General features: G+C 52.9%; 540 protein-coding genes, 8 tRNA genes and 6 pseudogenes (1 of these 554 running past the window's edge). 95 read left to right on the plus strand and 459 right to left on the minus strand.

From position 1 onward, the window contains the following. The 7 genes from D3P08_RS03510 to D3P08_RS03540 form a co-directional block, all read right to left on the minus strand. Positions 1–367: the beginning of a DUF5696 domain-containing protein gene (locus D3P08_RS03510; protein WP_119598068.1), read on the minus strand. Its footprint begins 2,189 nt before the window's first position; 367 of the gene's 2,556 nt are visible here — the first part of the coding sequence; it begins with the start codon at positions 365–367; the stop codon falls past the left edge of the window. A gap of 15 nt (positions 368–382) precedes the next feature. Continuing rightward, positions 383–1,009 (minus strand): YIP1 family protein, encoded by a 627-nt coding sequence (locus D3P08_RS03515; RefSeq protein ID WP_119598069.1) that lies wholly within the window; start codon positions 1,007–1,009, stop codon positions 383–385. Then, positions 1,006–2,466, minus strand: coding sequence for a hypothetical protein (locus D3P08_RS03520; protein WP_119598070.1), 1,461 nt, complete (start codon positions 2,464–2,466; stop codon positions 1,006–1,008). Before D3P08_RS03520 ends, D3P08_RS03515 begins: the two co-directional genes overlap by 4 nt. Before the next feature lie 15 nt (positions 2,467–2,481). Continuing rightward, positions 2,482–3,342, minus strand: a complete 861-nt coding sequence (locus tag D3P08_RS03525) for a carbohydrate ABC transporter permease (protein ID WP_119598563.1) — start codon at positions 3,340–3,342, stop codon at positions 2,482–2,484. A gap of 17 nt (positions 3,343–3,359) precedes the next feature. Further along, a complete protein-coding gene (locus D3P08_RS03530) occupies positions 3,360–4,277 on the minus strand; it encodes a carbohydrate ABC transporter permease (protein ID WP_206098921.1) in 918 nt (305 codons plus the stop codon). Between the two features lie 53 nt (positions 4,278–4,330). Beyond that, positions 4,331–7,240, minus strand: coding sequence for an extracellular solute-binding protein (locus D3P08_RS03535; RefSeq protein ID WP_119598072.1), 2,910 nt, complete (start codon positions 7,238–7,240; stop codon positions 4,331–4,333). 98 nt (positions 7,241–7,338) lie between these two features. Continuing rightward, positions 7,339–8,736: an ABC transporter substrate-binding protein gene (locus D3P08_RS03540; RefSeq protein ID WP_119598073.1), complete on the minus strand. Its 1,398-nt coding sequence runs from the start codon at positions 8,734–8,736 to the stop codon at positions 7,339–7,341. Between the two features lie 277 nt (positions 8,737–9,013). Between D3P08_RS03540 and D3P08_RS03545 the strand changes: the two genes are divergently transcribed. Continuing rightward, positions 9,014–9,763 (plus strand): helix-turn-helix domain-containing protein, encoded by a 750-nt coding sequence (locus tag D3P08_RS03545; protein WP_119598074.1) that lies wholly within the window; start codon positions 9,014–9,016, stop codon positions 9,761–9,763. Between the two features lie 70 nt (positions 9,764–9,833). On the opposite strand, the gene D3P08_RS03550 is transcribed toward D3P08_RS03545, so the two are convergent. The 4 genes from D3P08_RS03550 to D3P08_RS03565 are packed head-to-tail and all read right to left on the minus strand — an operon-like array spanning position 9,834 to position 15,404. Then, the gene (locus D3P08_RS03550; protein ID WP_119598075.1) at positions 9,834–10,727 is read right to left on the minus strand and encodes an ABC transporter ATP-binding protein; all 894 of its coding nucleotides are present in this window, start codon (positions 10,725–10,727) and stop codon (positions 9,834–9,836) included. Positions 10,728–10,730: 3 nt separating this feature from the next. Then, complete coding sequence (locus tag D3P08_RS03555) at positions 10,731–13,610, minus strand: ABC transporter permease (protein ID WP_119598076.1); 2,880 nt, start codon at positions 13,608–13,610, stop codon at positions 10,731–10,733. Positions 13,611–13,657: 47 nt separating this feature from the next. Then, positions 13,658–14,689 (minus strand): efflux RND transporter periplasmic adaptor subunit, encoded by a 1,032-nt coding sequence (locus tag D3P08_RS03560; RefSeq protein WP_240647281.1) that lies wholly within the window; start codon positions 14,687–14,689, stop codon positions 13,658–13,660. Positions 14,690–14,699: 10 nt separating this feature from the next. Further along, positions 14,700–15,404, minus strand: coding sequence for an ABC transporter ATP-binding protein (locus D3P08_RS03565; RefSeq protein ID WP_119598078.1), 705 nt, complete (start codon positions 15,402–15,404; stop codon positions 14,700–14,702). 235 nt (positions 15,405–15,639) lie between these two features. Here D3P08_RS03565 and D3P08_RS03570 point away from each other — a divergent pair, with 235 nt between their 5' ends. Further along, positions 15,640–16,785: a family 8 glycosyl hydrolase gene (locus D3P08_RS03570; protein WP_119598079.1), complete on the plus strand. Its 1,146-nt coding sequence runs from the start codon at positions 15,640–15,642 to the stop codon at positions 16,783–16,785. Positions 16,786–17,033: 248 nt separating this feature from the next. On the opposite strand, the gene D3P08_RS03575 is transcribed toward D3P08_RS03570, so the two are convergent. The 5 genes from D3P08_RS03575 to D3P08_RS03595 form a co-directional block, all read right to left on the minus strand. Further along, positions 17,034–20,846: an endo-1,4-beta-xylanase gene (locus D3P08_RS03575; RefSeq protein WP_119598080.1), complete on the minus strand. Its 3,813-nt coding sequence runs from the start codon at positions 20,844–20,846 to the stop codon at positions 17,034–17,036. Between the two features lie 136 nt (positions 20,847–20,982). Then, positions 20,983–22,470 (minus strand): glycoside hydrolase family 43 protein, encoded by a 1,488-nt coding sequence (locus D3P08_RS03580; protein ID WP_119598081.1) that lies wholly within the window; start codon positions 22,468–22,470, stop codon positions 20,983–20,985. Positions 22,471–22,631: 161 nt separating this feature from the next. After that, positions 22,632–24,260: a helix-turn-helix domain-containing protein gene (locus D3P08_RS03585; protein ID WP_119598082.1), complete on the minus strand. Its 1,629-nt coding sequence runs from the start codon at positions 24,258–24,260 to the stop codon at positions 22,632–22,634. Continuing rightward, the gene (locus tag D3P08_RS03590; protein ID WP_119598083.1) at positions 24,253–26,001 is read right to left on the minus strand and encodes a sensor histidine kinase; all 1,749 of its coding nucleotides are present in this window, start codon (positions 25,999–26,001) and stop codon (positions 24,253–24,255) included. Before D3P08_RS03590 ends, D3P08_RS03585 begins: the two co-directional genes overlap by 8 nt. A gap of 33 nt (positions 26,002–26,034) precedes the next feature. Then, positions 26,035–27,717 (minus strand): extracellular solute-binding protein, encoded by a 1,683-nt coding sequence (locus tag D3P08_RS03595; RefSeq protein WP_240647283.1) that lies wholly within the window; start codon positions 27,715–27,717, stop codon positions 26,035–26,037. 336 nt (positions 27,718–28,053) lie between these two features. Between D3P08_RS03595 and D3P08_RS03600 the strand changes: the two genes are divergently transcribed. Then, entirely contained in the window at positions 28,054–28,713 is a 660-nt protein-coding gene (locus tag D3P08_RS03600) for a DUF421 domain-containing protein (protein WP_119598085.1), read from the plus strand. Positions 28,714–28,826: 113 nt separating this feature from the next. Here D3P08_RS03600 and D3P08_RS03605 read toward each other — a convergent pair whose 3' ends face one another. The 18 genes from D3P08_RS03605 to D3P08_RS03690 form a co-directional block, all read right to left on the minus strand. After that, complete coding sequence (locus tag D3P08_RS03605; protein ID WP_119598086.1) at positions 28,827–29,633, minus strand: Nif3-like dinuclear metal center hexameric protein; 807 nt, start codon at positions 29,631–29,633, stop codon at positions 28,827–28,829. Between the two features lie 31 nt (positions 29,634–29,664). Then, entirely contained in the window at positions 29,665–30,558 is an 894-nt protein-coding gene (locus D3P08_RS03610) for a carbohydrate ABC transporter permease (RefSeq protein WP_119598087.1), read from the minus strand. A gap of 11 nt (positions 30,559–30,569) precedes the next feature. Then, positions 30,570–31,490, minus strand: coding sequence for an ABC transporter permease (locus tag D3P08_RS03615; protein WP_119598088.1), 921 nt, complete (start codon positions 31,488–31,490; stop codon positions 30,570–30,572). A gap of 65 nt (positions 31,491–31,555) precedes the next feature. Then, complete coding sequence (locus tag D3P08_RS03620) at positions 31,556–33,091, minus strand: ABC transporter substrate-binding protein (protein ID WP_119598089.1); 1,536 nt, start codon at positions 33,089–33,091, stop codon at positions 31,556–31,558. Between the two features lie 161 nt (positions 33,092–33,252). Beyond that, positions 33,253–34,842, minus strand: coding sequence for a helix-turn-helix domain-containing protein (locus D3P08_RS03625; protein ID WP_119598090.1), 1,590 nt, complete (start codon positions 34,840–34,842; stop codon positions 33,253–33,255). Between the two features lies 1 nt (position 34,843). After that, positions 34,844–36,550: a sensor histidine kinase gene (locus D3P08_RS03630; RefSeq protein ID WP_119598091.1), complete on the minus strand. Its 1,707-nt coding sequence runs from the start codon at positions 36,548–36,550 to the stop codon at positions 34,844–34,846. Positions 36,551–36,636: 86 nt separating this feature from the next. After that, positions 36,637–37,443, minus strand: a complete 807-nt coding sequence (locus tag D3P08_RS03635; RefSeq protein WP_119598092.1) for an alpha/beta hydrolase — start codon at positions 37,441–37,443, stop codon at positions 36,637–36,639. 22 nt (positions 37,444–37,465) lie between these two features. Further along, complete coding sequence (gene gtfA / locus D3P08_RS03640) at positions 37,466–38,935, minus strand: sucrose phosphorylase (protein ID WP_119598093.1); 1,470 nt, start codon at positions 38,933–38,935, stop codon at positions 37,466–37,468. A gap of 12 nt (positions 38,936–38,947) precedes the next feature. Next, positions 38,948–39,901: a carbohydrate kinase family protein gene (locus D3P08_RS03645; protein ID WP_119598094.1), complete on the minus strand. Its 954-nt coding sequence runs from the start codon at positions 39,899–39,901 to the stop codon at positions 38,948–38,950. Between the two features lie 221 nt (positions 39,902–40,122). Continuing rightward, entirely contained in the window at positions 40,123–40,356 is a 234-nt protein-coding gene (locus tag D3P08_RS03650; RefSeq protein ID WP_119598095.1) for a hypothetical protein, read from the minus strand. 55 nt (positions 40,357–40,411) lie between these two features. After that, entirely contained in the window at positions 40,412–40,603 is a 192-nt protein-coding gene (locus D3P08_RS03655; protein WP_119598096.1) for a hypothetical protein, read from the minus strand. Positions 40,604–40,782: 179 nt separating this feature from the next. After that, positions 40,783–41,673 (minus strand): carbohydrate ABC transporter permease, encoded by an 891-nt coding sequence (locus tag D3P08_RS03660; protein WP_119598097.1) that lies wholly within the window; start codon positions 41,671–41,673, stop codon positions 40,783–40,785. 12 nt (positions 41,674–41,685) lie between these two features. After that, complete coding sequence (locus D3P08_RS03665; RefSeq protein ID WP_119598098.1) at positions 41,686–42,576, minus strand: ABC transporter permease; 891 nt, start codon at positions 42,574–42,576, stop codon at positions 41,686–41,688. 78 nt (positions 42,577–42,654) lie between these two features. Then, positions 42,655–44,295, minus strand: coding sequence for an extracellular solute-binding protein (locus D3P08_RS03670; protein ID WP_119598099.1), 1,641 nt, complete (start codon positions 44,293–44,295; stop codon positions 42,655–42,657). A 264-nt stretch (positions 44,296–44,559) separates the two neighbouring features. Continuing rightward, positions 44,560–45,852: an ABC transporter substrate-binding protein gene (locus tag D3P08_RS03675; protein ID WP_162848348.1), complete on the minus strand. Its 1,293-nt coding sequence runs from the start codon at positions 45,850–45,852 to the stop codon at positions 44,560–44,562. Next, positions 45,849–47,618 carry a sensor histidine kinase gene (locus D3P08_RS03680; RefSeq protein ID WP_119598101.1) on the minus strand — a complete coding sequence of 590 codons (1,770 nt, stop codon included), beginning with the start codon at positions 47,616–47,618 and terminating at the stop codon, positions 45,849–45,851. The genes D3P08_RS03675 and D3P08_RS03680 overlap by 4 nt, the downstream gene beginning before the upstream one ends. 43 nt (positions 47,619–47,661) lie before the next feature. Beyond that, the gene (locus D3P08_RS03685) at positions 47,662–49,254 is read right to left on the minus strand and encodes a response regulator (protein WP_162848349.1); all 1,593 of its coding nucleotides are present in this window, start codon (positions 49,252–49,254) and stop codon (positions 47,662–47,664) included. Positions 49,255–49,564: 310 nt separating this feature from the next. Then, positions 49,565–49,792, minus strand: a complete 228-nt coding sequence (locus tag D3P08_RS03690) for a DUF3231 family protein (RefSeq protein WP_119598103.1) — start codon at positions 49,790–49,792, stop codon at positions 49,565–49,567. 219 nt (positions 49,793–50,011) lie between these two features. Here D3P08_RS03690 and D3P08_RS03695 point away from each other — a divergent pair, with 219 nt between their 5' ends. Continuing rightward, on the plus strand, positions 50,012–50,377 hold the full coding sequence (locus tag D3P08_RS03695) for a hypothetical protein (RefSeq protein WP_119598104.1): 366 nt from the start codon (positions 50,012–50,014) through the stop codon (positions 50,375–50,377). A gap of 166 nt (positions 50,378–50,543) precedes the next feature. Beyond that, on the plus strand, positions 50,544–51,074 hold the full coding sequence (locus tag D3P08_RS03700) for a GNAT family N-acetyltransferase (RefSeq protein ID WP_119598105.1): 531 nt from the start codon (positions 50,544–50,546) through the stop codon (positions 51,072–51,074). 318 nt (positions 51,075–51,392) lie between these two features. Here D3P08_RS03700 and D3P08_RS03705 read toward each other — a convergent pair. After that, positions 51,393–51,465, minus strand: a tRNA-Val gene (locus D3P08_RS03705). Positions 51,466–51,631: 166 nt separating this feature from the next. On the opposite strand from D3P08_RS03705, the gene D3P08_RS03710 reads away from it, so the two are divergent. Next, complete coding sequence (locus tag D3P08_RS03710) at positions 51,632–52,594, plus strand: S-layer homology domain-containing protein (protein WP_119598106.1); 963 nt, start codon at positions 51,632–51,634, stop codon at positions 52,592–52,594. Between the two features lie 66 nt (positions 52,595–52,660). On the opposite strand, the gene ung is transcribed toward D3P08_RS03710, so the two are convergent. Continuing rightward, positions 52,661–53,332: a uracil-DNA glycosylase gene (ung, locus tag D3P08_RS03715; RefSeq protein WP_420819011.1), complete on the minus strand. Its 672-nt coding sequence runs from the start codon at positions 53,330–53,332 to the stop codon at positions 52,661–52,663. A 138-nt stretch (positions 53,333–53,470) separates the two neighbouring features. Between ung and D3P08_RS27185 the strand changes: the two genes are divergently transcribed. Continuing rightward, positions 53,471–53,641, plus strand: a complete 171-nt coding sequence (locus tag D3P08_RS27185; RefSeq protein ID WP_162848350.1) for an HU family DNA-binding protein — start codon at positions 53,471–53,473, stop codon at positions 53,639–53,641. Between the two features lie 100 nt (positions 53,642–53,741). Here the strand turns inward: D3P08_RS27185 and D3P08_RS03720 are convergent. Beyond that, positions 53,742–53,827, minus strand: a tRNA-Leu gene (locus D3P08_RS03720). A gap of 295 nt (positions 53,828–54,122) precedes the next feature. Here D3P08_RS03720 and D3P08_RS03725 point away from each other — a divergent pair. Beyond that, positions 54,123–54,773 (plus strand): lecithin retinol acyltransferase family protein, encoded by a 651-nt coding sequence (locus tag D3P08_RS03725; RefSeq protein WP_119598107.1) that lies wholly within the window; start codon positions 54,123–54,125, stop codon positions 54,771–54,773. A gap of 53 nt (positions 54,774–54,826) precedes the next feature. On the opposite strand, the gene D3P08_RS28015 is transcribed toward D3P08_RS03725, so the two are convergent. Beyond that, positions 54,827–55,060, minus strand: a complete 234-nt coding sequence (locus D3P08_RS28015; RefSeq protein WP_119598108.1) for an aspartyl-phosphate phosphatase Spo0E family protein — start codon at positions 55,058–55,060, stop codon at positions 54,827–54,829. 173 nt (positions 55,061–55,233) lie between these two features. Here D3P08_RS28015 and D3P08_RS03735 point away from each other — a divergent pair, with 173 nt between their 5' ends. Then, positions 55,234–56,037 (plus strand): hypothetical protein, encoded by an 804-nt coding sequence (locus D3P08_RS03735; RefSeq protein ID WP_119598109.1) that lies wholly within the window; start codon positions 55,234–55,236, stop codon positions 56,035–56,037. A 46-nt stretch (positions 56,038–56,083) separates the two neighbouring features. Here D3P08_RS03735 and D3P08_RS03740 read toward each other — a convergent pair whose 3' ends face one another. The 27 genes from D3P08_RS03740 to D3P08_RS27210 all read right to left on the minus strand — a co-directional run bounded on the left by D3P08_RS03740 (position 56,084) and on the right by D3P08_RS27210 (position 69,917). Further along, positions 56,084–56,902 carry a peptidoglycan recognition protein family protein gene (locus tag D3P08_RS03740; RefSeq protein ID WP_119598110.1) on the minus strand — a complete coding sequence of 273 codons (819 nt, stop codon included), beginning with the start codon at positions 56,900–56,902 and terminating at the stop codon, positions 56,084–56,086. An 86-nt stretch (positions 56,903–56,988) separates the two neighbouring features. After that, complete coding sequence (locus tag D3P08_RS03745) at positions 56,989–57,492, minus strand: GNAT family N-acetyltransferase (protein WP_119598111.1); 504 nt, start codon at positions 57,490–57,492, stop codon at positions 56,989–56,991. A gap of 9 nt (positions 57,493–57,501) precedes the next feature. Then, positions 57,502–57,669 carry a hypothetical protein gene (locus D3P08_RS27190; RefSeq protein ID WP_162848351.1) on the minus strand — a complete coding sequence of 56 codons (168 nt, stop codon included), beginning with the start codon at positions 57,667–57,669 and terminating at the stop codon, positions 57,502–57,504. A 355-nt stretch (positions 57,670–58,024) separates the two neighbouring features. Further along, positions 58,025–58,318 (minus strand): phage holin family protein, encoded by a 294-nt coding sequence (locus tag D3P08_RS28020; protein WP_119598112.1) that lies wholly within the window; start codon positions 58,316–58,318, stop codon positions 58,025–58,027. Beyond that, positions 58,303–58,449, minus strand: coding sequence for a hypothetical protein (locus D3P08_RS27195; protein ID WP_162848352.1), 147 nt, complete (start codon positions 58,447–58,449; stop codon positions 58,303–58,305). The genes D3P08_RS28020 and D3P08_RS27195 overlap by 16 nt, the downstream gene beginning before the upstream one ends. A gap of 409 nt (positions 58,450–58,858) precedes the next feature. Further along, positions 58,859–59,362 carry a hypothetical protein gene (locus D3P08_RS03755; RefSeq protein ID WP_119598113.1) on the minus strand — a complete coding sequence of 168 codons (504 nt, stop codon included), beginning with the start codon at positions 59,360–59,362 and terminating at the stop codon, positions 58,859–58,861. Further along, positions 59,359–59,763: a hypothetical protein gene (locus D3P08_RS03760; protein ID WP_119598114.1), complete on the minus strand. Its 405-nt coding sequence runs from the start codon at positions 59,761–59,763 to the stop codon at positions 59,359–59,361. Before D3P08_RS03760 ends, D3P08_RS03755 begins: the two co-directional genes overlap by 4 nt. Before the next feature lie 680 nt (positions 59,764–60,443). After that, positions 60,444–61,382 (minus strand): PIN-like domain-containing protein, encoded by a 939-nt coding sequence (locus D3P08_RS03770; RefSeq protein ID WP_119598116.1) that lies wholly within the window; start codon positions 61,380–61,382, stop codon positions 60,444–60,446. Between the two features lie 17 nt (positions 61,383–61,399). Then, complete coding sequence (locus D3P08_RS27840; protein ID WP_119598117.1) at positions 61,400–61,666, minus strand: PIN-like domain-containing protein; 267 nt, start codon at positions 61,664–61,666, stop codon at positions 61,400–61,402. A 71-nt stretch (positions 61,667–61,737) separates the two neighbouring features. Next, positions 61,738–61,890, minus strand: a complete 153-nt coding sequence (locus D3P08_RS27200; protein ID WP_162848353.1) for a hypothetical protein — start codon at positions 61,888–61,890, stop codon at positions 61,738–61,740. A gap of 33 nt (positions 61,891–61,923) precedes the next feature. Further along, a complete protein-coding gene (locus tag D3P08_RS03780; RefSeq protein WP_119598118.1) occupies positions 61,924–62,400 on the minus strand; it encodes a hypothetical protein in 477 nt (158 codons plus the stop codon). A 27-nt stretch (positions 62,401–62,427) separates the two neighbouring features. After that, positions 62,428–62,694: a hypothetical protein gene (locus tag D3P08_RS03785; RefSeq protein ID WP_119598119.1), complete on the minus strand. Its 267-nt coding sequence runs from the start codon at positions 62,692–62,694 to the stop codon at positions 62,428–62,430. A 153-nt stretch (positions 62,695–62,847) separates the two neighbouring features. Continuing rightward, on the minus strand, positions 62,848–62,985 hold the full coding sequence (locus D3P08_RS03790; RefSeq protein WP_119598120.1) for a helix-turn-helix domain-containing protein: 138 nt from the start codon (positions 62,983–62,985) through the stop codon (positions 62,848–62,850). Positions 62,986–63,230: 245 nt separating this feature from the next. After that, positions 63,231–63,500 (minus strand): DUF6794 domain-containing protein, encoded by a 270-nt coding sequence (locus D3P08_RS03795; RefSeq protein WP_119598121.1) that lies wholly within the window; start codon positions 63,498–63,500, stop codon positions 63,231–63,233. 32 nt (positions 63,501–63,532) lie between these two features. Continuing rightward, on the minus strand, positions 63,533–63,679 hold the full coding sequence (locus D3P08_RS27205; protein ID WP_162848354.1) for a hypothetical protein: 147 nt from the start codon (positions 63,677–63,679) through the stop codon (positions 63,533–63,535). Positions 63,680–63,759: 80 nt separating this feature from the next. Then, positions 63,760–64,107 carry a YolD-like family protein gene (locus D3P08_RS03800; protein ID WP_119598122.1) on the minus strand — a complete coding sequence of 116 codons (348 nt, stop codon included), beginning with the start codon at positions 64,105–64,107 and terminating at the stop codon, positions 63,760–63,762. An 812-nt stretch (positions 64,108–64,919) separates the two neighbouring features. After that, positions 64,920–65,333, minus strand: coding sequence for a hypothetical protein (locus D3P08_RS03810; RefSeq protein WP_119598124.1), 414 nt, complete (start codon positions 65,331–65,333; stop codon positions 64,920–64,922). 94 nt (positions 65,334–65,427) lie between these two features. Then, positions 65,428–66,018: a hypothetical protein gene (locus tag D3P08_RS03815; RefSeq protein WP_119598125.1), complete on the minus strand. Its 591-nt coding sequence runs from the start codon at positions 66,016–66,018 to the stop codon at positions 65,428–65,430. 63 nt (positions 66,019–66,081) lie between these two features. After that, positions 66,082–66,513: a hypothetical protein gene (locus D3P08_RS03820; protein ID WP_119598126.1), complete on the minus strand. Its 432-nt coding sequence runs from the start codon at positions 66,511–66,513 to the stop codon at positions 66,082–66,084. A gap of 36 nt (positions 66,514–66,549) precedes the next feature. Then, positions 66,550–67,473, minus strand: coding sequence for a competence protein CoiA family protein (locus D3P08_RS03825; RefSeq protein ID WP_119598127.1), 924 nt, complete (start codon positions 67,471–67,473; stop codon positions 66,550–66,552). Between the two features lie 51 nt (positions 67,474–67,524). Then, the gene (locus D3P08_RS03830) at positions 67,525–67,818 is read right to left on the minus strand and encodes a hypothetical protein (RefSeq protein WP_119598128.1); all 294 of its coding nucleotides are present in this window, start codon (positions 67,816–67,818) and stop codon (positions 67,525–67,527) included. Between the two features lie 393 nt (positions 67,819–68,211). Beyond that, positions 68,212–68,628 (minus strand): tyrosine-type recombinase/integrase, encoded by a 417-nt coding sequence (locus D3P08_RS28025; protein ID WP_119598129.1) that lies wholly within the window; start codon positions 68,626–68,628, stop codon positions 68,212–68,214. 13 nt (positions 68,629–68,641) lie between these two features. Beyond that, a complete protein-coding gene (locus D3P08_RS03840) occupies positions 68,642–69,154 on the minus strand; it encodes a tyrosine-type recombinase/integrase (RefSeq protein ID WP_119598130.1) in 513 nt (170 codons plus the stop codon). Positions 69,155–69,351: 197 nt separating this feature from the next. Continuing rightward, positions 69,352–69,437, minus strand: a tRNA-Leu gene (locus D3P08_RS03845). Between the two features lie 26 nt (positions 69,438–69,463). Beyond that, positions 69,464–69,540, minus strand: a tRNA-Ile gene (locus tag D3P08_RS03850). 41 nt (positions 69,541–69,581) lie between these two features. Next, positions 69,582–69,658 (minus strand) — tRNA-Met (locus tag D3P08_RS03855). A 94-nt stretch (positions 69,659–69,752) separates the two neighbouring features. After that, complete coding sequence (locus tag D3P08_RS27210) at positions 69,753–69,917, minus strand: hypothetical protein (protein ID WP_162848355.1); 165 nt, start codon at positions 69,915–69,917, stop codon at positions 69,753–69,755. Between the two features lie 145 nt (positions 69,918–70,062). On the opposite strand from D3P08_RS27210, the gene D3P08_RS03860 reads away from it, so the two are divergent. Further along, positions 70,063–70,575 (plus strand): 2'-5' RNA ligase family protein, encoded by a 513-nt coding sequence (locus tag D3P08_RS03860; protein ID WP_119598131.1) that lies wholly within the window; start codon positions 70,063–70,065, stop codon positions 70,573–70,575. A gap of 58 nt (positions 70,576–70,633) precedes the next feature. Here D3P08_RS03860 and D3P08_RS03865 read toward each other — a convergent pair whose 3' ends face one another. The 16 genes from D3P08_RS03865 to lspA form a co-directional block, all read right to left on the minus strand. Next, the gene (locus tag D3P08_RS03865; RefSeq protein ID WP_119598132.1) at positions 70,634–72,208 is read right to left on the minus strand and encodes an ABC transporter substrate-binding protein; all 1,575 of its coding nucleotides are present in this window, start codon (positions 72,206–72,208) and stop codon (positions 70,634–70,636) included. Then, entirely contained in the window at positions 72,198–73,097 is a 900-nt protein-coding gene (locus D3P08_RS03870; protein ID WP_119598133.1) for an ABC transporter ATP-binding protein, read from the minus strand. Before D3P08_RS03870 ends, D3P08_RS03865 begins: the two co-directional genes overlap by 11 nt. Before the next feature lie 6 nt (positions 73,098–73,103). Further along, positions 73,104–76,022: an ABC transporter permease gene (locus D3P08_RS03875; protein WP_119598134.1), complete on the minus strand. Its 2,919-nt coding sequence runs from the start codon at positions 76,020–76,022 to the stop codon at positions 73,104–73,106. Between the two features lie 3 nt (positions 76,023–76,025). After that, positions 76,026–77,096 carry an efflux RND transporter periplasmic adaptor subunit gene (locus D3P08_RS03880; protein ID WP_119598135.1) on the minus strand — a complete coding sequence of 357 codons (1,071 nt, stop codon included), beginning with the start codon at positions 77,094–77,096 and terminating at the stop codon, positions 76,026–76,028. After that, the gene (locus tag D3P08_RS03885; RefSeq protein WP_119598136.1) at positions 77,062–77,808 is read right to left on the minus strand and encodes an ABC transporter ATP-binding protein; all 747 of its coding nucleotides are present in this window, start codon (positions 77,806–77,808) and stop codon (positions 77,062–77,064) included. The genes D3P08_RS03880 and D3P08_RS03885 overlap by 35 nt, the downstream gene beginning before the upstream one ends. Before the next feature lie 187 nt (positions 77,809–77,995). Continuing rightward, on the minus strand, positions 77,996–79,723 hold the full coding sequence (locus tag D3P08_RS03890; protein WP_119598137.1) for a methyl-accepting chemotaxis protein: 1,728 nt from the start codon (positions 79,721–79,723) through the stop codon (positions 77,996–77,998). A gap of 186 nt (positions 79,724–79,909) precedes the next feature. Continuing rightward, positions 79,910–80,557 (minus strand): orotate phosphoribosyltransferase, encoded by a 648-nt coding sequence (pyrE, locus tag D3P08_RS03895; protein ID WP_119598138.1) that lies wholly within the window; start codon positions 80,555–80,557, stop codon positions 79,910–79,912. Next, on the minus strand, positions 80,550–81,284 hold the full coding sequence (gene pyrF, locus D3P08_RS03900; RefSeq protein WP_119598139.1) for an orotidine-5'-phosphate decarboxylase: 735 nt from the start codon (positions 81,282–81,284) through the stop codon (positions 80,550–80,552). The genes pyrE and pyrF overlap by 8 nt, the downstream gene beginning before the upstream one ends. A 73-nt stretch (positions 81,285–81,357) precedes the next feature. Next, positions 81,358–84,576, minus strand: a complete 3,219-nt coding sequence (gene carB / locus D3P08_RS03905) for a carbamoyl-phosphate synthase large subunit (RefSeq protein WP_119598140.1) — start codon at positions 84,574–84,576, stop codon at positions 81,358–81,360. Beyond that, positions 84,563–85,708: a carbamoyl phosphate synthase small subunit gene (locus tag D3P08_RS03910; RefSeq protein WP_119598141.1), complete on the minus strand. Its 1,146-nt coding sequence runs from the start codon at positions 85,706–85,708 to the stop codon at positions 84,563–84,565. The genes carB and D3P08_RS03910 overlap by 14 nt, the downstream gene beginning before the upstream one ends. Before the next feature lie 45 nt (positions 85,709–85,753). Then, positions 85,754–87,040, minus strand: coding sequence for a dihydroorotase (locus D3P08_RS03915; RefSeq protein WP_119598142.1), 1,287 nt, complete (start codon positions 87,038–87,040; stop codon positions 85,754–85,756). Positions 87,041–87,075: 35 nt separating this feature from the next. Next, positions 87,076–87,975, minus strand: a complete 900-nt coding sequence (locus D3P08_RS03920) for an aspartate carbamoyltransferase catalytic subunit (protein ID WP_119598143.1) — start codon at positions 87,973–87,975, stop codon at positions 87,076–87,078. A gap of 6 nt (positions 87,976–87,981) precedes the next feature. Beyond that, positions 87,982–88,548: a bifunctional pyr operon transcriptional regulator/uracil phosphoribosyltransferase PyrR gene (pyrR, locus tag D3P08_RS03925; protein ID WP_119598144.1), complete on the minus strand. Its 567-nt coding sequence runs from the start codon at positions 88,546–88,548 to the stop codon at positions 87,982–87,984. Between the two features lie 364 nt (positions 88,549–88,912). After that, complete coding sequence (locus D3P08_RS03930; RefSeq protein WP_119598145.1) at positions 88,913–90,148, minus strand: LL-diaminopimelate aminotransferase; 1,236 nt, start codon at positions 90,146–90,148, stop codon at positions 88,913–88,915. A gap of 133 nt (positions 90,149–90,281) precedes the next feature. Further along, positions 90,282–91,241 (minus strand): RluA family pseudouridine synthase, encoded by a 960-nt coding sequence (locus D3P08_RS03935; protein WP_240647285.1) that lies wholly within the window; start codon positions 91,239–91,241, stop codon positions 90,282–90,284. Continuing rightward, on the minus strand, positions 91,216–91,755 hold the full coding sequence (gene lspA, locus D3P08_RS03940) for a signal peptidase II (protein WP_119598147.1): 540 nt from the start codon (positions 91,753–91,755) through the stop codon (positions 91,216–91,218). Before lspA ends, D3P08_RS03935 begins: the two co-directional genes overlap by 26 nt. A 190-nt stretch (positions 91,756–91,945) precedes the next feature. On the opposite strand from lspA, the gene D3P08_RS03945 reads away from it, so the two are divergent. Then, positions 91,946–92,683, plus strand: coding sequence for a TraR/DksA C4-type zinc finger protein (locus D3P08_RS03945; protein ID WP_119598148.1), 738 nt, complete (start codon positions 91,946–91,948; stop codon positions 92,681–92,683). On the opposite strand, the gene D3P08_RS03950 is transcribed toward D3P08_RS03945, so the two are convergent. The 28 genes from D3P08_RS03950 to mraZ all read right to left on the minus strand — a co-directional run bounded on the left by D3P08_RS03950 (position 92,680) and on the right by mraZ (position 123,701). Next, the gene (locus tag D3P08_RS03950) at positions 92,680–92,943 is read right to left on the minus strand and encodes a DUF5665 domain-containing protein (protein ID WP_420819012.1); all 264 of its coding nucleotides are present in this window, start codon (positions 92,941–92,943) and stop codon (positions 92,680–92,682) included. The genes D3P08_RS03945 and D3P08_RS03950 overlap by 4 nt on opposite strands. Positions 92,944–93,092: 149 nt before the next feature. Beyond that, positions 93,093–96,185 (minus strand): isoleucine--tRNA ligase, encoded by a 3,093-nt coding sequence (gene ileS, locus D3P08_RS03955; RefSeq protein ID WP_119598150.1) that lies wholly within the window; start codon positions 96,183–96,185, stop codon positions 93,093–93,095. Between the two features lie 429 nt (positions 96,186–96,614). Next, complete coding sequence (locus D3P08_RS03960; RefSeq protein ID WP_119598151.1) at positions 96,615–97,115, minus strand: DivIVA domain-containing protein; 501 nt, start codon at positions 97,113–97,115, stop codon at positions 96,615–96,617. A gap of 68 nt (positions 97,116–97,183) precedes the next feature. Further along, on the minus strand, positions 97,184–97,966 hold the full coding sequence (locus tag D3P08_RS03965) for a YlmH family RNA-binding protein (RefSeq protein ID WP_119598152.1): 783 nt from the start codon (positions 97,964–97,966) through the stop codon (positions 97,184–97,186). A gap of 8 nt (positions 97,967–97,974) precedes the next feature. Next, positions 97,975–98,253: a YggT family protein gene (locus D3P08_RS03970; protein WP_119598565.1), complete on the minus strand. Its 279-nt coding sequence runs from the start codon at positions 98,251–98,253 to the stop codon at positions 97,975–97,977. An 8-nt stretch (positions 98,254–98,261) separates the two neighbouring features. Next, entirely contained in the window at positions 98,262–98,732 is a 471-nt protein-coding gene (locus D3P08_RS03975; protein ID WP_119598153.1) for a cell division protein SepF, read from the minus strand. Further along, positions 98,733–99,449, minus strand: a complete 717-nt coding sequence (locus tag D3P08_RS03980) for a YggS family pyridoxal phosphate-dependent enzyme (RefSeq protein WP_119598154.1) — start codon at positions 99,447–99,449, stop codon at positions 98,733–98,735. A gap of 11 nt (positions 99,450–99,460) precedes the next feature. Further along, positions 99,461–100,327, minus strand: coding sequence for a peptidoglycan editing factor PgeF (gene pgeF / locus D3P08_RS03985; RefSeq protein WP_119598155.1), 867 nt, complete (start codon positions 100,325–100,327; stop codon positions 99,461–99,463). A 70-nt stretch (positions 100,328–100,397) separates the two neighbouring features. Beyond that, positions 100,398–100,679, minus strand: coding sequence for a YlmC/YmxH family sporulation protein (locus D3P08_RS03990; protein ID WP_119598156.1), 282 nt, complete (start codon positions 100,677–100,679; stop codon positions 100,398–100,400). A 154-nt stretch (positions 100,680–100,833) separates the two neighbouring features. Further along, positions 100,834–101,616: an RNA polymerase sporulation sigma factor SigG gene (gene sigG, locus D3P08_RS03995; protein WP_119598157.1), complete on the minus strand. Its 783-nt coding sequence runs from the start codon at positions 101,614–101,616 to the stop codon at positions 100,834–100,836. Positions 101,617–101,731: 115 nt separating this feature from the next. Further along, positions 101,732–102,454, minus strand: coding sequence for an RNA polymerase sporulation sigma factor SigE (gene sigE / locus D3P08_RS04000; RefSeq protein WP_119598158.1), 723 nt, complete (start codon positions 102,452–102,454; stop codon positions 101,732–101,734). Between the two features lie 40 nt (positions 102,455–102,494). Then, complete coding sequence (spoIIGA, locus tag D3P08_RS04005; protein WP_119598159.1) at positions 102,495–103,412, minus strand: sigma-E processing peptidase SpoIIGA; 918 nt, start codon at positions 103,410–103,412, stop codon at positions 102,495–102,497. A 416-nt stretch (positions 103,413–103,828) separates the two neighbouring features. Then, positions 103,829–104,947 (minus strand): cell division protein FtsZ, encoded by a 1,119-nt coding sequence (gene ftsZ / locus D3P08_RS04010; RefSeq protein ID WP_119598160.1) that lies wholly within the window; start codon positions 104,945–104,947, stop codon positions 103,829–103,831. Positions 104,948–104,964: 17 nt separating this feature from the next. Beyond that, positions 104,965–106,206 carry a cell division protein FtsA gene (ftsA, locus tag D3P08_RS04015; protein WP_119598161.1) on the minus strand — a complete coding sequence of 414 codons (1,242 nt, stop codon included), beginning with the start codon at positions 106,204–106,206 and terminating at the stop codon, positions 104,965–104,967. 307 nt (positions 106,207–106,513) lie between these two features. Then, positions 106,514–107,302: a cell division protein FtsQ/DivIB gene (locus tag D3P08_RS04020; RefSeq protein WP_119598162.1), complete on the minus strand. Its 789-nt coding sequence runs from the start codon at positions 107,300–107,302 to the stop codon at positions 106,514–106,516. A 93-nt stretch (positions 107,303–107,395) separates the two neighbouring features. Beyond that, positions 107,396–108,673 (minus strand): UDP-N-acetylglucosamine 1-carboxyvinyltransferase, encoded by a 1,278-nt coding sequence (murA, locus tag D3P08_RS04025; protein WP_119598163.1) that lies wholly within the window; start codon positions 108,671–108,673, stop codon positions 107,396–107,398. Positions 108,674–108,688: 15 nt separating this feature from the next. After that, positions 108,689–109,594, minus strand: coding sequence for a UDP-N-acetylmuramate dehydrogenase (murB, locus tag D3P08_RS04030; RefSeq protein ID WP_119598164.1), 906 nt, complete (start codon positions 109,592–109,594; stop codon positions 108,689–108,691). A 153-nt stretch (positions 109,595–109,747) separates the two neighbouring features. Beyond that, positions 109,748–110,851 carry an undecaprenyldiphospho-muramoylpentapeptide beta-N-acetylglucosaminyltransferase gene (gene murG / locus D3P08_RS04035; protein WP_119598165.1) on the minus strand — a complete coding sequence of 368 codons (1,104 nt, stop codon included), beginning with the start codon at positions 110,849–110,851 and terminating at the stop codon, positions 109,748–109,750. A 5-nt stretch (positions 110,852–110,856) separates the two neighbouring features. Beyond that, complete coding sequence (spoVE, locus tag D3P08_RS04040; protein WP_119598166.1) at positions 110,857–111,954, minus strand: stage V sporulation protein E; 1,098 nt, start codon at positions 111,952–111,954, stop codon at positions 110,857–110,859. Positions 111,955–112,000: 46 nt separating this feature from the next. Then, positions 112,001–113,437 (minus strand): UDP-N-acetylmuramoyl-L-alanine--D-glutamate ligase, encoded by a 1,437-nt coding sequence (gene murD, locus D3P08_RS04045; protein WP_119598167.1) that lies wholly within the window; start codon positions 113,435–113,437, stop codon positions 112,001–112,003. A gap of 74 nt (positions 113,438–113,511) precedes the next feature. Then, positions 113,512–114,468, minus strand: coding sequence for a phospho-N-acetylmuramoyl-pentapeptide-transferase (mraY, locus tag D3P08_RS04050; protein ID WP_119598168.1), 957 nt, complete (start codon positions 114,466–114,468; stop codon positions 113,512–113,514). A 4-nt stretch (positions 114,469–114,472) separates the two neighbouring features. Next, the gene (locus D3P08_RS04055; protein WP_119598169.1) at positions 114,473–115,888 is read right to left on the minus strand and encodes a UDP-N-acetylmuramoyl-tripeptide--D-alanyl-D-alanine ligase; all 1,416 of its coding nucleotides are present in this window, start codon (positions 115,886–115,888) and stop codon (positions 114,473–114,475) included. Then, positions 115,885–117,372 (minus strand): UDP-N-acetylmuramoyl-L-alanyl-D-glutamate--2,6-diaminopimelate ligase, encoded by a 1,488-nt coding sequence (locus D3P08_RS04060; RefSeq protein ID WP_119598170.1) that lies wholly within the window; start codon positions 117,370–117,372, stop codon positions 115,885–115,887. The genes D3P08_RS04055 and D3P08_RS04060 overlap by 4 nt, the downstream gene beginning before the upstream one ends. A 76-nt stretch (positions 117,373–117,448) precedes the next feature. Beyond that, positions 117,449–119,389 (minus strand): stage V sporulation protein D, encoded by a 1,941-nt coding sequence (locus D3P08_RS04065; protein ID WP_119598171.1) that lies wholly within the window; start codon positions 119,387–119,389, stop codon positions 117,449–117,451. Positions 119,390–119,496: 107 nt separating this feature from the next. Further along, the gene (locus D3P08_RS04070) at positions 119,497–121,833 is read right to left on the minus strand and encodes a penicillin-binding protein (RefSeq protein ID WP_119598172.1); all 2,337 of its coding nucleotides are present in this window, start codon (positions 121,831–121,833) and stop codon (positions 119,497–119,499) included. 11 nt (positions 121,834–121,844) lie between these two features. After that, a complete protein-coding gene (gene ftsL, locus D3P08_RS04075; protein WP_119598173.1) occupies positions 121,845–122,246 on the minus strand; it encodes a cell division protein FtsL in 402 nt (133 codons plus the stop codon). A 15-nt stretch (positions 122,247–122,261) separates the two neighbouring features. Continuing rightward, positions 122,262–123,212 (minus strand): 16S rRNA (cytosine(1402)-N(4))-methyltransferase RsmH, encoded by a 951-nt coding sequence (gene rsmH / locus D3P08_RS04080; protein WP_119598174.1) that lies wholly within the window; start codon positions 123,210–123,212, stop codon positions 122,262–122,264. Between the two features lie 51 nt (positions 123,213–123,263). Then, positions 123,264–123,701, minus strand: coding sequence for a division/cell wall cluster transcriptional repressor MraZ (mraZ, locus tag D3P08_RS04085; RefSeq protein ID WP_119598175.1), 438 nt, complete (start codon positions 123,699–123,701; stop codon positions 123,264–123,266). Positions 123,702–124,120: 419 nt separating this feature from the next. Here mraZ and D3P08_RS27650 point away from each other — a divergent pair. Together D3P08_RS27650 and D3P08_RS27655 are read left to right on the plus strand one after the other, a co-directional pair. Next, positions 124,121–124,447: pseudogene (locus D3P08_RS27650) on the plus strand (ArsR/SmtB family transcription factor); the annotation flags it as partial. Beyond that, a complete protein-coding gene (locus D3P08_RS27655) occupies positions 124,448–124,843 on the plus strand; it encodes an SRPBCC family protein (protein WP_240647338.1) in 396 nt (131 codons plus the stop codon). A gap of 80 nt (positions 124,844–124,923) precedes the next feature. On the opposite strand, the gene D3P08_RS04095 is transcribed toward D3P08_RS27655, so the two are convergent. The 5 genes from D3P08_RS04095 to D3P08_RS04115 form a co-directional block, all read right to left on the minus strand. Beyond that, positions 124,924–126,189 carry an adenosylhomocysteinase gene (locus D3P08_RS04095; RefSeq protein ID WP_119598177.1) on the minus strand — a complete coding sequence of 422 codons (1,266 nt, stop codon included), beginning with the start codon at positions 126,187–126,189 and terminating at the stop codon, positions 124,924–124,926. Between the two features lie 36 nt (positions 126,190–126,225). Further along, entirely contained in the window at positions 126,226–127,869 is a 1,644-nt protein-coding gene (bshC, locus tag D3P08_RS04100) for a bacillithiol biosynthesis cysteine-adding enzyme BshC (RefSeq protein ID WP_119598178.1), read from the minus strand. A gap of 154 nt (positions 127,870–128,023) precedes the next feature. Beyond that, positions 128,024–128,422, minus strand: coding sequence for a DUF3397 domain-containing protein (locus tag D3P08_RS04105; RefSeq protein ID WP_119598179.1), 399 nt, complete (start codon positions 128,420–128,422; stop codon positions 128,024–128,026). Between the two features lie 19 nt (positions 128,423–128,441). Then, positions 128,442–129,410, minus strand: a complete 969-nt coding sequence (locus D3P08_RS04110; protein WP_119598180.1) for a ketopantoate reductase family protein — start codon at positions 129,408–129,410, stop codon at positions 128,442–128,444. A gap of 121 nt (positions 129,411–129,531) precedes the next feature. Further along, a complete protein-coding gene (locus tag D3P08_RS04115; RefSeq protein ID WP_119598181.1) occupies positions 129,532–130,182 on the minus strand; it encodes an RsfA family transcriptional regulator in 651 nt (216 codons plus the stop codon). Positions 130,183–130,447: 265 nt separating this feature from the next. Between D3P08_RS04115 and D3P08_RS04120 the strand changes: the two genes are divergently transcribed. Next, the gene (locus D3P08_RS04120) at positions 130,448–130,684 is read left to right on the plus strand and encodes a DUF2626 domain-containing protein (protein ID WP_119598182.1); all 237 of its coding nucleotides are present in this window, start codon (positions 130,448–130,450) and stop codon (positions 130,682–130,684) included. A gap of 72 nt (positions 130,685–130,756) precedes the next feature. Here D3P08_RS04120 and D3P08_RS04125 read toward each other — a convergent pair whose 3' ends face one another. After that, positions 130,757–131,932 (minus strand): class I SAM-dependent methyltransferase, encoded by a 1,176-nt coding sequence (locus D3P08_RS04125; protein WP_162848356.1) that lies wholly within the window; start codon positions 131,930–131,932, stop codon positions 130,757–130,759. An 82-nt stretch (positions 131,933–132,014) separates the two neighbouring features. Here D3P08_RS04125 and D3P08_RS04130 point away from each other — a divergent pair, with 82 nt between their 5' ends. Next, positions 132,015–133,115, plus strand: a complete 1,101-nt coding sequence (locus D3P08_RS04130; RefSeq protein WP_147381773.1) for a coiled-coil domain-containing protein — start codon at positions 132,015–132,017, stop codon at positions 133,113–133,115. Positions 133,116–133,170: 55 nt separating this feature from the next. On the opposite strand, the gene D3P08_RS04135 is transcribed toward D3P08_RS04130, so the two are convergent. Continuing rightward, a complete protein-coding gene (locus D3P08_RS04135) occupies positions 133,171–134,463 on the minus strand; it encodes an ABC transporter substrate-binding protein (RefSeq protein ID WP_162848357.1) in 1,293 nt (430 codons plus the stop codon). A gap of 157 nt (positions 134,464–134,620) precedes the next feature. Then, entirely contained in the window at positions 134,621–135,952 is a 1,332-nt protein-coding gene (locus tag D3P08_RS04140; RefSeq protein ID WP_119598186.1) for a PhoH family protein, read from the minus strand. Between the two features lie 112 nt (positions 135,953–136,064). On the opposite strand from D3P08_RS04140, the gene D3P08_RS04145 reads away from it, so the two are divergent. Next, entirely contained in the window at positions 136,065–136,661 is a 597-nt protein-coding gene (locus tag D3P08_RS04145; protein ID WP_119598187.1) for a YhcN/YlaJ family sporulation lipoprotein, read from the plus strand. 320 nt (positions 136,662–136,981) lie between these two features. Here the strand turns inward: D3P08_RS04145 and D3P08_RS04150 are convergent, their stop codons facing one another. From D3P08_RS04150 to D3P08_RS04230, 17 genes are all read right to left on the minus strand, one after another. Next, the gene (locus D3P08_RS04150; protein WP_119598188.1) at positions 136,982–138,049 is read right to left on the minus strand and encodes an LCP family protein; all 1,068 of its coding nucleotides are present in this window, start codon (positions 138,047–138,049) and stop codon (positions 136,982–136,984) included. A 17-nt stretch (positions 138,050–138,066) separates the two neighbouring features. Next, the gene (locus D3P08_RS04155) at positions 138,067–138,339 is read right to left on the minus strand and encodes a hypothetical protein (RefSeq protein WP_119598189.1); all 273 of its coding nucleotides are present in this window, start codon (positions 138,337–138,339) and stop codon (positions 138,067–138,069) included. After that, positions 138,336–138,650, minus strand: coding sequence for a YlaH-like family protein (locus tag D3P08_RS04160; RefSeq protein ID WP_119598190.1), 315 nt, complete (start codon positions 138,648–138,650; stop codon positions 138,336–138,338). The genes D3P08_RS04155 and D3P08_RS04160 overlap by 4 nt, the downstream gene beginning before the upstream one ends. A 92-nt stretch (positions 138,651–138,742) precedes the next feature. Then, the gene (typA, locus tag D3P08_RS04165; protein ID WP_119598191.1) at positions 138,743–140,584 is read right to left on the minus strand and encodes a translational GTPase TypA; all 1,842 of its coding nucleotides are present in this window, start codon (positions 140,582–140,584) and stop codon (positions 138,743–138,745) included. A 69-nt stretch (positions 140,585–140,653) separates the two neighbouring features. Next, on the minus strand, positions 140,654–141,136 hold the full coding sequence (locus tag D3P08_RS04170; protein ID WP_119598192.1) for a hypothetical protein: 483 nt from the start codon (positions 141,134–141,136) through the stop codon (positions 140,654–140,656). A 160-nt stretch (positions 141,137–141,296) separates the two neighbouring features. After that, positions 141,297–141,956 (minus strand): TerC family protein, encoded by a 660-nt coding sequence (locus D3P08_RS04175; RefSeq protein WP_119598193.1) that lies wholly within the window; start codon positions 141,954–141,956, stop codon positions 141,297–141,299. A gap of 106 nt (positions 141,957–142,062) precedes the next feature. Further along, positions 142,063–143,283: a tRNA uracil 4-sulfurtransferase ThiI gene (gene thiI, locus D3P08_RS04180; RefSeq protein ID WP_119598194.1), complete on the minus strand. Its 1,221-nt coding sequence runs from the start codon at positions 143,281–143,283 to the stop codon at positions 142,063–142,065. Next, complete coding sequence (locus D3P08_RS04185; protein WP_119598195.1) at positions 143,280–144,431, minus strand: cysteine desulfurase family protein; 1,152 nt, start codon at positions 144,429–144,431, stop codon at positions 143,280–143,282. Before D3P08_RS04185 ends, thiI begins: the two co-directional genes overlap by 4 nt. A gap of 85 nt (positions 144,432–144,516) precedes the next feature. Continuing rightward, complete coding sequence (locus D3P08_RS27845) at positions 144,517–145,224, minus strand: lytic transglycosylase domain-containing protein (RefSeq protein ID WP_119598196.1); 708 nt, start codon at positions 145,222–145,224, stop codon at positions 144,517–144,519. A 132-nt stretch (positions 145,225–145,356) separates the two neighbouring features. Then, a complete protein-coding gene (locus D3P08_RS04195; protein WP_119598197.1) occupies positions 145,357–146,940 on the minus strand; it encodes a DUF2339 domain-containing protein in 1,584 nt (527 codons plus the stop codon). After that, positions 146,937–147,632, minus strand: a complete 696-nt coding sequence (locus D3P08_RS04200) for a YwaF family protein (RefSeq protein WP_162848358.1) — start codon at positions 147,630–147,632, stop codon at positions 146,937–146,939. The genes D3P08_RS04195 and D3P08_RS04200 overlap by 4 nt, the downstream gene beginning before the upstream one ends. A gap of 123 nt (positions 147,633–147,755) precedes the next feature. Beyond that, entirely contained in the window at positions 147,756–148,091 is a 336-nt protein-coding gene (locus D3P08_RS04205; RefSeq protein WP_119598199.1) for a DUF1904 family protein, read from the minus strand. 29 nt (positions 148,092–148,120) lie between these two features. Next, positions 148,121–148,801, minus strand: coding sequence for a response regulator (locus D3P08_RS04210; RefSeq protein ID WP_119598200.1), 681 nt, complete (start codon positions 148,799–148,801; stop codon positions 148,121–148,123). A gap of 11 nt (positions 148,802–148,812) precedes the next feature. Beyond that, on the minus strand, positions 148,813–150,183 hold the full coding sequence (locus D3P08_RS04215; RefSeq protein ID WP_119598201.1) for a sensor histidine kinase: 1,371 nt from the start codon (positions 150,181–150,183) through the stop codon (positions 148,813–148,815). A 22-nt stretch (positions 150,184–150,205) separates the two neighbouring features. Further along, positions 150,206–150,937: a DUF6081 family protein gene (locus tag D3P08_RS04220; RefSeq protein ID WP_119598202.1), complete on the minus strand. Its 732-nt coding sequence runs from the start codon at positions 150,935–150,937 to the stop codon at positions 150,206–150,208. A 33-nt stretch (positions 150,938–150,970) separates the two neighbouring features. Further along, on the minus strand, positions 150,971–151,885 hold the full coding sequence (locus D3P08_RS04225; protein ID WP_119598203.1) for a prenyltransferase: 915 nt from the start codon (positions 151,883–151,885) through the stop codon (positions 150,971–150,973). A gap of 21 nt (positions 151,886–151,906) precedes the next feature. Continuing rightward, complete coding sequence (locus D3P08_RS04230) at positions 151,907–152,653, minus strand: DUF1836 domain-containing protein (protein WP_119598204.1); 747 nt, start codon at positions 152,651–152,653, stop codon at positions 151,907–151,909. A gap of 191 nt (positions 152,654–152,844) precedes the next feature. Here D3P08_RS04230 and D3P08_RS04235 point away from each other — a divergent pair, with 191 nt between their 5' ends. Then, complete coding sequence (locus D3P08_RS04235; RefSeq protein ID WP_240647287.1) at positions 152,845–154,167, plus strand: hemolysin family protein; 1,323 nt, start codon at positions 152,845–152,847, stop codon at positions 154,165–154,167. 58 nt (positions 154,168–154,225) lie between these two features. Here D3P08_RS04235 and D3P08_RS04240 read toward each other — a convergent pair whose 3' ends face one another. Beyond that, complete coding sequence (locus D3P08_RS04240) at positions 154,226–154,738, minus strand: pyridoxamine 5'-phosphate oxidase family protein (RefSeq protein ID WP_119598206.1); 513 nt, start codon at positions 154,736–154,738, stop codon at positions 154,226–154,228. 110 nt (positions 154,739–154,848) lie between these two features. Between D3P08_RS04240 and pdxR the strand changes: the two genes are divergently transcribed. Both pdxR and D3P08_RS04250 read left to right on the plus strand, forming a co-directional pair. After that, positions 154,849–156,261, plus strand: coding sequence for a MocR-like pyridoxine biosynthesis transcription factor PdxR (gene pdxR, locus D3P08_RS04245; RefSeq protein ID WP_240647289.1), 1,413 nt, complete (start codon positions 154,849–154,851; stop codon positions 156,259–156,261). A gap of 107 nt (positions 156,262–156,368) precedes the next feature. Then, positions 156,369–156,444: transfer RNA gene (locus D3P08_RS04250), tRNA-Thr, on the plus strand. 130 nt (positions 156,445–156,574) lie between these two features. On the opposite strand, the gene D3P08_RS27850 is transcribed toward D3P08_RS04250, so the two are convergent. Continuing rightward, positions 156,575–156,697: a hypothetical protein gene (locus D3P08_RS27850; protein WP_276311124.1), complete on the minus strand. Its 123-nt coding sequence runs from the start codon at positions 156,695–156,697 to the stop codon at positions 156,575–156,577. Positions 156,698–156,952: 255 nt separating this feature from the next. Between D3P08_RS27850 and D3P08_RS04255 the strand changes: the two genes are divergently transcribed. Beyond that, positions 156,953–157,162 carry a DUF2536 family protein gene (locus D3P08_RS04255; RefSeq protein WP_119598207.1) on the plus strand — a complete coding sequence of 70 codons (210 nt, stop codon included), beginning with the start codon at positions 156,953–156,955 and terminating at the stop codon, positions 157,160–157,162. A gap of 104 nt (positions 157,163–157,266) precedes the next feature. Here D3P08_RS04255 and D3P08_RS04260 read toward each other — a convergent pair whose 3' ends face one another. Next, complete coding sequence (locus D3P08_RS04260) at positions 157,267–159,276, minus strand: fibronectin type III domain-containing protein (RefSeq protein WP_240647291.1); 2,010 nt, start codon at positions 159,274–159,276, stop codon at positions 157,267–157,269. A 387-nt stretch (positions 159,277–159,663) separates the two neighbouring features. On the opposite strand from D3P08_RS04260, the gene D3P08_RS04270 reads away from it, so the two are divergent. Genes D3P08_RS04270 through D3P08_RS04280 form a run of 3 tightly spaced genes read left to right on the plus strand, consistent with a single transcriptional unit; the run spans position 159,664 to position 163,148 of the window. Next, positions 159,664–160,995, plus strand: a complete 1,332-nt coding sequence (locus D3P08_RS04270) for a spore germination protein (RefSeq protein ID WP_119598209.1) — start codon at positions 159,664–159,666, stop codon at positions 160,993–160,995. After that, complete coding sequence (locus D3P08_RS04275; RefSeq protein ID WP_240647293.1) at positions 160,988–162,061, plus strand: GerAB/ArcD/ProY family transporter; 1,074 nt, start codon at positions 160,988–160,990, stop codon at positions 162,059–162,061. The genes D3P08_RS04270 and D3P08_RS04275 overlap by 8 nt, the downstream gene beginning before the upstream one ends. 7 nt (positions 162,062–162,068) lie before the next feature. After that, positions 162,069–163,148: a Ger(x)C family spore germination protein gene (locus D3P08_RS04280; protein ID WP_119598210.1), complete on the plus strand. Its 1,080-nt coding sequence runs from the start codon at positions 162,069–162,071 to the stop codon at positions 163,146–163,148. Between the two features lie 56 nt (positions 163,149–163,204). Here the strand turns inward: D3P08_RS04280 and D3P08_RS04285 are convergent, their stop codons facing one another. After that, complete coding sequence (locus D3P08_RS04285; protein ID WP_119598211.1) at positions 163,205–164,182, minus strand: quinone oxidoreductase family protein; 978 nt, start codon at positions 164,180–164,182, stop codon at positions 163,205–163,207. A gap of 99 nt (positions 164,183–164,281) precedes the next feature. Between D3P08_RS04285 and D3P08_RS04290 the strand changes: the two genes are divergently transcribed. Continuing rightward, the gene (locus D3P08_RS04290; RefSeq protein WP_119598212.1) at positions 164,282–165,247 is read left to right on the plus strand and encodes a helix-turn-helix transcriptional regulator; all 966 of its coding nucleotides are present in this window, start codon (positions 164,282–164,284) and stop codon (positions 165,245–165,247) included. Positions 165,248–165,513: 266 nt separating this feature from the next. On the opposite strand, the gene D3P08_RS28030 is transcribed toward D3P08_RS04290, so the two are convergent. The 3 genes from D3P08_RS28030 to D3P08_RS04305 form a co-directional block, all read right to left on the minus strand. After that, positions 165,514–165,729 (minus strand): aspartyl-phosphate phosphatase Spo0E family protein, encoded by a 216-nt coding sequence (locus D3P08_RS28030; protein ID WP_119598213.1) that lies wholly within the window; start codon positions 165,727–165,729, stop codon positions 165,514–165,516. Between the two features lie 169 nt (positions 165,730–165,898). After that, positions 165,899–166,876 (minus strand): aldo/keto reductase, encoded by a 978-nt coding sequence (locus D3P08_RS04300; RefSeq protein ID WP_119598214.1) that lies wholly within the window; start codon positions 166,874–166,876, stop codon positions 165,899–165,901. Between the two features lie 128 nt (positions 166,877–167,004). Further along, the gene (locus D3P08_RS04305; protein WP_119598215.1) at positions 167,005–168,393 is read right to left on the minus strand and encodes a family 4 glycosyl hydrolase; all 1,389 of its coding nucleotides are present in this window, start codon (positions 168,391–168,393) and stop codon (positions 167,005–167,007) included. Between the two features lie 165 nt (positions 168,394–168,558). Here D3P08_RS04305 and D3P08_RS04310 point away from each other — a divergent pair, with 165 nt between their 5' ends. Beyond that, positions 168,559–169,410 (plus strand): AraC family transcriptional regulator, encoded by an 852-nt coding sequence (locus D3P08_RS04310; protein ID WP_119598216.1) that lies wholly within the window; start codon positions 168,559–168,561, stop codon positions 169,408–169,410. Between the two features lie 84 nt (positions 169,411–169,494). Here D3P08_RS04310 and D3P08_RS04315 read toward each other — a convergent pair whose 3' ends face one another. Beyond that, positions 169,495–172,044 carry an adenosylcobalamin-dependent ribonucleoside-diphosphate reductase gene (locus tag D3P08_RS04315; protein ID WP_119598217.1) on the minus strand — a complete coding sequence of 850 codons (2,550 nt, stop codon included), beginning with the start codon at positions 172,042–172,044 and terminating at the stop codon, positions 169,495–169,497. Positions 172,045–172,221: 177 nt separating this feature from the next. Between D3P08_RS04315 and D3P08_RS04320 the strand changes: the two genes are divergently transcribed. The 3 genes from D3P08_RS04320 (at position 172,222) to D3P08_RS04330 (ending at position 176,052) form a co-directional block, all read left to right on the plus strand. Continuing rightward, positions 172,222–174,051 carry a DEAD/DEAH box helicase gene (locus D3P08_RS04320; protein ID WP_119598569.1) on the plus strand — a complete coding sequence of 610 codons (1,830 nt, stop codon included), beginning with the start codon at positions 172,222–172,224 and terminating at the stop codon, positions 174,049–174,051. Beyond that, complete coding sequence (locus D3P08_RS04325; protein ID WP_119598218.1) at positions 174,048–174,995, plus strand: YqhG family protein; 948 nt, start codon at positions 174,048–174,050, stop codon at positions 174,993–174,995. Before D3P08_RS04320 ends, D3P08_RS04325 begins: the two co-directional genes overlap by 4 nt. 127 nt (positions 174,996–175,122) lie before the next feature. Then, a complete protein-coding gene (locus D3P08_RS04330) occupies positions 175,123–176,052 on the plus strand; it encodes a hypothetical protein (protein ID WP_119598219.1) in 930 nt (309 codons plus the stop codon). Here the strand turns inward: D3P08_RS04330 and D3P08_RS04335 are convergent. Then, a complete protein-coding gene (locus D3P08_RS04335; RefSeq protein WP_119598220.1) occupies positions 176,049–176,249 on the minus strand; it encodes a YqzE family protein in 201 nt (66 codons plus the stop codon). The two genes, D3P08_RS04330 and D3P08_RS04335, sit on opposite strands and share 4 nt — an antisense overlap. A gap of 137 nt (positions 176,250–176,386) precedes the next feature. Between D3P08_RS04335 and D3P08_RS04340 the strand changes: the two genes are divergently transcribed. Then, entirely contained in the window at positions 176,387–177,100 is a 714-nt protein-coding gene (locus D3P08_RS04340) for an N-acetylmuramoyl-L-alanine amidase family protein (protein ID WP_162848359.1), read from the plus strand. Here the strand turns inward: D3P08_RS04340 and D3P08_RS04345 are convergent. Together D3P08_RS04345 and D3P08_RS04350 are read right to left on the minus strand one after the other, a co-directional pair. Next, positions 177,065–177,868, minus strand: a complete 804-nt coding sequence (locus D3P08_RS04345; protein WP_119598221.1) for a divergent polysaccharide deacetylase family protein — start codon at positions 177,866–177,868, stop codon at positions 177,065–177,067. The genes D3P08_RS04340 and D3P08_RS04345 overlap by 36 nt on opposite strands. A 190-nt stretch (positions 177,869–178,058) precedes the next feature. Continuing rightward, on the minus strand, positions 178,059–178,427 hold the full coding sequence (locus D3P08_RS04350; protein WP_147381775.1) for a hypothetical protein: 369 nt from the start codon (positions 178,425–178,427) through the stop codon (positions 178,059–178,061). A gap of 195 nt (positions 178,428–178,622) precedes the next feature. On the opposite strand from D3P08_RS04350, the gene D3P08_RS04355 reads away from it, so the two are divergent. Both D3P08_RS04355 and D3P08_RS04360 read left to right on the plus strand, forming a co-directional pair. Continuing rightward, a complete protein-coding gene (locus D3P08_RS04355) occupies positions 178,623–179,930 on the plus strand; it encodes a S8 family peptidase (RefSeq protein WP_162848360.1) in 1,308 nt (435 codons plus the stop codon). A gap of 65 nt (positions 179,931–179,995) precedes the next feature. Then, positions 179,996–180,082 (plus strand) — tRNA-Leu (locus D3P08_RS04360). A gap of 183 nt (positions 180,083–180,265) precedes the next feature. Here D3P08_RS04360 and D3P08_RS04365 read toward each other — a convergent pair. Beyond that, the gene (locus D3P08_RS04365; RefSeq protein WP_119598224.1) at positions 180,266–180,451 is read right to left on the minus strand and encodes a tautomerase family protein; all 186 of its coding nucleotides are present in this window, start codon (positions 180,449–180,451) and stop codon (positions 180,266–180,268) included. Positions 180,452–182,208: 1,757 nt separating this feature from the next. On the opposite strand from D3P08_RS04365, the gene D3P08_RS04370 reads away from it, so the two are divergent. Then, positions 182,209–182,931: a YjgB family protein gene (locus D3P08_RS04370; protein ID WP_206098916.1), complete on the plus strand. Its 723-nt coding sequence runs from the start codon at positions 182,209–182,211 to the stop codon at positions 182,929–182,931. Between the two features lie 179 nt (positions 182,932–183,110). Here the strand turns inward: D3P08_RS04370 and D3P08_RS04375 are convergent, their stop codons facing one another. From D3P08_RS04375 to D3P08_RS04415, 9 genes are all read right to left on the minus strand, one after another. Beyond that, positions 183,111–184,151: an S-layer homology domain-containing protein gene (locus D3P08_RS04375; RefSeq protein ID WP_119598225.1), complete on the minus strand. Its 1,041-nt coding sequence runs from the start codon at positions 184,149–184,151 to the stop codon at positions 183,111–183,113. Beyond that, positions 184,148–188,635, minus strand: coding sequence for a X2-like carbohydrate binding domain-containing protein (locus tag D3P08_RS04380; protein ID WP_240647295.1), 4,488 nt, complete (start codon positions 188,633–188,635; stop codon positions 184,148–184,150). The genes D3P08_RS04375 and D3P08_RS04380 overlap by 4 nt, the downstream gene beginning before the upstream one ends. Before the next feature lie 61 nt (positions 188,636–188,696). Beyond that, on the minus strand, positions 188,697–190,394 hold the full coding sequence (locus D3P08_RS04385; RefSeq protein WP_119598226.1) for a right-handed parallel beta-helix repeat-containing protein: 1,698 nt from the start codon (positions 190,392–190,394) through the stop codon (positions 188,697–188,699). A gap of 76 nt (positions 190,395–190,470) precedes the next feature. Continuing rightward, positions 190,471–192,147, minus strand: a complete 1,677-nt coding sequence (locus tag D3P08_RS04390) for an extracellular solute-binding protein (protein ID WP_119598573.1) — start codon at positions 192,145–192,147, stop codon at positions 190,471–190,473. Between the two features lie 127 nt (positions 192,148–192,274). Further along, positions 192,275–193,183 carry a carbohydrate ABC transporter permease gene (locus D3P08_RS04395; RefSeq protein ID WP_119598227.1) on the minus strand — a complete coding sequence of 303 codons (909 nt, stop codon included), beginning with the start codon at positions 193,181–193,183 and terminating at the stop codon, positions 192,275–192,277. A gap of 17 nt (positions 193,184–193,200) precedes the next feature. After that, positions 193,201–194,148 (minus strand): ABC transporter permease, encoded by a 948-nt coding sequence (locus D3P08_RS04400; RefSeq protein WP_206098917.1) that lies wholly within the window; start codon positions 194,146–194,148, stop codon positions 193,201–193,203. Positions 194,149–194,434: 286 nt separating this feature from the next. Beyond that, positions 194,435–196,075 (minus strand): type 2 periplasmic-binding domain-containing protein, encoded by a 1,641-nt coding sequence (locus D3P08_RS04405; protein ID WP_240647297.1) that lies wholly within the window; start codon positions 196,073–196,075, stop codon positions 194,435–194,437. 13 nt (positions 196,076–196,088) lie between these two features. Further along, positions 196,089–198,392: a helix-turn-helix domain-containing protein gene (locus D3P08_RS04410; RefSeq protein WP_119598229.1), complete on the minus strand. Its 2,304-nt coding sequence runs from the start codon at positions 198,390–198,392 to the stop codon at positions 196,089–196,091. A 133-nt stretch (positions 198,393–198,525) separates the two neighbouring features. Beyond that, positions 198,526–200,859: a glycoside hydrolase family 95 protein gene (locus D3P08_RS04415; protein ID WP_119598230.1), complete on the minus strand. Its 2,334-nt coding sequence runs from the start codon at positions 200,857–200,859 to the stop codon at positions 198,526–198,528. A gap of 305 nt (positions 200,860–201,164) precedes the next feature. Here D3P08_RS04415 and D3P08_RS04420 point away from each other — a divergent pair. Further along, a tRNA-Leu gene (locus tag D3P08_RS04420) sits at positions 201,165–201,251 on the plus strand. 144 nt (positions 201,252–201,395) lie between these two features. On the opposite strand, the gene D3P08_RS04425 is transcribed toward D3P08_RS04420, so the two are convergent. From D3P08_RS04425 to D3P08_RS04450, 6 genes and pseudogenes are all read right to left on the minus strand, one after another. Next, complete coding sequence (locus D3P08_RS04425) at positions 201,396–202,616, minus strand: GTP-binding protein (RefSeq protein WP_119598231.1); 1,221 nt, start codon at positions 202,614–202,616, stop codon at positions 201,396–201,398. A 102-nt stretch (positions 202,617–202,718) separates the two neighbouring features. Beyond that, entirely contained in the window at positions 202,719–203,177 is a 459-nt protein-coding gene (locus tag D3P08_RS04430; RefSeq protein WP_119598232.1) for an AraC family transcriptional regulator, read from the minus strand. A gap of 551 nt (positions 203,178–203,728) precedes the next feature. After that, positions 203,729–203,884 (minus strand): annotated as a pseudogene (locus D3P08_RS27665) (TFIIB-type zinc ribbon-containing protein); the annotation flags it as partial. Positions 203,885–203,934: 50 nt separating this feature from the next. Next, positions 203,935–204,147 carry a hypothetical protein gene (locus D3P08_RS04440; protein WP_119598234.1) on the minus strand — a complete coding sequence of 71 codons (213 nt, stop codon included), beginning with the start codon at positions 204,145–204,147 and terminating at the stop codon, positions 203,935–203,937. 122 nt (positions 204,148–204,269) lie between these two features. Continuing rightward, positions 204,270–204,584 (minus strand): hypothetical protein, encoded by a 315-nt coding sequence (locus D3P08_RS04445; protein WP_119598235.1) that lies wholly within the window; start codon positions 204,582–204,584, stop codon positions 204,270–204,272. Between the two features lie 82 nt (positions 204,585–204,666). Continuing rightward, the gene (locus D3P08_RS04450) at positions 204,667–205,236 is read right to left on the minus strand and encodes a xanthine phosphoribosyltransferase (RefSeq protein ID WP_119598236.1); all 570 of its coding nucleotides are present in this window, start codon (positions 205,234–205,236) and stop codon (positions 204,667–204,669) included. A gap of 170 nt (positions 205,237–205,406) precedes the next feature. Between D3P08_RS04450 and D3P08_RS04455 the strand changes: the two genes are divergently transcribed. Both D3P08_RS04455 and D3P08_RS04460 read left to right on the plus strand, forming a co-directional pair. Continuing rightward, positions 205,407–206,090, plus strand: coding sequence for a hypothetical protein (locus D3P08_RS04455; RefSeq protein WP_119598237.1), 684 nt, complete (start codon positions 205,407–205,409; stop codon positions 206,088–206,090). Positions 206,091–206,210: 120 nt separating this feature from the next. After that, on the plus strand, positions 206,211–207,257 hold the full coding sequence (locus D3P08_RS04460; protein ID WP_119598238.1) for a YkvI family membrane protein: 1,047 nt from the start codon (positions 206,211–206,213) through the stop codon (positions 207,255–207,257). Here D3P08_RS04460 and D3P08_RS04465 read toward each other — a convergent pair. Genes D3P08_RS04465 through D3P08_RS04475 form a run of 3 tightly spaced genes read right to left on the minus strand, consistent with a single transcriptional unit; the run spans position 207,219 to position 213,012 of the window. After that, entirely contained in the window at positions 207,219–210,485 is a 3,267-nt protein-coding gene (locus D3P08_RS04465; protein WP_119598239.1) for an AAA family ATPase, read from the minus strand. The genes D3P08_RS04460 and D3P08_RS04465 overlap by 39 nt on opposite strands. Before the next feature lie 42 nt (positions 210,486–210,527). Then, positions 210,528–211,817 (minus strand): metallophosphoesterase family protein, encoded by a 1,290-nt coding sequence (locus tag D3P08_RS04470; protein WP_119598240.1) that lies wholly within the window; start codon positions 211,815–211,817, stop codon positions 210,528–210,530. 55 nt (positions 211,818–211,872) lie between these two features. Next, a complete protein-coding gene (locus D3P08_RS04475; protein WP_119598241.1) occupies positions 211,873–213,012 on the minus strand; it encodes a glycosyltransferase family 4 protein in 1,140 nt (379 codons plus the stop codon). 147 nt (positions 213,013–213,159) lie between these two features. On the opposite strand from D3P08_RS04475, the gene D3P08_RS04480 reads away from it, so the two are divergent. Next, the gene (locus tag D3P08_RS04480; protein ID WP_119598242.1) at positions 213,160–214,329 is read left to right on the plus strand and encodes a GGDEF domain-containing protein; all 1,170 of its coding nucleotides are present in this window, start codon (positions 213,160–213,162) and stop codon (positions 214,327–214,329) included. Between the two features lie 172 nt (positions 214,330–214,501). On the opposite strand, the gene D3P08_RS04485 is transcribed toward D3P08_RS04480, so the two are convergent. The 6 genes from D3P08_RS04485 to nrdI all read right to left on the minus strand — a co-directional run bounded on the left by D3P08_RS04485 (position 214,502) and on the right by nrdI (position 220,451). Next, on the minus strand, positions 214,502–215,320 hold the full coding sequence (locus tag D3P08_RS04485; protein ID WP_119598243.1) for a PhzF family phenazine biosynthesis protein: 819 nt from the start codon (positions 215,318–215,320) through the stop codon (positions 214,502–214,504). 63 nt (positions 215,321–215,383) lie between these two features. Further along, positions 215,384–215,836, minus strand: a complete 453-nt coding sequence (locus tag D3P08_RS04490; RefSeq protein WP_119598244.1) for a GyrI-like domain-containing protein — start codon at positions 215,834–215,836, stop codon at positions 215,384–215,386. 135 nt (positions 215,837–215,971) lie between these two features. Next, a complete protein-coding gene (gene hprK, locus D3P08_RS04495; protein ID WP_119598245.1) occupies positions 215,972–216,880 on the minus strand; it encodes an HPr(Ser) kinase/phosphatase in 909 nt (302 codons plus the stop codon). Positions 216,881–217,017: 137 nt separating this feature from the next. Continuing rightward, complete coding sequence (gene nrdF, locus D3P08_RS04500) at positions 217,018–217,974, minus strand: class 1b ribonucleoside-diphosphate reductase subunit beta (protein WP_119598246.1); 957 nt, start codon at positions 217,972–217,974, stop codon at positions 217,018–217,020. 46 nt (positions 217,975–218,020) lie between these two features. Continuing rightward, entirely contained in the window at positions 218,021–220,105 is a 2,085-nt protein-coding gene (gene nrdE, locus D3P08_RS04505; protein WP_119598247.1) for a class 1b ribonucleoside-diphosphate reductase subunit alpha, read from the minus strand. Continuing rightward, positions 220,092–220,451: a class Ib ribonucleoside-diphosphate reductase assembly flavoprotein NrdI gene (nrdI, locus tag D3P08_RS04510; RefSeq protein ID WP_119598248.1), complete on the minus strand. Its 360-nt coding sequence runs from the start codon at positions 220,449–220,451 to the stop codon at positions 220,092–220,094. The genes nrdE and nrdI overlap by 14 nt, the downstream gene beginning before the upstream one ends. Before the next feature lie 278 nt (positions 220,452–220,729). Here nrdI and D3P08_RS04515 point away from each other — a divergent pair, with 278 nt between their 5' ends. Further along, positions 220,730–220,951, plus strand: a complete 222-nt coding sequence (locus tag D3P08_RS04515; protein WP_119598249.1) for a hypothetical protein — start codon at positions 220,730–220,732, stop codon at positions 220,949–220,951. Between the two features lie 171 nt (positions 220,952–221,122). Here the strand turns inward: D3P08_RS04515 and D3P08_RS04520 are convergent, their stop codons facing one another. From D3P08_RS04520 to D3P08_RS04600, 17 genes are all read right to left on the minus strand, one after another. Continuing rightward, a complete protein-coding gene (locus D3P08_RS04520) occupies positions 221,123–221,887 on the minus strand; it encodes a class I SAM-dependent DNA methyltransferase (protein WP_119598250.1) in 765 nt (254 codons plus the stop codon). Then, entirely contained in the window at positions 221,884–222,792 is a 909-nt protein-coding gene (locus D3P08_RS04525; RefSeq protein ID WP_119598251.1) for a CvfB family protein, read from the minus strand. The genes D3P08_RS04520 and D3P08_RS04525 overlap by 4 nt, the downstream gene beginning before the upstream one ends. Beyond that, complete coding sequence (rsfS, locus tag D3P08_RS04530; RefSeq protein ID WP_119598252.1) at positions 222,789–223,136, minus strand: ribosome silencing factor; 348 nt, start codon at positions 223,134–223,136, stop codon at positions 222,789–222,791. The genes D3P08_RS04525 and rsfS overlap by 4 nt, the downstream gene beginning before the upstream one ends. A gap of 111 nt (positions 223,137–223,247) precedes the next feature. Continuing rightward, on the minus strand, positions 223,248–223,817 hold the full coding sequence (gene yqeK, locus D3P08_RS04535; protein WP_119598253.1) for a bis(5'-nucleosyl)-tetraphosphatase (symmetrical) YqeK: 570 nt from the start codon (positions 223,815–223,817) through the stop codon (positions 223,248–223,250). Continuing rightward, the gene (nadD, locus tag D3P08_RS04540) at positions 223,795–224,394 is read right to left on the minus strand and encodes a nicotinate-nucleotide adenylyltransferase (protein WP_119598254.1); all 600 of its coding nucleotides are present in this window, start codon (positions 224,392–224,394) and stop codon (positions 223,795–223,797) included. The genes yqeK and nadD overlap by 23 nt, the downstream gene beginning before the upstream one ends. A 23-nt stretch (positions 224,395–224,417) precedes the next feature. Continuing rightward, a complete protein-coding gene (gene yhbY, locus D3P08_RS04545) occupies positions 224,418–224,708 on the minus strand; it encodes a ribosome assembly RNA-binding protein YhbY (protein WP_119598255.1) in 291 nt (96 codons plus the stop codon). A gap of 314 nt (positions 224,709–225,022) precedes the next feature. After that, positions 225,023–225,883, minus strand: coding sequence for a shikimate dehydrogenase (locus D3P08_RS04550; RefSeq protein WP_119598256.1), 861 nt, complete (start codon positions 225,881–225,883; stop codon positions 225,023–225,025). A 60-nt stretch (positions 225,884–225,943) separates the two neighbouring features. After that, positions 225,944–227,071, minus strand: coding sequence for a ribosome biogenesis GTPase YqeH (gene yqeH, locus D3P08_RS04555; protein WP_119598257.1), 1,128 nt, complete (start codon positions 227,069–227,071; stop codon positions 225,944–225,946). Continuing rightward, positions 227,068–227,592, minus strand: coding sequence for a YqeG family HAD IIIA-type phosphatase (locus tag D3P08_RS04560; protein ID WP_119598258.1), 525 nt, complete (start codon positions 227,590–227,592; stop codon positions 227,068–227,070). Before D3P08_RS04560 ends, yqeH begins: the two co-directional genes overlap by 4 nt. Positions 227,593–227,712: 120 nt before the next feature. Continuing rightward, the gene (locus D3P08_RS04565) at positions 227,713–229,941 is read right to left on the minus strand and encodes a DUF4129 domain-containing transglutaminase family protein (RefSeq protein ID WP_119598259.1); all 2,229 of its coding nucleotides are present in this window, start codon (positions 229,939–229,941) and stop codon (positions 227,713–227,715) included. Next, on the minus strand, positions 229,938–231,179 hold the full coding sequence (locus D3P08_RS04570; protein WP_119598260.1) for a DUF58 domain-containing protein: 1,242 nt from the start codon (positions 231,177–231,179) through the stop codon (positions 229,938–229,940). Before D3P08_RS04570 ends, D3P08_RS04565 begins: the two co-directional genes overlap by 4 nt. 4 nt (positions 231,180–231,183) lie before the next feature. After that, positions 231,184–232,140, minus strand: coding sequence for an AAA family ATPase (locus D3P08_RS04575; RefSeq protein ID WP_119598261.1), 957 nt, complete (start codon positions 232,138–232,140; stop codon positions 231,184–231,186). A gap of 142 nt (positions 232,141–232,282) precedes the next feature. After that, positions 232,283–232,633 (minus strand): stage V sporulation protein AE, encoded by a 351-nt coding sequence (spoVAE, locus tag D3P08_RS04580; protein WP_119598262.1) that lies wholly within the window; start codon positions 232,631–232,633, stop codon positions 232,283–232,285. Beyond that, a complete protein-coding gene (spoVAD, locus tag D3P08_RS04585; RefSeq protein ID WP_119598263.1) occupies positions 232,630–233,652 on the minus strand; it encodes a stage V sporulation protein AD in 1,023 nt (340 codons plus the stop codon). Before spoVAD ends, spoVAE begins: the two co-directional genes overlap by 4 nt. A 1-nt stretch (position 233,653) precedes the next feature. After that, positions 233,654–234,106 carry a stage V sporulation protein AC gene (gene spoVAC / locus D3P08_RS04590; protein ID WP_119598575.1) on the minus strand — a complete coding sequence of 151 codons (453 nt, stop codon included), beginning with the start codon at positions 234,104–234,106 and terminating at the stop codon, positions 233,654–233,656. A 330-nt stretch (positions 234,107–234,436) separates the two neighbouring features. Continuing rightward, positions 234,437–235,276 carry a sugar phosphate isomerase/epimerase family protein gene (locus D3P08_RS04595; protein ID WP_119598264.1) on the minus strand — a complete coding sequence of 280 codons (840 nt, stop codon included), beginning with the start codon at positions 235,274–235,276 and terminating at the stop codon, positions 234,437–234,439. Between the two features lie 19 nt (positions 235,277–235,295). Continuing rightward, positions 235,296–236,375, minus strand: coding sequence for a Gfo/Idh/MocA family protein (locus D3P08_RS04600; RefSeq protein ID WP_119598265.1), 1,080 nt, complete (start codon positions 236,373–236,375; stop codon positions 235,296–235,298). 138 nt (positions 236,376–236,513) lie between these two features. Here D3P08_RS04600 and D3P08_RS04605 point away from each other — a divergent pair, with 138 nt between their 5' ends. Next, positions 236,514–237,386, plus strand: coding sequence for an AraC family transcriptional regulator (locus D3P08_RS04605; RefSeq protein WP_119598266.1), 873 nt, complete (start codon positions 236,514–236,516; stop codon positions 237,384–237,386). Between the two features lie 76 nt (positions 237,387–237,462). Here D3P08_RS04605 and D3P08_RS04610 read toward each other — a convergent pair whose 3' ends face one another. From D3P08_RS04610 to D3P08_RS04630, 5 genes are read right to left on the minus strand one after another with little or no spacing between them, the layout of a single operon-like run. Continuing rightward, a complete protein-coding gene (locus tag D3P08_RS04610; RefSeq protein WP_119598267.1) occupies positions 237,463–238,224 on the minus strand; it encodes a hypothetical protein in 762 nt (253 codons plus the stop codon). After that, complete coding sequence (locus D3P08_RS04615; RefSeq protein ID WP_119598268.1) at positions 238,221–238,919, minus strand: ABC transporter ATP-binding protein; 699 nt, start codon at positions 238,917–238,919, stop codon at positions 238,221–238,223. The genes D3P08_RS04610 and D3P08_RS04615 overlap by 4 nt, the downstream gene beginning before the upstream one ends. Further along, positions 238,920–239,306, minus strand: coding sequence for a GntR family transcriptional regulator (locus D3P08_RS04620; protein WP_119598269.1), 387 nt, complete (start codon positions 239,304–239,306; stop codon positions 238,920–238,922). It abuts the gene before it with no gap. A 42-nt stretch (positions 239,307–239,348) separates the two neighbouring features. Next, positions 239,349–240,104, minus strand: coding sequence for an ABC transporter permease (locus D3P08_RS04625; protein ID WP_119598270.1), 756 nt, complete (start codon positions 240,102–240,104; stop codon positions 239,349–239,351). Continuing rightward, on the minus strand, positions 240,097–241,038 hold the full coding sequence (locus D3P08_RS04630) for an ABC transporter ATP-binding protein (protein WP_119598271.1): 942 nt from the start codon (positions 241,036–241,038) through the stop codon (positions 240,097–240,099). Before D3P08_RS04630 ends, D3P08_RS04625 begins: the two co-directional genes overlap by 8 nt. Positions 241,039–241,289: 251 nt before the next feature. Here D3P08_RS04630 and D3P08_RS04635 point away from each other — a divergent pair, with 251 nt between their 5' ends. Together D3P08_RS04635 and D3P08_RS04640 are read left to right on the plus strand one after the other, a co-directional pair. Next, positions 241,290–242,213, plus strand: a complete 924-nt coding sequence (locus D3P08_RS04635; RefSeq protein ID WP_119598272.1) for an ArsR family transcriptional regulator — start codon at positions 241,290–241,292, stop codon at positions 242,211–242,213. 193 nt (positions 242,214–242,406) lie between these two features. Continuing rightward, a complete protein-coding gene (locus tag D3P08_RS04640) occupies positions 242,407–243,585 on the plus strand; it encodes an acyltransferase domain-containing protein (RefSeq protein ID WP_119598273.1) in 1,179 nt (392 codons plus the stop codon). 57 nt (positions 243,586–243,642) lie between these two features. Here the strand turns inward: D3P08_RS04640 and D3P08_RS04645 are convergent, their stop codons facing one another. From D3P08_RS04645 to D3P08_RS04665, 5 genes are all read right to left on the minus strand, one after another. Further along, positions 243,643–244,623, minus strand: a complete 981-nt coding sequence (locus D3P08_RS04645; protein WP_119598274.1) for a glycoside hydrolase family 43 protein — start codon at positions 244,621–244,623, stop codon at positions 243,643–243,645. A gap of 44 nt (positions 244,624–244,667) precedes the next feature. Next, positions 244,668–245,696 carry a glycoside hydrolase family 43 protein gene (locus D3P08_RS04650; RefSeq protein ID WP_119598275.1) on the minus strand — a complete coding sequence of 343 codons (1,029 nt, stop codon included), beginning with the start codon at positions 245,694–245,696 and terminating at the stop codon, positions 244,668–244,670. Then, positions 245,693–246,541 (minus strand): carbohydrate ABC transporter permease, encoded by an 849-nt coding sequence (locus tag D3P08_RS04655; protein ID WP_119598276.1) that lies wholly within the window; start codon positions 246,539–246,541, stop codon positions 245,693–245,695. The genes D3P08_RS04650 and D3P08_RS04655 overlap by 4 nt, the downstream gene beginning before the upstream one ends. A gap of 2 nt (positions 246,542–246,543) precedes the next feature. Next, positions 246,544–247,440 (minus strand): carbohydrate ABC transporter permease, encoded by an 897-nt coding sequence (locus tag D3P08_RS04660; protein ID WP_119598277.1) that lies wholly within the window; start codon positions 247,438–247,440, stop codon positions 246,544–246,546. Positions 247,441–247,510: 70 nt separating this feature from the next. Continuing rightward, a complete protein-coding gene (locus D3P08_RS04665) occupies positions 247,511–248,875 on the minus strand; it encodes an ABC transporter substrate-binding protein (RefSeq protein WP_119598278.1) in 1,365 nt (454 codons plus the stop codon). Between the two features lie 296 nt (positions 248,876–249,171). Between D3P08_RS04665 and D3P08_RS04670 the strand changes: the two genes are divergently transcribed. After that, entirely contained in the window at positions 249,172–250,086 is a 915-nt protein-coding gene (locus D3P08_RS04670; protein ID WP_119598279.1) for an ArsR/SmtB family transcription factor, read from the plus strand. 117 nt (positions 250,087–250,203) lie between these two features. On the opposite strand, the gene D3P08_RS04675 is transcribed toward D3P08_RS04670, so the two are convergent. From D3P08_RS04675 to D3P08_RS04750, 16 genes are all read right to left on the minus strand, one after another. After that, entirely contained in the window at positions 250,204–251,088 is an 885-nt protein-coding gene (locus D3P08_RS04675; RefSeq protein ID WP_119598280.1) for a hypothetical protein, read from the minus strand. A gap of 71 nt (positions 251,089–251,159) precedes the next feature. Then, the gene (locus D3P08_RS04680; RefSeq protein WP_119598281.1) at positions 251,160–253,124 is read right to left on the minus strand and encodes a beta-N-acetylhexosaminidase; all 1,965 of its coding nucleotides are present in this window, start codon (positions 253,122–253,124) and stop codon (positions 251,160–251,162) included. Between the two features lie 23 nt (positions 253,125–253,147). After that, a complete protein-coding gene (locus tag D3P08_RS04685) occupies positions 253,148–255,412 on the minus strand; it encodes a beta-glucosidase (RefSeq protein WP_119598282.1) in 2,265 nt (754 codons plus the stop codon). Between the two features lie 61 nt (positions 255,413–255,473). Next, on the minus strand, positions 255,474–257,990 hold the full coding sequence (locus D3P08_RS04690) for a glycoside hydrolase family 3 N-terminal domain-containing protein (RefSeq protein ID WP_119598576.1): 2,517 nt from the start codon (positions 257,988–257,990) through the stop codon (positions 255,474–255,476). Positions 257,991–258,012: 22 nt separating this feature from the next. Then, positions 258,013–258,897, minus strand: coding sequence for a carbohydrate ABC transporter permease (locus D3P08_RS04695; RefSeq protein WP_119598283.1), 885 nt, complete (start codon positions 258,895–258,897; stop codon positions 258,013–258,015). Between the two features lie 14 nt (positions 258,898–258,911). After that, entirely contained in the window at positions 258,912–259,847 is a 936-nt protein-coding gene (locus tag D3P08_RS04700; RefSeq protein WP_119598284.1) for an ABC transporter permease, read from the minus strand. A 79-nt stretch (positions 259,848–259,926) separates the two neighbouring features. Beyond that, positions 259,927–261,474, minus strand: coding sequence for an ABC transporter substrate-binding protein (locus D3P08_RS04705; RefSeq protein WP_119598285.1), 1,548 nt, complete (start codon positions 261,472–261,474; stop codon positions 259,927–259,929). Positions 261,475–261,598: 124 nt separating this feature from the next. Further along, the gene (locus tag D3P08_RS04710) at positions 261,599–263,194 is read right to left on the minus strand and encodes a response regulator (RefSeq protein WP_119598286.1); all 1,596 of its coding nucleotides are present in this window, start codon (positions 263,192–263,194) and stop codon (positions 261,599–261,601) included. Positions 263,195–263,212: 18 nt separating this feature from the next. Beyond that, positions 263,213–264,949, minus strand: a complete 1,737-nt coding sequence (locus D3P08_RS04715) for a sensor histidine kinase (protein WP_119598287.1) — start codon at positions 264,947–264,949, stop codon at positions 263,213–263,215. A 193-nt stretch (positions 264,950–265,142) separates the two neighbouring features. Then, entirely contained in the window at positions 265,143–266,747 is a 1,605-nt protein-coding gene (locus tag D3P08_RS04720; RefSeq protein ID WP_119598288.1) for a response regulator, read from the minus strand. Next, positions 266,740–268,572: a cache domain-containing sensor histidine kinase gene (locus tag D3P08_RS04725; RefSeq protein WP_119598289.1), complete on the minus strand. Its 1,833-nt coding sequence runs from the start codon at positions 268,570–268,572 to the stop codon at positions 266,740–266,742. Before D3P08_RS04725 ends, D3P08_RS04720 begins: the two co-directional genes overlap by 8 nt. An 8-nt stretch (positions 268,573–268,580) precedes the next feature. Beyond that, on the minus strand, positions 268,581–269,885 hold the full coding sequence (locus D3P08_RS04730) for an ABC transporter substrate-binding protein (protein WP_119598290.1): 1,305 nt from the start codon (positions 269,883–269,885) through the stop codon (positions 268,581–268,583). A gap of 29 nt (positions 269,886–269,914) precedes the next feature. Beyond that, positions 269,915–271,711: a family 43 glycosylhydrolase gene (locus D3P08_RS04735; protein WP_119598291.1), complete on the minus strand. Its 1,797-nt coding sequence runs from the start codon at positions 271,709–271,711 to the stop codon at positions 269,915–269,917. Then, positions 271,711–272,544 carry a carbohydrate ABC transporter permease gene (locus D3P08_RS04740; protein WP_119598292.1) on the minus strand — a complete coding sequence of 278 codons (834 nt, stop codon included), beginning with the start codon at positions 272,542–272,544 and terminating at the stop codon, positions 271,711–271,713. Before D3P08_RS04740 ends, D3P08_RS04735 begins: the two co-directional genes overlap by 1 nt. Continuing rightward, the gene (locus tag D3P08_RS04745) at positions 272,541–273,440 is read right to left on the minus strand and encodes a carbohydrate ABC transporter permease (protein WP_119598293.1); all 900 of its coding nucleotides are present in this window, start codon (positions 273,438–273,440) and stop codon (positions 272,541–272,543) included. Before D3P08_RS04745 ends, D3P08_RS04740 begins: the two co-directional genes overlap by 4 nt. Positions 273,441–273,560: 120 nt before the next feature. Next, complete coding sequence (locus D3P08_RS04750; RefSeq protein ID WP_119598294.1) at positions 273,561–274,865, minus strand: ABC transporter substrate-binding protein; 1,305 nt, start codon at positions 274,863–274,865, stop codon at positions 273,561–273,563. Between the two features lie 218 nt (positions 274,866–275,083). Between D3P08_RS04750 and D3P08_RS04755 the strand changes: the two genes are divergently transcribed. Further along, positions 275,084–276,007 carry an ArsR/SmtB family transcription factor gene (locus D3P08_RS04755; RefSeq protein ID WP_119598295.1) on the plus strand — a complete coding sequence of 308 codons (924 nt, stop codon included), beginning with the start codon at positions 275,084–275,086 and terminating at the stop codon, positions 276,005–276,007. 74 nt (positions 276,008–276,081) lie between these two features. Here D3P08_RS04755 and D3P08_RS04760 read toward each other — a convergent pair whose 3' ends face one another. After that, a complete protein-coding gene (locus tag D3P08_RS04760; protein WP_119598296.1) occupies positions 276,082–277,839 on the minus strand; it encodes a glycoside hydrolase family 2 protein in 1,758 nt (585 codons plus the stop codon). 340 nt (positions 277,840–278,179) lie between these two features. On the opposite strand from D3P08_RS04760, the gene D3P08_RS04765 reads away from it, so the two are divergent. From D3P08_RS04765 to D3P08_RS04775, 3 genes are read left to right on the plus strand one after another with little or no spacing between them, the layout of a single operon-like run. Beyond that, positions 278,180–279,169: a Gfo/Idh/MocA family protein gene (locus D3P08_RS04765; protein ID WP_119598297.1), complete on the plus strand. Its 990-nt coding sequence runs from the start codon at positions 278,180–278,182 to the stop codon at positions 279,167–279,169. A 41-nt stretch (positions 279,170–279,210) separates the two neighbouring features. Continuing rightward, positions 279,211–280,158: an AraC family transcriptional regulator gene (locus D3P08_RS04770; protein WP_240647299.1), complete on the plus strand. Its 948-nt coding sequence runs from the start codon at positions 279,211–279,213 to the stop codon at positions 280,156–280,158. After that, positions 280,142–281,221: a Gfo/Idh/MocA family protein gene (locus D3P08_RS04775; RefSeq protein WP_119598298.1), complete on the plus strand. Its 1,080-nt coding sequence runs from the start codon at positions 280,142–280,144 to the stop codon at positions 281,219–281,221. Before D3P08_RS04770 ends, D3P08_RS04775 begins: the two co-directional genes overlap by 17 nt. Positions 281,222–281,278: 57 nt before the next feature. On the opposite strand, the gene D3P08_RS04780 is transcribed toward D3P08_RS04775, so the two are convergent. From D3P08_RS04780 to D3P08_RS04810, 7 genes are all read right to left on the minus strand, one after another. Next, positions 281,279–283,081, minus strand: coding sequence for a glycoside hydrolase family 2 protein (locus D3P08_RS04780; protein ID WP_240647302.1), 1,803 nt, complete (start codon positions 283,079–283,081; stop codon positions 281,279–281,281). 34 nt (positions 283,082–283,115) lie between these two features. Next, positions 283,116–285,584: a family 43 glycosylhydrolase gene (locus tag D3P08_RS04785; protein ID WP_240647304.1), complete on the minus strand. Its 2,469-nt coding sequence runs from the start codon at positions 285,582–285,584 to the stop codon at positions 283,116–283,118. 7 nt (positions 285,585–285,591) lie between these two features. Then, a complete protein-coding gene (locus D3P08_RS04790; RefSeq protein WP_119598300.1) occupies positions 285,592–286,428 on the minus strand; it encodes a carbohydrate ABC transporter permease in 837 nt (278 codons plus the stop codon). A gap of 15 nt (positions 286,429–286,443) precedes the next feature. Next, positions 286,444–287,340 (minus strand): carbohydrate ABC transporter permease, encoded by an 897-nt coding sequence (locus D3P08_RS04795; protein WP_119598301.1) that lies wholly within the window; start codon positions 287,338–287,340, stop codon positions 286,444–286,446. Positions 287,341–287,435: 95 nt separating this feature from the next. Beyond that, positions 287,436–288,806, minus strand: a complete 1,371-nt coding sequence (locus tag D3P08_RS04800) for an ABC transporter substrate-binding protein (protein ID WP_119598302.1) — start codon at positions 288,804–288,806, stop codon at positions 287,436–287,438. A 106-nt stretch (positions 288,807–288,912) separates the two neighbouring features. After that, complete coding sequence (locus D3P08_RS04805; protein ID WP_119598303.1) at positions 288,913–289,983, minus strand: GntR family transcriptional regulator; 1,071 nt, start codon at positions 289,981–289,983, stop codon at positions 288,913–288,915. Positions 289,984–290,092: 109 nt separating this feature from the next. Further along, positions 290,093–291,157: a GntR family transcriptional regulator gene (locus tag D3P08_RS04810; RefSeq protein WP_119598304.1), complete on the minus strand. Its 1,065-nt coding sequence runs from the start codon at positions 291,155–291,157 to the stop codon at positions 290,093–290,095. 167 nt (positions 291,158–291,324) lie between these two features. On the opposite strand from D3P08_RS04810, the gene D3P08_RS04815 reads away from it, so the two are divergent. Both D3P08_RS04815 and D3P08_RS04820 read left to right on the plus strand, forming a co-directional pair. Further along, positions 291,325–291,951, plus strand: a complete 627-nt coding sequence (locus D3P08_RS04815) for a LysE family transporter (RefSeq protein WP_119598305.1) — start codon at positions 291,325–291,327, stop codon at positions 291,949–291,951. A 103-nt stretch (positions 291,952–292,054) separates the two neighbouring features. Beyond that, positions 292,055–293,416: an amino acid permease gene (locus D3P08_RS04820; RefSeq protein WP_119598579.1), complete on the plus strand. Its 1,362-nt coding sequence runs from the start codon at positions 292,055–292,057 to the stop codon at positions 293,414–293,416. Positions 293,417–293,451: 35 nt separating this feature from the next. Here the strand turns inward: D3P08_RS04820 and D3P08_RS04825 are convergent, their stop codons facing one another. From D3P08_RS04825 to thpR, 7 genes are all read right to left on the minus strand, one after another. Further along, positions 293,452–294,054 (minus strand): response regulator transcription factor, encoded by a 603-nt coding sequence (locus tag D3P08_RS04825; protein WP_119598306.1) that lies wholly within the window; start codon positions 294,052–294,054, stop codon positions 293,452–293,454. Further along, positions 294,051–295,181 carry a sensor histidine kinase gene (locus tag D3P08_RS04830; protein ID WP_119598307.1) on the minus strand — a complete coding sequence of 377 codons (1,131 nt, stop codon included), beginning with the start codon at positions 295,179–295,181 and terminating at the stop codon, positions 294,051–294,053. Before D3P08_RS04830 ends, D3P08_RS04825 begins: the two co-directional genes overlap by 4 nt. Before the next feature lie 83 nt (positions 295,182–295,264). Continuing rightward, positions 295,265–296,005, minus strand: coding sequence for an ABC transporter permease (locus tag D3P08_RS04835; RefSeq protein WP_338068701.1), 741 nt, complete (start codon positions 296,003–296,005; stop codon positions 295,265–295,267). Next, positions 296,005–296,925, minus strand: coding sequence for an ABC transporter ATP-binding protein (locus D3P08_RS04840; protein WP_119598309.1), 921 nt, complete (start codon positions 296,923–296,925; stop codon positions 296,005–296,007). Before D3P08_RS04840 ends, D3P08_RS04835 begins: the two co-directional genes overlap by 1 nt. A gap of 182 nt (positions 296,926–297,107) precedes the next feature. Further along, on the minus strand, positions 297,108–297,263 hold the full coding sequence (locus D3P08_RS04845; protein WP_240647306.1) for a paeninodin family lasso peptide: 156 nt from the start codon (positions 297,261–297,263) through the stop codon (positions 297,108–297,110). 29 nt (positions 297,264–297,292) lie between these two features. After that, positions 297,293–299,236 carry an asparagine synthase-related protein gene (locus tag D3P08_RS04850; protein ID WP_119598310.1) on the minus strand — a complete coding sequence of 648 codons (1,944 nt, stop codon included), beginning with the start codon at positions 299,234–299,236 and terminating at the stop codon, positions 297,293–297,295. Between the two features lie 107 nt (positions 299,237–299,343). Then, positions 299,344–299,895, minus strand: coding sequence for an RNA 2',3'-cyclic phosphodiesterase (gene thpR / locus D3P08_RS04855; RefSeq protein WP_119598311.1), 552 nt, complete (start codon positions 299,893–299,895; stop codon positions 299,344–299,346). A gap of 150 nt (positions 299,896–300,045) precedes the next feature. On the opposite strand from thpR, the gene D3P08_RS04860 reads away from it, so the two are divergent. Continuing rightward, positions 300,046–301,212: a glycerate kinase gene (locus D3P08_RS04860; RefSeq protein ID WP_119598312.1), complete on the plus strand. Its 1,167-nt coding sequence runs from the start codon at positions 300,046–300,048 to the stop codon at positions 301,210–301,212. Between the two features lie 46 nt (positions 301,213–301,258). Here the strand turns inward: D3P08_RS04860 and tkt are convergent, their stop codons facing one another. Beyond that, the gene (gene tkt / locus D3P08_RS04865; protein WP_119598313.1) at positions 301,259–303,250 is read right to left on the minus strand and encodes a transketolase; all 1,992 of its coding nucleotides are present in this window, start codon (positions 303,248–303,250) and stop codon (positions 301,259–301,261) included. Positions 303,251–303,365: 115 nt separating this feature from the next. Between tkt and D3P08_RS04870 the strand changes: the two genes are divergently transcribed. Beyond that, positions 303,366–304,244, plus strand: a complete 879-nt coding sequence (locus D3P08_RS04870; RefSeq protein ID WP_119598581.1) for a LysR family transcriptional regulator — start codon at positions 303,366–303,368, stop codon at positions 304,242–304,244. Positions 304,245–304,682: 438 nt separating this feature from the next. Here D3P08_RS04870 and D3P08_RS04875 read toward each other — a convergent pair whose 3' ends face one another. The 8 genes from D3P08_RS04875 to D3P08_RS04910 form a co-directional block, all read right to left on the minus strand. Next, positions 304,683–305,150, minus strand: a complete 468-nt coding sequence (locus D3P08_RS04875) for a hypothetical protein (protein WP_119598314.1) — start codon at positions 305,148–305,150, stop codon at positions 304,683–304,685. 25 nt (positions 305,151–305,175) lie between these two features. Beyond that, complete coding sequence (locus D3P08_RS04880; RefSeq protein WP_119598315.1) at positions 305,176–307,428, minus strand: FAD-dependent oxidoreductase; 2,253 nt, start codon at positions 307,426–307,428, stop codon at positions 305,176–305,178. A 5-nt stretch (positions 307,429–307,433) separates the two neighbouring features. After that, positions 307,434–308,279, minus strand: a complete 846-nt coding sequence (locus tag D3P08_RS04885) for a carbohydrate ABC transporter permease (RefSeq protein WP_240647307.1) — start codon at positions 308,277–308,279, stop codon at positions 307,434–307,436. Positions 308,280–308,300: 21 nt separating this feature from the next. Continuing rightward, positions 308,301–309,182 carry a carbohydrate ABC transporter permease gene (locus D3P08_RS04890; RefSeq protein WP_119598316.1) on the minus strand — a complete coding sequence of 294 codons (882 nt, stop codon included), beginning with the start codon at positions 309,180–309,182 and terminating at the stop codon, positions 308,301–308,303. A gap of 272 nt (positions 309,183–309,454) precedes the next feature. Continuing rightward, positions 309,455–310,786, minus strand: a complete 1,332-nt coding sequence (locus tag D3P08_RS04895; RefSeq protein WP_338068702.1) for an ABC transporter substrate-binding protein — start codon at positions 310,784–310,786, stop codon at positions 309,455–309,457. A gap of 153 nt (positions 310,787–310,939) precedes the next feature. Continuing rightward, positions 310,940–311,725 (minus strand): response regulator, encoded by a 786-nt coding sequence (locus D3P08_RS04900; RefSeq protein WP_119598317.1) that lies wholly within the window; start codon positions 311,723–311,725, stop codon positions 310,940–310,942. A gap of 3 nt (positions 311,726–311,728) precedes the next feature. Continuing rightward, entirely contained in the window at positions 311,729–313,543 is a 1,815-nt protein-coding gene (locus tag D3P08_RS04905) for a sensor histidine kinase (RefSeq protein ID WP_119598318.1), read from the minus strand. A 128-nt stretch (positions 313,544–313,671) separates the two neighbouring features. Then, positions 313,672–314,886 (minus strand): aminopeptidase, encoded by a 1,215-nt coding sequence (locus D3P08_RS04910; protein WP_420819013.1) that lies wholly within the window; start codon positions 314,884–314,886, stop codon positions 313,672–313,674. Between the two features lie 220 nt (positions 314,887–315,106). On the opposite strand from D3P08_RS04910, the gene D3P08_RS04915 reads away from it, so the two are divergent. Then, positions 315,107–315,757, plus strand: coding sequence for a helix-turn-helix transcriptional regulator (locus tag D3P08_RS04915; protein ID WP_119598320.1), 651 nt, complete (start codon positions 315,107–315,109; stop codon positions 315,755–315,757). 12 nt (positions 315,758–315,769) lie between these two features. Next, positions 315,770–316,681: an oxygen-dependent tRNA uridine(34) hydroxylase TrhO gene (trhO, locus tag D3P08_RS04920; protein WP_119598321.1), complete on the plus strand. Its 912-nt coding sequence runs from the start codon at positions 315,770–315,772 to the stop codon at positions 316,679–316,681. A 44-nt stretch (positions 316,682–316,725) separates the two neighbouring features. Here trhO and D3P08_RS04925 read toward each other — a convergent pair whose 3' ends face one another. The 5 genes from D3P08_RS04925 to D3P08_RS04945 form a co-directional block, all read right to left on the minus strand. Continuing rightward, positions 316,726–318,252 carry a sensor domain-containing diguanylate cyclase gene (locus D3P08_RS04925; protein ID WP_162848361.1) on the minus strand — a complete coding sequence of 509 codons (1,527 nt, stop codon included), beginning with the start codon at positions 318,250–318,252 and terminating at the stop codon, positions 316,726–316,728. A 113-nt stretch (positions 318,253–318,365) separates the two neighbouring features. After that, complete coding sequence (locus D3P08_RS04930; RefSeq protein ID WP_119598323.1) at positions 318,366–318,791, minus strand: DUF1801 domain-containing protein; 426 nt, start codon at positions 318,789–318,791, stop codon at positions 318,366–318,368. Between the two features lie 23 nt (positions 318,792–318,814). After that, positions 318,815–319,450 (minus strand): SGNH/GDSL hydrolase family protein, encoded by a 636-nt coding sequence (locus D3P08_RS04935; protein WP_119598324.1) that lies wholly within the window; start codon positions 319,448–319,450, stop codon positions 318,815–318,817. A 20-nt stretch (positions 319,451–319,470) separates the two neighbouring features. Beyond that, positions 319,471–320,604 (minus strand): serine hydrolase domain-containing protein, encoded by a 1,134-nt coding sequence (locus D3P08_RS04940; protein WP_119598325.1) that lies wholly within the window; start codon positions 320,602–320,604, stop codon positions 319,471–319,473. A 1,227-nt stretch (positions 320,605–321,831) separates the two neighbouring features. Further along, on the minus strand, positions 321,832–323,805 hold the full coding sequence (locus D3P08_RS04945; protein ID WP_119598326.1) for an alpha-amylase family protein: 1,974 nt from the start codon (positions 323,803–323,805) through the stop codon (positions 321,832–321,834). Between the two features lie 163 nt (positions 323,806–323,968). On the opposite strand from D3P08_RS04945, the gene D3P08_RS04950 reads away from it, so the two are divergent. Continuing rightward, entirely contained in the window at positions 323,969–324,838 is an 870-nt protein-coding gene (locus tag D3P08_RS04950; RefSeq protein WP_119598327.1) for an AraC family transcriptional regulator, read from the plus strand. 61 nt (positions 324,839–324,899) lie between these two features. On the opposite strand, the gene D3P08_RS04955 is transcribed toward D3P08_RS04950, so the two are convergent. After that, entirely contained in the window at positions 324,900–325,778 is an 879-nt protein-coding gene (locus D3P08_RS04955) for a helix-turn-helix transcriptional regulator (RefSeq protein ID WP_162848362.1), read from the minus strand. Between the two features lie 114 nt (positions 325,779–325,892). On the opposite strand from D3P08_RS04955, the gene D3P08_RS04960 reads away from it, so the two are divergent. From D3P08_RS04960 to D3P08_RS04975, 4 genes are read left to right on the plus strand one after another with little or no spacing between them, the layout of a single operon-like run. Further along, positions 325,893–327,026, plus strand: a complete 1,134-nt coding sequence (locus D3P08_RS04960) for a glycoside hydrolase family 88 protein (RefSeq protein WP_119598329.1) — start codon at positions 325,893–325,895, stop codon at positions 327,024–327,026. Between the two features lie 2 nt (positions 327,027–327,028). Continuing rightward, a complete protein-coding gene (locus D3P08_RS04965; RefSeq protein ID WP_240647309.1) occupies positions 327,029–327,685 on the plus strand; it encodes a hypothetical protein in 657 nt (218 codons plus the stop codon). A 33-nt stretch (positions 327,686–327,718) separates the two neighbouring features. Then, complete coding sequence (locus D3P08_RS04970; protein WP_119598331.1) at positions 327,719–331,708, plus strand: glycoside hydrolase family 2 protein; 3,990 nt, start codon at positions 327,719–327,721, stop codon at positions 331,706–331,708. Positions 331,709–331,757: 49 nt separating this feature from the next. Beyond that, positions 331,758–332,726 (plus strand): alginate lyase family protein, encoded by a 969-nt coding sequence (locus D3P08_RS04975; RefSeq protein ID WP_119598332.1) that lies wholly within the window; start codon positions 331,758–331,760, stop codon positions 332,724–332,726. 80 nt (positions 332,727–332,806) lie between these two features. On the opposite strand, the gene D3P08_RS04980 is transcribed toward D3P08_RS04975, so the two are convergent. Continuing rightward, a complete protein-coding gene (locus D3P08_RS04980; RefSeq protein ID WP_119598333.1) occupies positions 332,807–333,307 on the minus strand; it encodes a hypothetical protein in 501 nt (166 codons plus the stop codon). A gap of 157 nt (positions 333,308–333,464) precedes the next feature. Here D3P08_RS04980 and D3P08_RS04985 point away from each other — a divergent pair, with 157 nt between their 5' ends. Next, a complete protein-coding gene (locus D3P08_RS04985; RefSeq protein WP_119598334.1) occupies positions 333,465–334,304 on the plus strand; it encodes a DUF2935 domain-containing protein in 840 nt (279 codons plus the stop codon). A 22-nt stretch (positions 334,305–334,326) separates the two neighbouring features. On the opposite strand, the gene D3P08_RS04990 is transcribed toward D3P08_RS04985, so the two are convergent. The 5 genes from D3P08_RS04990 to D3P08_RS05010 all read right to left on the minus strand — a co-directional run bounded on the left by D3P08_RS04990 (position 334,327) and on the right by D3P08_RS05010 (position 339,351). Beyond that, positions 334,327–335,427, minus strand: coding sequence for a Ger(x)C family spore germination protein (locus D3P08_RS04990; RefSeq protein ID WP_119598335.1), 1,101 nt, complete (start codon positions 335,425–335,427; stop codon positions 334,327–334,329). Continuing rightward, complete coding sequence (locus D3P08_RS04995; protein WP_162848363.1) at positions 335,428–336,522, minus strand: GerAB/ArcD/ProY family transporter; 1,095 nt, start codon at positions 336,520–336,522, stop codon at positions 335,428–335,430. It lies immediately after the preceding gene. Between the two features lie 4 nt (positions 336,523–336,526). Beyond that, complete coding sequence (locus D3P08_RS05000; protein ID WP_119598337.1) at positions 336,527–337,999, minus strand: spore germination protein; 1,473 nt, start codon at positions 337,997–337,999, stop codon at positions 336,527–336,529. 153 nt (positions 338,000–338,152) lie between these two features. Beyond that, positions 338,153–338,812, minus strand: coding sequence for a hypothetical protein (locus tag D3P08_RS05005; protein ID WP_119598338.1), 660 nt, complete (start codon positions 338,810–338,812; stop codon positions 338,153–338,155). Positions 338,813–338,985: 173 nt separating this feature from the next. Beyond that, entirely contained in the window at positions 338,986–339,351 is a 366-nt protein-coding gene (locus D3P08_RS05010; RefSeq protein WP_119598339.1) for a winged helix-turn-helix transcriptional regulator, read from the minus strand. A 147-nt stretch (positions 339,352–339,498) separates the two neighbouring features. Between D3P08_RS05010 and D3P08_RS05015 the strand changes: the two genes are divergently transcribed. Continuing rightward, positions 339,499–340,035 (plus strand): dihydrofolate reductase family protein, encoded by a 537-nt coding sequence (locus D3P08_RS05015; protein WP_119598340.1) that lies wholly within the window; start codon positions 339,499–339,501, stop codon positions 340,033–340,035. An 80-nt stretch (positions 340,036–340,115) separates the two neighbouring features. Here the strand turns inward: D3P08_RS05015 and D3P08_RS05020 are convergent, their stop codons facing one another. The 4 genes from D3P08_RS05020 to D3P08_RS05035 all read right to left on the minus strand — a co-directional run bounded on the left by D3P08_RS05020 (position 340,116) and on the right by D3P08_RS05035 (position 348,157). After that, positions 340,116–344,639, minus strand: a complete 4,524-nt coding sequence (locus D3P08_RS05020) for an OmpL47-type beta-barrel domain-containing protein (RefSeq protein WP_119598341.1) — start codon at positions 344,637–344,639, stop codon at positions 340,116–340,118. Between the two features lie 75 nt (positions 344,640–344,714). Further along, positions 344,715–345,584 carry a carbohydrate ABC transporter permease gene (locus D3P08_RS05025; protein WP_119598342.1) on the minus strand — a complete coding sequence of 290 codons (870 nt, stop codon included), beginning with the start codon at positions 345,582–345,584 and terminating at the stop codon, positions 344,715–344,717. 19 nt (positions 345,585–345,603) lie between these two features. Beyond that, positions 345,604–346,503, minus strand: a complete 900-nt coding sequence (locus tag D3P08_RS05030; protein WP_119598343.1) for an ABC transporter permease — start codon at positions 346,501–346,503, stop codon at positions 345,604–345,606. A gap of 76 nt (positions 346,504–346,579) precedes the next feature. Then, positions 346,580–348,157, minus strand: a complete 1,578-nt coding sequence (locus D3P08_RS05035) for an extracellular solute-binding protein (RefSeq protein ID WP_119598344.1) — start codon at positions 348,155–348,157, stop codon at positions 346,580–346,582. 302 nt (positions 348,158–348,459) lie between these two features. On the opposite strand from D3P08_RS05035, the gene D3P08_RS05040 reads away from it, so the two are divergent. Further along, positions 348,460–350,787, plus strand: a complete 2,328-nt coding sequence (locus D3P08_RS05040; RefSeq protein ID WP_162848364.1) for a helix-turn-helix domain-containing protein — start codon at positions 348,460–348,462, stop codon at positions 350,785–350,787. 85 nt (positions 350,788–350,872) lie between these two features. Here the strand turns inward: D3P08_RS05040 and D3P08_RS05045 are convergent, their stop codons facing one another. From D3P08_RS05045 to D3P08_RS05055, 3 genes are all read right to left on the minus strand, one after another. After that, the gene (locus D3P08_RS05045) at positions 350,873–353,344 is read right to left on the minus strand and encodes a glycosylhydrolase-like jelly roll fold domain-containing protein (protein WP_119598346.1); all 2,472 of its coding nucleotides are present in this window, start codon (positions 353,342–353,344) and stop codon (positions 350,873–350,875) included. Between the two features lie 175 nt (positions 353,345–353,519). After that, the gene (locus D3P08_RS05050; RefSeq protein ID WP_162848365.1) at positions 353,520–354,509 is read right to left on the minus strand and encodes an S-layer homology domain-containing protein; all 990 of its coding nucleotides are present in this window, start codon (positions 354,507–354,509) and stop codon (positions 353,520–353,522) included. An 84-nt stretch (positions 354,510–354,593) separates the two neighbouring features. Beyond that, the gene (locus tag D3P08_RS05055; RefSeq protein ID WP_119598348.1) at positions 354,594–360,554 is read right to left on the minus strand and encodes a rhamnogalacturonan lyase family protein; all 5,961 of its coding nucleotides are present in this window, start codon (positions 360,552–360,554) and stop codon (positions 354,594–354,596) included. Positions 360,555–361,388: 834 nt separating this feature from the next. On the opposite strand from D3P08_RS05055, the gene D3P08_RS05065 reads away from it, so the two are divergent. Continuing rightward, positions 361,389–361,952: a hypothetical protein gene (locus D3P08_RS05065; RefSeq protein ID WP_119598349.1), complete on the plus strand. Its 564-nt coding sequence runs from the start codon at positions 361,389–361,391 to the stop codon at positions 361,950–361,952. Here D3P08_RS05065 and D3P08_RS05070 read toward each other — a convergent pair. The 8 genes from D3P08_RS05070 to D3P08_RS05105 all read right to left on the minus strand — a co-directional run bounded on the left by D3P08_RS05070 (position 361,909) and on the right by D3P08_RS05105 (position 371,409). Then, complete coding sequence (locus D3P08_RS05070; protein WP_162848366.1) at positions 361,909–362,793, minus strand: nicotianamine synthase family protein; 885 nt, start codon at positions 362,791–362,793, stop codon at positions 361,909–361,911. The genes D3P08_RS05065 and D3P08_RS05070 overlap by 44 nt on opposite strands. Positions 362,794–362,976: 183 nt before the next feature. Further along, positions 362,977–363,792 carry an NmrA family NAD(P)-binding protein gene (locus D3P08_RS05075; protein WP_119598351.1) on the minus strand — a complete coding sequence of 272 codons (816 nt, stop codon included), beginning with the start codon at positions 363,790–363,792 and terminating at the stop codon, positions 362,977–362,979. Next, the gene (locus D3P08_RS05080) at positions 363,789–364,157 is read right to left on the minus strand and encodes a MerR family transcriptional regulator (RefSeq protein ID WP_240647311.1); all 369 of its coding nucleotides are present in this window, start codon (positions 364,155–364,157) and stop codon (positions 363,789–363,791) included. The genes D3P08_RS05075 and D3P08_RS05080 overlap by 4 nt, the downstream gene beginning before the upstream one ends. 225 nt (positions 364,158–364,382) lie before the next feature. After that, on the minus strand, positions 364,383–365,771 hold the full coding sequence (locus D3P08_RS05085; RefSeq protein ID WP_119598353.1) for a family 43 glycosylhydrolase: 1,389 nt from the start codon (positions 365,769–365,771) through the stop codon (positions 364,383–364,385). 27 nt (positions 365,772–365,798) lie between these two features. After that, the gene (locus D3P08_RS05090; RefSeq protein ID WP_119598354.1) at positions 365,799–367,787 is read right to left on the minus strand and encodes a beta-galactosidase; all 1,989 of its coding nucleotides are present in this window, start codon (positions 367,785–367,787) and stop codon (positions 365,799–365,801) included. A gap of 82 nt (positions 367,788–367,869) precedes the next feature. After that, positions 367,870–369,552: a type 2 periplasmic-binding domain-containing protein gene (locus D3P08_RS05095; RefSeq protein WP_119598355.1), complete on the minus strand. Its 1,683-nt coding sequence runs from the start codon at positions 369,550–369,552 to the stop codon at positions 367,870–367,872. 27 nt (positions 369,553–369,579) lie between these two features. Continuing rightward, a complete protein-coding gene (locus D3P08_RS05100; protein WP_119598356.1) occupies positions 369,580–370,449 on the minus strand; it encodes a carbohydrate ABC transporter permease in 870 nt (289 codons plus the stop codon). A 15-nt stretch (positions 370,450–370,464) separates the two neighbouring features. Continuing rightward, the gene (locus tag D3P08_RS05105) at positions 370,465–371,409 is read right to left on the minus strand and encodes an ABC transporter permease (RefSeq protein WP_240647313.1); all 945 of its coding nucleotides are present in this window, start codon (positions 371,407–371,409) and stop codon (positions 370,465–370,467) included. A 246-nt stretch (positions 371,410–371,655) separates the two neighbouring features. Here D3P08_RS05105 and D3P08_RS05110 point away from each other — a divergent pair, with 246 nt between their 5' ends. The 3 genes from D3P08_RS05110 (at position 371,656) to D3P08_RS05120 (ending at position 377,133) form a co-directional block, all read left to right on the plus strand. Then, entirely contained in the window at positions 371,656–373,389 is a 1,734-nt protein-coding gene (locus D3P08_RS05110; RefSeq protein WP_240647315.1) for a sensor histidine kinase, read from the plus strand. Beyond that, on the plus strand, positions 373,367–374,719 hold the full coding sequence (locus tag D3P08_RS05115) for a response regulator transcription factor (protein ID WP_119598357.1): 1,353 nt from the start codon (positions 373,367–373,369) through the stop codon (positions 374,717–374,719). The genes D3P08_RS05110 and D3P08_RS05115 overlap by 23 nt, the downstream gene beginning before the upstream one ends. 185 nt (positions 374,720–374,904) lie before the next feature. Further along, entirely contained in the window at positions 374,905–377,133 is a 2,229-nt protein-coding gene (locus D3P08_RS05120) for a helix-turn-helix transcriptional regulator (protein ID WP_119598358.1), read from the plus strand. 57 nt (positions 377,134–377,190) lie between these two features. Here the strand turns inward: D3P08_RS05120 and D3P08_RS05125 are convergent, their stop codons facing one another. The 9 genes from D3P08_RS05125 to D3P08_RS05165 all read right to left on the minus strand — a co-directional run bounded on the left by D3P08_RS05125 (position 377,191) and on the right by D3P08_RS05165 (position 393,074). Beyond that, entirely contained in the window at positions 377,191–383,253 is a 6,063-nt protein-coding gene (locus D3P08_RS05125) for an OmpL47-type beta-barrel domain-containing protein (protein ID WP_119598359.1), read from the minus strand. 282 nt (positions 383,254–383,535) lie between these two features. Further along, the gene (locus tag D3P08_RS05130) at positions 383,536–385,350 is read right to left on the minus strand and encodes a glycoside hydrolase family 43 protein (RefSeq protein ID WP_240647317.1); all 1,815 of its coding nucleotides are present in this window, start codon (positions 385,348–385,350) and stop codon (positions 383,536–383,538) included. Positions 385,351–385,384: 34 nt separating this feature from the next. Then, positions 385,385–386,521, minus strand: coding sequence for a DUF2264 domain-containing protein (locus tag D3P08_RS05135; RefSeq protein WP_119598361.1), 1,137 nt, complete (start codon positions 386,519–386,521; stop codon positions 385,385–385,387). An 11-nt stretch (positions 386,522–386,532) separates the two neighbouring features. Beyond that, positions 386,533–387,462 (minus strand): glycoside hydrolase family 43 protein, encoded by a 930-nt coding sequence (locus D3P08_RS05140; RefSeq protein WP_119598362.1) that lies wholly within the window; start codon positions 387,460–387,462, stop codon positions 386,533–386,535. Position 387,463: 1 nt separating this feature from the next. Continuing rightward, entirely contained in the window at positions 387,464–388,444 is a 981-nt protein-coding gene (locus D3P08_RS05145; protein WP_240647319.1) for a glycoside hydrolase family 43 protein, read from the minus strand. Between the two features lie 88 nt (positions 388,445–388,532). Continuing rightward, complete coding sequence (locus D3P08_RS05150) at positions 388,533–390,110, minus strand: extracellular solute-binding protein (protein ID WP_119598364.1); 1,578 nt, start codon at positions 390,108–390,110, stop codon at positions 388,533–388,535. A gap of 61 nt (positions 390,111–390,171) precedes the next feature. Then, positions 390,172–391,065, minus strand: coding sequence for a carbohydrate ABC transporter permease (locus D3P08_RS05155; RefSeq protein ID WP_119598365.1), 894 nt, complete (start codon positions 391,063–391,065; stop codon positions 390,172–390,174). A gap of 15 nt (positions 391,066–391,080) precedes the next feature. Continuing rightward, a complete protein-coding gene (locus D3P08_RS05160) occupies positions 391,081–392,007 on the minus strand; it encodes an ABC transporter permease (protein ID WP_119598366.1) in 927 nt (308 codons plus the stop codon). 224 nt (positions 392,008–392,231) lie between these two features. Further along, entirely contained in the window at positions 392,232–393,074 is an 843-nt protein-coding gene (locus tag D3P08_RS05165) for an AraC family transcriptional regulator (RefSeq protein WP_119598586.1), read from the minus strand. A gap of 131 nt (positions 393,075–393,205) precedes the next feature. Here D3P08_RS05165 and D3P08_RS05170 point away from each other — a divergent pair, with 131 nt between their 5' ends. Next, a complete protein-coding gene (locus tag D3P08_RS05170) occupies positions 393,206–394,309 on the plus strand; it encodes a glycoside hydrolase family 88/105 protein (protein ID WP_119598367.1) in 1,104 nt (367 codons plus the stop codon). Positions 394,310–394,406: 97 nt separating this feature from the next. Here the strand turns inward: D3P08_RS05170 and D3P08_RS05175 are convergent, their stop codons facing one another. The 4 genes from D3P08_RS05175 to D3P08_RS05190 form a co-directional block, all read right to left on the minus strand. Next, positions 394,407–394,601, minus strand: coding sequence for a hypothetical protein (locus D3P08_RS05175; protein ID WP_119598368.1), 195 nt, complete (start codon positions 394,599–394,601; stop codon positions 394,407–394,409). Positions 394,602–394,774: 173 nt separating this feature from the next. Then, positions 394,775–395,434 (minus strand): SGNH/GDSL hydrolase family protein, encoded by a 660-nt coding sequence (locus tag D3P08_RS05180; protein WP_119598369.1) that lies wholly within the window; start codon positions 395,432–395,434, stop codon positions 394,775–394,777. Between the two features lie 164 nt (positions 395,435–395,598). Then, entirely contained in the window at positions 395,599–396,468 is an 870-nt protein-coding gene (locus D3P08_RS05185; RefSeq protein WP_119598587.1) for a YitT family protein, read from the minus strand. Positions 396,469–396,687: 219 nt separating this feature from the next. Continuing rightward, on the minus strand, positions 396,688–396,876 hold the full coding sequence (locus D3P08_RS05190) for a sporulation protein Cse60 (RefSeq protein ID WP_119598370.1): 189 nt from the start codon (positions 396,874–396,876) through the stop codon (positions 396,688–396,690). Positions 396,877–397,258: 382 nt separating this feature from the next. On the opposite strand from D3P08_RS05190, the gene D3P08_RS05195 reads away from it, so the two are divergent. Next, positions 397,259–397,726 (plus strand): GreA/GreB family elongation factor, encoded by a 468-nt coding sequence (locus tag D3P08_RS05195; protein WP_119598371.1) that lies wholly within the window; start codon positions 397,259–397,261, stop codon positions 397,724–397,726. A 91-nt stretch (positions 397,727–397,817) separates the two neighbouring features. On the opposite strand, the gene D3P08_RS05200 is transcribed toward D3P08_RS05195, so the two are convergent. From D3P08_RS05200 to D3P08_RS05210, 3 genes are all read right to left on the minus strand, one after another. Then, a complete protein-coding gene (locus D3P08_RS05200; protein ID WP_119598372.1) occupies positions 397,818–398,492 on the minus strand; it encodes a hypothetical protein in 675 nt (224 codons plus the stop codon). 172 nt (positions 398,493–398,664) lie between these two features. Beyond that, the gene (locus D3P08_RS05205) at positions 398,665–399,366 is read right to left on the minus strand and encodes an S-layer homology domain-containing protein (protein WP_119598373.1); all 702 of its coding nucleotides are present in this window, start codon (positions 399,364–399,366) and stop codon (positions 398,665–398,667) included. Between the two features lie 160 nt (positions 399,367–399,526). Then, positions 399,527–400,690 (minus strand): AbrB family transcriptional regulator, encoded by a 1,164-nt coding sequence (locus tag D3P08_RS05210; protein WP_119598374.1) that lies wholly within the window; start codon positions 400,688–400,690, stop codon positions 399,527–399,529. Positions 400,691–401,105: 415 nt separating this feature from the next. On the opposite strand from D3P08_RS05210, the gene D3P08_RS05215 reads away from it, so the two are divergent. Both D3P08_RS05215 and D3P08_RS05220 read left to right on the plus strand, forming a co-directional pair. Further along, positions 401,106–401,990, plus strand: coding sequence for an AraC family transcriptional regulator (locus tag D3P08_RS05215; protein WP_119598375.1), 885 nt, complete (start codon positions 401,106–401,108; stop codon positions 401,988–401,990). 106 nt (positions 401,991–402,096) lie between these two features. Further along, a complete protein-coding gene (locus tag D3P08_RS05220) occupies positions 402,097–403,383 on the plus strand; it encodes a glycoside hydrolase family 27 protein (protein WP_119598376.1) in 1,287 nt (428 codons plus the stop codon). Between the two features lie 105 nt (positions 403,384–403,488). Here the strand turns inward: D3P08_RS05220 and dgoD are convergent, their stop codons facing one another. From dgoD to D3P08_RS05325, 21 genes are all read right to left on the minus strand, one after another. Then, positions 403,489–404,637 (minus strand): galactonate dehydratase, encoded by a 1,149-nt coding sequence (dgoD, locus tag D3P08_RS05225; RefSeq protein ID WP_119598377.1) that lies wholly within the window; start codon positions 404,635–404,637, stop codon positions 403,489–403,491. Positions 404,638–404,732: 95 nt separating this feature from the next. Continuing rightward, entirely contained in the window at positions 404,733–405,893 is a 1,161-nt protein-coding gene (locus D3P08_RS05230; protein ID WP_338068703.1) for a family 43 glycosylhydrolase, read from the minus strand. Between the two features lie 191 nt (positions 405,894–406,084). Next, positions 406,085–407,320, minus strand: coding sequence for an MFS transporter (locus tag D3P08_RS05235; protein ID WP_119598378.1), 1,236 nt, complete (start codon positions 407,318–407,320; stop codon positions 406,085–406,087). 171 nt (positions 407,321–407,491) lie between these two features. After that, entirely contained in the window at positions 407,492–408,502 is a 1,011-nt protein-coding gene (locus tag D3P08_RS05240) for a LacI family DNA-binding transcriptional regulator (protein WP_119598379.1), read from the minus strand. A gap of 64 nt (positions 408,503–408,566) precedes the next feature. Beyond that, positions 408,567–409,394 carry a 5-deoxy-glucuronate isomerase gene (gene iolB, locus D3P08_RS05245; protein ID WP_119598380.1) on the minus strand — a complete coding sequence of 276 codons (828 nt, stop codon included), beginning with the start codon at positions 409,392–409,394 and terminating at the stop codon, positions 408,567–408,569. A gap of 27 nt (positions 409,395–409,421) precedes the next feature. Further along, complete coding sequence (gene iolG, locus D3P08_RS05250; RefSeq protein ID WP_119598381.1) at positions 409,422–410,435, minus strand: inositol 2-dehydrogenase; 1,014 nt, start codon at positions 410,433–410,435, stop codon at positions 409,422–409,424. Between the two features lie 92 nt (positions 410,436–410,527). Next, complete coding sequence (locus D3P08_RS05255; protein WP_276311126.1) at positions 410,528–411,985, minus strand: CoA-acylating methylmalonate-semialdehyde dehydrogenase; 1,458 nt, start codon at positions 411,983–411,985, stop codon at positions 410,528–410,530. Positions 411,986–412,019: 34 nt separating this feature from the next. After that, entirely contained in the window at positions 412,020–413,042 is a 1,023-nt protein-coding gene (gene iolC / locus D3P08_RS05260) for a 5-dehydro-2-deoxygluconokinase (protein ID WP_119598382.1), read from the minus strand. Between the two features lie 3 nt (positions 413,043–413,045). Continuing rightward, positions 413,046–413,963 carry a myo-inosose-2 dehydratase gene (gene iolE, locus D3P08_RS05265; RefSeq protein WP_119598383.1) on the minus strand — a complete coding sequence of 306 codons (918 nt, stop codon included), beginning with the start codon at positions 413,961–413,963 and terminating at the stop codon, positions 413,046–413,048. Positions 413,964–413,996: 33 nt separating this feature from the next. After that, positions 413,997–415,862: a 3D-(3,5/4)-trihydroxycyclohexane-1,2-dione acylhydrolase (decyclizing) gene (iolD, locus tag D3P08_RS05270; protein ID WP_119598384.1), complete on the minus strand. Its 1,866-nt coding sequence runs from the start codon at positions 415,860–415,862 to the stop codon at positions 413,997–413,999. Between the two features lie 106 nt (positions 415,863–415,968). Continuing rightward, positions 415,969–418,209: a glycoside hydrolase family 88/105 protein gene (locus D3P08_RS05275; protein WP_119598385.1), complete on the minus strand. Its 2,241-nt coding sequence runs from the start codon at positions 418,207–418,209 to the stop codon at positions 415,969–415,971. Then, positions 418,206–419,963 carry a prenyltransferase/squalene oxidase repeat-containing protein gene (locus D3P08_RS05280; RefSeq protein WP_119598386.1) on the minus strand — a complete coding sequence of 586 codons (1,758 nt, stop codon included), beginning with the start codon at positions 419,961–419,963 and terminating at the stop codon, positions 418,206–418,208. The genes D3P08_RS05275 and D3P08_RS05280 overlap by 4 nt, the downstream gene beginning before the upstream one ends. Before the next feature lie 6 nt (positions 419,964–419,969). Next, positions 419,970–420,662 carry a hypothetical protein gene (locus D3P08_RS05285; protein ID WP_119598387.1) on the minus strand — a complete coding sequence of 231 codons (693 nt, stop codon included), beginning with the start codon at positions 420,660–420,662 and terminating at the stop codon, positions 419,970–419,972. A 5-nt stretch (positions 420,663–420,667) separates the two neighbouring features. Then, entirely contained in the window at positions 420,668–421,618 is a 951-nt protein-coding gene (locus D3P08_RS05290; RefSeq protein WP_119598388.1) for a sugar phosphate isomerase/epimerase family protein, read from the minus strand. Between the two features lie 44 nt (positions 421,619–421,662). Next, positions 421,663–422,538: a carbohydrate ABC transporter permease gene (locus tag D3P08_RS05295; RefSeq protein ID WP_119598389.1), complete on the minus strand. Its 876-nt coding sequence runs from the start codon at positions 422,536–422,538 to the stop codon at positions 421,663–421,665. 30 nt (positions 422,539–422,568) lie between these two features. Then, complete coding sequence (locus tag D3P08_RS05300) at positions 422,569–423,471, minus strand: ABC transporter permease (RefSeq protein ID WP_119598590.1); 903 nt, start codon at positions 423,469–423,471, stop codon at positions 422,569–422,571. 84 nt (positions 423,472–423,555) lie between these two features. Continuing rightward, positions 423,556–425,175 (minus strand): extracellular solute-binding protein, encoded by a 1,620-nt coding sequence (locus D3P08_RS05305; RefSeq protein WP_119598591.1) that lies wholly within the window; start codon positions 425,173–425,175, stop codon positions 423,556–423,558. 383 nt (positions 425,176–425,558) lie between these two features. Continuing rightward, the gene (locus tag D3P08_RS05310) at positions 425,559–427,832 is read right to left on the minus strand and encodes a helix-turn-helix domain-containing protein (RefSeq protein WP_119598390.1); all 2,274 of its coding nucleotides are present in this window, start codon (positions 427,830–427,832) and stop codon (positions 425,559–425,561) included. A 315-nt stretch (positions 427,833–428,147) separates the two neighbouring features. Next, positions 428,148–428,984, minus strand: coding sequence for a carbohydrate ABC transporter permease (locus D3P08_RS05315; protein ID WP_119598391.1), 837 nt, complete (start codon positions 428,982–428,984; stop codon positions 428,148–428,150). Continuing rightward, positions 428,981–429,862, minus strand: a complete 882-nt coding sequence (locus D3P08_RS05320; protein ID WP_119598392.1) for a carbohydrate ABC transporter permease — start codon at positions 429,860–429,862, stop codon at positions 428,981–428,983. The genes D3P08_RS05315 and D3P08_RS05320 overlap by 4 nt, the downstream gene beginning before the upstream one ends. Positions 429,863–429,936: 74 nt before the next feature. Continuing rightward, on the minus strand, positions 429,937–431,292 hold the full coding sequence (locus D3P08_RS05325) for an ABC transporter substrate-binding protein (protein ID WP_119598393.1): 1,356 nt from the start codon (positions 431,290–431,292) through the stop codon (positions 429,937–429,939). 287 nt (positions 431,293–431,579) lie between these two features. On the opposite strand from D3P08_RS05325, the gene D3P08_RS05330 reads away from it, so the two are divergent. Then, the gene (locus D3P08_RS05330) at positions 431,580–432,104 is read left to right on the plus strand and encodes a hypothetical protein (RefSeq protein WP_119598394.1); all 525 of its coding nucleotides are present in this window, start codon (positions 431,580–431,582) and stop codon (positions 432,102–432,104) included. Positions 432,105–432,123: 19 nt separating this feature from the next. Here the strand turns inward: D3P08_RS05330 and D3P08_RS05335 are convergent, their stop codons facing one another. The 6 genes from D3P08_RS05335 to D3P08_RS05360 all read right to left on the minus strand — a co-directional run bounded on the left by D3P08_RS05335 (position 432,124) and on the right by D3P08_RS05360 (position 444,454). Next, positions 432,124–433,437 carry an ABC transporter substrate-binding protein gene (locus D3P08_RS05335; RefSeq protein ID WP_119598395.1) on the minus strand — a complete coding sequence of 438 codons (1,314 nt, stop codon included), beginning with the start codon at positions 433,435–433,437 and terminating at the stop codon, positions 432,124–432,126. After that, a complete protein-coding gene (locus tag D3P08_RS05340; protein WP_119598396.1) occupies positions 433,434–434,915 on the minus strand; it encodes a response regulator in 1,482 nt (493 codons plus the stop codon). Before D3P08_RS05340 ends, D3P08_RS05335 begins: the two co-directional genes overlap by 4 nt. Further along, positions 434,893–436,707, minus strand: a complete 1,815-nt coding sequence (locus tag D3P08_RS05345; protein WP_119598397.1) for a sensor histidine kinase — start codon at positions 436,705–436,707, stop codon at positions 434,893–434,895. Before D3P08_RS05345 ends, D3P08_RS05340 begins: the two co-directional genes overlap by 23 nt. Positions 436,708–436,902: 195 nt before the next feature. Next, on the minus strand, positions 436,903–438,201 hold the full coding sequence (locus tag D3P08_RS05350; RefSeq protein WP_119598398.1) for an ABC transporter substrate-binding protein: 1,299 nt from the start codon (positions 438,199–438,201) through the stop codon (positions 436,903–436,905). A gap of 88 nt (positions 438,202–438,289) precedes the next feature. Next, positions 438,290–442,675, minus strand: a complete 4,386-nt coding sequence (locus D3P08_RS05355) for a glycoside hydrolase family 3 C-terminal domain-containing protein (protein ID WP_162848367.1) — start codon at positions 442,673–442,675, stop codon at positions 438,290–438,292. Between the two features lie 234 nt (positions 442,676–442,909). Then, the gene (locus D3P08_RS05360) at positions 442,910–444,454 is read right to left on the minus strand and encodes an alpha-L-rhamnosidase-related protein (protein WP_119598400.1); all 1,545 of its coding nucleotides are present in this window, start codon (positions 444,452–444,454) and stop codon (positions 442,910–442,912) included. Between the two features lie 126 nt (positions 444,455–444,580). On the opposite strand from D3P08_RS05360, the gene D3P08_RS05365 reads away from it, so the two are divergent. Continuing rightward, positions 444,581–445,444, plus strand: a complete 864-nt coding sequence (locus D3P08_RS05365; RefSeq protein WP_162848368.1) for an AraC family transcriptional regulator — start codon at positions 444,581–444,583, stop codon at positions 445,442–445,444. A 216-nt stretch (positions 445,445–445,660) separates the two neighbouring features. Here the strand turns inward: D3P08_RS05365 and D3P08_RS05370 are convergent, their stop codons facing one another. From D3P08_RS05370 to D3P08_RS05380, 3 genes are read right to left on the minus strand one after another with little or no spacing between them, the layout of a single operon-like run. Beyond that, positions 445,661–446,026, minus strand: a complete 366-nt coding sequence (locus D3P08_RS05370; protein ID WP_119598402.1) for a hypothetical protein — start codon at positions 446,024–446,026, stop codon at positions 445,661–445,663. A gap of 14 nt (positions 446,027–446,040) precedes the next feature. Then, the gene (locus D3P08_RS05375; RefSeq protein ID WP_119598403.1) at positions 446,041–446,952 is read right to left on the minus strand and encodes a pyridoxamine 5'-phosphate oxidase family protein; all 912 of its coding nucleotides are present in this window, start codon (positions 446,950–446,952) and stop codon (positions 446,041–446,043) included. Beyond that, positions 446,952–447,611 carry a DJ-1/PfpI family protein gene (locus D3P08_RS05380; protein WP_119598404.1) on the minus strand — a complete coding sequence of 220 codons (660 nt, stop codon included), beginning with the start codon at positions 447,609–447,611 and terminating at the stop codon, positions 446,952–446,954. Before D3P08_RS05380 ends, D3P08_RS05375 begins: the two co-directional genes overlap by 1 nt. A 126-nt stretch (positions 447,612–447,737) precedes the next feature. On the opposite strand from D3P08_RS05380, the gene D3P08_RS05385 reads away from it, so the two are divergent. Continuing rightward, on the plus strand, positions 447,738–448,652 hold the full coding sequence (locus D3P08_RS05385; protein ID WP_119598405.1) for a LysR family transcriptional regulator: 915 nt from the start codon (positions 447,738–447,740) through the stop codon (positions 448,650–448,652). Positions 448,653–448,805: 153 nt separating this feature from the next. Here the strand turns inward: D3P08_RS05385 and D3P08_RS05390 are convergent, their stop codons facing one another. The 30 genes from D3P08_RS05390 to D3P08_RS05535 form a co-directional block, all read right to left on the minus strand. Continuing rightward, positions 448,806–449,357 carry a flavodoxin family protein gene (locus D3P08_RS05390; protein WP_119598406.1) on the minus strand — a complete coding sequence of 184 codons (552 nt, stop codon included), beginning with the start codon at positions 449,355–449,357 and terminating at the stop codon, positions 448,806–448,808. Between the two features lie 56 nt (positions 449,358–449,413). Beyond that, positions 449,414–450,670, minus strand: coding sequence for an ATP-grasp domain-containing protein (locus D3P08_RS05395; protein ID WP_119598407.1), 1,257 nt, complete (start codon positions 450,668–450,670; stop codon positions 449,414–449,416). A 133-nt stretch (positions 450,671–450,803) separates the two neighbouring features. Beyond that, complete coding sequence (locus tag D3P08_RS05400) at positions 450,804–452,018, minus strand: MFS transporter (protein ID WP_119598408.1); 1,215 nt, start codon at positions 452,016–452,018, stop codon at positions 450,804–450,806. Continuing rightward, positions 452,008–452,949 (minus strand): transketolase family protein, encoded by a 942-nt coding sequence (locus D3P08_RS05405; RefSeq protein ID WP_338068704.1) that lies wholly within the window; start codon positions 452,947–452,949, stop codon positions 452,008–452,010. The genes D3P08_RS05400 and D3P08_RS05405 overlap by 11 nt, the downstream gene beginning before the upstream one ends. After that, the gene (locus tag D3P08_RS05410; RefSeq protein WP_119598410.1) at positions 452,946–453,758 is read right to left on the minus strand and encodes a 1-deoxy-D-xylulose-5-phosphate synthase N-terminal domain-containing protein; all 813 of its coding nucleotides are present in this window, start codon (positions 453,756–453,758) and stop codon (positions 452,946–452,948) included. The genes D3P08_RS05405 and D3P08_RS05410 overlap by 4 nt, the downstream gene beginning before the upstream one ends. Further along, a complete protein-coding gene (locus D3P08_RS05415; protein ID WP_119598411.1) occupies positions 453,759–455,606 on the minus strand; it encodes a M20/M25/M40 family metallo-hydrolase in 1,848 nt (615 codons plus the stop codon). It abuts the gene before it with no gap. Beyond that, complete coding sequence (argC, locus tag D3P08_RS05420; RefSeq protein ID WP_119598412.1) at positions 455,606–456,655, minus strand: N-acetyl-gamma-glutamyl-phosphate reductase; 1,050 nt, start codon at positions 456,653–456,655, stop codon at positions 455,606–455,608. Before argC ends, D3P08_RS05415 begins: the two co-directional genes overlap by 1 nt. Further along, complete coding sequence (locus tag D3P08_RS05425) at positions 456,652–457,974, minus strand: DegT/DnrJ/EryC1/StrS aminotransferase family protein (RefSeq protein ID WP_119598413.1); 1,323 nt, start codon at positions 457,972–457,974, stop codon at positions 456,652–456,654. The genes argC and D3P08_RS05425 overlap by 4 nt, the downstream gene beginning before the upstream one ends. Beyond that, the gene (locus D3P08_RS05430) at positions 457,971–458,633 is read right to left on the minus strand and encodes a degT/DnrJ/EryC1/StrS aminotransferase (protein ID WP_119598414.1); all 663 of its coding nucleotides are present in this window, start codon (positions 458,631–458,633) and stop codon (positions 457,971–457,973) included. Before D3P08_RS05430 ends, D3P08_RS05425 begins: the two co-directional genes overlap by 4 nt. Before the next feature lie 24 nt (positions 458,634–458,657). Beyond that, the gene (locus D3P08_RS05435; protein WP_119598415.1) at positions 458,658–459,551 is read right to left on the minus strand and encodes a RimK family alpha-L-glutamate ligase; all 894 of its coding nucleotides are present in this window, start codon (positions 459,549–459,551) and stop codon (positions 458,658–458,660) included. Positions 459,552–459,562: 11 nt separating this feature from the next. Further along, complete coding sequence (locus D3P08_RS05440) at positions 459,563–459,736, minus strand: lysine biosynthesis protein LysW (RefSeq protein ID WP_119598416.1); 174 nt, start codon at positions 459,734–459,736, stop codon at positions 459,563–459,565. Between the two features lie 288 nt (positions 459,737–460,024). After that, a complete protein-coding gene (locus D3P08_RS05445; RefSeq protein ID WP_119598417.1) occupies positions 460,025–461,671 on the minus strand; it encodes an ABC transporter substrate-binding protein in 1,647 nt (548 codons plus the stop codon). A 60-nt stretch (positions 461,672–461,731) separates the two neighbouring features. Beyond that, positions 461,732–462,613 carry an oligopeptide ABC transporter permease gene (gene opp4C / locus D3P08_RS05450; protein WP_119598418.1) on the minus strand — a complete coding sequence of 294 codons (882 nt, stop codon included), beginning with the start codon at positions 462,611–462,613 and terminating at the stop codon, positions 461,732–461,734. 15 nt (positions 462,614–462,628) lie between these two features. Further along, the gene (locus D3P08_RS05455) at positions 462,629–463,579 is read right to left on the minus strand and encodes an ABC transporter permease (protein WP_119598419.1); all 951 of its coding nucleotides are present in this window, start codon (positions 463,577–463,579) and stop codon (positions 462,629–462,631) included. 21 nt (positions 463,580–463,600) lie between these two features. Continuing rightward, positions 463,601–464,584, minus strand: a complete 984-nt coding sequence (locus D3P08_RS05460; RefSeq protein WP_420819014.1) for an ABC transporter ATP-binding protein — start codon at positions 464,582–464,584, stop codon at positions 463,601–463,603. Then, positions 464,584–465,603, minus strand: coding sequence for an ABC transporter ATP-binding protein (locus D3P08_RS05465; protein ID WP_119598421.1), 1,020 nt, complete (start codon positions 465,601–465,603; stop codon positions 464,584–464,586). Before D3P08_RS05465 ends, D3P08_RS05460 begins: the two co-directional genes overlap by 1 nt. A gap of 231 nt (positions 465,604–465,834) precedes the next feature. Continuing rightward, positions 465,835–467,169, minus strand: coding sequence for an LLM class flavin-dependent oxidoreductase (locus D3P08_RS05470; RefSeq protein ID WP_119598422.1), 1,335 nt, complete (start codon positions 467,167–467,169; stop codon positions 465,835–465,837). Further along, on the minus strand, positions 467,166–467,708 hold the full coding sequence (locus D3P08_RS05475) for a GNAT family N-acetyltransferase (RefSeq protein ID WP_119598423.1): 543 nt from the start codon (positions 467,706–467,708) through the stop codon (positions 467,166–467,168). The genes D3P08_RS05470 and D3P08_RS05475 overlap by 4 nt, the downstream gene beginning before the upstream one ends. Continuing rightward, a complete protein-coding gene (locus D3P08_RS05480; RefSeq protein ID WP_119598424.1) occupies positions 467,705–468,184 on the minus strand; it encodes a DinB family protein in 480 nt (159 codons plus the stop codon). Before D3P08_RS05480 ends, D3P08_RS05475 begins: the two co-directional genes overlap by 4 nt. Positions 468,185–468,225: 41 nt before the next feature. Further along, a complete protein-coding gene (locus D3P08_RS05485; RefSeq protein WP_119598425.1) occupies positions 468,226–469,371 on the minus strand; it encodes an amidohydrolase in 1,146 nt (381 codons plus the stop codon). A 29-nt stretch (positions 469,372–469,400) separates the two neighbouring features. Next, positions 469,401–470,411, minus strand: a complete 1,011-nt coding sequence (locus D3P08_RS05490) for an LLM class flavin-dependent oxidoreductase (RefSeq protein WP_119598426.1) — start codon at positions 470,409–470,411, stop codon at positions 469,401–469,403. A 19-nt stretch (positions 470,412–470,430) separates the two neighbouring features. Continuing rightward, a complete protein-coding gene (locus tag D3P08_RS05495; protein WP_119598427.1) occupies positions 470,431–471,183 on the minus strand; it encodes an amino acid ABC transporter ATP-binding protein in 753 nt (250 codons plus the stop codon). Continuing rightward, complete coding sequence (locus tag D3P08_RS05500) at positions 471,180–471,890, minus strand: amino acid ABC transporter permease (protein ID WP_119598428.1); 711 nt, start codon at positions 471,888–471,890, stop codon at positions 471,180–471,182. Before D3P08_RS05500 ends, D3P08_RS05495 begins: the two co-directional genes overlap by 4 nt. Then, a complete protein-coding gene (locus D3P08_RS05505; RefSeq protein WP_119598429.1) occupies positions 471,887–472,672 on the minus strand; it encodes an amino acid ABC transporter permease in 786 nt (261 codons plus the stop codon). Before D3P08_RS05505 ends, D3P08_RS05500 begins: the two co-directional genes overlap by 4 nt. Before the next feature lie 48 nt (positions 472,673–472,720). Then, complete coding sequence (locus D3P08_RS05510) at positions 472,721–473,536, minus strand: transporter substrate-binding domain-containing protein (protein ID WP_119598430.1); 816 nt, start codon at positions 473,534–473,536, stop codon at positions 472,721–472,723. Between the two features lie 119 nt (positions 473,537–473,655). Further along, positions 473,656–474,642, minus strand: a complete 987-nt coding sequence (locus D3P08_RS05515; protein ID WP_338068705.1) for a LysR family transcriptional regulator — start codon at positions 474,640–474,642, stop codon at positions 473,656–473,658. A 276-nt stretch (positions 474,643–474,918) separates the two neighbouring features. Next, on the minus strand, positions 474,919–475,734 hold the full coding sequence (locus D3P08_RS05520) for a carbohydrate ABC transporter permease (RefSeq protein WP_119598431.1): 816 nt from the start codon (positions 475,732–475,734) through the stop codon (positions 474,919–474,921). Between the two features lie 17 nt (positions 475,735–475,751). Next, positions 475,752–476,624: a carbohydrate ABC transporter permease gene (locus D3P08_RS05525; protein ID WP_119598432.1), complete on the minus strand. Its 873-nt coding sequence runs from the start codon at positions 476,622–476,624 to the stop codon at positions 475,752–475,754. A gap of 4 nt (positions 476,625–476,628) precedes the next feature. Then, on the minus strand, positions 476,629–477,951 hold the full coding sequence (locus D3P08_RS05530) for an ABC transporter substrate-binding protein (protein WP_119598433.1): 1,323 nt from the start codon (positions 477,949–477,951) through the stop codon (positions 476,629–476,631). A gap of 18 nt (positions 477,952–477,969) precedes the next feature. Beyond that, on the minus strand, positions 477,970–479,127 hold the full coding sequence (locus tag D3P08_RS05535; protein ID WP_119598593.1) for an LLM class flavin-dependent oxidoreductase: 1,158 nt from the start codon (positions 479,125–479,127) through the stop codon (positions 477,970–477,972). Between the two features lie 292 nt (positions 479,128–479,419). Here D3P08_RS05535 and D3P08_RS05540 point away from each other — a divergent pair, with 292 nt between their 5' ends. After that, positions 479,420–480,280, plus strand: a complete 861-nt coding sequence (locus D3P08_RS05540) for an AraC family transcriptional regulator (RefSeq protein ID WP_119598434.1) — start codon at positions 479,420–479,422, stop codon at positions 480,278–480,280. A 96-nt stretch (positions 480,281–480,376) separates the two neighbouring features. On the opposite strand, the gene D3P08_RS05545 is transcribed toward D3P08_RS05540, so the two are convergent. The 10 genes from D3P08_RS05545 to D3P08_RS05590 form a co-directional block, all read right to left on the minus strand. Continuing rightward, a complete protein-coding gene (locus D3P08_RS05545; protein WP_338068706.1) occupies positions 480,377–481,408 on the minus strand; it encodes a LacI family DNA-binding transcriptional regulator in 1,032 nt (343 codons plus the stop codon). A 150-nt stretch (positions 481,409–481,558) separates the two neighbouring features. Then, complete coding sequence (locus tag D3P08_RS05550; RefSeq protein WP_119598435.1) at positions 481,559–482,533, minus strand: glycosyl hydrolase; 975 nt, start codon at positions 482,531–482,533, stop codon at positions 481,559–481,561. A 117-nt stretch (positions 482,534–482,650) separates the two neighbouring features. Then, positions 482,651–484,348, minus strand: coding sequence for an ABC transporter substrate-binding protein (locus D3P08_RS05555; RefSeq protein ID WP_119598436.1), 1,698 nt, complete (start codon positions 484,346–484,348; stop codon positions 482,651–482,653). A gap of 239 nt (positions 484,349–484,587) precedes the next feature. Then, entirely contained in the window at positions 484,588–485,478 is an 891-nt protein-coding gene (locus tag D3P08_RS05560) for a carbohydrate ABC transporter permease (RefSeq protein ID WP_119598437.1), read from the minus strand. A 14-nt stretch (positions 485,479–485,492) separates the two neighbouring features. Further along, complete coding sequence (locus D3P08_RS05565) at positions 485,493–486,449, minus strand: ABC transporter permease (RefSeq protein ID WP_119598438.1); 957 nt, start codon at positions 486,447–486,449, stop codon at positions 485,493–485,495. Between the two features lie 112 nt (positions 486,450–486,561). Beyond that, positions 486,562–488,112, minus strand: coding sequence for a response regulator transcription factor (locus D3P08_RS05570; protein ID WP_119598439.1), 1,551 nt, complete (start codon positions 488,110–488,112; stop codon positions 486,562–486,564). Then, positions 488,105–489,940: a cache domain-containing sensor histidine kinase gene (locus D3P08_RS05575; protein ID WP_240647321.1), complete on the minus strand. Its 1,836-nt coding sequence runs from the start codon at positions 489,938–489,940 to the stop codon at positions 488,105–488,107. The genes D3P08_RS05570 and D3P08_RS05575 overlap by 8 nt, the downstream gene beginning before the upstream one ends. Positions 489,941–490,016: 76 nt before the next feature. Then, complete coding sequence (locus tag D3P08_RS05580; RefSeq protein WP_119598440.1) at positions 490,017–492,182, minus strand: alpha-galactosidase; 2,166 nt, start codon at positions 492,180–492,182, stop codon at positions 490,017–490,019. Positions 492,183–492,222: 40 nt separating this feature from the next. Continuing rightward, on the minus strand, positions 492,223–495,384 hold the full coding sequence (locus tag D3P08_RS05585; protein WP_119598441.1) for a glycosyl hydrolase: 3,162 nt from the start codon (positions 495,382–495,384) through the stop codon (positions 492,223–492,225). Between the two features lie 216 nt (positions 495,385–495,600). Continuing rightward, positions 495,601–496,500 (minus strand): AraC family transcriptional regulator, encoded by a 900-nt coding sequence (locus D3P08_RS05590; protein WP_119598442.1) that lies wholly within the window; start codon positions 496,498–496,500, stop codon positions 495,601–495,603. A 203-nt stretch (positions 496,501–496,703) separates the two neighbouring features. Between D3P08_RS05590 and D3P08_RS05595 the strand changes: the two genes are divergently transcribed. After that, positions 496,704–497,753 (plus strand): Gfo/Idh/MocA family protein, encoded by a 1,050-nt coding sequence (locus D3P08_RS05595; RefSeq protein WP_119598443.1) that lies wholly within the window; start codon positions 496,704–496,706, stop codon positions 497,751–497,753. Between the two features lie 84 nt (positions 497,754–497,837). On the opposite strand, the gene D3P08_RS05600 is transcribed toward D3P08_RS05595, so the two are convergent. Beyond that, positions 497,838–498,749, minus strand: coding sequence for an ArsR/SmtB family transcription factor (locus D3P08_RS05600; protein WP_119598444.1), 912 nt, complete (start codon positions 498,747–498,749; stop codon positions 497,838–497,840). 144 nt (positions 498,750–498,893) lie between these two features. Between D3P08_RS05600 and arfA the strand changes: the two genes are divergently transcribed. Further along, the gene (gene arfA / locus D3P08_RS05605) at positions 498,894–500,393 is read left to right on the plus strand and encodes an arabinosylfuranosidase ArfA (RefSeq protein WP_119598445.1); all 1,500 of its coding nucleotides are present in this window, start codon (positions 498,894–498,896) and stop codon (positions 500,391–500,393) included. A 286-nt stretch (positions 500,394–500,679) separates the two neighbouring features. Further along, on the plus strand, positions 500,680–501,864 hold the full coding sequence (locus D3P08_RS05610; protein WP_119598446.1) for a patatin-like phospholipase family protein: 1,185 nt from the start codon (positions 500,680–500,682) through the stop codon (positions 501,862–501,864). A 22-nt stretch (positions 501,865–501,886) separates the two neighbouring features. Here the strand turns inward: D3P08_RS05610 and D3P08_RS05615 are convergent, their stop codons facing one another. Further along, positions 501,887–502,762: a LysR family transcriptional regulator gene (locus D3P08_RS05615; RefSeq protein ID WP_240647322.1), complete on the minus strand. Its 876-nt coding sequence runs from the start codon at positions 502,760–502,762 to the stop codon at positions 501,887–501,889. 119 nt (positions 502,763–502,881) lie between these two features. Here D3P08_RS05615 and D3P08_RS05620 point away from each other — a divergent pair, with 119 nt between their 5' ends. Continuing rightward, positions 502,882–504,501: a carboxylesterase/lipase family protein gene (locus tag D3P08_RS05620; RefSeq protein WP_162848369.1), complete on the plus strand. Its 1,620-nt coding sequence runs from the start codon at positions 502,882–502,884 to the stop codon at positions 504,499–504,501. 30 nt (positions 504,502–504,531) lie between these two features. After that, positions 504,532–505,329, plus strand: coding sequence for a sulfite exporter TauE/SafE family protein (locus D3P08_RS05625; protein ID WP_119598448.1), 798 nt, complete (start codon positions 504,532–504,534; stop codon positions 505,327–505,329). Positions 505,330–505,427: 98 nt separating this feature from the next. Here D3P08_RS05625 and D3P08_RS05630 read toward each other — a convergent pair whose 3' ends face one another. After that, entirely contained in the window at positions 505,428–506,321 is an 894-nt protein-coding gene (locus tag D3P08_RS05630) for an AraC family transcriptional regulator (RefSeq protein WP_119598449.1), read from the minus strand. 151 nt (positions 506,322–506,472) lie between these two features. Between D3P08_RS05630 and D3P08_RS05635 the strand changes: the two genes are divergently transcribed. Continuing rightward, positions 506,473–508,536, plus strand: a complete 2,064-nt coding sequence (locus D3P08_RS05635; protein ID WP_162848370.1) for a beta-galactosidase — start codon at positions 506,473–506,475, stop codon at positions 508,534–508,536. Positions 508,537–508,748: 212 nt separating this feature from the next. Here the strand turns inward: D3P08_RS05635 and D3P08_RS28040 are convergent, their stop codons facing one another. Together D3P08_RS28040 and D3P08_RS05645 are read right to left on the minus strand one after the other, a co-directional pair. Then, complete coding sequence (locus D3P08_RS28040; RefSeq protein ID WP_420819015.1) at positions 508,749–508,925, minus strand: S-layer homology domain-containing protein; 177 nt, start codon at positions 508,923–508,925, stop codon at positions 508,749–508,751. Positions 508,926–508,958: 33 nt separating this feature from the next. Next, positions 508,959–509,708 (minus strand): alpha/beta fold hydrolase, encoded by a 750-nt coding sequence (locus D3P08_RS05645; protein WP_119598452.1) that lies wholly within the window; start codon positions 509,706–509,708, stop codon positions 508,959–508,961. Between the two features lie 128 nt (positions 509,709–509,836). Between D3P08_RS05645 and D3P08_RS05650 the strand changes: the two genes are divergently transcribed. Beyond that, the gene (locus D3P08_RS05650) at positions 509,837–510,430 is read left to right on the plus strand and encodes a TetR/AcrR family transcriptional regulator (RefSeq protein WP_119598453.1); all 594 of its coding nucleotides are present in this window, start codon (positions 509,837–509,839) and stop codon (positions 510,428–510,430) included. A 106-nt stretch (positions 510,431–510,536) separates the two neighbouring features. Here D3P08_RS05650 and D3P08_RS05655 read toward each other — a convergent pair whose 3' ends face one another. The 4 genes from D3P08_RS05655 to D3P08_RS05670 form a co-directional block, all read right to left on the minus strand. After that, entirely contained in the window at positions 510,537–513,026 is a 2,490-nt protein-coding gene (locus tag D3P08_RS05655) for an InlB B-repeat-containing protein (protein ID WP_119598454.1), read from the minus strand. Further along, on the minus strand, positions 513,020–515,149 hold the full coding sequence (locus tag D3P08_RS05660) for an alpha-amylase family glycosyl hydrolase (protein ID WP_119598455.1): 2,130 nt from the start codon (positions 515,147–515,149) through the stop codon (positions 513,020–513,022). The genes D3P08_RS05655 and D3P08_RS05660 overlap by 7 nt, the downstream gene beginning before the upstream one ends. Before the next feature lie 580 nt (positions 515,150–515,729). Continuing rightward, positions 515,730–516,455, minus strand: coding sequence for a 3-ketoacyl-ACP reductase (locus D3P08_RS05665; protein ID WP_119598456.1), 726 nt, complete (start codon positions 516,453–516,455; stop codon positions 515,730–515,732). A 139-nt stretch (positions 516,456–516,594) separates the two neighbouring features. Next, positions 516,595–517,983 (minus strand): MFS transporter, encoded by a 1,389-nt coding sequence (locus tag D3P08_RS05670; RefSeq protein ID WP_119598457.1) that lies wholly within the window; start codon positions 517,981–517,983, stop codon positions 516,595–516,597. Between the two features lie 113 nt (positions 517,984–518,096). Here D3P08_RS05670 and D3P08_RS05675 point away from each other — a divergent pair, with 113 nt between their 5' ends. Both D3P08_RS05675 and D3P08_RS05680 read left to right on the plus strand, forming a co-directional pair. Beyond that, a complete protein-coding gene (locus tag D3P08_RS05675; RefSeq protein WP_119598458.1) occupies positions 518,097–518,978 on the plus strand; it encodes a LysR family transcriptional regulator in 882 nt (293 codons plus the stop codon). A gap of 136 nt (positions 518,979–519,114) precedes the next feature. Further along, positions 519,115–519,540 (plus strand): DUF488 domain-containing protein, encoded by a 426-nt coding sequence (locus D3P08_RS05680; protein ID WP_119598459.1) that lies wholly within the window; start codon positions 519,115–519,117, stop codon positions 519,538–519,540. Between the two features lie 252 nt (positions 519,541–519,792). On the opposite strand, the gene D3P08_RS05685 is transcribed toward D3P08_RS05680, so the two are convergent. From D3P08_RS05685 to D3P08_RS27065, 21 genes are all read right to left on the minus strand, one after another. Beyond that, on the minus strand, positions 519,793–521,838 hold the full coding sequence (locus D3P08_RS05685; protein WP_119598460.1) for a CBM35 domain-containing protein: 2,046 nt from the start codon (positions 521,836–521,838) through the stop codon (positions 519,793–519,795). Between the two features lie 166 nt (positions 521,839–522,004). Beyond that, a complete protein-coding gene (locus D3P08_RS05690) occupies positions 522,005–523,957 on the minus strand; it encodes a glycoside hydrolase family 127 protein (RefSeq protein ID WP_119598461.1) in 1,953 nt (650 codons plus the stop codon). Positions 523,958–524,026: 69 nt separating this feature from the next. Beyond that, positions 524,027–524,854 (minus strand): carbohydrate ABC transporter permease, encoded by an 828-nt coding sequence (locus D3P08_RS05695; RefSeq protein ID WP_119598462.1) that lies wholly within the window; start codon positions 524,852–524,854, stop codon positions 524,027–524,029. A gap of 13 nt (positions 524,855–524,867) precedes the next feature. After that, positions 524,868–525,746, minus strand: coding sequence for a carbohydrate ABC transporter permease (locus D3P08_RS05700; RefSeq protein ID WP_162848382.1), 879 nt, complete (start codon positions 525,744–525,746; stop codon positions 524,868–524,870). 68 nt (positions 525,747–525,814) lie between these two features. Next, positions 525,815–527,185 carry an ABC transporter substrate-binding protein gene (locus D3P08_RS05705; RefSeq protein WP_119598464.1) on the minus strand — a complete coding sequence of 457 codons (1,371 nt, stop codon included), beginning with the start codon at positions 527,183–527,185 and terminating at the stop codon, positions 525,815–525,817. Between the two features lie 131 nt (positions 527,186–527,316). Continuing rightward, entirely contained in the window at positions 527,317–528,690 is a 1,374-nt protein-coding gene (locus tag D3P08_RS05710) for an ABC transporter substrate-binding protein (RefSeq protein ID WP_119598465.1), read from the minus strand. Then, positions 528,687–530,531 carry a cache domain-containing sensor histidine kinase gene (locus D3P08_RS05715; RefSeq protein WP_119598466.1) on the minus strand — a complete coding sequence of 615 codons (1,845 nt, stop codon included), beginning with the start codon at positions 530,529–530,531 and terminating at the stop codon, positions 528,687–528,689. The genes D3P08_RS05710 and D3P08_RS05715 overlap by 4 nt, the downstream gene beginning before the upstream one ends. Continuing rightward, a complete protein-coding gene (locus D3P08_RS05720; RefSeq protein WP_162848371.1) occupies positions 530,531–532,078 on the minus strand; it encodes a response regulator transcription factor in 1,548 nt (515 codons plus the stop codon). The genes D3P08_RS05715 and D3P08_RS05720 overlap by 1 nt, the downstream gene beginning before the upstream one ends. A gap of 428 nt (positions 532,079–532,506) precedes the next feature. After that, positions 532,507–534,504 (minus strand): YjhG/YagF family D-xylonate dehydratase, encoded by a 1,998-nt coding sequence (locus D3P08_RS05725; protein WP_119598468.1) that lies wholly within the window; start codon positions 534,502–534,504, stop codon positions 532,507–532,509. 30 nt (positions 534,505–534,534) lie between these two features. Continuing rightward, positions 534,535–535,992: an alpha-ketoglutaric semialdehyde dehydrogenase GucD gene (gene gucD, locus D3P08_RS05730; protein ID WP_119598469.1), complete on the minus strand. Its 1,458-nt coding sequence runs from the start codon at positions 535,990–535,992 to the stop codon at positions 534,535–534,537. 30 nt (positions 535,993–536,022) lie between these two features. Further along, positions 536,023–536,898 (minus strand): fumarylacetoacetate hydrolase family protein, encoded by an 876-nt coding sequence (locus D3P08_RS05735; RefSeq protein ID WP_119598470.1) that lies wholly within the window; start codon positions 536,896–536,898, stop codon positions 536,023–536,025. Positions 536,899–537,035: 137 nt separating this feature from the next. Then, positions 537,036–537,794, minus strand: coding sequence for an IclR family transcriptional regulator (locus D3P08_RS05740; RefSeq protein ID WP_119598471.1), 759 nt, complete (start codon positions 537,792–537,794; stop codon positions 537,036–537,038). A 105-nt stretch (positions 537,795–537,899) separates the two neighbouring features. Beyond that, positions 537,900–538,943, minus strand: coding sequence for an S-layer homology domain-containing protein (locus D3P08_RS05745; RefSeq protein ID WP_119598472.1), 1,044 nt, complete (start codon positions 538,941–538,943; stop codon positions 537,900–537,902). 101 nt (positions 538,944–539,044) lie between these two features. After that, positions 539,045–543,178, minus strand: a complete 4,134-nt coding sequence (locus tag D3P08_RS05750; RefSeq protein ID WP_162848372.1) for a LamG-like jellyroll fold domain-containing protein — start codon at positions 543,176–543,178, stop codon at positions 539,045–539,047. Between the two features lie 544 nt (positions 543,179–543,722). Beyond that, complete coding sequence (locus tag D3P08_RS05755; RefSeq protein WP_240647324.1) at positions 543,723–545,003, minus strand: ABC transporter substrate-binding protein; 1,281 nt, start codon at positions 545,001–545,003, stop codon at positions 543,723–543,725. Positions 545,004–545,113: 110 nt separating this feature from the next. Next, positions 545,114–545,944, minus strand: coding sequence for a carbohydrate ABC transporter permease (locus D3P08_RS05760; protein WP_119598474.1), 831 nt, complete (start codon positions 545,942–545,944; stop codon positions 545,114–545,116). A 14-nt stretch (positions 545,945–545,958) separates the two neighbouring features. Continuing rightward, positions 545,959–546,858 carry a carbohydrate ABC transporter permease gene (locus tag D3P08_RS05765; RefSeq protein ID WP_119598475.1) on the minus strand — a complete coding sequence of 300 codons (900 nt, stop codon included), beginning with the start codon at positions 546,856–546,858 and terminating at the stop codon, positions 545,959–545,961. A gap of 79 nt (positions 546,859–546,937) precedes the next feature. Continuing rightward, a complete protein-coding gene (locus D3P08_RS05770) occupies positions 546,938–548,257 on the minus strand; it encodes an ABC transporter substrate-binding protein (protein ID WP_119598476.1) in 1,320 nt (439 codons plus the stop codon). A 195-nt stretch (positions 548,258–548,452) separates the two neighbouring features. Further along, the gene (locus tag D3P08_RS05775) at positions 548,453–550,045 is read right to left on the minus strand and encodes a response regulator transcription factor (protein ID WP_119598477.1); all 1,593 of its coding nucleotides are present in this window, start codon (positions 550,043–550,045) and stop codon (positions 548,453–548,455) included. Between the two features lie 11 nt (positions 550,046–550,056). Beyond that, positions 550,057–551,847, minus strand: coding sequence for a sensor histidine kinase (locus tag D3P08_RS05780; protein ID WP_240647326.1), 1,791 nt, complete (start codon positions 551,845–551,847; stop codon positions 550,057–550,059). 77 nt (positions 551,848–551,924) lie between these two features. Continuing rightward, a complete protein-coding gene (locus tag D3P08_RS27065; RefSeq protein WP_147381776.1) occupies positions 551,925–552,320 on the minus strand; it encodes a hypothetical protein in 396 nt (131 codons plus the stop codon). A gap of 39 nt (positions 552,321–552,359) precedes the next feature. On the opposite strand from D3P08_RS27065, the gene D3P08_RS05790 reads away from it, so the two are divergent. Then, the gene (locus tag D3P08_RS05790; RefSeq protein WP_119598479.1) at positions 552,360–552,980 is read left to right on the plus strand and encodes an NAD(P)-dependent oxidoreductase; all 621 of its coding nucleotides are present in this window, start codon (positions 552,360–552,362) and stop codon (positions 552,978–552,980) included. Between the two features lie 72 nt (positions 552,981–553,052). Here the strand turns inward: D3P08_RS05790 and D3P08_RS27215 are convergent, their stop codons facing one another. From D3P08_RS27215 to D3P08_RS05800, 3 genes are read right to left on the minus strand one after another with little or no spacing between them, the layout of a single operon-like run. After that, positions 553,053–553,208 (minus strand): hypothetical protein, encoded by a 156-nt coding sequence (locus D3P08_RS27215; RefSeq protein WP_162848373.1) that lies wholly within the window; start codon positions 553,206–553,208, stop codon positions 553,053–553,055. Beyond that, positions 553,205–554,431, minus strand: a complete 1,227-nt coding sequence (locus D3P08_RS05795; protein WP_119598480.1) for a PqqD family protein — start codon at positions 554,429–554,431, stop codon at positions 553,205–553,207. Before D3P08_RS05795 ends, D3P08_RS27215 begins: the two co-directional genes overlap by 4 nt. A gap of 12 nt (positions 554,432–554,443) precedes the next feature. Then, entirely contained in the window at positions 554,444–555,592 is a 1,149-nt protein-coding gene (locus tag D3P08_RS05800; protein ID WP_119598481.1) for a HesA/MoeB/ThiF family protein, read from the minus strand. Positions 555,593–556,161: 569 nt separating this feature from the next. Here D3P08_RS05800 and D3P08_RS05805 point away from each other — a divergent pair. Further along, complete coding sequence (locus D3P08_RS05805) at positions 556,162–558,954, plus strand: S-layer homology domain-containing protein (protein ID WP_119598482.1); 2,793 nt, start codon at positions 556,162–556,164, stop codon at positions 558,952–558,954. Positions 558,955–559,010: 56 nt separating this feature from the next. Beyond that, positions 559,011–564,092 (plus strand): S-layer homology domain-containing protein, encoded by a 5,082-nt coding sequence (locus D3P08_RS05810; protein ID WP_162848374.1) that lies wholly within the window; start codon positions 559,011–559,013, stop codon positions 564,090–564,092. Positions 564,093–564,418: 326 nt separating this feature from the next. Here D3P08_RS05810 and D3P08_RS05815 read toward each other — a convergent pair whose 3' ends face one another. From D3P08_RS05815 to D3P08_RS05840, 6 genes are all read right to left on the minus strand, one after another. Next, positions 564,419–565,495 carry a GntR family transcriptional regulator gene (locus D3P08_RS05815; protein WP_119598484.1) on the minus strand — a complete coding sequence of 359 codons (1,077 nt, stop codon included), beginning with the start codon at positions 565,493–565,495 and terminating at the stop codon, positions 564,419–564,421. A gap of 60 nt (positions 565,496–565,555) precedes the next feature. After that, entirely contained in the window at positions 565,556–568,135 is a 2,580-nt protein-coding gene (locus D3P08_RS05820) for a glycoside hydrolase family 38 C-terminal domain-containing protein (protein ID WP_119598485.1), read from the minus strand. A 153-nt stretch (positions 568,136–568,288) separates the two neighbouring features. Then, positions 568,289–569,389 (minus strand): S-layer homology domain-containing protein, encoded by a 1,101-nt coding sequence (locus D3P08_RS05825; RefSeq protein ID WP_162848375.1) that lies wholly within the window; start codon positions 569,387–569,389, stop codon positions 568,289–568,291. Positions 569,390–569,413: 24 nt separating this feature from the next. Beyond that, positions 569,414–571,618 (minus strand): cohesin domain-containing protein, encoded by a 2,205-nt coding sequence (locus tag D3P08_RS05830; RefSeq protein ID WP_162848376.1) that lies wholly within the window; start codon positions 571,616–571,618, stop codon positions 569,414–569,416. 5 nt (positions 571,619–571,623) lie between these two features. Next, on the minus strand, positions 571,624–574,227 hold the full coding sequence (locus D3P08_RS05835; protein ID WP_162848377.1) for a discoidin domain-containing protein: 2,604 nt from the start codon (positions 574,225–574,227) through the stop codon (positions 571,624–571,626). 17 nt (positions 574,228–574,244) lie between these two features. Beyond that, positions 574,245–575,849 carry a hypothetical protein gene (locus D3P08_RS05840; RefSeq protein WP_119598487.1) on the minus strand — a complete coding sequence of 535 codons (1,605 nt, stop codon included), beginning with the start codon at positions 575,847–575,849 and terminating at the stop codon, positions 574,245–574,247. A gap of 269 nt (positions 575,850–576,118) precedes the next feature. On the opposite strand from D3P08_RS05840, the gene D3P08_RS05845 reads away from it, so the two are divergent. Then, positions 576,119–577,198, plus strand: a complete 1,080-nt coding sequence (locus D3P08_RS05845) for a GntR family transcriptional regulator (RefSeq protein ID WP_119598488.1) — start codon at positions 576,119–576,121, stop codon at positions 577,196–577,198. 65 nt (positions 577,199–577,263) lie between these two features. Here the strand turns inward: D3P08_RS05845 and D3P08_RS05850 are convergent, their stop codons facing one another. From D3P08_RS05850 to D3P08_RS05875, 6 genes are all read right to left on the minus strand, one after another. Continuing rightward, on the minus strand, positions 577,264–577,929 hold the full coding sequence (locus D3P08_RS05850; protein ID WP_119598489.1) for an SGNH/GDSL hydrolase family protein: 666 nt from the start codon (positions 577,927–577,929) through the stop codon (positions 577,264–577,266). Between the two features lie 21 nt (positions 577,930–577,950). Then, positions 577,951–581,007, minus strand: a complete 3,057-nt coding sequence (locus D3P08_RS05855; RefSeq protein ID WP_240647328.1) for an alpha-mannosidase — start codon at positions 581,005–581,007, stop codon at positions 577,951–577,953. A gap of 104 nt (positions 581,008–581,111) precedes the next feature. Next, positions 581,112–582,761 carry an extracellular solute-binding protein gene (locus D3P08_RS05860; protein WP_119598490.1) on the minus strand — a complete coding sequence of 550 codons (1,650 nt, stop codon included), beginning with the start codon at positions 582,759–582,761 and terminating at the stop codon, positions 581,112–581,114. Positions 582,762–582,884: 123 nt separating this feature from the next. Then, positions 582,885–583,781, minus strand: coding sequence for a carbohydrate ABC transporter permease (locus tag D3P08_RS05865; protein ID WP_119598491.1), 897 nt, complete (start codon positions 583,779–583,781; stop codon positions 582,885–582,887). Positions 583,782–583,793: 12 nt separating this feature from the next. After that, complete coding sequence (locus D3P08_RS05870) at positions 583,794–584,648, minus strand: ABC transporter permease (protein WP_119598600.1); 855 nt, start codon at positions 584,646–584,648, stop codon at positions 583,794–583,796. A gap of 384 nt (positions 584,649–585,032) precedes the next feature. Further along, positions 585,033–585,893, minus strand: coding sequence for a helix-turn-helix domain-containing protein (locus D3P08_RS05875; protein WP_119598492.1), 861 nt, complete (start codon positions 585,891–585,893; stop codon positions 585,033–585,035). A gap of 152 nt (positions 585,894–586,045) precedes the next feature. Between D3P08_RS05875 and D3P08_RS05880 the strand changes: the two genes are divergently transcribed. Continuing rightward, positions 586,046–587,002, plus strand: a complete 957-nt coding sequence (locus tag D3P08_RS05880; protein WP_119598493.1) for an MTP-1 family protein — start codon at positions 586,046–586,048, stop codon at positions 587,000–587,002. On the opposite strand, the gene D3P08_RS05885 is transcribed toward D3P08_RS05880, so the two are convergent. The 4 genes from D3P08_RS05885 to D3P08_RS05900 form a co-directional block, all read right to left on the minus strand. After that, positions 586,992–589,694: a family 78 glycoside hydrolase catalytic domain gene (locus tag D3P08_RS05885; RefSeq protein ID WP_119598494.1), complete on the minus strand. Its 2,703-nt coding sequence runs from the start codon at positions 589,692–589,694 to the stop codon at positions 586,992–586,994. The genes D3P08_RS05880 and D3P08_RS05885 overlap by 11 nt on opposite strands. A gap of 27 nt (positions 589,695–589,721) precedes the next feature. Next, positions 589,722–591,467: a class I mannose-6-phosphate isomerase gene (locus tag D3P08_RS05890; RefSeq protein ID WP_119598495.1), complete on the minus strand. Its 1,746-nt coding sequence runs from the start codon at positions 591,465–591,467 to the stop codon at positions 589,722–589,724. 39 nt (positions 591,468–591,506) lie between these two features. Continuing rightward, the gene (locus D3P08_RS05895; protein ID WP_119598496.1) at positions 591,507–592,046 is read right to left on the minus strand and encodes a hypothetical protein; all 540 of its coding nucleotides are present in this window, start codon (positions 592,044–592,046) and stop codon (positions 591,507–591,509) included. A gap of 183 nt (positions 592,047–592,229) precedes the next feature. Then, positions 592,230–593,177, minus strand: a complete 948-nt coding sequence (locus tag D3P08_RS05900) for an ROK family protein (protein WP_119598497.1) — start codon at positions 593,175–593,177, stop codon at positions 592,230–592,232. Positions 593,178–593,320: 143 nt separating this feature from the next. Here D3P08_RS05900 and D3P08_RS05905 point away from each other — a divergent pair, with 143 nt between their 5' ends. Beyond that, positions 593,321–594,211, plus strand: coding sequence for an AraC family transcriptional regulator (locus D3P08_RS05905; RefSeq protein WP_119598498.1), 891 nt, complete (start codon positions 593,321–593,323; stop codon positions 594,209–594,211). Here D3P08_RS05905 and D3P08_RS05910 read toward each other — a convergent pair. Next, positions 594,202–596,787 carry a glycoside hydrolase family 38 N-terminal domain-containing protein gene (locus D3P08_RS05910; protein ID WP_119598499.1) on the minus strand — a complete coding sequence of 862 codons (2,586 nt, stop codon included), beginning with the start codon at positions 596,785–596,787 and terminating at the stop codon, positions 594,202–594,204. The genes D3P08_RS05905 and D3P08_RS05910 overlap by 10 nt on opposite strands. A 612-nt stretch (positions 596,788–597,399) precedes the next feature. Between D3P08_RS05910 and D3P08_RS27670 the strand changes: the two are divergent. Then, positions 597,400–597,621, plus strand: a pseudogene (locus tag D3P08_RS27670) (alpha-L-fucosidase C-terminal domain-containing protein); the annotation flags it as partial. A 112-nt stretch (positions 597,622–597,733) separates the two neighbouring features. On the opposite strand, the gene D3P08_RS05920 reads toward D3P08_RS27670, so the two are convergent. Next, positions 597,734–600,439: a glycosyl hydrolase family 95 catalytic domain-containing protein gene (locus D3P08_RS05920; protein ID WP_119598500.1), complete on the minus strand. Its 2,706-nt coding sequence runs from the start codon at positions 600,437–600,439 to the stop codon at positions 597,734–597,736. Positions 600,440–600,655: 216 nt separating this feature from the next. Here D3P08_RS05920 and D3P08_RS05925 point away from each other — a divergent pair, with 216 nt between their 5' ends. Further along, the gene (locus tag D3P08_RS05925) at positions 600,656–601,555 is read left to right on the plus strand and encodes an AraC family transcriptional regulator (RefSeq protein WP_119598601.1); all 900 of its coding nucleotides are present in this window, start codon (positions 600,656–600,658) and stop codon (positions 601,553–601,555) included. Here the strand turns inward: D3P08_RS05925 and D3P08_RS05930 are convergent. From D3P08_RS05930 to D3P08_RS05940, 3 genes are all read right to left on the minus strand, one after another. Then, the gene (locus tag D3P08_RS05930) at positions 601,537–603,255 is read right to left on the minus strand and encodes a glycoside hydrolase family 2 protein (RefSeq protein ID WP_119598501.1); all 1,719 of its coding nucleotides are present in this window, start codon (positions 603,253–603,255) and stop codon (positions 601,537–601,539) included. The genes D3P08_RS05925 and D3P08_RS05930 overlap by 19 nt on opposite strands. Beyond that, complete coding sequence (locus tag D3P08_RS05935) at positions 603,239–605,251, minus strand: beta-galactosidase (RefSeq protein WP_119598502.1); 2,013 nt, start codon at positions 605,249–605,251, stop codon at positions 603,239–603,241. The genes D3P08_RS05930 and D3P08_RS05935 overlap by 17 nt, the downstream gene beginning before the upstream one ends. Before the next feature lie 153 nt (positions 605,252–605,404). After that, positions 605,405–606,229 (minus strand): AraC family transcriptional regulator, encoded by an 825-nt coding sequence (locus tag D3P08_RS05940; protein WP_162848378.1) that lies wholly within the window; start codon positions 606,227–606,229, stop codon positions 605,405–605,407. Between the two features lie 124 nt (positions 606,230–606,353). On the opposite strand from D3P08_RS05940, the gene D3P08_RS05945 reads away from it, so the two are divergent. From D3P08_RS05945 to D3P08_RS05955, 3 genes are all read left to right on the plus strand, one after another. Beyond that, a complete protein-coding gene (locus D3P08_RS05945) occupies positions 606,354–608,168 on the plus strand; it encodes an alpha-galactosidase (RefSeq protein ID WP_119598504.1) in 1,815 nt (604 codons plus the stop codon). A 27-nt stretch (positions 608,169–608,195) separates the two neighbouring features. Next, positions 608,196–609,002 carry a rhodanese-like domain-containing protein gene (locus D3P08_RS05950; RefSeq protein WP_119598505.1) on the plus strand — a complete coding sequence of 269 codons (807 nt, stop codon included), beginning with the start codon at positions 608,196–608,198 and terminating at the stop codon, positions 609,000–609,002. Positions 609,003–609,301: 299 nt separating this feature from the next. Next, positions 609,302–610,969: a cellulase family glycosylhydrolase gene (locus D3P08_RS05955; protein WP_119598506.1), complete on the plus strand. Its 1,668-nt coding sequence runs from the start codon at positions 609,302–609,304 to the stop codon at positions 610,967–610,969. 325 nt (positions 610,970–611,294) lie between these two features. Here the strand turns inward: D3P08_RS05955 and D3P08_RS05960 are convergent, their stop codons facing one another. The 30 genes and pseudogenes from D3P08_RS05960 to D3P08_RS06105 form a co-directional block, all read right to left on the minus strand. Then, on the minus strand, positions 611,295–612,104 hold the full coding sequence (locus tag D3P08_RS05960) for a polysaccharide deacetylase family protein (RefSeq protein ID WP_119598507.1): 810 nt from the start codon (positions 612,102–612,104) through the stop codon (positions 611,295–611,297). A gap of 157 nt (positions 612,105–612,261) precedes the next feature. Further along, complete coding sequence (locus D3P08_RS05965) at positions 612,262–615,204, minus strand: cellulose-binding protein (RefSeq protein WP_240647342.1); 2,943 nt, start codon at positions 615,202–615,204, stop codon at positions 612,262–612,264. Between the two features lie 597 nt (positions 615,205–615,801). Next, the gene (locus tag D3P08_RS05970) at positions 615,802–617,337 is read right to left on the minus strand and encodes a glycoside hydrolase family 43 protein (protein WP_119598508.1); all 1,536 of its coding nucleotides are present in this window, start codon (positions 617,335–617,337) and stop codon (positions 615,802–615,804) included. 188 nt (positions 617,338–617,525) lie between these two features. Next, complete coding sequence (locus D3P08_RS05975) at positions 617,526–619,226, minus strand: ABC transporter substrate-binding protein (protein ID WP_119598509.1); 1,701 nt, start codon at positions 619,224–619,226, stop codon at positions 617,526–617,528. A 128-nt stretch (positions 619,227–619,354) separates the two neighbouring features. Beyond that, complete coding sequence (locus D3P08_RS05980) at positions 619,355–620,248, minus strand: carbohydrate ABC transporter permease (RefSeq protein ID WP_119598510.1); 894 nt, start codon at positions 620,246–620,248, stop codon at positions 619,355–619,357. Positions 620,249–620,260: 12 nt separating this feature from the next. After that, positions 620,261–621,220 (minus strand): ABC transporter permease, encoded by a 960-nt coding sequence (locus tag D3P08_RS05985; protein ID WP_119598511.1) that lies wholly within the window; start codon positions 621,218–621,220, stop codon positions 620,261–620,263. A 240-nt stretch (positions 621,221–621,460) separates the two neighbouring features. Further along, complete coding sequence (gene bglS, locus D3P08_RS05990; protein WP_119598512.1) at positions 621,461–622,174, minus strand: beta-glucanase; 714 nt, start codon at positions 622,172–622,174, stop codon at positions 621,461–621,463. A gap of 209 nt (positions 622,175–622,383) precedes the next feature. After that, the gene (locus tag D3P08_RS05995) at positions 622,384–623,304 is read right to left on the minus strand and encodes a glycoside hydrolase family protein (RefSeq protein WP_119598513.1); all 921 of its coding nucleotides are present in this window, start codon (positions 623,302–623,304) and stop codon (positions 622,384–622,386) included. After that, a complete protein-coding gene (locus D3P08_RS06000; RefSeq protein ID WP_119598514.1) occupies positions 623,301–624,863 on the minus strand; it encodes a glycoside hydrolase family 43 protein in 1,563 nt (520 codons plus the stop codon). The genes D3P08_RS05995 and D3P08_RS06000 overlap by 4 nt, the downstream gene beginning before the upstream one ends. Before the next feature lie 321 nt (positions 624,864–625,184). Continuing rightward, positions 625,185–629,339, minus strand: coding sequence for a LamG-like jellyroll fold domain-containing protein (locus D3P08_RS06005; protein WP_119598515.1), 4,155 nt, complete (start codon positions 629,337–629,339; stop codon positions 625,185–625,187). A 154-nt stretch (positions 629,340–629,493) separates the two neighbouring features. After that, positions 629,494–630,093 (minus strand): annotated as a pseudogene (locus D3P08_RS28125) (chitinase N-terminal domain-containing protein); the annotation flags it as partial. 969 nt (positions 630,094–631,062) lie between these two features. Continuing rightward, positions 631,063–637,074: pseudogene (locus D3P08_RS06010) on the minus strand (LamG-like jellyroll fold domain-containing protein); the annotation flags it as partial. Between the two features lie 186 nt (positions 637,075–637,260). After that, the gene (locus D3P08_RS06015; protein WP_119598517.1) at positions 637,261–638,886 is read right to left on the minus strand and encodes an ABC transporter substrate-binding protein; all 1,626 of its coding nucleotides are present in this window, start codon (positions 638,884–638,886) and stop codon (positions 637,261–637,263) included. Positions 638,887–638,939: 53 nt separating this feature from the next. Beyond that, positions 638,940–639,821 carry a carbohydrate ABC transporter permease gene (locus D3P08_RS06020; protein WP_119598518.1) on the minus strand — a complete coding sequence of 294 codons (882 nt, stop codon included), beginning with the start codon at positions 639,819–639,821 and terminating at the stop codon, positions 638,940–638,942. A 16-nt stretch (positions 639,822–639,837) separates the two neighbouring features. After that, positions 639,838–640,818, minus strand: coding sequence for an ABC transporter permease (locus tag D3P08_RS06025; RefSeq protein WP_119598603.1), 981 nt, complete (start codon positions 640,816–640,818; stop codon positions 639,838–639,840). A 272-nt stretch (positions 640,819–641,090) separates the two neighbouring features. Then, positions 641,091–643,394: a helix-turn-helix domain-containing protein gene (locus tag D3P08_RS06030; protein ID WP_119598519.1), complete on the minus strand. Its 2,304-nt coding sequence runs from the start codon at positions 643,392–643,394 to the stop codon at positions 641,091–641,093. 84 nt (positions 643,395–643,478) lie between these two features. Beyond that, positions 643,479–644,918: a glycosyl hydrolase family 28 protein gene (locus D3P08_RS06035; RefSeq protein ID WP_119598520.1), complete on the minus strand. Its 1,440-nt coding sequence runs from the start codon at positions 644,916–644,918 to the stop codon at positions 643,479–643,481. 70 nt (positions 644,919–644,988) lie between these two features. Further along, entirely contained in the window at positions 644,989–646,083 is a 1,095-nt protein-coding gene (locus D3P08_RS06040; RefSeq protein WP_420819016.1) for a glycoside hydrolase family 88 protein, read from the minus strand. A 319-nt stretch (positions 646,084–646,402) separates the two neighbouring features. Beyond that, positions 646,403–648,088 carry an ABC transporter substrate-binding protein gene (locus tag D3P08_RS06045; RefSeq protein WP_119598522.1) on the minus strand — a complete coding sequence of 562 codons (1,686 nt, stop codon included), beginning with the start codon at positions 648,086–648,088 and terminating at the stop codon, positions 646,403–646,405. 23 nt (positions 648,089–648,111) lie between these two features. Continuing rightward, positions 648,112–649,686 carry a response regulator gene (locus tag D3P08_RS06050; protein ID WP_119598523.1) on the minus strand — a complete coding sequence of 525 codons (1,575 nt, stop codon included), beginning with the start codon at positions 649,684–649,686 and terminating at the stop codon, positions 648,112–648,114. Further along, the gene (locus tag D3P08_RS06055) at positions 649,679–651,487 is read right to left on the minus strand and encodes a sensor histidine kinase (protein ID WP_119598524.1); all 1,809 of its coding nucleotides are present in this window, start codon (positions 651,485–651,487) and stop codon (positions 649,679–649,681) included. The genes D3P08_RS06050 and D3P08_RS06055 overlap by 8 nt, the downstream gene beginning before the upstream one ends. 411 nt (positions 651,488–651,898) lie before the next feature. Continuing rightward, on the minus strand, positions 651,899–652,843 hold the full coding sequence (locus D3P08_RS06065; RefSeq protein ID WP_119598526.1) for a carbohydrate ABC transporter permease: 945 nt from the start codon (positions 652,841–652,843) through the stop codon (positions 651,899–651,901). A 13-nt stretch (positions 652,844–652,856) separates the two neighbouring features. Beyond that, positions 652,857–653,768, minus strand: coding sequence for a carbohydrate ABC transporter permease (locus tag D3P08_RS06070; protein ID WP_119598527.1), 912 nt, complete (start codon positions 653,766–653,768; stop codon positions 652,857–652,859). Continuing rightward, positions 653,765–656,323: a DUF5696 domain-containing protein gene (locus D3P08_RS06075; RefSeq protein ID WP_119598528.1), complete on the minus strand. Its 2,559-nt coding sequence runs from the start codon at positions 656,321–656,323 to the stop codon at positions 653,765–653,767. Before D3P08_RS06075 ends, D3P08_RS06070 begins: the two co-directional genes overlap by 4 nt. Positions 656,324–656,342: 19 nt before the next feature. Next, positions 656,343–656,978 carry a Yip1 family protein gene (locus tag D3P08_RS06080; protein WP_119598529.1) on the minus strand — a complete coding sequence of 212 codons (636 nt, stop codon included), beginning with the start codon at positions 656,976–656,978 and terminating at the stop codon, positions 656,343–656,345. Beyond that, the gene (locus tag D3P08_RS06085) at positions 656,959–658,425 is read right to left on the minus strand and encodes an NHL repeat-containing protein (RefSeq protein WP_119598530.1); all 1,467 of its coding nucleotides are present in this window, start codon (positions 658,423–658,425) and stop codon (positions 656,959–656,961) included. The genes D3P08_RS06080 and D3P08_RS06085 overlap by 20 nt, the downstream gene beginning before the upstream one ends. Positions 658,426–658,440: 15 nt before the next feature. Further along, positions 658,441–659,310 (minus strand): carbohydrate ABC transporter permease, encoded by an 870-nt coding sequence (locus tag D3P08_RS06090; protein ID WP_119598604.1) that lies wholly within the window; start codon positions 659,308–659,310, stop codon positions 658,441–658,443. A gap of 8 nt (positions 659,311–659,318) precedes the next feature. Next, complete coding sequence (locus D3P08_RS06095; RefSeq protein ID WP_119598531.1) at positions 659,319–660,275, minus strand: carbohydrate ABC transporter permease; 957 nt, start codon at positions 660,273–660,275, stop codon at positions 659,319–659,321. Between the two features lie 17 nt (positions 660,276–660,292). Then, a complete protein-coding gene (locus tag D3P08_RS06100; protein ID WP_119598532.1) occupies positions 660,293–663,190 on the minus strand; it encodes an extracellular solute-binding protein in 2,898 nt (965 codons plus the stop codon). Between the two features lie 84 nt (positions 663,191–663,274). After that, positions 663,275–664,669, minus strand: a complete 1,395-nt coding sequence (locus tag D3P08_RS06105) for an ABC transporter substrate-binding protein (protein ID WP_119598533.1) — start codon at positions 664,667–664,669, stop codon at positions 663,275–663,277. A gap of 462 nt (positions 664,670–665,131) precedes the next feature. On the opposite strand from D3P08_RS06105, the gene D3P08_RS06110 reads away from it, so the two are divergent. Further along, the gene (locus D3P08_RS06110) at positions 665,132–665,992 is read left to right on the plus strand and encodes a helix-turn-helix domain-containing protein (protein ID WP_119598605.1); all 861 of its coding nucleotides are present in this window, start codon (positions 665,132–665,134) and stop codon (positions 665,990–665,992) included. A 141-nt stretch (positions 665,993–666,133) separates the two neighbouring features. Here D3P08_RS06110 and D3P08_RS06115 read toward each other — a convergent pair whose 3' ends face one another. From D3P08_RS06115 to D3P08_RS06180, 14 genes and pseudogenes are all read right to left on the minus strand, one after another. Further along, a complete protein-coding gene (locus tag D3P08_RS06115) occupies positions 666,134–669,055 on the minus strand; it encodes a glycoside hydrolase family 3 protein (RefSeq protein WP_119598534.1) in 2,922 nt (973 codons plus the stop codon). 639 nt (positions 669,056–669,694) lie between these two features. Next, the gene (locus D3P08_RS06120) at positions 669,695–670,687 is read right to left on the minus strand and encodes a tRNA dihydrouridine synthase (protein ID WP_119598606.1); all 993 of its coding nucleotides are present in this window, start codon (positions 670,685–670,687) and stop codon (positions 669,695–669,697) included. Between the two features lie 245 nt (positions 670,688–670,932). After that, positions 670,933–671,506 (minus strand): annotated as a pseudogene (gene sigK, locus D3P08_RS06125) (RNA polymerase sporulation sigma factor SigK). A gap of 88 nt (positions 671,507–671,594) precedes the next feature. Further along, complete coding sequence (locus D3P08_RS06130; protein WP_119598535.1) at positions 671,595–672,542, minus strand: hypothetical protein; 948 nt, start codon at positions 672,540–672,542, stop codon at positions 671,595–671,597. A 9-nt stretch (positions 672,543–672,551) separates the two neighbouring features. Continuing rightward, positions 672,552–672,968 (minus strand): hypothetical protein, encoded by a 417-nt coding sequence (locus D3P08_RS06135; RefSeq protein WP_119598536.1) that lies wholly within the window; start codon positions 672,966–672,968, stop codon positions 672,552–672,554. 18 nt (positions 672,969–672,986) lie between these two features. Then, the gene (locus tag D3P08_RS06140) at positions 672,987–673,808 is read right to left on the minus strand and encodes a hypothetical protein (protein ID WP_119598537.1); all 822 of its coding nucleotides are present in this window, start codon (positions 673,806–673,808) and stop codon (positions 672,987–672,989) included. Then, a complete protein-coding gene (locus D3P08_RS06145; RefSeq protein WP_119598538.1) occupies positions 673,798–676,602 on the minus strand; it encodes an ATP-binding protein in 2,805 nt (934 codons plus the stop codon). The genes D3P08_RS06140 and D3P08_RS06145 overlap by 11 nt, the downstream gene beginning before the upstream one ends. A gap of 17 nt (positions 676,603–676,619) precedes the next feature. Next, the gene (locus D3P08_RS06150; RefSeq protein ID WP_119598539.1) at positions 676,620–677,330 is read right to left on the minus strand and encodes a glycine zipper 2TM domain-containing protein; all 711 of its coding nucleotides are present in this window, start codon (positions 677,328–677,330) and stop codon (positions 676,620–676,622) included. Further along, positions 677,296–679,431, minus strand: a complete 2,136-nt coding sequence (locus D3P08_RS06155; RefSeq protein ID WP_119598540.1) for a dynamin family protein — start codon at positions 679,429–679,431, stop codon at positions 677,296–677,298. The genes D3P08_RS06150 and D3P08_RS06155 overlap by 35 nt, the downstream gene beginning before the upstream one ends. A gap of 7 nt (positions 679,432–679,438) precedes the next feature. Further along, entirely contained in the window at positions 679,439–680,575 is a 1,137-nt protein-coding gene (locus tag D3P08_RS06160) for a hypothetical protein (RefSeq protein ID WP_119598541.1), read from the minus strand. After that, a complete protein-coding gene (locus tag D3P08_RS06165; protein WP_119598542.1) occupies positions 680,508–682,049 on the minus strand; it encodes a dynamin family protein in 1,542 nt (513 codons plus the stop codon). The genes D3P08_RS06160 and D3P08_RS06165 overlap by 68 nt, the downstream gene beginning before the upstream one ends. Before the next feature lies 1 nt (position 682,050). Continuing rightward, positions 682,051–682,722, minus strand: coding sequence for a hypothetical protein (locus D3P08_RS06170; protein WP_119598543.1), 672 nt, complete (start codon positions 682,720–682,722; stop codon positions 682,051–682,053). 248 nt (positions 682,723–682,970) lie between these two features. After that, positions 682,971–683,669, minus strand: coding sequence for an RNA polymerase sporulation sigma factor SigK (sigK, locus tag D3P08_RS06175; protein ID WP_119598544.1), 699 nt, complete (start codon positions 683,667–683,669; stop codon positions 682,971–682,973). Positions 683,670–683,923: 254 nt separating this feature from the next. Beyond that, the gene (locus D3P08_RS06180; protein ID WP_119598545.1) at positions 683,924–685,207 is read right to left on the minus strand and encodes a methyl-accepting chemotaxis protein; all 1,284 of its coding nucleotides are present in this window, start codon (positions 685,205–685,207) and stop codon (positions 683,924–683,926) included. Positions 685,208–685,520: 313 nt separating this feature from the next. Between D3P08_RS06180 and D3P08_RS06185 the strand changes: the two genes are divergently transcribed. Next, a complete protein-coding gene (locus D3P08_RS06185; protein WP_119598546.1) occupies positions 685,521–688,316 on the plus strand; it encodes a family 43 glycosylhydrolase in 2,796 nt (931 codons plus the stop codon). An 86-nt stretch (positions 688,317–688,402) separates the two neighbouring features. Here the strand turns inward: D3P08_RS06185 and D3P08_RS06190 are convergent, their stop codons facing one another. From D3P08_RS06190 to D3P08_RS06215, 6 genes are all read right to left on the minus strand, one after another. Then, positions 688,403–691,687, minus strand: a complete 3,285-nt coding sequence (locus tag D3P08_RS06190) for a UvrD-helicase domain-containing protein (protein WP_119598547.1) — start codon at positions 691,685–691,687, stop codon at positions 688,403–688,405. After that, positions 691,680–694,580: a PD-(D/E)XK nuclease family protein gene (locus D3P08_RS06195; protein ID WP_119598548.1), complete on the minus strand. Its 2,901-nt coding sequence runs from the start codon at positions 694,578–694,580 to the stop codon at positions 691,680–691,682. The genes D3P08_RS06190 and D3P08_RS06195 overlap by 8 nt, the downstream gene beginning before the upstream one ends. A 159-nt stretch (positions 694,581–694,739) precedes the next feature. After that, entirely contained in the window at positions 694,740–695,951 is a 1,212-nt protein-coding gene (locus D3P08_RS06200) for a Rho termination factor N-terminal domain-containing protein (RefSeq protein ID WP_119598549.1), read from the minus strand. A gap of 126 nt (positions 695,952–696,077) precedes the next feature. Then, positions 696,078–697,586, minus strand: a complete 1,509-nt coding sequence (locus D3P08_RS06205; protein ID WP_119598550.1) for an ABC transporter substrate-binding protein — start codon at positions 697,584–697,586, stop codon at positions 696,078–696,080. A gap of 90 nt (positions 697,587–697,676) precedes the next feature. Then, entirely contained in the window at positions 697,677–698,603 is a 927-nt protein-coding gene (locus D3P08_RS06210; protein WP_119598551.1) for a carbohydrate ABC transporter permease, read from the minus strand. A 34-nt stretch (positions 698,604–698,637) separates the two neighbouring features. Beyond that, on the minus strand, positions 698,638–699,567 hold the full coding sequence (locus tag D3P08_RS06215) for an ABC transporter permease (RefSeq protein WP_119598607.1): 930 nt from the start codon (positions 699,565–699,567) through the stop codon (positions 698,638–698,640). A gap of 282 nt (positions 699,568–699,849) precedes the next feature. Here D3P08_RS06215 and D3P08_RS06220 point away from each other — a divergent pair, with 282 nt between their 5' ends. Both D3P08_RS06220 and D3P08_RS06225 read left to right on the plus strand, forming a co-directional pair. Beyond that, positions 699,850–701,622: a sensor histidine kinase gene (locus D3P08_RS06220; RefSeq protein ID WP_119598552.1), complete on the plus strand. Its 1,773-nt coding sequence runs from the start codon at positions 699,850–699,852 to the stop codon at positions 701,620–701,622. Beyond that, entirely contained in the window at positions 701,622–703,187 is a 1,566-nt protein-coding gene (locus tag D3P08_RS06225; RefSeq protein WP_119598553.1) for a response regulator transcription factor, read from the plus strand. The genes D3P08_RS06220 and D3P08_RS06225 overlap by 1 nt, the downstream gene beginning before the upstream one ends. A 62-nt stretch (positions 703,188–703,249) precedes the next feature. Here D3P08_RS06225 and D3P08_RS06230 read toward each other — a convergent pair whose 3' ends face one another. The 5 genes from D3P08_RS06230 to D3P08_RS27220 form a co-directional block, all read right to left on the minus strand. Then, positions 703,250–703,804 carry a hypothetical protein gene (locus tag D3P08_RS06230; protein WP_119598554.1) on the minus strand — a complete coding sequence of 185 codons (555 nt, stop codon included), beginning with the start codon at positions 703,802–703,804 and terminating at the stop codon, positions 703,250–703,252. A gap of 184 nt (positions 703,805–703,988) precedes the next feature. Continuing rightward, on the minus strand, positions 703,989–704,924 hold the full coding sequence (locus D3P08_RS06235; protein WP_119598555.1) for a VanW family protein: 936 nt from the start codon (positions 704,922–704,924) through the stop codon (positions 703,989–703,991). Between the two features lie 114 nt (positions 704,925–705,038). Continuing rightward, positions 705,039–706,379 (minus strand): DUF445 domain-containing protein, encoded by a 1,341-nt coding sequence (locus D3P08_RS06240; protein WP_119598556.1) that lies wholly within the window; start codon positions 706,377–706,379, stop codon positions 705,039–705,041. A gap of 4 nt (positions 706,380–706,383) precedes the next feature. After that, complete coding sequence (locus tag D3P08_RS06245) at positions 706,384–707,679, minus strand: DUF445 domain-containing protein (protein WP_119598557.1); 1,296 nt, start codon at positions 707,677–707,679, stop codon at positions 706,384–706,386. Between the two features lie 144 nt (positions 707,680–707,823). Beyond that, positions 707,824–709,353, minus strand: a complete 1,530-nt coding sequence (locus D3P08_RS27220) for a peptidoglycan-binding domain-containing protein (RefSeq protein ID WP_162848379.1) — start codon at positions 709,351–709,353, stop codon at positions 707,824–707,826. Between the last annotated feature and the right edge of the window lie 427 nt (positions 709,354–709,780).

Below are 709,780 nucleotides of genomic sequence, written 5' to 3' on the forward strand. Positions count from 1 at the left end.
ACGAGTTGTAATATTGAAGCTTGAGCTGAGCGGACAATTCGCTCTTGTTCACGCCGGCGGCCAGGGAGTCGGTATCGCGATCGGTCGGATTGCTGTACCAAATCTCTCCGCTGGCTTTATGGACGACAGCTACCGCTCCCGATTGATCGTCCACAAGCAGCCGAAGCTCGTTATTCTCGGCTACTCCCTTCATGCCGGCGGCTCGTGAATCCGTGAAGGCCGCCGTGAGAGGCTTGCCTTGTTCAAAAGCGGCGACCGCTGGCTCGCCATCCGAACTCGCGGTATTCGCGGCATCCGAGCAGCCGGCCGCGAGCAGGCTGAGCAGCAGGCAGGCGCCTAGCAGTAAGTTTTTTGCGTTAATGGCCATCACTCCCCCTCCTTCCTAGCTCCTCATGACCAATTCTTGATAGATAACGGATATGAAGGCTATGATTTGCTGCACCAGACTGAAGAACAACAGCCCGATAAATGCCATAAAACCCATTGCCACGACGGTGAGCGCCATAATGCCGAGCGTCTTCCCCGCGGAGAACTGATGCACGGTCATGTTGCCCACAAAAAGCAGGAACAGGAACCACAAGACGGCGACAGCGTTCGAAAAGTAATAAAAGGATGTCTCTTGAAGCGAAATGACGTTGCTGAGCCATATCCATGGAAAATTAACGACGACAAGAGGGATCAAGGCGTAGCAGGTCGACGTAAAAATTTCAACGAATTTTCCTTCTCCGTCCATAAGCGTAGTCAGCGACCAATTGGCGACGCACCAGAAGAGCACCGGCACTACGACATAGACCACTTCCAGCAGGCTGTTCATCTCGTTCGGGTTGTACAGATTGACGAGAAACCCGCTGTACTGCGCACTCAATATATTTGTGACCGCCAATAGCAGCAATACGGCATACGAAACCATTAAATTGAATTTGGTACCCCGGTCGTACTTCAAATCCCAATAACCGTTGAACGGATGAACAATGAGGTGGAACGGGAATTTTACGAGCTCTTTATTCAATAGGACACACCCCTTTTTCTCCTCGCCGATTTCAGGTAGGCCATCGTCCCCAGCCAGATTGCCGCAGCCGCAACGATCACGGTCATGATTCCTCCGAAATATTGACGCAGCACTTCTTTGCGGTGGAGAAGGAACGCCTTGGAATAATTACCTTGATCCATGCTTCGCTTGAAATGCTTCATCGCTTCTTCATAGTCGCCTTGGCGAAGCAGCGCCTTGCCGATACCGGCGTAAGCGAATTCCAAATTCGCGTTCATATTGACAGTCTCGCTGTACAATTCGTATGCCTTCTGCTCATCGCCGCGGTAGTAGCTTCGAACGGCTTCGTTCAGCGTCCGGCCGTATGCCGTCGTCCGGAACACCGTGATTTCGCCGAGCGCTTTGTCCAGCACGATAAAATCGTCGCCGATACGTTCGATGGCCGTCGGCGTCTTGAACTCGCCGAGCAGGTTGCCGAGTCCGCCGAACACGTACATGAAATGGCCGTCGCCGTTGTACGTGAAGATGCGCCCCCGCTTCGAGTCGAGCACGGAATAGATTTCGCTGTCCCCGACATCGATATCGATCAGTCTCGATGGACCGGTATCGACCGAGTACCGGATGTCCCCTTGCGGGCTGAAGTAACCGGTGCGCCTTAAAATATCGTTTCCTTGCGCATTCAGCTTTTTGATGTTATCGCCCCATTGATCGCCGTTCGTCGCGTAAAGGAAGCCTTCGCCATCGATGTCAAGGTTCGTGAACTCCGTCGGGGTGAACATGACCATCTGACTGCGCTGCGCTTGCGTCGAAATCTGTTTCCAGAAATATTCGACCGGGTCGATGTAGACGCGGTTCGCTCCGATGAAGGACGTGAAAGCTCCTTCCGCGTTAAATTCCATAAAACCGTCGAAGACGCCGGTTGCCATGACATAAGTCCGCTGAGCCTTATCCATCACGACGCGAACAGGCTGAAACTGAAAGTTCGCCGGGAGCAGCTCGGATTCCGGCGCCTCGATTGTTTTCACCCATTCGAAGTCCGAATTTAGATGAACAACGCGATGGTTGCCCGTATCGGCAACGATGACTTCATTTTTGTCCGTCACGAACAGTCCCTGCGGATTCGCGAACGTGTCCGGTTGCCCGTCCCGTACGAAGGAATCGATAACCCGGTCAAGCTTGAACCGCTCATCCAGGATGACGATCCGGTTATTGCCCGAATCCAGCACGTAAATGCGGTTATCTGCGGCTACATGCAAATCGTTGGGTTCCTTAAAAGCGCCCGCGCCCAAATCGGAGCCGTTGTACAAGTCCGTTGCCTGATAAGCCGCGGGCGACGTGACGGTATTCCCCCAGAACGAGTAGTTATAGGAAGCTCCCTCCCCGTCGGCATAAGCCGCCGGAGCGCCAAGCGATGTGCCGAGCAGGCAGCATATTGCAAGCAGGAGCAGCGTTCTTCCCTTAAACATGCTTTTTATCATCATCGCGGCTCCTTTCTAATCCTTCATCCCTGAAGTCGCCATAGTCTGCATGACGCTGCTCTGGGAGATGATAAAGAGCGTGATCGGAACGATCATCAGAATTAACGCGACCGCGGCGCCGACGCCGGCCCTGGCGATACCCCCGAGCGTTATTTGCCCCAGCGCGTAATGAAGCGTCTTCAGGTTCTCGCTGTAGATGAAGCTGCCTCCGTCCGAGCCCCACAGCATAGGGAACTGCAATATCATAAGCGTCAGCCACGCCGGCTTTACATTCGGCATGACAATGCTCCAGTAAATGCGGTACTCGTTCGCGCCGTCGATCTTCGCGGCCTCCAGCAGCGCGTCGGGAATTTGCTCCATAAATTGCTTCATTAGGAATAATCCGAGCGGGAACGCCAGCGACGGGATAATAATCGAAGCATGCGTATTAATCCAGCCGAGCCACGACATCACCATGTAGTTCGGAATTGCTGTGACGTGCGGCGAGAACATCAGCGACAGCACGACGATGGAGAACAGCGCGGTTGAGCCGTAGAACCGGTATTTGGCGAGCGGGTAAGCCGCAGCCGACGCCAACAGGATATGCCCCGCCGTACCGATGATCGTTATGAGCAGCGTGTTGGCAATGTACCGGGACAGCGGAACCCAGGAATTTCCCATCAAGGCGAACAGGTCATAGAAGTTCTCCAAGGTCGGATTCACCACGAAAAATCGCGGCGGGAAAATAAACAGCTCATCGAGCGGCTTAAACGCATTGTTCACCGCATAAATGAGAGGCAATGCCATGAAAGCGCCGAATACGGCAAGGAATGCGAACAGCATGAAGCTGACGGTGAAGGAACGGTTAAGCTTTTTGGGCGTCCGAAAGGCAGTCATCCATCTGTATACCACGATTATTCGCCCACCTTTCTAAGCAATTTCTGCGTCAGCTTGTTCGAGCCGATCATTAGGAAGAACAGCACCGTCGCGATCGCGGACGCGTACCCCATCTCGAACCGGATCGTGCCGAAATCCATCAGATGCGTCACGACCGTGTGCGCCGCATAGTTCACGCTCGGGAAGCCCGCCAAGGCAATCGAGATATCCGCTACCGCGAACGAAGCCGTAATCTGCATGACAGCCCCGAACATCAGCTGCGGTCTCATGGAAGGCAGCGTAATATACCACAGCTCCTGCCAGCGGTTCTTAATTCCGTCAACCGCCCCCGCTTCAATTAACGTCTTATCGATCGTCTGCAAGCCCGCGATAAACGCGAGGAAGCTGGTGCCGAGGCTGAGCCATAGCTGAACGATCATGACGATCGGCAGAATGTATTTCTCGTCAAGCAGCCACTGAATCGGCTCAAGAATAAAGCCGCTTTTCATCAGGAAACCGTTCAAATAGCCGTAGCTGTCTCCCGAAAACACGATCAGCCAAATGAAGAACACGTTGCCTGAAATGGAAGGCGCGTAAAATATGAGGGTCATAAAGGCCCGCACTTTCGGCGACAGCTCGTTAATGATCCACGCGAATACGAAGCAGGCGAAATAACTGATCGGGCCGGTAATAACCGCGAACATCAACGTATTCTTCAAGGCGATCATGAAGATATCGTCGTTAAGAAACAGTCTCGAATAGTTTTGCCAGCCCACGAAACGAGGGAACTCGAGCATATTAAAATAGAAGAAGCTGAGGCCGAGCGACAGCACGACCGGTATGACGGTGAACAGGAAAAAGATGATCATATAAGGACTCATCAGCAAGTAATAATGCTTGCTGCGGTTCAATTCTTTGCCAATGCGGGCGAGCCTGGATTGCCGCGCCGGACGAATGGCGTCCTTCGCGGTCGTTACGTTCGTCTCCGTTTGCACCTTCTCCCACCCCCTTATTCGTACGGTAAATTAAATTCCTTCCGCTTGATCTCGATCTCGTCGTTAATATAGAGAATATAGTCCGAGAACGCCTCGCGCGGGTTCTGATTCGCATTGACGACCTTGCGGAAGGCGTTGTCCAGATGCCTGCCCGTGAAGTAGCCGCCAGGTACCTGCGGAATGCCTTGCACCCACTTCCACTGGCTCTCCAAATTGTTATAGTCTTTAACCGGCCATGGCAGCTCCTCGAGCGCTTCGATGTTAGCCGTCGGATAACGCGCGGCTTCGCCCATTAGCCCTTCCATCTCCCGGCCGTAAGCAATTTGGGGCTCCTTGCCGGTCCACCACTTCATGAATGCCCAAGCCGACGCTTTGTCTTCGGCGTTGTCGAGCATCATTACCGCGGTCGTGTGACTGGCGACTTCGTGGTTAACCGACCCGTCCGCCAGCTCCGTGCCCGGCACGATCGTGAAATCCCATAATCCTTTAATTTCCGGCGCCATGACCGTCAGCATGTTATACGTTGTATAATCGGCAATGCCGATCGGCATCTCGCCCGTCCGGAACCGGTTCGGGAAGTCCGCTTGCAGCGGGAACTTGTAGCTGGTATAGAACTGCGTCCATCTTTTGAAGGCGTCCATTGAGATGTCGGAATCAAGCGCGCTCTGCATGCCGTCTTCCCGGTAAAACTCGCCGCCGTTCTGATACAGCAGCATCGAGAACGTCGCATTCGGGACAAGCGTTGCGTTCGGAGTCGCGTTCGCCGCTTCGAGAGGCAAATAAAACTCCATGTTATGCTTCTGAAGCACCGAAATCATATTGTAGACATCCTGCCATGTCCGAGGCGGCGTCAGACCAAGCTCCTCCAAAATATCTTGGCGATAGAACATCATCGGGAACATCTGCTGCTCGGGAAGCGCGTAGACGCCATCTTCGTACTTGTACGGCTCAAGGCCGCTGTCGCGGAATCTTCCCGCCACCTCTTCGTAATCCTCGAACTGAGTCAGGTCAGCCGCCGCCCCCCTCATCGCGTAATTGACGGGAACGTCCTCCCCGATTTGCATCGCGACGTCAGGGCCTTCCCCCGCAAGCGTGGCCGGCAGTAGAATGTTGGCCGGCACGAGGCGCAGCCTCACGGAGATGCCCGTCTCCGGCGTGAACGAATCGTCGATCAGCGCCTTCAGCACCTGGGCCTGATCGCGTCCCGTCGTAATCCAGACATCGATCGAACGGCCGCCGCTCGACGTATTGCCGATGCTGTCGTAATCCTCCGTGTAGGAAGCAACATACGCGCCAAGCTCATGCTTCATTTCTTCAAAGAACGTAGCCTCGGCTCTAGGCAGGTCATAGCCCGGCGATGAAATGACGAGGTAATCGAGCGACAACGGCTGCTCGCGCACCGTCAGAATCCACGTGCCTAAACCGCCGACGTTAATTTTGAACGAATTGAGCCGCTTCGCTACCGTCTCCGGATATTGCGCCATATCCTTCAGCTGATGCACCATCGAATGCAGGACGGCTACCTTGTCGCTCTTTTCGCCGGTAACCTGCTCGAGGTAATCCGCAACGCTTTGAATTGTCTCTGCCTGCTCCTCGAATACCGTCACCATATCGGGTATCCGCTTCTCCAGCTGGTAATCGCGGTAGGGGTCGGGCGTGTTCGACGTAATCATAAGAATTTTCCGGTACATCTCGTTAAGCTGAAGCACGCTGGATTCGATTGTCCGCAGCAAAGGCGCAATTTCGCCGAGCGAGACCGTCAACCGGATGCGGTGCTTTCCTTTCGTAAGGTGGAACAAATACGGCTCTTCCCCGCCGAGCACGTTCATCTGCCAATCGCGCTGGAAGTTAAAGCGGATCCGCTTCATTTCCTGGAACGGGTATTCACCGTCGATCATAAGGCTCCGCGTCGCATAGATGCCGCGCAGCTGGTTCTGCTTCTCCTTAAACGCGATTTGGTATAAGCCGTCTTCGGGAGCCTCGAACTCCCACTCAATCCATTGGCCGGGCAGCTTCCAGTTGAGTCCGCCGATGGAATTCATCCGGATCTTGGAAACGTCATATGGAATAACGGTCGGACTGGACCTGTCGGATACCGGTGCCAAGGTCGGAGAAGACTTGTACGCCGCATCTTCCGCCTGAATTAGCACGACCTGATCCTCCGCAGGCCTTATTCCGCCGTTCGAATACTCGCTCTTCAGTTGTTCGTAGCTTTTCGGCTGCTGCTGTTGATACAGCTCGATATAATCAATTGCCATCGGCTCCCTGAGCGCCGTCAAGGAGATCCGCTGCGTTCCGCTTTCGAAATAGAAGGCGTAGGCTTCATCGTAATAACCGTATCGGTCCGTAAAGGAAGCCAGCTGCCAATCGGGTTTCTCCACTTGTCTCGGACGGAGATCGTTGCCTCGGTCGTCGCGTTGAATCTCCTCGAGCTTATTGCCCCAAATGCGGTCGAACAAGAGAATATCCGCTCCATCGAACGGAATCTCGCCGTTTATTTCGAATTGTCTTTCGATAGCCGAGCTTTTGCCTTCGATTGGATAGTAATGTATCCGAATGTTATACAAACCCGCCGTTTCTACCGGCACATCCCAGGCGATGGTCCCGGACTCGGGCGTCATCACGGCGGAGCCGCTAAGCCCGTACGGCCCGTCCTGGGTCGCAAAGCTTCCCCCGACTGCGTCGGCGTAATCCTCGCCTTCGATCCGAATGACCGTATCCGGTCTTGCCGCGCTCGCATATTGATTCAAGTAGGCATCGTAGCCGCCTTCCCCGGCCGCATCGGTAATCGCTTTGAAATCAGCCATTGCCTGAACCTCTCCGCCGCTTACTGTCGTGCTTGACGGATAGAACGCCCACAAGGACGCCGCGCATACGACAAGTGCCAGCAGCGCGATGGACACTCTCTTTTTTCTTATGCTCAACGTTTCTCCCCTCCAGCTGCAAGACGTATACAAATTCATCGGCAGCCCCTATATAGAAGAGGATCTACAAGGGAACTGCCGATGCTTGTGATCAAACGTTACGGTCCGTACACTTCGTCAATAGCCGCTTGGAACGTCGACTTATATTTCTCGACGACGGTGGATACCGATACCCCGCTGTTCAGCTCGCCGACGAAATCGTAATACTTCAGATTCGGGAACGTGTTATGGTCCAGAATGATCATATTAGGCGCAACCATCTTGGCGTTGTTCAAGTCGTCTTCGTTCGCGAACAAGGTTTCATACCAGCCTTGATCCGGATATTCGTACACGGAATCGATGTCGTTGATTTTCTCCCAGATGTACATAAGCTGCTCCGGGTTATCGACGGACTTCGGAATCGTCAGCGCTTGGTATAACGCTTCCGCGGAATGATACTCGGTTGCGTTCGGTCCTTTCGGGAATGGCACGAAGCCGATCTCGTAGTCCGGCAAATCCGTCTGCAAACCGCTCATCTCATGCAGCGCGCCGGCATACATGAGCGTGTTGCCCTGACGGAAAAATTGGCCGGGCTCCGTCCAGTCGCCGCCTTCCGTCGGCCTTGCAACTTGCTCCGTCGCTAGACGGGAGACGAAATTAAGAGCCTCCAGCGTTGCAGGGTCGTCCAGATTTTGTTTGTTGCCTTTCGTAAGACCCGTGTTATTGGAATATAGGGCATGCATCATGAGATCAGCGTTCGCTAGACCCCAGGTATCCAGCTTGCCGTCGTTGTTGGTATCCTTATTGGCTTCCTTTGCAACCTGAATGAATGTCTCCCAATTCCAGGTGTCTTCATTCACATAATCCTGAAGCGCCTTGAGTCCGAGCTGGTTCATAAGCGTGCGGTTATAGAATATGCCTTGCACCAGATTCGCTTGGTTTTCCGTAAAGCCGTAGCCTCTGCCTTCATACGTGTAGTACTCGTTCGTCACCTTCTGGTTGAACGCGACCGGATTTTTCGTATACTCGTCAATCGGCCACAGCAAATCTTGTTTCACAAGCGTCGGCACCGTATACGTTTTGCCTAGGCGAACGATATCGCCGATCGGCTCGCCCGCAAGCAGCGAAGCGGTTACCTTCTCTTGATACTCGCCGTAGTCGATGGACACGTATTCGACTTTGAAATTATGTTTTTCCATGAGAGCTTCCAGGTTTTTCTTGCGCTGAATATTGTCCGGATTGTCCTCCGGGATCGTCATGTCCCACCACGAGACAATTTTGATCGTTTTGCCGCCTAAGTCGAAATCCATTTCCGGCGTGCTGTATACGTCTTCTTCGCCGGTATTGCCCGCGTTGCTGGCCGCCGGCGTTTCCGTCGCGCCGTTGTTCGCGCCCGTATTCGTACTGTTGTTGCCTCCGTTGCCCGTACCGTTATTAGAGGCGCCGGTACCGCCGCTGCATGCCGCGAGCACCAGCACCATCGCGCACAGCAGAGCCATCATTTTTCGTATCCGCATCTTCCATCCCCCTCAGCAATTGTGAACACACCCAAAGTGTAGCGCTTACATTACGAGGCCAACAACCTGTGGAAATCAAGGTCTATTACCCGTCAAATAATAGATTCGTGTGAGCGGCGGACATCGAGAAGGCGCCCAAAAAATGAAAAGGTAAACATCTGCTAGCGATATAAAGATAAGCACATTGTGAAAGTTTTTTTCATTTTCCATAATGAAAGCGTAATCTTTCTGAGGCATGCGTGTCGGGAGTGCCGGAAAATGTATTGGGGGTATCATGATGTACAACGTGCTGGTCGTTGAATTAAATCGACATTCGGGTTCGAAAACGAGAGATGCGCTGGATTGGAGCGTACTCGGCTTCTCCATAGAAAACGATGCCGACTCTGCGGATAGCGCTTTGACTTTACTCTCAACGAAGCCCTATTCGCTCGTTCTGATTAACATGGTCGGCATGCCGGAGGAGGGCCTTGCGCTGTGCAGCCGGATTCGCGCCGAAAGCCGGATCCCGATCCTCCTTATAGGCGACGGAACAAACTTCCAGCTCGCGAGGAAAGCGATGTACTATCAAGTCAGCGATTATTTGCCCGCGCCGCTCTGCGCGGAGGATCTTTCGGCAAGCCTTCAGCTCATCAAACGGCGGCTGGATTCCGCAGACGGAGCAGTCCGGGAGAAGCAGCCTCCGGAAGAGGCCGCCTCCGAAATTTCCGTTATCGACAAGGTGAAGGAATACGTATCGGAAGCCCTCAGTCAAAATATTACGCTTAAAGAAATTTCCAATATTCTGCATTTTAATTGCTCGTATCTTGGTCAGAAGTTTAAATATCACGAGAAAATGACCTTCAACGAATATTTGCTGAAGCAGCGCATGGAGAAAGCCAAAGCCCTGCTCGAGAGCACGGACCTGAAGGTTTATGAGATCGCGAACGAGGTCGGGTATTCCGAGATGGACTGGTTCTACAAAAAATTTAAGTCGTACACCGGCGTAAGCGCGAACGAGTACCGGAAAATGATGTCGATTACGGCATAAACGCACAAAGGTCGTTCAGGAACGGATACCTGAACGACCTTTTTCTGTTTGGAGGGATCTCGCTTATGGCTTATCCCGCTTCTTTTCCGGGATAGAGGACGATTCGTCCGCCCTCCATCTCGACGCGTACTTTGTTGCTGTCCTTGAACCCGTCCGCATCCAGGTAACCGGCTGGAATTTGAAGCCGGCCCGCCTTATCCACAACGGCATATTCGATATGGCTCTCCTCTTCCGCTGCCCGAAGGGCATCCTCGGCGTCCATTCGCGCAAGCTCCTCCGCATACGATACGCGGCGAATTATTTCCGCGGACGTCTTGCCGTCGCGGATTTGAACGACCCGGTCCACCTTACGCGCAAGCTGAGGATCATGCGTAACGATGACGATCGTAATACCGATCGTTCGATTGAGCGAACGGAACAAATCCAGCACCTGGTTTGACGTGTTCGTATCAAGCGAACCGGTCGGCTCATCGGCTAGAAGCAGCCGCGGATTGTTCGCAAGCGCGATGGCAATCGCCACCCGCTGCTGCTCCCCGCCGGATAATTCGCTTAGCTTATTCTTGGTCCGATGGCCGAGTCCCACCGCCTCTAGAAGCTCAATTGCCCGCGCTCTGCGGCGCTTGCCCTTCAGCAGCATGGGCAGCTCCACATTCTCCATGGCGCTTAAGTAAGGAATCAGATTGCGCGCATTGTTTTGCCAGACGAATCCGACCGTCTCCCGCTTATAGGCCACCAGCTCCCTCTCGCCGAAAGCGAGCAAATCCTGTCCGTCGACCAGCAGCTTGCCGGCCGACGGCTTATCAAGACCGCCCAGCATGTTCAGCAGCGTAGACTTGCCGCTGCCGGAATTGCCGATAATCGCCATAAGCTCGCCTTCCTCCACCAGCATGTCGAGCCCTTGAAGCGCAACGACCTCCAGGTCGGCGGTTTTATAAATTTTAACCAAACCTTCGCATTGAATCATCGCTTACTCCTCTCCCAATCTAAGCGCCTGGGCAATACGCGTGCGAGACAGCCTATAAGCGAGCACGAGCAGACCGGACGCGAGCATCGTGCCCACGATCCCGTACAGCCGCAAGTAATCGCTTTGATGGTAGGTTATTTCAAAAGGCGGCACCTGATCGGCGGTCGCAAATGACATTTCGAATAAAGGCACGAACAGCTCGCTGGTCGTGTTGCCGATGACGACCCCGATTAGGACAGCCGCCCCGGAGGTCAGCAATTGCTCGCTGACGAGCATGCCGATGATTTGCCGGAAGGGCAGCCCCATGGCCCTTAGCACGCCGTATTGCAACGATCTTCCGGCTAATGTCAACAGCCAGAAGAGCAGAAAGCCGAAGAAGCAGATCAGCATGGAGATGACGAATCCGAGCGTCATGACGCCGTTAACCGCCATACGGAACGGGTCGTTGACCGAACGGATCAGCTCCTGCGTCGCGTCGCGAAGGCTCGTAACCGGCACCTTTCGCTCCGCCAATTGATCGTATACCATCTGGCTCGACGCGCCGGCTTTCAGCTTCAACCACACTTCATAAGGTTCGACTGCCAACCGGTTTTGAATCGTGCCGAGATGGCCGACGACCAGATGCGGCGGAGCCGCCTTACCTTCTTCATTGCCGGCAACGGACGGAAGCGGATTCCAGCTCGGCCAATAATCGATAATGCCGAAAACGGTAAATTGCGCCTGGTCCAAGCCGTCCCAATTCAAGCGAATCGGATCGCCCGGCTTCAGCTTGGCTTTGTCGGCAAGCGAACGCGAGATCAGCACCGCCTTCGGCTCCGGCGCAATGAGATTCAAATAGCTGTTGATGGGATACTCCAGCAGACCTCCCTTCATCCATGCCGCGTTTCCAAAAGCCATCGTATCAATGCCGATGAGCTCCGTTTTGCCCGACGTGCCGCTTGCGCCCGCGCTAAATCTGGCATCCGGCTTGCGGAACACCTTGGCGACGGCCTCCACGCCCTCTAGACTTTCAAACGCCTCGAATGGAGGTTCCGTATACTGCACCCTTCTCGGCTCTGTTAGACTCCCTGCGGCCGTCCCCATTTGGGGCATCGATTCGGTGGACAAAGGCGGCGGCGCGTCACTCTCCCACTTCGTGGCGATCGCGATATCCGCCCCAATCGCATAGCGAATCTTGCTATCCATATTGTCGTTGATCGTCCGGGCCGCGTTAGCGCTGAACAGCCCCGTTGCGACGGTCATAATCAGGAACACCTTAATCGTTAAATATTGTCCCGAGGAACGGCTAATTTGAATAAGCGAGCTGTACAGCGCGGGCGGCCACCATCTTCTGCCCGCCCAATATACGAGACGGATGAGCCACGGATACACACGCAGGACAAGCAGCCCCCCGCCTAGAGCAAATATCGCCGGCATAAGAAACAGCATCGGATCCAGCTGCAGCGCGTCGGCATCGAGCGCAAGCCGCTTCACATCCTCTTGTCTCCTATTGAAATTGTAGAGGAGATATAACGAGAAGCCGACCAGGATGAGGTCAACTCCCGCCTTATGCCAGAAAGGCGCTTTTCCAAGACGCGCCATTTGCTGCTTGTGACCGACAATCGTTACCCTCGTTGCGAGGAATGCCGGGATCAGAATGAGCAGAATGGCCCCTCCGACAGCGGCTGCCGCGATCTTATAAGCGTTGCTGGATAAGCTGACGTCGAGTGCGGAGCGCTGAACGAACGCCAAAAAGCCGTTCGACGCGCCCAGCGCTCCCGTGAACCATACGCCAAGGAACGGCCCGGCCGCCAAAGCGGCGGCGCCGAGCATCGTACTTTCAATGACGTACGCCGTCATAATCTGAAGGCGGCTCGCGCCCCTGCTCCGCAGAACGGAAATTTCCGTCTTCTGCCGCTCGATGATGAGATTGGCCGTCATATACAAGTAGAAAGCGAGCATCAGCATGACCGGAGCATAAAGAGATACCATCATAAGATCCAGCTTTTCCTGCTTGCCTTGATACGAAGCGACGGTTTCGATTGCCGGCATGTTTACTTCCGCCACGCCAAGACGTCCTCGGAAGTATCGCTTAATGTCCGCTCCCGCCTGGGAGAATTTCTCCACTTTCTCTACGGTAAGCTGCTCGTAATTCAAAGCGAACCGCCACTCCAGATCCGTAAGCCGAGCTTTGCCGCCCTTGACGAATTCGCGTTCGAACTGCTCGAACGGAATGAGAAGGCTGTCCTCCCTCTCCGTCGTCAGGTAAGGCAGGTAGGGATCGGCCGCGGCATTCGTCTCGATAATGCCGACAGGAATGACGCGGAATGTGCTGCGATCCGATTCCGGCGATTCCAGAACCAATTCCTCTCCGAGCCCTCGTTTCGTTGCAAACAAGAACTTCTGCGTGACAAGCGCCTCGAATATCCCGTCCTGACGGTCGGCCGGCATGCGTCCCTCGATCAGCTTCACCCGCTTCTCCATATCGGACAATGACTGAAAGCTCCCGGCCGTCTTCTGGTACTGCTTCTCCTGTTCATTGGCGTCTGCGCCGTACACCTTCATTTTGTGCGTAAACCGCTGCTGGTAGAAGGACAGCAGCTCAAGCCCTGCCCGTTCCGGAATGGCCGCCGCGAACCGGTCCGCTTTGGCGATCGTTTCTATTGTCTTCTCATCCATCTGAGATGAGGATACGCTCGTAGCGATCCGGATAAATCCGGGATATACGCCGCTTTGAAGCTGCGTTTGCTGCAGCTCCTTGATCAATGTCCGCTGCAGAATGGCCTCCGAGTACAGGGGCATGGAGCTGAACAAAGCCACGCACACTGTGAGGCCCAGCCATAAGTTCAGCTGCAGCCACTTATTATTGGCCATTTTGCGAAGGATCATTGTCCATAAGGCCATGCTTACACCTCTTTCCCTTCCCGGGCGTCCCGGCATTCATGGTTTCGTCAATTGTTCAGAATGACTTGATCGCCTTCCTCAAGCCCCTTTACAATCTCCACTTGAGTCGGCGTCGACAGCCCAAGCTCGACGTCGACTTCCTTGCGGCGTTCGCCATCCGTCACCTGCACGTAGCTTCGTCCCATATAGGAGCGGATCGCCGAACGAGGGAGCACGATCACATTCTCGCGGCTTTGCAGGCGAATCGTAAGCTCGGCGCTATGTCCGATCTGCACGTCATCGGGAGCGTTATCCATGCCGATAATGATGGTCACCGCATTGCGCTCCGCCTTAGCTGCGTCGCCTGCAAGAGGGGCGTTAGATGGCGATTGCAGCACCTTGCCTGTATATTCTTTTCCTTTATATTTCAAATTGGCCGGCATCCCCGCTTCAATGGGAAGGAGATCCTTCGACTCCGAGGCGACGTAAGTCAGCTGCATCTTGTCTGGATCCGCAACCGTAACAATGGTTTGGAATGCATTCACCATTTCACCTTCTACAAGCGATTCCGCAAAAACGACGACTCCCGAGATCGGAGCGTACAGACGAGAAGAGGCAAGCTTGTTCTCCATATTGTCAAGCTGAAGCTGCTCGCGCTCCATATCGATTTCTCGCAGCCGCAAATCGGTCTCGCTGACGCCGGAGGTTTTGGCATCCAAATAGAGCAAGCGGGCTCGCTCCACGTTCAATCTCTGCAGCTTAAGCTGCAGCTCCAAATCGCCTGTCTCCAATTCCGCGAGCAGTTCGCCCTCCTTCACCTCGTCGCCTACCTTCACGTTGATCGACTTCAAGCGGCCGCCGGTTTCTTTGAACGATAGCTCGGCCGAGCTGGCGGAAACAAAATTCGCCGTTCCCTTCAAATACGTTTCGATATTCCCCTTTGCGGCCTCCACGATATCGAGCGGCTCCGATGCCGGCTGAACAAGAGGCGGCTGAAGCGTCTCCTCTTCGGCGGGCAGAAGCGAGCAGCCGGCCATCGTGAACATCACGGCAAGCGCGATGCCGTTTTTGACCGGCAGCTTTTTCAGTTGAGCGAACAAACGCTGTATCCTATGTGTGCGATACAATTTTTCCATCCTCCAATGCAATCACGTAATCGGCAAGCTCCATAATGCCGGGATCGTGCGACGTCAACACGATCGTCATGCCGGAGAAGCTCACAAGGTCCCGAAATACGCGCATAATTTGCAGCCCCATTTTGCTGTCCAGCTCTGCAGTCGGCTCGTCCGCGATAAGAAGCGAAGGCTGATGCGCGATCGCGCGCGCGATTGCCACCCTTTGCTGCTCGCCCCCCGACAGCTCCATCGGCCGGTGTCTCATCCTCTCCCGCATCCCGACTTGCTCCAGCGCATGCTCCGCCGCTGCGCGGTTACTCTTCGCCGAAGCGCCCGTTACGCGCAGACCGAACTCAACGTTCTCATAAGCGGACATAAGCGGAATAAGTCCGAACGACTGGAACACCAGCCCAATTTCCGTGCGCCGGATTCGGCTCTTCTCGGTCTCGGGCAGTCCGGTTATTTCCCGGCCGCGTAAGAACACGCAGCCTTCTGTCGGCTCATCCAGCGCGCCGAGTATATTAAGAAGCGTTGTTTTCCCCGAGCCCGATCTGCCCTTCAGCGCAACCATGGATCCCGCCGGAACGGCAAAATGGATCTGATCCAGCGCCGTAACCGCTCCTTGCCCCCGCCCGAATACCCGTTTGACGCCTGATGCTTCAAGGATCGTCTCTCCCCGCAGTTCCTCTGTCTGAGGCATGGCTATCCCCCTTTATCCTCTGTCCGCGTTTGGTTCTAAGTCATTGTAGCGCTTCCGCCGCCCGAACCGTACCCGTCCGTTTCTTGGGTTTTTACCTTGCAAATCATAGATCTTGCAGGTTTTCTATTGATGAAACGCAAAAAATCCTATAATTTTTTATGTACATCCTTAGTTTTTTGAAATCGCTTCCATGATAAAATACGGATGATGCAGCAAGCGAACAGGAGGATAACGAATGACAACAGCAGCGCAAGGGGCCTATTATACGGGCGAATACCGTAACGTGTTCAAGGAACTCGGTTATGAGGAGAAAACGATTCAAGCGAAGCTCGAACGAACATGGGCGGAGCTGATTAACGGAGATCCGGATGTAAGAATCTACTATCCGATGGGCGACGATATGGGCTACTTCCTGGACACCGGCAATACGGATGTGCGGACCGAGGGCATGTCCTACGGGATGATGATGGCCGTGCAGATGAATGACAAGGATATTTTTGACCGGCTGTGGAAATTTTCAAAAACATTCATGCAGCACACGGAAGGAAAATACAAAGATTATTTCGCCTGGCACTGCAAAACGGACGGCACTCGCCTATCGCAAGGTCCCGCGCCTGACGGCGAGGAGTTCTACGCGATGGCGCTGTTCTTCGCTTCGAGCCGTTGGGGAGACGGACCCGAGCCCTTCGATTATTCCGTTCAAGCCAAGGCGATCTTGCGGGCTTGCGTTCATCAAGGCGAACAAGGGGAAGGCGACCCGATGTGGGATCCGGCTACAAAATTAATTAAATTTATTCCGGAATCGCCGTTTAGCGACCCCTCCTATCATCTGCCGCATTTCTACGAGCTGTTCGCGGAGCGCGCGGACGAGCAGGACCGGGCATTTTGGCGGGAGGCCGCATCGGCCAGCCGGGCTTATCTTCATACGGCGTGCCATCCGGTAACCGGTCTCTCTCCCGAATACGCGAACTTCGATGGAACGCCCGCCGAGCCGCAGCGCCACGGCGATTATCGCCATTTCTTCAGCGACGCCTACCGGGTGGCGGCCAATATCGGCCTTGATTGGGAGTGGTTCCGGGCCGATCCGTGGCAGATCGGTCAGTCGAACCGTCTGCAGCATTTCTTCCGCGGCATTGAAGTATCCGATTACCGGCGTTACACGATAGACGGGCAGCCGTTCGATGAACCGGCCTTGCATCCAATCGGCCTGCTGGCGACGAACGCGATGGCAACACTTGCGGCCGACGGTCCGGATGCCGAGCATTTCGTCCGCTTATTCTGGAACACGCCGCTGCGTGACGGCGTCCGCCGTTATTATGACAATTGCCTTTATTTCTTCAGCCTGCTCGCGTTAAGCGGACAATACCGGATCTATAAATAAATGAAAAGCAGAGGCAGTAAAGGTCTTAAAAACCCTTTACTGCCTCTGCTTATTTCGGCCAGCCGCTCCAAATGTCGAGCTTATTCCCGTCCGGATCGTAAGCGAAGAAATAGACACTGTTATCCCCTCCTTCGAATTGGAAATCTTGTACTAATATGCTTTTTCAGGAAAGCCTTCGTCAATCAAAAAATAAGAATAGCTGCCCCATACAGGCGCAGCTATTCTCATTAATCCTGAAAATCGATCAGCTATTGCAGTTCAAGCAGCCGGTACAAGATCACTGCCGCTTCCGCCCGGGTCGTCGTACCCGCAGGGTCGAACACGCCGCCCTGCTTGCCGTTCACGATACCTGCGCGTGCAAGTCCCGTAACCGCTTTGAATGCGTAAGCCGGGATTCGTTCCGCATCCTCAAACGTTCGGTCGTCTGTGCCTCCCGGCAATGATGCGCCCGTCTCTCCAATCGCCCGGTAAACCATTACAGCCATGTCCTCTCTGCTAATGGATTCGCCGACACCGAACCGGCCATCCGGCTTACCTTTAATAATGCCTAGCTTTGAGGCTACCGCAATAGACGTTTCATAGTACGAGCCGGCTGCCACATCCGTGTAAGACTGCTCGGCCGCTTTTGCTTCCAGCTCAAGGGTTTGCACCAGGAGATGAATGAATTGCTCTCGGGTCACTTCAGAATTTGGCGAGTAGGACGCTGCGGATACTCCCTTCGCAATGCCGCGGGCTGCAAGCGCTTCTATCGCTTCCCGCGCCCAAGCGGCTTCGTTCAGGTCGGAGAAGGAAACCTTGCTCTCTGCCGCTGTAAAAGAACTGAAATGCTTTGTCTTAAATTCCACTTCGCCGGCGCTTGGCTTATAACGGCCGTTTTCGATCGTCTCAAGCGTGCCATCCTCCGCGATATAGTAGACGACCACCTGTCCCGGTCTCTCACCGCTCCTCAAATGATAAGGCATCGTCACCCTCACGCTTTGCCCTTCGCCGAACGCTGTGACGGTTTTGCCGTCTACCGTTAATGTGAAATCAAGGACGGTGTTTTCGCCGATTATGGATCGCGCAGCTCGCGGAAGCTTTTGAGGGTCAACTTGGCTGACCGTCAGCTTTGCCGTATTGCTGCTGCTGGAAGTCATCATCAAGGATAGCGGCAGCTGCATAACGGCCAGCTCCGTACGGATCTCAATTACCCTAATTCCCGCTTTTTCGGCTCGGGTAAGCTGACTATGGGTCAATTCAACCGACACGCTGCCCGATTGCAGGTTTTTGGCGTTAATCGTCAGTTTGCCGCCAACCGACTCGCTCAGCGCTCGATCAAATTCGGCATCCGTCACAATCGGACTTTGCGCCGCCGGTATACCTGGCGTTGCCGGCGGGGTGCCCGGATTCGGCCCGTCATTCGCCTCGCTGAACGTTAGTATGCCGTATCCCGACGTATTTTGCCAGGACAGGCCAGACCGGTCGTTCCAGATGGATACGCTATCTCTTACCCCGTCTCCGTCTTGATCGTCATTCACCTGGACGTCGAATCCGATGGCGTCTCCAACCGACGGATCGATCGCATCGAGCAGGATGGATGCCTCTACGACGTAGCCGCTCGCCGTCAATTTAGCTGCCGAGATCAGATTGCCGCTCTTCGAGCCCGGGTTTGTCGAAGGCTCGTTGTCGAAGTTGATGCGGTATTGTCCGTCATCCGCTTCATAAACGGCCGAAGCGGCGTTGTTCTGGTCGACGAAGATTTCAATGGAATCCTGCTCGTGCGCGTTCGCGCTTTGTTTGGAAAGCAGCGGATCCGTCACTTCGGCCCACACGTACAAGCGCTCTGCGTCCCACAACGTGCGAACCTTTGCTGTCGCGCCACTGTCTCCAATTACGAATCTTGCCGTAGTCACCTCGTCGGCGGACTGCCATACCGCGTCCTTCTCGCCGTCGATGACCGGCGTACCGCGCACGGCTTTGGACGCAAGCGCTCCTTCCGCTAAGGTCAACACGCCGAACTTGGACGTGTCCGTATCCTGTCCGCCCGTCGTGTCATTCCATGACAGAAGCGCCGGCGTTTCGTTCGCTCCGTCCGCAACACGCAAATCGAAGCCGATTTCTCGGCCGATCGCCGCATTGTCCAGCGGAATGGATGCTTCGATACGGTATCCGCCTTCTTTCTCGCTTGCAGCAAATTCAGTACCAGCAGGCGGATTCGCCCCGCTGCGGGAGAACGTGTACTTGAAGTCGTCCGTTTCGTAAAATTCCGTCTTTCCGTTGTTGCCGTCAATGAACAGCTCCACCGCATCGCCGTCGTTCGCTCTGGAATCATTCACGTCAATCCAAACGTTCAAACGATCCTCTTCCCATAACGTCCTGAAAGAAAATGCTTCAACTCCCGCCCTTGATACTTGCACGGAAGGCGTGCGGCTCCAAGCTTGTTCCCGCTCTCCGTCAATCGCCGCGCTTCCCTGCCGCGCAGTCGCGTAGTTGATTTCCACAGGCAGCTTTGCCGGATCAACGAGCGCCCAATACGCGTATTTCGCTTGCAGTCTTTCGTCGAACAGCAAAGGCCAGTTATTGCGCACGACCGGGAAAGTCCGAAGCCACGTGTTCGCGTCGTCCTTGCCCCAGAAGATGACGGCCGTTAACTGATCGTCGTGCTTCTTGAATACATCGAAAATCTCCCGGTAACGGTAAGCCTGCTTAAGCTGCAGCTCCACCGGGAATGTCTCGTAGGATTCTGAATCATTCGTATACACGCTCATGTCCAGCTCGGTTACCTGCTGCTCGATCCCGAGATCGCGGAACGCCTCAATCATATCGTCGAGCTCCTGAACGGCAGGATAGGCTATGCCGATATGGGTCTGGTGCCCCACGCCATCGACCGGAACCCCTTTGTCCCGCAGGCGCTTAATCAAGTCGTATAAAGCTTGCCGCTTATCGGTTATGTGCGTGTTATAGTCGTTAATGAACAGCTTCGCGTCAGGATCTGCCGCATGCGCATATTCGAACGCCTTCTCGATAAATTCTTCGCCTGCAATCTTGTACCAAAGGCTGTTGCGCAGCCCGTTCGGCTGGTTATCGCCGACCTCAATCACTTCGTTGACGACGTCCCACGCGTAAATCTTGCCTTTGTAGCGGCCTACAACCTCATCGATATGTTTCTTCATGCGTTGGAACAGCACTTCCTTGCTGACAAGGCTGCCGTTCTCGTCGTAGAACACCCAATTCGGCGTCTGCGAATGCCAAATTAACGTATGTCCCCGCACGGGGATCCCGTTGGCCTCGGCGAAATCGATGATTTGATCCGCTCTCGCAAAATTGAATTCGCCTTCGACCGGCTCCGTCGCGTCCCATTTCAGTTCATTGCCCGGCGTCAAACTGTTGAAATGCTTCTTCAGCAAAGCCGCATCCGGTCCCTCGGCATCCTGGATTTCTCCAACAAGCAGAGAAGAACCGAACAGGAAATGATCCGCAAACACATCTTTCAAGTTCGGAATATCGGGTTGAATCACGATCGGCTCCGGTTCCGCCGCGGGCTCGATCAGGAAGTCGTCGACGTAGAAGGATAATGTAGGGAGGTCGAATGACTCCAGGTACACCATGACATTTTCGGAAGCCTGATTTAGCTTGTATTCGCCCTCCAGCTTGACCCAGCCGTCAGCGTTGACCGTTTTGGTCGCGACCGGCTCGTAATAATTCGTGCCCTCCGTCGTCCTTTGAATCAGCAGCGAGACGGGGGCGTCCTCCACCTCGGCAGGCAGTCGAACCCACGCGGAGAGGGCATAGTTCTGGCCGGTCTGCATGTAGGACGACAAGCTCAGCTGAGGGCCGTGCCAACCGGATGTCCTTCCCTCGACCTTCAAGCTGCGCGCGCCGGAATGCGCCAAATCCTCCGCAACCGTCAGCTTCTCCACACCCCCTCGTCCGGACCAGCCCTGTACCGTGCCATCTTCGAAGTCCGAAGATAGCGAGCCCTCCTCTGCGTTCGCTTCATGTGGAGCGACTGTTATAGACGTCATTACCAGCATGGCAGCCAGAATCCATGACAGCATGCTGTTCCATCTTGAGCTAATCATGACTAACACCTCGCATAATCGTATTGGCCGTAACTTCGTATGGCATGACCGATGATTGCGCGTTCTTGGTGTCCGGGTCGACAGCCGTTTCGCCGGGACGTTCTGCTTCAATCCCTTCAGCAGAATCCCCGCCGTCTTAACGGCTGAACTGCCAAGCTTTAAATCGGAACAGCTCCCTCTCCCGCTCGCCCCTGAAGATGAAATAAAGATCATGGATGCCCTCGGCTCCATTCGTTGCGGTTTTTACCTCCTGCCATTGCTGCAGGCCGCCCGTCTTGGGCACGTCGAGCACTCCGATCAGCCTGCCGTCAAGCGCGTCCAGCCGAAGCTCGATTGCGCTCCCGGGCTCTTCGCTTGCAACCCATGCCGATACGGTCGAAGCGCCTGCGCCGAAGTCCACCTGCGCGACGGCCGTCCAATCCCCGTCATGGATGCCGCTCACGGCCAGCTTCGTCGGTGCGAGACGCTTATCCTCTGCAGCCGCTGGCTGCGTATCCACACCGGCGCTCCACGCCATGGTCGCCGCATCGGCAAGAGCGAACGGATCGAACGGTTTGATCATTTCTACGCCTTGCAAATTCGCCCCGATCTCGGTGATGGCGCCGTCTTCGGCAAAATGCACCTTGTTCAGATGCGTAGAGCGATAGCCTTTGGGAACGCCCATCGCCTTCGATAAGGTCTGCGCGTGATAGGCGATATACCAGGCGTCATGGAATTGGAAGATCGCATGATGATTATTGCCGCCGACGCCGAAGAAATGACCCGGATTTTTCAGGATAGAGCCCCGGTACGTCCAAGGACCCATCGGGCTTTCGCTTGTCATATAAGCGATCTCGCCGGCGGGAGGACTGCCTTCCGGTCTTGCCCCGTCATAGAAATTGGAGCAATACGTAAAGTAGTAGACGCCGCCCGCTTTATTGATGCCCGCATCCTCGAACATAAAAGGAGCCGGTATCGTAGCGGCCTCGCCGACAACGCTGACCATATCGTCCCCCAGCTTAATGACCCGGGCCGTATTGGGCATTTCATGCTTTCCTTCCGGTACGCCGCCTCCGTAATAGAGGTAGCCCGCTCCGTCTTCATCGACCAGGACGGCCGGGTCGAACAGCCAGGTCACCCCAGCAGCCGCGGGCATGTCCCGCGAGATGAGCGGCTTGCCGATCGGATCCACCCACGGTCCGATCGGGCTGTCGCTGGTCAAGACGCCGATCCCGCTTGCGTTATTGGCGAAATACAAGAAAAACCGGTCCGTTCCGTCGATCCTCTTATAGGCTGCTGCAGGCGCCCATGACTGCGTCGCCCATTTAGCCGCGCCTTCCGGCCCCGCGACGTTGATTACGCCATGATCGGTCCAATTCATCAGGTCGTCAGAGGAAATGACCGACAGCTTGTTAATATTGCCGTATGTGTTGTCCTTCACCTCGCCTTCCCCGTCAAACTCCAGCACATCATTTGTATTGTACAAGTACACGCGCCCTCCATACACGAGCGCATAAGGGTCCGCGCCGAATTTGTGAGCCACGACGGGATTGCCGTTACCCATCAGCTTCCCGACCGCTTCCAACGGCCGCGCACCGCTTACTTCCGCGGATGCCGCGCTGAAGTCGCTGAATTGTTCGTTCATGATTTCCTTCAACTCCCTATTCAGTTTAGGTACGTAAAAAGTGTAACGCTTACATATAACACCAACAACCTGCCGATTCTTATGTCCGGCACCCGTCAACTTCTAGCTTACAAGCACAAAAGTCCGTTGACCGCCGTCAACGAACTCCTGCTCCAGTCTTTTTATACAAGCCCGTCCCGATATTCCTGCGGCGTCAGCCCGGTCATCTTTTTGAAAAACCGCGTGAAGGAATGAGCGGCCTCGTAACCGACAGCCGAAGCAACGTCCCGAACCTTCCATTCGTGATTGCGCAGCATCTCCTTCGCCTTTCGCAGCCGACACTTGTCGATATACTCGGACACGTTCATGCCGAATTCTTGTTTGAAAAACCGGGAGAGGTAGGACGGGTTGAAAAAGTGAATTTCCGCCAGCCTTACCAAGGATAAATCCTCGCTTAAGTGGTCTTCAATAAACTGGCAGATGCGTTCGATCACTTTGGACGCCCTGTCTCTTTCATCTTTATTTTTGTAGTCGAAGACGGACTCCGCGGCTTCGCGAAGATACACGAATGCTTCCTTCATCGAGTCATGATCGTCCAGCCGCATCAGCTTACCGTATTCCGCCAGCTTGTCATGCATGCCCATCCGATTCATATAAGAGAACAGAATGAGCGCGACGGCATAATAGCCCTCGATCGTCTTCTGCACGTTTCCGCAGCAGCATTGCAGCAGAGCAGCCGACAGCATATCGAGCTCCCCCAGAAACTCGGCCGCCTTCCCTCCCTCCAAGTAAACCTCCATAATGGCCGCTTTTTGATCGATGGAAGCCGCCTCTTTCAGAGCGTCCGCTTCGCCTTGCTCGGCTCTATCCATTAAAATCATGGCAAGACCGTCGCCGATCCTCAGCTGCTGAAGCCGGCGAAGCCGCTCATACCGGGGCGGTACCTCCTCCCATTCGCATAGGGATCCGCTTACCGTGAAGCTGACCGACGATTGCAGGGAAGCCTGACACGCTTCTTGAACCAGCTCGAGCGTTCCTTCCAAGTAACGGATAAGGTGCTGATGAAACGTCTCTCCGGCATCCAGAGAGGGCTGAATAAACCAAAGCACGTCATCATATTTATCGATGACTCCGATGCTAATGGTTTGCTCCGACATAAAGGAGTTCCATAGCTTCCGGATCTCCCAGAGCACTCTGCTTCTTCCGGCGAACCCGATGTCCGCTCGGTAGGATACCCGGCCCAGAGCCAGAAGGACAGGCGCGCCTGGAGAAAGGGGGATATGGAGCTCCTCGAAATCCCGGGCCAATTCCTCGCGATGCCGGTGGCTCGAGCTGCTTCCCTGGAGAAAATGGCGGAAATAATCGCCTTGCGCGATTAGCTCAAGCGCATCGGTCTGCTCGAGCGATTTCTCCACGAGCCGCTCCACGCGAAGATCCTGATCGATCTCTCGGATGACGTCCATTACCGTCTGGGTGACTTTGTCGTACCCTTCCGTCTTAAGCAAATACCGCGTATTCGGGAGCTGTATCGCCTGGTAAGCGTAATCGAATTCGCTAAAGCCGGTCAGAAATACAATTTTGCACCTAGGCCAATAAATTTGAATCTGCTGCGATAATTCCAAGCCGTTCATGCCCGGCATGCGGATGTCGGTCAGAACGATATCGACGCGGGTGCGGGACAGCCAGTCCAGCGCCTCCTTGGCGGAATAGGCCTTGCAGACGTCTAGAGACTCCGACATCAGACGCTGGAACACCTCGTATAGACCATCCGTAATAATCTCCTCGTCGTCGACGATCAAAAGCCTATACATGGTTCATCTCCTCCTCCAGCTTAATCCGTATCTCCACTTTCAGCCCGTTCAGCTCGCTTCGGGACAGAAATAGACCGCTGCCTTCCCCAAACGTCAAGACGAGCCTGCGGTGGATATTAAGAATGCCCGTGCTTTCCTCCGATTTGGCTATGCCTGCCAATCGTTCCTGCAGCGCCCTTATCTCGCAATCTTCAATTCCGTCGCCGCTGTCCTCAATCGTGATGCATGCCATGCTTTCACTACGCTCGAAAGTGACGCGGAGAAGCCCTTCCTCCGCCATTTTCTCCAGGCTATGCTCATACGCGTTTTCAATGATCGGCTGGATGATCAGACGCGGAACGCGAATCCGCTCCATCTCGGCCGGCAGCTCGTCGAACTGCACGCGGATGCGCCTTGAGAACCGCAGCTTCTGTATTTCCGTGTACATGCGCGAGTGTTTAACTTCCTCCGACAACAGGACGTGATCTTCTCCGTTGCGGGTAATAAAGCGGAAGTACTCGCCGAGCATATTCGTAAAGAGCTCGATCCGCTCCACGTCCCCCGTCTTCGCGAGCGAGTTTAGAATAAAAAAGCTGTTGTACAAAAAGTGCGGGTTGATCTGCGATTGAAGCTGCTTAAGCTCCGCGCGCTGCATCATCATTTTCTGCTTGAAGTCCTGATCGATTAAGTTCTGCAGTCTGGCCAGCATCTGGTTGTACCTGGTGTACAAGTAACCGAATTCATCCTTGCGCTCATGTTCGATCGCGGCGTCGAGCGACCCGCTTTCCATCCGCTTAAATCCTTGCACCAAGTAGAGCAGCGGCCGATGGATGAAACGATAAGAGGAATAAGAAAAGGCGACGACCGCAAGCAAAGACGTCAACGCGAACAGCAATCCCCATGTATAAAATCGGTTTAACGGCCGTTTGACGGTTTCCTCGGGCAAATACGCGGCGACGGATAACCCAAGCGATTCGGAATATACCTTATTCAAATGATAGCTCCTGCCATTCATCTTCATCAGAAACTCGTTGTTGTTCGTCGCGCTCGCCCGCCGCACGAAATCCAAGATCGAAGCGTCCGACTCCGGATGGCTCCGAATGGTATAGCTGCTCCCCTCCAAAATTAGCAGGGAGCCGCTGTCCGGATAAAGATTGATTTGATGAAGCGACCTGCGCAGCTTCTCCGCGTCCAGTTCGATTTGAACGATAAAAATCGGTTCTTCGCCTTTTTTGCCGCTTTGCTTGGAAGCGCTCAGATGAAGTCCGTCATTCCATAACTGCAGCCGGCTCTCCTTCATGCCGGCTTGATTATTGAATGTGTGAAACCGGACTTCGTCAAGCGGCTGTACGCCATTTGCCGCCGAGACCGTTTTGTTAATGGGGCGGATATGCACGGAAACATCCTTCATATAGGGACTGCTGTTTTGGAAGGATGTCAGCCGGTGCAGCAGCTCGTTCAAGCTCTCCCGCTGCTCTGCGCTGTCCATGAGTGACCAGGTAGCGGAAAGCTTGTTCAGCCCGCTGTCCTCCACCGTGTCGAACAGCTGCAGCTCCATCCATTCCACTTCCCGGTTCAAGCCGTCCAAATAATATTCCAGCTGCTTGACAGTTGCTCTCGTAATATCGTTGCTTGCGTTCTGATAGCTCCATTGATACAAGTAGATGCCAAGGAGAATGATCGGGAATACCACGATGAGATAGGTAAACACCAATCGGGCAAAAATGGAATTTCGCATAGAAAACGCGGGAAATTTAAACAAACAAACGCCTCCGTTGCTGCAATTCTGTCATGATTAAGGTTTGTTCTTTCCGGCATGCCATCGGTTGACCTCCGCGGTAATCTGATCGCCGCCCAGTTCCTTCCACTCCTTCACAAATCGGTCGAAATCATCGACAGAGCGGCCAAGTATAATATTGATAAAAGTCTCGTATTCCAGCTCGTCCAGAACGGCCTGCTTGTCGATCATCGTATCCGTTGGCGCGCCGACAAAGCTTTCGTACAGCAGCTGACCGTTTTTTTCGTATTCGTCCATAATCGCAAAAGCCCCATTCGCGCCATACGTTCTCTCCCAGCCCCACCCGGATTCCTTATTCGCGCCTCCGGCCAAATACGTTTCAATATTTTTTTGGATCGCCTTCGCTTCATCCTTAAGCTTGGATAAGTCTCCTGTCCGGCGCGCTTCCTCCAATTGACGGTAGGCCTCCAGGTTCTTCTTCACAGGGTAAGGCGTAACCGGCGACAATTGCCAGACCGGCAGCGGATTGCTGTAATACGTTTCATATTCAGCCGTTTCGCCCCAGTTCTTCTCCAGGTGAAGGTTGAACATTTTCACAATCGCTTCAGGGTAAGGATAGTCCTTGCTAACCGCCAAGTACTGATACGTGTTGAAACGGAGCGGTACCTTCGGTTGTTCTCCGTTTGCCGACACGATCGGGAACGCCTGCCATTGCGATTTCGGAAATTTTTCGCGGCTGGCTTGAGCCACGAAAGAGCCCCATTGCTCCCCGTAGAACATGCCGACCTTGCCCGACGCGATCATTTCTTTCATCTTTACGCCGTCCTTCAGACCGAATTCCGGGTCCAGCTGCCCGCTCTTGTACATGTCCTGCAGCGCCTTCAGGGCCGGCTTCACTTCCGGCTGGATGCCTCCGTAGACAAGCTTGCCGTTGTCGTCCTTCACCCATATTTTCGCATAAGCCCCGTACCCGGCCATAAAATCCATAATGCCCATGACGGGATCCCATAAATATTGGGTAACGGCAAGCCCATACGTATCATCGATACCGTTACGATCGGGGTCTTCCTCTGTAAACGCTTTCGAAATTGCGAGCAAATCATCCATCGTGCGAGGGGGCTGCATGCCGAGGGCGTCCAGCCAGTCCGTGCGTATCCAAATGAATTGCGCTCCTTCAATCGATGCCACCGTTTCCGGAATCGCCATTAATTTGCCGTCGATCGTCGCCGAGTCGAACGGGCCTGTGCCTTCTTCGCTTAGAATGCGTTTCGTAAGCGGCGTTGCATACGTCTCGTAGGTCTCGGTCATATCCCGGATGAGCCCGGCGTTGGTAAGCAGCCGCAGCTGTTGGGCATTCACCTTCACAATGTCAGGTAAATTTCCGGATGCAATGGCTACCCCTAACTTTTGACGGTAAAGATCGCCTCTCGCCACCCAGTCGTAGCGGACACGAATACCCAATACTTCTTCGTAAAGCCGGCTCCACTTATTATTTTCCAAGGTTTCGCCGGGTAGGTCGTTAATCAAATCTTCCATTCCGGAACTATAATCCCTTACGAACGAAATGTCGATCGGAGGGTCATATTGGCTGAGTCCAGGGTCCTTGTAAATGATGCGTTTCTTTTCCGAATCCGGCGCATCATGATTGTTTGTGCATCCCGACAATACGGGGGCAAGCGCAACAAGCAGGCAAGCTGGCAGCAGCGCAAGCTTCGCCTTTCTGTTATAGGAATCTCGCAACAGACACAACCCCATTTCCACATGTTCTGTGCAGCGTTGACGAGCTGTATAACTACCATTATCCAAACTCGCATTTCGTTTCTGCAAGATGCAATTATTGATATCGTTACCTGTTCATGACTTCTTTGGCCGGAGAGACCGAGAGGCGGCGAATTGGCCCCCTATGCTGTATCCGAGTCCGACGGACAAGCAGCCGTAATGTTCATTATAGGACATACCGGTTAATCTGTGGAGATGAGGATTCATTTGCCCCAGTCTGTCATCACCGTGCAGGTGTATTCCCCCTTAAAAAGCCAATAATAGTTAAAAAGCATTTTGGACTACGGAGGGACAGCCTTGTATCTTCATTTAACGATAAAATTGCTCGTCGGCTTTGTTGTGCTGTTTATTGTGACCAAATTTATCGGCGGCCGCGAGCTGAGACAATTGAATGTGTTCGATTTTATTTCAGCCATCGTGCTGTCGGAGCTTGTGGGGAACGTCCTTTACCAGGAGGAAGTTAACGCGATCCAAATGTCATACGCGATTTTGTTTTGGACGGGGCTTATTTATTTGATCGATAAAATCACGCTTAAGTTTCATAACACCCGTAAGCTGCTGGACGGAGAATCGGAGCTTGTGATCGAAGAAGGAATCATTGACAGGAAGGTCTTAAGTCAACATCGGTTGGAATTAAGCGAGCTTCTGGGCATGCTGAGAGAAAAAGATATTTTTTCGATCCGCGAAGTTCGCTTTGCATTTATCGAGCCGGACGGGAACGTAAGCGTGGTAAAGGGAGAAAAGATCCAGTACGGGAGCGGGGATCTCGGGAGTTTGCCGGCCCCCTTAATTATGGATGGAAAGCTTGTCAAAAAATCGTTAACCCGGCTGGAAAAAAACGAGGACTGGCTTCGCCATGAGCTGCTGAAAAAATCCATCCATGATTTTCAGGAGGTTTTTTATGCCGAATATTTAACGGGGTACGGCTTATTAGTCCAGACGCAACAAAAGCCATAAAAAATCTCCCCTGCCAGAAAAAGGGGTGTTCCAAGTCATGCGATGACTTTTGAAACAGCCCCTCCGTGTGTTCGGTTGTTATGGGTCAGCTTGGCGTAATTTCGATTCGCCTCCTACAAATAAACGAACGGCTCTTTGGCGTCGACGAACGTCACCGGCAGACCATCCACAAGCGGCTGAAGCCAATCGGCCAAATATTTCATGCCCCACTCCTCGGTGCGCTCATGTCCGACTATAATCATCGCTTTGTTCATCCCGAGCATGGATGCGTCGTTCACATAGGCGCACAAGGTCCATTCCGTTATGTCTCCGCACACCATAACGTCCAGCTCCTTATCGCGCATCAGCTCCATCGGCATCTCCTCGCGGCCCAGACCTAGGCTTCCGCCGCCAACGAGAACGCCGATTCTGGAGCAAGGAGACTCCGGCTTGCCGACAATCCTCACAATGTTCATGCCCAGCTTCCGCTTAAAAAATTCCGCCAGCTCGCCGACCGTTGTCCGTTCCACCGCATACGCCCAAGGAGAAGACGGATCGAGCTTCTTGCTCTCCCAGCCAAGCTCGCGAACCAGCCCGTCATAGATTAAATCGCTTTTTGCCATATGCATATGATCGTGGAAGCGCCACACCGCAATCCCATTCTCGTCGAGCAGCTTTTTCTTGGCTGCATAAACAGGATCGTTCTGCAGCCAATCCACCTTATCGGCGCCCGTGAAGTAAGTAGGCTCATGCGTAATGATAAGGTTAGCGCCAACCGCGATTGCTTCTCTGATCACGTCCACGGTAGCTGTGAACGTCGTGACGATGCCCGTCACCTCCATGTCCGGACTGCCGCTGGCCAGCACATCGCAAGTCTGCTCGAGCCGGCGTTCGCCGCAGCTCTCTTCGAGAATGCGGTCGATCATGTCTTGCACCTTCATTCCCTTCAACTCCCTTCTTTTTCGTTGAACTTTACCCCTTAACAGCTCCGATCACAACGCCGCGCGTCAAATATTTCTGAAGCGGCGGCAGCACGAACAATACCGGCACAATGCCAAGGACCGCCATGGCCATACGCACCGCGCTGCTTGGCAGATCAACGGCTCCCGCGCCAATCGCGCTGCCCGCTTGTCCCGAATTCAAATATTGAATATTGTTCATCAATTGCACGAGAAGATTCTGAATCCCGTAGTACTGAGGCTTGCTTACGTAATAAAGGGCGTTGATCCAGTCATTCCAGTATGCGAGCCCCATGAACAGACCGACGGTTGCGAGAACAGGCACCGACAGCGGCAGCATAATGTTGAAGAACGTTCTCGTCTCCGATGCGCCGTCGATTTGCGCGGATTCGATGAGATCGATCGGCACGTTGTTTTTGAAGTAATTCCGGACAAGCAATACGTTAAAGCCGTTCGCCAGCAGGTTGGGAATGATCAATGCGGCAATCGTATTGTTAATATGGAAATATTGCGTCCACATGATGTAAGAAGGCACGACTCCGCCGCTGAACAGCATCGTAAAAAATACGACAAACGCCAGCGTATTATGGTACTTGAAATCCCTTCGCGACATCGGGTAGGCCAGCATGCTTGTAATAAGCAGCCCTACGGCCGTACCGACGAACGTCACGAAGAACGATACTCCGTAGGCTCTGAGGAACGTGTATGAGGACGCCTTCAAATAAATGTAGGCATCCAGGCTGAGCTCCTTCGGAAAGAAGCTGTAGCCTTCGCTCAGCAAGCTGGATTCCTTCGTAAACGAAGCGATAACGATGAGAAGGAAGGGCAGGAAGGCAGCCAGCGCGATGAGTCCCATCATGATGGTGGAGAAACGGACGAAAGCTTTTTCCCCTCTTGTTTGTATCATGGCTATTCCTCCTAGAACAAAGCGTTTTCAGAATTGACCCGTTTAACAATTGCATTGACGACTAGGACCAGCACGAAGCCGACAAGCGATTGGTACAGGCCCGCCGCTGCGGACATCCCGATGTCATTCAGCTGCATCAAAGCCCGGTATACATACGTGTCGATGGTTTGGGTCGTGCTGTACAAAGCCCCGGCGTTGAGCGGAACCTGATAGAACAGGCCGAAATCGGAATTGAAGATTCTGCCGAGCGACATGAGTCCAAGCACGATGACCGTCGGTTTGAGAAGCGGAAGCGTAATCGTGCGGATCTGCCGCAGCTTGCCCGCTCCGTCGATTTTGGCGGCCTCGTATATGCTCTTGTCGATCCCCGCGATGGAGGCGAAGTAGACGATTGAACCATACCCCGCCGTCTTCCACATTTGAATGAAGACGAGCAAATACGGCCAATACTTGGCTTCCGAATACCAATTGATTTCCGGCAGCCCGAGCGGTCCAAGAATCGACTTGTTAATAAAGCCGCTGTCGGCGTTCAAAAAAGCGAATACCAGCATGGACAGCACGACCATGGAAATGAGGTTAGGCAGCACCAGTCCGGACAAGTACAGCTTCGAATACAGCTTGCGCAGCAGCTCCGCCATCAATATTGCGATGAATATCGAGCATATGGTTCCGATCACGATAAACGCCAGGTTATAAAGCAGCGTATTTCTCGTCATAATCCAGGCATCGGTCGTCTTGAATAAAAACTGAAAATTATCGAAGCCGACCCAGTCGCTGCCGAATATTCCTTTGGCATAGTTGACGTCCTTGAAAGCAATAAACACTCCGAACATAGGAATATAGCTGTTGATTAAAAAATAGAGCAAGCCCGGAGCGGCAAGCAGCAGAAGCGGCGCCGTCTTCTTAAGCGCACTCGAACGTTTGTTTTTCATTGCGGTTTACCCCTCCATTACGGAAAATGGAACCTTCGGCAGGCTCCATTCTCCTTCATGCCATATTAATTGCCTTGCGTTGCCAGCCATTGATCCAGCTGTTCTTGTTTGCTTTTGATAATATCGGCAGCGCCCGCGTCATTCAGCGCCTTCACGAACTTCGGAATGATCGCCTCCGGGTCAAGCGTACCCGTAACGAGCCCCGGCAAATACTGATTGACGACGTTGGTAACGGCGCTCATTTGTGTTTTTACCGCATTCTGATCGAAAATAAAACCAAAGTACGGCGAACGTTCCGTTTCCTTGTTCTCCCGCAGCTTCAGCTCGATATCGGACCAGCTGATGCCCTCAAACTGATACTGCAAAGACTCGGAGCCGACGATGCCCGTGCTGAACATCGCGGTATAGGATACGGTGTTCGCGTCTTTACCATCCGGGAACTTGACGTGGTGCTCGTCCACCTTCACGTAGTCCTCGCCTTCGACTCCGTACAAAATCGTATTGATCAGCTTCTCGTCCGTGTAGAGCAGATTCAAAAATTTGACGGCAGCCTCCGGCGCCTTGGATGTGCTGGAAACCATCCAGCTGACGGAATTGACCGCGCTGGTGTCGAAGTAGAACGGCGCGATCCGCTTCGCTTCGATAGTTCTACCGGTTTGCGCGCTGATCGATTTCCCGATCTCCATCCCGCTGTAGCCTCCAAGGTAAGAGAATTCACGGCCGGAAGAGAGCATCTCCATGGAGGTAATCGTCGTTGTCGCCGCGTCCTTCTGCAGATAGCCCTTGTTGTACCAGTCCCTCATCATCCGTACACCGTCTTTGAAAATATCCGTCTCATAGAAGTTGACGACTTTGCCGTCATCGCCCACAACGACGCCTACTCCGGAAGAATCCGTCAGGAAGTCAACCTTGTACGTTCCTTTCAACAGGTTGACCAGGTTCGTGTCGCTCGGATTCACGTTGATCGGCCCGAACGGAACGACATCCGCATGAGCACTCTTAACGGCCTCGAACACGGCTGAAAGGTCATCCACCGATTCGATATCGGCGGAGCTAAGACCCGCGCTGTTCAGCATATCGGCGTTATAGATGAAGTTGATCGGCAAAGCCATTCCTTTGTTCACCGGGATGCCGTAAATCTCGCCGTTGATCGTAGTCGCTTTTAGCAAATCCGGTCCAAAGTCCTTCTCTAGAATCGCGGTCATCTCCTTGCCGTGCTCCGCGATCAGCTCGTCAAGCGGGGCGACCTGATTTTTCGACACATAGTTCGAAAATTGGCCCAAGGTCGTGAAGACATCCATCTTCTCTCCGCTCTGGAGTGCCAGATTGACCTTTTGCGCGTAATCGGCCGGCCCGTAAATGCGGTAATCGACTTTAACGCCAATCTTGTCTACCGTAATCGCGTTGATTGCGTCCGTGACCTTGCTGAGGTCATCTGGAATTCGGTTAAACGACGGCATTGCGAACACAATTTCTTCCACCTTGGCGGAATCGTCACCGTTTGATGCGGAGTTCGAATTCGAGCTGCTGCATCCCGTCAATAATGACCCGGCGAGCGCCACTGACATGAGTAACGCGGTTATCCCCTTTTTTTTATTCATCAAGCTGCCTCCTGTTCGTTGATTTCGCTTTCAGTTTACCGCTTATCCAGGGGAATAACTTTCAAAAAAACGAACTGTTTTTTAGAAAACAAGAACTATATATGGGCTGTCTCCGGGCAAAATCGAACTCCGCTCCCCAGACGGGGGCGGAGTTCGATGGTTTACGATTTATGCTTCGAGCGATAAGCGATCGGCGTTTCGCCGGTAAGCTTCTTGAACACGGTGGAGAAATAGGATAACGTATCAAAACCGGATTCCATTGCAATTTCGCTAATGCTGGCCTGACTCTCCAGCAGCTTTTGCTTCGCCGCGTGAATCCGGCAATCGTTCAGGTATTCCTTAATGGTCAATCCCGTCTCCGATTTGAACACCTTCGCGAGATAATCCCCTGTCAAATAGACGTGAGCGGCGACATCCTCGCGGCTTAATTCCTGCTTGAAGTTCTCATGAATATAGCGCTTTGCCCTCTCGACTACGCTTTCGGCTTTATGCGCGTCCCGGATGGAATCGATTGTCCGGGTCGTAATCGCCTGCGCCCACTTCATGAAGTCGAACACGCTGTTATCGGCCTGCTGGGACATCTGCTGGATCGATTCGTCCGCAAATAGCCGGTGCGCTTGAATATGATTCCTTAAGAGCAATGAATAAACGACCTGCAGAAAGTCTTCCCGGATCGCATGCAGCGTAGCCGGATCCAGCTTTTTCCTTGCAGCCAGCGTCTCGAGCTCCTTCTTCAAGCCGTTGACGATCTGAACCTGCTCCTTCTGCACGAACAACAGCTCGAACCGCTCCATATCAAGGGCGTATCGCTCCGTCGTATCGTAAGCGAGCGGCTCATTCTGCCGATGCACCTTGCCCCGAAAGATCAAATTGGAAGCGTCCAGCTGCTCCAATTTTCCCCTTGCGCATGATAAATCCGCGATAGACAAGCCTTCGCTCAAGTAGCATGTAATCGTGCATTTCAAATATTGTCCGCCCGCCCGGATCAGCTGCTCCCCCTTCTCCCGGAGCTGCTCCGCATCGACGGGTCCCTCCAGGATCATGGCATTATAGAAGGTCGAGTCAGTCTGATACGGAATGACCCGGTCATGGTTGACCTGCTGGAACAGAACCTCCGATCCTAGGTTGGATAAGGCGTACAGGAAGATGCTGCTATCCCATTGTTCCCCGATTTGAGACTTCGGCACCGTCACGAGAAACAGCACGTACTCCCCCTGCTCCGTCAAAGAAAGCTCACGCTTGCGAATCTCGCTTTGGATTAAGTCCAGTCTCGGAGAGATCGCCGCCGTAAGAACGTCCCGCCAAAAGTTTTTTTCCACCCAGTCCTTGTTTTTGATCCAGCTCTGGCCAAGCTTGCTGTACTCGTCCAGCATCCGGTGCTGCTTCTGAACGTCTACCGCTTTGCGCACCGCTGCCTCAAGCTTGGACTTATCCAATGGCTTGACGAGGTAAGCATCGGCTCTATAAGAGATGGCAGTGGAAGCAAACTCGAAGCTCTCGTGGCAGGTGAAGAAGATAAAGCTGCCTTCATATCCGCGGTCCCTGACCCACTGAATCATATCGAGCCCGGAGCCGCGCGGCATTTCGATGTCGCAAATGATGATGTCCGGCCGTTTGGCTTCGTACAGCTCTTTGGCATCCTGTATGTTATAAGCGGTCATCAGCTCGTGAATCCCGAAGTCGGACCAGTTCACGATCCGTATTAAAGCCTCGACCGTTGGCATATCGTCGTCGATCAATAAGCAGCGCATGCTACACCTCCTGGTCTGTATTTCCATCGGTCATCATGGCCGGTATCCACATTTCCACTCTCGCCCCCGAAGGCTCCCCGCTCGACAGCTTCAGCAGGTCGTCCCGCTTATAGAGGAGACGAAGCGTTTTACGCACGTTGGCAATTCCGATATGTGCTCCATTATCCTGTTCATCGAAGGACGAGAAGCTGCTTAGGGCTTCCGGAGAGAAGCCTGCGCCATTGTCTTCCACCACGATCTTGACGAATGACTCGCCGTCTCTGCTCTCCATACCGGCACGAATATAGATGGTCAGCATTTCCCCGTAAAACATCGCGTGCTTAAATATATTTTCGATGAACGTATGAATCATGAACTGCGGCACGAGCGAGCGGCCGGCGTCTTCCTTCACCTCAAGCATATAAAAGATTTGATCAGGGTACCGGATCTCTTGCATACGGATGTAATTGACCGCATGCCTGACTTCCTCCTCCAGCGGAACAACGGTAAGACTAACCTTGAACATATACCGCAAATGCTCGGATAGATGCTGAATCAGACTGCGAATTTCTTCATTTTTATTTTGGTACGACAGACTGGTTATGGTCGAAATCGCATTGAGGAAAAAATGCGGCCGGATCTGCATTTGCAAATATTTGATTTCGGCAGCGCTTCTCTCGATCTGCTCCTCGTAGGATTGAATCTTCAGATCCGTGATCTCCCGAACCATCGACTGAAGGGAATGGAACAGCTTGGCAAATTCCGGCGAATAATGCGTAACGTCGGGAATCTGCAGCTCCTGCTGGCCTTTCTCGACCTCCTTGGCCGCCTTGACCAGTTCGAGAACAGGCTTCAATATATCTTTGGCAAGCCTGCGGAGAACAAGAGGCACAACCACTACGGATAGGAGCGCGAGCAAAACGATAAGCCATTGTATCATCTTCAGCTTCGAGAAGACGCTCTGCTTGGCGACAAGATTCGTAATCTGACCGAACTCGTCGATGGGTTCAGAGATGATCAGGTAATGTCCCTTGTACGTGCTGCTCCATTCTTTCAAGTCGGGTATAGCCTCATGGCTGCCGTTGCTCGACGTTAGAACGGCTCCTTCCCGGTCACTCAGCACATATTGATTCTGGTCGCTGCCGGTCAGGTTCACCATAGACAGGAGAGTATCGGCATTGACAAGCGTGCCGAAGGTAATTCCCGAATAGGTGATATATTTGAACAGATAAGGTATCCCTCGTATATCCAGCACCGTCCATTCGTCCATCTCCAGGGACGGATTCGGCGGGAAATCGTACCGCTTGATGAAGTCGATCAGCTTGAGCTTCTCGTCCGAATCGACGCGGGAGCCGATCTGAGCAAGCAGACTGTCCTCCGACAGTCGAATAAACAGCCCATCGCTCGCGTCATTGCCGGACATCTTGGCCATCAGCGCCTTTTTCAGCTGCATGGATTTGAAATACCGTTCGCTTTCGTTCAACTGCTCGAATCCGATCGCCGTATCCACGTTGTTCTCGAAAAGTTCGGTCAAATCTTTCGAGAAGCTGCCCAGATCATTTCGAATGTTGGCTTGGTAAAGCGAGAGCGTGTTTCGCGCGTTATTCATGGTGTTATGGCTGACAACGGCAAGCGAATACACATTGCTCAAGACGAGAACGGCAAGCAATATGATCACGATGATGGTCAGCTGCAGGGAAAACCTAAAAGCAATGCCGTTCTTGCGCATGCGAGCGCTCGCTCCTTTCATCCGACAGTTAGCAAGCCCCTGACTCCGATCTTGAACAATCGGAAGTCAGGGGCCGAAACAAAGTATTATGGATGTGCCGGAAGTTCCTCCAGCGCCCATTTCAAGCCTTCTTCGATTTTATCGTTCCAGAATGCCCAAGTATGTTCCCCCGGGCTTTCCCGATATACATGGCCGACCTGCTCTTGGATTAAAAACTCATGAAACCTGCGGTTCACATCCAGCAAAAAATCTTCCGTACCGCAAGCCATATAGAGGGCCGGAAGCTCGCTTCCGCTATCCTTCAACAGCTTAACCAGCGCTTCGGGATCCTTGTCGCTGCCCAAAAGGCAGCCTAAGTCGCCGAATACGCTTCTGTAATACCCATAGTCGGCAATTCCGTCTTTGAAGCCGGGCTCCATATTAGCGATTTTATAAGGAATGATGGCAGAAGACAAGGCAATGATCCGGCTGAACACGGATGCGTACTTGAAGCCGTTCCGTATCGCTCCGAAGCCGCCCATCGATAACCCGCCGATGAACGTCTCCTCTCGGGCATCGGAGAGCGGGAACAGCTTGCGCGTAAAGCTAACCAGTTCGCTTCCGATGTACTCCCCGTACAGCTCTCCTCTTTCCTCATCGTCAACATAGAAATGGTTCTCGCCGGAAGGCATGATAACTGCAATCCGGTACCGGTCAGACAGCTCACGGATTCGCGAGAAGTTGATCCAGTCCGTATGCGTCCCGGAATAGCCATGCAGCAAATAGAGCGTCTTGAGCGGCTTGCTCGCATTTTCTTGCTTCGGATGCACGGGAGAATCCATTGGAATCAGTGCCGTAACAGGCACCTCTCTGCGCAGGCATTGCGAGTAGAAATGGAGATTCAATATAGCCATCGGTATCCTCCTAAAGATTCGATTAAACCAGGTAAGTCATTGTTTCACCTTGCTCATCGACATATTGAATAATGGATTGGAAGCTATTTAAATCAATCATGAGCTCGCAGCTTAGCTTTCCCTTAGCCCACCGCAAACGCACTTCGTTCTCACGGGTTTCCGGCATGCTGAACTCGCCGTTGAACGCCTCGCATTCATTCCGGAACCGAATCAGCTTCAGAAGCCGCTGAACAACGTCCTTCTCCAGCGCCTCTTCAATTTCTTTAACCGTGTAGTTATGGCGGTTAATTTCGCGTCCTTCGCCCGTCAATGCCGCTCGTTCGGTATCGTTGTCTCCGGCAAGCAAACCGACATAATACACTTGCGGGATGCCCGGAACAAAAAACTGGATCGCCCTGGCGGCCAGATAAGCGTCGTCATCGCCGTTTAATGCGCTGTAGTACGTGCACCGAATTTGATGAACGTCGAATCCGTCGGCCGCTTTATGCTCATCCGATAAGATCAGGCTTAGATTAGCCCCTCTCTCCACGCAAAGCTCGACCAGCTCTCTCGCCTCCGAGGTGTCGATCAGATCGTCCATATCCGGCTTGACCGGGATGCCGTCGTGACAATCCAGCATCGTAAATTGCTTGCTCGGCCGGTCCTTCAAGTACCGGTACAGCTCCGTGCTCGACCGCTTGACCAACGTCTCCAGCACGCGATACGGAAGAATAAAGTCATATATCCAGCAGCCGTGCTCGGCCAGCTTGTACTGCGTGCTGTAATGCGCATGAACCTCTGGCAGCAGCTCGATATCGAGCGAGTCCGCCAGCTCCTTGATCTCGTCGAGAAATTCGTAAATATCCGGCTCGACGAAGAAGCAGCTTGTTCCGAGCTTCTTGATAACGTAACCAACCGCATCGAGCCGGACGATCTTCACGTTCATTCTCTTGAAATTTTCGAAGAACGAGCGAAGCAGCTGCCTCGTTAGCGGCGAACGGATGTCGAAGTCAACCTGCTCGGATGGGTCCGTCTTTCCGAACGTCGTCCACACCTTTATTTCTTCTCCGGTCTCGCCTATCCGGTAGGTAGAGTAAGGCTTCGGCCGCCGTAAAAACATCTTGTCGATGTCCTCCTGAACGGGAACCCCGTCCTCCCACACTTTATCAAGCGGCAGGAATAAATCGGCGTACTCAGAATCGCGTCCCTTAGCCAGAAAGTCCTGGAAATAAGGGGATTGCTTCGATATATGATTGACCATCAAATCAACCAAAACGTCGAACCGCTCCCCGATCTCGCGAATATCGTCCCATGTTCCGAAGCTCGGTTCAATGTCCAAATAAGTAAGCGGCGCAAAGCCACGGTCACCTGAGGAAGGGAATGGCGGAAGAATATGCACCCCTCCGGCGAATATGTCGGTGAAATACTTGCTTAGCAGCTCGCTAAGCGTACGAAGATTGCCCCCCATCGAATCCGGGTACGTAATAAGTTGAACTTTATTTTGAATGGGCATCGTTGCCGCCTCCTATAAGTCGAATTGGTCCTTTATGTCCTCGAGCCGCGGCAGATTGACGACGGCCCCGATATGTTTCAGCTTATATGCGCTTACGGCAAAGCCAAGCTCCAAGGCTTCTTCCAGCGTATAGCCCTTAATCGCTCCCGCATAGAAACCGGACCAAAAGGCGTCTCCGGCCCCCGTCGTATCGACAACGTCCGTTGCCTTCGTCTTAAATGCTCTCGTCTCTTTCCCGTTGGACACAAGGGCTCCGTCCTTGCCAAGGGTCAATATGACGAGCTTCGCTCCAAGCTTCAGAAACTTCTCCAGCTGGTTCGCCGGCGTATCCGGGCCGAACAGCCGCTCCGCATCATCCTCGGACGGCTTCACGATATCGGCAATAGAAAGGATCGTCTTTACATATTGCACGCCATCTTCGCCATCCTGCCAAAGCATCGGGTGATAGTTGGGATCGAAACCGATCCATTTCCCGCGTGCTTTTGCTTCGAGAATGACCCTCTCGATCGCTTGGCGGGCCGGAAACACGGAGAGCGGCCAACAGGAGAAATGGATGATCTTCGAGCTTTGCAGCGCCTGTTCGAGCTGCGGCGAATACTGCAGCATGCCATCCGCTCCTCGGTAGAAGATCGGGACGGGCGTCGCCCTGCTCTTTGTGACCACGACCAGACTTGTCGATTGGGCCGCGCGTTGAATGAGATCCGTCCCTGCTCCCTCCATGCGGAGCCTCTCCAATAGAAAATTCCCGAAGCCGTCCTCCCCTACGCTTGCTGCAATCCGGGAACGGATGCCCAGCTTCTGGGCGTTGATTGCGATATTGGCAGGCGATCCGCCGGGATAGTTCATATAACCGCTCGACATGCTCTTGTCATCGTACGCGTTGGAAATCATGTCGATCAGCAGCTCGCCGATTGTTAAGAGGTCATTCGGACTTTCCTCAAAACTCAGCCTATCGTTGAAATTCATTGTGGTACGCGCCTCCGGTTCTCTGTACTAACGGATTTTAACTGACTTTAGTTTAGTCAAGCCGAACCGAAGACGCTTCAAAAAATCAGGCGACTATTTTCAAAAAAACGGGACAATGGCGGAAATGAAAATAAAGAGCTAAAAAAATAAAAGCCCCTTCTCCCGGGGCTTCGGGCGTAACTCGAGCCTAAATCGATAATTCGCCGACATATTCGTCTCATTCAAGCAAAGTTCGGCATTCTCGCAGGGGGGTGCTCCCAGCCCTCTATGACCTGCAGCAGCCCTTCCTTCTGCACGACATGCCCTTGCTCTTCCAGCTCATAGATCACGGTGTCAATCTCAGCTTCAGATAAACCCGTGATCCAAGCTAGCCGCTGCCGGTCTAAATAAACGGCCTCGTGCCGATACAAATTAAAAAGAATTCTTTGCATTTTCCGCGCGCGATCAGTAAGCATCGTCTACCTCCTAATAGTTTTAAAGCGAAATGATGGAATGGCTATTGCCTAATTTTTACGCATGACGTCTGACAAGCTCTATATCCACGACATTCTCCTGGCTGAAAATGCGAATGGCTTGAGCGGAGAAGCAATATCCTTTCATCCTTCCGCCTTTTACCGACAAGACCCGCACGTCGCGTATGGTTACGTTACGATGCCGATCGATATAGATGAGCTGCACGACTTTGCCGATATACCTCTCCACCCTGACCACCCCGATTACGAATGTATGTTCTTATTATATACCAAACACACGTTCGTGTTGCAAGGTCAAAAATTTCCGCCTGAATGGCATGGTTCATAAAAAGCTCAAAAAAAAGAAAAAAGCCCTGATTTTTCAGGACTTTAACGTAATGGACTAACGATTGCCTTCCGCTTTGCCGCTCAACCTTTTACGCTTCCAAGCACAAGCCCGCTCGTAAAGTATTTCTGCAGGAATGGATAAATCAGCATAATCGGAATGGCCGCCAAAAACAATTGAGCGGCGCGTCCGGTCCGGACGTTGAGCATGGCAAGAAGCTGCGTATAATCCCGGCCTGCCCTCATCATGAGCTGCTCGAAGCTCAGCAGCAGCGTCTGCAAGTAGCTTTGGAGCGGGTAATTCGAAGGATTGTTCATATAAATGATGCCGTCGAACCACGAATTCCAATGTCCGACAATACTGAATAGGCCAACCGTCGCAAGCGCGGGTTTAAGCAGCGGCAGCAGGATGCGGACCAAGATCTGCATCGGTCCCGCTCCGTCGATTGTCGCGGACTCTTCAATCTCTTCCGGCAGCCCGCGAAGAAAGTTCATAAGAATGATCATGCTGAAAACGGGAAGCGCCCCCGGCAGAATGAGCGACCAGATCGAGTCGATGAGTCCGGTCTCGACCACGATCAGATAGCTCGGGATAAGGCCGCCGTTGAACAGCATCGTAATAACGAAAAACGTCATGTACAGGTTGCGGCCCGCCACTTTGTCTTTGGTCTTGGACAGCGGATAGGCGGTCAGCACCATCAAGAGTAGATTGACGATTGTGCCGAGCAAGACGCGCTGCACCGAAATCCAGAGCGAGCGGATGAACTCGCCGCCTTCCAGCGCGAATTCATAGGCCGATGTCGTGAAATCGACGGGCCAGAAGACGACCTCGCCGGCGGAGACGGCTGCGCTTCCGCTAAAGGAGACGGCCAGCAAATTGATGAAGGGAAGAACGCACAAGAGCGACGTCAAGAGCAGAAACGTATAGTTGAACGTATGGAACAATTTGCGTCCTAGGCTTTTGTCATGAATCATGCTTGCTCCTCCTTAAAAAATGCGGTAGCCGGCAACTTTATTCGCGAGCACGAACGACAGAACGACCATAATGCACGAGACGACGGACTTGAACAAGCCGACAGCGGTGGCGATCGAATACTGCGCCTGTTGAATGCCGAGTCTGTAAACGTAGGTGTCGATAATGTCGCCAGTCTCATAGACGACCGGCGAATACAGGTTGAAGATTTGGTCGAAGCCCGCATTTAAGACATTGCCGAGCGCCAGCACGGACATCAGGACGATAGTCGGCGCGAGCAACGGCAGCGTAATGTATACGGTCTGCTTCCACCTGTTCGCTCCATCTATAAGCGCCGCCTCGTAGAGGCCGGGATCGATGCTCGTCAGCGCAGCCAAATAAACGACAGTGCCGAAGCCGAAGCCTTTCCATACGTCCGTCACGATCATCGTCCATGGGAAGGCGGACGGGTTGCCGAGGAACGAGACCGGCTCGATGCGGATTAAGCCCAGAAAGGTGTTCACGATGCCTTCGGAACCTAAAATATCGATAAAAATACCGGCCATGATTACCCATGACAGAAAATTCGGGATATAAACCAGCGTCTGGAACGTTCGCTTAATCATCGGTCGGGCGACTTCGTTTAACAAAAGCGCAAAAAATACCGGCACAACTATGCCCAGAACGATTTTGAAGAAGGACATATACAACGTGTTCCAGATCGTGCGGACAAAGTTCGGCTGATTAAATACATGCTCGAAGTTTTCCATTCCCGACCACGGCGATTGAAAGCCCATGCCCGGGTTGTAATCCTGGAAGGCGATGATCAACCCATAGAAGGGCAAGTAACTAAAAATAAAAGTGAGGATGACGCCAGGGACCAGCATCATATGGTAAGTCTTCTGCTTTTTCAGTTTCGCCAGCATGCCGCTCCTCCGTTCCCTATCGATTCGCGCAGGAGAAGCGAGTCATTCCCGGCCTCTCCTGCGCGGATGCAGCGATTGTTATTTGCTTCCGTACAATTCGTTGACCGCCTCGGTCGCGGCATCGCCGCCGGCCGTGCGCCAATTGCTGACGACCGTATCGAAGTAGTCGATACTTTCCGCGCCCATAATGATCTTCGTGAAGCCTTCCGTCAATATATCGTCGAGCGTGGAGCCGTAATCGGATAGCTCCTCAGGCGGCGCGCCCCAGAGCGCCGTCTCGATATATTGCTTGTTATCAATGATCTCTTTGGAGAGGCCGTAGGCATTTTTCGGCGATCCCTGCTGCAGATAGTCGCCTGTCGCGGCCGGTGTGCCGTTTTTCATAAACTCCACGCTGTTGTTGTATTTCTGCCACATGCCGCTCGTCGTGAATGCGCTCGTATCGCCTGATTTGAGCGCTTCGCTAACCCGCGAGAATTGCTCGTAATCCGTATTCGGATTAATAATCTTAAATGCGCCTGTCACATGCGCGATGTCCTTGTCAATGAATGCGGACACCGTCTCGGGAGATTCGTGAGCCACGCCTTCATCGAGCATATACGCGTAGAAGTTTAGCAGCTTGACCGCTGCCTCCGGATGCTTCGATTTCTTATTGACTACCGTATAAACGCCATTCGCGAAAAAGATCGATTGCGTCGCGTCGCTTCCGTCCGCCTTCTTGATCTTGTAGGGATAGAACACCGCCTCTTTGCCCAAGTTCGTCACGACGTCGACGCCGGGGTTGTAGCCCCACCATTGCCAATACGGCTGAATGCCGACCTTTCCGGCCACTACGTTCGAGTTCATCGCGCTGAAATCTTTGACCGGGAACTCCGGATCGATAATGCCGAGCTTGAACCATTCGGCCCATGCTGCCAGCGCGTCCTTCATCTCGGGCTGGACAGAACCGTAGACGATCTTGCCGTCGTCGCCCTTGATCCATAGATCCGGATGGGCATCCCAAGCGATCGCGAGGGCGTTCAAATAATCCAGCGTCTGGTCAACGGCCATGCCGTAGCCGCCGTAAGCTTCCATGAATTTGAGCGCGATGTTCTTGACGTCATCAATAGACTGAGGGTCAGGCAATCCAAGAGCCTCTTTCCAATCATTCCGAATCCAGACGAAATCCGGCTGGTCGATAAAGCCCCAGTGCAGCTGCGGGATACCGTACAGCTTGCCGTCCCGCATGCCGGACTCGTAGCTGGAGCGATCGGCTTCCATATAGCCTTTGACCCGGTCGGACGCGTACTTGTCGAACACCTCCGTCATATCCATGATCATGTCCGCTTCGATGAGCTGCTGCAGCTGGGCCGCATTAACATGGAAGACGTCAGGCAGCTCGTTGGAGGAGATGGCCAAATTCAGCTTCGTATCGTACTCGTCGGTTACCCAATCCGTTACGACCTCGATATTGAACCTCTCCTTGTATGCGCGCGTCCAGACATTGTTCGTCATGTCGTCGCCTTCCGGGAACTGCGCGGACGCGTACTCGGCGCGGACCGTGTGGATCGTTACCGGTTCGTCGTACTTGCCGAACGCGTAATCGACCTCTCCGCTCTCGTTAACCGCTTGCCCGGGATCCGCCGAAGGTGTCGTTGCCTCGTTATTGCCGCCCTTGCTGCACGCCGTAAGCGCAATGAGACAGCAAGCCATGACGATCGCTATGAATTTCTTTTTCATAAGAACCCCCCATTGCTTTTTCAATTCCTCTTCATTGTAGGACAGTCCACAAAGGCGGTATATTAACGGGTTTAACCGAAAGGTTGCTATTATTTGACCTCTTGAACGGGGGCGTGGGCCACAATCGTCAAAAAGGTAAAAAAAAAGATAGGACCTCCTTAAAAAAGTGCAATACCCCCCTCGTCCGGGTGCGCGTCAAAAAAAGACCCTCTTGCAGCTAGCCCGAATCGTCTGCTCTGAGGGTAATGGTCCGGTCCCGCTCCTTCATTGCGGTATACGGTGCCGGTCTAATTGTTGTTGGATCGAAGAGATGGATGAGGATAAATTTTTGCCCGTCAGGTAGGCGTTCACTTGTTCCAATATCGCCACCTGAAGCGATTCGGTTGACACTGTATGCGGCCAATAGATGGCTGCGTCTTGGCGGGTAACGAATGCCGATATCTTGTTCACAACCGGGTCGTCAATATGGGCGTTATGCACTGCCGGCACGGCCAACAGCTTACCGGCAAGCTCCTGCTGCCTCTCCCTTCCGTTCATGTACGCCAGGAAACGCTTCGCCTCCTCCGGATGAGCCGTTCCCGAGCTGATGACTTTATAGGATCCGATATTCAAGTTCGGCACCGTACGCTCCTCGCCCGGCACCATCATAAAGTCGAAATCTTGATCCGGGCTGCCGCCCGTAATGACAGGCAGATCCCATGTTCCGGTTACAAGCATGGCCGCTTCTCCCCGCACCATCATTTCTCTTGATTGCTCATGCTTGTGGCGCTGCCAGTCAGCGGGCACATACCCGCGGTCGACGATCAGCTTCGTCTTCATCATCGCATCGATGAGTATGGGATCGTCGGCTTTCACCTCGCCCTGCTCCAGCTTATTTGTCCACGCGGCGTCCGCGCCGTTGTTTGACATCATCGAGCCGAACAAAAACTGCGGCACCCACCATTCCGAATTGAACGCAATCGGAACGATGCCATAGCTTTTAAGCGCTTCGCAAACTTCCAGAAACTCTTCCCACGTTTTCGGCACCTCGAGCCCGAGCCGCTCGAACATCGACCTATTAAAGAGCAGGCCGCAAGTATGCATGAGTCCGGGCACGCCATACACCCTGCCGCCTATCGTCACGGGCTCCAAGGAAGAAGGCAGGAAATCGTTCAGAAAGTCGGACCCGTTCAGATCCAGATAGACGTTGTGTTCGAGCCGGCGTATCTCCTCGAATAAACTCGGAGACCAGACGTCGAACACGACCATCTTTTCGCCCCCTAGCAGCCGCATTTTCAAGCCTGTCGTATAATTGGCATTTTCAATATAATCGACTTCGATGCGGATATCGGGGTTGGCCCGCTCGAATTCCGCGATCGTGTCAAAGTAAATACTGGCTGAATCCAATTGAAAGCTCGTATACCGCAGCACGACTGGTTGGGACCGGTTGCCTTCACCTGAACCCGCAGTATTATCGGACGTGCGAGACCGTCCCGAATCCCCGCAGCCGGGAAGCGCGGTGATCGCGATGACCGTACAAAGGGCGAGCAGACTATACAGAAAGCGGCTGCTTTTCACCCTACAGCCCCCCTTTCGCTTTCCAATTCGCGCGAGAGAGGCAAGCAGATACGGAACGTTGTCCCTTCATGAAGACGACTCTCAAATTCGATGCCATACCGGCTGCCGTAATAAAGCTGCAGACGCCGTCGTACGTTATGCAGCCCAATCCCCCTTTGGCCGTGCTGCGCTTCCGTCAGACTGCTCCGCAATGCTGCCGCCGTGTCTTCATCCATGCCGATGCCGTTATCCTCTACCTCGATGACGATATCTTTCGTTTTCCGGATGATCCGGATTTCGATTAAGCCCTCTTCCTCCTGACCGGATAGTCCGTGAAAAATCGCATTTTCAACAAACGGCTGCAAAATCATTTTCGGCATCGGACAGTCCAGCAGCGCCTCGTCCGTGTCCACAACCATTCGAATTCGGTTATAGTAGCGGACCTTCTGGATCGCCATATAGTTGCGCAAATTGGCCAGCTCGCTGCGCAAGGTTACGACAGCGCCTTCAGACCCGGCGGCATAGCGCAGCATTGCGATCAAAGCGTCCGTCATTTCAACAATCTTGTCCGCCTGCTGCATGGAGGCGATCCACTTGACGGAACCGAGCGTATTGTACAAAAAATGAGGGTTGATCTGTGACTGCAGCGCAAGCATCTCCGCCGCCGCCTTCTCGCTCACCTCGCGTTGAATTTGCTCAACCAGCCCTTTGAGCTCGCGGGACATCCGGTTAAATCGGGTGGACAAGTGACCGATCTCGTCGCTGGATCGGATATCCGCCACTTGATCGAACTGCCCTTTCTCAACGAGCAAAATATTGTTCATGAGCTTTTTGATCGGACGAGTAATGACGCTAGAAAGGAAGACCGAGACGATCGCGGCAAACAGCATCATCAGCCCCGCCAGCAAAACGATGTTCTGTCTGAAAATATCGCCTTCCGCCGACAGCTCGCTCTTCGGCATATACAAGTAAGTCGTCCAGCGCTCCCGCTCGAATGGACTGGTTACGATAATATGGGTGGATGGATTCGGACGGACGGTTTCGGAGAACTTCCGCCCTATCAGCCCGGTGTCCGCATTATAAATAATGTTATCGGACTCATCCACGATCGTGAAGCGCGAGCGCAGCGCTTCTTGGAGCCTCCCGTTCACAACGTCAATGACATCCAAATCAATGTTAACGACCATAAAGCCGAGCAGCGTGCCGCTGTTCATGTTAAGAATTTTCCGCACATGCGAGATCACGAGCTTGCCGCTTTTCGACTGGCGGTCCATATGCGTATCGAGCGTCATCGTCTTGCTGTTCGATACGCGGAAAAACTCGAACCACTCTTCCTCGGCCGGATTATACGTATAATCATAAGGGGGATCCGTTCCGACGAATAAATCTTGCCCGCCATTCAGGTTGTAGACGTAGAAGCTGATCTCGCGGTCCTTCATGATGACGTAGTTCATCAGCAAGCCGTAAGCCGCATTCTCATTCTCTTTGTTATCCGCCAGCAGAAATTCCTGAATCGGATAATTGTCTTCGGCCGTCGCGCTTACATTGCTGTTCATGCCGAAGCTGGCGACGAGCGATATTTTTTCGATTTCCTTCAAATATTCGTCAATCCGCGTATTCGTCTGCCCGGCTACGTCCATCATCAATTCTGTGTACTTTCGTTCCAGCATCCGTTGCGAAGAGGAATAAGAGTTGATCGTCATCACGAAGATCGGAATGATGATGATGATCAAACAAATGATTAATATTTTGGTTTTGATGCTGAAGATCGGGAAAAGCTTTCGCATACATTCACCTCCGGCGGCCTCGGCTGCTAGTATCTTGCCGGAGTTAGCCGCGGTACTCTTCGGGACTGACGCCGACAACCTTCTTAAACAGCTTGCTGAAGTACGTATAATTGTGATAGCCGACTTTGTCCGCAACCTCGTAAATCTTGTAGTTCCGGCTCTCCAGAATAGACTTTGCCCGTTCGATTCGCACGCGGGTCAAATAGGAAATGAAATTTTCGCCTTTCTCCTGCTTAAATATTCGGCTGAGATAGGCCGGATGCACATTGATCTGGCCTGCCACACTCTGCAGCGAGATGTCCTCGGCATAATACCGGTGAATCATCTCTGCCGCCATATCGGCGTAACTCGCTTGATCGCTCGGCCGTCCGTCGGATAGGCTCCGGCAGGCGTACTCGGCTGCCAGCTTATGAATGTCCTCCCAAGTCTCCGCCGTTAACACCGCTTCGTACGGCGATCGGTCGTTCTCCGACTGCCGCGCCCGCGGATTTCGGGAATTAATCATCTCAGTCAGCCGGATATACGCCATCCGAATGGATTTCTCGTCGGCGCGCCGATGATCCAGGTCGTTACGAAATTCGTCGAGGTATGCAACGATCTGCCCCGCGTGCTTCGAATCGAGGGCGTCTTGCAGAAGAAGCTCCCTTCCGCTATCCAGCACATTTTCGATCTGTTCCTTTTCGAGCAAGCCTGCCATATCCTCATAAAATGCCGCTTGTCCAATGCCCGCAAAGAAGCGTCCGCGCAAGGCGTAATCCGCTTCGCGGTACGCGGATTTCACCTCTCGGAAGCCCGTGACCACAGTGCTGATTCCGGAGGAGAAGGAAATATTCATGAAATCCTTCATCGTGGCTTGTATGGATCCGAGAAGCTTCTCCAGCTCGCTGCGGACATCAGGCCATTCTTTGCCGAGCGTATTGGATATGAGCAAATATTCAGCGGAGTTCTCAACAACAATCTCGATGCTGCGGCTGCTCGGTATAATTTCCTCCAGTATATTCCTGACCGAGAAGCGCAGCAGCCTCTCGTCCTTCTCCACGTACTTCCTCCGCACCTCCTCGAATCGGTCGATGCGAAGCTTGGATACGACAAGAAGATCCGACCGGACTCGCAGCTGCAGCTGCTCCGCCTTGACCGAAGCTTCACGTTCATCAAGCAATCCGCTGATTAGATCCTTGAACAAGCGTTCCTTCAAATGCGTCAAGCTTTCCGTATAATCAGTCGGCAACGGGAACCTGCCGGCGTCGGTGCCGGCCGTTGTCTCCAGCTTCTCCCGGATCCCGGCCAGCACTTCGGCCAACGCGTCTTTTGAAATCTCGCTCTTGATCAGGTAATCCGACGCCCCGAGCCGCAGCGCTTCCTTTACGTACCCAATCTCATCGAAGTTGCTGAGAATGACAAACTTGCAGCTCGTAAGCGCTTTCGATACTTCCCGTATGAGGCACAGCCCGTCCATGAGAGGCATCTTAATATCCGTAATGATAAGATCTGGCGACATGCGATGCGCGAGATCAAGCGCCTCTCTGCCGTTCGCCGCCTCGCCAACGAGCCGAAAGCCGTGCGCCTCCCATTCCAGCATGGAACGTATACCGATTCGCATTAACAACTCATCATCCACAATGATTAGTTTGAACATCATCATCCCTCGATTTCGTTCGGAATCATTCTTTGTAAAATGTTTTTTATCGATTTATCGACCTCCATTGGAATGGGTTGAAAGGTATTGCTTTGCTTGAGCCTATCATAACGCCCCATAAAACCTTTTCGCTACAGTAATTTTGGTATTGCGATTGTAAAATATTGCGGCGGCGGCGGACCAAGAAAGCAGAAAAAAGCCCGCAGGATGCAAAGATCCGCGGACTTTCTACTGTCAATACAAAAGACAAAAACAAGAATGGGAGCAATCTCGGACAAATTGAACCTAGCTTCATTATTTTACCGCAATTTTATCTCTGTCTACCGCACCAGGCACCTTCTCCAGATCGATTTAGAAGTTCTGTCGAAGAAGCAAGACATTCCGTGAAGTACTCGCGTATATCCTTTCTCGATGTTACAGCTATGGCGAAGGAGTAAATAGCCATTCCCTGTTTTCCGAAATTCATGATATATCCTAGATAAAAAGAGTCAGAGTAAAGACGGGGAGCTTCGATGTTCAAGTCCTCGTCCGAGAACATCCCGAATCATTCAAGAGAAACATTAAAGTACGTATTCTAAACTTTTATTGCATGGATATTGCGAAATTAAGGAACCGGCCTAACCAACATTAGCATTTGCATTAGTGTTCTATAATTAAACTAGGCGCAAAAAAATTCACTTATTACGCTTGATACTACATTACAAGTGAAATCCGTTTTTTGATCAAAATCGAATGATTTCGAGAAAGGAGTGTACGCATGGAAAACGTATCTGAGTTGGAAAAATCGGAATCCATACTATCATTACAATCCACGATTCGAAAACTCGAAAAAGCCTTTTCCCAGATGACTCAACATAACGCAAATACTACTCTTGTTAAAAAACGACTCCATGCTGCTTCCGTTGGCTTAGCCGTGCTTGAAACCGCGTGGAATCAAAGACCGCATCCTTATACCCGGGAAGCTTTAGCGGAAGCTCGGGCTGTTCTTTCGGGTTTATTACCATCAATTGAAAACTCGTACGCGAAGTTGAAGGCCGGTAGTCCGCAAAAAACGCTTTTAGAAAGAAGAATGAAATCGGTGAAACTCGCTATTCAAGCCATTGATGATCTTTCCTCTTTGTAACCCATACTGTGAACGAAACGTCAGGTGAACTCTCCGCTCCGTCGTAATGTGAAATAAATGAACTAGTACATTATAATAGTGTAGAAGTTTAACAATGAAAGGGCTGAACGATGCTCAGATATCGATATTTTAAACCCAAAAATAAATTCATAATGGAGGTAAAGTATTGATTACAGAACTACACACCCAAAGACTTGTTTTAAAAAAAATGAAAGTATCCGACTCAGCAAGTTTGTTTGAAATTTGGTCAGACCCTGAAGTGACAAAGTTTATGAATATCAACAGTTTCACTGATGAAAGACAAGCAGTGGACATGATTGAAATTCTTGATAAGCTGTCTCTGGAAAACAAAGCTATTCGGTACTCCATATTTGAATTAGCGTCAAATCGCATCATCGGTTCTTGTGGTTTCAACGCATTAGATTTCGCAAACGCAAAAGCAGAAATTGGTTACGATATAAACAAGAATTATTGGGGGAAGGGTTACGCTCCTGAAGCCATTCAATGCCTATTGGATTACGCCTTCAACACCTTACAATTCAACAGGATAGAAGCAAAAGTCGAGCCCGAAAACATTCATTCAATTAAAGTTTTACAAAAGTTAAATTTTACGCTCGAAGGAACAATACAAGAGTATGAAAAATCCAAAGGGAAGCTGATCGATCTAAATATTTATACCAAATTAATAACGGATTGACGTAAAGCTGCAGCCTACATTTTCTAAAATGCAGGCTGTTTTCCTCACTATATTTCCGTATTTACTAATTAATGTAGTTCAACTGTCCAATCCCCTTTCGACTGCCGCTCATATAAAGCTCTTGGAGTAATAAGCGGGATGAAGGGGTCGAACCTTCGGCGGTCGCTTTGGCTCGCGACTGTGTTATCTCTACACCATTCCCATATGAAAAAGCGCGCTCCGGGACTGCCCGATTAAAGTATTAGCGAGCGCAAGAATGTTCGTCTCAATATCATTAGAAAAAGCAAAAACCCTTGGTTTCCCAAGGGTTTCTTCGTATGATCTGTAGTGGGCTCGAACCACTGACCCCCACCCTGTCAAGATGGTGCTCTCCCAGCTGAGCTAACAGATCAAAGTTATTAGCGACAAGTAATAATATATCAAAGGAATGGGCAGGAGTCAATACTTATTCGGGCCAATTTAAAAAAGTTTTTTCTTTGGGCGGCATACTTTGCAACCTATTTGACAATGCTTCCGTCTGTGAGTGTGCAGCTGCAAAAAATAATAGAGGTGAGCACATGAAGAAAAAGTCGTTGTTGACATTGGCTCTTGCGGTCATCATGATCTTCACGCTAGGCCAATCCGTATTTGCCTTCTCAGATGTTAAAAATGATCCGAACAAAGACAAGATCAATTCGCTCGAGGAAAAAGGGATTATTAGCGGTGATCATGGCCGATTTAATCCGAATGGCAAGCTTACTTACGCAGCCGGTATTTCCATGATCGTCAAAGGCTTGGATCTGAACATTGACCATGTCCGTTTCATTAAAATGCCGTTAGCAAGCGACAACCATCCGAATCTGAAAGACGATGCGTGGTACTCCCAAGCGTTCGTCATTGCGGATTTCTATGGTCTGGACATCCCGAAAGATGTGAAAGCCAACGACAAGATGACGAAAGAGCAATTCGCTCATCATCTGTTCAAGGCCATGATCGCGAAGGGCGATTACGCGTTTATCGAGATCTTTATGCTGATCAATGATGAAAAAGACGTTAACCCTGCTTACATGGACAGCATTCAGAAGCTTCTGATTACAAAAATCGCTTCACTTGACCGCAATAACAACTTCTACCCGACAAAAGCGATTACTCGCGGGGCAGCCGCAGCTTGGCTGCATGACGCAATCAAGTTTGTAGAAGAAACACCGCAAGTCGAGCCGCAGCCAGAACAGCCGGCTTTCGATCAAGTATTGTCCGTTGAAGCCGTTACTCCGGCTATCAATAAAGTAACCGTCACAGCGCAAATGCCAAATCCGGGCTACGGGCTCCGCATCGCATCGATCCAGTTCGTTGACAATCAAGCTGTGATCTACACCGAAGCCGTTAATCCGGACCCGGACAAAATGTATCCGCAAGTTATTACTGAAGTGAAGGTTTCCACTTATGTGGACTCGGCGTTCAAGCCGGTGCTGCCTGAGGTTGGCGGCGGCTCCAGCGGCTCCGACGCTTCCGTAAGCAGCGAAAAAAAGATCGCGCAATAAAATGATTCTTAAAGAGGGCTTTCCAGCATCTGAACAAAGGTTCAGACTTCTAGAAGGCCCTCTTTCCTATTCGGCGATCTGCCAATCGACCGGCTCCATTCCTTGAGCCATTAGGAACTCGTTCGCTTTGGAGAACGGCTTGCTGCCGAAGAAGCCTTTGCGCGCGGCAAGCGGACTCGGATGCGGCGAAGTCAAGATCAGATGCTTGTTGCCATCAATGCCGCCCACCTTCGCTTGCGCATGATTGCCCCATAATATAAAAACAACAGGCTTTCTTCTCTCATTTAATAATGCGATAATCCGATCGGTTAACCGCTCCCACCCCATGCCTTGATGAGAGGCCGGCTTCCCCTCCTCAACCGTTAACACCGTATTAAGGAGCAGGACGCCCTGGCGCGCCCAAGACTCCAGGCAGCCGTGCGTAGGCGCCATACACCCGAGATCCTCTGCCAGCTCTTTGTAAATATTCCGCAACGATGGCGGGAGCTTTACGCCTTTCTGAACGGAGAAGCTCAGTCCATGAGCTTGTCCCTCGCCATGATAAGGGTCCTGCCCCAAAATAACAACCTTCGTGCCCTCAAACGGCGTGTACCGTAACGCATTGAACAAATCCTCTTGCGGCGGGAACACTGTCGTTTCCTTATATTTCAAAGCGATATTGCGCAAAAGCTCCTGCAAATACGGCTGCTCCCACTCATCCTTCAGCAGCTCTCCCCAATCGTTATCCGGCAGCTTCATTCTCGTTATCCCCCATGCAGCTTTCTAGTCGTCTTTCTATTATACAATAACAATGCTAGCACGTAATCGGCTGCCGATTTTTTGAATAACTTTCCTGAGAAGAGTACACAATAATCCCGGTATAGGAGGTGTAATGGAATGAAGCACATGGTCAGACAACATGTTGCACAAGAAGCTGGCATTTCCGAAGCTCAGGCGGAGGCAGCCGTAAATGCTCTTGTTGATTATCTTAAGATGCGTTTGCCCGTTGAGATCAACAATGAAGTTTACAACTCATTAGTCGGTGAAGATAATATCGAGTTCCAATAACTCCCTTCGGGGAGTTTCTTCATTTGTAATGCAGACATAGAAAAAGCACCTCATCCATGCGAACATGATCATGAGGTGCTAGTTTTAATTTTAAGAGAAGTGCCGAGGACGGGAATCGAACCCGTACGGTGGTCACCCACCGCAGGATTTTAAGTCCTGTGCGTCTGCCAGTTCCGCCACCCCGGCATGGAAACCTTGATAATACAGAGTTTTTGGATTATCGGCACCACGCTTTTTACGACACCTGCGTAAAATACTTTTATTCAATTAGCATAAAGTGTTTTGATGCCGCATGGTTGCCACGCTTTATTCGATCCATGCAGTCGCACTTTTCCCTTATAATCTAAAGGGATTATATCACTAAATTAATACATTATCAAAGTCCAGATACCTCATTGATGTTTCCACGTATCGCCAAATCCCAACATATCTTGTAGACTAATTCCATAGAACTAGATTACAAGAAGAGAGGGATACTTAAATGGGATTCTGGAGCAACTTAAAGTCAGGTGGACTTGGAAAAAGTGGTGGACTAGAAGGATTATTTGAGGAAGCAGGGGAAGCCCTTAAAAAGAAAGACATCTCTGTTAAAGATATTGCAATTCGCGGCCCCATACCAACCGTACATAACGAATTTAAGCAAGTGGCAAATGAAACCAAACATAAGGTAAGAAGGAAAGTTGAAGTTATTGCAAACAATATCGATTCTGGGTTTGGCACCAAAGTTGAAAATTTTTATAAATCTGTAGAAAAGATAGAGACAAATTTCGAAAACATTAGTGACGCAATCAACCCTAATAAAATATTGGAACGTACAATCAAAGAGCGTAAAGAATTTAAAACGGGAGACCATCTATATGTCCAACGTGTTGGGTATACCCATCACGGTATATATTTAGGTGGAGAAAAGGTCATTCACTACCTCGACGATGAAGGTATATGTATTCATGATTTGGAAACTTTTTCAAGAGGAGTGAGAGTACATGTTAAGAACAGCTATGTAACTTATGAACCTAGTAGAATTGTCGAGCGAGCATTTTCCAGAATTGGTGAAAAGAATTATAATGTCGTATCAAACAACTGCGAGCATTTCGCCAATTGGTGTCGAAGTGGCAGAGATTACGATTACTAATAACTAAACTGCAACTGCCCTCACATTGAAAAGTGGGGGCTGTTTGAATAACTCTAACTAACCATCACACTTTTCCTATACCTATTCCCTTTTTCTTCCCTACCCCAATTATTACATACATCAAAATTAGGGCACTTCCTATACTGTGCTAAAGCATCATCAAGTGCTTGACTAGCTAAAAGTACTGATGAATCTGTAAAGGATAAAAATTTCTCATATGTAAGTTCCATAATTAATCGTAGTTTTTCAATTTGATTTCTACAACGACATACCTCAAACTCAAACATTTCCCCTTCAGTCAGCCTCTTTCAAATAGATAATTATTTATTCTACCTCATACCTTATTTCCTTTTATCACCACATGACGTTCTGCAAGTTCTCCTCTTCCTTCCAACTATCGCCAAAAGACATTTATTATAGTATCATAGATTCATAATTTAACAAAAAAGGGAGTACCAAAATGACTATATTATTGGTTTTACTAGGTCTTTTGTCCGCACTTGCAGGGATTACTCTACTTATCATCGCAATCATTTTTGCAATTCGAAAGAATCGAAGTGCTAAGATTCTATTTATTATTACTGGCATTCTCTTCTTCGTCTTTATTGTATCGATCATAGTTGCTATTGCATTGACTCCTACTGATGGGACAAATAACTCAACTGCATCTGTAACAACAGTTGCTGATGAAGAAAAAGCTAAAGAGAGAGCCGATGAAGAAGCAAAGAAAAAGGAAGAAGAACAAGTAAAAAAGGAAGCCGAGGAGAAAAAGAAAGCTGAAGCCGAAGCAAAGAAAAAAGCGGAGGAAGAAGCTAGAATTAAGGCTCAAGAAGAAAAACTTAAAAATCCTGATTGGAACCTAAGCGAAGTTGATGCCTTAGAAAACGGAAACATTTGGTTGGCAATTGATATGTTAAACGCAATAAAGGACATGCCTGCTGGTGTCTATGAGGATTCAGAGGCGGTTCATAAGACTCCATGGAATTATTACGGAACGCCTATTGCATTCACAGGAGTTGCCGTTGTAGTAGAGGACTATCCTCCAGGTAGCGATCAAAGTGAATCTGGAGTTGTTTCTGATATTGTTATTGAGACATATGAGGGCACAATTGTAGAATTCTTTAGCATGGTTCCTAGCGGAAGTATCAAGGTTGGAGATGAAGTAACGATAACTGGCTATCCAGTTGGACGCACCGAAGTTCCTAATACACTAGGTGGAAGTTTTACTCATCTCATTACGGTTACTAATAACGTTGATCAATAATTAGTACTAACTCTAAGCCCTCTATACATGGAGGGCTTTTCCTTCATTAGACAATCCCCTTTCGCCAAAGAAGAGTTACCATCCTGTAGAAGTCATAACTACCATCTTCAGGTGTATCTATCAATTCAGCCTTTACTGCAGCGTTTACAGCATCTTTCACCCAAGTTAGTATTTCCTTCATTTTGTTATTACCCTGTAGCAAACGAATTAACTTTCCCTGTGATTCAACTACAGCCTTCAACTCATCAAACTCTTGCTTTTCCTCTTTTGTCATTGATTCATCCTCCTCTTTGACTTTCGTACATTCATCTAACTCCCTAACCACATCATAAATAAAACGATCCTTACTAATACCCATCAACTTCATTGCGTTCATAAATGGATCAGTCTTCCTATCTGGGTCTAACTCATTGTGGCCTACAATCTTACTCCTCGGATCTAACCCAAACTTATAGCAAAGATAAGCATGATACCAAACATACCGCTTATAGGCTTCAGTGTTGTTTATGCTTCCCTTCTCTTCAGAGTAACAAAGTTCAACACCAATACCGATATCGTTGGAATTATCACCGAACTTCTCATTATCCTCGGATCGATTATAAAGCACATGCCATGCTTTCTCTGGCTTATCTTGTGTTGCTGGAATACACTCAATAATGTCCTTGTCGTCAATGAAAGTGTGAGCAGATGCTTGCACTTCATTTTTAGAGCTTTCATAATAGTTAACGTTATCTGATGCTGTACTACCATCATTTCCAGTATCATGTGACACAATAAAACCAACATAGGGCATGAGTATTCCTGATCTACGTTGAGTTTTGTTGGTTAAGTATTTCTGCGTAATTGAATATTTCATTTTGAACATTTAGTCATGGCACCAACTTTCTGATTGAATCGTGTAACTAAAAGTGGACATAAAAAAGGCCACTCCTGTATGCTTGGAGTGACTTTTTAATATAATTCATTGACCTTGAAAAACATGTTGAGATACTTACCATTTATAGAAAGTCTATCGAATTCATGTCTCTCATAAAAACTAACTGCGCTCATAAGTGACTCTACTGTTAAGAATAAGCATCCTGTCGCTTCTGAAAGTTCTTTCGCAGTTGTTAAAGCAGACAACAAAATGTAGCGTCCGTATCCCTTGTTTCTAAAGCGAGAATCTACACCCATATAATGCAGTTTTATTGCAGGATACCACTTGTAAGATGGAAGTTCGCTTAGTCCATGCTTTTTCCGTTTTTTCCTGCCTATTTGCATCATATCATTATACAAAGTTAAGAATCCAACTAGATTATTCTCTCTATCAAAGAATAACTTTGTCTTTGCTAGATTCATTTCATGAAACTTAAGAGCTTCCTCTATGAGATAAGTTTTAATTGATGGCTCGTCTGTGCATTCAAAGTTTTCAATTGCTGGCAAGTGTTTTGCGTCAATATATTCCCATAGAAGCATTAAGCCGCACTACTTTCTATTGTCTTTGTGATCACGAATCATTTCACGCATACGATTCATTCCAACACTATTCGTTTTTTCTCTTTGAATGGCATACTGTTCAAAACTTTTCTTCTCATCAGAAGTAGCAAAAGTAATTCTGGTTGCTCTAATTGGTTTTGTTGCTGTTTGTGGCATTCGGATCACCTTCTTTTTAATATTATCCACCTCCTAGAATACAATTCTAGTAGATGGGTTTTGAGAAAGTTGTAACACTATAGACAATGAATCTAAAAAATTTTCCCCAATCACGCGACAAACCATGAATATTTTCAAATCATTATGGATAGAATATAATAGGGAAGTCTGTCAAGTTGACACGAAAGGCGCAGAATGCGGTCAATAAATGCCTCTTGACAAGTTTATTCTATCATTTTTAGTTGATCATAGTAAAGTATTACCAACAAAAATTTTGGAGTTAAGGGTCGAAAGATATAAACACCTGTTCATGAAAATTTTCTTAACTCTAAACTTTCATACAATCTCCTGCATCCTAATTCCCCTCAACCTTACCTTTCAAACCATCGATCCATTTCTTGAATGGTTCAGGAAAGTTCATGTTCATTCGAGCGTAGTTCTCCATGATCGAGATCAACTCATTACCTATCCAAAAGTATAAGGTTCCTGTCATGAGCCAATTGATGTCGAAGGCCATATCTATTCTGTGAGCAAAGAACACTGTCAAGATCATGAAGAATTTTTTCATACCTACCCAGAAACCTTTGCTGCTTTTAAGTGCCTTGATTGATTTCTGTTCCCAAATTGATGCTGTTATCCTGTAAACCAATCAATGACCATAGCAATGAAGAATACCTCTAGAAGCCCTGTGAATGGGCCAAAACCATATGTAAATATTGAGGCTGCTATTCCACACGTTGCTGCTTCTTTTATCGTCAATAATTTGATTTGAGTTAACATCTCTCTTACCTCCACTTTTCTACAAATGTAAAAAGGAGAGCGCATTAACACCCTCCCCAAAACCATTGAAATTGATATTTTATTTATTCTGTATAATGACTTTTAATAATATTATAGCTCCCGTAAGATAGAACGTACTTGACCATCAATAAACACTCTTAAAGGTAAAGCTCTTACGTCTGTTATTGAACCATGTTCAATTACATGGCAAGTCGCCGTGTCATCAATTTTAATTCGTAAATCATCATTCTCTGGAGCGGGAGAAACTCCAACGGGATAAGACGGAACATCAAGCTGTTTTCCGTTTGACTGTACACGTATTAACTTAGAAATTTTGCTGTGTTCTTGGGGTCCTCTAGACGATTAGAGGAAGCTAGAGACCTAAGAAAGAAATCCTATTTTCTTTTTATTAGTATTCTGCTGTCAACACCTTAACTCCACGCTTCAGATACTCAGCCAATGGAGCTTTCGAATACATTGTATCAATGGATATCGCCTTTGTATTTGGTGGAGTCTTAATATGCTTCATATGGTCAAAGAGTTTCTTCTGTGGACTGTCGAAAACTCCTGCTTCGTCTTCTTCCCAATAACCACCTTCATCTAATACTTCTTGTTTCTCTTCTAGGTATTCAACAGGATTTCGTTCATCTCTTCCAATGTACATGACAGCCTCAATCAAAACTACGTCATCATAAGATAATCTGTTAAAGAAATCGTAAAATTCTTTTTTTGTTCTATTGATATCAGGGTCATTATCGTATTCTTCTCTTCTGCTCATAATCTGACTAGCGGTATGCATATTGGGATACCTTCCAGAAAAGTTATCTCTTGCCCTTTTTAAGTTCTTTGCGAATGTAATTGCCTCATTGATAGTAGGGATCATTTCATTAAACTTTTTGTTTAATACACTCATCGTTTGACCTCCCTAATAGGACTAGATAAATAAAGATCCCGTTGCATGAGCGCAGTAGGATCTTTGTTAATTGAAGCTTCCACCCTCCTGTTATCCTCCAGAAGCTTTCTAAGTTCGTTTTCATCGGTAGCCATTTTATAAAAGAATATACCGTTTGAATCCACAATTTTTTCCTCGATTAACTTAATGGATTCATATGCATTGACAATATCATCAATGTTATGGCTCGTCTTTAGAATCTCTACACCTTTACCTTTAGGCATAACAAGATGACATTGGAAGTCTTTACTGGAGCGAACATGAAACACTACTGCTTGGCCTTTTCGAGTTAAATATTCTAGTTTCTCTGGGTAATGATTTTTATCTCCGCATGGGAGTTTGTAAGTCGCTAATAATGGCATGTTGATGTATCCTCCTATTCTAGGGACTTAGTTATTAAAAATTGGCGTAAAGAACGAGGTAACGAAATCAGTTACCGTTTTAAAATAAGACGTAATGACATTTGCGATTGTCGCACTAGCATCATCTTGATTTTTAAAGCCCCACATTATAGCTAGCAAAATACCAACTAGAACAACAATTTTTAGTACATCAGACGTAGCCATTCCCCTCATATTACGACCCCCTTGGTAGAATAGTATAATTGTACCAATAGAATATCACAGAGAATGAGAGGATGACAATTATGCTGATCACTTCAATAATCTAATCTGGTCAAATCAAAACTAGCAAAGTGTGCTGTTGAGTTGGAGAGGATATATGGATTCAGAATGGAAGAGCAACTAATTAACAACTTTTGAATCCTTCAAAAAGTTTTATAGTCTCAAGAAGATATTGCCAATGATCTCAACATCTCCATACCCCAACTCCGCAATTACAAAAAAAGCACTCCTCGGCATACATCTGAGGGAACTTTCTATGTTTTCTAGATCGCTTTAATACGTGTATTTAGATAGAGGGAGGCATACAAGCCTTCCTCTTTCTCAACCTTGAGTTAATTATAAGCCACGGAATCAACTATATGCATCACTATAACAGCAAAGGTTAACTAGACAGGCTGCGTTAATTGTTCATTGTACGGTTATGGAATTAATTCAATTAATTCATCCAACAGGCCCAAATTTATTCTATCTATACATACTTTTAAGTATTCACCGCGTACTCCACATCTTTTATCTACACGTACTGCAAAGTGCATTCCACCGACAACAATCTGAGGCAACTTTATTGTCTTACTATTTAATTTTGATAAGGGGAAGGCTAGGAAATAATTATTCTCCAACTCTTTATATAAAAGCAACTTATCTCCGATGACTTCCCGTTCTCCATAAGTTGATGCGTTTTCCCAATAATCATAGTAATAAACATCTCCAATTTGGGGAGTCGGAATCTCAAGAGGCCGAAGATCAATGATGTCTTCATTTATTGACTTAATTTCTTCAATTACTTTCGATGTCTCCGGTACATCTTCAATTAATTGATTCACCTGTTCAACAAATTGCTCATATGTAAAGATCTGAACGTATTGTCCTGATTCTCTGTAGAATTCTTCGAATAATTCAGGATGCGGTCTCACGCTCTTATAATCCTTCTCCCACCAATCAGACTTCACATCGTCTGTAATGAATATTATGGGCTTAGATGTCTCTTTAGATTTTCGTATTAGTTCCTTCCAGATTATAAGATCTCCAAACTTCCTGTAATCTTGTTTTGTTAAATCTCTGAATCCTGGGGGGAAGTTCACTAAATAACGACTCTCTCCTTCTTCAAAAATCTTCATTAATTCTTCCGTTTTGAAGTTCGCACCAATATTGTCTCCAAATACTTCAAAAAGCCTTACAGATATTGGATCAGTGGCTTTTAACTCTCCATTTTCAAAGTACTCAGATTTACTTATATCACTTGAGTTTTTGGAAAGCTTTTGAGTGATGGTACTTTTCAAGTTGCCAACTTCTTCTTGCAGCTCAGTAACAAGTTGTTTCCGTAATCGAATCGCAGATTTTGCTATCCAATCTTCCATTGATTCAAGGTTACTCTTCAAGTGAGTTTTACTTCAGCAAGTGATTTCATTTCTGTTTTAATTACATTACTTCGATTATCGTAGAATTCTTTTCCCACTTGGTATGGCATCCATAAACGCTCTTTAAACCTTTTCAAAACATTAATGAATTGATTCCTAGCGTCAGGGGTCATTTTATAGGCATTTAATAGTGTATTAGCGTCAAAAGAAATATTTGCATTTGACAATATTTCTTTCTTTAAATGACTATCATATCCTGTGTACGAAAAGAATTTTGTTGCCAAGTTATTCTCTCCCTATCTTTAGTTCATATTAACTCCGTTTATAAACATTAACTTCCCATGTATCAATCTTCTTACCTTCCCAAAGAATCTGTACTCGATAGGTCATCTTCGGCATCATCTTCATCTGGCTCAAAATATCTAAGCAATATACCTTCGGACATAAGCCCACCGATTGGATTTAGAAATACAACTTGCTCACCACACATGAATTTTTTCGGTTTCATTTTATCCTGACCTCCGAACTCATGATGTAACTTTCACTTTGTAAGACTATTTAATCGAATTAATACATTGTTCTGCTGTGTTGCTGTTAATGTATCGAATGTAATTATCAACGCTTCCTTTAGTTTATCCGCATCCATACTAATTACTAGTTCGTCCAATAATTGCTTATTGTTTGAAACCCACTCGTCATTTGTGACAAAAATACCAAGATTAAAATACTTAATTAGTGCTGAGAGCACGGTTATTTGTGATCCTTTACCCATATTTCTAAGTCGATCAATCTTATCAAAACTTAATGAGAGTAAATCCTCCAGATTCAGAGTTCCGTCTTCTCTTTCTATTGAACGAGCAATGGAATTTATTGCTTTGCTCTCACTGTGGTCACGTTCTTCTTTGAAAATAGCAGTTAGAGGAACATTGGAGTAATCACCAGTAATTCCAAACAACTCTCTCAAAGGTGTATAGCAGTTTTCAATTTTGTAGAAATATTCGTAAGTAAATCGCTTCATTAAATTTAACTCCTTACTATTGAACTTTTATCGACTAATATTTTGATTGTGTAAGTAAAACACTGACAGTTCTTTTGTGATTGGGTTCAGATTAAAGTCAACCTGAATACCACATTGTTGCGGAAGATACATGCCAATCACATCAGCCCGCCCTTCACTTCCTTCGCCTACATCAAAACGAATTGGAGCACCGGTCTCATTCCTAATAATTTCGACAATCACATTACAGATTTCAATGCCACTAAGATCATTGCTAATTGTATACCATCCACGTTCTTTCTTCGCATATTTCATACCTTAACACTCCTCACAAGTCATTTTTTATAACGTCTTATCAACTTTATAAGATCATCAAGAAGCTGTACTTACTCTTTTCCATTGATGATCAGTCAGTTGATACTCCATAAAATGCAGCCAATATAGAAAGTGAGTTTAAGTCTGGTTGACTTACATGATTTCATATCCGCTCAATGTTTTATGGTTAATACTAGTTAACTTCTCCACTTCAAGTTGTGTCAGTTTCTTTTGTTCTCTTGCATTCTTTAATTTTCTCGTAATTTCTATATGATGTTGTTCTTGATCCATCCATTCACCTCATCAAACAACTCGTTTTTTAGCCCTAATCCCCGTATACCTTCTCACCTGTTACACTGTTGCGCATGTATTCTCTCCATCCACATTCTAGATCAGGACATTTATGTAATTGCTTCCTAATTACAATTTCAATACCACACTGAGGACAGTAAACTTTTCTTCGATTCTGAATCATAAATAATAGCATTATTAACATCTTCTAAATCAATATTCTTTGACATGTGTTGTACTCCCTTTCACACATATAAGTCGCTCTTTAACTTCCTATGGATCTCTTCCAGCACCTTAAATGAAACATCGTCTGGATGGGTTGGAAACATTGGGTCATCATCGGTAATAGTGACTTCGTAATTATTCCGCACATACATTCCCAATGTAAAATGTAACGAGATGAGTTCACCTCTATCAAGCTGCAACACGTGATCTCTTGTACTTTGATCGATGTCATTTGCAATTATGTGATCAGCAGCTTCTTCAACTGAACTGAATCTTTTTCGATTCACCATGTCTACACCTCGGTATGAAGTCTCCGTTTTCTCTATCTAAAAAAGCCCACCATATTCGATACGTTTACTGTAAACCACTGTGTCGATGTTGTTAGAAAATCTGCAAACACTTCTGGATTTTTATAAAAATATAAGCAGCCGACTAATAATACAGCACCCGATAGAATTCTTTTATTCATTAAGTAAGCCTCCTTATGACATCAGGATTATCTTATCTTAAACCTTACTCTCAATTATACAATAATATAGGAAAATTGTCTCATTTTTGGATACCTAAATAATCACTCTTCAATAGCAGCACTCTCGATATCCTTAATAGCAAACAATTCCCATCTACCTTAAAACGACTGTTGAGTTTGTCTATTCTATCTACCATGCCAGTTACAATCAGTACCTCAACCGGATGATATATTTTGATGCTAATCTCCTTATGATTGCTTAAAGAGTCATTAACTGATTTTGAAATTTGTTCCCACTCTTGTTCATCTAAGTGAGCTCGTGGACGCTTCTTTTGCTCAAGTGAAAGTTGATTTATTCGTGCCTTGTGCTCAGGCAACATCATACGACTGGATTCCCACATGCCGTTATTAGTTAATTTCTTAGACATTGATACACCATCCGATTTTATATTATTGATGGATTTATTATATAGGAACGTACGTTCTATTTTTAATGTTTCATTTGAATAAACTAATAAAACCGACTTCAACCCTGGATTCAGAGAGAAATCGGCTTTATTCTGTAACCACTGTACCTTTCCGTTTGTTCCAATTCACCTGGAAATATTCAATACCAGTAGCCTGATATCTAGCCCATACGTCATCACCAAAAGACCACCCATCTGGCATTTCACTTTCATAACCGCTATTTTTTAACAACTCATTCTCCTCTTTCGTAACAATGCATCCGATAAGGTTAGTTTCAAGGTAATTGTGCAACTCATTCCTTGACATTTGGTTTCCATTAAGAATCCCTTCGAATAATATATTTTCGAGGAACTACATGGTCGTGCCTTAGTAATTCTGGCAGACTTCCAGCTAAAACTTATCCTTATGTTCTAAAGATTTCTTAGACCAATACTTACAACCCCTATATTTTCCGTAACCTCTGTCCAGAGCCAAGTTACTTCAAATATAACCGCATGTTTAGCTCCAATGGAAAGTGTATCGGATTGTAGTACATAATATATATCATCAGCCAATTGCGGGTTAGTTCTATAGTATGGATTATTCTTGCCGTGTGGCGCCATAACTCCACATTCCTTCCTAATTATATCGAGAATATCACCATTCTTCTGACACCGTCTTATCAACCCAATTTGGATACCCAAAAGGAGTTATTGACCACAACAACTTAACGAAATTTTGTGTCGTTGTTCTTGCCGAGATTGCAAGGTCTAATATATTGTCAGAATAAATATCACCTTGTTTGTTGGATTAGTTTATTTCTAAAACTCTTCAGTTCACTATATTCTGGGCTAAGATCACTCTCCGGAAGGCCATAAAGTTTTAGAAGATAATTATACTTCTTCTCAATACTCGATATTTTTCTCAGAGGTGCATCATTTGCCTTGTCTGGATCATTTAATTTCTCTAAGACCTCTAACTCATCACTTGTCAATTCTGATTTTCTCTCTAATGTTAAAGCTACCAGTTTCGATAGATCACTCTCAATGGATATGCAGTAGTTAATAATTGCAACCCTTGCATATCGCCTCATATTAAATGGATTATCTTTATTGATGACAGCTTGCTCGGTAAAAAACAGAGCATCGTTAAATGATTCATAGCCAAGATTGATGACTTGGATACTTGAATGTAAATCACTATGCATGGTGACGACCCCCTCATAAAAGAATTATTTCATTGGATTATTTGTGCTCTGCGGCACTGATCGTTTCTTTCAGTGCCGTATGCTCATATTAGTTCTAACGGAATGTGGCATCTAACATTTTTTTGTTGTCTTTTACCCAAAACTCTACAACATAAGTCGAAATATCATATTCACCCAAATCACTTTTAATGGTATCTAGTTTTTCATCTAGAACCTTTTCTTCTGGAGAATTCACTTCTACGTCAAAAACCACCTGATAACATGTCTCACTAGTACAGTTCATGCTACCATTTGCAGCAGGCATTTTGTCGTTTTCTTTGTAAATGTTCACAGTATACTCAGGTAAATCTTTGAGTTTATCTAAACCTAATTCCTTCAGTGTTGGCTCTGAACTTGGAGTAGTAGTTGGGTTTAGAGTTGGAGAAGACGAAGGAGAAGGAGATTTCTTTGGAACATCTTCTTTAACCACTTCTTCAGTTTTCTGTGACATTTCTGGTGCTGTAATTTCTTTAGTATCTTCGGCTGTTCTATCTAGTTCTACTGTCAAGCCCATGCATCCTACAAGGAATATTATAGACCCAAATACCAATAATACTATTGATACTATTTTCCCTGATTTTTTTCTTAAGATGCCTAATAAGAGTAATCCAATTCCTAGTAAAATTAGAAATATTGCTAACGCCATTACGATTCTCCTTTTCGTAAATGAATAATGTCTTCGTTAATCCTTCTCCTTAAAACACTTGTTTCATCTCCTCTTCTTCGAGAAGTCCAACTTAATATCATTACCATCAACCTCATAACCAAACTTTTTATAGATGGTAATTAAATCGCTCCTTGAAATTCCATCAGGACGTAACTCTCCTTCAACGATCGCTATTCTGTTAGAGCGAAGTCCGAGTGAAAAAGCGATTTCTTCAATTTGTGGCAACATTTCAAGAAAGAAATCATGAATTATCCTCCCATGACCTATCCCAATATCATCTACTTTGAACTGAGTAATATAGATCCCCGATTCATAATAATTAAAAATTAGATAACCAATTTCTTTATATCTATAATCAAAAAGTGATATTCTAAAAGTTCTTATCATTCCTTGTCTTAACTCGAATAGACTACAAGAGACTGTAACTTCTTCGTTCTTTTGGTTAAGTGCGTTCTTGCTGATTGTATTAAGCATCTTATGTTCCCCTCATGAATTTATCTTTTTAATGCTTCATTCGCAAGCTAAACAACTGTAGCCAAGCAAAAGTTCATCATATTTTATATAGCCATACATTGCATTAAAAACATACTCTTTGTTCAAAAAGAACTTGCCAGTAATGCTATTACATTTCCTACAAACATGGACGTTGTACTTTGCATTTTCGGTTTTGCTATATCGCATTTGAATATTTGTTCCATTCTTATTAGCAAACGCTATCTCTTTGTCATTAAAATCTTCTGGAGTGTAATGCCTGTTTAAATCATACACAATTGTAGCGATTTTCATTGACGTCTTACACTTCCAACAACGCCCTTTTATGATCCAAAGGTGTTTCATTAGTTTGTATCTTCTACAAGTTTTACATTTCGGATTACTTGTGCAGACATCTACGAAATCTGGTTGCAAAATCTCATTCTCTAGCAATTCAATATCAGTTTCACTGTTGAGAGTAAACTTTATAAGTGCTATATTGTTCTCTTTATAAAATTTCAATGTGCTCTCTTCTGGTTCATGAGTCACGACAATTTCTATTGCAATTAAAGGTTTCTCGAATTCATCGAGCAATAGGATATCTGGCCTGCAAACTCCCAAGCTCATTTCTTTTCTAATTAATTTCGTCTTCTTAATCAAGTTACTTTCATGCAAGTCTTTACAGACAAAGCATTTCCATTGGACAACTTCAGGGGAGTTTGAAGTTAAAGAGCTTTGTAATCTATCGTACATCAACTCCTTAAATCCTAGATGCAATATAGATTCAGGCGAACAATTTACACCTTCCACTTTATGTGTGAAGTGTGGCCTCATTTTGCCTTGTCTGCGTCTCATATTTCTACCGCAGCCTAGACAAAAGTAATCTACTCTGCTAATGGCTTCTTTAGCACTTATAATGTTCCCTGAGTGATCCTTTGCAAACGGATATTTGATAGCAGACACATCTCTCAACTCCAACTAAGAAGTTTGTTCCCTTTTAAAATAACCATTTGATTACCATTTGATCATTTCTATATCTCTATAGCCGCCAATTGAGCCGATCGATCCCTTATTTCCCGGATTTCCGTAATTTCCATAAGAGCCATAACTGACAGACCTGTAGGGAGAAGAAGTCTTATACAGTTGACGATCTTCTCTAACAATTTCACCTAGATATCTTCCGCTCATATCAATAAATATGCGCTCATTTTCTCGATAGTGGCCTATGTTTTGTCCTGATGGTGAATGCAAGTGACCTCTAACTTCGTTTGCAATAAGATATCCTCTGCTATCGAACAAAAATTTCATATGTACCAACTCCTTTAAAAATGATGTGCCACACTCTTCCAATTCTGTAGTTTGAGTATAGCACACCTTTTTCTAACTGTTAGGAATAGATATACATAATAATTTTGAAGCTTTTATCTTTCGAGTCACAATTCACAATTGATGTAGTTGGTTAATTCGAACTTTATGTTCAGGCTGCATCATGCGTGATGATTCCCACATACCGTTAATGGTTAATTTCTTGGACAATAGTACACCATCCTAGTTTCGTGATGGATTTATTATATAGGAACATTCGTTCTTGTATCAATAAGTCAATAAAGGGTAATTTGTTTCCGAACTTTTGATTTAAACGAATAAAGCCGACTTCATCTCCAGGACAGAGAGAAATCGGCTTTATTTATTTAATCGATATTAGTCTTCTAAATATAGGTTCTCAAGTGGTGAATGACGCTCATGTTTTTTAGAAATGTCTGAAGAAAAGAGATTTACATAAGTTCTTACCATATCAAGAGTAGCATGACCAAGAATAATTTGGAGTGACAATGGATCTCCTCCGTTCATTACGTACATCTTCGCCATTGTGTGCCGGAAGGTATGTGGGCTTACTCTTACACCAGTTACTCCAGCTGCAATACCTATTTCAGAGATGGTCTCCTGTATTATGCGCTTTTTAATTGGAGTGTTGTCGATGTTGATAAAAAGAAAATCGTGATCTAACAGACCACGTATCGAAATGTACTCCTTCAGGTGTCGTTCAAGTGTTCTTTGAAATGGAACAAAACGCTCTTTCCGTCCTTTCCCATAAACCTTGATCCTCTTTTCTTCCAGTTTATGTTAGGTATTAGTACTCCTTCACATTAATTACAAAGTTGCGGTATCCTGTTAAGGTCTGTTTATTTGGAGTATCGAGAAGTTGTTTAATCTGTGGCTTACTAAAAGTCTCGATTATTAGACGCTCTGATTTGATTTTAGCCACTTTATCAAATGGATTACTGGTTAAATACCCCTCCGTGTTCAAGAAATTAAAATATGCTCTCCAGCCTCTTAGGTATTTATCAATAGTAGCATCAACAGCACCTTCTTGTCGTTTAGACAAAATACACTCATGGATAGCATCTGCATCAACATCCATGGGACGCTTAATCCCTTTTGATTCCATCATTCGATTAAGCATCGAAAGGACATCCTTGTAGTAAGTGATCGTACCATCAGACAGATTACGTATTCGACAATGACGAATGAATGTAATAGCTGCTACCTGAAAGTCCTCAGCTTCAACTGAATTGTTGACTGCATCATATCCACTTACAGCAATCGTATTCTTCCGTCTAATTGGTTTCGATTTTTCGGACATAAAAAAACACCCTCTCCTCGTTTTGTTCGTTTTTCAACGAATAAAGCGTGGTTATAAGGTGCTAATTTTGCCTGTATAATTATTCTAATCACACAGGATTATGTATTTCACGCATCGTAATATACTGACATTTTCTAATGGATACTAATCAATTCACCATGAGAAAAACATTGATATTACAAGGATTTTAGTAAAAGTGCCGAGGACGGGAATCGAACCCGTACGGTGGTCACCCACCGCAGGATTTTAAGTCCTGTGCGTCTGCCAGTTCCGCCACCCCGGCATGGTTGTTAGCGCTTGCTTTATAAATGGTGGGCCCTGAGGGACTCGAACCCCCGACCAATCGGTTATGAGCCGACCGCTCTAACCAACTGAGCTAAGGGCCCTCGAATAACGTTTATAATGTCAACGTATTGATCGATAAGTTTGGTTGCGGGGGCAGGATTTGAACCTGCGGCCTTCGGGTTATGAGCCCGACGAGCTACCGAGCTGCTCCACCCCGCGACATTAACCATTTCAGCAAAGCGATTCAAATGGCGACATCAATTAATATACTATAAGTGAATCCATTAAGTCAAGTATATTTCCCTAAAAAATGTTACGGGAGAAAACGTACGCCATATCGGCCTTTGCGCGAACGGAAAACTTCGACCTCTCGAGGGCAATCATAGCCGTAAATCCACCAGTCATTCTCCATACGGCGAACCAGACAGCCCGCCTGGAACTTTGTATCGTATAACCGCAGCCAATAGATCCATTTCATCCTTAATGCCTCCAGTCACTTTACGGATGTTGACATTAGAATGCCCAAAAAAATGATAAATCAAGCATCGCGATTCTTAGTCTTGCCAACATTCGGGCATACTGTATGACAGGAAACGAAACCACCAAGGGAGTGACTGGCCAAGATGCTATTCGGGATTGCTTTATTTCCGGAAAAAGAAGTGCAGGATGCGGCGAATAGCTGGCGTCTCCGCCATGATCCGCACTATTGCAATATTCCTGCCCATATGACGCTGCGGGAAGCCGAAGAATGGGACGACCAGAAGTTAAAAAAGTCGGTGGAGCATCTCGAGCGTGTTGCCTCGGCCTTTAAGCCGTTTGAGATTACATTTAATCGGGTCTCCACCTTTTTTCCCGCTCGCAATATTCTTTATTTCGCCCTGGAAGACCCCTCTGAGGTCATTAGGCTGCATGAAGCGGTCTGCAGCGGGCCAGCATTGCAGCAGGCATCTTCATACGTATACACGCCGCATGTCACCATCGGCCGTGATATGGCGTCGGATGAACTGCATGACCTGTATGGCAACCTGCGAATGAGCGACATCCGCCTGACTAGCCTCGTCGATCGCATTCACCTGCTCTATCAGACGGAGCAAGGCGGCTGGACCGCATATCAGACCTTTCAACTAAAAGGATAAGGAAAAGCCTCCCGGACGGCTGCAGCTCGCTCCAGGAGGCTTCTCGCTAGAAAGGTATTTATTCTACAACTTCTACCGCTTCGGTTTCAACAACCGCTTCATCTGTAGTGGCGGCATCACTTCTTGGCATTGGCAGCGGTTCGACTGGTATTCCAACATCGCCGCCGGCCTCCGACTGTCCTTGCAAAATTGCGTTTCCTCTCGTTTCCCACTCGGCGAGCGCTTCTTTGACGTCCTTCGAACCGTCCATTACACCTTGGAACAGCTCGTAGCCGATATTTTGAGCTTCCCAAACGTTTGGCTTCTCCTGATAGATTCGATCGTCATTGTTGGTTGTAGGAGGAAGTGGCTTAAGCATCGTAAACGCGTCGATATTGTACTGCATGCCGCCTACCGGCTGCAGGAATTCTTTACGCGCGACAAGCTCGTATGAGCTTCTGGACTTCAGCTTCGCCCATTCTTTGCTGTTGGAGAACTTAATGAAGTCCCAAGCGCCTTCCGCATTTTGCGCTTTGGCGTTAATTCCCATCAATTGGCTCAGGCTAATATTGCCGCCCGCATCCGGAGTTTGCGGATTAACCGGGACGGTTACGATATCCCAATCCACCATTTCGAAACCTTCGATTTTGCTTGCGTTGTCGCTTGCTCTCTTCAATTCGTTCACATAGGAGGATTCACCTAGAACCATTGCGAGATTGCCGCTTATGAACAAATCGCCGAAGAACGGATTGTTTACAGGCTCGCTTTCCCCGCTTCTCTTTTCGTACAGCTGGTTCATAAACTCTTGATCCGGAAGAATATCGTCTTTATGCAGCTGAGACACCGTTTCCCAGACCTGCGTCCACGGCTCGCTGTTTACAACCATTTTTTCGCCGTTTTCATCCCAAATGCGGAGCTGCAGCGAGTTGCTGTAGTTTTGAGCGTCGCTGAACGGATCGTTCACCCACCGGTTGAACGCAAATCCGAATACTTTCTCTTCGCCTTCTCCGCCTGCAACTTGGCGCGCTTTGTTGAACACGTCGTCCCAAGTCATTTTATCCGTCGGAGGCTCGACCGACTTATCCGCAAAAATCTTCTTATTGTAATAAAGAGCATAGGATGTGAATGTAGGCGTGAGCGCATAGATGCTGCTGTCCCCTACCGATTTAATGCCGTCAATAACGGTTGGCACATAATCGCTGATATCGAACTTATCCTTCTGAATCATCGGATCCAGCGGCTGAAGCAGGTTATCCTGATTGAGGCGGCGCAGCATGTTGTAATCGACAACCACGACGTCAACCGGATTTTGACCGGTCAGCAGTTCTTTCATTTTTTCATAAGGATCCGGCTGCTTCGACTCTTCACCCGGCTTAGGCTGATCAAACTGAGAATCATAGTAGTTAATGCCGTACACAAGCTCAAATTCAACATTTGGATTTTGCATTTCGTACATGTCCGTATATTGCTGGCGGAAGTACGCGTCGTTATCCGGGCTGCCGTATAGGACGCCGATGCGAATGACGCTGTTCTCCGCTTCGTTCGGACTATTGCTGCCGCTGCATGCGGACAACAGACCGAGCAGTAAGGTCAGCGACATACCGAGCGCTGTCCATTTCCATAGTCGAGATTTCTTTATGCCGTTACTGTTCATGACTATTTCCCCCCAATGATTTTGGCGAAGAGATGATGATCCGCTCTCCGTCGAATTCCATAGATGCTTTGTCCTTAATGCCGAGCGCGGTTAAATATTCTTTGGGCACCTGCAGACGTCCGACGCGGTCAACGACCACGTATGCTTCATGAACCTGATTTAAGCTTCGAGACGATTTCTGCTCGATCTCACCCCCATCCGAAATATTCGGATTGCGCTTAATAAACTCTGTGCTCGTCAAGCCGTCGCGGATCGCGACGACGCGGTCCACCTTGCTTGCAAGCGACATGTCGTGCGTAACGATAACGATGGTGATGCCGAGCTCCCGATTCAACGTCCGGAAGATGCCCATAATGAGGTCGGAGGTCGCCGTGTCGACGGAGCCCGTCGGTTCGTCCGCCAGCAGCAGCTTAGGGCGGTTCGACAAGGAGATCGCGATCGCGACCCGCTGCTGCTCGCCCCCGGACAGCTGATGGAGCTTGTTGTGCATTCTTTCCTTCAGACCGACCCACTCCAGCAGCTGCTTCGCGTAAGCGCGATCTACCTTGCCGGAGAGCATCATCGGCATTTCGACGTTCTCCAGAGCCGTCAAATAAGGCAGCAGGTTGCGGGCATTGTTCTGCCATATAAAGCCGACCGTCTCCCGCTTGTACTGCACCAGCTCTTCTTCCGTAATTTTCAGCAAATCCCATGGTCCGACCTTGACTTGACCGGCAGACGGCCGGTCAAGTCCTCCCAGGGTGTTAAGCAGCGTGGATTTGCCGCTGCCGCTGTTGCCGATGATCGCCATCAGCTCGCCGTCCTCGACGGTCAAATTGAGACCTTGGAGCGCCACGACTTCCAGATCGTCTGTTTTGTAGATTTTGACTAAGCCTTCGCAATGAATCATTGGCCGTTAACGCTCCTCTCCCATTTTTACCGCTTGATGCACCTTCAGCCTGCGAATATGCAGGAACAGAAGACCAGCGCCGATCAGCATCATAAAGCCGACAACGATGAACAGCTGGTTCGTATCCTTTGCTTCGAATATAACCCGGAACGGCGGGACGGTCTCCGCCACATTCTCCGCTGTCTGCAGGAACGGAAGGAACAGCTTGCTGACGACCTTGCCGATTAAGACGCCAAGTCCGATTGCCAAGCCTGCCGTGAACAGCTGCTCCAGCAGAAGCATACCCGTAAGCTGCTTCCTCGATAAGCCCATCGCTCGGAGAACGCCGAACTGCACGACGCGTCCGGATAAGTTAAAGAACCAATAAAGCACGTAGCCGGCAAGCGTAATGACAACCGAGACAAGGAAGCCAAGGCTTAGGATGCCGAATACGCCGCCTCTTGTCGGATGCTTGCCTTGAATAACCAGCTCATTTCGCACATCCTCTACCGATGCAAGCTCAATGCCGGCCTTCTGCAGCTTTTCGACTGCTGGGGCAAGCAGCGCATCGGGCTTCATTTTGAGCCATACTTCATAAGGAGTCATCGGCAGCTGGTCGTAAATATAGTCCAGATTCGCGATGACAAACGGATTCTGATCCGGGTATTGGCTCGGCCAGTACGGCAGAATGCCGACGATCGTGAAGTCGATCATACCGTCTGCGAACCCGACGGAGACCGTGTCGCCAAGCTTCAGCTGGTACTGCTCGGCCACGCCGGACGGAATGATTGCCGCATGCTCGGCCAAGCCGAGGTTTGCCAAGTAGTGCTGCGGATGCACCGGATACAAATCTTCTCGGAACCAGGCGACCTTCATAAAGTCAACGTTATCGATGCCCATAATATTGCCCTGCCCGATCGATTTGCCGGAAATGACGATGTTCCCTTTAGTCGTCAGAACCCGTGCCGCTGCTTCTACGCCATCCAGCTCGCGGAAAATTTCGAACGGCGGTTCATTGTACAGAATGCGCGAAGGCGCTCCGCCGCCGTTACCGCCGCCATTGCCTCCTCCATTACCGCCGCCTCCGTTGCCACCGCCATTGCCGCCGCCGCCGTTACCGCCGCCATTGCCACCGCCGCCGTTGCCTCCGCCGCTTGGCGGCTGCTGAGGCGTCACCTCCGGCGTGCCATGCCATACGGTCTGAATCACAACATCCGTTCCGTATTTATATAAGGTACGTTCCGTCGAATTCAGATCGATCGTCCTTGCCGCTGAAGCGTTATATACGCCAAGACCGAGCGTAAGGACAAGCAGGATCATAAGCGGGTAATAGCCTTTGGACGAACGGGACAGCTGCGTCAGCGTCAAGTACAACGGCACCGGAAGGAACTTCCGGCCCAGCCAGTTGAACAAGCGCAGCAGCCACGGGAACAGCCGCAAGAAGAACAGGCCAAGCGCGAATATTGCGAGCGCCGGCACGAAGAACAGGAACGGCTGCACATTGAGCTGGTCTGTCGTCATGCCCGTCTGGAACGTCAGCATCTGACGTTCATTGAACATATACCAGCCGTAACCCGCTGCCGCCAGCAGCAGCACGTCGAAGAACCAACGCTGCCAAACCGGCTTGCGGTCGGATCTGGCCAGCTCCTGCTTGTAGCTGACGATGGAGGACCGGGCATAGATGACTGCCGGTATAACCGTCGCCAGTATGGCAAGCAGCACCGCGCTGCCCCCGGCGATGATCGCCTCTGTCGAGAAGCCGACCGGAATGGACTTCCGGTTGACGAAGGACAAAAACCCGTCCGCGGAGCCGATGCTTTTCGCCATAAACCAGCCGATGAAAGGCCCGGTTGCAAGCGCCACCGCTCCGAGAATTAAACCTTCGAGCAAATAGATCCATATAATTTGCCGCGTTCCGGCTCCCCGGCTCCGCAGCACCGCAATGTCGCTCCGCTGCTTATCCAGCGATTGGCGGGCGTTCATCGCGATAAAGAAAAACACCATCGCAATCATCGGAGCTGCCAGCGTGAAGAGCAGCGTCTGAAGCTGCAGGCTTTGCTTCCGGAATTCCGTCAGCGTGTCCGCGAACGACAGCTCCACGCGCGTATCCTTCAGCCTCTGGTACAGCTCGATATTCAGCCGGTTAAGCGTGCGGCCGAGCGGCGATAATTGGCTCGTTTGAATCTCCGATAAATCGAATGCGTAATACCAGCTCGCGTTGTGGAGAGGTATCTTATACTGCTTGAGCAGAACCTCTTTGAATGCCGTCTCGCTAATTTGCAGCGTGCCGAGCAAGCTTTCGAGGCCCTGGTACCAATAATCGTCCGCCGCGTCCAGCGGGTTAACGGCTCCGACGATCTTTACTCTGAGCGTCAGATTAAGACCGCCGTATACCGGGTATTCGAAAATATCCCCGATATGTATGTCGTTGCGGAACATAGCCTCCTCCAGCATGACCGCCTCGATCAGCTGGGGATCGCCAGCCGCGTCCTCGAACCACCGGCCTTGAACAAGCTCCGTATGAGCCTTCAGATCGGACAACGTAATGAGCGACAGCTGCCGCCCGCGTCCCGCGTCTACTGTATTTGGATCCTCAGGTATGACATCGGAGCTGCGAATCGAATAATTTTTCAGATAAGTGCCGTATGTAAAACCGATGTCCTTCGGAACTTCCGTTTGAATATAGTTCTCCAGCTCAGATATGGCGGCGAGCTCCGCCGCTTCGCCAGGCGTGGATTGGTAACGCATGAGCAAGGAGCCTGCCGGCATCCCTTCGCTTTTCTCCCGCAGCTGTTCGGCGACGACCCGCTTCAGCGCGCCGTCCGCATACATCGGGATACTGGTCGCGAAGGCTACTGCCATCGTCAATCCCGCCAGCGTGCTTAACGTCAGCCAGCGCGTATTCCACATCTTGCGGAATAAGAATCGGAACAGTGGAATACCCATGGGCTATCGACCTACAACTTTCTGTCCCGGCTCAAGTCCTTGCAAAATCTCGACGTCCGTAGACGTCTGCTGTCCGACCTCGACATCCACCTCGCGCTTGCCTTCTTCGTCGATGACCTGGACATACGTACGCGACCCGATGCTGCGAAGCGTCGATGGCGGAATGACAATCGCGTTTTCGGTCCGTTTCGTGATGATGTTAATGGAAATCGGCGTGCCGCGGTTCAAATCCTTCGGCAATTCCGGCAAGTCGACAATCATGAAGTCCTCCGGACGCTCCGGCCGATTCTCGCCTCCCGGGATGCCTCCGCCCCCGTTATCCTGCTCCGTCGATTTCACCGGCAGCTGTTTAACTTTTCCCTTGAAGTTGCCAACGCTGCTGATCGTCACAACGGCTTCCATCCCGACGGCGACCTTCTCCAGCTCCGTCTTCGACAGCTTGGCGGCAGGCGTAATCAACGCCGTATCCGCCACGATCGCGATAGGATCGTAGGCCTTCACGGTATCGCCCTTCTGCTTGTTCAGCGTAACAATGGTGCCCGCGAACGGAGCGTAGATCGTCGCCTTGGCAATTTCCTCCTCCATGTCGACGAGCTTTTGACGTTTCTCTTCAAATGCGATCTGCTTCTCCTCGAACTCGAGCGGATCCATCTCGTCACGGTCGCGCAGCGTCTGCTTCATCGCATTTTCTTCCCGGCGGAAGGCTAATCGTTCATTCCGGAGCGTTTTCTCGAGCTCCTCCACATCCAATGCCGCGATCGGGTCGCCCGCTTGGACTTGGTCGCCTGCTTTTACGTAGATTTCTTTAATATGCTTTTCCCCTAACGTAAAATACAGCGTCTCCTCCTGCATCGAGATCAGCTTGCCGATGACCTGCACTTTCGTTTCCAGCGTTTTCGTCGTCACCTCATACTCGGGCTTATTCGAAATTTGCGGCGGGATGATCTCCGGCAGCACTTCCTCTTCCTTCTCGTCAGGCAGCAGCGAGCAGCCGCTCGTGAACACAAGCGTCAAACTCATTGCGGCAATTAATGTGCGTTTAGATAAACTTTCCGTCCACCATTTCATAGACATGGTCGGCAACCTCCAAAATCGTAGGATCATGTGTAGTCATACAGATAGAGACGTTTTCAGTGCGAATGATATTTTGAAAGACTGCCATAATTTGGGCAGACATCCCGGTATCCAGCTCCGCGGTCGGCTCGTCGGCAAGCAGCAGAACCGGCTTATGCGCAATCGCCTTCGCAATGGCGACCCGCTGCTGCTCCCCGCCGGACAGCTCAAAGGGACGGTGATGCATCCTTTTTTCGAGTCCAACCAGCTCCAAGCACTCCGGCACACGGTCCTTCCACTCCGAACGCGGCGTACCCGCCATGCGAAGCGACAGCTCCACGTTCTCATAAGCGGATAACAGCGGCATAAGCGCGAATGCTTGGAAAATAAAGCCCATTTTTTTGCGGCGCACAAGCGTCCTCTCGTCATCGCTTAATTTGCTGAACAGCTGGCCGTTAAACCAGATCTCGCCTTTACTCGGCGTATCCAGCCCGCCCAGGCAGTTAAGCAGCGTCGTTTTACCGGAGCCCGAACGCCCTTTCAGCATAACTAGCTGTCTTTGCTTCACTTCCATCTGGATGCCTTTCAGCACTTGCAGTGTATTGCCGCCAACCTGGAAGCTGCGTTCAACTTGATTGACGGTCAGGAGCGTATCTCCATGTCCCTGCTCAGGCGTATCGCTCTCGGTTGCTGTCTGATGAGGCTGCGGCTCCTTCTGCTCTGTGATGGCCATTCCTCTCCCCCTATCCACTTACCCATTTTCATAATTCTAATCTAAAAACATAGACGGTAGGAATTACAAAAAAGTTACGTTTGTCGAACATTTATTCAAAACATTTTTTCAGCAGATTTTTTTCATCGCGCAAAAAAATACGCCCGAAGCAAGCTGCCCTGCCCGGAGCGTATTCATTATCCCGCCATTATCCAACTTTGAAATGGGCGACTGTGCCGTTGAGCTGCTGCACGATTTCATCCAATTGCTTGGATGCTTCCGTAATTTTCCCCATAAAAGCAAGCTGCTCTTCCGTCGCCGCCGCCACATTTGCCGCCTTGCCCAAATTCAGCTCTGCCGTGTCCGCGCTTTGATCGACCGAGGCGCTCACTTCCTCCGAGCTTGCGGACATCTGCTCCGCGATCGCCGAATTCTCTTGAAGCTGCTGCGACATGCTGCCTACCGCCGATGTAATGAGGTCGAGATTTTGGCTAACTTCCTTAATTTGCTCGCTTCCGCGCTCGACCTCTACCAGCGTCTTGTTCATGAAGGATGACGCTCCCGCGATATCGCTCTGCGTAAGCGACACCAGCTCGTTGATGCTCTCCGCCGACTCCAGCGAACTCGCGGCAAGCTTGCGGATTTCGCCTGCGACTACCGCGAATCCCCGCCCATGCTCTCCTGCCCGCGCCGCTTCGATCGAAGCATTTAACGACAAAATGTTGGTCTGGTTCGAGAAGGCCGTAATATTTTCGACGATTGCCCCGATCTGTTGCGAACGGTTCTCCAGCGTGCCGATCGTATCGGACAGCTTGCCGATTACGCCGCGAACCTCTTCCATCTGCGCAACGAGACGATGGAGCGAGGCTTGACCTTGATCCGCTTGCGAGGCCGTCGCCTGGGAATGATTCGCAAGCTCCGACGTATTCTCAGCGATCCTGCCGATGCCGACCGCCATTTCTTCGATAGCCCTTGACGTCTCCGCCGCTCCGCGCGCCTGCACTTCGGAGCTGGCCGCAACCTCTTGAATATTCAGCGCAACGCGTTCGGAGGCCGCGGTTGACTCACCGGCCGCTTTGCTTAAATGCTCCGATGATTCGCTAACCTTGCGCGTGCTTCCCGCAATATCGGAGATTAGTCTGCGCATGCTTTCGATCATGTCGTCAACGGAACGGGATATGAGTCCAAGCTCATCCTTCGAATAGCGGACTTCCCGAGACGAGGTCAAGTCGCCTTCGCCGACAAGCTGCGTCTTCCGGACAACCATTCGAATCGTCCTCATTATACGGTGGATAATAAAGGCGACCAGCGTAATTAAAATAACAGACACGACAACAATGCCTGCCACGACACTCCGCATCGTATTGTCCAGCTTCTCGTCGATTTCATGGAGCAATTGCTCGGAATGGTCGCCGGCGTTCTGGCTGATGGAATCGATTGCGGCGCGCCCGGATTCGAACATCCCGTCTAATGCTTCGTTTACGATCGCCTGCTTTCCGTCCGATGACAGCTCGACCGCGTCTTTATACCAATTTCCAAAATCCTTTTGAAACGTATCGAACAGCTCGGTCGTCGATTTGCCATTCTCCCCGCTCGTGTAATCCAATAATCCGGCGGTATCTAATATCTCTCTTGCGGACGCGATTCGTTCGATCGCTTGGTTGTAATTATCCGACAGTTCCTTTTGCCGAGCTGCGCTTGCTTCCGCACTTAATTCGCCGCTTTCAAGCAGAAGATACGCTGTCTTCGCCTGATACAAATCCCTGTCGGCGTTTAATACCAGCGATTCCACCTCAACGTAGCTTTCGACCAATTCCGTTTTCATCTCTTTAAATACGGCTCTTTGCTCCCCGACCAAATACATTCCCGTTCCCGCATAGAGCATTAACGGGACGGCTGCCAACAACGATAGCCTGATCCGAAGCGATAATCCCATAGTTGACCCACCTTTCACGCGTGCGTAACACAATGAAGTATGAAGAAACTTCTTCCACTTCTATATCGGCATTCAAATGTAAAAACGAAAGCGCTTTTTTACCAAATAATAAAATTAAATCTTACCAAATAAAAAAGCACAAACAGGCTGTCATCCCCGTTTGTGCTCATATCGGCTTTCAACCGCTTAGCGGCCGAATGATTGCGGATCCTGACGCCAGGACTGCAGCGCTGCCACATCCGATTCGGCAACCTTGCCAAGCTTAACCGCCGTTTCGATTAAGGCTGTGTAGTTCGACAGCGTTTCAAGCTCGAATCCTTCTTCGGCGAATGAACGAGCCGCGTTTTCGAACTGATAGGTGAAGATCGCCAGCACTGCGCATACTTCAGCGCCCGCTTCTCGCACTGCCTGAGCCGCTTTAAGCGAGCTGCCGCCTGTCGAAATCAAATCTTCAATGACGACGACCTTCTGACCGGGCGCGATGCGTCCTTCGATTTGGTTTTGCTTGCCGTGGCCCTTCGCTTTATCGCGAATGTAGGCCATCGGCAGATTCAGCTTCTGCGATACCCACGCCGCGTGCGGAATGCCCGCGGTTGACGTTCCCGCGATCACTTCCGCGTCCGGGTAACGCTCGCGGATGATTGTCGCAAAACCTTCTGCGATCAGATCGCGAATGGCGGGGTATGCCATCGTCAGACGGTTATCGCAGTAGATCGGCGATTTAAGACCGGATGTCCAAGTAAACGGTTCGTTCGGACGCAGCGCCACCGCTTCGATTTCCAATAAGCTTTTTGCAATTTCTTGCGGAAGTTCCGCTAGTGTTAATTTACTCAACCGAAATCAGCTCCTCAATAATGGATTCCAGCGCGGCGCGCGGGTTAGGCGATGCGGTGATGGGACGGCCGATGACCATAAAATCCGTTCCCTGGCGCACGGCGTCGCTTGGCGTCATGATGCGCGACTGATCGTTAAGCTCGGCGCCGAGAGGGCGAATGCCCGGCGTAACCGTCTGGAACGCTTGTCCGCAAGCCGATTTGATGGCCGCAACCTCCGAAGGCGATGCAACGACGCCGTCTAATCCCGCTTTTTTTGCAAGAGCCGCGTACCGAATAACCGCTTCCTCGACCGTGCCGGCGATGCCGATTTGGTCGTTCAGCACGGCTTGGCTTGTGCTCGTCAATTGCGTGACGGCGATAACGGCCGGCTTTTTGCTGCCGCCGGAGATTGCCGCGTCGACGCCTTCCAGCGCAGCTTCCATCATCGCGCTGCCGCCGGCGGCATGTACGTTGAACATATCGATGCCGAGCTTTGTCACGCTATTCGCTCCGCCTTTGACCGTGTTCGGAATATCATGCATTTTGACGTCGAGGAATACGTAATAGCCGCGTTCCTTTAAGCTTGCGACAAAGGAAGATCCTGCGGCGTAGAACAGCTGCATTCCGACCTTCATGTAGCAGGGAATGCCCTTTAGATCCTCCAGGAGTTTTTCGGCGGCGGCGGCTTCGGGATAGTCGAGCGCGACCATCACTTTACCCGCTGCTTGTTCTCTCGTCAGCTTCATAGCCATCCCCTTCTCTATACAGTGTTGAAGCTTCTGAAGCACGAGTTTCGTGCCTCAGAAGCTTCCCGTTGTCTTACTTCTGCAGAACCGGCATCGCATGCGAGGAGAAGTTGATCGTCTCCATCATGCGAAGCAGCGCTCTAACCGTATCAAGCGATGTCATACAGACGACGCCGTTTTCCACCGCTTCGCGGCGAATCCGGAAGCCGTCACGCTCCGGCGTTTTGCCCTTCGTCAGCGTGTTTACGACGAATTGCGCTTTGCCTTCGCGTACCAGGTCAAGAATATTCGGCGAGCCTTCGCTCAGCTTATTGACGCGCGTTACGCGCAAACCAGCCGCTTCCAGCGCATCTGCCGTACCGCCCGTCGCGATGATTTTGTAGCCGATATTATAGAAGCCGCGAAGCAGCTCCGTCGCTTCCTCTTTGTCCTTATCCGCAACTGTCGCAACGATGGAGCCGGATGTCGGAATCTTCATGCCGGCGCCGATCAAGCCTTTGTACAGCGCCTTCGCGTATTGCACGTCGCGGCCCATAACCTCGCCCGTCGACTTCATTTCAGGCGTCAGCGTCGGGTCAACGCGGCGCAGCTTGGCGAAGGAGAATACCGGCACCTTCACTGATACGTACTCGTCCTCCGGCCACAGGCCGTCCGAATAGCCGAGCTCAGCCAGCTTGGTGCCGAGAATCGCTTTCGTCGCCAAGTTCGCCATCGGCAGGTTCGTCACTTTGCTCAGGAACGGAACCGTACGCGAGGAGCGCGGATTCACTTCGATGACGTACACTTGCTCTTGGTGGATAACGAACTGGATGTTAACAAGTCCGATAACTTTCAGCTCTTTTGCGATTTTAATCGTAATTTCGACGATTTGGTTTTTGATATCGTCGGACAGCGATTGCGGCGGATATACCGCGATCGAGTCGCCGGAGTGAACGCCCGCGCGCTCTACATGCTCCATAATGCCAGGGATGAGCACGGTCTCGCCGTCGCAGATCGCGTCAACCTCCGCTTCTTTGCCCAGCATGTAACGGTCGATCAGAACCGGATGCTCCGGATTGATCTTCACCGCCACTTCCATGTAGCTGAGAAGCTCTTCATCGGAGTAGACGATTTCCATCGCGCGTCCGCCGAGGACGTAGGATGGGCGAACCAGTACCGGATAACCCAGCTTTTGCGCCGTTACAACCGCTTCGTCAACCGATGTGACCGTGCTGCCTTGCGGCTGCGCGATATCCAGCTTGCGAAGCAGCGCTTCGAACTTCTTGCGGTCTTCCGCGGCGTCGATGCTCTCCAGGCTGGAACCTAGGATGCGAACGCCTGCTTTAGCAAGCGGCGCAGCCAGGTTGATCGCCGTTTGTCCGCCGAATTGCACGATAACGCCGATCGGATTCTCTTGCTCGATAACGTTCATGACGTCCTCGAAGAAGAGCGGCTCGAAGTATAGGCGGTCGGATGTGCTGAAGTCCGTCGACACGGTCTCCGGATTGTTATTGATAATAACCGCTTCATAGCCGGCGTTCTGGATCGCCCATACCGCGTGAACGGTAGAGTAGTCGAACTCGATGCCTTGACCGATGCGGATTGGGCCCGACCCAAGCACAAGCACCTTCTGCTTGGATGTTTCCGTTACTTCATTTTCAACCTCATAAGTCGAGTAGTAATAAGGAGTCGAAGCTTCGAATTCCGCAGCGCAAGTGTCAACCATTTTGTAAACCGGCTTCAGGTTGTTTTGCAGACGGAAAGCGCGAACCTCCGCCTCTGTCGTATGACTGCCGTTCGGGAAGCCTTCCTTGCGGATTTCAGCAATGGAACGGTCGGAGAAGCCTTTGCGCTTCGCTTCGTACAGCGTTTGAACCGATAGCGTCGCTTCCTTGCGCAAGCGGTCTTCGAATGCGACGATGGATTGGATTTTGTCCAGGAACCACCAGTCGATCTTCGTGATATCCTGCAGCTCCTGCAAGGAGAAGCCGCGGCGGAACGCTTCCGCAACAAGGAACATCCGCTCGTCGTCCGGCTTCGCCAGACGCGTGCGCAGCACGGACTCGTCCAGAGAGGACGCCTCTTTCAGATGAAGACGGTGTACGCCGATTTCAAGCGAGCGTACCGCTTTATGGATCGATTCCTCGAATGTGCGGCCGATAGCCATCACTTCGCCGGTCGCTTTCATTTGCGTGCCGAGCTTGCGGTTCGCGTCAACAAACTTGTCGAACGGCCAGCGAGGAATTTTAGATACGATATAGTCGAGCGTAGGCTCGAAGCATGCATAGGTTTGCCCTGTTACCGGGTTAACCAGCTCATCCAGCGTATAACCAACCGCGATTTTGGCTGCCATCTTCGCGATCGGGTATCCCGTCGCCTTGGAAGCAAGAGCGGAAGAACGGCTTACGCGCGGGTTAACTTCGATGACGTAATATTGATAGCTGTGCGGATCGAGCGCGAACTGCACGTTACAGCCGCCTTCAATGTTCAGCGCTCTAATAATTTTCAGCGACGCGGAGCGAAGCATTTGATATTCGCGGTCGGACAGCGTCTGGGAAGGCGCGACTACGATACTGTCGCCGGTGTGAACGCCAACCGGGTCAAAGTTCTCCATATTACAAACGACGATGCAGTTGTCGTTCGCGTCGCGCATCACTTCATATTCGACTTCCTTCATGCCGGCAATCGATTTTTCGATGAGGCATTGGTCGATCGGGCTGTAGCGGATGCCGGACGCGACGGTTTCGCGCAGCTCTTCTTCGTTTGCGCAGATGCCGCCGCCTGTTCCGCCGAGCGTGTACGCAGGGCGAACGATGATCGGATAGCCGATGCGGTTTGCAAATTCTACCGCGTCTTCAACCGTTGTTACGATTTCACTTTCCGGAACCGGCTGCTCCAGCTCGCGCATCAGCTCGCGGAACAAGTCGCGGTCTTCCGCTTTCTCAATGGATGTGAGCTGCGTACCCAGCAGCTTCACGTTTTCGCGTTCCAGCACGCCTGCGCGGGCGAGCTCAACGGCCATGTTCAGACCCGTTTGTCCGCCCAGCGTCGGCAGCAAGCCGTCCGGACGCTCTTGACGGATAATTTGGGAGACGAAATCAAGCGTAATCGGCTCGATGTATACTTTGTCCGCCATATTCGTGTCGGTCATGATCGTTGCAGGGTTGCTGTTAATCAGTACAACCTCGTAGCCTTCTTCCTTCAGCGCTTGGCAAGCTTGCGTGCCGGCATAGTCGAACTCCGCCGCTTGCCCGATGACGATGGGACCGGATCCGATAACGAGAATTTTTTTGAGTTCCTTATTTTTGGGCATATTGAAGCTCTCCTTTCAACGTCTCCGACAACACAGCCTGACGAGGTTTTTGCGGGTTATTCTTCTTGTGCGTACGGATCATTTCCAGGAATTCATCAAAGAGATAGCTGGAATCGAACGGCCCTGGAGCCGCCTCCGGATGGTACTGCACAGAGAAAGCCGGATATGTGTTATGCTTCAGACCTTCAATCGTCTTGTCGTTATTGTTGATATGCGTAACCGTAAGCGGAGTACCGGCGATGGAAGATTCCAAAACGGTATAGCCATGGTTCTGCGATGTAATGTAACAGCGGTTGGTCGCCAGCTCTTTCACCGGGTGGTTGCCGCCGCGATGGCCGAATTTCAGCTTCGTCGTATCCGCGCCGCATGCGAGCGCGAACAGCTGGTGCCCGAGGCAGATGCCGAAAATCGGGTATTCGCCGAGCAGCTCCGAAATCATCTTCACTGCGTGCGGCACATCCTTCGGATCCCCAGGACCGTTAGACAATTGAATGCCGTCCGGCGCCAGACGTCTGATTTCATCGGCTGTTGTGTCGTGAGGCACAACAACGACGTCGCAGCCGCGCTGCGTCAGCTCGCGCAGGATGCCGCTTTTTGCGCCGAAGTCAACGAGCACGATGCGCTCGCGATTGCCCGGGCTCGAGAACACATGCTTTGTCGAGGTACGCGCCACTTGATCGGTCATCAGCGAAGTGCTGTTCAGACGTTCGGCCAGCTCCTCGATACGCTCGTTGCCTGTTGTAATTAAGCCTTTCATGGTGCCGTAGTGGCGGAGCTTGCGAGTCAGCATGCGAGTATCGATGTCGCTGATGCCCGGAATGCCGTATTCCTTCAGCAGCTGGCCAAGGGAATATTGCGCCCGCCAGTTGCTTGGCACCGGCTCGTGGCGGCGAACGACGAAGCCGTGAATGTGAGGACGAATCGCTTCGAAGTCGTCGCGCGTAATGCCGTAGTTGCCGATCAGCGGATAAGTCATCGTCACGATTTGACCGCAGTATGATGGATCCGATAAAACCTCTTGATATCCTGTAATCCCTGTATTAAAAACAACCTCGCCCATCATCTGCGCTTCCGCGCCGAAGGACAAGCCGGTGAATAACGTTCCGTCTTCCAAAAGCAGTCTTGCTTGCATCCGTATCACTCCTCTGGGTCTTCTTATAATGAAAGCCTTTTTAGTTTATTCCGCCCATACAATTTTGCCATTTACGATCGTCGTTACCGGCCATCCTTTTAGCTTCCAGCCGCCGAACGGGGTGTTGCTGCTCTTCGACAGGAAGGTCGCCGGGTCAACCGCGCGTTCCGTTTCCAAATCGACGATGGTCAAATCGGCAGGAGCGCCTTGCTCGAGCCGTCCTGTGTCAAGCCGGAACACGCGGGCCGGATCCTTCGTCATACGCTGAAGCAGGAAGCCGAGCGTCCATCTGCCCGTTGCGACAAACTTCGTATAAAGCAGCGGGAACGCCGTCTCGAAGCCGACGATGCCGAACGGAGCAAGATCAACGCCGCGTGCTTTCTCCTCGGCGCTGTGCGGGGCATGGTCCGTCACGATCATATCCAGCGTGCCGTCCTCAAGCCCTTCGATGACCGCTTGCACATCGCGCGGCGTTCGAAGCGGAGGGTTCATCTTCCAGTTCGCGTCATCCAGACCTGGAATATCCTCGTCCGATAGCAGCAGATGATGCGGGCACACCTCGGCGGTTACGGATACGCCGATCGATTTCGCCAATCGGATCAGTCTCACCGACTGCTCCGTGCTCACGTGGCAGACATGGTAGTGTACCCCTGTCGCCTCAGCCAGCAGCACATCGCGACCGACGTGAATCGCCTCGGATTCATTCGGGATGCCTTTGATGCCATGCTTGCGGGAGAATGCTCCCTCCGTCGCCCATGCGCCTTCCACAAGCGTGTCGTCCTCGCAGTGCGCGATAACCGGCATATCCAGCGATTTCGCAAGCGCCATCGCGTTTTTCATCATTTGCGCGTTCTGCACGCCGACGCCGTCATCCGTAAACCCGATCGCGCCGGCTTCCTTCAGCGCCGCAAAATCCGTCAGCTCTCTTCCGAGCTCGTTTTTCGTGATCGCCGCATACGGAAGCACCTTTACAATGCCCTCGCGCTCCGTTTTATCGAGCACGTATTTGACCGTTTCCGGCTTATCGATTACCGGACGCGTATTCGGCATACAAGCAATCGTAGTAAATCCGCCCTTGGCCGCCGAGCGCGTGCCCGTTGCGATGTCTTCTTTATGTTCGAACCCTGGATCCCGCAAATGGACGTGCATGTCGATAAAGCCGGCAGAAACGAGGTTTCCTTTGGCGTCTACAACCTCCGCGCTGCCTGTATCGACGCTTTCGCTGCCTTCTACGATTTCGGCGATCCGTCCTTCGCTGACGCGAATATGTTTTGTTTCGAGCTTGCCCGCTTCCTCATTCCACAGGCTCCCGTTCAAGATCCACAATGACATGTTGTATATCCACCCTCCGATTTTATTCGGTACTGCTAGCTTAACGCGCGTTCGATAACCGCCATCCGAACCGGTACGCCGTTCTCCATCTGCGGGAAGATACGGGACTGCGGATGCTCAACCAGCTCTCCGTCGATTTCGACGTCCCGGTTAACCGGAGCCGGGTGCATAATGATCGCATGTTTTGCAATGCGCTGCGCTCTTTCTACCGTCAGGCCATATTCCTCGCGGTAAGCCTCGGCCGATTTCAGCATCCCGCTCTCATGCCGCTCCAGCTGGACTCTCAGCATCATGACAACATCCGCTTTCAGCGCCTCGTCCATCGTAATGTACGGCGCGTCAAGCTCCGGAGCCTGCATGTTAGGCGGCGCGCAGAAGCTTACGTTCGCTCCGAACTTACGCAGCGCCCACAGGTTCGAACGGGCAACCCTGCTGTGCAGAATGTCGCCGACAATCGCCACGTTCAGGCCGCTCAGCGAGCCGAACTGCTTGCGCATCGTGTACAGATCGAGCAGCGCTTGTGTCGGATGCTCGTTGTTGCCGTCGCCTGCGTTAATTAGCGGCACTTTAATGCTGCTTGACAGCTCTGCCAGCAGGCCGGTAGGCTTCAGCCGGATAACGCCGACGTCAATTCCCATCGATTCAAGCGTCCGTACCGTATCGTAGATCGATTCGCCCTTCTCGACGCTGGAAGCGGCAGCCGAGAAGTTAATGACCTCTGCCCCCAGCCTCTTCTCCGCCACTTCGAAGGAAAATCTCGTTCTTGTGCTGTTCTCGAAAAACATGTTGGCCGCGAACTTCCCTTGCTGGCCCGAATGCACTTTGACAGGGTGGTTTTCCCAATATGCCGCTCTTTCAAGAATGGATTCGATTTCTTCTTTGCCAAGGTCCTTCAGACCGAGCAAACTCCGTTGTTTAAGTTGTGTCAGCGTCATAAAAGTTTACCCCCTCTGATGGATGATCGTGACTTGGTCGATATCATCGATTTCGCTGAGCGAAACTTCGATTTGTTCCTGTTTAGAGGTGGGAACGTTTTTTCCGATAAAATCCGGTCGAATCGGCAGCTCGCGATGGCCCCGGTCCACCAGCACCGCAAGCTGAATGCTGCGCGGCCTTCCGCAATCCATCAACGCGTCCATCGCGGCGCGGATCGTCCTTCCGGTATACAGCACGTCATCGAACAGGATAATGACTTTGTCCTTCGTCGACAGCGGCTCTCCTTCCGTCTCGCCAAGAGGTCCGGACATCTCAACCGCGGAGGCCGCTGCCTCCAGCCGGTCGTCGCGGTACTGCGTAATATCCAGCTCACTTACCGGAACCGGCTTGCCTTCAATCTCGCCGATTCGTTCCGCTACGCGGTTTGCCAGATAAATCCCTCTCGTTCGAATGCCTACGATCACGCAATCGTCGATGCCTTTGTTCTTCTCGACGATTTCATGCGCGATCCGGGTCAATGCGCGGCGTATCGCCGTTTCATCCATTATGACCAGATGCTCTTCTTCCGCCATTGCCGCCCCACCTCTCTGCACAATTCTCGACAAAAAAACTCCTTGCGGAGTTCGCAAGGAGTTTGTGATTAGTCAGGACTAGGGCAGGTCCACCCGACCTGCTTGCCTTGGTCGAGCAAGCGAAAGGTAGAGTAAACCTGTCCAGTTCTACATATTGACTTATATTCACGGTTACCTTGCCAGCCTCACGGGACTGAATTAAAGGTACATCTTTGTATCATTGGAATTATCCCATGACGGGGAAAAGAAGTCAATAGTAATTTTCTTATCGCTAGTGTTAGCTAAGGCTAAGGTTAAGATGCAAGGATTGCATTGGAAGCCTTATGTTTGGCCAAGCTTGGCCGTGCCGCTTAGCCCGACGGCGTTACAGGCTTAGCTTACGGATCCGCTCTACCGCTTTCTCGGTATTCTCGCGGCTGCCGAACGCCGTCAGACGGAAGTAGCCTTGACCGCTCTGTCCGAAGCCAACGCCCGGCGTGCCGACGATATTCGCCTCAGACAGCAGCTTATCGAAGAAGCTCCAGGAATCCATCCCTTTCGGCGTCTTCAGCCAGATGTACGGCGCATTTACGCCCCCGAACACTTCAAGGCCAAGCGATGCCAGCCCGTCGCGGATGATTGCGGCATTCGTCATGTAGTACTCCACGAGCGACTTGATCTGCTCTTTGCCTTCCGTGGAATAAATCGCTGCCGCGCCGCGCTGCGTGACATAGGAAACGCCGTTAAACTTCGTCGTGTGACGGCGGTTCCACAGATCATTGATCAGTACGGTATTCCCGTCAGCGTCTGTGCCTTTCAGCTCGCGAGGCACTACCGTGTAGGCGCATCGGACGCCTGTGAAGCCCGCTGTCTTCGAGAAGCTGCGGAATTCGATCGCCACTTCTTTTGCGCCTTCGATTTCGTAAATGCTGTGCGGCACATCCTTCTCGGTAATAAACGCTTCATAGGCCGAGTCGAACAAGATCAGGCAGCTGTTCTCGCGGGCATAATCGACCCACACCTTCAGCTCTTCCTTCGTCAGCGTCATACCGGTCGGATTATTCGGGTAGCACAGGTAGATCAGATCGACCTTGCGGTCTGGAAGGCTTGGCTTAAAGTTGTTCTCCGCCGTGCACTCCAGGTACACGATATTGTCATAACGCTTCGTCTCCTGGTTGTACTTGCCGGAGCGGCCGGCCATCACGTTCGTATCGACGTATACGGGGTATACCGGATCCTGTACCGCAACAATCGCGTCTTGGCTGAAAATTTCTTGAATGTTGCCGACGTCGCATTTCGAGCCGTCGCTCACGAATACTTCATTCGCCGCAATGTCGATGCCGAGCGCTTTATAGTCGTTCTCGATTATCGCTTGGATCAGGAAATCATAGCCTTGCTCCGGACCGTAACCGCGGAATGTCACCGGCTGCGCCAGCTCGTCCACCGCGCTGTGCATCGCGTTAAGCACCGCATCAGGAAGTCCGCGCGTAACGTCGCCGATCCCAAGGCTGATAATTTCCGCATTTGGATTTTCTTGAATAAATTTCGTACGCCGCTTCGCGATTTCGGAAAATAAATAGCTGCCCTGCAGCTCCATATAGTTCTGATTAATAGCTGTCATGTCACGATCTCACCTTTCGTTTGGTCCTTTAGTTCAAACATCTTTGTCTCGTTTAGAATATCGCACTTAAAGGACCAACATAATGCAGAATGTAGTCAAAAGTTTGCACTAATTTCTGCATTGTTCAAGGGGATCAGCGCAGTCGCAGGCTGTTCAGCACATGCTCCATATCGGCCGGCAGAGGCGCTTCGAACAGCAGCCGCTCGCCGCTTCGCGGATGCGTGAAACCTAGTACGGCCGCATGCAGCGCCTGACCGTTCAAGGCGATGGACTTGTTGCTTCTGTTGGGACCATATACCGGATCGCCCGCCATCGGATAGCCGATATATTTCATATGGACGCGGATTTGATGCGTTCTTCCCGTCTCCAGCTGCAGCTCCAGCAGCGTATAATCGCCAAACCGTTCAAGGACAATAAAATGCGTGACCGCAGGCTTGCTGTTATGATCGGTTACCGTAAACAGCTTACGGTCATGCGTATCGCGGCCGATCGGCGCATCGACCGTACCTTGATCATGCGGCACATTGCCGTGCACAAGCGCGATATATTTTCTCGTGACCGAATGCTCCTTGAGCTGTTCTGCAAGCGATACATGAGCCAAATCGTTTTTGGCCGCCATGAGAAGACCGGTCGTATCTTTGTCGATGCGGTGCACAATGCCGGGACGAAGCATGCCGTTAATGCCGGACAAATCCTTGCAATGGAACATCAAGGCGTTCACTACCGTTCCGGAGGAATGTCCGGGGGCGGGATGCACGACCATCCCTCTAGGCTTATTGATCACGATAACGTCCGAATCTTCATATACAATTTCTAGAGGAATATCCTCCGGCTCAATATCGGCGTTCTCCGCTTCCGGTATGCCGAGCGCGATAAGATCTCCTGCGCTTAGCTTGTAATTGGTCTTTACCGGCTTTCCGTTAACGACGGCAGCGCCCGACTTGATCCATTCCTGCACCTGCGTTCGGGACACGCCGTCCATATCCAGATTGTCCGCGATATATTTGTCAATGCGTTCCCCCGCTTCCTCGGAACCGATTCTCCATTCCAGAAGCTCCGCATGATCTTCAAGCGGTAGGTTGCTGCTGCTCATTGTCATTCTGCTCCTCATTTGAATCCTTGCCGTCAGCTTGCGCTATTTTTTTCTCATCCTTCGAGGCAAGGAGCGTATCGATTAGAATTAAGGCTACCCCAACTACAATCGCGGAATCCGCGACATTAAAAATCGGGAACGTATAGCTGCCGAAATTGAATTTGAAAAAGTCGACCACCTCTCCGAAACGAGCACGGTCGATAAAATTGCCGACCGCGCCGCCAAGCACGAGAGTCAGTCCAACCAGAAGCCAAGGCTTAGCGGTTTTGCGGACCATGTGAATGTACCAGACCAGACCGGCGACGATCACCGTTGTTATAATGATAAAAAACGTTCTTTGCTCCTGCAAAATCCCGAACGCCGCGCCGCGGTTGCGATGGGACGTAATAAGGAAGAAGTTGCCGATCACGCTGATTTCCTCCCCGATCACCAGCTTTGTCGCAATCAGCTTTTTCGTTATGTAGTCGACAATCAAAACGATAATGGAGATCAGGTAATAGTAGTAATAACGCACTTTGATCACTCCTAAAAAATGAACTGGCTTTAGTGTAGCACAGGAGGACAACCGGAAACCACCCGAGAGACCTAAGACGCAATGAGCTTAAGCGGACTTCCATGCATGTCCATACTGAAATCAGCTTATTCGGCAAAAGCTAATGAAGCAATCATGCTAAAGCTAACGCTGCAAAGGACGGTGCTACTTCATGTCTTACTTAACAAGCGCACAGCTCGCGAAGCTCCGTACAAGGCTGCAGGACGAGCAGCGCGATATCGAGTCCAGACTGCAACAAAACGAACATTTCGGCAGAGAAGATTCCATGCGGGATGAGACCGGCGAGCTGTCGCCGATCGACAATCACCCCGGAGATCTAGCCACGGAAATGTACGAGCGCGGCAAGGATCTTGCCCTTCTCGAAAAGGCGGAGTTCCAGCTTGAGCGCATCGATGCCGCTCTTGAAGCCATAGAAGAAGGCACTTACGGCAAATGCGCGGTGTGCGGCGAAGCGATTCCTTTCGAGCGGCTGAACGCGGTGCCCGACACGCTGTATTGCGTCGACCATTCGCCTAGGGACATCGTATCCGACCGCCGTCCTGCCGAAGAAGATTTCCTTCGTCCGCCGTTTGGCCGAACGAGCATGGACGACCATGAGGACGGGTACAACGGCTTCGACGGCGAGGATGCTTGGCAGATCGTGGAATCCTACGGAAACGCCGATTCGCCGGCTTTATCCGAGAACCGGGACGTAACCGATTATAAACAACTCGAAATCGAATACGACGAGAATGTCGGTTATGTGGAGCCCATCGAAAGCTTCCTCGCCACCGATATTACGGGCCGCCATGTCTCCATCGTCCGAAACCGGGAGTATGAACGTTACATGCATAGCAATGAAGGCGAACACTTTTTGGAATTTAGCGACGAGCTGGACGATTTAAGCTAGTACGTTTTTCCTTCCAGCTGAATTTGTACGATGCGGACGATATCCGCAATATAATCGCCGATGATCGGCAGGTTAAGCGCGCCGAGTATTCGGAGCACGTACAGAATGGTAGCCGCAAAAAAAGTAAACCCGATCGCAATGCCTACCCCTCTTGCTGCCCCGGCCAGCAAATTTCGCCATATGAGAGAAATGGGCCGGTTGAGCAAATCCACATATTCAGCGATATGGGTCCGCTCCATCTCCGACGCGATATGCTGCATCCGCTTATCGAGTGCCGCAAGCGACTTCTGCAGCGCGTTCAAGTCCTTCTCCTCCGACATGATCGCCACCTCCGTTAGGGAACGGATAAAGCCCGCTCCGCCAGCATGGCGGGCAAGCGGGCTTCATCCTTCATCTCTTTACTATAACCCTAACCCTTGATGAAAATGCCAACTTCTTTATCGCCCAGCTTCACTCTTTCCATGTCCGGGGCAGATTCGAACGCGAGCGATTGCAGCAGTACATTGTCATGCAGCACATCCGTGAATCGTTCAATCGCCGCTTTCAGTTCTGCGTCAACATCCAGCGCAAGGTCGATCCGTTTCTCGATCGGCAGGTCGAGCTTCTTGCGCGTATCCTGAACGGCGCGAATCACTTCGCGAACCCAGCCCTCTTGCTCCAGCTCAGGCGTAATTTCCGTATTAAGCGCTACGGTCATCCCGCCGCCGGATGCGGATGCGAAGCCGGATTTCGCTTGCTTCTCGACCAGAAGCTCATCCAGAGCGATTGTCAGCTGCTCGCCCTCAGCGCCGGTGAAGCTGAAGCTTCCGCTTGTCACAACCTCGCGCGCTTCGTCTGCCGACAAGGCCTTCAAGGCGCCTTGAATCGGACCGACGTTTTTGCCGTACTTCTTGCCGGCAACCTTGAGGTTCAGCTTCAAGTTGAAATCGACGAAGCCGCTGTCGGAATGCTGAACGACAATCGACTTGACGTTAATTTCGTCTTTAATAATCGCTTCATACTCCGCGATCGGGAAGTCCCGGTCAAGCGATACGATCAGCTCGGACAATGGCTGGCGCGTCTTGATCGACGTTTCGTTGCGCACGTTGCGGGCGAGCTCGACAATGCCCTTTGTGCTTTCCATATCTTGCTCAAGCGCGGCATCGATCAGCGATTCGTCCGCCTGCGGGAAGTCCGCGAGATGGACGCTTCCGCCGCCGCCCAGGTTTCCGTACACGTCATCTGCAAGCAGCGGCGTATATGGCGCGATCAGGCGCGACAACGTAAGCAGAACGTTACGTAGCGTTTGGTAAGCGGCAACTTTATCCTCCGTCAAGCCGCTGCCCCAGAACCGGTCGCGTGAGCGGCGGATGTACCAATTGCTGAGCTCGTCGACGAACACTTCGATTGATTTAGCCGGATTCAGGAAGTCGTTTACCTCCAGACCTTTTGTCACCGTTTGAATGAGCGTATTCAGACGGGAGACGATCCACCGGTCCAGCTTGTTGTTTGATTGTTTCTCTTCATGCTCGGCCGGATTAAATCCGTCGATGGAGGCGTACAGCGCATAGAAGGCATGCGTATTCACGATCGTGTCGATCACCTTCGATTTCGCTTCGCCTACGATGCCGCGCGAGAAGCGCTTGCTGTTCCAAGGCGCGCTGTCGGCAAGCAATGCCCAGCGGAAAGCGTCGGTGCCGTATTCGTTAATGATCTCCCACGGGTCGATGACGTTGCCTTTCGACTTCGACATTTTTTGTCCGTTCTCATCCAAAATATGTCCCGTCGAAATGACCGCTTTGTACGGCGCCTTGCCGTTATACAGCGTCGACACCGCCAGCAAGCTGAAGAACCAGCCGCGCGTTTGGTCGATCCCTTCGCAAATAATATCCGCAGGGTATTGCTCCTCGAAGTTTTTGGCGTCTCCGAACGGATAATGCTGCTGAGCGAAAGGCATCGAGCCGCTGTCGAACCAGACGTCGATGACTTCCGGCGTACGCCGCATCACGGCGCCTTCCGCATACGGCGACTTCAGCAAAATGTCGTCCACATACGGCTTATGAAGCTCGATATCCTCCGGCACATCGCCTACCGCGCGCGCTCTCAGGTCCGCAATGCTGTCCGGCGCGTATTCCTTGCCGGTCGCCTCGCACACCCATACGTTCAGCGGCGTTCCCCAGTACCGGTTCCGGCTAATATTCCAGTCGACCAAATCCTCGAGGAATTTGCCGAAGCGTCCTTCGCGGATATGGCCCGGGTACCAATCGACGCCGTTATTGTTTGCGATTAATTGATCCTTAACCGCCGTCGTCTCAATAAACCAGCTTTCCGTTGCGTAGTAGAGCAGCGGCGATTTGCAGCGCCAGCAGAACGGATAGCTGTGCTCGTAGCGCTCCTTGGAATACAGCAGTCCTTTTTCGCTCAGCATTTTGACGATATCGACGTCGCAATCCTTCACGAATCGGCCAGCCAGATCCGTCACTTCCTCCACGTAACGGCCCGCATTGTTCACAACGCTAAGCATGCTGATGCCGTTTTGACGGGCAACCTTATAGTCGTCTTCCCCGTGCGCAGGCGCGATATGAACGATACCGGTACCGCTCGTGTCGCTGACGAAATCGCCTGTAATGACAAAGTGGCCTTTCTCAACAGGCACGTAGCGGAACGGCGGCTCATAAGCGAGGCCGGCCAGCTCGGAGCCTTTCAGCGTCGAAAGCACTTCGTAGTTTTCCTTCAGTACGCTTTCCGCAAGCGATTCGGCGACAATGTATACATCCCCGTCCTTCGCCGCTCTAACGTACGTAAGCTCCGGACCGACCGCCAGCGCCACGTTCGCGGGAAGCGTCCAAGGCGTTGTCGTCCAAGCCAGCACATAGTCGCCGGAATCCTTCAGCTTGAACTTAACCGTCGCGCTTAGGTCCTTCACGTCTTCATAGCCTTGCGCCACCTCATGCGAGCTGAGCGTCGTTTGGCAGCAAGGACAATACGGACTGACCCGATGTCCGCGGTACAGCAGGCCCTTCTTATGAATCGTGGATAAAATATGCCATACGCTTTCGATGTACTCATTTTTAAGCGTAATGTACGGATTATCGAGATCCGTCCAATAAGCGATCGCTTCCGTCAGCTCGCGCCATTGCTTTTCATATTCGAAGACGCTGTCCTTACATTTTTTCACGAACGCCTCGACGCCGTAATTTTCGATCTCTTGTTTGCCCGAAATGCCGAGCTGCTTCTCCACGCCGAGCTCGACCGGCAAGCCATGCGTATCCCAGCCCGCTTTGCGGACGACCCGGTATCCAGCCATCGTTTTATATCGGCAAATAAAGTCCTTAATGACGCGGCCGAGCACGTGCCCGATATGAGGCGCGCCGTTCGCCGTAGGAGGTCCTTCATAAAACACGAAATTCGGTTTGCCTTCCCGGTTCAAAATCGACTGTTTAAATGTATCTTGTTCTTTCCATTGCGCAAGCACCCGCAGCTCGCGGGTTCTGGCACGTTCCTTGACGTCAACGCGCTGCATGTTTCCAAACTCCCTTCTCTTCTTCAAAAAATAAAACCCCGCCCCTAAAAAGGGACGAGGTTAACTCGCGATACCACCCTTGTTCCGCCGTACCATGCCAATGAAGGAATGGTCTGTTTCAGGATCATCGTCTATACGGAAGACGATGCCGCCGGCGGCACCTTAGCCAGCGAATCTCGATCGATTCGCTGTCCCTGTAACGGGGGACATTCGTCGGCGCTTAATGCCGCATTAATGCGGGTTAGGCGTCTCTTCTCGGAGAGGATATTCCGTAATGGTTCAAGCGCCTGGCTTTCAGCAATCGCCGGGCTCTCTGGAGAATGAACGCAAGACGTACTCGTTCTCGTCATCGAAGTTACTTTATATGCTTAAAATAGTTATAGCTCAATTGGATCGCCCTTGTCAAACAGGTAAGCGCCTAAATCCTGATTAGCCGCGAAGAAGCTCGCGTTCCGCATCTCTGGCCGCATGGCTTTCGAGCGTTTCCCAACCGTCCTGGGACAGCAGCTCGAGCTGCGCTTCCACAAGCGTACGGAATCTGGCTCTGTAGATCGAGGCTTGCTTTTTCAGCTCCTCCACCTCGAGGGAAACCTTGCGGGATTTGCTGAGAGATTCGTTAATGATCCGGTCCGCGTTTTTCTCTGCTTCCTTAATAATCAGCTGCGCTTCCTTCTTCGCGTTATTCCGCACTTCGTCCGCGGCTTCCTGCGCAACGATAATCGTTTTGCTGAGCGTATCTTCAATGTTGGCGAAATGATTCAGCTTCTCCTGAAGCGCCAGCATCTGATTCTGAATTTCCTTATTTTCGCGGATAAGCGATTCATAATCCTTGATGACCTGGTCAAGGAACTCATTCACTTCGTCCTCATCATAACCGCGCAAACGGCGCGAAAATTCCTTGTTATGTATGTCCAATGGCGTAAGCGGCATTGGCGCACCTCCCTGAGTTCTGTAGTGTGGAATGATTCGACAGGCCCACACTTAATTCCTGCATCACATCAAATAAATTTCCCGATTTTTACACGAATTCTGCCTTTTTTTGTCACGCCGTCGACCTCGATTACCTTAAAGCGGCCAAGCCCTTTAAAAGAAACGACGTCGCCTTCCTTCAGCTGCTCCGAAGGATCCTCCTCCGTCTTCCAATTGACTCTGCAGCGGCCGGCCCGGATCGGATCCACGATCTTCGACCGGCTGATCCGGTAAACGTCGCTTGCGATGCCGTCCAGCCTCATGGAAGCGACGGTCAAACTGATCTCCTCCAGCTTCGTCGCAACCGCCTGCAATTGATCGAGCGGCAGCACATCCGTAAGCACATTCAAGCGGTGCACCTGACGAAGGTGTATATCCAAATAATCGGCCATCTCATCCGTAACAATAATATGAGCAAACGTATCATGGACATGGATATCGCCGATACGGTCCCGTTTAATGCCGAGCCCCAGCAAGGCGCCAAGAAAATCGCCATGGTCCAGCTCTTGGTAGGTTGCCCCTATCGGCTTGGCTTCAAGCACCGCAATGCCAATCGGCTCATCATCAAGGTTGCGGTAATCCGGCGCGATAAGCGCGCGTTTTCGTTCGGCCGCTTCATAGCCGCCGTCCAGGCGCAGCGCGACATCCGGATTCCGATTCGCTAACATCGTTATAATTTGGGCTTGTCTAGGGTCTAAAAAATCGGTCCGCTTCAGCTGATGCTGCGATGCGGACCGTTCTACCCATTCCAGCGCCCGATCGACAAACGGCTTCTCTTCGGGGTGAAAGTGATTATAAATAGCTTCCTTCATCATAACCTCTAAATCAGATCGAACAGGTAGATCAGGACGGATTGCAAGCCAATGTTAATGAACCACAGCGCGAAGAGCGCAACGATCGGCGACAGGTCAAGCACCCCTCCGATTGGCGGGATAAAGCGGCGGAAGATACCGATATACGGCTCCACGATTCTTCCGAGCAGCTGTCCGATAAAGCTCTCTCGCGCATTCGGAAACCAGGATAGCAGAACATAGCCAAAAATCAGATATCGGTAAACTTCAAGTGCAATATTAACAAAGCTTAAAATAGTGTGTTCCAAACCCAAGGTCACCTCATTTTGTTGTAATCGTTCTCCTCTGCCAGCATTTCCGTAATGGCACCTTGAATTTCAACCGAGTCAGGCGTACACAGAAAAATATTAGGCCCCAGCTTAGAGATGCTGCCGTTTAAAGCGTACACCGTGCCGCTTAAGAAATCAACAATGCGCAATGCCAAGTCGTTTCTAACGCGCTGCAAATTAACAATAACCGCTCTGCGGGAACGGAGATGATCCGCAATTTCCTGCGCTTCGTCATAGGAGCGCGGTTCGCTCAAGACGACTCTCACATTTTTTTGAGAGTGGATACTGACGACATTATTAGAACCGGCGGTGCCGCCATGGCTTCTAAAGTTTCTACGTGTCTCAAACGGAGAGGTTTCATTTTCAGGCTCCTCGTTCTGATTCACTCGCTCGCGCTCCACGATTTCTTCTTCCTCTTGCAAACCAAAAAAATTCATAAAACGGTTCATGACGCTCACTTACGATTCCTCCTCTTTCCCGACTAGTATCGTACCTAAACGTATCCACGTCGCTCCTTCTTCTATGGCAACTTCAAAATCGTTCGACATGCCCATCGACAAATGCTCCAGCCTTTCGCCATAAGGGGAACGGCCGCGCACTCCGTCTCTCAGCTCGCGCAAAGCGCGGAACACGACCCTCGTTTCCTCCGGCTCCGACTCGTAGGGAGCCATCGTCATAAGCCCGATTGGAGAAACGGACGGATAGACGCTCAGCTTCTCAAGGAACGGTTCAAGCTCCTCCGGACGAAGCCCATGCTTCGACTCTTCACCCGATACATTAACTTGAATAAAGCAAGGTACCACGATGCCCAGCTGCGACGCTTTTTTGTGAATGGCTTCCGCCAGCGACAGCCTGTCCAATGAATGTATGTACGTAAATCTTCCGATGACGTCCTTCACCTTATTCGTTTGCAAGGAGCCGATGAAATGCCAGACCGGCCGGTTCTCTTCCGGCAATTCCGGGTCTCCGCTTAGCGCAAACCACTTTTCCTGCGCGTCCTGCCAGCGGTTTTCGCCAAGATGCGCAAGCCCGCTGCGGAAAGCTTCCTTCGTTGTGTCAAGCGAGACGTACTTGGTCACCGCGATCACTTGAACGTCCTCTCTACTTCTGCCCGAACGCTCGCATGCCGCGCTAATTTTTTGTTCGACTTCACGGATTCTCTCTTCAATAGACATTTGCTTTCGTTTCACCTTTCTCGAATACCGATCCAGCTTGCCATCCTTCCAGTTCTGCCCCCTTCGGTCCGATGGGAGAAGAACAAGTCTGTCCGGCAACCGGTACACCAATTCGTTAATTCGATACGACTCGGCAAAATTCCTGCTTTTATCATAATCTGTCGGTTTATTTCTTTCAAGTTTAGATCCGCCTTGCCGTTTGACTTCAATCGCATACACGCATTTTTGTCGGCTTCCTCCAGCCGCAGCTCGCTTAACACCCGGTCAACCTCCGTTATAACGGCGCCGTCCACCTCATAGCAGCAGCTTCCGATCGAAGGTCCGATCGCGGCCAGAAGCTCTTCCGGCTCTGTACCATATGCCTGCTTCATCGCTTGAACGGTTTCCTCCGCTATTTTTTTTACGGTTCCGCGCCACCCTGCATGGGCCAGCGCAACCGCACCGGAAGACGGGGCATAGAAATAAAGAGGCACACAATCCGCGTAAAACGAAGCGAGGAGCACTCCAGGCACGTTTGTCATAATGGCGTCGCAGTCATTGATGGCATCCGACAGCGCTTCCCGCCCTCTGCCTCTCTCGTCCGCCGTTATTTGCGCAACCCGGTTCCCGTGCACTTGCTCCGCGCATGTCCACGCCTCGAACGGCCAGCCGATCTTGTCGGTTAACCGTTTGCGGTTCGCTATAACGGCATCGGCCGCATCGCCAACATGTAACCCTATATTTAAGCTGTCCCACGGCGCGGAGCTGACCCCGCCTTCCCGGCCGGAGAAGCCCGCGGTTAGACGGCTGTCACGGCTCAGCCATGGCGACAACAAAAAAAGCGAAGGTTCCTTCGCCGATTGTCTTGACTCGTTCTGTACAAATGGTTCCTGACGCATTCTTTTCACCTCGTAAGCGAACATAAGCGGTGCGGTTTGAGCCACTACCGCTTATGTTCAGTTTAACCACTCATGCGCGAACGTGCAAATCGTCTTCCTCAGCTCGAAGCGCCTTCGTCTCGTCCATACGGACAAGAACCACGTCCGCTCCGATCTTCACGATATTGCGCCAAGGGATCACAATTTCCGTTCCGCTGCTGCCGAACAGCCCGAATACCTTTGTAAACTGAGGCACAACGATGGAGTCGATGCGGCCCTGCCGCAAATCAAGCTCCAGATCGCTAATATGGCCCAACTTTTTCCCGTCCACGATGTTAATGACATCCTTCGTCTGGAAATCGGAAATCTTCAAGTCCGTCTCACCACATTTCCGGCGAATTGTAGTTCTAACCTTGCCTATAAGCTATGTATATGACCAAATCGCCCAAAATGTCCACTCCTCCCCCAAAAGTCCGTCATAAATATTAAAGGCGGAGCGCATATGCGCCCCGCCGCTTCCATCGATATTAAATTTTGACATGCTTTTGCATCTGCTGAATCGCCGATTTTTCCAGCCTGGACACTTGTGCTTGCGAGATGCCGATTTCGTCGGCCACCTCCATTTGCGTTTTCCCTTCAAAAAACCGCATGGACAAAATCATTTTTTCGCGATCGTTCAGCTTGTGCATCGCTTCCCGCAGCGCGATCTCTTCAATCCAGGACACATCCTTGTTGCGGTCGTCGCTGATTTGATCCATCACATAAATCGGGTCGCCGCCGTCATGATAGATCGGCTCGAATAACGATACGGGATCTTGGATAGCGTCAAGCGCGAACACAACGTCTTCCTTCGGTACATTGAGCGCCTCTGATATTTCGAATATTGTCGGCTCCCGCGAATTTTTGTTCGTCAGGCTGTCCCTCACCTGAAGCGCCTTATACGCGATATCTCTCAAGCTGCGCGATACGCGGATCGGGTTATTGTCGCGCAAGTAACGGCGGATTTCCCCGATAATCATGGGCACGGCATAGGTGGAAAATTTTACGTTTTGACTTAGGTCGAAATTATCGATCGCCTTCATTAGTCCGATGCAGCCAACCTGGAACAGGTCGTCCACAAACTCTCCCCTATTGTTAAACCGTTGAATCACACTTAGAACGAGCCGCAAATTGCCGTTCACTAATTTCTCTCTTGCTGCCCACTCGTTGCGGGTCTGCAACGCCGTAAATAGCTCACGCATCTCGACATTGGTTAATACAGGCAGTTTCGCGGTATCCACTCCACAGATCTCGACTTTGTTTCGGGTCAACGTGATTACCTCCCAAGGAGAAACATTAATGTTCATTATCTCCCCGGACCCTCATTTTATTCCTCGCCTGACATCCGCAGGAAAACGCAAAAAGGGGCCGATTCGGCCCCTTTCGTTACACCATCTTATTAAATTCCTTGCGCAGCCGCTTAATAATTCTTTTTTCAAGGCGGGAAATATACGATTGCGAAATGCCGAGCATATCGGCAACATCCTTCTGCGTTTTTTCTTCCCCGTCGGCAAGTCCGAACCGCAGCTCCATAATGATGCGCTCCCTCTCCGACAGCTTGTCGAGCGCCTTATGCAGCAGCTTGCGATCGACTTGCTCTTCGATATTGCGGTAGATCGTATCGTTCTCCGTGCCCAGCACATCCGACAACAGCAGCTCGTTCCCGTCCCAATCGATATTCAGCGGTTCATCGAACGACACCTCGGTTCTCGTCTTGCTGTTGCGCCGCAAGTACATTAAAATTTCGTTCTCAATGCATCGGGAAGCATATGTCGCAAGCTTGATCTTTTTCTCCGGATCGAAGGTGTTCACCGCTTTTATCAAGCCAATCGCGCCTATCGAAACCAAATCCTCGATGTGGATGCCCGTGTTTTCGAATTTTCTTGCGATATACACAACCAGCCTAAGATTTCTTTCAATAAGCATCGCCCGTATTGCCGAGTCGCCGGACGGAAGCTTTTCAAGCAAATATTCCTCTTCCTCGCGAGTCAAAGGAGGAGGCAAGGCCTCGCTGCCGCCGATATAGTAGATTTCTTCGCTTTTTAGTCCGAATAAAAATAAAAATCGATAATAATATAAATGCAGTATCAGCTTATATTTGACGAGCATGTGGCCCATCCCTCCCCGATGAAGTATGCGTTCTATAGCTTTACGTTTGTACCATTGCCGGATGGATAATCGCTTGATATGCTCCATCAGCCGCAAGCTTTCCGCCGTCTAATCCTATCAATACCCTGCTTGTTTCAAATACTTGTCCCTCGCGGCGAACTTCCACCGTATCCGGCTTAAGCGCCAGCATAAATTGCGATCCTTTATTCACGCCGCGGAACGGCACGAGCCGCAGCCGGTCCTGCCATTTAAACCACTCGTCGTCCATCCCGGCTACAAGCCGATCCACACCGCCGTCCCGAATGCTTTTGATCCAAGCGGGCGGCAGCTCTTCCTCAAGCCGCGAAGCCTCCAGCACCATCACCGGCGTTCGCGTAAGCGGATCGTACAGCTGGTTGCCCGTATCGATCAGCCCGACGCAGGTATACATTTGGCCGCCGATCGTCACGACTACGTCCGCCAGATGCGAGCGAACAAGCTCCTTTTCCCGCTTTCCGGTCAAAACCGCTCTGTATATGTAGAGCCCAATGCAGAATGACGCCGCCAAATAAAAAAGAGAGAGCTTCAGCTCCGCTTGAATGCTGCCGCTGGCGATCGTTAACGTCTTCCACATCTCGCCCGAGCCTTGCATAAACAAATAATACAAACCAAGCACCGCACCGGCTGCGACAAAATTGACGCAATAGAAGGCTGCTATATTGCGAATAAAATGCTGCAAGGACGCATAACCGAAAGCAATCCATATCATCACGACGGAGAATAGGAGCTTCACTGCCAGCGTAAATAGGAATGAGAGCTGCGGAAAAAGCATAAGTACAACATAGCAGGCTCCAAACGAAGCTGACGCCAGCACTCGCCATGGTCTAGGCCTGTAATGGCGGACCCAAGCCGTTGTTAACAGAACGGCTCCGTCCACAATCAGCTCGCGGAGAAATAAGATATCGATGTATACGGTCAAGCCGGTCCCCCTCCTCCCCTTCCTGCGACCGGCAAAAGCTGCTGCTTTCCGGGAGAACGATTGAGTCTAGTATATTTTAATCCTATTTCAAAGTCTGTCTATTCATGACGGGTTAAGCCCTCTTTTTTTGTCGACTTCGCAAACAAAAAACGAGGTTCCGCCCTTGCTCGCGTCTGCTCATCCGTTTCGATCCGTACGGCGTTCGCTCCTTCTCCTCCAGACGAACGTTTACTCCATATATCTGCCTCAAGCAACAAAATCTCTTTCCTCGACAGTTTTTGCTTAATCTTACAAATCTGACTGCCCAATCCTGTTCTCGTAATAGAAGTTTTTTCCATGCATCAATAAAAAAACGGTGCAGGAGGACGTTATCCTACTGCACCGTTATTTGTATTCAGACAGCAAATGCACTTAAATTATCTGTCGCCGCGTGGCTGCTTGCGAAGGAAAGCCGGGATTTCCAGCTGGTCGCTGGAAGAGCCGATACCGAAAGGCTTCACGCTGGAAGAGTTCGGCACAGATTTCGCTTCCGCTTGACCAACGTCATTCGCCGCGCTTCTCCGTGCGGCTTGCGGGCTTCCTTTGGACTCGAAGCCAGTTGCGATAACCGTTACTTTAATCTCGTCCTTCAGGTCCTCGTCGATGATCGCGCCGAAGATCATGTTAACGTCAGGGTCGGATGCCGAGATGACGATCTCGGCCGCCTCATTGACTTCATAAAGCGACAGGTTGCTTCCGCCTGTAATGTTCATGATGACGCCGCGCGCGCCGTCGATCGACGTTTCGAGCAGCGGGCTCATAATCGCTTTGCGAGCGGCTTCCGCCGCGCGGTTCTCGCCGGTTGCAACGCCGATACCCATAAGAGCGGAGCCGCGTTCTGTCATAATCGTTTTCACGTCCGCAAAGTCAAGGTTGATCAGACCAGGCACTGCGATCAGGTCGGAAATGCCTTGCACGGCTTGTCTCAACACATTGTCAGCTTCACGGAACGCTTCAAGCATTGGGGTTTTCTTATCCACGATTTCAAGCAAACGGTCATTCGGGATAACGATCAGCGTGTCGACCTTTTCCTTGAGCGCCTCAATCCCTTGCTCCGCTTGTCCGGAACGCTTGCGCCCCTCGAAGGTGAACGGGCGGGTTACAACGCCAACGGTAAGCGCGCCGCATTCTCTCGCGATTTCCGCGATAACCGGAGCAGCGCCTGTTCCCGTGCCGCCGCCCATGCCGGCGGTCACGAACACCATATCGGAGCCCTTCAATTGATTCATGATAAGCTCGCGGGATTCCTCAGCCGCCTTGTTGCCTACCTCCGGATTAGCGCCTGCGCCGAGACCGCGAGTCAGCTTGTCGCCGATTTGCAGCTTATGCTCCGACTTTGCCAGGTGAAGCGCCTGAGCGTCTGTGTTGACCGTAATAAATTCAACGCCTTTTACGCCGTTCTCGATCATGCGGTTAACGGCATTGCTGCCGCCGCCGCCTACGCCAATTACTTTTATTTGAGCGAGCTGTTCAAGCTCCAAATCGAATTCCAACATCTCTCATAATCCCCCAGTCAAATAAATTCATTAAACATGTTTTTAATCCGCTCGAACATACCGGGTTTAGATGAAGCTGCGGGACCCGCTTTGCGGCTTGACGCTTTCTTGACAGAGCTGGCGGTTCGTACACCCATATGCTTTGACACATACTGAATCATACCTACGCCGCTGCTGAATGCGGAATCCTTGACTCCGATGTAATCCGGCAGCGCGATGCGCACCGAACTCTCCAGCTCATGCTGTGCCAGCGAGATCGTGCCAGGCAGCGCAACCGCGCCCCCGGTCAGCACATATCCATTCACTTTCTCGCCGTAGCCAAGTCGGCGAACTTCTTGCCTGATCAACTGGAAGATTTCTTGCATCCGAGGCTCGATGATGCTGGCCAAGTCCCTCTGGGAGAACTCCTTCTCCAGATTGCTGCCCATCCGGGACACTTTAAATTTAACATCCTCTGCGGCGTCAGCGATATTCGCACAGCCGTATTTCAGCTTAAACTTCTCCGCTTGATCGCTTTGCGTGCGAAGCCCGTAGGCAATATCGTTCGTCACGAATTCTCCGCCGATCGGCAAAGTAGAAATAGCAGCCAGACCGCCCTGCTCGTAAATGGCGACGGTTGTTGAGCCTGCGCCGATATCAACCAGCGCCGTTCCGATCATCTTCTCGTCCTTCGTCAGCGACATCATACCCGATGCAAGCGACATAAGAATAACGCCGGAGATACGCAGTCCGGCTTTCTCCACGCAGCGCATCAAGTTATGTATTGCCGTCTTGGCACCAGTAACGATCGTTGCTTCAACTTCCAGCCTAACACCTATCATGCCCCTAGGGTCGGAGATTCCTTCCAATCCATCCACTAGATACTGCTTCGGCACCAAATTAATAATTTCTCTCTCGGGCGGTAGCGCTACGACCTTGGCCGCCTGCAGCACGCGGTCTATATCCTCTTCCCCGATTTCCCTGTCCTCATTGGATACGGCAACAACGCCATGGTTGGTCTGCAATGCAATGTGATTGCCTTGAATACCTACATAAACATCAGATATTTGAATTCCCACCATCCGTTCCGCATGCTCAACAGCGGCACGGATCGATTGAACGGTCTGATCAATATCGACGATTGCTCCCTTACGAATACCCTCTGAGTCGGCAGATCCAACTCCAATAATATTAATGGCTCCGTTATTCATTTCGCCAATAATAGCACGAACTTTGGATGTACCGATGTCCAAACTGACGATGATGTCATTACTGCTCACCTTGCGGCACCTCCGTTTCCAAATAATAAATAATGTTTCTTGTCATGTATGTGGTATTGATGATGAAAGTCTCTCTACATATTCAACGTCCTTAATTATTTCCCTCTTTTTTCAACAAATTTTTCATAACTTTCATTCGGCATTGTCGAAGATTGACCAATCGTGGGTTGCAGCACGTTCCGATAAGCCGAAAACCTACGATAGAATAGACATAGCGCCGCAAGCTGTGCAGCGCCGGTACCTGTCCAATCTTCTAACGCCGTAAATAAAATTCTACCATTCTTTCAAGCCATTGAGTAGTCTCTTTTTACTCAGATTGCACATTTTCTGCGTCATCCGGGTTCTCCGCCCCCTCCGTTCCTTCCGCTTCGTCCGTTTTAAAAGGCACATACGTATCGGCGAGGAGCATCGTAATTTTGCCCGGTTCCTGGGTCTCGATAACAGCATTTAACGAATCGATCTTATCCGGCAGCACCGACACCGCCGTAATCACCTCAAAGTGGGTCCGCGTAAATATGCGGATTCGGTCCGGATAAGCCTTCGACGGAATCGGAGAAATCTCAGACAAGTCCGACAGCTGCTTCTCCGGAATAAGCGCCAGCTGTTTGGTCAGCTCGATCTTCACGGGATCGTCCGCGCTCCACCCGGACAATACGGGCTTGTCCAACAGCTCTGCGCCGCCTAGCTCCGCAGGCAGGCTTGTCCCGCTTGATAATAGGGCGGACAGCTCTCCTTCCGCGGACAGCTCGAACGCGACAACCGGAAATTCCTTCACTTGAATTTTAATAATGCCGGGGAACACCTTCATTACCGTCGCGTCCTCCACTTGCGGCAGCGTCTCGACGTTTTTCGCGATGTCCTTTGACGCCTTCTGAAAAAACGCGTCGCCGATTTCGATGCCCGAGGCTTTCATAATTTGATCGGTTGTCGTAAAATGAGTGCCGGTAACCTGAAATTCGGAAACTTTGCTGATCGACGAATTAAAAAACAAGACCGCCAACAGAGCGGCGAACAATAGAAATAGAACGGCAAGCAGCTTCTTGTTGCCTCTGCGTTTGCGGGCTGGTTCCTTCAGCACAGGCATCTGTGCGCTCATGACTTGTCCCTCTTTTCACCGAAACGATGGCCGCCCCAAATTTTTCGCGCGGGGAAGCCGAACGTTTCTATCAGTTCACTTGATCGCATAATATTAATTATTAGGCATATGAGGCACTGGCGCAAAACGGGATATGCGAGCTCCCAGCCTGGACAACATCGTTTCGATCCGGTCATAGCCGCGGTCGATATGATGCACCTGCTCCACGATCGTCCTGCCCTGCGCGGCAAGCCCCGCAATGACAAGAGCTGCTCCCGCCCTCAAGTCGGTCGCCTCTACCGTAGCGCCGTACAGGCGAGGGACGCCTCTAATGAAGGCTGCGTTCATATCGACTCGAATATCCGCTCCCATGCGGGACAATTCATCCACATGCTTGAGCCTGCCTTCGAAGATCGTTTCCTTTAGAATGCTTACTCCATCCGCAAGGGCGAGCAGCACCATAATTTGAGATTGGAGATCAGTAGGAAATGCCGGGTACGGCGACGTCACAATTCGTTCGACCGCTTTCGGTCTCGCAGAACTGCCGACCTTTATTATATCACCGTCGACGACAATTTGAACACCTGCGCGGCGCATAACATGGATGAGTGAGGAGAGATGAGCGGGCTGTGTTTGCTGGAGAGTGACTTGACCGCGCGTTGCGGCCGCCGCGACCATGATGGTTCCTGTCACGATGCGGTCTGGAATGACTTTATAGCGGCAGGGCGCGAGCTCTTTGACGCCGTCGATCGTAATCGTATCGGTGCCGGCCCCCATAATCTTGGCGCCCATCGTATTCAAGAAACGCTGTAAATCTTGGATTTCCGGCTCGCGGGCGGCATTGCTAATCGTGGTGCGGCCTTCCGCGAGAACGGCGGCCATCATTATATTTTCCGTTGCGCCTACGCTTGGAAAGCTGAGGTGTATGTCCGCTCCCGTCAGCTTGCTCGCGCGGCAAATGATTCGGTTATTCGCCTCTTCAATTTCCGCGCCAAGCGCCGCGAGGCCTTGCAAATGCAGATCGATCTTCCTCTCGCCGATCGCACAGCCGCCGGGCTGATAGACCTGCGCTTCGCCGAATCGCGCAAGCAGCGGTCCCATGAGGAAGATAGAAGAACGCATTTGTTTCATCAACGTTTCCGGCACATGGGACGTATGTGCGGAAGTCGTGTCCAGCACAACTGTTTCCCCGGTATGCTCAGCCCGGCATCCTAATTCGCGCAAAATGTTCAACATGACGTCGATATCCAGCAGATGAGGCACAGAGTCAATCGTTGTTGTGCCTTCAGCCAGCAAACTAGCTGCCAATATCGGCAAGGCGGCATTTTTCGCTCCTTGGATAACTATGGTTCCTGAGAGTGGTTTCCCGCCTTCAATCACCAATTTGTCCAATGTATCACCTCCGAATTACCGCTCGCCCACTACCAATACCTCCGGCACCAGCTTAACGCCATAGCGCTGCTCCACGGTGCTTTGTATGTGGGACATGAGGGCGAGAACATCTCTAGCTGTCGCTTGCCCGGTGTTGATGATAAAATTGGCGTGAAGTTCCGATACTTGCGCTCCCCCGATGCTGAATCCTTTCAGACCCGACTCCTGGATCAGCCTTGCGGCGTAATCGCCCGGCGGATTGCGGAACACGCTTCCCGCGCAGGGCAGCTGCAGCGGCTGTGTCCGCAGCCTCCGCTCCTTGTACGTAGCCAGTGTGGACGCGATCTCCATCCGGTCGCCCTCCGCCAGCTCAAACGCCGCTTCCACCACGAGTCCCTTCATTTCATGAAGAATGGAGTGGCGGTATGCGAAGCGCATATCTTCACCTTCGTAACGAACCAATTCCCCTGACTCCAGAACAATGTCAGCATATTTGAAGATACGTGACACATCCGATCCGTGCGCCCCCGCGTTCATGTAGACAGCTCCGCCTACCGTGCCCGGTATTCCCCCCGCGAATTCCAGGCCCGTCAAGCCTTGCTTGCCCGTCATGACCGACAGTTTGATAAAAGAGTAGGAGGCGCCTGCAATCGCAGTCGTCCCCTCGAAACGCACGTAATCGAGACCTTGGGCCGGTTTGATGACAACGCCGCGAATGCCTTTGTCGCTGACTAGCATGTTGGAGCCGCGACCGAGATTGGTCCAGCTAACGCCATGCTTATGCAGCAATTTCACGATAGCGATCAGTTCCTCTTTCCCTGACGGAAGGATTAATAGATCGGCAGGTCCGCCGATTTTCCATGTTGTATGTTTCGACAGCGGTTCATTCAGCAGTATCTCGCCTAATTTCGCTTGTTCCAGCTCCGCTATAAGTGCTTCCATTGCGTCTTCCTCCTTCGATGCTGCGTTCTAAGTCTTCGCAGCGGCCGCAAGCAGCCGCATGTTGCAATCTCCGATCCCGTCTTGGTCGGTCACGAATATAGAGTATCTTATGCCCTGCCGCGATGTTGTGTGACAATCGCCTAGATGAGGGTCTTATAGTCTTTCGTTATTCAAACGCCGCAGCGCCTCCGCAATCCTTTCAGCGGAATCCGGAACGGCCAGCTTGCTCGCCGCAGCGGACATGGCGGACATGCGCGCCTTATCGCCAAGCAGCTCTTCCATTAGACTGAGAAGCTTGCCGCCGCTCAGCTCCTTCTCCAGCAGCAGCTCTGCGGCGCCGGCCTTGACGAGGCTGCGCGCATTCGCTTCCTGATGATTGTTCGTCACATTAGGCGACGGAATAAGGATCGACGGCAGTCCGAGCGCCGTTATTTCCGCAAGGGAAGATGCCCCGGAGCGGCTGACAACAAGCGTCGCGTCCCGGAGCACCTCCGCCATATTATGAAGGTAAGGCACCAGCGTCAATTGATTGCCTGCTGACGCGCCGATTTTCTCCTTCGTGGATTCGTAATAAATCTCCCCCGTCACGAACACAACATGCGCTCCGGCCAGGCGGCTCAGCATCGGAGCCATCTCGATGACCGATTCATTCAGCGCTTTGGCGCCGCGGCTGCCCCCGACGATCAAAGCAAACCGGGTCCCTGCAGGCAGTCCCAGCGACTGAAGACCTTTGCCCGGCTGTGCCTTTAGCACGTTCGACGCAACGGGATTGCCCGTATAAGAAGCCGCTTTCGCCTTCGGAAATTGCGACGCGGACTCCGGAAAGCTGACGCCGATATGGTCGGCATAACGAGACAGAAATTGATTCGTAAGTCCGGGAATGGCGTTCTGTTCATGAATGAAGGTAGGAATGCCGAGCTTCGCCGCCGCGTAAACGACAGGTCCGCACACATAGCCGCCAGTTCCGACTACAACATCCGGCTTAAACTCTCTCAGCAGTTTTTTGGAGCGCTGGACTCCTTTTAGAAAACGCATGACCGTCTTAATATTTTCGAAAGACAGCTTCCGGCGAAAGCCTGTAATCTCAATCGCCTCGAACGGGATGTTCTGCCCGGGCACAACCCGGCTCTCCATACCGTTCTGTGTTCCTATAAATAAAAGCTTCGTGTCCGGATCGTTCTGGAGCATATGTTTGCCGACAGCAACTGCGGGATAGATATGTCCTCCGGTTCCACCTCCGGTGAGCACGATACGCATAATCTTCACCTCGAATAGCGGGATATGTTCAGCAAAATGCCCAGCGCCGTAAGCAGCAGCGTCAGCGAAGAGCCCCCGTAGCTGACAAGCGGCAGCGTAATGCCGGTAACGGGCATCATGCCGATGACGACGCCGATGTTAATGAGCACCTGCACGCCGATAATGCCGGTAATGCCGACGGCCAGAAAGCTGCCGAACGTGTCCGGCGCCGCGATCGCAGCGCGAATGCCTCGCCAGACGACAACAAGAAATAATAGAATAAGCGTGGCGCCGCCGATAAAGCCAAGCTCCTCGGCCAAGATCGAAAAAATAAAGTCCGTCTGCGGCTCAGGCAAATAGCTGAACTTCTGGCGGCTCATGCCAAGCCCAAGCCCGACAAGGCCGCCTGGCCCGATAGCGAATAGCGACTGAATAATTTGATAGCCTCCGCCAAGCGGATCGGACCATGGATCAAGAAACGACGTGATGCGCGCCATCCGGTACGGCGCCGCGATGACGAGTCCAACCAACCCTACTACGCCGATCAGCGCGAAAGCGCCAAGATGAGCCATACGCATACCCGCCGTAAAAATCAAAATAAGCGACGCGCCGACCATGACCGTGCCCGTGCCAAGATCCGGCTGGAGCATAATCATGCCGAAGGCCAAAAAGACGAGCCCTAAAGGCGGCAGCAGCCCTTTGGTGAAATGAGTGATCGTCTGCTGCTTCTCCGACAGCCATTTCGATAGAAACAAAATCATGGCCAGCTTCATAAACTCCGACGGCTGAATGCCGAAGGAGCTGATGCCGAGCCAGCTGCGCGCGCCGCCGCGAACGACGCCGACGCCCGGAATGAGCACGATTACGAGCAATCCGAAGCATACGATCAATGCGATCTTGGCCCATTTCTTCCAAACGGAATAATGCGCGTTCATCGTAAATAGTAACGCACCGACGCCGAGCGCGGCAAATAAAAGCTGTCGCTTCACATAATAGAACCGATCGCCGAACTCGTGGAAAGCGAGCACGGCGCTCGCGCTGTACACCATAACAAGACCAATCGCAAGAATAAGCCCTATAGCCGATAACAGCCAAATATCCGGGGCAGACCGCGCTTTTGCCATAGCGAACACACCTCTTAGCATAGAAAAGTAGGGACAGGCCCCCTACTTACAAGGTATGCGCCGATTGCTTAAAAATGCTCCCTCGCTGCTCATAAGACGCAAACATATCCCAGCTTGCGCAAGCGGGCGACAGCAGAACGATGTCGCCGGGCTCCGCAAGCTTCGCCGCTTGCTTCACCGCTTCCCGAAGAGTGCTCTCGGCGTCCTTCTCAGCGTTCACCGATTGCGTCTTGGTTAAACCTGCCAGATCGGCGACACGGAGCAGCTTCTCCTTTGTCTCGCCGAGCGTGACAAGCCCCTTCAAGCCTTTAAAGACGGGCAGCAGCTCCATGTAGTCGGAGCCGCGGTCGAGACCGCCGGCAACAAGCACGATCGGTCCTTTGAGCGATCGGACCGACATCGTGGTCGCCGTCGGGTTCGTCGCTTTCGAATCATTGTAGTAGCTTACGCCGTTCCGGACGCATACGAACTCTAGACGGTGCTCCACGCCCTTAAATCGCGTGAGCGGCTCTGCAATCCCCTCTGGCGCCGCTCCGGCGGCCAGCGCAGCGGCGATCGCCGCAAGCGCGTTCGCCGTATTGTGGCGGCCGGGAATGCCAAGCGCATCCACAGGCATAATGACGGTCACTTCGCTTCCGCCTTCCGCGCGCTTCCGATAGACGATTTGACGCTCCGGCTCGGATTCGCCGTCGAATTGCCCTTTCACATAAGGCGGCTCTACGCATAAGCCTTCGTCGAGGCGCTCATACAACGAGAACGGCAGCACTTTAGCCGTCAACTCTGATGCAATCGAACGGCATACCGCATCATCCCAGTTAAGGATGGCTGTATCTCCGCTTTCTTGGTTCGCGAACAGCTTCCTCTTGGACGCGACATAGTCCTCCATGCCGCCGTGGTAGTCCAAATGCGTCTCCGCGAGATTCAGCAGAAGCGCGATGCGCGGACGGAACGCGGACGTTCCTTTGAGCTGAAAGCTGCTCAGCTCGGCCACGATCCAATTGTCCGCCTCCACCTCCTGCACGGCATCGCACAGCGGCAAGCCGATATTCCCCGCGACGATCGGCTTCATGCCCGCCGCATCCAAGATCTCCCCGATGAGCGTCGTGGTTGTCGTCTTCCCGTTAGAGCCGGTAATCCCGATAATCGGCGCGGGCGACAGCCAGTAAGCCGCCTCCACTTCCGTAATAATGTCGACGCCGAGCTCCTCCGCTTGACGGACGGGCGGCGCCGAATACGGGATACCCGGATTTTTGACCAGCAAAGCGGTCCGGTCATCAATCAGATCGTCCGGATGACCGCCGCATATCACAGAAATGCCCAAAGCGGCCAGTTCATCCGCTTCGGGACATAAATCTCGCTCTTTTTTGTCGTTGACGACGACTTCTGCGCCAAGCTTATGGAACAGCTTCGCGACGCTGACGCCGCTTCTCGCAAGGCCGAGCACGACGACCCGCTTGCCTCGGTACGTAGATGGATGATTCATAGGGACATTCCTTTCTATGTATGCATGAAGCGGCTCTCCATGCGAGAACCGCTTAGGGTGTAATTTTTATTGTGTTAAATCACAAGCAGGACGCCGGCCGCCGCGAACAGCAGCGCTACGGACCAGAAGACGGTAACGACCTTCCACTCCGACCAGCCCGACAGCTCGAAGTGATGGTGAATCGGGCTCATTTTGAAAATCCGTTTGCCTCTTGTTTTGAACGAAGTGACTTGAATAATGACCGAGAGCATTTCGAGGACGAACACGCCGCCGATTAGAATAAGCAGCAGCTCGGTCTTCGTCAATATCGCCACGGCCGCGATGCCGCCGCCGATGCCCAGCGACCCCATATCGCCCATAAACACCTTGGCCGGATGCGCGTTGAACACCAGGAAGCCGAGCACGGCGCCTATCATAGCCGCGGAGAAAACCGCCGACTCATGCGAGGAGGTCTGCAGCGCAACGATGGCGAAGGCGCCGAACGCGATAGCGCTTGTACCGGCCAGCAAGCCGTCCACGCCGTCCGTAAAGTTAACGGAGTTGCTCGCCGCGAACATGATGATGATGACAAACGGATAGTAGAACCAGCCGAGATCAAAGCCCCAGCTTGTTCCGGGCACCGTAATGGCCGTGCTGTGATCCATATTGTACAGCATCGCGCAAACGACGACGCCGAACAGCATCTGTCCGAACAGCTTTTGTCTTGCCGTCAAGCCAAGCGAGCGCTTGAACACAATTTTGATGTAATCGTCGAGGAAGCCAACGAGTCCATAGCCAAGCGAAGCCGTCAGCAGCACCCAAAATTCCGGCGTCTTATCGGCAAAACGCAGGAACGCGATCAGCATCGCGATCATAATGATAATGCCGCCCATTGTCGGCGTGCCGCTTTTCTTCAGGTGGCTCTGCGGTCCTACTTGGCGTATCTGCTGACCGAACTTTAGACGCCGAAGCAGAGGGATGAATAATGGCCCGAGCAGAACCGCTAGCAAAAACGAAGTGCCGATCGTAAACAATATGACCATCATATCCATCTCCTCACCCCTTCTCCAAAGCCTCTACGACCTGCTCCATACGCATGCCCCTCGAGCCTTTCACCAGTACGAGATCATTCGGCTGAAGCTGCGCTTTCAGCCAAGCCGCCAGCTCATCCTTCTCTTCGAAGTGACGGACCAGCCCTTGCTCCGCCGCTTCCTTCATCTGCCTGGACGCCGCTTCCGACGTATGAACGGAGAGCGGGCCGAATGTCAGGACGCCTTCCGCTTTGCCTGCAGTCAAATATTCGCCGATTTCGGCATGCAGCTTCGCTTCTTCAGGGCCAAGCTCCAGCATGTCGCCGAGGACAACCCATCTTCGTCCGAAGCCTTCAAGCCCCGCCACCAAATCGATGGCTGCCCTAACTGCTGTCGGATTGGCGTTATAAGCGTCATTCAGCAATACCGCTCCATTGAAGGCGCGGGAAGGCTCGATCCGCATGCCCGTCAGCTTCAGCGCGCGGAACCCTTGCGCAATGTCCGCAGGCTGGACGCCGAACAGCCTCGCCGCCGCAATCGCCGCCAGCGCGTTGCTGATATTATGGCGCCCCGGCACCGGAAGCTGAACGGTGCCAAGTCCGGTCGGCCCTCCCTTGAACAGCGCGGTAAAGCGGCTTTCGTGCGGAGCGAGGGCGATATCCGCAGCGGACCATTCGCATTGCTCCTGCAGGCCGAAGGTCCGGAGCTGGACGCCTTCCGGCAACCTCATCGCCTGCAGCCCCTCCTCGAGCAGCGGCTCGTCGCCGTTATAGAGGAGAACGCCGCCTTCGCCTAGCCCAAGCGCGATTTCCAGCTTCGCCTTGGCGATTCCAGCGCGCGAGCCGAGCTGCAGCAGATGAGCATCGCCAATATTCGTAATAATCGCGACATCCGGCTGGGCGATCTTCGTCAGCAGCTCGATTTCGCCGAAGCCGCTCATTCCCATCTCCAGCACCGCCACTTCGGTATCCTCGTCCATTTTCAGAAGCGTAAGAGGCAATCCGATATGATTGTTCAGATTGCCTTCCGTCTTCAGTACCCGGTACTGCGTGCTCAGAAGAGCCGCCGTCATATCCTTGGTTGTCGTCTTTCCATTGCTGCCTGTAATGCCGACGACGCGAGCCATGAGCTCCCCGCGATAGGCCGAGGCCAGCCGCTGCAGTGCGGACAACGTATCGTCCACGAGCAGGAAAGGCAGCTCCGCAAGCGGCGCCGGAATCTCCCTATCCTTCTGCCATAGAAACGCCTTGGCGCCGCTTGCCGCCGCTTGCTCCGCGAAGTCGTGCCCGTCGAACCGGTCGCCGACGATCGGAACGAACAGCTCCCCGCTCCCCGCTATTCTGCTGTCCGTCATAATGCCGCTTACGAGTTCCTCCGCGCGGCCTCCCTTGCGCATTCCGCCGCACATGGCCGCGATCTGCCCTACTGTACGTTTAATCAATGTAATAGTCCCCTTATAGCTTCTTTTGCTTCTATTCGATCATCGAAAGGATATACGCTGCTTCCGATAAGCTGGTAGGTTTCATGACCTTTCCCCGCAATCAATACTACATCTCCACGGCTTGCCTTTTCAACCGCTTTTTGAATTGCGGCTCTCCGGTCTGGAATTAACAGGTAACGGCCGCGGTCGACATGCGCCTCAATAAGCCCGGATTCGATGTCCGCAATGATGCGGTTCGGGTCCTCCGTTCTCGGGTTATCGGACGTCACGATGACGATATCGGCGTACTGCGCGGCGATTCGTCCCATAACCGGCCGCTTCGTGCGGTCTCGGTCCCCGCCGCACCCAAAGACGCAGATGACGCGGTTTTCCGCAAACTCCCGGACGGCCCGCAGCACATTCTCGAGCCCGTCGGGCGTATGCGCGTAGTCGACGACAACGGAGAAGTTCTGCCCCGCGTGTACGCTCTCTACCCGCCCGGGCACGCCGGGAATGGATTCGAGCGACCGCTTGATCGCGTCCAGCTCGATGCCTTCAAGCAGCGCCGCGGCGATTGCGGCGAGCGCGTTGTAGACGTTGAATTTGCCCGGGAGCTTCAAATGAATATCGGCTTCTCCCCGGAAGGTCCGCACGCGGAATCCCGTGCCCTCCGCCGTGATGCGAATATCCGTTGCCCGGACATCGGCATCGCTCTCAACTCCGTAAGTAATCACTTCCGCGGATGTCAGCATCCCGAACTTGACGGAAGCCGGATCATCCGTATTCAATATCGCGTAAGATCTCTCTTCAGCCGATTGCGAGTAAGCATTGCCAAGTCTGGAGAAAAATAATCCTTTTGCATCGGCATATTTCTCCATCGTGCCGTGGTAATCCAAATGGTCTTGCGTCAGGTTCGTGAAGATCGCCGTCCGGAAGCGGCAGCCCTTCACCCTGCCCTGCTCGAGCGCATGCGAGGATACTTCCATCGCGCAATACTGGATGCCGGCGTCGCGCATTTCCCCAAGCTGCCGCTGAAGCTCATGCGCATCCGGCGTCGTCCCTTTTACCGGGAAAGACTTGCCGCCGTACCGCCATTCAATCGTGCCGATCACCCCAGCAGGCTTCCGGCAGTCATTCAATATTTTCTCGATTAAATAAGTCGTAGTCGTCTTCCCGTTTGTGCCCGTCACGCCGATAACCTTCACTTGAAAGCTGGGATGGGCATAGACGTAATCCGCGATAATGGCCGTCGCCAGCCTGCTGTCCTTCACGATAAGCTGCGGCACGGGAATCGCCAGCAGCCGCTCCGTTACGATAGCGGCAGCACCTTTGCTGACAGCCTCCTCGGCATACGCGTGTCCGTCTACGGAAAGGCCGGGCACGCAGAGGAACAGCTGCCCCGGCTTCACTTGCCTGGAATCCTTCTCCAAGCCATCAAACTCCGTGTCTCCATCCCCAATAAGTCTTGCCGTAATGAGCAATTCTTTTAGATCGCGCAGACGCATCTCCATCAAGCCTCCTCGATTACTCTGACGGAATACTATATGCCGCCCAGAGCAATCGCGTTAATCGGCCCTAACTTCAATGAGAATGCGGGAGATCTTCTTCGTCGCCTAAGTAAATGCGTATCGTGGAGCCGCGGTCCACCCGCGTGCCCGCGGCAGGCGCCTGCTTGATCACGACCTGTCCGGTACCTGCCGAGCTTAGGTTAAAGTTCATGTTCAAATCCTCGTAAATATCGGAGACCGTCTTGCCGACCAGGTTCGGAACGGTAACTATCGGCGTCTCTCCGTATTTGTACAGTCGGTCGATCTGATTCGTGCGCGGCGGGATCTCAAGAACGGATAACGCGTCCTCCATAATATTGCGGACGATCGGAGCCGCGACGATGCCGCCGAACTGAATGCCTTGCGGATTGTCCACCGCGACGTATATCACGATCTGCGGATCGTCCGCCGGAGCAAAGCCGACGAACGAGACGATATGCTCGTTCGGCGAATAGCGCCCGTTCACCACCTTCTGAGCGGTACCCGTCTTGCCGCCGACACGGTAGCCGTCGATAAACGCGTTGCGGCCCGTTCCTTTGGCGACAACGCTTTCGAGCGCCTCCCGCACTTCCTTCGAGGTCTCCTCGGAGATGACCGTTCGCACGGCTTCCGGCTCAATGGTCTGCACCGTCTCTCCGGTCTCCCGGTTTATAAACGCTTTGGCGACGTGAGGCTTATACAGCGTGCCGCCGTTAATGGCAGCCGACACCGCCGTAATCTGCTGAATCGGCGTCACCGACACCCCTTGGCCGAACGCCGTTGTGGCAAGCTCGACCGGCCCTACCTGGTTCAGCTTGAACAGAATGCCGTTCTCCTCGCCGCCAATGTCGATGCCGGTTTTCGTGCCGAAGCCAAAATCCTTAATGTATTGGAACAGCGTTTCCTTACCCAGCCGATTGCCCAGCGTGACGAAGCCCGGGTTGCAGGAGTTCTCCACCACCTCTAAAAAAGTCTGGCTGCCGTGTCCGCCCTTCTTCCAGCAGCGAAGACGCGCGCCTCCTACTTCAATCGCTCCCGGATCAAAGAACATTTCGTTTTTCAAATCCACTTTGTCTTCTTCCAAAGCGGCGGCGAGCGTAATGATTTTAAACGTCGATCCCGGCTCGTAGGTCATCCAGATCGGCAAGTTCCGGTTATACACTTCCGACGGAACCTCTTTATACTTATCGGGCTCATACGTAGGCCGGCTTGCCATCGCCAAAATTTCGCCGTTATTCGGATCCATCGCGATGGCGATGATGCCGTTCGGCTGCAAGCTTGTCATCGCCTGGTCCAGCTCGCGCTCCATGATCGCTTGAATGCCCTGATCGATTGTAAGCTGCAGCGTTAAGCCTTCCTTCGGCTCCACGTACTTGTCGGAGGAATTCGGCATTTGCCGGCCCGCCGCGTCGGACAGCCAGGACACATTGCCCTGAATGCCCTTGAGCATCTCATCGTATTTCGCTTCGACGCCGGTCAGCCCCTGATTGTCGATGCCCGTAAAACCAAGCACGTGAGCCGCCATGCTTCCGTATGGATAAAATCGTTTATTATCTTCCGCTACGACGACGCCGGGCAGATTAAGCGCCTGCAGTTGCTCCGCTTTCTCTTGGCTCATCTTTCGTCCGCCGGGATCCAGCTTAACAATTCTTTCCTTTAAAGTAAGCTTTTGCAGCAGCTTTTCCTCCGACATGTCCAGCAGCTTGGAAAGCGACGCCGCCGTCCCTTGCGGATCCTTGATTTGAACGGGGATCGCCCATACGGTCGGAGAGCTGACGTTGTACGCCAGCCGCACGCCGTTGCGGTCCCATATTTCGCCCCGCTTGGCCATGTACGGAATGTCGCGGCGCCAGGAATTCTCCGCCCGCTCCGCTAGCTCCGCCCCTTTCCACAGCTGAACATAGGCCAGCCGCAGACATAACGAAACAAAAGCGACGCCTGCAAGGATGAGCACAATGAATAGGCGCCTTCTTACCGTCACATTGGAAACCTTCATAACATATCCCCCTCTGTACCGCCGCTTAGCAATAAGCGTATAGAACGACGCTCATTCCAAGCCTATTCGGGACAAGAGGGGGATAGAACAAGCTCCCTGAACTTGTCTTAGTTTTCTCCGCCGGTTATCGATGACTCCTCCCCGGAATCAGCACCTGCATCATTACCAGAGCCGGAAGCCGTCTCGGAAGCATTACCCGTCTCGGCGCCGGAAGCCGTATCCGCGGCTTCTTCGCCGGAACCCGGTTCTCCTTCCGCCCCGCTTGAGTCGTTCGCAGCAGCTTGTTCGGCGTCGGAGCCAAGCGGCGGGGATAGCTTTACGCGGACAGTTCTTTCGCCATTTTTCTCCTCCACCTGCTGCGATACGACAAAACCTGTTCCTTCAGGCGCCAGCCGCGCCCCGATGAGCGATGTAAGCTCAATCGCGTCGCGCAGCGACACGCCGGTTAAGTCGGGTACAGGAAGCTTGTCCCTCTGCTCCGTTATGAGATAGATCCGCTGAGTCGGGTGGATAAGCGAGCCGGCCGGCGGAATTTGACTCAACACGGCGCCGCCTTCGCCAACAATCTCGTAAGGGAGCGCCTCCGCCTTCAGTTCATCCATCGCTTGCGTTACTTTCAATTCTTTCAAATCCGGAACCGCTACTTTGATTTCGCCGGTCTCGAGCGCTTCATTCGGCGTCCAGTTCGGCGCGATCCCCATCTTACGCAGACTCTTCAGCATAATTTCCCGGAAGGCCGGCGCCGCTACCGAGCCGCCGCCCGCATTCGGGTCGTTCGGCTCATCGACCAAAATATAAAGCACGATTTGCGGATTATCGACAGGCGCATAGCCGATGAAGGAAACCATAATTTTTGTATCGGAATATTTGCCGTCCACGAATTTCTGCGAAGTTCCCGTCTTGCCCGCTACGCGGTACCCTTCAATATACGCGTTTTTCCCCGTGCCCTTGTCTTGGTCGGAGACGACCTGCTCCAGATATTCGCTGACTTGGCGAGAGGTCTCCTCCGAAATGACCTGGCGAATGACCTTAGGCTTCGTGACGGTTGTTGTTTTGGTCAACGGATCGGTAATACTCTTAATCACATGCGGCTCCATCAGCTTGCCGCCGTTCGCTACCGCCGAAACGGCCGCAACCTGTTGAATCGCCGTTACGGCAACGCCCTGGCCGAATGACGCGTTGGCAATTTCACTGTTCCACCGGAAACGAATCGATCCGGTCAGCTCGTTCGTCAGCTCGATTCCGGTCTTCTGGCCAAATCCGAACTTCGTGAAATAGTCGCGCATCTTTTCCGCTCCAAGCCGTTCGAAGCCGAGCTTAATAAAGGCGACGTTACTCGAATATTTGAGTCCGTCAAGGAACGATATCGTGCCCCAGCCGTCCCGGTTATGGTCTCGGATGACAACCGTATCGCCGGGAACTCGATAGCTCCCTGATTTATAAGTCTCGTTCGGATTGAATAGGCCCTCTTCCACCGCGGCGGCAAGGACCGCGATTTTGAACGTGGAACCCGGCTCGTACAACGAACCTACGGCATGGTTAAAGTAATTGGCGTACTCATATTCCCAATACTCATTCGGGTTATATTCCGGCAGATTCGCCATCGCCAAAATTTCCCCCGTATTCGGATCGGCGGCGATCGCCGTCGCGCTTTTCGGCTGGTACTTCTTAGCTATGCCGCGCAGCGCTTCCTCCACGTAATGCTGGATATCGGTATCAATCGTCAGCGCAATGTTGTCCCCGTCCTCCGGCTGCTTATATTCCATCTCACCGTCCGTGAGTTCGACATACGCGCCGTCCTTCTCGTAACGGATATAACCGTCCGTTCCGGTTAACCGGTCGTTGAAATAGGCTTCCACGCCGGTCATATGCTCGCGGTCCAAGCTGACGTAGCCGACTAGCTGCGAAGCCAGCTTTTGTTGGGGATGATAACGCTTCAGCGTCTCCTCGATGATAATGCCTGTATCCGTGCCGATCTTTTTTTCGATCATCTCGGTTCTCAGCTTGTCTCTGAACTCTTTCAGCTTGTCGGCTGCCGCTTTTTCAATTTGCCAGCCGCCCTTCCGGAGCTCGCGATGCGCGTAAAACTCCCCGTCATCCTTCTTCGCGGTTACGACTTTCCGAACCTCGTTCTCGGAAGCTCCAAGCGCTTCCGTCAAGCCCTTAATAACCTCCTCCGCCATACCCGCCTCATTAATCAGCTTCGGATTGACCGATACGTTGTAGGAGATCGTATCCATCGCCAGCACGTTGCCGTTGCGGTCCGTAATTGTCCCCCTCTTTGCCGGCAGCGTCTCCGCTGCAGCCCACCTCTCTTTGGCCATGACGTAATAGGTATCTCGGTCGAGCACTTGCACATAGAAAACTCTTCCAATCAGAATAAGAAAAAGGAGGGTCATAACCCCTCCAAATAACAGCGTGCGAAGTTTAATTCGTTTACTCATCATGTCACACCCTAATCACGCATAGCCGTACTTGTCGAGACGTTATCCTTCTTGATCATAATGCCGCCTTCCAAACTGCTGACCATGCCCTGCGTCTCCGCAAGCTGACGGATACGCTCCGGATCGCTTAACATCTCTACTTGCCGCTTCAGATCTTCCATCTCGATGTTCATAGTCTCATATTCGGCATTCATCTGCTTGATTTGAAGATTCATATTGTAAATTTGCGCATATCTCGAAATAATAACCCCGGCGACAACCACGCAGAGAAGCACGGTAAAGAGGTACAGCAGCTTCTCCTGCACCGGCAATGATTTTCTCTTCACGACGACTTTTTTGGTTTCCCGGACAACTTGCTGCTGCTGCGGCTTCCGCTTCGGCTGAAGCGCTAAATTTCCATTTACGTACGCCACTTCATATTCCCCCTTTTACAATTTTTCCGCTATTCTCAGCTTGGCCGACCTTGCTCGAGGATTCTGCTCAAGCTCGCGCTCTCCCGGCACGATCGGTTTGCGATTAATCAATTTCAGAACACCGGCTTTCCCGCACACGCATAACGGAAAATCCGGCGGGCAGGTGCATTTTTCCACATATTTAGCGAAGATTTGCTTGCAAATCCGATCTTCAAGCGAATGGAACGTAATGACGGAAGCTCTTCCGCCCGGCGCCAAGCATCGTACCGACGCCTCCAGCGCTTCCTCCTCCGCACCAAGCTCGTCATTGACCGCGATTCGCAGCGCTTGGAAGGAACGTTTGGCCGGATGCCCTCCCGTCCGTCTCGTCGCCGCCGGAATCGAAGCTTTGATAAGCTCGGCAAGCTCGCCGGTCTTCTCAAGCGGCGCCGCCTCTCTTGCTTTCACGATATTTCTGGCAATATTGCGCGCAAACTTCTCTTCGCCGTAACGATCGAGAATGCGTGCGATTTCGCGCTCGTCCCACTCGTTGACGATCTCATAGGCGGTCAACTCGCTCTCCCTGTCCATCCGCATATCCAGCGGCGCGTCATGGTTGTAGCTGAACCCCCGCTCCGCTTCATCAAGCTGCGGGCTCGATACCCCCAAGTCGAACAGAATGCCGTCTACTTGAGGAACGCCTTCTTTAAGCGGCACGCCGCAGCCTCTAAGCTCCTGCTCGAGGTAGCGGAAATTGCTTCGGACAAGCGTCACTTTATCCATATAGGGAGCAAGCCTCTTCTGAGCGTTGTCCAGCGCCCAATCGTCCTGGTCGAATGCGATCAAACGTCCTCCCGCGCCGAGTCGGGACGCAATCAGCTCGCTATGTCCCGCTCCCCCAAGCGTGCAATCGACGTAAATGCCGTCCGGCTTGATGGCCAAGCCGTCCACCGCTTCTTCCAATAAAACCGTAGTATGCTGAAACACGCTTTAAGTCCTCCCATATCTGTTGTCTGTCTAAGAAGTATGTATGCTGTCTTAAAAATTAAAGTCAAAATCCACCAGCTTCTCAGCAATTTCGTTAAATGTCTGCTCCGATTGCTCGTAGTAGCTGTCCCAAGTCTCTTTGCTCCAAATTTCAACTCGTCCCGATACGCCGAGCACCATGCAATCCTTATCCAGCTTGGCGTACTCGCGCAGGTGGCTTGGTATATTTACCCTTCCCTGTTTGTCCAGCTCGCATTCCGTCGCCCCCGAGAAAAAAAACCGGGTAAACGCCCGCGCATCCGACTTCATCAGCGGCAGCGACTTCAGCTTCTGCTCCAGCACGCTCCACTCGCTCATCGGATAAACAAACAAGCAGTTATCGAGGCCTCTTGTGGCGATAAAGGCTGAACCGAGCGCTTCGCGGAACTTGGAAGGAATAATGATACGTCCCTTCTCGTCTATGCTATGTTGATATTCACCCATAAACATGGTTTCCGCTCCACTCCTTCCCCCTAACGCTCCACTTTGCCCCACTTTTCCCCACCTAGATACAGTAGTTCGCCACCTAAAATAAAAATCCTGCTCTGGGAGCAGGAAAATGAAAAAAATATTTTAGCCTATTAATCATTGTTTTGCCTATAAAAACGCAGTTGACTAGACACCATATGGTGTCCTATACTGGAATCGACACCAAATGGTGTCTGATTTAACCCTATCAACGCCGCAGCATTTGTATTGCATATTGGCTTCAAGCAGCATTGCCCGCATTCGTGCGTGGCGTCAGCTGTCCCCTCGCCGCGTGACGCCTGAACAGCTGAACGTTTGTAAGGAGGTGGTGAAATGAACGGCAGTTCCTTCATACCGTCAATCGAATTCTGCAGCAGAAAATTAGATTTGGAGGGGGTGTTATGGGCGAGAACAACCAGCTGCGGGATGTGTTCGAGGCAATCGCAGATCCGACCAGACGCCGATTGATTCATCTGCTGACCGAAGCAGATGAGATCCCCCTTCATGAGTTAGCCGCGCAGTTTCCAATGGGCCGCACAGGGGTATCCAAGCATCTGAGCATGCTGAAAGAAGCGGGACTGGTGCTTGACCGGAAGGTCGGCAGAGAAACTCGATTCAGGCTGAACGCCTCCCCGCTCAGAGAAGTTCAGCATTGGGCCGCTTTCCACAGCACGGTCTGGAGCACGAAAATGTATCGCTTGCACCAACTATTAGAGGAGGAAGAACAGATGAGCTTCACATTGTCCATGGATTTTCAGTTCGCAACTTCGATCGAGAAGGCTTGGTCGGCCTTAACCGATTCAGGCAAGCTTGCCAAATGGATAACGGAAAATGATTTCGAGCCCGTCCCTGGGCATGGCTTTACGTTTCGGCATCAACCGTCCGAATGGTGGGACGGCATCGTGGAAGGCGAAGTGCTCGCTGCGGACGAACCGAACCGTTTGTCTTATAGTTGGGCCAGCGGAGGGGAGAAGCAGACGGTCACCTGGACGCTCCAGCATGTAGAGGATGGAAAAATAAATCTGCATCTGGAACAAACCGGCTTCACAACGACGCAAGGACTCGAAGGAGCTAGGTATGGCTGGAGCAATTGGTTCGGGGAGTTCGCAAAGGTCCTGGAATAAACAGCATTAAAGCCGCAGGGATTGTATAAACAAGAAACCCCCCGCCAATGCGATCGTTGGCGGGGGTTCATTGATGACGCTTATTCGTGCTCCGCCCAGCTGTCCAAATAAGCAGCTTGCTCCGGAGTCAGCTTGTCGATGCCCATGCCGAGCGATTCCAGCTTCAGTCTTGCCACTTGCTCGTCAAGCTCGTAAGGGACGTTAACGACTTTGCTGCCGATCGACTTGTACTGCTCGTTGACGTACTTCAGCGACATGGCTTGTAGCGCAAACGTCATATCCATAATTTCAGCCGGATGTCCGTCGCCCGCCGCCAGATTGACGAGACGTCCCTCAGCCAGCAGGTAAATGCTGCGTCCATCCTCCATCTTGTATTCCTCGATGTTGCGGCGCACGGTTCGTTTGCTTGTCGACATCGCTTCAAGCTCCACCTTGTTCACTTCAACGTCGAAGTGGCCGGCATTGGAGAGAAGCGCGCCATTTTTCATCACTTTGTAATGCTCTCCGCGAATCACGTCGCGGTTGCCCGTCACCGTTACGAAGATGTCGCCGTGTTTGGCGGCTTCCTGCATCGGCATAACGGCAAATCCGTCCATATAGGCTTCCACTGCTTTGATCGCGTCGATTTCCGTTACGATGACGTTAGCGCCCATTCCTTTGGCGCGCATCGCAACGCCTTTACCGCACCAGCCGTAGCCGACGACGACGACCGTTTTGCCCGCAACGACCAGGTTTGTCGTCCGGTTAATGCCGTCAATGACGGATTGACCCGTGCCGTACCGGTTATCGAACAAATATTTGCAGAACGCATCGTTTACGGCAACCATCGGGAAGGTTAGCTTGCCTTCCTTCTCGAGCGCTCTTAGACGAATGATGCCGGTTGTTGTTTCTTCGGCGCCGCCGCGCAGATTTACGGCCATTTCCTTGCTGTCGGAATGCAGCAGCGTCACGAGATCGCCGCCGTCATCGATAATCAAATCCGGCTTGCATTCCAGCGCCTTCATGTTCAGCGCCTTAAATTCAGCCGGCGTCGGGTTGTATTTCGCAAATACCGTGATGCCGTCCTCCACAAGCGCCGCGCATACATCGTCCTGCGTGGAAAGCGGATTGCTGCCCGTAATCGTCACTTCCGCGCCGCCCGCTTGCACAACCTTTGCCAAATAAGCCGTCTTCGCCTCGAGATGAAGCGAGATCGTCACCTTCAAGCCTTGGAACGGCTTCTCTTTCTCGAACTGCTCTTTGATCTTGTTCAGCACCGGCATATGGGCGCTGGCCCAATCAATCTTCAGATGACCTTCCGGCGCAAGCGACGGGTCAGCGATGATGCTTTTCTCAACTGTGTTCATGTGCGGGTTCCTCCCGTTTAATTGAAATGATTCCTTTTACAAATACACAATCTCATGTCCGCCGGTTCGGCTGAACGGGGCTTCCATCAGCTTGCTCAGCCACGCGTCGCCGTAACGGTTCCAATACACAACCATGGAGAGCACGCGCTCCTGCGGCTTGCCCGACGGCGTGATCGCCGTAGCGATCCGGTCCAGCTGGCGGATGGAGGCTTCGAATTGTTTATTATACGCATCCGAGGTTTTTGCTTCCATATAGCCGATTTGCTCCAAAATTTTCGCCATATTCGTTTCCCCGAGCTTCGCGAGACCCGCCTGCACGGATGCCGCCAGATCGATAAGGGGCTGGTAGCTTTCTTGGAACGATTGTTTCACCGCGCTGAACTTCTCTTCGATCGCAAGGTTGTCTTGCTCTTTCAGCCACGCCTCCTTGCGCGCTTCGAAGCTTTCCATCACATCGGCAAAAGTAAGCTCGTATTTCGTCATATACTTCGCGATTGTTCCTTCAATTAAGGTATAGGACATGCGCGGCACAATAATCGGCATCTCCATGGAGAGCACGCGGAAGGCCCCGCCTGTAAGCGCCCAATATGCGATTTCGCCCGGCCCCAGCACCGTGCCGAGAACTGGGAACAAATAATCCTGCATGAGCGGCCGCGTCAGCACATTGTTGCTCAGCAGCTCCGGCCGCTCTTCGGCGATGCGGCGAAGCTCCTCCTTCGTCCAATGCGACCCGCCTTTGCGGTCTCGGTAGCCGTCCTCGCTCTTATGCAGAAGCGTACGCTCTCCGCCCTTCTCCGGCGGGAACATAAACAGATTGGCGCTGCCTGGCACCACATCGGCTTGCAGCGTATAGCCCCACGCCTTAACCTGCTCGGCCGCGCGGATATAAGCCTGCTCCAGCTCATCATTATACTGGAGCAGCTTGCCGAACATCGGCGATTCCAGCTTCCGGATTTCCGGCGCGTCCGCATCCAGCAGGACAAGCCCTTCCGCGCCGAACAATTGGCTGAGCAAGCTCGCGAACATATCCGACAAAGAGACCGAGCTGCGCGACAGCTCGGCAAGCTTCTCCACGATTTGCGGTTTAAACTCGGAATGCGGCAGCGCCTGCTCCAGCTCCTGCAGCAGCTGCTCCCAAACCGCCGGTTCAATAGCCGTGCGGCTGACGGAAGTGCGCGGCCCTTCCGGCCTCGCCGCAGACAGCTTCCGAAGCTCCTGCTCCGCGGTGATCACGTAAGCGTGGTTGGCTTCATCCCAATCATGGTCCTCGCCCGCGATCCAAAATACGGGCACGACCCGGGCGCCAAGCTGCTCGCTAGCCGATTTGGCCGCTTTTATAATCGTTACCGCTTTATGTATGACAAGCAGCGGTCCGGTCCATAGCCCGGCTTGCTGGCCCCCGATCACGACAGGCGCGCCTTCCGCTATTTGATCGATAGAAGACAAAACCGCCGGGGCTGCGCCCGCCTTTCGGTTGTACACCCGAAGCGCCTCCGCCACGTCTGCTTTGTCCGCTCTTAATGCCGTTCTCTCTTGCAACGAACGGTATCTTCTCTCCCAGTCTCGCTCCGATCCGGAATGGTAACCGTAAAGCTCCGCGATCCGGTCATCCGTTTGATGGATATAGGCCTCCGTCAAAGGCTGCGCGATGGGAAGCCGATACGATTCATGATTCGTCATGCGGTGTCGCCTCCCGATTGTATAAGAAATCGTATAATTCTATACGTACGTCAAAGCCATTGTACACAAAGTGGAAGCCGCCCGTCAAAGCAAGAAAGCCCCTGCGCAGCAGGAGCGTTTCATTCATTCGGCTCTTATTTACATATTCAGGCGCTTATGCGACGGTGAAGAGCAGTCTTCCGAGCATAATAATCATAAACACCACATACAGCGCGCTCATCGCAAAAAAACTCATGCGCCAAACCGCCCGGAACACGCGTTTCACATCTACGGTCCCGCGCTTGCGGAATTGCGCGTTGCCCAGCAAACCGCCGCCAATAATCATGACGAGCAAAATGCCGTACAAGCCGAAATCATTATCAAATAGGATGTTGAATAGGGCCGCCACGCACAAAATAAAAAATGCGTTGGAGACATCAATCGCCATCGTGATCGCTTTTTTTCGATCCCGGATGTAGGCACCGTATACGAACAGAACAATGGCAAAGGGTAAGATCGGTATAACCGCGAGAATCGTATACAGCCATTCGATGCTGCCCCATATTGCTCCCATTCCCGCCCTCCTCCCTGGATTACAACGTTGCTTCGCCGTATGGCGCAATCAGCGCCGTCATGGCATCGTTAAGCGGCGATTCCCGCCCGAGCTGCTTGGCGAGCCTCGACACTGCTCCGTTAATAGCCTCGATCTCCGTCGGCCTTCCCGCCCTGACATCAGCCAGCATCGACGAAACATTGGCGCTTGTCCGGCTGCAGACATCCAGCACGGCATCCCATCTGTCCTCGGATCGCTCCATTCCGGCGGCGACCAATATTTCATAGGTTTCCTTATGTAAAGCCCGCATAAGCCGCAGCCGTCCGTCATGCTGAGGCAGCTCTCCGTTCGTTACATCAAACAAGGCAGTAAGCGGATTAATCACCGCATTAATCAGCAGCTTTTGGTAAATGCGATTCTTCATGTTTTTCGACAGAATAGCGTGAAATCCTGCCTTTTGCAAGGAAGAAAGTAACATTTTTTGTGCAATCTCGCTTTTTTCGGCTTTTTTCTGACCGTTTGCGTCCCATTCGCCGAACCAAAGCTCTCCAATGCCGGTATGCTTCACTGTACGGCTGTCCTCTCGTTTCGCCCCGTCGGTTGTAACCGCCGCATAAACCGGCGTTCCGCCAAGCGCGTCCGCCAGCTTCTCGAGATGTCCGATTCCGTTCTGCAGGCAGATGACGGATGCGCCGTTTCTCGCCTTGTCCGACAGTGCCTTTAAGCTAGATAATAGCTCGCTTCCGATCGCGGTCTGCTTCACGGCGAGCAAAATCCACATCTCGTCTTCCATCTCCATAGCGGATAGACGGCTCCCGTTCAACCATTCGCTCGCGACGCGGACAAGCTGTTCCTCTCCCTGTTTGTTCACGAGCAGCAAGCCCTCCTCGCAAATCCGCCTGCTTTGCGCCTCCGTTCGCGTCCATAGCGTCGCCCCGGCTTCCGCGAGCGCAAGCTTAGCGGCAAACAGCAGCCCGATCGCTCCGCCGCCTACAATATGAATACCCATTGTTTTCTCCCTGTCCAGCGGAAATAATTGGCTTTCAAGTCTTCCGTATTATAACCTTCGCCTATTTAAAAGAAAAGCCCGCCGTTTAGGAATACGGCGGGTTCTTCTGCTCCGATATGACCTATTCAATACGTTCCAAGTTACCGTTGGCATCCATCTTAAACCGCGGCTTTGCTTCCTCTTCATTCGATAGTACCGTTAGCCGTCTTGCGCGGTCCATAATTTGAATCAGCGTTTTGTAATCGTCGTTAACGGCGCGGTAATCGGTTTGGGCGCTGTTCACTTCCTTCGTCAGTCTTTCATTCTCGCTGCGAAGCCGGTACAGCTCTTCTTCCTTTTCTTTCAATTCCTTCTCGAACAGCTTAATTTGTCTGGCTAAATCTTGATAGGTCGTTTTCCAGCTCCGCAGATAGCGAATGACCGCATCAACGGTAAGCCCTTCGTCCATCGCGTTTACATCCTGTTTAAAAGCGCGTTCTTCCGCGTCATATACCGCTATTGAAGAGACTTGGGATGTGGCGGTAACCGCCTGTTTTTTCAAATAGTTGCGCTTCTGGCGCTGCTGCTTCGCAATTTGAATCGCATCCTCGTAACGCTTGCGGACACAGCTGTTCCAACGGAACCCGCAGGCTGCGGATGTGCGCCCGATTCTTTCGCCAACCTCTTCGAAGGCCGCAAGCTGTGTGCTTCCCTCTCTTATATGGCGGAGCGTTACTTCGGCGAGAATCAAATCATCGTCCGGACTCCACGCGTCTTGTCTAACTGCTGTCATGCAATCAAAACCTCCTAACGTAAAAGGCGCTTACTTATCTCTATGCCCTTGGTAGAGTTCATAGAATCTATTGGATACTATTTTGTATATCCATTTTTTAACTGACTCATACATGATTAGGATGATTGATGAGCAAACTGTAAACGGAAGGATCGTTTTATGGCAAAAAGTTTGCGATTTCGTCACGTATTCCGGTTTACACTGTACGGGGCAAACGCTATAATGAAGTTTAGAAAAATCGGGGCTTGGAAAAGGGGGATGTATCATGGCACGCATGTATCGCGTTCTGGGCTTTTGGTGCCTAGTGATCGGACTGATGGCTTTTGCAGGCCACATGACGGAATTCGCGCTGTTGTTCTTTGCGCAGGCTGTCGCGTTCGTATTTTTGGGCTACTTGAATTTCTCCGAGAGAACATACATAACGATGTTCTGGGGATATATGGTGATTTCGTTCGTAGGCTTCACCTACTGGTCGGTCTTCAAGATGGACCTGCCGTTCTAAACATCAGAACAAATGAGGCTGTCACCCGGTCGGATTAGATCCGCCGGTGACAGCCTTTTTAATGCCTTGCGGCTATTTCTTCTCCAGCACCATCACCTTAAAGCTCTCGCTCATGCTGTCGCTGAGCAGAAGCTGGCGAACGGCGCGGTTCCGTCTTGCAGCCTCACCGAACGGATCCATGCCGTCATGGTTGCGCAGCAGCTCAAAAACGCCATAGTCCACAAGAAACTGCTTTTGCGTGTCATAGTAGACGACCTCGAAGCCCGCCTCTCGCGCCGATGCCTTGACGAAGGCGAAGGAAACATGCGCCGTTATATCCCGCTCGCCCGCGCCGAGCAAGGGCGAATCGCTGGCTTGATGCCTCCAATACGTCATTAATGTGCCTTCCATCCGGTGTTCCGCCGCGTATTCCTCCGCATCATGGCCGTAATCAATAATCATGACCTTTCCCTTCGGCATGCGTGAGCTTAACTCGAAAAGCCAATCGCGCACGCCGGGGCAAATCTCCGTCGTTTGCCCCTCCCTTAAAAATATGCCGTCCCGCTTAAGCCAATCCGCTAGTCTTGGATCGGTTACCGCCATTTCGGTTAATGCGAAGCCTTCATCCGGCACAACGGCTACGCCGAGCTCGACGAGTCGCTTCCCCCTTCTCCGTATGCGGTGAACAGGGAAAGCGTCCAGCAATTCATTCGCCAGCACCAGAACGGAACCGTCAGACATCCACTTCGCATACTGTTCCCCGAATTGGACGGATGATAGGACGACCGGCTGTCCACCACCTGCCCGATGAAACGTCCGGAAGGATTCCGCCGCAGCCGCTGCATGGCCTGGATGGTTCTCCACGATAAGCGGGCGGAGCGTCATCTCTTCCGCTGACCGATGGTTTCGGAAGGCCGCCGCAATATCGGCAGACAGCTTCCCTGTGCCTGCTCCCCATTCCGCGAGCGTAACCGGAAATCCATATTCGCGGCCGAAATCGGCGGCGTAACGAGCGATAACTTCAGCCATAATAGTGCCGATAGCGGAGCTCGTAAAGAAGTCTCCCGATTTTCCAACTCGAACCGCGCCTGATTGATAATAGCCATACTGCTCGTCATATAAGCAGGCTTCCATGTAGGAGCAGAAGCTGATGGAAGGCACCATTCGACCCTCGTGCCGCCGATTACTTATGATTCGGCCCAACTGTGACGATCCGGCAATCTGTCCGGCGATTTTAGCCGCCAAAGGCGTATCTGGAAAACTCGGCATGATGGATTTCATCCTTTTCCATTTGTAAGATATAATAGAATAGGCTTCCGCATAAACTAGTTGCTGAGGAGGGAGGATGCCGTTGACCGATAGCCACGCTCACAAACGACTCGCAGCCGCAATCCTGGCAGCTCTCATCAGCGCCCTGCTTATTCTTCGGTTGCCCGTTCTAGCCGAAGAGAAGCCTAAATCCGAAGAAGACGTTCATTCTCTGCTCGAAAAAAGCTTATCCGTCGTTGAAATCGACAAAGAAATCGCGAGAATCGCCGTAGAGAAGGAAGCGCTGCTCGACACCATGTCGGATACGGAACGGCAGCTGGCGGAGCAGGAAATCGCGATTGACGGCAAGCGCGATCAAGCAGGCGACGTGCTAAGAGCTTATTACATGGGAGAGCGGGATATGCTATACCTGTCTCTGCTAACGACGGACTCATGGACAGATTTTTTCACTATATTGGATTATCTCGATATCCTCGTATCGCAAGACAAGCATACCTTGAATACATATATCGGACAATATCGGGATCTGCAAAATCAATATACGCAGCTCGAGGACAAGCAAGCTGAATTGATTGCCTTGGAGGAGAAGCTGAAGCTGCAGCGGGACAGGGTTATCGCCCTTGAAGCCGAGCTGGAAGGCGAGCTGGCAGGAAGAACGGACAGCGAACGGATCCGGCTGCTGATTGAACAGCTGACAAGCTTCTGGGAAGAAAAAGGGCTCACTGAGGTCCGAGAATATTTCAAGGCGCTTTCGCGGGCAATGGGCGAGCTGCCGGGCTGGCTGCAGGATAATAAAGATTTGATGGAGATTAAAGGCTTCCAGTATACGATCCGGGTGCCGGAAGACAGGCTGAACGAATTTTTGCGCGAGCAGGACGAAAAGTTTAACTACTTCTCGTTCCAATTCGAGGACGATCGGATTATCGCATACGGCAAACGGGACGATATCGAGATCAGCGTGTCCGGCCATTACAGTCTCATTGAGGAGCCGGACAACGGCATCATGTTCCATGTTGATGAGCTGAAGTTTAACGGGTTTACACTCCCGGATACGACTCGCGCCGCACTTGAAGAGGAATTCGACCTTGGCTTCTATCCGGGCATGCTGACGAAGTTCCTGAAAGCCAATTCCGTTGCGATCGAGGATGGCGAGCTTATCATTAAACTGAGCGTGTCTTTATAAGGAAAGCTAGCATCAGAAAAGGATGGCATTCTGCCATCCTTTTTACATGCGGTCGCTATTCATCGGCGGATTGTACAAGGGCGAGGAAGCGCTGCGGCTCGTCGCCGGCGGCCTGCCAGACGGCTTGCAAGCTGTTCCATTGATACGGCCAGTTCGGATCCGGCTTAAAGCTTGCGTCGTCCTGCGACAGCTCGCTTAAAGCTTGCAGCCACCATATAGGCGGCAGGTCTTCCGATTGCGTCAGAAGCCTTACCTGCTCGCTGTACAAAGAAGCTCTGACTGGCAGCCGTCCCGACTCTTCCATCTCCTGCAGACCGACCGAGGCGTCCGTCATTTCTTGAATCCATAATATCGCTTCATTCTCCGATTGGCTTGCCGAGCTAATCACGAAGCTGCTTCCGTTCATCCACGGCGAGTCGATGGAATCCTGCTCTACCGTTAGGAGGCTTCTGACCGCTGCACTCATATCAATGTAGGATTCCCAAGGCATAATAAACATGAGCAGACGACTCGCCAAAGCGAGCTGGTTCAGCTGCTGGAGATTCGGGATCGGAACAGCCGATACAGCGGGCATATGCGCTTGCAGCCACAGCAGTTTCTCTTGCTCGGCCTCGGTTAGAGGTCCGAGCTGGAACGAGCGATGCTCCGTTTCGAACCTTGACAGCCACAGCTGCAGCTGCATCAAATCGCCTGGACTCAAATTGACCAAATACCGCTCCCCGTCGGAACGGGGCACGGCCGCGGCGATTTGCTCCGCAAGCGCTTGGAAGTCCAGCCAGTTTTGAGGCGGCTCGGAAAAACCGAACTCGGTTAACATCGGCTTATTCCAAGCGATGATATACGGATTAACCGACTTCGGCGCTCCCCACAAATAGCCGTTCCATTTCAACGGCTCAAGCAGCCCGGGCAGCTGATCCGAAAGCACGTCCCCCGTCATCAGGCTGTCCAGCGGCTTCAAATAACCTTTCACGGCTAATGGAATAATCCAGCTGTTATCGAGCAGCATAATGTCGGGCGCTACGCCCTGCGCGCTTTGCATCGCAATGGAAGCGTATCGTTCGCTGGTCTGTTGTTCATTCGACAGCTCCACGCGCACATGCGGGTACTGCAGCATAAATTTTTCGGTCTGCTCTTCCAACCGTCTGAAGTCGGCAGGCTCCATGGTAACGGTTACATGAAGCACCGTTTCAAGCGGCGCAACGCGCGTTCCTCCCGCGGGCTCCACGGGCGGGTTCCCATCGGCAAGCTCCGCACGGTTCCAATTCATGGACTGGGAGAAATAAAGCAGCAGCAGCGCGGTAAGCAGCAATGCGCCGATCAGGAGGGGCGCAAATTTGCGAGGAGACACAGCCTTCTTCCTTTCCGGCATCATCTTCGTTATGGGAATAGAATAGCAGTTCGAAGCGGAAATGTACAAGACAAAATTGATATAAGATCTGGAATCGATAATTTTTATGCGGACCAAAAGAAAGGCGCGCTAGTGAAGAAGCGCGCCCTATCCTTCCTTATAACAAATCTGCGGCATGCTGAGCCAGCTTGGAACGCTCGCCCTTCTCCAGCGTCATGTGGCCGCTGATGCTCTCCGCTTTAAACTTCTCTACGATATGGGTAAGCCCGTTGCTGATCGAGTCCAGATAAGGATGGTCGATTTGGCCCGGATCGCCCATCAGCACAATTTTACTGCCTTCCCCTACGCGGGATACTATCGTTTTCACTTCATGCTTGGTCAGGTTTTGCGCCTCATCAATGATGATAAATTGCCCCGGGATGGAACGGCCGCGAATATACGTAAGCGCCTCGACCTGGATGCTTCCCATTCCCATTAATATTTTATCGATATCTCCCGCTTTTTTCGTATCGAACAAATACTCCAAATTATCATAGATCGGCTGCATCCACGGCCGAAGCTTCTCCTCCTTCTCGCCTGGCAAATAACCGAGATCCTTGCCCATCGGCACAACCGGACGGGCAATCAGCAATTTTTTATATTTATGCTCATCCTCCACCTTCAGCAAGCCGGCGGCAAGCGCAAGCAGCGTTTTCCCCGTTCCGGCTTTACCCGACAAAGTTACGAGCGGGATGTCATCGTTAAGCAATAGCTCCAAGGCCATCCGCTGCTGCGCGTTGCGCGCCGTGATCCCCCATACGGGATCATTGCTCAAATATAACGGCTCTAGCCGCATGCCGTCTTGGCTTACCTTCAGCAGCGCCGATTTCGAGGTGCCCATTTCATCGCGAAGAATGACAAACTCGTTCGGATGCAGCCTGTCTCTTAGCTGCAAATGATTGACGCTCAAAAATCGATACGTATAAAATTCATCGATAACCGACGGGTGCACATGAAGCGTAATGTTGCCGTTATAAAACTCGGAATTGTCCAGCACGCGGTCGGACAAATAATCCTGAGCCTGCAAGCCGAGCACGTCGGCTTTGATGCGAACAAGCACGTCTTTGCTGACCAAAACTACGCTTCGGCTGTTCTCCGCGTTCTCCTGCTCCATTTGATAATTAAGGGCCACCGCTAATATTCGGTTGTCATTCGACATCTCGCCGAACATTTCCTGTACGCGAACGAAGCTTCTATGATTCAGCTCAACCTTGATCAGACCTCCGCTCGGCAGATCGATGCCTTCATGCAAATGCCCGCTCTCCCGCATCTGATCGAGCAGTCTGGAGACATGTCTTGCATTGCGGCCTAGTTCATCTGCGAGCCGTTTCTTGGAATCAATCTCTTCCAATACGATCGCGGGAATGATGACTTCATTGTCATCAAAGGAGAAGAGCGATTGCGGATCATGGAGCAATACGTTGGTGTCGAGCACGAATATTTTTTTCATGAGAACCCTCCCGGCGTCGGATATACATTTGCATACATAGCCTCAATTGGCAGAGGACACACTAATGCATAAGCGATTTTTGCGCGACACACACGGATAAGAGGTGGCATACATGTACAAATGGTTATCGGCAGTAATGATTATTGCGGTTTTAACTGCAGGCTGCGGCGCCGGCGCGCGTAATAATGCATCACCCTCTCCTCAGAATAATGGTCAACTTCAAGCTCAGCAAAATCAAGACAATGGCGAAAGAATGCTTAGCCGCGCCGAGGTCGAAGCTCATCTTGAACAATTAGCGCGAGGCGTCTCCGGCGTCGAAAACGCCCATTGCGTCATCGTCGGCAATACGGCCATCGTCGGCATCGATGTCGACGGCAACCTGGAGCGCTCACGCGTCGGCACGATCAAATATTCCGTAGCCGAGGCTTTCCGCAAAGATCCTTACGGCGTTGACGCTTTCGTTACGGCTGATATTGACATTACCAACAGGCTTGCGGAAATCGGGGCCGATATCCGCAACGGAAGGCCGCTTGCCGGCTTCGCCGAAGAATTGGCCGATATTATGGGCCGCCTAGTGCCGCAAGTTCCGAGGGATATCGTTCCTCCAGCCATTGATGATCAAGACGTCAACAAGCTTGGCGGGCCGGCAAGCGGCGGCAATAACGGATCCCAAATGACAAACCGTCCGCAAATGCAGCAGACGCATTAAGGATGCCTCTAAGATTTATACTTCCGAGTAGCCTCGGAAATTGTTAAAATTTTATGAGGATAAGCTCTCCAAAAAACACAAAAAGCCTAGTGAGTCCTCACTAGGCTTTCTTCTGTGACGCGTTTCCCATGTTCGCACACTTGTCCGCATCACCTTCGATGGCGTAACGCTTTTCATGATCATTCCAAAGAGCTTCGTCCCGTCTGGCAGGCCGCGGACACGCTGCAGCAATTCGTATTCTCATCCGCATGACCTCCTTCCGAAATCATAAGCAGCTTCTTTGGTCTTATTATAGCTATTATATTAGCATCAGTCTACGGTCATTCAGCCATTTTTGCTTGGAGCGCCGCTCGCGCCTGCGCAAGACTGTCTTCATTGACGTAAACGTTCGGACTTCTCCATACGCCTTCCAGGGCGATGAACTCGATATCGTCGCTGCGGATGGACATATATTTTTGAAGCATGCGCGTAATTTCTTTGCTTGGCATATCCATCGTCACATTGTTGCCGACCGAATCGATGACCGATCCGATCTTCGTGATCCCGCCAAGACTCATCATCTTGTCAACAAGCGCGCTCAGCACCTCGCTTTGCCTGCGGTTGCGGTCGAAATCGCTCGACATGTTCGTGCCGTCTTTGGACTTCCGATAACGGACAAAATCAAGGGCGTCCTCGCCGTTCAATAACTGATAGCCCGGCTGCAAATCAATATCGGTGCCGTCAGCATTATCGGTGTACTTCATGCGAATGTCTACGTTAACCTGGACGCCGCCTAAAGCATCGACTACGTCAGAGAAGCCTTTAAAATTAATAATACCCGCATACTTAATATCGATGCCGAACAGCTTGCTCATAACATCCTTAACGGCTTTTTTGCCTTCCAAGTCGGCCGCTTCCTTCTCCAGCCCGTTATCACGCTTTGCTACCGTATAGAAGTCGGCATAGAAACGGTTCGCCTTCCGCGCCCGGTAGCCCTCCACATCGATGTAGGTATCTCGAGGAATGGATACGACCGTCGCTTTCTTCGTCTTCGGGTTAAAAGCCGCAACCATCATGACGTCTGTGTTCAGCGTGCCGCCATGCTCGCGGGAATCCAAGCCCATCAGCACGAAAGCAACCGGCTTGTCCTTGACGGATTCTCCCGCCGGCACCTCTGTCGCTTGCGTCTCGTCCAGGCCAATCGTTTCAATGGCGTCCGTCGCCTTAAAGCCAAGGTAGGTGATCAAACCCGCCGCGGTGAGCAGCAATCCAAAAAATAGCACGAAAAACACCTTTAGAAGCGTCCGTTTCTTTTTCGGTTTTTTCGGTTTGTTCCCTTTGTTCGATTGCGGTTTGGAAGCTTTACGCGTTTCTGACCGAGGAGGCAGCGATGTCGGTCCTTGACTCATGAGTTCCACCTTCAAGTTCAGTTGTATTTGGGATTATCGATAATATCGCGCAGCAGCTGCTCCCCGGATTCCCGGGGAAACAGCTGCAGCTTGGAACGGGAATCCTTCTCATACCGGACGTGGAGCATCGTCTCATCCTGCTTCTCGATGTCGAAGGAGCTGAGTCCGTGGTCTTCCCGCAATATTTGTTCGAAAAACGCTAACGTGTCCTTTGCGGCGTTATCCTCAGGCCTCGCGTCGGCGACAATCCGGATTTGCAGCCAATTGAACAGCGCGTCCTCCAGCCTCATTGGCTGTTCTCCGCGTTGCGTGTCTCCGCTCCGCTCGTACGGCCTTTTTTCCACTTATCGTAAAGCTGACGGCCGCGCAGCATGAGCATCATAATAACGGCAATGGCCATACATTGAATGATCGGCAGCTTATCGACCTGCAAAATCATCAATATAAAGGCGCCAAGGGCCATTACCAGATAGACCAGCACTTCCTTTAAAAGAGGAAGGCGGCTTGCCTGCGGACGAAATACGGCATTGAAGATATAAATGGTAAACGCTAGGATCAACAGGTATGAAACAAGCTTATGCTCGCTTAACCACTCTTGCATCTTGGACCTCCTCAAATGTTTTGCGGCAGCAAAACATACTTCGAAAGCGTAGGCTTCATGTTTGCGCAGCAAACACACTTCGAACGCGTAGCTTACACGCCTGCCTGAGACATCTTGCGGTGCTTCTCGGCGCGCTCGCGTTCGCTCTTCACCAGAATCTTCTTGCGAAGGCGAATCGATTTCGGCGTAATTTCGCAATACTCGTCGTCGTTCAAGTATTCAAGCGCTTGCTCCAAGGAGAAGATAACCGGCGTTTTCAGCTTAACGGTGTCGTCCTTGCCCGCCGAACGGACGTTGGAGAGCTGCTTCTCTTTACAAATATTTACGATTATATCGTTATCGCGATTGTGCTCGCCGACGATCATGCCTTCGTAAATTTCCGTGCCCGGCTCTAGGAACAGAATGCCGCGATCCTCGACGCCCAGCATGCCGTAGAACGTCGATGTGCCGTTCTCGCTGGCAACCAGCACGCCTTGATGCCGTCCGCCTACGCCAGTGCCCGCCAACGGACCGTAGCTGTCGAAGGCATGGTTCATAATGCCGTAACCGCGCGTCAGCGTCAGGAACGATGTGCGGTAGCCGATCAATCCGCGCGCAGGAATAATAAATTCCAGACGCACGGTGCCTGTGCCGTTGTTGATCATATTGACCATTTCAGCCTTGCGTGTGCCAAGGCTCTCCATAACGGCGCCCATGCTTTCTTCCGGCACGTCGATCAGCAGTCGCTCGTACGGCTCCATCTTCACGCCGTCAATTTCCTTGATGATAACTTCCGGCTTGGAAACTTGAAGCTCATAACCTTCGCGGCGCATATTCTCGATCAGGATGCCGAGATGCAGCTCGCCGCGGCCGGAGACGATAAACGCGTCCGGGCTTTCCGTTTCTTCAACGCGGAGCGCCACGTCGGTCTCAAGCTCCTTGAACAGACGCTCGCGCAGCTTACGGGATGTAACCCACTTGCCTTCGCGGCCGGCGAACGGACTGTTGTTGACGAGGAACGTCATTTGAAGCGTCGGCTCGTCAATTTTGAGGACTGGCAGCGCTTCTGGTTGCTGCGGATCCGCAATCGTCTCGCCGATATTGATTTCGCGGATACCCGCGATCGCAACGATATCGCCCGCTCCCGCTTCCGGCACTTCGACGCGCTTTAAGCCTTGGAAGCCGAACAGCTTCTCAATTCTCGCCTGCTTCGTCTTGCCTTCGCGGTCGATAACGGCGACGGATTGGCCTTGCTTAATGATTCCGCGGTTCACGCGCCCGATCGCAATACGGCCCAAATATTCGTTATAGTCAAGTAGCGTTACGAGGAACTGAAGCGGCTCTTCTACGCTTTCTGTCGGAGCCGGAATATGGCTTACGATCGTGTCGTACAGCGCCATCATGTTGTCATCCTGCTTCTCCGGGTCGAGGCTGGACGTTCCCATAAGAGCGGACGCGTATACAACCGGGAATTCAAGCTGGTCGTCGTTCGCGCCTAGCTCGATGAACAAGTCGAGCACTTCGTCGATTACTTCGACCGGTCTCGCGTTCGGACGGTCGATTTTGTTCACGACTACGATCGGCGTCAGATTATGCTCCAGCGCCTTGCGAAGCACGAATTTCGTCTGCGGCATGCAGCCTTCGAACGCGTCGACAACGAGCAGCACGCCGTCAACCATCTTCATAATCCGTTCCACTTCGCCGCCGAAGTCGGCGTGTCCAGGCGTATCCACAATGTTTATCAAATAATTTTTATACGTGATCGCCGTGTTCTTCGCGAGAATCGTAATGCCGCGCTCGCGCTCCAGGTCATTGGAATCCATGGCCCGCTCCTGCACAGCTTCGTGGTCTCTGAACGTGCCTGATTGCTGCAGCAGTTTGTCAACCAGTGTTGTTTTTCCGTGGTCGACGTGCGCGATAATCGCGATATTCCGTATGGTTTCTCTAGCTTGCATAAAATGTAATCCACTCCAAATCCAAATTTTGTTTTTCTCTAAAAACCGGCCATCCAGACTTCTTCCAACCTACCACCGCCGGCGCTTGCCAAGCATCAGCCACGCGCCTGCCGCAATGAAAATAGCGGCAACTAAATAAATGCCCCAGCTCCACATGAGAATAAGGACGAGGAACAGAACAGATGCGGCTGCAAGAGCGATAGACGCTGTAAATACGACACGCGGTACCGAAGATCCGAACATATAGTATTCATACAGTCCCGCGGCTAAGCCGAACACAAAGAGCGGCCACAGAAACTTTAGGCTCTCCCAGCCGAAAATGTTGCAGATGATAAAAAGCACTGCATAAACTACGAGCATTCCTCCAGGAACCAGCATAAAGGCCGGAACTACTCTGCCGAAGTAGAGCACATGCAGCAGCACTCCCGGAATCAAAACGAGCAATGGCCAAAATACAGCTCCCAAAAAGCTGAATACTCCTAATTTGCCCAATAAGATAAGGACCCCGGCAAGCAGCAAAATAATTCCAGCGGAATATTTGTTCGAAGGCATAAACATTTCCGCTCCTTATAACATCTTTCGTGCAGACAAGACGAAAGACGCCATTTTTTTATCTTTCTTAGTTTAATGGAACTGAGGCAAAAAAACCAGTAACCTGCCTCTAGTTTCACAAAAAAATAGTCCATGCCTTCCGGCCCGGACTTTTTTTTCGTCAATTTGCTCTTTTCCGAAGGATCGCAACGATCATGACGAACGGGACGCACAGCAGCGGGATCAGCTCCGCTAACGTTTTATCGTAGTGGAAGATCGACGCGTTCACGCCGGGATCCTGCATCAGCATCTCTCCGGCCGCGTAGGCCAGCAGAGCCGCTCCGATGTAGGCAAGGAACGGAAACCTCGTCAGCAGCGTGCCGAGCAGCTGGCTGCCCCAGACGATCATCGGAATGCTGAGCGCGATGCCGAGCAGAATGAGTACGGTGTCGCCTTCTGCGACAGCCGCAATCGCTAGCACGTTGTCCAAGCTCATAATAAAGTCCGCCGTTATAATCGTCCAGATTGCGCTAGCCAGCGTTCCTGATTTTTTCACCTGATGCGATTCGTTAGGAGAGCCGGCGTCCGCGAGCAGCTTAATGGCAATGAGGATCAGCAGAACGGCGCCAACCGCCTGTAGGTAAGGAATTTGCAATAGCTGAAGAGCCGCAACCGTAAGCACGCATCTTAGGCCGACCGCAGCGAAAGCGCCCCACCATATCGCTGCCTTCCGCTGCTTAGCCGGCAGTTGACGGCTGGCCATTGCGATTACGATCGCGTTGTCTCCGCTCAGCAGCACATTGATCAGCACAATTTGCAAAAAGATGAGTAAGCTGTCCACAACATATCTCTCCCCTCTCCTAACAGGGGTATGAACAAGCTGTCCGGAATATGTCCAAAAAACGAAAACAAGCGGCGATTCCAAGGCGGAACGCCGCTTGTACAGGCTAGAACCAGCTGTCCTCTCCCGCCTTCTGCACGGTTGTCGCTTTATTCGGCGATAGAATCATTTGCTCCGTGTTCGCAATGGCGGTTTCAATCATTTCGGTCAGATTCGGATGTCCGGCCTCTATTCGTTCTACAATATGAAGATTCGGGTTTGTGCTTGGCGATTTCGGCAAAAATAAAGTGCAGCAATCCTCATAGGGGAGAATCGACGTTGCATACGTGCCAATCTTCTCCGCTATCGCGATAATTTCCGCTTTGTCCATCATGATTAACGGCTTGAGCAGCGGCAGATCCGTCGTTCTGCCGATGACGTTCATGCTTGGCAGCGTCTGGCTGGCTACTTGTCCAAGGCTTTCGCCTGTCACAATGCCTAGCGCGCCGTTTTTCAGCGCCAATCCCTCTGTAATCCGGAGCATCGCTCTTCTCATCAGCGTGATGATCAGATTGTCCTGCCCCTGCTGGGCAAGCGATGTCTGAATATCTGTGAACGGCACAAGATGAAGCTTGATCGGCGCGCCGCTGTAATAGGACAGACGCTTCGTAAGCTCGATGACCTTCTCCTTCGCCTGCTCGCTCGTGAACGGATAGCTGTGGAAATGTACCGCCTCCAGCTCCAGCCCTTTCCGAAGCGCCATCCAGCCCGCTACCGGACTGTCGATGCCGCCGGAGAGCAGCAGCATCGCTTTGCCGTTGGATCCGAACGGGAAGCCTCCCGCAGCGGGAATCATCTCGCAGAACAAATACGTAGCTTCCTCCTGAATGTCGACGCGAAGCTCCACCTCGGGATTGCGCACGTCTACGCTTAAGTCGGGAAAAGCCCGGAGAATATGCGCGCCGACAAGATGGTTCATCTCCTGCGACTGATGCGGGAAGCCTTTCCACGCCCGCTTCACGCTTACTTTAAACGTCTTAGGGGGCTGCTTCAGCGAGGTCATTAACGACATCGCGGCTGCGCGAATCGACTCCAGCTCCGATTCCGCGCTGATGACCGGACTTAGCGATTGGAGGCCGAACAGGTCCTTCAGCCTGTCGACAATCGGCTCGTGCGGCTGGCCATTCAGCTTCACGTACAAACGTCCGTACGATTTCCAAAAAGAAACGCCTGGATACGGCCTAAGCGCGTTTTTTATTTGCTGCTGCATTTTTTTTTCGAATTGGTTGCGGTTCCGGCCTTTCATGAGCAGGTCGCCGTAACGCAGAACAATTTGGTCGTAGATCAAAATTTTGAGCTCCTCTCAAGCGGCTTCAGCTTCTCGATGACGCTGGTTAAGGCGTTGATCAGCCGATCGATATGCGACTCGTCATGCTCATCCCCAAAGCTTACGCGTATCCCTCCCGAAGCGTGGGCGGGATCGGCGCCGAGCGCAAGCAGCACGCGGCTCGGCTTATTGTCCTTGGACGAGCATGCGGATTTCGTCGATGCCATTATACCATGCTGCTCCAGCGCATGAACGATCACTTCCGGCTTCATGCCGGGGTACGAAAAATGCACGATATGCGGCGCAAGCGGCTCCCCGCCGTTCAGCCTCAGCTCCGGGCGGGTGCGGATGAAGGCTCTTAGCTTCTCTCCGAGTCTCCGCATATTTCTTCCCCGCTCCTCCATACGCTCCATCGACATACGAAGCGCTTTGGCGCCCGCTACAATTGCGGGAACGTTCTCCGTGCCCGCGCGAAAGCCGCCCTCCTGGCTGCCCCCTGACGCTAGCGGGACCAGCTGTACGCCATCGCGAACATACAGCCAGCCCAACCCTTTAGGGCCGCGCAGCTTATGCGCCGAGCCGCTGACCAGATCAATCCCCCACCGTTCAGGGTAGATCGGCACCTTGCCTATGCTCTGCACAGCATCGACATGGAACAAGGTCTGCGGATACGAACGAAGCAGCCCGCCAATTTCTTGGATAGGCTGAATCGTGCCGATCTCGTTATTGACATGCATAACGGTTACGAGAATCGTGTCCTTCGTCAATGCGGCCTTCACATCGTCAACAGCCACATGGCCTGCTGCGTTTACCGGCAAGTACGTAACCCGAAACCCTTCCTTCTCAAGCTGCTTCAGCGCGTCGTGAACGGAAGCGTGCTCAATCGAAGAAGCGATTATATGGTCCCCGCGGCCGCGGTATTGTCTTGCCGCGCCCTTTAGCGCCAAGTTATTGGCTTCCGTTCCGCCGGAGGTAAACAGCCAGCGCCCGCTTCCGGTCCCCAGCTGCGAAGCGATCAGCGCTCTTGACCGTTCGATTAATTTAGCCGCTTCAGCTCCTTCGCCATGCAGGGACGACGGGTTGGCGTAATGCTTGCGCATCACCTCCGCGAGCGTCGAAATGACTTCCTCGTATGGCGGCGTCGACGCGCAGTGGTCGAAATATATCATACAGATCCATCCTCTCTTGAAAACAAGAAGAGATCAGCGATCCGCTTCTCATCGCTTAGAAGCGGCAATCGTGATCTCGATACGGTTATCCTTTGGCCGACTGGACTTTGCCGATATAGCGCTGCGTCTCCGTTGGGAGCTCGTTCAGCCTCGCCATCAGCTCCTCATCCGTCGAAATGCCGAGACGGTCGATTCTGCCTGGCCCCGCGTTATAAGCCGCCAGAGCGACAGCTTCATTGCCGCCGTACTTCCGCAGCAGCATCGCCAAATATTTCGTTCCGCCTTCCACATTTTGCGCGGGGTCAAAGGCGTCGGACACCCCGAGACCGCGTGCCGTCCCATCCATCAGCTGCATAAGCCCCTTCGCGCCGGCATGCGACTGGGCATCGGGATTGAAGCCGGATTCCGTCTTGATGACGGCCCCAATGAGCGACGGGTCAACACCGTATTTGGCTGCAGCGCTTTGAATAAGCTCGCCAAAGGGATGGCCGCCTGCCGAATAATCGAACTTCATATTCGCGGCGCCTTCGGAAGCCTGGGCGCTTGTCAGGCCGTATTGCGCGACTTGAGCCCATAAATCGTTCGACCAAACCGGCGTTCCCGCGGCGGCTGCGGGCTGTTCCGATGCAGCCCCGGCGCCGGATAACTGCGCGTTTAAGATGGTATCGAATAAATCTGCGTTATCGCCTGTTGACGATGCGTTCGTTTGTTTTTTGGATAGCGGTCCGATGTCCAGGCTCGGCGCCAGCTGCGCTTGCAGCAAAGCCTTCATCGTACGCGGATCAATACTCATGAATGGGACCCCCTAAGCTGTCTTGCCGAAAAACCGTATAAGAGTCATATCGGTATTCATTGTACATGTTTTTAGGCTTGCCCGCTACCCCCAGGAACTCCCTGCCATAAAGCTCTTCTTTCGTTGGTTGCGCTACTGCGAATTCGGTGTTTCCGCTTGGACAGGATTTGGCTCCGGTTTTTGCCATTTGCCGTTCATCCACGTCATCAGGAACGATAAGCCCCCGAGAATAAGCAGAACGATCACTTTAAACAAGGCGTCCTTGCCGCTCAAATCCATAAAGATCGTTTTGCATGCGACGATCACGAGCACCGCCGCGCCGAACCAGCGGAAGGTCCGCTCCCGGTAATAAGTGCCCCACAGCATCAGGATAAGCGCATATACAGCCCAAACAACGGACATGGTTAATCCCATGTATACCTTTGGCGAATCATCAAAATATTCCGTGAACACATTTTCAATCTGCCTAGCCATCAGACCGCCCACAATCAGGTGGGAAAGCAGCGCAAAAATTCGGGAGAAGATGCGTCCTGCCGCCGCGGACAGATCCTCGAATTTCAACGCCCTCGCATAGTAGAATCCAAGCGCGGCCAGCATCATCCAAGCGAGCGCTCCCCAATTGAGGAATGGCATATAGACGCCGAACCATTCGCCGCGCGGCGTGCTCCACGTAACCGCGTACCAGAACACGCCGAGGAAGAACCAGATAATGACCCCGAGAATTGTCGCCGCCAGCCAGCGTTTCACGGCGCCGAGCGCCGTTAGCATATAGGCGTATAAAGCCCACATAATGACATTAAACAGGATGCCCTCGCCCAAGCTGTTAATCGCCATAAGCAGGAGCAGCACGCCGCCGAGCCCGAACGATGCCGCGGAGACCGATATCCGTCCGCTGAGCTTATATACCGCGGCTCCCGCAATCAAATAAACAACGGATATAAAGAAGAGCGTATAGCCGTACTCCACATCGCCGTTCCAAATAATAAGAGCCCATATGCCGAACAAAATGCCGTTTGCCGCATTCAGATACAGGTCCAGCCCGTCGAAGCTCAATTTGTTTTTCCAGGAGGATGCGAATAGAGCGACCGTATAGAACAGGAACGCGGCGATCGCGTAACGAATCGGCATGCTCCATACCCCGTCCATCGGCGGCGAGAAATGAACAAAATAAACGATATACATGATCCAAGTGCCGGCAAAGCTGATTATGCGGAGCTCCATCCAGCCTTTAATAATGCTCAGCGCGATAAATGCGATATTTAAAACAAGCAAATATAAGAACAGCGTAAACACCTGATCCGTTTCCGGCCTTAAAAGCAGCGGAGACAATAAGGCGCCGGCGATCGCGACATTCATCAGCATGCGCGACTGGAAACGGTGGGCGTACATCGTAATGCCGGCTGTCACTGCAGTCATGCCGAGCAAAAGGAGAGTCGGCTCCCAGAACGCGTAATAAATTCCCGCGAATGAAAACGTAGCGTACAAAATACAAGCGCCGATGCCAAGCGTAATTTCGCCTGAAATGACAAGCGCCGGCTTCTGCGCAAGCTTCACCCCCGCGATGGACACCCCAATGCCAGCAAGCAGCCCAAATCCGATTTTCATCGCGTTCGTGATCCATCCCTGCTCGATGGAGTACTGAAAGAGCGTAATAAACGCCGTCACAACAAACAACGCTCCGAGCAATGAAGTCCAATGTTTCTTGATCGTATTCATCCTTTTATCCTCCCGTTGATCCAAAATGCAAGCTTTGACACGCCCAGCAGCAAAAGGCAAAGCCCAAAGGCGACCAGCTCCAGCTGGAGCAAATACCACGGCCACGGCGCAAGGACATCCAACAGCGATGCCGTACTCGGCTTGCGGGCCAAAAACATAAAGTTGGTTGTGCCTGTCACGATGTTGACGACGGCCGCCGGAACCGCAAGCGCGTGGAGCCACAATAGAGCGGCGAACACGGAGCGGATCGTCGGGCGGTACCGTTCCACCGTGATCAAATAGACAGCCGAGGCGATAATGCCGATATGCGCGATAAAGAAGTGGAAGTAGCGGAAGTGCGGAAACGGCTCATCCAGATTAGGCGTCACCATCGCCTGCAGCGCGCCGAGCGTCCCTAAGAAAAAAACGATCGCGTACAGCTGCTTCACCCGGAACGCAAGCGCCGCCGCCGATATCAGCAAGGTCAGACTGCATAGCTGAAAGGGAAGCGAACCGGCGTTCCATGAATCTTCCATGACATAAGACAACTGCAGCGAAATTTCACAGACGACAAGCAGCAGCGCCATGCCAAGCCGGAACCGCCGGTTCGCTTTATCTCCCCGCAGACCCTGCCGGCCTATTGCAATAGCGGCAAATGCGACCACCGCAACGACCAGTGCTGCCGCATGCTGAGCCGAAAACATTTCAAACATTTGGCGCTCACTCCATCCCTGAACATTCACCATTTTAGTACCTGGTTACAAAACCGATTTTACATCTTTTTGCCATAAAAAAAATAGTACCAACATTTCATGGTACTATTTCGCATTCGCCGGTCAGGCTTGTACAGCCTTTCCGTTTATGTAGTAGCTGTCTTCGCGGTAAGCGTGAAAGACAATCTCAATATCGGGGACACCCAGCTGCCGAACATGCCCGGTTACTGCTTCCGCGAAACGGTCCCGCGTCTGCTGTCCGCGCTCGAACCAGCCGACCTCGATGAGCGCATAAGCGGGATCGTCCGGCCCGTTTCCGAATACGTTCGTCGTATGCAAGCAGCTCATCGTAAAGTTATCCGTCCCGCAGCCGCATATTGCAGCCAGCTCTTCGGCTAGCGGTTGAGCGGCTTCCTTCAGCCGCTCAGCCGGTACGCCGCGAAATAAAAGATGAGGCATCAATCATACTCCCCTTTCCATTATCAAAGTCATGATTTGTCGTTTTTCTGATCGAGCAGCCCCATTTCCTTCACCTTGGCCGCCGCTTCCTTGGAACCTTCCAATCCCATCTTCTTCAAAATGTTGTTGACGTGGTTTTTAACCGTTCTCAGCGTAATAAACAGCTTTTCCGCGATTTGCGGCTGAGAGTAGCCTTCATGAATGAGTCCGAGCAGCTGCAGCTCGGAAGGCGTAATGAGATCGCTCATTTTTTTGGCCTCGAACTCCCGCTCTATCGCCTTCAATCGTCGGAACTCCTCGCGAAGCTGCTCCGCTGCAGCCGCGCTGATCGGCGACTGCTTGCGGTAAGCCTGCCGGATCGCCTCCGGCAGCTGCTCGAAGCTGCTTTTGATTTGATAATCGATTGCCCCCGCCTGGAAGGACCTTAGAATAAACTCCTTCTCTTCCATCGACGTCAGCATGATGACCCTCGCTCCCGTCGACATGGCCGCTTCCTCCGCCAGCCGAATGCCCTCGGGGCGGCCGTCCAGCATTATGTCCATCAGCACCACGTCAGCCGGCTCTTCGGCCGCGAGCAAAGCCTCGCGAAGCTCCTCGCCGCTGGATGCCGTCCATAGCATGGAGAAATCCGGCTCCGCGCTTAGAAAATGCGTAAGCCCCCTTTTCCAATCCGGATCGTCCTCCACTAAGCCGACTCGAATGATTTCCATTTTTATCGCTCCTATTCACCGCCGCGCTCCGCAAGCAGCGTTTTTTTCGGAAATGCGAGATAAAAGGTCGTGCCCTCTCCCTGTTTGGACCGTACGGTAAGCGAGCCTTTATGCTTGCGCATGACATGATAGGCGTACGGCAGGCCGAGCCCGAAGTTATGCCCGGTTCGTTTGGTCGTGTAGAACGGCTCGAATACCTGCATGCGCAGCGAGCGGTCCATACCGGGACCGGTATCGCGGATTTCGAGCACCAGCTCGCGCTTCGTCTCCGTGAGCGAGACGAAGAGGCTGCCTTCCTTCCCCATCGCTTCAATCGCGTTGTTCGCGATGTTCGTAACCGCCTCGGACACTTGAGCGCGGTCAATCATCCCCGTCCAGCCCCTGCTCAGATTTGTGTGCAGGGCGATACTGCCAAGCGACGGCTTAAGCGCATGAAGCGCTTCCTCCGCAACGGCGGCCAAATCGGCTCTCTCGAGCCGCAGCGTAATATCCTCCGTGCGCCGATGGACCCGGGCGACCATCTCTTCCATATGCCGAGACGCCGCCAGCACGGCCTCTACATCGGCCAGCAGCTCCTCTTGCTTGGTCTCTGCGGCGTATCGCTTCATTTTCTCCGCGAACAGCCTCAGCTTGCCGGCGTCATTTTTGATCGCGTGATTCAGCATGGCCGTGCCCGACGTAACCGCCCGCAGCGTGAAATCAAACCGTTTCCGGTCGATCAAAATTCGAATCCCCATAAAACCGTATGTAAATAGTCCTAATACGAATACGATCGTGCCCAAGCCTACAATCCAGGTATTATAGACCCACATCCGCAGCATCCCCATGCTCGGAAGCACGTAGTTCATAAACATGACGAACAGCACAGGCGGCAGTACCGCGAAGCATACCACCCAGTGCGTTCTGGCATAGATCGTCGGCGGCACCTTTTTGAACAGAACGAATGCTGTGCCCAAAAGAATATATGGCACCGCCCACCAGACGACGATATCAAACGTAATCGGATACGTTTCATTGTAGGACGGCGTAAACAGAACACATAAAATGACGGGGAGCAGCAGCACGAGCGGAAGGGCGATCGATACGCTCCGGCTTAATCGGACGCCGCGGTAGGCGACGGCAAACAGTATAAAAAAATAAGGAATGCCATAATAGGAAAATACGGATGAGAACGCTTGCAGCTTATACAAAGCAAGCTGGGCGCTTTCGCTTGCGCCCGCTTCCGCCGCATACGACCGCCAGGAGGCGTCCAGCACCGCCGCCAAGGCGCCTGTGCCCCCGCTTAGCGCGAGCGCGCCCAGACGCCTGTTAACGGCGGAGCCTGGCTCAGAGAGCCATAGGATTGCCGCAATCGTACATAAAGCGATGAAGACAAATAACAAAGTGCAGCCTCCTTCGGGAGTGTTATTCCTTCACTTCTATCGTAATCGGCGACCATTCCGCGATAACCGTCTGGCCATGAGCGGATACGCTGCCCTCCGGCGTTAAATCCTTCTCCGTCATGATGCCAAGCGCTACGGTAAATTGATTGAACTTCACCGGCGTATGTTGCTCTCTGCGAATTTCGGCGCCGTTCACGTAAAACACGACTTCGTCGGTCTGACGGTTGTACGTAATTTTGTACGTATTGAACGCCCGCGGCTCGAACCCTTCGTTCGCTTCCTTGAAGACGCAGAAATATTTGGTGCGGTCGCTCTCCGGTACCGTAACGCCGGGGAAAGGCAGAACCGCGTACACGCTGGCGTACTGGTCGTTGCTTACAAAGAAATCAAGCGCTCCGCCCGTTGTGAAATCAAGCAGGTTGAGCGAAACATAGCCGTCGTACAAATCGCCGGGCGCCGTGCCCGACGTTCTTGACCGAATCTTCAGCTCGAAGCTGATCTCGCCGGATTCCGGCACGTCGACCGGCTTGGCGGAATAATACATATGCTTGGCGTTGTCGAGAATTTGGATCTTGTCATGCTTGCGGCTGATCGTCGCTCTTGTGTACAAAATGCCGTTACGGACGATCACGACCGCTTCCGGCTCGCGGTATTGCCAGAACGAGCCGTCCGGCAGCGGGAACCCCCCGATCTTCCAAACTTCGCCTTCATTTAGTATCGTGTGAAAATCGCCTAGTGTCCATGTGTTGGTCATTGTATGCCTCTCCTTGTATGCTGTTCGTGTTCGTCAGTGTAATGCGCCTTGCAGAATCAGCGCCGCCATCAATACCGTTCCGCACCGAATGGCTGCCTGCATTGAAGCCCCCATAAGCGGCAAATAAGCGGCGGACGGGTTATGCGATCCTAAGCGGCCATAAACCAAATATATCGGAATGGCGGTTACAAGAGCAAGCAGCGCATACAGCGGAAGCGCGCCGGTCAACGTGCATACGATTAACGCCGCGTACGCCAGCAGCATAAGGATGCGCGAGAACCTGAGCGCCCGCTCTTCGCCCCACACGACGACCAGCGTTTTTTTGCCCGCGCTGCGGTCCGCTTCCCAATGCAGGAAATGATGGTTGAACAAAATCAATGTCGTCAACAGCCCGATCGGAAGCGACAGAAGAAATGCCCGGTAATCCAGCCCGCCCGCTTGGACGTAATAAGAGCCCGCTACAGGAAGCACGCCGAAGGAAAGCAGAATGCCGATTTCGCTGTAGCCCTTGCCCCTGTATCCGAACCGGATCGGAGGCGCGACATAGAAATAGGCGATAAACGCTCCGGCGAGGGCGAACGCAAGCACCGCCCACCCGCTGGTTAGGCTAAGTATGATGCCGCATGCCGCCGCTATCCAGAACATAAGCCATGTGACAAAGCGGAAGCGCCCCAGGCTCCAGGTTCCGTTAGTCAAATAGCCGGAATTCGTAGAGATCGCCCCCTCCGTTCCTTTGGCGGCCGTATCCGTTCCATTCTTATAATCCCACAAATCGTTAATCATATTGGAAAACAAATGCGCGGCGCCCGCTCCAAGCAGCGTGACCAGGAACAGGACGGGATGGAATTCGCCGGTCCACACGTACGCGCCGAGCGCCCCAAGCGCCACCGGTATGAGCATTACGGGAATGACACGAAATCTGGAGGCTTTTAGAAATTGTTTAATCATCGATGCACAACCTCTCTGTTCTCAAAAATTTCTTCTATATAAGGTAGCTTGGCAATAACGTCTGGCCAGCGCCTGCAGCTTGGCAGCCTGCACGGAAATGACCGCCACGAACAAAAAATTGCGCACCGCTTCCCGCTGGTCCGCCGTCAAATCCGGAACCGCATTCGCCGTTTTGGCCGCTTGCTCCCTCACCGTCTTCTCCAGGAGCTCCGTATTTAGGGAATCCCAAGCTTGCTGCCGGTTAAGCTCCTCGTACATCCCGGAGTAAAAAGCAAAGACGGACAACGGAGACAAACCCGCGGATTGAAACAGAATCGCAAACAGCCGCCTAATCGAGTCAAAATCGAGATTCGCCTTCAAATCGTCGATCATCAGCAGCAAAGCCGTTTGGTCGAACGAATATTTTTTCCCTGCTCCCGGACATTCGAAATAAGGCTTAAAATCCCGCTTCACCCAATTTTGCATGGCGGATGCGGATAACGTAGAAAATTCGAGCAGCTTCCCTAAATCGGATATTTCATGTAACGAAAATCCTTTACGGACGCCGCAGCGCATCAGCTTCTCCGCAATGGAAGGCAGAGGACCGGGCGGCAGTCTTTCCGGATCCGCGCTTCCGTCGGCCCGTATCCATGCGCCGAACAATATATCGGAAGGAGATTTCTCCCCCTTGCCGCAAAGGGACAGCAAAACATTCGCCAGCTCGAATCGAGAAAGCGAATAAGTGACCATATCTCTCACCTGCCTGTTAATCCGTTCATATGAACTCATCTTATGCCTGTGAATGGCTATTGTAAAGCCTCGAAAATCGATGAGAATGACGTTTTCAGACCGATTAAATGCGTCTAAACGAACGTGAACCGCCTATAACGCTCCTTTTCGCAGTTGTCAGTACTTGTAATCTTTCGTTATAGTAAAGCATATAAAACTATAAAACATAAAAAGGGTAGTGAGAATCGAAAATGGGTAGTAGTGACATATGGCTTAATTTATTCATGATTGCTCTTCTAATTTTTTTGACTGCTTTTTTCGTCGCGACGGAGTTTGCCATCGTTAAGCTGCGGGCGAGCCGGATCGAACAGTTGGTGCAGGAGGGCCGGAAGAACGCGCTTGCCGTTCAGAAGGTGACGAGCAATCTGGATGCCTATCTGTCGGCGTGCCAGCTTGGCATTACGATTACCGCTCTCGGACTTGGTTTCTTGGGAGAACCGACAGTAGAAAAAATACTTTTACCCGTATTTGACGGCATGGAAATGAACGAAGCGCTTAGCCATGCGCTGTCCATCGGTATCGCATTTATCGTCATTACGTTCATTCACGTTGTCGTCGGAGAGCTTGCGCCGAAATCCTGGGCGATTCAGAAGGCGGAAGCGATTACCTTCTTAACGGCAAAGCCGATCATTTTTTTCCATAAATTAATGTATCCTTTCATTTGGCTATTGAACGGCTCGGCCAATGGGCTTGTTCGGATGTTCGGCCTGAAGCCGATGAAGGAGCACGAAGAGGCTCATTCCGAGGAAGAAATTCAATTGATTCTGAACGAGAGCTACCAAAGCGGCAAAATCAACAATACGGAATATGGCTATGTAAGCCGGATCTTCGCGTTCGATGAGCTGCTGGCCAAAGAAATTATGGTGCCTCGTACGGATATGATTTGTTTATATACGAACTATTCGCTGAAGGATAACCTAGAAATTATCCGGAAGGAACAATATACGCGCTTTCCTGTCGCGCTAGAGAGCAAAGACAATATCGTCGGCATGATCAATACGAAGCAATTGTTCCTGGAATACGATGTCGACAAAGAATTTGATCTGAAGAAGCTGATTCATCCCGTGCTTAGCGTTTCCGAGGTGACACCGGTCAAAATGCTCCTGAAGCGCATGCAGCAGGAACGCGTTCATATCGCGATTCTGGTAGACGAGTACGGCGGAACCTCCGGCCTGATTACGATCGAGGATATTTTGGAGGAAATCGTCGGGGAGATCCGGGACGAATTCGATGCCGACGAACGCAAAGAAATCGAGCTGCTGGCGGACAATTGTTACTTGCTTGACGGCAAAGTGCTGCTGGACGAACTCGGCGAGCTTACCGGCATGAATTTCGAAGAGGAAGACGTCGATACGATCGGCGGCTGGCTGTACAGCAAGCTGGTTGATCCGAAGCCAGGCAAGGAATATCAATACGAGCACTTAAAATTCATTATTCGTGAGACAAGTAAAAACCGGATTCGCAAAATCGAAATGCAAATCGAACAGCCTCAGCTGGAAGGCGAAACGGCTTAATGAATCAATAGACCAAAAGGTCTGCATGACGTCGAAAGGACGGGATGCAGACCTTTTTTTACGCTTGCGGCACTTCATTCTCCTTCGCAGTGCGCCTTTGCACCACCAGCTTAAATACGGCTGTCCGGCTGCCCATCGAGGAACGGTAACGCTCGACATGCGACCTTGCCAGCGGCGAATCATAGTAGCCCGGCACGTATTTATCCAGCATCGCCTGCATCGCCTCTGTCGCCTCCACGATATCCGGCACAGCCTCCATCCGGCCGAAAGCCATTACGCTCATGTAGGCGGTGTCCGTGTGGGCGGGAACCGGATGCGGCACCGTCCCGAAAGACTCGCTCACCGCTAAGCACGCTTCGTTATGTTGCTCCATTACGCGCATCTTGCGCCCCTCCTCCGCTCCGTGGAAATAAAAAGCGCCGCGCTCCTTGATCCACACGAAGTTAAGCGGCACGACATAAGGCATGCCTTGATCGGATAACCCAAGGAAGCCGGTTTCGGCTTGCTCCAAAAAAGCTTCGATTTTTGATTCGTCCGTGCACTCGCGTTTTTTCATTCTGACGGAAAACATATGGTCCATCCCCTTCTCAAAGCGTTGATCGTTATGGTACTGTCACTATATAAGGAATTTGTCACTACCGAAAGTGACAGAAAATCGAAAATGATGAGGGACAGATTACGATGTCAATGTTATCTATTACACCGCTGCTGACCAAAGACAGCAAGATGCCCATTTATATGCAGCTGTATCTTTATATCCGGAAGGAAATCGAAAGCGGCGCTTTAGCCACAAATCAGCATCTGCCTTCAATACGTCAGCTCGCGCAGCATCTGGGCGTCAGCAAAAATACGGTAGAAGCCGCTTACGGCCAGCTCGCGGCCGAAGGCTATGTGGCAAGCCGCGAAAGGGGCGGCTATCGGGTAGAGCGGCTTGAGGAGATCACTCCCCTTTTAAAACCGCTTGAAGAGACGGCGATGCCTCACACCAACGCGAAGCCGCAGAAGCCGGATTTCGATTTCCGTTACGGCGAAATCGCCTTCGACCGTTTCCCGCATGCGCATTGGAAAGCCTGTGTCGTCGAGGCGCTCTCCATGGAGCCTGAACAAGTGCTCGGATACGGCGATTCGTTAGGGCATTACGGGCTTCGCGAGGAAATTGCCCGCTACGCGTATCAGTCAAGGGGCGTCGTCTGCCATCCGGATCAAATCCTATTAAGCGCTGGAACGCAGCATGCGGTCAGCATGCTGATTCAATTGCTTGGTCTCGGATCGTCCGGGATCGCCATGGAGGAGCCTGGCTACGACGGCGTTAAATCCGTGATGCGCAATAGCGGCTGCACCATCCTGCCGATTCAGGTGGAGGCCGACGGCATTCATGTCGAACAACTGCATGAGGCTGGCGCCGAAGCTGGGGTCGTCTATGTTACGCCTTCCCATCAGTTCCCGCTTGGCATGGTCATGCCGATCCAGAAACGGCAAAAGCTATTGCAATGGGCTGTCGAAAACGAACGTTACATTATCGAAGACGATTATGACAGCGAGTTCCGCTACAACAGCGCCCCCATCCCCGCTCTGAAGGCGCTGGATACGAATGACAGAGTTATTTATTTAGGCACGTTGTCCAAATCGTTTTTGCCCGCGGCGAGGCTTAGCTACATCATTATGCCGGCCAGCCTGCTGGATGGCGTTCATCGCAAGCTTGAGCTATACAGCCAGGCTGTGTCTCCCATCATCCAGCAAGCGGTTTGGCTGTTCATGAAGCATGGCCACTTCATGCGGAATGTGCGTCGCATGAGGCGCGTTTATCAGTCCCGTCACCGAGCTTTGACCGAAGCCATTCGCGAGCATTTTGGCGAACGCGCCGAAACGATCGGCGACCGGTCCGGCATGCATCTGCTCGTGAACCTGAAGGGATGCCGCTCCGAGGATCTTATCGCGCTGGCGGAGCAGCAAGGCTGCAAAGTCTATTCGCCCGCAAAGCATTGGAACAATCCGTCCGACTGCCCGCCATCCTATGTCATGCTTGGCTTTGGCGGCTTATCGGAGCAGCAGCTGTGGGAGGGCGTCCGGCGGCTTAAGGAAGCTTGGTTTTAAGCAAGCTTCCTCGCCGCAATTATTTGAAAATTTAAACTTCAAGAAAACACTTGCATAACCATTCACGGATGTGCAATAATACATCTTGTCTTCAAGAAAAAACACATGCCGCTGTAGCTCAATTGGTAGAGCAACTGACTTGTAATCAGTAGGTTGGGGGTTCAAGTCCTCTCGGCGGCACCATCAGCGACATAACTAACGCTTTCGCATCTGTGTGCGGGAGCGTTTTTTTCTATTCCCCGGAAAGCAAGAAAAAACGGCGAGCCGACTTTGCTGGCTTCACCGTTTTCATAAGATTGCATATATCCTATTTTTATTCGTCCGCTTCGTCCCATTTTTTAGAGTACGCTTTTTTGGTCACCCACAGGGTGATCCAGGTAACGAGCGCGATAATTATAATGGAGAATATCCATACCGACGTCGGTACATTGCCCATTGCCATGCCTCCTCTCTGTCCCTCTATTGTACACGAAACCGCCGGCAGCAGGCGGCGCAATCGTTAACAATTTTAGAACTTTTACCGTATTAGCATGCCTCTTCTAAAAAATCTCCTCTTTCGCAATTATCCGCTTTATCCTTGAGATGCCCGCATTTGCCGTTCCTCATACTTTGAGGACAAAATTGGAACAACCGGTCATCGCAGATGTATAATAGATCTTAACAGGAACAACCATTAGGAGGATTCGATTTCATGGAATTTAAGCTTGACCTGATCGAAACGAAGATCGAATTTTTCGAGGCGTCAACGATTCAAGCGCTGGAGGAGCGGATCGAAAAGGCGATCGAGACGAACAAAGCGCTGATGCTGGACGTGCATGCCGTGTCCCATCAAGTCACATTCGATCCGCGCAGCGAAAAAATGCGCTATACCGCGGCAGTCCACTTTAAGCTGAAGAGGTGAGCTCGCCCTGTAGTGGCGTTTTGTGTCAATACGGCCGTTATATGATTTGTATCGCATCCCTAATAAAGCCCCGCGCGCAGTTCTAGCGTGCGGGGCTTTATGGCTTATTGCAGGCGCCAAAGCGCCGGCACGTTAGGCGGTTCCCAGCCCGCCAGCGATGTATGCGGCTGCAGGCAAATATAGGTCTGGCCGGCGTATGTCACGACATCCCCCGCCGCATAGCTGGTCTGCGTCGTCCATGTTGTCGTGCCTCCTGTTCCGCCCTGAGACGTCGACACCGTGAGCGAATTGCTGGCAGCGGATAGATTCCCCGCAGCGTCTCTCGCCTTAACGGTGAATGTATACGAAGTGTTCGCCGTTAAGCCGCTGATCGTCGCCGTTGTTCCCGTCACATTCACGCTCAAGGAGCCGTAATAGACGGTATACCCCGTCACAGCGACGTTATCGGTTGACGCGTTCCAGGACAAAGCGACCGAGGAAGCAGTCGCCCCTGTGCTGACCAGTCCGCTTGGCGCGGCAGGCGCTTGCGTGTCGGCTCCAGTGCCGGGTCCGCCGCCGCAAGGGCCAATGAGCTTCCATACGCCCCATGCTCCGCTTTGATCGGGACGGTCTCCTCTCGTCCACCATTGCGCCTCGTACACGCTGCCCCCGTAGGAGACGCGCTGACCGCCTGTGTAGACCGTGTCCGCGCTCCAAGCTTGAACGGCGCACGAATTGCTTACCGTATCGGTCGTCACCGTAACCGTTCCGCTAGCGGCAGATTGATTGCCAGCTGCGTCTCTTGCCTTTACGGTAAATGTATACGCCGTACCCGCAGAGAGGCCGTTAACCGTAGCCGCCGTACCCGTAACGGTCATGGATTGGCCTGAGCCATAGGTAATGATATAACTCGTTACGCCGCGATCGTCTGTCGACGGGTTCCATGCCAGCGACACACTCGTTGATGTTTTGCCAGTGGAACGGAAATTGGTTGGAGCTGTAGGCGGCGTAATATCAGGCGAGCTGCCTCCGTCGTACTGGTCGAGATAGGCGCGATGGCTATTCGAGAACTGATAATTCACATACTTATCCCAGTTAATCGACCAGGTCATAAGCCCTTTCAGCTCCGGATAGCCTGCCGGATTGCGCAAAACGTAGCTGCCTCCAAACGATTGTCCTTTTATTAAATAATCCAGCGCCTTCTGGACATTGGCTTCCGTCGTGTAACCCCCTCCCGCCGCCTGCGGCGACGCGGGTAGTCCAATCAAGATTTGATCGGGCCGAAGCGGCGGGAAGACGTTGTTCGTATTGCCCGCAACCGGGAAGCCGACAAGCATCATTTCCGCCATGGCGACGTGGAAATCCGGCGTGCCCTGCGTATAAGCTCTGCCGTCCGGGCCAAGCATGGAGCCCGAGTTGTAGTGCTGGACATGCAGATAGTCGATATCGTTACGAAGCGCGTGAATGACCGGCAAATAGGCGCCCCACACGCCGCCGTACTGGCCCGATCCTCCTTGTACATAAGCCGTCTCCGGCGCCATCGTCAGCAGGAAATTCGAGCCGTAGCCGCTCAATATTTCTTTCGCCGCCGCAATAAGATTCACGATTTTGGGCGTCGTAGGATTTCGGAAATCCGTATCGCCGCTGTTCAGCGCCAGCGAGCTGCCCTCCAGATCGATATCGAAGCCGTCGAAACCATAGGTGTTTATGATGGTTTTCATCGTTTGAACAAAATTCGTCTTCGCCTGCGCCGTCGTCAGCTCCACCGTGCCGTTTGCGCCTCCGATGGAGATCAGCACCTTTTGGCCGCGCGCCTGAAGGAAATCAACATCCGCTTGAAACTCGCTGACGGTCGAGTTGTAAGGTGTAAATACCATATTGCCTGTCTGCGATCCGCCAGAAGGCTCGGCAAACGCAACCTGAATGACGTCAAAATTCGGTGAAATATCCCGCAGCCGTATATTGGCAGAGCCGTTATCGAAATTATGCCAGTAGCCTACTAATATCTTATCCCCGGCTGCCGCCTCCGCCTTCGGAGCGCCAAACGGAAAGCCCGTCAGCAGCAGCAGCCCAGCCATTATAATCAGCCCTGCCCTCGCCCAAGGCGAAGCTGCCTCAGCATGTAAAGTCATCATCTTTTGATCTCCTTTCGAAAGGAACATAATGGACAACCCGTATGAAAGCGATTCCAAATTAAAGCTGCCGAAGAACACCTCCTTACGTGTAAAGGTTTTGATCCGATGGTGGCTGTTTAGAAGGTAAAAAGCGCGATGCGTGCAGGATAGAGTGGAAGGAAGCTGGCGATGCGGGAGACGGCATGTTTAACTTTTGTCTCGTAGCGGATATATCTATTTTGAAGGGAGACACCGCAGGTGGAAAGGAGAAATTTCCAGTAGAGGTAGGGGAAATATCTCTGGTGCAAGCGTTTTGCGAAACGCTTCTGGTTTGCCGGCACTTTCGAATGTATAGCAAATCCAAGCAAGTGGAAATAATGGGTATCAATACTTCAAGGGGATGATGAGATGCTGCTAGACCGATATATTCCGCCGCCGTTAAAGGAAGACAGCGATTTCTTTATTAGGAAGACGAGGCTTTCGCAGCTCTCCGTTAACATAATTGGCTACACCTCCCTCATCGATCTCCCGCGCACGCTGGAGCTTCTGCACAAGCAAGCCGAAAGCGGAACCGTCGCGGATCTGAATGCCGAGGCTTTCATGGAATCGTTCGGCAAGCCGGTCAAAGCTCCGGATGAGTCGACAATCATGACGACCGTCACGCGCGGAGATATTCTTCTTTACTTCAGCGAGCATGATGCGTTCATATCCGTTACACCTGTCCCCAAGGTGCTGACCCGTTCAATCGAAGCTCCGACGACGGAAAACGTTCTAAGAGGAGCCATCAGCTCCCTCGTCGAGGATATCGAAACCAATATCGGCATGATCAAGAAGCACGCGGCAACGCAGCAGCTGAGGGTCAAATCGTATAGCATCGGCGATCGGGAGGGCAAACGTCTCTCCCTTCTTTATCGGGAAGATAAGTTGGACCTCGCGCTGCTTCGGGCTATCACGGGGAAGATAGAGTCGCGTCTGGACTGGGATGTGAAAAATCTGCAGCAGCTGTCCGACATGCTCGGATTTTCGCGCTGGAGCTTTGTTACGCGATTCAATTCGACCGAGCTGCCGCAGGAAGCCGAACGCGGGCTCAGCCAAGGCAAGGCGATTCTGCTGCTTGACCGGATGCCGTTTGCGCTTGTGGTCCCCAGCTTGCTGTGGGATCTATTCGCTGTGGATAACGATCATAACTTCCCGGTCCTCTTAATGTACTTGGTGCGCCTGCTTCGGATAGTCGGCGTGCTGACAAATATGATCGTGCCTGGCTTATACGTCGCCCTCGTATCCGTCAATCCCGATGTTCTCCGGATCGAGCTTGCCTTGTCCATCGCGAGAAGCCGTGTCGACGTGCCGTACCCCGCAATTGTCGAGACCCTCCTGCTGCTTATCATTTTGGAGCTAATCTTAGAGGCGAGCATCCGTCTGCCCAAATCGATCGGCCCAACCTTAACGATGGTCGGCGGCATTATTTTAGGCCAAGCCGTCGTCAGCGCCAAGCTGGTCAGCAATCTGCTTATTATTATATTAGCGGCAACGACCATCTCCAGCTCAACCGTCGTCGGCTTCCAGAACTCGATATCGATCCGGGTATTTAAATATCTGATACTGCTTCTCTCTGCTTTCTATGGCGTATTGGGCTTGCTAAGCGGACTGGTCATTATATGCGCTTACCTTGCCAGCATTACGTCGTTCGGCATCCCGTACCTGCACTTTTACAAACCGAAAGGTGATTCTCGTGGATAAAACCTTACAGACTGTCAGCTTGTATCTCCTCTCCCATATGGGACTCATCTTTTTCCTGTATCCGACAGACATTATCGAATCGGTGAACATCGGACACTGGCTCCCAATCTTGACTGGCTTCGCGATTCATCTCGCGGTTATTGCCATGTATATGAAGGGGATGAGCTACTTTCCGCGCATGGATCTCGTGGACGGGCTTCGAACAGCCGGCAACGCCGTCGCGATTGTGCTGCTTCTTCCTGTCGCCGCCTACCTTGTCATGATCTGTGTCATCACGATCAGAGCCTATTCGGAGGTGGTCACAATCGTGTTTTTGTCCAGCACGCCGCTTTGGGCCATTATGGCGCTTCTGCTTTCCATTTCCACCTATGTTGCCATGCTGGGCATCGAAGCTATCTTTCGGACCGCGCTCCTGCTTTTTGTCCTGTTCATACCGCTGACGGTCTTTATTTTAAGCTATGCCTTTCAAAACGTGGATTGGCTTTACGCCCTGCCCGTTATGGATACGCACACGGCAACCTTTGCCTTCGTGCAGGAGCGGTCTTTTTTGCTCAGCTTATTCGCTTTCAGCGGCGGCTTTCTATTTCTAGGCTTTGTCCAGCCTCACTTCCGCTACAAGAGCCGGAGCATATTATGGTCCAGCCTTATTTTGCTGCCTTTATTTCTTTTGTCCGTCTATTTGCCGGTGCTCACTTTCGGACAAAATACGGCCGAGAAATTCCAATTCCCGTTCATCATGACGGTCGACACGATCAGCATCGATTGGCTGATGTTCGACCGTATTTCGATGTTTTTTCTTCTTAGCATGATTACGTTCGTCATTCTGTTTCTCGCGACCGTCATGTGGAAATTGATCCGGATTATCCGGTTTAAATGGAACGCCAAGCCCGCGGTCTTAATCCCCGCGCTCAGCGTCGCGTTATTTGTGACCTGCATGAATATTCCCGATTGGAAGCATGTATCGGATCTGCTATGGTGGAATACGTTTTTCCGGATTTATGTGATGGTCATCATTCCGGCAGCGACGATTGTGATCGGCGTTCGATACCGGAAGAGGAGGGTTTGATTCACGCATGCTACGCTTCGGAAAGCCGGCGATTCGTGCCGCCGCCATGCTCATCCTCGCGGCTCTGCTCAGCGGCTGCTGGGACACAAAAGACATTAATCACCGGGTTCTCCCCGTCGTAATGGGACTGAGTAAAGTTGACGGCAACTACAACATGTTTCTGCAAATTCCCGAACCAACCAGTGATGACAGCAAAATGAGAATTGTATCCGATTCGGGAGAAACCGTCAGCGACATTGTAGATAAGATCAGCATGAACTTGGAAAGTCAGATCGACCTTTTGCATTTAAAGGTGCTGTTGATCGATAGAAAATATGCTGAAGAAGGAATAAACGACAGCATTACCAGCTTCATTCGCGCGCAGGATATTTCGCCGAAAACGATGGTCGTCATATGCGATGAGCCGCTGGATCGGTTTTTCGACGCGATGAGCAAGCCGGATAATCAGGAAAGCACGACCCTCGTCCATTTTTTCGAAAAAAATGCGGGATGGAATCCGCAGGTCGCGCAAACTCGGATATGGCAAATGTTCCGCAGCATTCATTCCTACACCAATGACACGATGGTTCCCATCATCCGGTCGGATGACAGCACGGTCATTCAAAGCAGAGGCTCCGCCATTATTCGAAACGGCCGGATGGTAGACCGGATTACGCCGGACGATACATTGATGATAAATATTTTTAACGGTCACAGCGCGCAAGGGAAAATCGAAGTGATGGACCACGCCAACGTCGAAATCGTCAGCAATGCCATTTCGCATAAAAGCAGAGTTGCCGGCAACCAAACGTTTCTGGAATGCCATGTCCGCTTAAAAGTGACGATTCTGGAGACCAAAGGCGAACCGTCAGTAGCGCAGGTGAAATGGGAATTGGAGGACCTGCTAAGGAAGAGAAGCGAGGCGCTGCTAGCCAAGCTTCAAAAACGAAAAGCGGACATTGTCGCGTTCGGCCAGCATTTTCGGACCAAAATTCCGCGCGATCAGCTGGCGAAGTGGCGAACCGATTATTTTCCATATACGGACATCAATCTCCAGTTCCAAGTCATCGTTCAAAACGAAGGAAACTTGAAAATGCGGAAGCATTAGAAAACGGGTCGAACCTTTTTCATGACGAATCGGGTTCGGCCTATCTGCTGTAGCGCCTAGGGATTTATTGTAAGACAAATTTTACCGATGTAATGCTGGTTTAGCGTCTCATGCGCAATTCGGGCTTCCTCCAGAGAAAAGGTATGACTAATAAAGACGGACAACCGGTTTCGGATTATGCGGCTATGAAGCCTGCGAATGATGTCCGAATCCGGGTCTCCGTTATAGCCTGAAGCTTCGACTCCCGGTGGAATCAGCACCTCAGGGTGAATTCCATTCGGGAAGGCCGCGCGTCCTCCGGCACGAATACAACCGGCAGCAATATTCGCCGCTTCGCCTCCAGCGGTGAACAAGGCCGCATCGAATCCGTTAGGTGCAAATTGCATGGCCGCCGAAGCGAACCCTTCGTCTCTTCCGTCGACCGCCTCATCGCAGCCAAGCTTTTTCGCCATCGCGACGCCGTCATCGCCGGATGCGACCCCAAATACGCGGGCACCCATACTTTTTGCAAGCTGTGCCGCAATATGACCTATCCCCCCGCCGGCCCCGAAGATGAGAATAGACTCCGACGGCCGCAATTTCAGCACATCTTCCAATCCCCGCAGAGCGGTAATTCCGATTCCAGATATGACCGCCGCTTCTTCCATCGTCAGTCCGTCCGGTATACGGGTCACATATTGGGCGTCAACGACTGCGTACTCTGCATAAAAACCGCCTTTGGAATTCAAGAAAGCAGGGGCGTAGACCAAGTCACCTGCTTTTACATGAGTGACATTGTCCCCCGCTCCACATACCGTGCCCGAACCTTCAGAGCCGAGAATATATGGAAACTGGACGTTCAAGCCTAACATTTTCGCATATCCACCCTGCCGTTCAAACGCGTCCCACACTCCAACGCCGGCATAGGCTAACCGGATTAACACGTCGTTCGGACCGACATGCGGGATATTGACTTCTTGAAGCTTCAATTCTTCCGGACCCCCAAATCTTTGCAGGGCTGCGGCTTTCATTCTTTTCACTGACATTTGATTCATCTGTTTTCCTCCATTCCATGCAAGATAACTTGCCTTTCACAACGTATCATATTAACATGTCAATAGTTGTCATGATTATTGTGGGAGGTGCGGCTTTCGATGTCCAAAGCGAAGCAGCTATTCGACCTCATCCTGTATGTGAATGCGAAGCGCAGCTTTACCGCTCAGGATGTGGCTTATGAGCTCGGCGTTTCCGTAAGGACGGCTCACCGGTATTTGACGGAGCTGGGTGAGATGGGCGTTCCGCTTTATACCGAACCCGGCCGCGGCGGCGGATACCGTGTGTTAGAAAATCGGACCTTACCCCCCATTCTTTTTAATGAGAATGAGGCGTTTTCTATTTTTTTTGCCTTTCAAGCGCTCACCTTCTACACCTCGCTGCCCTTTGAGATTGACATCCATTCGGTATCAAATAAGTTATATACCAGCTTGCCGCTGGACATGAGAACAAAGATCGATCGCCTCGGCACCGTATTTTCGTTCTGGAATAAAAAGAGAGGGGCCCCGTCGAAATATTTGAAAGAGATCATCGAGGCTGCCATTGAAAGACGGGTCATTCAAATCGTATATATATCGAAAAACGGCGCTGCTTTAAGGGAGGCCGCCCCCCTTGGCGTCTACGCATATGACGGCTTCTGGTATATGCCGGCCTTCATCACTGACTCCAATCAGGTTAAGTTATTTCGTACGGACCGCATTGCAGGCCTTACCCAATTAGAGCGGACCTATGAACGCGAGGTCACGCTTCACGATTGGCTCATGAGCCAAACCGGCGAAGAGCCGGATACGCCCGTTCGACTTCACGTCCAATTGAATAGAGAAGGAATACGGCAAGCCAAGAGCCAGCATTGGTTAGAACCGCATATCGTATTGCAGAATGAGGAGTCGGGTTATATCGACACCGTTATTGGTTATAACGAAATCGAATTTGTTTCCCGGTACTTTTTCCGCCTTGGCACCGATGCCAAAGTGTTGGAGCCCGCGTCAATGGTGAACCGTATAATCGAGCTATCCCAAAGCCTTCTCCAGCATTACACGGCAGCCCATTCCGCCGACAACGAATAATAGCGCCAAAGCGTCTCCTCTAATCGCCTGTCAAAAAGAGCGTTCCAAAGGACGCTCTGCTCGAATTCGCGTTTATAGTTATCAAAAGCAACCCCTACCAGAGTTGCTATATAGGTATTTGGTTGGACGCAAATTCATTATTGCGTAGGAGCTATGAACTAGAAAGCGTTGAAAGCTGCAATTTCTCATTGGATGAGGGCCAATCACGCGAATGCACAATAAAAAAGCCTGCACATCCTCTCGGATTACAGGCATACAATGAACGGTCAACAGACCAGCGTATTGGATTCTTCTTTCTTTTCCTTCCTGCCCCAGTTGTTGCAATACTCAAAATGAGGGCACTGCCTGTACTGTACGAGAGCATCATCAAGCGCTTGGCTAGCCAATAAAACCGTCGGATCGGTAAATGACAAATACTCCTCGTAAGTCAGCTCCATGATCGTGCGCAGTTTCTCGATCTGATTTCTACATTGACACCTCAAAGGCCCACTCCTTTAACACCTTTGACTTGATAGGACAAGCTAAATCGCAGTTAACTATGGGTAAATCTTCCTATAGTTTACTACAACCTACCAAACTTGCCTATGGTTTCTGTGAAAGTTGATCGAAAATTTTACAAATAATCAACAGATTTTTGGAAAAATATCTTTCTTAAAGCGCGCCTACAACCGGATGCGGCACATACGGCTCTTCCAAAAATGCCATTTCTTCGGACGTTAACGTAACGGAAAGCGAGCCGATCCCTTCTTCTAGCTGAGCTGCGCTTGTAACTCCGATGATCGGAGAGGCCGCCCCTTTCTGAAATAACCAAGCAAGCGCGATTTGAGCGCGAGGAATGCCCCGTTTTTCCGATAGGTCGGTAACCCGCTCCCAAACCAGCCGATCGGCATGCGCCATCGCGTCGTATTTGCTTCTTTGAGCTTGATCCGTTTCGTAACGGTAAGTCGACTCCTGCCAGTCCCGGGCCAATCTGCCGGCTGCAAGCGGGCTGTACGGGATGACGGCGATTTTTTCTTCCTTACAAAGCGGCATCATTTCTCTCTCCTCCTCGCGGTAGAAGAGATTGTAATGATTTTGCATCGAAACGAATTTTGTCCATCCGTTTTTCTCGGCAACATGGTTCGCTTTCAGAAACTGCCACGCATACATAGCAGAAGCGCCGATATAACGGACTTTCCCCGCCTTTACAACATCATGAAGCGCCTCCATCGTTTCTTCGATCGGAGTCTGATAATCCCAGCGGTGAATTTGATACAGATCCACGTAGTCTGTTCCGAGCCGCTGCAGGCTCTTGTCAATTTCACTCATGATGGCTTTCCTGGATAACCCGGCGCCATTCGGACCTTTATGCATGCGGAAGAAAACCTTTGTTGCGATAACAACCTCATCCCGGCTCGCATAATCTTTAAGGGCCCTGCCTACGATTTCTTCGCTTGTTCCGCCTGAATAAATATTCGCCGTATCAAAAAAGTTAATGCCAAGATCAAGCGCCTTTTTAATAATCGGGCGGCTTTTTTCCTCGTCGAGCACCCAAGGATGGGTCCAGCGTTCCGCCACCCCGAAGCTCATGCAGCCCAGGCAAAGCCGGGATATATCGAGGCCGGTCGATCCGAGTTTCACATATTCCATAAAGAGCATTCTCCTCTCTCGTTATCTATAAAGAGATTACCACCTGGAGTTCACTCCACGTCAAGGAAAATATGGTTTTGTTATTAAAATAAAAATAAAGGACTGCAGACGCAGTCCTCCTCTTCCCTCTATTCATACCAATACTTCGGGATGATATCCTTCTCCCTCTCGAGCAGCTCCTTTATGATCCGATCCGCATCAGCTATGGAGTTGACCAGCGGGTCGGTCATCATGGCCCTTCTTAATTTCGGAAAGCTTCTTTCTACTACGGCCTCGGCGGTTAATTCATGCGTATCCAGCACCAGCTCTTGCATGCCCCGAATCCCTCTAGGCATCTCCCCGACGGGGAGAGGCTTGATTCCCTCCATACTTACCTCGCATAACAGTTCCAGGAAGGAATCGTCGTTCATGTTCGGAACGGCTCCTTGATTCAGCGTATTGATGAAGAATCGTTTCCCCAAACGGCCTACCATACTTTCGATGATATCCGTTGCGTGGTCGGGTCCTAATATTTTCATATAGTCGGAAACCGGAATGCTCCCGGATAAGAAGCCGTCGACTTGCTCCCACATTTCTTCGTGCCGCTTGTATCGGTCTTCCGTTTCCCATATTTTTAAGGGCGGAATCGCCCCTTCCGTCTTTCCGAGTCCTTGCCAGAATCGGACATATTCCTTCGTATGGGCTGTGCAAGTCGGGATATACCCGAATACATCATAGAGCTCATAAGTGATCGCATCGTTAAAGATTGCCTTCGCTCCCGTATCACCGCCGTTGTTCTCCGTGCCCGCGGATTTCCTTAGCGCCTCTGCTATCGGAGCCGTCACATCGTTCCCGTCATACTCCGCTTTAAGAAGCCAGGTGAAATGGTTGACGCCGGCTACGCGGAAATCAAACCGCCTGTCGATCTCCTCGGTGAACTCGCTGCTATCCCGGATGATTCCCGCGCGCTCCGCGTAGTAAGCCTTCTTATAGGGCATATGGTGGCTGTCGCATAGCGCGAATGATTTGAGGTTAGGCGCATACCGGCTGAGCGCAATCCCATGAACGGTTGAAGGATTGATATAATTTATGACCCACGCATCGGGGCAGATCTCCTCAATGTCTTTGACGCAATCCATGATGACCGGCAGCTCCCGCATTGCCCGGAATATGCCGCCGGGTCCGATCGTATCGCCGGAACACATGCGTATACCGTACTTCAAGGAAACCTCGCAATCGATGCCGCGATATTTGACCGAATCCTCCGCAAAGCTAAGCACAACGAAATCCGCGTCTTTCAGCACCTGTCTCCGGTCCGTTGATCCCTCCACCTTAAGCGGCACGTTATTATCCTTCGCCACCATTTTGGCCAGCTGAACCATTTTGGACAGCCTCTCCTCATCCGTGTCCACCAGGGCAAGCGTTCCATTGTTTAAGTGGCTGGAGTGAACCATTTGCCAAATCGACTGCCTGCCAAAAAATAAACTTCCTGCTCCGATCACAACTACCTTCGGATGCTGAACATTCGTGTCGCTCATCGTCGCCAAAACCTCCTATAACGTTATAGTTTTATTATAGGAGAGCCGTTTAAAAGGAGAATATAAGATAGTTTCGAATCCATGTCAAATCGTACTATAATGGAACAGATAGAAACGAGCAAATTGGCTGTTCAATCGATGCCATGCTGAGGAGTGGATTTATCGATGGTCGCTAATTCAACGAATATGGGGATACTCAATGAGCTGTCGGAGTCGATAACCGTTCGGCTGCGTTCGATATACGACCCCGCTCAGAGCGGCGATTGGTATGAGCACAAGGCGCACCCTGACTACGATCTCTGGTTTATTCAAGAAGGAATCGTAAACATTAGAATTGAGGGAATCGAACATACGGCACATCCCGGAGATGTCGTCTTTTTTTACCCCGGCGTTCCCTATCGGGCATCGACCTCCTCCGGGGGCTGCCGCTTTATTTATACCCATTTCGATTTCGCCATCGGCGAGCAGCAGCGGATATTAGGCGACTTTCAGCTTTCGGGGATTATACCGAAGGCGCTCATCCTCGAGGAAGCCGATCTATTCAAAAAATCTTACTTGCAAACAAAGCGGTCGGACGGCGTGCCGGGCAACCGCTTGTATGTGAAGGCTTGCCTGACAGCCGTCGTTGCCAAAATGATCGAGCTTCATGGTCAAGGCCGCTATACAGGACAATTTATGAATAAGAAATCGCCGCGTAAAAACGCAAGACATTTAGACGATTTGCAGCCTGTCTTCAAGTATGTGGATGACCATCTGGATGGGTCCATGAAAATGAGCGAGCTTGCGGCGCTGATCGGCATTTCCGAGAAATATTTCATCTCCTATTTCAAAAAAGCTTTGGGCATCACCCCGGGGCAATACATCTATCAAATAAAAATGAATCGGGCGAGAGACTACATTTACCAAAAGAAATACACGGTTCAAGAAATCGCTGCGTTTCTCGGTTATCCCGACCCGTTCTCCTTTTCGAAAGCGTTCAAGAAATACTACAAGGTCCCGCCTTCGAAATTCGAGTAGCCTCTCGGGCAGACAGGATCCTCCCGCGATATATGGAAAGCCCGAACCGCATTGTTGGTTCGGGCTTTTGCATGTTGAGCTCCTTTAATTGCACTTGCTAAACCCGCAATTGAAGCACTGCTCGCAGCCTTCGGTGCTAATTAACGCGGCTGAGCCGCATGAGGGGCATAAGTCGACTTCTGCCTGCGCAGTAGCCGTCGCGTTCAATCGCTCTTTTTCCGCCCGATGCTCCGCGTTCTCCGCTTCCGGCGCGCGAGCCGCGGCCAGCTGATCCGCCCCGCTTCCCGCATGCATCTCCAACGCTTTCGCCACCGCGTCCGCAATCGATTCGACACGATTGACGCCAAATCCGATGGCTCCGGAGCCGCCGATGCCCTTCAAGTGCTTGACCAGCAGCTTCACTTTATCGCCATGATCGCCGTACCGAAGGAACAACGAGCATACGCGCCCAAGCGCTTCCGCCATCGCGAACACGTCAGAGCCGGCCTTGCCGACATTAAGGAAGATTTCCGCCGGCACACCGTCCAGATCGTTAATTGTAATATAAGCCATACCGAACGGCGTATTGATGCGATAGGTCGCGCCGCGAAGCACGGACGGTCTCCGTTTGTACGGCCGATCCTGGGCATCGGCGGCCGTTACCGTCATCGGGACCGGTTCGTTGGCAGGCAAGGGCTTCTCTTCTGCCGCTTGCTCCGTTTTAACGTCTTCGCTATCATCCTTCGCAGCCGATAGAACTTGAACGTCACGGCTGCCGTCCCGGTAGATCGTTACGCCCTTGCAGCCAAGCTCGTAAGCCAGCTCATACAGCCGCTCCGTGTCCTCCACCGTGAAATCCGCCGGGCAATTGGCTGTTTTGGAGATCGAGCTGTCGACCCAGCGCTGAATCACAGCCTGTACGCGAATGTGATTCTCCGCGCTCAGCTCCATGGCCGATACGAAATAATCCGGCAGCTCTTCGCCGGGATGAGCATCCTTCCACTCCTGCGCGATCGGCACAAGCTGCTTGTCGTAGCCGAGCCGGCTTTGGCGGAAATATTCGAAGGCGAAATAAGGCTCTATCCCCGTGGAGGTGCCGACCATTGTGCCCGTACTGCCTGTCGGCGCCTGCGTAATGACCGTAACGTTACGCATGCCCTTCTTGGCTACCGATTCGCCAACCTCCGGATAGGCAGCAATCAGCTCCCGCATAAATCCGCTCTGCACAAATTTCTCGCCGTCGAAAGCCGGGAACGACCCCTTCTCCGCGGCAAGCTCCGAGGACGCCAAATACGCTTCCTTCGCCATAAAGCCGTACAGCTTATCCAACAGCGCAAGCGATTCCTCGCCGCCGTAACGGATGCCGAGCTTGATGAGAAGCTCCGCGAGCCCCATTGTGCCCAGTCCGATCCGCCGCTCCCGCTTTTGGTTCTCTTCGTTCTCCTTGAAGTGATACGGCGTCTTGTCGATCACATTGTCGAGGAAGCGAACCGACCACCTCGTAACCTTGCGAAGCTCCTCCCAAGCGATGTCTTGGCTCTCCCGGTCGTAAAACTTAGCCAAGTTAATGGCCGATAAGTTACAGACGCCCCAGCCGGGAAGACCCTGCTCGCCGCAGGGATTAGTTGATACTATTGGATTATAATACCAGCTATTCGACATCTTATTATAACGCTCCATAAATACAACGCCCGGTTCAGCCGATTTCCAAGCCGATTCAATGATCTGATGCCAGATGTCCTTGGCGCGCAGCTTCTTATACGTCACCACTTTTTTGCCCATTTGGCGCCATGCGTCCAAATCGCCCGTCCACAGCTCATCGTATCCCGGTTCCTTCGTATCGGGGAATACCAGCTCCCACTCCTTATCCCGCTTCACGGCATCCATGAAAGCATCGCTGATGCAGACGGACAAGTTGGCGTTCGTAACCTCGCCCATCTTCTCTTTCACCGAAATAAACTCCTGCAGGTCGGGATGCCAGTCATTCAGCATGAGCATAAGCGCGCCGCGGCGGCTGCCGCCCTGCTCGATAAGCCCGGTCGTGTAGCTGAACAAACCGCCCCAAGAGACGGAACCGCTGGACGTGCCGTTCACGCCTGCGACAATCGCTCTGCGCGGCCGCAGCGAAGACAAGTTCATGCCGACTCCGCCGCCGCGGGCCATAATTTCCGTCATGTCCTTCAGCGATTCCAAAATGCCGCCGCGGCTATCCTTGGGCGAAGGGATGACATAACAGTTAAAGAGCGTCAGCTCGTCGCTTGTCCCCGCGCCAGCCGCGATCCGTCCCCCTGGAACCAGCTTCCAGTCTTCTAATAGATAACGGAACTTCTCCTCCCACTCGGCCCGCTTACCTTCTGAAGTCTCGACCGACGCCATCGCCTTCGCCAGCCGGTCCCACATTTCGTCCGGCGTCAGCTCGATCGGATGTGAAATGCGATGGATGGTTGTATGGGTATGCTCTCCAGTTGTAAATCGGACTTCAACATTATCGCCGTCCCTGCTCACGATCTTCCCGACTTCTTTAACGGGGTATTTCGCGTCATCCTTCACGAGAGCCAGTACGATATCTCCCGGCTGAACGCCGCTTGAATCGGGATGCTTCCTCGCGTACCGGTCCAAAAATATTTTTTCGCTAAGCCCTTCCAATTTCCCCATTCCGATCACTCCCTCATCTAATCGCCCAGCAACTAATCAATATATTGTATGTAATCTGATTATAACATACTACATATAGAAATATCCGATGATTTATATCACATCTTATTAATATGCCTTTAGAAGGTCATACTAATGACATCTATCTATTTGCAACTTTCGGAAGGAGCGTTCAAGATGACATTCGAACATACGCCGCAGACCGCCACCGGAGAGCAAAATCCGTCACTCGCAAGACGCAAGCTGCATGCGCATGCCGACCTTCAGATCGACCGCTCTTGGTTCGACGAGCTGCAGCAGCGCCTAAGCAAAAATGGACCATGGGACGATTGGACGCTCTATCAGCTCACAATGGAAGCCGAGGAAGCGAAACGCGTCGAAAGCTTTGAAGAGCTGCAATGCCTGAAAACGCTGCCGTCCGTCGTGCCGATGCCGCATCAAATCAGCACCGCCAGCAAGGTTCTCCATGAGATGGGAGGGAGAGCGATTCTTGCGGACGAGGTTGGCCTCGGCAAAACGATCGAAGCCGGTCTCGTTCTAAAAGAGTATATGGTGCGGGGACTCGTCAAACGGGCGCTTATTCTCGTTCCCGCTTCACTTGTCCTTCAATGGGTGAGAGAGCTCAATCAGAAATTCGGCATCTCCGCCGTCGCTCAAAAAAAAGAGCATACTTGGGGCTATGACGTCGTCGTCGCCTCTATCGATACGGCTAAACGCGATCCGCACCGGGACCGCGTGCTCGGCACAGATTACGATATTATCATCATTGACGAGGCCCATAAGCTGAAAAACAAAAAAACGACGAACTATCAGTTCGCGACCCAGCTGCGCAAAAAATATTGCCTCCTTCTAACGGCAACGCCGATCCAGAACGATCTCGACGAGCTGTACAACTTAATTACGCTGCTGAAGCCCGGGCAGCTTGGCGGCCAAAGCGAATTTGCGGCGAACTTCGTCGTCGATAAACGGCTGCCGAAGAACGAGGATCAGCTGCAGGAGGCGCTGTCGACCGTTATGATCCGCAACCGCAGAGGCGACGGCGGCATTCATTTCACCAAGCGGTTCGTCAAAAACATTCCGATTACCCTGTCGCCGGAGGAAAAAGAGCTGTATGACGCGGTGACCGGCTTCGTGAAGGAGCGCTACGACGAAAGCGGCGGCGACTTAACGAGCATGCTGTCGCTAGTCACGCTGCAGCGCGAAGTTTGCAGCAGTCGAGACGCCGTCTTTTTGACGCTTGTGAACTTGTTCAAAAAAACGGCGGAGGATTCGCCGCTTCGCGCGAAAATATGGGGGCTCGTCGATAAGATTAAAAATATAAAAGCCAACACGAAAGCCGAAAAAGCGATGGAGCTCGTGAAGGAAATGAACGAGAAGGTCATCATTTTTACGGAGTATCGGGCAACCCAAGAGCATTTGCTGCAATTTTTCCGCAATCACGATATGGTTGCTGTCCCTTATCGGGGCGGCATGAACCGCGGCAAAAAGGATTGGATGATGGACCTGTTCCGCGGACGAGCTCAGGTGCTGATCGCTACGGAAGCCGGAGGCGAGGGCATTAACCTGCAGTTCTGCCACCATATGATCAACTTCGATCTGCCTTGGAATCCGATGCGCGTCGAGCAGCGAATCGGACGCGTGCATCGCCTTGGCCAGACAGAGGATGTCCGCATATACAATTTATGCACGCTTGGCACAATCGAGGAGCATATCGTCAATTTGCTGCATGAGAAAATTAATTTGTTCGAGCTCGTAATCGGAGAACTCGACCATATTCTCGAGCGTTTCGAAGGCGGCGTGACACTGGAGCAAAAGCTGGCCAAAGCTTTGCTTGAATCGGGCAGCGACCAGGATCTGAAGCGCCAGCTTCAATCGCTCGGCAATTCGCTGAGCCAAATCCGGAACGAGGTGAAATCGACCGAAGCCGGACGTAATCCTTATTCACCGGTCCCTGATCTGCTCATAAGGACGGATCGGCTGGGTGAAAGCGTGGAGGTCAACCCATGAACGCCAAACAAGTGCACAAATATATTCACCGGTACCTGGAAGCGACGAATTGCTCGATTATCGAGAAATCGCCTGCTCACTTTACGGTGAAGCTGTCGCCGGAAGCGGACCGCGAGCTGACAAACCGGCCTTATTACTGGAGCTTTGTCGACCGCGTTGGGGCAGAGCCGGAGACAATGACTTATCTGCTGGTGACGGATAAGGAGAAATACGAAGCCGCGCAGCAGCAGAAGGAGCAGCAGCAGCCGGCGGAAGCGAAGCCTGACGGGCAAGCCGCAGCCGCCGACGCAGCGCTCGCAAGATCATTCGGCTTTATCAATACCTCCATTAATGCTCCAAGAATTCCAAGGGAGGACATGTATTTCGGCTCTCGCAAGCTCGAGCAGCTGTTCGGCGCGGCGAAATCGAAGGGCAGCTTCGTCTATTTGTTCCAAGAGCCGGATAAACGGAGAGAGAATCCTTATGTCTCTACGCCCTATACGGCTTGGCTCGGCGTCAACATGCGCGTTGAGTTCGCTTGCGACCGCAAGCGCGAGGAAATTCATAGCTTCGGCGTATCTCTGGCTACCGGCCTTTGCGTTGACAACTTCCATAACCGGCTGCTGAACCTTCGTCTGACGCCGAGACTGCCGGCCAATGTCCATGTCACCAAAAACGGCATTACGATGGGAAAAGCCCAGACGATCATCGAACAGACGCTTGAGCGGAAGCTGAAAACGTATGACTACAAGTGGGCGGCGGATGCTTCGGCAAGGCTTGAGGAGGAGCTCGAGCGGATCCACTCCTATTACGAACCGCTGATTGAGCATGCGCTGGAAGAAAACAAACCAGCCGTTCAGGAGCAGTATGAACAGCGGAAAGCCGAAATTCGGTGGCAGTATGAGCCGAGAGTGACGGCATCCGCCATTAATTGCGGCATTTTCCACCTTGAAGGCATCGAATAGCTTTTTTTCTGACGGAAATCGCAGCAATGCGGCAAAAAAAGGATCTTCTTTCCCATATAAGGAACGACAGGTTGCAACAGCCTTCTTAAGGCTTGTCCGCTACACTGTTCTTGAGGTGATGACACTTATGTCCAAAATTCGGCTTTCGATTCTTACTGCAGGTCTAACCGCGGCAGCCATCCTATTCAATGGCGCGGGTGCCGGCGTTGAGGCGGCTTCTGCGGCGCCTGCCGCACGCGCGGTTAACCAAATCCATGATTCGCTTAGCATCAAAGAACAGGCTCAGAAGTGGGCAGAAGAGCTGTCGGCTCAAGAGCGGTATAAAACGTGGAGAAATGCAGAAATCCATGTATCCCCGATGGGACCGGGCTTGCATAGCTGGCTCGTCGAGCTGACGCAATCCGATAAAACAATTGTCGGTTACATCGTCATTTATGCGACAGAAGAAGGCGGTTTCCAGCTTGGGGAATACGGAATCGGCGCTTACCCGCTATTTAACGAACAAGCGCTGAAGCTTTCCTTGCTCCAGCTTGAGCTTCAGCCTCATTCCATTAAAGCTGAGCGGCTATATGGAGATCCCCTCCATGCCGCTTGGCGAATTACTTCCAAACAGGCTGCTGCAGTTTATTATACGGATGCGATATCTGGGGAAGGTTTGCCGATCGAGAAGGATGAAGAGTGGGAAAGCGAACAGAAGCAGCTTACTGCGGAAAATAGCCGATACGGGCTTACAGAAACGGATAGTAAGCTGAAAGAGACTTTCGGCCTGATGGCCTCCTTTAACCCTTACGGGAGAATGCCCTGGCTGACAAAGAAACCGTTGGTTATAAATGAAGGCGATTATTCATCCATATTCCAAAATATCCACTCAAACAAAGAAATCCGGTATACGACCGAATCTTATAAAGGCAAAGCGAGGCAAGTATGGTCGGTGGTCGGCTATGATATATGGGAAGGCGATCAGGTATACCTCGCTTTAGACTCCGATGAAGAGGGCGCCGATCGCCGCTATCTTCCCATCGAACTGCTTGTGCAAGAAGGCCAATTTTATCCTTAACGTCCATCTCGTCCCCTGCCGCGCCACCAGATCATCAGACTTGCAGGCCCCCAACCGAACCATCGAGTCAGCCAAGGCTCTCTTGAAGCTTTGGCTGATGTTCGGGCATTTTTGCGCGACTCCGCCGGTGTCTCCAAATATTCGACGAAGCGCTCCGTCATAAATTTGACTAATTCGTCTCCTTTTATTTTGGCCATCCCCATCACCCCCTTTTTCTATTCTAAGCATTCCCCGTCTGCACGACTCATAACCATGCATGAGTTTACCTCCGATAAGCCACTCTAACCTGTATCCATTACGATGCACCCACGAAGAATGTCTGGAGGCAATTCTTATGTATAAATTTTTTTTAAAAAGAGCATATCGGCGCATCGGAGCTGCTGTTTTGCTATTGACGTTCAGCATGCCTTCGCATGCCTTTTCAGAAGCGCCTGGCAACGATTCCGGTCAAAACTGGACGATGCCGCATCCCGCTGTCATTATTGACGTCGGACATGGCGGTATTGACGGAGGCGCCTCTCATGGACAACTGCTGGAAAAAGATATTAATCTAGCAATTGCCGGCAAGCTTTACCTGCTCCTTCAAAGTCAAGGCATTCCTGCCGTCATGAACCGTACGGGTGATTATGCGTTAAGCGAGGAGAACCGCTGGCATCATACCCATTCCAGGCATCGGAAGGATTTGTCGCAGCGCAAGCAGCTTACGGAAGAAATCGGCAGCGATCTGCTTGTCAGCCTTCATGTGAACGCCGCCAAGAACAGCCGTAAACGAGGTCCTCTCGTCTTGCATCAGGAAACGGGCGAAAGCGCGCTGCTGGCCTTTTGCCTGCAAGATGCGCTGAACCGGCAGCAAAACAGCAACGAATGGCCTCAGCTTGGCAAACCTTTCTACTTGCTCCGGCGAGTCGATGAGCCTTCCGTCATTATCGAGATGGGATATATCAGCAACGCGCAGGACCGGGCGATGTTAACCGATTCGTTTCATCAGAATGAAATCGCCCGAGCCATCGCTTCAGGGATTAGGCAATACAAATGGATTGCCGATTGAGGATTGGACCATATCCGACAGCTTCACGAAAGTTGCGACTGATTCCATTTCCGGAATGGATTGCTTTAGGACGGATGCGGTTTTTTTGCCCGGCGGCCCGACATGTCCGATCGTTACGCATCTCCCGTTCGTCTCCAGCAGCTTGCGGAGCAGCGAGATCTGCTTCGATATGTGCTGCTCCGTGTACACATCATCCAAAAAGACGTCGTTTGACACAAGCGGCACGCCAACTTCTTCCGCGATTTTTGGAATAACGGTTTTGTAGGTTGTTCGGCTGTCCAGGAAAAACAAGCCATGCTCCTTGCAAACCGTCAATACGATTCGCATAATGCGTTCGTCCGCCGTAATTTTGGAGCCCATATGATTGTTCATCCCAATCGCATAGGGAACATCGGCAATGGCTGCTTCCACGCGCTTACGAATTTCCTCGTCCGTCAGATCGGAAGTGAGAGCGCCCGGACCAAGCCATTTTTTCTTACCTTTATTCGGCTCCATCGGCATATGAACGATAACATCATGTCCGAGCTTATGGGCGGCTTCCGCGTCCTGCTTCGTCGTAGGCATAAAGGGCATCACCGCCGCCGTAAATTTCACCGGAAGCTTCAGCATCTCCTCTGTTCCCGTCATGCCGTTGCCGAAGTCATCAATGACAATAGCGACGGTACGGCTCGACATGTCTTCCTGCCCATAGACATTAGCTGAGGGGGTCGCTCCCAGGAGGATTGCAAAGCTAATCGCTCCTGTCAGGTATAGCCTCGTTTGTTTCATCCCTCTTCTCTTGCGCTTGTCCAATCGAAAGTCACATCCGTTCTTTTATAAAAGGTCTTTATTCGATTCAATACGTTAATATCCCCAATCGTGCCAGCTTTATGAAACAAAAAAGACAGCAGCGCTTAAACTCTCCGGTTTAAGCGCTGCCGCTGTTGCATGAAGGCTTGTCTAGGTTGTCGACATGGGATTAAGCAAAACGAGCTACAAGAACTTCTCGGCCTGAGCCATATGTTCTTGTGAACAATTCATTACCGGCTGCGTCTTCGATCGTCAATGCGACAGGCGCGTTCGTTAAAGTAGTGATGTTATTAAATCTTGCTACGCCGGTTGAATCGAAAGTAGCCGTCTGATCCGCTACCCCTTGCTGCTCAATGATCGCTCTCCAGCCGGCCGAATTATGCGGCGTATTCTGGGTATTCGTCCGAACAGCTACAACATGAAGTCTGGTCAGCGTTTGTCTAATTCTGCGTCTTCTTCTTCTTGGCACCGCAGCGGTTCTTCTTGTTCTGCGGACTGCGCGGCGAACTCTCGTTGCTTTGCTTTTTACTACCTTCATCAGCATTCACACCTTTCATTGGGAATACTATATTAGATTCGCGATGCTCGCAGCTTGAAACAACAGAAACCTATCATTTTAAAAACAGGTGAATACACGTAGATAGATTCATAGAGCTCAGAACCCCAAATGGATAAAAGGCAGCCCTTACCTAGTCATACATCCGAGCATACAATGCTCGAAAGGAGTGAACGTATGAAGACTAACCGTCTTAGCTGGCTTGTAAGACATTCATCGTTAATGAATCCGCCTCTGCGAAATCTGGTCCGGAAAATGCATCGTCACGGTAACAAGAATAGAAAAGTCCGCGTAATTGTTCAATTCCAGAAGAAGCTGACCTCCTCCAGCATTCAAGCGCTGCAGAAACAGCTTGGCGCAAGCGAGCTGCCGGTCAAACGCCGAATAGCGTTTCTCAATTGCATTGCTTCCGATGTATCTCTAACCTGCTTGAAACGGATGTGCGGCTGCAAAGGCATTCAAAAAATATATTTGGACGGCGTAAAAAAGGTATCGCTTACGGTCGCGACTCCCTCTATCGGATCTGCAGCCGGACGGCGGTTGAAAGGAATAGACGGCAGAGGGATTAACGTAGGCGTAATCGATACCGGCGTCTACCCGCATCCGGATCTCACTCGCCCGCGCAACCGAATTGTCGCGTTTAAAGATTTTGTGCGCGGACGGAGACGCCCTTATGACGATAACGGCCATGGAACGCATTTAGCGGGAGATATAGCAGGCAACGGCAGATCCAGCAGAGGAAAGATTAGAGGACCGGCACCAGGAGCGGGAATCGTAGCCATTAAAGCGTTTAACAGCGCGGGTGATGCCTACGATTCCACGATTATTCGCGCGATTGAATGGAGCATTCGAAATCGAAAACGGCTCGGCCTGCGCGTCCTTACCCTATCGTTCGGCGGCACGGCGACTACGCGCTGCAGCGAGGATCCGCTGTGCCAAGCCGTCGAGAAAGCCGTTCGTGCAGGCATTGTCGTCGTGACGGCCGCCGGAAACAGCGGACCCAAACGCGGTTCGATCGAGTCGCCCGGCAATAGTCCATCAGCCATTACGGTCGGGTCTGTCGATGACCGCAGGAGCATCAGGCAATCGGATGACAATATCACCTTCTATTCCAGCCGCGGACCGGCGGCGGGCGGCGTCGCCAAGCCGGATCTTGTCGCGCCGGGGGAATCGATTACTTCGCTTCGTGCTCCCCGCTCCAGGCAGGACCGGGAGACGCCTCATCTAAGAGTCGGAAGGCATTACTTCCTCTTGTCGGGAACAAGCGTATCCGCAGCGATTGTCGCAGGCGCCGCTGCTCAATTGCTGCAGCAGAGGCCGACTCTCACGCCTCGACAGGTAAAATCGATTTTGAAACGCCACGCGAGTCCCCTTCCGTTCAGCCCGAACGCAGTCGGCAGCGGCGAAGTCAACGTCCGTTTTCTATTAAGAAATGCTGGTAGAAGGCCTCGGCTCTCGAGTATGCGGAATAGGCTGAAAATTTAAACTTTAACGGAATGATTGACTTGGCCTATCGATGCGTGCTAGTATAGAAAACGTCACCGAGACATGCGGTCGTGGCGGAATTGGCAGACGCGCTAGATTCAGGTTCTAGTGGTGTAACAGCCGTGGAGGTTCGAGTCCTCTCGACCGCACCATATAAAGGGTTCAAGCGCACGAGCTTGAGCCTTTTTTTATTTTATTTGATTTGCATAGCAGCCTTTGAAGCTCGTAGAAGACCAGGTATCTCCATCGATACCTGGTCTTTATTCGTCCTTGCCACAATGCTTGGCAATCGCTCGGCTGGTTAGTCCGCCGGCCTTTGTCTGGCGGCTGTGAACTTAGTTTCTCTTGTTACTCAAGTTGGGCGGCGCGTTTTCGTCGAGCGGAATCTCGTTAAACTCGATCGTGATGAACTCTGGCTCCCTGTCGATAATACGGGAGAGCACTCGCGTATATATTTCCACAATCTCGTCCTTCTGCGCCTCGGTACGTCCTTCATACATTTTAATCTTGATTTCCGGCATTGCCAGTCCTCCGTTTCATTAGGGGATTTAAGGGAAGCTTCCATACCAATATCGTAGAAACTCCTCCCTCCCCGAACAATAGAACCGTTTTGCGAATACTTGCGATATTTCGTGGTAGCGGTAAAGCGGCTGGACTCACACTCGACACTAAAAGGACTGGTGTAAGCGGGTCTCAAGCTATTAGTTACGCCACGCGTTACTAAAAGCTTAGAGTGAGCTGGGCTTGAGCAAATAGTTACGCCATGCGTTACTAAAAGCTTGGAGTGAGCTGGGCTTGAGCTAATAGTTACGCCACGCGATACAAAAGCTTGGAGTGAGCTGGGATTGAGCTAATTGTTGCGCCACACGTTACTAAAAGCTTGGAGTGAGCTGGGCTTGAGCTAATAGTTACGCCACACGTTACTAAATGCCAAGAGTGGGCTGGGCTTGAGCTAATAGTTACGCCACACGTTACTAATAGCCTGGAGTGAGCTGGGCTTGAGCAAATAGTTACGCCACACGTTACTAAAAGTTTGGAATGAGCGGGTTCGAGCTAATAGTTACGCCACGCGTTACTAAAAGCTTGGAGTGAGCGGATCCCGAGCAAATAGTTACGCCACGCGTTACTAAAAGCTTAAAGTGAGCGGGTTCGAGCTAATAGTTGCGCCACGCGATACAAAAGCTTGGAGTGAGCTGGGATTGAGCTAATTGTTGCGCCACACGTTACTAAAGCTTGGAGTGAGCTGGACTTGAGCTAATAGTTACGCCACACGTTACTAAATGCCAAGAATGGGCTGGGCTTGAGCTAATAGTTACGCCACACGTTACTAATAGCCTGGAGTGAGCTGGTCTTGAGCAAATAGTTACGCCACACGTTACTAAAAGTTTGGAATGAGCGGGTTCGAGCTAATAGTTACGCCACACGTTACTAAAAGCTTGGAGTGAGCTGGGCTTGAGCTAATAGTTACGCCACACGTTACTAAATGCCAAGAGTGGGCTGGGCTAATAGTTACGCCACGCGTTACTAAAAGCTTGGAATAAGCGGGTTCGAGCTAATAATTACGCCACGCGTTACTAAAAGCTTAAAGTGAGCGGATCCCGAGCTAATAGTTACGCCACGCGTTACTAAAAGCTTAAAGTGAGCGGATCCCGAGCAAATAGTTACGCCATGCGTTACTAAAAGCTTGGAGTGAGCTGGGATTGAGCTAATAGTTGCGCCACGCGTTACTAAAAGCTTGGAGTGAGCTGGGCTTGAGCTAATAGTTACGCCACGCGATACTAAAGGACTGGTGTGAGCATATCTCGAGCATTAGTTACGCCACGCGTTACTAATAGCCTGGAGTGAGCGGATCCCGAGCAAATAGTTACGCCTCACGTTACTAAATGCCAAGAGTGGGCTGGGCTTGAGCTAATAGTTACGCCTCACGTTACTAAAAGCTTGGAATAAGCGGGTTCGAGCTAATAGTTACGCCACGCGTGACTAATAGCCTGGAGTGAGCGGATCCCGAGCAAATAGTTACGCCACGCGATACTAAAAGCTTGGAGTGAGCGGATCTCGAGCCCGGGATGCCTCAGCGCAGCTTGTTTACTGCAAAAAGCGGCAATTGCCTTTCTCCGTAAGGTGATGTGTCCGGAATAAAAGCAGCCTGTACGCACGCGGTTAGCCCGCTCCATCACTCAGTGACGCAGGATATAATTGGCACATGCAACTTTTTTAGCCGGGCTTCGTCTATTATGCTGTTACCGCCAAAAAGACGGACATCCAAGGAGGAGACAGCATGAAGCGTTTCAAACTTACGGCAGGCGCCGTTTTGCTTGCTGCAACCGTTACACTGGGATATGTCGGTGTGTCCGAACATCTCTTCACACCTAAGCCTGCGTCCGCCGCGACTCCCGAAACAGGAACAACGCCGGTTCCGACGTCTGATTCGGGATCGAAACCGACGCCTTCACCGATAACCGATCCGGTGCCATCCGCTACCGCTAAGCCAGAGCCTTCTTCCGGATCGGAATCGGCTTCCCCTACGGCGCCGGCAGCCGTTCATGGAGACGAAGCCAAAGCGTTAGAAACCTTGAACAGCTTCTTTGAGCCTGCATTGAAAGGCCAATTCCCCGGAGCCGTATCCGGTCTTACTTTAGGCGTCAGCACAAGGCAGGATGTCCAGGAAGTACTTGGGGAGCCGCCAAGTCCGGGCGAGGACGCCGAAGCCTTCGACGTCTATCATGCGGAGATGGGCAATCCCGGTTATGCGGTAAGCTACAAGCTGAACCGGCTTCGCGAAATCCGCTATTTCGGCACGAATGTAGAGAGGCAGACCAACATCGGCGGCATCACTTTGCAAATGCTTGAGCAGAATTGGGGAAAGCCGGATAAATCCTCCATCATCAAAAACGGCAAGCTCGAGCAAAACAAGGTCGTCTATATTCGGGGTGACTATGCATTGTCCTTCATCTTCAATGATGATACCGATCTGGATCACATCAATTTAACCGCCAAATAATCAGATTACCTGCCTGCCGGCAGACACCGTAACAGGCAAATGCGGCACGCCACAGGCGTATTCCTACCAAACTACCAAAAAGGGACAGTCATGACGACTGTCCCTTTCTACGCTATTCATTGACGTTAGCTCGGCGAACCGTCATCGGTTTCCATCCCTCGCCGGCTCGTTCCCGCGCTTTATCCCGCCCATTGTTCTCCGTCATCCGTCTGATCGTAAGAATGCGGAACCGAAGCCTCCGCTATATCGCGATAGGCCCAATGCGTAACTTCGACATCCTTCCACGGGGAGAATGCCATGCCTTCCAGCGGCCCTCTGCCTAGCACGCGGTTGATGACGGTCACCGCTTCGGCCCGTGTCAGCGGCTGCTCCGGCCTGAAGGTTCCGTCCTCATAGCCGCGCATAATACCTGCGCCTTGAACGGCTAGAATAGCGTCCTCGGCCCATCCGCCGGAAACATCGGCAAAGCCCGCTCCAGAGGCCGGCGAAGCATCAAGCAGCAGCGCAGCCAGCTTTGCCATTTCAGCGCGAGTGATGTTGCGGTCCGGTTTGAAGGATCCGTCCGGATACCCCTGCATCAACCCCGTACTCGTCGCAGACGATATCGCGTCTTTCGCCCAGCTTCCCGCATTTACGTCAGAGTAGCTCTTATCCGCGGACACCGCTTCCTTCGCCGTCACCCTGGACAAAATGGCCGCCATCTCAGCGCGGGTAATCGTTCGGTCCGGTCTGAAGGTCCGGTCTCCATAGCCATTCATGTAGGCCTCATGCTCATAGGTTTCCCCGAGACCCGGCACTTGAACGAGCGCGAACAGGCTGAAGCCGTCGACGACAAATTGCAAACCACGGTCTCCTTGGCTGTTGTAAGGAACAAGAACGCCTTTCAGCAGCTGCTTTGTGCCGTCGCTATGCTCGATATAGACACCTATATCGCTCAGCTCCGCTTCCGAGAACTCCCGTCCCGCCAGCGGCAATACGACATTTACGTCTCGTCCTTGCATGCTCGATTCGATCGACATCGGTCTCCCCAGCACGTGAAGCTCTTGACCGCCGGATACAACCGTTACGACCGATTGTTGGCTGGCGCGGTTCCCGATTCCCTTCGCCTCGCTGTCATCCTTCAAGGGAACGAGCCGGAAAAATAGATCTTGGTCGAAGCCCCTCAGCGATTCGCTGGGAACAAAAAGCTTCGCATGCCCCGTCGTGATGCCGAGACTCACTCCAGCGCAAGGCGCCCGGCTGCTTCTACCGGTACCGTAATCTTCGTCTCGGCGACTTCATCCTCCGTATCAGGTATGACGATGGTTGCCGATCCGAATCCGGATTTGGCCGCCTCCGCTACCTTACGCGCATCTTCTGGAGTCAACACAACTTCGTCCAGCTTCGTTCCGTCCGATTTCGTCGTTCTCGTAATGACGACATGGGCCAAAATACCGCCTTTGCCATCCCCAGCTTCCACGTTCCCCGTCAGCGTCTCCGTCATCGGAGCATTTGGCGGTCCCTGCACGCCCGAATCCGGAGTAGGCGTCGGCGCGCCGGAATGAACGCTAAACGCCACACCGTCAACCAGCATTGCGGCTCCTGACTTTTTGACAGCCTTAAAGGTATGTTCGCCGCCGGCCAGGCCCGAAACGCTATATACCGGTTGGCCCGTCAACCGGCTCGCGTGATGCGCGTTCACTGTTTCTCGCAAAACGCCGTCTACGTAAATATCGATTTCACCCTGCTCCGGCCCTTTAGGCGCCCTGAACGACAGGCCCGTGCCCGTGAACGTATAGGTGACGGAATCGCCATTCGTCTCCGTATAATGGATGTCATCGTAATGATCGCCCTTGAAGGAGAACGCCAGAGCCGCCTGCCCGTTCGGCAGCTTCGCCAAATATTCCTTCTTGATCGTTACTGAGTCGCCGTCAAGCGTATAATCGGTTCCCCGCGCCAAAACGGCTTCGCCGTTCATAATACCAATAAGATTGCTGCCGTCGACGGCGAGCGTCGTCGTCACGTCGGAGGCCGCCGCTTTATCGACTTCTGCCGTGTCCGGTCCGAGCAGATCCGGCACCTTCACTTTGAATTGATCCAGCAGCATGTAGAAGCCCGATTTCTTGACTGCTTTGATCGTGTGCGTGCCATTTTCCAGACCGTCAATGCTGTATACCGCCTGAAGCGCTTGTTTGGTGTCGTTATAGGTGCTGATCGTCTGCTTGAACTCGCCGTCGATATAGATATCCATATCGCCTTGCGACGGGTCCTTTTCCGTAATCAGCTCGATTCCCGTGCCTTGGAACGTAAACTCGAAGAAATCGTTGTCTTTTTCGGTAAAATGCACATCGTCCTTGAAATCGCCAAGTCCCCTGTTCCGGTTATGCTGCCAAGAACCCTTGTACAAAATCCCCGTTTCGTCATCATTAATGTCGATATAGCGGCCCCGCAGCGTATCGCTAACGGTCACGGCAAGCGTCTGCGCTGCACCTTCGCTGAAGCTTAATGTGAGATTAGCCATACCTGTCGGCTGTTTCGCAAGATACTCCTTTTTGATCGCCAACTGGTTGCCGGCTAGCTCATAATCCGTACCTTCCTGCAGGGCAGCGGCGCCATTCATCACGCCGACTAAGTTGTTTCCATTGAACGTAATCGTCGTCGTCACATTCGTCTGCATATCCGCCTTTTTATCGAAGCTTCTTGTTGACGGCGAAATCGAGCTGTTCTTCGGCGTCGAATCGCTTATGGTAATGGACAGCGTCTGCGCTTCGCCGCGATCGAAGGTGAAGGTCAGGTTCGTCACGCCTACCGGCCGACTTGCCAAATATTCCTTTTTAATCGTAACTTGCTGTCCCGTTACAGCGTAGTCGACATCAGGCTGCAGCGCAGATTCGCCATTTAGGATACTGACCAGCGCGTTGCCCTCAAGCTCCATCGTCGTCGTTACATCCGCCTGAACATCCGCCTTCTTGTCAAATTCGCCAATGGCCGGGCTAATCGAGCTGTTAGCCGCCAGCGAGTCGCGCACGGCGATCGTCAGCGTCTGCGTCGCGCCGCCGTCGAAGATAAGGAGCAGCTTCGTCAGGCCGACCGGTCTGGTGCCGAGAAACTCCTTCCTAATCGTAATTGTCCCCTCCGCCGCCGTATAATCAGCGCCCTCCGCGAGATCCGCCGCGCCAAGCTTGATGCCCGCCAAGCCTCTGTCCGTCGCCTCGGTTATGGCAACATCCGCCTGCTGCCCGGCCGCTTTGTCGAACCCGGCTTCGGTTCTGCTGATCAAGTCAGGCGTAATTACTCTCAGCTTGTCGAGCAGCATAAAAATGCCAGACTTTTTAACGGCCTTCAGCGTATGTTCGCTATCCGGCAGTCCGGTAATCGCAAATACCGGCTTTTGCGCCTGACGGCCCAAATTATACGTGCTGACCGTCTGCTTGAATTCGCCGTCAACGTAGAAATCGATATCGCCCTGCGAAGGGTCCAATTCCGTTATATATTCGATGCCGGTTCCCGTGAACGTATATTCCAAATAGTCCTGCTCGTTCTTCTCCGCAAAATGGACATCATCCATATAATCGCCAAGTCCCCGATTCGAATTGCGGTTCCAGAAGCCGGTATACCGGATGCTCGGATCGTCATTGTTGAGAGAAATCGAGCCGCCTGCCGACGTGTCCCTCACGACTAACGCGACCTTCTGCTGCGAACCGCCGTCGAAATCAAAAGCCAACCGGTAGGTTCCGGCGGTCAAAGCCGCCAACTTATCCTTGCTTAGCACAATCTGCGTATCCGACGCCGTATAGTCCGCTCCCTCTGCAAGAGCGGCTCCGTTCCGCGTCACGCCTGTTAACGTATTGCCGTTCCTCGACAGCGTCAGCGCCACATCGGATTGCGCGGCAAGATCAAAGCTGACCGCGCCGGGAGTAACGCTGCTGTCTCTTACCGTCGTATCGCTTATCGTTACGGTCAGACTTTTCGCGGAACCGCCGCTGAACGTAAACGTCAAGCTGGTCGTGCTAACCGGTCTGGAAGCGAGATATTCCTTCTTTATCGTGACGAGGCTGCCGTCGACCGTATAATCCGCGCCTTCTTGCAGCGTATACCCGCCGTTCGTGATGGCGCTGAGCGAATTGCCGTTCCATGCCAGCGTTGTCTGGACATCACTCTGCGCGGATTCCTTCTTGTCGAAGCTTACGGCAGTCGGGCTGATCGTGCTGTCCGCCGCTTCGGAATCGCTTACGTTAATGACCAGATTTTGCTCGTCGGCCTTCATTTCCTTGCCGCCGTTCCGGATCCATTCTCCGTTATACCGCATGCCTGTATCATCGTCGTTGACTCGGATTGTGCCGTTTTGAGCCTTTACCTTCAGCAGACGCGAAGCATGCGGGGGCAAGTCGACGGAGCTGAAGCCTGTTTCGAATCGTCCAAGCTCTTCATGGCTCCACAGATCGCGAACCGAGGCGGAACCATTCAGCCCGATATCGCTCCAATTCACGGTAACGGTAGCAGGCGAATCCGCCAAATTGAACAAGCCGACGGTAAAGGTTCCGTCTCCGTTGTTCGAGTACCATACCTGCTGCGGCGTTGCGGTCGATACCGGGCGTCCCGGACGTCCGGCCTGATTCACCGCGATAACCACTTCGTTGGTAAGGAGCTCCAGGCCGTAATCGTCCAGCCGCGTCATATCGTTGCCGATATAGAGCTGGGCCGACGACAAACTCCAGAAGGTCATGGCCGTCCTGCGTTCATCCGGCGTGATGCCGTCCATCGCTCCGTTGCCGACGTTCAGCGAATCGAAGTCGTTCCAGCCGCCGGGACCCGCGTGACGCCAAAATTTCTCCGCGATCGGGAACAGCCGCGCGATGCTCGACCATGTCGTTAATCCGCCGTCTCCGCAATAACATTCAATATCCCAGTCGACGCGCCAGCCGTTCGAATACTTTTTCCAGTGGTCAATATAGTTGATGTCGACCGCCCATGACAGCTCGAGCCAAATATCGTGCGGCTCAAGCGCCTGATACCAAGCTTTGACGTCATCACGCGCATCGAGCGAGAGATCGTAGATTCCGGATCCTGGCGTCACGCTGTCGAACTTCAGGAAATCGACGCCCCATTCCGCATATAAGTCCGCGATGGAGTTAATGTACTTCTGGGCGCAGTCGTTCGAGAAGTCGATTTTGTAGCCGAAGCCCCAATAATCGGACCCTCGAGTCGGGTCGCCGATATCCTTCATCGAGCAGCCCGGCGCGTTATAGATCGGCAAATCCTGCTCGTACGCCTCCGGCGACAGGCCGGGAATGCCGTACAGTCCGAACTTCTGACCGTTGGCATGCACATAATCGATCACGTCTTGCAGCCCGTCCGGGAACAAGGTTGTGCTTGGAATCGGCCGGCCATACCCGTCCATCCCCCCATTCCAGCCCGCATCCACGTTAATGTACTCATAGCCGTAAGGCTGCAGCTTCTCCTTCATCGCGTCGGATTGCGCTTTGATCTGCTCTGCGGTTATCCATTGTCCGTGATCGTACACTTGCATGCTGTAGCTGCTCCAGCCCATATAGGGCTTGGCCGCAATTTCTTTCGAAGCGGCTTCCACGGTCGCCGACTCGCCGGCGCCGGGTATAATAAAACCGAGCTGCGCCGCTAAAACGGCTACCGCCAAAACGGCGGCTCTTGCCTTCCTCATCCAGCTGAACCGTACGCTCTTCTGCTTCCCTTTCGTTCCAGTCATCGTTTTCCGCCTTTCGTCGTTATTGTGGTTTAACAACAGGGCTCCCCCTCCGCTATTCCCTTCACCCTTGTGCCGATTGCCAAGTATAACGATTGTTAACGATCGATACCTTGTCGCAAGCGGCCAGCCGAATGACCGCCCCGGCTTCGCCGCCTCTATCCGCGCCTACGATCAGGTTGTTGGCAAAAATCAAACCTTCCGAGCAGCCGGCTTCCAATAATGGAGCGTTACACATGTCGAACCGGTTGCCTTCGATCGTGATGCCGGAATGCACATACAGTCCCTCTTCCGCCGTCGCAATCTCGGGTGAGATGGAGATGACGGCTGCATCCTCATGCCCGCATTCGAGGAACGAATTGCCCCGAATGGTCAAATCCGTCACGATGCCGGACTCGAACCAGCTGCTGGCGTCGCATGCGACCAGTACGGCGGACATGGTCATCCGTTCAAAAAAATTACCTTCGATAAGCGCTCTTCTGCGCGTCGTCACCAGTATCCCGCGAGTCGGAATACGAGCCATCCGGTTGCCCACGATTTCAACCTCCGGCGTCCAAGTTACATTCTCGATAACATCGCCGGCGCGCAGTTGCTTCGGCGGTCGCCGGTCGAGCTTGATCCGCATCACGCGCGGTTCGACGAGCTCCGCCTCCTCCACGACGGCTTCTCCATACGAAATCAGCGACTCGGAACGAACGAATGCGATGACGTCCCCGGCGAAAAACGCGGGAAAGCCGTACGTTTGCGGATGCATGAACCGGAGAATCAGCTCATCCTCGGAAGGCTGTTCCGCAACGCGCAGATATGTACCGTGAACGTTAATGACGTCGTCGTGGGCGCCGGCAAACCGGCTGTTCGCTACCCGGATTAATCCCCGGCAGCCAGACGCGTGAATGCAATCGGCGAAAGCGGCGGCGGTGCGTCCCGTATCCGCGCGGGGAGCCAGCTCCATTCGTTCGAAGGTCACATCCTCGCTGAATTGGCAGACCAATCCGAGTCCGTGCATGAAATGTACGCCGAAATCGCGCCATGCCACCTTGCGGCTTCCTACAATAAGCGCGCCGACTTGATCCCGAATGCCGTCCCTGGCTTGGAAGACGCGCCCGACCGCCGTCTGCGGCAGCCAGCCTTCGGCATAGATCAACCGCAGCCTGCCCGGCTCCCTCTCCTCGATTCGCGCGGCGGCCATGACGATATTGCCGATTCGCCATGTTGTATTGGTCAGTGGATCGTACTCCTGCATCGGACCGTCCCGGAAGCGCCAGCCTTCTCCTACCCAGGTCAATGCTCCGTTTTCGAGCTCGTAACGGCTGTCCTTATGGACAACGGCGTCAATGAAATTCTCGCCTATTCGTTCAACGGTCATCTCTGTCACGGTCGGCCGCTCGTAATCAAGCCGAAGATTTCGGATGCTGACGTCTTCGCAGCCGTCCACAACGATCATCGTTTGCTTGCCATGGAACACAAACAACGAACCGTTGCCGTCGAGCGTGACGTTTCTTAAACCTTGCAGACGAATACCGATTGTCTTGGTCGCGTCGGGATTTTCGACTTCGCTGGCTGTGTTGGAGACCGGATAGCAGGCTTTTGCGGCATGCTCTGGATACAAATCGTATCTTCCAGGATCGCAAGTAAAAACGACAGGACCTCCGATCCTTGCCATTTCACCAATCGCCATACGAATCGCTACCGCCGCGTCCTCTCCCGAATCCGGTTTGATCCCGAAGTCGTTCAGTCGAATGACTGCATGCGTTCCATTCATGTCTTGCACCTCGCCTTTTATTCGAGGGAGGAAGTCGGACACCTCATCGGAGGCATCCGACTTCGCGCTTCTCCTCTTAGCCTTTCGCCGACGCGTCGTAAGCTTTTTGCAAAATTTCCAGGTAACGGTCCAGCTTCAAATCCTTTAACCCTTGTACATAGGCGTCCCAGTCTTTATCCAAATCCTTGCTGCCCGTTACGAATTGCAGCGCGTTCTGATCGATGTAGTTGCGAATGTTCGTTTGCAGCATGCTCATTTCATCGCTTTCCGCCGGGTCGATCCAGATCGACCAGAACGGGAACAGCTCCTTCGGCTCGTGGCCTTCGTACAGCTTCGTCGCTTCGTACAGCTTGCGCTCATAGTTCGCCGGGTCGTTAATATCCGTGCCCTGCACCCAGCTGTCGCGGTATTCCTTCGGCATATAGAAATGGCCCATGCCGGACCAGCCCGCGTTTCGAGGCGGCTCGCCTTCCTTGCCGGGAATCGTTTTGACCATGGGCTTGACGCCTTCGCCAAGCGCTTGGTCGCCCGGCGCCGGATCCTCCCAATCGATGCCCTTCATACCGGAGCCCGCATTCGTTTGCCCTTCAGGCGTAAACATATAGTCGACAAGCTTGATCAACGCGATCTGCGCTTCTTCGCTGGCTTTGTTCGTAATGACGAATTTGCCGCCCGGCGATACTCCGCCGTTGTCATGCGTCGCGAACGAACCGTTCGGCCCTTGGAGCGGCGGCACCGGATGATATTTAGGAAAGCGCGGGCCCGCCATATCGATGAAGATGGCCGGATGCATGCCCGCTCCGGCGCCCAATATTTCGGCGTCCGCGTTTTCGCCGATCTTTTTGAGCGCTTCAGCGTTTTGCGTAAACGAGCCCGGATCGATTAATCCTTCGTCGTAGAGCGATTTGACGTACGCGAGTCCTTCTTTCCATTCAGGCTTGATTGCGGCCGATTCCACCTTACCGTTCGTCATATTCAAATAGTTTCGGTCGTCATTGTAGACGAACGGGTTCATCAGGAAGGGGAGGACGCGCACGCCGAATTCTTCCGTCGACCCGCTCAGTCCCACTTCATCGGCTTTGCCGTTGCCGTTCGGATCCTGCGTCTTAAACGCTTTCAAAACCTCTTTGAATTGTTCCGGCGTAGTCGGCATGTCGAGCTTCAGCTTCTCCAGCCAATCCGTGTTAATCCACATTTTGTTCGGGTACGAGCAGTGGAAGCATTGCGTGTAAGCGACCAGCCCGTAGATGTTGCCGTCCGGCGCCGTATTTAATGTCCTCAGATCCGCGTTGGACTCCATCGCGGCTTTAATGTTCGGAGCGTATTTGTCGATGAGATCGTTTAATGGAATGAGGACGCCTTGTTTGCCGAATTTCAGCAAATCGGCTTGCGAGAATTGGTCAATGTAATGCGTCAGCATGTAGGCGTCGGGATAATCTCCGCTCGCCAAAGAGATTTGGCGCTTCTCCTTTGCGCCGTCTGAAGGGATCACTTCGAAGTTGAATTTAATATTGAACATGTCCGACACGTGCCGCGTGAACTTATTCGTACTCAGATCAATGCCTTGCTCCTGCACGGCAAATACGCTGATCTCCACCGGCTCGGACGGCGTTTCCGTTTCCGATGCCGTGCCGGATGAGCCGTCATCCGAAGCGCCGGTTGAGCCGGCATTTCCGTTATTGCCCGAACAGGCAACCAAGACAAGCGTCAACACGAGAAGGAGCGACAATAGGCTCCAGCTAAGCTTTTTCATTTGCATTCTACTCCCCTTTTCATTCGCAAGTATGATCGAACCTTGTTCCTCGAAGCTTATCATCGCGTAAGCGATCCTCTCCCGGAAGGCTACATGTCCCTCACCTCCTCATGAGCTGCAAACAGCATCAGCCTTTGACGGAACCGACAAGCATCCCCTGCACGAAATAACGCTGAACGAACGGATAAATAAGGAGCACCGGCAGCGTCGCCACCACGATCAGCGAATATTTGAGCAGCTCCGCCAGCTGAGCCCTTTGCACCTGGATGCTGATATCCATCGCTCCCGCGCTGTTGTTCTGGATAATGATGCTCCTCAGCACAAGCTGAAGCGGAAACAGCTTATCCGATTTCAAATAAATCAGAGCGTCGAAATAAGCGTTCCACTGCCCGACGGCGTACATCAGGACGAGTACAGCCAATATCGGCTTCGACAGCGGAAGGACAACGCTTCTAAGAAACCGCCAGTCGCTGCATCCGTCGATCGCGCTCGCTTCGGCCAGTTCGTCCGGAATCGCGGATTGGAAGAAGGACCGCGCGATGATCACCTGCCACACCCATATCGCATTCGGAATAAGCAAGGCCAGACGGGAATCGATCATCCCGAGCTCCTTCACGACAAGATAAGTCGGAATCAAGCCCCCGCCGAACAGCATGGTGAACAGCACTACCATCAGAATGCCGTTGCGGCCAAAAAACGTCTTTCTTGAAAGCGGATAAGCCAGCATGACGGTGAGCGTAACGCTGATCAACGTTCCAACAGCCATGTAAAACAGGGAATTGGCATAACCCGTCATAATAAGCGGCGTCTTGAATATCGTCTGAAACCCTCTGAACGAAATATCCACCGGCCAAAGCCATACTTTGCCGGATACGACGGCCGAAGGGCTGCTGATCGAGCTGCTGGCAATATAAATGAGCGGATACAGTACGGCAACGAGCACCAGGCTCAATATGAAGTAAATCGTAAAAACAAAAATTCGGTCACCGGCCGACTCTCGAATTTTTCGTTTGGACACCAGGGATGAAGCAGCCATGTATCGTTCCTCCTTACCTACCAAATACTGTTGTTCGATATTCGTTTGGCGAAGCTGTTGACCGCGACCAGAAGCATGAGATTGATGACGGAGTTTATTAATCCGACCGCTGTGGCGAAGCTGTAATTGGCGTTTAGCAGGCCCATGCTGTACACGTAGGTTGCGATAACCTCCGATTTGGGCAGGTTCAACGAATTTTGCAGCAAATAAATTTTCTCGAAGCCGATCGACATGATGCTGCCTACGTTAAGAATGAGGATAATCGTAATGGTCGGAAGGATCCCGGGCAGGTCGACATGCCAAATCTTCTGGAACCGCGACGCTCCGTCCACCTTAGCCGCTTCGTATAACGTCGGATCAATACCGGCTAGAGCCGCCAGGTAGATGACCGCCGAATATCCCGCCGTCTGCCAAATGTCCGACCATACATAAATGGATCGGAACATGTCCGGCTCGCCCAAAAAATTAATAGGAGCGAAGCCGAAGTATTGGAGCGCGATATTGACGAAGCCAAGCCGCGGCGCCAGGAACAGCATGATAATGGACACCATGACGACCGTGGAAATAAAATACGGCGCAAACGTAACGAGCTGCACGAACCGCTTGAAGCGTCCATTCCGTATTTCGTTCAGCATTAGCGCCAGCAGAATCGGTATCGGAAAACCCGCCAGCAATTGATAAAAGCTAAGGAGCAGCGTGTTCCGCACGAGCGTCCAAAAGATCGGGTTTTCGAAAAACATCTGAAAATATTTCAGACCGACCCAAGGACTTCCCCAAATGCCTTTAATGACGTTGTAATCCTTAAAGGCCAGCACCGCGTTGGCCATGGGCACGTATTTGAAGATAAGAAAAAACAGCAGCGGCGGAATAACAAGCAGATACAGCTGCCAATGCTTTTTCACGCTCTTTCCCGCCAGCTCCAGCGTCCCCCGCCGTGCGCCGGGGAGCATGGCGCGTTTTGTCATGACGATATTTCTTTTCAGAACGATCCCTCCTCGGATGCTTGCCGCTTATGGTATGACAGCGCTTTCTGTAAGTCCGATCATACGGAATGACGGCATCGTTTCGGTAGGTACACTTCGTCATTTCGGCGTACATTTCGCCCGAATCCGGCCGGACAAATGGGCGATGGGCGTACATTTACGCAAGGCATGTGCTGCTTCCTTTTTGAGGCGCAAAAAAAGACCAACCCGCGCCGGGTTGGCCTGTGGGGGAGACCGCGTCTCCTCTCTTATTCATTTCGTAGGTCGATTACGGCTTTGGAGCGGCGTCGTATGCCTTCTGCATAATGTCCACATACCGGTCTGCGCCTAGCTCGCGCAGGCCGCTCACGTATGACTCCCAATCTTCGTGCAATCGTTTGTCTCCGGTAATAAATTGCAGCGTATGCTCTTCCACAAAGCTTTTGATGTTGAGCTGCAGGAAGCTCAGTTCATCCGCCTCTTCGGGATCGATCCAAAGCGATTCGACCGTCAGCAGCTCCTCCGGCCCATGTCCTTCATAAAGCCGGGTCGCTTCCATCAGCCGCCGCTCATAGCCGTCGGGGGCGTAGATATCGTCGCCTTGCACCCAGCTGTCGCGGTATTTCCTCGGCATATAGAAATGCCCCATGCCGCTCCAGCCGGAATTGTTCGATTTCTCCCCGATTTTTAACGGAATGCGGGCAAATCGCGGCTCCATCTCGGGATTAAGCGCCCGCTCGCCGTCAAACGGCCTCCGCCAATCGACGCCTTCCTTCCCCGTCTCGGCGAACGCCTGCCCTTCCGGCGTATACATATAATCGACCATCCGGATGAGCGCGATTTGCGCTTCCTTGCTCGCCTTGTTCGTGATGACGAACTTGGCGCCGGGCGTGACGCCGATATTCACATGCGTCGCATACGAAGCATGCGGACCGGCCAGCGGAGGAAGCGGATTGTAGTCGCTTCCCCGCGTATTGCCTGGTCCCGTATCGACAAAAATGTCGGGATGCATGGCCGCGCCCGCGCCAAGAATGGGAGCCGGAGCGTTTTCGCCGATCCGTTTGAAAGCGGAAGCGTTCTGCGCGAAAGCGCCGGGATCGATCAGCCCTTCGTCGTAGAGCGATTTGATAAAAGCCAGCCCCTCCCGCCACTCCGGCTTGTCTGCCGCTAAGCTCACCTTGCCGTCTCTCACTTGCAAATACGTCCGGTCATCGTCGTAAATAAAACCGTTCATCAAAAACGGGACGACGCGAACGCCGAAATCTTCAATGGAGCCGCTGAGCGGAATTTCATCCGCCGCGCCGTTGCCGTTCGGATCGCTCGTCTTGAAAGCCCTCAGCACTTGGCGGAACTCTTCCGTCGTCCGGGGCAGCTCCAGTCCAAGCTGCTTCAGCCACTTCGTGTTGATCCACATTTTATTCGGGTAGGAGCAGTGGTAACACTCGCTGTACCCGACTAGACCGTAAATATTCCCGTCAGGCGCCGTATTGAAGGCCCTTAGCCTTGCATTCTCCTGCATAGCGGCTTTTATGTTCGGCGCGTATCGGTCGATCAGATCGTTAAGCGGCAGGAATACGCCCTGCTGACCGTACCTGAGCACATCCGCCTGCGAGAATTGATCGACGTATGTCGTCAAAATATATGCGTCGGGGTAATCTCCGCCGGCCAGCGAAATTTGCCGTTTCTCCTTAGCCCCTGCCGACGGCACCGCGATCCAGTCGAACCGGACCTGAAAGCGGCTTTCAAGCTCCTTCGTAAAATCGTTTGTCGCCAAATCGACTGACGGATCCTGCTGGGCGAATACCCGAATGCGAATCGCGCCGGCATCGGATCGAGCTTTATCGTCAGGCGCATGGGACGCGACAGCGCAGGCGCTCAGCAGCAGGAGCAGCAGAAGAGCTGCCGATATTCGGTTGTATCCGATTTTCACGCGTCTTCCCTCCTTATTCATCAGCAGCGCTTTGCCGGAACATGCTCGGCGATACGCCAATCACCCGCTTGAACGCCCGGCGGAACGAATGCGAGCTGTTATAGCCGACGCGGGCGGCGATTTCGTCCACCGTAAGCGCTTCGCCCTTCAGCAGCATGGCCGCCTGCTCCATCCGCACATTTTCCAAATAATCGGACAAATTGACCCCCGTCGCTTCCTTGAACAGCTGGGAAATGTATTTTTCCGGGCGTTCCACTTGCTCGGCAATCCGGTACAGTGTGAGCGCCGAATCCGAATAGGTGTGGGCGATGTACGATTTAATCTGCTCCACGGTTTTGGCATGGTGATCGTTTTTTCTGCTGCGGATGACGCCGCACATCGCTTCCATAACCGCTTCGAGCTCAGCTTGAATGGTCTCCAGCGGCTCGCCGGGCTGGATGTCGATAATGCGGGTTTTCAGCTCCTCGAATTGCTCCGACTCCATAAACGTTTTCTGATCAAGCAGTTTGAGGAACGTCCCTTTCATTTCCCCCGCAAGCTGCTGGCTCATCTCGAAGGAGAGCTCGCGCTGCTCCGTGTTTTGAACCACTATGGACTGGATGATCCGTCTCGCCTCCTCCAATTCCCCTGCCCGGACGGTACCGATTAAGCGCAGCTCCAGGTCAACCGGATAATGGTACGTGGCGCTGTCCTGGCGAATATTCTCGTACCAGGTCAGCTCCTTCCGGTTCGCATGGATAGCGGCGTCCAGCGCCTGCTTCGCCTGCTCGAACGATTGGCTGACCTCCGTCACCGACCTAAACGGACTGCCAAGCGCCGCCGTTACCGAAATGCGGTAGTCCTCGAACGCATGCCGGGCGATCCGTTCCAGCGTTTTGGCCACCTCTTCCTTCCCGATGCCCTCCGCCGTTTGCAGATCGGCGAACGCGAACAGAAACACGATTTTGTCCGAGCCGCTGTCGGTCATCCGGATTGAGCTGCCGGAATCAGTCAGAGCCTGCTTCAGAATAAGCCTGGCCGCATTCAGCTCATTCAGCACCTCCACATTGTCCAACAACGAATAACCGTTCACCTGAAAAATGCCGACATATCCCGTATCCCCGCCCAGACCCGCGTTCGCCTGCACGGCCGCGGCGATCGCTTCCTCCCGCGTTTGGAACTCGCCCGCCAGAAGCCGCTTTAAGAAAGCGTCTCTCACGAGAGGCGCCTGACGATGCAGCTCAGCCTCCAGACGCCTGTTGTTGGTCAGCATCTGGGCAATATTGCCGTGCAAGAAATCGTATTCGTTCCTGTGCGAATGCGTCTCCTGCCCGAACTGCTCCTTCATGACGCTTAATATCCGGTTAATCGGCTCGCTGTTCCGGTAGGACAGGAGGAAGCCTACAACGATGCCGACAGCAAGCGCGATGCCGGTAACGGTCCATGTAATCGCCTTGATCTGATTTGCGTCCTCCATCAGCACATGCCTCGGAATGCCCGCCCGGTACACCCAGCCGCTCGCCTCGGAGCGTATCGTAATAACAAGGTCGTCCTTGTAGAACTGGCTCTGCTTCTCCCTGTCGAAACGCTCGCTCGCCTGCAGCTCGGCGACCTTGGCTTCCTCCGTTCCCATCAGACCGATCGTGCGGCCTTCTCCATCCGAGATGTGAACCCAGCCTCCGTACCGGTCGGTAATGCCGGACAATAGTCCCGTAATCGTTTTTTGGTCGATGACAACCACAACGACGGCGGGGGAAGAGCCGGTAAAGCTGTCGAGCGGCAGCGATTGCATATACGTAACGACCGAAGTGTCAATTTTGTTGTCCACAAAGTCGGTGAGAGGCATAATTTCGCTTCGGTGAGTCCGCTCCAGCACCTCGGCTTTCCAATTCTCAAACTTCATATCGCGATAGCGGTAGGTGTCATAGTAGTGTTCCGGCCTGAAATAGGCTGCGCCGGGCGTCAGCACCACGTTGTAATTTTTAAGATAGACATAAAAATGCTGCAAAAAGTCGTTCGTCTGCCCGAACGTCAGCACATCGCGCATCATCTTCCAAATGCCGTACACATTGGCCCTGTCATCCGATCCGCTTTCGTTCATAAGGATGCTTAAATCCTGATTGATCGCGAGCTGCCTTGTAAAGCCCTCAACCTCCGCCATGCGTCGCTCCAATATCTCTTTGCTCTTCTGCAGCTGCGTCACGCCGTTTTCGATCGAGACGTCTTCCGTAACGGTAATGGCGGTTTGGTAAGACATATACCCCGCAATGCTCGGAATGATAAGAATAATAATATACGAGATCAAAAATCTTCTGAACACGCTAGAGAACCTAGGCAAGAATGCGGCCTCCTTCCCGATTCATCGCTTTGAGAGCGCTATCATAACCGATTGCGGCCAATCCTGCAAGCCCCGCCTAAAGAAAAAGCAACTGCCGCAAACAGTTGCTTATTAGCGTGAGGCTATGCCGTTGTTATTCGGACACAAGATCAAGCCGGCCGTCCAGCCGGTAGACGCGGGCCGCCTCCAGCTCGAACGAGACCGTTTTGCCGCCGTATCTGACAGCGACCCGCCCCGCATGCTTCGGCCGGATCGCCGCTTCGGTTAATCGCCCTTCTTGCCAGGCGATATCGACCTCCGCGCCCCCCTTGGCGCGAAGCCCGCTTACCCTCCCGCCGTTCCATGCGGCCGGAAGGGCGGGCAGCAGCTCGATGAATCCCGCATGACTTTGCATCAGCATCTCTCCGATTGCAGCCGTGCCGCCGAAATTGCCGTCGGCTACAAATATATTCGTTTCAGCGCCGGCAATGCCGGGCTTGGAATACGTCAGCAAATTGTCGAAGCAAAGCTGTCCGATCAAATAGTTCAGCTGCTTAAAGGCGTTCTCTCCGTCCTTCAGACGCGCGAAGCTCGCAGCGAACTGGGCAAGCGTAAACTCAACGTCCTCGAGACCCTCACGCGCCATCCGGTTTAGAAGCGTGATCCTCGCCGCTTCGCTTAGCTCGGGCGTACGCAGCGGCGTTATCTGATCGCCCGGATACAGCCCGTACAGATGCGACATATGCCGGTGCTCCGGCTGGGCTTCGCCATAATCCTCCAGCCACTCCTGCAGCTGGCCTCCAGCTCCGATTTTTAGCGGCGGCAGCAGCGAGAGCGCATTGGCCAGCCTATCGCGGAGCTCCGTATCCACACCAAGGGTCGTTGACGCATCCATACAAAAATGAAACAGCTCCCGCACGAGCATCTGATCCATCGTCGCTCCCATAGATAACGCGTATTCGCCGCCTTCGGCCCCGCCGCTCGGATAAAAGCTGTTTTCCGGCGAATTGGACGGTCCCGAAACAAGCCAGCCGTACGTTGGATGTATAGTCATGTAATCTAGGAAAAACAAAGCGGCATCCTTCAGCACGGGGTAAGCGGTCTCCTCCAGAAACCGCCGGTCCAGACTGTATTCATAATGCTGCTTCAGCTGCGCTGCGATCCATAAACCGCCGGTTACGTTCATCCCCCAATTGAGACCCCAGCCGGGCGACGCGAACCCCCAGGCGTTGGTGAATACATGAGCCACCCAGCCGTCACAGCCGTAGAAAGCTTTAGCCGCCGCGCGTCCGTATTCGGAGAGCCGCTGCACAAAGCGCATCAGCGGAACATGGCATTCCGCCAAATTGGCAGCCTCCGTCGGGTAATAATTCATCTCCGTGTTCACGTCCAGATGGTAGTCGCAGCTCCAGGCCATACGGTTCGCTTCCCCATCGTTCCATAGCCCTTGCAGGTTCATCGGCAGCGGCGAATCTTCTCTGGAACCCGCTATCGTCAAATATCGGCCGTACTGGTAAAACAGCGCGTACAGCTGCGGGTCCTTGCCTATCCCTTTCCTAAGCAGATGGATTCGCTCGTCAAGCGGCAACGCCGAATGCCCGGAATCGCCAACATCCAACTGAACGCGTTCGTAAAGCTTTCGATAATCGGCCACATGCTCCGACTTCAAACGGTCAAATCCTTTTCCAATGGCCTGCTCGACCTGTTCGTCACATTGCCGCTCCCAACTGCCGCTTTCCTTCCTGTAATCCGTTGTTACGCCAATGTATAGAATCGCCTCGTCCGCGCCGATAATCAACAGCTTATCGCCATCTATCCCGATCTCACCGCCCTGCAGTTCCACCTTGACAAGTCCGCGCGCATGGACGCCGCAGCTTCCATCGCTATGGATCGTCTCCACCGCCCGCCCTATAAAGCGGATCGCTCCCTCCTTGGTAAGCTCCGTCTCAAAGCTCGATGTCCTCCCGACCAGCTCCAGCGTAAAGGACAAAGCGGAAGGCTGGTCCGCGGCCAGCCGCGACACCATGATGTCAGCCGCATGTGTGGCGAAAGCATTCCGCTCGTAACGGACGCCGGCGCATTCGTAGGCATGCGACACAACAGCTTCCTCCAGATCAAGCTCCCGCTTGATTGGACCGATGGATTCCTCTTGTCCCTTATAATGAAAGCGAAGAACGAGGTCGCATAACGTCAAATGAGTCCCGAAATTGCCTTTCTCGGGCTCAAGCGTTTCCCGCGCCAGCCTTTCTCCCGCTTCGTAATCTTCCGCAAAAAAACGCTCCCTCATCCGTTCAAGAGCAAGCCTGCTTGCGGCAGGGTCGCCTTTCGGCTCCTCCGGCTTGCCGGACCAATATGTAATTTCCGTTAGGCTCCACGTTTCAGACTGTATGCCTCCCTGAATAACGGCGCCCAGCCGTCCGTTGCCGATCGGAAGTCCTTGCGCCCAGCCGGCTGCCGGACTTGTGTAGCTTAGCTTCATTGCCCCCATGTCACACCATCCCGATTTGAGTTTACCGCCTATTTTTGTTGACAGCGCTTACTTATTAAGTATGGTAGCGAAAACCGGATCCAGGCGTAAAGGTACAATTTCGGATTTAGGGGTACGATTTCCCCTATAGCGCTAGCAGAGCGGGATTTCAGCCTGTAACGAAGCTTTGGCCGGAATACACCCCGAGTATCCGTATGGATTATGCCGCTAGTGAACAATAAAAAAATATTAAAATAATGCTTGACCCACCCATAGTCGCTGTGATATATTATTTCTTGTCGACACAAGAGGTTGACATCAGATATGCGGTCGTGGCGGAATTGGCAGACGCGCTAGATTCAGGTTCTAGTGGTGTAACAGCCGTGGAGGTTCGAGTCCTCTCGACCGCACCATCTTTACTCACATGATGGAGTTATCCATTGTACATAAGCGTATAAAGCCCTTCTTCGGAAGGGCTTTATTTTTTGCTCTTGTCGGTATGTATAAAGGAAGAAATACAGGGCCGTCCGTACGGGACCGCCCTGTTTCGTTTCGGCTTATGATTGAAGCTGCTCCTCCAGCTGCAGGTCGAGCCGATTCGGAAATTCGTCCTTCCATGTGCTCCAATCTGCCTTCATCTCGTCATCCGTCAGCAGACAAGCGTCCAGCCCGGCCGTTAGGGCCTTCCGATCCATCGAACGGCCGATTAACACGAATTTGTTGATCCGATCTCCCCAGCTCGCGTCCCACTGTTCAAGCAATTCTGCATTTTCGCGAAAGATTTCGGCTCTTTCAGCCGGAGGCAGCGACGCCACCCAATAACCGGCCGGACCGAATTGAATGGACGGTCCTGCCTGGCTAAGCTGCTGCGCCATATCATTGCGCGTCGCAAGCCACACTATTCCTTTCGCCCGGACAACCTCCTCCGGCCAGTCATTCATCCATCGCATTAACCGTTCCGGATGGAACGGGCGTATCCGTTCATATACAAAAGATGAAATGCCGTATTCCTCCGTTTCAGGAGTATGCTGCTCCTTCTCCAGCTCTTGAATCCAGCCCGCCGACCGGCTCGCCGCCTCAAAATCGAATAACTTGGTGTTCATGATGTCGGCAGGGTTAACGCGTCCATATACGGACCTTATCAGCTTCGCGCGCGGCTGAAGGCTTCGAAGCACCTTCTCCAGCTCCTCCAGCTCGTTATCGCCGACTCTGTCGCATTTGTTCAAAATAAGAACGTCGCAAAATTCAATTTGATCGATCAGCAGATCAACGACTTCTCTCGTATCATCGGCTCCAACCTCTTGCTTCCGGTCCATCAGCGTGTCCCCCGAGCTGAAGTCGCGCCAGAACCGGTAGGCGTCAACAACCGTTACCATCGTATCTAGCCTGCAAAACCGCGTCAGATCGATGCCTTGATCTTCGTCGACATAAGAGAAGGTTTGAGCGACCGGTACCGGCTCGCCTACTCCCGTCGATTCGATCAGGATATAGTCGAACTTGCCTTCCCTTGCAAGCCGCTCTACTTCGCGCAGCAAATCCTCACGGAGCGTGCAGCAAATACAGCCGTTTGATAATTCAACGAGCTTCTCTTCCGTGCGTGAAAGTCCGTTACCGTCGCGAATAAGCTTAGCGTCGATATTGACCTCGCTCAAATCGTTAACGATCACGGCGACTTTCATGCCGTCCCGATTATGCAGCACATGATTTAGAATGGTTGTTTTCCCCGCGCCCAGATAGCCACTCAATACCGTTACAGGCAATTTCTTCGATTGTTCCATTTGGTTTCATCCGCTCGCTTTCTTTTAATTCGTAATTATTACGATTAAGCATGATGATACCTGGATTTTTTTCGCCTGTCAACCTGATATCGAAATCTTCCTTTAAGACGATTTGATCGGCACGCCTATTTCACAATAGTCATTAAGCAGCATGTTGCCAGTATATACCTCCAAAATCGGTTTATCGTCAACGGTCACACCCATGCTGTGCAATGCCGGAAATATTTCCGCCCAAGCTTTTTGAATTTCTTCTGCCGTATGTTTAATTTTAAATAGAACATATTCGCCGCCGAGCAGCTTACCCTCGCAAATGCCGTCCTCATTCATAAGGAAATCTTCAGGAATAACGATACAGGCATCGTATCTGCACTTCTCAGGAAGCGTTGTCCGGGGGTTGTCTTGCGGGATTCCGAATAAAATAGCCGATTCCGTAAGAAGGCCTTCTTCCTGTGCCCATTTCTTTAGGCTTTCCATGATTTGCGCATTGGAAGGACCATATGGACCAATGTGCCGCATATAGGCAATGCGGTAGTTCGGGAGCATATCAACTCTTGTTTTCATCGCTTCATCTTCCTCTTACCTGCATTATTTTCTACATTTTGGATGCTATCATGATATAAAATAATTTGCATTATCATTTTTTGTAAGCAGCAAATTTATTTTTTCAAAAAAAAAAAAACCAACCGAGGTTTCCCCCGGCTGGTTTTTTAATCGAACAGATCGCCGAAAACGTCGAGCACCGTTTTCTTTTTCTTATAAGGTCTGCCATATTTGTCATAGCCATAATGGTCTTTCCCGTAGCCATGGCCATAATTTTGCGGCGGGGGATAACCTGGATTGGACGGTTGACCGGATCCATACCCAGCCGGCGGCGGGCTGTAGCTGCCGTGGCTGCCAGGCGTCGGAGGCGCCGCGCCGAATCCGCCCTGCTGCGGGCTCGCATAAGGCTGTCCGCCGCCGAAGCTTGGACCGTTCTGGCTTCCGCCTTGCGGGTTACCGAACGGCTGACCGCTCGGCGGGTTCGTATACGGCTGGCTTGAGCCAAACCCTCCAGACGGCGCCGATTGCGGATTGTACGGAGTCGCGTCCTTCTGCATGTGCTGCTCCATGCGTTCGTAATCCTGCCGTACCTCGCGAACGCCTTGCATCAGCTTTTCCAGCTCGCCGCGGTCCAGCCAGACGCCTTTACATTCTGGGCACACATCGATAAGCACGTCTTCCTTCTGCACTTCCCTCATTTTGACATCATCGCATACGGGACACTTCATATTCTGATCACTCCTTCGAATAATTTCCCTGTTTGGGTTAAATCTTATGTTTAAACGCCGCTATGCCGCTCCTCCGACGCAGGAATATAACGGTAAGACCGGCTAAGCTTTACGACGCGTCTGCTTGGCTTTCGGATGACGACGGAAGATTCATCCCAAGCGACTACGATGCCTAACACATCATTGGCTTCAATCTCGTCACGTACGACTCGGACGGTTTCGCCGGAAATCCGGAACGCGTCGAGCTGTTCCTCTGACACCATTAATCCACGTGCTCCCTTCCATACTGATCATTGTGAAAAAACTTCCAATCCTATTATACAAAAAAAACCTCAATGATCCTATTTCCCGACTCATTGAGGTTTCATCTTGTATGCTATTCGAATTAACCGACATGCTCCCGGTTCGTTTCGTACCATTCGTCCAAAACGCGCGAGGACATGACGCGGCCTGTAATATATTCGGCTTGCTTCTTTGTGAACTGAGCCTGCCATTCCACTTCCAGCTCATCGCATAGCTTCACGATGGTAAGCAATTCTGACCAAGCGACATATCGTTTGTACCAGAAAAATTGCGGATGCTCGATCATATAAGGATATAGATCATCAAACTCCGTATGTTTGCAATCGAGAGCTCTCTCGAAATGCACTTTGGCATCATTTAACTTCGCATTCAAAAAATCTGCCGACATGTTCCCCATGAATTATGCCTCCCCTCGATCACTTGAACTTCATTATAAGCGAAATAACCGCTCGGGGAAAGTGTCAAGCGACTGGAACATCTTACTCAAATTTTATTTTGCCGTTGTCCAGCGAAGCAATCTTAACGAGCGCTTCCACCTTAATCCCCTGCTCGCGAAGCATCCTTCCCCCGCTCTGGAACGACTTTTCTACAACGACACCCATCCCCGCCAGCGTTGCCCCTGAGCGCTCGATAATTTTGATCAAACCGCGGGCGGCATCGCCATTGGCGATAATATCGTCAATGAAGAGCAATTTATCCTCGCTGGATAAAAACTCCTTCGAAACCATAATATCGGTTACCATCCCTTTGGTGAAGGAAGGAACCCGCTCGATATAAGCATCCGGATCTGCAATCAACGTTTTTTTCCTTCTTGCAAACACGAGCGGTACGCCTAGCTCATAAGCGGTTGCGAATGCCGCCGGAATGCCGGACGATTCGATCGTGATTACCTTTGTTATGCCGTACTCTGCGAATTTCTTGGCGAATTCCTGCCCCATCTCCATCGTAAGCTTCGGATCAACCTGGTGGTTGATGATGGCGTCCATCCGAAGCACATCGCTCGAAAGAATCGACGATTGTTCCAATATACGTTGTTTCAATTTTTCCATGAATGATAACCTCCGCCAAAAAACCCTTTTCGATAAAGTACCATAGGTTTAGCAATCAACGCAACACGATTTTGTTACAGCAACAATCTAGAGAATGTTCTGAGTAAAAAAGGCAACTTTGCGGACAAATTTGCGTCTATAATAGAAAGAATTGAAATGGAGGAGCGAAGATGAACAAACAACGGAACAGGCCGCTATCGAGCCATTGGATGTTCGCTGCTCTGGCCGTTCTTGCCATTAGCTTAACCGGTTGTCAGAGTGAGAATAATATAGATGAAGACGCCGGCGGATTAGCCGCTGAGCAGCCAAGCGAAGCAGACAGTCCGCAAAAGTCCTATTTCGATAACGAGAGCAAGACGGATCATCCTTCTCCCGCTCAAGTCCCGGATCAAAAAGCTTCTACCGAAACCTCGGGCGCGCAGCAGGACGGACATCCGAAGGAGGATCACGAAACAGAGCCGGGGAAATGGGACAAGTCGCTTCCGACGCTTAATGGCACGGCCATCGGGGATAGCAGCGATACGGTTGCTGACCGTTACGGACAGGAGATCGACCGTTATTCGCTCGAAGATCCGGCTGGAACGGTTACCGTGCTGGAATACGAAGGATTTTCGGTCGGCATGAACAAGAATCATACGGTTCAATTCGTCGAAGTCTACGAACCGCAAATCGCTGCAGGATTAAACGGTCTTCGTATCGGCAATAAAACGGAGAAGGCGGTTGACGCGCTCGGCAAACCGACATCGGCGACCGATTATTTGCTCATTTACGATGCGGAAGGCGCGACATTGAAGCTGGATGTGAACCCGGACTCGAATGAGATCGTATCGATGAAGCTGCTTGCAAACGGATGATGAAAGGCTCGATCCACTAGAAAAATTTTACATACCACTCCTATATACTTGTCATGCTTGTCTCGTTTCGGACATACCTTACCTATATATAGCAAGCAGTTGGAACGGGGGAAGGTATAGATGCGGAAACGGGCGGGCAATGTGCTGCATATCGCTTTTACTTATATGGGGACGATCGTAGGCGCGGGCTTTGCGACGGGGCAAGAAATTTTGCAGTTTTTTACGAAATTCGGGTATTGGGGCACGTTCACTATCGCAATTGCTACAGGACTGTTTATTTGGCTCGGCACCAAGATGATGCTTGTCGCCAGCGAAATTCGCGCTAAATCCTATGAAGACCTTAATATTGCGCTGTTCGGTCCCCGCTTCGGACGGCTGATCAGCCACTTCATGCTTGTTGTGCTGCTCGGCGTTACGGCCGTTATGCTAGCCGGCGCGGGCACCATCTTCTACGAGCATTGGAATTTGCCTTATCAAGTCGGCCTGCTCATCACGATCGCGGGCAGCTTTCTTCTGCTGAGGAAAGGCATGAAAGCGATTTTGACGGTGAATGCAATCGTGGTTCCCGTCATGCTGCTGTTCACCGTTCTTGTCATCATCGATACATTCCAAACGCCAGGCTCGAGTAAATTTATCACGCTTACGACAGACCACTCGATATGGGCCGCATGGGCCTCCCCGTTTTTGTACACCGCCTTTAATTTATCACTGGCCCAAGCCGTTCTTGTGCCACTTGGCGCAGAAATCCGCGACAAAAAAACAATAGTAGCCGGCTCCTGGGCAGGCGGCATCGGAATCGGCTTTATGCTGATGGCTGGACATTTTGCTTTATCGGTTTACATGCCAGGCATTCAGCAATTTGCGATCCCGATGGGCGGCATCGCCCGCGAACTCGGCTATTACGTACAGTTTATTTATATCTTCCTTATTTTCTCCGAAATCTTTACGACGCTGATTGCGGATATTTACGGGTTAACGCTTCAATTGGAGGAGCGATTGAAGTGGTCCCGCGAAATGCTTACACTGGGCATACTCGCCCTATGTTATTTGGCGAGCCAGATCGGATTCGGGCCGCTATTGTCCACCCTGTACCCTCTCTTTGGCTTAATCAGCTTAGGATGGCTGTACTTAATGGTTCGAAGGAAAGTCTCCTACAGGCACTCCTGAAGAAGGCGTCAAATCAACTAGTCTCGCCCCCTGACAAGCAGCTAGCAGCGAATCGCGCGTTCGTTCATGACACGTGAAAAATAAGATTTGACGTTCCTCCGACAGCTCTGCCATCAGCCGGGCGGCTGCCTGCAGCCGGCTTCCGTCAAAATTAACGAATAGATCATCCAGCATGAGAGGCAGCTTCACGCCGGCCGACGATTCTTTCGCAAGCGCAAGCCTCATGGCTAGATAAAGCTGTTCCGCGGTGCCCCGGCTTAAGAAGCTGCTGTCCAGCACAGTATGCCGCAGGTCCTCCACACGAATGCCGGGCTCCGAAGAGTTGGCGCTAACACGAATATAGCGCCCGCTCGTCAGCCGGCTCATATACCGGGATGCATTGCGGAGCAACGCCGGCTGCCGCTCCTCTTCGTATATTCGCTTGGTTCGGTCGATCAGCGCCTTGCTGATCGAAAGCACAGCGTAACGTTCCAAATCGGCGTCCAGGCTCGCCGCGATCATTTCGCGTCCAGCAAGCAGGCGCTGACGTTCATCCTCTTGCAGCAAGCTCTCAAGCGCTCCCTTTAGGGCGCCTCGGCGTTCGAGCAGCTCTTGCTGCTGCATCGTCAGCCTGCTCTCTTCGCTTGTCAGCTGCTCCAGCTGTTCCGCCAGCTCCTGCTCGTCATAATACTCCAGAAGCTTCTCTACCTCCTGCCGCTCCTGCCCGCTCGACCCGGCCGCTAATTCAATATCCAGCTTGAGCAGCTCTCCGTCTAACGTTTCCAGCGCTCTAAGATCCATAAGGGCCCGCACGAACTCCGATTCTGCGGACAGTCCGGATTCCGACAGCATCTTCCTTATCGATTGCGATAGCTGTTCATGCTCCTGACGCGCAGCCTCCAATTCCAATGCCGCCTGCTGCCGGCGCGTGTGAACTTCCCGAGCTTCATCGGCAATCGCCGCATGACGCTTGATCTCGGCATATAACGTTTGCAAGGCATACACGGGATTCTCCCGCATCGCGCGCTCCGCTTCCTGCAAGCCGGCGCATAGCCTTGACGCCTCCTCCGAGTAATCGGACAGCTCCTTACGGGCGGCAGCCGCTTTGGCGGACAGCCTGTCGAATTGACCAAGCTTCTCCAGCGCCGATTCTGCAAGCTCGAACGCTTCCAGCGCCGCCTCCGGCGACATCGAAGCCGGAAGCGACCGCTGCTGAAGCCACATCCGCCATGCCGCCGCTGACGCTTCCTCTTTCTCCCGCAGCTCCTTGGCGGCGGCGACGCGCTGTCCCAAAACTTGCCGTTGGCGCTGCAGCCTGCTGTCGCATTCCAAACGCCGCTGCTCCGCTTTATCGCATTCGTCTATCGCATCCAGCCTCTCCTGCACTTCCCGCCGCAGAGCTGCGCGCAAGGCGGCTGCTCCGTCACCGGAAGAGCGGTGGAGCAGCTTCTGCCAATCGCTTTCTCCATAAGCAGCGGCTTCCGTTATGAGGGAGGACAGCGCATGCCGAACGCTGGCTTCAGCCTGCGTTGAACCTCTGCGCTGCGCGTTCCTGCCGCTTCTGCCGTTCGAAGGGCGGCTTCTACTCCCTTGTAATTGTCCGCCAAGCCATAATGAGCGAACAAACAGGCCAGCTGCCGCTCCTCCAAGCGCTACACCAGCGGCAGCCGCCAATCCTGCCGATGGGCCAAGCCATCCGCCGGCCGACGCCGCTCCAAGCGCAACAGCGGCTCCCGCCAGCGCGAAAGCAGGCACCAGCGTCCCTTTTGCGCTTTTCGGCTCCGCTTCTTGGCTTAAGTGACGGTTCTGAGCCTGCTCTACCTCCCACTCGCGAAGCGCTTCGTCCAGCGCATCCCATGCCGCTGTCAACGCAGGTCTCGTTAATGACTTTATCCCGAAGCGGCCGTTCCCGCTCTCGTCCAATCTCCTCTGCGCGTTCCGGCATGCCAGCTCCGCCGCATCCAGCTGGCCGGCCAGCTCCCGCTCCTGCGTGCGCAGCGTCTCCATCTCCGCCTCCAAACGCTCCGCTGAGCGGCGGAAGGCTTGCTCCCGCTCGCGGGCGCCGCGGACATCATCCCGGTCAGCCAGCGTAACCGTCAGCTCGCGGAGCTGCCGCTCCGTCCACTCTGGGGATATACTCGCCACTAGCTGACCAATCGCGGCATCCAACGAGCCAAGCTCCGTGTCCCATTCCATTAGCTGAAGCTCCAGCGCCCGCATCCGTTCGGCTGATTGCAGAGCCGCTTCCGTTTTTGCCGCCTTCTCCAAAAGCCCGGAGTCGTAATGAAGACCGCTTCTCTGCCTTTCCAGCAGCTCGAGCTCCTGCTCCAGCTGCTGAGTCCGCTGCTCCGCTTCATTCCTGCCCCGCTGCAGCTCCTCCCACTCCAGCTCGGTTCCCGGCGACAACCGTTCCGTATATTGCAGCTTCTCTCTCTCCGCAGCGTGAAGCTTTCTGCGCAGCCAAGAGGATCGCAGCTGCGCGGCTTTCCGCACCGTACGGAGCTTCTCTCGCACGGCAGGCAGTTGAGCTGCAATTTCGGCGATCGCTTTCTCCGTATCCTCTTCCTGGGCTTTGAGGCGGTTGTAGCTTTCGATCCCGTCGGCGATCTTCTTCAGCTCGGTATCCGCCTGCTCCAATGCTCGCAAGCCCGCGTTTATCCGCTGGCTGGAGCCTCTCGCTTTGAACAGCGCGTCCATCTCGCGCGCAATTTCTTTCTCCGCCGAGGCGATCGCCGCGCCGCCTTCCCAGCCGGCTTGATACAAATGCCGTCCCAGCTCGCTGCCGGACAGAAGGCTAACCTCCTGCAGCTCCGTGAGCGTAATGGCGAACAGCCCTCGATATAACCGTTCATGAATGCCGCCCAGAAACTCGCTCTCCCAAAGCTTTTGCTCCATGACCAATTCTTGCAGCGCATGACTTGCCCCTGCTCCTGCAGCCGCCTCGTCGCTTAGCCTACGTATACGCGGCTTCCCGCCGGCCTCATCGGCGTGCCGAAGCACTAGAAACCGAGCCCCCGAATCCGTCTCGAACATCAGCCGCCCGCCATGTCTTCCTCCGTACACAGGCTCGCCGCGCTCGACCTGACTGGACCTCCTGGCAAAGCCATAAAGCATCGTTCGCAAAAATCCGAATAACGTGCTTTTGCCCGCCTCATTTGGGCCATATACGATAATAACCGGCGCATCCATACGGAGGTTCCGGCTGCTAAGTCGTCCAAAGCCTTCGATATGAGCTTCTATCAGCTTCATCGCAAAGCCCCCTTGCGTTCATACAAGCTTTTGTCAATTCCATTATTCCCGCCTCGCGCGGCCGTCGGATGCGGTCATTAGACCCAGCGTCAGCTCCTTCGCTTGCTCCAGCCATTCTGCCGGGAGCTTGTCCCATTTCTCGCGGCCTATCCGTCCCAGCTTCGCGTGAAGCCTAACATCCTCGAGCGCGATTTGCGCAAAAGCTTGCCACTTCTCCTCGTCCCGCTCCAGCTGCTGGCTGAGGCGGAGCAGCACGCCCGCAAAGCTTTCCTCTGCCGATAACGCTTCCCAGTCGATCGGAGCGCCGATTTGAGAAGTTATGCTGTAACAATAAACCCATGGCGCATCCTCAAGCGGCTCGCCTGCCTGCAGTTCCCCAAGCAGCGCGTCTAGCGCTAGCGGCTGGTTTATTTTCGAATAGAGCTCTCCTCTTCCTTGCAGCCGCAGCCGAAGCATGATCGAACGTCCTTCTTCCTCCTCCCGAATCGTTGCGACCGTACGTTGAAGGCGTCTAAGAAGCTCCTGCTCCGTCGAAGCTCCCTCAATTGAAACCTCCCTCTCCGCCCATCTGACGGTGTCCAGCGGCACAAAGCGGATCTCGACTCGCTTCTGCTCCGACACATCGATCACGCAGCAGCCTTTTGCCCCCGTTTCTCTCGGGTTCCTGCCTTGAATATTGCCCGGATACACGATATGGGGATATTCGTAAAGCAGCTCCCGCTTGTGGATGTGGCCGAGCGCCCAATAATCAAAGCCGCTGGCCGCAAGCTCATCGATGGAACAAGGCGCGTAGGCGTCATGCGCCGGATTGCCGCCGACATTGGCGTGCAAAAGCCCGATGTGAAACGGGGCTCCGGTCTCCAATCGGTATGAGGCGGCAAGGTTGCGGGTCTCCGCCCGTTGCCCATAGGACAAACCGTAAACAAACGCCGCAAGCTCTCCGTTACGGCTAAAGGCCGGTTTATGCGACACGCTGTCCGCGCCAAAAAGATGTACGTTGCGAGGAAGCGTAAGCTGCGCCCGCTTTCCACCCAGATGATCGTGATTGCCATGGATCGCAAATACGGCAACGCCTTCCCGCTCAAGCCGTTCCCATTCCTTAAGCAGGGCAAGCTGGGCTCTCAGCGAACGGTCAGCTTCATCGAATAAATCGCCGGCAATGACGATAAAATCCGCCTTTTCCGCAATTGCCGTATCCGTTAATCTTCTAACGGCCGCAAATGTAGAGTCCGCCAAAGCCTCCCGTACTGCGTCGGGAGCTTTGGCTAGCCCGCGGAACGGACTGTCCAAATGCAGATCGGCGGCGTGAATAAAACGAAAGGACGGGTTCACCTTAAATCCACCTGCCTTCCTATGCTTTCTGTTTCCATAAAAGACAAAGCGGCCGCTACTCCTGCAGCGGCTTCGCTTTCACTTCGTTATATACTTTCTTCAGCTGCGAGATCACGCGCTGCAAGGAATAAACCTTTTTCGCCTTATCCCATCCCGCGCGCGCCAGATTATACCGATAAGTGGGATCCGCGACGACCTTCTCCAGCGCGTCCGCAAGCGCGGCAGCATTCTCAGGCGGAACAAGCAGCCCGTTTACACCGTCTTCGATCTGCTCGGCTATACCGCCGACATTCGTCCCCACAAGCGCCAGCCAGCAGAGCGCCGCTTCGGCGAATACGGAACCGAACGCCTCCGCTCTGGATGGAAGCACGAACACATCGAAAAACGGCATAAATTCTTCCGGATGGAGCATGTATCCATAAAAAATGATGTCATTATACAAATCCAGCTCCTGCGCGAGATCCTCGAGCTCCTTCCGAATCGGACCGTCCCCGATAATATGAAGAACGAACGGACAGCCCCGCTGCTTCAGCTCCGCGCACGCATGCAGCAGAACATCAAGTCCTTTGGCCGGAACAAGCCTGCACACCGTAATCAGCTGCGTCACTTCGTTTTCGTGCGCGATCGGCTTAAATCTTTTTTCGTCGAAGCCGTTCGGTATAACCTTAATGCGCTCCGGCCATTCCACATACGGAGTCAGATAGCTGCGGAACGATTCCGATACGGTCATCAGCTTATCCGCTTTCGACTCCAGCTCCCGGTAGATCGAGGTAAGGAACCGATGCTCCGGACCGCCTTCTTTGATCTTGCCGTTCAAGATGAGCTCCCGCTCGTAGCTGGAATGCACCGTCACTACAAGCGGGGTATCCGGGAACAGCTGCTTCATGACAAGCGCAGCGATCGGATGATGCGCGTGAATAATATCGTACGGCTTCTTAATGCGCATCCGCGTCCACCAGACGTAATCTTTATACGTTTGAATATATTTATCGATTAGAGAATTGCCGATATATTCGGTATAATCGAAGGTTTGGAATACGACTTCTTCTTGACCTTTGTTTCTTACGCGCTTCGGCAGGGAGAACAGCTCCATGCCCCATCCCAGCTTAAGGAAGCGATCTTGAATATAAGGGATCATGGACGATACGCCTCCGGGCTGCTCCGGAGGGAAAAATAATGCCTGCAAAATGTTCATAAGTCCAGCTCCTGAAAGTTTCTAAAGCAGAGTTCGCTTCGAAGGATGTAGGATAACTTTACACTATCTAAACTACTAAATTATGATATAATAGAACGTATGTTTCTGTAAAGCTTGAATACATTTCGATATAATGGTGGTTTCCATATGACAATTATGCAATGGCTGACAGGTCCGAACGGCCAGCTTTTTTCTTCTTGCTCCGTCATCGTTGTTTTAGGCTTGATGCTGTTTATGTCGATCAAGCTGTTCGTCAGTTACCGCAATAAACAAACATACAGCTTGCTCATTACGGCCATTGCGCTTGCCGTCCTGAGGCAGTGCACCCTTGTCGGGCTTGCTTTTCCAGGCTGGAAGCTCTCTCCTTGGTTCTATCTATTGTCCAGCGCGCTCCATATCGTTTCCTTTATCATTATAAACTTTGTGTTTATGAAATTATATACATACCGGTCCGCCCAGCTGAAGATTACGCCTTTTACGATCATGGTGCTGCTTACGGTTATTATCGCCATCGTGCAGTTCGCGGTTCAGCCCTTCGATCCCGCAGCGCGCACGGCCGCCGGCTTCAACTTCCCTATGCTGGATGTCTACAGCATCGTCGTTACTCTTATTATATTGCTGGCGACGAGAACGGCTGATATGAATACAAAATTTTATTCGGCATTAATCGTATTTTTTGTGTACGAACTGTCCCGCGCGGCTGATGCGTATATTTTTCACGGCTCGCAGCCCTTTTTCCAGCTGTTCGCGCTGCTGCTTCCGATCGCCTATTACTCGCTGCTGTTCATGCTGCTGTTCGAATGGGTGATTGACCGGCTGCTGTCAACCTACCAATCCTCGATCGTAGACGGTCTGACCGGCTTGTACAACCGCAGGCATTTCACGAGCAAAGCGGAAGGTCTGCTGGCGGCCAGCAAATCGGCGGCCGTCATTTTTTGCGACATCGATAACTTTAAAAAGCTGAATGACACGCAAGGCCATCACAAGGCGGACGGCGTCCTGAAGCGCGTAGCCGAGATTATTAAGGAAGAATCGAGCGGCATTGGATCGGCTGGACGTTACGGCGGCGAAGAGCTGCTGGCCTGTATCAGTACTGACCGCGTGAAGCCGGATACCGTCGCGGAATCGATCCGCAAACGCGTCGAAGAGGAGACGATCGTGACCGTCAGCGTCGGCTTCAGCACAACCAAAGAAAGCAGCTCCGTCCCTGAGCTGGTCAAGCTGGCGGACGAAGCGATGTACTTCTCCAAAACAAACGGCAAAAACCGAGTCACCGCCTACAAATCGATCCCCGCATCCTTGAAAGGCATGAAATAAAGACGAAAAGCAAGGTCCGTTAGAGCGACCTTGCTTTTTTTGTTGCTGCTTCCTGCCGGAACGAGGTCTTAGATGCTGCGCAAGCTACAGGTAAGCCGATCTTTACGGCCTACCGAGCGTACAGCCGCTTAGCAAGCTTCAGTAAGCCGATTTTTACGGCTTACGGTTCCGCTCAATCCGCAAGCTCGCCGCGGAGCACGGTGACAGCTTGGCCGGACAGGATGACGCGCTCGCCGGCCAGCCTCATACGGACCAGCCCTCCGCGCTCCGACGCCTGCCAGCCCGACAGCTCTTCCTTCCGCAGCCGCCGGCCCCAATACGGGGCAAGCGCGCAATGCGCGGAGCCCGTAACGGGATCTTCGGCTATGCCGATCCCCGGAAAAAACGCGCGGGATACAATGTCGTACTGCGTACCGGGGTCTTGTTGCGCGTGCTTGCTCCGTGAAGCGGCGCTCGTCACGATGACGCCTCTAGCCTGGAGCCGCTTCAGTAAATCGAAGTCCGGCTGCAATGAACGCACCGTCTCCTCGCTATCCACCTCCACCAAAAAATCCATCCGATTCCGCCCGACAAAACGCGGGATCAGCCCCAATGCCTCGATCAGCTCCTTAGGCGCTGTTACCGGCTCTGCCGGTTCGCTTGGGAAATCCATGTCCATCCATTCCCCGCGGCGGGTGACGGTCAATACGCCGCTCCGCGTATAAAAAACAGCGTCCTCTCCATCCCCGAGCCGCTCCGTTTCCCAAAGCGTATGTGCCCCCGCAAGCGTAGCATGACCGCACAGATCCACCTCCGCCTTCGGCGTAAACCACCGCAGTTCATATCCCCCGTCCATTTTGCGTAAAAAAGCCGTCTCCGACAGGTTCATCTCCGCCGCTATCGCAGCCATCCGTTCATCGGCCATCCCCTGCTCCACTACACATACGGCGGCAGGATTCCCGGCAAACTTCTCCTTCGTAAACGCATCTACAATATGCAGCTCCATTCCCATCTGCAGCAAACCCTCCTGTTCAAAAAAGAAAAAGAACCTGCTCCTCGCAAGCTCTTTGCGTCATTAATCCTTAAGCGGAATCAGCAGCTCTACCGGCTCTTCTTCCCAATGCTGCTCATCAATATAGAACAGCTCGAGCGACACCGCTTTTTCATCCTTTTGAAGCTTCTGTTCATTCATCCAGGCAAACAATTGCTCATAGCCTTCTCCGATTCGCTTGCCGCTGCAAACGACCATCGCATACCGGTGCGCCGGGATCGTAAACTGAACCATTCCTGGAGGAAGCTCCTCGATATGATGCACCTCGTAGCATGCCCAGTAGGTTGCGAACGCTTCATTGCCGAAATAAGGGCTGTACAGCACGGTTGACCTCACAGCATCGTTTAATTCGTGCTTTCTGGCAAGAAACTCCGTCTGCAGCCGAATCGCTTCATCCGGAAAGGATGAGTAAGGGCCGCAATAGCTGATTCCGACAAGATGCAGTTCAGGCTTCGTGATGATCGAGCAGTTTTCCACGCGTTCTTCCTCCTTAAAGCTTACGCTTTTGATTGGTCAGACGTTGGCGTTAGGATGAGCTTACCCATCCATTAGTGTAGCATAAATTCCCAAATTAAGGATAGCTCTTTCAAAAATTAATCCATTCTAAATAAGCTAATCTCCCTCAAGCCGCTTCATGAAATCTTCCGCCGCGCTGTACCCCTGCTGCTTCAAGTACCAGTTATTTGCGGCAGCCTCGATTAACCCCGCGACATCGCGGCCCGGCTGGAGCTGAATTTCGAGATGGGGAATTTTCACGCCCATATAGTCGACGAACGTCGGCTCCAGATCGAGATCGTTGTTCAGCTCGTTGTCGCGCCACTTGGTCAGCTCAATATCAAGCGTTATCCGGGTTTCATCCTGAAAAGCCTTCCTGCCGTACAACCGGACGACATTGATGAGACCTACGCTGCGAAGCGCCAAAAATTCCTTCGTTTTTTCGTTATGGCTGCCGAGAAGCGTCTGTGGACTCAGCTTCTTCAGCACGACGATGTCATCCGCCACAAGACGGTGTCCGCGCCTTATTAACGTATGAGCCGTTTCGCTTTTGCCGACGCCGGATTTGCCGCGAAGCAAAATTCCGATGCCGGATACGTTCAGACAGACGCCGTGCACAGCGATTTCCGGAGCAAGCGCCTTGATTAAATACGCGTCCAGCATCCCTAAAAATGCCGCCGTCGCTTCCTTCGTCCGAAGCAGCGGGATCCCTTCTTCGACGCAATATTTCGTCAAATATTTGAGCCCTTCCTGTCCTCTTGTCACGATAAAGCAGGGAGGGTGGTATTTGACGATATTGCCGATATGATGATTTCGCTCCGCTTCCGTTAAACGGTGAAGATACGTAATTTCCTTTTTGCCGAGCACCTGCACATGCTCTTGCGGAAAATATTCGAAGTAGCCGACAAATTCCAAGCCTGGCCGGTAGGCTCTTGCTTTAACGATTTTTCTGTCCAAATGATCGGCCCCAGCGAGCACCTCCAGCCCGAAGCGCGCCGCTACATCTTGAACGGAGACAGACTTCATAAGCCGATAAACCTCCCTCTCTAGTTGTTGTTCCCTAAGACCGTTTTGATTGCGAGTAACATGCAAAATCGCCCCCGCCTTGCCGCAGGGCATAGTCGAGAGCGATCTAGTTTGAATGTATGAGTCAAGCTGTCCGTTTAGAAGTTGAACACAAAATCTTCATCGTTCAGCGGCTCGACGTGAATCGTGCGAACATAGCCGTTGCCCTTCTTCGAGAAGAAGTCATGCTGCTTCGTATGCGTGCTGATGCCGTTGAAGACGATCGGGTTGACCGGCTCTTCCGGGAAATGAGGCTCGAGTCCCAAGTTCATCAGCGCTTTGTTCGCGTTGTAGCGGACATACGCCTTCACTTCTTCCTCGAGTCCGATCGGACTGTACAGATGATCCGTATATACAACTTCATTATCGTACAGCTCCAGCAGCAGCGCCTTCACCTCTTCCTGCAGCGCAGCTTGCTCTTCCGCGCTGAAGGTTGCAAACAGCTCCTGCGCCAGCACGCCTACGTACAAGCCGTGGATGCTCTCGTCGCGGAGAATCAAATCGATGATCTCGCCGCTGCTCGTCATTTTGCCTTGGCCAGCCAAGTAGAGCGGGTAGAAGAAGCCGCTGTAGAACAAGTAGCTTTCCAGGAATACCGAAGCGGCCATCGCTTTGTACAGCTCTTTCGGTCCCGTAATATTCGTGTACCAGGACGAGATAAGCTTCGCTTTTTTCTGGAGCTGAGGATTTTCCTCCACCCATTTGAAGATCGCGTCGATCTCTTCCCCGGAAGCAAGCGTTGTAAAAATACTGCTGTACGACTTCGCGTGGATCTGCTCCATCATGGACATGAACGCCAATACCGCTTTGCGCTGCAGGCCGTCCACATGCTCCAAAATTTTAGGCATGCCGACGCCGCCTTGAATCGTATCGAGCAGCGTCAGGCCGCCCAGCACGTTTTTGTAGAGCGTGCGCTCGTCATCGGACATTTCCATCCAGTCCATTTTATCGTCGGATAATGGAATCTCTTCGTCCGTCCAGAACTGCATGACGTTCTGCTGCCAGAATGTCAGCGTAAAATCGTCGTCCGGACGATTCCAGTTAACTGCTTTCATATCGTATTCTCCTTCTCGCTACGTAATCAAGTAATCGTCAGCCCGCTTAAACGGCGCAGCTTGTGCACTCCTCAACGGAGAGGCGCTTCGTTCTTGTGTAATAAAGCGACTTGAGGCCCTTCTGCGCAGCATAGACGTAGAAGCGCGCAAGCTCGCGTGTCGTCACGTTGCTGTTCACGTGCAAGACAGTGGAGATGCCTTGATCCACATGCTGTTGGATTTCGGAAATCAGATCAATCAGCTTAAACTGGTTGATGTTGTACGCCGATTTGTAATAGAAGAAATTATCCTGCGACAGATAAGGCATTGGATAATAAGTTGTCGAGTTGGCGTACGTGCGCGTCTCGATATGCTCGACGATCGGCATAACGCTCGAAGTCGCGTTTTGGATATACGAGATGCTTTGCGTAGGCGCGATTGCCAGACGGTAGGCATGGTACAAGCCGTATGTCTGAACCTTCTCCTTAAGCTCCGCCCAATCCTGAGGAGACGGGATGTAGATGCCCTCGAACAGCTCCTTCACGCGGTCCGTCTTCGGACGGAAATCCGTCTCCAGGTAACGCGTAAAGTACGTGCCCTTCGCGTATTCGGAACGATCGAAATCCTTGAACGTTTCGCCGCGCTCTTTGGCGATCTCCATGCTTTTCTCCAAGGAGTAGAAATTCATCATCATAAAGAACGTGCTCGCGAAGTCCTTCGCCTCATCGCTTTCGTAAGCGATCTTGTTTTTCGCCAGATAGCCGTTCAGGTTCATCGCGCCAAGACCGACGGAATGCAGCTCTTCATTCGCTTTGCGAACGCCTGGCGCGTTGTCGATTTGGGACAAGTCGCTGACCGTCGTCAGCGCTTCAATGCCGACATGGACGGAGTCCCTCACTTTTTTGCGTTCCATTACGTTTACTATATTGAGAGACGCCAGGTTGCAGCTGATGTCGCGGCGAATGACGTCGTCGAAGCCGTAGTCGTTAATTTCCGATGTCTCTTGCAGCTGGAAAATTTCCGTACACAGATTGGACATCTTGATCGAGCCGATATCCTTCAGCGCATGCACGCTGTTTGCGTTCGATTTGTTCATGATGTACGGGTAACCGGATTCCAGCTGAATCGATGCGATCTTCGTCAGCATGTCGCGCGCGTTCATGACGGTCTTCTTCGTAATCTTGTCGTTCGCGAGAAGCTCTTCGTACATAACGTCCATATCCATGTCGTCCAAATGCTGTCCGTATGCCTTGTGAACGGAATGCGGCCCGAATACGACGAGCGGCTTATTCTGCGCAGCGAGCTCGTAGAACTTGTTCGGAATGATCAGACCGATCGACAAGGTCTTAATGCGTGATTTCTCGTCCGCGTTAATTTTCTTACAATCCAGGAATTCGATAATATCCCAGCCGAAAATATTGTAATAGCCTGCTCCGGAGCCTTTGCGCTGCCCCATTTGGTCGGCGTAGGAGAATGCGTCCTCCATCAGCTTCAGCACCGGCATAATGCCCTTTGCCGCGCCTTCCACGCCTTTGATCGGCTCGCCGCGTCCGCGCAGCTTCGACAGGTTGACGGCTACGCCGCCGCCGATTTTGGACAGCTGCATGCAAGTGCCGAGCACGTAGTTGATCGAGTTGAGGGAATCGTCCATCTCCAGCAGGAAGCAGGATACCATCTCGCCGCGGCGGCTCTTGCCCGCATTCAGGAACGTTGGCGTTGCCGGCTGCAGACGCTGCTCGATCATCGCTTCCGCGATACGAAGAGCGCGGTCGGCGTCGCCTTCCCCGAGATGCAGCGCGACGATCGCGACGCGGTCCGGATACTGCTCCAGGTACTGCGCCTTGTTGTTCGTCTTCAAGGCGTAGTCCTTATAGAACTTGGAGATCGCCATGTAAGACTGGAACTCGAAGCCGCTGCTGGCCGTCAGATTAAAGACCGCCTCCACCTGCTCGTATGTATATTTTTCGAAAACATTGTCATAGTAGTCGTTCGTAATGAGGTAATCCAGCTTCTCGCGAAGGGAAGCGAATTTGACGCTTTTCTGATCAATTTCCTCCATAAAGGCTTTAACTGCCTCTTTATCTTTGTCCAGCTGATAAAAACCGTCCGCTCCGCGTTGCATCAATTCGTTGTTCAGTTCAATATGCTTCAATGGCCCGCACCCTTTCGACAAAATGTTGCGTATCTTGACTTGTTCCCGACAATTCAAATTTTAAAAGGACAGGAACATCATATTTTTGAGAGATCGTATCCGCGCTTTTGGCGAAGCCGGGCCCCCAGTTTCGATTGCCGCTTGCGGATACCCCGCGCAGCATCTTGTGGTTCTTGGCAAGGAAGGAATTTACCTTCTCCGGCACTTGTCCGAACCCCGTTGTGTAGGTGACGAGAACGAAGGGCTCGTCCACCTGCTGATGCTCGTCGATTTGCACCGCCCGCATATTCAGTTTATTGATGAAACGTTTGACATTGCCTGTTTTTGAATCGTAAACAACCAACACCGCTTGTCCGCTCCCCTACTGAATTTTAGCAATCAAAAAGCGCTCCTGCCCGCCGCTAAGCCGGCTGTCGCGCTTCCTCTGGATATACTAGAAGTAGATTAAAAAATCACCATATCCATCAATATCTTGTGTCATGTTTTTGATTTTACATCAAGATATAGGTCTCGTCAATGAAAAATATGGAGATTCTATGAGACGAATTTTACGGCGCACTCGACTATTCTATCAGAAATCGCTATGATGGGATAGTGACATTTTTATGTTAATTGGAGGCTGCTATGGAGTCTAAACTTACGCGCGAGGAAGCGCGCACGCTGCTGCTCGGACTGTTCAGGGAGGCCGGGCGCGAGCATGCGGAGCTGCTGCAATATATGGATGAGCTGGAAGAAAAATGTTTGCGTTTAGGGGAAGAAAACAAGCGTTTACGGGAGGCTGCCGCACGCCGGACTTCAGCCGCGTCGGCCATGAACAGCAGGCTGAAAGACGCGCTCCGGGAGTAAAAAAACAGCCCTTTTCGGCCATTTGAGGTCTGTCGATGTCCGACGAAATCGAAATTCAGAAGCTTTAGGGCAATTTGCTTTTTTTCGTCATTGTTCGACATTAGCGAAATAAAACAAGGCTGTTCACACGCGCCAGAATCGCGTATGAACAGCCTTCTGCATATAAAAGTGCTATTTGATTGCCGCAAAAAATAAACGTTCTGAAGAGCCGCTGGCGGGCTGGAGCTTAAAATCTGCGTACCGGTCGACCGTATGGAACCCCGCTTTACGCAGCGCCCCCTCGATCCAATCCGGGCTGTAGGCCCGCTGCAGATGCGTTTCCTCGAACCGGTAAAACGCCGCATCCCGTTCTCTGGCGAATATCGTAAGATGATGCTCGATCTGACAGCGCGATTCCTCGAAATCGCAAGTCCAGATATAGGCGATATCCCTCTCGTCCAGCACGAACGGCTGCTCCTCCGCATAACGGATCAATTGGCTCGGCGGATGCATATCGAACAGGAAAGAACCGCCGGGCTTCAGCGCGGCGTACGTTGCGCGGAAGGCCGACTCGATATCCGCTTCCTCCGTCAGGTAGTTCATGCAGTCGCAAAACGAAATAACGGCATCAACCGGCTCCGCGAGCTCCCATTCGCGCATATCCTGCTGCAGCCAGCGGATGGCGCCGACGCGGGGCCGTATCGCCTGCTGAGGGGACTCGTCCCATTTGCTCCGCGCCACGGAGAGCATATCGGCGGACAAATCGATGCCGTACACGTCGAAGCCCGAACGCGCCAGCGGGATCGAAAGGCTGCCGGTTCCGCAGCCCAAATCCACAACGGTCTTCGGCATGCCGTAACGAGACCAGCTTTCTCTGGCGAAGCCCAGCCATTCCGCATAGGGCATGTCCTCCATGAGCTGGTCGTATACCATCGCGAACCGTCCATATTGCGTCATTCCGCATCAGCTCCTTCAGCGCCCTCTTGCGTGACCAAATACGTCCAGCTGCCTTTCTGCGTTACGAGCCCATCCTTCATCAGCTTGCCGAGCGCCCGCTTGAAGGCGGACTTGCTGATGCCGAAACGCTGCTTAATAATATCGGCTTCCGTCTCGTCGGAATACGGCATCCCGCCGTTCGGGCGCTCCTTGAGAAACGCCAGCAGCCGTTCCGAGTCCTCGAGCCGGCCGACCTCCTTGCGTTCCGTCATGGACAGATTCACGCGGCCGTCCTCGCGGATAAACGTGACGCGGGCGCGCACACGCTCACCGAGCCTTAATGCCCTCGTCCGCTCCGAGCTTGGAATCAGGCCATAGGCGCCAAACCCTACCACTCCGCCGTCAATGATGACGAAAGAGCCCATCTGCAGCGTCTTCGTGACCCAGCCCTCGACCCAGGTGTTGCGCCATGTTGCCGGCGCTTGGAAGACCAGCGGCGCCAAATCTTCCTCAAAGGCAAGCTTGGCGATCAAACGGCCGGCTTTGTCGTGCTTCATGATGACAAAGACTTCGTCTCCCGGCAGGGGGCGGAACTGAATGTTTTCCGGCAGCTCCGAGAGCGGAAGAAGCAGATGCCGGCTAAGTCCCATCTCCAGGAAGCAGCCAAGCCTAGGATGAACATCAACCACCTGCAGGCGGGCAAGCTCTCCGAGCTGCAGCAGCGGCTTTTTCATCGTGGCGGCGATCCGGTCTTCCGAATCGTAGTAAATGAACGCTTCTACCGTGTTGCCAATGCCCGGTTTCGAGCCGACAAGCTCCGTATAATGGAGCAGCACCTCCGTCTCCCCGTCGCTTAAAAAGAAGCCGTACGGCGAAACCTCGCGCGATACTTTCAGCGTATAGGTCTGACCAGCCGTCAGGCTCATGCGAATTCCACGACCTTCGCGTCCGACCATAACCGTTCGATATTGTAATAGTCGCGTTCGTCGCGATGGAAGACGTGCACGATCACGTCGCCCAGATCGATAAGCACCCACCTTGCGGAATCCATGCCCTCGATGCCGCGCACACGGACGCCGCTCAGCTCTGCTTGCTTGCGTACCTCTGTCGCAATCGCCTGCACCTGCGTGTCCGAATTTCCGCTGCAGATGACGAAATAATCCGCAACGAGCGAAATTTCTTTGAGACTGAGCGCGACGACGTTCATCGCTTTTTTATCTTCTGCGGCCTTTACCGCCGCTTTGAGCAAGTTGTCAGCTGTTAATGCCAATATATAAGCCTCCTTTATTGTTTCGCATCATACATACTTCGTAAGCGTCTGCCTGTTTGGGGTGACAAAGCTTTCCTTACAAGCATCCGCTTGTCATTTTATGTACAACCTCTAGTTTCCGCCAATTTCTTCAATTAATCCATTCCGAGCTTCAATCGTAAGCGGATAAATTCGTTTGCCCTTTGCTATAAGGAATCCGATCGTACCGTCAAACGCGGCGATCATCGCCTTCTCCAAATGCTCCTGACTAAGCGCCCTGACGGCATCGACGCCCGGAAAATCGCGGCCGGGCTCGATATAATCCGCCAGCCATACGATTTTCTCCAGCTTGGTCATCCCCCTGCGGCCGGACGTATGATAACGAATCGCGTCCAGCACTTCGGCGTCGCTTACGCCGTAATCATGCTCGGCCACCCAAGCGCCGACACTCGCGTGCCACAGCTCCTTGTCGTACTCGAGCACATCCAGCTGAAGCCTGTTGTCCCGTATAACCTTCGCCTGGCGGTCCACCGGCCAAAACTTTGCAACGTCATGTAAAATAGCGGCGAGCTCCGCCCGCGCGGGATCTTCCCCGTACCGCTCCGCGAGCTGCATAGCCGTCGACATAACCCCTTCGGTATGGCGCCATCTGCGCTCCGGCATTTCCGCCTTCACCCGTTCAATCATCGTTTCGCGGTCCATATAATCGATGCCTCCTTATATAGTCGAAGACTGGCTCCGTCACTAGATAACGGACAGAGAGGCCTCCAGCAAGCCGTTCCCGGAGCTCTGTCGAGGATATGCCGATCTGAGGCATCCGAACGAGCTGCAGCGTCTCTCGCAAATACGAAGGCAAGCCGTCAAGCTGAAGCGTATTTTCCGGACGTTCTAGGCCAATAAAGCCGGCCAGCTTCGATAATTCCCCGATTCGATGCCACCTCGGCAAGTCATTCATGCGGTCCGATCCGATAATATAGGAAAAGGTATGACCGGGATATTGCTTCCGCAGCTCCGTAACCGTATCGATCGAGTAGCTGACGCCGCCTCGTTTCTTCTCGATGTCGAGGACGCGAAACCGGCTATTGCTTTCTACAGCGAGCCTCACCATTTCATAGCGTTGCTCGGCCGCTGCGCGGGGCGCCCTGTCCTTCAGCGGCGGGTCCGCGGTAGGAATAAACCAAACCTCGTCGAGCCCGGCCTGCTCTCTTGCCGATTCCGCGGCAATCAGATGCCCGATATGGATCGGATCGAACGTTCCGCCCATAATGCCTATCTTCACTTCAGACGCTCCTCCTTGCTTGCTTACGGAAGCTCGATCGTTTTGTGATCCTTGGACTCTTTGTAGAGCACGATTGTTTTGCCAATGACCTGAACAAGCTCTGCGCCTGCCGCTTCCGCAACCTCCGCGCCAACTTCCCTCGGATCGTCCAAGCAGTTGTTCAGAACGGATACCTTGATTAGCTCGCGCGTCTCCAGCGCCTCTTCAATATGGCGCACCAGATGATCGTTCGTTCCGCCTTTGCCGACCTGGAAGATCGGTTGTAAATGATGCGCCATCGAGCGCAAGTAACGTTTTTGTTTGCCAGTTAGCATAAATTCAACATCCTCTTTCCTTATCCATCAGTTTCTTGCAATGTAGTATCGGTAGTGATTCCTGCACTCGCGGGCGGATAGGCGTGTAGTGCCGTGACACGCATTGCGGAGAGCGGTGTAAGCCGAGTTTTGCGGCTTATTGAGTTGCCTCGTGCCGCGCGAGCGGCGGTAAGCCGATTTTTTCGGCTTATTCACCTGCCACGCACCTCGCGAGCGGCGGTAAGCCGATTTTTTCGGCTTATTTTACCTGCAACACACCGCGCGAGCGGCTGTAAGCCGAGTTTTGCGGCTTACAGCGTCGTGCCGGGCCCCGACTACGCGCGTAGAGCGGCCAGCACTTCTTCCCGCATCGCCGCGGCCGGCGCGCTTTGTCCCGTCCAATATTCAAAGGCGTAAGCGCCTTGATAAATAAACATGCCGAGCCCGCCGTGCGCTGTACAGCCGCGCGCTTCCGCCCCCTTCAAAAATGCGGTTTGAAGCGGATTATAGATGAGATCGCTTGCGACCGCGCCCGGCTTCAGCCATTCGCCCGGAACAGGCGACTCCTCCACGTTCGGGAACATGCCGACCGAGGTAGTATTAATGACGATATCGGCGTCGCCGCACAGCTCCTCAAGCCGATCATTAGACGCGGCGTCCAGGCGAACCGCGCCGCCCGCGAACGAAGACGCAAGCTCCTCCGCCCGCTCGACTGTCCGGTTCACGATGGAGATGCCCGCAGGCGACTCTCCGAGCAGCGCATAGATAATGCCGCGGGCTGCCCCGCCTGCGCCGATTACCGTAATCTTTTTACCGGACAGATTGGGCGCCGCCTCTTCCTTTAACGACCGGACATAACCGATTCCGTCCGTATTGTATCCGATAAGCCGCCCGTTGTCGTTCACAATCGTGTTAACGGCCCCGATCACACGGGCGCCTTCGTCAATCTCGTCGAGCAGCTCCATCACGCGAAGCTTATGCGGAATCGTCACATTGACGCCTCGTATGCCCATCGCGCGTACGCCGGCAATGAAATCCCGGAGCGACTCGTCTTGAATATGAAACGCTGTATACACCCCGTTAATGCCCGTTTCGCGAAATGCCCGGTTCATCATTATCGGCGACTTCGAATGGCGGACCGGATCCCCGATTACGCCATAAAGCACCGTATGGCTATCGATTTTATTCCCTTCCATACTTCCAGTCACAGCCGTTCCCCCTTCAACCTAACCGTTCTCCAAAGCCGCTCGCAGCCGTTAAATCATGGAGTCGCGCAGCAATACTTTAACGCCTTTCGGCGCGTACACATCCAGCAGCGCTCCCCGCATGCCGTTCGCTTGGATCCAGCCGAGCCCGGATATAAAAATATCCTGCTTCTCTCCCTGCTTCACACGCAAGGAATGTCTCGTCCACTCCGGTATCGAAGCAAGCTCCTCCAGCGTCGGCGCGCCCAGAAGTTCACCTTTATGGTTGTCGTACAGCTCATCCGCGCGCTCCAGCTTCGTCCGATGGACGTTGAGCGCGTTGGAAATATACAACGTAAACGACTGGCGTTCGCCCTCTACGAAATCAAAGCGCACCAGACTGCCGATAAACAGTGTCTGCTTCTCATTCAGCTGATAGACCAGCGGCTTGATCGGCTTGTCGGGAAGGAGCGCGCCCAAGAAGCTGCGCGGAACGACCTCCGTCATCCGGCTCGTATAGACGATGCCCGGCGTATCGATAATCGATTTGCCGTCCTCGAGCGGAATATTCACCGCGTCAAGCGTTGTGCCGGGATAACGCGAAGTCGTCAATTCACGTTCCATGTCGCTGTAATCCCGAATCAAACGGTTAATAAGAGTCGATTTGCCGACGTTGGTGGCGCCGACCACATAGACATCGCGTCCTCCGCGGTGACGCTCAAGCGCTTCGATGACATGCTCGAAACCCATATTGCGCTTCGCGCTGCACAAGACGATATCAATCGTGCGAAGCCCTTGCGCCTTCGCTTGCTTCTGCACCCAATTTCGGATCCGATTCATATTCATGCCTTTCGGCAGCAGATCGATCTTATTGACGACGAGCAGCACAGGATTGTTGCCTACAAACCGCTGCAGGCCAGCAATCAAGCTTCCTTCGAAGTCGTACAAATCTACGATATGAACGACCAGGCTATTCGTCGAACCGATGCTGCCAAGCAGCTTCAGGAAGTCATCCTGATCCACCGCAACGGAAGAAGCTTCATTATAATGCTTGATCCGGAAGCAGCGCTGGCAAATAACCGGATCCCGCTGCGCCGCATTCTCCGGAATATAGCCCGCTTCCTCCTGGTTTGCGGTTTGCAGGCGCACGCCGCAGCCCGCACAGGAAATCGCTGTCTCGCTTTGTTGTTGTTCCGTCACTTTGTTTCCTCCTCCTGCCACAAACCGCGCTTGCGAAGCCTTGCAAGCGCAAACCGTTCAATACGTCTGTTCACGAGCGTCATCACGCCTTCATCCGCCGGAGCGATCGGCGCGACCAATATCGTAAACAGGCCCATGCGATTGCCTCCAAGCACGTCCGTCATCATTTGGTCCCCAATCATAACGGTCTCATTCGCTTCGAGACCCAGCAAGCTAAGCGCCCTGCGAAACGCCGGCATCGTCGGCTTTCGAGCCGCGTGCACAAACGGAATATCGAGCGGCGCCGCGAACTTGCCTACCCGCGTTTCGTTATTATTGGATACAATGACCACTTTAAATCCCGCGCTTCGAACCTTGTCCAGCCAAGCGACAAGCTCAGGCGTTGCCAGCGGCTCTTTCGCGCCGACCAGCGTATTATCCAAATCCGTAATGATGCCGCGCAGCCCCTTCGCCGCCAGCTCATCCAGGTTAATATCGTACACCGAACGCACTCTCATTTTCGGCAACAGTCTTTCAAACATCCCGTAATCCCTCTGCTTTCTCCCTGCTATCTTACGAAACTATACCATACAAACGGATTTTGTTGCAAAAAAATACCGCTTGCCAGCCAAGCTGTCAAGCGGTATGGCATAAGTGCTATTTTACTTTAGCTCGCCGATCAAATAACGGACTTTGCTGACGAAGCGGTCAGCCTCTTCCCTGGTTGCGACTCTAGAACCATACTTCGCCTGTTCGAAACCGTCCAGCACGAACAGAAAATCGTCTTTCAGACGCTTGTAAACCTCGGCCCATCTCGACACCGCCTCGCGCATCGTTTCATGTTCCTCTCTGCGCAGGCCGTGCTTCTTGCACATCCGAAGAAGCCGGTGCGTCTCCATCACGATTTGATCGTTGGTCGTGTGGGCGCCTTGGCGGAGCTTGCGCCATGCCGTAATAATGCGGCGGCGAGCCAGAACGAGTCCTGCTGCTGCGGATACAAGCAGTACGCCAAGAGCGGCCCATGCCCATACTCCGCTGCCCGAGGATTTCGTTTCCACAGTGCTGCCATCCGTATCCGGCACATTCGGATCAATCTCAGGTAGCGTAATTTCTTCGCCGGCAGGCGCTACGTACGGGAAGCTGAAGCCTGCGGTCGGCTCGAATGGAATCCAGCCGTAGCCCTCGAAATAAATTTCTACCCATGAGTGCGCATCGGAGTTGCGGACCGTGTACGTTCCCGCGCCGGTCGGGTTAATCTCCTCCGGGGTTACAAATTCTCCGGGCGGCCCGCCGATGCTCGGCAGCAAACCAGGCGAGAACCCTTTCACCCAGCGTGTCGGCAAATCGATACTTCTCGCCATCACGGCCATCGCCGTCGAGAAATAATCGCAGTAACCCTCCATAAGCTCGAACAAAAACTGATCGACGAAATCCGGGCTGCCGCCCGTCAGCTTCTTCAAGTCGGGCTTATTATTGTAGACATACGTGTTTTTTAAGTAGGCTTCGAGCAGCTTCGCTTTGTCATAATCGGTTGCGCCTTCAGCCGTTACCTGGGCCGCGAGCGCGCGCGTCCGCTCCGTCACCGTATTCGGCAGCTGCAAATACAGGGCGTTTGCCGCAGGATCGGGCAGCTCCGCCTCCGCCGTTCTTAAGCCTTCTTCATCCAAAGCGACGACGGAAGAAGTAACCGCGTACATCTCGGGGTATTTCACCGATTCATTCCACCGAAGCTCCCAAAGATCGGGCAGCCAGGCAACGCTGGACGGATTAAAGGCGTCGACCTCGCCGATCCAGTCCACTCTCGAAACCGGAGCCGCGCCGAACAGCACCGGGAAAGGATCCTCGCGGACCACCGTCACGATTTGTTCAACCTCCGTCACTTCGGCCAAGCTCCGGTCAACCGTCTCAAGCAGAGGCGCGCCTTTCGTAACGCCCGCCGTCATTACGCCTCTGCTGGTGCTCTCGCGAGTCCAACCCTTCCCGTCATAGAAGGCCTTTGACTCCCCCCGCCAATAACTCTTCTGCGAGGTTGTCACCATCATGACCGGCGAGAAATCGTAATCGAAGCCGCCGCCAAGCACTTCATCGTTCCGGCTGTAGCCCGAGCTTGCGTTCCCGGATGAAGTCGGGTTGTTGTCATTGACAATCGCTTTCTCGCCGAGGAACACCTGCACCTCTTCGCCTTGCGCGTTTTTCCAGATGGTGTAAGGATCCTGAAGAAGCGGCGCGACGGATGGAACATTTAAAGCAATGATAAAAAAGACGGACAATACGATAATGGCAGGCGTCAAAATCCGGATCGGATACTCGAGCAGATCCCGCCAGCTGTCGGGATGCGTCAGCTGCAGCTTATGCAAGTGGTTCAACACCAGCCAGATCAGCCCGGTAAATACGACGACCGCCACATTATCCCAGAGCCAAATCGGCGTGAACGAATCCGCAATCGTCAGCACCATGATAGAGGCGCCGATCAATCCGAACATTCTCGCTCTTGTGATCGCCCAGGCACTGAACACGATATGCATGGCGAGCAGCGCAACCGCGAACCAGATAAAAGGATGAAGCCCCGCCAGCGTCTGTTGAAGCCACCAGCCGAACTCGCCCGATTGCTCGGGCGGCGCAACCTCCCATTCCATCCTCGCATGACGGAATGTAATGATCACCGCAGCGATCCACTGCACAGCCCATCTGAGCGCTCTCGGCTTATAAGGAAGGAGCAAATCAATAACGGCTGCCCAAATCAGCGTTCGGTAGGCGATCTCAAAGCTCTCCGGCCACCAATACCCTTCGAATATCGATAGGCAGCTCATGATGACAACTGCCGTAAAAATCGAAACAAAGCGTTCATACCAATGCTTGCTTAAATACGAAACGATACTCCGCCACTTCATGCGATCCCGCTCCCTTCAAGCGCTGACGGAAGCTCCTGCAGCTGACGCACGTCAAAGACGAGCCAGCCCCGTTCCTCTACGATGCGCCGCCAGGCGATATCGCCGGAAATTTTCGAGGCGGATCCGATATGGATCAGGCAAGGCGTTACGCCTTTGCGCGACAGCCATTCCATGCTTTGGATGATTTGCCCGCCTTTCTCCGGCGAGATCAGCAGCGCGAAGCTGCCTGGCTCAATGACCGAATCGGCCTGCTGGAGCGATTTGTAAATCGGATACTGCGCATCCGCGTCAACAAAAGTCAAATGCTTCATTACCGTATTCCGCTGCTCCACCCCCGACTTCGGCGGCATCATCGTTACTTTATCGCTGATGGACAGCAGTCCCATCGCGGTATCTTCCCTCGTGCCATGCTCGATAAACGAAGCGGCGACGGATACGGCAAGCTCGAACCGATCAGGCGAGGAGCCGTCATACGAGGGCAAATGGCGGTCAAGTATAATTAACGTCCGCGGCAAAGACTCCCGCTCGAACGCCTTCGATTTCCACTGCCCGGTCTTGGCCGTCGCGTTCCAATGAACACGCGACAGACGGTCGCCGTAATGATACTCCCGAACGCCGTTAATCTGCGTCGTTTCCTTCGCGGAGCGCGACGCGGCCGCGTGGGAATAAGGGCCGCGAATGCCTTGGCGGAAGCCGGTCCACTGCTTAAGCGGAACCGTCTGAGGCAGAACGCTGAATACCGCGTCCGACTTGAAGGAACCGGAATGCTCGAATAAGCCGAACACGTCATAAGACAGGCACTCCGTCTCGCGGAACCGATATTCGCCTCTTGCGAGCGGCGGCGTGCGGTACGACACTTCTCCGCTCCGCTTCCAGTTCGGAACGAACGACGTCTCGAAGCTAAGCTTCTGACCGTTGTGGCGCAGCAGACCGTCTCTTACAATGACATAAGGAAGCGGAAAAAATCCGGGAATTTTGATTTGCAGACTAACATCCAGCGCTCCGCCCGACATCACGCTGCCTTGCGGCTGCGCGCCTTGCGCGGCGAAAGACCGGTTCCCGGTCACTTTGCTGATGCCGCTCCAGCGTCCGATCCACAAATAAGCCAGCAGAAGATTTAAAATGATAAAAAGCATCAGCGAAGTTCTGCCGCCTTGGAACAAAAAGTAGAACAAGCTGCAAATGTACACGACTGCGATGAACTGCCAGCGAAAACGTTTAGCCTTCGTCGCTTCCATCGCGCTATCTCTCTAGCCGGACCGGCACTTTCGTCGATTGCAGCACTTGGGCCATCACGTCTTCCGCCCGTACGCCGTTCATTCGAGCCTCCGTACGGAGAAGCAGCCGATGCGACAGCACATAAGGCGCCAGCGACTTCACATCGTCCGGCGTGACATAATCGCGTTCGCGCAAATAAGCGCTGGCTTTGGCTGCGCGCGTCAGAGCGATCGCCGCGCGCGGGCTTGCGCCCAGTATCACGCTTGGATGCTCGCGAGTGCCTCGGATCAAGCTCACGATATATTTGCCAACCGCATCGTCAATGTGAACATTCAGCACTTGACGCTGAATTTCGATCATATCTTCGATATCCATCACGCGCTGCACCCGCTCGGAAGGATGGTAGCTTTCTTTGGAGATGACCATCTGCTGCTCATCCTCGATGCTTGGATACCCTAGGGAAAGCTTCATCATAAAACGGTCCAGCTGCGCCTCCGGCAGCGTGTACGTTCCTTCAAACTCTATCGGATTCTGCGTCGCAAGCAGGATAAATGGCTGAGGCAGCTCATAGGTGTCGCCGTCCACCGTCACGTTGCCTTCCTCCATCGCCTCCAGGAGCGCGGACTGCGTCTTCGTCGTTGCGCGGTTAATCTCGTCGGCCAGCAATATATTCGTCATGACAGGACCGGGGCGGAACATAAAGCTCTCTTGCTTCGGATGATAGATGGAGACGCCCGTAATGTCAGTCGGCAGAAGATCGGGATTGCACTGTATTCTTCGGAATTGTCCCCCGATGGATTTCGCAAGCGCTTTAACCAGCTGCGTCTTGCCCGTGCCCGGCACATCCTCCAGCAGAACATGGCCTCCGGCCAGCACCGCAATGAACAATCTCTCAATCTCGTCATGTTTTCCCAGGATACAAGAGTCTAAGCTTCGAAGAGTCGTTAAGCATAATTGCGCGTCTGCAGTACGAATGTCCATTTCATAACCTCCCGGAATGTAGTCTAGGAATGCGCTTTAATAGTACTATTTTACAGTAGATGATGGATACTTCACAAACGCCCAGCTTCCAAAAAAAATTGGAGAATCCCACAGGATTCTCCAATCGTTGGTTATTGCGGTTCTAGCCTTTCGGACGCACGACCAAAGCCGCAAGAAACGAAAAAATGATCGCGGCCGATATGCCTGCGCTCGTTACTTTGAATATGCCCGAGATTACGCCGATCCAACCCGAAGTATGCAGCTCCGTTAGAGCGCCGTGAACGAGCGCGTTGCCGAAGCTCGTAATCGGGACGGACGCGCCGGCGCCGGCGAATTTGATGAGCGGCTCGTATAGATCGAAGCCGTCAATGATCGCGCCGATGACTACAAGCGTTGCCATCGTGTGCGCCGGCGTCAGCTTGAGCACGTCGAACATCAGCTGGCCGATTACGCAGATGGCGCCGCCAACCAGAAAAGCCCACAAAAAGATCATGACGTCAGCTCCTTTCCCGAAGCAATGGATACCGCATGGGCGATACACGGGATGCTCTCCCCTTGCTGATACGATAGCGGGGACAGCAGCGCGCCGGTCGCCACGACCAGAATGCGCTTCAGTTCTCCCTTCTGGATCCGCTTCAGCAAGTGCCCGTACGTGACGACGGCCGAGCAGGCGCAGCCGCTGCCGCCGGCCTGAACCTTCTGCTTCTCCACGTCATAGACCATTAAGCCGCAGTCGCTAAATACGGTATTGTCCATCGGCACGCCGTTTTGAAGCAGCAGATCTTTAGCGATCGGATGCCCGACGCTAGCCAAGTCGCCGGTCACAATGAGATCGTAATCGCTCGGCGAGCGTCCGGTATCGTTGAAATGGGTCTGAATCGTGTCGACGGCGGCCGGAGCCATCGCTGCGCCCATATTAAACGGATCGGTAATGCCAAGGTCCACCACTTTGCCGATCGTCGCGCATTCGACGACAGGCCCGTCCCCTGTCGCGGCGATGACAGCGGCGCCTGCTCCCGTCACCGTATATTGCGCCGTCGGCGGCTTCTGGGAGCCGTATTCCGTCGGGTAACGGAATTGCTTTTCCGCCGTACAGTTGTGGCTGCACGTTCCTGCGAGCACGTGATTCGCCGCTCCGCTGTCCACGAGCTGCGAAGCGAGGGCTAGCGATTCCATCGATGTCGAGCATGCCCCGAACACGCCGATATACGGCGCGCCGATCGTCCGCGCGGCAAAGCTGTTGCTAATAATTTGATTCATCAAGTCGCCGCCGACATAAAAATTAACGCCGGTTTTATCCACTTTGGCGTTCTGCATCGCGAACTCGGCCGCTTGCTCCAAAAGCAGCCGTTCCGCCTTCTCCCAAGACTTCTGCTGCATGTCCAGCTCTTGATGCACCAAATCAAAATCGGCAGCGAGCGGCCCTTCTCCTTCATCAGGGCCCACGACCGTCGCTGCGCCAATGATGACGGGCTTGTTCTCAAACCACCAGGTTTGTTTGCCACGTAGCATATTACTGACCCCCGGTGCCCAGAATCAAATGAACGATGCCGACAAAAAACGCCGCGACCGTGCCGTAAACGATGACAGCGCCTGCCAGCTTAAACATATTGCCGCCAACCCCAAGAACCAATCCTTCGCTGCGATGCTCCAGCGCCGCCGAGCACATGGAGTTCGCAAAGCCTGTAACAGGGACGGCGGAACCCGCTCCCGCAAATTGGGCAAGCTTGTCGTATACGCCAAGGCTCGTCAAAATGACGGAAATTAGAATTAACACGGCAACCGTAGGATTGCTTGCTTGTTCCGGCGTCATGTTCATCAGATGAACGAACAGCTCCGTGATCGCTTGCCCAACGACGCAAATCGTTCCGCCAACCAGGAACGCTTTGATGCAATTCCCAAGTATGGAACGGGGAGGCTCCTTCTCTTTGGCAAACGCCTTATATTCCTTTGGCGACATCGACATCTTTTTGTAGCGGTTTGCGGTAGAACCTTTTGACGCCAACTCACGCATCCTCCTTTATACAATCCTTCATTCCTTTTCATTATTTGTAACGAGTCATTAGCTTATGCTCGAAAAAAAAAGAATGAACCGTCATCTCCCTGTCGGAAGACAACGGCCCATTCCGGAGCCTAACCTTCTATAAAAACAAAAACAACAGCGCAAACACAAGAAGCACATACAGCGCTAGCAGCAACAAAACGAGGAAATACCGCTCCTGCTTTGACCAAGTCACCCGCGGCCACCTCCATTACCGGGCATTTACCCTATATTATGAGCGGATGCCCGATTCTGTTAACGGATGCCCGCAGCTTCGAACACAAGGTCAAACCCTTTTTTGGAACGCTCGGCCAACTCTTCCGGCGTCCCGTTAGGGGCCTCTGCGGTCAAAATTTCTTGCGCGACGGGTCCCCGGTACCCTATTTTATCCAATGCCTTCAAAAACCCGGCAAGGTCAATCACACCCTCGCCCGGATAGAGGCGGCCATTGTCCAACGCTTCGCTGACCGGCACATTCGGGGCGTCATTCAAATGAACGTGGACGATTTGCTCAGGACGCAGCGCCTCGATGGCTTCCGTTCCAAGCTCGTTCGTATACCAATGGTAGGCGTCAAGCAGAAGACCTACGTTCGCCTCGCCTATGGCCGCAATCCAGTCCAGCGTCTCCTCCATCGTCCAAATAAACGGATGTTTCCATCTTTCGCGCAAATGATGCGGACCGACAAACTCAAGTCCGAGCGAGATGCCGTAAGCGCCCAGAATGACGGCGCACTGACGGAGTCGGCGCGTCGCCACCGCCATAAAATGCGCAGCCTTCTCATCCGTCGACGGCAAAATGTACGTGCAGCAGCGCGTGCAGCCGAGCGCTTGAGCCGCGGCCGCATGCGACGCAAGCTCCTCAAGGCCCTCCTGGAATGCGGACTCTGACGCCCTCCATTCCACCGGAAGTCCGATCGAACCGAGCACGACGTTATGTTTCGCCAGCAGCTCGCGCGCGCCGTCCAATCCGTATTCGCGGACAAGCGCCCGCGCATCCAAATCCACCGCTTGAAAACCGTATCGTCCGGCCAGCTCAATGAGCTGGCGGCCGCTCTCGAGCTTGCCCAATCCCGCTCCCGACAACCCTCTCAGCATATGCTTCCCCCGCTTCCCGCTAGTTCAAATCCCAATTCAATATAACTTCATGACCCGTGCGCGAGCTTTCGTAAATCGCGTCCAAAATCAAGTTGTTCGTGTAGCCGGACAGCGCGGATGTAATCGGCTGCTTCCCGCTTTGGATACACTCCAGGAAGTGGCGGCTAAGCCGCGCTCTTTCGCCTTCGTCGTTCTCCGGTCTTGCAAGCGGCGTCTCGAGCGGACGGTCGAATTTCTCCGTCAGAAGCTTGCCTGTGCCGCCTTTGTAGCTCGCGCCGCCTTCCGTTCCCATCAGATGAATAAACGGCGTATTGTCGGTGTCCATGTGCACCGCCCAGCTCACTTCAAGCGAAAGCGTGCTGCCGTCTTCCATTTTGATCAGCGCAGTAGCAAGGTCCTCCACATCGTAATGCCCGTTCCAATCCGGCCTGCCCCATGTACCGATCCCTTTGCGCTTCGGTCCGAATTCGGCATACGTTGCTCCGTAGACGGAGACCGGCTTCGGATTGCCCATCAAATACAAAGCCAAGTCCAGCATGTGAACGCCGATATCGATGAGCGGACCGCCTCCGGATTGATCCATCCGCGTAAACCACGTTCCCCAGCCAGGGATGCCTTTGCGGCGGAACCAGCCGGTTTTGGCCGTATAAATTTTACCCAGCTCGCCTCGTTCCACTTGCTCCTTGATCGCCATCGGCACCGCTTCCCAACGCATCTGATGGCCCACCATCACGATCCGGTCAGAGCCGCTGCTTGCCTTCAAAATTTGACGCGCCGCTTCGGAATTAATGCCCATCGGCTTCTCCAGCAGCACATGCTTGCCCGCTTCAATCGCTTGGACGGCAAGCGGCGCATGCAGCTGATTCGGAACTCCGATGACGACCGCGTCCACGTCGGAGCTCGCGATAAGCTCCTCCGGCGAGCCCGCAACCGTTTTAATGCCGTATTGCGCCGCTTTTTGCTGCGCCAGCGGCAGATATGCATCCGTTATCGTCGTAATTTCACAAAGCTCCGAAAGCTTGGAAAACTCCTGCGCATGCACGCCGCCGATATTCCCCGCTCCGATGATGCCGATTTTAATTTTATTTCCGTTACTCATTCCGATTCCCTCCGATAAGTAATGTCGTCCACTTGTCCGAAATCTTTCAGTAACCGCTTACGACATTTATGTTAAAATAACCGTAGCTAAAAAGCGTGCTTGTTTTTTCGAAAAATATCTCATTTTTTCGGAGGATATATGACTTACTTTCCCGACTACTTGAAGACATATCCGAATATGGACACGGCAAATCCGCTTCATATCAGCTTAAACCGTCTGCCTAACGGTTTCCGCGCGCACCGGCATGATTTTCTGGAGTTCTCCTATGTCGTTGAGGGCTCCGGGTTCGAGACGATTAATGAGACAAAGCACGCGATGGTGCCGGGCACCTTTACCTTTGTGCTCCCCTATCAGGTGCACGAAATTTTTACGTCGGCCGGCAGCCAGCTCCAGCTGTACAACTGTATGTTCAGCATGAACCTGCTGATGGGATCCGCTTCAGGCGAAGGCTTGCTGAAGCTCATCGATCTGGCGGGCGCCGCCCCTTACATACAGCTTAGCGGCAAGGATAACGAACGGATGAGATGGCTGGTTGAAGATATGTACCGGGAATACGCGGAGAATCACCCCTGGAGACAGACGATGCTGCAGCTGCGGCTGAAGGAAATATTGGTGCTGTTCGACCGGGCACGGAGAACATCCGGCTGCGATTCGGAGCAAACCGCTCTGAACGAAGGCAGGAAAGGCTGGTCGGTGTGGCCCGTCATCCATTACATTCACCAGCATTATCAGGATGAGCTTGCCTTGTCCGATTTGGCGGCCAAGTTCTCCTTGAGCGTCTCGCGTATAAGCGAGGTCATTAAAGAAACAACGGGACAAACCTATGTTCAGTTTTTGCGCGATCTTCGCATTAGGCACGCATGCGGCTTGCTCGCCTCGACGGAAATGAGCGTGGCCGAAATCGCAATGGAGGTCGGTTACGGCTCGTACAAAACCTTCTCCCGCGTGTTCCGCGAAAGCAAAGGGCTCGCTCCGAAGGACTACCGCAGAATGAAGGCCGCAAAAACATAAAAAAGCCGCAAGCTCCGCCAAAAACAGCGGCAAGCTTGCGGCATGCGGCACGTACGTATATCGTTCGTGATGGACCCTACAGCTTCATTTTACGATTCATCATATAGACAATGCCGTACACGAGAGCCGCGCCGGCCGCCAGCTCGAACAGCACGACGCCCAAATGCGACAGCACAAACGGCGCGACATCAACCGTAACCGTTCCGTCCGGCGCTTTCTCCATAACGAGATTAACAAAGCCCAGATTTTGTGAAGAATCGTCAGCAGGCGAGATGAAGCTTTCAATAAAGGAAACGACAGTAAACAAGCCCAAACACGCGACAATCCCAAGGAATGTTCCGGACCTGCCCTCCACCGTCTGCGAAACCGCGATGCTGAAGAAGATCACGATCGTTGTGAAAACAAGCCCCCACACGTACCCCGCCGCGACAGCGGACGCGCTCCCCGCATTCAAATAAGGCGAAGCCAGCGTAAGCAGCGTATCCTTTTCGAATAGAAGCGATAGGATCCTGTCATGGACGATATAGAGAAGAGACAGAACAAGATGAACCAGCAGCAACAAAATAATTGGCGTTACGACCGCATACAGGGACGGCAGCGGCAGCAGCCTTCGGCTGTACGCTTTAATATTGCTTTTAAAGGTTTGACAGGCCATTAACACAGCGAGAAAAGCCGTAAAGGCGTACATCATGACGGTGATCACGTAAACGACAACATCGTCCCAGCCGTCCGACCACCCGATTATCGTAAGCGCCAGCTCGGCTACGAGCAGGATAATGAATGCGGCAAGGATCGGCGTTGCGTTCCGTTTCCAATCGTATTTAAGCAGCTTCATCATTCCGCATACACCTCTTTGAATAGATCGACGATGCTTTTGCCCCGAGCCATTCGAATTTGGTCAACCTCTTCTTGCAGGATAAGACGGCCGTCCTTAATAAGAATGACTTCATCAAAAATCCGTTCGATATCGGTTACCAGATGAGTCGAAATGATTAGGCAGCTGTCTTCATTGTAATAGTTTAGAATCGCATCCAGTATTTTTTCGCGGGCAACGGGATCCACGCCGCCAATCGGCTCGTCGAGCAAATAGAGCTTTGCGTTCCGGGACAACGCCAACGTTAGCTGCAGCCGTTCATTCATCCCTTTCGAGAGCGAAGTAATCTTGTCGTTGTCCTTCAGCCCCATAAACGAAAGCATTTCCTTCGCTTTGGCTTTATCAAAATCGGCATAAAAGTCGGCATAGAACGCGGCGGCGTCCCTGACCCGCATCCATGGCTCCGTAAGCGGCTTATCCGGCATAAACGAAGTCAAGCCTTTTGACTGGGTGCCGATCGGTTCGCCGCAAATCCGAATTTCTCCCGTATCCGGAGGAACGAGGCCGGCCGCCAGCTTCATGAGCGTCGTCTTGCCGCTGCCGTTGCTGCCGAGAAGGCCGATAATTCGGCCGGGCTGCGCTTTTAATGTGACGTCCGAAAGCGCGGTTTTGGAACCGAATCGTTTCCCCGCCGATGTGATCTCAAGAACCGGGACCATTTACGCGCCCTCCTTCGTCTCATTGTCCGATTGGACCGCCTCTGATACAAGCGACACGATATCGCCTTCGGCAAAGCCAAGCTCCTTCATGCCGTTCACGAACCGGTCCAGCAGCTCCGCCGCCATCTCTTTTTTTATTTGCATAATAGTCGACTCCTCATCCGTTACGTAGCGGCCGAGACCGCGTTTGGTTTCCACAATGCCTTCGCGCTCGAGCTCCTGGAAGGTCCGTTGAATCGTATTCGGATTGATTTGAAGCTCGGACGCCAGGTCCCGGACGGACTCGATCTTGTCGCCGGGGCCCAGCTTGCCGATTACGATCTGCTTCTTGATATAATTCATAATCTGAATGTAGATCGGGGCATTATTGTCAAATTCTATCGTCACAAGGGCCATGCTCCTTTCTGGTGGCCTGCCGCACCGCCGGCGTCAAGATATATCGCGTTTTCTGAAAGTGGCGAAGCTGATAAATAAAAAGATGATCATATAAACGGCGATCACTATGGCGGAGAAGGTCATGGACATGTCCTCCGGCATCATCCCGCTCTGGTACGCGGACAAGTCTGCATTCGGAAACAGCACGTACTTGATAAAGTCATAGTGGCTTAGGAGCATGGTGAACAACCCGCCCAGCATGACACAGAACATGGAGATGCCGACCGTCGCCCCGCTTGCTTTTGTAAGCACGCCGATCATGAAGGTCAGGGTAACGAATACGAGCGTATAGACCGTCAAGTACAAGACGTTCTCGCCAATCGAAGACCAGGAGCCCGCGCCGCCGCCGAAGCCGTACAGCAGCAATCCGGTAAGCATCGCCATGCCGAACGTAGCTATGATCAGAGCGATCGAGAAAAGAAGAGTAGTAATATATTTAGAAGCTAAAATTTTGCTTCGGCTCTGCGCTCGAATCAAGAGCAGCTTAATCGTCCCCATACGAAATTCCTGCGGCACTACATTGGCAATTGCAATGATAGCAACGAGAGGCAGGATTTGTCCAGCCGTGCTCATCGTAACGATTTGTTCGGTGAAGCCAAGCGCGCTGTCCACGCCGTCCATCCAACCGCGGTAAGCGATGTAGGCGCAAACCCCGATAAACGCGGCCATGACGGCAAAATAAACAAAAAACGATTTTTTCTTGTACAGTTTAAGCCATTCATTTGTGAGCAAAGCACCAAAGTTACGCAATGCGGTTCCCCTCCGTCCATTTCAAAAACTCATCTTCAAGCGTCGTTTTTTGTTCCTCGACGCGGTACAGCCGAACCCCTTCGGCCGTTAACGCCGCGATCATCTTCGGTATGTCTTCATGCGGCAGCGACACAGCGATTCGTTCGCCGGCATCGGTCGTATTGCCGCCGCTGCCTGCTAGATTCAAACGCTTCAAAGCATCGATCGCAAGCGCCGGATTATCCACCATCAAGGATAAATGGACAAGCGATTGCTCCTGCTTCGCCTCGCCCCCGATCGAGCGTACCGTCACCAGCTTGCCTTCCTGGATGACGACAACGCGGCTGCACATTTGCTCCATCTCGGACAGGAGATGGCTGGACACCAGGATCGCGATGCCTTCATTCTCGGCAATTTGCTTCATATAATCTCTCATCTCCCGGATGCCCGCCGGGTCCAGACCGTTCGTCGGCTCATCGAGGATAAGCACCGATGGCCGGTGAAGAAGCGCTTGCGCGATGCCCAGGCGCTGTCTCATCCCTAACGAATACGCTTTTACCCTCTTATCCAGCGCATTTTGCAGGCCGACCAGCTTAGCCACCTCATGAATTCTTGCTTCGCTTATCCCCTCGGACATCCGCTGGTATTGCTTCAAATTGTCCCAGCCCGTCATATACGGGTAAAACTCCGGATTTTCAATAATCGCGCCCACATGACGGATTGCCTGCTCGAAATCGGCCCGAATGCTGTGTCCGCCGATATGGACATCTCCTTCGCTCATTCCGATGAGCCCTACGATCATCCGGATCGTTGTCGTTTTGCCCGCTCCGTTCGGACCTAGCAAACCTACGATTTCGCCCTTCGAGATTTGGAACGACAGCCCGTCAACGAGCTTTCTGCCTTTTATTTGCTTTGTTACTCCGTCGAGACGAAGCACGACTTCATTATCCTTCATCCGTTTTTCTCCTCCACTCTCTCCATCATTCACCGTGTACGGCGTATGATGTGTATCTGTGTCTTAGTGTTATATCTGAATAGTACACTAGAACTGTGACATTGTAAAGCCCGATTTGAATCAACTTGGTTCAAATAACTGGGCTTCACGCTTTGCGCTAGGAATATAAAAGCCTAACGTTGCTGAATCGTTAACAAATATATATAATATATACATTAGCATTACTATTACTGTGCTTGTAGGAGGATCTAATGGACCTTGATATTACGGAGAAATCGCTTCCCTTCTATGAAGCTCTGGCAAGCAACGTTCGATTGAAGATTATTCGTCTCCTCGCCAAACGATCGATGAATATACGCGAGTTAGCCGAAGCGGTGGGTCTCAGCAGCGCTATCATGACGATGCACATTAAGAAATTGGAGAATGCCCAAATCATACGAACCGAAATGCTGCCGGGCCTAGGCAAAGGCGGCGTTCAGAAGCTGTGCACCTTGCAGCTCGAGCATGCGGAAATTATATTTCCTTCCAAGATGGCCGAGATGCGGGAATTTCACGAGACCGAAGTGTCAATCGGGCATTTCTCCGACATTCGGGTCGAACCGACTTGCGGCATCGCGACGATCGAACGATTCATCGGGGAAGTGGACGATCCGCGGTATTTCTATGATCCCGACCGGTTCCACGCAAAAATTATTTGGTTCAGCGAAGGGTTCGTCGAATATAAAATTCCGAATTTCTTATTATCGACGCAGAATCCGGAGGAAATCGTCGTGTCTATGGAAATTTCCTCAGAAGCCCCGCTGACGAATAATAATTGGCCCTCGGATATTACGTTTTATTTGAATAACGTCAAGCTGGGCACTTGGACAAGTCCAGGGGATTTCGGCGAAAAACCGGGCAAATACAATCCGTCCTGGTGGCCGCCTCTCGTGAATCAATACGGCTTGCTTAAGCATCTTAGCGTATCGGCCAAAGGCACTTACATGGACGGCACCAAAATTTCCGACATCACGATCGAGGATTTGAATGTAAAGGAACGTCACTGGACGCTGCGCCTCGCGGTGGAGAACGAATCCGAGCATGTTGGAGGATTAACCCTCTTCGGCAAAGGCTTCGGCAACTATAATCAGGATCTCATGTTCCGGCTCTATTACAACAAACCTTCGGCGGAGTAACCCAAAAGGTACTCGCATGATACGAAAGCGGATGGACCTCATATTCCACGGCAATGTGGAGGATGAGGTCCTTTTTCATGGAATCCTATTCGTCGTAAATGTGCAACGAAAACGTCTGAATATCGGTAGTTAACCCTTGCCATGCTGCAATAAAATTTGAATATCCGATAAATAACCGAAGAGGTGCGTATAGATGGAGCTTTCATTATTGCCAAATGACTTATTGCAGCATTACTGCCGAAAAATTCAAATACCTGAAGGCGCTGCCGAAATATTGGCGGATATCACGAATAAAATTATCAATGACCAAAAGCTATTCGAAATTTATGCGGAATTTTACAAGAACACGATAGAGAGCGGATACTGGACGACAGTTTGGGAACCGCTGGCCGTTCATCCTTACGTGAAGGACGTATTCGGAAAGCATGCCTCCCTGTTTTACTTGCATGCGGCGCTGCAAAGATTGCCGCTGACGGAGCGGAAATATTCCGAAAGAAACTTAAGCGAGGAACTATTTGTAGAAACTTTGCGGGATATCGGCGTATGGGTGCAACATGCCTATCAATTAGTAGGCTACTATGCGATCGGAAATTTCAGCTGGATCTGGCGGCATCTCGAAGCGAAGCTGTTCCGTCTGGGCGGCATGCAATTTATGGCGGCCCCGTTTTCCGGAGTCGTCAAAGGCTTTTACCATTCAAAAGAACATCATTTTTTGCTATTATGCGGCGATGGGATGGAATTAAGGGCAAACGGAGATATGCAAGGGGTATGCAATAAAGAGAAAACAACCGACGGCTTTGTAACCAAATACGAGGAAACGGAGCAATTTTATATCGGAAATCCAATCACGCCCATTGGAAAAGGTTTGAACAAACAAGTAAAGCTTAATCGTTCGGAATGGCAAAAAGTGCTGGACAAGGACGATCATTTGCTCGAGGTCCACATCCCAAGAGATACGGCTTTTAACATGGAAGCCTTAAAAGAAACGTATAAACGGGCTAAAGATTTTTATTCAACCTATTTCCCCGAGGTCAAATATAAAGGCATGATAAGCCACTCTTGGCTATTTACGCCCCAGCTCCGGGAGATGCTGCCGCCTGCCAGCAATATCGTAAAGTTCCAGCAGCAATTCTACCTCTATCCGACCGCGGGTTCGGAGCGTTTTTTATGGAATTTTGTGTTTAATGAAATAACCGAGCGAAAGGACGCAAAGCCCGACACGTCATTAAGGAAGCAAGTTCTTCGTTACCTGGAAGAAGAGAAAGAGATGTTCGATATGAATGGCATATATCTTGATCTATGCGGAGAATTTGGAACCGTAGAATATGAAAAGATAGCGAAGGTGCCGGACGCTAATGACGGCGGCATGTAAAGAAATGAGGCGTTCACCCCGATATGGGGGAACGCCTCATCCCTTTTGCCGAACGATTTAAGCTCCGGCAACTCGCTTCGATTCCGCAACTGGGATGCCGAAGTTCGGCGTTCCGTCCTCATTCCAAGTAAAGGCTTGAGCGCGGGTATGACGGTTGGGATCGTATAAGGGATCGCCGACGATCTCTTTATAATTACGGCCGTGGTAGACGATAATATCTTCCGTTCCATCCGCGGACACAGTAAAGCTGTTATGACCCGGGCCGTAGATGCCCGTTGATTCATTCGTCTGGAAGACCGGCTCTTTCGACTTCGACCACGAAGCGGGATTCAGCAGATCGGCATCCTCCGAGGCAGTAAGGAGTCCCATGCAATAATGATGATCCGTCGCGCTCGCGGAGTAACTAATGAATATTTTGCCGTTGCGCTTCAGGACGGCAGCCCCTTCGTTCACTTTAAAGCCAATCCGCTCCCAGTCATACTCCGGCTGCGAGATCATAACCTGCGGCAGCTCGATTGTCCAAGGATTGGTCATCCGAGCGATGTACAAATTCGAATTCCCTTCAATATTCGGATCTTTCTGCGCCCATACGTAATACCGGACGCCTCTATGCTCGAACGTCGTCGCGTCCAAGGAGAACGATTCCCATTCCGTCTTCACTTGCCCCTTCTCGACCCATTCTCCTTCGAGCGGATTCTCCGCACGGTTCTCAAGCACATACATCCGATGGTCGAACAATCCTTCCTTCGTCTCCGACGTATGAGCCGCGGCAAAATAGATGTACCAGCCGCCGTCGATATAATGAATTTCCGGCGCCCATATATTGGCGCTCAATATGCCGCTTTCGCGTTTCCGCCATACAACGACCGCTTCAGCGTCGGACAAGCCCTGAATCGTCGTTGCCCTGCGAACTTCAATACGGTCGTATTCCGGAACGGAAGCCGTAAAATAATAGTAACCGTCAGAGTGTTTATAGACCCATGGGTCCGCGCGCTGCTCGATAATCGGATTATGTAACTGCTCCTTCAACTTCTCCATATTGGTTCTCCCTCATCCCATATCATTTCTTTTTTTATCCTCTCTTACTGTTCCTGCACGGGCTCTCCGAAGTCCGGTGTGCCGTCCTCGTTCCAGCCAAATACCTGCGCTCGTGTATGCCGGTTCGGGTCGTATAACGGATCGCCTTCAATCTCCTTGTAGCTGCGGGCATGGTAGACAATCACGTCTTGCCGGCCGTCCTCCGATACGGTAAAGCTGTTATGGCCGGGACCATAAATGCCGTTCTCCTCGCTTGTCCGGAATACCGGCTGCTCAGACTTACTCCATGACTCGGCGTTCATCAGATCGGCGTTTTCGTCCGCGGTCAACAGGCCGACCGCATAGTTATCGTCCGTGGCGCTGCCGGAATACGTAATCATTACTTTCCCGTTGCGCTTCAGCACAGCTGCCCCTTCATTTACCCAAAAACCAATGGTCTCCCACGGATACTCAGGCTTTGATATCAACGTTTGGCCGCCTTCAATCGTCCATGGATTGGCCATTCGGGCAATGTACAAATTGGAATTGCCCCGAATGCGCGGATCCTTCTGCGCCCAGACCAGATAGCGCGTCCCTTTATGCTCGAAGGTCGTCGCGTCAAGAGAGAACGACTCCCATTCCGTCGCGAGCTGCCCCTTCTCCGTCCATTCCCCTTCAAGCGGATTTGCCGCCCCGTTCTCAAGCACATAGATCCGATGATCGAATGGGGCGTCTTCCCTCGCCGCGGCATAGTAGATATACCACTTTCCATCGATTGAATGAATTTCCGGCGCCCAAATATGTTTGCTCATTTCGCCTTGCTCCGGCTTCGTCCAAACCGTCGCCGGCTTCGCGTCGCCTAAGCCTCGAATCGTCCTGGACCGCCTCAGCTCCAAGCGGTCGTATTCCGGAACAGAAGCGGTAAAATAATAATAACCGTCAGTATGCTTGTATACCCATGGATCGGCGCGCTGTTCGATTAGCGGGTTCGGATATTCACTTGAGCCCGTAGACGCCGCTCCGCTGCAGCCGCCTGCCAGGATACAGGCAAGAAGCGACGATAGAAGGAGGAGCGCAGCCCTCGCGCGGCTCATCCTTTGACGCCCCCGGCAGTCATCCCTTCAATGAAATACCGTTGGAAGAATACGAATACGATCAGCACCGGAATAATGGCGAATACCGAGCCCGCGATCAGAACCTGATAGTTATTGCCGTATGGTGTTAACAACGTCGACAGACCAATTGGTATCGTCAGCTTCGCCGTATTATTTAGCACGATGAGCGGCCACAGGAAGTTATTCCAGCTGAACAACGCCTGCAGGATCGCCATGGAAGAAAACGCCGGCGCCATCAGTGGCATCATGATCCGGAAGAATATGCCGTATTCCGTACATCCATCCACCCTCGCCGCGTCCAAAAAATCTTTCGGAAGCCCGCTGGCATACTGCCGGAAGAAGAAAATCGGCAGCGGCGCCACAACAAACGGCAGGATGACTCCCCACATATTATTGATGAGCTTCATATCGATCGACAGCTGGTAAAGCGGCAGCATAATGATCTCGAGCGGCACCGCCATGATGACCAGCACTAATAAAAAGATCAGATTGCGCAGCTTAAACCGGTAGACGGCAAGCGCATAACCGACCATCGATGATAGAAGCAGGCAAAGCACCGTAAACACAAGCGCGATTATAATGCTGTTGGCGTACCATTTCAGATAAAACGTTTCCGGCGAGAAGATGTGGACATAGTTATCGAATGTCAGTAGTTCGCGGTCGAGCCGCAAATTCAGGCCGAATCGGATGAGCTCCTGAGCGGGTTTAAACGAAGCGACGGCAAGCGTCGCGAGCGGAAACAAGGCGAATATAGCCAAGGCCGCAAACAGGAGCAGCATGCCAAACCGCTGGATCGACCATTTTCCTTTGCGCGTACTATCCATGACTAATCCTCCTTCTTAAACAGTCCGAAGAATCGAAGCTGAATGACCGTTACAAGCAAAGTGATGACCAGCAGCACGACTCCGACCGCCGCTCCCAACCCCAGATTAAATTGCTCCCAGCCCGATCTGTACAAGTAACCGACCATCGTCAGGCCGATATCCTTCGGGGAACGGTTCCCGCTCCAAAGCATGTAGCTTTCCGTAAACATCGCATAACCGCCGTAAATGCTAATTGTGAAAACATAGATCGTGATCGGCTTCAGCAGAGGCACCGTTATTCGGGTAAACTTCTTCCATGTGCCGGCGCCGTCTATTTCCGCGGATTCATAAAGCTCCTTCGGAATATTTTGCAAGCCTGCCATGAAATAAAGAAGGTTGATGCCCATCCACCGCCAGCAGGCTAGAATAAGCAGCGTCATAAGCGCAAGCCACTGGTCGCCGAGCCATCGCTGTTTCTCGAACCCAAGCGCAGTAACGATGGTGTTCATCAAAGATCCGTCGAGCTCTCCGAACGCCATCCGGAATATCGTACCTGCGACAACGACGGACGTAAGCGCAGGGATAAACAGGGTCGACCGGAAAAAGTTTTTGAACACCATCGCCTTCGAATTGAGAAATACCGCCAGCACGAGCGGAATCGGAATAAGAAGCACAATGGTGAGCGCCGTATAAACCGTACTGTTCTTCAGCGCTTTCAAGAAGGACGGATTCCACAGCTCCTCGTAGTTAGCCGTCCCCACGTACTTCGCTTCGCCCGGAACGATCTCCTGAAAGCTCATCGTAATCGCGGAATAGACGGGATATACAAAAAAGATGGCAAACGACAATAAAAAAGGCACTACGAATACATAGGGCGCAATTTTCTGGGAATACAACAAATTCGAGCGCCTGCCCGTCATAAGTAACCCTCCCTAAAGGGTAAGCATACCGCCAGCCCTTTTAGCGGCCGGCGATATGCTTCCGGAATCGTTATTTCAATGTGTCGTTAACTTCCTTCAATACTTTCTCGACATCTTCGCCGTCAAGCAGGATGCGCACATTTGTCTGTGTCTTGATCGCATCGATGACCTCCGGCGTCTTCTCGCCGATATTGATGCCTTCGATCTCATCCTTCACTTCCGTCAACACATCGAAGATTCCGTCGCCGAAGTATTCCGTGAACTTGTTCGGCTCTTTCATCGCCGGATCTGTCCAAGCGTCGGAACGGATCGGGTCGAAACCAAGCTCCGTCCACGTCGCGATGCTGCCCTCTTTCGAAATTTTTGAGAATTTCAGGAATTCTTTGGCCAGCTCTTTGTTTTTCGACTGGTTTGTAATAACCGTACCTGTGCCGCCCATTCCCGCGGAACGAGGCTCGCCTTCGTTCCAAGCCGGCATCGGACGAATAATAATTTTACCTTTCAAGTCAGGCATGCTGTCCGTGAAACGGCCCATATACCAAAGCGGCATCCAGATCGAAGCAGCGCCGCCCGCGTTCATAAAGCCAAAATATTCTTCCGTATGGTGGAATCCGCCTGGCGCGCCGACCGCAACGCCGGACTTCATGAGCTCCTGCTGCCACTTCAACACCTTCGTCACTTCAGGGCTGTCCAAGTTCGGCTCGAAGCTTGCCGTCAGCAAGTCGTTGTTGCCCGGCTGCTGCGCCGTTTGCAGCCACATCGACCATTGCTCGCTCGTCTCGAGCGTCGTCATCGGAATACCCGTCTTCTCCAATACTTGTTGACCAGCCTTCGCGAAATCGTCCCAAGTCTTGATATCGTCCGCGTTTACGCCTGCTTTATCTAGGATCTCTTTGTTGTAATAGATAACGGAAGCGCCAACGTGGTAATCAACACCGTAATACTTGCCGTCTTTCGCATAGATGTCAAAGCGGGCTTTGATCAGGTTGGCGAGATCCGGCTCGATAATATCGTTTAGCGGCTCAAGCTGAGGCTCGCCCTTCAAGAAGTTCGGAAACTTGCCAAGCTCGATATCCGCCATATCCGGAGCTCCGCTGCCGGACTGCAAGGATACAAGCAGCTTGTTATGTACGTCGTCGAACGGGCTGACCGTAGGTACGATCTCGATCGGTTTATCCGGGTTCGCCTCATTCCAGCGTTTTGCCATTTCAAGATAATAGTCGGCATGCAGCTGCTGGAACGTCCAAAATTCAAGCTTTGTCGCCTTGCCGTCCGATGCTCCTCCTGCGTTGTTCGCGTCTTGGCTCGACGCATTGCCGGCTGCGTTGTTACCGCTTTCATTTCCGCCGGCATTCGAATTGCTTCCCGAACATGCCGAAAGCACCAAGGACATCATCATCACGACTGAAAGCAAAACCAAATACGACTTCCTCATTTCCGTTTCCCCCTTAAAAATGTGATCCTGCTATGCTTAACTCCTTTTCGGAATAAAAGCCTTAATGATTTACCTTTTTACTAACCAATTCATAAATAAAGAATACAAAACAACTTTTATTCTGTCAATACTAAAATAAAGCGCTTAATATTTCTTTAATTTTAAGTTTTTATAAACTAAATAACCGACAAACCTGTTACCCCGCTTCTTTCCTGCCTTTGTTCTCACGGCGTCTTTCATAGATTTACGTTTTCATTTATAATGAACTAAATCGAATGCCGGAAGGGGCTGTCATTTTGATTCATATTAAAGATTTGAAGTCCGGTTTGCCTATATTTAAAGCGCTCGGCTCGGAAATCCGCATCGAAATTTTAGAAATGATTAAAGAAAATAAAAGCTTAAACCTGAACGAAATCGCGACGAGGCTTGGGCTGACGAACGGCGCCGTAACGATGCATATTAAAAAGCTGGAAGAAAGCGGCCTCATTGAAATTATGAACACCGTCGGCAAGCACGGCATCCAAAAAATTTGCTATTTGCATGAAGACATCGTGACGATTGAGCTTCAATCAAGCGGGAACGAAAACGTATACGAGGTCGAAATACGAGTCGGCCATTATTCGGACTACGCGGCTGAGCCGACATGCGGACTTGCGACGAAAGACAGCATCATCGGAGAGTTTGACGATTCGAGATACTTCGCCGATCCGCAGCATATCGATGCCGGCATCATCTGGCTGGCCCAAGGCTATCTGGAATACCGGATTCCCAATTACTTAAAAACGAACCAACGGTTCAAGGAGCTGCAATTTATATTGGAGCTCAGCTCGGAAGCCCCGGGCTATAACAACAATTACCCATCGGATATTATTTTCTCCATCAACAACACGAGGCTCGGCATGTGGACTTCGCCGGGCGATTTCGGCGGAGAGAAAGGCATATGCAATCCGGAGTGGTGGCCTCCTCACTTGAATCAATTCGGGCTGCTCAAGCTGCTCCGCATTAATGACGAGGGCACTTTCATCGACGGCTGCCGCATTTCGGATACAACCTTGGGTGACATCGGCCTTTCGCAAACCTCGGACATTAAATTCCGGATCGCGGTTTCGGATTCCACCAAAAGCGGGGGGCTGACGGTATTCGGGCGAAATTTCGGCAATTACCGGCAGGATATCATTTCGAGAATCATTTATGATGTCGTAGATGGCTAAGAGGCCTCACCATTTCCGCGAACAAAAAGGCAACAAAAAATGGCAGTGAGAGGTTAACATCCTGTACACTGCCATTCTTTATCTTCCACCGTACCGTCCGCTTCCATCGAAAATCGCTTACACCCGCTGCTGAAGCAGAGCAACCAGCTCCTCCGCCGTGTCCCAGATGATCGGCCTGATCCATTTGTTGTGCGGGACCAGAGCCTCCGCTTGACTGCGATGAACCGTCCATAGAATGGGTAGACCTTCGGAAGCCGCATAACCTGCCGTAAAATAAGCTTCGGGACCGGATCCCGTCAAATCGACGATAAAAAGCTTACTCCCCGGCAAGCTAGCCCACTCTTCTCCTCCTGAGCTTCTTAAGGCCGACGGCAGCATCAGCTGGGTCTGATAGCCGCATTGTTCTAATCCCGGCAGCACATGCTGATAAAGCTCGAGTCCGAAGCTGTCGTCTCCCGCCATGAACGTACACCGCTTCCGCTTGCCGCCGCCGGCGACGGAAGCCGCGTCCAGCCAGCCTTGCTCCGTCAGCTTGAGCACCGCTCCTTCACGAACGATATGACCGCTGTCCCGCAGCTGCTCAATGATAAAAACAAATTCCTGGAGGTTGGTCGAATAAGCAAGATTGAAATGACGGGACATCGGATGCAGGTGGACCGGCTCCAACGGCGCTTCCGTTCGGCGGTATAAATACCGGAGCAGCCGCTTCTTCTTCTCGTCTTGAGTCATCGGAACGTCCGGCGAAGATGCGATCGCTTCCACCTGTTCCAGCGTCAGTTGAACAGGTTCGCCCTCTTCGAAGCACTCGCGGATAAACGCCGAGACGAGCGGCAGCAGCGCCCGTTTCTTCTCATAGGGAAACGATTGTATGGCTGAATATGCGCCTTGCCGTAATCCATAACGGCCTTCCGGGGCGCACATGCAGCCGCCGAATGTATCGTAATCGCCGGCCGTCTCGAACGACGCCAGCTCGTTGCAGAATAAGCAGTGTTTTTTCTTCATCGCGATCACCTCTGCTATAGCATTCGGAGACCCGCGCTGATTTTGGACGGCTTCCCGACTGACAATTTCATCTAGTTACCGGTTAATGACCCGCTTTCCGAGTTCAGCTCCCGAATCCGCTCCTCGTATTGGCCGAGCAGCTTATACAGATCGCGATTGCTTGCTTCTAGACCGCCAGGACGATTACGCGCCAGCCAAAGGCGGTTAAATGCTTCGATCGTTTCCGTGAGGTCGGCATGCAGGCGGTTCAGCCACTGCAGCTCCGACTCGACGTCGGGCAGTCCGATTCGGAATATATACCGATGCAGGCCGCTTCCGTGCCTAATAAGCCGAATCGCGTTCGAAAGCTCTTGAATGACCAGATCGCCATCCGGGGTATCCAAGCTGATGCGGGAGAGCTCGCTTTCCCGTTCGGACAGCCACTCCTGCATTTCCTCGTAACGGTAGTCAAGCGCGAAAGGAATGCCGCGGCCGCCGATTTGTACGAGCAATTTCACCATCCATTGCGAATCTTCTTCCAGCTTTTCTTTGGACGACAGCCCTCGATGCAGCAAATAACTGGTGTACGTCGTATTTTCCAGCGTGCTGTTCTCCAGGCGGTAGTACCGGCCGAGTTCCAGAAGCAGCTTTCCCGCGCCGCCGGTCGAGTCGCGCAGCATGGATTCGGAAACAAATCGCTCCATGCCTGCTCGGTTGTCCGAGTTTTGTTCCAGCTGCCAGCTGAGACCGGCAGCCCACGCATACGCTGGGAAGCTTGCGCATAGCGGCTGCCAATGTCCCGTGTCGCCCCAATCGGTGACGATAAGCCCCTTCGCGCCGTATATTTTACCTTGAAGCGCCGCATCGGAGATGTTCGCGAGCATATTATCCGTCCGCCCCGTAATCGCAGACCAAGTGCTTGTGCCGGGGCAAACGTAGAACGTTCGCCCGCTTTCGGACAGCAGCTTGCAATGGGCTTCAAACGAAGTATGGTCTTCGTAATTCCAATCCAGAACGATAACATCCTTCGGAAGCAGCGGCAGAACCTCCTCATGCTTCGTCACGATGTCGCCCCACATTAGCGTTTGCTTGCCATGGCCGCGGATGATCTCGATGACCTTCTCCGCATATTCCAGGTATAGTCGGCCAACGCCGATTTCATCGGCGCGCGGCTTGCTTTGTCCGGTGCCAAGGCCGAACGGCTCATCCATATTCACGTTCACATAGCTGGAAGAGAAGCTCGGCAGCAATTCATCAAACATCGTCTTTACGAGCTGGATCGAACGGTCATCCGTCGGGTTCAGCGTCGTCGGCGGCAGCTTGAAGGACAGCGGAGTAGGCTGTCCGCCCGGATGCTCCGCCAAATCGGCAAATACCGGCTTGGCCAGCCACGGCCACATATGCCCCAAGCAATTCTGGTTCGGCACAAAATCGATGAAACGTTCCTTCGCGTAAGCGTCGAGCTCGCGGAACTCCTCCGCGCTGAAGGGCGTCGCCTCCGGAAACGACTCGCGGTATGACGGATAGTCGAAGCAGAAGCCCTCCATATAAAGCTGCAGATGGTTAAGCTTCAGTTCGGACATCCGGTCTATAAGCGCTAGAACCGTCTCCTTTTTCGGTATTTTGCCGCGGCCGATATCCAGCAGCATACCGCGAACCGGAAAATCCGGTTCGTCTTCGATGCGGAAGTGCTCCCACACCAGCCCGTTGCGGACGATCAGCTGCTCCAGCGTCACCGCCGCGTAATGCAAGCCGGCCGCTTCGCTGCAGACGACGGTCAGCGCGGCTCCATCCCAGGTCAGGCCGTATCCTTGCGGATGGCGCTCTTTTTCGTAAACGAGCCGCAGCTTCGTGGAGCTTTCGGCGACAGCCCCTTCGTCGCGCCGCGGTAACCGCCGCATCGCATCCTCCATCCGTTCCATCAGCTTTATTGCTGCGGCGAACCGCGACGTTTGCGCGTCCTCCGCATACAGCTCGAAGCTGCCGCAGAGCGCCGTTCTCCCTTCCTGCAGCGACAACTTTTTAGGCGCAGGATACAAACGTAATAATTCGGACACAGCGTCAGCCCCCTATTTGCGAATTAGCTATTGAGATGAATGAGCACCTGAGACAGCTTCTCTTCGGTAAACTTGCCGCCGCTGAAGGAGAGCAAGCCTCTCAGCGGCATCTGCTCCATAAACGCCATCAGCATTGCCTTATGTTCTTCGGCCAGGTTAGCGCCAAATGGCAGCATGCCGACCAGCTGCTCGACGAAAGCCGCTCCCTTCTCGGTTTTCATTAAATCCGAAATCGTGGAGTTTCGGTGATAGACGGTCCGGCTGACCCGAGTCGAAGCGACGGCAACCGTCTTCGACAGGACCATTTCCTGCGAAGATTTGCCGATTATAAGCTCGAACTCGCCTGTCTCGACGACCCAGTCGCGGACGTCCTCGTCGTAATAGGCGAAGCTCCTCTTATCGAGGCGGAACGCGACCTCCTTCTCTTCTCCCGGCGCGAGCGCGACCTTCTCGAAGCCCTTCAATTCCTTTTCGGGACGGATGACGCTGCTTGCGCAGTCCCGCACATAAAGCTGAACAACCTCCTGACCCGCGCGGCTGCCGGTATTACGAACCTTAACCGTTACATGCAGGACGTCTTCATCCGTTATTTCCGAACGGTCGACCGCGATATCCGAATATTCGAATGTCGTATAGCTCAGTCCGTACCCGAACGGGAACAGCGGCTTCAGCCGCTTCTTGTCATAATACCGGTAGCCGACGAACAGCCCTTCCCGATATTCGACCTTGTCGCCCTCGCCCGGGAAGAACAAGTAGGAAGGATTGTCGCTAAGCTGCACCGGGAACGTCTCCGCCAGCTTGCCGGACGGATTCGCGTCGCCGAAGAGCAAATCCGCGATCGCGCCGCCGAGCGCCTGGCCGCCAAGGTAAGCTTCAAGCACCGCCTTGGCTCTGCCGATCCACGGCATTTCAACCGGAGCGCCGTTGCTCAGCACAACGACCAGCCGAGGCTGCGCCGCCGCAACCGCTTCGATCAGCGCCGTCTGATTATCCGGCATGCGCAAATGCTGCCGGTCGAAGCCTTCCGACTCGTATCTGCGCGGAAGCCCCGCGAATAGGACGGCGACGTCCGAACGCGCGGCGAGCTCAGCCGCTTCGCGTATCAAGTCCGCGTCCATCTCGTCGCTGTCCAAATGATACCCTTGCGCGTAGCCGACTTCGGCACTCGGTCCCGCCGACTTCGCCAGCTCCTCGCTAATATCTTCCAGCCGCGTCGGGTTAATCTGCGAGCTGCCGCTCCCTTGATAGCGAGGCTTCTTCGCCATCTCGCCGATGACCGCTATTTTCCCTTTGCGAGCAAGCGGCAGCAGGCCGTCTTCATTTTTGAGCAGCACCATGCTCTCCCTTGCAACCTCGCGGGCCAGCGCGTGATGCGCTTCGGGGTCGAAGGACGCGTCCGTCTTGCGCGCGTCTGCCGCTTTAAAGATGACGCTCAGCAGCCGCTCGACGGCGGCATCCAGCTTCTCCTCCGGCAAACGGCCGTCCGTCACGGCCGCGATGATTGCCCGGTCCCCTTCGCCGTAACTGGACGGCATCTCGAGCTCCAGCCCTGCGGCCAGCCCATTCACCCGGTCGTTCACCGCTCCCCAGTCCGACACGACGATCCCTTCGTGACCCCACTCTTCCTTCAAAATGTCCGTCAGCAGCCTCTCGTTTTCCGAGGCGTATTCGCCGTTCACCTTGTTGTACGAGCACATCACCGTCCATGGCTGCGCTTTCTTGACCGCGCCTTCGAAGCTGGCCAAATAAATTTCGCGCAGCGTCCGCTCGTCAACGATCGAATCGGAGGTCATCCGCCGATGCTCCTGGTTATTGGCGGCAAAATGCTTAAGCGACGTGCCGACCCCTTCGCTTTGCACGCCCATAATATGATGAGCGGCCATCTCCGAGGACAAATAAGGATCCTCGGAAAAATATTCAAAGTTTCGCCCGCAAAGCGGCGAACGTTTTATATTCGCTCCCGGTCCAAGCAGCACGGCGATATTCTCCGCCTGGCATTCCCGGCCGAGCGCCTGCCCCATCCGCTCGATCAGCTCGCGGTTCCATGAGCTCGCGACGCCGGCCGCGGACGGAAAACACGTCGCGGGCACGCTGTCGAACAAGCCCAAATGGTCGGCCGAGCCCCGCTGCTTGCGTAGCCCGTGCGGGCCGTCCGTCAGCATAACGGGAGGTATGCCGAGCCTCTCGATTCCTTTCGTATGCCAAGTGTCGAGCCCGGAGCATAACCCCGCTTTTTCTTCCAGCGTCATTTGCGCGACTATAGCCTTCAAATCCCGCTTATTCTCCATTGCCGATTCCTCCCTTATTCCTTGTTATCAATCCTCAAAAACGAGGCGTCTGTTCATGCGCTCATCTCCAACTGAACGAGGCCGACAGCGTCTCGGCGCTGCTCGTGCCGATATAAGCGACGAACGCCCCCTCTTCGGCCGCATAACCATTCGCCGGCGACCAGAACGCCAAGTCGTCTCTGCCGATTTCGAACGCAACCTCTTGGCTCTCGCCCGGTTCCAGACGCAGCTTCCGGAAGCCCTTCAGCTCCTTGACCGGACGAACGACGCTGCCATGAAGGTCCTGAATGTACAGCTGAACCGTTTCTTCTCCCGCCAACCGGCCGGCGTTTGTTACAGTGACTGTAACGCGCAGCTTCTCGTCCCCGGCAATCCCGCTGCGGTCAAGCCGAAGCTCCGAGTAATCGAACCGGGTATAGCTTAATCCGTAACCGAATGGATAAAGCGGATCATTCGGGCCGTCGATATATTTGGATATATATTTGGTATGCTTGTTTTGCTCCGTAATCGGTCTCCCCGTGCGGAAGCTGTTGTAATACAACGGAACCTGACCTTCATGAGCAGGGAAGCTCATCGTCAATTTCCCGGATGGATTGTATTCTCCCGTGAGCACTTCCGCGATCGCATGTCCCGCTTGCGAGCCAAGGAACCATGTTTCCACAATGGCATTCACATTGCGGTGGAACCAATCGAGGACGAGCGGGCGGCCGTTCGTAAGCACAAGCACAACGGGTTTGCCCAGCCCCGCGACCGCTTCCGCCAGCCGGAGCTGCGCCTCCGGCAGATGGATGCTGAGCCTCGAGGCCGCTTCGCCGGACATGTCGCTGCTCTCGCCAAGCGCCAGCACGATAAGATCTGCATGCGACGCTTTCTCCAGCGCGTCTTCAATACCGCCTTCGATCGCTTCCGTAACGCCGGATCCTTGCGCGTACAATAACTGATTTTCCGCATAGCCGATGTCCCGCAATCCTTCATAGAGCGTTACCGTCTCGTGGCTGTAGCGCGAGAACTGCCAAGGACCAAGCAAATCCCGGCTGTCCGCGAACGGTCCGATCAGCGCGATCCTCTCCGCTTCCTTCGCGAGCGGGAGAGCGCCGTCGTTTTTGAGCAGCACGATCGATTTGCGCGCCAGTTCCAGACTTGCCTTCAAATGATCGTCGCGGAAATGGTATTCTTTTTCCTTCTCGGGACGCACGTAACGGAATGGATCATCCATTAAGCCGAGACGATATTTCAGCCGCAAGATGCGCCGCGCCGACTCGTCGATCAGCTTCTCCGGCACCTTTCCTTCTCGAACGAGCTGCGGCAAGTGTTCGTACGACCGCGTGGCCATCTCGATATCCATCGTCGCTAGAGCAGCCATACGCGCCGCTTCTTTTTCGTCTTCGGCGTAACCGTGCGTCACAATTTCCTCCACAGCGCCGTAATCGGAGATCAGCACGCCTTCAAAGCCAAGCTCATCGCGAAGAAGGTCCACAAGCAGCGGCTGGTTAGCCGCAACCGGCACGCCTTGATAAATGTTAAAGGCGTTCATTACCGATGCCGCTCCCGCTTCCAAGCCCGCCTGGAACGGCGGCAGATAGACGTTGCGAAGCGTCGCCTCGGAAATATCGACCGTGTTGTAATCGCGGCCTCCCTCAGCTGCACCGTATGCGATGAAATGCTTCAAGCAGGCGATAATCGTCTCCGGATCCGACAAGCTTTCGCCCTGGAAGCCTTCGACCTGCGCTTTCGCGAAGAGCGCCCCTAGATAAGGATCCTCGCCCGCACCTTCCACGACTCGGCCCCAGCGGGGGTCACGTCCGACATCGACCATCGGACCGTGATTGTACACCGTGCCGGAGGCGCTGGCTTCCTTGGCCGCGATCGCGCACGCTTCTTTGACCGCTTCGGGATCCCAGCTGCAGGACCAGGCGAGCGGCACGGGGAATATTGTCTGCGCGCCGTGGATAATGTCCGCGTTGAACAGCAGCGGAATGCGGTGCGGCGACTGCTCGACCGCGATCTTCTGCAGCTCGAATACGCGGCGGACGTCGAATGCGCCGAGCACGGAGCCCGCTCTGCCTTCGGCGATCAGCTTCTCCGGCGGGTCCGTCTTCACGGCGTTGCCGAACGAGAAGTTAGAGGCCGGCACCTGGAACAGCTGCCCGACCTTATCCTCCAAGCTCATCTTCGAGAGCAGAGACTCGACAAGGTCCTCGATTTCGGCATCGGACCGGGTAGACGCATCCGGATTGCGATACAACCGAACGGTATCCGCCAGCTCCTCCGACAGCTGTGGCCCGCGTCCGCTAGATCCCTTGATAGGCAGCTTTCCGATGCCCGGCATATCCATCTCTCCGCTGACGGAATCCTCCTCGAAAGCAAGCTCGACGACGATCGTTTGTCCGGGCATCCAGAACGCCTTCGCTTCTCCTCTCAGCCGGCTGCCGTCGACTGTCAATGATTCGATTGGAATAGGTATTGCAAGCGGCTCCGTCGCAATGTCCAGCATATAATTCGCTTTTTTGGAAACTTTAAACTGTATCTTCAGCTTCATCGAAGGCGTCTCCACAAAGGCATGCCATAATCCGATCATATCGTTCTCCTCCATTCATTCGTCAGCCCTTCACGGCGCCGATCGTTAACCCTTTAACAAAGTACTTTTGGAAAAACGGATACGCGATCAGAATCGGAACGATTCCGATGACCGCAATCGCCATGCGGAATGTCTCCCTTGGCAGCAGCGCCATGATGCTTCCGGAGCCCATACTCGCGCTGCTGGAGAGGAATTCGATGTCGCTCATAATTTTGTTGAGCACATTTTGCAAATTGTACAGCTCCGCATCCGTTATGAACACGAGTCCGTTGTTCCAATCGTTCCAATAGGCCAGCGCCTGGAACAATCCGACCGTCGCCATAATCGGCAGCGAGAGCTGCAGGACGATGCGGGAATAAATCGTAAATTCCCCCGCTCCGTCAATGCTGGCCGATTCGATGACCGGCGTCGGAATGCTGTTCATGAAGAAGGCCCGCATCAGCAGCACGTTAAACCCGTTCATCAGCAGCCACGGCACGATTTGCGCGATCAGCGTGTTTTTGATATCGAACGTTTGCGTATAAATCATATAGGTCGGCACTAGACCGCCGTTGAACAGCAGCGTAAAAAACACGATAAAGGCGAATACCATCCCGCCCGGCAAATCTTTGCGGGAGAGCGGATAAGCAAGCATCGATGTAATGAGCAGACTGACTGTCGTGCCGATGACCGTCGTTAGGATCGTAATGCCATAAGCGTGAAAAACCATCTCAGAGTTTTGCAGCAAATAATCGTAAGCGCCAAAGCTAAGCTTGGTAGGGAAAAACGTATAGCCTTGCGAAACGATGGCATCCGCATCCGTAATCGAAGACATGAACATCAGGATGAACGGAAGGATGCATGCCAGGGCGAATAAACCTAACAGGATATGCGCAGATACCTGCCAGCCTCGATATTGATTAGTCATATGATGGCTCCTTCCTAGAACAAGGCGTTATCCTTGTCGAATTTGCGTACGATATAGTTGGATACGAGGACAAGCACGAAGCCGACCAGCGATTGATAGAAGCCGGCCGCCGACGACATCCCGACGTCGCCCAGCTGCATCAGACCGCGGAACACGTACGTATCGATGACGTTCGTCGTTTCGTACAAAGCGCCGGAATTCATCGGCACCTGATAGAATAAGCCGAAGTCGGAGTAAAAGATTCGCCCGATCGCAAGCAGCGCCAGCATGGATATAATCGGCGTAATCATCGGCAGCGTTATTTTGCGGATTTGCATCCACTTCGACGCGCCGTCCAGCTCCGCGGCCTCGTAATACTCCTTGTCGATGCTGATAATCGCAGCAAGGAACACGATACAGGAATATCCTGCGCCCTTCCAAATATGAACGATGGTCAAAATATAAGGCCAGTACTTCGGCTCGAGATACCAAGTAACCGGATCGAGTCCGAGCATCGGTAATATCGTTTTATTCATAAAACCGGAGTCGACGCTAAGGAGCGCATACACCAGATAGCTGACCAAAATCATGGAAATCAGGAACGGCAGAAGGATGACGCTCTGATAAAAGCTTCTCGCAACCCTGCTTCTGATTTCATTTAGCAAAATCGCGATCACGATAGCGATAGCGAGTCCCAGCACGATAAAAACGGCGTTGTAAAGCAGCGTATTTCGGGTAATGATATAAGCGTCGGTCGTTTTGAATAAATATTCAAAGTTTTTAAAGCCTACCCAGTCGCTATTCCAAATGCCTTTTGCGTAATTGATATCTTTAAATGCGATTGACAAGCCAAACAACGGCAAATAGTTGTTGATGATCAAATATGCGAGACCCGGCAGCATCATAATATACAGCGGGATGTATCTGCGAAGGCTGAACCTTCTCTTGCGTTGCGCAGTCGTATTCGCCATGTTCTCTCCCTCTCTTTTGCAAAAATCGGAAAAACAAACCCGGCCAACGCTCGATTGGCCGGGCAACTGTTCAAGTTCATTAATTGACGGAGTTCGCCTTCGCCCACTCATCCAATTGCTTCTGCTTCTCGGCGATAATTTTGTCAATACCCGCCGACTTCAGCTTTTCGATGAATTCAGGCAGCAGCTTTTCTGGGTCGACGCTGCCCGTCTCAAGCGGCAGCTTATATTGAGTGACGACGTTGGACACGGCCGCAAACTCCGTTTTCACCGCGGACGCGTCGAACACAAAGCCGAGCGCCTTGGAAGGTTTCGCCGATTTGTTGAATTCTGCCGTTTTCTCCCAAATTTGAGGGTCATCGCTTTCCATGACATACGCCAGGAAGTTATTGCCAAACACCCAGCTCAGCATGTTATAACCTACTGTTGCGGCATCCTTGCCTTCCGGGTAAGCGATGACATTGTCACCCTCGCTTTCCGCCTTCACGTAATGCTTGCCTTCAATGCCCCAGTCGAACAGGTTCACGATCGCCGGATCCGAATACATCAGGTTAAGGAATTTCATCGCATGCTCCGGATGCTCTGCATGAACCGGGATGCCCCAGCTCGCGCTTGTCACGTTGCTTGTCGTAGCCATTGGCGCCAGCAGCTCGGCAGTGACCATTTCCGTGCCGGACATCTTCGTCTCCTGCGCGGCAAAGCCAGGCTTCTGCATCGCCAGATACGCGAACGCCTTACCCGATTTGATCAGCTCGTACGTCGTCGTCTTGTTCGTCGCGGCGTCCGTTAAGATGTAGCCGGACTTATACCAGTTGCGAATCTGATCCAGGAACGCTTTGTATTCCGGCGTTTCGTACAGATTGACAACTTTCAGGCCGTTGTCGTAGTTCGGCAGCACGCCCATCGTGTCGCCGAGCGGATCATACCACAAATAGTTTTCGCGGAAGGATTGACCCGGTCCGCCAGGAATAAGCGGCACAACATTCGGCTCTTTTTCTTTAATCGTTTTCAGCACATTTTCCACATCGTCCAGCGTCTTGATCGCGGTGATGTCGATGTTATACTTCTCGACCAGATCCTTGCGCATGGTTAGACCATAGCTTGCGGCAAGGTCGCGCACCGTCGGCACACTGTAGATCTGTCCGCCGATTTTTGTCGCGTTCAGATACTTCTCTTCAAGCGCGGACTTGATGCCTTCGCCGTTCGCGGCAAGCTGTTCGTCGAGTGCAATCAGCTGGCCTTTCGCCACCATGTTGCTGTACATTTGGCCTGCAACGTACGTCAGGTCCAGCTTCTCTCCGCCGCTGAAAATCAAGTTCATCCGCTGTGCCCATTCGCCCGCGTTGATCGGCAAAAATTTGACATGCGTTTGAATTTTCTCTTCCGTGATCTTGTTGATTTCATCTTCGACCAGCTGCAGCTCTTGAGTGGAGGCGGTAATGACCGGGAACGCTACCGTTATCTCCTCGATCTTCGCTTCCGCCTGCGTGCCGCCGTTATTAGCGGCGTTCTCCGCTCCGGAGCCTTCGTTGCCCGATGAATTGCCGTTGTTGCTTTTGCCGCAGGCCGCCAGTAGCAGCATCCCGCACAGAAGCAGCAGGCTCATCGCTCGCATTGTTTTTTTCATGTGTTTCCCCCCGCGTTTGTTGTAATCGTTTGTTGTTGACGTCCTTATTGTACGACTGCGGGAGCCGAAGCCTCTGCTCCGATGACGACCTATCGCATGCACTTTCCCGACCTGCATCCCGCATTTATTTGTTCTGGCGGGAGATCCGGTATTCGGCGGGTCCAAGCTCCATATGTTTTTTGAACATCCGGGAGAAATGGGAGAAATTCGCGTAGCCGACTTTGCTGGCGATGGCGCTTATCGGCAAATCCGTGCCGGTCAGCAGCTCCGCCGCAATGCCAAGGCGCTGCTGCAGCACATAATCGGATATGGACATGCCGGTTTCCTTCTTGAACAGCCGGGTCAAATAATCCGCATTCAAATAGACATGGCTTGCAATATCTTCTCTTGTCATCTCTTCCGTCAGATGCTCCCGTATATAGGCCTTCGCCCGATCCGCTACGCTCTGCGTCTGATCGAGCGAGGACATGAAAGCCACGGATTTGCTCACAATATGGCCCATCCATTTCAAGGCGTCGGTTGCCGTGCGCGTCGCCGCGTTATACAGCTCCGTCGAGCTGTAGTCGCCGAACAGCCGATGCGCTTGAATGCCTTTAACTTGCAGCACGTAATAGACCATCTGCTGAAAATCTTGAATAAAGCGGTTCAGCAGCGCCGCGCTCAGAAGGTTTGCCTCGGCCTGCCGCTTCAAATAATCGGAGGCCGCCTGCAGCAGCTTCTCTTCGGCGCCTTCCATCAGCAGAACGGACCAGACTCCCATATCGGGAGGCAAACTGCCCGTTTCCGCGGTCTGACGGTCGTGGAGCGAGAATACGCCTTGGTCATTCGCCACGTTATCGGCATCAAGCCGGCGCAGCCGCTGGAACATCGACGCCATCGTATGACCGTACGCAATATCCCCAATCGAACAGGTTACGCCGGCGTAAAAGTAAGACCGGCACGCTTCGACCAGCTTATAGCAAGCGTCCTTCACCCGTTCTCCGCCGGCCGCTTCGGATTCTCCGCTTATCAGCACAAGCAGCAATCGGTCGCCGAATAATACCGTCAGCCCATTCTCCAAGCTGCTGAGCAATATCTCTTCGGCCGATTTGCGGATCGCGTACTCCATTACCTTTTCGTCGTGCAGCGTGATGTCCTTATGCCATCTTCGGATATGGATCAGCACCGGCAGAAAAGGCATATCGTCCGCGTACGGAATGTTGCGTTCCTCCGCCGCTTTCCTGACCGCCGGAGGGGCTGCGGGAATCGTCTGATTCAGAATATCCAGCCAAAACCGTTCGACAAGCAGCGGCTGATACTGCACCCAATATTTGCCGTATTGGTTGAACTCGGACATGCGGGATTCCTTGTCGAGCTTCTCGACGGCCCGCTTCACCGTCTCCTCCAAATCGCGGTAAGGGATCGGTTTGAGCAAGTAGTCCAAGCTGCCGAGCTGAATCGCCTGCTTCGCGTAATGGAAGTCGGCATGGCAGGTCAGAAAGATCGTTTCCGTGCGGGGATAATGCTCCCGCACCCAGGCGAGCAGCTCCAGTCCGCTGCCATGTGGCATCTCGATATCGCAAATCATAATATCGATCCGCTCGCTGCCGAATATGTCTTTGGCTTGGTCGGCGCTGTAAGCCCCGAACAGCTTCGTTATCCCTATATTTTCCCATTGAACGCCGGATTTCAGCCCTTCCACGGCAATCCGTTCATCGTCAACAATTAATAGTTGTCGCATTCTGCTCATCCTCTCTGCCTATGCTCTCATCGGAATGCCGACCTCGACGACGGCGCCATGCGGCTCGTCATTGTAGCAGTTCATCCAAGCGCGGTCTCCGAATTGCAGCCGCAGCCGCTCGCGCGCGTTCCATAACCCGATATGCTCGCCTTTTTCGTCCGCCGGGGGCTTCCCGTCGCGTATCGCCACAAGCGATTCGCCGGTGAAGCCTTGCCCGGTATCGCGAACGGAAATCACCGTCATCGGCACTTCGGCAAGCTCATCCAGCGAAGCTTCGATCGTAAGCGTAATCGTCTCTCCGGTCCGAACGGCGTGCTTGATCGTATTTTCGATAAAGGTCTGAAGCAGCAGCGGCGGTATCGGCGTATCCCCGAGGTAATCCGGCATGCGAATGTCGCATTTTAATTGGTAAGGGAACCGAAGCTGCTGGATTCGAAGGAAGTTTTGCGCATGGCTGAGCTCGTCCTTCAGCTGCACCAGCGGCTGATTGCTTCGGAGCATATAACGGAAATATTGGACCAGACACATTGTCATTTCCTGCGTAAGGCTGTATTGCTTCACTTGAATCAAGTTATAAATAATATTGAGCGAATTCATAAAAAAGTGAGGATTGATCTGCAGCTGCAGATGCTTGAGCTCCGCACGCTGCTTGCTTAACTGCTCCTCGTACACGTTGATTTTGAGCTCCTCAATCTGCGAGATCATTTGATTGAAGGTCCGGTTGACCAGCAGGAACTCGTCCGGCACAGGCGATTCCTCGATCTTCATTTGAAAATTGCCCTCGCCGATCCGGCGCATCGCCTTCGTCATCTTCTGCAGCGGTAGCAAGAGCACTTTCCGCAAAAACCATAAGCCGAGCGGCAGCATAAATAGCGCAATAACGATGACGATCAAAGTCGCCTTCGCGAGATAAGGCAGATTTTCCAAAATCAGCTTATCCGGCACGACCGCCGCAAGACTGAAATCGCCTTTCATGGAGGATTCCCCTACAACGAGATAGTCCTCCTCTTCTCCTGATAAGTAATATTGATCGAAGCCGCGCGTGAAATCGAGCCCTTCGCCCTTTAACTCCCGCGTGCTGGACAAAATCGCGCCCGAACCCCCGACGATTAATGTGGCGCCCGCATCGCCGGCCTGCATGACGTTGAGAGGCTTTAGCATGGACTCCGCTTTAATCAGCGCGCCCATATAAATCGTCCCGGACCCGAACATGCGCAGCAGGTAATAGTGACCGTCAATTCGCAGAGCGGTCCATTCCGTATTTATGCGGCCCGGCTTGTCAGCCAGCTCGTGAACGCGCTTCGAGAGCGCCTGTCTCACCGCCGTCAGCTCGCGGTAGGTCAAGTCGTACCGGAAGGCTTCCACCATATCGCTTCTCGGTATCGAATAAGCAAAAAAACCGTCAATATAAGGATAGACGATCAGGTCGGAAGCTAGCCGGCGCGACACGCTGCTTTTTGCCATGATGTAGTCGTCATCATCCGTGCTCGGCTCGCCCATCGTGAGCAAATTGTATTCCGACATGAGCAGCCCCATCATATGACGCTCCGCCTCGGAAAGCTGGTCGTCGATTTGCTTCATATAAACCGAAACAAGATTTTTGTTTGAATTCGCCACTTGGTTATGAATGACGTTGACGCTGTATGCGTTATTGTAGATCAGCAGCACTATAAGCGGCAGCGTAACGCCAAGCAGGCCAAGCACCAGCTTGACCCGAATCGATTTCCAAGGGATGCCCCGCAGCAGTCTTACCATGATTGTCCACCCTTTGCCATATGTGAAAATAATTATAGAGTCCCCCCTACTATCCTACCCTCTTTGCCCGGGACGATCTACTCCGATGCCGACTAATCCGTTGCATTTTGACGACCTGCTTTTTCAAAAAAAAATAACCGAGCCCGGACTTCAAGTCCTGACTCGGTGAATGATGCGGCGCGCATAAGGCGCGTTACCCGTTACGGCGCTTCTCTCGAAATTCGGTCGGCGACATGCCCGCCGCCGCTTTGAACACCCGGTTAAAGTGGCGGATGCTCGAGAATCCCGTCGCCTCCGAAATGACGGCCAGCTTCTGGTCCGTCCCGAGCAGGAGACGCTTCGCTTCGGCGATCCGGATTTCGGTCAGCCGCTCTACAAACGATTTGCCCGTTTTCTGTTTGAACAGGGCGCTGAAATAGGCGGCGTTCAAGTAGACATGCTCCGCCACATCCTTCAGCGACAGCGCCTCGGCGTAGCGCTGCTCCATATACCGCTCCGCCCGGCGGATGGGGTCGGCTGAGCCTTTAACGCTTCGTTCCGTCAAGCAATCGGTTAACGAGAGCAGCAGCTTGCCTAACGTTTCCTCCAGCTCTTCCCGGGATGACAACGAGCAGACATGCTGCAGCACGCTCTTCATATCTTTGGCCCCGAGCCATTCCGCCGTCACGCCAGCTTGGGAGGCCCATTCGTAATAGTGAATAAGCAGCTTGCAAATACGCTGATACACGGTCTCCGGCGTATCCGCATGACGGCACAGCTGCTCGACGTATGCCTTCGCCAGATCGGCGATCAAGACGCGCCGTCCTTCGCTTACCGCCGATTCAAGCTGCTGCCATGCCTGATCGGCGGCATCGGCGCCGCTTCCTGAGCGATGGCCCGTCTCAGGGTATGGCAGCACCCGGTCTCCGCCTTGGATGAGCCGGTAAAGCAGCGCGACCTCCGCCTCCCCATACGACTGCGCGATGCCCGGATAACCCTTCTTCGGTCTTCCAACGCCGATCGACACGGTTATGCGAGACAAAGAGGAGATGCCGCGGCGCACGGAATCGGCGAGCTCCAAAGCTTCCTGCATGGCGCCGTCCGCATCCGGAACATTGAGCAGCGCCGCAACCTCCGTCTCGGACATGACGACAGCGTAGCCCATTCCCTTGCGGCCCACCACCTCCTGCGCCACCTGCTTGATATATAGCTGGAATAGAAACGGATCAGCCTGCTGATAACGCTCGCTGCCGACGGAGCTTTTGTCCAGCTTCACGACCATGCAGACGAATGCCGGATGCGAAAACGCAATGTTCATGGTCTCGAGCAGCCGGATATCGTTGCCCGAAGCCGTCCCTCTCATCAGCTCCTTCAACACATGCTCGGCGGCATGCTGGGTAATCTCATTCGCCTCCCTTGACCGCTTAAGCTGCGCGCCGGAGCGTTCCTTCAGCCTTTCCTTCATCATCGCGAGCACCTTCGCCAGCTCTTCTTTCTCGATCGGCTTCATCATGTAATCCCGAGCTCCTTGGCGCATGGACTGCTGGACGTAAGAGAAATCGTCGTAGCCGCTGATCACGACGCATTCGATTTCGGGGAACCGCTTTCTAGCCAGCTGCTGAAGCTGAATGCCGTCCATGCGCGGCATCCGGATATCCGTCAGCATGGCGTCCGGCTTCAGCTTCTCCAGCTGCGAAAAAGCGTCGTAACCGTCCTTCGCCTCCCCCACGACCTGCCACTCGTCGTCGAGCTCGCCGATCAGCTTGCGCAGGCCTCGCCGGTAAATGGATTCGTCGTCTACGATGAGAATATTAGGCATGTTTCTCCCCCTTCAATATCCCTTCTGCCGCAATCGCCGGCAGCTCGATGATCGCTTTTAAGCCTCTATACGGCATGCTCTCCAGCCTTAACCCGTAAGCCGGGCCGAAGTGCAGCACAATTCGGCGGTGAACGTTCAGCAAGCCGTTGCCTGACCGGCCTCCCGTATCCTTAGAAAAGAGGAGCCGTTTGCGCAAATGCTGCAGCTGCTCATCGGACAAGCCGATACCGTCATCCTCAATCGTAATGACAAGCGTCTGCTCCCTGCGCTCGCACTCGACCGCAATCATTCCGCTGCCCGCCCCTTTGTCAATCCCGTGGTTGATGGCGTTTTCGACTATCGGCTGTATCATGAGCGGAATGACCATGCAGCCGCGAACCGATTCATGGACGGATAATCGGAAATCAAGCCGTTCTTCGTAGCGCATTTGTTGAATGGTCATATAGCCCTTCACATGCTCCAGCTCTTCCTCAAGCGTGACAAGCTCCTTGTGGCTGCTCAAGCTGTAACGAAGCAGCCGGCTTAAATTGTTCGTCATCCGCACGACGTCGCGGTTGCCGTCCATCTCCGCGTACATACTGATCGAACCGAGCGTGTTGTACAGGAAATGCGGATTGATTTTACTTTGAAGCGCGGCGATTTGCGCGTCCTTCTCCCGGATTTCCGTCTCGTAGAGCAAGTACCCGAGCTGGCTTAAGTTGGACACCATCGTATTAAACGCCTTGCCGAGCCTGCCGATTTCATCCCAGTGCCGCACCGGGAATGAAACCTTCAGGTCTCCCCGCTCCACTTTGCGCATGAGCGTAATCAGCGTTCGAAGCGGACGGGTCATCCGGTAAGCCAGGAAGACCGACGCCAGCATCGCGATGCCGACGCAAGCCGCTCCGAACAATAGGATGGACTGCCTGATCCCTTCCGCGTCCTTCATCAGCTCCTTCGCCGGCACGATGCCGACCGTCGTCCAATTGGTAATCGGCGATGTGACATAGGCGACAAGCTGCCGCTCCCCGTCTACGACCGCGTGGCTGACCCCCTGAGAGGGCATCTCGCCGGATGATGGCAGCGCCCCCGCAAGTTCAGCCGGCTCGGCGTCCGTCTTGCCCGCGACAAGCCGGTTATTCCAATCCGCGATGTAGATATGCTCGCGGCTGCCCAGGCTGACCTGCGACAAAATGCCGCGAATGACGCTCGGGTCGACGTCAATCACGATATAACCAAGCTTTTTGCCGCTGTCGAAGCTGCGAAGCTCCCTGGCGATAGAGAACGCTTGGTAGGTAGCGCCGCTTGTGGAGCTGATCTCGTGCGTCGCCACGAACACGGACTGGCCGCTGCCGCCCTGCTGGCGCTTCAGCCATTCCGCGTTTTCGTCCAAGGAGTAGGTCGTCACGTATTGGCTTTCCGGCAGCACGACATACGACGCTCCTTTTTCGCCGAATAGAGACACGCCCATAATATCGACCCTGCCGTTCAAGAACACCTGCGTCACAAAATTGTTCAGCGCTTTGATCTCCTCCAGGCTCAGCGGATTATCCCCCTCGCCTCTCCGGTCGCTTTCCAGGAACCGGATGATCTCTTCGTACTGGTACGGCATCAGCGTAAGTCTGTCCAGCTCTTCCATGTACGTGTCAAGGTTGAGCGTTAAGCCTTTAATCGCCTGCAGCTGGAAATCGCCGACCTTATGCTCCATCGCGGCGGCAAACCGGGAAAATGCAAAATAACTTAAAATGCCGAGAGGTATTACAATAAGAAAAAAGTTGATCAGGATGAGCTTGCGCGCAAGCTCCTGATTTTTGAACCACGTGATTGGGGATCGTCGATGTCTCATGCGCCGGCCTACTTCCTGAGCTCCGCGTCGATTCGCTTCGCCGCCGCTTCGAGCGCTTCGGCGGGCGATTGCTGCCCGTAAATCATCTTCTCGAACTCCTGGATCAAATATTCGATAACGGTCCACTGCCTCGGATGGCGGGGCCAATACGCGACATCGCCTACCGCCTTGGCGTAATCGCTCCGGAACGGAAGGCCGGTGAACGCTTCGCTCTCCGAGCTCCCCCGCCAAGACGGCACATGTCCGGCCTCCGCCCATAGCTCTCCATGCTCCGCAACCCACTGCGCGAATAGGAGAGCCGCCTGCTTCTGCTCCGGCGTAGAGGAATGGCGGATCGGCAAAGCCAGCGTATGCGAATCGCCCCATACGGCGGGCTTATCGAAGATGACAGGCACGGGGACGGCTCCGAAGCGCAAGCCGTCCGCCTTCTCGAACGCGCCGGTGCCCCACATGCCGGTAATCAGCGTGGCGGCCTCTCCGTCGTAAAACAGCTTGAAGGCGTCGTTGATGTTCGGGGGAATATACTCGTTGTCGTACAGCTTCTTCACATATTCAAGCGCCTCCAGCGCTTTCGGGTTCATAATTGCGGCTCTCGAAGCAGACTCGTCATAAAACGCGCCTCCCCCGTCCATCTGGTTGTAGAAGCTCCACCAAAGCCACACCGAATCGATTCTCGTGCTCGGCTCGGCCAGCGGCGCGATATTCCCGGGCAGCGCTTCCTTCAGCTTGCCGAGGAAGCGGAGGAAGCCTTCCGCTCCTTCTTCCAGTATAGGTTTCCCGGCATCGTCAAGCAGGCCGGCCGCCTGCAAATGATCCAAATTGTAATAAAGCACCAGCGCGTGCGTATCGAGCGGCACCGCATACGGCTTGCCGTCATACGTAACGGCGTTCAGCGCGTGCGCGCTGAAGCCGTCCCACTCGATCCCGCCCTCGCCGGCAAGCTTCGTCATTTCTTCGATATACCCGTTTTTGACGAATTGGGGAAGACTCGTCTGATGAAGCACCGCGACATCCGGCGCATTTCCGGACAGGATAGCCGTCCGGAGCCTGGAGTAATAATCATCCAGCCGGGAATTCACCTGCGTCACCGCGATGCCGGGATGCTCCCGGTTAAAGGCGGCGACTAAGGCCGACATGAATTGATTGTCACCGCCGCTGAAAGGCGTCCAAAATTCCAAGGTGACGGCCCCGGTCTCGGCGACCGGCTGTCCGCGCTCCTCGCTGCCGGACGAGCATGCCGTCATAACCAGCAATGCCATCAACGCGCAGCAAGCGGGTCTCCAGACTTTCCAGGTGTTCCTCTTATGCTTCATCGTTCCTCAGTCCTCCGGATAATCCACATTTATTTCGGCATAGGCACCCGAGCGATCTCCAGCCGATCGAGCATGACAGCGGCGGAAGCGCTTCCGATTGTAATGGTGTTGCCGCCGCTCCCCAGCTCCGCATCCACCGTAACGACTTGGATGACGCCTCTGCCGCCTGCGGGCACAGCCACCTTCTCCGTCTTTCCGCCGACTGCAACCTCCAGCTCAGTCTCGCCCTCGGATAATCCGGCGACGCTGAGCCGAAGCTGGTACTTGCCGCTCTTCGGGGTATTGAGATTGGTGAACGTTACAGCAGCTTCTTCGCCCGCTCCCACATAAACGGCGCGGCCGCCTGAGTAATCGGGATGGTCCTGCGCCTCGGCGCTTCCCCGCAAGGCCGCGTGCTCCGCTTCCGCCTTCGGGCGTTCGACAGTCATGAGCTCGACGTCTGCGGCAGACACTTCGACCCGAAGCTCTTGATGATGGCCGCCGCGTATCGGAACGATGCCGTACGCGTAACCCGTTTCATCTCCGTTTGTCGCCGGCAGCGCAACCGCAACGGTCTCGCCCGAACCGCTGAACGCAAGCGACGCCGACGCTTCCGCGCCGGAACGATTGCGGTATTGCAGCAGGATGACCGCCTCCGTGTCTACGGCCGAATAAAAGCCCGCAAACAACAGGCCTCCTTTTTCGTCAGCTTTGCCGTGCTCGGCCCGTATCAGCCCTGAGCCGGATGGCGCTTCGATGGCCTCCTCCAGCGGGGCCGGCTCTCCAAGCACCGGCAGTCCGCTGTCGTCCCACTCCACGCGGGCCGCGCGCGCCTTCCGGTTGTTCCAGCCGTCGAATGGGCTGCTAGTCGCGTGATAAATATTCCACAGCTCCGTCCCGTCCGGCGACGGCGCAAACGTGTTATGACCCGGACCGTATACGCTGCCGGCATCGTTTTGCGTCATAAGCGGACCGGGCAGCTTCATCCAGGACGACGGATCGAGCGGATCCGCGCCCTTCGTTAAAGCAAGCGCTCCGATGCTGTAAAACGGCGTCCAGCTGCCCGCGCCGGAATACGCGATGAACGTGCGGCCGTCCTTTTGCAGAATCGCTTGGCCTTCATGAATATAAGGCGGTCCGCCCTGCCGTTCCCATTCCTGGTCGGGCTCGCCGATTTTCACCCTCGGCCCGCTAATCGTAAGGGGATCGCTCATGGGCGCGATGTACGTATTTTGCTGGATATTGACGTCGCCCTCCCAGCCGGACCAAACAAAGTAGAGCTTGCCGTCCAGCTCCATCGTCAGGCCGTCAATCGCCCATTTATCGGTTTCGTCCTTCACTTGGCCTTTGAACTCGTATTCGCCCATCGGATCGTCTGACAGCGCTTGCAGCGCATACATGCGGTGATTCTCGTTCACGCCGTCATCCGCCGCGAAATAAATATACCATGAGCCGCGGACAAATTGTATTTCGGGCGCCCAAATACTTTGGGAATACCGGGTGCCGACGGGCGGATACCAGACCACCTTCCTCTCCGCTTCCCGGAAGTCGAGCGTGCGCGACTTCATGACCATCACATCCGCGCCGTTGTGCGTAAACGTCATATAATAGAAGCCATCCTTGTATGCGATGCTCGGGTCGGGCGTATCGATGTCCGCCAGCGTGTTTTTGAATGTTCCGCCTATTCCATTGTACAACTCCAAATTCGTTTCCTTGCCCGACTGCTGAATCAAAACAATGATCACCCCGACTAAAAGGATTGCGGCAGCTAGACCTCCCAGTGCCGCTGCGCGCGAGCGCTTATTGCTTATAACGCGAAAATGCGTCTTCCCCTTGCCGTTCTCCATCATTTCACCGCCGATTGCGTAATCGCCTTAACGAAATAACGCTGACCGCCTATAAAAACAAGAACGACCGGCAGCGTCGCGATTAGCGTCATCGCCATCAGCTTGCCGTAGCTTTGCGTGTAGCTGCCCGTCGCCATAATCGCGATGCCCGCCGTGATCGTCCGCATCTCCGGCGAGGTTGTGGCATAAAGCGGCCAGACAAAGTCGTTATAGATGCCCATAAACGTGAAAATGCCGAGCGTCACCAGAATCGAGACGGCGGACGGCAGCAGGACGCGGGCATAAATCTGCCATTTGTTCGCGCCGTCAATCCGGGCCGCTTCTTCGATTTCCTTCGGAAACGAGGCGAAAAACTGATAAAGCAAAAATACCCCGAACGCCCCGGCAGTCGCGGGCAGAATAAGCGCCGGATAGGTGTTGATTAAGCCGAGCGCGTTGAACTCCATATACATCGGAAGGAAAGTAAGCACTCCCGGAATCATCAGCGATGCAATAAATAGCGACAGCATCGTGCGGCGCAATGGCATATCAGGGAGCCGGGCGAGCCCGTATGCGGCCATGGAATCAATCAGCAGCACGATAACCGTGCCCGCGGCGCCGACCGACAACGAGTTCGCGATCCATTTCGTAATCGGCACGTTCATCAGCTCGCCTTGAAGGCCCATCACATAGTTTTCGACCGTCGGTTTTTTCGGGAAGAGCTGAATCCCGCCTGCGAGCGCCTCAAAGTCGTTTTTGAACGACGTCGATACCATCCAAACGAGCGGCAGCAGGAACAGCACGGCGATAGCGGCGGCGAGCAGCAGTAGCAGCCAGCTTTTTGTCGTCTTCATGAGGCGTTCTCCTTTCTTCCCGTCGTCAGCTTAAACTGAACGATCGATATAATAATGATAAGCAGCGCCATCAGAATGGCCATCGCGGACGCCGAGCCCAGCTCCTTGCGGATAAACGCCTGGTCAAGCACGTTCATAAGAAGCACCTTCGTCGTGTCGCCCGGCCCGCCGCGCGTCAGCAGGAAGGGCTGCGCGTAAATGTTGAACGACGCGATGGTCGATGTAATCATGACAAACAGCATTACAGGCCTTATAGAAGGCAGCGTAATATGCGCAAATTTATGCCAGGCGCCTGCGCCGTCAATTGAAGCGGCTTCATAATAATCGTCGGGCACCTCGTTCAGCGCGTTGACGAAAATGATCATGTTAAACCCGATCGTCCACCATAGCGTCGTGACGATCAGCGACACCCACGCCCAAGGCACATCGGTCAACCAAGGAACGCCCGTCAAGCTCAGCTTAGCCAGCAGTCCGTTCAGGAAGCCGGCGTTGGTATCGAACATCATCAGCCAAATAACGGCCATAACCGAAGCGGAAAGCGCGTACGGCACAAAAAATACTGTGCGAAAAAGACTTCTCAGCTTACGCGGAAGCGCGTTAACCAGCAGCGCAAGCCCGAGGCCCGTCACGATCAGCAGCGGGACGGAAAACAGCACGAACTGAATCGTGGCCCATAACCCCCGGAAAAACAAGCTGTTCGTATACGTTCCCGGCGTAAAAATATCGATATAATTGCGAAGGCCGACAAAATCGTGCTCGGTGGATAGCAGCTCGAAGTTATGCAGGCTAATAAAGATGCCGTACAATATCGGGAACAGCAAAAACAGGCAAAACGCGGCCAAATAAGGCGTAATGAACAAAAAGGACGTAAATCGCGAGAGCAGGCTCGGTCGCATGGCACTTCTCCTCCTTATGAACGGGGCTTGGATCGGATACGGACGCTAAATGCGGGAAAGGAAGAGCGGGAATGACGAGCATTCCCCTCTTCCCCGCATTCACTTAAAGGACGCCGTTCCTTATTTCATCGCCTGCCGTGATTTTTCGACCGCTTCGTCAAGCGCCGCCTGCGTATCCTTCTTGCCGAGCAGCGCATTGTTCAGCTCGCCCCATACCGGCTCGACGATCGTGCCCCAATTCAGGACGTTCGGCGCGAATTGCACATAAGGGAAAGCTTCGGCTACGCTCGATTGGAATTCCAAAGCCTTGAACGCTTCGCTCTCCAGCATCGGCTTGGAAGCGAGCGCTTGCCCGGACTCGGCCCAATCCATCGAATTCGAGGATACGTACTTCAAGAAATCGCCGATGCCGGCCGTTACGTTCTCATCGGTGACGTTCTTCGGAATCGCGAAGCCATGTGAGCCTGCGTATACCGCTTGCTTCGCCTTGCCGATTTGCGGAACGGGCGCCACGCCGTAATTCAAGCCCGCTTCGTCGAACTGCGATTTCATCCATGGTCCGTTGAACTGGATCGCGTTTTTCCCTTGCAGGAACAGCGTATTCTCGCCGTCTTGCTGTACGTTGGCCGGCGAAATGCCGCTATCGATCATGCCGCGAAGCCAGTCAACCATTTCCGCCGCCTCAGGCGAATTGTAAGCGACGTCGCTTCCGTTCCACAGCTCGCCGCCGTTCTGCCATACGAGCGTCGGGAAAATAAATTGCTGCGGCCAAAGCGTCGGCACGACGTAGCCGTATACGCCGGCATCCTTGTCCGTCAGCTTCTGAACCGCTGCGTCGAATTGCTCGCGGTTCGTCGGAACCTCCGTAATACCCGCCTTTTCGAACAGATCCTTGTTGTAGTACATCACGAGCGGATGAATATCAAGCGGAATCGAATACCACTTGCCGTCGATCGTGGAATACTCGACTGGCGCTTCCGCATAATCCGCCTTGCTGATGCCCGCCGCCGACGCCAGCTCGTCAATCGCGATCAGCTGGCCTTTGCTCACATAAGTCGGCACTTGATCGACGTGCATGATGACCAGGTCCGGGCTTTCCTTTGCCGTGCTGAGCGCGACGTCCAGCTGCTTGTAATATTCGCCGTTCGGCTGGATAACGAAATTGACTTTGTATTTGTCTTGGGAACCGTTGTATTTGTCCACGATTTTTTTCATGAACGGACCGTCAGCGCCGGAGAACGGCGACCAGAACAAAATTTCCGTCTTTTTGCCGCCCGAGCCGCTCCCCGTATCGCTCCCGCTATTGGTGCCGCTGTCGGCGCCGCCGTTGTTCGAATTGCCGCCGCCGCTGCAGCCCGCCAGGACGACAGCCAGCGCCGTGACCATCAGGAACAAGGTCAGCCAGTTAAACGGTTTTTTCTTCATGTTACATCCCCCTGCTTTGTCATTCGTCAGACAGCCGCTTCCGCCGTCTTCCGTAGCACCATCATATCCCGTCCTTTCTTCCTCCCGAATGCCGTATCTTTAGGGTTTATGGACATATTTTTAGGTTTAGTTAATGCTTTTCTTGTTACGTTAACGGATCGGTTATATAATGACGGAAGACGGACAATCACCGGATTGACCATAAAGGAGCGGTAGCAGTGGAATTGGAAGTGAACGAACAACAATTGCCCATATTCGAGGCGCTTGCTTCGCGTACGCGAATCCGAATGATCGAAATGCTGAAGCAGGAAAGCCTTAATATTAAAGAGATGGCGGAGCGGCTCGGCATTTCTTCGGCCATCATTACGAAGCATGTCAGCCAGCTTGAAGAAGCCGGCATTATCGTATCCGAGACCGCCTCCGGCAAACGGGGCACGCAAAAAATTTGCAGCTTGAAGCTGGACCGTGTCTCGCTTCTATTCCGGGATGATCATGCCGTACCTTCGGAGCCGCAGGAGCAGCCTTACAACCGGTACACCAGCTCGATTCCGATCGGCCAGTACACCTCTTACCATGTGAAGCCGACCTGCGGCCTCGCATCGGAGACGAAGCTGATCGGCATGCGGGACGACCCGCGTTACTTCTCGGAGCCCGAGCACGTATCGGCCCAGCATATTTGGTTTGCCAGCGGGTATGTGGAATACCGGATCCCGAATTATGTGACGGGCAGAAAGCCGGTCAGCAGCATTCGGATTACGCTCGAGATCTGCTCCGAGGCGCCAGGCTACGATGAAGACTGGCTGTCAGACATTACGTTCTTCCTGAACGATGTGCCGGTCTGCTGCTGGACCTCGCCCGGCGACTTCGGCAACGCGCGCGGCAAGCTGACGCCGCCTTGGTGGGAAGCCGGCAATACGCAGCACGGGCTGCTGAAGACGCTTCTGGTCACGGACGAGGGCACCTTTATGGACGGGATTCGGCTCTCCGGCGTTACGGTCAAGGATATCGCGATTGCCGCCGGCGAAGAAATCCGTTTCCGAATCGCATCGCTCGAGGATGCCGTTCATCCGGGAGGCGTCAGTCTCTTCGGCAAGCGGTTCGGCAATTATGAGCAGGATATCGTCGTTACCATTGAGTGCTGAGCAATGCTTTCCTCACCGCGCAAAGGGGCTGCGAAGCTGTCAAATCATTGACAGTCTCGCAGCCCCTTCTCTTGCTACTTGCCCTCGTTGATCGCTCTAATCCGCTCGACTGGCAGCTTCGGCACCCGGTCATAGGTCAGCAGGCCGTTGATTTCCTGCTCCACGTCCGTAAGCTGCGTATAGCAGTAGCCTTGGACGACGCAGCCTTTGCCATGGAAAGGCTGAATGACCGCCCGCAGCCGGACTTCGAAATCTTCATCGTCCACAGCGCCGGAATATCCCCAGCCGTCCCATTCGCTCTTCTTGTAGGAGATGCCGCCGAACTCCGTCACCAAAATCGGCTGGCCCTCGTACGGATAGCCTTCAACCGCCAGCCTTCTGTTTGCCGGCATCGCATTCACGGCGCTTTCCGCCGAGCTGTAACGCTCCTCCAGCACCTCGCGCCGCCATTCGTAGTCATGGATGTTGAACAGATCGGTTTTGACCATTTCCCAGCCGTCGTTGGATACGACGGGACGATGCGGGTCGAGCGACTTGGTCAAACAATACATCGCGAGCGCGTGCATTTGCTGCTGCTTGTCGATCTGAATGTTCGGCACGCCCCAGCTTTCGTTGAGCGGCACCCATGCGATAATGCACGGGTGATTGTAATCGCGCTCGACCGACTCCATCCATTCCTTCGTAAACTTTTGAACATAGCCTTCGGTGAATTGGTACGCGTTCGCCGCTTCGCTCCATACGACGAGCCCCAGCTTATCGCACCAGTACAAGTAACGCGGGTCCTCCAGCTTCTGATGCTTGCGCGCGCCGTTAAAGCCCATCTCCTTCGTCAGCTCAACATCCCTGCGAATCGCCTCGTCGCTCGGAGGCGTCAAGTTGCCGTCCGGGAAATACCCCTGATCAAGCACCATCTTGCTGAAGAACGGACGGTTGTTCAAACACAGCTTGCCGTCTTCGATCGAAACTTTGCGCATGCCGAAATAGCTGGTCACGTCATCCAGAACATTGCCGCCTTCCTTCAGCTCGAACCGGATATCGTACAAATTAGGCTTTTGCGGCGACCACCATCTGCCGAGTCCGTGATCGTTGAAATCATGAAGCCGAATCGTGCGCGTCTCCTCCTCCCCAGTGACGCTGTACGTATCCTCCGCCGCGATTTCGCCTTCGAACGAGACGGTTACTTTCAGCGAAAGTCCCCGGCCGGCTGCGCCGCCCTTGAATGCAGTGCGCAGCTCGATTTGATTCCGGTCGATATCGGGCGTCATTTTAACCTTCTCGATATAGACGGGCGCGACCGCCTCCAGCCAGACCGTCTGCCATATTCCTGTCGTGCGCGTGTAAAAAATCGAGGCGGAATTGTTCAGCCAATATTGCTTGCCCCGAGGCAGCGTGACGTCCCGGCTGAAATCAACGGCCTTCACGACAATGGAATTGCCGGTTTCCTTCACCAATTCCGTAATATCAGCGGAAAACGGCGTATGTCCGCCTTGATGCGTCGCCGCTAATCGCCCGTTCACCCATACGCTTGCCTCATAGTCTACAGCGCCGAAGTGAAGAAGGATGCGCTTTCCATTGTATTCCGCCGGAACCGTCAGCTCTCTCCGGTACCATACCGTGTCGTGAACGGAAGGGTCGCCGATGCCGCTCAGCTTGCTCTGAAACGCGAATGGCACCTGGATGCGCAGCGGCAGCGCTTGATCGCCGCGATGCCACCCCAGCTTCTCCCCTTCGCGTTCGTCGTCAAACGCGAATTCCCATTCGCCGTTCAAATTCAGCCAGCTTTCTCTTACCCATTGCGGACGCGGGTGCTCGGAACGATATGGAACTGTCATCAATACAACCTCCAATTAGTTAATTAGTTAATTAATGATTAATCAAGTAATGAACTTATTTAACGCCATTATGGTACGAATTTGGCGCGCTTGTCAATGAAAACTTCATTGCAGACAATTAAGTTAATTCGTTTGTTAATCAAAACAAGGATCCTATCCTGTTTCGTTCCGCTGATAAGCCGCCGCACCCCGCAGTCTCACATATCGCCATTATGTCGTTTTTTTATAGACTATTCGTCGCTTATTCGCACTTATATTAAGGTTGTACTTGTGGTAAATTTACGGTGATGTCACAAATCTATAGACTTACTCCAATATTGAACGAGAGGCGATGCTTAGGATGAAGATCGGCATGATCAGCTATTGGCATGTTCACGCATGGGATTACACGAAGCAAGCTTTGGATCACCCCGGAACCCAAATTGCCGCCGTATGGGACGAGGACGCGAGCCGAGGACAAGCTGCGGCGGACAAATTAGGCGTCCCATATTTCGCCGGGCTCGATGACATGTTAGCCGGGGATACCGTTGACGCCGTCATTGTAAACGCTCCCACAGATCGCCATGAAGAAGTTATGGTGAAAGCCGCAAAGGCCGGAAAGCATATTTTCACGGAAAAAGTCATTGCCCCGACGCTGGCCGAAGCGAATCGCATACTGGAAGCCGTCGAATCCGCTGGCGTTACATTAACCGTTTCGCTGCCAAGGCTGAATGACCCGTACACGCTCGCCATACAGGAGCTGCTGCGGGATGAGGTATTCGGCGATCTAACGCTTATCCGCATCAGGCTGTCGCATAACGGGGCGGTCGCGAATTGGCTGCCGGAGCATTTCTACAGCCTTGAGCAATGCGGCGGCGGCGCCATGATCGATCTGGGCTGCCATCCGATGTATTTGACCCGCTTGTTCATGGGCAGCTTGCCTTCCTCAGTCACCTCCCAGTATGGGTTCGTGACGGATCGGGAAGTGGAGGACAATGCCGTCGCCTTGCTGCAAGGACAAGGGGGCGTTCTAGGCGTCGTGGAGGCTGGTTTTGTAAATCCGCATTCTCCGTTTACAATAGAAGTGCATGGCACGAAGGGATCCGCGCTGTTCGGCACGCCGGATAACAAGCTGCTGATCCGGACGGCGGACAGCGCAGACGGCTGGCGGATTCACCCGATGCCGGCGCAGCGGGAGAGCGCCTTCGAGCAGTGGGTCGGCCATGTGAACAACGGTACAGCCGCCGAAGAAAACATAAGGTTAGCCAAGGATCTGACGATGCTGATGGAAGCGGCAAACCGCTCCTATCGCGAACGCAGGACGATTGATTTGGCTGAGCTGCAGCCGTAAGACGGCTGACACATCCGGCGGGAAAAGGAGGCGGAAAGTCCGTGAATACGAGTGGGGATTACGAGCCGATGCGGGAGAAGCCGGACGCGCTGGAGAGGCTGGACCTCCGCATCCGTTGGGGCGCTTACGATATCCGCGTTCTGCGTTTTCATCTGACGCGGTTCCCGCCCGGCAGGACGATCGCTTTCCACAAGCATGACGAATATGAATTCCACTTCATTCCGAAGGGCCGGGGCAAAGTCATCCTTGTGGATAAGGAGTACGCGCTGAAGCCGGGGCAATTTTATTTGACGGGACCCGGCGTCCTGCATTATCAAGAAGCTCACCCGCAAGAGGCGATGGATGAGCTCTGCCTCCATATCGATATCCGGAAGAGCGAGGAAGCTGTTCAGGAGGATGCGTGGGAATGCGCGGAAGCCGAAGCTTGCATCAAAAAGCTGGCGAATCTGCCGCTGTATCCGGTGCAGGATCTGCATGGCGCCATGCAGCGGTTTCTGGAAGCGTACGAGGCTTGCGCCGCCAACTTTTCGGGAAGCTACATCACGATCAAACAAAATGTCATTCAAATTTTATTGAGGGCCATCAGGGCGTACGATTCGGCAGGCGGAATCGAGCAGCTTCCGACCAAAGAAATGAAAAGCTACCGCTACGACCGGGCAATCGCCTTCATGCGCGCCAACTTCATGCATCCCCTCACGCTCGAGGATGTGGCCGAGATGCTGCTGCTCAGTCCCAGACAGCTGCAGCGGCTGTTTAAAGAGCTTCACCAAGGCTTGACGTTCACCCGAATTTTAGAGGATATTCGGCTCGCGCATGTCTGTCAGGAGCTGCGCGGCGGCAGCTCGTCCATCGAACAAATCGCCGGCAGGACGGGATTCGCAAGCGGCAACTATTTGCATGCGGTATTCCGCAAACGGTACGGCATGACGCCGTCCGAATACCGCCAATCAAACCAATTGGGAGGAAATAACTATGTCCAAAACTTATAAAATCGCAATCATCGGCTGCGGCGGCATCGCAAATGGCAAGCATATGCCAAGCCTGAAGAAGCTGAACAACATCGAGATGGCCGCGTTCTGCGACATCGTGGAGGAAAAGGCGGCGGAAGCGGCGAAACAATACGGCTCGGCTGACGCCAAAGTGTACACGGATTACGCCGACGTGCTGAAGGATCCGTCTATCGATATCGTCCATGTCTGCACGCCGAACGATTCCCACGCGCGCATTGCGATCGCCGCGCTCGAAGCCGGCAAGCACGTCATGTGCGAAAAGCCGATGGCCAAAACCGCGGAAGAAGCGCAGCAGATGGTAGACGCCGCCAAACGCACCGGCAAAAAGCTGACGATCGGCTATAATAACCGCTTCCGTTCGGACAGCCAGCATTTGAAGCAGCTTTGCGATGCCGGCGAGCTCGGCGAGATCTACATGGCGAAAGCTCACGCCATCCGCAGACGCGCCGTTCCGACATGGGGCGTATTCCTCGACGAAGAGAAGCAAGGCGGCGGCCCGCTTATCGACATCGGCACGCATGCCCTTGACCTGACGCTGTGGATGATGAACAACTATAAGCCGAAGGTCGTGCTCGGTAAAGCTTATCACAAGCTGTCCCAGCGCGAGAACGCGGCCAACGCTTGGGGGCCCTGGGATCCCGCCAAATTTACGGTCGAGGATTCCGCGTTCGGCATGATCGTGATGGAGGACGGCGCGACCATTATCCTCGAATCCAGCTGGGCGCTTAATACGCTGGAGGTCGATGAAGCGAAATGTACGCTCTGCGGCACCGAGGGCGGCGCCGATATGAAAGGCGGCCTTCGCATCAACGGCGAACAGCACAGCCGCTTGTTCACGAAGGAAGTCGAATTGAACACCGGCGGAGTCGCCTTCTACGATGGCAAGCAGGACAATCCGGCCGACCTCGAAATGAAGATGTGGATTGAGGCGATCGAGCAAGACAAGGAGCCTGTCGTCACGCCGGAGCAAGCGTTTGTCGTCTCGCAAATTCTCGAGGCGATCTACGAGTCGTCCAAAACAGGCAAAGCTGTGTACCTCTAATTCAACTCCAATAAGCCAAAAAATCGCAACCCAGTCGAACGGGTTGCGATTTTTTTTTTAGAATTTAATAGCTTTTTCATTCTCCATATCGCTGAACTCCGCCAAAACCGGCGACTTCCCTTCGTTAACAGCGCGGATAACGTCTAGCGGCAGCTTCGGCTTCCGGTCGAACGTCAGCAGCCCATTGATCTCCTGCTCGACGTCGGTCAGTTGGGTGTAGCAATAGCCTTGGACGGCCTTCGAGTTCTGAATCGGCTGCACGACGTCGAGGATCCTCCGCAGAAAATCCTCTTCGTCCGCGGCGGCCGAATAGCCCCAGCCCGCCGCGCCGCCCTTCCGGAACGAAATGCCGCCGAATTCGGACACCTGCACCGGCTCGCCGTTGTACGGATAACCCGGAACGTAAATCCAGCGATTCTGGGCGATGCTGCTTACGGCGGATTGCGCCGTCTCGTAACGGGACTCCAGCACTTCGCGGCGCCATTCGTAATCGTGGATCGTCGCGATGTCGGATTTCGTATGCTCCCAGCCGTCGTTGGACAGAACAAGCCGGGTCGAATCAAGCGATTTGGTCAAATGGTACATCGCGAGCGTATGCTCCTGCTGCCGCTTGTCGATCAGCATGTTCGGCACGCCCCAGCTTTCGTTGATCGGCAGCCATACGACGATGCACGGATGGTTGTAATCGCGCGTCACAACCTCCTGCCATTCCCGCGTCATTCGGCGCACGTACGTCTCCGAGAACTGGTAGGCGTTCGCCATCTCTCCCCATACGAGCAGGCCGAGCTTATCGCACCAATAGAGATAGCGCGGATCTTCAACCTTCTGATGCTTGCGCGCGCCGTTAAAGCCCATCGCTTTGGTCAGCTCCACGTCTCTGCGCAGCTCTTCATCGGAGCCGGCCGTCAGCACCCCGCCGGGGAAGTAGCCCTGATCGAGCACCAGCTTCATGTAATACGGACGGTTGTTCAAGCATACCTTGCCGTCTTCGACGGAAATTTTCCGCATGCCGAAGTAGCTTTGCACCTCATCGATAAGCGTATCGCCGTCCAGCAGCCGAAACGTAATGTCGTACAGATTCGGCTTCTCGGGCGTCCACCAGCGGCCAAGTCCGTGATCGTTAAAATCATGCAGCTTTATCGTCCTCGTCTCTTCCTCCCCGCCGAGCGCGAACAGATCCTCCGACACAAATTCTCCCTCGAAGGCAATGCTCGCCTGCAGCTTCAGCCCCGGCTTCCAGCCCGCCGCGAAAGCGCGGATGTTGATTTCATTCCGGTCGATATCCGGCGTCATCATCACGCGTTCGAGATAAGACTCGGACACGGCTTCCAGCCATACCGTCTGCCAAATGCCCGTCGTCCGCGTATAGAACACCATCTCGGATTGTTCCTTCCAATACTGCTTGCCTCTCGGAAGCGTAACATCCTTGCTGTAGTCCTTCGCCTTCACGACGATTTCAACGTCTCTGCCGGTAACCGCGTTCGTTATATCCGCGGTGAAAGGCGTATGACCGCCTTCGTGATAGGCGACCAGATGGCCGTTCGCCCATACCCACGCCTCGTAGTCCACCGCGCCAAAGTGGAGGAGCAGGCGTTTGCCCGCATAGGCTTCGGGCAGCTCGAACGTTTTACGGTACCAGACAAGGTCATGAAATTCCTTTTCGCCGATCCCGCTCAGCTCGCTTTGGTAACAATAAGGAACCCGAATCCGTCTCTCGAACGTATGCCCGGTGTGCCAGCCGCCGCGCGTCCCTTCATCCATGTCGTCGTACTGGAACTCCCATGTCCCGTTTAAGTTCAGCCAATCCCGTCTCGCGAACTGCGGACGGGGGTAAACGCTCTCCAAGTTGGTTTCCGTCATCTTCACTGCTCCCATTATGAATCATGTATTTTGTCTATTTCTGCTTCAACGATGTTACCTTCAGGTCGCTAAACGTAATATCCGACGCGTATATGGAACGCAAGCCGACCTTGCCTTGCATGAATGCGTCCGGGTCGTAGTAGGATATGACAGGCTTCGCTTCCTCGCCGGCAAAGACCTGGATCAAGCCTCCTCTGGCCTCGATCCGCAGCCGAACCGGTTCGCCGCCCGGCAGCTCCGCTTTCTCCGCGGCCAAAAGCTCCGCGTCGTAATTATGCCGGTACAGCTCAAGCCTGGTAGGTGTAACCGCCACAAAATAACCCATCAGCGAATCCTTCACTTGATCCTTGAAATTCGATTCGTTCGTGACGCGAAGCAGAACGCCCGCCGCACCGGAAGGATTGTCACCCAATGTGACGGCGGTTTCGATCCGGTAATCCGCCCAACGTTCGTTTCCGCCGTAGATCTTGGCGTCCTCGAGCGACCATCCCGCGTAGCTGTCCTCGGCTATACTCCAAACGCCGTGCACCGATTCCGAATCGGCATCCTGCAGCGCATGCTCCGATGAGAACGGCTCGTCAAGCGCAAGGGCAAAATCGATTCGTTTCAGCTGCAGCCCGCCTTTTTTCGCTTTTACCGCAATCGTGTGGAAGCCCTTCTCCAGCTCTACTTGGCCGGCGCGCACCTTGACCCATTCCGCGTCTTCCTCGATCGGCTGATCGGTATTCAGCTTCAATGTCCCGGCGGTCCGGTCGTCAACGAGCAGCTCTACTTTCTTTTCTCCCGTCCCTGCCGCTGTCACGAAATCGAGCGCGTAGCTTCCGCTTTCCGATACATTCACGACATAACGGAGCCAGTCGCCTTCGTTGTTTAAAGAGACCGAATAAGCGCCGTCCGAGGAGAGCCGGATTTCCGTGCCGTCCGCCGGCCTCCAAGCGGAGTCCGTCGTCTTCTCCTTCACCGAAAAGCCCCGATTCTCGCCTTGCAAATAATGAACGGCTTCGATCGAGCCCGGCAGCGCCTTCGGCGTCTCGAAATCGCTGCTCCCGCCTGCGTGGTTCGAGAAGGCGGTATAGGCGAAATCCGGCTTGCCGTGTTGATCCAGGTAGCCGATCTTGCCAGGACCTGCCGCTTCGCCGGCCTCGAGCTTCAGCATCCCGTCGAAATACGCGCGCACGCCGTGTTCGTCGTTTTCGATGCGAATGGCATGGAGCTTCGAATAATCCATCGCTTCCGGCAGCGCCGCTTCCGCTTTGACCGTCCGCTCGCCGTTCTTGACCGCGACGAGCGTCAGGCGTCCCTCGGCCGGATGAAGCTCCGCCAGATGGTAGCTGCTGTCGTCGGCATAAGCGAATACCGCTCCGACTGCCGTATCAGCGCCGGCCGTCTCGGTTATCCGCAAGTTATATTCCGCCGTGTAGCGTTCGGAAGCGGCGGTCTTGCTCAGCGTAAAGCTTCCCCCGCCATCCGCCTGGCGCTCCTCCCATTCCCCTTGGCCTGCTCCCGGCCTTCCTTCGAAGTTCGGTCTGGACGGTACGGGCTGGCTGTAGTTTGTAGGACCGACCGCATCCATCATGTCGCCATTGAAGACGAGCCGGTCGATATTCATTTGCCGCACGGGCGGTCCTTCCGCGGAACGTCCGACCAGATTATGGTACACGATATAATAAGAATCAAGATCGGGTCCCATCACCGTCGAGCTGTGGCCAAGCCCGTTGAAGGACGGGTCCGTGCTGATAATAATCGGATTGTTGGACGGGACCGTATACGGACCGAGCGGCGAATCTTTGGATATTGCGTAGTGAATCCGGTAGCCTTTGCTGAAGACATGGTTGCCGGTAAAGGTCATATAATAAGTGCCGCCGCGCTTGATGATCATCGAGCCTTCCGTCCAATGGCCGAGGAACGTTCCCGCGATTGGAGCGCCGAATCCGAACGTAGAAGGGCTGTCCATCGGCACGCCGACGATACCCTCGGTTCCGGCATGGGTGAACGTCCACGAGCCGTCATCGTCGATAAAGACCGACCCGTCGATGCTCATGCCGAGATTATCCGTGATCCGTTCGAAAGGCCCCGTCGGCGACTCGCTTCGGTATACGTAGTGGCCCTTTCCCGCTGGCGATGTATACAGGTAGAAATAACCGTTCCAGTACACGACCTCAGGAGCGTAAGCCCCGGTCGACACGGGGTCTTCCGTGACAAGTCCCGCGTAGCTCCAGTTCACGAGATCCTCCGACTGCCAAGCTTTGATGCCGGGGCGGAAGTCTTTTGTGCTGACATATAAATAATAAGTGCCGTTATGCCGCATGACGAAAGGGTCGCCGTTGCCGTAGTCGTCCCACTCTTCCTCTAGATGCGGGAACGGATTGCTGAATACATTTTCGTACGCTTTCAATTCGATCGCCTCCGGTTTCGGGGATGATTCGCAGCCTGCTACCGCAAGCAGGGCGGAAAGTCCGATCAGGCAAGCGGCTTTTTTGACCGGGAAATGCTTTGTCGTCAACAACCGCTCACCCCTTAATGCCGCTGATCGCAAGAGATTCGATGAAATAACGCTGGCAGAAGAAAAACACCAGAATAACCGGGATCATCGCGATGACGGCGGCCGCCATAATTAGAGGAAAATTGGACTGGCTGACGTACATGGCCTGCATGGACGCGATCAGCACTTGGATCGTCTGCTTCTCCGGCGTATGCAAATAAATGAGCGGTCCGAGAAAATCGTTCCAAATCCCCATGAAGCCAAGCGCCGCTTGCGCAGCCAGCGCAGGCTTCATGACCGGAAGGGCGATCGACCAGAAAATTCGCGGAAAGCTGCAGCCGTCGATTTTGGCTGCTTCGATCAGATCGTTCGGCAGCGCCCCGGCCAAATATTGGCGCAGGAAAAAGACGACGACGATATTGCCGAACAGGCCCGGCACGATAAGCGGCAGGAGCGTATCGACCCAGTCCAGCCGGGAGAAGCCGATATATTGCGGAATCATAACGACGGAATACGGGATCATCATCGTTCCGAGAAGTCCCATAAATAAAACGCCTTTAAGCGGAAATTCGAACTTGCTGAACGCGTAGGACGACATGGCGCTGACGAATAAGCCGATCGTCAGGACCGTCACCACAATGATCAAGCTGTTCAAAAAGCCGTTCAGCAGCGGAGATTGCTCCCACACTTCGTTGTAGTTGGCAAACGTCGCCGGATTCGGAATCCACTTCGGAGGAATCTCAAAAACGTTGCGCTGCTCCTTCAGCGAAGTCGACAGCGTCCATAGGAATGGCGCGATCATAAAGACCGTGCCCGCAAGCAGGATCAGGAACGCCCAGACATTTGCGATTTTTTTCTGCTTCATCTGTATCCCTCCTCCTTAATCCTGATAGACCCATTTATTCGATAACTTAAACTGGATAAGCGTCACGATGAAAATAAGAATGCCGAGCAGCCAGGCAGCTGCGCTCGCGTAGCCCATGTTGAAGTATTCGAACGCATGCTGGAAAATATAATAGACGATCGTTCCGCCGCTGTATTCCGGTCCGCCGTCTACCGCAAGCACGTAGATTTGGCTGAACGACTGGAACGCTCCGATAATGCCCATAACAAGCACGAAGAAATGAATCGGGCTTAGCAGAGGAACGGTAATTTTCGTAAATTTATGCCATGCGCCGGCCCCGTCGATTTCCGCAGCTTCGTAGTAGGAGGACGCGATCGATTGAAGGCCCGCCAAATAAAGGACCATATTGCCGCCGACGCCGCCCCACAGGCCGATCAGGATAAGGGAAGGCTTAACCCAGTCCGGGTCGCCGAGCCAGTTCGGGCCTCGGATGCCGAACCAATCCCACAGCAGGTTGTTCAGCAGCCCGTAATCCTGGTTCAAAATCCACTGCCATAGCAGCGAAACCGCGATAATTGGGGATATAACGGGCAAATAATAGATCGTCCGCATGACGGAGATGCCCTTCAGCGGCCGGTTCATCAGGATCGCCAGCAACAGCGATATGACCATGCCGATCGGAATGCCGATCATCAGGTAGACCGTGTTGTATAACGATTTGTACAGCTTCTCGTCCTTCAGCAATTCCGAATAATTGCTAAGTCCGACGCCGGTCGGATCGGACAGCATATCCCAATCTTGAAAGCTCATGTAAATCGAGAAAAGCATCGGCACAAGGCCGAACAACAGAAAACCGAGCACTGGCGGCGCCACGAATAAATAGAGCCAGAACAGCTCTTTCCTGCGGTAGCCGGAAAACTTTTTTGTTTGCATATCCGTTTCCACCTTCTTATAGGATCGCTTTTAAACCACTTGGAAGAAGAAAAGGGAGCGGCAGCGATCCGTCCGCTCCCGCCTTCCCCGCGGCCCTACTTATTGTTCTTGTCGTACAGCTCCTGCATTTGCGGCTTGATTTGCGCGGTCCAATCCTTAGCGGTCATCTCCCCGTTCCACACCTTGCTCGCGTTCTGCCAGAACGTATCGATCCATTGCGTGTCCTTGGAGCCGTATGGAATATCCGGACGGCCATATTCCTGAATAATATCCATGAACACTTGACGGTTCTCAGGCGATTTGTCCATCTCCATAAACTCGCCGTTTGCCATATCGATCAGGTTCGGCACCGCCTGGCCCAGCTGATAATTTTCGCGCTGGCCGTTCTGGTCAAGCGACAGGAACGACGCTAGGTCGAACGCCTCCTGCGGATGCTTCGATTTCGCCGATACGCCGAAGCCCATTGAACCAAGCCACGTCGCCGTCTTGCCGGTATTCGGGCTGGCCGGCCATGCCGCGAGATCCCACCCGAACGGCAGCTCCCAGAACGCAGGCTGATCCCAAGGACCCATTGCGAACATCGCTAGCTGTCCGTTAATGAAACGCGTATAAGCGTTCATCGCTTGCTCCGCTTCCTGATTCGGACTCACGCCGTGCACCAGATTGAGATCCGCGACAAATTGCATCGCTTCATAAAATTCCGGCTGATCGACGAGCACCGTACCCGTTTTGTAATCGATAAACTCTCCGCCGTTGCCCCATACCGCCGATTCCAGGCTGTAGGCGCCTACGCCGTATTGCTCCGGCTTGCCGTCGCCGTTTTCGTCCACGGTAAGCTTCTTCGCCGCGTCCAGCATATCGTTCCACGTCCACTCGCCGGCAGCTGCCGACGGGACGGGAACGCCCGCTTTCTCGAACAGATCCTTGTTGTAGACGAACGCCCATGGACCTACGTCCTTCGGCAGGCCGTACAATTCGCCCGCGCCGATCGACGTGCCGTCGTAGCGGTACCGGTCAAGCGCTTGCGTCCATACATTATCCGGATTGAATAAGTCCGTTTTATCCAAGTAAGGCTGAAGATTCAGCAGCGTGCCGGCCTCGGCGAAGCGGTAAAACTCCGCGCTGCCTACATAGAAGACGTCCGGCGCTTTGCCCGAGGCAATCAGCGTTTTCATCTTTTGCGCGTATTCCGCCGGCGGTACGGAAGTGTATTTCACGGTTACATTCGGATATTTCGCTTCAAAGGACGCGATCAGTTTCTCAAAGATGCTTTTTTCGGTCGGGTTTCCGTGACCCATAAACTCGATCGTGACGTTTTCTTTTTTGTCGCCCGCATTCGTATCCGTCTGTTCGCCGCCTGAAGCGTTCCCAGACGGAGCCGGATCATTGCCGCCGCCGCTGCATGCGGATAATACGAGCACTAGCGCAAGCAAGAGAAGCATGGACCATTTCATTTTCCGTTTCATGAAAATCCCCTCTTTTTCTTCATGGAATTTGAAAGCGCTTTACAATGAAATAATATTATATATTATTATAAATTTATATACTGAATTAAGTATAAAATTAGAGCTTTTACCCTTCCGGAATTAAGGACACGGGGACGATCATTCTGCGGGCATTATAAACGCCTTCAATTTGCTCAAGCAGCAGGTCGACAGTCAGCCTGCACATCTCGTCCTCGTTCTGACGGATATAAGTGACATGGGGCAAATCCGGCGGATCAAACGTCGCGAGGGCAAAATCGTCCGGCACCGTTCTCCCCAGCTTGCGCACCGCGCCGTAAACGGCTCGGCAAAGCTCCGTATTTGCCGTCATCGCAGCCGTAATGTGCGGCCTTTCCTTCAGAAAGCTTACAATCGTCTCCCCGGCCTTTCCCGATACGATAATGTCAAGCGGAAGAAGGCACCATAAATTTTTGTCGATCGAGATTTTCCGCTCCAGATAGGCCAATTCGAAGCCTTGCGAGCGCTCGTCGGTTACGGAGTTGGTGATTTCGGGAGAAATGAACGCGATATTCGAATGGCCTTGGTCCATCAAATACGTGACCGCTTCTTTCGTCCCGTGCAAATTATCGGAGCTTACGCTGTACGTCTTGATTTCCTTCAAGTACCGGTCGATCAGAACAAACGGGAACCGGTCGAGCGACAGCCTCAGAATAGAATCGTTATACATCTCGTTTTCGACGGGGAAAATGATCAATCCGTCAACGCCCTGCTTAAGAAACGAAGAAATCACCTCCGTCTCCTCCGTCTGCGATTCCCGCGTAATCCGCAGCATCAGCTCGAAGCCGCTCGCCGTCACGTATCTTTCGAGTTCGTCCAGAAAGCGCTGGTCAACCTTCGTTTTCATCGTCGGCAGCACCAGCCCAATCCGGCCGCTTCTTACTCGGGCGTCGCCAAGCAATTCATATGCGGATGCATGCTCCGGCCTGCTCATGACGAAGGTGCCTTTTCCTTGAATGCGAACGAGAACGCCTTCTTCCATCAGTCCAACTAACGCGTTTTTGCTTGTGATTTGGCTCACCCTATACTTTTCGGACAGCTCCTTCTCGGAAGGCACGCGGTCCCCTTCCCGCAGCTTGCCGTGGGCGATTAACCGCCTGATGTCCTGCTGGATCTGCTTATAGAGCGGAAGCGTTTTCAAGTTGTATCACACCTTCGTATAAAAGTATTATATTATTTATATTATTATACTATTTTAGATATCCTGTAAATAAAAAACCTTCGAAATCCATTGGATTCCGAAGGCCTTATTAGGAATGGCTGACGAGCTGCACCGGAACGACTTCTCTGCGCGGCTTATATTGGCCGCGAAGCTGCTCCGATAATAATTCGATTGTCAGCCGGCCGATCTCATCGATCTGCTGGCGAATATACGTAACCTGCTCGAGCTCCGATTCGTCAAAAGCGATCAGCTCCGGCTTAGTCCCGCGATACGCATTCTCCTGATGCAAGAGCTGATAAGCGTAGCGGGCTAGCTCCGCATTTACCGCAAATATCGCCGTCAAATCCTGCTGGGACAACAAAAACTGCCGGATCTGCTCCTTCCCTTTGCCCGACGCGATCGTCTCCAGAGGGAGCGTGCACCATAATGACTTGTCAATAAGGAGCTGATGCTCCGTAAATGCCAGCTCATACCCTCTGGCGCGCTCGTCAGTCGCCGTATTCGTAATCTCGGGCGTCAAATAGGCGATGCGGCGATGGCCTTTCTCAAGCAAGGCGGAAATCGCTTCTTTCACGCCGCCGATATTGTCCGAGCTAACGCTGTAGGTTTTAATTTCTTTAAGAAACCGGTCGACCAAAACGAGGGGCTCGCGGTCCAAAAAAAGTCTAAGAATCGTTTCGTTATAGCTCTCCTGCTCTACCGGGAAAACGATATAGCCGTCGACCCCTCTCTCTCTGAATCGGTCAATCGCTCGCGCCTCCTCCTCCGGCGATTCGCGGGTAATGCGCAGCAGCAGCTCATAGCCTGCTTCCGCGCTATGCTTCTCCAAGCTGTCGAGGAGACGCTGATCGATTTTTGTTTTCATAGAAGGAAGAATCAACGCGATCGTTTTGACGTCTAAAGCCGAATCCGCATGCGCCTTTTGGGACTGGCTGTCATCCGCATGCCGGACGAATGTGCCTTTCCCCCTGTATCGAATGAGGAGGCCCTCGTCCACCAATCCCTTGATCGCGTTTTTCGTCGTAATCTGGCTCACGCCGTATTTTTCCGCAAGCTCCTTCTCTGTCGGAACCATCGAACCGGGGACTAATTGACCGCTTTGGATTTGCCGCAAAATATCATGCTGGATTTGTTGATATAGGGGTCTTCCCAATTTCCGTTCCTCTCTTCCGCTCCGCTCTCATATTATCCTATATTATTATAACTTAACCTCGACAAAATGTAACACATTGGAAAACAAGATTGTTGTGGTACAGGCTTCCCCCCGCGCATAGATTGTGATGTAGGGTTCGAAACAATAGATGCAGGAGGATTTGCCGCATGAGCTTATTCGTAAGTTATATTTTATTAGGGCTGTCTCTAGCAGCTCCGATCGGTCCTGTTAACGCCGCCCAAATGGACCGCGGCATCCGGGGCGGATTTTGGAATGCGTGGATATTAGGGCTTGGCTCCTTAACCGCTGATCTTGTATTTCTTGGTGTCGTCTTCTTCGGAACGATTCATTTCCTGGAGGCGCCATTAATTAAAACGTTCCTCTGGCTGTTCGGATGCTTCGTTCTGATCTACAGCGGAATCGACGCCTTCAAAGGAGCAGGCAAGCTGGTCGATACGCGCAGCGAAAATAAAGAAAGCTTGGCCAAATCGTTTGGGACAGGCTTCTTTCTGTCGCTCTCGAATCCGCTTTCCATTATGTTTTGGCTTGGCATTTACGGCTCCGTCCTCGCCAAGGCAGCGGCGGTGTACGGCACGAAGGAGCTGCTGCTCTATACTTCGGCGATCATTTTAGGCTTGATCATATGGGATTTCGCAATGGCTTTGCTCGCCAGCACCTTTAAACGTTTCCTAACGCAAAGGCTTCTTCAGTTCATATCCTATATTTCCGCGGCGTCATTAATCGGGTTCGGCCTTTATTTCGGCTGGCAAGCCTGCAAGGTGTTATTTTTCTAAATATGGAATAGCAAGCTAACCATTTAAGCACACTATCCTGTGTTCGAAATCCAGCATACACAGGAGAATCGGAATATTGAGTGGAGCTAGCAAAGAAAAACCGATGTCTTGGTGGCAGCTGTCGCTGCTCGGCGTTGCCTGTACGATCGGCACCGGCTACTTTCTAGGCACAGGCGTCGGCATCAAAATAGGCGGGCCCGCCTTAATCGCAGCCTTCCTGTTAGCCGCGTTCGGAACCTTTGTCGTGTTCGACGTGCTCGCCCGCATGACAGCTGAAGATCCGAAGGAGGGCTCATTCTGCGCTTACGCAGGCGAAGCGTTCGGAAGATGGGCCGGCTTCAGCAGCGGATGGGTCTATTTATCATCGGAGCTGTTAATTATGGGAAGCCAGATGGCCGCCCTCTCCTTGTTCACTAGATTTTGGTTTCCAGGCGTTCCGATGTGGATCTTCGCCTCGACCTACGGCGTGCTCGGGCTCATCGTCATTTTGATCGGCACCAAAGGCTTTGAGCGGGTCGAGCATATTTTGGCCGCCATTAAACTCGCCGCCATCGTCGCTTTTATCGTGCTGGCGTTATGCGCGTTATTCGGCTGGCTTGGCAAAGGCGAGACGGATCCGGCATGGCCGGCGCCGTTTTTCCCGACCGGCTGGAAGGGAGCCTGGTCCAGCATGATTTACGCGTTCTATTCGTTCGGCGGGATTGAAATTATGGGTCTGATGGCGATACGGCTTAAGGATCCGAAGCAGGCGCCCAAGGCGGGACGGTTCATGATTTTTATGCTGACCGGCTTGTATGTCGCCTCCCTGCTGCTCGTGTTCAGCCTTACTTCATGGACGACCATTACGTCGAAGGAAAGTCCGTTCGTCGCTTCGCTGGACGGCTACGGCATCGCCTTTGTCCCTCATCTTTTTAACGGCGTCTTTATTATCGCGGGGTTCTCGACGATGGTCGCCTCTTTGTTTGCGGTCATTACCATCCTAACGACGCTGGCCAAAAACAAAGACGCGCCTCCGATTCTCGCGAATACGACGAAGGGCAAAAAAAAGATGCCTTATTATGCCATCGGGGTCACTGCGCTCACGATGGCCGGCTCCGTGCTGCTTGCGCTGCTAATGCCGGAAAGCCTATATGAATATATTACGACAGCGGCCGGTTTGATGCTGATTTATAACTGGACCTTTATTCTCGTCACGTCGGGCAAGCTGCTCGAATTGAGCGCTTGGGGGCAGGTCAAGCGCTGGTCCGGCATCGTCATCATCCTGCTCGCTGTAAGCGGAACGTCTCTGCATCACACCAGCCGTCCGGGATTTTTGATCAGTATGGGCTTTGTCGCGCTGATCGGCTTGGTGACGCTCCTCATGACGGCGGTATGGCGCAAGCACAAACGGAAGCCGCCTTCCTCTTCTGTTCGCCAGCAGCTATTTAGACCGATAAAAAAAGGTATAAAGAAGGGAGCCCGCTGAAACGTTACCCGCGTTTCCGAGGACTCCCTTCTTCTCTATATCCAGCCTTTCGCCTGCGCGATTTGCACCGCATCCATCTTGTTTTTGGCCTCCAGCTTAGACATCGCTTCCGACATATAGTTCCGGACCGTGCCATGGCTGAGAAACAGTCGGTCTGCGGTCTCCTTCATGGTCAAGCCTTTCGCTGCGGCCGCCAACACTTCCGTTTCTCGCGCGGTGAGCGGACTTTGATCCTCCCATACCGCAAGCGACAAATCGGGATGAATAACGCGGCCGCCGCCCGCCGCTCGTCTTATCGCCTCCGCCAGCTCGCCGCTCGGGCTGTCCTTCAGCAAATAGCCGCTGACGCCGGCCTTGACGGCCCGCTGGAAATATCCCGCCTTGGCGAAGGTCGTCAGGATGATGACTTTGCCGGGATGGTTCAATCGCTTCAGCTCATCGGCTACGTCCAGTCCCGACATGAGCGGCATTTCGATATCCAGCACGCTGACATCCGGATGATGCAAGCGGATCATTTGCAGCGTCTCCGCGCCGTTGCCGCCCTGCGCGACGACCTCTATATCCCCTTCCAAATCCAGAAGCGTCGCAAGCGCGCTCCGCAGCATCTGTTGGTCGTCTCCAAGCACGACTCGAATCATAAGTCGGCAGCTCCCTTCTGCGTTAGTCGTTTCACGATCGGTATGTACATGGTTAGACGGGTGCCTTTGCTCGTACTGTCGATAAGAAGCTGCCCCTCCAGCAAAGCCAGTCTTTGCTTCATTCCGGCAATTCCGTTGCTTGAAGCCGCCGCCGCTTCCGAAGAGAGGCCGATGCCGTTATCCGCCACGACGCACTTGATGGCCTCGTCCTCCACTCTCACCTCGATGCGGCATTCCGTTGCCCGGCTATGCCGCACCATATTCGTAACCGCCTCCCTCACGCACATGGCAAGCACGGATTCCTGGAGCGGCGTAAACGGGAAGTTCTCCGCGCCGTCTATAATATGGATCCGAATGTTCGCGGCCGCCCCCAGCATTCGGGCATGCTCCCATTCTTCGGCCAAACGGACGATCTTCATATCGGAGACCGTCTCCCGCATCTGCTTCAGCGCCGCGGCCGCAGCGAGATGCATGTCTCTCGCTTCCGCCGCCGCTTTGTCCGGCGAGCGGTGGACCAGCTTCTCCATGAGCTCGCTCTTCAGCTTAATGAGCGAAAGGGTATGCCCGAGCGTGTCATGCAAGTCGCCGGCGATCCGCTGCCTCTCCTCCTGCTGCGCCATCCGTTCGATCTGCTTCGTTGCGGCTTGCAGCCGAGTCGCCATATCCCGGTATCGGGCAGAGACGCGAACGATATAAGGCAATACGCAGCCCCCGAAGATGGGAGGCAGCATGTTGAACCAATATTGCATGCTGCTCTCGTATCCTCCGGCAATCATGCTTCCTATTACGATGAGCGCGAAAGCCGCCGTGACGCCAACGAGCAGCGGAAAGCGAAGAACATAGAAGGAATACGACATAAAAAACACGATATAAAGATACATCGGGTTATAAACGAGCGCGAGGTACAGCATGACGGCGGTTTGAATGAGAACTAGATAAGGCACCCAGCTGCGCCGCGAGATAGCAGCGATCTGCAAGCCGAGCATGAGAACGAGGGCGCCAAGCCCGGGAACCATTCGTACGGCCGGCTCCTGGAGCATGAAATAGACCGGGATCGCCATGTTCGCAAGCAGCAGGTATTGCCACCGCTTCTCTTTTTCTCTTTGACATTTTTCTCGCATAGGCATAACGGTCTATCAAGCCCCTCCCTTTTTCCCCATCTATCCTATCATATCTGAAGCCAGAGTTATAGATAGCGGCCAAGCAGCCTCTAGCCTGCTTCCCGCCCGTTCAAAATCCAAGCGGACAGCATCAGAAAACCGATCCCATAGCTCAGCAGCAGAAGCAAATTGCCCGCAATCGCCGGCTGTCCCTCGAGCAGACTCCAGGCCCCGTCGGCGTACGCATGGGATGGAAGCCATTCCCCGGCCTTCTGCATCCATCCCGGGAAGCTGCTAAGCGGCATCCAAAGCCCTCCCGCTACGGAAATGCCCATATAGACGACGTTCGAGACCGCCGTGGCGATATCCGTGCTTTTGATCGTTCCGATCAGAATGCCGAGCGCCAGGAAAGGCACGCTGCCTATCAGCAGCCACAGCCCGCACATCACCCAGGTGCCCGCCGGCATCTCCGTCCCGAAAACAAGCGCCGAAAAAACAAACATGACGGCAATGATCGCGGCATGGATGAGCAGATGGGAAACGAGCTTGGCCAGCACCCACGCGCCGGTAGAGAGAGGAGTCAGTCTGAGCAGCCTCGTCAGTCCGTCCTTCCGTTCGTGGGAGAGCCGTATGCCGAACTGGCCCGCCGCTGTGCCGATTAGGCTGAACGCGGTCATCGACATTAACGAGTAGCCGCCCCACGACACGTCTCCGATTTTCGCGTCCGCCCCGTTCAGCATCGTAAACAACGAATAGAAGGCAAGCGGCATCAGTACGGAGAACAGCATAAAAAACGGACTTCTCGCGATACGGATACATTCTGCTGTAAATTGCGCCTTGAAGCCTCTCATTATTGGTCACTCTCCTTTTCCTTGCCGTTGTTTGTCTCCGTCAGCTGCCGGAACACGGATTCCAGGCTGGCCGATTGAATCTGAAGATCGGACACGCCCCAATCCGAGCCGAGCAGGAGCCCTAGAAGCGCGTCGGTGTCCTTCGTTTTAAGGTGCGCGAAAGCGCCGCTGACGCGTGCTTCCTGCACGCCGGGCAGAGCAAGCAGCTCCTGCTCCGCCGGCATCCGGCGCGCCTTGAAGGACAGGCTTCTCATCGGCATGGATGCTTTCAGTTCATCCGGCGTTCCGTCCGCGACGAGGCGCCCCTGCGCGATAACGACGATCCGGTCCGCGACGGCGTCGGCTTCCTCCAAGTAATGGGTCGTCAGCAAGATCGTGCGGCCCGAGCTCGCGAGAGCGCGGACGACTTCCCAGAATCGGCTGCGCGATTCCACGTCCATCCCGACGGTCGGTTCGTCCAGCACAATCATATCCGGGTCGCCGGCGAGCGCCACGGCGAACGCGAGCCTGCGCTTCTGACCGCCCGACAACGAGGCGGCGCGCCTATTTTTCTCTTTGTCCAAGCCCGCGATTTGAAGCAGCCGATCGAGCGCAAGCGGATTGCGGTAATAGCTGCGGAACAGCTGAAGCGTCTCCCGGACCGTCAGTCCGTCGGGGGCGGCCGTATCCTGCAGCATGGCGCCGATTCGCTCCTTCAGCTCCTTGCGGCCAGGCGCAAGTCCGTCTACCGTCACCTCGCCCGAGGTCGGCTTTGTTAAATGCAGCATCAGCGACACTGCCGTTGTTTTCCCGGCTCCGTTCGGTCCTAACAGCGCTGTCACCTTGCCTTTCTCAAGCGCAAGATCCAGCCCGTCCAGCGCTCTCTTAGCGCCATATGCTTTCACGATGTTTCGGAATTGTACTGCGGGTGCTCCTGTCATCACGTTCAGCTCCTTACGATATTGTCGATGCTTTTATCGTACATGCCTTCGAGCGTCCCGATAAGAGCGCAGTGTCAGACTTTTCCTATGACATTTGTCATAAAAAAACGGCTATCCGCGTCAAACGCGAACAGCCGTGAGCACCTATGTAAAGCTTCTATCGATCGCCAAACCGTATCGTCTTAAGATGGATCAATGACAGCATCGCATTTCACGGCATTGTTGTGACCGTCGTTGTTCGCGTCCGGGTTGCACCAATGCGGACCTCCCATAGTCATCGACACGTTAAGCACTTCAAGCGCCGGCTTCTGCCAAGCCCGTTTCGTTGGCATCGTCATCTTTATTCACCTCCTTCCTCAGTCAGGACTTAAACCCATCGCCGCAGGAAACGGTAAGCAATGAGGCTTCGAATCGCTATTCGGGCATCCAGATCAAAGGCGTACTCCAGCTTCGGCTGCTCGCCCAGCTTTCTCAGCGATTTTTTGATTTGCGGGACATTCAAATAATGGGAAGCGAGAGGATCTGCGCATAACGCGTCCAATTCCTCCCGGACCGACTTCCATTGCGGCAGCAGCCGGTAGATCCAATCCGCCCCTTGAACGCCTCTTTGACGTATGTTCATCCGCACCATGTCCGGCAGACGACCCTTGGCGGCTCTTCGCACAAGCGAACGGTCTACGCCGCCTCGGACAAATTGCTCGTCGGGGACGGATAGACAGAAGCGGATCACCCGCGGATCGCCGGTCGGATCCCGTTCGACAATCCCGTAAGGGAGCGACATTTTGGCGGCGGCCGTACCAATGTGATTGGAGACGGAGAGCCGTTCGAACTGATCGTTTCTCGCGCTTATTTCGTCAGGCGAATACGCCGTTAAGCCGACATCGGCGTCCATAAGCCGTTCGATGACCTTTGTTCTCGCCGCGAAATCGGGATGGATCAACAAAGGAATGTCCGACCGCTTCTTCCTAAGCGACGATCTCATCCAGTAGGCATAGGCCTGCCTCGCCATAATCGGGAAAATAACCGATTTGCCCGTCCGCATGACCTGCACGTAGCCGTTCAGCTGACGGTAAGCCCGCACCCATCTGAACGTTCGAAGCAATCGGGTGTAATGGTCGATCGGATCTCCCCAGGATACCGTGTAATTCCCCCGGCTTCCGTTCAGCATAACGCTGACGCCATGCTGTTTGGCTTGCTCGAGCATGCCTGTCAGCCAGAACGCATTTTCGAAAAACTTATAAGGCCCCTCCACCATATCCAGCACCGAATCGATTTCGCTTATCGCGCTCCGTCCCTCAAACGGCATATAGTGCTCCTCGATATTGCCGATATAGCGCGCCGTTTCCTCGATGTACGGACGCTCGTTCGCGATTAGCCTTTTCGGGGTCCAGTCCGTATATCCTTCCGCAGGGACGAAGCTGTACGCATGCAGCTTCTTGCTTTCCTGCCGCAGCGGGCTTGCGGCAAAACCGGCAACAACGCCGGAATCCAGCCCCCCGCTTAATCGAATGCCGACCTGCAGTCGCGTACGGAGCTTCGAGCGAACGGACCTCTCGAACACATCCCGGAACGCTTCCTCGTATTCGGCGTCCGACTTCAGATTCAGCTTTCGCTTCGGCGTCGTTATTTTGTCATATTCCTTAATGGTAACCGAGCCGTTCTTGACTGTAATGGAGTGCGCGGGCGGAAGCTGCCAAATGCCCCGATAAGCCGTTGCCCTTACGTCAATCGCATCCAGCATCATCGGAATAGCGAGAAACTCCGCGAACCAGTCCTCTTGGAGCTCCTTGCGTACGCCGGGTATGGCGAGCAGCGGCTGAATGACGGTACAGAAGGCAAACCTGTCCGGCGTTTGCACGTAATAAAGCGTGCGTCTGCCTAACAAATCGCGGGCGCCGAACAGTTCGCGGCGTTTCTCATCCCAAATGACAAAAGCAAAGTCGCCCACCAAATATCGGGGAGAGCTGTCCCCCCACTTCTTATAAGCGGCAACAATTAATTCGCTGTCCGTCATCCCTTTTCGATCGCGGCTTGCAATCCCTAATTGCTCAAACAGCTCCTCCCGGTTATCGAGAATGACGTCAGCCGTTATCGCCAAACCATCCGATTCGGTGTACCGCGGTAGCGCCTCGCCAACCGATTCCGTTGTCGTCCATAACGCGTGACAGCCTAAAGATAAAGCCGAGGACGGATGCATCCATATCCGCGCGTCATCCGCGGGATACTTACGCAGCGCTTCCATGACTTTGACTATTGGTTCCCTAGAGGAGCAGTCTCCCGATAAACACAGCACGCCTGCTATAGCACTCAATGGTTCGCCCTCTCCTACGTTTAGTTGTGTTCGTTATAAAGAACGATTTGACGTGATAGAATTGTACCATATCCCTGTGCTTTTGTAACTAATTTGTTTAGCCGAGTTTAATCATTTTGGCCCAATCCATATTCCCCGATGACTTCGTACATTGGCGACGCATTCATATGGGTGCGCATCAGGACAAAACGGTCCGCTTCCCAGGCCGCCTCGACCGGCATCGTAGCCATAATCTCGCTTAACGCGCCGCCGTTGTTTCCGGTAAAGCTCCGCGCCAGCGTAATATGCGCGGCATACCGCCGCTCCTCAGGCACGAAGCCAAGCGTCTTTGTCGCTTGTACAACCTCCCGATGCAGCTCCTTCAAAGCTTCGACCTCTCCGGCCAAAGCAGCCCATAAGACGCGGGGCGCTTGGGCCGGCCCGAAGGCGCCACCCCCATTTAAGGCGAGCTTGATCGGATTGAAACGTATGCTGCGCAGGGCCGCGTGCAGCTCCTCAAGCCGCGCTTCCGGCCATTCGCCCAAAAATTGCAGCGTAATATGGTAATCTCTCGGGTGCGTCCATTTACGAAAGGAAAGCTTCGTCCGATGCTCCTTCGCCCAGCTTGTAAGCTCTTCGGCCGCTTCCCCTTGCACAGGCAAGGCAACAAATATGCGCATAGGTTGTCCTCCAGTTTGGAAAATATAGGTTCTGTCATCTTAGCTTTCCCCGTCCGATCCGCATTCTTGCATGCGGAGCTCTTCGAAATTGCGGACTGGCGATTTTACTTGTTATGATAAAGCAAGTCACTCCCATTTCGAGGTGAACCTATGAGGTTTGTAATCGCGCCTGATTCATACAAAGGATGTCTTACTTCCGCAGAGGCTGGACAGATTATGGCCCGCGCGCTCCGGGAGGAAATGCCGGATTCCGAGATCCATATCGTACCAATGGCCGACGGCGGAGAAGGTACGGTTGACGCTTTGGTGAAGGCAGCCGGAGGACAACTCGTCCGGACTCAAATAACCGGGCCGCTTGGCGAGTTGACCGAAAGCTTCTTCGGCATCATCGAGGACTCTGAAGACTCGGTTGCCGTTATAGAGACCGCCGCAATTTGCGGTCTGCCAATGGTGCCCGAGGAGCGGCGCAATCCGATGCTCACGACGACACGAGGGCTGGGCGAAACGATACGGGAAGCGCTTAATCTAGGCATCCGCAGATTTGTGATCGGCCTCGGCGGGAGCGCTACGAATGACGGCGGACTTGGAATGTTAACCGCTTTGGGCGCGCGGTTCAAGCTGAAGGACGGAAGCGCGGCGGAGGGCTTCGGGCGGGAGCTTGGCGCTTTAAGCGAGGCGAGCTTCGAAGGACTGGATTCACGGCTTAGCGAATGCCGGATTATTATCGCCTGTGATGTCACGAATCCACTGCTCGGGGAGCTGGGCGCCTCCTATGTGTTCGGCCCGCAGAAAGGGGCGACGCCGGAGCAAGTGCTGGAGCTTGACGCGGCGATGCGGCATTATGCCGGACTTGTGGAGCGGCAACTTTCGAAGCCGCTTCGGGATACGCCCGGCACGGGCGCGGCAGGCGGTCTCGGGTTTGCGTTTATCGCTTTAGGCGCTCAGCTCGTGCCCGGCGCCCAGATCGTAGAGGACATGACCGGCTTAGGAGGACTTATCGCAGCTGCGGATTGGGTATTTACCGGCGAGGGCAGGAGCGACAGGCAGACCTTATACGGCAAGCTTCCGTATCACGTCGCACAGCTGGCAAAGAAGGCCGGCAAGCCGGTTACCCTGATTTCCGGCAGTCTTGGAGAAGGAAGCGAGGAGCTGCATGCTCATTTTACGGGCTGCTTCTCGATCGTCCGCGCTCCATCCGATCTCGAAGCTAACCTGGAAGCGGCCGAGTTCAACTTGTTCGAATGTACGCGGAGCGTCGCCCGGCTGATCTTGCATACCTTTGCGGACTCACGCCAAACAGGCAATCCCGATGAATAGGGATTGCCTGTTTATTGTTAGAGAGGCCTGTGCTTATAATTTATGATTAGAGCAATTCCTTCGCCTTTTTGACGACATTGCTTACGGAGAAGCCGAAGTATTCCAGCACTTCGCCTCCAGGGCCAGATGCGCCGAACGTATCTATCGACAGAACCTTGCCCTGCGGTCCCGCGTAACGCTCCCAGCCGAGCGAAATGCCCGCTTCGATGGCGATTCTTTTCGTCACGGCATCCGGCAGAACGCTTTGCTTGTAGGCTTCCGGCGCGCGGTTGAACAATTCCATGCTTGGCATCGCGACGACGCGTACGGATACGCCGTCCTTCTCCAGCTCTGCTTTGGCGCCTGCCGCGAGCGACACTTCGGAGCCCGTTGCGATCAGGATCAGATCCGGTTGGCTGTTTGTTTCCGAGAGCACATATGCTCCCTTGGCCACGTCCGCCACATTGCCTTTCGTTGCTTCGAATACCGGAAGGTTCTGTCTGCTCAGCACGAGCGCGACCGGTCCTTCGTTCTGGCTCAAAGCGTAAGCCCATGCGCTTGCAGTTTCGTTCGCGTCGCTTGGACGAATGACCGTCAGTCCGGGGATGGTGCGCAGTGCAGCCAGATGCTCAACCGGCTCATGCGTCGGTCCGTCTTCGCCTACGGCGATGGAGTCATGCGTAAATACGTACGTTACCGGCAGCTTCTGCAGCGCGGCCAAACGAATGGACGGGCGCAAATAGTCGCTGAATACGAAGAACGTGCTGACGAACGGTTTTACGCCGCCATGCAGCGCCATGCCGTTGCCTGCAGCGCCCATCGCATGCTCGCGCACGCCGAAGTAGACGTTGCGTCCCGCATACGAATCGACCGCGAATTTGCCCTCGCCTTTTATATCCGTCATCGTCGAATGCGACAGATCCGCGCTTCCTCCGAAGATCGACGGGACGGTCTTCACGTAATGGTTGATCGCTTCGCCGCTCGCGACGCGCGTGGATATCGTTTTGGAAGAGTCAAACGTCAAAATATCCTTCGCGTCGATAAGCGTCTTGCCGTCGATGGCTTGGCGGAGCTCCTTGCCCTGCTGAGGATATTGCGCTTCGTAGGAGGCCAGAAGCTCATTCCATGCCGCTTCCTTTTGCGCGCCCTCCTGCTTCAGCTGCTCGAAATGCGCTCTGACTTCAGCCGGCACGGTAAACTCTTCTTCATGCTCCCAGCCATATACGGCTTTGGTCGCTTTCGCTTCTTCCTTGCCAAGCGGATTGCCGTGCACTTTATTCGTACCCGCCGCTTTACTGCCGTAGCCGATAATGGTCCGGATTTCGATCAGCGTCGGCTGCGCATCGTTCCGCTTGGCGGCTTCAAGCGCCTCCGCGATTGCTTTCACGTTATTGCCGTCCTCGACGCGCAAATATTGCCAGTTCGCCGATTCGGCTCTCTTTTGGATATGCTCGCCGAAGGAAAGATTCAAATCGCCGTCCAACGAAATATCGTTGGAATCGTACAGGACAATCAGCTTGCCCAGCTTCATGTGGCCGGCCATGGACATCGCTTCGTACGAAATGCCCTCCATCAAGCAGCCGTCCCCGACAAGCGCATAAGTGTAATGGTCGACGACCGGGAACCCGTCCCGGTTAAACTTCGCCGCCAAATGGGCTTCAGCCATCGCCATTCCGACCGCATTCGCGATGCCTTGACCAAGCGGACCCGTCGTGGCGTCAACGCCGTCCGTATGTCCGAATTCCGGATGGCCCGGCGTCTTGCTGTTCAGCTTGCGGAATTGCTTCAGGTCTTCGATCGAAACCTGATAGCCGAACAGATGGAGCAGGCTGTACAGAAGCGCGGAGCCATGGCCCGCGGACAACACGAACCGGTCGCGGTTGAACCACTTCGAATGGCTTGGATTATGGCTTAAATGTTTGGACCACAAGGCATAGGCCATCGGCGCCGCGCCCATCGGCAATCCCGGGTGTCCCGAATTGGCGGCGTTAATGGCGTCGATCGACAACGTGCGGATCGTATCGATCGCTAACTGTTCTATCGTTTTCGTAGCAGGCATCTCTTAACTTCCTTTCTCCTCTGGAGCTCTAGTTTCTTTTCCTTCCCTCTACTATAATACGTTTAACAGCCATTTAAGTAATCGATAGATTTTAGAGGAGATATAGATCATGTCTATGACTAATAATTATGAACTATATAAAGTGTTTTATTGGGCGGCAAAAACAGGAAGCTTGACGAAAGCGGCAAACGCGCTGTTTCTGACACAGCCAAGCGTAAGCCACGCGGTCAAGCAGCTGGAGGAGCGCTTTGGCCTCAGCCTGTTCAATCGGACGGCCAAAGGCGTTACGCTGACGCAGGAAGGCGCGGTGCTCTATTCCTATATTGAGCAATCGCAAATTCTGATCACGTTAGCGGAAGAAAAAATGGCCGCTCTTAAAAGCCTTGACAGCGGCGAGCTGCGCATCGGAGGAAGCGACTCGTTGTTCAAGCATTATTTGCTGCCGTACCTCGAATCATTTCATCGCCGGTATCCCGGAGTTAAGCTGCATCTTAACCATGGCACGACGCCGGAAATTATCTCTTTCCTGAAGGAGGGGCGAATCGACCTAGGCGTCGTCCGGATGCCGATCGTCGATTCGCAGCTGGAGGTACGGGAAAGCATCGAGCTGCAGGACTGCTTCGTGGCAGGGTCGCATTATGCCGAATTGGAGAACTCGGTGTTGACATTGGAGCGACTGCTTGAGCATCCGATCATCCTGTTCTCCCGTAACAGCCGGGCGCGAATGGCGATAACGGAGCTGTTCCAAAGCTACGGACATACGCTGAAGCCGGAAATCGAAGTCGGCAGCGTGGAGCTGCTTATCGAGCTTGCGCGCAAAGGTCTCGGCATCTCGTACGTGACGCGGGAATTTGTGTCGAAGGAGCTGGAGGAGGGCACGCTCTTCGAAATTCAGCTGGACGTGCAGCTCCCGCCCGCCCGCGTGGGGATCATGACGATGCGGAACATGCCGCTCACTGAGGCGGCCAGCCGGTTTATGGAGATGGTGGGGTAAGCGCATTCCGTCGCACCTGGCGATATTATTTCCGCGCGGACTGCCGCTCCCGCGCTTTTAGTCGCGCCTGGCGATATTATTCCCGCGCGGACTGCCGCTCCCGCGCTTTTAGTCGCGCCTGGCGATATTATTCCCGCGCGGTCTGCCGCTCCCGCGCTTTTAGTCTCGCCTGGCGATATTATTTCCGCGCGGACTGCCGCTCCCGCGCTTTTAGTCGCGCCTGGCGCTATTATTCCCGCGCGGAGCACCGCTTCCGCGCTTTTAGTCGCGCCTGGCTGGCGCTATTATTGTCCGCGCGGAGCGCAGCTCCCGCGCTTTTAGTCTCGCCTGGCGATAGTATTCCCGCGCGGAGCGCAGCTTCCGCGCTTTTAGTCGCGCCTGGCGATATTATTCCCGCGCGGACTGCCGCTCCCGCGCTTTTAGTTGCGCCTGGCGATATTATTTCCGCGCGGGCTGCCGCTCCCGCGCTTTTGTTGCGCCTGGCGATATTATTCCCGCGCGGAGCGCAGCTTCCGCGCTTTTAGTCGCGCCTGGCGATATTATTTCCGCGCGGACTGCCGCTCCCGCGCTTTTAGTCGCGCCTGGCGATATTATTTCCGCGCGGAGCGCCGCTCCCGCGCTTTTAGTCTCGCCTGGCGATATTATTCCCGCGCGGACTGCCGCTCCCGCGTTTTTAGTCTCGCCTGGCAATATAATTCCCGCGCGGAGCGCCGCTCCCGCGCTTTTAGTCTCGCCTGGCGATATTATTCTCGCGCGGACTGCCGCCCCCGCGCATATACTCTCGCCTAGTGCTATTCGTTCCGCGCGGCCCCCCGCTTCCGGACAGCTGAGCTCACGCCCAGCCCTATGCGCATCAACTGCGCAGCTCCTATCGCAAAAAGAGCTGCCCAAGGCAGCTCTTTGCATAGGAGGATACGACTCTTCTTCCTAGTTACTCGTATACCCGTACTTCCACCAGCTCTGCGCACGGAGCGCCGTTCGTCTCTTCGACGACCACGCGCAGCGCATCCGTAACGATCGGAGAGTCGAACCGGAGACGGTTCGTGCGGCGCCGGTTGTCGCGCGTTTCGGACACGGTTATCCAGGCCCCGCCGATGCGAGCCTCCAGCCTGTAATGCTTAGCCAGCTCAGGAATTACCTCGAACGGCGTGCGGTGATGGTGGAGATTGATAAGGTCCTCATTCACATCGTCATTCCACGTCACGATGACCTCGCGCGCCGCGACGGCACCATCCCAGCTCAGCTCGAGCCATTGCTCCCCGCCGGCTGCGAGCGGCTCGGATGCCCATAGCTGCGGTCCCCCATACGGGCGCTTGTAGCCGCCGACCGCCTTGTCCGGCGAATAAGCCGCGGTCGCGGACAATACGCGGAAGCAGAACGGACGGCGCACGAGCTTCTTCATGCTCCAGTCGACGATCGGCTGCGACGCGTCGTGATCCTCCAGCTCGGCAACGGCGTGCGGTGCCGCTCCCCGCTCGAACGACAGCACGCCGGTCAGCGGCTCTTCCGACAAATAGAGCCCGACCTGCTCATTTGCCCGAACAACAACAAACGCATTGCATGCCCGCTCCGGCTCCCAGTTCAATCCGTCCACCGCAACCCATGTCCCTTCGCCTGCCGGCACTTCCACTTTCACGCTAGCTACGAGCGAGCTCGGCACATAATTTTCCGGGAGGCCTGTATCCCATAGCTCCACCGTCAGTTCAGTGTCCTGCGATGCATCCACGAGCAGTTCCAGACCGCCAAGCGAGGGCTCGACCGGGAACAAAATGCCCGCGTCATGCGCAAGCGGATAGCGTGCGCTCCCCTTCTCCACCGCAATCCTCGTGCGCGAAGACGAAGCCGTCACCTTCGCTTGACGGGCAAGATCAGACGCATCTTCGTTCGCAAGCCCGATAATCGAGGCATCCTGCCGAAGCAGCGTCTGCTGCAGCGTATCTAGCTCAAGCTCGTACAGCCCGCGCGGCGTAACTCCCTTCGCTATGCAGAGCGCCGCCGCCGATCCCGCCGCCTCGCCCATCACCGCGCAGGTCGCCATGACGCGCGTCGTCCCAAAAGCGACATGCGTCGCGCTGACATTCCGCCCTGCGAACAGCAGGTTCGTCACGTTCGCCGAATAGAGCGAGCGGTACGGAATATGGTAAATGCCGTCGGCGTGCATATGCTTCGAGCCGCTCTCCGTCGCGTACATTCCTTGCGGGGGATGCAGGTCGATCGACCAGCCGCCGAACGCGATCCGGTCCTCGAACTGCCGCTGACCGATAACATCGTTTTGGTTCAGTACATAATCGCCGACGAACCGCCGGTATTCGCGCTTGCCTGGAATCGAACCGACCCATTCCAGCGTCATGTTCTCGGCGTCGAATTGCCCGGAATTTTTGATATAATCCCAAATGCCGTAAATAACGGACCACAGCTCGTCGCGAATGCGCTCGTTATCGTGCACCGTGTCAAGCTCGCCGCCCCACTCGATCCACCAATAATGGCAGCCGGAATCGCCGCTGCGAATGACCCGCTTCATCGGGATCGGCGTCTGCGTAATGTCCTTGGCGAAGCTCGGCGGCACGAACTTGACCGGCCGGCCCGCGTCCTTCGTGTAGAAGAGCAGCGTGCTGCCGAGCGTAATGTCGTCCGCGGCTTCCGGCGCCCATGCTTCATTGTATTCGTGCGCCGCCTCGCGGCCGATCCGGTGGCGCGCGCCCGCCAAAAAGCCAATCAGACCGTCGCCCGTGCAATCAAGGAAATACGGGCTTTCGTACCGGATGCGACGCTCGGAGCCCATCATCCATCCCGTCACCGAACGGATTATCCGGTTCTCCTCACCGCCGTCAGCTTCCACTTCATGCACGTCGGTATTCAGAAACAGCCGAATATTCGGCTCCGCTTTCACCGTCTCCATCACGACCAGGTCCCACAAATAAGGATTGCCCTCCGGGTTGCGGTACTGGTTCTCCACGAACATCTCGCCCATAATGCCCGTCTCCCGGGCATAACGGTTCGTGCCGTGCGCAGTCGCCCCGCATACCCAGACGCGAACCTCGCTGCTGGAATTGCCGCCGAGAACGGGCCGGTTCGTCACAAGCGCGACCTGCCTGCCGAGCCTTGCCGCCGCCACCGCCGCGCATACGCCCGCAAGCCCTCCCCCGACAACTGTAATATCCGCCTTCACAACTTCGCTTCGCATCGTAGTCACCCTTTCACCGCTGAATTGGTTAAGCCTTGTATAATGTAGCGCTGTCCGATCGCGAACACCGCAATCATCGGCAGAATGCCCGCGGACGCCGCCGCCATCATCCCGTTATAGTCAACCGTATTCTCGAGTATAAAATTTTGCAGGCCAAGCGGAACGGTGTACAGCTCTTCGTCGATCAGGAACACAAGCGCGTTCTCGTAATCGTTCCACTGCCACGAGAAGTCGATAATCGCCAGCGTCGCGAGCGCGGGCTTGGCCAGCGGCAGAATAAGCCGGAAGAAGATCCGGAAGTGACCCGCGCCGTCAATAAACGCCGACTCGGTTATCTCATTCGGGATGGACAAGAAAAACTGGCGGAGCATAAAAACCCCGAATATCGTGAACAATCCCGGCAAAATCAGCGCCAAATGCGTGTTGTAAATACCGGCCCATTCGAACATAAGAAATTTGGGTACGAACAGCACCTGAGGGGGCACCATCATCATCGACAGGTACAGCATAAACAGCGCGTTGCGCCCCTTGAATTGAATGCGGGCGAAGCCGTAAGCGGCGAATGCCGACAGGAAGGTAGCGCCAGCCATGCCGATAATCGAAATTTTAAGCGAATTCCAATAATATGTGCCGAAGCTCTTCGGGCCTGTCCATACCTTCACGTGATGCTCCCAGGTCGGAGCGCTCGGAATCCACTTTATCGGATATTCGAATACCTGCGCCGGCGTTTTGAAGGACGTGCTGATCATCCATAGGAACGGAATGACCATCGCAATCGCCAGCACCAGCATAAGGATCGTAAGGCCAAGCCGCTTCGGCACGTCCGAAGAAAGTCTAGCTTTCATTTCCATGGTATGTCTTCCTCTCTCGTCTTAGTAGTGAACCCAGCGCTTCTGCCCGATCCATTGCACCAGCGTAATGAGCAGGATCACGATGAACAGCGCCCAGGAGAGCGTCGACGCATAGCCCATGTCGTAGTAACGGAAGGCGTTCTGATAGACGTACAGCGACAGTATGGTCGTGCTGTTGCCCGGTCCGCCATGCGTGATCGCTTGGATGATGCCGAACGTTTTAATCGTCATGATCAATCCGGTAATGAGCAGGAGGAACGTCGTCGGGCTGACGAGCGGCCAAATGATTTTGCGCAAAATCTGCCCCCGCTTCGCTCCGTCGATTTTGGCGGCCTCTAGCAATTCAGGCGATACTTCCTGCAGCGCGGCCAAATAAATAATCATGTTGTAGCCGAGCAGGAACCAAACCCAGATGATATCGATGGCGAACATCGACGACGTCGTCGTGGACAGCCAGCCGGGAGGATTGTCGATCCCGATGCTGCGGAGCATGCCGTTAATCGGGCCTTGCGTCGGATGGAACAGCAGCATCCATACGAACGCGACGGCGACGCCGCTTGTAATGTACGGCATAAAATAGAGGCCGCGCAGCAGCTTCTTCAAATAAATTTTCTGATTCAGCACAACCGCTACGACAAAGCCAAGCGCGATCGAAACCGGCACTGCAAGCAGGAACACGGCCGTATTTTTTAGCGACAGATAAAACATCGGGTCCTTGAACAGGCGAATGATGTTGTCAAGACCGACAAATTCGACGTTCGGATTCATGAACTTATAGTTCGTGAACATTAGTCCGAACGAATACAGCGCCGGGATAAGGAAAAATAGCAGTACGCCAAGCATGCTGGGGCCGATAAAAATATAGCCGAGCAGCCGTTGTTTTTTCATCCAGTTGTTCGTCATGCGTCTAATCCTCGTTTCTTCATGGAGTCGAAGATTCCACGCTGCGGCCAAGGACGGCACGAAATCTTCTAACCCAAGTGTACCAACGGTCACGCCGAACGGTAATGAACATTCTTACCGGATTCATCCCACGTTTTTACGCAAAAAAACCGCCCCGGTAGGGCGGTCGCATCTGCCGCATGCATCAAAATGTTCTATCCGCCGATGAGCTCCTCCCCATGAAAAAGGACGGCCGCACCCGCGATCGTCCCTCCTGCTGCCGGGCAATCGCCCTATTGATTTTGCTCCAAATATTCGTTGTGACGCTTCACCATGGCAGCGATTGTATCGTCGGCGGACTGCGTGCCGAGGAAATACTTCTCATATTCCTGTGCGCGCGCATCCATCACTTCTTGAGGCAGGCTTCTGACATAGGTCGGAGCCGGGTTGTTGAACATGACGTACATCAAGGAGTCGACATCATACGTATCCGCTTTGTCGCCGAGCAAGCTCTCAAGCGCCGCGTCCTGATCCGCGTCCTTGGACGCCGGCAGCCGTCCGCCGGCGGCCATCGGCGCCATGCCGCCGTCCGCATACCATTTCAGGAACTCCCAAGCGGCTTCCTGATGCTTCGATTTCGCATTGATCGAAATGTAATCGCCCAGCCCGCCGCGCGTTACATAATCAGCCGCGTTGTCGGTGAGGCGTGGCACCGGCGCAAATGCGATTTTGAAATCGCGCGGGAAGTCCGTGAAGTTGTTCGAGCTGCGAAGCAGCCATGCCCCGATGTTAAGCATCGGCGCTTTGCCGCTCAAAAACTCCTGCTCGACCGGCATCTTCGACGTGAGCTGCTCGCCGAGCGGCGGCGTCGATTTGTCTTCCGCCATCATGGCGTTCAGCGTCTCCAGCCATTTTTTCACGAGCGGATGATCCAGATTGGACGTGCCGTCCGCCTTCGTGTAGCCTTCCTTCGCCAGAACCGAGTCAATCGGATCGACATACGGCTCCGTATGCTGGATAAAGCCGTAGCCGCCGTCCTGCTTGAGCTGCTTCGCGTACTCGCGCAGCTCGTCCCAAGTCCATTCCTTCGGCACCTCGAGGCCCGCCGCGTCAAGAGCATCCTTGTTCAATGCCACGAAGAACGGGCTTTTTGTCGTCGGCACGCCGTAGTACTTGCCATCGATCAGAAAGCTTTTGGCGTCCGGGCCCATCTTCTCATCGATGTTGTAATCGGAGAACTTGCTCAGGTCGAGCGCCAGGCCCGCTTCTACCCGTTTGGACGCTTGCGAGATTGTATAGTTGACGAACAGGTCGACGTCCTGCCCCGTCATCATCGCCGTGTCCAGCTTCAAATTGCCTTCATCGTCATTTACGAAGCGAACGTATTCCACTTGAATATCGGGATGCTCCGCGTTCCACGCGTCGACGACGGCCTGCGGACCGGATTCCGGCGGCACGCCCCCCCACATCGTCAATTGGATCGGATCTCCGGACGATGCCGTCGCGTTGGCGGAAGGCGACGCTTCCGAGCCCGCATTGCTGTTGCCGTTACCCGAACATCCCGCCAAAACGCCCATGATGAGCACGAGCGATGCCATGCCGGTGAACCAAGCTTTCTTTTTCACTAGCTTTCGACCTCCTTGAATGTCTTGTTAAGGTGCTGCAAATCAAGGATAGCAAGACCAGAGGGACGGTTTTAAGTAACAAAATTACGTTTCGGATGGAACAGAACTTCACAATTTGTAAGCGTGCCGATAACGCCCCCGAACCAAATCGTTCTATCTTGTCAGCCGGTATTGGCTCGGCGTTGTTCCCGTCATCCTCTTGAATATTTTTATAAAGTAGTTGTCGTTCATAAATCCGACCTTTTGGCCGATTTGGTTCACCGGCAAGTCTGTCGCGCGTAAATATTCGATCGCCTTCTCGATTCGAATGCGGTGCAAATAATGAATGAGCGTCTCCCCGGTCTTCTTCTTGAACAGGGCGCTGACATAATTCTCGCCCATCATGACATGCCGCGACAGCGACGAAAGCGTAATCTCCTGGTCGTAATTTGCTTCAATATATTCTATGATCTTCTTCACCTCGGGATGGGTGATCCGGTCGGCGGCCGATTTCGCCTCCTCCTGCTTCCAATGCTGCACGCTGCCGGACATTCCCGTCTCGTCTGGAACCGCCGGCCTTGCCGCGCTAAGCTCCGCGCTAATCTTCGCCAGCGTCTCGCGCAAATCCTTGACGCTCATCGACAGCTTCAGAATATAGTTGGACGCGCCGTACTCCATCGCTTGCCGCACCGATTCGAAGTCGCCGATGCACGTCAGCATGACGAACTTGGACGCGATGCCGGCGCGCCTTGTCTCCTTGAGCAGATGGAGCCCGTCCATCTTCGGCATGACAATGTCGCATAAGACGAGGTCGGGCGGGTCCAGCCGGATCATCTCCAGCGCCTCTTCGCCGTTGCTTGCTTCTCCCGTAAGGGTAAAGCCCATCTCCTCCCAGCGAATGATCTCCTTCACCGATTCCCGGACGAAAGTCTCGTCTTCGACCAGCAATACCTTCCACATGCGTTATCCCTCTTTTCCGGCTTCAGGTTGATGTAATGCCCGCTCGCGGCCTGCGTAAGGCTCCGACAATAGAAACGGCAAAATGATGCGGAACAGCGTGCCTTGCTCGCGCGGCACCCTCTCTAGGGCGGCGTTTTCTTTGAACAGCAGTCTTAGCCGCTCCTTGACGTTCGCAAGCCCGATGCCCGGTCTCTTGCGGCTTGTCTTCCGGTTCAGCATCGACTGCTCCGCGCCCACGCCATTATCCTCGACCTCCAGCACCAGCCGCTTCTGCTCCTCGCTCGTAAGCCCCATTCGAATGGAAATGCGGCCTCCTTCGCCAATCGGCGCGATTCCATGCCGAATCGCGTTGTCCACAAGCGGCTGCAGGCTCAGCTTCGGCACAAGCGCGTACTGAATGTCTTCGTCGCAATCGATCTCCACTTCGAAAATGTTGCTGTACCGGACCTGCTGAATGTAGATGAACGCCTTCGTCAGTTCGATTTCTTCGCGCAGGTGGATCAGATCGACGTCGGAGTTGAGGCTGGTTTCCAGAAGCTTGCCGAGCGACAGGCAGATTTCCACGATTTCTTCGTTTTGGCTGCGAAGTCCGATCCATTTCATCGTGTTCAGCGTATTGAGCAAAAAATGCGGATTCACTTGGGCGAGCAGCATTTGAAAATGGACCGCGTCCCGCTGGCGCTCCTCCGCCTTCAGCCGCCCAATCAGCCCGTTCATGTCGACCATCATTTGGTTGAACGTTCGCGTCAGCTCGAGCACTTCGCCTTTGTATTTTTTCTCAGGCAGCCGGATCCGCAAATCCTTCCGCACCGCTTCCTTCATCTTCGCTTGCATATGGGACAGCGGTCTCGTAAAGGCGTATGCGATCATAAAAGCCACTGCGATAAAAGCCGCCGTTATCGTATAAAACGTCACAAAATACTGCTGCTTCAAGCTATGGATTTCTTTGAACAGGACATTGACCGGAATCTGATTCACCATGTACCAGTCAAGGGAATCCAAATAGCTGTAATTGACGAGCGCGTCGTTTGTGTTATCCGTCCAATAGCCGTTCTCCGGCAATTGCGTCACTTGGCTGACCGCCTCAGGCGTCAATGCGGCACCCGCGGAGGATGAGGCGATGACGTCGCCCTTGCGGGACACGATAAAATAAGCCTGTTCGCTGGCTGATTTCTGAAGCACCGATTGGAACCAGAACGAAAAATCGATGCTCACCCTCGCCCATCCGTAGGTTCGATTCCGGTTATCTCTGAGCCCCGAATAAAGAGAGAGCAGCGTCGGGCTTTTCGAGATATCGCGCGAGACGTAATTGTCGTCATCAGGCACCCAGAAATAAGTAGCTCCCGTTTCGCGCATCGATACGAATGAAGGCGTTGCCGCAATCTGCTCATAATCGAGCGTAGTTTTCGGCTGGTACGATGTATAGACGTTGCCCTCGTCGTCGAGAAGCGTAAAATAGACGGATGGATTGTATAGAAAAAAGCTGTTGTTCAAATTTTTGAACTTGCTTTCGATAATCTCTTTGTTGTCGAGCACCGTCCGCTCGCCGGGATTCATCAATATATCCCGCACATCGATATCCTGCTCAAGGAAAATAAGCGTTTTGAACGCAATGCTGAGCTGATCCTCCAGCGACCTGTGCAAATTGTCGAGCTGCTCGTGGCTCTGCTCGCTGATCTTGTTCTGGACAAGCGTTTCGATGCGGTGGTAGTTGTAGATGTTCAGAATGCTGAATGGAAGCAAAATAACGAGGACAAACACTGCGAATAACCGATACTTGAGTTTATGGGGAATAAAATAACCCAGCCATCTCAGCATAAAAATCCCCCTAGCCTATGGTGGTTTCATTATAGCACCAATAGGTTCGGGGGATTGCGGTTTATGCCGAAATACGTAAAATTGTAGGATCCATTAATCGAGCATGCATCAAAATGTTCTATTCGGGACTACTCCGCCCAGTTCCCCTTCCGGAACACCGGCTCGATTGTGCCGTCGGGAAGCTCGCCGTCGATGTCGAGCTCCGCGCTGCCGACCATAAAGTCGACATGGGTCAAGCTGACGTTCGCGCCGCGAGCGACCAGCTCATCGTTCGTCAGCTTGGTGCCGCCCTCGAGATTAACCGGGTACGCGCTGCCGAGCGCAAAATGGCAGGAGGCGTTCTCGTCGATTCCCGTGTTGTAGAAAATCCGGTTCAGGTTCGAGATCGGCGAGTTATGCGGGACAAGCGCAATTTCGCCGAGACGGGACGCTCCTTCATCCGTTTCGAGAAGCGTCGTTAAATGCTCGCGGCCGGATTCGGCGTCAAATGCGGTCACTTTGCCGTTTTCGAACGTCATCGTGATGCCTTCCACAAGCCTGCCGTTCAGGTTCAGCGGCATCGTGCTTTTTACGGTGCCGTTTACGCCCGTCCGATGCGGCATCGTATACACTTCCTCCGTCGGCATGTTCGCGACGAAATAAACGCCTTTCTCGTTCTCCCCGCCGCCGCCGCGCCAAATATGCCCTTCGGGCAGCTCTACGCGAAGGTCTGTGCCGGGCGCGCGGTAATGAAGGCTTTTATAGGATTTGGCATTCAGCCGGTCCTGCCAAGTTTTGAGCTTGGCGATATGGTCGCGCCAAGCGGCCACCGGATCGTCCTTATCGACGCGCACCATTTTAAAGATCGCCTCCCACATTGCGTCGATCCGCTGCTCGGCAGGCAAATCCGCGAATACCTTATCGGCCCAAGCGCGGGTCGGCGCTTTAATAAGCGACCAGCTGATTCGGCTGTTACGCGTATATACGGAATATTCCTTGCGCGCGACAGCGGCGGCCTTAACCGCTCTCGACACTTTGGCCGAATCGATGCCGCGGAACAGTTCCGGATTCGGCACTTTTATATGTAGAATGGCGCCGCCTTCTTCGGCGAAATGAACCATGCTGTCCGCCAGCCATTGCGGGTAATAGTCGAACGTATCGTCCGCCGCCTTCTCGTACCGGATGCGCGTTACTTCCTCATCATCCCACTCGACGATGACGTATTTGGCTCCCGCCTCATAGGCCTTCGCAACGATTAAACGCGTCAGCTCCGCCGTCTCGATCGGGGCGTGAACGATCAGCACCTGTCCTTTCTGTATGTTAACGCCTACCTTTACAACGAGCTCCGCGTATTTGTTTAACATGACTTGAAAGCTATCCACATGAGCCACTTCCTTTTCTAAAGATAACCTTCATTATAAACCTCTGCCCGGCAACCGGAAAGATCGAACCCGCGCTGACAATATTTTTTATACAAAATCGTATAATAAGTTGCCCTTTTTTATATACATAGATTCACTTTTTCTATATAATATTGCTTATGTCTAAAATACCAGCTTCCAGCCTGATCGGGGGTGAAGTCAAATGAGAGACGATTTGGATCTGACGACTCGCGAGCAAATCGTTCGGATGCTCAAAACAAACGGCGAATTAAGCGCTAAAGCGATAACGGAGCAGCTTGGCATAACCGGGATGGCTGTCCGCAGGCATTTGGCCGTACTAGAGAAAGAAGAGTTGATCGCGTACACAACGGTACGGCAGGCGATGGGACGCCCGACGGCGGTCTATCAATTGACGGAGAAAGCGGAAGTGCTGTTCCCGAGGCAGTATCACGCAGTCGCCCTAGATTTACTGTCAGAGCTGAAAAACGAAGCCGGCGAGGAAGCGGTCAATCACTTATTTGATCTTCGGCAAGCTTCTATGCTGAAGCGTTACCGTCCCGAATTAGAGCATCAAGCCTTCGAACAACAAATCGCCGCATTAGCCGGCATTCAAACCCGTAACGGATATATGGCGTCATGGAGCAAATCGGCCGATGATGAATATGAGCTTACGGAATATAACTGTCCAATTTACCAAGTCGCGAGCCGTTATAAGCATGCCTGCGCTTGCGAGCTCCGGCTCTTTCAAACATTGCTGGACGCGGACGTGGAACGAGTCGAATGCTTGGCGGAAGAAGGACGGAAATGCGTTTACCGCATCAAGCCAATCCGAAAAATGAATAAATCGAAATAAGGAGCGCACAACATGGAGAACCTAACAACAAAGCCTTACCGTATTCTCTTATACTATAAATATGTGACGATCGCCGATTACGAAGCCTTTGCGGCGGATCATCTGGCTTACTGCAAAGAGCTCGGGGTCAAAGGACGCATTCTGATCGCGGAAGAAGGCATCAACGGAACGTTGTCAGGCACAATCGAGCAAACCGACGCTTATATCGCTCACATGCGCAGCAACCCTTTGTTTGCCGATATGGTCTTCAAAATCGACGATGCCGACGGTCATGCGTTCAAAAAATTATTTGTCCGTCCGAAAAAAGAGCTTGTCACTTTACGTTATGATACCCCGCTCGACCCGAATGTCATTAGCGGCAAGCGGCTGACCCCGGAGCAATTTTATGAACAGCTGCAGCGCGACGATGTCATTGTTATTGACGGCAGAAACGATTACGAATACGATCTCGGCCATTTCCGCAACGCCATTCGCCCTACCGTCGAGTCGTTCCGCGAGTTCCCGGAATGGATTCGGAAAAACTTGCAGGACGTAAAAGATAAAACGATCCTCACTTATTGCACAGGCGGCATTCGCTGCGAGAAGCTTACCGGCGTTCTGCTTAACGAAGGCTTCACCGATGTGGCGCAGCTGGACGGCGGTATTGCCACATACGGCAAAGATCCTAAAGTCCAAGGCCGCTTATTCGACGGCAAAATGTATGTATTCGACGAGCGGATCTCCGTCCGCGTGAATCAGACGGATGAAGACGTTACGGTCGGCAAATGCCATCATTGCGGAAGCCCGACCGATCATTATATCAACTGCGCCGATGACTTGTGCCATAAGCAGCATTTGGTCTGCGAGGATTGCCTCGATACGCATGAAGGCTACTGCTCGGATGAATGCCAAACGAACGACGCGGCTAAAGTTATTGTGAAATAATGAAAACGGCTGACTCCTGCTTGGAGTTAGCCGTTTTTTATATCCTATCCATTATTCGAAACCAAATGGCGCCGACTTCTTTTCATCGCATACATTCGGTCATCCGCTCTCTTATACAGCTCGTCCGCGGACGAGCCGTCCTCCGGATACCGGCTGACGCCAACGCTAAGTTCGATCGATAGCTCCTCTCCATTTTCCAGAACTAATGGCCGGGGCTTCATCCATTCCAACAGATCCGCTACAAATTGTTCCGCGCGGCAGGATTCACGAAGCAGAACAACAAACTCGTCCCCGGCAAACCGCGCGACGAAATCCGACTTTCTTACATGGGCGGACATAAGATCCGCTACATGTCGCAGAGCGAGATCGCCGGCATGGTGCCCGTACGTATCGTTAATTTGCTTGAATTTATCAAGATCCATCAGAATGAATGTAAAAGGAGCGGAAAAACCTATGAGTCGGTCAATCTCCCGCTGAAATGCGGTCCGGTTGTTCAAGCCCGTCAAGCCGTCATGGTACGCCAGGTATGTAATTTGATGCTCGTTGCGTTTCATATCCGTAATATCCCGGATCATAATGAATTGCAGCGTCTCCGCGCCTACCACCATAAATTCGGAGTCCAGCGACAACGTAACTTCCGTATTGGGGACGCTGTCTAGTCTAAGCTCACAATTTTCCATGCGGGCTTTCGCGTCAAACGACTCCTGATAGGACTTCAGCCGGTCCGCTCTCTGCTTCTCCTCAAAACAATCCATGATGTTCTTGCCCGAGTGCCGAAGATTAAGGATACCCTTCGCCATCGGGCTCGCCTCCCGTATTTTGCCGCTCCGGTCCACGATCATAATGCCGAGCGGAGCCTGCTCGAACAAAATCCGGTAACGTTTTTCATAGGAAGGCAAATCATTATATTTAATCATATTGATAAATACGGTAACCAAAATAATAAGCATCGAATGCGTCGACAATTTGTCGATTAGAAATTGCTCCGCTTGATAGTACATACCCGCCGCGTAGACGCCTACTCCGAAAATCGTCGCCAGAATCATGCCGATAAGCAGAATTTTTGCTGGCCCGGGTTCTTTCTTCAATAAAGGAATAAATAAACGCACGATAACGCCAATGACGAAAGCGGTAAGCACCCCAAAGATCATGATGCCGGGGCCGGGACTATACATCATCGAGCCATCCGGCCTAAATGCAATCGACCGGACCGAATAGCCTTCGATCGGAATAAAAAGCAGCTGCGCGATATAAGGAACAAAGACAGCCTTATACCAGTTTGCGTTTTTCTTTTCATAAGTTTTCGTATAGATGTACCAATAATGGAGCGAGGCCGCGACAAGCAGCGTCGTAATCGGGAACGAGGCATACAACAGGATCGCAGGCCGATGTTGAAGCGGAGCGGTATTCGATAAAAACGCTGCCAAAAAATTGAGCGCCGCAAGAATAAACATAAAGCCGGTCGCGCGATACAAGGGATTTCTGAAGTCCCGGCAAAGAATAAGCGCCGTCATGCCGAACATCGCAAATGACGGGAGCAAATAAATAACCGCAAGCAGGTAAATATTCATCGCCTTATCCCTCTCCATGATGTCGTCATCTGTTTATATCACATTTGCGGCTATTATTCTATCCATATGCGGGACTTCAGCAGAAGGAATAATCTAGCAAATAGCTTGACGCGTTACTTTCCTTGATTTGAGTAGGTCTCTGTTAGAAATGTGATGGATTGATGAATCAAAGCCTTTAGTACTTCGACTTCAATATCCGCTACTTTATTAATGTACACGCAGCCTTTCCCGGCCGTATGCTTGCCAAACTGCTGCAGCAATGCTTCTCTTTCCTCGTCTTCTGGCGCGAAATAAAGGCTGATTTTCCCCTTTCGAGGCGAAAATCCGACCAGCGGCGCGTCGCCTTCATGGCCGGACGCGTACTTGTAGTGGTATGAGCCAAACCCGATAATGCTGGGCCCCCACATCTTTGCCGGATATCCGCTTGTTTCGCTGAAAATGTCCAGAAGCTTATAAGCGTCCTCGCGTTTTTTAGGATCGGTGCTTTCGATAAATTCCAGAACGCTGTTTTCGGTTGCTTTCGTTTTCAATTCATACATCGTGCGTTTTTTCCCTCTCGTCGTTATTTGTTCTCGCTGCGAAAAACCTGCAGCCACCGGTCGCGGATCAGCGCATGGCCTGCAGGGGTAGGATGGATGCCGTCCCATAACCAATAGGAAGGCGGAGCGGCTTTCGCGCACGCTTCTTCGAATCGGTCCTGAAGCGGCACAAACGGCATGTGATACGACTCCGCAATCGTTCGGACAGTTTGGCGGATGTTATGGGCTATCGACGAATATGCGGAATAATGGGCTCCCACCCGGCCAACGGGCAAAAGAAAAGGTTCTCCGAGAATAAACCTGCAGCCGGGCTGGAACTCCAACGTATCTTCGATTATGCGGCGATAGCTTCTTTCAAATCGGTCTACGTAACGAACATGAGCGTTCGTCACCATCGCTTCGATATCATTGACGCCTACTAATAGGCTTATCCAGTCGGGAGCATGCATAAGCGCATCCTCCTCCCATCTTCCGTAAAGGTGATCAATCCGGTTCCCGGAAATGCCGCGGTTAATGATGACATGTTCATGTGGTGACGCAAGACCCAGCTCGGCAGCAATCATAAATACGTAACCGTGGCCCAAATCGTGATTGGGGTCTCCGTTACGCCCTCTATTGCCATCCGTGATAGAATCCCCTTGAAACAAGATGGTTGTCATGTAATTCCCCTTATTTATAGTTATAGACAGCTGTAAACGATATTTCTCAATCGCGGGTGGACGTAAGGCTCTTGGTTGTTCAGCAGATGCTGCGCATACATGATCGTCAGCTGCGAAGCCGGATCGATGACCGCCAGACAGCCCGCCGCTCCGCTCCAGCCAAATTCACCAACGGGGCTAAGCGAATCGCTGCATGCTTGCGAGACATGAGTCCTGACGCCAAGCCCGTATCCGTAACCGCGTTGGTGGTCCCACGAATAATCGCCGCGAGTAGCCTCGGTCAGCTGATCTGTCCGCATCAAGTCTACGGCAGCCGGGGACAGAATGCGAACGCCGTCCGGGCTTGTTCCATGATTGGTCAGCGCATTCAGGAACAAAGCATAATCGCTTACGGTCGAGTATAGCCCCGCGCCGCCGCTTTCGAGCTCTGTTCCGATCCGGAAGCCGTTGCCGTCATGCCGGACGGCTTTTCCAAGCTCGTCGTTATACACATATTGCGGGGCCAGGCGGCTTTGCTGCTCGGGTGTAAGATCAAACGCGGTATCGCGCATGCCAAGAGGGCCGGTAATTTCTTCCCGCACGTAAGTGCTGAAGCGTCTGCCGTCTACCGCCTCGACTAGTGCTGCAAGCACATCATGGCATAAGCTGTAATTCCAACGGGTGCCCGGTTCAAAATGAAGGGGCTCCTTGGCGAGAGCCTCCGCGAAAGCGCGGGTCGGCAGCTTGCCGTTCGTCTGCCGGACGGCCTCCTGAATCGAAGGAACCTTCAGGTCATAAGAGAAGCCTGCCGTCATCGTGAACAGATCGCGCACCCGGATCGGCCTCTCCGCTTTTTCGATCGCCGTGCGGCCGTCCGCCAGCTTCTTTCGAACCGTCATTTCCGCAAATTCCGGCAAATAAGCGGATAACGGGTCGTTCAGCAATATCGTGCCCTTTTCCACAAGCTGAAGCGCCGCGGCGCAGGTCATAATTTTTGTCATCGAATAAATGTTAATAATATGCCCCTCGTCAATCGGCGTCTGCTCCTCCAGGTTAACGAAGCCGTTCCGATAGCGGAAGACGGTCTCGTTTCGGTGGATGACCATCACCTCCGCCCAGGGGATGCGCCAGGAGGTGATGCGGTCGATAAATTGGGATAACGGTTTAAAGTCCATCCAAAGTCACCCTTTACCTATTATTTGAAATTAATATTAACGAAATAACGTTCCCTCGCGAATCTCCCACTCCCAATCTTAGTTTCTGCGAGTATGCAGGATTTTCGTTTGGAAGTTGATTAACGCAGGAAATTCCTGCAATAATGCAGGAATTTTCTCACACTAGCGGCATAGTTGATAGAATTTCCGCTTAATTGATGCACATTTGCAGGAATTCCATCATTTATGAGTCCCCTGCCCAAAAATTGCTGCATTTTTGCAGGAAATTTACTCACACGATCGGCATAGTTGATGCAATTGCTGCGATTATGCAGGAATTTTCTCTCACAATCGGCATTGTTGATAGAATTCCCGCTTAATTGATGCACATTTGCAGGAATTCCATCCTTTACGAGTCCCCTGCCCAAAAATTGCTGCATTTTTGCAGGAAATTTCTCACACGATCGGCCTAGTCGATGCAATTGCTGCGATTATGCAGGAATTTTCTCTCACAATCGGCATTGTTGATAGAATTCCCGCTTAATTGATGCACATTTGCAGGAATTCCATCCTTTACGAGTCCTCTGCCCAAAAATTGCTGCATTTTTGCAGGAAATTTCTCACACGATCGGCCTAGTTGATGCAATTGCTGCGATTATGCAGGAATATTCTCACACAATCGGCATTGTGGATAGAATTCCCGCTTAATTGATGCACATTTGCAGGAATTTTCTCACACTGTCAGCCTAGTTGATGGAATTGCTGCGATTATGCAGGAATTTTCTCACACTAGCGGCATAGTTGGTGGAATTGCTGCGATTATGCAGGAATTTTCTCACGCTATTGGCCTAGTTGATAGAATTCCCGCTTAATTGATGCACATTTGCAGGAATTCCATCATTTACGAGTCCCCTGCCTAAAAATTGCTGCATTTTTGCAGGAAATTTCTCACACGATCGGCCTAGTTGATGGAATTGCTGCGATTATACAGGAATTTTCTCACACTAGCGGCATAGTTGGTGGAAGCCGAAAGTTGCTGATTTTTTACTGTTTACCCCGCCGAAAGCTGCTGCACCTAGGCAAAAAATTCGACAAGTACACTTATTCCAGCGAAAGCTGCTGCACCTAGGCAGGAAATTTAGCAAGTTCGTTTAACTCGCGGCCAGTACCCTGCATTCCTCCAGGAAACTGGCAGCGGCAGAAAAGCAATCACATGAGGCAATTGCTTGCGTAAGAGCTTGCCTCTGATCAATTATACTCGATAACGACCATTTGATGGCAGTCCAAAACGGGAACCGTGTAGGAAACGGCCCGGTTCTCAACTCGATAAGCCAGCGGCGTCATCTGCGGCGCCAGATAGACTTGTTTGACCTCTTTATCCGTTCGGATCGTCACTTCAACATTGCGAAGCGGAACGATATCCTCGATCACTTCGATGCCGTCTCCTCTCCGGACAGGCGATGCATACAGCAGATGATTGACGAGCCGCCTCTCCTCCTGCTGCTCCTGCAGCGTGACGACGCCTTGCGCCGGCAGACTCGTTCGCAGCGTTTTGTCCGGCAGCAGCCGGTTCAGCGCGTGCAGCACCGTTTCTTTCAAGATCAGGCTGCCTTTGGTTGCGTAATCGTCAAATACGTTCCAAGCGATATAGATCCCGCTTGCGCTTTCCACCATGCCCGGCCCCCCGTAAGTGTGGCTGTTTGGGGTGTGCTGGTGCGAGCAGAACGTAAAGACGTCCCGGTTGAAATACGGGTCTTCCCGTTTTCCAAGCTCGGTTCCTCCTTCAAGCTCGAGCTTCTGTCCCTCGCCGTAGAAAATAAAAGAGGCCTCCCCCAAGCTGCCGGGCTTGAACATCGGGCGGAAATAATCGGGACGGTACGGGTTCGGTCCCGCATACCGCGCTCCAAAATCGATGGCGAACCGCTCTCCTTCCGGATCTAGTCCGGACCAGCCGGTCGCGAGAATCTTTCCGCCTTGCTGCAGGAAAGCTTCCAGCTTCGTCCGCAATTCATCAGTAACCGCTACATAGTCCGGCAGTATGACCGCTTTGTAATCCGTTAAATCTTGCTCCATATCGATTACGTCAAATAATACTTTGCCTTCCAGCAGCATGCGCGCCGCGCCCGCATCGGACCTCGGCTTGCGCTCAGGCGCACCTGCCTTCGGATGAACCCCCGCCGCTTCGAGCGACAGAAGCGCCACGTCGGCAACGTTCGCCGTATTCACGCACCAGGCTTCCTTGCTCTCCACCTCGCGGTAGGCTTCGCCGATCAAGGCATAAGTCGCCTCATCCATCAGACCGTTCGGATGCAGCTGATCGCCGATCGAGCATCTTGCCCCGTTCGCGATGCTGAGAGCGGTTTCGTAACGGAGCGCGTTCGGATGCTTGTAGCCGCCGAATTCGCCCCAGGACGTATGGAATTTCCCGGTCATGCCGAGAAAATCGAGCCCCAGCGTCTGCGCGTACCTGGCCGACAACGGAAAGTGATCGTAACCCCAGCCCCCCGTCGGCAGCGACTCCAGCTCCAAGTGGGTGTTCATATACGCCTGATCCCGCCGCCCGCGCGCTATATGCCCGTTGTTATGAAAGATCGGGAGCCCCGGCTTTAACGCTTCGACCGTCTCCTTCACCTTCGCCGTGTAGTTGGCGTACGTTCGTTCCCATAGCTTCCGCATCGCCGCTTCATCCCGCGGATCCTTCCCCTCGCGTCGTACGCTTTCGACACAGGTATGGCAGTAACAGCTGCGCACCCCGACGATATCGAGGAACAAGCCGTCCGCTTCATACCGGGTCAGGACCTCTCGGATTTGCGCAAGCAATATATCCAAATATGGCGAATTCAAACAGAACTGATGGTAGCCGGGCTCCATGAAGCCTTTCACCCAATTCGTTGCGTCGTCCTTGTCGCGGATCAGCCATTCCGGATGGCGCCTAGCCAGCTTCTCGTCTAAACCGGCCGATAAATAGACCGGTGTTTTTACCCCGATTTCATGCGCGGCCTCGATCTGCGCTCCAAGCAGGTCGAAAGTGAGCCCCGGATGGATCTCATTCGCCTCCGTTGGATGATAAGCCCAGCCGTGATGGCATTTGGAGAATACCGTGATCGAATCGACATGGCCTAGCCGAAGCATATCCTGAAATTGCTTTTTGTTAAAACGGTCTCCGATCGGCTTAATCGCTTCGGAGGTGTGAAAATCGAGATGGACCTGACGGAATCGCATGTTTATCTCTTCCTTTCCGGTTCGAATGCCTTAAGTATATAAATTCCAGGCAGGTCCGGACAGGTTCAGAACCGACTTAAACTAGCACATTTTCTACCAAGCCTATATTTTCCGTGATACAATGAGGCTACAAAAACGACGCGAAAAAGGAGTTGCTGAGGCCATGAAATGCTTGGAGCTCGCCATCCCCCCGCTGCCGCAGCTCGTAACGGTCGGCCACTCGTTCTGGTCTCCGGGACAGCAGCATTTGGCCCGTTCTTTCGATGTGTACGACATGATCTTTGTGAACAAAGGCGCATTGTATATTACGGAGGACGGCGAGCCATACGAGATTAAGGAAGGGACCATGCTTGTGCTCGAGCCGAACCGCATGCATGCCGGGCACCGCCCTTGTGAGGAAGTGACGGACGTTTATTGGCTTCACTTTATCCATCCGGCGGCCATCCGCACGCTCGACAGCGAGCAGATTATGTGGTCCTATCCCTATGCCAAAGGGACTGATTTCGATGTCGCCCCGCAGCGGCAAGTGATGTATATTCCGAAGTTCGCCGGCTTTCATAGCCCCGACATTCTTCCGATTCTGCAGCGTATGCTGGAGCTTCATCAAACTTTATCGCCCGCATCCTCCTTGCCGCTGCAAGCGCAGCTGGCCGGCCTGCTTTCACAGCTGCAAGCGGCGGCGCGGACGCAGTATGCCTCCCGGTCGAGACAGCTCAGCGACCAGGCCATCTCTTATTTGCAGCAGCATATGACCCGTCCCTTCGACGCAGCGCATATGGAGCGGACGCTTCATTACCGGTTCGATTATATCGCCCGTTGTCTGAAGGCCCATACCGGCAGAAGCCCGCTCCAATATTTGCATGATCTGCAAATGTCGGCGGCCAAGTCGCTTCTCGCGAATACCGAGCTTTCCGTAACGGAGGTCGGCGAGCGGGTCGGCATCGACAACGCCAATTATTTCATCCGTCTGTTCCGGAAATATATGGGCGTTACGCCGAGACAGTACCGCTCCGCGCAATTATGGCGCGCATAACAAAAAGCAGGGACGAAGCCTTCGTACCCTGCTTTATTGGTAAACGGGCGCAGCTGCCGGTTCACCGCTTGGGAGAATGCTGCAGCGCGGACCGGTAGTCGAGCGGCGTCATGCGCTTGTGCTTTTTGAACAGCTTGCAAAAATACGGCGCGCTTAAGCTCCCGACCTCTTGCGCGATCTGCTGCACCGATTTGTCGGAGTTGCCGAGCAGCACGCAGGCTTCTCGAATTCTTCTGGCCGTAACGTAATCCGTAATGGATTCGCCGGTATATTGCTTGAAAAGGTGAGATACGTAGTACGGCGATAAATGCAGGTCGCCCGCCAGCAGATCCAGGCTGAAGGATCTCCGGAAGCGGCCTTCGATCCAATCCATGATCGCTTCAATATGGGCGGTTTTCCGCACGGACCAGCCCTCCGGCGATAGGTCCGCTGGGGAGATGACCGTCAACTGAAGATAGCGAAGCAATGCGATTAAAAACAAAATGCGAGCCTCTTCTTGGTCCTCGCCGGACTTCTTCACCGCCTCCGCATGGCTCTCGATAAGCCCCGACAGCCGATTATCCGCAAATCTATACTTGGGCGCGGGAAGGGACCCTTTGGTCAAAAACCGGAGGAATGCCTGAAGCTTCGGATATGGCGCTAGATAGGGCTCCACATATCGAGGATCGAATGTCAGATTGGTCCGTACATACCGGACATCCGCGCGCCCGGGAATCTCGACCCGATGCAGCTGATAAGGCTGAAAGCAAAATAACGCCCCTCCCTCCAGCTCATACGAACGGCCCTCAACCTCCACGACTCCATGACCCTCATGAATAAATAACAACTCCAGACCTTGGTGCGCGTGAAATTTCAAAAAAGGCTCATCCGTCCATTCGTCCCGAAAGGATAGAAAAAAGCTGCGGTTGTCCGGTTCCACATGCTCGATACGCGATGCCAATCGTCCCGCCCCCACTCATCAAAATCGCAAGATAGAACTATTTTAGCACAACCGAGAAAAATACGTCCGGGCTATAATGAAGGCAGATTTCACGCAGAAATGGAGGATGCCGACATGTGGGCGCAAGCAATCGAAGACGCGTTGCGCGTCGTTTCGCGAAATATCGGCCGGTTTGGAGACCGGTTTCCCCGCACGAGCACGCAAGGGGATCGGATTTATCAATTGACGGACGGCAGCGATTGGACCGAGGGCTTCTGGACCGGAATGCTGTGGCTGTCGTACGAATATTCCGGAGATCCCCTCTATCGGACAGCCGCTATAAGTACGCTTTCCAATTTCCGCAGGCGTCTCGAGAGCCGCTTGAAGCTGGACCATCATGATATTGGATTTCTGTATTCCCTCTCGGCCAAAGCCCATTGGATAGTGGAACGGGATGAGGCATCGCGGCAGCTTGCCCATCAGGCGGCGGACGTCCTTATGGAGAGATGGCGGGAGACCCCGGGACTGTTGCAAGCTTGGGGGCCGAAGGACGATCCGGAGAACGGAGGCCGCATTATAATCGACTGCCTTATGAATTTGCCGCTCCTACATTGGGCTTACCAGGAAACCGGCCGCGAGCGTTACCGGCTTGCCGCCGAGCGGCAAACGGCTTTAAGCCGGCGCTTCCTGGTGCGCGGGGACGATTCCACGTACCATACGTTCTACTTCGACCTAACGACCGGAGATTCGATTCGCGGCGGTACTCATCAAGGCAGCCGAGACGGATCCACCTGGACCCGGGGGCAGGCATGGGGCATCTACGGCTTCGCCCTCGCCTACCGTTATATGCGGCAGCCCGAGCTGCTGGACACTACGAAGCGGTTAGCACGCTATTTTGCGGATCGGCTGCCCGAGGACGCCGTGGTGTATTGGGATTTCGACGTGCCGCAGACGCCGGAGACCAAGCGTGACAGTTCTGCGGCAGCTATCGCGGCAGCGGGAATGCTTGAGCTGGCAAGTCTGCTGCCCGAGGGAGATGCCGACCGGAAGTGGCTGCGGAAAACAGCTAAAACCATCGCCGCCTCCCTTGCCGCAGCCTATTCGACGAAGGATGAGCAAGACGCCCAAGGCCTGCTGAACCGGGGCTCCTACGCGGTCCGTCTTGGCATTTCGCCGGACGATTATGTCATCTGGGGAGATTACTTTTATCTGGAAACGTTAATGCGGCTGGAACGCGGCGTTCCCGGCTATTGGTACGAGAGGCAATAACGATGAACCGGAGGCGACTTATGCAGCGTTATCATTACCGGGCGCAATGCCGCCCTGACCTCGATCCGGAAGTCTATTTCCGCGACGCGCTCCCCGAGCTTCGGGATCATATGAGAGAATGCGAAGCCTCAAATCTCAGTCTGTTCCGCAGCGGCGCCGGGCTGTTTCTCTATTATGAAAGCACGGCGGGACATGTCGATCCCCATGCTCTGTTCCGTCATTGCGAAGAAGCTCTGGAAGCATGGCCCGGAGAGGACGTCCCCCGCAGATGGGTGCCGATGATGGATATTTTCCACTATCAGACCCCCGTCAGCGAGGAGCATTGGCTGCGGAAGAACGCCAGCGCGCTGCCTTACGCCCGTATCGCCAGGCTCAAACCGGAGCAGGTGTCCAGCTATGTGTACTATCATTATCAGTACCAGGAGGAGAAGCCCGGCGACGGGGACAAATACGGGATTATCGCGCTTCATGAAAATTTGATGTTCTTTTATTCGGAGGCTCCCGCCACGCTCGAGCAGCCTCCGTATCAAGGCAAGCTTTCAACCGCTGGCACGCCGAACGATTGGTCGGCCGCCATGCTGCCTCACTTCGTGCCGTGGAACGCGGAGACGGAGCCGCCGCTTATCTGGCAGTCGATCCCAATGATCATTCGGGCCTGACCGTCATTGTTTAGAGGAAAAGGAGCAGAAATCATGAGAACATCGATTTGCTTGAACGGCGAATGGGATTTTATGCCGCTATATGAGCGAAATCCGGGCTTCGAGCTTCCCTCCGAGCTTGCTTATGAAGATCGGAAAGTGCAAGTGCCTTCCAGCTGGAGGGGGTCTTACATCCGGCCTTCGGGCAAGACGTTCGGCGAAATTCCCGAGCATGGCTACGCGCCTTACGATGTGTTCGGCTATCCAAAAGAGTGGGCGCGGGCGGACGCCGGTGTCCTGCATCGTTCGTTCCGGCTGCCAATATCCGCAATGGAAGCAGGAGAGCGAATATTTCTGCGATTCGATGGCATCATGCAGAAAGCGGCCGTGTACCTGGACCGCCGGCTGATTGCCGCCTGGGCAGACGGATATTTGCCGCTTCTGATCGATGTGTCGGAATGGGTAAAGCCGGAATGCGAGCATCATGTGCATGTCGTGTGCGGCAGCTTTGACAAGGTGACGATTCCTTCCGGACAGCAAAAGATGACGGGATTAGCCGGCTCATGGTTCGGCTCCCTCGCCAGAGGCATTTGGCAGGACGTTTATGTGGAAAGCCGGCCGAGCGCGTCGATAGCGGATGTCGCGATTCGGACATCGGTCCGGGAGAACCGTCTCGAGGTGCAGGCGAAGCTCGAATCGCTCCCCGGCAGCCGGCCTCTTGAAGTCCGGCTGTCCGTAACGGAAGCCGGACAGCCGCGCTCCTCGACGCCGGTTATGTTCGCTGAAACGGTCGCACAAGGTTTCGCAAGAACCAATGAAGCCGCCGCGATCTCGTTCTCGCTCGACTGGGCGGGAGCCAGGCTATGGACGCCGGACGATCCGTTCCTCTACCGGCTGGAGCTGACTGTTACTGACGGCGTCCGAATGATCGACCGGACGGAGACGCGGTTCGGCTTCCGCGAAATATGGACGGACGGTCCCCGCTTCATGCTGAACGGCGTCCCCGTCAACCTGCGCGGCGATTCCTGGCACTTCCAAGGCGCTCTCCAGCAGACGGAGGCGTATGTGCGCAATTGGTACAGAATGTGCAAGGAAGCCGGAATCAACTGCGTGCGTCTTCACGCGGAACCTCACCCCTCCTATTATTTGGATATAGCGGACGAGGAAGGCATGCTGATCGTCGACGAAACCGCCATATACGGCTCCAGCAAATCGATGTCGGCGGATCATCCGGATTTTATCGCAAATTGCAAAGCCCATGTCCGAAGATTGGTGGAACGGGACCGGAATCACCCTTCCGTCATCATGTGGAGCTTGCAGAACGAAATGCGCTGGGTGGACGGGCGGGACGGCTATAAGCTACATATCCCGGCCATGATGGACATCATCCGGACTCTCGATCCCGCCCGCCCCATCATCCTGGAAGGGGATAACCGTCTCCTCCCCAAGGCGCTGACGGAAGTAGAGAGCCTGCATTACAACATAGACGGAACGATTGCCCAGTGGGACCGGAAGGCGCCTCTCGTCTTCGGCGAGCATGGCGGCTGGTGGTATGTGTGTCCCCAGAACAGCAGCATGTACGCGGGACATGCGGCGTATAAGAATACGGACGAATGCGTAAAGGGACTTGCGGAGAAGGAGCGGCTGTTCGTGGAATACGCAAGGCGGCAAGGCGTGTCCGGCATTTCCAGCTTCAATTTCGCCCATTACTTCATGCGGGCCATGCCTGAACGAGATATGCCGCTCCCGGAGGCCGCTCTTGACTCGCCCGGGCCTAAGCCGAAAGTCATCCCGAAATATGCCCTGACGCTTCATAACGGGCTGCTTCCGGCGGAATATCCGCCATACCGGAAAAACCCGGCGTTCGATAGGATGGCGGCGGCCTTCAAGCCCGCGACGATCATTCCGGCGGAATACAACCGGTCCTTCTTTGACGATAAGCCGATCGTACGCAGCTTCGACGTATACAACGACACGCTTCATAGGCGCCAGGTCCGGATTATTTTCGAGGTTCGGCAGGATCGGCAGGTCATGCACCGGGAGGTGAGCGAATTCGCTCAGCAGCCGGCCGAGCGCCGAACCGTGAAGATATCCTGGACGCCAAGGCCAGCCGGCAGTCTATCGCCGCTCCATTTGCGCGCCGTCCTGCTGCACGATGAAAAGACGGTTCATGAGCTCGAGTTAAGCTTCAAGCTGTACCCTGCCCGCTTGAAGACCGAGCCTGTCGACACAGGCCGGCCGACGGCTTTTGTGGGCAGCGAGGAGGATTTCAAGGTCATTGCGGCGCTTGTTCCGGCTTGCGAGCGGCTTGAGCCGGACCAGATCAGGGAGCTGCCTCCCTCCTATCTAGTGGTGGCGGGAAGCAAGCTCGAGGATGCGGACGAACGGCTTGAGGAAGAGCTGAACCGCCATGTGAAGAAAGGCGGCCGCGTGCTGCTGCTCGAGCAGTTCCATCTCTCACTAGGCCAAGCAGCGATCTCCAGACAGCCATTCATCCGAGCTCACGCCGGAAGCTGCCGTCATCCCATCCTTCGCGGATTGGATAACGACGACTTGATGTTCTGGCACGAGGAGAGCCGCGAGGAGGGCCCTCTCCCTATTATACAAGCCGCGTTCGAGAAGCCTGTCAAAGGCCACTTCAACATTATTCTGGAGTGCAGCGCGGGGGATTTCGGGGACGGCGGCGATCTTTGGTCGCCTTTGCTGGAATACCGGAGCAAGAACGGATTATTTGTGGCCAATCAGCTGGAGCTGATGGAGAACGTTCAGAAGGTGCCTCAGGCCTGCCTTTTGCTCCGGAATTTGCTCTCATACACTGGAACCGTCGAAATGTCCGCCGTTCGCACCGGCGCGTTGGTGGAGGCGGGAGGCCGGGCGGAATCGTTCCTGCAGACTTTGGGTCTCGCATTCGAAGCGCTGGAGACGCCGGCTTGCGAAGCGCTTTCGTCGTACGGCCTCCTTATAACCGAACCGGCAAAAATCGCAGCCGACCCGAGCTTGGCTTCGGTTATTCGAGACTATGCCCGGCTCGGAGGTACGGTTGTCATGCTTCCGGCGGTTCGCGGCCACGAAGCGGCGTTATCCGCTCTGCTGGATCGCCCGGTCGCCGTTCGGGAGCAGGAGACTTACCACCTGGAGGCGGATTATGCCTTTCCCGAGGCCCATGGATTAAGCCCGGTCGATCTGTTCGGCTTCGACAAAGTGTTCTTGTCGCCGCGGGAAGCGGAGAACCGCCCTCTCGCGGCTTACAGCTTGGAGACCCCTGCTGCTGCCCCTTTATGTACGAGCGTGGAAGGCACGGCATGGAAGGATTATTTTGCGGGGCAGCATACGGATGAATACAGCAGGGTGGCGCTGATTGAGCTCAATCGGGATAACCCGCGGCCTGCAGGGCATTACGTCCTGCTAACGGGGATGGACCAAGGACGTATCTTATTATCGCAGCTCCATCTTCATTCGGAGAGCGATAAGTCGATCCGCCTCTATACGAGGCTTCTCGCTAATCTGGGGGCTGTCTTTGAAGACGGGATTCTGGCCGCAAGTAAAGGGGACGAAGCTTGGGCCGTTGAGAAAGTGATGGCTCTGCCATGCCCGCCATATGCGGATTTTGAGGCGATGAAAGCTTATTACACCGATCCCGATTTCTCGCTGAACAATTTGGGTGAAGGACTTTACGGCTGGATGCAGAAAAAAGAACGCGGACGTGCGGACGGTTCCTTCTGCATCCAAGACCCCGGCGGCATGCCTTGGTTCCTAAGCTGCTTCGTCCATCTGCTTGAGCCGGAGCTCCGTTCGGAGTCGGACTGCCGGAGCGGACGGCTGCTAATAACCGCGAACTGCAAGTACGAAATCTATTTGAACGGGAGCAAGCTCCTGGATCCGGAAAAACAGATCGAGCTGAAAGCCGGCCTTAATCGGCTCATCGCAATTGTGCAAGGAACGGACGAAGCGATTCGCTTCAGAATGGTGTTCCGGAATCATGACGGCACGTATATGAAGCATTTGCAGTACCGGCTGACCGTCGACGAAGTGGATCCGAAATAAAGATGATTTCAACAAATATGAGTATGGAAAGAAAGGAAATTAAGCGCCTATGCTTCCTCACACCGCTGCAAGAGACCTTCTGCTTCGGCTTGCGGACGAAAGCTTGTCCGTTTCAACCCACGCCGTCCCGAATTGGCGCATCCCCGGCTTTTATTACGACGCGACCGGGCATCAGGCCGCCAAACGGCTGATGGAGGCGGATGCCCAAGCGACTTACGCGACTGCGCTTGCATACCGGTTGACCGGCGAAGCGGCCTACGCCGACAAGGCGAGCGAGCTGATCAACGGATGGGCCGCCGTCAACCGGGAAATCGCGGACAATGACGGACCGCTTGTATCCGCTTATTTGGGATCCGGCTTCATTCAGGCAGCGCTGCTGATCAAGCCATATACGGGCTGGCGGCCGGAGGACCGGGCCCTGTTCATCCGGTGGATGACCGGGATTTGCTTGCCGGCATGGGACCGCATTCCGCTGCGGAACAACTGGTGGAGCTGGAGTCTGTACGCCCAGCTGTCCTTGTTCCGGTTCATGGACGACAGGGTCCGATTCGCGGAAGAAGCCGCCAATCTTAAGGCGCATATCGACGCTTCCATTGCGGATTCCGGCTTTCTCCCCGATGAAGCGGACCGCGGCACGAAGGCGATATGGTACCATTATTTCGCCCTCGCCCCCCTCACGGCGGCAGCCAAGCAAGTCCTGGACTACGCGGGGGAAGATTTGTTCCGCTGGATCTCGCCAAGCGGAAAAACCATCAAGCAAGCGCTTGATACGCTGCTGTATTACGCCGACGGCCGAGCGGAGGAATGGCCGTACGATAAGGGCCAAGAGGTTCCCTCGCCGCTATCCGCCGATACGTGGCCGCTTGATTTATTCGAGGCGATGGCCAAGGTTTACGGCGATCCCGCTTATGAACGGTTTGCCGCTCCCCGCCGTCCGGTAACGGGCCATATCAATCGGAGCAGCGGCTATTTTCAATCCTATGCTTGGGTGTTCCCCGAGCTGCTGTTTGAAGTCTAAGGACGGAGCAAAGCTTCTCTCTCCGTCTTACGAGGTTAGCAAAAAGAGCCTTGACGTCTGCCCGTCAAGGCTCTTTCACGTTAACCGGTTTTATTGCGATTTACTATATCGTCGACCATCGCTTTCATGGACAGCATGGTCGTTTTTTTATACTGAAGTCCGAGACGGAGCACTTTGACCTGCTGCCTGCGGGAAAGCTGTTTAAACCGGGGCTCCTGCTTCAAAAACCGTCGAATAATGGTCCAGCTGCTTGCCGGAGTCCGCTCCCGCTTTAGAATGGGCACCTCATAGGGCAGCTTCCGTTTGCGCATCCGATGAATCAGCGAATGAAGTCCTTCCAGCGCTTTGCTTTCGTCGACCAGACAGGGCGCGACCGCTTTTCTTGTATGCTTTTTAAAATAGTCGAAGTGATGATTGCCGCTAATAATGACATATCCGCCCGCTTTCCTGCTTTTTCGGACAATCATCAGATGCATGCAATCCTGAGCGGCTTTGCGCAGCTCTTTGATCCGCTTGGTCAGCTGGACCGAAATCCCGGGCTTTAGCTTGCTAAGGGGAATATATTGCACCGTATATCTCATGCCAGTCACCCCTTCCTGTTTTCCTTATGTATATGCCCGGGAGCCCCAATACGGAACTATTATTCCGGTCAAGACCAAAGCAGCGGATCATCATACTCGAATGTAGGCCTACATACATTACTATGTAATCATTCATCCAGGGAAGGGGCTGATTTCCATGACGGCGGGGGCTTCCATCTTTACTCCGTATCAGGAGCATGCTTTCTGGCTCGAAATTCTTGACGATCATGCTCACTTTATACGTGATTATTTGTCGCCGACAGAAACAAAGTGGGTACAGACGGCTCAATGGTACATCGATTCGTTTCATGCGCTTCGCGGAAAGGTGAATCAGTTGAAAATCGATTTGCCCGCTTCATCTCCCGAGATGATTCAGATCGCGCAGGAGATTTACCCCATCGCTTCCGGCTATTATCAATTCGAAGGCCATATGCAGCGGCTGCGCATCGAAAACGCGGTCAATTTGAACCTGACCCCGACCTACTTGAACGGCACCTTGAACGAAAATCAAGAATATCTTCGGCTGCTCGGTTATTATATGCAAGGCAGCGAGCCCGTTCCGCAATCCTTGTATGACCTTCTCGATCTTTGGCTGGAGGATCAGCTGGGCCATGCCGTGCTGCTCGGCAACGTCCTCGACCCGGTTGAACTCGGTTTCACGACGGGCGCCTCGGATTTTGCGAGAGGTTTTCAAGCCCTTATGTTGAAGAACGATACGTTTAAAGGATATCTTCGGTTCACGCCGCCCGGTTTTCAAGCGCAATTGCAATTGGCCCGGGATACCGCTGCGCTCACCGCGGATTTTTACCGGTTTGTTGAACGGATTATCGCGATGTATACGAATACGAGCGTGCTATCCAGAGCGACGCTGCGTTTTCTGGAGCATCACTTGCCGGAAACGTGTTACTTCATCCACAAGCTGGAAGCATTCGATCCGTCGATCGAAAAGCTGCCGAACTGCCCGTTAACAAAGCCTTCTTTTCCGCTGGAGGCGTAACCTCCGGCGGAAACGGAAGCCGCTATTCGATGACGCCGAACGAATCGATGGCTATCGTCGCCTGAATATCAACATCGGCTTGCCCGAAGGCTGCGCCCCAATCCTCCCGCACTTCCTTCCACTGTTTATACTGAAACGCCCTAGCGTATAGGCCGTAGCCGACCGGGTCCACCTTATGCGCCTGCAGCTTGCCGATCAAGCGTTTGAAGGCATGCTCGACCTCGTCCGTAAGCAGAGACTCGATCAGCTTCTTATCCGCCGCGAGGTGATACGGACCATCCAGCTCCGCGATCTCCGCTCGAATGGGAACGCGAATATGAAATTGAAATTTGCCGTTGCTGTATGCCGTCCTGACTTTAGCTTTAGCCTTCTTCATGTCGAAGCTGACGACCGAATCCCCTTCTTCGCCATGAATCGTCGTCGTATAGGACACGGGAAGCTCGATCTCGTTCTGCAGAAGCAGCAATAGCGCGCTCTCTTCCTTGTTCAAATGCAAAGCCATTTTGCCGGAATGGTTCAACAGCATGGTTCCCGTTACGGCGATCTCCTTCCCTACCGGTTTAATCTCCGATATCGCCGCCGTCACCCCTTCTTCCGTCTGCATGTAGTGAAAATTTTGCAAGGTTGTTCGAACCGTCATTTCCGACCGGTGTCCCGTCTCGATAAGCTTGCGGATGTATTCCGTCAAAATCGGCTGCGAGTTCCACTTGCCCTCCATCAGCTTTTTAACAGAGCAGTCGCAAGCGGCCAGTAAAGCGCTGTTCGAAAATTTCGCGTCCCGGAACACCACGTCCAAGTAGGGCATCATCTCGTTTTTTTGAAGCAAGCTTCTGCTTATCAGCAAGACCTGCAGCTTGCCGCTAAGAAATTCCCCCGCGCTTTTGGCCCCTAATACCGTTCTCGCCTCCCGCAGCGATTGCACCTTGCCGGACAATAGAATCTCCTGCGACTTCGACTCTTCATTAAAATCCAGCACCATTCCTGTTATAGAAAGCTCGCGGTTATCGTTCGTATCCATACCAATGATGGTCACTAACGAGCTTTCGTCCAACTCCGTACGGTCTGCGCACCCCGTGGCGGCTATCAAAATTAGTGTGAGCACAAGTGATTTGGTCAGCTTCATTTAACGCAGCGCTCCTTTGGCCATTCGTCTTGCTTCCCAACAGCACCATAACAACAGCGGGAAAACATAACCCATACCGATCGAAACGGTATCAAACCCGCCGGAAACCATTTCCATTTCCTCAAGCGTCGGCTTCCAAATCCAGGCTACTCCGATCAATAGAACGATTAACAGAACAACGGGCCTTTTATGGTCTTTTGAACCGATCAAGCTTTGAATGCCGGACGCCGCGAAAAACAAGTATGCACTTAGCGTCTGCGTAACAAGTATGATGTAATACGCCAAAAACACGATCTCAAAACGTTCGATAAACGGCATCGTAACGGCCTTCAGCAGCTGCAAGGTAGGCCATAAATATGTGCGAAGCTCTTCGCTGCTGAAATACATCGTAGACGTAAGGAATACAAAAATATAGATCAATAACGATAAGCTGTTGGCGGCGAGCACCCCTTTGAACGCTTTCGTCTTATCCTGCAGATGAGGATAAAGCAAAAAAGCCGTCTCGAAGCCGAGGAACGGCACCAACGATGCTCGAATACCGTTTAGAATCGGCCATAAGCCATCTCCCGCGATAGGAAGAAGGTTAAGCGCATGAGCTTCCTTGAGCGAAAACAAAACTAAAGGCGGCATCCAAAATGTGAAAATATAGACGAACTCGGCGTACCTTCCCTGTACTTGAAGCCGGCACCTTGCAAGCCTGTATACCGGAATAAGGAGCGCCAATACCAATAGCAGCTGGTTCATGTCGCGCAATATCCATATTTGGATAATGTTCACTTCGGTATATAAAACAACGGCGACGGTACAAGCTGTATAGGCGACCCACAACGCCAGAACCGTCCGCCCCGCCCATTTGCCGAGCACAGCCTGCAGCATTCCGTCGAACGTTTGGCCGGGATGACGCTTCATTACTTGAATCATGAAATATCCCGAAGCGGTTGCGATCATCCATCCGAGGAGGAGCGAGATCCATCCGCTGTTCCCCGCAGCCTTCGTCAGAACGTTCGGCAGAATCAATACACCGATCCCAATCTGGGTCTTATACATATAAAAGATGTATTGTTTATGGCTGAGCTGTTGCGATGGGGTACTCATGACATCACCTTTTGCTTCGACTTGATGAATCGGCTTGCGGGTCATTCCCTGCAACGGCGCTGTCCGCCCGGTTGCGGAAGCCTCCTTGGGGCAGCCGGGCCAGAACTGACCGCCATTTCTTCGTATCGATCGGAAATAAGGGACTCCCATACGGCGCCTTGAGGGATTGCATGGAGATAATATGGGTGACCAGGACCATAATGCCGATGACGATGCCGACCAGCCCCATGAGGAAGGCGGCAATCATAAACGGAAATCTCAGCAAGCGGACAGCTGCCGCCATATCTTGATTCGGCTGGACGAATGAGGCGATGGCCGTCAGCGCCACAACAATAACCATGACGTTGCTGACAAGACCGGCTTCGACAGCCGCTTGTCCGATGACAATCCCCCCTACTATGCCGACCGATTGTCCTACCTTGGGCGGCAGCCGAAGACTCGCCTCCCTCAGCATTTCCAAGATAAGCTCCATAAAAAGCGCCTCGAGTATCGGCGGAACAGGCACTCGCTCCAGCGACTTGCCGACCGACAAGACCAAGTCGATAGGAATAATCTCGTAATGATAGGAGACGGCCGCGATATAAAACGACGGCAAAAAAATAGCGATGACTAAGCCTATAAACCGAAGAAGACGAAAAAAGGTAACGACAGGCCATCGCAAATTTCGGTCGTCCGCCGATAAAAAGAACGACAAAAACGTCATTGGCGCGAGCATGACTTGCGAGGTATGACCCATAAGTATGGCGATTTTGCCTTCCATAATGCCGGAAGCCACGACGTCCGGCCTCTCCGTCAGCAGAAGCTGAGGAAGCATCGAATAATTGTTATCTTCCAAGCTTTCGGCCAGCTCTCCCATGCTCATCAACGCCTGCGAGTCGATGCGTCGCAATCTCGCGTTCAGCTCCGTCACATTAGCCGGATCGGCTTTATCCGGATGATAAAGCATAACGGCATGTATTTTGCCTTCATGACCCGTGCGGACTTCCTGCTGGATCAAACGCTCTTCCGGTATATGATGGCGGATCAAGGCCAAGTTTGTATGGTTCGAATCGATGAACCCGGATCTCGTGCCCTTTAATGTGGATTCGTTATCCGGTTCTTTAACTTGCGCCGACGGCCAAGAGGACATATTTAATAAATAGGCATGCGCCTCCCCGTCGAGATAGAGAAATACATGGCCTTTCCACATGCCCTTATTAATATCTTCCCAGCGTTCGTAGGAGCCGAGCCGGACGGGCTCTAGGATCGACTCAACTTGTTCGATGGTTTCCGCCTTTAGAATGAGCGGCTGAATGATGTCCCGGCTCAGCTTGTCTTCGTCCACAACAACGCTTAGATACGAGATCAGAACGGCTTGTCCGTTGAATCCCAGCCGAATGGACTTCATGACGAAATCCGACACTTCCTTGAAGTGCCGCTGCAAGACTGGTTTGATCTCGGGCATTCCCGGCCGGAGCCGCTCTTCTTGATCCAACATTGCACCGAACCTCCGATTCCCATCCGCGCTAGGTATAATCTTCTTCAAAAACAGGAATTTTATGCCACGAAGGGCAGGAAGTAAGACTTAGCGCCTACTAACAACAAAAGCCCCTCTAAAATCGAGGGACTTTGTTCGATCAAGGATGTTCGGTCAGCCTGCAAATTTCGGCTCGAGGTTAAGCTTTCTCTCCCGTTCCGACCAAAGCGCATACCCCAGCCAGACCAAAGCAAGCCCCATTGGCACCGCTAATATCCGGTCTAGAGGATGCGGGAGCAGCGAGGAGGCGAGTGTCGAGATGGATCCAAAAGCTAGCAGGACACCCGCCCAGCGCGGCAAGATGCCGGAACGGAAAGTGGCGATGCCAAGGAACAAGCCGCTGAAAACATACATGCCGCCGGCTAGCGGAGCTGCAGCAGGAAGCGCACCGAGATCAGCTTCGCTGGCGCCCCCGCTGAAGATCCCCAGGTAACCTTCCACAAACTCCGGCGCGTCTGCCGCCAGCTTCGGCAGGACAAAGGCTTCGACGAACGTGAAGGCGATCGTAGCTAACCAGAAGAAGCTGAACAGAACAAATCCCGCCAAGCCGGTCCAGCCCGCCTCTCTCGCTTGCCTGGCGTATATCCCCGTAACGCCGGTCAAGCCGAAGAGGGCCATGGCAATGGTCAAATAATGAATGATTGCCCAAGCCTTAGTCGAGACGGATGCGAGCGTATCCGGCGGATGGAGCGGCTGAATGACGATGAAGAGGATTCCTGCCAGCATTGCCGCCATTCCGGCGGAACGGATTAAACCGGAGACTGATATTTTCATATGATCTCTCCTTCACAAGTAAATACTTCTATACATAATGTAATATTTAACAATCATAATGTCAAATATATTTTACATAATGTTCGCTGCTCCATACACAAAAAAAAGATCCATCACAAGGACGGACCTTTTTCTAACCTTCGAATATGGAATCGCTCCCCTTGGACAGAACGTTACAACACGACTTTATCTTCTTGTTCCCTTTCATCCTCCGGCTCTGCACGCAGTTGTCCTCCATATTGCTGAGTCCATGCCCACATGGCTGCGAATATCGGCTGCAAGCCCTGCCCTGACTCTGTCAGTTCATATTCGACATGCAGCGGTACGCCGGGAAACAGCGTGCGCGTGACCAAACCCTTCTCTTCCAAAAGCCGCAACCGATCCGTTAACGTTTTCGGGCTGATCGGCTGCAGCTTGCGCCGAAGCTCGCCGAAACGCCGTGTACCGTTAAACAACTCGAACAACAGAAGCAGCATCCATTTGCCGTCCAAAATTTCCAGAATCGGCTCAACCTTGCCCGGACATGTCCGGTCCATCATCTACTATCCCTCCATAGTTCATTTTTTGAAACTATTGCACAAAAATGTAACTACTTTTCAAAAGTACCACAGGAGGACTAAACTGTAAATCAAGCGGACCGCCATCCATCCAAAAAATTATAAAACAGGAAATGAGGAGAAAAAAAGATGAAAACCATTTTATGGGCAACCTTAACCGCTAACGGCAATTATGCGCAATCCGGCCCCGATAACCCGCCGAAAAAGGAAGCGTTGGACGACTTTACAGCACAAGCAAATGCGGCGGGAAATTTGATTGTCGGAAGGCGTACCTTTGAGGGCATGCAAGACCCGAGCCGAATCTCAGCGGAGGAGCAGGCCAACGCTGGCGGTCCGTTCACCGGGCTGGACATCGTTGTACTTTCCAAAAGCGCGCAGGCTATTCCCGGCGTAACGGTGGCAAGGTCGCCTCAGGAAGCCTTGGATTTTTTGCGAAAAAAAGGACACCCTACCGCGCTCGTCAGCGGCGGAGCGGAGATACACAACGCTTTTCTCAGCCAAGGACTTATTCACGAAGTGATATTTAATGTGGTGCCTGTAATGGAAGGCAAAGGGTTGAATCTTCTCATCGACCAAGAAGCCTACAGGCACAAACCAGTCCAGCTGCTGGATTGCAAGTCCCTTGGCAGCGGAGTCGTTCAACTGCGTTATGCGATGAACGGGTGAAACCGCGGGAAACGCTTTATCAAGAGCAGGAAAAAACGCCTATGCGATAACGCATAGGCGTTCCATCCTTTGGCCGTTTCCTACTCCCGCTCTCCCGTCTCTTCCAATATCGCCTGTGCGTCCCGCAGCAGATATCCGGCCGCTTCAGCGTCAATATGCTTGCCGCTTTGGGCTTCCACGTGACGGATGAACGCTTCAAGCTGACCGTGCTCCAGCTTCTGAAGCAGACTGTTTGCGATACCGTCGTTATCGATCCAGGATATCTGACGGAAGCTGGCTACAAGCCCCTTCAGCGCGTTCGCGTCGGTATACGTGGAGAACGTGACGGTAATCTCCTGCGCATTCCCGGCTTTGTCGCTGACGGATAGCGTAAATGCGTGCGTACCCAAAGCAAGCGTATAGAGCGGGATCTCCGCGCCTTGCACAACCTGTTGTCCATCCAATGTCGCCACGGCGCTTGCTACGCCGGACAACGCGTCGGATGCCTCCCAGGACAATATTAAAGATTCCGAATCGGCGTATGCCGCCTCAGACGGCTGCGTAACGGACAGCACCGGAGCTGTCGCGTCCAGCTTGAAGCCGAGCGACTTCGCCTCCTCCCGGTTCCCGGCCCAGTCAACCGAACGGTATTGGATCAAGTAGCTGCCGTCCTGGCTGAAGCTCAGCGCTTCTGTGTATGGCTGCCAGGTTGTTCCGCCATCCGTGCTGTATTCGGTGCCCGTCACGCCGCTCCCCTCATCCGCCCCCGTCAGTTCGACCGTAACGGGCCCGCTGTACCAGCCGTCCGAACCGTTCTGCTGCTCGGGGGTAACAACCGCCGACGTCACGGGAGCAATCCGATCGATCAAGGTGAACTTTACGTCGTCGAACCACATTTCATTAAAGCCGCCGACGTAGAAGCCGACCGCTCCCGACGGGTGGTGGTTCGGATCATCCGCGCTCAGCTTCAGCTCGCCGTTCACAAAAACGCGTACGCTTGCGCCGTCGACTATAATCCGGAAATCATAGGCCATGCCAGGCTGCAGGTCCTCGTACGGAACGTTTTTGGTTTGAAGCGCCGCCCAGTTCGGGTCATACAAAATCCATTGCGAGGTGCCGTCCGCCAGCTTGCGGTATCCCACCTTCCCCGATGAGCCGGACGCAGACCGGTCGTATACGTAGAATGTGCCCTGCGACGGCGTTTCGGCAGGCATTTGCAGCTTGAACGTTAGGTCATAGCTTGTAAAGGATTTCGGATGGAGCGCATTCGCGCCTTTAACGATCCGGTACAGCTTGTTGCCGTCCACCGTCACGATGCTGCGGTTCGGATCGACCGGCCAGCCGTTCGCGCCGGAATCGAAATCCGTAAAGTGAAGAATATCCGATACGATAATGCGGGCGGATGCCGCAGCTGCCGGGTTGGCGGCGGAAGTTACCGTGACGGTCGTCTCCCCCTTGGCTATTGCGGTCACGACTCCATTCGCATCGACGGCAGCGATTCCCGGATTGGCGGAGTGCCATACGACGGAGCGGTTCTCGGCATCCGACGGATCGAATTGGACTTGCAGCTGCTGCTGCTCCTCCACGACCATATTCAGGCTGCTCTTATCCAGCAGCAAGCCGGCGACGTCCGTTGTCGGCACCTTAAATCGAATATCGTCGAAGAGCAGATAGTCAAAGCCGCCGGCATAGAAACCGACTTTGCCGGAAGCGTTGAAGGTCGCGTCGCTTGCCTTCAGCTTGAGCTGGCCATTCGCATAGACGCTGATCTCCGGCCCTTTGACGATAATCTTCATGTCGTAGACGGTGTCCGGCAGCAAATCATGGGACGGCAGCACGTTCTGTTTGACGGTCGCCCAAGCCCCGTTGTACAAAAGCCACGAGGACGTGCCGTCCGCAAACTTCCGGTATCCGATTCGGCCGCCGCTGCCGCTCGGATTCAGCCGGTCGAACACATAGAACGTAGCCAATTCCGGAATGACCGGCGGCGTCTGCAGCTTGAAAGTAAGCTCGTAGCTGCTGTAATCATTTTCGTTCAGCGCGGTCGCGCCCTTAAGCAGCTTATACATACGGTTGCCGTCGCCCGTATCTACAATGCTCCGGTTCGGGTCGCTCGGCCACGTGTTTCTGCCGTTTTCGAAATTGGTTTCATCCATAATGCCGTCCCCAACCTCGACCGTCACCTGAACCTCGTCCCGGAGGAGCGGATTGTCGGCGGATGCCGCCGTGACGACGGCGCTGCCCAGATTAACGCCTTTCAGCTTGCCGTCGGCGTCCACCTTCACGACAGCGGGATCGCTCGACGTGTATACAAGCTTATTGTTGGTGGCGTTCCAAGGGAGTACGGCGGAATACAGCGAATACGATTTACCGATGCCGATCGTCACGCTGTCGTCATACAGCTCGACGCCTTCCACAGGGATCGCATCCGGCGCCAGATAAGGGCCGGCTTTGCCCGTAATCCCCATTTCGCTGAACGGAATATCCGGGAAGCCCGGTATTTGCTGGAACACCGCCGCATCGGGCCTTAAGTTCAAATCGCCGCCGGCAAAATCGGCAAAGCCCGGATCCTGATTCGTCACCCAATTGTCCGCGTATTGGACGAGATTGAATTTATCGTAAGCGCCGTTCGCATTCGTCGTGCTGCTTCTTGGCTTCGTCGGATTGTAAATCACGTTGCCCTGGAACGTGTTCGTATCCGGGTAATACCGGTTCTCCGTAAAGAAATTCGCAAGCTCCGGGTATTTCTCGAGATGAGGCATGCCGACGAAGTGATTATATTTTTCGAACAGGGCATGCCATGGCCCCATATAGTTTTTGGAGATTTGCTGCTCCGGGCCGTCGCCGAGGTACAAGTCCGCATAGTCGTAAGGAACCTTGGCGTCGATGAACAGATTGTTGCGCGTGCGGATGTGGGCGCCTCCATTGTTCAGAACGGCCGAATTCCCCATGCGGTAAAAAATATTTTCTTCGATCGTAATGCCCATCGTGAAGTTGTCCGGATACACGCCCTGTACGCCCGCCTTGCCTTCCCCGATATGATGGAAATAATTGCGCCGGATGACCGATCCCCGCTCCTGCGGCGACGCGCCTAAGTTCATGTAGATAGCGCCGAGATCGGAGAAGGTTTTGCAGACATCGTAGATGTCGTTGTATTCCACGATATGATCGTTGCCGAAGATAAGAATGCCCGGGTGGGGAGCGTCGTGAATTTCGCTGCGGGATACGCGGTTGCCCGCGCCGGTCAAAATGACGGCTGGGTTATACGCTTTGTGGTAGTAGGCAAAATCATGGATATGGCTGTTCTCCACCACATTGTTGCCTGGCTCCAGCGTAAGCCGGTCTCCGCCGTTCAGAATGACTCCCGTACCTCCGACATGGTGGATATGGGTGTTTACAACGGCATGATTTTTGCCGGATGCCGTGGCAAAGTCGTTATACAGCCAGCGGCTTTGCGTGTTTATCCGAACGCCGCCTTCTGTAAAGTTACGAATCTCGCAATGCACCAGACGTACATGGCTGCCGCCCATAATGACCGCCGCCGAATCCCGGCCGTTCTCCAGAACGAGGTCCTCGAACGTCACATACGACGTATTAACCGCATTGATCATGGGGGTTTTCAGCATGGACACGGTAATTTCAGGCGCTTCCTCCGCTTGGAAGGCTGCCGTCGGCAGGAAATAGAGAATGCCTTCGTCCCGGTCGATGTAATACTCGCCCGGCATGTCGATCTCTTCCAGCAGGTTTTGAGCGAAATGGAAGTCGGGGTACCAATTTTTGAACAGCCCGCTCATTTCGCCGTACGCCAGCGTAATCGTTTTATTCGTTGTGTCGATTGAAGCGACTTTATTGTACGACCATTCCCAGCTGTAGCCGAAAATCCCGTCCAGCCATATGTCGTCCGCTTCCGTCCATCGATCCGGACGCTCATAGGTATACGTGAACGTGCCGCCCCGCGTCTGCAGATCGGGATCTTTGCGGGTCGGGCCCTGGTCGAGAATGTCGCCCATTTGGACCGTTCCGCTGTTCGGCCATCTCGCAAGCGTCATTCCCTCTCCTTCCACATAAAGCTCCATCGGAGGTGTCTTGCTGACGTCGTTCGCCAAGTAATACCCGTGACGGCTCATGACGCCGTAATCGGTAATGCCGTGATCCAATAAATTCACTTGAAGCACCTTTGATCTGGCCTCTAGGCTGATGATCCGGCCAAGGACCGCCTGATCGGTAACCGGAGCGAACCAGCTTTTCTCCAGGCTTTGGCCGCCCGTCAGCCGTACCGATTCGCCCGGATACGCCCGGTAAACGATCGGTTTGTCCGCGGCGCCCGAATCCTGCTCCTCCAGCTGGAAGCTGCCGGTCCGGCTATAGACGCCACCGCGCAAGTATACCGTTACGCCGCCGTCCGGCAGCCCCGGCCCTTGCTTCAGCTGGCGAACGGCGTCTCTCGCCTTCTCCAGCGTCAAGAAAGGAGCCGCTTCCGTGCCGGGATTGGAATCGCTTCCATTTTGCGAAACAAAAAAGACGGCCCCCGAGCTTGGGGATTGCTCCGCTTGCGCCTCCTGAACCGGAAAACTGCCTGCCATTAAAAATATCGCGAGCAAGACCAGCATCGTATTTCTTCTCATGCTACTATTAAGCCTCCTTAGGATTGGAATATCCGGGAGGGAACCTTATGGTTCCCGCTAGATTGCTCCCGGAGCTTAACCTTTAACCGATCCGATCATCGTTCCTTTCTCGAAATATTTGAGCAAGAAGGGATACAGCACGAGAACGGGCAAGGAGCATACGATGACCGACGCCATCTTCAGACTCTCCGGCGCCGGAGGCGTCATATTCGTCGCCGTTGTGAACGGATCCAGCTTGTTCTCGATCAAGATTTGCCGAACGACCTGCTGCAGCACGAACTTCGATTGATCGGTCACATACAGCAGATTGTCGCTGAACGCGTTGATATGATGGACCAGCGACCAAAGACCGATCGTAACCATGACCGGAATGGACAGCGGCAGCACGATACGAAGCAAGATCCGCATATCTCTCGCCCCGTCGATGCGGGCCGCTTCGATAAGCGCAACCGGTATCGACCGGAAGAACGAGAGCATGACGAGCACTTGAAAGGCGTTGGCCGCCGTCGGCAGCACGTATACCCACAGCGAGTTCAGCAAATGCAGCTCCTTCATAAGCAGATAGTTCGGCACGATCCCGCCGTCGAATATCATGGTGAACAGCAGCAGCAGCACCAGAACCCGCTTCATCGGGAAATCGGGACGCGACAGCGGATAAGCGGCGCAAACGGTGACGAGCAGCGTCAGAAACGTGCCGACCGCCATCCGGAACAGCGTATTGGCGTAGCCCGACCAGACGAACGGATACTCCAGCAGCTCTTTGTACGCTCCCCATTCGAAATCCCGGGGGAAGAAATGAAAGCCGCTTCGAAGCGCTTCCCCACGGCCGCTGAAGGAAACCGAAATCACATGGATGAACGGATATACAACGATGAGCGCCAATGCCGATAATACGAAATAAATTACGATAGGGGCGATTCGATCCCGCCAATTTGCCGCCTTCATAACGGACTCCCTCCCGCTTTTACCATAATCCGCTCTCCCCTTTGCTCAGCCTGCGGACAGCCAGATTGGCGCCTAAAATAAGCAGAAGTCCGACAAGCGATTTGAACAAGCCGATCGCCGCCGTATAGCTGTACTGAAACTGCTGAAGTCCGACCCGATAGACGTACGTGTCGATGACATCGCCGGTGTCGATCGTAACCGGGTTAAGCAAATTAATGATTTGTTCGAAATTCGCGCTTAAAAATCCGCCCAAGCTTAAAATAAACATGATGGCGATCGTGGGCATGATCGACGGAATATTGATTTTGACCATCCGCTGCCACCGGTTCGCGCCGTCGATGATGGCCGACTCCTGCAGCTCCGGATTGATTCCCGTCAAAGCGGCGAAATAGATGATCGAGCCCCAGCCGAGATCCTTCAGAATGGCGGAAGCCACAATGATCGGGCGGAAATATTCCTTCTTGCCCATGTAGAAGACGGGCTCCTGCCCGAACCATCCCGCGATCTCGGCGACGACGCCGGAGGTCGGAGATAGAAAATAAATGACAAGACCGGACATAATGACCCAGGATACGAAATGGGGCAAATACATCGTCGTCTGAATAAACCGCTGAAAATACCGGGAGCGGATCTCGTTCAGCAGCAGCGCCAAAACAATCGGCGCCGGAAAGGCGAAGAGGAGCAGGTACAGGTTGAGCAGCAGCGTGTTTTTCAGCAGCCGGTAAAAGTCGTTGTTCTGAAACAAATCGATAAAATGCTGGAGCCCTACCCATGGACTTCCCCAAATCCCGTCCACGACCCGGAAATCTTTGAATGCGATGACGACGCCATACAGCGGACCGTACTTGAAGAGGAAGAAAAACAAAAAGGAAAACAAAAACAGCGCGAGCAGCTCTCCGTGTTTGCGTATCGTTTTCATGCTACACTTCCTTGAAGGCCGCTCCGTGAGCTCCGCAAGAGGCGTTTTTCGGCTCTTGCGAAGCCGCGGAATCGGATTAATTTTTGAATTGCGCCTGGTACATCTCGTTCGCTTCTTTGGTCAGCTCTTCTCCGCCGCGCGAGTTCCACTCCGTTACGAACTTGTCGAAATCATCAAGCGGAATTTCCCCGCTAATCATTTGCGCGAAGTACTTTTGCATGAGCGAGGTCAGATCAGCCTTGTATTTGCCGTCCGAAGGCAGCGCCGAGAACAACAGCGCGTCGGTCAAATTCGGAGCCGAGGAATAGGTTTTAATCGCTTCGTTCAGCGCCGGATTGGAATATTTTTCACGGTATGCCTGCGTCGTAATGTTGCCGAGCGAGAAGAGACGAATGCCCTGCTGGTCCCGCTCCTCCTGTTTCTCGAAGCCTGCCAAAAACTTGGTGGCGCCGGATGCGGCCCCGCTCTCGGCGAAGTCCCAATGGACGCCCTTCTCTCCAAGGCTGGTGCGGTTGATCGTTTCTTCGTCGCTGCTTTGCGCCTGCAAAATTTCGAACAGCTTCTCCAGCTTCTCCGGCTGGTCCTTCACCTTGTTGCCGATGACGATAAAATTGCTCTTTACGCCCCAATCCCATGAACCGTGTCCTCCGGGACCTTGCGGATTCCTGGCGAACGCCAGCTCCGCCTCGGGATTAAGCGACTTCATCTCGGTTACCGTTGCAGATTCAGGCAGCGCGGCTTTGGCGATCTGCTCCTCGATGACGCCGATCCTGCCGTTATACAGCTTCTTGCGGTACGAGTCCTGCGTATCGGTAATAAACTCAGGGTCGATAACGCCATCGGCGTACCATTGACGAAGCTTAGCCAAAGCTTCCTTCGTCTCGGGCATGACCGAGCCGTTCACGATTTCCCCGTTCTTCTCATGCCACATCGTCGGTTCTACGCCGAACGCTCCAAAGATGGAATAGAAGCCGGAGGACCAGGTGGACGTCGCCGTGCCGGTCAAGCCGTACGTGTCCTTTTGGCCGTTCTGGTCCGGATCCTTCTGCGCAAAGGCGTACACGGCCTGTTCGAATTCGTCCAGCGTTTCCGGAACCTTCGTAATGCCGACGTTGTCCAGCCAATCCTTGCGCCACAGCATCGCCAAGTCGTACGGCTTCAAATCGATGAACATCGGGATCGCCCATAGCTCTTCGTCAAATGTTACCGTCTGGAACAGCTTGCTGTTCTTTTCGATATCCGCGTAATATTCGGGCATCTTCTCCCTCAGCATGCCCGGATCGATGCTCATGAGGACGCCCTGGTTCTGGTATGCCGCTACGTTGGCGGGATCGCCCAGCATAAAGATGTCGGGAATATCACCGGAGGCGATGCTGGCGTCCGTTACCTTCACCGGCTTGATCTTTACATTGAATTTATCCTCAAGCCACTTCTGAACCGGCGTGTCCTCGACAACCCCGGCCGCCTGGAAGTGGATGCCCCATGTAATCTCCACAGGCTCCGCAGCCTGCTCGCCGTTTGCCGCGCTGGGGCTTACGCTCGCGTTTGGATCCGTTTCCGTGTTATTGGTATTTGAGCCCGAGCTGCAGCCGGCCAGCAAGCCTGCCGTCACGAGAAGCGCCGTAATCGCGCTGGCCATTGTCTTTCGTCTCATGTGCAATCCCCCTAATGATTCGATAATAGAAATACCGCATTCTGGTTTGCGCTGTCACCCGGCCGGGTTTTTGAGAGCGGTTACAGGTTTTACGATAACGTTCTCCCATCGGCTGCACAACCCTCTCTTTCGGTACTTTTTATGTTTTTGGCTTTGGGGGCTTCTTTTTCACGGTTATGTTTTTCTCTTTTTTGTATGTTTTTCGAGCTTCCGCTATCCGCCAATCGCATCTGTGGTATAATCCCCGTATTAGCTTTTACTCGGAAATGTAAGCGCAATCAAAGATGGAGGGGGCATTGATGATGCCGGTATACCGATCGATCAAGCACAATACGATGTTCGTCAAGCTGCTGCTTTCGATGACCGCCATTGCCGTAATCACCGTCATACTAATTGCGACAGTCACTTACAAAATTTCGGCCGACAACAGCGTTCAGAACGCGATCTCGTACAACGAATCGATTCTGACGCAGCAGCAAGAGCTTATTCATAAGGAGCTGACCGCCATCAAATATGCGGCTGCCGGCATGATCGCGAACCAGTCCTATTTGTACAAAACGAACGGCAGCAACAAGTTGACCGTCAGCTCGCTGATCGATTTATCCCGTTTCGTGGAAGAGCAGAAAAAGATGAGTCCTTACGTCGATTCCGTCTACCTCTATTACGAGCCGCTTGAGCTTGTCTTAACGTCGCGTCCTGAGATCAAGACATCCCCTATCTCCACTTTTGCAGACCGTTCCTGGCTGGATGAATGGATGCATCCCTCTGAAAACCGCACGTTATGGTTAACCGGGCGGCCGGACGGCTTTTCGCCGGAGAGCTCCGCTTCCAGCCTGCTTCAGAAGATGCCGCTTATCGGCCAAGTGAACGGCGCGATCGTCGTCAATTTGAAGCTGGATCTCCTGTTCGACGATTATTTAAGCCATTACCACAATAAAAAAGGGGTGACCCTGGTTCTGGGGCCGAACTCCGAGCTGCTATATTCCGACGCCGATGAAGGCGAAGCCTTGCTTGAACGCGCCGACCTCGGAAAGCTGGCCTCCGGCAGCGGCTCCTACATCGACGGCTCCGACCGGATCGTCTCTTATACCACCTCCGAGCTCACCGGCTGGAAATTCGTCGATATTACCGATCGTTCCGTTCTTCTGCAAGGGATGAACCGCATTAAATTTATCGTCGTCGCCGTAGCGGCGGCCTATTTGACAGCCGCCATTGCGCTTTCCTTCTACTTGTCCCGAAGATTGTACCGGCCGCTGCAAAGCGTCATCTCCTACATCGGGGGCACGGAGGCCGGCAGGCGTGAAGGCGCCGTCACGAACCAGTCCGCGGGCGATGAAGCCGGCTTCATCCGGCAGCGGTTCGACCAGATGGTCCGCAGCTGGGAGACGCTGATGAAGGAGAAACGGCAGGTAGATACCCTCTTAACCAACAACCGCACGGCGATTAAAGAAAAATATTTAAACGATCTCCTCTTAGGCGGCAGTACGGACCAAACGGCGGAGCTGCTCGGAATCCGGCTTGATTTCGCCCGGTTTGCCGTTCTCACAATCGAACTGGAGGAGCCTTACCCGGTGAACGGACCGGACGGCATGTTCCAATTCCATCTGTTCCGTTACGGGCTTATGGAAGAGCTGGGGACCGACATCGACGGCGAAATATTTGCCAAAGACGACAAACGGACGATCATCCTTCTCTCCGTCCCGCCTGATTCGGATACATTCCCGCTAGAGCAGGCCAATAGACTGAAGCAGCTGCTGCAAAGCCGATACGGCTTGACGGTGACGATCGCGGTCAGCCGGATATTCTGCGGCGAGCAATCGGTCCGCTTGGCTTATGAAGACACGCTAGAAGCGCTGCATTTAAAAATGTACATCGGGAAAGGCGAAGTGCTGCCGTATACTATTCTTGGAGACTGGAAAACGGAAGAAGAGGCGCATTATTATCCGTACGAGCTGGAAACGAAGCTGCAGCAGGCGCTGCTGCAAACGGATAAAGAGGAATGCTTCAAGACGATCAAGCTCATCACGCGGACCGCGATGGACAAAAAGCTGAACAAAGCGAATATTCAGCAGTTGTTCTTCCAGCTGAGCGGCGAAATCGTCAAGACGCTTGTCCAGACCCGCGGCGATATGACTGCCGTATTCGGCGAACGGCCGGCATACACCGATACGCTGGCCCGAGCCGAAACGCTCCCGGACATGGAAGCGTGCCTGCTGGGCATGTGCAGCCGCATTATCGACTATCATAAAGAGAAACGGTCCAAAATGTCGGATGTTACCCTTCAGCTGGCGGCGGAGTATATGGAGGCGAACTACAATAAAAACATATCCGTCGATACGGTTGCCGAATACGTGCAGCGAAGCACCTCTTATTTAAGCCGCATTTTCAAGGAATCGACGGGGATGACGGTTGGCGATTATTTGATTCAGCTCCGGATTAAGCGAGCCATGGAGCTGCTGGAGCGGCACGGATCTTCCATCGAGGAAATTTGCGGCGAGGTCGGGTATGCAAATGTCAGCTACTTCAATAAAATATTCAAAGCCAGGACGGGGCTTACCCCCGGTCAATACCGGCAGCAGCATTCCGCGGATAAGCTGCTCGCGCATGGAAGCAAACGGACGAATCCGTAAAGCGGATTCGTCCAATAGCGAAATCGGGTGTTCGCCATCAAGCCGCGCGCATGATTGGCAATCCGCCGGATACGGACATCATTCGTTATCCGAGAAGCCGTACCGGTCCTATTAAGCCGGACGGGAATGATTGGCCGTCGTAACGGTTAGCCAAGCTGTTCGTTACGGAGACGCGCAAGACGTTTGTGCCTTGTTGGACATGCCGCCCAATGTCGAATACATACGGCTTCCACATTCGGACGCCGGCTTCCGTACCGTTTACCCATAGCCGCGCGAGCTCGTGAACGTCGCCGAGATCCAGCTGCCATTCGGTATGCCCGGATGACAGATCGAGCTCGAAGCTTTTTTCGTAACTAACCGTACCCGAATAGCGATTCATATCGCCCCACTCGGTCCATGACGTCAGCTCTTTCAAGTCGCCGAGCATCGGTCCTTCGACGACGCGCCAGCCTTCCGATAAATCCGTCAGCAGCGTCTTATGAACCTGCGCTTCTTCGCGATTGATGTGGCCCCGGCTCGGATCGACAGCGACGATCAGACACTCTCTTCGCTCTATATGAATAGGAACGCGCTTCCCCGCTTCCGAATGCTCCATCTTGGCAGGCGAGCATGCTCCCGACCAAGGGCGCCAGCATTCCGTGAGACCGGAATTGGAATCGCTTAGCTGCAATGCTCCCTCATACGCCGCTTCCCCCTCGTTCGTCATGACGTAGAAATAAATGCCGTTTTTTTCGACTCGGCTGATCCGAATGGAAGCCGCAGCGGGATCTAGTGCGAATGGCCTGCCAAGCCTGCCGTTCAGCAGATCAGGAATATGCGTTTCGTTCTGCACCACGATTTGGCCAATGTCTGTCGCGGTCCGCCCGGCCTCAGCCAGCTCGATCACGAATCCGCCCTGCGCGGCAAACGTTTCCAGCCGGTTCCAAGCGGCAGGCGAGAGGCGGTGTCCCTCCTCGATTAATACCGCGCTATAGCGATAACCGGCAATCTCGATCGTCCCGTCTTTGATTCGGCATGAGGAGTCTGCAAGCAGCCCCTCCTCCAAATAATTGAATTCGACCTGAGACTCATAAAGAGGCCTTACGATTTGCCACGGCAGGAATGCCTCCCCTGCCATTACAGCGACCCTCGCGCTGTTTATAGAGTCGGTCATCAGCCAGCTCATTCTTTTGATATACCTGGAGAATGCCGCATACTCCGGCCACCAGATATTATGCGGTCCGACATCGGGCGGCCTCTCGTCTCTTCGTTCGCCGCGGATGGAATAATAGAAAGCGTGCGGGCTGATGAGATTGACACCACGGACGAATAACCAGTCCAAATACCACTTCATATTGTCGGCGCTCAGCGACCAGCCGCCCTCCGCGCCGCAGACGCCGAAGCATTCATTCAAATTACGCCGTCTGCCTAGGTGGCGCGCGGCATCCGATGAGCATTTGCCCATCGTGCTGTGAACGCCAGCCAGAGCTTTATCCCCTTCGGGCGCAATAAACCACCAGACGACATCTTGTCCGGGAATATGAAAGTGATGAAGCAGCCCGATGTCATCGCTCCCCGCCGGATGTCCGGTGAGACTTATGCCGTGCGCTTCGCACCAATCGGCAAGCGGCTTATAATAGGTTCGCGCCATCCGGTTCCGAATCATCGCTTCATAAGCCTCTCGGACTCGGGCTGCTGTGTCTCCGGCATGAAACCAGAGCGAAGGCAGCTCCTCTTCCCTGCAGCCGCCCGCAAGAAATTCGTCCATAAATCCCCGTGTCCACGGCTTTATCCCCTTCTTATGACCGCGTCCAAGCAGATCCGGCTCGTCGGTAAACATGGCAAATATCGTTGTCCCAAAGTAACGGCTTAATCTCCCGTAATATTTTTCATGGGTGAGCGATATAAAGGCTTGTACCGCATCCGGATTAAGCAGGTCGGCCGCTAGCGGAGCGTCGGGCTCGCCGTCATCCTGCCCTTGATGCACGCCGCGTATCGTGCCGTAGGAGGGCGTCTCGATGAACAACAGAATCGACCAGCTGCCGGCGTCCGGCGGCGTGAACGCCAGTCCGTCCTTCTCATAGTCGAGCACGCGCACGCTCCCTGCGTCGTATGCGCCGGCGGAAAGCTTGCGGACGGCTTGAGCCGACACAAGCGTCTCCCCGGGCAGCAAGGTGAAGGGAATCCGTTCGGAGCTGCCGCTCGCTTCACAAGGATATTCTCTTAATTCCAATCCGCGGCTGGCATAATTCGGATTTTGCCTCACGACCATGCCGCAAGCCGAGCCGGAGGGATACATCCCTTCATCATATAAAATAACCCGCATGCCCAGCCTCTCGGCTTCGGCAACGGCTGCTTCCACCATGTCCAAATACGCCTCCGACAAGTAAGGCATCGTATGCGGCATCCCCATCCGGGGATGGATCACAAAGCCGCCGACTTCCTTCGCATGAAAATCGTGAATTTGCCGAATGAGCTCTTCCTTCTGCAGCTCATCGTTCCAAAACCAAAACGGAACCGGACTGAACTCGGCCGGAGGATGAACAAACTGCCCTTTTAAACGCTCTAGCTCGCTCACATTTGGCACCTCGCTTCAACGAATGTCCCTCTATTTTTATTACTCTAAAAGATTTGCGAGTTCAGATCGACTCTAAATCTTGCTCGAATTGCACGAAAAGTCGTTAATCTTGCGCAGAACATCCGAACGAATTAAAAAAGAGGAAGGCGTTAGTTACTCCCTCCCCTCCACTTGCCTATTTCAGGTTAACGATCAGATGAACCGACTCTGCGCGGTTAGCGTTTTTGAGCGGCGCAAACCTGTTGTCTCCGACTCCTTTAATCCAGCCGCGCTCAGCGGCAGCAGCAATGTAGGACTGGGCCCACCCCGGAATATCATCGGTATCGGCAAAGCTTGGCTTGTCATCGGGAGCCGGAACGATTCCCTGCGATTTGACGAGGATCGACGCCATTTCGGCCCGGCTGATGAGTTTGTCCGCTTGGAAAGATCCGTCCGCATAGCCTGCGATCATATCGGCGTTTACGGCTGCCGCGATATAACCTTCCGCCCAAGCCGGAATACGGTCGGCATCCGTGAAATGCAGCTTCGACTCCGCGGGAATCGGCAGCTCGAGAGAGCGCACAAGCATCGTCACGAATTCCGCCCTCGTCACTTGCTTCTGCGGACGGAAGGTTTGATCGCTGTAGCCGTTGATCCAGCCGCGCTGTACCGCTTCAAGAATAGACGCCTCCGCCCAGTGGCCGGCAATATCCTTAAACTTGATATCGGACGACACTTGAACTTTCGTTTTCATCTCAACCATGTCTAATGCGGAGTCGACCAGCTTGATTCCATGTAAAGTGAAACTAGACGGGCTCCCCGTCATCCGTTCAAATGTAAAAGTGGCCAGCACGGCTTCTCCTTTAATCCCTTTCACGTTTCCAACCTTGGAATGCGCGAACAGAATATCCCCTTCTTCAACGATCGGATCGATCGTAAACCCCGGGACGGGACTGTCCGCCTCCACAAATCGCATATGCTTCGGATCGAACTGGAGATTGAACTGATAGGCGTACAGATCGGATAATCGCTGACCCTTCACCTCAATCATCACTTTGGATTCCCGATTCGTCGCTTTCAGACGGAAGACCGGCTCATTAGCCGCATGCAGCGAGCCGGGAAACCACAGCGATAATAACAATAACGCCGTTAAGAAGAGCAAGGGTTGTTTTCTAAGCTTGACCATGTCGAGGTATCTTCCTTTCATGAGGGAAGAGGAAGGAGCTTTCCTCTCCTTCCTCCCGCCTTCCATGTGATCGAATCGGTTCGGTTAGTCTTCCAAGCTCCAGTCTGTCAAGATCATCCGCGCGACGGCAGCCAGAACGCGAATATTGATTTCGCCTTCGTCGAACAGGTCGGCCTTCGCGATTTCGCTCCAGCTCGGATCCTCCGAAGTGACGCCGAAGTACTTCGCAATGATGGACAGATCCCGGATCGTAATTTGCGTTTGTCCTTCCACCAAGCTGATGAAACGGGCAAGGAACTGCTGAATCGCGGCGTTCAGCGCTCCGGTTGCCGCGTCAACCTGCGACTGCGAGGCATAATGGTTGACGATAACCGCGTTCGCCGCGTTAATGGCGGCCTGCAGCTCGGCTTTCGAGCCAGCCTCGTATTTGCCGATTTTATTGCCTTCCACCGCCTTGGCCAGATGCGCCTGAGCGGAAGCAATCGCTTGTTCAAGCGCCGATTTATCCGATTGGACCGGCGTTTGGCCGATGGACAATGAATGGTAGGCCTCGGCAATGTTCACGATGCCCGCCATGCCGTCGCGTGATACTTCGAATTTCGTGAGCGACGTGGACGCGTTCCCCAGCTGCGTGTCCGCTTTCACCTTGCCGCGCAGAATGAATAAGTCGGAGCCGGCCGTCACCGCGTTCCCTTCGCCTTCGCTTATGGCGATAACGCGGATTTGACCTTCGGCCGGACGCACGGCTGTAGCAATGACGTGCAGCTTGTCGCGTCCGGCTGCAATCGCGCTCTCCGCGAGCGACGCCGAGCCGTTCTCGCCGGCGGTCGTCTCGAACTCAAGCTTCGAAGGATCGTACTGGACGATGACGTCCATCGCGGTAAACCCTTCATTAACTTGGGATACGCCGACCTTAAGCTCGATCGGCTGACCCGGATACGCAGATCCCTGGCCGGTAACGGCTGCCTTTGCCCAATGCTCGCCCGGCGGCTGCCCCGTATCCTCCACGGTCACGAAGGCGGAAAGCGGAATGTTCAGCTCCTTCACGAGCCTTGCGACCATCTCGGAAACTTTAATCGCGCCGTTCATCTGCAGATGCGTGTTGTCCTCTTTTCCGTCTACCCACATGAAGATGTCTTTTGTGCCTTCCGGTCCAAGCTCCTGGAAGTATTCCCAGCTGGCCTGATTGAGGTCAACGAGCAGCGTACCGGTTTCTTGCGCTGTTTCCTTCATCGCCTGCACATATTCAGGGAAGCTCTTGTTCAAGGTGTCGCCGGTGAAGTCGCGCCTGTTCACCGGTGTCACCAGAACAGGGGTCGCCCCTCTTTGTACGGCGCCGTCAATATACGCTTTCAAATAAACTTTGAACTGCTCCGGAGTCAGGTAGCGCTCAGGACGCGACGGCGTGGAGTCGTTATGGGACCACTGCATGAACAGGTAATCCCCTTCATGGATGTCGAGCAGAATATCGTTCAGATGCCCGCCAACCAGGAACGTTTTGCTGCTCAGCCCGCCGATGGCCCGGTTATCGATGCCGACCTTCTCCAAGTCGAAATAATCGTCCAGCGTCTCGCCCCATCCGGCCTGCGGACGATAGCCTTCCGCGTAATTCGCGACAGTCGAATCGCTCGCCAAATAAATGACCGGTTTGTCGCCCGCTCCGTTCTCAGGCAGGCGTTCAAGCTTCAGCGCGTTGATCTTCGGCGTATTGCCCGAGAATTCAAAGTTGAATACCCCGTCGATCAATGCAAGGTCATAAGAAATTTCTTTAATTTCTCCTGCCGGAACGGTCGCGTTCGGCACTTTATTCATCTGCTCCGCGACTACGCCGGCGTTCGTGGCTTCCTGCGAATCGCCGATCGTCATCGTGACGCGGTAATTGGCCGGCTCCATTTCCACTAGGAAGGACGTGCCGTTCACGCGAGTGAAATCCTCTGTCAGCGCGTTGCCGGTGTCGCGGTTCTCATCCTGCGTAAGGGAGGTATCGGCAAAACCATAGCCGTTCCCTTCTACATAGGCTCGCTTGGCGTCGACCTTAATATAGCCTTCAGCCGCGTCTCCGGAGCCAAAATCAAACCTGTACTCGGTTACCGGTTGAGGAGGCTCGCTTGTCAGCGACGCCATGGCGACAGTCAGCATATGAAACGCATGATCGATCTGCGCTTGAGCCGCTTCTGTGCCGATAATCGCTTCGGCAGCCGCCAAAGCCCGGTTCAGCACGGCTTTCGATTGCTCCGTATAGGACGACAGATCGAGCGCCTTCGCCTCATCATACAGCGCCACCAATGCGGTCTGATCGGCGGAAGCAGGAGGCAGCGTCGTTCCTTCGATCCGCACATTATCGATTTGCGTCGTCCAGTTGAGCGTGCCGCCGCCTCCCTTTCTCGTGCCGAGGAAGCGCAGCGCTCTTACATTATCGGCGTAAGCCGTTCCCGCGCTCATCGGAATATCCTCAATCGTCTGGGTGACGCTCGAATCCGCCAAGCTGGTCAACGTCAAATCGATTGTTTTCTCGGCAAAATTTATCGAGGCGTCAACGTTGACCCATTGGTTTTTCGGAATCGTCGTGGTCAATCCGCCTGGAATAGCCGTTGTTCCCGTACCGTAATCGGGCGCGTAATGACCTGGAAAATAACCGATTGTCGTGCCCGTGCCGCTTGTCGTGTACAAGGTTAAGATCAAGTTTTCGTTCGCGTCCTGCAGCGACAAGTGTCCTTCGGACGGGAAAGCCCCGACGTTGCCGGTATGCCAGTCGAAGCTGACGTCCACAATGTCGCCGCCAACCGCATCGAATATTCGGAACACCTTCGCGCGGTTTCCGGAGCCGGAGCCGGCAACGTTCAGCAGCTTGTTCCCGTTCTGCTCCATGACCGTTCCCGCCATCGTTCCCGCAATGCCGGTGGCGTTCACCATCGCGTATTGAACGGCGTTCGGATCGCCTTCGAAGTCTTCCTCATAGATCGGGTTCTCCGGCTCCGGCTCAGGTTCCTCAAGATCCGGATCGATCACATACGGAGAAAGGCTCAGATTCATCTCTTTGACCGCTCCGGCAACCAGTCCGGCAATCACCTGCGCGCCGTAGCCGCTGAAATGCGTATTATCGTTTACGCCGTTCGGATATTTCGGATATTCGCCCGGATTCGCGTAAAGGAAAATATCCTCCGTCGCCGCCAAGCCTACTTTGTTGTAGTGCGCGATGCTCAGCCGGCTCAAATCGATCAGCTGCACGTCAAGCGCTTCCGCCACTTGCTTCGCGGCCTCTACGTACTCAGGGAAGCTTACGTTAAATTCCTGCGTGATCAGGTTGAAATCCCGGCGTCCTACCGGCGTAAGCAGCACCGGCTCCGCGCCGCGCTGTCTGGCGCCGTTCACATAGCGGGCCAGATATGTTTTATAATCTTCCGGCGAAGCGTAACGTTCCGGAATGCCGGCGCTGGCGTCATTATGGCCGAACGAGATGAAGAAGAAGTCTCCCGGCTTGATCTCGCGCAATATCGTATCCAAGCGGCCGTCGACCATAAACGATTTGCTGCTTCTGCCGCCGATTGAATGGTTCCGGACGACTACGCCATTCGCGAAATAACGGCCGAACTGCTGGCCCCAGCCTTGCTGCGGCGCCTGCATCTCGCTGTACGACTGCATGGTCGAATCGCCGGCCATGTAGATGGTCGCAGAAGCGCCAGGCGACTTGGCCGGATACTTCTCTATGATCAACTCCTGCACGTGAATGGCCGTGCCGGAGAAGATAAATTCCAATTGGCCGTCTACCAGCGCAACGTCATAGGAATAGACCAAAGGCTTACCCTTTGGCACGCTTGTGACTGCAAGCTTTTGCACGAATTCGGATTTGATACCGGCGCTTCCGTCCTGCGCGTCATCGCCAAGCTTGACCGTTACCTTATAATTGGCATTCGGCAGGTCGACGGCGAATTTGGCGTTCTCCGGCAAGGTCACGCCGCTTGCGTTCACGGTAATGCCGCTTGCGCTCTCAAAGCCGTAGCCCGTTTCCGCGGAATAAACCGTATTCTGCACGGCTGTTGTGCCGGCTGCGGCTTCCGTGCCGAAGTCAAAGCGGTAAACCTGCTCCGGAGCTTCCCCTCCGCCGGCGAGATCCAGATCCGCTTTCGGAAATGCCGTCGCTTCCGCGCCGATATAAAAGCCCGTATGCGGCGGCTGATTGTAGCCCACGTTCTGCCAGGCGACGCCAAGCCGGTATACGGGATCCTGCATCAGCGCCGGAATCCGGTATGCCGTAGGAATGGTCGTCGTGTACAGCCTGTATTCCGTGCTGTCTTCGTTACGGAGCAGGAGCTCCTCGCGCCAGTCGCCCACGATATCCGCTTGAACCGCCGGATTCCCTTTGGTGTGATTGTTCGTCAAGGCGCCGGTAGCCCGGAAAATTTCATTCAGCTTCTTATTCTCGTAATCCCACTTATAAACGACCGGAATCCCTTTGGCCGCGCTGTTATCCCAGACGTGGTCGAACAGCTCCCGCTGCAGGTCTCCGTCCCACCAAATCGCGAAGTTCGCGCTTTTCGGAGCTTCGTCCCCTTCATAGATCACGTCTCCGTCAGCCGAAAACACGCGGGTAACCGGCTCCATCTGCCCGTCGACGATCGTGGAAGCCCACGACTCGTAGCCTGGATAATTCGGGTCGATATCCGCCGACATGCCGCGTCCGGTGTCTATGCCCGTATGTTCGCCCCAAATAATTGCTCCGGTCGCGGCGTCGCGCATCTCGATACCGTACTCGGCGCCGGAATGCTCGTGCACGCTTAGCACCTGATAGCCGTCCCGGTTCGGATTCAGTTTGCCGGCATGCATCGCATCGCCGTGGCCGAGTCCGGTGCTGTACATGACGGTTCCGTCGTCGTCGATCGCGAGGGCCCCGTACATCATTTCATCTTTGCCGTCCGCATCGACATCAAGAACGCTAATCCCGTGATTGCCCTGTCCCTCGTACTGCTTGCCGGCTGTATTCGTATCGAAGACCCAACGCTTCACCAGCTCGCCGCCAACATAGTCATAAGCAGCCAGCACGGTGCGAGTGTAGTAGCCGCGGGCCATCACGACGCTCGGATTCGCGCCGTCCAAATAAGCGACGGCCGCAAGGAAACGGTCGACGCGATTGCCGTAGCCGTCGCCCCACGCCCCCACATCGCCTCTCGGAACCTCGTAATTCACGGTAGATTTGGCTTCGCCGGTTTGGCCGTCGAACAGCGTGAGATATTCCGGTCCCGACAAAATATAGCCGCCTTCGTTGCGGTAATCCTTGGTACCGTCTCCAATCACGCTGCCTTTGCCGTCCTTTGTTCCGTCCGCCGTCTTGACGATGACCTCCGCTTTGCCGTCGCCGTCCATGTCGTACACCATTAATTGCGTATAGTGCGCGCCGGCGCGGATATTCACGCCCAAATCAATACGCCAGAGCTTCGTTCCGTCCAGCTCGACCGCATCGATGAGGACATTGCCGGTATAGCCGGCCTGCGAATTGTCCTTCGCGTTGGTGGGGTTCCAAAGAAAGACGATTTCGTACTCTCCGTCTCCATCCACGTCGGCCACGGAAGCGTCGCTGGCCGTATACGAATAATTGCCGCCATCCTTCGTCCGTCCGTCGGCCGGCTTATCCAGCGGAATCGGCAAATAATCGTTATGCCACACCGAAGCCGTCTCCGGCTGCATTTCCTCTTTCCCGTTTATGACGGTAGAAATCTGATATTGCGAGCTATCGAAGCCCGTCGTGTCCAAATAGTTCGTAACGTCGCCGAGGGGCGCCGCGTTAACCTTGAATCCGTTTTTGTACACATTAAAAGCGATATCGTCCGGATCCGTATTCAAATAACGCCAGCTTAAAAAGACGCCGCCGTCGACGAGAACGGCAACCAGTCCCCGGTTCAAATAATCCCCCTGTCGGGCTGGAGAGGCGCTAGACGCATTCGCGCGGCCCGGTGCAGGCAAAGCGGCGAGCGAAAATACCATAAGGAAAGATAACAAAAAAGCGCAAACGGATTTAAATTGGCGGCGGGATACGGCTTTTGTACCCATGAACTCACTCCTCTAAAAGGTTCCAATTTTGAGCGTCATGTCTGATCCTGATGTTCGTTCAACCCTCCTTCTACCTGTCCGTTCAACCGACAAAGAAGCACAACGGCAACGAAAGCGTTTCCATCTTGTTTGAAGCGCTTTCATTTTTCGAAGACGTCACCTCCTGCCAACGATCATTTTGACACCTTTAGGTCTGTCGCCGAAGTCGTGCTCATCGTACCCCGCCATCCTCCGTCCGGTAAACCACCAGTATTGATCATCCCTGTCACTTTTGACTTGCCGCGCAATTTGATGGGCGCTAGCTACGTTTTGTATCATTTTTGATCAGGAAGAGCAAAAATGAAGGGGGAGGAAGTCTTCCGAAGCGGCATCCTTCTCCCCGTCCTCTTGTTCCTTCTTGTTCATCCAGGCGCGAAAGCAAGCTTCCAGCTCTTCATTTTCGACTCAAGAAAATATAGGCGACGCCCACGACGACGACCCACACATAAAGGGGGGGAATGTAGACCAGCGTTTGTATGGTCCGCTTGAAGAGCTCATGCCGCAGCTCGTTCGGCATAAGCGCGATCACGATCGGCAGCGGAAGAAGAAAGTAATATTGTATGGATGACCGAGGAAGGCGCTTGCCGATTAAGGCCGGTGAATAGTCTTCAGTTGCGCTTATTGTCCGTAGTTGAGATGCCCGCAATAAAAAGAGGACTTCGTCCGATGTGAAGCGGACAAAATCCTCCTAACATTTGCGAGACTATCCTGACGCAGGTTTAAACTTTGGCGCTGCGGTTTATCCTGATCGCATAACCCCTTACCCTTACCTTACCGTTAACAGGAGATGCACTCGTGAACTTAACACCAGATCTGCTATTGAAAAAAGCTTTGGCGAACCCAAGCCTAAGACCGGCTATTTTGAACAAAGGTACGATGTTCCTTTATTGCGACTACGCCGGCTTCGCTTCGCGCAACGTTTACGGCGCGGCTTGCTGCACGGTGTATAACCGATCGATCAGCGTAACGGCTAAAAGGCTGCCGTTAGAGCGGGATTTCGGTTCGAACTACGGCGAGATGATGGCGATCAGCCTTAGTCTGGAGACGCTTGCCTCCGCTTTATCGGAGCATCAGCCGAAAATCGCCGTCATTTACACCGATTGCAGCCGTATTTCCCGCATAATGGAGCAAGACCGTTTTTCGCATCCGCATGACGAGCAGGGAAGAAATGAGCTGTTAGCGGCTGCAGCCCGACTCAATCGTCGATTCCCCGATGTTGACGTTCAAATGAAGTATTTCCGCAAACATAAGCACAATAATTTTTTGCATAGATTGGCTCACAATGCGGCAAGGGAAGCTGCTTTATCAGGGGATATTAATCCGCAGCCGCCGCACGAGCAAGAAACAACGTCGAATTAATGACCAAGCTTTGTTCGGGCAGCGTCCGCCCCAAAATCCGCCAGCCCTGCTTCGTTAACTGCGATTCGTCAATCGCTTCGTACATAATTTGCTTCATCCCTTCAGCAGTGCGAACCGCTACCAAAGCATCGGGAGAAGTGCGGCTTATTTGTTCAAGAACATCCCGCTTATTTCTAACGAGACTAGCCACAAAGATTCGGCGATACGAAAGATAGTCGAACGCGGATCCGTTCACTAGGACGACCGTCACTTTCTCCTCTAAGCCCAGACGCTCGAGCAATGAGCAAGACGCTTCATAAGCCACAGGATCCATTTCCAGACAGACTACCTCAACATCTCCGAGCAGATGGAGAATAATTGCGCTAAGCGGCAATGGCCCGCTGCCTACGAACACAAACGGCCATTTCTCCAGATGACCGCTCTTCCCGGTCAACCGGCGAAGAGACGACAGCTCCTCGCTTACTAAAGCCATGTAAGTGTTCCAGCTTGGCAGCCTGGCGGCGATATCCCAAACCGTACCTTCGGTTTTGTCAAAGTTCCGCGAATCGCCCAGCTCAGCCAAAAATTCGGCTTCCGACAGCTTATCCCGCAATTTTTGATGATGCACTCGTATGTACTCATGACCAAGAACGGCCTGTATTTCCTCCGGCAAATAATAAGACCGCAGTTGAAGTGACAGCCGTTTAATGATGGCCGTAACCCGTTGATTGGCAGGGGACAGATCGATTTCCTTTTGCAGCAGCTCATTAACTTCTCGAACAAAAGCGATTAGGCTGTCAATCATTTGCATTCTTGGCGCGTTGGATTTCATAATAAGCGAACCCGTTGAGTCAACCTCCATCTTCCCAATTCCTCCTTCAGACTGCATCCATCCGACTCTTATTTCGAAATATATTCAGCCCGCCAAAGATGTAGACGGGCGCCTCTACAATTCCTTCACGCGCCAAAAGCAGCCAAAACACCACCTCTACGGAAGGTGGTGCCTTAACATCATCAAAAATATAGATTCTAAAATTACTCTAATTTATAAAAAAAAATTTGTATTCTCCTTAACCCACTCAGCGAAAGTGTACGGCTTACGTCCTGTAACTTCTTCTACTGTCGGCAAAACGGTATAAGCGGATTTAGGCGGATTAAGATGCCAATTAATCACGTAATCAATTGCGTCCTCCTGAACGCCCATTCTTCTCATCTGTTCTCGTTCTTCTTCTTCAGAACTCTCAATAAATCGAATGTTTCGTCCGATAACCTCACTAATGATCCGGACTTTATCCTGAACCGACAAACTCTCAGGTCCCGTTAAAGTATATGTTTTGCCTGCATGACCCTCCTCTGTTAGTGCAACCGCTGCAACTCTTCCTATATCAGCTTCATGAACAGAAGCAATTCGCGATCCTCCAAACAGGTCTCTCACAACCCCCTCATTACGAATCGAGTCCGCCCATTTTCGCGCATTTGCCATAAATTCAAAAGCTTGAAGCTGGGTCCACTCCAGAGCGCTCGCCTCAACCGCCCTCTCAAAAGGTCCCTTTTCTCCATTCCACAAAATAGTAACTTTGCGCACCCCAGCCTTCTCAGCAAGCTCAACAATTTCCGGTCCCGTTTGTAAAGGTGTATATTCGGCGCCCGTTGTAATCAGATGCATGCCGTTTATGCCAACCAACGCAGAAACTAACGTAGCCGGGTCACTCAAATCACCCTGGACTACCTCTACTTGACCAGGAAGATTGGCTTGCATCGGATGACGTGTCAATGCCCGTACCTTTTGTCCCTTTTGCATGAGTTGATGCACGACGTGCCGCCCTACGGTCCCCGTTGCCCCTGTTACTAATATCGTCATTTGCTTTCCTCCTCCCGTTTTTGCAACATGTGATTCATTTTTTCAGCCAAATTGAGCTTCGCTTCAGTTAAAGCATCTATTTGTTTATTAATTTCTTGCATCTTCGACTGGTATATAAGCATTAACTCTTCACAATAAACATCCTTCTCTTTATGCTCATGCCGCTCGGGATATTTGCAGAAGATAATGTCGCGAATTTGGTCCGTTGTCAGCCCTAAACCTAAATAAAGTTGAATTGTGTTTATGGATTCGATCACCTTTTCGTCATATTCCCTGTAATTATTTCGTTGACGATATGCTTTTATCAATCCCTTCTCCTCATAATAACGAATCGAACGAGCGCTAACGCCAGTTAACTTTTTCACCTTTCCAATCCTCAAAAACGATCACCTCTCAGATTTGGATCACTTCTATATTATAAAGATTTACATTAGTGTTAAGGTCAATAAAAAATGAAGGGGAAAGATTTCAAACTGCACGATAATGGAGAAAGGCTGCCGGACATCTGTCCAAAAGGAGAAGGATGCTGTCAGAGGACAGCATCCTTCGCGTATAACGCACGTATGAGGTCTTCGGCTAGGTTCCCGAAATTAAAACACGGGCGATAGCAAACAGAGCCGCCGGTTCAATTTTTTGCGCTGCTCCGGCCCTGACACGTCCGCACCGGACAATGTTAACGCGATTCGATCGTCCATCCCGGTCCAGGTCAAAGCTTGCAGAGTAACACGATGGATGATTTGGGACAAACCGTTCCCGGCTTCTTCGATCCGCCAATCGATGCAGCCATGCTCTTCCCCTCTTGATAGTACGGCTGCCGCATTCGTTTCATCCCCCGCAAGGTATAGCCCGCTAGCCGCGTTTCTCAGGCGCATATAGCCATCCTTCGTATGCTCGAGCAGCCATTTCTGTTCGTCTGCGCCGTAAGACAGCGTCGCCCCGATGACCGACTTCCCGACAGCGGCGGCATATTTCAGCGTGCCGGCATGCCGGATGCGTACGGCGGCCTCTCCTTTTTCCAGGCGCTTCGTTTCCGTTTCACCCGTCTCAAGGTCCAGCGCCAATTGATCCGCCCATTCCAGCTTCATCACGCGATCCTCCGGAATATCGAGCTTAAGGAACGCATAGGTGGACCGGTGATAATCGGAAGGGTCCCAGCGGTCTCCGATATAAAGATAAGAAGTCGTCTTCGAACCGGCTATTGGCAAAATAAACGTCGGCTGCGTATCATAGGTGGTCGCGTCGCCAAGCGGATACAGCGGCGACCATCTGCCGGTGAGGCTGTCTGCATACGCATAAGTGCCCTGATTAGGCAGCCAGCCTGTGCAGGCGGAGGAAATAAGATAATAAAGACCGTGATGCTTCACAACCGCCGGCGCTTCCCGGTACTGCCCCGGCCATAACGTTCTGACAAGCTCATCGATGCTGAGGTAATCGTCGGACAGCCTGTAAACAAGCAGATCCGCATTATCCCTTGCCGCCGAAATGAAATACGCCGTTCCGTCATCATCCTGGAACAGCGTACAATCTCTGGACATATGTCCGATCGGATTGAAGCTGCCTCGGTAGGTATAAGCGCCGTCAACCGTGTCGCTTGTGGCTACTGCGCATCTCGCGTCTTTGTAATCCCTGCCGTTCTCCCAATGCATCCACATGACGTACTTGCCGGTCTTTGCGTTGAACAGCACCTTCGGCCGTTCGATGTTCGCCCCGTTTTCCGTCGAGAACGGATTCATCTCGAGCGAAGTCCGGTAATAAATCGGTTCCGCTTCGGATTCCAGTGTAAGCACATCGCCCCGCCATTCCCATTCGGTCAGATCCGCCGACCGGTAACAGCTGACCTTGCGCCCGCCCGTACGATTTTCTCCGAACCAATAATAAAACCCGTTATCGAACAGAAACCCTCCGCCATGCGCCCGAATAGGCTGACCGTTCGTATCCATCCATTGTTTGCCGTTATCGATTGTCATAAATCGGCTCATACCGGCGCCCTCCTCTTCTCTCTACTATTAAAAACCGGTCTTCGGTATTTCTTTTGGACCTTGACTTAACGGCGACGCTTTGCCGCTGCGAATCTCGTACATGCGTTCATGCGTCCGCTTCATCGCCTCGATAAATGGCTGGTATGGCCGGTGACAGACATCAACGACTCCAATCTGATAGTTCTCCCCGTCAAAGCGGCCGAGCACCGGCTGATCGTTCCATTGAAAGTAGTGAACGCCGATCAGCTCCGGTATCGCGGCAGCCTGCTCGACGAAATATTGATAAGCCAGCCCGCGATCGGCCTGGGTCGCGACCGCCCGTATGCCGTATGCGAGCATTCCCGCATCCGCCGCGCCGAAATGAAACTCGCCGATCATGACCGGCATGTTCAGCCGTTCGCTGATCGAACGGATCTGCTCCCGATTCGGCTCCATGGCATAGCAATTTATCGAAAACACATCGAAAGCCTCGCAGCCTTCAAGCACGGCGTCGCTGCCGACCCAAGCGTATCGCATCCCCAAGTTCAAATGATGAGGGTCCGCATATTTGCAGAACCGGGCCGGCAGCTCGACATACCGGCGGATCATCATCCGGTTGAAGATAGCGAAGTCTTCCGAACGGCTCTCCGATTCCGGCCAGCAGGCAATCAGCTCCGGTTCATACAAATCATCGAAGCTGTTAAAGCTCGTTCCCCAAGCGGCATTCCACTGGTCGACGGATTTATATTTGGCATAAAGCCATTGCACGAAATGCGATTTGCTTGCAAAACGATGCGGCGACCTTAACATTTGCTCCGTTAAATCGAGGCCGTCCACGAATGCCCAATGCGGCTCATTCCGCATAAAATAACCGATCATTCGAGCGTCGTCCTTCATTGGAACAAGCTGCCTCGCAAACGCCTCGGCTTGCCTCTCGTATTCCGGACTGAACACATCCGGAAAATCCCGAAAGATTCGATGCTCCGTCGATGGAAAATCCCGCATCGGATAAACGTACGGCAGCTCCGAGCCCGCGATAAAGTCGGCGGCGGACCAGTTGCCGATCGTATTGATACCCCAACCCTTCAGCCGGCGTTCCGTTAACGCCTGCCATTTGGCTCGCCAATCCGCGCCGAATGCGCGAATCAGATTGGCAACGCCATGGCTGAAGCCTTCATTCGTCCAAGCCTCGCCGAACTTCCCTTCCTTAGGGGGAAGCGGCGGCGTGAGATGCTCCATCCCGGAGACGCGCATCGAGCCGGACGGATGAATACAATCCATTCCGGCGCTGAAGAGCGCATAGCCTTCGGGATCGACAAACCACCAGTTCTGTCCGTCGTATTCCGTCCGAAAGTAACCGGTTGCCTTATACCGCAGCCTTCTCCATCCGCCGTATCGGCCTAGCTCCGCTGAAGAAACCTCCTGCTGCTGCGAAAGCCGCCATTCGTCCTGCAAGGCGCATACAAGCTCATCCTCATCCTTCGTTTTTCCGGGCCACTCCTTCCAAGCCAGCTGGCCCAGCTCATCAATGTAGGCGGTCGGGTCATACGAAAATGCCGGCGGAGAGCTTCGCAGTGTCATACCCGATAGTTCAAACATTCTCGCGGACACCGACGGTATGGTCGAAACCTCGAACCTTTTTATAGAACACCGGTCCACAAAAGCGTCGCCTCGTAGAACGGCTTGCATAACCCCCGGATAGCGGTCCAGGAACAGCTTCTCGCCGTTTAAAGCCGATAACGGCAGGCATAAGCGTGTCAACGCCCGAGGCAAAACGCCGTAATGAACCGTAATCGTCCGGTTCTCTTCGTCCGTGAACGATAATAAGACGACCAGCACGTCATGCGATTCATGATAAATGTCGACGGTCAAATACCGGTCATCCCGCCACAGCCCCCCCGGAATATCACTGGCCTCCACATAAACGCCTCCGCCCAGCGCAGAGGTCTCAATCGCCAAAGCGTTCTCGTCCTGTACGTTCACCTGCGTATTCTTCAGCAGACGGAACGACCGAACCGGTAAATGATCATCCTCCATTTACGTATCCCTCCGAGCCGTTTATCCTTAAACCCCCAGAAGAGCAAGGGGGTCTCGCGCGAGCCCCCCTTTGCTTTTCATCTTATTTCAACCCCATATTGGACATGACATCTACTTCATTTGCGTTTTTATACCACTCGTTAACTTCCTCGGTAATCTGTTCGCCGCCCTTCTCATGCCACTGCTTCACGAAGTCATCGAAAGCTTCGATCGGCTCTTCGCTGTAAATAATCTTCGTGAAGGTTTCCTGCTCCATCGTAGTCAGCTGTTCCCAAGAGCTCTGCATCGTTTTTGTCGGCGGGCCGTTAAAGGCGCCAGGAAGCAGCACTTCGCGGTTTTCATAAGAAATGACATAGCCGGCTTTAGTCGTTGGATCCGCCGCGTTCGCGCGGATCAGGACGCCGGTATTCGGCTCGGCTCCATTGGCCAGGTCGTAGAACGATTTCCCCGGTCCGTCTACGCTCGGCGTATTTTTTGTAAAGGCCATTTTGCCGACGCCTTGGACCGCTTCAAGCGGCTTGTTGAATTTTTGCGGATCGAACGTAACCTCGCCGTTCACCATATCGTAGTCGTACCCTTGCGCATAGCCGTATTTGAAATCGCCCGTGCCGAACGCCGCGTCATACAGCTTGTCGTAGTAGAGGAAAAACGCCTCCATATTGTTGAAGTCCTTGTTGAACATAAAGACGCCGTCGTTCAGCTGTGCGGACTGATACGTTTTATCGCCGTTCACGCCGTTGATCGTCGGGTACACGCCGACTTTGGCGCCCGATATATTTTTCTCGACGTCCATGACGCTGCCGTACAGCCAAGGACGGCCGACGATGATGCCCGCTTTGCCTTCCGTGAAATCGGCAATGGCGTCCCACGCGCCTTTCGTTGCCAGCTCCTTGTTCAAATACCCTTGGCTGTACCAGTCGCGCAGCTTAGCGAGCGCCTCCTTGTTGCCCTCATGAACCGAGCCGTAAACGATCTTGCCGCTGCCTTCCTCTTCATACCAATGCCTTGGAATATGCTTGCCTGTGTAAGCGCTGAAAATCATAACAGGGTCGCTGACCCAGCCGGTGTTATAGGAATCCTTGCCCGAGAACGTGAAGCCGTACGTATCCTTCGCGCCGTTCCGGTCCGGATCGTCATTCGTAAACGCGGCGATGACCCGTTCGAATTCTTCGATTGTCGTAGGTGCCTTAAGGTTCAAGTTGTCCAGCCAATCCTGGCGGATCAGCATCACTTCCCCTTCCGTCAAATTCGGGGCGATCGCCATGCCGTACACCTTGCCGTCTTGAACGACGGGATTGAAGGTGGTCGGATATTCTTTGTAAATGTCTTTCAACCGTTCCGGCATGTATGTTTTAATATCTTCCGTTATCTCTCTCACGCGTCCGGATTGAATGAGATCGTTGGCGAGCATCGTGTCATAGACCGGGATGACGTCCGGAAGCTTCTCGGAGCCGGTCAGCGCCAGCCGAAGCTTATTGTTGTATTGGCCGGCATCGCCGCCGAGAAGGGTCGTTTCGATTTTAATGCCCAAATTCTCTGCGCCCCATCGCGTCAGCACATTATCGTTCAGGCTTTCGCCTTCCAAATATTTACCGGCGTTTTCATCAAGCTGCTTCGCAATCGTTATCGTAATAGGAGGATCGTATTTGCCGTCCTTTAGCGTCGAGGGCTGTTCCTGAGACGGTGAATTCCCGCCGGAGCTGCATCCGGCAATCAACGAAGCGGCCACCATAACCGCAACCAATAATCCGCTAGCTTTTTTCATAGCACTTCCCCTTTTCATATGGATGATTTACTCTTTCACGGCGCCAAGCACAATTCCTTTAATGAAATATCTTTGCAGAAACGGATAAACGAGAATGATCGGCAAGGTGCTGATAAAAATTTGCGCCGCCTTTATGCTCTGCTCCGCCATCGCTTCCACTTCCGACTGGCTCATCGCCATGCTCTGGGCGTTGCCCTGGACGACGACCGTTTGCAGAAACGACGCGAGCGGGTAGCTGGTCGTATTGGACATGTACAACAGCCCGTCGAACCAGGAATTCCAGTGGCCGACCATAATAAACAAGGCGACGGTCGCGAGTCCCGGAAGTGACAGCGGCAGATACACTTTTCGAAAAATAACAAAGAAGGAGGCTCCGTCAATATGCGCCGCTTCCTCCAGCGCCTTCGGGATCGTTTTGAAAAAATTCATCAGCAAAATCAAGTTGTAAGCCCCGAACGCGCCCGGCAGCACCAGCGACCAGATCGTGTCCTTCATCCCGAGGCTCGTCACCAATATGTAAGAAGGAATCAGACCGCCGGAGAACAGCATCGTAAAAACAAAAATCCACATTAACGCGTTCCGGCCGCGAAAGTCTTTGGATAAAGCATAGCCGGCGGTCGTGATGACAAGCATGCTGATCGTCGTGCCCAGAACCGTCCGGATAACGGAAATCAGCATCGAGCCTGTAAAATTCGAGTTGTTGAACGTTTTAATATAAGCGTCGGTATTGAAATCGACCGGCCAAAAGGATACCAAATTGCCGTTAATGGCGGCCTTGCTGCTGAACGATTGCGCTAACAGATGCAGCATGGGAAGGAAGCACGATAACGCGACCAGAATAAGGAATATATTGTTGAATAGCGAAAACACTTTATATCCCTTCGTTTTATGGTACATGTCGTCCCCCCCTTTCTAAAAAATCCTGTAGTTGGCCAGCTTGTAGGCAAGCCTGTAGGAAATAACGATTAGGATGAAGCTGATGACGGATTTGAACAAGCCGACGGCCGTGCCGAACCCGTATTGTCCATTTAAGAGGGACGAGCGGTATACATACGTATCAATGATATCACCTGTGCTGTATACCAGCGGGTTATACAAGTTGAAAATTTGGTCGAAGCCCGCATCCAAAATATTGCCGAGACTGAGCGTTGCGATGACGATAATCATCGGCATCATGGAAGGCAGCGTAACATGCCAAATTTGCTGACGACGAGTCGCTCCGTCGATTTCGGCCGCTTCGTAATAGGAAGGATCGATCCCGGCGATCGTCGCCAAATAAACGATCATGCCGAAGCCGAAGTTTTTCCACAAATCGCTGATGACGATCGTCGGTCTGAACAAAGCAGGGTCGCCTAAAAAGTAGACCGGCTCGATACCGAAGAGGCTGGTCAACAGATGATTAATCCCGCCTTCCAATCCGAGAAGATCGATCATCATGCCGGCGACCGTTACCCAAGACAGAAAATGCGGCAAATAGACGAGCGTCTGGATGCTTTTTTTGATCCCTACGTTGCGGATTTCACTGAGCAGAATAGCCATTACGATCGGAACGATTATACCGACAATAATTTTGCTCACCGCAATGATCAGCGTGTTCACTATCGCTTGATTGGCGTCCTCGTATTGGAAGATCCGCTCGAAGTTGTCCAGCCCGATCCAGTCGGAGCCCGTAATGCCAAGCCAAGGCTTGTAATCCTGGAAGGCCATAAGCAATCCGACCATCGGGCCGTACGCAAAGATGGACACGAACGCCAATGACGGAATACACAGCACGTAAAGCGGCCAATTGCGCTTTATTTCCTTGCTCCAAGGATTTTTCCGGGGATGATATAATTTCGTCGTGCTTTTCGGTTTCACATCGGGTGTCGTTACGTGGTCGATAGTCCTTCCCTCCTGTTCCAGTCTGTTGAGATCTCAGAAGTAATCGTAACAGAAAGCGCTTTCTCGGCGAAATGACACAATCTGAAGATGATGGCCACTACGTAAACAACTTGATAAGCGCTTACATTTTTATGCCGCAAGCCGCTTTTTCTTTTTTTACTTTCGTCTTATGATGAAGGTAATCCAAATGACCGGAACCAGCCATTCGCAAAGGGGATCCTCATGCTGATCAAAAACGTAACGATGAAACGGTTCATTTATTTTTTCATTTTTTTTCTGCTGGTCACGCTGAGCCTGTTTTTTATTATGAATAAGCTCAGCTCGAAAACGGTAGAGAACAGCTTAATTAACACCTCCAAAGGGCAAATCGAATACACGAACCGCATTTTGGAGGATATTGTCGCGGAAGCCAGCCTGTACGGAACCCGGTTTGCGGCCGATAACGACGTGCGCTTCTTTAAGAGTCAGCTTCAGGAGCTAAGCAACTACGACTATCAAATGAAAATGAACGAAATTCGAACAAGCCTGGAGGATATTTTGATCTCCAGCCATGCCATCGATTCGATCGGCATTTACTGGCGGTTTGACGGCACCTACATCACGACTTCGCATGATCCTCTTTCCGTCCAGCCATTCAAGGACATTTCCGAGCGGGGCTGGCGAACGGTCAACAACTCGTTATATTATTTCGCCTTATATCCGTATTTTCGGGAGCCCGGGAAGACGGCTCCGATCGAGTATGTCGTCGGCGTTCAGCTCAAAACGGACTATTTGAAAAATGTTTTGGAAAATGCCATAAGCGGCGAAAGCTCGAACGCTTTCTATTTGGTGAATAATAGCGTCTTATGGAGCAACCGGAAAGTGGACGGCAATATTGCGGAGGCGGTCTCTCGCGTCGCAAAAGCGGATACGCCCGAAACGATAAAGTCGGATTTTCGCTCCAGAGAAGGCGACTACTATATCCTTTCGAAGTATATTCCGGCGATTGACACGCATTTGATCACGTATACGAGAATGAGCGATTTCCTGGATCCGCTTAACCGGAACCGGCATGTGTTCAATATAAGCATTTTTGCGATCCTGCTTCTGGGGCTGTACGTCATCTACTTGTTTTACCGAAATTTTTACCGTAACGTCCATCTGCTTCAGAAAAAATTTCACCATGTCGAGCAAGGGAATTACGGCACTCGGATTATGCACAAAACAAAAAACGAGTTTTCGGGTCTATTCAATAGCTTCAATCACATGGTTTCGGAAATTCAAGGCTTGTTCGCCTCCTTAAAGACCGAAACGGAATTGCGGCGGAGCGCCGAGCTGAAGCAGCTGCAGGCTCAGATCAACCCGCATTTTTTATATAACAGCTTGTTTTTTGTCATGTCGGTCGCCCATTCTTCGCCGGACTCCGTCATCCGGATGAGCAAGCATCTGGCCGCTTATTACCGGTACATGACGAAGCTGGAACGGCAGGACGTGACGTTAGCTTCGGAATTTCAGCTTGCGGAGCATTATTTAACGATCATGTCGCTCAGCAAGCAAATCCGCTACGAAATCAGCCTTCCTCACGAGCTGTCGGATTGCCCGGTCAAGCCGCTGATGATTCAGCCGATCGTGGAGAACGCGATTCAACACGGCATCGAGGAGCGGCAAGGCGCTCACCAGGTCGTCGTGCGGGCCGAAAAACAGGATAACGGGATACTCATTACCGTCGCCGATGACGGCAAAGGACTTGCGCCGCAAGAAATCGCAAGGCTCGAAAGCAGGATTCAATATGAGGCTTCCCCCGAAGGAACGCGAGGGGTCGGGCTTTGGAATGTGTATCATCGGTTAATTAATGCTTACGGCGATTCGAGCACGTTACACTTCATTCAAAACGACTGGGGCGGATTAACCGTGCGGATGCATATCGCGCTGCAGCCTGAAGAAGGAGGTCAACATGCGACTGTTGATTGTGGATGACGGTCATTATATCGTCGAATATTTAAAGCATTTGCTGGACTGGAATAGCTTCGGCATCGGACAGATTGAGACAAGCACCAACTCGGTTGAGGCGAAGGACATGCTGAGCCGGAACCATTACGATATTCTCATTACGGATATCCGGATGCCCGAGGTTTCCGGCATCGATTTGCTGGAGCACATCCATGCCTGTCATTTGAAGACCAAGGTCGTTTTTTTATCCGGGTATTCGCAATTTGACTACGCCCAGAAAGGAATCCGTTTAGGCATTCTGGATTATATTCTGAAGCCTGTCGATAAAGAGGACATGGAAAAAGCGATGGAGCAGGTTGTGAAGGCAGTCCGAGCCCAGGCGCCGCCGGCTAAACCGGTCGATTGGAGCAATTTCGACGGTTTAGGTTTTCTACTCTCTGTTCTCAGCGAGGGGTCCGGTACGGATAAGGAATATAAACTATACGCAGACCTGCTGGAGAAGGAGCAGTTCCGCTTTTTTAGAATGACGGAGCGGAAAGAAATCGATGAGGCGACAATTCGCGACCTTGCGGGCGAGTTCGAATGCTTTGTCTGGTCGGCAGAATCGATGCTCGCCGGAGCGGTGCCGGAGTCCGCCTATGAAGCGATCGCCGGCCGGATGAATGACATTGTTTTTTCCGAGCCCTTTCGATTCGCTCATCGAAACAGCGTGCGTCATCTTTTTTATCCGTTTTTTTACAACGAAAATGTGAGTGTGGGCGATTTTGCCTGGCTGCGGGATGCCGAGCCTTTCCCAAAAGCGGTGGAGAAGGAACAGCTGCGCAGACAGATGCTTAAAAAATTCGCCCAGCTGGACGCTCGAATCAAAAAGCTAACTTATCTGATCGAGCTCCTCTATTTCTTATATGGAACAGACGGGACTTTAACAAGCAATGAAGCTGCCCGATTCATGTTCAGCAAGCTGCGCGATCCGGACGGCGCGCTCCAAGCGATAGCGGAAAGCTTAAGTCAATGCGAAAAAAACAAAAAGCTATCCAACGACACGATCATCCGCCGCGTACAAGCGTATATCGACACGAATCTTAGCGACTGCTTAAGCCTGGATGAGCTGGGCGAGCATGTCCATCTTCATCCCGTCTATCTATCCAAGCTGTACAAACAAGCAACAGGCGAAAACCTGTCATCCTACATCGCCATGAAACGATTGGAGAAGGCTTCCCGCTTGTTGACGGAATCCTGCCTTCATGTCGCGGATATTGCGCAGCTGGTCGGATACAAAAAGCCGCAGTATTTCATCAAGCTGTTCAAGGACGAATTCGGCATAACGCCTCAACAGTATCGGAAGCAGCGCCGCTAATCCATTCCAAAACCGGTTTTCCCTTGACGCCGGTTTTTTTCACTTTTATCACATTTGTTCACTGTCCGACCGCTCTTTTTTTCACGATTCAGATATCGTTCCACTATTGCGCGTAAGCTTGACCCGATATAATGGAGCAAAAAAGTGCACCATAATGAACTTTAATTACAAAGGGGAGGTTAACATTGAGACTGAATAAAATGAGAAAAAACGGTAAGCTCTACGTCAAAATGTTGCTGGCCATTACCCTGGGAATCGTACTCGTGCTCATCGCGAGCTCATCCATCTATTATTTTACGTTTGCCCGCATTCTCCAAAACAAAGCGTTCGAATCCGATCTTAGCAATTTAACGCAGACCGGGCAGTCCATCGCCAAAACGACGGGCAGCGCGCAAACGGTCGCTTTCCAAATTTATCGGAACAGCTCCATCGCAAAAATTTTATATTATGAAAATCCGAATCCATTCGATATACAGGGCGCGATGATGGATTTAAAAAATTATTTGAATTCGATGCCGTTCCTTGAATCGATTTACGTCTATAATGCGGCGCAGGAACGATTCTACATCGTCTCCCAGAACGGGCAAAACGGCGTTGTTCCAACCGACGCGCTGACGGATACAGGCATGAACGAAATATTAACCGATTATAAAAAATATAAAGCCTTTGCGCCCATCCCAAGAATTAAACAGCCTGCCGCGGATGGAGCAGCTGGAACTCCCGTCTATACGTATTTATGCTACGACGCGATCGGCCTGGACCAGACCATGAACTCCGCGATTATCGTCAACGTATCCGCCGATTGGATCAATCAAGGCACGGGAAGCGGCTCGAACGGCAAAGAGAGCATGTACCTCATCGATGACCGCGGCGTCATCCGGTCAGTCGAAACGTTAGCCGAATATTATGCCGACGAACAAAGCATGGACCTCATTCGGGGCGCCGATCCGATAACGAAGTCGAATTTTATTATCGCCGATTTCGAACAAGTCAAATCGCTTGTTACGTTTACCGCTCACGATCAATTCGACTGGTATTATGTCCGGATTACGCCCTATGACGAGGTCGTCGGCGAGATGAAAGGCATCCGCGCCAAAACGCTGCAAACGGCATTTTTCATATCGCTGGCAGGCATTCTGCTGGCATGGTTTTTGTCCAAGTACCTCTATGTTCCGATTAATAAAATGGCGCTTCGCATGGAGGATTTGGAGTCCGAAAAGCGCAACAGCAGCTACACGATCAGGCAAAATATGCTGCAAAAATTAGTTCAAATCCAGGAATTCGATCCGCACATCCAATTAAATAAGCTGAAAAGCGTTGGCATAAGCTTCGATTTTACCCGGCCTTATCAGCTGGCTTATTTGCGAATCGACCACTTCGGCACATTTAAAGAAAGAAGCCGAAAGGATATTGTGACCTATAAGTTCGCCATTATGAATATCGGCACGGAAATCGTCTCGCAGCACTACCGCGTCGAGTCGCTGGACCTTGAAGATGACGGAATCCTCATGCTTCTTAATGCGGGAGGCGAATCGGACAGCCTGCCCGCTTCCGCTGCCGTCATCTTCAAAGAAGTCCAACAAGCTTGTATGGAATATTTGCAAATCGGCGTCACGGTCGCGGTTACTCCGGTTACGGACGATCCGCACCGGCTGCACGAATTCGTCAAGCAGGCGAAAGAAGCCTCCCTCCTGCGATTTTTTGCGGGCAGATCATCCATTATCGAAACGAGCAGCCTTGCGAATGACCTGAAATCCTACTCGTTCCCGGTCAGCAAAGAAAAACGGATGATCGAGGCTTTGATGGCCGGCAAAACAAGCGATGCAAAGACGCTGTTTGCGGAGATTATGCAGGGCACGTCAGGGTACCCGATCTCGGCCGCCGTTCTGGCAGCCAAGCACTTGAATGTGGCGCTGCATAATATGCTGGAAGAGATTGAAAGAAACGGGTCTCTCCAGCTCGGCTTCGGCACGGAAATCGTTGTTCCCGGCTTCGAGCATTTCGAGACGCTCGAAGAGATGACGGCCGCGTTTGACGACTTCTTCGACTCTTTAAAATCAAGAATTGTCGAGAAGCGGAGCGGCAGGCAGGAGGAGCTGATCCGTAAAATTAACGACATGATTGCTGAACGTTATATGGACTCGAATTTGAGTCTGAATTACATTGCGGATGCGCTGAACATGTCAACCTATCATATTAGCCGGGTTTATCGCCAACAGACGCTTACGACCATCGTCGACGTTATTAATCAGGTCCGCATGGATCATGCCCAAAAAATGCTTCTGGGCAGCGATGCTCCAGTATCGGAGATCGCGGAAAAAACCGGCTATACAAGCAGCTCTTATTTCCACCGTATGTTCAAGAAGCTATACGGCGTGACCCCTTCGGAATTCAGAAACGCGAAGAGCGGGTAGCTGCAGCAGGAGCAATGAAACGGGCCGCGGACAATTGTCCGCGGCCCTGCTCGGCATTTATGGAAGGAGATATTGTGCGTCTCGAAGCAGAATCGAAGCCGCTTCGCTTGAAATGTGCTTGCCGCTCTGCGCGTTGACTTCGTTCACAAAGCTTTCCAGATTGTTATGCTGCAGCTTCTTGAGAAGACTGTTGGCGATTCCCTGATTATCGATCGCTCCGCCTGCTTGGAACTGAAGGATCAGCTGCTGCATCGACTCCAGGCTCGTTGTCGTCTCAAACGTCATGATGGCCTTGGCTTGATTGCCCGCCAGATCCGCCGCGCTAATTTCGAGAACATGCTGCCCAAGCGTCAGCTCATACATCGAGATGACCTTGCCGTTCTCGATAGGGACGCCATCCAAGGAAGCCGCGATAGACGAATCATGTACGCCCGATAACGAATCTTCCGCCATGAATGTTACCGTTGCCGTTTCGGAGCCCATGTAGCCTCCTTCCTTCAGACCTTGGATCTCAATCGCCGGCGCTGATTTGTCGATCTTGACCTGAGCCGTGCGCGGTTCTTCCCTATTGCCTGCAGCATCCACGCTCCAGTACGTAACGGCATGCGTTCCTTCCTCCGTTAGAAGAATGGTATTCCCGCTTTGTTCCGGTCCGCCATTTACAGTGAACAAGGTCAACGTCACATCCGACTCGTCGTCTTCGGCTTGCAGCGTAACGACGACATCTTGATTGACCCATCCTTCCGGAGCATCGTCGATTGTCGTTGGAGGCGTTTGATCGGCTGCGGCCGAATAGATTTGCACTTCTACGAGCCCGCTTCCCCAGCCGTTGCTGAGCGCATTATTATTTACGCGCCTGACCTCATTCACCTTGAGCTTCACATACCGGTAACGTCCGCTCAGCTTATCCGAGTTGAAGCCGGCCCACATATTCGTGCTGTTGTCGACCAGCAGCGTCCAGCTCTCGTTATCCGTAGAACCGAATATCTGATACCGGTGGTACATTTCCGAACCGTTATAAAGCCTGTAAGCTACGTCGATTCGCGCTAAATCATATTCGGCTCCCAAATCCATCGTATAGTCATACGGAGCGGCAAGACCGCCGAAGAAGTGGGTTCCGTCGCCCGATGTTCTCAGATTGAAGGCGTATCCGTCATTCGCCTTCTCGATTCCTGTGACGGCATCGTTATTGGTAACGGTCGCGTTTTTGCCTTGCGATACAAGCGTTAACGCGGGAATCTGCACGTTTCCTGTCGCCGCATCCAGCTTCCACCCCGGCGTATAAGCAACCCGGGCCGTATGCTCCGCTTGGTCAAACGTGATCGGGAGCCACACATAACGCGAATCGGATAGCTGGCTAGACCGCCATCTGTCCCCCATATACACATATGCGTTCGAGCCGTCCGCGCTGGTCAGCTTCATAATGTTGGTCGGCTGGCTGTAATACGTGCTGTTGTTGCCAAACGCGTATTTCTCAACAATCAGTCCGTCCGCTCCTTTAACTGGCGTCCAGCCATGCGGATCCGTTAGATCGGCGTTGTAGCTTACGGTGCCCTGGTTCGGCAGCCAGCCCGACTGTCCGGAGGATATCATGTAATAGCCGTCATCGGTTCGCACAACGGCCGGCGCCTCGCGCCCAACGCCCTCATAGAAGTTGTAGGATTCAAAGTCGGCCGCTTTCGTTGCAGGATCGCTGAACGTATAGGTCGTAAAATCCACATCGGTATATGCTTCATTCAACCGGTGAATTCGCATGGAATGTCCTTCCGACGAAACCAGATAAGCCGCCCCGTCCTCTTCGGCAAATACCGTGAAGTCGCGTGAGACATACCCCATTTGCGAAACGTCGCTCTGGGCACTGGACGGAACGGCAACCTTGATCCCGCTTGATTTATAATATTCGGAATCGAGGAATACGCCGTTGTCCGACCGCCAGTTGCGCAGCTTCCCGCCCGGGCGCCAGTGCCCGAGGAAGGTATACGGTCCTGCGACATGGTCGGCCGTCGCAACCGCAACTTGGCTGCTGGAGTAGCTGCCCGCTGTTTCCCAATGCCCCCAGAGCACATATTTTTTTGTTTTCTCATTATAAAGCAGCTTAGGCCGTTCCCATTTGTTATCCAGAAGGCCGAATTCCGCGCCCTCCACGGTTTGGGAGAACGGAGTCAGAATATCTCCCTCATTCGTCCAGTTCACTAAATCGCGCGAAGAATACAGCGACACGGCATGGAAGCTTGCGCAATTGTGAATTTTATTTTCTCCTACCCAGTAGTAGATGGGTTTGCCGTCTTCCGCCGTTTGCTGCAAGAAGCCGCCCCCGTGAGCTTGGATCGGATTTCCTTCCGTATCGTACCATATCTCCCCGACCGGCACGCCGGCTTCCGAATAGTTCACCACGTTTTCCGGATGCACGACCTGCGCCCATAGGAAAGCTTCGTCCAGTTGCAGAGCCGCCCGGTCGATTTCCCATTGCGTCGCGGAAGGATCGGTCAGCTTCGCCTCGGCATTCGCAAGCGCGGCCGTTATCGCCTTCCACGTCGCGTTCGTGTAGTCCCCTCTAGCCGTGTCCTTTTTCTCGTCGTACTTTGCCTGAAGCGCCGATTTGTCCAGATGCGGCGTGCCGAAAACGGCCAGTTCAATAATGCCGTCGGCCCATGTCGCGCCCTGTCCGTTATGCACGTTAATAATTTGATTAACGGTTAAACGAACATAGCGATAGTGCCCCGAATCGGATATCGGATTGGTCACGAAACCAACCACATTGTTGGCTGAACCATCCGCAAGCTCCGTCCAGCTCTCGTTATCCAAGCTTCCTTCTAATGTATAGCGGTAGACGGCATCGGAGCCGTTAACCTCTCTAGTGGTCAGGTTGATTTCAGACAGCTCGGCGGCTTGCTCCAGATCAATTACAATATGATAGGGCAATGAAGCGTGCTGCACGCGCGGAGCCGACGCCAAATCCGCTCCGTCCGTTACGGCTTTAGCATCCAGCCCTTGGGAGTCGACAGCCCTCTTCCCCAAAGAGAGATATTGTCCGGACTGGACCGGAATCATCCCGTATACAGGGTCCAGGTCCAGCTGATGGAACCAGTCGGCCGTCGCTATTCCTTGATGGAAAACCATCGGGAACAATCTTGCGTAAGTGCCCATCGGGTCTTTAAAGCTGCCGGCATATTGCGCTCCCCAGTGGTAGCCGTTCTCCGCAAACGCGATTCGCCCGTTTGCCCCCGTCCATTGCCTTACCCCGTTCGCCTGCGTAGCAAAGGTAGAACCGTTGCCGATCGGTCTCAGCGGCGTCCATTCCCCGTCGATAGACTCTGCGGAGGCATATTCCGCTTGGCTCGGGTACCAGCCGTTAGCCGTAGAGCCGAAGAAATAATAACGGCCGTCGTATTTCATGACAGTCGGCGATTCTTTATGCTTGCCCGCGAATACCATATTGACATGCTCAATGGGCTGTTCCCAGTCCGCATCGAGTCGAACGACGGCGATATCGCTGTTCGTGTTCGTTGCGAAAAACAAATAAGCGGTATGGTCATCGTCCACAAACAGCGACATGTCGCGCGAATCCATGTCAAACGGCCGGCCTCTGAAGGTCGCCGAAAAGTCGCTGCCGCCTGGCGTTACCGAGCCAAGAAAGACGGCTGCACGTCCGTACCCGCTGCTGGCTTCCTCATGGGCGACGAAGACGATTTTCCCGTTATTCGGATTCAGCCGGTAGCCTTCCATCTCCACGCGCATATCTTCGAAGGAGCCCAGCAAACGATCGTTGCCGTATGTGCGTCCGTCGGTCCCCGTCTGTTCGTATAGGCTTGTCGTCACAACCCCCGTAGCGCTGTCTTTTACGCCCTTGTAAACATAGTGATACCAAGTGTCGCCGACTTTAACGCCGTAGGTGTCCCCCTCTCCCAGATTGTCCGCGCCGGTATAGTTATTTTTCTTTTGCGTAACCGCCGAAGCGTCATAGGAGAATGTACGCACCGTATTCGTCTCGGCAAGCGCGATCTGCTTGCCGCCGCTGAAAGCGGTTATGGTGTACGTGTAATCCTTCTCAACCTCGAGTCCGTATTCATCTACGGTATCTCCGTAGGTCCTGTTGATCAGCGTATCGCCGCGATAAACCTCATAATAGTCTGCGCTTGAGATGACCGGCCAAGAAATTTTCACATTGTTGACCGTGTCTTCCCCATCCAAGCGAAACACGTTTGCGGTAGCCGCCCATGCGCTGCCGAAATAATGGACGCTTGTAACCGCGCTCCTATTCCCATTTGGCGCAATGGCAGCCGCTTTGACGGTTGTGCCGTTCACGACCTCAAATGGCTCCGTATACGGGATGCTTTCCACGGTTGGATCGGTTCCGTCGACGGTATAATAAATGTACCCATTCCCTGCCGGATGCGTTATCGTAACGGGGCCATAGATTTGTCCGGCAGCAGGCGTAATAACCGGCGGAATATTCGTAACCCGGTATTCGATCATATCTGCTGACGAAAGAGCCTTGCTGAAGATTTGAACATTATCGATTAGTCCGGCATAATATTCGCCCGATCCCCAGTTGCCTTTCCCGACTTGAACAATGCCGCCGGACGCGCCGACTATATCGGGTAAAGCATGACTGCTCGCTGCCGCGGCTACGAGTTCTCCATCGATATACAGCTTGCTGTCCTCCGCTGAAAGGACGACATCCACATGCTTCCACTCCGCGCTGCCGCCGGCTTGCGCGCTCTCTGGACGCGAACCGCTGTTGTTATACCGCTCCAGAGTTACGGAGCTCGGCGTATCTAGAATGCCGAGATAACGTTCGCTCAAATACGTCTGCGCGGCGGTATTGGGAGCCGCGAAAAACGTCCAGCCGGCGCCCCCGCTCGCCTTGCTGTCGTACGAAATTGTCATTTCGTGAAGACCGGCGAGAAGCGGCGTTCCGTCTTCCTTCGTTACATTCAGCCAAAATGTGTTCCCCAGATTCGCCGCTTTTCCGTTTCCTTGGAAAGAGTCGGCATAGCTGGCCGTCCCTTGAACGGCAGCTTTCGCTCCGCCGCCAACAAGCCCTTTAGCCGCATCATCGAAATTGAAGTCCGCAATTAAATAATCCCCCGCGTCAATCGGCGGCACCACAACCGTATAATCCTGACTGTAGCCGAACCAGCTCATGGTCAGAATCACTTGTTTGGCGCTTGCGCCCTTAGCCGGACGATGGATAACGCCGGCGCTTGGATCAATAACGCTTGTGTCGCTCGAGGTCCAGACGATGTTGGGATCGCGAAACAGCGACATCTCGCGAAGCTCCATCCCGTCGGTCAGCGGCTTCATCGCAAGCAAGTCGTTCCAGGTAAACCCGCGAATTTCATTCGCCAAATAAGACGCCGCATGATCATTAAGCGCGTCGTTAAAGATACGGACATCGCGGTAGTGAGAGTCGAGATTGGAGAAGGTCGCGATCGTACGGTTCAGCCGGAATACCCCGTTGCCGATTTCGTCTGCGCCTATGCCGTTGGAAGAGGCCTCCGCCGCCTTAACGCCGTCGACCCAAACCGTCAGCTTGCCCGTACCGGCTGTGCCGTCTACCGAAATGGTATAATTGTGCCACATATCGGCTGCCGGCGCCGGGAACGACGCAACGACGGCGTCCGTTCCGCCTTGCTTCAGCACGACGGCGGCCGTACCGCTGCCATAGTATGGCCGAAGCGTAATGTTCGTGTTGTTATCCTTCCCATAAGAAAATAGCGTATTGACGGCGCTGGTCTGGCGCGTCTGCGTCCCGTTCAACTTCACATGGAACGAAAAAGCGATTTGATCCCCCGTTACAGGAGTCCCCGGATTGGTTCCCGCAATATGTCCGTCATTCGCATTGCCCGGGTTAACCAATGAGACGAATTCCGCTTTCCAGGACGGAAAGCTGCCGGACAGCGTCTGTGCCGGATTAAGCTTATTCTGATATTGATACGCGCTATTTAACGGGTAATGCGCCACCGTAACCGCGTCAAGCTCGCTTACATCGAAGTCCGCGTTCGCCGCCGCGCCGGTTGGCAGCATAACCGCACTCATGAATACGCTTACAATTAATAGCATGAGAAATGGCTTTCGAAACGTCAGCCCGGCATGATTCCTTAGCCCAGAATACATGATCATTCTCCTTTCGTTTTTTCACGAATGACAGCCGTCCAGCAGAAATGATATCCCCCCTTGCCTACATTATGGTTTTCAGCCATTCTGAACAATCGCTTCCACCAAGAGTATAATCGGTTCGTCCCTTGCGGGTAAATTGAACATACCTTTCATGTATGCACAAAACTGCGATCCGCCTGGTCAACAAATTTGATTTGTATGAACAAAAGCCGCTTTTTAGCGTCACACTTGTCTGATCCAATAGAAAAACCGCCCGAAGGCGGCTTTCCTGTGTAATCTCTAAAGCTGTACCCGCTCCATCCATCCTTCATGGTCGAAGGTTAGCGGAGTGATGCAGGTTTCGCGATGAAACCCCTTCCCATCCGTGAACCTTGTGAGAGGCGTAACGAACCGGTGATACGCAATGTAATAGTTATCGGTGCCAGGCTCCTGAAGAATCGAATGATGAGCGGTGCCAAGCATATCTTTTTCCTTGTTTTTGGCTAGAACGACATGACGGTACGTGATCGGTCCGTACAGCTTCTCCGCTGTGCCGTACTTCACATGATAATCCTCGCTGCCGGTATCGTCGCAAGACCAGGTGAAATGGTATAGGCCGCCTCGCTTCAGAACGGTGATCGCTTCCCGGAAGTCTACCGCGCCCTCTACATTTTTCATCGTCTCCTCCACAATCGAAACCATATCCTCGCCTAACTGCACAATGGCGGCGTGACTGTTGCCGAACAGCAGGTAAGGCGTGCCGTCCTCCTCGATGAAGACGGACGGATCGATTGTCTGCCCCATCCGAATGCCAAGCCGGTCCATCAATCCCATCGTAAGCAGCGGCTCCGGCTCAGCGCGGAACGGACCCGCCGGATTATCGGCAACCGCAACGCCGATGGCGCTTTTTCCGTCGTGCATTTTACCGCAGAAATAATAATAGTACTTGCCGTTTTTGCTGGCGATCGCCGGAGCCCATGCGCTGCCGACGGCCCAAGGAACATCCTCCGTCGCAAGATCCAAGATGACGCCTTCATCCTTCCAATTTCGCATATCCTCCGACGAAAAGACATGAAACTGCGTGCCCGACCAGCCGGTGAAGCCATCGGTTGTAGGGTACAAATAATAGCGGTCCCCGAACTTCGCAAGATCCGGATCGGCGAACTGCCCCGCCAATACCTGATGGCCGTCGCCAAAGGCCGCGATCAGGCGATGGCATTCCTCGGCGGTAATCGGAAGAACGCCGCCGTGGCGTTTTTTCGTTTTCCCCAAATGGTAGGCCCCATCCGGAAGCACCTGGAACTGAGCGTTCCCCAGGTCGGAGGTTACCAAAGGAAGATAGCCCTTTCCTTCCGCGTAACGGTCCACAATGAGGCACCACTCCTCGCGGTCGTTGAACTTATAGATTTGCGGACCTTCCACGCCCATCAGCGCCTCTAAAACCGGCGAGCTTAGCACGGCAAAAGAATCCTTGTCCAGCGACGCACTTTTTTCAACCCGTATATTTTTCGTTGTTTCATCCTTCGAAAAGCGGTAATAGCTGCCGTTATGAGCGATGATCGTCGTATCGATGATGTGGTTTTCCCTCTCGATATACTTCTCGGCCGGGGTGAAGCTGCGGAAATCTTTGGTGCGGGCGCTGTAAATTTTATGCTTCCGCTCCGTTTCATGCGGCTCCTGCGTCGCGGAAGCCCAGAATACAAGGAAATTATCCGCCGCTTCGTCATAAATAGCTTCCGGCGCCCAGACGCAGCCGGCGCCGGGAATGCCGACCGTGACGGCCCATGGCTCCGACCAATGCACCAGATCAGCGGATTCCCATACGATCATATCGCGGCTCCCCGCGTTCACTGCGGCGGACCAGCCCTTTCCGCTCGCGATGCGAAGATCGGTGGCGATCAGATAAAATTTGTCCTCTTTGGGGGAACGCACGAGAAACGGATCTCTCACGCCCTTCTCTCCCAGCTCGGAACGGAGAACCGGCAAGCCCGCGTTCAAATCCTTCCAATGAAGCCCGTCCTCGCTGTACGAGAAATAGACCTGCTCGCCGTCCGCGTCCTCGCCGATAAAATGCGCAAAGAGATAACCCGAAAATTTGCGATCCTGTTCATTCAAAGTGATGTCCTCCCTCTCTGTTTTTCGATTGCCTTCAGCCGCTTATCGCTTTGTCAATCGGGAATGCCGCGCCCGACCACGCTTTTCGAGCCGTCCATTCCGCTTCTCCCTGCCAAAATTCAGCATCCGGCGAAAGCCCAAGCGGCAAAAATACGGTTGTGCACAGATACAAGCTTCCCGTTGAGATGTAAGCCTCGCCAATATCCGGCTGACTGCCTGCAAAACCGATTCGCAGCCAGCCTTCATGATCCAAGGTTCCAGGCATTTCAATTTGCCGCTGGATGACGGCGGTTAACGCGCGGCGCACTTGCGAAGGCGCGATATCCTCCGGCAGCTGCTCCCTTAAAGCCATCAAGGACAGATGCTGAAACGCGCCGAAGCGATAAGCAAGCGACCGGCCGATCGGCGGATAGGCGCCTTCCGGCGAAATCAGCCGCTCCTGGACGGCAGCATAGCGGACGGCCCGCTTCTGCGCCTTGACGCGAAGCTCGGACCAATCCGCGAAAGTGCCGCTAACCGCATCCAGCACTTCAACCAGCATCGGCTGAATGACGAAGCTGTTGTAATAATCCCAATGAAAATCGGGACCGTCCCCGTAAGCTCCGTCCCCTGCGTACCATTGTTCATGCTGCCGAATCGCGTAATCGACGCGCATCTTATCCCATTGCGCGCCCATTCGGCTGAGCGCGGCTTCGATCATCGCGCTGAACAGCAGCCAGTTGCTGAAGACGGGGCGGATGCTCCGCGTTGCGCGAAGCGCGTTCATCAGATTTTCCTTCACGCGAGGCTCGAGCGGCTCGAACAATTGGGCTGGAGCCCGAAGGATGGCGTTTGCGAGAAAGGCGGCGTCGACGAGCGGCTGTCCGCCCTTTTCAAAATTCATGAAGTCAGGCGAGCCGGGATCCGTCGCCGCATCGATTGCGTTTCTCGCAAGTTCGGCGAGCAGATCCCGAATTTCGCCCTCCTTCCCCGTCCTTGGTCCATGCTCCAGCCATGGCGAGATGCCGGCCAACGTCCGCCCAAGCGCCTCCAAGTACGTATATTCGGAGCGGTCATCCAGCTTCCCTTCGACCGGCATGGAGGCCCGCAGCCGCCGTTCGGATAAGCAATGAAGCACGGGATAGGCGATGCGAACCATGGTGTCGACCCAGTACGTTCTATCGTTGTTCACGGTAAGCCTCCCTAGTAACGCGTCTTGATCCGGTCATATTCTTCCGTCGTAATCGAAAGCACCGTGCCGTGCTTGAATCCATACGGGAAGCTGAAGCTCTCATCCGAGCGTATGAAACGCCCGCTTTCCAATGAGTCGGATACAAACGGCACATAGCCCTGTCCTTCACCCTCTACGCCGTAGAAATCGAGCATGAGGCACCATTGCCCGCTGCTCAGTTTAAAAGCGGTCGGCGCTTCGTAGACCCCCTGCTGCAGCTTGGCCATTTCGATATCGAAAGCCTCGACCCTTGTATAGCCGCCGCCGGTAATCGAGCTGCCCTTCTCCAAAATAATGGTCGCGGGGTTAGCCTCGCTCTTCAGAAAACGGTAGAAATAGCCGTTCTCCTCATAAATGGCGGAATCGATAATGCCGCTGTCTTCCTTCCGGCATAGCAGCTGCGGCGGCGTAAAGCTCTCGAAATCCCGGGTCCGCGAATAATAGATGCTTTTGGCGCCGTAACCGTTCGAGGCATGGGACGAAGACCAGTGAAGGACGTAATCTTCATGCTCCGGATCGTGGATGACATCCGGCGCCCACACGCAGCCGAATTGTTCGCCGCCGAGCTGCACCAGCCGCTGATCGGACCAGTTTACGAGATCCTCCGACTCCCACAGCGCCAGATGCTTGCTTCCTTCAATGGCGATGTTGTTCCAGCTGCCTTTATATTTGGTATGGAAACAATTAGCCAAGCTCAGATCGGTGGAAAAAATATAAAATTTGCCATTGGCAGCCCTTACAATCGTATGGTCGCGAACGCCCTTTTCGCCCAGCGTGCTTTCAAGCACAGGGTTCCCGCTGTTCACCTGCTCCCAATGGAATCCGTCGGTGCTCAGCCCAAAATAAACTTGCTCGCCGTCAGGCGTCCTTTTCTCCTTAAAATGAACGAATAAATAGGCCATCTCATCCTCCCCATTTCGCCCAAATCGCATCGTATTCGCCTTTGAATAGCGGCAATATTGTGCCGTGGCGTTTCTTCAACCGGCCGAACGCATACTCCTCCGGCTTCAGCCTGCGCCAGCTTGCTCCCGTCGGATCGCCGATGTCCGTCGTAACGATCGGCAAGTACCCGCCATCGCTCGCATATTGGTCGACGAGAAGGCCCCACTTCTCCTCGCCGTTGAACTTAAAAAACTCCGGACCTTCTACATCCTTGCCTGTCAGCCGCAGCCCTAACGAATCGAGCGTTGAAACCGTTTTCCATTCTTTGAGCAGATGGTCGCTTGCTTCGATGGTGATGTGGCCGTCGCCGGAAGCGCGGTAATACTTGCCGCCAGCCTTGATGATGGTCGTATCGATGATCGTGTTATGCTCGCCTCGGGTAATATAAAGCTCGGCCTCCGTAAAGCTGCGGAAATCGCTGGTTTTGCTGCAATAGATATATAAGCCTCTTCCGCTGCCGTCTGCCGTCTCCAAGCTTGATGCCCAATATACAAGATAGTCGCCGGCTTCATCGTCATAGATCGCCTCCGGCGCCCAAGCGCAGCCCGCTTCTTCCGGGGCTACTTCCGCCAGCCATGGCTCCGACCAATTCACCAAATCCGCCGACTCCCAAATAATAAGCGAGCGGCTTCCTGTTACCGTTGCTTGTGCGTCCCTCCAGCCGCCGCGGCGGCAGATGCTAAGATCGGTCGCCATCAAATAGAAGCGGCTCCCGTCCTGGCTTCGAAGCAAATAGGGATCCCGCGCCCCGCGTTCCCCTACGGTGGACCTTAAAACCGGTTGACTGTGATTGAGGTCTTGCCAATGCAGCCCGTCCCGGCTCAAAGCGAAATAGATCTGTTCCCCGTCTTCCTGTTCGCCGATAAAATGGGCAAACAGATATCCGTACAGGGAATCGGAATTGCCCGTTACCCCGAAATACGGAGCTCCTTCCTCGTTCACCGCATAACCCCTCTCTCCTGATAGGCTTTCGAAAAAAAGCATGTGAATTCAAAAAATCGAACCCACATGCTTTACCTTCTATCTCCTGTTATTGAATTCCTTTTTCCTGGAGGTAATTTAACCATTGCTGTTTGTATGACTCTTGAATCTTTTCAAGGCCCGCTTGGTTCGCTTTCTCCATAAAGGTTTGGAGTCCGCCTTCCACATCGTCGACCTGACCTGCCATAAGCGGGAACAGATATTGCTTCATCACCTGCTCCAGAGCGGCTCTCTCCGCCTGATAAGTCGTGTAATCCTCGGCAAACCCCGTATAAATATCCGGAACCTGGATTTTATCCAGCTCGTCGAAGATCGCTTGAATGCCGTCGTAGCTTTCTTCAAAAATCATAAACGAAGGGTTTCTCCACGCCCAGCTGTTGCTCGCTTCGCGTACGAAGCCGTTCGTCGTGTTATCTCCGACCGGTTTATAGTAGCCGTTTTCCACGGTATAGTTCGTGCCTTCGAATCCGTACGAAGCCAGCTGGTTATAACGCTTGTCGGTCACCAATTTTTCATAGAACGCAAGAGCCCGTTCCGCTTTTTTGCTGTTTTTCGGAATCGCGAACCCGTTATGAATCGGATGAACCGGCGTCGCGTAGCCGTTCGTAAGACCAAAAGGATGATAGCCGAGCTCCCAGTCCGGATGGAGCGTTTTCATTTGGTTCAGCATGCTGTTGAAGCGCGTCGGATTGTCCGAGAACAATGCGGCGGCTTTTCCGTTAATGATTTTATCCTGGTTGCTTTCCGTTTCATTCAGCTCGTTTTTGGAGAAATATCCGTTGTCGGCCCAGCTTTTGAACCGTTTGAGATCTTCAAGATGCTCCGCGGAGCCCCAATAGTTCACCATATTCGACGGGTCTTTGTACGGGGCGAGCAGTCCGTAAGGAAGCGCTCCGACATTTTGACGATAGAAGTCCAGAAGAGCGTCCTCAAGCGTTGCATCCACCGCCGCGCCTACCGCAACCGGCTGCATATCCGGTTCATTGGCTTTAATGCCCGCCAAATAAGCCTCGAACGTATCCATGTCCACCGGTTTCGGCAGATTGTATTTCGCGCGCAGATCCTCGCGCCAGACGAAGCCGCCCGTTACGTATTCTTTGTACGTAGAAGGAACGGTGTAAATGCTGCCGTCGATTTTGACAGCTTCCCACATCTCTTGCGGGACGAAGCTCTGCAAGGCCGGAGCCGCCTTCGGCAGCAGCTCGTCCAGAGCGAGGAATGCGCCGTTCTTCGCGTACTGCTGATATTGCGTCCATTCCGCCGTGTAGATCAGATCAACATCTTGCCCCGTGGAAAGCAGCAGCTTGTACTTTTGATCCCAGTCCGTCCAAGTCGTGTAGTTAAATTTCACCGTGGCGTTCAAATCCTCGAGCAGCCACTCGTTGATCTGCGCTTCGACCTTCGGCATGTCTTTCGGCGCGTTTCCGAGCATGTACAGCTGCAATTCCACTCGCTTGGAGGTATCGATGCCCGTAGTTCCTTCCGATGATTGGCCATCCGCCGGGGATGCCGAAGGAGATGGACTTGCCTCGTTATTGCCTCCGTTGCCGCTGCATGCCGCGAGGAGCGACAAGGCGAGCACGAGTGAGAGAACGAGCGCCCAAGCTTTTTTCTGTATTCCTGCCATGTGAATCCTCCCTTTACGTATTTATTGTATATGTTAGCCGGCCATCCGAGAATAGCCGGTTCTAACCTTTGACGGCGCCAATCGTCAGTCCTTTGACGAAGTAACGCTGGATGAACGGATAGAGGAACAGAATCGGTCCCGTTACAACGACGGCCATCGCCATCTTCATCGACTCCGACGGCACCGGTCCCGACAGCACAACGCCGGCGCCTGCTCCAATGCTGTTTAAGAAGTTCGTTGTGTTAATGATGTTGTACAGATAGAACTGGAGCTGGTATTTGGCCGCGTCATTGATGAACAAGGCGGAGTGGAACCAGTCGTTCCAGTAGTGCAGCGCCAGAAAAAGTCCTACCGTAGCGAGGCCCGGCACAGCCAGCGGCATAACGATCCGGTAATAAATGACGAAATCGTTGGCGCCGTCGATCTTGGCCGATTCGACAACCTCGTCGGGCACGGCGGAGTTAATGAAGCTTCTCATCAAAATGATAAGGAAAGGCGTCATTAACGAAGGCCAGATTAACGCGCTCATCGAATTTTCGAAATTCAGATAGTTGGTGATCAGCATATAGTAGGGAACCAGTCCGCCGCCGAAGAGCGTCGTAAAATAAATGAAGAACGAAAAGAAGTTTCTGTACTTAAAATCCTTCCTTTGCAGCACGTAGCCGGCCATTGTCATCAGCAGCAGTCCGAGCAGCGTCCCGACAACCGTAACGAAGATCGTTACGCCATAGGCTCTAATCACATCGTCCGGAATAAGGAAAATCAGCTTATACGCATCGAATGAAAAATCGCTTGGGATGATATTGTAGCCCTCTCTAATAATAGCCTCGTTGCTTGTAAGCGAAGCGGAAATAATAAGCAGGAACGGCAAGAGGCAGAGTATGCTTCCTGCAAGTACAACCGTATAAGCCAGCAGCCGGAACCATTTTGTCGAACTGTCTTCCTTGATTTTCAATCCTCCCGCCCCCTTCTAGAACAGCGCGTACTCTTTATTGATTTTTTTAATGATCGTATTGACGACCATAATCAGCACAAATCCGAAGATCGATTGGTAAACCCCTGCCGCGGTAGCCATCCCCATATCAAAGGTCACGCGCAGCGAACGGTAGACGTACGTATCCAAAATATCCGTCGTGCTGAACAGGAGTCCGTTATTGCCCACCATTTGGTAGAACAAATCGAACTGGCCTTTCAGAATGCCTCCCAGCGCGAACAACAGTAGAATGACAAACGTGTTTTTCAGCATCGGAACCGTTATATACCAAGCCCGCTGGAAAATATTTGCCCCGTCGATTTTGGCCGCTTCGTAATATTCGTCGCTGATCCCCGTAATCGTCGCCAAATAAATGACCATGCTGTAACCGAAGTTCTTCCATAAAAAGAAAATGATAATAAGGAAGATCCAAGCGGTCGGCTTCGAATAAAGATCGACCGGTTCAGCGCCGAGTCTCTCCAGCACGGTGTTCAGCACGCCTTGGTCGTAGTTGAACAAGTTGAACACAATGACGCTCAAAATTACGAAGGAAACGAAGTACGGAAGAAACAATACCGATTGCGTTATTTTTTTGAACCACTTCCCTTTAATCTCACTTAGCAGCACGGCGACTGAAATGGATAAGAAGTTTACGAGAACGATAAACGCAATGTTGTACCCGATCGTATTCAGCGTCAGTTCTAGCAGCTTGCCGGACTTCCATAGAAACTCGAAATTTTTGAGCCCTACAAAATCCATCTGAAATAGATTCGACGAATGGAAGTCAAACTGGACGAACGCATAATAGATGCCGATCATCGGAAAATAATTGTTGATTAAAAAGTACAGCAATGTCGGAAGCAGCATGAGGAATAAAATTCGATTTTTGCTAAGCTCATGCAGCAGCCCTTTCTTCTTTCGCATGGTTGCGGCTCCTTCCTTGTCATCGGTCATTCGGGATGATTCCAACTTTAGGGGAACGACCGTGAACAAAAAAGTGAAAATCCGGTTCACTCGTGAACATTAGAGGCATTCGGACAGTGAACGAAACTGACATTTTTGAATTTCCGTGCTATTTTCGCTGATTTGAATAGATGGAGACTGGCATTTTGCGCATAAAAAAAACGGCAGCCACGGATCATAAATCGTTATCCGTAACTGCCGATCTTCCGATAATATTTGGGCGCGTTGCCTGTTACCGACTTGAACACCCGGCCGAAATGCGTCACGCTCCCGAAGCCTACCTTTCTGGCAATCAAATTCACCTTCATGGCAGAGCCCCTCAGGAGCTTTATCGCCTCCTTGATCCTGACGCTGTTCACGTACTCCACAAACGTGAAGCCCGTCACCTCCTTGAACGATCGGCTCAAATGGTAGGGACTGATATAAAACCTGTCCGCCAGCGAATGAAGGGACAAATCCTCCATGTAATGCTCGTTAATAAAGCGGACAATCTCCGATATTCTATCGTGCATCGGAGTCAGCGAGGCCTGAGGCTCCATAGGACTCAGCTTAACGTGCCGGCAGCAAATAATGAGAAGCTGCACAGCCAGCGTCTGCGCGAACAGCTCGAAGCCCGGGCCTTGCTCCAGCATTTCCTCCAAAATGGCTCGAGCGACCGACTCGATCGACAACCGGTCGCGCAACGAAGCGTTCACGACCACATAATCCCGTTCGAATAAAGGCTTCAAAGCTTCCTTATGGGAGTCATCCGCCGAAAAAAGCTGCTCATGCATATTGATGATGAGCCGCTCGTGCTTCGGCTGCTTGGCGTTGGTCGTGCGATGAAGAACATTGGGCGCGATGATGACGACTTCGCCTTCGTTGATGGATAGGGTCGTGTCCCGAATAAAAAATTCTCTCTTGCCGGACATCAAATAATAAATTTCGTACGTGCTGTGGAAGTGGCTGGCCGGCATATGGTGACTGTCCGCCTTCCGGCGGGATACCCGGAAGGTTCCCGTCTCGTTTCCATAATAATGATCTGTCAATCCATTCCGCTCTCCTTCCCTAATAAGACCATTATAGCGCAAAAAATAAGAAGAATACGAGGAAATCAGCAAAACATGCACATTTTCGAATGCTAGAATAAGGGTATAAACGTAAGGGAGGAACACGATCCATGTCAACATCCGCTTCTATTATGACCCCTATCGAGTGGGCGCAAAAAGCCTGTGAAGCCTTAATGGCCAAGTTCGAGCCGGAGAAGCTTCCGCCGGACCGGTTCCATTATCATCAGGGCGTCTTTCTGTCCGGCATGGAGAAATGCTGGCGGCAGACCGGCGAACAAAAACTGTACGACTACATGAAGAGATGGGTAGACAGCCAGGTTCTCGAGGACGGAAGCATCAAGAAGTTCAATGCCGACGAGCTCGATGACATTCAGCCCGGCGTGCTTCTGTTCACCCTCTATGAGCAGACGGGAGACGAGCGGTACAAAAAGGCGCTGCATACGTTAGTTCCGCTGCTCAAATCCTGGCCGACAAATCCGTCGGGCGGCTTCTGGCACAAGGGGCGTTATCCGAATCAAATGTGGCTCGACGGCTTGTATATGGCCGGGCCGATTGCCGTGCAATTTGCGAAGACGTTCGGCGACAGCGACTACTTCGATCGGATGGCTTTCCAGGCAATCCTGATGGAGAAGCATACGAAGGATCCGGTCACCGGCTTGCTTTACCACGGCTGGGACGAAACCAAGGAAGCCGGCTGGGCCGATCCGGTAACAGGCCTCGCGCCGGAGTTCTGGGGCCGCGCCATCGGCTGGTATCCCGTCGCTTTGCTGGAAATGTTCGAGCACATGCCGGAGGACCATCCGGATAAGCCGAAGCTTGTGACGATTGTTCAAGATCTGTTAATTGCGCTGACGAAGTTTCAGGATCCTGCCACCGGACGCTGGTATCAGGTAGTCGACAAAGGCGACCGCCCGGATAATTGGCTGGAAAACTCCTGCACATCGCTGTATGCGCACGCCATTGCCAAAGCCGTCCGGTTCGGTTACCTGGACGCCAAATATTTGGAGTATGCCTGGAAAGGCTACCAAGGCGTTATCGACACATTGACGTTCGACAAGAACGGCCATGTCGTCATCGGCAGCATCTGCATCGGCACGGGAATCGGCGACTATGCCCACTATATCGCCCGCCCGACCAGCGAAAACGACCTTCACGGCGCAGGCGCCTTCATTCTGATGTGCGTCGAGATGAATTTGGCGGAAAGGCGCTCTTAATGCCTCCATCGACGCGCCAATAGGGAGCCAACAATAAAAAACACGCCGGCAGCCGGCGTGTTTTTTATTCATTCGAGGGATTAGCGGCCCTCACTGCCTAGCCTAGACGGGTTGGCGTGTGCCGCTTTTTTGGGGCAGAGCCCTGCGCAAACAAAATCAACGCGAGGACGCTGAGCCCGATAGACAGACCCGCCAGCAGACCGTCTACGAAATCATGCATCGGCACATAGCGTGTGAGCAGCAAATAAGCCAGGAACATAATCGGACTCAACAATTGAATAAACTTTTTCATCCTAAAACTCCTCCTTGGGTTAATGGATTTTCGATGGGCAGCTTCGGTGTGATTACTGTGTATATCGTTATACACAGTATAACCACTCATTCCTTTATCGTCAATCCCTTCTTAGGAAATAAATTCCTCAAACAAAAAAACGGCCGCCGATATTGGCGACCGTTCTTTATTGATTAAAGCCCGCGGTTATAATCGTATCCAACCGCTTGAAGGAATGCCCGCGCGAGCACCGCATGTCCCGACATGTTCGGGTGTACGCGATCCCAGGCGAGCGTTGCAGGATAAATATGGGCGAGCACCCGGTTAAACGCTGCCTGTGTATCAACGAATTTCGCATCATATTTGGACGCCAGCTTCTTGACGACCTCTCCGTACTGATCCATTGCGCTTCGCATCGGATCCGCCGCATTCGGTTCGATATAGAACGGCGTCATTAACACAAGCCCTTGAAGCTGCGGCCTTGTTTGCTTAATGAGCTGCTCCAGCGTTTCTTCATATTCGGCGATATCCACATGCTGCTCGGTCTGAGCCGGCAGGTCATATTGCCGCCAGACATCGTTAATGCCGATCATGATCGACAGCCAGTCAGGCTTCAGATCTAGCACGTCCGTCTGCCAGCGCTCCTTCAAGTCTCGAACGGTGTTGCCGCTTGTTCCCATGTTTACAACCCGAATCCCTAGCTCCGGGTATGCCGAAGTCAGCAGCGCGTCCACAAGCGACACATAGCCTTTGCCGATTGCTCCGAAAAGTCCTTCTCCGCGGGGTCTAGCCCGCTCGCAATCCGTAATGGAGTCGCCGATCATCACCAGCTTCGATTTTGGTGCCAACAACATTGTTTTTGCCTCCTTTAACGACCATGACAGAAAATTGGTTGGATGTCCATATTGTAGGGCCTCCGCTTTGATTTCCGCAACATCATTTCTTCGTGACCAATTTGCAAAAAAAAAAGCGACCGCCCCAAACTTGATAGAAAGTCCCGGACAGCCGCTCCCCCTGCCTAATGTATATCCTTTTTCTTAAAGTTACCGCCTTTTACCTCTGCCACATCGTAAACCATAATGAAAGCATGCTCGTCGATTTCCAAAATAATTTCTTTCATTTTCCGTTCTTCCAGCCGGTTAATGACGCATGTAATTTCTTTGAAATGCTCGTTCGTATAGCCGCCCTGCACCGTACTGTACGTCGCACCGCGGCCTAAACGGTCGCGGATCGTCTCGATCATAATTTCGGGCTGCTTCGTAATGATTTTGAACGTTTTGGCTCCGCTTAAGCCTTCTTCGACGATATGAATCACTTTGGACGCGATGAAATAAGCGATGCCCGAAAGAATGGCGCCCTGCAGGCCGAATACGGACGACACGACGATAAAGACAAAAACGTTCAAAAATAAAATAAGATCGCTTGTTCCAAACGGCAGCTTCCGAGACAGCAGGACCGCCAGCATATCGATGCCGTCAAGCGCGCCGCCGTTGCGCAAAGCAAGACCCATTCCGAAACCGATAATAATGCCTCCGACCACGGTGACAAGCAGCGTATCGCCTTCGATAATCGGCGAGATATGATGCATAACGACTGTTCCTATCGCCAATGAAGCGATGCCGAGGACGGAATAGACCGCAAAGCTTTTTCCGATTTGCTTATATCCTAAATACACGAAAGGTATATTAAGAATCGCGATGAGAATGCCAAGAGGCAAACCGAACAGCTCCGACCCTACGATACTAAGGCCTGTCACGCCGCCATCGGATACGCTGTTCGGAATTAATACGGCTTCAAGTCCATAGGCGGTAATAAATGCGCCGAGGATAACGCCGATCCCTCGTAAAATCTTATTCCATACTTCAGGCTTTTTGTGCTTTGTTTTCATGCCTAACCTCATTTCATTTGAATGTTTTCCCAGTTTATTATACATCATTTTGGACATTGCAAAAAAATAAGGCGGCACATCTTGTCTCCGTTCCTTAGACAGCCGCTACCATAAAAAAGCGGCAGCCCACGGACATAATCTTATGTCCGCGGGCTGCCGCTTGCCGCATCAGGAATTGCCGGCCGCAGCCGGAATCTTTATGCCGAGTAGGAACCCTGACTACTTGTTGACCTTATAAACGACTAATATTGCGCTTCTTTGAGTCTCCTGGCCATTAGAAAGCTTTTTATAATTTGCGGAGTACTTTACATCTATAATGGCATCGTCCGGGAGACCGGCAAGAAATTTATTGGACTCATCCACCGCGAGAGTGCGGTCGCTGTCTACAAATTCCTTCACTTGAATCATCTATTTCATCTCCTTTCATTTCGAACGAACCTTCGAAATGCCTCGCTTGTCAACACCATATCATCGGCGAACATTGGTGTCAATACAACGAATGCATGACGGTTGACATCCCAGTATTTCCATGATATGGTCTCTCCGAGTGGCATTCCGCGGCATTGCGGGATGCCCTCGTCCATTTTCGAGCACTTTTACAGTAAATGTAAGGAAAGAGGTGAAGGCCCTAAACGCCAAATGCGGTACCATCGTAAAAAAAACGATGCCATCTGCATTTTTCCCTGAAATGCTTTCGAGAACTCATTTTTATTAGGAGGTTTATTTTAAATGAATAACGTTCAACGCATCACATGGATCTGGAGAAAACTAGTCGGGAGTGATATCTATTATGCGCCATAGTTTGAGCCCCCTTAGCGCCGCGAGAGGACATTTAGTCCGTCAGCTTGTCTATTTCGATGAGAGGCTGCCGGCTTTCTCGAATACCTATTTGGCAGAATTCAACCCTGTTGAAAAAAAATTAATCGAGGATCTCATCCGCGAATATATGGAGCAATTATCGGCCGCGCTGGAACATGACGATTCGGTCCTAGGCTCCAGGCTGAAAACCGATATCCTGATTGGCAGTACGGTGAAGGTGACGTATGATGACGACGGGTCGGCTGACTCCTTTACGCTCGTCTATCCTACGGAAAGCGACCCGGACCGTAACCGGATCTCATTCATCTCCCCGTTAGGCAGGCAGCTGCTATGCAAGAAAACGGAGCACCCTCTTGTCCTCGATGTTCCGGACGGCAGGCTCGGTTTGAAAATAAGGGAAGTAAATTATGGCTATATTGGCGGCTTCATCTCGACCTAGCGGGAGGATGCCCATCTTTTTATGAAGGCCGCAACATGCGGCAATACCAACCCCAGCCGGGCAGCGATGACCGAATCGGCTGGGGTTTTCATTATTCGAAGCCATAATAAGCGAATAGAGTCTCCACCTGCTTGAAATATAAATGACCGTCCGGCCAAGGCTGGAAGTGCAAATCCATCCGCGAGTCCTTCCATTCCTCCGGCGTTCCATGTGTGTCAAGCCGCCCCGGAAGCACCGGCGCCTCTACAATTGCCGGAAACTCCTGGTAACCGAACAGCAGATTTTCGTGCATCGCAATGATCTCATATTTCGGTCCGTGAAACGCCCGCTCTTCTTGGAGCTGGTAATGGTAATAAATATAGCTGGCCGCCATCTCCGGCTTAAGATGGGCAACCCTGCCTGCGCGGCGTTCCACCTCCGTCTTTCGCTTCCAGTGGTCTGGGCAGGCCGGTTCATTGAAATGAAAGACATCGATCATCGGAATCCAAAGGCGCTTCTGCTCATGTCCCGGCCATAGCTCCAAATACGGCGACATGATTGGCAGGAGCTCTTCCGCGTCCAGCTTCTTTCCGACGCATTCCGCATAAAGGAACAAATTGCGCTCCCAGCGGAAGCAGCCAAACGTCATCAGCTGCCCGCTTTCTATCCGCCGCCTGCCTGACACATCCTCCATCGCTGCTCTTATCCCCTCTTCTACGCTGCCTGGCTTCAGCTGGGCTCTCGCAATCACTCTGTGGATGGGCTTTTCATTTGCGGAAGCGTTCATCGATTAACCTCCTAGCAGTGGAAAAATCAACTCGTTTGCACTCCTTTCGACGAATCGTTCGAATATCCCTGCACCCTCATCGTAAAAAAACGCCGCCTTCATCAAGGCGGCGTTTCCAATCAGCGATTTGTCGGGCAAGTATTCTCCAACCCGACGGCTCGGACCATCAATTTTATGCGTTTGTTTCGCTACCCGTCTCCGGCTCCGGCTGCGGCGATGGAGCAGGATGCGCTTTGACGTATTCGAGCACATTGTAGATGAGCTCCGCCGCTTCAGCCCTGGAGATCTCGGCTTTTGGACGGAAGTTCCCTTGCTCATCCAGCTTCATGGCGTCATAAGCAAGCGCCCGCTGGATGGATCCGCTGTATTCGATCGTTAGGTCCTCTTCGTCGTTAATCTCGACTGGAGCAAGATTCATCATCGGCAAATTGCTGTGCGCTTCAATCGTTCGGATGAGATAGTGAGTGAACGCTTCGCGCGTCCATTTCTTGTTCGGATCCAGGTCGGCCGGCAGTTCGACGCCATTCACGCTTGCCGTAATCAGCGCATTCGCATACCACGCATCGTCGTCAGCGTTTTTGAAATAATCCGTCGCCTTTGGCTCTACGAGAAACCTTACAAGATCCAGATTTAAATTAGCGGCGTTTACAATAAGCTGAATTCCTTGTGCCGCCGTGATGGTTTCGTTCGGGGCAAATAACGTTTCCGAAATGCCGCGGACGATGCCTTGTTCCTGCAAAGCTATAATTTTATCCTTTGCCGCGATATTCGTAAGATCCGTGAAGGAGCTGGAGGCCGCATAGCTATGACTGACAAAGGTTAAGGAAACCGCGGTTGCAGCGGATAAAGCCAGCATTTTGAACGTTGTTTTCATTTTTTTCACCTCGTTTAGAATTTGGGTTGCCTTACATAAGGAATACAATTCAAGAGTCTCGTTTTTTTCACGCTAAAAAAAATTTTTTGGACAAGAGTTAAAACAGTCTGAAAAACGAAAAAAAGCCGGCGGCGCCGGCTCGTGCATCAGGAAATACTCATTACTCCGTATTATGCGCGTCCCCGCCGGCGTCTCTTGTCTTCAGCTCTTCCCCGGACCTCCTTGATGGGCCCGGCTTAAATAGGAAACGCCATAGCAGCGGCACGATAAATAAAATAAAAAATATACGAAACAGCTGATAGCCCGTTACCATCGATAAATCCGCATCGACCGCATGGGCGATGACGCCCATCTGGTCCATCCCGCCAGGCGCAAGGCTAAGAAGCGCAGTCGCAAGAGATACCGGCTCAAGCTTCGTTAACAGTAAGCTTAACCCGATAGCCCCTGCGATAAGCAGCATACCGCTGAAAGCCGCTAGCGTTATTGTCCGAAGCTTGTTCGGAAGCTTGGCAGGCTTCAGCATAAGTCCGACATAAATGCCGATGCTTAACTGGGCTGCATTTATCATTCCATTCGGAAGCGCTGGTCCATGGACGCCAAGAAACTGCAATAACGAAGCGCCTATAAGCGGCCCCAGCAAAAAAGCGGTAGGCAGCTTCAGCTTTTGACCGGCAAAAGCAAATACGATGCTTACCGCAGCGAATAACAGCACATTCGGAAACAACCCGCTCCAGCTAGCTGCTTCGGCCGTCGCTGCCGCCAAAGGCTCGGAAGCCGCCGCCTCGTTGCCCGCTCCTTCCGCAAGACCTAAGAACGGGCTGTACACAAGGAGCGGCACGCAAATGACAATCATCATCAGCCGCATGACCTGCGTGACGGTTACGACCGTAATATTGATGCCTTTCGTTTCCTCAGCCAGTATGAGCACTTGCGAAAGTCCGCCGGGAATGCTGCTCATGAGCGCCGTTTTATAATCCGATTTCGACAATTTGGACACGACATAGGCGATACACGCGCAATATAGCAGCAGAAGCGCCGTCATGATTACCATATAAGGCAGCTGGCTGCCGATTTCCCGGAGCGCCTCCCCCGTCATCGCCAGCCCCATCGTATACCCGACCGTAATCATACTGGCATTTCGCACCGACATCGGCCAATGATAGCCTTCCTTCCATACGGAAGAGCCAATTAACGCCGCGACCATAGGCCCAAGAAGCCAAGGAACGGGAATATGCAGCCATTCAAACAAGACGCCGCCGATGATTGCGGATAAAAGTGAAACCAATATACGGGCTGGTTGGCTCCGAATGCTCTTTGTTATCATGTCTTTCAGCCCTTTCCTAACCGTTTCCTTCTATTATAGCAATGGAACGGCTAGTCCGCAGGCTTCCAACACGCCACCCTATTCCTACAACGACCGAAGCGCTCCCTTCGGCACTTCCTCGCTCACTTTGAACATCATCACCGACCCGAGCCTTGAGCTGCTGAATTGCGACGTGCGGTCTCCGGATATTTCAATGAAATTATTTTCTATAGGCTCAGCCGACAAGGCCGTATCCACTAAAGACGCAGACTCGCATTGATGAAAGACCCCGGACCATGAGGGACTCCTCGCAACCCGTTCAACTGGCTCTCATACTTGACTTGCTTCATATCAACACCTGCTTCGTTTATAATTTTATTATTAACCTTGTATTTTTCCGTCTGTTACTTCTGAAAGCCAATGAAGGAGAATTCGCATGTTCAAATCCATTCGACATGGCGTGTACGGATATCGATTTTCCGAGCCTGATATGGACTCACTGTTGAACCTATATTGTGCGGGGTATTACAGGGTCACGAATCGGGATTACTGCTGGCATGGACGCCAAAGGCAGGACGGGCCCCTTTACTTATTCCAATATACTCTCTCAGGCTACGGCATTGTGGAAATCGGCGGTACGCCTTATACCGTCTCGCCTAATCATGCGTTCATGGTGGAAATACCCGGTGACCACCATTATTATTTGCCGCCGCAGAGCGACCACTGGGAGTTTATTTTCATCCTCGTCCGCCCTTCTCATTTAACGGATATATGGGAGAATATTATCCAGCGGGTTGGTCCTGTTCCCAAGATCCCGCTGGACAGCTCGCCGATTCATTCCATTTATAATATATACCGCGAAGCAAGCATGGACCGGATTGATGATATATTTCGGGCCTCTGCGCTCGTCTATCATTTCATCATGGAGCTTTACCGATTCAGCCGGCTCCCCTCCTCCTCCCAAGAAGAGTGGCCGCAATCGCTTCGTGATGCTGTTCAATTTATGAACGATCGTTATCAGCACCCGATAGGCCTTGAACAAATCGCCGACTATGCCGGGCTTTCCAAATATCATTTCAACCGCCTTTTTACCCGCACGACGGGCCAGACGCCTATCCAGCATTTAACCCAGATCAGGCTGGAGAAAGCTGTGGATTTGATCAAAAATACGGCGTTATCCTTTGAAGAGATCGCCAAGCAGGTCGGGTATACGAGCGGCAGTTACTTTACGAAGGTGTTTAAGCACCATATCGGGTGCAGTCCCAGCGATTACCGTCACGGCAATGCCATGCTGCCCGTAAATCGAATGACCTTAAGGTAAGAGCAATATAGTGCAAATACGAGCAATAACTTCGCGTAGATACCCCGATTTATTTGATCTATACTTTTATTTAAATAGAGCAAAATAATAACAGGGAGTGTCGCTTATGAATCATCATCAGTGGGCTGAAACGCCGCCGATGGGCTGGAACAGCTGGGATTGCTACGGAGCCGCGGTGCGCGAAGAAGAGATTCGGGGAAATGCGGAATACATGGCCAAGCATTTGCATCGGTTCGGCTGGGAGTACGTTGTCGTCGATATTCAGTGGTCGGAGCCCGGCGCAGTATCTTCACAGTACAGGCCGTTTGTCCCCCTCGAGATGGACGAATATTCAAGATTAATTCCTGCAGCGAATCGGTTTCCCTCTTCAGCCGGAGGGAAAGGCTTCCGTCCTCTATCCGATTATGTGCATAGTCTGGGACTGAAGTTCGGCATCCACATCATGCGCGGCATTCCGCGCCAGGCGGTGCATGCGGGCACGCCGATTAAGGGAACGAACGCCACGGCGAGAGACATTGCGCATACGAATTCAATCTGCCCTTGGAATACTGACATGTATGGGGTCGATCCGCGCAAGGAAGGCGCGCAAGCTTATTACGATTCCTTATTCGAGCTTTATGCGGAATGGGGCGTCGACTTCGTGAAGGTAGACGACATTGCCGCGTCGAGGCTGTACGGCATCCATGCGGAAGAGATTCAAATGATCCGGCGCGCCATCGATAAATGCGGACGCGAGATGGTGCTCAGCTTATCGCCCGGTCCCGCCCCGCTCGAATATGCCGAGCTTCTGCGGGATAACGCCAACATGTGGCGGATGACGGACGACTTCTGGGATATATGGAGGCTGCTTTACGAAATGTTCGAGCGGGCTGAGAAATGGGCTCCGCACGTAGGGCTTGGGTCTTGGCCAGATTGCGATATGCTGCCGCTTGGCCATCTGGGCATCCGCTCTGTCGACGGCGGCGGGGCGGACCGCTGGACCCGCTTTACGAAGGATGAGCAGGTGACCATGATGACCTTGTGGAGCATCTTCCGCTCGCCGCTTATGTTCGGCGGAGAGCTGCGGGATAACGATGATTGGACGCTGTCTCTCCTCACCAATGAGGATGTTCTAAGAGCCCATAAGGAGGGCCGCAGCCCGCGAATGGTATACCGTCAGGAAGACCGTACCGTATGGAGCTCCGAGGATTCCAACGGACAGGTGTATGTCGCGCTGTTCAACCTCCGCGAAGAGGAGACGGAAGTAGCCGTCTCTTTGGACCAGTTAGGCCTAACCGGCAAGTACGCTGTAAGAGATCTATGGAAACAGCGGGATAGGGATAGCGTCTCGGATCAGATCGCCGTTTCGCTGCCGCCTCATGCTTCGGCGTTCTTTGCATTAACGAAAGCTTAACGCCATTCACCCGCCTTTTCTTCGATTTATGGCGAACAGCATAACGCCTCAGCAAAAACGCCACCTTCACGAAGGTGGCGTTAACGTTCGCTGTTCATTCTATAACTACCATTCGGCTATGCTGCCGTCGCGGTTGCGCCATACCGGATTACGCCAGGAATGCCCGATCGCAGCCATCTCCTTCACTTTCTCCTCGTCAATTTCAATGCCGAGTCCCGGCTTATTCCATGCGGTTACATAGCCGTCCTTATACTCGAAGACGCCGGGATCCGCCAAATAATCAAGCAGGTCGGAGCCTTCATTATAATGGATGCCAAGGCTCTGCTCCTGAATAAACGCATTGGGCGTACAGAAGTCAAGCTGCAGCGACGCCGCCAGCGCGATCGGTCCGAGCGGGCAATGCGGAGCGACCGCAACATCGTAGGCTTCCGCCATCGCCGCAATTTTGCGCACTTCCCAGATGCCCCCCGCATGGCTAAGGTCGGGCTGAATAATATCGACCGCGCCTGTCTCCAGCAGCGACTTAAAGCCCCACCGCGTATACATCCGCTCGCCCGTCGCAATCGGCGTCGACGTGTAGCCGGCGATTGCTTTGAGCGCTTCGTTATTTTCCGGAAGCACCGGCTCTTCGATGAACATCGGCTTGAACGGCTCCAGCTCCTTCACCAATATTTTTGCCATCCCTTTATGTACTCTGCCATGGAAATCGATGCCGACGTCAAGGCCGTAACCGACCGCCTCGCGAATTGCCGCTATACGGGCGACCGCCGCCTCCACTTTGCCGTAGGAATCGATCCAATCCAGCTCCTCCGTGCCGTTCATCTTGATAGCGGTGTAGCCCTGCGCCGCCTTCTCCAGCGCCGCGCTTGCCGTATCCGAAGGCCGGTCGCCGCCGATCCAGCCGTATACCCTCACTTTATCGCGCACTTTGCCGCCGAGCAGCTCATAGACCGGCACCCCAAGCCGCTTCCCTTTAATATCCCACAGCGCCTGCTCGATCCCGCTGATAGCGCTGGTTAAGATCGGACCGCCGCGGTAGAAGCCGCCTCGGTACAGCACCTGCCATAAATCCTCGATGTTTCCCGCTTCCTTGCCGATCAAATAATCGGACAGCTCCTCCACAGCAGCTCGCACCGTATCGGCACGCCCTTCCACAACCGGCTCTCCCCAGCCGATCACCCCGTCGTCCGTCGTCACCTTTAGAAAAAGCCATCGCGGCGGAACCTTGAACAGTTCTAAGGAACGAATTTTCATCCCGTCAGCTCCTCTTCATTCTCGTTATCTTTCATACCATGCATGCCTATTAATCCAACAACGATTTTATGAATGAGAATGGTACAACCGTTCCTCTAAAGAACAGTCACCTTGGCTGTCGCGGCGAATCCGTTCGAATCCAGCTTCCATCCCGGCGAACCGAAATAGGGGGTGCCGTCCTCTCTCCATAACAGCCGTTGAACGCGTGCATGACGATTGGGATCGTAAAGCGGATCGCCGTTGATCTCTTTATAGGGCCGTGAGTGATAGACGAGCAAGTCGGCCGTACCATCCTCGGAAACGGTAAAGCTGTTATGTCCCGGACCGTACTCGGAAGCGGCCGGATCGCTGACTAACACGGGCTCCTTCGATTTCGACCACGATGCCGGATCCAGCGGATCGCTTGAATCGGAGGCCGTCAATAACCCCATACAATACCGGTCATCCGTACCGCTTGCCGAATAAGCCAGAAATATGCGGCCGTTCCGCTGCAATACCGCTGGCCCTTCGTTGACGCGGAACCGTTGAATTTCCCAGTCGTACTCCGGCGATGTGAGCTTCACCGGCTCGCCGGCTATCGACCAAGGCGTATCCATTCTCGCGATAAATAGACATGAGCCGTCATCGGCCTGAGCCCATACTAAGTATCTAAGACCCTGATGTTCGAAAGTCGTCGCGTCCAGCGAGAAGCTGTCAAGCGGAAGCTTGATCATCCCCTTTTCCGCCCAGACGCCCGTTAGCGGATTATCATCCGAGCATTCCAGGACATAAGGACGGATGGCCCATTTGTCCTCAGCCGTGCCTGCCGCAAAATAGATGTACCATTTCTCTTGAATATAATGAAGCTCCGGCGCCCAAATATGGTTGCCCATCTCGCCTGTCTGATGCTTTGTCCAAATGACCGTCTCCTCCGCGTCCGTTAAACCGGCAATCGTCCGGGAGCGTCGAAGCACCAGCCGGTCGTACTCCGGCACGGAACCGGTGAAATAATAATAGCCGTCCGTGTGCTTGTACACATAGGGATCCGCGCGATTCGGGACGAGAGGATTCGGATAACGATCCTCCTGAATCGTTCCTGTTACCGTAAAGCTTCCCGGCTTCTCGAGCAGCGCCGGTTCGACCGGCTGCCATTCGACCGGGAATTTTTCACGCATGCCGCCTTCCAGTTCCGCCACGATATGCTGAGGCAGCCGCAACGAATCGCCTGCCGCAACTACAATCGCACACTCTTCAACAGCTGTTATTTTCATGTTCATCGCTCGCTCCTTCTATAATCTGTTACGCATTGCCTGCTTGCTCCCTCAAGTAACAGTTTAACGTTCTTTGAAAGGATTAACTATAATGGAAATCAACTATTTTTTTGTAAAAATGCACACAGCCGAACCGAGCATTTTATTCCTTATAGCCAAAAAAACAGACGCTCGTGGCGATGAGCGTCTGTGTATGCTTACCCATATGTTCTTACGTTTATCTCTTTATCAGGATTAACTGCCGCCCGCCGTTCCATCAGCATGCTGCCGGCGCCGATCGCCAGAGCCAGGCCTACCAGAATCGCTCCGACCCAAGGAAGCGACGCCAGCGACAAATGCATAATCACCCATCCGCCGACGAAAGCGCCAACCGCATTGCCGAGATTCCCCGCGGAATGGCTGGATGTGGAGGCTAATGCCGGAGCGTCCTTGGCGATGCCCATAATCCGGACCTGCAAGCCAGGCATTACGGCGAAAGAGCCCGCTCCCCAAACAAAGATCGTCGCAACGGCGGCAATTTCGCTGCGGATCGTAAAGGTCAACGCCGTTAAAGCGAGAACGACAACGATGTATGTGCCCAGAAGCGAAGGCATAAGCTTCCAGTCCGCCAGTTTGCCGCCAATCATATTGCCGACGGTCACTCCTATGCCGAATAATACTAGAATCCAGGTCACACTATGTTCAGCAAATCCTGTAATATCGACAAGCAGCGGCGTAATGTAGGTGAAGACCGCAAACAGACCCGCGTTGCCCAGCGCGCAAATGAGCAGGAACACCATCAGTTTCGGACTAACCAACGCCGCTACCTGCTGAAGAATGCTGGACGCCTTCGGCTGCTGCAAGCGCGGAATGAGTAGGATGATGCCGGCCAGCGCTACAACGCCCATGAGGGCAATGGCCCCGAAAGCTGCGCGCCAGCCCATATTTTGGCCGATATAGGTGCCAAGCGGCACGCCAAGAATATTCGAAATGGTCAGGCCGGCCATCATGACGGAGACGGCGCCCGCTTTCTTGTCCGGACGGACCAGGTTGGCCGCGATGACCGCCCCCACGCCGAAGAAGGTGCCGTGCGTTAGCGCGGTAAGCACTCTTGCGCCCATTAGGACAGCATAATTCGGAGCGATGACGGATAAGCCGTTACCCGCGATAAAGAGCAGCATAAGCGCGATCAGCAGCTTTTTCTGCGGAATCCGGTGCGTCAGCAGCGTCAGAATCGGTGCGCCGACAGCAACACCCAGCGCATACATCGTGATCAGCTGGCCCGCCGCTGGAATGCTGACGCCAAGATCGCTCGCTACGTTAGGCAAAATGCCCATAATGACGAATTCGGTCATGCCGATCGCGAAGGCGCCGACGGTTAGCGAGAGCAGTGAAATGGGGAAGCTGCCTTTCGCCTTTCCCGGAAGGCTATTGTCTGGTTGCGATATTTCCATGAAGTCGTTATTCCATCCTTTCAAGCTTACAAGTTGCATAAAATATGGCGGTACGGTATCTAATAAGAGCATTCTACTAGAAGTAAAGCTTGTTGTCTGCACAGTATAGAACGAAATAAATGTCAACCTCAAAAAAAAAACGATAACCCCTTCCGCCTATCGGCAAAGAGATTATCGTTTATCGCACGCTGGTTCTGAGGAAGATTGCCGTATCGAGAGTACGGGAGGCAGCACGATTCGTTCGGGCGGCTCCCCCGGCTGACCGATATGGCGGAGTAGAAGCTGAACGACCGTCTGCCCCATCTGTTCGATCGGCTGAGCAACCGTTGTAAGCGGCGGATCCGTAACGGAAGCGAGCACCGTGTCATCGAATCCTACAATTGAGCAGTCATATGGTATGCTCAGGCCTGTTCCTTTGGCCGCTTGAAGCGCCCCGATCGCAAGCAAGTCGTTGCAGCAAAAGATGGCGGTCGGACGATTCTCCCTCTGCAGAAGCTCAAGCGCTTTGACCTTGCCCTCTTTGATGCCGCTGCTAATAATCAAAGCCGGGTCGAGCCAAATACCGGCCGCTTCGGCGGTTTGCCTGAACCCGCGCACCCTCTCTCTGCTGCTGCTGATCGAGTCCTGCTCGGCAAGCACGCCTAAACGGCGGTGCCCCAGCTCGATGAGATGCTGAGCAGCGGCAGCGCCGCCCGCGTAATCGTTCACGACAACTGTCGGAACGCGTACCGACGGAAACTCGCGGGCAAGAAACACGGTCGGAACGCCGTTGCGAAGCAGCGGCTCAAGCGCCGACGGCTCCTTCATCCCCGTCCCGATAATAACGCCGTCCACCTTTTTCTGCTGAAGCAGGGCGGCATAGCGCTCGACCTTTTCGTCGTTGTTATCGGTGCTGCATATGAAGACGCTGTAGCCGTAACGCTGCCCCTCGTCCTCGACCGCCCTGGCAATCTCGGCAAAAAAGGGGTTGGATATGTCCGGCACGAGCAATCCCAGCGCATAAGTCTTCTTGCTGGTAAGCGCGGAAGCGATCATGCTCGGCTTATAGCCCATACGCGCCATGATACGCCTAATTTCCTCTCGACGCTCCTTGCTGATTTTCCCCTTCCCGTTAATGACATGGGATACGGTAGCAATGGACACGCCCGCTTCCTTGGCAATATCATAAATGGTCGGTTTCATCATTCCGTTCTCCATTCGCTCGAATCGAATCGCACTTCCATTATGCTCCAATTGGAGAGCGCTTTCAACGATTTCTTGGTCCCGTCTGCGGAGGCGCCAGCCATTCGTGTTCAGGGTCGTTGCGAATTTTCCAAGTACGGTTCGGTCCGGCCATCACATTCAAATAATAGACGTCGTAGCCTGGAGGTGCCGCGACGGGATGATATCCTCTTGGCACGAGCACCGTCTCGCCGTCGCGCACGGCTAGCGTCTCGTCAAGCGAGCGGTCGTCCGTATAGACGCGCTGAATCGCGAAGCCCGAGGACGGATTTGTATGATAATAGTACGTTTCTTCGAGCAGCGACTCCTCCGGCAGGTTATCCTGGTCATGCTTGTGCGGAGGGTAGCTCGACCAGTTGCCGCCGGGCGTGAACACCTCGACGACAAGCAGGCTGTCAGCGGGCTCGCTCTCCGGCAAGATATGCTGAACGAGCCGTTCCATGCTGCCGCTGCCCCTCTGCTCGATGACGACCTGCTCCGGCGCAATGAGACGCGCTCCGCGCCCTCCCTTGCCAGGGGCCATACATACCGCCACCTCAAGCTCCGTCAACGCCGTCACGGCGTAGCGGTCTCCGCTTGGCACATAGACGGCGTATGGCGGCTTTTTCTCGAACACGCTCATCCGCTCGCCGATGCCGCTCCAGCTTTCGGCGTTCGTCGCGACGTCCGCTTTGCCGCTTAGCAGCACTAGACAAGCCTCATGCTCGCCCGTCTCGCGCCGTAGCGTCTGACCCTGAGCTAGCTGGTACACTTCAAAGCCGACATAATCCCACCCCGCCGATTGCGGCGTGACCGATAGCACGCAGCCGTCCGAATCTGGCGCCGGCCTCGGCGGTACAATTAGATTGACCATAAGGATTCGCTCTCCTCTCTGCTCCATTTATGCCAGTTCGCTGAGCTTGACCGGTCTGCCCAGCTTGACGGACCGCTTTGCGGCCTGCGCAATGAGCTCCGCCTGCAGCCCGTCGAAGCCTTCAACCGGGAGCGGACGGTCATGCAGCACGCTGTCGATGAACATTTTTGCCTCCTCGACGTACGCTTCATTATACCTTTCGAGGAAAAAATGAAGCGGCTTATCGCGGCCGACGCCGTTTTCGTCGCTGACAACAACGGTATTCGGGTAGTCGTTGTCGGCGGCTGCAGCTCCTCGGGAGCCGAAAACTTCAACCCGCTGATCGTAGCCGTACGCTGCGCGGCGGCTGTTGTCGATGACGGCGAGCGCGCCGCTCTCGAACGTCAGCGTCGTAATAACCGTGTCCAGATCGTCCAATTCCCCGAACACCGGATCGACGAGCACCGCGCCTTGGGCGAATACGGTATCGACCTCGCTGCCGGCCAAATAACGGGCCATGTCGAAATCGTGAATCGCCATATCCATGAAGATGCCGCCGGACACTTTAATGTAAGCCGGACTAGGGGGATTCGGATCCCGCGACGTAATCTTGATAAGATGCGGCACGCCTACGCGCCCCTGGCCGACTAGCTCGCGCAGCCGCTTGAAGTTATGGTCGAATCGGCGGTTGAAGCCGATTTGCAGCTTCACTCCGGCCATCAGGACCGCTTCGAGCGCCTCTCGGGTCCTTACGGCATCCATGCTGACCGGCTTCTCGCAGAAGATATGCTTGCCCGCTGCCGCGGCTTGGATGATCAACGGCACATGCGTGTCCGTCGACGAGCAAATAAACAGCGCGTCGATTTCCTGATGCCGTACCAGTTCAGCGCTGTCTGGCGTGACGATCCCGATGCCGCGTGCCCCCGCCCAAGCCTTCAGCTCCTCGGTGACGAACAAATCGCTGATCGCGACAACCTCCGCCTCCGCCATACGGAGCAGATTATCGGCATGAATTTTGCCGATGCGGCCTGTGCCGATAATGCCAACTTTAACCTTTTTCATGCTGCCGCTCCTTCCGATTCAGGCGCGCCGCCGATTTCGGCTTCGCGCCTGTCCTTTATGAAATATGACTTGCGTCTCCGCATGCTTGCTGCTTACCAGCGAGCCGTCACCATTTTTTTGCGCGTATAGAACTCCACGCCGTCCGTGCCGTTCGCATGAAGGTCTCCATAGAACGAATCCTTCCAGCCTGAGAACGGGAAAAACGCCATCGGCGCGGGAACGCCGAGATTGATGCCCAGCATGCCGGCGTCGATCGTCTCCCGGAACTGGCGGACGCTGCCGCCATCCCTGGTGAACAGACAAGCGCCATTGGCGAACGCAGACCGGTTGGCGATTTCAATCGCCTCATCCAGCGAAGACGCGCGCATGATGGACAAGACCGGGGCGAAGATTTCGTCCCGCCATATTTTCATCTCGGAGCTTACGTGATCGAAGATCGTCGGCCCGACAAAATAGCCTCCGCCGCTGACCGCCGCATCCTTGCGGCCGTCGCGCAGCAAAGTCGCTCCTTCCTGCTCGCCGGACTCGATGTACCCTATCGTCCGCTCCTTATGCGAGTCACGGATGACAGGTCCAAGGAAGACGCTCTCCTCCATGCCGTTGCCGATCTTAATGTCGTCCGCCGCTTGGCGCAGCTTCGCAACGAGCGGCTCGGCAACGTCGCCAACGGCGATAACGACCGCGCAAGCCATGCAGCGCTCTCCCGCCGAACCGAAAGCCGCGCTGACGATTTGAGTAACGGCTGCATCCAGATCCGCATCCGGCATGACGATCGAATGATTTTTTGCGCCGGCCAGCGCTTGCACCCGCTTCCCGCTTGCCGTGCCTTTCTTATAGACGTATTCGGCAACCGGCTGCGAGCCGACGAACGAAACCGCCGCTACGTCCCGGTTTTCCAAAATGCCGTTCACGACATCATGCGCGCCATGGACGATGCTCAGCACGCCCGCCGGCAGCCCCGCCTCCGCGAACAGCTCGGCGAGCCGGACAGCCAGCAGCGGCGTCCGCTCCGACGGCTTTAGGACGAACGCATTGCCGCATGCGATAGCGAGCGGGAACATCCAGCATGGCACCATCATCGGGAAGTTGAACGGCGTAATGCCGCCTACGACGCCAATCGGATATCGATACATCCCCGATTCCAGATTCGTTGCGATATCCGGAAGCTGCCTGCCCATCATCAGCGTCGGCGCCCCTGCCGCGAATTCGACGCACTCGATGCCGCGCTGGACTTCGCCATATGCTTCCGTGAAGCTTTTGCCGTTCTCCAATGTAATGAGCCTCGCCAGCTCATCCCAATGATCGACCAGCAGCTGCTGGTATTTGAAAAGAACGCGGGCGCGGCGCGGTACCGGCGTTTTGCTCCAGCTGCGGAACGCCGTTCTCGCTGCGGCGACCGCCTCGTCCAGCTCCTCCCGCGTCGAGATCGGCACATAGGCCAGCACCTCCTCCGTAGCCGGGTTATAGACCGGCTCCGTCCTGCCGGAACGGGAAGGCACCCATTGTCCGCCAATCAAGTTGTTCAACGTCTTCACGCTTTCGCTCATCATCGGTTGCTCCCCTCTTTTTTGTTCGATCGTCTTCCTAGCTGCTCGTGCCGGCAATCTCGCCTTTGAGGCAGCGTTCGATATAGTCGTGAACCTGCGGCGCCTTCGGCATCGCATCCGAGCAGCTATGGCTGGAAATGACGATGCACGCGGCGGCGCTGCCGAACTCCATGCTCGCAGGAATATCCCAGCCCTGCATCAGACCGTAGAGGAAGCCCGCCGCATAGGAGTCGCCCGCTCCGAACGTCTTCACGACCTTGGCCGGGAAGCTTCTCGCCCTGTGCGAAGCGCCGTCGTCCGTATACGCGATCGAACCGTCCTTGCCATGCTTGATAATGACGATGCCCGCCGAATGTTGGAACCATTTCGCCGCCGTAATATGGTCATCTCGCGTCGGATTGCCGCCGAGGCGCTCCATCATGTCGAACTCTTCCCGCGTTCCGATAATAATGTGGCACTTCTCAGCCGCGAGATTATAGTAAGCCGCCGTCTCCTCGTCGGACGTCCACGTGTACGGCCGGTAATCGAGATCGAAGGCGATTACGGCTCTGTGACGCTTCGCGTAATCCAGCGCCTGGAACACCGCTTCGCGAGACGGGCTCTTCGCAAGCGCCGTGCCGGAGATCAGCAGCAGCTTCGCGCCGGCGATCAGCTCCTCGCGCACTTCCCCAGCCTCCAGCTTCAAATCCGCGACATTGTCCCGGTACATGAGAATGCTGCAGTCCGTCGGGCTTTTAATTTCCGTAAAAGCAAGCCCGGTGACGGCTCCCGTCCGATCGACGGTTACGCCGGAAGTGTCGATGCCCTCCCGTTCAAGATAGCCGGTAATGAACCGGCCCATCTGATCGTCTGCGACTTTGCCGATAAAAGCGGTTTTGAGCCCCAGCCGGGACATGCCGATGCAAATGTTCGCCGGCGAACCGCCTACATATTGGGTAAAGGTGACCGTCTCCTCCATCGGGCGGTTAATTTCATTCGCGTTCAGATCGATGCAAAGACGGCCGACGGCGACGAAGTCAAGCGGCTTCGACGCATCGAACGAAATTGGTTTGTTCGTCATCGTTTACTCCTTTCCGCTTGCCGCTTCCAGCAGAGCGTCAATATAGCGCAGAGCGCTGCGCGCGTATTCGAACGGAGGATGAAGCGCCGGATCCTGCTCGCCCTCAAGCATTGCCCAGCCGTCGTAGCCCCGAGCGGCCAGCTCTGACACGATGGGCGCAAAATCGATGCAGCCGTCTCCCGGCACCGTGAACACGCCTTTCCGGATGCAGGTGACAAAATCCGCCCCTTCGGCCCGCGCCTCGTCCAGAACCGCGGGGCGGACATCCTTTAAATGGATATAGGCGATGCGTTCGTAATGCTTCCGCAGCAGCTGCAGCGGATCGGCCCCGCCATAATAGGCGTGCCCCGTGTCGTAAAGCAGCCAGACGAGCGACGGGTCGGTCAGCTCCATAAGACGGTCGATTTCGTCGGGAGACTCCACAACCGTACCGCCATGATGATGGTACGCAAGCTTCAGGCCGTATTCGCGGGCAATGCCGCCCGCGGCGTTCAGCCCCTCTGCCAGGCAGTGCCAGCCGGCGTCGTCGAGGCGGAGCACTTCCTTCTCGTTCGGCGTGCGGCGCGGGTCGAAATGAAGCGAACCGCCGACCTCCGCCGTGCTGATGACCGTGCTCCCCATCTCGCTAAGAAATTCGGCATGCGCGCGGTAGGCTGCAAGCTCCCGCTCCCGATACGCAGGGTCGGACAGCAGCACCGACTTCCACTGGGACACGAGCTGAATGCCCCGAGCTTCCAGCTCCCGTCTCAGCTCGGCCCTCTCCTGCGGATATTTGCGCCCCATCTCCGTGCCGGTTAATCCGAGTCTCTGGATATCGTTAAGAATCGTTTCGTACGTCGTGTCCGCCCCATGCTCCCGTACATCCTCTCCTACCCAATTGATGGGATGAATCCCGATTCGAAAAGCTCTTTGTTTCCGCATGCTAGCGCCCTCCCCACAGTTTTCTTCCGCCGCTTACAGCACCCTTGCCTTATTGATCCCTTCCGCCATGGCGCGCTGCGCCGCTTCGACCTTCGGACTGGCGGACACCGCCGGCACATCGACTCGCCACCACGATTCGTAGCCGTCCGAGTTCGTGCCGGGCAGCACTTTGATTTCGATCAGCGTCGACACCGCTTCCTTCCGCGCCTGAAGGAGCGCCTCGCGCAGCTGCTCGGCCGTGTGCGCGGTGTAAGCCCGCGCGCCCAGACTGCGCGCGTGAGCGGCAAAATCCATCGGCATGTAACCGCCGGATAGCTTCCCGCTCGCCGCGTCCCGGAAGCGGAATTCGTTGCCGAAGCCGTCGCTGCCGTGCCCTCTCTGCAGGTTGTGGATGCATTGGAAGCCGCTGTTATCGAACAGCAGGACCGTGAGCTTCACGCCTTCCTGCAGGCTGGTCATCAGCTCGGAATGCAGCATCAGATAGCTGCCGTCCCCGACGACGGCGTAGACATCCCGGCCTGGGGCCGCCAGCGCCGCGCCGAACGCGCCGCTGACCTCATAGCCCATACACGAAAAGCCGTATTCCATATGGTAAGTGCCGGGCTCGGACGGGCGCCATAGACGATGCAGGTCTCCGGGGAGGCTGCCTGCTGCCGCGACGATAACGTCGGACGGCTGCAGCGTTTCGTTAATGACGCCGAGCGCCCGCGTCTGGGACAATCCCGCGTCATGCTCGATTGCGTATAGCCGGTCGACTTCTCGATTCCATTCCGCTTTGCGTCTTGCGAGCTCGCTTGCTTCATAGCCGCTTGCGTAGCCCGCCTCGGCAAGAGCGGCGTGCAGCGCGGCGATGCCTTCCTTCGCGTCGGCCGTAACCGCTACGCCGCTTAGCTTCGCCGAATCAAACGCGCTTACGTTAAGGTTGATGAACTTCGCCTCAGGGTTGCCAAACGCGGATTTCGACGAGGTCGTAAAATCCGAATACCGGGTGCCGACGCCGATGATGACATCCGCTTCCTTCGCTAACCGGTTAGCCGCCAGCGTACCCGTTACGCCTATGCCGCCCATGTTCAGCGGATGCTCCCAAGGCAGTACGCTTTTGCCCGCCTGCGTCTCGGCAACCGGAATGCCGAATGCCGAGGCGAAGGCTTCCAGCTCGGCCGTTGCCCCGCTGTAATGTACGCCGCCGCCCGCAATCAGAAGCGGCTTTCGCTTGCCGGCCAGCAGGCTGACCGCTCGCCTTATGGCATCGGCAGCCGGCGGACGGCGGTCGATCGCATGCACCCTTCTTGCGAAAAACGATTCCGGGTATTCGTACGTCTCGGCCTGCACATCCTGCGGCAGCGCCAGCGTGACCGCCCCCGTCTCCGCCGGATCGGTCAACACGCGCATCGCCTGAAGCGCGGCGGTCATCAGCTGCTCCGGGCGGACGATGCGGTCCCAGTACCGGCTTACGGGCCTGAAGGCATCCACTGCCGAGATCGTATAATCGTTTGGAATCTCCAGCTGCTGCAGCACCGGATCGGGCTGCCGGCATGCGAAGTTGTCTCCGGGCAGCAGCAGCAGCGGAATCCGGTTGACGGTCGCCGTGCCGGCCGCCGTCACCATGTTCAGCGCGCCTGGTCCAATGGAGGACGTACAGGCGTAAATTTGCTTCCGCCCGCTCTGCTTCGCGAATGCAATTGCTGCGTGCGCCATGCCTTGTTCGTTTTTTCCCTGTATAAAAGCAAGGTCGCCGGGACACCGTTCAAGCGCCTCGCCGATGCCCGTTACGTTCCCGTGCCCGAAAATGCCCATAACGCCTTTGACGAATTTCGTTTCCGTACCGTCAACCGATACGTATTGGTTGTTAAGAAAGCGAAGCAATGCCTGCGCCATAGATAATTTGACCGTCTTCATCCGATTCCCGCCTTTGCAATTGGATTAAGCGCTTAACTTCACATCAAAACGCCTGGCTTACAAACACGAAGTAAGGATACGACATAGAGTGCAATGTCGTGCAGGATTACGTCTGCAGAGCATGGGACTCCAACGCCGTTCTGAGGCTGCTGATCTCCACGCCCGCCAGCATCATGATCCCGATGCCGTGATTGTCGTTAACGACGGTCCGCAGATCGTACATATAATAATCCGGCGAGAAGGAGTACCGAGACCCGCTGCAAACGCCGTGGACGTTCCCCCCTCGGTCGATGGCGCAGCCCGTTAATCCTCTCCATGCCTTCCGCGCTTTCTCCGCGTAGCGCTCCCCGTCCGTCAGCCAGCCGAAACGAACGCCTCGGGCGAAGGCGTACGCGAACATGGCCGTGCACGACGCTTCCTCGTAGGCCTCCGGCTCGTTCAGCACTTGCCGCCATAATCCCGAATCGCTTTGCAGCGCAGCCACACCCGCGCACATCTCCCGATAGAAGCTTAGCAGAGCCCCGCGGTCTGGGTGTCCGAGCGGCAGATGCTCGAGCAGCTCCGTCAAGGAAAACAGGACCCAGCCGTTCCCCCGACCCCATGGCACTCTCGTCGCTTGGCCGTACTTGAAATCGTACACATGCGACATTATCCGTTCGTCTTCCATGAACAGATATTTGCGGAACAGTAGAAATTGCCTGGACGCCTCGTCCATCGCCTCTCGCTTCCCCGTTATCACGGCGTACCTTGTCAGAAACGGCGCGCTCATGTACAGATCGTCCGCCCACATGGTGTTGTCGAAGTATTCGCCTTCGCTTAGCCGGTAGAAGGCGCCGTCCTCTCTCCGCTCCAGCCTGTTCAGCATAAAATCGGCAATTCTGTCCGCGATGCGCAGGAACGTATCGTCCCCCTCTAATAGATGAGCCTCAAGCATCGCGGACCCGAACGATCCGCAGTTGTCGAGCATCCGAATTAAAACCAGCTGATGATTGACGCTCGGAAAGCCGTATTCGGCGCGATCCCATAACGCGTAGTCGTACATATCCGTGCAGCTCCTGATATGCCGCAGCGCGTACTCGGACAAGTCGGTCCGGTTCAGCTCCCGCGCCGTACGGAGAAGACCGTACATCGTGACGCCGAGCGGATAGTCCCACCGCCCGAAATTAGTGGCGGCGCCCGTCGTCCATTTATTGCTCAGCATGGCGTTCTCGTAGTAAGGACGCAGGCGGGCTTGCGGCGCGTCCAGCTCCCAATAAGCGAAGCCGGCAGCAGCTCCGTTCAGCCCCACGGCCGGCAGCAGCGCGGACGTTCGGCAAACGTCGGGTGCGCGAAGCTCGGCATCCGCCGCTACCGGCCCGGCGTATAACCATGCCCCGTCATAGCCGTGCACCTGCACGGGCGGCTCCCACGCCAGCGGCTTGCCGCCCGCAACAGCCTGAAGCTCAAAGCCCCAGCCTTGCGAACCGCATACCGTGCGGATCAGCACATTCCCGCCGTCCTTGCCGGACGCCAGCTTCAGCCGGAAAGGTCCCGCTTCGGCAAGCTCCAGCACCAGCTCTCCTTCGATCCAAATCGCAGAAGGCCCATATACGCGTCCTTCCAGTTCGACGGACTGCAAACCTGAAGGCAGCCGGGTCCAGCCGTAACCGGCAACCGGCGCTTCCGGCCGGCCAAATATCCGCTCGAGGCTCGGACGCGACGCTTCCTCTTTCGTCCATTTCCTACGGGGCAGCCAATTGATGCCGGTGACCGATTCCGATTGCCGCTCGTCCGGAAAAGCGCCTTCCCCGTAACAAGGCTTCTTGAGCGGGGCCGAATAGACCCAGCCGGCGCATCCCGCCCGTTCCGCGAAGGGAGACAGCACATTCAAAATTCGCACCTTCGCTTCGTCGGCGCCGAATCGGCAGCCGAAGCCCGCGGGGGTCCGTCTAGCTTCAATTAATATCCGGTTCCACCCTTTCGCGAGCACAGTCGGAATGATCACGCGCGCATCCGGCTTCATCTCTTCCACCGCGGACGTCCGGAACAGCAGGTTGTCGTTCAGGTACAGCTTAATCGGGCCAAACGGCTCCAGCACGCAATCGATCGAGCGTTCATTGTCGCTCCATACGAGCCCGTACGCATACGCGTAGTCGCCGCTGGCCGCCTCCGGCAGCCGGGAAGCCAGCTCCATCTCGTATAAGCCTTCTTCATTCTGCAAAATGCCGAGCCGCGAGAAAGCGCGGTAGGCAAACGGTACCGGCGGATTAGCGCCGATATAGCGGGAGGCCAGCAGCTCCAGGATGCGGCGTTCGTCATCGCCGAACGCGTACCTTGCGCTTTCCCGCGTTTCCATATGCGCACTCATCCTTCATCCCCCCTGTTAGCTGGCGCCGGCGAGAGCCGCAGATGAAACGTCCGGTCATACGGCGTGAGCAGGTTGACGACCAGCGTCTGACAATCCGCAGGGAACGCGGCGCCACGGATCGATCTGACTCCATGCTCGTGCGCGCCTCCGTCCAGCTCGATCCAATCGCCGCCGGCCGAATAGCGGACCGTACCGCCCTTCCAAAACTGCGTGCCCGCTTCAGCCGAAGCCAGCTCGCCTCCTTCGAACGAGCCTTCTCTGCCGAAGACGAAGGCGACTTGGGTCAGCAGCACATCCGGCATGCCGCATCGAACGCGAAGCTGCCAGCCATCGTCCGCCTTGCGCAGCTCGACTTGCACATGATGATGCTGCAGGTGCGTGACTTCGCGCAGCTGATGCGGCAGCAGATACCAAGGGCTGACCGCTCCCTTCGCCGATTCGGGCAGCCGGTCGGCCGCAATCGGCCCGTAATAGCCTTTCGACTCTTTGCCCGACAAGCGGTAACCTTCTTCGAGCTGCTCGAGCACGTTCATCTTGACGAACCCGGGCTCAAACGAGCTGCTGACCAGCACCCCGAGCAGCTTCGCCGCGCCATGCCGGAGCGCAAGGAACGAGCCTGTCTCCGTCATGATCGTCATACTCGTTAGATCCTGTCTCTCGCGGGCGACCGGGGCGCCGAAATCGGGATGCAGCCGGCTATGATAGATGCGTCCGCCATGGCCGGCCGACTCCATCCGGTCCAGATACTGCTGCCTCTCGAACTGCCCATTGATGACGATCCGGTAGTTGTCCGGCAGACCGCACGGCTCCACGACAGGCGATTGCAGCTCCGGCTGAAGCAGGAAACCGAGCAGCCCGTTGTTCGGAATCGCTCCGGGATGCCGTAGCGCACCGCAAGCCAGCTCCGCTAAAGCGGCGAACAGCGGATCCCGGTCGCGATGAGCCATCAGGCTGGCAACGAGAAAATAACCGGACATATCGTGCTTATGGCCGAAATCCTGTCTCCCGGAATAATCCGTCACGACCTCGCCGTCCGGATGAATCAAATACGCCATCATCCGCAGATTCCGGCGGATCGGCTCCAGCAGCTCCGGCCTTTCAAGCAGAACAGCCGCATGGTACAGCATCACATCGCTGACGCCGTTGTAGATGCCGTTGCTGCGCTCCGTCCATTCGCCGTCCTCCGTGCAATCGATCCCTTCCGCAAGCCATTCCCCGGCGCGAGCGGTCAGCCGTTCGTCGCCGGTCAGCTTGTGCAGGAACGCGAGCGCGGCCGACAGCACCCAGCGGTGATTAGGCGTATGGCAGCCGCCCGTCAGAAGCGCCGGCGCCGACCGCTCGAGAAATTGCCTGATGCCCGAGCGGACTCGCGCAAGCACCGGCCATTCATGCTTCTCCAGCAGCTCGTGAAGCTGGGCCAGCCCGACGACGGCGAAAGCCGTGTCCGGCGGCGAATGCATATTCGTCCAGCCCGGCGAGATCGTACCGTCCTCGTGCTGATGACGGACGATGAAGTCGGCCGCCAGCTCGAGCCGGCCGAGCAGCCGCTCGTCATGATAAAACGCAGATTGCTCCCCGACGAGCGCGCATCCCCATACCGCCATCACCGTCAGCGTGCCTGTGTGGCTCGGCCACGCGACGCCGGTGTCCGGATCGGCCACGCCTCCATAAAAGCGGCTGCCGGCGTCCATAATTTGATGGTCGATTCCCGGCGCGACCCAGCTGTCGTTGACGGAAACCAGCTTTTTGTACATGATCGATCATCCTTCCCCTAGTTCCTTCATGCCGGCAAGCGTACGCTTAACAGCGGCCAGCTCCGCTTCGATTCGCTCCGGTATTTCCTCATATAGCGCATTCCACGCAATGAACAATTGCTCATTCGCCGCCAGCTCGTAAGGGACGTATTCGAACGCCGGGACGAACCGGTGATAGGCCTGCAGATAACGGCGGACTAACCGGTTCGTCTCCTCGTCATACCGACTCCGCGCCTTATACCAATCCGGCAGCGTTAGTCCGTCGCGGCCCGCTTCCCGGTCCGTCGCGGTTCTCGCGTCCGGCAGCAGCTCGAAGAGGATCGGAAGCGGCGATAACGCATGTTTGCCCGGCTGCGAATAAAGCGTCACCGTCCGATCCGCAAGGTTCGAGCGGTCGGGGAGCAGCGCCTTCAAATATTTGCCGTGAAAGCTTGCCTCCGCATCGGCGACGGAGCCGTCCTTGGCCACGTACACCCATACATGCTCCAGTTCATATAAATGCTGAATGTCGTAATCCCAATAAATCGCGAATTCGATCACGTGCTCGATCGAAGCATTCGTCCATTCCAATAAACGGCGGAAGGAAGGCGACCGGTCCCCGTTCCGCAGCACGGTGACGCCTACCCGCACCGGATAGAACGGTTCGTTCCTGTCGAAATAGAGCAGCGGAGCATAAGCCGCCAACCGTTTCATATCCATCGCGTCTATGCTCCGTATGCGGACAGCTTCGCAAGCAGCAGCTCATGGCTCCGCTCGATCTCATCCGGGGTGCATGCCGCTTTCAGCTCATATACCTTCACGGGCGCAGCCGCTATAATCGGGAGGAAACGGTCGAAGTAGCTCATGTCGCCGCTGTGCACGTAAGGACACCAATGATCAGACAAACCAACCGTTTCATGGATGTGTATGCCGACCACATTGTTTTTAATCGCCTCCATATCCCGCGCGTTATCGTAAAGCCCCATCCGCTCCATCATCATGCCGTGGCCGAAGTCGTACCACAGCCCGACTCTCGCCCCCTGCAGCCGGTCAAACACCGATTTCGCCTCGAGCAGCGTCGGCATCTGGTAGCAGCGCGACCTCGTTTCGATGCCGATTGACACGTCCCAGCCCTTGGCTTCGATCCGGTCGCATACGTCCTCTAGGCTGTCGCCGATTCGGCGCAAGTAGGTTTCGGCCATCGATTCCCTGCGTTCCAGCATTTCGCTCCACAGCTTCGCGTAATCGGCTGAGTCTGGACCTTGCTCGCGGTACAGCCGCTTAAGCTCCTGATCGATGTTATAGTCGAACGGCACCTCGCCCGGATGGACGACAACCGCCTTCGCCCCATACCGGTTCGCGTATTCCGCGGAACGGATCAGCAGCTCGATTGCGCGCTGCCTCTTCTCCTCGTCGTCGAAGCCGAGCAGGACGGAATCCGTCCCATAATCGGGATCCGCCACGTGCGGAAACGTATTATGGACGCTCGATACGCCGATTTCTCCCCGCTCGATCATCGGTTCGATCGTGGACAGCAGCTCCTGCGTTACGTTATAGTTCAGCTCGACATAGCGGAAGCCCAGCTCCCGGATTTCGCCGATCATGCCGCTGCCCGTATGATGCCGCTTAATATTCCAGCACGTCGAGAATGAATAAATTCCTTTGTCTCTTCCCATAAGCCCCTCCCGGCAAATGACGGCGAACCGCCGCTTTTCTGCAATTACCCTTTGACCGCTCCAAGCATTACGCCGCTGACGAAATACCGCTGAAGCCACGGATAAACAATCAAGATCGGCACGGTCGCGAAGATGACGCTTGCCGCCTTCAAGCTTTCCGGCTGCAGCATCGACTGCCCGGTCGCGCCCTCCATCTGCATCAGCTCGCTGACCATATTGTTCTGAACCAGCTGATACAGCTTCAGCTGAAGCGGATACATCTCTGGACTGGTAATGTACATCAGCGTGTCGGTGAAGCCGTTCCAGCGTCCGACCGCATAGAACAGGCTAAGCGTGGCGATAACGGGCAGCGACAACGGAATGATGATGCTGACCAGCGTCCGGAAATGCGAGCTGCCGTCGATCTCCGCCGATTCCTCCAGAGAATCCGGAATATTCTGAAAAAACGTAATTAAAATAATCAAATAAAACGGACTGATCAGCCCCGGCAGCACGAGCGCCCATACCGAATCCAGCAGCCCCAGATTACGGACGAGCATATATTCCGGAATGATGCCGCCGCTGAAAAACATCGTAATGACGATAATGAACATGACCGGCTTGCGGCCTTTCAGCTTTGTTTTGGCCAGCGGATAAGCGGCCGTAATCGACATGAACATGCACATGACGGTGAACAGCACCGTCATCATCACCGTAAATCCGAGCGAGCGCATCATCGACATATCGGAGAATACCTGCTTGTAGGCGTTCCAGTTCAGCTCGACCGGAATCAGGCTGACTTCGCCGGACATGATGGCCCTCGCGGAGCTTAAGGAGACCGCAACTATATGGATAAACGGAGCCAGACACAGCAGCACGAATAAGAAGATTGCGGTCGTGTTGACGACGTCGAATGTCCGGCTGGCTTGTTGCTCTCTCATGTCTAAACGCTCCCTTCTCGTTTTCGATCGTTATAAAATGCTTTGATCCGCCAATTTTTTGGACGCATAGTTCGCTCCGAGCACGAAGATCAGCCCCACAACCGCCTGGAACAGCCCGACGACCGTTGCGAGCGTGTATTGGCCCGACTCGATGCCCATGCGGTACACGAAGGTGCTGAGCACATCCGAATAATCCCGGACGGCGGTATTGCCGATAATGTAAGGACGTTCGAATCCGATGGAGATCATATGGCCCAAATTGATAATGAGCAGCGTCACGATCGTAGGCTTCAGCGACGGCAGCGTAATGCTCCATATTTTCCGCATTCGGCCGGCGCCATCGACCTCAGCCGCTTCGAACAGCTCTCTATTAATACCTGTAAGAGCCGCCAAATAAATAATCGTCCCCCAACCGGCGCTTTGCCAGACCCCGACGGCCAGATAGGTAATCAGCCAATCCTTTTTATCCGTAAGAAACGGTATCGCCTCGAACCCGAGCGAAACCACGATATTGTTGATCATGCCGGACTGCGTGCCGAACACCTGGTAGACGATGCCGCCGATTATGACCCAGGAAATAAAATGCGGGATGTACAATATCGTTTGGGACAGCTTCTTGAACCAGGCGAACTTCAGTTCGTACAGCATGATGGCCAGAATGAGCGGAGCCGGGAACGAGACGAGCAAATCAAAAAAATTCAGCATGAACGTATTGCGCAGCGTCTTATAAAAGTCCGGCATCGCGAACACTTCTCTGAACCCGTCGAATCCGATCCACTCGCTGCCGCCTATGCCTTGGAAGAAGTTAAAATCCTTGAACGCGATAATAATGCCGTACATCGGGCCGTACTTGAAAATAATGAAGTAACTGACCGGTAAAATAAGCAGCGCATACAATTGCCAATATCTTCGCAAATACGAGGTCCCTTTCAATGTCATCCACCCCTGTCCGCTTACGTTCATGCCCGGAGACGAAAGTGTGCAATCTCCGTCTCCGAGCCGCTTGACGCCGTCTATTTATTTGTTCATAGCCTCATATGCCTTCTTGCGTTCATCCAATATCGCTTGGCCGCCATTGGCCATATAGTCCTTCATCGCCGTTTCGTAAACGCTCTCGAATTGGTCCGGCTTTGCCATTGTCGTCTTCACGATGATCTCGTGGAACTTATCCAGCAAGCCTGTGCCGTACTTGCCTTGGGCTTCGATCGGACGGTCGAATCTGACCGGCTTGATCGTATCGCTTCTGGACACCGTCAGCGCGCGGCGCGTCTCTTCATGGAACGCTTCCGGCATGCCGTACACGTACGCCTCGACGTTTTTCTCCGAATCGCCAAGCTGCTTGCCGTTCGAGATGATCGCCATATCGCCTTGGTTATAGATGCGGTTTTTCACATCCTCGGGAGCATCGGCTTTTACGACGGGAATGCCGTTCTGAAGGGTATAGTTTTCGCCCTCCACGCCATTTTGCATATGAAGCAGGTTGTCGCCCGAAGCCATCCAGTCCAAATATTTAATCGCTTCCACCGCGCGCTCGCTGCTTTTCGGGATCATGATGTATAATCCGACCGGCGCGTATTCCGGCTTCGGATGTTTGCCTTCGGCGTTCGAGTACACGTCGACCGCGGACAGCTTCGCGCCCGGCACGTTCTTCTGAAGCGTCGCGTACAATCCGTCCGGGTAGAACGGGTTCATGTCGTCCTCGCTGAAAAATCCGACGAGCCCGTTCGCCGCGTCCTCGTTCAGCTTTTTCTTGTCTTCGTCCAAGCCGAAGTCGGCGCTCATCAGCCCTTCGTTATACAGCTTGTTCATGAAGGCCAGCGCATCCTTAAAGCCCGGCAGCAGCGTCGGGTAATCCCGCGAGCCAAGCTGCTGCGTCAGCGTATAGCGCTCCTCTTCCGAATGAGGCTGGATAAACGACCAGATCAGCGGTTCGTATTGGGCCGGCGCAAGCGCCATGCCGAGCGGGATCACTTTGCCGCCGGTTTGCCCCGGATCTTGTTCCTTAAAGGCTTTCAGCGTGTTATACAGCTCTTCGGTCGTTGCAGGCACCGGAAGACCGAGCTTATCCAGCCAGTCCTGACGGATGAACGAGGAATATTTGCCCAGATGCGCCCGCTTCGCCGGAAGCGCGAACTGTTTCCCCTCGAACTCGCCGTAAGCAAGCGTTTCTTCGCCCAGGAACGCCTTCAAGTTCGGTCCGTGCTGATCGAGCAGCTCGCCGAGCTCCGTCAAGCCGCCTTGCTGCGCGTAGCGGTAGAACGTGCCCGAATCGTACGTAAACACGATGTCCGGCACGTCGCTGCCGCTTGCCATCAGCACGTTAAGCTTCTGCACCTCTTCCGAGCGCGGAACCGGCACGAATTCCATTGTGATGTTATTAGGCGTTCCGAAGTTGTCCTGAACGAAGTTCGTCAAATAATTATCGGTAATGGACAAACCGGAAGGGGAGTTCCCCCGGTCGAATACTTCGACCTTAAGCGTAACCGGATTGCCGGCGGCGGCTTCGCCCCCGTTTTCTTTATTGTTTTGCGCGTTTCCGTTGCCGCCGCCGCTGCATGCGCTGAACAGCATCGTAGAGACGAGAGTGAGCGCCAGCAGAGCGATGGCCTTCTTTTTTCCTTTTGCAGCTTTAACCATTCGATTCCAACCCCTCTTTCTTCCGGATAAGTGGCTTCCTGCTAACGGGTGCGGCGGCGGGCTTCGACCCTTGTCGTTGAATACGCTTCCAATCGCCGCTTGCGTTCCGTGATCGGGAAGTGGCCTCAGTATGGCACGGCTTACGTCGCGAAGACAATAAACCAGTTTCGCCGCGGCAAACAGTTGCTCCGAACCGTTGATACGACTGGGTTTTCCCGGGTAGAATAGATCGTTTTCCCGATATAAACCGTTTAGCAAAATCGCAATTATAAAGCCGATTCCAGCGATAAACCGTATTCTTCCCGTTGAAATAAAGGCAGCGGCTTCCCGAACATAAGGCGCGATTCGGACTGCCGCTGTCATGAACTCATTCACCTATCGTGTCACACATCCGTAACGACATCTTCTTGATTTCCCTTCATACCCAAAGCCAGCGTGGAGGGACGCATCTTCAGCTTGCGGAATTCGCCGGGCGTTACGCCGGTCGTCCGTTTGAATACCCGTCCGAACGTAATCGAATTCGCGTAACCGACCTGAAGCGCGATATGCTGGACGGTTTCCTCCGTCTCAGCCAGCAGGCGTTCGGCCTCCCGCATCCGCAGCTGCACGAGGAAATCGACGAACTTCATGTCGTACTCCAGCTTGAACAGGTAGCTGGCGTACTTGCCCGAAATTTGAAACCGGTCGCTTAAATGCTTCAGGGACAAATCCGGGTCCGCGAAATTGTCCTGAATATACGCCCGGATTTCGGCAATCATCGTTTTGTAGCTTTTGGCTTGGCTGATCGCCATGTACGTATCGAAAATATCGGACATATAATCGAACAGCCGCTCCTTCAGCTCCGTCAGCGAAGACGCATCCTTCAGCTTCGCCAGCTGCGCGGACATCCGGTTGTCTTCGAGACATTCGTTCAGCTCATCCGACAAATGCTTCAGCTCGCGGCTGAGCATTTGCAGGAGGAGCTCCGTTAACGAATGGATATCCTCATCCCGAAGCTTATCTACGCCAAGCCTTTTGAATAACTGGTCGTAAGTATCCCGCCAGCTTTCGTTCGTCATACGGAACTCCTGAACGCAGTCGGTGCAGAGCTGCATGTACGGAAGCAATCCGCCCGGCTTGCTAACCGGAATATCACCGCTGAACGTTATGCCCCCCTGCCCGATGGCATACAGGTATTCCATGCCCGACAGGGCATCGCGATGGGATTGACCGATTCGGCTCCAGTCGTCCACGATCGAGCCGATGCCGATCGATAACAAGAAGCGTAAATGCTCCCCTACCCACTTCCGCGCGACAAGTGCCGTATGGCGCAACCGGTCCGGCATCGGAGCGCCCGCATCCGGAACGCCGAACACGAACGTTATTCGGTCCGGTCCCGTCCATTCGCCAAAGCCCTGCAAGCCTTCATTATGCGCCAGCTCCTGAAGCACGTTGCCAAGCGCAAATTTTAATACATTCTGTTCGTTAAGCGTATTCTCCGCTTGGAAATCGTCGTACCGGTTCAGCTTGACGACCATAACCGCATATCGGCCGGAGCTCGGGAGAAGATTCAGCGCGCGCATCCGCTTCGTCACGGACTCGCTGCGCAGTCCGCTTAGAAGCTCGTTGAACAGCTGTCTTCGCTGAAGCAGCGCGCTTTCGCGCTGCTCCTTCTCGTAGTCCCGCGACTGCACGATCAAGTTTTCAAGCGCGCGGTCAATCATCGTCAGATCGTCCATCCGGACCGCGCCTCCGTCGCTGCTCCGCAGCTGAAGGGCTTGAATCCGGTTCATCATAAGCCGAATCGGCTTGTAATTGCGGCGCGTCACCCATACGATGTAAACGATCGCGGCGGCGACAGTCAGTACAGCTATAACAACCCATACGTACGAAACGACCGATACCCATCCCAGCAGCTGTCCGGCTTGAATGCCGCTTTCGAACGTCCAGCCGAGCACGGGCGAGGAGACCGTCGTCAGCACGTCGCCGCCGGCGTCGTCCGCTGCGCTCCCGCCGGGATAAATGCTCTGCTTCGCCGAATCGGTAATCCTCATAAAAGATACCTGGTGATTCGTCATACTGCCGATGAATTGCTCCACCTCATACAAGTTGACGTTAATAACCAGCATGCCATCCTTGCCGAAGGGCAGTGGAGTCTGCTTATGCATCGAGATAACCCGAACGGGCTCCAGCCCTTCGAACTCGCGGAACTCCCGGCTCGCCGACCAGCCCTGATAACTACGGTTTTCCTTCGCTTCCTCAATGAATGCCCGGTCGCCGAATGCCGACAGCTCGGTCTGCCCGCTTGCCGTCAGCACGGTATCGTCGGACTGTCTGTACAAATAGACCGATTCGAGAAAATCGCTGTCCTCGACGAGCGAACGTAAGCTTTGGACGACGCCGTATCTGTCGTTCGTAGCGGACGATCCGGAGAGGAACGCGTTATAGCTCGCATTCGCGGCGACTTCGTCGAGCACGACAAATTCGATATCGCGCACCGCACGTTCGATGCTGTCTACCACGTAGCCGGTTGTGATGCGGTCCGCTTTGGCCGTCTCGGACCTTGACACTTCATTCACCGCGATGAACGACAAAAAAATGATCATGGACACGGTGAGCACCAAAATTGGAAAATAGGAAACGAGCAGCCTTAAATACCAGTTGTTCAACTTAAACATAATCAACCTCCCGCCGTGACCGAAATCAGCATGTAAGCGTTAACATAAGTATTTAGCATTGTTGAGTTAAGCGGTTAACCTTCGTTATATGTATTGTAGCACGGCTCCACTTTAATCGGTACATGTTTCAGGGACTAATTCCATTCGCCGGTATTACATTCTGGTAGCGGGTAAAGAACGCCTATGAATTGCGCCAGCTCAGCTTCCATTATCATCGCGAATCCATTTGCTTTAGCCTCACACGTTTTGGCAAAGTGAGCGGAGCAAAAGAAGGCTGGCCAGATGTAATCTGGCCAGCCTTCGGTTCTACAGTTATTATCCTTTTACCGAGCCCATCGTCAGTCCGCCGACAAAATATTTCTGAAGGGCGAAGAACATGACCAGGAGCGGCAGCGCGCATAAAATACAAGCGGCGAACAGCACATTCCATTGCGCCGGGTTCTGCTGGTCACCAAGGAAGCCTAACATAGCGACAGGAAGCGGCGCGTCGAGCGCTTTCGTAATGAATACCATGTTGAAGAAGTAGTCGTTCCAGATCCAGACGCCCTGCGTGATGATGACGGAGACGGTTACCGGCAGCAATAACGGGAACACGATTTGCCAGAACCGCTTGAACAAGCCCGCTCCGTCGATATAAGCGGCCTCCTCGACTTCCTCCGGCACCCCGCTGCGAATAAAACCGGTGTATAGGAAAGTGGAGAACGGCAAGCTGCAGGTAATGAACATGAGAATCGGCGTGTATTGGCCGAGCGGAATGCCGAGTCCTTTAATCATCTGGATGACCGGTATGAGCACCATTTGTCCGGGGACAACAAGTCCCGCCAAAAAAAACAGATAAAGAAATTTGCTTGTTCTGCTCTTGATTCTAGCCATTGGATAGGCAGCCATCGCCGCGAACAGGACGACGAATGCGACCGATACGACCGTAAGTACGACGCTGTTCCACAGCGCAACCGGAAAGTGCATCCGCGTATAAGCCGATTCGAAGCTCTCAAGCGTAAATTCGTTGAACCAGTTCAGCGGATTCGTCATATTGCGCGGCGACCGAAGCGAGCTGGACAGTACGATAAGAAGCGGAACGAGATTGATGAACACAAGCGCCAGCAGGATCGCATGCGTCGATAGCCGTTTTACGCGGGATTCGTTCGTCATGCCGATACCTCCTTCTTGTTAAGCGTAAGCACGCAAACGACCGTAATGGCGATAATGATCGCGAACGAGATCAGACCGAGTGCCGACGCTTTACCGAAGAGCTGGTCGGTAAAAGCCATTTTGTACATCGCATAAATCAACGTGTTGGTCGAAATGCCCGGTCCGCCGTTCGTCATGACGAATGGGAAGTCGAACGCCTTCAGGCCGTTAATGACGCTCAGCGTAATATTGATCGTCACTGAGGTAGCCAGCATCGGAAGCGTAATGAACCGGAACAGCTTCCAGCGGCCGGCGCCGTCGATTTTGCCCGCTTCCAGCAGCTCGTTCGGGACTGTCTGCAAGCCTGCAAGGAAGATGATGACGCTTGTTCCGATGTTCTTCCAGATATCGACCGCGATAATCGAATAAAGAGCTTTCGAGTAGCTGCCGAGGAAGTTCGTGTCCAAGCCTCCCAGCCCGACCTTGGCGAAGAACGAAGCAATCAGCCCGTCTCCGGGCATATACACGTAGCTCCAGATGAATCCGACGACAATGGCGCTGAACAAAGTGGGAATATAAAAAGCCGAACGGTAAAACCCTTTGGCACGAATATTCGCATTTAAAAGGATGGCCAGCGCTAACGCAATCGCATTGCCCAGCACGACCGTAATGGCGGTATACGCCAGCGTATTTTTGATGGAAGCTCCCAAGATCTCTTCCCCGAATAACTGTTTGAAGTTGTCGAAGCCGACGTAGTCGAAGCTCTGCACATAGCCGTTGTAATCCGTCAAGCTGTATTGGAATAGCTTAAGAATCGGAAATATCCAGAAGATGCAATAAAATAGGAGAGCCGGCAGCACAAAAAGATACATCGCTTTTTTCATGACCGCACTGTTCATGTTGATTCGATCCCTTCCTCATTCCTTATCATTCCGGGGAGGCCTCGCAGGCCGTCCCCGGAGAAAGGAATCCTCTATTCTTTGTACAGCTCCGTATACTTATCCTGCATCGCCTTCGCCACATCCTCCGCCGTCGTGCTCTTGCCTCCGATAATTTCGGAGAACTTGGACTGCATGACGTCGCTCACGCCTGCGGGCCACATTTGGTTAGAGAAGTAGAATGCGTTGCCCGTCTCCTGAATGTTCGTCAAAACGTCCTGGAAAATCGCGTTTTTGAGCTCGACGCCGCTGAACACGCTGATGGACGGATTCGACTCGACCCAAGCCTGGAACAACGGGGATTCGCCGTCATACAGGTATTCGAAAATTTGTTTGCCGACCTCGAGATTTTTGGAGTTAGCGTTCAGCGCGTAGCCTGCTGCCGTCGCCGCGGATGTGTAGACCGGCTGACCGGCATCGTTGCCCGGCAGCGAGAAGAAACCGCGCTCGAATTCGGACGCGCCTGCCGCCGTCACGCCCGGAAGATCCCAGGTGCCCGTGAAGATCATGGCAGCCTTGCCGTCAACGAACTGCTGCATCGCCTGCGCGCTCGCCATGCCCAAAGATCCGCTTGCTACATAGCCTTTGTCGTACAGCTCTTTGTATTGATTAATGGTCTTTACCCATTTCTCATCCGTAAGCGCAGTTTCGCCGGTTTGCAGCTTCTTGTCGAAGTCCGGATCGGAAGGATATACGCTGTTCGCCGAAAGCTGGTACATGCCGAACTGGATGACCCACGGATCTTTATCGCCCATCACGATCGGCGTAATGCCCGCAGCCTTCAGCTTCTCCGCGGCCGCGAGGAAGCTCGGCCAATCCTTCGGCACTTCCGTGATGCCCGCCTGCTCGAATAGTGACTTGTTATAGTAGGCCCCGAGAATATCCATTCCTTTGGCTACCGCGTACGGCTTGCCTTCATAGCTCATGTCGTTTTTGGCCGATTCGCTGACGCGGTCCCAGAAGCTCATCCCGGACAGGTCCGCGGCGTAGCCGGCTTTCGCTACTTCGATTGCGCCCATGTTCGCCATGTTCGGGAAGACAAGGAAAATGTCCGGTCCTTCGCCTGCCGCGAGCTTTGTCTTCACGGACGTGTAATACTGCTCATCCGGCAGCTTCTGCACCTCAAGCGTGACGTTCGGGAATTTCTCTTTTACTAGTCTTGGCAAAGTCTCGAGCTCGAAATCTTCGCCTACCGCCGCCTTCGCGCCCGAAACGAGCATCGTCAGCGTAACCGGATCGGCGCTTGCCGTAGCGGCCGGCTCGTTCGACGCGCCAGGATTGTTCGATGCGCCTTGCGAGTTCGAATTGGTTGTGTTCGAGGAGCAGGCTCCCAGAACGAGAAGCGTCGAAGCGAGAACTGCGGCGAACGTCTTGCGTTTCAGAAACTTCATTGAATATACCCCCTGTGAATAAGTCGTGTACTTGCTGCTACATTTCCTATTCTAAAGCGGTTTCCGCGATCCCATAAGCGCGTCATTTTTTGTCTGGATACCGCATTTTTCGGGATAGCGGGGGTACACTCTTACAAAAAAACAGCGGCGGTTTAGGACGACCTGAACGTCCTAAACTGCCGCTTCTTCACCCGAGCTTCCCGATTCTCGTTTTTTCCGCTTCATTCGACGCATAATTTTCCAGCTCGTAGCGGATGCTGAGATCATAGCTGAGTAGGAGGGATACCATGTATGCCAATGCGTTAATGTGGGGGATGCTCATTATTCCTTGGATTTCGTTGGTTTTGTTGAAACCGGCTTCCATCCGGAGATTTTTGCCGGTATCCATTCTGGGGGCGCTGCTCGTAACCATCGTGTTTGAAATCGCGCACGCGTTTCATTGGTGGATCATTTTCGATAAAGCGATCATCGTTCCTTGGGGGTATATCACCAACACCGCTTATGTTTATGGCTTCTTTATGGTCGGCACCCTTTGGATATTTAAGCTCGCGTTCCATAAGTTCTGGCTCTTTATTCTCGCCAATATAGCGGTCGACGGGGCTTTTCAATTCATCATGGACCCTTTGTTTGAGCGCGCCGGATTTTACAGGCTCGAGAATATCGCCCATTGGCAGCTATTCCTCATCATGCTCGGCATTGCGTTACTGTTGTACGGGTATCAAGTATGGCAAGAAAGCTCGGTGAGCCGTGAAACCAAAGAAGAGGACGATCCGTACGAGCTGAAAATATTCCGCCGCGAAAAAGCTAGGTGACCGATAAACCGAGTTTTATTTATCGTTCACGGTCGAGCTGCGTTTGCAGCGCAGTCAAATATTGCAGCGGCTCGTACGACTCGTCCGTGACCAGCAGCTGGGCCTGATCCCAGGCAAGGAGCTGAGCGTTCGTATCGAACCGCGCCTCGAACCAAAGCGCCGCCCTGCTCACTTCGTTGATTTTCTCCTGCACCAGCTTGGTCAGGGGAGGCAAATCGGCAGGCATATGGTCGACCTGAAAACCCGTGATCATTCCAAGCTCGCTCATTGCGCGTTCACCGTACCGCTCAAATACGAACTTCATCCACTTGCCGACCTCCGGCGTATAAGCGGCCTTCGAGAATGAGGTTGTCAGACCCGCGTTGACCGGGTATTCGTCCAGCGTTCCGCTCCCGCCTTCTACAAGCGGAATGCTGAAAAACCCGATGCTGTCCTCGCCGATCCGGTTCTGGGTCTCGTCGTTGAACGCTCGGAGCTGCCAGCTCCCCATATAGAACATCGCGGCTCTTCCCTGTAGGAACGCGTCGACGGAAGACGCCATGTCCACCGTATTGACTCGGGGACCGAAGTAGCCGCTGAGCCCCATCCGCTGCACCGTTTCCGCCGCCTCGACGAAGCCCCGGCTCGTCAAGGACACCTCCCCCTTGTCTACCCGTTCCATGACGTCCGCGCCGTATACCCTGATAGCGTATGCGTTTATTAAACGCGTGATCGGCCATTTGTCCTTGCCGGCTACCGCAAACGGCTGAACGCCGTTCGCATGCAGCTTCTCCGCCGCCGCCAGCATGTCGGTCCACGTCTTCGGAACTTCGATGCCATATTCGCCGAAAATACGTTTGTTATACCAGAAGCCTTCGATATTCAGCTCGAGCGGAAGCGCGTACAGCCCTTCTCCGTTCGCGTATGCCTTGAGCAACTCCACTGCGGCCGGACTCAGCTTGCCCAGAATGCCAAGCTCCTCGAACGTGTCCTCGAGGTCCAAGAGCGCGTCGCTTCGAATCATATCGATCAGCGGCTTCCCCGACTGATAGCTGAACAACACCGGCAGATCGTTGCTCGCCGCCAGCAGCTGCACGCGCTGGGACAGGTCGCTCTCCGCCACATTCTCGAATTCGTAGGTGAACCCCGCCGTTTCCGCCTCATACTCCCTCGACAATTGGCTTATAATTCTCGCGCTTCCCTCTTGCTCCTTGTTCGAAGATAAATAGAGAACCTTCGTCTCGTTCATCTCATGCGGCCGCTCCAGCCCGTCAGCTTGGCTGCAGGAGGCAAGCAGGAGGAGAACGGCGACCATTAGCGGAAGCTTGCATGCCGCCGATGCCCATCCTCTCATGTTCCGATCCCCTTTGTCCGGAATTGGCCCGGTGTAAGCCCGGTATGCTTCTTGAACACTTCCGCGAAATGGCGGGCGTGGTAATAACCCACCCGTTCGCTGATCGTCTGAATCGGGACGCCTTCGGCCAACAGCTCCTTCGCCTTCTCCATCCGGATTTTGGTCAAATACTTAATGTAGGAGAGCCCCATCTGTTCCTTGAACAGCAGGCTGAAGTACGTAACGTTCATCTGGACGTAATCCGCCACTTCTTGCTGCGTGAGATCCCTGCCGTAATGCTCTTCCATGTAGCGCAGCGCCTTCTCGACCGCCGAATGCTTGGAGCGCTGGCGCACGGCGACGACCCAGTCGATAATCCGCTCCAGCTCCTCCCTAAGCCAACCCGCCGCTTCTCCCCTGGTCTGCGCGTCACGGAGCTCGCGCTGCGGAGCATAGCCCTGAGGGATCAGCTCGGCCATATTTCCGCCCGTTTCCTTGGCCGCATCCGCGCACTGCAGAACGATCCGAAGCAGCTCGATCTCGGCCACGTCCGGATCGACGGCGCTTGATTTGAACGATTCGAGAAGCTCGTCAAGCTTAGTCATGAAGCCTTCCTTCTCGCCTAGCCTGAGATCGAAAAGCAGCTCCTCCTCCTTCTCCGTGACATCCGGCTGAATAGCATGCGGATCTCCCAGCTCCTCGAAGGAAATCCAGCCCGTTCCCTCTAGATACTTGCCGTAACGCAGCGCACGCAGCGCTTCCTTGTAGCTTCTGGCGGCATCGCCGAGCGACCGGTAGGTTCGGCCGGATCCCACCGTCAAGCCATTCAAATGGGAAAGCTGCCGCTGCCAGTCGTCGCGTAAGGGTTCGAAATGAAACAGCGCCAACAAGTTCTCGCGTCCGTTTCGGATATGAACCGTCCGGTAAAATTCGCCGTCCTCCAGCCGGAACCGTTCATCGGAAACGGCCAGCACGGTTACTGCCGACACTCGCCGCGCGTCCTCGCCGAATTGCTCCATCCATGCCGACAACGCAGCTTCGTCGCCGTAAAGAAGCAGATTTAACGCGGCCTCTTCCAGAAGATCCTTCTTGCGCTGTTCCTTGAGCTTGGTCATCTCAGATCTCTCCCGTATGCGGTCGACAGCCTTCCCGATGCCCTCCCGAATTTTATCCAGCGTGATCGGCTTCTCCAAATAGTCGATAACGCCTAATTGAATCGCCTTCTTGACGTAATCGAATTCGTTATAGCCGCTGAATACGATGCAAGCCGTCTCCGGGGCTTCTTCCCGGATCGTCCGAATCAGCTCAAGGCCGTCGATGCCGGGCATCCTTATATCCGTCATGACGATATCCGGCTTGTGCGTGCGGATCGCCTCCAGCGCGGACAGACCGTCCTGCGCGGTCGCGACGAGCTCGACCCCGCACTCCGACCACACGATCAGCTTCGCCAGCCCTTTGATCACGATATGTTCATCGTCAAACAACACCGCTTTCAGCATGATCGGAATCCACCCCCCTTCTCCCACGATGAGGAAATCTCAGTTCGATGTACGTTCCCTCGCCCGGATTGCTTCGAATATGGAACGAGCTTTCTTCGCCGTAATACAGTGCTAGCCGCTCGCGGACGTTCCGGATGCCGTAGCCTTGCTCGGTCTTCGCGATATCTTCCATACCGACTCCATCGTCCGACACGGTGAATACGAGATAATCGCCGTCCCTGCGCCCGGTGAGCCGGATCATGCCTTCGCCGACTTTGGGCTCCAGCCCGTGATACATGGCATTCTCCACAAGCGGCTGAAGCAGCAGCTTCATCATCTCGTACACCTTGATTTCCTCGTCGACTTCCTCCACGTAGCGGAAGCGGTTGTCGTAGCGCATATTCTGGATAATCATATAGTGCTCGATATGCTTAAGCTCCTTAAATACGGGGATCAGCTCCCTTCCCTTGTTCAAGCTCAGCTTGAAGCTCTCGGAGAGCGACAAAGCCATCTGCGCAATGTCCTTCTTCTCCTCCAGGAGCGCCATGAAATAAATCGAATCCAGCGTATTATACAGAAAATGGGGTTTGATCTGCGCCTGCAGCGAACGCAGCTCCGCTTCCTTCTCCTTAAGCTCGGACTCCAGAAGCCTTTCGCTTAGCTGCTGGTTGGCGAACGTAATCCGGCGGAAGGTCGCGCCAATGACGCCTACCTCGTCTGCGGGAAAAGGCTCGCCTGCCGGCTCATCGTTTGAAGGACTGCCCGTCGCCCAGTCCACGATCATTTTCTTCAGCTGCAGCAGCGGACGGGTAACCGTGCCGGATACGAAATAAGAGACCAGCAGCGCCGCCCCGGCCATTAGCGCCGATATGAGAAGCGTAATCGCGCCGATGCGGTCCGATTGGCTTAACAGCGTTTTCATTTCTACGTAGTGAATAAAACGCCAGCCTGTTGTTGCGTTCGTGAACTGACTGACGATGTAATCCGCATCCTCCAGCCTGCGCACCGTCTCCTCTAACGTCTGGCCGAGACCAATGCTTGCCGTCAAATCAGGCGTCAGATCATAGACCGCGACCGGCTCCGGTTCATGAGCGGCGTCCATGACGAGGAAGCCGTTCTGCCCGCTGCCGCTTACCGCTTGATCGAAAATCGACGATTTGATATTGATGACAAGCAGGCCGATCATGCCGGACGTCAGGCTGTTCGGGTCGCGCAGCAGCTTTACGCTGGAGAACGATTCGCCGTCCGCCGAGCTGCCAAGCACGTTGTAGCCGAAAAATACTTCCTTCCCTTTCGCCCGAACCGCCCGGTCGTACCAATCCGTTCCCGCGATCGCCTTACGCGTCTCGTCCGTCCCGTATTTGCCGGCCTGCTCGGATCTGCCGTAGCAGACAGAGCGGAAATTACGGTCGAACAAACAGATGGAGTCGATATTTTGGGTATCGAACAAGTTGGTGACGACAATGTTCTGAAGCTTGTTGGCCGTACGCACATCGAGAAAATCCTGTTTGCCGCCATCGTTCGACCCGCTCGCGATCAACTGCTCCCTTAATTCATCGTTGGACAGAATGATGCGGTTCATGTTAATGATATTGCGAAATAACAGATCGGCCACTTCGCTCGCGGTACGCAGATGACCGGCGTTGCGTTCGATATGGTTGTCCACAAGCGTATCTTTGGCGATATTGTACGACACATAACCAAGTATAATGAGGGGCGGCAGCGCCACCAGAATCATGGCGGCCAGAAATCTTCGCCGGATGCGGGATTGGCGCAGCACGCCCGATAAATTGCGGAGAACACCCAGCTTCATGGCAAACTTCCTTTGCAGGTTAATAATGGAAGAGACCTATGGAAACGAAACATTCCCTACGCCCGGCCCGCGTGCAGACAGCGGCCGGATACAGGGAATGGGGCTCGTTTCGTCCAGTATATCACGGAGATTCAGAGACGAAGATGCGGATTTTTTTGGGTAAATACCGCATTTATCGGATTGTCGCTTGCTCTGTCAATTATCGTCGATCAGTTTCTGAAGCTCGCCCATGTAACGCTCCGCCGAATAGGCGGGGTCAGCGATCAAAAGCTGCGCATTATCCCAGGCGGTCAGCTGCTCCTCCGTCGTGAAGCGGGCTTCGAACCAGAGGGCTCCCCGCTTAAGCTCCGTCAGCTTGTCCTGAATCATGCGGGTAAGCGCGGGAACGTCACCGGGCGTCTGTAAGGCGGCGAAGCCCGTAATCATGGCGCCGTTATCCATCGCATGCTGGCCGTACCGCTCGAACACGTATTTCATCCAGCGGCCAACCTCATCATTATAGGCTTCCTTAGAAAAAACCGTAGTCAGCCCTGCGTTGACGGGGTACTCGTCCAGCGTGCCGACGCCGCCTTCGACGAGAGGAATGCTGAAGAAGCCAATCGAAGACGATTCGCCGCCATCGTATCTGCCGCTTCCATTGAAGTCGCGAAGCGACCAGCTGCCTGAATAGAAAATGCCGGCTTTCCCTTGCATGAACATATCCATGGACTGCTCGAAGTCCTCCCTGGCCGGCTGCCTGCCGAAATACCCTCTTGCCGCCATATCCCGGATCGCTTCGGCCGCCTCGATGAAGCCTGCATCCGTCAGCCGCATCGTTCCGCGGTCCACCTCGCCCATCGCATCAGGTCCCAGCTTGCGGATGATGTAGGCATTGATGAGACGCGTAATCGGCCACTTCTCCTTGCCTGCCAGCGCGAACGGCTGGATGCCCTCCGCCATCATCTTTTCGGCCGCGTCCATCATTTCGCTCCAGGTGCCTGGCACTTCTATCCCCAGCTTGGAGAACAGCTCTTTGTTATACCAGAAGCCTTCTATATTCATCTCGAGGGGCAGCGCGTACAGCCCGCGTCCATCTACCTGACTATTCAGCAGATCGACTGCCGAAGGAAGAAGCGTTCCGTTCATGTCTAGCTCTTCCAAGGTCTCGTCTAGATTCAAAGCCGCTCCGCTCTCAATTAAGTCTATCAACGGCTTGCCTGAGGGGTAACTGAACATGACGGGAAGATCGTTGCTGGCCGCAAGCAATTGAATCTTGCTGGAGAGATCCGCGTTCCCGATCTCCTCCCGCCGGAACCGCACATGAGGATGAACGGCCGTGTACTCCTCCGCCAATTGCTCGATGATATCGGTGCTCGGCGCATTGCCGGCCGACGTGACATATGTGATGGTTACGGGCGTCGGATCCGGCTGGGCGGCCGGCGGGCGGCCGGCGACGCCGCATGACGCCAGCAAGCCGAGTATCGCAGCCGTTATAAGTAGGCGTGTGAGTCGCATCCGTTGCTGCTCCGTTTCCGTTTAAAATGCAAAAGGCCCGCTGAGGCGCCTTTGCATAAAGGTATCACCTAGCGGGCTCGTTTTCAACTTAAGAAAAGAAGGTTTTGTCGATCGCTTCTCGTGCGCGCAACGCAACGGCCGCCAGCTCGGCTCTCGTCAGCCAGGATGCGGGATGCAGCTGCCCGTCGTCCTTGCCCTTGAAAATACCGTGCTTCACCATGGCCGCAAACGCTATACGCCCTTCACCCGACAATTGGTGCGCGTCAGCAAAGCCTTCAAGCAGCCCGTCGGCTTCGGCATCGGCGAGATCGGTCTCGACGCCGGCATAGGCGAGCGCGTCCTTCAGAATAAGAGCCATGCCTTCGCGGCTCATCACGGATTCAGGAGCAACATCATCCGTACGCAGCCCGATGTCCTCGGCCGTTCGCATAACGGCGTCATGCCACGCCGCATCGTCAGCCTCCTTCTCCGGGGTAACGCCCAGCACATTCAAAGCAACCATTAAGCTATGAGCTGTCGTCGTTCTCGCAAGCGGCCTCATGTTCCCGTCGCCGGTGCCGTTCAGCAGGAGCTTGGAGGTCGCATCGGCGACAACCCCGGCATACCAAGCTTCGGACGGCACGTCCTTGAAGCTGCGGCTTACCGATAGGGGAACGTACAGCCCTTCGCTCGAAACAAGCGCAAGCAGGATGGTCTCGCCGTTGTCGTCCGTCTTCACAATACTCGGCACTGGCGTCAGCGTTCCGTCGGCATTCATGCGGGCGAATGTCGTAATCTCGCCTTGCTTCGCGCCCTTCACCTTCACTTCGGCCAGCGCGTAACCCGCTTCGCCGGGTATTTCGATCGAAACGACATCGCTGGCCACAGTGATTCCCGGCAGTTTAAGGGCGCCGGCCTTCTCTTGATCCGCTTGGACAGCCGGCTTCACCTCTGCGGATGCGGCAGCAGGAGCGGTAGGTTTAGGCTCCTCCGTCGGCTGCGGTATAACGATCGGTCCCGAACCGCCGCCTGCCGGCGCCGTCTCGATGGACAAGCTGTCGATGCGGAGATCAGCCGCTTTGAATACGATATAGAGATCATGGGTACCAGTCAGGCTCGTATTGCTGAGGTCTGCCGATACATTCGTGTAGCCGAGCTCGGTTACCGGAACGCCGGCATTCTCGATCGTATAGCTTCGCGAAGTTGTAGCCGGGACGTCAATGACCGCGATCGGCGCGCTGGACGGCGAGTCCGCATGAAGCGTAATGACGCCTCCGTTCGCGTCCGAAGCGACGCTTGCGGTAACCTTCTTCGCGCCGGTGAGGTCAACCTTCGGCAGCGCTGTCCATGAGCCGTTTCTCGTGGACGCAACCGCATAGTAGCCTCCGACTATCCGTTTGTTCTTCAAATTGACAGCCGTGCGTTCTTTGGAAACTTCATGGTACACGACGTCATTCGAAGCGTAGGAATGGTCGAATACATTGAACGGTTCAGCTAGCGTAAGCTTGCCGAGGGCGGAGCCGGACACGTACATATTACCCGTCAAGCGGATGTCGTCGGACGAAGCTCCCACCATCAAGCTGTAATTGCCGCCCTCCACGATGAAATCTCCTTGGTTCACGTCCCATACCGCAAAGTCTCCCGGATCGACGGACAGACTTACCGTCTTCGTCTCGCCCGCCGCGAGCTCGACCTTCTCGAACGCGGCCAGCTTCTTGGAAGGAGCGTAAGAACCATAAGCCGTATTCGGATTGCGCACGTAGAGCTGAACAACCTCCGACGTGTCGACGCTGCCATCATTGCGGACTTGAACGGTTACCGTTAAGGGCTCGCTGCCGGAGACGGCGGACGGTGCCTGAAGATTGCTGTATTCGAACGAACTGTACGACAAGCCGTATCCGAATTCGTAAGTGACCGGGGCGCTCGCGTACATATACGTCAGCTTCGACTCCACCGGATCCGCGTTCGTCATGTCGACGGTGTAGCGGGGATCGATATTGACGCCAAGCTGATGGGCAGGGAAGCTCTTCGGAATCGAGTAATCGCTGATCGCCGGAAAAGCCGACATGTCAGCGTACCAGGTCGAGGCAAGCCGACCGGTCGGCGCGTAATCGCCGTACAGCACTTGCGCCAGCGCCTTCGAATCGTATTGGCCGCCATAAGGCTGATAGACGATCGCCGACACATTCGGATTGTTCTGAATCTCTTCCATCACGACCGGGAAGCTGGACTTGACGACGACGATCGTCTTTTTGCCTTCAGCCGCAAAAGCTGCCGATACCTTGTCGACAAGCTCGTAATCGTCCTCGCCCATGTACAGGCTCGAGCGGTCATTGCCTTCGCCGGCGCTGTGGCGCGGGATTGCTCCGACGAAAACGATCGCGTAGTCGTCGACCTTCGCGCGAGCGGCCGCTTCCGCTCCGACTTCCTTCACGACGGTCTCCTCGAATTTGACCTCATCCGTCCGATTCGCATTGGCCGCGGCGCTGCCGATCGGAGCGGAAGGAACCGTTAGCTTATGATCCGCCGTCGTCACGATACGGCCGTTGGCGTAATACCAATCCGCGAACTCGCCGCTGAAGCCCGTACGATAGCCATTCGTAACGATGGATACCGTATCGTCATCATTGCGCTCGATCCGAAGCCGCGACGGAATCGTGCTGGTCGAGCCGTTCATCTGTGCGAGGTCCCAATCGTTATGGGTTAAATTAAGAGGCGTGTTGTCGGTGTTCTTGACCTTCAAGTTTTCCGGATTGGACGCATCGCCGGTCGGCGAGGTTACGAACCGATTGTTCGCAAGCGACAGCAGACTTACGCCCTCTTGTCCAAGGTCGATGACCCGGAACAGCTGCGCGTTCGCGTTTGTATCGAGCGGGGCGTTCGTTGTAATCAGCTGAGAACCTTCCTCCACGTTCGCATTCGTATCCGCGGCGACGAATTCGCCGTTCGCCTTTGACTTGAGCGCAATGACTTTGCCGCCCAGATCGTAGGAAACATGATCCGCGCCGATCTGCTTGATGATGGAGAGCAGCGGCGAGTCGCCCGCGTCCGGAATAGCCGGCGTCGTGCCGACCGAATAGGTCGTCTTGAACCGCGAATCCGCGTAAACCCCTGAGATCGCGGCCTTCTTGTCTTTGGCCAGCGGAAGCGTACCGTCGTTCTTGAGAAGCACGATGCTTTCCTGAGCGGCTCTCAACGCGACTTCCTGATGCTCGGGCAAAGCGTACGTCGCGGGCTCCGCCCGCACATCCTTCGCTTCCGACGCGAACGGGTAATTCTGCGGGATGCCGTTCTCGTCGGTCTCGTTGAAGATGCCGAGGCGGACAAGCTGATTCACATGCGGGCGCGCCGCTTCGATCAGATCGTCTTCCGTAATGCCGTACACCCCGTCGCGAACCGCACCGACAAGCGCGGCGACATCTGCGTCTCCGTTCGCTTCGCTCGGGCTCGGACGGCCTGCGTTCGACTTGGCAAGCGCCATCAGAACGGTGGCTAACGTGCGATCCTTGGCATAGCTTGCGTCATATCCGTTCGAGATCGACGAGTTGAACGTATGCTGATCGCCATTAAAATCCGGTGAGCTGTATACGCCGAAGCGCGACTGTTCGTTGGCGTAGCGCTGATATGGCGAAATAATATTCGGAACGCCGTTCGTCGTCCCGTACGACGTCATGACGCCGGCGACCGACCCCGAAGCAAGCGCTTTGATCGGGCTTAACGTCTGGTATTCGAAGATTGCCCGCGGCCCAGCGCTCGAATTGGTGCCGAACCGGTACCACTGCGCGTTATAGACGGAGAAGTGCTTCGTTCCGACCGCCGCCCGCATCCAGAAGCCGTCTTCGCTTTTCTCTTGATCCGTGCCGCCGAGTCCGGCCGCCATGCTGTCGATCAGCTCGCCGGCCATGAACGGATCCTCGGAGAACCCTTCGTCGAACCGTCCGCTAAGCGGATTGATCCGCATATCGCTGACGACGGTGAACGCGACGGATGCCGAAGCGTTCGCTCCGCCATGAATGTTCGATTCGCCCTGCTTTACTTTGAGCTGGCTGATCTTCTCGCTGCCCATCACGCTGCCGATATCCGCCAGCAGCTCCTTGTTCCAGGTCTGCCCCATGCCGACGAGGGCGGGGAAGTCGGTCGATACGCCCTGCACGTTATCAGCCGCGGAGAGCGCTCCCGGAATTTTGCGGCCGGCGTTCGGTCCTTCCTTCAAGGTATAATGATTGCGCGAGCCGGTTACGTACACCGCCGGACCCTCAAGGCCCGTGTAGTCGAAATACGCGTCTACGAACTCATCCAAGTGCTCCGGCTCGCCGTCGAACAACGGCATTCCGTCGAATACGCCGCCGCTTTGCGTTTTGAAGACAATGACATCCCCCTCGGCAGCATTTGCAGCCGCCGGCGCTGACACGGCGAACAAGCTGATGGACATGGTGCAAGTTAACATAAAAGAAACTGCCTTTTTGCCTGCCTGGATCGTTTTAATTTTCCGCAAGCTGAACTCACCCTTTCTTCTTTGTATCGGGTCACGCATGGCACGCCGTTCGTGAAGGTACACCGCCTTTCTCGTGCGATAAAGCGTTTTCATCCTCATTGTAAGAGAAGATCCCGCTTGTCATAAGCGAGTCATTTATCGGTTTTTATCCTCATTTTTATGGTTGGCTCCAGCCCGAACTGGAACCCGGCAAAAAAACCGCAGCTTCCCTTTACGGAAGCCGCGGCTCTTTCGCTACATCAAATATTTTCGGATAAAATACGTTGGCGTGCAGCTCCAGGCGTGACAGTAGCTGTTGACCAGATTGCTGCCGTACGGCGACAGCTTCTTGTCCGCCGGATTGTACAGCTCCCAGAACGTATCGGCGCCGTCCTCGATCATCTCGCCCCAATACGCGTTCATGCGGGCAACCGCCTCGTCCTTGCGGCCGACGAGGAACAAAGCCTCGACGAAATGATGATACATATAGGGCGTCGTCATCCCGATTGATGGCGGCTCGGCAAGCAGCCTGTCCATCAGCGCAGCGTTCCGATCCGGCGGCAGCACCTCCGCGAGCGCCATCCAAACCTGCGAAGCCCACGATATTTGCTTGTCGGCGCCGCTGACGAAAAATCCTCTCTCTTCATCCCAAAGATAACGCAGCGTGGCGCTCGACACCTGCCCGATTTGTCCGGCAAGGAACGATTGCTCTTCGGTTCGCCCCAGCGACCCGGCCAGCTCGGCTCCGCGCTTCAGGCAGTAGAGCAGTACCGCTTGGCCGGGCGCCTGCTTGTTCAGCTCCGAATGCCAGTCCGTGAAGCACCACCAGGTGCTGTCGTCGGCGACGACGCCGCGATCATCCAGTCTGCGCAGTCCGATCCGAAGCTGCTCGTAAGCGATAGGCCAAAGCTCCTCGGCGGTCTCCCGATCTCTGGACGCTTCATAATAATCGTGCAGGCACGCCGCAAAAAACAGCGCGTAGTCATACAGCCTCGTATCGTCAGCGTGAGCTTTCGGCTTTTCGAAGACGCAGGCGGCGACCGTGCCGTCCTCAAGCCGCATCCCTGCGAACAGATACAAGCAGCGTCTTACCAAATCGTAATTTCGGAAGGTCAAATAATTAGCCTGCGCTTGCAGCCTCAGGTCGCCGATCCATAAACGGCGGTCCCGCTTCGGTCCGTCCTCAAATACGGTTTGCATGCAGTCCTGCAGCGTCTTGATTGCGATCCGGTCCATCTCGCGTATATGCTCCGGCAGGCTTTCCGGCAGCGGCTCGACGCGGGACGGATCGCCGGACGATACGGCTTCGCAGCTAACATTCTCGAATGCAATCTTGTATTTCACCGATGTATCGAGCACATCAATCTTCATATAACGGAAGCAGTATCTTCTCGGCAGCTTGATCTCGGCAGGCAGCACGTCCACGAACAGCAGCTCCTCCTGCAGCCACGAGCTGCTGAGCCAGCCGTTATAGCTGCTGAACGGCTCCGCAATTTCGCAGGGCATCTCCCCGAATGTCAGCTTAAGCTTAAGCGGCGCGTCCGGGGGACTCCCGACGGGCTTCAGCGACAGGCTGACGTACCCGACCAGATGATCGCCGAAGTCGAGAACGAAGCTGTCTCCTTTGCCATAGCTTTGCTCCGTCCACTCCCCAATCGTCTGGACCGTCTGCGTGCGCCAGCCCTGGAACGCTTCTTCGTCCGCGATAACCTCGATCAGCCTCTGCGGCGCGGCGGTTGTTGTCCGAAGCTCCGGAATAAGCGCCTCGGCTTTGTCGACTAAGTTTTGATCCATCAGCATCTAACTGGCATCCCCTTTCAGACTTGCTTTCAAATTAACTTCATCATAAGATGGATGACGAGGCCAAAAACTAGCCGATTCCGACATTTTTTATCTCGATTGCGACATATGAAAGGAGCGACTGGCATGACGAACCGCACTGTGCGCCTGCTCAGCGGCGAACAGTATTTCAGCGAGAAGCTGTCTATATTTGTGAACCGCAACGCCGAGTCCTACGAATTGACCGAGCATCATCACGACTTCCTGGAATTCAGCTGCGTCGCCGAAGGATCGGGCACGCACCATGCAGGCGGCGAGGCAAATGCCGTCACCCCCGGCGATTTGTTCATCATTCCGATGGGCGTCTCGCACGTATTCAGGCCATCATCGTCCGCCAAAAATGCCCCGCTAATCGTCTACAACTGCATTGTAACGATGGAAGCGGCTCATGAGCTCCTTAGCGGAGTACCGGGAGGCGAGGAGCTCCGGCAGCTGCTTTCGATGCCGGGCATATTCCAGGCGAAGGATCGCAGCGGCGAGGCGCATCGCCTGTTCTCCGCGATGCACCGCGAGTACGCGGCGGAGCGTCCCGGAAGGCAAGCGGCGCTGCATGCGGGACTTCTGCAGTTGTTCGTTTTTTTCTCGAGATTGCAGCAAGGAGCGGATGAAGGGATGGACATGCCGATAACGAACGGCATGGACGAGGTCATGGATTGGCTGAGGCGGCATTACGCCGATCCATTCGCGGTCGAAGAGCTGGCATGCCGTATAGGCGTTGGAGAGCGTCAGTTCCAGCGGCTGTTCGCGAAGCATGCCGGTATGAATATAACCCAATACGTGCAGAGGCTGCGTATCGAGGCGGCGTGCCGCCTGCTCCTGTCAACCGACCGTAAAGTGGGCGACATCGCGGAATCGGTCGGGTATTCGCATATGCCGTTCTTCAACAGCTTGTTTAAGAAGCATATCGGCCTAACTCCCCGTGCGTATCGGAAATCGGCAGTCCACCGGTAAACGTAGAAATAGCCTCCGGTGAACGCGACTATTCCCTGTTGGCATATACATTTCAGTTAGCATCTTGTATGCGTCTTGGACGGACTATCGGCTTGAAAATATTGTTCCCACACGTAAATAACGCCACCCTCATAGGTGGCGTTAAACGATCAATTCTTCGGCATATCAAATTGTCGGCGTATACGGATGAAATCCCCGGCTGATATCTTCCTCTACTTATAGAATGATCGGCACGAACCCGTCCTTCATGTATTGCGCAAACGGAATGTGTCCGCCCGCCGCCTCGTTCCCGACAAGCGCCAGCCCGGTGCTTTGCACCTGTTCGCCGACATCGAAAAACGTTGAGCAGGCCTGACAGCCTCCCTTAACGATTCCTTTCTTCATGACTTGCTTGAACAAAGAATGGAAAGGATGCTCTGCCTGGTTCAATATTTCGGGCCATTGCGTCCCCAGACCGTCAAAGACGATTTCTACCTTGAAGCCTGCGTCATGCAGTTCTTCTCCGTACAACAGCCCGTGAACCGCCTTCCCTATATCTTGCTGATTTGCTTGGATGACGACTAAATATTTATTTTCCGCCATATCTCGTTTCCTCCTTAATTGTTCGAACTTGCCGGATTGGCCGGCGAATACTCAACAAATTCCCAATGCAGATTGCTCTGTACTTCTGTGTACAAGACTTCGCTAACCTCGAAGCGGATCAACCGTTCCGCATGAGGGAACTGCGCGATTTGCTCCTTATCCCATATGATCTCGCATTGCCCGGTTAGCTGCAGGGTATGCCCCTTGTCGAAATCGATAAACAACATTCCCGCACATGGATTGCTATAAATATTACCGAGAGTGTTAAACATCGAATTGCCGAAATAATCGGGAAAATCCAGGGTGCGTTCATCGAGCGTCCGGATGAATCCCGGCGATCCGCCTCGATGGGAGGCGTCGGCTTTTCCATCTGCGCTTTTGCTGCTGATAAAGAACGTATCCGAACGGCGGATCCATTCGATTTGTTCGGGACTTAGCAAAGTGCTGCGTTGAGCCGTTTGCTCCAGCCTAAGGAAACCATGCTGTGAGCGCATTGCCCGCTTCTGAATGTATTTGGGACAGTTTCCGTAAACTTGTTCAACATGGATTCGAAGCCGTCCGTCATTATAGCTCGCCGTTCCGTTTATTCGCACTCGGATTCGGTTCTCCAAATCGATCACAAGCAAGCCGATCTCCCGGTCCGCGCTTACATTCGCAAGCAGAGGGTCGCCAGGCAAAGGTACGGAGGCAATCGTTAACGTAACTTCATCTAAGACCACCATAAATCCGGCTTTTCCTGTCAGCATCGAGCACCATACGCTTCCACCCTCCGCGGCCGTCGCAACGATAACGAGAGATTGCGCAGATAAAAACCCCGCAACCCCCTTCGGAATCGTGTTCCGAATCCCTTTTCCGTTTTGCTCAGCGGCGGCCGCTGCCCCTGCCAATCTTTGAACCGCTAGCTCTCCCGAATGATAGACCGACATCAATCCGCCCAAGCCTTCTCGAAGTCGGACCGGTAAACGTCGTAGGCGCGATCGTATTCCATGACCCTGGCAACATCGGCAATGAATGTTTCCTCGTAGCCGGCTCTGCGGAGCAGGTGGAAGCCGAGCTCCATTCCGGACGCGATACCGCCGGCTGTAATGACACGCCCGCTATCGACAACGCGTGCGCGGCTGATCCGGCAGGCAGGAGCGATTTCAGCAAGCCTTTCAATGGGCACCTTCCCCATGTTGGAAGCCTCGAGACGGTCTGGCTCCTTGCGGTTCGTCGCCGCGATTCCGTCGAGGAGTCCCATCCGGCCGTACACCCACGAGCCGGTGCAGACGCTAACGAGCAAGCACGATTCCGGCAATGACCGGATATACCGGTGCAGCCCGCCGTTATGCATTTCTTGCCGGGTCCCGAATCCGCCGGGGATCAAAAAAGCATCCATGGCGGGCTCCTCGACAAAGCTGTAATTCGGCACTACCGTAAAGCCTGCTTGCGTCTGCACGGGACGAAGCGATTCCGCTACAAGAAACGCCTCTAACTCCGGATCGAGCCGGCGTGCAACGGAAATGACGCCGTACGGAGCCGCATAATCGATAATTTCCGCATCCTTAAAAACATAAATCCCAAGCCGAAAGCCCGTTTTTTTCATCCTATCATCTCCAATCTTTGGATTTATTCCTCATGGATAGTATGCTATCATTGAGTTATCGATTTGAGAAACGAATATAAACGATAGATGCCATCGAAAAACCAAATACATAAAAGAGGGATAAGGATGCTTGAGAAGCTGGAGGGACGTTTTCTTGTTACATTTCTGACGGTGCTCGAGGAGGGAAGCTTCAGCAGGGCGGCGGAAAAACTGGGGTATGTCCAGTCGACGGTTACATCGCAAATTCAACTTTTGGAACAGACCTGCGGGCAAAAACTGTTCCACCGGCTGTCCCGGGGGGTGCAGATCACGGACGCCGGCGAGAGGCTGGCAATATATGCCCGCCAGTTCGTACAACTGGGGAGAGCGCTTGAAGAGGCGCTTGGAAGCCTGGAGGAGCCTTGCGGTATCGTCAAAATCTGCGCACTTGAGTCGTTCTGCGTAACGCGGTTTTCCAGATTTTTAAAGCCGTTTCTGTCCGAATTCCCGAGCATTTCCCTTCATCTGTCTACGGGGTTTCAAGGGGATATCGTAGAACAGGTGCTGTCGCATGCGATCGATTTCGGAATCGTGCCCAAAGATCCTGAACGGGAAGAAATCGTGTTCGAGCCCTTGGTCGCGGAACCGATGGCCTTCGTCTCGACCGCGGATTTAGCTGCCCAGTTGAATGACAAAGGCTGGGAGCCATTTCCCGAATTACAAATGATCGGTTTTGGCAACCGCTGCGTCTATCACACGGATGGGCAAAAGCTGCTTGACGAGCTGGGGGTGCCGTCAGGCGCAAGAACGGCAGAGTTCCCAAGCACGGAGCTGATTCGTCAAATGATCGCATGCGGGGTTGGCGCAGCCTATTTACCGGAGATCACGATGCAAAAAGAGCTCGCAGAAGGCACTGTCGTACGAATTCCTCTGCCTAATCCTTCGACACTTACGCATGGCCTCATCCGTCATCGGGACCGGGTGCTGAATGCGCCGGCGAAAGTGTTTTGCAATAAGCTTCTGAACTATTTTCACATTACGCAAGCGGTTAATAATGAGTAAGAAACAAAATAGCGCCGCGGAAATATTGCCGCTGCGCTATTTAACTTATCTTTTTCAATCATATTACCAAATAGCAAGGTGAGGCGAGGCGCTCTATTCCCGACTAGCTGCGCTTACAAAGCTTTCGCAGAGTCCGGTAACCTGCCTGCTCCATCAACCATTAGCCAGCGCTCCACGCCACTTATTCCGGATTTCCTCCACAGCGGCTAAAGCAGCTTTGTCTTCCAGGATGTCGCCCGGCCGATTCGCTTTCCCTAGTACATAACCTTCAAACCTTGTGCCCGTAAAATCGAAAATATGCTGGAATTGCTGGATGAGCGGAATTCCCTTGAGATGAGGCTCGTCGTCGCCTACGGCGATCACCCACGCCGACTTGGTAGAAAGCTTCGCAAGAAATCCGTCCCTGTCTTCCCGCAGCGATTGAGACCAGCGGTCAATGAAGCTCTTCGTGAGCCCGGACGCTCCATACCAATAGATGGGCGTGGCGAACACAAGGACGTCCTGCGCCAGCACCCGTTCGATGACCGAATGGTAATCGTCTTCGGGGTACGGTTCCTTCTCGGCATGCCGGTAATCTTTAATAGGCTCGATCTTATAATCTGCCAGAAAAATATGATCGGTCTCGAACCCTTCCGTTAACCGTTTCGCTAACTGTTCCGAGTTCCCGTTTTTTCTCGAGCTTCCGTAAATAACGGCTGTTCCCATACGATGGCGTCCATCCTTTACTTTAACAAATTTGTCGAATGACCTCTTCCCATTGGTTAAGCTATTTCCGCCTCTTGGTTCCGGTAAACGACCTTCAACCCGTCAAGCAGCGAAAGCGCCAATCGTTTGGCTTCTTGCGGCGTATCGCTTGCGACGATGAAATAGGCGAGCCGGTCATCCGAGCTTTTCGCCTGGACGACGTTATCGCCGGGCACGGCCAAGATGTGCGCGCGTATGACAGACGGATGCTGAGGCAGAAGCTCGAATCCTTCAATCCGTTCGAGCACGCCGTCGCGTTCCGCGGTGACGTAAGCGATCGTTGCCGCCCGAATATGCTTCTTCCCGATCGCGACCGGATGGCCGAGGTAATAGTTGACGGTCGCTTCGAAAATATCGACCCCGAAAGCCAATACCAGCAGATCCGATGAAATGTGATCCCCGCCGGGCCTGCCGTTCACTTCAATTATGCGGGGACCGGACGGCGTCAGCTTTACCTCGACATGGCTCGGTCCGTTCGTCAACCCGATCGCTTTAAGCGCGTCGACAGCCGTTCGTATTATCTCTTCCTGGCGGTCGGTATGAGACGGGGAGGGCAGCGTATGGAGCGTTTCTACAAAATAGGGCAGAGGCGTCGTCAGCTTTTCGGTCACGGCCGCAAATAACGGCTCGCCATTCCGCAGAAACAACTCCACGCTGAATTCTGGTCCCTGCAAATATTGTTCGATCAAGTATTCCTCACGCACTTTGAAATCCATATACGTCACTTTGAAAGCGACAATGACGTCCATGGCTCTGCGCAGCTCGGCCTCGTCGTTAATAAAATAGACGTTTTGGCTGCTGGCGCAATTGGTCGGCTTCAGGACGACGGGATACCCGATCTCTTCGGCCGCCGCGGCCGCTTCTTCGAACGTTTTTACATTTCGGAATTCCGCGCTTGGCACGCCGTGCTCAGCGTAGGCCTGCCTCGCCAAATCTTTGTTCCGCGATTTTAGCGCCGCCTCGTAAGGCACGCTCCGCAGTCCAAGCCGCTCCGCGACCTTCGCCGTCAAGTGGGACGCGTAATCCGTAGCCGGAATGAGCGCATCCAGCTTGCCCGCATAGGGCGATTCCGCTATCGCCTGGAAGAGCGAATCCTCGTCTCGTATATCCGCAACGATTAAGTCGTGATAGATGCCTTCATACCCGTATTTTTTCGGATTGTCCTCGGACGATACGATCGAAATGACACGGTGCCCCTGTTCGTAAGCTACCTTGGCGAAGCTGACGCCATAAAAGCTCGGCTCGACAAACGCAACCGTTTTAACCGTCGACATGTTTTTCACCTCTTTAAGTTTTGCGAAGCAAAACTGCTTCGTAAGCATTCGCTTTGTTTTCGGAGAAAACTTACTTCGTAAGCATTCGCTTTGTTTTCGGAGAAAACTTACTTCGTAAGCTTCGCTATTTTTTCTAAGCCTCTATCGTTTGTTTCCACGGCGACTTGCTGTTCAAGACGTAATAGACGACCAGTCCGGCGAACATCAGGCCAGCCATCAGAATAAAGCCGAGTCCGGGCGAGTACCGGTCGATGACGACGCCAAGCCCCGTGGCCGAGACGGTCTGCAGCAGCAGCGAAATGCCCATCCAGACCGAGGTCGCGCGCCCCATATACGCTTTCGAGACCGACTCCATAAGCGTTGTCGTAATCAGAATGCGCAGGGAGGAATTGGTCAGACCGATGAGCACGCAGCCGATGTAAAGCAGAATGACAGTCGAATTAAAGGCGATAGCCGCGAGATTCAATACGGATACGAGGAAAATAATCAGAATCGTCCCGTGCTGCGTCAGCTTTCTCGCTAGCGGCGCTGCCAAAAAGCCGGACAGCAATCCGCCTATCCCGTAGCACATATCCGACAGCCCGAATACGACCGAATCCCCTCGAACCGACGTGCTGACATAGCCCGGAAGCACCACATTGAACACCATCGTCGTCACGAGCGGGATGATGGACACGATGCCGAGCACGAATAAAGAAGGCCTTCCCGCCAAATATTGAATGCCTGCCTTAAACGATTCGAAAAACGAGGCTTCCGCTTGCTCGACCGGCATGGCCGCGTAGGAGATTCGGCTGAGGAAGAGGCTGCTCACGAGAAAAGCGGCGGCGTTCAACAACAAGATCGCCTCGAAGCCGATATATTTGTACAGGAAGCCGGACACCCCTCCGGCCATGAACATGCCGACCTGCAGGCTGATCTCGATCAAGGAATTGCCGTGGATCAGCTCTTTCTCGGGCAGCAGCTCCTGCACGAGGCTGCGCGAAGCCGACATGTAGAGCGCCCACCCCATGCCATTGATTGCGGCAAAGGCGTACAAATATTCGACGTGGAATCCGGTTCCGAGGAAGGCGCCGGCAATCAGCAGCAAAGCGGCGGCCCTTACGACGTTCGCCCAAAGCAGAATCGTCTTCCGGTTCCATTTATCGACGAACGTTCCGGCGAACGCGGATATAAGAAACCCGGCAACTACGTTAAGGGAGAGCATGAGCCCGACGGCGGTCATTGAGCCCGTCCGGTCCATCAAATACCAATTGGCGCCGATCGTGCTCATACCCACGCCGAAGCCGGATATGATGTCCGCGATAAAATAGTTGCGAAACCTGTTCGTCTTCAGCACGCTAAATACCATCCGGACCTCCTGCTAGGGATAGGATTTGCCGCCGCAGCGGCTCCAAACCAAAACCTAGATCGGCAAGCACTTCCTCATGCGTCCCCCCATAAATCGGCCACTGTTCACCGCAGTTATGGGAATAAACCGGGTGCTCAGGCATTAATAAGGCCAAATAAGACGCCGTACCGCCGGTCGCCCGATGCTCCTCGACGACGAGGAAACGATCGGCTAACGCCTTCAGCGGCTCCACGTAAGCTTTCAAGCTTTGACTATCGACGTAACAAGCATGAGCGTGCGCGACAATTTCGTATTCACCGGCTAGCTTCTTGCACAGCTCCGTTGCCTGCTCCCCGACGGAGATCAGGCATAGGCTAGCCCGGTCATCCGTTGCCCGGTCTTCTACAAGCAGATCCCTGCAAGATCGCTCCGAGGCGCGCGGCAAGCTTTCGAACGCGTCATTGCGGGATAGACGGATATAATACGGTTCCGTCGATGCTGCCGCTTCCCGGATAACTCTCCTCGTCTCCTCTTCCCCATGCGGACAAGCAATCCGGATATTTTGGAAGGACTGGATGACCGCGATGTCCTCCAGGGCATGATGGGTCGTTCCGAACCATCCGCCCGACACGCCGCCGTACGGTGCGACGAGCTTTACATTTTTCCCCATGTAGCCCATCGACAGCTTCACGCTCTCCGATGCCCTCAATGCCGCAAAGGCGGCAAACGTCGAGATGAACGGAACATAACCCGCTTCGGCGAGCCCCGCCGCGATGTCGACGCCGGCGAGCTCCGCGATGCCGAGATTTAGGAACCGATCCGGATGGCGGCTCTGGAACGGATGGTTTTTGCCCCCTAGATCCGCCTCCAGGCAAATAATTCGTTCCTCGGTTTCCGCGAGCCTAGCGAGCTCGTCTTTATAGGCGTCCCTTCCTGATAAGGTCGTCGTCACGATAGATTCACCTTCCATCTCTTCGCCAGATTGGCGGGGATTTTGGCATAATGCGCATCCGGATTGCCCTCGAAGGCGGCAACGCCTTTTCCTTTAACCGTCCGGGCTAGGACGGCAAGCGGCCTCTCCCTGTCCGGCGTAATAGCGGAGAAGATGGCGTCATGCCGGTGACCGTCAATCTCCCTGACGGCGAACCCGAACGCCTCGAACCGTTCCTTCAGATTGCGGATCGGCGAAATATCGTCGACATGTCCGTCGTTCTGCCCGCCGTTGCAATCGACGATATAAACGAAGTTCGCAAGCGACCGAGCCTGGGCGATCTGAGCCGTCTCCCAGACGAGCCCTTCCTGCAGCTCGCCGTCTCCCCCGATTGCGATGCCAAGCCCTCCGGTTCCTCGCAGCTTTTGCGCCAGCGCCCAGCCCGCCGCGTAAGCGACGCCATGCCCTAAGCTGCCCGTTGCAAAAGGGATGCCCGGAAGCTTATGGTTCGGGTGCCCCGTATAGAGCGAGCCTTGCTTGCCGTAGCTTTCCGCCGGATTGGAGGGCAATTTCCCGTAGACATATAGCGCCGCATAGAGTGCCGCCGCCGCATGCCCCTTGCTCAGGATGACGGATGTACTCTTGTCATGGCCGTATTTCGCATAGGCGACGACCAGTAGATCGATAGCCGAAAGACTTCCTCCGACGTGGCAGCCGGTTGGCGTGGCCGCCATGTCGAGGATCAGCTTCCGTGCCTCTGTTGCCCGATCGGCTAATGCCAGATTCGAGAGCTCCTGTTCTTCCCTATACACAGGTATCGATTGCTCCATTTAATCCTCCGTTCGTAACCGGAACCACTCGTTAACGGCTTCTCTCAGAATGGCTCGTGAAGTTTCGACTTCCTCGTAACGCAAGTACTCGTCGTTCGTGTGGTCCAGACTAGAGTCGCCCGGACCGTACGCTACCATCGGAACATTCGCCCAAGACGACGCCAGCGTGTTCATGTCGCTCGTTCCCCGTTTTTTCAGATAGCGAACCGACTTCCCGTGCTTGGCGAAGCTTCGGACGAAAGCTTTCACCAGCGTATCCGCACGCGGATTGGCGAAGCCCGGCGTCGCGCGAAGCACCTCGACCGACACCGCATCGCCGAAGGACAGATCGACCTTGTCCGCGTAGCCGCTTCCGGCCTCCGGCGAAATTCTGAAGTTCAATATCGCGGTAACCGTTATATAGCCGCGCTCGTTGCAATGCTCAATGTCGATCAAGGACGACAAGCCTTGCGGATCGATATCCCGGACCCTGCCGCGAATGTCGGCCGCGACCTGATACAGCTCGTCGATCGCGCTTACGCTGTCCTTCGCCGCCGTATGCTCCTGCGCGCGCCTGATCGTGATCCGAAGCTTGAACAATCCGTAATAGCCTAGCGTCAAGCTGTCTTCGCCGCTCGGTTCGCCGATGATGACCGCGTCCGCCCGGTAATGGTCCCGAACGTAATACGCGCCTCTCGAAGACGAGATCTCCTCCTCTACGGCGCCGACGACGAGCAGCGATCCGTTCTCGGGCACGTCCGCTTCCTTCAGCATATGGACGAAGTTGACGAAGCAGCCTTTGGCGTCTACGACGCCTCTTCCGGCAAGACCGCCCTCGTCCGAACGTACCGGCCACACGTATGGCACCGTGTCGAGATGGCCAAGGAGCAGCAGCGTATGAGAACCGCTGCCTCGGCGGAACACGATGTTCCCGGCTTCGTCAACGCGCCCGGTCACCGACGGATCTTGAATCTCCTCGAGCAAGAACCGGGCAAGCTCGTGTTCGTCCTCGGAAACGGACGGAATGCGGGCAACCTTGTTCAGCAGTTCGAAGGCGGCAGGTCCGCGCTCCGCTTGCCAGAACCATGTCCGGCCGCCGCGTTCCAGCGAATGCGGACCTGATATATTCACGTCGCAGACTCCCCGTCCGGCAGCCAGCCTTGCCGCCCTTACTTTCTGCTTCATGCGTCCCTGGACGGATGGAAGCTCTTCGTCCCCGTACACATCCGCAATGGTCGAGCCTTCGTCTCCGATATCCCGCAGCAGCCCCGCCGTTCCGGTCACGAAGCGAAGATGATGCGCTTCGAGCTCGACCGCAAGCTCGGCGGCAAGGACGTCGGCGTCGATATTGATATACGACGCGAGCTCAGGATCCCAGATCGGAGGGGTCAAGCAGACGACATCGAAGTTTTTCAGAGCGTCATGCAGGAACGAGGTATAACAGCCGGTATATTGGCCGAATAAGGAGTCCCGTACGATGACGGTTTTCTGCCCTTGGACCGCTTTGATCGGCTTCGCCTTCCTGCCGAGCACAAGCCCGTTATCGCCGCCAAGCTGCGCGAATACGCTTAATCCTTGTTCCGCGAGCCGTTCCCGGATCGGGGCCAAAATATTCTCGTAATAAGCCTCTCGAATAAACGGCATCTCCTCCGGAGAGCAATAGCGCACTTCATCGCCGGAAGGCAGCGTCAAGAATGGCATTGGCCGCGACAGTTGTTCGTACTTCCGACGTATCGCCTCCGCTCCGCCCGCGACGAGCAGCACTTGGTTCCCTCTTCGCGAGATGCGGCTGACCTCCTCGAAAATGCGGGGATGATTGACGATGGTACTGCTGCCGAGCTTGATGACATACAGACTTCCGCTGCTCATTATGGCCACGCTCCTTCCCCTTCTTGAGGCAAGCCTTCTTCCTCGGGAAATCCGAAATACAGATTGGCCGCCTGAACGACTTGCCCCGCCGCTCCTTTAAGCAGGTTATCGATCGTCGCCAAGGAAACGCAGTTTCGGCCTTCCACGTAAGCTCCGATCTCCGCGAAATTCGTTCCGTTTACCGTCTTAATCATGGGCGTGCCGCTGCCGGCCGGGATATAGTGAAGGAACGGCTTGGCGGCATAGGCGCCGTAGAACGCTTTTCTCACATCGACGGCGGTCACGCCCTCCTTAAGCAAGGAATACGAGGTCGCCATAATGCCCCGCGGCAAATCGAGGCTGAATACCGAAAATTGAAGATCGACCGTACGCGCCAATTGACGGTACAGCGCATGCTCGATTTCCGGCTTATGCCGGTGGCCGTGCACTTTGTATGCCCGGAAGTTGTTCGTCCGCTCGGCATGATGCTCGCCCGCCTTCTTCCCTCCGCCGCTTGAGCCCGTCTTGGCGTCCGTAATGACGCGTTCCTCGATAAGATCATGCGCCACAAGCGGATACAACGTATAGATCGTCGCCACCGCCATGCACCCCGGCAAATTCACGACCTTCTTGCTCCTGTCGATCTCGCTGAATTCGGGTACGAAATAATGCCAGCCGCCTTCGAAATCATGCTTCAGCGTCTCCGGGTAATGCCGCTGCAATAGCGCGGTGTCGGCAAGCCGATAGTCGCCGCTTACGTTAAAGATGTAGTCCGCATGCTCGGCGACCCGCCGGACGAGCTTCGGCAGCTCGCCCGTTGGCAGACATGAGAATACCGCGTCGTAATGCCCATCCAGCTCGGATATCCGGCTGAACTTGAGTCCCCCCGGCTTCTTCCTATGGATCGAACCCGCGTAATATTTGTCCACCGGCAGGCCGGCATTCGACTCGGACGAAATAAACGTCACCTCGAAGCCCGGATGCCTGCGGAGCAGCCTGTACAGCTCGGCGCCGGTGAACCCGCTTCCGCCGAGAATGGCCGCTTTCTTCCGTTGCGCCGCGCCGCTCATCCTAACCTCGCATCTCTTTCATACACGACCTTCAAATCGCCGCTTCTCTCCGCGAGCTCGCGTATCTTATCCGGGTTCGCGTCGACCTTCTTGAATGCCAGCGCGTAAGCCTGAATCCGCTCGTATTCGATCGGCGTCCGGAGCTCCCGGCAAATCGTGAGCGTGCTGCGCAGCATCTTTAGCGTCTCGGGGAACCGGTTCAGATCGTAACCGAAATCTTGCCGATCCGACAGCGAGAACGGATAGCCGTTGCCGAAGCCTCTTCGGTTCTTGAACGGGAGATGGCCGGGAATTGGCACGTTCTGCCATTCCCTTGCGAAGACGCCTTCCGCATGGATCAGCTGCTCGACCGCATGCTTGACCCGGTAATCCTCCAGATCCCCAAGCCCGAGACGCTCAGGCGACAGCTTAACGCGATACATATTGTAGCTGTGCTTATAGCCTTCCGGGACGTACGGTCCGCTGAACAGCTTCGTCTCCTTGAGCGCGTTCGTCAAATAAACGGCGTTTCTTGCGCGGATCGCATCGTAATAAGGCAGCCGCTCAAGCTGGCTTAGACCGAATGCGGCGGCGATCCAGGACATGCGGTAATCGATGCCCGACGAATCCAGGAACGCGAGCGCGCGCCGGTAGTCCTCCTTCTCCCGGAAAAACGCGATGCCGCCTTCCCCGCCGACGGGGAAGTTTTTGTCCGCCATCAGACTCTGCCCCGCGCCGTCCCCGATCGAGCCGGCCACTCTGCCGTCAATCGATGCGGAATGGGCGTGAGAGGCATCCTCGACCAGCCGCAGCGAATGTTTATCCGCCAGTTGACGCAAGGCTTGCAAGTCGGCCGGCAAGCCGTGCACATGAACGGGCATGATCGCTTTCGTCTTGCCGGTGATCGCTTCCTCCACCTTCAGAGGATCCAAGCAATACGTAATTGGATCGATATCCACGAATATCGGGATCGCTTTGGCGGCAACGACCGCTTGAGCAGTTGCAATAAACGTGAATGCGGGCACGATGACCTCGTCGCCTGGCTGCACGCCAACTCCGACAAGGGCTAAGTGCAGACTCGATGTGCCGCTGGACGTGGCAATGGCGTAATTGGCGCCCACATAGCTGCGGTACGTTTCCTGGAACTCTTCGACGACGCTTTCGCCGTCTTGTTGGATCGAGACGAGCATTTGAATAACGTCTTCTTTCGTAATAATGGGAAAATTAGTCCGGCGGACGTCTTCGGGAATGATGGACGGTCCTCCGTCGAACGCGAGCGGAGACCGGATCCATTCCTCGTCGGGCAGCTGCAGCGGCTTGCGGATAAAATCGGTTTTCATGTGGACGGCTTCCTCCTTAGTAACGAAATCTTGACGCAGGCCGCCACAAGCGGGCTCAGCCTGTAATTGAATTGGACAGCCGGCTGAAGCTCCGGCTCGCTCTCCTCCTGCGTCCACATCGTCTGCAGGTCGAAGGCGCCGAATATTTTGAGCCGCTCCGCTTTTTTCCAGACCAGTTCGTCATTCGTCGCGATCGCGGCGACCGGACCGAAGCCCAGTCCCGTAAAATCGAGGACGAGGACGGGCGTCCGCGCGGAGGAGCTTCGAACCTCCTGCTCTAAATGATGGAAGTTATGACTGTCCACGGCTATCGCGGAATAAGCGATTTCCGCATACGGATCCGTCGTGAGTTGAATACCAAGCCACTTCGCGAACTTCCTTTCCTGCTCGCTGGCATGCTCGAGACGCGCCGCCGAACCGTAGCCGATGTCCTGCCCCCAGAATGCCCCATGCACCGCGCCCGTAAAGCTATTAAACAAAGAGACGTATTGGGTATTCGTAAGCTTGGCTATCGCCTTCTCCAGTCCTTTTAACTCATGGTCGTTTTTTTCGATGCTCATGATGACGCCCGAGTTCAGCACTCTGGACAAAACAAACGATAATGAAAAATAATGCTCCTTCGCAATCGGCGACGCCGGTTTCGTTAATGTATCTCCCATCCGTCAATTATTCCTCCCCGCATACTAAGAATGAACCGTAACGTTTACCTTATTTTCCCTTCCTATCTTCTCCTTGACGTACTCGGCGATATGATAGGCGACATCGACGCCGTGCACCTTCCACGATTTCGCGAATTCCGGATTCTGATTCACTTCGCATACGACATAACGAAGCTGCCCGTAATCGAAGAACAAATCGGCGCCGTAAATGCCTTCTCCCAATACGCCGACCAAATCCCCGCAAATCGAGGAGATTTCGCCATTAATCTCGATCGGTTCGATTTCCGCTCCCAGATGCGTATTCGTCTTCCAATTTTCAGCCGATACCCGGCGAAAAGCAGCGATCGGCTTGCGTCCGACGATGACGACGCGAATGTCGTAATCGCCTTTTTCCACGTACTCCTGCACAAGGACGGGAAACGATTGGTGGCTCGGATCGACCGATTCCCTCGCGGCGATCCATCCCTCCAGGCATTCCTTCCCCGTCATCCTGGCGATTCCCCGCCCCCATGAGGACGTAGCGGGCTTGATGACGCATAAATCCCCGAAGTCCGAGAGCGCGTCGTACAGCTTCGCGGGGGTGAAGGCGACTTGGTAGCGAGGCTGCGGAATGCCGTGTTTTTCGAACACGATCGCCTGATGGATTTTATTCGTGCAAATGGCGATGGCTTTTGCCGAATTCAACGTTTCATATCCGGCAAGCTCGAGGAGCTGGGAGCGGCTCAGCGCGTTTTTTTGGGACAGGCACCGGATGAGGGCAAGCCCGTATAGCGGGACTTCGCCCCCTCCGACGGGCAGATCCATGGAGTCCAAATTCACTTGAACGCGGATGCCGAGCCGGCTGAGATGTTCGACGATAAGCTGCTCTTCTTCCCTTAGCTTCGTGACGCACAACAGAATGGCGCTTTCGTTCTCCATGGGATCCGCACCTACTCTCCCCAAGTTTCTTCGATTTCGGGCGCCAAAGCGATCGTAACGCGGCTTGCTTCAACCTGGACCTCGTGCTCCTGGCCGCAGGAATCGCATTCCACGATTTCTCCCGTGGTTGCCCGCTCTTCCACCTCAATGTCCGACTTGCATACGAGACAGCTAAGTTCTGCCATTCTCCTTGCACCTCCTAATGAAATTGGTAATGAATTTTATATAAAGTATGTGTTCAAAAAGCCCAGTTTTCAGCACCGAGAAGATCGGATAAAGCTAGGAAATGAGGAGCGGAGCGTAGTGGTAGCTACGTGAGCACCTGAAGCGTTTCCGTAGGAAACGCACTTCGAAAGCATACGCTCAGTTCCGGCTGAATTCGATATTCGACGTCGAGTAGGCTTCCCGATACGCTTCGTGATCAAAGGTGGGCTTTTTGAACAACCTCTATAACGGAATGAATCCCTTATAACTTACTTGACGATCAAGTCCCATTCGTTCACGTTGTTGAACGTGCCGAGGTTCAGCGGCTTGCCTGCGAGCACTTCCTTCGATACGACTTGCAGCCTCTTCTCGGAATACACGGCTAGCGTCGGCACGTCCTCGTGCAGCACCTCCTGAAGACGGTCGTATATCTCGTGGCGCTTCGCTTCGTCGATTTCTTGCTCGCCTTGGGCGATCAATTCATCGACGACCGGATTGTTGTACCGGATGACGCTTTCGGGATCGTCGCTTTTGTAGGTCGTGAAGTAGAGGCTGGGCTCGATGTAATAATCCCTCGTAAAAATCGTAATATCGTGTTCGCCCTTTTCGACTTTATCGATAAGCGTAGGGAAATCGTATTTTTGGACATCGATTTTAAGCCCTACGGCTTCCAAATTTTGCACTAAAATATCGGCTGCCTGTTCGCGGACTTTGTTGCCGACCGGAATGAGGAACGCAAGCTTACGGTTCGGGTCCCAGCCGGCTTCCTGCAGCAGCTCCTTCGCTTTCTCCGGATCGTAAGGGTAAGGCGCGATGTCCTTATTGAAGTAGGGGTGCCCGCTTGGGATGCCGCCGTCGATAATTTCCGCTTGGCCCTTGAGCAGCTGCTCCACGATAAGCGGCCGGTTCAGGGCATAAGCGATCGCTTGACGGACCTTTTTATCCGGCAGCTTCTCAATGTTGAAGAACAACTCCGCCGGCTCCGAGGCTGCAGCGGAAGTCACGTTGACGTTGTCGAAGCTTTTCACTTTGTCGTAATCCGTAATCGGAACGAGCCCGACCGGCAGCGAATTCATATGAACTTCCCCGGTCTGCAGCTGGGCGACCAGATTAGCCGCCGGCAGCACTTTGATGAAGATCGTATCGATTTTGGGAGCGCCCAAATAGTACTGTTCGTTTTTGGTCACTTCGACATACTGCCCTTGCTCGTAAGCGGCGAATCGGTATGGTCCGTTCGTAACTTCCGGCTTCTGAAAATAAGGATGCGTCGACAGTTGTTCCGGATTAACGTCTTTCAACAGATGCTCCGGCAAATAATAAACCTTCGCGCCGAATCGTTCGTTGAAGACGAGCGGATCAATCGGCGTTTTGGCCTTGATCTCGAACGTATGCGAGTCGATGATGCGGAGACCCGCGATTTCCGTCACGCCCTCCTCCAGCTTGCCGAAGTCGTTCAGCCCTTCGATGAAGCTCAGCTTGAACGAGGTTTCGACCTTGGCATGAAGCGCGAGCTTCAGCGTGAACGCAACGTCCGCCGTCGTGAACGGCGTCCCGTCGTTCCACTTGGCATCCGGACGCAGCTTAACCGTGAACGTCTGCTTATCCGCAGTTTCGATCGACTCCGCCAGCTTCGGGACGAACTCGGCAGACTCCGTCACGTCGAGCAGCGCGTCGTTAAGCAGTCCAATCGGGGCAAGCGATGCCGAATTGTCTTGCGTATTAATCTGGTTTAACGTGACCGGCGCGTTGACGATGCCGATCGTCAGCTTCTTCTCGGCTTGCACCGCTTCTTCCGTCGTTTGCGGCTTCGGCTCGACCGGAGCACCCTCGTCTGCGCTGTTTGATTGGCTGCAAGCCGCAAGCAATAGAGTTGCGACGGCTGCAATCAACAGGCTCGTTCGTTTGTATCGTTTCATTCCTTTTCCCACTCCTTCTATCTTCTGTTATCTCTTAAGCGAAACATGTCCGTCGGCCGACTACGCCTTCGCGTCGAGCGCGTCGCGCAGCCCGTCTCCGACGAAATTGACGGCCAGCACCGCAATAAGAATCATGCATCCTGCCGGCATCCAAAGCCATTGCTGCTCGGTCAATACGGTCAAGGACTGCGCGTCGTGCAGCATATTGCCGAGGCTCGCCTGCGGCGACTTCACGCCCATGCCGAGAAAGCTGAGTCCGGCTTCGCTTAGAATCGTACCGGCTACGCCGAATGTCGCGCTCACGATAATGGGGCCGATAATGGTCGGCAGCAAGTGGCGGAGTAAAATTCGCGGCATGCGGAACCCGAGCGCGACGCCCGCTTTTATGTAATCCAGCTCCTTCGCGGCCAATACGCTTCCCCGCACAAGCATGGCAACCGTAGGCCATTTGAATAAAGCGAGTACGAACATAATCGTGGCCATATCGGCTCCCAGGACGCTAACGATTACGAGCACGACCAGCATGTAAGGGAAGCTTAGAAAAATATCGGTAATTCTCATAACGGCCATATCGAGCCATCGGCCGTAATAGCCGGCGGCCATGCCCACGAAAGTACCGAACGTCACATAGATCGCAACGGTCGCAAAGCCGATGAACAGCGAGACGCGAGTTCCGTAGAGCAAGCGGCTTAACACGTCCCTGCCCACTTGATCGGTACCCAGCCAGTGGGCAGCCGAAGGCTTGGCGCCGAACGCGTTCATCACTTCATTCGGCGGATAAGGCGCGAGCCACGGAGCGAGCAAAGCGATCAGGATCAGCAGTATCATGACGGCCAGTCCCCAGACCGCAAGCTTGTGCCGGAAAAATTTTCGCCTAACCTGCCGGACGTAACCTTCGATCCTCGTATTCGGCTGTTCCCAAGGCAGCGTTGTCGCAGACATCAAGGCTTCCTCCCGTCATCCGTAAGTAATGCGCGGATCGGCTGCCGCATACAGCACATCCGTCAATAAATTGGTCAGCAGCACAACGCATGCCGCTATCAGGTTCAGTCCCATCAGTATCGGGTAATCGCGCGACAGGATGGCTTCCATCGTCAACTGGCCGATTCCCGGCCATTGGAACACTTGCTCGATGACGATGCTGCCGCCTAGCAGCAGAGGAATTTCCGCCCCGACTACGGCAATGACCGGAATTAGCGCGTTGCGCAGCGCGTGTTTATTCGTCACCGCAAGCTCCCGCAGTCCCTTCGCCCTGGCCGTGCGCAAATAGTCTTGACCTAACACTTCCAGCACGCTGGCCCGGACATACCGCACCTTCTTGCCCGCAATGGCGGCTCCCACCACCGTTACCGGCAAGATCATATGCAGAAGGACGTCGCCTGCTCCTCCGTCTCCGCCTAAGGTCGTCATGCCGCCGGTCGGCAGCCATTTCAGCTGTATGCCCGCCACGTAGATGAGCCCAAGTCCTAAGAAGAATGGCGGAATGGAGATGCCGAGGAAGGTTATCCCCGTCAGGAAGTAATCCAGCTTCGAATTCCGCTTCACGGCGCTGATGACGCCGACCGGTATCGCGATAAGTAATCCGAACAGCAGAGATGCGGCTGCAAGCAGTAAAGTCGGGCCGATTCGCTCCCCAATTAACCGGGAGACGGGGGCATAACTGCTGAAGGAGTATCCGAGATCGCCTTGGAGGACGCCGCTTAGCCAATTCGCGTACTGAGCGTAAAGCGGATCGTTCAAGCCAAGCCTCTCCCGCTTCAGCTCCAGCAGCTCCTTCGGAATATTGGGATTGATCAGCATGTCTACGGGATTGCCGGGCGCCAGATTCATGATGAGAAAGCTCAGTACCGTAATGCCGAAAAAAACGGGAACGGCGATGAAGAGCCTTCTGACGATATAAGTGCCCATTTCGTCTCTCCCTCCCTTTCTTCATGCAAGCGGATAATGACAGGCGACGGCATGCTCGTCATTCGTTAAGCTTGGGTCCTCCCCTCGGCACCGCTCCCGGGCGTACGGACAGCGGGTATGAAACCTGCAGCCAGGCGGCAGGCGCGACGGATCGGGCATGTCTCCTCGAATAATCGGACGATCCATGCCGCGGAGCAAAGGATCCGGCGGATGGTATGCGCCGAGCAGCAGCTTCGTATAAGGATGTCTGGGCTGGCGGAATAGGGATTCCGAAGGAGCCAGCTCCACGATCCGTCCCAAATACATGACGGCGACTCTCGTGCTCACCTGCTTCACGGCGCCGATTCCGTGGGCGATGAACAAGTAGGTCAGCTTCAGCTCCTCCTGCAAATCCTGCAGCAGTCCGAGGATTTGCGCCTGAATCGAGACGTCGAGCGCGGACACGGGCTCATCGCACACGATCAATTTGGGCTTCAGCGATAATGCCCTTGCGATGCCGATCCGCTGCTTCTGCCCGCCCGAGAACTCGTGAGGGTACCGATGTGCGGCCGCGCGCGGCAGCCCCACCAGCTGAAGCAGCCTTTCGACCTCGGCCTGTACGTCGCCGCGCTTCGCCAATCGATGGGCGATCATCGGCTCCGCCAGCGTATCGAATATTCGCATTCTAGGATGAAGAGAGGCATAGGGATCTTGAAAGACCATCTGTATTCGCTGCCTGACAGGTCTAAGCTCGCTCTGCGAGACATGCGTAATGTCTTCCCCCTCGAAAAGAACGCGCCCCGCATGCGGACGCTCCAGCCGGACGACGGAGCGCCCGATCGAAGACTTGCCGCAGCCCGATTCGCCGACAAGCCCGAGCGTCTCTCCCTCGTAAAGCGTCAAGCTGACGTCATCCACAGCTTTGACAAAGCCGGAAGCCCTCCCGAACAACCCTCGGCGAACCGGATAATACGTTTTAAGATTCTCAATCTGCAGCATCGGCTTCGGCATCGCCTCTCGAGCCATCATAAGTTCATCACCGGTCCGGAGCCAGGCAGCTCTTCCGGGGCAAGGCTGGACGAATGGGCTGCCCAGCATCTGACGCTATGATGGCCGCCTATCCTTTGCAAGCTCGGACTCTCGAGCCGGCATCGATCGTGCGCAGACTGGCAGCGAGGGTGAAAACGGCATCCTTCGGGCATGTCTCGGAGGGAGGGCACCGTTCCCGGGATCGGCTGCGCCCGTTTCCTTCCAGCGCCGTCAACGGCCGGTACCGCTTGGATAAGTCCCTGCGTGTACGGATGCCGCGGATCCCGGAATAAGGTAAACACATCCGCTTCTTCAACAACCTGCCCCGCGTACATAACAATGACCCGATCCGCCATTTCCGCCACGACGCCCAGATCATGGGTGACGAGCAGAATAGCCATGCCGCTGTCCTTCTGCATTTGTTTCATCAGCTGGAGAATTTGCGCTTGTATCGTCACGTCAAGGGCAGTCGTCGGCTCATCCGCGATTAACAGCTTCGGATTTCCCGCCATTGCCATGGCGATCATCACCCTCTGGCGCATGCCTCCCGACAACGAATGAGGATAGTCCTTCGCAACGGCTTCAGCCCTCGCGATGCCGACTTTCTTCAGCAGTTCTACCGCGATCGGCTTCGCTTCCTTACGGCTGCACTTCCGGTGAAGGCGCAGACACTCTCCGATCTGCTCGCCGATCTTCATGACGGGATTCAGCGACGTCATCGGTTCCTGGAAAATCATCGCGATTTCCTTCCCACGCAGCCGCCGCATCTCCGTTTCTCCGAAACTCGTAATGACGCTCCCGTCAAAACGGATTTCCCCATGCGTGACGACTCCGTTTGCGCCGAGCAACCCCATGATGGACAGCGAAGTCACGCTTTTCCCGCAGCCCGACTCCCCGACGAGCGCTATCGTTTCGCCGCGTCTCATCGCGAAGCTGACTTCGTCGACGGCAACGGCTTCTTCGTGTTCGGTTCGAAAGGCGATTCGCAGCCGATCGAGTTCGAGTAATCGAGCCATGCCTTCCACCCGCTCCCTTTCCTAGTGTGCATTTTCTTATTCTTATAATTCCTATCTGTTTAATAAACTTTGTCTACTAAAAGCATACCTGAACAGGATGCATTTGGATAATAGAAGAAATCTATTTGCAAATAGAAGAAATCTAAATCGATTCCTTCGACGGCAATGGCCGCTGGCCGCTCGCGGCCTTTCGGCCATCTAACGGACAGCGGCCATCGGAAGGGCGGCATGTCAACTATGCTGTTCAACCGGACGGGAAGCGTACCGGTTCTCCGGAATACGGAGCTCCAAGTGTCCCCGCAGTGTATCCGAATCGTATTCCGTCCGGAAGAGGCCGCGTTCCTGCAAGATCGGCACCACCTGCTCCACGAAATCGCGCAGCGAGGTCGGAAAAGGGGAGCTCACAATGAAGCCGTCCGCCGCTTCTTCTTCATGCCATTTCTGAATTAAATCGGCGATTTTCTCGGGCGTGCCGACGAACGGCGTTTTCGGGGACGCTGCCTGCAAAGCGACCTGCCGCAGCGTCAGATTTTGCTCCCTTGCCGTCCTCTTAATCCGGTCCGTGCTGCTGCGGAAGCTGTTGCTGCCGATGTCGCCCAGCTCCGGGAACGGCTCGTCAAGCGGATAACGGGAGAAATCGTGGTGGTCGAAGAAGCGTCCAAGCACTTGCAGGGCAAGCTCGATGCTTACAAGGCCGGCTAGCTCCTCGAACTTCCGGTCCGCTTCTTCTTGCGTGCGTCCGATGATCGGTCCGATGCCGGGAAGGATGATGATGTCATCCGCCGAACGGCCTGCGGCGACGGCGCGGCTTTTGACTTCCTTGTAGAACTTTTTTGCTTCCTCGATATCGTCATGACCCGTAAAGACAGCATCCGCGCTTGCCGCCGCCAGCTTAATGCCGCTTTCGGAGGAGCCCGCCTGGAACACGACCGGTTGGCCTTGCCTCGAGCGCGCTATATTAAGCGGTCCCTCGACCGAGAAGTACCGGCCGCGGTGGTTCAACCGGTGCATTTTCTCCGGGCGGAAGAAAACGCCCGTCTCCTTGTTGCGGACAAACGCGTCGTCCTCCCAGGAATCCCATAAGCCGCGGACGACCTCAAGATGCTCCTCCGCGATTTGATAACGCTCGCCGTGAGACGGATGCTCGATTTTCCCATAGTTTCTCGCGGATCCTTCGAGCGGGGAAGTGACGATATTCCACCCGGCTCTCCCTCCGCTAATATGGTCAAGGGACGCGAACTGTCTCGCAACGGTGAAAGGCTCGCTATAGGAGCTCGATAACGTGCCGACCAGCCCGATCTTGGACGTGACGCCAGCCAAGGCGGATAATATGGTGAGCGGCTCGAATCGGTTCAGAAAGTGAGGGATTGATTTTTCGTTAATGTACAAGCCGTCGGCAATGAAGACGAGGTCGAACTTTCCGGCTTCCGCGGTCAAAGCCTGCTCTTTGTAGAAAGGAAAGCTCACGCTCGCATCTGCGGGGACATCCGGATGGCGCCAAGCCGCCGCATTCCCTCCCACGCCGTGAATCAAGGCGCCTAATTTAATCGATTTCCGTCTGCTCATCTTTTCACCCCTATCGAACGTTCCACTTCCCTCAGCCGAATACGGTAGCTTTTCACGACCGAGTCTCCCTTCACAATGTCCTTCTCTTCGGCCCGTTCGAAGCCTAGCCTCTCGTATAACCGCACGGCAGTTTGCATCATATCGTTCGTGTGGAGATGGAGAATGTCGGCTCCCCATGCGCGCGACCGTTCGATACTCCCCGCGACCAGCGCCGCAGCGATGCCTCTTCCCCGCGCTCTGCGCGCAACGGCGAGCAGGCGCATAATCGGCCCGTGAATGTTCAATTCCGGCAAGCCGTATGCGGCATCCGATGTATCGTACAGATACACGCTCCCTAGAATGACGCCCTCCTCCGCGGCTACCAAACGGGCTTTCACATTGGCATCGGTCAAGGAATGGGCGATATTGTCCTTATACGCCTCCCACCGCTCCTTAGGCATCAGCTGCTCGTATTCCGCGTAAGCATCCTCCAGCACCGCTCTTATTGCTTCGGTATCCGACGGTTCCGCATCCCGTATGATAACCTTTCGGTTCGTCATCTCGCTCCCCCGCTTTCGTGATTCCGTATCTTGGCGATTTGCAGCAAATGATGCTCCAGATGGGCGACAAAGCCGCGAACGACTGCCGACAACGTAACTGTCTCGCCTTTGGCGTTCGTTCCCGTCTTCTCCCAATCCCCCGGCTCGAGCCGCTGAAACAACAAGCTGTTGTAGTCGAGCAGCGATTTGAACGCGGCGAGGATGTCGGCGGCATGCCCCTCGTTCGCTCTCTGCCCGGCCACCCAAGCATCTTGATTGAACGCGGGCAGCCTCGCTTCGGAACGGGCTAATATTTCCCGAATCCGGAACGATACGATCAGGTTATGATCGGCCAGATGGGCAAGCACCTCCGTTACGCTCCATGAATTCGGAGCGGCCTTCCATCTGAGCCCTTCCTCCGTCAACCCTTCGATGGCTTGTTTCAACTGTTCATGTGTGCGCAAATACGTATGGACATCAATCGCCAATTGGCTCATGAGTCTCTTTCACCTCTTTCTTCATTCGTGCTAGACGAATATTAAAATTGCTTCAGCGCGTCAACGGCAAGCGCGGCAAAAAACGAAGCGCCATGCTCCAGCGCACGCTCATCCACGTCGAACGCGGGGTGATGCCATTCATGCGGTCCGCCCGTCCCAAGAAAAACGAACAAGCCCGGCGTTTCCTTTAAATAGAAGGCAAAATCCTCCCCCGCCGGCGAAGGAGCCGGCGTAATTACGCGCAATCCGAGGTTCTCAGCCGTTCCTGAAGCAAGCTCAGCCCAGCCCGCGTCATTGCGCACCGCCGGAGGCCCGTCAAGCCATGATACCTCGGCTTTTGTTTCGAAGGCGCCTGCTATGCCAGCGACGATTTGCTCGAACCTCTCGCGCACTCTCGTCCGTATGCGCGGATCGAACGTGCGCAAGGTGCCGTCAAGCACGGCTTTGTCCGGTATGACGTTCCATGCGGTCCCGCTCTGAATCCGGGTCACGCTAATGACGGCGCTGTCGAGCGCGCCGACGTTGCGGCTGACGACGGATTGCAGCGCGGTGACGATATGCGCGGATACGACGATCGGATCAAGCCCGGCCTCGGGCACGGCCGCATGGCTTCCTCGGCCATGCACTTCAATGACGAAGCCGTCGGCGGCGGCCATAATCGGTCCGCCTTTGATGCCGATCGTGCCGACCGGCAGATCCGGTTTGTTGTGCAAGCCGAATATGGCCTTCACATCCTGGAGCGCGCCGCTTGCGATCATTTGCTGCGCGCCTTTCGCCTTCTCTTCCGCAGGCTGGAACAGGAACCGGACCGTTCCCGGCAGCTCGCTCTCCTTCTTCTTGAGCAGCAGAGCGGCGCCAATGGCGGCGGCCGTATGGAAATCATGCCCGCAGGCATGCATCTTGCCTTTGTTCAAGGAGGCGAACGGCAGACCTGTCTCTTCCTGCACAGGGAGCGCGTCGATATCGGCTCGGATTGCAATGACCGGGCCTCCCCATTCACCGCCGACTTCCGCGACGACGCCCGTCCGAAGCTTATAATCCGCGATGCGGATGCCCGCTTCCGTCAACCATCTACGAATAGCTGCCGTCGTTTCGAATTCTTCATGGGACAGCTCGGGATTGGCATGCAGATGCCTTCTCATGGCGATCAGTCGTTCCCCGAACGGCTCCAGCTTCAAGATGCTCATCGCTTCCCCTCCCTCACGCTTGCCGCCGCTTAGCGCGAGACGGCATGCTCCTCGAGTGCTTCCTTTAGCAGAGCCAAGGAGCGCGCGCGTTTCTCGTAATCCTCGATCACCGTCGTGAACACGAATTCCTCGACGCCATACGCTTCGCCAAGCTCCAGAATCCGGCTGCGGACCGTCTCCTTCGTGCCTTTCGTCACGTCGGCTTCGCGCACTTCGGCCGTAAAGGACTCCCCTGCTTGCCTTGCGAATTCTTCCGCTTGTTCCAGCGTGCTGACGTTAACGGTTTTGCCGCTGGCGAGCGTAACGCGAACGCTTAAGAGATCGCTTGCGATAGCCGCCGCCTCTTCTTCCGTATCCGACGCGATGACGGATAAAGCAAGAATCGCTTTGGGCTTCTCGCCCGCACTATAGTTGAAGCTCCGGCGATACGTTTCGAATGCTTGCCGGGCAGCGTCAGGATCATTGTTGATAAATAAAGCGAATACGTAAGGCAGCCCCCTCTCGGCTGCAAGCTCTGCGCTGGCCGCGCTCGTGCCAAGCACAAAAACGGCAGCCGGACGGCTGGGCAGCGGGCTCGCCTGCAGGCCGGCGAGCGGATGGTCTTCGCCTGCCGGTCCCCGCAGAAATCGCTGCAGTTCGATCAGCTTGTTTTCAAGCTTTTCCGTCTCCGCCCCCTGCAGAGCCTTCGTCGACCGCGGCAAACCTCCCGGCGCGCGGCCGATGCCGAGCTCCACTCTGCCCGGGGCCAGCGTGGCAAGGACGTTGAAATTTTCCGCTACCTTATAGGGCTGATAATGCTGCAGCATGACGCCACCCGAGCCGATTCGAATCGATTCGGTTTGGGCAAGCAAATAAGCGATAAGCACTTCGGGAGACGATCCCGCCAGACGATCCGAATCATGATGCTCCGACACCCAGAACCGCTCGTAACCAAGCGATTCCGCCAGTTGGGCTAATTTGACGGTGTTTTGCAGAGCTTCCGCAGCCGTCTGTCCCGGAAATACGATGCTTTGGTCCAATATGCCAAGCTTCAAGGCCATCGATATCTACTCCTCGCGATTAGATGGAATACGCGCTTTCCGGCGCGAATCGTTTCAGAAATTGTTTCGTTCTTTCCTCCTTCGGCGATTGAAATAATTCGCTCGGCTTCCCCTGCTCAACGATCGTTCCGTTATCCATGAAGACGACATGGCTCGCCACGTCTTGGGCAAAGCTCATCTCATGGGTAACGATGATCATCGTTATCCCTTCCTTCGCGATCTTGCGAATGACGGAGAGCACCTCTCCAACCAGCTCGGGATCGAGTGAGGACGTGGGTTCGTCGAACAGGATCACCTTCGGACCGAGCGCGAGCGCCCGCGCGATCCCTACACGCTGCTGCTGTCCGCCGGACAATTGACTCGGATAGGCATCCAGCTTATCACCGAGTCCCACCTTCTCGAGCAGCTCCACGCTTCGAAGCCGCGCCTGCTCCTTCGGCAGCTTATGCACGACGACGAGTCCCTCCATGACGTTCTCGAGCGCCGTTTTATGCCGGAACAGATTATATTGCTGGAACACCATCGCCGACTTTTTGCGCAAATGATGGATATCCGCTTTAGTCGGTCGCTTGCAATGAACGGTGAAGCCGTCGATCGTGATTTCCCCGTCGCTCGGCCGCTCCAAATAGTTGATGCAGCGGAGCAAAGTCGTTTTGCCCGAACCGCTCGGTCCCAAAATAGCGACGACATCGCCTTTCCCGACGGTTAGATCGATGCCGTGCAGCACCTCCTGCCGCCCGTACGATTTTTTGATTTGAGACAGCTTGATCATGACACGCCCCCCCGGTTATACATTTGGAATCGCTTCTCCGCCATGGCGGTTACCCGCTCGATGAGGAACGTCAACCCCCAATACAGGACGGCGGCCGCGATGTACGCTTCGAAAAACTTCCAGTTGGAAGATGCGATGATCTGCGATTTGGCGTTAATGTCGACGACCGAAACCGTGAACACCAGCGTGGAGCCGTGCAGCATGCTGATCGTGCTATTGGAAAGATTGGGCAGTAAAATCGCGAACGCCTGCGGGAAGACGATTCGGCGAATCGCTTGCGAGGTCGTCATCCCAACCGAATAAGCCGCTTCGATTTGACCCTTGTCGACCGCGAGAAGTCCCGAACGGACGACTTCGGACAAATAGGCGCCTGCCGTAATGGAAAACGCAATGTAAGCAAATCCGATCATCGGGATCGATACCGAACGGAACGGCCAGCCGAAGCTCTCGCAGATCGCGTCAATAACGAAGGGAAGCCCGAAATAAACCAGCAGCAGATGAGTCAGCATAGGCGTCCCGCGAATGAAAGTGACGTAGGCGGCCGCGGCGGCATTCAGCACGGGCACTCGGTTGATCCGAATAAGGGCAACAACTGTCCCGATGGCAAGGCCGCAAACGACGGATACCCCGGTTACGGCCAGCGTAGTCGGAATCGCCGTCAGCAATTGGAGCAGCGCGGTCCATATAAACGATAAATCCAGCTTCATAACCGGGCCTCCTTCCTTCGCCATTTCGATGCCGCCAAATTTTTGCGAAGAAACGATATTTTGACTAAGGGATCTTTCGTTAACCCCGCAGCCGCCGGTTCATGGCGAAGCAGTCTCTTCTCGAGCCGGTCGAACAGCTTCTGCAGCGCAAAGCTAATGATGAAATAAAGCGCCGCGAGCGAAATATAAATTTCGATGAACCGCTGAGAGAGCGTGCCCATCGTCTGCGCTTTACCCGTAATGTCTAGGATGCCGAGGGTGAAGGCAAGCGACGTGTCCTTCAGATTGCCGATGACGACATTGCCGAATACCGGAATGGAGATGGACAGCGCTTGCGGCAGAACGATCCGGCTGAATGCCTGAAACCCGTTCATGCCCACGGCATAAGCCGCTTCCACTTGACCGCGGTCCACAGCCGACACCGCTCCCCGAATCAATTCGGAAATGTACGCTCCGCTATGCAGCGAATAGGTGAGAATGACGAAAAATAACGCAGGCGTTCTCGTCAAGTCGACGTAAACGAGTTTCAGCACTTCCGGAACGCCGTAATAGAACAGGAACAGCTGAATCAGAATCGGCGTGCCTCGAAAAAACGACACGTACATCTGCGACAGTCTCCTCAGTACCGGAATACGGTACAGCTGGGGAAGCGCGACGAGAAGCCCGATTATCGTGCCGATGCCGATGGAGCTTCCTACGATGAGAAGTGTAACCTTGAGGGACGGAAGCAATCTGTAAAAAAATTCAAAGACGTAGGCAATCTCAAACTGGTGTTGACCCATCTTTCGTATTCACTCCTCCAGCCGGACTCGTATGCCGCTTGCGGCCTCTTATTTCGAGAAGTCTTGGCCGAGCCACTGCTCGCTAATTTTTTTGAGCGTACCGTCCGCTTTCAGTTCTTTGATCGTGGCATCGACCGCATCGGACAGCTTTTTGGACTCCGGATCGTTTTTGCGGAATACGTACAGGATATTGCCTTCGTTGAGCGGTTCCCCGACCGTCTTCAGCTTGCCTTGCGGGTCTTTGATCGGGAGCAGGAAATCGGCTCCGAGCGTAGCGTACACGCGCCCCGACGTAATCTGGAGCACTTCGTCGTTCGCGTCGTTCTGCTGATAGACGATCTCGATCGCGTTGTCGTTTTCTTTGTTATAGTTTTCGAGAATTTGGGCTTGCGCGCTTGTCGGACCGATAAGCACTTTCTTGCCTTTCAAGTCGTCCAGCGTCTGGATCGGATCCGCGTTATCCGACGCTACGATGATTTTGTTCCGCCAATAGGCGTACGGCTCTTGGTTAAAGTCAAACTTTTCGGCCCGTTCTGGATTTTTTTCGAACAGATGGGCGGCGATATCAACCTTTTTGGTTTCCAGGCTAAGCAAAATGTTGGAGAACTCCAGCGTCTGGAATTCGAACTCGTATTGCTCCAGCCGTTTGTCGATCTCGCGAATAAGCTCGACGTCGAAGCCGGTCAGGTTGCCTTTATCGTCAAGGAAAGCGACTTGCTCGAAGTCGTTTGCCGTGCCTACGATAACTTTTTTGGCGGTTTCGCCGTCAGCCGATCCACTGGCCGGTTTATTGCCGTTGCTTCCGCAGGCGGAAGCAAAAATGGCAAGGGCAAGCGTTAATGCAACTACCGTAATCTTTTTCATTGTAAAGACCTCCATGTTTTTCGTTTTTTAACCTCATAATCCCTACTGGTTAAGTGTGAATTAAGAGCTGATCTAACTGTAGCATCAAGCTTCCGGGATGGATAATAGAGAAGTTCTATCTATTTATATAACAATTCGATATCGTTTTTTTCGCCGTACAGCTCCTTGCCGATGCTCATGATCGCTTCAATGAACGGCGCATGTTTCCCGTGGCAGGAAACGATATTCGTCTGAAGCGTAATCGCTTCCGTCTCCTGCATCGGGATCGGCACCAGCTTTCCGCTTCTCGTTTCTTCTTGCGCGCTGAGACTTGGCAAGAAGCCGATGCCTGCCTTCCGGATGACCAACTTTTTGGCCGTCTCCGAATTATCGGTAAGGAACTGGATATTCGGAGGATGATCGAGGCCGCCGAACATACGATGCACCCGAAGCCAGTCGAGCGCGCCGCATTCGAAAAATACGAGCGGCTGAACCGCGATTTGCTCGATCGTAACCCTATCCATGTGTAGGAAAGGATGTCCTTCGTAGACATACAGCCGGATGGGATCCTCGTAAAACTTGGCCGATTGCAAATTCGGATGGCTGACGTTGCGCACGAATCCGATATCCACCTCCTTATTGACGACCTTGCCGATGATATCGTCCGTCGTTCCGGTAACGAGTTTGAAGTGGGTGTTCGGAAAGCGCTGCTTCAGCCTTGACAGCACATCCGGTATCGTGTAATTCGAAACCGATACGGTACACCCTAGTCTCAGCTCTTCCGGCAATGATTTTTTCTGATTGATATGAAGCTTGCCCTTCTGGTACGTCATCAATATTTGCTGCGCATACGGCAAAAACTTTTTGCCTTCCTCCGTAATTTGAATTTGCTTGCCGATGCGGTCGAACAGCTTGCAGTTCAGCTCGCGTTCCAGGGACTGGATCCGGGCGCTTACGGACGGCTGGGATAAGAACAGGATGTCGGCTGCTTTGTTGTAACTGCCGTAATGGACAATGAATACGAATGCTTCGATGTTATCGATATTGATGGCGCACACCTCCGGTTCGTCTCGAATGGTAGATTGTTCCGAATAAACAAAAGAGACCCCCGCAATCATAGAAGGCATGAAAGAGGAAGGTCTCCGGTGATCCGGTAGACGCGATAGCAGGAATAATCGCATCTTCATATTCGGTTGGTTTCCAATACTACACTATTCCGATTTATTTACTGAGATTTGTTATAGGTTATCATCGATATACAAAATCTGTCAATAGGTTATTCCTGCGCGTTTTATTATCCCATGCAAATAAACGCAGAGCCGCCCATCTGCTCTGCGTTCATCTTTCTCCTTATCCCCATCTCCATGCGGCAGAGCCGCGCTTCGTGTACAGTTCGCTCCGCCTTAGCCCTTTAAAGACCCCGCGAGCGCCCCCGATATGAAATACCGCTGCAAGAATACAAACAAAACGACCATAGGCGCCGCCGTCACAACGACACCCGTCAGCAGCAGCGGATAGTCCGTAATGTACTCCCCGCGGAACCGCAGCAGCGCGAGCGGCAGCGTCAGCTTGTCTTTGCCGTTAATGAGCAGCATCGGGAATAGCAGGTCGTTCCACACGATCACGAACAGGAAGGCTGCCGTGGCGGCAAGGAAGGGCGCGCACAAAGGGAAGACGATGCGGACCAGCGTCGTCCAGTGCCCGGCGCCGTCGATCTCCCCCGCCTCCAGCAGCTCGCGGGGCAGCGTCTTCATGAAGCCCGACAGCATAAAGACGGAAAGCGGCAGCAGCACCGACACCGTTACGAGCACCAGCGCCGTTAGACTATTGCTCCAGCCGAGCTTTTGCAGCAGCGAATATAGCGGAATCATATTTACGTGGGACGGTACCATGAGTCCTGCCGCGAACAAGGCGAACAACGCTCCAGCCATTCGTTTTCCCGACCGCATAATCGCGTATGCAACGCAGCCGGCGATCAGCAGCTCGGCGGCGACCGAGAACACCGTCACGACGACACTATTGCGAAAATACGCCCACATCGGCTGCCCATCGAATAACGCCGCAAAATTATGGAACGTCCAGGAAGCGGGCAGACTGAGCGGATCCGCGTAAAATTCCGGTCTCGTCTTAAACGCCGTTATGACAACAATCGCGAGCGGCGCCAGAATAAGAGCCGCGAACGCGGCCAGCAAAAGCCGGCTGAGCCAATTCAATAGCATTTCAAATACCTCCGTTGCTAGTAGGATATGCGGTCCGTTCGCAGCAGACGGAATTGCAGGAACGTAATGATCGAGATCAGCGCGAGGAAGAAGACGGACGCCGTCGCCGCTTTCCCGAACGTGTAGCTGAGGAACGCCGAGCCGTAAATGTAGGTCGACAAGATTTCGGTGGAGTAGGCCGGACCTCCGCCCGTCATCGTGAAGACGAGATCGAATGCTTTGAACGACTGGATCGTCGTATACGACACTACGATCGCGGCGGCGGGCGCCAGCAGCGGCCACGTAATGCGGAAGAAAAGGCTGAAGCGTCCGGCCCCGTCCAACCGGGCGGATTCGAGCAGCTCCTTCGGAATCGACTGCAACCCCGCCACGAATAAAATGACCATTTGTCCAATATGCGCCCAAGCCTGAACGGCGGCGACGGAGAAAATCGCGATTGCGGAGTCGCCAAGCCAATTTTGTGCCCACGTGGATAATCCAACCCGCTCAAGCAACGCGTTTAGCGAGCCTAGCGTCGGATCGTAAATAAATGTCCAAATAAAACCGACCGACACGGACGAAAGGACGGTTGGAAGGAAATACAGCGCTCTGAGCGCCACAATCGCCTTCGATTGCCGGGTCAGCCGCAGCGCGAGGAGCAGCGAGATGACCGTCTGGCTCAGTAGGATCGCGGCCATGAACTTTAAATTGTTGACGAGCGATTTGTGAAAGACGATATCTTGCGATACGGCCGCGTAGTTGTCAAATCCGATATACCGATAGGACGGCGATAAGCCGTCCCAATCGGTGAATGAATAATAAAAACCGGTGAGCGTCGGGTAGATGAAGAATAATGCGTACAACAGCAAGCCCGGCGCCCAGAATGGCATAAGCTTCATCCATTTCTTCATGGGATTACTTCCCTATCTGCTGATCGACGATCGCTTGCGCTTCTTCCGCGGCTTTTTGCGGTTCGGTTCCGCCAAGCACCGCCTGAATGGAGCTGAGCACGGCTTCCTGCACTTCCGTGTTCGTAATCGTAAAGCGAGGCTGGAAGCGCGTTTTTTTCGTGGTCCACTCCGATACCACCTTCAGCTCTTCGGATGTATAGTCCACATCCTTCACCGTCACGTTCTGGCCCGTTCCGTTCGCGTATTCCGCCGCGATGTCTTTGCGGCTCAAAAATTCGATAAACAGCTTCGCTTCTTCCGGATGCTTCGACTTGCTATTAACGGCGAGCATAAACGTTGTCGTATGGATGCCCTCGAACACGGCTTGATCGGCCGGAACGGTAATCGGCGCTAGCAGCTTCTGGCGGAGATTCGGATTGCTCGCTTTATTGCCCGCCAGCTGATAGGAACCGCTTGCCAGAATAGCTGCCTTCTCCTGGATAAACAAGGCGTTTGCCGCATCGGCCTTCGTGCCGAGCGCATCCTTCTGGAAGTACCCATTATCGTTCAGTTCCTTGAATTGGGTCAGCGTCTTGACCCACCATTCGTCGGTTAGCTTCGCCTCCCCCGCTTGCAGCTTGGCGAAAATTTGTTCATCGGGGGCATTGTTCATGACCATCGGGTTCATGAATTGACCGGGACCGATATCCGCTCCCGCGAAGGCGATCGGCGTCAGACCGGCGGCCTTCAGCTTCTCCGCGGCGGCCAAGAAGCCGTCCCAGTCCTTCGGCACTTCGATTCCGTGCTGCTCGAACAAAGCTACGTTGTAGATCGGTATATTGTAGACGAGCTGGTACGGCAGCGCCAGCTGCTTGCCATCCTTTTGTCCCGCTTCGATAAGGGCCGGCTCATAGGCGCTGACGAATGACTCGCCCGACAGATCCGCGAACAATCCCGCCTTGGCGATCGCTTCGAACTGCGCGCCCGGGAACGAGGTGAAGACGTCGCCGACGGAGCCGTCGATCAGCTTGGCCTGCACCGTCGATTGGTATTGGTCGGACGGAAACACCTGCGTTTCCACATGAATGCCCGCATGCTCCTGCTCGAACTTGTCGATGATGACGTCGAGGACAGCCTGGTCCTCCCCGCGCCAATGCAGAAAGCTGATCGTGACGGGATCTTTGACGCCCGAACCTGCTTGCTTCGTTTCGCCGGCTGCTCCTCCGCTATCGTTGTTATTCGCGCTATTGCCCAAGCCATTGCCGGACCCGCATGCGGCAAGAACCGTTACGAGCAGCGCTGCCGCTATGACTAGCGCGATTTTGGATAATTTGAATATCGATTTCATCTCTATTTCCTCCCAATGTTATGAACTAGTCACATGGCCTTGCTCCAGCCGGAGCTCTCTTTCCACCAGCTTCCGCTTCACGAGCGGAAGCAGCAGCCTTCCCGATATCTCGGCTTCTTCCAGGTGCGGATACCCGGATAAAATAAAGGAGGTAACGCCCGCGTCGACGAATTCGAGCAGCCGGTCGGAAACCTGCTTCGGCGTGCCGACGAAAGCGACCGCCCCTCCGCCGCGGATAGCGGACAAGCCCGACCATAGGTTAGGGCCGATCACGAAGTCATTCTCCTGCGATTGCTGCCACAGTTCCATTTGCCGTTTCTGGTTCGTGGCGTCCGTCTTCGCGTGAAGCTTCTCTCTCGACTTCAGCAGCTCCGGATCGGCCTTGCTTAGAATCCGCCAAGCCGCCGCCCATGCCTCCTCTTCCGTCTCACGGACGACCAGCTGCGCCCGAATGCCGTACTTTAGCTGGCGCTTGATCCCTTTTGTCTCCTCCAGTTCCTTCAAGTAACCTTGCATCTCGGCGATTTGCCCTTTAATCCAATCCAGCGGCTCCGTCCACATCAAATACACGTCCGCGGTTTCCGCGGCGACGCGTTTGCCCGCCTCCGAGCTCCCGCCGAAGTACAGCGGCGGATGCGGCTTTTGTGAAGGGGCCGGCTTGCTTACGCCGCCCTCGACTTGGTAATGCGTGCCTGCGTAGTTAAATCCGTCAAGGTAATCGCCGTCGTGCTGCCATACCCCTTTGACGACCTCCAAAAATTCCTTCGTCCGCTCATAGCGCTCGTCATGGCTGCCGTGGAGCGGATCGCCGGTTGCTTTGAGGTCGGCCGGATAATGCCCCGTCACGACGTTAATGAGGGCTCTTCCTCCGGACATCCGGTCGAGCGTCGCCGCCATTCTGGCTGCGAGCACCGGCGTGATGAGGCCGGGACGCATGGCGATCAGCGGCTTAAGCCGTTCTGTAGCCGACGCTACCCAGGAGCCTACGATCCAGCCATCCCAGCAATCGCCTCCCGCTGGAATCAGAGCAAACTCGTAGCCCGCTTGTTCCGCCGCTTGAGCGACTTGCGCGAAATACTGCTGCGACGGCTCCCTCTCCGCCGGCACGCCGACAAATTCGCCGTCTCCGTTCGTTGGAATAAACCAGCCGAATTCCACTTTATCCGTTGTTTTCATCATAATCGTCTCCCTTTGCACTTCGTTGTCGAATAGCCCGCAAAAAAAAGCAACAACAAAGTATGCCTGCTTGAGGCCTCGCTTCGTCGTTGCTTCTCCGGTCGTCCGGTAGATATCCAACAAATCTAATCGGATTAATTTGTTATCAGCATCATAACTGATTCGCCCATCAGGCGTCTATGTCATTTCGTCGGGAAATTTATTTGTCATTTTGTGTGCTTCGTCGTAAAAAAGTGTTTATTCGGCAAGGGGGCTGCATGTAAAATAAGATCAAAAAGGGGGGGAGACTGCCTTGTTCAACAATATGCGCGAGGACCATCACGAGCTGCTTGAAATCCATTATTTCACGCCTAGCGCCTTCGAAAAGACGGGACCGGCCTGGCCCATCCGGCTTGGCGCCACCATGGCGAAACCCAACTATCACATGGGGCCCGTCTCCTCGCCTTATTATTATCTAATTCTGGTACTCGAGGGCGAAGGCACGTTCCTGCAAGGGGGCCGTGCTTTCCCGCTGAAGCCGGGCGACCTGTACGGCTTGTTTCCGAAGGTGACGCATGAATACTATACGGTGCCCGAAGCTCCGCTTCGCAAAGTATTCCTTACGCTCGATGGGAAACATGCGCACAGTCTAATGGAGAAGGCGGGGCTCTCGCCGCATTGCCCCCATCAGGAAGGCGGCGCTACGGAGGAAGCAGTCGAAGCGATGAAGCAGTTTTTCGACCTGATGACCGAGGGTGAACGGCCGCATGCCGACTTGTCCCGGCTCAGCTGCATGTACCGGCTGTTCGATGCCTTATCCGCATCCGGCAAAGCTCACCCCGCTCCCGCTGTCCGCACGGCTGCCTGGCTGGAGAAAGGTAAAGATTATCTGGACATTCATTACGCGGACGGGATTACGGTCGAGGGAACGGCCCGTTACGTTGGCGTAGACCGAGCGCATTTCACGAAAGAATTCCATAAAAAATACGGCATGTCACCGATGAACTACCTGCAGCAGCTAAGGATGAACGAGGCAATCGCGCTTCTGAAGGACACCGATTATAAACTGGCCGAGATCGCGCATAGCGTCGGCTTTATCGACCTGCCTACGTTCTCTAAAGCTTTCAGAAAATATACCGGACTGGCTCCTTCTCGGTTTCGCGCCAGCAATTAGTCATGCAGCCCCATAATCCAACTTGCATGCCCGGCAAATGCAGAAGGGAGCCCGACGGACTGCCGGACTCCCTCTTTTATCGAATGACGTGCAATTTTAAGCGTTGGGGACGTAAGCGAATTGATCTCTAATAATGACATCGCCGTAGATGAGCTTTTTCTCGAAGCTTGTATCCCTGTTGTTCATTCGCCATACGATTTGGTCGACCGCCCGCATGCCGAGAAGCTCCTTGTTAACGTCTACGGTGGCCAGAAGCGGCAAGTTCTCAAACGCGTTGTCAAACCCCGTGACCGCGCAGCGCTGCGGGATGTGAATATCTCGATTTTCGAGCGCTTCAATTGCAAATTGGGCGTGAGAATCGTTTACACATACCAGCACCTCCGGCAAATCATCCTCCGGAAATGCCGCCATCAGGCTGCCTACATCTTTCGCTTCGGGTCCAATAAGCTGCGGAAGGGGCTGATAAGGAATGCCGTGCTGCTCCAAGCCCGTCTTAAATGCAATATAACGTTCGAAGAAGCTAGGCGCGTCCCCGATATCGCCTAGAAACTGAAAGTCCCTGTAGCCTCTGCTGATCAGCTTGGCGATAAGATCCCTCATACAAGAGAAATTGTCAGTAAATATGGTGTCGCAACGAAAAGCCGGATCCTCGTGATCGACCATCACAACCGGAATTTGAAACCGATGCATCTCAAGCAGAATCGTAGTGGAGATCGACCCGACGGTTATGATTCCTTGGACCGCATTCGGATTCAGCAGCGAAAAGACGTTATCCCTCGAAGGCTCCGTCAGACTCAAAAAATCCAAGCCCCTCTGGTTCAAGCGGGATTTAATGCCGTCGAAGATTGGGCCCCAATACACGGATTCGTTGTTTTGATAGCGCACATTGGGGAACAGCACGACAATGGTTCCTGTAACCTTATTGCGGTTATAGTCATCGGCCAGATCGGCGGGCAATTTACCGGGATCGTCGCTAAAATAGCCAAGCTGCCCTGCGGCGCGAAGAATCATTTCTCTTGTCTTAGCGCTGACGCCCGATTTGCCGGAGAGCGCTCTTGAAACGGCGTATTTAGACACGCCCGTCATATCCGCTATCTTCTGTACAGTGACTCTGCCTCTAATCGCCATCGTCTTTATCTCCTGCATTTCTCGTTATGAAATGTGCAATAATTGTTATTTTACAACATAACGTTATGCAAAGAAAACCCTATCGAGGCCTTTCGAAGGTGGGCGATCTGAAAGCTTACGGAGCAGACTCCCTTCAAAACTTCTATCCGCTTAGAAGAGCTTCGGCAGTTTGTCCAATGTCACGGCATATGGATGGTTATAGGCGCTCCGCAGTTCTTCCTTGGTTGTCCATTCTTCGGAAGCGCCGAAATCATTCGACCAAGTCATATACCAAACCCACGGTATGCGCGTCTCGGATAGCATCGAAATACTGGGAAGGACGCCGATTTCGCCAAGCGCCGTCAGCTTTCGGGACGCCGTGATCTGAATCAATTCGTTATACTCCTGCTCTAAATCCGTATGCGTATGTTTCGGAGGGTACAAGTCACGCGAAATGATATCGCACACATCGTCTCCGACATAACCTTCCGGCAGCGGTGAATTCCAAACCCATACCAAGTTGTTCAAATCATGATGCCCCGTGTACCGCTCATACATTATGCGATACAGCTTCTTGGCGACTACCGGACCTTTGGCTCCCCACCAAAACCATTCGCCCTCCGATTCGTGGAACGGACGCCACAGAATGGGGATCCGTTTATCGCGGAAAATCTTAAGGTGTTCAGCCATATGATCCATATCGGCAATAAGCGCCTTGTACTCTTCCGTCCCTTCCACTACGGCGCGGGAAGCATCGAAAATGGTATTCTCGGTATAAAAGCCCTTATCTCTGCTGCCGAACGGCGAGAACCAATGCCATGTAAAGGTGACTAACCCCTTCTTGTTTACCGCCCAGTCCAAGGCATTGTGGAGCGTATTTTTATTTTCTTCTACTTCGATCAAGCATTCGTCGCTTGCGTCTGAATAGTTGATGCCGGGAGAATAGGCGAGCAATTCAAAGCCGCATAAAGCCGGCAGCTTTCCCGTGTTCTCCTCTATATACCGCAATTCCTTCTGCACGGTTGTCTGCGTGTGCTGTCCGGTAAGGATTCCCTTGCCGGAAAGATCGGATAAATAGCGAAGAACGGCTTTTACTTCATCGGTCGCTTTAGGATTGCAGGGGGATGCCTGAACAAGGTTATTCATAGGTTTCGCTCCTATCGGACAAGCTTACTTGTCTATATTTATGATGTAAACTTCCAAAATGACGACAAGGAACTGCCCCGCAAAGGGCAGTTCTTAATCGGCAGATTATATCAGCGGTTACTCGCTGAACATTTCGATCCGTTCGTTCAACAGCTCCTGGAACTGCTCCTCCAGCTCCGGAACGCCAATCGCGTTCAGCTCGGCTTGGAACGAATCCCACAAGCCGTCGAATGCTTCAGGCTTGGCCATGATCATCTCCGGAATCCGCTTTCTTACCACTTCATTGAGCTTCTGCATCGTAATCGCGCCTTCGGATTCCTGCGGGATGTTGATCTGCCATGCCGCTCCCCATGGCTTGACCGGGAATTCGTCAACCTTAGGATACAGATCCATCCACATCGTTGCGCCGTAGTTTTTCAGCACTTCTTTCTCGATATCGGTATATTTCCCGATAATTTGCTCCTTCGAGTCGATCTTGTAGGTTTGTCCGGTTGAATCCTTGACGCCTACGCCGTATTCCGGGAACGGATACAGGTAAGTCTCGATGCCTGTCTTCTTGCCGTATTGCGGGTCGGTAATACGCTTTTGCATCTCTTCCGGCGAAATGACGCGCTTGCCGTTCTCGACTGTGTAGTGCTCGCCTTCGATACCCCAGTTATTCAAAATTTGCGCCTCTTCGGAGCACAGCCAATCAAGGAACTTAATAATTCTTACCGGATCTTTGGCGCTGGTCGAGATCCCGACGCCGGTACCGCCGGAATAGCCCGGGCTTTGGAAGTTGCGGTTTTTAAAGTTCTCATTCAGGACGATTGGATACATGCCGTACGTCCTTTCCGGCTTGCCTGCTTGCAGTAGAGCCTGTTCCGGCTCGCGGAACTGCCATTCCGAATCGATGAGTCCGAGCACCCTTCCGGATGCGATTTTTGCTTTATACTGGTCGTACTTTTGCACGAAGCTGTCCGGATCGATCAAGCCCGTGTTGAACATATGGTTCAGCCATTTGAAATATTCCTTCTCTTCAGGCCGGGTGTAATGGATGACAGGGTCCTTGGTCTCGTCGTCGATATACCATTCGCCGTCGTCAGAACCGCCCGTGGAGAAGACGGCCGGATTCGTGACAGATTGCGCGATCCTCCAATCGTCCGCCAGCAGCGACAAGCCAAGCGTCGGTTGTCCGTCGATCGTCGGATGCTTCTCCATATAAGCGCGGATCGCATTCTCGAAATCTTTAACCGTTTTCATTTCCGGATAACCAAGCTCCTTCACGACCTCGTGCTGAAGCATAAAGCCGTCGCGCGGCTCCCACTGCTCTTCATTAACGCCGTAAGTGCCGAGGAAATAGATGGATGGGTCGTCCTTGCTCCAGCGAAGACGGTTCAGGTAATCCCCGTACAGCTTCTTAATATTGGGCCCATGCTCCTCGATGAGCGGCGTCAGATCAATCAGACCCCCGGCATTGATAATCGTATTGACGTTGTTGTTCGCGAAAATTAGATCCGGATATTCGCCGCTTGCTGCCATAAGCGAAAGCTTTTGCATCGGATCGCCGACCGGATAGTCGGGCTTCAGGGTAACGCCCGTCAGCTCTTTAATTTTTTTGCCGACTGGACTCTCCATATCTTCCCACTGCGTGTTCGGCTGCGAACTGAACATCGTGATCGTAATCGGAGACAGCGTGTCCGCCGGTTCTCCCTCGGCCTCTTCCTTGTTGTTCACCGTGCCCGCGCTGTTTCCATTATTCCCGTCCGAGCATGCGGACAGGAAGATGAGCAGGGCGGCCAGCGGAAGCGCGAACCACTTTTTAACGCTTTTCATTCGTTAACCCTCCATTTTTTATATTGTATCAACAGTTCCCTGTTAGAGGTTGTTCAAAAAGTCCAGTTTTGATCACGAAGCATCTCGGGAAGCTTATTCGACATCGAATATTGAATTCAGCCGGAACTTCCGGTGCTCACGTAGCTTCCACTACGCTCCGCTCCTCATTTCCTAGCTTCATCCAATCTTCTCGGTGCTGAAAACCAGACTTTTTGAACACGCACTGTTAGTACCGAAAGTCAGCTCTTCACCGCGCCCAGCGTCAAACCTTTGACGAAATAGCGCTGCAGGAAGGGGTATACGACGAGAATCGGCAGCGTGGCTACCATCGTAATGGATGCGCGGATCGATTCCGGCGAGACCTGGCTGGCAAATTCGGAGCTGCCGAGTCTTGCCTGCGAGCTGTCTCCAGCCTGCGTGTCCGACAATATTTTCATCAATTCGTACTGCAGCGTCGTCAGTTCCGAGTTCGTGCTGTTATACAGGAACGTATCGAACCAGGAATTCCACTGCCCTACCGCGACGAACAGCCCGATGGTGGCAAGCACCGGCTTGCAAAGCGGTAAGATGATACGGAAGAAAATCGTCAAATCGCTTGCCCCGTCCAGCTTGGCGGACTCCTGCAGGCTTATCGGCAGCCCGTCCATGTAGGAACGGATAACGAATACGTTCCAAGCGTTCACGATGCCTGGCAGAATATAAACCCAGAAGCTGTTGATCAGGCTTAGATCGCGCATCAGCATATAGACCGGGATCAATCCGCCGGAGAAATAAAGCGTCAGCACGAAAAACAACGAGACCGGCTTGCGTGCGATAAAGTCTTTGCGGCTAAGCACATAGGCCAGCATGGAGCCGCTCAATATGCCGAGAAACGTACCCAGCACCGTGCGAAGCACCGAGTTTTTGAATGCGGTCAGCAGATCGTTATACCTAAAAATCTGCTCGTAATTATTCCAGGTGAACATACGCGGCCACACGTAGATGCCGCCTCTTACCGTATCGAGCGAATCGTTGAACGAGATAGCCAGAAGGTTCAAGAACGGATAAATCGTTGCGATGCCCACGAGCAGCATGAATCCGTACAGAAAAACGTTGAAGGCGACGCTGCCCGGTGTTGCGCGATATTTCATTTTGCTGCCTCCTCCTATATGACGCTTTCTTTGGTAATCCGCTTGAAAATCCAGTTGGAGAGAAGCAGCAGCGTTATCGCGACCATCGAGTTGACGATGCCGAGCGCCGTGCCGAAGGAGAAGCGCCCCATTCCGATGCCGTAGTTGAGCACGTAGAGATCAAGCACTTCCGAATAATCCAACACCAGACTATTGCCAAGCAAATATTGCTTCTCGAATCCGATGCTTGTGAGCCACCCGATGGAGAGGATCAGCATAACCATCATGGTCGACCGGATACCGGGGAGCGTGATGTGCCAGATGCGCCGGAACCGGCTTGCTCCGTCAACCGTCGCCGCTTCGTACAGCTCCGGGTCGATTCCCGCAATGGCAGCCAGGAAGATGATCGAATTCCAGCCCATCTCCTTCCATAGATCCGACAGCGTGACGATCACCCAAAACCATTCCCCTTTGGCCATGAATTGGATCGGTTTGTCCGTTATGTTCAGCCACATTAACAGCTCGTTCACGACCCCGTCCACCGAAAGGATCTTCGTTATGATGCCGGCGGCCACAACCCATGACACGAAATGCGGAAGGTACGAGATGGTCTGTATCGACCTTTTGAAGAAGGCGAACCGAATCTCGTTGAGCAGAATTGCGAACAGGACAGGCACGGTGTAGCCGGCGATCAATGCCATAAAGCTCATCGCAAGCGTATTCCGCAGCACAAGGTAAAATTGCGGCTCTTGGAAAATCGCAATGAAGTTCTTCATTCCGACCCAGTCCTGCTCGGAGAAGTCGAGCCCCGGCTTAAAGCTTTGGAAAGCCATCGTCCAGCCCCATAGGGGCAAATAATTGAACACGAATACTAACGCGACAAAGGGAAGCGACATCAAAAACAGATATCGCTGCTCGATCATCGTTCTCCAAAGCGATCGCTTTGTTCTGGAGACCTGTGAGAGCGGTTGTAGTGAAGTTTCAGTTTTCATCCGGTGAACGCTCCTTTATTGATGTAAACGCTACATTTCCAACTATAAAGAAAATACAGCGTTTTCAATACGAGGCGATCCGGAGGTCATTCATATAAAAATTAGACATCCGTTATGTCCGGTTGCCGCCTCGCCACCTCTCCCGGAAAGCTGACGGCGATTCCCCTTCCATCCGCTTGAACTTCGCGTGAAAATAGTCGACGTTCGCATATCCGACGGCGGCCGCTACCTCATAGACCTTCGCTCCCTGTGCCAGCATACGCTTAGCCTGCTTCATACGCAGCCCATCGAGGTAGGCGTTGAAGGTCTCGCCGGTCTGCGCCTTAAACAGCTTGCCAAGATACGAGCTGTTGTAATGAAAGGTGCGGGCCAGACTCTCGAGCGTCAGGCCCGATCCGAAATGCTCGGCTACGTAATCGAGCAGCTGCGCGAACGTCTCATGCTTCCGTGCCCTGCCCCAGCTCTCCATCAGCCGGTACAGCTCGCGCTCCGTATAACCGCACGCATCTCGCAGCGTGCAGCAAATCTTCAGCTCCTCTACGAACCGATGCAGGGGAAGCGCGTGCGCGCGAACGCTTTCGTCGATTGCGGCCAACCGTCCGACAATCTCTACATACATAGACGCCAATGCGGCCTTGATACGGGACTCCTGCCAGCCCGAATGAAGCGCATCCCGCTCCAGCCTGCCGATCGTTTCTGCAATCGCGGTTTCGTGACCGGCCGCCGCATATTCGGCAATCTCCGCCGCATAATGTTCAACGGAGACATCGGCTGGCGGGGCGCCGTCGCCATCCGTAACCGGAACGATCGCGCTCCCGGACCTTCCGTGCAGAAATTTGTCCTTCATTAGCTGATAAGCCGTCCGGTAAGCGCGATGGATATCCGACAGCTCCGCCGCCCGCTCTCCTTCCGCAACCACGATATCCATACGGGAAAGCTCCGGCTCCTCTTCCCCCAGCCGGTCAATCAACTCGTTAATGCCGTGTTCCTCGGTTACGATCACGAGATAAGGCCTTACGATGCCAGTAATGCACGGCCCGTGCCGCAGGAGCTTCCGCTCGACCGCTTCCTGCACTTCGCGCCATGCGGATAACGGGGACTCCTCCCGCTCTTCGCCAAGCAGAAAAACGCGGTACTGCCGCCACGGCTGTCCTCCCCTTTTTGCGAACAGGCGCAAATCGGACTCGTCCAGCTTCTCGGCAGCTGTCTCTTCTTCACAGAGCCGCTGCAGCATACGTTCGGCGCGAAGCGGAATGGCGTCCGCCAATTGCTTCTGCCGCCGATCCCGTTCCTCCCATTCGCCGCGCAGCATCTTAAGTTTTGCAATCAGCTGCGTCGGCTCGATCGGTTTCACCAGATAGCAACGAACGCCGAATTCCGTGGCCTTCTGCGCATAGGAAAATTCGGAGTATCCACTCAGCACGATAAAGTCCGTCTGCAGCCCGATCCTGCGGGCCTCTTCGATCAGCTCGATTCCATCCATGCCGGGCATCTTCAAATCGATAATGGCGACATCCGGCTTCATATCACGGCAAAGCGCCAGCCCCTCCACTCCGTTGTCGCTTTCGCCGCAAAGCTCGATTTGGAAGCTCGACCAGTCGATAATCGTTTTGAGGCCCTGCCGAATGACCGGTTCGTCGTCAACAATCGCCAATTTATACATGCTTTTGTTCTCCTCTCGGCAATGTCATGATCACGGTTGTACCTTCGCCCTCCCGGCTTGTGAGCCGCAGCCCGTACTCTTGACCGTAAAATAGCTTCATCCGCTGATGAACGTTTCGCAGGCCGATCCGCTTGCCCGTGTCATCCTCCTGATCGTCCAGCGACGCCACAAGGTCATGCAGCTTCCCCGCTTCGATACCGACTCCGTTATCTTTTATGACAACCAGCAGTTTCCCCGGCTCGAAGTCGAGGCTGACATCGACAAATCCCGAACCGATCTTCCGCTCGATGCCGTGCACGATTGCGTTCTCCACGATCGGCTGCAACAGCAAAGGCAGAATCGTTATATCCTGGACTTCATTCGTATTCGGGAGGCTGTACGCAAGCTTCGACCCGAACCGGAAATGCTGAATCTCAAGATACATCCGGGTCAGTTCGATCTCCGAAGCGAAGGGCACTGCGCCTTGGCCCGCCTCTAAATTGTTTCGCAGCAGCGCGCCGATCGATTTCACGATGTCGGCTATCTCTCCTTCTCCATTGCAGTGCGCCTTCATGCGCACCGTCTCCAGCGCATTGAACAGGAAATGAGGGTCCACCTGATTGGCCAGCATCTTGAATCGGATTTCCTTCTGTTTCATCTCCAGCTCATGACGCGATTCGGCCACCTCCCGGACTTGGCGCATCAGATCGCCGATGTTCGCGACCATATGGTTGAAATGGCGTGAGAGCTGTCCGATCTCGTCGTTGCCTTTGACGAGCGAGTAATGCTGAAGATCGCCTCGGGCCACCCGCCGCATGTCATGACTAAGGACGCTGATCCTCTTGCTGATCGCAGCGGAGAAGAACAGAATGAGCGCACAGGAGGCCAACAAGCTGGCACCGACAATGGTATAGGCGATCAGGCTAACCTGACGGGCATCCCGAACAATCGATGTTTCCGGAATGACGCTTACGATATGCAAGCGGTCTGCGCTAGCCGCAAATTCGATCGACTCCACGAGCAGCTTGGCCGGCTCGTCCCTGAAGCGGATCGAGCGGACTCCGTCAGCTTCCCGCGGAAGCTCCCCTTCCAGCTGAAGAAATTGCTGCAGAGGCTTCCCAATCCATGCCTTGTCATTGGAGGCGACGATCTCGCCGCGGTCGGTATAAATCAGCGTCTCGAACGGCTCCTGCTCCAAGATCGCGTTCAGCACGCCTGGGTTTACGCTAATCACGAGCATGCCGATGTAGCTCATATCGAGGTTATAAACCTGTCTTACAAGACTTAGATGCTTCGCATTGCTTCTGGTCGGATCGGGCACGTAGTCCCATACAATTTTGCCCCGGCTTTCGAGCCCGTTTTGAAACCAACTGGCGGAGGCCGTCTGTGCATCCGTTCGGAAGATCGACCAATTCTCGAGCAGCGTTTCGTTGTTCACATACATCCGGATGCCGGCAATGCTTTTATACAGCTCCAAATACGTGGTGAAGCTGTCATAGCTGCGATACGCCTGAAACACCTCGGATTCCGAAGCGTATTCTCGAGAGACAATTTCCTTTAATTTTTTGTCAAAAAATATGGTGTTCGAAACGCCTTCATGGATTTGCAGCGTTTCCTCCACCTGCCGTTCGATTTTTTTCAAATTGTTAGCCGCTTGCTCGACGGCATGATTTACGGATTGCTCCCGAAGCGTATTCGTGAGCAGCTGTCCGACGACCAGCACCGGCAGGAAAACGACCAGCAGGTAGGAGAGCACCAGCTTTCTTCTCGTTCGGATATTATTCATAGAGGTAGAAAAAGCCGTTAAACCGCGCCTCCAAGGGCTCGGCTCTATCCTGAACATACTCATCCAGCTCACCCTTCACTTAAAATGAGACAAGGATGTCTCCAAAGCCGCGGCTTCGAGACATCCTCCAATTATCGAACTATGCGCTTACTGCCCTTACCTTAAACCAAGTGCTGGCATAATCGCCTGAAAGCTGCGGAACGATTAAGCCTGCCTGCGTCAAGCGGTCGCCGCCGAACGTTCCGATCATGCCGTCCGGCCCTTCAATCTCGTACGTCAGCGATTTGTCAATTCCTTTGAGCTTCAGCATCTCGGGCGCAGGGTTCGGCTTGGCAAGGACACGGAAGAAGAACACCAACGCCTCCGAACGATCCTCCGTCACAAACATCCAGGCTGTCTCGTTGCTCTCGAACGGACTTCGTAGCCGGTAAAGATCGCCTTGCTGCACAAGCGAGCGGATCTCCTTATACATGGCGATCTGCTCCTTGACCTCGGCTTTCTCGGCTTCGCTGAATTTCGTCAAATCGAGCTCGTAGCCAAAGTTGCCGGACATCGCCGCCTCGCCGCGCATCTTGAGCGGCGTCTCCCGGCCGACTTGATGATTCGGCACTGCGGATACATGGGCGCCGATCGCGCTTACCGGATAGATCAGGCTGGTGCCGTACTGGATTTTCAACCGCTCCACCGCGTCCGTATTATCGCTGGTCCACGTCTGCGGCATGTAATACAGCATACCCGGGTCGAAGCGCCCGCCTCCGCTGGCGCAGCTTTCGAACAGAATGTGTGGGAATGCCGAGGTCAACCTCTCGAGCAGCTCGTAGAGTCCGAGCACATACCGGTGCGCGATCTCCTGCTGCCGGTCAGGCGGCGCCGCCGCGGATCCGATCTCCGTCAGCGCCCGGTTCATGTCCCATTTGACATAGGCGATCGGGACATCCGTGAAAATGCGGGAAAGCGCGTTATACAGATAGTCCCGAACTTCCTGCCGCGATAAATCGAGAACCAGCTGCCAGCGGGCCTCCGTTCGGCGGCGGCCGGCGACGTGCAGACACCAGTCGGGATGCGAGCGGTACAAGTCGCTGTCCGGCGAAATCATTTCAGGCTCGAACCATAGGCCGAATTTCAGTCCGCGCCGGTTAATCCGTTCCGCCAAATCCCGAAGGCCGTTCGGCAGCTTTCGCCGGTCCTCGACCCAGTCGCCAAGCGAGCTGTTGTCGCTGTCGCGTTTGCCGAACCAGCCGTCATCCAGCACGAATAGCTCAATGCCAAGCTCTGCTCCCGCCTCGGCGATCGTCTCGATTGTCTCCGCTGTAAAATTAAAGTACGTCGCTTCCCAATTGTTAACGAGTATCGGACGTTCCCGGTCCCGGTGAACACCGCGGCAGAGACGCTTCCGATACAGGCGGTGATAGGCCCTCGACATGCCGCCCAGGCCTTCGGCCGAATAAACCAACACCGCCTCGGGCGTTTGAAAGCAATCCCCCGGCTGAAGCGTCCACGCGAAATCGAACGGATTCAGTCCGATCGCCATTCGAACGATTCCGAATGCGTCGACCTCCGCTTCGGCATGAAAGTTACCGCTGTATACCAGATTCATGGCGTACACTTCGCCATGCTCCTCGTCCGTTCCGGGACTGATTACGGCCGCGAACGGATTATGCTGATGGCTGCTCATCCCCCGCCGGCTGCCGAAGCTCGTTGCTCCGGGGCCGAGCGGCCTGCGCTGAATGTGCGCCTCCCGCGTCCAATGCCCGGAAAGATACAACAGCTCATGATCGCCTTTACCGAACAGGTCTACACTCGCGCTAAGCGCGCGCAATAGCTTCAGCGTGCCGCCTCCCTTGTTCGCAAATCGGACCGAACGCGTAATCGCGCCGCCCGAAAAGATGCTGTAACGAAGAACAACCGTCATGCCGGTATACGAATCTTCCAGCTCCAATTCCAACGTATCCGCTTCATCGTCCGACTCCGCATAGACGTAGGGCAGACCTTCAAGAGCTGGCTTTCCGGCCGAGACTGTATAGCCTTTGTAGCGAAGCTCCGTGATCCGGCTGCCGTCCTCAAGCAGCACCTGGTACGCAGGCGAACGGAAATCGCCCGAGCCGTATTGCGGATACTCTTGCGGCGTGCAATCGAGGAACGCCTTGCCTGTATAAGGAGCAAGTCCCTCCAGGTTGCCGTCCGCCCGCAGCCGGCGCCCCCAATACGTGTGTACGGGATAGCCGTCTACGACTTGAATGACATAGCTGGTATCGCCGGATTGCAGATGAAAAATTTGCTGTTCATTGTTTACGTAAATGGCCACTTATTCCACTCCCATTTTCTCTTTACGATTTCATCGATTATTAGGCATTTAAAAAGTTAAGATATAGAAGCAGTTCCTTGATCTGCACAACGGCCTGAGCACGGTCCACCTTGGCCTCCGGCGCGTATCGTTCCCCATCCATCCCTTGCATGAGACCGGCAGTCAATAAAGCGTCGACGCTGTCTTTCGCCCATACGCTTACAGATGAATGATCGCTGAATCTCGCCAAGGCACCGGTTCCAGCTGCCGGCTTTTGCCCTGCGAATGCAAGAGCTCGGTCAACCATAACGGCCATTTGTTCCCTCGTAATCGAATCGTTTGGCTTGAACGTACCATCCGCGTAACCCATCAAAATGCCGGCTTCATTCGCCGCGCCTGCTGCGCCTGCATACCAGCTTGACGGGTCAACGTCGGCAAAAACAGCCTTACCCGGCTTCGGCGTCAGAGCAAGCGCTCTTACGACGAGGGAGGCAAACTCAGCGCGCGTAATGGGACGATAGGGCGCAAAGCGCTCTTCATCGATTCCATGGACGATAAGCTTGCTCGCCATCATCTCCACGTCGTCCTTCGCCCAATGACCATCGAGATCGCCAAACGTTCGGTCTAGCTTCACGACACCGTAGACGCTGTTCCCGTTCCTTTTTATCGTCACGATTGTTTTGCCGTCCGTCTCTTCAATAAGACCCGGAACGAAACGCATTTCGCCTGTCGCAGGATCAAGCATGACCGTCGTCATATTGCCGCGCGGCGATTGCGGCAGTGAAATCGTACGAGAGACGTACGTGCTGCCGAAGTCGCTCCACTCGATTGAATCAGAGGCTGTTTCGACTGTTATGGTGAACTCAAACAAGCCGCTAACCAGCCGGATGCCGGAAGTCCCCGCCTTTTTCAGGAGCTCCTCCGCTTCTTGTTCGCTAACTGTTTCCATCGCGACGGAAATGCGAATCTCAGAAGCTTCTGTTTGAAGCTGTTCAGCCAAGGCGCTGATGTCGATAAGCTTAACCGGAAGGCTGTACGAGACTGCATCCGACTTTATTCGAATTGTCGCGTTCGGCGTGCTGCCGGCTGCTTGGAGAAGCGCGGATGCAGGAAGAACCGCCTCAACCGCGTCGCTGCCGCTGACCGCAACTTCGTACACTTGTCTTTCAATAGGCATCCCAGCCAATTTACTTAAAGCATCCGTTAGTTCGATGCCGTCCACCTCTACCCGCTTCGTTCCGCCGTTATTGCTGGCACCACTTTGGTTTGCGCCGTTATTATGGTTGTTGTTCGGCAATGGCGGCGGTGAATCCGGGTACAGGTCCGACGGAAGCTCGTCGAGCGTGATCACGTAATCATGATGGTACACCTTGTGTAAATGCTCCGCCGTATTCGTGTTGCCGTCTTTGATGAAGCTGCCGGTCCAAGTACTGAAGAAGCTCCAGTCGGCGCCGTATGTTTGCAGCATATCCGGATCCGGAATAGGACCATTTTCCGCTAAGCCTACGACTTTTTTATCGTTCACTAGCGAGACGAGGCCCTCGTACCTTGCGATGCTCGGGTTATAATCGCCTGCCGGGTTGTAAATATCGACGCTGGCGATGTCCACGACATCGTCTCCAGGGTACCAGTCCGCCTTCTCGGAGTTCCACACCCAAATCAGGTTGTTCAGGTTGTGATAGTTGGTCAGGCGGTCGTACATCAAATTCCACAGCTGCTTCGTCGGCTCCGGTCCCTTCGCGCCCCACCAGAACCAACCGCCTTCCGCCTCGTGCAGCGGCCGCCAAAGCACCGGCACGCCCGCATCCTGCAAGCGCTTTAATTGAACCGCAATCGCGTCAATGTCTCGGATGAGAAGCTGGTAATCTTCAGAATCCGGATGTTGAAGCGCATATTCCACGTCAAACGTCGTGTACTCCGTGTAGAAGCCTCTCCACCATTCCTTACCGGGTTCGTTGCCTCCAATTCCCTTCGGCGCATTCCAATGCCAGCAAAGCGCTACAATGCCGCCGCGGTTATACCAGGCGATCATCTTCTCAACCTCGGTTGACGTCGCCCCGTTTTCCACGCGGGAAGGCGAATAATCCATCAAGTCGGTGGAGAATATCGCCGGGTATTTGCCTGTCTGCTGCTTGATCCACTCCACGTCTTCAAGCGTTTGCTGTCCCGAAATGATCTTGCGGCCGTACTGGCTGGCTAAGTATGACATCAGCGCCTTAGCTTCGGGCGTGGCTTCCGGATTGTTCAAGCTGCCGGTCACGTCGTGGCCATCCGTCGCAGCAGCGGCGGTCAGCTTGACATAATCGATATTGTACCAACCCCAGTTCGGCAAAAATTCAATCGTGTTGCTGCCCTCGCGCAGTAACGCTTTGCCGGCGGAAACCTCGGAGAACGCCGTCGTCTCGGCGAACGTAATTTCCGTGTTTTGCCCGTTTATGACCATGCTGGTTTTCTTCTCTCCGTTCGGCGAGCTGTAACCGATGACGACATCATACATGCCTTCGGCGGGCGCGTTATAGGTCAGTACAAGAGAACCCGTCTGCTGGAATGCCGCATACCCCTCGCCGGAATATCCCGTTCCCGAGGTGCCGATCGAGACGCCGCCCGTCATGATACCGTCCTCCGCTTCAAGCTTATTGCCTGACGCCGGCGGAGCGGCCGGTTCAGCTTTCAAATACTCGATGCCGTAATAGCCCCAGCCCCGCATAATCTTTACCGTATTGCTGCCGGCGTTCAGTAAAACTTTGCTAACCATCTTTTCAGCTCGAACGGTTCCCGCAGCCGGCGCGTCCAGCATCAGTTCACCGGCGCCTGTACCGTTGACCTGGATGCCGGTTGCCTTGCTGCCGTAGCCTTCGGGAATATAATAGCCCAAGCTTAACTTGTACAGCCCCGCTTCTTCGACGTTCACCGTAAACGCGGCGCTTCCGGCCGGCTCCTGTGCGCTGGCATCCTCGGCGAAAAAGTAGGAAATGTAGCCTTCTCCGTCATAAAGCGTATCCTCGCCTTCATTGACCGGACCCCGCTTCTCGATTCCATATCCTTCTAATATTGCGTCTGCATAGGTGACGGTGACGACGCCCGCCGAATCGTCCGGCGGTGTTACGACCGATAGCTCGGAAGCGATAACCCAAGAAGCACCTTTTCCTAACGTTCCTAACAAATAAAATAACACAACAAAGCAAAGAATGACACTGCAACTTACCCTAAACTTCAAGAACATCAAGTCTCCCTCCCTAAAGTTCAGACTTATGAATCCAGAATTATCATAATATAAAACGCTTTCAAAAACAATATGAATGTTACGTTTTGTTATGATTTTGTTTTGTAATTTAACTAACAAAATATACTTCTCAATGTCTGCTCATTATTCATGCGCTTCAACATAAAAAAACGCCGCCTTCACCAAGGCGGCTTTCTAAACTTATGGATATCAGCCTCACCAAACTACCGCTTGCTTGCGCAGCTGAGACGGCGTCATACCTTTATACTGCTTGAATAGTTTCGTGAAGTAATTCGGGTTATCGCACCCGACTCTTCCGGCGATTTCGGTGACCGACAGCGATTCCTCCCGGAGCAGTCGCTCCGCTTCATTCATGCGGCACATATTCACGTACTCGATGAAGGTCCGGCCTGTTATCTTTTTGAACATTTTGCAGAAATGATAGGGATTCAAATTGAGCCTTCCGGCTGCCTCCTCTACGGTCAGCTTGTCAGCGAAATTCGACTCGATATATTCGATCAACGCTTTGAACCGCTCCCGATTCTCGGTGTAGCGGTTATTCACGTGCTCGGGAAGCTGCAGCGGCAGGAAGGTGCGTGCCAGCAAGGTGAACAGCAAGTGCAGCTGGGATTTGATGATGAGCTGATAGGCCGGCCGGTTCGCTTGGAATTCCGCTATCACCTCATCCAGCAGCTTGTATTGGGCCGCGCAAGCCGGCTTATGGAGCGCCGGCTTGACCGGGAGCTGCACTCTTCCTTCCAGATAGGGACGAACGTATTTCGCATGCAGCGGGTCATGGACGAAGTCGTTGAATAATGCGCCATTGAAAACGATGGACACAAAGGCAATATCGCCTTCATAAGAGCTGAAGCCCGTGTGCAGTCCGCCGGCCGGAACGAACAGCACATCGCCAGGCGAAGCCTCGTAAGGCTGGCTGTCGATATGAAAGATGCCGGTTCCCTGCTGCATCATAATCACTTCGAAATGCTCGTGCCAATGTAAGAAAAGAATCGATTGGCCGGCTCTTGCGCCGGGGCATTGATTGAAGAAGATCATAAAAGGATAGTTTTTCTCCGCCAGCTTTGTTACTTCCCGAAGCTCCTTCGGATAGGTCACCAGGCTCACCCCCCGCAAAATAGAACTAGTATTGCACAAGATTAGACGAGAAATGGGTTTACGATCAAGCTATACTGAAGATGCTTAGGAATACCATATGCCAAAATAGGAGTGGTAATCAAGATGGCGAATCCGTTTGAAGAGCTGAGAGGAAGGTTCGTGGCTAATCCAGTCAAAACAGATTTGAGAGGAGAACGGGGACGATGACGATAACATATAAAGTTGCCGTTGCTGGATGCGGCGGCATGTCGAATATTTGGATCGATTACGCGTTAGAGAGGCCGGATACCGAGATTGTTGCCCTGGTCGATATAAACGAAGCGTTCGCGGCAGCGAAGAGAGATAGTAAAGGCTTGTCCTGCCCGGTCTTTACCGATATCGCCCAAGCGATCGAGCAGACTGGCGCAAACCTCGTATTTGACGTCACCATTCCGGCGAGCCATTTTCAAATCAGCACCACGGCGATGAAAATGGGATGCCATGTCTTCGGCGAGAAGCCGCTGGCCGAAACGATGGACGATTGCAATGAAATCGTGCGCGTATCGGAGCAGACGGGCCGCACCCATGCCGTTATGCAAAATCGCCGGTACGACGCGCGTATTCGCGCCTTACGGGAGATGATCGCCTCCGGAACAATCGGCAAGCCCGGATTCATCGGCGCGGATTTCTTTATCGGCGCGCATTTTGGCGGCTTCCGCGATGCGATGGCAAGCCCCCTGCTCCTGGATATGGCGATCCATACCTTCGACCAGGCGCGGCTCATTCTTGGAGCTGACCCGGTATCCGTCTACTGTCAGGAGTTTAATCCTCCCGGCTCCTGGTACGCGGGCAGCGCTGCGGCCATATGCATCTTTGAAATGTCCGACGGTTCGGTCTTCAACTACCGGGGTTCCTGGTGCGCGGAAGGAGCTCCAACCTCCTGGGAGGCGCAGTGGCGCGTTACCGGCGAGAAGGGCACCGCGATCTGGGACGGGCACGGAGCGCCTTATGCGGAAGTTATCGCAGACGGCGATCAGTCTGGAAAATTCATCAAAGATTATGTCCGGGTAGAGGCTCCTTCGACGGCATTAAACCAACTGCGCTCGGGTCACTTCGGTTGTCTGGATGAGATGTTCGCCGCATTGGAGGAAAGCCGGCTTGCGGAGACAGACTGCCGCGATAACCGTTTCAGCATGGCTATGGTGCTCGCCGCGCTTGAGAGCGCGAGCGCTGGCCGTAAGGTGAACATAACGGAATTTATGGCCCAACGTTAACGGAACAAAATGGCCATGCGGGTTTAACGTCCGCATGGCCATTCTTCGTTTCCTATCTGAAACCAGGCAGTTAGGAAACGCTCGTTAGCGTAGAGCGTCGTAATAGTACCGGATGACAAGATCCTGGTCGTAGTTGCCGAAGCCCTTGCCGAATAACGTCAGCCCGCCTCTCCCGGAACCGGCACCCTCGGGGCTCAGGCTGAACGTCCAAAACGGCCGGTCCAGCTGCAATTCGCTGAGCGTTACATCCGAAATGCGCTGGCCGTCAATGTACGTTCCCCTCTCGTTGATGCGCAGCGCCTTCAAGACGCCATATTGATTGACGTCCTTGTGCCACCACTTGGGGGTCAGCCTCCCTTTCTGCTCGCCGAAATCACCCGGGCTGGTCCAAACCCCAAGCATTTTCTGATTCAGCGTAAACCGAATATCCGACGGCCAATTTTCGTTCACTTGAGGCGCTTCCGAGCCGATCTCCATCGAGATCCCGATTTCCTTCAGCCGCTGATCCTTGCGCAGATAGTTCGGCACTTTATATTCGACGAAGCCGCGGGCGAACCATAGAATGCCGGCATTTACCCTTTCCGGATCCATGAAGCAAGCCGGATTATCATAATCGCCGATTATTTTCGCCGTCGTGGCGATGCCGCAAGTGGGCCATACCTCGTAATCCGTAAAATGGCCAACCGGAACGGCGATTTCTTGGTACGTTTCCGCTGCTTCTACAGGGGGAGATAGCTTGACCTGCATATACTCTTGCTTCACATAGCAATATTTGTAGGTTCCGCCGTTCACCCGCCTCATTCGGCTGCCTACGATCCCCGCTTGCTCCAGCTTGTTTACATGACTGCTTACGATGGCGTTACTGAGATAAAGCTCTGACGCTAGCTCCTTGATATGCATTTCCTTCCGGTACAGCAAGTCGATAATTTTCAGCCGCGCCTCGCTTGCTAATGCTTCGTATACTTTAAGCGAAGCGGAATCCGTCGTTAACAGCATTCCCCAATAGCCTCCATTTAGAATTTGCAATTTCCCGAATCCTGAAAGTATAACTTGTGACAATATCTTTATTATGATACATATGAGTTAAGTTATCAATTATTTGAATTCGCCTTATCATGAATTCTATTAGGAGGTCTCCTTATGCAAAAGTCCACGATGCTCATCGACAAAAACTTCACCGTCTCCGAGGTGGATCCCCGGCTTTACGGCTCTTTCATTGAGCATTTGGGCCGCGCCGTATATGGCGGGATTTATGACCCGGGGCATCCTACCGCCGACGAGAACGGCTTCCGGCAGGACGCCGTCGAAGCGATCAAAGCGCTGAATGTTCCCATTATCCGTTATCCGGGCGGAAACTTCGTATCCGGCTACAATTGGGAGGATGGCGTAGGTCCGATATCGGAACGCAAGCGTAAATTGGAGCTGGCCTGGTGGACGACGGAACCGAACGCGATCGGCACGAATGAGTTCGCGGATTGGGCCAAGCTTGTCGGCTCTGAGGTCATGATGGCCGTCAATCTCGGCACGCGGGGAATCGACGAGGCAAGAAATCTGGTCGAATATTGCAATCATCCTTCCGGGTCTTACTGGAGCGACATGCGCATATCCCATGGCTACCGGGAGCCTCATCGCTTCAAAACGTGGTGTCTCGGGAACGAAATGGACGGACCATGGCAGATTGGCGCCAAAACGGCGGTTGAGTACGGACGCCTGGCCAATGAAACAGCTAAAGCGATGAAATGGGTCGATCCGTCGATTGAGCTTGTCGCTTGCGGCAGCTCCAGCAGCGGCATGAGCACCTTCGCCGAGTGGGAAGCGACCGTGCTCGATTTATCGTACGACAATGTCGACTATTTGTCTCTGCACACCTACTACAATAACAACCATAACGATACGCCTAATTTCCTAGCCAAATCGCTCGATTTGGACCAGTTCATCCACAGCGTAGCTTCGATTTGCGATTATATAAAAGCCAAGAAGCGCAGCAAAAAAACGCTGATGCTGTCGCTTGACGAGTGGAATGTCTGGCACTCCATCGGATCCAGCCGCGCCGAAGAGCGCTGGCAGGTCGCTCCTCCGGAATTCGAGGATGTGTATACACATGAAGACGCGCTGGCCGTCGGCTGCTTCCTCATTACGCTGCTCAAGCATGCTGACCGCGTGAAGATGGGCTGCATCGCCCAGCTAATCAACGTCATCGCGCCGATTATGACAGAGACAGGCGGAGCGCTGTGGCTGCAAACGACCTATTATCCGTTCCTGCATGCATCGAATTACGGCAGGGGGACTGTGCTTCAGGCTGTCGTATCCTCGGACAAATACGATTCGAAGGACTTCACGGACGTCCCTTATCTGGAAGCGATCAGCGTATATAACGAAGAGCAGGGTCAAGTCACCATCTTTGCGGTCAACCGTCATCTGGAGGAAAAAATGGAGCTCAGCGTAGATATCCGATCCTTCGGCAATGCCACGTTGATCGAGCATCTCGTCCTGGAGAGCGACGATCTGAAAGCCGTCAACACGAAATCGAATCCGCAGAACGTCGTTCCTCATGCCGGCGGGCAATCCTCCGTTGAAAACGGCAAGGTTCAAGCGATTCTGAGCAAAGCTTCGTGGAACGTCATCCGTCTGCAAGTGTAATAAAAGTCGCTAAAAGGGGCGCTTTATGCAAAGCGTCCCTTTTTGACGTGCAGCAGCAAGTACGTCTGAGCTTCCGTTGGAAGTCGCACACTCTTTGGACATAATTATCGCTCAGCGTCATGCCAAGCTGGCGCGCTTCCATTCTTTCTTGTGCTTCGAAAACAACATAATCTTTAGCGTTTCGATATTGTACGTCAGATTAGACCGCGCGTTATAATATATCTACGGAATTTATTAGGCTCAAATTTAAAATGTCCAAGCGGGCAAAGAAGGAGGTCCGGAAGCCGTGACATCAACGAATACAGGCAAGCTGGCGCTTGCGCTTGAAGGGGGCGGCGCCAAAGGCGCTTACCATATGGGAGTTATGAAAGCCTACCGGGAGGCCGGCCAAGCCTTCGACGCCATAGCCGGGACCTCGATCGGCGCCCTGAACGGAGCCGTCATCGCGCAAGGCGATTTCGAGACTGGGTATCAGGTATGGGAGCAGCTGGACGCTCGGTCGATCTTCGACATAAGCGATGAAGAATACCGCTTGCTGATGCGGCGAAAGCTCGATACGGCCGCCTTACGACTCTTGGCCGCGCGCACGAAGAGGATCATTGCGGACAGAGGCATGGACACGCGGAAGATGCGCCGGTTGATCGAATCCCTCATCGACGAAAGCCGGCTTCGGGCTGCCGCCGTAGACTTCGGCCTGGTGACGGTCTCCTTGAGCGACCGGGCGCCGCTCGAGCTCTTTAAGGAAGATATTCCGCAGGGGCGTTTATTGGACTATCTGATGGCCAGCGCCTCATTCCCCGGCTTTCAGACGACGTTCATCGACGATAAAGCTTTTATCGACGGCGGACTGTACGACAATTGTCCGATCAACATGCTCGCACGCAAAGGATATACGAGCATCGTCGCAGTCCGGACGTTCGGGCTCGGCATAACGCGCAAAATCCGCTATCCCGACCTTTCGCTTACGACAATCTCGCCCTCCGAGCCGCTTGGCGGTACGATGAGCTTTATCCCCGAAGCGATAAGCCGCAGCATGAGCATGGGGTATTATGACGCGCTTAGGCAGCTGAGGGGCTTGCAAGGCCGCACTTACTGCATAGATATAGGCGGTTTAACCGAGGAGGCGTGCGACGAGCTGCTGGCTTCCATCCCCGATGCCAAGCTCCTTGCGCTCGGCCGTATGCTCGGCGCGAGCGGCATTCCTGCCCGGGAGCTGTGGAGCAGGGTCATCGTGCCGAGGCTGTCAGGCAGCATGCGCCTCGAGGCTAACGCGTCCTCCATCGCCTTTATCGTCAGTCTTACGGAGGCGCTTGCCTCGGCTAAGGGAATGAATAAGTACGCTGTCCATCCCTTCCCCGACTTGGTGCGCTCCTCTATAAGCGGTCCTCTGAAGAACGTCCGTGGACTCGGCTTCCGGCAAGTGGAGCTCTGCATGGCGGCTCAGCGCATTCTAGAAGCGATTCGGTTGTAGGGAAGCTTGCGATCGCATTGATCTATTGCAGCTTTCGATAATAATCCTGCACGAACGCCTTGAACTCACGAGCCACCTTCGTCATATATCGGTTCTCGTACCAAGAAAGTTCGATCGTTCGTTTACTTAACGGCTCTTCGATCGAGAGAAGAACGACGGAGGAGCCCTGCGAGCCGCCCCATGTAATCGACGGTATGAATGAAACGCCGAGTCCCGCGCGGACCAAGCTGCGAACCATCGAAGGTTCGTCGCATTCATAAATAATACGAGGCTCAAACCCTGCCGCGCGGCAGAGGGCATCCGTCGTTTCGCGCAGCTGCTTGCCCGGCTTTAAGCTTATGAAGCCGTCCTCCGACAGCTCGCTCAGCCGAACGCTCCTGCGGCCGGCCAGACGGTGTCCGCTCGGGACCGCAAGCATCATTTCCTCTGTTAATAAAGGTATGGATTCGGTGCCCAAAATTTTAAACGTCGATGACGAAATGCACAGATCGAACGCCTGAGAAGCGGTACGATCCGGGTCATGCTGTAACAGCTTGAACTCCGCTTCCGGATGCCGCTGCCGGAATACGGTAATCATGTCCGGGAGCAAATAAGATCCGACATGAATCAATATGACGACAGTCCCGATCGGTTGCTCGGCCAAGTCCATAAGCTCCGTCTTCCCATCCTCCAATGTTTGAAGAGCCAGGTCGACCTTCGCAAGGAATCGTTTCCCGAATTCGTTGAGCCGAATGTACTTCCCTGTGCGGTCGAACAATTGAACGCGTAATTCCCTCTCGAGTTTACCGATCAATTTGCTTAAAGCCGGCTGGGACATTCGCAGTTCCTCAGCGGCCTTCGTCATGTTCTCCAGCCGCGCCACGGTTTGAAAATAACGAAGCGAATGCAGGTCCATCATATGTCTCCCTCTCTCAATCGATAACCAATTGAATATAGATGTTATGCCAAATAATATATTTTTCATTATCGTAGCAGAACCCTATAATGAATGAAAGCACTACGAAAAGGGGTTTATGCATGCACGAAAACTATACGAGGGATGAAATCGTAACGCTCCCTTACGGTCAGCTCGAAGGGATCCGTCTGACAGAAGCTCGGGCGATCGCTTGGCTCGGAGTTCCTTATGCGATGCCGCCGGTGGGCAGACTCCGATGGAAGGCGCCTCGCGAGATCAAGCCTTGGAGTCATCGATTGTCCGCGCGGAAATATCGGAACAGCAGCGTCCAAATAAGCCTGGAGGGACCTGTAGGGAGCGAAGATTGCTTGTACCTTAACGTCTGGCGGCCGGATCATGCGGAGGACGGCTTGCCTGTACTCGTCTTTCTTCACGGCGGCGGGAATGTATCGGGCTCGGGACGGGACTTCCAGGGCGGGCAATTGGCGCCCGAGACAAATAGCATCGTCGTGACGGTGAATTACCGTCTAGGCGCGATGGGATTTTTCCGCCATCCAGCTCTGCGCACCGGCGATCCGCTCGACGATTCGGGGAACTATGGGCTCCTCGATATTATCCATGCTTTGAAGTGGGTACAGCGGAACATCGCTTATTTCGGCGGAAATCCGGCAAACGTCACGTTGGCGGGCCAGTCCGCCGGAGCAAGAAATGCGCTAGCCGCTTGTCTTTCCCCGCTGAGCGAAGGACTCGTCCACAAGCTATTCGTCATGAGCGGTGGGTTTACGACCGCCAAATCGGAATTAGGGGAATCCAAGGCTAACGCGATTCTTAGAACGTTGTTACTGCAAAAAGGGCTTGCCAATAATCCAGATGAAGCGGATGAGTGGATTGCCAATCGCTCCGCGGAAGAGATTGCCGGCCTCCTGCATCAACAGAACGCCGCCAGCTTCGCCGAAGCCATCGGCGATACCGGTCTTCGGATGAGCGCTTTTCCCCATTTGTTTGAGGACGGCACGGTCATCCCGATAGGAGGCTTCGCGAACCTTGGGTTGCACGGGCAACCTTGCCTGCCTATCGTTCTAGGGAGTACCGCAACCGAATTTTCCGTATTTGCGCTCGGAGATCCTTACTTCTTGAATGAATGGCAGAATGGACGTTTAGAGAGACAAGCGGAGGAAAAAAGCTTTTATGAAGCAGCCGTTCAATACGGAAGCGAGCTCTATGCATCGTTTAATGTGGAGGAAGTAGCGGACAAGTGGATGGAAGCGTCTCCGGAAAATCCGGTGTTCGCCTACCGATTCCACTGGGGGCTGCGAGATGGCGTAATCGATCCGTCTATCCGATTTCGGCTTGGCGCCTCTCATGGAGCGGATATCCCTTTCTATACCGGCGATTTCACGGGAGTTCTGCAGAACTTTCCGGCGGGTGTCGTCACCGAGCGTAACGAGCCGGGACGCAGACAGCTATCGGACCGGATGCGCAGCTATCTGCAACGCTTCCTGCATACGGGCGATCCGAACGGTGAAGGGCTGCCGCATTGGAAACGGTGGGGAGCCGATCCCTTATCTTCCGACATCCTGGCGCTCGATGCAGACGAAGAGCAAGCCGTTGTAAGAATGGACTCCAAGCTTCTCGCGCAGGATATTCTCTCTAGGCTGAAGAAGGACGCTCGATTAACGGCTGATCAGCGGACTTGGCTTCAAACCCGCTTATTCGCCGGACGTTTTTTCTGGAATGATTAACGGAATACGAATGGAGAAAGGATCTGCACGGTGTTCACATTTCTTCTTTTATTAGCGATCGGGCTCACCGCCGGCCTTGCCGGCTCCTTGGTCGGTCTTGGCGGAGGATTCATTGTCGTGCCTGCGCTTGCCTTCCTGTTTCCCGATATGCCGCCGTCGCATTTGGCCGGCACGTCCATGGCGATGCTGCTCTGTAATTCCGTCTCCAGCACTTATGTGTATGCCAAGCAGCAACGTATCGACTATTCAGCCGCAATCCGGTTCGCCGCAGCCTCCATTCCCGGTTCGGTGATTGGCGCCATCTTCGCGGAACAAATAGAAGGAAGGCTATTTTTCATAAGCTTCGGCTTCTTTTTGATCGGAATCGCTCTGCTGCTCCTGTTCAAGCCGGATCGGCCGATCGTTTGGCCTCTGGCTCCAACGGCGACGCGGAGCTTTATCGATCAAAGCGGTAAGCGGTTCGACTATTCCTACCACATGCCTACCGGCATCGTCATCAGTTTTCTCGTAGGCTTCTTGGCCAGCCTGTTCGGAGTGGGAGGCGGGAGTCTCATGATTCCGACGATGACGCTGCTGCTCGGATTTCCGCCGCATATTGCCGTCGCAACTTCCATGCTGCAAATTTTTCTGTCCGCTATCGTAAGCACGTCTACGCATGCCGCTCTGCACAATATTGATTGGTCGATGGTGCTGCTTCTAGCGCCCGGCGCGATTATCGGCGGTCAAATCGGCGCGCGCCTGGCCAAACGCCTGCCTGCCAAGCTGCTGCTTAAAATATTGGCTTTATTGCTTATTGTGGTTTCCGTTCGTTTGATCATGAAGGGTTAAGTCCGCTGTCCATTGTACGACCCGCCTTTCAAACATAAAGCAGGGAGCCCGCAACGAGCTCCCTATTCCCGCCCTTTCTATGGTTCCGAATGGCTCGGCTAACGATCCATCGCTCTTTCATTTCGATTTCCGTCCGCGTGTCCGCCTCGACCATACCTCGTTCGATATTTTGCCGGCGTTTCGCCGTATCTCTGTCTGAACAATCGCACGAAGTAATTCAGCTCCATCCCGACCATTGCCGCGATCTCCCCAATGGATAGTCCGGATTCCCCCTCCAGCAGCTGATGGCCCTTGAGCAATCGCAGCCGCTGCAGATAGGCGCTTGGATTCATGCCGTACCGTTCTTTAAATAATCTTTGAAAATGCTGCTTCGAATAACCGACGGCATGCGCGATATTCGCAAGACTTAACTCTTCCATATAATGCTGCTCCATATATTGAACGGCGGTACGGAGCGGCTCTTTTGTCCCGGAATGGCTTCGATTAGGCTTGGGTGGCATCCTAATCCCTTGTCGGGCTATCGTCCCAATATAAGCGAGTAGATGATAAATTTTTGTTGAGACATCGAGATGATGATCGCTTCCTTCCTCCTCGCCCGTATGCCATAGCTGCCGCAGCTCCGATTCCAGGTGAAGAAGCGCATGTTCATTGACTGCTATTCGTTCCATCATGGGCAGCCGAAGCGCGGCAATCAGCGATTCAACAAAGTCCCCTTCGATTCCTATATAACCGATTATCCACGGCTCCGTCCCTGAAGGGCTGTATTCATGGGCAAGCTTGCTTGGCACGAACAGAATGTCTCCCCGCTTCATTTCCATCGCGGACGCCCCTTCGAAACGGAAGGTTCCCGATCCGGAAAAGCAAATCATGCATTGCGCGGTAGGGTAACCGATCGGACGGACAATCGGATGCTGAGGGTGCAGGCCGCAGCTGTACAACGTTAATGGCCATTGCATTTCGCCTTGATCATGAAAAAGTCTAAACGCCAGCATGCCTGTCCCTCCAGTTCCTCACGTTGTTCTTGTAATCTATTATACGTATCATGTTCATTTTGTACTATTATGTTATAGCGAAATTCCTAACGGCATATCCGTTCCCCAAGTTACAATGTCATCAACGCGCGAACAGAAAGGATGGCGGACGATGTACCGGTTTAAAGCATTTCAGCAGCCAACGCTGCTCCAGAATCATTTGAATTTAGGGGGAGCCAATCCTTCCGGGGAAAGAATCGACGTAACGAGCTTATATTTCACCCGGGGCGGCAAACCATGGATCGGAGTGATGGGCGAATTCCATTTCTCCCGGTACAACAGGAACGACTGGTATGAAGAGCTGTGCAAAATGAAAGCGGGCGGCATTACGCTGGTATCCACCTATGTGTTCTGGATCTACCATGAAGAAATCGAAGGAGAGTTCGACTTCGCCGGCGACAACGACCTGCGGGCTTTTATACTGGAATGCAGACGGGCGGGGCTAGACGTCGTAATACGGATCGGCCCCTGGGCGCATGGCGAATGCCGGAACGGCGGATATCCGGACTGGCTGCTTCGGAAACCGTTCAAGCTGCGCGAGAATAATCCGGAATATTTGGAGAAGGTGCGGGTGTACTTCGGGAAGATTTATGAGCAGGTGCAGGGACTGTTCTATAAAGACGGAGGCCCGATCATTGCCGTCCAGCTAGACAATGAGTTGACGAACGATGCCGAGCACTTGGCCGCATTGAAGGAATTGGCCATAAGCTGCGGGATGGTCGCCCCTCTCTATACGGTAACGGGATGGAATGCCGTGGCGGGTGCGCAAATTCCTGTAGACGAGGTCGTTCCCGTATTCGGAGGCTACTGCGATGCGCCGTGGGATGAACGAACGACCCAGCTGCCCCCGTCCCCTCATTATTTTTTTACCGGCATGCGCAACGATACGGGAATCGGCGCCGATCTGCTGCCTGCGCGGACCGAAGAAGACGGGGAATGGCAGCTGCCGTATGAGCGGTATCCGTTTGCTACGTGCGAATTGGGCGGAGGTCTGCAATCGACGCATCACCGCAGATATATCGTGAAAGGCATCGATATTTATTCCTTGTCCCTTGTCAAACTCGGCGACGGGAATAATCTGATCGGGTATTACGTCTATCATGGCGGCACCAATCAGATCGGCAAGCTGTCCACGTTCCAGGAATCGAAGGCAACGGGGTACCCGAATGATTACCCGATTCTCTCCTATGATTATCAGACGGCCTTATCGGAGTATGGCGAAGTAAGAGAACAATACAGAATGCTCAACCTCCTCCACTTGTTCGTTCAAGATTTCCAAGAAACGTTCGCGCCGATGGTCAGGGTCGAAGCCGAACACGCCGTGAAGCGAGATGATACTTCCTCGCTGCGGTATGCGATGCGCACGGATGGCAAGAGCGGCTTTGTATTCGTCAACCATTACCAACGGCTCGCCAAGCTTGATGACGTTCGAGATGTTGTCATCGATACGGGCATCGTTACGTTCCCGCCGATTGACGTATGCGGAGACGTCAGCTTCTTCCTTCCCTTCCGGATGGACTTATCGGGAACTGTGCTGGAGTATGCCACGGCGCAGCCTATATGCAGGCAGGGGGACACGTATTTCTTCGTGCAAATTCCCGGCATCGCCGCGGAGTATCGTTTAGCCGACGGCCGGAGCTTCGCGCCCGAGGCAGGACTAGCTTCGCTGGTGAAGGCGGAGCATGCTTCGATTGTCACTCTTACCTGGGAACAAGCCCTTTATTTGCGCAGACTGGATGGCGAGCTATATATCGGCGAAGGCTGCGATCTATACAAGCGGGATGGCGAAGTGCGAGCGGTGGCGGACGGAGATTTTCGAATTCGGCGTTGGAACGGGGTAAGCTTCGAGCAAGGTTTTATCCGCCAGCCATACGCAGAGCCTGTTGTGACGTTCGAGGATGCAGCAGAGCCTCCATTCGCTCCCCAGCATATCGAAGAGCTTCATATTGGCGGGGAGAGGAAGATTACCTGGCAAAAAATCACGGTGAAGGGCTCGCAGGGTTTTGTCACGATCGATTATGAAGGCGATACGGCGCAGATCTATGCGGATGGCTTATTGATCGCCGACAGCTTCTATTACGGCGAGGCATGGCGGGTGCCGGCAAGGCTGTTGGACGGGAAGGCATGTTACCTTGCGGTGTCCGAGATGCGGGATGACTTTTATAGAGAGTTTTGAGGGTGAGTCCGCGGAAAGTCGGTCCAGGCCCGCCGGTATACTTCTTTACAAGAATCTCAGGTTCGAGCATCATACCAACCCTTTCATGTTAGGTCTTCCTCAAAAACAAAATGCCACTCCCCAAGAGTGGCTTTAAAATCAAAGTTTCACTTTCTTTTGGCTGCACCTTGCCGCTGTTGTTTCTATTGTTGTGGCATCCGCTTGTAGCTTTCTTATACCTTGTTGTGCCAAGCGATAAAACGCACAAGGATAGCCGACATTTCGGCCTGGGTGGCAGCACCACCCGGCTTCATAAGGTTCCCCGGTCTTCCGTTCAGGATCCCCGCCGCCGCAGCCCAGTCCATAGCTTCGGTTGCCCAAGCTGAGATCTCCCAGTAAGCGACAATGATAACTTTCTTCTCTTGGTCATCCTCGCCCGTGTCTTAATCGCCTAAAAATGCAACAATCTCCGGGTACAGCTGGTCCGAATGCGTAAGGTTTAACATATGGTCCCCGCCTTCAATTGCAACGAACTGGATGTTTTCCACCCTCCGAAAATGATTTTCGATTGTCACATTGTCCTCATGGTCGCGCGTACCGCGAACGAATAATGTCCTCGCTTGCAGATTGTGTAATCTCTCGATGGCGGGAGGGGTCGGCCATACGACGTTAAAACTTGGTCGTCCAAACAGCACCCTAATGTTATGATCCGTCATCGCCCGCAGCAGTTCCCGCTGCGGGCTATCCTTAATGACCGAGTAAGAGGAAGAGGTTACGACTAAATCGGTCATTCTGGCAATATCGGGAGCAGCTTCTTGTATGGCTTGGAATGACGCCAGGACGTCAGGTGACTGGGCGAATCCCGCTAAGGTTGGCGCGATTAAGACCAGTTCTTGCACGCGTTCGGGATAAGCCAACGCGGCTTCCGTCGCGATCTGTCCGCCGAGCGAATGACCGATCAGCACAGCTTTGTCGAGGGACAGGCTGTCCAGGAAACGAACAACGTCTGTTACATAGTTGACCGTCTCAGACGGGGGAGGCGATTGTCCGCACCCCCGAGCGTCGAAAGTAATCACTTGATAATGGTTCGCCAGAAGCGGAGCCAAATAGGACCAATCCCTGCTATCGCACCCCCCGCCGTGAATCATCACAATCGGCTTGCCTTGCCCCTGTATTTCGTAATGCCAATCCATTCAATCTCCTCCAATTCACGATAAAAGTACATTCAATTTACCATTGAATAACCGTTCAGTCAATATAAATTGACGGAGCAATTGATGTCGATTATGATGGAATGAGAAATGAAGAGAGGTGCGTCATCATGCCAAGAACCCCGGAAGAAAACGAACGGATCCGCAACGCCGCTAAAATAAAAATAAGAGCGGCCGCAATCGATGTCTTTATTGCCAAAGGATTCCACAGCTCCTCCATTGAGGATGTCGCGAAGAAGGCCGGCATCTCGAAGGGGTTGCTGTATAACTATTTCAAAGGAAAATCGGAGCTTCTTGCAGAACTGATTCAAAGCCGTGTCGAGGAAATTTCGCAAGTAATGGAAACGGCGTCTCGTCTTCCCGCTCCGAAAGAACAACTCCTGTATATCGCGCAGCATGCCCTTATGAACGTAAAAGAACAACCAAAGGCCTATCGCTTCTATTTACACCTGCAGACTCATCCGGAAGAGGACACTATTATTTCTTCTCATACCCAGCCATTAAAAGACGAGATGATCCGCCAATCCCGCGTTCAAGTCGAGATTTTCCGGAAGTTAGGCTCGGCTAATCCGGAGGTGGATTCGCTTCACTTTTCAACTGCGCTGCACGGGATCATGCTGATGTATTCCATGTATCCGAACGGTACACGGATAGAAGCATTAAACCGCGTTATGATCGACGCCTTTATTGAACAATTTCACTGATGGAATGAATAAAGGACTGGTTCTCGCTTTGAAAGGAGTTTTTTACAAAAAGAGCCTATCAACCCGTCTAAACGGATTAATAGGCTCTTACTCGCTTTATTCCAGCTTATCGCTCGAGCAAGCTCAAGATGGCTTGCGCGGTTTGGGCGCGGCTGGCGTCAGTCGCAGGATCGAATATTCCGTTTCCTTTGCCTTGCAGAAGACCTGCGGCGATGGCTTTATTCACACCCTCTACAGCCCATGAGGAAATGCTTGAGCCATCCTCGAGATCGGCTGTTTCTTGACCAGTCGCTATAATTGCGCTGTTCTTGTATTCATAGGCGCGAACGAGCAGCACCGCCATTTGTTCACGGGTGATGGCCGCGTTCGGATCGAATTTGTTCTCCGATACGCCCGAGACAAGCCCCGCTTCATAAGCGACCGCGACTTCTTCCGCATACCACTCACCCGCTCCAACATCGCCGAACGGAACAGTGCTTGCCGCTTTCGTCAGGCCAAGCGCCCGCACCAGCAAAGAGGTGAATTCAGCGCGAGTTGTACGTCCATTCGGCGTGAAATTCGTCTCGCTTGTGCCGTTAATGATATGCTTCGCCGCCAGCACTTCCAGCGTCCTTGCAGCCCAGTGGGTCGAAGGAACGTCAGCGAATGACTTCGTATATTCCAGAACCGTGTAGGTGCTCAGATGCTCAAGAGTAACCGTCACGGTATTCTTGGCAGCATCTACGCTGCCTCCTGCATATTCCCACGCTTTGCTTCCTTCATTGTAATAATAAACGCCTAGCAGAGCTTCATCAGCTTCATTGTTATAAGGCAAGGTGATTTCTACGCCGCCCTCAACCTTACGAATGTCGGTTACTTGGTTGTTGTGCTTCAGCTTTAGCGTAATGTCATAGACCGCGCCTGCTACCTCCACACGCGCCTCTCCACCTTCAGCCGGGACATTCGCGAAATCTCCCGTTGTCACTGGCGCAACGGTTACTTCAATACTTGCCCCGGACGGATTGCCCGCCTCTCTCAGCCATTGCTTCAGCGCATCCGCTTGAACCGTTAAAACCGCATTCGCGGCTTTCACCTGGAGGGATAGGCCGCCGATATCCTGTACAGGAATGGACTTCGACGTAATGCCGCTGCCGAGCTCCACAACCGCTTTGTCTCCATCCTTCGTTACGCCTGTTGGCGCCGGTGCCGATGGTCCCGGATGGCTAGGCCCTGGATTGCTCGTTGTTTGACCGCTAATCGTAATCGACTTCGCCCCCACGATGCCAGAACCATCGGCAGCCGTCGCCTTCACGGTTACAGTGCCATCGCTCACAGCCGTTAACAGACCCGACTCATTGATCGTTGCGCTTCCTGTTCCATTTTCGACAGACCAGGTGACCGCCTTGTTCGTTGCATCTACCGGCAGCACCTCTGCTGTTAATTGAAGTGTGCCGCCTTTTGTTGTTATCGTGTTATCACCACTAACATGGATCGTTTCAATCGGAATGATCAACGACCAGTGAGCGTAGATGCTGCTGACGGACGCGTTCGACCAATTGCCTGCAAATACTCTGACGCCGTCGCGGTTGTAATACGGTTCGCCCGTTCCGTCATCGTTCGCGTAGAATCCTTGGAATGCATAGCCAGCCCTTTCAGGAAGGGTGATTCCGAGCGGCAGCTTGCCGCCGTAGTTGACCGATACGCTTGCCGTACCGCCTGACCCGCCTTGAGGATCCAGCGTAATCGTGTAGGCATTCGCCGTAAACCGGGCGTAGAGGGTCAAATCGCCGATCGAATGGACTGCAACGCTGGCGAGCTTGGAGCTCGGCTTGAATTGCGGGTCGGTAAACCAGCCTACGAAGGTATATCCTTCCTTAGGACTCGGGTCGCTCAAGTTAAACGTCGCCGTTTCAACGGTATAGGTGTCAGGCACGTTATCCGGCATGACGGCGGCGGCCTCACCATCCCTATAGGTGATGGTATAGGTTTCCATGCCCCACTTGGCGAAGAGCGTCGTCGTCGCAGTCACAGTGTCCGTGTCAAAGTTCCAAGCTTCGTGGTAAGCCGAATCCTTGTACCAGCCCTCGAACGTATAGCCGCTCCTTACCGGCGGTTCCGGCTCGGTGATTTTGCTGCCGCCCGCTACGTTCGGGATGGACATGACCTTGCTGCCGCCTTGAGAATTGAAGTCGACCAGGAATTTGTCGGCTTCCAGCTCGATCCATCCGGCGTAAAGCGTCAATGCGTAAATATGATCGTCTCCCAGGGTATTAACCACAGGCGTGTCGAAATTAAACTCCTGCGTGAAGGCCGAATCGGTGTACCATTTTCCGTCGAAGAGATAACCGCTGCGAGTCGGGTCGGTTGCAGGCCGAGTGGCCTTTTCCCCGTCGCGAACATATTGACTCTCGACCGTGCTGCCGCCCGACGTGTTAAATATCACGCCGTTGCGTCCAGGCGGGAATACGCCGCTCGCCGCGAAGCCGATATGGCCTGCAGCAAAGGCCGTGTCCCAGTTGGCGCGCGCTTTGGCGCCGCTATCGGTGTAGCCATTGATGCTAAAGTTTAAAGCTGCTGTGCTGACGCCATAGAAATATAATTGCTCATTATTCAGCATGGAGGCGGTAATGCCGGTTGATCGGTTTGTTGACCTGAATTGTTGTTATTAAATATGATCCCGCCGACGGCAGCACGCGGCATCTTAATCGTGTACCAATGGGTATCGGCGCCATTGTATTTCATTCTCGTCAATGCACCGCCGGGCCATCCGCCAAACAGCTCGGGGTTGAACGTGTAAGCCCGCACTCCGGTGCTGGCCCAGGCCTCAAAGTCCGCATTACCGTTGATGGAAAAATAAACATTGACATGTGTCGGCTCTTCGGCCGGCGGAGCAACCACGACTCCAGGCTCGACCCTCGTGTAAGTAAATGCTTTGGTGATCCAGTTGCCTCCGGACGTCTTGCCCACCAACGTGATGGTGATAGGGTCGTTGTAGTTGGCGCTCACGGTGATGATATCGTCATGGGCAAAGCTCACGGCGTCGCCGTTGTTAATGGCGTAGCTGGCATTGCTCACATGGACGGCCGACATTCTGAGCCGGAGCTGACTGCCGGTAAAGCTGTTGCCGGCGATCACATCGTCATCGTTCGGCAAAGCGGCCAGAATGGCGGCGTCTGCTTCCTCTTGCTCTATTAAAACCACAAGGCCAGGGTTGGCGCTGGTATCGGTGTTAGATTGTTTTGCAGGGTTGCCGGGTATCGTACCGCTGATCCTGCCGTTTGATACGGTAAAGACGTTGGACGGATTCAGGGCATTGACATAATAGCCATCCTTCAAAAATTCCACCGGCACACTGCCTAGAACACGGTCGGTCGTACTGGTGTTGATTAACACCGCGCCGCCGCCGTCCGCGACTGTGCCGCGCTCGATCATGACGGCATGGTTACCGAGACTGACCAGATTCTCGTCGCGGCCCGCCATGGCGTTGTGGAACTTGTTGACGGCCACGACTTCGGGATGGCTCCACTGAGGACGGCTATTACTTACATACTCTGCGGTCCTTACGCTGGTTCTCTGGGTCCCGTCGGCGTTAATATTACGGGCAAAGAAGAGCGGAGAAGCATCTTTGCGGGCAGCAATCATCGCCCATCCCTGCCTGATCTGCTTCGGGCTGAAGCTCAGGGACTCCCCTTCGTTATTGTAAGTGTCGTGGGATTCCACCCAAGGGACCAGCCTGTCGGCCGTCAGGCCTTCGGCGGCGTAATCCGCCCATTTGTCGAGACGGCCGATGTCCCCTACCTCGAGGACGCTGCGTACATCATGCCCGTATTTGGAGGCGGTCAAATCAATATACTTGGCGTAGCCGGCCATCCTGTCGTTGTTCGGGTCTCCCCCTTGCAGCACCTCGCCGTATTGGAAGTTCTCCTTGCCTTTCTCCTCAAAGTAGGCCTTGGCGGCGCCGGTCACATTTTTCACAAAATCGCTTGCGAACTTTCCGTCTTTATATCTTTCATTCGTTGCGCCCGCGGCCACGCTTGCCGGGGAAGGCGCGTCATCGTCCAGCTCGATATGCTTGATGGCGTCATAGCGGAAGCCGCTAGCGCCAGCGTCAATCATATCCTTCAAGTACGTGATGAAGGAATCTTGAACGAACGTGGAGTGCGTGTTCAAATCTCTAAGCCCGCTGATCATGTTCGGCTGGGTCAGAAGAAAACGGTCGTTATAACCTACGCTGCTGGTCACGTTGTGGAAATGTGTGCTGTCATTCCACGGGGCATCAGAGTTGGCGGTGCTGCCCATGTGGTTAGCCACCACGTCGACGATGACCTTGATGCCGAGTTTTTCGGCGGCGGTGGTCAGGCTGACAAACGCGTCCCGGTCGCCATATCGGTTGCCGTTGCCGCCAGCGATCATGTTACTGGGCTGATAGGCAAAATACCAGTTGGTCCCAGAGGCGCTGCCCATGATCGGTGAAGTCTGAATCGCCGTGTACCCGGCGTCAGCGATGGCCTGCAGGTTCTCCTCTATGACACTCAAATTCCAGTCAAACGCGTGTAAAATAACGCCATCCCGGATGCTTTCCGGGGGCGCGCTGCTCGCTGTGGAAGCAGCTGCCGTTACCGGCGCATCCGTCAAAGATTCGGCCTGAGCCGTCGGCACGGTAAAGACCGAAGCCGTCAGCACTAGAGCGAGAAGCAGGCTAAGGAAACGTTTTCGGAAGTGTTGAATTGTCAGTTTCATGAAAATGTTCAATCTCCTTATTGTTATAATGAGAATGCTAAAATAGAGATGCTCTGTAAAAAGGCAGCTTCACCAGCACTTTTACACGAAAAACGCAGACTGCCGCTGAAATACAATGCCGTGCCTATCACCGCCTTCATCGTAATCCACTTGATGTATCCGCTTTCAAATGGGGCTATCCGATTACTCCGCAATAGCGAGATGCTCCCCATTCTTCACCGACATTTCCATACCATCTGTGGTGAATCTAATTTTCCCCTTAAATATACCACCGCTAAACGGATTCCAAGGTAGAGATCGGTTGCGAGTGTAGACGATTATTATGCAAAATAAAAAATCGTACCGAAAATTTTCTATCTTCTTTTCATCCGAATATCTAACTCAGGCCGGTGCGCATACAATTCAAAAAGTCCCGGGTGCAGCGGAATACATGGGGACTCCCTTTCTTGTTTCACATCTGCACGCCAGGTAGGATAAATCCACGAAATAGAGTAGATAAATTTTGCAGCCTCCCGTCCGAATCAAAAAAACTCCCCGCTTAGTCTTAGACCAAGCGAGGAGCATGTTCGAGCTCATTCATTCAGTATGGATTAGTCGCGATATAGCTTGCCGTCTTCACGTAGATGCGAGGATTCAGCTTCAGCTGATTGACGATTACTTCCGCTATATCTTCCGCCTGCATGAACTTCGAGTCGTTGTTTTCCTTGATAAGATTGAGATCAAGCGCCAGATCCGTAGCAACAGTACTAGGGTTCAGGGCCGTTACCCGAATATTGCTGCGACGCACCTCTTGCGCTAGCGATTCCGTAAATCCGATCACCGCAAACTTCGATGCGCTATAAGCGCTTGAAGTAGCCGCTCCGGCAAGTCCGCTGGTGGAGGAAATATTGATGATATCTCCGCCATTCTTCTGAATCAACTGGGGCAGCACCGCACGCGTGACATAATAGGTGCCCAGCAGATTCGTGTCGATGATCCGTTTCCACTCTTCTGGATCCATCTCCAATACAGTGCCGAATGTTGCAATGCCCGCATTATTGATTAGGATGTCAGCGGGGCCTAGCTCACTTCTCAGCGCTTCAACCGCCGCTTCCGCTTGCTCCTTGATGGAGACATCGGCAGTTGCATAAACCGCTCTAACGCCCAGTCCCTTAAGTTCGGCGGCAACTTCCTTCAAGGAAGCTTCATTCCTGGCAATCAAGCCAACGTTTACACCTTCTTTCGCCAATGCGACAGCCGTTGCTTTACCAATCCCTCTTGCCGCACCAGTTACGATTGCTGCTTTTCCTTTTAACGATTGGGCCATTGCTGCATCTCCTCTCCATTTCTATATCACCTCTTGATTATACTAAAGTGCGATGCCCATTACGAAATTATGCATTGACGCTTCGTTTTGACCGAGGATGTAACACCATGCAAAGCAAAAAAGAAGCCATATGGAGCTGTTAAACTTCACCTTCTAATTGCTCAGAGACTCTGAATCTCACACCTAAAATGACCAGCGCCAAAGCTATGAAGGTGAGCATTGCGCTAAGCAACTGAAATCCTGCAAAGCTGAACGTCCCTCCCATAATGATTCCTGTCAATAGAGAGGATAAAATCGTACCCAAATACCGCGATGTATTGAAGAGTCCGGATGCGACGCCAATCATGTCTTTCGGCGAACTTTTGAACAACGCTGCTTGCATACCGACGGCGTTTAGCCCGTTGGCAATCCCAAATGCCGTGAGCGCAAAGCACACATGGATGACCGGCGACGTTTCTTTCAAGGCTGCGAGCCACGCCGAACCTAACATCATTAAGATTGCGGACACCGCCATTGCGGGTCTGGGTCCCGCTCGATCAACCCATTTGCCTGCAATGGGCGACGCAATAAGCGAGCTCACGCCTAAGGTCAGCATCAGGATACCGGTTTGAAACTCACTGACATGGCGAACGATTTGCAAGTATGAAGGAAGCCCGAAAAATAGCGTATAGAAAAGAAAGTTAACCAGCATGAACTGAACGTTGACCGAGAACATGGCCGGATACTGCTTGAATGTACGGAGTGGAATGAAAGGCGACGCCGTATTAACCTCATGTCGGATGAACGTCCCTAGCGCCACGAGTCCGATTCCCATGGCAATCCCACTCCATAACGTGATATTCCCGGAAGAGCTGACCGACAGTAAACCGACGAGCAGGGCTATCAGACTAACCGTGAAGAACAAAATGCCTAAAGCATCAATCTTTGTCAACCAGCTGCGGATAGAAGCGCGGCCGGCTTGGGGGGCAGCCGCTTCATCCTTAGGAATCATTCTCCAAGCGATTAGAAAGCTGGCTGCGGTGAAAGGAAGATTGACAACAAAGATCGCAGGCCAATCCCACCACCTAAGCAAGATCCCCCCGGCGAAAGGACCGATGGCTGCCGCCCCGGACAGGAAGATCGACAGAACGGACAGTGCCGTCGCTTGTTTCTCCGTGATATGAACACGAACAATGGCCATCCCCACCGCAATCATCATACTTGTCCCAATCGACTGCACAACGCGAGACACGACGAGCCATCCGAAATGGGGCGAAAAGGGGGCCAACACGGAAGAGATGAAAGAAATGACAAGCCCAGCGAGAAAAATTTTTCTTCGCCCGAACAAATCGCTCATCTTGCCCATGACGGGTTGTGTGACCGCGCTCGCGATATAGAAGGAAAAAATAAGCCAAGATACGACCGTATATTCCAATTTAAACACATGCTGCAGCCTTGCGATCGCGACCGCGATCATCGACGAATTTAACGGATTCAGCGATACTCCAAGGCCGACCGCTAGCATCAGCCATCTGCTTCTAGCACTCATGGCAACATCCCCTTGTTCTTTTAACGCTATGTTACTTGAAAAGAGTTCATTTACTCCAACGCATTTTAAGGTATAATGTCATGTATTCAAAGGAATGATTGGAGGCTGTCCGGATGGAAATGCTTCAGCTGCAATATTTTCTAACCGTAGCCCGCTTGGAGCACATGACCGAGGCCGCGCGAGCACTGCACGTTACGCAATCTTCGCTCAGTCGAACGATTCAGCGCCTTGAGGAAAATGTAGGAGCCCCTCTCTTTCATCGAACTGGCCGTAAACTGAGATTGAACGAGTTCGGCGAGCGATTCCTTTACCGTGCGGAAAGAGCTTTGTTCGAGCTGGAACAGGGGAGGCAGGAGATCCGCGATTTGATCGACCCGGAGCAAGGCACGCTCGAATTAGCGGTCACGACCGCCAGCACGCTACCCGGTATTCTTCGAGCGTTTCAGAGGAAACGGAACAATATCCAAATTCACGTGCAAATGTTGAATTTGCAAGAAATGGTTACGCTCCTCCACCGGGGAGATGTAGATTTCTGCTTATCATCCCCGCCTGTCCATGAGGAGGACTTCGAATGCCGGATCGTATTCGTTGACCCGATCCAGGTGGCCGTTCCGTGCGGGCATCGGCTGGCCAAACAGACCCGCGTGTCGTTGTCGGAACTCAGAGAAGAGAAGTTTGTAGGGGTAAAAAGCGGTTATGGGATCCGCGATACGGTGGACGCTGCCTGTAAATCGGTCGGTTTCGAACCCTATTACATCTATGAGGGGGATGAACCAGCAAGGTTAAGCGCCCTTGTGGAGGCTGAAGTCGGAATCGCCTTTATGCCGAGTACGGCAAGAGATGATAAGTCGCCGATCCGCTTTCTCGAAATTGAAGGGCATCAAATAGAGAGGGAAATCGCTCTGTTATGGCACAAAAGCCGATTCCTTACGCGGGGCGCTTTGGATTTCCGGGAGGTCGTCGTCGAGTATTTCGAGGAGCTGTCCAAGCAGTAGGCGACATTGAAATAAGCATTCAGTCAGGTTTCCTCCACCGCGGGTCTCATTCAGGCATTGTGTCGAGGCAGAAACAGGCAAGGTTCACGTATGTTGATGGTACAATTAGGATGCTATTTTATTGGGGGGATTAATAATGACGCATACCGGACAATTATTCACCTCTAACCCCGCCGGCCTAAAAAAAATCGATTTTGATGCCAGCATTCTCCTCATTACGAGAGCAGGTCCGGAAATAGATCGAGTTGAAATTGTCCGAGATTTAGCCCCTTCTCCTCAGCTTTTCCAAGCTTTACTGAGCAAGCGGAAGGCTAGCGACAATTATGATTGGTGGCCGGAATTTGAGGAAAAATTCAATTTTGAACTGCAGTCCGGCATCAAGCTTCAAGCGCTCCGAGATGTATATAAGAGATTGCGTAAAGGTGAAAACGTAGTCTTAGTATGCTTTTGCAAGGATCATCGATATTGTCACCGAAGGCTGGTCGGAAAGTTTTTTGATGAATATGGGTATACATCCACGGAACTTAATCCGGTAACGGTCGAACAAATGACGCTCTTCTAGCGACCGTAGTTGCTGACGGCAGCATCAATTAAATCAGCGAATGATCAAAAAGGTTCTATAAGGGCACGCAAAAAATGAAAGAACCTTGCCGGCGCAAGGTTCTTTCATTTCACTTCCCCCAATATACGCTTAGCCACGTCGCCGACTCCGTACCGAGGGGATGTCGATTAACGCGATCTCGTTCCCCTCTTTGTCCGTGCCGGCCGGATCGTGCAAGGATACGGCCTTACGCGGATGTAAATCTTGTACGATTTAATTGATCGTAATGTTATCCAGCTCCGCATACCCTGTGCTTCCCTTAGCCAGCCGAATAATGTTGTCGCCTGCGGTCAGGTTGACATTCACGTTGACTGTGCCGAATTGTCCCCATCCCGCCGTAGGCGCGTAGGTGATCGTCGACCATGCTCCGCCGTTATAGGCGAGATTGTGCGTCGAGTTAGCTCCAGTACCGTTAGCGTACCGGATCGTCATGGTGTAGGTCCTGGTCGTCGGAACCTTGACATAGAAATCCACATAACTGTCGCTATAGTCGATCTGGGCTACATATTTGCCGCCGGACGCGCTTGCGCCGGACGCAATATTCGCATGATTGACCGCCGCGTCCTCCGCTTCGTACACATTCGTCGGCTGGCCTGCCGGCGTAATGTATAGCCGGTAGCCGTCGTTGTTGTAGAGCCCGCTAATCGGTACGGTAATTTGATTATTGCTGATCGTATATTCAGTCTCGAACAGCGTGTTCGTCGTATTGACTGGCGTCGTCCGGTTCACGAACGGCGTCCATTCCGCGCGCACGCGCACTTTGCTTCCGTTCGTGCCGAAGAACGACGGGAAGTTCTTGATGACGACGTTGACCGAGCCGTCCGTTACACCGCCGAACAGTACGCTCGCATAACGCTTGGCCGAATCAACGTTGGCGAAACCGTCAACGGCGCGGATATCGTTCACATTTGGGGGTGTCACGCTTACCATATTCCCGGACATGTCGCCGTACCATTTGTAGAACCACCAGCCGCCGTTGCGCTGCGTGTCGGTCGCGAGCAAGCTGCCGAGCCTGCCCGGATACGGCACATCCCAATAGCTCTGCATCGCGGTGTCGACGCGCAGCCGCTCGAATTTCGCGATGAGCGGCGCCACCACGCCAGGCATTCCCTCGACCTCGGCATATCCCCTGCCGCTGTATTCGTTAATCGAGATCGGCCGCCCGGATATTCCGAGTGAGTTCTCGATCGCCCGATAATCGTTATGATTCGCCGTAAAATTTTCATCCCAGAGCTGATGCCAGGATGTAATTTCCGGCAGCGTGTTTTTCGATTTCTGATAAGTCATGAAATCGAGCATCGCGTTATGCCGGTACGTCGCAAACGATGGACCGATCGCTTTGGCTGTCGGATCAAGCTGCTTCAGCTTGGTGTAAGTCAGACTGAAAAACTCGTTGAACGTTAGGTTGCCGGTCGTATTCGAGGAAGCATAGCCGCTGTTGAACAAGTTGGCGCGGTTCACCGTTGCATTCTCCGCTTCATACCTGACCGGACTCGTGCCGGCAATATCGATGTAATCCAGCTCCGCGTACCCGGCTCCTTTGCCGAAACGAAGCTTGTTGCTGCCGGCCCGCAAGTTCACGTTGACTGTCACGGATGCCGAGCTAGCGTCGGCGACCCATCCCCCGGTGACGGGGTAGGAGACCGAACCTGCTCCTGTACCGTTCACGCTCAGCGTATGTGTCGAAACAGCATTGGTGCCGTTAGCGTATCTAACGGTCATAGCATACGACTTGGCCGTCGGAGCGTTAACGGTGAACTCCACATAGCTGTCGCTATAGTCGATTTGCCCAACATAACGCCCTTTCCACGTGCCATCCGGTTCATTCCATATTTCATAGCCGTAGACGTTCGTTAAGCCGGCTGCTTTCACATCGTTTACGGTCGTCGTCACCTTATTGAACCAGTCATTCAAATTCGTGTAGTCATACCAGCCGGTAAACCAGTCCGCCAGCCGGATCGTCACTTGACTTCCGGACGGAGCCAAGCGCTGCGCGACCGGAATGACGGCGCCCCAAGGTTGTTGATATCCGGCGACAGCGGGGTTTATATAGGCTTTGGCGCGTAGCGGAAGAAACAGGTTGTTGTCCGGTTTGTTCTCGATGACGCCGTAGAGAGAACCTCCGGCGCTATGCGTTACAGGGCCAATCACATTGGACAAGTCCACCGTCAGATTGCTTGCAGCGTAGACCGGCCCCGCCGAGAGCATGCTGCCCAGCAAGGCGGTAATCAATAAGACCAGCAATCCTTTTTTCTTCATTTCATTTCCTCCTTCAATAATTGGATTTCAATAATTATTGCGGCTCAAGGATCTTACTGCCTTAGAAGCTGTCTCACCTCCTCTCAAGTAAGCGCTTTAATATGCAAATAGAAAAAAACCGCCGTTCCCTCGAACATCTTTCATCGGGCTTGCGGCGGTTCTATTCTTAGATGTGTTCTCTAACCCAAACTGTCATCTCGCCTTCCCCTCGGTTGGCCCATGCGAAATACGGTATAAACGTGGCTGCAGCTGGCTCGTATTCATTCCTTGCATCCTCTTTATATAAAACATCCTCCCAATTTCGCGGGGAAAGTCTTTCCGCTTCCGTCTTTATCACGCATACCCCGCCAAGGAGGTCCGGTTCAAATGCCACGCTCAGCTCGCAGCTGCTCTGTAAATACATTTGATGCAAATGCTTCCCGTTATCCGCTTCCTCCAGGCAATAGACGAGAGGACCGCGGCTAATAGCGACCTTCCCGACCGTCTCGCGGAGAAGAGGATGACCCTTCATACGCATAACAGGCATCGGCAAATCCAGTTCGATAATGTCGCCGGATTTCCATTTTCTGCGTATAATCGCATATCCGTTGATGGTATGAATGGTGCAGGATTCCCCGTTAACGGTCAACTTAACTCCGCTCTTATCCGTCCACTCAGGCATACGCAGCATAAGCTCGAATTGGACAGGAGTCTCGGGCTCAACAGTAAACCGTACGCGACCGCTCCATGGCAGCTCGCTTTGCTGGATCAGCTTCACCTTATGATCTTGGATCGTGAGATTCGCCTCTCCGCCGACATACAAATGCACATAGACCGCATTCTCATTCGCCGTGTAAATGTATTGGCCAAGCGATGCCAGCAGCCTTGCGACATTCGGCGGGCAGCAGGCGCAGCCGAACCAGCCCTGCCGGACAGGCTTGACATGGTCGTACACATGATTTTTGCCGCAGGCGTCAGGCCATACCTCGAGCGGGTTCACGTAGAAGAAATGCCGGCCGTCCTTGGCCATGCCGCCTAAGACGGTATTGTACAGCGCTTTTTCCATCACATCCGCATACCTCCGATGCGGTTCGATCCGCAGCATGCGCTGCGCGAAGAAGATCAGACCGATCGAGGCGCAGGTTTCGGCGTAAGCTGTGTCGTTCGGCAAATCATAGTCTAACGTGAACGACTCCTCCTGCGCCATGGAGCCGATACCGCCCGTAATGTACATGCGCCTGGTTACGATATTGTTCCACAACCGGCGGCAAGCCTGGAGAAGCCCGGAATCGCCGGTTTTCGCGGCGACATCAGCCATCGCTGTGCACATGTAGACTAAACGGACAGCATGCCCTTCGGCGCTTGTCTGCTCCCGAATTGGCGCCTGCGCTTGGCTGTAGGACCGGTTCTTGACCATAAAATCCGAGCCCCAATGAACGGTTTGGCCGCGCTCTTCATATTCTTTGTCATAGAAATGCGGCTCCTTGCCTCTTTCATTCAAGAAGAATTGACTAAGCCTTAGATAGCGCTCCTCCCCCGTCGTTTCATACAATTTGACAAGGGCAAGCTCAATCTCCTGATGGCCGTCATAACCTTGAAGCTTACCTGGCTCCGGCCCGAATACCGAATCAATGTAATCCGCAAATTTACAAGCGACATCCAGGATCGCCCGCTTTCCAGTCGCTTGAAAGTAAGCGACAGCGCCTTCAATGAGATGTCCCGCTGTATAGAGCTCATGACATTCACAAAGATTCGTCCACTCGTTGCCTGGCTCCTTGAGCATGTAATAGGTATTCAGATAGCCGTCCTCGCGCTGCGCTTTCACGATTAAATCAACAAGGTCATCCGCGATTCTCTCTAATTCGGGATCACGCCCGCTTTGAAGCAAATATCCTGCGGCCTCCAGCCACTTCGCGACATCGCTGTCCTGGAACACCATGCCGTAAAACTCGCCGGACTCCTCCCCGGCGGCAATCCGAAAATTTCGAATCGCTCTGCTCGGTTCCGCATCCGGAACGCGATCGTTCAGCGTCTCCCATTGGTAGGGCACGACGACTTCGCGCACGAGACGGATGTACTCCGACCAAAAGCGATCCTCGATCTTGATGTCGCTCAGCGGCAACACCTGCATCTGTTTCATCTTAGTAAGCTCCAATGACAGTCACCACCTATGTTGTAGTCATCCATAAGATATATATTCCTGCGATTCTTACTCGCCCTTCAGACCGGACAGCGTTACGCCCTTCACAAAGGCGTCCTGCGCCATTAGGAACACGATCAAAATCGGCAATACCGTAATAACGGTCGCAGCCATTAACGCCGGCCAATCCGTCGAATACAATCCCTGCATATTGGCGAGCCCCAGTGTCAGCGTCATTTTATCCATCGAGCTCAAGAATACCAACGGGTTAATAAAATCGTTCCATGTCCCCATCGTGATAAAAATGCCCAAAGTTGCAAGCGCGGGCTGAGACAGCGGAATGAATATTCGCCAGTAGATGCCGAATGGCGTACAGCCGTCGATCTTCGCCGCTTCCTCAAGCGCGCTAGGAATACCGATGAAGAACTGCCGCAGCAGAAACGTTCCAAATGCCGAGACGGCGCCTGGCAGGATGAGCGACCAATGCGTGTCCAATAGCCCGTAATATTTCATGAGCAGGAACGTCGGGATCATCGTCACTTGCGCCGGGACCATCAGCGTGGCCAAATACAGGCCGAACAAGCCGTCGCGTCCTCTGAATCTGAGCCGGGCAAACACGAATCCCGCCATCGAGCTTGTGATCAGCTGCGCTATGACAACGATAACTGTAATTTTGAGAGAGTTAAAAAAGAATTGATAGAACGGAAACCGCTCGGTCATACGTTCGTAATTGCCCCACTTCAGCTGTTCACCGAAAAATTTCGGAGGGTATGTGAACACTTCGCTTGAATCCTTCAAGGAAGTACATATCGTCCAAATGAAAGGGAAGAGCATTACGAGCGATCCGAGAAGCAGAAATAGATGCGCTGTCGATTTTACCCAGATTCGTTCCTTCATAGCGTCCTCCCTTTTAATAGATGCTTATTTTTTTCTGCCGCCAAAATTGGATTAACGTAATGATCAGTACGATAAAGAACAGAACATACGCCATTGCGCTGGCATAACCCATTTGGAAATATTGAAAGGCGTTCTGGAAAATGTAATAGACGAGCACAGACGTCGATCTCGCCGGTCCGCCTTGCGTCATCAAATAGACGGCGTCGAACACCTGGAAGGAATTAATAATCGACATGACCGTAACGAAAAACGTCGTAGGCGATAACAGCGGTACCGTAATGCTGAAAAATTGCCTCACCTTACTCGCGCCGTCTATAGACGCCGCCTCATAATAATCATCCGATATGGATTGCAGTCCTGCCAAAAAGATAAGCATATTAAATCCGAGACTCTTCCAAATGCTGGTTGCGATAACGGCCGGCATCGCCCATGAGGCGCTGGTCAGCCAAGTCGGCCCGTCGATGCCCAAGAAGGAAAGAGCATAATTCAAAAGTCCGAACTCCGGATTATAAATCCATTGCCAGATAACGGAGACGGCGACCATGGAGGAGATAACCGGCAGGAAGAATGCCGCGCGGTAGAAACGGATAAATTTCAGCTTCTGATTGAGAAACACAGCCAGCAGCAGCGATAAAGCGATGCCGATCGGAACACTGACTAGCGTGAAATAGAACGTGTTGCCCAGCACTTGATGAAATACAGGATCCTCGGTCAGATGCTTGTAGTTCGTTAATCCGTTAAACTTGAACGCGTCAATCATGTCCCAATTCGAGAAGCTGATGACGAACGTTGCAAGCACCGGAAGAAGAAGGAACATTAGAAATCCGACAATATTGGGCAGCAGCATGACCGTTGCCCAGAATCCGTCCTTATAAAAAAGCTTTCGTTGCATCATGGTCTCCCCCCTCGGTGAAAGCTCCCCGGAAAGAAGCTGGCTTCCGTCCGGGGAGTTAATCGCTTTTACTTCTTGCTGGCTAGAATGTCGTTTGTCTGTTTTTCGATATTTTTAACCGTATCGTCCACCGATTGGGCGCCGTAGAAGAATTTATCCAATTCAGCTGTTGTATTGTCCTGAATGCGCTGACTGCTCAGCATTGCGTATGGATATGTCTTGGAGTTCAAGAAATACGGAATGAGATCCGTAAAGCCTTCAGGATGCACGCCATCCGTTAACCATTTGGCAATCCCCTCTTCCGTATAAAGCGATTTGTGGTTAGGCAGCCACAGACCGGCCTTCACGTTTTGCAGCTGGTAGCTTTCGGAGGACAAGAACTTGATGAGCTGCCATGCTTCTTCCGGGTGCTCCGTATTGGCAGAAGCGACGTGCAAATGCGCTTGCCCGTGAGTAATAGCTTCATCGAATTTCGGAAGGACCGCCATGCCGACATTAAAGTTCATATTCGCGATTTCCTGAAGCCCCCAGGATCCTTCTATGAGCATCGCGATTTTACCTGTTTGCAGCATCTGCGCCGCGCTCATGCCGCTATTCGTCAGCAGCTTCGCTTCCGGGCTCGCGCCATGCACCTTCCGAAGATCGGAGATCGCTGTAAGCACTTCCTTCACTTCCGGCGTGTTCGCGGCGGAAGCCGTCAGATCCTCCGTGAACCAGTTGCCGCCATTGCTCATAATGGCCGCTATCGTCATATAGTAGTTTTCCAGACCGTAAACGCCGTACTGCTCGACGTTATCGCCATTTTTGACTGTCATTTGCTTCGCGACTTCAACGAATTGCTCCCATGTCCATGCTTGGTCGGGGCTGCTTGGCGGATAAGGGACTCCCGCTTTATCGAAGAGATCCTTGTTATAGAACATAACCGGAGCGACGATACAAGACTCGATGCCGAAATACTTGCCGTCAACCGTGCTCAGCTCAACAGCTGAGTCGATCAGGTCGGCTGCTAGACCTTCCGCGTTTACCTTATCCGTAATATCAAGAAGTCTGCCGGCTTCCGCAAAGTCACGGTAGTAGTCGCTCTGCAGGAAGTAGACGTCCGGCGCTTCTCCGCCAAGCTCAAGCGCCTGCATCTTGGCGACGTACTGCGTGCCGCCCGGGATCGTCGTATATTCGACCTTGATATGCGGGTTTTCTTGCATGAACCGCTCGAGGCCTTTTTTGACGCTTTCCGTTTCGAGCGGCGAGACCTCCCAACCCATAAACTTCAGCGTGATCTGTTCTTTCTCTTGCTCTTTTCCGTTCTCGGACGCGTTATTCTTATCCGCGTTGACCGGATCGCCGGAGCCGTTGTTCGATTCGCTCGATCCGCATGCGGATGCCAGCATCGCCAGCATCAGTAGCAGAATCATGACCGGCGCCATTGCTCTTTTCTTCATAGAAAGACCCTCCACCAGTTTTAGTATGATGTCAGCGACGGTGCGCATAATAGCGCTTTCAATCACTGCACAGTCACTATACCAAACCGATGGAGGGACTAATCTTGTAACATCTTTGGATAATAACACGATTATTGCGAGAAATACTTTCCGACCTGCTCTGCGATATCGTCGAGCGCCTCCTGCGCGCTCTTCTCGCCCTGCAGGACTGGCAGCAGCCCCGCAGTCACTTCGGGATAAATTTCTTTCTGATTGTGCAGATAATAGCCGACGCTCGGAATGCCGTTCTCCAGAAGCTGACGCATCATCGCATCCTTAAATCCGGGCGGGTGCGCGGCAGGATTCGCATTCACCCACCGGTCAATAAGGGCAGGATCGGTATACCATTGTTTAAATACCGGCATCCATAATCCATCCGCATACAGCTCTATGGCCTTATTCGGATCGGAAAGCCACTTGTACAGCAGCCATGCTTCTTCCGGATGCTTGGACGATTGGTAGATGACGGTAGCTCCGCTTAGTCCTACCGTCACGCTTTTCTTCAGCTTGGGCAATACGCCGATATCGTAATCCGTCTTGGCTTTGCCCAGATCGAGATTGATCCATTGACCATCAATAATCATAGCCGTCAACCCGGCCTGCAGCGCAACGTTTAATGACGGCAGCTGCTTGGAAGCATACGGCGACGGCGCGACATGATACACGTTCGTTAAGTCGGCCAGCTTCTGAATGGCCTCCGCCGTCTGCGGAGAATTCAGCGTAAATTGCCGTCCATCCGGACTGATCCACTCTCCGCCGTTGCTAAAGATAAAATTATTAAGCGGCTCTACCCATGTCTCGAACATCACGCCGTAACGCACAATATGATTGCTGTCGAACAGCGGGTCCGCTGCATTTCTTCCGTTCCGATCGAGCGTAAGCTTCTGTGCCGCCTCGACGAATTGCTCCCATGTCCATGCTTCCTCCGCCTTCGCGGGAGGAGGCGATACGCCGGCTTGCCCTAACAGATCCCGCCGGTAGAACAGTCCAAAGCTCTCGGCAGCCGTGCTTATCCCCCATGCAAAGTCAGGACTCGAATAATACCAAAGATAATCGAGGAAGTCTTCTTTCTTCAGCTCCGGATCCCGTTCCAAAAAATCTAATAGGTTCACAAATTTATGGTTGCGCGCGAAAACTTCACCCAGCTCTGTTGTCATGTACGAAATATCAGGCTCATCATTGGAGGCAGATAGGGAAAGCATCTTCGTATTAAAATCGGAATTCGGAAGCTGCGTCGCTTCCACCTTGATCCATGGGTAGGCTTCGCTAAAGCGGCTTAGAGCGTTCTCGATCGCGTTTTTTTCTTCGACAGAGCCCCAATACGTGAATTTGAGCGTCACCTCTTGCCGATCTCCGCCCTTGACGGAACTATCCTCGGACGGAGCTGCCGGAGGGCGCAAGAGCAGCCATACGACCCCAGCTATCGCCCCTATGGCGAGAACTGCAAATAAAGCTCTGCTTTTCATACTAGTCCCACCTTTTCTCGTCCGGCCGGCAATGAAACCATAACCGTAGTGCCTTGTCCGGGAACGGATTGAATGTAAATGCCATACTGATCGCCATATAAGATCCGAATTCTCCGATCCACATTCGCCATCCCGACATGATGATGGTCTGTCATCAGATTCCCGAGCTGCGAAGCATCCATCCCTGCTCCGTTATCCTCGATTTTGTATACTTGAACGCCAGCTTCGTAATAGCAGCTGATCCGCAATATTCCGCCGCTTTTCATCTGTTTAAAGCCATGCACGAAGGCATTTTCAACAAGAGGCTGAAGGAAGAACTTGGGCACAGTGTTGTCCAGCATTTCGGGATCAATCTGATACTCGACCTGGAAGACGCCTTCGAACCGCTTGCCCATAATCGTGACATAACCTTGGAGGTAGGACAGATCATCCCGGAAGCTGACCTGCGCCGTATCGGTCTTCACCATATATTTCATCATATTAGACAAGCTGATGACGACCTCGCTGACCTCCATTTCCCCCTTTTCCAGCGCCATAAGGCTGACCATATTGAGTGTGTTGTACATAAAATGCGGGTCCAGCTGCATATTGAGCGCTTTAATCTCGGCTTCCTTCTCGCGAATTTGCAGCTCATAATTGTCTTGAATCAGCCTCTTAATATTCTCGTTCATGTCATTGAACTTCTTCATCAAGACCTTGAATTCGTAGCTGCCTTTCTCCTCAAAGCGGGTTTCGAAACGGCCTTCCCCCGTATTCGCGATTGCCCGGATCATCAATCGAAAGGGCTGTGTAATCAGCCTCGATAGAAATACCGATAAGGTCAAAAAAAGCAACGTAATGATCCCGATTGAAATAAGCAAATTCCGCATGTACTGCTGAACAACAGGCTCCAGCAGTTCGCTTGGCGGGATGAAGGCCATACTCATCCACCCCGTAACCTCAGACTTCGCGAATGCGACAACCTTCTCCGACCCGTCGATCTTCAGCATTCGAACGCCGTGACTGGCATGCATGATCTCGTCCAGTTCAGGGATTTGGAATCGGGTGGACAGCTTGGAGCTGTCTGGGTGCGATACGATATAGCCATTCTCATCCATAACAAAGTACGTATTTCCTTCCACTGGAATGCTGTCTTCGAATATGTTCTTAAACATCGTGTCCTTGAAGTTGAGCACGAGGATCGGCTTCTCCGGGAGCTCCTCATACTTGCGGTTATTCTCTTGAAGATAGGAGCCTTGCAGATGCGTCACGGCAGAGAATAGATACTTATAGTCATAATTCAGCGGCTTCAAATACTCGATTCCGAACATCTCGGCAAAATCATAGGTCGCCACCCATTCCGTTCTGCCTTCCGCTTCTTGCGCGATACGCTTCAATCGGGATTCAGCGAACCCGTCGATCGGAATGAAATTTTTGGCGTGCTCGCTGTTGGCGGATGAAGCATTTCCGAAAACATAGTAGGGAGCTGCTACCTGCACAGAGTACAGATCCTGAGACTGCGCAAAGTATTTGTTCAATATATTTTTGATTTCAAGATCGGCGGCAAGCACCCCTGTCTCATCGTTCGGGTCCAATTCCGCTATGATCCGGTAAAAATCAGAATCTTCGGTAAACCCATAGATCATTTCGCGGATACGGGACATTTTGACATCGATGAGCTCATTGTTTTTTCGAACGATCGTGTAGACGTCCTTCTGCGCCATCTCGAGCAGCGTGTCCCGGTTAAGCCGATAGTCGCTAATACTGAAGATGGAGACGGTTATCAGTAGAAGGATCAGATAAGTAATGAGCAGCTTGGTATGGAGACGGCTGTCTCTGATCTTGGCCATGAAATTGGACATTACCGGCCGCCTTGTCCGTTCAGCTTGCGAAAGGAGTTCGGCGAAACCCCTGTTTTGCGCTTGAACATTTTATTAAAGTAGGAGATGTTATGAAAACCCGTCTTTCTAGCGATTTGATGAATCTTCTCATTGGACTGGGCCAGCATCCGCTCAGCATGCTTCACGCGCAGATCGATTAGATACTCCGAAAAGTTAATGCCTGTCTTGTTTTTAAATAGGTTGCTGAAATATGAGGCGTTAAAATGAAACATGGCTGCTACCGATTCCAAAGAGATATCCTCCATATAACGCTCTTGTAGATAGGTTTGACATTTCAGAATGAGAAGGCTGTTCTTGTCTTGCCGATAAGCCGCAGAGAGCTCGATAATTCGCTCAACCAGCTGTTTGAAATGGTACCGCAACTCTCCGAAGCTCTCACCGCTGTCCAGCCTAACCTTATAGCTGTCAATAAGAGCAGCCGTTTCCTCCTCAGCAATCATAGCTTTCATCTCATCCCGCATATGCCATAAAACCGGAACAATCTGATCCTTTATAAGGTTAGGGTCCGGAAAAGGAGGCGACGGCGGCAGCTGGAACAACGCGTTGACCAGATCCGCAGCTTTATACCGCTCTCCCGCCTTGACAGCCAGCATGAGCTGCTCCGCGATTTCAATGGGCTTAGCGGCTGGTTTGTCAGCAAAAGGCCGAATATCCGACCCCCATAAGATGGCAGGCTCGGGCAAATAGAAGCGATGCCGAAGCGCTAATTCCGCTTCCCCGAAGGATTCTACCAATTCAGCCGTCAAATTCGGACGGAGCGTGCTTGCGCCAAGCACAGCGCCTTCTGACTGATCCGACTTCCAGCTCTCAAAGAGCCGGCTGATTCGGCTCACCGTTTCGGAAGGCTTGGCCGCGTAATACCGGTTCAGCCAAACGAATGTAGCGATCCGTCCGGTGACGGAGTCGGCGAACGAAACGTTTTGCCCGACCGGGTCCAATACGGTTTTCCAGCTTGCAAGGAAGTCGCGGGCTTGTTTCTCTTCTTTGCCTAAATCCAGGATCAAGGCCATGCCAGGACATTCCGCCGGCATCAGCTGCCCAAGCTCCGTGCGCTGTCTATCGCTTAACGTCCCCTTAATCATGGATTGCCATAGATGCTCCTGATACAGGGCCAACGTTTCCTTGCGCTTTCGTTCTTTGCGGGCCCGCTCCTCGAGCGCGTTGATGATGCGATCGATATCCGCCATACCGATCGGTTTGACTACATATTCGACAACCCCATGCTGAATCGCTTGCTTGGCGTAATCAAACTGCGCGTAACCGCTTATTAGGACCGTCATCATTTCCGGTCTATACTGGTGAATGCGTTCAAGCAGCGCTAGCCCATCCGTGCCCGGCATCCGAATATCCGTCAGTACGGCATCTATACTTTCCTTCTCGATTACCGACCAAGCCTCCTCGGCATCCGTCTTCTCGATAATGCGATAATCCGGCCGCTTCTTGGCAATGATGACAGACAATGCTTTTACCTGCCGCGGCTCATCGTCTACGATTAGCAAGGTTAACATATCCTGTCCCCCTCTATATGAAAACGCTGTCATTAAAATATAATCGAATAATTGTTAAAAAAATAGATCGATATTTTTGTAAACTAACATTATTTTTAGGTGAGGGGGGCTTATTCGAGAAAAAAGAGGCCCGTTTTAGGAAGACTGAGCGCAGAAACTGGAAGGGTCGGCCATGTTTCGGGTTATCTATTCTCTCTACGGATAACTCTGCGGCTGAATACAAAAAAAATCCCCGGCATCGCGATTGAGCCGGGGGCATTTCTCCTTATCTCTTCGACTTATAAAACTCACGATACTGCTTCAACGCGCTCTCACTCCATTCGGTGGCCTTGATCAAGACAATGGTGCCGATCGAAATCAATTCCTAGATATCCGCGCCGGTATTATCGAATTTTTTGGACGTTGTGGACGCAAGCCCGATGTAATAATTATCCTTCACTTCTACTTTCAGGGATGGAGGCCATAGCCAGCTTCCCGGCTTCCAGCAGCGCAATGATTCGGTCCACGTCATAGACGCTGCCTCGCCAAATTCCGCCGCTGGCGGCTTGAAGCGCGGCCCATAGCCGCGTATCGTCCGGCAAATTCGGATCAGGCGCTAGCGAGGGATGGGGCAGTCTCTCTTGCAATCTCCGCGCTCCCTCCTCGTAGTCGAATCGTTCGGCCCCTTCGCCTACGAAATTAATCGTGCCGGATAGCTCGTTCAAGTCCACTATGATTTCAACCCAATCCCCGTCGCGCAGCTTGGAGATCGGACCTCCGGCTAACGCTTCCGGACCGATATGACCGATGCATGCGCCCGTCGATACGCCGGAGAAGCGGGCATCGGTAAGCAGGGACACCTCTTTGCCATAGGGCAAATGTTTAAGCGCGGACGTAAGCTGATACGTCTCTTCCATGCCCGTACCGCTCGGTCCTCTGCCGATCAAAGCCATGATGTCTCCCGCCGAGATGTTCCCGGTTTTGATCGCCTTGATCGCGTCCCGTTCCGTCGTGAACACTTTGACTTGCCCCAAATGTTCGTATATGCCTCTCTCGTTTACGACAGAAGGGTCGATGGCGGCCGATTTGATGACCGAACCTTCCGGCGCGAGATTGCCGACTGGGAAGGTTACGGTAGAAGCCATTCCGGCAGCGCGCGCATTCGCAGGCGTATAGATGACCGTATCGGGATCAATGCCGTCGACGTTGCGCAGCAGCTCCCGCACTCGATGCCTTCGCTCGGAGGATTCCCACCAATCCAGCACCTCGCCCCACGTCTTGCCGGATACGGTCAGCGCCGATTCGTCCAGCAGCCCGAGCCCTCTCAGTCGGAGCATGACTTCCGGTACGCCGCCCGCAAGGAAAGCCCGAACCGTAGTATGCGGCACGGGGCCGTTCGGCAATACGCTGACGATGCGAGGCACGCTCCGGTTGATGCTCGCCCAGTCGGCTACATCGGGCACGCGAAGACCCGCTGCCTGCGCAATCGCGGGAATATGCAGGAGCAGATTCGTGGATCCGCCGAATGCGGCATGCACGACCATTGCGTTGCGGATCGCGGAATCTGTCAGAATGCGGCCAACAGTAATGCCTTGCTCTACAGCGGACATTGCCGCCCTTGCCGATTGGCGGGCCAGCTCGGTCCATATCGGCTGCCCGGACGGGGCCAGCGCGGCATGAGGCACAGTCAGGCCAAGAGCCTCCGCCACGACCTGGGACGTGCCCGCCGTGCCGAGAAACTGGCAGCCGCCTCCCGGCGTCGCGCATGCCCGGCAGCCCATTTCGGCGGCTACCTCCAGCGAGATGTCTCCGTTCGCGAATCGCGCGCCAATCGTCTGCACCTTGCCCGCGTCTTCGCCGTGCGTCGGCGGCAGCGTCACGCCGCCGGGCACGATCAGTCCGGGCAGCGAAGGCGTTCCCGCCAAGGCAAGCAGCATGGCGGGCAGTCCCTTGTCGCAAGTCGCGACGCCGATAACGGCTTTGCGAGTCGGCAATGAACGAATCAGCCTCCGAAGCACGATCGCGGCGTCATTCCTGTAGGGCAGCGAATCGAACATCCCCGTTGTTCCTTGCGATCTGCCATCGCACGGATCGCTCACATAACCCGCGAACGGAATCCCTCCCTCGGCGCTGATTTCCTCGGCTGCGGCCTGCATGAGAAGGCCGACCTCCCAATGTCCCGTGTGATAGCCTAACGCTACAGGCTCCCCGTCGTCCCTTCGTATACCTCCCAGCGTGCTTAATAGCAGAATCTCCCTTCCTCCTAAACGCGAAGGCGGCAAGCCCATCCCCACATTTTGGGACCATCCGAACAAATCGCCGCTAGGCGACTCTCTTAACAGCTCCTTGGTAAGCGGCAATGATCCCGCCGGACCCGGCGCATGGGTGAATATTCGATATATCTCCTCGCCGCTGGGCTCCGCAATGCGTTCCCACTCCTTGTTCATGCCTCGCTCCTCCTTATGGATGGTCGCCGATCAAGGCTTCATGAATACCGTTTTAATCGAAGTGAAAAATTCGATCGCCGCTTGTCCTTGTTCTCTGGAATGAGAGCTGGAGTCCTTCATTCCGCCAAACGGCGCCTGAAGCTCTACGCCTGCCGTTTCGGCATTGATGCGTACGAGTCCCGCATCCATCTCTTGCACGAAAGCGAGCGCGCTTGCGATATCCTTGGTGTATAGGGAGGCGCTGAGGCCGAATTGCACGTCGTTGGCCAGCCTGATCGCCTCGGGCAAATCGGCGGCCTTCATTAGCGACAGCACCGGACCGAAGATCTCTTCCTGCGCGATTGCCATGCGCGAATCGACGTCTTCGAATATCGCCGGCGTGATGTAAAAACCGTCCCGAAGCTCTTCTTCCTCAGGCGGCGTTCCTCCAAGCAGCAGCTTCGCACCTTCTTCCTTGCCGGACCTAATGTAGCCAAGCACCGTTTCGTATTGTTTTTCGTTCGCGCAAGGACCTAGCCAAGTCGTCTCGGACAAGCCGTTCCCGACCCGAATCGAAGCCGTCTTCTCGACTAGCTTGTCGCGGAAAGCCTCGTATACGTCCTTTACGACGATTACGCGGCTCGTCGCCGTGCATTTCTGACCCGTGGACTTGAAGCCGCCGCTGATCGCTGCGTCCGCCGCCAGATCCAGATCCGCATCCGCCGCCACAATGATCGGGTTCTTCCCGCCCATCTCGAGCTGATATTTTGCTCCGCGCGCAAAAGCCGCCTGTCCGACGGACTTCCCTACCGCATTGGAGCCTGTAAACGTAATGCCCTGTACGCCCGGATGCTCGGCAAGGCCCTGCCCGATTTCCTTTCCGCCGCCGATAACCAGATTCAAAACGCCCTCCGGCAGCCCGGCTTCATGAAAGCATTCCATCACGAGTACCGAGGTGACCGCGGTTTCCGAGGCGGGTTTCCACACGACCGTGTTACCGTAAATCAAGGCCGGCGCTATTTTCCAAAGGGGTATCGCAACCGGAAAATTCCAAGGCGTAATCGCTCCTACCACGCCCAAGGGGACTCGTGTCGTGAACATGAACGCATCGGCATCCGAAGCGGGAATGACGTCTCCGATCTTGCGCATGCCTTCGCCGGCATAATAACGCAGAATGGCAACCCCCCGGGCCGTCTCCCCTTTCGCCTCCGCCAGCGTCTTGCCCATCTCGCGAGTCATGGTGCGGCCGACCTCGTCAAGCCGCCTTTCCAATATATCCGCCGCTTTGTACAGAAATGCCCCCCGCCCCGCGCCAGACAGCTTGCGCCATGCTGCGCGCGCATCGTTTGCCGCCGTAACGGCTTTGTCGAGGTCATCCCGAGTCGACAACGGAATGTTGCCGACAACTTCGTTCCGATTGGCAGGATTTACGCTTATCGTCATTTGACCTCGTTGCGGCGGCAGCCATGCTCCGCCTATATAATTAGAATAGTTATTTATAGATTCCATATCGCTTTTCCTCCTATTCAATGAGTCCCATTAGGCTTCGACGGTATTAATCAACGTTCCGATAGGCTTGATTTCGATTTCTATGCGATCGTTCGGCCTAAGCGTGAAGTCGTCCGGAGGAACAAGGCATGTTCCCGTCAGAAGAACCGTTCCGTCGAATATCAGGTTATCCCTCTTCAAAAACGATACCAGCTCATCCAATCTCCGCTTCAGCGATCCCGTGTTCGCCGAAATGTCGACGACGGCCTCATCCTTGCGGTAAATGCGCAGCCCGATCTCCAGATCGTACGGATTCGGCGTCGCTTCGGCGAGCCGGATGGCTGGCCCGATGGAGCAGGACTGCTTCCAAATTTTCGCTTGCGGGAGATAGAGAGGATTCTCCCCTTCGATATCCCTGCAGCTCATGTCGTTGCCGATCGTGTAGGCTACGATTTCTCCCCCTGCGTTCAGCACGAGTCCAAGCTCGGGCTCCGGTACTTGCCAAGAGGAATCGCTTCGCAGCTTGACGCTTCCCCCAGGTCCGACCGTACGCGCCAAGGTCGATTTGAAAAAAATTTCAGGACGCTCGGCATCGTAAACAAGATCGTAAAACGTAGAGCCCGCATCGGCTTTGCCGCCTGTCACTTCGTAATTGCGGGCTTCGCGGCTGCGCTGGTACGTGACGCCTGCCGCCCATACCTCCGGAGCATCCACAGGAGGCAGCAGCTCTAGGGAACTCCACTCTCTACTCAGAGGCGTGCCGCCCGTGATGTCGGCGTTGATCTGCTCGAGCGGCGTCATTCCCTGCCGCTCTGCCCTGCGGAACAATTCCCATACATTCTTGTCCTCGAGCGGATAAACCGCTTCATCATCCGTTACCGCCGCAAGTACTTTCGATACTCCATCCCGATATTGAATTAACCGCATACCATCTCTCCTCGTTTTATAATATAGTACAGCGTTCTATAATATAGCTATATTAAAACCTCTAGCGAGACCTCTCGTAGATGAGCGACCGCGTATAGAGGTGGATTTTATGCTTACTATTGAATGGAAGAGAACCGTTATGCACGGTGCCCCAATCTTTGAGATATGCTCATTGCGGTTTGATTCAATTCCTCGATCAGCTTCTCCAGCTCCTTATCGTCTACGCGCGACCGTAACGTCGAGACGCTAATCGCCGCCGCTGCTACCCCCCGGTGATCGAAGACGGGGACGGCCGCGCATCTGACGCCAACCTCGTTCTCCTCGTCGTCGATGGCATAGCCACGCTGTCTAACCAGCTCCAGCTCGCGGAGGAATGCTTCCGGGTGGGCGATCGTCTTCTCCGTAAGCCGAACGAACTCGTAGCGTTCAAGCAAGCGATCGATCCATTCCGACGGCTGATAAGCGCTAAGCAGCTTGCCTACGGAACTGCTATGCAGCATGACCCGCCTCCCTATGCGGGAATAACGGATCGGAGCGAGATGGCCTTCCACTTTATCAATGTATACGCCTTCATAACCGTCCAATATGACCAAATGGGTTGTCTGTCCCGTGTTATTCGTGAATTGCTCCAGACTAGGCTTGGCAACCTGCCTGATGTCCATGGACTGCAGCAGCTGCTGCCCCTTCTCCATTAGCCGCAGACCGAGGCGATATTTCCCGCTTTCGGGGTCCTGCTCCATATACCCGCGTGACTGCATCGTCTTCACCAGCGAATGAACCGTGCTCTTGTGCAATCCCATCCTGTCGCTAATTTCTGTAATCTTCAATTCCGGAGTCCGTTCGTCGAATAAATCCAAAATAAGAAGCGCCCGTTCAACCGCTTGTATGATCGGCATTAATCGTTACAACCACCTTAAGTTCAATCTCTGCTTGCACAAGGGATTCGACGTTTGGTTCCTCATTCCTGCCTGCTCGCGAAATTTATGAGAGACCTTGCCAGATCACCCCTTAGTGGAATCAAGCACTCTCAAAATCAAAACGACAGCTTCTGCGCGAGTTGCATCGCCATGAGGCGCAAATCGATTATTCCCTCTTCCCTGTATAAGGCCTAAGTCAACAGCTGTGACTACGGCTGGATACGCCCACTCTTGAATGTGATCCGCGTCGGCGAAGACCAGCTGCTTGCCCGCTTGATTCGTCTCTTCGTAGCCGATGACGCGCATTACCATTACGGCGATTTCAGATCGGCTAATTAAGCGATGAGGTCGAAACGTGTTATCCTCGAATCCTTTCACAATTCCTTCAGCTGCCGCTTGCGACACATGAGCTCTCGCATATGCCGGAATTTGTTCGACATCTTTAAAGACATTCGCGTCATCCGCATTTGCATCGAATGCCAGCGCTCGAGAAAGCATTGTAGCGAATTGCGCGCGAGTCACTTTATCTTGCGGCCGGAAACGACCATCCTCGTAACCATTGATCCAGCCCATTTTGGCCGCTCTCTGTATATCGGCTTTGGCCCAATGATCTTCAATATCGCTAAAGCTTGGCTCATCTTCTGAAATAATGGAAACAACATGAGACAGCCGAGGCTCATACGCAGCGCTTGCGACTTTACTATCCACAAGCTTGACTCGAATTAATTGAATGGCGGCTTGTCCTTCTTCTACAGCCTTGAACCTGAAGGTTGCCAGCTGCGCCGCACCGTTAAGACCTTTTGTATGGCCAAGCTTTGTATTCGCAAATGTAAGCTCCCCATCTTGTACAATGGGAGGAATGGTAAAGCCGTCCAAGGAGGTCGAACCCTCTTGGTATTGCAATTTGTCCGCATCGTAGGAAAGACGCAATTCGAAGCCATAAAGATCCTTTAAATATTCACCCCCGACACGAATCTCCACGATGCCGCCTTCTCTGACTTCCTCCCGAGAATCCGTGGCAGAGCCATTAAGCGAAAAAACGGGCTGCTCCCCAGCAAATGCAGCCGTCGGGAGTATCGTTATCAAGAACACCAACGATAAGCATAGTGACAACAGTCTGTTAGTCAATCTCATCTTCCTCCCTTTTGCTCTTTTTCATTAAGGGAAGGCAAGGGTCCAAGGGTATCAACCGAAAAATCTGCCGATACCCTTGAACACCTTCCTCTCCATTACTGAGCTAGGATTAATCTTGCCAAGGCTGCAAGATCCGCAATATCAATGATTTTGTCATTGTTGAAATCATAGTCCTTCACCTGATTCCAATCGGGACTATGGGCTTCCGACTTGCCATACGCTTTGGCCAGCAGCGACAAGTCGCCTATGCTTACTCGATTATCGTTATTGACGTCGCCCGGTATGGTTGGCTTCTGTATTTGAACCGTATGCGCGGTAGCGGCAGCAAACGTCTCAACGCCCTCCTCGTCAGCGAGTTCGGCGCTGACAACCCGAATTTGAGCAGCTCCTGTAATGTCCTTCGCCTTGAAGCTTAGCTTTAGGAGGTCCCTGTTCGGATTGTTCTGATAATCCCCTAGATGGATGCCGATAATGCGAACCCACCCGGCGCCTTGATTATATTCGAGGACGAAATTCTCATCGTTCATCGATACCGGCGGACCCATAAGCTCCAGTTTGTCGGCATCGTATTCAATCCTGATGTCCTGTGCAATGACCGTCTGCTCTGTTCCGCTCAGGCTATAGATCAAATCAAACGTTTGCCCGACGTTCACCGTTTCCAGGCCTGTCAGCACGGTGGAGTTGGACACGACCACTGACGGCTTTTGAGCATAGAGATCGAATCGGTCAAAGGCCGGCGTATATTGATTCGGCACTGCTGTATAAGGGGTAAACCCTTGGGTTCCGGCCCCATTATTGCCGCCATAGGGGTTGGAGCCGCCATTATACGTGTTATTATTCGAGAATCTGATCGTATTGGCGCCTTTTTTCAATTCCACGTCTATCGTTTGGGTGGCGAACTGCTGCCAAGATATCGTGTTTTTGAAAAATACGGTTTCCGCCTCGCCGCCATTAACGCTTATTTGCGCATACCTTTCTACAACGTCATTGTTATAAGCATGCGTTCCCGCGCTTTCCCCATTGGCATATCGGACAACCAGCTTATAAATTCCGTCCTCGGGCACTACGATATCGTCCATTTCGAGATATCTTTCCGCACCGTCGTACGAGGTAATTCCGTTTACATACTTCCCGTTCGATGCATATTTCGCAAACGCATCATTACGGATTAGCGGAAGCTCGGCTCCTGCTGGAGTACCAACGACAACTGCATCCTCGGCCTCGATCGAGAAGACGGCGTCTTTATTAACGAAGGCAGCGTGAATGCTATCCAGATGTAGCGTTGTATTCGATTGAATATCAATCAGATTGATTCCTGCGCGCAGGAACATACGCAGCGTCGCTTCCTCCCATTGCCCATTCGTATTCGTGATGGATATTCCCGCAACAGGTTTACGGTCGTGATTAATCTGAATGACGCCATTGCCCCCGGACGCGTAACGAATCGTCACGTCATACATACCGTCGTCAAGCACGCTGACAACGAAGCGAGTATTGGCATCGGCATTCGTACCGTAACCCGTCACATAACCCGCACCTTCGAAGCCCGCTATGCTATCCCCGCGAGTCAAGCCTTTCGCCGTATCATAATCGGCAAATTCCGCTTGCACCCGATAATTCGGAAGCTCGCCCCGATCACCGCTATACGTTAACTCGATCGCATCAAGCGTAGATTGGCCTTGGCCTTCCTCTCCCGTATCCTGATTAAACTTGCTGATACTAATGGAATGAGTGCCAGCCTCCAAATCGATAAACATGGTGTGGCCGCCTAACAGCTCCATGCTGTAGTCCGCTCTAAGAACAATCTTCCGAGAAGGCTGATCATCAATCTTGATGAACCACTCCGAATTGATGCGCTGGTTTGCATTCCCGGTATTGGCTTGGTTACGCATGCTCGCCGTTGCGCCGTTGCCGCCGATCAAGTCCAATCGATAACTTCCGTCAGCCGGAACTTCGATATCGGTCCATTTGACAACACTGCTTTGTTGCGAAATCCCCGCGACGTATTGACCATTAGAGGCCGAACGACCGGAATTGCTCGAACGCGGGTACACGCTTGTCGTCGTTACGTTCGTTTTCACCTCTGCATTCTCAGCCTCGTAACGCTCAAACCAAACTTCATTCGGTTCATGGTTCACAGCCGGAGTAATGACGGCGTAATAAGCGGATGTATAATCGTCCAGCTCTACATCCAGCGTCACTGTACCGTTCTTGACCGGAAAATTGCGATCAACAATTTGGGTAGGCTCTACCAGGAAGCCCGTCAATCCCGTGTAGCCTGCATGCCATACGGTTACATGCACTTGCTCTGCCCCTGCAAGGAATGCCGGACTGTTCGCATGGCCCGTCACGTGATTGAAAACAATCGAGCCGCTGCCTTGTGTGCCGCCAAACGCAATGCCTACCTGCTTCTTTTCATCTTGAATGGAGGATAAACCATACAATCCTGGTCCATATGCGTCCGTTTCGCTGCGTGGAGTAACGACACTCACTTTCGCCATGTCGCCGCCCATCATGTCCGCATACCACTTGTACAGCCACCATGCGCCATTCGGCTCGTTCTGGCCGGCTAGCAGCGAGCCGTAGGAATTGGCCGTGTTCCAGTAAGGCAGCATACTGTTCATTTTCATTTCATCATAACGCGCGATATACTGAATCAACGATCCGCCAACCGCAATCTCTGCCGTTGCGGCATATTCGTTAATATCAACCTTGATCGGGAACGGAAGCTCGCGATCCGGATACAACTCCCGATACTTGGCTGCATTCGCTTGTTCTACGGCTCTGTAGGTGGCAATATTGCCCGCCGTAGCGTTAAACGCTTTGTTCCACAGCATATGCCAGCTAATAATGTCAGGAAGACAGTCATTGATAACGCAAAAGGCGACTAAATCCTCAAACACTTTTGCGCCATATTGCGTTAAATTAGGGCCGGAGATTCGGGCACCTGGATCGATTTCCTTTATTTTATTGGTTACCGCAAGCCAATCGTTATTAAACACAGCTCTTGAGCTTTTTCCTGTAGCGTTGTCGGATAGCAGCTGCGGATAACGTGTGCCATTCTGTTCCGGCTCGTTGAAGGGGATATAAATGAATTTCTGATCGGGGTCCTGGCCAGGGTTCGCGGCGCCCCATTGCGCCTTGAACTCCTTGACGGCCGTTGCGATCGGGATAACGGCTTCATTAATATATTGTTCTGCCGTTCTTGAAGGATAGTACCAGCGCTGGTAATAGTCTTGCATGACGATATTGACAACTTCACCGCCGGCCTCGAAAAAATAATCGGCTACTCGAAGCGCGTCTCCAGTGGGATGTTGGATGCCGTTCGGCGGCTTCTGCGTAATATGCGAAGGTTTGATCGGAATCAGCGTATTGATGTCAGGTACGTTGGGTTCACTTATCGCGTATAAAGCGCCAGCAGAGCCGTGGAACACTTCTCCCAGCGAACGGTCTGCCAAATCCACATTCATTTTCGCGGGAATCTTCTCATCGACTACCTCTGCCTTCGTTGCCTCGTACAGCGCGCTTACCTGCTCCGCAGTCAATTTCGAGTTATAGACCCGGATATCATCGAACTTCCCGCGAATATCTCCGTCCGAAGTATATAAGGATCTGCCAAAATCATTAAACTGCAACGCATCCAGAAAGTCACGATTGAATAATTGCGTCATCGTAGTCAGCATTGTCGCCCCGGAGGAGCTATTGCCCGGCTCTATGCTGCTAGCCTCCAGCACTTTTCCATCCAGGTAGACATCGTAGGCGCCTTCTTTATTCATGGTGACGACAATGTGCTGCCACTTGCCTTTTGCCGGGCTGGTACTCCATGTGACATCCCCGCGGTAGACGGCAACGACTGACGGATCTGTGCCTGTATAGATCCGGTTATTAAAAGTTCCTCCTCCGGCTACGATGACAAACTCCGTGTCTCTCCATCCGTTTATCCCGCTGCTTGTCAAACCTTTTTCCCCAATCGTAGAGGAGAATAGACGCGTGTAGGCGTTTGCCGATTGATCGATATTCGCCCATACCGCGAAGGTCAGCGCCCCCTCGACCTCGGCGTACAGATGATCCGGCAATTCCAGCCATGCCGTGCCATTCGCGCCGCCAGTCAGAGATAACACTTCCCCCCGCTGCTCATCCTCCACGATCGCGGCCGTTCCTTTCAGCACGGCATAATCGTCGCTAGATGCAGGGCTTGCGCTATTCTCGACAGACGTTCCATTTTTCACTTGTTCTTTATGAAAGGACCATTGAAAGAGAGGACTTGTAGCAGCTAACTGAGATGTTACTGGTTCCTTTACGGAAACTTGATTATCCGTGTCGGAAGCGCTTGCAAAAGTGCTCGGCAACATAATCATTAGGGCTAGCACGGCTGAAATCGTACGCTTAGCGTAGGCTCTCAAATTAATCTCACCTCTTATTTTTATTGGACTTCTTCTTGTTCCCCAGTCAATAACGCTGGTATGAAGTCTGGCTTATGCCGAAATAGCTGCCTCAACCTCCCTTGTTCACAGTAGTCGATTTGCCCCAAGCCAAATGTTACGGGAATCGTCCGATTTAAGAAATTAAGGTTTTTTACTACTCCTGTTCCTTTCTTTACGATCTGCCATCCAATGACAATTGGTTGTAATACGCCTTGTACTTTTTTTAAATTTGTTCTATCCTTTTTTGACTTTACGGGCGTCGAGTCATCAGGTGTTGTTCTCCTGCTTGGCGTACAATCAAAAAACGAGCCTCTAGCCGAAAGCCAGGACTCGTTTAATTCATCTTGGATTACTTGTTCCGAGCTTCATCGATGACAGCTTGCATCTCCGTCAACGCTTCCTCCAAGCTTTGGCCTGTCAAATATTTGTTGACGCCTTCTTGGATTTTTACCTGCAGCGACTCGGTCGATACCGTATGCGGCCAGTAGAGGACTGCGTCCTCTCGCGTGACGAGCTCTGCCACCTTAACTGCAACCTGGCTTGAGATCCGGGCTGAGACTACCGAGGGAACAGCCATCGCGCCTTCCGCCAGCCTCTCCTGATTCGCTTTGCTGTTCATGAAGGCGACGAATGTTTTGGCTTCTTCGGGATGATTCGTCTTGGCGTTGATAACCCGGTAGGTACCGATATTAATATTGGGCACGGAACGTTCCACTCCCGGCACCATCATGAAATCGATCTCGTAATTCGGATTCCGCTCCATAATGCTCGGCAAGCTCCAGGTGCCGGTCATAATCATCGCCGCCTTGCCTTGACCGATCAAGTCCTTGGACTGCTCGTGCATAAGCTGAGTCCAGTTAGGCGGCACGAACCCCCTATCGATAATCTCCTTATGCCTGCGGATCGCGTCTACGAATTTCTCGTCCGACAACGGGATGTCCCCGCGCTCCAGTCTCCTTGTCCATTCCTCGTCCGCGCCGTTATTCGACATGATGGAGCCCCAGAAAAATTGCGCCGTCGACCATTCCGCATCCATGGCGACCGGTATAATGCCATTCTCTTTCAACGTCTCGCACAACGCAATAAATTCGTCCCACGTTCCCGGTACGGTCAGGCCGAATGAATCGAACATCGTTTTGTTATACAATAACCCGTCGCTATGCATCACTTCAGGCGCGCCGTATACCCTGCCGTCGATCGTGACCGGTTTGAGCGTGTTTGGAAGAAATTGATCCAGAAACGGAGAGCCTGTCAAATCCAAGTAGACATTCGGATTCAGCTTGCGGAATTCCTCGAACAGGCTGGGCGACCATGTATCGAACACATCAAGCTCCTCGCCGCCGAGAAGCTTAATTTTGATACCGGCTGTGTAATTCGCGTTCTGAATAAAATCCGGTTCGATCCGGATGTTCGGATACAAATCTTCAAACTCGCGAATCGCGTCGTAATACACTTTGCTCGCTTGGGCCGAATCCAGAAGGTAGCTGGAGTAATGAATCGTGACGATTTCGTTCTCATCCGTCTTGTCGACCTCATGCCGGTATTCTCCCCCCATTCCGGATCCGCTGCATGAAGCAAGTACAAGTGCCGTAATCAAAACAAGCCCTCTTTTTATCCATTGCCTGATCAAGGCCTCCCTCCTCCCCCCGGTTCGTTCCTGTTAATCTCATTATAATGGATAACCGCATGCAACTGGAGGAAGGAGAGTCTCCTTCCTACGTTTCCTTTGATAGGATCCGCTCACAGCTTGCCTCCTGATGTCGCGATGCCTTCAATAAACTGTTTCTGAAATACGACGTAAACGAGCAGCATCGGCCAAATCGCGATCACGGAAGCGGCCATCAGCTCCGGATAATTGACGGAATACGCGCTCTGAATTTTAGCCAAAGCCGAGGAGAGCGTTGCCGCTGAAGAACTCGTATTCACAATCATCGGCCACATCAGATCCTTAAACGCGAACAAAGCGGTAAAAATCGCAAGAGCAACCAAGCCGGAACGAGCAAGCGGCAGCATAACTCTCACGAATGTCTGGCCGATATTGCAGCCGTCCAATTTGGCCGCCTCCTCCAGCTCCTTCGGCAGCCCCATAAAAAACTGCCTGAGCAGAAACGTTCCGAATGCGCTGACCAGCCCCGGGAACACCAGCGCGAATATCGTATTGCGCATCCCGATCGCATCAACCATCAAATATTGCGGAATGATGAAAATTTGGGTCGGAACCATCATTTGAAAAAGAACGAGTCCGAAAAAAAAGTTTCGGCCCGGAAAGTTTAATCTTGCAAACGCATAAGCCGCCATGGCGCTGAACAGAATCGAGCACAGAACCCGTATCGCCATCATCGCGAATGTGTTCCAATACAATCGAAGAAAGTCGTTCTGACGCAGCACCTCCACGTAATTCTGGGGCTTCCATTTGGAAGGAAAAACGACGAATGGATTTAAGGAAGTCGATTCAGCGACAGTCTTGAACGAAGTCAGCACCATCCATAGAAACGGCAGAAACATTGCAGCCGCACACGCAATGAGCAGGATGTGGGCAGTCATACGAGGCCAAAAACGGTTAGCTGGCATAGGCGCGATACCTCCTACATGTAGTTGACCCATTTTTTCTGGGTTTTGGTCTGGATGACCGTCATGATCATAATAATGGCGAGCAGCAGCATCACGATTGCAGAGCCGTAGCCCTTATCGGAATATTTGAAGGAGTTGTTGTAGAACAAATACACGAGAGACACCGTTTTGTCATACGCTGGATTCGTTACTTCGATCATCATGTAGATCACATCAAACACCTGCATCGCCTGTATAATGGATGTAACCAGGACAAAAAACAGGGTCGGCGACACCAGCGGCAGCGTGATGACAAAAAACTGCCTCACCTTGCCGGCACCATCTATATCGGAAGCTTCATAATAGTCCTTCGGAATTTCTTGCAGACCCGCCAAAAATAAGACCATATTGTAGCCGATAACGCTCCAGATGCCGATGACGGCAATTGAAACAAGCGCGATATCCGGGTTGCTGGTCCACTCCACCTTGGGCAGTCCTAGCTTGGCCAGCAGCACGTTAATGAGTCCGAACTGCGAATTGTACAGCCATTTCCACACCATCGTAATAGCGGCGGGAGCAGCGACCATCGGAATGAAATAGATCGTCCGATAAATGGACTTTCCCTTTCGTTTGCCGTTCAACAACACCGCCAGAACGAGCGCGATGGCGATGCTGAACGGAACGACCATAAGCGCATGCAGAAAAGTATTCATAACGGCATGCCAGACCTGCGGATCATCCGCCATTTTCCTATAATTATCAAGCCCGACGAACACGTTGCCTTTGCCGAAATCTCCGCTCTTGAAGAAGCTTAAATAAAAGCTCTGGAAGATTGGGATGATATTAAGCACAATGAGGCCTAGAATGGTCGGCGCGATCAGGAACCAGCCCCAGTACCACTCATTTCGCATTTGTTTGGATATTCTTCGATGCATCACACCTGCTCCCTCCTGTTCCTACGAATAGCGGCAACCGGTTAAGGTTGCCGCTATGGACCGTTTCTGCATATTCGCGTTATTTTTCCTGTGCAAGGCTTTCGTTCATAATCGCTGCTGCCTGCTTAGCGGCTTCGGCGACCGTCTTCTCCCCTGAGAACGCCGGCAGCAGCGCCTCGTATGCTTTGTCCTCCCACACGGCAGTTGTATTGGAATATGGACGAATGACAGCATAATCGACCATATCCACGAATGCCTGGATGTTAAATGTCGGATTAGAGGATACCCATAGCTCTGCCGCGCCTTCGTAAGCGGAAATGGCCACTCCCAGCTCCGCCTGCCTCTCTTGCGCTTCCTTGGAGCCAAGGTATTCCACAAATTTCCAAGCTTCCTCCGGGTGCTTCGTATTATGCGCAATCGCGTGACCCAAACCGTTGAAGATGGATGCCTGCTTCTCCCCTTTTGGCAGCACCGCTACATCGAAGTTTTGGGCCATAAATTCATTTTCAGTAAAGCCGGTCAGGTTCCAGGAGCCGAAGAAGCCCATCGCTGCAAGGCCGTTCTGCATCGCTTCGGCGCGTTCCGCATCGCCGTAAATTTTCGGAGATAAGCCCTCTTGAATAAACTTCACGTAGTATTCTAGAGCCTCAATGGTTTTCGGGTCGTCGTAGCCTGATTTTTTGTCATCCGTAATAACCGTGCCGCCGTTTTGATAGATGAAGTTATAATAACCCTCTTGGTTATGAAGCGGAGTCAGGATCCCGTATTTGCCATCCTTCGTCAGCGTCTTCGCTGCATTGTACAAATCGTCCCATGTCCAAGTCTCGTCCGGATAGCTTAGCTTCGCTTCGTCGAACATTGTTTTGTTGTACCAAAGACCAATGGTGTCGAAATCCTTCGGCACCGCAAATTGTTTGCCGTTGAAATTGTAAATTTGCACGAGACCCTGCGGGAACTTCCCGAGGTCCACCTTCTCGCTTCCGTCGATCTTGGCCGTTAAATCTAGCAGCATGTCGTTGGAGGCATAACGATAGATTTCGTTGGAATGCATCCAGAACACGTCCGGCAACGATCCGCCTGTAGCGCCCGCTTCCAGCATCGTCCAATACTCGCTCCAGCCCGTCACTTCAATGTTGATCTTCATATTCGGATTCTGAGCTTCGAACTCATCCGCGATTTGACGAAGTCCCTTCTCCTGATTGGAATCCCAAATCGCATACGTTAGAGTGACTTCTTCAGCCGGCTCCTCGGAAGGCTGCTCGCTTGCCTGATTCTCTCCGCTGCCGGCCGGCTTGTTCGTTGCGTTACCAGGATCATTGCCCGAATTGCTTGAGCATGCGGATAACGCCATTACAATGAGAAGTAATGCCATCAGTAACGGTAAGGCTTTTTTCATCATCGGTTTTCCCCCATATTCGTGTAATCGTTTGCTTCTTACAACTCTCATCATAGAGAAATAACCGGGCTATCAAAATCAATATCCTTTACTACACGATCATTTTTTTTTACCGAAATTTGCGTACACAAAAAGCGCATAGCCGGCTATGCGCTTTTTTTTACTTTATTCGTCACTATTTTTACCGTTACCCCGTTGTTACCCCCGGTACTCCTCAGGCGTCACGCCAGTCGCTTTTTTGAACAGCTTGCTGAAATAGGCCGTATTCGGATAGCCGGTTAAACTCGCAACCTCGTAAACCTTATAGGCTTTGCTCTTAAGGAGCTGCTTTGCCTTTTCGATACGTATGCGAGTGAGGTAGCCGATAAAGTTCTCACCGGTTTCCTCCTTGAAAACGCGGCTCAGGTAAGAAGGGTTTACATTGATCTGCCCCGCGACGGTTTGCAGAGAAATATCCTCCGCATACCGTTCTAGAATAATCGCTTTCGCCTGATTGGCGTAGCTTTGAGGGACATTGACCAATGCCCGATTAAGATTCAAGCTCTGTCGCAGGAACCGTATGGCGAGACTATGCAGCCCCTCCAGCTTCTCCTCGTATAGCATATGCTCATAAGGCGTCTGCCCCTCCGCAAGCAGCTCCGGCACACTGGGAAAGCAAGAGGAAATAAGCGCGAGTATCCGCATATACGCTTTACGGCAGCCTTGCTCCGTCACGCCTTCATCGTATAATCGCCGCCTCAACCGGTCTAGATCAGCTTCGGCATTGCCGACATCAATTCTCCGCCTTAGCTCTGCCGACTCTTCCCGCGTAATAAGGAAGCTGTCGCGGCTGCGTTGCATTCTTCCGGCAGGGCTGTCGTAATAGAGTACGTCGCTTACCGGCTCAAAAAACAGATTGGCGAGCGCGGCGTCTGCTTCCCGGTATGCCTTTCGAAGGCCGCCGTATCCTGAGGACACGCCGCTGACGCCTACCGAGATCGAGATATTCAGAAACTCTTGCATAGCCGTCACGATTTTGCCGAGCAGCGGTCCTAGTATCTCGCGTGCTGGACGATTGGATGCGGTATCCGGCAGATTCATGATTAGCAGATAGTCAGAGGAATTTTCTACAATAATCTCTTTGTTCCAGCGCCGAGGAACGATCTCCTCCATAATGTTAACAATCGAATAACGCAGGAGCTTCTCGTCCTGCTCAACGTACTTCCGCCGCAGCTCATGAAAATGGTTGATACGCAGCTTCGCAATGACGACGTCCTCGGGAGTTAGAGAGATCTGGAGCGATTCTTTGGATCTCATAATGTCGCTGTCATCACGGAAGCCGCTGAACAACTCCTTAAACAAGGTTTCCTTCAGGTAGCCGATCCCTTCCTTGTATTGCCCCGTGGGCAGAGAGTTCTCCGGCGTTTGTCTAAATTGCGCGGCTTTCTTTCGCACGGTACCGAGCACGCTTTGAAGGTGCTCCTGCTTCAAATCGCTTTTGATTAAATAATCCGTCGCGCCTAACCTTACAGCCTCCTGTGCGTATTGGAATTCGTCCAAGCAGCTTAAAATGATGAATTGACAAGCAGGATAGCCGCTAGAAGCCTTGCGAATTAATTCCAGCCCGTCCATAACCGGCATCTTAATATCTGTTATGATGAGATCCGGCGCCTGCCTCTGCGCTAGCTCCAACGCCTCTTTGCCGTTCTGCGCTTCGCCCGTAATGACAAACCCGTGTTCTTCCCAAGGAATCATGGATTTGAGGCCGATTCTCATGAGCAGCTCGTCGTCTACGATAATCACATTTAACATGGCTATGAACCTCACTGATTTCTAGGAATGGTAATGACAAAAGTACTTCCTTGCCTTGGATTGCTAAGGAAAGAAACACCAAACGGATCTCCGAAAACCTTCTTGATCCGGTAATGCACATTACGTACGCCGATGCCGCCGCTCCGGCTTCCGTTACCCGAGAGCTGCTCTTGCAGCCTACCGGCAGCTTCCTCATTCATGCCTTCCCCGTTATCTGAAACCTCGATACATATGGCATCCTTCTCCCTTCCGTAAACGGATATGCGGATAACCCCCTCGCCGTCCATGTCGGCTATACCATGAAATATCGCATTTTCCACAATCGGCTGTACGGAGAGCTTCAGGATGTGGTGCTCCAGCAGCGACTCGTCAATGTCGTACACGACGTCAATCTTGTTGAAATACCGGACTTTCTGAATCGTTATATAATGGGTGATCTGCTCAAGCTCCTCCCGAATCGGAACAAGCTTGCTATCGTTGCTCGTGGAATAACGAAGCAGAGAGATAAGCGCCTCCGTCATCTGCACAATCTTATCGGAACGCTGCATGGAAGCAATCCACTTCACGGAGTTTAGCGTATTGTACAAGAAGTGCGGATTGATCTGCGCTTGAAGCGCTTTTATCTCCGCCTCTGATTTCTCCTGCTGCTCCAGGTAGATTCGCTCTACTAATATTTTGAGCTCGCCTGACATCTGTTCAAAGCGATTTGCAAGCAAGCCGATCTCGTCATTCGACTTAACCTCCGGCAGATTCTCGAACTTCCCCTTCTCCACTAGCAGCATATTGCTCATGAGCCGTTTAATCGGCTTCGTAATATGATTCGATAAGTAGAAGGAGCTGGTAATCGAGAATAGGAGCAATAACGCGGCAATGACAACCAAATTGCGTTTGAACATGTACCCTTCGACGGCTAGTTCTTCGACGGGCATATAAAGATAAGCGGTCCAGTCATGTTTCTCGAAAGGCGTGCTAATCAGCAAATAATCCCTGCCCTCTGAAGAGATGACCTGCCGGGCCGTTTCCGGAGACAGTCCATCTTCGATCGACAGCACCTCTGCGAACCTCTTCCCGATCTGTTCATAGTTATTGTTGAACAAAACGATGCCATTGCTGTCAACGATCGTATAGGCCGACCTGCTGTCTTCCTGAAGCCGATCGTTCAGCTTATTGATAAAGTCGATGGGGATGCTGATGGTCATGACGCCAATAAGGTCGCCGTTTTCCATATCATAAATTTTACGGACGTTCAGTATGGAAAGGTTGTTCGCCCGCTTCGTCTGCTTATCCTTCACAACCGCGATGTCGCGCGTAATATCCTCCGATTGAAGAAAGTCCGCGAACCATTCTTCGTCGCCGGGATGATACGTGTAGTCAACGGGTGAATCCGTGCTGATATACAAATTTTTTCCGCCGTTGAAATTATAAACGTAGATCGCGTACTCCAAGTCTTTCATGCGGATATAGTTCATCAAAAGCTGTGTAGCCTGGTTCTCGTTGCGTTTGGAATCTTCTCTCAAGTAATTCTGAATCGGGTAGTTTTCCTGCGATACAGCTGATACGTAACTGTTAATGCCGTAGCTGGATATGAGAGAGATTTGTCTAGTGTCTTCTAGAAACTCCTCGACGCGGATGTTCGATTGCTTGGAGATGTCCGTTAGCAGGTCCGTATATTTCCTCTCCAACAGCTGCTGCGAGGACAAGTAGGAATTAATGAACATGGTAACGATCGGGACCAAAATGATAAGCAAAAATAAAACCATCATCTTCGACTTGATGCTGATGAACCGGAAACGCCCGAACAAGCAATCACCGCCAATCTATCAATCGCCGTACGAGTTGACTAAATTAACCCAAGTATAACAAATAGCAGAAACACTGCCTATGCGGTCGAAAGCACGATCTTTACTCGTGTAATTGTATCTTTTACTTGTTGGTTGGATAAATAATAGTTATGAAAACTTCCTTGCACTTTCTTTACTTTTGCCATTTCTTTATTTACATCTTGCTGAGTTGTCGCTTTCAGAGAAAGCGAATGGCTCCGCATTCTACGTTGACCTAAACCGCGGGATAATAAGAGCGAGCTTATAACCAGCACTTCTCCCCCCCTTCCTAAAACCGAGATTGCGCCTCCTGATATTAGCATTTCCTTATCTGCCGATAGAGCTGGCCTCAACCCCGGTTTTGAAACAGGTGGCTCCTTGTCCTCATCAGGGGTAACATATAGAATAGTTGTACCTAAGGTAACGCAAACATGCTGCTGCCAAGTCAAATTCACTTGGACCGGCTGCCCATTTGTAAAAGGAGCCTCATTCTTATGAATATATTAATTCTAGGTGCAACCGGACGAGTTGGACGTCAAATCCTTACGTATGCTCTACATGACCGACATCATGTTACGGTATTAGTCCGGACACCGGAGAAGATTCAAATCAATAACGGCAATTTAACCGTTTTTCAAGGGAATGTTCTAAACAAAGATGATATTGCACGTGTCATGCAAGGCATTGATGTCGTTATTAGTGCACTTAATACGGATGGCACGACCACTCTATCAGAAAGTATGCCGCTAATTATTAAAGCAATGGAGAACGAAGGAATAAAACGAATAATAACAATAGGAACTGCGGGAATTCTAGAAAGTAGAACCACTCCGAATTCTCTCCGTTATCAATCAAGCGAATCAAAGCGGAAGTCAACTCGTGCTGCCAAAGAACATCATATCGTTTACGATCTGCTCAAACAATCGACACTCGAGTGGACAATTGTCTGCCCTACGTACTTGCCGGATGGAGAAAGAATAGGCCGATACCGGATTGACCGAAATTATTTGCCGGAAGGCGGAGTCGAAATATCCGTACCGGATACAGCAGCATTTACATATAGACAGATAAACGATAACGATTATATTAAAGCACGTGTAGGTATTGCTTACTAAAGAAGCGACATGTCGTTTCAGAAATCTTTTATGTTGTTTCGAAATAACGTATAGAAAAAAGCGACGCAATAATTAGAGTTGCGTCACCTTTTCATGACAGATGTCTTTTTTGATAAACTCATAGAAATGCTGTACGGATAATTCTCTGGCTGAAAGCAAAAATGCTTCCGGCATCGCATTCTCGCCGGATCCTGCATTCAAAGTTTTGTCGTCATGAATAAACTTCATCTTACTCCTGCAGCTTTCAACTCTCTCCTTCGGATCCTGCGGTCGCGGTAAACATTTCTTGCGCCTATGACATACAGGGTAACTCGAGTCAGCATGAGCAATAATATGATCGCGCCGTCCCAGAACGAAACCGAATCAAAGGCAAAATCGGCAACCTGATGAAAAGCCATCGAAAGTCCCGTAACGGAGGCAGGAATTGTAAAGGCAATAATCATGAAGGTGAGGGTCGTAAATCCAAAAATATAAAAAAGGGAAAACACTTTTGCCGCTCTCTTTTCGCCCGAAGGTAACCTCTCCCACTGCCCTTTACTCTCTTCTCTTTTATAAGGGAGCCAGGATCTTAGAAAAGTTTTGCTTGATTGATGGAGGTTCGCAGAATTCGTCCAATTCACCACGACATAATAAACATCCGTCCTCAAAAAGAACAAAAACTGGGAAAGGACCGAAAAAAATAGCGCGAGCGCGATCAGTCGGGATAACCCATAGACGAAAGTACCCTCAATCGCAGACATTTGCACGAGCAGACAAATTAGCAGCAGTGTACAGTCCCAAGCCATTCCTGCTAGATAAGGCAAATATCGCTTCCTCTTCGGATGCGCCCATAACCCCGTCATTTGCGTTTCCACAGCGACGAACACATAACGAATACTAAATCGAATGTTGGATTTTACTCCCCTGCTAACGGCGGCTAGGTAATGCCCGCTTTCATGAATGACGATTTGTATACTACTGATTACAAAGATTAGCAATGCATTTGCTCCAATTCCATTCAGCAAAAAAGCGTCCCGGAAGTGCGGCAAAAGCGAAGGGTTAAACGCGTAAAGCAAAATAATGGCAACCACATTTAGCATATATAATCTGCTCATCCACTTATGAAACAAAATACGGCCTAACCTAACCTGCCAGGACTCCTGCCGGGGCACTTGACTGGTATCGTAATTTACAAGCTTTCTCCCATCGATGCTAAAAACGAGTCCAAGCGCCAGCAGCTTTGCAACAAAATCCGCGACGTCCACATCGATCCCTTTTTCCTGCTGGAGCAGCTCTTTGATTTCTTGAAGTGTCCGGCTGCCGTCCGCCAGTTCAATGACTAGAACCGCAGGCTCCGGCACTCTAATAAACTTAGAAAGAAGAGGATCACCAATTGTGTATTCCTGCCCTTCTTGTTGTACGCTCAGATGCGTGAGAACTGCTTTGGATCCCGAATGAATTTCAAAGTTCATACTCGTCTACCCTCATTTTACAGTCATTTTTTCCGTTCCGAGCGTTACCAATGCATCTAAAGGTCCTGGTTCCGCTCCAATCACTCGACTCCTCCCGCAGCTGGGACAGTCCTCTATTCGATTTATCTCTTCATGGGTAAAGCTCATATCCTGCAGGTTTATTTTCGTGTAGGGTAAAGGAAACATGGGTGAATGCTTCGTTAAATATTTGGCTATTTCCGAGGCCAGCACCGAGGTTAGAAGAGATACGTTAGGAGCAAAGGACGGATTCAAAAATGTCCGACTATCCAATTCACCGTTTGCAATGGATTTAATCGTCTCGAACACTTTGGAGTTACGGCGAATGGACTGCAAGCACAAGCAATCCGTACATCCTGTCTCAAAAGGGACAACCCTGTACAAAAACCCGCTGCCATGGCGAAGTCCTGCATGGAAAGCAGGCTTGCGATATTGCATGCATGCGGAGTTCACGTATCTGGATGCTTGCACAGGAGGCGTATCGATTACGCATACGACAACATCTACGTCTGCTATTATGTCCTTCACGGAATGAGCGCTATCGATTTGCCGATTCACGACCTGAATATTTATGTCTCGATTCATGGCTTGGAGACGTTCGCGAACCACATCAGTCTTCCGCTTGCCAACATCGTCTTCCGTAAAAAGAATTTGCCTATTTAAATTGTTCAATTCTACGCGATCATGATCAACGCCAACGATTCTACCTACCCCCATCGCGGTTAACCATGTAGCCAACAATCCGCCTCCGCCCAAGCCGAGAATGGCTACGGAGCTATTCTTCAACCTATCCTGGAACAAGTAACGGTTCTCAAGTCTTGATTCGTGCACGGAATAATAGGTGAAATTGTTCCGGTAACGCTGCAGTTCACGCTCCGTCAGCCCATACGTGTCCGTTGTATCGCTTTCTAGCAGCTTATGGTTATGCAGCATGGAAACCCCGCGTCTCACATCTTCTTCTGTGAGATTGCACAGGCCGGCAAGCTCTTCTATCGTGTGCCGACCCGTCAATTGATTCATAAATCCATAAATGATGCCATCCGGATCGGGAATCTCGAGACGAGCGAGATCCGTTCGAATCCGTATAACCTGATCCGACACTTGAATATGATTTCGATAAAAATCCTTTAATTTAGGTTTCATGTATAGCACACCTCAGTCAAAAGAATGGAAAAGGCCGTACTTTGATGTACGGCCTTCTTGCGTAAGGCATAGTCATTAAATCGTGGAGATTCCGTCCCATGGGGTGTCCATTCCGTCTGCTTTATACATAGTCGGAGTCAGGTCTTCTACTTCACGGATTTCGATCGTCATAATGTCACCTCCTTTATTCATTACTGTAACTTTAATACATAATTAGAAACTTGAGGAGGTTGATTTTTTTTCACCCCTAGTAAAGTTGAATCGATGTTATTTAACGATTTAAAGTTGACTGTTCGATAGGGAACTTTATCCTCCATTTATTAAAATAATTTTTAAAAGTTTTAAAAATGGAGGGGCGAAGCATGGCTTCGGTTATACGCTGGGCATCATGCGGCTGACGCTTGTAGGCTGCTGTCTGTCAATATTAAGCACGCGAATCAATCGTATTTTGCCTCATTCAGGATTCCACATTTTGTATATGTAATGTCACGGTAATTCGTCCGATATAAGAAGGATTGCGAGAGCAATAGATTGCAATCACAATTGACAGCTTAGAGGGGATAAGACCGATGACAAAAAAGACTTTTACGACATGGTTGATGGCAACCAGTGTAGCGGCGGCGGCCATGACGCCGTCCGGCTCTGTATTCGCATCCCCGGACCTTGCAAAGGGATCGGAAGCTATGTTCAGCGACTGGGGACAGACCGATCCGTCTCTCCGGGAAGCCATTAAACAAGCCTCGGAGTTAGGCTTGATAAACGGCGATCCTTCCGGTACATTCCGGCCTTTGGATACGCTCACAAGACAGGAGCTTGCGGTATTGCTGGCGAGGTCTTTACATATTGACCCCGTGAATGCGAAATACTCTTCGTTTCGTGACGTCCCGGTCATCGCTTGGGCGCATCCCTATATCGAAGCCGTAAAGGCAGCGGGAGTTATGCAGGGAGACGGGAAAAATTTCCGTCCCGGCGACCGCGTCACCCGCGAGGAATTGGCCACGGCCCTTCTGAAAAGCGTTCGACCCGATAAGACGGCTGTCTCAGAAGCTTCGGTAGCGTTCGCGGACCGTGCGCAGGTCAGTACATGGGCCGAACAGGCCGTTCAAGACGCGTTGACGCTCGGCATGATGGAACTGAGAGACGGACATTTTGCTCCGAAGCAGGCTGTTCAGCGTCAAGAAGCCGCTGCTTCGCTTGTGCACGCATTCCATCCCGGCGAGCAGGCGGCCGTATTGGATTGGACCGACGGGCATCATATTTCGATCGACGGCGAAACGTATCTGATCGGCGAATCGCTGAAAGGGCTGCTGCGTATCGAAAATAGCGCCATCCTCAAAAGCGCAAAAATTCGTTTTGCGGCGGAAGGCGGCACATTGAATCGAATCGACTTCCTGGAGATCGTTCAAAGCGGGGAAAACCCGGCAGCCGGCGAAGCGGAATTTTCTCGAAATATCGTACTTGACGCTCAAGGAGACCGGATCGAAGGCAGCGTTGTCATCTCCGGTGATTTCGTGTCCGTAAAACATTTGACGGTTGCCGGCGACTTCGAGATTTCGCAGGCTTTGCATCACGACTTTTACGGCTACGACGTATCGGTATTAGGCAATACGGTCATCAACGGCGGCGATACCCATACCGTTGTTTTTGACAATGCCAAGCTGCAAACCGTCGACATTAATAAAAAGGACGTGCGGGTTGATACGGCCGGCACTACGACGGTCAAGGAATTTCAGATTTATTCCAGCACGACCCTGATCGGAGAAGCAGGCTCGATTATCGAACGCGTTACGTTGAAGGACGGCGCGGGGAAAGTTGATATCTCGGCCTCGATCGATTCCCTGATCGTAAGCTCAAGCGCAAGCATAACTCTGGGGACGGGCAGCCGTATTCACCGGATTGAAGTTACCGATCAGGCGGCCCAGTTGAAGATTCAACCGGGCGCGAACGTAGCCGATATCACGCTGCCGGCCAATGTCGATATTTCCGCGATTGTTTCGAATTACGAGCAAGTTCGAAGCCAGATCGGGAACGTGAACGGCACGAAGCCTGCATCTCCGGCTGTTCAGCCTACGCCGGCAGCGCCGCAAATTCCGGCGCCGACCCCAAGCACGCCGCAGGATCCGACTCCTGATCCGGACACATCGGCGCCGCAGGATCCGACTCCTGATCCGGACACGACAACGCCGCAGGACCCGACTCCTGATCCGGACACGACAACGCCGCAGGATCCGACTCCTGATCCGGACACGACAACGCCGCAGGACCCGACTCCTAATCCGGACACGACAACGCCGCAGGACCCGACTCCTGATCCGGACACGACAACGCCTCAGGATCCGACTCCTGATCCGGATACATCGACGCCGCAGGACCCGTCTCCTGATCCGGATACATCGACGCCGCAGGACCCGACTCCTGATCCGGACACGACAACGCCGCAGGATCCGACTCCTGATCCGGACACGACAACGCCGCAGGACCCGACTCCTGATCCGGATACATCAACGCCTCAGGATCCGACTCCTGATCCGGACACGACAACGCCGCAGGATCCGTCTCCTGACCCGGATACATCGACGCCGCAGGACCCGACTCCTGATCCGGGCACGCTAAACCAGGCGCCATATATAGTCAATAAAGTCGAGGATCAAAATGCAAGGTTGGAAGAAGGCGACGTAACAATCGACTTGTCCGGCATCTTCGCAGACGATGACGGAGATAAATTGAACATCTCCGCCGTGTCGGAAGATCGAGGCGTGGCCGAGGTCAGAATGTCCGACGACGGCAGTCAGCTGATTATCACCCCGGTATCCGTGGGATCCGTGACAATCGTGCTTACCGCGGCGGACCCGACCGGCAGCGAAATAAAAGACGAGTTTATGGTTAGCGTAGCTCCCGCTTATGCAAAAACGCCGTTTTTCTCCGAAGTCGATTGGGGCAGCGATTCGAATCAATATTTTGAAATCTACAATCCGACGAACAGTGCGATCAGTCTGGACCGGATATTCATCGAATGGGGAGATACAGGAAGAATGTCCCTTTCGGATGCGGAAGCCGGCGACAGCGGCGTAACCGATCTGCCTGCAGGCCAACCAATTACGATCTCGGATGAGCTATCCGGCGATTTGGAAAAACCGCAGCTGCAGTACAGATTCGACATCGGTTTCGAATATACGGAGCCGATTGTCGTTAAGCTTATCGTCAATGATGTCGTCGTGGACAGCATAATCTTCCAGCCGAACGTATCCGCTTTCCGTCAAAGCGGCACCTTGGCGGGCAGCGACTCCTATGACCCGGCCCAATGGAGCGAGCAGAATTACGATTCAAATCTGGAAGACCTTGGAAAATACACAAACAAATAGATCGCCCCGAAAAGTTCCATACAGCATGTAAGAAGACAGATAAAGGGGATATGGAAGTGAATAGTCGATTAATCAAATTGCTGGTCGCCACCAGCGTGTTTGCCACTGCGGCCGGACCAAACGCGGAATTTGCCTTTGCGGCAAAAGTATATGAGGCCTCGAGCTCTGAATCGACTTTCCCCGACCTCGAGCAGGTTCCGGTTTCGCAGCGTCAGGCTATTCTTGAAGCAGCCGAGCTTGGCTTTCTGACCGGTGGATTGGACGGGCGTTTTCGCCCCCAATCCACGCTCACTCGGCAGGAACTGGCCGTCGTGCTGACGAGAATCCTCCAGCTCGACGTGAAAGAAACAAGCCGTCCTTCTTTCAAAGATGTCACGTCTAAAACATGGGGACGCAACTATATTGAGGCAGCCGCCAAGGCCGGTCTAATGAAAGGGGACGCGCAGAAGCGTTTCCGCGCCGATGCGCCTGTCACCCGGCAGGAGCTGGCCGCCGTCCTGGTTCAAGCCGCCAAGGACGCCCAAACCAAAACGAACGAAAAAACCTTGCTTCAAGATGAGAAAGCAGTCGGTGCATGGGCGAAAAACGCCGTGCAATCTGTACTGGAGAACGGATGGATGGAAGCGGAAAACGGCTATTTCCATCCTAAGCAGGCCGTGAAGCGGCAGGAGATTGCTAGCATTCTCATGGAAGCTTTTTACCCTGACAAACTGTCCGGCGTCACTCGGACCATTCAGAACGTTTCCGAACAGGGCGTGACGATTAACGGATATACTTACGCCGTCTCCGATCGGACGAAAGGGATTCTGAGCCGATCGAACAGCACCATTTTGCAGGGGGCGAAGATCCGATTCGATGCGTCGGGACGCAATCTGGACAAGATTACGTACCTGGAGCTGCGGCGCGGCGGAACGGCCGCTTCGAAAGGCGCCAACGAATTCAGCTCCAATCTGCTGCTCGATGGGAAGCTGGGCATTGTCGACGGAGACGTAAAAGTTGCGGACGACTATATTTCTATGGCAAACCTGACGATTACAGGCGACTTGGAGATTAGCAAAGAGCTGGAAAACGACTTTTACGGCAGCATGGTCGAAGTGCAAGGAAATACGATCGTCAACGGGGGCGACGCGAACACCGTCGTCTTCGAAGGCTCGAACCTTGCGTCCGTCGATGTTAACAAAACGAACGTGAGAGTCGAAGCGCTCGGTCAAACTTTCATCCAGGAGATGAATTTGAACGTCGATTCGACGATTGTTGGCACCTCGACGGCGGCGATAGATCAGATCAACGTGGCTGGGGCGGCTCAGCAGGTCAACCTGCAGGGAACGGTCGATACGGTCACCGTTCGTACCGGTTCCGCGATTACCGGGACGGCAAATATCGGACGGATGTCGGTCCTAACGTCGAATCCTGTTACGTTAAACACAACGGGAACCATCGCCAATCTTAACGTCACCCAATCATCCGCGGCAGTCACCGTAGGGTCGAACCTGACGATAAGTAACCTTTCGACGCCGTCAGGCGTGGCAGCAGGCTCGGTCATCACCAATTATTCCGCCGTTCAATCGCAAATCGGCAGTCCAGGCCCTGTCAACAGCGCGCCGATCGTTCGAAATCCGATCAAGGACTTTACGATGACCGTCGGCGAGAAGAAGACGATCGATCTTTCTCAAGTGTTCAATGATGTCGACGGCAACTTGTCGTATTATAAAGCGCTGCTGGTCAAAGCGGCTTCTGCGCCCGAGCTCGTCACGGTTACGATTGACGGCAACCATTTGACGATCGAAGCGAAGCTGGCGGGCAAAATTACGGTGCGTACGCAGGCTTACGATTCCAACAATGCCCGCATTAACCACGATTTCGCGGTAACGGTGAACCGGAATCCGGTCGCGTCAGATGTTCCCGAGCAGTTGGCGACGCTGGATGCTGCGGCAAGCACGTTGGACCTGAGCGCATACTTTACGGATCCGGACGGGGACGCCCTCATCTACAATGCTTTATCGAGCGACGAAAATGTCATTGCCGCTTCCGTATCCAGCAAGCTGCTGCAGCTGCAGGCAATCGCACTGGGACAAACGACGGTTACCGTGACGGCCGAAGACGGTCGGGGCGGTACGGTCGTCAAGGATATCGTCGTTCGTGTCAACCGTTCGCCGCAGACCTTGACTCCTCTTCCGGATCGCAAAGCTTCGATCGGAACGAATCTACAGATCGACCTGTCGAACGCTTTCCAAGACCCGGACGGAGATACGCTGGCTTTTGAAGCTTCTTCGCAAAACGCTTCTTCGGCAGCTGCGGCTGCAAGCGGCAGCGCTTTGACTGTCACGCCTCTGGCGGAAGGCCCGGTGTCCGTCACCGTCACGGCCAAAGACGGCAAAGGCGGAGCGGCGAGCCAAACGTTCACCGTCAACGTGAACCACAGCCCCAAGCTTGACCGGTCCCCGGGCGTGCAGGAATCGATGGTTGGAAAAGGCGACGTCTTCGTGGAATTGGACGGCATGTTCAGCGATGTGGATGGCGACCCGCTGACCTATGAGGTTCAGTCGGCGTCGGCCGCTGTCGCAACCGCGGAGGTTGTTTCGAATAACCGGATTCGCTTGACTCCCGTATCGGGCGGCGATACGGTCGTAACCATAACAGCAAACGACGGCCGCGGAGGTACGACGAGCGGAACCTTCGACGTTCGGGTCAACGAGGCGCCGACGGTTAAGCAGCCGGCCGGAGACCGTTTTATCCAATTGACGGGCGGGAGCGTGACGGTCGATCTTGCGAACGTCTTCCAAGACGGTAACGCCGACAGCCTTACGTTGGCTGCGGAATCCGGCGATCCGTCGATACTGACGGTCGATTTAAGCGGGACGCTGCTGAAGCTTGCCCCGGTCAGCGCGGGCATCTCGACCGTAAAAGTAACGGCCGATGACGGCCGCGGGGGCCAGGTTAGCGACAGCTTTGCTGTTTTGGTTAATCGTTCTCCTCAGGCAGCCGGTTCGCTTGCCGATCAACTGCTTACGATCGGAAACGGCGAGAAAAGAATCGACGTAACCGGCGTGTTTTCCGACCTTGACGGCGATGCCTTGACCTACCAAGCGGTATCTGCCGACGACTCCATCGCCGCGGTATCCGTATCAGGCGGCGAAATTACGATCGATCCGCTCGCTGCGGGAACGACTACGATTACCGTGACGGCGACCGACGGCTACGACGGAGAAACGAGCAAAACGTTCGACGTGACCGTTAACCGCGCTCCGGTCGTCGATCAAGCCGTATCGGATCAGCTGATCACGCTCGGCGCAGGAGACGCTGCCGTCGATTTGAGTCAAGCGTTCCGAGACGAAGACGGCGATTCTCTGACGCTGACCGCTTCTTCGCTCTCCGAGAATCTGGCAACCGTAACACTGGACGCTGTTTCCAATGTGCTTACGATTCATCCGCTTGCCGGAGGAACCGCCTCGATCCTCATTCAGGCGGAAGACGGCCGCGGCGGCAAGAAGAATCAGACGTTCGAGGTCAAGGTCAACCAGGCTCCTCTGGCGGGGAATCTGGCCGATCGGACCCTGTCGCTCGGAAGCGCTGATCAAAAGATCGACTTAAACGGCATCTTTACGGATGCGGACGGTGATGCATTGACGCTCAGCGCGGCTTCCGCCGATCCTTCCGTTGCATCTGTCGTGCTGGACGGCCAGGAGCTGTCACTGAGCTCGGTGTCGCTCGGCAGCACGAACGTGACCGTTACCGCGTCCGACTCGCGCGGCGGCACGGTGTCGAAAACGATCGCAGTCGAAGTGCGGCCGAATCGGGCGCCAGTTGTGAATCAGACAATTGACGGACAAGCCGTTCGACCGGGCAAAGAAATCGAACTTGATCTTACGAACGCGTTCAGCGATCCGGACGAAGATGCTTTGAGTTACCAAGCCGTATCCGCAGATGCTTCGCTAGCTTCGGTATCGGTAGCGGGTCATCGGTTGACCGTTAGCGGCATTGCGGACGGAGCCACCGTGATCACCATGACGGCGACGGACGCGGCGGGAAATCGGATGGACACTTCCTTCCAGGTCAACGTCGTATCGAACGATGCGCCGGAAGTTGTCGGTTCCGTTCCGGAACAGTTCGTTGTGCCGGGATTCGCGAGTCAAGTTGCCATCGATTCGCTGTTCCGGGATAACGATGGCGACTCATTGACGTATAGCGCGGAGGCTGCTGCGGGGGGAATGATCGTTCCGGGCGTCGACGGCAATATGCTGAAGATGGCTTCAGGAACCGGCAGCGGACAAACGCTGGTGACCGTAACGGCCGACGACGGCCGAGGAGGGAAGACAAGCACGACGATTCAGGTAACTGTGGTCGAGATCATCCATCAGAAAGCCATAACGACCAAGGTTGGCGTTGCGAACGTCTCTTATAGCCTGGCGTCTTACTTCCAAGCGCAGCAGCCGCTTACCGTCTATCGCGCGGACAACGGCACGCTCGTCAAACCAAGCGAATCGCTTCTGAACGGCACCACATTGAACATGGTTCCGGGCAATTCGACCGGCATGATTACTTACTTTGTGATCTCTGCGGACGGGAAAGCCGCTTCCGTTCAGTTGAACGTGCTGCAGCAGCAAGGCGCCGCGGCGTTTTTCTCGGAATATTCGCGGGAAAATCAAATGAATATCTACCTTGAAATGTACAATATGAATGAAGATGCAATTAACTATCAAATCATTGGGTACCGTTATAATTTGAAGACCCAAGAGATGGAGAAAATGCTTGATCGCGATTACCAAAAAGATTCCTATGCGAGAGTGAATCAAATTTATAAAGGACATATCGGCATGGTGATCAATAACGTATTCTATGAATTCATGGATCGCACCCAGGTTCCGGGCTATCACGACGAACTCGTCATGAACCTGGATTGGAATTACAAATTCGACGGCTATGTCGTCTGCGCGTTCGAATTGGTCAAAGACGGCCAGGTCATCGACGTGCTCGGAGACAAGAACTGGACGCCGGCTTCGGGCTCCGAACCGCTGCCGGCAACCGGCACGCTGATCCGCAAGCAAGGCGTCGCTACCGGCTCGGACGCCTTCAGTCTGAACGGCGAATGGGATCTCCTTCCGTTCTCGCTCGAATACGTCAACAAACACACGCCGTAAACTCACGCAAAACCCAGTGGAATGAAAAGAGTGTCGAGGAAGTCTCGACACTCTTTCTTTTTGTTTACGTATTCTATCCATTCAACTAAAAATAGCATCCCTTGGTCCTTTCTCAGTGACGCTATTTTTCATCTTCGGTCGACCAGCTGCTTTCTTCAGCAAATTGTGGCAGACCTCAACGTGATCTTATCGAGTTTAAGTTTTTGTCACCAACGATTTCGAGATGGAGCCGGTCGCTTGGGAACCTTTAATATTTAAAGAGAAAGGTACAGTCTCTTCAATTTCTTGAGTGACTGTACCTTTAATAGTACTTTTCAGTTACTCGCCTATTGCGATAGCGGAGCCGTCGACTCTCGGACGACCAGACTCGTCGGAAGCATAATCTTCTTGCTGCCTACCGCGTTGCCGTCAATGAGGTCGAGAAGCAGCTTCGCGCTCTCGCTGCCGAGAGCATCGAAGTCCTGCTTGACAGTAGTCAGTGGGACCTTTGAAAATTTGGAGCCTGCGAAGTCGTCGAAACCCATAATCGAAATCTCCTCAGGAATACGCACGCCTAAGGCCGTCAGCTGCTCGACCGCCTCCAGCGCCTTACGGTCATTAACGCAGAATAAGGCCGTCAGCTCCCGGTCTTTGATGCTCGGCAGTAGTAGGGCGTAATCAAGCTCCTTCTCGAGGAAATGAATCGAGTCGTCTTCCTCTACTCCCGAATCCGCCATCGCGTTCCTGTAGCCGTTGAAGCGGTCGACTTCGGAGCTCAGATGAAAATCGTAAGCGGCAAATCCGATACGGCGATGCCCTAGCGTAAGCAGATATTCCGTCGCCTCGTAAGCTCCGTCCTGATTGTTGCACACAATGCAGTTCACTGGCATTCCATTCGGGAAGCGATCCAGCATAACAAAGGGCATTCTCTCGTTCTTGAGCAGCTTCAGGTATGATTTTGCGGCATTCGGATCTGAGGAATAAATCAATAGCCCGGAATAGTCAGATGGATTGATCTTGCTGATCAGCTCATCTTCCTGTCTCACATTGTTTTCGATAAATTCGATAACGAGCCGATAATTGTGCAGAGCCAGCTGTGACTGTATTCCTTTAATGATCTGCATATAAGAGCTGTCATAAATTTCGGTGCCGGATATGATGAACGCGACGAGACGAGACATCGGGTTCGGCGTTTCGCTTTTCTTGTCCGCAACGAAGCTTCCTTTGCCGCGGACCCGGTAGATCATCCCTTCGTTCACCAAATCGGACAACGCCTTGCGCACCGTGATCGAGCTTACGTCAAGCGCCTCCGCCAGCTCCGCTTCGCTCGGAATCCGATCATGAGGTCTGAACTGGCTTCCGCTGATATGGTCCATAATATAACCCTTCACCAGTTCGTATTTGGGCAAGTTTTTCCTGGCCATAATCTATCTCCGTTATCTCTACTTATTTTCAAATGTCGCTATTTTATATAGTAACAGAGTTCAGTTCATATAATCAATCGATTTATCAACCAGCCGGAATGCGATCGTACGCAATCCGAACGGCGCAAAAAATAAGGTATAACAAGTTTCCCCGCTTTGCTTCGAAGAAGCGCTCGGCGGCAGCGAGCTTATGATACGGCCGTCAAGCTCGACGAGCCGCCCTTCGCCAAGTGCGGAGCGCGTGTAGAGAACGCACTCCCTCGCCTGCGCGCTGCCGTTATAGAGCCGCAGCAGCAGCTTGCCGTCCTCCACGTAAAACGCGGAAGCCTCAACCGCCGGATCGGATACGCGAAGGAGTGACATCTCGTTGCCGCCAGATACGACATCCGCGAAGCGCAGCTTCCCGAGAAGCGGCTCCTCCCGCATCGCCGAGACGGCGGACAAGCCAGCCGACTCCCAGTTTCCTTCATGAGGCAGAATCGCATAGTTCATTTCCTGCGATCCCGTAAGCGGGCATTTGCTCCACCAGAAGCCTCCATCTCCGCCCCAAGCGAATGTCAGATGAGCGGGTCCGTCCGGCGAATGCCCGTAGCTCGTCGTATGATCGCTATAGACGGCAAGCCCCGCTTCCTCTTGTTCATCGTACAAATCCAGCCAGTGGAGAATGACATTATGCTTGATCTCGTCCCATCTCGTATAGCGGGTATCCACGTTCCGGCTTTCGCAGACATCGTATGCGGCATTCTTAAACAGCTTCGAACGCCCCTGCGCGAACGGGAACGTCACATGCAGGTTCATCTCCGCGTTATAATGAGACTTTCGCCTTTCCGTCAAATTGTTCTCATTAGTTAGCGTCCATGGATCCCCGATCCACCTGTCCGTATCGAACCAAGCCTTCAAGCCGATATCAATGGCCCGCCTGCCCTTGCCCAGACGGATCGTGTGCCGGAATTTCGTCTCGCCCAAAACGCCTTCCAGGCGCACGCTTACCTGAAGAGGACCTTGCTCGATCATCTCAGCTGTCACCTTAACGTCCCGGCTCATGAGGAACGATTCGCGTTCCGCGAAATACCCCCTCAGCTCATTTAAGTAGAACGGCCCTTTTGCCGAAGCGTAATCTCGGCTCGCCGCTTTGTCGATCAAACTGACGATAACCCCTCCTCGGTTCAGGTCCAGCACTAACTCATAAAGATCGGAATACATGAGCAGCTGTTGATCGTCAAGCATCCTCGCTCCGACGTCGCGGTACCGATCCGATTCGCTTCGAATGGATTCCCGCTCAACCAGCGCAAAGTCCGCATAACCCATTGCCGGAATCTCCGCTTCGAAGAGAAGCGCACAGGACTGCGCTTTCCCTGCGGCGTCCGTCCGAATCGGGTTTGCCTGCATCGGCATGGATCGGCCCTCTCGGTTCAAAATCGCCAGCTCCTCCAGATTCTGTGTGACCGGTATATCGAGCGTCACGATTTCCTTTCTGCTTACGCCGGATGTATTATATACCCGAATACCCAAGCTAACGCCTTCCTCGCCGGCGATCGGCTTCGCAGTCTGCATGGCCGCGGCCGATTCCAAGATGACATTATCGGCGTTCGCCTCCGCCAGCCACGTCTGTGCGCCGCCCAGCCACGACCACTTCTCCCGATGCTCCCGTGTCGTCGCGCAAATCCAAGCGTCATGATGCTGGGCCAGCATCAGCTCATCCCAAGCCCGTACCAGCTCCGCTTCGGGATACGGTCTGCCGCTTAAGACTAGGGCCATAGCCGCCATCTTCTCCGCCTGCACCATTTTCGATTCGGCCGCTCTCACTTGACGGGCCATTCGCTGCAGATGCCGCTCGCCCCAAGGCAGCGCGCATCGGATATCCTCCTGTGTGAATCGCCAGTCTGCCTGCGGAGTTCCCACAATTTCATCGATATATTCGCGCCAGGTCACATATTGGACACGGCCGTCAAGCCCTAGCCTTGGCCCCGCCTTCCAGCCCAGATCCTGCAGAAAGCTGCCGATCGGCCTGTTTATTCCATGCTCTGCGCATTTGGCGATGAATGAATCCTCCATCTCTGCCGCTTCTGTTTCCCAGCAATTCACAAGATCCTCGCAGGCATAGCGCGGCACGCAAGGCAGCGAGCTTCCATCGGGCCCGACCCAGTTCACAAGCTCATGGTCTACGCCGCTTGCATAGCCTGCCCAGCCCGTTCCCGGGTTTTTAAGCACCGCTCTCTTATAACCAAGCGATTTCAAAATTTGGGGCAAGCTGCTCGTCCAACACGGCTCCTGCACCGCAAACGTGTCGATCCGCGCATTCGGAAAGTGCTCCCGGTGAATGGCAATGCCCCGCAGCAGCTGGCGGATATTGCTTTCCCCGCCGATTACCCAACCATACGGCTGAGCGTAAGTGCCGGAGACGATCTCCGTCCGGTCCCCGTAACCCTTGCCGAATAGAACATCCCGCATTTCTCGATAAGAGAGAGGGTCCGTGTCCCGCAGATGCGCCCACGAAATGGGTTCAACCTCGATCGATAGCTTCCATTCCGGATGGGAGTGGTACACCTGCAGGACATCGGTCCAAGCTCCGAGCGGCATATGTCCTTTGATCCCGCCGTGATAGCCGTCTACGTAATAAGCCTTTGTTGGATTTGACAATGGAATTCCTCCTTGTTTGCCGCCTGCGACTATTCATGCACGTTCCGACCATTAACATAGTATACTAACTAAATACACCAATAATTTTATATTATACTAACTACAACATCAAGAACTACATGCAACGTTCTGTTCAAAAGCGACAAGACTCCCCTAAACAGGAGAGTCTTGCTCGCTTTGAAGGTATGCATACACCCTAAACATCATCACGGCGGCTTGCGCTCGGTTCGCGCTCGCCCTGGGCCGTATACGGCCCGAATCCCCCTCAACGAGCTCCGATCCGGTCAGTACGGCGATGCTGGAAGACGCATATTCCTCAATCAAGTCCCGATCCTTATATTGCTCTAGAACGCTTATGTCCGCTCCCGCGCTCAGCCGGTCCGCCGCGCGTAGCGCGCGCTCCGTCAGGATCATCATTTCCTGTCTCGTAATCGGCGCCTCGGGATGGAACAATCCGAGGTCATCCCCCTTCACAATGCCGAGCTCCCCCGCCGCGGCTACCGAATCGGCATAATAGACCTCCGCCTTCACATCCGGGAAACGTTGCTGGAGCCGACCTTTCGGAGCCTCCAGCTCCAGCGTTCGCATAAGAAGCAGCAGGAAATCGGCTCGCTTGATAAGGCTACTTGGGCTAAACGTATTCTCCGTCGTGCCTTTAATGATTCCTTCGGAAGCGAGCGCGGCGATCGCCTCTTCAGCCCATCCGTAGCCGGCAAGATCCTTAAACGGTGATGTGCCCGCCGAAGCCGGGCCCTTACCGGATCCGAAATCCTCGGTTTTGCTCGCCAGTTTGGAATCAATTTCTTTCACTTTCAGCAGCGCGACCTCGCTTTCTCCCGGCTGCAACACCTCAAAGCGGAGCTTATACAGCTCTCGGCTGCCCTTCAGTCCGGCAACCTTGCCTATGAGCGTATGTGCCAGCGTCACTTGACCGTCTTCCACGATCGGCTTCACCGAAAAGCCAGGCACATCCGTCTTCGCGCTTAGCCATTTCAGCTTGTCGGCATCGTACGCCAGGACGACCTCGAAGGCGTATACGTCTATCATGCCGTCCGCCTGAACGGCAACCTCCACCGTGTCGCCCTTCTGTAAATGTTCCCCTGTGATGGACAGGCTGTAGGACGTCGCGATTTGGTTCTGTTCCGCCGCCGTTTCCGCGGCCGCGGAGGCTGTAACGGAGGAGCTTGCTGACAACATCCCGCTTGCCATTACGGCAGCCAGCATCAGGCGGGCCAATCGGCTATTTCGCTTCATCCTCATTTCCTCCGGTCTACAGGTTTATTCAAAAATTTGTCTGGCCAGCTCAGCAAGATCCGCGATGTCGATCTTGCCGTCGTTGTTGAGGTCCGCTTTTTTGACCTGCTCCCAGTCAGGCGATTCCGAATGTTTGCCATAGGCCGCCGCGGCAACGGCTAAGTCGCCGACGGAAACCCTCTGGTCGTTGTTCAAATCGCCCGAGCCTCGCCCACTTTCAATTCGTAATTGGTAGGTCGCTCCCTGAAGCTTAAATTCTTCCCCGTTCTCATTGGCCAGCGTCGCCTCGGTCAATGCAATGGCAGCAGTTACCGTCTCGCCTGTCGCAAGTGCTTTGAATTGAAGCTTGAGCGTATCGCGGTTCGCATTGCCGTCCAGATTCACAAGAATGAACCGAAGCTGTCCCGGCGTTGCCTCTTCCTCCTCGACAATCGCAACATCTTCATCGCTTGGCGCCGCGGAGATATACGTAAGCTTTGCCGGATCATACGCAAAGGTCACGTCCTGAGCAAATACGCTTTGCTCTACGCCTTCTACTTTGTAGCCTGCATCGAAGGACTGGCCGGCATTTACGGCCGCGGGTCCGGACAGGATCGCAGCCGGCTTCTCGCCGCCCGGCTCCCCATTCGGCTCGATCTGGACGGAGGCGAGACGCGCGTCGCTTAAGTCAAGCTTATACATGATCTGGTTATAGTCGTAATAAGGCGTTGGATTCCCGACATTGCCGAACATGGCGACGTAGGTTCCTTCGAAATAAATGACGCGGCCGTTATCCTTATCGAAGTAGGAGTGTCGCGCAACATTGTAGAAGTCCGTCTCGTTATGCGTAATGATCTTTTTGGCCAGCTTCCAAGGACCGGTAGGAGCCGGCGCTTCCGCATACCAGATTTCTCCCAGCAGCGAGGTCGACCCTTCTCTTTGCTCGATAACGTTCGTCCATACCTGCCTGTATTCGTTCCATTTGACCGAACCCGTATGATTTAGAACCGTTTCTCCCGTGTCGACGCCCTTTAACTGGAAGCGCGCCTCGTCGGCCGTCATCTTGCCAAAGCCGATTAACGCCGCCTCCTGCTGTTGAGTAATCGCCGGCGTATCCTTCCTCCACCCCCAAACCAGGTTGCCATCGCCGTCCCTGTTCAGCTCCGTTGCAGCGCCATCGTACTGCGTGCCTGGCTTCAGCGGCGTGAAGGACTCATAGCTGTTCATGTTCGTAATATCTTCATACGTATTCTTCACCCTCTTAACCGGCCAAGGCTGATTGAACAGCCAATACTGGGCGCCATTGTCAACATACAGAGTGGATTGACCGTCCGGATGCTTCCAGCGCTGATTCATATCAAATGGAACGCGGTCGCTGAATTCCTCGTTCTCGTCGTTCCAGATGAGGATGCCCGAAGCCACCTCGTCATCGAGACCGTGAAGATTGGAATACTTCGCTAACAGTTTCTCCTTGCCATTCGCGTCTTTCGTTGTCATGAGACCGCTAACCCAGAACAGATTTCCGTCGCCAGGATTTTGGGGAACCAACTTTTTGGTCGTTCCTTCGTCGTCCGTGAAGTAGGTGAGGTTAACGCCCGCATCCGGATCCAAGCCGCCCTTCCCGGGAAGCTCCGAGGTGGCGCCCGTTGTTCGGAAGTTGCCCAGCGCATGGTTCGGCTTGTCGGTATCGCCCCAGAACCAATACAGCTTGCCCTTGTACTCAATCGTTTGGACGGTATCCTGACCCATTACTTTACCGTCTCCCAGCAGCGGATTGTTAATGGGAACGGGCTCGCCAAGAATAACGCTGTCCTTGTAGATGCCCTGTCCCGTAACTCGGTAGAGGCGCTCGGCGATATTGATTCGTTCCATTTCAAAGGTAACCGAGCCTCCAGGCGTAACTCTGACCGTCGTTCCCTTTGCGCCAAAGGATTCATAATGATGCGTATAGCCATGGCTCTCCAGCTCGAACCATACATCCTCGCCCATGAGGCCCGGCTCGAAGAAAGCCACGTATCCGGCGCTGTCCGTGACGTATACGACCTCGTTAACGGTGCTTACCTCTACGAGAGGGATGCCTCTGCCCGTCTCGGAATCGACGACCCTGATTTTGAAGGGATTGTATTCGATATGGGCGGCAGCCGAAGCCGCAGCGCTCCCGGCGGCGTAAGAGATAACAATTACAATAACGAATAAGAGCAGCGACAAAGTACGCACGTAAGTGCGAGCCTTCCAGCTTTTCAGTATCAAAACAATCACCCTTCCCCAACGATTTTCCGTGCCATTGCCGCCAGATCCTCGATGTCGATTTTGCCATTCCGGTTTAAATCCGCCTTGCTGTACAACGCCCAATTCGCATCATCCGATGTTTTGCCGTAAGCAGCGGAAATGATCGCAAGATCCCCGACAGAGTACCTGCCGTCTTCGTTCAGGTCGCCCGTCCTCGCCTTAGCGGTAATCTGGATGCTGTGAGATGCTCCGCCCAGCGCGAGCTCCCCGCCTTCGCCGTTCGCCAGGATCGCATCGGCCACGGAGACGGTTGCTGTAACGGTCTCGCCGGTTGTCTTCGATGTGAATCGCAGCGTAACGATATCGCCGCGGGCGATGCCGTCGAAATGAACGAGCAGCAGCCGGACCCGGCCTTGTGAATTCGTCTGACCCGCGATTTCCACTTGTTCCGCAGCCTCTGTCGCGGACACGAATTGCAGCTGCTCGGCATTATAGGCAAAGGTTACGTCCTCGGCGTAGACACTCTGCTTCATAGGGTCAAGACCGTACGTAAGGTCGAAGCTCTGTCCTGCGTCAACAGCGGAGGGGCCGGTTAAGCTGACCGCAGGTTCTTCTTCGCCGGCTTCCCGCCCGAACACCTTAAACTCCCATAGCGAATAGCCGTACATGGTCCCTCTCGACGTGCCAAGCATGCGCACGTATCGCGCTTCCGTTTCTTCGAATTTCACAGTATCGGTGCCGCCGTCTCCTGTCGTCGTGCTGTACACGCCAGTCCAGCTTTCGCCGTCATTCGATACTTGCAGCTCGTAAGCTCTGCCGTATGCGGCTTCCCAATCCAATTGGACTCGGCTGACCAAGTACGGAGCGCCAAGGTCTACTTGAATCCACTGCGGATCGGAGGAAGCGGAGGCCCAGCGCGTCTCGCCGTTGCCGTCATTTGCATTGGCCGCCGGACGCCCGTCCTCGTTCGTGGAGGACATGATCGATTTGCCCCCGGCAAGCTCGGTCAGCTCGGGTCCGGCAGACGGCGTCAAATCCAGCTCCGGGCTCGACAGATCGAGCTTATACATCATCTGATTGTAGTTGTAACGGGGCGTAGCCGGCGCGTCCGTGAACGTATTCGTGTAGGTGGCCTCGAAATAAAGGTAACGTCCGTTGTCCTTGATGAAGTATTCATGCTGCGAAGGATTATAGAAGGAGTACTCGTTGTGCGTAATGACTTTTTTGGCCAACCGCCACGGTCCGTTAGGCGCGGGCGCTTCCGAGAACCACAGCTCTCCGAGCAGCGACGTCCGGCCGAACTTTTCCTGGCCGATCATGACGTAGCTTTGGCGGTATTCATTCCACTCGACCGAGCTTTGGGCGAGACGGACCTCGTCCCCCGAGTCGGCGTCCTTCAGCTGGAAGTAACGCTCGTCACCGGGCTTGATGACGCCGAGCCGAATAAGCTCCTTCTCCTGATCCTGGGTCAGCATCTGCGTATTCTTTTTCCAGTCCCACACAAGCTTCCCGTCGGCGTCGCGCTCCAGCTGCGTGTCCGCGCCGTTATAGGACGTCCCCGGCACAAGCGGCGTAAACGATTCATACTGGGTATGATCAATGATTGCATCCAGCTTCGCTTCTACCCGAAGGTTCGGGTACGTGTGCTGGGTGAAGGTATAGTAGCCTTTGCCGCCATCCTCATAATAAGTGGCTTGGCCGCCCATGCCCGCATAACGCCAGTCATTCGTGCCGGGGAATTGGACCAGCTGCTCGAACTCCTGCTTGTCGTCGTTCCAAATGAGTATGCCAAAAGCATTCGGTTCCGGCTTATGCGTGCTGTAAGCAGCGAGCAGCCGTTCCTCGCCCGTCTCGTCCTCTACGGTCATCAGACCGAATATCCAGGCGATGCCAGCCCCGTCGGGCAGCGGCGGAACGAGACTTTTCACGAAGCCGTCCTCGCGCGTGATGTAGTCCAGATCGACGCCGACATCGAGATCGAGGCCCCCACTTGGAAGCTTAGACGTGGCGCCCGTTACGCGGAAATTGCCGAGCGGATAGGCGACCCGATCCGTATCGCCCCAGAACCAGTACAGCTTATTCTTGTATGCAATGGTCTGAACGGAATCCTGCCCCATGACCTTGCCGTTTAGAATCGGCTCCTCGATCGGAGCCGTCTCACCCAGCAGGACGCTGTCCCGGTAAATGCCTTGCCCGGTCACCCGGTACAGGCGCTCGGCAAGGTTGATCCGTTTCATCTCGATCGTCACGCTGCCACCCGGCGTCACGTTGACCGCTTGGCCTCGATAGCCGAACATATCCGTCGGCACTTCATATCCATGGCTGGAGATATGGAAGAACACCGTTTCATTCATGAGCCCGGGCTCGTCGAAGGCGACATAACCGGCGCTGTCCGTGTAGAAGCGGATGTTGTTCACCGTCCTCAGCTCCACCGCAGGAATGCCGCGGCCCGTCTCCGCGTCGACGACTCGTATACCGAACAGCTCCTCATCATAAGCTTGGTTCTCCACGGTGCCCATGGCCTGATTTCCGCCCGTCGCTTTCGCCAGGGCTGCTGGACCGGGGATGATGGCAGCAGCCAGCATGACGCTTGCCATGAATCCGGATACTTTACGAAGATTGAATCTCATACGCCTGCTTCCTCCAATCAAGATTCATTCAGATTGCCGAGTTCCGGACTCGCCAAATCAAGTCTGTACATCATTTGGTTGTAGTTGTAACGCGGCGTCGGCTCGTTATCGGTGAATGTATTCACATAGGTGGCTTCCAGGTAGATATATCGGCCGCCCGCCTTATCGAAAAATTCATGGTGAGCCGGGTTATAGAACGTATAGTTATCGTGCGTAATGATCTTCTTCGCGGTCGTCCATGGTCCTTGCGGGGAAGGCGCTTCCGCATACCACATTTCCCCGAGAACGGATGACGCGCCTCCCGTCTGCTGGCCGAACATGACGTAGCGCTCCCGGTAGTCGTTCCATTCAACGGAGCTTGCGGATAGTCTGACTGCCGCGCCGGTATCAACATCCTTTAACTGGTAATATACAGGGTCGTCGGCATCAATCAAACCGATGCTGACGAGCTCGCTCTCCTGCTCCTGTGTGAGCGGTGGCGTATTTTTCTTCCAGCCCCAGACCAGGTTGCCTTGCGCATCCCGCTCCAGCAAGGTGTTCGCGCCGTTAAAGATTGAACCCGGAGCAAGCGGAGTGAATGCTTCGTATTGCGTGTAGTCGATGATGTCGTTATAATCGGCCTTCACGCGGAGATTCGGCATCTTATGCTCGGTGAACACATAGTACCCTTGGCCGTTCTCCTCGTAATAGCTCGCCTGTCCTCCGGGATGGCGCCAGTCGTCTTTGTCCGGGAATTGCACGATATGCTCGAACTGCTCCGTCTCGTCGTTGAATGCCAGTATGCCGAAGGCTGTCAGATCCGGATTATGTGTGCTGTAGCCGGCCAGCAGCTTCTCCTCTCCGTCGTCTTGCACCGTCATCATGCCGAAAATCCACGCAATGCCTGCTCCGTCGGGCAGCGGCGGCACAAGGCTTTTCACGAAGCCGTCCTCATTCGTTATGTAATCGAAATCGACTCCGACGTCGGGATCAAGCCCCCCTTCGCCCGGAAGCTCGGAGTAAGCGCCTGTTACCCGGAAATTGCCGAGCGGATAGGCGACTCGGTCCGTATCCCCCCAGACCCAGAACAATTTACCCTTGTATTCGATCGCCTGCACGGAGTCTTGGCCCATTACTTTGCCGTTTAGCAGCGGCTCCTGAATGGGCGGCGTCAAGCCGAGCTTAACGCTGTCGCGATAGATGCCTTGACCGGTAAGACGATATAACCGCTCCGCGATGTTGATCCTGTCCATCTCAAGCGTCACGCTTCCTCCCGGCGTTACATGAACCGCCTGCCCTCGATAGCCGAAGAAATCGGGATTTATGGTGTATCCGTGACTGCTCATATGGAAGAAGACCGTATCATTCATGAGACCCGGCTCGTTAAAGGCGACATAACCGGCGCTATCCGTATAGTACGAAATATGGTTCGTTGTCCTCAGCTCCACAGCCGGAATGCCCCGCCCTGTCTCGGAATCGACGACCCGGATGCTGAACGGTTCCACCGCATAGGCTTGAATCTGTGCAGGCTTGCTTACGTTTCCGCTCTTGGCGCTGGCAGATGTTAGATTCCCGGGCAGAATAGCAGCAGCCAACAAACAGCACGCCAAGAGACCGGAAGCTTTCCTGTGCTTGAATTGCATACCAATTGCTCCTCCCTTTTGTTTTCGTTTCATGGGCAGCAAACGCTCGATTGCTCCTCCTTTCCTAGAATTTTGCACCCGAAACGCTCCATTTTGTATCATTGCGAACTTCTTAAAAGAAAGCGTTTCCATACTATAAGCTACATCGAAAATAACATATACTAATTTAGCCGTCAATATGCTATATTTACATTATAAGTTTAATTTACTTTGTATACTTTAATATCCGCTCCGCTATAGGAAGCGAATGTCTAATAGAGGTGAGTATAATGAGCCAAAGCGAAGCGGCATTGCCCAAATATCAGCAGGTGAAGGACTACGTCCTGCTGCAAATCGAGGAGAAGAAACTGGGAGAAGACGGTCGAATCCCTAGCGAATCGGAGTTTTCCAAGCTATTGGATGTAAGCTCGATAACGGTGAGAAAGGCTTTGGCGGAGCTTGTCAATGAAGGGGTCATCTACCGGGTTAGAGGAAGAGGAAGCTTCGTTTCGAGCCGGAGGGCCGCGCCCGCTGATAAAGCGTCTCCCTACGTCACTCTTATTATTTCGGGCACTGAGTTAAACGATAGTTCATACATGCAGATCATAAAAGGTATACAATTGTATTTAAGCCAACAAGAGTGCAAGCTTATTATCGAATTTGTGGAAAACGATTTCCAGCAAGAACGCGAGCTGATCCTCAAGCTGGCGCAAACCGAGACGCGAGGTCTTCTTATCTATTCCGCGGATCCCGATGCGGCCAAAGGATACTTGAACGAGCTCCGCAATCGCCAGATTCCACACGTCATGCTTGATCGCAGTCCATCCGGCTACTCGATTGACAGCGTGACCTGCAATAACTACGACGGCGCCTATGAAGCCGTTCAATATTTGATTGCAGAAGGCCATCGGAACATCGGTTTCGCCTCTTACGACTTCTATCTCAGCACCGAGGTTGACCGTTACAACGGATATCGGCACGCCATGGCGGATGCGGGCCTCGCCCCTGGACAAGAGTTGAGATTTTTCAGGCGGGAGCTGAATTACGACAAGTTGGCGGAGCTTATTAGTCGCGGCGAGCTTACCGCTCTTTTCTGCGCGAATGACCGGCGTGCATTGGAAGTGATCGATCGCCTCTCCGCGCTTGGCATTCGCATTCCGGACCAGCTGTCCGTGATGGGTTTCGACGATTTCGAAGGCTCCAAGTTCGCGAAGGTGCCTCTGACCACCGTCAAACAATATTTTGAGACGCTCGGTTTCGAAGGAGCCAAGCTTTTATTCGATAGGACCAGGGAATTGCTCCCTAACAGCTACAAAAAAATTTTGCTGTCGACCGATCTGGTCATCCGCGACTCCGCACGAAAGCTATAAACGAAAATGAACCCGATTCCTTAAGCAAGAATCGGGTTCATTCATTGTCTCTCCCACATCATCATTTAAGCGCCGCTCATGCGACTCCAATCGAAGCCGATCGTCTGCAAGAAAGCGCGGGCAAGCAACACATGGCCGGGCAAGCTTGGGTGCACCCGATCCGAAGCGATGGCCGTTGGATGCATATGCTCAAGCATTGGGGCGAACACGTCCTGCGTATCCACGAATAATGCCCCGTTTCGCTCCGCCACCCGCCTGGCCGCACTGCCGAATTCATCCATTCGGCTGCGCATCCGATCCCCGGCATTAGGCTCTATGTAGAATGGCGTCATGATGACCAGTCCCTGCAATCCAGGAAGCGCGGAGCTCACGAGCTCCTCCAGCGTTTGTTCATATTCCTCTATCGAGATATGAGACTCCGGGATGGCCGGTTGATCGAACTGCCGCCACACATCATTGATACCAATCATGACTGACAGCCAATCCGGCTTCAGCTCCAGCACGTCCGTTTGCCATCTCGCCTTCAAGTCCCTAACCGTATTGCCGCTGATTCCCATGTTCGTCACGCGGACGGACAGCTCCGGATACGCCACTTGCAGCATAGCATCCACCAGCGACACGTATCCTTTCCCCACGCCTTGGAACAGTCCTTCCCCATGAGGGAATTTACGATCGCAATCCGTAATCGAGTCGCCGATCATGACGAGCCTCTGGCCTTTTTCCAGTCTCATTAAAAATCCTCCTCCATTCTTTTATACGCCGTCACCTTTCACGGCAAGCCGAATCGTCTTCACCTCGAACGGCCTGAACGCAAGCTCAATCGAATTGCCGTCGTACGGCAGCTCTCCCATTACTTCCTCGAGCATATTCGTTTCCTTTGCCGCTTCGATGGCGAGAGTTAAAGTCACCTTACAAGATACGGAGGCTCCTTTGCACTCGTATAGCCGGATGATCCAATCGCCCGATCCGTCCTCAGCAAGCTTGACCGTATCGGCAATGATATCCTTCTTATCGATTTGAATGAAAGATTGCTTCGTTATCTGGCATCCTTTCGATGATACGGACAAAGGATGGTTCAACTCATAGGCTTCATGAACGACGGAACTGTCGACAAACGCTCCGTTCCATAACGTAAATCCATAGGTAAAGGAGTGTATGCCGTGGTCGGACGTTTCGTCCGGCCACGTCGGCGAACGGAGCAGGGTTAAGCTCATGACATGATCCAGGACGGAAATGCCGTATTTGCAATCGTTCAGCAGCGCGAAGCCGCGGTTCGGCTCCACGATCGCCGACCATTTGTGCTGGGATACTTCGAATCGGTCGGCGTCATGCGGACGGGAATGGTGATTCGGTCTCTTCACATAACCAAATTGAATTTCCTGCAGGGATTCGTTCGCGTGAATACGGACAGGGAAATCCACCTTCAGCAGCTTATTCTTCTCTTGCCAGTGAACGGTCGTGCGGAATTCGACCCTGCGGCTGCCCGCGTTAACCCGAATATCCTGAATAAAGGACGACGTATTCAGCTCGCGTTCCACCCGGATATTCGCGAAGAGCGGTCCGCTCGCCGTTACTTCAATCTTGGCAGGCGTATTCAACTCAATCGGCGCAAGGCGGTAACGCCGGTCGATTTCCCAAGCATCGAAGTCCGAGTTCTGATCCCGGTACATTCTCATGACGTTGCAGTTAGCCGCTGCCCATTCCGTTCCCGTTTCTTTATCGAGGATACTCGTTAACTCACCCTTATCATTGATTTCAATGGCGAAATACTCATTTTCGATGCAAGTCACTGTTGCCGATACGGCACGTTCCCCTGCCGCGACAGCTTCATGAGCCGCTTGCCCGACCGAATACGCCGACCATCCCATCGAAGGAGCCTCGACCTGCGCATAATAGAAGCCTTCGTGCTCCTGAACCGGCAGTAATTTACCGTTCCCGTCTGCTATTCCCTTGGCTCCTTCAGGTAAAGCAATAAGCTCTCTCCTCGCCCAGGATAGGGAATTAAAGACGGTCATGTGCGACTCATCCCCATCCGTCAGCGCGTTCCTCGCTTCGGCGGCCTTCGCATACACCGAATCATTTAATTTCGCCAGCTCGATCTGCGCTTCCTCATGGACGCGGTGAATGGATGAGCCCGGCAAAATATCATGGAACTGATGCAGCAGAAGCACCTTCCATAATTGTTCCAGTTCCTCATAAGGATAAGCCTTGTTTTGAAGCAGCTGCGCGGCAGCGGACCACAGCTCCGTTTCGCGGAGGCCGATCTCAGCCTTCCGGTTTAGCTTTTTGATCAACCCTTGCGTCGTATAGGTTCCCCGATGGGCTCCATAGTATAGCTCACCCACATATTTGGCGTCCGGAACACCCTTCGCGATCTGGTCTTCATAAAAATCAATCGGCGAGCCATGCTTCGTTTTGGGCACACCCTCCAAATTTTCAAGCCGGCGCAGAAACTCCAGGTCATCCCGGTTGGAGCCGCCGCCTCCGTCCCCGTGTCCGAATTGCGTCAGCCTCGACGAGATGCCCTCCATCTGAACGCGATCATTCCATTGACTGATTAAGAACGAAGGATTAATCCGAATCGGATAATAATCCCCGTAGTTCAGCAGGTGAGAGAGGATCTGGGTCCCGTCAATCCCTTCCCACATAAACGTATTGTAAGGGAACGGGTCGACAACGTTATCATAGGTTCCGAACATCTTCACGGAACCGAAATAATGGATGCCGCAGCCCTTCATAATCTGCGGCAAGTTCCCGGAATAACCGAATACGTCGGGCAGCCACAGCATTTGGTTATCGACGCCGAATTCATCCTTGAAGAACCGCTTGCCGTGCAGCGCCTGACGGATCAGACTCTCGCCGCTTGGCAAATTCGTGTCGGGTTCGACCCACATGGCGCCTTCCGGAATGATTTGACCTTCCGCCACCGCATGTTTGATCCGATCGTACAGCTCGGGGTACAGCGTTTTTACCAACTGGAACAAATAAGGCTGGCTTTGCGTATAGCGGTATTCGGGATATTCATCAATTAGTGCAAGCTGGTTGGACATCGTCCGCGCAATCTTCCGCTTCGTCTCCTCGATCGGCCACAACCAAGCGATGTCCAGATGAGATTGTCCCATCAGGTACAAGGTGGGCGCCGTCGAACCGTTCGTGCAAGCTAGAAGCGGCTCCATGATCCTTCGGCATTGCTTGACATTCTCTCCTAGCTCTTTCCCGCGCAGAGTCAAGTCGATGGCCGCAAACACCTTCGTCAGAGCAGTATCAATCTCCGCTGCGCGCAGCGATTTCGGGTCAAGATGGTGACGAAGATCGTACAGGCACTCCAAGTCTATAAAAAATTGGTAGACGTCCTCCTCGAAGACGCAAAGCCGCGACGTTCCAACTTCCGGCTGCCTCCCCTCATGGCCTGCGTACGCTTCCGCCACGATCTCGAATTGCTCCCCGGCTTTTGCGCGGCGGGTTAAGGTTATGTAATGGTGATTGAGATCCATAGCCCCGCTAACTTTGCCGTTCACATATACAGTCGCTTCGGAACCAAAATCCAAGATAGCAATAAGCCGTTTGTCTTCGGCCTCCTTCGGAACGGTAACGCTCGTCCGGAACCAGCCGTACATCCAATTCTCGCCCCACCGCTGTCCCGGTACGGCCGGCCGGAACGGCCGGCCGTCCATTTCATGGATGGACAGGCGCTCTTTCGTGACAAAGTTGGAAAGATCGATCGGAGCAATCTCCGTCATGATAAATCGGTCTCTTTTATTCAAAAGCTTCTCGGCATGGAAAAGGATCTCTTTTTTTGTAGGTTTCAAGTTTCTGCTCCCATCTATGAATAGTTATCCAAATAGAAGTCCCCCCGCCGCCACGGAAAGCTGCAGAGGGACAGAGGGACGCCCTTTACCGTTTCCGAGCGGCCTTAACTCGTTGCTCTTTTTGCGGCATCGTTATAAATTTGCAAGACTTTATCAATGTCGCCCATGCTTTTCACCTTATTGATAAACGCATCCCAATTGTCGAAGCTTTCTTTGCCGGATACAAATCTAGCCTCGGACTCCTCGACAAACGTAATCAGCGGCGTCATGACTTCGGCGATCTGTTGACTTTCGTCTTCGGTGAATTGAATAGACGGCGCTTCGTACCAGACGGGAACGTAATCGTTCTTCGGCATTGGCAGGCCTCTCAAGTACTCATGCTTCTCAATCGGCACTTCTTCGTATTTTCCATTAAAGTACGTGTAATCCGTCGCCGCAAAGTCTACGAACGCAGCGGATTCCGACGACATTTGCAGGCCTGGCCTATAATCTTTACTTGCGCGGATACCGTATTTGTTACCAACCACCCATGGATCGTCCGCCGTTTTGAACTCATCCATAAAGGTAGGGTTGCCTTCGCCGTCGAGGGTGTAGGTTGTACCTTCAATCCCCCAAGTCAGGAGTCTCATGACCTCCGGATCGTATTGCAAGTCGACGAACCTCACAATGTCTTCCGGATTTTTGGCTTTAGCGCTAATGGATGCCGCGGCCCAACCCAAATCTGGCGTATTGCCGTTTACGACGTTTTGCCAAGCCGTACCGTAAGCCGGATTGTCCGGATACAACGTAACCGCAAAAATTTTGCCGTCATTTGCTGTTCTTGTAAGGTTTCCGGGCTCGGTGAACCACTGTGTCAGCCAGATAAAGTTATCTCCGTTAAGCGCTTTTTGCTTAATCAGGTCATCTGTATCCACCAGATATTCCGGATCCAGCAGCTGTTCTACATAAAGCTTGTTGGCGAATTGCAGCGCTTCTTTGTAGCCCGGCTCAAATACGCCATGCACATATTCCTTGCCGTTCCAGTAAATTTCGTTGGTCATATGGTTGGCGCTGAACAGCGATCTAAAGCTCTTCCATCTTGTGTTGATCGGATATTTGTCCGGATAAAGCTCTTTCAGCTGCTTCGCAGCCGCGTATAGCTCAACTAATGTTTCCGGAATTTTAATATTATTCTCTTTGAACAAATCGTAACGATAGGAGGAAACGTTCTGAATTAGCATCCCTTTGTCGGCAGGAAAACGCGGCGTCGACGTTTCTTTGAAATAATACATTTTTCCTTCCGCGGTCGACGTGCGGGCCACGCCGTCTTTGACCTGGTTCAAATAATTCATATAATTCGGCATGAGGTCCTTGTATTGGCTAATATCGATAATTTGGCCTTGCTCGGCCATTTCGCTAGTGTCATAGAACAATGGCGTCATAAAAAAGTCTGTCATGTTATTACTCGCGATTTCCAGCTTCATTTTTGCGTCATAATCAGCAGCAGGAATATAGTTCCAATTAATCTCGATCTTTCTGCCCAGCTTCTCTTCCATCAGCTTCATCCATTCCTTGTGGATCATGCTTTGGGTATTGTCCACGCCATTCGACTGAACGGTTACCGAAAATTTTAACGGTTCGGCATTCGAGACTCCTCCCTTATTCGAAGCATTATCGCTTGGAGCCGGCTCATTGTTGTTTTTGCTGCAAGCTGATGTCAATGCAACGACCAAGGCAATGACCATCAAGAGAACAAACACTCTAGACTTTTTCATAGGAACCCCCTATAGAAATGAGTTGTTTATGATGATGATGTAGAAGAAGGATCGATGTGCCCCTCGCCGCCCTCCTCTCCTTTATCCGATCAATCTTCCCATCCTACCATTGTTTTGCAGCCATTAACCTTTAATTGAGCCTACGAACATTCCCTTCGTAAAGTACTTCTGGAAGAAGGGATAAATCACCATAATCGGGAACATGGTGACAATGACCACGGCCATACGAATCGACTGCGGATCAAGCTGAGACCCTTGCCCATTGACCGCTACATTTCCTGCCCCGACTCTTCCTTGGATGGCGGAAGTATCTAGTTTGAAGAGATAGTTCCGCAATATCATCTGCAGCGGATAATGGTCTTCACTCTGCAGATAGATCAAGGCTTCGAACCATGCGTTCCAGCTGCCTACGATGCCGAACAAGGCAAACGTCGCCAGCAGCGGCTTTGATAATGGCAATATGATTCGGAACAGCGACACGATTTCGTTCGCGCCGTCGATGAGCGCCGCATCCTTCACTTCGGAAGGAATGTTCTGGAAAAACGTTCGGAACAGAAACACATTGTACGCTCCAACCGCCGCCGGGAGAACCATGACCCACACGGTGTCGAGCATGCCCAAGCTGCGGATAAGCAAGTAGGTAGGAATTAAACCGCCGCTGAAAAACATCGTAATCATCAGAAAGATTGTGAGAAACTTTTTGCCGGCAAACCCTTGCACGGTAAGCGGATAGGCGAACAACGAGGTAAACAGCAGCATGATGAAGGTCGAGCCCACCGCGTAAACGATCGAATTAATATACCCGGAAGTGATAAATTTGTCTTTAAAAATGTCGATATAGGATTGCAAGGTGAATCCCTTGGGCCACACATACACGCTGCCCGAAGCAACGCTGCGCGCGTCGCTCATGGAGATCGAGATGATATTGAAGATCGGGAACAGCACCACAACCAAGATGATGAGCATAATGGCAATATTGAAAACATCGAACACTCTAGAACCCAAGCTTTCTCGTCTCACTTCCATCCCCCCTTAGAACAAGCTCGTTTCCGAGACTTTACGGCTAATCCAGTTTGTAATAAATAAGATCGTGAAAGAGATGGCCGACATGAACAATCCTATCGCAGTGGTATACGCATATTGCGCGCCTTCAAGCCCTTGTCTGTAGACGTAAGACCCGATGACGTCCGCTACCTCATAAGTTTGAGGATTATACAGCAGAATGACCTTCTGGAAATCCGTCCCGACGATCCCCCCCATGGCAAAAATGAGCAGAATGACGGTCGTCGGTTTAATGGACGGCCACGTAATATGCAGGACCTTCTTCCATCTGCCCGCTCCGTCCACCTCTGCGACATCGTACAGCGTAGGGTCGATCCCGCTCATTGCAGCAAGATATATAATGGCTCCGAAGCCGACGCCTTGCCAAATGCCCGAGGAAATGAAAATGGTTCTGAACCATTCCGGTTCCAGAAGGAACGTCGTCGCTTTTCCTCCCAGGAAAGTAATGATGTCGTTAATTAATCCGTCTCGGGCCGTATACATTTTAATAATCCCCGCAACGATTACAATCGATATGAAATGGGGAATATACGAAACGGTTTGGACCACTCTTTTAAAACGCTTACTTTTTAGTTCGTTAAAAAGCAGAGCGAGAATGATCGGCGCGGGAAACGTCCAGAACAAAGTATAAATCCCCAATAAAAAAGTATTCTTCAGCAACCGAACGCCCATCGGATCCCGAAAGAAAGTTTCGAAATACTTGAACCCTACCCATGGACTTCCCCATACGCCCTTAACCGCGCTGTAATCCTTAAATGCGATCAAAACACCGTACATCGGAAAATAAGCAAAAATCAATATCGTTAGAAAGCCCGGCAGCACCATCAAATAGAGATAGCGATGTCTCCACAATTTCGCCCATTTACCTTCTTTGATTACACGCAAATCAAGCACCCCTTATCCCCAAAAATCGACGTATATGTATAACTAAAAACCTTTTGGATATCCGGATCAGATCAGTTTCCCACTTATTGTAAGCGCTTTAATAAACACTCTCAATAATTGCCTATAAACCAGCCTGACTTATGTATGATGCATGGGAGTCACCTCAACTGCGATTCCACAAAGTTGTTATGCTATATCCGTAATATAACACATACTTAATTGGGCGTCAATTAGTTCATTTTTCTTATATTTTCACCAAAGTTAGTATATAAAACTCACAATTTTCGATACCTGTCGCTAATCCATCCGACAAAAAAAACCGATTCAATACCCTGAATCGGATCTCTTTCTGCCGCACTTTCGGAATCGGTGCGGGGTGATGCCGTTTCTTTTTTTGAACAGAGAATAGAAGTAACTCATGTTATCCAGTCCGATCTCCAAGCAGATATCCACAATACCCATATCCGTATTAAGCAGCAAATTTTCCGCGTACGACAATCGCAGTCCGTTAATGAAGTCGGTTGGCGTTGTCCCCTTATACTTCTTGAACATACGGCATAAATAAGCATGCGATTTGCCAGACAACTCGACCAGGGCGGACGCCCCTCTTGTAAAGTGCTCTTTCTTCTTCGCTTCCGCGCATAACGCAAGCAGCCAGTCCGGTTGTCCGAGCTCCTTGTCCGGGTTGACCGCGCTCTTCATGTAGCGCGAGAACAGATCCGTAAGCAGCGCTCTGACCTCCGCCTTGAGCACCAGCTTCCGCTCCAATGGGATGAGTGGAAGCTGGTCCATCCGAAAGCGGACATATTCCTTCTCGGTCTTGGTCAGCAGTATCGTTGGAGGAAGCTCGGGCTTGAACAGACTTTGGCTCGGAAAGCCGGCTCCTAAGAAGGCAATGATCTCTTCGACGACTTCCTTGTAGAACGACAAATTAATAAATTGGCAATCCTCTTCCAACGCTTGCTCGTAATAATGAACGTCCCGGTCCCGAATGAACACAAGCGTGTTCTCTTGCAGCAGCTGCCGCCTGCCGTTCACGATATGATAAACGCTGCCTTTCAGTATGAGAAACAATTCAAAAAAATCATGCGTATGCATGCCGATCGTATCGCGGATTGACGTGATCAACCGATAATGGGCTTGAATTTCTGGATCGATGCCGTTCGCGGCAATCAGCTTTAACATAACGAGAACCCTCCCCCTTCCTCATAAGTGCGCAGCGAATGTCAAAATACCATAATGCAATTAAATTTTGAACAAGAATTTGCGTGTGACGTCCATTATGATAATAACTGTTAAGTTAGTATACTAGCTAATTCGAAAGGAGACAATCCGCTATGAAACTTGAGGAGCAGCGTAAGCGATTTGAAGCCGCGAAACGCATCTACGAAAGCGCCAAAGTAAAATTCCTGGGTATCGACGGCTTCGACGTCTACAATCCTTCCATCCCTTTTGAATGGAACGGCAAACGTTATATTTACGGCCGCGTAGAGAAGCGTCAGGAGTGGGCAAGATCCTGGGTTCGCCTATTTGAAGAGAGCGGTTTGGACGAGTGGACACTTGTGCCCGACACGATGATCTACCAGCTGGAAGATCCCTATATCAGCTTCGTCGAAAAGCAGATTGTCCTCGGTGGGACGCATGTCCGTTACAATCAGGGGCGACTTGATACTTTCTACGGTTATTTCTACAAAGGCGTAGACCTTCACGATCTGCTCTACTTTACGACTGGACCGGATTATATGAAGGATATTCGGCTCGTCCAGCTCCAAGGCAACAAGATCGGGGTCTTCTCAAGACCCCGCAACGAAGAAATCCGCAAGAAGCACGGAAGTGAGTCGCTCATTGGGTTCACCGTCATTAACAGCTTGGATGAATTGTCCGCGGAAGTTATCGAGAACGCATCCAATATCAACGGATTATTCCGGAAGGACGAATGGGGCGGCTGCAACCAGGCTTACCTGCTCGCCAGCGGCAAGATCGGTGTCATCGGCCATATTTGCTACAAAACGGTCGACGAATCGGATCAGTGGACGCTGACCTACATGAACATGTCCTTCGTTCTCGATCCGTCGACCAACCGGTTCGAGGATTTGAGAATCATCGGCACTCGCTCTTGCTATCCGGACGGCCCGGCCAAAAAGCCTGAACTAAAGGATTGCGCCTTCACCGCTGGCATCGTAATGCGTGCAGACGGCAAGGTCGACCTATACAGCGGCATTGGCGACACCGAGGTCGGACGTATCGTCATCGATTACCCGTTCGAAAAGGAAGGGTCGGTCGTTATGCTCTAGACAATTGAAACTTGTATTGTCCCGAATTAAGTACGATAACCACCATCTCTTCTTCGAGCATCTTCCCATCATGCGGGGTGTTCGAAGAGGAGCTGTCGGTTGGCGGCCAAATTACTCCCTTCCTACGCTCAGAAATCTCCGATATTCGAGTCCCATGGCTATATAAAGGCAAATACACTTCTGCACTGCCGCCCGGCGGAATTTGAATTTCGCATTCCCAAGCTTCGTTGTTCTCTCTGGACCAGCGAGCCGCGTAGTTGCCTACCAGGGTATGAATCGATGCCGACGCAACGCTTAGGCGGTTCGCCCGAAACGGCCTGAAGACCACTTGTCTGAACGCGACGGCTTTCGGATGCAAAGCCAGCCCTGCCACATGCTTGTAAAACCAGGCGCTGACTGTACCAAACATGGGATGATTATGGGAATCGTGACCGTCCCAAGATTCCCATAGCGTGGTAGCGCCCTTGTCTATCATGTATCCGTATCCCGGAAATGACTTGGACATGACCATCTCCAAAGCAAGATCGGTTTCTCCTCGCTCGCTCAGCAGCTCAAGCAAGAAGGACGTTCCGAATATGCCGGTATCCAATCGTCCTTCCCTTTCGTTCCTATAATACCGCAGTACCCGCTGCCATACACGATCGTCATAACCGTCAGGAACACATCCTAAGACAAGCGGGAACACATCCGCTCCCTGCCGTCCAATGGAATAAGCAGCTGATTCGGGATCGAAAAAAGCTTCGTTGAACGAATCGCAGACGAGCCTGTAGCGCATCTTGAACCTGCGGCTATCCTCTTCAGCGCCAAGCGTCTCTGCGATTTGAGCCATAATGTTCAACGTATACGCATAATAAAACGTGCTAACCAATACGGCAGGAAGCTCATTAGTTTCCGGGATGCACCAATCCCCCAGAAACCAGCTGTCCGGTTCCTCGAATTCGACCAAATAACCTCCGTTGTTACGGGTGCCCAAATAATTGATCCATTTCTTCATGCCTTCAAAATGCTCGGCGAGAATGCGCTTATCCCCATACATCCGGTACATGGTCCACGGCATGAGAATATAAGCGGAACCCCAGGCAACTCCTCCTCCGCCTCCGTTAAACGGAGCCGTGTGCGGAACAAAGCCCGTTTGCTTGTTCTGCGCATCTCCGATATCATGGGTCCACTTCGTATACAAAGCGGCCATATCAAAGTTGTAGATGGCCGCTTCCGCAGTTAAATGTCCATCACCCGTATATCCCAGCCGCTCCCGATGCGGACAGTCGCTGGGCACGCCCCCATGAAGATTGGTAAGCTGCGACCAGCGATAAGCGCTTTGCACCTGGTTTAGCAGCGGTTCCGAGCATGAGAATTGGCCAGTGGATTCGACGGAAGCGTGAACGACGATGCCGTCGAGATCCGCCAGCTCTGGAATGCCGGGATACGAGGCGACCTCTGCGTACCGAAAGCCATGCCAGACAAATCTCGGCTCGTATTGCTCTACCCCCTCCCCCCTCAAAATATAAGTGTCGGCTTGCATCTGGTTCTCACCTCCGCAGCTAGCCGGATCAAGCTCGCCGCTCGCTTTGACGTTCTCCGCGAACCTTAACTTGATCTTATGACCGGCTTTTCCTTGCACGCGTATGCGTACCCAGCCCGAGAAATTTTGACCAAAGTCGAATACATAGACACCCGGCCGCACTTCGAATCGGAAGATTGGCGCGATCGTGCCGATCCTCTTATCGGGCGGCGACATCTGGGCCATCAGTCGGCCGGCTGGCGGGCGAACCAGGCGAGCGCGATCCCAGCAGGAGTCGTCGAAGCCTATTTCCGTCCACCCGGCTTGTTCCAGCCTCGCGTCATAGACCTCGCCATAGAAAACGTTATTGAACACGATCGGCCCGGAGCTGCATGTCCAGCTTGAGTCGCTTACGATTCGATCATTCGTTCCATCCTCATAGGCAATGTCGAGCTGCATTATTAATTTAGGCTCGCCATACCTCATCTTGCCTTCGACCGTTCTTTCCGTCTGATTGTAGAACCCGTTACCCAGCATGATGCCGATCGCATTCTCCCCCTGCCCCAGCCTATCGGCTACCGAATGCTGGATGTAATGGACTCGCTTGTCGGTTTGATCGTCGAAAGGATATAGCAATCCTTCTATGTGCCGGTTGTCGTAATCCGTCCAATTCGGAACCAGAACATGGTCTCCGATCTGCCCTCCGTTCACATAGAGCTCGAAGTATCCAAGTCCGGAAATACATAGGGTGGCGCGCTTGACAGCCTTGGCGATACGGAACACCTTCCTAAATATCGGAGCGGAAATCGCTTCGTCGGCGCCAATCCACCTAGCAGACCATTCGTCCGGGCTTAAAATGCCCATATCGAAATAAGCTGCCGCTTCCGCCTGGTACAGCTGGCCGACTTGATCAAGGCAGGAGACCGCCCAGTAATATCGATGTCCGCTTAACAGCGGAGATCCGGCATACTCCTGATGGAAGGTTTCAGTCGATTCAACCCATCCGGAATCCCACATTCTCCCCATTCCGGCTAGAACGTCAGCTTCATTCTCCGATACGACAATGCGATAGGCGACCTGCCGCCGGCTTAGCGTATTGGCCTCCATCTCCCAACTGAAGCGCGGCCTGTCCGTTTGCACGCCAACGGGATTTGCAAGATATTCGCACCTCAATCGTACCGCCTTGCTCATTTTCTCCCTCCTTTTCTAATACGCGCATCAGACCCGCACATAGGCCTTAATCGTAGCCAGCGGCTTCGCCGTATTGTCGGCGAGCGGTCTGATCGTGTAGGCTCCGACGGCCGCCGGAATAATAAACGTTTCCGCATAATGAACGACGTATGGCTCGAACGCGCCGTCGGGACTTTCCACTACCGCTGCTTCTCCCTCGACCAAATTGAGCATATGAACATTGCCGTTCGTTTGATGGGGGACCGGCCCGGTGAACCAATGTCTGCGGGTCTCGATAAACTCCAGCTCATGCAGTCCCGTTCTTTCTTCCTTCCAACACTCAGTCTCCCGGATCCGTTCTGTTCGGTTTACGAGCTGCGATTCCGTCCAAGCCGTCGTGCGGTCCCATTGCAAATTCCGCTTCCCATGCTCGATGTGAACGGGCCTCGGCTTGCCGTCCAGCCCCAGCCTGTCCCAATCCCACAATTTGAATGTGAATATATACGGGGTCGCGCTAATTTCCAGCACCATCGCCCCTGCCCCAATACAATGAATCGTGCCCGCCGGAATAAGGAAATGATCATGCTTTCGCGCCGGGAATACGTTCACATATTTCCCCGCAGGGAACGAGGCGCTTCCCGACTGGGCCGCCTCCAACTCATCGATCAACTGGTCGCGATCGACTCCGTCCTTGAAGCCCAGGTATACTTGCGCCCCTGGATCCGCATCGAGAATATAATAGCTTTCATCCTGCGTATAGGACATGCCGAACTTATCCTTGATATAGTCAGTGAGCGGATGAACCTGCAGGCTTAAGTTTCCCCCCTTAACCGTATCCAGAAAGTCGAAGCGGATCGGGAACTCGGCGCCGAACCTGGCATATACCCGCTCTCCCAGCAGCGACACCGGCTCAAAGAATACGGCATTAATAGCGGGAATCTCGACCGGGACATCGCCGAATTTCAATATGAGGCTGTTCTCCTCCGGAACGCCGTCGAATCCCCAAGCATAAGGATGCTCGCGCGGCGCGAGCCCGATATGCTCCTGCAGCCAAGTGCCGCCCCATACGCCCGGGTCGAAGTAAGGAACCAGGCGGAACGGCTGGGTGACACACTGCTTCAGCCCGTTCAGGAGCGCCGGAACGGCAACCAGCTTCGGATCGTTATCCGCGTTGGTGTCCAGATAAAAATCCGCCGCAGGCAGGAGCGTCCGCTTCAGGCGGTCTGCCGCGCGCCATTCCACGAAAAAGCCGCGTTTATATTTTTTAAGGATTTCTTCCTGTTCGTTATGAGCCAGCCAATTACCGAGCTCTTGGCTTCGGTAGCGGAGCTGAATTTCCCATCGGCACAAATCCGCGTATACGAGCACATCTCCCCGGGTCACCAAAGAAGCACCCGTGCCGATCACGACGACGACTCCCGACGGAACGGCATCGATCTCCTCACGCAGCTGCTCAAGCTTCTCCTGATTATAGAAATCCTCCACCGAAAATGGCGCCATATAGCCAAAGACGCGGTCATCGGTTAAAAACCGCTGGATCTTATGATGAATTTCATCCGTTGATTGGGCAGCGCGCTCCGCATGGATGATCGCCGCAGGCTGCAATGGAATACACAATCCCTCGACAATTTCTTCTGTCCGTACGCCGGGATAACACTCAATCGCAATAACCGTTTTGCCATGCCGCCTCAAGCCGCCCGCGATTTGGGTGGCAATCGCTACATAGCCCCGGCATGCGGCATGTCCGTCCCCCTTAATAGAAATAATCGGTTCTCGGTTATAGGTCGCGCACACAGCCCTATCCCCTTTCGTATTCTGATCTTCTCGTCCCTGCTAGCGGAGACGGATTTGGCGTATATTCACGAAGCGAGGCCGATAAATGCAGCCATGCTCCATATGACTGTTCTTGCTGGTCGCATTTACGTTGTAGCTGGACAGAAGCTCCCCTCGCGCGGAGAGATGCGGGTGGGCCTTGGCACTGTACGCATAGATCGTCTTGCCCTGCAGCGGCTCCGGGCATGCATACAAGCGAATCGGATTGCGGAAGGGCCCGACGGGACTATCGCCGATGTACATAGACAGCCGGTTTCCGGCTCCCGATTCGTGGAATACGACGGCATACCCGGCTCCGTCCCATTGCCCACCCATTGGCGTTACGCAGTATTCGCAAGATATTTCGTCGGCGATCGGCTGGACTTCCTCCTTGTCCACACTCCAGCCCGAGCCGTCCCAAATAACGCCATGACGTCCAATCCTCGAAGCGCTCCTCCGGAGCCCTCGCCACAGCCATAGCCGGGCGTTCGCCGCCGTATAATAAAGGTCGGTATCCGTCTGCTCCTGCCCCTCCGGGATTCGTTCGCTCTTCTCGACCAATCCCGCCCATTAAGGGAGTGCTCCATACCCTCGTACGCGACGGGAAGGCGCCATCCCCCGACAGGATACGCGCCGCCAAAGGCAAATTGCAGCGAGCGGTTTTCGTCCGAATGTCCACCGCCAAGCTCGGTAACTTGCTCGATAGGAACCGTATCGCCTTCCCGCATGGGAAGCTCGGCAGCTTCAATATTTTGATTCATTTTGGTTATCCCCCTGCCTTAATAAATGGGCCACTCCCGCGAAGGCGCTCAGCGAGGTGTCCAGCACCGGCCGTATTTGCAGCTTCGGCTCCGTTAAAGTTTCGAATATGCCCTTCTCGAACAAATCCTTGCTTTTTGCGATTTGTCCGCCCATAACGACCGCCTCCGGCCGAAATTGGCGGACATACGGGGTCAGCATCTCGCCCAGGCTCCGGCCGAATTGCCGAAACACCCCGCGCGCCGTTGCGTCCCCGCTCCGGGCCGAATCGGCGAGCATCCGGATGTCCCCGCCTTCTATAGGAATGCCCGCTTGCTCCGCCAGCCGCAGAATACCGCGTTTCGAAATATAATCGTCCACGACGGTCTCGCCGAACGGCTGATTGTAAATCCAGCCGTTCGGCGGCACATCGTCGCGGTCCGTAATCAGCTTCCCTTCCTCGACAAACGCCGACCCGGCTCCGGTTCCAATCGTAAGGAACATGACGCGCGAATAGAGGCTCGCATAACCCGTATGCCATTCGCCCAGCGCAAATAAGTTGGCGTCGTTCTCGAAAACGATTCGAAACCGCTCTGATCTTTTACACTCAAAGGCTTCGCCGTTCCGCAGCCGGTCAAGCAGCTCTTCACGTATATTCACGCCGTACAGACGTTCGAACTTATCCGTTCCGCTTATATAACTGATGCCGGCGGCATAGTCGAACGGTCCGGGAAAAGCATAGCCAACTCCGTATAATTCCACGCTTCTGTCCAGAAGCCGGTTTGTCTGCTGATGAAGGATCGCTACCAGATGCTCCATGAAGCCGTCTTTGCTTTCATTTGATTTCGCGGGGTAAATGCCGTACGTTCCCGGCACGACATGCCCCGCATGATCGAGCGCGGCCGATTTGATGAACGATCCGCCGACATCGAAGGCCATTGCGTATTTCCCCATCGTTACCTATCCCATCCCCATTCTCCATATGGCTCAATCGCTCGATCCTAGATCTACGTTTACATTTTTGCGTAATCATTGTATTTTGAATAAACCGACATTTTTTAAAAATATAAGGACATTCATGCGAGGAGTTGACTTCCTTGAAGTGGAACGATCACATGCTGGACGGTTCGATTCTACTGAATCAGAAAGCCTCCTATTTGAAAGGAAACGGCATAGCCGCCACCGTCTATTATTGGGGCGCGCAAAGCGGCTTTGTCGGCAACAAACCGCATAAGCACTCCTTTTTCGAAATTTGTTACGTTCTTAAAGGGACAGGCAGCTACTGGGAGCAGGAGGAGCATTACCCGCTCGAAGACGGCAGCCTATTCCTCTCCCGTCCGGGGCATGTGCATCATATCGTCACCGATCACGGAATGGACCTATTATTCATGGCTTTCGATATCGATGCCGAGGGATGCTCCGACGAGTGCAAGGCTCTGTTCGCAAAGCTTCGTCGTGCCCGTTCCGTCTTTATTCCGAATGCGCAGGAGCTTCCTGTCATCCGATTATGGACAACGCTGCTATTAATGGCGAATGAGATGCAGCCGTTGTTTCATGACGGAATCTCCGGCTTGGGGCTGTCCCTAATTACGAGCGTCGAGAGGACCTTTGCCGACAAGGAGCCGTCCGCCGCCGTCGTAAGCCGAAGCAGTCAAGCCGCCTCGTTGGTTTATCAAGCTAAGCTTTTTATTCGGGACAATCTGTCGCAGCCTCTAAGGCTGAACGATGTCGCCGAGCATCTCCATATTTCGAGCCGCCACCTCTCGCGCCTTTTTCTGGCGGAGCTCGGTCAATCCTGCTCCGTCTATATACGCAAAGAGCGGATAAGAAAAGCCGGCATTCTGCTAACGGAAACCGACCTTTCGATTAAAGACATTTCCAGGCAGACCGGATTCGACACGGTTCATTATTTCACCAGCGTCTTCTCAGCCGAGATGGGGATGCCGCCCGCGAAATTCAAGCATAAATTCCAGCAGCTTCACCATTGAACGCGCAAAGCCAGCAGCTGTCTCGGCTCAAGCGACAGGCTAACGGCGTCTCCCGCGCTAGGCAGCTGCCCGATATCCGTCTCGAGACCGTCGGTGATGGCTGCGTACGAAATCGACCTGCCCGGGAACGCGAGATTAACGTCCTCCTTCGATTCGCTCGATATGTTCTGTAGACGGATCACGATGCCGTTTCCATCCTCAGCCGGTTTAACGCCCGCAATCTCGATCCTGTTATTGTCCGCTGCGAGGAAGGTACCCGCTTCCTCCGACGGGCAATACACGGCCGGGAACATCTGGACGGGACTGCCTGCGAGCGTTCCCGACGCCAGCATCGCATCAACTCGATGTCCGCCATGGACGGTGAGCTCGTACTTGAATGTCAGCTTGCCGGGCTGGCTCGCTCTGAAATTCGTGTCCCAATAATTGTTGACCGGCCATGCCAATAGCAGCGGATTTTCCTCTCCCGAGACATGCTTCAGCTCTTGGCCGAAATGGAAGCCGCCGATCTGCACGAGCGGGGCGTCCGGACAAGCGAGCGTCACGCCCCTATTATCGTCATGCACGGACACGGCCCTATCCACTGTCACATAGTCGCGGCAGGAACCCGGAAGCTGCTCCTTGTCCAGCTCCACGAACGTTCCCGCGCTGTCGAAAGTCGCTCGCCATCCTTTCAGGTTCAACGGAATGGCAAAATAAATCGATTCCGGCGTCCTTTCATCCGTCTTGTAAAAGGAAGCAATCAGCTCGATGCGCGGATTGTCCGTAAACAGCGTAATCTTCTGCTCCAATCCTTCCGTGCCGGGCGCCTCCCAGCGCAAGACGAGCGTCGCTCCCGAATCGTGGCGGTCTATTCGGCATTCCACAAGCCGCTCCGCTCCTCTGCGATTCGCCGGCCAATTATGGTTCCAGCAGCTGATGCTGTTGTTGCATTTCTCAATGTCCCTGGGGAATAAAGTCGTTCGCTTCTCCTCCCCTCGCAGCGCATCGATCTTCTCGTGTACGAACTGGAACAACGTATAAGGACTTTCCGGATCCAGGACATGCCAATCTTGCCGCTTGTCGTATAGCTTGCCGATTCTGCCCGTCTTCGGATCAACCTCCAGCGTGTAATAAGGCGTATCAATGACAGAATCCGTGACCCATAAGCTTGGCGTCTCCGCCTTCCGCAGCTGATCGTATTTTATTTTTTTCCAGCTGAAAGGCGGCAGCTCCAACACTCCGGCGGCAGGCATCTGCCAATTCGTATCCCCATTGTTCTGCTGAAATTTGAAGCGATTGGCGGATACGTGTCTGCCCGCGTACATGAATTCATCCGAAACGCGTAGATCCAGCTTCTGCGCCCATTGCGTAGGATTGACGAGAAGCAGCCCCTCCGGTTGGCCCGATTGCAGCGGATTGCCCGCGAGTCGTTCAAGCTGCGTCGCCAGCGCGAATCCGCTTAAGCTGTTAGCCTGATAGGCGGGATGCGCCTTGTGCATCCACAGCGTTCTCGTAAAGAGGGAATCCGGATTCGTGACGGACTCGTTCGCGCCCCATGTATGCTCGTCATAGAGCTCCAGCTGCTTCCATGCTTCCTGCCAGACGGCTCGGTCGCGCTCCGTCCATCCGCCCTGGAAGGCGGCCAGCAGCTCGGTCGTTCGGAGGCTGTATTTGGTTCTGCGCGTTAGCCGCGTCTCCTCGGCCGAGCTCGCGGCGCCGAAGTTCCAATAATCCGTCCAATCTCCTGCGAAGACCGGAATCGTATCTTGCGGCAGCTGCTTGATTTTCTCCAGCAGCATTTCCGGCGTCGCCAGCTTTAACTTAACGTCCTCTCCGGCTTCATTCCAGCGACGCACCATCTCCAGCAGCTCTTCGTCCGGCGGCGTATTGTCGAGCATCGGGACATTGGTTGTAGACAGGTATACAAAATCATGCGGATATCCCATCTGCTCCAACCGGTTCAAATAGGGGCCGATGCCCCGCTTCATCTTGCCGAGATCCTTTTCCCACAGCTCGCAAATTTGAGTGAAGACGGAATAATGCTCGCCGTTGAATGTGAGCAGCTCGCGTCCGTCCGGCGCCTTCCATCGGAACACCAGCGGCCTCGGGAGCGGAATGCCGCCAAAGTGAATATTGATGCCCATCGTGTACAGCTCGATTCCCGCGTCCAGAAGAATTTGCGCGAATGTCCACGGCTGCCCGTTAATGTCATGGTTGATCGCCGTATTCACCTTCGCGCCGAACTGCTCCCGCAGCGATTTCACCGGATACAGCATTCTCGCGAGCTGATCCGCGCTGCTAAGCGGAGCGGTGTGCATACTAAGCGCGGTCAAGCATATTTGCCCGTTGCGCACGAATCGGCTCATCCGCTCTACATCGCTTGGCGAAGCTGATTCCAGCCATCTTATCACCGGCTCCGTTGCCTCGCATGTCCAGCGGAAGCGCATACATTCTTTCTCGTGCTCGGTCATCTCGCACAAATGGATGGCCTGATCGATATATTGCTTTTGAAGTTCCCACAGCACCGGCTGCGGATGCGTATACCCGACATCTAAGTGGCTATGGTGGTATATCCATATTTCCTTTATTTTCGGCAACCCGACTCACCTCTCACGCATTTTTTCTCATTATATAAAGCAGCCGGGAAGACCGTCTTTCGAATATGAAGTCAACTCTTTACAATATCCGGACATCGGATGGCAGTTGGCCACCTGTCGACTCCACGGGAAAGAGGCTGTCCCAGAAGCAGCATCATTCACTTAAAGGACAGCCGGCTTTAATCGAAAACTTGTCAGTAACTAAAATTAGCGGTGCGAGGGAGTTTAGCCTTGCACCGCTAATTTTATTATTGCCGCTGACGATCTTCCATTGGGTTCCTCCCATAGTGCAGGCGTACAAGCTAGAAGCTCGCGCTTCCGCTTGAGGAGACTTGGGTAATACATTCGGTCAACATGGGACCGAAAAAGATACGTAGCGCTGTGGAAAGCCGAGGCTTCCAGCCGGGAACTGCCTTTCGGACTACCCGAGCATATGGGAGCGACGTTCAGCTGGTTTAAATTCAATAAAGGACAGGATAAGGAAGGCCCTTATGCGGGCATCCCTTATGACGGCAACAACCCTGCCTTCGAAGATTTGTATGTGCCGAACTGCGAGCATTACGATCCGAATCATCTATCGTCTGAGCTTGGAACGCCAGCGACTTCCGTTTCACGCAAAAGAGAAATACGCTGTACGCTTTCCAAATGCGGTGGCCGGACGATCATCGCGCCATCATTCGTTCGTTGACTCCGGCAGATCAAGTGAAGTCCGTCCGGCTGCTTGGAGCGGGCGAAGTCCCATTCGAACAGTCGTATGGAGCACTGATCGTTTCGCTGCCGGACAGACGCCCGACGCCATACGTCAACTGCCTGGCGATTGAGCTGAATCCTTAAATCCTTAGGCTGATAGAGGTTGTTAAAATAAAGCCGGCTGTCGTTATCCACGCAGCCGGCTTTGTCGTTCATTATCGATGTAGGCTTTCCGTTCTATTCTATTCTGACCATCCTATCGATTGGATAATGTCAATATTACTCGAACGTCCATTCCGGCATTCAGCGGAATACGGAGATATTGGCCAAGTTCATCGTCATGTACCTCTGCTTCCTTGCCGTTGACCATTCCTTTAATCCAAGGCAGGCCGGCTTTCACTTTCATTTCATGATGGTCTGTCACGGATTGCAAGGTGAAGGATACGACGTTCATGTCCCAAACCAGCTCCTTGACCTCCACCCCGGCCCTTGCCATCAGTCCGTTGATCGATCCCGATTTCCATTCGGAAGGCAGCGCCGGAAGAACCTCGATTTCCCCGGTATTCGAGAAAAGCAGCGCTTCATTCACGGCTCCCACTGTACCGAATAACGTATCCGTGCAATAGCAGTCATTTCTTCTGTTTGTGTCATGGTCTGTCATCAAGGATGTGTAATAGCCGGAATCCGTCATCATCGGAAGAAGAGAAGAGACGACCCCGTCGCCGTCCTTTAATCTGGCGCAGACCAATGCCTTGTGCATCCAGCCGTGACCCGCCGTCGCATCCGATGTATTGTATTTATTCCTATTCTCTAGAGCGATTATTGCAGACTTCCTCAATTCCATATTGTTCTGCGTTTCATACGCAGGCCATGCCGGGTAGAGATGGCTCAAATGGCGGTGATCGTTGTTTTCCGTATATTCATTCATCGCCCATTCGCGAAGCGCGCCGTCCTTGTCCACCTTATAATCCGGCAGCAGCTCCAGCAGAGCCTCCCATTTGGCAACCGCTGCCTCATATCCTTCGCGCTTTATCGCTTTCTCTATGGCAATGACCATATGAAGTCCATCCCGCGCTGCTGAAATATCCATGGTGGCATTAGCCGTAATCGTGCTGTTGTAGCCGATCGGGTTATTCTCCGGCGAATAGGCAGGGATCAGCAAATATTTTTCACCCGGCTTCAGCGCGGTTTTGCCTCTCTCGTAACTCGCTTTTCCGCTTGGATCCGTATAGTACTCCGGCGTACAAAGCTGTTCCCAGAAGTTAGCCTGCTTTGTAAGGAGCGGCAGCAAAATATCCTGCTCCAGATCCAGATATCCCCTGCGTATCAATTGCGTGAACTCCTCATCCGTCAGCCCCCCGTCCCTTACGCTGAGAATCTTCTTCAGATCATGAATCCTCATGTTGGGTTGAATTGGAATTTGCCGGTTGCCGTAGCACTGCCAATACTCGAAGATCGGCAGCAGGCACCAGCTCGCCCCGGCATTCCAATATTGGAAAGGATAGTCATTGTCGTATTCTACTTGCATGCCGCGGTCGCCGTCCGAGTTGACAGACACCTGAATCGCATCATGCATCCCATAAGACATTCGCGCATTGTATTCGAAATCCGAGGCGTTGCGCAGGAAGAATGCGATATACCCAAGCTGCGCGAATGTGAAATGGCCCGTGTTCATAGGCGAAACCTGCAAATTCACGTTGGCATCGAGCGTATAGATCGAGCGCCAGCCGGGATTCCACTCTCCGGTCCACATTCCGTACAGCCGCGGCGCGCTTGAACCGCTGCAGCAGATCAAGGCATATCGTCCCTGATTGTAAACCTGCTCCATAAAAGCGTGATTGATACTGGATTTCGATTCCTTCTGCGCGTGGATAAGCGCTTCGTTGTCCGCGCCTTTGAAATCCTCGTCGCCTTCAAGCGTAAAACGTACGGCGTTAAATTCCGCGGCATGTTTCTCGGCATGCGGCGCAAGGGCGGCGTCATAATCGAAATGGCCGGAAGGAGCTTGATATTTCTCGGCTGCAGCATTCGTATTTTTGAAAAGTTCATGAACTAGTGGGTATTGCGTCATTCCGGCAAAATCTTCGATCTTTCCCATATCGAATGATCTGTTCGATTGCGTGATGAGATAGACAGCGTCGGCTTCCACCACTTGAATGGCCGGGTTCTGTACCGCGCCGACATTCATCGGTTCATTCGAGTCAGCGAGCTGTACCCGCTTCTTGCCTCCATTCACGACAATAACCTGCGTAAGACCTGCGTATCCACCGTCAATCAGCTCGCTGCCCTGATATGACGGATAATGGGCAATCTGTGCGATATAGTCGGCATTCGGGTCCACTAGCTTTTTGTATTGGAGCTCCGTCATGCCTCCCCCGGCCTTGTACAAGCTCGAAATGTCATCGATAGAGATCGTCATATTAAGCTTGGCGCCGGCTGAGGATCGTTCAAGCTTCATAATCGAGACATTATCTTCTCTGGACGTAAATGAAGTTCGAATCCACTCGCCGAATTCGTCGGTGAAACGGACACCTGTCTCGGCCGTCTCGTAATTCGTCCATCGCTCATACTCGGTTACGGTGCCTTTATTCGTCATGTTCAGTCTAAGCTGATGGCCCGGGTGATAGCCGTAAAAGAAGGTTCTCCGCCTTGTTCTTCCGTCCGCGTGGGTAATTTTCCATTGATCGTTCAGCTGAAACACATTCCTTCTCGCGTCATCAAGCTGTCCCGTTAATTCTTCCGGAATCTCTCTTGGATCCGGGGACGGAAAGTTGAACCACATGTATTGAAAAATAATGCTGTCATTATACGGCGACCCTGACATGATATAACCGTTCTCGCCGTTTCCGCTAACCATCCCTTCCCGCCATGCCCGTCCGGGATCTGTAGCTGGCACCTCTGTATAGGTTCGGGCATAATTTCCTTTACCGTACATTCGTTTCGCTTCCGCCGCATTAGCCATTTCTTTACTCCCTTGTCTGAAAATAATCGCTATGGACCTTATTATATCTGGCGGCAAAACGTTCATGAATCGTTCAAAACGACATCATGAACGGCAAGATGTCGCAATCTTGCAGCAACCAATAGACAACCGGAGGATGTCCTTGTGCTAACGCTGAGACAGCTTTATTATGAAGAAGAATGCTATACCAATGATACCGAATGGGGGAAAGCCCGAATGGAACTCCCAAAAGTAAGTATTGAAAATATGAATGTCAAGCTTTCATTAGGCGGTTTACTATTAAACGTTTTGTATGTCCGATTCGGGTACTTTCATCAATCCTTTGTCGAGCACAGCCACAGCATGAAAAGCTACGAACTGCATTATATTCCTCGCGGCCGGGGAATTCTCGCGGCGAACGGCCTTCAATATCCGATCATGCCCGGCACGCTCTACATGACCGGTCCGGATATCGCGCATGAGCAAATAACGGATCTCTCCGACCCCATGGCAGAATATTGCATTTGCTTCGAATTATTGGCCCATGCGGATAGCGATGATCCGGATCTTTCCTTCATTGCAGACCAATTCGTTCAAACAAGCTTTTGGTTCGGTCAGGACAAACAGAATTTGCTGCTGCTGTTCGAACAGCTCTCCTTCGAAACCTCCAGCCGGTATATCGGCTGGCATGCGACTGTTCGGAATTTGTTGGAACAGATCGTCATCAAGCTTGTCAGAAACTATACGAATAACTATCCGACAACCTCTGTCATGCCGCTAAAAACGTTGGATGACGAGAGAATCGTTATTATTGAAAGCAGCTTTCTGTCAAGCTTTAGTGACTTAACCATTGGGACACTTGCACAAAAGCTCGGGCTTAGCGTGAGACAAACGGAGAGAATCCTCCATCGTTATTTCGGCATGTCGTTTACGCAGATGTTGACAAAGGCGAGAATGAAGGCTGCCGCCCATCTTCTTCATACGACGAGCATGTCCGTGAGCGAAATCGCGCAGCATGTCGGCTTTTCCTCATTGGAACCATTTTGCAACGCATTTAAGAAGTACTACAACGTTCCGGCAGGGGACTTTCGCGCTTCAAATCGAAAAGGAACCCTGGATTACTCCAAGGTTCCTTGACATCCTTGCGATTCTCGACCTGCAAAATACTCCTTCACGACGGAATAAGCCAGCTTCGGTCTCCGGTACCGGTCGACGATCCCCTTGCTGTTCTGCGTTCCCGCGCGGGTCAGCAGCCAACCTGTCCCTTCCGTTACCCTGCAATCGCAAAATTGCCAGATCAGCATGCCGGACAAGAACGGGACGGACGTATAAGCCGCCAAATTGCGCTCGATGATATCGGCATGACGCTCCTCCGTTCCTTTCACCCGGCTAGGGTCGCGATAACCGTAATACCCGTCTCCTCCGAATTCGCTCATGATCATCGGCTTTCCCAGTCCACCGGCTTGGTCAGCCCAATGTCTAGCCTGCTTGACAAGCTCCAACGGATCCTCGTCCCCGTACCAGAGCGGATACAAGTTGAACGAGACGATATCCGCAAGATCGAAGCAAAGCTCGCGGTCGCGGTGATGCGTAGCGAAGCTTAGCGGCCTTGACGAATCCATCGCCCTGATCTGCTCAAGCTGCGTCCGATACATCTCCCGTCCCTCCGGCGTATCGCTTGCGCATTCGTTCAAAATCGCCCATATGATGATGCTCGGATGGTTGAAATGGTTCTCCACCATCTCCCGGTTGCAATCCTCGCATTGCTTGGCGAACAAGGGATGCTTCATCTGCTCCAGACTTAGGCCGCGCGCATGATTTTCTTCCCATACGAACAAGCCCCGTTCATCGCACAAATCAAGAAACCGTTCGTCGTTCGGATAGTGGCTGGTCCGTACGGTGTTGGCCCCCATGTCCAGCATCAATTCCAAGTCGTGCACCATAAGCGGATAAGGAATGGCGGCTCCTGCCAGCGCATGGTCCTCATGCCGGTTAAAGCCCTTCAGAACAACATCCTCGCCGTTAACCTGGATGCGGCCGTTCTCCGTCGTCACCGTGCGAAAGCCGACCCGCTCGATCAAATCATCCACGGGTGCATCTTGCCCTTCCACATACAGAAGCGCCTTCAGCATATAAAGCGTTGGATTATCAGCCGACCACGGGTTAACGCCTTGGAACGATTCCGTAATCGAAATTTCGACGGTCTCGCCTGGCTTTACGCTAACCCCGCCTCCGTCGATGTCCCTGCCCGCCAGACTGAGCTGCAGCCGTGCTTGGCGGGCTCGTCGCCCGATATTTCGTACATAGAGGCTAATCGCGCCCTGCCACCCTTCAGCGGAACGAATCGGCGTAAAAGCGATACGTTCAATGAACAACTCTTCTTGCAAGAGCTCCATCGCCGCAGGCCGGATCAAGCCGCCGTACGTATAATAATCGTTCGGAACATGAAGTGCGGACGATTCGCCGAACGAATTGTCCGCAATTACCGCAATCTCATGCGTTCCCGGCTCGACATCCGGAATAACGACGGCAAACGGCGTGTACGCATTATAATGCCGCCCTGCCGGAACTCCGTCAAAGAAGACGTCTGCCGTATGACACACGCCTTTGAATACAAGCCGAATGGCGCCTTTTTGCGATATTTCTACGATGCGCCGGTATACGCCTTTTCCTTGATAGGTCGCAAACCGCGGATGCATCTCCCAGCACCCGGGTACGGGCATCCGGTATTCGTAGTGGGACGGCAACTCCCGAGCCCCATTAATCGGTTGAAAATCCCAATCCCCCTCCAGCTCCTGCACATCACGGATTTCATTCGTTCTAAACAGTCGAAGCAATGGATCTCCCTCCAAACTTTTGATCCCATTCGATGATTTCAACCGCATAGGGGTCCATGTGGACGGCAGGACCGACGCTCGTCTCCTGCAGAATGCTCCTGTAAGTGTCCTTCAGCTCGACCGTATGCGGCTTTGGCGTCAAATTCAACAGGAACAAATAATTCGTGTTTCCTCTTCGACGAATCGAAATTTGCACACCCTCCGGCAAACCGGTAAAGCGGTTCAGCCCCGCGTTATCGGCAGCCTTACCGAATAATTCCTGATAGAAGCTTTCCTCGGCAACGGTACCTATATAGTAAACTTTGCCCTTCCCATACGAATGAACCGTCGCAGCCGGTTTGCCCGCATAGAAATCGTCCTCGTACCAAGCAACCGTCTCCGCTCCCGCAGGCTCTAGGACATCGCACCATTGACTGCACGAATACGTCTTTCCGTCCAGCATGCGGATCGTATGGACGTCATGGCCGATGGGGTCGTATTCCGCTACGGTAACGCCCGCGGCCTCAGCTAGATGAGCAGGCAGCGGGTGCATCCAGCATACGTTGCTCCTATTTTTGACGCCGGTACGATTCGTCAGGATTAAGGTAGCTCCGTTCTTCGCGCAATTTTTCAGCTTGTCCGCCAGTTTTTCATCCAGCAAATAGAGCGACGGGGCAACAATAAGGCGGTACTTGTCCAGCTCGTCCGATGTATTCACGACATCCGTCAGAATGCCGGATTTGGTCAGAGCCCGGTGATAAAGCTTCAAATTGTCGAAATAATTCATGCCTTCTGCCTGAGGCTGAATCTCGAACGCATTGTACAAATCATGCGAGTGGAGGACGGCAGCCTCCCCAAGCACCTCTGATCCCTCCAATAGAGGGGAAAGCCGGTTCACTTCATCGCATAATATCCGATATTCCTCGAATCGCCTGCCGGGAACATTGCTATGGTCGATTAATCCATGCCAGAATTGTTCGGCGCCATACGGAGCGCTCCGCCACCGGAAATGAACGAGCGTGTCGGCGCCGCGGGCTATGCATTGCCACGCGAAGGCCCGGATAAACCCGGGCTGCGGGGTACGCCACATCGGAAACCAGCATCCGGGAGGACCGCTTATCGTTTCCATGATCCAAAAATTTTGCCTCTTGATCCCCCGGGTTAAATCGAGCGTTAACGCGCCGCCGTATCCGCCCGATAGTGCTTTATCTGGGCTTGTGCTCGGGTAATAATCGAGGGAAGCAAAGTCCAGTTCCTCGCAAAGCTTGTAATAATCGAGCGACATCGGATAGCTCCAAATATTATGCGTGACAAAATGATTTGGACAATATTTTCGCAAAATATTGACTTGCAATTGTTGAAATTCCACGACGGAATCGGTTTCGAACCGTCTCCAGTCGAGCAAATAAGACGGATTCCTGAATTTGGCGCCGCCTAGCGGTGTGGTGATTTGCTCCCAGGAGCTATATTCGCCGCTCCAGACAACCGTGCCCCAATCCTGATTCAAGGCTTCCAACGTATCGTACTTCTTCGACAGCCATTCGCGGAACCGGATATTGCAATTCTCGCAGTGACACTCGTTTAGGCCGAACTCATTATCGATCTGCCAGCCGATCACCGCCGGGTGGCTGGCATAATGGGCAGCCAGCTTCTCCACGATTTTCGCCAAAAAAACACGCATGGACGGACTGTTGTAGCAGCGATGTCCGCGAATGCCCGGATACCTCGGATTCAGCATAGCGTCGCGGGGAAGCACGTCCGGAAAGCGCTCTACAAGCCAATTGGGAGGCGTGCAGGACGGCGTGCCGATCACGACCTGGATTCCGTATTGATGGAAGATATCGATCGCATCGTCAAGCCAGCCGAACGCATACCGGCCTTCCTCCGGCTCCAAGCGCGACCAAGCGAATTCAGCAACGCGAATCAGACTGATTCCCGTCTCCCGCATCAGCCTTGCATCCTGCTCCCACATCGAGCGCTCCCAGTGCTCCGGATAATAGTCAACACCCATTCTCATTTCCTATCCCCCCTATATCCCATACGGTCACATTACATTATAGAGCACGTTTTCGTTGTGAACCATGATGATCAGGTCACGGAATAGCACGAAACAGACAGTTGAGCCAAACTATAAAAAAATGACGCACCCATTCGTGCGTCATTTACATGTTCATTCATAGTAATTGATAGACTGTTGAAAAAATTTTTGTTCTCTCCACTGCGTGGGCGTCATATTAAAGTGTTTTTTAAACAGCTTCGAAAATTCCATCTGATTGTCATATCCGACGCTACCCGCAACTTCTTTAATGGTTATGCCGCTTCTTTTGAGCGATTGCGAAGCCATCTCCATTTTAAGAGAAATGATAAACTGCTGCGTGCTTATGCCGCAAATGCTTTTGAAGATGCGTGACAGGTGACTGCGGTCTATATTTAGAAAATGTGCAATTTCGGAAACGGATATCCTTTTGTGCACATTGCTTCTTATATAGTTTTTGGCATAAGAGACATAGGTTTCTGCCGTATTCTCATCTTTCGTCAACAATTTGCCCTTCGTAAGCGCCGCGATAAACGGCCAAAAATAGCTCATGATCGTTTCGAAGTCAGTCCACCCTAAATCGATGATCTTCTTCAGTGCGTCTCCGACGCCGTTATCATCATTTATAACATGGTTATCGTGCGAGAAGCCTGCCACGGACATTATCTTCTCCGAGAAGCTGCCGTCAAACTCAATCCAGCGATACAGCCACGGATCATGGTCATCCGCCTTATAATAGGCCGTTTGTTTCGGATAGATCAGGAAAAACTGTCCTGCGCGTACTTTATAAGCTTTTTTATTAATATGCAATTCGCCTTGCCCGCTGTAAATGTAATGGATGAGATAGAAGTTGCGCACTGCGGGTCCAAAAAAATATCCGTTATCGCACTGCTGTTCACCATATTGCATGGGATAAATATCGGATGAGATTAAAGGACTTTTAGCATAATAGAGTTTCATTGCATTCATCTCCTGAAATGAATATATCACATTTCCCCATAATCACTCGATAAAAACACATTTATCGGCTTCATGATTTGTCCTATCATTACATTAAAAACACGGCTTGCGAGGAGGATTTCTAATGAACAAAGTATCGGCTAGAGTTACATCAAGGACAGCGCCGGACGAGATTACGGATCCCGACTACATGTTTCCGGCTTTCTCGAACGGTAAGGTGCTATTGAATAAAAAGCAAGGACGCCTCCCTGCCATGGGGTGGAACAGCTGGAATGCTTTTGGCAGCAAGAACAACGAGACACTCACAAAAGCAATGGCGGACGCCATGGTTGATTTGGGACTTGCGGAGCTGGGTTACAAGTATGTCGTGCTCGATGACGGCTGCTATAAGTCCGAGCGCGTCAACGGATTGCTTTCGCATGAAACGATTAAATTTCCTAGCGGCTTTAAGGCGTTATCCGATTACATTCACGGCAAGGGCCTTAAATTCGGCATGTACAATGATATAGGCACCCATCTTTGCGCAGGCTCCGCGGTAGGCACTTGCGGCTTTGAGGATGTCGACACGAGGTCTTACATAGACTGGGGGGTTGACTTTATCAAGGTTGATAACTGCTACTACCTTTGGGACAACGCCACGTTCTCGGACTCGACGAATGCCAAATATGCCTATGCCCCGAATATTAGAAGCATAACGGTTATGGGCGAAGAACTGAATATCACGTTAAATGCTGTGAAGGACGGTGTGCTTTTAGGCCAAGGCGCATCCAAAAACAGTGGCGACTATGTAACAAACATCGGTACCTTCGACGGAACAAACGTGGGGACAACACCTGTGGGCGACTGCTGGGGAGAGCTTGCGTTTACCGTGAACGCGCCTGCTAGCGGAAACTACGCCATAACCGTAAATTACGCAAGCGGCGAGGAGAATGGCACGGGACGATGGCTTCAGCTTGCCGTAGGCAGCGCGGAGAATGAGACCCGATATTTTGATCATTTGCTTCCTCTTACCCCGAGTACAACGACCTTTGTAGACTCGGAAGAAATAACGGTATCCTTAAATGAGGGAGACAATATCATACGTCTTATGAACCACAGAAGACAGGAAAATACCCTTAATTCCTATGCGGCTTTCCTTGAAGGCTTGAACGCGGCCGATCCTGATCATGATGTCGTACTCTCCATTTGTGAATGGGGGAAAACACAGCCGCAAAATTGGGGATATAAGGTTGGAGACTCATGGCGTATTCTAAATGATATAACCTTCTCTGTCGGCTCTGACGGCAATCCGGGCTCCGCCGAATGGAGTTCAAACCATACCGCAAGCATAACCTCGCAATATAGCAAGGCGGTTATAATGGATGAGTTTGCCGGACTTGACAAGGGGTGGAACGATCCCGATATGCTTGTCATCGGCATGAACGGGATCACGACGACCATGAGTAAAACGCATATGACGATGTGGTGCATGATGAATGCGCCGATTATGCTTGGAATCGATTTAAGACGGGTTACAAAGGGTGACGAGCTATGGAAGATTATTGCGAACAAAGAGGTCATCGCATTGAATCAGGATCCCCTCGGTATTCAGGCGAAAAGAATTTACTGCTCTATCGATAATGCCAATCCCGATACGGCCTATATTGCCAATAACAACCGTGTCGATATTCTCGTAAAGCCTCTTGCGAACGGTGATATTGCCATATCCTTTATCAATCTCAGCGAATCAAGAGATACGAAGGAGCATTCCGTTGATGTTAGCCGCATTATCGATTATCTTGGCCACAAAATGGTTGATGCTGAAAAATTCAAACATGCTGCAAGCTATTGTCTAAAGGATTTATGGACTGGCGAAGTTACAACGAACCATGCAAAAACCTTCTCTATTACAGGAATTGACGCCTATGACAATGTTACCCTAAGAGTTACTCCTGTTTAACTCGGGAACTTTACTAGGAGAAAAGGAATGGAAAAAGCAAAAGGCTTTAATGCGGAAGCCGCACCTTCCCCCGTGGATCATGTAACTACCGAAGAGTTCGTGACCATGATCATTAGAAGCAGTAAAAGCCATATAGAGCCTATAAGCGGCAGTTTGTCATTAGGATATATCGATTACGCGTTGCATAAAGGAATAATCGAGGACTATGATCTTTCAAACATAAGCAAGCCCATTGAGCGACGTTCCGCCGCACGAATCGTTCATGAGGCGCTGCTAACCGAATTCGGGGAAAAAGATGAGCCCGAATGGTCGGCCGCGGAAAATCTTAGGGACTTATATTCCTGCCGTACCTGCGTCATGCATATCGCGCAGATGTATGTCAAGGGTATAATGCTTGGGCGCGACCATAACCTATTCGACGCTGCGGGCAGCGTAACTCATGCGGAAGCTGCAACAATTGTTGCGAGAATGCTTGATAGAGAGCGGCGTATTCCTCAGACTGGGGGCAGAGTATTTCAAAGCAATCGTCTGACCCCCGATGAAGCGCGGGTGCTGATGGTCAATGATCCTGCTGCAATGCTAATAGATGTGCGGACTCATGAGGATTATCAAACAGGGCATATCCAGGGAAGCATTTGTATACCATTACAGGAAATAATAAATAACCCTTACTCAGTAAGTGCGAGAAAGGATACTCCATTCATCCTTTACTGTCAGAAGGGGTATAAAAGTTCTTTGGCGGCACAGGCCCTTATAGATGCAGGATATAGCCGTGTCTATAGGATTCCGGGTATGGAGCAGTATCCGTATACAATATGCCGAGCACAAGAATAACATCCATCGTAATAGCCCCCATCTTGATGACAAGGTGGGGGTTATTCGACGTTCTCGCTTCATTTGCCCCCCGCTCAGCTCGTTCAGGCGCTCGGCGAATGAAGTCTATAATATGCTAAAAGATGGCTATATAATCAAGGAGGGTTTTAACTGATCTCGCATATAATTTGATTTGCAAACATTGAAAGCGCTTACCTAAAGCGGCTGCTAAAGTGTTTCGTTGAGGCTGAGGCGAACGAGGAGGTGATTCGCGAAGGTTATTCTTTTCCAACCTATATGAAGAGAAGAGGTGCCTTTTGATGTCAACATTTACGTTCAAGTCCTGCAAGTTAGTAATGATCGCATTTGTTTTTATGATTACAACCGTTTTTACAAGCTTCGGTTCCGTAGCATCTGCGGCTAATATGACTTGGGATTTCACACCATATAACGCCGCTCAAATGACTTCGGCAATGGGTGCAGGGTGGAATTTAGGAAACGCATTGGATGCTAATATTAACGGCGTTCCTAGCGAAACGGCTTGGGGTAATCCCGTTATCACAAAAGCGTTAATTCAAAAGGTAAAAGCAGCAGGGTTTAAGACCATTCGGATCCCGGTTACGTATATGAAAAAAATCGGTCCTGCTCCGAACTACACCATTGATTCCGCGTATCTGGCCAGAGTGAAAGAAGTTGTCGATTATGCTTACAGCGAAGGCCTGTTTGTCATTCTCAATATTCACCACGATGGCGCCCACTCTACAACCCCCAATACCCCGTCGGATAATTGGCTGTTGCCGAATGCAAGCGATCAAAATACGATTCGAGACAAATTTAAAAAGGTTTGGCAGCAGATTGCCTATACATTCGTCGATTACAACGAGCATTTGATCTTCGAATCGATGAACGAAGTATTCGATGGGGTGACATATGGCGGGGTACAGCCTAACCTCACGGTTTATTCAAACATTAATACGTTGAATCAGATCTTTGTGGACACCGTAAGACTGACCGGCGGAAACAATGCGGCAAGATGGCTGCTGATTCCAGGCTGGAATACGAACATCGATTATACGGCAGGCAACAATGGCTATACGGGTTTTGTGCTTCCGACAGACTATAACCGATCAAGTACAGTCCCTAGCTCCGAGAAGAGGATCATGATTTCTGTACATTATTACGATCCATACTATTTCTGCCTAGTAGAAAACCAAGGCGCCACCCAATGGGGAGCAACGGCTGATCCCGCCAAAAAAGACTCCGGTGGACAGGAAGCCCACATGGAGTCACAATTTAAATCCATGTACGATAAGTTCGTAACCCAAGGGTATGCTGTAGTCATCGGAGAATACGGCGCAATCGATAAGTCGGCCTCCGACTCGGCCAACAATACCTATCGTGCCATTTGGACAAAAGCTGTTGTCTCCACAGCGAAGAAATATGGCTTGGTTCCTGTATGGTGGGATAATGGATCCAATTTTGGTTTAATTAACAGACACAACCTCACCATAACACAGCAAGGAATCATCGATGGCATCATGAGCGGTATTGGGAATTATTATAGGATCGTCAACCGCCATAGCGGCAAGGTTCTGGATGTAAATGGCTACTCGACTGCCGATGGCGCTGCTGTCAATCAGTATACGTATACTGGCGGCTATAACCAGCAATGGGAATTATTTAACGTCGGACTTAACAATTATCAACTCATAAATCGCAATAGCGGCAAGGTACTGGAAATCGGGGGCTGGTCTAATTCTGACGGAGCTGCAGCTCAACAATGGGCGCATACTGGTCTTGGCGGCTATAATCAACAGTGGCAAATGATTGATATAGGCGGTGGTTATTTCGAATTTAAAAATGCTGCAAGCGGCAAGTATCTGGAAGTATTCGGTTGGTCAACTCATGATAGCGCGCCGGTTGGTCAATGGTCACTTGGCAATTCGTATAACTTTAATCAGCAATGGCAGTTGGTTCCGATTAACTAAATAAAACCCAAAGAAACGAAAAACAACGAGTGCTGGAGATGTGGCGAACGTAAGCGTCAAATAGCTCCCATTGATAGGCTAGGTGGGAGCTATTTCGTATGGCTAGACCAGCCAGAGAAGCTATGAACATGGAACCATCGTGGGATTGACGGCTAAATCTAGTCAGGCGAAAAATGAAATAGACACCAGGGCTTCGCAAGGAAGCAACCGGTGCCTTATTGTCATCCAGCCTTTTCTAAGCTTCACGAAAAAGTTACCGAGTGCCGAACCTGCCATCCCGTTATAGAAAACGATCCTGCCGGTCGGCTGTACGAAGCATGACTTGCTATCGCAGCCTTTTCGTTTCGCCTGCCGCAATGCGGACGGCTTCGCCGTCTGCGCTTACCCATACCTCAAGGGCATTCGGATTATGCACCATGCTTCGATCGACCGAGAAACGGAGAGCTCTCAGCGCATTCTGATAGGATACGATGTCCGTCATCGACGCTTTCCAGATCGACTCCTCGCCGCCGAGCAATTCGCCTGCCCTGTCCACCAGCTCCCAGTTATCATCGTGGTCGAATTCGTAGCTGTGGCCCCAAATGAACAATAGCTCCATGCGGCTAAACCAGCTGTTGGAAGCCAGCAACTGCTCGATTTTCTCCAACATGTCCTTGTGGTGACAGGTCGGATGCCATCTCAGCGGATCATCCGGCATGTGGAAGCCTCCATGGCTCTGGACGGTACGGGCATATTCGATGCCGAGCGCCGGCAGCGCGCGAACGACACGGTCGTTGTAGGTGCCGAACGGATAACTCATGCCGCGTACAGGGTATCCCGCAATCGCCTCCAGATTTCGGCGGTCCGCGATCAGCTCCTCCGCAATCTGGTCGTCCGGGGACTGCTCCAGGAATGGATGCGTGACGGTATGGGCCGAAATCTCGTGGCCGCGATATAAGTCCGCAACTTCTTCGGCACGGATATATCCTTCCTGGCCGAATGTGCCGGAATTCAGATGGAACGTTCCTTTGAGGCCATACCGGTTAAACGCCTGCACCAGCCTTCTGTCTTGATCGCGGCCATCGTCAAAACTAAATACGACCGCCTTGCTAAGCCCTCCCGGAAACCGGTCGAATCGAATGCTCACGTTTCCCATTATGACTCCTCCTCGATTGATTACTGCATTACAACGATAATAACATACGACGAATAGTAGACCTTGATTTAATAGACATGAGATAGCATGATATAGACATTGCACCTGAAACACCTCCGAACCATTGCGGTCGGAGGTATTCAGTCCCTCAAGAGGTTTATTTTTTTCCTTGATCATGCGGAACCGTAACGGTGGCGGATGCTTCCGTAACATTCCCTGCTTGATCGATTGCTCTATAAGTAATCGTATAGAGTAAAGGCTCTTTACCCTTTGCTTTTTCGGCCAGCAGCTTGAATTCCGTATCGAATGTGCCGAACTCGGCTCCTTGTACCATGGTTTCGTAGCGGTCGACGGCCGCGCTCGGCGTAATGGACACCAGTTCGACTTGAGACAGCTCGACATCCGTTTCAACAGTTGCCGTCACTTTAACCAGCTTGTTGTTGGCCGGCCACAAGGTTTCCTTATCCAGGACAACTTTCAGGGTTGGAGCAGCCGTATCAATGATCAAGCTTCTGTACGCCCATTCCGACCAGGCGCCCCCATTATCCTTCAAGCGAACCCGGATCGACCAATCTCCGTCCGCCAATCCATTCAAAGTGTATGAACCGGATGCGCCCGACCGTTCGCCGCTATCCACATCAATCGTCTCGAAGCCGTTGCTGGAAGCTTGAACCTGATAAGCAGCCTGTACATCCGCATCGTCGGCGTCAAGGAACGTCCAGTTAAGCTGCGGACTGTTCAGATTGATCGCCTGTCCATCTCGATACGAGGTGATCGAAGCGGTCGGAGCCGAACTAGGAATTGGCTCCGTCCCACCCTGTTTCATATCGCCGCGTACGATGCCCATACCGTTCGTTCCGATATAGACCCGGCCGTACACTTGCCCATCGCCCGTAATCGTCCCTCTTGCATTCGCGAATTGATGCTGATCGTCATTAATGCGGATCCAGCTCGCTCCTTCGTCCTCCGAGCGGTAGAAGGCGAACTTGCCGCCGTTCACTCTCAAGCCGGCATAGATCGTTTTATACGTTTTGCCTGGCGCTTCTTTGCCGAAACCGACGGATACCGCCTCATCAACGCCCGCTAGCTTCTGGAAGCTCGCTCCCGAATCCGTCGAACGGAATAGTCCATCCGAGCTGGCAAGCCAGATATCGCCTTCGGCCGTAGGAGCGGCCTTGAACTTGCCGCTCTGATTTTGCGGCAGCCCGGAAGCAGCCGAAGCCGTGAAGTTGGCGCCGCCGTCCGTGCTGACATAGAACGTCCCTTGATGGAAACCGTAGAATTTGTCCGGATTGACACGGTCCGATGAGACCATCGCGCCTTGCGGGATGCCTGTCGAGGCTGTCCACGTCTTGCCAAGGTCGGTAGAGAAGCTTACCGGCCGGTCGCCGCTGCCATCCGGAGCCCAAAGAATCGTATCGCCGTTCGCGCTTACCGCGACCCACTCTCCGCTCGTATTGTCGCCATCCGCCGCCTGCCAGGCATTGGCTGCCGGCGTCCAGGTGACGCCGTTGTCTGTCGATACGCCCATCCGCGCTTCCTCGTTCGATGCATGGCCGACGCGCACGATCAAGTTCGGATTCGTCTCCGCGTAGTCCAAATCGGTGCTTGATACGATATAAGGATTTGTGATCATATTCGGCGCCTTGTTCAGGTCTTCATGACGGAACCCGCCGATATCGCCCATCGCGCTGATGAGCGGCGCCCCGGATGGAGGACTGATCAAGCCTAGAATCGCAGTCTCTTCAATCCCGTCCGCCATAACGGAGATTCGGATTTTCTCGCCTTTGTCGAAATCGGTCACGTTCTCGGAGCCGTACAGCGTCGCCCCGGTTCCGTACATGATCCGGTCGGAGTTGAACGGATCGATCTCCAGGTCGCCGATCATCCAGCCAAGAGTTGGCGAGGTTTGCGGATCGGTCTCCGGATCGCGCTGAACGCCCCAGTCAAGCCATGGCGCGATCGAATAATCGATCGTGTACCGGTTGACGCGCTTCGGATATGCGGTGAACTCCCACAGGTTCTTCCATGTTTGCCCGCCGTCTGTACTGCGATAAATGAATTGGTCCGGCCACCATACGTTCATCGAGGCAACCATCAGCGTATCGGGATTTTGAGGGTCGACGGCTAGACCGCCGTACGGCTTACTCGTATTGCCGACCCCGTCCGGGGTGATGTCCGTCCACTCGCCCGTCATCGTATTCAGCTTCCATACCGCGCCGGCGCCGGCGTCGTACGGTCCGATGGCCGAGTTGTACGTTACGTACAGCATCCCGTTGGAACCCAGCGTTCCGTGGTGGGGCAGAAAGCCTTGATTCGGCTGGCCCGCTACCGGCTGCCAGGTCACGCCGCCGTCGACCGACTTGTAAATGCTCGTCTGCGTATCCGCCAAGCCGACATAAATCGTCTGCGTTGCGTTGCCCGCAGAGCCCGTCGAAGGATCAAAGGTGATCCATACGGGGCCGACATTCCCGCCGTAGCTATCATTCACGTTGCCGACCGAAGTGAAGCTCTCCACCTTATGCCATGTCGCTCCATAGTCCTCGCTCTTCCACAATCCGTTCCCGTTGCGGGCTCCCAGGTAGAGGATCCGGTTATCGTTCGGGTCGATAGCCAGACGTTCGCCCATGGAACGGCCGGGCATGTTGCCGCCGAATTTGAACGGCATTTCCGTCTTCTCCCACGTCTGACCGCGGTCCTGCGAACGAAGAATGTAGCCGTTCGACTGCACCCAGTCGTTCGAGTAGGTGCCGGCTGCAATATAGACGCGGTCCGGATCGACAGGGTCGGTAGCTATACTCTCTACGCCCGACAGGTTCCAGTCTTCCAGGCTCAGCCATTCCAACAGCTGAATCCAGGTCTTGGTCGCCGGGTCCCAGCGATATGCGCCCCCCATGTCCGTGCGGGCATAGATGAGATCCTTCTCCTTTTCGTTGAAAATAATGCCCGGAATAAATCCCCCGCCGACGATCTTCACCCTGCCCCAATCATAGGCTTGCGTTGTCACCGGCACGGTGTCCGATTGTAAGGTCGCCGATGCGCTCTCAGTCGAATCCGCTGCGAATGCCTTGCCGGGAACCGTCGTCAACGAAGGACCCATGCTTACCGTCAACGCGGCGGCCGTCACCAGAAGTGACGCGGACTTACATAAGGAATGGATTCGTTTGGTGAATCCTCGCGATTTTTTCCTTGTTTTCATCAAGCAATCTCCTTCTTCCATTGTTTTCTTTTTGCGTTCATGCCGCTTGCCTTTGATGAAAAACATGAAAACGTTTTCATTTTTTTAACAATCATTCCTCCCCATAGCTAACTTGTTTTCTTACATCACTACTTTATCAACGTGTTGAATAGTGAACCTTGATTTTTGGGACATGGTGTAGCATGATTTAGTCTGGTTAAATTTGGTTTTCATAAAAACAGAACAAGGCGTCAGTTCTTCGCAAGGAAGAGGCCCGGCATTTTATTTTGATCTATCCTTATCTTAGCTTTTTTTGTAAAGGAAGCCGCCTGCGATAAATCCCTCGCAGGCAGCCTCCATCGTTGTCAGTCTGTCCCCGTTATACATCGAATGTGCAACCCATAAGTATGCCGTGGGTAAGGGCAGATTCGCTGTTGGCCGTAGATTGCACCGTCGCCGAAGCATAGGTACTCCACCCTATGAACACGCCCCCCCTGACTGTTGTTTTCGAACTGTGCCTCATCCGTTCAACGGCTCATAATCGAACCAATCAAAGCATGCCGGAGAACCTTGTCCCGATTCGCAGACCGCGTACATCGCAAGGATGACTCCCGTAAATCCGCCCGCTACCTCTGTTGAAAGCAGATGCGATTCTCCGGAGCCCACATCCATAACGTCGGAAGAATTTTGCTGAATCTTGAAGTGGAACCACTCCGGCCGCGCTTCAACCTTAAGTATGACAGGTCCTACCGAGCACTCCAGCGTGCGCTCCGTACTCAAGGATCCTACGGTACGCCGGAATAGGATCACCTTGCGCCCTTCTTGGCGCTTAACAGCCAGATCGTAATGATAGCTATCGTTCATAAATACGGTAAGTCCGGCTTCTTCGCCTTCGTGCTTCGGTTCGAAATTCAACAAGGCGGAAATGTTGCTGGACCAGTGGCGCAAACGACGGCCAACAAAGGCGGGGGCGCCGGAATCGCCCAGCGACGTCTTGTTTCCGCGCAATACAAGACTCCCTGGAGATTCGCCGAGCGACCAGCATGACGGATCCGGATTCCGCAGGAACACCCAATCAAAGCTTAAGGTTGAATCGTCAAAATCATCTCGGGTTCCGTTCGTCTGCCACCGGACTTCCTTCAGCCGCGGAGCATCCATGACGCTCTCGATGCTTCCCCCATTGCCGATGATGGGCCAGCCGTCAGCCGTCCATGATACGGGCGCCAGGAACGTCTCCCTGCCCAAATGATGCCGATAAGGATAGGAGACCGGTCTAATGCCCAGGAAAACCGCCCACCAGCTGCCGTCATGCGCCTGTACCAGATCGGCATGGCCTGTTGCATGAATGCTGCTGTTCCGGCTTCTATGCGTCAGTATCGGGTTATGGGGGCATGGTTCGAAAGGTCCATATGGAGCGTCGCTTCTCGCAATCGTCACCATATGACCGTATTCCGTCCCCCCCTCGGCAATCAACAAGTAATAAAGCCCATTGATTTTGTAAAGATGAGGCGCCTCCGGATGCGCTCCGCCCGTTCCCTTCCAGATCAGACGGCTCTCCGTCAGCATTTGCCCGGTCGATATGTCAATTTCGCATTGATAAATGCCGTAGCCTTCACTGCCGGAATAAGTGGATTGAAAATATACGCTGCCATCTTCATCGAATAATAGAGAAGGATCGATGCCTCCCTGCGCGACCGGTATTATCTCGGACCAAGGGCCTTCCGGCTGTTGGCTGCGAACATAGAAGTTGCCGACCCCGCTCACATTCGTCGTGACCATATAGAACCAGCCGTCGTGGTAGCGGATCGTCGGAGCGTAAATCCCTCCCGATAACCAGGTGTTAGCCAGCGGCAATTGCTGCTCGGTCGTGAGGCAATGTCCGATCTGGCGCCAATTGACAAGATCCTTGCTATGAAATAAGGGAACTCCAGGGAAGTAGCCAAATGAGCTTGTGACCAAATAATAATCATCTTCGACCCGGCAAATGCTCGGATCGGGGTAAAAGCCTGGAATTACCGGATTGCTATACGTCGCGGCGCTGCTTGTTGTCACCATGTTACAACTCCTAATCATTCGAAAGTTTGATCGTACCGAAGCCCTTCCATTCGAATTATAAAACACGGCAAAAGCAAGCACCTTGATTTTCGGGTCAATGAATAGCATGATCTAGCCATCTGTATGTCAAATGCATGGTTTAGCGAAAAAAAATTCCGCGAGCTTATAACGCTCGCGGAATTGGATACTTATTTCGACCAAAGCTCAACGCGGTCCTTCACCATCTTTGAAAATTCTGCATTCATCTTCGCAACGCCTGCGTCTTCCAGGTCCTTCAGGAACTGATCGTAGACCTTATCGAAATCTTCCGGCTTCGCCAGAATCGCTTCCGGTATGCGTTTCTTCATAATATCCTGCGTTTTCTGGAAAATAACGTTCGCCTCGGAGGTCGAATCGAACGGAAGCGTCCATGCCGCGCCGTATTTGCGTTCAGGGAACGCATCATCGGAAGGCCACAGATCCTTGTAAGTCGTTGCGCCGTAAGCCGCCAGCGTCTTTTTGTCTTCCTCCGAGTAAGCGGCTTGGATCTGCTCAGGGAATGTCGTTGTGTAGTAATTGCCGGACGGATCCTTCACGCCGTCTCCGTAACGGGCGGATATGTTGTAGTTGCCGATACCCGTTGTTTTCACAAAAGTGTTGTTGTCATTCGTTTTCAGCTCCAGCAAATCGGCAGGAATGACGCGTTTGCCGTCTACCACATTGTAATGCTTGCCTTCAATCCCCCAGTTGAGAAGCACTTGGCCTTCATCGGAAGCAAGGTAGTCCAGGAATTTGATCAAACGAACCGGATCTTGAGCATCTTTTGTAATCGCAATCCCGAGGGCCGGAAGGTAACCCGTACCATGGAAGGAATGATCCTGGAACGTTTCATTCAAGGTTACAGGGAAACGAGCGTATGTCGCACCGAATTTGCCTTCGGCTTTCAATGCGTTCTCTGCCTGTCCATAGTCCCACGATTGGTCGATAAGACCCAGAACGCGGCCGGAAGCGATTTTTGCTTTATATTGGTCGTATTTCTGGATGAAGCTTTCCGGGTCCAGCAAGCCGATATCGTTCATGTGATTCAGCCAACGGAAATATTCTCTTTCTTCGGGACGCTGGTAGTGCATGATTGCATCATACGTTTCTTGATTAATGAAGAACTCGCCATCGTCCGGTGCTCCAGTTGCGTAGAACGCAGGGTTTGTAACGGAAATGAGAATTTGCCATTCCCCGCCGTTAAGCGACAAACCGATATTCGGCTGGCCGTCTTCAGTGGTCGGGTTTTTCTCAAGATAGGCTTTGATTGCGGCTTCGAAGTCCTTAACGGTTTTGATCTCCGGATAGCCGGCTGCTTCAAGCACTTGGTGCTGCAATTGGAAACCGCTGCCCGAATCGAAGTACGTATGATCGACGCCGGTCAGCGATAGCGTATAAATCGCGTCATCATCCTTGCTCCAACGAAGACGGTTATAATATTCGCCGTAAACCTTTTTAATGTTAGGAGCATGCTCTTCGATCAAAGGACGAAGATCGAGTAAAGCGCCTGCATCGACCATTTTGTTCGTAGCGCTGCCCGGAACGACCAGATCCGGATACTCATCGGTTGCTACCATAAGCGCGAGCATTTCATCGCTGGAACCGCCGACAGGGAATTCCGGTTTAATGGTAATGCCTGTTTTTTCTTTAATAAATTTGCCGATATCGGATTGCATGTCATCCCAGTTCGGGTTGTTGCCGGTTGCGAAGCGAATCGTCATGGGCTCAGCCGGCGGCTCGTTTGCTGCATTTGTTGTTTCTGGCGTCGTTGTGCCATTACCGCTATCCGTATTCGAAGTGCTGCATGCTGTGACGAATACGAATGTGAGTGCCAACATCAGACTAAGCGCCATTTGCATCTTTCTCTTCATTTCGTTGAAGCCTCCCTTTTTCTAGTGCGTGATTTGAATGTATATAACAGGAAACCTGCTATTACCGTTATTAGTGCGTGTTCAAAAAGTCCGGTTTTCAGCACCGAGAAGCTTGTATGAAGCCTCTATTAGCTTTTTACTGCGCCAAGCGTCATTCCTTTGACAAAATACTTTTGAAGGAATGGATATACAAGCAAGATGGGGACGGTAACGACGATTGTAATCGCCATCTTGATGGATTCAGGCGATACCGCCGCCATTGCCTGCTGTGCGTTCGGGTCGCGGTAATTGCTGCCCGTCTGCGTAGATAACAGCACCTTCATCAGCTCGTACTGCAGCGTCGTATTTTCCGGATTCCTGTTATTGAACAAGTACGTATCGAACCAGGAATTCCAGTGTCCGACAGCAATGAACAACGCGATTGTCGCCAATACGGGTTGACATAGCGGCAAAATAATTTTCCAAAATATAGTCCAATCATTTGCGCCGTCAATTTTAGCCGATTCTTGAAGCGCGAACGGCAGTCCGTCGATATACGAGCGGATAACGAACACATTCCAAACGCTGAGCAGTGCAGGAACGAGGTAAACGGAGAAGGTACCGATCAAGCCTAAGTATTTCATCAACAGGAAGCCCGGAATGAGTCCGCCGGAGAAATACATCGTGAGGGCGAACAAAACCGACATCCATCTTCTGCCTTGAAAATCGGGACGACTTAACGTATAAGCCATCATGGACGCCGCCGCGACACCGATTGCCGTACCGGCTACCGTCCGGATGACGGTGTTTTTAAAGCCGGTTATCAAGCCCTCAAATCCGAAAATCGTTTCATAGTTTCGTAAGGTAAATTCTCGCGGGTAAATCGTCAGACCGCCTCGCACGGTATCCACCGAATCGTTGAATGAAATCGCGAGCACGTTTAAAAACGGATATAAGGTTACAATGGCTACCATCGTCATGAATATATAGATGAATAGGTCGAATAGTTTATCGCCGATATTTTTTTGAACGACTCCCTGCATTTGCAGCGCCTCCTATATGACTGTTTCTTTGGTGACTCTCTTGTATATTCCGTTCGCGATAAACACTAGCAGGATGCTGACTACGGAATTGAATATACCGATTGCCGTACCGTACGAGTATCGGCTCATTTGAATACCGTACTTAAGCGCATACAGATCGAACACCTCTGAATAATCAGACACAAGAGGGTTGCCAAGCAAGAACTGTTTCTCGAAGCCGATGCTGATTAAGTGGCCAATCGACAAGATGAAGAGGACCATGAAGGTTGTACGAATGCCAGGCAGCGTGATATGCCACATCTTGCGGAATCTGCCTGCGCCGTCAACCGTTGACGCTTCGTAAAGCTCGGGATCGATGCCAGCCATCGCTGCCAGGAAAATAATCGAGTTCCAGCCCATTTCCTTCCATAAATCCGAAACGGTTACAATTCCCCAGAACAAATTGCCTTTAGCCATAAACTGAATCGGCTGGTCGATAATGTTAAGCCACATGAGCAATTGGTTCACCGCTCCGCCGTCTGTCGAAAGCATCTTATACACGAGTCCGGAAACGACAACCCATGAAACAAAGTGAGGCAAATACGAAATCGTTTGAACCGACCGTTTGAAAAACTGGCCTTTCATCTCGTTTAACAATAATGCGAATATAACAGGGACCGTGAAGCCTACAAGGAGTCCCATCGTACTCATGGCCAGCGTATTTCGAAGAACAATATAAAATCTTTCATCCTGGAATAATTCAATAAAATTCGAAAATCCTACCCATTTCTGATCGAAAATAGTATCCTTTGGCTTATAATTTTGAAAAGCGGTAACCCAGCCCCATACAGGCACATAACTGAAAATAAAAATCCATATGACGAATGGAAGTGACATCATGTACAAGTAACGCTGCTGGAATGCTTTGAACCAGAACCGGTTTCTTTTGAGCGTTGGCCCTTCTTCCGGGGTCATCTCTGTTAGCGGTTTCATCTGTGCTCCTCCTAGCTTCTTATGCTTCCTCTTTGCATGTAATCGCTTACTCTCTCGCATTTGTACTTATCATAATCGATAGTGCCCCTTCCATTGCACCCGATAAAGTAAACCTAAAATCATATCAAAACAAACTTTTTCAAACCTTTTCATAACCAGTAGTTACGAGCTGAAAAACGCAAAAAAACACCATCAATCTTCGATTTCATAGAATCGAATTGTTGATGGCGCTTTTTTCCATTAATTGCTTGTATATTTTACCCAGTCATAATACGCATATATCGGATTCGCCCCGTTATAGCTGCCTAACCAAGCATCTACGCCTGTACCGTTCCACAGATTCATCATGATTTTACCTGGCGTCTTCGGAATATTGGAAGTTGCTGTATGCTTCAATACGCCGTCAACGTACCACTTGATGTATCCCGGCTGCCAGTCGAATGCGTAGGTGTGAAATCCTTGAGAAGCATCGAAGCCGAGATCAACAATCTTCTCGTGGCCTCCCACGCCGTTCGTATAGTAGTTGAATTGAACCTTCCTTGTATCTTTTCCTAGGAACTCGATATCGATTTCATCCCATTGTGTTCCGTCACTAGGACCGGTGTAAGTAAAGAAGGAGGAAACGATGCCTACATTTTTGGCCGGTTTCATACTGACCTCGTACTTTCCATAACCGTATTTATTCGTGGATCTATACTCGGCGCAATCAAATTTGTTGTAGGAAGGACTCGTGATTTTCAGCTCCAGTTGTCCAGCGCTTGTAAAGTTCGCGTTCTTCGCCCTCCAGGTACAATTAAACATTGCTCCGTTGGAATACCCATCTGCTTTTTGCCAAGTACTGGTGTTGTGCCAACTCATTGGCTCGTAGAATACCCATGCTGCCGAGGCGGATGCTGCAAGAATCACTGACAGTAACAAGGAAGCGATTACCGAGATCCTGAACTTTTTGGCCATCATAATTCCTCCTAATTATAAGAATGGATTACACTGTAATGCTAACAATTAGAAGGAATGAAAGCGATATCAAAATCACAACTTATGTACTAAAAAATTATCTACTTTTACCTTTCCAAGGTACATGCAGAACAAAGAAAAGAGGCATATCCCGGTTCATTGGGATGCCTCTTAAACTAATCCGGACCAATAAAGTTCTTCACCATATTCTATCGATCTTCCGCCCTAAGATTCAACTCAAACTCCATGTCGCGATCGCAGATCAGTACCCCGTCCACTACCTCCAGCTTGGCCGCCTGAATGGAGGAGCGGCGCCATTCATAATGGTTCGACTCCTCATGATGCCCATTCACGCGGCCGGGATGTGTAAAATAAAAGATATACCCCTCATCTCCTTGCACGACCACATCCGCGTGAAGGCCGATCGTCCCGTCATCCTCGCGTCTGCCAGGCTGGTCGAGAATGAGGCCGTTCCGCTCCCATGCCGTAAGATCATCGGAACGGAACACGCCTTGTCCTCTCCACTCGTCTACGATCATCCAATAATAGCCGCCCAGGCGGAAAACATTCGGTCCTTCGTGTCCTCTTTCGGTAATCACCGGACCAATCGGCTGCCACTCATACAGATCCTTGCTCTCGGCAGCATAGGTATGATTCCGCTGCTTAAACCACATTCGGAACATCCCGTTCGGCAGCTGGTACACGCAAGCATCGATTACGTTCTCCTCGCTGATCCCAAGCGTGGACTGGAACGCCCAACGAATCAGGTCGGGGCTTGTATAATGCCGGATACGAGCCTTGCCCGTCCAATCCACAGGCACGCCATGGACGTACGTAACATACATGTGGTACAGCCCATCATGCCAAATGATTTCCGGCGCCCAGAACGTATTTCTGCCCCATTCCGTTTCGAGCCCCTGCAGGGTTCCACGGTATAACCAAGTAGATCCGCCATCCGATGAAGAAGCAACACCGAGATCGGTGCCATGCACCCATCCGAATTTCGGCCCATCCTGCGTCGCGCGGCGGTTCGTATAGATCATCCACCATTCCTTGGCCTGCCGATTCCATACGACTACGGGATCCGCCGCTCCGTCATAGATGGGATCTCTAAACAATGGCGATTTCATTCCTTATCCACTCCTAGCACCTCATAACTGAAATAGTCGACATCGATATAACCCTGCTCGCTCTCGCTGTTAAAGCTGTATACCCCAATCCGGTCTCCCCTGTAATGGCCCCAACTCAGCTGATAGGCGTCTCCCAAGCTCTCAAACTGCGCCCCGTCCGCGCTGTATTCGAACCGGCTGATTCCGTCTATGTTCCACACCGATCTTAACCAAAGGTCGGTGCCTGTTAGTTTCGGGCCCCATACGACCGTTCCCGAGCTATTGAACTTCAGGACCCTTGTCCCGTTCAGCTGTTGAACGCCAACCGTGCAATAGGTTTTCGCGAAGTGGCAAAGGCCCGCTTCTTGTCCATCCGCCATGCCGCCGATCTCTAGCTTTACCGTTGCTTCGTTGTGAACGGTTCTGAACGTTCTTTGCGAAAGGACGTTGCATACGGTGAAAAAATTGTCCTTGTCGATTGGTTGGCACGCATACAGACGCAAATAGCCGGGCCGTTCCGTTAACGACCACTTATCGGCTCTTGGCTGATGGTTCCATTCCCAATAAGGCGCAAGATCGGCTCTGTCAAAATCATCGGATGTGGAAAGCACCGTTGCGGGATGCCCGTTAATCGGCTTCCTGCCTCCCCATACCATCTCCCCGACACCGTCCCCGTCCGTATCTTCTCCGATAATCGGCCATCCGTCCACCCATGTTACGGGCAGCAAATGCAGCGGCCTGCCCTCGTGCGCGCCCGTTCCTTGATGGCTAATGAAGTACCAATCCCCGGAAACCGTCTGGACAAGTCCGCCTTGATTCGGCTCCCGGTCTATTTCCTTGCCGTGGGTATGGATAATTTCCTTCTCCTCATAAGGACCATAAATATGCTCTGCCCTTAACATCATGACATCCCGGGCTTCAACGCCTTCCCGAGCGCGCACCTCGCTGTGGAAGAAATAATAGGTTCCGTTTATTTTGTAGAGCTTATTGGCTTCGCTCCCTTTGTATTGATGAATAATTCTATCGCTGTCATGCAGCAGCTCCTTGCCGTCTTCGCTAAGCTTAATCAAATGAATATAGTAGTTATCGGCGAAATGGGTGGCAACCAGGTAGCCTTGCCCGTCATCGTCCCAGAAGGGACAGCAGTCGTCCCATCCGGCCACCTCCCAAACCCGATGAAGCGGCTCCCAAGGGCCCGCCGGATCGGTTGCCGTGCTCATAAACAAGCCTTCGTCGGGCGTGAAGAAATACACCCAATATTTATCGTTGTGGAACCGAATGGCGCCGGCCCAAACGCCTCTGCCGTAACGATTCATGCGATCGTAATTGTATTCCGGGCCGATGCTTGTCAAATCTTGAACGACATGTCCGATCATGCTCCAATTCACGAGATCTTTGGAATGCAGCACCGCCATCCCGGGAGAGCAATGCAAGGTAGAGGAGACGGCGTAATAATCATCCCCGACCCGAATGGCGTCCGGATCGCTATAATCGCCGGGCAAGATAGGATTGACATAGGTGCCGTCTCCTTGATCTCCCCAAGCTCCCTTCTTCGATAACAAATGGTAATGATCATTCATAACCGCTTCATCCTTCCCAGGTACAATTGAATCCCACAGATACGATAAACGACTTTCCCTTTTCGACTTTAATACCAAGTTTTGGAGTGTTCAAGTTCAAAATATCACAGAAAAGGTTTCTGATGCTTTTTGAACCCGGAGAGCAATACAAGGAAAAGGGTCTTCGTAATTGAAAAAGCCTGTAGACTCTGCTGCTCCTTATGGAGCAGGGCCTACAGGCTTTTTTCTCCGTTATGAAGGCACTCAGCAACGTACTTCAATTACTTTCCTGTCCAGTTTATAACTCCATACCTTCGCTTCATACACGAAAGAACGGCCGCATCAATTTCCTGCAAGGGCAGCAATCTGGCCGGCAGAAAGGGCTTGGTTATATACCCGGAAGTCATCCACCCGCCCGTCGAGGTAAGGGTCGTTCGTGTATTGGGAGCGTCCGATCCAGTTTTGGGCGGTGGCTCCCAGATCGGACGGCTTAAGGGTCATCGCGGTATTTTGCCCGACTTGAACGCCGTCCACGTAGAGGGTACCCGTTGATCCATTTAAGGCGACGGCCGCATGATGCCAGCCTCCCGTAGGCAGCGCCGACTGTCCGTCAATGATTTGTTCGCTCGAACCGTTCTTCTTGATCGCGAAGCGGATTTTACCGTTTGCTCCATTCTTCGGCGTGAGGAACATATTGGTCGCGGTTCCGGACCCGAAATCGAAAATGCGCGACCAATTGTTAACGCTATCCAGATTTACCCAGGCCGCTATAGTGATTGCGTCTGCACCGGAGACAACAGCGGAAGGAAGAGCAATACAACCGTTTGATCCGTTTAGCTCCGCTGCATTGCCAGCTTTGCCTGTCGTCCAGGCTGCGCCGCCATTCATCGTTCCATGTTTGAAATCTCCTGAAGCGTCTGCCGCTGTATTCCCGCTGGATTGATCGAATTTATACCACGCGATCATGCCGGGTGCGGCAAGCGCAGCGATCTCATCGGCAGGAAGCGCTTGGTCATAAATACGGAAGTCATCCACCCGTCCGTCAAGATAGGGATCCGGGTACTGGGAGCGGCCGATCCAATTCTGAGTGGTAGCGCCCAAGTCAGACGGTTTAAGGGTCATCGACGTATTGGTTCCCACTTGGGAGCCGTCCACATAGAGAATGCCGGTCGAACCGTTTAACGTGACGGCCACATGATGCCAGCTTCCCGTCGGCAGCGCCGACCCTCCTTCAATGATTTGCTCGCTCGAATTATTATTTTTGATCGCAAACCGAATTTTCCCGTTGGCTCCGTTTTTCGGCGTGAGGAACATGCTGGTCGAAGATCCGGAACCGAAATCGAATATGCGCGTCCAGTTGCTCGCCGTGTCCAGATTCACCCATGCGGCAACGGTAAGCGTGTCGGTCTCGGAGACAATACCGCCGGGAAGCGCAATATAGCCGTTCGGTCCGGCCAGATCCGCAGCGCCTCCGATTTTACCCGTCGTCCAGGCTGTACCGCCATTCATCGTCCCATGCTTCCCGCTTCCGGATGCATCTGCGGCTGAAACTCCGCTTGTTTCATCAAGCTTATACCAGGTTAGGAGGCCTGCGACAGGCATGCCATCGGTTGTTGCGGAGGCAATGGCCGACATGTCCGATTCTCCTATTGCATTCACTGCCGTTACCTTGAAATGATAGGCCGTTATCGGCTTCAATCCCAGGCTGGTATACGTTGTTCCAGTAATCACTTGACTATTCGCCCTGGTATAGACGGCATTCTCCGCCAAAGAATCAGAGATGTACACGTTGTAACCCGCTGCTCCCGTTACGGCCGGCCAGCTTATGTTAATCGATCTATGGTCTGCAGTCGCAGCCGTCACATCTGTCGGTGCTGCCGTTACGGTTCCCAAAGTTTGTCCGTTCATCACGCTCGTCACTTCCGATGAACTTATCGCGCGGTTATAGATTCTGAAATCATCCACTCGTCCATCGAGATACGGGTCGGCGTATTGGGAGCGTCCGATCCAGTTCTGCGCCGTAGCGCCCAGATCGGACGGTTTGATGGTCATGGACGCATGGCTTCCCGCTTGAACGCCGTCAACATAGAGCGTGCCGGTCGAGCCGTTTAACGTGACGGCCACATGATGCCAGCCTCCCGTAGGCAGCGCCGACTGCCCTTCAATGATTTGCTCGCTCGAATTATTGTTTTTGATCGCAAATCGGATTTTGCTGTTGGCCCCGTTTTTCGGCGAAAGATACATGTAAGTGGAAGTTCCCGAACCAAAATCGAAAATGCGTGTCCAGTTGCTCGCCGTATCCAAATTGACCCAAGCCGCGACGGTGATCGTGTCGGCATCGGAGACTATACCGCCGGGAAGCGCGATATAGCCGTTGGTTCCCGCTAGATCCGCAGCGTTGCCGAATTTGCCTGCCGTCCAGGCCGTACCGCCATTCATCGTCCCGTGATTGCCATATCCAGATGCGTCTGCGGCTGAAGCTCCGCTCGTTGCGTCCAATTTGTACCAGGCTTTTAACGCGGCGTCGGCGATGACTTGTACGATTGCCTGATAAGCTTGACCGTTATAGGTCGCGGTAATCGTAGCCGTACCCACGCTTATTCCTGTCACCAAGCCTGCCGAATTGACGGTTGCCACAGCCGGATCGGATGAAGTAAAGCTCGCTTGGCTGTTAAGAACTTGAATGCTTCGGTCCGGATGAATGACCCTTAATACGGATTGATGCTTATGATGGACATGTAGAGAATAACGGCTTACATCGAAATCCGGAATGCCGTCTCCCCCCGTTGTGGCCGATACAACGGCAAAACTTGATGCCCCGGATACGCGGACCTTATAATAGTAAATCGTATTGGGGGTCAAGCTTGTATCGCTATAAGACGTTGTTGGAATTGGCGCGCTGTTAATCTGGGTATACGTTCCGTTTTCTTCCGTGGATCTGTAGATGTTGTAACCGAGCGCGTCCGGTACAGCCGTCCATCTTAATTTGATCGAATCCGAACCTGTACTCGTTGCCGTCAATCCCGTGATAGGACCCAGAATGATCCGATTGCTCACCCCATCAGCCTTGGCTGCATCGGGCGTATACAGCAACGAAGCCAGCGGATAATCCTTTCCCGCCACCTCCGGCATTCTGGTTTCATAGGCATAGGCTAGGTATTTGAATTTTTCCTGAGTCATGTCCTGCCCTTCGATATATTTATAATAGTTGTATAGAACGCTGTTGAACCCATCGATTCTGCCTCTTAGATCCGGATTGATCTTGTCAAAAATTTGCCCGGCATAGCTTTGGTTGGCGACTGCGGGCGTCCATGGCACATCATATCCCAAATGATATTTCAGAGCATAGGTCGTCCCTGCCAATAGTCGATCATCGAGAAAGTTGAATGGATTCACTGCATTAGCGGCCGTGGATATGGTTCCGTCTACCGGGTCAACCTTCGTCCCCTGTGCGTAGATGGTCTGCGCCAATGTAGATAATCCGGCGATATTGGCGTAAGCATGTCCCACATCGCGGCCCATTTCCATTAACTGCACATGATAATCCGACGGGTCGAGCGGTTCTCCCGTCATTTCATTCGTCGTCATCCAGCGCATTTCATGCTTGATTGAGCCGTTTCTTCCTCCATCATCACCTGCGGCGTTAACCATTGCTGCCTCTACGGCCTCCGCATACAGCGCCAGGTCATTGGTAAAGATCGCCCGCGCCATTGTCCCCATGACCGTAAACTGATGCTGGTTCATGAAGAAAGAATGCGGGTTATAGGTGACCGAGCAAAGCTCCATCATGTTTGTAAAATTCTGAGTATCGGTTGCCGTCCATTTCAGACTAGCCGTCTGGGTGTTGGAATAGCGCATAATCTCGGCAGCCGCCGCAAGCAAATATGTCATCGTCGCAAATCGGAAGCTCGTATGAGGAGCAACGGACTGGATGCCGGAATATGCCCTAATGATAGACATCGCGCTGGAACGGTACGTCTCGTCGCCGGTAATATACCACATAATCGCTTGTTTAAAAGCGACCAAAGCATCCGTATTCGCGCGCGTTCCCACATAATCGCTTGGATTCGCCCAATATTTTCCGTTCGCATCGGTAAAGGCCCATGGTCCGCGGATATTAACGAACAGATCATTCCCGGCTTCGTATAGGATTCTTGGATTCGGTTTGGACTGCGGGTCGGCGGCAAACGCCTCAAACGCCGTATTCCACGGTTCGTCCCCTGCTCTAACATGGTCGCGCATATTGTCCAGATCGGCGAGCGACATAGCAATGCCCGGGTGATGGATCGTCGCCGACACTGTGTTCCCGTTTGCATCCGTATAGGAAGCATTCGTATCAGCGCTTACCGCCTGCGGCTTGTAAGAAGTAATCAGCGGAGAAACAGCCGCTTCCGCTGTTTCCTTCCCTCCAAAGCCTGTAAAGGTGATAGCTAAAGTAAAACAAAGAATATAGATACAAAAACGTTGACAGCGCTTTCTTATTGGTTTAAATTCCATTCTTATCCCTCCTTTTTATTCTTGCTCATCGTTGCTGCTGCAGCTTGTCGGCGTTAATCCCCACTCTTTCTCTTTTAGATTCCAAAAAGTGAAGCCCCCAATTCACAACGAAGATACAATTGGGGGCTTCATGATTTATGGCAGGTTAACTCGTTTATGAAGCCTCTTGCTCCTTGACGGTAATCGTAATCGTCTCGCTGGACGTCTCTCCCGCCGCATTGACCAATACGGCGCGGTATTCGTATATGCCCGGAGCTTTGCCGGAGATGCCCGTTGTCGCCTTCTGGGCGCCCGGGGTCGCTGCGGTCAGCGTCTGCGAGTCGATCAACTCCCCATTCTCGTACAGACGGTATTCGGAACCGTTCGTTCCCCACCACATATTCATCGTAACCTTGTAATTCCCGTCGCCGTCCCAGTTGTCATGGGACACTGCCGGTTTGCCCGGCGCGGCATCGGTGACGGTGACGACAAGCGGATCGCATGCAGTCGTGCCGAAGGCATTTGTCAGCTCGCAGGTGTACGTATACGTTCCGTTCGCCTTGCCCGAAATATCGGTCCTCACGGTTTGCGCGCTCGGCGAGTCGTCCGTCAGCAGCTGCGTATCCATCAGCACGCCGTTCTCGTACAGCTTGAACGCGGTGCCGTTGTTCCCCCACCACAGGTTCATCGTGACGGTATAGCTGCCGTCCTTCAGCCCATCGTGACCGTTGTTGTCGGAGAGGACAGGTTTCCCCGGCACCCCTCCCGCAAGCGGCGTCTCATCGTGCAGCCACTGCGCCCAGCGGACCAGCGCGGCCGCCTGCTCTTGCGTCAGCTTCTTCCCGCTCTGAGCATTCGCTTCATGAATAAATGCCTGAAGCTGGCTACGAGCTTCTTGACCTTTGCCTTCGGCAGCCTTCGCTTGTGCGCTCGCTAACTTCTGCTGAAGGGATGTCGCAATGCCTTGCCATCCTGGAGCTCCGGTTTCTGCCGCGAAGGTACCGGTCAGCGCGGACAGACTGTCGAACGTCGCGACCACGCTATACATATGCTCCGCAGATCCGCGGTGACCGGCGGCATCCACCGCATCCGCCGTTACGGTATGAACGCCCGGCTCAAGCGTATACGCCTTGACCTCTACAAGCGGCGCTTCGCACGACGTAGACGTGACGCCGGATACGGCGTCGACCGCGCTGCACGAGATGCTGATCGTCTGATCAATGGTATACGACGCTTCGCCGGCAATCGTGACTTGAGGCGCAGTCAGATCGATCTTCGCATCCACCGATTTCGGATGAGCCGCATCGGTTCCCGTTGCCGGACGATACAGCATTTGGTGTATGCCTTCCTGGCTCAGAGTAACAGGCGCGTCATAGGCGAACCAGCTGGCACCGCCATCCATACTGTACTGCACATTCCCGTGAGCCGACAATGTCACCGTTACCGGCGCCGTGTACCACCCGTTCAGGCCGTTCGGTTCGGAAGGGTCGAGCGACGCTGTAATTTTGATCACGAGCGACTCCAGCGATTGCAGCAGGCTTGCCGCCGCCGCATCGATCTCCTCTTGGGTTGCATCGGCATTATCGAATACCTGATTCGCTTCCGAAGCTGCCGTCTGAAGAGCCGCTACGCTTTCTTCCGTATAATGTTCGGCTTGAATGGCAGCCGCTTCATCCAGAAGAACCGATAGCAAGCTGTTATCGATCCATTGCGCCGTATTGTTGTATAAGGCCTGGATTTCCTCCGCGCTTAAGGCCGAATTGTAAATGCGGAACTCGTCGACCATGCCGTTGAACAACGGATCGTTGAACTGGCTCTTGCCGATGTAGTTCACGCCCGGCTTGAAATCGCTCGGCTTGATGGTGACATTGGTGTTCGTAGCCTTTAGTTCGCCGTTCACATACAGCTTCGCCGTTCTGTCCCCAAGCGTAACCGCCACATGCACCCACTCATTCATCGGCATCACAGTCGTCTGCACGATCTGCTCGCCGCCGCCGTTCTTGATCGCAAACCGCAGCGTATTGTTGCCTGATTTCGGCGTAAGGAACATAAACTGATTCGTATTGTTGCCGAAGTCGAATATTCTTTGCCAGTTGCCGCCGCCTCTCCAGTTAACCCAGGTTGCTACAGTAATGGAATCGTAACCGGAAAGGGCATGTTCTGACGGCAATGTCATGTAGCTGTCCGTACCATTCATATAGACCGCTTGATCCATCTTGCCCTCAGAGTAACCAGCGTTTCCATAGACCGTTCCGTCATGCTTACCAAATGTATTCTCTACGTTGCCCTCGAATGAATACAGCGACAACGGCACTTCTTCAAGCGAAGCTTCCGCCTGCTCAAGCTCGACAGCCAGCTGCGCCTTATCGGCTTCCGGCTTCGCCATTTCCGCTTCAATCCGCGCCGCTTCCTTCAGGTACAGATAGTGGCTGCCCCGCGTATAGCCTTTAGACGGAATTATATTCAGCTTAACCTTGAATTCTACGGTTTGGCTGGTATCGAAGCTTCCGTTAGCAACCTTAAAAGTTACGGGATGGCTGCCATAATCAGCCTGTCCCGGCGTCCAGGAGAGCACGCCGGCCGCTGCGTCGAAGGATGCGCCCGCTGGCAGATTCTCAGCCTGGTAAGTCAGTTCCGCCCCCGAAGGATCGGTTGCCGGCAACTGATAGGTAAGCCGTTCCTTCGCTATCACTTCCACAATCGGCTCAGCCGTGATTACAGGCAATCCTTTCACCGTAATCTTAATGGTTCTGGAGGAGGACAACGCTCCGGATTTGACGGTAATGGTTATCGGATGCACGCCTCCCTGTTCTTTGGCCGGCGTCCAGTCGAATGTGCGCGTCTCCGCGTTAAAAGAAGCTCCTGCAGGCAGATTGACTGCATCGAACTGGACTCCGTTCATGCCGTTCATTTCTTCAACTGTAAATGTCAGCTGCTGCTCGGCAATGACGAGTTTGTCGCCGATCGGAGCAAGCACCGGCAGCCCTTCGATAAACTTCAGCCCTTCGAGCGCTTCCAGCAGGCTTGCCGCGGCCGCATCGATCTCCTCCTGAGCCGCATCGGCATTGCCTGCCGCCGACTCGGCATTCGTATGCGCCGCTTGGAAAGCTTCAAAGCTTTCGGTTGTGTAATATTCGGCTACAACTTCAGCCGCATCATCCAACAATTGCTCGAGGAGCGTTTTGTCAACCGGGATTTCAAGAAACTCGATTTCTTCAAAGTTTACGAAACCGTTATGATCGTCATAGATGCGGATATAACGATATGGCGTCTTTTCCGGATTAAGGCCGGAATACCACTCATAAATCGACGCATTCGGAATCTTATACAGATCCGTCCAATTCTCGCCGTCATTCGATCCCTTAAAGACGGTCCCGTTGACACGGCCTACATGCGTTCTCCTTGGCAGGTAGCGGAACGTATCCACCACTTTTTCGTTCCCTGCGCCAAAGTCTACGTCAACCCAGCTCACGGCTGACCTGTTGTGGGCAATCGTGTCGGGATTTCCATCAAATAAATACCACGCGTTCTGTTCCTCGGAGATTTTATCATTCTGCCAGAACTTCTCGGAGGCTCTGGCCATCGATGGATCCATCTGAATTTTCGTCAGCAGCGTCCGTACCGAAACGAGCAGCTCCTTCGCTTCGTAGATTTCGTCAATCAGCTTCGCCTCGTCAAATTCAGGCTTCATCATCTCCGCTTTAATACGATCCAATTCTTTATGGTACAGGTAGAAGCTCGCCTTCGTATAGTCGTTGGCCGGCAAGCTCATCGCATCCTCCATCACCGTCGTAATGGAATCCGCATCAGCGGAAGCCGTTGCCGAGAACGGCTGCGGGGAGCCGTCGTCATGAACGGGCAGCACCTTGTAATACACGCTCCCATACCGCAGGGTGTCCCGGAATGGCATTGCTCTTGCACTCGTGAGGACCTCCTCCCAAGGGGAGACGTCTTCCAGTTCGGTCGTACCAGGCTTGAATACCGGATCGGTCAAACTCGCCTCGTCATCGTAAGTGCGGTATACGTTGAACCAGGAAGCTTGCTTGGGTTTATTCCAATGCAAAGTGATTTGATCTTTTTCCTTCTCCACAAACGGCATCAGACTCTCTCTCGGCATAGCCGATACGGTTACTTCGCTGAATGCCGCCTCTTGAGTCGAAACGAGTCCTGTATAATAGGCATATGGAAATAAACTTTCTGATTTCGCGACGTATTTCCAATCGACTCCATCTTTCGATACAAAAGCATGGGCGATCTGTGAGTTATGATGCCACGACAGCTTGATATAAGGAAAGTCATTGACATGATACCCTTTAAGTCCATGATTGAACGGACTTACAGGTTTACCGCCATTCCATACCACGAAGGATACTCGATTACGATCCTGCAATACCAGGTTCCCTTGGTCATCCGCGCCAAAATACAGATAACGGGAATTTTCAGAAAGCTCTTCCCTTAGCATAATACCGCTCAGAGCGCCGCTATTCTGATCGATCCTGGCACTGATCGAGCTGTTTCCAATGGCTGTCTGATGGACATAGTGGAAGGAATCCTTAATATCTCTTTTATAGATATTAAAATCGTCCCCTACGTCCAGGCCTTTTCCATCCACATTCTGAATGGTAATCCCATCGCCGTTAACCGTTGCGCTGCCTTGGGTGGTGCCTATTAAATCCTGCTGCCAGGGGGAAGCAAGATTTTGGGATCCTGCATCGCTCAGATCAGCTTTTGCGCGCCATGACTCCCAGCCTGATCCATGTTCATTCACGGCTGCCACTTTATAGTAATATTCTTTCCCGCCCACCACATCGGTATCTTTATAGTGATTGCCCGTTAACCCTTCTGCAATCACGGCATACGGACCATGTTCCGTTTCAGAACGTTTGATGGTATACGTTTTTCCTCCGGCAGTCGTTTTCCATATAACATCTACGCTACCATTTCCTTCAACCGCTTTGACAAAATCAACATGATTTGGTTTTGGAGCCGGATCAAATTTGTTTGATAATTTTAGAATCATTCCTCTTTCAGGTTCAATGTTTACTTTGCCATTGACTACCGGAATAGTTGTTTTAGATACAAAATCGAAGATCTCATTTCCTGTATAATCGGAAGGCAACTCCACCTCAAAGGAACGTTCATTTCCGTATTCAGCACGAGTGGTATTCGTGAGGATGAAATACTCCCCATATCTTGCAGCCATTAAATCCGTCAAAGTTGAATAAGGATGATCGACTTCAAAATTGTCCCGGACTACTGTACCAACCCCTGGCTGATACGCAATGGGCAATATTTCACCTGCCAGGGCTTGAGGCGCGAACCCTTTGACTGGCGGTTCTCCTCGCTGGAAATAGACATCCATATCATGCGATCTGATGTAGTAATCTTCATATTGCAATTGATTATTGTGAGCGATCTGCACCAGCCGCACATACTCAGGTGTGACAATATGAAGATTTCCAGTTCCCGGAAATGCCGCGTTATTCTTCGATAGCGACCCGAACATTCTAAAGTCCCCATCTCGCATGGAGATGAAATTATTATCTACATCGATCCATGCAAACTGTTCATAGTCCTCCGGATTGACATCTAATGCGGCAATCTCTTGTTCTGTATAATAATCGAAATCGGTCTGAGGAAGGACAACCCCGGCCTTGACATCATTAAACCTTGCATAGTCCTTCCGGGTATTGAATATATACTCATAGGTTTCACGCAGATGGAAATCCCTCGAATTCAAATCGCCCAATAAGCGATTATCCATCTTCATCTGCTGTACAGCCCCTACCGTATATCTGGCATAGTCCCAATACTTCTCCCATTCCGGACCGCTATAACGTTCCTCATGATCCGCCATATGTTTTTCCAAATAAGCATAGGACGTGCCATATCCGAGCATTCTGGGGCCATACGCAGTAGTTCTGGAAGGCATACCCCCATTCCGCGCATCTAAAGGGGCATTCATCGCGAAGAGTCTTTTGCCCTCTTCATCCAGGTCTTGGATTCGAGTCCATAAACGACCATAAAAGCTGTTAAGCGCTTGTTTCAGAAGCTCATCATTGAGTTCTTCATCCCCAGGCTGATCCAAGGTTCGATAGAAGTATTCCAATATATAATTGGTTACTTCCCCATAGATCCCCACATAATGATTTTCTCTTCCCAATCCGCCTTTGGTTAGATTTGTATGATGCTCTCCATAAGGCTTGCGTCGAACGACGTGGCCTTCTTCATCCAATTTGCTTTTTGCAAGCCCTTTGCCGACGATATGTACATAATCATCGGTAAAGACAGCTGAACCATCATGAGCAAACAAACTATGATAGAGATCCAACTCTTCCCCATTAGGACCTACCAGTACTTCTTCTCCTAACCAGGGTCTTATTCCAAATATTTCATATAAAATTTGATGACTGCGCTCTTTCCCTTCATAGAATTCCGACCCTACCATCCTGAGCCCTTCATGAGCTTTCCATGCGCCTTCGTACGTATAGAACACCTGATTCGTAATATACGATTGTCTGGAACGGGCGAAATCAAAATTCGCTTTCAACACCCGTTCCCAAGCCATTCTTCGGGTTAATGGTTCACCGTTCCACCCTGCGCTGGCAAGGGAAAATTCTCCTTCAACCGTTCCTGTAGCAAAAGGTTGATCCAGAAAGGCATTGTAGGCTTCTTCCCCTAACACTTCTTCGTCAAAGATCAGGTTTTCCGCCAGATACAAAGCCTCTCCCAGTTCGCCGTAAAAGCCGCCCCAATCCCCTTGGTGTCCTCCGCGAAGCACCAGTCTTGTATTTCCATAATAGTTTTTCGTATGAACGTCAATGGCTTGAAACATGCGCATTAACGCTTCGCGTTTCGTTTCCGGGGTTTTCATTGGAGATATGTCGTCTTTCAAGACCAAGGCATAATACCGAAGAGCATTTGTGTATTTCGCGATATTTAACGTGTTGTTCGGATTATTGCCGAGATGGTTATAATGATTCATAAAGGTGGTAATAGGTTCTTGTTCCAACTGTTCAATTCTTGCTTCAATTTCCTCGAAGGTATCACCGGATTTCAGTACGGTCCCCGGTCCCTGACCTTCTTTAAATTTATAGCCTTGCACTTCATCCTCTACATCAATATAAGCCTGGGTATGGGTATAACCGGTATAGTACCCTCTTGAGGGTTGTTCGACCTTCCCCCAAGGAATCGTTGTATTGATTGTGATTTCTACGATTTCCTTCCCTCTCGTTGACTCCAGAGGTAGAACAATGGTGCTGTATATGAATTGATTCGGCGCTCGTTCGCCGCCTAACAGAGGTGAATAATCTCCCCCTTTGAAATACCCAATCTGTTCGCCATTGATCACAATTTGCGCTCGAGAAGACATCGTCTCATCTCCAGCAAATTTAACCGTAAAGTAATTTTGCAAATATGGATCCACCTTCATCGAGAAGGTTAAAAACCCTCCCGTATCCGAAGCAGGAACACGCGGCTCAGATACCCTGGCATTTTCCCCCTTGAAACCGGTAATAACACTGGTAAACTCCCCTCTGAAATTGTGAGCGTTTTCAGAATTAGGATCGCCGAAGTCGATCTTATCCAGAATCCCGTTAGCAAGTTCAGTCTGAGCAGGTTCAGTCTGCGAATCTTCATTAGCCGCGAAGACACGATTATTCGGCGCGGGGACAAGCAATTGCAACAGCATGACTGCCGCCAGACAGACGGCCAGGGCGCGCGCAGCCCAGGTCGCTTTCTTGTTTTGCAAAATCATAAGTGATGTCCTCTCCTTACATCATTTTTTTGCTTGCTGCTTCTTTCGCCAACCCCAAGCTTGCTTCGTATGCTCTCGTTTTCTCTCACCTCCCTTAGGGATGAAGTACATTAGGAGCACCTAAAGATTTGATTTAGCTAAATCTCTAGGTGCTCTTCATTCAATCGAAATGTAAATTCCAGTATTTTAATTTTTCTGGGCGAGGAAGGCGTTGATTTGATTTTTTAATTCCTCTTTGATTTTTTCTACGCCCGAATCCTTCAAATCCTTATTCATCTTCGCCAAATTATCTTCAACTTCGCCGAAACCGGACAATAGGAATGGAAGATACTTATCCATAACGGTGTTGCATTTGGCCATTTCATTCTTCACAGGCTCTGGGTCAAATGTAAATCCTGCCAATACATGTTTCTGATACGTGTCCGGCTTATATTGATATTCCGTATATTGCTCAATCTGCTCCGGCAATCCGGCAGGAATTCTGGTTAATGTCGGATTCCAGGTCAACTGGTAACCAGGGAACATGTAATTTTTTGCCGGATCGACGCCATCCGGAACTTTCCACTGATTCTCTCCAACAGCCTCCCAGTTTTCGCCTTCGATACCGTAGGTGAATAGGTCGTTGTTCTCCTGGCTGGAGAACAGCCAATCCAGGAATTCCATGGTTCTGTCGATTTTTTTGGAGGAAGCAGGTATTGCCACAAAATTCCACGCCTTGCCGTCCGTGGATTGCGTTCCAGGCGTCATTTCCTGATTGTTCTTCATGATCGGCCAGAAACCGATCTCCGCATTCGGGTCTTTTGCCTTTTGCTCAGCTTCTTTCCCCTTGAAACCGCCTACAGTCATGTATCCTGCAGCTTCAGGCTTACCTGTTCCAGTCGTGTTCGTCAAGGTATCTACAGGAATAAATTGGTTAAACCGCTTCGCTTGATTAAACTGGTTCATCAGATAATTCAGACCGTATTCGGGATGAAAGTTAGCCCATTCGGATGCCGGATCGCCATAAGCCGCCACACCTGCAACGGATTTTCCGTCATCGGCGATTTGAACGTAAACAAAATTTTTCTTCGGATTTCCTTGGCCCGTGAACGGAAATACTTTCCCCTCCAGCTGTTGTGCATTGATATCGGTAAATAACTTAAAGAACGCCGTATTTCCATAGTTTCCAAACGGGATCATGTCTTTTTCGTTTTCTTTCACTTTTTGAAGGAAGTTATATAAATCGTCATAACTGCTGATCTCGTCCATTCCATACTTCTTCAGTAAATCTTTTCTGTACCATACGCCCTCCATATCCATGAAAGAGTTGGTAACCGGAATGGCATAGGTTTTGCCGAAGAGCTTGTTATCATTGATATACTCTTCGGAGAAAGCCTTTTGAAGTCCAGGATATTTAGGGTTGTTAAAGTATTCGCTTAAATCCGCCAATACGCCGTCTTTGGCGAATTTAGTCAATTCCCATGGGACAAACAGGTCGACGTCTTCTCCCGAGGTCATCCATAATTGATGCTTTGTTCCATAGTCGGCAGCCGGTGTCCATACCACATTCAACTTCGTATTAAGCGTGTCTTGCGTCCGTCTCTCGAACTCTCTGAAAGCGGGATCCACATCGCGATAATGCCCGTTCTCATTCCCGAAGAAACGAATATTAAGCGTAACCGGATCCTTCTTGGCTGCAGGATCCGTACCTTCTGTCGGACTGCTGGTTGGCGCCGTGCTTTCAGAAGGCTCGTTTGTTTGCTTGCTGCATGCTGCGAATAAAGCAGCAAGCATCGTGACCGCAAGCAGCACTACAAAAAACTTTTTCTTCATGTTACTTCCTCCCTTTTTTATGCAATCATCTATACTAAACCGCTTTCGCGGGTTTAGCCCTTAACGGCTCCAACTACTAACCCCTTAACAAAGTACTTTTGCACAAATGGATAAACAAATATAATAGGGCCTGTAGTGACTACGGCTGTAGCCATTTTGACCGTATTTTTGGGGGCGACATAATTAAGCACAGCTCCTTGCATGTAATCCATTTGATACATAAAGTCCACCTCTCTCAATACCTTCATGATCAGATATTGCAAGGAGTATAGATCTTTATCGTTAATATAAAGGGTGGCTTCAAACCATTTGTTCCAGAAACCGAGTCCATAAAACAATCCGATTGTTGCCAGTGCAGGCTTTGCCAATGGAAGGATGATTTTAAATAAAATATAGATGTCGTTCGCTCCGTCTATTTTGGCGGACTCCGCCAGCGATTCCGGTATTTGATTGAAGAAATTTCTTAACAGAAACATATTAAACGGATTAATCAACGCCGGGACAATATAAACCAGGATATTATCGCTTAAACCTAAATATTTGGAGATGAGAAGATACGAAGGTATCAAACCTCCGTTAAACAACATCGTAAAAAAGACGAAAAAAGCAATTTTATTTCTGTGAGTAAACGTTTTGACGGAAAGGGCATAAGCCATAGCGCTGGTAAGGATCAGGCAAAGGAGTGTACCCACAACCGTGATAATGATCGTTGTCCTGTAAGCGGTAAATATGGTGTTATCCTGAAAAATGACCTCGTAAGCAAATAACGAGAAATCTTTTGGAATAAGAGAAAAACCGGTTAATTGTACCGCTTTTTCACCCGACAGGGAGCTTGATATAATAAGGATAAAAGGCACGATGCAAAATATTGAAAATATAGCCATGAAAACATAAGAAAATAGATCTATTGCTTTATTCTCCAAGCTGCTTTTCATTTTCAATCTCCTTTCTTTAAAAAATGGCAGAATCCGAATCATATTTCCTGGCCAAATAATTCGCTACAAATACGATGACTAAACCTACAAGGGATTGATAAAATCCGATCGCAGCAGTCATGCTCATTTCATTCATTTGCCTGAGCATTCTGAATACATAAGTGTCTATGACATCGGTCGCCTCGTACAAGCTAGGGTTGTCGCCTACAATCGCATAAATCATTCCAAGATCCCCGTGGAATATGCCTCCGATGCCAAATAAGGTCAATAGAACGGCTGTTGATCTAAGCTGCGGCAACGTAATCTTTGTAATACACTGCAACCGGCTTGCTCCGTCAATTTTGGCAGCTTCATACATACTCTGGTCCATACCTGCAATAGCTGCCAAATAGATAACGGAGCCGAAACCCGCATCTTTCCATATTTTTAAAACAACCAGTATCGCAACCCATAAATTCGGATTGGAATAAAAATTGATTTCCTCTCCTTCCTGAATAAAACCAAACGTTTTTAAAATGGCATTAATAAAACCTACATCCGTCGACAACAATGCAAAAACAAACATCGACACCAATGTCCAGGAAATGAAATGCGGCAGAATGACAACAGATTGGGTCACTTTCTTATAATGTTTGGATCTGATTTCGGATAAAACAATGGCAATCAGGATCGCAAAAAACAACCCGGTAAAAAGAAACAATAGGTTTAAATACACGGTGTTCCAGGTTACGACCAGCCAATCCTTTGAGGAGAAGAAATACTCGAAATTTTTCAGACCGACAAATTCACTCCCAAAAAGTCCTTTCATCACATTAAAGTCTTGAAAAGCTACGATGATTCCTACCATCGGCAGATATGAGAAAATCACGAAAAATAAAACGCCTGGTAAAACCAATAAGTACAAATAGAAATTTTGTTTCACATCCGATAGGAAGCTCTTTTTTTTCTTCTTCATCACTACGCGATCTGCTTTATTATCGCTCAATGCTACACTCACCATTATCATCCTCCCTGTATGCTAAAAAATCTCTTGGCTCGCGTCGTGGTTACAATGAAAGCCCTTTCCCTTTTGACTCTAATGCCCTATTTATGCGTGTTCAAGTTCTCGTTTTATCAAAAATGCCGCTTTGATGGTTTTTGAACCGGTTCCAAATAGCGCTGCAGCGTAATCCGATGCAATTTGAACTTAGGGGGGAACAAAAAAGAACCGACCGCTTAATTGACTACTTCGACATAGTCAATTCCGCTATCGGCTCTTTTCGATTCACTTCACTCATTCGAAGTTCGCTTGCTTTGACTCCCTTCGTTCTGGATGCTCATTCTATAATTCTCCGGGGTTTTGCCAAAGTGTTTTTTAAATACGGTGAAGAAGTGCTTGCTATTCTCCGGATACCCGACCGCTTCCGCGATCCTGCTGACAGGGTCATCCGTTTCAATAAGAAGTTTCTGCGCTTCTGACATCCTGCATTGTGTAATATAATCGGATAATGATACACCTGTTATCTCTTTGAATATAGACCTGGCATAATTAGGGGACAGCTCTACATGCTTCGCTACCGTATCCGTTGAAATATTCATACTATCATAATGTTTTCCGACATAATCTTTAATTTTATTCGCAATCATGGTTTTTACATTTTCTTTTGCATCATTGCCTTTTGTTTCTATAACCTTGGAGCAAAGGGAATAAAGATACGTTTTTATTTCCTCCAACGTTTCGCAGGCTTGGATCTCAGCAATAAGCACCTTTATGCTGTACTCTCCATTCTCTATGCTCGTCTTGGCTATACCGCTTAGCGTCCTTGTAAGCAACACCGCTAACTGCAACACCGTGATTTGGATTTCATCCGCGCTGGATAGAACAAGCCTTTCGAAAAACTCGTTGAGGCTTGTGTCCATTTTTCGCATATTGCGTTCCTTTATGGCTTCGACCATTCTCTTCTCAATATCATAAGGATAGTCATGGAGACCCTTATTGTTTCGTTCGGCTATATCGCCATATTCTATGACTGCTTTTCTGCCGAAAATAATGCGATAATTCGAGGCTGCCAACGCATGCTGGAAGGATTGGCTGATCCCTTCCACTCCTTCTACAATATCGCCTATCCCCGCAGATACCGAAATCTTCAAATATTTTTCGATATGATCTTGTATTTCCATTGTCGAATCGATTATACGACTCGCAATCTCGCCGCTTCCATCCTTTATATTAATAATAATACTTACATAATCGTATCCGTTATCGATGCCTTCCACCTTAAATCGTTTTTCCCGAAAGAATTCGCTAGCGATATTAAGAATTGCAAATTTAACCAATCTTACGTCTTTCGACCATTTTCCCGATAGAACTTTTTCAAGCGAATCCATTTTAAGCACGAGGGTTACGTAGTATGGATCGTCGAAGCTTACCCCGCATTCCGTCCTATAATCGTTGTCGAGGATTTTATCGTCGATTTCCCCATCAAGCAATTTGCCCACTAATGCCTTCTTCTTGTCATTCAATAGCCGGTTTGAATCCAGTCTGTATTTATGGAGCAGTTTTCGAAATGGATTATAAATGCTCGAAGTAAAAAATACAGCTAGAACGATCCCTGCGAGGATAAAAATAATCGTTAAAATCAATAAAGTCTTTTGCATCGAATAGGCCGAAGACAGAAGCTTGCTATATTCGCCTATGCCTATAAATATCAAGCCTAAATGTTTTGCTTTCACATAGCTGACAAGGGATTCCCTATCATTAATCTTCGTTATAAAGCTGCCTTTTTCATGGTTTGACAACATGATTTGTTTGGCAAAGCTTTCATTGGATAGATTTTTATTAATCATAGAAGTGTCATCATGTGACAATACATTACCGTCTTTATACATGATCAATACTTGATTAAGATCTCCGGCACTTCCGCTGGTAACCATCTCCTGTAGTATTCTTTCATTTAAATTAATGACTAATGACGATTCGACATCACCATGACTTGAAGTATTGGCGAATACCAACGTCATGAAATTTTCGCTTATCGTTTTATTATCTATTACATATTCCACTTTTCTTGTGAAATATTTATTTGAGACGTTGTGTTCCGTATTCCTTAGAAGATTGATTATATCTTGATCCAAAAAGTCTGTAGTCGACTGAATCCCTTCACCAACCTCAGAGATATTGAAAATGACCCTGTCCGTCTTTGAATTATAAATATATATGGAGCGAATAAGCGGATTGGACTTCACATATTGCCTTAATTTCCTTAATACATCTTGATCGGCGAATGCATCGGATTGATCAACATACAAACCGTAATTAAAATCGCTATCCACAGCATTAATATATAACTGATAAAAGTTATAGTAGACATTTATGAGCATTAAATCCGCAATATAATAGGATTGCGATATGAAATTTTCAGAGGTTTGACTGACTTGCTCTATACTTTTATTGCTGTAAGTACGAAATAGTACAAAAGAAAAAACGGTTAATAGCACGATAACAATAACTAAATAGGAGGATAAGATTTTTATCAATAAAGGATTTTTTCTAAAGAGACGTTTCAGCCTTTCCCCTGCACGGTCTACTTTCATGTGGCTATCCCCCTCGATGCATCTATTGGGAGAACGTCCTGGGAAACAGATCAGTCCCCCAGTTCGCCCAAAACCGTCCTTTCGTCACGTACGAAACTGAATGCCATGGGCATGCTCGTTGATGTCGAAATTTCCTTGCTCCGCATCCATAATCAACTCGCCATTAATACGCAGATTGGTGAAGGTGATACCATCCACGATCCGTTCCCGGTCAAATCCGTAAATACGGTTTTTGTTTTCATTTTTGCCGTTATAGGTAACATTCCGGAAATGTATGTTCTCAATCCGTTTACCGGCAGCGGGGTTATATTTTTCATTCCACACCACACGGATGTCCAGCAGCTGGCCCAGTTCAAAATCCTCCACACGGATATTGTCAAAGGTCACATTTCGAACCGTGTTATTATCGCCGGCATTAATATTCATGGCCCCCCAATAACCGGGCTGGGGCTCATGATGCTCCAAGATATCGATATTGCTGAACTCAACATCCTCGATCAAGTCGCCTCCCCGGCGATAGTCCCCATGTCCGCCGATATTCATCGCATGAGCGACGTCAGCCCAAAGGACGGAGTTCTTGACACTTACGCAGCGTGAATCCCCCTTATAATCCCAGCGGCTTCCGTATACGGCAATACAATCGTCGGATGTCCGCAGGAACACATCGTCGATCTCCACATGCGAGCTGGACATCATGTCGATGCCGTCGCTCCATCCTCGCGTGCTGAAGGACTTGAAGTTGCGAATCCGGATATGCTCGGACTTGCCGATGTAAATGCTGTAATGCGGCGGGTCCAGCAGCACGATCCCTTCAACGGCAATATGTTGCGAGAAGAGGATTCGGACACCCCGAAACGCGGAAAACCGGTGGAAGTCGGATAAATATAACACGCCTCTGCCGCGAATCGTGACATCCTGCACATGATCGCAGACAAGAGAGCCGACGACAATAGCGCCGCCGGCGATATAGACGGTTTTCCCGGACGGAATGCGGAAGACCGTCTCCTCCAGATAGTGCATCCCCGGCCCGAAATAGATGACTTCCGGCGCTGCACCTCCGGGCTCCTTCGGACTGTCGGCCAACCGATAAATATCCTCCATCCGATGGATAGCCGGCTTCAGGAACAGCACGTTAGGAGCGTCCGGTACCGGCGGGTTCTCCTCGGGAGCGTTTGCGAAAAGATGAAGATTGCCGAAGCGATCCCCGTTCACTTCTATCGACAGCTTGCACGGTTCATTCAATCGGAAGGTAACGGCCGCATTTTCCACTACGAACGGGATCCGCTTCGATAGTGGGCGGATGACAGCTTGGTGAATAGGTCCCTTCCGGCTCTCGACCCGCACCTCCACCGTTCCCTCCATGTCAAAATAAGACATGGAGGCATGTCTGACGTTATGCATATCCACCTTCGCTTCATACACGAAAAGCGGCTCCCACTTCTCTCCTGGGATGCGGACGCTCACTGCAAAATCATCCCGACCAACCGCCCCTGCAGGCGCATCCCAAATCTTTAAATAACTCAACGATGTTCTCCTCCTTGAAACCGCATCATCCAACATCCTATTTACGTTTTTAGCGCAGAATCATAATGCGTTACCATATATACAAATCATTCCCTTTAAGCTTGAAAACGGCTTCCATGAAATAATAATCGCCATAAATAATCGGCGTATGCCGAATCGGATTGTGATACGCTGCAGAACCGTTGATAAGGAGATGATCGACCTCCATCCTCCAATCGCATCGCGAAGCATCCAACGTTTGTACTAACTTCAGGGCTGCGCCTAGGTACAAGTCCTTTTCATGCTCTCCAACAACTTTTGCAATCTCGATTAATCCGCAAGAAGCGATTGCAGCCGCCGTCGAATCCTCGTAAGCCGGCTCCTTCGGCTGCCGGAAATCGATAGGGATGATACCGTTTTCAGGAATATTAGCGATGAAATAATGCGCGATTTGTTTCGCCGTATCCAAATATTCCTGTTTCCCGGTATGGATATAGCTCATCATGAAGCCGTACAGCCCCCAAGACTGTCCGCGAGTCCATGAGGAACCATCTTCGTAGCCTTGCCCGCCATAAGTGCGTAAGACCGAACCCTCGTTTGGATCGAACTCGACAATATGATTGACGGAGCCGTCCGCCCGGACAAACGCGGACATTGCCGTATCCGCGTGCCGCATGGCGATTTGTTTGTACCGCGGATCCCCAGTTTCTCCCGAAGCCCAATAAAGCAATGGAATGTTCAACATACAATCGATGATCGCCCAGCCCCTGGTATCTGTCCCCTCCAAATCATTCCATGCACGGATAAAGCCCCCGGCGAGATTAAAGCGTCCGGCGAGCAAGTTCGCCGCATGCAGCGCCCGCTTCCTCGATTTCGGATCTTTCGTTACTCTGTAGCTGGCAACACTGGTCGGTAGCCACATAAATCCGACATCATGATGCAAGCCGTAAAAATGATGAAAACATTCGTCAAGAAGCTCTTCCGAATGAGCAGCGATGTTCTTATACTTTTCGTTGCCCGTCTCGTGGTGCATCAGCCACATCATCCCGCCCCAGAAACCGTTCGTCCACCAGCTGATTCCGTCCGCCGGATCGCTGCCCGGCTTCGTGTCCGGTCGATGGTCATGCGTACCGTTAACTGTTGTATAAGGAATTTTATATTGAGATCTTTCGCTCACCGCTTCCATTTTGGCCGTGATCTTCGCAATCACATCGCTGATCCATTGTCGTTCGCTTTCTGGCAACACAACTCTTCCTCCTCGTATGCGGAATGAATCTCTCGGCTCGCGTCGTGGAAACAATGAAAGCCCTATCCCTTTTGACTTTAATATCGTGTACATGAGTGTTCAAGTTCTTGTTTTATCAAAATGCCGATTTGATGGTTTTTGAACCTGTTCAAAAACAAACTGCAACGTATCGCGATGCTATTTGAACTCAATGAAAAACGCCCTAATTGAAAAGCAGCCGGGCAGGAAATTCTCCGCCCGGCCGTTATCAAGATGCAACTTATTCTTTCCAAAGCTGTACGCGGTCCTTCACCAGCTTCGTAAACTCTTCGTTCAGCTTCTCGACGCCTGCCCTCTCCAGCTCCGTCATGAAATCGTCCCAAATGGCGTCGAATTGCTCCGGCTCTGCCAGAATCGCTTGAGTTATGCGCCTCTTCACAATGTCTTGGCACTGTTGGAAGATGGCATTCGCTTCAGAGCCGGTCACCATGTTAATATTCCATGCCGATCCCCACGGTCTAACCGGGAATTCTTCCTTGGCCGGCCACAGATCCTTGTAGCTTTTGATGTTATAAGCAGCCAGTGTCTCCCTATCTGCCTGAGTGTATTCCTTCTCGATTTGTTCCGGGAAGACGGTGGTGTAATAATTGCCTGTTTGATCCTTCACGCCGTCGCCGTAACTCGGTCCAAATCGGTACATATCGACGCCGGTCGTTTTTCTAAAGTTCCAGTTGTCATTGACTTTCCAATTCAGAATGTCTTCCGGAATAACGCGTTTGCCGTTTTCCACCTTGTAATGCTTGCCTTCGATTCCCCAGTTGATCAGTACTTGCCCTTCATCGGACGCCAGAAAATCAAGAAACTTGATGACGCGAACCGGGTCTTTGGCGCTCGTCGTGATGGAGATGCCGGTTCCCGCCAAGTATCCCGGGCTCTGGAAGTCATATCGCTTGTAGGACTCATCCATCGTAACCGGGAAGTGGGCATAAGTTTGATCGAACTTGCCTTCCTTCCTCAATGCAGCTACCTCGCCGGCGAAGCCCCAATCCCTATCGATGAGTCCCAGAACGCGCCCGCTGGCAATCTTCGCCCCGTATTGGTCAGGCTTCTGAACGAAGCTCTCCGGGTCCAGCAGGCCGATGTCGTGCATATGGTTCAGCCATCGAAAGTATTCCTTCTCTTCCGGGCGCAAGTAATGGAGCTTCGCGTTATAAGTATCCGGATCGATATAGAACTCGCCTTCATCCGGCGCGCCAGTCGCTGCGACGGCCGGATTGGTGACGCTAATCAAAAACTGCCACCCTCCTCCGTTCAGGGTCAAGGGAATGATCGGTTGACCGTCGGCCGTCGTCTTGTGTTTGTCATAATAAGCTTTGAGAGCATTCTCGAAATCCTGCACCGTCTTGATCCGTGGATAGTTCAGCTCCTTTAACACGGCGTGCTGCAGCTCGAAGCCGGTTCCTGCATTGAAGTAAGTTTGGTTTACCGGTGCTGACGGCAGGACATATATGCCATGGTCGTCATTGCTCCAGCGCAAACGCTTCATGTATTCGCCATAGACCTTCTTGATGTTCGGAGCATGCTCTTCAATAAGCGGCGTTAAATCGATCAATGCGCCAGCGTCCTTCAGCTTGCCCACGCTGCCTTTGGCCGAAACGATGTCCGGATATTCGTTGTTTGCCACCATCAGCGCGAACATATCCGTATCATTAACGCTTATCGGGAATTGAGCTTTCATCGAGATGCCGGTTTTTTCCGTGATGCGCTTGCCGACCTCGCTTTGCATGCCGTCCCAAAGCGGGTTATTGTCGCCTGCTGCATAGGTGATCGTCATGGGCGCGAGTTCATTGTTCGGCGATGCGTCAGGACTGCCTGAGCTGTCGGAGTCCGATCCGTTGCTGCAGCCGATGGCGAGAAGCACTCCGATCATTAAAAGGCATGCCGCTATTCTTGTGCTGGCCTTCATGAAAGCCCCCCCACTTGAAAAATCTATGGTGTTTCCAATGAAAATGTCGTGGCCTTGGAAGGAGCTCCTTTGATCGAAGAGGGGGAAGCTCCTACATATTTCTTGAATTTGCTATGGAAATAATCCACATTGGGATAACCTACGAGCTCCGAGACCTCATAGACCTTGCGCCCTTCCTTGAGGAGCCGGATCGCTTGCTGAATACGGACCTTATCCAAGAAGGTATGGAAGGATTCGCCCGTATGCTGTTTGAACATTCTTCCCAAATATCCTTTGTTGTAGTTGTACATCTCCGCCATCGTCTCCAGCTTTAAATTTTCATGGTAATGCCGCTGGATAAAATCCATCACTTGCTTGACCACGGGCAGGCTCCCGTTCGCCCCCAGCCTTCCCGCCAGCTCGGCGAGCTGAGATTGGGCGGCGCTCATCACCCTATCGTAATGCGCGTGCTGATAAAGCTCGGCAAGCAGGGGCGCATATTCTTGGATATCGACGCATTGATGGAGAGCAGCCAGCTTGCTTAGCGCGACGGACAACACTTTGGCCAAACCGGTCTTGATCGCGGTTTCGGAAGAATCGTATGCCACGAGTGCCCTTCCCGCTTCCTCAAGCGTCTCCGCCACCCCCTCGCGTCTGCCAAGATCCAGCATATAGAACAGCTTGGTTGCGAGCGCCTCCAGATCCGGAGCAGCATGCCTGTTCGACTCCGTCGCAATATCGCTCAAGACCGGTTCCGTCGCCATGTGAATCTGCCCTTCGGTAAGCAGGAAACGGTTTTTCAATAATCCCAAGGCATCCTCGTATGATTGACGGAGATCCGCAAGTTCATAGACAATCCGTCCAGCGGCGGCAGTGAAGCCCATCTTAAGCCCGCAGGCGTCTTGCAGAAGCCGTGTCCATTCATTTTGGGCTTCTGGACGATTCAGATCTTCCTTCAACAGGAATCCGATATACGGGCCGGTCTGAAACCCGTATCCGAGGCCCTCCGTCTCCGCGAGTTCCAGCCATCTCGTCTTCACCGACTCCACGTACACAAGTCCTGCTTGAGAGATGTCCTCCGCCTCAACCAACAAAATCTGTTTGGATTTCCCTGCGAAGCTGGTTAAGGGCGCCAGCTCGCTTTCCAGTTCCGGAGCGTCAGCCGGATCAGCCGCAATCAACTTGAGGATAAGCTCCTCTCGCAGCGCATCGGCATGGAATTCGGACATTTTTGCGCGACCTTGCCGGTCCAGTTTGGCTCTGATGCGCAGCAGCTCCTCCTTCAGCTCCTCTACATCGATCGGCTTGAGCACATAGCCGCTCACATTCATCTCGATGGCTTGCTTGGCGTAGGCAAAATCGGCGTATCCGCTCAGAATAAGAAATTGGCAATCCCCATCCGTCTTGCGAATTTCGTGGATCGCTTGAAGTCCGTCCATTCGCGGCATCCGGATATCGATGACGATCAGATCGGGTGACAGCTCCTGATGGAGGGCAACCGTTTTTATACCGTTCGAGACGTCTCCTACTACGCAGAAGCCAAGCGCTTCCCAATCGACAATTTTCAGAAGCCCCTGCCGGATCGCCGGTTCGTCGTCGGCTACTATCACTTTATACATGTAATTTCCCTCCCAACGGTATGGAGAATGTGACGCGGGTACCGGATCCCGGCGGACATTCCAGCTTTAGCCCGAACCCTTCACCGTAGGTCAGAATAAGGCGCTGATGTACGTTGCGGAATCCGATCCGATGCTCCTCGGCATCTTCCATATCCTGAAATGAATGCTCAATTGCCTGCATTTTGTCTTCCGGTATGCCGCACCCGTTATCCTCCACCGTAATCACTACCCGGTCCGACTCCACGCGCGCATTTATGATTACAAGTCCCCCTTCTTCAACCTCCTCCAATCCGTGCAACACCGCATTTTCTACTAGAGGTTGAACGATGAGCGGCGGAATCTCCGCTTTCATTGCTGAATAATCCAGATCGAGCTTGTAAGTCAAACGTTCATCGTCGAAACGGAATTTCTGAAGTTCCAAATAGCAGCGCACAATGTCAAACTCTTCCTCAAGCGTGATCTTGCGGTCTCCGACTTCAATGCTGCGCCTCATCAGTTTCCCCAGGAGATGCACGACATTGGATATTTCCTCATCTCCCTTCACAAACGCTTTCATTCGAATAGACTCCAGCGCATTGAACAGAAAGTGCGGATTGATTTGGCTTGCCATCATCTTCAGCTTGATGTCGCGCTGCCGCAGCTCCAGCATGTTTTTCTGCATGTGGGACTCTCTCACCTCTTCCATCAGGCTCCGGATGCTGGCAATCATATGGTTGAACTGTTTGGATAACGCGCCAATTTCATCGTTTCCATCCACATCCGACTCCACGTTCAGATTCCCCATGGAAACTTTGTTCAACACCTTATTAAGAAGAAGCAGTCTGTGGGACAAAAAGGAGGATATGATGTATATTAGAACGATCGCAATGGACAAACTGGCCGCTATAATGGTAAACCCCAGCCTGCCTACCTGGTTTGCATCGCTCACGATGCTATCGATCGTAAAGACCGAAACGACTTTGAGCCCGTTTCGGCTATAGGGCGGAATCACCTCCTCCACCACAATTTTCGAAGGTTTCCCCTCGTAATGAAATTCGTAGGCTCCAGCCGGTTTATCGCTCAAATCCTTTGCAAAATCCATGCTGTCGATATTCCGGCCGACCCACTGCGGATATTTGGCGGCGACAATGAACCCTTGAGAATCGAAAATCATTGTATCGAACGGTTCCTGGCTTAGAAGCCCATTCAGTTCATTTTGATCCAAATCGATGACGAGCACGCCGTGGGAACGGTACAGCGGAAAATCAATTCTGCGAATGAGGCTGAGATACGGGCGATTTTCCTTCGTCTCGTCCGCGATGTATCGCCAAGCGATGGACGAACCGGGATTGTCCAACGCCTCCCGATACCATTCCGAGTTCTTGACAGACTCATCCGCGTTAAGAAAGTCCCAGTTGCTGATCGGCATCGGAGGGTCAGTGTAGAAGCGAACGTTATGTATTTCCTTGTATAGCTGGACATAATCCTGGAAATAGCGAAAATCCCAATAGGCTTTAACGAGCTCGAAAGTGGTCTCATAACGGGAATTTACCAAATTGGATAACCTGTCGTCGACTTGCAAGTTGTTCGATATTTCAATCGGCATCCGAAGCATGTCCGTTACGTGCTTCTTGATCTTATCCACGTTGTTCATGGTTTGCTGAGTAGCCTGGTCTAGTACATTTTGACGGTAGGAAACCGTCAAGATGCTGCCCACGAGCAGCACCGGGACGAATACCACGACCACGATGGAAATAATCATCTTGTTTTTTAACCGGATATTGTTCGTTTTCCTAATCGCGGCGAGGAGCTTGCTTTCCATTCCAGGTCTCCTTTCGGATGCTAAAGTGCTTCTATGGTGGCGCTTACAACAAAAGTCTTACGGATGAGTAGAAACTATTATCCTATTAAAATAATACCTTATCAACCCTCGAATAAAAATCAAAATATCCCCTCCCAACGTAACTGCCGTCCGCCATTACGCAAAAGAAAGCCGAAGTGCGCAAGGTCAAAAAAAACGGTTGGCGCAGCCTTGAAAAAGTAATGAGCGAGGGCTTCGTACAGCACAAATTCCGTGGGCGCAATAAGCTCACGGAATTTGTGCAACAATAGAAATTTTAAGTTTCCAAGGCTTAGTTGCTTTGCCGCTTCGCTCCCGTCCGATTCGGAGTAACGTTCAGCAGCACGTCTCCTCCGCGGACGAAACAATCTATTATAATCTTCATCGAAATGATTAGCCGACAATGCCCGTGCGCTCGATACCTTCGACAAAGTATCGCTGCACAAAGAAATAAATGATAATAAGCGGCAGGATCGCGAGCAGAATGCCTGTATCCTGCACCATGCTCAAATAGAAAGGATCTGCCTGAGAGGAGCCTCCGCTAATAAGACTGTTTAGGTTGTATGGCAAGGCAGCCAGCTGCACGGACATGACCTTGCCAGACGACAGATACGTTGTCGTAAAGAAGCTATCATTCCATTGCCACACGAACGAGAAGAGCAGCACCGTGATGATCGCCGGGATCGCGTTCGGGAGCATGATTCGGGAAAACGTCCTCCCGACCCCTGCGCCATCGATATAAGCGGCTTCCTCGACCTCTTTCGGAATTCCCCTGAAAAACTGTCTGAATATAAAAATATAAAGTCCCGCCTTCAGCGAATTGGCAGTCAAGGCTGTCAGTATGAAAGGCCAGTAGGTATTCAGCAGGTTGGCGGATTTGCCTGTAAGCAATGGAATGAGCCCCATCAGCGTAAAATCCTTCAGATTAAGATAGAGCGGAATGAGAATCGTCGAAGGCGGAACCAATATGGTCAGTACGACTCCGGCAAACAGCAGATTGCTGCCTTTGAATTTAAGCCGTGCAAAGCCGTAACCGGCCAAGGCGCATGTTGCCGCGGTAAGGATTGTAGTAGAGGCCGACAGGGCAAAGGTGTTGACCAATGTGTCCCAGTAATCCATAATCTTGATCGCCTGCTTGAAATTATCCCAAGTAAAATGGATGGGGACCCACACCACGATCGGCGAATAGAGATCTTCCTTATCTTTAATCGCTGTCGAAATTTTTTGCAAAATCGGGTACAAAATCAAAAACGACAGTCCTACAATCAATACAAGACGGACGAATGACCAAATCCACCTTTTCCAGGATTCTACCGATAACAGCCGGGAATTGCGCACTCGTACATCCTCCCTAATCATAATAAAAAACTTTCCTCGATATCAGATAGGTGCTTGCCAGCAAGATTAGAGCAACGGCCAGAAAGTAGAGCGTTGCCATCGCCGAGCTCAGCCCGAAGTTGAAAGCGGAAAAACCGGTGTCCAGAATCAAGTCCGTTACTTCGTTGGTGGAGACCGAATCGACAATGGTATAAATCACATTGACCAGAATAAGCGGACTGACCATCGGGAACGTAATCTTCCAGAATGCTTCGTAGCCGGTTGCCCCCTCCATCTTGGAGGCTTCGTACAGCTGCGGCGAGATGGTCTGGATTCCCGCGAGAAAGATCAGGATCTGAACGCCCGATTGGCTGACAATCTGATAGATACGGTTAACGGAACCGGTTAAATAATTGACGATCCAGTCGCTAACCCCGGCTTGCAGCATCAGCTCCTCCAATTCAAAGCTCTGTAACGAACGAACGACCTTTGCCCCTGAGCTTGCATCGCTAATCGCCTGCACCAGGCTTGTGCTCTCCAGATTCATAATAACGCCGGATGCCAGAATGACGGGAAGAAAGAAGATGGCCCGGGCAGCGGACCTTCCGATGAACTTCTGGTTCAGCAGCACTGCCAGGAATAAACTGAAAATGACGATCAGCGGAATATTGACGACGATATTGATGATCGACTCAGTCAATGCGCGGTTGAAGCTTGTGTTTATCGTTAGGGCTTCCACGTAATTTTTGATCCCAATGTATTGAACGGTGATTCCTTCCGAATTAGCCGTTATCGAGCTGAAGCTGAATCGCAATGAACTTAACAAAGGCACAAAGAAAAAGAGAAAAAATCCTAGCAGCCATGGCAATATGTAAAGAAAACCCCATAATGCCTTTTTTCCAGCGTTAGACCTTTTCAACAGAAGAGGTTTCAGTAAGGACTTCATTTTTGTACACCACCCATTACATAGCCTCCGGCTTCGACGTTTTGGCCATCCGCCTGAACCTTCGATCGATTGTAGTTCACAATGACATAGATACCGTTCTCATAAACGGTTTTGAAGACGCCCTCGCTTAACTTCTCGTGCGAAATCATCTTCTGGTTCTGCACTTTGCCCAAAACTTCATTCACGCTCCCATAAATCTGTGCAGCCTGATCCAGCCATTGCTCGTAATGAACGGCGTACAAGTCGTCGTAATCCGTATCCTTCACTTTGTCATTCGGTTCATATATCCATTTGAAATAAACGCCGGAGCCATATTCCAGACACTTCAATATATACTGGTTCATGTCGTTGTAGGTCGACAGATTATAAGGCATGCCGGTATAGTCGATATATCCGCGAACGACCATTTGATAGAAAGGAATTTCTTCGTCTTCGATCTTGAACCCGCTATTCGTCATCGGCGCATTCGTAATATCCGTAACGTATGGAAACGCATAAGCGTTGCCGCCATTCGCCATAATCTCGAGATTCCGTTCGCGAATCTTGGTCAGCGCCTGTTTCGATATCGTTTCGGACTCCGTTCGGTCGATCTGATGGTTTGTCCGAAACTCGCTATTCAACCGGCTGCCTAGGTCCTGCAGCGATATCCCTTCAAGACGATAGTCGTCCAGCTCGGTCAGCATGGAATCCACAATCTTCAATATATAACGCGGCGATACAACATAGGACGGAGCTTTGCTTCGGTCGCGCTGATTCAAGACGGGTTCAACCGGGTAGATCGCTGCAGGATCTCCCCTTAATGTTCGGGAAGCATCCTTGCTTACATCGAAGCCGCCGCTCGTACGAGCCTCGGCGATGTAGACGTCAGGGAAGAAGGAAAGGTCCATGTCCCGGGCGAAGGAGATAAATTCCCGAAGCGCTTTGCTCCCTCCCACAGCTTTATCGACCGAAACATGATCCGGAACCTGATGATCAAGTCCTTTATTGAACCAACCCGAATACTGAACCTTAATATGGCGAATATTGCGATCCTGCATCTGATTGACGATATCCTCCGCCTGTTTAAAGGTTGTTAGAGGTTCGAGCGCCTTATAGGGTATACCCGCCAAATGCTTATTTTTGGCGATGCTTCCGATCAGCTGCAAATAAAACGGCGCATCCCCTCCGGAAATCGAATCGCTTGCCGACCTCGGTTCGGGAAGTCCTTGCGTTTTGGCCAAATACTGTTGATAGTACTGCGCCATTCCGGAATAAGTAGCTTCATCCCCGCTCAGGAAAGCGTAACGGACCGTAAAGTCCGAATTTGTCGGATTCTCTTGATACCTTGGCAAGGAACGTTCCTGTCCGTTCGCGTCCAGGGAAACCTCGTCCTTATTGACCACATCAAAGCTTGGATAAATGTAGTTATAGCTATTCAGCCTGCCGCTTACATCGGCATGAACGCTCGCGACTGCATCGCCTTCTTCAATAATGCCGAGAAAGGCTCCATTCTTGCGAATCATTCCGAATACCGGCAGCCTGGCTTTCTCTTCCAAGACGACGTCATTGGCATTATTCATCGTTTGATCGGATCCATAAATCCTTTGTTCGTATGACGAATAATTGATTTTACCATTGTTGAAATGAATGAGCGCTCCGGAGCCGTCCGGTACAAATAAGGAGCCCTCCGCCTCCTCTCCTTCCGCTCCGAAGAAACCAAGGACCGATATCGTGTGGACCGGATACTCATCAGAGAAATGAATGCCGGAAGCCGGCACCGTGACGACGAGACTATCGCCATCCAAGGTATACTCAATCGAGGCAAGGAAGATACGAGGTTCCGGTTTGGTTTGTTCCAGCTGAAACGCTTCGAGATCCTTCCGGAAATCTTCATCCGTATAGCCGGCATCTTCGAATGCTTGGAGAGTCCGCGTCAATTGAATCCCGGCCAGCGATTCGTTTCGCACATATACATTAGGGTCCGCGTCCTCCTTGTAGGCAATCATCAGCGCTCGCTGTCCCGTTTTATCCACTTTCCCCTTAAGCTCCTCCAGGCGTTCCTTCGTCAGTTTGCTTGGAATATCGTCAGCCGTTTTCTCGTCCGTGCCGAATTGATAAGTCACTCGGATGCCGTTAGGGATGCTTTCGAATCTGAACTGCTTATGAATGACGCTATCCGTATAGGAATTGACCGAGCTGAGCTGCCCGAACGCGTTATGGAAATCGAGTTTCAATTGAGCGGATAATAAATCTTTGTTAATTCCTGTCGCCAGCTTATCGGATTCCCTCTCCGGCGGGTTGCTGTACCATACCTCTCCGCTGCTTTGATCGAGGACGGCAATAACGCCCGACTGATCGTCCGCGAATAATTGCAGACGATGGTTGGCCGCAACGCCTTTCATATCCGCGACTCGAGGATCCGTGAAAGAAACGGGCAAAGCCGTTCCCTTAACGAATTCGGCTGCAACAGAACGATTTGCTTCCGTTTGATTATCAGAGCCGGAGCCCGCACACCCAGCAGTCATTATTCCGAGCAGGAACAACGAAGTCAGCAAGGCATATTTTTTTAAAGTCATGGCTGCGCATGCCTCCTCCCTAGCTTCTCAGGTCAATTTCCTGGTAAATCGTTGATACAAAAGATGAAAGCTGCTGAATCAGGCTGAAGAAAAGCAAGCACAGAAACGCCAAAAAACCCATGGCGACAACCGATAACAGCAGGGTGCCGATAGTTTTCGACGGCGTAAATTGATGAACCGTCATATTCCCGACGAACAACAGGTACAGTGACCAGATGAGGGCGATGCTGTGCGAGAAATAATAGAAGCCCGTCTCCTGGATCGAGATCACGTTGCTTAACCAAATCCATGGAAATGGGATGATGACCATTGGAGTGAAGGCAAAGCAGGTCGACGTGAATATTTCGACGAACTTCCCTTCTCCGTCCATCAAGGTCGTGAGCGACCAATTGGCCACGCACCAGAACAGCACCGGAAGCAATACATACAGAATCTCCATTAAGCTGTTCATGTCGGCGGGGTTGTATATATTGACGAGAAATCCGCTATACTGGCTGCTCAAGATATTGGTGACGGCCAAGAGGAACAAGATTAAAAAGGAAACGATCAGATGCGTTTTTTTGTTCCATTCATACTTCAAATCCCAATAGCCGTTAAATGGGTGTAGAATCAGATAAAATGGGTGCTTAAGCAGCTCACTGTTTAATTGCGGCACGTTTCCTTCCCCCTTTCCACTGCCGGAACTTCCTGAGCACGATTGTGCCGAGCGCGAGCAAGACAATGCCGGTCATGACCGCAGGGAAGTAATCGCGCAGCACTTCCTTGCGATAGAGCAGGAATGCCTTCGAATAGTTCCGCTGATCCTTGCTTTGCTTGAAATATTTCATCGCTTCTGCATATTTGCCTTGACGAAGCAGTGATTTGCCGATCCCGGCATAGGCGAATTCCAGGTTGGCGTTCATATGGATCGACTTCTGGAATAAGGAGAAAGCCCCCTCTTCATCGCCCCTGTAGTAGCTTCGAACGGCTTCGTTGAGGGTCCGGCCGTATTCCGTTGTCTCGAATAAAGTAATTTCGCCGAGCCCTTTGTCCAGAACGAGAAACTGATCGCCTACACGCTCGATGGCCGACGGCGCGTTGAATTCGCCCAGCCGGTTGCCCAGACCGCCGAATACATACATGAAATGTCCGTCGCCGTTGTATGTGAATATCCGTCCGCGCCTGGAATCAAGCACCGAATAAATTTCGCTGTCCGCGACATCGATGTCAATCAGTCTCGAAGCGACCATCTGAGACATAGCAGCGATGTCGCCGCGCGGGTTGAAATACCCCGTCCGCCTCAAAATATCGTTCCCCTGGGCATTTAGTTTTTTGATCGTATCGCCAAATCTGTCGCCGTTCGTCGCATAAATAAACCCTTCATCGTCAATATCCAGGTTCGTGAATTCCGTAGGCGTAAACATGACCATCCGGCTCCGCTGGGCTCGGGTCGACAGCCTTTTCCATAACAACTCGGCTGGATCGACCCTTACGCGGTTCGCGCCGATGAACGTTGAAAACTCGCCATTCGCGTTGAATTCCATAAACCCGTCAAATACGCCGGCGGCCATGACATAAATCCGCTGGGCTTTGTCGACAACGACACGAGCAGGCTGGAACTGAAACTTCTCCTGAAACAGCTCGGACTCGGGATTCTCGATCACCTTCACAAGCTTGCCGTCCGAATCGAGATGGACCATTCTTTTATTGCCCGTATCCGCGACGTATATATGCTTATCTTCGGTTACGAACAGGCCCTGGGGACTTATAAATTGGTCAGGTCCGCCCTTCCCGTCGAATGTATCGATGATCCGGACCAGCTTGAAGCTCGCATCCATTACCACGATGCGGTTATTGCCGGAGTCCAGCACATAAATTTGCTTGTCTGCCGTAACGTGTAAATCGTTCGGTTCCTTAAAGGGGCCGACGCCCAGACTATCCCCATTCAGGATGGCCGTTGCCCGGTAGGCGGCAGGCGAGGCGACACTGTCTCCCCAGTAGGAATAATTATAGGAAGCGGGGGCTTCTTCGGCGTGCGCGGCCGCGCTTCCCATTCCCATGCTTAGCAAACAGATGAGCGTTGTGAGGACAAATGTTCTTGTTCTATAAATGATGCTCAACATCTCGTCTCATCCTTTCTACTCTTTCATCCCGGAAGTCGCCATCGTCTGCATGACGCTGCTCTGTGAGATGATAAAGAGCGTAATCGGAACGATCATCAAGAGAAGGGCGACCGCCGCTCCGACGCCTGCCCGGGCAATGCCGCCTGCCGAGATTTGGCCAAGCGTGTAATGGAGCGTCTTCAAATTTTCGCTATAGATGAAGTTGCCTCCATCGGTCCCCCATAGCGCGGGGAACTGCAAAATCATAAGCGTCAGCCATGCGGGCTTCACGTTCGGCATGACGATGCTCCAATAAATCCTGTACTCGTTCGCTCCGTCAATTTTGGCCGCTTCCAGCAGCGCATCCGGAATCTGCTCCATGAATTGCTTCATAAGGAACAGTCCGAGCGGGAAGGCAAGCGACGGCACGATAACCGAGGCGTGCGTGTTAATCCAGCCGAGCCAGGACATGACCATATAGTTCGGTATCGCGGTAACATGGCCCGAGAACATCAGGGACAAAATGACTATGGAGAATAAAGCCCCCGATCCCCAGAATCGATATTTCGCCAGAGGATAGGCCGCCGCAGACGCCAGCAGAATATGGCCAACCGTCCCGACGATCGTAATAAACAGGGTATTGGCGATATAGCGGGACAGCGGCACCCACGAGTTCCCCATCAGGGCGAACAGATCGAAGAAGTTGTCCAGCGTAGGATTGATGACCAGAAACCGCGGCGGGAAAATAAACAGTTCGTCAAGCGGCTTGAACGCGTTGTTGACCGCATAGATGAGCGGGAGCGCCATAAACGCGCCAAAAACGGCAAGAAGCGCGAACAGTAAAAAGCTGACGGCAAAAGAACGGTTAAGCCGCCTAGGGGTCCGGAGTACACCTAGCATCCTCATGACCAACTTTATTCACCTACCTTTCGCAACAGCTTTTGCGTCACCTTATTGGCGCCGATCATAATGCAGAAGAGCACTGTCGCGATAGCGGAGGCGTAACCCATCTCGAATCGGATCGTGCCGAAATCCATCAAGTGCGTTACGATGGTATGCCCCGCGTAGTTCACGCTTGGGAATCCGGCTAGCGCGATCGATATATCGGCGACCGCAAGCGAGCCCGTTATCTGCATGACGGCTCCGAACATCAGCTGCGGCCGCATGGACGGCAGCGTGATGAACCAAAGCTCCTGCCAGCGGTTCTTGATGCCGTCAACGGCTCCCGCTTCGATGAGCGACCGGTCGATCGTCTGAAGACCCGCGATGAAGGCCAGGAAGCTGGTGCCCAGGCTAAGCCACAACTGGACGATAATAATAATCGGCAGTATATATTGCTCGTTCGAAAGCCATTGAATCGGTTCGAGAATAAACCCGAATCTCATAAGGAACCCGTTCAAGTAACCGTAGCTGTCTCCGGAGAATACGATCAGCCAAATAAAGAAGACGTTTCCCGAAATGGACGGGGCGTAGAACACAAGGGTCATAAACGCTCTGACCTTGGGCGACAGTTCATTGATAATCCAGGCAAAGAGAAAACAGGCGATATAACTGACCGGACCGGTCACGACTGCGAACATGAACGTGTTCTTCAGGGCGATCATGAACACATCGTCGCCCAGGAACAACCGGGAATAGTTCTGCCAGCCTACGAATCTCGGAAACTCCAGCATGTTAAAATAAAAGAAACTAAGTGCCAGCGAGATGATGACTGGAATGACCGTAAAAGTGAAGAAGATCAGCATGTACGGACTCATCAGCAAGTAGTAATGCTTGTTTTTTCGTAGCTCTCGGGCAACTTTGGCGAGTCGTGACGGCTTCTTCGCCTGGATGATGCTCGACGCGGCATGACGCCTTACTTCTGGCTGCAACGGCTTCCACCCCCTAACTAATTCTGAAGATTGAATTCCTTCCGCTTGAGCGCGATTTCATCATTCATGTACAAAATATAATCCGAAAGGGCCTCGCGCGGATTCTCGCTCTGGTTCACGACGCGCCGGAAAGCATTATCCAGATGTCTGCCGGTGAAATACCCGCCCGGCACTTGAGGAATGCCCCTCACCCATTTCCATTGGCGTTCCAGATTTTCGAAATCCTTGATCGGCCATGGCAGCTGCGCAAGCGCTTCGATGTTGGCTGTCGGGTAGCGGGCAGCCTCGCCGAGCAGCCCTTCCAGCTCTCGACCGTAAGCGATTTGGGTATCCTTATCCGTCCACCATTTCATGAATGACCATGCCGCGTCCTTGTCGTCGGCATTATCCAGCATCATGACCGCGGTCGTATGGCTGGCGACCTCATGTCCTACGGACCCGTCCATGCGCTCGGTGCCGGGTACGACGGTAAAGTCCCACAACCCCTTGATCTCCGGCGCCATAACCGTGAGCATGTTGTACGTCGTATAATCGGCAATACCGATAGGCATCTCTCCCGTTCGGAACCGATTAGGGAAATCTGCTTGCAGCGGAAACTTGTAATTCGTATAAAATTGCGTCCAGCGCTTGAAAACCTGCATGGAAATCTCGGAGTCGAGTGCGCTCTTCTTGCCGTCGTCCTGGTAGAACTGGCCGCCGTTTTGGTAGAGAAGCATGGCGAACGCCGCATTCGGAACGAGAGTCGCATTGTTCGTTGCCGATTCGATCGGCAAATAAAATTCCATGTTGTGCTTTTGCAGCACCGAAATCATGTTATACACATCCTGCCATGTCTTCGGAGGCTCCAATTCCAGCTCTTTGAGAATATCCTTGCGATAGAACAGCATCGGGAAGGTCTGCTGCTCCGGCAGCGCATATACCCCTCCGTCGTAGGTGTAAGGAGTTATCGCGCTATCGCGAAACCTTGCGGCGACTTCCTCGAAATCCGGGAATGCTGTCAAATCGGCTGCGGCGTTCCTCATCGCGTAATTGACAGGGAGATCCTCGCCGGCCTGCATGGCAATATCAGGCCCTTCGCCGGCTAGGACAGCCGGAAGCAGAATGCCGCCCGGAACAAGCCTTAAATGTACGGATATGTTCGTCTCGGGCGTAAACGTGTCGTCGATCAGCGCTTTCAACACCTGTGCCTGATCCCTTCCCGTCGTTATCCAAACCGTAACGGTACGCCCGCCTTCTTCCGTGCTTCCGATGCTATCGTAATCTTCGGTATAGGAGGCGATGTAGGCGCCTAGCTCGTGCTTGATCTTCTCCAGCATCGTCGCTTTCGCTCTCGGGAGCTTGCTGTCCGGAGACGCGACGATCAGATAATCGAGCGTAAGCGGCTGTTCGCGCACGGTTAGAATCCACGTGCCAAGACCTCCGACATTCACCTTGAAGGTGTTCAGCCGGTTCGCGATCGTCTCCGGCTTCTCCGCCATTTCGTTCAATTGCCGCACCATCGTATGAAGAACAGCGACTTTATCGCTTCGCTCCCCGGTCGATTGTTCGAGATAGTCCGCCACGGCCTGGATATGGCCAGCTTGTTCCCGGAGAACCTCGATCAGGCCGGGAATCCGCTTCTCCAATTGATAATCGCGGTTGGGGTCGGGCGTATTCGAGGTGATTAACAATACTTTTCGATACATTTCATTAAGCTTCAGCACGCTCGACTCGATCGTCTCGATAAGCGGGGCGAGCTCTCCGAGCGAAACCGCCATGCGAATGGTATGTTTGCCTTTCGTCAGATGGAACAGGTAAGGCTCGTCCCCTCCCAGCACATCCGTTTGCCATTCCATATTGAAGCTGAATCGCGTCCGCTTCATTTCCTGGAACGGATATTTGCCATCGATCATAATGCTGCGCGTCGCATAGACGCCCCGCAGCTGATCCTGTTTGCGTTTTAGCGCAATCTGGTACAACCCATCCTCTTCCACTTCGAATTCCCATTCCATCCACTGCCCCGGCAGCTTCCAGTTAAGGCCCCCAATCGCGTTGACCCGAATTTTCGAAGCACTGTACGGCGTGACGGCAGGGCTAGACCGATCGGAAAGCGGGTATAGCGTTGGCGAAGATTTTAGAGTCGCATCCTCAGCCTGAATGACAATGAATTGACCATCGGCCGCTTCAACACCTGCAGCTTTATATTCGGCTCTCCGTTCCTCATAGGTTTTTGTCTCCGGCTCCTGGTACAACTCGATATAATCGATAGCCATCGGCTCCCTCAAGGAAGTCAAAGAAACGGTCTGAAGCCCTTCGCCGAAATAAAACAAATAGGGCTCCTCATAGTAACCTTCGTTGTCACCCAAGGACGCGATTTGCCAAGCCGGCTTCTCTATCTGCCTCGGGCGCAAATCGTTGCCTCGATTGTCCCGCTCAATTTCGTCTTCGCGATTGCCCCAGTATCGATCGAACAATAACATTTCGGCTTCTTGAAAAGGCACTTCCTGATTGATCGCGAACTCTCTTTCGATAGCCGAGCTTTTTCCCTCGATAGGAAAATAATGAATTCGAACATTGTATAGGCCCGCTTGATCAACCTGAACCTTCCAACTGATCGTGCCCGACTCTGGCGTCAGCACAGCTTGACCCTCCAAGCCTTGAAATCCATCCGCAAGCTCAAAGCCGTCTCCTTCGATTGCAGCATATTGCTCGCCTTCGATTCGGATCTCAGCGGCCGGTCGGTCTGCGTCCGAGTAGCGCTTCATATAGGCGTTATATCCGTCATTTGCATCTGAATCCATAATCGCTGCAAAATCGCTATTCGCCTGAACAGCGGCGTTGCCTTTTTGACTTGATAAGTAAATCGCCCCTAAGGACAAACCTAAAACAAAAAATAGTAGTAACCATTTTACGATTATCTGGCGTCTGACGCTCAATACTGCTCCCCTCCCGCGGCAAGAGTGAAATTCAAACAGTCCACATAGTCGGGCTAGATGCGGACTGCTTGATCACTTCAATCTTTATTTCTTATAGACTTCATCAATTGCCGCCTGGAAAGGCGTCTTATAAGTCTCGATAACCGTGGATACGGATTGGCCTTTGTTAATCTCGTCAGCGAACTCATAATACGGCATGCTTGGGAATGTATTCATATTGTCGAGATAGAATCTGTTCGTCCCTAATCGAACATTATTGATATCATCTTCGTTCGTAAACATCGACTCGTACCAGCCTTGAAGAGGGAAATCGTAAATCGTTTCGTAATCTTCAATCTTCTCCCAGATATAGATAAGCTGCTCAGGATTCGGAACCGCTTTCGGAATAACCATAGCCCCTGGATTGGTATCAGGCGTATAGAAGACAGAGCCATTCGGACCTTTAGGGAATGGAATAAATCCGATATCGAAATCTTTCATGTCGTTCTTTAAGCCACTAGCCTCGTATACGCCGCTAAAATACAGCAATGTGTTGCCTTGGCGGAAAAATTGGCTTGGTTCCGTCCAATCGCCGCCCTCGGACGGTCTGGCAAGTTTTTCGGTTGTCAGTCTGGAGATGAAGTTCAAAGCCTCGACGGTTTTGGGATCATCCAGGTTTTGCTTATCCTCTTTCGTCAAGCTCGCTTCGTTGGAAGCAAGCGCCGCATCCAGAACCCCGGCACCCGCCAATCCCCATGTATCAAGCTTTCCGTCGTTATTCGTATCTTTATTAGCCTCTTTAACCACTTGAATGAACGTTTCCCAGTTCCAGTTATCTTCATCAACGTATTCTTGAAGCGGCTTCAGGCCGAGATTGTTCATCAACGTACGATTGTAGAAAAATCCAGTCGCTCCTCCCGGATACCCGCCAAAACCGTAACCTCTGCCGTTATAGTTCATAATTCGATTTGTTACATCCGGGTCGAATACTTTGTCGTTTTTTGTATATTCGTCAACCGGCCACAACAGATCTTGGCTTACTAGCGCAGGAATGGTGTACGATCTGCTTACAGCGATGATATCGCCTACCGGTTCTCCGGCAAGGAGCGATGCCGTAACCTTCTTCTGATATTCGGCGCCGTCGATGACGACATATTCGACCTCGAAGTTATGTTTTTTCTTCAATGCTTCCAGGTTCTTCTTCCTTTGGATATTATCAGGGTTGTCTTCTCCGATTTCCAAACTCCAGAAGTTTACAATTTTAATCACTCTGCCGCCCATATCGAAATCCATCTCCGGCGTTTCCTTGGCATCTCCCTCGGCTTCACCAGTGTCAGTGTTCTCCCCGGAAGCATTCGTCGCAGCCGGATCATTTGACGGCCCTTCGGTAGCTGCATTGGTGCTTCCCGGATTGTTTCCGCCATTGTTTCCGCTGCTGCAAGCCGCTAAAGAAAAGATCAACATCAGACTAACAAGCAGCATAACCAGTTTATTTTTCATTTTCATCCCCCTGAAATAAAATGTAATCGCTGTCATTTGAAATCGAACCAATCACGGCTATTCCTCATGTGCTGCTATCCTCCCAGCACCACTCACCTCCTGGCCGCTCCAATATCACCGAGTGAGTTGAAAGCGGTGTCAAATTTAATACGCATCGTGCATGGGGCGAAATCCACATCGCGTCCCCTCTTGGTCTTTTAAAATCATAGTGTAAAAAAATGATTCAAACCTTCAATTTATAGACATGGGTCTAGCATGATTTAGTCATTCGTTAAATAACGATTTTCAATATGTTTTTTAGTACATTTTTGGTTGTATGCTCAGCTATTTCCTACAGCTAAAATATAAATGAAACCGCATACAACTATTACAGAAAAGGGGTATTGTTGGATGTCAAACATGCGAGGAAATGCTGTGAAATCGAAGTCCATGGATCATTTGCCGTCTATGAATAGCGAGATTGTGGATAGCGTTTATTTGAGCTGGTTCACAAATGACGAGCACTTCCCGTTTTTTATTCAATATGGCGGGCACGAAGAGGATACCTCCCTCCATAAACATGATGACTTTACCGAACTCGTGATTGTCTTGAACGGGAACGCTACCCATATCGTCAATTCTGAAACTTATTTTATAAAGAAGGGGAATGTATTTGTCATTAACGGCGCTACTCCCCATGCTTACCAAAATCCGCATGAATTTAGAATTTGTAATATTATGTTCCGGTCCGAAATCCTTCGAAGCGCCGGTCCGGATTTAAGCAGCTCCAACGGCTTTCAGTCCCTTTTTGTTTTGGAGCCGTTTTATCGCAATATTCATTCTTTTCAAAGCGGGCTTAGTTTGTCGATTCCATGTATGGAACACGTCTCATCGATAATCGCCGAAATGATCAACGAATATAACGAAAAGCAGCAGGGCTATCAAACCATGCTCAATTCCCGGTTTATGGAACTCGCCGTCTACTTGTCCAGGCAATATGACAATCAGGAGAATGGAACGGACAGCAACCTGATGCATTTGGCGAATGCGGTCTCCTACATTGAAGACCATTATCTGGAGCCTCTTACGTTGGAGGAAATCGCTGCCAGATCCAATATTTCGGTTCGGCATCTGAATCGGATCTTCCAATCCTATTATCAGACGACGCCTATCTCATACCTTCAACGTCTTCGTTTGGAGCGGGCCCGTATGCTGCTCAGGCAAAGCGGGCTCCCTATCACCAAAATTTCATACGAATGCGGATTTAACGACAGCAATTATTTCACTCGTAAATTTTCCAAGACTTACGGACTTTCACCCAAGGCATTTAGACTTAGTCAATGATTGTTATAGACTAGGTATGGGTATCAAATTACGCGAGGGCGCCCCGGTAAATGTCAATCAGACATTACCGGGGCGCTCCTTTTGGCTAACTGTACTATTTAATTAAAATGCCTGTTCCATAAGACTAGTTTTCAAGTTTATTTATGCTTTGTCGGCCATCATTCGGAACCATGAGAGAGATACTGGACCATCCAGGATTAAGTATACGTCTCGCCTTCCGGTAGCGCCTGTCAGCCCGCAAGTAAAGCTCCGCCAGTCCTTTTCTCCGCCAGCCGGAATCTTGCACTTGCCTGCGATTGGACCTTCCGGTCCATTCAAGCGAACCTCAACCACAGCATCCTTATTGGCGGCTGCCCGCAGCTCGAACGCGGAGATCCTTGTACCCAGCTCTGCATCATGGAATGCAAGCCAGCCCTTATCGCCGTTCACGGCTATGGCGCTTCCGCCTTCGTTGCATTCACAGAGATGAATGCCTTGATACGTATCGTAGTTTGCCGCCAGCGTCACTCTCTCAAGATCTCGCGGCGGAATCGTCTCCCCGACGACTGTAAGGCTGCCTTCAAGCCGCAAATCGGCGGAAGAAGCGCCGAGCATGACGGTATATGTTCCGCTTTCTATGCAGAATCGCTCGCGCGTCACATCCCAGATGGCCAGAGATTCGAGCTTCAGCTGGAACGTCACCTCCGCAGTCTCGCCCGGAGCCAGCGCGATGCGTTTGAAGTCCGCCAGCTGAAGGCGCGGGCGCTTGACGCGGGATTTGTCTGCGCGAGCATAAAGCTGCACAACCTCTTCGCCTTGTCGCTCGCTTATGTTCGTCACGCGGCATGAAACTTGAACTGCCGCGTCTGTCCCGGCCTCAGCGCGGTTCGGCGACAGCTGCAAGCCTTCATAGCGGAATTCGCTATACGAAAGGCCGTGACCGAACGGATACAGCGGTTCGCCCTCGAAATATTGATACGTTCGTCCGCCGCGGATGATGTCGTAGTCCATGAATGGCGGCAGCTGGTCGACGGACTTGTACCACGTCATGTTCACTCGGCCTGCAGGATTGACGTGACCGAAAAGCACGTCCGCCACAGCATGGCCGAGCTCCTGGCCTGCATGGGACGTGTAGATAATCGCCTTCGCCTTCTCCTGTAAAGCGTTCAAGGCGAATGGGTAACTGCCGACGACTACAACAATCGTGTTCGGATTCTCCTCAATTACCGCAAGCGCAAGCTTTTCCTGCGATTCCGCCAGCGCGATGTCGGGCCGATCCATCGTTTCCTTGCCGTTGATCAGCGGATGATTGCCGACAACTACGATCGCCGCATCGGCGCCGCGGGCCGATTCGACGGCCTCGTCCACGCCGCTCGATACGCGTTCAAACTCGAAAATGTCGGCATGCGTTCCCGCAACCGAACTCGCCACCTCCGCTGCGCCTCCGACGTTAATGTCGTTTGCGGTTTCAGCCGCCAGACCGTCACCGACAAGCAGTACACCCGTCTCGTCATCAACCGTTACAGGCGTTCCGTTCCAGGTCGAGGCGGTTACGAGTGAATGGTCCTGATCTACAGAGCGGATCTGGAACGCTTCCTTCGTAAACCACTCCCAAATCCGATGGGCCGACGCTTGCAAATTTTTGTCGTCCGTTGTTACATAGAGGCTGTTGCGCAAAGCAAATAAGGTATGGCTGCCACAGCCCCAGTCCGTTATCTCAAATACATCCCCATCTTCCGATCTCTCCGCGCGAGCGGCCAGAGGAGCCTTTGAATCGCCGCTTAGCCGGACATACCGCCCGCTGCGTGCAGCCCTAATACGCACGCGATCGTTGCCTGCGGAGTACGGCACCTCGACGCCTGTCCCCTCTGCAGCCAATCTCTCGCTGATTCCCTGCAATGGAGTAACCGCATAAGGTAATGTGCCGCTGTACCAATCACGATATACGACATCGGCAAGCGGGCCGATGACGGCAACCTTGCTCAGCTTGTCCGCCTGCAGCGGCAGCGTCTGCCCTTCGTTCTTGAGCAGCACGACGGCTTTCTGCACCGCCTCCCTTGCGAGCTCCGCGTGCTTCGGATGGAGGATCGCCGATTCGTCGATCGCGGCATACGGATTTCGCTCCGGCGGGTTGAACTCGCCGAGCCGGAAACGAACGCGAAACGTGTTCCGAAGAGCGGTATCCAGATCATTTTCTGTCAACAGCCCGTCCTTCAACGCTTCGCGGATCGCTTCCGTCACTACTGCCGCTTCGTCCGTAATACTGTCGATTCCGCCTTCCCGGATCGACCTGGCAACCGCCTCCTTCATCGTCTCTACGTAACGATGATCCCGCACCGTGCCTGATACGTCGAACGCATCGCTTACGACAAAGCCGTTCATTCCCCATTCGCGTTTCACGATGTCGATCACGAGCGGACTGAGGTTCGCCGGCACTCCGTTGATCGCATTGTATGCCGTCATCATCGACTGGGCCCCGCCTTCCTTGAACGGGATCTCGAACGCCTTCAAGTAATATTCGCGCAGATTTCGCGGATCAAGGCTTACAGATGTATCGCCTCTTCCCGCTTCATTGTTGTTGCCGATAAAATGCTTCAGCGTGGCAGCGGCCTTCAAGTAGAAAGGATGGTCCCCTTGAATGCCTTGCGTAAGAGCAGCGGCCAGTTTGCCGGCCAAAACCGGATCCTCGCCATACGCCTCTTCCGTCCGGCCCCACCGAGGGTCCCGCTCCAAATCGACCGTCGGCGCCCACAGCGTCAAGCCGTTAAAATTCGGATTCTGCTTGTAAAAGCCGCGAGCTTCGTCCCCAATAGCGCTGCCGATTCGCTTAAGCAACTCGCTATCCCATGTACAAGCAAGACCGATCGGCTGAGGATAACTGGTCGCTTCACCAAGCCAGGCCATGCCATGTGCCGCCTCCGTGCCATGCTTGTACGCCTGTATGCCCAGACGCTCTATTGCAATTTGGTACTGCGGCATAAGCCCGATCTTCTCATCCAGTGTCAGTTGGGAGATCAAGTCGTTCACGCGGTCCTCGAGAGGCGCATTGAAATCCCAATAAAGGCAGTTCTTTTCGGCTGTCATTTTTTCACGCTCCTCTGAAATCCTTCGTTGATTGGAGGTGAATGCCGTTAACCGTCACATTCAAATGCGTGATGTGTGACTTCTACTTCAAGCATTCATATTTCATTGTAAATCAAGAGCGATAAGAATACCTCGATTTTCCGGTCTAATAATAGCATTATATAGACAAATCAAATCGAGAACTCTGTGCCCTACAGCGCTTACCGCAAGATCCGCCAGCAATAAAGTGAATCTCCGCCACAAAAAGCCTTAGCAGCCTCAATATTAGGAATTAACCACTATCAAAAAAAAAAGCGTTCCGAGCTGTTAAGCTCAGAACGCATTAGAGGTCTTATCATTATAATGCTCTTAATTATTTCATATATGCTTTGGCCCCCCGATGGTCCCGATTGGGTTCAATTCCTCTACATATGGAATCAGGACGAACGGGACACTGCAGACGAGCAGCACTCGAGCGCATGGAGTTACTGCTGCAGGTTGAACTCGTTCGTATCACTCCGTGACAAAGCGTAACCGCCCAGTCATACGACGACGATTCTGCCGACAATGGACGGCTCCAGGAGGAAGCAACGTTCGAAATAACGCCGATCGCCGCTGCGTACAAGGGCTCGTCATCCGACATTGTGTGCGCCCTCGCGATTAATTAACATTATCATTAGTAAAGTGTTGTAGCACTTGACGTACTTCATCAGTTGACTTCGTTTGCATGAGCTCATTCTTCAACTCATCTGCCTTATCAAATCCATTAATATAAATCTTGAAAAAACGAAGTAAATGAACAAATGGTCTCGGTTCTAATTCTGTTGCATATTTATCATATAAATCAATATGGTAGGTTAATAACTCCATTTTTTCGTCTCTGCTATGCGCTCTAGGTGTTTTTTCAAAAGCAAATGGATCTTTAAATATACCTCTACCGATCATAATTCCATCAATTCCATATTGTTCTGCCAACATTAATCCTGTTCTTCGATCAGCTATGTCTCCATTAATCGTTAATAGTGTGTGCGGTGCAATCTCATCACGTAGCTGTTTAATTTCAGGAATAAGCTCCCAATGAGCAGCCACCTTACTCATTTCTTTCTTGGTTCGTAGATGAATAGAAAGATTTGCGATATCTTGTCGCAATAGATGCGATAACCACTCACGCCACTCATCAACATGTGTATAGCCAAGTCTAGTTTTTACGCTTACAGGTAATCCACCTGCTTTAGTTGCTTGTATAATATCTGCTGCAAGCTTAGGTTGCAGGATAAGTCCGCTACCCTTAGCTTTAGCTGCGACGTTATGAGCAGGACAGCCCATATTAATATCAATGCCTTTAAATCCAAGCTTAGCCAAACCTATGCTCATTTCCCTATGATAATCAGGGTTATTCCCCCAAATATGCGCAACCATAGGCTGTTCATCTTCTGTAAAGTATAATCTCCCACGTTCACTATATATAGCATCTGGATTACAGTAACCTTCAGTACTTGTAAACTCGGTGAAAAAAACATCAGGTCTACCCGCTTTACTCACAACATGACGAAACACGACATTCGTTACATCTTCCATAGGAGCAAGCACAAAAAACGGTTTAGGTAATTCCTTCCAAAAATTTTCAATCAACTTTAATTCCATTCCTCTCATCAGCATACGATAACCGCTAAAACAAACAACATTATAACATATTTTCATCATGCAATTATTAAGCTTGCCTGCAGCCAATGGCCTGAGCACAATACTATTCATCAGCCAACCAAGACACTCTCAACATGTGTCTAGTATGTAACATGAAAAAACCAAACGACATCTCTGCCGTTTGGTTTCATTTTTTGAAGTTACAGCAAATGGTACATCTATTACTAACGGTATTCTGTGCGCTGGGGCTATTATCACTTCTTCGACTTATAAAACTCATGATACAACTTCATGAGCGCTCTCTTCTCAATCCTTGAAACATAGCTCCTGCTAATCCTCAATTCCTTCGCAATCTCCCGCTGCGTCCGCTCATCCCCGCCATGCACCAGCCCGAAGCGCCCTATCACAACTTCCTTCTCGCGGTCATCCAGTATGTCCAAGTTCTTATAAATCGCTCTTCTCGATCTTGAGCTGCACCTTATCCGCAACATCGTCGGACTCGGTCCCGAGGATGTCGATCAGCGTGATCTCGTTCCCCTCTTTATCCGTGCCGATCGGATCGTGCAAGGATACGTCCTTGCGCGTCTTCTTCAAGCTCCGAAGATGCATAAGTATTTCGTTTTCGATACAACGGGCTGCGAAGGTCGCGAGTTTCGTGCCTTTGCCCGTTTGGAAGCTTTCGATGGCTTTGATCAAGCCGATGGTGCCGATGGAGATCAAATCCTCGAGATCTTCCCCAGTGTTATCGAATTTTTTGACGTTGTGGATACGACCCGATGTCAACTTAACTTTTTTAACGGTCCAACCGGGTAGTGTTAATATTAACATACGACTCCATTAAACGAACTAAAATCATGCCACTTGTTCAACCATTTCTGCTATCTGCCCCATACCCTAGCAGCAATCAGGATTTCACCTAATGAAGCTTGGGTAATCTCAGCAACAGGCGATTCAATTCCTCGCGTTCCTCCGCGCTCAATTGGCTCAAACGAATGACAGCTTGTTGATTGTTACTGTACGTAATGGTAACCGCCGTAACGTTTTTCTCCGATTGTTGTTCTCCTGTAATCTTTTCTAGGCGTGTTGTCTGTTCCAAATCATACTCACGTTCTATTTCTCTGATGTATTCCTCCGCAGTACTGCTCGCTTCCGATGTTTTGCCAACTGCCAGGCTCGCAGAAGCCGCCTCTGGCACAAGCGCTTCCTCGCTCCCTTGGTAGAATGACTTATATTTTTCTATGCATTTGCTGAAATAGAGCTCATATATCTTAACGATGTGATCGCTGCTTTGCTGGATCAGACCGCCGTACTTGCTTAAATAATTTTCTATTACTCTGGTACTGCCGATCTGTTGAAACATTTTTTCCAGGCGCGCCAAGGAGCGATCCCAGTTCCAGACTTCAGGATGAAACTCCATACGAATGCCGCGGATCGTAAAATCAAGGTCCGTGCCTTGTAGCGGAAAATTAATCGTTTTATTGATCAGAATTAGTACCTTATTTCGAAAGTCCTCCAATGTATGATGAGTGGCGAACACCGCTCTCATTTTGGGGCCATACACCTGCAGCTCCTGGTTTAATCGGAGAGAAAGCTGGTAAATCTTTGATTTAGCCTTTTCCCTCTCGCCGAGCTGATTCAGATTGAACTCGCCCAATTGGGGCTTGGGACCGAAGGAAGCGAGTAGAGAGGCATTCACAATCCTTCCTTCCAGCCGAAGCATTTCTTGCAGCTCGCCGTGGAAGGTATCGGTGTATAATTCCAGCTTTCGAATGACCATATTGATGCTTTGCGGGTTGTTCAAGATCGTCTGCTTCTGCTTTTTCAAAAAAGTCGAGACATTCTCGGAGATCATTTTGAAATCCATGTTCCGCACCTACATAATCCAAACAATAACATGAAATCGTTTCTGTTTGGCCCTTTCCAAAAAGAAAATAAGGTTGCGCGGAGGCTGCGGAAGACTTATCAGCGCCCCAATTACCGATTCCAGACAGCCATAAGGAATATGATTGGCCCCCAGCAAACTCCGAATCTCGGGGTCTTCGATCTCCTTCAAAAGCTTGTCCAGATCCTCCAACTGCTCCTCCGTCAGAAACCCGAGCACTTGTCCAGATTGCGTCAATTTGGCCTGTATTTCATCCTGGAGGGTGTCCCGCTCCTTCCTCAAACCCTCCAGCTTTCCGCTATCCGCCGACCGGTCGAACAGGCTTCTGGTCAACCGATTAAACTGCCGCAGTCCATCCTCCAACTCCTTCCGTACGGAAGGATCTACACCGTAGTACGTTTGTCTCATCGTATCCTATCCTCCATCCTACAGCTTAAGGCTGCTGAACAGTCCGTTGCTGATATCCATGGCTCGTACATCCGCAACATAGAGATGACTCCCCTTCTCCGATAATTGTTTCTCAAACTCCGCGCGCACATCCGGAGCAATATCGAGATAATCACGGGTAACGACGACCAGCGAATTCTGCTCATGTCCCTCCACTTGCTCGAGCATATGGCCCATCTGATTCCGTATATATTCGGCAGAGCCGCATTTGGCCTCGATATACAGATCTTCCCCTTTACCGACTGTCAGATCCCCAATCCGCATCTCCTCAAGCGCGCCCCGCAGAACCACATCCGGTTTGGTCTCGCCATATTCGGTCTCCACTGTCATTTGCTTCGACTCGGTCAGCTCGAACCGATCGCCTAACGAATCTTTGATTTCGTTCTCAAAGACCGTCCCTTTATACCGTTCAAGCGTATCCGCGGCTCGTTGATAAGCAAGATCGGAGCCGGGATCCCGAAGAATCTCTTCATTTTTCGAGAGCACGGTATCCATATTCGGGTAGGATTCGCGCAGCTCGCGAATATAAGCCGGGTCGCCGAATTCCTGAGTCTGTTCCCGAAGCCCGATATCGTCCGACATATAAGCCGCTTCTTTGACTTCCCGGTTCTGCTCCTCCATCAGCCTGCTTTGATCTTGGAGTTCTAAACCTTGACCGGACTCGGTGTTCGGTATCTCGCGGCCTCCGATTTCCGTATCGACGAATTCTAGATTCTTCACCTCGCCTGCTTGCTTGACCGCCTCCGTATTCTCCGTCATTTTCTTAACTGTCTCAAACGCCAAAGATAGATCAGACAGCATGCTCACCCTCCAATCTGCGCCGGTTCAATTCCAGCAGCGTGTATTCCTTCTCGTTCTCGTCATATTGTTTCGTCAGCAATTCCAGGACACATTCTATATAACGCTCGAACCGGATTCTTTTATTGATCTGCAGTCCCAACCGCGAATCCGTCCTCACCATATAAAACAGTGCTTCCCGCAGGAAGGAACGAATAAAGTCGTCCGCCATAGCGCTCAGATCGAAGCCGTACTCCGACGCCTGACTTACGATTTTTTCCTTCACCGCCGCATAATTTCCCGGAAGATTCCGGAGTTCCTCTCTTAACAGCACCCGATAGAATTCGCCGGCCAGCTTCTTCAGCTCGCCATATGCGTCCATATTCTGCATAATGATTTCAGTAAGCGGATGTTGCGGACGAATGCGATGAAGCAGCAGATTATATGCCCGGCTTCCCTCGGCCAGCTCCCGGTCCGGTACGAAGGCAATGCCTTGTTTGCCGTGGAGAATCTGGAGATGCGCCGGTCCGCTCATCCCGTCGGAATAGATGAGTGCAGCCCCGTTCTGCAGCCGGCTGATAAAGGAAACCTTCTCATCGGGCATCCCAAGCGAATTAGCCACATATTCGCAATCGTCCCTCGAAACGATCCGGTGGATAATCTTCGTATTCGTATTCTTCAATACATCTGGCGATAGTTTAGTAGGAACTTGGTCGACAACAATCATACCTTCCCCATAAGCTCTGATCTCCGATAGAATATGACTGAGGCTCTCGACAGCCTTGCCCTTAATGTTCACCGTCTCCGGATTGCCTTGCTGCTGCACATTCGCGAATATGCGATGCGCCTCCTCAAGCACGAGCAGATGCTTCAGATCGCCTGTGAAATTAACAGTTTTCGCTTTTAAGTACTCATAGATAAATACCGAAATTAGGCCGATGACAAGTGACTTCTCATCATCATCCGCAACGGCGTCCAGCTCCAGAACAGTCGGGCAGGCGAGTAGTTCTTCCATATTCAGCACTTCCACCGTGTTGAGCATCGCCCCTTTACCACCTGTCATCAAGCTCTTCATCCGAGTAAGCAACGCGGCCCGAATATTTTGCATCTGCTCCTGGGCGTACCCAAGCTCACGGGTATACTGGTCGATCTCATGATACAAGTCCTCAATTGTCGGAAAATACTTATGATAGTGGCCCTCATGACTCTGATAGATGTTACGGGAAGTCGTAAGGCTCCAGCCCTTTTTCATATATACATTGGTGATGCACTGCTCCAAAATATTCGGCATGGAAGCATACATCGTAAAGGCTGCATTGAAAATAACCTTTAAATTGTCGATATGCTGCTGAATGTTCACGCTCGGCTCGAAGTAGAACGGATTAAGACGCAAAGGGGACACAGCTTCTTGACCAAGCGTGTAGACCCTCAGATTTGGGAAAGCCGCTTTGAGGCTCCGATATTCCTTCTTCGCGGGCTCGATTATGAGAAACGGCACCTTAACTTCCCGAAGCAGATTAAAAATCGTATTTGTCTTCCCGCTCCCCGTAATCCCGGCAACAAGCATGTGCTTGACCAGTTGATTAGGGTCGAGTCTGAAAATCGCATCCGTTCGCTGTTCGCCGTCATATAGATGACCAAGCGGTATTCCTTCCCAGCCAAGCGGGTTCTGGCTGAAACGCGGAGCGCGAGAGAATTCATAACCGTTGAAGTCCTCTTTCGGGAGCTCGAGAAGCCGGCTTAGCTCTTCGGTCGTGACGAACGAATATTCCCGGAATCGCTCTTGGAAGATGTCGAGCGCCACTGCCGCCTGATCCCGCTCGAACCATTCGGTTGGACAGGCCGGTTCGCCTAGGACGAATAGTTGGTACGGTTCGATAGCGCCTCGATTATAGCCAGATCGGTATATCTCGCCCGCATCCGTAAGATCGATTCGGTTATTTGCATAGATCGAGACAACGGTCCGCCACAAGCCTGAGGTAATGGCCTCCCTCAACCGTTCGATATGCTGCTCCAGCAGCCGGTCAAGCTCTGTCGACCGACTGTCCGTTACTTCAAGATTCGTCGTCTTGGTTTCGGTCACTCCTGTACTGTCCGAAGTTGACTGCGTGCTTCCTTCGCTCCATGTTTCGCCCGAGTTGACAAGGACGAGACTGCCTCCGTTATTCCCCCCGTCCGTCGAGGTCTCCCCTTGACTGGTGGAATAAGTTTCGGAAGTTGCCCTGCTCTCCGAGCGACCGACCTTCAGCTGAGCCGAATAATCGGTCCTAAGCTCCATTGCTTGCTTTAGCTGCTGGTGTACGACCAGACGATGTACAGGCTTCGCCGCCACCTCCAGCATAATGTCCTTCCCTGCCATCCAGCGAAGCAAAGGAACGAGATGGGCATATACATCCGTCTCAGATCTTGCAGGAATCCCCGTAATCAAACCGTGCTGGGAGTAGACCTCTCTTCCCTCTTGGAGCTCGGCCTCAATCAGCTCCGCTCCTTGAAAATAGGAACGAAACCTTCCGGAGAGCGACCGATTTCCCTTCGGCTTGGAACCGATATAGAAGCTGATTGTATTCCCTTCGCTGCTGCTTACGATCCGCAGCAGTACCGGTGATGCCGCATCCGCAAGCGAGGCCAAAAACTGACTTACGCAACGGTTGACATGAGCGTGCAGCGGTTCAGTCTCACTCTCTTCCGCAACGGATATTTTTTTGATCTGGAAGAAGCGATAGTCGTTGCCCGCTCTTCCCGTCGATTTCAGCCTCGCCTCCTCCGGAGCGGAGTGAAGGCGCTGCAATCTTTGAATTTCTGTTAAAGCATCGGCCAATGCCAACCCTTCTTCCGCTATAGAATCGGACCGCAGGCGTCCTCAATTTGTTGCAAATAGTGATCGAACAGTTTAACGATATCCTTTCTTCGTCTCTCTATGACGGCCGCTAGCTTACTGTGGCTAATCCGCTGCTTAGCTTTTGCGGTTGCGGAAGCGGTTGCCGGGTCCGCCGTTACTCGCGACGAGTGCCTCTGCTGTGTTCCTGAATTCAGGCGAACAGCCTTCCCAGTCAATGTGCCGACTATAGCGCCGCCTACAGTCCCTAATACGATGAGCGGAATACTCTTCGTGACTGCTGCGGCGATACCAATTCCGACCACCGCCCCAATTGGGGTCCCAATATTTAAGATTGGAGCAGAACGCTGAGGCCGGGGAGGCGACGGAATGCCGCTCGCGCCCGGTCTCTCTTCATATACAGTCTCCATGCTTTCGCTCTGATGAATCGCAAAGGCTGGAATGGCCAGCTTATGATGAATGCTCTCGATGGCAGACAGAACCTCTCGCTTTCTCGACTCGTCCGCCAGACTAAATTCGGAATGCTTACGCAACTCGTCCAAGACATCTTCTTTGACCGCATAGGCATAATTCGATAAACGTCCGGCCTCAAGCCCGCAAATCGATTCGATTGTTGCCCAATCGTTCACGTTGCTGCAGTCTCTAATAAGCCGTTCGTAAATTTTGTCCAAGTACTCATGAATGGACTGCGCTTTGCTCTGAAAGTTCATCGGTGCTGGCCCCTCCTTCCAGCAAGGTAGAAATTCTGGACTCGAACCGATTGACTATTTCACGCACCTTGGAAATTAGTTGCATTTTTGTTCCGACTGCAGCCTCCTTCTCATCCTCGTTCTTATTCATTTCCTTTCGCAGATCGGCAAGAACATTCTGCTTAATTTTCACGACATTCGTAATGATCTTGCCAACCTCGCCGTTAATATCCTTGACGATCTGGTTGGCCATCTCCATAATCGGCGAGACGATAGCGACCTGGCTCTGCTGCAGCTTGACATTCATCGAATCCGTCAAATCCGTAATGACGACGTCAAGCTCCTTCTTGAAGCGATGCAGGTCAAACTTCTCTTCGTAATCCTCGGCGCCGAACCATCCTTTGACCCAGTTCCAAAAGCCTTTGACCTTCACCTGGCTGGTCGAGGCGTTGCCGGCCTCTTCCACGCGCTGCTGACAATCCTTGGCCACCGAGACGAGAATGCTCGAAAATTCGCGTTCGATCTTGTTCATGGTCACTCCGACAAGATTCTCAACATTCAGGTTACCAATTCGATTCATCTTGGAGCCCAGGTTTTTGAATTCCGCTTCTTCCATTCGCTCCGTTACGACGTCGAGCTGGACCTGAATATCCCCAATCAAACCGCTAATAATATCCTTAACCATCAGGAAAGAGTGGCGAACAAGCTCCTTTACCTTCAGAACAAGGAACTCCTCCGCTTCAAGGAATAAGGATTGAACCGTCTCCTCCGCATTGCTTCGGTCGATTGACACCTTGGCCTTAGTCCACTTTTTGTACAGCTCGCGTTCGAAATCTTTCGTCACATCCACGAGCAGTCCGCTAACCTCGTCGGAAACTTCATCCTCTATCCCGCTTCCTTCAAGTCCGCCTACGATTCTCCTCTTTACCAAACCGTTAATCTGCTCCAATGTCTGAACCTTCAGATCCTCGATTTCTTCCTTCAACATGTCGATTTTTCCGATGTAAACGGACTTGTCCTCCTGCAAGGTTGACTGAATTTCCTTGACCTCGAACCTCAGCTTGTTCACACTGTCCGACAATATCGATCGGATGCTGGAAATGACATCCGTAATGAGGTATTTGTTCTTGCTTTGCAGATACTCCCCGAGCGACAACTCAAGCTGTCTAATCTGACTGAATTGAATAATATTCGGAGCATGCTCTTCACTAAGCAATCTCCCGCTGATCGGGAACTCCGGCTCGAGCGGATCCGGAATCTTGATTTTGCGGTCCCTTTGAATCTCCGTAATCGGGAGATCGCCGGAATACAGCTGCTTCCCGCGCATACCGTAGTATGCTGACACCTCATGAATGTTGGGATTGCGAATAATGCCGCGCAGAACGCCTTCCAGCTCCTCGCGAGCTTTGGCAATGTCCGACGGGTCGAACATATCGATTTTGTTGATGACAAAGAAGATGTGACGGCCGTCCTCTTCGAGACTGGACGTTTTCGCAGATTGAACGTAATTGCGAATTTTGCTAGTAAAATGTTCCTCACCCACACTGTCAGGGTCGATCATAAAGATAACCGCATTGACCTGTGGAATGATATTATTGGTGATCGCCTCGTGCTTCTCATGACGAGAGAACAAGCCCGGCGTATCGATAATCTCTACATTATCTCTGCAGATATCGAGCGGACAATAGACGACGACCTGCCGAATTCTCTCTTCATTCGTCTCGTCGCGAACAGTTGTTATCCTCTTCAGCATCTCCTTACAGGAATGATAATTAAGCGGTTGTCCCTCTTCATCCGTCTCCACCACGTCAATTTTCGGACTATGAATATAGCTAATCTCAATGCGGATTTGCTCAGAGTAGCTTATTTTGGTGATAACCGATGTCTCTGCCCGGATATCCATACTGAGCAGGTCCTTGCCGATAATGGAGTTGATAAAAGTCGATTTGCCCGCGCTGAAGGGAGCGACGAGAGCGATTTTGAAATCGCCTTTTTCAAGCCGAACCGCCTCGTCTTGCAGCGTCGAGTTCGTCAAGAGCTGCTGATCGACCGAATCCGCATTTTTCAGTTCATCGATAAATGAGAGCAAATATTTCTTCGTCTCCGCATATCTTTCTAGCATTTGTTAATCACTCCCACGTATGTAATAAGTCATCGAACCCGGAGGAGGCGTGCAGCAGCTCCGGCAGGGTTAGAGGAACTTCCGGCTTGGCGATCGGAAAAGCGAGAGAATCAATCAGAACGATCTCCGGGTTTCGGATGACGTCCTGGACCGTGATCTCTCCGGATTGAAGCCGGTCCCATTCCTCGTAATAATAGGCAGATACAAAAAAGACAGCTTCGCTCGTATACTCCCTTACGACCCTCGTCAGCTCCGACCTTAGAGCTTGCGGTTCCAAGCCATAGTACATGAATCGGTCGAACTGATTCACTACGAATACCTTCTCTAGTTCGGGATAGAGCGAGCAGATCTTCTCAAGATAGGACGGTTTCAGAATCGCGCCGGGGTCGATCACAACCACCATCCCGTCATAATAAGCCCGAACATCTTCGGGATCGGGCGTCCCCTCTGCTCCCGCGTCTGTAAAGCGAACGGCATTGGAGGCGGCACGGGAAGACTGCAGCATGCGAGTAACTGTACTGGCTCCTGCGCCACGCGATCCGATAACCAGCCAATTTTTGCGCGTAACGTCGATTCCGGAATCATGAATGCCGAATGAAACCTGCTCCAGTCTCTCTGCCAATCGATCCATACCGCTCAGCTCCGGCAACAGTTCCATGTGCTGCGGGCTGATTCTTCGTCCGGATAGGAGGCCTTCCGGTGCCGAGATGAGAAACTCCCTATTCTGCTGTACTTCGTACAAAGAGAGATCTCCGTGAGAATAGCTATGATATACAGCCGCATAGAACGACGATACCGCGAAGACAACCGGATCAGGAATGTATGACCGGACCGATTCATTAAGCTCCAGCCTTACCTTGACAAGCTCCTGCGCGTCGAGTTGATCGCATGCGTCAATAGCGAAGAAAATCGTCTTCGCATTTCTTCGCACATTCAATATTTCGGCGATGGCTTCTAAGAAGAACCGGTTGCCGATCTGGCTAGGAACAAGTAAAAAACAAACGATATCATAACTCGGAAGAGAGGTAATGTCGCATTCCTTCTCAAGCACGACCGACTTGAAGCGAAGCTTGGACCTAAGCGTGTTCAGCGACTCCCGCTGCCGCTGGTTCTCGACGATCCAGACGGAGTTCGTCTGCAGCATGATTCATCCTCCCTCTTGCCAGTATGAATGTCTCAAGCTGTTCAATCTGGCTGAACCCGATCAACGCCTGACAATGATGCATCTCTAGCGATCGCCCTGCGTAAATGTCGTCTCCCTCGAGCGCAAAGATCTCCTTCTTTCGGCGGACCTGGTCCAGTTCGATCTTGTCATCGCGAAGAAGCTTGCCATAAAGCGCAAAGTAACCGGAGACGAAAAACACTTGATCCATCTTATAGTCCGGATCGATCTGTTTGAGCACAATTTCCATTTCATTCATGATTAACTCGTAATCATCGCTAAACATATCCAGCTTTGACAGCACGTAGCCATATCTTTTATTACGGCCCCGAATAAACTGAAGGAACTCTTCCATCTGCTTTGTGAAATGAGACTCTCCGATATGGCTCGGACTCTTAAGAAACAGAACAAGATCGCTCATGTCCAACGCTTCGTTCGCTTTCTGATTATGATCCGCATGCCTTGAATTCAAGCCGGGCGCATCGATAACCGTAAGTCCGCGAAATGCCTCGGAACGGTGATGAATTTGCACCTCTACAGGCGCCTCTTCGCTTCTTACTCCCGTAAACTCCTGCAGTTTCAGACTAAGCTCCATATATGTTTCAAACGACTGCATGACTATGCGGCCATCGTCGTATTTCACGAACAACCGATACGCGTCTGCGCTGACCACCTTCGTAATGATCGCCGTTTCTGCCCGAATATCCGCTTTAAGCAGCTGCTCGCCGAGCAGCCCGTTAATTAGAGTCGATTTGCCGTACGAGAACGGGCTGATGAACGTTACCTTGTAGTTGTCTTCATAAAGCTCGTATAGCATCTGCGTGTAGTCGTCCGCAGAGGCGTCAGACCGCTTCATGAGCTCGATCACTTTGGCAGCCGTCGTAACTTCCTCGCATCCGAACTCGAAGCGGATCGCGCGGACCTCACCCCGTTCCACCAGCTTCATTGCGACGCATGTATGGCCCTTCTCGAGCAAATCTCTCGTATAATGACGGATTCGAAGCAGAATCATTCTCTCGATGCGGGCATGGCTGACTCCATCAAGCTCATATTGCCTTACCAACCGATTAGTCAGGGCTGCTACAAGATGGCGGCGCAGCTCCGGCAGCTTCGGCGCGTGCGTATCTGAATCAGGCGCCTGAACCTTCACCGAGCTTCCCGCCAGCTTATCCTCAAGCACTCGCTGCAAAGCCGGCTGCGGAGCATCGAGTTGAATGACATAGGGCTTTGGCCCGATCATGCGATGCGCAAACTCCTGCAACGTTTGGGCGTATGCCTCTAGCCGAGCCCTATCATTTTCGTCGTAGATATGGTAGATGGAGAACGGATACAGATCAATGGCTTGTTCCACTTGTCTCCCTACCTGAATATATCCTTCGTCATAATAGAAATAAGGGGGAATCGCCACATGCATGGATTCCGCTATAATCATAACTTGAAAGCCTGAAATCGACATACTAAACCTCCCGGAGGAAATACCCGACCAGAACAATAACTACTATTAGCGCGATCCCCCAGATGTTCTGGCTCTTCCGAAGCTTCCGGGTTTGATCGTCCAACCTGGCGATCATATCAACGTGCATTTTCTCAAGTGTCTGGTTAAACGTGTTCACAGCCTTATTCACTGCAGATAAAGTAGCTTCCATTTGCAGGCGAAATTGCTTGATTGCCTCTAGCGTATCGTCCTTGCTTTTTGAGAGATGATTCACCGTATCCATATGCAGGACCGCGTTCGATTGCGATGCCGTTTGCAGCATGGCCTTTATTTGTTCCAGCTGTTCATGGAATTTCAAAAACGTCTTCCGATCCTGCTCGAAAATCGCTTTAACCGCATCTTGTTGACCAACGGTCAATTTCTCTACGACATCCTTGGAAGAAACCAGCAGCGTCTTTTGCAAGCTTTCCTGCAACTGGTTGACCTTGTTCATATAATCTTCGTTCTGCTTGTCCCATTCCGAGCGAAACGCCAAATCCGCCGCTTCCATCTGTGCAACCATTTGGGCAACCGCGTCCCTCGCTTCTTGCGAGGCTTGCAGCGCATCCGCCATATTCGAATTCAGCAGCATATTAAGCTCGTGAATCCGGTCTATCGTGCCTACCGGAGGCTCTTTATCCAACTTTACTCCCAATTCATAACCCCCTATATATGTTCAAAAGAATCAAAAACCTTCAAATCAACTAACTAAATAGGTATTTATAACTATACATTAAAATCTCCAACACTTCCTTAATTTTCTTTGAAAAAATGAAAGGAAATACCTTTCTTTCAAATCCACTTTGCCTTCTAAAACTATATAACATAGAATGAGTCGGCTTCTTACGCTCAGAGTGAACTGATACGAAGAAGCCGACTCATGATTTTCATATTATTACTAACTCATCTCTTCGACTTATAAAACTCATGATACAGCTTCATAAGCGCTCTCTTCTCAATCCTCGACACATAGCTCCGTGAGATCCCCAATTCCTTCGCAATCTCCCGCTGCGTCCGCTCATCCCCGCCATGCACCAGCCCGAACCGGCCAATGACAACTTCTTTCTCGCGGTCATCCAATATGTCCAAATTCTTATAAATCTTGCTCTTCTCGATCTTGAGCTGCACTTTATCCGCCACATCGTCGGACTCGGTCCCGAGGATGTCGATCAGCGTGATCTCGTTCCCCTCTTTATCCGTGCCGATCGGATCGTGCAAGGATACGTCCTTGCGCGTCTTCTTCAAGCTGCGAAGATGCATAAGTATTTCGTTTTCGATACAACGGGCTGCGAAGGTTGCAAGCTTCGTGCCTTTGCCCGTTTGGAAGCTTTCGATGGCTTTGATCAGGCCGATTGTGCCTATCGAAATTAGATCCTCTAGATCTTCGCCCGTGTTATCGAATTTTTTGACGATATGGGCGACCAAACGTAAATTGTGCTCGATCAGCAAGTTGCGCGAGTGCGGGTTGCCTTCTGCCATTAACGCCAAATGCTTTGCTTCCTCGTCCTCCTTCAGCGGCTGAGGAAACGCGTTATTTTTCACATACGACACGAGCAGCGTCAGCTGCTTAATGAACAAAGCGATAGCCGTAAAAAATCCCATGCTCCGTACCCCCCATGCTGTATTGGCAGGACTGCCGGCTCATGCCGAGCCTTCGTCCGTGCTCGCAAGAACGTCAGTTGTACATTGTATGTAGGCGTGGGCCTATCTGTGCATGTACGTCATGAAAGAATCATTTTTAAACGTCGTTAACGGAGGGCTGCGAAACATGTCGAATTTCAATCTCTTCCATACGTAACGCGAAAAAGCCCGGCATGCTCTCACACTCTGAGAACTGCCGGACTTCCCATCCGCCTTTATCTATATCGGAATTGCCCGATTCCGCTTTGCAGGGCAATGGTCATATTTCGCAGCTCGTTGGAAGCGGCGGCAACCTCCTCCACCATCGCATTCTGCTCCTGCACCGACGCCGCGATCATTCCCAGCTTCTCGGCGTTTTGACCCGCCGCGTCGGCTACATGCTCCGCGCCTGCCTGCATGGCGCTCATCTTCGCCGATTGGGTGGACATCAGCTCCGCGATTCGGTCGATGGCTTCAACCGTTCGCCGGACAGATTGCGTGATGATGAGCTGCATGCGGCTAATCGTTTCGCCCGTATGAGCCGCTTCGGCTTCGGTATGCTGCGCCTGCGTTTCGATCCGGTCAACCGCTACCGTCAAGTCGGACTGAATCGCCCCAACCAGGCCGCCGATATGCTTCACTTCGGTTGTGGTATGATCGGCTAGCTTTCGGATTTCGCCGGCAACCACTTGGAAGCCCTTCCCATGCTCGCCTGCATGGGCCGCTTCGATTGAAGCATTCAACGCGAGAAGACGGATACGGTCTGAGATTTCCTCCACCGCATGGATGATTTGCCCGATCTGAACCGCATGGTTTTCCAGGTTTTTCATCATAACGGCTGTCTCGCTGCCCTCGGCCGCCAGTCTATTCATGGCTGAAGACATCGAACTGATGGCCTCGCTGCTCTTCGACATGGCTTCCGCCATGCGTCCGGCATCTTCTTGAGCGGCCGCCGTACAAGCCTTCGCATCGGAGGAAATCACGGCAATCTCTTCAATAGAAGCGTACATCGAGCGAGAAAGCTCCGCCTGCTTATCGGTATTGCCGGAAATTTCCCCTACGCGCTCGGTCACGCCTGTCAGCAAGCCCGCTACCTGCTCCAGCGCCTGCCGCAGATGCTCCACTTCCGTCCCTGTCTCCGTGGAGTGCTCATCGATATTGGCTACAATTCCCCGTAGACTCGTGATCATCTGGTTGAAGGACGAAGCCAGCTGCGCAAGCTCGTCCCCGGAATTCGGAATCGCCACCGCGGCCTTCAAATCGCCTTTAGCCGCAGCGCTTGCCGCTTTATGCAGCGCGTTAAGCGGTCCCACCAGCCATCTTGCCGTTAACCAGCCGAGAAACCCCGTCCAAAAAACGCCTAACGCAAAGGTCAAGCTTGTAAATAGCCACGACTCCATATTCGGAGCCAAATAATCCTTCAGCACGAAAATAAAAAACGCGCTGGTGCCGTACGTTACCGTTGCTGCAACGCTAATGCCTACAACGATTTTTGTAACAAGACTGTTCAGCAGCTTCATCGTTGCTCCCCCTGACGATAATGAAAGATTCTCAATGAATTATGTCACATTTTGTTATCAAAAACTGTGATTTATATCACACCCCTCCCTAAACGAGGCACGAACACAACGGTTCGCGTCATGCATAAAGGATGGAAATTTGCAAAAAAGACCCGGATTTTAGAAATCTATCTTTTCTTATTTATGTTAAGTTGAAGGCATGCGGCATCATGAAATATCGATCATACCATCACGTTTTGGAAGGAGGCTGCCAATCGCGTCCATCGCATCCGTAAGCGAACAATGTTAAAGCTCTACAAGAGGAGGAACAGGAATGAGAAGCGTATTCGGAACGGTGATGGCCTTCCTGCTGCTCGTTGGCGTAGCGGCCGTTCCCGTTAAAGCGCATGCCGCGGATCCGGCTGCGGAAGGTCAAGGTCTGCTTGGCGAGTTTTATCGCTGTGTCCCGAACCCCAATAATCGCGAGGATATTAACGTTTTTAAATTTGACGATTTTCGCGGAGAGCGGACGGTCAGTCAATTGAATGGCGACTCGTTCACAAGTCTATTTAACCAGATGACCGGCTCGCCCGATTACAACACCGCCCGATTTACAGGCACGATCGTACCCAAATATTCAGAGGAATACATCTTCCATATGGTAGGCGACGACGGCTTCAGACTGTGGCTCGACGGAGAGCTGATCATCGATTTCTGGCAGCAGAAGTGGGAAATCGAACAGTCCAGCGCCCCGATCTGGCTGGAGGCAGGCAAGCATTACGATGTGAAGATTGAATATTTGCAGGGCTGGGGCGGCGCATGGCTCCGCATGGAGTGGGAAAGCGCCAGCCAGCAGCGGGAGATTGTTCCGGAATCGGCCCTATACCTGCCGGCGGAGCGCACCCTTGCCGCGAAGAAAGAAGATTTGAACGGAGAAGTGCAAAAGGCCGAGTATTTGATAAGCAGCTTTACAGATCAAGTATCGGAAAATGATGCAGCCCGCCTGAATGAAGTGAAGGCATCGGCAGAACAATTGCTGAGCTCGATGGACGGAATGGAAATAGACGACAGGGAAAAAGCTGTTCTTGCTTCCGAAATGATACAAACCGTATCTGATGCGCGTTCCGCTTTTATGAAACAATTGGGCGCTACAAGCCCCACCGTGCATAAGAAGTTCAACAACCCGTTATACCAGGGGCAGGATCCCTTCGTAACGTATAAGGACGGTTTTTATTATTTCGTCTCCTCCAGCAACCTGGATTCCAATAACAAAGTATACGTATCCAAGTCGCGGACTCTGGTCGATCAGGGCGAAAAGGTCATGGTTTTCGACTCGAAGGGCACGCAGACTCGCATTTTTGCTCCGGAAATCTTTTTCCTGGACGGCAGATGGTACATCTACTACTGCGCCGATCTGAAGGAATACGGGTACCGGCATATGGCGACTGTGCTCGAATCCGTCAGCGACGATCCTCAAGGGGAATACGTAAGCAAAGGCGCCATCTATACCGGCGTGAACGGCGAGTACAGAGAGGCTAACGACTTTACGGTGTTCGAGCTTAACGGACAGCTGTATGGGGTATGGGGAACGTTAGGCCCCGGAGAGCCTGCAGGCCCGGCCATTGCCCCAATGGATAATCCTTATACCATTTCGGCAGACCGCACGATCCTGCGGAACGGCGGCGGTGAAGGTCCTCGCGTCCTTCAGCGCGACGGCAAAATTTTTATTACCGTATCGGAAGGCGACTATGCATCGAACGGATACCGCTTATCCTACTTCATGAATACCGACGGGGATGTCCTGAATCCTGATTCATGGACTCGTCAAAATGACGTGTTCACGTCGACAAGCGACGTTTCTGGTCCGGCTCGGGCAGGCTTCGTGAAATCGGCGGACGGGACGGAGGATTGGATGATCTATCACTCCCGCGTCTACAAGGACACGGAGCGCAACTGGTGGAGACAGGTCCATATCAAAAAATTCGGCTGGAACGAAGACGGCACGCCTAACTTCGGCAAACCCGTCTCCCCTTACGAGTGGCAGCAGCTGCCATCCGGCGATTTAGGGCTTGGCGTTATGTATCAAGCGGAGGACGCCATTTTGTATGGCGATATTACGGTTGAAAATCGCTACGCCAACCATCAGGGCTCCGGATATATCCATTTGCCCGAAACGGTCGGCGCGGAAGCCAGCTTTGTCGTTGAGGCGGAGACGGCTGGCGATTATATTGTAGGTTTAAGGTACGCCTATGGCGTGCAAGTGAACGGAGAATCGACGAATCATCCAACGACCCAGCTGCCGTCCCGCGCGAAAATCAATGTGTATGTGAACGGCGCTCACGTCAAGACGATTGCTCCAGACAAAACCGCGATCAGCTGGGAAGAGTGGTTCACGGCTTCCGAACGGTTAACCCTATCATCTGGCAAAAACGTCATCAGCTACCGGATCGACAACGGCAGCATCGGCAACGTCAATGTCGACTTTATGTCGATGTATAAGGCGGATGTTCCGAATGATGCCGAGCCTGCGGCGCTTGCCGCAATCCTCACCGGCCCGCAGCAGACTGCCGCGGGAAGCGCCTTCGGGGCAACGTACGGTTTGGCGCAAGTGCCAAGCAGCCCGGAAGAAGCGATTTACGCGCAAGATCTTGTGTTCCATTATGATCCGTCGAAGCTTCAATTTATTTCGGTCGAATCGTTGATGGAAGGGCTTGTCGTCATCGATTCCAGGACTGATATCGTGGGCCAAGTGCGAATTCTCGTTGTCAGCGAGGGGGCCGGACATGCGGTCGCTGCGGACGGCGATTTGCTAAAGCTTCATTGGAAAGCGCTTCAGCCCGTCTCGCAGACGGCCATTACGCTTTCCCAGGCATTGCTTGCGAATGCGGACGGCGCCGAGACCGCTTTGCCGCCTGTTTCGTTACCGATCGAGATCCGAACCGCCGCCGCGCCGGGAGATACGAACTCGGACGGCAAGGTAAGCGTCGGCGATCTCGCGCTTGTCGCCGCCAGCTACGGCAAGGACTCGACTAGCCCGGATTGGAACGCCGTCAAGAAATACGATATGAACCAAGACGGCGTCATCGACATTGCGGACTTGGCGTTTATCGCGAGGACGATTCTCCAATAGTGAAACAAAGAAACCGACCTTGCGAAAGGTCGGTTTTGTTTACTCAAATCGGAATGGCAACCAAGCTTCCCATTCCAGCAGACTTCTTACACCACAACATACCGATGCGAGTGGAGAAAATACAGCCCCGCTTCCTTCACCTTTCCGCCGGTCAGCCTCTCCCATTCCTCCGCGTACGCTTTGACCTGCGGCCTATAATAAGCCGTAAGCCGCTCTTCCTGCGAGAGGTCGTGATGGTCGGTCTTGAAATCCGCGATCACCCAGCCGCCGTCCTGCTCCTCGAAGACGAGGTCTATGACGCCGCGAAGAAGGATGGCGCCCGCCGTTCCGTCAGCGCTATCCGCCGGTTCCGACTCCATTCTTGCAGCTTGGAACGAAAACTCGAAATATCTTCTCACCGACCGCATGCACCGCTCCCACAGCTCGGATTCGGCTGTCTTCCGGACCGCTTCAAGAGCAGGCTCGATCCACTTCTCCTCCGCTTCCTCCTCCTGAGCAGCCATCTTGCAAAATAACGGCAAGTCCGAAACGTCCATTCCCTCGCCAAGCGCCTGCAAGCAGCGATGAACCAAGATGCCGTAGGCCATGCCTTTGCCCTCCGCCGAACGCCGAATCGGAACGTTGCCGCCGCCGGCCGACTTGGCAAGACCTGTTACGCTAGCGCTCCGGTAGCTTGGCTTCGCCGCCTTCTCCAAGCGCGACCTACGCTCCGCAGACCACCCCTGTATGTCCGGCATGATCTGAAGCTCATCGGGTATAACAGGCTTTGCGTTCGCCTCGTCCAGCTCCAGCTGATGCTGCAGCGAGCCTGCAAGCAGGCTCCACGGATCAATTGCCGGCCGCGACGGATACCGGCTGACGATCAGCAGCTGCTTCGCCCGCGTTGCCGCCACATACAAGAGCCGCTCCGTCTCCGCATGCATGAAGAGCCGTTCCGTCTCGTTGCGTTCCGCCCAGCCGACGGGCTGCGCAATCACTTCGCTCGTGTAGCTGTCCCGCTGCTTCGAAATGGTGAAGTAGCCCTTCGGCCGCTCGGCCAGCCGATCGATATGCTCCGTCGCGTCGTGATCGACATTGCCGCACGGGCAAGCGAGGAATACGACCGGCGCTTCAAGCCCCTTCGCCTTATGCAGGTTCATGATGCGGACAGCGGCTCCGCTCCCCGAGAAGAGGCTGGCCGACTCCAGCGCTTCCTCCTCCGTCAGCTTGACCAGCCGAGCTGTCAACGCCGCCCAATCGACGGCAGCGTCCGCATCCTGCTGCAGCGTCTCGAGCAGCTTAATCAAGGTCCCGCTCCGGATCGCTCCGCCCGAAGCCCCTCCGCCCGCGGCAGCCGCGATTAAGCCCATGTCATCGAGCATTCGGCTGAGCGCAGATAGAGCCGGCAAGCTTCGGGACCATTCGGCGTATTTCCGAAGGGCGCTTAACGCTTCTTCTACCTTGGCGCCCTTCTCCGACAACGCTTCCTCTTCCCTTGAAGCGTACAAATAAATTCGTCCGCCTTCGCGGCGGTAATGATACAGCTCATCGTCGCTGATGCCGAAAAGCAGCCCTCGGAGCACCGCCAGCAGCGCCACCTGGTCGAGCGGGTTGTTCAAGGCTTGAGCGAGCGAGCGAACGGCGGCAAGCTCCTCCGTCATCGTCTCGCTGCCCGACGTTTCCGAGGGCAGCCCGTATCGCTCCAGCATCGCCGCGTACAGACCGATATACTTGCGGTATTTGACCAGAATAAGTAAGTCGCCGGGCGCCGCCGGGCGGGTTAACGCATGCCCGTTCCCATCCTTATCGACCGTTATGGTTAGATTGCCTCGGCATGCCCACGCGATGTAGGACGCCATTCGTTCCGCGTCCCAGCAAGCAATGTCCAGCTGACGGTCAAAGTCCTGCTTCGGCACATGCATCGTATAAACGCCATGGAGAGACTTCTTCCCCGAGGGATTAGGCAGCTGCGTCAGCATGCGCACATAAGGCGCTTGAAAATCGGAAGCTTGGTCCGGGGCCGCAAATTTGCTTTCAAACGCGTAGTTCACATAATCGCCGATCGCTTTCACGGAGCGGAAGTTGCGGTTCAGTCCCAGCACTGCCCCCGAGGCCGCAATCCGGCTCTTCACGAAGTTATAGGTCGAAATGTCCGCTCTTCGGAACCGGTAGATCGACTGCTTCGGATCGCCCACGACGAACAGGGACCCCGGCCGCGGAACCGCCTTGCGCCAATCGGCCTCCGCCGGATCCGCCCCCGTCAGCAGCATCATCATTTCCGCTTGAATCGGGTCCGTATCTTGAAACTCATCCACGAACAGCACCTCGATGCGCCCTGCAAAATAGCGCCGAATCTCCGAGTCCGCCCGCAGCAGCTCCGCCGCCTTCATGAGCAAATCTTGAAAATTAAGCTTGCCTTCCTCAAGGCGGCTCTCCCTGTTATACCGGACAGCTGGCCGCACAAACGCCACGACCTTCGGATGGAGGTATTCCCGCCATTTCGTAAAAAACGGCTCGAGCATCGTAATTCGCCACTGCTGGAACTTATCCGAGATTTGCTTCGCCATCCGTTTATCCGTCCAACGGTTCTGCGTCACCGACAACCCCCGGTCGAACAGCTTCACCAGCTGCAGCAAGCTCATCTCGTCGTTCGTCCCCTTCGTATCGAGATAACGCAGCGCCAGACGGATGGCCTTCTGAAGAGGATCCCAGCCTTTCTCCGGCTCGTAAGTAGGTATGTAGGGCGCGGCCTCTTCCAGTAACGGCGGAAGCGATTCCCGAATCCAGCTGAAGTCCGGCTTCTCCGCCGGCTCGGTGAAAATCTCAACATCCTCATATTGCGACACGCGGTGGTACACCGCTCTCAAATCTTCGACTGTCATATTAAGCTCGATCAGCTCATCCAGCAGCTCCGTCGCGCCCTGCTCTTCAAGCAACATCAAATAACGATCCCAGTTCCGCTCCCGCAGCTCCAAATCTTCGGACTCGTCGATTTCCCGGAATGCCGGATCCAGCCCCGCTTCAATCGGCCTCTCCCGGAGCAGTCTGCCGCAGAAGGCATGGATCGTGCCGATAAAACATGCCGGGAGCTGCCGCAGCGCCTCGTCCCAAAGCGAGCGCTCCTCATCCGTCGCCGCTTTGGCGCTCTCCTGTTCCAGACGCATACGGAACCTTCCCATCAGCTCCGCGGCCGCTTTATTCGTGAACGTAATCGCCGCCATTTGCCGAGCTTCCGCCTTGCCTTCCCTTATGACGGCTATCATCCGGCCGACGATCGAAGTCGTTTTGCCGGAACCGGCGCCCGCTTCCACAAGAAACGTGGTATCCAGCTCCTCCAAAATACGCCGGCGCGCTTCCGCGTCCGTCTGAAGCAGCGAAGCTTCGTTAATCATAACGGCTCACCTCCAAAATAAAGCGCAGCCTCTCCGCGTTCTGCTCCGCTTCCCGCTTGACCGCGAACAGCTCCGCATGGTTGCCGCAAACCAGGCGGTAATCGCACCACACGCATTGCTTCTTATCCGATGCAGGGGGGAACAGCCCTTCCCGCATACTGGCCGTTATAGCCTGAAGCAGCGCCGCTAGATCCGCTCTTCGGCTTTGGGGGCGGCTCACTTCCTCGCCCATGCCTTTCTCCGTCGGGAACAGATACGACGATTCCACGACCTCCGCTTCCGGGTCGAAGCCGGACTGCCGCATCCATTGCTCCGCCGCAAGCCCATAAAGCGGAAGCTGAAGCTGCGTCCCGCCTGCGAAGCATTCATTCCCGCCGAATTTATTCGGATTGCCTGTTTTATAGTCATAAATCTTGTAGCGATGCGGCGCGATTTCATCGATCCGGTCGACGTAGCCTTTTAACGGGAGCGACCAGCCGCCTTCGAAGGTTACAAGCAGCGGGACCGAATCCCCGTGCAGCCTGAGCTCCGTCAGCACCGGCTTCGATCCTCTCTTCTGTTCATTCGCGTAGAAGATCCGGACATCGTTTAGAATACTCGCGGTTTCCTTCCTGACGATAGCAGAGCTGGGAGCAGGCACCCGCTCCTCGTAGGCCCGGATCATCGTTTTGGCGATTTGAATCAGTGAATCCAGATCATCCCCGCCATCCCTCAGAATGGAGACTTTTAAATATTGCTCAAAAATCCCATGAAGCAGGCTTCCCCGCACGCTCGCGTCAAGCCATTGCGAACGGTTATACAGAGCTTCTTCATTCGGCTGGACGCCAAGCTCGTATAGGAAAAAATACTGCAGCGGGCACCTTCCATAACGCTCCAGCATGCTCGCGCTGAACGCATGGCCTGCGCCGGCGTCGCCCGGCAGCTCCTCCTTATGCCGTCCCCTCTCCACAAGACCGTCGTAAACCGATACGGACAGTGCCGTTCTGGCCGACACCGCTTCCTTCCCTTTCTTCAAAGAAGGATACGCATAATGCAGCAGCCGTTCCCCGTTGCGAAGCGTTTGATGACTGCCTGTCAAAGCGCGAGTCCACAGCTCTGTCGCATCCGCCGCAGTCTGGGACGGGCTGTGAGCAAAGGCGATCATTCGCCCCATCGCTTGATGCAGCCTTGCGTAATCCGCATCGCGCTCACCGCTCCGCCTGCGGTATAGGTGCAGCAGCTCGTACGCCGGCATGTGCTCCTTCTGCTCCGCCATATCGTATGAACAATAGCTCATGACGCAATTTCCGCGAATCATGCCAAGGCGGCTGTTTCTTGAACGGATTTTCCGCTCCATATCGGCAGCGCTTAACGGCAGCTCGGGGTGAAGCCGCGCCTTCTCCGCATCCAGCAGTACGGGATTTTGCCTTATTGCGGCTGACCAGCAGCCTTCCGTCATGCCTGTAATAAACGTATAGGAACGTCCCGACTGCCCGCCTGTCCCTAGAGATGACACATGAAGCCGCCCTGGCTTAGGGAGCGGCTCCGCAGCAACACGAAGGCTCTCGACCGCTTCGCGTACATACCTGAGGCCGAGATTGCCCCTAAGCCGTATTGCCCCTGCCGGCTGAAGATTTTGCTGAAGCGCCCGGATGCGGCTTACCGCCTCGTAGTCCTTCTCTTCCGGCAAGACGGCGTGCCGGTCAAGAAATTGCAGCAGCTCCCGGAGCATCGTATCCGGCGACGTGAAGGCGCCCTCATCCAATGGCGATAGCAGCCCATCGAACATGCGATGCAGCAGAAGCAGGCAAGCAGCCCGCTCTTCCGCTAACCCTTCAACCGCAGCCAGCTTGCCAAGAAGCATGTAACGTTCTTTGCCCCATCCGATGCCGGATTGCTGCAGCTCCCGAATGATCCTTGCCGCGGAGATGGGCTCTCCCTGTTCATCGCGCAAGGAAATAACGCCCTGCCGAAAGGCCGTTACCATCGGAGCCAGCTGATACCCGGATTCAAGCCAGTCCAGGTAGAGCAGCGCCGCCTTGCCGGCGTTCGTTGCGCGAATTGGCAGCCCGTCGCTAAACGTACAGGGCAGCTCCATTGCCGCCATGACCGTATGTACCGCAAGCACGCCCGATACAGGATCGGAAGCGATCACTTCAACTTCATCGAGCGCCGTTTCATTCGATAAGAGCCTGCGCATGACCTCTCTCGTCTCCGCCAGCGCCCCCGAGGCGTGGAAGAACTCGAGCCCCGCTAACGGAAAATCCCCCGGCTCCAAAAAGGAAGGCTCCGCCTCCAGCACTCGGTACCGGCCGCCTGACAGCTTCCCCATCAGCTTGCGGTCCGCCAAGGACCGCAACACGTCCGGCGCGACAATCAGCATTGAAGCATCGGGCCGGACTGCCAGATCATCCGCCGCCTCGGCAAGACCGCCCCAGTCCGCCAGCTTATTCGTCGCAAGCCAGCTTTCGTATTGCCGCAGCAGCTCCCGCAGAAACTTTCCTTTATCCACGGATTCAAATGCTTCCGGATCTAGCGAATCCGCAACAATGCCGCATGATCGAAGCTCAAGCAGCGCTTCATAAATGACGTCCGTCAGTCCAGGGGTTAAAGTAAGGCCGCGCAAATAGGAGGATTGACCGCTCGTCTGCTGCTTTTCAAGGAGCATGCAAACGATCCATTTGGTCTCAGCCGGCGAGACGTAACGCAGACCCCGCTTCGCCAGCGCCAGCTTCGCAAGCCCCAAAGCCCAAGCCTCAAGCGTGACGGACTCCGTATGAAGAACAGGGCCATGCTCGCGGCTTGCCCGCTCCAGCCACAGATGTCCTTGCGCGTAGCTTCCGGTTATAAGCCGCTTCCGGCTAAGCGGCTCTTCTTGAAGTATGGCGTACAGTTCCTTAATGAGGCTGCTCATCTTCCATCCTCCTCAATAGCCCGAATCACAAGCATGCTTTTCCATATTTAGCATTTTCGTGTTCGCCTTGGGAGAATCCTTCCTCCTACAACCGAAACATGACAATAGCAAAAAACCGGCCCTACGTCGGAGGCCGGTTCAAATCGAGCTAGAGGCTCGCTAAGCGCCGCAGCACTTTTTAAATTTTTTCCCGCTGCCGCATGGGCACGGCTCGTTGCGTCCAATTTTTTTGCCGGTTTGGAAGCTAACCACATTGGAGCTGCCGGCAGCGCGGACAGGCGCCGCAAGCGGGGCTGCGTTCGACTTTGCAGACAGCTCGGTAGGCGCATAACCTTTCAACGTCCATAGCGGCGTTCCGTTCATGAACGGAACAAGCCGGTCCACGACCATACGCATGCTATTTTCGTCCATTTCTAGGCTCTCTCCTAGAAACTCCACCAGCTGCTGCAACGAATCGCCGGCCTGCATGCCGATCACGCATGCGTTCGAGATTTCGATCGCTTCCGCTTGATCCATATCGTAGTAGGTGGCGAGGAAGGCGGCGAACGTCCTATACGCTTCATTCCGTTCGATGAAGCCTGCTTCCCCGGCTCTTAACAGCTGCGGTTTGGTGAAAGGATAAAATGACAAATCCTGCCTCTTGTCATGCTCCTCCAATACGCCGGCATCCAGCGCTTCAATATTCGAGAATCCGTCGTTGTCCATGACGTAGCTGTACTGATCCGCATTGAACGTCAGAATGCGCACGATTTCCGTTGCTTCAACGGCTTTCCCCGTATACTTTGCAAGCAGTTGTTTCAAGTCTTCAATTCGCAGCGATCCATAATAAAGAAGCATGCCATTCGTTAACCGGCACCACTCGGTATTGCGCTTGACGACCGCGCTTAGATCGGCGCTGTCCGCTTCTCGGACGACCGCCGCAAGCTCTGCCGGCATAACCAGGCTTTCTTTGCCGTTCACCGTCCCCGTAAAAACGATGCCGAGCTTGCACATGGAGTCGACCATCGCTCTTCTCCATTTGCCGGCCGCGCCGCATCCGTCCTGTTCGGCCAGCTCCTTCACAAGGCTGTAGCTCTTCTCGTCGAAAGCTTGCAGCAATTGCGGGATATCTTGCATTAACGCTTCCGCCAGCTTTTCGATCAAATCCGCTTTTTTCAAGCTGCTCGCGCCTTTTATATCCAGACGGACCCTAATCGCCGTCAATTCATCCTTCGTCAATCGCGAGAGCGCGTCCGTTAGTGAAACCGCCGGATCAATCGGCGTCCAACGCTTCGCTTCCGCTTTTTGCTGCCTTTTATTTTCTTCTTCCACCATTTTCCCCATCGCATCTATCGTCATTTTCTCTGCTTTTTCCTTCAATTTTTCAGCCACTTGCCTAAGACACTCCTTTTCTTCCAAAAACAATACCGTCTATTCTACCACATTCTTCGAAGGTACGGAGCCTTTCAGGCAAAAAAACTGCCCGGCAGCTTAAATTGCCGCGGGCAGCTTTCCGATTTATTTTTGGTTCGCGCGCCATTCGTCGATCTGTCGCTGGACCTCTTGCATAACCTTATCTAAGCCGTTATCCTTGAGCTTCTGATTCACCTTAGGAAGATTCTCCTTCGGATCGAGCGTGCCAGAGAACAAGGAATTGTAAGTCGCTTCTTTGGCGTTCTTCAAGTTAGCCAGCTCCGTTGTAATGTTCGTCGTGTCCACCTGGAAACCAAGGAGCGGCGAGTTCGTCGCGGAGTCGTTGAACGCTTTGAATTTCTCCCATTTATCCGCCGGATCTCCCGTATTCAAATACGTAAGCATCAGGTTGCCGACGGTGAAGGCCGGGAAGCCGTAGCCGCTGTCCGGGATCGAATCCTTGGACTGGTCGCCCGTCTTCGTATAATGCACATTCTCAATGCCATAATCGATCAGATTGATGACATAAGGATCCGTATAGAGCAAGTTTAGAAACTCCATCGCTTTATCCGGATGCTTGGATTTGGCGTTAATGGCTTGCATAGCGCCCGCGACCGACCAATTGAAGGCGATCGGGTCGTGCATTGGCACGCTGACGACCTCGTAACCCGCGTCGCTGCTCCATAAATTATCCGCATACGGCTGCGCGTCGGCTACGTCCAGAAGCCATTTGCCCGTCTTGAAATAATCGCCGGCATCCGTCTGGGTCGCAACATCCTTCGGCAAATAGCCGGCCTTATAATATTCGTGCATCGTTTCAAGATAGCGCATGGCCTCCGGCGTTTCCCAGACGTTAATCAGCTTATAATCGGTCGTGTCCAGCGGCATCCCGATGAACGGCAAATCGTTAATCGGCAAGTCATACGGCAGAAACTCGGCAATTTTGGCCGGAATCGGAGGAATAGTCGGCTCCTTCTCCTGAAAAGCTTTCAGAATCGGAGCCAAATCCTGGATCGTTCGCACGCCGGAAATATCCAGACCGTTTTTATCCAGCATCGTTTTGTTGAATCGGAATACGCGCTGCTGCGGCAGCTCTTTGTTCGTCGGCAGGCCGTAATGATGTCCGTTTACTTTTGTCCCCTCCAGGAATGCAGGGTTAAGGGCTTGCAAAATACCTTGGCCCTTCTCCTGCAGCAAGGCATCCAGCTCGTAGAACGCTCCTTTTTTGGCGTTGGCGAAATAATCGTTCGCCCAAGAGCTCGTAAACGCGATGTCATACGGCTCGCCGGATGCGATCGTCACTTGCATCTTTTGCGAGTAGTCGCCCCAGTCCAGCATTCTCATCTCGACAGTCGCGTTAATTTTCGGAAGAATGTACGCATTCAGTTCGTCGTTAACCTTTTTCAAATCGTTCGGCGGCGTTCCGATCGTGTACCAGATCAGATTGACGGGTTTTTCGTTTTCCTTCTCGCCTTCGTTTTGCGCCCCCTTGCTTGCCTTCGGCTCAGTGCCCTGATTTCCGCCGTTACTGCCATTGCCGCTCGAGCAGGCGGCCAAAACCGATGCGGCAAGGATGACCAAAGCCAAGCCGATGATCCACTTTTTGTTAAACACGCGAATCCCCCTATCGTATCATTCAATTTATTTTAACCGCTCAGGCGAAAGGCGTGTAGCCTGTCTGATGCGTTTAAAATCAATGACGGTTTAATCTTTAACGGCTCCAATGGTCAGCCCTTGTATGAAGTACCGCTGGAAGAACGGATAAGCGAACACGATCGGCCCTGTCGCAAGCACAACCATCGCCATGCGGGTCGTCTCTTGGGGAAGCGACTGCAGCATTTCCCTGCTCTGCCCGCTATTCAGCAGCGCTGAGTTGGAAATAATGAACTGCATGCTCTGCTCGATTCGCATAAGCAGCGATTGAAGGGGCACCAAATGCCCGGAATCGATGTAGAGCAGAGCGTTGAACCAGTCATTCCAATAAGACAGCGTGCAAAACAGCGCGATGGTGGCGATGCCGGGCAGCGAAATCGGCACAACAAGCCGGAACAGAATGCGAAACTCGCTGGCCCCGTCGATTTTGCCGGATTCAATAATCGGATTCGGCACCATAGTCTGCAGAAACGTTCGGAGCACGATGATGTGGAACGCATTCATCGCCATTGGCAGGATTAACGCCCACAGCGTATCCTTTAGCTGAAGCATCTGGGCGACCACGATGTACGTCGGCACGAGTCCGCCCCCGAACAGCATCGTGAAGAACGCAAAAAACGTAAAAAATTTGCGGTATTTAAAGTTGCTGCGGGATAACGCATAGGCATAAAGCGTCGTCATGCAGACAGACAGCAAAGTACCGATGACCGTGATCAGAATCGTTACCCCGTATGAGCGAAAAAGCTGGTCGCCCGTTTTGAACAGGTACGTGTACGCTTGCGTGCTCCACTGCTCCGGAACGATGCGGTAGCCGTACATCAGCAGCGCGTTCTCGTCTGTGAAGGAAAGGATGACAACGAACACAAACGGGAAGATGCAAACGAAGGCGAATCCGCCGGCGAAGAGATGGAGCAGCGCGTTCCAGACGGGTGGAAGGCGGTGAATATCGTAAGACTTGCCCGGTCGGCCCGGCTTCATGGCAAAACTCCTTTCGTATCTATTCCGATCCCGGCTAGAACAGCGCTTGATCTTCATTCACTTTTTTAACCGCCCAATTCGCCGTCAGCACAAGAATAAATCCTACGACAGACTGGTAGAAGCCCGCCGCGGCGGCCAGACCGAAATCGCCAAGCACCTTCATCGACCGGTAGACATACGTATCGATCACGTTCGTCATGGAGAACAACGGGCCGGAATCGCGCGGCACCTGATAGAAGAGGCCGAAATCCGCCCGGAAAATGCCGCCGACCGCCAAAATCGTCAGGACAATCATCATCGGTTTAATCAGCGGAAGCGTAATGTTCATCGTCTGCTGCCATTTGCTAGCCCCGTCGATCATAGCCGCTTCGTAATACGTTTTATCGATGCCCGCAATCGCAGCCAAGTAGACGACGCTGGAATACCCGAGCCCTTTCCAAATGTTCATGAACACCAGGATGAACGGCCAATATTTCGGCTCCGAGTACCAGTGGACCGGCTCGATTCCTAAGGAAACCAGGAGCTGGTTCAGAACGCCTTTATCCACGCTCAAGAAGCTGAATACAAAATAACTGACGATAATCCAGGAAAGGAAATAAGGCATGAACATGCCGGTCTGGTACAGCTTGGCCAGCTTCTTCTGGGTTAAATTGAACAAAATAATAGCCATCGCGACGGATAACACAAGCCCCAAAATGATAAAGACCAAGTTGTACAGCACGGTATTCCGGGTAATGATGTAAGCGTCATGAGCGCGGAACAGAAACTCGAAATTTCGGAGCCCGGTCCATTCCGAATAAATAAGGCCTTCAAAGAACCCTCCCAAATCGAGCCGGTACTGCTTAAACGCCAGAATAGCGCCGGGCATGGGCAAGTAGCAGAAGATCAGAAACCATGCCGCCCCCGGCAGCACCATCAGCAAAAACGCGCCGTTCCGTCCTAAGTCCCGCATCTTCGATTGCAGCGCTTTCAAATCGTTTCACCTCCGTTCGCATGTGCTGCGCCTCGCTCGCCACTAATGTATCATGAGGCTGCCAAGGCCGGGCAGTGAACAGATTAAAGGTTTGGTGTACAAAATAAAGCTGCTTTTTGCGTTTTTAAGAAAACGCTTCCAAAAACAATTGTCAGTGCTAATCCGGCATGTTATCGTAAATATACTTCCAGCCCGAAGGAGAGGATCCTTACGGTTAAGCTTTCGCAGATTTACCAGGCTGTCTTTCGAACGAAGCTGTTCAACCGCATCATTTTGGTCTATTCCTCGTTAACGATCGTTTCCTTTTGCACGCTTGCCCTTCTCGTCTACGAATATTCCGCAAGCTCGCTGCGCCAGAAGGAATTAGCCGGGCAGGCCGAAACCGTCGACTCCTTGGCGCGCTACCTGGACAGCCAAATGGACGACTCGCAGGACATCATTCTCCAGCTGTATCAGAATCAGGCGCTGCTCAGCGACATGCTGTATTTTCTTCGGCATGATATTCAGCTCTACATCCAATACCGGTTCAATCGGTACATCGCCAGCAACAGCTCGGAGGACCGCAACGTCGAAACGTTCATCCGAAGCCATATGGAACGGAACAACGATATTATGCAAATCGCGCTATACAGCCGGGACCAGTCCTTCCTGTTCCTGTTCAACAGCAATAAAACCCAAAAGCTGCGCGAGCTGGGCGATGAGGAAGCCGCGGCCGCCCGCGCGATCGAAGCAATGGGCAATCAGCGAACTATAAGCACCCAAGCGCTTGGCATTGCCGACAGCTTGGAGCTGCAGGCCGCGGACGCAGAAGGCGCCTACACTTATGCTTTCGAGCTGAACGATCCTAACACGCTGCAGAATGTTGGCGCTCTCCTGGTCACCTACAGCCGCGCAGGCTTGTCCCGATTAACGGAAATGACGGCAAACGAAGGCATCGGTTCCTACCTCGTGGTGCTGCCTGACGGGCGGGTAGCCTTTGACTCATCCGAACAATACAGCGGCCAGATCTATCCGTCCAGCCATGAACGGATAACCGTCCCCGGCGCCGCGAAGCTTGAAAACGGCGCATATGTCACGTCGCTGCGCACATCCAAGTCAGATCTCATCGTTATTGGCCTCATTCCTAGCGCGGAGCTTGAAAACCGGTACGCGAGCTTTCGGCGGAATGTCATTCTATCGACCGCCGCCGGCATCGCCGTCACCATCCTGTTCTCCTATTTCACGGTATATCGGTACGCCAGAAGAACTCGAACGATTGTGAAGGCGATGAAGCAAGCGCAGCAAGGCAATCTGTCCGTGCGAGTGCCGACGGGCCGGAATGACGAGCTGGATGAAATAGCGGATCGTTTCAACCGGATGTGCGAAGAATTGCTACGTTACATCAATCAAGTGTACGTGTCCGAGATTAAGCAAAAGCATGCTGAGCTCGTAGCGTTCCAGGCGCAGATCAACCCGCACTTCCTCTACAACACGCTTGAGGCAATCCGCATGCGCGCTCTGACGCAAGGAGCCGCCGATGTCGGAGAAATGGCTTATGTGCTGGGTTCACTGTTCCGCTATGCCGTCAAGTCCGAGACGCTCGTGACAATCGAAGACGAAGCCGAATACAGCAAGCAGTTTCTGGAGCTATACCGGATCCGATACCGGGATAAATTGAGCTATTCGATCGAAATCGACAACGACGTGAAGCATTACCGCATCTTCAAACTGTCCCTTCAGCCGCTCATCGAAAATGCGGTTGTTCACGGCATCCGTCCTTCAAAGCCCGGCAATAAGATCTCTATTAAAGCCAGACGCGAGGAGGATGCAATCCTATTGGAGCTGGCGGACAACGGAAGAGGCATGAACGAAGAGAAGCTTACGCGGGTTCGGCTTGCGCTGGAGGGACATGAGGGGCCAGGCGGTTCCGCATCCCTTGGGCTTCGCAGCGTTCACGAACGGATCCGGCTTACCTACGGGGAGCGATACGGACTACGCCTTGCCAGCGAACCGGACGGGGGAACGGTCGTGCGGCTGTATTTGCCTTACGGAAAGGAGAATGGCTGATGTACAATGTCTGGGTCGTGGATGACGAACCATTTATATTGGAAGGACTCGCCGGCATCGTGGAATGGGAGGCGTTCGAGCTTTCGTTAATCGGCCAAGCCGAGAATGGGCTCGATGCAATGGAGCAAATTAGGGAGGACGGACGGCCCGTCGATATCCTGATTACGGATATTGCGATGCCGGAGATGGACGGTCTAGCTCTTATTCGCGCGCTCAAAGCCGAAAATGCCCAGCTGAGAACGATTGTGCTCAGCGGATATAACGACTTCGATTATGTGCGTGAAGGAATGAGGCTTGGGATTGAAAACTATCTCTTAAAGCCCATTAATCTAGAGGAGCTGAAGGAGACGCTGGCGGCAACCGTCGAGAAACTGAAAAGATCCCGGTTTGCTGTATATGAAGACAACGGCATGGAGCTCATTATCGACAACATCATGTACCGATGGGTCACAGGCCGTATCAGTCAAGCACAGTGGCGGCAGCGCGCAGATTTTCTCGGACTTGCGGTCAATGCTCCCTACTCCATCGCGGCCGTCATTCCAATGCCTGAGCGTGAGTATCCGGACACCCAAGGAGTGAGCCGGATAGTTCGCCGTTTGTCCGAGCAATTTTTTCGTGAGCTGGAGATCCCTTTCCTTGCCTTTCAGGACATCGATGACGGGATCGTACTCGTTATCGGCGTTCCGCTTGCATCCGCTAGCGCCATGCAGCTTCTCTATGACCGGCTGACGTTACTTACGGACCGATTGTCGCTGCATCTCGGATCGGCTTGCCGCATCGCGGTCGGAACGCTTGAATCCGATTTCGAGCGGATACCCGCCAGCTACGGACATGCGCTGCTCGCTTACGAATACGCCCTGCTGCAGCCCCAGGAGCGATTGCTTGTCTATGACCGGGTTCGGACCGCCAATCGGCGGAATGGCCTCAGTTTATCGCCTGACTTCGTTGCCTATTCCCGCCTTCTCCTCGCTCTTGACGAAAACGGCTTATACGCGCAAATTCAAGCTGACCTTGAGGCGCTCGCAAAGCTCGATGGCATAGAGCCGTCCATGCTTAGGAGCTGGGTTGCAGAGCTTGTCATCCATCTCAAAAAATCCGTTAAGGACAGCGCGCGAGAGGAGCAGTTCTCACCCTTTTATCAAGGCATGATGGATCGGGTGGCGAATACCGCTGAGTTCGCCGGACTCATGCAGCTAGCCCTGGACACCGCCCGCGAAGCGGTCGGCATCCTCGCCGGAAGGAACAATCAGACGCCCGTCATCCGCCAAGTGGTTGAATATATTCATTCCTCCTATATGGAGGAGGTATCCTTGAAGACGTTAGCGCAGAAGCACCGCATTCATCCCGTATATCTCGGCCAGCTGTTCCATAAAGAAATGAACCAGCCTTTCCTCGATTATGTCAACCGATTTCGCATTGAAAAAGCAAAGGAGCTGATGAGAGACTCCGCTTTGAAGACGCATGATATCGCCACAAGGGTCGGTTATTGGGATAAGGCTCATTTCTATAAGCATTTTAAAAAATATGTCGGTGTATCCCCGTCCCAGTACCGGAAGCTGCAATAGGCATAAAAAACCATCGCCCTGGCCGATTCAAGGCGGTGGTTTCGCATCATTTTTTTCGCCGTTTAACAGCCCTCGCTGAGCGCCGCCGCAACCTCCCGGTACCATCCGTATCTCGATTTCTGCTCCAGGAAGTGACGCCCGTCCATCAATATCGGGATGACATCCGCCCCTTTGTAATAAACTCTTGACCCTATTTTCTCGACCTTGAAATGGTACTGGAAGCGAATCAGACGGTAAAAAAGCGGATCAAGCAAAGCGACCGCGTAAAGCTGCCGATTCTTTTCGGCGTACTCGAACAAGCTGAACATCAGCATATCAAGGGCGCGCGTAGAGCGAAATTCTTTGGCGATCGCGAATTTATCGATTATAAATACTTGTCCGGGGTACGCTTTAAGCGCATCGATGCGGCTTCCGTCGCATAGCTTCTCAAACTCTCTCCCGTTACCCTGAAAATCTAACGGAACAAATTGAATCGTCCCGGCCGCCCGGCCTTCTACATAAAGCAAGAATGAGTCTCCGTTCGAATGCTCATGCTCGAACCCCTTTTCATCCCATACCTTCTTCCAGATTCCATCAAACAGGGCTTTCTGAAATTCGTTTGTGACTTGAATAATCAAAGGAATGCCTCCATTGCCGTTCTGTAAACAAAACTAAAATGTATGATTTGTTCTTTATAAAGAATTATAGTCCTCGACCGCATATTTTGTCAAAACATTCCAAGAAATTCGCGAAAAAGAAAAAGAGCTGCCGAAAACGTCTTGTTTTAGACCTTTTCTGACAGCTCTTGCTATGGATTGCTTCTCAATCGACACTTGCTCTCTGTCCGTCCATTCTCACTTCCTCCGGAAGCGCCTTGGAAGCCTCCGGAACTTGACGGGTCCGAAGCTCCACAAGCTCAGAGGAGTAGATCAGGATACGCACCGCGCCGGGACTGACGAAAGCCCGGATCAGTATAGGCTGGTCGTACGGGTTCTCGAAAACGAAATCCGGTCCATACCAGCTGACGGTCGCGTCGCGGCCGGGCGGCACGTACCGCACGCTCCGGCTGTGCGAATAGCGCTCCACAATGGTCATCCCGGCCCGGTCCGCGGCGTTAAACAGCGTTGAAGATACCTGGCATATTCCGCCCCCAATATCCTCGTACAATTCCCCCCGCACGATGACCGGCGCCCGCATATACCCTTTTTCGCTCGTCCGTTTGCCAACCGTTTGATTAAAGGAAAACCGTTCTCCCGGAAAAACGACATGGTTGTTCAGCGCTTTCGCCGCAAGGGCGATATTCGCTGACCGGTTTTTGTTGCGGCTGTTAAAAAAGGTCGCGTAATAACCAATTTGTTTGACCTTAATGGCGGACAGCACCTCGCTGTCTACGCGCGGATAGACCGGCCGAAGAGGCGCTTCGATCTGCGAAGGCTCGCCCTCCAGCATAAATCCGTAAAACAATTTTTTAAATGCGGCGCGGTCCAGCTTCCCGCCGTTTCGCTCCGGCACAACTCTTCCCGCCCCGTCAAGCGAAGCGTTAATAGGAGGACGCTCCACTTTTCCGGCAATCTGATCCATCAGCTTGCTCAGCTTCTCTTCATTAACAAGCGGGATCCCCGGCACCGGATACCAGTACGCCTCCCGCTCTATTTGGTCTGCGACAACCTCTCCATCGGACATAATGACCGCATGCGAGGTTGGAAATGTCCACGGCTGCAGCGCAACCACTAGGGCAACGATTCCGTTCCATACCATCTTGGTCCAACTCCTGAAATGAATTAACCAGGTTAGTATGCGATTTCTTCAGGAGAGTCATTCAACCTTTAGCAGTATCAAACAAATATACCTTTGCCGGTTGCGGCAAAGGCCTTAGAACAACACCTCAAGCAGAGGCTCATATATGCCATACAAAAACAGAAACAGCAGCGCTCCAACCAATGATCCGATAAAAGCCCCATTCAAGCGAATGCGCTGCAAATCCGTATCGACCTTTCTTTCAATAAATGAAACAAGACGCTCTTCCGTAAAGCTTTCCAGCGTTCTTCGCGCGATTTTGCCGATCAAGGCATGTTCCTGTTCGAGAATACCCCTCACAAACTGCTTCAAGTACCCGTCCAGCTGATCCTTTGCCTCTGTATCGTTTTTAAACGTCTCCCAGTAGGCGGCGAGTAAGCCCGTAACCCAGCTTTTCACGTCTAGGGCATTCAGCGCGCGATCATCCACCACTACATATTTCATCGATTCGCCGCCCAATATGACGCTTTTGACATTGTCTAGAAGAGCTTGAATGGATGGCTGAAAGGAAAGCTCCCGCAGCATCTCCTGCTTCCATGACTCGATGGTCGCGCCGATCTCCTCGCTGGTCTCCAGATTGTCCGCCAGTGCCAGAACGCGCGTTTCAATCATGACGCGAAGCTCATGAGAAGGATTCTGCAGCTCCTTCATAAAGCTCTGCAAATCGCGGAACAGCGTGTTCGCCGCTTCGTCTAAATTGATCGCATCCGCAGCCTCCGCGAAATCAAGCAGCTTCTGTTTGAACCATCTTGCGATGGAGCCGCCTTCGTTCACGAACTTATCTTTTTCCTTCGCGACCATCGCCTTTATGGCCGCCAACGTCTCTTCGCTGGATGCTCGCTTTGCCGCATAGTCGATCAAATGTCCGAGCCACTTCTGAAAATCGCTGTTTGCAAGCACCCACTTTAATCCTCTGCCAGCATAACGCGAAATATTGACGCCGCTCAGCGCCGACCGGGCATGGACGTCCAGCTTAGAGGCCAAGGCTTCAAGGTTGGCGCCGCGCAGCCAAGACATCAGAAGCTGCCAGCCACGCTCAGCGAAAGAATGGGTATCGTTCCTCCGGTCGACCCACTCGATGACAGCATCAATCAAACGATAGTTCATCAGCTTGTCGGACAGCATGTTTTTGCTGAGCAGCTGCTTTTCTACCATCGCCGCTACGCCTTCCACCAGCTTATCGCGGTTGCGCGGAATAATCGCGGTATGCGGCACCCAGCGCATGCCGAGCGGATGACGGAACAACACCGTAACCGCGAACAAATCCGCGAGCGCTCCTACCAGTCCGGCTTCAGCCGTAAAAAGCAGCAGTCTCAGCCACCAATTTCCGGGATACAGATACAGCAGGACAGCGGCGCCTACAAACAGCAAAGACAATAAGATTAAGCTCCCGTTCGCTTTGCGTCTCATGGTCATTCCCTTATCCTCCTCTGATCCAGAATGTGAACAAATGCAGGACAATACCTGCAGCCGAACCGACAATCATCCCGTTCAGCCGGATATACTGCAGATCTCTGCCCGCTTTATCCTTTACCATCTCGATTAACTCTCGCTCCGTATAGGACTCCAGCTTTTCCTTTACTAAAGCGCCGATAAGGGCGTGCTTCTCCTCGATCCAAGACAGCAGCAGCGTTTTGACACCCGTATCCAGCGATTGCTGCAGATCGGGGCGGCTTCGAAGCAAGTCTAGGCCGTGATCCAGTTCTGTCAACAGCCACTGTATGAGCTTCGAAGGCTCCGGATTTCCTTCGTTGCCGTCCTGCGGAGAAACGATGTCCGCTCTTATCTCATTCAACCGCTTGCTCAGGAGGGCCTCGAGGCGGATATGCGGCTTCAGCGCTTCAAGCAGCTTCCGCTTACCGCTCTCCACGCGGTGCCTGAGCGCTTCATCCTCGCGCAGTCTGCGGATGAAAATCAACAGCAGCTCCTTCAGCTCCAAACGACGCGGGCTGTCCTCATGTGCGAGCTGCTCCAAAAAAGCGGCCAGCCAATCCTGCACTTTTCCCGCGATAGAGGATGCGTTAAGGCCCGCCGTATAATCCACAAGCCTTCGCCTCAGCTTATCCCCTTCATACGAGCGAATCGCAGTTGCGGCGAACTGTTCGATGACAGACCTAAATGTATGGCTTTTGACCAACTGAACAAAAGGTTCGATGACAAAAGAAAGGATCTTGTCATCGTATTTATGCCGTACGCTCCAGTCCCCGATATCCGCCAGCAGGTCGGACAACTGCAGCGCGTCGCCATGCTCCGTTATCAACTGCTGCAAGCCTTCAGCGATTTGCTCCGCATCGGCGCTCGCGAGAAGCTCACCCGCCAGCTTCTTCACGATGGCGCGAGCTTCCCTAGAGCCTTCTTGGCCTGTAACATATCGGGCGATAACGCCGCCCAAATCATGCTCCTGCAGGGTAGCTCGGATCGCCTCTACCGTCAGGAGTTCCTTCCCTACCATATCCACAAGCTCGCCGATCAACCGTTCTCTATTCCTTGAAATAATATGAGTCCCCATCCATTTCGGCCATTTGATCCGAAGCGGATCGCCGAACAAGGCGCTAATTGCAAAAGAATCCGCCAATCCGCCAATCGTTCCCGCACTAAATGCGGCAAACAGCAATCCGCCAACAAAGGTATGCTGGAATGGAAAAGCTGCCAGAATGCCTGCCGCCGATATAGCCAGAATGGCGTTCGCTCGTTTTCTAACGCTTCGTTTTTCCATCGCGATACTCCATTTCGCAGCTTATTAATGATGTATTGCTAGTTTAACCTTTTTTGGAACGGTCATCCACTAGCCTAAAGCCGCAAGCAAAAAGCCGCCGCAACCAATGCCCGGCTGCTGCGGCTTTTTTTCACGCTGGTACTGCTACTGCTGGGCACCCGGCTTGGAGTCGATGTTTACTTTGCCTGTGCCTCTCCTGTTGCTGCCAGGCGCTTTGCCCGCGCCATGACTCCCGATAATATGACTCGGCGCTTGGCTTGTGCTCTGGCCATCGATTTGTCCAACCGGCTCCTTGACTTCGCCTTGGTTGCCTTTTTGTCCGCCCGGCGCTTGACCTCCGCCTTGGCCGCCCATTTCTCCGCCCGGCGCCTTGCCTGCGCCTTGGCTGCCCATTTGGCCGCCCGGCGCTTTGCCTGCGCCTTGGCCGCCCATTTGGCCGCCCGGCGCTTTGCCTGCGCCTTGGCCGCCCATTTCTCCGCCAGGCGCTTGACCTCCGCCTTGGCCGCCCATTTGGCCGCCCGGCGCCTTGCCTGCGCCTTGGCCGCCCATCTGCCCGCCCGGCGCCTTGCCTGCGCCTTGGCCGCCCATCTGCCCGCCCGGCGCTTGGCCTGCGCCTTGGCCGCCGATTTGGCCGCCCGGCGCTTTGCCTGCGCCTTGGCCGCCCATTTGGCCGCCCGGCGCTTGACCTCCGCCTTGGCCGCCCATTTGCCCGCCCGGCGCCTTGCCTGCGCCTTGGCTGTTCATTTGGCCGCCTGGCGCTTGACCTGCGCCTTGGCCGCCCATTTGCCCGCCCGGCGCTTGAACTCCGCCTTGGCCGCCCATTTGGCCGCCCGGCGCTTGACCTGCACCTTGACCGCCCATTTGGCCGCCCGGCGCTTTGCCTCCGCCTTGGCCGCCCATTTGGCCGCCCGGCGCTTGACCTCCGCCTTGGCCGCCCATTTGGCCGCCCGGCGCTTGACCTCCGCCTTGGCCGCCCATTTGGCCGCCCGGCGCTTGACCTCCGCCTTGGCCGCCCATTTGGCCGCCCGGCGCTTTGCCTGCGCCTTGGCCGCCCATTTCTCCGCCCGGCGCTTTGCCTCCGCCTTGGCCGCCCATCTGCCCGCCCGGCGCCTTGCCTGCACCTTGGCCGCCCATTTGCCCGCCCGGCGCCTTGCCTGCGCCTTGGCTGCCCATTTGGCCGCCCGGCGCTTGACCTCCGCCTTGGCCGCCCACTTGGCCGCCCGGCGCCTTGCCTGCGCCACCACTATCTCCACCGGCTCCGCCGCCTGCACCACCAGCTCCGCCTCCAACTCCTCCAGCACCGCCAGTACCGATGCCCTTAACACCCGTCCTACCTACTCCGGCCGTGCCTCCTCCGCTCTTAACCGTAACGTAGGAATAAGTAATGGATTGCATCGTTTGCGCATCAACAACCCCTGTTACCTTTAACCCATGCGATTTCTGAAAATACCGTACTCCTTTAACTAATGAGTCTCCATAGTATCCGTCAATCGGCCCCTCATAACTGCCAAGTGACTTCAACATCCCTTGAATAACATAAACATCCGGACCTTTCGCGCGTTTGCCGATCGCATGGGTCGTATTCGGTAAGCTAAATGCCAGAGCCAACGTTATTAACGCTATGCTTAAATATTTGACCGCTATACGGCCGAAATTTGACTTCAATTCCTTCACCTTGTAGCACCTACCCTTTTGCAGTTTAATGTGTTGAATTGTGCTGCCAAAGTTACTATCCCCATAATTCACAATTCATTACATCTACGCAAAAAGTCATGAATACAAGCAAAAAGACTAATGTACTCAATGCTTCTAGGCGCCTCGATTTTTAAACCCTTACACTCCCCCTTGCACGACCTTTTCATATACCCCCAACCAAGTGCCCCCGCCCTTACTTTGTGCGACTTTTCATAAAAATCTGCTCCACAAACCGATGACGTAAAATAAGTTGTGTACCAAGTTTTGGTTCTTCACAGAACACAAAAAAGTAGGGTATCCTCGGGATTGCTGAAGTCACCGAAGGAGGACCCTACTCAATGACTACTATACCCGAAAATCTGTTTGCTGATCTACTTGAAAATACTGTTACAAAGCTTCTGAAAGA

Source organism: Paenibacillus nanensis, assembly GCF_003583765.1.
Classification (GTDB): Bacteria; Bacillota; Bacilli; order Paenibacillales; family Paenibacillaceae; genus Pristimantibacillus; species Pristimantibacillus nanensis.

Coding starts and splice junctions, on each gene's coding strand:
- D3P08_RS03520 (WP_119598070.1), bottom strand. CDS start 2,466: ATGATAAAAAGCATGTTTAAGGGAAGAACGCTGCTCCTGCTTGCAATA.
- D3P08_RS03525 (WP_119598563.1), bottom strand. CDS start 3,342: ATGACTGCCTTTCGGACGCCCAAAAAGCTTAACCGTTCCTTCACCGTC.
- D3P08_RS03540 (WP_119598073.1), bottom strand. CDS start 8,736: ATGCGGATACGAAAAATGATGGCTCTGCTGTGCGCGATGGTGCTGGTG.
- D3P08_RS03545 (WP_119598074.1), top strand. CDS start 9,014: ATGTACAACGTGCTGGTCGTTGAATTAAATCGACATTCGGGTTCGAAA.
- D3P08_RS03550 (WP_119598075.1), bottom strand. CDS start 10,727: ATGATTCAATGCGAAGGTTTGGTTAAAATTTATAAAACCGCCGACCTG.
- D3P08_RS03555 (WP_119598076.1), bottom strand. CDS start 13,610: ATGGCCTTATGGACAATGATCCTTCGCAAAATGGCCAATAATAAGTGG.
- D3P08_RS03565 (WP_119598078.1), bottom strand. CDS start 15,404: ATGCCTCAGACAGAGGAACTGCGGGGAGAGACGATCCTTGAAGCATCA.
- D3P08_RS03570 (WP_119598079.1), top strand. CDS start 15,640: ATGACAACAGCAGCGCAAGGGGCCTATTATACGGGCGAATACCGTAAC.
- D3P08_RS03575 (WP_119598080.1), bottom strand. CDS start 20,846: ATGATTAGCTCAAGATGGAACAGCATGCTGTCATGGATTCTGGCTGCC.
- D3P08_RS03580 (WP_119598081.1), bottom strand. CDS start 22,470: ATGAACGAACAATTCAGCGACTTCAGCGCGGCATCCGCGGAAGTAAGC.
- D3P08_RS03585 (WP_119598082.1), bottom strand. CDS start 24,260: ATGTATAGGCTTTTGATCGTCGACGACGAGGAGATTATTACGGATGGT.
- D3P08_RS03605 (WP_119598086.1), bottom strand. CDS start 29,633: ATGAAGGTGCAAGACATGATCGACCGCATTCTCGAAGAGAGCTGCGGC.
- D3P08_RS03610 (WP_119598087.1), bottom strand. CDS start 30,558: ATGATACAAACAAGAGGGGAAAAAGCTTTCGTCCGTTTCTCCACCATC.
- D3P08_RS03615 (WP_119598088.1), bottom strand. CDS start 31,490: ATGAAAAACAAACGTTCGAGTGCGCTTAAGAAGACGGCGCCGCTTCTG.
- D3P08_RS03620 (WP_119598089.1), bottom strand. CDS start 33,091: ATGAATAAAAAAAAGGGGATAACCGCGTTACTCATGTCAGTGGCGCTC.
- D3P08_RS03625 (WP_119598090.1), bottom strand. CDS start 34,842: ATGCGCTGCTTATTGATCGACGACGATATGCCAACGGTCGAGGCTTTA.
- D3P08_RS03630 (WP_119598091.1), bottom strand. CDS start 36,550: ATGCGCAAGAACGGCATTGCTTTTAGGTTTTCCCTGCAGCTGACCATC.
- D3P08_RS03635 (WP_119598092.1), bottom strand. CDS start 37,443: ATGGCTATATTGAATCTCCATTTCTACTCGCAATGCCTGCGCAGAGAG.
- gtfA (WP_119598093.1), bottom strand. CDS start 38,935: ATGCCCATTCAAAATAAAGTTCAACTTATTACGTACCCGGATTCGATG.
- D3P08_RS03645 (WP_119598094.1), bottom strand. CDS start 39,901: ATGAATTTCAACGATAGGCTGAGTTTTGAGGAAAGTCCGAATGACCTC.
- D3P08_RS03650 (WP_119598095.1), bottom strand. CDS start 40,356: ATGCTTACTGATCGCGCGCGGAAAATGCAAAGAATTCTTTTTAATTTG.
- D3P08_RS03660 (WP_119598097.1), bottom strand. CDS start 41,673: ATGATTCATGACAAAAGCCTAGGACGCAAATTGTTCCATACGTTCAAC.
- D3P08_RS03665 (WP_119598098.1), bottom strand. CDS start 42,576: ATGCTGGCGAAACTGAAAAAGCAGAAGACTTACCATATGATGCTGGTC.
- D3P08_RS03670 (WP_119598099.1), bottom strand. CDS start 44,295: ATGAAAAAGAAATTCATAGCGATCGTCATGGCTTGCTGTCTCATTGCG.
- D3P08_RS03680 (WP_119598101.1), bottom strand. CDS start 47,618: ATGCGAAAGCTTTTCCCGATCTTCAGCATCAAAACCAAAATATTAATC.
- D3P08_RS03685 (WP_162848349.1), bottom strand. CDS start 49,254: ATGTTCAAACTAATCATTGTGGATGATGAGTTGTTAATGCGAATCGGT.
- D3P08_RS03690 (WP_119598103.1), bottom strand. CDS start 49,792: ATGTTCTCGGACGAGGACTTGAACATCGAAGCTCCCCGTCTTTACTCT.
- D3P08_RS03695 (WP_119598104.1), top strand. CDS start 50,012: ATGGAAAACGTATCTGAGTTGGAAAAATCGGAATCCATACTATCATTA.
- D3P08_RS03710 (WP_119598106.1), top strand. CDS start 51,632: ATGAAGAAAAAGTCGTTGTTGACATTGGCTCTTGCGGTCATCATGATC.
- ung (WP_420819011.1), bottom strand. CDS start 53,332: ATGAAGCTGCCGGATAACGATTGGGGAGAGCTGCTGAAGGATGAGTGG.
- D3P08_RS27185 (WP_162848350.1), top strand. CDS start 53,471: ATGAAGCACATGGTCAGACAACATGTTGCACAAGAAGCTGGCATTTCC.
- D3P08_RS03725 (WP_119598107.1), top strand. CDS start 54,123: ATGGGATTCTGGAGCAACTTAAAGTCAGGTGGACTTGGAAAAAGTGGT.
- D3P08_RS28015 (WP_119598108.1), bottom strand. CDS start 55,060: ATGTTTGAGTTTGAGGTATGTCGTTGTAGAAATCAAATTGAAAAACTA.
- D3P08_RS03735 (WP_119598109.1), top strand. CDS start 55,234: ATGACTATATTATTGGTTTTACTAGGTCTTTTGTCCGCACTTGCAGGG.
- D3P08_RS03740 (WP_119598110.1), bottom strand. CDS start 56,902: ATGTTCAAAATGAAATATTCAATTACGCAGAAATACTTAACCAACAAA.
- D3P08_RS03745 (WP_119598111.1), bottom strand. CDS start 57,492: ATGCTTCTATGGGAATATATTGACGCAAAACACTTGCCAGCAATTGAA.
- D3P08_RS27190 (WP_162848351.1), bottom strand. CDS start 57,669: ATGCCACAAACAGCAACAAAACCAATTAGAGCAACCAGAATTACTTTT.
- D3P08_RS27195 (WP_162848352.1), bottom strand. CDS start 58,449: ATGTTAACTCAAATCAAATTATTGACGATAAAAGAAGCAGCAACGTGT.
- D3P08_RS03755 (WP_119598113.1), bottom strand. CDS start 59,362: ATGAGTGTATTAAACAAAAAGTTTAATGAAATGATCCCTACTATCAAT.
- D3P08_RS03760 (WP_119598114.1), bottom strand. CDS start 59,763: ATGCCATTATTAGCGACTTACAAACTCCCATGCGGAGATAAAAATCAT.
- D3P08_RS03770 (WP_119598116.1), bottom strand. CDS start 61,382: ATGGAAGATTGGATAGCAAAATCTGCGATTCGATTACGGAAACAACTT.
- D3P08_RS27200 (WP_162848353.1), bottom strand. CDS start 61,890: ATGAAACCGAAAAAATTCATGTGTGGTGAGCAAGTTGTATTTCTAAAT.
- D3P08_RS03780 (WP_119598118.1), bottom strand. CDS start 62,400: ATGAAGCGATTTACTTACGAATATTTCTACAAAATTGAAAACTGCTAT.
- D3P08_RS03785 (WP_119598119.1), bottom strand. CDS start 62,694: ATGAAATATGCGAAGAAAGAACGTGGATGGTATACAATTAGCAATGAT.
- D3P08_RS03790 (WP_119598120.1), bottom strand. CDS start 62,985: ATGGATCAAGAACAACATCATATAGAAATTACGAGAAAATTAAAGAAT.
- D3P08_RS03795 (WP_119598121.1), bottom strand. CDS start 63,500: ATGGTGAATCGAAAAAGATTCAGTTCAGTTGAAGAAGCTGCTGATCAC.
- D3P08_RS27205 (WP_162848354.1), bottom strand. CDS start 63,679: ATGAATAAAAGAATTCTATCGGGTGCTGTATTATTAGTCGGCTGCTTA.
- D3P08_RS03800 (WP_119598122.1), bottom strand. CDS start 64,107: ATGTCTAAGAAATTAACTAATAACGGCATGTGGGAATCCAGTCGTATG.
- D3P08_RS03810 (WP_119598124.1), bottom strand. CDS start 65,333: ATGCATAGTGATTTACATTCAAGTATCCAAGTCATCAATCTTGGCTAT.
- D3P08_RS03815 (WP_119598125.1), bottom strand. CDS start 66,018: ATGGCGTTAGCAATATTTCTAATTTTACTAGGAATTGGATTACTCTTA.
- D3P08_RS03820 (WP_119598126.1), bottom strand. CDS start 66,513: ATGCTTAATACAATCAGCAAGAACGCACTTAACCAAAAGAACGAAGAA.
- D3P08_RS03830 (WP_119598128.1), bottom strand. CDS start 67,818: ATGAAATTTTTGTTCGATAGCAGAGGATATCTTATTGCAAACGAAGTT.
- D3P08_RS03840 (WP_119598130.1), bottom strand. CDS start 69,154: ATGTCCGAAAAATCGAAACCAATTAGACGGAAGAATACGATTGCTGTA.
- D3P08_RS27210 (WP_162848355.1), bottom strand. CDS start 69,917: ATGAAATGGATCTATTGGCTGCGGTTATACGATACAAAGTTCCAGGCG.
- D3P08_RS03860 (WP_119598131.1), top strand. CDS start 70,063: ATGCTATTCGGGATTGCTTTATTTCCGGAAAAAGAAGTGCAGGATGCG.
- D3P08_RS03865 (WP_119598132.1), bottom strand. CDS start 72,208: ATGAACAGTAACGGCATAAAGAAATCTCGACTATGGAAATGGACAGCG.
- D3P08_RS03870 (WP_119598133.1), bottom strand. CDS start 73,097: ATGATTCATTGCGAAGGCTTAGTCAAAATCTACAAAACAGACGATCTG.
- D3P08_RS03875 (WP_119598134.1), bottom strand. CDS start 76,022: ATGGGTATTCCACTGTTCCGATTCTTATTCCGCAAGATGTGGAATACG.
- D3P08_RS03880 (WP_119598135.1), bottom strand. CDS start 77,096: ATGTCTATGAAATGGTGGACGGAAAGTTTATCTAAACGCACATTAATT.
- D3P08_RS03885 (WP_119598136.1), bottom strand. CDS start 77,808: ATGGCCATCACAGAGCAGAAGGAGCCGCAGCCTCATCAGACAGCAACC.
- D3P08_RS03890 (WP_119598137.1), bottom strand. CDS start 79,723: ATGGGATTATCGCTTCGGATCAGGCTATCGTTGTTGGCAGCCGTCCCG.
- pyrF (WP_119598139.1), bottom strand. CDS start 81,284: ATGAAGCTGACGAGAGAACAAGCAGCGGGTAAAGTGATGGTCGCGCTC.
- carB (WP_119598140.1), bottom strand. CDS start 84,576: ATGCCCAAAAATAAGGAACTCAAAAAAATTCTCGTTATCGGATCCGGT.
- D3P08_RS03910 (WP_119598141.1), bottom strand. CDS start 85,708: ATGCAAGCAAGACTGCTTTTGGAAGACGGAACGTTATTCACCGGCTTG.
- D3P08_RS03915 (WP_119598142.1), bottom strand. CDS start 87,040: ATGTCATTGTGGATCTTGAACGGGAGCCTGTGGAATGAGGAAGCGGGC.
- D3P08_RS03920 (WP_119598143.1), bottom strand. CDS start 87,975: ATGACGCTGACACAACTTAAACAACGGAGTTTGCTCGGTCTGAAGGAC.
- pyrR (WP_119598144.1), bottom strand. CDS start 88,548: ATGGCGGAAGAAGAGCATCTGGTCATAATGGATGAAACGGCGATACGC.
- D3P08_RS03930 (WP_119598145.1), bottom strand. CDS start 90,148: ATGACAGCTATTAATCAGAACTATATGGAGCTGCAGGGCAGCTATTTA.
- D3P08_RS03935 (WP_240647285.1), bottom strand. CDS start 91,241: ATGAGCAGCAGCAACCTACCGCTTGAAGATCATGCGGAGCTTCTGGAA.
- D3P08_RS03945 (WP_119598148.1), top strand. CDS start 91,946: ATGTCTTACTTAACAAGCGCACAGCTCGCGAAGCTCCGTACAAGGCTG.
- D3P08_RS03950 (WP_420819012.1), bottom strand. CDS start 92,943: ATGCAGCATATCGCGTCGGAGATGGAGCGGACCCATATCGCTGAATAT.
- ileS (WP_119598150.1), bottom strand. CDS start 96,185: ATGCAGCGCGTTGACGTCAAGGAACGTGCCAGAACCCGCGAGCTGCGG.
- D3P08_RS03960 (WP_119598151.1), bottom strand. CDS start 97,115: ATGCCGCTTACGCCATTGGACATACATAACAAGGAATTTTCGCGCCGT.
- D3P08_RS03965 (WP_119598152.1), bottom strand. CDS start 97,966: ATGAAGGAAGCTATTTATAATCACTTTCACCCCGAAGAGAAGCCGTTT.
- D3P08_RS03980 (WP_119598154.1), bottom strand. CDS start 99,449: ATGTCTATTGAAGAGAGAATCCGTGAAGTCGAACAAAAAATTAGCGCG.
- pgeF (WP_119598155.1), bottom strand. CDS start 100,327: ATGCGTCAGGAACCATTTGTACAGAACGAGTCAAGACAATCGGCGAAG.
- sigE (WP_119598158.1), bottom strand. CDS start 102,454: ATGCTCGTCAAATATAAGCTGATACTGCATTTATATTATTATCGATTT.
- ftsZ (WP_119598160.1), bottom strand. CDS start 104,947: ATGTTGGAATTCGATTTGGAGCTTGAACAGCTCGCTCAAATAAAAGTA.
- D3P08_RS04020 (WP_119598162.1), bottom strand. CDS start 107,302: ATGAGCGCACAGATGCCTGTGCTGAAGGAACCAGCCCGCAAACGCAGA.
- murB (WP_119598164.1), bottom strand. CDS start 109,594: ATGGAAGCACTTATAGCGGAGCTGGAACAAGCGAAATTAGGCGAGATA.
- murG (WP_119598165.1), bottom strand. CDS start 110,851: ATGCGTATCGTGCTCACCGGAGGTGGAACCGGAGGACATATCTATCCC.
- spoVE (WP_119598166.1), bottom strand. CDS start 111,954: ATGGCAAAAGCGCGGTCTGCCCCGGATATTTGGCTGTTATCGGCTATA.
- murD (WP_119598167.1), bottom strand. CDS start 113,437: ATGAATCATCCATCTACGTACCGAGGCAAGCGGGTCGTCGTGCTCGGC.
- mraY (WP_119598168.1), bottom strand. CDS start 114,468: ATGGATATGATGGTCATATTGTTTACGATCGGCACTTCGTTTTTGCTA.
- D3P08_RS04060 (WP_119598170.1), bottom strand. CDS start 117,372: ATGCGTCTGCGCGATCTAAAAGAATTGCTCATTACGGCAAGACTTATT.
- D3P08_RS04065 (WP_119598171.1), bottom strand. CDS start 119,389: ATGAAGGTTTCCAATGTGACGGTAAGAAGGCGCCTATTCATTGTGCTC.
- D3P08_RS04070 (WP_119598172.1), bottom strand. CDS start 121,833: ATGAGTAAACGAATTAAACTTCGCACGCTGTTATTTGGAGGGGTTATG.
- mraZ (WP_119598175.1), bottom strand. CDS start 123,701: ATGTTTATGGGTGAATATCAACATAGCATAGACGAGAAGGGACGTATC.
- D3P08_RS27655 (WP_240647338.1), top strand. CDS start 124,448: ATGAGCTTCACATTGTCCATGGATTTTCAGTTCGCAACTTCGATCGAG.
- D3P08_RS04095 (WP_119598177.1), bottom strand. CDS start 126,189: ATGAACACAGTTGAGAAAAGCATCATCGCTGACCCGTCGCTTGCGCCG.
- bshC (WP_119598178.1), bottom strand. CDS start 127,869: ATGACGAATCATGAATCGTATCGGCTTCCCATCGCGCAGCCTTTGACG.
- D3P08_RS04105 (WP_119598179.1), bottom strand. CDS start 128,422: ATGGGAGCAATATGGGGCAGCATCGAATGGCTGTATACGATTCTCGCG.
- D3P08_RS04110 (WP_119598180.1), bottom strand. CDS start 129,410: ATGGGTATTCATATTGTAGGCGGCGGAGCGATCGGGCTGCTGTTTGCC.
- D3P08_RS04115 (WP_119598181.1), bottom strand. CDS start 130,182: ATGACAGCAGTTAGACAAGACGCGTGGAGTCCGGACGATGATTTGATT.
- D3P08_RS04120 (WP_119598182.1), top strand. CDS start 130,448: ATGGCACGCATGTATCGCGTTCTGGGCTTTTGGTGCCTAGTGATCGGA.
- D3P08_RS04125 (WP_162848356.1), bottom strand. CDS start 131,932: ATGCCGAGTTTTCCAGATACGCCTTTGGCGGCTAAAATCGCCGGACAG.
- D3P08_RS04140 (WP_119598186.1), bottom strand. CDS start 135,952: ATGAAAAAAATATTCGTGCTCGACACCAACGTATTGCTCCATGATCCG.
- D3P08_RS04145 (WP_119598187.1), top strand. CDS start 136,065: ATGTACAAATGGTTATCGGCAGTAATGATTATTGCGGTTTTAACTGCA.
- D3P08_RS04150 (WP_119598188.1), bottom strand. CDS start 138,049: ATGAGTCAAGGACCGACATCGCTGCCTCCTCGGTCAGAAACGCGTAAA.
- D3P08_RS04155 (WP_119598189.1), bottom strand. CDS start 138,339: ATGAGGCTGGAGGACGCGCTGTTCAATTGGCTGCAAATCCGGATTGTC.
- D3P08_RS04160 (WP_119598190.1), bottom strand. CDS start 138,650: ATGCAAGAGTGGTTAAGCGAGCATAAGCTTGTTTCATACCTGTTGATC.
- typA (WP_119598191.1), bottom strand. CDS start 140,584: ATGCAAGCTAGAGAAACCATACGGAATATCGCGATTATCGCGCACGTC.
- D3P08_RS04170 (WP_119598192.1), bottom strand. CDS start 141,136: ATGCCTTCGAACAAATATTCCGCTGGAATTATTTTGCTGCTTGCCGGG.
- D3P08_RS04185 (WP_119598195.1), bottom strand. CDS start 144,431: ATGATATATTTCGACCACTGCGCGTCGACGCCGCCATACGAGGAAGTC.
- D3P08_RS27845 (WP_119598196.1), bottom strand. CDS start 145,224: ATGAGTATTGATCCGCGTACGATGAAGGCTTTGCTGCAAGCGCAGCTG.
- D3P08_RS04195 (WP_119598197.1), bottom strand. CDS start 146,940: ATGAATACGATCAAGAAACATTGGACTTCATTGCTCGGAGCGTTGTTT.
- D3P08_RS04200 (WP_162848358.1), bottom strand. CDS start 147,632: ATGTTTGAAATGTTTTCGGCTCAGCATGCGGCAGCACTGGTCGTTGCG.
- D3P08_RS04205 (WP_119598199.1), bottom strand. CDS start 148,091: ATGCCTCATCTTTTATTTCGCGGCGTACCGGCTGAGCGGCTGAAGGAA.
- D3P08_RS04210 (WP_119598200.1), bottom strand. CDS start 148,801: ATGGAAATCATTCGAGTCGGCTTAGTGGAGGACGATCCGGATTGGAAA.
- D3P08_RS04220 (WP_119598202.1), bottom strand. CDS start 150,937: ATGACCAACACATGGACACTAGGCGATTTTCACACGATACTAAATGAA.
- D3P08_RS04225 (WP_119598203.1), bottom strand. CDS start 151,885: ATGATTAAACAATTTCTAAAAGCCTCCAGATTTCGTGTCATTCCCGTA.
- D3P08_RS04230 (WP_119598204.1), bottom strand. CDS start 152,653: ATGAGTTCATATGAACGGATTAACAGGCAGGTGAGAGATATGGTCACT.
- D3P08_RS04235 (WP_240647287.1), top strand. CDS start 152,845: ATGGGTAGTAGTGACATATGGCTTAATTTATTCATGATTGCTCTTCTA.
- D3P08_RS04240 (WP_119598206.1), bottom strand. CDS start 154,738: ATGTTTTCCGTCAGAATGAAAAAACGCGAGTGCACGGACGAATCAAAA.
- pdxR (WP_240647289.1), top strand. CDS start 154,849: ATGTCAATGTTATCTATTACACCGCTGCTGACCAAAGACAGCAAGATG.
- D3P08_RS27850 (WP_276311124.1), bottom strand. CDS start 156,697: ATGGGCAATGTACCGACGTCGGTATGGATATTCTCCATTATAATTATC.
- D3P08_RS04255 (WP_119598207.1), top strand. CDS start 156,953: ATGGAATTTAAGCTTGACCTGATCGAAACGAAGATCGAATTTTTCGAG.
- D3P08_RS04260 (WP_240647291.1), bottom strand. CDS start 159,276: ATGATGACTTTACATGCTGAGGCAGCTTCGCCTTGGGCGAGGGCAGGG.
- D3P08_RS04270 (WP_119598209.1), top strand. CDS start 159,664: ATGCTGCTAGACCGATATATTCCGCCGCCGTTAAAGGAAGACAGCGAT.
- D3P08_RS04280 (WP_119598210.1), top strand. CDS start 162,069: ATGCTACGCTTCGGAAAGCCGGCGATTCGTGCCGCCGCCATGCTCATC.
- D3P08_RS04285 (WP_119598211.1), bottom strand. CDS start 164,182: ATGAATCAAATGTCAGTGAAAAGAATGAAAGCCGCAGCCCTGCAAAGA.
- D3P08_RS04290 (WP_119598212.1), top strand. CDS start 164,282: ATGTCCAAAGCGAAGCAGCTATTCGACCTCATCCTGTATGTGAATGCG.
- D3P08_RS04300 (WP_119598214.1), bottom strand. CDS start 166,876: ATGGAATATGTGAAACTCGGATCGACCGGCCTCGATATATCCCGGCTT.
- D3P08_RS04305 (WP_119598215.1), bottom strand. CDS start 168,393: ATGAGCGACACGAATGTTCAGCATCCGAAGGTAGTTGTGATCGGAGCA.
- D3P08_RS04310 (WP_119598216.1), top strand. CDS start 168,559: ATGGTCGCTAATTCAACGAATATGGGGATACTCAATGAGCTGTCGGAG.
- D3P08_RS04315 (WP_119598217.1), bottom strand. CDS start 172,044: ATGGGGAAATTGGAAGGGCTTAGCGAAAAAATATTTTTGGACCGGTAC.
- D3P08_RS04320 (WP_119598569.1), top strand. CDS start 172,222: ATGACATTCGAACATACGCCGCAGACCGCCACCGGAGAGCAAAATCCG.
- D3P08_RS04325 (WP_119598218.1), top strand. CDS start 174,048: ATGAACGCCAAACAAGTGCACAAATATATTCACCGGTACCTGGAAGCG.
- D3P08_RS04330 (WP_119598219.1), top strand. CDS start 175,123: ATGTCCAAAATTCGGCTTTCGATTCTTACTGCAGGTCTAACCGCGGCA.
- D3P08_RS04335 (WP_119598220.1), bottom strand. CDS start 176,249: ATGGCCAAAATAAAAGGAGACGAATTAGTCAAATTTATGACGGAGCGC.
- D3P08_RS04340 (WP_162848359.1), top strand. CDS start 176,387: ATGTATAAATTTTTTTTAAAAAGAGCATATCGGCGCATCGGAGCTGCT.
- D3P08_RS04345 (WP_119598221.1), bottom strand. CDS start 177,868: ATGAAACAAACGAGGCTATACCTGACAGGAGCGATTAGCTTTGCAATC.
- D3P08_RS04350 (WP_147381775.1), bottom strand. CDS start 178,427: ATGAAGGTAGTAAAAAGCAAAGCAACGAGAGTTCGCCGCGCAGTCCGC.
- D3P08_RS04355 (WP_162848360.1), top strand. CDS start 178,623: ATGAAGACTAACCGTCTTAGCTGGCTTGTAAGACATTCATCGTTAATG.
- D3P08_RS04365 (WP_119598224.1), bottom strand. CDS start 180,451: ATGCCGGAAATCAAGATTAAAATGTATGAAGGACGTACCGAGGCGCAG.
- D3P08_RS04370 (WP_206098916.1), top strand. CDS start 182,209: ATGAAGCGTTTCAAACTTACGGCAGGCGCCGTTTTGCTTGCTGCAACC.
- D3P08_RS04380 (WP_240647295.1), bottom strand. CDS start 188,635: ATGACTGGAACGAAAGGGAAGCAGAAGAGCGTACGGTTCAGCTGGATG.
- D3P08_RS04385 (WP_119598226.1), bottom strand. CDS start 190,394: ATGAATGGAACGCATGCAGTCATTCGACTGAACGACTTCGGGATCAAA.
- D3P08_RS04390 (WP_119598573.1), bottom strand. CDS start 192,147: ATGAAAAAGCTTAGCTGGAGCCTATTGTCGCTCCTTCTCGTGTTGACG.
- D3P08_RS04395 (WP_119598227.1), bottom strand. CDS start 193,183: ATGGCTGCTTCATCCCTGGTGTCCAAACGAAAAATTCGAGAGTCGGCC.
- D3P08_RS04400 (WP_206098917.1), bottom strand. CDS start 194,148: ATGACAAAACGCGCCATGCTCCCCGGCGCACGGCGGGGGACGCTGGAG.
- D3P08_RS04415 (WP_119598230.1), bottom strand. CDS start 200,859: ATGGGGGCAATGAAGCTAAGCTACACAAGTCCGGCAGCCGGCTGGGCG.
- D3P08_RS04425 (WP_119598231.1), bottom strand. CDS start 202,616: ATGGAACAATCGAAGAAATTGCCTGTAACGGTATTGAGTGGCTATCTG.
- D3P08_RS04430 (WP_119598232.1), bottom strand. CDS start 203,177: ATGAAAACAAGAGTTGATATGCTCCCGAACTACCGCATTGCCTATATG.
- D3P08_RS04440 (WP_119598234.1), bottom strand. CDS start 204,147: ATGGTGTCAGAGGAACAGCTCGACGCGTTCCGGATTTCCGGCGAAACC.
- D3P08_RS04445 (WP_119598235.1), bottom strand. CDS start 204,584: ATGGGGAACATGTCGGCAGATTTTTTGAATGCGAAGTTAAATGATGCC.
- D3P08_RS04450 (WP_119598236.1), bottom strand. CDS start 205,236: ATGGAAAAATTGAAACAACGTATATTGGAACAATCGTCGATTCTTTCG.
- D3P08_RS04455 (WP_119598237.1), top strand. CDS start 205,407: ATGAACAAACAACGGAACAGGCCGCTATCGAGCCATTGGATGTTCGCT.
- D3P08_RS04460 (WP_119598238.1), top strand. CDS start 206,211: ATGCGGAAACGGGCGGGCAATGTGCTGCATATCGCTTTTACTTATATG.
- D3P08_RS04465 (WP_119598239.1), bottom strand. CDS start 210,485: ATGAAGCTGATAGAAGCTCATATCGAAGGCTTTGGACGACTTAGCAGC.
- D3P08_RS04475 (WP_119598241.1), bottom strand. CDS start 213,012: ATGAACATTTTGCAGGCATTATTTTTCCCTCCGGAGCAGCCCGGAGGC.
- D3P08_RS04480 (WP_119598242.1), top strand. CDS start 213,160: ATGACAATTATGCAATGGCTGACAGGTCCGAACGGCCAGCTTTTTTCT.
- D3P08_RS04485 (WP_119598243.1), bottom strand. CDS start 215,320: ATGGGAATGGAGCTGCATATTGTAGATGCGTTTACGAAGGAGAAGTTT.
- hprK (WP_119598245.1), bottom strand. CDS start 216,880: ATGAAGTCTGTCTCCGTTCAAGATGTAGCGGCGCGCTTCGGGCTGGAG.
- nrdF (WP_119598246.1), bottom strand. CDS start 217,974: ATGAAAGCAGTTAACTGGAATCGTCCGGACGACGATTTTACGCTGACA.
- D3P08_RS04515 (WP_119598249.1), top strand. CDS start 220,730: ATGGAGTCTAAACTTACGCGCGAGGAAGCGCGCACGCTGCTGCTCGGA.
- D3P08_RS04520 (WP_119598250.1), bottom strand. CDS start 221,887: ATGACGCAATATGGACGGTTCGCGATGGTATACGACCAGCTCATGGAG.
- D3P08_RS04525 (WP_119598251.1), bottom strand. CDS start 222,792: ATGAGCCTGACGGCTGGTCAGACCTATACGCTGAAAGTATCGCGCGAG.
- yqeK (WP_119598253.1), bottom strand. CDS start 223,817: ATGGACCGCGAAACGATGATTGAACGGGTGAAGGCGGAAATGCCGGAG.
- yhbY (WP_119598255.1), bottom strand. CDS start 224,708: ATGCTAACTGGCAAACAAAAACGTTACTTGCGCTCGATGGCGCATCAT.
- D3P08_RS04550 (WP_119598256.1), bottom strand. CDS start 225,883: ATGGAAGGGAATAAAATCGATAGCCATACGGTGCTTTATGGCGTAATC.
- D3P08_RS04560 (WP_119598258.1), bottom strand. CDS start 227,592: ATGTTTGAAAGACTGTTGCCGAAAATGAGAGTGCGTTCGGTGTACGAT.
- D3P08_RS04565 (WP_119598259.1), bottom strand. CDS start 229,941: ATGAAGTGGCGGAGTATCGTTTCGTATTTAAGCAAGCATTGGTATGAA.
- D3P08_RS04570 (WP_119598260.1), bottom strand. CDS start 231,179: ATGGAAGCGACGAAGGCTAAACGTTTTCGCTGGCAGTTCATCGCAGTC.
- D3P08_RS04575 (WP_119598261.1), bottom strand. CDS start 232,140: ATGGACATTCGTACTGCAGACGCGCAATTATGCTTAACGACTCTTCGA.
- spoVAE (WP_119598262.1), bottom strand. CDS start 232,633: ATGATCTTTTTGTGGGCTTTTCTGGTTGGCGGCGCCATCTGCGTAATC.
- spoVAD (WP_119598263.1), bottom strand. CDS start 233,652: ATGCTACGTGGCAAACAAACCTGGTGGTTTGAGAACAAGCCCGTCATC.
- spoVAC (WP_119598575.1), bottom strand. CDS start 234,106: ATGTCGATGTCGCCAAAGGAATATAAGGCGTTTGCCAAAGAGAAGGAG.
- D3P08_RS04595 (WP_119598264.1), bottom strand. CDS start 235,276: ATGCTGAGAGGGTTGTCGGGAGCGGGATTGGGCAAGCTCGAGAGCGGC.
- D3P08_RS04600 (WP_119598265.1), bottom strand. CDS start 236,375: ATGAGTAACGGAAATAAAATTAAAATCGGCATCATCGGAGCGGGGAAT.
- D3P08_RS04605 (WP_119598266.1), top strand. CDS start 236,514: ATGACTTACTTTCCCGACTACTTGAAGACATATCCGAATATGGACACG.
- D3P08_RS04610 (WP_119598267.1), bottom strand. CDS start 238,224: ATGATGAAGCTGCTTAAATACGATTGGAAACGGAACGCAACGCCGATC.
- D3P08_RS04615 (WP_119598268.1), bottom strand. CDS start 238,919: ATGGTCCCGGTTCTTGAGATCACATCGGCGGGGAAACGATTCGGTTCC.
- D3P08_RS04630 (WP_119598271.1), bottom strand. CDS start 241,038: ATGAAGGATAATGAAGTCGTGCTTCGTCTCGACGGAGTAACAAAGCAA.
- D3P08_RS04635 (WP_119598272.1), top strand. CDS start 241,290: ATGGACCTTGATATTACGGAGAAATCGCTTCCCTTCTATGAAGCTCTG.
- D3P08_RS04640 (WP_119598273.1), top strand. CDS start 242,407: ATGGAGCTTTCATTATTGCCAAATGACTTATTGCAGCATTACTGCCGA.
- D3P08_RS04645 (WP_119598274.1), bottom strand. CDS start 244,623: ATGGAGAAGTTGAAGGAGCAGTTACATAATCCGATTATCGAGCAGCGC.
- D3P08_RS04650 (WP_119598275.1), bottom strand. CDS start 245,696: ATGAGCCGCGCGAGGGCTGCGCTCCTCCTTCTATCGTCGCTTCTTGCC.
- D3P08_RS04655 (WP_119598276.1), bottom strand. CDS start 246,541: ATGGATAGTACGCGCAAAGGAAAATGGTCGATCCAGCGGTTTGGCATG.
- D3P08_RS04660 (WP_119598277.1), bottom strand. CDS start 247,440: ATGACGGGCAGGCGCTCGAATTTGTTGTATTCCCAGAAAATTGCGCCC.
- D3P08_RS04665 (WP_119598278.1), bottom strand. CDS start 248,875: ATGAGGAAGTCGTATTTGGTTTTGCTTTCAGTCGTGATGATGATGTCC.
- D3P08_RS04675 (WP_119598280.1), bottom strand. CDS start 251,088: ATGAAGAAAAAACACTGCTTATTCTGCAACGAGCTGGCGTCGTTCGAG.
- D3P08_RS04685 (WP_119598282.1), bottom strand. CDS start 255,412: ATGGAGAATAAGCGGGATTTGAAGGCTATAGTCGCGCAAATGACGCTG.
- D3P08_RS04690 (WP_119598576.1), bottom strand. CDS start 257,990: ATGATCGGATTATGGCATGCCTTTGTGGAGACGCCTTCGATGAAGCTG.
- D3P08_RS04695 (WP_119598283.1), bottom strand. CDS start 258,897: ATGACTAATCAATATCGAGGCTGGCAGGTATCTGCGCATATCCTGTTA.
- D3P08_RS04700 (WP_119598284.1), bottom strand. CDS start 259,847: ATGGCGAATACGACTGCGCAACGCAAGAGAAGGTTCAGCCTTCGCAGA.
- D3P08_RS04705 (WP_119598285.1), bottom strand. CDS start 261,474: ATGAAAAAAACAATGCGAGCGATGAGCCTGCTGCTTCTGTGCGGGATG.
- D3P08_RS04710 (WP_119598286.1), bottom strand. CDS start 263,194: ATGCGACAACTATTAATTGTTGACGATGAACGGATTGCCGTGGAAGGG.
- D3P08_RS04715 (WP_119598287.1), bottom strand. CDS start 264,949: ATGGTAAGACTGCTGCGGGGCATCCCTTGGAAATCGATTCGGGTCAAG.
- D3P08_RS04720 (WP_119598288.1), bottom strand. CDS start 266,747: ATGCCTAATATTCTCATCGTAGACGACGAATCCATTTACCGGCGAGGC.
- D3P08_RS04725 (WP_119598289.1), bottom strand. CDS start 268,572: ATGAGACATCGACGATCCCCAATCACGTGGTTCAAAAATCAGGAGCTT.
- D3P08_RS04730 (WP_119598290.1), bottom strand. CDS start 269,885: ATGAAGCATAAGAGGAACACCTGGAAAGTCTGGAGACCCGCTTGCTGC.
- D3P08_RS04735 (WP_119598291.1), bottom strand. CDS start 271,711: ATGGAGAACGGCAAGGGGAAGACGCATTTTCGCGTTATAAGCAATAAG.
- D3P08_RS04740 (WP_119598292.1), bottom strand. CDS start 272,544: ATGAAGACGACAAAAAGCTGGCTGCTACTGCTGCTCGCCGCCGCTATC.
- D3P08_RS04745 (WP_119598293.1), bottom strand. CDS start 273,440: ATGCGACCGAGCCTGCTCTCGCGATTTACGTCCTTTTTGTTCATTACG.
- D3P08_RS04750 (WP_119598294.1), bottom strand. CDS start 274,865: ATGAAGAAAAAACCGTTTAACTGGCTGACCTTGTTCCTGATGGTCACG.
- D3P08_RS04760 (WP_119598296.1), bottom strand. CDS start 277,839: ATGACAGTTCCATATCGTTCCGAGCACCCGCGTCCGCAATGGGTAAGA.
- D3P08_RS04765 (WP_119598297.1), top strand. CDS start 278,180: ATGAAGATCGGCATGATCAGCTATTGGCATGTTCACGCATGGGATTAC.
- D3P08_RS04775 (WP_119598298.1), top strand. CDS start 280,142: ATGTCCAAAACTTATAAAATCGCAATCATCGGCTGCGGCGGCATCGCA.
- D3P08_RS04780 (WP_240647302.1), bottom strand. CDS start 283,081: ATGACGGAAACCAACTTGGAGAGCGTTTACCCCCGTCCGCAGTTCGCG.
- D3P08_RS04790 (WP_119598300.1), bottom strand. CDS start 286,428: ATGAAGCAGAAAAAAATCGCAAATGTCTGGGCGTTCCTGATCCTGCTT.
- D3P08_RS04795 (WP_119598301.1), bottom strand. CDS start 287,340: ATGCAAACAAAAAAGTTTTCCGGCTACCGCAGGAAAGAGCTGTTCTGG.
- D3P08_RS04800 (WP_119598302.1), bottom strand. CDS start 288,806: ATGAAACGGAAAATGAAATGGTCCATGCTTCTCTTGCTTGCGCTAGTG.
- D3P08_RS04815 (WP_119598305.1), top strand. CDS start 291,325: ATGAGCTTATTCGTAAGTTATATTTTATTAGGGCTGTCTCTAGCAGCT.
- D3P08_RS04820 (WP_119598579.1), top strand. CDS start 292,055: ATGTCTTGGTGGCAGCTGTCGCTGCTCGGCGTTGCCTGTACGATCGGC.
- D3P08_RS04825 (WP_119598306.1), bottom strand. CDS start 294,054: ATGATTCGAGTCGTGCTTGGAGACGACCAACAGATGCTGCGGAGCGCG.
- D3P08_RS04830 (WP_119598307.1), bottom strand. CDS start 295,181: ATGCCTATGCGAGAAAAATGTCAAAGAGAAAAAGAGAAGCGGTGGCAA.
- D3P08_RS04835 (WP_338068701.1), bottom strand. CDS start 296,005: ATGAGAGGCTTCAAGGCGCAATTTACAGCAGAATGTATCCGTATCGCG.
- D3P08_RS04840 (WP_119598309.1), bottom strand. CDS start 296,925: ATGACAGGAGCACCCGCAGTACAATTCCGAAACATCGTGAAAGCATAT.
- D3P08_RS04845 (WP_240647306.1), bottom strand. CDS start 297,263: ATGACGATGCCAACGAAACGGGCTTGGCAGAAGCCGGCGCTTGAAGTG.
- thpR (WP_119598311.1), bottom strand. CDS start 299,895: ATGCGCATATTTGTTGCCTTGCCTGTGCAAGGGGAAGCGGCCGAAGAG.
- D3P08_RS04860 (WP_119598312.1), top strand. CDS start 300,046: ATGAGGTTTGTAATCGCGCCTGATTCATACAAAGGATGTCTTACTTCC.
- tkt (WP_119598313.1), bottom strand. CDS start 303,250: ATGCCTGCTACGAAAACGATAGAACAGTTAGCGATCGATACGATCCGC.
- D3P08_RS04870 (WP_119598581.1), top strand. CDS start 303,366: ATGACTAATAATTATGAACTATATAAAGTGTTTTATTGGGCGGCAAAA.
- D3P08_RS04875 (WP_119598314.1), bottom strand. CDS start 305,150: ATGCAAAGAGCTGCCTTGGGCAGCTCTTTTTGCGATAGGAGCTGCGCA.
- D3P08_RS04880 (WP_119598315.1), bottom strand. CDS start 307,428: ATGCGAAGCGAAGTTGTGAAGGCGGATATTACAGTTGTCGGGGGAGGG.
- D3P08_RS04885 (WP_240647307.1), bottom strand. CDS start 308,279: ATGGAAATGAAAGCTAGACTTTCTTCGGACGTGCCGAAGCGGCTTGGC.
- D3P08_RS04890 (WP_119598316.1), bottom strand. CDS start 309,182: ATGACGAACAACTGGATGAAAAAACAACGGCTGCTCGGCTATATTTTT.
- D3P08_RS04900 (WP_119598317.1), bottom strand. CDS start 311,725: ATGTGGAAGGTATTGCTGGTCGAAGACGAGACTTTCGTCCGGGAATCG.
- D3P08_RS04905 (WP_119598318.1), bottom strand. CDS start 313,543: ATGCTGAGATGGCTGGGTTATTTTATTCCCCATAAACTCAAGTATCGG.
- D3P08_RS04910 (WP_420819013.1), bottom strand. CDS start 314,886: ATGTTAAACAAATACGCGGAGCTCGTTGTAAAGGTAGGCGTTAACATA.
- D3P08_RS04915 (WP_119598320.1), top strand. CDS start 315,107: ATGAGAGACGATTTGGATCTGACGACTCGCGAGCAAATCGTTCGGATG.
- trhO (WP_119598321.1), top strand. CDS start 315,770: ATGGAGAACCTAACAACAAAGCCTTACCGTATTCTCTTATACTATAAA.
- D3P08_RS04925 (WP_162848361.1), bottom strand. CDS start 318,252: ATGAATATTTACCTGCTTGCGGTTATTTATTTGCTCCCGTCATTTGCG.
- D3P08_RS04930 (WP_119598323.1), bottom strand. CDS start 318,791: ATGTATGAATTGAAAACGAAAGCAACCGAAAACAGCGTTCTGGAATTT.
- D3P08_RS04935 (WP_119598324.1), bottom strand. CDS start 319,450: ATGACAACCATCTTGTTTCAAGGGGATTCTATCACGGATGGCAATAGA.
- D3P08_RS04940 (WP_119598325.1), bottom strand. CDS start 320,604: ATGGACTTTAAACCGTTATCCCAATTTATCGACCGCATCACCTCCTGG.
- D3P08_RS04945 (WP_119598326.1), bottom strand. CDS start 323,805: ATGCGATTCCGTCAGGTCCATCTCGATTTTCACACCTCCGAAGCGATT.
- D3P08_RS04950 (WP_119598327.1), top strand. CDS start 323,969: ATGAAATGCTTGGAGCTCGCCATCCCCCCGCTGCCGCAGCTCGTAACG.
- D3P08_RS04960 (WP_119598329.1), top strand. CDS start 325,893: ATGTGGGCGCAAGCAATCGAAGACGCGTTGCGCGTCGTTTCGCGAAAT.
- D3P08_RS04965 (WP_240647309.1), top strand. CDS start 327,029: ATGAACCGGAGGCGACTTATGCAGCGTTATCATTACCGGGCGCAATGC.
- D3P08_RS04970 (WP_119598331.1), top strand. CDS start 327,719: ATGAGAACATCGATTTGCTTGAACGGCGAATGGGATTTTATGCCGCTA.
- D3P08_RS04975 (WP_119598332.1), top strand. CDS start 331,758: ATGCTTCCTCACACCGCTGCAAGAGACCTTCTGCTTCGGCTTGCGGAC.
- D3P08_RS04980 (WP_119598333.1), bottom strand. CDS start 333,307: ATGAGATATACGGTGCAATATATTCCCCTTAGCAAGCTAAAGCCCGGG.
- D3P08_RS04985 (WP_119598334.1), top strand. CDS start 333,465: ATGACGGCGGGGGCTTCCATCTTTACTCCGTATCAGGAGCATGCTTTC.
- D3P08_RS04990 (WP_119598335.1), bottom strand. CDS start 335,427: ATGAAGCTGACCAAATCACTTGTGCTCACACTAATTTTGATAGCCGCC.
- D3P08_RS04995 (WP_162848363.1), bottom strand. CDS start 336,522: ATGAGTACCCCATCGCAACAGCTCAGCCATAAACAATACATCTTTTAT.
- D3P08_RS05000 (WP_119598337.1), bottom strand. CDS start 337,999: ATGTTGGATCAAGAAGAGCGGCTCCGGCCGGGAATGCCCGAGATCAAA.
- D3P08_RS05005 (WP_119598338.1), bottom strand. CDS start 338,812: ATGAAAATATCAGTCTCCGGTTTAATCCGTTCCGCCGGAATGGCGGCA.
- D3P08_RS05010 (WP_119598339.1), bottom strand. CDS start 339,351: ATGATGGACCGGACATGTCCGGGCAAGGTTGAGCCGATTCTGGAAATT.
- D3P08_RS05015 (WP_119598340.1), top strand. CDS start 339,499: ATGAAAACCATTTTATGGGCAACCTTAACCGCTAACGGCAATTATGCG.
- D3P08_RS05020 (WP_119598341.1), bottom strand. CDS start 344,639: ATGAGAAGAAATACGATGCTGGTCTTGCTCGCGATATTTTTAATGGCA.
- D3P08_RS05025 (WP_119598342.1), bottom strand. CDS start 345,584: ATGAAGGCGGCAAATTGGCGGGATCGAATCGCCCCTATCGTAATTTAT.
- D3P08_RS05030 (WP_119598343.1), bottom strand. CDS start 346,503: ATGAAAACGATACGCAAACACGGAGAGCTGCTCGCGCTGTTTTTGTTT.
- D3P08_RS05035 (WP_119598344.1), bottom strand. CDS start 348,157: ATGAGACGAAAGACAATGGCCAGCGCGATTACGGCGCTTCTCGTGACG.
- D3P08_RS05040 (WP_162848364.1), top strand. CDS start 348,460: ATGCCGGTATACCGATCGATCAAGCACAATACGATGTTCGTCAAGCTG.
- D3P08_RS05050 (WP_162848365.1), bottom strand. CDS start 354,509: ATGGTCAAGCTTAGAAAACAACCCTTGCTCTTCTTAACGGCGTTATTG.
- D3P08_RS05055 (WP_119598348.1), bottom strand. CDS start 360,554: ATGGGTACAAAAGCCGTATCCCGCCGCCAATTTAAATCCGTTTGCGCT.
- D3P08_RS05070 (WP_162848366.1), bottom strand. CDS start 362,793: ATGGAGGTTGACTCAACGGGTTCGCTTATTATGAAATCCAACGCGCCA.
- D3P08_RS05075 (WP_119598351.1), bottom strand. CDS start 363,792: ATGACGATATTAGTAACAGGGGCAACGGGGACCGTAGGGCGGCACGTC.
- D3P08_RS05085 (WP_119598353.1), bottom strand. CDS start 365,771: ATGAGCCGATTTATGACAATCGATAACGGCAAACAATGGATGGATACG.
- D3P08_RS05090 (WP_119598354.1), bottom strand. CDS start 367,787: ATGGAGGATGATCATTTACCGGTTCGGTCGTTCCGTCTGCTGAAGAAT.
- D3P08_RS05095 (WP_119598355.1), bottom strand. CDS start 369,552: ATGAAAAAAGCTAGCGGATTATTGGTTGCGGTTATGGTGGCCGCTTCG.
- D3P08_RS05100 (WP_119598356.1), bottom strand. CDS start 370,449: ATGTACCATAAAACGAAGGGATATAAAGTGTTTTCGCTATTCAACAAT.
- D3P08_RS05110 (WP_240647315.1), top strand. CDS start 371,656: ATGCTGATCAAAAACGTAACGATGAAACGGTTCATTTATTTTTTCATT.
- D3P08_RS05115 (WP_119598357.1), top strand. CDS start 373,367: ATGCGACTGTTGATTGTGGATGACGGTCATTATATCGTCGAATATTTA.
- D3P08_RS05125 (WP_119598359.1), bottom strand. CDS start 383,253: ATGTATTCTGGGCTAAGGAATCATGCCGGGCTGACGTTTCGAAAGCCA.
- D3P08_RS05140 (WP_119598362.1), bottom strand. CDS start 387,462: ATGGCCTATTTATTCGTTCATTTTAAGGAGAAAAGGACGCCTGACGGC.
- D3P08_RS05150 (WP_119598364.1), bottom strand. CDS start 390,110: ATGGCAGGAATACAGAAAAAAGCTTGGGCGCTCGTTCTCTCACTCGTG.
- D3P08_RS05160 (WP_119598366.1), bottom strand. CDS start 392,007: ATGCGAAAGAAGAAAGGGCTGCTGCATGAGCTTAGCAAAAATCGAATT.
- D3P08_RS05170 (WP_119598367.1), top strand. CDS start 393,206: ATGTCAACATCCGCTTCTATTATGACCCCTATCGAGTGGGCGCAAAAA.
- D3P08_RS05175 (WP_119598368.1), bottom strand. CDS start 394,601: ATGAAAAAGTTTATTCAATTGTTGAGTCCGATTATGTTCCTGGCTTAT.
- D3P08_RS05180 (WP_119598369.1), bottom strand. CDS start 395,434: ATGTTGTTGGCACCAAAATCGAAGCTGGTGATGATCGGCGACTCCATT.
- D3P08_RS05185 (WP_119598587.1), bottom strand. CDS start 396,468: ATGAAAACAAAGCACAAAAAGCCTGAAGTATGGAATAAGATTTTACGA.
- D3P08_RS05190 (WP_119598370.1), bottom strand. CDS start 396,876: ATGATTCAAGTGAAGGAATTTGTAGACAGCGACCGCACTCTCGCGGTG.
- D3P08_RS05195 (WP_119598371.1), top strand. CDS start 397,259: ATGCGCCATAGTTTGAGCCCCCTTAGCGCCGCGAGAGGACATTTAGTC.
- D3P08_RS05200 (WP_119598372.1), bottom strand. CDS start 398,492: ATGAACGCTTCCGCAAATGAAAAGCCCATCCACAGAGTGATTGCGAGA.
- D3P08_RS05205 (WP_119598373.1), bottom strand. CDS start 399,366: ATGAAAACAACGTTCAAAATGCTGGCTTTATCCGCTGCAACCGCGGTT.
- D3P08_RS05210 (WP_119598374.1), bottom strand. CDS start 400,690: ATGATAACAAAGAGCATTCGGAGCCAACCAGCCCGTATATTGGTTTCA.
- D3P08_RS05215 (WP_119598375.1), top strand. CDS start 401,106: ATGTTCAAATCCATTCGACATGGCGTGTACGGATATCGATTTTCCGAG.
- D3P08_RS05220 (WP_119598376.1), top strand. CDS start 402,097: ATGAATCATCATCAGTGGGCTGAAACGCCGCCGATGGGCTGGAACAGC.
- dgoD (WP_119598377.1), bottom strand. CDS start 404,637: ATGAAAATTCGTTCCTTAGAACTGTTCAAGGTTCCGCCGCGATGGCTT.
- D3P08_RS05230 (WP_338068703.1), bottom strand. CDS start 405,893: ATGAACATGAAAATAACAGCTGTTGAAGAGTGTGCGATTGTAGTTGCG.
- D3P08_RS05235 (WP_119598378.1), bottom strand. CDS start 407,320: ATGGAAATATCGCAACCAGACAATAGCCTTCCGGGAAAGGCGAAAGGC.
- D3P08_RS05240 (WP_119598379.1), bottom strand. CDS start 408,502: ATGAAACCGACCATTTATGATATTGCCAAGGAAGCGGGCGTGTCCATT.
- iolB (WP_119598380.1), bottom strand. CDS start 409,394: ATGGTCAATCTAATTGTACCGCCGAGGCCGGCGCCAGATTCGGACGGC.
- iolG (WP_119598381.1), bottom strand. CDS start 410,435: ATGAAAAAGGTTAAAGTTGGCATTATCGGCACAGGCCGCATCGGCAAA.
- D3P08_RS05255 (WP_276311126.1), bottom strand. CDS start 411,985: ATGATGAGCGAAAGCGTGAAGACGTTGAACAACTTGATTGGCGGACAA.
- iolC (WP_119598382.1), bottom strand. CDS start 413,042: ATGACGAACAAACCAATTTCGTTCGATGCGTCGAAGCCGCTTGACTTC.
- iolE (WP_119598383.1), bottom strand. CDS start 413,963: ATGCGGAAACAAAGAGCTTTTCGAATCGGGATTCATCCCATCAATTGG.
- iolD (WP_119598384.1), bottom strand. CDS start 415,862: ATGAAGACGGTCAAATTATCTATGGCGCAGGCATTGCTTCGCTTTCTT.
- D3P08_RS05275 (WP_119598385.1), bottom strand. CDS start 418,209: ATGAGTGCGCATATGGAAACGCGGGAAAGCGCAAGGTACGCGTTCGGC.
- D3P08_RS05280 (WP_119598386.1), bottom strand. CDS start 419,963: ATGTACAAAAAGCTGGTTTCCGTCAACGACAGCTGGGTCGCGCCGGGA.
- D3P08_RS05285 (WP_119598387.1), bottom strand. CDS start 420,662: ATGGATATGAAACGGTTGGCGGCTTATGCTCCGCTGCTCTATTTCGAC.
- D3P08_RS05290 (WP_119598388.1), bottom strand. CDS start 421,618: ATGGGAAGAGACAAAGGAATTTATTCATTCTCGACGTGCTGGAATATT.
- D3P08_RS05295 (WP_119598389.1), bottom strand. CDS start 422,538: ATGAGAGAGCAACAAGCCAGCCGGACATTCGACGTCGTCAACACGACC.
- D3P08_RS05305 (WP_119598591.1), bottom strand. CDS start 425,175: ATGGTTAAAGCTGCAAAAGGAAAAAAGAAGGCCATCGCTCTGCTGGCG.
- D3P08_RS05310 (WP_119598390.1), bottom strand. CDS start 427,832: ATGTTTAAGTTGAACAACTGGTATTTAAGGCTGCTCGTTTCCTATTTT.
- D3P08_RS05315 (WP_119598391.1), bottom strand. CDS start 428,984: ATGACGAACGAATCCCGCGTAAAACGGCTATCGACGCATGCGATCCTG.
- D3P08_RS05320 (WP_119598392.1), bottom strand. CDS start 429,862: ATGAACAGTGCGGTCATGAAAAAAGCGATGTATCTTTTTGTGCTGCCG.
- D3P08_RS05325 (WP_119598393.1), bottom strand. CDS start 431,292: ATGAAGTTTCTGAAACGCAAGACGTTCGCCGCAGTTCTCGCTTCGACG.
- D3P08_RS05330 (WP_119598394.1), top strand. CDS start 431,580: ATGTATGCCAATGCGTTAATGTGGGGGATGCTCATTATTCCTTGGATT.
- D3P08_RS05335 (WP_119598395.1), bottom strand. CDS start 433,437: ATGAGAGGATGGGCATCGGCGGCATGCAAGCTTCCGCTAATGGTCGCC.
- D3P08_RS05340 (WP_119598396.1), bottom strand. CDS start 434,915: ATGCTGAAAGCGGTGTTGTTTGACGATGAACATATCGTGATCAAAGGG.
- D3P08_RS05345 (WP_119598397.1), bottom strand. CDS start 436,707: ATGAAGCTGGGTGTTCTCCGCAATTTATCGGGCGTGCTGCGCCAATCC.
- D3P08_RS05350 (WP_119598398.1), bottom strand. CDS start 438,201: ATGCGACTCACACGCCTACTTATAACGGCTGCGATACTCGGCTTGCTG.
- D3P08_RS05360 (WP_119598400.1), bottom strand. CDS start 444,454: ATGCTGATGGATCAAAACTTAGTCGACAAAGCCGAGGCGCTTATTCCG.
- D3P08_RS05365 (WP_162848368.1), top strand. CDS start 444,581: ATGACGAACCGCACTGTGCGCCTGCTCAGCGGCGAACAGTATTTCAGC.
- D3P08_RS05370 (WP_119598402.1), bottom strand. CDS start 446,026: ATGGCGGAAAATAAATATTTAGTCGTCATCCAAGCAAATCAGCAAGAT.
- D3P08_RS05375 (WP_119598403.1), bottom strand. CDS start 446,952: ATGTCGGTCTATCATTCGGGAGAGCTAGCGGTTCAAAGATTGGCAGGG.
- D3P08_RS05380 (WP_119598404.1), bottom strand. CDS start 447,611: ATGAAAAAAACGGGCTTTCGGCTTGGGATTTATGTTTTTAAGGATGCG.
- D3P08_RS05385 (WP_119598405.1), top strand. CDS start 447,738: ATGCTTGAGAAGCTGGAGGGACGTTTTCTTGTTACATTTCTGACGGTG.
- D3P08_RS05390 (WP_119598406.1), bottom strand. CDS start 449,357: ATGGGAACAGCCGTTATTTACGGAAGCTCGAGAAAAAACGGGAACTCG.
- D3P08_RS05395 (WP_119598407.1), bottom strand. CDS start 450,670: ATGTCGACGGTTAAAACGGTTGCGTTTGTCGAGCCGAGCTTTTATGGC.
- D3P08_RS05400 (WP_119598408.1), bottom strand. CDS start 452,018: ATGGTATTTAGCGTGCTGAAGACGAACAGGTTTCGCAACTATTTTATC.
- D3P08_RS05410 (WP_119598410.1), bottom strand. CDS start 453,758: ATGGAGCAATCGATACCTGTGTATAGGGAAGAACAGGAGCTCTCGAAT.
- D3P08_RS05415 (WP_119598411.1), bottom strand. CDS start 455,606: ATGAGCAGCGGAAGTCTGTATGTCATCAAGCTCGGCAGCAGTACCATC.
- argC (WP_119598412.1), bottom strand. CDS start 456,655: ATGAGCGGCGCGGCGCAACGGAAGAAAGCGGCCATTCTCGGCGGAAGC.
- D3P08_RS05425 (WP_119598413.1), bottom strand. CDS start 457,974: ATGAAAACCGATTTTATCCGCAAGCCGCTGCAGCTGCCCGACGAGGAA.
- D3P08_RS05430 (WP_119598414.1), bottom strand. CDS start 458,633: ATGGGAGATACATTAACGAAACCGGCGTCGCCGATTGCGAAGGAGCAT.
- D3P08_RS05435 (WP_119598415.1), bottom strand. CDS start 459,551: ATGGAGAACGAAAGCGCCATTCTGTTGTGCGTCACGAAGCTAAGGGAA.
- D3P08_RS05440 (WP_119598416.1), bottom strand. CDS start 459,736: ATGGCAGAACTTAGCTGTCTCGTATGCAAGTCGGACATTGAGGTGGAA.
- D3P08_RS05445 (WP_119598417.1), bottom strand. CDS start 461,671: ATGAAACGATACAAACGAACGAGCCTGTTGATTGCAGCCGTCGCAACT.
- opp4C (WP_119598418.1), bottom strand. CDS start 462,613: ATGTCTGCGACAACGCTGCCTTGGGAACAGCCGAATACGAGGATCGAA.
- D3P08_RS05455 (WP_119598419.1), bottom strand. CDS start 463,579: ATGGGCACTTATATCGTCAGAAGGCTCTTCATCGCCGTTCCCGTTTTT.
- D3P08_RS05460 (WP_420819014.1), bottom strand. CDS start 464,584: ATGGCTCGAGAGGCGATGCCGAAGCCGATGCTGCAGATTGAGAATCTT.
- D3P08_RS05465 (WP_119598421.1), bottom strand. CDS start 465,603: ATGGCTCGATTACTCGAACTCGATCGGCTGCGAATCGCCTTTCGAACC.
- D3P08_RS05470 (WP_119598422.1), bottom strand. CDS start 467,169: ATGAGCAGACGGAAATCGATTAAATTAGGCGCCTTGATTCACGGCGTG.
- D3P08_RS05475 (WP_119598423.1), bottom strand. CDS start 467,708: ATGACGAACCGAAAGGTTATCATACGGGATGCGGAACCGTCGGATACC.
- D3P08_RS05480 (WP_119598424.1), bottom strand. CDS start 468,184: ATGAGCCAATTGGCGATTGATGTCCATACGTATTTGCGCACACATGAA.
- D3P08_RS05485 (WP_119598425.1), bottom strand. CDS start 469,371: ATGAGCATCTTGAAGCTGGAGCCGTTCGGGGAACGACTGATCGCCATG.
- D3P08_RS05490 (WP_119598426.1), bottom strand. CDS start 470,411: ATGGCCTTGAAGCTTGGCATATTGGACCAAAGCATCGTATTTCCGGGA.
- D3P08_RS05495 (WP_119598427.1), bottom strand. CDS start 471,183: ATGATCAAGCTGTCTCAAATCAAAAAATCGTACGGGCGGCAGGAGGTG.
- D3P08_RS05500 (WP_119598428.1), bottom strand. CDS start 471,890: ATGAAGCTGGATTTATCGTTTATATGGACCGCGCTGCTCCAATTGCTG.
- D3P08_RS05505 (WP_119598429.1), bottom strand. CDS start 472,672: ATGGGTCAACACCAGTTTGAGATTGCCTACGTCTTTGAATTTTTTTAC.
- D3P08_RS05510 (WP_119598430.1), bottom strand. CDS start 473,536: ATGAAAAAGATTACGGTAGTTGCATTAACGCTTGCCCTTGCCATTTTT.
- D3P08_RS05515 (WP_338068705.1), bottom strand. CDS start 474,642: ATGCCTTCTATGATTGCGGGGGTCTCTTTTGTTTATTCGGAACAATCT.
- D3P08_RS05520 (WP_119598431.1), bottom strand. CDS start 475,734: ATGCTATTGAATTGGCTCAGCCGGCTTTTGCTGGCCGCGTTCGCGGCT.
- D3P08_RS05525 (WP_119598432.1), bottom strand. CDS start 476,624: ATGAAGAAATGGATGAAGCTTATGCCATTCTGGGCGCCGGGCTTGCTG.
- D3P08_RS05530 (WP_119598433.1), bottom strand. CDS start 477,951: ATGAAATCGATATTCAAATTATCCAAAATCGCGCTAGTCATAGCGGCA.
- D3P08_RS05535 (WP_119598593.1), bottom strand. CDS start 479,127: ATGAAAACAACGGATAAAGTGGAATTCGGCTGGTTTATTCCAACGAAC.
- D3P08_RS05545 (WP_338068706.1), bottom strand. CDS start 481,408: ATGGCGATTAGAGGCAGAGTCACTGTACAGAAGATAGCGGATATGACG.
- D3P08_RS05550 (WP_119598435.1), bottom strand. CDS start 482,533: ATGAATAACCTTGTTCAGGCATCCCCCTGCAATCCTAAAGCGACCGAT.
- D3P08_RS05555 (WP_119598436.1), bottom strand. CDS start 484,348: ATGAAAAGCGTTAAAAAGTGGTTCGCGCTTCCGCTGGCCGCCCTGCTC.
- D3P08_RS05560 (WP_119598437.1), bottom strand. CDS start 485,478: ATGAAATATCGCGCAACACCGGGCAGCGTCGCCTTCAACGTTTTTCTG.
- D3P08_RS05565 (WP_119598438.1), bottom strand. CDS start 486,449: ATGAAAACTGAAACTTCACTACAACCGCTCTCACAGGTCTCCAGAACA.
- D3P08_RS05570 (WP_119598439.1), bottom strand. CDS start 488,112: ATGTATAAATTGGCGATTGTTGACGACGAACCGGTCATTCGGCAGGGC.
- D3P08_RS05575 (WP_240647321.1), bottom strand. CDS start 489,940: ATGAGTATGTTCAGGATAGAGCCGAGCCCTTGGAGGCGCGGTTTAACG.
- D3P08_RS05585 (WP_119598441.1), bottom strand. CDS start 495,384: ATGTTCTTGAAGTTTAGGGTAAGTTGCAGTGTCATTCTTTGCTTTGTT.
- D3P08_RS05595 (WP_119598443.1), top strand. CDS start 496,704: ATGACGATAACATATAAAGTTGCCGTTGCTGGATGCGGCGGCATGTCG.
- D3P08_RS05600 (WP_119598444.1), bottom strand. CDS start 498,749: ATGCTGTTAACGACGGATTCCGCTTCGCTTAAAGTATACGAAGCATTA.
- arfA (WP_119598445.1), top strand. CDS start 498,894: ATGCAAAAGTCCACGATGCTCATCGACAAAAACTTCACCGTCTCCGAG.
- D3P08_RS05615 (WP_240647322.1), bottom strand. CDS start 502,762: ATGATGGACCTGCATTCGCTTCGTTATTTTCAAACCGTGGCGCGGCTG.
- D3P08_RS05620 (WP_162848369.1), top strand. CDS start 502,882: ATGCACGAAAACTATACGAGGGATGAAATCGTAACGCTCCCTTACGGT.
- D3P08_RS05630 (WP_119598449.1), bottom strand. CDS start 506,321: ATGCTGGCGTTTAGACTTTTTCATGATCAAGGCGAAATGCAATGGCCA.
- D3P08_RS05635 (WP_162848370.1), top strand. CDS start 506,473: ATGTACCGGTTTAAAGCATTTCAGCAGCCAACGCTGCTCCAGAATCAT.
- D3P08_RS05645 (WP_119598452.1), bottom strand. CDS start 509,708: ATGGATTGGCATTACGAAATACAGGGGCAAGGCAAGCCGATTGTGATG.
- D3P08_RS05650 (WP_119598453.1), top strand. CDS start 509,837: ATGCCAAGAACCCCGGAAGAAAACGAACGGATCCGCAACGCCGCTAAA.
- D3P08_RS05655 (WP_119598454.1), bottom strand. CDS start 513,026: ATGCTGAATAATGAGCAATTATATTTCTATGGCGTCAGCACAGCAGCT.
- D3P08_RS05660 (WP_119598455.1), bottom strand. CDS start 515,149: ATGAAACTGACAATTCAACACTTCCGAAAACGTTTCCTTAGCCTGCTT.
- D3P08_RS05665 (WP_119598456.1), bottom strand. CDS start 516,455: ATGGCCCAATCGTTAAAAGGAAAAGCAGCAATCGTAACTGGTGCGGCA.
- D3P08_RS05670 (WP_119598457.1), bottom strand. CDS start 517,983: ATGAGTGCTAGAAGCAGATGGCTGATGCTAGCGGTCGGCCTTGGAGTA.
- D3P08_RS05675 (WP_119598458.1), top strand. CDS start 518,097: ATGGAAATGCTTCAGCTGCAATATTTTCTAACCGTAGCCCGCTTGGAG.
- D3P08_RS05680 (WP_119598459.1), top strand. CDS start 519,115: ATGACGCATACCGGACAATTATTCACCTCTAACCCCGCCGGCCTAAAA.
- D3P08_RS05685 (WP_119598460.1), bottom strand. CDS start 521,838: ATGAAGAAAAAAGGATTGCTGGTCTTATTGATTACCGCCTTGCTGGGC.
- D3P08_RS05690 (WP_119598461.1), bottom strand. CDS start 523,957: ATGAAACAGATGCAGGTGTTGCCGCTGAGCGACATCAAGATCGAGGAT.
- D3P08_RS05695 (WP_119598462.1), bottom strand. CDS start 524,854: ATGAAGGAACGAATCTGGGTAAAATCGACAGCGCATCTATTTCTGCTT.
- D3P08_RS05700 (WP_162848382.1), bottom strand. CDS start 525,746: ATGCAACGAAAGCTTTTTTATAAGGACGGATTCTGGGCAACGGTCATG.
- D3P08_RS05705 (WP_119598464.1), bottom strand. CDS start 527,185: ATGAAGAAAAGAGCAATGGCGCCGGTCATGATTCTGCTACTGATGCTG.
- D3P08_RS05710 (WP_119598465.1), bottom strand. CDS start 528,690: ATGAAAAGCAGAGCTTTATTTGCAGTTCTCGCCATAGGGGCGATAGCT.
- D3P08_RS05715 (WP_119598466.1), bottom strand. CDS start 530,531: ATGTCCAATTTCATGGCCAAGATCAGAGACAGCCGTCTCCATACCAAG.
- D3P08_RS05720 (WP_162848371.1), bottom strand. CDS start 532,078: ATGTTAACCTTGCTAATCGTAGACGATGAGCCGCGGCAGGTAAAAGCA.
- D3P08_RS05725 (WP_119598468.1), bottom strand. CDS start 534,504: ATGAACAAGGAGTGGGAACGCATTGCGGAGCCCAGCGGCGAGGAGATA.
- gucD (WP_119598469.1), bottom strand. CDS start 535,992: ATGGAATCTATAAATAACTATTCTAATTATATAGGCGGAGCATGGCTG.
- D3P08_RS05735 (WP_119598470.1), bottom strand. CDS start 536,898: ATGCGGTTAATTCAATATCGGGATGGAGTATCGAAAGTACTTGCGGCG.
- D3P08_RS05740 (WP_119598471.1), bottom strand. CDS start 537,794: ATGCCGATCATACAAGCGGTTGAACGGGCGCTTCTTATTTTGGATTTA.
- D3P08_RS05760 (WP_119598474.1), bottom strand. CDS start 545,944: ATGCCAGCTAACCGTTTTTGGCCTCGTATGACTGCCCACATCCTGCTC.
- D3P08_RS05765 (WP_119598475.1), bottom strand. CDS start 546,858: ATGCATCGAAGAATATCCAAACAAATGCGAAATGAGTGGTACTGGGGC.
- D3P08_RS05770 (WP_119598476.1), bottom strand. CDS start 548,257: ATGATGAAAAAAGCCTTACCGTTACTGATGGCATTACTTCTCATTGTA.
- D3P08_RS05775 (WP_119598477.1), bottom strand. CDS start 550,045: ATGTTAAATGTGATTATCGTAGACGACGAGCTGCTCATGAGAATCGGC.
- D3P08_RS05790 (WP_119598479.1), top strand. CDS start 552,360: ATGAATATATTAATTCTAGGTGCAACCGGACGAGTTGGACGTCAAATC.
- D3P08_RS27215 (WP_162848373.1), bottom strand. CDS start 553,208: ATGAAGTTTATTCATGACGACAAAACTTTGAATGCAGGATCCGGCGAG.
- D3P08_RS05795 (WP_119598480.1), bottom strand. CDS start 554,431: ATGAACTTTGAAATTCATTCGGGATCCAAAGCAGTTCTCACGCATCTG.
- D3P08_RS05800 (WP_119598481.1), bottom strand. CDS start 555,592: ATGAAACCTAAATTAAAGGATTTTTATCGAAATCATATTCAAGTGTCG.
- D3P08_RS05805 (WP_119598482.1), top strand. CDS start 556,162: ATGACAAAAAAGACTTTTACGACATGGTTGATGGCAACCAGTGTAGCG.
- D3P08_RS05815 (WP_119598484.1), bottom strand. CDS start 565,495: ATGGCCAGGAAAAACTTGCCCAAATACGAACTGGTGAAGGGTTATATT.
- D3P08_RS05825 (WP_162848375.1), bottom strand. CDS start 569,389: ATGAAGCGAAATAGCCGATTGGCCCGCCTGATGCTGGCTGCCGTAATG.
- D3P08_RS05835 (WP_162848377.1), bottom strand. CDS start 574,227: ATGAGATTCAATCTTCGTAAAGTATCCGGATTCATGGCAAGCGTCATG.
- D3P08_RS05840 (WP_119598487.1), bottom strand. CDS start 575,849: ATGCAATTCAAGCACAGGAAAGCTTCCGGTCTCTTGGCGTGCTGTTTG.
- D3P08_RS05845 (WP_119598488.1), top strand. CDS start 576,119: ATGAGCCAAAGCGAAGCGGCATTGCCCAAATATCAGCAGGTGAAGGAC.
- D3P08_RS05850 (WP_119598489.1), bottom strand. CDS start 577,929: ATGAGACTGGAAAAAGGCCAGAGGCTCGTCATGATCGGCGACTCGATT.
- D3P08_RS05860 (WP_119598490.1), bottom strand. CDS start 582,761: ATGAAAAAGTCTAGAGTGTTTGTTCTCTTGATGGTCATTGCCTTGGTC.
- D3P08_RS05870 (WP_119598600.1), bottom strand. CDS start 584,648: ATGGTGCTGCCGGGCTTTCTAACGATATTGATTTTTGCTTATTTTCCG.
- D3P08_RS05875 (WP_119598492.1), bottom strand. CDS start 585,893: ATGTTAAAGCTGATTGCCGCGAACGGCATCGATCCAGAAATTCAAGCC.
- D3P08_RS05880 (WP_119598493.1), top strand. CDS start 586,046: ATGAAACTTGAGGAGCAGCGTAAGCGATTTGAAGCCGCGAAACGCATC.
- D3P08_RS05885 (WP_119598494.1), bottom strand. CDS start 589,694: ATGAGCAAGGCGGTACGATTGAGGTGCGAATATCTTGCAAATCCCGTT.
- D3P08_RS05900 (WP_119598497.1), bottom strand. CDS start 593,177: ATGGGGAAATACGCAATGGCCTTCGATGTCGGCGGATCGTTCATCAAA.
- D3P08_RS05920 (WP_119598500.1), bottom strand. CDS start 600,439: ATGGCTAATGCGGCGGAAGCGAAACGAATGTACGGTAAAGGAAATTAT.
- D3P08_RS05925 (WP_119598601.1), top strand. CDS start 600,656: ATGGAACTCCCAAAAGTAAGTATTGAAAATATGAATGTCAAGCTTTCA.
- D3P08_RS05935 (WP_119598502.1), bottom strand. CDS start 605,251: ATGAGAATGGGTGTTGACTATTATCCGGAGCACTGGGAGCGCTCGATG.
- D3P08_RS05940 (WP_162848378.1), bottom strand. CDS start 606,229: ATGAAACTCTATTATGCTAAAAGTCCTTTAATCTCATCCGATATTTAT.
- D3P08_RS05945 (WP_119598504.1), top strand. CDS start 606,354: ATGAACAAAGTATCGGCTAGAGTTACATCAAGGACAGCGCCGGACGAG.
- D3P08_RS05950 (WP_119598505.1), top strand. CDS start 608,196: ATGGAAAAAGCAAAAGGCTTTAATGCGGAAGCCGCACCTTCCCCCGTG.
- D3P08_RS05955 (WP_119598506.1), top strand. CDS start 609,302: ATGTCAACATTTACGTTCAAGTCCTGCAAGTTAGTAATGATCGCATTT.
- D3P08_RS05960 (WP_119598507.1), bottom strand. CDS start 612,104: ATGGGAAACGTGAGCATTCGATTCGACCGGTTTCCGGGAGGGCTTAGC.
- D3P08_RS05965 (WP_240647342.1), bottom strand. CDS start 615,204: ATGGGTCCTTCGTTGACGACGGTTCCCGGCAAGGCATTCGCAGCGGAT.
- D3P08_RS05970 (WP_119598508.1), bottom strand. CDS start 617,337: ATGGTGACAACAAGCAGCGCCGCGACGTATAGCAATCCGGTAATTCCA.
- D3P08_RS05975 (WP_119598509.1), bottom strand. CDS start 619,226: ATGAAGAGAAAGATGCAAATGGCGCTTAGTCTGATGTTGGCACTCACA.
- D3P08_RS05980 (WP_119598510.1), bottom strand. CDS start 620,248: ATGCAGGGAGTCGTTCAAAAAAATATCGGCGATAAACTATTCGACCTA.
- D3P08_RS05985 (WP_119598511.1), bottom strand. CDS start 621,220: ATGAAACCGCTAACAGAGATGACCCCGGAAGAAGGGCCAACGCTCAAA.
- bglS (WP_119598512.1), bottom strand. CDS start 622,174: ATGGCCAAAAAGTTCAGGATCTCGGTAATCGCTTCCTTGTTACTGTCA.
- D3P08_RS05995 (WP_119598513.1), bottom strand. CDS start 623,304: ATGAAATCGCCATTGTTTAGAGATCCCATCTATGACGGAGCGGCGGAT.
- D3P08_RS06000 (WP_119598514.1), bottom strand. CDS start 624,863: ATGAATGATCATTACCATTTGTTATCGAAGAAGGGAGCTTGGGGAGAT.
- D3P08_RS06005 (WP_119598515.1), bottom strand. CDS start 629,339: ATGGAATTTAAACCAATAAGAAAGCGCTGTCAACGTTTTTGTATCTAT.
- D3P08_RS06015 (WP_119598517.1), bottom strand. CDS start 638,886: ATGAAGAAAAAGTTTTTTGTAGTGCTGCTTGCGGTCACGATGCTTGCT.
- D3P08_RS06020 (WP_119598518.1), bottom strand. CDS start 639,821: ATGAAAAGCAGCTTGGAGAATAAAGCAATAGATCTATTTTCTTATGTT.
- D3P08_RS06030 (WP_119598519.1), bottom strand. CDS start 643,394: ATGAAAGTAGACCGTGCAGGGGAAAGGCTGAAACGTCTCTTTAGAAAA.
- D3P08_RS06040 (WP_420819016.1), bottom strand. CDS start 646,083: ATGGAAGCGGTGAGCGAAAGATCTCAATATAAAATTCCTTATACAACA.
- D3P08_RS06045 (WP_119598522.1), bottom strand. CDS start 648,088: ATGAAGGCCAGCACAAGAATAGCGGCATGCCTTTTAATGATCGGAGTG.
- D3P08_RS06050 (WP_119598523.1), bottom strand. CDS start 649,686: ATGTATAAAGTGATAGTAGCCGACGACGAACCGGCGATCCGGCAGGGG.
- D3P08_RS06055 (WP_119598524.1), bottom strand. CDS start 651,487: ATGGAAAGCAAGCTCCTCGCCGCGATTAGGAAAACGAACAATATCCGG.
- D3P08_RS06070 (WP_119598527.1), bottom strand. CDS start 653,768: ATGAAGTCCTTACTGAAACCTCTTCTGTTGAAAAGGTCTAACGCTGGA.
- D3P08_RS06075 (WP_119598528.1), bottom strand. CDS start 656,323: ATGACTTTAAAAAAATATGCCTTGCTGACTTCGTTGTTCCTGCTCGGA.
- D3P08_RS06085 (WP_119598530.1), bottom strand. CDS start 658,425: ATGTTGAGCATCATTTATAGAACAAGAACATTTGTCCTCACAACGCTC.
- D3P08_RS06090 (WP_119598604.1), bottom strand. CDS start 659,310: ATGAGGATGCTAGGTGTACTCCGGACCCCTAGGCGGCTTAACCGTTCT.
- D3P08_RS06105 (WP_119598533.1), bottom strand. CDS start 664,669: ATGAAAAATAAACTGGTTATGCTGCTTGTTAGTCTGATGTTGATCTTT.
- D3P08_RS06115 (WP_119598534.1), bottom strand. CDS start 669,055: ATGACAGCCGAAAAGAACTGCCTTTATTGGGATTTCAATGCGCCTCTC.
- D3P08_RS06120 (WP_119598606.1), bottom strand. CDS start 670,687: ATGAGAGGAATGGAATTAAAGTTGATTGAAAATTTTTGGAAGGAATTA.
- D3P08_RS06130 (WP_119598535.1), bottom strand. CDS start 672,542: ATGGATTTCAAAATGATCTCCGAGAATGTCTCGACTTTTTTGAAAAAG.
- D3P08_RS06135 (WP_119598536.1), bottom strand. CDS start 672,968: ATGAGACAAACGTACTACGGTGTAGATCCTTCCGTACGGAAGGAGTTG.
- D3P08_RS06140 (WP_119598537.1), bottom strand. CDS start 673,808: ATGCTGTCTGATCTATCTTTGGCGTTTGAGACAGTTAAGAAAATGACG.
- D3P08_RS06150 (WP_119598539.1), bottom strand. CDS start 677,330: ATGAACTTTCAGAGCAAAGCGCAGTCCATTCATGAGTACTTGGACAAA.
- D3P08_RS06155 (WP_119598540.1), bottom strand. CDS start 679,431: ATGCTAGAAAGATATGCGGAGACGAAGAAATATTTGCTCTCATTTATC.
- D3P08_RS06160 (WP_119598541.1), bottom strand. CDS start 680,575: ATGCTGCAGACGAACTCCGTCTGGATCGTCGAGAACCAGCGGCAGCGG.
- D3P08_RS06165 (WP_119598542.1), bottom strand. CDS start 682,049: ATGTCGATTTCAGGCTTTCAAGTTATGATTATAGCGGAATCCATGCAT.
- sigK (WP_119598544.1), bottom strand. CDS start 683,669: ATGGGATTTTTTACGGCTATCGCTTTGTTCATTAAGCAGCTGACGCTG.
- D3P08_RS06180 (WP_119598545.1), bottom strand. CDS start 685,207: ATGAAGCTGCTGAACAGTCTTGTTACAAAAATCGTTGTAGGCATTAGC.
- D3P08_RS06185 (WP_119598546.1), top strand. CDS start 685,521: ATGAGAAGCGTATTCGGAACGGTGATGGCCTTCCTGCTGCTCGTTGGC.
- D3P08_RS06190 (WP_119598547.1), bottom strand. CDS start 691,687: ATGATTAACGAAGCTTCGCTGCTTCAGACGGACGCGGAAGCGCGCCGG.
- D3P08_RS06195 (WP_119598548.1), bottom strand. CDS start 694,580: ATGAGCAGCCTCATTAAGGAACTGTACGCCATACTTCAAGAAGAGCCG.
- D3P08_RS06210 (WP_119598551.1), bottom strand. CDS start 698,603: ATGAAGCCGGGCCGACCGGGCAAGTCTTACGATATTCACCGCCTTCCA.
- D3P08_RS06225 (WP_119598553.1), top strand. CDS start 701,622: ATGTACAATGTCTGGGTCGTGGATGACGAACCATTTATATTGGAAGGA.
- D3P08_RS06235 (WP_119598555.1), bottom strand. CDS start 704,924: ATGGTATGGAACGGAATCGTTGCCCTAGTGGTTGCGCTGCAGCCGTGG.
- D3P08_RS06240 (WP_119598556.1), bottom strand. CDS start 706,379: ATGACCATGAGACGCAAAGCGAACGGGAGCTTAATCTTATTGTCTTTG.
- D3P08_RS06245 (WP_119598557.1), bottom strand. CDS start 707,679: ATGGAAAAACGAAGCGTTAGAAAACGAGCGAACGCCATTCTGGCTATA.